Source organism: Brevibacterium zhoupengii (assembly GCF_021117425.1).
Taxonomy (GTDB): domain Bacteria; phylum Actinomycetota; class Actinomycetes; order Actinomycetales; family Brevibacteriaceae; genus Brevibacterium; species Brevibacterium zhoupengii.
Map to the genome: position 1 here is coordinate 1,781,349 of NZ_CP088298.1, position 922,746 is coordinate 2,704,094.

836 protein-coding genes, 19 tRNA genes, 1 other RNA gene, 1 pseudogene and 1 riboswitch (2 of these 858 running past the window's edge) are annotated in these 922,746 nt (G+C 62.4%); of the genes and pseudogenes, 409 read left to right on the top strand and 448 right to left on the bottom strand.

Annotated features, from left to right (window positions below; all coding sequences use genetic code 11):
• Positions 1–952, top strand: partial view of a M20 metallopeptidase family protein gene (locus tag LQ788_RS08065; RefSeq protein WP_231446560.1) — the 3' portion only. 239 nt of this gene lie to the left of the window's left edge; the window shows 952 of its 1,191 coding nt (coding positions 240–1,191); its start codon lies off the left edge, out of view; the stop codon is at positions 950–952.
• A gap of 63 nt (positions 953–1,015) precedes the next feature.
• Here the strand turns inward: LQ788_RS08065 and LQ788_RS08070 are convergent, their stop codons facing one another.
• Positions 1,016–1,753, bottom strand: coding sequence for an MgtC/SapB family protein (locus tag LQ788_RS08070; protein WP_009883044.1), 738 nt, complete (start codon positions 1,751–1,753; stop codon positions 1,016–1,018).
• Between the two features lie 59 nt (positions 1,754–1,812).
• Positions 1,813–2,901, bottom strand: a complete 1,089-nt coding sequence (locus tag LQ788_RS08075) for a saccharopine dehydrogenase NADP-binding domain-containing protein (protein ID WP_231446562.1) — start codon at positions 2,899–2,901, stop codon at positions 1,813–1,815.
• Between the two features lie 114 nt (positions 2,902–3,015).
• Here LQ788_RS08075 and LQ788_RS08080 point away from each other — a divergent pair, with 114 nt between their 5' ends.
• On the top strand, positions 3,016–3,582 hold the full coding sequence (locus LQ788_RS08080) for a TetR family transcriptional regulator (protein WP_231446564.1): 567 nt from the start codon (positions 3,016–3,018) through the stop codon (positions 3,580–3,582).
• 164 nt (positions 3,583–3,746) lie between these two features.
• Here LQ788_RS08080 and LQ788_RS08085 read toward each other — a convergent pair whose 3' ends face one another.
• The gene (locus LQ788_RS08085) at positions 3,747–6,227 is read right to left on the bottom strand and encodes an ABC transporter permease (RefSeq protein WP_231446566.1); all 2,481 of its coding nucleotides are present in this window, start codon (positions 6,225–6,227) and stop codon (positions 3,747–3,749) included.
• Positions 6,228–6,429: 202 nt separating this feature from the next.
• On the opposite strand from LQ788_RS08085, the gene LQ788_RS08090 reads away from it, so the two are divergent.
• Positions 6,430–7,086: a TetR/AcrR family transcriptional regulator gene (locus tag LQ788_RS08090; RefSeq protein ID WP_231446568.1), complete on the top strand. Its 657-nt coding sequence runs from the start codon at positions 6,430–6,432 to the stop codon at positions 7,084–7,086.
• Positions 7,087–7,126: 40 nt separating this feature from the next.
• Here LQ788_RS08090 and LQ788_RS08095 read toward each other — a convergent pair whose 3' ends face one another.
• From LQ788_RS08095 to LQ788_RS08105, 3 genes are all read right to left on the bottom strand, one after another.
• Positions 7,127–7,891, bottom strand: a complete 765-nt coding sequence (locus LQ788_RS08095) for a DsbA family oxidoreductase (protein ID WP_231446571.1) — start codon at positions 7,889–7,891, stop codon at positions 7,127–7,129.
• 79 nt (positions 7,892–7,970) lie between these two features.
• Positions 7,971–9,083, bottom strand: a complete 1,113-nt coding sequence (locus tag LQ788_RS08100) for an Rv2578c family radical SAM protein (RefSeq protein ID WP_231446573.1) — start codon at positions 9,081–9,083, stop codon at positions 7,971–7,973.
• A gap of 63 nt (positions 9,084–9,146) precedes the next feature.
• A complete protein-coding gene (locus tag LQ788_RS08105) occupies positions 9,147–9,683 on the bottom strand; it encodes a flavin reductase family protein (protein ID WP_231446575.1) in 537 nt (178 codons plus the stop codon).
• A 290-nt stretch (positions 9,684–9,973) separates the two neighbouring features.
• Here LQ788_RS08105 and LQ788_RS08110 point away from each other — a divergent pair, with 290 nt between their 5' ends.
• The 6 genes from LQ788_RS08110 (at position 9,974) to LQ788_RS08135 (ending at position 18,301) form a co-directional block, all read left to right on the top strand.
• A complete protein-coding gene (locus tag LQ788_RS08110; protein WP_231446577.1) occupies positions 9,974–11,314 on the top strand; it encodes an MFS transporter in 1,341 nt (446 codons plus the stop codon).
• A 51-nt stretch (positions 11,315–11,365) separates the two neighbouring features.
• Positions 11,366–12,745: an LLM class flavin-dependent oxidoreductase gene (locus LQ788_RS08115; protein WP_231446578.1), complete on the top strand. Its 1,380-nt coding sequence runs from the start codon at positions 11,366–11,368 to the stop codon at positions 12,743–12,745.
• A 176-nt stretch (positions 12,746–12,921) separates the two neighbouring features.
• A complete protein-coding gene (locus LQ788_RS08120; RefSeq protein WP_231446580.1) occupies positions 12,922–14,187 on the top strand; it encodes an MFS transporter in 1,266 nt (421 codons plus the stop codon).
• 89 nt (positions 14,188–14,276) lie between these two features.
• On the top strand, positions 14,277–15,812 hold the full coding sequence (locus LQ788_RS08125) for an MFS transporter (RefSeq protein WP_231446582.1): 1,536 nt from the start codon (positions 14,277–14,279) through the stop codon (positions 15,810–15,812).
• A 231-nt stretch (positions 15,813–16,043) separates the two neighbouring features.
• Complete coding sequence (locus tag LQ788_RS08130; RefSeq protein ID WP_394801332.1) at positions 16,044–17,561, top strand: NCS1 family nucleobase:cation symporter-1; 1,518 nt, start codon at positions 16,044–16,046, stop codon at positions 17,559–17,561.
• A gap of 14 nt (positions 17,562–17,575) precedes the next feature.
• Positions 17,576–18,301 carry an aspartate/glutamate racemase family protein gene (locus tag LQ788_RS08135; protein WP_231446584.1) on the top strand — a complete coding sequence of 242 codons (726 nt, stop codon included), beginning with the start codon at positions 17,576–17,578 and terminating at the stop codon, positions 18,299–18,301.
• A gap of 53 nt (positions 18,302–18,354) precedes the next feature.
• On the opposite strand, the gene LQ788_RS08140 is transcribed toward LQ788_RS08135, so the two are convergent.
• On the bottom strand, positions 18,355–19,095 hold the full coding sequence (locus tag LQ788_RS08140; RefSeq protein ID WP_231446586.1) for a GntR family transcriptional regulator: 741 nt from the start codon (positions 19,093–19,095) through the stop codon (positions 18,355–18,357).
• A 61-nt stretch (positions 19,096–19,156) separates the two neighbouring features.
• Positions 19,157–20,827, bottom strand: coding sequence for a DUF885 domain-containing protein (locus LQ788_RS08145; protein WP_231446588.1), 1,671 nt, complete (start codon positions 20,825–20,827; stop codon positions 19,157–19,159).
• Between the two features lie 288 nt (positions 20,828–21,115).
• On the opposite strand from LQ788_RS08145, the gene LQ788_RS08150 reads away from it, so the two are divergent.
• The 4 genes from LQ788_RS08150 to LQ788_RS08165 all read left to right on the top strand — a co-directional run bounded on the left by LQ788_RS08150 (position 21,116) and on the right by LQ788_RS08165 (position 25,933).
• Positions 21,116–22,312 (top strand): MFS transporter, encoded by a 1,197-nt coding sequence (locus LQ788_RS08150; RefSeq protein WP_231446589.1) that lies wholly within the window; start codon positions 21,116–21,118, stop codon positions 22,310–22,312.
• A 91-nt stretch (positions 22,313–22,403) separates the two neighbouring features.
• Positions 22,404–23,201 carry a carbon-nitrogen hydrolase family protein gene (locus tag LQ788_RS08155; protein WP_231446591.1) on the top strand — a complete coding sequence of 266 codons (798 nt, stop codon included), beginning with the start codon at positions 22,404–22,406 and terminating at the stop codon, positions 23,199–23,201.
• A 99-nt stretch (positions 23,202–23,300) separates the two neighbouring features.
• Positions 23,301–24,155: a TetR/AcrR family transcriptional regulator gene (locus tag LQ788_RS08160; protein ID WP_231446593.1), complete on the top strand. Its 855-nt coding sequence runs from the start codon at positions 23,301–23,303 to the stop codon at positions 24,153–24,155.
• The gene (locus tag LQ788_RS08165) at positions 24,152–25,933 is read left to right on the top strand and encodes an MDR family MFS transporter (RefSeq protein WP_231446595.1); all 1,782 of its coding nucleotides are present in this window, start codon (positions 24,152–24,154) and stop codon (positions 25,931–25,933) included. The genes LQ788_RS08160 and LQ788_RS08165 overlap by 4 nt, the downstream gene beginning before the upstream one ends.
• Positions 25,934–26,153: 220 nt before the next feature.
• Here the strand turns inward: LQ788_RS08165 and LQ788_RS08170 are convergent, their stop codons facing one another.
• The gene (locus LQ788_RS08170; protein WP_231446597.1) at positions 26,154–26,444 is read right to left on the bottom strand and encodes a hypothetical protein; all 291 of its coding nucleotides are present in this window, start codon (positions 26,442–26,444) and stop codon (positions 26,154–26,156) included.
• Positions 26,441–28,021: an acyl-CoA carboxylase subunit beta gene (locus LQ788_RS08175; protein WP_231446599.1), complete on the bottom strand. Its 1,581-nt coding sequence runs from the start codon at positions 28,019–28,021 to the stop codon at positions 26,441–26,443. Before LQ788_RS08175 ends, LQ788_RS08170 begins: the two co-directional genes overlap by 4 nt.
• A gap of 67 nt (positions 28,022–28,088) precedes the next feature.
• Here LQ788_RS08175 and LQ788_RS08180 point away from each other — a divergent pair, with 67 nt between their 5' ends.
• Positions 28,089–29,027, top strand: a complete 939-nt coding sequence (locus LQ788_RS08180; RefSeq protein WP_231446601.1) for a biotin--[acetyl-CoA-carboxylase] ligase — start codon at positions 28,089–28,091, stop codon at positions 29,025–29,027.
• The gene (locus LQ788_RS08185; RefSeq protein WP_231446602.1) at positions 29,024–30,691 is read left to right on the top strand and encodes an adenylate/guanylate cyclase domain-containing protein; all 1,668 of its coding nucleotides are present in this window, start codon (positions 29,024–29,026) and stop codon (positions 30,689–30,691) included. Before LQ788_RS08180 ends, LQ788_RS08185 begins: the two co-directional genes overlap by 4 nt.
• A 322-nt stretch (positions 30,692–31,013) precedes the next feature.
• Here the strand turns inward: LQ788_RS08185 and LQ788_RS08190 are convergent, their stop codons facing one another.
• The 3 genes from LQ788_RS08190 to LQ788_RS08200 form a co-directional block, all read right to left on the bottom strand.
• A complete protein-coding gene (locus LQ788_RS08190) occupies positions 31,014–33,740 on the bottom strand; it encodes a DNA gyrase/topoisomerase IV subunit A (protein WP_231446604.1) in 2,727 nt (908 codons plus the stop codon).
• A 290-nt stretch (positions 33,741–34,030) separates the two neighbouring features.
• Positions 34,031–34,585: a TetR/AcrR family transcriptional regulator gene (locus LQ788_RS08195; RefSeq protein ID WP_231446606.1), complete on the bottom strand. Its 555-nt coding sequence runs from the start codon at positions 34,583–34,585 to the stop codon at positions 34,031–34,033.
• A 239-nt stretch (positions 34,586–34,824) separates the two neighbouring features.
• Positions 34,825–37,497, bottom strand: coding sequence for a bifunctional acetate--CoA ligase family protein/GNAT family N-acetyltransferase (locus tag LQ788_RS08200; RefSeq protein ID WP_231446608.1), 2,673 nt, complete (start codon positions 37,495–37,497; stop codon positions 34,825–34,827).
• Between the two features lie 122 nt (positions 37,498–37,619).
• Between LQ788_RS08200 and LQ788_RS08205 the strand changes: the two genes are divergently transcribed.
• The 9 genes from LQ788_RS08205 (at position 37,620) to manA (ending at position 50,439) form a co-directional block, all read left to right on the top strand.
• On the top strand, positions 37,620–38,207 hold the full coding sequence (locus tag LQ788_RS08205; protein WP_231446610.1) for a DUF5998 family protein: 588 nt from the start codon (positions 37,620–37,622) through the stop codon (positions 38,205–38,207).
• Positions 38,207–39,370 carry an alkaline phosphatase family protein gene (locus LQ788_RS08210; protein ID WP_231446611.1) on the top strand — a complete coding sequence of 388 codons (1,164 nt, stop codon included), beginning with the start codon at positions 38,207–38,209 and terminating at the stop codon, positions 39,368–39,370. Before LQ788_RS08205 ends, LQ788_RS08210 begins: the two co-directional genes overlap by 1 nt.
• A 64-nt stretch (positions 39,371–39,434) precedes the next feature.
• Positions 39,435–40,715 carry a methyltransferase gene (locus tag LQ788_RS08215; protein WP_231446613.1) on the top strand — a complete coding sequence of 427 codons (1,281 nt, stop codon included), beginning with the start codon at positions 39,435–39,437 and terminating at the stop codon, positions 40,713–40,715.
• An 88-nt stretch (positions 40,716–40,803) separates the two neighbouring features.
• Entirely contained in the window at positions 40,804–42,045 is a 1,242-nt protein-coding gene (locus tag LQ788_RS08220) for a 5-(carboxyamino)imidazole ribonucleotide synthase (protein ID WP_231446615.1), read from the top strand.
• A gap of 1 nt (position 42,046) precedes the next feature.
• On the top strand, positions 42,047–42,601 hold the full coding sequence (purE, locus tag LQ788_RS08225; protein ID WP_231446617.1) for a 5-(carboxyamino)imidazole ribonucleotide mutase: 555 nt from the start codon (positions 42,047–42,049) through the stop codon (positions 42,599–42,601).
• A gap of 37 nt (positions 42,602–42,638) precedes the next feature.
• Positions 42,639–43,787, top strand: coding sequence for an acyl-CoA dehydrogenase family protein (locus tag LQ788_RS08230; RefSeq protein ID WP_275901799.1), 1,149 nt, complete (start codon positions 42,639–42,641; stop codon positions 43,785–43,787).
• Positions 43,788–44,105: 318 nt separating this feature from the next.
• Positions 44,106–45,635: an LCP family protein gene (locus LQ788_RS08235; protein ID WP_231446621.1), complete on the top strand. Its 1,530-nt coding sequence runs from the start codon at positions 44,106–44,108 to the stop codon at positions 45,633–45,635.
• 262 nt (positions 45,636–45,897) lie between these two features.
• A complete protein-coding gene (locus LQ788_RS08240) occupies positions 45,898–48,774 on the top strand; it encodes an NlpC/P60 family protein (protein WP_231446622.1) in 2,877 nt (958 codons plus the stop codon).
• 351 nt (positions 48,775–49,125) lie between these two features.
• Positions 49,126–50,439, top strand: coding sequence for a mannose-6-phosphate isomerase, class I (gene manA / locus LQ788_RS08245; RefSeq protein ID WP_231446624.1), 1,314 nt, complete (start codon positions 49,126–49,128; stop codon positions 50,437–50,439).
• A 463-nt stretch (positions 50,440–50,902) separates the two neighbouring features.
• Here manA and LQ788_RS08250 read toward each other — a convergent pair whose 3' ends face one another.
• The 4 genes from LQ788_RS08250 to LQ788_RS08265 all read right to left on the bottom strand — a co-directional run bounded on the left by LQ788_RS08250 (position 50,903) and on the right by LQ788_RS08265 (position 54,297).
• Positions 50,903–51,568: a CoA transferase subunit B gene (locus tag LQ788_RS08250; RefSeq protein WP_231446626.1), complete on the bottom strand. Its 666-nt coding sequence runs from the start codon at positions 51,566–51,568 to the stop codon at positions 50,903–50,905.
• Positions 51,569–51,577: 9 nt separating this feature from the next.
• On the bottom strand, positions 51,578–52,348 hold the full coding sequence (locus LQ788_RS08255) for a CoA transferase subunit A (protein ID WP_231446628.1): 771 nt from the start codon (positions 52,346–52,348) through the stop codon (positions 51,578–51,580).
• Complete coding sequence (locus LQ788_RS08260; protein WP_231446629.1) at positions 52,336–53,070, bottom strand: hypothetical protein; 735 nt, start codon at positions 53,068–53,070, stop codon at positions 52,336–52,338. Before LQ788_RS08260 ends, LQ788_RS08255 begins: the two co-directional genes overlap by 13 nt.
• Positions 53,071–53,169: 99 nt before the next feature.
• Positions 53,170–54,297 (bottom strand): coenzyme F420-0:L-glutamate ligase, encoded by a 1,128-nt coding sequence (locus tag LQ788_RS08265; RefSeq protein WP_231446631.1) that lies wholly within the window; start codon positions 54,295–54,297, stop codon positions 53,170–53,172.
• A 479-nt stretch (positions 54,298–54,776) separates the two neighbouring features.
• Between LQ788_RS08265 and LQ788_RS19865 the strand changes: the two genes are divergently transcribed.
• From LQ788_RS19865 to LQ788_RS08280, 3 genes are read left to right on the top strand one after another with little or no spacing between them, the layout of a single operon-like run.
• Positions 54,777–55,238, top strand: a complete 462-nt coding sequence (locus LQ788_RS19865; RefSeq protein WP_271709906.1) for a WhiB family transcriptional regulator — start codon at positions 54,777–54,779, stop codon at positions 55,236–55,238.
• Positions 55,235–58,384, top strand: a complete 3,150-nt coding sequence (locus tag LQ788_RS08275; protein ID WP_231446633.1) for a glycosyl transferase — start codon at positions 55,235–55,237, stop codon at positions 58,382–58,384. Before LQ788_RS19865 ends, LQ788_RS08275 begins: the two co-directional genes overlap by 4 nt.
• Complete coding sequence (locus tag LQ788_RS08280; protein ID WP_231446635.1) at positions 58,381–59,838, top strand: DUF5719 family protein; 1,458 nt, start codon at positions 58,381–58,383, stop codon at positions 59,836–59,838. Before LQ788_RS08275 ends, LQ788_RS08280 begins: the two co-directional genes overlap by 4 nt.
• 45 nt (positions 59,839–59,883) lie before the next feature.
• Here the strand turns inward: LQ788_RS08280 and LQ788_RS08285 are convergent, their stop codons facing one another.
• Entirely contained in the window at positions 59,884–60,243 is a 360-nt protein-coding gene (locus LQ788_RS08285; RefSeq protein ID WP_009884529.1) for a metallopeptidase family protein, read from the bottom strand.
• Between the two features lie 82 nt (positions 60,244–60,325).
• Between LQ788_RS08285 and LQ788_RS08290 the strand changes: the two genes are divergently transcribed.
• Genes LQ788_RS08290 through ahcY form a run of 3 tightly spaced genes read left to right on the top strand, consistent with a single transcriptional unit; the run spans position 60,326 to position 63,714 of the window.
• The gene (locus LQ788_RS08290; protein WP_262908328.1) at positions 60,326–60,736 is read left to right on the top strand and encodes a DUF3499 domain-containing protein; all 411 of its coding nucleotides are present in this window, start codon (positions 60,326–60,328) and stop codon (positions 60,734–60,736) included.
• Positions 60,733–62,208 carry a phosphohexomutase domain-containing protein gene (manB, locus tag LQ788_RS08295; protein ID WP_231446639.1) on the top strand — a complete coding sequence of 492 codons (1,476 nt, stop codon included), beginning with the start codon at positions 60,733–60,735 and terminating at the stop codon, positions 62,206–62,208. Before LQ788_RS08290 ends, manB begins: the two co-directional genes overlap by 4 nt.
• Positions 62,209–62,253: 45 nt before the next feature.
• A complete protein-coding gene (gene ahcY, locus LQ788_RS08300; protein ID WP_231446641.1) occupies positions 62,254–63,714 on the top strand; it encodes an adenosylhomocysteinase in 1,461 nt (486 codons plus the stop codon).
• 115 nt (positions 63,715–63,829) lie between these two features.
• On the opposite strand, the gene LQ788_RS08305 is transcribed toward ahcY, so the two are convergent.
• Entirely contained in the window at positions 63,830–64,654 is an 825-nt protein-coding gene (locus tag LQ788_RS08305; RefSeq protein WP_231446643.1) for an RDD family protein, read from the bottom strand.
• A gap of 93 nt (positions 64,655–64,747) precedes the next feature.
• Here LQ788_RS08305 and LQ788_RS08310 point away from each other — a divergent pair, with 93 nt between their 5' ends.
• On the top strand, positions 64,748–65,746 hold the full coding sequence (locus LQ788_RS08310) for a stage II sporulation protein M (protein WP_231446645.1): 999 nt from the start codon (positions 64,748–64,750) through the stop codon (positions 65,744–65,746).
• 50 nt (positions 65,747–65,796) lie between these two features.
• On the opposite strand, the gene LQ788_RS08315 is transcribed toward LQ788_RS08310, so the two are convergent.
• Genes LQ788_RS08315 through LQ788_RS08335 form a run of 5 tightly spaced genes read right to left on the bottom strand, consistent with a single transcriptional unit; the run spans position 65,797 to position 71,172 of the window.
• The gene (locus tag LQ788_RS08315) at positions 65,797–67,083 is read right to left on the bottom strand and encodes a DUF58 domain-containing protein (protein ID WP_231446647.1); all 1,287 of its coding nucleotides are present in this window, start codon (positions 67,081–67,083) and stop codon (positions 65,797–65,799) included.
• The gene (locus LQ788_RS08320; RefSeq protein WP_231446649.1) at positions 67,084–68,208 is read right to left on the bottom strand and encodes an AAA family ATPase; all 1,125 of its coding nucleotides are present in this window, start codon (positions 68,206–68,208) and stop codon (positions 67,084–67,086) included.
• Positions 68,205–69,470: a DUF4350 domain-containing protein gene (locus LQ788_RS08325; RefSeq protein ID WP_231446651.1), complete on the bottom strand. Its 1,266-nt coding sequence runs from the start codon at positions 69,468–69,470 to the stop codon at positions 68,205–68,207. Before LQ788_RS08325 ends, LQ788_RS08320 begins: the two co-directional genes overlap by 4 nt.
• Positions 69,467–70,123 (bottom strand): hypothetical protein, encoded by a 657-nt coding sequence (locus LQ788_RS08330; protein WP_231446653.1) that lies wholly within the window; start codon positions 70,121–70,123, stop codon positions 69,467–69,469. Before LQ788_RS08330 ends, LQ788_RS08325 begins: the two co-directional genes overlap by 4 nt.
• Positions 70,120–71,172, bottom strand: a complete 1,053-nt coding sequence (locus LQ788_RS08335) for a hypothetical protein (protein ID WP_231446655.1) — start codon at positions 71,170–71,172, stop codon at positions 70,120–70,122. Before LQ788_RS08335 ends, LQ788_RS08330 begins: the two co-directional genes overlap by 4 nt.
• Positions 71,173–71,308: 136 nt before the next feature.
• Between LQ788_RS08335 and mtrA the strand changes: the two genes are divergently transcribed.
• The 5 genes from mtrA to hpf all read left to right on the top strand — a co-directional run bounded on the left by mtrA (position 71,309) and on the right by hpf (position 77,322).
• Positions 71,309–71,989, top strand: a complete 681-nt coding sequence (gene mtrA, locus LQ788_RS08340) for an MtrAB system response regulator MtrA (protein WP_231446657.1) — start codon at positions 71,309–71,311, stop codon at positions 71,987–71,989.
• Complete coding sequence (gene mtrB / locus LQ788_RS08345) at positions 71,986–74,124, top strand: MtrAB system histidine kinase MtrB (RefSeq protein WP_231446659.1); 2,139 nt, start codon at positions 71,986–71,988, stop codon at positions 74,122–74,124. Before mtrA ends, mtrB begins: the two co-directional genes overlap by 4 nt.
• Positions 74,121–75,842: an LpqB family beta-propeller domain-containing protein gene (locus LQ788_RS08350; RefSeq protein ID WP_231446662.1), complete on the top strand. Its 1,722-nt coding sequence runs from the start codon at positions 74,121–74,123 to the stop codon at positions 75,840–75,842. The genes mtrB and LQ788_RS08350 overlap by 4 nt, the downstream gene beginning before the upstream one ends.
• A gap of 31 nt (positions 75,843–75,873) precedes the next feature.
• Complete coding sequence (locus tag LQ788_RS08355) at positions 75,874–76,596, top strand: ComF family protein (protein WP_231446664.1); 723 nt, start codon at positions 75,874–75,876, stop codon at positions 76,594–76,596.
• Positions 76,597–76,662: 66 nt separating this feature from the next.
• On the top strand, positions 76,663–77,322 hold the full coding sequence (gene hpf / locus LQ788_RS08360) for a ribosome hibernation-promoting factor, HPF/YfiA family (protein ID WP_231446666.1): 660 nt from the start codon (positions 76,663–76,665) through the stop codon (positions 77,320–77,322).
• 128 nt (positions 77,323–77,450) lie between these two features.
• Here the strand turns inward: hpf and LQ788_RS08365 are convergent, their stop codons facing one another.
• The 4 genes from LQ788_RS08365 to LQ788_RS08380 form a co-directional block, all read right to left on the bottom strand.
• On the bottom strand, positions 77,451–78,536 hold the full coding sequence (locus LQ788_RS08365; protein WP_231446667.1) for a DUF418 domain-containing protein: 1,086 nt from the start codon (positions 78,534–78,536) through the stop codon (positions 77,451–77,453).
• Between the two features lie 68 nt (positions 78,537–78,604).
• On the bottom strand, positions 78,605–79,249 hold the full coding sequence (locus LQ788_RS08370; RefSeq protein WP_231447369.1) for a response regulator: 645 nt from the start codon (positions 79,247–79,249) through the stop codon (positions 78,605–78,607).
• A 37-nt stretch (positions 79,250–79,286) separates the two neighbouring features.
• Complete coding sequence (locus LQ788_RS08375) at positions 79,287–80,429, bottom strand: sensor histidine kinase (protein ID WP_231446669.1); 1,143 nt, start codon at positions 80,427–80,429, stop codon at positions 79,287–79,289.
• A gap of 60 nt (positions 80,430–80,489) precedes the next feature.
• Entirely contained in the window at positions 80,490–81,053 is a 564-nt protein-coding gene (locus LQ788_RS08380; protein WP_231446671.1) for a hypothetical protein, read from the bottom strand.
• A 161-nt stretch (positions 81,054–81,214) separates the two neighbouring features.
• On the opposite strand from LQ788_RS08380, the gene LQ788_RS08385 reads away from it, so the two are divergent.
• Positions 81,215–82,456 (top strand): winged helix-turn-helix domain-containing protein, encoded by a 1,242-nt coding sequence (locus LQ788_RS08385; protein WP_231446673.1) that lies wholly within the window; start codon positions 81,215–81,217, stop codon positions 82,454–82,456.
• Between the two features lie 54 nt (positions 82,457–82,510).
• Positions 82,511–85,207: a preprotein translocase subunit SecA gene (secA, locus tag LQ788_RS08390; protein WP_231446675.1), complete on the top strand. Its 2,697-nt coding sequence runs from the start codon at positions 82,511–82,513 to the stop codon at positions 85,205–85,207.
• Positions 85,208–85,229: 22 nt separating this feature from the next.
• On the opposite strand, the gene LQ788_RS08395 is transcribed toward secA, so the two are convergent.
• Both LQ788_RS08395 and LQ788_RS08400 read right to left on the bottom strand, forming a co-directional pair.
• Entirely contained in the window at positions 85,230–85,697 is a 468-nt protein-coding gene (locus LQ788_RS08395; protein ID WP_231446678.1) for an Rv3235 family protein, read from the bottom strand.
• Positions 85,694–86,491: a LysM peptidoglycan-binding domain-containing protein gene (locus tag LQ788_RS08400; RefSeq protein ID WP_231446681.1), complete on the bottom strand. Its 798-nt coding sequence runs from the start codon at positions 86,489–86,491 to the stop codon at positions 85,694–85,696. Before LQ788_RS08400 ends, LQ788_RS08395 begins: the two co-directional genes overlap by 4 nt.
• Positions 86,492–86,639: 148 nt before the next feature.
• On the opposite strand from LQ788_RS08400, the gene LQ788_RS08405 reads away from it, so the two are divergent.
• Entirely contained in the window at positions 86,640–87,155 is a 516-nt protein-coding gene (locus LQ788_RS08405) for a hypothetical protein (protein ID WP_231446683.1), read from the top strand.
• Positions 87,156–87,188: 33 nt separating this feature from the next.
• Here LQ788_RS08405 and LQ788_RS08410 read toward each other — a convergent pair whose 3' ends face one another.
• Positions 87,189–87,410, bottom strand: a complete 222-nt coding sequence (locus LQ788_RS08410; RefSeq protein ID WP_009884687.1) for a helix-turn-helix domain-containing protein — start codon at positions 87,408–87,410, stop codon at positions 87,189–87,191.
• Positions 87,411–87,550: 140 nt separating this feature from the next.
• Here LQ788_RS08410 and LQ788_RS08415 point away from each other — a divergent pair, with 140 nt between their 5' ends.
• The 3 genes from LQ788_RS08415 to LQ788_RS08425 are packed head-to-tail and all read left to right on the top strand — an operon-like array spanning position 87,551 to position 89,895.
• Complete coding sequence (locus LQ788_RS08415; protein WP_231446684.1) at positions 87,551–88,201, top strand: flagella basal body P-ring formation protein FlgA; 651 nt, start codon at positions 87,551–87,553, stop codon at positions 88,199–88,201.
• On the top strand, positions 88,198–89,418 hold the full coding sequence (locus tag LQ788_RS08420) for an AAA family ATPase (protein ID WP_231446687.1): 1,221 nt from the start codon (positions 88,198–88,200) through the stop codon (positions 89,416–89,418). Before LQ788_RS08415 ends, LQ788_RS08420 begins: the two co-directional genes overlap by 4 nt.
• 9 nt (positions 89,419–89,427) lie before the next feature.
• Positions 89,428–89,895, top strand: coding sequence for a DUF6912 family protein (locus LQ788_RS08425; protein WP_231446689.1), 468 nt, complete (start codon positions 89,428–89,430; stop codon positions 89,893–89,895).
• A 19-nt stretch (positions 89,896–89,914) separates the two neighbouring features.
• On the opposite strand, the gene LQ788_RS08430 is transcribed toward LQ788_RS08425, so the two are convergent.
• A complete protein-coding gene (locus LQ788_RS08430; protein ID WP_231446691.1) occupies positions 89,915–90,379 on the bottom strand; it encodes a DUF2505 domain-containing protein in 465 nt (154 codons plus the stop codon).
• Between the two features lie 139 nt (positions 90,380–90,518).
• Here LQ788_RS08430 and LQ788_RS08435 point away from each other — a divergent pair, with 139 nt between their 5' ends.
• Together LQ788_RS08435 and LQ788_RS08440 are read left to right on the top strand one after the other, a co-directional pair.
• Complete coding sequence (locus tag LQ788_RS08435; RefSeq protein WP_231446693.1) at positions 90,519–95,408, top strand: NAD-glutamate dehydrogenase; 4,890 nt, start codon at positions 90,519–90,521, stop codon at positions 95,406–95,408.
• 139 nt (positions 95,409–95,547) lie between these two features.
• Entirely contained in the window at positions 95,548–97,062 is a 1,515-nt protein-coding gene (locus tag LQ788_RS08440; protein ID WP_231447371.1) for a sensor histidine kinase, read from the top strand.
• Positions 97,063–97,444: 382 nt separating this feature from the next.
• Here the strand turns inward: LQ788_RS08440 and LQ788_RS08445 are convergent, their stop codons facing one another.
• Positions 97,445–97,693: a WhiB family transcriptional regulator gene (locus tag LQ788_RS08445; protein ID WP_009884680.1), complete on the bottom strand. Its 249-nt coding sequence runs from the start codon at positions 97,691–97,693 to the stop codon at positions 97,445–97,447.
• Positions 97,694–98,064: 371 nt separating this feature from the next.
• On the opposite strand from LQ788_RS08445, the gene LQ788_RS08450 reads away from it, so the two are divergent.
• From LQ788_RS08450 to LQ788_RS08465, 4 genes are all read left to right on the top strand, one after another.
• Positions 98,065–98,619 (top strand): gamma carbonic anhydrase family protein, encoded by a 555-nt coding sequence (locus LQ788_RS08450; RefSeq protein WP_231446695.1) that lies wholly within the window; start codon positions 98,065–98,067, stop codon positions 98,617–98,619.
• Between the two features lie 97 nt (positions 98,620–98,716).
• Positions 98,717–100,135, top strand: coding sequence for an NAD(P)H-quinone dehydrogenase (locus LQ788_RS08455; RefSeq protein WP_231446697.1), 1,419 nt, complete (start codon positions 98,717–98,719; stop codon positions 100,133–100,135).
• A 119-nt stretch (positions 100,136–100,254) separates the two neighbouring features.
• Positions 100,255–100,596 carry a YciI family protein gene (locus tag LQ788_RS08460; protein WP_231446699.1) on the top strand — a complete coding sequence of 114 codons (342 nt, stop codon included), beginning with the start codon at positions 100,255–100,257 and terminating at the stop codon, positions 100,594–100,596.
• On the top strand, positions 100,596–101,885 hold the full coding sequence (locus LQ788_RS08465) for an RNA polymerase sigma factor (RefSeq protein WP_231446701.1): 1,290 nt from the start codon (positions 100,596–100,598) through the stop codon (positions 101,883–101,885). The genes LQ788_RS08460 and LQ788_RS08465 overlap by 1 nt, the downstream gene beginning before the upstream one ends.
• A 7-nt stretch (positions 101,886–101,892) precedes the next feature.
• On the opposite strand, the gene LQ788_RS08470 is transcribed toward LQ788_RS08465, so the two are convergent.
• From LQ788_RS08470 to LQ788_RS08480, 3 genes are all read right to left on the bottom strand, one after another.
• On the bottom strand, positions 101,893–103,701 hold the full coding sequence (locus LQ788_RS08470) for an acetyl/propionyl/methylcrotonyl-CoA carboxylase subunit alpha (protein ID WP_231446703.1): 1,809 nt from the start codon (positions 103,699–103,701) through the stop codon (positions 101,893–101,895).
• Between the two features lie 123 nt (positions 103,702–103,824).
• Positions 103,825–104,493 (bottom strand): Maf family protein, encoded by a 669-nt coding sequence (locus LQ788_RS08475; RefSeq protein ID WP_231446705.1) that lies wholly within the window; start codon positions 104,491–104,493, stop codon positions 103,825–103,827.
• Positions 104,490–105,482, bottom strand: a complete 993-nt coding sequence (locus LQ788_RS08480) for an SGNH/GDSL hydrolase family protein (protein ID WP_231446707.1) — start codon at positions 105,480–105,482, stop codon at positions 104,490–104,492. Before LQ788_RS08480 ends, LQ788_RS08475 begins: the two co-directional genes overlap by 4 nt.
• Positions 105,483–105,580: 98 nt before the next feature.
• On the opposite strand from LQ788_RS08480, the gene LQ788_RS08485 reads away from it, so the two are divergent.
• The gene (locus LQ788_RS08485) at positions 105,581–106,936 is read left to right on the top strand and encodes an AI-2E family transporter (RefSeq protein ID WP_231446709.1); all 1,356 of its coding nucleotides are present in this window, start codon (positions 105,581–105,583) and stop codon (positions 106,934–106,936) included.
• 186 nt (positions 106,937–107,122) lie between these two features.
• Here LQ788_RS08485 and greA read toward each other — a convergent pair whose 3' ends face one another.
• Positions 107,123–107,617, bottom strand: a complete 495-nt coding sequence (gene greA, locus LQ788_RS08490) for a transcription elongation factor GreA (RefSeq protein WP_231446711.1) — start codon at positions 107,615–107,617, stop codon at positions 107,123–107,125.
• 210 nt (positions 107,618–107,827) lie between these two features.
• The gene (locus tag LQ788_RS08495) at positions 107,828–108,253 is read right to left on the bottom strand and encodes a DUF4307 domain-containing protein (protein ID WP_231446712.1); all 426 of its coding nucleotides are present in this window, start codon (positions 108,251–108,253) and stop codon (positions 107,828–107,830) included.
• Between the two features lie 124 nt (positions 108,254–108,377).
• Here LQ788_RS08495 and mca point away from each other — a divergent pair, with 124 nt between their 5' ends.
• Together mca and LQ788_RS08505 are read left to right on the top strand one after the other, a co-directional pair.
• Complete coding sequence (gene mca, locus LQ788_RS08500; protein ID WP_231446714.1) at positions 108,378–109,370, top strand: mycothiol conjugate amidase Mca; 993 nt, start codon at positions 108,378–108,380, stop codon at positions 109,368–109,370.
• Positions 109,367–109,717 (top strand): hypothetical protein, encoded by a 351-nt coding sequence (locus LQ788_RS08505; protein ID WP_231446716.1) that lies wholly within the window; start codon positions 109,367–109,369, stop codon positions 109,715–109,717. Before mca ends, LQ788_RS08505 begins: the two co-directional genes overlap by 4 nt.
• Positions 109,718–109,773: 56 nt before the next feature.
• On the opposite strand, the gene trhA is transcribed toward LQ788_RS08505, so the two are convergent.
• A complete protein-coding gene (gene trhA, locus LQ788_RS08510; protein ID WP_231446725.1) occupies positions 109,774–110,559 on the bottom strand; it encodes a PAQR family membrane homeostasis protein TrhA in 786 nt (261 codons plus the stop codon).
• A gap of 137 nt (positions 110,560–110,696) precedes the next feature.
• Here trhA and LQ788_RS08515 point away from each other — a divergent pair, with 137 nt between their 5' ends.
• Both LQ788_RS08515 and LQ788_RS08520 read left to right on the top strand, forming a co-directional pair.
• Complete coding sequence (locus tag LQ788_RS08515) at positions 110,697–111,458, top strand: isoprenyl transferase (RefSeq protein WP_231446727.1); 762 nt, start codon at positions 110,697–110,699, stop codon at positions 111,456–111,458.
• A gap of 177 nt (positions 111,459–111,635) precedes the next feature.
• Positions 111,636–112,943: a PhoH family protein gene (locus LQ788_RS08520; protein WP_231446729.1), complete on the top strand. Its 1,308-nt coding sequence runs from the start codon at positions 111,636–111,638 to the stop codon at positions 112,941–112,943.
• A 232-nt stretch (positions 112,944–113,175) separates the two neighbouring features.
• On the opposite strand, the gene LQ788_RS08525 is transcribed toward LQ788_RS08520, so the two are convergent.
• The 3 genes from LQ788_RS08525 to glpX all read right to left on the bottom strand — a co-directional run bounded on the left by LQ788_RS08525 (position 113,176) and on the right by glpX (position 116,489).
• The gene (locus LQ788_RS08525) at positions 113,176–114,579 is read right to left on the bottom strand and encodes a class II fumarate hydratase (RefSeq protein WP_231446731.1); all 1,404 of its coding nucleotides are present in this window, start codon (positions 114,577–114,579) and stop codon (positions 113,176–113,178) included.
• Between the two features lie 67 nt (positions 114,580–114,646).
• Positions 114,647–115,273, bottom strand: coding sequence for a carbonic anhydrase (locus LQ788_RS08530; protein ID WP_231446733.1), 627 nt, complete (start codon positions 115,271–115,273; stop codon positions 114,647–114,649).
• Between the two features lie 91 nt (positions 115,274–115,364).
• Entirely contained in the window at positions 115,365–116,489 is a 1,125-nt protein-coding gene (gene glpX, locus LQ788_RS08535) for a class II fructose-bisphosphatase (protein ID WP_231446735.1), read from the bottom strand.
• 209 nt (positions 116,490–116,698) lie between these two features.
• On the opposite strand from glpX, the gene LQ788_RS08540 reads away from it, so the two are divergent.
• Positions 116,699–117,265, top strand: a complete 567-nt coding sequence (locus tag LQ788_RS08540; RefSeq protein ID WP_231446737.1) for a DUF4245 domain-containing protein — start codon at positions 116,699–116,701, stop codon at positions 117,263–117,265.
• Between the two features lie 6 nt (positions 117,266–117,271).
• On the opposite strand, the gene LQ788_RS08545 is transcribed toward LQ788_RS08540, so the two are convergent.
• Positions 117,272–117,511, bottom strand: coding sequence for an exodeoxyribonuclease VII small subunit (locus LQ788_RS08545; protein WP_231446739.1), 240 nt, complete (start codon positions 117,509–117,511; stop codon positions 117,272–117,274).
• Positions 117,512–117,577: 66 nt separating this feature from the next.
• Positions 117,578–118,888 (bottom strand): exodeoxyribonuclease VII large subunit, encoded by a 1,311-nt coding sequence (xseA, locus tag LQ788_RS08550; protein ID WP_231446740.1) that lies wholly within the window; start codon positions 118,886–118,888, stop codon positions 117,578–117,580.
• A gap of 167 nt (positions 118,889–119,055) precedes the next feature.
• Between xseA and LQ788_RS08555 the strand changes: the two genes are divergently transcribed.
• Positions 119,056–120,114, top strand: coding sequence for a 4-hydroxy-3-methylbut-2-enyl diphosphate reductase (locus tag LQ788_RS08555; RefSeq protein ID WP_231447373.1), 1,059 nt, complete (start codon positions 119,056–119,058; stop codon positions 120,112–120,114).
• A gap of 12 nt (positions 120,115–120,126) precedes the next feature.
• Here the strand turns inward: LQ788_RS08555 and LQ788_RS08560 are convergent, their stop codons facing one another.
• Positions 120,127–121,311 carry a DNA recombination protein RmuC gene (locus LQ788_RS08560; protein WP_231446742.1) on the bottom strand — a complete coding sequence of 395 codons (1,185 nt, stop codon included), beginning with the start codon at positions 121,309–121,311 and terminating at the stop codon, positions 120,127–120,129.
• A gap of 73 nt (positions 121,312–121,384) precedes the next feature.
• On the opposite strand from LQ788_RS08560, the gene ychF reads away from it, so the two are divergent.
• The gene (ychF, locus tag LQ788_RS08565) at positions 121,385–122,470 is read left to right on the top strand and encodes a redox-regulated ATPase YchF (RefSeq protein ID WP_231446744.1); all 1,086 of its coding nucleotides are present in this window, start codon (positions 121,385–121,387) and stop codon (positions 122,468–122,470) included.
• The gene (locus LQ788_RS08570; RefSeq protein WP_231446747.1) at positions 122,463–122,828 is read left to right on the top strand and encodes a zinc ribbon domain-containing protein YjdM; all 366 of its coding nucleotides are present in this window, start codon (positions 122,463–122,465) and stop codon (positions 122,826–122,828) included. The genes ychF and LQ788_RS08570 overlap by 8 nt, the downstream gene beginning before the upstream one ends.
• Before the next feature lie 149 nt (positions 122,829–122,977).
• Here the strand turns inward: LQ788_RS08570 and LQ788_RS08575 are convergent, their stop codons facing one another.
• Positions 122,978–123,367 (bottom strand): VOC family protein, encoded by a 390-nt coding sequence (locus LQ788_RS08575; protein ID WP_231446748.1) that lies wholly within the window; start codon positions 123,365–123,367, stop codon positions 122,978–122,980.
• Between the two features lie 302 nt (positions 123,368–123,669).
• Between LQ788_RS08575 and LQ788_RS08580 the strand changes: the two are divergent.
• Positions 123,670–123,990 (top strand): annotated as a pseudogene (locus LQ788_RS08580) (HigA family addiction module antitoxin); the annotation flags it as partial.
• A gap of 333 nt (positions 123,991–124,323) precedes the next feature.
• On the opposite strand, the gene LQ788_RS08585 reads toward LQ788_RS08580, so the two are convergent.
• Both LQ788_RS08585 and LQ788_RS08590 read right to left on the bottom strand, forming a co-directional pair.
• On the bottom strand, positions 124,324–125,364 hold the full coding sequence (locus LQ788_RS08585) for a methionine synthase (RefSeq protein WP_231446750.1): 1,041 nt from the start codon (positions 125,362–125,364) through the stop codon (positions 124,324–124,326).
• Between the two features lie 17 nt (positions 125,365–125,381).
• The gene (locus tag LQ788_RS08590) at positions 125,382–126,374 is read right to left on the bottom strand and encodes a putative oxygenase MesX (RefSeq protein WP_231446753.1); all 993 of its coding nucleotides are present in this window, start codon (positions 126,372–126,374) and stop codon (positions 125,382–125,384) included.
• A 124-nt stretch (positions 126,375–126,498) separates the two neighbouring features.
• Here LQ788_RS08590 and LQ788_RS08595 point away from each other — a divergent pair, with 124 nt between their 5' ends.
• From LQ788_RS08595 to LQ788_RS08610, 4 genes are all read left to right on the top strand, one after another.
• Complete coding sequence (locus tag LQ788_RS08595; protein ID WP_231446755.1) at positions 126,499–127,440, top strand: LysR family transcriptional regulator; 942 nt, start codon at positions 126,499–126,501, stop codon at positions 127,438–127,440.
• A gap of 186 nt (positions 127,441–127,626) precedes the next feature.
• Complete coding sequence (locus tag LQ788_RS08600) at positions 127,627–128,856, top strand: alpha/beta hydrolase (protein ID WP_231446757.1); 1,230 nt, start codon at positions 127,627–127,629, stop codon at positions 128,854–128,856.
• Positions 128,857–129,050: 194 nt separating this feature from the next.
• A complete protein-coding gene (locus LQ788_RS08605; RefSeq protein WP_231446759.1) occupies positions 129,051–129,890 on the top strand; it encodes an alpha/beta fold hydrolase in 840 nt (279 codons plus the stop codon).
• Positions 129,891–129,906: 16 nt separating this feature from the next.
• Positions 129,907–130,821 (top strand): alpha/beta hydrolase fold domain-containing protein, encoded by a 915-nt coding sequence (locus LQ788_RS08610; RefSeq protein WP_231446761.1) that lies wholly within the window; start codon positions 129,907–129,909, stop codon positions 130,819–130,821.
• Between the two features lie 25 nt (positions 130,822–130,846).
• On the opposite strand, the gene LQ788_RS08615 is transcribed toward LQ788_RS08610, so the two are convergent.
• The 10 genes from LQ788_RS08615 to LQ788_RS08660 all read right to left on the bottom strand — a co-directional run bounded on the left by LQ788_RS08615 (position 130,847) and on the right by LQ788_RS08660 (position 139,522).
• Positions 130,847–132,067 carry a N(5)-(carboxyethyl)ornithine synthase gene (locus LQ788_RS08615; RefSeq protein ID WP_231446778.1) on the bottom strand — a complete coding sequence of 407 codons (1,221 nt, stop codon included), beginning with the start codon at positions 132,065–132,067 and terminating at the stop codon, positions 130,847–130,849.
• Between the two features lie 78 nt (positions 132,068–132,145).
• Positions 132,146–132,646, bottom strand: coding sequence for a mycothiol transferase (locus LQ788_RS08620; RefSeq protein WP_231446780.1), 501 nt, complete (start codon positions 132,644–132,646; stop codon positions 132,146–132,148).
• Positions 132,647–132,694: 48 nt separating this feature from the next.
• Positions 132,695–133,135: an alternative ribosome rescue aminoacyl-tRNA hydrolase ArfB gene (arfB, locus tag LQ788_RS08625; protein ID WP_231446782.1), complete on the bottom strand. Its 441-nt coding sequence runs from the start codon at positions 133,133–133,135 to the stop codon at positions 132,695–132,697.
• A gap of 57 nt (positions 133,136–133,192) precedes the next feature.
• On the bottom strand, positions 133,193–133,765 hold the full coding sequence (locus tag LQ788_RS08630) for a 1-acyl-sn-glycerol-3-phosphate acyltransferase (protein WP_231446784.1): 573 nt from the start codon (positions 133,763–133,765) through the stop codon (positions 133,193–133,195).
• Between the two features lie 60 nt (positions 133,766–133,825).
• Positions 133,826–134,425, bottom strand: coding sequence for a cytochrome b (locus LQ788_RS08635; RefSeq protein WP_240372085.1), 600 nt, complete (start codon positions 134,423–134,425; stop codon positions 133,826–133,828).
• Positions 134,418–135,521 (bottom strand): catalase family peroxidase, encoded by a 1,104-nt coding sequence (locus tag LQ788_RS08640; RefSeq protein ID WP_231446788.1) that lies wholly within the window; start codon positions 135,519–135,521, stop codon positions 134,418–134,420. The genes LQ788_RS08635 and LQ788_RS08640 overlap by 8 nt, the downstream gene beginning before the upstream one ends.
• Positions 135,518–136,270 (bottom strand): cysteate racemase, encoded by a 753-nt coding sequence (locus tag LQ788_RS08645; RefSeq protein ID WP_231446790.1) that lies wholly within the window; start codon positions 136,268–136,270, stop codon positions 135,518–135,520. Before LQ788_RS08645 ends, LQ788_RS08640 begins: the two co-directional genes overlap by 4 nt.
• Positions 136,257–137,267 carry a D-cysteate sulfo-lyase gene (locus LQ788_RS08650; RefSeq protein ID WP_231446792.1) on the bottom strand — a complete coding sequence of 337 codons (1,011 nt, stop codon included), beginning with the start codon at positions 137,265–137,267 and terminating at the stop codon, positions 136,257–136,259. Before LQ788_RS08650 ends, LQ788_RS08645 begins: the two co-directional genes overlap by 14 nt.
• Positions 137,268–137,286: 19 nt before the next feature.
• Complete coding sequence (locus LQ788_RS08655; protein WP_231446794.1) at positions 137,287–138,750, bottom strand: Na+/H+ antiporter NhaC family protein; 1,464 nt, start codon at positions 138,748–138,750, stop codon at positions 137,287–137,289.
• Between the two features lie 82 nt (positions 138,751–138,832).
• Positions 138,833–139,522: a GntR family transcriptional regulator gene (locus LQ788_RS08660; protein WP_231446796.1), complete on the bottom strand. Its 690-nt coding sequence runs from the start codon at positions 139,520–139,522 to the stop codon at positions 138,833–138,835.
• A gap of 126 nt (positions 139,523–139,648) precedes the next feature.
• Here LQ788_RS08660 and LQ788_RS08665 point away from each other — a divergent pair, with 126 nt between their 5' ends.
• Positions 139,649–140,320, top strand: coding sequence for a hypothetical protein (locus tag LQ788_RS08665; RefSeq protein WP_231446798.1), 672 nt, complete (start codon positions 139,649–139,651; stop codon positions 140,318–140,320).
• An 85-nt stretch (positions 140,321–140,405) separates the two neighbouring features.
• Here LQ788_RS08665 and LQ788_RS08670 read toward each other — a convergent pair whose 3' ends face one another.
• Positions 140,406–140,984 carry a PH domain-containing protein gene (locus LQ788_RS08670; RefSeq protein WP_231446800.1) on the bottom strand — a complete coding sequence of 193 codons (579 nt, stop codon included), beginning with the start codon at positions 140,982–140,984 and terminating at the stop codon, positions 140,406–140,408.
• Positions 140,985–141,076: 92 nt separating this feature from the next.
• On the opposite strand from LQ788_RS08670, the gene LQ788_RS08675 reads away from it, so the two are divergent.
• The gene (locus LQ788_RS08675; protein ID WP_231446802.1) at positions 141,077–141,763 is read left to right on the top strand and encodes an SDR family oxidoreductase; all 687 of its coding nucleotides are present in this window, start codon (positions 141,077–141,079) and stop codon (positions 141,761–141,763) included.
• 129 nt (positions 141,764–141,892) lie between these two features.
• Here the strand turns inward: LQ788_RS08675 and LQ788_RS08680 are convergent, their stop codons facing one another.
• On the bottom strand, positions 141,893–142,537 hold the full coding sequence (locus tag LQ788_RS08680) for a dihydrofolate reductase family protein (protein ID WP_231446804.1): 645 nt from the start codon (positions 142,535–142,537) through the stop codon (positions 141,893–141,895).
• Positions 142,538–142,621: 84 nt separating this feature from the next.
• Between LQ788_RS08680 and LQ788_RS08685 the strand changes: the two genes are divergently transcribed.
• Positions 142,622–143,113 carry a winged helix-turn-helix transcriptional regulator gene (locus tag LQ788_RS08685; RefSeq protein WP_231446807.1) on the top strand — a complete coding sequence of 164 codons (492 nt, stop codon included), beginning with the start codon at positions 142,622–142,624 and terminating at the stop codon, positions 143,111–143,113.
• 35 nt (positions 143,114–143,148) lie between these two features.
• Here the strand turns inward: LQ788_RS08685 and LQ788_RS08690 are convergent, their stop codons facing one another.
• Positions 143,149–144,102: a sigma-70 family RNA polymerase sigma factor gene (locus LQ788_RS08690; protein WP_231446809.1), complete on the bottom strand. Its 954-nt coding sequence runs from the start codon at positions 144,100–144,102 to the stop codon at positions 143,149–143,151.
• 11 nt (positions 144,103–144,113) lie between these two features.
• Between LQ788_RS08690 and LQ788_RS08695 the strand changes: the two genes are divergently transcribed.
• The 3 genes from LQ788_RS08695 (at position 144,114) to LQ788_RS08705 (ending at position 145,457) form a co-directional block, all read left to right on the top strand.
• Positions 144,114–144,503: a DoxX family protein gene (locus LQ788_RS08695; protein ID WP_231446811.1), complete on the top strand. Its 390-nt coding sequence runs from the start codon at positions 144,114–144,116 to the stop codon at positions 144,501–144,503.
• Between the two features lie 113 nt (positions 144,504–144,616).
• Positions 144,617–144,949, top strand: coding sequence for a VOC family protein (locus LQ788_RS08700; RefSeq protein ID WP_231446813.1), 333 nt, complete (start codon positions 144,617–144,619; stop codon positions 144,947–144,949).
• 13 nt (positions 144,950–144,962) lie between these two features.
• Complete coding sequence (locus tag LQ788_RS08705) at positions 144,963–145,457, top strand: SRPBCC domain-containing protein (protein ID WP_231446815.1); 495 nt, start codon at positions 144,963–144,965, stop codon at positions 145,455–145,457.
• Here the strand turns inward: LQ788_RS08705 and LQ788_RS08710 are convergent.
• The gene (locus LQ788_RS08710; protein WP_231446817.1) at positions 145,386–146,273 is read right to left on the bottom strand and encodes a carbohydrate kinase family protein; all 888 of its coding nucleotides are present in this window, start codon (positions 146,271–146,273) and stop codon (positions 145,386–145,388) included. The genes LQ788_RS08705 and LQ788_RS08710 overlap by 72 nt on opposite strands.
• A gap of 120 nt (positions 146,274–146,393) precedes the next feature.
• Here LQ788_RS08710 and LQ788_RS08715 point away from each other — a divergent pair, with 120 nt between their 5' ends.
• From LQ788_RS08715 to LQ788_RS08735, 5 genes are read left to right on the top strand one after another with little or no spacing between them, the layout of a single operon-like run.
• Entirely contained in the window at positions 146,394–146,852 is a 459-nt protein-coding gene (locus LQ788_RS08715; protein WP_231446819.1) for a DUF2695 domain-containing protein, read from the top strand.
• A gap of 36 nt (positions 146,853–146,888) precedes the next feature.
• Positions 146,889–148,106, top strand: a complete 1,218-nt coding sequence (locus tag LQ788_RS08720) for a nucleoside hydrolase (protein WP_231446821.1) — start codon at positions 146,889–146,891, stop codon at positions 148,104–148,106.
• Positions 148,033–148,896 (top strand): histidine kinase, encoded by an 864-nt coding sequence (locus LQ788_RS08725; RefSeq protein WP_231446822.1) that lies wholly within the window; start codon positions 148,033–148,035, stop codon positions 148,894–148,896. The genes LQ788_RS08720 and LQ788_RS08725 overlap by 74 nt, the downstream gene beginning before the upstream one ends.
• Positions 148,897–149,712 (top strand): energy-coupling factor transporter transmembrane component T family protein, encoded by an 816-nt coding sequence (locus tag LQ788_RS08730; RefSeq protein WP_231446824.1) that lies wholly within the window; start codon positions 148,897–148,899, stop codon positions 149,710–149,712. It begins immediately after the preceding gene.
• Positions 149,713–149,716: 4 nt separating this feature from the next.
• Positions 149,717–151,192 carry an ATP-binding cassette domain-containing protein gene (locus LQ788_RS08735; RefSeq protein ID WP_231446826.1) on the top strand — a complete coding sequence of 492 codons (1,476 nt, stop codon included), beginning with the start codon at positions 149,717–149,719 and terminating at the stop codon, positions 151,190–151,192.
• A 96-nt stretch (positions 151,193–151,288) separates the two neighbouring features.
• Here the strand turns inward: LQ788_RS08735 and LQ788_RS08740 are convergent, their stop codons facing one another.
• The gene (locus LQ788_RS08740; RefSeq protein ID WP_231446828.1) at positions 151,289–151,579 is read right to left on the bottom strand and encodes a YrhK family protein; all 291 of its coding nucleotides are present in this window, start codon (positions 151,577–151,579) and stop codon (positions 151,289–151,291) included.
• A 152-nt stretch (positions 151,580–151,731) separates the two neighbouring features.
• Between LQ788_RS08740 and LQ788_RS08745 the strand changes: the two genes are divergently transcribed.
• The 5 genes from LQ788_RS08745 to LQ788_RS08765 all read left to right on the top strand — a co-directional run bounded on the left by LQ788_RS08745 (position 151,732) and on the right by LQ788_RS08765 (position 155,173).
• A complete protein-coding gene (locus tag LQ788_RS08745) occupies positions 151,732–152,523 on the top strand; it encodes a hypothetical protein (RefSeq protein ID WP_231446830.1) in 792 nt (263 codons plus the stop codon).
• A 106-nt stretch (positions 152,524–152,629) separates the two neighbouring features.
• Entirely contained in the window at positions 152,630–153,190 is a 561-nt protein-coding gene (locus LQ788_RS08750) for a DinB family protein (protein ID WP_231446832.1), read from the top strand.
• A 53-nt stretch (positions 153,191–153,243) separates the two neighbouring features.
• On the top strand, positions 153,244–153,705 hold the full coding sequence (locus tag LQ788_RS08755) for a VOC family protein (RefSeq protein ID WP_231446834.1): 462 nt from the start codon (positions 153,244–153,246) through the stop codon (positions 153,703–153,705).
• Between the two features lie 73 nt (positions 153,706–153,778).
• Entirely contained in the window at positions 153,779–154,450 is a 672-nt protein-coding gene (locus LQ788_RS08760; protein WP_231446836.1) for a PepSY domain-containing protein, read from the top strand.
• 114 nt (positions 154,451–154,564) lie between these two features.
• Positions 154,565–155,173 (top strand): thymidine kinase, encoded by a 609-nt coding sequence (locus LQ788_RS08765; RefSeq protein WP_231447375.1) that lies wholly within the window; start codon positions 154,565–154,567, stop codon positions 155,171–155,173.
• 79 nt (positions 155,174–155,252) lie between these two features.
• On the opposite strand, the gene LQ788_RS08770 is transcribed toward LQ788_RS08765, so the two are convergent.
• Positions 155,253–155,897, bottom strand: coding sequence for a mismatch-specific DNA-glycosylase (locus LQ788_RS08770; protein WP_231446838.1), 645 nt, complete (start codon positions 155,895–155,897; stop codon positions 155,253–155,255).
• A 70-nt stretch (positions 155,898–155,967) separates the two neighbouring features.
• Here LQ788_RS08770 and LQ788_RS08775 point away from each other — a divergent pair, with 70 nt between their 5' ends.
• Positions 155,968–156,471, top strand: a complete 504-nt coding sequence (locus LQ788_RS08775; protein WP_231446840.1) for an SRPBCC family protein — start codon at positions 155,968–155,970, stop codon at positions 156,469–156,471.
• Here LQ788_RS08775 and moeB read toward each other — a convergent pair.
• The 4 genes from moeB to thiO form a co-directional block, all read right to left on the bottom strand.
• Positions 156,409–157,659, bottom strand: coding sequence for a molybdopterin-synthase adenylyltransferase MoeB (gene moeB, locus LQ788_RS08780; protein ID WP_231446842.1), 1,251 nt, complete (start codon positions 157,657–157,659; stop codon positions 156,409–156,411). The genes LQ788_RS08775 and moeB overlap by 63 nt on opposite strands.
• The gene (locus LQ788_RS08785; protein ID WP_231446844.1) at positions 157,656–158,423 is read right to left on the bottom strand and encodes a thiazole synthase; all 768 of its coding nucleotides are present in this window, start codon (positions 158,421–158,423) and stop codon (positions 157,656–157,658) included. The genes moeB and LQ788_RS08785 overlap by 4 nt, the downstream gene beginning before the upstream one ends.
• A 1-nt stretch (position 158,424) precedes the next feature.
• Positions 158,425–158,673 (bottom strand): sulfur carrier protein ThiS, encoded by a 249-nt coding sequence (thiS, locus tag LQ788_RS08790; protein WP_231446846.1) that lies wholly within the window; start codon positions 158,671–158,673, stop codon positions 158,425–158,427.
• Positions 158,670–159,887, bottom strand: coding sequence for a glycine oxidase ThiO (gene thiO / locus LQ788_RS08795; RefSeq protein WP_231446848.1), 1,218 nt, complete (start codon positions 159,885–159,887; stop codon positions 158,670–158,672). Before thiO ends, thiS begins: the two co-directional genes overlap by 4 nt.
• Positions 159,878–159,980, bottom strand: a riboswitch (TPP riboswitch). It overlaps the preceding gene by 10 nt.
• A 23-nt stretch (positions 159,981–160,003) precedes the next feature.
• On the opposite strand from thiO, the gene thiE reads away from it, so the two are divergent.
• Both thiE and LQ788_RS08805 read left to right on the top strand, forming a co-directional pair.
• Entirely contained in the window at positions 160,004–160,672 is a 669-nt protein-coding gene (thiE, locus tag LQ788_RS08800) for a thiamine phosphate synthase (RefSeq protein ID WP_231447377.1), read from the top strand.
• Between the two features lie 36 nt (positions 160,673–160,708).
• Positions 160,709–161,695, top strand: coding sequence for a 2-dehydropantoate 2-reductase (locus LQ788_RS08805; RefSeq protein WP_231446850.1), 987 nt, complete (start codon positions 160,709–160,711; stop codon positions 161,693–161,695).
• Here the strand turns inward: LQ788_RS08805 and LQ788_RS08810 are convergent.
• A complete protein-coding gene (locus LQ788_RS08810; RefSeq protein WP_231446852.1) occupies positions 161,649–162,299 on the bottom strand; it encodes a histone deacetylase in 651 nt (216 codons plus the stop codon). The two genes, LQ788_RS08805 and LQ788_RS08810, sit on opposite strands and share 47 nt — an antisense overlap.
• An 8-nt stretch (positions 162,300–162,307) precedes the next feature.
• The gene (locus LQ788_RS08815; RefSeq protein WP_231446854.1) at positions 162,308–162,973 is read right to left on the bottom strand and encodes a DedA family protein; all 666 of its coding nucleotides are present in this window, start codon (positions 162,971–162,973) and stop codon (positions 162,308–162,310) included.
• Positions 162,974–163,126: 153 nt separating this feature from the next.
• Here LQ788_RS08815 and LQ788_RS08820 point away from each other — a divergent pair, with 153 nt between their 5' ends.
• Both LQ788_RS08820 and LQ788_RS08825 read left to right on the top strand, forming a co-directional pair.
• Entirely contained in the window at positions 163,127–164,275 is a 1,149-nt protein-coding gene (locus tag LQ788_RS08820) for a sensor histidine kinase (protein WP_231446855.1), read from the top strand.
• Complete coding sequence (locus LQ788_RS08825; protein ID WP_240372088.1) at positions 164,268–164,984, top strand: response regulator transcription factor; 717 nt, start codon at positions 164,268–164,270, stop codon at positions 164,982–164,984. The genes LQ788_RS08820 and LQ788_RS08825 overlap by 8 nt, the downstream gene beginning before the upstream one ends.
• Before the next feature lie 41 nt (positions 164,985–165,025).
• Here LQ788_RS08825 and LQ788_RS08830 read toward each other — a convergent pair whose 3' ends face one another.
• On the bottom strand, positions 165,026–166,267 hold the full coding sequence (locus LQ788_RS08830; RefSeq protein ID WP_231446857.1) for a Fic family protein: 1,242 nt from the start codon (positions 166,265–166,267) through the stop codon (positions 165,026–165,028).
• Positions 166,268–166,413: 146 nt separating this feature from the next.
• On the opposite strand from LQ788_RS08830, the gene LQ788_RS08835 reads away from it, so the two are divergent.
• From LQ788_RS08835 to LQ788_RS08845, 3 genes are all read left to right on the top strand, one after another.
• Positions 166,414–167,652, top strand: coding sequence for an alpha-hydroxy acid oxidase (locus LQ788_RS08835; protein WP_231446859.1), 1,239 nt, complete (start codon positions 166,414–166,416; stop codon positions 167,650–167,652).
• A gap of 61 nt (positions 167,653–167,713) precedes the next feature.
• Entirely contained in the window at positions 167,714–169,189 is a 1,476-nt protein-coding gene (locus LQ788_RS08840; RefSeq protein WP_231446861.1) for an amino acid permease, read from the top strand.
• A 93-nt stretch (positions 169,190–169,282) separates the two neighbouring features.
• Positions 169,283–170,239: an iron-siderophore ABC transporter substrate-binding protein gene (locus LQ788_RS08845; protein WP_231446863.1), complete on the top strand. Its 957-nt coding sequence runs from the start codon at positions 169,283–169,285 to the stop codon at positions 170,237–170,239.
• A gap of 28 nt (positions 170,240–170,267) precedes the next feature.
• On the opposite strand, the gene LQ788_RS08850 is transcribed toward LQ788_RS08845, so the two are convergent.
• Complete coding sequence (locus LQ788_RS08850; protein WP_231446871.1) at positions 170,268–170,726, bottom strand: NUDIX hydrolase; 459 nt, start codon at positions 170,724–170,726, stop codon at positions 170,268–170,270.
• A 61-nt stretch (positions 170,727–170,787) separates the two neighbouring features.
• On the opposite strand from LQ788_RS08850, the gene LQ788_RS08855 reads away from it, so the two are divergent.
• The 8 genes from LQ788_RS08855 (at position 170,788) to LQ788_RS08890 (ending at position 177,768) form a co-directional block, all read left to right on the top strand.
• A complete protein-coding gene (locus LQ788_RS08855; protein ID WP_231446873.1) occupies positions 170,788–171,279 on the top strand; it encodes an SRPBCC domain-containing protein in 492 nt (163 codons plus the stop codon).
• Between the two features lie 31 nt (positions 171,280–171,310).
• Entirely contained in the window at positions 171,311–172,099 is a 789-nt protein-coding gene (locus LQ788_RS08860; protein ID WP_231446875.1) for an alpha/beta fold hydrolase, read from the top strand.
• A gap of 150 nt (positions 172,100–172,249) precedes the next feature.
• Positions 172,250–173,158 carry a sulfurtransferase gene (locus LQ788_RS08865; protein WP_231446877.1) on the top strand — a complete coding sequence of 303 codons (909 nt, stop codon included), beginning with the start codon at positions 172,250–172,252 and terminating at the stop codon, positions 173,156–173,158.
• The gene (locus tag LQ788_RS08870; protein WP_231446879.1) at positions 173,158–173,646 is read left to right on the top strand and encodes a SufE family protein; all 489 of its coding nucleotides are present in this window, start codon (positions 173,158–173,160) and stop codon (positions 173,644–173,646) included. Before LQ788_RS08865 ends, LQ788_RS08870 begins: the two co-directional genes overlap by 1 nt.
• An 85-nt stretch (positions 173,647–173,731) precedes the next feature.
• Positions 173,732–174,799 (top strand): iron chelate uptake ABC transporter family permease subunit, encoded by a 1,068-nt coding sequence (locus tag LQ788_RS08875; RefSeq protein WP_231446881.1) that lies wholly within the window; start codon positions 173,732–173,734, stop codon positions 174,797–174,799.
• A complete protein-coding gene (locus tag LQ788_RS08880; RefSeq protein ID WP_231446883.1) occupies positions 174,796–175,902 on the top strand; it encodes a FecCD family ABC transporter permease in 1,107 nt (368 codons plus the stop codon). The genes LQ788_RS08875 and LQ788_RS08880 overlap by 4 nt, the downstream gene beginning before the upstream one ends.
• Positions 175,899–176,786 carry an ABC transporter ATP-binding protein gene (locus tag LQ788_RS08885; protein ID WP_231446885.1) on the top strand — a complete coding sequence of 296 codons (888 nt, stop codon included), beginning with the start codon at positions 175,899–175,901 and terminating at the stop codon, positions 176,784–176,786. The genes LQ788_RS08880 and LQ788_RS08885 overlap by 4 nt, the downstream gene beginning before the upstream one ends.
• 34 nt (positions 176,787–176,820) lie before the next feature.
• Positions 176,821–177,768: an ABC transporter substrate-binding protein gene (locus LQ788_RS08890; RefSeq protein WP_231446887.1), complete on the top strand. Its 948-nt coding sequence runs from the start codon at positions 176,821–176,823 to the stop codon at positions 177,766–177,768.
• 3 nt (positions 177,769–177,771) lie between these two features.
• On the opposite strand, the gene LQ788_RS08895 is transcribed toward LQ788_RS08890, so the two are convergent.
• From LQ788_RS08895 to LQ788_RS08905, 3 genes are read right to left on the bottom strand one after another with little or no spacing between them, the layout of a single operon-like run.
• Positions 177,772–178,935, bottom strand: coding sequence for a DUF808 domain-containing protein (locus LQ788_RS08895; RefSeq protein ID WP_231446889.1), 1,164 nt, complete (start codon positions 178,933–178,935; stop codon positions 177,772–177,774).
• A complete protein-coding gene (locus tag LQ788_RS08900) occupies positions 178,936–179,256 on the bottom strand; it encodes an META domain-containing protein (RefSeq protein ID WP_114320080.1) in 321 nt (106 codons plus the stop codon).
• Entirely contained in the window at positions 179,253–179,717 is a 465-nt protein-coding gene (locus tag LQ788_RS08905) for an META domain-containing protein (RefSeq protein ID WP_231446891.1), read from the bottom strand. The genes LQ788_RS08900 and LQ788_RS08905 overlap by 4 nt, the downstream gene beginning before the upstream one ends.
• A 245-nt stretch (positions 179,718–179,962) precedes the next feature.
• On the opposite strand from LQ788_RS08905, the gene LQ788_RS08910 reads away from it, so the two are divergent.
• Positions 179,963–181,882, top strand: a complete 1,920-nt coding sequence (locus LQ788_RS08910) for an LPXTG cell wall anchor domain-containing protein (RefSeq protein ID WP_231446893.1) — start codon at positions 179,963–179,965, stop codon at positions 181,880–181,882.
• A 270-nt stretch (positions 181,883–182,152) separates the two neighbouring features.
• The gene (locus LQ788_RS08915; RefSeq protein ID WP_231446895.1) at positions 182,153–184,303 is read left to right on the top strand and encodes an LPXTG cell wall anchor domain-containing protein; all 2,151 of its coding nucleotides are present in this window, start codon (positions 182,153–182,155) and stop codon (positions 184,301–184,303) included.
• Between the two features lie 93 nt (positions 184,304–184,396).
• Here the strand turns inward: LQ788_RS08915 and LQ788_RS08920 are convergent, their stop codons facing one another.
• Positions 184,397–184,942, bottom strand: a complete 546-nt coding sequence (locus tag LQ788_RS08920) for a GNAT family N-acetyltransferase (protein ID WP_231446897.1) — start codon at positions 184,940–184,942, stop codon at positions 184,397–184,399.
• A gap of 39 nt (positions 184,943–184,981) precedes the next feature.
• Here LQ788_RS08920 and LQ788_RS08925 point away from each other — a divergent pair, with 39 nt between their 5' ends.
• The 7 genes from LQ788_RS08925 to tpx all read left to right on the top strand — a co-directional run bounded on the left by LQ788_RS08925 (position 184,982) and on the right by tpx (position 191,005).
• Positions 184,982–185,206, top strand: a complete 225-nt coding sequence (locus LQ788_RS08925) for a hypothetical protein (protein WP_231446899.1) — start codon at positions 184,982–184,984, stop codon at positions 185,204–185,206.
• A 36-nt stretch (positions 185,207–185,242) separates the two neighbouring features.
• The gene (locus tag LQ788_RS08930; RefSeq protein ID WP_231446901.1) at positions 185,243–186,076 is read left to right on the top strand and encodes a thioesterase family protein; all 834 of its coding nucleotides are present in this window, start codon (positions 185,243–185,245) and stop codon (positions 186,074–186,076) included.
• A gap of 91 nt (positions 186,077–186,167) precedes the next feature.
• Positions 186,168–186,560 (top strand): VOC family protein, encoded by a 393-nt coding sequence (locus LQ788_RS08935; RefSeq protein WP_231446903.1) that lies wholly within the window; start codon positions 186,168–186,170, stop codon positions 186,558–186,560.
• Positions 186,557–187,075: a DinB family protein gene (locus LQ788_RS08940; RefSeq protein ID WP_231446906.1), complete on the top strand. Its 519-nt coding sequence runs from the start codon at positions 186,557–186,559 to the stop codon at positions 187,073–187,075. Before LQ788_RS08935 ends, LQ788_RS08940 begins: the two co-directional genes overlap by 4 nt.
• Before the next feature lie 70 nt (positions 187,076–187,145).
• A complete protein-coding gene (locus LQ788_RS08945; protein WP_231446908.1) occupies positions 187,146–188,117 on the top strand; it encodes a DUF368 domain-containing protein in 972 nt (323 codons plus the stop codon).
• 100 nt (positions 188,118–188,217) lie between these two features.
• Positions 188,218–190,425, top strand: a complete 2,208-nt coding sequence (locus LQ788_RS08950; RefSeq protein WP_231446911.1) for a bifunctional metallophosphatase/5'-nucleotidase — start codon at positions 188,218–188,220, stop codon at positions 190,423–190,425.
• Between the two features lie 79 nt (positions 190,426–190,504).
• Positions 190,505–191,005, top strand: coding sequence for a thiol peroxidase (gene tpx, locus LQ788_RS08955; RefSeq protein WP_231446913.1), 501 nt, complete (start codon positions 190,505–190,507; stop codon positions 191,003–191,005).
• Between the two features lie 38 nt (positions 191,006–191,043).
• On the opposite strand, the gene LQ788_RS08960 is transcribed toward tpx, so the two are convergent.
• Entirely contained in the window at positions 191,044–191,760 is a 717-nt protein-coding gene (locus tag LQ788_RS08960) for a PIG-L deacetylase family protein (RefSeq protein ID WP_231446915.1), read from the bottom strand.
• 114 nt (positions 191,761–191,874) lie between these two features.
• Between LQ788_RS08960 and LQ788_RS08965 the strand changes: the two genes are divergently transcribed.
• Positions 191,875–192,543, top strand: a complete 669-nt coding sequence (locus LQ788_RS08965) for a hypothetical protein (protein WP_231446917.1) — start codon at positions 191,875–191,877, stop codon at positions 192,541–192,543.
• Here the strand turns inward: LQ788_RS08965 and LQ788_RS08970 are convergent.
• The 4 genes from LQ788_RS08970 to LQ788_RS08990 form a co-directional block, all read right to left on the bottom strand.
• Positions 192,513–193,751 carry an NAD(P)-binding domain-containing protein gene (locus LQ788_RS08970; protein ID WP_231446919.1) on the bottom strand — a complete coding sequence of 413 codons (1,239 nt, stop codon included), beginning with the start codon at positions 193,749–193,751 and terminating at the stop codon, positions 192,513–192,515. The genes LQ788_RS08965 and LQ788_RS08970 overlap by 31 nt on opposite strands.
• A gap of 127 nt (positions 193,752–193,878) precedes the next feature.
• Positions 193,879–194,649, bottom strand: coding sequence for a hypothetical protein (locus LQ788_RS19850; protein ID WP_262908344.1), 771 nt, complete (start codon positions 194,647–194,649; stop codon positions 193,879–193,881).
• A gap of 38 nt (positions 194,650–194,687) precedes the next feature.
• On the bottom strand, positions 194,688–195,338 hold the full coding sequence (locus LQ788_RS08985; RefSeq protein ID WP_231446923.1) for a hypothetical protein: 651 nt from the start codon (positions 195,336–195,338) through the stop codon (positions 194,688–194,690).
• A gap of 134 nt (positions 195,339–195,472) precedes the next feature.
• Positions 195,473–196,051, bottom strand: a complete 579-nt coding sequence (locus LQ788_RS08990) for an HhH-GPD-type base excision DNA repair protein (RefSeq protein ID WP_231446925.1) — start codon at positions 196,049–196,051, stop codon at positions 195,473–195,475.
• Positions 196,052–196,106: 55 nt separating this feature from the next.
• Between LQ788_RS08990 and LQ788_RS08995 the strand changes: the two genes are divergently transcribed.
• The 6 genes from LQ788_RS08995 to LQ788_RS09020 all read left to right on the top strand — a co-directional run bounded on the left by LQ788_RS08995 (position 196,107) and on the right by LQ788_RS09020 (position 201,193).
• A complete protein-coding gene (locus tag LQ788_RS08995; RefSeq protein ID WP_231446927.1) occupies positions 196,107–196,487 on the top strand; it encodes a YchJ family protein in 381 nt (126 codons plus the stop codon).
• A 188-nt stretch (positions 196,488–196,675) separates the two neighbouring features.
• The gene (locus LQ788_RS09000) at positions 196,676–197,134 is read left to right on the top strand and encodes a DUF2087 domain-containing protein (protein WP_231446928.1); all 459 of its coding nucleotides are present in this window, start codon (positions 196,676–196,678) and stop codon (positions 197,132–197,134) included.
• A 59-nt stretch (positions 197,135–197,193) separates the two neighbouring features.
• A complete protein-coding gene (locus LQ788_RS09005; protein WP_231446930.1) occupies positions 197,194–197,703 on the top strand; it encodes a phosphoribosyltransferase in 510 nt (169 codons plus the stop codon).
• Positions 197,704–197,713: 10 nt separating this feature from the next.
• Complete coding sequence (locus tag LQ788_RS09010; RefSeq protein ID WP_231446933.1) at positions 197,714–199,021, top strand: carboxylesterase family protein; 1,308 nt, start codon at positions 197,714–197,716, stop codon at positions 199,019–199,021.
• 86 nt (positions 199,022–199,107) lie between these two features.
• Entirely contained in the window at positions 199,108–200,190 is a 1,083-nt protein-coding gene (locus tag LQ788_RS09015; protein ID WP_231446936.1) for a winged helix DNA-binding domain-containing protein, read from the top strand.
• 7 nt (positions 200,191–200,197) lie between these two features.
• Entirely contained in the window at positions 200,198–201,193 is a 996-nt protein-coding gene (locus LQ788_RS09020; protein WP_231447381.1) for a diacylglycerol/lipid kinase family protein, read from the top strand.
• Here LQ788_RS09020 and LQ788_RS09025 read toward each other — a convergent pair.
• From LQ788_RS09025 to pdxS, 3 genes are read right to left on the bottom strand one after another with little or no spacing between them, the layout of a single operon-like run.
• Positions 201,190–202,773: a helicase HerA-like domain-containing protein gene (locus tag LQ788_RS09025; protein ID WP_231446937.1), complete on the bottom strand. Its 1,584-nt coding sequence runs from the start codon at positions 202,771–202,773 to the stop codon at positions 201,190–201,192. The two genes, LQ788_RS09020 and LQ788_RS09025, sit on opposite strands and share 4 nt — an antisense overlap.
• A 10-nt stretch (positions 202,774–202,783) precedes the next feature.
• Entirely contained in the window at positions 202,784–203,365 is a 582-nt protein-coding gene (gene pdxT, locus LQ788_RS09030) for a pyridoxal 5'-phosphate synthase glutaminase subunit PdxT (protein ID WP_231446938.1), read from the bottom strand.
• The gene (pdxS, locus tag LQ788_RS09035) at positions 203,362–204,243 is read right to left on the bottom strand and encodes a pyridoxal 5'-phosphate synthase lyase subunit PdxS (RefSeq protein WP_231446940.1); all 882 of its coding nucleotides are present in this window, start codon (positions 204,241–204,243) and stop codon (positions 203,362–203,364) included. Before pdxS ends, pdxT begins: the two co-directional genes overlap by 4 nt.
• A 141-nt stretch (positions 204,244–204,384) precedes the next feature.
• Between pdxS and pdxR the strand changes: the two genes are divergently transcribed.
• On the top strand, positions 204,385–205,815 hold the full coding sequence (pdxR, locus tag LQ788_RS09040; RefSeq protein ID WP_231446942.1) for a MocR-like pyridoxine biosynthesis transcription factor PdxR: 1,431 nt from the start codon (positions 204,385–204,387) through the stop codon (positions 205,813–205,815).
• 34 nt (positions 205,816–205,849) lie between these two features.
• The gene (locus LQ788_RS09045; RefSeq protein ID WP_231446945.1) at positions 205,850–206,257 is read left to right on the top strand and encodes a hypothetical protein; all 408 of its coding nucleotides are present in this window, start codon (positions 205,850–205,852) and stop codon (positions 206,255–206,257) included.
• Between the two features lie 3 nt (positions 206,258–206,260).
• Here the strand turns inward: LQ788_RS09045 and LQ788_RS09050 are convergent, their stop codons facing one another.
• The 3 genes from LQ788_RS09050 to LQ788_RS09060 all read right to left on the bottom strand — a co-directional run bounded on the left by LQ788_RS09050 (position 206,261) and on the right by LQ788_RS09060 (position 209,727).
• A complete protein-coding gene (locus LQ788_RS09050) occupies positions 206,261–206,905 on the bottom strand; it encodes a 4'-phosphopantetheinyl transferase family protein (RefSeq protein ID WP_231446947.1) in 645 nt (214 codons plus the stop codon).
• A gap of 3 nt (positions 206,906–206,908) precedes the next feature.
• On the bottom strand, positions 206,909–207,397 hold the full coding sequence (locus LQ788_RS09055) for a LapA family protein (RefSeq protein ID WP_231446948.1): 489 nt from the start codon (positions 207,395–207,397) through the stop codon (positions 206,909–206,911).
• Positions 207,398–207,498: 101 nt separating this feature from the next.
• Entirely contained in the window at positions 207,499–209,727 is a 2,229-nt protein-coding gene (locus LQ788_RS09060) for an NADP-dependent isocitrate dehydrogenase (protein ID WP_231446950.1), read from the bottom strand.
• Between the two features lie 161 nt (positions 209,728–209,888).
• On the opposite strand from LQ788_RS09060, the gene LQ788_RS09065 reads away from it, so the two are divergent.
• From LQ788_RS09065 to LQ788_RS09085, 5 genes are all read left to right on the top strand, one after another.
• Complete coding sequence (locus tag LQ788_RS09065; protein WP_231446952.1) at positions 209,889–210,530, top strand: thymidine kinase; 642 nt, start codon at positions 209,889–209,891, stop codon at positions 210,528–210,530.
• Between the two features lie 63 nt (positions 210,531–210,593).
• On the top strand, positions 210,594–211,361 hold the full coding sequence (locus LQ788_RS09070; RefSeq protein WP_231446954.1) for an alpha/beta fold hydrolase: 768 nt from the start codon (positions 210,594–210,596) through the stop codon (positions 211,359–211,361).
• 42 nt (positions 211,362–211,403) lie between these two features.
• Positions 211,404–213,023 carry an SLC13 family permease gene (locus LQ788_RS09075; RefSeq protein ID WP_231446956.1) on the top strand — a complete coding sequence of 540 codons (1,620 nt, stop codon included), beginning with the start codon at positions 211,404–211,406 and terminating at the stop codon, positions 213,021–213,023.
• A 29-nt stretch (positions 213,024–213,052) separates the two neighbouring features.
• On the top strand, positions 213,053–214,123 hold the full coding sequence (locus LQ788_RS09080; RefSeq protein ID WP_231446958.1) for an NADH:flavin oxidoreductase/NADH oxidase: 1,071 nt from the start codon (positions 213,053–213,055) through the stop codon (positions 214,121–214,123).
• A gap of 7 nt (positions 214,124–214,130) precedes the next feature.
• Positions 214,131–214,787, top strand: a complete 657-nt coding sequence (locus LQ788_RS09085; protein WP_231446960.1) for an MBL fold metallo-hydrolase — start codon at positions 214,131–214,133, stop codon at positions 214,785–214,787.
• A gap of 53 nt (positions 214,788–214,840) precedes the next feature.
• Here the strand turns inward: LQ788_RS09085 and LQ788_RS09090 are convergent, their stop codons facing one another.
• Positions 214,841–215,380, bottom strand: coding sequence for a hypothetical protein (locus LQ788_RS09090; RefSeq protein ID WP_231446962.1), 540 nt, complete (start codon positions 215,378–215,380; stop codon positions 214,841–214,843).
• Between the two features lie 299 nt (positions 215,381–215,679).
• On the opposite strand from LQ788_RS09090, the gene LQ788_RS09095 reads away from it, so the two are divergent.
• From LQ788_RS09095 to LQ788_RS09125, 7 genes are all read left to right on the top strand, one after another.
• Entirely contained in the window at positions 215,680–217,485 is a 1,806-nt protein-coding gene (locus LQ788_RS09095) for an ABC transporter family substrate-binding protein (protein WP_231446964.1), read from the top strand.
• 104 nt (positions 217,486–217,589) lie between these two features.
• Positions 217,590–219,134, top strand: a complete 1,545-nt coding sequence (locus tag LQ788_RS09100; RefSeq protein ID WP_231446966.1) for an ABC transporter permease — start codon at positions 217,590–217,592, stop codon at positions 219,132–219,134.
• Positions 219,131–220,189 (top strand): ABC transporter permease, encoded by a 1,059-nt coding sequence (locus tag LQ788_RS09105; protein WP_231446968.1) that lies wholly within the window; start codon positions 219,131–219,133, stop codon positions 220,187–220,189. Before LQ788_RS09100 ends, LQ788_RS09105 begins: the two co-directional genes overlap by 4 nt.
• Positions 220,189–222,129 carry an ABC transporter ATP-binding protein gene (locus tag LQ788_RS09110; RefSeq protein WP_231446970.1) on the top strand — a complete coding sequence of 647 codons (1,941 nt, stop codon included), beginning with the start codon at positions 220,189–220,191 and terminating at the stop codon, positions 222,127–222,129. The genes LQ788_RS09105 and LQ788_RS09110 overlap by 1 nt, the downstream gene beginning before the upstream one ends.
• Before the next feature lie 227 nt (positions 222,130–222,356).
• Positions 222,357–224,267, top strand: a complete 1,911-nt coding sequence (gene typA / locus LQ788_RS09115; RefSeq protein WP_231446972.1) for a translational GTPase TypA — start codon at positions 222,357–222,359, stop codon at positions 224,265–224,267.
• Between the two features lie 16 nt (positions 224,268–224,283).
• Positions 224,284–225,636: a PIG-L family deacetylase gene (locus LQ788_RS09120; protein ID WP_231446974.1), complete on the top strand. Its 1,353-nt coding sequence runs from the start codon at positions 224,284–224,286 to the stop codon at positions 225,634–225,636.
• A 13-nt stretch (positions 225,637–225,649) separates the two neighbouring features.
• Positions 225,650–227,407, top strand: a complete 1,758-nt coding sequence (locus LQ788_RS09125) for a VanW family protein (RefSeq protein ID WP_231446976.1) — start codon at positions 225,650–225,652, stop codon at positions 227,405–227,407.
• Between the two features lie 29 nt (positions 227,408–227,436).
• On the opposite strand, the gene LQ788_RS09130 is transcribed toward LQ788_RS09125, so the two are convergent.
• A complete protein-coding gene (locus tag LQ788_RS09130) occupies positions 227,437–228,510 on the bottom strand; it encodes a GNAT family N-acetyltransferase (protein WP_231446978.1) in 1,074 nt (357 codons plus the stop codon).
• A 201-nt stretch (positions 228,511–228,711) separates the two neighbouring features.
• On the opposite strand from LQ788_RS09130, the gene fdxA reads away from it, so the two are divergent.
• From fdxA to LQ788_RS09145, 3 genes are all read left to right on the top strand, one after another.
• A complete protein-coding gene (gene fdxA / locus LQ788_RS09135) occupies positions 228,712–229,035 on the top strand; it encodes a ferredoxin (RefSeq protein ID WP_231446980.1) in 324 nt (107 codons plus the stop codon).
• 3 nt (positions 229,036–229,038) lie between these two features.
• Positions 229,039–230,160 carry a succinyldiaminopimelate transaminase gene (dapC, locus tag LQ788_RS09140; RefSeq protein WP_231446982.1) on the top strand — a complete coding sequence of 374 codons (1,122 nt, stop codon included), beginning with the start codon at positions 229,039–229,041 and terminating at the stop codon, positions 230,158–230,160.
• A 205-nt stretch (positions 230,161–230,365) separates the two neighbouring features.
• Positions 230,366–231,649: a citrate synthase gene (locus LQ788_RS09145; protein WP_009881704.1), complete on the top strand. Its 1,284-nt coding sequence runs from the start codon at positions 230,366–230,368 to the stop codon at positions 231,647–231,649.
• A 299-nt stretch (positions 231,650–231,948) separates the two neighbouring features.
• Here LQ788_RS09145 and dapD read toward each other — a convergent pair whose 3' ends face one another.
• Entirely contained in the window at positions 231,949–232,893 is a 945-nt protein-coding gene (gene dapD, locus LQ788_RS09150; protein WP_231446983.1) for a 2,3,4,5-tetrahydropyridine-2,6-dicarboxylate N-succinyltransferase, read from the bottom strand.
• A gap of 43 nt (positions 232,894–232,936) precedes the next feature.
• Between dapD and dapE the strand changes: the two genes are divergently transcribed.
• The 6 genes from dapE to LQ788_RS09180 all read left to right on the top strand — a co-directional run bounded on the left by dapE (position 232,937) and on the right by LQ788_RS09180 (position 237,631).
• On the top strand, positions 232,937–234,103 hold the full coding sequence (dapE, locus tag LQ788_RS09155) for a succinyl-diaminopimelate desuccinylase (protein WP_231446985.1): 1,167 nt from the start codon (positions 232,937–232,939) through the stop codon (positions 234,101–234,103).
• A 5-nt stretch (positions 234,104–234,108) separates the two neighbouring features.
• On the top strand, positions 234,109–234,900 hold the full coding sequence (locus LQ788_RS09160; protein WP_231446987.1) for an LOG family protein: 792 nt from the start codon (positions 234,109–234,111) through the stop codon (positions 234,898–234,900).
• Positions 234,897–235,796: a dihydropteroate synthase gene (gene folP / locus LQ788_RS09165; RefSeq protein ID WP_231446989.1), complete on the top strand. Its 900-nt coding sequence runs from the start codon at positions 234,897–234,899 to the stop codon at positions 235,794–235,796. The genes LQ788_RS09160 and folP overlap by 4 nt, the downstream gene beginning before the upstream one ends.
• Positions 235,797–235,827: 31 nt before the next feature.
• A complete protein-coding gene (locus LQ788_RS09170; protein WP_231446991.1) occupies positions 235,828–236,097 on the top strand; it encodes a DivIVA domain-containing protein in 270 nt (89 codons plus the stop codon).
• The gene (locus LQ788_RS09175; protein WP_231446994.1) at positions 236,094–237,329 is read left to right on the top strand and encodes a hypothetical protein; all 1,236 of its coding nucleotides are present in this window, start codon (positions 236,094–236,096) and stop codon (positions 237,327–237,329) included. The genes LQ788_RS09170 and LQ788_RS09175 overlap by 4 nt, the downstream gene beginning before the upstream one ends.
• Positions 237,330–237,460: 131 nt before the next feature.
• Positions 237,461–237,631, top strand: a complete 171-nt coding sequence (locus LQ788_RS09180; RefSeq protein WP_009881711.1) for a DUF3117 domain-containing protein — start codon at positions 237,461–237,463, stop codon at positions 237,629–237,631.
• Positions 237,632–237,771: 140 nt separating this feature from the next.
• Here LQ788_RS09180 and LQ788_RS09185 read toward each other — a convergent pair whose 3' ends face one another.
• Positions 237,772–238,410: an O-methyltransferase gene (locus tag LQ788_RS09185; protein ID WP_231446996.1), complete on the bottom strand. Its 639-nt coding sequence runs from the start codon at positions 238,408–238,410 to the stop codon at positions 237,772–237,774.
• Between the two features lie 36 nt (positions 238,411–238,446).
• Positions 238,447–238,779, bottom strand: a complete 333-nt coding sequence (locus LQ788_RS09190) for an MGMT family protein (protein WP_231446998.1) — start codon at positions 238,777–238,779, stop codon at positions 238,447–238,449.
• Positions 238,780–238,845: 66 nt separating this feature from the next.
• Here LQ788_RS09190 and LQ788_RS09195 point away from each other — a divergent pair, with 66 nt between their 5' ends.
• Positions 238,846–239,319 carry a twin-arginine translocase TatA/TatE family subunit gene (locus LQ788_RS09195; RefSeq protein ID WP_231447000.1) on the top strand — a complete coding sequence of 158 codons (474 nt, stop codon included), beginning with the start codon at positions 238,846–238,848 and terminating at the stop codon, positions 239,317–239,319.
• A 48-nt stretch (positions 239,320–239,367) separates the two neighbouring features.
• Here LQ788_RS09195 and LQ788_RS09200 read toward each other — a convergent pair whose 3' ends face one another.
• Genes LQ788_RS09200 through LQ788_RS09210 form a run of 3 tightly spaced genes read right to left on the bottom strand, consistent with a single transcriptional unit; the run spans position 239,368 to position 242,346 of the window.
• Positions 239,368–240,492 carry an Mrp/NBP35 family ATP-binding protein gene (locus LQ788_RS09200; RefSeq protein ID WP_231447002.1) on the bottom strand — a complete coding sequence of 375 codons (1,125 nt, stop codon included), beginning with the start codon at positions 240,490–240,492 and terminating at the stop codon, positions 239,368–239,370.
• A 43-nt stretch (positions 240,493–240,535) separates the two neighbouring features.
• On the bottom strand, positions 240,536–241,069 hold the full coding sequence (locus tag LQ788_RS09205; protein ID WP_231447004.1) for a DUF1003 domain-containing protein: 534 nt from the start codon (positions 241,067–241,069) through the stop codon (positions 240,536–240,538).
• Between the two features lie 2 nt (positions 241,070–241,071).
• Positions 241,072–242,346 (bottom strand): magnesium transporter MgtE N-terminal domain-containing protein, encoded by a 1,275-nt coding sequence (locus LQ788_RS09210; protein WP_231447006.1) that lies wholly within the window; start codon positions 242,344–242,346, stop codon positions 241,072–241,074.
• A 191-nt stretch (positions 242,347–242,537) separates the two neighbouring features.
• Between LQ788_RS09210 and LQ788_RS09215 the strand changes: the two genes are divergently transcribed.
• The gene (locus LQ788_RS09215) at positions 242,538–244,466 is read left to right on the top strand and encodes a calcineurin-like phosphoesterase family protein (RefSeq protein ID WP_231447008.1); all 1,929 of its coding nucleotides are present in this window, start codon (positions 242,538–242,540) and stop codon (positions 244,464–244,466) included.
• Between the two features lie 159 nt (positions 244,467–244,625).
• Here the strand turns inward: LQ788_RS09215 and LQ788_RS09220 are convergent, their stop codons facing one another.
• Entirely contained in the window at positions 244,626–245,702 is a 1,077-nt protein-coding gene (locus LQ788_RS09220) for a P1 family peptidase (RefSeq protein WP_231447010.1), read from the bottom strand.
• Positions 245,699–247,213, bottom strand: coding sequence for an aminopeptidase P family protein (locus LQ788_RS09225; protein WP_231447012.1), 1,515 nt, complete (start codon positions 247,211–247,213; stop codon positions 245,699–245,701). The genes LQ788_RS09220 and LQ788_RS09225 overlap by 4 nt, the downstream gene beginning before the upstream one ends.
• Before the next feature lie 79 nt (positions 247,214–247,292).
• Between LQ788_RS09225 and LQ788_RS09230 the strand changes: the two genes are divergently transcribed.
• Complete coding sequence (locus LQ788_RS09230) at positions 247,293–248,150, top strand: PHP domain-containing protein (protein ID WP_231447014.1); 858 nt, start codon at positions 247,293–247,295, stop codon at positions 248,148–248,150.
• Positions 248,151–248,159: 9 nt separating this feature from the next.
• Here the strand turns inward: LQ788_RS09230 and LQ788_RS09235 are convergent, their stop codons facing one another.
• Positions 248,160–249,266, bottom strand: a complete 1,107-nt coding sequence (locus LQ788_RS09235; protein ID WP_231447016.1) for an acyltransferase — start codon at positions 249,264–249,266, stop codon at positions 248,160–248,162.
• A 133-nt stretch (positions 249,267–249,399) separates the two neighbouring features.
• Positions 249,400–250,887, bottom strand: coding sequence for a DEAD/DEAH box helicase (locus tag LQ788_RS09240; RefSeq protein ID WP_231447023.1), 1,488 nt, complete (start codon positions 250,885–250,887; stop codon positions 249,400–249,402).
• A gap of 61 nt (positions 250,888–250,948) precedes the next feature.
• Here LQ788_RS09240 and LQ788_RS09245 point away from each other — a divergent pair, with 61 nt between their 5' ends.
• Positions 250,949–251,581: a ferritin-like fold-containing protein gene (locus tag LQ788_RS09245; protein ID WP_009881724.1), complete on the top strand. Its 633-nt coding sequence runs from the start codon at positions 250,949–250,951 to the stop codon at positions 251,579–251,581.
• A gap of 126 nt (positions 251,582–251,707) precedes the next feature.
• Here the strand turns inward: LQ788_RS09245 and LQ788_RS09250 are convergent, their stop codons facing one another.
• Positions 251,708–251,929, bottom strand: coding sequence for a DUF3107 domain-containing protein (locus tag LQ788_RS09250; protein WP_231447025.1), 222 nt, complete (start codon positions 251,927–251,929; stop codon positions 251,708–251,710).
• Positions 251,930–252,019: 90 nt separating this feature from the next.
• Positions 252,020–252,613: a TetR/AcrR family transcriptional regulator gene (locus LQ788_RS09255; protein WP_231447027.1), complete on the bottom strand. Its 594-nt coding sequence runs from the start codon at positions 252,611–252,613 to the stop codon at positions 252,020–252,022.
• A 97-nt stretch (positions 252,614–252,710) separates the two neighbouring features.
• Between LQ788_RS09255 and LQ788_RS09260 the strand changes: the two genes are divergently transcribed.
• Together LQ788_RS09260 and LQ788_RS09265 are read left to right on the top strand one after the other, a co-directional pair.
• Positions 252,711–255,980, top strand: a complete 3,270-nt coding sequence (locus LQ788_RS09260; protein ID WP_231447029.1) for a PD-(D/E)XK nuclease family protein — start codon at positions 252,711–252,713, stop codon at positions 255,978–255,980.
• Complete coding sequence (locus tag LQ788_RS09265; protein WP_231447031.1) at positions 255,980–259,165, top strand: ATP-dependent helicase; 3,186 nt, start codon at positions 255,980–255,982, stop codon at positions 259,163–259,165. The genes LQ788_RS09260 and LQ788_RS09265 overlap by 1 nt, the downstream gene beginning before the upstream one ends.
• A gap of 72 nt (positions 259,166–259,237) precedes the next feature.
• Here LQ788_RS09265 and LQ788_RS09270 read toward each other — a convergent pair whose 3' ends face one another.
• Complete coding sequence (locus tag LQ788_RS09270; protein ID WP_231447033.1) at positions 259,238–260,296, bottom strand: protein kinase family protein; 1,059 nt, start codon at positions 260,294–260,296, stop codon at positions 259,238–259,240.
• A gap of 105 nt (positions 260,297–260,401) precedes the next feature.
• On the opposite strand from LQ788_RS09270, the gene nudC reads away from it, so the two are divergent.
• Together nudC and LQ788_RS09280 are read left to right on the top strand one after the other, a co-directional pair.
• On the top strand, positions 260,402–261,379 hold the full coding sequence (gene nudC, locus LQ788_RS09275) for an NAD(+) diphosphatase (RefSeq protein WP_231447034.1): 978 nt from the start codon (positions 260,402–260,404) through the stop codon (positions 261,377–261,379).
• On the top strand, positions 261,376–263,415 hold the full coding sequence (locus tag LQ788_RS09280) for an ATP-dependent DNA helicase UvrD2 (RefSeq protein ID WP_231447036.1): 2,040 nt from the start codon (positions 261,376–261,378) through the stop codon (positions 263,413–263,415). Before nudC ends, LQ788_RS09280 begins: the two co-directional genes overlap by 4 nt.
• On the opposite strand, the gene LQ788_RS09285 is transcribed toward LQ788_RS09280, so the two are convergent.
• Positions 263,392–264,294, bottom strand: a complete 903-nt coding sequence (locus LQ788_RS09285; RefSeq protein ID WP_231447038.1) for a hypothetical protein — start codon at positions 264,292–264,294, stop codon at positions 263,392–263,394. The two genes, LQ788_RS09280 and LQ788_RS09285, sit on opposite strands and share 24 nt — an antisense overlap.
• 516 nt (positions 264,295–264,810) lie before the next feature.
• Here LQ788_RS09285 and LQ788_RS09290 point away from each other — a divergent pair.
• Positions 264,811–265,368 carry a M48 metallopeptidase family protein gene (locus tag LQ788_RS09290; protein WP_231447040.1) on the top strand — a complete coding sequence of 186 codons (558 nt, stop codon included), beginning with the start codon at positions 264,811–264,813 and terminating at the stop codon, positions 265,366–265,368.
• On the opposite strand, the gene LQ788_RS09295 is transcribed toward LQ788_RS09290, so the two are convergent.
• The gene (locus LQ788_RS09295; RefSeq protein WP_231447042.1) at positions 265,346–265,921 is read right to left on the bottom strand and encodes an NUDIX hydrolase; all 576 of its coding nucleotides are present in this window, start codon (positions 265,919–265,921) and stop codon (positions 265,346–265,348) included. The two genes, LQ788_RS09290 and LQ788_RS09295, sit on opposite strands and share 23 nt — an antisense overlap.
• Positions 265,922–267,367, bottom strand: coding sequence for a zinc-dependent metalloprotease (locus LQ788_RS09300; protein ID WP_231447044.1), 1,446 nt, complete (start codon positions 267,365–267,367; stop codon positions 265,922–265,924).
• Positions 267,368–267,538: 171 nt separating this feature from the next.
• Between LQ788_RS09300 and LQ788_RS09305 the strand changes: the two genes are divergently transcribed.
• A complete protein-coding gene (locus LQ788_RS09305) occupies positions 267,539–268,681 on the top strand; it encodes a YlbL family protein (protein WP_231447046.1) in 1,143 nt (380 codons plus the stop codon).
• A gap of 32 nt (positions 268,682–268,713) precedes the next feature.
• Positions 268,714–271,695, top strand: a complete 2,982-nt coding sequence (locus tag LQ788_RS09310) for a UPF0182 family membrane protein (RefSeq protein WP_231447383.1) — start codon at positions 268,714–268,716, stop codon at positions 271,693–271,695.
• Positions 271,696–271,775: 80 nt separating this feature from the next.
• Here the strand turns inward: LQ788_RS09310 and LQ788_RS09315 are convergent, their stop codons facing one another.
• From LQ788_RS09315 to LQ788_RS09335, 5 genes are all read right to left on the bottom strand, one after another.
• Positions 271,776–272,801, bottom strand: coding sequence for an ABC transporter substrate-binding protein (locus tag LQ788_RS09315; protein ID WP_231447048.1), 1,026 nt, complete (start codon positions 272,799–272,801; stop codon positions 271,776–271,778).
• Positions 272,802–272,832: 31 nt separating this feature from the next.
• Positions 272,833–273,150: an MGMT family protein gene (locus tag LQ788_RS09320; RefSeq protein WP_231447051.1), complete on the bottom strand. Its 318-nt coding sequence runs from the start codon at positions 273,148–273,150 to the stop codon at positions 272,833–272,835.
• Positions 273,134–273,424, bottom strand: coding sequence for a hypothetical protein (locus LQ788_RS09325; RefSeq protein WP_231447052.1), 291 nt, complete (start codon positions 273,422–273,424; stop codon positions 273,134–273,136). Before LQ788_RS09325 ends, LQ788_RS09320 begins: the two co-directional genes overlap by 17 nt.
• 171 nt (positions 273,425–273,595) lie before the next feature.
• Positions 273,596–273,669 (bottom strand) — tRNA-Met (locus tag LQ788_RS09330).
• Positions 273,670–273,980: 311 nt separating this feature from the next.
• A tRNA-Met gene (locus LQ788_RS09335) sits at positions 273,981–274,054 on the bottom strand.
• A 189-nt stretch (positions 274,055–274,243) separates the two neighbouring features.
• Between LQ788_RS09335 and LQ788_RS09340 the strand changes: the two genes are divergently transcribed.
• Positions 274,244–274,792: a YceI family protein gene (locus tag LQ788_RS09340; protein ID WP_231447054.1), complete on the top strand. Its 549-nt coding sequence runs from the start codon at positions 274,244–274,246 to the stop codon at positions 274,790–274,792.
• 160 nt (positions 274,793–274,952) lie between these two features.
• Here the strand turns inward: LQ788_RS09340 and LQ788_RS09345 are convergent, their stop codons facing one another.
• The 5 genes from LQ788_RS09345 to LQ788_RS09365 are packed head-to-tail and all read right to left on the bottom strand — an operon-like array spanning position 274,953 to position 279,938.
• Positions 274,953–276,224: an aminotransferase class I/II-fold pyridoxal phosphate-dependent enzyme gene (locus tag LQ788_RS09345; RefSeq protein ID WP_231447056.1), complete on the bottom strand. Its 1,272-nt coding sequence runs from the start codon at positions 276,222–276,224 to the stop codon at positions 274,953–274,955.
• A 46-nt stretch (positions 276,225–276,270) separates the two neighbouring features.
• Complete coding sequence (gene hisN / locus LQ788_RS09350; RefSeq protein ID WP_231447058.1) at positions 276,271–277,077, bottom strand: histidinol-phosphatase; 807 nt, start codon at positions 277,075–277,077, stop codon at positions 276,271–276,273.
• A 9-nt stretch (positions 277,078–277,086) separates the two neighbouring features.
• On the bottom strand, positions 277,087–278,130 hold the full coding sequence (gene rsgA, locus LQ788_RS09355; protein ID WP_231447068.1) for a ribosome small subunit-dependent GTPase A: 1,044 nt from the start codon (positions 278,128–278,130) through the stop codon (positions 277,087–277,089).
• Position 278,131: 1 nt separating this feature from the next.
• Positions 278,132–279,448 carry a 3-phosphoshikimate 1-carboxyvinyltransferase gene (gene aroA / locus LQ788_RS09360; RefSeq protein WP_231447070.1) on the bottom strand — a complete coding sequence of 439 codons (1,317 nt, stop codon included), beginning with the start codon at positions 279,446–279,448 and terminating at the stop codon, positions 278,132–278,134.
• On the bottom strand, positions 279,441–279,938 hold the full coding sequence (locus LQ788_RS09365) for a DoxX family protein (RefSeq protein ID WP_231447072.1): 498 nt from the start codon (positions 279,936–279,938) through the stop codon (positions 279,441–279,443). Before LQ788_RS09365 ends, aroA begins: the two co-directional genes overlap by 8 nt.
• A 168-nt stretch (positions 279,939–280,106) precedes the next feature.
• On the opposite strand from LQ788_RS09365, the gene LQ788_RS09370 reads away from it, so the two are divergent.
• Together LQ788_RS09370 and rsrA are read left to right on the top strand one after the other, a co-directional pair.
• The gene (locus tag LQ788_RS09370; protein WP_394801338.1) at positions 280,107–280,745 is read left to right on the top strand and encodes a sigma-70 family RNA polymerase sigma factor; all 639 of its coding nucleotides are present in this window, start codon (positions 280,107–280,109) and stop codon (positions 280,743–280,745) included.
• Complete coding sequence (gene rsrA / locus LQ788_RS09375) at positions 280,742–281,014, top strand: mycothiol system anti-sigma-R factor (protein ID WP_231447077.1); 273 nt, start codon at positions 280,742–280,744, stop codon at positions 281,012–281,014. Before LQ788_RS09370 ends, rsrA begins: the two co-directional genes overlap by 4 nt.
• A 102-nt stretch (positions 281,015–281,116) precedes the next feature.
• Here rsrA and LQ788_RS19950 read toward each other — a convergent pair whose 3' ends face one another.
• The 3 genes from LQ788_RS19950 to LQ788_RS09385 all read right to left on the bottom strand — a co-directional run bounded on the left by LQ788_RS19950 (position 281,117) and on the right by LQ788_RS09385 (position 285,640).
• Positions 281,117–281,191: a 50S ribosomal protein bL37 gene (locus LQ788_RS19950; protein ID WP_373270343.1), complete on the bottom strand. Its 75-nt coding sequence runs from the start codon at positions 281,189–281,191 to the stop codon at positions 281,117–281,119.
• 76 nt (positions 281,192–281,267) lie between these two features.
• Positions 281,268–281,882: a GDSL-type esterase/lipase family protein gene (locus LQ788_RS09380; RefSeq protein ID WP_231447079.1), complete on the bottom strand. Its 615-nt coding sequence runs from the start codon at positions 281,880–281,882 to the stop codon at positions 281,268–281,270.
• Positions 281,879–285,640: a multifunctional oxoglutarate decarboxylase/oxoglutarate dehydrogenase thiamine pyrophosphate-binding subunit/dihydrolipoyllysine-residue succinyltransferase subunit gene (locus tag LQ788_RS09385; RefSeq protein ID WP_231447081.1), complete on the bottom strand. Its 3,762-nt coding sequence runs from the start codon at positions 285,638–285,640 to the stop codon at positions 281,879–281,881. Before LQ788_RS09385 ends, LQ788_RS09380 begins: the two co-directional genes overlap by 4 nt.
• 101 nt (positions 285,641–285,741) lie before the next feature.
• Between LQ788_RS09385 and guaB1 the strand changes: the two genes are divergently transcribed.
• From guaB1 to LQ788_RS09415, 6 genes are all read left to right on the top strand, one after another.
• Positions 285,742–287,199 carry a GMP reductase gene (gene guaB1 / locus LQ788_RS09390; RefSeq protein WP_231447083.1) on the top strand — a complete coding sequence of 486 codons (1,458 nt, stop codon included), beginning with the start codon at positions 285,742–285,744 and terminating at the stop codon, positions 287,197–287,199.
• Between the two features lie 131 nt (positions 287,200–287,330).
• Positions 287,331–288,659, top strand: a complete 1,329-nt coding sequence (locus tag LQ788_RS09395) for a hemolysin family protein (RefSeq protein ID WP_231447085.1) — start codon at positions 287,331–287,333, stop codon at positions 288,657–288,659.
• Positions 288,659–289,714, top strand: a complete 1,056-nt coding sequence (locus tag LQ788_RS09400; RefSeq protein WP_231447087.1) for a hemolysin family protein — start codon at positions 288,659–288,661, stop codon at positions 289,712–289,714. Before LQ788_RS09395 ends, LQ788_RS09400 begins: the two co-directional genes overlap by 1 nt.
• 277 nt (positions 289,715–289,991) lie before the next feature.
• Complete coding sequence (locus LQ788_RS09405) at positions 289,992–291,029, top strand: M15 family metallopeptidase (protein ID WP_231447089.1); 1,038 nt, start codon at positions 289,992–289,994, stop codon at positions 291,027–291,029.
• An 87-nt stretch (positions 291,030–291,116) separates the two neighbouring features.
• Positions 291,117–291,192 (top strand) — tRNA-Arg (locus LQ788_RS09410).
• Between the two features lie 356 nt (positions 291,193–291,548).
• Positions 291,549–292,082, top strand: a complete 534-nt coding sequence (locus LQ788_RS09415; RefSeq protein ID WP_231447090.1) for a hypothetical protein — start codon at positions 291,549–291,551, stop codon at positions 292,080–292,082.
• A gap of 96 nt (positions 292,083–292,178) precedes the next feature.
• Here LQ788_RS09415 and LQ788_RS09420 read toward each other — a convergent pair whose 3' ends face one another.
• Complete coding sequence (locus tag LQ788_RS09420) at positions 292,179–292,769, bottom strand: recombinase family protein (RefSeq protein ID WP_231447091.1); 591 nt, start codon at positions 292,767–292,769, stop codon at positions 292,179–292,181.
• Entirely contained in the window at positions 292,766–293,260 is a 495-nt protein-coding gene (locus tag LQ788_RS09425) for a hypothetical protein (protein ID WP_231447092.1), read from the bottom strand. The genes LQ788_RS09420 and LQ788_RS09425 overlap by 4 nt, the downstream gene beginning before the upstream one ends.
• A 179-nt stretch (positions 293,261–293,439) precedes the next feature.
• Between LQ788_RS09425 and LQ788_RS09430 the strand changes: the two genes are divergently transcribed.
• Entirely contained in the window at positions 293,440–294,006 is a 567-nt protein-coding gene (locus tag LQ788_RS09430) for a hypothetical protein (protein WP_231447094.1), read from the top strand.
• Between the two features lie 203 nt (positions 294,007–294,209).
• Positions 294,210–294,353 (top strand): hypothetical protein, encoded by a 144-nt coding sequence (locus tag LQ788_RS09435; RefSeq protein ID WP_231447096.1) that lies wholly within the window; start codon positions 294,210–294,212, stop codon positions 294,351–294,353.
• Between the two features lie 76 nt (positions 294,354–294,429).
• Here the strand turns inward: LQ788_RS09435 and LQ788_RS09440 are convergent, their stop codons facing one another.
• A complete protein-coding gene (locus LQ788_RS09440; protein ID WP_231447098.1) occupies positions 294,430–295,527 on the bottom strand; it encodes a hypothetical protein in 1,098 nt (365 codons plus the stop codon).
• Positions 295,528–295,784: 257 nt separating this feature from the next.
• Here LQ788_RS09440 and LQ788_RS09445 point away from each other — a divergent pair, with 257 nt between their 5' ends.
• Positions 295,785–296,501 carry a hypothetical protein gene (locus tag LQ788_RS09445; protein WP_231447100.1) on the top strand — a complete coding sequence of 239 codons (717 nt, stop codon included), beginning with the start codon at positions 295,785–295,787 and terminating at the stop codon, positions 296,499–296,501.
• Positions 296,502–296,693: 192 nt separating this feature from the next.
• On the top strand, positions 296,694–297,182 hold the full coding sequence (locus LQ788_RS09450) for a helicase associated domain-containing protein (RefSeq protein ID WP_231447102.1): 489 nt from the start codon (positions 296,694–296,696) through the stop codon (positions 297,180–297,182).
• Positions 297,183–297,338: 156 nt separating this feature from the next.
• Here LQ788_RS09450 and LQ788_RS09455 read toward each other — a convergent pair whose 3' ends face one another.
• Entirely contained in the window at positions 297,339–298,379 is a 1,041-nt protein-coding gene (locus LQ788_RS09455; RefSeq protein WP_231447104.1) for a DUF4062 domain-containing protein, read from the bottom strand.
• 820 nt (positions 298,380–299,199) lie between these two features.
• Here LQ788_RS09455 and LQ788_RS09460 point away from each other — a divergent pair.
• Complete coding sequence (locus tag LQ788_RS09460) at positions 299,200–300,123, top strand: DUF4365 domain-containing protein (RefSeq protein WP_231447106.1); 924 nt, start codon at positions 299,200–299,202, stop codon at positions 300,121–300,123.
• Between the two features lie 209 nt (positions 300,124–300,332).
• Here the strand turns inward: LQ788_RS09460 and LQ788_RS09465 are convergent, their stop codons facing one another.
• The 3 genes from LQ788_RS09465 to LQ788_RS09475 form a co-directional block, all read right to left on the bottom strand.
• Positions 300,333–300,593, bottom strand: coding sequence for a hypothetical protein (locus tag LQ788_RS09465; RefSeq protein ID WP_231447108.1), 261 nt, complete (start codon positions 300,591–300,593; stop codon positions 300,333–300,335).
• Between the two features lie 674 nt (positions 300,594–301,267).
• A complete protein-coding gene (locus LQ788_RS09470; RefSeq protein ID WP_231447110.1) occupies positions 301,268–303,823 on the bottom strand; it encodes a DEAD/DEAH box helicase family protein in 2,556 nt (851 codons plus the stop codon).
• A complete protein-coding gene (locus LQ788_RS09475; protein WP_231447113.1) occupies positions 303,823–305,937 on the bottom strand; it encodes a site-specific DNA-methyltransferase in 2,115 nt (704 codons plus the stop codon). The genes LQ788_RS09470 and LQ788_RS09475 overlap by 1 nt, the downstream gene beginning before the upstream one ends.
• 416 nt (positions 305,938–306,353) lie before the next feature.
• On the opposite strand from LQ788_RS09475, the gene LQ788_RS09480 reads away from it, so the two are divergent.
• The 3 genes from LQ788_RS09480 to LQ788_RS09490 all read left to right on the top strand — a co-directional run bounded on the left by LQ788_RS09480 (position 306,354) and on the right by LQ788_RS09490 (position 307,552).
• Positions 306,354–306,779, top strand: a complete 426-nt coding sequence (locus tag LQ788_RS09480) for a hypothetical protein (protein ID WP_231447114.1) — start codon at positions 306,354–306,356, stop codon at positions 306,777–306,779.
• 219 nt (positions 306,780–306,998) lie between these two features.
• A complete protein-coding gene (locus LQ788_RS09485) occupies positions 306,999–307,283 on the top strand; it encodes a hypothetical protein (protein ID WP_231447116.1) in 285 nt (94 codons plus the stop codon).
• Positions 307,280–307,552, top strand: a complete 273-nt coding sequence (locus LQ788_RS09490) for a hypothetical protein (RefSeq protein WP_231447118.1) — start codon at positions 307,280–307,282, stop codon at positions 307,550–307,552. Before LQ788_RS09485 ends, LQ788_RS09490 begins: the two co-directional genes overlap by 4 nt.
• Positions 307,553–307,627: 75 nt before the next feature.
• Here LQ788_RS09490 and LQ788_RS09495 read toward each other — a convergent pair whose 3' ends face one another.
• A complete protein-coding gene (locus LQ788_RS09495) occupies positions 307,628–311,299 on the bottom strand; it encodes a hypothetical protein (RefSeq protein ID WP_231447120.1) in 3,672 nt (1,223 codons plus the stop codon).
• Positions 311,296–311,538, bottom strand: coding sequence for a helix-turn-helix transcriptional regulator (locus LQ788_RS09500; protein WP_231447122.1), 243 nt, complete (start codon positions 311,536–311,538; stop codon positions 311,296–311,298). The genes LQ788_RS09495 and LQ788_RS09500 overlap by 4 nt, the downstream gene beginning before the upstream one ends.
• Positions 311,539–311,920: 382 nt before the next feature.
• Between LQ788_RS09500 and LQ788_RS09505 the strand changes: the two genes are divergently transcribed.
• Complete coding sequence (locus LQ788_RS09505) at positions 311,921–312,466, top strand: antirestriction protein ArdA (protein ID WP_231447124.1); 546 nt, start codon at positions 311,921–311,923, stop codon at positions 312,464–312,466.
• A gap of 206 nt (positions 312,467–312,672) precedes the next feature.
• Here LQ788_RS09505 and LQ788_RS19855 read toward each other — a convergent pair whose 3' ends face one another.
• Positions 312,673–312,972, bottom strand: a complete 300-nt coding sequence (locus LQ788_RS19855; protein WP_262908346.1) for a helix-turn-helix domain-containing protein — start codon at positions 312,970–312,972, stop codon at positions 312,673–312,675.
• A gap of 77 nt (positions 312,973–313,049) precedes the next feature.
• Between LQ788_RS19855 and LQ788_RS09515 the strand changes: the two genes are divergently transcribed.
• Entirely contained in the window at positions 313,050–313,973 is a 924-nt protein-coding gene (locus LQ788_RS09515) for a hypothetical protein (RefSeq protein WP_231447127.1), read from the top strand.
• A 598-nt stretch (positions 313,974–314,571) separates the two neighbouring features.
• Here the strand turns inward: LQ788_RS09515 and LQ788_RS09520 are convergent.
• From LQ788_RS09520 to LQ788_RS09540, 5 genes are all read right to left on the bottom strand, one after another.
• The gene (locus LQ788_RS09520) at positions 314,572–316,830 is read right to left on the bottom strand and encodes a hypothetical protein (protein ID WP_231447129.1); all 2,259 of its coding nucleotides are present in this window, start codon (positions 316,828–316,830) and stop codon (positions 314,572–314,574) included.
• Entirely contained in the window at positions 316,830–317,405 is a 576-nt protein-coding gene (locus LQ788_RS09525; RefSeq protein ID WP_231447131.1) for a MobC family plasmid mobilization relaxosome protein, read from the bottom strand. Before LQ788_RS09525 ends, LQ788_RS09520 begins: the two co-directional genes overlap by 1 nt.
• 312 nt (positions 317,406–317,717) lie before the next feature.
• Positions 317,718–318,026: a hypothetical protein gene (locus LQ788_RS09530; RefSeq protein WP_231447133.1), complete on the bottom strand. Its 309-nt coding sequence runs from the start codon at positions 318,024–318,026 to the stop codon at positions 317,718–317,720.
• A gap of 64 nt (positions 318,027–318,090) precedes the next feature.
• Positions 318,091–319,899, bottom strand: coding sequence for a DNA primase family protein (locus tag LQ788_RS09535; protein ID WP_231447135.1), 1,809 nt, complete (start codon positions 319,897–319,899; stop codon positions 318,091–318,093).
• Complete coding sequence (locus LQ788_RS09540) at positions 319,896–320,120, bottom strand: helix-turn-helix transcriptional regulator (RefSeq protein WP_231447137.1); 225 nt, start codon at positions 320,118–320,120, stop codon at positions 319,896–319,898. The genes LQ788_RS09535 and LQ788_RS09540 overlap by 4 nt, the downstream gene beginning before the upstream one ends.
• A gap of 249 nt (positions 320,121–320,369) precedes the next feature.
• Here LQ788_RS09540 and LQ788_RS09545 point away from each other — a divergent pair, with 249 nt between their 5' ends.
• The 25 genes from LQ788_RS09545 to murA all read left to right on the top strand — a co-directional run bounded on the left by LQ788_RS09545 (position 320,370) and on the right by murA (position 347,627).
• A complete protein-coding gene (locus LQ788_RS09545) occupies positions 320,370–321,617 on the top strand; it encodes a site-specific integrase (protein ID WP_231447139.1) in 1,248 nt (415 codons plus the stop codon).
• Between the two features lie 263 nt (positions 321,618–321,880).
• Entirely contained in the window at positions 321,881–322,636 is a 756-nt protein-coding gene (locus LQ788_RS09550) for an ABC transporter ATP-binding protein (protein ID WP_231447141.1), read from the top strand.
• Positions 322,633–325,182: an ABC transporter permease gene (locus LQ788_RS09555; protein ID WP_231447143.1), complete on the top strand. Its 2,550-nt coding sequence runs from the start codon at positions 322,633–322,635 to the stop codon at positions 325,180–325,182. Before LQ788_RS09550 ends, LQ788_RS09555 begins: the two co-directional genes overlap by 4 nt.
• 44 nt (positions 325,183–325,226) lie before the next feature.
• Positions 325,227–326,402: an MFS transporter gene (locus tag LQ788_RS09560; RefSeq protein ID WP_231447145.1), complete on the top strand. Its 1,176-nt coding sequence runs from the start codon at positions 325,227–325,229 to the stop codon at positions 326,400–326,402.
• 85 nt (positions 326,403–326,487) lie between these two features.
• Complete coding sequence (locus tag LQ788_RS09565; protein WP_231447146.1) at positions 326,488–327,390, top strand: DALR anticodon-binding domain-containing protein; 903 nt, start codon at positions 326,488–326,490, stop codon at positions 327,388–327,390.
• Entirely contained in the window at positions 327,390–328,826 is a 1,437-nt protein-coding gene (gene lysA, locus LQ788_RS09570; RefSeq protein WP_231447148.1) for a diaminopimelate decarboxylase, read from the top strand. Before LQ788_RS09565 ends, lysA begins: the two co-directional genes overlap by 1 nt.
• Positions 328,827–328,857: 31 nt before the next feature.
• Complete coding sequence (locus LQ788_RS09575; RefSeq protein WP_231447149.1) at positions 328,858–330,165, top strand: homoserine dehydrogenase; 1,308 nt, start codon at positions 328,858–328,860, stop codon at positions 330,163–330,165.
• A gap of 2 nt (positions 330,166–330,167) precedes the next feature.
• On the top strand, positions 330,168–331,256 hold the full coding sequence (gene thrC / locus LQ788_RS09580) for a threonine synthase (protein WP_231447152.1): 1,089 nt from the start codon (positions 330,168–330,170) through the stop codon (positions 331,254–331,256).
• 2 nt (positions 331,257–331,258) lie between these two features.
• Positions 331,259–332,161, top strand: coding sequence for a homoserine kinase (thrB, locus tag LQ788_RS09585; protein ID WP_231447154.1), 903 nt, complete (start codon positions 331,259–331,261; stop codon positions 332,159–332,161).
• 225 nt (positions 332,162–332,386) lie between these two features.
• Positions 332,387–334,429: a transcription termination factor Rho gene (rho, locus tag LQ788_RS09590; RefSeq protein ID WP_231447156.1), complete on the top strand. Its 2,043-nt coding sequence runs from the start codon at positions 332,387–332,389 to the stop codon at positions 334,427–334,429.
• A 1-nt stretch (position 334,430) separates the two neighbouring features.
• A complete protein-coding gene (gene prfA / locus LQ788_RS09595; RefSeq protein WP_231447158.1) occupies positions 334,431–335,510 on the top strand; it encodes a peptide chain release factor 1 in 1,080 nt (359 codons plus the stop codon).
• A gap of 34 nt (positions 335,511–335,544) precedes the next feature.
• Positions 335,545–336,432, top strand: a complete 888-nt coding sequence (gene prmC / locus LQ788_RS09600; RefSeq protein ID WP_231447160.1) for a peptide chain release factor N(5)-glutamine methyltransferase — start codon at positions 335,545–335,547, stop codon at positions 336,430–336,432.
• 54 nt (positions 336,433–336,486) lie between these two features.
• Entirely contained in the window at positions 336,487–337,137 is a 651-nt protein-coding gene (locus tag LQ788_RS09605; RefSeq protein ID WP_231447162.1) for an L-threonylcarbamoyladenylate synthase, read from the top strand.
• Complete coding sequence (locus tag LQ788_RS09610) at positions 337,138–338,247, top strand: MraY family glycosyltransferase (RefSeq protein WP_231447164.1); 1,110 nt, start codon at positions 337,138–337,140, stop codon at positions 338,245–338,247.
• Positions 338,244–338,690, top strand: a complete 447-nt coding sequence (locus tag LQ788_RS09615; protein ID WP_231447166.1) for a hypothetical protein — start codon at positions 338,244–338,246, stop codon at positions 338,688–338,690. Before LQ788_RS09610 ends, LQ788_RS09615 begins: the two co-directional genes overlap by 4 nt.
• Before the next feature lie 215 nt (positions 338,691–338,905).
• Positions 338,906–339,718, top strand: a complete 813-nt coding sequence (atpB, locus tag LQ788_RS09620) for a F0F1 ATP synthase subunit A (RefSeq protein WP_231447168.1) — start codon at positions 338,906–338,908, stop codon at positions 339,716–339,718.
• Positions 339,719–339,799: 81 nt separating this feature from the next.
• Entirely contained in the window at positions 339,800–340,024 is a 225-nt protein-coding gene (gene atpE, locus LQ788_RS09625) for a F0F1 ATP synthase subunit C (protein ID WP_009884049.1), read from the top strand.
• A gap of 19 nt (positions 340,025–340,043) precedes the next feature.
• A complete protein-coding gene (locus LQ788_RS09630; protein ID WP_231447170.1) occupies positions 340,044–340,595 on the top strand; it encodes a F0F1 ATP synthase subunit B in 552 nt (183 codons plus the stop codon).
• Complete coding sequence (locus LQ788_RS09635) at positions 340,595–341,401, top strand: F0F1 ATP synthase subunit delta (protein ID WP_231447173.1); 807 nt, start codon at positions 340,595–340,597, stop codon at positions 341,399–341,401. The genes LQ788_RS09630 and LQ788_RS09635 overlap by 1 nt, the downstream gene beginning before the upstream one ends.
• Positions 341,402–341,485: 84 nt before the next feature.
• The gene (gene atpA / locus LQ788_RS09640) at positions 341,486–343,120 is read left to right on the top strand and encodes a F0F1 ATP synthase subunit alpha (protein WP_231447175.1); all 1,635 of its coding nucleotides are present in this window, start codon (positions 341,486–341,488) and stop codon (positions 343,118–343,120) included.
• Positions 343,121–343,151: 31 nt separating this feature from the next.
• Positions 343,152–344,084, top strand: coding sequence for a F0F1 ATP synthase subunit gamma (locus LQ788_RS09645; protein ID WP_231447177.1), 933 nt, complete (start codon positions 343,152–343,154; stop codon positions 344,082–344,084).
• A 27-nt stretch (positions 344,085–344,111) separates the two neighbouring features.
• A complete protein-coding gene (atpD, locus tag LQ788_RS09650) occupies positions 344,112–345,560 on the top strand; it encodes a F0F1 ATP synthase subunit beta (RefSeq protein ID WP_231447179.1) in 1,449 nt (482 codons plus the stop codon).
• A 3-nt stretch (positions 345,561–345,563) separates the two neighbouring features.
• On the top strand, positions 345,564–345,824 hold the full coding sequence (locus tag LQ788_RS09655) for a F0F1 ATP synthase subunit epsilon (RefSeq protein WP_231447181.1): 261 nt from the start codon (positions 345,564–345,566) through the stop codon (positions 345,822–345,824).
• A 22-nt stretch (positions 345,825–345,846) separates the two neighbouring features.
• Positions 345,847–346,314 carry a DUF2550 domain-containing protein gene (locus LQ788_RS09660; RefSeq protein ID WP_009884056.1) on the top strand — a complete coding sequence of 156 codons (468 nt, stop codon included), beginning with the start codon at positions 345,847–345,849 and terminating at the stop codon, positions 346,312–346,314.
• The gene (gene murA / locus LQ788_RS09665) at positions 346,314–347,627 is read left to right on the top strand and encodes a UDP-N-acetylglucosamine 1-carboxyvinyltransferase (RefSeq protein ID WP_231447183.1); all 1,314 of its coding nucleotides are present in this window, start codon (positions 346,314–346,316) and stop codon (positions 347,625–347,627) included. Before LQ788_RS09660 ends, murA begins: the two co-directional genes overlap by 1 nt.
• Positions 347,628–347,652: 25 nt before the next feature.
• On the opposite strand, the gene nucS is transcribed toward murA, so the two are convergent.
• On the bottom strand, positions 347,653–348,348 hold the full coding sequence (gene nucS, locus LQ788_RS09670; RefSeq protein WP_231447185.1) for an endonuclease NucS: 696 nt from the start codon (positions 348,346–348,348) through the stop codon (positions 347,653–347,655).
• A 433-nt stretch (positions 348,349–348,781) separates the two neighbouring features.
• Complete coding sequence (locus tag LQ788_RS09675; protein WP_231447187.1) at positions 348,782–350,374, bottom strand: coiled-coil domain-containing protein; 1,593 nt, start codon at positions 350,372–350,374, stop codon at positions 348,782–348,784.
• 228 nt (positions 350,375–350,602) lie between these two features.
• On the opposite strand from LQ788_RS09675, the gene LQ788_RS09680 reads away from it, so the two are divergent.
• From LQ788_RS09680 to ettA, 9 genes are all read left to right on the top strand, one after another.
• Positions 350,603–351,793: an acetyl-CoA C-acetyltransferase gene (locus tag LQ788_RS09680; protein WP_231447189.1), complete on the top strand. Its 1,191-nt coding sequence runs from the start codon at positions 350,603–350,605 to the stop codon at positions 351,791–351,793.
• 55 nt (positions 351,794–351,848) lie between these two features.
• The gene (locus LQ788_RS09685; RefSeq protein ID WP_231447191.1) at positions 351,849–352,163 is read left to right on the top strand and encodes a thiamine-binding protein; all 315 of its coding nucleotides are present in this window, start codon (positions 351,849–351,851) and stop codon (positions 352,161–352,163) included.
• Between the two features lie 199 nt (positions 352,164–352,362).
• The gene (locus tag LQ788_RS09690; protein WP_009884062.1) at positions 352,363–352,569 is read left to right on the top strand and encodes a hypothetical protein; all 207 of its coding nucleotides are present in this window, start codon (positions 352,363–352,365) and stop codon (positions 352,567–352,569) included.
• A 141-nt stretch (positions 352,570–352,710) separates the two neighbouring features.
• Positions 352,711–352,784: transfer RNA gene (locus LQ788_RS09695), tRNA-Arg, on the top strand.
• Positions 352,785–352,902: 118 nt separating this feature from the next.
• The gene (locus LQ788_RS09700) at positions 352,903–354,600 is read left to right on the top strand and encodes a dynamin family protein (protein ID WP_231447193.1); all 1,698 of its coding nucleotides are present in this window, start codon (positions 352,903–352,905) and stop codon (positions 354,598–354,600) included.
• Positions 354,597–356,177 carry a GTPase gene (locus LQ788_RS09705; RefSeq protein ID WP_231447194.1) on the top strand — a complete coding sequence of 527 codons (1,581 nt, stop codon included), beginning with the start codon at positions 354,597–354,599 and terminating at the stop codon, positions 356,175–356,177. The genes LQ788_RS09700 and LQ788_RS09705 overlap by 4 nt, the downstream gene beginning before the upstream one ends.
• 207 nt (positions 356,178–356,384) lie before the next feature.
• Positions 356,385–356,984: a single-stranded DNA-binding protein gene (locus tag LQ788_RS09710; protein WP_231447196.1), complete on the top strand. Its 600-nt coding sequence runs from the start codon at positions 356,385–356,387 to the stop codon at positions 356,982–356,984.
• Between the two features lie 144 nt (positions 356,985–357,128).
• Entirely contained in the window at positions 357,129–357,857 is a 729-nt protein-coding gene (locus tag LQ788_RS09715) for a DUF6993 domain-containing protein (RefSeq protein WP_231447198.1), read from the top strand.
• A gap of 66 nt (positions 357,858–357,923) precedes the next feature.
• Positions 357,924–359,606 (top strand): energy-dependent translational throttle protein EttA, encoded by a 1,683-nt coding sequence (gene ettA / locus LQ788_RS09720; protein WP_231447200.1) that lies wholly within the window; start codon positions 357,924–357,926, stop codon positions 359,604–359,606.
• Positions 359,607–359,709: 103 nt separating this feature from the next.
• Here the strand turns inward: ettA and LQ788_RS09725 are convergent, their stop codons facing one another.
• Positions 359,710–359,967, bottom strand: a complete 258-nt coding sequence (locus LQ788_RS09725) for a hypothetical protein (RefSeq protein WP_231447202.1) — start codon at positions 359,965–359,967, stop codon at positions 359,710–359,712.
• Positions 359,964–360,872 carry an acyl-CoA thioesterase gene (locus tag LQ788_RS09730; RefSeq protein WP_231447204.1) on the bottom strand — a complete coding sequence of 303 codons (909 nt, stop codon included), beginning with the start codon at positions 360,870–360,872 and terminating at the stop codon, positions 359,964–359,966. The genes LQ788_RS09725 and LQ788_RS09730 overlap by 4 nt, the downstream gene beginning before the upstream one ends.
• Positions 360,873–360,954: 82 nt before the next feature.
• On the opposite strand from LQ788_RS09730, the gene LQ788_RS09735 reads away from it, so the two are divergent.
• A complete protein-coding gene (locus tag LQ788_RS09735; RefSeq protein WP_231447205.1) occupies positions 360,955–361,509 on the top strand; it encodes an acyl-CoA thioesterase in 555 nt (184 codons plus the stop codon).
• A complete protein-coding gene (locus LQ788_RS09740) occupies positions 361,506–362,180 on the top strand; it encodes a hypothetical protein (protein ID WP_231447207.1) in 675 nt (224 codons plus the stop codon). Before LQ788_RS09735 ends, LQ788_RS09740 begins: the two co-directional genes overlap by 4 nt.
• Before the next feature lie 84 nt (positions 362,181–362,264).
• Here the strand turns inward: LQ788_RS09740 and LQ788_RS09745 are convergent, their stop codons facing one another.
• From LQ788_RS09745 to pepN, 3 genes are read right to left on the bottom strand one after another with little or no spacing between them, the layout of a single operon-like run.
• Entirely contained in the window at positions 362,265–362,666 is a 402-nt protein-coding gene (locus LQ788_RS09745; RefSeq protein ID WP_231447209.1) for a globin, read from the bottom strand.
• Between the two features lie 2 nt (positions 362,667–362,668).
• The gene (locus LQ788_RS09750; protein ID WP_231447211.1) at positions 362,669–363,787 is read right to left on the bottom strand and encodes a mechanosensitive ion channel family protein; all 1,119 of its coding nucleotides are present in this window, start codon (positions 363,785–363,787) and stop codon (positions 362,669–362,671) included.
• A gap of 12 nt (positions 363,788–363,799) precedes the next feature.
• Positions 363,800–366,496 (bottom strand): aminopeptidase N, encoded by a 2,697-nt coding sequence (gene pepN, locus LQ788_RS09755; protein ID WP_394801333.1) that lies wholly within the window; start codon positions 366,494–366,496, stop codon positions 363,800–363,802.
• 104 nt (positions 366,497–366,600) lie between these two features.
• On the opposite strand from pepN, the gene LQ788_RS09760 reads away from it, so the two are divergent.
• The 3 genes from LQ788_RS09760 to LQ788_RS09770 all read left to right on the top strand — a co-directional run bounded on the left by LQ788_RS09760 (position 366,601) and on the right by LQ788_RS09770 (position 368,905).
• The gene (locus LQ788_RS09760) at positions 366,601–367,206 is read left to right on the top strand and encodes a mycothiol-dependent nitroreductase Rv2466c family protein (RefSeq protein WP_231447215.1); all 606 of its coding nucleotides are present in this window, start codon (positions 366,601–366,603) and stop codon (positions 367,204–367,206) included.
• Between the two features lie 116 nt (positions 367,207–367,322).
• Positions 367,323–367,796, top strand: a complete 474-nt coding sequence (locus tag LQ788_RS09765) for a ribose-5-phosphate isomerase (protein WP_231447216.1) — start codon at positions 367,323–367,325, stop codon at positions 367,794–367,796.
• Entirely contained in the window at positions 367,793–368,905 is a 1,113-nt protein-coding gene (locus LQ788_RS09770; RefSeq protein ID WP_231447218.1) for an alcohol dehydrogenase catalytic domain-containing protein, read from the top strand. Before LQ788_RS09765 ends, LQ788_RS09770 begins: the two co-directional genes overlap by 4 nt.
• A gap of 21 nt (positions 368,906–368,926) precedes the next feature.
• Here LQ788_RS09770 and LQ788_RS09775 read toward each other — a convergent pair whose 3' ends face one another.
• Together LQ788_RS09775 and LQ788_RS09780 are read right to left on the bottom strand one after the other, a co-directional pair.
• Entirely contained in the window at positions 368,927–369,892 is a 966-nt protein-coding gene (locus tag LQ788_RS09775) for a PQQ-dependent sugar dehydrogenase (protein ID WP_231447219.1), read from the bottom strand.
• Between the two features lie 406 nt (positions 369,893–370,298).
• Positions 370,299–370,372 (bottom strand) — tRNA-Pro (locus LQ788_RS09780).
• A gap of 178 nt (positions 370,373–370,550) precedes the next feature.
• On the opposite strand from LQ788_RS09780, the gene LQ788_RS09785 reads away from it, so the two are divergent.
• The 7 genes from LQ788_RS09785 (at position 370,551) to LQ788_RS09815 (ending at position 378,232) form a co-directional block, all read left to right on the top strand.
• Positions 370,551–370,621: transfer RNA gene (locus LQ788_RS09785), tRNA-Gly, on the top strand.
• A 257-nt stretch (positions 370,622–370,878) separates the two neighbouring features.
• Entirely contained in the window at positions 370,879–372,246 is a 1,368-nt protein-coding gene (locus LQ788_RS09790; RefSeq protein ID WP_231447221.1) for a hypothetical protein, read from the top strand.
• Positions 372,247–372,505: 259 nt separating this feature from the next.
• Positions 372,506–373,855 carry a trigger factor gene (tig, locus tag LQ788_RS09795; protein WP_231447224.1) on the top strand — a complete coding sequence of 450 codons (1,350 nt, stop codon included), beginning with the start codon at positions 372,506–372,508 and terminating at the stop codon, positions 373,853–373,855.
• Positions 373,856–374,126: 271 nt separating this feature from the next.
• Positions 374,127–374,723, top strand: a complete 597-nt coding sequence (locus tag LQ788_RS09800) for an ATP-dependent Clp protease proteolytic subunit (protein ID WP_009884093.1) — start codon at positions 374,127–374,129, stop codon at positions 374,721–374,723.
• Between the two features lie 26 nt (positions 374,724–374,749).
• The gene (locus LQ788_RS09805; protein ID WP_029417364.1) at positions 374,750–375,391 is read left to right on the top strand and encodes an ATP-dependent Clp protease proteolytic subunit; all 642 of its coding nucleotides are present in this window, start codon (positions 374,750–374,752) and stop codon (positions 375,389–375,391) included.
• 251 nt (positions 375,392–375,642) lie between these two features.
• Positions 375,643–376,929 carry an ATP-dependent Clp protease ATP-binding subunit ClpX gene (gene clpX / locus LQ788_RS09810; RefSeq protein ID WP_231447226.1) on the top strand — a complete coding sequence of 429 codons (1,287 nt, stop codon included), beginning with the start codon at positions 375,643–375,645 and terminating at the stop codon, positions 376,927–376,929.
• Between the two features lie 13 nt (positions 376,930–376,942).
• Positions 376,943–378,232: an MFS transporter gene (locus LQ788_RS09815; protein ID WP_231447228.1), complete on the top strand. Its 1,290-nt coding sequence runs from the start codon at positions 376,943–376,945 to the stop codon at positions 378,230–378,232.
• Positions 378,233–378,350: 118 nt separating this feature from the next.
• Here the strand turns inward: LQ788_RS09815 and LQ788_RS09820 are convergent, their stop codons facing one another.
• Both LQ788_RS09820 and valS read right to left on the bottom strand, forming a co-directional pair.
• Entirely contained in the window at positions 378,351–379,040 is a 690-nt protein-coding gene (locus LQ788_RS09820; RefSeq protein WP_009884154.1) for an AIM24 family protein, read from the bottom strand.
• Between the two features lie 123 nt (positions 379,041–379,163).
• Positions 379,164–381,809: a valine--tRNA ligase gene (gene valS, locus LQ788_RS09825; RefSeq protein ID WP_231447230.1), complete on the bottom strand. Its 2,646-nt coding sequence runs from the start codon at positions 381,807–381,809 to the stop codon at positions 379,164–379,166.
• A 138-nt stretch (positions 381,810–381,947) separates the two neighbouring features.
• Between valS and LQ788_RS09830 the strand changes: the two genes are divergently transcribed.
• The 6 genes from LQ788_RS09830 (at position 381,948) to ndk (ending at position 389,859) form a co-directional block, all read left to right on the top strand.
• Positions 381,948–383,096, top strand: coding sequence for an acyltransferase (locus LQ788_RS09830; protein ID WP_231447232.1), 1,149 nt, complete (start codon positions 381,948–381,950; stop codon positions 383,094–383,096).
• A 152-nt stretch (positions 383,097–383,248) separates the two neighbouring features.
• Positions 383,249–384,004 carry an SDR family oxidoreductase gene (locus LQ788_RS09835; protein ID WP_231447234.1) on the top strand — a complete coding sequence of 252 codons (756 nt, stop codon included), beginning with the start codon at positions 383,249–383,251 and terminating at the stop codon, positions 384,002–384,004.
• A gap of 337 nt (positions 384,005–384,341) precedes the next feature.
• Positions 384,342–387,608 (top strand): isoleucine--tRNA ligase, encoded by a 3,267-nt coding sequence (gene ileS, locus LQ788_RS09840; RefSeq protein WP_231447236.1) that lies wholly within the window; start codon positions 384,342–384,344, stop codon positions 387,606–387,608.
• Positions 387,605–388,993: a bifunctional folylpolyglutamate synthase/dihydrofolate synthase gene (locus LQ788_RS09845; protein ID WP_231447238.1), complete on the top strand. Its 1,389-nt coding sequence runs from the start codon at positions 387,605–387,607 to the stop codon at positions 388,991–388,993. The genes ileS and LQ788_RS09845 overlap by 4 nt, the downstream gene beginning before the upstream one ends.
• A gap of 4 nt (positions 388,994–388,997) precedes the next feature.
• Positions 388,998–389,363, top strand: a complete 366-nt coding sequence (locus LQ788_RS09850) for a DUF4233 domain-containing protein (protein ID WP_231447240.1) — start codon at positions 388,998–389,000, stop codon at positions 389,361–389,363.
• A gap of 82 nt (positions 389,364–389,445) precedes the next feature.
• A complete protein-coding gene (ndk, locus tag LQ788_RS09855) occupies positions 389,446–389,859 on the top strand; it encodes a nucleoside-diphosphate kinase (RefSeq protein ID WP_231447242.1) in 414 nt (137 codons plus the stop codon).
• 134 nt (positions 389,860–389,993) lie between these two features.
• Here the strand turns inward: ndk and LQ788_RS09860 are convergent, their stop codons facing one another.
• Positions 389,994–390,644 (bottom strand): vitamin K epoxide reductase family protein, encoded by a 651-nt coding sequence (locus LQ788_RS09860; RefSeq protein WP_231447244.1) that lies wholly within the window; start codon positions 390,642–390,644, stop codon positions 389,994–389,996.
• Between the two features lie 346 nt (positions 390,645–390,990).
• Between LQ788_RS09860 and LQ788_RS09865 the strand changes: the two genes are divergently transcribed.
• Entirely contained in the window at positions 390,991–394,098 is a 3,108-nt protein-coding gene (locus LQ788_RS09865) for an Rne/Rng family ribonuclease (RefSeq protein WP_231447246.1), read from the top strand.
• A 108-nt stretch (positions 394,099–394,206) separates the two neighbouring features.
• Here LQ788_RS09865 and LQ788_RS09870 read toward each other — a convergent pair whose 3' ends face one another.
• Positions 394,207–395,076, bottom strand: coding sequence for an SPFH domain-containing protein (locus LQ788_RS09870; protein WP_231447248.1), 870 nt, complete (start codon positions 395,074–395,076; stop codon positions 394,207–394,209).
• A 376-nt stretch (positions 395,077–395,452) separates the two neighbouring features.
• Here LQ788_RS09870 and LQ788_RS09875 point away from each other — a divergent pair, with 376 nt between their 5' ends.
• The 12 genes from LQ788_RS09875 (at position 395,453) to LQ788_RS09930 (ending at position 405,540) form a co-directional block, all read left to right on the top strand.
• Positions 395,453–396,985, top strand: a complete 1,533-nt coding sequence (locus LQ788_RS09875) for an alanine/glycine:cation symporter family protein (RefSeq protein WP_231447250.1) — start codon at positions 395,453–395,455, stop codon at positions 396,983–396,985.
• Between the two features lie 95 nt (positions 396,986–397,080).
• Positions 397,081–397,395 carry a chorismate mutase gene (locus tag LQ788_RS09880; protein ID WP_009884166.1) on the top strand — a complete coding sequence of 105 codons (315 nt, stop codon included), beginning with the start codon at positions 397,081–397,083 and terminating at the stop codon, positions 397,393–397,395.
• Positions 397,396–397,570: 175 nt separating this feature from the next.
• On the top strand, positions 397,571–397,879 hold the full coding sequence (rplU, locus tag LQ788_RS09885; protein ID WP_029417392.1) for a 50S ribosomal protein L21: 309 nt from the start codon (positions 397,571–397,573) through the stop codon (positions 397,877–397,879).
• 13 nt (positions 397,880–397,892) lie between these two features.
• Complete coding sequence (gene rpmA, locus LQ788_RS09890; protein ID WP_009884168.1) at positions 397,893–398,144, top strand: 50S ribosomal protein L27; 252 nt, start codon at positions 397,893–397,895, stop codon at positions 398,142–398,144.
• An 82-nt stretch (positions 398,145–398,226) separates the two neighbouring features.
• On the top strand, positions 398,227–399,789 hold the full coding sequence (obgE, locus tag LQ788_RS09895) for a GTPase ObgE (RefSeq protein ID WP_231447252.1): 1,563 nt from the start codon (positions 398,227–398,229) through the stop codon (positions 399,787–399,789).
• Entirely contained in the window at positions 399,786–400,952 is a 1,167-nt protein-coding gene (gene proB, locus LQ788_RS09900) for a glutamate 5-kinase (protein WP_231447254.1), read from the top strand. Before obgE ends, proB begins: the two co-directional genes overlap by 4 nt.
• Positions 400,953–400,955: 3 nt before the next feature.
• Complete coding sequence (locus tag LQ788_RS09905; RefSeq protein WP_231447256.1) at positions 400,956–402,245, top strand: glutamate-5-semialdehyde dehydrogenase; 1,290 nt, start codon at positions 400,956–400,958, stop codon at positions 402,243–402,245.
• A gap of 151 nt (positions 402,246–402,396) precedes the next feature.
• Positions 402,397–402,561 carry a hypothetical protein gene (locus tag LQ788_RS09910; RefSeq protein WP_009884172.1) on the top strand — a complete coding sequence of 55 codons (165 nt, stop codon included), beginning with the start codon at positions 402,397–402,399 and terminating at the stop codon, positions 402,559–402,561.
• A 1-nt stretch (position 402,562) separates the two neighbouring features.
• Positions 402,563–403,168, top strand: a complete 606-nt coding sequence (gene nadD / locus LQ788_RS09915; protein WP_231447258.1) for a nicotinate-nucleotide adenylyltransferase — start codon at positions 402,563–402,565, stop codon at positions 403,166–403,168.
• Positions 403,161–404,540, top strand: coding sequence for a hypothetical protein (locus LQ788_RS09920; protein ID WP_231447260.1), 1,380 nt, complete (start codon positions 403,161–403,163; stop codon positions 404,538–404,540). Before nadD ends, LQ788_RS09920 begins: the two co-directional genes overlap by 8 nt.
• A gap of 44 nt (positions 404,541–404,584) precedes the next feature.
• Positions 404,585–404,947, top strand: coding sequence for a ribosome silencing factor (rsfS, locus tag LQ788_RS09925; protein WP_231447262.1), 363 nt, complete (start codon positions 404,585–404,587; stop codon positions 404,945–404,947).
• A complete protein-coding gene (locus tag LQ788_RS09930; protein ID WP_231447264.1) occupies positions 404,944–405,540 on the top strand; it encodes a histidine phosphatase family protein in 597 nt (198 codons plus the stop codon). Before rsfS ends, LQ788_RS09930 begins: the two co-directional genes overlap by 4 nt.
• An 18-nt stretch (positions 405,541–405,558) precedes the next feature.
• Here LQ788_RS09930 and LQ788_RS09935 read toward each other — a convergent pair whose 3' ends face one another.
• Complete coding sequence (locus LQ788_RS09935; RefSeq protein ID WP_231447267.1) at positions 405,559–406,689, bottom strand: glycosyltransferase family 4 protein; 1,131 nt, start codon at positions 406,687–406,689, stop codon at positions 405,559–405,561.
• Between the two features lie 124 nt (positions 406,690–406,813).
• Here LQ788_RS09935 and LQ788_RS09940 point away from each other — a divergent pair, with 124 nt between their 5' ends.
• The 6 genes from LQ788_RS09940 to LQ788_RS09965 are packed head-to-tail and all read left to right on the top strand — an operon-like array spanning position 406,814 to position 412,787.
• Positions 406,814–409,894: a DUF4040 family protein gene (locus LQ788_RS09940; protein ID WP_231447269.1), complete on the top strand. Its 3,081-nt coding sequence runs from the start codon at positions 406,814–406,816 to the stop codon at positions 409,892–409,894.
• Positions 409,885–410,217: a sodium:proton antiporter gene (locus LQ788_RS09945; protein WP_231447271.1), complete on the top strand. Its 333-nt coding sequence runs from the start codon at positions 409,885–409,887 to the stop codon at positions 410,215–410,217. The genes LQ788_RS09940 and LQ788_RS09945 overlap by 10 nt, the downstream gene beginning before the upstream one ends.
• Complete coding sequence (locus LQ788_RS09950; protein WP_231447273.1) at positions 410,214–411,731, top strand: monovalent cation/H+ antiporter subunit D family protein; 1,518 nt, start codon at positions 410,214–410,216, stop codon at positions 411,729–411,731. Before LQ788_RS09945 ends, LQ788_RS09950 begins: the two co-directional genes overlap by 4 nt.
• Positions 411,728–412,126, top strand: a complete 399-nt coding sequence (locus LQ788_RS09955; RefSeq protein WP_317207067.1) for a Na+/H+ antiporter subunit E — start codon at positions 411,728–411,730, stop codon at positions 412,124–412,126. Before LQ788_RS09950 ends, LQ788_RS09955 begins: the two co-directional genes overlap by 4 nt.
• Positions 412,123–412,383 carry a monovalent cation/H+ antiporter complex subunit F gene (locus LQ788_RS09960; protein WP_231447275.1) on the top strand — a complete coding sequence of 87 codons (261 nt, stop codon included), beginning with the start codon at positions 412,123–412,125 and terminating at the stop codon, positions 412,381–412,383. Before LQ788_RS09955 ends, LQ788_RS09960 begins: the two co-directional genes overlap by 4 nt.
• 11 nt (positions 412,384–412,394) lie before the next feature.
• Complete coding sequence (locus tag LQ788_RS09965; protein WP_317207068.1) at positions 412,395–412,787, top strand: cation:proton antiporter; 393 nt, start codon at positions 412,395–412,397, stop codon at positions 412,785–412,787.
• Between the two features lie 40 nt (positions 412,788–412,827).
• On the opposite strand, the gene LQ788_RS09970 is transcribed toward LQ788_RS09965, so the two are convergent.
• Together LQ788_RS09970 and LQ788_RS09975 are read right to left on the bottom strand one after the other, a co-directional pair.
• Complete coding sequence (locus tag LQ788_RS09970) at positions 412,828–413,550, bottom strand: alpha-ketoglutarate-dependent dioxygenase AlkB family protein (RefSeq protein WP_231447279.1); 723 nt, start codon at positions 413,548–413,550, stop codon at positions 412,828–412,830.
• 17 nt (positions 413,551–413,567) lie between these two features.
• Positions 413,568–414,776 carry an NAD(P)/FAD-dependent oxidoreductase gene (locus LQ788_RS09975; RefSeq protein WP_231447281.1) on the bottom strand — a complete coding sequence of 403 codons (1,209 nt, stop codon included), beginning with the start codon at positions 414,774–414,776 and terminating at the stop codon, positions 413,568–413,570.
• A gap of 132 nt (positions 414,777–414,908) precedes the next feature.
• On the opposite strand from LQ788_RS09975, the gene LQ788_RS09980 reads away from it, so the two are divergent.
• The 12 genes from LQ788_RS09980 (at position 414,909) to LQ788_RS10030 (ending at position 422,204) form a co-directional block, all read left to right on the top strand.
• Positions 414,909–414,981 (top strand) — tRNA-Ala (locus tag LQ788_RS09980).
• A gap of 143 nt (positions 414,982–415,124) precedes the next feature.
• On the top strand, positions 415,125–416,321 hold the full coding sequence (locus LQ788_RS09985) for a tyrosine-type recombinase/integrase (protein ID WP_231447283.1): 1,197 nt from the start codon (positions 415,125–415,127) through the stop codon (positions 416,319–416,321).
• Positions 416,322–417,030: 709 nt separating this feature from the next.
• Positions 417,031–417,249, top strand: a complete 219-nt coding sequence (locus LQ788_RS09990) for a helix-turn-helix domain-containing protein (RefSeq protein WP_262908348.1) — start codon at positions 417,031–417,033, stop codon at positions 417,247–417,249.
• Positions 417,242–417,448: a hypothetical protein gene (locus LQ788_RS09995; protein ID WP_231447287.1), complete on the top strand. Its 207-nt coding sequence runs from the start codon at positions 417,242–417,244 to the stop codon at positions 417,446–417,448. The genes LQ788_RS09990 and LQ788_RS09995 overlap by 8 nt, the downstream gene beginning before the upstream one ends.
• The gene (locus LQ788_RS10000) at positions 417,438–417,689 is read left to right on the top strand and encodes a hypothetical protein (protein ID WP_231447289.1); all 252 of its coding nucleotides are present in this window, start codon (positions 417,438–417,440) and stop codon (positions 417,687–417,689) included. Before LQ788_RS09995 ends, LQ788_RS10000 begins: the two co-directional genes overlap by 11 nt.
• Before the next feature lie 73 nt (positions 417,690–417,762).
• On the top strand, positions 417,763–419,178 hold the full coding sequence (locus LQ788_RS10005; protein WP_231447291.1) for an AAA family ATPase: 1,416 nt from the start codon (positions 417,763–417,765) through the stop codon (positions 419,176–419,178).
• Between the two features lie 587 nt (positions 419,179–419,765).
• Positions 419,766–419,969, top strand: a complete 204-nt coding sequence (locus LQ788_RS19955) for a WhiB family transcriptional regulator (protein ID WP_394801339.1) — start codon at positions 419,766–419,768, stop codon at positions 419,967–419,969.
• 306 nt (positions 419,970–420,275) lie between these two features.
• Entirely contained in the window at positions 420,276–420,473 is a 198-nt protein-coding gene (locus LQ788_RS10010) for a hypothetical protein (protein ID WP_231447293.1), read from the top strand.
• The gene (locus tag LQ788_RS10015) at positions 420,470–420,676 is read left to right on the top strand and encodes a hypothetical protein (protein ID WP_231447295.1); all 207 of its coding nucleotides are present in this window, start codon (positions 420,470–420,472) and stop codon (positions 420,674–420,676) included. The genes LQ788_RS10010 and LQ788_RS10015 overlap by 4 nt, the downstream gene beginning before the upstream one ends.
• Entirely contained in the window at positions 420,673–420,903 is a 231-nt protein-coding gene (locus LQ788_RS10020; protein WP_231447298.1) for a hypothetical protein, read from the top strand. Before LQ788_RS10015 ends, LQ788_RS10020 begins: the two co-directional genes overlap by 4 nt.
• Positions 420,900–421,199 carry a hypothetical protein gene (locus LQ788_RS10025; RefSeq protein ID WP_231447300.1) on the top strand — a complete coding sequence of 100 codons (300 nt, stop codon included), beginning with the start codon at positions 420,900–420,902 and terminating at the stop codon, positions 421,197–421,199. The genes LQ788_RS10020 and LQ788_RS10025 overlap by 4 nt, the downstream gene beginning before the upstream one ends.
• A gap of 159 nt (positions 421,200–421,358) precedes the next feature.
• Positions 421,359–422,204 (top strand): phage major capsid protein, encoded by an 846-nt coding sequence (locus LQ788_RS10030; RefSeq protein ID WP_231447302.1) that lies wholly within the window; start codon positions 421,359–421,361, stop codon positions 422,202–422,204.
• A 760-nt stretch (positions 422,205–422,964) separates the two neighbouring features.
• On the opposite strand, the gene LQ788_RS10035 is transcribed toward LQ788_RS10030, so the two are convergent.
• From LQ788_RS10035 to LQ788_RS10045, 3 genes are all read right to left on the bottom strand, one after another.
• Positions 422,965–423,228 carry a hypothetical protein gene (locus LQ788_RS10035; RefSeq protein ID WP_231440615.1) on the bottom strand — a complete coding sequence of 88 codons (264 nt, stop codon included), beginning with the start codon at positions 423,226–423,228 and terminating at the stop codon, positions 422,965–422,967.
• Positions 423,229–423,305: 77 nt separating this feature from the next.
• A complete protein-coding gene (locus LQ788_RS10040) occupies positions 423,306–423,602 on the bottom strand; it encodes a hypothetical protein (protein ID WP_231440616.1) in 297 nt (98 codons plus the stop codon).
• A 1-nt stretch (position 423,603) separates the two neighbouring features.
• Positions 423,604–423,828, bottom strand: a complete 225-nt coding sequence (locus LQ788_RS10045; RefSeq protein WP_231440617.1) for a hypothetical protein — start codon at positions 423,826–423,828, stop codon at positions 423,604–423,606.
• 170 nt (positions 423,829–423,998) lie between these two features.
• On the opposite strand from LQ788_RS10045, the gene LQ788_RS10050 reads away from it, so the two are divergent.
• Complete coding sequence (locus tag LQ788_RS10050) at positions 423,999–424,346, top strand: DoxX family protein (RefSeq protein WP_231440619.1); 348 nt, start codon at positions 423,999–424,001, stop codon at positions 424,344–424,346.
• Here the strand turns inward: LQ788_RS10050 and helR are convergent.
• Positions 424,338–426,494, bottom strand: a complete 2,157-nt coding sequence (gene helR / locus LQ788_RS10055; protein ID WP_231440621.1) for an RNA polymerase recycling motor ATPase HelR — start codon at positions 426,492–426,494, stop codon at positions 424,338–424,340. The genes LQ788_RS10050 and helR overlap by 9 nt on opposite strands.
• An 89-nt stretch (positions 426,495–426,583) precedes the next feature.
• On the opposite strand from helR, the gene LQ788_RS10060 reads away from it, so the two are divergent.
• Positions 426,584–427,948, top strand: a complete 1,365-nt coding sequence (locus LQ788_RS10060; protein WP_231440623.1) for a GH1 family beta-glucosidase — start codon at positions 426,584–426,586, stop codon at positions 427,946–427,948.
• Complete coding sequence (locus tag LQ788_RS10065) at positions 427,945–429,213, top strand: MFS transporter (protein ID WP_231440625.1); 1,269 nt, start codon at positions 427,945–427,947, stop codon at positions 429,211–429,213. The genes LQ788_RS10060 and LQ788_RS10065 overlap by 4 nt, the downstream gene beginning before the upstream one ends.
• Positions 429,214–429,233: 20 nt before the next feature.
• Here LQ788_RS10065 and LQ788_RS10070 read toward each other — a convergent pair whose 3' ends face one another.
• The 4 genes from LQ788_RS10070 to LQ788_RS10085 form a co-directional block, all read right to left on the bottom strand.
• Complete coding sequence (locus LQ788_RS10070) at positions 429,234–429,785, bottom strand: YdeI/OmpD-associated family protein (RefSeq protein ID WP_231440626.1); 552 nt, start codon at positions 429,783–429,785, stop codon at positions 429,234–429,236.
• Between the two features lie 75 nt (positions 429,786–429,860).
• Entirely contained in the window at positions 429,861–431,357 is a 1,497-nt protein-coding gene (locus LQ788_RS10075) for a 3-hydroxyacyl-CoA dehydrogenase NAD-binding domain-containing protein (RefSeq protein ID WP_231440628.1), read from the bottom strand.
• Positions 431,354–432,265 carry a BKACE family enzyme gene (locus LQ788_RS10080; RefSeq protein WP_231440630.1) on the bottom strand — a complete coding sequence of 304 codons (912 nt, stop codon included), beginning with the start codon at positions 432,263–432,265 and terminating at the stop codon, positions 431,354–431,356. Before LQ788_RS10080 ends, LQ788_RS10075 begins: the two co-directional genes overlap by 4 nt.
• Positions 432,262–433,152, bottom strand: a complete 891-nt coding sequence (locus LQ788_RS10085; RefSeq protein ID WP_231440632.1) for a TetR family transcriptional regulator C-terminal domain-containing protein — start codon at positions 433,150–433,152, stop codon at positions 432,262–432,264. Before LQ788_RS10085 ends, LQ788_RS10080 begins: the two co-directional genes overlap by 4 nt.
• Positions 433,153–433,343: 191 nt before the next feature.
• Between LQ788_RS10085 and LQ788_RS10090 the strand changes: the two genes are divergently transcribed.
• Positions 433,344–434,717, top strand: coding sequence for a pyridoxal phosphate-dependent decarboxylase family protein (locus LQ788_RS10090; protein ID WP_231440634.1), 1,374 nt, complete (start codon positions 433,344–433,346; stop codon positions 434,715–434,717).
• Positions 434,718–434,809: 92 nt separating this feature from the next.
• Here LQ788_RS10090 and yczE read toward each other — a convergent pair whose 3' ends face one another.
• Positions 434,810–435,481, bottom strand: a complete 672-nt coding sequence (gene yczE / locus LQ788_RS10095; protein ID WP_231440637.1) for a membrane protein YczE — start codon at positions 435,479–435,481, stop codon at positions 434,810–434,812.
• Between the two features lie 135 nt (positions 435,482–435,616).
• On the opposite strand from yczE, the gene yczR reads away from it, so the two are divergent.
• Genes yczR through LQ788_RS10120 form a run of 5 tightly spaced genes read left to right on the top strand, consistent with a single transcriptional unit; the run spans position 435,617 to position 440,931 of the window.
• On the top strand, positions 435,617–437,068 hold the full coding sequence (gene yczR / locus LQ788_RS10100; protein WP_231440639.1) for a MocR-like transcription factor YczR: 1,452 nt from the start codon (positions 435,617–435,619) through the stop codon (positions 437,066–437,068).
• Between the two features lie 45 nt (positions 437,069–437,113).
• Positions 437,114–437,905, top strand: coding sequence for a YggS family pyridoxal phosphate-dependent enzyme (locus LQ788_RS10105; RefSeq protein ID WP_231440641.1), 792 nt, complete (start codon positions 437,114–437,116; stop codon positions 437,903–437,905).
• 10 nt (positions 437,906–437,915) lie between these two features.
• Positions 437,916–438,884, top strand: a complete 969-nt coding sequence (locus LQ788_RS10110) for an arsenic resistance protein (RefSeq protein ID WP_231440643.1) — start codon at positions 437,916–437,918, stop codon at positions 438,882–438,884.
• Positions 438,885–438,916: 32 nt separating this feature from the next.
• A complete protein-coding gene (locus LQ788_RS10115; RefSeq protein WP_231440646.1) occupies positions 438,917–440,407 on the top strand; it encodes a DNA-3-methyladenine glycosylase 2 family protein in 1,491 nt (496 codons plus the stop codon).
• Positions 440,404–440,931, top strand: coding sequence for a methylated-DNA--[protein]-cysteine S-methyltransferase (locus tag LQ788_RS10120; protein WP_231440648.1), 528 nt, complete (start codon positions 440,404–440,406; stop codon positions 440,929–440,931). The genes LQ788_RS10115 and LQ788_RS10120 overlap by 4 nt, the downstream gene beginning before the upstream one ends.
• 84 nt (positions 440,932–441,015) lie before the next feature.
• Here the strand turns inward: LQ788_RS10120 and LQ788_RS10125 are convergent.
• Positions 441,016–441,088: transfer RNA gene (locus tag LQ788_RS10125), tRNA-Ala, on the bottom strand.
• Between the two features lie 1,235 nt (positions 441,089–442,323).
• On the opposite strand from LQ788_RS10125, the gene LQ788_RS10130 reads away from it, so the two are divergent.
• Positions 442,324–443,223: a universal stress protein gene (locus tag LQ788_RS10130; protein WP_231440650.1), complete on the top strand. Its 900-nt coding sequence runs from the start codon at positions 442,324–442,326 to the stop codon at positions 443,221–443,223.
• Positions 443,220–444,089, top strand: a complete 870-nt coding sequence (locus LQ788_RS10135; RefSeq protein ID WP_231440652.1) for an alpha/beta fold hydrolase — start codon at positions 443,220–443,222, stop codon at positions 444,087–444,089. Before LQ788_RS10130 ends, LQ788_RS10135 begins: the two co-directional genes overlap by 4 nt.
• Positions 444,090–444,197: 108 nt before the next feature.
• Here LQ788_RS10135 and LQ788_RS10140 read toward each other — a convergent pair whose 3' ends face one another.
• Both LQ788_RS10140 and LQ788_RS10145 read right to left on the bottom strand, forming a co-directional pair.
• The gene (locus LQ788_RS10140; RefSeq protein ID WP_231440654.1) at positions 444,198–444,431 is read right to left on the bottom strand and encodes a hypothetical protein; all 234 of its coding nucleotides are present in this window, start codon (positions 444,429–444,431) and stop codon (positions 444,198–444,200) included.
• Between the two features lie 110 nt (positions 444,432–444,541).
• Positions 444,542–444,955, bottom strand: a complete 414-nt coding sequence (locus tag LQ788_RS10145) for a phage holin family protein (protein WP_231440656.1) — start codon at positions 444,953–444,955, stop codon at positions 444,542–444,544.
• Between the two features lie 317 nt (positions 444,956–445,272).
• Here LQ788_RS10145 and LQ788_RS10150 point away from each other — a divergent pair, with 317 nt between their 5' ends.
• Complete coding sequence (locus LQ788_RS10150; RefSeq protein WP_231440658.1) at positions 445,273–446,535, top strand: MFS transporter; 1,263 nt, start codon at positions 445,273–445,275, stop codon at positions 446,533–446,535.
• A 136-nt stretch (positions 446,536–446,671) separates the two neighbouring features.
• Positions 446,672–448,141 carry a peptide MFS transporter gene (locus LQ788_RS10155; protein WP_231440660.1) on the top strand — a complete coding sequence of 490 codons (1,470 nt, stop codon included), beginning with the start codon at positions 446,672–446,674 and terminating at the stop codon, positions 448,139–448,141.
• Between the two features lie 163 nt (positions 448,142–448,304).
• Here LQ788_RS10155 and LQ788_RS10160 read toward each other — a convergent pair whose 3' ends face one another.
• Positions 448,305–449,153, bottom strand: a complete 849-nt coding sequence (locus LQ788_RS10160) for a CPBP family intramembrane glutamic endopeptidase (protein WP_317207033.1) — start codon at positions 449,151–449,153, stop codon at positions 448,305–448,307.
• A gap of 87 nt (positions 449,154–449,240) precedes the next feature.
• Between LQ788_RS10160 and LQ788_RS10165 the strand changes: the two genes are divergently transcribed.
• Entirely contained in the window at positions 449,241–450,422 is a 1,182-nt protein-coding gene (locus LQ788_RS10165; protein WP_231440664.1) for a molybdopterin molybdotransferase MoeA, read from the top strand.
• A gap of 20 nt (positions 450,423–450,442) precedes the next feature.
• Complete coding sequence (locus tag LQ788_RS10170; protein WP_231440666.1) at positions 450,443–451,558, top strand: ThiF family adenylyltransferase; 1,116 nt, start codon at positions 450,443–450,445, stop codon at positions 451,556–451,558.
• 51 nt (positions 451,559–451,609) lie between these two features.
• Here the strand turns inward: LQ788_RS10170 and LQ788_RS10175 are convergent, their stop codons facing one another.
• Together LQ788_RS10175 and moaA are read right to left on the bottom strand one after the other, a co-directional pair.
• On the bottom strand, positions 451,610–451,855 hold the full coding sequence (locus tag LQ788_RS10175; RefSeq protein ID WP_231440668.1) for a MoaD/ThiS family protein: 246 nt from the start codon (positions 451,853–451,855) through the stop codon (positions 451,610–451,612).
• Positions 451,856–452,944, bottom strand: a complete 1,089-nt coding sequence (gene moaA, locus LQ788_RS10180; RefSeq protein ID WP_231440669.1) for a GTP 3',8-cyclase MoaA — start codon at positions 452,942–452,944, stop codon at positions 451,856–451,858.
• Between the two features lie 42 nt (positions 452,945–452,986).
• Here moaA and LQ788_RS10185 point away from each other — a divergent pair, with 42 nt between their 5' ends.
• The 13 genes from LQ788_RS10185 (at position 452,987) to gluQRS (ending at position 464,681) form a co-directional block, all read left to right on the top strand.
• Positions 452,987–454,252 (top strand): molybdopterin molybdotransferase MoeA, encoded by a 1,266-nt coding sequence (locus tag LQ788_RS10185; RefSeq protein ID WP_231440671.1) that lies wholly within the window; start codon positions 452,987–452,989, stop codon positions 454,250–454,252.
• Positions 454,249–454,719 (top strand): cyclic pyranopterin monophosphate synthase MoaC, encoded by a 471-nt coding sequence (gene moaC, locus LQ788_RS10190; RefSeq protein WP_231440672.1) that lies wholly within the window; start codon positions 454,249–454,251, stop codon positions 454,717–454,719. The genes LQ788_RS10185 and moaC overlap by 4 nt, the downstream gene beginning before the upstream one ends.
• Entirely contained in the window at positions 454,716–455,138 is a 423-nt protein-coding gene (locus LQ788_RS10195) for a molybdenum cofactor biosynthesis protein MoaE (protein WP_231440675.1), read from the top strand. The genes moaC and LQ788_RS10195 overlap by 4 nt, the downstream gene beginning before the upstream one ends.
• On the top strand, positions 455,135–455,536 hold the full coding sequence (locus tag LQ788_RS10200; protein ID WP_009882442.1) for a TOBE domain-containing protein: 402 nt from the start codon (positions 455,135–455,137) through the stop codon (positions 455,534–455,536). The genes LQ788_RS10195 and LQ788_RS10200 overlap by 4 nt, the downstream gene beginning before the upstream one ends.
• 140 nt (positions 455,537–455,676) lie before the next feature.
• Positions 455,677–456,429: a molybdate ABC transporter substrate-binding protein gene (gene modA, locus LQ788_RS10205; protein WP_231440677.1), complete on the top strand. Its 753-nt coding sequence runs from the start codon at positions 455,677–455,679 to the stop codon at positions 456,427–456,429.
• Positions 456,430–456,439: 10 nt separating this feature from the next.
• Complete coding sequence (locus LQ788_RS10210) at positions 456,440–458,116, top strand: ABC transporter permease (RefSeq protein ID WP_231440679.1); 1,677 nt, start codon at positions 456,440–456,442, stop codon at positions 458,114–458,116.
• 33 nt (positions 458,117–458,149) lie between these two features.
• Entirely contained in the window at positions 458,150–459,844 is a 1,695-nt protein-coding gene (locus LQ788_RS10215) for an AMP-binding protein (protein WP_231440681.1), read from the top strand.
• A gap of 153 nt (positions 459,845–459,997) precedes the next feature.
• The gene (locus tag LQ788_RS10220) at positions 459,998–460,747 is read left to right on the top strand and encodes an amino acid ABC transporter ATP-binding protein (protein WP_394801302.1); all 750 of its coding nucleotides are present in this window, start codon (positions 459,998–460,000) and stop codon (positions 460,745–460,747) included.
• Between the two features lie 76 nt (positions 460,748–460,823).
• Positions 460,824–461,723 carry a glutamate ABC transporter substrate-binding protein gene (locus tag LQ788_RS10225; protein ID WP_231440683.1) on the top strand — a complete coding sequence of 300 codons (900 nt, stop codon included), beginning with the start codon at positions 460,824–460,826 and terminating at the stop codon, positions 461,721–461,723.
• A 67-nt stretch (positions 461,724–461,790) separates the two neighbouring features.
• Entirely contained in the window at positions 461,791–462,453 is a 663-nt protein-coding gene (locus tag LQ788_RS10230) for an amino acid ABC transporter permease (protein ID WP_231440685.1), read from the top strand.
• Positions 462,450–463,292, top strand: coding sequence for an amino acid ABC transporter permease (locus LQ788_RS10235; RefSeq protein ID WP_231440688.1), 843 nt, complete (start codon positions 462,450–462,452; stop codon positions 463,290–463,292). The genes LQ788_RS10230 and LQ788_RS10235 overlap by 4 nt, the downstream gene beginning before the upstream one ends.
• Before the next feature lie 94 nt (positions 463,293–463,386).
• Positions 463,387–463,704, top strand: a complete 318-nt coding sequence (locus LQ788_RS10240) for a GNAT family N-acetyltransferase (protein ID WP_231440690.1) — start codon at positions 463,387–463,389, stop codon at positions 463,702–463,704.
• Positions 463,701–464,681, top strand: a complete 981-nt coding sequence (gene gluQRS / locus LQ788_RS10245; RefSeq protein ID WP_231440691.1) for a tRNA glutamyl-Q(34) synthetase GluQRS — start codon at positions 463,701–463,703, stop codon at positions 464,679–464,681. Before LQ788_RS10240 ends, gluQRS begins: the two co-directional genes overlap by 4 nt.
• Before the next feature lie 5 nt (positions 464,682–464,686).
• Here the strand turns inward: gluQRS and LQ788_RS10250 are convergent, their stop codons facing one another.
• The gene (locus LQ788_RS10250; RefSeq protein ID WP_317207070.1) at positions 464,687–465,919 is read right to left on the bottom strand and encodes a glycosyltransferase; all 1,233 of its coding nucleotides are present in this window, start codon (positions 465,917–465,919) and stop codon (positions 464,687–464,689) included.
• Positions 465,920–466,831 carry a DMT family transporter gene (locus tag LQ788_RS10255; RefSeq protein WP_231440693.1) on the bottom strand — a complete coding sequence of 304 codons (912 nt, stop codon included), beginning with the start codon at positions 466,829–466,831 and terminating at the stop codon, positions 465,920–465,922.
• A gap of 225 nt (positions 466,832–467,056) precedes the next feature.
• On the opposite strand from LQ788_RS10255, the gene LQ788_RS10260 reads away from it, so the two are divergent.
• From LQ788_RS10260 to LQ788_RS10300, 9 genes are all read left to right on the top strand, one after another.
• A tRNA-Asn gene (locus tag LQ788_RS10260) sits at positions 467,057–467,129 on the top strand.
• Between the two features lie 126 nt (positions 467,130–467,255).
• On the top strand, positions 467,256–467,507 hold the full coding sequence (locus LQ788_RS10265; RefSeq protein WP_231440694.1) for an LLM class flavin-dependent oxidoreductase: 252 nt from the start codon (positions 467,256–467,258) through the stop codon (positions 467,505–467,507).
• Positions 467,508–467,535: 28 nt separating this feature from the next.
• On the top strand, positions 467,536–468,945 hold the full coding sequence (locus tag LQ788_RS10270) for a recombinase family protein (protein ID WP_262908266.1): 1,410 nt from the start codon (positions 467,536–467,538) through the stop codon (positions 468,943–468,945).
• Between the two features lie 272 nt (positions 468,946–469,217).
• On the top strand, positions 469,218–469,427 hold the full coding sequence (locus LQ788_RS10275) for a hypothetical protein (protein ID WP_231440695.1): 210 nt from the start codon (positions 469,218–469,220) through the stop codon (positions 469,425–469,427).
• Positions 469,424–469,672: a hypothetical protein gene (locus tag LQ788_RS10280; RefSeq protein WP_231440697.1), complete on the top strand. Its 249-nt coding sequence runs from the start codon at positions 469,424–469,426 to the stop codon at positions 469,670–469,672. Before LQ788_RS10275 ends, LQ788_RS10280 begins: the two co-directional genes overlap by 4 nt.
• Before the next feature lie 334 nt (positions 469,673–470,006).
• Positions 470,007–471,497, top strand: a complete 1,491-nt coding sequence (locus LQ788_RS10285; protein ID WP_231440700.1) for a Rep family protein — start codon at positions 470,007–470,009, stop codon at positions 471,495–471,497.
• Positions 471,494–472,084 carry a hypothetical protein gene (locus tag LQ788_RS10290; protein WP_231440702.1) on the top strand — a complete coding sequence of 197 codons (591 nt, stop codon included), beginning with the start codon at positions 471,494–471,496 and terminating at the stop codon, positions 472,082–472,084. The genes LQ788_RS10285 and LQ788_RS10290 overlap by 4 nt, the downstream gene beginning before the upstream one ends.
• Positions 472,081–473,355 carry a relaxase/mobilization nuclease domain-containing protein gene (locus tag LQ788_RS10295; RefSeq protein ID WP_231440705.1) on the top strand — a complete coding sequence of 425 codons (1,275 nt, stop codon included), beginning with the start codon at positions 472,081–472,083 and terminating at the stop codon, positions 473,353–473,355. The genes LQ788_RS10290 and LQ788_RS10295 overlap by 4 nt, the downstream gene beginning before the upstream one ends.
• On the top strand, positions 473,306–473,818 hold the full coding sequence (locus LQ788_RS10300) for an ABC-2 transporter permease (protein WP_231440707.1): 513 nt from the start codon (positions 473,306–473,308) through the stop codon (positions 473,816–473,818). Before LQ788_RS10295 ends, LQ788_RS10300 begins: the two co-directional genes overlap by 50 nt.
• 63 nt (positions 473,819–473,881) lie before the next feature.
• On the opposite strand, the gene dnaE (LQ788_RS10305) is transcribed toward LQ788_RS10300, so the two are convergent.
• Complete coding sequence (gene dnaE, locus LQ788_RS10305) at positions 473,882–477,394, bottom strand: DNA polymerase III subunit alpha (RefSeq protein ID WP_231440709.1); 3,513 nt, start codon at positions 477,392–477,394, stop codon at positions 473,882–473,884.
• A 121-nt stretch (positions 477,395–477,515) separates the two neighbouring features.
• Between dnaE (LQ788_RS10305) and LQ788_RS10310 the strand changes: the two genes are divergently transcribed.
• The 6 genes from LQ788_RS10310 (at position 477,516) to LQ788_RS19960 (ending at position 483,282) form a co-directional block, all read left to right on the top strand.
• Positions 477,516–478,436, top strand: coding sequence for a LysR family transcriptional regulator (locus LQ788_RS10310; RefSeq protein WP_231440712.1), 921 nt, complete (start codon positions 477,516–477,518; stop codon positions 478,434–478,436).
• Between the two features lie 70 nt (positions 478,437–478,506).
• Positions 478,507–479,316 carry an LLM class flavin-dependent oxidoreductase gene (locus tag LQ788_RS10315; RefSeq protein WP_231440714.1) on the top strand — a complete coding sequence of 270 codons (810 nt, stop codon included), beginning with the start codon at positions 478,507–478,509 and terminating at the stop codon, positions 479,314–479,316.
• 122 nt (positions 479,317–479,438) lie between these two features.
• Positions 479,439–480,917, top strand: coding sequence for an MFS transporter (locus LQ788_RS10320; RefSeq protein ID WP_231440716.1), 1,479 nt, complete (start codon positions 479,439–479,441; stop codon positions 480,915–480,917).
• An 84-nt stretch (positions 480,918–481,001) separates the two neighbouring features.
• Positions 481,002–482,261: an EAL domain-containing protein gene (locus tag LQ788_RS10325; RefSeq protein ID WP_231440719.1), complete on the top strand. Its 1,260-nt coding sequence runs from the start codon at positions 481,002–481,004 to the stop codon at positions 482,259–482,261.
• 103 nt (positions 482,262–482,364) lie between these two features.
• A tRNA-Ile gene (locus LQ788_RS10330) sits at positions 482,365–482,441 on the top strand.
• Between the two features lie 556 nt (positions 482,442–482,997).
• Positions 482,998–483,282 carry an HIRAN domain-containing protein gene (locus LQ788_RS19960; protein ID WP_394801303.1) on the top strand — a complete coding sequence of 95 codons (285 nt, stop codon included), beginning with the start codon at positions 482,998–483,000 and terminating at the stop codon, positions 483,280–483,282.
• Between the two features lie 423 nt (positions 483,283–483,705).
• Here LQ788_RS19960 and LQ788_RS10335 read toward each other — a convergent pair whose 3' ends face one another.
• On the bottom strand, positions 483,706–484,218 hold the full coding sequence (locus LQ788_RS10335) for a hypothetical protein (RefSeq protein WP_231440721.1): 513 nt from the start codon (positions 484,216–484,218) through the stop codon (positions 483,706–483,708).
• A 230-nt stretch (positions 484,219–484,448) separates the two neighbouring features.
• Between LQ788_RS10335 and LQ788_RS10340 the strand changes: the two genes are divergently transcribed.
• Positions 484,449–484,940 (top strand): DUF3145 domain-containing protein, encoded by a 492-nt coding sequence (locus tag LQ788_RS10340; protein ID WP_029416787.1) that lies wholly within the window; start codon positions 484,449–484,451, stop codon positions 484,938–484,940.
• 288 nt (positions 484,941–485,228) lie between these two features.
• Here LQ788_RS10340 and LQ788_RS10345 read toward each other — a convergent pair whose 3' ends face one another.
• From LQ788_RS10345 to aceE, 6 genes are all read right to left on the bottom strand, one after another.
• A complete protein-coding gene (locus tag LQ788_RS10345; RefSeq protein WP_231440723.1) occupies positions 485,229–486,473 on the bottom strand; it encodes a beta-ketoacyl-[acyl-carrier-protein] synthase family protein in 1,245 nt (414 codons plus the stop codon).
• A gap of 65 nt (positions 486,474–486,538) precedes the next feature.
• Positions 486,539–486,790, bottom strand: coding sequence for an acyl carrier protein (locus tag LQ788_RS10350; protein WP_009882400.1), 252 nt, complete (start codon positions 486,788–486,790; stop codon positions 486,539–486,541).
• A gap of 118 nt (positions 486,791–486,908) precedes the next feature.
• Positions 486,909–487,910 (bottom strand): beta-ketoacyl-ACP synthase III, encoded by a 1,002-nt coding sequence (locus LQ788_RS10355; RefSeq protein ID WP_231440724.1) that lies wholly within the window; start codon positions 487,908–487,910, stop codon positions 486,909–486,911.
• Between the two features lie 19 nt (positions 487,911–487,929).
• Positions 487,930–488,835, bottom strand: a complete 906-nt coding sequence (locus LQ788_RS10360) for an ACP S-malonyltransferase (protein WP_231440726.1) — start codon at positions 488,833–488,835, stop codon at positions 487,930–487,932.
• Between the two features lie 55 nt (positions 488,836–488,890).
• Positions 488,891–490,090, bottom strand: coding sequence for a PucR family transcriptional regulator (locus LQ788_RS10365; RefSeq protein ID WP_231440728.1), 1,200 nt, complete (start codon positions 490,088–490,090; stop codon positions 488,891–488,893).
• Between the two features lie 153 nt (positions 490,091–490,243).
• Positions 490,244–493,006 (bottom strand): pyruvate dehydrogenase (acetyl-transferring), homodimeric type, encoded by a 2,763-nt coding sequence (aceE, locus tag LQ788_RS10370; RefSeq protein WP_231440730.1) that lies wholly within the window; start codon positions 493,004–493,006, stop codon positions 490,244–490,246.
• Between the two features lie 262 nt (positions 493,007–493,268).
• Here aceE and LQ788_RS10375 point away from each other — a divergent pair, with 262 nt between their 5' ends.
• Genes LQ788_RS10375 through LQ788_RS10385 form a run of 3 tightly spaced genes read left to right on the top strand, consistent with a single transcriptional unit; the run spans position 493,269 to position 494,625 of the window.
• Positions 493,269–493,712 (top strand): DUF3052 domain-containing protein, encoded by a 444-nt coding sequence (locus LQ788_RS10375; RefSeq protein WP_231440732.1) that lies wholly within the window; start codon positions 493,269–493,271, stop codon positions 493,710–493,712.
• Positions 493,709–494,179, top strand: a complete 471-nt coding sequence (locus LQ788_RS10380; RefSeq protein WP_231440733.1) for a peroxiredoxin — start codon at positions 493,709–493,711, stop codon at positions 494,177–494,179. The genes LQ788_RS10375 and LQ788_RS10380 overlap by 4 nt, the downstream gene beginning before the upstream one ends.
• Before the next feature lie 38 nt (positions 494,180–494,217).
• Positions 494,218–494,625, top strand: a complete 408-nt coding sequence (locus LQ788_RS10385) for an HIT family protein (RefSeq protein WP_231440734.1) — start codon at positions 494,218–494,220, stop codon at positions 494,623–494,625.
• Between the two features lie 26 nt (positions 494,626–494,651).
• Here the strand turns inward: LQ788_RS10385 and LQ788_RS10390 are convergent, their stop codons facing one another.
• Both LQ788_RS10390 and LQ788_RS10395 read right to left on the bottom strand, forming a co-directional pair.
• Positions 494,652–495,422 (bottom strand): MerR family transcriptional regulator, encoded by a 771-nt coding sequence (locus tag LQ788_RS10390; RefSeq protein ID WP_231440735.1) that lies wholly within the window; start codon positions 495,420–495,422, stop codon positions 494,652–494,654.
• 52 nt (positions 495,423–495,474) lie between these two features.
• On the bottom strand, positions 495,475–496,656 hold the full coding sequence (locus tag LQ788_RS10395; protein WP_231440736.1) for a trans-sulfuration enzyme family protein: 1,182 nt from the start codon (positions 496,654–496,656) through the stop codon (positions 495,475–495,477).
• Between the two features lie 109 nt (positions 496,657–496,765).
• On the opposite strand from LQ788_RS10395, the gene LQ788_RS10400 reads away from it, so the two are divergent.
• Both LQ788_RS10400 and LQ788_RS10405 read left to right on the top strand, forming a co-directional pair.
• Positions 496,766–497,242, top strand: coding sequence for an Lrp/AsnC family transcriptional regulator (locus LQ788_RS10400; RefSeq protein WP_231440737.1), 477 nt, complete (start codon positions 496,766–496,768; stop codon positions 497,240–497,242).
• A gap of 46 nt (positions 497,243–497,288) precedes the next feature.
• A complete protein-coding gene (locus LQ788_RS10405; RefSeq protein WP_231440738.1) occupies positions 497,289–497,717 on the top strand; it encodes a DUF1801 domain-containing protein in 429 nt (142 codons plus the stop codon).
• Between the two features lie 79 nt (positions 497,718–497,796).
• Here LQ788_RS10405 and LQ788_RS10410 read toward each other — a convergent pair whose 3' ends face one another.
• Entirely contained in the window at positions 497,797–498,396 is a 600-nt protein-coding gene (locus tag LQ788_RS10410) for a DUF2249 domain-containing protein (protein ID WP_231440739.1), read from the bottom strand.
• Positions 498,397–498,502: 106 nt separating this feature from the next.
• On the opposite strand from LQ788_RS10410, the gene LQ788_RS10415 reads away from it, so the two are divergent.
• The gene (locus LQ788_RS10415; RefSeq protein ID WP_231440741.1) at positions 498,503–498,844 is read left to right on the top strand and encodes a cupin domain-containing protein; all 342 of its coding nucleotides are present in this window, start codon (positions 498,503–498,505) and stop codon (positions 498,842–498,844) included.
• 121 nt (positions 498,845–498,965) lie between these two features.
• Here LQ788_RS10415 and LQ788_RS10420 read toward each other — a convergent pair.
• A tRNA-Pro gene (locus tag LQ788_RS10420) sits at positions 498,966–499,042 on the bottom strand.
• 82 nt (positions 499,043–499,124) lie between these two features.
• Here LQ788_RS10420 and LQ788_RS10425 point away from each other — a divergent pair.
• The 3 genes from LQ788_RS10425 (at position 499,125) to LQ788_RS10435 (ending at position 500,524) form a co-directional block, all read left to right on the top strand.
• Positions 499,125–499,622, top strand: coding sequence for a TetR family transcriptional regulator (locus LQ788_RS10425; protein WP_231440742.1), 498 nt, complete (start codon positions 499,125–499,127; stop codon positions 499,620–499,622).
• A 130-nt stretch (positions 499,623–499,752) separates the two neighbouring features.
• Positions 499,753–499,826: transfer RNA gene (locus LQ788_RS10430), tRNA-Val, on the top strand.
• A 152-nt stretch (positions 499,827–499,978) separates the two neighbouring features.
• Positions 499,979–500,524, top strand: coding sequence for a YceI family protein (locus tag LQ788_RS10435; RefSeq protein WP_231440744.1), 546 nt, complete (start codon positions 499,979–499,981; stop codon positions 500,522–500,524).
• 82 nt (positions 500,525–500,606) lie between these two features.
• Here the strand turns inward: LQ788_RS10435 and LQ788_RS10440 are convergent, their stop codons facing one another.
• The 3 genes from LQ788_RS10440 to LQ788_RS10450 form a co-directional block, all read right to left on the bottom strand.
• A complete protein-coding gene (locus LQ788_RS10440) occupies positions 500,607–501,368 on the bottom strand; it encodes a L,D-transpeptidase family protein (protein ID WP_231440746.1) in 762 nt (253 codons plus the stop codon).
• A 73-nt stretch (positions 501,369–501,441) separates the two neighbouring features.
• Positions 501,442–502,767 (bottom strand): uracil-xanthine permease family protein, encoded by a 1,326-nt coding sequence (locus LQ788_RS10445; RefSeq protein WP_231447394.1) that lies wholly within the window; start codon positions 502,765–502,767, stop codon positions 501,442–501,444.
• A gap of 238 nt (positions 502,768–503,005) precedes the next feature.
• Positions 503,006–504,547: a fatty acyl-CoA synthetase gene (locus tag LQ788_RS10450; protein ID WP_231440748.1), complete on the bottom strand. Its 1,542-nt coding sequence runs from the start codon at positions 504,545–504,547 to the stop codon at positions 503,006–503,008.
• A gap of 187 nt (positions 504,548–504,734) precedes the next feature.
• Between LQ788_RS10450 and LQ788_RS10455 the strand changes: the two genes are divergently transcribed.
• Positions 504,735–505,568, top strand: coding sequence for a Nif3-like dinuclear metal center hexameric protein (locus LQ788_RS10455; RefSeq protein ID WP_231440750.1), 834 nt, complete (start codon positions 504,735–504,737; stop codon positions 505,566–505,568).
• A gap of 45 nt (positions 505,569–505,613) precedes the next feature.
• Positions 505,614–506,342 (top strand): zinc ribbon domain-containing protein, encoded by a 729-nt coding sequence (locus LQ788_RS10460; RefSeq protein ID WP_231440752.1) that lies wholly within the window; start codon positions 505,614–505,616, stop codon positions 506,340–506,342.
• 48 nt (positions 506,343–506,390) lie between these two features.
• Here LQ788_RS10460 and LQ788_RS10465 read toward each other — a convergent pair whose 3' ends face one another.
• A complete protein-coding gene (locus tag LQ788_RS10465; protein ID WP_231440754.1) occupies positions 506,391–507,167 on the bottom strand; it encodes a YaaA family protein in 777 nt (258 codons plus the stop codon).
• A 121-nt stretch (positions 507,168–507,288) separates the two neighbouring features.
• Between LQ788_RS10465 and rnpB the strand changes: the two genes are divergently transcribed.
• Positions 507,289–507,656: RNase P RNA component class A (rnpB, locus tag LQ788_RS10470), an RNA gene on the top strand.
• A gap of 68 nt (positions 507,657–507,724) precedes the next feature.
• Here rnpB and LQ788_RS10475 read toward each other — a convergent pair.
• Genes LQ788_RS10475 through map form a run of 3 tightly spaced genes read right to left on the bottom strand, consistent with a single transcriptional unit; the run spans position 507,725 to position 510,105 of the window.
• Positions 507,725–508,351, bottom strand: a complete 627-nt coding sequence (locus tag LQ788_RS10475; protein ID WP_231440756.1) for a hypothetical protein — start codon at positions 508,349–508,351, stop codon at positions 507,725–507,727.
• Between the two features lies 1 nt (position 508,352).
• The gene (gene ppgK / locus LQ788_RS10480) at positions 508,353–509,186 is read right to left on the bottom strand and encodes a polyphosphate--glucose phosphotransferase (RefSeq protein ID WP_231440758.1); all 834 of its coding nucleotides are present in this window, start codon (positions 509,184–509,186) and stop codon (positions 508,353–508,355) included.
• 10 nt (positions 509,187–509,196) lie between these two features.
• Complete coding sequence (gene map, locus LQ788_RS10485; RefSeq protein ID WP_231440760.1) at positions 509,197–510,105, bottom strand: type I methionyl aminopeptidase; 909 nt, start codon at positions 510,103–510,105, stop codon at positions 509,197–509,199.
• A 134-nt stretch (positions 510,106–510,239) separates the two neighbouring features.
• Here map and LQ788_RS10490 point away from each other — a divergent pair, with 134 nt between their 5' ends.
• A complete protein-coding gene (locus tag LQ788_RS10490) occupies positions 510,240–510,965 on the top strand; it encodes a FadR/GntR family transcriptional regulator (RefSeq protein ID WP_231440762.1) in 726 nt (241 codons plus the stop codon).
• 187 nt (positions 510,966–511,152) lie between these two features.
• Here the strand turns inward: LQ788_RS10490 and ald are convergent, their stop codons facing one another.
• Positions 511,153–512,271: an alanine dehydrogenase gene (ald, locus tag LQ788_RS10495; RefSeq protein ID WP_231440764.1), complete on the bottom strand. Its 1,119-nt coding sequence runs from the start codon at positions 512,269–512,271 to the stop codon at positions 511,153–511,155.
• A 328-nt stretch (positions 512,272–512,599) separates the two neighbouring features.
• Here ald and LQ788_RS10500 point away from each other — a divergent pair, with 328 nt between their 5' ends.
• Genes LQ788_RS10500 through LQ788_RS10510 form a run of 3 tightly spaced genes read left to right on the top strand, consistent with a single transcriptional unit; the run spans position 512,600 to position 517,211 of the window.
• Positions 512,600–512,803 (top strand): hypothetical protein, encoded by a 204-nt coding sequence (locus LQ788_RS10500; RefSeq protein WP_009885210.1) that lies wholly within the window; start codon positions 512,600–512,602, stop codon positions 512,801–512,803.
• Positions 512,804–512,806: 3 nt separating this feature from the next.
• On the top strand, positions 512,807–514,165 hold the full coding sequence (gene glnA / locus LQ788_RS10505) for a type I glutamate--ammonia ligase (protein WP_231440766.1): 1,359 nt from the start codon (positions 512,807–512,809) through the stop codon (positions 514,163–514,165).
• Between the two features lie 4 nt (positions 514,166–514,169).
• The gene (locus LQ788_RS10510; RefSeq protein ID WP_231440768.1) at positions 514,170–517,211 is read left to right on the top strand and encodes a bifunctional [glutamine synthetase] adenylyltransferase/[glutamine synthetase]-adenylyl-L-tyrosine phosphorylase; all 3,042 of its coding nucleotides are present in this window, start codon (positions 514,170–514,172) and stop codon (positions 517,209–517,211) included.
• A 9-nt stretch (positions 517,212–517,220) separates the two neighbouring features.
• On the opposite strand, the gene LQ788_RS10515 is transcribed toward LQ788_RS10510, so the two are convergent.
• Positions 517,221–518,690 carry a mycothione reductase gene (locus LQ788_RS10515; RefSeq protein ID WP_231440770.1) on the bottom strand — a complete coding sequence of 490 codons (1,470 nt, stop codon included), beginning with the start codon at positions 518,688–518,690 and terminating at the stop codon, positions 517,221–517,223.
• A gap of 158 nt (positions 518,691–518,848) precedes the next feature.
• The gene (gene glnA / locus LQ788_RS10520) at positions 518,849–520,273 is read right to left on the bottom strand and encodes a type I glutamate--ammonia ligase (protein ID WP_231440772.1); all 1,425 of its coding nucleotides are present in this window, start codon (positions 520,271–520,273) and stop codon (positions 518,849–518,851) included.
• 143 nt (positions 520,274–520,416) lie between these two features.
• Here glnA (LQ788_RS10520) and LQ788_RS10525 point away from each other — a divergent pair, with 143 nt between their 5' ends.
• Positions 520,417–520,857, top strand: coding sequence for an RDD family protein (locus tag LQ788_RS10525; protein WP_231440774.1), 441 nt, complete (start codon positions 520,417–520,419; stop codon positions 520,855–520,857).
• A gap of 213 nt (positions 520,858–521,070) precedes the next feature.
• Here LQ788_RS10525 and LQ788_RS10530 read toward each other — a convergent pair whose 3' ends face one another.
• Genes LQ788_RS10530 through lipB form a run of 3 tightly spaced genes read right to left on the bottom strand, consistent with a single transcriptional unit; the run spans position 521,071 to position 523,559 of the window.
• On the bottom strand, positions 521,071–521,802 hold the full coding sequence (locus tag LQ788_RS10530) for a DUF4191 domain-containing protein (protein ID WP_009884660.1): 732 nt from the start codon (positions 521,800–521,802) through the stop codon (positions 521,071–521,073).
• A gap of 55 nt (positions 521,803–521,857) precedes the next feature.
• Entirely contained in the window at positions 521,858–522,910 is a 1,053-nt protein-coding gene (lipA, locus tag LQ788_RS10535) for a lipoyl synthase (protein WP_231440776.1), read from the bottom strand.
• Between the two features lie 10 nt (positions 522,911–522,920).
• Complete coding sequence (gene lipB / locus LQ788_RS10540; RefSeq protein ID WP_231440778.1) at positions 522,921–523,559, bottom strand: lipoyl(octanoyl) transferase LipB; 639 nt, start codon at positions 523,557–523,559, stop codon at positions 522,921–522,923.
• Positions 523,560–523,737: 178 nt separating this feature from the next.
• On the opposite strand from lipB, the gene LQ788_RS10545 reads away from it, so the two are divergent.
• Entirely contained in the window at positions 523,738–525,234 is a 1,497-nt protein-coding gene (locus tag LQ788_RS10545) for a hypothetical protein (RefSeq protein ID WP_231440780.1), read from the top strand.
• A 111-nt stretch (positions 525,235–525,345) separates the two neighbouring features.
• Here LQ788_RS10545 and sucB read toward each other — a convergent pair whose 3' ends face one another.
• From sucB to LQ788_RS10560, 3 genes are all read right to left on the bottom strand, one after another.
• Positions 525,346–527,265: a 2-oxoglutarate dehydrogenase, E2 component, dihydrolipoamide succinyltransferase gene (sucB, locus tag LQ788_RS10550; RefSeq protein WP_231440782.1), complete on the bottom strand. Its 1,920-nt coding sequence runs from the start codon at positions 527,263–527,265 to the stop codon at positions 525,346–525,348.
• A gap of 20 nt (positions 527,266–527,285) precedes the next feature.
• Complete coding sequence (lpdA, locus tag LQ788_RS10555; protein WP_231440784.1) at positions 527,286–528,674, bottom strand: dihydrolipoyl dehydrogenase; 1,389 nt, start codon at positions 528,672–528,674, stop codon at positions 527,286–527,288.
• Between the two features lie 152 nt (positions 528,675–528,826).
• Complete coding sequence (locus LQ788_RS10560; protein ID WP_231440786.1) at positions 528,827–530,317, bottom strand: leucyl aminopeptidase; 1,491 nt, start codon at positions 530,315–530,317, stop codon at positions 528,827–528,829.
• A 162-nt stretch (positions 530,318–530,479) separates the two neighbouring features.
• Here LQ788_RS10560 and LQ788_RS10565 point away from each other — a divergent pair, with 162 nt between their 5' ends.
• On the top strand, positions 530,480–531,586 hold the full coding sequence (locus LQ788_RS10565) for a quinone-dependent dihydroorotate dehydrogenase (protein WP_231440788.1): 1,107 nt from the start codon (positions 530,480–530,482) through the stop codon (positions 531,584–531,586).
• Here the strand turns inward: LQ788_RS10565 and LQ788_RS10570 are convergent.
• Entirely contained in the window at positions 531,561–532,121 is a 561-nt protein-coding gene (locus tag LQ788_RS10570) for a DUF3043 domain-containing protein (protein WP_231440790.1), read from the bottom strand. The genes LQ788_RS10565 and LQ788_RS10570 overlap by 26 nt on opposite strands.
• A gap of 77 nt (positions 532,122–532,198) precedes the next feature.
• Between LQ788_RS10570 and LQ788_RS10575 the strand changes: the two genes are divergently transcribed.
• The 6 genes from LQ788_RS10575 (at position 532,199) to LQ788_RS10600 (ending at position 537,824) form a co-directional block, all read left to right on the top strand.
• On the top strand, positions 532,199–533,572 hold the full coding sequence (locus LQ788_RS10575; protein ID WP_231440792.1) for a dipeptidase: 1,374 nt from the start codon (positions 532,199–532,201) through the stop codon (positions 533,570–533,572).
• An 84-nt stretch (positions 533,573–533,656) separates the two neighbouring features.
• Positions 533,657–534,010, top strand: coding sequence for a HesB/IscA family protein (locus tag LQ788_RS10580; protein WP_231440794.1), 354 nt, complete (start codon positions 533,657–533,659; stop codon positions 534,008–534,010).
• Positions 534,011–534,046: 36 nt separating this feature from the next.
• On the top strand, positions 534,047–534,751 hold the full coding sequence (locus tag LQ788_RS10585; protein WP_231440797.1) for a leucyl/phenylalanyl-tRNA--protein transferase: 705 nt from the start codon (positions 534,047–534,049) through the stop codon (positions 534,749–534,751).
• A gap of 108 nt (positions 534,752–534,859) precedes the next feature.
• A complete protein-coding gene (gene ctaC / locus LQ788_RS10590) occupies positions 534,860–535,732 on the top strand; it encodes an aa3-type cytochrome oxidase subunit II (protein ID WP_231440799.1) in 873 nt (290 codons plus the stop codon).
• On the top strand, positions 535,729–537,426 hold the full coding sequence (gene ctaD / locus LQ788_RS10595) for an aa3-type cytochrome oxidase subunit I (RefSeq protein ID WP_231440801.1): 1,698 nt from the start codon (positions 535,729–535,731) through the stop codon (positions 537,424–537,426). Before ctaC ends, ctaD begins: the two co-directional genes overlap by 4 nt.
• Positions 537,423–537,824, top strand: a complete 402-nt coding sequence (locus LQ788_RS10600) for a cytochrome c oxidase subunit 4 (protein ID WP_231440803.1) — start codon at positions 537,423–537,425, stop codon at positions 537,822–537,824. The genes ctaD and LQ788_RS10600 overlap by 4 nt, the downstream gene beginning before the upstream one ends.
• Positions 537,825–539,387: 1,563 nt before the next feature.
• Here the strand turns inward: LQ788_RS10600 and qcrB are convergent.
• From qcrB to ctaE, 4 genes are read right to left on the bottom strand one after another with little or no spacing between them, the layout of a single operon-like run.
• Positions 539,388–541,013, bottom strand: coding sequence for a cytochrome bc1 complex cytochrome b subunit (gene qcrB, locus LQ788_RS10605; RefSeq protein ID WP_231440805.1), 1,626 nt, complete (start codon positions 541,011–541,013; stop codon positions 539,388–539,390).
• Positions 541,010–542,053: a cytochrome bc1 complex Rieske iron-sulfur subunit gene (gene qcrA, locus LQ788_RS10610; protein WP_231440807.1), complete on the bottom strand. Its 1,044-nt coding sequence runs from the start codon at positions 542,051–542,053 to the stop codon at positions 541,010–541,012. The genes qcrB and qcrA overlap by 4 nt, the downstream gene beginning before the upstream one ends.
• A gap of 49 nt (positions 542,054–542,102) precedes the next feature.
• Positions 542,103–542,888, bottom strand: a complete 786-nt coding sequence (gene qcrC, locus LQ788_RS10615) for a cytochrome bc1 complex diheme cytochrome c subunit (protein WP_231440809.1) — start codon at positions 542,886–542,888, stop codon at positions 542,103–542,105.
• A gap of 57 nt (positions 542,889–542,945) precedes the next feature.
• Positions 542,946–543,584: an aa3-type cytochrome oxidase subunit III gene (gene ctaE / locus LQ788_RS10620; RefSeq protein WP_441439615.1), complete on the bottom strand. Its 639-nt coding sequence runs from the start codon at positions 543,582–543,584 to the stop codon at positions 542,946–542,948.
• Positions 543,585–543,800: 216 nt separating this feature from the next.
• Here ctaE and trpD point away from each other — a divergent pair, with 216 nt between their 5' ends.
• Positions 543,801–544,922 carry an anthranilate phosphoribosyltransferase gene (gene trpD, locus LQ788_RS10625; protein WP_231440811.1) on the top strand — a complete coding sequence of 374 codons (1,122 nt, stop codon included), beginning with the start codon at positions 543,801–543,803 and terminating at the stop codon, positions 544,920–544,922.
• Here the strand turns inward: trpD and LQ788_RS10630 are convergent.
• Genes LQ788_RS10630 through LQ788_RS10640 form a run of 3 tightly spaced genes read right to left on the bottom strand, consistent with a single transcriptional unit; the run spans position 544,890 to position 547,938 of the window.
• Positions 544,890–546,635: a DEDD exonuclease domain-containing protein gene (locus tag LQ788_RS10630; RefSeq protein ID WP_231440813.1), complete on the bottom strand. Its 1,746-nt coding sequence runs from the start codon at positions 546,633–546,635 to the stop codon at positions 544,890–544,892. The two genes, trpD and LQ788_RS10630, sit on opposite strands and share 33 nt — an antisense overlap.
• A 59-nt stretch (positions 546,636–546,694) precedes the next feature.
• The gene (locus LQ788_RS10635) at positions 546,695–547,117 is read right to left on the bottom strand and encodes a hypothetical protein (protein WP_231440815.1); all 423 of its coding nucleotides are present in this window, start codon (positions 547,115–547,117) and stop codon (positions 546,695–546,697) included.
• A 29-nt stretch (positions 547,118–547,146) separates the two neighbouring features.
• A complete protein-coding gene (locus tag LQ788_RS10640; RefSeq protein ID WP_231440817.1) occupies positions 547,147–547,938 on the bottom strand; it encodes an alpha/beta hydrolase in 792 nt (263 codons plus the stop codon).
• An 86-nt stretch (positions 547,939–548,024) separates the two neighbouring features.
• On the opposite strand from LQ788_RS10640, the gene LQ788_RS10645 reads away from it, so the two are divergent.
• Both LQ788_RS10645 and LQ788_RS10650 read left to right on the top strand, forming a co-directional pair.
• Complete coding sequence (locus LQ788_RS10645) at positions 548,025–548,804, top strand: lysophospholipid acyltransferase family protein (protein ID WP_231440820.1); 780 nt, start codon at positions 548,025–548,027, stop codon at positions 548,802–548,804.
• A gap of 240 nt (positions 548,805–549,044) precedes the next feature.
• Positions 549,045–549,626, top strand: coding sequence for a MerR family transcriptional regulator (locus tag LQ788_RS10650; RefSeq protein ID WP_317207034.1), 582 nt, complete (start codon positions 549,045–549,047; stop codon positions 549,624–549,626).
• Between the two features lie 249 nt (positions 549,627–549,875).
• Here the strand turns inward: LQ788_RS10650 and LQ788_RS10655 are convergent, their stop codons facing one another.
• Positions 549,876–550,688, bottom strand: coding sequence for a ParA family protein (locus LQ788_RS10655; RefSeq protein WP_231440822.1), 813 nt, complete (start codon positions 550,686–550,688; stop codon positions 549,876–549,878).
• A 175-nt stretch (positions 550,689–550,863) separates the two neighbouring features.
• Between LQ788_RS10655 and LQ788_RS10660 the strand changes: the two genes are divergently transcribed.
• From LQ788_RS10660 to LQ788_RS10670, 3 genes are read left to right on the top strand one after another with little or no spacing between them, the layout of a single operon-like run.
• Entirely contained in the window at positions 550,864–554,265 is a 3,402-nt protein-coding gene (locus LQ788_RS10660) for a pyruvate carboxylase (protein ID WP_231440823.1), read from the top strand.
• Complete coding sequence (locus LQ788_RS10665) at positions 554,258–554,764, top strand: peptide deformylase (RefSeq protein WP_231440825.1); 507 nt, start codon at positions 554,258–554,260, stop codon at positions 554,762–554,764. Before LQ788_RS10660 ends, LQ788_RS10665 begins: the two co-directional genes overlap by 8 nt.
• Before the next feature lie 42 nt (positions 554,765–554,806).
• Positions 554,807–555,661: a 3-hydroxybutyryl-CoA dehydrogenase gene (locus LQ788_RS10670; RefSeq protein WP_231440827.1), complete on the top strand. Its 855-nt coding sequence runs from the start codon at positions 554,807–554,809 to the stop codon at positions 555,659–555,661.
• A gap of 95 nt (positions 555,662–555,756) precedes the next feature.
• Here LQ788_RS10670 and LQ788_RS10675 read toward each other — a convergent pair whose 3' ends face one another.
• Positions 555,757–557,016, bottom strand: a complete 1,260-nt coding sequence (locus tag LQ788_RS10675; protein WP_231440829.1) for an aminotransferase class I/II-fold pyridoxal phosphate-dependent enzyme — start codon at positions 557,014–557,016, stop codon at positions 555,757–555,759.
• 217 nt (positions 557,017–557,233) lie between these two features.
• On the opposite strand from LQ788_RS10675, the gene LQ788_RS10680 reads away from it, so the two are divergent.
• The gene (locus tag LQ788_RS10680) at positions 557,234–557,953 is read left to right on the top strand and encodes a class I SAM-dependent methyltransferase (RefSeq protein WP_231440831.1); all 720 of its coding nucleotides are present in this window, start codon (positions 557,234–557,236) and stop codon (positions 557,951–557,953) included.
• 195 nt (positions 557,954–558,148) lie between these two features.
• Here LQ788_RS10680 and LQ788_RS10685 read toward each other — a convergent pair whose 3' ends face one another.
• Positions 558,149–558,613, bottom strand: coding sequence for an Hsp20/alpha crystallin family protein (locus LQ788_RS10685; protein ID WP_009884626.1), 465 nt, complete (start codon positions 558,611–558,613; stop codon positions 558,149–558,151).
• Between the two features lie 83 nt (positions 558,614–558,696).
• Between LQ788_RS10685 and LQ788_RS10690 the strand changes: the two genes are divergently transcribed.
• Positions 558,697–559,632: an AEC family transporter gene (locus tag LQ788_RS10690; protein WP_231440833.1), complete on the top strand. Its 936-nt coding sequence runs from the start codon at positions 558,697–558,699 to the stop codon at positions 559,630–559,632.
• Positions 559,633–559,790: 158 nt separating this feature from the next.
• Here LQ788_RS10690 and LQ788_RS10695 read toward each other — a convergent pair whose 3' ends face one another.
• Complete coding sequence (locus LQ788_RS10695) at positions 559,791–560,306, bottom strand: ferritin (RefSeq protein WP_231440834.1); 516 nt, start codon at positions 560,304–560,306, stop codon at positions 559,791–559,793.
• A 198-nt stretch (positions 560,307–560,504) separates the two neighbouring features.
• Here LQ788_RS10695 and LQ788_RS10700 point away from each other — a divergent pair, with 198 nt between their 5' ends.
• Positions 560,505–560,786: a 4a-hydroxytetrahydrobiopterin dehydratase gene (locus LQ788_RS10700; protein WP_231440836.1), complete on the top strand. Its 282-nt coding sequence runs from the start codon at positions 560,505–560,507 to the stop codon at positions 560,784–560,786.
• Here the strand turns inward: LQ788_RS10700 and LQ788_RS10705 are convergent.
• The 4 genes from LQ788_RS10705 to LQ788_RS10720 all read right to left on the bottom strand — a co-directional run bounded on the left by LQ788_RS10705 (position 560,762) and on the right by LQ788_RS10720 (position 565,007).
• A complete protein-coding gene (locus LQ788_RS10705; RefSeq protein ID WP_231440839.1) occupies positions 560,762–562,210 on the bottom strand; it encodes an amidase in 1,449 nt (482 codons plus the stop codon). The two genes, LQ788_RS10700 and LQ788_RS10705, sit on opposite strands and share 25 nt — an antisense overlap.
• Positions 562,211–562,214: 4 nt before the next feature.
• Positions 562,215–563,447 (bottom strand): amidohydrolase, encoded by a 1,233-nt coding sequence (locus LQ788_RS10710; protein WP_231440841.1) that lies wholly within the window; start codon positions 563,445–563,447, stop codon positions 562,215–562,217.
• Between the two features lie 68 nt (positions 563,448–563,515).
• The gene (locus LQ788_RS10715) at positions 563,516–564,250 is read right to left on the bottom strand and encodes a hypothetical protein (protein WP_231440842.1); all 735 of its coding nucleotides are present in this window, start codon (positions 564,248–564,250) and stop codon (positions 563,516–563,518) included.
• 10 nt (positions 564,251–564,260) lie between these two features.
• A complete protein-coding gene (locus tag LQ788_RS10720; protein ID WP_231440843.1) occupies positions 564,261–565,007 on the bottom strand; it encodes a DUF5058 family protein in 747 nt (248 codons plus the stop codon).
• A 223-nt stretch (positions 565,008–565,230) separates the two neighbouring features.
• Between LQ788_RS10720 and LQ788_RS10725 the strand changes: the two genes are divergently transcribed.
• Together LQ788_RS10725 and LQ788_RS10730 are read left to right on the top strand one after the other, a co-directional pair.
• The gene (locus LQ788_RS10725; RefSeq protein ID WP_231440844.1) at positions 565,231–565,791 is read left to right on the top strand and encodes a maleylpyruvate isomerase N-terminal domain-containing protein; all 561 of its coding nucleotides are present in this window, start codon (positions 565,231–565,233) and stop codon (positions 565,789–565,791) included.
• Between the two features lie 35 nt (positions 565,792–565,826).
• Complete coding sequence (locus tag LQ788_RS10730) at positions 565,827–566,366, top strand: MOSC domain-containing protein (protein WP_231440846.1); 540 nt, start codon at positions 565,827–565,829, stop codon at positions 566,364–566,366.
• A gap of 146 nt (positions 566,367–566,512) precedes the next feature.
• Here the strand turns inward: LQ788_RS10730 and LQ788_RS10735 are convergent, their stop codons facing one another.
• The 8 genes from LQ788_RS10735 to LQ788_RS10770 all read right to left on the bottom strand — a co-directional run bounded on the left by LQ788_RS10735 (position 566,513) and on the right by LQ788_RS10770 (position 575,267).
• Positions 566,513–567,073, bottom strand: a complete 561-nt coding sequence (locus tag LQ788_RS10735) for a hotdog fold domain-containing protein (protein ID WP_231440848.1) — start codon at positions 567,071–567,073, stop codon at positions 566,513–566,515.
• Positions 567,074–567,363: 290 nt separating this feature from the next.
• Positions 567,364–567,792, bottom strand: coding sequence for a transglycosylase family protein (locus tag LQ788_RS10740; protein ID WP_317207035.1), 429 nt, complete (start codon positions 567,790–567,792; stop codon positions 567,364–567,366).
• Positions 567,793–568,022: 230 nt separating this feature from the next.
• Complete coding sequence (locus LQ788_RS10745; RefSeq protein WP_231440852.1) at positions 568,023–570,404, bottom strand: ATP-binding cassette domain-containing protein; 2,382 nt, start codon at positions 570,402–570,404, stop codon at positions 568,023–568,025.
• 5 nt (positions 570,405–570,409) lie between these two features.
• Positions 570,410–570,829, bottom strand: a complete 420-nt coding sequence (locus tag LQ788_RS10750; protein ID WP_231440854.1) for a VOC family protein — start codon at positions 570,827–570,829, stop codon at positions 570,410–570,412.
• 11 nt (positions 570,830–570,840) lie between these two features.
• Complete coding sequence (locus LQ788_RS10755; protein ID WP_231440856.1) at positions 570,841–571,245, bottom strand: helix-turn-helix transcriptional regulator; 405 nt, start codon at positions 571,243–571,245, stop codon at positions 570,841–570,843.
• 26 nt (positions 571,246–571,271) lie between these two features.
• Positions 571,272–572,816, bottom strand: coding sequence for an APC family permease (locus tag LQ788_RS10760; RefSeq protein ID WP_231440859.1), 1,545 nt, complete (start codon positions 572,814–572,816; stop codon positions 571,272–571,274).
• A gap of 24 nt (positions 572,817–572,840) precedes the next feature.
• Positions 572,841–574,193, bottom strand: a complete 1,353-nt coding sequence (locus LQ788_RS10765) for a flavin monoamine oxidase family protein (protein ID WP_231440861.1) — start codon at positions 574,191–574,193, stop codon at positions 572,841–572,843.
• Between the two features lie 102 nt (positions 574,194–574,295).
• Positions 574,296–575,267 (bottom strand): SDR family oxidoreductase, encoded by a 972-nt coding sequence (locus LQ788_RS10770; protein ID WP_231440863.1) that lies wholly within the window; start codon positions 575,265–575,267, stop codon positions 574,296–574,298.
• Between the two features lie 64 nt (positions 575,268–575,331).
• Between LQ788_RS10770 and LQ788_RS10775 the strand changes: the two genes are divergently transcribed.
• Positions 575,332–576,270: a helix-turn-helix transcriptional regulator gene (locus LQ788_RS10775; RefSeq protein ID WP_231440866.1), complete on the top strand. Its 939-nt coding sequence runs from the start codon at positions 575,332–575,334 to the stop codon at positions 576,268–576,270.
• Between the two features lie 25 nt (positions 576,271–576,295).
• Here the strand turns inward: LQ788_RS10775 and LQ788_RS19870 are convergent, their stop codons facing one another.
• Both LQ788_RS19870 and LQ788_RS10785 read right to left on the bottom strand, forming a co-directional pair.
• Positions 576,296–577,099 (bottom strand): septal ring lytic transglycosylase RlpA family protein, encoded by an 804-nt coding sequence (locus LQ788_RS19870; RefSeq protein ID WP_317207036.1) that lies wholly within the window; start codon positions 577,097–577,099, stop codon positions 576,296–576,298.
• 176 nt (positions 577,100–577,275) lie between these two features.
• Positions 577,276–577,599 (bottom strand): hypothetical protein, encoded by a 324-nt coding sequence (locus LQ788_RS10785; RefSeq protein ID WP_231440868.1) that lies wholly within the window; start codon positions 577,597–577,599, stop codon positions 577,276–577,278.
• 55 nt (positions 577,600–577,654) lie between these two features.
• On the opposite strand from LQ788_RS10785, the gene LQ788_RS10790 reads away from it, so the two are divergent.
• Positions 577,655–578,398, top strand: coding sequence for a glycerophosphodiester phosphodiesterase family protein (locus tag LQ788_RS10790; RefSeq protein WP_231440869.1), 744 nt, complete (start codon positions 577,655–577,657; stop codon positions 578,396–578,398).
• 77 nt (positions 578,399–578,475) lie between these two features.
• Positions 578,476–578,817, top strand: coding sequence for an RNA polymerase-binding protein RbpA (locus LQ788_RS10795; protein ID WP_231440872.1), 342 nt, complete (start codon positions 578,476–578,478; stop codon positions 578,815–578,817).
• Between the two features lie 130 nt (positions 578,818–578,947).
• Here LQ788_RS10795 and LQ788_RS10800 read toward each other — a convergent pair whose 3' ends face one another.
• Positions 578,948–579,721, bottom strand: coding sequence for a polyprenol monophosphomannose synthase (locus LQ788_RS10800; RefSeq protein WP_317207037.1), 774 nt, complete (start codon positions 579,719–579,721; stop codon positions 578,948–578,950).
• Positions 579,722–580,004: 283 nt separating this feature from the next.
• On the bottom strand, positions 580,005–580,958 hold the full coding sequence (locus tag LQ788_RS10805) for a metal-dependent hydrolase (protein WP_231447399.1): 954 nt from the start codon (positions 580,956–580,958) through the stop codon (positions 580,005–580,007).
• A 78-nt stretch (positions 580,959–581,036) separates the two neighbouring features.
• Here LQ788_RS10805 and LQ788_RS10810 point away from each other — a divergent pair, with 78 nt between their 5' ends.
• Both LQ788_RS10810 and secA2 read left to right on the top strand, forming a co-directional pair.
• Positions 581,037–582,794 carry a 5'-3' exonuclease H3TH domain-containing protein gene (locus tag LQ788_RS10810; RefSeq protein ID WP_231440875.1) on the top strand — a complete coding sequence of 586 codons (1,758 nt, stop codon included), beginning with the start codon at positions 581,037–581,039 and terminating at the stop codon, positions 582,792–582,794.
• A gap of 42 nt (positions 582,795–582,836) precedes the next feature.
• Complete coding sequence (gene secA2 / locus LQ788_RS10815; RefSeq protein WP_231440877.1) at positions 582,837–585,098, top strand: accessory Sec system translocase SecA2; 2,262 nt, start codon at positions 582,837–582,839, stop codon at positions 585,096–585,098.
• A 64-nt stretch (positions 585,099–585,162) separates the two neighbouring features.
• Here the strand turns inward: secA2 and LQ788_RS10820 are convergent, their stop codons facing one another.
• The 5 genes from LQ788_RS10820 to LQ788_RS10840 all read right to left on the bottom strand — a co-directional run bounded on the left by LQ788_RS10820 (position 585,163) and on the right by LQ788_RS10840 (position 590,992).
• The gene (locus LQ788_RS10820; protein WP_231440878.1) at positions 585,163–587,886 is read right to left on the bottom strand and encodes a DEAD/DEAH box helicase; all 2,724 of its coding nucleotides are present in this window, start codon (positions 587,884–587,886) and stop codon (positions 585,163–585,165) included.
• A gap of 7 nt (positions 587,887–587,893) precedes the next feature.
• Positions 587,894–588,661, bottom strand: coding sequence for a twin-arginine translocase subunit TatC (tatC, locus tag LQ788_RS10825; protein WP_231447401.1), 768 nt, complete (start codon positions 588,659–588,661; stop codon positions 587,894–587,896).
• A 56-nt stretch (positions 588,662–588,717) separates the two neighbouring features.
• Positions 588,718–588,999 carry a Sec-independent protein translocase subunit TatA gene (tatA, locus tag LQ788_RS10830; protein WP_231440881.1) on the bottom strand — a complete coding sequence of 94 codons (282 nt, stop codon included), beginning with the start codon at positions 588,997–588,999 and terminating at the stop codon, positions 588,718–588,720.
• Positions 589,000–589,098: 99 nt separating this feature from the next.
• Complete coding sequence (locus LQ788_RS10835) at positions 589,099–589,986, bottom strand: WYL domain-containing transcriptional regulator (RefSeq protein ID WP_231440883.1); 888 nt, start codon at positions 589,984–589,986, stop codon at positions 589,099–589,101.
• The gene (locus tag LQ788_RS10840; protein ID WP_231440885.1) at positions 589,970–590,992 is read right to left on the bottom strand and encodes a helix-turn-helix transcriptional regulator; all 1,023 of its coding nucleotides are present in this window, start codon (positions 590,990–590,992) and stop codon (positions 589,970–589,972) included. The genes LQ788_RS10835 and LQ788_RS10840 overlap by 17 nt, the downstream gene beginning before the upstream one ends.
• A 40-nt stretch (positions 590,993–591,032) precedes the next feature.
• Between LQ788_RS10840 and LQ788_RS10845 the strand changes: the two genes are divergently transcribed.
• On the top strand, positions 591,033–592,157 hold the full coding sequence (locus tag LQ788_RS10845) for a DUF3866 family protein (RefSeq protein ID WP_231440887.1): 1,125 nt from the start codon (positions 591,033–591,035) through the stop codon (positions 592,155–592,157).
• 63 nt (positions 592,158–592,220) lie between these two features.
• Here the strand turns inward: LQ788_RS10845 and LQ788_RS10850 are convergent, their stop codons facing one another.
• The 7 genes from LQ788_RS10850 to dop form a co-directional block, all read right to left on the bottom strand.
• Positions 592,221–592,595, bottom strand: a complete 375-nt coding sequence (locus LQ788_RS10850; RefSeq protein ID WP_231440889.1) for an FKBP-type peptidyl-prolyl cis-trans isomerase — start codon at positions 592,593–592,595, stop codon at positions 592,221–592,223.
• A 61-nt stretch (positions 592,596–592,656) separates the two neighbouring features.
• The gene (locus LQ788_RS10855; protein ID WP_231440891.1) at positions 592,657–593,613 is read right to left on the bottom strand and encodes an FKBP-type peptidyl-prolyl cis-trans isomerase; all 957 of its coding nucleotides are present in this window, start codon (positions 593,611–593,613) and stop codon (positions 592,657–592,659) included.
• Positions 593,614–593,649: 36 nt separating this feature from the next.
• The gene (pafA, locus tag LQ788_RS10860) at positions 593,650–595,053 is read right to left on the bottom strand and encodes a Pup--protein ligase (protein ID WP_231440893.1); all 1,404 of its coding nucleotides are present in this window, start codon (positions 595,051–595,053) and stop codon (positions 593,650–593,652) included.
• Entirely contained in the window at positions 595,053–595,748 is a 696-nt protein-coding gene (gene prcA / locus LQ788_RS10865) for a proteasome subunit alpha (RefSeq protein ID WP_231440895.1), read from the bottom strand. The genes pafA and prcA overlap by 1 nt, the downstream gene beginning before the upstream one ends.
• Positions 595,749–595,761: 13 nt before the next feature.
• Complete coding sequence (gene prcB, locus LQ788_RS10870) at positions 595,762–596,562, bottom strand: proteasome subunit beta (protein WP_231440897.1); 801 nt, start codon at positions 596,560–596,562, stop codon at positions 595,762–595,764.
• 1 nt (position 596,563) lies between these two features.
• Positions 596,564–596,755, bottom strand: coding sequence for a ubiquitin-like protein Pup (locus LQ788_RS10875; RefSeq protein ID WP_230744390.1), 192 nt, complete (start codon positions 596,753–596,755; stop codon positions 596,564–596,566).
• Positions 596,752–598,293 carry a depupylase/deamidase Dop gene (gene dop / locus LQ788_RS10880; RefSeq protein ID WP_231440899.1) on the bottom strand — a complete coding sequence of 514 codons (1,542 nt, stop codon included), beginning with the start codon at positions 598,291–598,293 and terminating at the stop codon, positions 596,752–596,754. The genes LQ788_RS10875 and dop overlap by 4 nt, the downstream gene beginning before the upstream one ends.
• Before the next feature lie 32 nt (positions 598,294–598,325).
• Here dop and LQ788_RS10885 point away from each other — a divergent pair, with 32 nt between their 5' ends.
• On the top strand, positions 598,326–598,730 hold the full coding sequence (locus tag LQ788_RS10885; RefSeq protein WP_231440901.1) for a DUF3054 domain-containing protein: 405 nt from the start codon (positions 598,326–598,328) through the stop codon (positions 598,728–598,730).
• 92 nt (positions 598,731–598,822) lie between these two features.
• On the opposite strand, the gene arc is transcribed toward LQ788_RS10885, so the two are convergent.
• Genes arc through LQ788_RS10900 form a run of 3 tightly spaced genes read right to left on the bottom strand, consistent with a single transcriptional unit; the run spans position 598,823 to position 602,716 of the window.
• Positions 598,823–600,475, bottom strand: coding sequence for a proteasome ATPase (arc, locus tag LQ788_RS10890; protein WP_231440903.1), 1,653 nt, complete (start codon positions 600,473–600,475; stop codon positions 598,823–598,825).
• Positions 600,472–601,509, bottom strand: a complete 1,038-nt coding sequence (locus LQ788_RS10895) for a tRNA (adenine-N1)-methyltransferase (RefSeq protein WP_231440904.1) — start codon at positions 601,507–601,509, stop codon at positions 600,472–600,474. The genes arc and LQ788_RS10895 overlap by 4 nt, the downstream gene beginning before the upstream one ends.
• Before the next feature lie 46 nt (positions 601,510–601,555).
• Positions 601,556–602,716, bottom strand: a complete 1,161-nt coding sequence (locus tag LQ788_RS10900; protein ID WP_231440906.1) for a site-2 protease family protein — start codon at positions 602,714–602,716, stop codon at positions 601,556–601,558.
• Between the two features lie 163 nt (positions 602,717–602,879).
• Between LQ788_RS10900 and LQ788_RS10905 the strand changes: the two genes are divergently transcribed.
• Positions 602,880–603,632 (top strand): RecB family exonuclease, encoded by a 753-nt coding sequence (locus LQ788_RS10905; RefSeq protein WP_231440908.1) that lies wholly within the window; start codon positions 602,880–602,882, stop codon positions 603,630–603,632.
• On the opposite strand, the gene LQ788_RS10910 is transcribed toward LQ788_RS10905, so the two are convergent.
• Complete coding sequence (locus LQ788_RS10910) at positions 603,610–604,269, bottom strand: HAD family hydrolase (protein ID WP_231440910.1); 660 nt, start codon at positions 604,267–604,269, stop codon at positions 603,610–603,612. The two genes, LQ788_RS10905 and LQ788_RS10910, sit on opposite strands and share 23 nt — an antisense overlap.
• A 22-nt stretch (positions 604,270–604,291) precedes the next feature.
• Here LQ788_RS10910 and LQ788_RS10915 point away from each other — a divergent pair, with 22 nt between their 5' ends.
• Positions 604,292–605,122, top strand: coding sequence for a proteasome assembly chaperone family protein (locus LQ788_RS10915; protein ID WP_231440912.1), 831 nt, complete (start codon positions 604,292–604,294; stop codon positions 605,120–605,122).
• 36 nt (positions 605,123–605,158) lie between these two features.
• Here the strand turns inward: LQ788_RS10915 and mshC are convergent, their stop codons facing one another.
• The 3 genes from mshC to LQ788_RS10930 form a co-directional block, all read right to left on the bottom strand.
• Positions 605,159–606,418: a cysteine--1-D-myo-inosityl 2-amino-2-deoxy-alpha-D-glucopyranoside ligase gene (gene mshC / locus LQ788_RS10920; RefSeq protein ID WP_231440914.1), complete on the bottom strand. Its 1,260-nt coding sequence runs from the start codon at positions 606,416–606,418 to the stop codon at positions 605,159–605,161.
• A gap of 73 nt (positions 606,419–606,491) precedes the next feature.
• Complete coding sequence (locus LQ788_RS10925) at positions 606,492–607,304, bottom strand: SCO1664 family protein (protein WP_231440915.1); 813 nt, start codon at positions 607,302–607,304, stop codon at positions 606,492–606,494.
• A 5-nt stretch (positions 607,305–607,309) separates the two neighbouring features.
• A complete protein-coding gene (locus LQ788_RS10930; protein ID WP_231440917.1) occupies positions 607,310–607,873 on the bottom strand; it encodes a DUF3090 domain-containing protein in 564 nt (187 codons plus the stop codon).
• Positions 607,874–607,930: 57 nt separating this feature from the next.
• Here LQ788_RS10930 and LQ788_RS10935 point away from each other — a divergent pair, with 57 nt between their 5' ends.
• Positions 607,931–608,212: a hypothetical protein gene (locus LQ788_RS10935; protein ID WP_231440919.1), complete on the top strand. Its 282-nt coding sequence runs from the start codon at positions 607,931–607,933 to the stop codon at positions 608,210–608,212.
• Between the two features lie 44 nt (positions 608,213–608,256).
• Here LQ788_RS10935 and LQ788_RS10940 read toward each other — a convergent pair whose 3' ends face one another.
• Positions 608,257–609,159 (bottom strand): aldo/keto reductase, encoded by a 903-nt coding sequence (locus LQ788_RS10940; protein ID WP_231440922.1) that lies wholly within the window; start codon positions 609,157–609,159, stop codon positions 608,257–608,259.
• Between the two features lie 69 nt (positions 609,160–609,228).
• Between LQ788_RS10940 and LQ788_RS10945 the strand changes: the two genes are divergently transcribed.
• The gene (locus tag LQ788_RS10945; protein WP_231440923.1) at positions 609,229–610,062 is read left to right on the top strand and encodes an undecaprenyl-diphosphate phosphatase; all 834 of its coding nucleotides are present in this window, start codon (positions 609,229–609,231) and stop codon (positions 610,060–610,062) included.
• Between the two features lie 109 nt (positions 610,063–610,171).
• Here the strand turns inward: LQ788_RS10945 and LQ788_RS10950 are convergent, their stop codons facing one another.
• Entirely contained in the window at positions 610,172–610,876 is a 705-nt protein-coding gene (locus tag LQ788_RS10950) for a histidine phosphatase family protein (RefSeq protein WP_231440924.1), read from the bottom strand.
• Positions 610,877–610,913: 37 nt separating this feature from the next.
• Between LQ788_RS10950 and LQ788_RS10955 the strand changes: the two genes are divergently transcribed.
• Both LQ788_RS10955 and LQ788_RS10960 read left to right on the top strand, forming a co-directional pair.
• Positions 610,914–611,117 (top strand): DUF5703 family protein, encoded by a 204-nt coding sequence (locus LQ788_RS10955; RefSeq protein ID WP_231440925.1) that lies wholly within the window; start codon positions 610,914–610,916, stop codon positions 611,115–611,117.
• A gap of 10 nt (positions 611,118–611,127) precedes the next feature.
• Positions 611,128–612,105, top strand: coding sequence for a DMT family transporter (locus LQ788_RS10960; RefSeq protein ID WP_231440926.1), 978 nt, complete (start codon positions 611,128–611,130; stop codon positions 612,103–612,105).
• Here the strand turns inward: LQ788_RS10960 and LQ788_RS10965 are convergent.
• Positions 612,059–613,366, bottom strand: coding sequence for a M20/M25/M40 family metallo-hydrolase (locus LQ788_RS10965; protein WP_231440927.1), 1,308 nt, complete (start codon positions 613,364–613,366; stop codon positions 612,059–612,061). The genes LQ788_RS10960 and LQ788_RS10965 overlap by 47 nt on opposite strands.
• A 306-nt stretch (positions 613,367–613,672) precedes the next feature.
• On the opposite strand from LQ788_RS10965, the gene LQ788_RS10970 reads away from it, so the two are divergent.
• Positions 613,673–614,848 (top strand): integrase core domain-containing protein, encoded by a 1,176-nt coding sequence (locus tag LQ788_RS10970; protein WP_231440929.1) that lies wholly within the window; start codon positions 613,673–613,675, stop codon positions 614,846–614,848.
• Between the two features lie 76 nt (positions 614,849–614,924).
• Here LQ788_RS10970 and LQ788_RS10975 read toward each other — a convergent pair.
• The 4 genes from LQ788_RS10975 to LQ788_RS10990 all read right to left on the bottom strand — a co-directional run bounded on the left by LQ788_RS10975 (position 614,925) and on the right by LQ788_RS10990 (position 618,620).
• A tRNA-Leu gene (locus tag LQ788_RS10975) sits at positions 614,925–615,012 on the bottom strand.
• Positions 615,013–615,127: 115 nt separating this feature from the next.
• Complete coding sequence (locus LQ788_RS10980) at positions 615,128–615,982, bottom strand: MaoC family dehydratase (RefSeq protein ID WP_231440931.1); 855 nt, start codon at positions 615,980–615,982, stop codon at positions 615,128–615,130.
• Positions 615,982–617,334 carry a 3-oxoacyl-ACP reductase gene (locus tag LQ788_RS10985; protein WP_231440933.1) on the bottom strand — a complete coding sequence of 451 codons (1,353 nt, stop codon included), beginning with the start codon at positions 617,332–617,334 and terminating at the stop codon, positions 615,982–615,984. Before LQ788_RS10985 ends, LQ788_RS10980 begins: the two co-directional genes overlap by 1 nt.
• Positions 617,331–618,620, bottom strand: coding sequence for an acetyl-CoA C-acetyltransferase (locus LQ788_RS10990; RefSeq protein WP_231440935.1), 1,290 nt, complete (start codon positions 618,618–618,620; stop codon positions 617,331–617,333). Before LQ788_RS10990 ends, LQ788_RS10985 begins: the two co-directional genes overlap by 4 nt.
• 58 nt (positions 618,621–618,678) lie before the next feature.
• On the opposite strand from LQ788_RS10990, the gene LQ788_RS10995 reads away from it, so the two are divergent.
• Complete coding sequence (locus LQ788_RS10995; RefSeq protein WP_231440937.1) at positions 618,679–619,266, top strand: TetR/AcrR family transcriptional regulator; 588 nt, start codon at positions 618,679–618,681, stop codon at positions 619,264–619,266.
• A complete protein-coding gene (locus LQ788_RS11000; protein ID WP_231440938.1) occupies positions 619,263–621,329 on the top strand; it encodes an acyl-CoA dehydrogenase family protein in 2,067 nt (688 codons plus the stop codon). The genes LQ788_RS10995 and LQ788_RS11000 overlap by 4 nt, the downstream gene beginning before the upstream one ends.
• A 143-nt stretch (positions 621,330–621,472) precedes the next feature.
• Here the strand turns inward: LQ788_RS11000 and metX are convergent, their stop codons facing one another.
• The 5 genes from metX to LQ788_RS11025 form a co-directional block, all read right to left on the bottom strand.
• On the bottom strand, positions 621,473–622,507 hold the full coding sequence (gene metX / locus LQ788_RS11005; protein ID WP_231440940.1) for a homoserine O-acetyltransferase MetX: 1,035 nt from the start codon (positions 622,505–622,507) through the stop codon (positions 621,473–621,475).
• Position 622,508: 1 nt separating this feature from the next.
• Positions 622,509–623,831 (bottom strand): O-acetylhomoserine aminocarboxypropyltransferase/cysteine synthase family protein, encoded by a 1,323-nt coding sequence (locus tag LQ788_RS11010; RefSeq protein ID WP_231440942.1) that lies wholly within the window; start codon positions 623,829–623,831, stop codon positions 622,509–622,511.
• Positions 623,832–624,008: 177 nt separating this feature from the next.
• The gene (locus LQ788_RS11015; protein ID WP_231440944.1) at positions 624,009–627,377 is read right to left on the bottom strand and encodes an error-prone DNA polymerase; all 3,369 of its coding nucleotides are present in this window, start codon (positions 627,375–627,377) and stop codon (positions 624,009–624,011) included.
• Positions 627,378–627,396: 19 nt separating this feature from the next.
• Positions 627,397–629,136: a Y-family DNA polymerase gene (locus LQ788_RS11020; RefSeq protein ID WP_231440945.1), complete on the bottom strand. Its 1,740-nt coding sequence runs from the start codon at positions 629,134–629,136 to the stop codon at positions 627,397–627,399.
• Complete coding sequence (locus LQ788_RS11025) at positions 629,126–629,806, bottom strand: DNA recombination/repair protein RecA (protein ID WP_231440947.1); 681 nt, start codon at positions 629,804–629,806, stop codon at positions 629,126–629,128. The genes LQ788_RS11020 and LQ788_RS11025 overlap by 11 nt, the downstream gene beginning before the upstream one ends.
• 377 nt (positions 629,807–630,183) lie before the next feature.
• On the opposite strand from LQ788_RS11025, the gene LQ788_RS11030 reads away from it, so the two are divergent.
• The 3 genes from LQ788_RS11030 to LQ788_RS11040 are packed head-to-tail and all read left to right on the top strand — an operon-like array spanning position 630,184 to position 632,303.
• Positions 630,184–630,918: a class I SAM-dependent methyltransferase gene (locus LQ788_RS11030; RefSeq protein ID WP_231440949.1), complete on the top strand. Its 735-nt coding sequence runs from the start codon at positions 630,184–630,186 to the stop codon at positions 630,916–630,918.
• A 50-nt stretch (positions 630,919–630,968) separates the two neighbouring features.
• Entirely contained in the window at positions 630,969–631,433 is a 465-nt protein-coding gene (locus LQ788_RS11035; RefSeq protein ID WP_231440951.1) for a tRNA (cytidine(34)-2'-O)-methyltransferase, read from the top strand.
• A gap of 45 nt (positions 631,434–631,478) precedes the next feature.
• Complete coding sequence (locus LQ788_RS11040) at positions 631,479–632,303, top strand: PfkB family carbohydrate kinase (protein WP_231440953.1); 825 nt, start codon at positions 631,479–631,481, stop codon at positions 632,301–632,303.
• 138 nt (positions 632,304–632,441) lie between these two features.
• On the opposite strand, the gene LQ788_RS11045 is transcribed toward LQ788_RS11040, so the two are convergent.
• Positions 632,442–632,696: a type B 50S ribosomal protein L31 gene (locus tag LQ788_RS11045; RefSeq protein ID WP_009881328.1), complete on the bottom strand. Its 255-nt coding sequence runs from the start codon at positions 632,694–632,696 to the stop codon at positions 632,442–632,444.
• 176 nt (positions 632,697–632,872) lie between these two features.
• Here LQ788_RS11045 and LQ788_RS11050 point away from each other — a divergent pair, with 176 nt between their 5' ends.
• Entirely contained in the window at positions 632,873–633,424 is a 552-nt protein-coding gene (locus LQ788_RS11050) for a YbaK/EbsC family protein (RefSeq protein ID WP_231440955.1), read from the top strand.
• Between the two features lie 26 nt (positions 633,425–633,450).
• Here the strand turns inward: LQ788_RS11050 and LQ788_RS11055 are convergent, their stop codons facing one another.
• The 6 genes from LQ788_RS11055 to LQ788_RS11080 form a co-directional block, all read right to left on the bottom strand.
• Entirely contained in the window at positions 633,451–634,221 is a 771-nt protein-coding gene (locus LQ788_RS11055) for a phosphatase (RefSeq protein WP_231440957.1), read from the bottom strand.
• A gap of 107 nt (positions 634,222–634,328) precedes the next feature.
• Positions 634,329–634,958 (bottom strand): maleylpyruvate isomerase family mycothiol-dependent enzyme, encoded by a 630-nt coding sequence (locus LQ788_RS11060; RefSeq protein ID WP_231440959.1) that lies wholly within the window; start codon positions 634,956–634,958, stop codon positions 634,329–634,331.
• Positions 634,959–635,025: 67 nt separating this feature from the next.
• Positions 635,026–636,012, bottom strand: coding sequence for an RNA polymerase subunit sigma-70 (locus LQ788_RS11065; RefSeq protein ID WP_231440962.1), 987 nt, complete (start codon positions 636,010–636,012; stop codon positions 635,026–635,028).
• A 93-nt stretch (positions 636,013–636,105) separates the two neighbouring features.
• On the bottom strand, positions 636,106–637,083 hold the full coding sequence (locus LQ788_RS11070; RefSeq protein ID WP_231440964.1) for a TrmH family RNA methyltransferase: 978 nt from the start codon (positions 637,081–637,083) through the stop codon (positions 636,106–636,108).
• A 4-nt stretch (positions 637,084–637,087) separates the two neighbouring features.
• Positions 637,088–637,900 carry a sulfite exporter TauE/SafE family protein gene (locus LQ788_RS11075; protein ID WP_231447403.1) on the bottom strand — a complete coding sequence of 271 codons (813 nt, stop codon included), beginning with the start codon at positions 637,898–637,900 and terminating at the stop codon, positions 637,088–637,090.
• Positions 637,901–637,920: 20 nt separating this feature from the next.
• Positions 637,921–638,706, bottom strand: coding sequence for an ABC transporter ATP-binding protein (locus LQ788_RS11080; protein WP_231440966.1), 786 nt, complete (start codon positions 638,704–638,706; stop codon positions 637,921–637,923).
• Between the two features lie 44 nt (positions 638,707–638,750).
• On the opposite strand from LQ788_RS11080, the gene LQ788_RS11085 reads away from it, so the two are divergent.
• Positions 638,751–639,485: a hypothetical protein gene (locus tag LQ788_RS11085; protein WP_231440968.1), complete on the top strand. Its 735-nt coding sequence runs from the start codon at positions 638,751–638,753 to the stop codon at positions 639,483–639,485.
• Entirely contained in the window at positions 639,482–640,162 is a 681-nt protein-coding gene (gene serB / locus LQ788_RS11090; protein WP_231440970.1) for a phosphoserine phosphatase SerB, read from the top strand. The genes LQ788_RS11085 and serB overlap by 4 nt, the downstream gene beginning before the upstream one ends.
• A 75-nt stretch (positions 640,163–640,237) precedes the next feature.
• On the opposite strand, the gene LQ788_RS11095 is transcribed toward serB, so the two are convergent.
• The 3 genes from LQ788_RS11095 to LQ788_RS11105 all read right to left on the bottom strand — a co-directional run bounded on the left by LQ788_RS11095 (position 640,238) and on the right by LQ788_RS11105 (position 642,350).
• The gene (locus tag LQ788_RS11095) at positions 640,238–640,741 is read right to left on the bottom strand and encodes a SixA phosphatase family protein (RefSeq protein ID WP_231440972.1); all 504 of its coding nucleotides are present in this window, start codon (positions 640,739–640,741) and stop codon (positions 640,238–640,240) included.
• Between the two features lie 42 nt (positions 640,742–640,783).
• Positions 640,784–641,542, bottom strand: a complete 759-nt coding sequence (gene fabI / locus LQ788_RS11100) for an enoyl-ACP reductase FabI (protein WP_231440974.1) — start codon at positions 641,540–641,542, stop codon at positions 640,784–640,786.
• Between the two features lie 97 nt (positions 641,543–641,639).
• Positions 641,640–642,350, bottom strand: coding sequence for a beta-ketoacyl-ACP reductase (locus LQ788_RS11105; RefSeq protein WP_231440976.1), 711 nt, complete (start codon positions 642,348–642,350; stop codon positions 641,640–641,642).
• 147 nt (positions 642,351–642,497) lie between these two features.
• On the opposite strand from LQ788_RS11105, the gene LQ788_RS11110 reads away from it, so the two are divergent.
• From LQ788_RS11110 to LQ788_RS11120, 3 genes are read left to right on the top strand one after another with little or no spacing between them, the layout of a single operon-like run.
• The gene (locus LQ788_RS11110; protein WP_231440978.1) at positions 642,498–642,923 is read left to right on the top strand and encodes a DUF3099 domain-containing protein; all 426 of its coding nucleotides are present in this window, start codon (positions 642,498–642,500) and stop codon (positions 642,921–642,923) included.
• Entirely contained in the window at positions 642,920–643,132 is a 213-nt protein-coding gene (locus tag LQ788_RS11115; protein WP_009881349.1) for a hypothetical protein, read from the top strand. The genes LQ788_RS11110 and LQ788_RS11115 overlap by 4 nt, the downstream gene beginning before the upstream one ends.
• Positions 643,132–644,034 carry an SURF1 family cytochrome oxidase biogenesis protein gene (locus LQ788_RS11120; RefSeq protein WP_231440980.1) on the top strand — a complete coding sequence of 301 codons (903 nt, stop codon included), beginning with the start codon at positions 643,132–643,134 and terminating at the stop codon, positions 644,032–644,034. Before LQ788_RS11115 ends, LQ788_RS11120 begins: the two co-directional genes overlap by 1 nt.
• Positions 644,035–644,040: 6 nt before the next feature.
• Here the strand turns inward: LQ788_RS11120 and LQ788_RS11125 are convergent, their stop codons facing one another.
• The 10 genes from LQ788_RS11125 to LQ788_RS11170 form a co-directional block, all read right to left on the bottom strand.
• Positions 644,041–645,639, bottom strand: coding sequence for an ABC-F family ATP-binding cassette domain-containing protein (locus LQ788_RS11125; RefSeq protein WP_231440982.1), 1,599 nt, complete (start codon positions 645,637–645,639; stop codon positions 644,041–644,043).
• Entirely contained in the window at positions 645,636–646,316 is a 681-nt protein-coding gene (locus tag LQ788_RS11130) for a ribonuclease H family protein (RefSeq protein WP_231440984.1), read from the bottom strand. Before LQ788_RS11130 ends, LQ788_RS11125 begins: the two co-directional genes overlap by 4 nt.
• Before the next feature lie 209 nt (positions 646,317–646,525).
• Positions 646,526–646,861 carry a metal-sulfur cluster assembly factor gene (locus LQ788_RS11135; RefSeq protein ID WP_009881355.1) on the bottom strand — a complete coding sequence of 112 codons (336 nt, stop codon included), beginning with the start codon at positions 646,859–646,861 and terminating at the stop codon, positions 646,526–646,528.
• 2 nt (positions 646,862–646,863) lie between these two features.
• Positions 646,864–647,331 carry a Fe-S cluster assembly sulfur transfer protein SufU gene (sufU, locus tag LQ788_RS11140; RefSeq protein ID WP_231440986.1) on the bottom strand — a complete coding sequence of 156 codons (468 nt, stop codon included), beginning with the start codon at positions 647,329–647,331 and terminating at the stop codon, positions 646,864–646,866.
• Positions 647,332–647,341: 10 nt separating this feature from the next.
• Positions 647,342–648,592, bottom strand: coding sequence for a SufS family cysteine desulfurase (locus LQ788_RS11145; RefSeq protein ID WP_231440989.1), 1,251 nt, complete (start codon positions 648,590–648,592; stop codon positions 647,342–647,344).
• Positions 648,592–649,350: a Fe-S cluster assembly ATPase SufC gene (gene sufC / locus LQ788_RS11150; protein WP_009881358.1), complete on the bottom strand. Its 759-nt coding sequence runs from the start codon at positions 649,348–649,350 to the stop codon at positions 648,592–648,594. The genes LQ788_RS11145 and sufC overlap by 1 nt, the downstream gene beginning before the upstream one ends.
• Before the next feature lie 50 nt (positions 649,351–649,400).
• Positions 649,401–649,724, bottom strand: coding sequence for a non-heme iron oxygenase ferredoxin subunit (locus LQ788_RS11155; RefSeq protein ID WP_231440990.1), 324 nt, complete (start codon positions 649,722–649,724; stop codon positions 649,401–649,403).
• On the bottom strand, positions 649,721–650,896 hold the full coding sequence (gene sufD / locus LQ788_RS11160; RefSeq protein WP_231440992.1) for a Fe-S cluster assembly protein SufD: 1,176 nt from the start codon (positions 650,894–650,896) through the stop codon (positions 649,721–649,723). The genes LQ788_RS11155 and sufD overlap by 4 nt, the downstream gene beginning before the upstream one ends.
• A 34-nt stretch (positions 650,897–650,930) precedes the next feature.
• Complete coding sequence (sufB, locus tag LQ788_RS11165; protein WP_009881361.1) at positions 650,931–652,361, bottom strand: Fe-S cluster assembly protein SufB; 1,431 nt, start codon at positions 652,359–652,361, stop codon at positions 650,931–650,933.
• Positions 652,358–653,077, bottom strand: coding sequence for a helix-turn-helix transcriptional regulator (locus tag LQ788_RS11170; protein WP_231440994.1), 720 nt, complete (start codon positions 653,075–653,077; stop codon positions 652,358–652,360). Before LQ788_RS11170 ends, sufB begins: the two co-directional genes overlap by 4 nt.
• A gap of 103 nt (positions 653,078–653,180) precedes the next feature.
• Between LQ788_RS11170 and LQ788_RS11175 the strand changes: the two genes are divergently transcribed.
• From LQ788_RS11175 to LQ788_RS11190, 4 genes are read left to right on the top strand one after another with little or no spacing between them, the layout of a single operon-like run.
• The gene (locus LQ788_RS11175; protein WP_231440996.1) at positions 653,181–654,107 is read left to right on the top strand and encodes an ABC transporter ATP-binding protein; all 927 of its coding nucleotides are present in this window, start codon (positions 653,181–653,183) and stop codon (positions 654,105–654,107) included.
• A gap of 32 nt (positions 654,108–654,139) precedes the next feature.
• Positions 654,140–654,871 carry an ABC transporter permease gene (locus LQ788_RS11180; RefSeq protein WP_231440998.1) on the top strand — a complete coding sequence of 244 codons (732 nt, stop codon included), beginning with the start codon at positions 654,140–654,142 and terminating at the stop codon, positions 654,869–654,871.
• An 8-nt stretch (positions 654,872–654,879) separates the two neighbouring features.
• A complete protein-coding gene (locus LQ788_RS11185; protein WP_231441000.1) occupies positions 654,880–655,779 on the top strand; it encodes a COX15/CtaA family protein in 900 nt (299 codons plus the stop codon).
• The gene (locus LQ788_RS11190) at positions 655,742–656,206 is read left to right on the top strand and encodes a VOC family protein (RefSeq protein ID WP_231441001.1); all 465 of its coding nucleotides are present in this window, start codon (positions 655,742–655,744) and stop codon (positions 656,204–656,206) included. The genes LQ788_RS11185 and LQ788_RS11190 overlap by 38 nt, the downstream gene beginning before the upstream one ends.
• 36 nt (positions 656,207–656,242) lie before the next feature.
• On the opposite strand, the gene LQ788_RS11195 is transcribed toward LQ788_RS11190, so the two are convergent.
• Both LQ788_RS11195 and LQ788_RS11200 read right to left on the bottom strand, forming a co-directional pair.
• Positions 656,243–656,521: a putative quinol monooxygenase gene (locus LQ788_RS11195; RefSeq protein WP_231441002.1), complete on the bottom strand. Its 279-nt coding sequence runs from the start codon at positions 656,519–656,521 to the stop codon at positions 656,243–656,245.
• A 54-nt stretch (positions 656,522–656,575) separates the two neighbouring features.
• Positions 656,576–657,553 carry a heme o synthase gene (locus LQ788_RS11200; protein WP_231441003.1) on the bottom strand — a complete coding sequence of 326 codons (978 nt, stop codon included), beginning with the start codon at positions 657,551–657,553 and terminating at the stop codon, positions 656,576–656,578.
• 272 nt (positions 657,554–657,825) lie between these two features.
• Between LQ788_RS11200 and tkt the strand changes: the two genes are divergently transcribed.
• Genes tkt through LQ788_RS11215 form a run of 3 tightly spaced genes read left to right on the top strand, consistent with a single transcriptional unit; the run spans position 657,826 to position 662,626 of the window.
• Positions 657,826–659,907 carry a transketolase gene (gene tkt / locus LQ788_RS11205; RefSeq protein ID WP_231441004.1) on the top strand — a complete coding sequence of 694 codons (2,082 nt, stop codon included), beginning with the start codon at positions 657,826–657,828 and terminating at the stop codon, positions 659,905–659,907.
• Positions 659,904–661,007 (top strand): transaldolase, encoded by a 1,104-nt coding sequence (gene tal / locus LQ788_RS11210; RefSeq protein WP_231441006.1) that lies wholly within the window; start codon positions 659,904–659,906, stop codon positions 661,005–661,007. Before tkt ends, tal begins: the two co-directional genes overlap by 4 nt.
• Positions 661,004–662,626 carry a glucose-6-phosphate isomerase gene (locus LQ788_RS11215; protein WP_231441008.1) on the top strand — a complete coding sequence of 541 codons (1,623 nt, stop codon included), beginning with the start codon at positions 661,004–661,006 and terminating at the stop codon, positions 662,624–662,626. The genes tal and LQ788_RS11215 overlap by 4 nt, the downstream gene beginning before the upstream one ends.
• 119 nt (positions 662,627–662,745) lie before the next feature.
• Here LQ788_RS11215 and secG read toward each other — a convergent pair whose 3' ends face one another.
• The 10 genes from secG to LQ788_RS11265 all read right to left on the bottom strand — a co-directional run bounded on the left by secG (position 662,746) and on the right by LQ788_RS11265 (position 676,317).
• Positions 662,746–662,991 carry a preprotein translocase subunit SecG gene (secG, locus tag LQ788_RS11220; RefSeq protein WP_231441010.1) on the bottom strand — a complete coding sequence of 82 codons (246 nt, stop codon included), beginning with the start codon at positions 662,989–662,991 and terminating at the stop codon, positions 662,746–662,748.
• A gap of 43 nt (positions 662,992–663,034) precedes the next feature.
• Positions 663,035–663,820, bottom strand: a complete 786-nt coding sequence (gene tpiA, locus LQ788_RS11225) for a triose-phosphate isomerase (protein WP_231441011.1) — start codon at positions 663,818–663,820, stop codon at positions 663,035–663,037.
• 14 nt (positions 663,821–663,834) lie between these two features.
• Complete coding sequence (locus LQ788_RS11230; RefSeq protein WP_231441013.1) at positions 663,835–665,052, bottom strand: phosphoglycerate kinase; 1,218 nt, start codon at positions 665,050–665,052, stop codon at positions 663,835–663,837.
• Entirely contained in the window at positions 665,049–666,050 is a 1,002-nt protein-coding gene (gap, locus tag LQ788_RS11235) for a type I glyceraldehyde-3-phosphate dehydrogenase (RefSeq protein ID WP_231441015.1), read from the bottom strand. The genes LQ788_RS11230 and gap overlap by 4 nt, the downstream gene beginning before the upstream one ends.
• Before the next feature lie 9 nt (positions 666,051–666,059).
• Positions 666,060–667,043, bottom strand: coding sequence for a DNA-binding protein WhiA (whiA, locus tag LQ788_RS11240; protein ID WP_009881375.1), 984 nt, complete (start codon positions 667,041–667,043; stop codon positions 666,060–666,062).
• Positions 667,044–667,069: 26 nt separating this feature from the next.
• Positions 667,070–668,065, bottom strand: a complete 996-nt coding sequence (locus LQ788_RS11245) for a gluconeogenesis factor YvcK family protein (RefSeq protein WP_231441017.1) — start codon at positions 668,063–668,065, stop codon at positions 667,070–667,072.
• Between the two features lies 1 nt (position 668,066).
• A complete protein-coding gene (gene rapZ, locus LQ788_RS11250) occupies positions 668,067–668,963 on the bottom strand; it encodes an RNase adapter RapZ (protein WP_231441019.1) in 897 nt (298 codons plus the stop codon).
• A 90-nt stretch (positions 668,964–669,053) separates the two neighbouring features.
• Complete coding sequence (gene uvrC / locus LQ788_RS11255) at positions 669,054–670,913, bottom strand: excinuclease ABC subunit UvrC (RefSeq protein ID WP_231441021.1); 1,860 nt, start codon at positions 670,911–670,913, stop codon at positions 669,054–669,056.
• Complete coding sequence (uvrA, locus tag LQ788_RS11260; RefSeq protein WP_101582616.1) at positions 670,906–673,776, bottom strand: excinuclease ABC subunit UvrA; 2,871 nt, start codon at positions 673,774–673,776, stop codon at positions 670,906–670,908. Before uvrA ends, uvrC begins: the two co-directional genes overlap by 8 nt.
• A gap of 15 nt (positions 673,777–673,791) precedes the next feature.
• Complete coding sequence (locus LQ788_RS11265; protein WP_231441024.1) at positions 673,792–676,317, bottom strand: DEAD/DEAH box helicase; 2,526 nt, start codon at positions 676,315–676,317, stop codon at positions 673,792–673,794.
• A 66-nt stretch (positions 676,318–676,383) separates the two neighbouring features.
• Between LQ788_RS11265 and LQ788_RS11270 the strand changes: the two genes are divergently transcribed.
• On the top strand, positions 676,384–676,674 hold the full coding sequence (locus LQ788_RS11270; protein WP_231441026.1) for a YciI family protein: 291 nt from the start codon (positions 676,384–676,386) through the stop codon (positions 676,672–676,674).
• 122 nt (positions 676,675–676,796) lie between these two features.
• Here LQ788_RS11270 and LQ788_RS11275 read toward each other — a convergent pair whose 3' ends face one another.
• From LQ788_RS11275 to rpsA, 5 genes are all read right to left on the bottom strand, one after another.
• On the bottom strand, positions 676,797–677,858 hold the full coding sequence (locus LQ788_RS11275; RefSeq protein ID WP_231441028.1) for a TerC/Alx family metal homeostasis membrane protein: 1,062 nt from the start codon (positions 677,856–677,858) through the stop codon (positions 676,797–676,799).
• A gap of 202 nt (positions 677,859–678,060) precedes the next feature.
• Complete coding sequence (uvrB, locus tag LQ788_RS11280) at positions 678,061–680,193, bottom strand: excinuclease ABC subunit UvrB (RefSeq protein WP_231441031.1); 2,133 nt, start codon at positions 680,191–680,193, stop codon at positions 678,061–678,063.
• Positions 680,194–680,258: 65 nt separating this feature from the next.
• Positions 680,259–681,419 carry a dephospho-CoA kinase gene (gene coaE, locus LQ788_RS11285; protein ID WP_231441033.1) on the bottom strand — a complete coding sequence of 387 codons (1,161 nt, stop codon included), beginning with the start codon at positions 681,417–681,419 and terminating at the stop codon, positions 680,259–680,261.
• A gap of 9 nt (positions 681,420–681,428) precedes the next feature.
• A complete protein-coding gene (locus LQ788_RS11290) occupies positions 681,429–683,249 on the bottom strand; it encodes a hypothetical protein (protein ID WP_231441035.1) in 1,821 nt (606 codons plus the stop codon).
• A gap of 46 nt (positions 683,250–683,295) precedes the next feature.
• Positions 683,296–684,783, bottom strand: coding sequence for a 30S ribosomal protein S1 (gene rpsA / locus LQ788_RS11295; protein ID WP_231441037.1), 1,488 nt, complete (start codon positions 684,781–684,783; stop codon positions 683,296–683,298).
• A gap of 204 nt (positions 684,784–684,987) precedes the next feature.
• Between rpsA and LQ788_RS11300 the strand changes: the two genes are divergently transcribed.
• The gene (locus tag LQ788_RS11300; protein WP_009881388.1) at positions 684,988–685,827 is read left to right on the top strand and encodes a class I SAM-dependent methyltransferase; all 840 of its coding nucleotides are present in this window, start codon (positions 684,988–684,990) and stop codon (positions 685,825–685,827) included.
• Between the two features lie 8 nt (positions 685,828–685,835).
• On the opposite strand, the gene polA is transcribed toward LQ788_RS11300, so the two are convergent.
• Positions 685,836–688,502 (bottom strand): DNA polymerase I, encoded by a 2,667-nt coding sequence (gene polA, locus LQ788_RS11305; RefSeq protein ID WP_231441039.1) that lies wholly within the window; start codon positions 688,500–688,502, stop codon positions 685,836–685,838.
• A 41-nt stretch (positions 688,503–688,543) separates the two neighbouring features.
• On the opposite strand from polA, the gene LQ788_RS11310 reads away from it, so the two are divergent.
• Positions 688,544–689,002 carry a PaaI family thioesterase gene (locus LQ788_RS11310; RefSeq protein ID WP_231441041.1) on the top strand — a complete coding sequence of 153 codons (459 nt, stop codon included), beginning with the start codon at positions 688,544–688,546 and terminating at the stop codon, positions 689,000–689,002.
• 134 nt (positions 689,003–689,136) lie between these two features.
• Here LQ788_RS11310 and LQ788_RS11315 read toward each other — a convergent pair whose 3' ends face one another.
• Positions 689,137–689,757, bottom strand: coding sequence for an ANTAR domain-containing response regulator (locus tag LQ788_RS11315; protein WP_394801304.1), 621 nt, complete (start codon positions 689,755–689,757; stop codon positions 689,137–689,139).
• 160 nt (positions 689,758–689,917) lie between these two features.
• Between LQ788_RS11315 and LQ788_RS11320 the strand changes: the two genes are divergently transcribed.
• Positions 689,918–689,999, top strand: a tRNA-Leu gene (locus LQ788_RS11320).
• A 68-nt stretch (positions 690,000–690,067) separates the two neighbouring features.
• Here the strand turns inward: LQ788_RS11320 and LQ788_RS11325 are convergent.
• Both LQ788_RS11325 and LQ788_RS11330 read right to left on the bottom strand, forming a co-directional pair.
• Positions 690,068–690,664, bottom strand: coding sequence for a GNAT family N-acetyltransferase (locus tag LQ788_RS11325; RefSeq protein WP_231441043.1), 597 nt, complete (start codon positions 690,662–690,664; stop codon positions 690,068–690,070).
• Positions 690,665–690,775: 111 nt separating this feature from the next.
• Positions 690,776–691,846, bottom strand: coding sequence for a flavin-containing monooxygenase (locus tag LQ788_RS11330; protein WP_231441045.1), 1,071 nt, complete (start codon positions 691,844–691,846; stop codon positions 690,776–690,778).
• Positions 691,847–691,908: 62 nt separating this feature from the next.
• Between LQ788_RS11330 and LQ788_RS11335 the strand changes: the two genes are divergently transcribed.
• Positions 691,909–692,541 carry a TetR/AcrR family transcriptional regulator gene (locus LQ788_RS11335; protein ID WP_231441047.1) on the top strand — a complete coding sequence of 211 codons (633 nt, stop codon included), beginning with the start codon at positions 691,909–691,911 and terminating at the stop codon, positions 692,539–692,541.
• Positions 692,542–692,659: 118 nt separating this feature from the next.
• Here the strand turns inward: LQ788_RS11335 and LQ788_RS11340 are convergent, their stop codons facing one another.
• From LQ788_RS11340 to aspS, 49 genes are all read right to left on the bottom strand, one after another.
• Positions 692,660–694,072, bottom strand: a complete 1,413-nt coding sequence (locus LQ788_RS11340; protein ID WP_231441049.1) for a dicarboxylate/amino acid:cation symporter — start codon at positions 694,070–694,072, stop codon at positions 692,660–692,662.
• A 192-nt stretch (positions 694,073–694,264) separates the two neighbouring features.
• The gene (gene pyk / locus LQ788_RS11345; protein ID WP_231441051.1) at positions 694,265–695,812 is read right to left on the bottom strand and encodes a pyruvate kinase; all 1,548 of its coding nucleotides are present in this window, start codon (positions 695,810–695,812) and stop codon (positions 694,265–694,267) included.
• 116 nt (positions 695,813–695,928) lie between these two features.
• Positions 695,929–697,389 (bottom strand): glutamate synthase subunit beta, encoded by a 1,461-nt coding sequence (locus LQ788_RS11350; RefSeq protein ID WP_231441053.1) that lies wholly within the window; start codon positions 697,387–697,389, stop codon positions 695,929–695,931.
• Entirely contained in the window at positions 697,382–702,082 is a 4,701-nt protein-coding gene (gene gltB / locus LQ788_RS11355) for a glutamate synthase large subunit (protein WP_231441055.1), read from the bottom strand. The genes LQ788_RS11350 and gltB overlap by 8 nt, the downstream gene beginning before the upstream one ends.
• 187 nt (positions 702,083–702,269) lie before the next feature.
• A complete protein-coding gene (locus tag LQ788_RS11360) occupies positions 702,270–702,566 on the bottom strand; it encodes a hypothetical protein (RefSeq protein ID WP_231441057.1) in 297 nt (98 codons plus the stop codon).
• On the bottom strand, positions 702,563–703,354 hold the full coding sequence (gene trpA, locus LQ788_RS11365) for a tryptophan synthase subunit alpha (RefSeq protein ID WP_231441059.1): 792 nt from the start codon (positions 703,352–703,354) through the stop codon (positions 702,563–702,565). The genes LQ788_RS11360 and trpA overlap by 4 nt, the downstream gene beginning before the upstream one ends.
• Positions 703,351–704,565 carry a tryptophan synthase subunit beta gene (gene trpB / locus LQ788_RS11370; RefSeq protein ID WP_231441061.1) on the bottom strand — a complete coding sequence of 405 codons (1,215 nt, stop codon included), beginning with the start codon at positions 704,563–704,565 and terminating at the stop codon, positions 703,351–703,353. The genes trpA and trpB overlap by 4 nt, the downstream gene beginning before the upstream one ends.
• A 37-nt stretch (positions 704,566–704,602) precedes the next feature.
• On the bottom strand, positions 704,603–705,406 hold the full coding sequence (gene trpC, locus LQ788_RS11375; RefSeq protein ID WP_231441064.1) for an indole-3-glycerol phosphate synthase TrpC: 804 nt from the start codon (positions 705,404–705,406) through the stop codon (positions 704,603–704,605).
• Positions 705,403–705,672 (bottom strand): HGxxPAAW family protein, encoded by a 270-nt coding sequence (locus LQ788_RS11380; protein WP_231441066.1) that lies wholly within the window; start codon positions 705,670–705,672, stop codon positions 705,403–705,405. Before LQ788_RS11380 ends, trpC begins: the two co-directional genes overlap by 4 nt.
• A 98-nt stretch (positions 705,673–705,770) precedes the next feature.
• Positions 705,771–706,298, bottom strand: a complete 528-nt coding sequence (locus tag LQ788_RS11385; protein WP_231441068.1) for a Trp biosynthesis-associated membrane protein — start codon at positions 706,296–706,298, stop codon at positions 705,771–705,773.
• Between the two features lies 1 nt (position 706,299).
• The gene (gene trpE / locus LQ788_RS11390) at positions 706,300–707,844 is read right to left on the bottom strand and encodes an anthranilate synthase component I (RefSeq protein ID WP_275901879.1); all 1,545 of its coding nucleotides are present in this window, start codon (positions 707,842–707,844) and stop codon (positions 706,300–706,302) included.
• A gap of 19 nt (positions 707,845–707,863) precedes the next feature.
• A complete protein-coding gene (gene hisI, locus LQ788_RS11395; protein WP_009881404.1) occupies positions 707,864–708,235 on the bottom strand; it encodes a phosphoribosyl-AMP cyclohydrolase in 372 nt (123 codons plus the stop codon).
• Entirely contained in the window at positions 708,232–708,996 is a 765-nt protein-coding gene (gene hisF, locus LQ788_RS11400) for an imidazole glycerol phosphate synthase subunit HisF (RefSeq protein ID WP_231441072.1), read from the bottom strand. Before hisF ends, hisI begins: the two co-directional genes overlap by 4 nt.
• Before the next feature lie 28 nt (positions 708,997–709,024).
• Positions 709,025–710,527 carry an acetyl-CoA carboxylase carboxyltransferase subunit alpha/beta gene (locus tag LQ788_RS11405; protein ID WP_231441074.1) on the bottom strand — a complete coding sequence of 501 codons (1,503 nt, stop codon included), beginning with the start codon at positions 710,525–710,527 and terminating at the stop codon, positions 709,025–709,027.
• 71 nt (positions 710,528–710,598) lie between these two features.
• Positions 710,599–711,804 (bottom strand): CaiB/BaiF CoA transferase family protein, encoded by a 1,206-nt coding sequence (locus tag LQ788_RS11410; RefSeq protein ID WP_231441076.1) that lies wholly within the window; start codon positions 711,802–711,804, stop codon positions 710,599–710,601.
• Positions 711,805–711,806: 2 nt separating this feature from the next.
• On the bottom strand, positions 711,807–712,265 hold the full coding sequence (locus LQ788_RS11415; protein WP_231441078.1) for a PH domain-containing protein: 459 nt from the start codon (positions 712,263–712,265) through the stop codon (positions 711,807–711,809).
• Positions 712,249–713,088: an ATP phosphoribosyltransferase gene (gene hisG / locus LQ788_RS11420; protein ID WP_231441081.1), complete on the bottom strand. Its 840-nt coding sequence runs from the start codon at positions 713,086–713,088 to the stop codon at positions 712,249–712,251. The genes LQ788_RS11415 and hisG overlap by 17 nt, the downstream gene beginning before the upstream one ends.
• An 81-nt stretch (positions 713,089–713,169) precedes the next feature.
• Entirely contained in the window at positions 713,170–713,433 is a 264-nt protein-coding gene (locus LQ788_RS11425) for a phosphoribosyl-ATP diphosphatase (RefSeq protein ID WP_009881410.1), read from the bottom strand.
• Positions 713,434–713,513: 80 nt separating this feature from the next.
• Positions 713,514–714,179, bottom strand: a complete 666-nt coding sequence (locus tag LQ788_RS11430) for a nicotinamide mononucleotide transporter family protein (protein WP_231441083.1) — start codon at positions 714,177–714,179, stop codon at positions 713,514–713,516.
• Between the two features lie 11 nt (positions 714,180–714,190).
• A complete protein-coding gene (gene rpe, locus LQ788_RS11435; RefSeq protein ID WP_231441085.1) occupies positions 714,191–714,853 on the bottom strand; it encodes a ribulose-phosphate 3-epimerase in 663 nt (220 codons plus the stop codon).
• Position 714,854: 1 nt separating this feature from the next.
• Positions 714,855–716,309 (bottom strand): RsmB/NOP family class I SAM-dependent RNA methyltransferase, encoded by a 1,455-nt coding sequence (locus LQ788_RS11440; protein WP_231447408.1) that lies wholly within the window; start codon positions 716,307–716,309, stop codon positions 714,855–714,857.
• A 5-nt stretch (positions 716,310–716,314) separates the two neighbouring features.
• A complete protein-coding gene (locus LQ788_RS11445) occupies positions 716,315–717,274 on the bottom strand; it encodes a methionyl-tRNA formyltransferase (RefSeq protein WP_231441087.1) in 960 nt (319 codons plus the stop codon).
• 54 nt (positions 717,275–717,328) lie between these two features.
• Positions 717,329–719,449, bottom strand: a complete 2,121-nt coding sequence (locus LQ788_RS11450) for a primosomal protein N' family DNA-binding protein (protein ID WP_231441089.1) — start codon at positions 719,447–719,449, stop codon at positions 717,329–717,331.
• Entirely contained in the window at positions 719,449–720,651 is a 1,203-nt protein-coding gene (gene metK, locus LQ788_RS11455; RefSeq protein ID WP_317207040.1) for a methionine adenosyltransferase, read from the bottom strand. Before metK ends, LQ788_RS11450 begins: the two co-directional genes overlap by 1 nt.
• Positions 720,648–721,907, bottom strand: a complete 1,260-nt coding sequence (coaBC, locus tag LQ788_RS11460; protein WP_231441092.1) for a bifunctional phosphopantothenoylcysteine decarboxylase/phosphopantothenate--cysteine ligase CoaBC — start codon at positions 721,905–721,907, stop codon at positions 720,648–720,650. Before coaBC ends, metK begins: the two co-directional genes overlap by 4 nt.
• Entirely contained in the window at positions 721,904–722,236 is a 333-nt protein-coding gene (gene rpoZ, locus LQ788_RS11465; protein ID WP_231441094.1) for a DNA-directed RNA polymerase subunit omega, read from the bottom strand. Before rpoZ ends, coaBC begins: the two co-directional genes overlap by 4 nt.
• Positions 722,237–722,248: 12 nt before the next feature.
• Positions 722,249–722,812, bottom strand: coding sequence for a guanylate kinase (gmk, locus tag LQ788_RS11470; RefSeq protein WP_231441096.1), 564 nt, complete (start codon positions 722,810–722,812; stop codon positions 722,249–722,251).
• A 19-nt stretch (positions 722,813–722,831) separates the two neighbouring features.
• A complete protein-coding gene (mihF, locus tag LQ788_RS11475) occupies positions 722,832–723,143 on the bottom strand; it encodes an integration host factor, actinobacterial type (protein WP_231441098.1) in 312 nt (103 codons plus the stop codon).
• A gap of 304 nt (positions 723,144–723,447) precedes the next feature.
• Positions 723,448–724,305: an orotidine-5'-phosphate decarboxylase gene (gene pyrF / locus LQ788_RS11480; protein WP_231447410.1), complete on the bottom strand. Its 858-nt coding sequence runs from the start codon at positions 724,303–724,305 to the stop codon at positions 723,448–723,450.
• Complete coding sequence (gene carB / locus LQ788_RS11485) at positions 724,305–727,580, bottom strand: carbamoyl-phosphate synthase large subunit (protein WP_231441100.1); 3,276 nt, start codon at positions 727,578–727,580, stop codon at positions 724,305–724,307. Before carB ends, pyrF begins: the two co-directional genes overlap by 1 nt.
• A 9-nt stretch (positions 727,581–727,589) precedes the next feature.
• On the bottom strand, positions 727,590–728,741 hold the full coding sequence (gene carA, locus LQ788_RS11490) for a glutamine-hydrolyzing carbamoyl-phosphate synthase small subunit (RefSeq protein ID WP_231441102.1): 1,152 nt from the start codon (positions 728,739–728,741) through the stop codon (positions 727,590–727,592).
• Entirely contained in the window at positions 728,738–729,232 is a 495-nt protein-coding gene (locus LQ788_RS11495; protein ID WP_231441104.1) for a PH-like domain-containing protein, read from the bottom strand. The genes carA and LQ788_RS11495 overlap by 4 nt, the downstream gene beginning before the upstream one ends.
• Positions 729,217–730,536 (bottom strand): dihydroorotase, encoded by a 1,320-nt coding sequence (locus LQ788_RS11500; RefSeq protein ID WP_231441105.1) that lies wholly within the window; start codon positions 730,534–730,536, stop codon positions 729,217–729,219. Before LQ788_RS11500 ends, LQ788_RS11495 begins: the two co-directional genes overlap by 16 nt.
• Positions 730,529–731,509, bottom strand: a complete 981-nt coding sequence (locus tag LQ788_RS11505; protein WP_231441107.1) for an aspartate carbamoyltransferase catalytic subunit — start codon at positions 731,507–731,509, stop codon at positions 730,529–730,531. The genes LQ788_RS11500 and LQ788_RS11505 overlap by 8 nt, the downstream gene beginning before the upstream one ends.
• Positions 731,506–732,057 (bottom strand): bifunctional pyr operon transcriptional regulator/uracil phosphoribosyltransferase PyrR, encoded by a 552-nt coding sequence (gene pyrR / locus LQ788_RS11510; protein ID WP_231441110.1) that lies wholly within the window; start codon positions 732,055–732,057, stop codon positions 731,506–731,508. Before pyrR ends, LQ788_RS11505 begins: the two co-directional genes overlap by 4 nt.
• A gap of 110 nt (positions 732,058–732,167) precedes the next feature.
• The gene (gene nusB / locus LQ788_RS11515; RefSeq protein WP_029416485.1) at positions 732,168–732,575 is read right to left on the bottom strand and encodes a transcription antitermination factor NusB; all 408 of its coding nucleotides are present in this window, start codon (positions 732,573–732,575) and stop codon (positions 732,168–732,170) included.
• Positions 732,576–733,136 carry an elongation factor P gene (gene efp / locus LQ788_RS11520; protein WP_231441112.1) on the bottom strand — a complete coding sequence of 187 codons (561 nt, stop codon included), beginning with the start codon at positions 733,134–733,136 and terminating at the stop codon, positions 732,576–732,578.
• 157 nt (positions 733,137–733,293) lie between these two features.
• On the bottom strand, positions 733,294–734,409 hold the full coding sequence (gene aroB, locus LQ788_RS11525; RefSeq protein ID WP_231441114.1) for a 3-dehydroquinate synthase: 1,116 nt from the start codon (positions 734,407–734,409) through the stop codon (positions 733,294–733,296).
• A 79-nt stretch (positions 734,410–734,488) separates the two neighbouring features.
• Positions 734,489–735,112: a shikimate kinase gene (locus LQ788_RS11530; protein WP_231441116.1), complete on the bottom strand. Its 624-nt coding sequence runs from the start codon at positions 735,110–735,112 to the stop codon at positions 734,489–734,491.
• Complete coding sequence (gene aroC / locus LQ788_RS11535) at positions 735,109–736,314, bottom strand: chorismate synthase (protein WP_231441119.1); 1,206 nt, start codon at positions 736,312–736,314, stop codon at positions 735,109–735,111. The genes LQ788_RS11530 and aroC overlap by 4 nt, the downstream gene beginning before the upstream one ends.
• A 10-nt stretch (positions 736,315–736,324) precedes the next feature.
• Positions 736,325–737,095, bottom strand: coding sequence for an A24 family peptidase (locus LQ788_RS11540; RefSeq protein ID WP_231441121.1), 771 nt, complete (start codon positions 737,093–737,095; stop codon positions 736,325–736,327).
• A 27-nt stretch (positions 737,096–737,122) separates the two neighbouring features.
• On the bottom strand, positions 737,123–738,040 hold the full coding sequence (locus tag LQ788_RS11545) for a shikimate dehydrogenase family protein (RefSeq protein WP_231441122.1): 918 nt from the start codon (positions 738,038–738,040) through the stop codon (positions 737,123–737,125).
• A complete protein-coding gene (mltG, locus tag LQ788_RS11550) occupies positions 738,037–739,179 on the bottom strand; it encodes an endolytic transglycosylase MltG (protein WP_231441124.1) in 1,143 nt (380 codons plus the stop codon). The genes LQ788_RS11545 and mltG overlap by 4 nt, the downstream gene beginning before the upstream one ends.
• On the bottom strand, positions 739,176–739,652 hold the full coding sequence (gene ruvX, locus LQ788_RS11555) for a Holliday junction resolvase RuvX (protein WP_231441126.1): 477 nt from the start codon (positions 739,650–739,652) through the stop codon (positions 739,176–739,178). The genes mltG and ruvX overlap by 4 nt, the downstream gene beginning before the upstream one ends.
• Positions 739,649–742,303: an alanine--tRNA ligase gene (gene alaS / locus LQ788_RS11560; protein ID WP_231441128.1), complete on the bottom strand. Its 2,655-nt coding sequence runs from the start codon at positions 742,301–742,303 to the stop codon at positions 739,649–739,651. Before alaS ends, ruvX begins: the two co-directional genes overlap by 4 nt.
• A 256-nt stretch (positions 742,304–742,559) precedes the next feature.
• A complete protein-coding gene (gene rpsD / locus LQ788_RS11565; protein WP_009881438.1) occupies positions 742,560–743,159 on the bottom strand; it encodes a 30S ribosomal protein S4 in 600 nt (199 codons plus the stop codon).
• A gap of 238 nt (positions 743,160–743,397) precedes the next feature.
• Positions 743,398–745,011, bottom strand: coding sequence for a cation:proton antiporter family protein (locus LQ788_RS11570; RefSeq protein WP_231441130.1), 1,614 nt, complete (start codon positions 745,009–745,011; stop codon positions 743,398–743,400).
• Between the two features lie 116 nt (positions 745,012–745,127).
• Positions 745,128–746,621, bottom strand: coding sequence for a replication-associated recombination protein A (locus tag LQ788_RS11575; protein WP_231441132.1), 1,494 nt, complete (start codon positions 746,619–746,621; stop codon positions 745,128–745,130).
• Positions 746,621–748,405, bottom strand: a complete 1,785-nt coding sequence (gene aspS / locus LQ788_RS11580; protein WP_231441134.1) for an aspartate--tRNA ligase — start codon at positions 748,403–748,405, stop codon at positions 746,621–746,623. The genes LQ788_RS11575 and aspS overlap by 1 nt, the downstream gene beginning before the upstream one ends.
• A 118-nt stretch (positions 748,406–748,523) precedes the next feature.
• Between aspS and LQ788_RS11585 the strand changes: the two genes are divergently transcribed.
• Positions 748,524–748,898 carry an ArsR/SmtB family transcription factor gene (locus LQ788_RS11585; protein ID WP_231441136.1) on the top strand — a complete coding sequence of 125 codons (375 nt, stop codon included), beginning with the start codon at positions 748,524–748,526 and terminating at the stop codon, positions 748,896–748,898.
• Between the two features lie 6 nt (positions 748,899–748,904).
• Here the strand turns inward: LQ788_RS11585 and hisS are convergent, their stop codons facing one another.
• The gene (gene hisS, locus LQ788_RS11590; protein WP_231441138.1) at positions 748,905–750,239 is read right to left on the bottom strand and encodes a histidine--tRNA ligase; all 1,335 of its coding nucleotides are present in this window, start codon (positions 750,237–750,239) and stop codon (positions 748,905–748,907) included.
• 84 nt (positions 750,240–750,323) lie between these two features.
• Entirely contained in the window at positions 750,324–750,968 is a 645-nt protein-coding gene (locus LQ788_RS11595) for an MBL fold metallo-hydrolase (RefSeq protein ID WP_231441139.1), read from the bottom strand.
• A 119-nt stretch (positions 750,969–751,087) separates the two neighbouring features.
• On the opposite strand from LQ788_RS11595, the gene LQ788_RS11600 reads away from it, so the two are divergent.
• Positions 751,088–752,440 carry a DUF349 domain-containing protein gene (locus LQ788_RS11600; RefSeq protein WP_231441140.1) on the top strand — a complete coding sequence of 451 codons (1,353 nt, stop codon included), beginning with the start codon at positions 751,088–751,090 and terminating at the stop codon, positions 752,438–752,440.
• A 97-nt stretch (positions 752,441–752,537) separates the two neighbouring features.
• Positions 752,538–753,098, top strand: a complete 561-nt coding sequence (locus LQ788_RS11605; protein ID WP_231441141.1) for a hypothetical protein — start codon at positions 752,538–752,540, stop codon at positions 753,096–753,098.
• A gap of 47 nt (positions 753,099–753,145) precedes the next feature.
• Here the strand turns inward: LQ788_RS11605 and LQ788_RS11610 are convergent, their stop codons facing one another.
• The 17 genes from LQ788_RS11610 to LQ788_RS11690 all read right to left on the bottom strand — a co-directional run bounded on the left by LQ788_RS11610 (position 753,146) and on the right by LQ788_RS11690 (position 770,216).
• Entirely contained in the window at positions 753,146–755,446 is a 2,301-nt protein-coding gene (locus tag LQ788_RS11610) for a RelA/SpoT family protein (protein ID WP_275901767.1), read from the bottom strand.
• A 16-nt stretch (positions 755,447–755,462) separates the two neighbouring features.
• Positions 755,463–756,479: a protein translocase subunit SecF gene (gene secF / locus LQ788_RS11615; RefSeq protein ID WP_231441142.1), complete on the bottom strand. Its 1,017-nt coding sequence runs from the start codon at positions 756,477–756,479 to the stop codon at positions 755,463–755,465.
• Complete coding sequence (secD, locus tag LQ788_RS11620) at positions 756,476–758,737, bottom strand: protein translocase subunit SecD (protein WP_231441143.1); 2,262 nt, start codon at positions 758,735–758,737, stop codon at positions 756,476–756,478. Before secD ends, secF begins: the two co-directional genes overlap by 4 nt.
• A 33-nt stretch (positions 758,738–758,770) precedes the next feature.
• Positions 758,771–759,367, bottom strand: coding sequence for a preprotein translocase subunit YajC (locus tag LQ788_RS11625; RefSeq protein WP_231441144.1), 597 nt, complete (start codon positions 759,365–759,367; stop codon positions 758,771–758,773).
• Positions 759,368–759,448: 81 nt separating this feature from the next.
• A complete protein-coding gene (ruvB, locus tag LQ788_RS11630; protein ID WP_394801305.1) occupies positions 759,449–760,531 on the bottom strand; it encodes a Holliday junction branch migration DNA helicase RuvB in 1,083 nt (360 codons plus the stop codon).
• Positions 760,528–761,148 (bottom strand): Holliday junction branch migration protein RuvA, encoded by a 621-nt coding sequence (ruvA, locus tag LQ788_RS11635; RefSeq protein ID WP_231441145.1) that lies wholly within the window; start codon positions 761,146–761,148, stop codon positions 760,528–760,530. Before ruvA ends, ruvB begins: the two co-directional genes overlap by 4 nt.
• Before the next feature lie 109 nt (positions 761,149–761,257).
• Positions 761,258–761,854, bottom strand: a complete 597-nt coding sequence (gene ruvC / locus LQ788_RS11640) for a crossover junction endodeoxyribonuclease RuvC (protein WP_231441146.1) — start codon at positions 761,852–761,854, stop codon at positions 761,258–761,260.
• A gap of 21 nt (positions 761,855–761,875) precedes the next feature.
• A complete protein-coding gene (locus tag LQ788_RS11645; protein WP_231441148.1) occupies positions 761,876–762,628 on the bottom strand; it encodes a YebC/PmpR family DNA-binding transcriptional regulator in 753 nt (250 codons plus the stop codon).
• A gap of 125 nt (positions 762,629–762,753) precedes the next feature.
• Positions 762,754–763,233 (bottom strand): NUDIX hydrolase, encoded by a 480-nt coding sequence (locus tag LQ788_RS11650; protein ID WP_231441149.1) that lies wholly within the window; start codon positions 763,231–763,233, stop codon positions 762,754–762,756.
• Between the two features lie 224 nt (positions 763,234–763,457).
• On the bottom strand, positions 763,458–765,497 hold the full coding sequence (locus LQ788_RS11655; protein ID WP_231441152.1) for an alpha/beta hydrolase family protein: 2,040 nt from the start codon (positions 765,495–765,497) through the stop codon (positions 763,458–763,460).
• Positions 765,494–766,093, bottom strand: coding sequence for an HIT family protein (locus LQ788_RS11660; RefSeq protein ID WP_231441154.1), 600 nt, complete (start codon positions 766,091–766,093; stop codon positions 765,494–765,496). Before LQ788_RS11660 ends, LQ788_RS11655 begins: the two co-directional genes overlap by 4 nt.
• Positions 766,090–768,096: a threonine--tRNA ligase gene (thrS, locus tag LQ788_RS11665; RefSeq protein WP_231441157.1), complete on the bottom strand. Its 2,007-nt coding sequence runs from the start codon at positions 768,094–768,096 to the stop codon at positions 766,090–766,092. Before thrS ends, LQ788_RS11660 begins: the two co-directional genes overlap by 4 nt.
• Before the next feature lie 184 nt (positions 768,097–768,280).
• Positions 768,281–769,639, bottom strand: a complete 1,359-nt coding sequence (locus LQ788_RS11670; protein ID WP_231441159.1) for a DUF4190 domain-containing protein — start codon at positions 769,637–769,639, stop codon at positions 768,281–768,283.
• 194 nt (positions 769,640–769,833) lie between these two features.
• Positions 769,834–769,905: transfer RNA gene (locus LQ788_RS11675), tRNA-Val, on the bottom strand.
• Positions 769,906–769,941: 36 nt separating this feature from the next.
• A tRNA-Val gene (locus LQ788_RS11680) sits at positions 769,942–770,013 on the bottom strand.
• Between the two features lie 33 nt (positions 770,014–770,046).
• Positions 770,047–770,117, bottom strand: a tRNA-Cys gene (locus LQ788_RS11685).
• Positions 770,118–770,143: 26 nt separating this feature from the next.
• Positions 770,144–770,216 (bottom strand) — tRNA-Gly (locus LQ788_RS11690).
• Between the two features lie 136 nt (positions 770,217–770,352).
• Between LQ788_RS11690 and LQ788_RS11695 the strand changes: the two genes are divergently transcribed.
• Entirely contained in the window at positions 770,353–770,829 is a 477-nt protein-coding gene (locus LQ788_RS11695; RefSeq protein WP_231441161.1) for a PGPGW domain-containing protein, read from the top strand.
• A 15-nt stretch (positions 770,830–770,844) separates the two neighbouring features.
• Here LQ788_RS11695 and zapE read toward each other — a convergent pair whose 3' ends face one another.
• The 8 genes from zapE to hrcA form a co-directional block, all read right to left on the bottom strand.
• On the bottom strand, positions 770,845–771,855 hold the full coding sequence (gene zapE, locus LQ788_RS11700; RefSeq protein WP_231441162.1) for a cell division protein ZapE: 1,011 nt from the start codon (positions 771,853–771,855) through the stop codon (positions 770,845–770,847).
• Between the two features lie 102 nt (positions 771,856–771,957).
• A complete protein-coding gene (gene era, locus LQ788_RS11705; RefSeq protein ID WP_231441165.1) occupies positions 771,958–772,893 on the bottom strand; it encodes a GTPase Era in 936 nt (311 codons plus the stop codon).
• Position 772,894: 1 nt separating this feature from the next.
• Positions 772,895–774,148 carry a hemolysin family protein gene (locus LQ788_RS11710; RefSeq protein ID WP_231441166.1) on the bottom strand — a complete coding sequence of 418 codons (1,254 nt, stop codon included), beginning with the start codon at positions 774,146–774,148 and terminating at the stop codon, positions 772,895–772,897.
• A 3-nt stretch (positions 774,149–774,151) separates the two neighbouring features.
• Positions 774,152–774,640, bottom strand: a complete 489-nt coding sequence (gene ybeY, locus LQ788_RS11715; protein WP_231441168.1) for an rRNA maturation RNase YbeY — start codon at positions 774,638–774,640, stop codon at positions 774,152–774,154.
• Positions 774,637–775,689: a PhoH family protein gene (locus LQ788_RS11720; RefSeq protein ID WP_009881467.1), complete on the bottom strand. Its 1,053-nt coding sequence runs from the start codon at positions 775,687–775,689 to the stop codon at positions 774,637–774,639. Before LQ788_RS11720 ends, ybeY begins: the two co-directional genes overlap by 4 nt.
• A 28-nt stretch (positions 775,690–775,717) precedes the next feature.
• Positions 775,718–776,464 (bottom strand): 16S rRNA (uracil(1498)-N(3))-methyltransferase, encoded by a 747-nt coding sequence (locus tag LQ788_RS11725; protein WP_231441171.1) that lies wholly within the window; start codon positions 776,462–776,464, stop codon positions 775,718–775,720.
• Complete coding sequence (gene dnaJ, locus LQ788_RS11730) at positions 776,461–777,579, bottom strand: molecular chaperone DnaJ (protein ID WP_231441173.1); 1,119 nt, start codon at positions 777,577–777,579, stop codon at positions 776,461–776,463. The genes LQ788_RS11725 and dnaJ overlap by 4 nt, the downstream gene beginning before the upstream one ends.
• Before the next feature lie 103 nt (positions 777,580–777,682).
• Complete coding sequence (gene hrcA, locus LQ788_RS11735; protein WP_231441175.1) at positions 777,683–778,753, bottom strand: heat-inducible transcriptional repressor HrcA; 1,071 nt, start codon at positions 778,751–778,753, stop codon at positions 777,683–777,685.
• 140 nt (positions 778,754–778,893) lie between these two features.
• On the opposite strand from hrcA, the gene LQ788_RS11740 reads away from it, so the two are divergent.
• Positions 778,894–779,757: a DUF3097 family protein gene (locus LQ788_RS11740; RefSeq protein ID WP_231441177.1), complete on the top strand. Its 864-nt coding sequence runs from the start codon at positions 778,894–778,896 to the stop codon at positions 779,755–779,757.
• Between the two features lie 157 nt (positions 779,758–779,914).
• Complete coding sequence (locus LQ788_RS11745) at positions 779,915–780,712, top strand: DUF4870 domain-containing protein (RefSeq protein ID WP_231441179.1); 798 nt, start codon at positions 779,915–779,917, stop codon at positions 780,710–780,712.
• 108 nt (positions 780,713–780,820) lie between these two features.
• Here the strand turns inward: LQ788_RS11745 and hemW are convergent, their stop codons facing one another.
• Both hemW and lepA read right to left on the bottom strand, forming a co-directional pair.
• Positions 780,821–782,053 (bottom strand): radical SAM family heme chaperone HemW, encoded by a 1,233-nt coding sequence (gene hemW, locus LQ788_RS11750; RefSeq protein WP_231441181.1) that lies wholly within the window; start codon positions 782,051–782,053, stop codon positions 780,821–780,823.
• Positions 782,054–783,925: a translation elongation factor 4 gene (lepA, locus tag LQ788_RS11755; RefSeq protein WP_231441184.1), complete on the bottom strand. Its 1,872-nt coding sequence runs from the start codon at positions 783,923–783,925 to the stop codon at positions 782,054–782,056. It lies immediately after the preceding gene.
• Between the two features lie 219 nt (positions 783,926–784,144).
• Between lepA and LQ788_RS11760 the strand changes: the two genes are divergently transcribed.
• From LQ788_RS11760 to rpsT, 3 genes are all read left to right on the top strand, one after another.
• A complete protein-coding gene (locus LQ788_RS11760; RefSeq protein ID WP_231441186.1) occupies positions 784,145–784,912 on the top strand; it encodes an endonuclease/exonuclease/phosphatase family protein in 768 nt (255 codons plus the stop codon).
• An 11-nt stretch (positions 784,913–784,923) separates the two neighbouring features.
• The gene (locus LQ788_RS11765) at positions 784,924–785,502 is read left to right on the top strand and encodes a type II toxin-antitoxin system PemK/MazF family toxin (protein ID WP_231441188.1); all 579 of its coding nucleotides are present in this window, start codon (positions 784,924–784,926) and stop codon (positions 785,500–785,502) included.
• Positions 785,503–785,709: 207 nt separating this feature from the next.
• Positions 785,710–785,970: a 30S ribosomal protein S20 gene (gene rpsT / locus LQ788_RS11770; protein ID WP_009881477.1), complete on the top strand. Its 261-nt coding sequence runs from the start codon at positions 785,710–785,712 to the stop codon at positions 785,968–785,970.
• Positions 785,971–786,044: 74 nt separating this feature from the next.
• On the opposite strand, the gene holA is transcribed toward rpsT, so the two are convergent.
• The 5 genes from holA to LQ788_RS11795 all read right to left on the bottom strand — a co-directional run bounded on the left by holA (position 786,045) and on the right by LQ788_RS11795 (position 792,651).
• The gene (gene holA / locus LQ788_RS11775; protein WP_231441190.1) at positions 786,045–787,028 is read right to left on the bottom strand and encodes a DNA polymerase III subunit delta; all 984 of its coding nucleotides are present in this window, start codon (positions 787,026–787,028) and stop codon (positions 786,045–786,047) included.
• Between the two features lie 64 nt (positions 787,029–787,092).
• Positions 787,093–789,399 carry a ComEC/Rec2 family competence protein gene (locus tag LQ788_RS11780; protein WP_231441192.1) on the bottom strand — a complete coding sequence of 769 codons (2,307 nt, stop codon included), beginning with the start codon at positions 789,397–789,399 and terminating at the stop codon, positions 787,093–787,095.
• Positions 789,383–790,330 (bottom strand): helix-hairpin-helix domain-containing protein, encoded by a 948-nt coding sequence (locus LQ788_RS11785; protein ID WP_231441194.1) that lies wholly within the window; start codon positions 790,328–790,330, stop codon positions 789,383–789,385. Before LQ788_RS11785 ends, LQ788_RS11780 begins: the two co-directional genes overlap by 17 nt.
• A gap of 141 nt (positions 790,331–790,471) precedes the next feature.
• Positions 790,472–791,347: a DegV family protein gene (locus LQ788_RS11790; RefSeq protein WP_231441196.1), complete on the bottom strand. Its 876-nt coding sequence runs from the start codon at positions 791,345–791,347 to the stop codon at positions 790,472–790,474.
• Positions 791,344–792,651, bottom strand: coding sequence for a UDP-glucose dehydrogenase family protein (locus LQ788_RS11795; protein WP_231441197.1), 1,308 nt, complete (start codon positions 792,649–792,651; stop codon positions 791,344–791,346). The genes LQ788_RS11790 and LQ788_RS11795 overlap by 4 nt, the downstream gene beginning before the upstream one ends.
• A 94-nt stretch (positions 792,652–792,745) precedes the next feature.
• Here LQ788_RS11795 and LQ788_RS11800 point away from each other — a divergent pair, with 94 nt between their 5' ends.
• Entirely contained in the window at positions 792,746–793,441 is a 696-nt protein-coding gene (locus tag LQ788_RS11800; RefSeq protein ID WP_231441199.1) for a hypothetical protein, read from the top strand.
• Positions 793,442–793,579: 138 nt separating this feature from the next.
• On the opposite strand, the gene nadE is transcribed toward LQ788_RS11800, so the two are convergent.
• Together nadE and leuS are read right to left on the bottom strand one after the other, a co-directional pair.
• On the bottom strand, positions 793,580–794,407 hold the full coding sequence (gene nadE / locus LQ788_RS11805) for an ammonia-dependent NAD(+) synthetase (RefSeq protein WP_275901768.1): 828 nt from the start codon (positions 794,405–794,407) through the stop codon (positions 793,580–793,582).
• Between the two features lie 41 nt (positions 794,408–794,448).
• Entirely contained in the window at positions 794,449–797,373 is a 2,925-nt protein-coding gene (gene leuS, locus LQ788_RS11810) for a leucine--tRNA ligase (RefSeq protein WP_231441203.1), read from the bottom strand.
• Positions 797,374–797,563: 190 nt separating this feature from the next.
• Between leuS and LQ788_RS11815 the strand changes: the two genes are divergently transcribed.
• Both LQ788_RS11815 and LQ788_RS11820 read left to right on the top strand, forming a co-directional pair.
• Positions 797,564–799,372, top strand: coding sequence for an AMP-dependent synthetase/ligase (locus LQ788_RS11815; protein ID WP_231441205.1), 1,809 nt, complete (start codon positions 797,564–797,566; stop codon positions 799,370–799,372).
• 104 nt (positions 799,373–799,476) lie between these two features.
• The gene (locus LQ788_RS11820) at positions 799,477–800,514 is read left to right on the top strand and encodes a glutathione S-transferase family protein (protein ID WP_231441207.1); all 1,038 of its coding nucleotides are present in this window, start codon (positions 799,477–799,479) and stop codon (positions 800,512–800,514) included.
• 34 nt (positions 800,515–800,548) lie between these two features.
• Here the strand turns inward: LQ788_RS11820 and LQ788_RS11825 are convergent, their stop codons facing one another.
• The gene (locus LQ788_RS11825; protein WP_317207041.1) at positions 800,549–801,292 is read right to left on the bottom strand and encodes a DedA family protein; all 744 of its coding nucleotides are present in this window, start codon (positions 801,290–801,292) and stop codon (positions 800,549–800,551) included.
• A 102-nt stretch (positions 801,293–801,394) separates the two neighbouring features.
• On the opposite strand from LQ788_RS11825, the gene LQ788_RS11830 reads away from it, so the two are divergent.
• Both LQ788_RS11830 and LQ788_RS11835 read left to right on the top strand, forming a co-directional pair.
• A complete protein-coding gene (locus LQ788_RS11830; protein WP_231441208.1) occupies positions 801,395–802,435 on the top strand; it encodes a YhjD/YihY/BrkB family envelope integrity protein in 1,041 nt (346 codons plus the stop codon).
• Between the two features lie 53 nt (positions 802,436–802,488).
• A complete protein-coding gene (locus tag LQ788_RS11835; protein WP_231441210.1) occupies positions 802,489–803,916 on the top strand; it encodes a glyceraldehyde-3-phosphate dehydrogenase in 1,428 nt (475 codons plus the stop codon).
• Positions 803,917–804,022: 106 nt separating this feature from the next.
• Here LQ788_RS11835 and LQ788_RS11840 read toward each other — a convergent pair whose 3' ends face one another.
• The 9 genes from LQ788_RS11840 to LQ788_RS11880 form a co-directional block, all read right to left on the bottom strand.
• Positions 804,023–804,622, bottom strand: coding sequence for a hypothetical protein (locus LQ788_RS11840; protein WP_231441212.1), 600 nt, complete (start codon positions 804,620–804,622; stop codon positions 804,023–804,025).
• On the bottom strand, positions 804,619–805,584 hold the full coding sequence (locus tag LQ788_RS11845) for a D-2-hydroxyacid dehydrogenase (protein WP_231441214.1): 966 nt from the start codon (positions 805,582–805,584) through the stop codon (positions 804,619–804,621). The genes LQ788_RS11840 and LQ788_RS11845 overlap by 4 nt, the downstream gene beginning before the upstream one ends.
• Positions 805,526–807,292: an MDR family MFS transporter gene (locus LQ788_RS11850; RefSeq protein WP_231441216.1), complete on the bottom strand. Its 1,767-nt coding sequence runs from the start codon at positions 807,290–807,292 to the stop codon at positions 805,526–805,528. Before LQ788_RS11850 ends, LQ788_RS11845 begins: the two co-directional genes overlap by 59 nt.
• 11 nt (positions 807,293–807,303) lie before the next feature.
• Complete coding sequence (locus LQ788_RS11855) at positions 807,304–807,948, bottom strand: TetR/AcrR family transcriptional regulator (protein WP_231441218.1); 645 nt, start codon at positions 807,946–807,948, stop codon at positions 807,304–807,306.
• A 104-nt stretch (positions 807,949–808,052) separates the two neighbouring features.
• Entirely contained in the window at positions 808,053–810,212 is a 2,160-nt protein-coding gene (gene dnaG, locus LQ788_RS11860; protein ID WP_231441219.1) for a DNA primase, read from the bottom strand.
• 3 nt (positions 810,213–810,215) lie between these two features.
• Positions 810,216–811,523: a deoxyguanosinetriphosphate triphosphohydrolase gene (locus LQ788_RS11865; protein WP_231441221.1), complete on the bottom strand. Its 1,308-nt coding sequence runs from the start codon at positions 811,521–811,523 to the stop codon at positions 810,216–810,218.
• A 2-nt stretch (positions 811,524–811,525) separates the two neighbouring features.
• On the bottom strand, positions 811,526–812,716 hold the full coding sequence (gene dusB / locus LQ788_RS11870) for a tRNA dihydrouridine synthase DusB (RefSeq protein ID WP_231441223.1): 1,191 nt from the start codon (positions 812,714–812,716) through the stop codon (positions 811,526–811,528).
• 57 nt (positions 812,717–812,773) lie between these two features.
• On the bottom strand, positions 812,774–814,423 hold the full coding sequence (locus LQ788_RS11875) for an ATP-binding cassette domain-containing protein (RefSeq protein ID WP_231441225.1): 1,650 nt from the start codon (positions 814,421–814,423) through the stop codon (positions 812,774–812,776).
• A 160-nt stretch (positions 814,424–814,583) separates the two neighbouring features.
• Positions 814,584–815,132 carry a helix-turn-helix domain-containing protein gene (locus LQ788_RS11880; protein ID WP_231441227.1) on the bottom strand — a complete coding sequence of 183 codons (549 nt, stop codon included), beginning with the start codon at positions 815,130–815,132 and terminating at the stop codon, positions 814,584–814,586.
• Between the two features lie 78 nt (positions 815,133–815,210).
• On the opposite strand from LQ788_RS11880, the gene LQ788_RS11885 reads away from it, so the two are divergent.
• On the top strand, positions 815,211–816,599 hold the full coding sequence (locus tag LQ788_RS11885; RefSeq protein WP_231441229.1) for an L-lactate permease: 1,389 nt from the start codon (positions 815,211–815,213) through the stop codon (positions 816,597–816,599).
• A 16-nt stretch (positions 816,600–816,615) separates the two neighbouring features.
• Here LQ788_RS11885 and LQ788_RS11890 read toward each other — a convergent pair whose 3' ends face one another.
• Positions 816,616–817,944: a M24 family metallopeptidase gene (locus LQ788_RS11890; RefSeq protein WP_231441231.1), complete on the bottom strand. Its 1,329-nt coding sequence runs from the start codon at positions 817,942–817,944 to the stop codon at positions 816,616–816,618.
• A 192-nt stretch (positions 817,945–818,136) separates the two neighbouring features.
• Here LQ788_RS11890 and LQ788_RS11895 point away from each other — a divergent pair, with 192 nt between their 5' ends.
• Positions 818,137–818,622: an Lrp/AsnC family transcriptional regulator gene (locus LQ788_RS11895; RefSeq protein ID WP_231441233.1), complete on the top strand. Its 486-nt coding sequence runs from the start codon at positions 818,137–818,139 to the stop codon at positions 818,620–818,622.
• Positions 818,619–820,010 carry an aspartate aminotransferase family protein gene (locus LQ788_RS11900; protein WP_009881503.1) on the top strand — a complete coding sequence of 464 codons (1,392 nt, stop codon included), beginning with the start codon at positions 818,619–818,621 and terminating at the stop codon, positions 820,008–820,010. Before LQ788_RS11895 ends, LQ788_RS11900 begins: the two co-directional genes overlap by 4 nt.
• An 84-nt stretch (positions 820,011–820,094) precedes the next feature.
• Here the strand turns inward: LQ788_RS11900 and LQ788_RS11905 are convergent, their stop codons facing one another.
• Together LQ788_RS11905 and LQ788_RS11910 are read right to left on the bottom strand one after the other, a co-directional pair.
• The gene (locus LQ788_RS11905; protein ID WP_231441235.1) at positions 820,095–821,324 is read right to left on the bottom strand and encodes a YibE/F family protein; all 1,230 of its coding nucleotides are present in this window, start codon (positions 821,322–821,324) and stop codon (positions 820,095–820,097) included.
• 211 nt (positions 821,325–821,535) lie between these two features.
• Positions 821,536–822,915 (bottom strand): glycine--tRNA ligase, encoded by a 1,380-nt coding sequence (locus tag LQ788_RS11910; RefSeq protein ID WP_231441237.1) that lies wholly within the window; start codon positions 822,913–822,915, stop codon positions 821,536–821,538.
• Positions 822,916–823,252: 337 nt separating this feature from the next.
• Between LQ788_RS11910 and LQ788_RS11915 the strand changes: the two genes are divergently transcribed.
• Positions 823,253–825,073 carry a DEAD/DEAH box helicase gene (locus LQ788_RS11915; protein ID WP_231441239.1) on the top strand — a complete coding sequence of 607 codons (1,821 nt, stop codon included), beginning with the start codon at positions 823,253–823,255 and terminating at the stop codon, positions 825,071–825,073.
• A gap of 163 nt (positions 825,074–825,236) precedes the next feature.
• Here LQ788_RS11915 and LQ788_RS11920 read toward each other — a convergent pair whose 3' ends face one another.
• The 4 genes from LQ788_RS11920 to LQ788_RS11935 form a co-directional block, all read right to left on the bottom strand.
• A complete protein-coding gene (locus tag LQ788_RS11920; RefSeq protein WP_009881507.1) occupies positions 825,237–826,013 on the bottom strand; it encodes an isoprenyl transferase in 777 nt (258 codons plus the stop codon).
• Complete coding sequence (gene recO, locus LQ788_RS11925; protein WP_231441241.1) at positions 826,010–826,738, bottom strand: DNA repair protein RecO; 729 nt, start codon at positions 826,736–826,738, stop codon at positions 826,010–826,012. Before recO ends, LQ788_RS11920 begins: the two co-directional genes overlap by 4 nt.
• Before the next feature lie 119 nt (positions 826,739–826,857).
• Positions 826,858–828,624, bottom strand: a complete 1,767-nt coding sequence (leuA, locus tag LQ788_RS11930; RefSeq protein WP_231441243.1) for a 2-isopropylmalate synthase — start codon at positions 828,622–828,624, stop codon at positions 826,858–826,860.
• A 251-nt stretch (positions 828,625–828,875) separates the two neighbouring features.
• Positions 828,876–830,105, bottom strand: a complete 1,230-nt coding sequence (locus LQ788_RS11935; RefSeq protein WP_231441245.1) for a DUF6636 domain-containing protein — start codon at positions 830,103–830,105, stop codon at positions 828,876–828,878.
• 60 nt (positions 830,106–830,165) lie between these two features.
• On the opposite strand from LQ788_RS11935, the gene LQ788_RS11940 reads away from it, so the two are divergent.
• Positions 830,166–830,981: a L,D-transpeptidase family protein gene (locus LQ788_RS11940; protein ID WP_231441247.1), complete on the top strand. Its 816-nt coding sequence runs from the start codon at positions 830,166–830,168 to the stop codon at positions 830,979–830,981.
• A gap of 10 nt (positions 830,982–830,991) precedes the next feature.
• A complete protein-coding gene (locus tag LQ788_RS11945; RefSeq protein ID WP_231441249.1) occupies positions 830,992–831,540 on the top strand; it encodes a hypothetical protein in 549 nt (182 codons plus the stop codon).
• Positions 831,541–831,575: 35 nt separating this feature from the next.
• Here LQ788_RS11945 and LQ788_RS11950 read toward each other — a convergent pair whose 3' ends face one another.
• Positions 831,576–832,223 carry a Rossmann-fold NAD(P)-binding domain-containing protein gene (locus LQ788_RS11950; protein WP_231441252.1) on the bottom strand — a complete coding sequence of 216 codons (648 nt, stop codon included), beginning with the start codon at positions 832,221–832,223 and terminating at the stop codon, positions 831,576–831,578.
• Between the two features lie 123 nt (positions 832,224–832,346).
• Here LQ788_RS11950 and LQ788_RS11955 point away from each other — a divergent pair, with 123 nt between their 5' ends.
• Positions 832,347–833,216 (top strand): DUF817 domain-containing protein, encoded by an 870-nt coding sequence (locus LQ788_RS11955; RefSeq protein WP_231441254.1) that lies wholly within the window; start codon positions 832,347–832,349, stop codon positions 833,214–833,216.
• A gap of 26 nt (positions 833,217–833,242) precedes the next feature.
• Positions 833,243–835,927 carry a penicillin acylase family protein gene (locus LQ788_RS11960; RefSeq protein WP_231441256.1) on the top strand — a complete coding sequence of 895 codons (2,685 nt, stop codon included), beginning with the start codon at positions 833,243–833,245 and terminating at the stop codon, positions 835,925–835,927.
• Positions 835,928–835,935: 8 nt separating this feature from the next.
• On the opposite strand, the gene LQ788_RS11965 is transcribed toward LQ788_RS11960, so the two are convergent.
• A complete protein-coding gene (locus tag LQ788_RS11965; protein ID WP_231441258.1) occupies positions 835,936–837,135 on the bottom strand; it encodes an alpha/beta hydrolase family protein in 1,200 nt (399 codons plus the stop codon).
• A gap of 186 nt (positions 837,136–837,321) precedes the next feature.
• Between LQ788_RS11965 and msrB the strand changes: the two genes are divergently transcribed.
• Positions 837,322–837,747 (top strand): peptide-methionine (R)-S-oxide reductase MsrB, encoded by a 426-nt coding sequence (gene msrB / locus LQ788_RS11970; RefSeq protein WP_231441261.1) that lies wholly within the window; start codon positions 837,322–837,324, stop codon positions 837,745–837,747.
• The gene (locus tag LQ788_RS11975) at positions 837,744–838,262 is read left to right on the top strand and encodes a GNAT family N-acetyltransferase (protein WP_231441263.1); all 519 of its coding nucleotides are present in this window, start codon (positions 837,744–837,746) and stop codon (positions 838,260–838,262) included. The genes msrB and LQ788_RS11975 overlap by 4 nt, the downstream gene beginning before the upstream one ends.
• A gap of 14 nt (positions 838,263–838,276) precedes the next feature.
• On the opposite strand, the gene LQ788_RS11980 is transcribed toward LQ788_RS11975, so the two are convergent.
• Positions 838,277–838,750, bottom strand: coding sequence for a MarR family winged helix-turn-helix transcriptional regulator (locus LQ788_RS11980; protein WP_231441265.1), 474 nt, complete (start codon positions 838,748–838,750; stop codon positions 838,277–838,279).
• Positions 838,751–838,877: 127 nt separating this feature from the next.
• Here LQ788_RS11980 and LQ788_RS11985 point away from each other — a divergent pair, with 127 nt between their 5' ends.
• Entirely contained in the window at positions 838,878–839,090 is a 213-nt protein-coding gene (locus LQ788_RS11985) for a hypothetical protein (RefSeq protein ID WP_231441267.1), read from the top strand.
• Between the two features lie 80 nt (positions 839,091–839,170).
• Here the strand turns inward: LQ788_RS11985 and hemQ are convergent, their stop codons facing one another.
• From hemQ to hemE, 3 genes are all read right to left on the bottom strand, one after another.
• Positions 839,171–839,881 (bottom strand): hydrogen peroxide-dependent heme synthase, encoded by a 711-nt coding sequence (hemQ, locus tag LQ788_RS11990; protein WP_231441269.1) that lies wholly within the window; start codon positions 839,879–839,881, stop codon positions 839,171–839,173.
• A 114-nt stretch (positions 839,882–839,995) separates the two neighbouring features.
• On the bottom strand, positions 839,996–841,399 hold the full coding sequence (gene hemG, locus LQ788_RS11995) for a protoporphyrinogen oxidase (protein ID WP_231441271.1): 1,404 nt from the start codon (positions 841,397–841,399) through the stop codon (positions 839,996–839,998).
• A 4-nt stretch (positions 841,400–841,403) separates the two neighbouring features.
• Entirely contained in the window at positions 841,404–842,450 is a 1,047-nt protein-coding gene (gene hemE, locus LQ788_RS12000) for a uroporphyrinogen decarboxylase (protein WP_231441273.1), read from the bottom strand.
• 150 nt (positions 842,451–842,600) lie between these two features.
• Between hemE and LQ788_RS12005 the strand changes: the two genes are divergently transcribed.
• Positions 842,601–843,215 (top strand): DUF3000 domain-containing protein, encoded by a 615-nt coding sequence (locus LQ788_RS12005; RefSeq protein WP_231441275.1) that lies wholly within the window; start codon positions 842,601–842,603, stop codon positions 843,213–843,215.
• Positions 843,212–844,387, top strand: a complete 1,176-nt coding sequence (locus LQ788_RS12010; RefSeq protein WP_231441277.1) for an HRDC domain-containing protein — start codon at positions 843,212–843,214, stop codon at positions 844,385–844,387. Before LQ788_RS12005 ends, LQ788_RS12010 begins: the two co-directional genes overlap by 4 nt.
• A 47-nt stretch (positions 844,388–844,434) precedes the next feature.
• Here LQ788_RS12010 and dxs read toward each other — a convergent pair whose 3' ends face one another.
• Both dxs and acnA read right to left on the bottom strand, forming a co-directional pair.
• Positions 844,435–846,375, bottom strand: coding sequence for a 1-deoxy-D-xylulose-5-phosphate synthase (gene dxs, locus LQ788_RS12015; protein WP_231441278.1), 1,941 nt, complete (start codon positions 846,373–846,375; stop codon positions 844,435–844,437).
• 615 nt (positions 846,376–846,990) lie between these two features.
• Entirely contained in the window at positions 846,991–849,675 is a 2,685-nt protein-coding gene (gene acnA / locus LQ788_RS12020; RefSeq protein ID WP_231441280.1) for an aconitate hydratase AcnA, read from the bottom strand.
• 275 nt (positions 849,676–849,950) lie between these two features.
• Between acnA and LQ788_RS12025 the strand changes: the two genes are divergently transcribed.
• Positions 849,951–850,142, top strand: coding sequence for a hypothetical protein (locus LQ788_RS12025; protein WP_231441282.1), 192 nt, complete (start codon positions 849,951–849,953; stop codon positions 850,140–850,142).
• A gap of 71 nt (positions 850,143–850,213) precedes the next feature.
• On the opposite strand, the gene LQ788_RS12030 is transcribed toward LQ788_RS12025, so the two are convergent.
• Entirely contained in the window at positions 850,214–851,527 is a 1,314-nt protein-coding gene (locus LQ788_RS12030; RefSeq protein ID WP_231441285.1) for a class I SAM-dependent RNA methyltransferase, read from the bottom strand.
• A gap of 6 nt (positions 851,528–851,533) precedes the next feature.
• Entirely contained in the window at positions 851,534–853,444 is a 1,911-nt protein-coding gene (locus LQ788_RS12035; RefSeq protein ID WP_231441288.1) for an APC family permease, read from the bottom strand.
• A 136-nt stretch (positions 853,445–853,580) separates the two neighbouring features.
• On the opposite strand from LQ788_RS12035, the gene LQ788_RS12040 reads away from it, so the two are divergent.
• The gene (locus tag LQ788_RS12040; protein WP_231441290.1) at positions 853,581–854,252 is read left to right on the top strand and encodes a potassium channel family protein; all 672 of its coding nucleotides are present in this window, start codon (positions 853,581–853,583) and stop codon (positions 854,250–854,252) included.
• The gene (locus LQ788_RS12045) at positions 854,249–854,914 is read left to right on the top strand and encodes a potassium channel family protein (RefSeq protein WP_231441292.1); all 666 of its coding nucleotides are present in this window, start codon (positions 854,249–854,251) and stop codon (positions 854,912–854,914) included. The genes LQ788_RS12040 and LQ788_RS12045 overlap by 4 nt, the downstream gene beginning before the upstream one ends.
• Before the next feature lie 83 nt (positions 854,915–854,997).
• Here the strand turns inward: LQ788_RS12045 and LQ788_RS12050 are convergent, their stop codons facing one another.
• The 3 genes from LQ788_RS12050 to dut are packed head-to-tail and all read right to left on the bottom strand — an operon-like array spanning position 854,998 to position 856,721.
• The gene (locus tag LQ788_RS12050; protein ID WP_231441294.1) at positions 854,998–855,372 is read right to left on the bottom strand and encodes an OB-fold nucleic acid binding domain-containing protein; all 375 of its coding nucleotides are present in this window, start codon (positions 855,370–855,372) and stop codon (positions 854,998–855,000) included.
• Positions 855,373–855,377: 5 nt separating this feature from the next.
• Positions 855,378–856,241: a DUF3710 domain-containing protein gene (locus tag LQ788_RS12055; RefSeq protein ID WP_231441296.1), complete on the bottom strand. Its 864-nt coding sequence runs from the start codon at positions 856,239–856,241 to the stop codon at positions 855,378–855,380.
• Positions 856,242–856,247: 6 nt separating this feature from the next.
• Positions 856,248–856,721, bottom strand: coding sequence for a dUTP diphosphatase (gene dut / locus LQ788_RS12060; RefSeq protein ID WP_231441298.1), 474 nt, complete (start codon positions 856,719–856,721; stop codon positions 856,248–856,250).
• A gap of 64 nt (positions 856,722–856,785) precedes the next feature.
• Between dut and LQ788_RS12065 the strand changes: the two genes are divergently transcribed.
• A complete protein-coding gene (locus tag LQ788_RS12065; RefSeq protein WP_231441300.1) occupies positions 856,786–857,241 on the top strand; it encodes a DUF3093 domain-containing protein in 456 nt (151 codons plus the stop codon).
• A gap of 116 nt (positions 857,242–857,357) precedes the next feature.
• Here LQ788_RS12065 and LQ788_RS12070 read toward each other — a convergent pair whose 3' ends face one another.
• A complete protein-coding gene (locus LQ788_RS12070) occupies positions 857,358–857,657 on the bottom strand; it encodes a DUF4193 domain-containing protein (protein WP_092107696.1) in 300 nt (99 codons plus the stop codon).
• Positions 857,658–857,943: 286 nt separating this feature from the next.
• On the opposite strand from LQ788_RS12070, the gene LQ788_RS12075 reads away from it, so the two are divergent.
• Entirely contained in the window at positions 857,944–858,171 is a 228-nt protein-coding gene (locus LQ788_RS12075; protein WP_009884395.1) for a Med9 domain-containing protein, read from the top strand.
• Positions 858,172–858,263: 92 nt separating this feature from the next.
• Here LQ788_RS12075 and LQ788_RS12080 read toward each other — a convergent pair whose 3' ends face one another.
• Complete coding sequence (locus tag LQ788_RS12080) at positions 858,264–859,370, bottom strand: ferrochelatase (RefSeq protein WP_231441302.1); 1,107 nt, start codon at positions 859,368–859,370, stop codon at positions 858,264–858,266.
• A 230-nt stretch (positions 859,371–859,600) separates the two neighbouring features.
• Here LQ788_RS12080 and sepH point away from each other — a divergent pair, with 230 nt between their 5' ends.
• A complete protein-coding gene (sepH, locus tag LQ788_RS12085; RefSeq protein ID WP_231441304.1) occupies positions 859,601–860,674 on the top strand; it encodes a septation protein SepH in 1,074 nt (357 codons plus the stop codon).
• Here sepH and cydC read toward each other — a convergent pair.
• The 3 genes from cydC to LQ788_RS12100 are packed head-to-tail and all read right to left on the bottom strand — an operon-like array spanning position 860,649 to position 866,755.
• Entirely contained in the window at positions 860,649–864,152 is a 3,504-nt protein-coding gene (cydC, locus tag LQ788_RS12090) for a thiol reductant ABC exporter subunit CydC (protein ID WP_231441306.1), read from the bottom strand. The genes sepH and cydC overlap by 26 nt on opposite strands.
• On the bottom strand, positions 864,149–865,171 hold the full coding sequence (gene cydB / locus LQ788_RS12095) for a cytochrome d ubiquinol oxidase subunit II (protein WP_231441308.1): 1,023 nt from the start codon (positions 865,169–865,171) through the stop codon (positions 864,149–864,151). The genes cydC and cydB overlap by 4 nt, the downstream gene beginning before the upstream one ends.
• A gap of 12 nt (positions 865,172–865,183) precedes the next feature.
• The gene (locus LQ788_RS12100) at positions 865,184–866,755 is read right to left on the bottom strand and encodes a cytochrome ubiquinol oxidase subunit I (RefSeq protein WP_231441310.1); all 1,572 of its coding nucleotides are present in this window, start codon (positions 866,753–866,755) and stop codon (positions 865,184–865,186) included.
• A gap of 292 nt (positions 866,756–867,047) precedes the next feature.
• Between LQ788_RS12100 and LQ788_RS12105 the strand changes: the two genes are divergently transcribed.
• Both LQ788_RS12105 and LQ788_RS12110 read left to right on the top strand, forming a co-directional pair.
• Positions 867,048–867,410: a BlaI/MecI/CopY family transcriptional regulator gene (locus tag LQ788_RS12105; protein ID WP_009884389.1), complete on the top strand. Its 363-nt coding sequence runs from the start codon at positions 867,048–867,050 to the stop codon at positions 867,408–867,410.
• A gap of 18 nt (positions 867,411–867,428) precedes the next feature.
• Positions 867,429–868,322 (top strand): M56 family metallopeptidase, encoded by an 894-nt coding sequence (locus LQ788_RS12110; RefSeq protein WP_231441312.1) that lies wholly within the window; start codon positions 867,429–867,431, stop codon positions 868,320–868,322.
• A gap of 85 nt (positions 868,323–868,407) precedes the next feature.
• Here the strand turns inward: LQ788_RS12110 and LQ788_RS12115 are convergent, their stop codons facing one another.
• Positions 868,408–870,519, bottom strand: a complete 2,112-nt coding sequence (locus tag LQ788_RS12115; RefSeq protein WP_231441314.1) for a DNA gyrase/topoisomerase IV subunit B — start codon at positions 870,517–870,519, stop codon at positions 868,408–868,410.
• A 127-nt stretch (positions 870,520–870,646) separates the two neighbouring features.
• Here LQ788_RS12115 and LQ788_RS12120 point away from each other — a divergent pair, with 127 nt between their 5' ends.
• Positions 870,647–871,501: an N-acetylmuramoyl-L-alanine amidase gene (locus tag LQ788_RS12120; RefSeq protein ID WP_231441316.1), complete on the top strand. Its 855-nt coding sequence runs from the start codon at positions 870,647–870,649 to the stop codon at positions 871,499–871,501.
• Positions 871,502–871,696: 195 nt separating this feature from the next.
• On the opposite strand, the gene LQ788_RS12125 is transcribed toward LQ788_RS12120, so the two are convergent.
• Together LQ788_RS12125 and LQ788_RS12130 are read right to left on the bottom strand one after the other, a co-directional pair.
• Positions 871,697–873,118 (bottom strand): RNA polymerase sigma factor, encoded by a 1,422-nt coding sequence (locus tag LQ788_RS12125; protein ID WP_231441317.1) that lies wholly within the window; start codon positions 873,116–873,118, stop codon positions 871,697–871,699.
• Positions 873,119–873,354: 236 nt separating this feature from the next.
• Complete coding sequence (locus tag LQ788_RS12130; RefSeq protein ID WP_231441319.1) at positions 873,355–874,578, bottom strand: DUF4192 family protein; 1,224 nt, start codon at positions 874,576–874,578, stop codon at positions 873,355–873,357.
• Between the two features lie 164 nt (positions 874,579–874,742).
• On the opposite strand from LQ788_RS12130, the gene LQ788_RS12135 reads away from it, so the two are divergent.
• Both LQ788_RS12135 and LQ788_RS12140 read left to right on the top strand, forming a co-directional pair.
• On the top strand, positions 874,743–875,534 hold the full coding sequence (locus LQ788_RS12135; protein ID WP_231441321.1) for a spermidine synthase: 792 nt from the start codon (positions 874,743–874,745) through the stop codon (positions 875,532–875,534).
• 86 nt (positions 875,535–875,620) lie between these two features.
• A complete protein-coding gene (locus LQ788_RS12140; protein WP_231441323.1) occupies positions 875,621–877,831 on the top strand; it encodes a HelD family protein in 2,211 nt (736 codons plus the stop codon).
• Positions 877,832–878,134: 303 nt separating this feature from the next.
• Here the strand turns inward: LQ788_RS12140 and nrdR are convergent, their stop codons facing one another.
• From nrdR to mraZ, 22 genes are all read right to left on the bottom strand, one after another.
• Complete coding sequence (gene nrdR, locus LQ788_RS12145; protein WP_231441326.1) at positions 878,135–878,632, bottom strand: transcriptional regulator NrdR; 498 nt, start codon at positions 878,630–878,632, stop codon at positions 878,135–878,137.
• A 2-nt stretch (positions 878,633–878,634) separates the two neighbouring features.
• Positions 878,635–879,945: a histidinol dehydrogenase gene (gene hisD / locus LQ788_RS12150; protein WP_231441328.1), complete on the bottom strand. Its 1,311-nt coding sequence runs from the start codon at positions 879,943–879,945 to the stop codon at positions 878,635–878,637.
• Positions 879,946–879,974: 29 nt separating this feature from the next.
• Positions 879,975–883,484, bottom strand: a complete 3,510-nt coding sequence (gene dnaE, locus LQ788_RS12155; protein ID WP_231447418.1) for a DNA polymerase III subunit alpha — start codon at positions 883,482–883,484, stop codon at positions 879,975–879,977.
• A gap of 203 nt (positions 883,485–883,687) precedes the next feature.
• Positions 883,688–884,611, bottom strand: a complete 924-nt coding sequence (locus tag LQ788_RS12160; protein WP_231441330.1) for an RluA family pseudouridine synthase — start codon at positions 884,609–884,611, stop codon at positions 883,688–883,690.
• The gene (locus tag LQ788_RS12165) at positions 884,604–885,149 is read right to left on the bottom strand and encodes a signal peptidase II (protein ID WP_231441333.1); all 546 of its coding nucleotides are present in this window, start codon (positions 885,147–885,149) and stop codon (positions 884,604–884,606) included. Before LQ788_RS12165 ends, LQ788_RS12160 begins: the two co-directional genes overlap by 8 nt.
• 132 nt (positions 885,150–885,281) lie before the next feature.
• Positions 885,282–886,118 carry a DivIVA domain-containing protein gene (locus LQ788_RS12170; protein WP_231441336.1) on the bottom strand — a complete coding sequence of 279 codons (837 nt, stop codon included), beginning with the start codon at positions 886,116–886,118 and terminating at the stop codon, positions 885,282–885,284.
• A gap of 262 nt (positions 886,119–886,380) precedes the next feature.
• Positions 886,381–886,680: a YggT family protein gene (locus LQ788_RS12175; RefSeq protein ID WP_069600305.1), complete on the bottom strand. Its 300-nt coding sequence runs from the start codon at positions 886,678–886,680 to the stop codon at positions 886,381–886,383.
• Positions 886,681–886,841: 161 nt separating this feature from the next.
• The gene (locus LQ788_RS12180) at positions 886,842–887,333 is read right to left on the bottom strand and encodes a cell division protein SepF (protein WP_009884374.1); all 492 of its coding nucleotides are present in this window, start codon (positions 887,331–887,333) and stop codon (positions 886,842–886,844) included.
• Between the two features lie 76 nt (positions 887,334–887,409).
• Positions 887,410–888,168 (bottom strand): peptidoglycan editing factor PgeF, encoded by a 759-nt coding sequence (gene pgeF / locus LQ788_RS12185; protein WP_231441338.1) that lies wholly within the window; start codon positions 888,166–888,168, stop codon positions 887,410–887,412.
• Position 888,169: 1 nt separating this feature from the next.
• Entirely contained in the window at positions 888,170–889,360 is a 1,191-nt protein-coding gene (ftsZ, locus tag LQ788_RS12190) for a cell division protein FtsZ (protein WP_231441340.1), read from the bottom strand.
• A 190-nt stretch (positions 889,361–889,550) separates the two neighbouring features.
• Complete coding sequence (locus LQ788_RS12195) at positions 889,551–890,306, bottom strand: cell division protein FtsQ/DivIB (RefSeq protein WP_231441342.1); 756 nt, start codon at positions 890,304–890,306, stop codon at positions 889,551–889,553.
• 5 nt (positions 890,307–890,311) lie between these two features.
• Positions 890,312–891,712 (bottom strand): UDP-N-acetylmuramate--L-alanine ligase, encoded by a 1,401-nt coding sequence (murC, locus tag LQ788_RS12200; protein WP_231441344.1) that lies wholly within the window; start codon positions 891,710–891,712, stop codon positions 890,312–890,314.
• 2 nt (positions 891,713–891,714) lie between these two features.
• The gene (locus LQ788_RS12205; protein ID WP_231441346.1) at positions 891,715–892,815 is read right to left on the bottom strand and encodes a UDP-N-acetylglucosamine--N-acetylmuramyl-(pentapeptide) pyrophosphoryl-undecaprenol N-acetylglucosamine transferase; all 1,101 of its coding nucleotides are present in this window, start codon (positions 892,813–892,815) and stop codon (positions 891,715–891,717) included.
• Between the two features lies 1 nt (position 892,816).
• Positions 892,817–894,388 carry a putative lipid II flippase FtsW gene (ftsW, locus tag LQ788_RS12210; protein ID WP_231441348.1) on the bottom strand — a complete coding sequence of 524 codons (1,572 nt, stop codon included), beginning with the start codon at positions 894,386–894,388 and terminating at the stop codon, positions 892,817–892,819.
• Position 894,389: 1 nt separating this feature from the next.
• Entirely contained in the window at positions 894,390–895,925 is a 1,536-nt protein-coding gene (gene murD / locus LQ788_RS12215; RefSeq protein WP_231441350.1) for a UDP-N-acetylmuramoyl-L-alanine--D-glutamate ligase, read from the bottom strand.
• Positions 895,918–897,006 (bottom strand): phospho-N-acetylmuramoyl-pentapeptide-transferase, encoded by a 1,089-nt coding sequence (gene mraY, locus LQ788_RS12220; RefSeq protein WP_231441352.1) that lies wholly within the window; start codon positions 897,004–897,006, stop codon positions 895,918–895,920. Before mraY ends, murD begins: the two co-directional genes overlap by 8 nt.
• A complete protein-coding gene (locus LQ788_RS12225) occupies positions 897,003–898,469 on the bottom strand; it encodes a UDP-N-acetylmuramoyl-tripeptide--D-alanyl-D-alanine ligase (protein ID WP_231441354.1) in 1,467 nt (488 codons plus the stop codon). Before LQ788_RS12225 ends, mraY begins: the two co-directional genes overlap by 4 nt.
• Before the next feature lies 1 nt (position 898,470).
• Positions 898,471–900,033 (bottom strand): UDP-N-acetylmuramoyl-L-alanyl-D-glutamate--2,6-diaminopimelate ligase, encoded by a 1,563-nt coding sequence (locus LQ788_RS12230; protein WP_231441356.1) that lies wholly within the window; start codon positions 900,031–900,033, stop codon positions 898,471–898,473.
• Entirely contained in the window at positions 900,033–901,814 is a 1,782-nt protein-coding gene (locus LQ788_RS12235; RefSeq protein ID WP_231441358.1) for a peptidoglycan D,D-transpeptidase FtsI family protein, read from the bottom strand. Before LQ788_RS12235 ends, LQ788_RS12230 begins: the two co-directional genes overlap by 1 nt.
• 49 nt (positions 901,815–901,863) lie before the next feature.
• The gene (locus LQ788_RS12240) at positions 901,864–902,430 is read right to left on the bottom strand and encodes a hypothetical protein (RefSeq protein ID WP_231441360.1); all 567 of its coding nucleotides are present in this window, start codon (positions 902,428–902,430) and stop codon (positions 901,864–901,866) included.
• Entirely contained in the window at positions 902,427–903,389 is a 963-nt protein-coding gene (rsmH, locus tag LQ788_RS12245) for a 16S rRNA (cytosine(1402)-N(4))-methyltransferase RsmH (RefSeq protein ID WP_231441363.1), read from the bottom strand. The genes LQ788_RS12240 and rsmH overlap by 4 nt, the downstream gene beginning before the upstream one ends.
• A gap of 166 nt (positions 903,390–903,555) precedes the next feature.
• Positions 903,556–903,987, bottom strand: coding sequence for a division/cell wall cluster transcriptional repressor MraZ (mraZ, locus tag LQ788_RS12250; protein WP_009883133.1), 432 nt, complete (start codon positions 903,985–903,987; stop codon positions 903,556–903,558).
• Between the two features lie 483 nt (positions 903,988–904,470).
• Between mraZ and LQ788_RS12255 the strand changes: the two genes are divergently transcribed.
• Genes LQ788_RS12255 through LQ788_RS12265 form a run of 3 tightly spaced genes read left to right on the top strand, consistent with a single transcriptional unit; the run spans position 904,471 to position 908,961 of the window.
• Positions 904,471–905,460, top strand: a complete 990-nt coding sequence (locus LQ788_RS12255) for an AAA family ATPase (RefSeq protein WP_231441365.1) — start codon at positions 904,471–904,473, stop codon at positions 905,458–905,460.
• 4 nt (positions 905,461–905,464) lie between these two features.
• On the top strand, positions 905,465–906,613 hold the full coding sequence (locus LQ788_RS12260; protein WP_231441367.1) for a DUF58 domain-containing protein: 1,149 nt from the start codon (positions 905,465–905,467) through the stop codon (positions 906,611–906,613).
• Entirely contained in the window at positions 906,610–908,961 is a 2,352-nt protein-coding gene (locus tag LQ788_RS12265; RefSeq protein WP_231441369.1) for a transglutaminase family protein, read from the top strand. The genes LQ788_RS12260 and LQ788_RS12265 overlap by 4 nt, the downstream gene beginning before the upstream one ends.
• A gap of 431 nt (positions 908,962–909,392) precedes the next feature.
• On the opposite strand, the gene LQ788_RS12270 is transcribed toward LQ788_RS12265, so the two are convergent.
• Both LQ788_RS12270 and dinB read right to left on the bottom strand, forming a co-directional pair.
• Positions 909,393–909,803, bottom strand: a complete 411-nt coding sequence (locus LQ788_RS12270; protein WP_231441371.1) for a DUF3040 domain-containing protein — start codon at positions 909,801–909,803, stop codon at positions 909,393–909,395.
• Between the two features lie 130 nt (positions 909,804–909,933).
• Positions 909,934–911,193: a DNA polymerase IV gene (gene dinB / locus LQ788_RS12275; protein ID WP_231441373.1), complete on the bottom strand. Its 1,260-nt coding sequence runs from the start codon at positions 911,191–911,193 to the stop codon at positions 909,934–909,936.
• Positions 911,194–911,260: 67 nt separating this feature from the next.
• Between dinB and LQ788_RS12280 the strand changes: the two genes are divergently transcribed.
• Together LQ788_RS12280 and LQ788_RS12285 are read left to right on the top strand one after the other, a co-directional pair.
• The gene (locus LQ788_RS12280; protein ID WP_231441374.1) at positions 911,261–911,803 is read left to right on the top strand and encodes a hypothetical protein; all 543 of its coding nucleotides are present in this window, start codon (positions 911,261–911,263) and stop codon (positions 911,801–911,803) included.
• The gene (locus LQ788_RS12285; protein ID WP_231441375.1) at positions 911,800–913,005 is read left to right on the top strand and encodes a polyprenyl synthetase family protein; all 1,206 of its coding nucleotides are present in this window, start codon (positions 911,800–911,802) and stop codon (positions 913,003–913,005) included. The genes LQ788_RS12280 and LQ788_RS12285 overlap by 4 nt, the downstream gene beginning before the upstream one ends.
• Before the next feature lie 24 nt (positions 913,006–913,029).
• Here LQ788_RS12285 and LQ788_RS12290 read toward each other — a convergent pair whose 3' ends face one another.
• Entirely contained in the window at positions 913,030–913,380 is a 351-nt protein-coding gene (locus tag LQ788_RS12290; RefSeq protein WP_231441376.1) for an Rv2175c family DNA-binding protein, read from the bottom strand.
• Positions 913,381–913,509: 129 nt separating this feature from the next.
• Between LQ788_RS12290 and LQ788_RS12295 the strand changes: the two genes are divergently transcribed.
• Together LQ788_RS12295 and LQ788_RS12300 are read left to right on the top strand one after the other, a co-directional pair.
• On the top strand, positions 913,510–914,649 hold the full coding sequence (locus tag LQ788_RS12295) for a lytic transglycosylase (protein WP_231441377.1): 1,140 nt from the start codon (positions 913,510–913,512) through the stop codon (positions 914,647–914,649).
• Positions 914,646–916,781: a protein kinase domain-containing protein gene (locus LQ788_RS12300; protein WP_231441379.1), complete on the top strand. Its 2,136-nt coding sequence runs from the start codon at positions 914,646–914,648 to the stop codon at positions 916,779–916,781. The genes LQ788_RS12295 and LQ788_RS12300 overlap by 4 nt, the downstream gene beginning before the upstream one ends.
• A gap of 180 nt (positions 916,782–916,961) precedes the next feature.
• On the opposite strand, the gene LQ788_RS12305 is transcribed toward LQ788_RS12300, so the two are convergent.
• From LQ788_RS12305 to gcvH, 4 genes are read right to left on the bottom strand one after another with little or no spacing between them, the layout of a single operon-like run.
• Positions 916,962–918,356, bottom strand: a complete 1,395-nt coding sequence (locus tag LQ788_RS12305; protein WP_231441382.1) for a class II 3-deoxy-7-phosphoheptulonate synthase — start codon at positions 918,354–918,356, stop codon at positions 916,962–916,964.
• A gap of 10 nt (positions 918,357–918,366) precedes the next feature.
• Complete coding sequence (locus LQ788_RS12310; RefSeq protein ID WP_009883118.1) at positions 918,367–918,852, bottom strand: bifunctional nuclease family protein; 486 nt, start codon at positions 918,850–918,852, stop codon at positions 918,367–918,369.
• Positions 918,853–918,862: 10 nt separating this feature from the next.
• Positions 918,863–919,837: an FHA domain-containing protein gene (locus tag LQ788_RS19965; RefSeq protein WP_394801306.1), complete on the bottom strand. Its 975-nt coding sequence runs from the start codon at positions 919,835–919,837 to the stop codon at positions 918,863–918,865.
• The gene (gene gcvH / locus LQ788_RS12320) at positions 919,838–920,242 is read right to left on the bottom strand and encodes a glycine cleavage system protein GcvH (protein WP_231441384.1); all 405 of its coding nucleotides are present in this window, start codon (positions 920,240–920,242) and stop codon (positions 919,838–919,840) included.
• Between the two features lie 232 nt (positions 920,243–920,474).
• On the opposite strand from gcvH, the gene LQ788_RS12325 reads away from it, so the two are divergent.
• Positions 920,475–920,548, top strand: a tRNA-Pro gene (locus LQ788_RS12325).
• Between the two features lie 139 nt (positions 920,549–920,687).
• On the opposite strand, the gene LQ788_RS12330 is transcribed toward LQ788_RS12325, so the two are convergent.
• Together LQ788_RS12330 and LQ788_RS12335 are read right to left on the bottom strand one after the other, a co-directional pair.
• Positions 920,688–921,857: a DDE-type integrase/transposase/recombinase gene (locus LQ788_RS12330; RefSeq protein WP_231441386.1), complete on the bottom strand. Its 1,170-nt coding sequence runs from the start codon at positions 921,855–921,857 to the stop codon at positions 920,688–920,690.
• 354 nt (positions 921,858–922,211) lie between these two features.
• Positions 922,212–922,746 carry the final stretch of an MFS transporter gene (locus LQ788_RS12335; RefSeq protein ID WP_231441388.1) on the bottom strand. 704 nt of this gene lie beyond the right edge of the window, so 535 of the gene's 1,239 nt are visible here — the last part of the coding sequence; its start codon lies off the right edge, out of view; its stop codon occupies positions 922,212–922,214.

Consider the following 922,746-nt stretch of genomic DNA (forward strand, 5'->3'; position numbering starts at 1 on the left):
TGCCCTGCCCGTCACCGAAGCCACCGGACTCGACTACGCATCGATCAACGGAAACATGCACGCCTGCGGTCACGACCTGCACGTGACGGGGCTGGTGGGCGCGGCCAAGCTCCTGTCCGCTCATCAGGCAGAGCTGGCCGGGACGGTGGCATTCATGTTCCAGCCCGGCGAAGAGGGACCGGGTGGAGCTCAGCCGATGCTCGACGAAGGGATGTTCGAGACCATCGGATCGACTCCCGACTCCGCCTATGCCATCCACGTCGCCCCGGGAGTTCCCGGCACATTCGTCAGTCGCCCCGGCACCGTCATGGCCGGAGCCAATACGCTGCACGTGACGATGCACGGCAAAGGTGGGCACAGCTCCCGCCCCGAGGACGCCACCGATCCCATTCGTCCCCTCCTGGAGTTCGGCCAGGCACTGTATTCGATGATCACCGGATCGTTCAGCGTTTTCGATCCCATCGTCGCCGAGGTGACTCAGCTGGAGGCCGGCAACGCCGTCAACATCATTCCTGCGACGGCGAAGCTCGGTGCCTCCGTGCGTACCATGTCGGCCGAGACGACGAAGAAGTTCCCTGCAGCCGCGACCCGCCTGGCAGAGTCGATCGCCGCCGCACACGAATGCACCGCCGAGGTGGTGTGGACCGAGCAGTACCCCGTGACGGTCAATGACGCGCAGGAAATCGAGTTCGTTGCCGAGACGTTGACCGAAGCCTTCGGGGCGCATCGCTACGTGACCGCCCCGAACCCGGTCATGGGTTCCGAGGACTTCTCCTTCGTGCTCAATGAGGTACCTGGGGCGTTCCTTTTCATGTTCGTCTCCCCGGAGGACGTCGATCCTGCGACCGCAGCGACGAACCACTCGCCCGAGGTCCTCTTCGACGACGCACACCTGCCGGACCAAGCTGCGGCGCTGGCCACCCTAGCCTGGCAGCGGACCTTGCGAGGCTGAGTCCTGGCCTGAGGCGCACGGGCCCGAGGCGTACAGGCTTGTGCCGACTTGCGAGGGACCGGGTCAGACGGTGTCGCCGTCCTCGTCGACCGAGTGGACCCGGTCCTCGCGCATACTCACCTTGTCCACGCCGGACAGTTCCATCAGGGGCGGGATCAGGAGGTGCAGGGGAGGCCTGCCCTCGAACTTCACGTCGATCTGGACCATCTTCACCCCGTCCTCCGACTCGAAGCGTTTGGAGTCGAGGATCGTGTTCGAATACCCCATGTTTCCGGCCACGGCGAGGATGTCGCGGAGGATCCCGGACCCGTCCTTATAGGCGATGCGCAGCAGCTTGCGGTGCGAATCGTCGGGGATGCGGCGGATCAGCGGAGCGATGACGAACAGGGTCAGCAGGTGGAGCGCGGTGAGCATCATGGCCAACGACAGCATGCCCGCGCCGCAGGCCATGCCCACGGCGGCCGTGACCCACACGGTGGCGGCCGTCGTGAGACCGCGCACCATGTTCCGGCCCTTGAAGATGACACCGGCACCCAGGAAGCCGATGCCCGATACAATCTGCGCGGCAATCCGCGACGGGTCCAGGCGAGCCTCGTCGCCGAGCACCGCAGCGAACCCGTAGGCGGAGACCAGCGTGAATGCGCACGTGCCGATGCCCACGAGTACGTGTGTGCGATAGCCGGCGCTCTTCTGCCGGAACTGCCGTTCGAAGCCGATCAGCGAGCACAGGACGAAGCTGGCCAGGAGCAGTTCTGCCTCGACGAGGCCGGTCGGACCGAAGAATTCGATGTGAGAGCCCATAGTCCTTCTGACTTTAGCCCCTCACCTGTGCACGACGTCGCCTTTCGCGAATCGGCGACTCAACTGTCCGGCAGGTGCACCCCTCCGCAGGACTCCGCAAGCTCAGGCCCGAATAGGGCCGCCGGTGTGAAGACTCCCGGACGTCCGGTCCCAGCGAGTAGCCGCTGAGCGATCTCCGCGGGCAGTGTCCCGGTGAATTGCTGCGCTTCACCCAGACGCAGCCAACCTTCGCGAGTTTCACCATCTTCCCAGGTCACAAGCGCGTGCCCCCAAGAATGTTCGCGCGGGGCCGCCTTGGCTCTGACCGGGATCCGCCCGAGACCGCGGGTGGCCAGCAATCGCAGTCGGTCCCAGCGCATGAGCGTGCTCGTCAGCGACAGCAGCGCACGAGACACGGGAGACGACGGTGCCTCGCTTGAAGCGGAGAGGACTGTCGGGGCACCACTGGCTCGGTGAGCCGCAAGCAATTCACCCAACGGCATACCTGCTGTGGTTGCGGTGGTGCCATCCGGCAGAGTCAGCGTCAGCGCCTCGGCGCCGATCGGTGCGGCCACCAGCTTGTCGTCCCTGATCATGCGTCCCTGCAGGCCACCGAGCAGCGAGCCGACCAGAGCTTCTCCGGCGACACCCGCGGGGACCGCCATCGACGGCAGCATGTCAACTCGAACTCGTACCGGTGAGGGGCGACCCTCGCAGAGCCTGACTACGACGCTCTCTGTCGCGGTCACACCGAATCCGGCACCGGTGATCACGGAATGCCCGGCAGAAACGGCCCTTTCATGACGTTCGAACGCCGCGGCCAGCGAGTCCGGATCGTTCGCCAGATCGATGTAGTGGCTGCCGGATTCATGACAGGCATCCATGATGAGTGGAGCGGTCGTCGTGAACGGTCCGACAGTGTTGATGACGATGTGAGGCTTTTCCTGGCGGATCGCATCTGCCGATGTGGCGACCGAGGGACTCACCCGTGTTGTGCCGCCGACTTCTCGGACAACGGACTGCAGCCGTCCAGCATCTCGACCGACGAGGACCGCAGACAGGCCTCTCTTGATCAGCTGCGAGGCGATGGTCTGACCGCTGCGGCCGGTTCCGCCGAGGATCCAAATCGCCTCGGGCTCTCCCCGCTCCTGGTATTGATCGCGTTTCATCACTGCGCCTTCACCTCATGTCATTGTCACTTCATGTCACCTATATTTCATGTCATTGAGTGACATCACTCTACCACGTTGATGTCACTCAATGACATCAGCTAGGCTCTGGGCATGGGACGATGGGAACCGGGAGCCGAGGAGCGGCTGCGAGAGGCGGCGCTGCTGCTGTATGCGGAGCGCGGTTTTGAGCAGACGACAGTGGCGGACATCGCCGAGCGAGCAGGCGTGACTGCCCGCACCTATTTCCGGTACTTTTCCGATAAGCGCGAGGTTCTCTTCGCAGATACTGCAGATCTGCAGAAGAATATGATGCTTGCCTTGGATGCAGTGCCAGCCACAGCCTCGGCGCTGGAGGCGATTGCGGCCGTTCTCGACGTGGTGGCAGAAGCGGTCGGCGATGACCGCGAGGTCTCGAAGAAGCGGCAGGCTGTGATCATGGGCAATGGCGAGCTGCGCGAACGCGAATTGGCCAAGCTCTCCACTCTGTCGGCAGCTTTGTCTCAGCGACTGCAGTCCCGCGGCAGCGCCGACGTCGCGGCGGACCTTGCGGCAGAGATCGGCGTCGTCGTCATCCGGGTCGCCATGTCACGATGGATCGACACCGACGATGGACGCGGCCTCAAGGCTGTCATCAGGGAGACTTTGGACAGTGTGCGCGGCTTCGCCGCCGGGAGCTGAAGGCTGTTCACTGAGCATCGGGTGTTGAAGACTGCACCCATGATCAGAACACGCCAGCGCCGAGGTGGTTGTCCACCTCGGCGCTGGCCTGTCCGGGTTACGCGGTAGCCGCAGTCAACCGATCACACGGTGTTGATCACACGGTGGCGATCACACACTGTCGATCACACTGTGGAGGGGATCCACTCCTGCTGATCGGATGACTCGGACCGATCGGCCCCCTCGGCGGGGCGATTGCTCATGCCATCACCAGTCGTCGGTGCCATCGTCGGCCTGGGGGAGAGCCTGTGATACTCGTTCGGATCGTCGGCGACGATCGTCGACTGCACGGTCTGACCCGGTTCTGCACTGTCCGATGCGTCAAAACCCCGCGCATCTGCAGAACCCTGTGCTGACTTCGGGCCTTCGAGAGCTTTGGCCTGCTTCCGGGCCTGCTTGTCCCGCTCCCGCTCGCGCTCGAGGTGGAGATTGCCGAAGTCATGCTCGGTCCGCGGCGGCTTGATGCTGTCGATGAGGAACACCAGTGCCAGAGACACGAGGCCCCAGAGTCCGAGGACCTGCATATGCTCGGTGACCACGTCGCTGTCGAAGTAGATGATCGAACGGATGGTCTCCACCGCGGCCGCCATCGGCAGGAAGTCGTGCAGCGTGGTGAAGAACGACGGGATCATGTACTCGGAGATCGCCCCGTTCGAGGCGGGCATTCCGGCGAACATGAGCGTGCCGATGACCGGAATGATCGCGAGCATGCCGATGAGTCTTTCGAAGACCATTGCGAACATGGCGATGCAGAAGATCGCGATGATCCCGGCACCCCACAGCTGCGCGAAATGACCGTCGACGGCCCCGGTGATCGGGCCGGCAATGAGGGTGACGACCAGCGACATGAACGGTGCGTACACAGCGGTGAGAGGAATCATCCGCTTCAGCGGGCGGCTCCACGGGTTCGCGTTCGCGCCGACGATGACGACCATGAACCCGGCCAGGATCCAGCCCATGGCCACGTACATGACGACCACGCCGTTCTTGTCCCGATCCGGCAGAGGCGCAACATTGTCGACGTCAAGCTCCATGTCCTGCGCCGAGGCGACCTGATCGAAGATGCGGTTGACGACCTGGTAGGCACTGTTGTTCCCGGCCTCGTTCGCAATGAGACCGAACTCGGCGTTCTTCTGAGTCGGCAGGACGAGAGCTGCGACCTCGTCGCGATCCTCAACCTGAGCTCGTGCCTCTTCCTTGTCCGTCGTGGCAGTGAAGTCGAACATGTCCTTGCCCATTGACTTCTCAAGGTCGGCGATCGTGTCCTTTGCCTGCTCGGTCGAGGAGCCGACCACGGTCACAGGCATGTCCTTGGGCGTGGGCGAGCCCATCGCGCCGAGCATGAAGGTGAGCATCATCGTGACCATGGCCAGTGGGAAGACGATGAGTGAGATGTAGCGCCACACCTTCGAATCCGGGCGCCGGCCACCGTGCAGTGACGGGATGTTGACATCCAGCGGCTTCGGATCCGGATTGCGCCGGTGGGAGATGAAATCATACGCCTTTGTCAGCAGCAGACCGAGGACGGCGCCGATGGCCAGGACGAGGAGGTGCTCGGTGACACCCTTGCCATCGAAGTACAGCACGGAGCGCAGTGCTTCGCCGATCGCGGGCATCGGCAGAATCTCGTGCGTAAAGCGGTAGAGCGCAGGCATCGTGTACACGGGGTAGGACAGGTTTGACGAAGGCATGCCGAGGACCATGAGGAAGAAGATGCCGACGATCACTCCCATGGCACCGACGATTCTGGTGATGAACAGCTGGACGCAGGAGATCGCGAACACGCCCAACCAGGCGACGCCGAGAACGGCGACCGTGTCCTTGACATCGACGATGTCCAGAATCGGGCAGGCGACCGTCCAGACCAGGCCGGCGATCGCCGCGGCCCACGCTCCGAGGATGGGCACGATGCGTTTGAACTTCAGCAGTTCGGGCGAGTTCGAGCGCAGCACGCTGAAGGGCAGGTATCCAGCCATGACGATGGCAGTCATGAGGAACATCGCTCCGAGTCCAGAAGGATCGTCGTCTGGCAGGGACGCAATGTCCTCGGTCTCAACGTCGAGTCCTTCCTCCTGCAGAGCGGGCATGACGAGGCCGGTGACCGTCGTCTGCTGTTGTACTCCTGCACCACCCGCGGTGTAGAGCATGGCCTTGTCGCCCTTGATGACGACCGCTGCCGAGGCTTCGCGATCAAAGACCATCTCACGCGCGGTGTGGGCGTCCTCGACGGTGTCGATGTCGAGGGCATCTGGTTCGGCACCGTCGAGCGTGAACTTCGTGTCCGCGGCGTTCGAGTCCGAACCGGCCACGACGACAGGCATGTCATTGGCCGAGGGGGAGTGCATGGTGCCGAGGTAGCCCGTGATCATCATGCCCACCATGATGAGCGGCATGATGAAGATCGCTGCCGTCCGACCGATCAGCTCTGCCTTGGCGCGTTTGGCGGCAGCGGCCTCTGCCTTGGCATCGGTGGTGTGCGGCTCGTCCGTCGACTCCGAAGCCTGGTCGTGGCCTTGCTCGTAGTCGTGGTCGTGATCGTGCTTGGTGTCGTGTGATTCATGCTCACGGGCCTCTCGGCGGGTGAGCTGCGGTGGTGGTGTGGCCACTGTCGTCCTCCTGATGGATCGGAAGTCGAGTGATCACCGTTGACCACCATGAACTCGACTACTTTAAGACACGTGACTTAGAATTGTGAAATCGACATGGATTTGCCAAGGTGAGGGCGATGCTCGCCGAGGTGGTCAGGTCGCTGATAACGCGACAGCGAGTCCGCATCGTGAGTGGTGTGAGAATGAAAGAATAGGGACTATGGGAAGCCAGAGTGACAGAGCGCGCGAGGTGCTGCTCAACTCCGCAGAGGAGCTCTTCGCCATCCACGGAATCGATGCGGTGTCGAATCGCCGCATCGTCGACCATGCCGGGGCGGCGAATCATTCCGCGATCTCTTACCACTTCGGAGGTCGAGATGGTCTGCTGCGAGCACTCGTGGAGCGTCATGTCGCCGAAATGTCCCTCCGCAGGGACGATTACGTCGCCGGCCTGAGTGAGACTCCGAGCATTCATGATTTCGTCCGTTGCAGAATGGGTCCGCTGTTCGACGTTCTCGCCGAACTGCCGCGGCCCAGCTGGCGTGCACAGTTTCTCGCGCAGGTGGGGATCGTGCCCTCGGCCGTCGAGATCATGAAGGCCGTGGTGGCTGAGTCTTCCCTGCCGGAGGGCTTGAGATTCATTCACGGCGAGGCGGAGGGCATTCCCGAAGGCGTCTTGCGCGGCCGGGCCTATCTGCTGGCCCACATGGTCACCAGCGCGTGTTCGGACCAAGAGGTGAGGATGAATGAGGGGACCCACAAGGGCGACTGGGAGCAGGTGGGACGGTTTCTCATCGATGCCGCCGCAGGCATGATTGCGGGTCCCGTGACATCACCGGACGGAGCGATCCGCTATCCCTCGATGCCGTACCTCTGACAGGAGTCTCTGAGGGGCTGAGCGTCCTCGCAGGACTGACTCAGTCGCAGCCTTCGGGGCCGCACACTGCACCATCGCGAAAGGCCTCGTCTCCGCCCTTTCCTGAGGTGGTTCCGTCCGAGGTGGTGCTGCCTGAACCGGAATCTCCACCGGCGAGGACTGTGAGCTTCTGGCTTTCTCCCCAGGCGGTCTCAAGCGCCTGCGTGAATGCCTCGGGTGGTTGGGCACCGGAGATTCCGTATTTGCGGTCGATGACGAAGAACGGAACCCCATTGGCACCCAGCGCCTGAGCCTCGGCGATGTCGGCCTTCACCTCGGCGGTGTACTCGTCGGTGGAGAGGACGCGACGGGCCTCGTCGGCGTCGATGCCAACAGCTTGCGCCACCTCAGCGAGATACTCGACGTCTCCGATATTGCGGCCGTGCTCGAAGTGACCGGACAGCAGGGCCTCCTTGGCTTGGTTCATGACCCCGTGTGACTTGGCCAGGTGGAGGAAGCGGTGAGCGGTGAAGCTGTTGGCCACGACGATGGAGTCGAAGTCATAGTTCAGGCCCTCGCCGGCGGCCTGCGCGGTGACGTGATCGAACATCTGTCGAACCTGTTCGGCGGGCATACCCTTGGCTTGGCTGAGGTATTCGGTCTCGGTTCCCGCGTAGTGCTCGGGCAGGCTCGGGTCGAGCTGATAGCTGCGCCATTCGACCTCGACGTCGTCCTTGTGTGCGAAGCCGTCCAGAGCGGTCTCGAAGCGACGTTTTCCGATGAAGCACCAGGGGCAGGCGATGTCCGACCAGATTTCAATCCTCATGACAGCTAGAACCCGCGTGTGAGACGGGTTATTCCCCGGGGTTGGGTGCTGGATCGAGCGCTGGCCAGGCGGGTTCGAATCAGAACAGAGCTTCCTGCGGCGGGGGAGTCAGGCTTGCGGCTTGAGCTGCGGTCGAAGCGGCGGCCCCGGACCGCGTCCGGTCTCCGCGCTTCGTCATCGGGTAGTCATCGTCGGCGGAGCCGCGCAGGTCGTAGGCGTCGATGAGCGGATTGATGCGCCGGCTCAGCCAGGCGCGGTACTCCTTCGACGCATAGGAGGACTTCGCATACATGCGGCGGTAACGGGGGAGCAGCTCGGGATGCTCACGTTCGAGCCATTCGAAGAACCACTCGCGGGCCCCAGGCCGCAGATGCAGAGCACCATAAACCACTCGGCTCGCGCCGGCCTCCTTGATGGCACTGAGCGCAGCATCAAGATGGTCCATGGAGTCAGTGAGCTTCGGCATCACCGGCATAAGGAAGACCGTGACGTTGAAGCCGAGGTTCGCGGCCGCTCTTACCGTTGCCAGGCGTGCTGTCGTCGTCGGTGTGCCTGGTTCGATCGTCTGCTGGAGAGCGTCGTCAAAGACGGCGATCGACATGCTGATCTCGACATCGACGTCCTCCTTGGCACGGGCGAGCAGGGGCAGGTCGCGGCGCAGCAGCGTGCCCTTCGTTAACACAGACATCGGAGTTCCGTGCTCGGCCAAGGCAGTGATGATGCCCGGCATGAGAGAGTAGCGTCCCTCGGCGCGCTGGTAGGGATCCGTGTTCGTACCCAGGGCCACCAGCTCACGTGCCCACTTCGGCTTTGCCACCTCGGCGGTGAGGACTTCGGGGGTGTTGACCTTGACGATGACCTGCCTGTCGAAGTCCTGACCGGAATCCAGATCGAGGTAGCGGTGGGTATTGCGGGCGAAGCAGTAGACGCAGGCATGAGAGCAGCCGCGGTAGGGGTTGATCGTCCATGTGAAAGGCATCGAACTGGCCGCGGGAACCTTGTTCAGGGCCGACTTCGCGAGCACTTCGTGGAAGGTGACGCCCGCGAATTCCGGCGTGCGAACACTGCGGACCAGGCCTTTGATGCCGAAGAGTTCGGCGGGTGGGGGAGCGGCGTGCGACTTTGCAGCCGACGCAGTGCCAGTCTGTGCGCCAGGCGACGGGGTAAGCGTGCTCTGCTGATTCCACCTCATGACTACATTCGAACACGTGTTCGAGTGCGAGTCAAGGGTGCTCGAGGTGGCAGATGATGTGGTCTAGGAGGCTGTCATGCCCTTGAACTCGCTGCGATGGAAGACGAGTGCATCGGTGTTCGATGGGTCATCGGTCCGGACATCTGCGCTCGCCAGGCTGTTGGTGTCAAGGATCTCAAGCAGTGCGACGGTGTGGTCGCCGGCCTCGACCTCGTTGTAGAGGCGCGTCCACAGGTGGGCGGGACTGCCAGGGATGGTCAGCGCGCCATCGGTAGTGATCGCGGGATCGATCCCAGAGAAACGCGAGGCGCGATCCTTGGAAGCCAGTTGCCTGACCAAGAGCGACTGATGGGCGCCGAGGAGGGAAACTCCCAGGGCGGGTGCCGACCGCAGCAGTGGCCACGTGCTCGAAGTGGTCTGCACAGCAACGCTGATCAAGGGTGGGTCGAGTGAGACTCCTGCGGTCACCGTTGAGGCAACCAGTCCGAGGGGCGTGCCGTCGACTTCGGCGCCGATGAGTGCAACGGCCTGGGGGAAATGGGAGAAGGTCTCACGCAGAGCATCCGGTGACACGGCTGCGGCTCGTGCGATCGTCGTCATGAACTTGCCTCCGGCGGTAATGGGCTGTTGAGCGGCTGTGACTGCTGAGATCGTCCGCTCAACAATGCCTTGGTGATCTCAAGCGATCATCACAGATATTGCCGACAAGTGCATCCCGATGTGACACCTGTGAGTCTTCGTGCGTCCCAATATGACGATCAAAGTCCAACAGTGACGCAGCGGCGACATGAACCGCCACAGAGTCCCTAGATTGCTCAACGAAACTCAGACACTGATGAAGCACCAGGCTCTGAAGAGACACCCTGACCACGTCGATGAGGGAGAACCCCATGTCACAGACCTCCGCAGTGGAGACGATCACCCCGGACCCACCTCGGCGATTCCTGGACGGGAAGAAGAGAGTCCTCGCCTCGGCCTTCGCCGGCACCACTATCGAGTGGTACGACTTCTACCTCTACGGCACGGCCGCCGCACTCATCTTCAACGTCCAGTTCTTCCCCAGCGGCAGCGAACTCGGCAGCAGCTTGGCCGCCTTCGCCAGCCTCGCCGTCGGGTTCTTCGCCCGACCACTGGGCGGCATCATCGCCGGGCATCTGGGTGACCGAGTCGGACGCAAGGCGCTGCTCGTCGTCTCCCTGCTGTCCATGGGCATCGCCTCGACGCTCATCGGCCTGGTGCCGAACTTCAACGCCATCGGCTGGTGGGCTGCTGCCGCACTGGTCGTCCTGCGCATCGTCCAGGGACTCTCCGCCGGAGCAGAATGGGGAGGATCGGCACTGCTGTCAGTCGAACACGCGCCTCCACGCAAACGCGGCCTGTTCGGATCCTTCACACAGATCGGATCCGCCGCGGGCATGCTGCTGGCCACCAGCGCCTTCTTCTCCGTACAGACCCTGCTCACTCCGGAGCAGTTCGAATCCTTCGGCTGGCGCATTCCGTTCCTGGCCTCGGCACTGCTCGTGGCATTGGGACTCTGGATCCGCCTCGGCGTCTCCGACGCCCCGGAATTCCAGGAACTCAAGGACTCCGGCAACGTCGCCAAGGCACCCCTGCGCGACGTCCTGACCAAGCACCCACGCGTCCTCCTGGTCACGATCGGCCTGCGCCTGGCACAGAACAGCGTCTTCTACCTCATCACCGTCTACATGCTCAGCTACCTGGCCGAGAACCGCGACGACTCGACCGCCGGCGTCACTGCCGTGATGATAGCCTCCGCCATCGGTCTGTTCACCGGGCCGCTGTGGGGATGGATCTCGGACAAGGTCGGCCGCAAGCGCGTGACCATCGGCGGCATCATCGGAGTGGCCGCCTTCGGGTGGATCTTCTTCGCCTTCCTCGACGCCGGCCCACTGGCGTTCCTGCCCATCGTCGTCATCCTGGGCATGAACCTCGCCCACGACGCCATCTACGGACCCCAGGCAGCCTGGTTCGCCGAGCAGTTCCCCATCGAGATCCGCTACTCGGGCGTGAACATGGGCTACCAGCTGGGCACAGTCATCGGCGGCGGAATCATGCCGATGGTCGCAGCCCTGCTCTACGTCGTCGGCGGCCATTCGCCCTGGCTGATCTGCGGCTACCTCACACTGCTGTGCCTGCTCTCCCTCATCGCGGCACTGGAGGCGAAGGACCCCGTCCGGGAGCTGGCGATCAGCGCTCGCGCGGTCGACTGAGCTCGTACGCGACTGACACAAACCTGACACCGACAAGGAAAGAGACACACGATGACGAAACCGATCATTCTCAACGCCTTCGACATGATGACACCGGTCCACCAGTCACCTGGCCTGTGGCGCCACCCCGAATCACGAGTCGAGGAATTCACCCAACTGAGCTTCTGGACCGATCTGGCCAAGACCCTCGAGGAAGGAGGATTCTCCTCCCTCTTCCTCGCCGACATCCTCGGCGTCTATGACGTCTACGGAGGCAATGCCGATGTCACCAACCGTGGGGGAGTCCAGTTCCCCCTCCTCGACCCACTGGTGGCGGTGCCCGCCATGGCAGCGGTGACGAAGACACTGGGATTCGGCGTGACCGCCTCGGTGACCTACGAACAGCCCTACCTGCTGGCCCGGACGCTGACGACCCTCGATCACTTCACCAGCGGCCGCGTGGCCTGGAACATCGTCACCAGCTACGTGGACTCCGCGGCCCGCAACCTGGGACTCGAAGGCCAGATCCCACACGATGAACGCTATGACCGGGCCGATGAGTACATGGACATCATGTACAAGCTCTTCGAAGGCTCCATTACGCCTGAGGCACTTCGCGCCGACGCCGAGGCCAACGTCTTCGTCGACCCCGATCAGGTCCGCGACATCAACCACGAGGGCAAGTTCTTCACCGTCCCAGGACAGGCGCTCGCCGTGCCCGGCCCGCAGGGAACCCCGCTGCTGTTCCAGGCTGGTGCCTCCAAGCGCGGGCAGGAATTCGCCCTCGACCACGCCGAGGCGATCTTCTTCTCCGGACCTACTCCAGAGATCCTGCGCACCTGGGTCGACAAGGTCCGCGACGGACTCGAAGAACGCGGACGAGCCCGCGACAGCGTGAAGATCTTCGCGCTCGCCACCGTCGTCGTCGACGACACCGACGAAGCCGCAGATGCCAGGCTCGCCGACTACACGCGCTACGTCGACACCGAATCCGCGCTCTCCCTCTTCGGCGGCTGGACCGGCGTCGACCTCTCCGGTGCCAAGCCCGAGGACCCGCTGGAATACGTGGCCACCGACGCGAACCAGTCCGCGCTCGCCTCATTCACCACGATGGCCGGTGACAAGACCTGGACCATCCGCGACCTCGCCGAGTTCGTCGCCATCGGCGGACGTGGGCCGGTCATCACCGGTGCTCCCGCGACGATCGCCGACGAGTTCGAACGTTGGATGGACGAGGCCGACATCGACGGCTTCAACATCGCCGCGGCCGTCCGCCCTGCCGACGCCGAACGGTTCACGAAGTATGTCTCGCCCGAACTGCGCCGTCGCGGCCTCCTGCCCGAACCCGTCGAAGGTGCCACGGTCCGTGAGCAGCTCACCGGTAAGGGACCTCGCCTGGCTGATGATCACAAGGGAGCCGGATTCCGGTTGGGCGCCGACGCCTTGGTGTGAGCCTGAACTTGTAAATCTATGAGTTCGTCCGAACGGGGAAGCCCGCGCGGACAATCTCGACAAAGTGGCCGGTAGATGTTGTCTCGTGATTGACCTGCGAGTTCATCTGCCGGCCACTTCTGGTGGATAATGGTCTGCGGCCATTTTCCGATCCGCCGATCACCTGAGGATCCCGCATGAGCGCAGCGACGCCCAAGACCACTGCCGAGACCACCTCGGCGCCCGCCTACAAACGTAAGGCGCTCTTCGCCGCAGCTGTCGGATACGGGCTCGACGGCTTCGATCTGCTCATCCTCAGCTTCGCCCTCGGCGGGATCATCGCCACCTTCGGACTCAGCGACGTCGAAGCGGGATCACTGTCGACGATCACCCTCTTCGGAGCGGTCCTCGGCGGCATCATCTTCGGATCGCTGGCCGACCGCTACGGTCGCGTCCGCGTTCTGACCTGGACCGTTCTCATCTTCGCCGTGTTCACCGGACTGAGCTCAATTGCGCAGGGATACTGGGACATGGCCGCCTACCGGTTCATCGCCGGCATCGGAATCGGCGGCGAGTTCGGCATCGGCATGGCATTGGCCGCCGAGGCGGTGCCGGCCAACCAGCGTGCCCGAGCCACCTCATGGGTGGGCGTGGGGTTCCAGATCGGTGTGTTCGCCGCCGCGATCGTGTCCGCTCCGGTGATCGCTCTGTGGGGTTGGCGGGCACTGTTCGTCATCGGTCTCTTCCCCGCGATCTTCGCCTTCGTCATTCGCCGAGGTGTCGAGGAGCCGGATAAGTTCATAAAGTCACAGCAGGGGCAGATAGCGGGGGAGTCGGGAGGCTCAGCGGAGCTGCCGACATTCGGCGCAAAGATCCGTGCGCTGGTCAAAGACAAGGCGACCGTGAAGATCACCTTCGCCCTCACCGTCCTCTCGACGGTGCAGAACTTCGGGTACTTCGGCATCATCGCCTGGCTGCCCAACTATCTGTCCGAGAAGATGGACCTCGGTGTGACGAAGGGATCGCTGTGGACGGCGGTGACGGTGATCGGAATGCTCGCCGGCATCCTCATCTTCGGTCAGGTCGCCGATCGACTGGGCAGGCGTCCGGCGTTCTGGATCTTCCAGGCCGGGGCGATCGTCTCGATCCTCGTCTACAGTCAGATGACCGACCCGACCGCACTGCTCATCGGCGGCTTCTTCATGGGGGCGTTCGCAAACGGCATGCTCGGCGGTCATGGTGCCCTGCTGGCAGAGATGTATCCCACCCAGGTGCGTGCCACGGCGCAGAACGTCGTCTTCAACATTGGCCGCGCCCTCGGCGGACTCGCGCCCGTGGTCATCGCACTGCTCGCGGACTCCTTCGGATTCGCCTTCGCTTTGGCACTGCTGCCGACCATCTACCTCATCCAGTTCCTCGCCATGTTCCTGCTCCCGGAGAAGCGCGGCATCGAACTGGAGTAGGTGGACAGCTCAGACGACCCGGCGGCCCGTGACATTTTGTGACGGCCGGGGGAACGGGCGAGGGCGTGCCCAGACCATACTGAGCGATTGTGAATAGTCCAGAACCGGCCGGCACCTCGGCGCACGCACCAGAGACCACCAGCACCGGAGGATCGTCTTCGCGGATCATCCGCAGCGCCTCCGACATCCATTCGGTCCTCGCCGAATTCGGATCCCAGGGCACGAAGACCAAGGCAGTCATCATCCTCGCCCTCGGCGGGATCTTCATGGACGCCTATGACTTCTCCTCCCTGGCCTTCGGCATCACCGCGATCAAGGAGCAGTTCGGGCTCTCTGGTTTCATGACTGGGCTCGTCAATGCCTCGATCATGGTCGGAGCGGTCATCGGCGCTCTCTTCGGCGGGTACCTCGTCGACCGCTTCGGGCGCTACAAACTGTTCATGGCCGACATGGTCTTCTTCGTCGTCGCCGCAATCGGCTGTGCCGTGGCTCCCAACGAATGGGTCCTCATCTTCTTCCGGTTCATCATGGGCATCGGTGTGGGCCTCGACCTGCCGGTGGCGATGGCCTTCCTCGCCGAGTTCTCCAAGCTCAAGGGCAAGGGAAACCGCTCCCAGCGCGTCAACGCCTGGTCACCTGCCTGGTACATCGCCACCGGCATCGGCTACCTCGTCGTCCTCATCATCTTCGTCAGCCTGCCCTATGACCAGCACGCCATCCTGTGGCGAATCGTCGTCGGCTTCGGCGCGGTTCCCGCCCTCATCGTGCTCCTCGTCCGTCGCCGCTACCTCGCTGAATCACCTGAATGGCTGGCCAATCAAGGCGACCTGCGCGCGGCCGTGGACGTCATGCGCTCACACCACAACCTTGATGTCAGGCTTGCAGACGATGCGAAACGCAGCACCTCGGAGTCGGCGGATACGCTCGCGAACGAAGCACTCACACCGCAAGCACTCACGTCGCAAACACCTCAGCCGCAAGCACCCAAGCGCGGAGGCAAGTGGAGCGGGTTCGCAGAACTCTTCGCTCCGCAGTACCGTGTGCGCACGATCGTCGCGCTCTGCGTGTCCGTGTTCTCCACCTTCGGCTACAACGCCGTCGCCTACGGCACCCCGCTGATCATCACGACGCTCTTCCACCAGACTCCGCTGGTCACGATCATCGCCTCACTCGTCATCAACCTCGGCTTCGGGGCCATCGGAGGCCTCTTGGGCATGACGATCGTCAACCGATTCGGCACCCGCCGCATCACGCTCGTCGGCTTCGCGATCCAGGCCGCGGCACTGGCTCTGCTGGCCATCGTCGGCATCCCCACCGGTGCTCTCGTCTTGGTGTCGGTGGCAATGCTCGCCGCCTTCGTCTTCGCGCAGGCAGGCGGACCCGGAGCCAACCTGATGAACTACGCCACCCTGTCCTACCCGACGAGGCTGCGCGGAATCGGCATCGGATTCAACCAGTCCGTGCTGCGTGCGTTCTCGATCGTCTCCCTCATCATGTTCCCGATCCTGGCCGGCTCGATGGGCACCGGTGTCTTCTGGATCGTTGCGTGCGCACCGTTGGCCGGAGCCATCGCCGTCGGCATCGTCAAATGGGATCCGACGGCCAAGGACGTCGAAGACGAATAAATGGTATGCCAAAAATCTGAGAGCAGAACCGTCACCTTCGAGCCCGTGACCAGCGGCTGAGCCTCCCGCACGATCGCTGTAGTAGAGCTTATCTGCGGCTCTATTGCGAATGTGTCATTGCGCACGGCTTGTGACTGGGGTTACGCTGAGTTCGAAAGAACCCGCCGTCACAGCGCAGTGATATCAAATTTGGTATCCCAGCTCTGTGCCTTGCAGATTTGAGTGGCACCCATGGCAAAGACCGAGGTCACGCACGACTCCACGCCTACCTGGATGGGGCCGAGCCCCGAACAGCTGGCCGCGCATCGCATCAGTCCCCGGTTCTACAACTCGGATCTGGCGCCCAGTCGCAAGGAGGGGCGCAGTTGGACGGCCTACAGTGTCTTCACTCTCTGGGCCAACGACGTCCACTCGCTGGGCAACTACGGGTTCGCTCTCGGACTCTTCGCCCTGGGGCTGGGAGCGTGGCAGATCCTCGTGGCGCTGCTCGTCGGCGCGGCACTGCTCTTCTTCCTGCTCACGCTCTCCGGCTTCATGGGTCACAAGACGGGAGTGCCCTACCCGGTGATGAGCCGCATCGCGTTCGGCGTCCACGGCGCGCAGCTGGCGGCATCTGTGCGCGGAATCGTGGCCATCGCCTGGTTCGGCATCCAGACTTACTTGGCCTCCAGCGTCCTCAACGTCCTACTCATCACCCTCATTCCCGGTCTCCAGTCGTGGGCAGACACCGAGTTCCTCGGACTCTCCGGACTGGGCTGGTTCTCGTTCACTCTGCTGTGGATCGTCCAGGTCATCATCGTCAGCTACGGCATGGAGATGATCCGAAAATACGAGGCGATCGCCGGACCGATCATTCTCGTCACCTTCGTCTCACTGGCCATCTGGATGCTCTCTCGCGTTGACTTCTCCATCTCCTGGGCCAGAGAGGACGCCCTGTCGGGGTGGCCGATGTGGATGCATATCCTCGGCGGCGGGTCCCTGTGGGTCGCGATCTACGGCACCTTTGTCCTCAACTTCTCCGACTTCACCCGCGCCGCGAAGAAGAAGGGGTCGATCGTCGTCGGCAACTTCTGGGGCATCCCGATCAACATGCTCGTCTTCGGCCTCGTCGTGATCTCGCTGGCCGGCGCCCAGTACAAGATCGACGGCACGGTCATCACCTCACCGGCCGATATCGTGCAGACCATCGGCAACCCGATCCTCTTGGCGCTGGCTTCCCTTGCATTGCTCATCCTCACGGTTGCGGTCAATCTCATGGCGAACTTCGTCGCCCCGACCTACGCGCTGACGAATATGTTCCCGCGCCACCTCAACTTCCGCAGCGCAGCGATCATCAGCGCGGTCATCGGCTTCGTCATCCTGCCGTGGAACCTCTACGACTCACCCGTCGTCATCGTCTACTTCCTGGGCGGGCTCGGCGCCCTGCTGGGACCCCTGTTCGGGGTCATCATGGTCGACTACTGGGTGATCCGGAAGACGAAGGTCAACGTTCCGCAGCTCTACACAGAGGCGGGCGACGGTGAGTACTTCTACCACCGCGGAGTGAACTGGCGCGCCATCGGTGCCTTCATCCCCGCCTCCGTCATCTCACTCGTCTTCGCTCTGGTCCCGGCGTTCGCAGGACTCTCCGAATTCTCCTGGTTCAGCGGAGCTGGCATCGCGGCCATCATCTACTTCATCATCGCCCGCCGGAACTTCACCTTCCGCGAGGTCGACGGCGAAGAGATCGCCGTTCCCACCACACACTGATTGAGAGCCCTGCCATGAAAATTCTCGTCGTCAACGTGAACACGACTGAGTCGATGACCGAGGGAATCGCCCGCGCGGCTCGGGAAGCCGCCTCGGCGGGCACCGAGATCATTGCGCTGACCCCCAGCTTCGGAGCCGAGTCCTGCGAAGGAAATGTCGAGAGCTATCTCGCGGCGCTGGGCGTCATGGACGCGGTGATGAAATACCCGGGGGAGTTCGACGCCGTCATCCAGGCCGGGTACGGCGAGCATGGGCGCGAAGGACTCCAGGAGCTCCTCGATGTGCCCGTCATCGACATCACCGAGGCGGGTGCAGCGTTGGCGATGTTCCTCGGCCACCGATTCGCGGTCGTCACGACACTCGATCGTACCGTCCCCCTCATCGAGGACCGGCTCCTCCTGGCAGGACTCAACACCCACTGCACCTCGGTCCGTGCCTCCGGGATGGCCGTGCTTGAGCTGGAGAATCAGCCCGAGCGCGCGGTGGAGGCGATCGCTGATCAAGCCGCCGAGGCGGTCGAGCGTGACCGTGCAGAGGCCATCGTCCTCGGGTGCGGGGGAATGGCCGACCTCAAACAGATCATCGTCGAACGCTGCGATGTCCCCGTCGTCGACGGAGTCACCGCCGCCGTGAAACTGGCCGAATCGTTGGTGGGACTGGGGCTGAAGACCTCGAAGGTGCGGACCTATGCGCCGGCGCGTCCGAAGCAGCTGAGCGGCTGGCCCTTCAGCGCAGCGTGAGCTCAGCGCCCAGCTGACTCAGGCCCGGCTGACTCAGGCCCGGCTGACTCGAGTCAGTCTGACTCGGCTCCTTCGCGTGACTCAGTTCCCTCATCGACAGCCTTGGCGAGGCGTTCCTTGTGCTTGTCGTGCTGCTCCTGGCTCGTTCCCAGGTGCCGGGCAGCCAGATCCCTGACCTTCGCCTGATCGCGATGGGCGATCGCATCGTAGAGCTGAGCGTGCTCGGTGGCGACGAAGTCGAGGTCATCATGCTGGCTCAACTGCCAGCGCATACGCGAGTCGAGGAGCTCACCGATCTCGACCAGGAGCCGGTTGCCGGAGAGCTCGGTGACGATGGCATGGAAGTCCGCCGCCGAGCGGTGGGCACCGACGACGTCACCGGCCTTCGACAGTTCCTTGCCCTTGGCCATGGTGGCCTCGAGTTTGGCCAGGCCCTCACGATTGTGTCGCTGCGCGGCGAGTTCGAAGGAGAGAATGTCGAAGACCGTCCGCACTTCGTTGAGGTCGGCGATGTCACTGGGGGAGAACTCGCGCACAGTCGACCAGGTGTTGGGCCGATTCGCCACTAATCCCTCGGCGGCCAGCTGTTTGAGAGCCTCACGGATCGGGACACGACTGACACCGAGCTCCGTGGCCAGGTTCCGCTCGACCAGTTTGCTGCCGGGCAGACGGATTCCGTCGATGATCTCGTTGCGCAGCACCTCGGTGACCCGCACGGTCTCAGAGCGCGGGCCATCACTGCGCGTGCCATCCTGGCCCGCGCTCTCGGTGCGTGGACTGCCGTTGTTCTTCACGAGGTCATTCTCCCACCAGTGTTGCGCTGCACCGCAGCTTTCGTCGGCGTCGCGTCGTCGTTCAGCGCTTCATCGCTCGGCCGAGGGTATCGAGGCCGACAGATCCCAGGTTGAGCGCCTTGGTGTGGAAGGCCTTGAGGTCGAAGTCCGCTCCGGCCTCGGCCTTGGCCTCGTCACGGAACTGCTCCCACAGCCGCTGACCGATCTTGTAGCTCGGGGCCTGTCCCGGCCAGCCGAGGTACCGGTCGAGTTCGAAGGCGAGGAACGACCGGTCCATGGCGACATTGTCGGTGAGGAACTGCCAGGCCTTCTCCCGGTTCCAGGTCCCTCCGCCGAGGCTCTCGGGAGCATCGAGTCCCAGATGGAAACCGATGTCGAGGACCACCCGTGCTGCGCGCAGGCGCTGCGAGTCGAGCATGCCCAGGTAGTCGCCCGGATCGTCGAGGAAGCCGAGGTCTGCCATGAGCTTCTCCGCGTAGAGGGCCCAGCCTTCACCGTGTCCGGAGACCCAGCACATGAGTCGGCGCCACCGGTTCAGTGTGTCAGAGACATAGGTGGCCTGGCCGACCTGCAGGTGATGGCCCGGCACGCCCTCATGATAGACGGTGGTCTTCTCCTGCCAGGTGGCGAACTCGGTGACGCCTTCGGGCACCGACCACCACATGCGACCCGGACGGGAGAAATCGTCGGTGGGACCGGTGTAGTAGATGCCGCCGGTGGCCGAGGGTGCGATCATGCACTCGATCGTGCGCACCGGCTCGGGAATGTCGAAATGGGACTTCCCCAGTTCCGTGATCGCCTCATCGGCGACCTTCTGCATCCACTCACGCAGCCCTTCTGCGCCGTGCAGGGTCCGAGCGGGATCGTTGTTGAGCGTCTCCATGACCTCGAACAGGTCGGCCCCGGGCTGGATCTTCTCCGCGACCTCGCGCTGCTGCGCGTCGATGCGGGCCAGTTCCTCAAGTCCCCAGGCATAGGTCTCATCGAAGTCGACCTCGGCGCCGAGGAAGTCACGCGAGTACAGAGCGTAGGCCTCGCGACCGCAGGCCTCATTCTCCGGCGCTGCCGGGACAAGTTCGGCAGCCAGGAAATCGGCGAGGTGGGCAAACGACTCACGGGCCGCCTCGGCGTGGGTGCTCAGCTGTTCGTGCAGCGATGATGGGACCTCGGTGGCGCCGGCGACGAGCTGGTCGAAGTTGCTGCCGGGTTCGGCCAGCGTGCGGGCCTGTTCGATGACCTTCTCGATCTGGATCCGGGCCGCGACCTGTCCGCGGCTCTTGGCCAGGGCCAAGGACTCCTGATAGCCGGCCACGGATTTCGGGACGGCCTCCATGGTCGTGGCGATGGTCTCCCAGTCCTTGGCGGTGTCGGTGGGCATGAGATCGAAGGCGTCGCGGATGGACTGCAGGGGAGACTCGATGACATTGAGACTCGAATGTTTGAGCCCGGCCTCGAAATAGTCGCGTTCGACGGTGAGACGGTCACGCATCGCATCGATGGTGACGAGATCGACGTCGTCGAGTTCGGCCGCCTTCTCAACCTCGGCGAGCTTGGCCAGCGTCTCGACGGTGAGATCATTGGCGGCAGCCAGACCAGCGGGGGAGAAGTCATCGAAGCCCTTCGCACCTTCGATACCGAGGTAGAGGGCGAGGGAGGGGGAGAGCGCGAGTGATCTGTCGACGTATTCTTCAGCAACGGCGTCAACGGCCGAAGGGGTTCTCTTCTGGGTCATGATTCTCACCCTATATGACTGAGAACACAGCAATCAGGCGACTAGAGCAAGATCACCCCGAGATGGACCACCGACGACGGGGACCACCGGATAGCATGGATGGGTTCCCAGCCCGATCACGGAAATCAACCGGATCTCAACGATCAGCCATCAGCCGATCACAGCCGATCGACACTGACCGCAGAGCGCCGATCTCACCGGGCAGGCTGTTCTTCCCAGACAGCCTGATCTCGCCGGGCAACCCGGGAACGCAGCGCATCATTCGACAGGAAGAGAGACTGATCTTCAGTGGCACGGGCACAGCTATGGACCAAGGACTTCGTCGTCGGCATCGGTCTCAACCTGTCGATGTCGATGGTGTTCTACCTCCTCATGACGTCCATGGCCGGCTATGCCGTCGCCAGATTCTCCGCGGGTGAGGCTGCCGCCGGTTTCGCATCCTCCTCGTTCGTCGTCGGTGCCGTCGTCGCACGTGTGCTGACCGGAAAGTACCTGGACTTCATCGGTCGGCGGAAACTGCTCATCATCACGATGGCGATCTCGATCCTCGCCTCCGCGGCCTATATCTTCGCCGACACCCTGGTCTGGCTCCTCGTCATCCGCATCATCCACGGCATCGCCTTCGGGGCCGGCAACACCGCCATCATGACCGCGATCCAAAGCGTCATCCCGTCCTCCCGCCGAGGTGAGGGCACCGGTTACTTCGGCACCGCCACCACACTGTCGACGGCACTGGGCCCCTATCTGGGTGTCATCCTCCCGCGTTCCTACGACTTCCCGATGCTCTTCGCAGCCTCGGCGTTCATGTCGCTCGTCGCCTTCATCCTCTGCGTCATCATCAAGCTGCCCAAGCAGGAGCTCAGCGACTATCAGCGACGCAGCAAATGGAACCTCAAACTCTCCACCCTCGTCGATCCGGCAGGTCTGCGCATCGGTTCGATCATGCTCGTCGTCGGCACCGCCTACGCTGCCGCTCTCGTGTTCCTCGCCGGGTATGCCGAGGACAACGGGGTTGCGAGTGCCGCGTCCCTGTTCTTCGTCGCCTTCGCTGTGGCCTCACTGGTCGCACGACTGTTCGTCGGTCGCCTGCAGGATACTCTCGGCGACAACTTCGTCATCTATCCCGTCTTCATCTTCAACCTCGTGGGCAACATCCTGCTGGCCGTGTGGCCGACGATGACGGGAATCATCCTCGCCGGCGTCTTCGTCGGGCTGGGATTCGGTTCACTCATGCCGTGCATGCAGGCGATCGCCGTGAAATCGGTGCCGATGTCCCGCGTGGCCGTCGCCACCTCCTCGTTCTTCCTGCTCCTTGACGCCGGATCCGGGATCGGCCCGATCATCCTCGGCGCCATCATGCCGCTGACCGGCGGCAACGGCATGTTCATGCTCTGCGGAGGTCTCGTGGTTCTGGCCATGATCCTCTACTACTTCGTCCACGGCCGTCGCCGAGGCGGTCGCCCAGGTCGCGAATACCTGCACTGAGGACGGTGTTGGCTGGACAGAGGTTTCTCCGCGCGAGCGATCGCGATAGCCTGAACGCACCGTTGACACTCCCGGATCGCAAGGACTGGCCATGAAATTCGCACTCGCGCAGATCAACTCCACCACCACAGTTGCGGACAACCTCGACAAGGTCCGGGACTACACGCACAGGGCCGCCGAGGCGGGAGCCGAGTTCGTCGTCTTCCCCGAGGCCACGATGTCCGCCTTCGGGCCAGGCCTACGCGATGTCGCCGAGGCGAACACCGAGTCGTGGCGCACGGAGATGGCACAGCTGGCGTCCGAGGCCGGGATCGCCGTGATCGTTGGCGAATTCGCGACCTCAGGTGAGAAGGTGATCAACCTGCTCGCCGTCTACTCGCCGCAGGGCGGGCGCGAAGACTATGCGAAGATCCACCTCTACGATGCCTTCGGCTTCAAGGAATCCGACACCGTCGTCCCCGGTGAGGACCCCGTCGTCATCGACCTCGGCGGTGAGAGCGTCGGCCTGACCCTGTGCTACGACATCCGCTTCCCGAAGCTCTATGCCGAGATCAGCCGTCGTGGTGCCAAACTCGCCATCGTCTCCGCTTCCTGGGGTGCGGGCAAGGGCAAGGTCGAACAGTGGGAGACTCTTGCTCGTGCCCGGGCACTGGATTCCAATATGTTCGTTGTCGCCATCGGCCAGGCCGATCCCGAGGTCAGCGGAGTAGAGGTGCCGAAGAAGGGACCGACCGGTGTTGGCCACAGCCTCGTCTCCGACCCGTTCGGTCATGTCATCTCCTCACTTGATGGCCAAGAGGGTCTCGAGGTCGTCGATGTGGACCTCGCCATAGCTGACAAGGCCGCCGAGGCGATTCCCGTACTGGCGAATGCCAAGCTCGGGTACTGACGCTGGCGCAGTGTAGGACGTGAGTCCCAGCTGAGAATGTGCCGTAGAACACGATAGTTGCACTTGAGGCAAAAATGCATCGGGTGCAATAGTAAGTGTATGCATTCCACACCTTCCGGCGAGCCCACGCGCGCCGACTCGGCTGCGGCCGATGCCGGGCGCGCCACCTGCAACGCCGAGCCGAACACCGCCGACCCGAACCCTGCCGGCGACGCCGACCAGCCCGAGGGACTGCGCGAGCGGAAGAAGCGCGAGCGCGGTCAGGCACTGCGTCAGGCCGCCCTCGACCTGGCACTTGAGAACGGGTACGCCAACGTCACCGTCGAAGACATCTGCGAACGCTGCGGGGTCTCGCGGCGGACCTTCTTCAACTACTTCTCCAGCAAAGAAGAGGCGCTGCTGGGTCGTGCCGACACCATCTTCGATGATGAGGACCAGCCCGACATCGAGGTATTCGAGGCAGGCGGCCCGGACGGGCGCTTGCTGTCCGACCTTCAGCATCTGCTGGCCTCGGTCGTGCGGACACGACTGAACAAGCGTGAGGAGATGCACCAGTATCACCTGTTGATGAAACAGGATCCTTCCCTCATGCAGGTGCAGATGTCTCGCATGGGCAACAACGAGCGCCTGTTCCGCGAGATGATCCAACGTCGCCTCGATGGGGGAGCGATGACCTCGGGAACCCCTGCGAACGACGAGAAGCCAGTGGCCGAGGAGAATCCTGCGGCCACCTCGGCGACCAAGAGCTCTTCCGGCGATTCCGCCTCTGGTCACTGCCATGACGACGGCGACGGGATGTCGGTGTCCATCCGCGCCGAGGCACTGGCCGCGCTGGCGATGATGTCGATCAAGGCGACATTCATGCGCCTGCGCAAGGTCGAGGGCGACCCGGCCCCGGTCATCAAAGAATTGTTTGACGAACTGAAGAACATTTTCGAGGAGGAGTCCGCATGAGCTCAGCAACGCAGACAGCTGAGAAGGCGCCGATCGTCTTGAACAAGAAGACGATCGCTCTGATCTTCTCCGCGCTCATGGCCGCCATGTTCCTGGCGACCCTGGACCAGACGATCGTGTCGACGGCAATGCCGACGATCGTGGGCGAACTCGACGGTGTCGAGCACCAGGCCTGGCTGGTCACCATCTACCTGCTGGCGATGACCATCGTCATGCCGCTGTATGGAAAGTTCGGCGACATGTGGGGCAGGAAGGTCATCTTCCTCGTCGCGATCGCGATCTTCGTCGTCGGCTCCTTCGGGTCCGGCATGGCCCAGACCTTCTGGGAGCTCATCGCCTGGCGCGGCTTCCAGGGCTTGGGCGGCGGCGGTCTGATGATCCTGTCGCAGGCCATCATCGCCGACATCATTCCCGCCAGTGAGCGCGGCAAGTACATGGGCCCCCTCGGCGGCCTGTTCGCGATCTCCAGCGTGCTCGGCCCGGTCCTCGGCGGTTTCTTCACCCAGCATATGGACTGGCGCTGGTGCTTCTGGATCAACGTCCCGATCGGCATCATCGCCTTCGCCATCGCTCTCTTCGCCCTCAAGCTGCCGAGCCACAAGTCAGATAAGAAGGTCGACGTCCTCGGCATCATCTTCATGGTGGCAGCGACCTCGCAGCTGATTCTCGTCACCAGCTGGGGCGGACACGACTACGACTGGAACTCGCCGACCATCATCGGACTCATCATCGGCACCGTCGTCTCGGCTCTCATCTTCGTCTACGTCGAGACCAAGGTCAGCAACCCGATCATTCCGATCTTCCTGTTCAAGAACAAGACCTTCGTGCTCTCTACGGTCATCGGTCTGCTGCTGGGCCTGGGCATGTTTTCTGCCATGGCCTTCCTGCCCACGTTCATGCAGATGGCCTCCGGGACCGATGTGACAGGCTCCGGTCTGCTCATGCTGCCGATGATGGCCGGCGTCATGCTGACCTCCATCGTCTCCGGTTTCATCGTGTCGAAGACAGGAAAGTACAAGGTCTACCCGCTCTTCGGTACGCTCATCGCCGGCCTCGCTTTGGCCTGGATGACCACGCTGACAGCCGACACATCGATGGTGCTCATCGGATGCATGATCTTCACCATGGGCTTCGGACTGGGACTGGTCATGCAGATCATCGTCCTCGTCATCCAGAATTCCGTGGCCCCGGAACTGGTGGGCACGGCGACCTCGACGAACAACTACTTCCGCGAGATCGGTGCCTCGGTGGGCACGGCCCTGTTCGGGTCGATCTTCACCTCCCGGCTGGCTGACAAGGTCGGCGAAGCCATGTCCCAGGCACCCGGCGGCGCGGCAGCCGGTGGAGCCTCCACCGACTCACTGACTCCGGAGTCCGTGGCCTCGCTGCCCGGACCCATCCATGACCTCGTCGTCAACGCCTACGCGGACGCCCTGGCACCCTCGTTCTGGTACATGGTTCCGGTGTTCGTCGTCGCCTTCGTCCTGGCCTGGTTCCTGCCGCAGCTCAAGCTCTCCGACGTCGCCGGAATGGTGGCCCGTGGTGAAGCTGTCTACGGTGAGGACATGGGCGGACCGACGCGAGGAGTCGTGGACGTTTCGGACGACTTTGCGGCGGCTTCGGCGGGTGGAGACTCGGCGTTTGGAGATTCAGCGCCTGGAGCCTCAGCAGCAGGCGACGGACCTAGTCCTCAACGATTGAGCACGGTGACGATCGAGGACGGGACTGCGTCTCGGTCCGGAACCGATCCATCCAAGGAGCAGTACCGGTTGAAGTGAGATGACGCGCGATGCCACCGGCGGATCGGTGGCATCGCGGGGACTGCTTACCGTCGGGCGGACTACTTATCGTCGAGAGGGCTAGCTGTAAGGTGCCCGCTTGACGGTAACCAGTCCCCTCGGCGAACGGTCGCACGGTGACACACTTTGGGCGCCGACAGAATGACTGTCGGCGCCCAACGTGTGTCCGGCTGTTCAGCGCTTGTCGGCAGCCGAGTTCTCAGCGACCCAGGGTCTGCGTCCACGCCTGCGGCAGGCGCCTGCGCACATTGCGTCGTGGTGCGTTGAATCCGGCGCGGTCGTGCTTGGCCGTCTCCATCTGATTCAGGGCAGCAGCCTGATTGGCGGCGTAGGCGAGTGCCACCTGACGGATCGCGACGACGGCCGCCACCGCAGCGGCACTGGCCATATCGTCGCTGACGGGCTCGCCGTCGTGTGCGTGCACCTGTGTCCGGTCCTCGACCGAGGTGGCTGCGGCCTCTTCGACGGGCTGTGAAACGTCCTCACTCATAGTGGGATGTTACCGTGCTTACGCGCTGGAGCATCAACATGCTTGTTCTTCAGCGCCCGCAGGCCTCGCACGATCCGATTCCGCGTCTCGCTCGGTTTGATGACGGCGTCGATGTAGCCCTCTTCGGCCGCCAGATACGGGTTGAGGAGAGCATCCTCGTAGTCCTGGATCAGTTCGTTACGCAGAGCATCGACGTCTTCTCCTGCCTCGCCGGCGGCCTTGAGCTTGCGCCGGTAGACGATGTTGGCAGCCCCCTGGGCACCCATGACCGCGATCTGGGCGCTGGGCCAGGCGAGGTTGAGATCGGCGCCGAGCTGCTTCGAGCCCATGACGCAGTACGCTCCGCCGTAGGCTTTGCGGGTGATGAGCGTGATCAGGGGAACGGTCGCCTCGCCGTAGGCGTAGATGAGCTTGGCGCCGCGGCGGATGATGCCGCTGAACTCCTGATCGGTGCCGGGCAGGAACCCGGGCACGTCGACGAAGGTGAGGATCGGAATGTTGAAGGCATCGCAGAGGCGCACGAAGCGGGCCGCCTTCTCCGAGGCATCGATGTCCAGGGTTCCCGCCAGCTGCATCGGCTGGTTCGCGATGACGCCGACGCTGACTCCTTCGACGCGGCCGAAGCCGGTGACGACGTTCGGGGCGAAGAGCTCGGAGACCTGGAGGAATTCCGCATCATCGAGGACAGTGGTGACGACATCGAGGATGTCATAGGGCTGCGACGGCGAATCCGGCATCAGCGTATCCAGAGCCTCGTCCTCGGGCGCAACGCTCAGATCCGATTCGAACTCGTCGGTATCGGCGGGGTCGAGGTTGTTCTGGGGCAGGAATGAGAGCAGGTCGCGCACATAGTTCAGCGCATCGTCTTCGTCGCTGGCCAGGTAGTGGGCATTGCCGGAGACGGTGTTGTTCGTGCGTCCGCCGCCGAGATCCTCATGGCCGACCTCTTCGCCGGTGACGGTCTTGATGACGTCGGGGCCGGTGATGTACATGTGGCTGGTCTGATCGACCATGATCGTCACGTCGGTCAGCGCAGGGGAGTACACGGCACCGCCAGCCGAGGGTCCCATGATGAGCGAGATCTGCGGGATCACGCCGGAGGAAGCCACGTTGAGGCGGAAGATCTCCGCGAACAGGGCGATCGAGCCGACGCCCTCCTGGATCCGGGCGCCACCGGAATCGTTGATGCCGATGATGGGGCAGCCCAACTTGATCGCGAGCTTCTGGACCTTGACGATCTTACGGCCGTTCGCCTCGGCGAGGGAGCCGCCGAGGACGGTGAAGTCGTGAGCGAACACGGCCACGGTCCGGCCCTCGATCGTGCCCAGACCGCACACCACGCCATCACCGTCGGGGCGATTGTTCTCCATGCCGAACTGGTGGTTATGGTGGCGGGCGAACTCGTCGATCTCCTGGAACGAATCCTCGTCGAGGAGAGCCTCGATGCGTTCGCGAGCGGTCTGCTTGCCGCGCTTGTGCTGGTTCTCCACCGACTTCTCATTGCCGGTGTGGGCCGCATCCCGGCGCTGGACGAAAGCGTCGATGCGCTCAGCTGTTGTTCGTGGGGTATCCGTCATGCCTCCACAATAACGACGCGGGGTGCGATCATTGTGCACTCTCGCCAAAAGAATCTAAAGTGGACTGGTGAACAGCCAACACATTCCCTTCCTCGTCGATGTCGAATCACTGCGCCGCAAGGCCGCGGACCGTGGTTTCGATCTCCCCACTGTCATCTGGGACGACGTCTGTTCGTCGACGAACGACGAGTTGGCCTCACTGGTCCGCGGACAGACGCAGCTGAGCGAGCACCCCACCGATCGCACCCGCCGCATCGCAGTCGCAGACGGCATCGACCTCGCCGCGGAGCCCGCCCAGTTCTCCGTCTACGGCACCGATCATCAGAACGCCGGACACGGGCGCCTGGGCCGGACCTGGACCGTGCCCCCACGCCGTTCGCTGACGTTTTCGATCCTGCTGGAACCCGGCGCCGTCTTCGACTCCTGGGGATGGATTCCCCTGATCGCCGGTGAGGCGGTCAGATCTGCCATCGCCGAGGCGGGAGTGCCGGCCGTACTCAAGTGGCCCAACGATGTACTCACCGAGGACGGAAAGAAGCTGTGCGGGATCCTCGCCCGGGTCGAACCATCACCGAGCGGACCGCGAATCGTCTTGGGAATGGGGATCAACACCCGCCTGCAGAGCGACGATCTGCCACGTGAGAGCGCCAGCTCCATTGCCATCGAAACAAACACCGATGGTTCAGAAGTTGCTCATGAAGACTTGTTAATCTCTATCCTGAGCACATTGATTCCTGCCTACAGGGAGCTTGTCGAATATGACGATGACGATTTCAGCCGCAGCACAGCCGGTGCCAAGGTGCGTGCGAACATGGTGACCCTCGGAACCCGGGTCAGAGTCGAACGCCCCGATGGAAGCAACCTGTATGGCCGAGCCACCGGGCTCGACGCCGGCGGCGATCTCATCATCGACAACGACATCAGTGTCAGCGCCGGCGACGTCCACCACTTACGACCGGCCGCCGAGCCAGCAGTGACGAACCCGGAAGTCGAGGGCCACAGATGACAGGTGTCTCGGACTTCACCGCCGAATTCAACATCGTCTCCGACGACGGGCCGGACCCAGTAGACGAGCCGCAGGGTCCCGCCGGTGAGTCGGCGGACTCGGTGCACGCTCCACAGGACTCTGCCGATGAATCTCAGAACGTCGCAGACGAGTCCCAGGGCTCGGGCCAGAAGGGTCATGAGACGGGGGGTCATGGGACGGGACACGAGGCTGACGACTTGAGTATGGAGAGTGACGACTCTGGCACGGAGCGGGACTCCGCTGGTCCGACATCGGGTGAGAGCGACGTGCCCTCCGCCACCTCGGGAATGAAGTCGATACCAGTGATCAGAGAAGACCAGATCGAGGATTCGGCCAACTCGAATAAGCCGACCGCAGCCACCCCACCTCCGTCGGTTCCGGGAATCGAGCACGGCGATGACGACCTCCCAGCCACCTCGGTGATGGAAACCGTCCCGTGGGACGAGGACGCATCGAGCGATGAGACAGACTCATCGGCGACATCGGATCAGTTGGATGAGAAGGCTCGCGGAGACTTCTTCGAAGGCTTGCAGGAGGATCCGCGAACCGCGGCCCTGCAGATCCTCGACGAAGGTGACGAGAACGAGACCGTCTACGAAACACGCAGCGCGGCCGAACGCCTCGAAGAGATCCTCCTCGACGGCAAGCGCGTGCTCGACCGTCGCGAAGCGGCGAAGCTCGGCGGCATCTCCACGGTCTCCGCGCGCAAGATGTGGCGTGCACTGGGGATGTCACAGACCGACGGCGCGGAGAAGGCCTACACCGTCAGCGATGCACATGCACTGCGGATGTGGGCCAAGCCCGTTGCCGACGGTCTCATCGATCAGTCCACTGCCTTGTCACTGGCCCGCGCGATCGGACAGACCACGGACCGTCTGGTCGTGTGGCAGATGGAGACGCTCGTCGACTTCCTCACCGAGGAGGAGGGCCTGACCGACCCCGAAGCCAGGCGCGACGCACTGCAGCTCGTCGAGGACATGGTCGATCCTCTGCAGCGGATGCTGACGTATTCCTGGCGGCGCAACCTCGCCGAGGTGATGGGCCGCCTCAACGTCAACGTCTCCGATGGTCTGGCCATCGACAACAGGCAGGGCTGGTACGACTCGTCGATGCCGCTGGCACGTGCCGTCGGCTTCATCGACCTCGTCTCCTACACGCGTCTGTCGCAGAAGATGGAACCCAGGCAGCTGGCGAATCTGGTGCAGGAGTTCCAGGGGATGGCCTACAACATCGTGGCCACCGGCGGCGGTCGCGTCATCAAGACCGTCGGCGACGAGGTGTTCTTCGCCGCCGAGACGCCCTTGGGCGGAGCGGAGATCGCGATGACGCTGATGGAACGCGTCACCGCTGCCGAGGATCTGCCGCAGGCACGCGTCGGATTCGTGTGGGGCAGGGTCCTCTCACGCTTGGGCGACATCTTCGGGTCGAGCGTCAATCTCGCTGCCCGGCTCACCGCCGTGGCCGATCCGGGCACGATCTTCACCGATGAGGACACGGCCCGGGTGCTCTCGGCTTCGGATGCCTATGTCTTCGAGCGGCGCGAATCTCTGTCGCTCCAGGGACTGGGGGAGACCGGCATCGGCGAGATGAAGCGCGGCACGGCTGCCCGGATGCAGCTGGACCTCGACGACGACGAGAACTGAGCCAGAGAGTCTCCCCGAACCAGAATCTGCTGCGCACCACGCACCGGCAGTTTCACCTGGCACCGTTGGCTGCGCTGCGCACCGTCAGCCGTAATTCATACAGCTGCAGTGGTTGTTTTTGCGAATGCGGGTACCACGTGTGAAGTGACGTGTGATCGCAATCACTGTTCACGGCAGGGCGGCTTTTCTCGTCCGATATCTCAGACAGCGCTGTTCGAGACCTCAGACAATGCTGTTCGAAACTTCAGACAGCCGCGCCAGGCATCTCAGCGCCGTGGGAAATTGTCCGGTATCTCAACACTGCGGGGCTCTGTCGGATAGCTCAGAACAGTGCGGTGTCGTCGTCATCATCGTCGTCATGGGAGACGATGACGGCGTCGTTGGAGTCGATCTTCGAGCGGGCGATCTCCTCCTTCGCCTCATCGAGATCCGGCCCGCCGTCGAGGTTGAGATCGAGTCCATCGAAGCTCGTCGCCAGGCCTGGGGAGTGCGTGCCGGCCGAGGACGATGAGCCCTCGCCGGAAGCGCCACCGTCACCGGAAGCGTCAGCACCTGCATCGCCCGTAGCACCTGCGGGGGCCACCTCGGCGTCACCGAGGCGGGGGACCGTCCCGATGACGTCGATCTTGGATTCCAACGGCGAACCGGTGGCATCGCGTCGAGACATCTCGGCCGGCAGAGTCCTGGCTCCACCCGCCTGTGCAGCGGCCTGCGGAGAGTCGCCGACCCATGCCAGGGACAGCTCGGTCTCTCCCTTGAGGAACTTATGGGCACGCACACCCGAGGTCGCACGACCCTTGGTCGGGTACTCAGAGAAGTCGCTGACCTTGATCGATGAGGAGGGTGCGCCGTAGAAGTTCTCGCCGCTGGCGACGGTGACCACAGCGAACGTGCCGATGTTGGTGTCGGCGTCGCCGTCCTCATCGGTCTTGGCCGCCTTGGGCGTCATGCCGAAGAAGAGGGCACGCGCATCGGCGGCGACCTTCATGCCCGCCACACCCGAGGCATTCCAGCCCTGAGCGCGCAGTCCGGAGGCGTCGAAGGCCAGCAGCTGCGCGTTCGAAGTCACGAACACTGCCAGGGACTCATCGATGTCCTTCGGCTGCGCAACGCCGATGACGGAGTCCTTGCCCTTGAGGGTGATCGTTTCCCATTCGCTCTTGTTCGGACGTGCGGCCACGGACACACGTTTGACGACTCCGCCTGCGGTGCCGAGGACGAACTCACGATCGAAGTCGATGAGACCGAGGACGGTTTCGTTCTTCTCCAGTGTCACGTAGTCGGCGATCTTGACGCCGCCAGCGACGTTCGGACGTGTTGCTGCCGGGGGCAGGGCCGGCAGATCGACGACATCGACCATGTGCAGACGACCGGTCGAGGTCACCGCACCGACCTTGCCCTGAGTCGTCGAGACGATCTCCGAACGCAGGGCATCATGGCTCGAGCGCTTCCCGACCCGCTGCAGCGGTGACGCATCGGCGGTCCGAGCGATCCGCCCCGATGTTGAGAGCAGGACTCGGCACGGGGCATCGGCGATCTTGAGATCTGCCTGCGCCTTCTTGCCCTTGGCGGAGAGCTCCTTCATCGAGCCTTCGATGAGGACCGTACGCCGAGGTGAGCCGATGGCTTCCGCTGTCGCCTCGAGTTCGGTGGCGACGAGTTCACGCAGCTTGGCCTCATCGGCAAGCAGGTCTTCGAGGTAGGCGATCTTCTTGCGCAGCTCGTCGCGTTCGGCTTCCAGCTCGATCCGCGAGAACTTGGTCAGCCTGCGCAGCTGCAGGTCGAGGATGTAGGTGGCCTGAAGCTCCGAGAGCTCGAAGACATCCATGAGGCGGGTGCGGGCCGTGGCCGCGTCATCGGAGGAACGAATGAGCTGAATGACCTCGTCGATGTCGAGGATCGCAATGAGCAGACCCTCGACGAGGTGGAGGCGATCCTTGGCCTTGCGCAGCTGGAACACCGTGCGGCGTCGGATGACGTCGATGCGGTGGGCGAGGTAGACCGTCAGCAGTTCGCGCAGGCCCAGCGTCCGCGGCTGGCCGTCGACGAGGCAGACGTTGTTCATGCTGAACGATTCCTCGAGCGGTGTCTGCCGGTAGAGCTCGGCGAGGACCGCCTCCGGATTGAACCCGTTCTTGATGCCGATGACCAGGCGCATCCCGTTCTTGCGGTCCGAGTAGTCATCGATCGAGGCGATGCCGGTGAGCTTCTTCGCGCCGACTGCGTCCTTGACCTTGGACACGACCTTTTCGGGACCGACGAGGTACGGCAGTTCGGTGACGACGATGCCCTTGCGTCGGGCGTTGATGTTCTCAATCGAGACCGTGGCCCTGGTGCGGAACGTCCCGCGACCGGTCTCATAGGCTTCGCGCACTCCGTCGAGCCCGATGATCCGTCCTCCGGTGGGCAGATCAGGGCCGGGGATGAAGCGCATGAGTTCGGCCAGGCCCGCCTCCGGATTGCGGATCAGGTGGCAGCAGGCGGCGATGACCTCGCCGGGATTGTGCGGGGCCATGTTCGTGGCCATGCCCACGGCGATTCCGGACGTGCCGTTGATGAGCAGGTTCGGGAATGCGCTGGGCAGCACATCGGGCTGAGTCAGTGTGTTGTCGTAGTTTCCGACGAAGTCGACGACATCTTCGTCGAGACCGGCGATCATCTGCATCGAGGCGGAGGTCAGTCGGGCCTCTGTATACCGTGGGGCGGCCGGGCCGTCATCGAGGGAACCGAAGTTTCCGTGGCCGTCGACGAGGGGCACGCGCATGATGAAGCTCTGGCTCAGTCGCACCAGCGCATCGTAGATCGCGGTGTCACCATGGGGGTGGAGCTTGCCCATGACATCGCCGACGATGCGCGAGGACTTCACATGTCCGCGTTCGGGGCGCAGGCCCATGTCGCCCATTTGGTAGACGATGCGGCGCTGGACGGGCTTCAGCCCGTCCCTGGCATCGGGTAGGGCGCGGGAGTGGATGACCGAGACCGCATATTCGAGGAACGAACTCTCCATCTCTGACGAGACGTCGACATCGATGACTCTGCCTTCGGTCATGGAACTCCTTTGACGCACGAATTTTCCGCTCAGTGTGCTCTCTCAGAGACCGAGGCCCAGCATCGGCAACGGAGAGCACCCGTCGATTCTAGCGTTCGAATTGAGTTCTACGGCTCAAGCCCGCTTTTCCGAGGCGTCCGTGTCGGCGTCAGCGGAGCGCCCAGGCTGCCTCTCCGGTCCTTCGGCGTCATGTCAAAGTGTGCGTGAGTCTGCGCATTGAGGCAGCTTCGGAACTGTCTCAGGTGTACTCAGGACTGTGCCAGAAGAGTGTGCGGACCAGCTCAGAGAGTTCAGGCCTGCTGTGTTTTGTCGCCTACCCACGACAGGAACTGCCCCATGTACGATTCGACGTGGGAGCGATCGGCTGTGCCAGCTATCAGTTCGGTGATCATCATTCCCATCACGGAGCTGTTCATCGTGCGAGCCATCTCAGCATCGACCTTGGCCAGTCGCATAACGAACTCGTCGATCTTCGCGGTGTTCTTCTGCTTCGCGGCTAAGGCCTCGTTCGGAAGGGCGGGGTCGAGGCTGAGCATGATCATCGTGTAGAAGCGGTTCCGGTCTGTGGTCAGCCAGTTCATGCAGAAATCGACGGCGATCTCCTGCGCGGGCTTTCCGCTGTCGCGGAACATGTCCGGCAGACGATCGAGCTGCTGCGAGTTGAGGTCTCCGATGCGTTCCATGATTCCTGTGATCAGGGCGTCGCGGGTGCGGTAGACATTCGATGTGGACCCGACCGGCAGCTCGGCAAGGGCATCGACTGCCCGGTGGGTGAGTCCACGAACTCCCTGTTCGGCGACTACAGCGATGGCGGAGTCGGTGACGACGTCTCTTCGTGAAATCATTTCTTTCTGGCCTCACTCTCGTGAGGCACCCGCAGTACGGGTGCCTTTTGGATGGTGGATGGCCAGTGACTGGCCACAGACTATGGCCAATGTTTGGCCACACACTAAAACACGAATTTATAACGTTTCGTGTCGAACGGATACAGACACTACCTGCAATAGAGAAGAATTGGTATAAGACTCGCCAAACTGCCAGTCGGTTCCCACTAAATGGGGCATATCTGCATTCCCCTGGCGTGTCAGCTCAACAGCCTCCGTGTCGAATCGATGCGAGTGGAGTCGGTGAGCAGGTCGATTCTCACGCTGAGCAGATGTCCGCCGGTCACGGTGGCGACCATTGGGTGAATTTCGAGCTCGAGGATCTGCGGATGCCTCTCGACGAGCACCGAAAGACGCTCGAGCACGTCTTTGAGCGGGTCGATGTTCACCGGCGGCAGACCCCGATAGCCGAACAGCCTCGGCGAGGATTTGACCGACCGGATCATGTCTTCGGCATCCTTGTCCGTCAGCGGCGCCACACGATGTTCGACATCGCCGAGCAGCTCGGTCGTGTCCCCGGCCAGGGAGAATGACAGCAAGGGGCCGAGCAGACGGTCCTCGCCGGCGCGGATGACGCAGGGCACTCCCGGTGGTGCCATGGCCTGTACGTCGACCAACGGCTCCGCTTCGTCGAGAAGGGAGCTGATGGTCTCCTGGATCGCTTGGAAGTCCTCGCGCAGCTCTTCGGGAGAGTCGATGTTGAGCCGCACACCACCGAGTTCCATCCGATGGCGCAGGGTGTTCGACACTGCCTTGAGCGCAACCGGATAGCCGATCTCCTCGGCGGCGGCCAAAGCCTCGTCCACCGAGGCGGCCGTGATGTGGGGGAGCACTTCGACTCCATAGCAGGAGAGCAGAGCACTTGCCTGGTCCCGGTCGAGCCGAACGGGTTTGCCCGGCGCCGCATCGGAGAGCGCGGATTCGATGATCGTGCGCACGCCCTTGTCATCGAGGTCCTCGACTTCGAGGAAGCGGCCGTGATCGGCACCTCGCCAGCGCGCATAGTCGGTGGCTCGGGCCAGGGACCAGACGGCGTCCTCGGGGCCCACATAGCTGGGCACCGTGTGCGAGTTCCGATTACCCTCGCCGTCGCTGAGATGGGTGGTCAGCTCATCCTGAACGCCTTGGATGCCGAGGAAGCAGGCCACGGTCGTCTTCTGTGAACGGGCAGCCGCCTCGGCGAGGTGAGCTGCGATCTCAGCTTCTTCCGCACCGGCGGAGGGAGTGAAGGTGACGACGACGGAATCGATGTCCTTGCGGGCATACATCGCCTCGAGTTCGTCTCGGAACGTCTCGGCCTCGACTTCCGGGTGCAGCGACACCGGATCGGCCTCGACGTGCATTCCCTCGGCGCGGGCGCGTTGGACGACGAGGGTGGCCATCGCCGCCGAGTTGCCGATGACGCCGAGGCGCCTGCCTGCCGGCAGCGTCTGAGTTGAGAACACCTGGGCTAAGTCGAAGAGCTGGTGAATCGTATCGGCCCTGATCACCCCGGCCTGCCCGAGCACCTGGTCGAGGGTGTGCGGTGCCAAGGACGAGGTGCGCACGATGTGGCCCGGTGGCAGTTCACGTCCGGTGAGGTCGGATTTGATGACGATGACGGGCTTGACGCGCGAGACCCGGCGGGCGATGCGAGCGAACTTGCGTGGGTTGCCGATGGACTCGAGGTAGAGGCCGACAGTCTTCGTCGCCGGATCCTCCTCCCAGTACTGGAGAACATCGTTGCCGGAGAGGTCCGCGCGATTGCCTGCAGAGACGAACGTGGAGATGCCCAGGCCGCGCTTCTTCGCCGCTGCCAGCAGTGCGGTGCCCAGTGCGCCCGACTGACTGAACAGGCCCAGCGTGCCCGACGCCGGGAGGAACGGTGCCAGGGATGTGTTGAGCGAGATGTCCTCGGCTTCGTTGACGAGGCCGAAGGAGTTCGGGCCGACCACGCGCATTCCGTAGGCGCGGGCGGTGGAGACCATCTGGCGCTGCAGCTCTGCCCCGGCTTCACCGGTCTCGGCGAAGCCGGAGGAGATGACGAGGACCGCCTTGACTCCATGAGCCGCGCACTCCTGGACGACCTCGGTGGCCGATTCCGCGGGGACGGCGATCACGGCGAGGTCTGCCTTGCCGGGCAGATCACCCAAGCTCGGGTACGCCTGGACTCCGGCGATCTGGTCTGCTTCCGGATGCACGACCCACAAGTCACCGGTGAACTTCGCCGAGGTGATGTTGCGGATGAGGAGATGACCGGTGGAGTTGCGTTTGCGGCTGGCGCCGATGACCACCACCGAGGTGGGGTGGAGGACCGTACGCACGCTCAGGGCCTCGGCACGGTGCTCCCGAGAGGCCTGGACCTCGATGGATCGTGCCGTCGGGTCGATGTCGAAGTTCACGGCCACGACGCCGTCGTCGAATCCGCGCGAGACCTCGTAGCCGGCGGCCTGGAAGACCTGCAGCATCGATCGGTTCTGAGGCAGCACCTCGGCGGTGAACCTGCGGAGCCCCAGATCCCGGGCAGCAGCGGCGAGATGTTCGAGGAGGATCGAGCCGATGCCGCGACCCTGGTGGGCGTCGGCGATGTTGAAGGCCACCTCGGCGGAGGTCTCGGAGATCTTGTCGAAGCGACCGACTCCGATGATGTCGGACCCGACTAGCATGACCATCGCCACCCGATCCCGATGGTCGACGTTGACGAAACGTTCGAGATCACGTTTGGGCAGGCGCGGCAGCGGGGCGAAGAAGCGCAGGTAGACGGACTCCGGCGACTGAGCCTCGTGCATCCTCGACAGCGCATCGGCATCGGCAGGGACGATGGGACGCAGATGAGCGGTGCCGCCATCGCGGAGGACGACATCTGCTTCCCACTCGGCAGGATAGTTTTCCATGCTCCCAGCATAAGCGGACGGCGAGAGTCCCCGACCGTACATGAACTGCAAGGTCACCGAACAGGAGCCGAAGGAACGGTGCGAAGTGGGAAGAGTCGGGCGAGTACGGCACAATGGTGATCATGGCTTTACCCGAAGTTCTCGTCCACGATCTGCAGTCGGCCGGATACTACCCACAGCTCACACAGGGGATTCTGGCTGATTCTCTGTTCGACGAACCGGTTCTCGCGCACTTCGTCCACATCGACACGCATGTCGACATCGAATCCATTCACCGTCACGTCACCGCGTTCGTGCTCACCGAGACGCGACTGCTGCTCGCGCACGTCGACGACGATCCCAACGTCGCGCCCGGCTCCAAACCGCGTGCCGTGACGAGCAGCGAGGATATCGAACTCTCGCGTCTGGGCACTGTCATGGTCGGCCGGACGTTTGCCGACCCGGCAGCCTACATCCCCGGTGACAAGCCCGTCGAGGTGTCATTGACGATGTCCTGGGGCGCCTCCCGACGGGTCGAGGCCTTCCCCGAGACCTGTGGGGACCCGGACTGCACAGCCGACCACGGCTACGGCGGATCCATCTTCTCTGAAGACGTCATGCTGCGCGTCTCCGCCGAAGCCGAGGGCCAGCCCGCCGTCGACCGGATAGCGGAATTCGCCGGAAAGCTGCGCGCCGCGGTCTTCCACGCCAGGCTCCGGTCCCGCCGCTGATGCCAGATGCGACAACCTCATCCCTGACGGGGCCGCCCGACTATTCCGGGCCCATCCTCTCCGACGTGGTCCCGGCTGCGGCGCTCAGCCTCGGCGCGGGTGAGATCTTCGACGACACGGCACGGACTCGGGCCCGGTCCCTGGGCCTTGACCGTGAGTCGCGGACGACGATCGTCGTCCTCATCGACGGTATGGGGGAGAGCCAGCTGCGCCAGTACAGCGGCTACACCCCCTTCTTCCGTTCCTTAGCGTCCTCGCGGCGCACCCTGTCCACCGGGTTTCCCTCGACGACCGCGAACTCCCTGTCTTCGCTGGCCACGGGACGTCTGCCCGGTGGCCACGGCGTCGTCGGGTATCGCGTCCTCGACCCGGCCAAGGATGCTGTGTTCAACCAGCTGACCTGGGACCTCGATGTCGACCCTGTCTCCTGGGTGCCCGATGCGACCCTGTTCGAACGCCTCACAGACGCCGATGTCGATGTGGTCAGCCTCGGGGAGGCGAAGTTCGCCGGACGCGGCCTCAACCGGGCCTCCCTGCGCGGAGGACGGTTCCGTGCCTCGAAGACGCTTGAAGAGCGCTGCGCTCAGGCCATCGAAGAGGCGAAGGCTCCCGGCCGTCGGCTCGTCTATCTCTACTGGGGCAACCTCGACAAGACCGGACACGTCCACGGTTCCAACTCCTCGCAGTGGACCGAGGAACTCGAACACGTCGACCTGGCTCTGTCCCAGCTGGCTAACGGCCTCCCGGCGGATTCGACGATGGTCGTCACTGCTGACCACGGAATGGTCGACATCGACCACACTCTGCGCCTCGACCTGGCCGATGTCCCAGCGCTGCGTTCGGGCGTCAGGCATGTCGGCGGCGAACCGCGGGCAATCCATCTCTATGCCGAGGACGGTGCCGCGGCCGATGTCTACTCGACCTGGACCGAGACAGTGGGGGACCGGGCACTCATCCTCAGCCGCGACGAGGCCATCCGGCGAGGCTATTTCGGTCCCGTCGACCCGCGGTTCCGGCAGCGCATCGGGGACTTCATGATCATCTGCCGCGACGAATTCGCCATCGTCGATTCGGACAACGAATCCGCCTCCGCAATCGCGCTCATCGGACACCACGGTTCGACGACCGAACGCGAGCTGCAGATTCCCCTGCTCGTGGTGTGAGCCGGGTGACCGAGGACCAGATGCGCCGCGATTCGCCGATGACCAGATGCCTCAGGAGGCCGCGTTGACCCCGTTTGAGTGGACCGAGGACGGTGCCCGACGATCGGCGAGCTGGCATTCGGAGAACCAGTCCCCAGCCCCGGCGCAGGTCACGGTCGTCAGCGACGACATCACCGCCGATGCCGCCTACCGACTGGCACGCTCGGGGACCGGGCTGCTGTGGCGCGGCGACTATCACAACGGGCGTCAGCTGCTGCAGGCGATGGACCGCCGCTTCAAACGCCACAGTGAACGCCGCGGCGGCGGTCAGCGAGGTGGCGGCAGCCGACGTGACGGCACGCGCGGAGCAACTGGCACGCGTGGAGCAACTGGCACGCGCGGAGCGGCCGGCAATCACGGACCAGCAGGGACTGACGGCGACCTCAGTGCAGTGGGAGCCTTCGAGGCGCAGCGTCGCTACATCGCCGACCGAGCCCGTCTTCTCGGTGCCCTCATCATCGAACTCGACGAGGACTACGTGCTCGACCTGCGTCGCGCCCCCGATGTCAGCCTGGCCTGTGAGGCCGCCTACGGCCCGTCGACAGGGCCCATGTGCGTTTCGCTGACCGAGTTGAACGGGGTGCTCAGCGCCTACCAATGGCAGCTCAAGGGCGTGTCCATTCCCGCACTCGGTGCCGACATCCACCCGCGCTACGGTGTGTTCTCCCCGATCCGCGGCGAATACGTCGACCTGGTCGCCCAAACACCCTTTCCCGAGACTGAACCAGCCTCTGATGCTTCGTCCACACCAGAGTCAGCAGCACCGCAGACGGCCTTCGACCTCGGCACGGGCACCGGCGTGCTCGCCGCAGTACTGCTGCGCCGCGGAGTCGAACGGGTCGTGGCCACGGACATCAATCCACGTGCGGTGGCCTGTGCCGAAGAGAATCTGGAGCGACTGGGTCTGGCTTCGGCCGCCGAGGTGGTCGAAGCCGACCTCTTCCCGTCAGCTCGGGCCGATCTCATCGTGTGCAACCCGCCGTGGCTGCCTGCCCGTCCGACCTCTGCCCTCGAAGCCGGCATCTACGACGCGGGATCCTATGTGCTCCACCGCTTCATCGACGATTTGGCCGTGCACCTGAACCCGGCGGGCGAGGGCTGGCTGATTCTGTCCGATCTGGCCGAACGTCTGGGTCTGAGAAGCCGAGAAGCGCTGCTCGAGCGCATCACCGCTGCGGGCCTGAGCGTCCACGATCGACACGATACGACCCCGCGCCACCCCCGAGCCTCGGACACCACCGACGAACTCCACAGGGCCCGCGGCGCCGAAGTCACCTCGCTGTGGCGTCTGCGCCTGGCCACCTGAGGACAAGCTGCCCGAAGTCGAGCACTCCTCCTGACGGTGAGACTCACATGATGAACGTGCGCGTGCCATGTCCGCGGCGGACGATAGGATGGCGAACGTGACTTTTCCTCGTGTTGGTGTCATTGGCGGCGGCCAATTGGCACGTATGCTTGCCCCTGCCGCAGAAGCCCTCGGCATCCGCTTCTCAGTTCTCGCTGAGACCGCGGACGCCCCGGCCACCCAGGTCATCAGTGAGGTGAGTGTCGGGGACTATACAGACTTCGCGACCCTCAAAGCCTTCGCTGAGACCGTGGACGTGGTGACCTTCGACCATGAGCATGTTCCTCCGGAACATCTCCAGGCCCTCGCCGAGGCGGGTCATGCGATCCGTCCGGGACCGCAGGCCCTCATCTTCGCTCAGGACAAGATCCTCATGCGTCGGCGCATGGACGAACTCGGACTGCCGAACCCTGCCTGGGCAGAGATCACCTCCCGTGGGGACATCGAAGCCTTCGCCGACCGGGTCGGGTACCCCTTCATCCTCAAAACACCTCGCGGCGGCTATGACGGCAAGGGCGTGCGCGTCATCGACACCCTTGACGAGGCTGCGACCTGGCTGGAGGAGGTCGGGCAGCTGCTGGCCGAAGAGAAGGTCGACTTCACCCGCGAACTCGCCGTGATGGTCGGACGCTCTCCGATGGGCCAGACCGCGGTATGGCCCGTCGTGGAGACCTGGCAGCAGGACGGGGTGTGCAAAGAGGCAGTCGCACCGGCACCGGGACTGGCACCCGAGAAGTCCAAGGAGATCACCGAGGCGATCCTCAAGGTGGCCGGGGCCCTCGACGTCACCGGCGTGATGGCCATGGAGCTCTTCGAGACCGCGGACGGATTCCTCATCAACGAATTCGCCATGCGTCCCCACAACACCGGACACTGGACCCAAGACGGGGCCGTGACAAGCCAGTTCGAACAGCACCTGCGCGCGGTCCTCGACCTGCCTCTGGGCAGCCCCGCGGCCCGAGAGGACGTGTCCGTGATGGTCAACATCCTCGGCGCAAACCACGAGGACCTCTACCATCCCTATCTCCATGTGATGGCCCATGACCCCGCGATCAAGGTCCACCTCTACGGCAAGGGTGTGCGTCCGGGGCGCAAGGTCGGCCACGTCAACGCCTACGGGCGCGATGCCGCTCTCGTGCTCGCTCGTGCCCGCCATGCGGCGGACTTCATCGCCGGCGTCGACGTCGATCCGCACCCGCAGATGCCGGCTCCGACCGACCTCGACGCCAACGCCGAACCGTCGACCGACGACGCCGACAGCAGCGGTGCCACCCGCGACGAAAGGGACTGATATGTCGACAGATGATGGGAACTCAGGGGTCGCCTCGGCGAGGGGACCGGCGAACTCCGGGCCCGCCGTAGTCGGAATCGTCATGGGCTCAGACTCGGACTGGCCGACGATGAAGGCCGCAGCAGAGGCGCTCGACGACCTGGGCATCGACTCCACCGCCGAGGTTGTCTCCGCTCACCGCATGCCCGAAGACATGGTCGAATGGGCCAAGACCGCGGCCGACCGCGGCCTGCGCGTCATCATCGCCGGCGCCGGGGGAGCGGCACACCTGCCCGGAATGATCGCCTCAATGACCTCACTGCCGGTCATCGGTGTGCCGGTCCCACTGAAGTACCTCGACGGAATGGACTCGCTGCTGTCCATCGTGCAGATGCCCGGTGGAGTCCCAGTGGCCACCGTCTCGATCGGCGGGGCGAAGAACGCGGGCCTCCTGGCGGCCCGCATCCTCGGCGCCGGCGACACCGACACCGCGGCGCAGATCCGGCACCGTCTCGATGAGCACCGGACGTCGCTGCGGCAGGTCGCTCTCGACAAAGGGCAGGCACTGCGGCGATAATAGGAGTACTTAACGATCGATCAGTAATAGGAGAATGATGTTCGACCTCTACCAGCCCAGCGAAGAACACGAAGAGATTCGCGCCGCCGTGCGCAACGTCGTCGAGAAGAAGATCACCCCCTTTGCCGCCGAGGTCGACGCCGATTCCCGCTATCCGCAGGAAGCCCACGACGCACTGGTTGAGACCGACTTCTTTGCCGCACACATTCCCGAAGAGCACGGCGGCATGGGTGCCGATGCACTGGCCGTGGCCATCATCATCGAAGAGGTCGCGCGTGGCTGCGCCTCGTCCTCGCTCATTCCGGCCGTGAACAAGCTCGGCAGCATGCCCGTCCAGCTCGGGGGCAGCGAAGAGATCAAGGCGAAGTACTTCCCGCAGGTCGCCCGCGGCGAGGCCGGATTCTCCTATGGTCTCTCCGAGCGTGAAGCAGGGTCCGACACGGCCTCGATGAAGACTCGTGCCGTCGCCGAGGGCGATGACTGGATCCTCAACGGCGTGAAGACCTGGATCACGAACGCCGGTGTCTCCGAGTACTACACGGTCATGGCTGTGACCGACCCCGAGGGTGCGCGCGGTCGCAACATCTCCGCCTTCGTCGTGGAGAAATCCGATGAAGGATTCACCTTCGGCGAGAAGGAGCGCAAGCTCGGCATCAAGGGCTCACCGACACGTGAGCTCCTCTTCGACAATGTCCGTCTCCCCGGTGACCGCATCATCGGTGATCCCGGCGAGGGGCTGAAGATCGCCCTGCGGACACTCGACCACACTCGCGTGACGATTGCCGCACAGGCCGTGGGCATCGCACAGGGTGCACTCGACTACGCGATCGGCTACGTCAAGGAACGCCAGCAGTTCGGCAAGAACATCGCCGAGAACCAGGCCATTCAGTTCATGCTCGCCGATATGGGCATGAAGCTCGAAGCCGCCCGCCAGCTCACCTACACCGCGGCAGCCAAGAGCCAGCGTATGGACGAGGACCTCACGTACTTCGGTGCGGCGGCGAAGGCCTTCGCCTCGGATGCGGCCATGGAGATCACGACCGACGCCGTGCAGCTGCTCGGCGGGGCCGGCTACGTCGTCGACCACCCGGTCGAGCGGATGATGCGCGATGCGAAGATCACACAGATCTACGAAGGCACGAATCAGATTCAGCGCATGGTGATGGGACGCAAGCTCACCGCCTGATGCCACACCCGCCTCGGCGGGGAAGAATCCGGACTTCGAGGAGGAAGGCCACTGCCAGCAGGCGGTGGCCTTCCTCTGCATCCGGGGGTGTGCAGGGGTGGACGGAGCAGGTCTGCGAGGGAGTCCGTGTGACCAAGTCCACCTGTCACCACGCGACATGCGCAGGTGAAATGTGCCGGAATCCCGGGTTCTCACGCGCCACAATGGATGAACACAGTGGACTCTCCAGAAGGTTTGGCACAGTGGACTGCGTCGCCGCGGGCTTCGGACCCGCGCGCGTGGCCATCACAGCAACGAGCACGAAGCAAAGGTAGGTCAGTGGCCGAAACGAGATACGTCGACCCCATCCATCACCCGTCGTATGCCTCACAGCCGACGCGTGATGTGCGGGCGTGGATTCTTCTCCTGATCACCGTGCTCATCCCGGGGGGAGTGCAGCTGCTGTTCCGGTCTCGCCGCTGGGCAAAGGTCTCACTGTCGATCACCGCGATCAGTTGGATTCTCGCGATCATCGCGCTCGTGGTGATCATCATCGACAAAAAGTTCCTGTTCACGCTCGGCACGAACCCGATCCTGCTGACGTTCCTCATCATCTGGCTTCCGGTCATCGCGATCAATTGGATCGTGTGCCTCTTCGACACGCTGCGCCGGATCAAGCTGGTCACGCTCTCGGCAAGAGCCCGCAAACGCTTCCTCGCCGCATTCTGTGCTCTCGTGCTCATCGTGGTGGGCCCCTTGGCCTGGGGCACGACGCTGCTGGACTCCCAGCGTGGGCTGATGTCCGACCTCTTCTCCTCGGGCAAGGCGGCGAAGCCCGTCGACGGACGCTACAACATCCTTCTGCTCGGTTCTGACGCGGGCAAGGGGCGCACCGGCATCCGCCCGGATTCGCTGTCCCTTGTCTCCATCGATGCGAAGACGGGCAAGACCGTCATCGTCGGACTGCCGCGCAATATGGAGAACGTGCCGTTCCCCAAGGACTCACCGCTGCACAAGTACTACCCGCAGGGGTACAACTGCGGGGACGAATGCCTGCTCAACGCCGTCTTCCAGCAGGGCGAGCAGCACAAGGACGAGTTCGAGAATCCGAAACGGGCCGGCGAGCAGGCCACGATGGATGCCGCCTCGGCGATCACCGGACTCGAAGTCCAGTACTTCGCCATGGTCAACCTCAAGGGATTCGAGAACCTCATCGACTCTCTGGGCGGCATCACCCTCGTCTCCGGCAAGCGTGTGCCGATCTCATCAAAGGTCGATCCGACCACCGGCGAACACGGTCCGGTCAAGGGCTGGATCGAACCGGGCAAGCAGAAGCTCGACGGGTACCACGCCTTGTGGTTCGCCCGTTCGCGTGAGTTCTCCAGCGACTACGAGCGCATGATCCGGCAGCGCTGTGTCCAGACCGCGATGGTCAAGCAGCTTGACCCCGCCACGGTGCTCACCCGATACCAGGAGATCGCCAAGGCCACTCCAGGTGCCCTGGCCACGGACATTCCCTCCTCCGAGGTCGACGACTTCGTGGACCTGGCGCTGAAGGTGAAGTCGCAGAAGATCGAGTCGCTTGACCTCACTCCGCCCAACGTGACACCATCTGATCCTGATTTCGACGCCGCCCGGACCTTGGTTGCGGACACCATTGAAGAGTCGTCCAAAGACGCTGAGAAGGACAAGGGCGCTCAGACGGCACCCGGCGGCTCTGCCGGAGCCGTTGCCGGGGTCAACGCAAGTCTTTCGACGGCTGGGACCGTCGGCGGAACCAACACGCAGATCAGTGCGCAGGGCAGTGCCGAAGGTGGCTCTGACGAGGACAAAGAGAGCGCGGAGAGAGAAATCTGCTACGTGCCCTGAGGCAGACATCACGTTCCCGGAGCGCTGTGATTCTGTCCTCAGCGGGAATCTGCGGCAGATTCCCGGAAAAAGTTTCTCTCGGTGTGTCCCGTGCAAACACTGGGAACCACACCCGTGTAATTCGCTTATTTTGTTATTTGGCTAGTCTGACACGCCGTATATGTGTAACAATTTTGAGATGTTGGGATTACCCACCGTCCTGCCAACGGTGAGATGATTCCAGGGCCTGAACTTCCCTGACTTCCTCGAAAAGGCTGTAACGATGAAATACTTATTGCCCACAGTCGCGGGCTGCGCTTCGGTCGCACTCGTCGGCACCTTAGCGGTCACGGCACCGACTGCCTTCGCGGCATCGACAGAGCCAGAAGTGACCCAGAAGGCGCTGAGCGTGAGCGAAGACGGACTCAACGTCCCCGGCGCCCGCGATTCCAGTGATTCCACTGCCACCGCCGCCAACCAGAGCGCAACGAGCAACCTGCCGAACATCTTCAAGTCGCAGACTGCTGTCGCTTCGACGAATGTGCCAGACATCGTCAACGTGAGTGCGGGTGCTTCGGCCACTGCATCCACGGGGTCGGTCAATCCGGTTTCTGCAAGCCTGTCTTCCCCAGAGGGCGGCAACGGATCTGAAGGTGCCCAAGACTCCGCCCCGGCGGCTGAGCCGTCGGCACCGGCCGAGGAGTCGGAGAAGAAGGACGGTGCGTCAGAGGACGCGAAGTCTGAGGACTCCGAATCATCCGAGGACTCGAAGGACAGCGACGACATCTCGGGTTCAGTGCGTCAGAAGACCGAGGACGGCGTCAACATCGCGCTGATCTCCGACGTCCTCGACGTGCCGACGAACAACCCGAGCCTCATCGGCTTCACCTTCTCGCAGTCGAAGTCCAACATCCGCATCCAGGTCCGCGTCAAGAGCGGCTCCGAATGGGGCAACTGGCAGTCACTGGACGAGGAGCAGAAGGAACAGGCGAAGAACGAAGGCTCCGAGCCGTTCACCGTCAACCGCGCCTCGGGTGTGCAGATGCGCATCCTCGGCGACAAGGCTCCCAGCGACGCCGAGCTCGTCCTCGTCGACCCGAAGCAGAATCCCAATGATGCTGCTGCTGTGGCCGAAAACGATCCCGTCGAGATCGAGCCACAGAACTCGACCTCATCCGACAGCGCAGCAGACAACGCCGAGTCGACTCCCGACACGAATGCTGCTGCGAGCACCGAGACCGCTGCCGCTTCAGGCCAGGCCGAGGTCACCAACCAAAACTACGTGCCCGGATCGTCATCCGTGAGCACCGTGGCCAAGTCCGCCAAGGTGCCGAAGCCGAAGATCGGCTCGCGCAGCTCTTGGGGTGCCAAGGCCTACAAGGGCAGCCCAGACTACGCCAGCAGCGTCAAGCAGGCAGTCGTCCACCACACAGCCGGCTCCAACAGCTACTCGGCTGAAGACGTCCCATCGGTCCTGCGCGGTATCCAGTCCTACCACCAGTCGGGTCGCGGCTGGAGCGACATCGGATACAACGTCATCGCCGATAAGTACGGTCGTCTTTGGCAGGCTCGCGGCGGCGACATCAAGAAGGCCGTTGTCGGTGCCCACGTCGCCGGACACAACACCGGAACCTTCGGTATCTCGGTGCTCGGCTCCTACGACAAGTCGGCTCCGCCGAAGAAAACCCGGGACGCTGTCGCCTCGGCGATCGCCTGGAAGCTCTCGCTCGATGGTGTCAAGCCGAGCAAGTCGACCGTCGTCGCACACCGCGACCTCGCGAACACCAGCTGCCCCGGTGACGCCTTCTACTCCAAGATGGGCGAAATCCGCTCAACGGTCACCGACATCATGAACTCCGGCGATCTGCCGTCCGATGACAAGAAGGACGACAGCAAGGACGACAGCAAGAACAAAGATGACGGTAAGAAGGACGACGGCAAGAAGGAAACGCCGAAGCCCAAGACCGCGATCGAGAAGTACGCTGCCGACCACAAGAAGGAACTCGGCAAGGCCACTGGCAAGGAACATGATGTCAAGGGCGTTGACGGTGCACGTGCCCAGGCTTACGAGAAGGGCAACGTCTACTGGTCCAAGAAGACCGGTGCGTACCACCTGACCGGAGCGATCAAGAACTCGTACAAGGGTGACGTCGTCACCCAGTTGGGCCTGCCCACCTCGCAAGAGAAGGGCGGCCTGAAGGACGGGGGATCGGCACAGTCGTTCCAGAAGGGCAAGATCTACTGGTCGAAGGACACCGGTGCTCACTACACCACCGGCACACTCCTGAAATATTGGGGTGACAAGGGGACCGTCAAGGGTCACCTCGGTTACCCCGAGTCTGACCCGGTCTACAAGGACGGGCGAGGCGAGCAGCTCTTCGAAGGCGCTCGACTCGTCTGGGCCGAGGGCTACGGAACCACAGAGTTCTCGCCCACAGGAACGATCGAAGGTGGTGTCGTCGACAACAACAGTCCTGGTGACTCCGCTGACGCCAATGCTTCCGGTGGTGCCGATACGTCGGCACCACCGGGGGACAGCGCCACAGATGGCGGTTCGGCTGCAGACTCCGGGGAAGGTTCTACAGACGACAAAGACGCCAAGGGTGACGACAAGGGTTCCAAGGACGACAAGTCCAAGGATGATAAATCGGACGACGACAAGTCGAAGACCGAAGAGCCCAAGGACGACGATAAGTCCAAGGACGATTCGAAGGACGATGACAAGTCGAAGTCTGACAAGCCCAAGGACGAGGACAAGTCCAAGGACGACAAGAAAGACGAGCCGTCCAAGGCAGAGAAGATCCAGGCTCAGCGTGACTCCATCATCAAGGAGGCGAAAGCTCACCTCGGTGTGAAGTACGTCTGGGGCGGCACCTCGCCGACGAAGGGCTGGGACTGCTCGGGCTACACCCAGTACGTCTATGGCAAGCACGGCATCAAGCTGCCGCGCACCACCAGCCAGCAGCGCAATGCCGGTACGGTCATTCCAGCCAGCCAGGCGAAGGCAGGCGACCTGATCTGGATCCCGGGTCACATCGGAATCATCTCCGAGACCAAGGGTCAGATGTACGACGCCGGCTCGACCCGGACGAACACGACGAAGCGCAGCTACAGCTGGATGCTTGATCGTGGAGCGAAGGTCATCCGCGTCGTCGGCTGATGACAGCAGCATCGCCTCCAGCGGGCGAGACTGCGAAGAGAAGTGCCCTGCCTCGTGGCCGGTTCCGAAAGGGTCCGGCCACGAGGCATTTCGTCTCCGAGTCGACGCACAGCCGGCTCCGGATCTCCAGAGGCTGACACTGCGGTCGACCATCCGAACTTATGAGGCCAACCCCTCCTGCTTTTGCATTTGCCCTGGTAACACCCGGTGAATTGCAGATGGACTGGCCTGAACAGTCAGTGAAGCCAGTCTTGAAATCGATGATTAGTCGAGGTGAACGCGCTAACGTTGAGAAACACACACGGCATGTGTGTGTTGATCCGATGATTCCAGCCGAAGGGGACCAAGACAGTGCGTCGATTGCACAATACGGTCAAGAATTTCGCGTGGGGCAGCACGGACGCGATCCCGGCAATTCTGGGTACCGCGCCCGACGGCACTCCCTGCGCCGAGCTCTGGCTCGGAGCTCATCCCCTCAGCCCTTCCCGGTTGGACATCGGACAGTTCGAGCAGCAGAGTTCGACCCAACGGTCTGCGCAGCAGGGCTCTTCGTCATCTGTGGATGTGAAGACGGGCAGCAGCACGGTCGGACCCAACCTCATCGAATACCTTGCCGGTGACCCTGACGGGCTGCTGGGCCACGACTCTGTGCAGGTGTTCGGTCCGCGTCTGCCCTTCCTGCTCAAGGTTCTCTCCGCCCAGAGGGCTCTCTCCATTCAGGTTCACCCGAATCCCGAGCAGGCGGCCATCGGCTTCGCCCGCGAGGAGTCCGAGGGCCCAGACCTCGATGCTTCGACGCGCAACTACAAGGATCCCTCGGCCAAGCCGGAACTCATCTACGCACTGACCGAGTTCCACGCGCTGACCGGTTTCCGCTCCCGCAAGGCTGTGCGCTCCACCTTCGAACGCCTGCTGTCGCTGTCCCTGTCGCCGACCTCACTGGACTTTCTCGGTGATGTGCTCTCGGCGCTGAAGTCCGTTACCGAAGCGAAGGCCTTTGCCAAGGCTGTCGAACTCGTCCTCGGTGACTCGCGGTCTGCAGGATTTGTCGACGAGGTCGCCGGGCAGGACCTGGCGGAACTTCCCGAGAGCCATATCAGCCGTTCGGGCACGGCCGTCGATCCCGCAGAGACCTTCCAGGAACTTGTGGCCGACTACCCGTCCGATCCCGGTGTGCTGGTGGCACTCATGCTCAACCGTGTGCATCTGCAGCCGGGCGAGGCCCTGGCGATGGAATCCGGCGTACTGCACGCCTACCTCGGCGGGACCGGAATCGAGGTCATGGCCTCCAGCGACAACGTCCTGCGCGGGGGACTGACGAACAAGCACATCGACATCCCCGAGCTGGGCAAGGTCGCAAAGTTCACCTCCGCCAAGCCTCGCATGGTCGAACCCGACCATGATGGAATCCTGTTCGGAGCGACTGAGGACTTCGCACTTCAGTCTCTGCGGTGCCCCCGACTGACTCAGGTCGAACGCCGTGGCGCCAGCATTGCACTGTGCACCTCGGGAAGCATTACTCTGACGTCGCTGGGGTCGACGGTGACACTGACACGTGGGCAGAGCGTTTTCATCGCGGCGAATGAGCCCACAGTGACTGCTGATGGGCATGGAGACCTGTTTGTGGCCACCACCGGTCTCGATACCTCGCTGCCCTTCGCCTGAACCGTCCGCAGCTGGTGTGAGCCGGCTGCGTTTTGGTACCACGCACCGTGAGCTGCTCATCGCCCCTTTGCTGAGGTGCCGTTTGGCACGGAGCGTAGGTGGTGCAGAACCTGCTGTTGTCTGTGGTGCTAACAGGGTGCTCGGCGACTAACAGGGTGTTGTGCGACTAACAGGGTGCTCGGCGACTAACAGGGTGTTGTGCGACTAACGGGGTGCTGAGTGACTTGCGGTGCATGCTGAGTCGGATCGCCACTGGGCTGATCGCCTTCACAATCCTTCGAAGCGCTCCTTTGTGCTCTCACTGCACAGCGCTCCTCGTACACGAAAGAGTAGTACACGAAAGAGGCCGTCCTGGGCCGAATTCCTCGGAAGGAATCGGTTCAGGACGGCCTCTTGTCGAACTGCCGGAAAGCTGGTCACCGAGCGATAACGCCGCGGTGCCTGCTCCCCGACGGTGAGTGCCTCAGGCGGCGTCGACGGAGATGGTGGTGACGTTGTCGGGAACGACCACCTCGGCGCCGGTCTTGTCCTTGACCTCATCGGCGGTGACTCCGGGAGCCAGTTCGATGAGGGTGAAGGAATCTCCGCTGACATCGAGGACTGCGATGTCGGTAATGACACGGCTGACGACGCCCTTGCCGGTCAGGGGCAGTTCGCAGCTCTTCAGCAGCTTGTGCGAACCGTCCTTGGCGACATGGTCCATGATGACGATGACGCGCTGCGCACCGTGGACGAGGTCCATGGCACCGCCCATGCCCTTGACCATCTTGCCGGGGATCATCCAGTTCGCGATGTCGCCGTTCGTCGCGACCTGCATGGCGCCGAGGATCGCGGCATTGACCTTGCCTCCGCGGATCATGCCGAAGCTGGCTGCGGAATCGAAGTACGAGGCGCCGGGGGCCATTGTGACGATCTCCTTGCCGGCGTTGATGAGGTCGGGATCGATCTCGTCCTCGGTCGGGTAGGGGCCCACGCCGAGCAGGCCGTTCTCCGACTGGAGGACGAGGTCAACTCCCTCGGGCAGGTAGTTGGGCACGAGTGTCGGCATTCCGATGCCCAAGTTGACGTAGCTGCCGTCTTCGAGCTCTTGGGCCGCACGGGCCGCCATCTGGTTTCTTGTCAATGACATATCGGCTCCTCAGGCTTCGCGAACGGTACGTTTTTCGATGGGCTTGTCGGCCACCTGCTCCGGGGTCAGTTCGACGACACGGTGGACGAAGATGCCGGGTACGTGAACGTCATCGGGATCGATCTCGCCCGGTTCGACGAGCTTCTCGACCTCAGCGATGGTGATCCGAGCCGACTGGGCAGCTGGGGGATTGAAATTCCGGGCCGAGGAGTGGAAGACGAGGTTGCCGTGGCGGTCTCCGACGGCCGCGCGGACGAGCGCGTAGTCGGGTGCCAGTGACTCCTCGAGGACGTATTCCTTCTCTTCGCCGAAGGTGTCGAAGACGCGGGTGTCCTTGGCCGGTGATTCCTTGACCACGTTGCCCTCAGAGTCGTACTTCCACGGCATGCCGCCGTCTGCGACCTGGGTGCCGGCTCCGGTGATCGTGTAGAAGGCGGGGATTCCGGCGCCGCCGGCACGCATCTTCTCTGCCAAGGTTCCCTGCGGGGTCAGTTCGACCTCGAGCTCGCCGGAGAGGTACTGGCGTGCGAATTCCTTGTTCTCACCGACATAGGAGGCGATGATGCGTCGGAGACGGTGGTCGGCGAGCAGCAGGCCCAGGCCCCGCCCGTCGACTCCGGCGTTGTTTGAGATCACTTCGAGGTCCTTGGCTCCCTGTTCCTTGATCGCGCGGATCAGGAACTCTGGGACGCCGACGACACCGAAACCGCCCACGGCGATCGATGATCCATCTGCAATATCGGCTACCGCCTCGGCGGGCGTATCAACTACTTTGTCCATGAGCCCAGTCTGCCACGGACCTCGCCGAGGCTGCTCGCCAGGTCCGCAATGCGAGCCTCGTCCATGCCGTTGGCCAACACAGACTCACCCCCGCGCAGGACGTGGTCCAGGAACGCAGCCCACTCGTGTGGCTGTGGGGTCGAGTTCGCCATCAGGATTCCGGAACCGGAGCCGTCGGTCGGCTCGGCCCACGGAATCTCCTCATCACCGACCATGAGCGATCCGGTGGACTGCAGCCGCCGAGGTGTGACGTCCGGATAAGCGCGGATCGCCGAGTTCACGTCGATGAAGTCCTCATCGACCGGTGTGCTCAGAGCCAACGCGGGCGGGTTGTAGACGAAGACCTCTTCGGCCGCGGCCAGGCGCTCGTCGTCCTCATGGCCCAGCGGCACCAGTGCGTGGAAGTCGCCGTCGAGCGCGATGGGTATATCCCTCGCAGCAGTGGAACCGTCTGAATGTGGCTCCTGTGCCCCAGCTCCCAGGACGACTCGACCGTCGGCAAGGAGGACGCTGAGGATGGCGACGAGTTCGCGCCAGTGCAGTCCCGCAGGCATCGGCACGAAGAGCGTGAAGTCGGGGCCGAGACCATAGTCTCCGAAGAGTCCCACTCCCTTGTTCACCCAGTTGGCCACGACGGGACCGGTGAGGTCGAGTTGGTCGTAGTCGGGCCCGCGCCAGAACAGGACGGGTCCGCCGGTGCGGCTGATGATGGAAAGATCCACGAGGCAGACCTACTTTCTCGATATGCGTCAGAGGCAGGATATACGTCGGAGGCTTGGTTGTTGTCAGACTTGTGATGGTTGTCAGTCCGGAGATGACTGTCAGGGGTTGAGGAGCCCGATGTTGATGCGGACCCCGCGGGGGAAGGCACCGAGCTCTCCATCGGCCCACTCCCATTTCGTCGTCGCGCTGAGGTCCTCGGCGAAGAGTGCGGTGTGCATGCGCTCGACGAGAGAGCCGAGGCCGACCATCGCCTCGAGCAGGGGAGGCCCACCGGCCTGCGGTGTCGCGGGAGAGTCGGAGGGGGCCATGGTGATCCGTGACCCGGAGCCTTCGATGCGCATCCGCCAGGCGGCCTGCCCAGGGGTGCGGGAGGCCCCGGCGCGGACGACCCGGATGGCGCGGGAGACACGTTCGAGGATGTCGTCGCTGTTGTCTCCGGCTGCGGCGCGCCCCGGCAGCTCGGTGACTCCCAGCCCGCGGTGGATCGCTTCGACGTGGCCGTAGCGAAACCAGTCCTCGCTGAGGTCGCGGCTGAGGGCCTTCGCCCCGGCCGGACCGTTGTCCAGGTAGCCTCCCGCGCCTCGGACGAGAGCCATCGGAAGGCCACGAGACGATCCCTTGACGAGATCGGCCGCGGCCGCGATCTCGTCGGCGACGGCGCGGACGGTCACCGACTGTACGCGGCCGTCGTCGTCGGGCTTGCCGCGTTGGTCGTCGAGGCCGGAGAAGCCCGAGAGGCCGAGCGCGAAGTCTCCGACTCCGATCCTCCACGGCCGGGAGATGGTGTCGGAGATGACGACGCCGATGCGGACAGCGAACGCTTCTTCGACCCGCAGCCGCAGCTTCTGGGCAGAGGCGTCGCTGTCCTCTGGATGGAGGACGACGGCTCCGCTGGAATTCGACTGGTCGAGACCGGCCGCCGCCTGCACGGTGCCTGAATGAGTGCGCACGATCTGGACGGTGGAACCGGAAGCGTAGGTGCGTTCGGCGACGAGGTGGTTCGACGAATCCTTGACGAGATCCTCGAACTCCGCCCGGTCCTTCACATTGCGCAGTCGTGCGTCAGCTTTGGACACCACTTTCGAAGCGATGACGAGGATGTCGCCGTCCTTGAGATCGATCCGATTTCGACGCAGCGCATTGACAAGGATCGTTGCCAGATCGGAACCTGCTGAGATGTCTTCCTCGACGGGAGGCGCATACACGGTGAGGAGTCGGTCATTCATCGTCGCGTCCCTGTCGTCGTCGGACCGCCTTGGCGCCCGGATTCAGTGGGCGGACGCGGGGATCGGGCGACGATCGCGAGTGATTCGACTCTCATGTCTCCATATTCCCACCGACGGCGAATGATTTCGAAATTCTCCAGATTTGCTCAGGTGCTCACTACAGGTTGTGTCAATATCAGATGGCGGTCGCTATATGTGGTGTTACCGGCGCGTGTGTATGTGAAGGTGTGTTCGATTAAACCGCAAGTGCCCCCTGCAATACTCCACAAGGGCTTGACGGGGCGGTAATGACACGCGTGTAATTTAGAGTTAACAGGGGAACGCACTTAGCACGAATCCTCGGATTCGAGCATCCACCACGCTGATACCGTCAGCACGAGCTTCACCTCCGGAACCATCCGGGGAGTCGGTCGCACCCAGACCATTTCACTCCTCGAACGGTACCGGAATCGAGGTTCGCAGTGGTAGATGAGCTGAGAGTGAGAAAGGGGAAAACCGTGCAAAGCGCACAGAGCAAAAGGCAGGAGAGGGAAGACTTCTCCACAGTCGTGCCCGGAGTCACTTCTCGAAGTGCCGAAGACTGGTTCGTCGAACCAGGGGCGCGAACACCGGATACTCTGCCAGACCCATTGGCGATCGATCCGAACGATCTGACACCGCTTCCCACGGATAACTCCGCAGTATCACCGCTTTCGCTGCTCTTCGGGGCAGCTGAGGACGGTGAGCTTTCCTGGCAGGACCAAGCGCTGTGCGCTCAGACCGACCCCGAGGCGTTCTTCCCCGAAAAGGGTGGATCGACTCGTGAGGCAAAACGTGTCTGCGCATCGTGTGATGTCCGGTCAGACTGCCTCGAATACGCGCTGGCGAATGACGAGCGCTTCGGAATCTGGGGCGGTATGTCTGAACGTGAACGCCGCCGACTCAAGAAACAGGTCGTGTGAAACCTGCCGTTACAGTTGTCCTCGCCTCAGGCGATGACAGCAGCAGGGTTGAGCTCGAAACAGCTCTGAGCAAGACCTACCCCGAGATCCCGATCGTGGATCTCGGGGGTCTTGCCGTCACAGAGGCCATGGCACTCCCCGAAATCGCCGACAGCACCCATCTGTGGTTCCTCACCGCAGACTCACGCCCCGAGCCCGAATGTCTTGAAGAACTGCTTGAGGCCATCGGTGCGACAGAATCGATCGCCGCTGTCGGGCCCAAGATCATGCACGCAGAGCACATCGTCTCCGCCGGTGTCACCACCACCTCGGCGGGAGCCAGGGTCAACCCCGTCGCGGACGGGGAGTTCGACCAGGGCCAGCGCGACGGGCAGTCGGAGACTTTGGGTCTCGACCTGCCCGGCATGCTCATCGCCACCACGGAGCTGGAGAGGATCGGGGCACCCTCCCGGGTCCTCGGCGTGGCCTATCGTGGTCTCGAATACTCGCGTCGACTCCGCGACCTCGGCCGCAGAGTCGTCGTCGCGCCAAGTGCCAGGCTCTCGGTCTCCGCCGCGCTGGCCTCCCAGCTCGGCTCCTCCCCGTTGCCGCCTCTGTCGAAGTCTCAGATCCGGACAGAGCAGCGCTACCGTCTCAGCCTCGCCAGCCCCGGATTCCTCAGCATCTTCTGTCTCCTCGTTCTCACTCAGCTGAAGAACACTCTGGCGGGTCTGCTGTCGAACAACGTCCGCGCGGCCTCCTGGTATTTCTCCGCTCTGCTCGGACTCGGTGCCGACGCCGGCACGACCGCACGGCTGAGACGCTCGAACGCCCGCCGCACTCGCCTGGCCAAACGCACCACAGACTCCCACGTGGCCCCGCTGTATGCGGACCCGGACGAACTCTCAGTCCAACGTCGGTCCATGAACTCCGCCGAGGAGGCCCGGCAGGCCCAGGCCGAATCGGCGGCCGCTTCCGGTCCCGGGCACGTCGATGAAACAGAACTCAATCCCGTCGGCGATACCGAAGAGGCCATCGACTCGTTCTCACGACTCGAGGTCACCGGCGGTGCCGGGCTCTTTCGCAGCCCCCTGACCTACCTGTTGATTGCGGCCGCGGCACTGAGCGGCTTCGTCTCCTTCCGACTCTTCGGCACCGGCCACCTCGTCGGCGGTGCCGTGGGCTCGACCGATGTGAGCCTCGGTGACGTCGTCAGCCGTCTGCTCAGCCAGAATCTCGACGTCTCCACGGGCGCCGCTGCGCCCAGCGACCCCTATCAGCTGGTCATCGCTGCCCTCAGCCTGCCGTTCCTGGGCCACGTCGACATCATGATCCGCACCCTGATCCTCCTCGCCCCGATCCTGGCCGTCATCGCCGCCTACACAGCGGCGGGCACGATCGTGAGGAGGAAGTGGGTGCGCGGATTCGCCGGGCTGCTGTGGATCGCCGCCCCTCTCTTCGTCACCGCGCTCTCGGACGGACGCCTCGGTGTCATCATCGTGTGGATTGCGGCTCCGCTCTTCGTCATCGCTCTCCGCCGCAGCCTGCGCACCGGGTCCATCGCCGCTGCCGCAGGTGCCGGACTGCTGCTGTTCCTGATGATCGCCGGCGTGCCGCTGATGCTGGTCCTGGGAATCATCCTCACCGTCGTCCTTCTGTGCACCGGTCGCGGCCTGCGCCACCTGTGGCTGCTGGCTCCGACCCTGTTCCTGGCCTGGCCCTGGCTGGTCGGCCTCGTCACCGAACCTGGCGCCCTCTTCGTCATGCCCGTACAGACACTGGCCCCGCCAGCCCCGCCGACCTACCTCCTCGCGGTCGGCTTCCCCTCGACGGTCGACATGACGTGGCTGTCCGACCTGCTTGCCGCGGTCGGCGTCAGCGGAGTCAGCCCCGGACTGCTCCAGCTGTGGGTGCCGATCCTGGTGCTGCCGATGCTCATCCTCGCGTTCCTCACGGTCATCGAAGCTCATCTCAAACTCTCCCGGCTGACATGGGCCGTGGGCCTCTACCTCAGCGGTCTGCTGGTGGCGACCAGCCAGGTCCTCATCCCGGCCCAGACCGGACCCTTCCATCTCATCGGCTCCTATCCTGCCGCCGGACTGACCCTGCTCAGCCTCGGCGCGATCATACTGCTGACCCTCGGGGCTCAGGCCACGACGACGAAGTCGACGAACTCCCGCCGGCTGCCCATGCGCGGCCTGTCCGGGTTGGTGGCCGTTGCTGCAGTCGCACTCATCGTCGTCGGTATCGGATCCGGCACCACCTCGGCGGGCACCACCTCGGCCGGTGCCCTCACCACGCAGGAGCACGGCACTGTGCCGGCCTTGGCCGCTGACCGGGCCGCCGATGATGTTCGGGCGCGCACGCTGCGCCTCGACGTCGTCGACGGCGAGGTCCGGGCCCGGCTCCTCTCGTCGGCCGACGGGACTGTCATCGGCACCTCGACCATTCACTCCGCCGAGGCGGTCGGGGGCTGGCCGTGGGAGCGCAGGCCCCTGCCCATCAGCGCGGACGAGACCCTCATCGCGCAGGCCGCCGCGGCACTGTCGGCTGATGATGCCGGTGACGTCCGCGCGATCCTGGGCGAGCTGGGCGTGGACTTCGTCCTCGTCGACTCGGATGCGAAGAACCTCCGCAACTCGGTGGCCGCAGCCGACGGTGTGGTTGAGGTCGGTCCGACCGAATCCGGCGGACTGTGGCAGGTCGACAATCCCTACAACGGTCGATTCCTCGTCCGCGAGCCCGACGGTACGTTGAGCACAGCACCGATGGACGGCACCACCGCCGAGGTGGCTGCAGGTGAGAACGGGCGCACCCTGATCGTCTCCGATGCCGCCGGCAACATCACCGCCAGCATCGATGGCAAGGACCTGCCGCGACCGGAGAAGCCCACGAACGACTGGGCCGCCGAATTCTCGCTGCCCGCAGCCGGGGGAGACGTCGAGCTGAGCTACGGCTCCGAGCTCTATGCGCCGGGCGTCATCCTCGGTTGGGTCCTCGGTCTGCTCACCATCATCGTCGCGATCCCCTTCGGATCGCAGCGCCAGAGCAGGGCCTGGTCGAGAACGACTCGTGCGAGACCGCAGCGAGCCGAGACAGCACCGAAGTCGCGGGCACCCGAGCAGAAGTCGCGGGCACCCGAGCAGACAGTGGAGGCGAAGCCATGAAACACATGCGCAGCATCGTGACCTTCGCGGCGATCGCCGTGCCTGGTGTCCTCGTCGCCACCACCTCGTTCCTCACCCCGCTGACCCCAGGCACCCTCGACCGCAGCCCCGAGCAGGTGAGGATGCCCACCGCAGACACCCGCGTGGTCTGCCCCGGCCCGTTGCTGACCGATGATGAGGCAGAAGGCACCGACGCGGAATTCGTCGATGACTCAAACGTGTCCACCCGAGTCGTCTCGGCCTCCGCGCCGATCAGCGCCGCCGACGGCTCAGTCTCGGCCGCACGTCTCCAGGTCGCGGATCTGGGAGGCTCGGCCAACTTCGACAACCCCAGTTCGGACGGCTTCATCTCCGGTGACGATCCGATCGATCAGACCAAACTCATCACCGGGTTCGCCCGCCCCGGGGCACCGGCGCTGACGACCGGCGTCGAAACAGTCGAAGGCACATCAGGTGACCTCACCGGCCTGGCGACACTGACCTGCGGTTCAGCTGCCAGCAACTTCCGGATCCTGGCCGGCTCGGGAGCCGCAGGATCGAACTCCCAACTGCTGCTGAGCAACCCCGGTGATGTTCCCGTCCAGGCCGAGGTCGCACTCATGACACCCTCGGGGCAGCGTGGTGAGCCGACAGAGGTCAGCATCAAGGCGGGAAAGCAGCGCGCCATCCGCCTGGGTGGTCTCGCCGGGGGAGCCGAGTCTCTGGCGGTCGACGTCAAGGTCGACGGCGGAGTCGTGTCCGGCTCCCTTCAGGAGACGGTGCTCGACGGTCTCACCCCCAAGGGCATCGACTTGGCCACAAGTGGGGCGGATGCTGATTCGCAGCAGGTCGTGACCGGACTCAACGGCAAGGACGCTCGACTGCGGGTGGCCAACCCGAGTGACGAGCTCGCGGAGGTCTCCCTCAAGGCCTACGGGCCCGATGGTGAGATCGACATTCCCCGTTCATCGATGACCGTGGTCGCGCATGGAGTCGCCGAGGCGGATCTCGGGGACCTGGAGGCCACCAGTGTCGTCCTCGACTCGGACCAGAGCATTCAGGCCAGCGCATTCATCGGCCAGGACGGGGAGAAGGGCAGCGAGGACTTCGGCAGCGTCAACGCCACCGAGACCCTCGCCGACTCTCAGATCATGGCCTTGCCGCGCACGGGTACCGGAAAGCTCTATCTCTCACCGGGCCAGGGACAGGTGCAGGTCAGCGGCATGCTCGACGATGGTTCGCTCACTGCGCCTCAGTCGATCGACCTCAACCCCACCGGCACCACCGAATTCAGCCCCGCCGAGGTGTCCCCGGACGCAGTGCGGGCCATCGTCATCAGCGGCGAGAACGCCTCAGGATCCCAGTCGGACGGTGTCCACGCCAGCTATGTGGTCACCACCGACTCAGGGATCTCCTCGGTGCAGCCGGCACCGGCACCGGCCGGCGTGGCCTATCGCGACATCCGACTCGGCTGAGGGCGGGAACATCCGACTCGGCTGAGGCTGGGACAGCCGACTCAGCTAGGAGTTCCGGAGGATCTCGACCTGGTCGGCGACCACCTCGGCGATGAGGGAATCGCGCTGTCCGCTGCTGTGATATTCGATCACCCGACGGTAGAGGACGATGTGCGTGAGCCTGTGCGCGGTGGCGGGAAACACCCGCCCGAAGGCAGGTTCGGTCGAACTGGCAGGTGGGACGGCATCGATGGCCAGCACCACCTCGGCGAGCAGTGCTGGTTCTTGAGCCCGTTGGCGGGCGAACTCCTCAGCCGCGACACGGGCGAAGCTCTCGGATCGGCGCTGACGGGCGGGCACGTCGGCTAAGAACAGCGGGGACCGCAGTCCACGGCCGTGCCGATCACGGTGACGCCTGGTACTCATGAGTCAATATTGTACTGACCATACGGCCCTGGCTGTCGGGGACAGGCGGTGCTCGCGTGTAAAGTGGTGGACTGTGTCAGCCGTGAGATTGTGTTCAAAAGTCAGCTGTTCGCGCAGTGCCGCAGCCACCATGACGTACGTGCACGCTGATGCCTGCGTCGTCATCGGTCCGCTGTCGCGTCGCTCCGAACCCGGTGCCCACGACCTGTGCGCCGATCATGCCGCCAAACTGACCCCGCCGGTGGATTGGCAGCTCATTCGCATCGGGGGTGAGCAGGCTCCGCCCGAACGTACCCGTGACGATCTGCTGGCCATCGCTGACGCAGTCAGGGAGGCAGCAGGCCGCCCCGGGGACGGCGCTCGCGCAGGCGGAGGCGCATCTGCCCCGTCATCTACCTCGTCGACGGGCTCGCCTGCGGGCTCCGAGAGCCGAAACGACGGCTCCGTGCAGGGCCGCAAACACGGCCACCTGCGCATCATCGGCGACTCATGACCACACACGACGCCGCGCCCGATCCCAGCCGCACACCCGGTCCCGATCTCGTCGCGGCCCGCACAACTGCGCTTGAGGCAGCGGTCGGTGCCTATGACATCCGGGGGCGCATCCCGGACCAGCTCGAGACCGATGTGCTCTTCGCCCTCGGCTGGGCCACAGCCACCGCGATGGCCGAACTCCATGACACCGCCGAGGTGGTCGTCGGCCACGATATGCGCCCCAGTTCACCCGGCTTCGCTCACGCATTTGCCGCTGGCATCGAGTCCGCCGGTTTCCGAGCCGTCCTTCTGGGACTGTGCTCGACCGATCAGCTGTACTTCGCCTCAGGCATCTTCGATCTGCCGGGTGCGATGATCACCGCCAGCCACAACCCGGCCGACTACAACGGGATCAAGATCTGCGGTCCACGTGCCGCTGGAGTCAGCCTCGCCTCGGGGTTGGGACGAATCAAGGATCTGGCGCCGCAGGCACCCACACACGCTGGCGTTCCTGAGGTCGCCGTCGACGAGCCCGCCGCGGCGGACATGCGCGGCCGCTATGTCGAACGCATCCGCACCCTGACCCACGTCGACGAGGTCAGCGGTCTGCGCGTCATCGTCGACTGCGGCAACGGCATGGCGGGCAAACTCCTCGGCGAGGTCTTCGGCACCGACGCCGGTTATGCTCAGGTTCCCTTCGAAGCCATCGGTCTGTTCACCGAACTCGACGGCACGTTCCCCAACCACGAAGCGAACCCGCTGAAGCCGGAGAACCTCCTCGATGTCTCCCGCGCAGTCGTCGAACAGGGCGCGGATCTGGGATTGGCCTTCGACGGCGATGCCGACCGCTGCTTCTTCATCGACGAAACAGGCGCGACTATGTCTCCCTCGGCAGTCGGGGCGCTCGTCGCCGAACGCGAGATCGCTCGAGCCAAAGCGGCAGGCGTGGCTGAACCGGTCGTCATCCACAATCTCATCACCTCCCGCAGCGTCCCGGCCACGATCGCGGCCGCAGGCGGGCGTGCAGTGCGCTCGAAGGTCGGCCACTCCGGCATCAAGACCCTCATGCGCTCCGAAGAGGCGGTCTTCGCCTGCGAACATTCCGCGCACTTCTACTTCCAGGAGTTCTACGGAGCCGACTCCGGCATGCTCGCCGCCTGCCACCTGATCGCCGCCCTGGCGAACACCGGGGCACCGGCCTCACAACTCGTCGCTGACTACGATCTCTACGTCCAATCGGGCGAGATCAACTTCACGGTGGCAGACCCCGACGCAGTTCTCGCAGCCTTTGCCGCCGAATCCGATGACTTCCCAGCCAGCACCATCGATGACCTCGACGGCATCGGTCTGCAGGGCGAGGACTGGTGGGTCAATCTGCGCAAGTCCAACACGGAGCCCCTGGTGCGACTCAACGTCGAAGCCAGCGACGAGGATCACCTGCGCAAACTGACCGCACAGGCCAGTGAATTCGTCGAGGCCCGCAGGCAATAGACTCAAACGCAGACGACAACAGTTTCCGTTCCCGATGGAGGTACCGTGCTCGATTCCACCGACTACAAGGTTGCCGATCTGAGCCTGGCCGAGGCCGGCCGGCACCAGATCCGACTGGCCGAACGCGAGATGCCAGGACTCATGGCTCTGCGCGAAGAATTCGGCCAGAGCAAGCCGCTGACCGGGGCCCGCATCGCCGGAAGCCTGCACATGACGGTGCAGACGGCCGTGCTCATCGAAACCCTCGTCGCTCTTGGGGCGCAGGTGCGCTGGGCCAGCTGCAACATCTTCTCCACCCAGGATGAGGCCGCCGCTGCCGTCGTCGTCGGCACCGGAAGCGTCGACGCCCCTGCCGGTGTGCCGGTCTTCGCCTGGAAGGGTGAGACCCTGGAAGAGTACTGGTGGGCCGCGGACAAGATCTTCGACTTCGCCGAGGGCGCCAACCTCATCCTCGACGACGGCGGCGACGCCACCATGTACGTCCTCAAGGGCGCCCAGGCTGAACTCGATGGGGGAGTCCCAGCCGCCGACGAAGACGACCCTGAGGAGTTCAAGGTCCTCCTGGCACAGGTGCAGAGATCACTTGAAGCCTCGCCTGGTCGTTTCGGACGCATCGCCGCCGGTATCAAGGGCGTCAGCGAAGAGACCACGACGGGCGTCAACCGTCTCTACCGCCTAGCCGAGGAAGGAAGCCTTCCGTTCCCGGCCATCAACGTCAACGACTCGGTGACGAAGTCGAAGTTCGACAACCGCTACGGCATCCGCCACTCCCTGCCCGACGGCCTCAACCGCGCCACCGATGTTCTCATCGGCGGCAAGATCGCAGTGGTCGTCGGCTACGGTGACGTCGGCAAGGGAGCCGCCGAGGCGCTGCGCGGTCAGGGTGCCAGAGTCATCGTCACCGAGATCGACCCGATCTGCGCCATGCAGGCGACGATGGACGGCTACCAGGTAGAACACCTCGACACCGTGGCACCGACGGCTGACATCATCATCACGACCACCGGCAACACGCGTGTCGTCGGAGTCGAGGTGCTCACCAGCCTCAAGCCCGGAGCGATCGTGGGCAACGTGGGCCACTTCGACGATGAGATCGATCTGGCCGGACTGGCCAAGATCTCCGGAGTGACCAAGGTCGAGATCAAGCCCCAGGTCCACGAATGGCGCGTGCCCGTCCCTGCCGATCTCGGACTGGACCGTGACCAGACGGACTTCCTCGTCCTCTCCGAAGGTCGCCTGCTCAACCTGGGCAACGCGACCGGTCACCCTTCGTTCGTCATGAGCGCATCATTTGCCAACCAGGTGCTCGCACAGATCGAACTCTGGGTCCGTGCCGATCGTTACGACAACGATGTGCATCGCCTGGCGAAGGAACTCGACGAGAAGGTCGCCCGTCTTCACCTGCCGGCACTCGGAGCCAAGCTGTCCGAGCTGTCGAAGGAACAGGCCGAGTACATCGGCGTCGACGTCGCCGGACCCTATAAGCCCGAGCACTACCGGTACTGAGCTTCCCTGACGCTCTCAGGCCCGACTCCCAACGACTGGGGTCGGGCCTGAACTGTCTGTGGAGCTGCGTGTATGGGGTGTAGTGGGGCTGAGCGTGTAGGTGGGTGTGGAGCCTTCAGCGGCTCTGCAGACTCAGTCCGTGAGGGAGAGTGTTGACTCCTGTGCGGAAGGCCTGAGACTGTTCTGCGCGGCGCTGCTGTTTTGCGAACTCGGCCGAGCGCTGACGGTGGATGACCGCTGACAGGAACTGTTCGGGCATCGTCCCCTCCGGCGGTGCCGGCGCAACATAGGGGTTGAGTTCGGTGGCGAGCTCCTTCGCCCGCTCCCAGCGCGAATCGCGTCCCAGATTCTCAGCCATCGACAGGAACTGGACGATTCGCCGGTGCAGTCCGGCCGGAAGTGTGGCGATGTCGGTCTCCGCCAGCCAGTTGTGCAGGTGCGGTGAGACATGCGTGTGCACCGGCTGAGGTGGGGCGGTGCGTTCACTCACAGCCATCGTCCCGGCCATGTAGTCGCCGAGGCGTTTGGACTGCGGAGAGATCAAGCCGGAGAGAGCGGCCACACCGCCGCCGGTCGACAGGATCTCGAAGGGCCAGAGAATAGCTCGAATGAACGAATGCCTGGCTCGTACGGCGCCACCGTCATCGCGGACGACGCGCAGGCCGAGGATGAGCTTGCCGAGTGAGCGGCCGTGGGTGAGGACCTCGACGATCATCGGCAGGAGAACGAACACCGAAATGCTCATGATGGTCATCACCGATGTGAGCAGCAGCTCGTTGACGTCAAGAATCTGCAACAGGAACCAGAACATGGCGACGATGAGCCCGATATTGACGATTGAGTAGACGATGAAGTCGATGAGGCAGCTCAAGGCACGTGCCGCCAGGGCGGCAGGCTGAATGCTCAATTCGACGGCTTCTCCCGTCACCAAAGTGCTCACAAATCCATCCTGTCACAATTCGCATTCCCACTTCACGGCGGATCGCCCGTCATCTACATTCGGTGTGGAAGAACTCTCGGATAGGGTTGAAGCATGGACCCGAATCTGCTGGCCGAACTGCACGGCGACAAGTGGCGAGAACTGTCCATGTTGGCGAAGAAGAACACACTCAGTCCGGTCCAGACCCACAGATTCCTCGACCTCTATCGTGATGCGTCGAAGGATCTCTCGCGGATCATGACAGTCGCACCCGACTCGGTGGAAGCTGCACGTCTGTCGACGATCGTCCATCGCTCGCGCAACCATCTTTCCGCAGTCCCATCCGGTGGTCTGAGCGGTCTCTCCCGCTTCTTCGTCGTCAGCCTGCCGCTGTCGATCTATCGGCTCCGCTGGGACTTCCTCATCGTCGCAGTCTGCTTCCTGGCAGTCGCGAGCCTGGCCGGGATCTGGGCGGGAATGCATCCGGAGGTCCTCGAGACCTTCGGAGATCATGCATTCCGCAAACAGTTCGCCGAACATGATTTCGTCAATTACTACAAGGAGAATCCGAACGGCTTCTTCGCCGTGGGTGTGTGGACGAACAACGCCTGGATCGCAGTGCAGTTCGTGCTTCTGGGCATCACGGGAGTCTTCGTCGTCTCAGGACTGTTCTCCAATGCCGTCAACGTCGGCTTCTCCGGGGCGATGATGTTCGAGTTCGACCGCGGTTCGGATTTCTTCCTCTACATCCTCCCGCACGGCATCCCCGAGATCAGCTGCATCATCCTCGCCGCAGCAGCGGGGCTGAGACTGTTCTTCGCCTGGGTGGTGCCGGGCCCACAGCTGCGGCGGAACAAACTGGCCTCGGAGGCCAGATCACTGTTGACAGTCGCTGGAGGACTGGTCATCATGCTGTTCATCTCGGGTCTCATCGAAGGATTCGTCACCCCGAATCCGATTCCACCGGCGCTCAAGATCGCCATCGGCGTTGCCTATACGGCCGCAGTCATCGGCTATGCCTGGTACTTCGGCAAACGCGCCGCCAGAGCCGGACTCAGCGCCGACCTCGACGAACACCAGGCCGGCTACTCGATCCTCGCCACCGACAGGTAGGGTCTCCACCGATAGTTGGGCCCCATAGACCGGTAGGGGCTCGCCGCGGCCTAGAGCTTCCCTGTGGCCTTGAGATTGATGTAGAGATCGGCCAATGCTCCAGGCAGATCGTCGGGTCCAGCTTCGACGGACTGGACACCGGCTCCGCGCAGACGCGTCTGCAGTGACTTCGACGTCAGCAGCTCCGATTCCGCGGCAGCGGCCGTGAAGATCTCATCGATTCCATCACGTCTGGCGGCCAGTTCCTGCAGTCCGGGATCCTCGACGGAGGCTAGGACCACACGGTGCCGGGCCAGGAGAGTCGGCAGCACCGGCAGGATCTCATCGGAGACGCTGCCCTCGTCCAATGCGGTGACGAGGACGACGAGGGCATGTTGGCGCGACGTGGCCAGAACCGTCGAGGAGATCTGCTCCCAGTCGGCATCGTAGAGTTCCGGATGCACAGTGGTCAGCGCCACCGACAGGTCATGGACAGGGTCCTCCGAGCGGTGGCTTGAAGCAATGGCGCGGATGCGTGCATCGGCGACGACGACATCGACGCGGTCACCTGCTCCCGAAGCCAGGGCCGTCAGCAGCAGGGCAGACTCCAGCGCCGCATCGAAGACAGTGCCGTCTCCACACCGTCGTGCTGCCAGTCGGGACGAATCGACGACGATGACGACCCTGCGATCACGTTCTGGCCGCCAGGTCTTGACCACCAGATCCTGGGCCCGGGCACTGGCACGCCAATCGATCGAACGCACATCATCACCGTCGACGTAGTCGCGCAGCGAGTCGAACTCAGTGCCCATGCCGCGGATCATCACAGCAGAGCGACCGTCGAGCTCACGCAGCTTCTGCGTCTTCGACGGCAGTTCACGTCGGGAGATGAAGGGCGGCAGGACGCGCACGACGGCGGGCACGTCGAAGCTCTTCTGGCGAGCGATCAAGCCCACGGCGCTGCGGCTGCGGATGGTGACCTTGTCACCGTGCAGGGCACCGCGACGCACCGGCAGGAGCTGAGTGACCACCTGGGTGTTCTCCTCCGGAGCCAGGTCGAACTGCGAGCGGGTGCTCTTCGCACCGGCACTCGGCGACCAGGCATCGCGGACCGCAAGACGCAGACGCCGGGGAGAGTCGTTGACCACCGTGAGTGTGGAATGGGTGGGGTCTCCCAGCCGGACCATCGGTCCGGGTGTGCGCTGAAGGGAGGCCAACCTCGGCGGTGGTGTGAGGAAGAAGTCGACGAAGGCGAGGAGGACGATGACGCCAGCGACGATCAGCGCACTGGTGAACCCCGGCATGAGCATGACGGGGATGATCCCAAGCAGGGTCAGCAGGAGCAGACGTGTGGTCATTCAGCGCGGGACTTCGGTGGTTGCGATGATCGAGTTGAGGACCTGATCGACGTTGAGCCCGTCCATCTGAGCCTCCGGACGCAGGATCACACGGTGTCCCAGAGTCATGTGCGCCAGCGCTTTGACGTCATCGGGTGTCACGTATCCGCGACCTGACAACCAGGCATAGGCGCGTGCGGCACCGAGCATGCGGGTGGCGCCACGCGGGGAGACGCCCAAGGCCAATGACGGTGCCTGCCGTGTGGCCCTGGCGAGGTCGACGATGTAGGTGATGACCTGTGGGGCGATGTAGATCTCGGCGATGCGCTCCCGGGCCTGGGCGATCATGGCCGCGTCGACGACCGGGGTCAGTCCCGCCTCGGCGAGGTGGGAGGCATCGAAGCCGTGTGCGTGACGGTTGAGGATCTCGAATTCGAGATCGCGTTCGGGCAGTCCGAGCACGAGTTTGAACAGGAACCGGTCAAGCTGAGCCTCGGGCAGGGGGTATGTTCCCTCATACTCCAGTGGGTTCTGGGTGGCAGCGACCATGAACGGTTCGGGCAGCGCACGGGAGCCGCCGCCGACGGAGACCTGATGCTCCTCCATGGCCTCGAGCAGAGCCGACTGGGTCTTGGGCGGGGTGCGGTTGATCTCATCGGCGATGAGGATGTTGGTGAACACGGGTCCGGCACGGAACTCGAAGTTCGACACGGATGCGTCATAGACCAGCGAGCCGGTGACATCGCTGGGCATAAGGTCCGGGGTGAACTGGATGCGTGTGTTGTCGAGGCTAACCGAGGTGGCGAAGCTGCGCACCAGGAGGGTCTTGGCAACACCGGGCACACCCTCGAGCAGGACATGGCCCTGGCACAGGAGGGCGATGAGCATGCCGGTGACTGCTTCGTCCTGACCGACGACGGCCTTGGCGATCTGCGTGCGCACATCGACGAACGCCTCGCGCAGCGGGTCGCGCTCCTGGGCCGGCTGCTGTGGGGCTGGTGCCGGCTGAGCCTGCTGCTGAGCCGGTTGTTGCTCGTGCGACGGGGTCTGCTGCGGCTGCGCTGGTGGCTGCGGCTGCACCGGCTGCGGCTGAATCGGCTGGGCCGATTGTGGCTGGGCGGAGTTCTCTCCAGGAGTCTGTGTCATGAGACCTCGCTTTCGATGAGGGTGAGCAGATGGACGATGTTCGTCAGATCAGAGTCAGTGCGGGGCACCGCGGAGGAGAACACCGACTCGATGTGGGCAGGGTCGCGGCCCGTTGCATTTGCGATGCCGACGATGATGTCAGCGAGTCCCGCCTCGGGCCCCAGTGCCAACCGTTTCGCGATGCGCAGCAGGGCACCCGTGCGCAGAGTGTGCAGGGCTCCGGACCGGTCATGACTGCGCGCAGCCAGGGCCGCCCGACCGTGCACCGTCTCCACCGCCGGAACGATCACCGGCAGTCGTTCGACGGCCAGAGGACCGAACCTGCGGCCGATGATGAGCAGGAGGACGATGATGCACGGAACCAGCCACACGGCCCCGGCGATGAACCAGCTGGGCACATAGTCCAGGGTCGACGGTGCCGATTCGACGTTGTCAGACTCGGTCGGATAGTAGACGACCAGGTGGTCGGTCTGTGAGAGTTCGGAGAGCACCAGCGAGGCATGCCCCTCCTCGTCGATGCCGGCGTTGGTCGCCCAGTTGGAATTGCCGAGGACGGTGACGGGAAAGTCGCCCTCTCCTCCGCCGCCCTCATCGACGATGAGCTGTCCGCGAGCCGACCCGGGAGTCACTGCGCCGCCATCGATCTGCGAGACACCGGGACCGGCAAATGGGTAGCAGGCGGTCAGGCTCTCGGTGCCCTTCCTGGCTTCGGCATATTCGGACTCACCGGTCTCCACCGGGCCGGCAGCCTCAGCTGAAGGCACAGCACAATCGGGCGATGAGATCGTATCCGGAGATGCCAGCGGACTGAGGCTGTCGTTGACAGTGATGCGGTCGGTGAATTCCTGGACGGCATAGCCGGGGTCGATGAGCACGAGACGGTTGTCCTCGCCTGCCAGTGCCGACCGGAAGCCATCGATGTCGCCCTGGGAGAGCAGCTCGGCCTGCGTCGGGATCAGCAGCGAGGTGTCGGGCTGTCCGGCGGCTTTGTGGGCCGTGTCGAAATCCTCTGTGGTGGTGACATCGACCCCGTGGTCGCGCAGAGTCTCGACCATGGCCTTCGCGCCGTCGCGAGAGGAGGAATCGTAGTGCAGCGGTTCATCGGTGCCCCGGTCAGATGTCATCAGCATAGTCGCGATCACGGTGATGAGGATGGCGACGGCCGCGACGATCCACACCCCGGCTGATCTCAGGCGAGCCGTCAGCGGCACGGCCGCACTGGAACGAGTTCCCCTGGTCGCGACATCGATGTGGGCGCTCATGATGGCACCGCCGATTGCTGCCGGAGACTCAAGGAGCTGAGCCTGCCATCGAGTGCCCGGAATTCGTTGTAGGTCGCCTGCAGCGAATCTGTCGAAGTCCGGGCGGGATCCTCACCGAAGAGGAGGTCGTTGAAGACGTTCGCCACGCGAGCCAGCTCTCGTCTCTGCTCTGGCAGCTGCTCTCCGGCGGTGCGGCTGAGCTCGCTGGCCGTTGACGCCGAATCGAGAGTCACGATCTGCTTCTGCGAGAGTACGGCGAAGATGGCACGGGCGGAATCGATGACCGCGGTCCGCATGTCTCCGCGCTCGGCCGCTGCCTGGGCACTGTCCCTCCACGGACCGGGCTGCGGTGAGGCGACGACGGGGTCGAAGGCCGACAGCGGAAGGCTGGTTTTCTTCAGTCCGACGCGCCCGACTCGCCAGATGATCAGCGCGATGATGGCGGCGAGGGCCACGACGACGATGAGGAGCAGCCATGGTGAGTTGCCGTCCAAGGCTGTGGAGATGATTGAGTCCCAGATTCGGCTGAGCCATTGTCCCAGCTGTTCCAACGGCGTGAGATCGGTACTCGAGTACTCGTCCTTCGACAGTTCGTGTTCGACCCATTGACGACCGGTCTCACGATCGATGGGAGAGCTGCTGAGCAGGCTCATGCGCTGCCCTCCTCACGGCGGATGAGAACCAGGTCGAAGCCTTCAGAGCGCATGCGCTGGTCGAAGTAGCAGACGCAGACGAGGCAGGAGAAGTAGGCGAAGAGGATCGCTGAGGACACTGTCGTCAAGATCAGGAGCAGGGCTCCGGCGACGACGGTGATGGCGGTGAGCGACATGGAGTCAGCGGCAGCGGCACCGATGGCAAGAGTCGCGATGACGGTGAGGATCGAGACGAGCGGGGTGATGATGAGCTGGACCAGTTGGTTGGACAGGAAGTAGCCGAGCCCGAGCTGGCCGAGGGTCCGCCAGAAGCCGCTTCCAGTCAGCCTCCACGACCGGCGCAGTCCCGCACGCACACCCAGACGCTCGACGGCGATGGCCGAGCCGGTGAAGGCGAACCGCAGGTTGAGCCAGATCAGGGCGCACAGCCACAGACCCAGTGCAACGAGAGCGGTGACGATCGCAACAACCGGGTTGTCGGCTAGAGCGAACAGAAGTGAGGGGAGACTGAGCAGGAGCAGCAGGCCGAGGTTGACGCCGCCCAGGAGCAGCGCGGCGAGAACGAGTGTCCACCGGCGACCGCGCAGAGATTGCCATGACTGCGTCAAGGTCGTCTTGCGTGCCCCGAACGAAGCCTCGGCGCCGCTGGCAGCCAGTCCGGCAAGGAAATGGGCCACGCCGAGGCTGAGCAGGCTGATCGCGAACGATCCCATCTGCGCGAGCAGGAAGAATCCGGACATCGCGTCGTCGTTGCTGACGATGTCGTTGAGGAAGGGCAGGAACTGCAGGACGACGAAGGTCCCGAGCGCGGTCAGAATCAGGGTCCAGAGCGTGAATACGATGAGGGCGGCACCGATGGTAAGGCCGGGAATGAATCGCAGCAGCCGGAAACCGGAATCGAGCACCTCGAAGAAGGTCAGCGGTCGTTTGGCCAGGACTCCACGCGGGGAAGGCGGGTGCCATTCGTGATGCGTCGGGCCCTGATCTCGTCGTTGCCACTGACCGGTCTGCCAGTCGACCTCTGAGGTCCACGCATTCGATCGTCCCATCACCGACCAATCCTGCCATGATTCGCGGTCTGACACCGAGTCGAACCGCCACTGAAGCCGAGTTCACAACGTCTGCATTCAGCAGCGGGGGGTGTCGAGGTCGAAAGATTGGGCGCTCATAAGCGACAATGGGAGCATGAACGCTCGTATCCTCGTAGTTGATGATGACACGGCTTTGGCCGAAATGATCGGAATTGTGCTCAAAAGCGAAGGCTTCGAACCTTACTTCTGTGCCACAGGCGATCAGGCTTTCGAAGAATTCCAAAAGGTGAATCCGGACCTCGTCCTCCTCGACCTCATGCTGCCTGGGAAGGACGGACTTGAGGTGTGCCGGGAGATCCGGGAGATCTCCTCGGTGCCGATCATCATGCTCACGGCGAAATCGGACACCGTGGACGTCGTCCTCGGCCTGGAGTCCGGCGCCGATGACTACGTTCCCAAACCGTTCAAGCCCAAGGAGCTCATCGCCAGGGTGCGGGCCCGCCTGCGCATCTCCGAACCGCAGGCACCGGAACTGCTCACCGTCGGCGATGTCGTTGTCGATGTCGCTGGTCACACGGTGACCAAGGGCGGTTCCCCTATCTCCCTGACTCCGCTCGAGTTCGATCTGCTGGTGGCCCTGGCCCGCAAACCCTGGCAGGTCTTCTCCCGTGAGACCCTGCTCGAAGAGGTGTGGGGTTACCGGCATGCGGCGGACACCCGTCTCGTGAACGTGCACGTGCAGCGACTGCGTTCGAAGATCGAACGTGACCCGGAGAAGCCGGACATCATCGTCACCGTTCGCGGCGTGGGATATAAGGCAGGCAGAGCGGCGTGAGTCCCTCCTCGGCTGTGGGCGGAGCGATCCGCACCGCAGCCTCGGCGGTCCGGACGTTCTGGAGGTTCCTCCTCCGTTCGTTCAGCCATTCCCTGCAGCTGCGGATCGTCGTCCTCACCATCGTCCTCACCTCCGTGGCCATCTTCGGAGTGGGGACGTACATGTCACAGCAGATCTCACGCGGCCTCTTCGACACCCGGCTCCAGTCCCTGTCGTCCCAGGCCGGGACCATCGTCTCCGAGCTGCGCAGCCTCGCTCCCGTCGACGGTCAGGCGGTGACCCAGGAGAACCTGAGCTCTCAGCTCTCTTCGATCTTCAACCGCTCCACCGGCTCCGTGTACTCGCTGACGTTGGAGCCCAGCGATCCGAACTCCTCGTTCTCAACCATCAGTGCCGGGACGACTGACTCCGATGGCTCCGCCGTCGACGTTCCCGCCACCGATGAGCTCAAGGAAGCCATCAGCCAGGCCCCGACCGATGACATGCTCTATCAGTCCGTGGCTCTCCCCGACGGTTCCGGACCCGGTCTGCTGATCACTCAAGAACTCCAGATACCCAACGCCGGACAGTTCCAGCTCTACTACCTCGGTGACCTGTCCGAACAGCAGGACACCTTGGACTTCGTGCAGAGATCGATGCTCGTCGCCGCCCTCGTCCTCGTCGTCCTCGTCGGTGCTGTGGCCTGGATCGTCACCCGGCTTGTGGTCACTCCTGTGCGCACCGGCGCCGAGGTGGCACGTCTGATCGCCGATGGTGACCTCGACGAGCGCATGCCGGTTCACGGCAACGACGAGATCGCGGTGCTGGGGGAGTCCTTCAACGACATGGCCGACACCCTGCAGCATCAGATTCAGCAGATGGAGCGGCTCTCTGTCCTGCAGCGGCAGTTCGTCTCCGATGTCTCCCACGAGCTGCGCACACCTCTGACCACGATCAGGGCCGCCGCCGACCTCATCTACGATGCCCGCGACGACCTCGATCCGGTCACATCCCGCAGCGCGGAACTGCTGAACTCGCAGGCGGAGAGGTTCGACAATCTCCTCTCGGACCTGCTCGAGATCTCCCGCTATGACGCTGGTGCCGCCGCCCTTGTAGCCAAGCCCGTCGACGTCGGGGCGATCGTGACCTCGATCATCGAAACGGTGTCGATGGTGGCCGACCAGATGTCGACGAATATCGTCGTCCACGCCCCGTCTTCGCCGGTGATGGCCGAGGTCGACCGAGTCCGCATCACCCGAATCGTGCGCAACCTCGTCGTCAATGCGATCGAACACGGAGAGTCCAACCCGATCGACATCTATGTCGCCTCCAACGCCGAGGCGGTGGCCGTGAGCGTACGCGACCATGGGGTGGGCATGAATGAAGAACAGGTCGAGCACGTCTTCGACCGGTTCTGGCGTGCGGATCCCGCTCGCAAACGCACCCTGGGCGGTTCCGGTCTGGGTCTGGCGATCTCGCTCGAGGACGCTCACCTGCACAACGGCTGGCTGCAGGTCTGGGGCAAATTGGGAGAGGGTTCGTGCTTCCGCCTGACCATTCCACGTCGTCCAGACCAGGAGATCACGTCCTCACCTTTGCCGCTGCCGCCGCGAGATGCACAGATCCAGGGGGCTGCCCTGGTGGCGGGTCCGCTGTCCTCAGACGGTTCCGTGCGGATCCAGACGGGCTCGATTCCCATCGTGGTCGAGACCGGCCAGGCTGCACCCAGCCACGACGGCCTCGTTGATCGGCCCGAGGTCATCCGCGGGGATTCCGCCATCATCGACGACGGCACCTCTGCTGCCACACACTCCGACGACGACACGCGTGAGGACATTCGTGACGACATCCGGGACGACAACGAGGCCGAAGAATCCATAGAAGGCAGCGACAAGCCAGAAGTTGCGCAGGAACCCGAGCCCCGCATGGGCGCGGACACCGGGAACGACTCGGACACCGAGCCCATCGCCGACGCTGATACCGATACCGATGCCAACGCTGATGCCGACGGCGACGCCGACGCGGATGCCGATGTCGACGCCGATGTTAGCGGCAGCGGGGGCGACAGCAACGCGGGCGGCGACACCGAAATTCACATCGACATGGACACCGTGTGGCACCCCAGCACGACACCTGAAGGAGGATCGCAGTCATGAAGACCCCCCGCCGTAGGAAGAGTCTGCAGATGCTCGTCCTCGCCATCTTCGCCAGCATGGCGCTGGGGGCCTGCTCTTCGATCCCGAGCAGTTCGCCCGTCGGCCACATCGAAGCGGGATCCGGTGACCCCGGAGCCAGCAGCGCCCGTATCCCCGATGGGCCCGAACCCGGTGACAGCATCGGTGAGATCGTTCGCGGTTTCTTAGCTGCCGGCGCGGGCACCGGCAACAACTTCTCCGTGGCCAAGTCCTTCCTCACTGAGGCAGAAGCACAGGAATGGAATCCGCAGGAATCGGTGTCTGTGCTGCCCAATGACACCGATTTGGATTCGCTCAACGCTGAAGTCACCTCCGACCAGAAGACCCTGACGATGTCGGCTCCGGTCGTCGGACTCGTCAACTCCTCGGGCATCTTCAACTCCACCAAGCCGGGCACCCAGTCGAACATGGAGTTCTCGCTGCGTCAGGAGAACGGGGAGTGGCGCATCGCCTCGGCGCCCGATGGTCTGCTCATCTCTGAAGCAGAGTTCCAGACGATCTTCCTCAACTACTCGCTGCAGTTCTTCACCTCCGACTACTCCTACCTGGTCCCGGACTCCCGCTGGTTCCTCCGGTCCTCGTCCACACCGACAGCGCTCATCAACGAACTCCTCAGCGGACCCGCCTCGTACCTCTCCGGTGCGGTCGTGACCGCAATACCCGACGGTGCCAAACTCAGCGACAGCAACGTGGTGACCATTGAAAACGGTGTTGCGCACATCGCCCTGGGCAGTCAGGGAGACTCACCGACGGACAAGGAGAAAGGGCTGATCCGACAGCAGATCGCGTCGACGCTCAAGGTCATTCCCTCCATCTCGAGCATTGAGCTGACCATAGGCGGACAGCCCGTCTCGGAGAGTCTGCAGCCGAAGACCGATTCCTCGGTCCAAGTCGACGGTCCACCCGTCGTCCTGTCTCAGGACCGGCTCTCACGCATCTCCGGCACGACAGTGGCCAAGGTCGAGAACAGTCCGAATCTGTCCAAGGCCAAAGCCAGCGACCCAGCCGTGTCATTCGACGATTCGCTCTACGTCTACCTGCAGAATTCCGGGAAAGAACTCATGCGGCTCAAGACCGATGCCGTTGACGCGACTCCGATCTTCAAGGGCAAGAAGCTCGTGCGCCCCAGCATCGACCGGTTCAACACGGTCTGGACCGGAGAGCGCGATAACAAAGGCAAGCTCACCGCCATCGGCGAAGACAGCAAGGAGTATTCGATCGCCACGGACTTCCTCTCCGGTCGAGATCTCATCGACCTGGAGGTCTCACGTGACGGGACACGGATCGCGCTGCTGAGCCGGCACAAGGGCGAGCCGTCACGCATCGACGTCGTCGGCATCCCTCGTGACAAGGCGGGCAACCCCTCGAGTGCTGTGGCCGATGCCCCCATCGAGGTCGGATCGAACTTCGACGAGGTCAAGGACATCTCCTGGGCAGGATCGACCTCTCTGGTGGCCTTGGCCGCAACGGAAGGCGAGCAGGTCCAACCGTTCCGCATCGGCGTGACCGGACCGCCCGCACAACTGGGAGAAGTCCCCGATGGCAGCCGCATCGCCTCCGGCGAGGACGGTCGTTCGATTCTCGTGACGAGCTCATCCGGCGAGATCTACTCCTACAATTCCAACGCCTGGCAGAAGCTCGTCGACATCACGGCCAAAGATCCCTCCTATCCGGGCTGAGGTGCGAAGCTCGGCGAGGTAGATTTCTCCCATGGGACTGCTCACCGGACTCGGCGAACTCTTCCTGCCCCGCCGGTGCGCCGGCTGCGGACGGGAGGACGTTTCCCTGTGCACGGCGTGTCTGCATCTCCTCGGTGGCATCCCACGCGCCATGGAACCGCGATACGGTCAGATTCCCGTCGTCGGCGTCTCGGAATACAGCACACAGATTTCTCATATGGTGGTCAACTTCAAGGACAACGGCCGCCGCGACATTCTCGACCCGCTGGCCCTGGCACTTGCACGCTCCATCACCGCGGCCTTGGAATTGGCTCATCATTCGGGTGGGAGGGTCAGACTGTTTCCCGCGCCGAGCTCCCCGCAGGCTCTGCGACGTCGCGGCCGTTCCCATACGGCGACATTGGCCAGCCGCGCCGCGCAGCTGGTTCCCGAACTGTCCCTGGAGGTCATCGATGTTCTCCTCACCAGACGCCATCATGACCAGGTCGGTCTGGGAGCACATGCCCGGGAGGCCAACGTGGCCAGATCGCAGTATCTCAATCCGACGATCCTGCCCTCGGCGATTGCGGCGCAGGGCGGCGAAACGGACTCGGAATCGGGTGTAGACCTGCTCATCGATGATTTCTCAACCACCGGCGCAACCTTGGCAGAAAGCGCACGGGTATTAGCATCGGTGCAGATCAGACCCGCTGCAGGAGCCGTTCTCGGTCTCGGCCGCGGGGGCACTCGATTTGTCTCTCCCTTTACTGTATAACGGTGTTTACCCATCCAAGGGAATGGGATCGGATGAATCCGAAGAACGAGTCGCTAAGGACGCATCATGGACATTGTTGTCAACGGACGTCAACTGACCATCTCCGACAGTTTTCGGGCCCACATTGAGGACAAGATCGCCAAGGTCGAGCAGCTCGCACCGCGAGCGCAACGAGTCGAAGTGCACGTTGCTCACGAGAAGAACTCTCGCCAGCCCGAGACCAGCGAACGAGTCGAACTCACTGTAGTGGCGAAGGGACCGGCCATCCGCGCGGAAGCCATGGCAAGCGACAAGTATGCGGCATTGGATCTGGCTTGGGCGAAGCTCGTCGAACGATTACGGCGTGCCAGGGACCGTAACAAGGTTCCTCGAGCCGGCCACCATCGGAAGGAATCGACCGCAGAGGCACTTGCGAAGATGCCCGTGGCCGATTCGCTCGTCCCCGAAGAGGGCGAGGCGATCGACGCGAACGCGTCCGCGAACAACGATCAGACGAACGGGCGGATCAAGGCCGAAGGTGATTCTCCGGTGGTTCTGCGTGAGAAGACGTTCAACGGCTCTCCCATCGGCATCGAAGAAGCACTCAACCGGATGGAACTCGTCGGACACGATTTCTACCTGTTCATCGACGAGGAGTCGAGCAAACCGTCCGTCGTCTACCGCCGCAAGGGGTGGAGCTACGGGGTCATCGCCCTTGATCCTGAGCTCGAGGCAGTCGCCGACTGAGTCGAAGGCAACAGTGCTGGCTCAGGCTGAGCGATACTGATTCGAACTCAGACCAGAATCAGAACACGATCGCCGAGGTGGGAGGGCCCACCTCGGCGATCTGTGTCTGTGGATATGTCGGCGGAGTCTCAGGCTCGTGCGCCCGCACGACCCCAGGTGACCAGTCGCCAGAGCCTCTCCAACGGTCCCTGCCCGACGAAGCGCAGCCACAGTGCGGAGACCACGATCTGGACGATCATGATGCCGACGCAGATGAGCACGCCGGCCAGATATCCGTCATGATCATCGAACTGGGCCAAATCGGGCTCAACGGCCTTGACACCCAGGATGAGCAGTGTGGCTCCGATGTAGTTGCTCAGCGCCATCCGACCCAGGGGTGCGAAGATCGACCGCAGAACCACCTCGGCGGGGGTGAGCATGAGCAGCAGGATGATGACGACGAGACACAGGGCCATCGTGATGCCGAGGCCGGCTGTGATCCACATGTGCAGCTGGCGGGTGATGTAGTCGGTGAGGAGGAATCCGGTGGCGGAGATGGCGGCGCTGGCGGCTCCGATCAGAGCCAGCCAGCCGGGATGGCGCAGTGCGCGACGGATGGCATCTGCATATCCGGCGGCGAATCCGAGCAGGAAGAGGCCGGGGATGATCACCTGGCCACCGCCGAACCAGACCCCGACGGCCAGGAGGACCCCTCCGGTGATCGATGTGGTCGCGGCCAGTGCGCGAGCTGGAATCCATGTCGACGGCAGCAGGATGACGATGGCGACGAGCGCATAGGGCAGCAGAGCCTCACCCGGCTGCAGGAACGCGTGGCCGACGCCGAGGAGGGCGAGGAACAGGAAACGGCGCAGCAGGGCGAGCCTGGGTCTGGGGCTGCGGGCTTGGGCTGAGTTCCACATGATGCCGAAGCCGATGCCGAAGAGCAGAGAGAAGATCGGGAAGAACCTGTTCTGCACGAAGTCCTGTTCGATCCTGTAGAAGCTCTGGACAGCACCGGTGTCGGTGATAGCGTCCAGGCCGAAGAGCGGCGGGAGATTGACGATCATGATGCCGCACAGGGCGATACCGCGCACGACGTCGAGGGCAGCGATGCGGGACCTGGCTGCAGTGCGTGAGCCGCTCGGGGTGCGGGGCCCGTTCGCAGCGCGTGTCGGGGTGCGTGTGGGGGTGCCGGAAGGTGCTGTGGACAGGTGGTCACTGGTGTCTGAACTCATGTGTTCCATCGTGGTTCAGCCAGGCTGTCGCCGACATCGGCCCAATGGCCGGACTCCGCGATCAGGCGTCAGCCATTCGGCCGATTCATTGCCCCCGACTCCCACATCCGTGCGGCGATCTCGACTCGGTTTCGGGCGCCCAGGCGCGTCTGGATACTGCCCAGGTGGCTCTTCACTGTCCCCAACGAGATATAGAGCTCGGCACAGATCTCCTGATTCGTCCGACCCCGCGCCACGAGGCGGGCGACGTCGTTCTCCCTCTCGCTGAGCCCGGCGATGCGGTCCTCGCCCGTTCTGGTGTCCTGGGCGCGGCGGCTGAGCAGATCCAGGGTCAGCGACGGTGAGATCAGCGCGTCACCGTTCGCGGCGGCCCTGACAGCGGCCAGCAGCAGGTCCGGGCCGGCATCCTTGAGGAGGAATCCGCTGGCACCACCGGCCAGGGCCGCATCGACGTAGTCATCATCGTCGAATGTCGTGACCATGATGACCTTGGAGATCGGTGTCAGCCGGGGCAGGGCGGCGAGTCCGTCGAGCTTGGGCATGCGAATGTCGAGGAGGATGACATCGGGGCGTTCGCGTTTGGCCAATGCGATGGCATCGACGCCGTCAGAGGCCTGCCCGACCACAGTGATCGACTCATCGGCGTCGAGGATGAGGGAGAACCCCATCCGCACCATTTCCTGATCATCGACCAGCGCCACCGTAATCACGATCGTCCTCCGTCGGCTCGTGTCGGACTCATCCCTGAACTCACGGGTTCAAGGGTAGCCGAGTCTCGAGCACCCAGCCCCCGTCGTGACTGGGCCCGGCGAACAGCTTCCCGCCGAGGTGGTCGACCCGTGTGCGCAGACTGTGGAGACCGGTTCCGCTGCCGGCACCGATTCCACCTGCCCCGATTCCACCGGCGCTGGGGCCGTTGATCACGGTGAGGACGATGTCACGACGTGACCCGTCATCGGCCATCGCCGAGGTGGTGGTGAACAGCCGGACCGTGATCGGGACGCGGGACCCGGCATGGCGGCGGATGTTCGTCAGGGCTTCGGCCAGCACCCGGTCGAGGACGGGCCAGATGGTGGTGGGGGCCGCCTCGGCGTCGGTGCCGTTGAGATCGAGAGTGAGGTCCTCAGCCTCGGCGAAGCCATTCGCCCGGTCGATGAGCCCCTGGATGCCGGAGACGACGGGGGACCGGGCACTGGCATCGCCGGAGACGGAGGAGGTGTCTGAGACCAACGACCGGATCTCCTCCAGAGCACGTGTGCCTGACTCTTCGATCTTGGACAGAGCAGTCCTGAGGATCCCGGCGTCCTCGCTGCGAGCCGCCGCCTGGGAGAGGACGACGATTCCGGTCACCTCGTGGGCGACCAGATCGTGGAGCTCCGTGGCCATGCGACGTCGTTCCGCCTCGGCGGCGGTGGCCTGACGTTCGAGCAGGGACCGGTCGACCATGCGCAGCAGGAGCCCCAGGGACAGGCTCGCTACGATCACGGTCGAGGTCGCGAAGGCGAAGTTGATCCCGTCGGGCATGAGACCGGGGACGACGAGGTTGCCCACCGAGAGCAGGATGAGAAGCAGCAGCTGGATACGAGCAGTGAACCAGCGGGAGAGCATGACCACAGTCACCAGGCTCAGCCACATCACAGTCAGGCTCAGGGTCGCGGCTGCCGCGACCGGGATGAGCGCCAGGATCAGAGCGAGCGCGGCGAACGGCAGCAATGAGATCTGAGGCCGCGTGACCCCGGCCGCGGCTCTTTGGGTGCGGACGAGGATCGGGAGTGCGGTGGCCAGGGCAAACACATCGGCAATGATCACCAACCAGCCCGAGCCGGTGAGCACCTCTAAAGCGAAGGTCAGAGGCAGGGGAAGGAGCCACAGCCACGTGATCACAGTCTTCATCGCTTCCCAGTGTAATCGGGGCAGGAGCTCACCGGTGGGGTGGAACCTCAGGTCCTGGGGCTACTGGTCGCCGTCGTGGGAAGAACCGTACTCGAGTTCGACGACCACGCCGGTCTTCGTCACGGCTGCCCCGTGCTCGCTCACTCCCTCTTCCACCTCGATCTCGCCGGCTTGCTCTCCATCAGCGAACAGTCGCAGTCTGCGATCCTTGACCTCGGCGGTATAGGTGACCTTTGTGCCGTTGACCATAGCGGAGTCCGTGAACGATCCGTCCGCGCGCTCAATCGGGTCGACGTCTCCTGCGGGATGGTCGAAGGTCACGAAGCGTGTGAGGCGATCCGCCCGACCGTGGCTGAGACGGTGGACGAGGAGCTGGTCCTTGTTGGTTCCGGCCTGCAGGGCGAGATCGACGTAGGTGAGGTCAACGGAGTCCTGGATGGCGAAGAGGATATAGGGGCGACCATGGACGTCGATCCCGGTGGAGTTCACTCCCTGGTCAGCGAGATAGTCCTCGACCTGGTCTTCGAGAGAGAGCTTCGACTGGTGTTCCCAGACGAAGAGTCCTCCGATGGCAACGGCGATGATACCGATAGCAGCGACGAGAGCGATGATGGCCTTCTTCATGATGTGTCCTGGTTCCTTTCGTGGGGGAGTCGTGAGCGTCGTGGTGACAATGACCATCCTTCTGGCAGACGGCGGCGCTGCCGTCGGCCGAACGGCTGGAACCGATCGGCCGGATGGACGGATTTCCGTGCCGTGTCAGTGCGGTGACCTACTGTGGGTCCATGCAGAAGATGACACTGTCGGCGGCGCGCAGAACAGCAATCGCTGCAACCGGCCTCGACCGGCCGCGCCCGGTCCAGGTGACGGCCCGACACCTGAAATCGACCTTCGCCCGATTGGGTCTGACCCAGATCGACTCGGTCTCACGCGTGGTGCGCTCGCACTATCTGCCCTACTTTTCGCGGCTGGGACCCTATCCGCGAGAGACCCTTGACCGGCTCTTCTACTCAGCACCTCGCATGGGCGTCGAATACTGGGCCCATGCTGCGGCCTTCATCCCGCCCGAGACCTGGCACCATTTCGAACGCACACGGACCGAATGGTGGCGCAACGACTACGGACAGCGTCATCCCGAGAGCGGACCGGCCTTCCGCGCCCTGCAGCGCTCTGTCCTCGAGGTTTTGGAATCCGGGCCGAAAACCGCCCGCGCGGTGTCGGACCTCGTCGACCACGAAATCCCCGAACGCGACCGCGATCATTGGGGATGGAACCCCAGCCAAGTCAAGATCGCGCTGGAAGCGCTGTTCGCCGGCGGCATCATCAGCGCTGCAGGGCGCAACGAACACTTCGAACGCGTCTACGCCCTTCCGCACGACGTCAGCCCATCGCTGGTGCAGACTGAACTCGCCTATGGACCTGCCGCCGATCCAGAGCTCGGCCTCGACCCGACTGCCGAACTGCCCCGAGGCGTATCAGGCACTGCCAACGACGTGCTCGCCCTGACCAGGATCGCCGCCCAGGCCCTGGGCATCGCACGACCGGACTGCCTCGCTGACTACTTCCGGCAGCGGCGCGTGCCCACCGACGAAGCGATCACCTCGCTGCTGGCCACAGGTGAACTCATCGAGGTCGACGTTGCCGGCACGCGGGCGCTGAAATGGCATGCGGCGAGAACCCCTCGCTCAGTATCGGCTCGTGCACTCCTGGCCCCATTCGATCCCCTGGTCTTCTACCGCCCGCGGATCGAATGGCTGTTCGACTTCCACTATCGGATCGAGATCTACACTCCGGCCAAGGACCGAGTCCACGGGTACTATGTGATGCCGTTCCTCCTCGGCGATCGCCTCGTCGGTCGAGTCGACCTGCACCGGGACCAGGCTGCCGATACGCTCCGGGCGCTGAAGGTGACCTGGGAGCCCGGCGAAGAGCATGAAGAGGAACTGGCGCTGGAGCTGTGCGAAATGGCGAAGTGGCTCGGATTGGGTGCCGTGGATATGAGCGGTACTCACCTGCCATTAAGCTAGGGAATATAGAGTCGTTCGAGTTGTTGTCAGGCATTCATGCCGATTAGGAGAAAAGTGGCTAATTTCCTCGAGAAGCTTCTGCGCACCGGTGAGGGACGCACGCTGAAGAAACTCCGCCAGTACACGGAAGCGATCAACGCGCTGTCCGAGGAGTTCAGCGAGATGTCAGACGCTGAACTGCGAGAGGAAACAGATCGTTTCAAGAAGCGCTATCAGGAGGGCGAGACCCTCGATTCGCTGCTTCCGGAGGCCTTCGCCGCAGTTCGCGAGGCCTCGGGCCGGACCCTGGGCATGCGCCACTTCGACGTCCAGCTCATGGGCGGAGCGGCACTGCACCTGGGCAACATCGCCGAGATGAAGACCGGTGAAGGCAAGACCCTGGTCGCCACCGCTCCGGCCTATCTCAATGCGCTCACCGGCGGATCCGTGCACATCATCACGGTCAACGACTACCTGGCAACCTATCAGTCCGAACTCATGGGCCGTGTGTTCCGATTCCTCGGTATGGAGACCGGCTGCATCCAGGCGAACATGTCCTCGGACAACCGTCGCAAACAGTACGCCGCGGACATCACCTACGGGACGAACAACGAGTTCGGGTTCGACTACCTGCGCGACAACATGGCCTGGTCGGCCGACGAACTGGTCCAGCGCGGACACGCCTTTGCGATCGTCGACGAGGTCGACTCGATCCTCATCGACGAGGCCCGTACCCCGCTCATCATCTCCGGCCCAGCCGAAGGCGACGGCAACCGCTGGTACGAAGAGTTCGCCAAGGTCGTCAAACGGCTCAAGACAGATCGTGACTACGAAGTCGATGAGAAGAAGCGCACCGTGGGTGTTCTCGAACCCGGCATCGAACGAGTCGAGGACTACCTGGGCATCGGGAACCTCTACGATGCGGAGAACACCCCGCTGATCAGCTTCCTCAACAATGCGATCCGGGCGAAGGAGCTCTTCAAAAAGGACAAAGACTATGTGATCCTCGACGACGAAGTGCTCATCGTCGACGAACACACGGGTCGTGTGCTCAAGGGACGTCGCTACAACGAGGGCCTGCATCAGGCCATCGAAGCCAAGGAGAACGTCAAAGTCCAGGCTGAGAACCAGACCCTGGCGACGATCACCCTGCAGAACTTCTTCCGTCTCTACGACAAGCTCTCCGGTATGACCGGTACGGCCGAGACCGAGGCCGCGGAATTCATGTCGACCTACAAGCTCGGTGTGGTGCCGATTCCCACGAACAAGCCGATGCAGCGCATCGACCAGTCGGACCTCGTGTACAAGAACGAGGTCGCGAAGTTCGATGCCGTTGTCGACGACATCGCTGAGCGCCATGAGACCGGACAGCCGGTGCTCGTCGGCACCACCAGCGTGGAGAAGAGCGAATACCTCTCCAAACACCTGAAGAAGCGCGGCATCCGCCATGAGGTGCTCAACGCGAAGAACCACGCGGGTGAAGCCTCGATCGTGGCCATGGCCGGCCGGAAGGACGCTGTGACAGTGGCGACGAACATGGCCGGTCGCGGTACCGACATCATGCTCGGAGGCAACGCCGAGTTCATCGCCGTGGCCGAGATGGAGAAGCGCGGCCTTGACCCGCAGGAAGACGAAGAGCAGTACGAGGCGCAGTGGCAGGACGTCCTCAAGGCCGCAGAAAAGCGAGTCAAGAGTGAGGCCGAAGAGGTCGTCGAGGCCGGAGGTCTGTACGTCCTGGGCACCGAACGTCACGAATCCAGGCGCATCGACAACCAGCTGCGGGGCCGTTCAGGACGTCAGGGCGACCCGGGAGAGAGCCGCTTCTACCTCTCGCTGACCGATGATCTGATGCGACTCTTCGGCTCCGGTGCCGCTGAACGGATCATGGCCACCGCCAATGTTCCCGATGACGTGCCGCTGGAATCCAAGATGGTCTCCAGAGCGATTCTCTCCGCGCAGTCTCAGATCGAACAGCGCAATGCCGAACAGCGCAAGAACGTCCTCAAATACGATGACGTTCTCAACCGTCAGCGCACAGTGATCTACGATGAGCGTCGCAGCGTTCTCGACGGGGCGGATCTGGAAGACCAGGTTTCGAAGTTCCGTGAGGAGGTCATCGACGCCTATGTCGCCGAGGCGACCACCGGTCCTGTCGAGGACTGGAAAGTGGGCGAACTCTTCGAAGCACTGGGCAAGATCTATGAGCCCTCCATCACCGAAGAGGACCTGGCCGACGAGGTCGGCGGAATCGGAAACCTGACGAAGAACCGACTCAACCGTGAGATTCAGTCCGACATCGAGGTGTTCTACGAGCAGCGCGAGGAGACTCTGGGCGAAGAGGCAACCCGTGAACTCGAACGACGGGTCGTGCTCTCGGTCATCGACAAGCGGTGGCGTGAACACCTCTACGAGATGGACTATCTGAAGAACGGCATCGGTCTGCGGGCCATGGCGCAGAAGGATCCGTTGGTGGAATACCAGCGCGAAGGCTTCGACATGTTCAAGACCATGCAGGATGGGATCAGGGAGGACGTCGTCCGCCTCACCAATACCCTGCAGGTGACCGTGAATCGGGCCGAAGACGCAACCGACTCTGACTCCGAGGTCGAGGTCGATGCGGCAGAGCTGCGTCACACCACACCCAAGATGCAGCTGTCCGCCCCATCCGAGGACGGCTCATCCTCGCTGTCCGAATCCGAGGATGAGGCTGACGGGGCCGAACAGCCGGCCAACCGTGCCGAGCGTCGCGCGAAGAAGAAGGCGAAGAGCTGACTCTTCGACTCTGACGGCGAGTTCACATCGTCTGCAGAGCAGTCATCGTCCACCGGGTGGTGAGCAGTTCCAAGCGAATTGCCACCGCCCGGAAGCGACTCTGGGTGCGGACGATGACGGTGACCTCGGCGATGTCGCCTGTGACCCGACAGACTCGTGCATTTCCTGCCTGCAGAGTGCGTGATGGCCCGAGCTCACCGACCGGCTTGGCCGGTGCCACCTCGGCGCGCAGTTGGGCACGCTGATCGATCTTCTCCAACAGTCCCCGGTCGACCCAACGGGAGATCGAATCGCTGCGCCGAACGCCAGCGAAGATCTCCAGGCACGCCACCGCCAACGATGTCGCCGTCGCTGCGATGCGGCTGTCATCCTTGTCATCCGCGACAATGTTCGGCTTAACTGCTGGGGCGTTGCCGATCAGGTTCCGTCGTGTGTTGGTACGTGGTGTGCTGGCCACTCGAGGGCGCGAAAGCACCAGTGGGGCGGTCATGGCTGAATCTCCAATCGTTGGCCGGGCATGATGAGGTTCGGATTCGCGCCGATGACGTCCTTGTTTGCCGAATAGATGTCATCGACGATGTCATGAGTTGTGCCACCGCTCGAGGGCTGTTTGACCGCGATCGACCACAGACTTTCCCCGACCCCGACGATATGAACACCAGCCTCGTCGTCGGTGCCGGTTGGTGCCGAGTCTCCACTGCCTGCATCTTCGTCAGGCGCACCGGAGTCGACAGCCGGTCTGTCCTGTCCCGGGGGAGACGAGGGGCCAGGACCGTGTGGGTCGGTATCTGCAGGGGGTGGAACTGTCGGCCAGCCGGGGTCCAGCGAGGGATCGTCGGATACTGCAGTCGGCCAGCCCGGATCGAGCGCGGCATCCGGTACGTCAGCAGCTGCGGAGCCTGGTGCGGCCTTTGGTGCGGCAGCAACAGCAGCATAGTGAGCTTCTTGTGCGGGTGGGTCTGCCGGCAGTGGAGCGGCCTGGGCCGCGTGAAGTGTCAGGCTCGCCGAGGCCACAGCGAGAACACTCGAGCGCAGCACGGCGGGTACGATGCGCAGCGCCGCTCCTGTGGCCCAAGTTCTCACCCGGCCACGGGGTAGGAATCTGATCAGCATCGTCAGCAGAGACACCGCGCCGAGCCGCGAGGACAGCATCGCAGCTGTGCCGACGATGATGAGGAGGACGAGATCGGTGGTGCTGCGTGGCGCTGGGAGGTGAATCCACGTGGTGATGAACGCACCGATCAGACAGAGCCAGGAGATGGTGCAAGCTGCCAGCAGATACATGAGAGCGATCCTTCTTTGGAAACGTATACCAATGATGGCGTTAGATAGTGTTTGCTGTCAATAGACGAATCTAACTACAATCGCGTAGTTCTCGTAATCGGGTCGGTATCCCTTGCCTGAGGCTCGTCGCTGCGGCAGGCTTCACATCATGGACGATCGGATTGATGCTCTCCTTGCAGATGTCGAGGCAACGCATGCGGCTGGGCAGGCCCATGCCAGGCGAGGGGAGTTCAGTGATGAAGTCGCGGTCCATGCCGCGCAGCGCACCCTGCTCGAGCGGATGCGTGGAGCGCTCGGTCAGGCGGTGCAGCTGGTGGTCGCTGATCGGGAGATATCAGGGACCGCCGTCTTCCTCGGAGATGGAATCTTCGTCATCGCCGGCGTCGAGACAGTGGTCGTGGCGATCGACTCGATCCGAGAGATTCGCACCCGGTCCAGGACGCACAGGTATGAACCCGGTTCCTTGGAGCGGTTGGGGATGGCGTCGGCGCTGCGGCGCTTAGCCGCCGACCATGAGGAGATCTCGCTGGAATTAGCTGGGGGTGGCGGGACGATCCGTGGGCGCAGCGACATGGTCGCCTCTGACTATGTTGAGATCTCAGGTCGGATCATTCCGCACCGCGCGATCGTGCTGGTGCGTGCCAGGGTCAACCCATTCGCCTAGGTGACGTTGACGGGTCGATCGGCCGTAGTTGCTTCAGTCTTCGAGCGAGCCGGTCTTGATCTCGTGCTCGGTGCGTTCGTACATCCGCTGGATGTATGCCTCGATCTCGGTCTTCTCCACACGCCACTGTCCGCGTCCGCCGACTTTGATGGCGCGCAGGTCGCCGGTGCGGACCAGCGCCCGCGCCTGGGCGATCGAGACATTGAGCAGATCGGCCACATCGGTAAGCGGCAGGAAGCGATTTTCGACGACCATGAGGGCCCCTTCTCATTCCAGGTGACTGATTGCTTGGTGACTATTTTTGCCAAAACCATTGCTTTGACCTCGTTTGGTGTTCAATACTATCACTCAGAAACAGTTCCTGTCATGGGAAATTTTCCAAAGGTGGAGAAGCAATGGAGCTCTCAAAACGAATTCGTCGGCCGAAGTGGACCGATGCCAGGCTGCTGGTCGGAGCGGTCCTCGTCGTCGTGGCCATCGTCGCGACCTATCTGCTCATCAGCACCGCGAATGCGACGACCCGTGTGTGGGCCAGCGCCTCGCCTCTGGTCCCAGGTCAGGTGGTCAGTGCGGACGATCTCACGGTGGCCGAAGTGAACCTGGCCGACATCGGAGATAAGTACCTGTCTGCCGATGCCGGCATCCCGGAGAGCTCGAGCGTGCGCACGGTGATCGCCGCCGGTGAGCTGCTGCCGGCCTCGGCGCTGGCTCCCGTCGCTGAACTGAAGGGAAGAGTTGTGGCCATCGATGTCGCAGGTTCTGTCCCGACGGTCGTGGACACAGGCAGCCTGGTCGATGTCTGGGCGCAGCCGGAGTCGAAGGGTCTCGACGATGAGGGGCTCGACCCGCAGCAGATCGTGACCTCGGCACCGGTATCGAACATCTCGCGTGAGGTCGGCAGCTTCGGTGTCGGAGACGGCGCGAGGATCGAGGTGTTCGTCGCCAGCACTGAACTCGCCGAGGTCCTGGGAGCACTCGACGGCAACAGCGTTCTCTCCGTCGTCGGCGCTCCTGCTGCAGTCAAGGCTGAGGGCGGCCAGTCATGACGCAGGTCCTCCTGGCTGTGGACTTCGAATTCGATCTCATCCTGTTCGAGCTCCTCAGCGAGGTCGACGAGGTCACCATCGTCGCGCGCCCCGCGGACGAGGTCGAACTGCTGGCGCTGTGTCGGACCGGCAGTGCCGATGTGGTCATCGTCGGTCAGTACTTTCCCGGACTCGACGCGCAGGTCGTTGCATCGATTCTGGCGACGGGGACAGCGGTGCTGGGGTTCGGCAACGACACGGGAGCGTTGACGGCACTCGGCATCAGCGCCAGCGTCCCGTCGACTGCCGATGCTGAGACTGTCGCGCAGGCACTCAACGACACTCGTGACTCCACCGTGGTCCCGCCTCGGCCCGTCGCTCCACCTGGATCGGCGAGAGGGCAGGGCCGCATCGTCACGATCTGGGGCACCGGATCCTCTCCCGGTCGCACTCTCACGGCGGTCAACCTCGGCGATCATGGGGCGAGACAAGGGCACCGCAGCGTCGTCGTCGACGCGGACACCGTCGCCGCGATGGTGGCCACGACTCTGGGTCTGACGGAGGAATCCGCGCACCTGGCGAGCCTGTGTCGACTTGAGGCGGAGAAGGCGCCGCCACTGGACATCTCCGGTGTTCCGCATGCTGCGGTACGCGAAGACTTTCATGCCATCACCGGTTTGACCGGGCCCGACAGGTGGCCGGAAGTGCGTGCCTCGGTCCTTAGCGCGGTGCTGGCCCGCCTGGCGAAGATGTTCGATCTCGTGGTCGTCGATGTCTCCGACCGAGTGGACCCCGATGATGACTTCGCCGATCCGTTCTATGACAGGCACTGTGCAACCCGGGCTGCTCTGGATGCCGCCGACGAGGTGCTCGTCCTCGCTGCCGGTGACCCGATCGGACTGCAGCGGCTCGTCAAACTGTTGGGCACCGACAGAGTCGAGTCGCTGGGTTCGCGAATGCGCATCGGCATCACGAAGGTCCGCTCGTCAGCGGTCGGCCACCCCGCCGAGGCGCGAATCCGTGAGGTGTTGGCCAGGTTCGTTCGTCGGGATCCCGACTTCATCTTCAGCGATGATCGGGTGACGGTCGATGCGGCGATGCTGGCCGGACACACGCTCCACGAGGAGAATCCGAAATCGGTGCTCAGTCAGGATTACGCTGCAGCGGTGGCCGAACTGCTTCCGGCACGGAAGCGTTCCCGTAAGGCAGGTTCGGGGCGGAGGGTGAAGTCCCTTTAGGATTGGAGCATGTCGATTCGCTGCTATATCCCGACCACATTGGACGCACTTCGCCGAGGACTCGCCTCGGTGCATGCGGTCGCTCCCGATGCACACGGTCGAGGGCTCGGTGGAGATGAACTCGAGGCGCGTGAGTTCGACGCTCTCTACATCGCAGCTGCGCTGGCCGCTACCCAGTCGTTCGAGGCCGCTGCCGCAACCACGAGTGAGCCCTCGCCACGCGCCGTCGTCGCCTACGACGCCTCCGATTCGGTTGCCGGTGAAGAGCTGGTCGAAGGTTTCGATCTGCTCAGCCTTCCCAGCGTCGACATGACGTCTATCGTGAGCATCCACATCGACGAGGTCGAGGCCTGGGAAGAAGCGGCCGCCATCGGAGCCGACGGTGGACACGAAGCCGCGGAGGACCACCTCGGCGACTCGGATCTGCTCTGGTATGACGCCACCGAGCTGCCTCAGCTGCTGCATGAGAACAGCTGAGACCGGGCTGCCCGCAGTCTCAGGCTCGTTCGAGCTTATTCAGCCGATCGTCCAGACGGTTCTGCAGAATGGGCACCACGGCCTGCTCGATCATCGACCCGAACAGGGGGATCGAAGAGCTGATCTCAGCGCGCACCGACAGTGATGTCTTCGCGACCTGCTGAGTCAGCGTGATGAGTGCATCGATCTCAACGGGCACTCCGGCTGCGTGGGCGGTCATCCTGATCTCCGCGCTGTCACCGATGACGTCGCCGGGAATCATGTAGACCTCAACGAGTTCGGCAGCAGCAGGCAGGTGAGAGGCCAGGGCCGAGGGCATCTCATCCTTGGGCAGCGGAGTCTTCACCGTCACCTCGGTATCGGGATCGATCCGTTCTGCCTGGGCTTCGTATCCCAGGGACTGCCACGTTGAAGCATCGGCAAGTCTGAGGAGAAAATCGGACAGAGATTCCGAGTAATCATGGTTGAGAGTCAGAGTTCGCATAGCTCCAGTTTGCCAGTAGTTCAGCGTCCTGGCCCAGCATCGCTGTCGGCGTGCCTTTCTGGGCATTTGAGCATAGTGTGGGTGATGGCGGTTCGACGTCGAATCGCAGTAAATTTTGCGCGCTGATCGTAGAGGTGACATGGTGTCTCAGGTCTCATATTCGGACATTGCAGAAGAGTGGAGGAAGCAGAGGGGACAAGGTGCCCCGGAGAACTTCATCGAGGCGTACTATCCGCGTTTCGAACCGGGTACCTCCGAAGCAGGAACAGAGGCGTTGGCCGCAGCAGCCGCCTCACACTATGCACTGGGACTCGAGTACGACGGCAGATCACCGCAGATCTCCATCTACAACCCGGATATCGACTCTCCCGAATTCCGCGACAATCACACTGTCATCGCGATGGTCCTCACCGATATGCCCCACCTGGTGTCCTCGATCGTCAGCGATCTGGCCACGAGCGGCCGTGCCATCCGACAGGTCCACCACCCCATCATCGCCGTCGAAGGTCAGGGCTCTGGCCTGTCGGTGCTCTCCCGGGCCGAGGCGCCGGCCGTGTCTGCCGATACCGCGGGTATCCCACTGATCTCTGAGACCGAGGAGACGCACGGGTCAGACCTTCCTCAGCAGCAGTCGTGGATTCGTCTTGAGATCGATCGACTTCCCGAAGAAGACCTCCCCGGGCTGAAGGACCAGCTGCGCAGCGTCCTCGACTATGTGGCAGCCGCTGCCACCGATGCCAGCGCCATGGCGATCCGTGCCAAGGACATCGCGAAGGAACTGCAGGCCCAGCCCCCGCGTCCGGAACTCGCCTCCGAAGCTGAAGCCGCAGCGGAACTGCTCAACTGGCTCGACGGTCACTTCACCTTCCTCGGATACCGTGAGTACGACTACTCCCACGATGAGAGTCAGAGCAGCCTCGAACCGATCGAGCACACGTCGCTGGGCATCTCCACCCTGCGGCCGCTGGCGAAGTCGCCGCTGAGCCGGGCTGTGGCAGACAAGGCCCGCGAACCTCACGTTCTGGTGCTGACGAAGGCGAACTCACGCTCCCGCGTCATCCGTGGCTCGTTCATGGACTACATCGGCGTGAAGACCTTCGACTCGGCCGGTGAGATCGTCGGTGAGCGCCGCTTCGTCGGCGTGTTCAAACCTGAGTTCTACAACGACAGCGTGCTCAACATCCCGGTCATCAACCGCAAGGTGCGCAAGATATTGTCGGCCAGCGGGTTCCCCGCCGGTTCCCATTCGGCCAACGAACTCCTGGGCGTCCTCGAGACCTACCCGCGCGATGACCTCCTGCACGACACAACGGAGGCGATCTTCGACGTCGTCATGCAGATCGTCGACATGCAGGAACGTCGCCAATCACGGGTCTTCGTCCGCCGCGACCCATACCAGCGATTCGTCTCCGTCATCCTCTACCTGCCCCGCGATCTCTACGACACGGCCGCGCGCATGCGCGTCCAGGAAGTGCTGCGGAAGTTCTACAACGCTGAGAGCGTCGACTTCGACGTGCTGCTGACCGAATCGGCATTGGCTCGCATTCACTTCGTGGCCCGTGTCGGTCGTGACATGGAACTGCCGCAGATCGACCCCCAGACTGTGGAGAAGCGGATCGTCGGCGCCGTGCGTTCCTGGTCCGAAGACGTCCACGCCTTCCTCGCCCCCACAGAGCGAGGCGACAACGACAGCTCCGTGGCACGCGCCAACCGGTGGTCGAAGGCGTTCCCGCCCAGCTACGAAGAACATCATTCTCCCGCCGAGGCCATCGCCGACGTGGCCCGCTTCGAGGCGTTGGAGACCGGTCAGGGTCCCGCGGTTCGTCTCTATCGTCCCGGGGACACCTCGGATGCTCCGGTGCGGTTGGCCCTCTACCGCAACGAACGAGTCGGACTTTCAGAAGTGCTTCCGTTCCTCACCGCCTTCGGCGCGACCGTTCTCGATGAACGTCCCCATGAGCTCGACCTCGCTGACGGGGAACACCGCTACATCTACGACTTCGGTCTGACCTTCCCCGAGACCCTCGACGATGGTGACTGTGCACGGATCTCCGATGCGTTCATCGCCGGGTGGGACAGCAAGAAGGAAGCCGGAGTCTTCGACCGTCTCGTCGTGTGTGGAATGCACTGGAAGCATGTCACGATCATCCGCGCCTTGGGCAAATACCTGCGCCAAGCCGGCTTCACGTACTCCGACGCTTACGTCGGTGAGGTCTACAGCGACAATCCGGAGATCTCGCGACTGCTGGTGGACTACTTCTTCGCGAAGTTCGACCCCACCGCTGACGACGCCGGACGCGATGACAGGATGACCGAGCTCAACACGTCAATCGAGTCGGCACTCAGCGATGTCGCCAGCCTCGACGCGGACCGTGTCCTGCGGTCCTCTCTCGAGCTGCTGCGCGCAACAGTGCGGACGAACTACTTCCTGGACGAGGACGGCGAGCTGCCGACTGCGCTCGTACTCAAGATCCGTGCCAACGAACTCAGCTTCGTGCCCAAGCCCAAGCCGGCGCTGGAGATGTGGGTGTACTCGCCTCAGGTTGAGGGCGTGCATCTGCGCTTCGGCACAGTGGCCCGCGGCGGCCTGCGTTGGTCTGATCGACGAGACGACTTCCGTACCGAGGTCCTCGGCCTCGTCAAAGCCCAGATGGTCAAGAACGCACTCATCGTTCCGACCGGCGCCAAGGGCGGATTCTTCCCCAAGCAGCTGCCGCCGATGAGCGACCGCGATGCGTGGATGGCTGCCGGTCAGGCCGCCTACGAGGTCTTCATCGAAAGCCTTCTCGAAGTTGCCGACAATCTCGTCTACGGCGCTGACGGCACGCAAGAGGTCGTCCACCCGGACCGTGTGGTCCGACACGACGGCGATGACTACTACCTCGTCGTCGCCGCCGACAAGGGCACCGCACGATTCTCGGACGTGGCCAACGCGATTGCCGAACGCCGAGACTTCTGGCTCGGCGACGCCTTCGCCTCCGGTGGTTCCGTCGGCTACGACCACAAGAAGATGGCCATCACCTCCCGCGGTGCCTGGAAGTCCGTCGAACGACACTTCCGTGAACTTGGGGTCAATACCGCAGCTGACGACTTCACAGTCGTGGGCATCGGTGACATGAGCGGTGACGTCTTCGGCAACGGCATGCTGCGCAGTGAGCACATCCGCCTCGTCGCAGCCTTCGACCACAGAGACATCTTCCTCGACCCGAACCCCGATGCCGCACGCAGCTTCGTGGAACGCAAACGACTCTTCGACCTGCCGCGCTCCAGCTGGCAGGACTACGACCGGGAGCTCATCTCCAACGGAGGCGGGGTCTTCCCCCGATCGGCGAAGTCGATCGACCTCAGCCCCGAAGCCGCCGCAGTTCTCGGCCTCGAACCAGGCAAGCGCAGCCCCGCCGAACTGATGTCGCAGATCCTCAAGGCCCCGGTCGACCTCGTCTACAACGGCGGCATCGGCACCTACATCAAGTCCTCGGATGAGAGCCACGCCGATGTCGGCGACAAGGCCAACGACGCCATCCGCATCGACGGTCGCGACGTGCGCAGCCGGGTCGTCGGAGAGGGCGGCAACCTCGGTGTGACCCAGCTGGGACGTGTCGAAGCGGCATTGAACGGTGTGGCCATCAACACCGACGCCGTCGACAACTCGGCAGGCGTGGACAGCTCCGACCACGAGGTCAACATCAAGCTGCTTCTGCGCACCCTGCTCCACAAGGGGGCCTTCGCCGCTGAAGATCGCGAACGTGTGCTCCTGTCCTTCACCGATGATGTTGCTGATCGGGTGCTGTCGAACAACTACGCCCAGAACGTCGTCCTCGGCGAGGCGCGGGCGCAGACCGAATCGATGTCAGGCACCTACGGCCGGATGCTGAGCTATTTGGAGAAGAACGCCGACCTCGATCGTCAGGTCGAGTTCCTGCCCGATGCGCAGGAACTGACCAAGCGCGAGTTCAGCTCCTATGTCTCCCCGGAGTTGGCGGTTCTGCTCGCCTACGCCAAGATGCATGCGGCCGATGAGATCCTGGGCAGCGTGGTTCCCGACGAAGAGTGGATGAAGCGGGAACTGACCTCCTACTTCCCGGATTCTCTGGTCGAGAAGTACGGAGAGCTGATCCCGGAGCACCCCCTGCACCGGGAGATTGCGACGGCCAAGCTCGTCAACCGGATGATCGATCGCGGCGGACTCACCTACGTCTACCGCATGCTGGAGGAGACTCCGGCCTCGGTGCCGCAGATCGCCCGCGTCTTCGTCGTCGTCTCCGAGATCTTCGGACTCGATGACTTCTTCGAGGCTGTGTGCGCGCTCGACAATAAGGTGCCCACTGCTGTCCAGGTCCAACTGCAGCATGCCTATGTGCGTCTGCTCGATCGGTCATCCCGGTGGCTGGTCCAGCAGGCCCCTGACACCCTCGACGTGGACTCCGGCATCGACAGGTATGGCAGCGTCGTCGCAGCTCTGCGGGATCGGGTGCCCGACCTCGTTGACGGGTTCGACGCCGCGAGCATGAAGGCGACGGCTGAAGGCTTCATCGACGAGGGAGTGCCCAGCGAACTCGCTTGGCGAGCGGCAGCCCTGCTTGATGAGTTCGTGCTCCTCGACATTGCCCAGCTGGCTTCCCGCGCAGGTGAATCCGCCGAGGACGTCGCAGAACTCTACTACGCGGTCAACGACAAGTTCTCCGGTTCGCAGGTGCTCACTCTTATCGGCGATCTTGACCGCAGCGACCGGTGGTCGGCGCTGGCGCGGGGCTCGCTGCGCGATGACTTCTACTCGGCCATCCTCTCCGTGGCCGGAACAGTCCTCGTCGCGACGGACTCGCCGATCTCCGGGACCCCGGACGAGCGAGCCGGTCAGCGACTGAGCGAGTGGCTCGAGCGCAACGACACCGTGGCCGCACGGGTGCTGGACACGACCGAGACGATCCTGGGACTCGAGACCGTTACTCAGGCCCCGCTGTCGGTGCTGCTGCGCATGATGCGCGGTGTCGTCCGCTCCTCGGCCTGGGAATCGGAGCAGGCCGTCTGAGCAGTGCCCCCAACAGATCAGTGATAGCGTCAGATCATTGCTGACGTCGACAGACTTCGCGGGCTGGAGCCTGCGGGTCTGTCGGCGTCTGTGCCGCCATCATCGGCCTGTGCCGTTGCCCACCCGGAAGAAGAACACAGTGCTCAACGAACTCCTGGCCGCCGAAGGCATCACCGACGAAACCGATGTCGAACACATCCACCTGTTGGTGGGGGACTGGCAGCTCATCGCCGACCTGTCCTTTGCCGATCTCGTGCTGTGGGTGCCCTCGGCCAGCGGGGCCTACACGGTGGTGGCGCATTCGCGTCCGACCACCGGCGCGACCCTGTTCAATCGCGACCTCATCGGAGCCCGAGCCACCGGACTCGAACGGGATCTCCTGGACACGGCGACGAGCTCACATGAGCTGGTGACGAAGGTGGCGCAGGCGAAATCCCTGGGCGTCAATGCCGGCACCGATGACACAGAAGTCTCCGCCGAGGCGGTGCCCCTGGTCCGCGGGGGAGTGACGATCGCCATCATGGTCCGCTACTCCGAGGAGGTTCGTCGCCGCGGTTCGTCACGTCTGGAGAAGTTCTACACACAGTCCGCGATGTCGTTGCTGACTATGATCGCGCAGGGCGCGTTTCCCGACCGTGAGGCTCCCAGCGGAGCCCGGCATGGCGAACCACGCGTCGGAGACGGCATCTTCATCCTTGATCGTGACTCCCACGTCCAATACGCCTCCCCGAACGCGGTCTCACTCGTGCACCGTCTGGGCCACCGCGGTGAGATAGAAGGGGACTACCTCGCCGAGGTGGTCTCGAGTCTGAGCACAGAGCTGCGTCAGGTCGATGAGACGCTTCCACTCGTGCTCACCGGTCGTGCCCCCTGGCGGACCGAACTCGAGGTCGGTCGGACGAGTGTGTCGCTGCGGGCGATCCCACTGACTGATGACGGCACGCGGACCGGCGCGATCGTCCTGGCCCGAGATGTCTCGGAGATCAGACGACGCAAGCGAGAACTGCTCTCACGCGATGCGATGATCAAAGAGATGCACCATCGGGTCAAGAACAACCTGCAGACCGTTTCGGCACTGCTGCGTCTGCAGACTCGTCGGATCGACAGCCCCGAGGCCAAGGGTGCTCTGACGGAGGCGATGCGCCGAGTCTCGATCATCGCCGTCGTCCATGATGTGCTCAGCCAGGGCGTCGAATCAGAAGTGGACTTCGACGAAGTCGTTGACAAGGGGCTGCGGCTGACCCCTGAGCTGACAAGTCCTCTTGTCCAGATCAGTCTCAAACGCTGCGGGAGCTTCGGCACGATCTCCTCCGCCGATGCCACCTCGCTGGCCTTGGCGATCACCGAGCTGATCACAAACGCGATCGAACACGGCTTCCCGGTCGCAAAGCAGGAGAGCCTCGCCCCGGGCGAGACGCTCAACGGCCACGTGTGGGTGACACCGGAACGCGAAGGTGATCATCTGCATGTCACCATCGCCGACGACGGAGTTGGCCTGGGCGATGACCACAGCCCAGGCAACGGACTGGGCACCCAGATCGTCAAGACTCTGGTGTCTGCCGATCTCGCCGGATCGATCCAATGGCAGGAACGAGAGGGCGGCGGAACCGTGGCCATCCTCGACGTGCCTTTGAGGGCCGACTCCTACGACTGAGCCCGCTGCTTGGCTCGCGTGTTCGTCGCTGATCCGCGTATCGCCTACATCTATTCGCAATTCAACTCCGTGCAAAGAGCGGATTAGGCACTAACGGTGCGGGATGAGTCAGCGACAGTCTGAGTTGCCACCATCGGGGTGAATAAGTGCCAAAGGTATGAAATACGCGCAACGAGATGGAGAACGGACTGTGGCTCGAGCAGCTGCGAGGTGTGCAGACAAATTCGTGTGCAGGCACAATCGTGTGCAGATAGATTCGTACTGGCAAGTTTGAGCGAGCTCATGTGCAGAAACAATTGAGTCCCTTGCTCAGAATGCGAAGATCTCGTATTCCGAGCAAGGGACTCAAATTGCAATCGACCGACTTCGGTCGCCGAGGGACTCAGCCAGCGCGGCGGGCACGTGCGGCGCGACGCTTGAGCGCGCGACGCTCGTCTTCACTGAGACCGCCCCAGACACCGGCATCCTGACCGGATTCCAGAGCCCACTGCAGGCAGGTCTCGACTACTTCACAGCGGCGGCATACAGTCTTAGCCTCTTCGATCTGGAGCAGGGCGGGTCCGGTGTTTCCGATCGGGAAGAACAGTTCCGGATCCTCATTGAGGCATGCTGCACGATGTCGCCAATCCATGGTGACCTTTCGACGAATTAAGTGAACGCGGTGTACGACACCCAAATTCCAGGCGCGCAACTCTCTTACCCAAGGTTCACATAACCGTTTTGGGCACACAAGGGTAATGCAGTGTGAAATTTCTGACAAATATTTTGTTCATTGTCCTGCTATGGGGCTCTGGACGCAAATTCGTCCACTATTCGTCCGAACTGTCCCTCCGGCGGTCGCCAGCACACAATCGCAATCTAGCGCGGCCCAGCTCTCAGGAGGCTCATGTTCACGGCTAGACTGACGATGAAACGACTGGTCACCTCGGTGAGGAGATCCGAACGAGGTCGGGACCAGTCGTCTCCGAGAACCGAATCGCACCGTGAACCAATGGAGGACTCATGACAACGGACAACCTTTCCCACGCACGCATCATCTCGGTCGGCGGTCACACCCCTCAGGTTGATCCCGGTGCTTTCATCGCCGCCGGCGCCACCCTCGTCGGGGACGTCAGAGTGCTGAAGGGCGCCAGCGTCTTCTACGGCTGTGTGCTCCGTGCCGAGGCCGCTCCGATCACCATCGGCGAGGACTCGAATGTCCAAGACAACACTGTCATGCACACCGACGAGGGCAAACCCGTCGTCATCGGCTCACGAGTCTCCATCGGCCACCAGGCCCTCGTCCATGGGGCGATCGTCGACGACGACGTCCTCATCGGCATGCACGCCACCGTTCTCAACGACGCCCACGTAGGAACCGAATCGCTGGTCGCAGCGGGTGCAATCGTCCTCGAAGGAACAGAGATCCCACCTCGATCCCTGGTTGCAGGAGTTCCGGCCAAGGTGCGCCGGGAGATGACCGACGACGGTGTGGAGAAGGTGCGCCAGAACGCACAGTCCTACCTGCGCCTGTCCGCGCTCCACCGGGATACCGCCGAGGTGCTTGACGAACTCTGAGGTGCCTCGCTCGGTCACCGGTGTCCCGATGGTCTCGGTATGATCCGAGCCGAAGCGTCCATTCGCCCTGCCGTCCGCTATTTGAGAGAATTGCTCTGTGAACACTGAATTTGAATCCACTGCAGATCGAGTCGTCATCATCGGCGGTGGCCCGGGCGGATACGAAGCCGCACTGGTTGCCGCACAATTGGGCGCGGACGTGATGCTCATCGAGCGCAACCGCTGCGGTGGGGCCGCCGTCCTCACCGACGTCGTCCCCTCAAAGTCACTCATCGCCACAGCGGAGATGATGGAGGAGATCGCCCGGTCCGAGAGTCTGGGCATCCGCATCTACGACAGCGAGGGCGATGACGGCGACACGGTCATCGCAGACCTCAAGGCCGTCAACAAGCGCATCCTGTCCCTGGCCGACGCGCAGGCCAACGACATCTACGAAGCCTTGGTCCGGGCCGGCGTCAAGGTGATTCAGGGCACCGCGACCCTGGCCGATCGTGACCACGTCGCTGTCGTCGAAGAAGGCGGTACCGAATACACGCTCGAAGCCTCGACGATCCTGCTGTCGGTGGGTTCCCACCCCCGTGAACTCGATTCGGCGAAGCCGGATGGAGTACGAATTCTCACCTGGACCCAGCTCTACGACCTCGATGAGCTGCCGGAGCACCTCATTGTCGTCGGTTCCGGTGTCACCGGTGCCGAATTCGCGTCGGCCTACCGTGCGTTGGGAACGAAGGTCACCCTGGTCTCCTCTCGTGAGAAGGTGCTGCCTGGTCAGGACGAGGACGCTGCCGACGTGCTGGAATACGTCTTCCGCAATAAGGGCATGAACGTTCTGTCTCGGTCGCGAGCCGACTCGGTCAAGCGCACAGGCGACGGTGTCGAGGTGACACTGTCTGATGGGCGACGAGTGGAAGGCTCACACTGCCTGATGGCGGTCGGTTCGATCCCGAACACCGAGGGCCTGGGGCTGAACACCGCCAAGGTCAAGGTCAGCGAGTCCGGGCATATCAAGGTCGACGGCGTCTCGCGCACGTCCCGCTCCGGGGTCTACGCGGCAGGAGACTGCACCGGCGTGCTTCCGCTGGCATCTGTCGCGGCGATGCAGGGCCGGATTGCGATGTTCCATGCCCTCGGCGATGCCGTGCAGCCGCTGAAGATTCGCCACGTCGCATCAAACGTGTTCACCGCACCCGAGATCGCGACCGTCGGCTTCACCCAGTCCGACTACCGCGAGAACTCGACTGACATCGACACGGTGATGCTGCCTCTGGACACGAATCCCCGTGCGAAGATGCTGGGCATCAAGGACGGGTTCGTCAAGCTCTTCGCCCGCCGAGGTTCGGGTTCGATTCTCGGTGGAGTCGTCGTCGGTCCTCGTGCCAGTGAGCTCATTCTTCCGATCACCATGGCTGTGGAGAACCGTCTGACAGTCGATCAGCTTTCAGCCTCGTTCGTCGTCTACCCGTCCGTGAGCGGGTCCCTGACCGAGGCCTCACGCCAGCTGCACCGTCACCTGTAGAAAGATTTCTCTCTCCGAACTGTCGATATCGGAGTGCCTCAACCGTCAGTATGGTGTCAGGTGCCTTCGCCTGACGTGCTCAGCTCCCGTTGACGCACATTCGAGGTAAGGAGAGAGAAATGAAGTACGTACTTCTGCTCATGGGAAATGCCGCCGATGCCGAATGCGGTACCGATGAGGGGCCCGACCCCAGCGAGTTCATGGCCTTCGACGAGGAGATCAACGCGGCGGGAATCGTTGTCGGCGGATTCGCCCTCGAAGGCCCCGAGACCGGGGTGCGCGTGAGCACCCAGGACGCAGAGACGGTGGTGACCTCGGGTCCTTTCGCCGAAAGCGGGGAATTCGTCGGCGGCAGCTACGTCATCGAGGTCGCCGACATCGATGAGGCGATTGCCTGGGCAGAGAAGAGCCCAGGGTCCTCCCTCGGCCACATCGAAATACGGCCACTCGCAGACTACTGATGGCTTCGGCAGATCGCGCCGAACCCTCGGCGGTCGCCCAGGTCCTCCACACCAGCGGTGTCGAGGATCGCGGGCGGCTGCTGGCAGGTCTGGCCACACGTTTTCACGATCTCGACTTGGCCGAGGACGCTCTGCAAGAGGCCATGGTGCGGGCTCTGGAGACATGGACCCGACGAGGTGTGCCGCGGAATCCGCAGGCATGGCTGATGACGGCTGCGAAGAATCGAGCACTCGACATCATCCGATCCGATGCGGTGAAGGCGCGCCGACTTGCCGCACTCAGAATCGAATCCGAGATCGACGAAGGCGATCATCGTGCCCACCCGGCCGACCTCGACGAGGAGCTGAGCACGGCGAACATCCCCGACGAGAGGCTGGGCCTGTTCTTCACCTGCTCGCATCCGACGTTGAAGGAACGCGAGAAGATCGCCCTCATCCTGCGTTTCCTGGCCGGTCTGAGCACCGCCGAGGTGGCCGCGGTGTTCCTCGTGGACACGACGACGATGCAGCAGCGGATCGTGAGGGCCAAGAAGCGCATCACCACTACCGGAATTCCCTTCGGCAGGCCCACAGCGGACCACCTGCATGAGCGCCTGCCCGGAGTGCTGCGCGTCGTCTATCTCATCTTCACCCAAGGCTATGTACCGACGACCGGCACTGCACACAGTCGAACCGATCTGCAGCAAGAGGCAATCACACTGGCGAGACTGCTCGTGAGGCTGCTGCCGCAGGAGACCGAGGCCAGGGGCCTGCTCTCACTCCTGCTGCTCACCGGTTCACGAGCCGGGGCGCGGACTGACCAGGCCGGACTACCTGTGCCACTGGCCGAGCAGGATCGTGGGCTGTGGGATTCGCGGCTCATCGCTGAGGGCCTGAGCCTAGCTCAGACTGCTGCAGGTGAGCCGGAAGCAGGGCCCTACACCGTGCAGGCAACGATTGCGGCGCTCCATGCCGAGGCCGTCACCTATTCGGAGACCGACTGGAACCAGATTCTCGTCCTCTACGGCATCCTCTCCAGACTGGAACCCGGCCCCGTGGTGGCGCTGAATCGAGCGGTGGCCGTGGGCAAGGCGAACGGACCGGAGGACGGGCTCAACGCGCTCGAGGAACTGGCAGCGGATCCGGGACTGGCCGACTACCGGCCTTTCCACATCGCACATGCCCTCACTCTGAGAGAGGCAGGCAAGCCCGAGCAGGCAGAGCACGCCTTCAGGATGGCACTGACCTGCCCGGGAAACGATGCCGAGTCGGACTACATCGAGGATCAGATCAGGGGTCTGCTCGCCTGAGACGCTCTCAGGCGGCGAAACGGATAATCGGCTCGCCCGACCTCACCGAGACTCCGGTGTCGACAAGCACCTCGGAGATGGTGCCGGAATGACCGGCCTTGAGCGGCTGCTCCATCTTCATCGCTTCGATGACGGCCAGAGTATCGCCTGCCTCGACGGTGTCACCGGCTGCGACGGACACGGAAACGATCGTGCCCTGCATGGGCGCATTGAGTGAGTTCGAATCGTCGGCCAGCTGCGCTCCCTTGCGGCTGAGGCTGCGTTTGCGGCGCGGGACACTCGGGCTGGGGACATGTCCGAGGTCGGAGATGACGTCCTTGGGAACTGAGACGGTCATCCGTCGCCCATCGACTTCGACCACAACGCTGAAACTGTCGGTTGCTGTACTCATCTGTTCTCCTAGTTGTGGGTCGGCGAGTGGATTGACGAATGCAGTCTCGAGCCAATTGGTCCAGACCTCGAAGTCTTGGGCGAAGGCCTTGTCTGCGACGAGGACGCGGTGCAGAGGGAGCAGAGTGGACACTCCCTCGATGCGGTACTCGTCCAATGCCCGTCGTGCCCGCGCCAATGCCTGGTTCCTGTCGGCTCCAGTGATGATGAGCTTTGCCAGCATCGGATCGAAGTCCGTGCCGACGACGCTGCCTTCTCCGATGCCTGAGTCCAAGCGCACGCCCGGCCCGGCCGGAGCTCGGTGGTTCTTCACCGTGCCGGTGGCGGGGAAGTACGTCGTGGGGTCCTCGGCATTGATCCGGAACTGGATCGAGTGCCCACGGACCTGGGGGAATGACTCGGGCAGGTGCTCACCCGAGGCGATGCGCAGCTGCCAAGCGACGAGGTCAACACCTGTGACCTCCTCGGTCACAGTGTGCTCGACCTGGATCCGTGCGTTGGCTTCCATGAAGATGATCGTGCCGTCGGTGCCGAGCAGGAACTCGCACGTAGCTGCCCCCACATAGCCGACATGGGCGAGCACGCGGATGGAAGCCTCGGTGACGAGACTTTCCTGGTCGGCGTCGAGGAATGGAGCCGGGGCCTCTTCGACGATCTTCTGGTTGCGGCGCTGCAGAGTGCAGTCGCGAGTCGAGAGGACCTGCACATTGCCATGGGCATCGGCCAGGCACTGGGTTTCGATGTGGCGTGGGCGCACGATCTGCTTCTCGATGAGGCATTCTCCGCGGCCGAAGGCACCGAGCGCCTCACGCGTGGCTGCGGTGTAGGCGGTTTCGAGGTCCGCAGCAGTGGCACAGGCACGGAAACCGCGCCCGCCGCCGCCATGGACGGCCTTGATGACGATCGGATAACCGATCCGCTGCGCTACCTCGGCGGCCTCTGCCAGATCTACAACGGCACCGTCGGAGCCGGGTGCGACGGGAGCAGAGACGGCCTCTGCGACCTCGCGAGCACCGGACTTGTCGCCGAGGAGTTCGATCGCCGCCGGGGGAGGGCCGATCCACGTCAGACCGGCGTCGATGACAGCCTGAGCGAACAGTGCATTCTCGGCCAGATAGCCGTAGCCGGGGTGGATCGCATCGGCGCCAGAGCGTTTGGCCAGGGCAAGGATCTTCTCGATGTCGAGATAGGTCTCCCCGGGACCGGCCCCGTCGAGCAGCCAGGCATCGTCAGCCAGATGCACGAAGTCAGCGTCCGAGTCTGCACGGGTGTACACGGCGATGGCCTTGACACCGAGGTCATGAGCGGCCCGGATGATGCGCAGAGCAATCTCACCGCGATTGGCGATGAGAACGCGGCGCACTGCAGCAGTGGGGACATCGGTGTGCAGCTGTGCGGTCGACTGTTCGGGGAGAACTGTGGTCATGACGCTCCTTTGTACGATCACAGAACAATTTAGAGATCGACACCAAGCGTTTGTAGGACACAGATAAAAAGTTCGGCCGAAAACTTCAATGACATCGGGCGTGTCCGTCTGCCCTCAGCGATTCTACTCTCGCGGAGACCAGAGATCGGGCCAGAACAGGCCCGCGTCGCGGACCAAATCACGGACTGCTGGGAGGCTGAGACCGAGCACGGTGAGATGGTCACCGGCAAGACTCTTGACAAAGGCCCCGCCGTAGCCGTCGATGGTCAGTGCGCCGGCCACATGGAAAGGCTCCTCGGTGGCGATGTAGGCGTCGAGTTCCTCCGGAGTGGGTTCGCCGATGAGCACCGAAGTCGTCGACCGTTTCGAGCGGAGGTCATCGAGCTCAAAGGCGGCCGCCGAGGTGCCGGTGCGCCTGAGCACAGCAACGGTGTGTCCCGTGTGCAGAGCAGTCCAGGCTCCCGCGATGTCGGCCCACACCTCACGCGTGCGCTGAGCAGTTCCGGGTTTGCCGATTGCCTGGCCATCATGTTCGAGCAGTGAATCCCCGGCGATGATCACCGCGGTATCGGCTGTGGCCAGCTGGTCAGGCGAAGTGGCGAGCACACGGTCGACGACGGCTCGTGCCTTGGCCTCGGACAGCGTCGTGGTGAGATCTGCGACCGTGCCGACGAATGCGGCTTCGAGGGCGGGCTCGTCGACCTCGGAGACGATGACGATCGGGTCGATTCCCGATGCGGTGAGGATCTGGCGACGAGACGGTGACTGCGAGGCCAGAATGACAGGGATCACGAAGCATCCTCGGAAGCGAGGGCCCGATCGAAACCTGGATCAGAATCTGCGACGACTCTCGCCGGTACCGCAGGCCCGTCTGCGGGTGCGGCGAGCTCTGCCTCAGGTGCAGTCTCCGGCTCAGTCTGAGTTTCTGTCTCCGGCGTGGGCCGGCGTGCGCCTTCGCCCTTCTCTGGGATGTCGAGACTGCGGTCGACGTCGATGGGAGCCTCGATGCGATCAGCGATCGCAGCGAGAACGGTCGAGGACAGCTGGGCGTATCCCAAAGTGCTGGGGAAGCGTCCGGACTCGTTGAGCAGCGATCTCCGTGTGGTCCCGCTCAGCGAACCGGTGGCTCGCAGCGGGGTGGCGCGGGCTGAGAGCGCGGCCAGCCATTGTGAGCCGGCAAGCACACGCGAGGTTCGCCGCAGCGAGGTCTTGAGGGGATCGCGCAGACCGGGAAGACCGCCGAGGTTGGGACACACCAGAACGAAGACGGTGTACCTGCCCTCTCTCTGCAGTCGATTGATCGCCTGAGTGAGCACGGGGATGCCGATGGTGCCGTGGATCGGGTGGATGATGTCGCCGGTGCCGATGGAGATGATCGCGAATCGACGCTGCGCGGTCCAAGACTCAGAGAGCTGACGTGAGAGCCAGGCGGAACGCAGGATCTCATCGACTTGGCGCGGCAGGTCCTCAGACAGGGCCGATGGTCGTGCTGTCGATTGGACCCGGACAGTCGTCCCGAGGATGCGGCCCAGGCCCCGGGCGATGAGGTTCGGGGGAGCCAGCGCCGGGTCATCGACATCGATTCCGCAGAGCCAGGAATCGCCGATGATCGCCAACGCGGCGGAATCTTCGTCATCGTAGTTGCGTGGGGGAGCGACCGCCTCGGCGAAGGTGGAATAGGTGCGCTGTGCGTCTTCGTCGAACGCTCTGCGGAGCGAACCCGCCTGACGACGGAGGAGACCGACGGCCGATGCTCCGACACCCACGGCCGTGCCTGTCATGGTGGCCAGAGTGTATAACATGCGTTTTCCCACGAAATTCCCTCCTTTAACCGTCATCATTGCACTTCCCACAAGCTCCCAACAACTATTGTTGAGTTATGTCTGACAATGAGAAGAAGCAATCCCCGAATCGGATCCGTGGGGCCTGGCACGCGTTCCGCAAGGGTCGAGACAACGGACGATCTCAGCCAACCGAGCAGGCTTCGCGTGTGCAGGACATCAGCGCAGAGGAGATCGCTCACAGCCGAATCGAAGCCGAAGCGGTTCCATATGTGGCTCCGGGGCTCAAGCTCGCTGCAGCATGGTCCTGGCGTTCACTTGTCGTGCTCATCGCTATCGGAGTCGCGTTCTGGCTGCTGGCGAAGATCTCCAGTGTCGTCTTGCCGGTGCTCATCGCCCTCCTGCTCACCGCGCTCCTGGCACCGTTCACCAATTGGATGGTGAGGAAGGGGTTGCCCCGAGTTGCAGCCGCACTCATCGCCTTCATCGGTTTCATCGTCGTCGTCTCCGGACTCTTCACCCTGGTCGGCCAGCAGATCTACTCAGGTATGCCGGACCTCGTCGATCAGGTCATCACCGGGTTCTCCGGAATCAGCAATTGGTTGGCCAGCAGACCCTTCGGTCTCGATGCTTCGACGGTCTCGAGCTATATTGACGACTCGCTTGATGCGGCGACGAGCTTCTTCCAGAACAACAGCTCCCAGCTGCTCGGCGGCGCGTGGCAGGCGACGTCATCGGTCGGCACATTCCTCACCGGTGCCGCCGTGTGCCTTTTCGCGACGTTCTTCTTCCTCTATGACGGAGAGAAGATCTTCCGTTGGGTGATGCGTCTGCTGCCGCTGCCGGCGCAGCCCGTTGCCACCGGAGCTTCGGAGCGGGGCTGGACCACACTCGTCCAGTACGTGCGTGTCCAGGTCCTCGTGGCCGGAGTCGACGCCATCGGCATCGGCATCGGTGCGGCGTTCTTGGGGATTCCGCTGGTCATTCCGATGACGGTGCTCGTGTTCCTGGCCTCGTTCGTCCCCGTCGTCGGTGCGATCGCCTCGGGCGTCGTGGCCGTGCTGGTCGCGCTGGTCTCAAGCGGACCGGTCAGCGCCCTCATCATGCTGGCCGTGGTCCTCGCCGTACAGCAGATCGAAAGCCAGATCCTGCAGCCGTTCCTCATGGGCAAAGCCGTGTCCGTCCACCCGTTGGCAGTCATCCTTGCAGTGACCGCCGGTGGCTTCCTGTTCGGAATCGTCGGTGCACTGTTCGCGGTTCCTCTGGTCGCCGTCCTCAATACGGTCGTGACGTACATCGTCCGGGCGAAGAAACCGGAGAACCCAGACGGCGAAGGAGACGAGGCCGCAGTCGTGTTGGAACGGGCCAAGGACAAGCTCAATACCGCCATCCACGACGCTGCAGAGGAGACATCCGCGAACGAAACTCCCAATGGGGCCAGCCGGCGCGAATGATCGGATCGGCGAGCGCTGACCGCGGCTGCGTGCGGTCGGACTCGGCTGGCTGGCCAGTGAGGGTGCAGGGCCAGCAGAATTGCACGGTGAGTGCAGAAGCAGAGTGAATAGAGAAGTGGGCGGGTGATCATCACCCGCCCACTTCTCTATGCTGCTCTCGGCTGCGCCCCGATCGAGGCAGTTCGATCAGCCGGAGAACGGTTCGATGTTCTTGACCTCGACCGTGATCTCCTTGCCGTTGGGGGCCTCGTAGCTGCTCTTGCCGCCGATGGCCACACCGAGCACCGCAGCGCCCAGCGGGGACTTCTCTGAGAACACATCGATATCAGAATCGCCGGCGATCTCACGGCTGCCCAGCAGGAAACGCATGTCGTTTCCGGCGACCTTTGCGGTGACGACGGAACCGGGGGACACGGTCTTGCCGTCGCTTTCGCTGGATCCGACCTTTGCAGACTGCAGGAGCAGCTCGAGCTGGCGAATGCGTGCCTCCTGCTTGCCCTGCTCCTCGCGCGCCGCGTGGTAGCCGCCGTTCTCCTTCAAGTCACCCTCGTCGCGGGCGGCTTCGATCTTTTCAGCAATCTCTGCACGTCCCGGTCCGGAGAGGTGTTCAAGTTCCTGCGACAGGCGGTCGAAGGCTTCCTGAGTCAACCATGTTTCTTCCTGGGTGACATCCTCGGTCATGACTTCTCCTTCTTCGGTTCGGTGCACTGACAGGCGCGTCAGGCAACGAAAAACCGGGCGTTGGGTACGCCCGGATGTTGAATGAAACTACAGTCTAACGCATCTGCAGGCGAAAACGATGATCTCCGTCACGCGTGTATACAGCTGTTGTAGAGGGTGCAGTCGGGGCAGATCCGAGCCATATCGGTGGAGTTGCTCGAACCAGCAGGGCTATTCGAACCAGCAGGAATCGACGTGGCCAGAGGAGGCGAACTGTGTCGTGGCCAGATCGATGTCCATCTGCCGGGGCGAGTTGGGATCGGCGTTGGGATCGGCAGGGACCCTGACTTCCGTGAAGCCGACGATGGCTTCGTACTCATTCGTCGCCTGCACGATGCAGTGCACATCCCGATCCTGGTCAGGAAATATTGCCACTGTGACCTGTGTTAAAGCAGAGTCGACAACTGAATAGTCAAGAGTCCTGGGAGTCGTGGGAGTGGTCTGTGGACGAAACGCCACGAAAGCAATCGCGATGATCAGGGCAGTGACGATGACTGCGGCGATGATCTTAGCCGTTCTTCCGAGACGCCGCTTGGGTTCCCGGACGCGGCCGTAGCGATCATCTTGCAGTGGTTTTTCCACTGTTACCTCAGTCATTGAATTCCTCATCTACGAACATTGCGCACTAATCTAGAGTAGTCGATCCGTCTCCTGTGATCTTTTCAGCCATCGTGCAGGAATCGGAACGTCACCAGGCTGATTCGAAAGGGATACTCCAAACATGACTTCGCTTCCGTACCATGGACTGCGTCTGCTGACGGTCCATGCCCATCCTGACGACGAATCCTCGAAAGGTGCGGCGACGAGCGCGAAGTACGCCTCGTTGGGAGCCCGAGTCCTCATCGCCAGCATGACCGGTGGCGAAGCCGGAGACATCCTCAACCCGGCCCTGCTGCAGAGCCCGAAGGCCAGCCGTGACATCGCAGGTCTGCGACGTGAGGAGATGGCCACAGCCGCAGCCGCGCTGGGCGCCGAACACGTGTGGGTCGGACACGTCGACTCCGGTCTGCCCGATGGCGACTTCGACAATCAGACCCCTCCCGGATGCTTCTACCGTGTCCCCGACGAGGTGGCCATGCTGCCCCTGGTGCACATCATCCGCACCTTCCGCCCCCAGGTTGTCACGACCTACGACGAACTGGGCGGCTACCCTCACCCCGACCACATCAAGAACCACGCAGTGACAATGGCGGCAGTCGCCGCTGCTGCGGACGCGGGCCAGAACCCTGAGCTCGGCGAACCCTGGCAGGTGGAGAAGGTCTATTACAACCAGGACCTGTCCGCAAAGAAGTGGGTGACCATCCACGAGAAGATGACGGAGGCAGGCCTCGAGTCTCCTTTCGCCGACCACATCGAGGACTTCAAGAAGCGCGATGCCCAGCGGGTCAACTGGCTGAGCACAACGATCGACTGCGCAGAGTTCTTCCCCTCGCGTGATCGAGCACTGCTGTCCCACGCCACCCAGATCGACCCGGAGGGCGGGTTCTTCTCGGCATCGCGAAAGGCCGCGCGGACCTACTGGCCCACGGAGGAGTTCGAACTCGCTGTGGACAACACGGGACGGACTGCTCTGACGCCCGGCGTAGACTTCCAGGAGACCGACCTTTTCGCCTCGGTGACCTTGGACGATGGACGCAAGGTGCCCGCCGAGGGCATGTTGCCGGCATCACCGGACGAAGACGAAGACAATGAAGCGACAGGTGAAAGTGCATGATTCTGGCCGCAGCACAGGACGCGACGCCCAGCGGAGCCCCCGATCCTGACCTGGTGACTCCCGGCACGATCGGCTTCCTGTCGACATTGGTGATCGTGATCTTCGTGATCTTCCTGATCCGCGACGCTCTTCGCAGGGTTCGCCGCGTGCGTGCGCGGGCTCAGGCCGATGATGCGTATCCGATCCCGATGCGCAAGCATGCGGTGCCCAACCAGTCGAAGCTGTCCGGCGAGTCGGCACCGGCCGCGGATGAAGAGACATCGACACCGGCTCAGGCCGACGCGGAGGACCCGAAGCCCGACGTGGAAGACCCGACGCAGGGTGATTCTGCGCGGGCGCAGGACTGATCTGCTGAGGTGGCTTGCAGGACTGACTTTGTGGGCAAGGCCGGCTGGTCAGAGGTCTAGTAGGCGGCCACCGCGGCGACGAGCAGCGCCGCGAGGTGGCAGCCATAGCCCGCGACCGTGAGAATGTGGAAGATCTCATGGAAGCCGAGCCATTTCGGTGACGGGTTGGGCTTCTTGATTCCGTAGATCACCGCACCGGCGACATAGCACACGCCGCCGGCAACGACGAGGATGCCCACCGCCGGGTTGCTCGCCCAGATCTGGGGAATGTAGCCGACCCCGGCGACCCCGAAGCCCACGTAGATGGGAACGAAGAGCCACCTCGGCGCGGTGGTGAAGATGGTCCTGAAAGCGACACCTAACAGCGCCGCGCCCCAGAGGACGGACAAGAGCAGAATCGTCTGATCTGGCCGCAGAGTCAGCACCGCCAAGGGTGTATAGGTGCCCGCGGTGATGAGGAAGATGTTTGCGTGGTCGAGACGGCGCAGGATCAGCCGGGCTCGAGACCGCCACCGACCCCGGTGGTAGACGGCCGAAGTCCCGAAGAGCAGCATGCCGGTGATGGCGAAGATCGAGGCAGCGATCCGAGACTCGATTGTGGGGGAGATGATGACCAGCGCCAGCCCGCCGAGCATCGCCAGAGGAAAAGCGGCTGCGTGGAACCAACCACGCAGCTTCGGCTTGACCTGACCGGCCAGTTTGCCCAATTCACGGCGCAGTGCCGAGCGCCTGCGGGCAATGTGCTCGGGGTAGCCGGGGCGCGACTGGGCGGCGGGTGTGGAGTCGACTGTCCTCTGCTCGTCGGAGCCGGATGAGGATGGTTCAGTGACTGGTGTGTTCATAGTTCTAGGATATCGACCCCACCTGAACGATCGAACAGTGGCAGGCTCGAAGACACTGCCGCCGACGAAAGACCGTTCGGGATAGTACTGTGTATTGTGGTCGGACCGACCGGAAATCGAGTGTGAAAGAGGTCAGCGTGGCGCGACCGGTGAGCCTGCTCTACCGACTCTACGAGCGGCGGCTCCTGCGCGAGCTGGACAAGTCCGTGCCGGTGCCGCGGCACGTGGGTGTGATCACCGATGGCAACAGGCGCTGGGCGAAGGAATTCGGTGCCACCACCGCCGACGGCCACCGGGCCGGAGCCGAGAAGATCGTCGAGTTCCTCGGCTGGTGTGATGAGATCGATGTCGACATCGTCACGCTTTATGTACTGTCCAAGGAGAACCTCGCCAGATCCGCCGAAGAGGTCGAAGTTCTCATCGAGATCATCTCCGACCTAGTCGAGAAGATCGCAGCGCTCAACGGAGTGCGGGTGAAGCTGGTCGGTGACCTCGATATCCTGCCACCGGGCCTGCGGGCACGTTTGGAGGCGGCCACCTCGGAAGGGGACTGCCAGATGCGCGTCAACGTCGCAGTCGGTTACGGCGGACGACAGGAGATCGTCAACGCGGTGAAGTCCCTGCTGCGCCTGCGCACGGACGAGGGAACTGACCTCGAGACGATCATCTCCGAACTCTCCCCACAGCAGATCAGCGAACATCTCTATACCAAGGGCCAACCGGACCCTGATCTCATCATCCGTTCCTCCGGTGAGCAGAGACTGTCCGGGTTCCTCATGTGGCAAAGCGCCTACTCTGAGTTCTATTTCTGCGAGGCCTACTGGCCAGACTTCCGGCGCACCGATTTCCTACGTGCAGTCCGCGACTACGGCCTGCGCCAGCGCCGCTTCGGCAAATAGGCCCCGGGCCGCCCGCGGTTCATCCGAAGTTCACGACAGCGACTCTCCCGAACACGCGTGCCGTTGCCCGCACAGCCCCGGATCGGGGTTAGGTTGGCAGTAGTTGGTCGACACCAACCCGAGATCGGGGGATGTCAGGACTCGGATCTCGGCGGTACTCACGCCACAGGGGTCCTCATGACCGCACATATCCACACATACGTTCTCGACACCTCGGTGCTGCTCTCCGACCCGGGTGCACTGCTGAGATTCGCAGAACATCATCTCGTCATTCCGTTGGTCGTCGTCTCCGAGCTTGAGGCCAAACGCAATCATCCGGAACTTGGCTTCACCGCTCGAAAAGCACTGCACATCCTCGACGACTTCCGGTCCGAATTCGACCGTCTCGATGAACCGATTCCCGTCGGCGAGGCCGGTGGGACCCTGCGGGTCGAACTCAACCACGTCGATGCGACGACGATGCCGGTCGGTTTCGATCGCTCGGAGAACGACACCCGAATCCTCGCGGTCGCCCGGAACCTGGCCGCCGAAGGCCAGGACGTGGTGGTTGTGACCAAAGACGTGCCGATGCGAGTGAAAGCATCGGCGCTCGGCCTGCACGCCGAGGAATACCTGGCTGAGCTCGCCATCGACTCCGGCTTCACCGGAATGAGCGAACTGTCGCTGGACGAGAACGAGATGTCCCAGTTCTACGACGAAGGCTGGGCCACCACCGAGGCGGTCGCCGACGAGGTGGTCAACACTGGAGTCGTCATCACCTCACCTCGCGGTTCTGCACTCGGCCGTGTCAGGTCGGGCAAGCGTGTGTCGCTGGTGCGTGGTGATCGTGACATCTTCGGTGTCCATGGCCGGTCCGCTGAGCAGCGGGTGGCCATCGACATGCTTCTCGATGATGCCCTGGGCATCGTGTCCTTGGGAGGTCGAGCCGGAACGGGGAAGTCCGCACTCGCCCTCATGGCCGGGCTGCAGAAGGTGCTGGAGGAGAACAAACACTCGAAGATCATGGTCTTCCGCCCAATCTATGCCGTGGGCGGACAGAGCCTGGGCTTTCTGCCCGGCAGCGAAGGGGAGAAGATGAACCCCTGGGCTGAAGCGGTCTTCGACACGCTCGGCGCTCTGGTCAGTAAGAACGTCATCGAAGAGGTGATGAACCGCGATCTGCTCGAAGTCCTGCCGCTGACTCATATTCGCGGACGTTCACTCCATGATGCGTTCGTCATCGTCGATGAGGCCCAGTCGTTGGAGCGCAATGTGCTCCTGACTGTCCTCTCTCGCATCGGCATGAATTCGAAGGTCGTGCTGACCCACGATGTGGCTCAGCGTGACAATCTGCGGGTGGGCCGACACGACGGCGTCGCGGCGGTGATCGAGAAGCTCAAGGGCCATGATCTCTTCGCACACGTCACGCTGACCAGGTCAGAGCGCTCCGAGATCGCAGCCTTGGTCACCGATGTGCTCGAGGAGTTCGATCCCTTCCGGAGCTAGGATCCCGGTGCACACCGGGGACTCGAGTGGAAACGGCGTCGTCGAGAGCCGACTTCAACGTCGATGGGCGACCGTGGCCTTGGCGGGTGACTCCAGGGAGTCTGCTCTCGACGCTGCGGTGTGCGTTCGATGAGGTAATTGCAAGGGGCCGGCTGCCAGGATGTTGTCCTGGCAGCCGGCCCCTGTGCTGTGCGACCTACTCGTAGTGTGACCTACTTGCAGTCTGTGAGACTTACTTGTAGTCGCCGATCATCGTGGTGACGTCGAGTGCCTTGTCGAGGTCGGCCTCGGTGATGGAACCGTCGGAGACGAAGCCGAGGTCAATCGTGGCTTCCTTCACGGTCATTTTGTTTGCCACGGCGTGCTTGGCGATCTTCGCCGCCGATTCGTAGCCGATGACCTTGTTCAGCGGAGTCACGATGGAGGGGCTCGCCTCGGCGAGGAAGCGGGCGCGCTCTTCGTTGGCCTGAAGTCCGTCGATCATCTTCTCGGCCATGACGGTCGAGGAGTTCGCAAGCAGACGGATGGATTCGAGCAGGTTCGAGGCCATCACGGGGATGCCGACGTTGAGCTCGAAGGCACCGTTGGTCGAGGACAGAGCAACGGTGGTGTCGTTGCCGATGACCTGTGCGGCGACCTGGATCGTGGCCTCGCAGATGACCGGGTTGACTTTGCCGGGCATGATCGAGGAACCGGGCTGCAGGTCGGGGATGGCGATTTCGCCGAGGCCGGTATTCGGTCCCGATCCCATCCACCGCAGATCGTTGCAGATCTTCATGTAGCCGTAGGCGATCGTGCGCAGCTGGCCTGATGCTTCGATGAGTCCGTCACGGTTGGCCTGAGCTTCGAAGTGGTTGCGTGCTTCGGTGATGGGAAGACCGGTCTCCTCGGCGAGGATCTCGACGACGCGCGCAGAGAACCCGGCGGGAGTGTTGATGCCGGTGCCGACGGCGGTTCCGCCCTGGGGCACTTCAGCCACGCGAGGCAGGGATGCCTCAATGCGTTCGATGCCGTAGCGGACCTGCGCCGCGTAGCCGCCGAATTCCTGTCCCAGGGTCACGGGGGTGGCATCCATGAGGTGGGTGCGACCCGACTTGACGACCTGGGCGAATTCCTTCGCCTTCTTCTCGAGCGAGGAAGCCAGTGTCTCCATCGCCGGGATCAGCGTGTTGACCAGAGCCTTGGTCACTGCGACGTGCACCGAGGTGGGGAACACGTCGTTCGAGGACTGCGAAGCGTTAACGTGGTCGTTGGGGTGCACGTCGATGCCCTGGGATTCAAGGGCCTTGGTCGCCAGAGAGGCGAGGACCTCGTTGGTGTTCATGTTTGAAGAGGTTCCCGAACCGGTCTGGAACACGTCGATGGGGAAGTGGGCATCATATTCACCGGAGATGACGGCATCGGCGGCGTTCTTGATGGCTTCGGCTCGGTCAGCGTCGAGGACTCCGAGCTCGAGGTTGGCCTTCGCGGCTGCCTTCTTCACCTGCGCCAAAGCGGCGATGTGTGCCGACTCCAGAGTCTTACCCGAGATCGGGAAATTCTGTACGGCGCGCTGTGTCTGTGCGCTGTACAGAGCATCTTTGGGAACCTTCACTTCTCCCATGGTGTCGTGTTCAAGGCGATATTCTTCGCTCATAGCTGTCCTTTCTGACATGATGTCTGGTCTGTTCGTCGTTATGTATCTGCCGCAGATGCAGCCGTGGTCAAGCGAGGTGGGTTGAGACCGCATCCTCGTCGCCGCCGTGTTGTGCGACGACAGTCGTACGGCCATCATGCAGCTGGTAGGTCAGACCGACGATGATCAGGCGACCTTCATCGACCGCGCGTGCAATGATCGCCGAGAGCTGCATAATCTTCTCCACCGTGTCCATGGTGTTCTGCGCGACCGTCTCATTGACGGTTGTGCGGTTGTTCTTGCGAGCTCTGGCCACTGTGGGCAGGAGCCGGGCTACGACGTCGGAGATGAACCCGGGGGGAGTCTCTCCGGAGTCGTAGGAGTTGTACGCCGCTGTCACCGCACCGCAGCTGTCGTGCCCGAGCACGACGAGCAGGGGAGTGCCGAGAATCTCGACGCCATACTCCAGCGAACCGAGGGTCACTGGATCGACGACCTGACCTGCATTGCGCACGACGAACATGTCGCCGAGGCCGACATCGAAGATCATCTCGGCTGCGACTCGGGAATCCGAGCAGCCGAAGAGGGTCACGAACGGCATCTGGTTGTTCGACAGCGCCTCACGACGGGCAGTGTCCTGATTGGGGTGCTGCGGGACGTCATCGACGAAGCGATGATTGCCTTCGAGCAGACGTTTCCATGCCTCGTTTGGCATCAGTCGGATCCTACTTCCGGTTGTCTGGCCAGGGATCGAATCGGCGGTGTCCGTATTCGACAGTGACCGGGATTGAGATCGGAGGGTGGGCTCAGATGAGTCCGCGGCGGGCTGCCTCTTCGGCGGCTTCAACATACGAGTGGGTCTTCGCTGCCTGATGCTCAGCGAAGACGGATCGCACTGTGCCCGACTTGGAACGCATGACCAGGGAGTGAGTGGTGACGTGTCCGCCGTCGAATTTCACACCGTCGAGCAGGTCGCCGTTGGTGATGCCGGTGGCCACGAAGTAGCTGTTATCACCGGTGACGAGGTCATCGGTGTTGAGCACCTTGTCGATGTCGAGCCCGGCTGCTGCTGCAGCCTCACGCTCGGAATCGTCCTGTGGCCACAGACGGCCCTGGATGACTCCGCCAAGTGCCTTGATCGCGCAGGCAGTGATGATGCCCTCAGGTGTGCCGCCGATTCCCATCAGCATGTCGACACCGGTTCCGGGGCGGCAGGCGGCGATGGCACCGGCGACATCACCGTCGGTGATGAGCTGGATGCGTGCACCTGCGGCACGGATCTCGTCGATCATCGTCTGGTGGCGGGGGCGATCGAGAATCATCACGGTCACAGAGGCCGGATCGTTGGTGCCTTTGCCCTTGGCGACGCGGCGGATGTTCTCTGCCACAGGCAGGCGCAGGTCGACGGCGTCGGCGGCAGCAGGACCAGTGACGAGCTTCTCCATGTAGAAGACAGCCGATGGATCGTACATGGCACCATCTTCGGTGACCGCCATGACCGAAATCGCGTTGGGCATCCCCAGAGCGGTCAGACGAGTACCGTCGATCGGGTCGACGGCCACATCGCAGTGCGGGCCTCCGCCGTCGCCGACCTGCTCTCCGTTGAAGAGCATCGGTGCTTCGTCCTTCTCACCTTCGCCGATGACGACTCGCCCGGCCATGCGCACAGTCGAGATGACATTGCGCATTGCGGCAACAGCGGCACCGTCGGCAGCGATCTTGTCGCCGCGGCCCACCCAAGGCGCTGCCGCGATGGCGGCGGCCTCGGTGACTCTGACGAGTTCGAGTGCGAGGTTGCGGTCGGGAGCGTCGGCTCCGACCTGTGCTTTCTGGGACCAGGCATCCGTCACAGCTACGGGAGGAGCCTCGGCATCCACACGGCCTCGGTCATGATGAGATTTCACGTCAGCAGATTCATTGGAGTCACTCATAAGTCCAATTGTGCCACCCCGCACGTTCGGCTCCGACATCGGTACGATTTCGCGCCCATCCTGTGTCCTCGATCATGTTTGCCGGCCCAGGATTGGCCCTAGACGGCAACCACGAGGACAATAGCGATGTGAATGCCCAATCCAATACCTACGCTGTGGGATCGCAGGCGCCCGTGACAAGCGCGGATGCCGGTCCCGGGGGAGTGCCAATGGCTGACGAGTCCGGAGTGATGCTTCCGGGGTCCAGGGAAGAGATGCGCTTCCTGCGGAAGAACTCGAACTGGGTCAACATGATCATCGCGATCCTGGCCTGCTTGGCCGTTGTCGCAGTGGTTCTGCTGATTGCCCCGCAACCCGAGGTCGACTCTCAGCGCGTGGTCGACTACCAGACGATCGCGGAGCAGTCGCAGGACCATGCCGACTTCGACCTGATCGTGCCCGAAATCCCCAGCGGTTGGACGTCGAATGAAGCGAGCCTGGATCGGGTGGGCGATTCCGATTACACCTCGTGGTACATGTCCTTTGTCGGCACCGAGCGGCAATGGGTGAGCATCGATCAGGCTAAGGCCAGTGAGAACTGGGCTGAGAACCAGGTCGATGATGCAACTGCGGCCGAGACAGTAACCGTCGGCGGTTCGGACTTCCAGATCTATCGGACCGAAGACGCTAAAGAATACTGGGTCACAGGTAAGGGCGACACATATGTGGTCATCACCGCGATTGCGACGCCCGAGACGATCGATTCCTTCGCGAAGCAGATTGCCGAACAGCTGTAATGAGTCTCAGTCCTCGTCGTCTGAGGACTCTTCACGTGCCTTATCGAGGCGTTCGCGTGCCCCATCGAGCCATCCCTGGCAGCGGTCGGCGAGGGCCTCGCCGCGCTCCCACAGGCTCAGCGAGTCCTCCAACGGCAGGTTTCCGGCCTCCAGTCGTTTGACGATTCCGACCAGTTCCTCACGTGCCTGTTCATAGCTGAGTGAGGCGATGTCGGACTGGTTCTGCTGGCTTGCGGGTTCTGTCATGATTGCGTCCTTAGTGCGGTTGATTGAGTTGGTACGTGGGATCGACGGTAGTGGAGCCTGGCAACGTCACTGTTCGGTTGCCTGGCTGTCTTCTGAGCTCTCCTGTACAGCCGTGACCTCGGCATCGAAACGTCCGCGAGCGACACGGACGTGGACGCCGTCGCCGGCTTTGACCTCGGTCGAGTCCCTGATGGCTTGGCCGTCGTCGTCTTGAACGACCGCGTAACCGCGTTCGAGCGTGCGTAACGGAGAGAGGGAGCGTGCCTGTGAACGCAGGTGGTTGATTTCGGTCTGCCCCTGCATGATGCGCGTCGTCGTCGCCTGCAGGCTGCGTCGACGTACCAGTCGCAGCTGCTCTTCGTGCGCGGTCACCATGGTCTGCGGCTCGGCCAGCACCGGACGCGATCGGACTGCGGTGAGCATCTCCTGCTCGCGATCGATGATGCGGTTGACAGCAGCATCGAGTTCCGCGCGAGCACGCAACAGGTTCATCGCCTCCTCCGCCACATCGGGCACGATGCGCTTAGCCGCATCGGTGGGAGTCGATGCGCGCAGGTCGGCGACTTCATCGAGAATCGGACGATCAGCTTCATGGCCGATGGCTGAGACGACTGGAGTCCTCGCCTCTGACACGGCTCGAACCAGAGCCTCGTTGGAGAACGGCAACAGATCTTCCATGCTTCCACCGCCGCGCGCGATGACGATGATGTCGATCTGCGGATCAGCATCGAGCTCGGCCAGATTCTTCATCACGCCGGGGACAGCGTCGGGACCCTGGACGGCGCAGTTGCGGATTTCGAACTCGGCGGCAGGCCAGCGCAGATGGACGTTTTGAACGACGTCTTTCTGAGCATCTGAGTCCCGGCCGGTGATGAGACCGATCCGATTGGGCAGGAACGGCAGACGTTTCTTGCGGTTCGGGTCGAAGAGACCTTCTGCACCAAGCTGCTTCTTCAGCCGCTCAAGCCGGGCCAGGAGCTCACCGAGGCCAACGGCCCGGATGTCATTTGCCCGCATCGTCAAACGACCGGTCTTCGTCCAGAAATCGGCCTTGAGGTTGGCGACGACGTGGCTGCCTTCGGACAGTGGTGCGCCGGTGCGTTCGAGGACGTTCTTCCAAATCTGAACCGGCAGCGACATCTCGACGTCGGTGTCACGCAGCGTCAGATAGCTGGCCTTGCCACGGTGGTTGAGCTCGACGACCTGTCCCTCGATCCACACGCTGGACATGCGGTCGATATAGGACTTCATCTTGCTTGAGAGCAGACTCAGAGGCCACGGGTTCTCCGCCGTCGTCTCTCCCGCAGTCGCAGGCAGCTCCTGAGCGTCGACCGTTTCGCCGAGAGTCCCGGGAGTGCCGGAAATTCGTTGCGCCATGTTGTCTCCCCTTCCAATCCACCACCCTAACGAACGGTGGTGACATGGCGAATCATCGCCGCGCAGTAGCACCGTGGGTTGCAGGCTCGTTGTGGGTTGCTTCACCTTTGTAGCCGTTGTTCAGGTGCCCGGCCTAAACTGTGCTTGTGACTGCCGTATCTGTACCCATGCCCACCATTCCGCGCAAACGTCTCGCTCCGGAAGACATCCGGACACCTGAAGGCGCTGACCAGAAGGTTCTTCTGGCCGCCCCTCGCGGGTACTGTGCCGGTGTTGACCGCGCAGTGATCGCCGTCGAGCGCGCACTCGAGCACTATGGTGCTCCCGTCTATGTGCGCAAAGAGATTGTGCATAACCGCCATGTGGTCGACACCCTCTCCGAACGCGGCGCCGTCTTCGTCAATGAAACCGACGAAGTTCCCGAAGGCGCCCGCCTCGTGTTCTCTGCTCACGGTGTCTCTCCTGCCGTCCACGCCGAGGCGGCCGCTCGTGAGCTGTCGACGATCGATGCCACGTGTCCATTGGTGACGAAGGTCCACCGTGAGGCTGTTCGTTTTGCCCGTGACGGTTACCGCATTCTGCTTGTCGGCCACGCAGGTCACGAAGAGGTCGAAGGCACGATGGGAGAGGCCCCCGACGACATCACACTCATCCAGAATCCAGAGGAAGCCACGACCGTCCAGATCGACGATGCAGAGAGCCTGGTCTGGCTGTCACAGACGACGCTGAGTGTCGATGAGACGATGGAGACGGTCAACATCCTGCGGGAACGGTTCCCGCACCTGCAGGACCCTCCAAGCGACGACATCTGCTATGCCACGTCGAACCGGCAGGTGGCCGTTAAGAAGATCGCTCCGCAGTCCGATCTGGTTCTGGTTGTCGGCTCAGCCAACTCGTCGAATTCCGTGCGTCTGGTCGAAGTTGCGCTGGAGCACGGGGCCAAGGACGCGCATCGCATCGATTTCGCTCGTGAGGTCGACGAAACCTGGTTCCATGATGTCGCGACTGTCGGCGTGACCTCAGGCGCGAGTGTGCCGGAGGGACTGGTCCAGGACCTCCTCAAGCTGTTGGCCGAGTACGGCTTCGGCTCGGTCGAAGAAATCGTCACGGCGGAGGAGGACATCATGTTCTCCCTGCCGCGCGAACTGCGCAAGGACCTCAAGGCCGCCGGAAAGAAGACATCGAACAAACGCGATGGCGCCGACCGGGATCACGACCTGATCTGATCGCTGCCTGGTCTAGTCAGTGCCAGTATGGCGGCGTCTCAGATCAGTGGGGTCCTGTGTCGCGAATGGATCCTGTCCCGAGACGCATGGCCGTGTGAGTTCTTCAGCGCTGACTCCGCGGCTGCGTGAGTCGAGTTCAGCAACTGCATCGAGTTCGGTGGCGACGATTCCCGTGCTCGGAAACTTTCGGGCGGTGACGAGGAACCGCGATTCCAGCGATGAGACGAATCGGTTGTAGTCCTCAACCGACCGGTCGAGACTTGAGCCCATCCGTGTCACGTGGGTGACCAGAGTGCCGATGCGTTCGTAGAGTTCGGTGCCGAGCTTGAGTACCTCGGCTGCGGAGGTGCTCATGTCAGCCTGCCGCCAATTGAGTGCCACGGTCTTGAGCAGAACCAGCAGCGTGGCGGGGGAGGCGAGCACGACGTTCTTCCCGAGAGCATGATCGATCATCTTCGGATATGTGGATGCCGCTGAGGAGAGCAGTCCGTCCGTGGGGACGAAGCAGACGACGAAGTCCGGAGCAGTGTCGAAGGACTTCCAATACTCCTTGGAAGCCAGAGCATCGATGTGGCGCAGCAGTGCGCGAGCATGATCCTCATCGCTGGCATCAGCGTCACCCATGCGTGCTGACAGTGGTGTCTTGGCATCGATGATGATCGTTCCGCCGCCGGGCAGATTCACGGTCATGTCAGGGCGATGGCGTTTGCCATCACGCACGCTGCTGACTTGGGTCTCGAAATCCACATGGGGGAGGAGGCCGGCGTATTCGACGATGCGTTTGAGCTGGACCTCGCCCCAGTCTCCACGCTGAGTCGTCGAATTCAGCGCGCTGGCTAGTGAACCGGTGGACTCCTGCAGCCTGAGGTTCTGTTGGCTCAGGTGCCCTATCTGCGTGTTAAGTCGCGTAATCTGTTCCAGCTGTGTTCGATCCTGGGACTGAAGGTTCTCCTGCAGGTGATTGACGCTTGCAGCCAGGGGGCCGATGGCAGCGGTGATCTCACCAGCCATCTGCGCATCAGCCTCCAAATCCTCCGTCCTGTTCGTGAGAATCCGAGACGTGGTCTCCGCTCTCGTGAGTCGCTCAATATAGCGAGAGCGCGTGTGCGCGCGCCCGAGGAGGAAGCCGAGGGCGACGCTGATGATGATCGCCAGGATGAGGACGACGATCGCTCCGGTGGCGGGGAAAGAATTCATGACTCAAGCGTGACAGACGGCACTGACGCGAGATTTAGACCCGCACCTCGGCGGCGGGATAGACTTAGCTACCGTGGCTCTAACTATCGGAATCGTGGGACTGCCCAATGTCGGCAAGTCGACCATGTTTAATGCATTGACCAAGAACCAAGTTCTCGCGGCGAACTACCCGTTCGCGACGATCGAACCGAACGTCGGCGTGGTGCCGTTGCCCGACGCGCGACTGACTCGATTGGCGGAAATCTTCGGATCCGAACGCATTCTCAACGCAACCGTCGACTTCGTCGATATCGCCGGAATCGTCCGGGGTGCCTCCGAGGGAGAAGGGCTGGGCAACCAGTTCCTGGCCAACATTCGCGAGGCTGAGGCAATCTGCCAGGTCATCCGCGGGTTCGTCGATGATGACGTGATCCACGTCGAGGGCAAGATCAGCCCGGCCGACGACATTGACACCATCAACACTGAGCTCATCCTCGCTGACCTGCAGACCTTGGAGAAGGCACGGCCGAGGATCGAGAAGGAAGTCAAAGGCAAACGGGCACCGGCAGAACAGCTGACCGCCATCGATGCCGCTGTCGAGATCCTCGAAAGCGGAAAGACCCTCTATCAGGCGATGCAGTCCGACAAGTTCGACGTCACCGAGCTGCGCGAGCTTCAGCTGATGACCGTCAAGCCGTTCCTCTACGTCTTCAACGTCGATGACGATGTGCTCGCCGATGAAGAGAAGAAGGCAGAGATGCGTGCACTGGTAGCACCTGTCGAAGCGATCTTCCTTGACGCGAAGTTTGAGTCGGAGCTCGCCGAGCTCGACGAAGCGGAAGCTCTTGAGATGCTGGAATCCACCGGCCAGGAGGAAGCAGGACTAGACAAGCTGGCACGCGTCGGCTTCGATACATTGGGCCTGCAGACCTACCTGACTGCTGGCCCCAAGGAATCCCGCGCCTGGACCATTCCGAAGGGTGCAACGGCACCCGAGGCGGCTGGTGTCATCCACACTGACTTCCAGAAGGGCTTCATCAAGGCTGAGGTCGTCTCCTTCGACGATCTCGACGCCAACGGCTCGATGTCCGCAGCCAAGTCCGCCGGTAAGGTCCGGATGGAAGGCAAGGAATACATCATGGCCGATGGTGACGTGGTTGAGTTCCGTTTCAATGTCTGATCAGCTGCCTTCGTGCCCTGAATGCTCGGAGTCGTACACCTACGAACAGGGCGCGCTTCTCGTGTGCCCGATGTGCGGCCACGAATGGACGCCGGCCCCAGACAATGATGACGAATCAGCGTCGGCCGAAAGTGAAGGTATCCGTGATGCCGTCGGCAATCTGCTCGCCGACGGTGATGCGGTGACAGTCGTGAAGGGTTTGAAAGTCGCCGGCAGCGGCGGTGGGACCATCAAGGTCGGGACCAAGGTCAAGAGCATTCGGCTGCTCGAGCAGCCGGTGAACGGCCACGACATCGACGCCTCTGTGCCCAGTCTCGGTCGCATCTACCTCAAGTCCTCGGTGGTCAAGAAAGCCTGAGGAGACATTCGCCGTCATTCCTCCTCAACGGTGAGGGGGATGACGCCACGAATTGTGCGGCCTGACGGCATGGCAGGGGACTGCGACGTCGTTCCGCTCGGCGGAGTTCCGTGCCAATGGGTCGTCGAGACCTAGTCCAGTGTGTCAGCTCAGGTCCCAGACTGTACTACCTGGACTAGATGACCGTCAGGATCCTCAACCCACGCGATGAGAAGGTGGTCGAGCCACGATGACGGTGGTTTGATCGGGGTAGCCCCTAGCTCGACGAGTCGTGCATATCCCGAGGGGGCATCGTCGGTCCAGAGGACTATTGCTGCGCGTTGCCCGTTTGCAACAGGTTCAAGTCCGTGATCGTCACGTGTGCTGGACTCAGTGGCGAACCCAAGCCGATAGCCGTCGAGGACGAGGTCCATATGGATTGGTGTTCCTTCGATCGGCGTCCGGAACACTTCTTCGAAGCCGACGGCGCGGTAAAACGTGGTTGCACGGTTGATATCACGCGTGAATAGGACGATCTGAGGCGTTCGGAAATATTTCATGCCTTCAGATTTGCACAGAAATGTACCGCGCAGGGCAGAGATGCGAGTTTTGGTTCCGCTTGCGGACCATGAGCTGAAGTTGCAGAATAGCGCGTCGTTATATTTGAGAATGATGATGTTGATCCGCAAACGACGAAGCGCAACTGCAGTCCAGTTCAACGCCTAGCGTTATTGACTTTGTCTCCGGCTCCCTCCAGACAACCGTCTTGAGCGTTTGAGTGGGGACCGTCGTGAGCAGCACAGCATTCGTGTGCATGCACAATGTCGAGGCTGTTTCGTTAGGAGAGATGGAGGTGCGGACAATGTCGAACTCGTCGACTACCACTGAGAGCGACGTGATCGAGCCGATTCGCCCCGGGGAGGTTCTCATGGAGGACTTCTTCGAAGGCTTTGGAGTCACGCAGAACACGTTGGCGGTGTCGCTCAGCGTTTCGCCGCGCCGAATCTACGGGATAGTTCACGGTAAGCGAGGGATCACGGCTGACACTTAGATCCGGCTCGCGCGCTACTTCAGGACTTCGGAAGAGTTCTGGATGAACTTGCAGTCGAACTGTGAGCTGCGTCTGGAGCGTCGCGCTTTGAGTGAGGAACAGGGTGCTGCAATCACGTCGCTGCCAATTGCGGGGCTGCTGGAGATGTGGCAGTGCGAGGTGAGTGAGGAACAGGGTGCTGCAATCACGTCGCTGCCAATTGCGGGGCTGCTGGAGATGTGGCAGTGCGAGAGGCGAGAGAAGTGACGGGCTTGCTGGTCCGCGTGATGTGGTCGCTGAACGTGGTGCACTGCGAGATGCGGCCCGCGGAACTCGAGCTCCATAACGGTGCTTCGGACCTTTAGATGCTTGATGTGCGAGTCGCGGATCGGTGGATCGCGGGGAAAGGCTCCTCTGACAGCTGTGACCGCGTGGCTGCCCGCTCCGGAGAAGCGTGCAGCCACTCGGTGTCTATGCAACCGAGAGTCAGGGCTTAGCTGCAGCGAGCTCCTCACGAACGATGCTTGTTCCCGCGCTCAGTGAGCTCAGCTTCCCGAGGGCAACATCGCGCGAAAAGGGTGCCATACCGCAGTTCGTGCTCGGGATGAGCTTGTCCGAGTCGACGAATCTGAGCGCCCGGCGCAGGGTGTCGGCGACTTCCTCTGGAGTCTCGATGGTCTCATTTGCCACGTCGATGGCTCCGAGCATGACCTTCTTGCCGCGAATGAGCTCGATGAGATCCATCGGGACGTGGGAGTTGTGGCACTCCAGTGAGACTATGTCGATCGTCGACTGCTGCAGGAGCGGGAATGATTCCTCGTACTGGCGCCATTCGGACCCGAGGGTTGCTTTCCAGTCGTTGTTTGCCGTGATCCCGTAGCCATAGCAGATGTGAACCGCCGTTTCCGCGCGCAGTCCTTCCGCAGCTCGCTCCAGCGTGGCAATGCCCCAGTCCTTCATCTCGTCGAAGAAGACGTTGAAGGCAGGCTCGTCGAATTGGATGATGTCCACTCCGGCCGCTTCCAGGTCCCGCGCCTCCTGGTTGAGGACGGCGGCGAACTCCCAGGCTAACTTCTCGCGACTCTTGTAATAGCCGTCGTAGAGTGTGTCGATCATTGTCATCGGACCCGGGAGCGCCCACTTGATCGGCTGGTCGGTCTGCTGACGGAGGAACTTGGCGTCGTCGACGAACACCGGTTTCTCGCGGCTGACGGCGCCGATCACAGTGGGCACGCTCGCGTCATAGCGATCACGGATTCGAACAGTCTCGCGCTTCTCGAAATCGACTCCGCTGAGGTGTTCGATGAACGTGGTGACGAAGTGCTGGCGGGTCTGCTCACCGTCGCTGACGATATCGATGCCGCGGTTGGTCTGTTCGTGGACTGCGATTCGCAGAGCATCCTGTCTGCCTTCGGACAAGGCCTCACCTTGGAGGTTCCACGGTGACCAGAGGGTCTCAGGCTGTGCGAGCCACGACGGCTTCGGAAGACTGCCGACGATCGAAGTGGGCAATAGGGTCGACTGCATTGATTCTTCTCCGGTGGTCATGCGGCTGGAACGGGATAGTTGGCTGCCCACTGTTCGAGCATGTCCCGGTGTGGGTTGACGAACGTCTCCGCGGTGTACTTTCCCTGCTTGATTGCGAGCTGGCTGCGCTCGACGCGATCGTAGGTGATCGGTGTCTCCGAGAAGTCGTCCCGCTCCAGCGTCGGTCGGTAGGTGTCTTCGGCGGCCACGTGCGCGTTGTAGATCTCCGGTCGATAGATCCTCTGGAAGGTCTCCATCGTGCTGATCGTTCCGATGAGCTGCAGATTGGAATAGTCGTTGAGGAGGTCTCCCCGGAAATAGAAGGCGAGGGGCGCGACGCTGCCGGGCGGCATGAAGTATCTCACCTGCAGTCCCATCTTTCCGAAGTAGTCATCGGTCAGAGAATATTCGTCTTGCTGGTACTCCACGCCGAGAATCGGATGGTGATTCGCGGTCCGATGGTAGGTCTTGCTCGTCGACACGCTGATGCAGACGACGGGTGTCACCTTGAACCGATCCCGATACGCTGCGGAATCGAGGAAGTGCTGGAACAGCTTGCCGTGCAGATCACCGAAGTCGTCGGGGACCGTGAACTCGCTCGCGGATTCGTTGGCAGCCGGAAGTCGCACGCTGAAATCGAAATCGCGAACATAGGACGAGAAGTTGTTTCCCACGATCCCAGGATGGCGGACGCCAGTCGATCGATCGAGGATCTGGACATCCAGAACTTCGATCAAGGGGAACTCCTGATCGTTGCCTGCCACAGTGAACTGCAGCTGTCCGGAGACGATCTCGAGGTCGAGCTCGTACCTGTCCCCGTCGGGGTTGTCCCAATGGGCGAGCTCGTTGAACCGGTGATTGATCGTCGTCAGGGTGTTGCGGAGGTTCTGCTGACGGTGCTCGCCCCTGGCGAGGTTCGCGAAGTTCGTCGTGGCCCGTGAACTATCCGACGGGGAGTAGTGCTCGTCGAATCGGGTCGTGGCGATGTTGAATGTGAACTCGGTTGTCATGGACGTCCAATTCGGTGTCTGATCGGCCGGGATCGGCCTTACGGAGGTCTTCGAATCCATCCTGCAGGCAACGGGTGGTTATCGGGTAACTCGGTTGAACTATGGGTTCGTATAGCCTTTATCTATGTCACGAGGATTGAGAAGCATCACACTGCTGCAGCTGCACTACTTCATCGAGGTCGCAGCGGAAGGGTCGATCACGGCCGCTGCCGATCTGCTCTATGTCTCCCAGCCGACGATGTCGGCGGCAATGAAAGATCTTGAGACGCGGGTGGGTCGGGCGCTGCTCTTCCGGTCCGCCCGCGGTGTGACACTGACTCTGGATGGCGCGGAGTTCCTCGGGTATGCACGGCAAGTCGTTGAGCAGGCGGAACTCCTTGAACAGCACTATCTCGGTCGGCCGCCGTCGCGACGCCTGCTCGGCGTATCCGCGCAGCACTACTCATTCGTGGTTGATGCGTTCGTGCGGATGGTCAAGGCCAGCGATGCGGCCGAGTACGAGTTCTCGCTGCGAGAGACTCGCACCTGGGACATCATCGAAGATGTTCGTACGCTCCGCAGTGAGCTCGGCATTCTCTACCGGAACGACTTCAATCAGAAGGTCGTCGACAAATTGCTGCGGGATTCCGGGCTTGTCTTTCACCCGCTTTTCCTAGCTACGCCACACATCTTCATCTCCCGGAAGAATCCGCTTGCTGCCCGAAATCGCGTCACCCTTGAGGACCTGGCAGACGTTCCACGACTGACCTTCGATCAGGGAGCGAACAATTCCTTCTACTTCGCCGAGGAGATCCTCTCCACCCTGTCGAGCAAGCAGGAGATCAGGGTCTCCGACCGTGCGACGATCTTCAACCTCATGATCGGCCTCGACGGCTATACGATTTCGACGGGAATCATCAGCGATGACCTCGATCCAGAGATCGTTGCGATTCCGCTCGACGTCGACGAACGAATCGAGATCGGCTGGATCGACCATTCCGGCATTCCGCTCACCAAACAGGCCCGGCGCTACCTCGAGGAAGTTCGGGCCGTAATCTCGGGATTCGATCTCGAGCTGATCGGCTGACTCTGACATTGTTGTCTGCGCCCAAGGCGCTTCTGACGACTTGCGCCCCACGCGCAAGGGTGATTGCTCACGTAACCGTGCCAGGCCCTGCGCTAGAGTAGCCCCTGGCGTCAGCAAGTGATCGCAACGGTGAGATCTGATGCAGGTGGAATGCCAACCTGGAAGATCGAAAGTTGAGGACCGAATATGGCCAGCAGTACGAGTTTGCAGCAGCACTCGAAAAGCGGGGGAGTGGCAAAGACGCTCTGGGTCGTGGTGCTCGTCCTCGGGCTCATCCTGGGCGCAATCGCAGCGATCTTCGGACTCGCGTCGCTCATTCCCGGGCTTGGGTCTCTCAGCACGTTTGCCGCTCGGTTCGCGCCCACAGTGGCGCCGATAGCGGCTCTAGTGGGCCTGATCGTAGTCGGCGTCGGTATCGTGACTGTGCGCAGAAATCGTCGGCGTACCGGAGCCGTCACGACGGTGCTCGGCGGGATCGGTGCGGTCGCGAACATTGCTGTGGTCATCGTTCTCGTCGGCGCCATCACCTCGGCGGGCGGATCGGTCAATTTGTTGACTGCGACGTTCGGGCTCTCCGCAATGGATTCGGAGTCGCCCGATCGCCGGGAGGTGTATGACACGGCAAGCTCGGGGGACGCCCTCTCCCTGTCGATCTACGAGCCGGAGAATGCCCAAGGCTCGACACCGACCATTATGGTCGTCCACGGTGGTGGTTGGATCGCGGGTGAACCAAACGCAGTGAGTTCCGAGCTTCGTACCCTCGCCGACCACGGCTACTTGGTGGTGGCAGTCGAGTACGAACTTGCCACTGAGGAAAACGCGACATGGAATAAGGCCCCCGCGCAGGTTGCGTGCGCGGCGAGCTGGATTCAGTCTCACGCCGACACGCTCGGTGCAGATATGGATCGTCTCGCGTTCTGGGGTGAGAGCTCCGGAGGAAACCTGGTCGCCAACACCGCCGGCGCAGCAGCGGACGGAACCGCTGAGTCGTCGTGCGGTGGAAAGGTTCCCGCTCCAGCTGCGGTTGTCGCCGATTACCCCGCGTTCGATGTGACCGGTCTCTACGAGAACGCTCCTGCAGGCCCGGGCGCGGGCACAGGTTCGCGCATCTTTGCGACAAGCTACACGGGTGGCACACCAGAGGAATTCCCGAAACGCTACGCCACGGCGAATTCCGCCACGCACCTCACTGCAGGCGCCCCACCGACACTCGTGATGACTGCGATGCGTGATGACGTCATCATCCCTAGTGACCAGTTCGCGTGGGTCGACGCTGCCCGCGACCGTGGAGTCGATGTCGAGACGGCGCAGATTCCACTCGCGAACCACGCCTACTCGCAGAAGGCGAAGAACTCCCTCGGCAGCCAGGGACACCTCAGCATCGGAGAGGCCTACCTATCCGAACGACTTCGATAGCGCTGCGGTAGGGGCGAGGCAGCGGCTGCAGAAAGCCACCTCGACGGAACCATTATTCACGATCTGCACTTGCCCGCGATCAATCCGACAAGAACCAGGTGCAAGTGGGGGAGTCCGCCGCGTTCGACTCGATGGCTGAGGCCGGCACATTCATTGTTGAACGTTGATGACACAACGCGGTGCTATCGTGCCGTATGACCACCATCACAGTGAATGGCGTCGAACTCGGAATTGAGAGCTTCGGGCGCGACGAAGATCCCCTCGTGCTGCTCGCGGGCGGAACCACGATGTTGTCGTGGCCCGACTCGCTCTGCGAAAGGGTGGCCGATGGCGGGCGCAGAGTCGTTCGCTACGACCTGCGTGATTCCGGTGCTTCAACCACCGAAGAACCGGAGAACCCGACGTATGACCTGCGAGATCTCGCCGCCGATGCCGCGAACCTCGTCACTGCCCTCGGCGCGGAATCCGCCCACCTCGGCGGGCATGGTGTCGGAGGTATGGTCGCTCAGGTTGCGGCACTCGACCACCCGGGCGTCATATCGGCACTGACACTGGTGAGTACCCGACCGGTCGCGCCCGGACCTGTCGATGATGACCTGCCAGACCATGAACAGTCGGTGATGTCTGAAGTGTTCTCGCAGCCTCAGCCTGATTGGACTAACCGTCGAGACGTAGCCGAGTATGCAGCTGGCAGCGCCGCTGTTCTGGGCAACGATCCCGCCCAGGCTCACGAGATCGCCGCTCGGATCTGGGACCGAACTCCAACATCGGAGGTCTCGGTCCACCAGGCGAATCAGCTGGGCATGGTCTTCTCCCGGATTGAGTGCTCACCACGCTGGCGAGAGCGCCTTGGTGACCTGCGAATTCCCAGTCTGGTCGTTCACGGTCGAGCCGACCCCTTCTTCCCCGTCGGCAATGGCGAAGCGCTTGCCGCAGAGATTCCGGAAGCGCAGCTGCTGATCCACGAGGATATGGGGACGCAGATACCGGAGTTGGCGACCGCCGACATCGCGACCGCCATGCTCCGCCTCTGAACCCGAAAGGAATCTCTTGCGCATACTGCTCCCCGAATCGCTCATCCCCGTCTATCTCAAGGCCACAGGCGCGAATCGTCCGTTCGTAACCGAAGAAGGAGCACGCCGACGCATCGCTGAGCGCCTTCTTCGACCCGTCTCCTACGGTCCGCCTTCTCGCTTGGATGGTGTGCGTGTCAAGCGTCGCCTGCCCGATCCGAACGGGTGGCCGGTCTATGACGTTGAAGCATCGGCTGCTGCCGGCCACAGGGCGTCACCGAAGTCTGTTGTGGTCTACGTCCACGGTGGAGGTTGGGTCAACGAGATCGCCCCTCAGCATTGGACGCTCATCGCCCACATCGTTCGAGAGACGAATCAGCGCGTCATCGTACCGATCTATCCGCTGCTGCCTTTCGGCACCGCCCGTGAGGTCCGCGACGGCGTCGTGGACCTCATTCGCGCAGAACTCGACTTCAATGATCAGGTGCGCCTAGCGGGGGATTCCGCCGGTGGTCAGATTTCGCTTTCTGCGGCACTGCGGCTTCGTGACGAGGGAGTGAAGCTGCCGACCACGACGCTGTTGGCTCCGGCTTTGGACCTGACGTGGAAGAATCCGCAGATCGATGTGGTCCAGCCCTTCGACCCCTGGCTGGGCCGTCCCGGTGGACGCACCTTGGCCGAGGAATGGAGCGGTGAGGACGATCTTGTCGATCCGGTGGTCAGCCCCCTGTTCGGCGACATGGACGGACTCGGACCGCTGACGATCCTCACCGGCACGCGGGACATACTCAATCCCGACGCGCATGTGCTGAGGGACAAAGCCCGTGACGCCGGAGTGCCGGTGGAGTGGCACGAGGGCGAAGGACAGCTACACGTCTATGCCCTCCTGCCGACGAAAGCGGGGGACCAGGGGGCGAGGGCCATTGTGGAGAGCCTGAGACCGAGCACGTGAATCAGCCCAGCCCGAGACCGGGTGTTCAGCCCACCTCGGCGATGCGGGTGTACGGGTACTCAGAATCCCGGTTCTGAAAACTCAATATGCTCGGATTCTTGACCTCACCGTTCTGGATCTCGATCGCCCGGGAGATTGTGGGGACCTGTGTCCACGCATCCGGTCCTTCCATTACTGTGCGCAGATAGGGCAGGAGCGCTTCGCTGATCTCCCACGTCGCCGAGTTCCACAGGTATGACGGAGTGTGATCGACGGCGTAGTAGTTGACGCCTTGACCGACGGTGAACATCGGATTCTCGAACCCGGTGGGCTTTGCCCATTCGAAGCCCATGCCCTCATCGCAGGAAACATCGATGATGAGACTGCCGGGAGCGAACTCTTTCAGATCTTCAGTGCGCAGGTAGGTCATCGGCGCGGAGACGTTTTGGAGCGTGCAGTTGAGGACGATGTCGTGTGAGGCGAGGAAGGTCGGGAGGAGCACGTCGCCAGCGTCCGTGACCACAGTTGACAGGTGGGTCGGACCGTCGCCGGTATTGAGCTGGGTGATGTGCGCGCTGTGAATCGGCGAACCCACGGCCGAGGCCCCTCTTTGCGTGAGGACCTGAATGTCATAGATTCCCTGGGCCTTCAGCGCGGTGACAGCCCCTCGGGCGGTGGCGCCGAACCCGATGACGACAGCACTCATTCGCGGACCATAGTCACCGGTCGAACCGCGAAGGCTCAACGCGTGCTGGACAGAACAGTAGCCGGCGAGTTCGTTGTTCTTGTGGAAGACGTGCAGGCTGAAGTCTCCCTGACGAGTCCAATGGTTCATCGCTTCGAACGCAATAAGTGTGAGCCGACGGTCGATCGCGGTCTGCGCCATGGCCACGTCCTGCACGCAGTGCGGCCAGCCCCACAGAATACGGCCTTCGGGAATCGCCTCGACGTCCGCTGCCTGCGGCTTCGGCAAGAGGACGACCTCAGCGGACTCAATCACTTCGGAGCGTCCCGCGACTCGTCCGACCCGAGACTCGATGTAGCCGGGCTCCAGCTGAAAGTCCTCAGCGTAGCCGCGTTCGACGATCATGCGAGCTCGCACTTCGGGGTGGATGCGATCGAGGTGGTGAGGGTGAATCGGGAGTCGGCGTTCGTTCTCCATCGAGGACCCGGCGAGCAGGCCCAGGGTGAGGAGACCGCTGGTGGGTGTTTCATCATTCGCAGAGGCGGTTGAGTCGGCAGTGGTCATGTGAGCGGTGCCGGTCATCCGGCCTCCCATCGTTGGGGAACCAGAGTCAGCTCCACCTTCGACTATACGCTGGACCCGACGCCCGCCCGCACCGGGCTACTTCGCGGTCAGAGAGCCTGCTGCGTAGGCGGCCTGGCCGACGTGAACGGCAGCGTCGTCGATGATCGACGCCAGCCGTACTCCGCGAGTGACCGGAGGAGTCCAGTTCTCGTCGATCACTTCGCCGAGGTCGGTCTCCGAAAGTTTGCCGACGTAGCGGCCCAGCGCACTGAGCGTGGCTTCCAAATAGTCGACGAGCAGCCGCTGATCATCGACCTTGATCTCAGCCGCCTGCTCGGGCGTGTGCCCGAGACCGACCGCATCGCCTGGTTCTCCCAGCCCGAAGCGATCTCGGAACTTCGTCCACACCTGCTCGTCACCGGTGAGGTCGGAGAGCTGGACATCAACCTCACGCCCGCTGTGCCACAGCAGCCAAGCAATCGAATTGGGATGGCCACCAGGGTGGGCGTTGAGCTGATCGGCGGTGAGGGCTGGCAGATTGTCAGCTGCATCGACAGGACGGTGGGCCAAATCGGTGAGGATCTCAATGCTGTTCATAAGGCCCATTGTGCTCCTCGTCAGCCTTCATGTCATTCGGAGGGGACGTCAGTCCAGCCGTGGCCGTCTGCGGTTCTGCTTGATCTCGGAACGACGTCGTTCGGCCCGGACTCTGCGGCGGCGCGAGTTCCGTGATGGTTTGGTGGCACGGCGTTCCACGGGTGGGGCGAGTACCTCTCGCAGGAGCTCGGCGAGTCGCTGTCTGGCGGCATTGCGATTCCTCAGCTGTGAGCGCTGTCCTTCGGAACTGACTGTCAGCACGGTGCCCGCGAGCCTGGCCGAGAGGCGCTCGAGCACTCGGAAACGCTGCGTTTCGGTCAGCGCGGTGGTCGCGCCGAGGTCGAGGCTGAGTTGAACTTGGGAGTCTGAGGTGTTGACGTGTTGCCCACCGGGTCCGGACGAACGCGAGAACTGCTCCGTGAGATCTCCTGCTGGGACCACGAGTCCGACGGGTATGCCGGGGCCGGCAGGGACTCTCAGGTCATCCACGGAATTGGTATCCTCACATGCCGATCAGCGGCGATTGCCGGTGTTCATGATCTCAGTTTAGAGTTCGAGCTCTTCACGCAGTCGCGGCACAACCTGCTTTTCCGGCCGGATGCCTGACTTATCGGCGTAGAAGGCACGGATGCGATCCATGTCGGCAGCGAAGTCACCGGTGATGTCGATCGTGGGTCCGAGCCCGGTGGTCATCGTGGTCCGATCGACGTAGCCGAGTGTGACCGGCATGCCGGTCTTCTCAGCAATCCGATAGAAACCGGACTTCCAATGGGTATGTCCACCGCGGGTTCCATCCGGGGTGACGACCAGGCCGAAGACCTCGCCGGCATGGACACGTTCGATCACCTCGGTGACGATACGGCTGGGATCGGAACGGTCGACGGGGATGCCGCCGAGCCCGCGCATGATCGGGCCACGCCAGCCTTTGAACAGGCTGTGCTTGCCCAGCCAATGCACCTCGATTCGCTGAGTCCAGGCGATCGAGAGCATGAGGACGAAGTCCCAGTTGGATGTGTGAGGGGCGCCGATGAGCACGGTGGGTCGATTCGGGGCAGGCTGGGTGACCAGCTTCCAGCGGCTGAATGTCCAGAATGCGCGGGCAGCAAGGCGTCGAAGCATAGTGACTACGTTAGAGGACATTGCTCGCCTGAAGTGAATCCGAAGACACCACCAGAGGAGTCAACGAAGTGTCGCCTCTTCGGACGTCTGTTCAGCAGATGATGTGCCTTGGCCACCGCTTCGTCGGTTCGGCCACGGTGCCATCCGGCTCAGGAGCCCATCGCGCAGCACCAAGGTATGGAAGAGGACCGCGCACATATGAGCCGTGAACGCCGCGAAGAGCAGATAGGCGCTCACCGAGTGACCGATGCGCAGCAGACCGAAGAGGCTCGCGTGTTCCGGTGCGATGGGCGGCAGTTGCAGCGGCCCGAGGGACACCGGATCGCCTGCCGCGGACACCATCGCCCAGCCGGTCAAGGGCTGGACCAGCAGCAAGGTATAGAGCAGGAACTCGGAACCCTTTGCCACGAGACGTTCGAAAGGCCCCATCGTGCTCATCGCCGGTGGTGGTCGGTGCAGGAACAGGTTGACGATCCGAATCACGACGAAGATGAGGATCACGATTCCCAGGGGTCTATGGAGAGCCAGCAAGAAGGGGTGGTAGGCCAGCGATGCCATCATCACAGCCGCGATGAAGAGCTGAAGGACGACCATTGCCGCCATGAGCCAATGGAGGATACTCGAGGGCAAAGCGTATTGGGTGTTTGCTCGATTACGCACGACGCACCGCCTCGGCGTCGATCTTGCTCGGGTGGTGAGTTTCGGAGGATCGGCGGGCGAACGACTGGGCGTAGACCGATGACCTGGCCGCAAGAAGCGGGTCGTCCAAGGGCTTGATCCCGTCGGGCAGGATCAGCGGATCGAAATTGATATCGCGCGCATTGCCTGGTGACTCAGTATGAATCGACTTGATCGTCACGGTGCCCGCGTCGATCGTGCGTCGATCATCTGGCCACGGTTTGGTGGCGTCATCCGTTGGGTCTTCTGGGCGACCCAGCGTCAGGACAAGACGCCATTGCAACGGCGTGCTGGCAGCATGGATGAGGTTTTCAAACAGGTAGTCCTCCGACGACTGTTCTCCTGGAGGCTTCTTCGAATCGTCCGGCTCCTGCGGGACAAGCATCCACCTCACCGGCACCGTCTGACCGGCCTCATTCGTGAACCCGAAGGCGTTGAGTCCCCGGTAGGTGGTGTTCTCGAATCCGGATGCCGGTGGATGCTGATGGACGATCTTCATGGCAGCGACCGTCTCAGGATGATCGTCCAGATAAGCCTTGACCAACTTCTGGTCAGGCTTTCCCGTCTTGAGATCTGACTTGGACGCGACCAGACGATCGACGAAATTCTGCGGTGTGCTGTCAAGGAACACAGGGATGCTCACCATCGCCGTGCGCCATTGTTCGCGCTGCGGCAGATCGAACTGCAGACCCAATCCGCGCACGACAGACGCCTTGTCGGGTGCGCACGGCAATCCTCCGGAGAGCGAGAACCGGCCGGTCACAGGATATGTTCCGGACTTGAAGACCGTGGCCCTGGAGATTTCCGCTCCATTTCCGTTACTCGTGAAATAGCCCGTTGCGCTCACCCCCTTTGCGTGATTGCGTCGGAACCCCGCATGGCGGCCGAAGACGTGTTCGAAACGATCGGCGAATCGGGCCGGAGTGAGCTTTTCGGGGGTGAGCACACCGCGAGCGAATCCGAATCCGCCGATGGTCAACGCACCGATTCCGCCGACTGCAGAAATGCCGAGCAGCGCGCTGCGACGGTTGACTGGTGTGGAGGACGGGGGAGGGACGTAGGGTAGGTCTTCGGTCATCTGTTCTCTTCTCCAATCGACGTGAGCGTCTGTGCCTGTGCGCGTTCAACCGTCTTGCGCGCCAGCGCCAGGGACGGATCGATGATCTGCAAGTCGCATTCGAGATGCGTGAGGACGACGGAGATCTCGGTGCACGCTGCGATCGTCACGGTCGGCTGTCCATTGCCGAGGTGCCTCAGAACGGTTTCGACATCGTCGCGCACATGTTGTTCAGCGCATCCGGCTTTGATTCGGTAGATGATGTCCATCAGCAGCTGCTGCATGTCGGGAGAGGGGAGTCTCGGGTGTAAGCCAGCAGCTTTCAGGGCTCGCTGATAGAGACCGGAGGCGATTGCCGCATCAGTGGCGAGCAGCCCGATGGAGCCTCCGTGTCCGGTCTGTGCCTGCACCGCAGCCTCGACTGCTGCATCGATGATGCTGATGAACTCGATGTCCTTGCCGCGTACAGCCGCCGGCATGTAGATGTGAATGGTGTTGCAGGGGACCACGAGGATCTCGGCCCCGCAGCCGATGAGTCGGTCAATTCCCTGCGAGAGCCAAGGAGTAGGGTCAGCCCCTGTGCGATCGAAGGCACGGGACCGATCCGGTACGCTCGGATCTGCCCACAGGGCGACTCGTAGATGTTCTTGATCCCGTGTTGCTGGTGTGGCGCGGACGAGTTTGTCATAGAAGTCGACGGTCGCAGCTGGCCCCATTCCGCCGAGTATTCCGACGGTGCGCCCTCCCACTGTGGGCTCAGGCCGGTACATCGGCGAGTACTGCGTTCGGGTAGGCGTACAGTGCGGGGGAGCCCCCGGTATGGATGAAGAGAAGATTTTGCTCGGGCTCAAACTTGCCTGACTGCACGAGATCGATGAGACCGGCCGCGGTCTTTCCCGTGTAGACCGGATCGAGGAGGATTCCCTCCGTACGGGCGAAGAGTTGGATTGCGGCGGTCATTTCCGGCGTGGGCAGAGAATACCCAGGACCGACATAATCATCACGGACAGTGACCTCGGTGGCGGGAATATCACCGCCACCGCCGCCCAGTATCGATACGGCGTTCGCGAGCCCCAGGATCTTAGCTTCCTGAGCGTGTTTCTCGGCGCGCACGCTGATGCCTGTGATCTGAGTCGTGCTCCCATTTTCGGCGCAGCCTGCCACGAGTCCTGCGTGGGTTCCGCCGGACCCGCTCGAGCACAGAATGTGGTCGAAGGTCAGACCGCTGTCGAAGGACTGCTGCATGATCTCCTGCGCACAGGAGACGTAGCCCAGGGCACCCAGCGCATTGGACCCGCCTCCTGGCACCACATAGGGAGTCCCACCATCTTTACGGACGTTTTCGGCGACGCTGCTCATGGATTCGTCGAGGTCTGTGCCTCCGGGCACGACGGTGATCTGGTCTGCACCGAGGAGTTTGAACAGGAGATTGTTGCCGCTGGCGTCCGGATCGTAGGAACCTTCCACTCTCTCTTCAAGGACCAGTCGGCACCTGAGTCCCTCCTTCACTGCCGCAGCCAGCGTCAGCCGACAGTGATTGGACTGGACCGCGCCGGTGGTGATGATCGTGTCTGAGCCCTTGGCCAGCGCATCGGCGATGAGGAATTCGAGCTTGCGGGTCTTGTTCCCGCCCGATGCCAGCCCGAGCAGGTCATCTCGTTTGACATAGATGCGGGGCCCGCCGAGGTGGCTGCTCAGTCGTGGAAGGAACTCAACGGGAGTGGGTCCTTCCGTATAGCGGCGGCGGGGGAATTGTGAAAGCTGCATCTGCTTCTCCTTATCGGTGTCAGTGCTTTGTGATGCTGGTGGTGTGGGGGCGGACAGTCTGTCTGTTCCACCCGGTCAGGACTGATGTCAGAAGAACGACGAGCAGTCCCCAGGCATAGGGGTTGAGGAAGGCGGCGGCGATGCTGGGAGCCGGGATCCCGTGTTCTGTCGCAGTGGCGAGGACGGTGACGTACCAGACGATGACGGCGTTGTGCCAGGGCAGCATGTAGAACACGGTGTTCGCGCTGCAGTCGAGCAGGTTCGCTGTTCGGGTCGGGGCCAAGCTGTGGCTCAGGCCCAGCGGGCGGGCCAGAGTCGGACCGACCAGAAGAATTGCCGGAGCATTTGAACCGAGCGGAATTGTGAACAGGATCGTCACCGCGATGATCGTCAGCTCGGCGCTGCGGACTCCCTTGGCTGCGCGGGCCTGCAACAGATGGAGGACCTTGCCCATCAGTCCGCTGTCAGTGAGCAGCTGGGCCAGCGCAAGAATGAAGAGCACGAGGATGACGGCCGCACTGACTCCTTGTATTCCGTCTTCGATGAGACCTGTGGAACCGCCCTTCTCCGGTGGGATGGCGAATATCTGGGCTGGATGAAGGAGCCCGGTCGCCAGCCCCAGAGCGATGCCGGTCAGGGTTCCCCATGTGAGCGAGGCGATGATGTGGTGACCGCGGATCGCCAGGACGATGACCAGGGCGAAGGGAATGAGCATAACCAGACCTAGCGGTGTTGAGTCGGCGGTGAACTTCTCAGGCGCTGTGGTTCCTCCGCCACCGAATATTGCGAAGACCACAATGGAGATTCCTGCGGCTGACAGAGCCAATGGCAGGCGCGTTCGGACGACATCGCCCATCCGAGCCTTCTGGGTGTATGCCGAACTGATGGTTGAGTCCGAGACAGGGGCGATATTGTCCCCGAAAGCACCCCCGGCGATGATGGCGATGGCCAGCATTGTGGGGTCAGAGCCCAGGTTGACGCCGGCAGGGTAAAGGACCGGGACCATAGCGATCACGGTCCCCACGCTGGTCCCGGTGCCGGCCGCGAAGATGCAGGCCAAGACGAATGCGAGGACAGTGAATAGGCCGCCATGAACCCCGGTCTCCAACCCGAGCCAGAGCAGTCCTTTGGCAAGGCCGCCGCCGCTGAGGAGGGAGCCGAAGATTCCAGCGAAGATGAATGCTGTGATGATCACCGCACCTGTCTGATCGCTGAGTCCGCGAATGATGGAGTCGGTGAACTTTCGTCTGGTCGTGCTCAGGATGAGACCGACTACGATTGCCGCCCAGCCTCCGACCCAGAACCCGGAGATGGTTGCTCGTTCTTCGAGGGAGAGCCAGACAAGCACACCCACGAACACGAGGGCCGGAACCATCGCGACGATGGGGCCGCCCCGCATCTTCACCTGGACGTTGGTCGACGAATCAGGGGAATTGTCGTCCTGGAAAGCTCCTGCAGACATCGAGTACGCCCTCACGCTCATGGATCAGATTTTTGATTTGATTTAATTCAAAGATACGCGCGAGGAATGGTGGAGTCAATGCTCTGAGCACCATCGGGGTGGGTTATGCGGGAGAGGCGCCGTCGTTCTGGGAAAGGTATTCAGCCAGGGAACGGCTTGCTTCTCTCACATGTCTCCGGGTTGTCTTCTCAGCTTCTTTGGCTGATCCGGCGCGGATTGCTTCGATGATCGCAGCATGCTCGATGAGGGAGGACTGGACGCGTCCGGGAACACGCGAGGAGACATTGTTGCCGATGCGGACTTGACCTAAGAGGTTCTCCGCCAGTGACCGCAATCGATGATTCCCTGAATTACCCCAGATCGTCTGATGGAAGCTGACATCCAGATCTCGATAGGCGGAGATGTCCCCGGCGGCCACCGCGAGACGTTGGCGCTCCAGCAGATCCTCCAGCGTGGTGACGACCTCAGCTCGTTCATCAGACTGGGCGACTCGGCGAGAGGCGACGCTGTCGATGACTTCGCGGATCTCATAGATTTCGAGAATGTCTTCCAGGCTGAGCTTGGGTACGAAATAGCCACGATGTTCCTGGGCAACGAGGAGACCCTGCCGTTCGAGCGCAGCCAGTGCCGTGCGGATCGGTGTCGGTGACAGCCCGATGGCATCGGTGATGGGCGCAACGGTCACACGGCTGCCAGGAGGAAGCTCGCCGGAGAGGATGAGGCCGCGAACGTGGTCATAAGCGACCTCCAGGTAGCTGTTGCCGCGAACCGGAGATGACCCCTCGGGTAGCATTTCCCAACTCCTCCAGTGACAGACCGCCATCGCGCCCAGACTGACGCAACTTCATTCTTCACACCTTAGTGATATTCCAGCCCTCATCTTAATTGGGCAGGCGGGAAGAATTGGTACGTTGGCATCATGGGATTCAATACAGCCATTCTCATTGCCGATTCCGTATTGACTGTCGACACCTTGAAAACGCTCAATCTCGTCCCTGTGGGGGAGCAGATCACCGCCGAGGCTGTTCTGCTCACTCCATCTGACACCCGCGCCTGCGTCGTCAGGGAAGGTGAATCGACGATCATTCTTGACGGGGGAGAGGCGCTCACGACCGCCGCAGACGAGGGCAGACTCGGCATACCGGGCACAGCCCACTTCGCCGCCACTGTTTCAAGTGTCGACTTCAGCGAGTACTCCGTGGTGAGCAACGGCGAAATCGTGCGTCACCTGCGTTACGAAGACGGGGAGACGACGATTGACGACGGCGAACCTGTCCCCGGAGAATCGCGGTGGCTGATCACGGCTGACGACGGCGACGGTGAGACCCGAACGGGCGAACCGGCTGAGGCCGAGGCCGAAGAGAAAGTTGAGGCTGAGGTCGAAGTCGACGGTGACATCCTGATCCAGAAATTTCCAGAGGCGGCCGGGCTGTCCCCAGACCTTGACGTCTTCGCTCTGGTTGGAGCCGCCTACGACGCGTTTGAGGAGCAGGGGGAAACGGCAGACCCCGGTGCCCTCGAAGGCGAAGAGACGGGGGAAGAACACCGCGCGAACCGGCCTGGGTTCTTCGGACGTCTCTTCGGCCGGTGAGGCACGGCGGATACAGCAAAATCGCAGTGCAACCTCGGCGATGGGGGTGTAAGTCCGATTGAGGAGACCTCTGGTTATGGGCGATTCATCGGATCTGCCTCGCATACCGTGCGTGCGCTGCAGTTAAGAGCTCGAACAATTGACGGTGTGAGAACTCGAATCCGGTGCGGAGGGTGATCCGTCGAGCGAAGAGGCCGGTGCGGCCACGTCGCTGGACGGAATCTCGAGTCAGGTAGTAGATGACGTATTTGGGTCCTGGCCTCGGGGTGACAGTGTCGAGAGTGATCCGTTCGATCTCATTCCACGACACGAACGACGCCGGTAGAAGCGTCCCTCGGTGGGACTCCACGAGGCCGGCATTGGACACCACGAGCGCATCTGCCCGGCGGAGGCGATAGCCGATTGCGATCGGAGCCACGACAAGACAGCCGATGATGCCGATGGCGAACGCCCACATCCGCGGATTGAAGGCGAAGAGCACCCAGCTGACATTGCGTTCCACACTGCCTGAGACGATGAGGACCGAGAGGCCGACAAGTACCGCGCCAATCACGAGCGCTATGAACAGAATGACGATGAGTTTCCGGGACGAGGTTCCCACGACGACACTTCGCCCACGATCCATGGCATGCAGGGCAGCAGTGGTGTTCAGGGGCCTCGACATGCCTATGAGAATACCCGTTGTGGAATAAATCGCGGCCATTCGGGGCTGTTCCCAATGACAGTGCCACCAGCACATCGACGAAGGAGGAACACATGTCTGATGCAGACCGCGTAGTCATTCTCGGAGGCCACGGAAAGATCGCGCTCATGGCAGCACCCAAGTTCAAGGAAGCCGGATACTCGGTGGATTCCGTCATCCGCAACCCGGATCAGAGCGCCGACGTCGAGGCAGCGGGCGCACACGCTGTCGTCCTCGACATCGAATCGGCGGATACGGACAAGCTCGCGGAACTCTTCACCGGAGCAAAGGCCGTGGTCTTCTCGGCAGGTGCCGGCGGCGGCAACCCCGATCGCACCCGGGCAGTCGACCTCGAGGCAGCTAAGCGCTCCATCGACGCCAGCGTGCAAGCGGGAGTCGATCGCTATGTCATCGTCTCCTATGCCAGCGCGGGAGTCGACCTCGACCGGGTCGATCCGGACAGCTCGTTCTACCCCTACGTCCAGGCCAAGCACGGAGCCGATGAGCACCTGCGTGCCAGTTCGCTGAACTACACCATCCTCGGGCCGGGGGGTCTGACCCTGGAACCGTCGCAGGGCAGCGTGCTGCTGGCCGATGACTCCGGTGACGTCGACGGCACGACCCCGGATAGTGACACCCGAGTGACCTCACGTGAACTCGTCGCTGATGTCATGACCCATGTCATCGCGAACGATGCCGCGAAGCGAGAGACCGTGAACTTCTACGACGGTGACACCCCGATCGCCGAGGCTGTGAAGTAAGACTTCGCAACACAGACTTCGCGAGACACAGTGGGGAGATCGAACTCAGCGTTCGATCTCCCCACTGTCATTCACAAGATTGTCACGCGCACGACCTTTACGCGCGCGACTGTCGTGCTCTCGACGTTGTCAGCCTCGATCTTTCCTGTTCCAGAGCTGGTGGGTCAGCCCACTCGACGAGCCGACAGTCTCGATCGTGAAGCGGTCCTCGATGCCGCTGATGCCCTCCCACAGAGAAACCCCCGTGCCCAGCGTGATCGGCACGATCGCCACATGCATGAAGTCGATGAGGTCAGTGGCAAGGAACTGGCGAATGGTCGACGGACCACCGCCGATGCGCACGTCAAGGCCGTCCGCGGCGTCGACCGCCTGACTCAGGACCGCCTCGGGGGTGTCATCGACGAAATGAAAGCGCGTCCCATTGGGAAACTCCATCGACTCCCGCGGGTGGTGAGTAAGGACGAAGCACGGAGTCTTGAACGGCGGTTCCTCGCCCCACCAGCCGCGCCACCCATCGTCGGGCCATGGCCCCTGCTGCGGCCCGAACTTCTTCCGACCCATGATCTCGGCGCCGATGCCTTGACCCCACATCGCGAACAGCGCACGATCCAATGTCACGGGCCCATCGACGCCGCCGATCCCCTCGATTCCTCGTCCGTCGAACCAGCCGAACAATGCTTGGGCACCACCGATCGGCTCGTCAAACGTCACATAGTCACCGGCGGAATAGCCGTCGAGTGAGACGAATTGACTGTGGACGCGTGCTCGAACCATGATCACTCCGATGTGATTGTCAGCGATGATTGAGCCAAGCGTAGAGTATAGTGATTGCTGATTGCAACCACTTGGGAGGAAGATTTGCGAAGCGAACCGCGCTCGGGCTGCGCGATCAATGCGGCCGTCGAAGTCCTCGGTGATTCCTGGAGCCTTATCGTGCTCCGCGACATCATGTTCGGCAATCGGCGCCACTTCCGCGAGCTCCTCACGCTCAACGACGAGTCAATCGCCTCGAATATGCTCTCCAGCCGCCTGAAGAAGCTGGTCGACGAAGGCCTGCTGACCCGGGCCGACACGATTCGCGGCCAAAAGGCCGCCTATTCCCTCACCGAGGCGGGGATCCAAGTCGTGCCGGTCATGGTCGCACTCGGTGCCTGGGGGATGAACCACCGCCCGACCTCTCCCGAGCTGACCGTGCGCGCCCGAATTCTCGCTGAGTCGCCAGAGCTGGTCGATGATCTCATGGACGAACTGCGCGAGGCCCACCTCGGCGTTGCGCTGCCTGAGTCTCCTCGTCCACGGGCCTCGGAGCGTCTGCAGGCCGAGTTTGAGGCTGCTCTCCGAAGGCCGTGATCAAGGGGTTGATTCGGCGCGGCGCCTCGCAAGCGTCACTTGAGGTGAGAGTCGGGCGGTGTGCGGCGAGGGGGCAGTGCGAGGTGATCCAAATGGCTGTGAGCGATGATCGAGACGATCTCGATCAGCTTGCCGTCAGCGACCGTGCATGCCATGAGTCCAATTGTGCGGCCGCTGGCAGTCGATACCAGGATGCCGGGTTCACCGTTGACGCCGACCCGACGAGCCTCAATCTTCTCCGGATCCCCACGCCTGACTGCGGCCAGCACGTCGTTTGCCCCCAGCTGAACCGCGTGGCCATGGGCTGTGCAGCGATGCCAGGTGACGTTTGGATCGAGAACATGCAGCAGGGCGTCGAAGTCACCCTCTCGGGCAGCTGTGAGGAATGCATCGACGGTCGCGCGCCTCTGCGTCAGGTCCCCACTGGGGGCAGGAACATCTTTGACCTTGCGGCGAGCACGGCTGGCCGCCATCTTCGCAGCCGCACTTGAGCGACCGATGACCGTGGAGATTTCCGCGAACGGAACTGCGAACAGGTCGTGAAGGACGAAAGCGAAACGCTCTTCTGGCTGCAGTGAATCGAGCACAATCATCATCGCGGGGCCAAGTAAGTCCGTCTGGATTGCGATATTTTCCGGGTCGTCCTCGTCGTCAGTGATTGCGGCGTCGGATATCCAAGAATCAAGAGACGATTCGCCGCGAGACGTGCGACGGCGCAGAACATCGAGACAGATGCGTCCGACGACCCTGGTGAGCCAGGCGCCGAGGTTGTCGATGTCCTCAGGGTCTTGTCTGTCCAGTCGGATCCACGCCTCCTGCACGGCATCCTCCGCGTCGGTGCCCGATCCGAGCACCTTCGCTGCGACTGCGGTGAGCCGCGGTCGATGGGTTTCGAAGTCCGAGGTCGGGAGAGATTCCTCGATGGCTGTTACCTTTCTGCGCCGCGCTGCGTCATCAGGGTGAAGGCCCGAACGGGCACATACGAACACGAAGGAACGTGATGATGAATATCGTACTGTGGATTCTCGCTGACGTGCTGGCGATCGCATTCGGAATCGGCGGAGCCGCTCAGATCACTCTCACCAAGGAACGCTACCGTTCGCTGGCTCACAGCCAGCACTGGGTCGATGACTTCGGTTCGGGGCACGTCAAGGCGATCGGAACGATCAAGATCGTCGGCGTGATCGGTCTTATCGTGCCTCCAGTTGTCGGCATTCTCCCCATTCTGTCGCCACTGGCCGCATGTGGGTTGATGCTGGTGATGGCAGGGGCGGCAACGACGAGATTCCGGCGCAGCGAATGGGGCCTGATGACCGGCGACACGATCTATCTGCTGAGCTTCGCATTCCTCGCCTGGGGCCGATTCTCATTGGCACCATTTGGTATGTGAGTGCGAAGAAGGTCTTGTCGGGACTGGGGGGTGTGTGCTTCCATGGAGTAAGTGGTTGCGAAATGCAATTACTTTTACAATCAAATGTACTCACCGATCTCAAAGGAGCGATCATGTTCACCGGACTGATGGCCAGCATCACCGTCAAGGATCAGGACCAGGCGCGGGACTGGTATACGAAGGTCTTCGAGCGCGAACCCGACGCCACTCCCATGCGCGGACTGCTCGAATGGCATTTCGGAAGCGAATTCGGGATCCAGGTCTGGGCCGAGCCACAGCGTGCTGGATGCTCGACCGCTGTCATCGGTGAGTCGGACCTCGACGCGCGTGCCGCCCGACTGGCAGCCGCTGGCATCGACCATGGCGGACCGCAGCCGGGCGGAGGTCAGCGGATTCTGCAGATCGCTGACCCCGACGGCAATCGAATCGTCTTCTCAGGTAAGTGAGGCAGGGGCTCTGATGAATCCCACGACCGACACCATACGACTGAGTACAGAGATCACACGTCCCCGTGGGGACGTGTGGGCGGCCTTCGTCGACACCGAGGCCAGGCAGCAGTGGAGCGCACCAGCCGGGGAGAGGCTCATCTACGACCGTGATGACTTCCGGTCCGGAGGCAGTGCGGAATATCGGTGCGGAAGCCCCGAAGCGCTCGAGTTCAGTGCGGCCGTCGACTACATCCACGTCGCAGAGGAGGAGTTCGCCGTTCACACCGACACGGTGTGGCACGGGACCGAACTCCTCGCCACGGGCATGATCACCTGGTCCTTCGCCGACGTCCCCGTGGGGACGTCAGTGACGATCGTGAATCAGGTGGTGTCCTTCGTCGGTGCCGACATGATCGATGGCAGCCGGAAGGGTCACCGAATCGCCCTTGAACAGCTAGGCGCCTTCCTCGCCGGTCCAGGGCAGGTCGGCTCCAGCGCGACTGACGGTGATGGCCGCTCGACGTGAGGCATTCTCGCCGAGGCGAGTGAGCGCGACCTCATCCAGGTCCCGAAGCTGTGGACTTGTGCCGTACAGATCGTGGACCAGGGAGGTCATGAAGGTGTCTCCGGCCCCGATCGTGTCACTGACCAGCACAGTTCCTGTCGGAACACTCACCCTCGCCGAGGCGGTCGAGAGGATCGAGGCTTCCGCTCCGCAGGTGAGTGCGACCAGTTTGGCTCCAAGGTGAAGGATCTGGTCGATCTGAGCATCAGCGCTCTGACCGGGATAGAGCCAATTCGCGTCGACATCGCTGAGTTTGACGACATCAACCCGTGAGGCGAGGGACTCGAACCGAGCCAGTCCGTGCTCATGGTCTCCGATGATGGAGGGGCGGATATTGGGGTCGAAGCTCAGGAGTGCTGAGGAATCTCGTCCAGCCTGGAGCAGAGAATCGACGGCGCCGGCGCCGGGGGAGAGGAATGCTGCAATCGAACCGACATGGATTGCCGCCCAGTCGCCGTTGTCGACCAGTGACGCGTCGGGGTCCCAGCGCAGCGAGAATTCGTATTCGGCTGAGCCATCTCGTGACAGCAATGCTCGTGCCGTCGAGGTCGAGCCAGTCGGGCGAGCATGCACCCGAACGTTCGACTTCCGCAGGTGAGCCAGCAGGAAACCGCCGTGAAAGTCGTCTCCGACATCGGTGAGCAGCTCAACATCGTCGCCGAGGCGACCCAGGCCGAGAGCGACATTCGCCGGAGCCCCGCCCGGGGAATAGCGATCCGGTGTTCCGGCCGAGCTGACGATGTCGATGAGGGCCTCACCGATGACAAGAATGCTCATGGGGTCGATTCTATGCGCACGAGACTGTTCGGGTGTCTCATCAGCACGAATAGTACATTTTTAGTTCACCGGTCAGTTGTGCTGTCAGTTCATGTCAGTGGCGTCTGGAATCGTTGCCGCATGGACAAAGACACCATGGAATCAGAAGTCAGAACGATCGTCGATGCCGCCTCAGCTCGCATCCTCACACCGCGGGAGGGGGAATGCTTGGTCTGCTACGTCTTCCGCCAGCTGGGAGAATTCGGCTGCGACGGCACTCATCGGTTCGCCCAGACCTTTCGGGACCGAACGGCTCCTCGAGCCACTGCCCTGATAGAACGTTTGGGAAGCATGGGTGCCTGCTGCTGTGACTGCGAGGTATTCAACAACGCCTACACCTTCTCAGAACGCCCGTGGATCACCGGGGCATCATTCGGTGCAGACATCGGCACCGGGTTCGAATCCCATGAGCCGGTCGACCTACGTGAGGAGTTCGGCATCAACGAGCCTCCTGCAAAGATCTTCTATCTGTGCTGCCAGTTCGTACGTCGAGGCTCGACACAGCCGTGCCCGAACTGGGTGCGAATGAGTCGGTGGTGAGACACAGTGACATGAGATTCCGGCAGAATAGGGCACATGCCTCCACGCCTGCCGCTGTTCCTTGACTGTGATCCCGGAATCGACGACGCCATCGCCCTCGGATATCTGCTGTGCCAAGACGATGTCGATATCATCGGCATCGCAGCCTCAGGCGGCAATGTCTCCACCGCGCAGGTCAGCGTCAATGCTCAAGGCTGGCTTGAACTTGCAGGGCGTACGGACATCCCCATCCACCCGGGAAGCGAGTTCCCCACAGCTTGGTCTGCCGGCGACCTCGCCCGAGATCCTGTCGAAATGTCCCCGACAGAACCCGAATACGCCGACCTCACTCACGGCCCCACCGGGACCGGTTACGCGCACCTTCCCACCCCAACGACCGCGGCCAGCCCCACCAGTGCTGCGCAGGCATGGGTCGACGCAGCACGTGCCCACCCCGGAGAGCTCATCGGTGTCGTCATCGGACCGTCGACAAACCTGGCCCTCGCCCTTGCTATCGAGCCGGAACTTCCCCGCCTGATGGGGCGGCTCTTCATCATGGGCGGCGCCTTCAACTATCGCGGGAACACTCACCCGACCACCGAATGGAACGTCACCTTCGATCCCGAAGCGACGGCGACTGTCATCGCCGCCTTCGATCACGCCCACAGTCAGGGCACTCTTCGGGCCCTACCGGTCATCGCCCCCATCGAAGCCACCGAGGCGCTTGAGATGACGCCCGCACGGTTGAGAACAATCCTCGACAGAGCTCCGTCACTCCACGAGAGGGCAGGAGAGCCATCAACTGCTGGTGAGACATGGGATGCCTGGCTGGCCCAGATGGCAGAAGCCCTGCGTTTCTACTTCGAATTCCACGAATGGGACGGACTGGGATACATCGCACACATCCATGACCCCTTCGTCCTTGCCTGCGCACTCGAGTGGGCACGCAGAGACTCCGGCAGACCCACCTCGGCGGGCAAGGAAGAGCCCATTGCGAACGGAACCCGAGGCACACTGCCCTGGGCGAGCACGATCTGTGCGCCCGTCGACGTCGAACTCACCGGTAAACTCACACGTGGCGAAACCGTCGCCGATTGGCTGGGACGGTGGGGGAAGGGCGTCAACGCCGAGATCATCCGCACGATCGATGCGCAGACCTTCCTCGACCACCTCGGCGAAACACTGAGCAAAGGACCCCAACATGACTATGACGCCCAAGCAGTCTGGGCAGGGGCCGACACACACCGTCGGTCCCGCACAAACCCAGAGCGATAAGAGCTTCAAGAGCCACACACTGCCTCTCACCCTGACGTTTCTCGGTACGATCGTCATCCTCGGCACTTACCTCGCCGTCATTCTGACGCAGCCGGCCAACCTCGGCACTGACCTGGGCCACACGACACTATGGGTCATGCTCGGCTACCTCGCCGGGGGAGTCCTCCTTGCGGCCGGCACACTCCCGCTCATTCCACGCAGCATCCTCGCCCTCATTCCCGTGGCCATCGCCGCCAATATCGTCATCGGCCAGGTCGTCGGGACCATCACCCCCATTCCGCTTTACCTCGATTCGATCGGGACCGTGATGATCGGCGTCCTCGCCGGTCCCGCAGCCGGAGCATTCACCGGCATCATCTCGAACCTCATCTGGGGTGTGACTCTGAGCCCCAGCGTCATCGCCTTCAGCTCTGGTGCGGCTTTCATCGGTGCGGCCGCCGGCTGGGCTGCGCGTCTCGGCGCCTTCCGCACCCCCTGGTTCGCCGTCATCGCGGGTGCGTTGGCAGGAATCCCTGCCGGAGCTCTCGGCGCACCCGTGGCCGCCTACGTCTTCGGCGGCGGCCTCGGCTCGGGCACCGGCGGCGTCGTCGCCGTCCTGCAGGCCGCGGGTCTGGAGATGCTCAATGCGACCTTGGCGCAGAGCCTGTTCTCCGACATCATCGACAAGGCGCTCATCTTCGCCCTGGCCTACGTCGTCGTGCGCACACTGCCCCGCCGGATCCGTGATCGCTATCCGTTCACCGACCACAGCCGCGCGCGCAGCTCCCGAGCAGCGGTGCGGGTCGGCTGAATGACCGCGACTGTTCTCCACCGGGAACAGCAGGCCACCCGCCGTTGGCATCCAGCCACAGAGATCATCGTCCTCGCATGCGCTCTGCTGCTCGTCTTCGGCATCCCATCCCCGGTCGTACCCATCACCATCATCGGCGCCACGCTCAGCACCGCGACGATCTCACCGACAGTGAGGCTGCGTACCTGGGTGATCGGCGTCGGTGTGGTGTGTCTGCCCACGCTGCTCGTCCTCGGCGTCGTCCAGGGCCTCTTCTACCCCGGCGCCGAGGTGAGCGTGCTGTGGCAGTTGGGACCTGCCAGGCTCACCGTCGAAGGGCTCGCCATTGCCGTGCAGATCTGGATGCGGGTCGCTGCGCTCGTGTCCCTGTGCGCGCTCTTCGGCCTCGGCGCCGACTCGGCACGCCTGTTCGACGGGCTGCGGGCACTTCGGCTGCCGACCTCAGTGGCCTATATCTGTGCCTCGACGATCGGCCTGATCCCTCTCATCCGTGCCCGTACTCAGCAGATCGTGGAGGCGCGCGCCAGTCACGGCTGGGATGTCAGCAGCTGGAGGGTCCGCACGAGCTTGATCCCGGGCATCGTCACCGGCCTCTTCACCTCTGTGCTCATCGAGGTCGAACAGCGCCACGAGGTACTCGAACAACGAGGCCTTGTTGAGTCGACAGCAACGACATCACTGCAGGACCACAGTGACGGGCCGGGTCAACGGATCCTGCGCCGAGGCGCCCCCATCATCACCGTCATCCTCGTCGCGTGCTCCGTGGCTGGTGTCCTGCCCCTTCCCACCGCCGACCAGCTGATCGGAGGTGTCTGAAACGGTGGTTCTCGAACTGATCGGGGCAGGCTTCACCTACCGGGGCAGCACCCGGCCGGCGCTGACGAACATCGACCTCCGTCTGGAGCCGGGTCAGATGCATGCGATCCTCGGGCCAGTGGGCGCCGGCGCCTCGACATTGGTTCGACTGATCACAGGACTGCTGGGTGAGCGCGGAACCAGTGTCGGGCGGGTGCTCCTGGAGGGGACTGCGATGATGCTCGGTGATGATCCGGAGGCTCAGCTGAGCGGAATGACGAGCCTCGTCGGCGATGAGGTGCAGCTGTCGGGGCGGCTGCACGGCGGCGAGAGAGCACAGGTCGAGAAGCGTGCGCGGGAAACCTTGGACTCTCTGGGCATCGGCGACCTGTGGGGACGACGACTCGAGGCCCTGTCCGGTGGCCAGAGGCAGCTCGTGGCTCTGTCTGGGCTGCTCAGCCAGCGACCGGCGCTGCTGGCCCTCGACCAACCCTCACTGTCCTTGGATCCGGACACTCGACGTCGTCTTGGCCGTGTGCTGCAGGACTACTGCGCCTCCGGAGGTACGGTACTCATCACCGCTCATCAACTCGACGAAGTCACTGCCGCGTGCCGTGATTTCAGCGTTCTGGCATCAGGACGCCTACATGCGAGACAACGACGATTGACTGTCCAGGACTGCGAACACGAGGGAATCTGGGACACACGAGACCAGGTGGCACCACCAGCACAGGAACCACCTGAACCAAGCGAATACCGCGAGCAGGATCGTGTCGAACAAGCTGAGTCATCAGCACCAATCGCTGCTGCGCTCTGCGCGCGAGGACTGACGGTCGCCCGAGCCGGCACCGCCGTCCTCGACCACGTGGACCTCGATGTCGCAATCGGTGAGATCGTGACGATCATGGGTCCCAACGGTGCAGGAAAGTCGACCCTCCTGCGCAGTTTGGCCGGTCTCCTCGAGCGTGGCGCCCACATCACGGGCACGATCACGGTCGATGACGACGGGAGGGTGCTCAGCCTCGGCGACGCCCCAGCACATCAGCGAGCCGTCCACCTCGGGTGGGTGGGGCAAGATCCAGGCAGCCAGCTCTCGGCTGCCACCGTGCGTGAGGAACTCACACGCTCGGCCCCGTTGCCCGCCCACAGGCGCCGAGACAGGGCGGTCGTCAGAGCCCAGCGGCGGGCGGCGGTCGCCTCGGCAATGGTGCAGGCAAAGCTGGAAACTGAAAGCGAGACTCATCCCTACGATCTGAGCATCGACCTCCGCAAGGACCTGGTGATGGCCTCGGCCCTCATCGTGGGCTCTCGGATACTCCTCCTCGACGAGCCGACGTTAGGAAGAGACCACCAGGCCATCGGCCGACTGAACAAGTTCATCCACGATTTCATTCGCCGAGGCGGGTCCGTCCTGGCTGCCACCCACGACCGACGATGGGCTGCGGAAACCGCCGATCGCATCCTGTCAGTGGACAGCGGCCGACTCTATGAGGACCGGTAGACAGGTGACGGGCCCGGGTGAGGATGAGGCGGCTGACTCCTCTGTGATTCGAAGGCCGACGCGGTTCGGAGGTTGAAGCGGTGTCCGGCGCTGCGTTCAGAAGTCGTATGTGGAGTCCGTAGTCGGGACTTCGGGGCCGCGGATCTTCTGCAGGTGGAGGTGTCTGATCAGGCGGATGACCGGACGGATGAGCATCTCTACGCTGCCGAGGACGAACAGGCAGGTGCCGGTGAAGACCCATTCGTCGGAGAAGAACATGAAGCTGCCGATGAGGAACCAGATGCCGATGAGGACATCGTTGACGATGCTCAGCACTTGATATCGCTGGCGGATGATCAGTTCTTCGGGTCCGATGCGGATCGTCAGGTTGTTGTTGCCTTCTGTCATATCGTCCTCCTGGGCAGAACTCGGGTGGGCTCGTCTCGCTGGCGAGTAGCCCTGGATCCTCCTATAGCTGATGCTAAGCGTCGTCCGTGTCGCTTGACCAGGACTCATGCCGATGAGTCTGTCGCGTCAGTGCCGCATCGTAGCGTGGGGTCATGGATAAGAACGTGAATTCGTTTGATGCACTGTATGCTGAAGCCGGCAGCCACAGATCCGTGAAGCCATGGGATGAACTGCTGGGCTTCGTCCGCCGATTTCCGCAGATCGCGGCGTTCAACGCAGCACTCATCGCACAGCAGAATGCCGGAGCGATCTTCGTCGAAACGGAGCATGCCTGGCAGCAGAAGTACGGCAGGCTGCTCACTGATGGAGCAGTGGCGCTGATCGTGCTCCACCCCTTCGCCCCCGTGCGCTTCGTCTACGATGTCGAAGACACCCACGGCCCACCGGTTCCCGACTCTGTGATCAACCCGTTCAAGGCGGTCGGTGCACCGACCTGGGACGGGCATCGTCTCGTCATGGATGTCCTGCACCGTCAGGGTTTGGATCTGCCCGGGCTTCCGAAGACGCAGAGTCCTACGGTGATGTTGGGGCATGTCCTCTCTGAGCTTGCGCTGATCTATGCCGGCCACCGTGGAGAATTCCCGAAGCTGGGAATATCCGCCAGCGAAACTGACATCGACGGACGGCAGGTCCGCTTCGAAGCAGAATGCATCACCTGGCTGATCGCTGGAAGACTCGGTCTGAAGATGGCGGCAACCGGATCGTTGAAGGGGTATCTCAAACACGGTGAGCTGCTGCCTCCACTGTCCCGGGATCGTGTTCTGCACGCGGTGAACGCCGTTGAGAAGCTCTTCGGCGGAGCGCTGCGTTTCGGGCAGATGGTTCGCGAAGATGTGCCGAGCCTGTTTCCACTGACCGAAGAATGGTCACTCTCGTCTCAGTAAAGAGCATCTGGTGGGCGCATCCGGGTGCCGACAATCGGTGCAGATTCTGCAGGCCGGTTGCCGCATATGTCTGGTCAACGCGTCCTCGGAGGCGCAGAATGCCTATATGTCGACATCTCCGAACCGATGGACCAAGGCCACTGTCTATCCGGACATGTGGGTCGATCCCGAGGACGATCCGCGCAATACCGACGGCAGGAGTCCCGATGGTGAGGCCGAGACGCAGCTCGAGTTCATCCGTGACTACCGTTCCACCCTGAGAATGAAGTGCGAAGGGCTCGACGCTGAGCAGCTGGCGATGCGGTCTGTCCCACCGTCAACGATGTCGCTGCTCGGGCTGCTCAGACACATGGTCGAAGTCGAACGCGACTGGTGCAACTGGATCACTGAGGACGAGACACGACCTTCACTCTACGGTGGCCTGGATGCGGCCTTCAGCACCTCGGGCGCAGATGCGGACATGCTGGCGAGGACCTGGTCAGACCTCGCAGCCGAGCAGGCGACCACCGACGCCGAGGTCGCGAAGCACGACGACCTGGGCACCCGCCTCGGCGAATCACAGATTGCGGTACGGGAGCTCCAGATCCACCGAATCGAAGAATACGCCAGGCATTGCGGACATGCGGACCTGCTGCGTGAGTGCATCGACGGAAGAACCGGGCAGTGACGAGACCACAAGGGCAGGTATCCTTGATCGAACTATCTCAATGAGGAGACGCCATGAGTCGCGCAGTTCAGATCACCTTCGATTGTCATGACCCGATCGGGCAGGCCACCTTCTGGGCTGAGGTGCTCGGATATGTTGTGCCCGGCCCGCCGGGAGTCAAGCTTGAAGTCGGTGACGATCCTTTTGCCGCGTGGAAGGATTTCATCGCCGGAATGGGCATCGACATGAAACCGGAAGACTTCCGAGCCGCGATCGAAGATCCACAGGGACGTGGCCCCCGTGTGTTCTTCCAAATCGTGCCCGAGGGCAAAACCGTCAAGAACAGGGTCCATCTCGATGTCCGTGCGGCTCCCGGGCTGCAGAACCACGAACGGATGCAGGCGCTGGAAGACGAATGTCAGCGCCTGCTGGAGCTTGGTGCTCAACGACTCGAACGGGTTGACCCCAACCCGCCGATGGAGACTGGGTTCATCGTCATGGCCGACCCCGAGGGCAACGAGTTCTGTCTGGACTGACTAGGCCTCTCACCAGCATGAGAATCCTCTTAGCAAGGGGGCGGAAAGCCTCGCCCGTTGTTACGGTGGCGGTATGAAGACTCAGAGATTGGCCACACGGGCCGCTGCAGGGACCATGATTCTCGCTTTCGCCCTCGCCGGTTGCTCCGGCGGAGAATCGGACGCCGATCAGGCATCAGGAGGTGAGGGCCAGGCTGCAGAGACAGCAGGGGCCCAGGAAGAGGCCGGCGACGGCGCTGAGGAGTCGGAGACAGAGAATTCGACCCCCGAAGATTCGTCTGCTTCTGCATCCGCCGGGCTGCCCCGGGATGCTGATCTGAGCAAGGAGTCGCCATCTGTGACTCCCGAAGACGCCATCTCCACAGCGAAGGAAGAAGCCAAGGACGGTGACGTCCACGCCATCGAACTCGACTTCGATGATCGCGACGAAGCATGGCAGTACGAGGTGAAGATCATTGACGGCACCACTGACTTCGACGTGGAGATCGATGCTGAGACCGGCGACGTCGTCGACGTGGAGAAGGACTCCACGGACGACAAGGAGAAGGCGGTCGACCTCAACGATCCGATGACCTTCGATGAGGCGCTCAAGCTGGCCCAGGAGAAGGCCTCAGGTCGACTCGACGGGTGGAAGCTGGACTCGGACGACGATCGCATCGAATACCAGTTCGATTTCGATGACAAGGACGAGGAGATCGAGGTCTCCGTCGACGTCGAATCGAAGAAGGTCTCTGTCGACGACTGACCGCGGTGACGGTTGGCCGCGGTGACGTGCCGACATGGAGAACGGGCGAGCTGATCGAAGCCCAGTGCCCTATATCGGTATGACCGCATCGCGGCGTAGGCTGGCCTCATGCCTATGAACCCCGTTGCTTCGCCACGGCAGGCAGGTCGTCTCGACGTCATTGCCGGCCCCATGTTCTCCGGAAAGTCCGAGGAGCTCATGCGCAGGGTCCGGCGGGCAAAGATCGCCGGGGTCAATGTCCTCGTACTCAGCCACTCCCTTGATACCCGTTCCACACTATCGGCGATCACCTCGCATACCGGGGTCAACATTCCCGCCGTGCCCATCGGCGACGTCGAGTCCCTCGCGGAGGTCGCCCACGCCGAAGACTACGATCTGATCGCCATCGACGAAGCGCAGTTCTTCGGCCCTGATCTCGTGGCGACCGTATTCGAACTGGTCGAACACGGTGCCACCGTCATTGTCGAAGGGCTGTGTGTGACGTTCGACGGTGATCCCTTCGAACCGATGCCGACGTTCATGGCCGTGGCCGAAGACGTCCTCAAGCTGACTGCAGTGTGCACAATCTGCGGCAGAGATGCGGTCTTCCACCAGCGTGTGGGTACTCCCGGGCGCACGGATGACGAGCCGGATGCTCCTGCCACAGACATCGCTGCCAGCCACGTCGGCGGTCTTGAAGCCTATGTCGCACGCTGCCGGGAGCACTTCGCTCCACCACACTAGAAACGACGCCCCAAGCCCGTGCCATGGTCGGCACGCTTGGGCCGGACTCCGCGATGTGACGCCTGATCTGTACGCCTGGTCAGGCCTCGATGCTCTCCCACACCTGCCGCCAGATTCGCGCCAGATCAGGCACCTGGTAGTGGGCGTTGAGGCCGCTGGGCTGGGGTACGACGTGAAGCGGAATGTCCACGGGCCACCCCTCGATGAGTGACGAGTCCTGTAAGCCGAGTTGGGTCTTGGGCTGTGAGTACCCGATTCGGAACGAGGTGATTCCTGCGATCGCGACCACCTTGGGGCGGATATCGTCGAGTCGGCGAACCAATCGGGCCGCCCCGTCGCGCAGTTCCTGATTGTCCAGTTCATCGGCTCTGGCGGTGGCCCGACCGACGAGGTTGGTGATCCCGATGCCCCGGGCCAACAGCTGTGCTTCGTCTTCGGCGGCAAGGCCCAGTGAGGCATCGACGAGGTGATCGGTCAGCCCCGCCTGATGCAGTGAGGGCCAGAAGCGGTTGCCCGGTCTGGCAAAGGGCGCATTGACCGCGGCGGTCCACAGTCCAGGGTTGATTCCCACGATGAGCATCGACAGCTCTCCCGGACGCCTGGGCAGAACATCATCGATGGCATCGGGATTATCAGTGGCGAACTCTGCGAGGTCGTCCTTCGTCGGCTTACGTCCGCCCAGCGGCGAAGGTCGGCGGGAGCTGATGAAACTTTCCTCAATCACAGTCTCCACAGTACCGTCGAGTCAGAACGGGTTCCTCAGTGCCCGTCGATCCACGAACACCAGGGGATCTATGACGAAGGATCATCAGTTCGCGCCCCATGACCATGTGCGACCGCAGGCGGGTGAATCAGCGCCCTTCCACTTTGAGAACCGGTGGAGGGTCAACGCCTCTGTCAGGGATGTGTGGTCAGTGCTCTGCGACATCGAAGCGTGGCCGCAATGGTGGCCCGGCCTGCCCGTGGCCGTGCCCATCGACGACACGATCGCACCCGGAAGCCGAGCCGATATCCAGGTCAACAGCCCGATCGGTATGACATTGAGCTTCAGCATCGAACTTCACGACGCCGAGGCACCGAACTTCGTGACGTTCTCCGCCGCCGGAGATCTGAGGGGGAGCGGAGCATGGTCACTGCAGCAGACCGGTCCCATCACCACGATCAGCTCTGTGTGGTGCGTGAACACCCGGCGCCGATCAATTCGGCTGCTGCGACCCGTGGCGTCGTCGATGCACTCACGAGTGATGAGAGCCGGACACCGCGGGCTGGCCAGCCGCCTGAACCGTCTCGCATCCTGACGTCGACCAGGCGTCGATGCCGCCCAACAGCGAGCGCAGACGCACGGCCCCCGGCGCACCATCCTTGAGCAGCGCCACGGCCTGAGCCGACCGTGCCCCCGACTTGCAGTGGACGACGATTTCATGAGGCGGATGAGCAGCCACGGCTTCCACCGCTTTCCACCCCTCGACCTGCAGCACGCTCAGCGGCAGGTGGACGGAACCGGGAATGGCCGAGATCTGCCGTTCCCACCCGTCGCGCACATCAATGAGGAGGATGGGGGAGGACTCGGCCCGATACTCCTCAACGCTGACCTCATCGCCCCGTCCTGAGCCCAGACCTTCGGCACCGGGCCCATTCGCATCCTGGCCAATGGATCTCTGGTCGGCAGCGGCGCAGGCCACCGTCACCTCGGCGAGATCGGTGACTGGCCGGCGATCAGGATCAGGTGAGAACCGAAGCGTGGAATAGTCGGACTCCAACGCGTCATAGCGCAGCAGGCGACCGATCAGCGGTGTGCCGATGCCGCAGATGAGTTTCACGGCCTCCGTGGCCATAGCGGAGCCGACGGTGCCGCACAGAACCCCGAGCACACCACCCTCGGCACAGTTGGGCACCGAATCGGGCTCGGGAATGTCGGGAAACAGGTCACGCAGCATCGGCCCATGCCCGGGGACGAACGTGCTCACCTGACCTGCGAAGCGAAATATCGTGCCCCAGACCAGCGGGGTGCCGGTGAGTTCGGCGGCATCATTGGACAGGTAGCGGGTCGCGAAATTGTCGGCCCCGTCGAGGACGACATCATGGGAGTGAAACAACTCAAGTGCATTGTCAGGACTCAACCGTTCGCAGATCGCGGTGACCGCAAGCTCCGGATCGAGACGAAGCAGGGCATCACGAGCGGAATCGACCTTGGCCCGGCCGATATCGGCATCGCGGTGGAGGACCTGGCGCTGCAGATTCGAGGCCTCGACCACATCGTCGTCGATGATCGTGATCGACCCGAGCCCCGCCGCGGCCAGGTAGTGCAGGACCGGTGCTCCCAGCCCGCCCGCACCGATGACCAGCGCCGAGGCGGCCCGCAGCCGCCCTTGCCCCTCGACGCCGATCCCCGGCAGGCTCAGATGCCTGGCATAGCGTTCGAGTTCCCGTGGGCTCAGAGAATCGGTCGGTGCGACCAATGGGCCCGGATTGCGCGCGGTACTCATACCGGAGTCACCATCCCCTCGAACGTGGACGAGGCCATAGCCAACGGTCGCTTCGGAATCCGGCCGGCATGGGCGGCCAGATGACCGGACTCAACGGCCAGGGACATCGCTCGGGCCATGGCTGTCGCATCATGTGCCCGAGTCACGGCCGATGCCAGCAGGACCGCGGTGCAGCCCAGCTCCATCGCCAGAGCCGCATCGGAGGCAGTGCCGATACCGGCATCAAGGATCACCGGCACCTGGGCGCGGTTGACGATCGTCTCGATGTTGTGAGGATTGAGGATGCCCAGTCCGCTGCCGATCGGAGCCCCGGCTGGCATGACCACAGCGACACCGGCGTCCTCGAGCCTCTTGGCCAGCGCCGGATCATCGTTCGTGTAGGCGAAGACCGTGAAGTCGTCGAGGACGAGTTCCTCCGCGGCCCTGAACAGCTCAACAGGATCCGGCAGCAGAGTCTCCTCATCGGCGATGACCTCGAGCTTCACCCAGTTCGTCTCGAGAGCCTCCCGGGCCAGTTGGGCAGTCAGCACAGCATCACGGGCCGTATAGCATCCGGCGGTGTTGGGCAGGATGCGGATGCCCATACGGTTGAGCAGGGCGAACACCGAGTCCCGGGCCGTCCCGTCATAGCGGCGCAGCGCCACAGTAGTCAGTTCGGTGCCCGAGGCTTCCAGAGCCTGTTCGAGGATGCTCAGTGAACTGGCACCACCGGTGCCCATGACCAGTCGGGAGTTCAGGGTCACCTCGTCGACGTTCCAACTCATGTCAGCCTCCCTGCACAGCGGTGACGATGTCGACATTGTGCCCCTCGGCCAAGGTGAACTCAGACCACTTCCCGCGCCTGATCACCTCACCGTCGACGGCGAGCGCGATGCCCAGACGACTGCCGTCGACGGGTGTGCCATCGACGGTGATGTCCTTGTCGACGAGGCCGGAGACGAGGTCCCTGGCCGTGGTGGGTCGGGCGAGTTCATGGCGCTCGCCGTTGAGCGTGATGCTGATCGTGTCGGTCACAGTTGGCTCCCTGTCGGTTGCTGAAACTTTTCGGTCGGTGTGGTCTGGAGGTGCTGCGCAGGGGTGAGGTCGTGAGCAGGAGTGAGGTGCTGAGCCTGAGCGGCTTCGGTGAACCGGGCAGGTGCCACCGCGGCGAGTGTCCCCGGCGGCCCCGCCAAGGTTTCGCTCCCGCACGCAAGGTCGACGGTGAGGCTCGCACCCAGCGGGGCGAGGAGGATGCCGTGCCGGAAGAACCCGGTGGACACCACACAGCCGGGGTCGATGCGCCCGATGATCGGCACGTCGTCGGGTGAGCCCGGCCTGGCGCGGGTGGTGATGTCGGTGATCTGGGCCTCGAGGATGGCAGGGACGAGACGTTCGGCGTCGCGCAGCAGCTGGTGGACGCCGCCGGCGTTGATCCCGGAGCGACCGTCTTCACGACTCGTGGCACCGAGGACGAGTTCACCGTCGGGTCGAGGCACGACGTAGACGGGACGACCCTTGACCAGTCCACGGATCGTACGTGTGAGAAGCGGGGCCAGAGTCTCGGGCGCCCGCAGTCTGATCACCTCGCCCCAGACCTGGCGCAGGGGCAGCGCGGGAACTCCGGAGATGTCGTTGCAGGAGCCGCCGGCGGTCACGACGACCTGATCGGCCTTGAGCCTCGTCCCATCTTCAAGTTCGACACCGATGGTCCGGCCCGCCTGAGTGAGCAGACCGGTCACTCGGGCACGGACAACGGCGTTGCCGAGGATGGCCAGCAGTGCGCCGGTGACTCGGCGGGGATCGATCGAATGGTCCCCGGGGATCGTGACAGCTCCGCTTACCCCGGGTGAGAGCGCCGGTTCCAGATCCCTGGCCCTTGACCCGGGAACGAGGGAGACGTCGAAACCGGCTGCTCGCTGCAGGTCGATGAGCTCACGCAGCGAAGCGAGATCGGCACGGTCACCGGCGCACACGAAGGTTTCGGCGCTCGAGTACCCCAGATCATGACCGGAGGCGGCAGCCAGCTCGGCGGCGAAGTCCGGGTACAAGTCTGCCGAGGCACGCATCAGGGGGTACAGGGGAGACTGCCCCCACACCACCTCGGCGGCCGGGGCCAGCATCCCCGCCGCAGCATGGGAGGCACCCATGGCGGGAGCCGGATCGACGATGGTGACGCTGACGCCGCGACGGCGCAGATTCCAGGCAGTTGACAAGCCGATGATCCCGGCTCCCACAACAATGACGTGCACGTGCTTCTCCCTCCGGCGGCATGATCCGCATCAGGTTGAACGGTCGGCACAAAGCCCTCTCAGCCCCTTTATGAGGCTCCCGCGAACTCCTCTACTCTAGGAGCATGGCCGCAGATATGACAATGGACGCCGCAGTCCACGACACAGACAGAGCCACACGACTCGCCCGGCTTCGCGGGTCCAGGCTCTATGTCTGCACCGATTCCCGCAGCGCGCAGGGCGATCTCCCCGAATTCCTTGATGCCGCCTATGCCGGTGGCGTCGACATCATCCAGCTGCGCGACAAGGGCCTGGAAGCCCGAGCCGAGATCGAAGCACTCGAAGTCCTCAGGGAGGCAGCCCACCGGCACGGAAAGCTGTTCTCCGTCAACGACCGTGCTGATGTGGCCCTCATCGTCGGCGCCGACGTCTTCCACATCGGTCAGGGCGACCTCACCAGCGAACAGGCACGCACGGTCCTCGGCCCCGACGTGATCCTGGGCCGCTCGACACACTCCATCGAACAGGCCCACGCCGCCGAGGCGGACCCCGAGATCGACTATTTCTGTCTCGGTCCCGTGTGGGAGACCCCCACCAAACCCGGCCGGGCCGCCATCGGAGTCGAACCCCTGCGTGCGCTCGCCTCCAGCGCAGCCAAACCCTGGTTTGCGATCGGTGGGATCTCCGCTGGTGAGCGACTGGCGGAAGTACAGGCCACCGGTGCACAGCGCATTGTCGTCGTCCGCGCGGTGACCGCAGCAGATGACCCTGCGGCTGCGGCCGCGGAACTCAAACAGGCATTGTGACAGTGCGCAACGCAGAAGCCACGGAATCCATCTGACATGGGAGAGCACACAGTGAAGATACTCATCGCAGGAGCCGGCGCAACCGGCGGAGCGTTCGGAACCCGTCTGTTCGAAGCAGGACGCGATGTCACGTTCCTCGTCCGCGAAGCCCGAGCACAGACGATGCGTGCCAACGGTCTGCGATTCGTTGACCCCGGTGAGGACCGGACGAACCATATCCCCGTCCTCACCGCAGCCGAGCTCGCCCAGACTGATCCGTCAGCTGCGCATTTGGCACCCGGCGATTCCGCCACTGCCAACGGCTCGAGTTCGACGCCTTTCGACCTGGTGATCGTCGCGGTCAAGGCCAACGGTCTGGAGTCGATCATCGACGACATCAGACCTGCAGTGGGGGAGGACACCCTCATCATTCCGTTCCTCAACGGTATGGCTCAGATCGAGCGATTGGTCGAGGAGTTCCCCGGCCAGGTGTTGGGCGGTCTGGTCAAGATCGTCGGGACGATCAAGGACGGCGCGATCCACCAGATGACGGACCTCGCGGTTATGACCATCGGCGACCTCGATGGAACAGGCGTCCCGGATTCCATTGCCCAGGCCCTCGATGTACCCGGCTTTAAGCTGCAGATTCTGGACAACATCACGGACGCCCTGTGGGAGAAGTGGATCTTCATCGCCGCTGCCGGGGTCGTCACCTGCCTGTTCCGGGCACCCGTCGGGGCGATCATGGCCGCCGGAGGGCATTCGCACATTGTTCAGATCGTCGACGAGCTCGAGACCGTCGCGGCTGCGGGCGGACACCCGGTCTCGGCCAAGGCCAGGGAGATGACCTTGTCCATGCTCACCGCCGAAGGCTCGTCGTTCACCTCATCGCTCTACCGTGACGTGACCTCGGGCCTGCCCAGCGAAACCGAGCACATCCTCGGACACCTTGCGAGAACGGCAGCGGACCTGTCAGTGGCGACGCCGCTGCTCGACCTCACACTTGTGCAGCTGCGGGCTGGGGAGTCGCTGCGGCAGAGCTGAGTTCCGACACTGAACTGATCTCCGACTCAAAGCTGAGCTCCGAGGCTGAACTGAGCGTCGTCACGGACCTGACCTCCTCTGCGCCGAGGCGCAGCATCGTCAGATACGGTTCGTTGGGAACGGTGTGGGGGACTGCCTCGGATCCGTGCGGGGCCGTAAACGTCACCAGCGGGATCGAGTCCCTGCGGTCGAGGACGAGGAGAGTCTCGTACTTGCCCGGTCCCACCGAACGGGTAGAGCCGACGGGAAGTTCGCAGGCCAAAGTCTCCAGCGGATTCGCGGATGACGGTGGGCGGTTCATCTCCTGATCGGCGACATCGGCGAACTGCTCGGCAGTGATGAGGTACGCCTTTGCCGGAGTGGGGCCTGGGACCTGATGGTCATAGAAGGCCATTCCGCCGCCGCCCCACACGGTGGATCTGCCGGCGAAGTAGATAGATCCGGGAAGCTCGATGCCCATTTCCGCCAGGGGCGGATCGGTGTTCCTCGCGCCCGGATAGGTGACGAGTGCACCTGGAGGACAGCCGCCCTGCAGGTAACAGGCGAGCCTGTCACGATGCATGTTCGACCCATAGCTGACATACCACACGAGTGCTTGAGACATCCCATTCATCATGCCACGTCAACGGCTGCGGCTGTCCAATCTGCAGGGTCTCGGTGCGCCGGTGCCGCAGCGTCTGCGCGGGCTTTCCTCCTGGCCAGCAGTCTGCGCGTGAGTTCCGCTACACCCGTGATGGCCAGGGCGATGCCGATGCCCAACCCCACACCGAGCAGCGGCTGATCCTCAAACAGCACACCGCCGAGCAGACCGACCCCGATGGAATAGATCGCCCAGGCCAGACAGCCGAGAGCGTCGAAGATGAGGAAGCGGGTGCGCGGATACTTTAAAATCCCGGAGCTCAGGGTTGTCGCCGTACGCCCACCGGGAATGAAGCGTCCCGCGATCAGGACGACCCCACCTCGGCGGGCAAAGATCTCCTCGGTGTGCGCAAGCAAGCGTGAGGCGCGCGAGGAGCGGGTCCACCGCTGCACCAGGGAACCCCCGCCACGTCCTACGAGGTGGGCGGCGAAGTCGCCGATGAGGGCACCGACCAGGGCCGCCAACAGCAGACCCAGCGGATTCGGAGTGCCAGCGGCGGCGTAGGCGGCGGCCGTGATGAGCACGGTCTCTGAGGGCACGATGGGGAACAGGGAATCCAAACCCGCGATGGCGAAGACGAGGAGGTACACCCACGGGGATTCGACGGTGGTGCGGAGGATATCAAGGGCAAGGTCCATGTCCACAGACGCTATCGAAGCGCGACCGCACCCGGAACGCGGCGCAGTGCACACCTGAGGGCGGGTACTTCGAGACGATGATGCGGAAAACCGGAAGGTGGGACTGCGGTCGATCCTCTGGGCGACTGCATGCAGCATTGCTACGATCAACTCATGCCCTGGCCGACGTCGCTGACCACGCGGATTCCCCGAGAATCCCGCATGTTCGTCACCCGTTGGGCCGCCTCGGTGCTGGGCATCCTATGGGGAGTGGCCCTGTGCTTTCCGCTGCTGCTCGCCGCCGTCCCCTCCTCAACATCACGGCTGAGCCGTCGAATCCTCGGCTGGGAGCGATCCCGGCAGGCGAAGTGCTTCGGCATCGTCATGGGCCAGCCCCCGGTCAGGAGAGGCTTCTTCGTCCTCACCGGAGGCCTCGCCGGCATCATCGCCGTCCCGATGCTCAATCTGCTCACCGGTTTCCTGCTCGTGACCATCGGCTCCCTCATCCAGGGCCTGTTCATCGGCGGCAGCATCACCATCGGCTTCGACTTCTGGACCATCAGCCAGCCGACGCTGTTCGTCGGCGTGCTCTACGGGGCAGCGAACCTCATCGGAGTCATTTTTATCGCCGAGGTGGCCAATTGGCTCCACGGCATCATCGACGCCAGCTTCACCCAGGTCAGCCGCCCCAACGCACCCCATACGCGCATCACCCAGCTCCTCATGACCCGGCATGGAGTGGTCATGGCCATCGACGAGGAGAGGCGCCGCATCGAACGCGACCTCCATGACGGTGTGCAGCAGAACGTCGTCTCCCTGTCCGTGCTCATCGCCCGCGCCCAACGTGCGAAGGACCAGGACAAGGCCAGGGCCCTCCTCGACGACGCCCTCGTCCAATCTCAGGACCTCATCGACGAAATGCGCGAAGTCGCCTGGCGGGTCTATCCCACAGCGTTGGATGAGCACGGGTTGGGCACCGTCCTCAACCGGGTGGCCGATCACTGCCCGATACCGGTCGAGCTCACCGCAGTCCCGTCCCGGCGAGTGTCCCAAGCCACCGAGTCGGCCGCGTACTTCGTCGTCCGCGAGGCGGTGACCAACGTCGTCAAACACGCGAATGCCACAAGCATCAGAATCAGCGTCGTCGACGATGAGCAGGCACTGATCGCCGAGGTGGCCGATGACGGTTCCGGTGGTGCTGATCCCACCGGCGGTGGGCTGAAGGGATTGAATCGTCGCGTCGGAGCGTTGGATGGAACACTGACTGTGACGAGCACGGAAGCAACCGGAACCACTGTGAGAGCGGAGATCCCCTATGCCTGAACCCGGCGTGACTGAACACGGCATGTCTCAACCCGGTGTCGAGGCCACCGACGATGCTCCCATGCGGGTGGTATTGGCCGATGACTCCGTTCTGCTGCGAGAAGGGGTGAGGAGTCTGCTCGAGGACGAGGGCATCTCCGTCGTCGCCTCGGTCGACGATGGGCAGCAGCTGCTGGCGGCAGTCGCGGACACGCGCCCAGACCTGGCGATCGTCGATGTGCGAATGCCGCCGACTCACACCACCGAAGGGCTCGAGGCGGCACTGGCGATCAAACGGCGCTTCCCCGACATCGGGGTGCTGGTCCTCAGCCAATATGTGTTGCGCGAATACGCGACCGAGCTGCTGAGCACCGAGACCGTGGGTGTGGGCTACCTGCTGAAGAATCGGGTCACCGACATCGACCGTTTCCTCGATTCCGTCAATCGGATCGCGGAGGGCGGCACCGTCATCGACCCCGAGGTCGTGCGACAGCTGCTGAGCTCGTCGGAGAAGCAGAATTCGCTCTCGGCACTCACGCCCCGGGAGAACGAGGTCCTCGAGACCATGGCCGAGGGGCTGTCGAATCGCGGCATCGCCGAACGCCTCTATGTGTCCATCAGCTCGGTGGAGAAGGCCATCAGTTCGATCTTCGACAAGCTCGGACTCCATGCCGGACAGACCACCAGCCGGCGAGTCGCAGCGGTCCTGCACTACCTCGACCAATCGTGAGCGCAGTCAGGTGCGGCGGCGCTGACCGGCGCGGTATGCCCTCAGAGTTCGGAACGGGCTCGGGCTCCGATGCGCAGGTTGAGGTCTTCGAGCTCGGCGAGCACATCGCCAGCACCCCAGATCTGATTGCGCTTGCGACTGGTCAGGCCGCGCAGGACCCCGGCTTCCGTGAGCGCGGAGACCGCCCTGTTCGCCGAGGAACTGGACAGTTTCAACGAGTCCTCAAGATCGTCGATCGTGAACACCGGGTCCGATGCGAGGTAGGTCAGGATCCTGGCTGCGGCGCTGTTCTCACGTGGATGGCGGAGGAGACTAGCCCACTCATCAGGCAGTGTGGCCAACCGATGCGCGGTCAGCTGAGCTTCCTCTGCCGCGATCACCGAAGACTTAGACCACAGCGATATGACCGGTCCGGCATCACCTGAGTGATAGGAATTCAACGCCGCGAAGTAGCGGTCGCGAACCTCGACCAGGGCAGCGGCCAGGGGAACGGTGATCCCGGTCGTGACGCCGCGTGAGTGGAGGATCCCAGCTGCCAAGGCTCGTCCGATCCGCCCGTTCCCGTCGGTGAAGGGATGGATCGCTTCGAACTGTGAATGGGCGACGGCCGCCTGCGCGATCGTGGGAATGTCCTCGCGCAGTGAAAAGGCCAGCAGATCGTCCATGAGCTCGGGGACGAGCTCCGGGGGAGGAGGAACGTAGAGTGCACCGCGAGGCGAATGATCGGACCCGCCGATCCAGTTCTGCATCGGCCGATGTCGGCCGGCCAGATGAGCCTCGCCGGCATCGTCCTTGAGCAGCAGCCGATGGGCGCGAGAAACCGAATCGGCACTGATCGCTCCCGATGTCAGCAGATCCAGCGCACCCGTTGCGGCTGCCATCGCAGTGGCCGAGGAATTGGACTTCGCACCGTGGAGGGCTCGGACGAAGTCGTCGATGGGTGCCTCTTCGGCTTCGATCTTCGATGAGGCGATCGATTCGCTGCGCAGCAGCAGGTACGACAATGGAATCAGGGTGCGACCGTGTTCGGCATCGAGCCTGGAGATCGCACGGACCGCGGTTTCTGAGCGTGCGGCGAGCTCGGAGGGCAGTCGCAGGTCGACCGAGCCGATGCAGGCTGGAATGGAGACGGACACCTCGGCGAATTTTCTGTCGTCGATCGTTCCGCCGCGAAACTCCTGGCGCCACGGTCTGGTCTCTGTCTGCGCTGCGGGCACAGGGACGGTCTGCACTGCGGGTACAGGGACGGCAGAATCGGACAGGGGACCAGCGGAGTCGGGCATGGGAACAGTCTACACGATAAGCCCACATAGATGAATAAATGGGAATATCTCTCATGGTGATCCCAGTTCCAGTCAATCAGAGCCCCTCGCTAGACTCGCAGGCGTCTCGAACCCGATGAGATTCAGTGTCGAATATGAGGAGAACGATGAAACGGCAGCTGCCCGACGTGAAGGAACTCGCCCCACTGCTGCAGTTCGGTCTGCCCAGACTCGACAGGGTCGCGGCCCGGCTCGACTCTGCGGCCGATATCTGGGACCTGCGCAGGATCGCCAAACGGGTGACACCCACAGCCCCCTTCGACTACGTCGACGGTGGGGCTCTTGACGAGCACACTCTGCGGAAGAATCGGCAGGTCTTCGCCGACGTCGAACTCCTCCCGCGCATCCTGCACGGAGTAGACGCCCCGAACACATCGACGACGATCGCCGGTCAGGACGTCTCGCTGCCATTCGGCATCGCCCCAACAGGCTATACGCGGATGATGCATTCGGAAGGAGAGATCGGAGGAGTGAGGGCCGCAACGAAGGCCGGCATCCCCTTCTCCCTGTCGACGATGGGCACCCGGTCGATCGAAGAGGTCGCGCAGGCCTCACCGGCCTCGACTCGCTGGTTCCAGCTCTACCTGTGGAAGGACCGCGCACGCAGCCTCGACCTGCTCCAACGAGCCCAGGCGAGTGGATACGAGACGCTGCTGGTCACCGTCGACACCCCGATCACCGGACAGCGGCTGCGCGATAACCGCAACGGGCTCTCCATCCCGCCGAAGCTGACGTTGAAGACGATCGTCGACGCCTCCTACCGGCCCGGCTGGTGGTTCAACTTCCTCACCACCGAACCACCGAAGTATGCGTCTCTGTCCAACACCTCTCAGTCTCTGGCCGAGATGACCCGGACCATGTTCGATCCGACGCTGGATCTCGATGACCTCAAGTGGATCCGCGAACAGTGGAAGGGCAAGCTCTTCGTCAAGGGAGTCCTCACCGCCGACGATGCCAGCCGAGCCCTGTCCGTCGGCGCTGATGGGCTGGTCGTATCCAATCACGGAGGCCGCCAGCTCGACCGCGCACCCGATTCCCTGACCGCACTGGCTGAAGTCCGGGCAGCGGTCGGTGACGATATGGAACTCATCCTCGACTCCGGAATCATGTCCGGCACCGACGTTGTCGCAGCCCTGTGCGCCGGAGCGGACTTCGTCCTCATCGGCCGGGCCTACCTCTACGGACTCATGGCCGGCGGCCAGCGCGGCGTGGAGCGAGCCATCGACCTCATCAAGGCCGAGATACTGACCGCCATGGGGCTGATGGGTGCCCGGACCATCGCCGACCTCGGACCGCAGCTGGCCAGGGGGCTGCCCACTGCGGCAATTGCGAAGGCCGACACCTGACTGTGGTAAGAATGGCCGGGGCCCGAACAGGATCCCGCCGGTACGACAGTCAAGGAACACGATGAACGAAACAGCCACCTCGGCGGGGGAGAGTCGCGAACTCAAACGGGGACTGAAATCACGCCACCTGCAGATGATCGCCATCGGAGGTGCCATCGGCACCGGTCTCTTCCTCGGTTCAGGCGGCACGATCTCGCAGGCCGGACCCGGCGGTGCGCTCTTGGCCTATGCCGTCATCGGCATCATGGTCCTCTTCGTCATGCAGTCGCTGGGGGAGATGTCGACCCACCTGCCGGTCGCCGGCTCCTTCCACACCTACGGATCGAAGTACGTCAGCCCCTCGTTCGGCTTCGCCATGGGCTGGAACTACTGGTTCAACTGGGCGATCACGCTGGCGGCTGAACTCGTCGCCGCCGGGGTCATCATGTCCTTCTGGCTGCCCGATGTCCCCTCCTGGGTGTGGGCGGCGATCTTCCTCGCCCTGCTCACCGGACTGAACTTCCTCTCGGCTAAGGCCTTCGGCGAGGGCGAATTCTGGTTCGCCGCCATCAAGGTCACCGCTGTCCTTGCGTTCCTCGTCCTCGGCGTGCTCATGATCGCCGGCATCATCGGCGGCGAATCGCCGGGCATGAGCAACTGGACGAGAGGCGAGGCGCCGTTTGTGGGCGGCTGGGTCTCGATCATCAGCGTGTTCATGATCGCCGGCTTCTCCTTCCAAGGCACGGAACTCGTCGGCGTCACCGCCGGCGAGTCGGCCAACCCGCGCCGCGACATGCCCCGGGCCATCCGCACCGTGTTCTGGCGCATCATGCTCTTCTACATCGGCGCCATCGTCATCATCGGCTTCCTCCTGCCCTACTCCGACCCCTCGCTGCTGGCCTCGGCGAACAATGAGGACGTCACCGCCTCACCCTTCACCCTCGTCTTCGAACGCGCCGGAATCGCGGTGGCCGCATCGGTGATGAACGCCGTCATCCTCACCGCGATCCTCTCCGCCGGAAACTCAGGCCTCTACGCTTCCACCCGCATGCTCTACGCGATGGCCAAAGAGGGAACCGCTCCGCGACTGTTCGCCCGCCTGAACGAACGCGGCGTCCCCGTCATGGCGCTGCTGGCCACCGCCGTCATCGGACTCTTCGGCTTCCTCTCCGAAGTGATGGGCGACGGCGAGGCCTACACCTGGCTGATCAACGTCTCCGGGCTCTCCGGGTTCATCGTCTGGGTCGGCATTGCGTGGTGTCACTTCCGCTTCCGGCGGGCCTACGTCAAGCAGGGACACGACATCGCAGACCTGCCGTATCGAGCCCCGCTGTTCCCAATCGGCCCGATCATCGCGCTCGTCATGTTGGTCATCGTCATCATCGGCCAGAACGTCGAAGCCATCGTCAACGGACGTGTCCTCGAGGTCGCCTCGGCCTACATCGGACTGCCGGCGTTCCTGCTGCTCTGGCTCATCCACCGCCTGGTCACCGGCCGCCGCTCCCGCACCGTGCCCCTCAATGAGATGGACGTCGAAGGACTCGAGATCAAACCTTAAATGGAGCCAGGGGTCGATAGGCGAATGCAGGCAGTCGCCGCGAGCCCGCTCATGGGTTAAGCTAGGCTCGCCTAACTACTCAAGAAGGATCTCATGCGCCGAATTCTCGCTCCCGTACTCGCCTCCGTTCTCCTGCTCGCTGCCTGTGGTGGCGGCGGTGGTGAAGAGGAAGCGGCCTCGGGCATCAGCATCGACACCAAATTCGGTTCCGTCGAGGTTCCGAAGGACCCGAAGAAGGTCGTGGCCTTGGGGTGGGGTGACGCGGAGACCGCGCTGGCCCTCGGCGTGCAGCCGATCGGTGCCTCCGACTGGGTGGAATTCGGCGGCAAGGGGGTGGGCCCCTGGGCCGAGGACCTCTACGACCAGGCACCGGAGATCATCGCCACGATGGAACCCGACTTCGAGAAGATCGCGGCCCTTGAGCCCGACCTCATCCTCGACACCAAGAGTTCTGGTGAACAGGAACGCTACGACCGACTCTCGGAGATCGCACCGACCGTGGGAGCACCCGAAGGCGGCGACAACTACCTGACCACGATGGACCAGCAGGTCGACCTCGTCTCCCAGGCTCTGGGTAAGGAAGACGAAGGCAAGAAGATTCTCGGAGAGCTCGATGAGAAGTACGAAGCCGCTCGCAAGGCCCATCCGGAGTTCGACGGGAAATCCGTGAGCGTGGCCGCGAAGACCTCGGAGGGCTGGGGCGCCTATGTCGAAGGGTCTGAGCGCGTGCAGTTTATGGAAAAGCTCGGATTCAAACAGTCGGAAAAGGTCGCGGCACTTAAACCGGAAGGCTTCACCGCCACCGTGTCCGAGGAGAAGCTCGACGATCTCGACGCTGACCTGCTCGTGGCGTTTCCGATCTACATCCCCGACACCGAGGTGACCAAGGATGCTGCCTTCAAGCGCATCCCGGCGGTCGAAGATGGTCGGAGTCTCGTGCTGACCGAGGACCTCAACGATGTCCGCCAGGCTTTCTCACTCAACTCGGTGCTCTCCGCGTCCTTCGCCGCGGAGAAGATGCCGGGGCTTCTGGCCGATAAACTCAAATAGCCGAGGAGCTCAGAAATAGCCGAGGAGCTCAGACGGCAGTGCGCCACGCATCCACTCCGATGTCGATGATTCGGGCGTGGCGCACTTCTGCGAGCGAATCCAGAGCCAGCCATTCGGCCCTATCTGTGGTCCCATCGACCTCAAGAGTCCCCAGAGTCCCGCCGATGATCCGAGCCTCATAGACGACGCGAACTCCCTTGAAAGGTCGTGAGACCGTCCTGCGGCGTGACGAGCTGCTCCGGTTCTCCGTGAAGGTGTGCGTCGTCAATGGACGCACCAGCTCGGCATCGAAGCCCGTCTCCTCCTTGATCTCACGAATCGTCCCGGTCTCAATGTTCTCGTGGAATTCGATCCCGCCGCCGGGAAGGGTCCACAGCGCGTGGGCCGGTTCATTGCCGCCGTTGAACCAGCTGAGCAGGATTTCTCGGTCGTCGTTGACGATCACCGCATAACCGGCCAGTCGTGTGTCGTATTCGGAGAAGTGCATGGACTCACCCTACCTGTGGGTATCACTTCCCAAGCCGAAGGCGGGTGAATAGGCTGGTCACATGGCCGAAGCAGCGAAGTACCCCAACGAGCACATCGTCCGCACACGCACGATCGACGCCTCCTCCGCTGCGATCTTCGCGGTGTTGGCCGACCCGACCCGGCACCGTGACACCGAACCCACGGACTGGGTGCGGGGAGCCATTGATGCGCAGCCGATCACGGCCACCGGACAGATCTTCTCCATGAACATGCACTTCGATGACGAGGACGGTGACTACCGAATAGACAACACGGTGACCACCTTCGAACCCGATCACGCAATCGCCTGGGATCCAGGCCAAGCCGATGATAGCGGACACGTCGAACCCGGAGGCTGGCGGTGGCGCTACGACCTCGACGAGACCGAGTCCGGCACCGAGGTGGCCCTGACCTATGACTGGTCACGCACGACGCAGGAGATCCGCGAAGCGTTCGGCGGATTCCCCGTCGTCAGCCCCGAATATCTCGACCGGTCACTGCAGGCCCTTGAACAGGCGGTCACCGACAAATGACCCGGTGAGAGGGCCCAGGTAGGCTGGTGGGGTGACTGATATCGCCAGCAAACTCATCGGCAGCACCGGTAAGCGCATCGTCTTCCTCCACGGACTCTTCGGCCGCGGCAAGAATTTCACGTCGATTGCCAAAGCACTCGAGCCCGACTACTCGAGTCTGCTCGTCGACCTGCCCAACCACGGCGACTCGGATTGGACCGAGGACTTCAGCTATGTGGACATGGCCGACTCCGTGGCCGCCATGATCGCCGAGGTAACCGCACCCGATGATCTGCCCGTGCACCTGGTCGGACATTCCCTCGGAGGCAAGGTCGCCATGGTCCTGGCCCTGCGCCACCCAGAGCTCATCGACCGACTCGTCGTGGTCGACATCGCACCCACCGCTGGCGGATCCCTCGGAGTCTTCGAGCACCTGCTCTCCAGCCTGGCCGAACTCGATCTCGACCAGATCGAATCACGCTCCGGCGCGAACGAGACGCTGCAGGCGAAGATCCCGGAAGACACGATCAGGGGATTTCTACTCCAGAACCTGCGCACCACCTCGGCGGGGTATGCCTGGCAGCCCAACCTCACCCTGCTCCACGAGAGCCTGCCGGCCATCGGAGATTTCCCCGACATGGGGGAGGCGAGCTTCGACGGTCCCGTCCTCTGGATCGCGGGCGAAAATTCTGACTATGTCTCCCGTGTGGATCTGCCGCTCATGCGCTCCTTCTTTCCCAGAGCCACACTGCTCACCGTCAAGGGCTCAGGGCACTGGGTCCACTCGGAGAAGCCGAAGACGGTCATTTCCGCCCTGCAGACATTCTTCTCACGCGATTAGCCTCCAAGGGTCGACTGCGACACCGGCATCTCACCTGCGGCACCCCTGGTTCGGGACATCCCTGTGGAGGAATATGCTGGTGGGTGGTGGCGTTGACCCGCACAGAGGCCCGAAGAGCCACACCATCACAACTCTTATGAGGAGGAACGAGTGAGCACAGCGATCCCGGCCGATACCACGGCCAAATTCGCCGAATACGCAGACGGATCCCGCCTGGTCAGCACCGAATGGGTGGCTGAACATGCCGGTGAACCCGGACTGGTCATCGTCGAAAGCGACGAGGACGTCCTCCTCTACGAGACCGGACACATCCCCGGCGCGGTGAAGGTCGACTGGCACACCGAACTCAATGACAGGGTGACCCGCGACTACGTCGACGGCGAAGGATTCGCCGCCCTCATGTCCGCCAAGGGCATCTCCCGCGAGGACACCATCGTCTTCTACGGCGACAAATCCAACTGGTGGGCCGCCTACGCGCTGTGGGTCTTCTCCCTGTTCGGCCACGAAGACGTCCGCCTCATGGACGGCGGCCGTGCCAAATGGCAGGCCGAAAGCCGTGAGCTGACCACGGACAAGCCACGCCCGGAGCCGACCGAATACCCGGTCATCGACCGTGACGACGCGAGCCTGCGGGCATTCCTGCCAGTGGTCAAGGACAGCATCGGCACGCGTCCCCTCATCGATGTGCGCAGCCCCGAGGAATACACCGGCGAACGCACCCATATGCCTGCCTACCCGGAAGAGGGCGCACTGCGCGGTGGACATATTCCCACCGCTGCCTCGGTGCCCTGGGCCAAGGCCGCAAACGAGGACGGCACCTTCAAATCGGCAGCGGAGCTCAAGGCCATCTATACAGATGAAGCCGGACTCGGCACCGCCGACGAGGTCATCGCCTACTGCCGCATCGGCGAACGCTCCAGCCACACCTGGTTCGTTCTCCAGCACCTGCTCGGCTACACGAACGTCCGCAACTACGACGGGTCCTGGACCGAGTGGGGCAACGTCGTCGGCGTTCCCATCGTGACCGGTTCAGAGGCCGGGGAGGTTCCCAACCGCTGATGAGCGCAGCTACAGACATCCCAGAGACCTCGGACCTGCCGGAGAGCCTGGCCGAGATCGTCACCGACTTCGCCGAGACCGCTTCCAGCGACCGACTGCAGCTTCTGCTTGAGCTCGCCTCTGAGCTGCCCGAGCTGCCGCCGCGCTACAGTGAGCATCCCGAACTGCTCGAGCCGGTGCCCGAATGCCAGTCTCCGATCTTCCTCGTCACCGAGGTGGAGAATCCCGAGCAGGGAGATGCCGCGATCGTGAAGCTGCATTTCTCCGCGCCCCCAGAGGCGCCGACGACCCGTGGTTTCGCCGGGATCCTGCACGAAGGACTCAACGGACAGACCGCCGAGGTGGTCCTGTCCATCCCGTCTGACCTGCCGCTGCGTCTGTCGATGACGGATCTCGTGAGCCCGCTGCGGCTGCGGGGGATGAGCGGAATGCTCTCCCGGATTCAGCGGCAGACGTCCGAAAGGATCGGCAAGATCACAGGTCAGTGATCGGGAAATCGTTTGGATGAGCCGATATTATCGACTAGATTGTGGTTAGCCTGCCCTTAATTAGTCGATACTAAGGAACCCTCCGATGACCGGTCTCGCCATCACAGCCTCGGCGAAGCCCTCTGAAGTCATCGGACAGAAGGCGACACGGGCGCTGAAGGTCAGACGCACCCTCGGGCTCGTCATCGCAATCATCGTCTTGGTTCTCGTGGTGTTGGCCTCACTGGCCATCGGCACCCGAGACATGCCGGTATCTGAAGTCCTCGGCGCATTCTTCGATCCCAGTGGAAGTGATGACCAGTTGGTCGTGCTCGAACTGCGCTTCCCGCGGACTGTGCTGGGCATACTCGTCGGCATGGGTCTGGGGCTGGCAGGCGGACTCATCCAGGCGCTAACCCGCAACCCGCTGGCCGACCCAGGCATCCTCGGCGTCAACGCGGGAGCCTCGTTCGCTGTGGCCATCGGCATCGGGTTCTTCGGAATCACCTCGATCAACGGCTATATCTGGTTCGCCTTCCTCGGTGCCCTCGTCGCCACGACAGGCGTGTATATCATCGGGTCCTCCGGCCGAAACCACAGTGTCGACCCGATTCGACTGACCTTGGCCGGAGTCGCCGTGGCCGCAGTGCTGACCGGACTGACCAAAGGCGTGCTGCTGACGAATGAAAGAGCCTTCGACGCCTTCCGCGCTTGGGACGTCGGAGCCATCGCCGGTCGCGGTTTCGACACGGTCTACGCTGTGGCACCATTCATCATCGGCGGCATCGTCCTCGCCCTCTTCTTGGCTCACTCCCTCAACGCGGTGGCGCTCGGCGACGATCTGGCCGCCAGCCTGGGCACTTCGGTCAACCGGACCCGTATCATCACTATCCTCGCGGTCACCCTCCTTGCCGGCGGTGCCACCGCTGCGGCCGGGCCGATCGGATTCATCGGACTGATGATTCCCCATATCGCCCGCTGGATCGTCGGACCCGATCAGAGATGGATCTTAAGCTACTCCGTCATCCTCTCGCCCATTCTGCTTCTCGTCTCCGATGTGCTCGGACGGGTTGTGATGAAGCCGGGTGAACTCCAGGTCGGAGTCGTGACCGCCTTCGTCGGTGCGCCGGTGCTCATCGCCCTCGTTCGCAGAAAGAAGGCGAGCGGACTGTGAAATCGTCGAACTCACCTATCGGAGACGCCACCGAGTTCGTTCCCGGCCAACGGGTCCTGCCGGGGGAGCAGGTTAATTTCGGCCGGCCGATGCTGCGGGCCTTCGGCTTCCGCATCGATCTGCGCGTCGTCGTCACCAGCGCCATCATCACGCTGCTGGCGCTGGGCTGCGGGTTCGTGGGACTGCTCCTCGGAGAGTTCTCACTCACCCCCGGCGAGGTCTTCCAAGGGCTGTTCGGCCAGGCCGACAAACGCATCGTCAACACCGTCGTCGGCGAATGGCGGGCACCACGCATCATCGCCGGAATCGTGCTCGGAGCCGGCCTGGGCATCTCGGGTGCAGTCTTCCAATCACTGACCCGCAACCCCCTGGGCAGCCCCGACATCATCGGCTTCTCCACCGGGGCCTACACCGGTGGAATCGTCACCATCATCGTCTTCGGCTCCAGCTTCGTCTCCACAGCCTTCGGTGCGATCATCGGCGGCCTCCTCACCGCCATCGTGGTCTACCTTCTGACGTGGAAGGGCGGCGTCCAAGGTTTCCGCCTCATCATCGTCGGCATCGCCCTGACCGCAATGCTCAACGCCTTCAACACGTGGCTGATCATGCGCGCCGACCTCGACCTCGCGATGGCGGCAGCTACCTGGGGAGCCGGAACACTCAACGGCATGGGCTGGTCGACTCTGCTGCCAGCCGCCATCGGCACGGTGCTCCTGGGGCTGGGATGCGGTCTCTTCTCCCGGGGGCTGGGCACTCTTGAACTCGGCGACGACACCGCTAAGGCGCTAGGGGTACGCAACGAACCCGTGCGGGCGGGCCTCATTCTCGTGGCCGTGGCGCTTGTCGCCGTGGTCACGGCCGCCGCCGGACCGATCGCCTTCGTCGCCCTTGCCGCCCCACAGATCGGACGCAGGATCGCAAAGTCCCAGGGCACCAGCCTGCTGTCGGCTGCAGCCGTCGGAGCGCTCCTGCTCGTCGGCGCGGACCTCATCGCTCAGCATGCTCTGGGCGAGACCCAACTTCCCGTCGGAGTCGTCACCGTGTGCATCGGCGGCATCTACCTGATCTGGCTCCTCATCCAAGAAGCTCGGAAGGCACAATGAGCATCTCATCCGATACGACTGACCACACTGACACGGCTGGCACGTCCGGCAAAGCAGGCACGTCTGCTGGGACGACGTCGACGGCAACGCCGTTGGCGGCCCAGCATCTCGACCTGGCCTATGACCATCGCCAGGTCATCACCGACCTGGACGTCGAGATCGCTCCTGGCAAGTTCACCGTCATCGTCGGCCCCAACGCCTGCGGCAAGTCGACGCTGTTGCGGGCACTGGCCAGGCTGATGACTCCGGCGAAGGGCACGGTTCTCCTCGACGGCGGCAATATCGCTAAGCTGAAGACGAAGCAGATCGCCAAGCGACTGGGATTGCTCCCACAGACGTCGATCGCCCCAGACGGCATCACCGTGGCCGAGCTCGTGGCTCGCGGGCGCCACCCACACCAGTCGTTCCTCAAACAATGGACAGACCAGGACGAAGTTGCCGTGCTCTCAGCACTGCGGGCAACGAACACCGAAGAGCTCTCGGGTCGCCAGGTCGACGAACTCTCCGGCGGTCAGCGGCAACGGGTCTGGGTGGCGATGGTCCTCGCACAGGAAACGCCGCTGATGCTGCTCGACGAACCCACTACGTTCTTAGACCTTGCCTTCCAGATCGACCTGCTCGATCTATTCGCACAGCTCAATCACGAACACGGCCACACCTTCGTCGCCGTCCTCCACGATCTCAACCAGGCCTGCCGCTACGCCGATGAAATCATCGCGATGAAGAACGGCGCAATAGTCGCCCAGGGCCCACCAGCAAAGATCATCACATCAGAGTTGGTGCGCCAAGTCTTCGGCATCGACTGCACCATCATCGACGACCCCGTCACCGGTGCACCAATGATCGTTCCCGGCAAGCCGAAGAAGACCTTCGCCGAACGCTGACCCTCAACACCGTCTGACTGACCGAAGGCGCATCATGAAGAGAATCAACATCGTCGTTGTCGCTCTCACCGCAGGGGCAATGACCCTCAGCGGCTGTTCGAGTGCCTCACCCATCAGTTCCTCCGGAGACGACGAGGCCGGAACGGGTGAGTCGGTGAGCGTCGATACGCTCAAAGGGACGGTCGAAGTTCCGGCGAACCCGGAGAACGTGGTCGCTCTCAATACGCCGGCGGCGGATGTTTCCGCGCAATTGGGCACCACACCAGTGGCCGTCGCCACCAGCCCAGATGAGCTCAACGCATGGCAACAGGGAGTTCTCGACGATGTCGCAGACGACTCATTGGTCAGTGACAGCTATGAGGTCGACGTTGAGAAGGTTGCCTCCTATGAGCCTGACGTCATCTTTGCGGCCCCCTGGAATGTCACGGATGAGGCCGTCTACGAACAACTTTCGGACATAGCCCCAGTCGTGGTGCCGAAGTCGGAGTCGACCAATCCCGACTGGGATGTCAGTGCTCAGGTCGTCGGTGAGGCGTTGGGTAAGAAGGACGAGGTCGAAGAGGCCATCGCCGCGACCAAGGAATCCATGAAGTCGCTGGGGGAGGAACTCGAGGTGGAGGGGAAGACCTATCAGGTCATCTCACCGAGGTCCGATGGCATCTACTTCGGAAACGCGGCACCTCTTGAACTCCTCGGTCTGAAGCCGGGCCAGCACCAGACTCCGGAAAAGGTCAATAGGTTCACACTCTCAGCGGAAGAGTTCAACCAACTCGACGCCGACTACCTCTTCATCTGGGCAATGGATGAGGACGCAAAGTCCACGGTTGAGGACAATCCCAGCTACGACTCCCTGCCCGCGGTGAAGAACGGGACCGCGAAATTCGTCGACGCCGACTTCACGACCGCGATCAACGGAGCGAGTCCTGCCAGCCTTGACTGGCTCATCAACGACAGCGGCATCGAAGACGTGTTGAAGAAGTAATACTCAGCTTCCCGACGAGTCCTTGCCCTGATTCGGGGCGTAGTTCGGCTTAGGTCCCGCGCCGTGTTCTGCAGTTCCTGCGCCGTGATCTGCAGAAGAAGGGGCGTCCGCGATTGAGGACGCATCCGCAGCGGCTCCGGCAGCATCTCTCTCGGCGTGCGGCTTCTCCGCGGGCGACTCCTCGTTCGTCTGACCGGTGGTGTCCTTGTCGTCCTTGTTCCCCGACTTCAGCAGAGCAGTGAAGCCGATGGCGATACCAGCCACGATTCCGCCCCAGATGGCGCCGAGGATGAGCGAGAAGAAGGTGTTGACCAGCCAGCCGAGGAAGCCGCCGACTCCGGCGATCGCAGCCACGGGCTCCTCGAGATGGTGGACGAAGTCATAAAGGGCGTGGAATCCGAGTTCGTCGGTACCCACGAGGATGATGTGTCCACCGACCCAGAGCATGGCAAACGTGCCGATGACCGAGAGACCAGCAAGAAGTTTGGGCATCGCTTTGACGAGGAAGCGGCCGAACTTCTGGGTGCCCGGCTCGTCTTTCTTTGCCATGTGCAGGCCGATGTCGTCCATCTTCACGATGAGGCCGACTGTGCCGTAGACGCCGACTGTAATGCCCAAGGCGACGACGACGAGGATGATGGCACGTGAGAGCAGCGACTCATCGGCTACCTCATTGAGTGCGATGACCATGATCTCGCAGCTGAGGACGAAATCCGTGGTGATGGCGGAGCGGACGATCTTCTTCTCCGCGTCGCCATCGTCCTTCTTGCCGTGCTTGGATTTCATCTTCGGCTCTTCGTGATGTTTGATCCACCCGAGCTTCTCGAAGATCTTCTCTGCGCCTTCGAAACACAGGTAGGTGCCGCCCACCATGAGGAGCGGAGTCAGCAACCAGGGGAGGAACTGACTGAGCAGGAGGATGATGGGCAAGATGATGAGGATCTTGTTGACCAGAGAGCCGAGAGCGATGCGCTTGATGATCGGCAGCTCTCGCTTCGGATCGACGCCTTCGACGAACTTCGGCGTGACCGCAGCATCATCGACGACGACTCCCGCGGCCTTGATGCTCGCTCGTGAGGCTCCGGCGGCAACGTCGTCGAGGCTCGCCGCAGAGAGTTTCACGAGCGCAGCGACGTCATCGAGGAGCGCAAACAGTCCGCCGGCCATCTATCGTCCTTCGTCGGGTTCGTTCGAACCGGTGTCTTTGGCCAACTCGCCGAGGTGGTTGCCGCCATGGTCGAGGACGGTGAGTACGTCACCGTCGGCCTCAACACGGTGAACTCGGCCCACCCAAGGCTCCATGCCCATGACGGCGCGCTGGGTGGTGGCGAAGGGTTTGATGACCGCTCCCGAACCCTCCGGTCCCCAGGTGGTCGAGATTCGGTTTCCGCCATCGCTGCCGGTCAGCGTTCCGTCCTCGTCAAACTTGAGGAACGCTGAGGACCCGTCCTTGGAGCTGACCCACTTGCCGTTGACTGAATTGCTCATTTCTCCTCCTTTTCCAGACCGCCGATGACCTTGCCTTTGCCGTCCATGACCTTCATGACGTTGCCTTCGATCGTCGCAGAGACGGCACCTGACAACCACGTGTCGACGCCGGCGCAGGCCTTCTGAGTCGAAGTGAACGGTGTGATGATGACCTTGTCACCGTCGACCTCCCACGTTGTCTTGATCGCATTGCAGCCGTCGGTTCCCTCGACATGACCGTCCTCAGAGAACTCAAGGTAGGGCTCTCCGGCTTCAGGGGAAGTCCATTTGCCGGTCGGATCAAGAGCAGAGGAGTCTGCCGAGTCTGACGGAGTGTTGGTTTCTGTGGGGGCGGAGCTGGTCGGCCCGCTGGGTTCGGAACCTGGCCCGCACGCGGCAAGGGGCAGGACGAGACCAAGGACGGCGACTCCCAGGGCACGTTTGAACGTTGCGGAAGGTCTGTTTGCAGTGAGGTTGAGCATGCACCGATCATAACGGCCAGCATTGACAGCTCCATGGAGAACTCGGAAGATTGCCTGCCAATTCAGCTTTTGTAAGTTGTGTTCACGAGCAACACGCATTGTGGTTGCTTCCCATCGTTGCCAAACCGTAACCTTTCATGTGGTTGAAAGACTGTTCTCAGAAGCATCCGCACAGTTGTTCAGGTGCGGGACGAAGAGTACACAGACAATTGCAACAGTGATTACGATCAAGGGAACCCAAGAGTATGCAGAAGAAACTCGTTCAGAGTTCGCTGGCACTGACCGCCGCAGCGGCGCTCGGTCTCGGCAGTGCGTTCGTCGCATCCCCAGCCATGGCCGCTGACGCCGGTCCGCAGAAGCTCGACGTGCAGAGCGATGCACAGGTGCAGAAGGCACTGTCCGATGTCGATGGCGTCAACGCCTACGGTGCTAAGGGCGGAAAGCTCAACATCGGTGTCGAGAAGAAGACCGCCGAGGTCAAAGATCTTGAAAAGAAGTTCACCAACATCGACGTCACTGTCGGTGTTAAGGAACTCAAGCGTTATGCCGAGACTGACGTCGTCGGCGGCGCAGGCTACCTCGCCGACGCTGGTGCTGGCGCGGGCGCCTGCTCGACCGGTTTCTCAGGTTGGGACGGAGACGGAAAGCCTGTCATCCTGACTGCTGGCCACTGCTCGAAGATCATCGAAGAGAACGGTGACATCACCGGAGACACCACGGTCAACGAGACCGAAGAGCCCAAGTCTGCTCCCGCGAACGGCGGAGAAGGATTCAAGGCTTCCGGCAACGGAGTTCTCGGCGAATGGGGCTTCCACAGCTACGGCAGTGGTGACCTCCTGGACGGTTCGGAAGATCCGTCGACTGCCAAAGACAGCGACATCGACTTCGCCGTGATCAACGTCGACGAGTCGAAGTACGCGGCCAAGAACGGTGTCACCGACTGGACCAGCGCAGACTCGAACGACCTGTCCACGAGCCTGGAGACCGACATCACCAAGGTCGGTGCACACGAAAACGGCACCGTTCAGAAGTCCGGCCGCACCACTGGCCTGACCGAGGGCGACGTCTACACCGAGTACAACGACAAATTCGACTTTGCGAACGTCGGCGGATACTGGGTGCACGGCTTCGGCGTGACCTCATCGACTGACAAGCCCTTCTCACAGCCGGGCGACTCCGGTGGCGCCGTGTTCCAGGGCGACACCGCTGTTGGTGTCATCTCCGGTGGCGGACCGCTGGACGAAAGCACCCAGTTCGGCTGGGTTGCCGACCTCGACCACTCCCTTGAGCAGTCCGGTGTCGACTTCAACCTCGAGAAGCCAGGCGACGAGACCCCTGAAGCCCCAGCGGCTCCAGAGGTCAAGGATCAGACGATCAAGCCCAACGGCGACGTCACGGGCAAGGCGACTGCTGGCGCCGAGGTCAAGCTTGACTGGGCACCTGCCAAGGGCACCCAGGGTGCAGAGACCCAGGCCGCCACTGAAGGTTCAGAAACAGTGAAGGCCGACGAAGACGGCAACTTCACCGTTGAGGGTCCTGAGGCTGCAGGCGACTACGACTACACCGCTGTTGCCACAGTCGACGGACAGGAATCCAAGCCTGCCGAATTCCAGGTCACAGTTGAAGAGGAAAAGACCGAGACTCCTGCTCCTGCCGAGCGCGAGATCAACGTTGACCCCAAAGAGATTGCCGCTTCTGACTTCGTGAAGGAAGACAAGGGCGTGACCGTGACGGTCAAGGGCTTCGACGAGGGCGAGAAAGTGTCTCTCAAGGTCGCATCCGGCCCGGAGAACGTTGAAGGCATCACTCTTGACGAGACCGCGAACGAGAACGGCGCTGCCGCATTCTCGATCTACGGAACCAGCGAGGCTGACCCGTCGGTCTACCTCGGCAAGTACGACGTGACCGTTACCGGCGCCAACGACACCGAAGAGGAAGAGGCTCTGGCCGGCTCCTTCAACGTTGTCGAAGACGAAGAGGGCAACGGCGGCGGCGGAAACGACGATGGCAACAATGACGATGATGGCAATGGTGACGGTGGAGACGGCGGATCCGATCTGCCTCGCACCGGTGCTGAACTGACCGGCCTCGCAGCCGGAGCCGGACTCCTCGTTGTCGGTGGAGCTGCAGTCGTTCTGACCATGCGTCGGAACAAGAAGAACTGAAAATGACTCACTCGATCATCTGATGATCGTCTGAGAGTTCACGCGAGCGCCCCTGGTCTACGGACCAGGGGCGCTCGTCTATGCTTGGGCGATTTGGGATGAGCCAAGAAGCTACTCTTCGGTATTCAGCGACCCCTGTTGTTTCGTTCATTTAGTTCACAAGAATGGGGTTACTTTTTTGGTAGTCGCAGTACGTCCCCCGTAACCTTATCGTGACCAAGGTCATCAAGTTGTGATGTTGCAACCTCCTGATAAGAGAAACGGAAACATATGCAGAAGAAACTCGTGCAGAGTTCGCTGGCACTGGCCGCCGCCGCGGCGCTGGGATTGAGCGGTGCATTTGTCGCCAGCCCAGCGGCTGCCGACAAGCCAGACTTGAATGTTGAGACCGATACCGCACTGCAGACCGCGGTGCACAAGAACCTCGCGGATAAGAACGGCGAGTTGGCCTCCGAAGTCGGTCGCTTCGGCGTCCAGGGTGACACCCTGGTGCTGGGAGTGTCGGAAAAGACGGACAAAGTCAAGGAGCTCGCGTCGAAATACGACAACGTCGAGGTCATCGTAGATCCGAAATTCGTTGAAGCTGAGCCACAGGACGCCAAAGACCTCGTTGGCGGCGCTGGCTATATGCTCAGTGTCCCCTCCGACGAGAATCTGGTCAGCGCTTGCTCGACCGGATTCGCTGGTTGGGATTCTTCCGGCAACCAGGTAGTGCTGACCGCTGGTCACTGCGCAGTAGATTCCACAACTGGTGCTGAGGACAAGATCCTCGACCTCGAGAAGCCATCCGCCGCCGAAGCAGCCGGGGGAGAGGGCTTCTTGCCGGCAGGTACGGGTTCCCCGGGTACATGGGGATTCCACCAGTACGGCTCTGACATCGTCGACAATGAAGTCGTTGACGAAGACAAAGCCATCGACTTCGCCGTCATTAAGGTTGCAGACGGTTTCACCACAAAGGCAGAGGTAACCGACTGGACTACTGCTAAGGATGACGACCTGTCGCTGAGCACGACGGAGATGGCGCAGGTTGGCACCGAAACGCCGGGTGCGACGATCCACAAATCGGGCCGTACGACTGGTGTCACCGAAGGCACGGTCCTGGACGACCCGGATGCGTTCGAGTATGCGAATATCGGGGGCCGCGCAGTTCACGGTTTCGAAGTCACCGACGGTGCAACGCGATTCTCTGACCATGGCGATTCGGGCGGCGCCGTCTATCAGGGTGACACCGCTGTCGGCGTCATCTCGGGTGGGCCAGAAGCCGGCGGTTGGTCGTGGGTTGCTGACCTCGACAACTCAATCGCAAAATCGGGCGAGACCTTCACTTTCGAAGACCCGAATGAGACGCCAGAAGCTCCTGAAGCTCCTGTTGCTGAGAGCCAGACCATTGAGTCCAATGGCTCTGTTGTCGGCAAAGCCGTTCCCAATGCCGACGTGAAGATCTCGTGGGCTGCAGCCGAGGGACAGGTCGCCAACCAGATGGCGCAGGCCGAGCCGCAGGGTGCACCGGAAGGTGAAGAGACGGTCACCGCCGATGCCGAGGGTAACTTCACCATTGAAGGCCCCGAAGCTGAAGGCAAGTACTCGTACTCTGCTACTGCAGTCGTCGACGGTCAGGAATCAGCGGCCACTGAGTTCGAAGTAACTGTTGAAGCAGCTGACGAAGCTGAAGCCGAAGCTACTGCAGAAGCCGACGCTGATGCTGGTGTAGAGGCTGACGCAGCTGCCGGAGGCGACGACGCTAACGCCGACTCCGCCGCCGATGGTGCCGAAGCTGACGCTGGTGCCGACGGAGCGGACGCTGGTGCAGACGGCGCCGAAGCCGATGCCGATGGCAACGACTCGGACGCCGGTGCAGGTGCCGATGCTAAGAACGCAGAGTCCAACGCTGACTCCGATGGATCGAAGGACGGCGAAGCTCCCGAAGAGCGCAAGCTCTCAATCGAGCCTAAGGAAGTTTCTGCTTCTGACTTCGTGAAGCAGGACAAGGGCGTGCAGATCCTGGCTGCAGGCTTCGAAGAGGGCGAAAAAGTCTCACTCGAGGTCGTTGCTGGTCCTGAAAACGTTGAGGGCATCACCCTTGATGAGACTGCCAATGCCGACGGTGTTGCCGCATTCTCGATCTACGGCACCAGCGCATCCGATCCGTCGGTCTACCTCGGCAAGTACAACGTTGAGGTCACCGGCGCCAATGACACCGAAGATGAGTCGGCCCTGACCGGATCATTCGAGGTCGTTGCTGACGAAGATGGCAACGGCGGCGGCGGAAACGACGACGGGGACAATGGTGACGGGGGAGACGGCGGATCTGATCTGCCTCGTACCGGTGCTGAACTGACCGGCCTCGCTGCCGGTGCGGGACTCCTCGTTGTCGGTGGAGCAGCGGTCGTTCTGACCATGCGTCGCAAGAAGAACAACTGAGAATGGCTCACACGATCAGCAAATGATCGCCTGACTGCTCAGCAGAGTGCCCCTGGTCTTCGGACCGGGGGCACTCTGCGTATTTATTCGGTCTTAGGGAAAGTCGTGCCAATGGACGTCAACCGAGACTCCCGATGCCCATTCTTCGCGCAGAATGGCATAGGCGACCGAGTCCTGAGTGCGATGGCCTTCTGCCGGCCACGCTCGGCGATAGTGAGCCTCTTTCGACCAGCCGGCACGAAGGAAGACAGATCGCATCGCGATATTGTCAGCACGAGTATGACCTTCGAATCGTTCGACGTCTTGGGTCTCGAACAGGTGGTCAGTGACAGCATTCAAGCACGCGACGCCGAGCCCTCGACCGCGAAACTCGGTGGCCAGACGCAGGTCGAGCATGGGTGTGTCATCGGTGAGATCCTCCAGCCGGACGCAGCCGATGACACCTAAATCGTCATCGTGAATCCAGAAGGAGTCGTTGTCATCGTTGCGGAAGGCGCCCGAGGCAATCATGTCAGCGACTTTGTCGACAGTCCAGGGCGCAGATTGAACATGAAACGGGAAGCCATTGCCGGTAAAGAATTCGATGAGTCCGGAACGATCGGCGCCATTGGGATCGAGACGTGACAGGGATATGCTCATGGTCACCAGGCTAACCGGCTGCGTCAGAACAGGGGAGTGATGACGTTGAGCCTCGAAGACGATCCATTCGACTACCGGATCACGAAATCAGGAATGCTCATCATCGCCAGGAACGGACGAACCGTGGTGGAGATCGGCGGCAAGAAAGCCGCCGCACTGATTCCCAAACTTGGAGTCAGCGAAGATTCTGACCAACAGCTGCTCGCCCGGGCAACCGGCAACTACCGCCGCGGCAATGAACGGCACGTCAACCGCCCGCACTGACCGGACGATTGTTCAGCACTTGGTAATGTGAGTCACATGGGCCCAACGAGTATGAACGAAACGCATGAGAGCGAATTCGCCTCCGCCATCGCCGTAGAACGCCAGACCGAGACGAGCTTCACTGCCGACATCGACGGGGACTGGAGTGTCGCCGGAGCGGTCAACGGGGGATACCTCCTCAGCGTTGCCGGACTGGCACTGCGGAACAACAGCGCGAAGGCACCCGACCCATTGGTGCTCTCGACCTACTACCTGGGCCCCAGCCAGGGCGGGAGAGCCGAGATCACCACGCGCCTGATCCGTGAGGGCCGGTCGAGTGCCACCTTCGCCATCGACCTATCCCAGAACACGGAACCGAAGATCACAGCCTTGGCGACGATGGGCAACCTCGCTGCCCTGCCCGACGATGTCGCGACCACAGCGATTCCACCTGAGCTGCCCGATCCGGATCAATGCATCAACGTCGCCGAGGCACCCGGAGACTTCATCGAGTCCGCGCCCTTGATGAAACGCTATGACATGAGACTTGACCCCGAGACTGCCGGCTTCGCAACCGGTCAACCCAGCGGCCGCGGGCTGTTGCAGGGTTGGATTCGCCTGGCGGACGGAACCGCACCAGACGCGCTGTCCCTGTTGGCATTCCTCGATGCCTTCCCGCCGGTGATGTTCGACCTCGGCCGTTTCAACTGGGCACCGACCATGGAACTGACCGCCCACCTGCGTGCTGAGCCGGCACCGGGCTGGATTCGAGCAAAGCTGTACACCCGCAACATCGCCGGCGGCATGTTCGAAGAAGACTGCGAACTCTGGGACTCCGCCGGCCGGTTGGTCGCACAGTCCCGACAGTTGGCCAGACAGCCACGAGACTGAGGAACACAGTATGTCGCAACGCCTGCCTCGTGTCAGATCCAACGTCTAGAGTGTGGTCCACGCAGACATCTTCACGAAAGGACCATCAGCCATGGCGTCTCTGTCCTCGCTGAGCATCACCTTCGACTGCAAAGACGTCGAAACCCAATCGCTGTTCTGGGCTGAACTTCTCCAGGTCGACCTCGACGAGGGCGCGAACGAATTCGTCGCCAGCATCGGCGGCGTCCACAACGGGGAATCCACGACGCCAGGCATGCTCTTCCTCAAGGTCGACGACCGCGATGAGGGCAAGAACCCCCTTCACATCGACCTCGACGATCCGCACTATCCTGCCGACGTCGAACGTGCCGTGGCACTAGGTGCAGAGAAGGTGGCGGGATTTGCCGAGTACGGAATCGAATGGACCACGTTGACCGACCCCGAAGGCAACGTCTTCGACATCGGTAGGAAAGTACCCACAGATGAGAATGAGGACCCCGAATGAGCCAGCCACCGGTCGAGCCCACAGAAGCCCCGAACGAACGACAGGGACTGGAAGAGTTCCTCGACTACTACCGAGAAGTGATGCGCAGAAAGGTCATCGGACTGGACTCAGCTGCACTCAACAAGACCGTGGGCGCCTCGAGCCTGACACTGGGCGGGATCATCAAACACCTGAGCCTAGTCGAGGAACAGTGGTTCGTCGAAGACATTCTGGGCCAGGAACTCTCTGAGCCATGGGCGAGCGTTGACTGGCAAGCAGATCGTGACTGGGACTTCGAGAGCGCATCCGCTGATGCGCCGGATTACCTTCTGACACTCCATGCCGAGGCCTGTGAGCAGTCGAGGCAGATCCTCGCGGGAATCGATGATCTCAACACCCTGGTGGCGCGGGAGCCGTCCTCCGGCGATCGATTCAACGTGCGCTGGGTCCTGATCCACATGTTCGAGGAATACGCTCGACACGTCGGCCATGCCGACCTGATCCGCGAGAGCATCGACGGATCCACCGGCGACTAGGAGGTCGAAGCGGTGACTTCGGCCCTATTTTTCGTATGAGAGAGTCGGAGTCTCGTAGGGTGAAGACACTATGACTAACCCCAGCACCGAGGTGGCCGCACACGTGGAATCCACCCGCTCCAAAGCTCTGATTCCCCTCGATCTGCTCCGCGGTTTCCTGATCGGGTCAGCCGAGCTCGTACCTGGAGTCTCAGGTGGGACGATCGCCCTCGTCACCGGGGTCTACGACCAGCTCATCGATTCCGCAGCTCACGTGGTCAAGGCCGCCAAAACTGTTGTCACCGGACCAGACCGATGGCATGGCGCGATTGCCGAACTGCGTCGAACCGATTGGTTCCTCGTCATCCCCGTTCTGCTGGGTATGGTCACAGCGGTCTTCAGCATCGCCGGGTTGATGGAGGGCTTCGTTACTGCCAACCCGGAACTGTCCCGCGGTCTGTTCTTCGGGCTCGTCGCGGCCAGTATTGCAGTACCGTTGCGCATGCTCCCGACCCGAACAGGTCAGCCGCTGCTGCTGGGAATACTCGTCTTCCTCGCTGCTGCTGCTCTTGCCTTCTGGATGACTGGGCTTGCCGGTGGCTCGGACGTTGAGAACCCACCGCTCATCGCAGTCTTCTTCGTCGCCTCCATCGCCATCTGCGCCCTGGTCGTTCCTGGAGTCTCCGGATCGTTCTTCCTCCTCGCCGTCGGCCTCTACGCCACAACTCTGCGAGCGGTGAACGACCGCGACCTCGTCTACATCGCTGTATTCGGACTCGGCGCAATTGTCGGTCTGGCACTCTTCGTCAATATTCTGCGCTATTTCCTGCACAACCACCGGTGGTGGACGTTGGTGGCGATGGCAGGGCTGATGCTCGGCTCCCTGCGTGCGCTGTGGCCCTGGCAGTCCACCACCGATACCGGTGGCCTTCTCGCGCCGGCCGATCCGGTGTGGATGCCGATAGCCCTCGCCGCCATCGGTGCGGCAGTGGTGGTTGTCCTCATCATCATCGAGTCCACCGTTGGGGCAAAGACCGGGAAGGGCAACCTCGGCGGGAAATAGCGTCAACACAGTTTGTGCAGATTTCGCTCAGGATTTGCTCAGAATCGCGGTGTTTCGGAATAGAGTGGGAGATCTGAATCACAACGACATCTGGAGACTCATGCGCTTGCGAACCCTGGCCTCGTCCACATTGGCACTGACACTCATCGTTGCGGGACCGGCAGCCGCCTCGGCGTCGGGACTGGGCAGCGGTCCTCCGGACGAGGAACAGGCAGCAGGCACGGGGGAGCTCACACTTTTGGCGACGACCGATGTCCACGGTCACGTCCTCAACTGGGACTACTTCGCCAACGCACCCTACCCAGCCGGGGAGGAGCTGGGCATGTCGCGTGCCTCCACCCTGATCAAGGGCGTGAAGGAGGCCAAGGGTGAGGACTCGGTACTTCTCGTCGACAACGGTGACACGATTCAAGGCACTCCACTGACCTACTACTACGCGCAACAGGAACGCATCACCGAAACCGGTGAGACACATCCGATGGCTAAGACCTTCAACAACGTCGGCTACGACGCGCAGGTCGTGGGCAACCATGAGTTCAACTACGGCCTCGACCTGCTCGCCAAATACAAGGAGCAGGTCGACTTCCCAGTCCTGGGCGCAAACGTCATCAATGACGACGATGGGCAGTCCCACCTTGACCCCTACACCATGGTGAAGAAGCGGGTCTCCGGTCAGGAGATCACCATCGGTGTGCTGGGAGTCACGACCCCCGGCAGTCGGATCTGGGACAAGAACAATCTCTCCGGCAAAGTTCATTTCGACGACCCGGTCGAGACCGCGAAGAAGTACGTCCCACAGATGAAAGAGGCCGGTGCAGACATCGTCGTCGTCCTCTCCCACTCGGGTAAGGATCCGGAAGGCCAGGCCTGGGATCCTACGGAACTGCAGGAGAACGTCAGCACCTCAGTCGCGAAGGTGCCGGGAGTCGACGTTCTCGTCGCCGGGCACACGCATCAGAATGAACCCACCCAGGTGGTCTCACGCGAAGACGGCACGAAGGCCCTCATCACTCAGCCCAACTACTGGGCACGGTCGGTCTCCGAGGTGGACCTGCCCATCGATCTCGAGGACATGGGCATCGACTGGGGCAGTGCCGAGCCCGAAGCCACACCGCTGGCAACACAGGGCGACGTCGCCGAGGACCCCGAGATCAAGGACCTCATCGACTCCCAGCACAAGAAGACGATCGACTACGTCAACACGAAGATCGGCTCCGTGACCGAGACCATGAGCGCCTCGACCTCGTACTACGAGGACACCGCAATCCTGGACTTCATCTCCAAAGTGCAATCTCAGACGGTGGAGTCGGCACTGGCCGGCACCGAATACGAGGACGTGCCGGTCATCTCCCAGGCATCACCATTCAGCCGAACTGCCGAATTCCCTGCAGGTGACATCACCATCCGCGACGTCGCCGGACTCTACGTCTTCGACAACACTCTCGGCGGGGTAGAGATCAACGGTTCACAGCTGCGTGACTACCTGGAGTTCTCCGCCCGCTACTTCAAACAGACAGAAGAAGGGGCCGACTTCGACCCAGACACCGGAACCAACGCCATCGACGAGAGTCTCGATCGGCCGATTCCTGACTACAACTACGACGCACTGTCGGGCATCGACTATGACATCAACGTGTCCAAACCAGTCGGTGAACGCATCGAGAATCTCACCGATAAGGGTGGCAAGACCATCGGTGATGACGACACGTTCATCCTCGCGATCAACAACTACCGTCAGTCCGGAGGCGGCGACTACCCAGTAGGGGACCTGAAAGAGGTCTACAACGAACAGGTCGAGGTTCGTCAGGCGCTCATCGACTGGGTGAAGGAAAACGAGGTGGTTGACCCCACCGACTTCTACGACGAGAACTGGCAGGTCGTCACGTCCACACAGGACCCAGGCGATGATGACGAGGCATCCGCCGATGACACCGCCGAAGCGAACGCCACGGCCGAAACCGACGCAGACGCGACTGCAGAGGGTGGAAGCGCTGACGCTGCCGATGGCACCGACAGTGCTGACGGTGACGACAGCGGCGCGAATGCCGACGTCGAAGCAGGTGCCAACGACAGTGCTGATTCCACAGCCGACGAGAATGCCACATCCGATACCGACGGCGGGACCACCTCGGCGAACGGATCCGATTCCGCTGGCGGATCTGACTCTGCCGACGGCAGTGGGGATGCCAATGCCGGTGGAGATCTGCCACGCACCGGTGTGGAACTTGGAAGCACGATCGGGATCGCGGCGGCCATCATCGCAGTGGGTGCTGGACTCATCTGGTTCGCACGCCGCCGTCGCATCTGAACAGCCGATTCTCATGTCGGTCACTTCACGTAGGGTGGGGGCTGACAGCAATGATCACGAATGAAAGTGAGAACCAAGCATGGCTACTACAGCATTCCAGGGCACACCGGTGAAGACTGTCGGCGATCTCCCAGAGAAGGGTGCACAGGCACCAGCGTTCAGCCTCGTGGGCAACGATCTTGGCGAGGTGAGCTCTGCGGACACTGCAGGCAAGCGTGTTGTCCTCAACATCTTCCCCAGCGTGGACACGGGAGTCTGTGCCGCCTCGGTGCGCAAGTTCAACGAACTTGCCGCGAGCCTGGAGAACACCACCGTCCTGTGCGTATCCAACGATCTGCCCTTTGCCCAGGCCCGCTTCTGCGGCACCGAAGGCATTGAGAACGTCGTCGCCGCCTCAGGCTTCCGCAGCGCCTTCGGCAAGGAATTCGGCGTGACCATGGTTGATGGACCGCTGGCCGGACTGCTGGCCCGCTCTGTCGTCGTCCTCGACGAAAAGGGTACCGTCATTCACAAGCAGCTCGTCGACGAAATCGGCACCGAACCGGATTACGACTCGGCGGTCGCGGTACTCGGCGCCTAAGAACGTCGAACCCGACCGCCGAGTCGGTGTGTCGGGAGCTACATGTCAAACACCTGCACGGGCAGCGCGTACTTCACGCCTGCCCGTGTTCCGGCTTCCGAGGTGATTCCGGGTATCATCTCCGACGGAACCGGGTGGTCGGGGAGCGCCTCCAGATAGACGGTATGAGCCTCAAGTGAGTGAACTGCCCGGTCGACGTGCTTATCGTCGAGGACCACAGCATGGGTGGACTCAGCGCCATTGACCAGCAGTTTGTCGGCCTTCCACGCGTCGAGGCCAGCTTCCTTGAGATCGGTGAATACCCAGGGGTTGTCGGCATCCCTGATCGCGTCGACGGTGGCAATGCCAGCGGCCCGATGGTCGACATGGTTGAGACCCCACGGCATGTTCAGTTCCCAGTTGGTGACCATGACAGCATCGGGTTTGAACTGGCGAATCTTCTTCGCGATCGCATGCCTGAGCTCGAGGTTCGGTTCGAGGAGGCCATCAGGGAAGTCGAGGATCTCAAGGTCTTCAACCCCAACGATCGAGCACGCCTGACGCTGCTCATCTGCGCGCAGCGGGGCGACCTCCTCAGGGTTCATGTCCCTGATTCCTGCTTCGCCACGGGTCAGCAGCAGGTAGGACACGGCCTTGCCTTGGTCTGTCCATTTCGCGACGGCCGCGGAGGCACCGTATTCCATGTCATCGGGGTGGGCGACGATGCACAGGAGCCGGGTCACATCATCGTCGTTGAAGATCGGGAGTTCAGTCATGCTCCCAGGCTAAGGCTCAGGCGGCGCTTGTGCCAGGGCAGTCGGCGGGACGTGTGGGTACTATGTGTATGGCATTGTCGACGCAATGTTGCTCCCTGAAATGAAAGCGGGCCCATGTATCGGAGTCTCCTCCTGGCATGCGTGGTAGTGCTGGGGCTGTTCCTCTCCGGATGCTCTGTACTGCGCATCAGCACCGCCGAGGGCGATTCGAAACCGGTCGCTGTTGGCATCGATGACGGCTCCGAAGCAGAGACGTCACAGGAATCCGAGACTCCTGCGATCCCGTCTGGCATGTCCCAGGTGACGCCTGATCTGGGCCCGGAGTGCCCGATCAAGGTGCAGTTGGCGATGGATAGGCGGTGGAACGATGATCTTGCCTACGACAGTTATCAGCTCTACAGCCGCGACAACGGTGCCATCATCACCGTCAACTGCTATGAGGCCGGCGACGACACGGCACAGTCCGTCGTCGCCTCGACGCAGAAACAGACCTTCGGTGAGTCCGGTTCGAGCATTTTGGAAGAGAAGACAGGGACGGTATCCGGCGGTGAATACTGGACCGTCCACGGGCTGCTCGCAGGGGAGGAGGTCCGAGCCATCGACAAAACCGACTCTGTACTCTTCGGGGCTGTTGCCGGGATCGCTGACAACGGTCGACTCTATAAGGTCAGCGTCGAAATGGTCACGATTGCCAGTGACGAAACCACTGCCGACCTCTTTGCGCAGATGTTGCCGACTGTGAGCTTCGCCGATCAGCTTCTCGAGACGCCGGCTTTCTCCTGAGCAGGTGCGCGCTGTGCTCGAGCGCGCCGTTTCAGCAGCTCTCGGGCAGCGATCCGACCGGCGCGGGTAGCACCGACGGTTGAGCTGGCAGAACCATAGCCGACGAGGAAGATCCGTTGGTCGTCTTTGACCGCGACCTCTGTCTCCATGGAGATTCCACCGTCGGGTGTGCGCAGACGCAGCGGTGCCAGATGGTTGAGTGCGGCGCGAAAACCAGTGTTCCAGAAAATGACGTCGACCTCTTCGACACGTTCCTGTTCGAAGGGCTGCCAGGATTCGGGCAGAGCCAGGTGGTCGCTTGCTGAGGGGCCAAGTCCCTCCGAAGTGGACTGTTCTTCGGCAGCCTGGCCCGGAAAATGGACGCCGTGAGGAAGAATCGCGTCGATCATTCCACGTGAGACGAGCACACCGGATTCGACTCCGTCGAGAAAGTCCTGGCGAACAGGAAGTCCCGTGGTGCGGACGACGCTGGCTGGGGCAAGGCCAGCCAATGTGCGAGACCGTACGGCTCGTTCAACCTCGAGGCCCCAATTGCCGTCAAACTCCCGTGATGTGAAGTTCGGGGGCCTACGGGTGGCCCACAATGTCTCGGTGACCTTCGCCAGTTCGAGCAGGAACTGTGTGGCAGAGATGCCACCACCGATCACCAACGTTCTCAGTCCTCGGAAGTCTTCCACGTCTCGAAAGTTCGCGGTGTGGAGTTGGCGGCCCTCGAACTCAGCGATGCCTGGGACGAAAGGTACATACGGGTGAGTCCAAGTTCCGGTCGAATTGATCAGGTACCGGGTGGAGAGATGAACACGTTCACCGTCGATGTCTGCCGTGATCTCCAGAGGTCCCGAATCAGGGGTGGGGGATTTAACCGTGACCACCTCGGCAGGGCGGACGACGCAGAGTTCGAGTTCGCGTTCGAAGCGGGAATAGTAGTCCGAGACCACCGTTGAGGCGGGGACTGAGGGATCTGGCGAGCCGAGTGGAAACCCTGGCAGATCCGCCACATGGTTCGTTGAACCAAGCGTGAGGGAATCCCATCTCTCGCGCCACGCACCGCCAGGCCCAGCACCGGCGTCGAGGACGATGAAGTCCTTGCCCGGTACCAGCCCGTCACGCCACAGGTAATGGGCCGCTGAGAGACCGGCCTGACCTGCGCCGATAATGACAATCGGCCAATGGGACTCGACGAGCAACTCCGAAATGCGGCACACCATGAGGCCATTGTTTCAGGTTCCTGCCGTCTTTGCCTTGGAGGATGGCGGAGCTGTGTCCGATCCTCGTGAATGGCGGTGAAGCCGTCCGCCTCCGGTGTGGATTGAAGGCCCGAGCTGAGGGTGAAGATCAGTTGCAGTCTGGACCTTGTGGGTTCATGTAGCAGTCCTCATCGACGAGATAGCGGTGGTAGCGGTAGACATCAATGGAAATCTCGTTGCTTGCTACGTGTGCGAAACCGTCGATGGGCAGCCAAGGCCCACCGTCTACGGAGAATTCGCCGCTGAACGTCGCGGTCATGCCGACAGTCTTCGCTCCTGTCTTCTGATAGTCGTGGCCGATCTGCGGTTCGTCGCCGGGTCGTGGTTTCGATCCGGTCTTCGTCGTCGTCCCGCCGGTGTCGTCGCCGAAGTCCCAGTAGAACTTCTCAGGAGTGACCTTGACCGTGACTGCGTAAGTCAGCAATGTCATATCGATATAGCTGGTGTCCGCATCCGTCCAGAACGCAGCCGGTTTGCCGATGACGGCCCAATCTTTGGGCCAGGCATGAATCGTCGGAGCTGGTATGTCGAAGGTCTGGAACTGAGACTCAGGAATGCGGGTGGGTGGTTCTGGCCTGACGGGTGCACTCCCACCGCCCCCTCCGGGACCGGGACCTGGGCCCGGGAGGTCCGCACAGATATGTCCGACTTCTTCGAGAATACAGTCGGGCATTTCGGCCCCGCCGCCTCCGCCGGAACCGCCGCCGGAACCGCCGCCGGAGCCTCCGCCTCCTCCGCCTCCTCCGGGTCCTGGGGGAGGCGGCGGGGCAGGCGGCTCGATGACACTACAATCTCGTCCGGCCATTGACCCGCAGCCAGGACCTGAAGCGATAGCTGGAAGCTGCACGACCATCGACATGACCACTACGGTGCATAAGATGAAGAAGTGCGCAGTGATTAGTCGTCTTCGCACTCTTTGCTCCGCAGGTATTGATTAGAGACCTTCCAGCTACCGTCTTCATTCGTGACTACGTGTTGCATCGTGATCCCCTTGGGTTTTCCTGAAGGTAGAGAATCACCTTGATCAACAACTTTCCACTCCGAGTCCCGGGTGCAGAAGAGAATACTTACAGAATTGTCGTTAGATGCGTTGTTCTGCAAATCTACAGATTCAATTGTTACGTCATAGGCCTTGTATTTGCCTGCCATGTATTGCTTTTCCGAACGCATCGAATCAGCTTCGGATTTGAGCGATTTCAGAGACTCTTCGCGAGCGAACCTGCCGGGGTTAGAAACGTCTGTACCACCAGACGAGAACACACGATTGATGGTGGCGATGTAACCATCAAACGCGACTAATGCCCCCTCTACGGCTTCCGTCTCCTCTGAACTCAGATTCAGGTCGGTTTCGTAGGCGGGGATTGTGGGTTGCGGGTCAGCGGCCGGTGACGCCGTTGAGGAGTCTTTGGCAGGCAGCGTTGAGGTCGGCGCGGCTACGGGGGAATGGTCTTCGCATCCTGACAGCAATAGGGGCACTGAGAGTGCAGCGGTCAAAGTCAGAGCTGTTGCAGCTCGAACGCGGACGCGTCTGCCAAGTCCGGTCTTCATTCCACGCCTCTGTGGTCGATAACTCCGGCGCCGATGTATCAATCGCGCCCGGAATCTCTACATTATGCGAGAACTGTGACTTTGAGAACAGGCGAAGTTGAATCTGTGGATAACCTGCCCGTCAGTGGAAGGGTCTACTTCTTGGCTGCTTTCGCGGCTGCCTTCTGCTGTTTCTTGAATGCCCGGACTTCCAACAAGGTGTCCTCATCGACCACGTCGGCGATGGAGCGACGGCTGTCTTCCGTCCCGTAGTCGCCAGCAGCCTCGCGCCATCCATCGGCGTTGAAATCGAACTGTTTGCCGAGGAGGGCGAGGAAGATCTTCGCCTTCTGCTCTCCGAATCCCGGCAGTTTCTTCAGGCGTTTGAGGACTTCCGGTCCTGTCGGATCGCCCGAGGTCCAAATCGCAGCTGTGTCGCCGTCATATTCGTCAACGATCTCTGTTGCGAGCTTCTGCACTCGTGTGGCCATCGACTTCGGGAATCGGTGGACTGCTGGTTTGATCGAGAACTTTTCCAGGAACTCGTCGGGATCCATCTCAGCAACGTCCACGACATCCAGCCTGCCCAGACGCTCAGCGAGCTTCGCCGGACCAGCGAAAGCTACTTCCATCGGCACCTGCTGGTCAAGCAGCATGCCCATCAACAGTGCAAACGGGTCATCAGCGAGAAGGGCGTCGGCATCGGCATTGCCGGAAAGGAATACTGAACTCATGCGTCCATAGTGGCACGTAACCCGTCAGCAAGCACCTCAGAGATACCATCGAAATATGATCTGTCCCTGCTCCGGAATGCCGCCCGGCACCGATTACGACAACTGCTGCCGCCCCGCCCTGGACGGACAGACATGGCCGACAACCGCCGAGGCGCTCATGCGCTCTCGTTACACCGCATTCGCCCGCGGACATGAAGACCACCTCTTTCGCACCTGGCACGCCAGGACGCGGCCCAACGACATCGGCGTGGATGCTGACACCGTGTGGCTGGGCCTGGAGATCGTGGACACAACAGGCGGATCGGAAACTGATGAAACAGGAACGGTGCATTTTCGGGCAACCTACCGGGACCGCCTCGGCGAGCACACACTGGAAGAGAACTCATCATTCGTCCGCAGGACGGGTAGGTGGGTATATCTAGACGCCCTCGACTGAGCGGGCTTCGCACGCACTGAACTGTGTCTATACTGTTGGCAGCGGCGCATCCAACGCCCAGCCACGGTCGTGATCCCAGCTCACCGATCAATTGGCGAAGGGGAGAGAATCCTCGGACCAACCTGTCACGGTGATCTCCTGACCAGGTTTCGTGCTGGGGGAGACTTGGTCGTTGAGGAACGAACGCCATGACCAAGCACAACGACTTCAAACTGCTCGTCCGCCACCGTATGGCCGTGACCGGGGAGAACTTCACCTCCGCCCGTGCAGCGCTGTTGGAAGCCCAGAGCCCCAACAGTGCAGTAGCGACCGAAAATGAAGCAGAGGCGTTCAGGGCTAAAACGCTGAGAACATTCATGCGTGAGGGCCGACTGAACTCGATTCCCACGAAGCGCAAGGCGCTCGTCGTGATCCTCATCCAGCTCCTGGCAGCCTTCGAGGTCGGCAGAATTTACAGCGAGAAGGACGTCAACTCGATCCTCAGGACCTTCCACCCGGACTTTGCACGCCTGCGGCGAGAACTCATCGACTACCGGTACTTGGAGCGCAATGCTCACACCGGCCAGTACTGGGTGAACTCAGTACTGCCCGAGCACCGCGGCAACCAACTCCAGGAGACAGCCGTCTCCGAGACGTTTCTGCGCTGAATCGGCAACCGAGTATCCTTGAAGTTCGGGTCAACACCGGGCAAACACAAGGAGCATCCATGGGCCAGGCATACCACGCCGATTCGACCGATCTCAACGACAAAGAGATCCTCACGTGGGACACATTCGGCACGTCGGCCAGGGAGATGGCACAGACCATCGCCGACTCCGACTACGACCCCGAGGTCGTCATCGCGATCGCCCGTGGCGGCCTGCTGCCAGCCGGGGCACTGGCCTACGCGCTCGGCCTCAAACTCTCCGATGCCATCAACGTCGAGTTCTACACCGATGTTCATGAGACGTTGCCCGACCCGATTCTCTTGGCCCCGATGCTCGACATCGATGCCATCAAGGGCAAGAAGCTGCTCGTCGTCGACGACGTCGCCGATTCAGGCCGCACGCTCGCTCTCGTCCTCGAACTGCTCAAAAAGCATGGCGCCGAAGCTCAGTCCGCAGTCATCTATGCGAAGTCGGCATCCATCATCGACCCGGACTTCGTGTGGAAGCGCACCGATCAGTGGATCGTCTTCCCATGGTCGGCCGAGCCACCGGTCGTCGCTTCCAAATAGGAAGCAGACGGTGTTGCATGCGTGGCGAGATATCGACGCCCCGTGCGGACGGGTCAGGGCCAACGTCGACGGCGATGTGATCCGCGCTCGGGGCATTCGCTATGCCCGCGCGCAACGGTTCGCCCATCCCGTCGATGAGCCGCCCGTCGACGCTATCGACGGCAGAGATCCCGGCCCCGGAAGTCCGCAGTACCGACGTGATCCGAATGCGGGAATGACCTTCGATCAACTCGGCGGGCTTCCCACCAGCGAAGACTGCCTGCGAGTGAGTGTGACCATGCCCGCAGACACGGATGGAACTGACTCCGGGTTGCCCGTGCTCGTGTGGATCCACGGCGGTGCCTATGTCGCCGGCGCCGGAGATGCGAAGATCTACGATCCGCACACCCTCGTCGAAGAACAGAACATCATCGTCGTCTCAGTCACCTACCGCCTCGGCGTCCTGGGGTTCTTGGGCACGGGCAAGCCCGAACATTCCAATCTCGGTCTGCTCGACCAGATCTCGGCCCTGCGCTGGGTCCAGCGCAACGTTTCCGCCTTCGGGGGAGACCCCAGCAATGTCACGATCGCCGGACAGAGCGCCGGTGCCGACTCCTGCGCACACCTCATGATCGCCGAGGCGACCGAGGGTCTCTTCCACCGTGTGATCTTGGCATCAGCACCACTGGGGCTCGCCGGTGGTACCGAACCGATGAACTGGGCCATGGCGAAGGTCGCCGAGAAGATCGACCCCGACGCCAGCGTCGACGACATCTTGGCGGCGCAGGACGAAGTGCATAGGGCTGCCATGGTCGGCGGGCTGCACGCCGGCATGTGCTTCGGCGTCCACTACGGCGACTACCCGCTGCCAGCGAAGTCCGAGACAGGAGCAGCATGGTCAGAGGCTGCACGCAAGTACGACGTGCTCATGACTCGCACGGAACGCGAGATCGCCTTCTTCGCCGGTTTCGTCCCCGCCTTCCGACGCCTCCACAACCGGCATCTGACCTCTCCGATGCTCGAATCGCTGATCTCGGGCATCACCTCGGCGGTGTACACGCGTGCGGCCAAGGAATTCTACGACCGCCACCGCATGTCGGGAGGCCAAGGCACGCGCCTCCTCATCGTCTCCCGCGGAGACGGCAGCTTCTTCGATGCCGCGCATTCGGGAGACCTTCCGCTGCTTTTCCCCGGCGAGGTATGGCACGACAGCTTCCTCGACTACGGTGAGTCGGCGCAGATCGCCGGCCCAGAGCTGCGCAGCATCTGGGGGCGCTTCGCAACCTCCGGTGCCTTGCCACGGGTTCCCGTGCCCGGGCTCATCGACATTCTGGGCTGAATCCAGACCGAAACGGGGTCGGCGAAGAGACCGAGACCTGACGCTTGCAGCCATCCCAGGTCAGTGCCGTGGACTATCGTGAACTCATGGACTCACACCAAGTCTCAGCGGCCCGACTGATCGCCCAAGGACTCGCCGGTTCATCGCGCCCGACAACAACCACGACACTGTCGGTCGTCAGTCATCTCGGCTGCGTCCAGGCACAGGCTCTGGGCGGTGCACTGGTATCGATCGCTCTGCGCACAGGCACCTCGGTCACAGCCGTCCGTGAGGCCATGAACGCCGGAGACATCGTCAGGACGTGGACGCAGCGGGGCACAATCCATCTGGTCGCAGCCGAGGACCTCGGATGGGTGCTTAAACTGACGGGACAACGCACACTCAAGGCTGTGGCAAAGCGGCGCGAGGTCTTCGGCGTCACTGACGCGATGGTCGACTCCGCCGCGCGACTTGCCGAAGAGGCGATCCGTGCTCGCGGGCCCTTGACCCGTCAGGAACTGCTCGAGGCCTTCGAACCTCTGCAGGCGGGCCGCGAATACGGGCACGAGCGCTACCTCATCACCACCCTGGCTCTGCGCAACATCATCGCCCAAGGGCCGATGGTTGAGGACAAGGACGACATGAAGTACGTTCTCACCGCGGACTGGATCCCGAACCCCGTCGATCTCGACGCCGAGGCTGCCCTACACGAATGGATGCGACGCTACGTACTGAGCCATGGGCCGGTCACAGTCGACGACGCCGCACGCTGGACGGGACTGCCCAAGACCCCGGTGCGACAAGCCCTTGCCGCTGCCGTCTCCGAGGCAGAAATCGTCAAGGTAAGCATCGATGACCAAGACCATTACCAGTCACCCGATCTGGCCGATCATGTGCACGAGAGCCGCGAGCAGGCGAACGAGCTCCTGCTGCTGCCCGGCTTCGATGAGATCATCCTCGGCTATAAGGACCGCAGCGCCACTCTCGACCCGGCACACGAGAAGCTCGTAGTGCCCGGTGGCAACGGCATGTTCAAGAACACTCTCATTCACGACACCCGAGCGCGGGCAACATGGAAGCGTTCACCGCGCAAGACCGGGCCTCGCCTGATCATCGAGCCCTTCGATGACGAGGCCGTCGACATCGCCCGCGCCGAGGTGGTTGCCGCCTCCCATCCTGCCTTCGTCTGAGGCAGTGATGAAGATCGGAATCATCGTCAATCCCAAGCACGGGCACACCACGCGTGTTTACGGCGAGCTCGTCGAGATCATCAGACGAAGCGACAATAGGTACCGGAGTGCCACAACGACGAAGCAGTGGCCGGGAGCTGAGCAGACCTCACAGCTGCTTGACTGGGGAGCGGATCTCATCGTCGTCCTCGGCGGCGATGGCACGCTGCGCATGAGTGCTCCTGTGCTGGCAGCGGCGAATGTTCCTGTCCTCATCTTTCCGACCGGAACCGCAAACGTCCTGTCCAGGCACATTGGGATCAGGTCGACACGGCAGGCGTTGCTGCTGGTCGAGAAGTATGTGGACTCACCGGTCGCGTCGCGCTGCGAGGTGCCGGTCAACGTCGCAGACTGTTTCACCGAGGCTGGCCTACGACGTGAGCATTTTGTGTCGCTGGCCGGGATCGGGGGAGACGCGCGGGCAGTCTCCGGGCGTACACGTCTCCCAGCAGGTCTCGGGTGGGGGATCCTCGGATATGCCTATGGTGCCGGGCGGGCACTCTTCGCCCCACTGATCAGTGCACGACTGACGACGAGGCAGATCTCCGGTGGGCTGCCAGCCAGCGGATCGGAGTCGGACTCACAGCCGGAAGCTCTGCCGCTCGAGAGGGTAATCGAGAGTCCAGTGTGGTCGGTTATGGCCTCGAAGACGGCGCGACCGGCAGGTCCGATCACGGTCTTCGAGCACGCGAGGCCCACCGCAGTGCAATTCGAGTTTCTCGCAGTCGAGCTGAGCTCGACGACACCGGGCGACCGTCTCGGCGAATGGGCACGGATCGGCTGGGACTGCGTGAACCGGCGTCCGGCAGCTCACTCAGCGATGCACTACTGGCAGGGGACCGAAGCCAGCATCACCCTTGATGACCCGGCTCCGGTCCAAATCGACGGCGACCCCATCGGGGACTGCCGTCGATTGGACCTGCGAGCCGGAACAAGTTCACTGAAGGTCCTCACACCGAACTAGCGTCGACGACGTGAGGTTCCGAAGATTCCGCGTGTGATCTCCCGGACTGCGGTGCGGGTGAACTGCTTGAACGCAGAGGACTTCACGACCTTGGAGAACATGCTGTCCTCCTCCTTCTGACTCGCCCCCGAACCCGATCGAGACCCCGATCCGGACCGGGATCCCTGCGCCGAGTCCTCAGGGAAGGCCACCTTGTTTCCGGCCGCCTGCTCTTCGTCGTGGGCCTCGGAACCGGACTCCAGGCGCTTCGTGAGAATCTCTCGCGCCGACTCATTGTCGATGGCGGTCCCGTACTTCTCATGCTGCGGGGACGCCGCGACGGCGGATTTGATCTCGTCCTCGGACATCGGGCCCATCTGTGACTCGGGTGCGCGCATTCTCGTGGGAGCCACGGGTGTGGGTGCACCTTCGGGGTCCATCACTGTCACGACTGCCTCGCCGATGCCCAGCGTGGTCAGCAGCGATTCGAGGTCGTAGTCGGACTTCGGGAATGTCTGCACTGTCGATTTCAGCGCTTTGGCATCGTTGGGAGTATGTGCCCGCAACTGGTGCTGAATGCGCGAACCGAGTTGGGCGAGCACATCTTCGGGGACGTCCTTCGGTGTCTGCGTGACGAAGAAGACGCCGACGCCCTTGGACCGGATGAGGCGCACGGTCTGTGTCACCGACTGCAGGAACGCCTTCGAGGCATCGGCGAAGAGGAGATGCGCCTCGTCGAAGAAGAACACGAGTGAGGGCTTATCGGCATCGCCGACCTCCGGCAGATCCTGGAACAGGTCGGCCAGCAGCCACATCAGGAACGTGGAGAACAGGGCCGGTGACTGATTGAGCTTCTGCAGCTCGAGGACCGAGATGATGCCGGCCCCGTTGTCGTCGAGGCGCAGCAGGTCCGCGGTGTCGAACTCGGGTTCGCCGAAGAAGATATCGCCGCCCTGTGCGGAGAGTTCGGAGATCTTGCGCAGGATGACGCCGACGGTGGCCTTGGACGCCCCACCGATGTCGTCGAGATCGTCCTTGCCTTCATCCGAGGTGAGGAAGTTGAGCACGGCCCGCAGGTCGGAGAGATCGAGAAGCGCGAGACCGGCAGTGTCGGCGTAGTGGAAGACCAGCGAGAGCACGGATTCCTGCGTGTCGTTGAGTTCGAGGACCTTTGACAGCAGGATCGGTCCGAAGGAGGTGACTGTGGCCCGCAGCGGAGTCCCCAGTCCCGAATCTCCCAAGGTGTAGAACTCGGTGGGGTTGGCCGAGGCGTTCCACTCCTGACCGGAGGCCTCGAGCCGCTTGCTCAGCTTGTCGGAAGGCTTGCCCGCAGCACCGATGCCCGAGAGGTCGCCCTTGATGTCGGAGGCGAAGACCGGGACACCGGCGCGGGAGAGCTGTTCGGCCAGAACCTGCAGGGTCACCGTCTTACCGGTGCCCGTCGCCCCGGCAACCAGACCGTGCCGATTGAGCATCGACAGCGGGATCGAGATCGGTGTGTCCTTGTCGGGTTCATCCTCGTTCAGCGCCACCCCCAATTGCAGTGTCGGAGCATCGAAGGTGTATCCGGACTTGAGTTTCTGCAACGTCTCGTTTGTCATGGTTCAATCTTTACACGGTCACGCCGAGGCTGTGCAGGAATTCTTTGTGGATCCTGGTATCGGCACCGAGCTCCGGGTGGAAGCTGCCGCCCCAGATATTGCCCTGCCGCACCAGCACTGGTGAACCGTCGTGCTCCGCGAGCACCTCGACACTGTCCCCGTGTTCAATGATCTGCGGAGCTCGGATGAAGGTGGCTTCGAAGTCGTCGGCGAATCCGTTCACATGCACGGGGGCGCTGAAGGACTCACGTTGCCTGCCGTAGGCGTTGCGGGCCACGGTGACATCAAGCCCGCCGAGGCGGTCGAAGCCGTCCAGCGAATCATCCGTGAGCCGGTCGGCGAGGAGAATGAGTCCCGCACACGTGCCGAAGACCGGCAGGCCGGCCTGGATCTTGTCACTGAGTATGGGGAAGATTCCGGTTCCGGCGGCAATCCGGACCATGGCCGATGACTCGCCGCCGGGCACGATGAGCAAATCGATGGATTCGAGGTGCTCGGGCCTCGTGACCTTGCAGGAGCTGACCCCCAGGGAGTCGAGCACACCGAGGTGCTCGCGAAAGGCTCCCTGGAGGCTGAGGACGCCGACTCTCACCAGCCGCGTTCTGCCAGGCGGTGGGGTGCGGCGACGTCGGTGACATTGATGCCGACCATCGCATCGCCGAGCCCACGTGAGGCCTTCGCAACGGCGATGGGATCGTCGAAGTGAGTGGTCGCCTCGACGATGGCCTTGGCGCGAGCCTCAGGGTTGCCGGACTTGAAGATGCCGGATCCGACGAAGACGCCGTCAGCGCCGAGCTGCATCATCATGGCCGCGTCGGCGGGAGTAGCGATGCCGCCGGCAACGAAGGTCACGACGGGCAGACGTCCGAGGCCAGCGACCTGCTTGACCAGCTGGTACGGGGCTGCAATCTCCTTCGCAGCAACATAGAGCTCGTCTTCGTTCTTGGCTCCCAGCGCCCTGATCTCGGAGTTGATGGTCCGCAGATGACGCATCGCCTCGGAGACGTCGCCGGTGCCGGCCTCACCCTTCGAACGGATCATCGACGCGCCTTCTGTGATACGACGCAGCGCCTCGCCGAGGTTGGTCGCACCACAGACGAAGGGAACCTTGAAGACGGACTTGTCGATGTGGTTGACGTAGTCGGCAGGGGAGAGGACCTCCGATTCGTCGATGTAGTCCACGCCGAGGGTTTCGAGGATCTGAGCCTCGACGAAATGTCCGATCCGGGCCTTGGCCATGACGGGAATCGACACGGCGGCGGTGATGCCGTCGATGAGGTCGGGATCGCTCATCCGGGCCACCCCGCCTTGAGCGCGGATGTCGGCGGGGACGCGTTCGAGCGCCATGACCGCCGAAGCGCCGGCGGCCTCCGCGATGCGGGCCTGCTCCTCGTTGACGACGTCCATGATGACGCCGCCCTTGAGCATCTGTGCCAAGCCGGTGTTGAGCAGGGTCTGTGTCTGAGTCATTGCGGTGCTTTCCGTTCGGGGTGGGCCTGCTGGAGGCGAATTGATCGGTGAGAACGGCCGTTCCCCACAAGACTAGAACGAGGGGTGGCCTAATAGGAGTGCCAGAAAGTATGAAAAGTTTTAGGCCAGTATGATCGGGTCATGTCTCAAACTCAGTCGACGCACCGCGGAGCCGCCCCAGCGGACATGGTCCTGCCTCGGGCTGACGGGATCGCACTGCCGATCGCGATCGATCGTGAGTCGTCGACTCCGCTGCCGGATCAGCTGGTGGCCGAGATCAGACGACTCATCGCTGCAGGGGCGGTACGTCCGGGGGAGCCGGTGCCCGCGAGCAGACGCCTGGCCGCCTATCTGCATGTCTCCCGGGGGACGGTGGAGACCGCCTACGCCCAACTCGTCGTCGAAGGATTCCTCATCACGGCAGAGCGCTCGGCCACACGCGTGAATCCGGAGCTGCCGAGCACTCCGCGCACACCCGGCCCGCAGACCCGACCGCCCCAGGCGCCTCGACGCCGGGTACGCAGCTTCGTCGACCTGCGTCCCGGTTTCGGCGGTGACAACCCGTTGCAGGAGCCGGCCTTCAGGAGAGCGTGGCGAGATTCCCTCGACCTCGACCCCGGCCCGATCGACCCGCTGGGACAACCGCAGACCAGGTGGGCCATCGCTGATCACCTGCGGCTGACCCGGGGGATGAGTGTCGACCCCGATGACATCATCCTCACCAGCGGATCCAGAGACGGGCTGCGTCTGCTGCTCACGACGGGCATCGACGGCGCCATCGGTGTCGAGAACCCGGGGTTTCCGGGCCTGCGACAGGCAATGACCGATCGAGAACTCATCCCCATCGACACTGCACACCTGTCCGGGGCCACCTCCGACCACCTCGGCGCGGTCGTCGTGACTCCCAACCATCAGTTCCCGCACGGGACCACCATGCCCATCGACCAGCGGGTCAGACTCCTGGAATGGGCGCAGGCCGCCAGCGTCATCGTCATCGAAGACGACTACGACAGTGAGGCCCGCTACGCCCGCACCGTGGTCCCGACTCTCTACGACCTCGCGGTATCGACCGATGCCCCGGCCCAGGTGGTCCACATCGGCACGTTTTCGACCCTGTTGACCTCGGCCGTGTCCACCGGGTACATCATCGCCCACGGGGAGCTGGGCACACGTCTGGCCGCGATGCGCACCGCCTTGGGTCCGGCGTTCTCCCCGGTCATGCAGTCCGCAATCGCGTCCTATCTCACCTCGGGAGGACTGCGTCGCAGAATCTCCCGGGGTCGGCGCAGAATCAGAGCCGCCGAGGCGGTCCTGGCCCACGTCGGGGAGATTCCCGGGCTCGTCCACGAAGGTCGCACCCTCGTCATCGAGACGAGTGCGCACACGGCAGCACGGCTGCGCACCGACCTGGCCGAACGCGGGATTCTCGTGGCCTCGTTGGCGGCCGGGTGGAGTGCCGACAGCGATGTCCGGCACGGAATCGTCATCGCCCACTCCAACGTCGAAGCGACCATGCTGCGACAGGCGTTGGAGACGGTTCAGTCACTGCTCGGCGAGGCCGACCACCGGTGACGATTGCGCAGGGTCGGTTGAGTAGGATCGAGGCATGATGAAATTCGGGTTCGTCGCCGATGGCGTCTTCAAACTGCTCGTCGCGGTCGCACTCTGCGCGTTTCTTCCTGCTGTCGAGTCATTCTTTCTCGCTCCCAGATGGTTGGCGATCACGGCGATCGTGCTGCTCTTCCTCAGCGCTGCCACGGAGATCTCCTATGGTGCCCGCAAGGGTGAGACGAGCTATGTGAAGTATCTGGCGATATTCGATTCGCTGTGGGTGGTGGCGACGATCATCGCCGTGATCCTCGCCCTCGTCGGCAACCCGGCGGCGGGCTTCGTCTGGCTCGGCTACACGGGACTCGGCTCATTGGCCATTGCCATCGTGTTCACCACAGGAGCAAACGGCCCCGAATTCGCTGAGGACGAGTCCTCCGACGGGGCCGCAACTCCGAGCGACTGACTTTCAGCGGTTGAACGCGATGGCGGCGTGGTAGCCGTCGGGCAGACCCGATTCCAGGTCGAAGATCTCGACATCGGGGTGCGGAGAGTTCGGAGTGGCTGCAGCACCGATGTAATCCATGCCAGGGTCGCGGGCCAACCCTGTGCTCAAGGCCTTGAGGAAAGCCTCTTTGCGGGCCCACACGCGGACGAAGTCGGTGGCCAGATCGGCGTGTGCCACCTGTTCGAGTTCGGCTTGCTCCTTCGGGTGCAGCAACGCCATCGCCTCGGCCGCCACTGCGTGTTCGGGCACAGCCTCAAGGTCGACCCCGATGGGATCGTCGGCAACGGCAACCAGGACCAGCCGCCTGGCTCTGGTGACAGAGAATTCGCATTCCTCGACCCGCGGCTTGCCGGCAGAGTCGAGACGGATCTCGATGTCGGCGGGATCGCGGTCCAGGTGCGTGCCGAGGACATGGCGGAGGATGACCCGACCGGCTGCCCAGGTGGCCGCGGCATCGGGTTCGAACTCCGTCGCATAGTTCATCTCCTGCTTCGTCAGCGAGGAGAGGTCGATGCGTGCCCATTCGGCCTCGGCGTCAGTGTCGGCGAGGACGATGGTCGAATCGAGTTGGGTGGGCAGAAGCGTGAAACCGGGGTGGGACTCCATGTATCAGCGGCCCAGAGCCTTCGAAATCTTCTTCAGCTTGCGGTTGAGGACGAAGATGCGCACGGATCCGATGATGCCGGCGATGAAGATTCCGCCGATCGCGGCGAAGAGCATGGCAACGCCCAGCGGCAGCTGGAACTGCCAACCGAAGTACTGGAAGTCGGCGGGGACGTTGTTCTGCAGGATGAAGATGAGGAGGAGTACGACGATGGCGGCGCCGAGGATGAGGGATGCCCACATTCCGGCCGACATGCCGGAGCCTCCCTTGAGCTGTGACAGGTCCGCATCTTTGCCTGCAGGAGTCGGCTCCTGGCGCTGCTCAGCCTCGGTCTGTTGCGCGGGTTCGATGCGCTGTGTCGGATCCACCTGCTGAGTCGGTGCGACCTCGCGACTGTTGCCGGTCGCCGGATCTTCGTCACCGAGCACGGACTGCGTCTCGGCCAGCAGCTCGTCGGGCGTCTGTGATTCGCCACGTGGGTCTTGAGTACTCATGCGCCCATCATAGTCGCTGATGGGCGCATGAGTGTGGTGTTGCGGCCTCTGACCTGAAGAAGTGAGATCAGAGACGAGCGTTGGTCAGATCAGTTCTGAGATCAGACCTTTGCGCTCAGGGTGGAGATGATCTCGTTGAGCGTGGCCGAAGGGCGCATGGCCGAGTCGAGCTTGGCCTCCTCCGGGTAGTAGTAGCCGCCCAGGTCGACCGGGCTGCCCTGGACCTCGAGGAGTTCAGCTGAGATCTTCTCAGCGTTGGTCTCCAGAGCTTCGGCAACCGGCTTGATGGCCTCGGACAGCGGTTCGTCTGTCGTCTGCTCGGCGAGGTTCTGCGCCCAGTAGAGGGTCAGGAAGAAGTGGCTGCCGCGGTTGTCGATCTCGCCGACCTTGCGCGAAGGCGACTTGTTCTCTTCGAGGAACTTGCCGGTCGCTGCATCGAGCGTATCGGCGAGCACACCGGCACGGGCGTTGCCGTGGACGTTGAACTCATGACGGAACGATTCAGCCAAGGCGAGGAACTCACCGAGTGAGTCCCAGCGCAGGTGGTTCTCTTCCACCAGCTGCTGAACGTGCTTCGGTGCCGAACCACCGGCACCGGTTTCGAACAGACCGCCACCGGCGATGAGCGGAACCACGGAGAGCATCTTCGCTGAGGTGCCCAGTTCCAGGATCGGGAACAGGTCGGTGTTGTAGTCGCGCAGCACGTTGCCGGTCACCGAGATGGTGTCCTTGCCCTGACGAATGCGATCGATTGAGAACTGAGTCGCCTCAACCGGGTTCATGATGCGGATATCGAGACCCTCGGTGTCGTGATCGCCGAGGTATGCCTCGACCTTGGCCCGCAGGTTGCGGTCGTGGGCGCGGGTCTCATCGAGCCAGAACACGGCCGGGGTCTCTGAGAGACGGGCGCGGGTGACGGCCAGCTTGACCCAGTCACGGACCGGGATGTCCTTGGTCTGGCAGGCGCGCCAGATGTCACCGGCGGCGACCTTGTGGGACAGGATGACCTCACCGGCGGAGTTGACGACCTCGACGACGCCGTCCTGGGCGATCTCGAAGGTCTTGTCGTGGCTGCCGTATTCCTCGGCCTTCTGTGCCATGAGTCCGACGTTGGGGACGGTGCCCATCGTGGTCGGGTCGAAGGCACCGTTGGCGCGGCAGTCCTCGATCACGGTCTGGTAGACACCGGCGTAGGAGGAGTCGGGGATGACTGCCAGGGCGTCCTGGGTTGCGTCGTCCTTGTTCCACATCTTGCCGCCGACGCGGATCATCGCGGGCATCGAGGCATCGACGATCACGTCGGAGGGCACGTGCAGGTTCGTGATTCCCTTGTCGGAGTTGACCATGGCCAAGGAGGGGCCCTCGGCGATGCCCTTCTCGATTCCGTCCTTGACGCCCTTGGCCACATCGGCCGGGAGGGTGTCGAGTCCGCCGAGGATGGCGGCCAGTCCGTTGTCGGAGGTCAGGCCCGCCTCGGCGAGGGCAGCACCGTATTCGGCGTAGACCTCGGGGAAGAATGCTTCGATGACGTGGCCGAAGAGAATCGGGTCGGAGACCTTCATCATGGTCGCCTTGAGGTGGACGGAGAAGAGGATTCCCTCCTCCTTGGCGCGTACGATCTGCGCCTTGAGGAACTTGTGGAGTTCGGCGACATCCATCTTGGTGGCGTCGATGACCTCATCGGCGAGGACGGGCAGCGATTCCTTGAGGACAACGGTCTCGCCCGAGGCGGGACGCAGACGGATCTGCAGGGTGTCATCGGCTGGGATGACGACTGACTTCTCGTTGTCGCGGAAGTCACCGGCAGCCATGGTGGCCACATTGGTCTTCGAATCAGCGGACCAGTCACCCATCGAGTGCGGGTGGGCCTTCGCGAAGTTCTTCACGGCCTGCGGGGCACGACGATCGGAGTTGCCCTCACGCAGGACGGGGTTGACGGCTGAGCCCTTGACCTTGTCATAGCGAGCCTTGGCGTCGCGTTCCTCATCGGTCGATGGCTCGTCCGGGTAGTCGGGCAGTTCGTAGCCCTGTGACTGCAGCTCGGCGATGGTGGCCTTGAGCTGGGGGACGGATGCCGAGATGTTGGGCAGCTTGATGATATTGGCTTCTGGCTTCTTGGCCAGCTCGCCCAGTTCCGCCAGAGAGTCAGCGACCTGCTGGTCTGCAGGAAGGCGGTCGGTGAACTGCGTCAGCACACGCGCGGCCAGAGAGATGTCGCGGGTCTCGACCTCGACGCCCGCCGAGGTGGCGAAGGCTTCGATGATCGGCTTGAGCGAGTACGTCGCCAGAAGAGGCGCTTCATCGGTGCGCGTATAAATGATTTTGGCCATGGTGATGGACTACTCCACATCGTCTCGGGGTTTGACCTCACCATCCTACCGTTGACCCGGATGCGCTCAGCTTCCCGGTAGGGTTCTGTTTCGTCACACACAACAGGACACCCATCACGAACAACAGCGAAATCATCACGAACGACTCAGAGAGGACGAAGGTGGCAAAGCTCTACTTCCGTTACGGGGCGATGAATTCCGGAAAGTCGACCGCCCTGCTGCAGGCCGCCTTCAACTACGAGGAACGCGGCCAGCGAGTGCTGCTGGCCAAACCCCATATCGACACCAAAGGCGCCGGAGAGATCGTCTCCCGCCTCGGCGTCACCCGCGAAGTCGACTTCCTCATCCCTGCCGGCTCCGACGTTGAGACCATCTACCGTGAGCACGCGGACTACGTCGATCATGATGCTCTGCTTGAATCCATCGACACCCCAAAAGCGAGCGTGGCCTGCCTGCTCATCGACGAAGCCCAGTTCCTTGAACCGCTCCAGGTCGATTCGCTCATGCGCATCGCCACCAACGCCTCGGTGCCGGTGATGTGCTACGGCATCCGCACCGACTTCCGCACCAAAGCATTCCCCGGTTCTGCCCGATTGCTTGAGATTGCTCACACTCTGGAAGAGCTTAAGACCATCTGCAGGTGCGGCCGCAAAGCGATGTTCAACGGCAGGCTTGTCGACGGCCAGTTCATCTTCGACGGTGATCAGGTGGCCATCGACGGCAATGCCGTGACCTATGAATCACTGTGCCCACGCTGTTATCTCCAGTACTCGGGCGGTAGGCTGAGTGCGGTGGTCTCCTGACCTTCCGACGGCACTCCTGACCTCGAACATCTCGTCTGATCTCGAACCTCGCTAGGAGCACTCTTGCGCATTGCAGTCCACCCTCTCAACGACAATCCGGGTTCACCGGCCATCGTCTTCGGAAACGCCCTCGGTACGCGAGTCTCCCTGTGGGCGGCGGTCGCGGCTCGACTGGCCGACGACTATCAGATCTACCTCTCCGACCTGCCCGGCCACACGCATCCTCGGACCGATGACGGTGCGGACTTCACGGTCTCCGATCTCGCAGCCGGACTCGTCACCAGCCTGGCTGAACTGGGTGTGGAGAAATTCACCTACTGCGGAGTATCGATTTCCGGCGGGATCGGCCTGACCCTGGCGCTTGACCACCCCGACTCACTGAACGGCCTCGTCGCCTGCTCGACCGCAGCGAAGTTCGGCACCGCCGAAACCTGGGCCGAACGCATCAAGGACGTCGAGGAGGACGGCACACGCGGTCAGCTCGACGACACCGCCGACCGGTGGTTCGCTGCGGGCTTCCTCACCGAGGACATCTCATCGGGACCTGCGATCCTCACCGACCTCGCCATGGTCGACGATGCCGCCTACCTCGCCTGCGCGCGGGCGCTGACCCAGTACGACCTGACCGGCCGGCTCGAGGCGATCACCACACCGACCCTGTTCATCGCCGGAGCACAGGATCCCGGCTCCACCCCGGAAGCGATGACCGACCTCTCTGCGCAGGTGCCCGACTCCACGATCGTCGTCATCCCCGACGCCGCCCACCTGCCCATGGCCGAACACCCGGACATCGTCTTCGACCACATCGAGGCGTTCTTGAGTAGGGTGTAGATGTAGTCCACAGCATCCGACCTTGCTCAATGAGGAGCGCAGATGACTCAGGAACAGCACTCACGAAGCGACACCTCGACCGACCTCCGCGAACTGTCACCGGGTGAGAGAGCCCCTGGGCTGTCCAGACAGACGGTGCGCATCCGCTGGACCGGCTTCCTCCTCGGGCTCATCCTGTCCACCCTCGTCTACGCGATCATGCCGGACGGGGTCGAACACGGCGCCAAGCTGACGGCCGCCGTTGCCGTACTTATGGCGGTGTGGTGGATGACCGAGGCGCTGCCGATCGCTGCCACCTCCCTGCTGCCGCTTGTAGCTTTCCCCGTATTCGGCACCGAAGTCGAGATGGATACTGTCGGTGCGTCCTACGGCAACCCGATCATCTTCCTGTTCCTCGGCGGTTTCCTCATCGCTTTGGCCATGCAGCGCTGGAACCTGCACCGGCGAATCGCCCTCATCACCCTGTCCATCATGGGCAACAAGCCGGGACCGATGATTGCAGGCTTTATGATCGCCACCGGATTCGTCTCCATGTGGGTCTCGAACACCGCCACAGCGGTGATGATGCTGCCCATCGGCATCTCGGTGCTCATGATCGTGAGCAAGGTCGTCGGCGGCGCCATCACCGATGCGGCAGATACCGCGGACTCAGATACCGCGGGCCCGGCCGCGAAGGTGCCAGAGACCGGGGAGGAAGATTCCGGCCTCGGGGCGGTGGTGAAGTCCAACTTCGGCACCGCACTCATGCTCGGCATCGCCTATTCCGCCTCCATCGGGTCTCTGGGCACCATCATCGGCACACCGCCGAATCTCTTCCTCGTCGGCTACCTCAAAGAGAATCACGACATCTCCATCGGCTTCGGCCAGTGGATGCTCGTCGGTGTGCCGCTGGCGATCGTGATGATGGTCATCGCCTGGTTCCTCCTCGTCAAAGTGCTGTACAAGCCTGAAATCGATGAGATCCCAGGGGGTCGCGAGCTCATCCGCGACGAATTGGAGAAGCTCGGCCCGATGTCGACCGGCGAGAAGCTGGTTCTCAGCATGTTCATCCTCGCCGCCGCCAGCTGGATCTCACTGCCCTTGATCTTCGAAGAACCGCCGATCAGCGATGAGGGCATCGCCATGGTCATCGGCCTCCTTCTCTTCCTCATTCCCGGCGGAGCCAACCGCGGAGTTCGCCTCCTCGACTGGGACACCGCGGAGAAGCTGCCCTGGGGTGTGTTACTTCTCTTCGGCGGAGGCCTGGCCTTGTCCGCACAGTTCTCCTCCTCAGGACTGACCGAATGGATCGGCAAATCCACGAGCGGCCTGGGAATACTGCCGACGGTCTTCATCGTCGCGGTCTTCGCCACGATCATCCTGTTCCTCACGGAGCTGACCTCGAACACCGCGACCGCAGCCACCTTCGTCCCCGTTGTCGGTGGCGTGGCGATGGGGCTCGACCTCGACCCGCTTCTTCTGACCATCCCGGTGGCTCTGGCTGCGACCTGCGCCTTCATGCTTCCGGTGGCAACACCACCCAACGCCGTTGCCTACGGTTCGGGATACGTGACGGTGGCGCAGATGGTCAAGGGCGGACTGTGGCTCAACGTCATCGGAATCGTCCTTATCACGGCCACCGTGTATCTGCTGGCCGTACCAGTATTCAACATCATGCTCTGATCGACGATGAACCTTGGCAGACTGGTGATATGACTCATCTCTTCTCACCCATGACATTGCGCGGCACCGAGATCGCCAATCGCATCTGGCTCGCCCCGATGTGCCAGTACTCCTGCGAGTCCGAAGACGGGATGCCCAGCACCTGGCATCTCGTTCATCTGGGGGCGCGTGCCCAGGGCGGGTTCGGACTCATCCTCACCGAAGCCTCCGCTGTCCTGCCCGAGGGTCGGATCTCGCCCCAGGACGCTGGCATCTGGAATGACGATCAGGCAGAGGCCTGGTCCTCCATTACCGACTTCGTCCATTCACAGGGCAGCCGGATCGGTGTGCAGCTGGCACACGCAGGCCGCAAGGCGAGCACCTACCGTCCCTTCGAGGGCAACCCTCGGGGCAGCGTCCCCGAATCCGAGGGCGGTTGGCCCACCCTCGGCGCCAGTGCGATCGCCTACCCCGGATATGAGGCCCCGGAAGAGATGACGAAGGACGATATCGCCGAGGTGGTCGAGGCCTTCGCTGCGGCCGCCGTCCGAGCCATCGATGTCGGGTTCGACCTCGTCGAACTCCATGCCGCCCACGGTTACCTGCTCCACTCGTTCCTGTCTCCGCTGTCGAATGAACGCACCGATGAGTACGGCGGAGACCTTGCCGGACGTTCGCGAATTCTGATCGAGACCTACCAGGCCGTGCGCGCCGCAGTGGGGGAGGACGTGCCCGTATTCGTCCGCCTCTCTGCCAGTGAGTGGCGCGAAGGCGGTTTCGACATCGCCGAGGCGGTTGAGGTCTCACATAACCTCAAGGGCCACGGTGTCGACCTCATCGACGTCTCCTCCGGAGGCAACTTCCCCGTCAAGATTCCCGTCGGCCCCGGCTACCAGGTGCCGCTGTCTGCAGCGATCCGGGCAGAAGGCGTGAGCACCGGAACTGTCGGCCTCATCACCGACCCAGAACAGGCGGAGACGATCCTGGCCTCTGCACAGGCGGACGCGATCTTCCTGGCCAGGGCGGCGCTGCGTGAACCAGCGTGGCCGCAGAGAGCAGCCCACGATCTCGGAGTCGAACCGGGACCGTACCCACCGCAGTACACACGAGGAGCATGGTGAACTGACAATGACGAAGACCATTGAGACCGAACACGTCGTCATCCGCAGCATCGCGGTGTCCGACATGGCCAACAACGTCTACCTCATCACGGCCAAGGAGTCGGGGGCACAGGTGCTCATCGATGCCGCCGACGATGCTGACGCGATCACAGCACTGATCGCCTCCGGTGGCGAAGACACCTCCGCGGAACCGATCCTGGAGGCGATCATCACGACACACCAGCATTGGGATCATATTCGGGCACTGCCGGCCACCTCGGCGGCGTTCCCTGATGCGATGACGATCGCCGGCAGCGCCGATGCTGAGGCGATCACCTCGGCCGAAGGGGTCGAGATCGCTCGCTCCGTCGACCACCTCGACGTCGGCGACTTCGGAGGGTTCGTCCTGCAGGCGATCGGCCTGCGCGGGCACACGCCCGGCTCGATCGCTCTGCTGCTGCGCGATGGGGGAGAGACCATCCTGTTCTCCGGTGATTCTCTGTTCCCCGGGGGACCGGGAAAGACTTGGAGCCCGCAGGACTTCACCTCACTCATGGGCGACCTGGAAGAGCGCGTCTTCGACCAGCTGCCCGACGAGACCCGAGTGCTGCCCGGACACGGTGATGCCACCACATTGGGCGAGGAGCGCCCGAAGCTGAGCGAATGGCGTGAACGCGGCTGGTGAAGTTGTTCGTGCGACGGCCGATCGGCTGGCCGTCTGGTCAGCCGAGCGTCTGATCAGCTGGGCAGGGCCGCGAAGCCGAAGCCTGCCCAGATGATGGCGACCACGAGCGCGGCGATGATGCCGAGGTTCCACGAGGTGGAGATCGTGCGTTCCCCGTGAGGGTTCGACAGTTCCTCATCGCTGAGCTTGGAATGACGGTCGAGCACGGTGTCGACGGCAGGATTCGGATTGTCCATCAGCCTGCGGATGCCGTGTTCGTCCTTCTCCATCTTCTTCCCTCTGCCGGCGAGGGGCCAGGAGGAGAAGACCTTCTCATGGGTGCGCACTCCGAGTCCGAAGTGGATGTCGAATCCGTCGACGAGGTTCCAGGGGATGTGCACAGACTGCATGGGATTGATCAGTGCGATCTCCTTGTGCCGCAGCTCGACGCGCGGAAACCGGTAGAGGGCGTAGACGACGGCGATGATGGCGACCGGTATGCCAGCCACGGCCAGGCCCCGTGCCGTGAAGTCTCCGACGATGATCGAGCCCAGGCCGACCACGCAGAGCCCAGCGATGACGAAGAAGAGCACCGTGGAGCTTGTCGTCCTCACGATCGTCGGCTGTTCGTTCCCTGAATTGCGATCTATCTCACTGTTAACCACCTGAACATCCTATCCACTGAGACTCCTTGTTGTGTGCATGTTTCCTTGGTCTCGAAACGGTAACGATTATGAAATTTGCTCAGTATGTGGACTGTGTCACAGTGTCGCGTGAATTAACTTTGAGGCATTCCATGTGAAAAACATGAACGCGCTCACACTCCCGACCAGGGAATGCTCGGGCGCAACACGCCCTGATCTGTGGGCGTGGCTACAAGGGCGAAACAGCCTCATGACAACAAGGAGAGAACGTGAACAAGCGCTTCCTCGCGGCCGGAGCCTCAGTTGCCGCAGCAGCAATGGTGCTCACTGCGTGCACACCCCCCGGTGGCGGAGACGATGAGAAGTCGTCAGAGAAATCAAGCGTCAATATCGGATGGAACGAATCCTTCCGTTCGATGAACACATTGACGGCTAACGGCAACGCCACATCGAACGCCATTCTCACCTACATGATGAATGACAACTTCGGGTACTACGACGGCGAGCTCGAGGTCCAGGACGGATCTCTGGGCAAGGTCGAGCAGGTCTCCGAAGACCCTCTGAAGGTCAAGTACACCTTCAATGACGACGCCAAATGGTCCGATGGAACCCCGGTCGACGCAGCCGACTTGGCTCTGACCTGGGCCGGCACCTCGGCGAACTTCAACACCGTCGAGCAGAACAACGCTGATGACGGATCGGTCAAGGAGAACGACGCGAAGACCGTCTACTTCGACTCATCCACCGCAGGTTCCGCACTCGTCAAGGACTTCCCGGAGATCTCCGAAGACGGCAAGGAGATCACCCTCACCTACTCCAAGCCCTATGCTGACTGGCAGACCGAGTTCGGCGTCGGTGCCGATGGTGTCGGTGTTCCCGCGCATATCGTGGCGAAGAAGGCGCTCGGCGTCGACGACGCGGCGAAGGGCAAGCAGGCCATCCTCGACGCGATCAAGGACAAGGACACCAAGAAGCTGTCCAAGATCTCAAACATGTGGAACACAGGCTTCGACTTCACCTCGATGCCCAAGGACAAAGACCTCCTCGTCCACAACGGTCCGTACAAGATGACCAAATTCGAAGAGGGTCAGTACGTCACTCTCGAGCTCGACGACAAGTACACAGGTCCGGTCAAGCCGAAGGTCGACACCGTCACGGTTCGCTACAACGGCGATCCGATGGCCATGATCCAGGCAATCGAAAACGGCGAGGTCGACATGACCCAGCCACAGGCCACGGCCGACGTCCTCTCTGCAGCTGAAGACCTCGACGGCGTCACCGTCGACGCGGCAGACGGCGCAACCTACGAGCACGTGGACTTCACCTTCGACAACAAGGGTCCCTTCGACCCCGAGGCCAACGGCGGCGACAAGGAGAAGGCGAAGAAGGTTCGACAGGCCTTCCTCAAGACCGTTCCTCGTAAGGACATCGTCGAGAAGATCATCAAGCCGCTCAACGACAAGGCCGTCACCCGCGACTCCTACTCGCAGGTTCCCGGTTCGCCGATGTACGACGCGATCACCAAGGAAAACGGCGTTGCCGACGCCACCGATGTCGATATCGACGCAGCGAAGAAGCTCCTCAAGGAAGCTGGCGCAGACGCGCCCAAGGTTCGCGTGATGTACGACAACACGAACTCGCGCCGTCAGCAGGAGTTCCAGCTGATCAAGGAATCGGCTGAGAAGGCCGGCTTCAAGATCGAAGACGTCGGAGACGTCAACTGGGGCACCCGCCTCGGCGATGGCACCTACGATGTCTCGCTGTTCGGTTGGCAGTCCGAGGGCACCGGTGTGACTGAGAACGATGCGAACTTCCGCACCGGCGCTCAGAACAACTACGGCGGCTACTCGAGCAAGAAGATGGACAAGATCCTCGACAAGCTCCTCGTGTCCAAGGAAGAGGATCAGGAGAAGCTGCTCGTCGACATGGAGAAGCAGCTGAGCGAGGACGCATTCGGTGCACCGATCTTCCAGTTCCCTGAGCTGACGATCTACCGCGACAAGGTCAAGAACGTGAAGTCCACGGCCGTGTCACCAACCATGTTCTGGAACTACTGGGAGTGGGAGACCAACTGATCCGCGACTGACGCGGTCGGTTCTCCTTCACCCCCAGCTGCTGTGGGGATCACTCTGTGATCCCCACAGCGGCGTTTTCGGAAGATTGAAACGGACACCACCCAATGACAAGATTCATCCTCAGACGACTACTCTCGACGGCACTCGTGCTCCTGGTCGTGACGTTTATCCTCTACCTCTTGCTCAATGTCGCCCTCGACTTCTTCTGGGATCTGCGTTCGAGCACCTCACCCAACATCGAGGCACTCTACGAGTCCCGTCGCAGACTCCTCGACCTCGACACCCCTGCAATCGTGCGCTACTTCAAGTGGCTGGCCGGTGTGGGCGGCTGCGTGGTCGGACAATGCGACTTCGGCATCGCCTGGAAGTCGGGCCAAGAGGTCACCTCGCAGCTCCAGGGAGCGATCGTCAACACGGTCAAGCTCATCACCGCTTCGACGATCGTGGCCATCGTGCTCGGCATCGCAGTGGGAATGGTCTCAGCGATTCGCCAGTACTCGGGCTTCGACTACTTCATCACCTTCGTCTCGTTCCTCCTCTACTCGCTGCCTGTGTTCTGGGTCGCGGTTCTGCTCAAACAGTACGGCGCGATCGAGATCAACAACTTCATCAACGACCCGACGCTGAGCAGCTGGGTGCCGATCATCCTCGTCTGCATTGCGATGGGACTGTTCTGGATGGGTGCTCTGGGCGGCAGCCGTAAACGCAGACTCATCACCTTCCTCGCTGCCACGGTGATCACCTTCGCCACGATCTACTACATTCTGGCCAGCGGTTGGCTGCAGCACCCGAGCATCGGCATCGTGGGAATCGTCGTCATCGGCCTCGGCGCTGCCGTTGTCATGACCTTCCTGTCGACGGGCCTGAAGAACAAGCGAGTCCTGTACGCCTCGGTCGCGATGGCCGTCATCGGAGCGCTGCTCTATATGCCGCTGCAGTATCTCTTCTACTACCAGGAGATGAACTGGCTGTGGATGTTCGGACTTCTCATCGTGACTATCGGTGTGGCCGTCGGTGTCGGTTTGGCCTTCCGAGGTCCCGATCCCTGGGACACGGTGCGCACCACCTTCTTCACGGGCATCATCATCGCCGTGCTCATCTTTGCCGACCGTGTGTTGCAGGGATGGGGAGACTACTCCGACCAGCCTGCGATCAACAACCGTCCGATCGCGACGATCGGCGCATCGACGCCGAACCTCGAAGGCGACTTCTGGATAGCCAACCTTGACACGTTCACTCACCTCCTCCTGCCGTCGATCGCCCTGATCCTCATCTCGTTCGCTTCATACACCCGCTACACCCGCGGGTCGATGCTCGAGGTCATGGGGCAGGACTACATCCGCACGGCACGGGCGAAGGGCCTCAACGAGCGTACTGTCGTCATGCGCCACGCACTGCGCAACGCTCTGCTGCCGTTGGCATCGATCATTCCCGTCGACATCATCACCATGATCGGCGGTGCCGTCATCACGGAGACGATCTTCGGCTGGAACGGTATGGGCAAGCTCTTCATCGATTCGATGAGACAGTCCGAACTCGATCCGATCATGGCCTACATCCTCATCACCGGCCTGCTCGCCATCATCGCCAACCTCGTCGCGGACTTCCTCTACGCAGTTCTCGACCCCAGAATCCGAGTGAACGCATGAGTACCAACAACGATAATCAGAATGCTCTCGCCCCCGACGAGGTCGGGGACAATGCGATCGAAGCCAAGGAAACTGAAGGTCTGTCCCAGGGCAAGATCGTCTTCCGAAAGTTCCTCCGCCACAAGGGTGCGATGATCAGCATCGGCGTCTTTGCCTTCGTCGCCCTCTTCGCCTTCTCATCGGTGGGCTTCGGCCCGATCCCGGGGTGGTGGATCTTCAACCACACCGCCTCGGGCCCAATCGTCAACGCCGGAGGCGCGCCGACTTGGTCGTTCTCGAACTTCTTCTCGCTGGGGGAGCACCCCTTCGGGCAGGATGAGATCGGCCGTGACAACTTCGCCCGTGTGATGAAGGGGACGCAGATCTCCATTATCGTCATGATCATCATCGGCCTGGTCTGCCTTGTCATCGGCACAATTGTGGGTGCAGTCGCCGGATACTACCGCGGCTGGATCGATTCCCTGCTGATGCGCATCACGGACGGCTTCATCATCCTGCCCGTCATCGTCATCGGTTCCATCCTCGGCAAAATGGTCGGAGGCGCGAACGGGCCGCTGCTCGGCCTGGCCTTGGGAGCGATTCTGTGGACCGGCCTGGCACGACTCGTCCGCGGTGACTTCATGTCCCTGCGTGAACGCGAATTCGTCGACTCAGCTCGCGTGGCCGGAGCCAGCGACTTCCGCATCATGTTCAAGCACATGCTGCCCAACGCCATGGGCGTCATCATCGTCAATACGACTCTGGTGATGAGCCAGGCGATCGTGCTCGAAGCCGCACTCAGCTACCTCGGCTTCGGCATCCAGTCGCCCGGCATCTCCCTGGGCCAGCTCATCAGCGAATACCAGACCTCATTCGCGACCCGTCCGTGGCTGTTTTGGTGGCCAGGCCTGTTCATCATCGTCATTGCTCTGTGTGTGAACTTCATCGGCGACGGTCTGCGCGATGCGTTTGATCCCCGGATGAAGACCATTCCGAGCTGGAGGAAGATGAAGAAGGCCGAGCGCATGACCCAGAAGAATGCGGCGAACACGACGCAGAAAGAGGAGGCGAAGTGATGACTGAACAGACAAGCACAGCCAAATCACCGGTCCTCGACGTCAAAGACCTGGGGGTGAACTTTTGGGTCAACGACGAATGGTGGATGGCCGCCGAAGATCTCAACTACACAGTCAACGCCGGTGAAGTGCTGGCGATCGTAGGAGAATCAGGCTCCGGCAAATCACAGTCGAGCATGTCACTGCTCGGTCTGCTGCCCAGCAACGGCCGGGCCACTGGCTCGGCGAAGATGGGCGGAACCGAACTCATCGGCATGCCGCCGGAGAAGATGCAGCAGATCCGTGGAAACGAGATCTCGGTCATCTTCCAGGAGCCGATGACCGCACTCAACCCGGTCTATACTGCTGGCTTCCAGATCGTGGAGACGCTGCGCGTCCACCTCGACGTCGGTCCCACCGAAGCCAAAGAACGCGCTCTCGAGCTCATGCGTCTTGTCGAGATCCCGGACCCGGAGGAACGGTTCCATTCGTTCCCCCACCAGCTTTCGGGTGGGCAGCGTCAGCGCATCATGATCGCTCAGGCCCTGGCCTGCCAACCCAAGCTGCTCATCGCCGATGAGCCGACGACGGCACTGGACGTCACCGTCCAGGCCGAGATCCTCAAGCTCATGCGTGAGCTGAAGTCGAAGCTCGATGCCGGCATCATCCTCATCACCCACGACATGGGTGTGGTCGCCGATATGGCTGATCGCATGATTGTGATGAAGGCCGGGCGCGTCGTCGAATCGGGCAATGCGGAAGAGATCTTCTACAACCCGCAGCACCCGTACACGAAGCAGCTCCTCGAAGCCGTGCCGCACCTGGGCACAGGCATTGAGGGAGAGGCCTTCGGTGCCGACCTCGCCGGTGTCGAGGACTCGGCTGTCGTCCACGAATCGGAAGCCTCCCACGGCACCGCCGATGACGTCACGACGGGCGGCAACGACGGTGGAGCACACCCGCCGAAGTCGGCTCTCAGTCCGATGGTGAACGAAGGGGGAGCAGACCGGGTCTCGGGCCTGGCCGAAGCCGCGGAGGCAGCTGGGGAGTCCAAGCATGCCAACGACATCGAGATGGACTCCACGGAGACCTACTACCATCCCGGTTCTCAGGCTGACTTCTCGAAGCCTTCTGCTCTGCAGCTGCGTGATGCTGCTATCGAATATCCGGCGATCGGGCGGAAGAAGGCGTTCCGCGCCGCACACCACATCAATCTGATGATCGCTCCCGGAGAGGTCGTGGGGTTGGTCGGTGAGTCCGGTTCGGGAAAGACGACGATCGGTCGCGCCGCTTTGGGACTCCTGCCCACTGTCGAGGGCGATATGGTCGTCAACGGCAAGAGCATCAAGGGTTTGAGCAACAAGGCGATGCGACCGCTGCGCAAGGAAGTCGGGATCGTGTTCCAGGACCCCGGTTCCTCGCTCAACCCGCGGCTGCCGGTCGGTGAGTCCATCGGCGAGCCTCTCTATCTCCATGAGGGGATGAAGGGGCCAGCGCTGAGCAAGCGTGTCGAGGAGCTGCTCACCGCGGTCGAGTTGCCCACGTCGATGCGCAACCGCTATCCGCACGAGCTCTCGGGCGGTCAGCGGCAGCGTATCGGCATCGCCCGGGCGCTGACTCTGCGGCCGAAGCTGCTCATCGCCGATGAGCCGACATCGGCCCTCGACGTTTCGGTGCAGGCCAAGGTCCTCGACCTCTTCGAGGGTCTGCAGCAGGAATACGGATTCGCGTGTCTGTTCATCAGCCACGACCTGGCAGTCATTGAACGCATCGCCTCCCGCATCGCCGTGATGCGTCACGGGTACCTGGTCGAGATCGGTAAGAGTTCGCAGGTCGTGGCCAACCCGGTCCATCCCTACACCCAGCGGCTGCTGTCCGCCGTTCCGGTTCCTGACCCGCGCGAACAGCGTAAGCGACGCGAGGCCAGGGACGCTGTCCTGGAGGCCACAGCCAACGCCTGATCGTCAGGCGGCCCAGCGGCCGACGCGGCAATTCGGTGGTCGCAGCAAACGAGTCAGATACGCTTTCGGGCGGATTCTCTCTCGCCGCTGCGACCACCGAATGCATTCACGCTCGCATTAACAGTGAGTGTCTTTGAACACCACCTGTCATTTCCGGTAAGCGTGTGGCCGTATAATGGTCTGTTGGGTCCGCACCGGACCAATCTCTCTAGCTCATAAGGTTCTTGATGACTGAAGCCATCACGCGTCGGGAAAACCGCCGCAACGTCGCAATCGTCGCCCACGTCGACCACGGCAAGACCACTCTGGTCGACGCCATGCTCCGCCAGACCGGTGTGTTCAGCGAACACGGTGATTTTGCTGAACGCGTCATGGACTCCGGCGACCTCGAACGCGAGAAGGGCATCACCATTCTCGCGAAGAACACCTCGGTTCTCTACAACGGACCCTCAGCTGGCGACGACCCCATCGTCATCAACGTCATCGACACGCCGGGTCACGCTGACTTCGGCGGAGAGGTCGAGCGCGGCCTGTCCATGGTCGACGGTGTCGTTCTTCTCGTCGACGCCTCCGAGGGCCCTCTGCCCCAGACCCGCTTCGTGCTGCGCAAGGCGCTGGCTGCGAAGCTGCCGGTCATCCTCCTGATCAACAAGACCGACCGTGCCGATGCTCGCATCGACGGAGTCGTCGAAGAGGCTCAGGATCTGCTCCTCGGTCTGGCCTCCGACCTCGCGGACGAAGTCCCCGATCTTGATGTCGACTCGGTCCTCGATGTTCCCACTGTCTTTGCTGCGGCCAAGGTCGGGGCAGCCTCGCTCGAACAGCCTGCTGATGGAGAGGCTCCGTCGAATCCGGACCTCGAGCCGCTGTTCAAGACGATCCTCGAGACCATTCCGGCTCCTGAGATCAACGATGACGACATCCTCCAGGCCCACGTGACCAACCTGGACGCCTCGCCGTTCCTCGGCCGTCTTGCTCTGCTGCGCATCTTCGGCGGCACCCTGCGCAAGGGCCAGCAGGTCGCCTGGGCTCGTGGCGATGACATCAGCTCGGTCAAGATCACCGAGCTCCTGGAGACCCAGGGCCTCGATCGCGTCCCAGCCACAGAGGCATCTGCCGGCGATATCGTGGCTGTGGCAGGTATCCCCGACATCATGATCGGTGACACGCTCACCGACCTGAACAATCCGAAGCCCCTGCCTGCGATCACAATCGATGATCCTGCGATCTCGATGACCGTCGGCATCAACACCTCGCCTCTGGCAGGTCGCGAGAAGGGCACCAAGGTCACCGCCCGCATGGTCAAGGATCGCCTTGACCAGGAGCTGGTCGGCAACGTCTCGCTCAAGGTTCTGCCCACCGAACGTCCCGACGCCTGGGAAGTTCAGGGACGCGGCGAGCTCGCGTTGGCTATCCTCGTCGAGCAGATGCGTCGTGAAGGCTTCGAACTCACGGTCGGCAAGCCCCAGGTTGTCACCAAGAAGATCGACGGCAAGGTGCACGAGCCGTTCGAAGAGCTCCAGATCGACGTGCCTGAGGACTACCTCGGTGCCGTCACTCAGCTCCTGGCCAGCCGCAAGGGCGTCATGTCGACCATGACCAACCACGGCACCGGCTGGGTCCGGATGGAATTCACCGTTCCCGCACGTGGACTCATCGGCTTCCGTACTCGGTTCCTCACCGAGACACGCGGAACCGGCATTGCCAACTCCTTCTCCGCAGGCTACGGACCTTGGGCCGGCAACATCGAGTTCCGCACCAACGGATCTCTCGTCGCCGACCGTCCCGGCGCTGTGACTCCTTACGCGATGATCAACCTGCAGGAACGCGGCTCCTTCTTCGTTCAGCCCACCTCGGAGGTCTACACCGGCCAGATCGTCGGCGAGAACTCCCGCGCCGACGATATGGACGTCAACATCACCAAGGAGAAGAAGCTGACGAACATGCGTTCGGCCTCGGCGGACTCCTTCGAGAACCTCGTTCCGCCGCGCAAGCTGACGCTTGAGGAAAGCCTCGAATTCGCCCGTGAGGACGAATGCGTCGAGGTCACCCCGGGCACAGTGCGCATCCGCAAGTTGGAACTCGACCCGAAGGAACGCGCGAAGACCTACGCCAAGCTGCGTAAACAGAACGCGTGAGTTCCACCAACCCAGCATGACCACAAGCACTCAGGACCCCATGACCGTCGTTCCCCGCATCCTCTTCGTGCACGCTCATCCCGATGATGAGACGATCACGACCGGAGGCACAATCGCCGCACTGGTCGGCGAGGGAGCGCAGGTCACGGTCCTGAGTGCCACTCGTGGTGAGGACGGCGAGGTCATCCCCGCCGATCTCAAGGATCTGGAAGGCAATCGGGCCGGCCTCGCCCGCGTCCGGGAAGCCGAGATCGCCGAGGCGATGGCTGCCCTGGGTGTACGCGAGCACCTGTTCCTGGGCGGCAGCGCCCATACCTTCGAAGACTCCGGGATGGAGTGGGGTCCCGATGGTCACGCCGTCGCCGCCTCGACCATGCCGGCCAACGCTCTGTGCGCTGCCGAACTTTCGACCGTGTCCCGTTACATTGCCGCCGTCATCGATGAGGTCCGTCCCCATGCGGTCATCACCTATGCCGCCAACGGCGGTTACGGTCACCCCGACCATGTCCGCGTTCACGAGGCCACTGTGGCCGCGATCGACGTCGCAACCTGGCGAACTGGACGACTGCTTTTCGTCGATGTCCCCGCCGAGGTGGCTCACCAGACCTTCGATGCGAACCAGCCGGGATTCGCCGAAACCGGCTTCTCACCAGCTCAGACGATCCCCACAAAGCCGCCAGTGAGCGAGATCGTCATCGCCCAGGACATCTCCGCTGTCCTCGGCGCCAAACGCGCCGCCTTGGCCGCGCACCGCACCCAGGTGAAGGTTTCCGGTGGGTTCTTCGCACTGTCGAACGGCATCGGCATGAAGATCGTCGACCACGAGTACTACTCCATCGGTGCTGGAACTCCCATCTCGGCCCAACAGCGCACATCAGGCCCCGCACCCCATGTGCTGACGGATCTTGACATCGCTGCCTGCGAAGCACAGGACCCGGCTGCTGTTGGTGCAGCTCCCTTGCGCCGCCGACGTCGGGAGCCCAAGAAACCCGGCTTCTTCGCCTATGCTCACGCCGTCGTCTTAGCAGTCCTCATCGGCTTCCTCGGCGCCATGCAGCACCTCAATGTGAGCGTGTTCGACTTGGCTGGCGCCACGGTCATACTGCCGTGGGGGGTCGCCCTGTCCCTGCTGCTGGCAGCCTGCGGACTCTGGCACCTCAAGACCATGTACTTAAGCTCGTCGCCGATGCTTGTGGCCGCGCTCATCATCGTCGTCCTCTCCTATGTCCTCGGCCAGCCGACGTGGCTGCCTGGCGCGGACATCATCGTGACCGGAACGCTGCGCTCAGCGGCCTGGCTGATCGGTCCGATGTTCATCGCCGCAATCCTCGCGTTCGTCAAGGTGCGGCCGCCCGCAGCAGCCCGTTAGAATCGGGAGAACTATGCCGACGCAGACCCTGTCCCACTCCTCACCGAACCCCGGCGGCCGCCCGCAGGGCTCCGCGGAGACTCCGAAGCGGAGACCGTGGATCATCGTCGGGTTCATCCTCCTCGTCCTGGCCGTCCTCTACCTGGTCATCGGATTCCTCACCGGACGAGTGCTCTCACCGGGGACGACTGTCGCCGGCGTGGACATCGGCGGTAAGTCCACCACCTCCGCAGAAGCGTCTCTGCGTGAAGAGCTGGGTGAGACAGCGGGGGAGGAGATCGAGCTCAAGGCAGGCAAGCCCACTGCTGCCCTCGACCCCGATAAAGCCGGGGTCAGCTTCGACATCACGGAGACTATCAGCCGAGCCACCGGCTTCACACTCAACCCCGTCATCATCTGGGACCGTCTCTTCGGCGATGACGAAATCGAACCGGTCATCAGCATCGACGATGAGAAGTTCGAGGAAGCCACCGGCAAGGTCACGGAATCCCTGAAGGTCGACCCCGTCGACGCCGAAGTCAGCTACGTCAAAGCCAAGCCCGAGGTCAAGGACGGCGCCGACGGTCAGAGCGTCGACGCCGAACAGGTGCGCAGCGCCATCGAGGACTCGTGGCTGCGTACCGAAGGGCCGCTGCCGGTCACAGCTGCCGACGTCGAACCCGACATCACCACTGCCGAGGCGAAGGACGTCGCTGACGGCTTCGCCAAGGACGCAGTGAGCGGGGATCTGAGTGTACGAGCCGAACCCGCGAAAGATGCTTCTTCGGATGTCGATGCGGGAGATCTGACGATCAGCCCGGCCACGATCGCGAAGACGCTGACCTTCGAGCCCAAGGACTCGAAGCTCACTCCTGTCTTCGACGAGGAGGATCTGCAGAAACGGGTCCTGGCGGCCAACAAAGACGTCGGGAAGCCTGCGAAGGATGCAAGCTTCACAATCAAAGACGGCAAGCCTCAGGTCGTGAAGTCCGAAACCGGAATCGGGATCAAGAAGGACGAGCTGACCACAGCCGTCACCGATGCCATCTCGGGCAAAACCGACAAACCCAGCGTCACCCTCGCCTCGGTGAAGCCGGACTTCACCACGAAGGATGCGGAGAAGGCTGATGTGTCTGAGGTGATGTCCGAATACTCAACCGGCTACTCATCCGAACCCAACCGCGACACCAACCTCAAAGTCGCGGCAAAAAAGGTCTCCGGGACCGTCGTTCAGCCCGGCGAGCAGTTCTCCCTCAACGAAGCCATCGGACAGCGCACAGCAGCCAACGGGTACAAGGCCGCCGGCGTCATCTCCGATGGCCAGATGAAGGAGGACTTCGGTGGGGGAGTCTCGCAGGTGTCGACGACACTGTTCAACGCCGCCTTCTTCGCCGGCTTCGAACTGGACGAACACCAGGCTCATTCGCGCTACATCTCCCGCTACCCAGAAGGCCGGGAAGCCACACTGGACTGGTCGACGATCGACATGAAGTTCACGAACACCTCGAAGCAGCCGGTGGTCCTGGACATGTACCTCTCCGATGGCAAAGTCCACGCGAAGGTCTTCGGCGACAAGAAGCTCAAGGTCAAGTCTGATTCCTCTGACCGCTACAACTACAGTTCACCCGGCTCCGTGACCGAGTCGGGACCAGAATGCACGCCGCAGTCTCCCAAGCAGGGGTGGTCGATCAAGATCACGCGGACAATGGAGGACATCGCCTCGGGCAAGACGACCAAAGACTCATTCGTCACCGTCTACCGGCCAGTGAACAAAGTCGAGTGCAAGGACTGAATCGCTTCAGCCGGAGTCGTTGACGCGACTCAGCCGCGACCGGCGTACCAGGACCGGTGGCGAACCGTGGCGCCCAGGGATGTGAAGAGGTTCAGGGACGCTTCGTTGCTCGCCTCCACATCAACGAGGTACGAACGCACCCCCCGCTGGGACAGCAGTGCCGCCGCGGCGCGGGCCACCGACCGACCTGCCCCTCGCCGACGCAGGTCGGGGTGGGTGACGAGATTCGTCAGCACACCCCATTTGCTGCGTTCGACGATCCGGGCGCTGGCCACCATGGTCCTGCTGCCATCGGGGTGATCGGCATAGGCCGTGACGAACTGACACGGATCGGAAGCCTCGATGAGGCCGCGGAAAGCGTCCGCCGAGCCCGGGTCGCGCTCACTCGTCCACGCCGCGTAGTGCATGGGGCTCGGCTCCTCGCTGACGTCGATCGACAGGCCTGGAGCGGCTGCGTCACCGGGATGAGCGGCACCAGCGGCCGCCTCGGCGGTGGAACCGGCCAGCAGGAAGACAGGCTCAGAGGGGGAGTAGCCGCGGGCGGAGAGCAGCGGCGCCAGCCCCTCGCAGGCCGGCGCCAGCGTACTGGAATCGTCGGCAGAGTAGATCTGGACGCAGCTGGGCTTCTCCCGGGCCGAGTACCAGGCTTCGACGGCGTCGAGGCTCTGCTCCCAATCCATTCCGGTATCGGTGACGGGAAGGCAGCTGTTGGCACGTCTGGTCACCGAGTCGGAACTGCGCAGCAGCCAGCCCTTCTGCAGCAGGCCGATGTCGGACTCGGATTCGGAACTCTCGTTGCGCAGGTTCTCCATGTGCAGCCAGGAGATGTCAGCGGGCAGCCACGCCGCTGCCGAGATCCGGCGCAGATCGACGGCGGACACGATCTCGTGGGTACGACCCGATTTGGTCGGTGCCGGGGGCACCTCATGGACGAGCAAGATCTGCTCACGAGCAATGCGGATCGGCCCGCGTTTGGTCCCGATCTCCACAAACGACTCGTCGGCACTGTTGACGACGCCGAGGGCATCTGAGGTCGAATGCGAATCACCAGGTTCGAGCGAATACCGCACGACCACTCTTTTGCCGGGCTGCAGATCGTCCACTTATCGCCTTCCGCCGAAACGTCCTTGAAGTTCTTGCCTCCCCAGCCTAATCCAGGGCCCATCCCCACCGCCGCCGACGTGACCGAGGACACGAATGTGAAAGAAGGATCACGTCGACCCGATGGGACCTGACCGGGCCGGAAGGCGTAGTCTTAGGCTGTATACGTGCAATCTCGTTGAGTCTTTATAGGAGTCGTACTCGTGACGTACATCATTGCCCAGCCTTGTGTCGATCTGAAGGACAAGGCCTGCGTCGACGAATGTCCGGTCGACTGCATCTATGAAGGTGAGCGCAGCCTCTACATCCACCCGGACGAATGCGTCGACTGCGGTGCCTGTGAGCCGGTCTGCCCGGTCGAAGCGATCTTCTACGAAGACGACACCCCGGAGGAATGGTCGGAGTACTACAAGGCCAACGTCGAATTCTTCGACGAGCTCGGTTCGCCTGGCGGTGCCGCGAAGCTGGGCAACACCGGCCTGGATCACCCGATCATCGCCGCCCTGCCGCGGCAGCAGCACGACTGAGCCATGTCGTCACGCTTCGGCCTCAATCTGCCCGACTACCCGTGGGATCGACTCACCGAGTTTCGCGATCGGGCCGCGCAGCACCCTGAGGGGGTCTGCGACCTCTCGATCGGCACACCGGTCGATCCCACCCCGCAGGTGATCCAGTCAGCTCTGGCCGCGGCCGGCGACGCCCATGGCTACCCGACGACGGCGGGCACGACCGAACTGCGCGAAGCCATCGCCTGGTGGTATCAGAACTGGCATGGGGTCACACTCGATCCCGCCGCCGAGGTGCTGCCCACGGTCGGGTCGAAGGAACTTGTCGCGTGGCTGCCCACACTGCTGGGGCTGCGCCAGGCTGGTCTGGAAGTGGCCTGCCCATCGGCGGCCTACCCGACCTATGAGATGGGGGCCACGATCGCCGGTGTCGGCTGTCGTCGTCTCGACGCGGCAGACGTTGCCGCCGGTGCCTCCCTGGACGGAATCGGACTGCTGTGGATCAACACCCCTGGCAATCCCACGGGTGAGGTGCTGGACACCGACACCCTCACCGAGGTTGTTCGCCGTACCCGTGAAGCTGGAGTCGTCCTTGCCTCTGATGAGTGCTACGGACTGCTCAACTGGGAATCCGAATCACCGGCTCCGAGCATCCTCAACGTCACGGGCGGAGATCACCACGGTGTTCTCAGCGTGTACTCGATGTCGAAGCAGTCCAACCTCGCTGGGTACCGTGCGGCCTTCGTGACCGGTGACAGTCAGCTCATCGGCGATCTCACCAAGTCACGCAAGCACGCCGGAATGATCGTGCCGTTCCCAGTCCAGGCGGCTATGATCGCCGGACTGCGAGACACTGCTCACGTCAATGAGCAGAAGGAGCGTTACCGCGCTCGTCGGGATCTGTTGCGCAGTGGACTCGAAGATTACGGATTCCGCATCGATCACTCGAGCGCGGGCCTCTATCTGTGGTCGAGTGCCGACATCAACTGCTGGGACTCGCTGTCCGGGCTGGCCGACATCGGCATCATCGCCGGTCCCGGCGAATTCTATGGTGAGGCGGCTACGGACCATGTGCGCATTGCCCTGACGGCAAGTGATGAGCGCATCGAAGCAGCCGCACGACGGCTGCATGCGGCGGCAGAATGAGCGGTTCTGAGGTCCAGAAGGTTGGACGCTGAGCCTACCGAAATTTGGTTCGAAGAAGCCCAGTAGAGCCAGATCAGACGGGTTACCGAGCAGTTTGAGCGGAGTGCTGGGATTTTCTGATTCTGGCAGTTATCGGTAGTCTTTGAGGGAATTGTGCAAGACACCTCAGGAAGTTCTTGAGGTGGGTCAAAGCTGAGGAGAACATATGCCATCGGATGCGAGTCTGCAGGTCGGGGACACGGAGCTGACGCTGCCCGAGGTGGCATCCTCAGCGGGCAACAACGGATATCGCATCGGTTCGCTGCTGAAAGACACCGGCGCGGTCACCTATGATCCAGGTTTCGCCAATACTGCATCAAGCTCCTCGTCTATCACCTACATCGACGGTGACGCAGGTGTTCTGCAGTATCGCGGCTATCCCATCGAACAGCTCGCCGAGCATTCCAACTTCGTCGAAGTCAGCTACCTCCTCATCCACGGTGAACTTCCGACACAGGAGCAGTACGACGCGTTCGACGGTCGACTGCGCGGACACACCATCGTCCACGAAGACCTGCGTCGCTTCTTCCGCGCCTTCCCCTACGATGCGCATCCGATGCCCATGGTGGCAGCCGCGGTCGCCGCTTTGTCGACTTTCTACCAAGATGACCTCGATGTCTTTGACGAAGGTCAGGTCGACACCTCGACATTCCGTCTGCTCGCGAAGATGCCGACGATCGCCGCACTGGCCCACCGCAAGAACATGGGTCTGCCGGTCATCCACCCGGACAACTCCCTGAGCCTCGTGGAGAACTTCCTGCGCGTGAACTTCGGAGTGCCGGCAGAGGACTACGAACCTGATCCACTGGCCGTCAAAGCCATGGACCAGCTCTTCATCCTCCACGCCGACCACGAGCAGAACTGCTCGACCTCGACGGTTCGACTCGTCGGCTCGTCACAGGCGAACCTGTTCCAGTCGATCTCGGCCGGCGTCAACGCTCTGGCTGGCCCGCTGCACGGTGGCGCAAACTCAGCTGTGCTGACGATGCTCGAGGAGATCTCAGCCTCTGATGACGGACCTGAGAAGTTCATGGAGCGCGTGAAGAACAAGGAAGACGGCGTTCGTCTCATGGGCTTCGGGCACCGCGTGTACAAGAACTACGACCCTCGCGCGAAGATCATCAAGAAGACCGCCGACGAGGTCCTGGCACGCTCCGGCGGCGACCCGCTGCTCGAGGTGGCTCAGAAGCTCGAAGAGATCGCTCTGGCCGATGACTACTTCGTCGAGCGCAAGCTCTACCCGAACGTGGACTTCTACACTGGGTTGATCTACAAGGCTCTCGGATTCCCCACGAACATGTTCACGGTGCTCTTCGCCGTCGGTCGTCTGCCGGGCTGGATCGCCCAGTGGCGCGAGATGATCAACGACCCCGAGACCAAGATCGGCCGCCCGCGCCAGATCTACACGGGCGCCTACTCCCGCGACTACAAGGAAATGAACGAGCGCTGATCACATCCGCGGTCGCACCGCTGGCCTCGACCGGCACCGCGACTCGTATTTGACACCGCGACTCTTAACTGGCACCGCGCCTCGCAAAAGGCACCGCTGGGCACATACGTCCTACACTCAGCACCATTTCGCCCCTTTGGGAGAAGGTGGTTTGCAGCCGAGTGTAGGGCGTATTGTCATGTCTACTCGAGGCGGATGCTCACGACGGGGCCGAGGCACGAAACAATGCGGTGCTGTGACAGCACGAGGGCGCGCCCACTTTCGTGGACGCGCCCTCGTAGTGTCACTTCAGAGTCTGCTCAGTGCAGGTCGGGGTTGAGTTCGATTCCCTTGGAGTCGCGGGAGATCGCTTCGACGGCGCCAGTGACGGAGTTGCGGCGGAACAGGATGTTGTTCTGGCCGCTGAGCTCGGAGGCCTTGACGACCGACTCGTCTTCACCAGGGACGGTGACGCGAGTTCCGGCGGTGATGTAGAGCCCGGCTTCGACGATGCAGTCATCGCCGATGGAGATGCCCACACCGGAGTTCGCGCCCAACAGGCTGCCGTTGCCGATTGAGATGCGGTGAGTTCCACCGCCGGAGAGCGTGCCCATGATCGAGGCACCGCCGCCGATATCGGAACCGTCGCCGACGACGACGCCCTGTGAGATACGTCCTTCCACCATGGCCGAACCCAATGTGCCGGCGTTGAAGTTGACGAAGCCCTCATGCATGACGGTCGTTCCCGCTGCCAGGTGCGCGCCCAGGCGGACACGGTCCGCATCAGCGATGCGCACACCGGAGGGGATGACGAAGTCGGTCATGCGCGGGAACTTGTCGAGGCCGTAGACGGCGACGGGACCGTTGGCGAGCAGCTTCGCGCGGGTGGCTTCGAAATCCTCCGGTGAGCAGGCGCCGGCAGAGGTCCACACGATGTTCGCGAGGTGACCGAAGATACCGTCGAGGTTGACGTCGTTGGGAACGACCACACGGTGGGAGAGTGCGTGCAGGCGCAGGTAGGCATCGGCTGCAGAAGCGGGACCGGCGTCGAGGTCGATGGTCGTGGTGACGACCTCGGTCCGGGTGCCGCGAGCCTCATCGGTGGACACGAGGGCATCGAGCCCGTCAGTGTCCGCGCGGGAGGCGGCGGCCGCCTCGGCGGCTTCAAAGGAATCGGCCGTGCTCAGGGTGGGGTACCAGGCGGTGAGGACGGAGTCGTTGTGCAGGGTGGCCAGGCCACGTGCGGAAACTATGCGTTCTGTCATGCCCCCAAGACTAGTCGGTGGCGGCGGTACTAGGCTAAGCGGTATGACTGTCGATCCATCTACTGAGACCGAATCCGGTTTCGCCCCCACCGGTGACCTGTCCGAATACCTGTTTACGGCCCTGGGCGACCCGGCCGAACTCACCGGTCGCCTCTGCGCCGTCGAATCCGTGTCCGGCAATGAGACAACCATCACCGATGCCGTTGCTCAGGTTCTTAAACGCATCGGGGCTGGCCCCGGCCCGGATCTGGAGATCCTGCGTGACGGAGACACCCTCGTAGCCCGCACGCACCTGGGACTGTCCGAGCGCATCGTCGTAGCCGGCCACTTGGACACCGTCCCGGTGGAGGACAACCTGCCGCCTCGGCGCACCCACATGGATGGTGCCGACTACACCGATGATGAGGTCATCTGGGGCAGAGGCGCCTGCGATATGAAGGCCGGAGTCGCGATGGCACTGGTCACCGCCGCGGCCCTGCGCGAACCCACGCGGGATGTCAGCTGGGTCTTCTACGACCACGAAGAGGTCGACGCTTCCCTGAACGGGCTTGGCCGCGTCTCCCGTAACCACCCCGATTGGCTGGGCGGGGACTTCGCGATCCTCGGTGAACCCTCGAACGCATCAGTCGAAGGCGGCTGCAACGGCACCATCCGGGTCAACGTCTCAACGACCGGAGTTCGCGCCCACTCGGCACGCGCGTTCATGGGAGTCAACGCCATCCACGCCGCAGCAGAGGTGCTGCGGCGCCTGGCCGAGCACGAGACCGGAACCGTGAACGTCGACGGACTCGACTACCGTGAGTCGCTGTCCGCTGTGTCGATCACCGGGGGAGTCGCCGGCAACGTCGTGCCCGACGCCTGCACCGTCGCGGTGAATTACCGGTTCGCACCGAGCAAGTCCGCCGCCGAGGCCGAAGGCTTCCTCCGTGAGTTCTTCACCGGCTTCGACGTCGTCGTCACCGATGCGGCCGAAGGGGCAAGGCCCGGTCTTGATCGCGCCATCGCACAGGATTTCATCGACACTCTGGGGCTCTCACCGGCGCCCAAACTGGGCTGGACCGATGTCTCCAGATTCAGCGCACTCGGTGTTCCGGCCGTGAACTTCGGACCCGGCAACCCTCTCTACGCCCACAAGTCGGATGAGCACGTGTCCGTCACCGAGGTCGAAGAGGCCACCCGGACACTGCACGCCTATCTCGAAGGCCGCTGAGACCCATGACAGACCATGACTCAACCGACACCGACTCAACCGCCGAGGTCCCAACCTCGGCTGCGGGGGACGTCTACAACCAGGGTTCGCTGCGCCTGCGCGGGTCACAGGTGCCGGAGACGACCGCTGACCAGAGCCTGCTCGATTCTCGTGGCTCCTCGGGTTGGGCGCACGAGGACCCGTGGCGGGTGCTGCGAATTCAGGGCGAGTTCGTCGAGGGCTTCGACTCTTTGGCGAAGATCGGCCCGGCTGTGTCGATCTTCGGCTCCGCCCGACTGAAGCAGGATACTCAGGAATATCAGGATGCGCGGGAGATCTCGCGGCGCATCGCTGCCAGCGGCAACGCCATCATCACCGGCGGTGGGCCGGGCATCATGGAGGCCGGGAACCTGGGCGCCAGGGAAGCCGGGGGAGTGTCGATCGGCCTCGGCATCGAGCTGCCCTTCGAATCCGGGCTCAACGACCACGTCGAGCTCGGTGTGAACTTCCGCTACTTCTTCGTGCGTAAGACGATGTTCCTCAAATACTCCCGCGGCTTCGTTGTCATGCCCGGTGGCTTCGGCACCCTCGACGAACTCTTCGAGGCCTTCACCATGGTCCAGACCGGCAAGGTCACCTCTTTCCCGATCGTGCTCTTCGGCACCGCCTACTGGCAGGGCCTCGTCGACTGGATGACAACGACTCTCCTTGCCGAAGGCGCCATCAGCGACAGCGACTTGAAGCTGTTCACCCTCACCGATGACATCGGTGAAGTCGTCGACATCATCGGGACTGCGATCGAAGGGGAGCGCCAGTGAAGGACGCAGCCGCACCCAGCCCCCACCTCGGCGGCTTCCAATTGGCACAGGCCCGGCCCGGCAGCCCCGCTATCATGGCCGTGATCAACCGGACCACTGATTCCTTCTACGAATCGGCCGCCACCGCCGAGGAGGCCATCGCAGCCGTCGAAAGCGCCGTGCAGGACGGGGCGCACATCGTCGACATCGGAGGGGTGCGGGCCGGCCGTGGGCGCGAGATCTCCAGCGCCGAGGAGATCGATCGTGTCTGCCCCGTGATCGAAGCGGTCGCGCACAGTCACCCCGATGTGCTCATCAGCGTCGACACCTGGCGACACGAGGTCGCTCAGGCGGCCTGCACCGCGGGCGCGGGTCTGCTCAACGACACCTGGGCCGGAGTCGATCCAGAACTGGCCTCCGTGGCGGCGCAGAACGACGTGGGCATCGTCTGCTCGCACACGGGCGGACTGGCTCCGCGCACCGATGCTCACCGCAACCGGTACGGGCTGTCCGCCGGCGAGGTCGTCGAACAGACACTGGACGGCGTGATCGGACTGGCCGAGGCCGCTCTGGACGCTGGCGTCGCTGCTGAGAAGATCATCATCGATCCGACACCGGACTTCGGCAAGAACACGTACCAGTCGCTGCGCCTGCTGCGGGAGTTGAAGACCTTCACCGACACCGGGTTCCGGGTGCTGCTGGCGATCTCTCGGAAGGACTTCATCGGTGAGGCCATCGGCGGCGTGGCACCGGGGGAACGACTCAACGGAACGATCGCGGCCACCGCTCTGGCGGTGGAGAAGGGGGCTGCGATGATCCGCACCCACGACGTCCGCGCCACCGCTGACGCCATCGCCGTGACGCTGGCGATCACCGGTGACGCAAGTCCCAAACACACCGTGCGCGGCCTGCGCTGAGCTGATGCTCTCACTATGAGAAAATGACGTTATGCCATTGTGGATTGTGATCGGAGTGGCCGCAGCGATCTTCGTGCTCGTGATCGTGCTGGCGGCGACGTTCAACGTCTTCTCCGCCGAATCCGCTGAGGAGGCCGAGGCCGACTGGCAGCCCCTGCCCGAGGACTTCACATCAGAGGACCTCGAGGGACTCTCGTTCCGGCCCGCCCTGCGCGGCTACCGCATGGAAGACGTCGACAGTGCGGTCGCAGCCCTGCGTACCCGAATCACCGAGCTGGAAGCCGCACGCGAGCAGCAATGAGCAAAGCCCAAGACCTGCCCGGAATCACGCTCGCTCCCGAAGTCTTCAGCTCCTCTCGGCTGTCGCGACTCAGCACCCTGTTCCTCGCCCTGCCGGTGTGGGTGCAGGCCATTGCCGTCTATTTCGTATCCCGAGTCGTGAGCATCTCGATCTTCGCGGCCGTCCTCAAACGTCAGGATCCGGCGAACTGGTCCTCCAGCCCGGTCACCACCACCCTCAACGACTTCCTCAACTTCTGGGACGGCGGTTGGTACGGCCGGGTGGCGAAGGAAGGCTATCCCAGAATCCTCCCGTCTGATGAGACTGGAGCGGTGGCCGAGAACCAATGGGCTTTCTACCCGCTTCATCCGGCAGTCGTCGGCAACCTCTCGAGCGTGACCGGTCTGAGCTACGAAGTGATCTCACCGATCGTGTCGACGCTCGCTGCAGGACTCGCCGCCATCGTCATCCTGGTGCTGTTTCGCAGATACACCGACCCTGGCCAGGCGCTGACCGGTCTGGCCTTCGTGATGTTCTTCCCTCCGGCGGCCATCTTCTCCACCGGGTACGCAGAGTCGCTGACGCTGCTGCTGCAGGCCACGGCACTCCTCCTCGTCGTCGAACGCCGCTATCTCAGCGCGATCCCCGTCGTGTTCCTCATGGACCTGTCGCGTCCCATCGGCGTGGCCTTCTCCTTCTTCATGCTGCTCCACCTCATCGACCGCTTCATGCGCCGCAGGCAGGACCCCTTTCCCGCCGCCGAGGTGGTCCGGTCCTGGACCTTGGGTGTTCTCTCGTGCGTCGCAGCATTGGTTCACCCCATCCACGCGTGGTTGGCGACGGGATCGGTGACCGCGTACACGGACACCGAGGCGGCTTGGCACACTGGAGAGTCAACATACGTGGTGCAGTGGTTGGCTCAAGCCAACAGCCTCATTGGTCCATTGGGCCCAGTGCTGCTGTTCGTCGTCATCGCAGGAATGCTGGCCCTCATCTTCTCCCCGGCGGGAGCCAAGATGGGAAGAACTCTGCAGTACTTCAGTCTGGCCTACGGCGTGTACCTGCTCATCTTCTTCACTCCGCAGACGTCGACTCTGCGGCTGCTGCTGCCGCTGTTCCCGATGGCGCTGACGTTGGCTCTCGTGCGCTCTCGTGGGTACAGGGCGGCTGTCCTGTGCGCGTTCATCCTGCTCCAGATCGTCTGGGTCGCCTACCTGTGGCACTTCACCCCACCTGCTGATCTGCCGCCCTGATGATCAGGTCCAGATGTCAGAATTCGGTCGGGTTACCCGTGGGTGACCGGATCGTGGAATAATCGGTCGTATTACATTCGGTCCATCGAGCGTGAACCGTCTTTGCATAATCAACGGAAGGAAGAGCCCACATGGCAGCCCAGAAACCCCGCACCGGCGACGGACCTCTGGAAGTGACCAAGGAAGGTCGAGGCATGGTGATGCGGCTTCCAGTCGAGGGCGGAGGCCGTCTGGTGATCGAGCTCAGCAGAGACGAAGCCACAGATCTGCATGACACTCTGGCTGAGACCTTGGGTCAGTGATCGACACGGCACACTCCTTCAGCTGAGCAGTCAGCGCAGCTGAACGAACAGCAGAGACTTCGCAGAGTCTCTGCTGTTTTTGCATTCAACGCCGTTGTCGACGCAGTGGCGAGAGCGAAATTGTCGTGTCTGTGGGCTGCTCAGCGGCGGGTCTTTTGGATCATGAGCAGACCTTGTCCGATGGGCAGCAGGACGCGTTCGAGGCGATCCTGTTCGGCCAGACGGTTGAGCAGTCCCCGCGCCGCCTGGGTTCGCGGCGAACGGTCGACAGGATCGGCCACACCGCCCTTGAGCAGGGTCTGGTGGATGACGAGAAGCCCATTGGCATCGAGGAGCCGGAGTGCGGGCTCGATCAGGCGTTCGAGGTTTGTGGGTTCGGAATCGAGGAAGACCATGTCATAGGCCCCCGGCGCCAGGCGCAGCAGGACATCTTCGGCACGCCCGCTCATCAGGCGCAGGCGGCTGTGCCTGATGCCCGCCATGTCGATGAGGTCACGGGCCGCGGCCTGCGCCGTGGAGTTCGTGTCGATCGAGGTCAGGATCCCGGCGTTGGGCATTCCCCGCAGCAGCGCCAACGTCGAGGTGCCCGCACCGGTGCCGACTTCGACCGCGGCAACCGGAGTCAGCAGCCGGGCGAGAAGGGTCAGCGTCGACGCCGTCGTCTGCGACACCGGGGCCAGACCGTTCTCGTGGGAGAGGGCTCGCGCAGCATCCAACAAGGGGTCAGGCCCGTTGTACTGTTCGGCGAAGGTGAGATCACCTGCATTCTCGCGTGACAATCGACCCTCCCTTTCGGCTGATATGGGAACTTCAGTCTAACTGCATGCGGGGTCGATTCCGTGGGTGCGCCACAGCTCCGCGAGATCATCGACGTCGACGAAGGCTGACTTTGAGACCTTCTCGTGCGTGTGCGCGGTGCCCTCGTCGTCCCAGCGCTCACGTGCGGTGGGCAGCAGTGCCTCCGGCAGCACCCCGGAGGCGTTGACGACCCTCCACCAGGTGACGTTCGAACCGAACTCCTTCATCACACGTCCGACGTAGCGTGCCGAGCAGGAAGCGACCAGTCCGACGGTGCCGTAGGTGACCACGTGGCCTTCGGGCACGAGTTCGACGATGCGCAGCACTCGCTCCACGACCACTTCATCCATCTGCTCCACTCCATCCTGTGCTGACCGTGAGTCGAGCATACTTCTGTGCACGGTAGACTTGTTTCCATGTTGGGTATCAACGGCACCGAGATGTTGATCCTGGTGGTAGTGGCTCTAGTCGTCATCGGGCCCAAACGCCTGCCCGAATACGCACAGAAGCTGCGTGACCTCGTGCGACAGATGCGTCGGATGGCTGAGGGAGCGAAGGACAGCGTGCGCCGCGACTTCGGCGATGAATTCAATGACGTCGATTGGCAGAAGCTGGATCCACGTCAGTACGACCCACGACGGATCGTCCGTGAAGCTCTCGTGGAGGAGGATTCAGCGATCCGCGAGTCGAAGCTTCGGGAATCATCGGCCGCCTCGAGTGACGCGTCCGCTCAGGCCATCGACTCCGGGTCAGCAGACAGTGCTGGTGACGCGGATTCCGCGCGAAGTGAGTCCCGTCCCAAGGTCCTGTCGCCGATCGAGCGGTTCCAAGCTCAGTCTGCCCTGCGCGACCGTTCAGCCACCGTGCCCTTCGACACCGAAGCAACCTGATCAACGAGCAACCTGCTCTACGAACAGGCTGATCAACTAACTGGGCGATCAGACCGGGCTGAGACCCAAGGATCGTCCCGACAGGCCGCGTGAGCGATGGGACAGCGCTGATGCCAAAGAAGCGAACTCGCGTGCTGCGGGGGAGTCGGGGGAGGCCAACACCACCGGCAGCCCGGCATCCGAGCCTTCGCGGACCTGCGTGTCGAGTGGCACCTGGCCCAGCAGCTTGACCTGGGAACCGATCGTCTCCGACAGGTTCGCGGCCACCTGGGCACCGCCCCCGGAGCCGAAGACCTCCATCCGGGTGCCGTCAGGCATCTCCATCCATGACATGTTCTCGATCACCCCGGCCAGACGCTGGTCGGTCTGGGTGGCGATCGATCCCGCGCGTTCGGCGACCTGTGCGGCAGCCTGCTGGGGTGTTGTGATGACGAGGAGCTCGGACCCCGGGAGCAGCTGCGCTACGGAGATCGCAATGTCACCGGTGCCCGGAGGCAGGTCGAGGAGGAGAACGTCGAGGTCGCCCCAGAAGACATCGGTGAGGAACTGCTGGAGGGCGCGGTGGAGCATCGGTCCTCGCCATACGACGGCCTGGTTCGGTGGCACGAACATGCCGATGCTCATGACCTTCACGTTGTGAGCGACCTGCGGGATGATCATGTCGTCGACTCGGGTCGGTTTGCCGGAGAGGCCGAGCATCGCGGGAATCGAAAAGCCGTAGATGTCCGCGTCGACGACGCCCACGCGCAGTCCGCTCTGGGCCAGGGAGACGGCGAGGTTGGCGGTGATCGATGACTTACCGACTCCGCCCTTGCCTGAGGCGATGGCGTAGACCTTCGTCAGAGAGTCGGGCTTGTTGAACGGAATCTCGCGGCTCGTGCCCGGTCCTTGGAGCTTTTCACGCATCGCGGTGCGCTGTTCGGGCGTCATCGTCCCGAGGATCACCGACACATCGGTGACTCCGTCAACCTGCGAGACCGCAGCCGTGGTGTCTTTGGTGATCGTGTCTTTGAGAGGACAGCCGGCGATGGTGAGTAGGACGGTGACGGTGACTTTTCCACCCTCGATGCTGACGGACTCGACCATGTCGAGTTCGACGATGCTGCGGCGGATCTCCGGATCGATGACGCCTGTCAGAGCTTCCCTGACTGCGTCTTCGGATGGCCCACTCATGTGTTCACGTCCTTTCGCTTCCCACTCGGTCTTCGCGGGACCTTCAGCCTACCTGTTCGTCGTCGGGCCGGTCACTTCGGACCGGGTCGCTGACAGGTTCCTTCGCGTCCTCCTCAAGCTCCTTGAGCAGGTCTCGGAGCTCGGAGCGGATGAAGTCTCGAGTCGCCACCTCACGCATCGCGATGCGCAGTGCGGCGACCTCGCGCGCCAAGTATTCGGTGTCGGCGAGGTTGCGCTCGGCCCGCTGCCTGTCGTGTTCGAACTCGACACGGTCGCGGTCGGTGCTGCGGTTCTCGGCCAACAGGATCAGCGGCGCGGCATAGGAAGCCTGCAGCGACAGGATCAGCGTCAGCAGAGTGAAGTTCAACGACCGCGGATCGAACTGCCAAGCCTCGGGGAGAAGAGTGTTCCACAGCAGCCAGACGGCGCAGAACACGGTCATCCCCACAAGGAACGCGGGAGTGCCCATGAACCGGGCGAAGCCTTCGGCCCCGCGGCCGAAGGTCTCCGGGGACATCGCAATGTTCGGCAGCCGGCGTCTGCTTGAACGGGGAACGTCGAAATCGTCAGCAGCCACAGCTATCCCCTCCTATGGTCATCGCGGCCGGTGACTCGCCAGTCATCGGGCAGCAGCTCATCGAGGACGTCATCGACGGTGACCACGCCGATGAGGCGGTCGTTCTCGTCGGTGATCGGCACCGACACCAGATTGTACGCGGCAAGCAGTTTCGTGACCTCGCCCAGCGGTGAGTCCGGTGGCAGCGCCTCGACCTCCGTGTCGAGCATGATGCCGACGGCCTCGTGCGGGGGATGGCGCAGCATCTCCTGAATGTGGACGATCCCCAGATACTTACCCGTCGGCGTCTCGACCGGCTGCCGGCAGACGAAGACGGCGGCCGCCAACGCTGCGGGAAGATCTTCTCTGCGCACGTGAGCGAGCGCCTCGGCGACGGTGGTCTCCGGGGTCAGAATGACCGGTTCTGTGGTCATCAGCCCGCCGGCGGTGTCGTCGTCGTAGGACAGCAGGGTGCGCACATCCTCGGCGTCGTCGGGTTCCATGAGTGCGAGGAACCGTTCTGCCTGCTCATCACTGAGCTCACCGAGGAGGTCGGCCGCGTCATCGGGCTCCATCTCTTCCAGCACCGTCACCGCACGTTCGGTGTCGAGGGCGGAGAGGAGCTCGACTTGGGTCTCATCGGGCAGCTCTTCGATGACGTCGGCCAGCCGCTCGTCGTCGAGGGCGCGGGCGACCTGGAGACGACGTTCGGGCTTCATCTCGAACAGGACGTCGGCGAGGTCTGCGGGCTTCGTATCCTGGTAGGCGGCAATGAGCTGCGTGGCCTCCTGATCGACATTGGAGTCGGTCGGATGCTCGGTGTCGGTCCATGAGATCTGCATCGTCTCACCGCGCCGGCGGAAAGCGGAGAAGGCGCTGCGTTCCTGGACTCTGCGCACGAACAGCCGTGTGACCTCCCAATCCTTGTTCACCTGCTGTTCGATGCCGACGTCTTCGATCTGGATAGGGGAGTCGTCTTCGCGCAGCCGCAGACGGCGGTCAAGAAGGTCGTTGACGACCAGTGTCTCCGAGTGGCGCTGTTCGAAGCGGCGCATGTTCACCAACCCTGTAGTGATGACCTGACCGGAGTCGATGGAGGTCACACGTCCCATCGGCACGAAGACTCGCCGTCTGCCCGGAACCTCGACGACGAGTCCGATGACGCGGGGGAACTGCCGCATGGTTGCGCGGTAGACGATGACGGCGTCTCGTACACGTCCGACTTGATCCCCGAGAGGGTCGAAGACAGGGACGGCGATGAGGCGCGCGACGAAGACTCTTTTCGGTGGACCACTCATGCTCTCAAGCCTACGGGGTCACCACCATCGGACGCGCGAAGCGCGGCTGTGCGACCGGCTGTCGGCGGTCGCCATTCGGCCATCACTCTCCGTTCACCAAGCCGTCTTGCCGCATCCATTCAGGATTCTCTCAGGCTCCCTAGGGTCTTTTCTCGGCAGAACTTCCCACTACCGAACACAAGGAGACTTCAATGTCGGAACGACGATTTCGTCCGAACGTGGTGACAGGACTCAGCGCATGTGCCGCCCTCGCCCTGATGGCACCACTGGTGGGCGCAAGCTCTGCAGCTGCAGCAGACGCTCCCGCCGAACTCTATGAGGGCCACGTGCAGGTGGACCGTGGACAGGCCGATGACCCGGAGACGCTGAAGGGGCAGGTCTTCGATGACGTCAACGAGAACTCGAAGCTCGACGGAGACGAGACGGGCATCGCCGACGTCGCCGTGACCAACGGCGTCGACGTCGTGCAGACCGATGGCAAGGGTTCCTACGAGCTGCCCGTTCGTGACAACATGACGGTCTCCATCACCCAGCCCTCTGGCTGGCAGGTCCCGGTCGACTCGGACAACTTCGCGCAGTTCAGCTACAACCACCTGCCGAAGGGGTCACCACAGCTCAAGTTCGGTGGAATCAAGCCGACAGGGGACACCCCGAAGGCCGTGAACTTCCCGATGATCGAGTCGTCGTCAACCGCGTCGGCGAAGCAGGACTGCGCGATCGCCTCCGACACCCAGGCTTATGACAAGACCGAAATGGGCTACGCCCGTGACGGGGTTGTCGGTGACCTCGCCGACCGCACTGACTACAAGGGCTGCGGTGTGCTCCTGCTCGGAGACAATGTGGGCGATGACCTCAGCCTCAACGACGAGCTCCGCGATATCTACTCTGAGACGAACGGTCCGGTTCGTGCCGCTCCCGGCAACCACGACCAGGACTACGACTCCCCGGACGACGCCCACGCACTTGACACCTTCCGTGACCAGTTCGGGCCCGGACACTTCTCCTACGACGTCGGCAAGACGCACTTCGTCGTACTCGACAGCATCGAATACTCGGGCAACGAGTCGACGAAGAAGTACAAGGAGAAGATCGGAGAAGAGCAGCTCGAATGGCTCGAAAACGATCTCAAGAACGTGGCGAAGAACGCTCACGTCGTCATCGCAACCCACGTACCGATCGTCACTCACAAACAGGTCGTGGCCGAGGACGCCAAAGAATTCTATGACGTGATCTCCGACTACCCGAATGCGGTGACTGTCGGTGGTCACACGCACACGCAGGAGAACCTCGTGGCCGGTGAACAGCGCAAGGAATGGGCCGACGAGGGCATCGACACCCTCCCCAATACCCAGATCGTCGCCGGTGCCGTCTCCGGTGACTGGTACTCAGGCGGTCTCAACGCCGACGGGCTGCCCTACTCCTTCACCGGTGATGCATCCGAACCAGGCGTCCTCACTCTCGAATTCGACGGATCCGACCGCAGCGAACGCTACACGGTCCGCAACGAAGACGACGACCATCAGCTGCTGCTGGGCGTGAACTCGCCAGAATGGCGCGATTGGGCACAGGAGGCACAGGACTGGCAGGATGCTGACAAGGAAGGCGAAGAGCCGGAGGCGATCTCTGAGCGCGTCGTGACTCGCAACGACCTCAAGCAGGGTGACACCTGGCTGACCTCGAGTTTCCTCGCCGGCACATCAGATGCTCGGGTCGAGGTCAGCTTCGACGGGAAGTCGAGCCAGCTCGCCGAACACACTCAGCCAGGCAAGGGAGAGTCGCTGGCGAAGGGCTGGGAATTCACCGATCCGTACACGGCCTCGCAGAACCTGCGGACCTCGGGCAGCGTCGGACAGTCAAGCTCCCATCTGTGGCGAGCCGAGATGCCGACCGATCTCGACCTCGGTACGCACAGCGCCGAAGTCACCGGCACGGACCGCTACGGCCGTGAGTTCACGGAGACCATCCGCTTCACCGTTGTCGAGGACGAAGCCGCTGCGGCTCAGACCTCGAAGAAGCAGCTGGAGAAGGACGGCTTCAGCACTCAGCAGGAGAAGAAGGTCGACGCTGACGACCGTCAGGGACTCGACTCGGACGAAGCTCGCCAGGCGAACGCGAACTGATCGTTTCCCCTGATCGAGGCCACTGATTCTGAGCGAGGCTGTTGAGACAGGTTCGCACAGAAAGGGGCGGGTGCCGGCATCGATGATGTCGGCACCCGCCCCAGTCTCTGTCTGCACTCGGCCGAGCTGCTGTCTGTGCTCGGCTGAGTTCGGTGCGGCTCAGTCCAGTGCGGCGAAGGCCTCCGCGAAATCGGGCGCGACATCGCTGAGCGTCGGTGGTTGACCCCATGACTCGGCCACTGGTGCGGCAGCGACATGAGCATCGATGACAGCCAGGCTCAGGGCATCAGCAGCAGCTGCGGTGATCGTGACCTGGTCGAGTGTCGAGGCCGCGAAATCATCCGGCAGGCTCACCTCACCGGTGGCGATGCCGAAGATCGTGTCACCGTCGAAGAGCGTATGCGAGGGGTGAATCGCCCGCGCGATTCCGGCATGGGCACCAGAAGCCAGACGAGTGACCTGCGCCGGATCCAGGGCCGCGTTCGTGGCAACGATGGCGATGGTCGTGTTCTTCGCCGAGGTGGACTCGGCCGTGGACTCGGGAGTGACCGGCAGGTGACCGATCCGCGGCAGATCGAATCCATACGAGTCCAGGAGCGGGCCTGCCCACAGTCTGCCGTCGGGTGTTCCGATCGTGCCCATCGGGTTGGCCACTACAAGAGCGGCAACGGTGTAGCCACCGGGCAGCCGAATCGCGACCGAACCCATGGAGCTGCGCATGGTCTGCTGTCCCGAACGAGCACCCAGACCCGCGCCGAGGCTGCCCCTGACTTCGGGTTCCTCCGCTCCTTCGTGTGCCGAGCGAAGGGCTGCCCGTGCCGCAGCCTCACCGTCGACATCCGTCGGCGGACGTGCCGTCCCATCGCCTCGCCCGAGGTCGAATATCGCGGCTGCGGGGACGAGCGGAATGACAGTGTCGGCAAGCCCGGGAGCAGGGAAACCACGTCCCGCCTCGGCGAGGGTGCGCACCACCCCACTGACCGACTGCAGGCCCAATGCGGACCCACCGGTGACGACGATCGCATCGGCACCATAGGAATGGGTGCCGGGGGCGATGACATCGGTCTCATGAGTGGCCGGACCGCCACCACGGACGTCGACGCCGACCCGCGCACCCGGTGGCGGCAGGACCGCTGTGACACCGGTCAAGCGGTCCGGGTGGAACTGACCGGCGTGGCCCAGCGTGATGCCCGAGATCTCGAGAATGCCCCGGCCCCGGAATGGGCCCGAGCTCATCGCCCCTGGACCCAGGCCTCGACCTCAGCCCGGGTCCGCGGGAAGCCTGCTGAGAGATTCTCGACTCCGTCGGCGGTGACGAGGACGTCGTCTTCGATGCGCACACCGTTGCCTCGGAATTCCTCGGGCAGGAGCAGGTCGTCGGTCTTGAAATACAGGCCAGGTTCGATCGTGAAGACCATGCCGGGTTCGATCGCCGCATCCAAGTACATTTCGGCCCGTGCCTGAGCACAGTCGTGGACGTCCAGGCCCAAGTGGTGACTGGTTCCGTGCACCATCCAGCGCCGGTGATGCTGACCCTCCGGTGACAGCGACTGGGCAGCAGAGACCGGCAGGATGCCGAATTCCTCGAGACGGGCGGCGATGACCTCCATCGCGGCCTCGTGGACCTCGCGGAACTTCACCTCACGGTTGGCATGGTCTGCGGCGACGGCGAAGGCCGCGTCCGATGCGTCGAGGACGGCATCGTAGATCTTCGCCTGGACTTCGGTGAAGGTGCCTGAGACCGGCAGCGTGCGGGTGATGTCGGCGGTATAGAGCGAATCGGCCTCTGCTCCGGCATCGACGAGGACGAGGTCGCCTTCGCGGACTGCGCCGTCATTGCGGATCCAGTGCAGGGTGCAGGCATGGTTGCCCGCGGCGGCAATCGTGTCGTAGCCGATGCCGTTACCCTCGGAGCGGGCTGCGGTTTCGAAGGCGGTCTCGATGATGCGTTCGCCACGGCGATGAGTAACGGCGGTGGGCAGGGCGGCGACGACGTTGTCGAAGCCGGTGCGGGTGATGGCGACGGCTTCGCGCAGGGCGGCAACCTCGTGCTCGTCCTTGATCAGTCGCAGCTCGGACAGCAGCTGGGCAAGTTCGGCATCCCCAGCTTCCGAGATCTCAAGGTCGGCCTGCACCTGTGTGCGGGCGACATCGATGAGGGAGTCGATGCGGACATCGGCCTGGCGGACCAGCCGAACCGAGATCGCGCCGAGGTCCTTGGTGATCGCGTCGTCGACCGTTGCGGAGCTTTCGGTGGTGATGCCGGTCATCGTCGACATCGCTTCGAGATCGGCGCGGGGACCGACCCAGTATTCGCCGTACCTGGAATCGGAGAAGAACTCGACGGTGTCCGAGCCCGCGCGGGGCCGGAAGTACAGGGTCACAGTGTGGGCATCGTCTTCTGGTTCGAAGACGAGAACTGCGTCCGGCTCGGAATCGGCTTCGAGGCCGGTCAGGTGGATGAACGCCGAATGGGCACGGAAACGGTAGTCGGTATCGTTGGAGCGGACCTTGTGGCCCCCGGCCGGGATGACGAGTCGTTCTCCGGGAAAGGCTGCGGAGACCTGCGCCCGCCGAGCGGGGGTGAACCCGGCTGCGGCCAGAGCTTGGGCATCGAGTGGAGTACGGTCCCATCCCTCGGCGACGAAATCACGGAATGCCTGCGAATTGGGGCGATGGGATCGGTTGTTGACTCGATCGTCTAGGGCCTGGGTCTGCTCGGTGCTGTCTTCATTCTGGGCTGTCATGTTTCCATTCTAGGCACTGCTCACGGTGATTGTCGGGACGAGAACGAGCATCCTGTGTGACTGCGGATAGACTGGGTGCATGGTCATTGATCTCCATGTGCACACTGCGTTCTCGGACGGGACTCAAACCCCGTCCGAACTCTTATCCGAAGCGTCGATGGAAGGCATCGATGTGCTCGGCGTCACCGACCATGACACCACTGCGGGTTGGGCTCCAGCGGAAGCAGCCGCACGAGTCTACGGCCTGGGTCTGGTCCGGGGGATGGAGATCTCGTGTCGGCACGAGGGAATCAGCGTGCACCTGCTGTCCTACCTGCATGACCCTTATGACACCGGTTTGGCTGCGGTCGTCGAAGAGACACGCCGCGCCCGACTCGATCGCACCCACCTCATCATCGACCGCCTCGCGGAGGACTATCCCGTGGATATGGATGCGGTCCTCGCCGTCTCCGGCGAAGACGCGACTATCGGTCGACCCCATATCGCTGACGCTCTGGTTGCGGCTGGCATCGTCGAGTCGCGCACCGAAGCCTTCGCCTCGATCCTCTCCAGCCACGGCAAATACCATGTGAGCCTGCCGACGATCGATCCGATCACAGCCATCGCGCTGATCCGCGAAGCCGGCGGAGTCTCAGTCTTCGCCCACCCGCGCGCCGCGATGCGTGGACTCGTCGTGCCGGACACGGCCATGGCCGATTTCATCGCGGCCGGACTCGACGGACTCGAAGTCGATCATCGTGACAACCCGCAGAGCGAACGTGAGATCATGCGCAGGCTTGCACACGACCATGACCTGATCATCACCGGTTCGAGTGACTACCACGGCACTGGAAAGCCCAACCGGCTCGGCGAGCACGTGACGACCGACCACATGTTCGCGAAGCTCCTTGACCGCGCGAACTCCCGTCCCGGGGGAGTCGACTTCATTCAGGGGTGAAGCGCGGGCTCAGCCGAGGATTCGGCGCAGGCGCAGCTTTCCCCACGCCAGACTGAGTGCGTAGGACAGGACTGCGGTCAGTCCGAGGAAGCCCACGTACTGCACGACCAGCAGCAGAGGTGAGGCGTCGATGACGAAGAGGCGTTCGAAGAAGAGCTCGAGGAAGAACACGTGCACGAGGAAGGCGCCGAATGAGGCCCCAGCGAGCTTCGTGAAGAAGCGTTTCGTGCGTTCGCCCAGTTCGATGCGGGAGATGATGAGGATGACGCTGACTGCCAATCCGACGATGAGCGGGTTCGCATTGGCGATCGGGTACGAGTAGTCCGACTCCCAGACGAAGACTCCGGCGGCGCAGACTGCGAAAGCGAGGACGAGTGTCCACATCGGCGGGCGCAGATCCTTCGCGTAGTGGATGAAGAAGGCACCCATGCAGAAGTACACCACCTGGTAGGTCGCGAAACCCCACTTCCAAGCGGTCTGGCTGGAACCGAGCTGTTCGAGCACGAATGGGGCCCAGACGCTCGAACACGCCAGGACCACGGCAAGAGCGGCGAGCCTCCACGGCCGCTGTCCGCGCCAGAACAGCACAAGCGTCCCGAAGACGAGAATCAGTGGGATATAGGCGTAGAGGTACCAGAGGTGGAACGCAGGCCGGCCAGCTTCGAGGAAGGTTCGGACCAGGTCGTGGCGAACATCGACCCCGTCAGTATCGAAGAGGTTGAAGCCGAGGATGAAGATAATCGACCAGGCGAAGAGCGGCACGAAGTGACGGACTATCCGGTCCCATACCTTGGCCTCTGAGCGGGGAGGCGCGCCAACGAGGGTTGCCCAGCCGGCGATCATGAAGAACATCGGCACCGCCCATGGGTTGACCGCCTCGGCGAGGTGGCCCAGGAGCCAGGCGCTATCGGCATCCGCTCGTTCACCGCGTCCGATGAGGACTCCGCCGGAATGTCCGACCATGACGGTGAGCCCGGCCAGCACGCGCATGACGTCGACGTCATGACGGTGGCCGCGGGAGGCGAGAGGGAACTCCTGTGACCGTATCTGGGGTCGCAGGTTATCCGGTGGTGCCGCTTCGACGGATTCCGCATCCGATCGGTGTGAACCGAACAATTCTCACTCTCGTTCATGCTTGAGGACAGGGGCCAGGCCATTGTCTGGGCGCGACTTGAACGCAAGATGAACGAACGGCCCCGACCATAGGTGGTCGAGGCCGTTCGGCTGAGTCTGGCTGTGAGCTGCTGCTTTACTCTGCGGAATTCTGGTTGTCGTTGGAGGCAGTGGAAGTGCGGCCCACCGGTTTGCCGCCGCGGGTGCGACGACGTTCCCGGCTGCGTCGCGGCTTCCGCGGCGAATCATCACCTGACGACGATGCGCTGCGGCCCGAGGACCCACCTCGACCCGACGATCCGCCCTTGCGCTGTTCGGACTTCTTCGGACCTGCATGGTCGTCCGATTCCTCGGTGTGCTGCCTGCTCAGACGTCCCTTCGTCCCCTTCGGAATGGAGAGGTCTGCAAAGAAATGAGGTGAGGTGGAGTAGGTCTCCGCCGGCTCATCATGGTCGAGACCCAGTGCCTTGTTGATGAGGCGCCACCGCGGCATGTCATCCCAGTCCACGAGTGTCACGGCGATGCCCGTGTTCCCGGCACGGCCGGTGCGGCCGATGCGGTGGACGTAGGTCTTCTCATCGTCTGGGCACTGGTAGTTCACGACGTGGGTGACATCGTCGATGTCGATGCCGCGTGCCGCAACGTCGGTGGCGACGAGGACGTCGACCTGGCCTTCGCGGAAGGACTTCAGAGCCTTCTCCCGCTGTGCCTGACCGAGGTCTCCGTGCAGCGGTTTGACCTGGAAGCCGCGGTCGCCGAGTTCGGCGGCGAGCTTGTCCGCAGTACGTTTGGTGCGGGTGAAGATGATGGTGCGCCCTCGTCCCTCAGCCTGCAGCATGCGGGCGACGAGTTCGCTCTTGTCCATCGAATGGGCACGGTAGACGAACTGTTCTGTGTTCTTGCCCAACAGAGACAGGTCTTCGTTGTCGTGGGCGCGAATATGGGTGGGGCGGCTCATGTAACGGCGAGCCAGGGTGATGACCGCGCCGGGCATGGTGGCGGAGAAGAGCATCGTCTGACGGTGTGCGGGCACCGCGTTGATGATCTTCTCGACGTCGGGGAGGAACCCGAGGTCGAGCATCTCATCGGCCTCATCGAGGACGACCGTGCGCACCTTGTGCAGTCGCAGGACCTTGCGCCCGTACAGGTCGAGGAGACGACCCGGAGTGCCGACTACGACATCGACGCCCGACTTGAGCTTCTTGATCTGCGGGTCGAAATCCATGCCGCCGTAGATGGTCATGATGTCGATGTCACGCTGTGTGGATGCCGTGACGAGATCAGCGGCGACCTGCTTGGCCAACTCACGTGTGGGCACAACGACCAGAGCCTGGGGAAGACGCGTCTCGGCGCCGTCGGAGACGATCTCCGGGGTGTTCTCAGGGTCAGCTGGCGCAGCACCTTCTTCGTTCTTGCCGACGACACGCTGCAGGAGGGGAATGCCGAAGCCCAGAGTCTTTCCCGTTCCGGTCTTCGCCTGGCCGATGATGTCTGCTCCGGACAGTGCCACCGGCAATGTCATCGCCTGGATCGGGAAGGGGTGGGTGATGCCCTTGGCAGCCAGTGAGGCCACGATCGGTCCAGCGACTCCCAGGTCTGCGAAATCAGGTTCTGTCTCCGCCATGTTTCAAACTCCTTTTAGCGCCTTCGCGCTCGTCATGGTCGTGAACCGGTACTCTTGAGTTATGCCCGATTCTGCCCCATTGGCCGGTAATAATGCTGCTACGCTCGCGCTTCTGGCGTTCGGCGAGCTGACCGCTTTCGAACGAATGGCCACCAACGCGACCACTGCTGTGCACATGGACGATAAAGTCACTTTGGCGCGGTTGGCCTCTCTGTCCTTTGCAAACTTCGAAGAGCTCTCGCAGCACATCAGTCGATTGGGCCAGGATGCGGTCGAGCTCTGTCAGCATTTCGAGCCGACCTTCACCGTGCTGGCTGAACGGACTCGTCCTCGTGACTGGCACGAAAGCCTCATGAAGGGATTCGTCTTCGACGGAATCATGAATGACTTCTACCGCACTGCCGTGGATGAGCTCAGCGAGCCCGGGTACAGCCTGGCAATTACAATTCTTGATGATACACGTGCGACGGATTATGTGCGCAATCGTCTGACCGCCGACGTCGCCGCTGACACTCAGCTGGCCTCTCGTCTGGCGCTGTGGGGACGCAAGCTCGTTGCCGAAACTCTGGGTCGCGGACGTAACCTTCTCACCGACCCCTTCCTCGGCATCGATGAGGAAAGAGTGGTGGCTTCGATTCCGGCAGTCACGGCCAATCATTCGAAGCGGATGTCGGCCCTGGGGCTCGTCGCCTGAGGGTGCCTGACAACGTTGCGTGAATAGGTTCTGGGCCCGGTGATGTACCGGGCCCAGAACCTATTCACGGGGAATTCACCGAGGTCCGGTGTTCATCCGTAGGTGATGCTGCTTACTGTCGGTGCTTCAGGCACCGAAACCGACGCGGCGGGCAGCCTCGGTGCCGATTTCAACATAGGCGAGTGCGGCCGCAGGAACGAACACCTGGCGCCCCTTCGAGTCCGTGAAGGACAGCAGCGAATCGGCCTTGACGGATTCTTCGATGCGCGCGGCGAGATCCTTGGGCGTCTCGTCGGATTCCAGGACGATCTCTCGCGGTGACTGCTTGACGCCGATCTTGATTTCCATTGTGCTCCTTGTGCGGATCGTGTTTGACTCGTCCTCAGCATAACGTCAGCGAGGCCGTGTTTTCTTCCCTCGTCTGGTGAGAGTTCGCAGTCACTTCGTGGTGAAGGACTGCAGTCCGCCCCAGCTCATCTGGGTCAGCAGGCTGACGGCTGTGTCGACATCGACCTCTGGAGTCGTCTCGAGCTGTTTGACGACGACCTCGGCGGTGCCGATGAGGGTCCGGCACAGGAGACGAGCCTGAATGTCGTCGAGATCGGTGTAGCTCTTCAATGCAGTCAGGACGCGGGAGGCGGTGCGTTCGCGCAGGCCGCGGATGCGGTTCTGGGCCTCGGGTTCGTAGACATCGGAGTTGAAGAGGATGACGAACTCTTCGCGATGGGAGACGACGAACTCGAAGTACGAACGGTAGGTGGCACGGACCTTCTCATGCGGGTCGTTCGTTGACCCGATTGCGGCATCGAGTGTCGTATCGAGGTGAGCGGCGGAATCGTCGATGAGCGCGAGGTAGAGATCCTGCTTCGACGCGAAGTGCTGGTAGAGGACTGGCTTTGACACTCCGGCCGCCTCGGCGATTGTGTCCATCGAGGTGGTCCGGTATCCACGGGTCGCGAAGACAGAGCGTGCCACCCCCACCAACTGGTCACGGCGCTGTTCACGGGGCAATCTTTGTTGCGGACTCGACATTCCATCATGCTACGCGAAAACCACGTGGAGGACCCGCCAACGCGCGCGACCTTGACCACTTCGCCCCTATGTCCGTGGCTCGTGATGGAATACGAGTATGGATGAAGTGACTGAGGGGATCGGCGCAAAGCTGCTCGCGGGGGAGTCGGTGACCGTCGTGGGCCGACCCGGCACCGGCAAGACGACGATGCTCGAATCCGTCTATGCCCAGCTGATGTCTTCAGTCAGCCCGACATCGGTGCTGGTCCTCACCCCCAACCGCGATCACGCCGACGTGCTGCGCAACCGTCTCGCCGTACCCAAGGACGCGGTGCTGGCCTCGGCACCTGCGCGCAGCATCTCATCGTTCGCCTATGGAATTGCGCGAGCAGCGCACACGACGAATACCGGTGATGACCTTGAGTTCATCTCGGGTGCCGATCAGGACGTATTCCTCGCCGATCTCCTTGCCGGTCACGAGCTCGGTCACGGGCGTGGGCCCGTCTGGCCGGCCGAGATCACCTCGGAGGTGCGATCGACCTCCGCGTTTCGGACGGAGGTTCGTGACTTCCTCAACAGGGTGATGGAGTTCGACTTCGGAGTGCGGATTCCGGCTCCGGCTGCCGGCTCTGGACCGGAACAGACACCCGAGCTCGTGTTCGACTTCGGTCGCAGCGCTCTTAATCGGGTGCTTGAACATCATCGTGATCCCCGGTGGGAGGCCGTGGCACAGGTCCTCGACGAATACCTCGACATTATGAGCATGCCCGGCTACGGCGGCACCGACTCAGCGACGGTTCTTGCGAGGGCCGCGTTCGAAATTCTGCGTGAACCCGCCGAGGTGACCGCGGGCCGGGCGTGGACCTTCGCACCCGATGTGGTGCCCACCGTAGTGCTGGCCGACGGGGTCCAGGATTTCCCCGCCGCAAGCTGGGGGCTGCTGGAGCAGCTGCGTGAACGCGGGAGCGCACTGGCATTGTTCGGCAGCCCGGAGACCGTCACCGGGCGCTTCCACGGAGCCGATGCCTCGATCATCGATCGCAGCGCCTCCGACGACCGGTTCACGACCGTGGTTCTGCCGGAGGTGAAGAATACTGCCGACGAACTCATTGCCGTCAGCGATGACTTCGGCCGCCGGATCACCACGAGGTGGGGGCTGCGGCACATGCCGCGCCCCGATGGTGCCGTACGCACCGGCGAGCCGGCCGATGGGATCGAGCAGGTGGACGCCGGGCCACAGCAGGTAAAAGGCGAGCCGGATCCGGTTGCGAGCAGCCCGGACAGTGTAGAGACGCACGTGTTCGAAGGCGCGGCATCAAGCTACCGGTACCTGGCCCGTCGGGTGACGAACTACGTCGAAGACGGCCACACATGGTCGGACGTGGCAGTGCTGTGCCGGAACACGTCCACTGCCCGCGTCGTCGCCAATGAGCTGAGCGCCTCTGGTGTGGCAACGGCCAATATCATGCAGCCGTTGAGCATCGACCCCGCCACGGCTCCGCTTCTCGAGCTGCTCGCCCGCACCCCGGATTTCGACGATGACGAATCCATCGCCGCCCAGGCACTGTCCCTGGCCGGCAGCATCTACGTGCGCCTCGATCCTGTGCAGATCAGACGGTTCAAACGGGTGGTGCGGAAGCAGTTCCCCGCTCCGAAGAGCTCGAATTCGCTGGCTCAGGCGCTGCGCAGCGACATCGACGAGTCTTCTCCTCCGGGACTCGCCACGATCTCGCGTATGCTCCATGTCGCGGCGGAGGTGGGCTCGGTTGATCCGCACGAGGCTCTGTGGGGTATCTGGGAGGCCGCGGGTGTCGCAGACAAGTGGCAGACCGAGGCATTGAAAGATCCCGAGTCGGTGGCGAATGCGCACCTGGACTCCGTGCTGCGACTGTTCACTCTGGCAGAGAAGATCTCCGATCGAGGTGGGTTCACCGCACGGTCCTTCGCAGGCATTGTGGCCGAGCAGGACATCGCGCAGGATTCCTTGGCCGCCCGGGCAGGCGCGGACGACCATGTGCAGGTCGGAACGGCGTCGTCCCTGGCCCACCTGAGGGTCCCGCTCGTCATCATCGCCGAGGTGAATGAAGGCGTTTGGCCGAATCCGAAGATCCGCGGCGGCATCCTGGGCCTCGACGACCTCGGCGCCGTTCTGCTGACCGGGGAGACCGTGACGGCCGACCCTGGCTACCACTCCCACGCCAAACGCACGAACCTGCGGGAAGAGGGAGAGCTCTTCTACACCGCTCTGACCCGTGCCGAAGAACACGTCATCGTCACCGCGATCTCCGATGCGGAGAGCAATCCTTCTCCGTTCTTCGATGTCCTCGCCGCCGGAACTGCGAAGGGCACGCAGGAGGCCGACGGATACGCCATTACGCACGAAGACGAGCTCCTGCCTCTGTCGCTGGCTGAGATGGCCGCACACACGCGGGCACGCCTGCTGAGAGCCGCCGCAGATTCCGAGCAGGAGGCATCTGCCGAGGACGTGGAGGAAGTGGAGGAATGGGCGCAGCTGATGGCCGCGCTGTCCGCCACCAGCTCCACTGTCGATCCGCCCGAACGTTGGCGTGAGACCGAAGACATCACCTCCTCTCAGCCCCTCTACGGTGCTGAGGACCTGGTGAAGGTCTCGCCGTCGCAGGTCGAATCCTTCACCGATTGCTCATTGCGGTGGTTCCTCACCCGCAACGGCGGTGACCGGCCCGGTTCCCTGGCCCAGAGCCTGGGAACGATCGTCCACGCTGCTGCAGAGAACTACCCACACGGGCCCGCCTCAGCGATCCGAGAATTCGTCGACGGAGAGTTCAAGACGTTGGACTTCGACGCCGAATGGGAACGAGACCGCGAGCACGCTCTGGCCATGAAGATGGCCGACCGCCTCGGCGAGTACATCAAGGACTCACCGGGCGAACCCATCGGTGTCGAGGCCCAGGTGTACGCCACCGGCGTCGACGAGAACGGGCAGGAATGGAAGGTCACGGGGCGCCTCGATCGCGTCGAGAGGACGCCCGAGGGCATCCGGATCGTTGACTTCAAGACCGGAAAGAACACGCCTACAGGCCAGGAGATGCCACGCCACGCCCAGCTCGGGGTCTATCAGGAGGCGATCAACTCCGGCACGATCACAATCGGACACGATCAGGTGTTCGATGCCAAGGCCTACGGTGCTGAACTCGTCTTCCTCAGATATACCAAGCAGAAGAAGAGGGAACAGTCCGCTCTCGAGATCGATGAGGATCCAGGCTGGGCCAGAGACCTCATCAACGATGTCTCCGGTCGGATGCGCGCCGCGGAGTTCCCGGCACGAGTCGAACCCCAGAAATGTATGAGCTGCCCTGTCCGAACCTCCTGCCCGGCGATCGGGCCCAAGATGTTGGAAGATTCCTGATGCGCTTCTCCGCTGAGCAACTCGCCCGTCTCACTGCTGCCGATCCTGCCCAGGCCTTTCCGCCGAGTGAGGAACAGAGGATCATCATCGAGGCTGACCCGCAGCAGTCGATGAAGGTCACAGCCGGAGCCGGTTCCGGTAAGACGACCGTCATCTCCCAGCGGGTCGTATGGCTGGTGGCCAACGGCTTCGTCGATCCCGAAGAGATCCTTGGCCTCACCTTCACCCGCAAGGCCGTGGGAGAACTGGGCGGGAGAATCAGGGTGCTGCTGGCCAGGCTCCGACACAATCTGGGGCTCGGGAGTGAGATGACGTTGCCTGGGCTCGACAATCCGACAGTGTCGACCTATAACTCCTACGCGGCATCGATCGTCAGCGAACACGGTGTGAGCATCGGCATCGAACCCGAAACCGTGCTGCTCGATGAGGCCGCGGCCCACACGATCGCCGGTGGAATCATCGACGCAGCGAGCACAGAGGACATTCCCGGTGACAAAGCACGGGAGACGATGATCGCCGATATCATCGCGCTGGCGGCCGCGATGAACGATCACGGACGCAATGTCGACGAGGTCACCGACTACCTCGACCAGTGCCTGCAGGCGCTGGTGTCGAGCAAAGGCAAACCCGTCGACCCCAGCGGCCGACGGGCGAAACTCGAGGCGAAGATCAAGACGGCGAAGCTCGCCGACGAGTACATGGCCGCCAAGCGACGCAACCTGGCTATGGATTTTTCAGACCAAGTCAGGTTCGCCCAACGCATCCTCGACGAGGTGCCTGCCGCGCGCCGAGCTGAACAGCACCGGTGGAAGATCGTTCTCCTCGACGAGTTCCAGGACACCTCCGTTGCACAGCTGAAGCTCCTGCGCGACCTGTTCCACTCAACAGCGGTGACTGCCGTGGGCGACCCGCGACAAGCCATCTACGGCTGGCGCGGGGCCAGCGCGGACAACATGATCCGCTTCTCCTCAGACTTCCACGACGTTGAGTCACTGACTCTGAGCACAAGCTGGCGCAACGACCACAGAATCCTCACCGTCGCCAACCGCACCGCGAACGGGTTGGCGGGCAGTCGGGAGACACCGCTGTCCGCTCGCCCCGGAGCCGGCGAGGGAGACGTGACCATCGACATCAGCTCTGGTGCACATGATCCCGATTTCCTCACTGTGGGACTGCGATCATTGACCGAATGGGTAGCCAGCCTTCCCGAAGGATCGTCGACAGCGGTGCTGTGCCGCAAACGGGCACATTTCGCGCCGGTGGCCGCAGCTCTGGAGACTGCCGGCTACGCCGTGCACGTGCATGGTTCCTCCGGCCTCCTCAGCGATCCCTTCGTCGCCGACCTGCGGGCCGTGCTCACTGCAGCGGTCGATCCGATGGCCGGGGACAGTCTCATGCGCTTGATCAGCGGTCGACTATTGGGCCTTGGCGCCACGGACATCGCAGCGCTGCAATCGTTCACCAGACGACAGAACGATTCGCGAGTCACCGAATTCCTGGGCGAGGACCCCGAGAGTTCCGGAGTCGTTCCGGAGAACATCGACCAGCCGACGATCGTCGAGGGCCTCGATGAGCTCGTCGATCTCTTCGAAGCACTTTCGGGTTCAGCGAAGTTCCCCGGTGCACGGGCGATGGTGAGCAACTTCCGCAGCTCGGGGCTGAGCGAGCTTGCTCTGAAGCGTCTCGTCAGGTTGGCTCAGGCTCTGCGTCACGTGCGGTCAGGTTCGGGTACCATCGCCTCGATCATTCGCACCGCGATGACCGAGACAGGAGTCGACACCGATATCTGGGGCCTGAGCGATTCGCTGCGCAACCTCCATCGTTCGGCCATCGATTCGTTCCTCTCTGCTGCGAGCCAGTATGCGGCGGCTGATGACCAGCCATCGGTGCCTGGCTTCCTCGAGTGGCTGAGTCTGATGGAAGAGAAGGACGCACTCAGCGTGGCCGAGCCGAACTCTGCGGCCGAGGCCATCGACATCATGACTGTCCACGCGTCGAAGGGCCTCGAATTCGATGCGGTGGCGGTTCCATCGTTGGTTGTCAAGGACTTCCCGACCTCACCGCGCGACCCTGAAGGGTGGATGGAGAGGACGGCTCTGCCCTATCCGTTGCGTGGTGACCGCGCCCATCTCGTGGACTACGATCTGCGCACCGCCGACTTCGACACGAAGAAGGCTCTTGACGAATGGGTCAACGAGTTCATCAAGCCCGCTATCGCCGATGCACATGAAGAAGAGGAGCGACGCCTCGCCTACGTGGCGTTCACCCGCGCCAAACACCATCTGTGGCTGGGGGCAGAGCTGATGGGCGCGCGAGCCAACCCCGACGAGCCATCCCCGTTCCTGATGGAAGCGATCGAGGAACTGAATTTGCCTGTCGACATGCCGGAACCGGCTGACGAATCAGCTGAGGACCGTGTGGAGACGAGTGTCTGGCCCGTTCCCCGCACTGCCCTCGTCACGACCGCCCGGCGTGCCGCCGAATGGGTCAGCCGTGCCGCACCGACAGGACTCAGCGAACTCGCCCAGAAGCCCACCCTTGTGGGGCAGTATGCGCGTCAGGCCCTGCGAATCAGCAGCCGTCCGGAACGTGAGGGCACCGGAGCAGTCCCGGATCGGCTCTCAGCCACCGCGCTCGTGTCATGGCGTCGCGATCCGAACGACTTCATGAAGCAGACGCTGCGACCCGTGCCCGGTCCGCCGAGCAGAGCCGCAGAGATCGGCACCACCTTTCACTCGTGGGTCGAGCAGCACTTCGGCCAGGCGAGCATCGACATCGATGACGAGCAGCAGGTCCGGCCCATCGACACAGCGACCATTGAACGCCTGCAGCAGACATTCATCGGCTCTGAGTTCTCGAGCAGGCACGCCGACCACATCGAAATGTCGTTCGAACTCGTCCTTGGGAGGTTCAGAGTCCCGGGCAAGATCGACGCGGTCTTCATTACCGGCGATCATGCGGAAGTCGTTGATTGGAAGACTTCGAAACTGCCCGAGGAGAAGACTCTGGAGGTGATGAAATGGCAGCTGGCTCTCTACCGTTTTGCCATTCAGCGGGTGCATCCCGAAATCACCGAGGTGACAGGGACCTTCTACTTCGTCGGCAGCGACGACATCGTGAGGTTCACCCACCTGCCGGAGGAAACCGAGATCATTGCCTGGTTGGAGGCCAACGATCGCGCTTGAAATGCTGGGAAGGGATGACCGGGTGGCGACCAGCTTCTCAGCCGGAGGGTCTGACCAGGTCATCTGACAAGGTCAGGGGCGATGAGTGCCATCTGCCGAACTGGATTCGTCCGGTGCTGTTCCCTCGTTGATGACGTCCTCTGCTTCCGAAGTCAGCTCTGTGCCCGGGTCCGACTGGGAGTTCTCTTCCGGCTCTTCCGGCTCCGCAACGTCGTGGGAGAAAAGAACGTCGTTGAACGAGGACAGAAGCTCGCCTGCGTCTTGGATCGCCTCCTCGTCACCGGAGTCCACCGCTTCGAGCAGCCAGTCGAGAACAGCGAATTCGGCCAACAGCTCGGCGCGAGTGATCACGTGTTCGTCTGCACGGGGCCGTGAGTTGGTGTACTCGCTGAAGAAGGTCGGCACAGCGGCCGGGTCAATGAGCGCCGAGGCTGCGGCCAGATCAATGGCCGGATCGGAGACTCGCAGACGTTCGATTCCTGACAGCGCGAGCACCCGCTCCTGATCGGTGTATACGCTCGTCTCATCGATTGCACCATGAATGGGCGTGGCGAGGAAACGCCAAAGCGAGACCTTCTCGAATTCCTCTTCCCAGTGTTGGAGCAGTCCAGCAGGCACCCGGCCGGTGGCTGCTGCCTGATCGAGCCGTTCCAGGATCTGAAACTGGAAACGGGATGGGTCTTCGACAGGGAAGCCCGCCTCGGAGATCGATTCGGGCGCTGCCGAATGCAGCGTGGCGAGAGCCTGCGCCAAGGAACTCGCGCGCGCAGTGTCGGCGATTGCCTGATCACCGACGGGGGCACCAGGCAGTGGATCGATGAGGGTGACCGTGGTCGGCGCTGACGTGTCGAAGTAGTCGGCATCAACCTCGGTGATGGCACGCAGGTGGGGCCAGGTGAACCCGGCATGCGGGTACATCGAATCGTAGATTCGACCAGCTTCAGCAGCAGATCCGGTGTCCGCGGAACGGTCGAGACCCGTCTGTGCCGTCGCCACCAACTGCTGCTGACCGTCGTCGACGAGAACTCTGATTCCCAGTCCCAACGACGGCAGAGGAATCCATTCCGTCGGAGAAAAGTCTTCGAGCATCGTTGCCGCGACAGCTGCCAACTTGAGCGCCTTGGTATTCACCCTCCCCAATCTACCGTCTGGCACGGCTGGAGACCGAGGATTCGGGTGTTGAGCGTGTCAGCACCCGCACTTTGTACGTCAGTGCCCTGCGTTATCGTGGAGGGCATGAAGCCGCTGCCACCCGTGAAGCCGATGAGTCTGGCTCGCCATGGAATCGATCGTGACCATCTCTCGCGGGGACAGGACGGTGACCTGCGTGAACTCTGGGCCAGTGGAGCCAGACCTGTCTTTGAGCATCGGGGGTCGCTCCTCGTAGCGGCGGGCGGACTGTTCTTCAGTGATTCAGGGATTGTTCCGGGGAATCAGACCGAGATCTATCTGGGTCGCGATGCCGACGGGAACCGGTACATCGGGGTCTCTCTCAGTGACGCGGGCCGCAGCGATCTGGACACCACTCTGTCCCTCTCACGCGCCCGCGATGCCACCGATCTGCTGACCGCTCCTGGGGAAGGCATTGACAGCTCTGAACCCGTATGGCTGCCGCTGCGTCAGCTGGCTGAGTCCCTCGATGACATTCAAGTCTCGCTGGCGTGCGAGATCGTGGGTCTGGGCAATTGGCATCGAACTCACCAATTCTCGCCCCGCACCGGCCGACCGACACAACCCACGCTCGGCGGGTGGGTCAGAACTGATCCAGATAATGGTAGCGAACACTTCCCGCGTACAGATCCTGCCGTTATCGTCCTCATCATCAATACTGACGATCAGGGCGTCGAAAGAGTGCTGCTGGGCAACAACGCCGCATGGGAGGCAGACCGATACTCTCTGCTGGCGGGGTTCGTCGAACCTGGTGAGACGCTGGAACGCGCAGTTATTCGGGAGGTCTACGAAGAGGCGCGCGTCGAAGTTGAGAACCCGAGGTATCTCGGATCCCAGCCGTGGCCCTTCCCGTGCTCGCTCATGCTCGGCTTCTCTGCGGAGGCCCCAAGCCTCGACTTCGCTGCCGACGAGGCGGAGATCGCCACTCTGACCTGGTTCACTCGCGACGAGCTGCGTGCGGCCATCGACCATGGCAAGGTCCGTGCCCCCGGACTCGTATCGATCGCCGGACAGCTCCTCTACAGCTGGCTGGACAACATTTGAACGCTCAGGCTGCAGCACTGCTGAATGCTCTCGACGAGGAGCAGAGAGAAGTCGCTACACATTTCTCCACCCCCGTGATCGTCCTCGCAGGGGCTGGGACGGGTAAGACCCGTGCGATGACCCACCGCATCGCCTACGGAATCGCCACCGAGGTGTTTCCTCCCAACCACGTCCTTGCCCTGACTTTTACGGCCAAGGCGGCAGGGGAGATGAGGTCGCGCCTGCGCGATCTCGGTGTTCCCGCTGTCCAGGCCCGGACCTTTCACTCCGCAGCACTGCGTCAGCTGCGCTTCTTCTGGGATCGATTCGCAACAGGTGATTTCCCCAGGATCATCGACAACAAGGCCGGAATCCTCGGCTCCGTTCTGCAGAGCATGGGAATCGAGACCAGTCGGGAACTGAATCGAGATGTAGCCTCCGAGCTCGAATTCGCTGCTGCCTCTCTACTCGGCGTCGATGACTATGCGACTCAAGCAGCCGGCCGCGACCTGCCCGGCAAACTGGGTGTTGAAGACATGGTGCGTATCTTCGAGGCCTACAGCGAAGCGAAGACGCGTGGCCGACTCATGGATTTCGAAGACGTGCTGCTCGTTCTCAACGGGGTGCTGGCGGAATATCCCGCCATCGCAGCAGACATCCGCGATCAGTACCGACACTTCGTCGTCGACGAATTCCAGGACGTCTCTCCACTCCAATACGATGTGCTCTCACGCTGGCTGGGGCCACGCGACAATCTTTGTGTCGTCGGGGATCCGGCCCAGACGATCTATTCGTTTGCCGGTGCTGACTCCTCGCTGTTGGGCACGCTCGATTCCTCACTTCCGACGTCGACGACGATCCAGCTGGTCCGCAACTATCGTTCGTCGAAGGCGATTGTGTCCACGGCGAACAACCTGCTTCGGCACACCTCCCGGACTGCGCTGACGCTGCGTACCGACAATCCAGACGGCCGGCAGCCAGCAATGACTGAGTACCCGACCGACGATGCCGAAGCCGCGGGTGTCGTCAGGGCTATCTCCGCCGAGATCAATGCCGGACGGCGGCCTCGAAGCATCGCTGTGCTGTTTCGCACGAATGGTCAAAGTCCCGCCTACGAGCAGGCTCTGGCCACGGCCGGGATTCCCTATGTTCTGCGAGGGGGAGAGAGGTACTTCGCCCGCAAGGAGGTCAAAGAAGCGATTCTCATGCTCAAGGCTGCCCGGGCCACGTCGAGCGGGCGGCCCCTGCCGGAAGTCGTCGCCGAAGTTCTGATCTCCCTGGGATATTCGACCAAGCCGCCGGCCGCCGGGGCCAGCCGACAGAAATGGGAGTCCCTGAAAGCCTTGGTTGACTTGGCGGAGACGCACCAGGAGGGATCTGAACTGCCTGTGCCGCTGGAGACGTTCCTTGCTGATCTCAGCGATCGAGCCGAACACCAGTTCGCTCCCGATATCGAAGGCGTCACCCTGGCCTCGTTCCACTCGGCTAAGGGCCTTGAATGGCACAGTGTGCACCTAGTCGGACTCAGTGAGGGTCTGCTGCCCATCAGCTACGCGCAGACGCCGCGCGCTATCGCTGAGGAGCGGCGTCTGTTCTATGTAGCGCTGACTCGTGCAGGTTCAGACCTGAGCATGAGCTGGTCACTGTCACGCCATGACTCCAAACAGCGTCCACGCAAGCCGTCTCGATTCCTCAGCGAACTCGGCCGCGTCGACCAGACCATGGGGCAAGGCCGGCGGACGGCGACCTCTGTGGCGGTGAACCGCTGCAGATCGTGCGGCAAGGTGCTCGTGTCCCAGGTCGATCGCGCGCTGTCACGGTGTGCGAACTGCCCGGCCGACCTCGACCTCGAGGTCCTTGACCGTCTGCGACGGTGGCGGGCACGTGTCGGTTTGGAACAGGGACTACCTCCATATCTTGTTCTCACCGACACTTCCATTTCGGCGATCGCAGAGATCAAGCCTCAGGACATGGCTTCGTTGGCACGCATTCCAGGAGTGGGCGCGACCAAGCTCGAGCTCTATGGGGCAGGGCTACTGAGCCTGCTCGTCGATTAGATCAAAGTGCGGAACTGGAACGCGGCACTGGCATCGCGGGTGGAAGGCCAGTGTCTCTTCGGTCCCGATGCCTGTGGCCAGTGAAACCCTTCTGCGTACCGGGTCGGCGCCAGGGCGCAGCAGAGAACGCCGGAGAACCTGCACAGCGTTAAGTCCGCCGAGGGCTCGTGACAGAGGGTCGCTGAGGTTCTCTCGATCGGGCAGAGCACGGATGCGGGGGTACTGGTCCAGCCAGGAGTCATCGGCGTCCTTCTGTCGCAGGCAATCACACATGGCGCACGGTGTTGCTCCGGGCCGGATGAGACCGGTGACCTCAAGAGAATATTCCCCGATCACAACCTGGCAGTGGGGGACCTCGCGATCCGTGAGCCAGGTGGCCGTGTGCAGATCCGGGACGAGGTAGGAGGTCGTGATCACCAGTGGTGAGGTGAGCAGATCAAGGTCTTCGATGTGATGTTGTGGCGCGATAGCGAAGCCGGAGGCTGACAGATACTGTTCGGTGATGGTTCTCAGCGGGCCCATAACCACGACGGGCGACTCACTGAGGAGCTTCGACACACGATCGGGTGAGAGAGTGAATATCTGCGCGGTCGCCAGCAGAGATGAGCTCTTCGTCACCATAGCGGCATCGGAATCGTCGGGAACCATGACGCCCGCTTCGTCGAGCAATGTGATCAGGGAACTCGCGCGCCCTAGGTCGGCACCGAGATCCTGTGCGCGAGAGTAGTACTGTGCCGAACCGACGCCCATGCGCAATTCCTCAATGAGAGCGACATCTGCCGGCAGAAGACCATCGATGAGAACGGGATCATCGACACCGAACTGCACACACGATGACGACCGCCACGTGATCGGCACACTGGGAAAAATCCGGAACATGTCTCCACCTCGCATCGGATGTCTCGGACTTCCACAGTAGTGAAGATGGAGAGTGTGCGCCAGAGCCGAGGCCAGTCTGTGGAAAAGGCTGTGGAAAACAGTTGAGGGCAGGCCGGAAAATGCATTCCGACGTGCCCTCAACCGCTTTGAGCCCCAGGCGCTCGCGGAGACTCGTGCAGCTTCCCCTTCCGCACGCATCTCCGGGTTTTCCGGGGTCAATCATAGAACCTATTCTTCATTTGCCTCCCCGTCAATGTCGGTTCATACACAGGCAAGTCAACAGCGTGTGGATAACCTGTGGATATGTCGGCGTGAGTTGTGGAGAAAAGGTACCTTGAATGATTGCGAGATGACCTCAGAGGGGAGTGAAAGAGTAGGTCACTTCCGCTACTCGAGCTCATAACCGGCAATTCGTCCTGTGGACAGCCCGTCGGGTGGGTGCGAAAGTCGATACTCAGCAAACTCACAAGGAGAGACAGTCGATTCCGCGTTCGTCGAATTTCCTATGATGGGTGGGTGGCGACTCAACAGCGATGGACCGAAGAGGACGTACTGCGGGCGATCGCCCGCGGCGAGATCGAAGTGCGCCGTTCGGCACGGCGGAAGAAGACCATCTCGGTCTCAAAGGAATTGGGGACGTATGTGCTCAGCACGCCGGTGAGATACAGCGTGGAACACAACATCCGGTCGTTGACCGATCTGTTCAATCGACTGGCGGCCAGGGACCATTCATCGGCGGAGGATCTCGTCGGCTTGGCAGATGAGATGAGCCGACGGTACTTCGGTGGCCGACTGCGTCCTCAGTCGATCAGGTGGGTGACTAACCAGAACATCAGCCGCTGGGCATCCACAACGACCTCATCAGGTGACATCAGGGTCTCTCACCGACTGCAGGCGGTGCCGCGTTGGGTCTTGGAGACGGTCATCGTCCATGAGCTCGCTCATCTGCAGATCGGACCTCACTCCAAAGCCTTCCACGAACTGGCCGACAGGCACCCGAGACAGGCGGATGCGAAGCACTACCTTGAAGGTTTCAGTGCGGGGGAGCGGTTCAGCCGCGATGGAGGTCGCTGACTCGCTGCGACTCCACAGCCGCCCGATAGAGCTTCGGCAGGCGTACGACGAGATCAGGCATGAGTGAGGGCGGCAGGGCAGTCAGCGGGAACCACTTCACAGCCAGAGACTCCTCCGAGACTGTTGGGGCCTGGTCCACGGAGGCGAATGCGGCGAACACCACATCGAAGTGTCGTTCACACGCACCGAACGAGGCCGAGAGGTCATGGACGTGAAGGTCGATCGGGGCAGGGGAGAACCAGGACAGTTGGCTCAGTCCGCTCTCTTCCATGGCTTCCCTGTGTGCGGCCGAACACAGGCTGTCATCCTCGGCCTCGAGATGCCCGCCGAATTGGCCCCAAAGGTCTGCCTTGCGGTGGTGGTTGAGGAGCACGGACTCGGTGTCGGGATCGACGACGACACAACTGGCGGTGATATGTTCGCCGCCTGCCTCTCGTCGCAGCGCGGCATCGCCGACGGTAGAGAACAAATACTCGAAGTCGGGCCTGAAGCCGGTCGACGCCGACGCCGACGTCGCCCCGACCTCGGCGCGGGCGGTATCGAGACGAATCATTCAGTTCTCGCTGCGGCCGCCGGTGCCGTCGCTGTCATCTGTGTCTTCATCGTTGTCGGATTCCGAGTCGGAATCGGAGCTCGAGTCGGATGTGGAATCGGTGTTGGAATCGGTGGTCTCAGTTCCTTCGATTCCCTCGGCGAGAATGCGGCTCAGTGCCTCGTCGAGTGTCGATTCGCTGGTCCATTCGGCGTGACGACGCTCCGAGTATCCCAGGGGGTCATCGAGGTCCTGCGTCGTCGGCAGAAGGTCGGGGTGTGAGAACACCTTGTCTCTGGCCTCGGTGCCGCCCTGAGTCTCGAGGTATCCGAACAGCGCCGCAGCATCGCGCAGGCGCCGTGGGTTGAACTCCAGGCCCACCAGGGTCGAGAAAGTCTTCTCGGCCGGACCTGCAGTAGCCCGGCGGCGGCGAAGCGCCTCTCGGATCTGATCGCGTCCGGGCAGATGCGCACATGCCGAATAGACGACCACATCGACCCATCCTGCGATGACGGCAAGGAGGTTCTCCAGGTTCGTCAGAGCCTTCTTCTGATCCTCAGTGGTCGGAGGGTTGAACAGGCCCTGGCGAATGTTGTCGCTGAGATCGGAGATGTTAGACGGATCGATCTGGGTCGCCATGTCTTCGATCTGCGAAGTGTCGACCTTGAGGCCCTGCGCATAGCGGGTCAATGCGGTCTCGACCTGGGCGCTCAGCCAAGGGGCACGCTCGAACAGCGCAAGATGCGCAAGCTCTTGGGCAGCGAGGTAGATCCGGACTTCCGAGGCATCCACATCGATCTCCGAGGCGAACTTCTCCACATTGGTCTCGACGAGGACCGCAGCGTCATGCGGCAGGAGCGGCAGACCCACCTCGGTGCCGGTGAGAACGCTCTCCGACAGTGCGCCCACAGCCTGACCGATCTGCATCGCGAACATCGAGTCACTCATCGAACCGAACATCGACGAGGCACCCGCGAGGATGCCCTTCATCTCCGCCGGTACCTGAGTCTCAAGGGTCTCTGTCAGGGCAGAGGACATGTTCGCTTTGATCGGGAGCACGAACTTCTGCCATCCGGGCATCGTCTCGCTCACCCACTCCGCGCGGGTGACAGTTCGAGCCGTGCGATTGGCCACGGAGAACTCTGTCGCTTCGGCCAGCCACAGCTCAGCAAGTCGGAAGGCGTCGGTCGTCGCCTTCACCGATTCGTCTCCTACGGCAGGATCCGGGGTTGGAACCGACTTCTGAGCGATCGACGTCGCCTGGGCCTGGGGATCAGCACCCTGCCCGAAGAGACCCTGCATCTGGTTCATGATGGTGGACATCATCGCCGGATCGATCTGAAAGCCCTGCGGCCCCGTATTTCCGTTCTTGTCATCGCCCTGACCGGAGCCGGGACCGTTCGCTCCGAAGAGCATTCCGAAGATCTGTTCGAACGGATTCTGCTCGTTGTTGTTGTCGTCGCTCATTTTCTCAATGCCCCCAAGAATCGGTTTGTCTTCTACGTTAACGGTTCCGGATGTGGGAAGCTTCCCAATTCCGGGAGGTTTCGGAGGATGTTCGCACCGGGCGAAAGGAGTCTGTGAAACTCACAGTCAGGTTTCAACTAGACTGGTGGGGCGGTGCAGCGAAAGGAACACATGACAGCTAATGCCCCTCGGGCCGTGCCGGTGCCCGCAGCACCGATGCGTGGCGAAACTCGACGACGCGCTCCACGTCTGACCACGACTTCAGGGGTCATGACATATATCCTCATCGCACTTGCAGTTTTACTGCCTGTTCCATACATGTTGCAGCTGCCCGGACCCGTGTTCAACACTCTCGGTGACTATCAGGGCAAACCCATGATCGATGTCTCCGGCGCGAAGACCTACCCGACCGACGGTCGTATAGACATGCTCACCGTGGCCGTGAGCGGTGGCCCGGGACGTGACACCTATGCTTCGCAGGCGCTGGGAGCACTGCTCCACGGCAAAGAGACCGTCATTCCCACTGAGGCCTACTATCCTCTTGATACGACTCGGGAGGACGTGACCGCTTCGAACGCTGTTGAGATGTCCTCCAGCCAGGATGTGGCCGTGGCCGCAGCGATGGGACAACTCGACAAACCGTACAAGGTTCATCTCCTCGTCGGCGACGTGGTTCCAGACTCACCCGCCGAGGCGGAGCTGCGCAAGGGTGATCGCCTCATATCCGTCAATGGGAAGAAACTGGACTCCGACCCGGCAGCAGCGCAGATCATGAGTGAGACGGTGCAGGCTTCCGAATCCGTGGACGTTGTCGTCGAACGCGGAGACAAAGAAGTCGACGTCGAGTTGAAGCCGGACACGATCGACGGGCGCAAAGCCATCGGCATCAGCATGAAGCAGGACTTCGAGTTCCCCGTCGACGTGGCATTCAACGTCGAAGGTATCGGCGGTCCCTCCGCCGGCACCATGTTCGCCTTGGCGATCGTCGACGAACTCACCCCCGGTGCCATGACCGGTGGAAAGCACGTGGCAGGAACCGGGGAAATCGATCCTGCAGGAAAAGTGGGGCCCATCGGCGGTGCCCGACAGAAGGTAGCAGCCTCGACTGCACAGGGGGCGAAGCTCTTCCTTTCGCCCGCAGACAACTGTGCGGAGGTCATCCAAGCTGCCGATCAGTCCAAAATCACGGTGGCACGCATCGACACCCTCGATGACGCGCAGAACGCCGTGGAGCAGTACGCAGCCGGAGACACCTCTGACCTCAGGAAGTGTTCAGCCGGCGGCGCCGACAACAACAATGAGAAAGGGCAGTAGTGAGCTCTCCGTCCTCACCCACCTCCGCACGAATGCCGACGAACCGGCCCAGACGTTCGCCATTGCTACTCACACTCGTGTCAGTGGCGATTCTGCTCGTCGCCTTCATCTCGTTCACACAGGTGTACACCGAAATCCTGTGGTTCAAGCAGATTGACGCCTCTCAGGTGTTCCGCACTATGTGGTTCACCCGCGGACTGACCTTCCTGGCTGGGTTCGTCGTCATGGCCGTCCCCGTATGGCTGAGCCTGCATCTGGCCTTCCGCAATCGTCCGGTATATGCTCCGACGACTCCGCGACAGGAGAACCTCGACCGGTACCGTGAAGCGATCGAACCGCTGCGCAAGGTTGCGACGTTCGCGATCCCAGCGGTCGTCGGTGTGCTCAGCGGAATCACCGCCTCGGCGCATTGGAACACCGTCCTGCAGTGGATGAATTCGACGTCCTTCGGGTCGCAGGACGCCCAGTTCGGGATGGACAAGTCCTTCTTCGTCTTCGTTCTGCCGGGCCTCCGCCTCATCGGCGACCAGGTGGGGATGGCAATCCTGCTCTCTCTCATCGCTGCTCTCGTGGGACATTATCTCTTCGGCGGCATTCGGCCGGGCGAGCAGAAGGGGGTCATCCTCACGAAGACCGCCCAGTGGCAGTTGGGAATCACAGTCGCCGCCCTGGTCCTCGTGCAGGCAGGTCGACTGTGGCTTGCCCGCTACGAACGGCTGACAGGCACCAGTGGCATTGTTCCCGGTGTGACCTACACCGACGACAGGGCGGCTCTTCCGGCCATGGCCATCGTCGCTATCGCAGCGGTGCTCGTGGCGTTCCTGTTCGTCTACACCGCGTGGAGGGGCAACTGGCGCATCTCGCTCATTGCGACTGCCACGCTCATCGTCCTCGGCGGTATCTCGATCATCGCCTACCCCGCCATGGTTCAGCAGTTCCAGGTCAGTCCGTCCCAGCAGAGCCTGGAATCGGAATACATTCAGCACAACATCGATGCGACCCGTGACGGCTTCGATTTCGAAGACATCGACGTGACTCCCTATGAACCGAGCACGACTGGTGAGAAGGGCGCATTGCGAGCAGACGCTGAGACTGCTGCCTCGATTCGCCTGCTGGACCCCAACCTGGTTTCGGACACGTTCCGCCAGCTGCAGCAGGTCAGGCCCTACTACTCCTTCCCTGAGCAGCTCGACGTCGACCGCTACGAGATCGACGGCGATATGCGCGATACAGTCATCGCGGTGCGCGAGCTTGCTCCGGACTCGGTGAACAACCAGAGCTGGTACAACCGCGCGATCGTCTACACCCATGGCTTCGGAGTCGTTGCTGCCAACGGCAACCAGCGCAGTCCTGATGGTGAGCCGTTGTTCATGGAATCCGATATCCCGCCTAAGGGGGAGTTCCCCGACTACGAGCCTCGTGTGTACTTCGGTGAGAGCTCACCGGACTACTCGATCGTCGGCGGTGCGAAAGACGCGACTCCTCGCGAGCTCGACTACCCCTCCGATGAGGACAGCGGCTCGGGCCAGGTGAACAACACGTTCACCGGCGACGGTGGCCCATCTGTGGGAGGACTCTTCAACCGACTCGCCTATGCACTCAAGTATCAGGATGAGCAGATCCTGCTCTCTGACGCTGTCAACGAGAATTCTCAGATCCTCTACGAGCGCCACCCACGTGAGCGCGTGCAGAAGTTGGCACCGTTCCTCAAGATCGACGGCGACCCCTATCCGGCTGTCGTCGATGGCAAGATCAAGTGGATCCTTGATGGCTATACGACTGCAAAGGACTACCCGTATTCGACTCCTCAGCCTCTGCAGGAGGCGACAGAGGACTCGGTGACGGCGACCGCACCCAATGCTGTGGCCACACTTCCGGATGAAGAGGTCAACTACATCCGGAACTCGGTCAAGATCACGGTCGATGCCTACGACGGCTCGGTTGACATGTTCCAGTGGGACAAGGAAGATCCCGTGCTCAAGACGTGGATGAAGATCTTCCCTGACCTCATCAAACCGTCGTCCGAAATGTCGGGCGACCTGATGAGCCACGTGCGTTATCCGGAGGATCTATTCAAGGTTCAGCGCGACCTGCTCACGAAGTACCATGTGACCTCGGCCAGCGAGTTCTACACCGGCCAGGACTTCTGGACTTTGCCGACGGATCCGACGAAGCAGGCTAACAGCGGCCTGACTCAACCACCGTTCTACATGACCCTGCAGATGCCGGGGCAGAAGAATCCGTCGTTCTCCCTCACAAGCTCCTATATTCCGGCACGATCTTCCGAAGGACAGGCCCGGAACAACCTGACCGGCTTCCTGTCAGCAGATGCTGATGCCGGCAAGACCAAGGGCGAGGTGGCAGAGGGCTACGGCAAGTTGAGGCTTCTGCAGCTGCCGCGTAACACGACGGTGCCCGGCCCCGGCCAGGCACAGAACAACTTCAATACTGCTCCAGATGTGCAGCGCAGCCTCAACCTGCTGCGTCAGGGTGAGTCTGAGGTGCAGAACGGCAACCTGCTGACTCTGCCCGTCGGCGGCGGTCTGCTCTACGTTCAGCCCGTCTACGTCCGGTCCGCCGGCGATACGTCCTACCCGCTGCTTCAGCACGTGCTGGTGGCCTTCGGCGAGGACATTGGATTCGCTCCGACCCTTGACGAAGCTCTCGACCAGGTCTTCGGCGGCGATTCCGGCGCCAAGGCCGGTGACGCAGGGACCGAGGACAGCGGTGCTGCAGGCGAATCCGGTGGGTCCAGCAGCGGAGGCGACTCCGCCGCGGCGCCGAAGAATGACCAGAACCTCAACGAGGCGCTGCAAGAAGCCAAGAAGGCAATGGAGGATTCCGACGCAGCCCTCAAGGAGGGTGACTTCGAGAAGTACGGTAAGGCCCAGGACCGACTGAAGAATGCGATTGAAGATGCGGTAGCAGCCGATCCTTCACTCGCCGAGGATGGTTCGAAGGATGGGGCGTCTGCTCCAGCCAGTGCTCCGGCTGATGAAGGCGGAGGCAACTGACGCCGGGCACGGTCGACACTGAATGAGTCAGGCCCCTGCGATCCGATCGGATCCCAGGGGCCTGACTCATGTGTCGTCGGTCAGTTTGTCAGATACTCATCAAGATCGTCGACGATCTGCTCGGCTCCGATGGGTCCCAACCCGAGGAACCACACGTCGTCTTCGACACGGATGGCTCTGTCGTCCTTGACTGCTGGCAGTCCCGCCCACTGGCTGCCGGACAGTGCTGTGGTCTCACCGGTGGCCTCAGGATCGCCATAGCTGGTGTAGAAGACATAGTCCCCTCCAGCTTGGTCAAGGTTCTCCGGAGAAATCTCGACCGCGAGCTCATCGATGTCCTGTGATTCAGGGCGAGCGAGTCCGGCGTCGTCGAGGATGACACCGATCAGAGATTTGTTGCCGTAGAGCCGCAGTCTCTCGGGCATGAAGCGCACGAGTGAGATCGTCGGGTTGCCATCGACCGAGTCGTCGAGCTCATCAGTGGCCTTCGCATAGTCGTTGAGTACGTCTGTTGCTTCATCTTCCATACCCAGTGCTTCGCCGACAAGTATGAAGTTCTCCTTCCACGGGAAGCCCGGGCGAATCGAAAACACGGTGGGGGCGATGGATTCGAGCTCGTCATGGAGAGTGTCAGCACGCAGCTGGCTGCCAAGAATCAGGTCCGGTTCGAGCGTCGCGATTGCTTCGAGATCGAGTTCGTTGATCGTTCCCACTGTGTCGACTCCTTCGACCTGATCGGCAAGGTAGGAAGGCACTGCGTTTGCTCCCTCAGTTGTGACCATGCCGACGGGCGTGATGCCCAAAGCGAGGACATCGTCGAGTTCGCCGGTGTCGAGGACGACGACGCGCTTGGGCCGCTCTGCAATCTCAGTGGTCCCATTGGCATGTTTGACCGTGCGAGGAAAGACCCCGGGTTCGGCATCGCTGCCGAGTTCAGCGGTCTCTTTATCGGCTGTGGCGAAGGCTTTGCCGCCGGTGGCGACGTCCTTCTTGCCAGTGCTCTCATCCCTATCATTGTCTGTGCCGGATGTGCAGGCGCTGGTGAGTAGGAGGAAGGACAGCGCGGTAGCAGCAATGGCTAATGTGCTGCGAGAAGAAGAGTTCATAAGGTAAGCATAACCTTGCCTACGGCTCCGCTCAGTCACGTGTGATGCGTTGGACGGACATATTCACCCGTTGTCCGAGGAATTCGATTCCCTCCTGCCGCAGCAGATCTCCCGCGGTGCCGGCGTGGCAGGTGCTCGGTGTGCCGTCGGCATAGACGATGCGCCACCACGGCGCCGTGTCAGCGATCTGACCTACGAGGCGTCCAGCCTGGCGGGGACCGGCGTTGATGATGGCCGCGATGTCTCCGTATGTTGCCACGGATCCAGCAGGCACCGATCTCACGGCCTCGGCCGCGGCGTCGAGGATACCTTGTTGCTTCGCGACCGAAGTCTCAGTCGGGTTGCTCATTGCCAAACCGGCTGATGGCATCGATGGCGCCGTCGTAGGCAGCGGTGATGTCGGTGATGTCTAAACGCTCGGGCAGATCCCCAGCACTTTGGTGTGCCAGCAGGAATCTGGTCGTCGCATGGGCGGTGGCCTCATCGTCGGCGAGTACGCCATCACTGGTTTCCTCGGCATCAGAAAGGGCCAGGACGAACTCGCAGCCGCCCTGTCCTGAGCCGACATGGACCAGGAATTCCCCTGTGCTCAGCCGCTCCAGCTCAATTGTCTCAGCGCCCATGATCTGCCTTTCTCACCTTGGTTGAGTGTGAACGTAAGCGTCTCTTCCACCATAGACCCGCAGGTGAAGTCCTGTTGAGGGTGATAGGTGGTTGTTGGTGTGCATCAGGGGACACTGCGCGTGTGAATATGCAGAACCCCCATCCAATGGATGGGGGTTCTGCCACTTTCGTGGCGGGGGCAAGATTTGAACTTGCGACCTCCGGGTTATGAGCCCGGCGAGCTACCGAACTGCTCCACCCCGCGGCGTTTGTTTACTTGGTAAATACTACGTCCTTGCTAGTCAGAAGCATAATCGGGGCGCTTTCCGCGCGCTGGGCCGTGGGTATCTGCGACCTCAGAGCCACGGTATGGCCCAGGCGAGTGGCGCACGAGACGGGATGGCCATGGTGCCTAGGCAATCGAAGAAGAGGGGGAGTGCAGGTGGGGAAAGCAGGGGATGCGATTGTTGAGATCGCATGGTTGAGTCGCCGAGCCCCGTGGGTTGGCCTGACCCAGGCGGAGACAAAAAATGTGCCGCAACATCGTGTATACGATGCTGCGGCACATTCACAACGTGGCGGGGGCAAGATTTGAACTTGCGACCTCCGGGTTATGAGCCCGGCGAGCTACCGAACTGCTCCACCCCGCGTCGTGTTCTCAACTCTACACGAGCAGTTTCCTGCAGGACAAACCGAAGTCGCGTGACGTCTGCCACATGGACGCTTGCCGTTCACCCCGGATGCGCACAGTAAAAAAGATTCGCGTGCAGGCTTGCAAGTGGTTGAAAGATAAACTATAGTCATTCTTGTACTTCAAATTTCAACCAAAAGGAGAAATCATGACTGCTCTTCCACAGGGACTCACCGCAGGAATCTGGAACATCGACCCGGTGCACTCCGAGTTCACATTCACCGCTCGCCACGCTGGTGTCTCGAAGGTCCGCGGACATTTCGAGGATATCGCCGGCAGCGTCACCGTCGGTGAGACCCTCGAGGACAGCTCGGTCAGTGCCGAGGCAGACGTCGAATCGATCTCCACTCGCAATCCTCAGCGCGACGGACACCTCAAGAGCGGTGACTTCTTCGAGGCTGAGAACAACCCCAAGCTGACCTTCAACTCCACCGGGATCAAAGCCTCGAGCAACGATGAGTTCGACCTGGTCGGAGAGCTCACAATGCGCGGAGTGACCAAGGAAGTCACCTTCTCCACCGAATTCAGCGGAGTTGCCACCGATCCCAACGGAAACCAGGTTGCAGGCCTTTCGGCATCGTCCAAGGTCGACCGTAAGGACTTCGGCATGGAGTTCAACGCAGTTCTCGGCGGCGGCGAGCTGCTGGTGTCCAACAAGATCAAGATCGAACTGGAACTCGAACTCGTCAAGGCCTGAATCTCCTGAAACTGCCAAGGCACCTCGGTGCTGAGAAATTGATTCTCGGGCAGGGCTGACGAAAAGAGCAGGGGGCGGATCGCACTAATGCGGTCCGCCCCCTGCTCTATGGTTTTCCGGCACGGACTTCCGACCTGTACCGCTGACAGGGGTGTGGTGATCAGGTGTGGGCGCGCAGCGTATTCGGGTTGAGGCGCAATTCGGTGGCGAGCTGATTGAACAGCTGCGCCCCTCGCTCAACATCGCCAGGTGATTTGCAGAACGAATAGCGGATGGATGATCTGTAGGCGGTGTGCGCAGGCGACCCCTGCCTGCACAGTGCGGGTACTGGTATTCCGACGAGGGAAAAACGCCGTGCCAGCAGTTCATTGAGTTCGAACGCGTCCAGATCTGTCAGAGCCGAGAAATCGACGACGGTGAAGTATCCTGCGGCCGGAGTCGACGCGATGACTCCGGGGACGGCACGGCAGGCCGGCACCAAGACCTCGGCTCTGTGCTGCAACGACTTACGATTATCGGCAATGAAGGTTGAGTCCCCGGTCAGAGTGCGCGCCAGTCCGACCTGCATGGGGCCGCTCGCTGTGAATGTGAGGAACTGTTTGACCGCTTGAATGGCCTTTCTGACTTCGGGTTCGGCAATCACCCAGCCGATCTTCCAACCAGTCGCGTTCCAGGATTTGCCCGCCGAGGAAACTGTGACGACTCGTGCACTGTCCTCGATTGCTACGGCCGGAGGTACATGGGGCGTGCCGTCGAGGACCAGCTGCTCGTAGACCTCGTCAGTGAGGACCCAAGCATCGACCCTGACCGCGGCATCGCCGATTCGAGCCAGATCCTCACCGCTGAACATGAAACCGGTCGGATTGTGAGGTGTGTTGATGAGGATGATCGAGGGAGAGGACTCGGCCGCGGCCACAGCTTCCTCGAAGCGCACCCAATTGGGTGCGAATCCACCGTCATCTGTCGGCAGGATCGGCACGGTGACGAGTGTTCCGCCGGCGGCGGCTATCGCAGCTGGGTACGAGTCGTAGTACGGCTCGAAGGTGAGGACCGTCCCGCCCCGGGGGAGCAGAGCCAGAATCGCTGCGGTGAGGCCTTCTGTCGCCCCACACGTATAGAGCACCTGCTGTGGAGACACTTCTTGGCCGAAATCATGATGGCGTTGTTCGGCCACGGCCTCGAGGAGCGCGGGAAACCCCTGACCGGGCGCGTATTGGTTGTAGCCCTCACGCATGGCCTGGGCAGCAGTGTCGATGAGCTCAGCGGGAGCATCGGTACCTGGTGCTCCCTGGCCCAGATTCACTGCGCCGGTCTGGGCAGCGAATGCTGTCATCTGACCGTAGATCGTTTCGCCGATCGTTCCGTCAGCATTGATCAGGCCGGCTGCATCTGCCATCGAGTGCCACAGATCGGCACGCATCACATCGGGCATCTGTCTTCCTTTTCTTCTTCAGCGATTCCTGGGTGGCCGATCGTTCTCACGCCTGTGCGTCGGTGCGCACCGACGCTGGCGCGACGCGGCCAAGCCGATCGAGGGCAGATTCGTGAAGCTTTGAGTTGCTTGCGAGAGCGTTGCCGCCGAATGGCCCGGCGATGCCAGCGGTATTGGTGAAGGTCCCGCCCGCTTCGAGCACGATCGGGGTCAGCGCGCCCATGTCGTAGAGCTCCAACTCCGGTTCGCATGCGAGGTCCACTGCGCCCTCGGCGAGGAGCATATATGAGTAGAAGTCGCCGTAGCCTCGAGTTCGCCACAGAGAATCACAGAGACCGAGGAACTCATCGAGGATTCCCAGTTGCTTCCACCCTGACAGCGAGGCGTACGACATCGAAGCGTCCTCGAGGGAATCGACGGCAGATACGTGTATCTGACGGGCAGGTTCTCCCAGCGCCGAGGTGAAGGCACCCTGACCAGCCTCGGCCCACCAGCGTCGACCCAAAGCGGGCGCTGAGACCATGCCGAGGACTGGTGTCTGTCCGTCGTAGAGCGAGATCAGTGTCGCCCAGATTGGCACACCTCGGACATAGTTCTTCGTGCCGTCGATCGGATCGATGATCCACCGTCTCGGCGAGGTGCCCTGGGATCCGAACTCTTCGCCCAGAACGCTGTCATCCGGGCGTTCACGCTTGATTCCGTCCACGATTGCCGCTTCGACAGCCCGGTCGCATTCGGTGACCGGTGTCAGGTCGGGTTTGGTTTCGACGGTGAAGTCCTGGGCCACAAAGTGGTGGTAGCTGATGGAGTCCGCGAGGTCGGCGAGTTCGGTTGCCAGGTCGAGATCGTTCATGCCTCCACCCTATCCAGTCGTGGGCAGCAGCCTGCGCAGTGACTCCAACCGTGAGACTCCACCAGGTCCTGCGTTGCCCTCGCTGACCCAGGCATCGAGCCGACAGCCTGGTGCGTCTGCCTTATGAGTGCATCCGCGCGGACACTCGGCTGTGGCCTCGACAAGCTCTGGGAAAGCCGAGATCAGCGTGTCCCGATCCACGTGTGCAAGTCCGAAGCTGCGGACTCCAGGGGTGTCGACGAGCCAGCCTCCTCCATCTAGTGGGAGGCAGACCGCAGAGGACGAGGTGTGGCGGCCACGTCCGGTCACATCATTGACATGGCCGGTGGCTCTCTCTGCGCGAGGGACCAGAGCATTCATCAGGGTTGATTTGCCGACCCCCGAGTGTCCGATCAACACGCTGATCTGACCGTGCAGTCGATCGAAGACAGCTGCATCGGTGAGTCTTCCGTCAGGACTGAGACCTGAGGAGACGATCTCGACTCCAGTCGCCGAGAACCTTCGTATGATCTCATCAGCTGGTTTCAGATCGGTTTTGGTGACGATGAGCAGGGGAGTGATTCCAGCGTCGAAAGCCGCCGTCAGTGCCCGATCGATAAGTCCGAACGAGGGCTCAGGGTCCTCCGTTGCAGTGACGATCCCCATGACATCGACATTGGCTACGATCACACGTTCCGTCGGATCTGTGTCGTCGGCGCTGCGGCGCAGCAGAGTGCGTCGCTTTGTGATCTCGACCAGGCGCGCAAGGGAGCCCTTGCTGCCTGACGTGTCGCCGACCAGCTTGACGATGTCGCCGGGAACGACAGCGTCTTTGCGCAGGTGAGAAGCCCTTACGGCCGTGACCTTGGACGTAGCTTCATCCGACCTGGAATCATCCGGGCGCGTACCCGTACCCGTGCCATCGGCGACGACGACACGATAGCGCCCACGGTCAACGGCAGTGACGAGACCTTCGACGGCTGCATCGTGGTTCGGTCTGTTCTTCGTCCGCGGTCTGGAGCCGCGCCTGTTCGGCCGAGGACGATAGTCCTCGTCGCGGTAGATCCGTGACATCTCAGGCCAGCCGACTCAGCATGGCTTCCCACAGCTGGGTGAATTCCGGCAATGTCTTCGCCACAGTGTCGGCGTTTTCGATGACCAGACCGTCAACGCGGAGTCCCAGAAGGGCGCCGGCCATGACCATCCGGTGATCGTTGTATGTGTGCCACATCCCGGAGCGTGGTCTTGCGCCGGTAATCGTCAGCGACGTCGACTGCTCAACGACGTGAATGCCGATGGCACTGAGCTCGCGGTGCAGCGCAGATAGCCGATCAGTCTCGTGTCCGCGTAGGTGGCCGATGCCAGTCAGCCTCGAGGTCCCCTCGGCCATGGCTGCCAGGGCGGCAACCACTGGTGTGAGTTCGCCGATGGCGGAGAGGTCGAGGTCGACGGCTTGCAGAACCGTCGGTCCCTGGACCCGGAGACCGTGTCTGTCCAGGGTTGTGGTGCCGCCGAAGGCTTCGATGATGCTTCGGAACCCATCGCCGGCCTGGGTTGTATGCGCCGGCCAGTCGAGGACGGTGACGTCTCCCTGGGTGGCCAGAGCGGCAGCGACGAAGGCTGCCGCATTGGACAGGTCTGGTTCGACCTGGACATCGAGTCCGCGCGGCAGTCCCGGCTCGACGACCCAGTGTTCAGGCTGGGGCTCGGTGACGTCGACCCCGGCATCGGCGAGGACTTCCAGTGTCATATCGACGTGGGCTCGGCTGGGCACGCTCTCGCCGCGGTTGACGAGTTCGATTCCCAGGGGCATGGCCGGAGCAGTCAGAAGCATCCCCGAGACGAACTGGCTTGAGGCGCTGGCATCGATCTCGAGGTGTCCACCGCGCAGGTCGGACTGAGCATGGATCGTCATCGGCAGCAGATTGTCCTCTGCGGTGATGGAGACGCCGAGGTGGGTCAGGGCATCGATGATGACAGACATCGGTCTGACCCTGGCCTGCGCATCACCGTCGAGGACGACCTCTCGTCCGGTGGCGGCTGCGAGTGGGGGAACGAAGCGCATCACTGTTCCGGCTAGGCCGCAGTCGATGGTGATCGGAGGACCCTCGCGCTGTGCGGAGAAATCGATGGGTGTGATCTGAAGGCTGCCGTCGACTTCGTCGATGTCGGCACCGAGAGCTCTCAATGCCTCAATCATGAGCAACGTGTCACGGCTGCGCAGCCATCCTCGTATGACCGAATTCGATTCAGCCAGCGCAGCAAGGACGAGATAGCGGTTCGTCAGAGACTTCGAGCCGGGAACGCTGACAGTTGCAGTGACGCCGCCACCGGCGACCGGCGCAAGCCAGTCGCCGGTGGCGGGTGCAGTGAGATCGGGTGTGTCAGTCAACGCCAAGCGCACTCATCGCTTGTTTGGAGGTGTCTTCGACTGAGGACCAGAGATCTTCCGCAGCATGCTGTGTGCGCCACCAGAGTCCTGGCTTACCAGCCGTGTCGACGCTGGCCAGCAATGCGCCGCCGAGCATCGAGGTGCGAATCAGCGTGCGCTCAGTGCGTGCCCGCTTATCGTCTTTCGACGTGGCCTTCTCCGCTGCGATGCGTTCACCGACGGTGTCGAGGAGGTAGGTGCCGACGAGGATCGTGGCACTCACGCGTGGGAACCGGCCGATGGCCAGCAGCGAGCCCGCAGCGACCTGGGCCGCTCCGGTTGCACGTGCCAGGGTAGGAGCATCGATGGGCACGTCGATCTGTTTGCGCGCCAGGTTGAGCAACGGGCCGATCGATGCGGCCGCTGCTTCCGGGCGACGCAGACGGTCAACACCGTTGCTGATGTAACCGGCGGCCAGCATGGGCCGTGCGAGGAATCTGATTGGAGACACTATGGTCCTTCCTACGTGTCGGGCATCTCACTGGCAAGCATAACGGTTGTCCGGGAATAGTGGGGCCTCGCCCCGGTGTTGAATCAGAGAATACGCACCGGTGAGGGCGAGCCTGGCCGGTGTCGAGTCGATAGGCAGAAGGAGAAGTCTGTGAACGCCACTGCCGTCCTGGAGAGAACGGGCGTACCATTGACTACGATGACCGAATCAGTCAAAGAAGTCCCCGAGACCAAGGCCGAGCGTTCGGCCCGTTTCGAGCGTGACGCTCTGGAGTATCTCAATCAGCTCTACGCAGCTGCGCTGCGAATGACCCGCAACCCCGCCGATGCCGAAGACCTCGTTCAGGAGGCGTACGCGAAGGCTTATGCGGCGTTCCATCAGTACAAGCCGGGAACCAATCTCAAAGCATGGCTGTACCGGATTCTCACGAACACCTTCATCAACAACTACCGGAAGAAGCAGCGGCAGCCGCAGGAGCACGGCGGTGAGGATATCGAGGACTGGCAGATCGCCCAAGCGGCGAGCCATTCCTCTTCGGGAGGTCGCTCAGCGGAGCTCGAGGCTCTCGACCATCTTCCGGACTCTGATGTCAAGGATGCTCTGTCGGAACTGCCTGAAGACTTCCGCATGGTTGTCTACTATGCCGATGTCGAAGGTCTGCCGTACAAGGAAATCGCTGAGATCATGGATACGCCTATCGGCACCGTGATGTCGCGTCTGCACCGTGGTCGGCGTCAGCTGCGAGAGATGCTGGCAGACTATGCAGCGGATCGTGGCTTCTCCAAATCTGCGGGAGGTGCGAAATGAGCGATGAATGCTGTGAGAACGTGCGCGCTGAATCTCTGATGCGCATCTACCACTATCTTGATGGCGAACTGACGACGACAGAGATCCGCGAGATCTCTGTCCATCTCGAGCATTGCCCGTCGTGTCACGACGAATACGAGATCGAGGCGCTGCTCAAGGAACTGGTGCGCAGATCCTGCAGCCGGGAGCAGGCACCGATGGGTCTGCGTGAGAAGATTCGCCAGCGGATCGCCACCGAACAGACGGTGTGGCCGGGCACCGGAGTCTGATCGCCTGATAGCGGCATCGGAACTGTCAGAGGCAGCAGAAGAGGGCGGGGAGAATGATCATTCTCCCCGCCCTCTTCACATGTCCTGGTTGATTCGAAAGAATCAGCCGTTCGGACGCTTACCATGGTTCGCGTTGGAACGACGACGGTCGTGACGCTTACGGCTGCGCTTGCTCATGACTACACTCCTTCACTAGATGTTTCATTCTTTCATGACCACTGTGCCTGGGCAAAGTGTCCCTACTCGACGATGATCAGGAATCGCCCATGGCGTCTTGTACTCCCAGCCACGGGAACCAACCACGGTGCAGGACCAGCCACGCGAGGAGGCCATAGCCTTCCTGAGCAGGAAGATGGTCTCGCGAGGAAGCGATCTCACGTTGCCACACGGGATGACCGAGCAATGGGGTGAACGTATCGACATAGGCGATGCCTCGTCGCTTTGCGACATCTGAGAAGCTCGTGTTGAGTTCTGCGATCCCACGGTTCCGGTCGGAGTTGTACTCCGGGGGAGGGCCGATGACGAAGGCGGAGACCTTCCGAGCCAGCGCTTCGTCGAGCACGTTGGCGACATCGAGTCGAGCACGGGTAACGGACCGACCAGAATCGAGATCGCCGGATCCCAAAGCCAGCACCAAGCGATTGTCGCCGTCGGAGGAGAACCTCAGGGACGCCTCGGCGATGGTGCGAGCATGCAGACCTGAGGAGTCCTCGTGCGGAACTGCCAGAGGAAAGACTCTGAGATCGGGCAGGCTGGGCAGTGTCCTGGCGGTGACACGTCCCACCCACCCGAGGCCACGGCCATCACCGTGACCGGCGACCAAAGGGCCGCCGACCACAGCAACAGTCGTTGGAGTCACGGAGCTCACCGGCGGAAGATCCTGTCGATGACTTCCTGCTGCTGGACTTCATGGACATGCTTGAGTCCGGTAGCAGTAGCAGCCGAGGCTGGACGCGAGATCACGGTGAGTTCACGATCACCCAGGAGCTGCGGCATGTTCAGCGCCATGAACGGCCATGCACCCTGGTTCTCCGGCTCTTCCTGGGCCCAGACCAACTGTGCGCTGGCAGGGTAGCGCTCGAGCAGAGACTTGATGGAGTCCTCATCGAGCGGGTAGAGCTGCTCGACGCGGATCAGTGCCGTCGTCGTGTCTTCGCGCTTTTCGCGCTGCGCCAACAGATCCCAGTAGAGCTTGCCGGAGACCATCACAACGCGGTCGACCTGATCGGGATCGACGACGGAATCGTCGATGACGGGCTGGAAAGTTCCCGAGGTGAAATCCTCGGGAGAGTTCGCAGCAGCCTTGAGCCGCAGCATCGACTTCGGGGTGAAGACGATGAGCGGACGCTTGTTCGTCGTCATCGCGTGGCGGCGCAGCAAGTGGAAGTAGGATGCGCCATTCGACGGCAGAGCCACCGTCATGTTCGACTCTGCGCACAGCTGCAGGTAGCGCTCGATGCGAGCCGAGGAGTGGTCGGGACCCTGTCCTTCGTATCCGTGAGGCAGGAGCATGACAACACCGGAGTTCTGCTGCCACTTCTGCTCTGAGGACGAGATGAACTCGTCGATCACGGACTGAGCGCCCTGAGCGAAGTCACCGAACTGGGCTTCCCACGCGACCAGGGCATCCTTGCGTTCGACCGAGTATCCGTACTCGAAGCCGACCGCTGCGTACTCGCTCAGCAGTGAGTCGTAGACCCAGAACCGCGCCTGCTCGTCGCTGAGGTTCTGCAGCGGTGTCCACTCGTTGCCGTTGACGGCATCGATGAGCACCGAATGACGCTGCACGAAGGTGCCGCGACGCGAGTCCTGACCAGCGAGGCGAACGGGAATTCCGTCCATGAGCAGTGACCCGAAGGCCAGAAGCTCGGCGAAGCCCCAGTCGATGCCGCCTGACAGCGACATCTCCTTGCGCTTCTCCAGGAGGGCACGCAGCTTCTTGTGGATCGTGAAGTTCTCGGGAACATCGGCAAAAGTCTGACCGATATGCTGCAGAGTCTCTGAGCTGATTGCCGTCTCGGCGTTGTTGTAGGCCTCGATGTCGCTGGGCACATGCGGCGCGTTGAAGGCATCGCCCTCGTAGGAACCGGTCTCGGCTTCCTTGGTTTCAGCGAACGCCGACTCCAGCTTCGACTGGTAGTCCTTGAGCGCCTCGCTGGCCTCCTCGTCGGTGATGCACTTCCTGCCGACGAGCGATTCGGTGTAGAGCTTGCGCACCGACCCCTTCTTCTCGATGAGGGAGTACATCAGCGGCTGCGTCATCGATGGATCGTCGCCCTCGTTGTGTCCGCGGCGGCGGTAGCAGACGAGGTCGATGATGACGTCGCGGTTGAATTCCTGACGGTATTCGAACGCGAGTCGTGCTGCTCTCACAACGGCTTCGGGGTCATCCCCGTTGACGTGGAAGATCGGTGCGTTGATCGACTTCGCAACGTCGGTGCAGTAGAAGGAGGAGCGAGCCGAGGCCGGAGGAGTGGTGAAGCCGACCTGGTTGTTGATGATGATGTGGATCGTTCCACCGGTGCGGTAGCCACGCAGCTCCGAAAGGTTGAGCGTCTCGGTGACGACGCCCTGACCAGCGAATGCTGCGTCACCGTGGACGAGCACGGGCAGGACGGTGAAACCGGCCTCGCCCTGGTCGATGAAGTCCTGCTTGGCGCGAACGATGCCTTCGAGGACCGGATCCACGGTCTCGAGGTGGCTGGGATTGGCGGCGACGTAGACATCGGTCGAGTTGCCGGCAGGAGAGGTGAAGGATCCCTCAGTGCCCAAGTGGTACTTGACGTCGCCGGAGCCCTGAACGCTGTCGGGGGACATGGTTCCGTCGAACTCACGGAACATCTGCGCATAGGACTTGCCTGCGATGTTGGTGAGCACGTTGAGACGTCCACGGTGGGCCATGCCGATGGCGACCTGTTCCATGCCGGAGTCTGCCGACTGGTTGAGCACTTCGTCGAGGAGGACGATGGCCGATTCGCCGCCCTCGAGGCTGAAGCGCTTCTGTCCGATGTACTTCGTCTGCAGGAAGGTCTCAAACGCTTCGGCTGCGTTCAGGCGGCCCAGGATGTGGCCCTGTTCGGAGCGTGTGAGCTCCTGGTGGGGTACCTCGATCTTGGCCTGGAACCAGCGACGCTGCAGCGGATCGGCGATGTGCATGTACTCGAAGCCGACAGTGCGGCAGTAGCTCTCACGCAGGAGACCGAGGATGTTGCGGAAGGGCATCATCGGCTTGGCACCGAAACCACCGGTGGGGAACTCGCGTTCGAGATCCCACAGGGTCAGGCCGTGCTGGTTGATGTCGAGGTCAGGGTGCGAGCGCTGCCGGTAGACGAGCGGGTCGATGTTGGCCATGAGGTGCCCGCGGGTGCGGTAGGCATCGATGAGCTCGATGACGCGCGCGGTCTTATTGACATCGTCCTGGTCCTCGGCAGAGACATCGGGGACCCAGCGCACGGGCTCGTAGGGCAGACGCAGTGATTCGAAGACATCGTCGTAGAAGCCGTCCTCACCGAGGAGGTAGCCGTGGATGAGCTTGAGGAATTCACCGGAGCCTGCGCCCTGGATCACGCGGTGATCATAGGTGGAGGTCAGCGTGAGCACCTTGGACACAGCCAGCTTGTTGATGGTGTTCTGGCTGGCACCCTGGAACTCTGCCGGGTAGTCAAGCGCTCCGACGCCGATGATGCAGCCCTGGCCCTTGGTCAGACGCGGCACAGAGTGCACGGTTCCGATTCCACCGGGGTTGGTCAGCGAGACAGTGGTGCCCGCGAAGTCATCTGCGGTGAGCTTTCCCTGCCGTGCCTTGTCGACGAGACCGTCGTAGGCGTCGACGAACTGGCGGAAGGTCAGGGTCTCGGCCTTCTTGACGTTCGGCACCAGGAGTGTGCGCGACCCGTCCTTCTTCGGGACGTCGATCGCGAGGCCGAAGTTGATATGCGCGGGGGAGACCATGACCGGCTTGCCGTCGCGGATGTCATAGGACACGTTCTGCGAGGGGAAGTTCTGCAGCGCCCGGATGACGGCGAAGCCGATGAGGTGGGTGAAGGAGACCTTTCCACCGCGGGTCCGCTTGAGATGGGAGTTGATGACGATGCGGTTGTCGATGAGAGCCTTCGCCGGCAGCGCGCGCACGGACGTGGCCGTGGGAACCTCGATCGAATCGTCCATGTTCTTGGCGATGAGCTTCGCCGGACCGCGCAGCGGAGTGACGGTCTCTTCGGGAGCCGGCTTGGGCTCAGTGTCCTTCACCACGACCTTCGGCACGGACTTCGTCTCTGCCTTCAGGGTCTCAGTCTGAGCCGAGGAAGGGGAGACTCCGCGGGGACTGTCATCTGTCACAGTGTCTGCCTTCGCGTTGGCAGACTTGTCTGCGGATTTCGCAGCAGCCTTTGGTGCTGCTTTGGAGTTTGACTTCGCAGCCGACTTGGCGCTGGTCTCTGCGGCGGGTTGGGCCTTGGCAGTCTTCGCTGCTGCTCCATCCCCGTTCTTTTCGTACTTGTCGAAGAACGGCCACCATGACTGGTCGACGGAGTTCTTATCGGACTTGTACTGCTCATACAATTCCTCGACCAACCACTCATTCGACCCGAAGTCGTCGACGGTGCGGTTCGGAGTATTGACGGACACGGCGTTGATCGCCTACTTCCTGATTCAAGAATTGCTGCTTAACGACATGACCAGCCTAACGCGATGTGCCCACGTATGTCCGCATAGGGGACAATAGTGTTATGCGTTTCATCTCAAATGACCCGAATAATGATCTGACCTACTCGGATGTGTTCCTGGTTCCGAATTCGTCCTCACTGACCTCACGCTTCGATGTCGACCTGTCGACGACCGATCCGACCGGGTCGACAACGCCGATCGTGGCCGCAAATATGACCGCCGTCTCCGGGCGTCGAATGGCAGAGACCATGGCCCGCCGAGGTGGTCTTGCAGTCTTGCCGCAGGACATTCCCCTGACTGCGGCTCAGGACACCATCAAGTGGGTGAAGGGTCGGGATCGCGTCTTCGATTCGGCGCTGCGTTTCTCCCCTGACGACACTGTTCTGAGCGCGCTGCACGTTCTGGCCAAGCGCGCTCACGGCTTCGGAGTCGTCGTCAACGAGGCAGGCACGCTCGAAGGAGTGATCGATTCGGCCAACCTCAAGGGCGTCGACCGGTTCACCTCGGTATCCGAACTGCTCGAAGCGACACCGTATGTGATCAGATCCTCAGACGTCGACTGGTCAGACGATGCGCAGCTGGAGTCGCTGTTCGAGACCATGAACGAGTCCAGGACACCGTTCGCAGCCGTGGTCGATGATGATGACAGGGTACTGGGGTCGCTGACTCCCAAATCGCTGCTGCGCTCGTCGATCTACGCCCCCAACCTCGATGATCAGAACAGATTGAAGATCGCAGTCGCGGTCGGAGTCAACGGCAACGCCGTCGAACGCGCTTCGGCCCTGGTCGCGGCTGGTGCCGATGTCCTCGTCGTCGACACTGCGCACGGGCACCAGGTGAAGATGCTCGATACCCTGAGCTCGATTGCGGCCGCAGACCTGGGAGTGCCCATCGTCGCCGGCAATGTCGTCACCGCTGACGGTGTTCGCGACCTCGTGTCGGCCGGCGCTCAGATCATCAAGGTCGGAGTCGGCCCCGGCGCCATGTGCACCACGCGCATGATGACAGCTGTCGGCCGTCCGCAGTTCTCTGCGGTGCGCGAATGCGCCGAGGCGGCTCGAGAGCTGGGCGCACATGTGTGGGCAGATGGGGGAGTGCGCTATCCTCGCGACGTGGCACTGGCCTTGGCAGCAGGAGCATCGCAGGTCATGGTCGGCTCGTGGTTCGCCGGTACTCATGAATCGCCGGGAGACCTTCTGGTCGATGGTGAGGGTCGCCGATACAAGGAAAGCTTCGGTATGGCCTCGGCGCGAGCGGTGGCGAACAGGACACGCACTGAGTCTGCATTCTCCCGCGCGCGTAAGGGTCTGTTCGAAGAGGGCATTTCTTCGTCGACGATGTACATTGACCCAGAATCTCCTGGAGTTGAGGACCTTCTCGACGGGATCACTTCGGGCGTGCGCAGCTCGTTCACCTATGCAGGAGCCCGTAGTCTCGCAGAATTCGCCGAACTCGCCACGGTCGGCGTCCAGAGTGCCGCCGGATATGACGAGGGCCGGCCCTTGTCTCGGAGTTGGTAAGATCAAATCATGCACAGTGACAGTCCCTGCCGGCGGGAAGCCGGCGCCCCAGACGACGACCCTCACCCCCTGAGGCTCGATCGCAACACTCACCGTGATCTCCTGACCGCGAACGGCAGGGATCGTCACTGATGGAATGGTTCTACCTCGCGTTAGCGCTGCTCCTCATCTGCGGCACCGGCGTGTTCGTCGCTGCCGAGTTCTCTCTTCTCACGCTCGACCGTCACACCGCCGACAAAGCGGTGGAGGACGGTGTCGTCGGAGCTAAGACGCTGCGACGTTCGATGACGCACCTGTCCACCCAGCTGTCAGCGGCTCAGGTGGGGATCACAATCACCACCCTGCTGACCGGTTACCTGATGGAGCCGTCCCTGGGCAAGCTTTTGGCCCCGGTCTTCGAATCTCTGGGACTCAGCTCGGGGCTCGCAGCCCCGATCGCTCTGACGATCGCACTGATCGTGTCCACGTTCCTGTCGATGATATTCGGCGAACTGGTGCCCAAGAATCTGGCAATAGCAGTGCCTTTGGCCACTGGGCGCATCGCTGCACCGATGCAGTACGTCTTCTCGATCGCTTTCAAACCCGTGATCAGTGTGCTCAATGGAACAGCGAACAAGATCCTGCTGTCCTTCGGGATCGAACCTCAGGAAGAGGGATCGGTCGGGCGTTCGCCGGAGGAACTGACCTCTCTGGTGCGTCACTCGGCTGAAGAGGGAATGCTCGACGAGCAGACTGCCGACCTTCTCGAGCGGACGCTGAGCTTCTCCGAGCGCACCGCCGAAGATGTGATGACCCCACGGACCCGCATGTCGTCGGTGGTCAAGGACACCACGGCGCGAGCGATCATCGAACAGGCTCGAGAGACTGGGTTCTCCCGATTTCCCGTCGCCGGAGAAGACAAAGACCATATCGTCGGGGTCGTCCACGTCAAACAGGCATTCGCCGTTCCATTGGCGAACCGAGACGATGCATATGCCGGTGGGCTGATGACCGAGGTGACCGAAATTCCCGAAACCCTGCTGCTGGACCCGCTCCTCATGGAACTTCGGGCCCAAGGACTGCAGATGGCTGTCGTCGTTGACGAATTCGGCGGCACCGCGGGCGTCGTGACGCTTGAAGACGTGGTGGAGGAGCTCGTCGGCGAAGTTGCTGACGAACACGACCGTATGCGTGTGGCAGCGCGACCGGCCCGCGATGGCACATGGATCGTGCCGGGACAACTTCGACCTGACGAAGTCTCGTCGACGATCGGGCTCGAGATCCCCGAAGATTCTGACTATGAGACTCTGGCGGGCTTCGTGCTGAAGGAATTGGGGCGAATCCCAGAACCTGGAGATCAGGTCCGCACCGACGACGCACTCATCCGTGTCGAGCGAATGCACGGGCGCCGGATCGAAAGACTGCGGATACTCCTCCGCGCGACCGACGCCGTCGGCTATGAACAGGGTGGTGACTTCTGATGAGCGCTGATTGGATGGGGCTCGTCTGGCTCGTTGTCCTGCTCCTAGGCAACTCTTTCTTCGTGGCTGCCGAATTCGCGGTGGTCGCGGCCAAACGCTCACAGCTCGAACCCAGAGCGCAGGAGGGGTCGTCCGCAGCTCGGACCGCTCTCTACGCGATGGAGCACGTTTCGGTGATGTTGGCGATCTGTCAGCTCGGAATCACCGTCTGCTCCCTGTTGCTGGGCAATGTCGCGGAGCCGGCTATTCATCACCTCCTGTCCGGGCCTCTTGAGGGTCTGGGCATCCCGGCGGGGCTGTCGTCGACGATCTCGTTCATTCTGGCGCTCGGCGTCGTCACCTACCTGCACGTGGTGATCGGGGAGATGGTGCCGAAGAATCTGGCTCTGGCGACTTCAGCGCGCGCAGTGATGCTGTTGGCGCCACCTCTGGTGTTCCTGTCCCGAGTCTTCGGCTTCGTCATCAAACCGTTGAACGGTCTGGCCAACTCGATTCTGCACCTCTTCAAAGTTGAGGCGCGTGATGAGGTCAACGAGGCGTTCACGATCGAGCAGGTGGAATCGATCGTCGCCGAATCCAAGCGCGAAGGCCTGCTCACTGACGACACCGGGCTGCTCAAGGGCGCGCTGGAATTCAGCGACAAAACCGCGGCAGACATCATGGTCCCCATGTCGGAGCTGATCACCATCTCCTCCACCGTGACGCCCGATGAATTGGTCACCCTGGTTGGAAAGACCGGTTTCTCCCGATATTTCGTCGTCGACGAGGACGGATACCCGCAGGACTATCTCCACATCAAGGATGTTCTCTACGCCGACAGTCGGCTCGAGTACGGTGCGCCGATTCCAGCGAAGCGATTCCGCCCTCTTTTCACTGTCACCGCGAGTGACGAGGTGGAAGAGGCTCTGTCTCAGATGCAGAAAGCCGGCATCCACGTAGCCAGGGTCCTCGCTCCAGAGGGCGGCGTGCTGGGTCTGCTGTTCCTCGAAGACGTCCTCGAAGAGCTTGTCGGCGAAGTTCAGGACGCCATGCAGCGGGGTCGCTACGAATACTGAGCATGAAGTCAGGCACATTCGGAAATGCAACCGTGACACAGGTCATTGAATGGGCTGTTGCTTTGTAACAATATGTTACGAAGCTCGCCTCCCAAGGCCTGGAAATTCACGCGCCATGACGCCCCGACATGGTGAAAAAACGGTGAAATCCCAGGTCACACGCCAAGTGTGAACGGAAAGTGACAATCTGTAACGAGGTCGTTATAGTGTTGTGACATAAGGTTTTCGTTCGCCGGGGTACATGGCGGCCGAAATACGGACAACAGTACGGAGTAATATGTCGAGTGAGTCCTCGACCGCAGAGGCGCTACCGGTCCGCCGGCGCGATCTGCGCAAGCAGCACACCTCTTCACGCGTCCCATCCGTCTTATCCAAGCAGGGTGCGACATCGGTGTCGCAGCACTCGGATTCGACTCCCTCAGCACCACTGTCGCCGCGCCGCGCCGCGATGGCAGCTGAGGCCAGAGCGACCGCCGGTTCGCCGCGTCGGGCCGCGATGGCCAGGGAAGCCGAAGCACGTCCCGACCACGGTGGTTCCGCTTTCGTCGCCGCTCGCATGGGCAGCCGCGGATCCGATGGATCACTGCTGCGCTCCGTGCGTCGCCGTCGTGTGACGACCTTCTCCGCTTTGGCAACCGTCTCCGTGACGGGGACCGCTATCGCAGCAGTGATGGTCGCCGGCAACATGACCGGCAACCAGGAAGTCAAGGTCGACGAGACCGCTGCCGATTCACAGCCCCGCGCCATCAACTCTGAGTCCGTCTCCGCTGACATCAAGGCAGATGATGAGAAGACGAGCATGGCTATCGGCGCACCGAGCGCCAAGCAGACCAAAGTGGAGGCCGCATCGCGTGCCATCACAAAGACCGTGCTGCCCGGATGTGAGGGCGAAGCACCGAAGGGTAATGCCTCGAACGGTGAGGTCCCCGAGGAATGGCTGTGCGAGATCGGCGTCGGCAACCATAAGCTGCGCTCCGACGCAGCTGTGTCCTTTGCGAAGATGAACGCAGCGTTCAAAAAGGACACAGGCAAGGAGCTGGCAGTCACTGACTCCTACCGTTCTCTCGACGCCCAGATCTCTGTCGCTGAGCGCAAGCCGGGATTCGCCGCTCGTCCGGGCACCTCCAACCATGGTTGGGGAATAGCGCTGGACCTCGGTGCGGGAACTCAGAACGGCACCGGTGTGCAGTACGACTGGCTCGTGGCCAACGCCGATAAATATGGCTGGGAGAACCCCGACTGGGCAAAGCGCAACGCCTACGAACTCTGGCATTGGGAATACGTTCCGGGCCGCAAGGATCTCAAGGGCGCCTGATACTGACAACCGCGTGCAATCGAGTCTCGATTGCACGCGGTTTCGTTTTGGGAAGCACCACAGGTCGGTGATAGCATTGCATCCGTTGCCCGCGTAGCTCAGTGGATAGAGCGTCTGCCTCCGGAGCAGAAGGTCGTAGGTTCGAATCCTGTCGCGGGCACCATGTAAGGCCTCTGATCAGCGGATACGTTGATCAGGGGCCTTTCTTTTATAGTGGCGATCCTGGAGAGTACGCACTGAAGTACGCATTAGAGCTCTCGGCTGGCAGCCCGGGGGAGTGGGGGTTCGAACGCCTTCGCCTGAACTCAGGTTGACGCGGCATATTCTCTGGATCCGCTCAGCGACTTGTACAGGGCCTGTCGGGTGATCTCTTGGTAATGGAACCTCCTTGGCCTTCGACTAGCCTTCTGAGCCCCGCTGCGGGGCTACTGAGACCTGTTTGGCGTCGAGCCTTAGGATCGCGGTTGTAAGTCAGCGCCGCATGAGAAGATCGAGGCAACGGCGAATAAGGAGTCAAAGGTGGCCAAAGGCGTGAGCATTAACAAGCGAGCGATAGCGAAGATGCAGAAGGACATTCAACGGGAGTTCGACAAGCGACCTGTCGAGGTGCCAATCAAGGCTGATGCGACAACGGGTTCCGGTGCGTCACAGCAACCGACGGTCAATCATTATCACGCGCCCGTCGTGACAGTGAACGGCGACCAAGCTCAGGTCGCATGGGGCGACGGCACGATCAATCAACATCAAGAGAATGTTCGCCAAGTCGCGGATGGCTATCAGGACCTGGCTCGTATTGTGGCCGACATTCTCGCGAAGCTGGACAACTTGCCGCTCACTGACGAGGACAACCAGTACGCGCGAGAGAACGCCGAGGCGCTCATGGGCGAAGTCGTGAAGGCCGATCCTGACAAGGGCGTCGTACGGCGTGGTGTGACATTGCTCAAGGGTTTACTCGCTTCAATCACGACAGGCGCTAACCAGGCAGTGACCGCAGAGAGCGCTGAATTCGCTCGCGAAGCAATCGAAGCTCTCGGGAACGCCGTTGGGTCCTGACTCACCGCACAGCTCTGCCGATTCTGGTTCTCCAGCGGCCGGCGGGCAGGAAGGAGATGTTCTTCCTGCGCTCAGTCTCCTGCCCGAGCATGTCTACTAGTGCGCTGTCAGATCGGCGTACTTCCCCGAGCCGTTCAGCGCGGTGTAGAGCGTCTGACGTGAGACGTTCAGGTCACGGGCCACCTTCGCCTTTGGCACGCCCTCTGAGACCCGCCGACGGGCATCTGCGATCTGCTCGGGGGTGAGCTTCGGCTTGCGCTCGTACACACCCTTCTTCTTCGCGAGAGCGATCCCCTCGGCCTGGCGTTCACGGATGGTGGCCCTCTCCAACTGAGCCACAGCGGCCAGGATGGTCAGCATGAACTCGCCTTGAGGCGTGTCCGTGTTGAGAGCTGGGTTGTCGATGAACTCGACGGCGACACCCTTCGCCTGGAGCTGTTCGACGAGATCGAGGAGGTCTCGGGTCGACCGTGCCAACCGATCCGGGGACTTCACCCGTACAATGTCGCCTTCGCGAACATAGGAGATCATCTCGGCCAGCTGGGCACGGTCGTCGACGTTCTTTCCTGAGACCTTCTCTGAGAAAAGTCGGTCGACGACTCCGATCGCCTCGACCTGTCGCGCTTGGTTCTGGTCGACGGCGCTCACGCGAACGTAGCCGACCGTCTGTCCGCGATGTCCAGTCACGACTTCTCTGCGGCCTTCGTGAGCTCCTCGACAGCCTTCTTGAACTCCGCGCTGAACATGTCGTCCTTCTCCGCGGCTTCCGGGGAGGCATTCTTCAACGCGGCCCTGACTTCGTCGACCTTCGCCACGACCTCAGGGGTTGCCCGGAAGACGATGAGGCGCCGGTTGGTCCCTTCCCGCTGCTCCTTGGTCTCCCTCACCTCGCTGCATCCGCGAAGAATCTCGATGGCGTCCTTGCGCCGATCCTTGCCGTGGAAGGTGCCGAGGTTACGCAGCTCGACGCCCTCTGAGCCGCTACGGACGATCTGGTCGTAGAGACCCGCCGCACTCGTGTAGCCCTTCCTGACCCAGGGCCTGGGGTCGTCCGGCGGTTCCAGTGCCGCCGGGAGCTCTACGCTCTCGACGACGTCGTCGAAGGCGACCTGCTCCGGAGAGCGCTTGGCACGCTGCTCCCACTGCACTGAGAGGATATGCGGCGAAACGTTGTTCATTGTTCTGTCTCCTTCTAATGTCCAACGGCATCTTGAGTTGCCGTCTGATATGTCCAATGATACCACTTGTAACCTCGTTAGACACTAGATATAGCGACATTCCGATGTGTCTATTTGGGTACACCCCGATAGGCATCGCCGAGCTTGTGGCACAGCCACGTGTGTCTGCACCCCATGAGATGATGCAGGCAACAGCGAACGAGGAGAATAAGGTGGACAAAGGCGTTAGCATCAACAAACGAGCGGTATCCAAATTCCAGAAGGATATTCAACGCGAGTTCGACAAGCGACCTATCGAGGTGCCGATCAACGCTGATACGGCAAGACTCTCTGGCGCGTCGCAGCCATCGACGGTGAATCATTATCACGGGCCCACTGTGACAGTGAACGGCGACCAAGCTCAGGTCGCCTGGGGTGACGGCACGATCAGTCAAGAGCAACGGGACGTCAGCGAGGTCGCGGAGGGCTACAGAGACTTAGCAGGCATTCTTGCCGACATTCTCGCGAAGCTGGACAACTTACCGCTCACTGAAGAAGACAACCAATACACGCGCGAGAACGCCGAGGCGCTACTGACCGAAGTCGTGAAGGCTGAGCCCGACAACGGCGTCGTACGGCGTGGAGTTACCTTGGTCAAAGGTTTGCTCGCTTCAATCACGACGGGCGTCAACCAAGCGGTGACGGCGGAAAGCGCTGACTACGCTCGCGAAACAATCGCAGCTCTCGGAAACGCCGTTGGGCCCTGACTCGTCCTCCAGCTGACGAACCACCGCGCACAGCTCTCCGTTTTGAGGCAAAGCGGAGTCATCATGTCGGTCACTTGCGTTGCTCAACGCTCGACGGGGTGAAGTCCTCCCCATGAAGGATAGATATTGATCGCACTGCTGGAGGGTGTGGCTCGTCTGTGCTCTACTGAATGTAAGACGTCTAAGGAATCAGGGAGAAGCCAATGAGCAGCAATGAGAAACACGACGGACCGAGCTCGGATGAAAGTCTTGAGCGCGATATCGCTATCGAGTCCCACGAAATTCAATCAGCCGACGAACTCTCAGAAACCCTGAAGTCGATGATTGATAATGGCGAGCCCCTCTAAAGAGCGGCATGCGCGAACGACCGAACCTGGCGTCGTGAGCCAGCGTGTCCATAACTTGTGGGCGCCACGACGGCGGTCAGTCCGATGAAACGATCGTGAAGCCTTCGCCGTCGTCCGACCGATGCGCCAATGAGATTCCCAATGCGCGGAGGAGGCTCCCCAAGCTGTCGCTAGGGGCTCCAGGAATCAGAATCAGCGGCGCTGCTGAGACACCAAACTCGCGCGCGGCATGCGTATAGTCCAAGACTTGCCCGATGGCTGTCCGCACATGGTCCCGAGCAACTGAACGTTTCGCCTCGACTATCCAACCACGAGAAGGCACGTATAGGTCCGGCATAATGTTCGACCCATCAACTGGCAGAGTCAACGACTTTGGCTCGTCTCCGTTGGCCGCCAGCCATTTGCCAAAATCGTTTTGAAGCTCAAACTCCAGCCGTGAGACCGTGCGCGCCTCAAGATCGCTCGAGCTAGGACCCGGCTCGACAAGTACGTCGTCGAAGTCAGGCGCAGTCCAATCCTTCACAACCGGCTCGGCGAGCCCCTTGCCACCGTAAGGCGGCAAGAACTCTGTGTCTGCGTCGATCGGTTCTAAGTTAAACACGAACCCACTTCGCATAGCACCGTTGCGGTCTGGGATCTCCTTCTCCCAGTAGGCAGGGTTACCGAGGGTGAACGCACCGACGTAGGTTGCGTAGACCTCCTGGGTCCGGAATAGCCGAATGGCATTGCCGCTCGCTGCTGCGCGAATTAGGGCAGCGTTTCCACGCTTATCAATGGACTGATCGCCAACTTGCCCTTCTCCCGTATAAGAATAGTTCCCGTCTTCGCGAAGACCTTCGTGCCTGTCGTACCCGAACTCTTTGCCGCTGTCAGGATCTGTGAAGATGAGGACATCGTCGATCGACTTCGGCGTCGATATTCCGCCCTGCTGCTGCCCGCCGTAAACGCGGTGAACAGCTCGGCGTCGGACTTCGTCGCCGGGGCGAAGACTCCACACCTGTGAAGACGCGTCTAGCCCGACCCTTGCCCGGACTGAATCTGCTTCTGCGGGCGAGAGCAGCCAGCGTCCTTTGCCAGGTGGCAATAGTCCAAACTCGTCACGTAGTACATCACGCACGCGTTTCGAAGTAACTTGAAGTTCGAGCGACAACTGTGCAGGTGTAATGCTATCCATATGCCAATGCTAGAGGGAACTCGTCGACCAGATCACCATTGATCGACACTCCACGGCATACACAGCGCTACGCTCAACGTTTGAGGCCAACTTCCCTGCGACTCAACAGCACTATCAAGTGCATCTGCTCAGACCACTCTTGACAGACCGCGATGGCAACTTGCGGGAAACCGTGCTAAACCCATAGGAGAGTACCGTGACGCGTGCTAATGAGTATAAACGGACCGCTTTTCGCTGAAACAGGAAGCAACCGACTGATGTCAACCATTACGAAGCAGCAATACGGCGCCCTGGAAGAGACTGAGGTTTCCACAGCCGTTGCTGAGCTTTCAGAACTTCTCGGCAGCGACGACCTTGGAGTCTACGCCCAGTACGGCAGCTGGGCTATCTATCCAAAGGTGGATACAAAACCGGTATCAGCCGCACAAGACCCGTCTACAGTGAACACCTTTGCCGCTGTCGAGGGAGTTGCTCACAACAATGTTGTCCTAGTGGCCTTTAACCTGGGCCGTCCCAAAAATCCAGCTCAAGGTGCCGAAGTCGGACAGCTGCGCCATAACAAGGACAGACTGTGGGCGAACTTTCACAGCGGAGCAAGCGACTACAACATCGCGAGAGGCACTGAAAGCAACGCATTCCGCGGCGCGTATATCACCGACTTCTTCAAAGGTCTGCCGACCAATAACATCAACGAATTCAAGTTCCTGATGCGTTCCCGGGGTGAGGCATGGAGGTCTCGGATCGAGGAAGCGATGCACACGGTTCTTGACCGTGAACTATCGCTCATCGGCGCTGAGAACTCGCCTCTGGTGAGTTTCGGGCGTTCCACCGGCGATGAGAACTCGCTCCTGGATTTGTTGTCTGGTTTCTATGGCACTGAACGAGTCCACTACGTAAGTCACTACGCTGACGCCGTCGGACGGAACTATCATGAACAGTTCGAGGAATTAGAGAAGCGCTTGGATCTGGGTTGAGCCATTGGTGGAGTTTCGGCATTCGACGACGACGTCGTGGCCGGACGGCAGCTCTTCACTTTGGACAAGTCAACGCCTGCTCGGATTCGCCCTTCCGCTCCGCTGCTCCGGTCATCGAAGCGGTTGTGCGCTAACTCCAAGTGGCAGTCCTTCTTCTATCGCGAAGGACTGTAAGGGCGCTAACCTTCAAGCATGGGCAGAGGCAGAGTTGACTTCGACCGAGGACTGACACGCCTGTCTGCCTATGCAAGGGAGCATGGCAACGCGAACCCCAAAGCGCATGAAGAGTGGCTCACTTGGCGAATCGGGCTGTGGGTCTCCAGCCTTCGAGCAAAATATCGCAAGGGCAAGCTGACAGATGAACAAGTCGCAAAAGCCGAGGCCATAGGGGTGCGATTCGTCCCTCCCTATCGCGATCGCAAGCCCAAGCCACCGACCCGTGCTGAACGCAGGGGAGGTGAACTGCTCCGAAGACTCGAATGGCTGGAGGACTTCTTTCGAGAACACGGCCACATCAACGTTCCACAAATTCGTGGCATCAGCACCTGGCCCGGCGCAGGTCGTTGGATCGCCCGTCTACGTTCGCAATATCGTGAACAAAAGCTGCCGCAGTCGGTTGTGGCTAAAGCCGAGCGCATGAACATTGTGTGGAACCCGGGTCCAGGTCGCCGCTCCTATTGATGCTTGCGTTCAACATAGGTGTTCGTCACATAGCTTCATGCCTACGAGCCAATGAACGGATTAACGAACAGCTTTGGGACAGCTGCCCCCCCCCCGACCGTTCAGTGTTCGACATACGACCGTTTACTGAACGAACCCGCAATGAGAGAAAGTGCTTCAGTCATGAGCGCGAGCACTGCTCGGCACGGCCCGCAACGCGACCAGATAATCGTCACCTGCCTGCGTCAGCTTCCAGTAAACCGCCTTGTCGCTCACCGTCCGCTTCTTGGTGCCGGTCGTGATGAGGCGCAGTGCCCTCAGCTGGACGATGATCGAACCCCACGACCTGTCCGAGATCGTCGCAGACTCGTTAGACAGGTCGTCCGGCCATCCTTCGGTGTCAGCCTGGATCTCACTAAGCATGTGACTGTTGAAGGTGTGCCGCAGGGAGGGCTCGGTGGCCTCGTCGATCATGAACGGCCCAAGAACCTCCATGATCTCGTCCCACATGTAATTGAGGACACCGGCCTCTTCGATCCTTTCGTAGTTACTGTCGTAGCCCTTGCGTACCAGGGTGACCTCGACCTCCTCTTGACCGTGGGCAAAGCTGCTGTCAATCTCCGACGCTGCGCTTTTGCCAGTCTCGATTTCCTGCTTCTCTAGCTTGGCGATCTTCGCTTCGAGCTCTGCGATCTGGACCCTGGTCTCCGATGTCATTGCCTGATCGCCTCGCACCCAGCCGGGCCGCGGATGGTTCTTGATCAGGTGCATCAGACCGCGAGTCACTTTCGACCCGAGGTCCTCAGCGTTCTTCCACTCCTTGGTCATCCGCTTCTGCACCTTGACGCGGAACTCGTCGAGCTTTTGCGCGGCAGCGTCGTTCTTGTCGGTCTTGCCGACGGGAATCTCGTCCATGTCGGCCGGCACGAAGCCCATCACGGGTATCCCGAGCTCGACTGCATAGTCGTACTCTTTCTCGGTGTAGCTGACACCCTCTTCCGTGACGGAGCCGTAGCGACCACCGAGAATCACGAGGTAATAGTCGCTCTGCTCGATAACACCCTTGATCAACGTCCACTGATCATCGTTTCCTGCGGGGAAGAGCTCCATCCCCGCAGGCATACAGTCCATCTCAAGCAGCGCTTGCATCACCTCTCGACGTTCGTCGATGAGATCGACGAACGTCGAACTTATGAATACCTGATACCGCTTGTCCATGGGTTACATGATAGTCGGAGCGCTCCGTGACCGTTGGGCTCCGACCTCCGCGCACTATCTCGGGCGTCCAGAGAATGAAGCGGAACTCACGGGAGCTGACTATTTCTTACGTGTCGGGTACGTGATGCTGACCGTGACTTGGCGCGCAGCGACTGACTCCGTCTCCATGCACGACGTGCAACGCATCAAGATGCCTCTTATAGTGTGGCTCACCTGGCGGATTGGACTGTGGGTTTCCAGCCTGCGAACGAAGTATCGCAAGGGCAAGCTGACTGATGAACGGGTTGCAGCAGCCGAGTCCATAGGTGTGCGATTTGTCCCTCCCTATCGCGATCCCCAGCCCAAGCCTCCAACTCGTGTTGAACGCAGGGAAGGCGAATTTCTTCGAAGGCTCGAATGGCTGGAGGACTACTTTCAACAAAACGGGCACATCAACGTTACACAGCTTCGTGGCACCAGCACATGGCCCGGTGCAGGCCGTTGGATCGCTCGACTTCGTTTGGAGTATAAGAAGAAGGGACTCCCATCATCAGTCGTGGCGGAGGCAGAGCGGAGGAACATAGCGTGGACCCCGGGTCCAGGTCGTCGGCACTACTAATCCCAATGATCGACATAGGTATCCACGATCCTCGGCATGACGGCTAACATTGTGAACGCAGACCTCACCTAGCCCACACCAAATCTGGACCCACTGCCTGGATGGTTAAACACCTTTAACTAAAGCCATTCTCTCCCTCAAGACCTTGGATGGTCGACTGTGAGAGTTTCGTAATCAAGACCTGTACACCGGTCAGGGAGCTCGAAAGGGAGATCGCGCACGATGGCGAAGAATGATCGAAACAATCAGCAGGGAAAGCTCGGGGAACTTCGCGTCGCAGAGGCATTCCTGCAGAGCGGCTGCGTCGTCAATTTTCTGAGTTTCATGGATGTCGGACTGGACCTTCTCGTCCAACTTCCTAAAGGATCTACGCCTCCGGAGCGCGACAAGACATCATGGTCGATGTCAGGAAAAACCGCCCACATCCAAGTGAAAAGCACCAGAACAAACACTCTCCCGGCTATTTCTACTGAAACCGCACACGCTTGGCGAGTGGGAGCCTTGGCCGGCACACCTACGCTCGTTGTCGCCGTAATGGTCGATCCTGACACCGGCTCGACCACGTTTCGATTTTTCGATCCACTAGTCATCGACCTGTACGCTCAGACTACGAAACCTGACAGCTTCAAAGTTCCAGTCAGCAGCGGACAGGAAGTGGACTCCAGCGCGCTCTTCCAGCGGATGTATGAATGGGTTGAGAAAAGCCGTTTCTACTTTGCAGACGGCGTCGAATTTACGTGGCCACGCAAGAAGCGCGAACTATGGGAGTCTACTCTGAATATGGTAGGCCGCCTGACTCGCATCCACGAGAGAGCATTTCAAGATTCGCAGGTTTCTCTTGAGCAACAACCTTACACGGGAACGGCACGAGTTCTAATGCGATCATTTTTAGACGGTGTCGGCGTCAGAGGCAACGAGCAGGACGACATTGTTACCCACACAGGATCCTCATTGCTCGATGAGCTGGATATGCGCGCCCATGACATGATAAACGAGGCGGCATCAGAAAAGCACGGGTGGCCAGACTGGGTAGAGCCTCTGGCCTCAGTGTCACCTACAGTTAATGAAGAACGTTCGCTGTCATTTCTGGAGAAACTCTGCTTTGATTACGGCTCGACACTCGCCGGAAAATGGAAACTCCCTTGACTGGTGCATCTCCGAGTCGGGATGAACCTATTAAAACAGGGTCTTATCGGACGCTCGAATAGCGACCTTCTGACTCTACTCTTTCGGGGCGAATTAGCCATCGGCGAGGCGAACGAAAAACAACTTGCCGCAGGGGCGACTCCCAAGCTTGCGGTTCGCGTTTCAATTCCAACAAGGCGAGGCCAGTCGCCGTCGAACTCTCTCATGAACTACTCGCTGCTCTCTTCATCGGAGTCCTCAGCAGCTTCTTTGCGCAGATTGTCCCGCCAAGTAGGCAACTCATTCTCTCGAAGAACCCAGTGGTTCTTGAACTTGGGGCGTTCGTAACAAAGATCGAGCTGACCAGCGAGCGTCCGCACTGTTTCATCACCGTCAGCACGATTGGTTGCCCTGATCAATTCAAGACCAACTTTCTGCAACAGATTTTCCGCCCGGTGCTGTTGACGGTTCTTGCTCGTTTCCGTATCCAACCACTTAAACATTAAATATGAGCCTAACAAGGGTATCCACCCAATCAGGACCCGGCTAAATCGCGTTAGAATGTTTCGTCCGTGCGCCACAAACTTTAGATATTCTTTATAGCGAAATCTCGGTCTACGGGAAGGGTATAACCAGTGTTGAACAGCTGCTGGAGACAAGCCAAACGTATCCGGTCGTGAGCCACGACCATTCATATCGATAAAGCTCCGCTGCCAGCGACGTGATAACCGTCGAAAGCGCCTCCTAGCAAGGGCTAGGCCCGCCGGAGAATAACCTACCGGTGCAAGTCCCTGGTTCACCATCGACGATGTCTGAACTTCTAATTTGATTCTCGCCTCTTTGAGCCCAGACCGTCGGTTCTGCCTGGCCTCCGTTAGATGATCTTTGACCAAATTCGCGGCACGCTCATAAGGTTGCACAAGCTGGATACTCGCAAACGCGCCGGCGAAGACAAGCAAAAATTGGGCACCCCATTCCCACAGCATCGAGATGAGAATCAACACTGTACACGGCGCTACAGTGAGCACAACCTTAATCCACTGATCGCTAGGCGGTACAGGATGCTCAGTCTCGCCTAGTGCCCTCGCCAGACGTTTCATCGGATTTTCGAACTGAGATTGATCGGCACTTTTCGTCATTGCTCGGCTTTCACCAATGATCTATTTCAGAATTCGACCGAGGACTCGCGATACGCATCGTCCGCATCACGTGCATCGAGCACAGCGGTCCTCACCTCCGCTAGCTTAAAGTCCAGGACCCGCAACTTGCCATCGATCCTTGATATCGACTCGATACGGTGGAAGTCATCGCCGTGGATCTCCGCGAACCGTGCCATGCCACGCAGCTTCGCCAGAGCGTCTGGCAGCCAAGCCCCATGAGGATCGACGATGTTTGCCCGCACGCCCTCGCTGCTGTCGATGAAGAACAGGAAGTCGGGTCGGAGTGTCCGCCAGTCGCCGTGCCGGTCCTGGTAAGCCAGGCTCATGGAGTCCCGGCCACCGGTCGGGTTCCGGTACCAGGCAAGCAAGTCTCCACGTGCCACCTCGGTGTCAAGCACCTCGATCTCATCTGGGTTGAGCTTCCCGACCGGGAACATCCCCTCTTCGTCGGAGAGCAGGTGCAGCGGACGGCGTTCGAGGAGCTGAGCCGTCTCGCCGACGAAGCGCTTGGTCTCTTCCTGCCGGTTCTTCGGCAGCGCCATCGACACCAGCTGCGGATCGGTGCTCATTGCGGTGATCTCAGCGTAGAGGCTCTGGCGCGACTCCGACAGGCTCTTGATCGAGACCCGGTGCTTACCCAACCACTCTGCTGCCAGCGCGTCTGCTGCCTCGTCCAGCTTCGGTCGCGTCTGCGGGAGCATCGCCAGTGCGGCCACACGCACATGGGCGTCTCGCAGGACGTCCTCGTCGTCGGCATCCTCGACCAGGTGGTCGATGTACGTTCGCGCGATGTCTGGGGTGATGTTGCGAGCCCCGTGGCGGTATGCCTCCTGGATTGCACGATCGTCTGCATCTTCGGTCCAGGTGTCATCAGTGCGCAGACCATGATGACCACGGACTGTCCCTCCGGCCACCGTGAGCACATCCTCCTGAGCCTTGGAAAGCTCCTTCGGATACTGGGCAGCAAGTCCGTTCAGCACACCGTGCAGACGCTCATGCGCGAACTGGCCGGCATCTGCCACCAGACCGTCTGCTGCCAAGGCATGTGCCAATGCCGTCAGGCGCTTGATCGGGTTTGCGTGCTTCCTCGGCAGTGTCTCAGTGGGAAGCTCCGAGAACAGATCCCACACCTCGTCCGGCACCGCAGGATTCGGCGTCATGAGCAGAGGGTCGATCAGGACACGCTTGCCACTGTCGCCATCAGGGTCGATCACGTCGCTGCCCATGATCTTCTCAAGCACGAGGCTGGCAGTAGCTCTGTTGAACTTCGGCAGGATGCACTCGACGCTATTCAAGAGGTCGTCGCCCTCCACACGCCGAGCCAACGGGGTGCGGATCATCCGTCCCAGCAGCTGCGTGATGTGGGTTTCGTCCTTCGCCGGACGGAACGAGACCATGACCTCGGCACGAGGGCAGTCCCAGCCGGTGCTGATAGCGTCCTTTGCAAGGAGCACGCGGATATAGGTGGCGTCCTGTACTCGCTCAGGCGAGATGTAGGGAACGCTGTACTGACCGAACGCTTGCGCCTTGTGCTCGCCGAAAACGTGGGCAAGTGCGTCGTGGCCCAGTTCGGGCCACTCGTCGTAGATCGCGTCGATGGCTGCGGCCATCTCGGTGGGCGAGGGCTTGTTGGGCACCTGGAGCACGAGCAACGGATTGACCGGCTCTGGTTCGTTCTGTGCAGCGGCGTACTCCGCCCATGCAGCTGACATCGCTTTGACCTTGCGAACGCCACGACGCAGCAGAACGGTGTTGAAATCACCAGACTCCGCGGGGAAGTCAAGGACGATGTCGTCCTTGAGTAGGCCAGACTCCTGAATGCGGACCGTGTCGACCTCGATCGTGCTCAGGTGGACTCGGTTCTCCTTCACCTGGGCCGCTGCCATGGCCTCCTCAAACCGTTGAACGGTCGCGGAGATTCCCCACACGATCGGGATCGGAGGGACGCCACTGTGGCCGTTGATCAGCCGCTTAACGATGGTCGGAGTGTCCGACGACGACCTACGCCCCATGCCGCGGTGTGCCTCATCGAGGACCATGTACAGCGTGAGGTTCGGGTCTTCGATCGTGTTTCGCAGTGTGTCCCAGAATGTGAATGGGACCGTGTCCGGATGCGAGTCCATCCCCGGCAGCACGTCAGAGTTGTCGTGTCCACGCACGAGCAAGCTGTTCCGGGAGAGCTTCGAGGTGTTGATGAAGTAGACGTTGCCAGGCTGAAGCTTCGAATGACGGAACGGGTGCTCGACCGTGACAAGGCGATTCCTCAGCCGGTCTGACGCCTGCTGGAGGCGGTGCCGTGTCTGTTGATTCAGGGACGGGTCGTCGCTGAACCACAGCACGACTGCGTTTGGGTCCGGGACCACGTCGAAGTCATCACTGCCCCAGAACAATGCCTCGATCACGGCCGCGGCCATGATCGTCTTGCCGGACCCGGTCACAGAGGCCAGTGCCACGGAGCTGACCCTTTTGCTCGCGCTGCGGTAGAAGTCGCGTGCTGAGGCGAGTTCGCGGAGCGTGTCACCGACAGCGTCTGCCTGATAGTCCTTGAGAGTGAAGCGCATCAGAAGTCACCAACGCTTTCGCAATTGCGGAGGTAGTCCTCGTAGAGGCGCACCGTCTCGACGCCCGGAATTTCGTTCGCGACCTGCTGGTAGCGGCCCTCATCGTCGGTGACGATGTAGGCGACTCGGACGTCATCTGCCGCTTCGAGAGCAGCGATGAAATCCGACGATCTGTCGAGGTCGTTGATGATGCCGTAGCTGTCAGCAATTTCCCATCCGTCAGAGATCGCGTCGATCCGACGTCCGACTGCTCCAGCTCGGAGCCACAACATCGGCGCAATGGCGGCGAATGCTCTATCAGTGCTCACCCGCCACGGCGACTCGTACGTCAACGTATAGAACGCCACATTCTCTTCGAAACCTTCAGCCATAGAGAATTCATCGGTGAACTTATAATCACCCTTAATTGGCTCGCCGCCAGGAGTCATGCCAGTGATCGCTGCTTGAATGCGCGTCTTTGTGATGTAATCACAGATCCCCCATCGCTCCCAATCAGCATCCCCGGGGCGCAGTCCCTTCTTTCTGAGGTCAATCTGTTCCTCAGCCGAAACCTCATTGTTCGTCACAGAGATGCACTGCCTACGCCCCCCGTCTTGGCGGTTCAAACGCATCACCGCGTGTGCCGTCGTTCCCGAACCGGCAAAGAAATCAAGAATAGTCGCGTCGGGCTTATCTCCCATGAAAAAGCGAAGCGCATCCTCCACCGCGTATAGCGACTTTGGGAACGGGAATTTCCGATCTGGCATAAACTTCGCCAAGAGACGGGACCCGTACTGGGTCGAGTCATGAGAGCCAATGCGCCACTGCGTACCCGGAATCAGCCACCTCTCAGAAGTCTCCATCGTCGAAGTTACAACGGAGCCGTCTGCCAAATGACCAGTGACCTCGTACTGGCCATTTTTGATCTTCTCACGCTCGCCCTCCGACAGGTAGTAGATCGGAGTGCGCTCACCCTTTACGGATCCAATTCTTAGGCCACCTTGTTCAAGTACTCGGCGCGCCGTGGACGGCTGAAGACGCCAGCGTCCCTCAGTGCCATCCTGCCGGATGGGCCAGACAGCAATGGTCCCGTTGGGAACGATTGTGTCGTGGCGCTGAGCCCCAACACCTATAGCATCGCCCACGCTATGAAAGCCGCTACCGTCGGCGTTAATGAAGAATGGATAGAATGTATCAGGATGCCCTGCGCGAGTCGGGCTCGCACCGGACTTCCTCAATAGATCCCACCTGATCTGCCCCTTATGAGTGCGCCCTTTAGCGGTAATCCAGTCTGGCCCGAGAGCCGCAGTCTGCACTCCGGCCTCGCCGAGAAGTACGAAGTAATAGAATTCGTCCGCCCGCCCAAATAATCCGTTCCGCGACGGTGGGGCGGGGTTGATTCCCACCGAAACCATCTGCACACGTGCCTCGGGGAAAGTTTGCTCCAGTAGCAGCCCGAGCCGGAGATACTCTTTCTCGTCAATGGTTACTATCAGAACCGCGTCTTCGGGGTTTAGGAGACGCTTTGCGAGCTTCAGGCGACGCTCCATGAATGCGAGCCATTTTGAGTGCCGGTAAAGGTCGTCGCCTTCGACATAGTCGTTATTATATTTCCAGTCTCGCGCGCCCGAGTTGTAAGGCGGATCAATATAAATCGCATCCACAGACTGTTCATGTGTGAATGTGAGCTGTTCAAGGACGTGGAAGTTTTCGCCATTGATCACAGTGTGGAACGGCTTATCGCCTCCCCGCTCGACTGAACCGTCGGGACGCAACCCGGGATAGATCCTGTCGCGAAACTCGGCCACGAGGATGAGGTCGTCAACCGCTACGTTTACAGACTCGTCTTCCGAGCCGTCGAGGAGAGCTACCACTGCTGACTTACCAGCGATGGACTCGACTCGCCAGAGGCGCTGGTCTCCTTGGGCTGTGGAACCTCTTGGCGGGAGAATCCGTACCTTGCTGCCCCTGCGGACCTTGTGGCCCGCCAGCTCGACTGCCTCGGGTGCGTGCCTCTCGAAGTTGAGGCCGAAAGGCAGACGCTTCTGCAACGGCTGAATCTCGGCTTCCAGGTCCTCACCGAGCTGCGGGTCAAGCTGCTTAGCAGCGCGCAGAAGGTCCGTTAACCTCGACATTTAGATCCTCACACTCGCACGGCTCGGGCCCGTCTCCGCACGTCACAGTGCGTCGCGGACCTTCCTTGCCATCCTATCTCGGGAGCGTACGCGCACGAAGAATCGCCACCACTGGGCGCGGCATGCTGGAGCAGCGCTATTGCTCGCGGCCCGGGCACTCGCTGTGGGAGGGAACCGCCCTACGCCCGATTCGATGGCGCTGGAGAGCGCCAAGACGACACCGGACGGACCCGACGAGGGGCCGCCCTCCCTGCCGGCAAAGCTCGCGCAGTGGGCGGCTGTTCCAGGGGATGCGGCGACCGCCCAAATCTGAATCGCGAAGCCTCCAGCGTCCCTGGTAGCCGCGCGTAGCGCGGCTCGGGAGTTCTCTCGGTGAGCAGAGCCTGTCTGTTCACAGTCGAACAGGAGAACACGTCATGACCTGGATCACAATCCGAAGAAACGCACTACTCAGCTTGACCAGTCTCGACCGGGCAGGAGAGATCCGATACGACAGTCGACAGCACGCACTGGTGCTCATCGACCCCACGACCGCGGAGGAAGAGGTACTCACTATGAATCTCCTCAGCTCCGGCTACGTCGCCGAACCTGGTGAAGTCTTCGTCAAGGACTGGACCGAGCACTCTGGCCTGGCTGCTGCGCTCGTCGCTGCCCGTGTGGCAAACCATATCGAGAGCCTACGAGTGGGGCCTCATGGAGCGACTGCCCACCGATTGCAGATCCTCGACGAGACCAAGTGCGTCGACGACCTTCCCGGTGTCTCCACTACCGGTCGCGATCCTGTGTTCGAAGAACAGCTTGCCGCAGCTGCCAAGAGGCTCGCCTACCTCGATCAGCACTGATAACTCGGGAGGATCAAGAACGAGCTGCTGTTCTTTCCCGACCTTGGGGTCAGCATCGTCGTCTACTGCTCTCCCCACGGGGTCGTGCCCATCGCTGCAGTGGTGAGGACAAGGCGGTGACTGCCCTGCCGCCAGAGTGGCTGATGGCCCGCCGGGGGCGGGCCCGGGGGCATGGGTGAAGGAGACGTCCCTTCGATCGAATCTACCTAGGAGGTTCACATGTCCACCATCACCGAAGCCCAGCCCGTCGGGCTCGCACGGCTCCGGCAGATCGATCCCGTCGCAGTGCTGTCCTTCGCACTCGGCATCGTCGGGCTCGCAATCGCAGCCGTGCCCCTAGGCCACGTCGCCCTTCACCGGTCCACGTCCCGGAAGGACAACATCGCTCGCACCGACAGCCGGTTGATCGCCGTGTTCGGCCTCATCGCCGGGTACATGGTCGTCGCCGTCGTGCTCGCACTGACCATCTCGGCCGGGATCAACTACCTCAAGGAGGCGTCATGAAGCGCTCAGACAGCTACCGTCGCGTCGCGGCCGCACGAAGGGAACAGGCACAGAAGCTGCGCACGATCGCGAACCAGCTGGTTGCTGGCGGCGACGACCCGCTGGACGACCTCGGGCTGCTGAGGCTGGCCGAGATCCAGATCGAACCGACTCGGAAGGCCATCGTCAAGGAGGCCAAGACCGATGGCTTCGACTGGCAGCAGATCGGCGACATTCTGTGCATCAGCGCGGAAGACGCCGAGCTGCTCTACGGCGATAAGGAGTCCTGACGAACACAGAAGATCCCCGGGGGCATCCGCCCTCGGGGATCTTCTTTTTCCTCGTCCGCTGTCTACGGCTGGCGTCTACCGGGGCTTGGGCCCTCCCTTCCCGCGACCCTTGTGCTTGGACTGCGTCGCGCGGCGCTGAGCGCCCTGGGCCTTGCGGACGCCATCACGGGCCGAGCCGGTGCCGCTACTGCGGCGGGTCGGAGCGGGCTTCGGCTGCTGGGTAGGCGCCGGCTTCGCGGCCGGTGCAGCGGGCTTGGCCGTAGCCCGCTTCGGCGGAGCAGCCGGCTTGGGTACCTGCTGCTTCGGAGCCGGAGCGCTCATCCGAGGCTGGCTGCCTCCGCGGTTGCTCCCGGAGGTCTTCCCCCCGGAGGGACGCCGACCGCCGCCGCTGCCCGTGCTGCCCGACGAGGACGGAGCCTTCGGCCCGGAGGACGGCTTCGACGGTGCCGTCGACGGCGTCTTCCCGCCACCCGAAGAAGGCTTCGACGAGGAAGGCGTTCCCGGGGGAGCCTTGCCAGCAGACGGTGCCTTGCCACCGGTAGTCGAAGGAGCCTTGCCTCCTCCAGTCGACGGAGTCTTACCTCCCCCGGTCGGAGCCTTGCCACCAGTCGGTGCCGTGCCTCCTCCTGCGCCGCCGGCCGCACCAGCAACACCAGAGACGGTCTTGCCGGCACTGGAGACCTGCTGGCCCTGCTTGATCTGCTGCTGACGCTGCTTGTCCGCGTGGGTGTTCTGCGAGTCGAGGCTGGACTTGCCGGCATCCGCAGACGCCTGACGGGCACGAGCATCGGCCGAAGCAGACTGGCCGCCATGGTCGAGAGCATCGCCCGCAGACTTCGCAGCTCCCGCCTCATCACCAGCCACAGCACGACCGGCTGCCAGAGCACCATGACCAGCGGCCTGAGCACCCTCAGTGCCAGCCGAGAGCTTCGCCTGGTCAGCCTCCTTATACCTCTCCTGCGAGTCCTGCATCGAGCCGGACGCCGCGTCCATCGCCTCGCCGTCACCCACGGCGGGCTGGTCGATGTTGCCACCCTCAGTTCCGCCATCAGCAGCAGGCTGTCCGATGCTGCTGCCGTCAGCACCGGACTCGGCACCATCGGCTGCGTCACCCGTCGGATTCGACAGACCGCTGCTCTCGACCTGCTTGCCGAGCTCAGTCTCACTGGCCGGGTCCGAGCCGTCTGCGCCCGCAGAACCGTCTGCGCCGCCCATGGGCGATCCGGAGCCCTGCGAGCCCTCTGCCGCCTGCGCGTCAGCACCCTCGGCAGCTCCACCTTCGGTGTCACTGCCTGCCAGAGCCATGGTGCCATCGGAGTCGAGTGCGCCGTCCGTGTCGACGTCGCCTCCGAGGAACCCGCCGCCCTCGGGGCCGGAACCGTCGGGGGCGATGGCACCGGGGCCATTGGCCCCTCCGGCGTTCGACGACGGGGACTTCTTCCCGCTGCCACCGCCGCCGCTCATCATGCGGTTGCCGATAGCAGCACCTGCCCCTGCCGCCGCACCGCCAGCGAGGGCAGGCATCATCCCGCCACCGCCTCCGGGTGCACCAACCGAAGAGTCCACGAACTTCTCAACGATCTTGGTCGTCGCCTCCTCGATGGCCTTCACGATCGACTTGCGGGCACGCAGAGCCATGACCGTGAACATGATCGTCAGTACGATCGCGGCCAGCGTGATGATGATGGCGATCAGGCCGCTGGAGCCCAGGTACATCATCAGGGCATTGCCCGTGTCGCCGTTGTTGAGCGCACCCGCGAAAGGCTTCTCGAAGATGGACGGCAGAGCGATGAGGAACTCCTGGACGAACTTGTACAGGAAGATCGTGATCATCACTTCCATGATGAGTGCGATCGAGTACACGATGACCTTGGCGATACCCGCGATGGCTCCCAGCGTGGCGAAAGGAATCGCCGTGATGAGCTGGAAGCTGCGACGAAGGTTGCCCATGATCATCGAGAACGCGTAGCCGAAGCCGATGAGCACGAACGAACCCAGCAGCACCACGGCGTTGAACCAGTAGATGAAGCTCATCGTTCCGGTTCCGACCATGCTCACCGAGTTGTGAACCGAGCGCGTTGCCTCGGAGCTCGAACGGCCCGAGGAGTAGGTGTGCAGCGACGTCGAACCGAAGTCGGTGTTGAGGTAGTTGTACATCGCCAGCGGCGCCAGGTTGCACGACATCGGCGCACCACCAGGAGTGGAGAGCTGACGTCCGCACTCGCCGACATCACCTGCCGTGTAGAAGGCGAAGTTGTTGTTGGTGCGACCCGACTCCTGGTTGAGCGTCAGGCCCGTACCGTCAGCCGTGACCAGCAGCGGATTCACGTTCGGAGCAACAGTCTTGTCCGGCTTCGCCGAGTCCTCGGGGTCCTTCATGTAGCCCTCGAACCAGGAAGGTGCCAGCTCACGCGCCTCAGGTGAGAGCGTGGACTTCGACTCGGTCTCGAACGAAGAAGCCGACACCTGTTCATTGCCCATGTAGCGCCACAGCATCGACATGATCTGGCCGTACTTGACCTCAGACCAGTCGGACTCGCCGCCACGGATGGCTTCGCCCCATGCCACGTCCTCGTCGGTGTCACCGACGACTTCGATGTTCGGCAGGTCGAAGACCTGAGCGTTGATCAGCAGCGCCGTGTCGCGGACATTGGCCTGCGACGCACCGGAAGGCTGGTTGCTGAGGTTGTTCCACTCGATGGTCGCGCCTTCCGGAACCATCAGGCGCTGATCCAGGGCCCAGCCCTCGAAGTCCACGTAGGTAGAGAGCACGACCTTGGTCGAGCCGGCGTTGCCATCATCGGTGGCGTTGTTCATGGCCCCCAGGGCGCCGGTGTACATCGAACCCAGCAGGGGCAGGCCCAGTCCGATGAACAGCAGGCGGATGAAGAGCTTCTTCAGCCCCGAGCCCTTGTCCATCTTCTTGAAGAGCAGGATGCCCATGACGAAGGTCGCCATGAAGATCGGCACGAGTACCGTCCAGGACAGCGAGTTCAGCACCTGATACCAGCCGCCGATCCACTCCGACAGCGATCCGAGCACACCAGGAGGTCCCTGGCCGCCGGTCATGCCGTTGGCGAACTCGGGACTCACCGCGCTGACACCCACGTAGAAGAGCTTGAACGGGTTCAGCCAGTCCATGATCGTCAGCACGATGGAGAAGAGCCCATCGACAGCCGCCGTGAGGATGTAGAGCAACATGACCACGCCGCCGAGCATCGTGTTGAAGAAGCCCAGCGACAGACCGGTGCTGGTCGTATCCAGGCCCATGCCGTTGAGCGTGGCGCCGAAGTACGAGTAATGCTGCGCGCCGCTGAGGCCACTGATACCTGTGCCCTCGTCGAAGGTCATGAGCGTGCCGTAGCCGATGGCATCCGAAGACTGTGCTGTCTTCGAGTTCAGCCAGCCGGCAATGGGGTTGTAATCATCGTCGACATAGCCGACCATCGATCCGCCACTGGATGCGTTGGCGAACACCGTCGGCCAACCCGTATCGGTGAGGTCAAGGTCCGACTTGGGCTTGGTCGCCTCAGAGAACAGAGCCGTCACCGAGGAGCTGAGCCGGTAGAAGTTCATCGCCGCGACGGCGTCTTCCTCGTCCTCTCCCTGAGCGAAGGCACCGGAGGCGGAGCCGAGCACCAGGGTTATCGGGATGATCAGCATGAGAGCCAGCGCGAGTATGCGCCGGAGGGTCCACTTGCTTCGAGCGCGGGGGCCCGGCAGCCGGGAATGGATGGTGATGTTCATCGGGTCACCCCCTCGTTGCCGGAGTGCAGACCCGCACGGAGCCACGCCTCGACTGCGGGGCGCAGGTAGAGGACTGTGCGGCCCCGCTTGATGTGGGTGGGCATCTCGCCGCGGCGACGGCGCTTGCCGATCCAATCGCGGCTCCAGCCCAGGCTCTCTGCGAGGTCAGCTTCGGGGATAAGGCCCTCGTCCAGCAGCCCGGGAGGCTGCGGGGCAGCTGTCCATGAAAAGTCGTCCATGATGGTCATCCTTGGCACTCGACCTTGCGGGCCACGGGATAGCGGTCCGCACGTCCCCGAGTGACGTTTCCACGGGCCAGGACGACAGCGGGTTCTCACATCCAGACCTGCGTCAATTCTACCGCAGTTCCGCGTGATTCCGCGGGTTCTCGGGGGCTTTGGGCTGCCTTGCTGCGCCGCAGATACCAGTTCTCCTGGTATTCCAGGAGAACGTGGTTGGGAACTGAGGCACGCGGTGGTGATTGAAAAGGCTTATGCCGCCGGAGGCGGCTCGGGATCTCTTCTGAGAGGGGCGGGCGTCACGTAACCGCGTCAATTCACTAGAGCATGACTGCCTGCGGTGCCCGCCGTCCTCTCCACCCCAATACAAAGGAGAGACGTCATGACCACTATGACCGTGCCAGCGATGAAGGTCTGGATAGGCTGCTTGTACTGCTACAACTCGGGTCGGCTCGTCGGCGAGTGGTTTGATGCCATCGTGGCCGACGAGGTCACCCTGACCGACGTGCACCGGAGCGCTAGCGGCAGCCGCGATGGCTGTGAGGAGTTGTGGTGCCTCGACGTCGATGACATGCCGGTCCACCGCGAGATGAGCCCGAGCGAGGCCGCTGAGTGGGGTCGCGTCGTCGAGGATGTCGACGAGCACCTGCGTCAGGCCCTACTCGCCTGGGTCCGCAGCGGCAACTATGTGGCTGAGGGGACCGGCGATCTGCCGTCCGTCTCCGACTTCGTGGAGCGATACGCGGGACGCTGGGATGGCTTCGCCGAGTACGCCCACCAGCTCGCCGAGGACATCGGCCTGCTAGCAGACGTGCCCGAGGAAGTTGCGCGCTATTTCAACTGGAGATCGTGGACTCGGGATCTGGCTTTCGACTTCACCGTCGAGGATGCGCCTGGATCCAGCGTCTTCGTGTTCCGGAACCTGTGATGACGGACAACGATCTGAAGCTCTGCTTCTGCTTCGAGTGCTCGCCGCCTGAGTTCAGCGACCGCGCTTACGTGGCCATACCTGGCCGAGGTCTCTGGTGTGTCCACACATGCCCCATCCATGGACCCGTGTCGGTGGCAGAAGTCGCCGACTAGGCGACCGACACCTACGAGGACGACTGAGCATGTCCGCAGAGGCCGACGCCTCTATCTATCGGAGCCCGTGGCCTCGTCCCAACGGGTGCCGGCCAACAGCTCGATCGGGTCCTCACCGAGGGAGAACGCGACCTGCTCCATCGTCCGCAGGGTGATGTTGCCGGCCCCGGTCTCAAGGGTGCGCAGGTAACGAGCGCTCAGCTCTAGCTGCTCTGCCATCTGCTCCTGAGTCAGACCCCGAGACGTGCGCCATGCACGCAGGTTCGAGCCGAAGTCCCGTTGCAGACGGGGCTCGAACGTACGGTTTTCTTGACGAGGCACACCTTCCAGAATCCGCCTGGTCAGCCACATAAACCAGGATCTATATGTTCCGGTTGCGGTAGAATAGAACCACGCGACACGACCTAAGACCAGAGAGGCTCTCCATCATGCGCCGCACCACGACGATGACGACCACGTTCGCCGCCCTTGGAGGCGCCGCCCTGCTGCTGGCAGGATGCTCAGGAGGTTCCGACGCCTCCGCTGGTACCGACGAGACCGGCGGCGAGACTGCTGCCGGTGTGTACGAGTTCCAGACCAACGGAATCGAGCCTTCCGAAGAGATCACCATCCGCGTTCCAGGCGACCTCCGCGAGGCGATGGGAGCAGACGCCGACGACATGGTCGTCGACCAGGTCGCTGTGACCGGCCGCGACCTCGGCAACGCGCAGGCCTGTGCTGCTGACTTGGCGATCACGTACATGGACGGCCAGCCCGATGGGCTCGTGTCGGCAGGTTCAGACGCGGGCCAGCGGTCGAAGGCGGAGGAAGCGCTTCTGGAGCGCTCGGAGGCATCCTCGATCGACGAGATTGTTACCGAGGTCGATGAGATCATCGCCGACGGCAAGGAGCGCGGCCTGACAGCCCAGCAGATCGGAGAGAAAATCCAAATGTTCGCCGGGGTCCAGGGCACCTTCTACACTGACGGTGCGACCGGCCAAGAGGTGGTGGACGGTTACCTTAGCGGTGGCAGCGAGGGCGAGACCACGAACGCCGGGATCATCACGAAGGCTCTGGGACTAACTTCCACAAAAGAACCCAGCGAGCTCTCCGACTTTGACGAGTCTGCGCCCGAGGCAGGCACCTACATCGCCGATGACTTCTCGACGCTCACCGTAGTAGGCGACTGCGCTGCTTCCGCGACCGACCCGGACAACGCAATCGAGATCGAGCTTCCTTCCGTTGATGCCGACGGGAAGAGCGACACTACAGCGACGGTCCAGGTGTCGGTCATGACGGACGGCACCATCGGCGTTGCTGGCGAGGTTGACGGGTTCATGCGCGATGACAACGGCGATTGGATCGCAAGCTGAGCTGACGAAAGAAGCCCCGCTGGGAGAGCATTTGCTCCCCGGCGGGGCTTCTTTCTTTCCGCGTCTCCCGGTCCTCGGAGATTGGGAACCGAGACCGGGCAGCTCCCGATACTTACCGGTTTGGGAGCCGAGATGGTCGTGGGGCTCAGGGGCAAGGTAGCGCTGGTCCGCAACAGAAAGCGCCAGCCGGCGATGTCAGCCGGCGACGGAGCGGCAAGGGAGCCGATTTGTAGCGGGGCTCGCGTGGTGTGTAGCGGGCCTGCGCTACACCATGTTTGTCCAGGTCAACCGGTGTTTTCAGCCCCGTTTGTAGCCCATGTAGCGGTGTAGCACCTTCGTGCAACTTCTCGTTAGGCACACACGTGTTCAACCGAGCGCATGTAGGTAACCTATTTTTAGCGCTACAGTGCTACAACGCTACAAATCTACTGTTTCCCCTGGTCAGAGATGGTTTCCCGGTGTAGCGCTTCTGTAGCGCGGCAACACCGGCCGCTACAGAGGCCGCTGCGGGTGCTGGCACAGCCTGCCGGCTCTCCACCCCGAGCGCACGCTGCCATGCGGCACCCATGGTCGGCCGCGGTTGCCGGACACGACCAGCTCAGCCGAGGCTCGGCCCGTCCTGCTCGCTCTGGGGCTCGTACTGCTCGTCGTGCCCGAGAGCAGCAGCGGGAGCCCTGCCACGGACGTCCGCGTACACGCCCTGCGCGATCTCCTCACGCAGCTTGTCCCGCCGCCGGTTCGCGACGTCCCGCTCGCGGATCAACTCGCGCGTCCTCTCCGAGTGCTGCCACATCCCCGTGAGGTCACCACGCTGCTCAGCCTTGGCCTCGATCTCGTTGATCTCCACCTGCGCCTTCTTCCCCTGCTCGAAGGCGGCGCTGGCCTTCCCCTTCTTCGCCTGCCGGAGCCGGAGCTGCTCTGCCACAGTCGGGTCGAGCTGCTGAGCGAACGCATCAAGGAACTGTGCACCGATGCCCTTGGGCACGGTTGCCTCGTCGATCCGCTCACCGCGGGCAAGCACCCCACGGGCCTCCTCGTCGAACTGAGCTATGCGGACGTACAGCACCCGACGGCTCTCACTCTTCGAGGTCATCTCTCGCATCGGTGACCGGTACTCCTCGTCCTCACCAGAATCGGACGGAGCGGGAGCGACGGAGGTGGCCGTGACGACCGGAGCGGTGGGTGTGTTCTCGGTCGTCTCTTCGTTGTCTTCACTGGCCCGAGCGGGAGCGGAGGGCATCGTCTCCTGCGTCCCTACAGGAGGCTGCGCGGCGTCCTGACGCTCCTCTGGAGCCGTAGGCACCGTCTTGCGACGCTCGAACTCGCGGAGGAGATCCTCGGCTGCCGATCCCGACTCCTGCATCCGACGGTCGATGTCGGCGCTGATGTCCGGAACCTCCGTTGCCCGCCGGGAAGGCTGCCGCGGTTCCGCTTCGCTCGGAACCTTGCCGTCGAGCTTTGAGATTGCCTTGGGCTGTGTCTCTCGTTGTTCCTTCCGGGCTTCATTCCACTCGTTCATGGACCGACGGAGCCGTTCGCGGTGGCTTGCATCGTCGATCAGCAGACCCCTCTCATCGAGAAGCTCTTCGACAGAGACATCCTCCGCACGAGCCCAGTCCTCGACCCAGGCGTCGAGTTCTTCCTCGCGGACGAGCTCTTCGATCGTGGCCCTGGCCTCGGTCAGCTCGTCGTCGGTCGGCTTGGTGACCGGGCGTGCCGGCCCCACGACGGCGCTCTCGACACGCGGCTCGATGTCCCGGCCCGCGGCGACCGCGCACAGCTGCCGGTAGATGAAGTCGGCTTCGTACTGCTCGCCAAGCGTCTCGCCACGGACGTTCGTCGCCATGCCGTCGAGCTTGTAGCTGATCTTGCGCTGCTTCGGCGGCTTGCCACGACGCCAGCCCGGGTCCTCGACCGACAGACCGTGCTTGGCCCCGTACTCGGCCATGACGGCCTCGAACGCGCTGCGGTCGACCGTGCGGGGGTCGCCCATCGTGCCCCGGAAGGCGTCGTCGACGGATCGAGGGTCGTGCAGCGCGGACCACATCGCGTCACGGATGGCGTCGTGGTTGGACCGTTCACCGCGCGAACGCATGCGACGGTCCATCACCGAGCGCTTCTCCTTCTTCTGCTCAGTGACCGACTTCGCCTTCTGCGTGAACCCCCAGGCCGGGTTGTCACGCATGTAGGCGTCGTGCCGTTCGCGGACGCTATCGATTTCAGTGAGCGCACCAGACATCTTCGAGCCCGCATGCCAGACACGACCAGCGAGTTCCATGTCCTCACACACGACGGCGTTGGCTACAGCGTGTACGTGGAACTTCCCGCTGACCTCACCGGTCGTCGGATCGGGAGTCATGCCCTTGCCATCGGCCTGTCCAACCAGGTGGACCTGGAGCCCGGGCATGGTCTCCCGGAAGTGCGCGACCGTGTACTCGAATGCGTGAGCGACCTGTTCGGGATCCTGCGGGTTCACCTCATCAGGGCCGAATCCGATGATGAAGTGCACCGCCTCGTTCTGGCGCACGTAGCCGCCCTCGTGCTTGACGTGGGTCGCAGTTTCATCGTCCCGAGCCTCTCGCCAGTACTTCCGACCACCAGGGCGGGCATCGCGCACGTGAGTGGCCTCCTCGCCGTGTTCGGGAAGCTCGTAACGGGCCGGCGACTTGCGCATCGCACCCTGCTTCCCATGACGACGCCGCACTGCCGCGAACTCTTCCGTCGAGGACTCGGGACGGCAGTGCAGGCCCGCTGCATGCAGCACGCGCTCCGTCTTCGTCGAGCCAGGCTTCGGCTTCACCGTGTACCGCAGCAGCCGCCACGCGATGGGTGTCTTGCCGATCGTGATCGAGGGCATCACAACCACCTTCGGAGCATCCGGGACCGAGCGCCATCACGGTCGGCCAGGAACTCCAGCAACTCCTCGATACGCGCCAGACGACGCGAAACCTGCTTCAGCGCCGCAGCAGGAACGCGGTCGCCCGAGTTCGCTGAGCGCGCGAGCTGGTTGACGTTGTTTCCGATCTTCTGGAACTGGAAGGTCGCGTCCGAGTAACCGGTCGCGTTCCGGTCGAGCGACTCCTTCATCGAAGCGATCTGGTTCTCGTCGAGGCCGACAGTGTGCAGCTCCTGTGCTCGTGAGGCATCGGTGTACTTCTCGTCGCGCAGTGTCGCAGCCGCGATCTTCACGATCTCGCGGATCGCTTCGGATGACGAGGAAATGCCCAGCGCGGACTTGATGACCGCGAAGTCTTCGGACCCGGCCTCGTCGAGCCTGCTCGACACGACGGTCTCCTTCGTTCGACGCGACGCCCGGCGATCGTCACTCACCGCCTCAGCGACGGAGCCGTCGCCGACGCGGGAGAGGTGCTCGTCCGACAAGTCGTCCTCGCGCATAGTCGGGTGCTCTTTGTTCACTCGTTCCTCGTTCACTGCACCCTCCCCGCAGCCAGGGCCCTGGAGCTCCATTCGTCATCGAAGCGTTCTGCCGAACACCTCTTGACTCCATTTTGCCCCAGGGCCCTGGCTACTGGCAAGCAGTCCGACCGTTTACATTCTCGCTTCGCTCGAATGTTCCGGTCGGCACGGTAGTCGTCGCTGGCGCGACGACTACCTTTGCTTGCGAGGGGCTCCGTGTCCGTGCTTCGCACGTCCACTCTGCCCCTTCGATCCCCGCCGACACAGCGAAGCCCCGACCACCAGAATCGGTGATCGGGGCTCCGGCGAACAGGTCCCTGCTCGGCACTACTCCGTAGATGCGAGACCCAGCGCGTCACGCAGGCGAGCAAGCCGCTGGCCCTCGCCCACGTCGCCACTGATCGCCTCGATGCCGTGCAGTTCGTAGAGCGCCTCGACGATCTCGACGCACTCACGCTCCCTCTGTGCTTCTACCTGCTGCTTCAGCGACTCCTGCTGGCGCATGACCTCTGCCAGACGCTCCCGGGCGGTCTTCGGCTTCCGGCGCTTAGTCGTCTTCGGCTTCGGAGGCGCTTCGACCGTCGCTACGGCGCTCCCGTCGTGCCGCGCACTCATCTCCTCATTCGGTCCGTGCATGATCTCTTCCTTCCTAATTGTCGATACTGGTCTCGCCTCCCATTTGAAGGCGCGGGTGTCTTGGTTACTTGCGCACGAAGCAGCGATAGTTTGCCTTGAGGGGATGCGGGATGCAGCGCCCATTGATGTCAGGGCCCCGATAGCTAGAGTTCATCCAGACGTACAGGTCGTACTCATCGATCAACGGCTCAGGCTTCACCATCGCGGACCCGGGACGCGTGCAGTCGCTGAACTCCCAGATGTCTGAAACCGCCAGCGTCTCCTTCATCTGCCGGGTGAACTCGATGCGGTTCAGCGGAATACCGGACGGGTGCGTCCTTGTGAACCACGACTTGAACAGGTCATAGAGGAATCCGATGGGCAACAGATCCCAGGCGAACTGGCCCCCGAGCTCCTTCCAGAACTCGGCAACAGGGTTGTTGCTGATGCGGAACTCGTCCATCACAGCCGTGCATGCCTCAGGCTCACTCAGCGCGGTGTGCTGCATCTGGAGCGCCCTGCGCAGCACGTAGCGGAGCACATCGGGACGAGCGAGGTAGTCGCTCTTGATGTACGTCCGCTCGCCGCTGGTGAAGTTCTTGTCGAACGGCACCATCAGCGGTCGACGGTTGAAGCTCTCCGACTTGTCCCTCACGCGAGGGAAACCGTTGAAGCAGGCGACGACGATGCCCTGGACGATGATGTTGACCGGCCGGCGGTTCTTCCGGTCGATCTGGATCGGGTCCCCGGTGACGACAGACTTGAAGTCGGCGGACGACTTCACGAAGTCGCCCACATCGTTCTCATCGGAGAGCACGACCGTCGAAGTCAGGAGAGACTCCTTCGTGAACTGCTCACCGAAGGCCTTGATCGAGAGGGTGGCAGCGGAGTCGCCGCTGAGCCGACGAAGCAGCTCCATGTACGTCCCCTTGCCGTTGCGGCCGCTCGGGCCATAGAGCCACGGGGACCGATTCCACCGGTTTTTCGGACGCAGTGCCGCGGCAGCGATCTGCCACAGCAACTCGGGCACGCCCTCGTCGTCGGAAAGGTCAGTGATCCACGACTCGACATCCCATGACTGTCCGTCGGGCATCGTGATGACCGGGTTCGGTGCGTCGGCGATGTAGTCGATCGGGAACTTCGACAGGAACACACGCTCCGGAGAGAACGACTCCAGCTCCTGCTTAGTGTGGTTGAAGATGCCGTTGTTCACCGGGGACAAGGCCGGGTCGTCACACCGGCGCACCACCTTCGCGTGGGAGGGCAGGCGCCTGATGACCGATTCGATGTCGCGCTTGCACATGCTCGGTGCCAGTTCGCTAATGAGTCGGACGAACACGCTCTCGCTAGTCGCATACGTGCCCTCAGCGTCGCCAGACGACTGGTACATCGCGAGCAGCGAGAGCTCGTCGCCATCCCTGCTGTTCGTCTGATTGACCGTCACGATGTCGAAACGATCCAGCAGGACCTTGACGATCGTCGTCTCATTAAGACGGGTCGGGCTCTGGTGGGGGCGCAGCTTCTCCGCCTTGCGCCACGTGTTCTCGGCCGCGATCTTCTGCTCGATCAGGGCCAGGAGCATGTCACGATACGTGCGCAGGCCCACCTGCTGGCCGGACATGGCTTCGCGGAGTTCGTCGTACGCCTCCTCAATCAGGGTCTCGGGGGAGGGCCGCACCGACGTTTCGGCGGTCCGGGCATCCGACGCAGCCTGCGAGATCGGCGCCGAGCTTTCCCTCTTGGCTTCAGCCAGCTCACTCTCAAGGCGAGCGATCTCGTCTTCCGCAGCAGGGGGCGCAGACACTGCACTGTTGGTAGAATGATGGTGTGAATCTGCCCGATTCCTGATGGCCGTCTCGGTGTCGCCGCCGGGGCGGCTTTCTTCTGTGCTCATGCCCGATCACCGCCGACGCAATTGAGCGAGTCGAGCCAGCGATCGAGATCTTCGATCAGGTAGAGGGCGCGAGCGCGGGGGCCGTTGCCGACGCGGCGGTATGCGGGGCCGGTGCCCTTGACGCGCCAGGCTTCGAGGGTATGGCGGCTAATGCCGAGGTACGTCGCAGCATCGCCGGTGGTGTAGGCGCGCTGCGGGATTGAACGAATTGTTGCAGGCATGACAGAGTGATCCTTCTGAACGAGGAATCACTCCGTGGCTATGGGCGGAGCTGGCGCCATCTTCAGCACCCAGGTGTCTACAGACCCTTGGCCTTATGCCCTCGGCTCACCATCATCTGTAGGACTCTTGCGCCGGTGGCGCCCCTTATCTGCGTGGATACTTGCCTTGCTCACCAGGTTACTGGTCTGTGTCAGTCAGTGTCAACGAAAATCCGCCATTATTACCGATGTAACTAGTACGCTTTGGGTATGTCTACATCGAGAGCATCCTTGCAGCCGGGGCAGCACTCCATTGACCGCGTTCCACCACGACCATTCGGGGACGGCTGGGCCATCGACTGGACGATCAAGCTCCCGGATGGCCGGACAGTGCGCAAGCGCTCCAGAGGGAAGACCAAGGGTGAGGCGCGCGCTCGGGCCAGGGCAACGGCGGATGAACTCCTTACAACCGGCCAGAACGCGGCGTGGAAGACTTCGACCCCGGTCGGTCAGTTCATCGAATCCGTGACACGGCCCATGATCACCAACAGCACCACACTCCGCGAAACCTCTAAGGAGCGCTACTTGCAGACGCTCGACCTCATCCTCGGGCACTGCGACGAGCACAAGCACCAGCAAGCGCTCAGCAACGTGCCCATTGCAACGGCGGGGCGATTCCGCGCCCTGGAAGACTCTCTCCAAGAGATTGCTCGGACACACGGGGCAGGCACGGCCACGCATGCTCGGGCCGTGCTGTCCAAATATGTCATTCGGCCGCTCGTCCGTGAGGATGTGCTTGCAGGAAACCCGCTCGCGGGGGAGCGGATCGAGTTGGACCGCTCCTTAACTGATACCAAGGCATCTCGCGGCGGCGTGGCGATCTCCGAGGTGGATCACGCGCGGCTGCTCGATGGATTGCTCGCAATGGACCCTGCCGACGGTGTCGAGGCCCCGAAGCGCGGACCGGCAACGCTGGATGTGAGGGTCGCCCGGAGGCAGAACGTGCGCATCGCGACGCTCATTCAGATGACTATGGGGCTGCGAATCGGCGAGGTGCGCACGCTCACATGGGATCGGGTGGCCGATGTTCGGGGGACGCCGTCTATCGCTGTGCCTTCCGAAGTTGCGAAGAACAAGACGAGCCGTGTGGTCCCATTCCTAGACGTTCGCGTGCGTGAGGCCGTCGAGGTTCATCGCGCAAAATGCGGGGGAGTGGGTTACGTCATCGGCACCCCTTCGGACCGATCGAAGATCTGGAACAAGGACAATGCGCAGAAGGCGATCAAGGAGGCATATCAGGAGTGGGCTGGGAAGTACGAGATCCCCGAGCTGCAGGAGGCCCGGTCCCATGTGTGGAGGGCGACCTTGAACACGATGTACCTAGATGTCCCCGAAGTTGCACGCACTGCCTTCTTCGGTCATACGGCACCGGTGAGTCGGGAGCACTACACCGACCTGGGGCAGGTGGGGCCGATGCTGATCGCCGCCGAGCAGCGACGGTCTCAAGGTACGCACTAAGGTACGCATTGAGTCCCGTCTATCGCTGGCAATCGCTATCCACTGCTGTCAAGCATAAGTCTATCGGAGATAGGCTCTCACCTCGATAGTTACCTGAAAAGTGGGCGATCACTTGGAATGAAGCCTCCGGAGCAGAAGGTCGTAGGTTCGAATCCTGTCGCGGGCACCAACTGCCGCCCTCCTCAAGTCATGAGGTGGGCGGTTTCTGCTACCAACGACTAAGCTGGATCCCAACGAACCTCAACCAGCTGATGAAGGCCGTGATGACGATTCCTGGGGACGTGAAGGGCACCGATGTCGTGCTCAGAGCACAATCCGTGCGCAAAACCTTCGGCCGAGGCGAAACCGCTGTAACAGCACTCGACGATATCTCAGTGGACTTCGAAGCCGGTAGGTTCAGTGCGATCATGGGTCCCTCAGGTTCGGGGAAGTCGACCTTCATGCACGTCCTGGCTGGCCTTGACAGAGTGGATTCCGGTTCTATCACCATGGGCGGTCAGGACATCACCGGCCTCAACGACAAGGAACTCACGCAGCTTCGTCGCGATCGCGTCGGATTCATCTTCCAAGCGTTCAATCTGGTTCCCACGCTGAGTGCCGAACAGAACATCGAACTGCCTGTGTCACTGGCACGACAGCGGATTGATCCCGAGTGGAAGGCCGAGGTCGTCGACCGCCTCGAGCTGGGGGACCGGCTCAAACACCGCCCGCATGAGCTCTCCGGGGGCCAGCAGCAGCGTGTAGCTGTCGCGCGTGCGCTGTTGACTCGTCCTGACGTGATCTTCGCCGACGAACCCACAGGCAACCTCGATTCGCAGGCGGGAGCGGAAGTGCTTGCCCTCCTGCACGGAGCGACCACCCGCTATGGACAGACCATCATTCTGGTCACGCACGACCCTGTCGCCGCATCACACGCAGACCGGGTCGTGCTCCTCAAAGACGGTTGTGCGGGCGGAGAAGTTCACCAGCCCACGAAGGAATCCGTGGTCTCAGCACTGGGCGAACTGAGCGACCTGTGATCTCAGTCGCTCTGGCGGAGATCCGTATCCACTGGGCGCGATTCATCGCTGTAGGAATCGGCATCGCGCTGGCTGCCGGTTTCGTCGCCTCGACACTGATCATCAGCTCGTCTCTGCAGACTAGCCTCAAAGACTCGGTCGGCCATACTTTCTCCGCGTCGGACCTTGTCATCATTCCGAGCCAGGATGTCTTCGTCAACGGTCACGAGGTCGCGCCCGTGATGAGGCCTTTGGAACAGGTCGAGGCCGTGGACACCGTGGCCGTGAACGCACGCACGACCACGACCGGCCGAGGCCAATCGTTCTCCGAGAGCACCTTTTCGCTGGCTCCAGCACCTGCAGATGCGAACCTCGATACCTTCACCATCACGGAGGGCACGCGACCCGAGTCGATCACCGATCTGGTTCTGGACGAGGAAGCCGCCCACGAACTGGGCGTGGCCATCGGCGACGAGATCCGCTTCTCCGTTGATTCAGTGTCTGCGGGATCTGAGGAAGATTCGATGCCGATCTATCGAGGACCGAGCCAGAGCAACACGATGTTCACCGTCGTCGGACTGGCTTCGATGGGCAGCGGTCCGGCAACCGCAGGCACTCATCGTGCACTGACCAGCTCGGCGAGTTATCAGGAGTACTTCGCTCAGGAGGGAGATGTCGTCGCAGTCCTGATCTCTCTTGACGATGGTGCCGATCCTGCGGCAGTGCTCTCCCGGCTGCAGGCGACGATCGACGATTCAGACTTGCGCGGGAGCCTGGAGGCGATGACCGTCGGCGACGCCATCGACGTCAAGGCTGACCGTCTCTCCGGCGGTAACGACGTCATTACCTCACTGCTGCTGGTCTTTGCTGGAATCTCCGTCATTGTGGCGATACTGGTCGTGTCCAACACGTTCTCTGTGATCGTCGCCGGACGCAGGCGTGAGCTGGCGCTGTTGCGCTGTCTGGGAGCCTCACGTCTTCAGCTCTACGGTTCCGTGGTCGCAGAGGGAACCGTTGTGGGGCTCATCGCGTCGATCTTCGGAGTGGCCGTCGGAGCTGGGCTCAGCTTCTGCCTGGCCGCGGGCGCGCAGCGTATCTGGCCCAACGAGTTCGCCTACCTGAGCCTGCACGTTCCGCTGTCGTCCCTGCTCATCGGCATCGGTATCGGGGTGCTGCTGACGGTGCTCGCGACCATCCGACCTGCCCGCAGCGCCATCGCGGTCACACCACTTGAAGCCCTTCAACCTTTCGATGAGTCGCTGGCTCCCTCACGACACAACAGCCTGCGACACATCATCGGCTGGACGAGCATCGGACTCGGCGCCGTGATCCTCATAGCTTCGCTCCTTCTGATCGATTACTCCCCGATATGGATTCTGGGCGGAGCACTCGGAGGAGTGCTCTTCGTCTTCGGGTTCGTCCTCTGCTCCGAAATGATCATTCCCCCGATCGTCGCCGCGATCGGAGAACTGGCTTTCGGCCCGTTCGGAATTCCCGGGCGTTTGGCCACACTGAACACCTTGCGCAATCGGCGGCGAACGGCGGCAACGGCGACCGCACTCGTCATCGGCGTCACCTTAGTTGCCACGATTCTGATCGGTGGAATGTCGACGAAGGCGACCTTGAGCTTCGGCCTCGACCAGCGCTATCCGGTCGACATCGCCGTTCCGCTCGACACCACCGTTGACCGTGACCATCTCGATGGAGTGCGTGACGTCGCAGGTGTCGAAGCCGCCGTCGTCGCTCACCGGGCTGAGGTCCTCAGCGATCCGGGAGACGCGACACCTGAGCTCTACGTCATCGATCCCGATTCCGCCCAGACCGTGCTCAGCGACGGTGCCGCAGCACCAGTCCCAGGGAAGGTTCTCGTCCCCAGCGACTATGCCGCTGAGAGCATCTCCGTCAAGGGTCTGACAGAGGCGACAGTTGCGGTTGCCAAAGCCGGAGAGTCGAGTCAGGTGTTCTTCACGACCCCCGACGTCGGCAACGACTTGGGTGTGTCAGCCACTTCCACCGCAGTCCTGGTCAAAGTCGATCCGGATGCCTCGGTCGGCGAGATCTTTCGGATCCAGCAGGACATCGCCGAGGTACTCGACGTCACCAGCGACGAGGTCGGCGGTTCGGCTGTGGCACGAGGCGAATACTCCGAGTTCATCGACACCCTCCTCATCGTCGCCGTAGCGTTGCTGTTCGTCGCTGTCCTCATCGCTCTGCTCGGAGTGTCGAATACCGTGAGCCTGTCGGTGATCGAACGTCGGAGGGAGAACTCTCTGCTTCGGGCATTGGGGCTGAGCATCTCACAGCTGAGATCGCTTCTCGCGCTCGAAGCAACTCTCATCTCCTCAGTGTCCGCCCTCATCGGGCTGTGCCTCGGCGGTGCGCTCGGGATCGTCGGCACCCGTCTGCTCACGAATGACTTCTCCGATCAGCTCATCGTCGACTGGTCTCTTCCTGCCACTGTGGGCATTCTGTTCGTAGCGATCCTCGCCGGCCTCCTGTCCGCTCTGGCCCCCGCCAGACGCGCGGCACGGCTGTCTCCGGTCGAAGGTCTCAAGCAGGAGAACTGACCCCGCCGAGGTGGGGCGATGTGCCAGATGGTAGAAATGCAAGCATGAAATCTGCGCTGGCCTCCGTTCTGATCGTCATCGGAATCGTCGTCGCCGCATTCAATCTCCGTCCCGGGGTGACCGGGCTGTCTCCGCTGCTGGGGGCGATGGGCTCAGACATACACCTCAGCGCGCTGTTCCTGGCCGTCATCGGCATGCTGCCACCACTGCTCTACGGCATCAGCGGGTTCATCACGCCGAGACTGTACAACCGATTCTCCGGACTCACGATCACGGCGGCAGTGATGATCATGATCACAGTGGGCTTGGGCCTGCGTGCCATCGTCGACTCTCCTGCCGTCTTCCTAGGACTCAGCGTCCTCGCGTTGCTGGGCATGGGCATCGGCAACGTCGTCATCCCGCCGATTGTGAAGTCCTATTTCCCTGATCGAGTAGCCCTGATGTCGACCGTGCATGTGGGACTGCTGCAGCTGGGAACGTTCATCCCGCCACTGGTGGCTGTGCCGTTGGCGTCGAAATTGGAATGGCGAGGATCCCTGCTCGTATGGGCCGCAGCCGCGGCGCTGGGAGTGGCCGCGTGGGTCGTGATAGCGGTGCTCAGACCTGCGCCCCGTGCACAGGTCTCGGCAGCAGTCGTCGGAGGAAACGAGCTGCTGCGCCTGGTCAAGACCCGCCGTGCCTGGGCGCTGATGACGATGACGGGGCTGACCTCGTTCAACAACTTCATTCTCTTCACGTGGCTGCCGACGCTGCTGACACGCTCGGGCTTCGACCCGGTCTTCGCCGGAGCCATGCTGGCTCTGGTGACCGCGATTCCACTTGTGCTCGGGTTCGTCCTGCCGTTTCTGGCCCAGAAGCTGCGCACCGCTTCACCGATCGTTGCGGCCTTCTGCGGGTGTCTGGCCGCCGGGTACCTCGGCCTATGGCTCTTCCCCACGGCCGCGCCGGTGGTGTGGACGGTTCTGCTGGGCATTGGAATCTCGACATTCCCCTTGGCCCTGACCCTGATCACCCTGCGCTCACGCAGCGCCGAAGCTTCTGCGGCGTTGTCCGGCTTCGTCCAAGGCGGCGGGTATTTGATGGCCGCCGCCGGGCCCCTGGTCTTCGCCTTCCTGATCCAGAGTTTTGACACGATGTGGCCTGCTTACGCTGTGGTTCTTGCCTCCACCGCGGTGAAGCTCGCGGTCAGCTTCTCCGCTTGTCGTCCCGGTTCGATCTGACCTCGCCGCTGCGGACAGCGAGAATTGGATGACGCGTGTGACACCTGATTCGTCGTCGGCAACGCGAGACGAGTAATCTGAACGAGTGATCCCGGAACTTCTGCAGACCGCTCTGGCGCGTGCACTGGCGAGCATTGCCTCAGCACGAGGAGTCGCCAGCGACCGCATTCCGGATCCGACCCTTCGTCTGTCGCAGCCACTGCGACACGGACACTGGGTCTCGCCGATCGCACTGCGCAGTGCCGCCGTACTGAACACCGACTCGAGGACCCTGGCCGGGGAGATCGCGGCCAGGCTGCACGATGACCTTTCGATCGCCGAGGTCGAAGTCGCCGGTCCCGGGTTCCTCAACATCACAGTCAGCCCCGGCGCCCTCGCAACCGGCGTCGCCGAGATCGTCGCTGCTGACGGACGCTTCGGCCCCGACCACAGCGTTGCAGCAAGCATCGATGCCGTCATCAACCAACGAATCTCCTCCCGCCGCGTGCCGCAGCCTGGGCAGCAGACCATGGGCACCGACATACTTCGGTACGTGGCCGCACGCGAGAACTCACCGTCTGCACACTTCCACGAGGCCGGACTGTGGCGCAGAGCCCACCCAGACAACCCTGTGCACTACGTCCAGGTCACGCACGCCACCGCGTGCCGAGTCCGTCGTCGTGCAGTTGCAGCGGGCATCGACGCCACCGCGTTCGACCCCACCGCACTGAGTGATGACACCGAGACGGCACTGGCTGCGGCACTGATGGACTTCGTCGCCACAGCAGTCCGCGCTGCCTCGACCGGTGAACCGCAGCGCATCGCCTTGCTTCTTGAAGCCATCTCCCAGCTGTTCCGTGACTGGACCCAGGCTTGCCCTGTGACACCGAGTCTCGATGAGGACATCACGCGACTCCACGCTTCGCGGCTGGTCCTTGACCGAGCCGCCATCATCGTCCTGGCCACAGGACTTTCACTACTGGGCGTTTCCGCCCCGGAGAGGATGTAATGCCTGCTCACATCGCCGGCACCATGCACGCCACCCCTGCACCCGTGTGGCTGCCCTACCCCGATGACGTCAACGCGCTCCTGCCCAGCCTGTGGTCGGACAACGTGACGAAGTCCGACGCCGGTGTCCTCACCATCGCCGGGCACCCAGTCACCGATCTCGCCGAACGCTATGGCACCCCGACTCTCGTCATGGACGTCGCCGACTTCAAAGCCCGCGCGAAGAACTACGTCAGCGCATATTCGGCTGCCTTCTCCGACGACAAGGGTCTGGCCGGGGTCGACGTCTTCTATGCAGGCAAGGCCTTCCTGTGCACAGCCGTAGCACGATGGGTCCACGAGGCCGGCTTGGGCGTGGACACATGCTCTTTGGGAGAGATGATGGTGGCCCGCGCCGCCGGCGTGCCGGGGGAGAGGGTCGGCCTGCACGGCAACAACAAGTCTGCTGCCGAGCTCGAATACGCCCTTGACTACGGTGTGGGACGGATCTTCGTCGACAGTCTCGACGAGATCTCCCTCCTCGAATCGATCGCCGCCGCACGTGGAGTCCTTGCTCCCGTCATGCTGCGCGTCACGGTCGGGGTCGAGGCTCACACGCACGACTTCATCGCCACGGCTCATGAGGACCAGAAGTTCGGTCTCTCCGTCTCTGCCGGCACCGCGGCGAAGGCCGCCGAGGCTGTGGCGAATTCAGCGCACCTGCGTTTCGACGGACTGCATTCGCACATCGGCTCGCAGATCTTCGACATCTCCGGATTCCAGGTCGCCGCCGCCCGCGTCCTGTCACTGCGGGCCGAGATCATGGCCGAGCACGGTGTCGATCTGCCCGATGTCGACCTCGGCGGCGGCTTCGGCATTCGCTACACCTCACAGGACACACCGATCCCGGTGGCCGAGATGGCCCAGGAACTCGCCGAGGTGGTGGCAAAGGAGTGCCGTGGACTAGGCACGAACGTGCCACGGATCTCCATCGAACCCGGGCGCGCGATCGTCTCTCCCTCGATGTTCACCCTCTACCAGGTCGGCACCGTCAAAGAGGTCGACACCGATAACGGTGTGCGCACCTACGTCGCCGTAGATGGAGGGATGAGCGACAACATTCGGACAGCACTCTACGACGCCGACTATTCGTGTACCTTGGCAAATCGGAACTCCGGTTCCGAACCGGTCATCGTCCGTGTCGTGGGCAAACACTGTGAGTCCGGTGACATCATCGTCCGCGACGAATACATGGGATCCGATGTGTCCTCCGGCGATCTCGTCGCGGTGCCGAGCACCGGTGCCTACTGCCGGTCCCTGGCCAATAACTACAACCACCTGCCCAAACCAGGAGTCCTGGCCGTGACAACGGATAAGGTTGAGTGGATCGTGACGCCCGAGGACTACTCTCAGATGTTGCGCAGCGATCCGGGAATGAACACCGGAGAGCGCGTGTGAGTGCCATAGAAGACAGCGAAAAGGTGAACAAATGCAGGCTTTGAAAGTTGCCATGCTCGGATGTGGAGTCGTCGGCACCGAAGTCGCCGCTCGCATCCAGAACCGGAGCGACGCCCTGGCCGAACGAATCGGTGCGCCACTGGAACTGAGCGCAATCGTCGTCCGCGACACCGCGAAGGAACGCCCCGGAATCGACCCGAGTCTGCTGACGACCGATGCGGAGACCGCCATCGCCGGCGCCGATATCGTCATCGAGCTGATGGGCGGCATCGAGCCTGCCAAAACTCTCATCCGCTCGGCCCTGAACCACGGATCCTCTGTCGTCACGGCCAACAAGGCACTGCTGGCCGCCAACTACAGCGAACTCATGTCTGCAGCAGACACCGCCGGGGTCCGTCTTGAGCATGAGGCAGCGGTCGCCGGCGCGATCCCGATCATCCGTCCCGTCGGTGACTCCCTGGCCGGTGACCGGATCGACCGGATCATGGGCATCGTCAACGGCACGACCAACTACATCCTCGACCAGATGGATTCCGAAGGCTGGGGCTTTGACGAAGCGCTCAAGACCGCGCAGGAACTGGGCTTCGCCGAGGCGGACCCGACCGCCGATGTCGGTGGACATGATGCTGCGGCCAAGGCAGCAATACTGTCGTCCCTGGCCTTCCATGCTCCAGTCTCGATCGACGATGTCCATGTCGAAGGCATTGCCGACATCACCCCGGACATGGTGGCCACGGCCCGCGACCAAGGGTTCGTCATCAAACTCCTCGCTGTCTGCGAACGCGTCAGCGACTCACCTGCAGGATCCGGACTGTCCGCTCGTGTCTACCCGGCGCTGCTGGGACGCAGCCACCCGCTGGCGACAGTCCGCGGTGCATTCAACGCCGTCTTCATCGAAGCCGAGGCAGCCGGTTCGCTCATGTTCTACGGGCAGGGCGCTGGCGGCGAACCAACGGCGTCCGCGGTCCTCGGCGACGTGGTCTCGGTAGCTCGTCGCAAGGTCCTCGGCGGACGAGGCCAGTACGAGCGTCCGTTCCACGAAGACTCCCGGATTCTGCCGATCTCGGCGATCACCACCCGTTATCACATCACGCTCGACGTGGTTGATCGTCCGGGTGTCCTCGCCGCAGTCTCCGAAGTCTTCTCCGACGAAGGCGCCTCGATCGAGCTCATGCGCCAGACCGTGGGGGAGGTCGATGAGCAGGGCACTCAGCATGCGAAACTCGTGCTCGCCACCCACTCGAACACCGACGCGATTCTGCGGAGAACGGTCGACCGCCTCGGCGGCCTCTCCGTGGTGCGCGCCGTCAAATCCGTGATCCGTGTAGAAGGACAGTGACAATGACCGAATTCCCCAAAAAGCAGTGGCAGGGCGTCGTCGACGAGTACCGCAGCCTCCTCGACATCTCGGAGTCCACGCCGTCGGTGACCCTGGGTGAGGGCGGGACGCCACTCATCAAAGCGGAGAAGCTCAGCGAACTCACCGGCGCGGACGTGTGGGTGAAGTACGAAGGACTCAACCCGACCGCGTCCTTCAAAGACCGCGGCATGACGATGGCCATCACCAAGGCCCTGGCTCAGGGCGCGAAGGCCGTCATCTGCGCCTCGACAGGCAATACCTCAGCCTCGGCGGCAGCCTACGCGACCAAGGCCGGCCTGACCTGTGCCGTGCTCGTGCCTTCAGGCAAGATCGCCCCGGGAAAGATGAGCCAGGCCATCGCCCATGGGGCCACGCTGCTGGAGGTCGACGGCAACTTCGACGACTGCCTGACGCTGTGCAGAAAACTCTCCGAGTCCTACCCAGTCCACCTCGTCAACTCCGTCAATCCCGATCGCATCGAGGGACAGAAGACCGCGTCCTTCGAGGTCGTCGACGTGCTGGGCGATGCCCCGGACATCCACGTGCTTCCCGTCGGCAACGCCGGCAACATCACCGCCTACTGGAAGGGCTACCGCCAGTATCAGGAGATCGGAGCCTCGACGCGTCTGCCGCAGATGTGGGGCTTCCAAGCTGCCGGCTCGGCCCCGATCGTCCTCGGCCACCCAGTCGATGAACCCGATACGATCGCCACGGCCATTCGGATCGGCAATCCGGCCAGTTGGCAGCAGGCCATCGAAGCCCGAGACTCCTCCGGGGGAATCATCGATTCGGTCACCGATGATGAGATCCTGCGCGCCCACAAGATCCTGTCCCGAGAAGAGGGAGTCTTCGTCGAACCCGGTTCTGCCGCCTCGGTGGCCGGACTGCTGAAGATGTCCGAGGCCGGCAGAGTCCCTGCCGGTGCGACGATCGCGGTCACAGTGACCGGTCATGGACTCAAGGATCCCACCTGGGCTCTGCACACCGCCGACGGTTCCGACATCGAACCGAAGCGGGTCTCCGTCGACGCAGTCAGCGCGGCACGGGCTCTCGGGCTCGAAGACAGGTGAGTGTGAGGATCCAGATCGAGGTTCCGGCCACCTCGGCGAACCTGGGCCCCGGTTACGATGCCTTGGGCCTTGCGCTGGGGATCTTCGACACGCTGACCCTCACGATCCACGATGAATCGGTCGACCCTCGCACCTGTGTAACGGTGACGGGAGAGAACGCTGAGACGCTGCCGACCGATCGGTCCCATCTCATCATGCGTGTGCTGCGCGAAGTTCTCGCGGCTGAGTACCCGGAGGCACTTGAGGAATTCGGCGATCGGCTCAGCCTGGAATGCATCAACCGGATACCGCACTCCCGCGGCCTCGGTTCCTCCGCAGCTGCGAACGTCGGCGCCATCGCGCTGGCCGGTGAGCTCGGCGGACATGTCTGTGGACAGCGGCTGAGCAGGCAGCGAGTGCTCGAACTCGCCTCCGATCTCGAGGGCCACCCCGACAATGCCGCGCCTGCGGTCTACGGGGGACTGACCATCGCACTGCCAGGTCCTGCACGGTCATGGCAGGTTCCCGCCAACACCGTCAACGAGGTGACTGTGCTGGTGCCGGACGTGCGCCTGGATACGGAGATCGCTCGCAGTGTGATCCCCGTATCGATCGAGCACGAGGTCGCCGCGGAGAACTCTGCACGGGCTGCGCTGCTCATCCACGGCTTCACCTCCGATTCTTCGGTTCTGCTCGAGGCCACCGACGACCGTCTGCACCAGGAATTCCGGCGCGAGGCATACCCGGAGTCGATGGCCCTCGTCGACGAGCTGCGCGCCGATGGCCTGCCCGCGGTGATCTCAGGTGCGGGCCCCACCGTTCTCGTGCTCGCGGGCGCGGTGCCGCAGGCCTTGGTTCCCGACGCCGTCACAGTCATTCACACCTTCATTGACCTCGGCGGATATCGGGTGGAACAAAAGAATTAGGCACAGGATTAGCATGATCGTCGTTGAGCACGTAAACTGGTGGTGTTCCGTCAGTGATCGGGCTCGACGATATACATCGCGAATCCACTGTCAGCATCACAAATTCTGGAACGTCTTCTGCTCATTCTTAGGCAGGATATCTTTCACAATGCACCGTCAATGGTGTTTCCGTCGCCGTGAGTAAACGGCTCTTGCCGCACGGCCGAAAGAGGGAGAAGGACCTTCGTGTCTGAAACCACTACTCAAGATTCCGCACCACGCACCGGCAGTCTGACCGCTTTGCGTCTGCCCCAGCTCCAGGAAATGGCAGCGGGACTCGGGATCAAAGGGTACCGTCGACTTCGCAAAGGCGAACTGATCGACGCCATCAACAATCACAACGGCGCTCAGGGCGGTTCGGGGCAGGCTCAGCCAGCTCCGAAGACCGCTCCTGCCGCTTCAGCAAGCTCCGCCAAAGAAGCTCAGGAGGAGAAGCCCGCGTCCAGCGAAGCGAGCGACGAACCCAAGCGTCGTCCGTCGCGTCGCAGTGCTGCTGCGCCGTCCGACAAGGACACCGCCGGGTCTCAGGACACCGCCGGGTCTCAGGATGCCGTTGCCTCTGCGACTTCCACGGAATCCGCCGCTGTCGTCGAGCCTTCGACTGCAGCCGACAGCTCATCTGACTCCACCGGGGATCAGGACAGGCAGCGCTCACGTCGCAGTCGTTCCCGCTCACGTGGGGCCGATGCGTCGAACGACGACAACGGGCACAGCTCCGATGACTCGGGCGAGCGTACAGACCGCAACGATCGCGGAAACGGTCGCAACCGTCAGAGTGACGACAACGATCGCGGCAATGACCGCAGCGATCGTGGCAACGGCCGCAACCGTCAGAACGACGACAACGACCGTGGTGACCGCAACAACGATCGTGGCAACGGCCGCAACCGTCAGGGCGATGACAACGACCGCAACGATCGCGGAAACGACCGCAACGATCGCAGCAACGACCGTCGGAATCGCAACAACAACGATGACGACGATCGCGGCAACCGACGCGGTCGCGGACGTGACCGTGACCGCAAACGTCGCGGAGGACGCGGCAACGACGAGCCCGAGATCCGCAACGATGACGTGCTCATCCCAGTCGGTGGCATCCTCGACGTGCACGATAACTACGCATTCCTGCGCACCTCGGGCTACCTGCCCGGCCCCAATGATGTCTATGTCTCGGCCTCAATGGTGCGGAAGAACCAGCTGCGCAAGGGCGACGCCGTCGCCGGTGCCATCCGCCAGCCCCGTGAGAACGATCGCAACAGCAAGCGAGAGAAGTTCGATGCTCTGGTGCGACTGGACTCCGTCAACGGCCTGACCGTCGATGATGCCCGCAGCCGTGTCGAGTTCTCGAAGCTGACTCCGCTCTACCCACAGGAGAGGATGCGCCTCGAGACCACCTCGAAGCAGCATTCGACCCGACTCATCGATCTGGTGACACCCATCGGCAAGGGCCAGCGTGGTCTCATTGTGGCGCCTCCCAAAGCGGGCAAGACGATGATCATGCAGCAGGTCGCGAATGCGATCACCGAGAACAACCCGGAAGTCCACCTGATGGTCGTCCTGGTCGACGAACGTCCCGAGGAAGTCACGGACATGCAGCGTGCGGTGAAGGGCGAAGTCATCGCTTCGACCTTCGATCGCCCGGCCGATGATCACACGACGATTGCCGAGCTGGCCATTGAGCGCGCCAAGCGACTCGTCGAAATGGGCTCCGACGTCGTCGTGCTCCTCGACAACATCACTCGCCTCGGCCGTGCCTACAATATTGCGCAGCCGGCTTCGGGCCGTATTCTCTCCGGTGGTGTCGACGCGAACGCGCTCTACCCACCGAAGCGGTTCTTCGGTGCTGCCCGTAATATCGAGAACGGCGGCTCGCTGACCATTCTGGCCACAGCTCTCGTCGAGACCGGATCCAAGATGGACGAGGTCATCTTCGAAGAGTTCAAGGGCACCGGCAACATGGAGCTGCGCCTGTCGCGTCAGCTCGCCGACAAGCGCATCTTCCCGGCTGTCGACGTCAACGCGTCGAGCACCCGCCGCGAAGAGATGCTGATGACCAACGAAGAGATGAAGGTCATGTGGCAGCTGCGTCGTGTGCTGTCCGGACTTGAGCAGCAGCAGGCCGTTGAGCTGCTGATGTCGAAGCTGAAGGAAACCGGCTCCAACGTCGAGTTCCTCATGCAGGTGCAGAAGACGACTCCTCTGCAAAAGTCATCCACCGACAACAACTGAGATGGCTGACGATGACACCCTCAAGGCCAGCGTCAGCGCTCTGCTCGACGAGCATGCGCGTCTGCAGTCGGAACTCTCCGATCCTGCAGTGCACGCTGACGCTGGCCGTGCCAAGAAGTTGACAAGGCGCTACGCAGAACTCGACAAGGTTGCTGTTACCGCACGTCGCTTCGCCCAGCTCGAAGACGATGCCGCAGCTGCGGAAGAACTCGCGGACGACGATGCCGAGTTCGGTGCTGAGGCAGAGCGGCTGCACGCTGAGGCCTCTGATGTGGAGACAGAGCTCAGGGACCTCTTGGTACCCAGCGACCCCGATGACGCACGCGATGCGATCATCGAGATCAAAGCTGGTGAGGGTGGCGACGAGTCCGCGCTGTTCGCTGGAGATCTCCTGCGGATGTACCAGCGCTGGATCGACTCCCGCGGCTGGTCCTCACAGATCTTGGATGCCACGCATTCCGATCTCGGAGGCTACAAAGACGTGACTTTGGCATTGAAGGCCAAGGATGACGGTGCCTACGGGTGGGTGAAGTTCGAGGGCGGAGTCCACCGGGTCCAACGCGTTCCCGTGACCGAATCCCAGGGACGCATCCACACCTCAGCCGCCGGAGTGCTCGTATTTCCCGAGGTGGATGAGCCGGAGGAAGTTGCACTCGATGACAACGATCTGCGCATCGACGTCTACCGGTCGTCGGGTCCCGGCGGTCAGTCCGTGAACACTACAGACTCGGCAGTGCGCATCACTCATGTGCCTACGGGCATCACCGCGAGCTGCCAGAACGAGAAGTCACAGCTGCAGAACAAGGAAGCGGCACTGCGCATGCTCCGTGCACGCATTCTGGCCAAACAGGCCGAAGAGGCCGCAGCCGAGGCAGCTGACATTCGACGATCCCAGGTCCGCACCGTTGACCGCTCGGAACGCATCCGCACATACAACTTCCCGGAGAACCGGATCACTGACCATCGGACCGGGTACAAGGCGTATAACCTTGACCAGGTTCTTGCCGGTGAGCTTGATCCCGTGATCGGTTCCTGCCGTGAGGCTGACAAGGCCGCACGACTCGACGCGCTGGGGGACTGACCTGGATCCGCGCCCGCCCGTTGCCGAAGGGGACGTGTCGACGGTGCTGCGCGGGGCCGCGCAGCTGCTGGCCCGCGCCGATGTCCCGAACCCCGACCCCGATGCCGCAGCCCTCCTCGCTCATGCCTGGGGACTCGATGCCGCCGAACTTGCGCGCAGACGACTCCTCGGCGATACCGTTCCTGCCGGAGTGACAGAAGTCTTTGCACAGCTCATCGACCGACGACGTCAACGCGTCCCCCTTCAGCACATCGTCGGTGTCGCCGCCTTTCGTCATCTCGAACTTCAGGTTGGACCTGGTGTCTTCGTTCCTCGCCCCGAGACGGAGCTTCTCGTCACCGAGGTTCTCGAAGAATTGGAGCGGCAGAATAACGCCCACGAACCCCTTGTCATCGATCTGTGTTCGGGCTCGGGAGCGATCACACTCTCCCTGGCCACAGAACATCCGCGGTTATCCATCATCGGCGTCGAGCGTGAGGCCGAGGCCCTGAACTGGTCGCTGAAGAATTTGGCGTCGGTCAACCTCGGCGATTCCACCGCCGAACTGATCTCCGGTGATGCGACCACATTCGCCGATGACAGTCCAGGCGTGCGGGGCAGTGCCGATGTCGTCGTGACCAATCCTCCCTACGTCCCCGACGAGGCTGTGCCCCGCGATGCCGAGGTTCGAGAGCACGACCCTGCTGCCGCTCTCTACGGCGGACACACGGGCCTGGAGATCCCGGCACTCATCATCAGACAGGCTGAGAAGCTGCTGCGACCAGGTGGATTCTTCATCATGGAACATTCGGAGGAGCAGGGCCCGGCCGCCCGCGAACTCATCATGTCCACGGCCAGTCTGAGGCAGCCCGCCACCTACCCGGACTACACTGGACGCGACCGCTACACGGTGGCTCATCGTGTCACCGAGGACGACCTGTGACCACGAACCAGCCGGTTCTGCCCACTGACCACCACGATCCGAAACGGAGAATTCGTGTCGAGACGATTCGACGTCACCCAGAGCGACATCCGTGACCTGGTCCTTGACGAATGCGCCAGGGTCAGTGAAACGGGCAACCTGCTCGTCATTCCCACGGACACTGTGTACGGGATCGCCGCCGACGCATTCAGCGCCTCAGCGGTCTCCGCGCTGCTCGCAGCGAAAGGCCGCGGCCGGGACATGCCGCCGCCCGTCCTCGTCCCGCGCGCGGAGACTGTCTTCGGCCTGGTCGACGGCGTCGATGAAAAGCTGCTGGCACTGACCGCCCGTTTCTGGCCCGGACCTCTGACGATCATCGCCAACGCCCAACCATCATTGGACTGGGACCTCGGAGACACCCACGGGACCGTGGCAGTGCGGATGCCCGACGACGAATACGCTCTCGCTCTGCTGGGCCGAACCGGTCCACTGGCCGTATCGAGTGCCAACGTCTCCGGATCGCCCGCCGCCACCTCGGCGGATGAGGCGATTGAGATGCTCGGTGACGACGTCGACATCTACGTCGATGGGGGAGTGCGCGAATCAGGAATCTCGTCCACGATCGTCGACCTCACCGGTGACGTCCCGCGGATCGTGCGCGAGGGTCCGGTGACCGGCGACGAGCTGCGCGAAATCGTCCCCGACCTCCTCGACCTGGACGGCTGAGTGCGCGCCTACCTCTTCATCCTCATCATTTCGGCCCTCGTGGCCTACCTGCTGACCCCGATGGTCAAGCGGGTGGCCGAGCGAGGGCAGATCTTCTCGCCCCTGCGCGAACGCGATGTGCATTCCGTTCCGACGCCGAGGTTGGGTGGAGTCGCGATGTTCGGGGCAGTGATCGTCGGGCTCGTCTTCGCCTCCCAGACGCCGTTCCTGCAGCGGATCTTCGTCGACATGGCACCGATCATCGGCATTGCCGGGGCTGCCACCGTGCTGTGCGTGCTGGGGATCATCGATGACATCTGGGATCTGCACTGGATCACCAAACTCGCCGGGCAGGCACTGGCCGCCGGTTTCATGGCCATCAACGGCGTGGCCCTGCTGTCGATTCCCTTCGGGGGAGTGATCATCGGCTCACCGCGGATGTCGATCATCATCACCATCCTGGTGGTGCTGGTGACGATCAATGCAGTGAACTTCGTCGACGGCCTCGACGGGCTGGCCGCGGGAGTCGTCGCCATCGGCGGCAGCGCATTCTTCATCTACTCCTACGGGCTGGCCCGGGATGCTTCACCTGAGTCCTATGCGAACCTCGCATCGCTGATCACCGCCATCCTCGTCGGCGCCTGCGTCGGTTTCCTCCCGCACAATTTCAATCCGGCACGCATCTTCATGGGCGACTCCGGGTCGATGCTGATCGGTCTCCTGCTGGCAGCATCCACTATCCGAGTCACTGGGCAGGTCGATCCGGCGCTGCTCGGTGAAGAGCGAGTCTTCGCAACCTTCCTGCCGATCATTCTGCCGGTGGCAGTGATGTTCCTGCCTCTGCTCGACCTTGGTCTGGCCGTCGTCCGTCGCCTGATGGCCGGCCAATCGCCGTTCTCTGCCGATGCGAAGCATCTTCATCACAGAATGCTCAGTCTCGGGCATTCGCACGCCCGGGCAGTGCTGATCCTCTACACCTGGACGGCACTCATCGCGTTCGGTTCAGTCATGCTGCTGCTGATGCCGTGGATCTATGTGGTCTGCATCGTCGGCGGGCTGTTCGCCGTCACCTTGATCTTCACCTTCTACCCCCTACGGGTCCGACAGAAAGCCAGAGAGGAAATCTCATGACCGATGAGTCTCCCCGCCAGGAATCCGCCGTGCAGGCAGCATGGACAAAAGTCTGGAGGACGATGCTGGTCCGCGGAATCATCCTTGTCGTTGCGGTCGGCGTGCTCGGCATGGGCATCGGCTATCTGGTCTCCGGTCCCGAAGGACTCAACGGCGGTGCCGTGGGTGGGGGACTGGCTGCAGTCTTCATCATCATCACCCTGGTCATCATGTACGCAGGGCGCAATATGGGGCTGACCGCGATCTCCGGATTCCTCGGCATCGGGTTCCTCTTCAAGGCGTTCATCTTCATGATCGTCATCTGGCGGCTCAAGGACGCAGCATGGCTGGATGGAAATGTGGCATTCTTCACAATCGTCGTTGCCGTGCTCGGGTCCTCGGTCGTCGAGGCTGTGACGGTGGCTAAGGCGCGTGTGCCCTACGTGGATCCTGAGGCGCACTAGGCAAACCGGGCGAATTTCGCGATTGCGAAAGGTCCTGACAGAAGATGTACAGTCAAAGGTGATGAATTTGTCGGCAGCTCTCTACAATTGGTAGAGTTGTTGCGGTGCTGGAGCCATTTGTCGCTCCATGTCGCTCCTGAACCTACTGCCACGCAGGTCCTGCGTGGCTAAGGCCAGGCCATCAAGGCTTTTGACCATGGGAGAGTAAAGGAAACGTGGGAACACTCAACGCTGCGAACACAACGATCCAAGCCGCTGAAAGTGGTTTTCACGCCCCATCCATGGCGGAGTTCTTCCCCGCCGCGTTCCTCTTCGAAGGCACTCCCTTTGAGATGAACCGCGTGATGCTCATCCGCGTCCTCGCCACCGTCGCAGTCGTAGTTCTGCTTGCAGTGTGGGCCAAGCGCATGAAGCTGGTCCCGAGCCGTTTCCAGTCAGCTATGGAGCTGGCCATGGAGTTCGTCACGGTCGGCATTGCCGAAGACACCATGGGCAAGGACAAAGCCAAGAAGTTCATGCCGCTGATCGTCGCCATCTTCTTCGGCATCCTGTTTTGGAACGTCACGAAGCTCATTCCGTTCCTCAACATGCCGGGAACCGGCGTCATCGGTCTGCCGATCGTCCTTACGCTGACGGTCTACGTCACGTACCACTGGGCCGGTATCGCCGAGAAGGGCTTCGGCCGTTACATCAAGGACTCTCTGATCCTTCCCGGCGTTCCTTGGCCGATGCACATTCTGCTCATCCCCATTGAGTTCCTGACCAAGTTCGTGACTCAGCCGTTCACCTTGGCGATCCGACTCTTTGCCAACATGATGGTCGGCCACCTACTCCTGGTGCTGTGCTTCTCCGCGACGAGCTTCTTCCTGTTCGACGCCGCCAACGGGTTCCAGTTCTTCTCGATCATCACATTCGCCGGCGGATTCTTCGTCTTCATCCTTGAGATGCTGATCGTCGTCCTGCAGGCCTACATCTTCGCTCTTCTGTCCTGCGTCTACATCAACGCCGCGATCTCAGACGACCACTGAGTAGCACCCCACATTCTGTAACCTCAGACGTTACAAGGGCCGGGCCAACCACCCGGCCGACATATGAAAGGAAAGCATTCAATGGATATGCTCGCTGAAGTCACCGGCAGCCTCAACACCGTCGGATACGGCCTCGCCGCAATCGGCCCCGGCGTCGGTGTCGGTATTGTCATCGGTAAGACCATCGAGGGAACCGCACGTCAGCCAGAAATGGCCGGTGCACTGCGCGGAAACATGTTCCTCGGCATTGCGCTGATCGAGGCCCTGGCCCTGATCGGCATCGCCACCCCGTTCTTCCTGCCCTGATCACGAAGAGGACTAAACGATGACTCCGGTACACATTCTTGCTGCGTCTGAGAACCCGCTTCTCCCCGCGTGGTACGACATCGTCTGGAGTGCCATCTGTCTGCTGATCGTCTTCCTGGTTGTCTGGAAGTACGTCCTCCCGGCCTTCAACAAAACCCTTGATGAGCGCGCACAGCGCATCCAGGGCGGAATTGAGAAGGCTGAGAAGGTGCAGGCCGAAGCCGATGAGGCTCTGGCCGAGTATCAGAAGCAGCTCGCCGACGGCCGTGCAGAAGCTGCACGACTGCGTGCCGAGGCTCAAGAAGAAGGCGCCCAGATCATCGCCAATATGAAGACCCAGGCTCATGCAGAGTCCGAGCGCATCGTCGCTCAGGCTCAGACGCAGATCGAAGCCGAGCGTCAGTCCGCCATGGTGCAGCTGCGTTCGGAAGTCGGGACGCTCGCCACTGATCTGGCATCACGCATCGTCGGCGAATCACTCACCGATGATCAGCGCTCTGCCAATGTGGTCGATCGTTTCATCACCGATCTCGAGTCGCAGTCTTCGGCACAGCCGGTCAAGGGGGCGTGATGCTCCAGTCGAGCAGATTGTCCCTGCAGGCCGTACTTGAAACCGCCAATGCTGAGATCTCCCGCGGCGACGCGCGTGAAATCGGTACGGGCGAACTGGCCATCGTCGCTGTTCTCGCTGAGAACGTGACGCTGCGCAAGGCCTTGGCAGACTCGTCCGAGTCAGCTGAGAAGAAGCAGCATCTGCTGCGGACTCTGTTCTCGACTCGGACCACTGAGACTGTCCTGCGCCTGAGCGAGCTGGCAGTCAGCCACCGCTGGGCCAGAACTCAGGACTTGGTGACCAGCCTTGAAGTTGCCGGAGTAACAGCTATCGCTGCTGCCGCTCAGGCTTCCGGTCAACTCGGTCAGGTGGAAGAGGAAGTCTTCCGCTTCGCCCGTCTGTGCGAAAGCGAACATGAACTGGCGCGCGCCTTGGAATCCGATGCGTCAGCGTCGGCCAAGCGTGCGCTCATCGCAGATCTGCTGGCAGGTAAGGCACAGGCCGACACCATCACCCTGATCGAGCAGGCCGTTCTGTTTCCGCGCGGACTGCGCGTGGCAACGGCTCTGGATCAGTACAGCGATATTCTCGCGGCACGACAGCAGCGCTCCGTCGCCGATGTCACCGTCGCCAAACCGTTGAGCGAAGCTCAGACCCAGAAGCTGACGGCAGCACTGTCCGCCAGCTACGGACGAGACCTTGTACTCAACGTTCAGGTCGACCCCGCCGTCGTCGGGGGAGTCCGGGTTCAGGTCGGCGATGAGATGATGAGCTCCACAGTGGCTGATCGTCTGGCCGAAGTTCAGCGCAAACTCGCAAGTTAAATCGAGGTGCCGGCCAGTCCGGCAGCACAGGCGGCCCACCGGTCGTCGGACGCAAGTTTTGAGTAAAGGAAGCAGGGAAACCAGATGGCGGAACTGACAATTCGCCCGGAAGAGATCCGGGACGCTCTCGGGAAGTTCGTTGACTCGTACAACCCCGAGAGCTCGGTAAAGTCCGAGGTCGGCAAGGTTGTCACCGCAGGTGACGGAATTGCCCACGTCTCGGGTCTGCCCGGCACCATGGCCAACGAACTTCTCCGGTTCGAAGACGGCACATTGGGCTTGGCACAGAACCTCGACGAGCGCGAGATCGGCGTCGTCATCCTCGGCGAGTTCTCCGGAATCGCTGCGGAGCAGAACGTCTACCGCACCGGTGAGGTCCTCTCCATTCCAGTCGGTGACGGATACCTCGGTCGCGTGGTGGACCCTCTGGGCCACCCGGTCGACGGGCTCGGCGAAGTCGAGACCGTTGGTCGTCGCGAGCTCGAGCTCCAGGCCGCAGGCGTGATGGATCGCCAAGAGGTTCGCGAACCTCTGCAGACCGGCTACAAGAGCATCGACGCTATGATCCCCGTCGGTCGTGGCCAGCGTCAGCTCGTCATCGGTGACCGCAAGACGGGTAAGACCGCTCTGGCCATCGACACGATCATCAACCAGAAGGACAACTGGGAGACCGGCGACCCGAAGAAGCAGGTCCGCTGCATCTACGTTGCCATCGGCCAGAAGGGCTCGACCATCGCCGGCGTCCGTCGTTCGCTTGAAGAAGCGGGCGCACTGGAATACACCACGATCGTGTCTTCGCCGGCTTCCGACTCCGCAGGCTTCAAGTACCTCGCTCCCTACTCCGGCTCGGCCATCGGCCAGCACTGGATGTACGAGGGCAAGCACGTCCTCATCGTGTTCGATGATCTGTCGAAGCAGGCAGAGGCCTACCGTGCGGTATCCCTGCTGCTGCGTCGTCCGCCGGGCCGCGAGGCATTCCCCGGCGACGTCTTCTACTTGCACTCGCGTCTGCTCGAACGTTGCGCGAAGCTCTCCGATGAGTTCGGTGGCGGTTCGATGACCGGTCTTCCGATCATCGAGACCAAGGCCAACGACGTCGGCGCGTTCATTCCGACCAACGTGATTTCGATCACCGATGGTCAGATCTTCCTGCAGTCGGACCTCTTCAACGCCGGACAGCGTCCAGCTGTCGACGTCGGCGTGTCCGTATCCCGCGTCGGCGGTGCTGCACAGACGAAGGCGCTCAAGAGCGTCTCCGGTACCCTCAAGATCTCCTTGGCTCAGTATCGTTCTCTCGAAGCGTTCGCTATGTTCGCCTCGGACCTCGATGAGACGACCAAGCGCGACCTTGCTCGCGGTGCTCGTCTGACCGAGCTGCTCAAGCAGTCGCAGTTCTCCCCGATGGCCTTCGAGAAGCAGACTGTGTCGATCTTCGCCGGTACTCACGGCTACCTCGACGAGATCCCTGTCTCCGATGTCCTGAAGTTCGAAACAGAGCTTCACGATCATACTGAGCGCAAGACCGGCATCTTCACGACCATTCGTGAGACGCTGAAGCTCGACGATGATACTTCGGCGGAGCTGGAGAACGTGTTGGGTGAGTTCACCAAGAACTTCGTGACCTCCGACTCCAGCGGATCCCAGGCAGGCAGCGAGGACACCGCCACTGCCTCGTCAGACGAGGTCGAGCAGGAAAAGATCGTTCGGCAGAAGCGTTGAACCTGATCCGTAACAGCGAAAGGAAGAACTGATGGGAGCCCAGCAGAGGGTCTTCAAACAGAAGATCCGCTCTACTTCGTCCTTGAGGAAGATCTTCAAGGCCATGGAGCTCATCGCTGCTTCACGGATTCAGAAGGCCATTGCCCGTTCGCAGGCCGCCAGCCCCTACGCCAATGCACTGACCCGCGCGGTCTCTGCCGTGGCAAGCGAATCCAACGTCGACCACGTGTTGACATCCGAACCCGAGAACGTCAGCCGTGCGGCTGTTCTGGTTGTCGGTCCGGACCGTGGATTCGCGGGAGCCTACTCCGCGAACTTGCTGCGCGAAGCCGAGGAACTCATTCGGCTTCTGCACAGTGAAGGCAAGGACGTGTCGCTCTTCACCGTCGGTGGGAAGGCTGAGAACTATTACACCTTCCGCGACCGAGCGATTGTTCAGGCCTGGTCCGGATTCTCCGAGACTCCGACGGCTGATAAAGCACGGGAGATCGGTGAGGCCCTGTTGCAGAGCTTCAATGCCGAATCCGCTGAGAACGGTGTGGATGAGATCTACATCGTCTTCACGAAGTTCGTCTCCAGCGTCAAGCACGACCCGGAATACCGGCGTCTGCTTCCGCTTGAGGTCGTTGACGCGGACGAGGTCGCCACGGGCGGCACGTCCGCACCCGCGAAGGATGCGGCTGCGTTCCCACTCTATGAGTTCGAACCCAGCGCCGAGGCCGTCTTGGACTCGTTGCTGCCGCGATACATCGACTCTCGGATCCTGTCTGCGTTGTTGAGCGCATCAGCATCGGAGCAGGCTTCGCGTCAGGCAGCGATGAAGACGGCGACCGACAATGCGGACGATCTCATCAAGACCTACACCCGGTTGGCCAATACGGCTCGCCAGGCGGAAATCACCCAGGAACTCACCGAGATCGTCGGTGGGGCCGATGCCCTCGCGGCATCATCAGCCGGCGACTGACCGGCGAGAGCAGAGAAGAAAGAGACCATGACTGCCACAGCTACGGATACCTCCCCGGCGCAGGGCACAGCCCTCGGCCGGATTTCCCGAGTCATTGGCCCGGTTGTCGACATCGAGTTTCCGCTCGACTCCGTGCCAGCGATCTACAACTCCCTGTCCACCTCGGTGGAACTCTCCGAGGGCACGCGCAAGCTGACCTTCGAGACCGCACTGCACCTGGGCAACGGCATCGTCCGTGCCGTGTCGCTGCAGCCCACCGACGGTCTTGTCCGCGGACAGGAAGTCACCGACTCCGGTGCGCCTATCACGGTGCCCGTCGGCGACATCACCAAGAACCACGTGTGGAACACCACCGGTGACTGCCTCAACCTCGAAGACGGTGAGCAGCTCGAGATCAGCGAACGCTGGCCGATCCACCGTTCGGCTCCTGCCTTCGACGAACTCGAGTCGAAGACCGAGATGCTCGAAGTCGGCATCAAGAGCATCGACCTCCTCACCCCGTACGTGCAGGGTGGAAAGATCGGCCTCTTCGGCGGCGCCGGTGTGGGCAAGACGGTTCTGATCCAGGAAATGATCTACCGCATCGCGCACAACCACAGCGGCACATCTGTGTTCGCCGGTGTGGGAGAGCGCACCCGTGAGGGCAACGACCTCATCATGGAGATGGACGAGGCAGGAGTGTTCAAGGACACCGCCCTCGTCTTCGGCCAGATGGATGAGCCACCAGGCACCCGTCTGCGCGTGGCGCTGTCGGCGCTGACCATGGCGGAGTACTTCCGCGATGTGCAGAACCAGGACGTGCTGCTGTTCATCGACAACATCTTCCGTTTCACCCAGGCCGGTTCCGAGGTGTCGACCCTGCTGGGCCGCATGCCTTCGGCCGTGGGCTACCAGCCGAACCTGGCTGATGAGATGGGACTCCTGCAGGAACGAATCACCTCGACGCGTGGTCACTCGATCACCTCGATGCAGGCGATCTACGTTCCTGCCGATGACTACACCGACCCGGCACCGGCAACGACGTTCGCCCACTTGGACGCAACGACCGAGCTCAGCCGTGACATCGCCTCACGCGGCCTGTACCCGGCTATTGATCCTCTGACCTCGACATCGCGCATCCTCGATCCGCTGATCGTCGGCGAAGAGCACTACCGTGTCGCCAACGAGGTCAAGGCCATTCTGCAGAAGAACAAGGAACTGCAGGACATCATCGCCATCCTCGGCGTCGATGAACTCGGCGAAGAGGACAAGCTCGTCGTCCACCGCGCTCGTCGCATCGAGCAGTTCCTGTCGCAGAACACCTACACCGCTGAGAAGTTCACTCAGGTTCCCGGCTCGACCGTTCCCCTGGCTGACACGATCGAAGGGTTCTCGAAACTCTGCTCGGGCGAGGTCGACCACATTCCGGAACAGGCATTCTTCAACGTGGGTGGGCTTGACGATGTCATGCGCAACTACGAAGAGATGCAGAAGTAAGCCATGGCTGTCCTCGATGTGAACGTCGTAGCAGCCGACCAAGAGGTATGGGTGGGTGAGGCCAAGCGCGTCATCGCCCGTACCTCGGACGGCGATATCGGCATCCTCCCAGGCCACGAGCCTGTTCTGGGTGTCGTAGCCGATGGTGAAGCGCGTATTCTCACGACTGCTGAGGAGACCATTCGGGTTAAGGCCGATGGTGGTTTCCTATCTGTTGAGAATAATCGCGTCATCATTGCCGCTGATCAGGCCGAACTTCTCTGATCCGTCAATTAAACTGGCAACCGTGAACCCTTCTGTCCTGCTGATCGTTCTGCTCTCGTTAGTAGGACTCGCCCTCGCGCTGATCGTCGTCGTGACGATTCGCCGCAGGTCGATTTCGAAGCTCTCCGGTGCTTTTGACTGTTCCATCAACGTGGGCGAGGAATCTTCTTCTCGCCCACGTTGGCGTTTGGGCGTAGCAGTGTTCTCAGTGGCATCACTGGACTGGTACCCCGTCTTCGCACTGACCCGTCGCGCCGCAGTCCGGCTGCCACGCGCCGATCTCGATATTCTCGTCCGCCGCAAACCCACCTCAGGTGAACAGTACTCGGTACTGCCTGATGCGGTCGTGGTGGACTGTTCCTACGGCAAGGCCGATGGCCGGCCCCGTTCCGTTTCCTTGGCCATGGACACCGAATCGCTGTCGACGATGGCGTCGTGGCTGGAATCATCGCCACCTGGCTTCAACCCCACGATGGGAAGGTTCACCTGATGGATGTCTTTCGCTTGACCGGTCCGAGTCGACTGCTCGGCGAAGTCGACATCAGGGGAGCGAAGAACAGCGTTCTCAAGCTGATGGCCGCGAGTCTGCTCGCCGTCGGACGGACAACGATCTCCAACGTGCCTGCCATCCTCGACGTGCGCATCATGGTCCAGCTCCTGATCCGGCTCGGCTGCACCGTCGACTACGATGCCGATCGTGGCGTCGTGAGCATCGACGTTCCAGCCGAGGTCGGAATCCAGGCTGACTATGAGCTTGTGCGTGCGATGCGAGCTTCCATCTCTGTGCTCGGACCCCTGACCGCTCGGATGCGTTCGGCACACGTGGCACTGCCCGGCGGAGACGCGATCGGCTCACGAGGTCTCGACATGCATCAGGCCGGGCTCGAAGCGCTGGGTGCGACGGTTCACCTGGACCACGGCTATTTCGTCGCGGAGGCCCCAGAAGGTCTTCGCGGAACTGACATCGTCCTCGAATTCCCTTCCGTCGGCGCCACAGAGAACCTTGTGATGGCAGCAACCCTGGCCCACGGCGTGACAACGATATCCAACGCGGCCAAGGAGCCGGAGATCGTCGATATCTGCACAATGCTCGTCGACATGGGAGCTCAGATCAGGGGCATCGGCACGGCCGACATCACGATCACCGGCGTCGACGAACTTCGACCTGTCGACCATCGCACGGTCGGGGATCGGATCGTGGCCGGGACCTATGCCTTCGGGGCCGCTCTCTCCGGTGGTGACGTGACCGTCAAAGGCGTCGGACTCTCCCTCATGCCCAACATCGCGATCAAGCTTCGCGACTCCGGCGCCACTGTCGACGACCTCGGCGAGATCGCCCTGCAAGATGGCACGCGCGGGGGAGGGTTCCGAGTCCGCGGCGCAGAACGGCCCCACGCCATCCGCGTCGCCACAATGCCGTTTCCCGGTTTCCCCACGGACCTGCAGCCATTCGTCATCGCCTTGAACTCCGTGTCAGACGGCGTCGGACTGCTGTCGGAGAACCTGTTCGAGGCCCGCTGGAGGTTCGTTCAGGAGATCGCCCGCCTCGGCGCCAAGGTCCGCATCGACGGCAACCATGCACTGATCTCCGGCGTTGAGAGTCTCTCCGGCGCCGAGGTGGAAGCCTCAGACATTCGCGCAGGTGCCGGACTGGTGATGGCGGGGCTGCGGGCCTCCGGCATCACTGAAGTCTCCGGCATCGACCATATCGAACGCGGTTACGAGAACTTCGTTAGCAATCTGCGCAGCCTCGGCGCCAACATCGAACGCGTGGAGAAAGCCGACATACTCAGTTTCGAGTAGGCCTTAGACCAGCTTCGAAGAGGGTTCAGAACAGGCGCGAGTCGGGATCGTCCATGCCGCGCAGTGCGTCATAGTCCAGAACGACACAGCGGATACCACGATCTTCGGCCAGGGTACGGGCCTGCGGTTTGATCTCCTGAGCGGCGAAGACACCCTGCACGGGTGTCAGCAGCGGGTCACGGTTCATCAGATCCAAATACCTGGTCAGCTGCTCGACACCATCGATGTCGCCACGACGTTTGATCTCAACTGCGACAGATCCGTGGCCCTGGTCCCGAGCCAGGATGTCAACAGGTCCGATGGCCGTCATATATTCGCGCCTGACCAAGCTGTAGCCGTCACCGAGGGTCTCGATGTGCTCGGCCAGCAGTTCCTGGAGATGGGCTTCGACGCCGTCTTTGACCAAGCCGGGGTCGATCCCGAACTCATGCTGGTCATCGGAGATCACCTCGGCGATGGAGATGACGAGCTTGTCACCGGTCTTGGCCTGTGACACCGTCCATATCTCTGTCAGGCCCGCCTCCGTCTGCTCCTGGCTCGGATCAGCGACTGTGATCGAACATGGGGGAGTCATCCAGTTCAGGGGCTTGTACGAGCCGCCATCCGAATGGATGAGGATCGAACCGTCGGCCTTGAGCATGATGAGACGGGTGGCCATGGGCAGGTGGGCGGTCAGACGACCGGCATAATCAACGGAGCACTTAGCAATGACGAGACGCACGCGCTTCACCCTACGTGAGAGAATGGTCAGATGCCACGATCTACCTCCTCGCGTCGCAAAAACAAATGGCAGCAGACCTCACGTGAGCTCTCCGACTCCGTCAGCGGGCTGCGGACGAGCCGTGACCTGCCTGACGGGACCTGGTCTGTGCAGAACGTGGCCGGCAATTCTCAGGGCAAGATCTATATCTGTCCCGGGTGCGGACAGGATCTGGCTTCAGCAACGCCGCATATCGTTGCCTGGCGGCAGTCGGCTCGGTACGGCACTGAGGTGGGAGTGGAGTCTCGTCGACACTGGCACACGAGGTGTTTTCAGAAGTTCCGTTGACCCAGCGCCTCGTACCGGCGCAGGCATCATCCAGACAAAGATAAGGGGCCAGTTCACCATGAACTGGCCCCTTATCAGCAGATCGGGTTACACGCGAGGGCGAGCCTCAGCGCAGAGAGTTCCCCGACCGCGACGCTTTGCTGTTACGGTTCTTTCCACCTGAAACCTGAGCGTCGATGGCGATCGTGTCGGCATCCGTGGCTCCGTTCGGCAAGTCGGAGTCCTGTGATACCTCGTCCTTGTCAGCTGTGGCCTTGTCTGCTGAGGTCGTCTTGTCGGACTCGGAACCAGTTGCTTCGGACGCAGCTGCCTTGGAATCGGTGGCCTCCGAAGAAGCGTCCTCATCCGATGCCTGAGGTGCTGTAGCCGCAGCCGCTGCCCCACCGGTACTGTCTCCACCCTTGGACCCGGCCTGAGCATCCTTGGGTGCCTTGGCATCGGCTCCGGAGGCTGCTTCGGGATCATCTGCGAGGAGGTCAGCGAGCTCCTGCTCATCGGCGATCTGTTCGGTGGCGTGGGATGCGGACTCGGCCTTGGCAGGATCGACTGATTCGCCTCCCATCACTCCTGGCATGGCGAACAGCGAACGGAGCTGATCGAGCTGAGCGGTGATCGTCTTGCGCTGCTTGGTCAGCAGGTCGACCTGAGACTGAGCCGATGCGACGTTGCGCTTGGCTTCGGCCGCGGACTCTTCGATCGTGGCCTCGGCTGTCGCGCGAGCTTCGCCGATGAGGGTCTGCGCGCGGGTCTTGCCGTCGGCGATGATGTCGTCGGCCTTCTTCACAGCATCCGCACGGGTCGTCTCGGCTCGTTCCGCAGCTTGCTTTGCTTCAGTATCGGCCTTCGCAGCACGTGCCTGGGCCTCATCGATGAGCTTCTTGTTCTCAACCTGAGCTGCGTCGTAGCGCTTCTTGCGATCGGACTCGGCCTCCTGGCGTTTACCGGCCAGCTCGACATCGAGTTCGTCTGCAGCCTTGGTTGAGGCCTCATCACGGGCCTTGGCCGAGGCGAGCAGCTCATCGGCCTGGGCTCGAGCGGTGCTGAGTGACTCATCCGATTGCGTCTTGGCTGCAGCGCGCAGATCCGCCGCTTCCTTCTCCGCGGTGGCCTTGAGTTCGGCGAGTTCGTGCTCGAGGCTCTCGCGTGCTTCCTTCGTGGCCGCCTCATTGGCTTCCTTGGCCTGGTTGTACTCACGTTCGGCAGTCGCCTTGAGCTCAGCGGCTCGCTTCTCGGCGGCCTTTACGGTCTCATCAGCGCGCATTTCGGCGGAGCTGATGATCGCGTCGGCCTCGGAGCGAGCATTCGAGAGAGTGTCGTTGCTTTCAGTGTGCATGCGCGCGCGTGCCGATGCGGCTTCGGCCCGGGCCTTATTGCGGATGGTCTCGGCATCGGAGTTGGCCTGCGAGAGTGTCTCACGGGCTTGGGACTCAGCGATCTTGAGAAGGTGGTCGATGCGGCTTCCGGGAGGGCCTGCGGCCTCGGCGCTGTCATTGGCGGCCTTCTTCAGCTGAGCCTTGGCTTCGGAGAGCTCGCCAGCAATCTGAAGCTTCGCGCGATCAGCGTTGATGACCTGACTACGTGCATCGGAGAGGGCCTTACGAACGGACTCGACCTCAGTCCGCAGCTGCTGCAGGCGAGAATCAACTTCACTTTTTTCGTAGCCGCGCATCGCTGTGCGGAATTCTTCGGTGGGCGTCACTGAAGTGGACTCCTGTCGTGTCAAGGGATGTGGTCAAATCGTCCACCCCCTACTCTAACGGACGCACCATGAGTGTTGGGTGCGAATACTCAAGCGCGGACGCGACTTGTCACTATGTGACACAGCCCCCGTGACCGAGGCCACAGACAGCTGGACTACCCTTGGATTAGAAAGAACTTCATCGATTTCCCTGCGCTTGAGTGGGGTTCGAAAACCTGAGGAGGAAATATGGCTGAAGCAGTGATCGTCGCGGGTGCGCGCACGCCGTTCGGACGTCTGCAGGGAGGTCTGTCATCGCTGACAGCTGTGCAGCTCGGGGGCAAGGCCATCGCGGGCGCGCTCGGCCGAGCTGGCATCACCGGCGACGACGTCGAATACGTCATCATGGGCCAGGTCCTGCAGGCAGGACTCGGGCAGGGGCCGGCACGTCAGGCCGCTGTTGAAGCAGGCATCCCCATGAACGTGCCCGGTGTGACCGTGAACAAACTGTGCCTCTCTGGCATCAACGCGATCACCCAGGCCGCCCAGCTGGTGCGGGCTGGCGAATACGATGTCGTCGTTGCCGGCGGCCAGGAGTCGATGAGCCTGGCACCCCACCTTCTGGAGAAATCGCGCTCGGGTTACAAGTACGGCGACGTGGTGGTCAAGGACCACATGGACTACGACGGACTGTGGGACGCCTTCACGGACCAGGCCATGGGTGGCCTGACCGAAGACGCCAACGCCGGTGACTTCGAATTCTCCCGTGAGGACCAGGACTCCTTCGCAGCCCGTTCGCATCAGCGCGCGGCCACAGCCTGGGAGTCGGGCCTCTTCGGCGATGAAGTCGAACCTGTCACCATCGCCGGCCGCAAGGGCGATGTGACTGTGTCCACCGATGAAGGTGTGCGCGCCGAGACCACACCAGAGTCCATGGCCAAGCTGCGACCAGCCTTCCGCAAGGACGGAACCATCACCGCGGGAAACGCGTCACAGATCTCCGACGGTGCATGCGCCGTCGTCGTCATGTCCCGAGAGAAGGCCGAGGAGCTCGGTGCTCCGATCCTCGCTGAGATCCGCTCCCATGGATGGACGGCAGGCCCGGACTCCTCCCTCCAGCATCAGCCGTCGCAGGCGATCCAGGCAGCCGCAGAGAAGGAAGGTGTTGCCGCTGATTCCTTCGACCTCTACGAAATCAACGAAGCCTTCGCCGCGGTGGGCCTGGCCAGTTCAAAGGACCTGGGTGTTGATCCGGAGAAGGTCAACGTCAATGGTGGTGCAGTGGCACTCGGCCACCCGATCGGCGCTTCCGGCGCGCGCATCGTACTGACTCTGGCCCTTGAGCTCCAGCGCCGAGGTGGCGGAACCGGTGTCGCCGCGCTCTGCGGAGGCGGGGGCCAGGGAGACTCACTCATCATCACTGTGCCCGCACAGAACTGATCTCGGCTGCCACTCATCCCACACACAACAGATCACGACCTACGAGGAGATCATCATGCTCGTCGCATTCTCCGTCGCTCCCAGCGGCGGTGACAGCACAGACGCCTCAGTCCATGACGCGGTAGCCGCAGCAGTCGAGGTGGTCCGACGTTCCGGACTGCCGCACCGAACCGATTCGATGTTCACCACGATCGAAGGTAACTGGGACGAGGTGTTCGCCGTGGTCAAGGAGGCCACGGACATCGTCGGCGAGTTCGGTCCACGCGTGGCGTTGGTCCTGAAGGCCGATATTCGACCGGGATACACGGGGGAGATCGATGGCAAGCTCGAACGACTGGAAAAGGCCATCGACGCGCGCGGCGGCGACTGATCAGCCCTCAGCTCTGCAGTCGTTCGTCTTGGGTGGCTGCATTGAGCCCGCAGTACCTGGAGTGCGATGCCGAGGGCAGCGGATACGGGGTAGTGGGTACTCAACGGTAAGTTCGATGCAGACGAAACTTTCGGGAAATTCCTAGTGACGTACGTCTCATTCAGGTCTACTCTTTTCTTAAGAAAGAAGGAGATGAACAATGAATGGATCCACCTACTTCACTACAGCCACCGCACTGACGATGGTTGCCCTGCTCGGTTTCATGGCTGCCGGCTTCTTTCCTGTCATCGTCGACTTCGCCTTCGCCATCGAAGCCGTGGCCGTCATTCTGGCCTTGACCGGGCTTGTGATGGTCGCATTTGTGACTGTGCGGAAGTCGTTGGAGCGTGCCGCTCGCCTGTATTGAGGCAATGACAGATCACTGTGTGATTCGCGGGATCGACGAGGATTATTGACACCGGTCCGTGCCGATGTTTCGGAGTTCGACTCCGGGGCATCGGCGCGGGCCGCTTTCTGTTCTGGATCAGGAATCAGTTAGGATATTTGAGCCTCCGTAGCTCAGTTGGATAGAGCAACCGCCTTCTAAGCGGTAGGCCGCGGGTTCGAGCCCCGCCGGGGGTACTTTTTGTGCTCTGACGGACCGTTTGCCCCACCTGTATTTCTCTGCAAAGACCAATTACCACGCGCTACGGCGTGGCAATTGGTGCACGGCTGGGAAAACATAGAGAGTGGATGCGTGATGACAGACAGTAAGAGTGCCGTGACGCCACCAGTGGGAGGGGCGCTGAGCGATATCGCGAAGCGAGTCTCAGAAACCCGCTTCACCCTGCAGACTGACGACTTCGCCGACGGTCGCGAACTGCACCGTCAGCTTTCCTCAGAGCTGACGGACTATCTGCTGCCGCGCATCAATCGGACACAGACGCCCTTCATGATCGCAGTCGGTGGTTCGACCGGAGCTGGCAAGTCCACCTTGGTAAATTCCCTGGTCGGTCGAACGGTGACTCCCGCTGGAGTGCGCCGCCCGACGACGGGCAACCCGATCGTGGTGCACAACCCCGCCGACTCCAAATTCTTCGAATCGCAGTCCTTTCTGTCGGACCTGCCGCGCAGTACGGACCCGGCGACTCAGACGCCCTCAGTCGTACTCATTCCCGATGACGGTGTGGAGCCGGGTACGGCGGTGCTCGACTGCCCGGATATTGACTCCATCGCCGAGTCGAACCGTGAGTTGGCCCGCCGCATTCTGATGAGTGCTGACCTGTGGATGTTCGTGACCACAGCCAACCGCTATGCCGACGCCGCACCCTGGGCGCTGCTCAAAGACGCCGCTGTCCGCAACACCTCGGTGGCGATCGTGCTCGACCGGGTACCGCCGCAGGCGAACCGCGAGGTCCGGCACCATCTATCCAGCCTCCTGTCCGAGTCTGGGCTGGCGAATTCTCCGATCTTCGCTGTGGCCGAGCTCGAACTGGAGGACGGGTTGCTTCCACACTCCGCGATCTATCCGATTCGTTCCTGGATCAGCCAGGTGAGCTCGGAGTGCCGCTCGCAGGACCGGATTCGTCAGCGCACCCTCACTGGTTCGATCGGTGCGATGCCGGCCCAGGTGAAGTCGTTGGCCGCCTTCGCAGAAAGTCAGGAGACCACGTTCGACCGACTGCAGGCCAGCCTCGATGAGACGTTCAAATCTGCGGAAGACGGACTTGCTCAGATATTCTCCGACGGCCGTGTGCTGCACGGAGAGGTCAACGCGAGGTGGCAGGACTTTGTGGGAACGGGTCAGTTGTTCCGCGGGCTGGAGCCCACGATGGCTCGCATGCGCGACCGGATCTCTGCGGCTGTCACCGGCAAACACGATGCCGCCTCGCCCCTGCACATTGCGATTCTGCGCAGCGCAGCGATCTCCTTGCGGGAACAGGCGATCGGCGTCGTCGAAGAGGTCAGCACGCAATGGCTGCGCGACTCGGCAGGCTCGGCGCTGCTCGATGCCTACCCTGAGTTGCGCCACAGTTCGACGGATCTTGAAGATTCCGTGAAGTCTGCCGTCAGCGGATGGTCGAATGAGGTGAATGCGCTGGTGCGAGAGATCGGCCAGGGCAAGAAGTCCAAGGCGAGAATTCTGTCCTTTGGCGTCGGCGGAGTCTGTGCCGTCGTGGAATACGCGGCATTCTGGGATCCGAAGTTCACGAACGCCGGTGACCAAGCGTCGCGCAACGACGCCAACGTCGCCCTCAGCCTGGCCGGCACGATCTTCGGTGAGCAGGAAGCTGTGAATCTCATCGGATCGATTCGGGATCGCTTCCTGACCACTGCTGCAGGAATCATCGGCGGATGCCGGGCTCCCTTTGACAACGTACTACGACTATCCGCGGTACCGGCGCGGCAAGCAGGCGCCCTGCGCGCCTCCGGTGATCGACTTGAGGTGGCATTGTGAACGATCCTGCACAGTCCGAGATCAGACGTCGAGCCGAAGGAATTCGGCAGACCCTGTCCCTGGGACCTGACAAGCTGAGCGCCGAAGTTCGTACGGACGCGCAGAACCTGCTCGACCGTGCCGAGGATCGACTCGGCCTGGGTGAGGAGTTCACTGTCGTGGCCTTCGCCGGTTCCACCGGTTCGGGGAAGTCGTCTCTGTTCAATGCCGTTGCCGGACTGGACATCGCCCGCGTCGGCGTTCGTCGACCGACGACTTCCCGTCCCACCGCGTGCGTCTGGGGCGAAGGCGGCAACGACATCCTCAATTGGCTCCACGTTCCCGAGCGCAGCCGGACCTGGCGCGAATCAGCGCTCGACGGTGATGATCAGCGCAAGCTGCACGGCCTGATTCTCCTTGACCTGCCTGACCATGATTCGACCGCGGTCAAGCACCGCGTTGAGTCTGATCGTCTGGTCGGACTCGTCGATGTGGTGTTCTGGGTCGTTGACCCACAGAAATACGCTGACTTCTCGCTCCACTCCGAATATTTGGCGAAGCTGGCTGAGAACAGCTCGAACATGGTGGTCGTTCTCAACCAGGTCGACAAACTCAGTGACGAAGAGCGGAAGGCGGCCTCCGATCATCTGCAGCAGCTGCTGGTGGAAGACGGACTCACCGACACCAAAGTTCACATGACTTCGGCTGTCACAAGAGACGGAATCCCTCAGATCCGGTCGATCTTGGCCGACACCGTCGACTCCAAACAGGCGGCATCGGAGAGGCTCCTCGCCGACATGCAGGCCATGGCCAAGCGGTTGCAGAACGAACTCGGCGAGCCTGTGGTTCCTCCGGACGAACGTTCGGGAGCGTCGCGTCTGGTGGAGACCATGTCCGATGCCGCAGGTGTCGAGGCTGTGGCCCAGACCGTCCATGACGACTATATTCGCCGTGCCTACCGCAAGACAGGCTACCCAGTCCTGGCGTGGATGCAGAGAAACGCACCCGATCCGTTGGGAGCCAAACACGGTCAGAGCAGGGAGGAGCTTATCCGCGCATCGGTGCCAGCCACCAGCAGAGCACAGAGTTCCCAAGTCCGTCTGATGGCCCATGAGCTCATCACGGAATCCGTGTCCTCGCTGCCCAGACCTTGGCAGACCGCAGTTGCGGAAGCGGAGAAGGCAAGTACCACGGAACTGTCTGAAACCCTCGACTCGGCCGTGACAGCTGTGGATATCAAACCGCGGGCACCAGGCTGGTGGTCAGTGGCCAGGGTCCTGCAGATCATCTTCTTCATCGCCACGATCCTGGGACTCCTGGGGGTCATCGCCGCCGCGCTTCTGGCGATCTTCGCTCCGGGGGCGATCCCAGGATGGACCTGGTTCGTCACGATCGGGCTGCTGGTGGTGGGCATCATCGGCTCCGTTGTGACATCGATGATCGCCAAGTCCGCGCGCAGCAAGGGAGCTGACGAAGCTGCCGGTGAGGTTGACCGAAAGCTTCGCGACGCCGTCGGCAGTGTTGCGCAGAGTTCGTACCTGGAGCCGGTCAACTCCGTGATCGACGAGCACCGCCGAGCTTACGAGAAGCTGCACTGATACTTGGGTGCACAGGAGCTCAGACTCATGTGCCAATGCCCTGTGGACGTTCAACGACTGTCCACAGGGCATTTTTCATGTCTGGACGAGAGCATCATCTGCCGCGCCCACTGGTAGTTGACGTGATGGACCGATTCACACTGCATCGCCCCCGATGGGTGATCTGGTAGGGCCATCCCGGAACGCCCCAAGAAGTGAGGTAACACGATGTCCATCATCCCGATCAATCTCAGCGGCACAGTCGCCGCCGATCCGCAGAGCCGAACCTTGCCGTCGGGCAGAGCTTGCGCCTCCTTTCGGTTGGCCGTCAATCATTGGCGTCTGGACAAGGGGACCGGAGAGTATCTCGCCGACACTACCTCGTGGTTCAGCGTCGACTGCTATGGGCCGCTGGCCAGCAACTGCTCGATGAGTCTGCATCAGGGCATGTCCGTCGTCGTTCAAGGGACTCTGAAGATTCGGGAATGGTCGACTGAGGAGAAGCGTGGAATCGCTCCGACTGTCGTTGCCGAACACATCGGCCCCGATCTTCGCTACGGCACTGCCAACTATCAGAAATCCAACAACCCGAATCGGCAAACCGAGAGTCAACAGCAGGCAGCTTCGGGCGGCGACTCGGGCTGGGACAGCCTTGCCGGTGAGCTCCCGACCAGCAGTCCCGGCGCCTCCGAACCATCGAACCTCGATGCGCTGGAGGACACGGACGGAGTCGAAGAGGACGGACCGAGAGATGACACTGGGGGAGAACCCGGAAGCGGCGACGACGCTATAGCACGAGAGACGGTGAAGGCAGCAGCGCCGTTCTGAGCACACCGCTGACGGGGGCTGACCGGCTTCAGCGGAGAAATCTCGTCGGCAGACGGGACACCTAGCGCCTGGTATGGCACGCCGTTTGTGCCCGTGATCGGCTAAGGTGAGACTGTTAATCGTTCCCACCTGCTGAGGTTGTTGATGCGTCTCGTTCCCCTCCTAGGTCTTGGAGCCCTGACCTTGGCTCTCTCGGGTTGTTCGCTGCTGGGATTGGGCGGCGATGATTCCTCGCCCACTCCGGCTCGCACCCCAGCGAAGCCAGTTGCAGAAGTCGACAAGGTCGTTGCCGCCCTCAAGCCTCTGACCGGCAATGAAGACAAAGTTCCATCGACGAAGAAGTTCTTCACCACGATGATCGATGCCGGCTACGATCCGGAACAGCTTGAGGCGACAATCGATGACTCCCCTCTGGGTAATGACGTGCCCTCGAAGATGTTCGGCGTCAAGACGGACAAAGGGTGTGTGATCGGGGAGATTCGAAAGGGAAAGGCCACCGCAGAGCTGATGCCGCCCACCGACTCGACAGGGGCATGTCTGCTCGGGGAGGTCGAACGTCCGAAGGGTGTGAAGGCGCCCACGGGTGACAAGCGTGAGAAGGACGGCGATTCCAACGGTGCCGGGCACATGCCTGGTGAGGACATCAACGGCAAGGACGGGCCCACCGAGAGCCCGTCACCGGATGAGGGATCAGATGATACATCGTCGCAGGATACGTCATCAGCTGGTTCATCATCCGAAGGCAACACCTCAGGAAACTCCTCCGAAGGATCCCCATCAGAAGAAGGATCTTCGGAGGAAGGCTCCTCATCGACCGGCGGGTCTGCCGAAGGGTCCTCGTCGGGTGAAGCTCCCTCACTTGGCGGCGGCTGATCACGGGTTATCAGCCACCGGACCAATTGGCACTTGAAGGTCGACAACCGATAGCCTGAGGTTACTATGGCCGAATTCATTTACACCCTTCACAAGGCGCGTAAAGCGCACGGCGACAAAGTCATCCTCGATGACGTGTCGATGTCCTTCTACCCCGGTGCGAAGATCGGCATGGTCGGTCCCAACGGTGCCGGTAAGTCCACGATCCTCAAGATCATGGCCGGGCTCGAACAGCCGTCCAATGGTGAGGCCCGACTCAGCCCCGGATACACCGTGGGCATTCTCCTGCAGGAGCCGCCCCTGAACGAGGACAAGACCGTCCTCGGCAACGTCCAAGAAGGCGTCGGTGAGATCAAGGCCAAGCTGGATCGCTTCAACGCAATCTCCGAAGAGATGGCCAGCCCGGACGCCGACTTCGATGCCCTGATGGAAGAGATGGGCAAGCTCCAGGAAGCGATCGATGCTGCGGACGCGTGGGATCTCGACTCCCAGCTCGAACAGGCGATGGACGCTCTTCGCTGCCCACCGCCGGACGCCGAAGTCAGCGTCCTCTCCGGTGGTGAGCGCCGCCGCGTGGCGCTGTGCAAGCTGCTGCTGGAGAAGCCTGATCTGCTGCTGCTCGACGAGCCGACAAACCACCTGGATGCTGAGTCCGTGCTGTGGTTGGAGCAGCATCTGCGTTCCTACCCCGGTGCTGTCATCGCGATCACTCACGATAGGTACTTCCTTGATCACGTGGCCGAATGGATTGCTGAGATCGACCGCGGACACCTCTACCCTTATGAAGGCAACTACTCGACCTACCTCGAGAAGAAGCAGGAACGCCTCCAGGTCCAGGGCAAGAAGGACGCGAAGCTGTCCAAGCGCCTGAAAGACGAACTTGAATGGGTCCGGTCGAATCCGAAGGCCAAGCAGACGAAGTCGAAGGCACGTCTGGCCCGGTACGAGGAGATGGCGGCAGAAGCCGAGAAGACCAAGAAGCTGGACTTCGAAGAGATTCAGATCCCCGCTGGCCCCCGCCTCGGCGATATCGTCATCGAAGCCTCCAACCTGCAGAAGGGCTACGGAGACCGTCTGCTCATCGACGGTCTCAGCTTCTCGCTGCCGCGAAACGGCATCGTCGGAGTCATCGGGCCCAACGGCGTGGGCAAGTCGACCCTGTTCAAGACCATCGTCGGATACGAGGAACTGGACGGGGGCGAACTCAAGATCGGCGACAGCGTCAAAACGTCGTATGTCGATCAGTCCCGCGGCGGCATCGACTCCAATAAGAACCTTTGGGAAGTCGTCTCCGACGGACTCGACTTCATTCAGGTGGGCAACGTCGAGATGCCGTCGAGGGCCTATGTCTCCGCATTCGGCTTCAAAGGCCCGGACCAGCAGAAGAAGGCTGGTGTGCTCTCCGGTGGTGAGCGCAACCGCCTCAACCTGGCGCTGACGCTCAAACAGGGCGGAAACCTGCTGCTGCTTGACGAACCGACGAACGACCTGGACGTCGAGACACTCGGCTCCTTGGAAAACGCACTCCTCGAGTTCCCCGGCTGTGCCGTCGTCGTCTCGCACGACCGTTGGTTCCTTGACCGGGTGGCTACTCACATCCTCGCCTGGGAAGGCACGGAAGAGGATCCCGCCAAGTGGTACTGGTTCGAAGGTAACTTCGAGTCCTATGAGGAGAACAAGGTCGAACGACTCGGTGAAGACGCTGCTCGTCCGCACCGCGTGACACACCGCCGCCTCACTCGCGACTGATCGAATTCTGTGAGCTGCGCCGACTGAGCGCAGCTCACAGAATTCTCATACATATGTTGATGCCCCGGTCGATGACCGGGGCATCAACATATTCATCTTGGTCTCAGCTTGCTGGCGGTGGCTGCCGACGGCGAGAGAACACACCGCCGATCCATTGCAGGAGCTTGAACAGATACCGCACGGCAAGGGTGCCGACAATTCCGATGATCATCGCTATGAGAGCAATCAGGGCAAGATTCATCTCCACGTTCTCGCGGAGGAACACCAGGGCGAGAATCGTGATGATGATGAAGAGTGCGACATTGACCAAGCGAGAGAGAATCTTTCCGAGAATCTCTATCATCGCGATATCTTTGCTCACTGCTGTGCCTTCACACGGACCATGCCCTCTTGAGCCACCGTTGCCAACAGTTCACCGGTCTGGGCGAAGATGCGACCATAGCCGAGGCCCCGACCGCCCTGCGCCGCAGGAGACTCTTGGACGTAGAGCATCCACTCATCGACACGAACGCGACGATGCCACCACATCGCGTGGTCCAGGCTGGCCACCCGGAGACCGGGACTCGTCCAACTCAGACCCTGTCGACGCAGCACCGGTTCGAGCAGGTTGAAGTCGCTGGCATAGGCCAATGCGGCGGCATTGAGGACCGGATCGTCGCCGAACAGCGAGCTGGCGCGGAACCACACGTGCTGCTGATCTCGTTGCCGATCATCGGTAGATGTGAGGTACAGGGATGCCTCGACCGGACGGATCTCGAATGGACGCTTATTCAGCCATTCGGTCACTTGGGGTGTGTCCTGACCCGCCAGAATGTCGCGCAGCTCGGGGCAATCCTGCGGGCCAGGCAGCCCGGTGGGCATGGTCTCTGCATGTTCCAGCCCCTCCTGTTCGACCTGGAAGGAGGCGATCAGCGACAGGATCGGGGCGTCCTTCTGGTACGCGTGCACGCGCCGAGCAGAGAAAGATCGCCCGTCACGCAGTCGTTCGACACCGAATTCGATCGGTTCGCTGACATCCCCGGCGCGCAGAAAGTAGCCGTGAAGCGAGTGGATGAGACGATCCTCCGGCAGGGTCGCGGCAGCGGCCACCACGGATTGCGCGACGACCTGACCGCCGTAGACACGCCCATCCGGTTTGTATTGGTTCTGCCCCACGAAGTAGTCGCTCTCCCGCGACGCCGAGGTGAAGCTCAGACTTTCGAGTTCGAGCACTTTGCGTAACGTGTCGACGTTCGCCTCGGCCGTCGTGGGTTCTGCATCGCTCATAAGGGCCTCCAGCCTGCGACAATGATTCTCGTCCGTTCGTTCACGATCCTATCGTGGCCGCCACCTCAGCGGTGAAGGTGGCATGATGGGACGTATGCACAACGGCACCACGAATCCCCATCTGAACGAATTCACACGAGTCCTGCTGGAACTGAGATGGGGGGACATGGATGCCTATGGCCACGTCAACAATGTCACCCAGCTGCGCCTGCTCGAAGAGGCTCGCGTCCGCGCTTTAGGCTCTCCGACACACAGCACCGATGCGCCCACGACCCCCGGTCAATCGGGCATTGCCGAGACAGTCTCGGGGATCATAATTCCCTCGATCTTCGCCGAGGCGTCGGAGACTACCGAGCTGCTCGTCGCCTCACACGCGATCGAATATCGCCGTCCCATTCCCTACCGTGCAGGTCCGATCGCCATCGATCTTGTCATCAGCGAGGTCAAACCAGCGTCTGTGACGATCGGTTACAGCATCGCCGAACCTGATGGGTCGGTCGGCTATACGCTGGCCGAGACGGTCATCGTCTTCGTGGACAGGACGAGTTCCCGACCGCGTCGGTTGAACCAGGAGGAGACAGCAGCAATGGAAGACGTCATTCGACCTGCAGTACCGATGCGGGGGCGCAAGCGATGACCGAACTCGAAATCGCCGATCCTCTGGCGATGAAGGACCTGGCCGCGTTCACCTCCTTGGCTCACCGGCTCGACCCAGATGGGGCAATGCGACTGCATGTGTCATCGACCGTGCTCGTCGTCACCGTTGCACCCCTGTATCCGCACGGGATCGGAGACTCCACACCGCTGGTGCTCGCAATGCGTATGCTGCGCCTGAGCGGACCGGAGATGGATGGCCTCGACGAGGTTGTTCCCCTGGCCAACCTCAAGGACCGTTTCGCACGGGCCGAAAACGACACACGCCTGCCTGTGCCTCCGAACTCGGTGCTGGTGTCGTGGACCGGCATTGCCCCGCCGAAAGGACAGTGGGCGGTTCGCGACAGAATCTCCGGCGCTGAGATTCGATCCACCGCCGAGGCTGGAGTGAAAGAGATCAGCGACGGAGCTCCCGAAGGCGCGGGATCACATGCTGTGAAGGCGCTGCGTTCGCGTGTGTGGTCGAAGCCGATGTCAGCCAGTGGAGGCACCGAGCTGCCCGGGGGACTCGCATTCGCCGCGAATGCGCTGCGATTCGTACCCGATGCCGAGACCGCCCCGGCGGGAGAGTCGGAAGAATATGACGTATTCGAGACCTCCGGTTGGCTGCGGATCACGACACCGGGCGGTCATCTGCTGACCCGGGCGAAGTAGGCCCATCACAGGAAGCTCTGCACTGCTTTAGGAGCCATCGCAGCGAGCCTCGTGCTCAGAGACCCATGTACGGAAGGGCTCTGCTCAGACCGGGTTGCTGTTGGTGTTGACCATGGCTGTGGCCGCACGCTGGAAATAGTCCCAGAAGATCTCGTCGTAGAGCGGGGCAAGTGCCACATCGTCAAGGGCTGCGCGCATCGCGGCCAACCACCGGTCACGCGCATCGAAGTCGACAGGGAAGGGGAAGTGGCGCATCCGCAGGCGCGGGTGGCCCCGTTCCTCCTGGTAAGTCGTCGGCCCCCCGAAGTACTGTTCCAAGAACATTTGGAGGCGGTGCTTTGCTCCGGTGAGGTCGTGCCCCTCCGGGTACATGGCGATGAGCACCTCGTCTTGGTCGACATGGTCGTAGAAGACATCGACGAGACGGGTGAAGGTGGGATGACCTCCGACCGCTTCGAAAATGGTCTCGTTTGATGTCTGAGTCATGGTCAGTTCTCTCCGTCTGCTGCGTTGGTGCCGGATTCATCAGCGGTCGCCCGGATCTCGTCATCGCTGGGCAGTGGCGAGGGGCCGGTGTCGGTGTTCCGCCGTGTCATGTGGGTGGGTTGAGGCTCCTCGTCGGAGCTGGTCGTGGTCGTCGAGTCCGGTGAGTCGGCCTCTCGCGGAAGCGTCCTGAGGACGGTTTCCTGAATGATCGGGATGGTGATTCCGCGCCTGTCGAACTCATTGGTGAGTTCCGCCCGGAATGCACGCTCGACCATCCACTGCAGATTGGGCTTGGTCTTGATCATCGTTCTGATGACCCTGTACTCAGCCGAGAGCGACTGGACTCCGGCGATTTCTGGGACTTCGAGCATCGCGGAGGCGACCTCGGTGTCCTTGGCCATTTCAGCAGTGACTGTCTGCGTGATCTCACGGTAGGTGTCCATCGAGGTGGAGTAGTTGACGGGGATCTCGAGCACGGCACGTGCCCAGCCCTGTGACAGGTTCCCGACTCGCATGATCTCACCGTTGCGCACATGCCACAGGGTGCCGGTGAGGTCGCGCACCGCCGTCTTGCGCAGGCCGAAGTCCTCAACTTCGCCGACTGCTTCCCCGAGGTCGACTGTGTCGCCGATGCCGTACTGATCCTCGATGACCATGAAGAATCCCGAGAGATAGTCCCTGACGAGCTCCTGCGCGCCGAAGGCCAATGCCACACCGACAACACCTGCCGAGGCCAGAATGGGTGCGATGTTGAAGTTCAACTGGTCGAGGACCATGAGGATCGCGACGGCGCTGATGAGGATCGTCGCCACCGATGAGAGCATCCGACCGACAGTCTTCGCGCGCTGAGCACGGCGTTCGCGGATTGTCGCCGGGTCGATGCCCGTCCGCTGCGATTCCATGACCGTCGCCGAGAACTTGCCGCTCTCCGCCGCCTTCTGACTGCCGACGGTGCCTTTGGCCACAGCAGTGGAGAAGCGTCGGATGAAGTACCTCATCACCATGTTGAGCACGATGGCGATGATGATGATGATGAGGATCCTCAACGGTGCGTCGAGGAGAAAGTCCCAGTCGATCTTTGGTGCGGACAGCAGGTCGGTCTTCAATGCATCGAAAGTCATGATGCCACGAGCCTAACGACCGAAGGTCAATGCGGCCTTGGAACCGCTGGACACTTCCTGAGCGCTCAGGCCCCGCTGAGCATCGGCGAGATTCTCACGCATCAGGCGCACGAGTCCCTTGGGCGCGGCGGGATGATCGGCCAGCCAGCCCTTGGTGGCCTTGACCGTGTGCTCGTTGACCGGGGGATACAGCCGCAGCGTCATGGTCTGTGCCATCTCCAGGGTGCGTGTCTCCCACCATCCCGATACACGTTGGAAGTACTCTGTGGAGAAATCACGCAAGGGCGCCTGTGAGGCCAAGATCTCACCCGATTCGGTCTGCAGGCCAGAGGCGAATCCCAGAGCCAGAGCAGCCAGTTCCGAATTCGGAAGCTCGGCCTCATCGAGGATGCGAGTGAACGCCTCCGACTTCGCCGCTGAGGTGGGCCGGGCGCTGCGAGCAGTCGCCGCCTGGCGTGCTCCGGTGGCCGAAGGATCGGTCTTGGTCATGGCAGTGATCACGGAGTCGTCGATCGCATCGTGTGCCGCAAGAGCGATGATGATCTCCCAGGTGAGATCGGTGTCGATCGTGATCCCGTGGACCAAGTCCCCGGTCGCGTCCAACCAGGACTGGAGCTGTGCGATCTGTTCCTGGGTCGTCGCGTGTTTGATGAAGCCGCGAAGGAACTGAAACGCCTGATCGGTGCCCCCAGGCACCGACTCGAGCAGTTCTGCGAATCGTTTGGCGACAGCGGTATGTGCCTCCGTTCGTGCCTGTGGAGGCAGGTAGGACCCGACTGCGGTCTCGAGCTGACGCATCTGAGTGAGCAGCCCTGAGGAGTGCGTGATCGCAGCGCAGTTGTCGAGGACTGTGGCGATGTAGTCCTGTGCCGGGCGCTGCCCGTCGCGGACGGTGTCCCAGAGTGTGCCGAGGATGAGCAGCTGAGTCAGAGAATCGTCGAAGTCGCCCAGCCGGGCTGCTGCGACGTCCATGCTCTCACGATCGAAGCGCACCTTCGCATACGTCAGGTCCTCGTCGTTGACGATGATCACGTCGGGCTTGGGCAGTCCACGGGCCTCGTCGAGTGTCGTCGCCTTGGCATCGATGTCGAGTGGGAAGCTGCGCGTGCGGACAAGACGGCCCTGGTCGTTGTCGGAATAGAACCCGATGGCCAGGCGGTGAGGCCGCAGCGATGGTACCGGCTGTCCCTCGATGATCCACGGTTTCTGGGTCACACGAAGCTCGGAGACTACCTCGGCGCCGTTGTCGGTCTCGGTGTCGAGTTCGGCTTCGATGAGGTTGACGCCGGACTCTTCGAGCCACAGCTTCGACCAGGAGGCCAGGTCCCGACCGCTCGTCGCCTCGAGTTCGTCGAGGAGATCGGGCAGTTCTGTGTTCGACCATGCGTGCTGGTCGAAATAGCGTCTGAGACCGGCGAAGAATTCTTCCCGACCGACCCATGCGACGAGTTGTTTGAGCACCGAGGCGCCCTTGGCATAGGTGATGCCGTCGAAGTTGACCTCGACATCGGCAAGGTCTTCGATGCTCGCGACGATCGGGTGCGTGCTCGGCAGCTGGTCCTGGCGGTAGGCCCACGACTTCTCGATCGTGGCGAAGGTCGTCCACGCATCCGTGTATTCGGTGGCCTCGGCGGTGGCCAGAGTGGACATGAATTCGGCGAAGGACTCATTGAGCCATAGATCGTTCCACCACTTCATGGTGACCAGATCCCCGAACCACATATGTGCCAGTTCGTGGAGCACCGTCACGGTGCGGCGTTCGACGAGGGCCTCGGTGGGCCTGGACCGGAAAACGTAGTTCTCCAAGATCGTCACGGCACCGGCGTTCTCCATTGCACCGGCATTGAACTCGGGAACGAAGAGCTGATCGTACTTCTCGAACGGGTAGGACACTCCGAACTCGCGTTCGTAGAATTCGAAGCCGGCGCGGGTGATGCCGAAGAGGTTCTCTGCGTCGAGATGCTCGAAGAGGGAATCGCGGCAGTACAGCCCCAGAGGCACGGGTGAACCGTCAGAAGAGGTCAGTTCCGAATGCACACTGCGGTATGGGCCGGCTACGATCGCGGTGATGTAGGACGAGATCGGAGTCGTCGGCGCGAACTGCCACACGGCAGTGTCAGCGACCGGGGTTTCATCGAGTTCGGTGAAGACCTCGCTGGGATCGCCTGGAGACGGAGTGGGGGAGTTCGACACGACCGTCCAGCGGGATGGGGCGACGACGGTGAAGGAGAACGGGGCTTTGAGGTCCGGTTGTTCGAACACCGGGAAGACGCGCCTGGCGTCGGGGACTTCGAACTGTGAGTAGAGGTAGACCTCGTCGTCGATGGGATCGATGAACCGGTGCAGGCCCTCGCCGGTGTTCATGTAGGAGAAATGCGCATCGATGATGAGTTCGTTCTCTGCGGCGAGGCCAGGCAGAGTGATACGTGAGGGGGAGACGACCTCGGAGGTCTCGAGATCCAGTCCGTTGAGCCGGATGCGTTCGACGCTGGCCGTGATGGCATCGATGAAGGTCGTGGTCTCCGGCGCTGCGGTGAAGCGGATACGGGAGCGAACGCGGAAGCTTTCACCCACTCCTGTGAGAATCAGGGTGTTCTCGTAGCTCGAGACGTCGACGAGTGATGAACGTCTGCGAGCTTCCTCGCGGGTGAGGTTGTATTGGGGCACTTTGTGGTGACCTCCGCTTCGGGTCCGGGTGTACCTGGCCATTCTTTCATGGACGCATTCTTCTTCGGTGGCAAGGCTTGATAAATTGGCCTCGGAGATCGCGGGCGGTCCGCTGCTGCCCGCACCCAGCCTAATGAGGAGTGAAAATGAGCAGAGAGACACTTGACTTGTGGTTCGACACGGCCTGCCCTTGGGCCTGGATGACGTCGCGCTGGGGTCTGGAAGTCGCCAAGGTTCGTGATATCGATGTGAAGTTCCATGTCATGAGCCTGAACATCCTCAACCGGGACAATGACATCCCTGCCGACTATCGTGCGCTCATGGATCGTGCTCTGGCACCCATGCGCATCGTCACTGCTGCGGTAGCCGAACACGGCGAGGAGATCACGGAGCCTCTCTACACGGCGATCGGCACCCGCATCCATCCAGGTGGAGAGACAGACTTCGGCAAGGCCGTCGCCGAGGCGCTGGATGAGGTCGGTCTGCCGGCCGACCTGATGAAATACGGCGAACGTGATGACTATGATGCCGCGCTGCAGGAGTCGCACGATGAAGCGCTGGCACTCGTCGGCGACGATGTGGGCACGCCCATCTGCCGAGTCGCCGGCACTGCCTTCTTCGGCCCGGTCGTCACACCAGCACCCAAGGGGGAGGACGCAGGTCGTCTCTTCGACGGCGTTCTCGCGGTGGCCTCGACTCCAGGATTCTTCGAGCTCAAGCGCACACGCAACCAGGGACCGGTCTTCGACTGACCGGCATCATGAACGCCCGGTCCGCGGCTCTCGCAGCGGACCGCAACCCCACCCCACCACCACACGCACAGTCTTTCCCCGGCGCCAAGCCCGGGACATCTCGAAGGAGTGACCATATGAAGGTTCATCTCGGCACGGACCACGCAGGATTCGAATTCAAAGAGATTCTCAAGGCCCACCTCGGCGACTCGGGTTTCGAGGTCGTCGACCACGGCGCTCACGAATACGACGCACTCGATGACTATCCCGCCTTCTGCATCGCTGCGGCCCAGGCCGTCGTCGACGATCAGGCGGCGGGCCTCGAGGCACTCGGCGTCGTCATCGGCGGATCGGGCAATGGCGAGCAGATCGCTGCTAACAAGGTCAAAGGAGCCAGGACGGCTCTTGCGTGGAATACCGATATCGCCAAGCTCGCTCGTGAGCACAACAATGCCCAGATCGTCTCGGTCGGAGCCAGGCAGCACACAGAGGCTGAATCCATTGCCATCGTCGACGCGTTCTTGGCGGAACCGTTCTCCGGTGAAGAACGCCACGAGCGGCGGATTCGGATCATGGACGCCTACGAGGCTGAAGGCAACTCGGCGCTGTGAAGATCCGGGGAGCGGTGCTGCGGGAGATGAGGGCTGCCCGTCCCTATGCGACGACTGAGCCGATCTCGATCGAGGAACTCGAGCTTGATGGGCCTGGGCCCGGTGAGGTGCTCATCCGACTGAGCGCTGCCGGCGTCTGCCATTCTGACCTGTCCGTCGTCGACGGCAACCGCCCGCGACCCCTGCCGATGCTTCTTGGCCACGAAGGGGCAGGCATCGTCGAAGAGCTCGGTGAAGGCGTCACCGACCTCGAGATCGGTGATCAGGTCGTGACCGTCTTTCTGCCCCGCTGCGGTGAGTGTGCGAACTGTCGCACCGACGGCAAGCTCCCGTGCACACCGGGCAGTGCGACGAATGGTGCCGGCACACTCCCCTTCGACGGACACAAGGTCCGACTCCACGATGATTCGGGCGCCGAGGTGCTCCATCATCTCGGTGCATCGGTCTTCGCCTCCCACGCCGTGCTCAACCGCGCCTCCGTCGTTCCGGTCGACTCCGATGTTCCTGCCTCGGTCGCGGCAGTGCTCGGCTGCGCGGTGCTCACCGGCGGCGGAGCGGTCCTCAACGCGGGATCCCCTGGACCTGAGGACGAGATCATGATCGTCGGTTTGGGCGGGGTCGGCATGGCCGCTCTGATCACGGCGCTGTCGATTGAGACCGCGGGTGTGATCGGTGTCGATGCGAACCCGGACAAACTGGTCCGGACCAAGGAGCTGGGCGCGGTCGAGGTGTACACGCCTGAGCAGCTGGGGGAGCGGAGGGCGCCAGTCGTCATCGAATGCGTCGGTCATGCCCGGGCTTTCGAGACCGCATTCTCGGCAACAGCGGTGGGAGGGAAGACCGTCACTGTGGGGCTGCCCGCTCCCGACGCGCAGTCCCACATCACCCCGGTCACGCTGACTGCCGAGGCACGCACCGTCATCGGCTCGTATCTGGGCTCTGCAGTGCCCAGTCGTGACATTCCCGTCTATGCGGAGCTGTGGCGTCAGGGCAAACTGCCGGTCGAAGAGTTGGTTTCGGACACGATCGGACTTGAGGACCTCAACGCGGCTTTCGACGCCCTGGCCGAGGGAACTGTTGTGCGGCAGGTCATCGACTTCCAACGCTGAAGCCGCTCATCACAGCTGCCTTCAGTCGTCGGTGCTGAGATCAGCGGGAATGTGCAGGATCCGGTCGTCGTCGGCGGCCGGATCCCCACGTCCATCGGTGTTGTTCGTCAGTAACCAGATCTCGCCTTCGGGTCCGGACACCACGTCACGCAGTCGACCGAACTCGCCCGCATAGGCCACCTCAGCCTCGGCGACATCTGAAAGGGGCACGGTCCGCAGCACCTGGCCGCGAAGATTGGCGATGAGCAGACGGTCGTCGCTGATGGCGATTCCACTCGGACTGGCTTCATCGGGCCGCCACTGCTGAACCGGGTCGATGAAGTCATCGTCACCGACGCCATCCTCTGAGATTCCTTCGACCTCCGGCCAGCCGTAGTTGCCACCGGGTTCGATGATGTTGAGCTCATCCCAGGTGTCCTGACCGAACTCGCTGGAATACATGGTGCCGTCGTCATCCCAAGCCAAGCCCTGCGGATTGCGGTGCCCATAGGAGTAGACGAGTGAGCCCGAGAAAGGGTTGTCCTCCGGCACCGTGCCATCGGGATTCATCCGCAGGATCGACCCTGAGAGCGAGCCGCGATCCTGTGCCGAGTTCCGATTCCCCGCGTCACCGACCGTGGCATAGAGCATTCCGTCCGGGCCGAAGGCCAGACGGCCGCCGTTGTGGAAACCGGCCTTCGCGATGCCCTCGACGATCGTCTTCGGTGAGCCGATCTCGACCCCATTCGAGCCGGACTTCAGGGGGAACCGTTGGATCCGGTTGTCCGAAGCGGACGTGAAGTAGGCATAGAGGCTGTCACCGCGGACGGCTAGGCCCAAAAGTCCGCCCTCACCGGAGGCCGCCACGTCAGCTACCGTTGCGACCTCTTTGGGCTGAGCCGGGCGTTCGTCGTCGATTTCGAGGATCCGAGCCGAGTCTCTTTCGCTGACCAATGCTGAGCCCTTGTAGAAGGCGAGCGACCACGGAGCCTGAAGATTCGTCGCCACCACCTCCGGGCCGGACGCAGACTTCCGTTTCGCGTCGGCCCCGCCCACAGCCGGTGACGTGGGCGGCGATGAGCTGACCGAGGGTGCAGATGGTGGATCGGGACTGCAGCCAGCCAGAGCCAGACCCAAAATGAGAACAGCAGCGCGGCTGCGCTGACGGGTCCTCGACGCAGATGTACTCGCATCTGGGTCCGCGCGCTGGACGCCCGGGAGCAGTGGGAACGAGCTCAGGAAACGGCTGTCGTGGTCTCGGATCGACATGGTCGGCGTACCTTTCGGCCTCGGCAGTCTGCGACTCTGCTCTCCCATTGTCTCCCACGAGAACCCACGGTGTCTCCCAGTCGGGTCCGGGACGTGAAAACGAAGAAAGCCGCCCGGACATTGAGTCCGAGCGGCTTCACTATCGTCGGGATGACAGGATTTGAACCTGCGACCCTCTGTTCCCAAAACAGATGCGCTACCAAGCTGCGCCACATCCCGCGACGAAGACAATCTAACCACAGACAGGGGCCCGGATGCACATCGATTCGGCTTGCCGGCACGAATGGGATGCAGCTCACAGACGCCGGTCGCAGCCGCGTCGGGCAGTGTGACCCAGCTCATCTTCGATCGATTTGGCGGCCAGCGCGGAAGTCGACTATAGTCGTTAACGCAACACGGGGATGTAGCTCAATGGTAGAGCCTCAGTCTTCCAAACTGATGGTGCGGGTTCGATTCCCGTCATCCCCTCCGCTTACCGGTCGGACCATGTGGTCCGACCGGTTTTTTGGTTTTGCGCATACTCCTTTGGCGTGGCTGGCTTGGGGGATTCGCTCCGTAGCGGTGTGCCATCGGGCGGAGGTAGAATTCGGTTGCGTCCGGATCTGTGCACCCGGGCTCGCGCACTGGCTCACTCTGGCCGAACAAGACTGCATGACACAGCACCGCATGACCGTGGCGGCACCCTTCACGCCCCGAAGGCGGCCCACGTCAGAAAGCCCGTTTACATGACATCCGACCCTCAGCGGCGTCGACGTTCACCGTCTCGGCCGAGTCGCCGCCAGCTCCTCACCGGTGCCCTGAGTGGTGCAGGCGTGCTCGGCGCCGGCTTCGTGACATCGTCAGGAACCGACATCCTCGCCGAGGTGGGTCGGAACGATCATCTTCGCTCAGTCACGGTTGCCTTCACATCGAGGACCACACGGGAGGGCATTGGGGCAGAAGCGGGGGTGGATCTGCAGCCAGACTCCCGTGTCATGGCAGGAATCGCCGATCCCGGTCCAGGGCAGCGGCAACAGGAATTCCTCGATCGGTGTTCGAGTTGGATGTCGCGACTGCCCGAACCGCGTCGCGCTCTGGCTACCTCGGCGCTGCTCGATCTCTGGGTTCTCACCGACTCACTGCCGGCGACTGTGGCCAGCTGGTCCCAGCCTTGGCGCTATATCTGGCCGCGGGACGCGGCGTTCGCTGCCGTCGCGCTGGCCCGAGTCGGTCTCATCGACCTGGCCTGGGATCATCTTCTTCATCTGCAGTCGCTGCAGTCCTCCGACGGGTCGTTTGCCGCCCGCTTCACCCCAGACTCGGGAGAAGCCCCGGACGAACGTCCCTCTCAGTTCGATGCGATCGGTCTCCTGCTCTGGGCTGTGAGCGAGGTCCATGCCTCGGCGAGCCGGGCTGAGGACTCCGCCGCAGGCTCGGTGGCCCTCGAGAGCATGGCCCCGATGCTGCGACGATGCTCGGCGCGTCTTCTCCACGTGACCGAACAGGGCACCGCGCTGCCTCCCGTGTCCTCTGACTACTGGGAAGTCAGCGAATCTCAAGTCACTCTGGGCATTGCCGGTCCCACTCTGCTGGGCCTGCAGGCATTGGTCGGTCTCGCCGAGCACACCGATGGGCTGTGGGCACACATCGATGGGGGAGTTGAGGCCCTCGGCGACAGCTGTGCGGCGTACGAGGCGACGTTCGCTCGCACATTCATCGCCAACGGGCTGCAACGCTACCCGACCTCGGGCGGACTCGATTCGGCGGTGGCGTATCTGCCTGCAGCCGGTGCGGGACTGGGGCTGGACGCATCGACGCTCGATCATGTGTGGGAGAGGCTGAGTCAACCCGGTGGTGGGATCAAGCCCGGCCATGGGTGGCTCTTCGACCAGACGAGCTGGACACCGTCAACGTCTCTCATGGGTCTGGGATTCGCTCGTATGGGAGCCAGCGTGCAGGCCGATGGGATACTCGACTGGCTGGGGGAGAACCGGACTCGGGCCGGCTCCTTTCCGGAGAAGGTCAGCGCAGAAGGTGCGGCACTGTCGGTGGCTCCTCTGTCGTGGACGGCATCCAATGTGATCATCAGCCTTGACGAGCTTCACCGCCGGTGATCCTGAACTCGGGTCGGAGCGTGTGCCCGACCCGAGGGCCGCGGGCGCAGGCGCAGCCGTCCAGCTGCGGCGGCACGGATTGCGCTCCTCGCGAACTCACGCCTGGCAGCGGCCCGCCTGTTTCGTGTTTTCTCCCAGGTTTCGCGTAATATGGGTGACTGCGTCTTGCGGACGTGCGCGATCTCATCGTGGACTTTCGCTCCCTCCCGGTCACCAGAAGACCGAATATGCATGACTGTCGAAATTGAAAGGTCGCACTGTGAAGAGCTCCGTCGAGCAACTCGACCCCACGCGGGTCAAGATCAGCGTGGATGTCCCATACGCCGAACTCAAGCCGAGCATCGACGAGGCATACAAGACCATCGGTGGCCAGGTGACCATCCCCGGCTTCCGCCAGGGCAAGGTGCCTGCTCGAATCATCGATCAGCGCGTTGGTCGACCTGCAGTGATCCAGGAGGCCGTCAACAACGGTCTTGACGGTTTCTACCGTGAAGCCGTCGAAGAGAACGATCTCAAGCCGCTGGGTCAGCCCGAGGTTGAGATCTCAGAGGTCCCTGGCCTCGACGGCACCGAAGACGGCGACCTGACCTTCACGGTCGAGGTCGACGTTCGCCCGGCGATCGAGCTGCCCGCCTACGACACCATCAGCGTCGAGGTCGACCCGATCGAGGTCACCGATGAAGACGTCGATGCCGAGCTCGAGCAGCTGCGTACCCGCTTCGGAACCCTGAGCTCCGTGGACCGTCCAGCAGCCAAGGACGACTTCGTGACCCTCGATCTGGTCGCCACCATCGACGGCGAAGAGATCGATACCGCTTCCGACATCTCCTACCAGGTTGGTGCTGGAACCATGCTCGACGGCATGGACGAAGCTCTCGACGGCCTCTCAGCAGAAGAGACCACGACCTTCGAGACTACTTTTGCAGGCGGAGAGCACGCCGGTGAAACCGGCACGGTCTCCATCACGCTCAGCGCCGTCAAGGTGCGCGAACTGCCGGAAGCCGACGATGACTTCGCTCAGCTGGCCAGCGAGTTCGACACGATCGACGAGCTGCGCACGGACCTGCGTGAGCAGGCTGCCAAGCAGAAGGAGACCGACCAGGGTGCTCAGGCACGCGACAAGGTTCTCGAATCACTCATTGAGACCCTCAACGTGCCGGTTCCCGAGAAGGTCGTCACCGACGAGGTCGAGCGCCACCTTGAGTCCGAGAGCCGTGTGGACGACGATGAGCACCGCAAGGAGGTCACCGAGGAGACCGAGCGCAACCTTCGCACTCAGTTCATCCTCGACGCGATCGCCGAGGCCGAAGAGGTCGAGGTGACACAGCCTGAGCTCATCGAGTACCTCATCTCAGCGTCGCAGCAGTACGGCATGAACCCGAACGAGTTCGCGCAGATGCTCGACAGCTCCGGGCAGGTCAACGCACTTGTCGGAGAGGTCTCGCGTCGCAAGGCCCTGGCCGCTGCCCTCGCCGGTGCCGTTGTCAAGGACACCGAAGGAAACGTCGTCGACATGGAAGAATTCACCACTCCTCCTGAGGAAGAAGCGCCTGAGGGTGCCGAGGATTCTGACGAGGCCGTCGTGGCCGAAGGCGACGACGCGAAGTGACTTCGCACCGCCTCGGCGGTGACTGAGCTTTCAACGGTGGGCACGGGAATTATTCCGTGCCCACCGTTTTTGCATAGTTCCACCAAGGCAGCGGGCCGATTGTGGCCCTTGAACGGCGCTTTGGTTCGCGGCCCAGGCGGCCGAATCCGATACACGATCACGCTGATGGCGAACACAGGCGCTTCGACGGACTAAAACGGACCATTGAGCAGTTAGAGTCCATATCAAAGCAACCAAAGACCAACAGGAGTGAAACGTGAGCGCACACGAAATGACAGCGCCCGTCGGCCTCGACGCCGGTGGGGCAATGGGTCTCGATGACCACATCTTCAACCGTCTGCTCAAAGAGCGCATCATCTGGCTCGGCTCGGAGGTGCGTGACTCCAACGCCAACGCGATCTGTGCACAGATGATGCTGCTGGCGGCAGAAGATCCCGATGCGGACATCTCGCTCTACATCAACTCCCCAGGTGGTTCGGTCACCGCGGGAATGGCGATCTATGACACCATGCAGTACATCAAACCCGATGTGTCCACCGTGGCCATGGGAATGGCTGCGTCCATGGGACAGTTCCTGCTGTCCTCGGGTGCACCCGGCAAACGCTACGCCACGCCCCACGCCCGCATTCTCATGCACCAGCCGCTGGGCGGCATCGGCGGCACCGCCACCGACATCAAGATCCAGGCCGAGCTCATCCTGCACATGAAGAAGCAGATGGCAGAGCTGACTGCCGAGCAGACCGGCAAGACCCTGGAGCAGATCCTCAAGGACAACGACCGCGACCACTGGTTCACCGCCGAAGAAGCACTCGAATACGGCTTCATCGACAAGATGGTGACCCGTTCGTCCGACGTCACCGACAACTGAGTGGGAGTCAAGGAAGAATGAATTCAATGAACTTTATGCCTGGGTCCACCGCTGGCAATATGCCGCAGTCCCGTTATGTCATGCCCCAGTTCGAAGAGCGGACTCCATACGGCTTCAAACGCCAGGATCCCTACACGAAACTCTTCGATGATCGTGTCATCTTCCTGGGTGTCCAGGTCGACGACACCAGCGCCGACGATGTGATGGCTCAGCTGCTGGTCCTCGAATCGCAGGATCCGGACCGTGACATCACCCTCTACATCAACTCGCCGGGCGGCTCGTTCACTGCGATGACGGCCATCTACGACACGATGCAGTACATCAAGCCGGAGATCCAGACCGTGTGCCTCGGTCAGGCAGCCTCAGCTGCCGCGGTGCTCCTCGCCGCCGGCACCCCCGGCAAGCGTCTGGCTCTGCCCAACGCTCGCGTCCTCATCCACCAGCCCGCCATGGAGGGCCAGGGACAGGGACAGGCCTCGGATATCGAAATCCAGGCTGCAGAGGTATTCCGGATGCGTCAGTGGCTCGAGACGACCCTGTCCGACCACTCGAACAAGTCCCCGGAGCAGGTCTCGAACGATATCGAACGTGACCTCTTCCTCACCGCCGAACAGGCTAAGGACTACGGACTCGTCGATCAGGTGCTGACCTCGCGCAAGGCAGTCTGAGACATACGAGCATCTTTGGGCCCGGACAGGCAGCGGCTGTCCGGGCCCAAAGCGGTCTGTGGTGCCAAGTTGCCACAGGGTGCGGCGCCGAGTAGTTTGGGCCTTCTCGACAGTTTGGGTGGGTCCGGCTTCTCCGACACACCGAATGACGGTTCTGGCCGTTCATGTCAGTCCCGTATGGGAAGCTATTGAGGTACAGGAAACACGGGCGGTAGAGTTGGGGCTAGGTGCCCCGGCGGAAGGTTGTGACAGTGGCTCGCAGTGCGGACGGAGCAGACCTGCTCAAATGTAATTTCTGTGGGAAATCGCAGAAACAGGTTCGGAAGCTCATCGCCGGACCTGGCGTCTACATTTGCGATGAATGCATCGGGCTGTGCAACGAGATCATCGAAGAAGAACTCAGCGAAGGCACCGCAGAGCACACTGAGATCGAACTGCCCAAGCCTCGCGAGATCTTCGACTTTCTGCAGGAATACGTGGTTGGCCAGGAGCCCGCGAAGAAGGCTCTGTCCGTTGCCGTCTACAACCATTACAAGCGCATCCGGTCACTGCAGGGTGCCGAAGACACGAAGACCCTGGGCTCAGACGACACCGAAGTCGAAATCGCGAAGTCCAACATACTTCTTGTCGGCCCTACCGGCTCCGGCAAGACCTACCTGGCGCAGTCGCTGGCCAAGCGGCTCGACGTGCCGTTCGCCGTGGCAGACGCGACCGCACTGACCGAAGCCGGCTATGTCGGCGAAGACGTCGAGAACATTCTGCTCAAACTCATCCAGGCCGCGGATTTCGATATCCAGAAAGCCGAACACGGCATCATCTACATCGACGAGATCGACAAGATCGCCCGTAAGTCGGAGAACCCCTCGATCACCCGCGATGTCTCCGGTGAAGGCGTTCAGCAGGCGCTGTTGAAGATCCTCGAGGGCACCCAGGCCTCCGTTCCGCCACAGGGCGGGCGCAAACATCCCCACCAGGACTTCCTCCAGATCGACACCACGAATGTGCTGTTCATCGTTGCCGGTGCCTTCGCAGGCATGGAAGAGATCGTCGCCGGGCGCAAGGGCAAGCACGGCATCGGGTTCGGGGCACTCCTGCAGTCGAAGAACGACGAAGAGGACCTCTACGCCGACATCCTGCCCGAAGATCTGCTCAAATTCGGCCTCATTCCCGAATTCATCGGACGTCTGCCTGTACTGGCCACTGTTTCCACACTTGACCGTGCAGCCCTGATCTCGATCCTCACAGAGCCCAAGAATGCTCTGGTCAAGCAGTACCAGCGCATGTTCGAGTTCGACAATGTCGAACTCCGCTTCGAAACCGACGCACTCGAAGCCATCTCCGACCTCGCCCTTCTGCGAGGAACCGGAGCACGCGGCCTGCGGTCCATCCTCGAAGAGGTCCTGCAGCCGGTGATGTTCGATGTTCCGTCCCGCGAGGACATCGCCGAGGTGGTCGTGACCAGAGAGGTCGTGGACAAGAATGTCGCCCCCACACTGGTTCCTCGCGAGCAGCCTCGGACATCCAAGAAATCAGCCTGACATCTCTCGCTAGATGCGGCTGTTCGCTGATACCAGGCCCTTAAAGTACGACAACTACCGCCGCCTCTGGGTGGCCAATATCGTCACTGTCATCGGCGCTCAGATGACAGTCGTCGCCATTCCTGCACAGATCTATCACATCACCGGATCATCCGGGTACGTCGGCCTCAGCGGCGTATTCGGACTGGTTCCACTCATCGTTTTCGGACTGTGGGGCGGTTCACTTGCCGATGTCATCGATCGACGCAAACTGCTCATCGTCTCCACCGCAGGACTGATCATCGCCAGCTCTCTGCTGGCATTGCTCGCGCTGATGCAGGTCGAGAACGTCTGGCTGCTGCTGAGCGTATTCTCTGTGCAGCAGGCCTTCTTCGGACTCAACCAGCCTGCAAAGGGTGCGCTTCTGCCCACCATCGTTCCTTTGGAGCTCCTGCCGTCGGCCAATTCGCTCAATATGACCGTCATGACGCTGGGAGCTGTGGCAGGCCCGATCATCGGCGGGGCGCTGATCCCGGTCGTGGGCTACCAGATGCTCTACCTCCTCGATGCCCTGTTCCTGGCCACCACCCTCTACGCGGTGATGCGTCTGCCGGCTCTGGTGCCGAAGAAGCAGCCCGACACTCGCTCCGGCTTCAAAGGAGTCATTGACGGTTTCCGTTACCTGGGAACGAACACCGTCGTCATGGTCTCCCTGCTGGTCGACGTCATCGCCATGGTCTTCGGAATGCCCAGAGCACTGTTCCCGCAGATTGCGACAGAGACCTTCGGCGGTCCACCCGCCGGCGGTATCGTCTTCTCGCTGCTCTTCGCCTCCCTGGCGGCAGGCAGCGCTCTTGCCGGTATCTTCTCCGGTTGGGTCTCCCGTGTCGAACGTCAGGGCCTGGCAGTGATCACAGCGATCCTCGTCTGGGGCCTCGCCATGTCTGTGTTCGGACTGTCCCTCGAATTCGCCTCGAACTTCTGGACGGCGGCCCTTATCGTCGCACTGCTCGGTCTGGCCATCGGCGGCGGTGCCGACATCATCTCCTCCGCTTTCCGCTCCACGATGCTGCAGGAGGCCGCCAGTGATGACATGCGCGGACGTATGCAGGGTGTTTTCATCGTCGTCGTCGCTGGTGGGCCCCGCATTGCCGATGTCCTCCACGGCAGTGTCGCCGAGGTGACGAACACAACCATCGCGACCTCCGGAGGCGGGCTCATCGTGATCGTGCTCGTCATTGTCTGTGCACTGATATTCCCGACCTTTCGACGCTACCGCGTCAAGCGCGGAGGAGCGCATCACTCACGGACGTCCCTGTCCTGACGAGCCCGCCGATACAGCGACCCCGAGGTTTCCCGGTGCATCACCGGGAGACCTCGGGGTCGTAATAGTTGCTGTCCGCAGTTCCCCGCCGTTCCAGGGCGCCTCGGGCTTGGTCTGACTAGGCCTGTGCCGTGTACACGGCGTTCTCAGCAGGCTGGACGACGACGAAGCCGGGACCGTGGAAGGCAAGCTGAACCGATTCACCCGAACCACGGCCGAAGAACGTCCCGACGCTGACATCGGTCTTGATCTGCGGGGCCAAAGACGAGGACCAGCACACCGCAGCCTGCGGATCGACGAAGGTCGGCTGCTGTGAGCAGTCGAGGACCATCGGCTCGCCCTTACAGCAGATGGCGGCCGTACCCACACCGTTGAGCTCGAGGTTGAACAGTCCCGAACCGCTGGCCATGGCACCGATTCCGCCCTTGATTCTCTTGATCTCCCAGTTGAGAGCATCGTCGAAGGCCAGCAGATTCGAGGTGTTGACGGTCAACGCATCCTGCTGACCTTCGAGGGCCATCATGAAGATGTTCGAGGCCTCACGAGCGAAGAAGACTTCGCCATGGCCTTCGACCTTCATCACATTCCCACCCTCGCCGGTGGCGGCCTTCTTCATGAACTGACCCACTGACTTCGAACCCTGGTGAGTGAAGCGGACATCGCCCTGATAGGCGACCATGGCCCCCTTCGTCGCGATCATGGGGGCGTTGGGGTTGATCACGGTGCGCAGCATCTTGTTCGACTGCAGAGTCCAGCGCTCCTGGTTCTGAATCTCCGCATTCCGCTTCGAAAAGAGTTCGCTTCTCATTGTGCAAGGGCCTTTCGTCCATGAAGAAGATCTTGAGTACTTCAGCTGTCGAGTCCATCGTATGCGTCCGAACCCGCAGATGCCTGGAAGTTCCTGTTCTGATCTTGGAACAAGCGCGCAGGATCAGTCCTGTTCGATGAAGTCGATCGCGGCCACCGTGATCTCCTCACCCTTCTCCTCCGTGACGAGCTCCTGGATACGTCCGGCAGCCTTCAGATCGCCCTCGGCGCTGCCGATTGCGGAGACTATTGCTGCCGGGGCTTGGATGGTCAGGCTGCGCACCTGCGTCTTCTGAGAGACCTTTGCCTCAGTCTTCGTTCGCCGAATCTCGGTGAGCACCGAGGCGACAGACACGAGCAGATCTGGATCCACGGACGAATCAGGCTGTGTCAGGCGCTCGTCTCCGGGCCACGGTGACCTGTGCACGGAGCCGGTCCGCCACCAGGACCACACCTCTTCGGTCACGAAGGGCATGAACGGGGCGAACAGACGAAGCAGGACATCGAGCGCAGTCGCGAGGGTGACGTGGGCAGAGCGCTGATCGTCGTCGCCGGTGGCACCGTATGACCGGTCTTTGACAAGCTCGACGTAGTCATCGGTGAACTCCCAGAAGAAGCTCTCCGCGGCACGTAGCGCGTGCGCATAGTCGTAGGCGGCCATGTGCGTCGAAGCGGTATCGACCACCTCGGCGAGTTTCTTCAGCAGCGCCCGATCGAGATCGTGGGTCACCGAATCGAGCTGACCGACGAGACCGGAGTGCACGCCCTGCGCGAGTGCGAACTTCGAAGCATTGAGCAGCTTCATGGCCAGTCGGCGCCCGATCTGCATCTGTGTCACGTCATAGGCGGTGTCGGCACCGAGTTTGGCACTGGCAGCCCAGTAGCGGACGGCGTCCGGGCCAAATCCCGGCTTCGTCTCGGCGAGGATGTCGGTGGGGACAACGACGTTGCCCTTCGACTTCGACATCTTCTTGCGGTCGGGATCGAGGATCCATCCGGACAAGCCAGCATGCTTCCACGGCGCGGCGTCGTTGAGCGAGTTCGCGCGGACCACTGTGGAGAACAGCCAGGTGCGGATGATGTCGTGGCCCTGGGGCCGCAGATCGAAGGGGAAGACCTTGGAGAAGAAGTCGTCATCTCGGCTCCAGCCGCCCAGCAGCTGCGGGGTCAATGACGACGTCGCCCAGGTGTCGAGCACGTCCGGGTCGGCGGTGAACCCGTTGGGCACATCTCGTTGGTCGGCCGTGAATCCGGCGGGCACCTCGGCGATGGGATCGACGGGAAGGGACTGGGGGACGATCGGATCCGTGTAGTCAGGTTCTCCATCTGAATCCAAGCGATACCACAGTGGGATCGGCACACCGAAGTAGCGCTGACGCGAAACGAGCCAGTCACCGTTGAGATTCTCCACCCAGTTCTCATACCGGGAGCGCATGAACGTCGGATGCCACTGGATCTCGCGTCCGCGTGCAATGAGGGCGTCGCGAAGTTCTGCCGAGCGACCGCCGTTGCGGATGTACCACTGCCGAGAGGCCACGACCTCGAGGGGCTTGTCGCCCTTTTCGTAGAACGGCACCGGGTGAGTGATGGCTTCGACCTCACCGATGAGGTCACCAGACTCGGCGAGCATCTCAGCGATGTCCTTGCGAGCCGAGAAGGTCGTCTTCCCGGCCAGCTTCTCGTAATTGGCCACAGCGTCCGGTTTCGGCGACGCCGCGATCCACTCGGGGACCTCGAGGTTGAGTCGACCACCGCGGTTGATGACCGCACGCGTGGGCAGATCGAGTTCGCGCCACCAGGTGACGTCGGTGAGGTCGCCGAAGGTGCAGACCATGGCAATGCCCGTGCCCTTGTCCGACTTCGCGAGCTCATGGGCCCGGACCTCGACGCTGACGCCGAACAGCGGCGAGACGACTCTGGTGCCGAACGAGGCGGTGTAGCGCTCGTCTTCCGGATGAGCCACGAGTGCCACGACTGCGGGAATGAGCTCCGGGCGGGAGGTGAGGATGATGATCGGATCCGTCGAGGTGTCCGCGAGACCATCGGCCCTTTCGGGGTAGAAATTCACCTTATGGTAGGCGCCGTCCTTCTCACGATCTTCGAGCTCGGCCTGCGCGACAGCGGTGCCGAACGTGACGTCCCACATGGTGGGGGCGTCCTGCGAGTAGGCATGACCGTTGGCGAGATCGGTGAGGAAGGCCTTCTGGCTGACAGAGCGGGAGGTGTCGTCAATGGTCCGGTAGGTGTACTTCCAATCCACGGACAGGCCGGTGGACCGGAAGAGCTCCTCGAAGACGTGCTCGTCCTCAGCGGACAGCTTTTCGCAGAGCTCGATGAAGTTCTGGCGCGAGACCTTGACGAAGTCACGCGAGTTCTTCGCAGGCTTCTCCGGTGGCACGAAGTCAGGATCGTAACTCTGGGTGGGCTCGCAGGTGACCCCGTAATAGTTCTGGACGCGACGTTCCGTCGGCAGGCCGTTGTCGTCCCAGCCCAAGGGATAGAACACATTCTTTCCCTGCATGCGCTGATAGCGGGCGATGATGTCGGTCTGCGTATAGGAGAAGACGTGCCCGACGTGCAGGGAGCCCGAAGCTGTGGGCGGGGGAGTGTCGATCGAATAGACCTGCTCACGATCCGTATCGACGTCGAAGGCATAGACCCCGTTGTCGCTCCACGCGGCATCCCATTTGTCGCGAAGTCCCTCGAGAGCCGGCTTATCCGGCAGGTTCACTGACTCGTGCGTCGAGTCCGAAAAGGCAGGTGTGTTCATAGTTGTTGATTTTCTCACCCGGGCGCCCTGGGGCCAAACCGATGGCTGGGCATGAGCGCGCTTCAGCAGTTCGTGGCTGTGACACACACTGAACGCGGCGTGAGATGCAGCAGTCGGCGAAAATGAGATTATTGGACCATGGCGCCCTTGGACAGAATCGGATCAGAGAACCTGCCGCCCACCTCGACCGCGTGGATGAACCCTGCCCGTGCGATCGCGATCGTGGCAGTCGTGACCATCCATTCGCTGGGGACCGTCGTCGAAGAGAACTATGCGGGCATGGGCCCAGACTGGTGGGTAGCCAACGGGTTCGATTCCGCCGCCCGCTGGTCGGTTCCCGTCTTCATCATGATTTCCGGCGCACTCGCCCTTGACCCGGTGCGCGGGAACAAACCGCGAAAGTTCCTCAGCAAACGGGTCTGGAGAATCGGGATCCCGCTCGTGTTCTGGACAGCTGTCTACGTTGTCTTTCGTCGCTTCTATCTGCTCCCGAGCGACGACGGTTGGAACCCGGGAATTGCCATCCTCACCGGGTCCCCGTTCGTCCAGCTCTACTTCCTCTACGTTCTTGCGGGCCTGACGCTGCTGACGCCGTTCTTCCGCCTGCTCAGCGTCCACGGGTCCAGGCGGCTGCAATGGGGGACTGGGCTGATCTTCCTAGGCATCGGAATGCTCGACCAGTGGGCAAGCATCGTCTTCGACGTGGGCGAGGCCAATATCGCCACTCGGTTCCTGCCCATGGCCGGCTTCTACATCCTCGGCTGGGTCCTGCGGGATGTGGTGCTGTCCTCTCGTGGGGTTCTCCTGGCCTGGCTGGCCTTGGCAGGAGCGATTGCGATGACGATCGTATGGGCCGGGCTCGGCCCGGGGGAGAAACCATGGATCTTTCCCTACGAATACCTCTCACCTGGCGTCGTCATCGCGTCATTGGCGGCCTACCTCCTGCTCCACCACCATATGAATAACGGTTTCCGGCTCCTGCACTGGTTCTACCCGTACTCCTTCGGGGTATTCCTGCTCCACCCGCTGCTGCTCTACCCCGTGCGCAATGAGATGGGACTGCCCACGACCGTCCCCGGTGTCATTGTTCACGCGATCGTGATGCCGATCGTCTACACGATCATCTGTGCTGCCATCACCTGGTTGGCGGTCAAGATCCCCGGTGTCCGCGCCGTGTTCGGCGAAGGGGGTCCACGCAATCCGCATTCGAAGCCGAACCCGCGCACGCCGCGGGCAACGAAACACACGCAGGCTCCGAAGCCGGACACCGACCCCACGTCTGCCTAGAGGACGACATAGCGCACCTGGGCCGGCGCAGAACTCCGTAGACTGAAGACACAACCCCGGTGAACGGGGCGTCGCCCGACTCCGGCACGCACAGAAGCGGCTGGATCCAGAGGTTCACCGGGTATCAATGAGAAGGACGGAGAAGCACAGCGATGGACACACTCAGAGCAGTCGTCACGGGGGCGAGTTCGGGAATCGGCGCCGCAACGGTTCGCCAGCTGCGGGAGCAGGGCTGGGACGTCGTCGCGGTGGCCCGGCGGGAGGAGAAGCTGCGCGCACTGGCCGACGAGACCGGTGCCAGCTATATCGTGGCCGACCTCACCGATGACGATGCCGTTGCCTCACTCGCCGCCGAGGTGCTGGCAGGGGGACCAGTGCATTCGCTCGTTGCCAACGCCGGTGCAGCTTATGGCACCGACACGGTCGCTGAGGCCTCGGTCGACGGGTGGCGGGACATGTTCGACGTCAACGTCCTCGGAGTCCTCCGCGTCGTCAAAGCGTTCCTGCCGGCACTGACAGATTCCGGGCGAGGAGACATCGTCGTCATGTCCTCGACTGCCGGGCATCAGGCCTATGAAGGCGGCGGCGGTTATGTCGCGGCGAAGCACGGGACACATTCGATCGCGGCGACGCTGCGGCTCGAGCTCGCCGGCGACCCCGTGCGGGTGATCGAAATCGCTCCCGGAATGGTCGCGACCGAAGAGTTCACTCTCAAGCGGGTCGGAGGCAGCCAGGACAAGGCCGACAAGGTCTACGAAGGGGTGGAGAATCCACTCACGGCAGAAGATGTCGCGGATGCCGTCGTCTACTCGCTGACGCGGCCACACCACTTCAACGTCGATCTGATGGTGATCAGACCGATCGCGCAGGCCGCGCAGCACAAAGTCGCACGCCACAAAGGACTCTGAACCCGGCGCCTGGCAGCTCAAGTGCGTCGACCGCTGCACCCCTTCGGGCGTGGAGTGGTCGACACCCACGGCCAAGGTATACGATTGAGGGTGCAGTGATCCGGCCATCACCGGGGAGCATCCGGAAGAACAGCGTACTCGTTCCTGATCGACAACATCGGCAGGGGAGGGGAGCGCCCAGTAGAACCGGGCGGTTGGACCCGTCATCACTCCGGCTATGAGCGATCCTCCGATCGACTGTCTCATCCGACAGTCGTTCACGGCGGATAAGCGAGGTGGTACCGCGGCAGACATGTCGTCCTCGTGACAGTGACCGCAGTGACTCAAAAGGACGCTCATGACGCAACCGTTGTATCCCAAGGTATCGACTTCGGCCTTCGGCCTCAGTGCCTCGCCGGACTTTCCCGCTATCGAAGACGCCGTGCTCTCCTACTGGAAACAGGACGACACATTCCAAGCCTCGATCGATCAGCGTGATTCTGGTGCGAACGGCTCGAACGAGTTCGTCTTCTACGACGGACCTCCCTTTGCCAACGGTCTGCCCCACTACGGGCACCTGCTGACGGGATACGTCAAGGACGTCGTTCCCCGTTTCCAGACGATGCGCGGGAAGAAGGTCGATCGCCGTTTCGGGTGGGATACCCACGGACTCCCCGCAGAGCTCGAAGCCGAGCGTCAGCTGGGCATCACGGACAAATCAGAGATCAGCGGAATGGGCTTGGCCGCCTTCAACGATGCCTGCCGCTCCTCCGTCCTGAAGTACACGAAGGAATGGGAAGAGTACGTCACCCGCCAGGGCCGGTGGGTTGACTTCGAGAACGACTACAAGACGCTCAATGTCGAATACATGGAAAGTGTGATCTGGGCGTTCAAGCAGCTGTGGGACAAGGGCCTCGTCTACGAGGGCTACCGTGTTCTGCCCTACTGCTGGAAGGACCAGACCCCGCTGTCGAATCACGAGCTGCGGATGGACGACGATGTCTACAAGTCGCGCCAGGATCCGGCCGTGACGGTCGGCTACAAGCTCAAGGATTCCGACGAGTGGGTCCTCATCTGGACGACGACGCCGTGGACCGTTCCCTCCAACCAGGCAGTCGCGGTCAATCCGGAGATCCCGTTGGTCGCCGTTGTCGCAGGCGAGGACGGTGCACAGGAGCTGCAGGGCAAGACCCTGATCCTCGCCGAGGCCCGCCTCGGCGCCTATGCGCGCGAGCTGGGGGAGAACCCCGAGATGCTGCGCACCTTCTCCGGCAGTGAGCTTCTCGGTCGTGCGTACGAGCCTCCCTTCCCCTACTTCGAGAACCGTCAGGACGAGTTCGGCGAGCGAATGCACACCATCCTCGAAGCCGAATTCGTCACGACTGAGGAAGGCACGGGAATCGTCCACCAGTCGCCTGCCTTCGGTGAAGAGGACAAGGATCTCACGGACTCCTACGGCATCACCGCAGCCCGCCCTGTCGATGACGCTGGCTGCTTCGACTCCACCGTGGCCGACTACGCAGGCCAGCAGGTCTTCGAGGCCAACAAGGCGATCATCAAGGATCTGCGCAACTCCACCGGTCCGCTCACGGGCCGTTCGGCTCTGCTCATCCGTCACGAATCCTACGAACACTCCTACCCGCACTGCTGGCGCTGCCGCAATCCGCTGATCTACCGTGCGGTGTCCTCCTGGTTCGTTCGGGTGACCGAGTTCAAGGACCGTATGGTCGAGCTCAATGAGCAGATCAACTGGGTGCCCGACAACGTCAAGCACGGGCAGTTCGGCAAATGGCTCGAGAACGCTCGGGACTGGTCGATCTCACGCAACCGCTTCTGGGGTTCACCGATCCCGGTGTGGACTTCTGATGATCCCTCGTATCCACGCACTGATGTGTACGGCTCCCTGGCCGAGATCGAGGCCGACTTCGGTCGTCTGCCGGTCAATGACCAAGGAGAGGTCGACCTCCACCGCCCCTGGGTTGACGACCTGGTCCGACCCAACCCAGATGATCCGACCGGCCAGTCGATGATGCGCCGTATCCCTGAGATCTTCGACGTCTGGTTCGACTCGGGCTCCATGAGCTACGCCCAGGTTCACTATCCGTTCGAGAACTCGGAATGGTTCGACAACCATTTCCCTGCTGACTTCATCGTTGAGTACGTCGGTCAGACGCGCGGATGGTTCTATCTTCTGCACGTGCTCTCCACAGCCATCTTCGACCGCCCTGCGTTCACGAACTGCATCTCCCACGGCATCGTCTTGGGCTCCGACGGGCAGAAGATGTCGAAGTCCCTGCGCAACTACCCCGACGTCAACGAGGTCTTCGACCGAGACGGCTCCGATGCGATGCGCTGGTTCCTCATGGCCTCGTCCATCCTGCGCGGCGGCAACCTCGTCGTGACAGAGCAGGGCATCCGCGACGGAGTGCGCCAGGTCGTTCTCCCGCTGTGGAACACCTGGCAGTTCTTCGCCACCTATTCCAACACGGCAGACGGAGCCGACGGTGCCAAGTCCGGCTACCGGTCAGAATCCCGCTACGACTCAAGCCAGGTGCTTGATCGGTACCTGCTGGCGAAGACCCATGACCTGATCGCTGAGTTCGCCGAAGCCATGGAGGGCCTCGACATCTGGGCCGCCTGCGAACTGGTGCGCAGCTACCTCGATATGCTCACCAACTGGTATGTCCGCCGTTCCCGTCGTCGATTCTGGGACGGGACCGAGGACACTCACGAGTCCTTCGATGTCTTCTACACCTGCCTTGAGGCCTTCTGCCGGGTCGCAGCCCCGCTGCTGCCGTTCACCGTTGAAGAGATCTACCGCGGGCTCACCGGAGAACGGTCGGTGCACCTGGCCGACTATCCGGACGCCAGCCTGTTCCCCGCCGATGACGAACTCGTCTCCGCAATGGACCTGACCCGCGATATCTGCTCCACTGCCTCGTCCGTCCGCAAGGCCAACAGACTGCGGGTGCGCCTGCCGCTGGCCAAGCTCACCGTTGCCGACGACACCGACCTGGGCAGCGAGTTCACCGACATCATCTCCGATGAGCTCAACGTCCGCGAAGTCGAGGTCCTCGATGTCGCCGAGGCTGAAGCAGCAGGTTTCTCCCTGTCGCAGAACCTGGTGGTCAACGCCCGCGCCGCCGGACCTCGTCTGGGTAAGCAGGTGCAGCAGGTGATCAAGGCCTCGAAGACCGGAGATTGGTCTGTTGCCGACGACGGTACGGTCACCAGCGGCGGAATCGACCTGGTCGAGGGCGAGTACACTCTGGACTCCGTGGCGCAATCGGGCACGGAGGGGATGGAGCTGGCAGCGCTCGACTCCGGCTTCCTCGCGCTCGACACTCGTGTCACCCCCGAGCTCGAAGCCGAAGGCGTCGCCCGTGACGCGGTGCGCGCCATCCAGGGCATCCGGAAGCAGTTGGATCTGCACATCTCGGATCGAATCAGAGTCGTCATCGAGGCAGAGGCCGAACTGACCGCAGCACTGACCACCCACCGGGACCTCATCGCCGGCGAAACCCTGGCCACCTCGCTCGACTTCGCCGCAGTCGACGGTCACGAGCAGGTCTTCGCTCCCGAAGAGCTGCCGTCGGGAACACGCCTGTCCGTGAGCCGGGCATGAACGGGGGCGACAACGCCGAGCAGTCTGACTCCCAGCTCGTCCGGGTGTACGCGTCGCTGCTGGCGCGTGCAGGCGAGACCCAGATCGAGGTTCGTCTCGACGCGACCCGTCGGGCCTGTGAGCTCCTCGGCGACATTCATCAGGCGGCTCCGGTCATCACCGTGACCGGGACCAACGGCAAGACCTCGACCGCGCGGATGATCGACGCGATCGTCACCGCTCACGATCTGAGAGTGGGCCGTTTCACCAGTCCGCATCTGCATTCGGTGACTGAGCGGATCTCTGTCGACGGAGGCCCCGTGTCGGCTGAGACCTTTGTGCGCATCCACGACGAGGTCTCACCGGTGCTCGACCTCGTCGATGCTGAACTCCTCGCTGAGGGACGCGGTCGGCTGACATTCTTCGAGGCGCTGACGATCCTGGCCTTCGCGGTGTTCGCAGACGCCCCTGTCGATGTCGTCGTGACCGAGGTGGGCATGGGCGGTGAGTGGGATTCGACGAACGTTGCCGATGCCGAAGTATGTGTCTTCACGAAGATCGGCCTTGACCATCAGGCTTTCCTCGGCGACACCCTCACCGAGATCGCCACCACCAAAGCCGGAATCCTCAACCGCAGTATCGATCCGTCTCCGGCGCCCACCCCGGTGGCTGTCATCGGCACGCAGACCGAAGAAGCCCAGGACGCTCTGGACGCCGAGGTGGAGCGCCGGCAGATCCTTGCGCTGACAGAGGAACGCAGCTTCCGTCTCCTCGACCGCACCCGTGCGGTCGACGGGCAGCTCATCACCGTGCAGGGAATCCGTGATGTCTACACGGACATCTTCCTGCCGCTGCATGGGATTCATCAGGCGCACAATGCCGCCGTCGCGCTGGTCGCGGCGGAGGCCTTCCTGAGCGACGAGGACAAACCGCTGGTTCTCGACACTGTCGCAGAGGGCCTGTCACACGTGACGTCGCCCGGCCGCGCCGAACTTGTCCGGACAGGACCGGCCGTGGTCGTCGACGGGGCGCACAACCCCGACGCCGCTCATGTGCTGGCCGAGACCATCACCGAGGCCTTCGACTTCGACTACACCGTGATGGTTCTGGCGATGTTCGCTGACAAGGACGTCCTCGGCGTCCTCGAAGAACTCCACCGCAGCGCCGATGTGTTCGTCGTCAGTGAAGCGCTGGACTCCCGAGCACTGGGGGCCCACGAACTCGCCGAGGCTGCGCGTGAATGGGTGGATGAGGACTCTGTGCTCGAGACGCCGGACCTCAATGCCGCCCTGATGAAGGCCATCGACCTGGCAAACAGTTCCGGTGCGACGAGCCCGGGAATTGTCGTCACCGGTTCACTGCACACCGTCGCCGAGGCCCGCCAGCTGCTCGGAAAGGAGGACTGAGACCGTGAAGTCGAAGTTTCCCGTTCTCTGCGGATCGATCCTCATCTGTGAACTCTTCGTCGTCTACTTCGCGGTGCTCACCGCCTATGGGCTGGAGGTGAAGGCCGCGGGATCCCTGACGTTGGGTCAGCTCCTCCTCGGCGCTTCCGTGATTGCGGTACTGGCGATCGTGTCGGTCGTGCTGCTTCCACGCAAGATCGGCCAGAAACGACCGGGTGTAGCACTGGGATGGGTCGTCCAGGCCCTCCTGTTGGCCTCAGGGTTCCTCATCACCTCGATGTTCTTCGTCGCAGCCATCTTCATCGCCATGTGGGCGGTGTCGGTGTACTGGTCGGCGAGGATTGACAGGGAAGTGGCCGAACGAGCCTGAACCGCCTCGGCGATTGACAGGAATGAACCTCACGGCGGTTAAACTGTGACCGCCGATCACCGCACAAACGAAAAGGACCGGAATGGAACGCACTCTCATCCTCATCAAACCCGATGGTGTCGCCCGAGGACTCGTGGGCCAGATCCTCGCGCGGATCGAAGCCAAGGGCTACCGCATCGATGCCCTGTCGATGCGGACCGCGACAGCCGATGAACTCTCAGCCCATTACGCCGAGCACGAGGGCAAGCCCTTCTACCAGCCTCTCGTCGACTTCATGTCAGAAGGCCCGATCGTCTCGATCATCGCCTCCGGCCAGGGAGTCATCCCCGGCTTCCGCTCACTGGCAGGGGCCACGGATCCCACAGCAGCAGCCCCGGGCACGATTCGCGGCGATCTCGGTCGCGACTGGGGAGAAAAGGTTCAGAAGAACCTGGTGCACGGTTCCGACTCCGTCGAGTCGGCCGAACGCGAGATCGGAATCTGGTTCCCCGCCTGATTCCGCTCCACGCAGCAGCTGTGCGCACATAAACTCGGGCGCCCTGTCCAGATCCTCTCCAGAAGGAACTGTGACAGGGCGCCCGAGCAGTCTGCAGCATTGTCTGCTGAACTGCCCACTCAGACCAGGGCCGGTCAGAACAGGGTCGAGAAGTAATTCCAGAACTGGACGACGATGCAGGCGGCGATGACGAGCATCCACAGCACGAAGATTGCAACGTTCTCCTTGGCCAGGACCCTGGCGATCGGATTCTGCGCGATTCCGGCGCCGAAATTGCCCGCGAGGGCGTTGTGGGCGGTCACGGCGACGAACATGGGAATCGTCATCGTCCACACCACCATGCACCACGGGCAGCCGACGCCGATGACATAGATCGAGATATAGAACAGAAACATGACGAGAACGGTGCCAAGTGCCAGCCCGATGTTGAGTCCGACCATGACCCATCGTGGAATCTTGACTCCGGCGATGAGCAACACGCCGAGCAGCAGCGGGAATATGAAAGCACCGATTCCCAGGAGCTGATTGGGGAACCCGAACAGCTGACTTTCAGCCGCTTCCATGACCGAACCGCAGGAGAAGAACGGATTGAGATCACAGGAGAGCACCGCATTCGGGTCCTCCAACTTCTCGTACTTCTCGACAGCCAGGGCGAAGGACGCCAGGAACCCGACGACTGAGGCGACGATGAGGAAGATGCCCATGGTCATCGGCCGCAGCACCCAGGATCGGGTCTGCGGAACAAAGTCGATATCGTCATCAGGAAGCGTGTCTGCGGTATTCACACTCCAAGAATGCCTCCCCAGGCATCGAGCGGCAAACGCGGAGACATGCAGATGCTCGCAAGAGCTCAGTGACGAAGGCCACCTGAGATCCACATCAGCAGGAGTACTTCGGCCGAACTGTGACATAATGGTCTGACGGATACCTGCTCTCACACCGAGCAGGAGAAGTGCCTCCACCGAGTCGAGGGTACGACCTCGCAGGTCGACACCAAGAAGAGGCAGCACGGAAGGCCTACGCGCTGAGCGCGAGCTGGATGTGCCATCCACAAGTTTCGGTCCGATTTGGACCATGCAAGGATCCGAAGATCCGTGGGGTGTGGACGGAGCCTTCGGTCTGGGAGTAACAATGAATGACGCGTCAAACGACGGCAACGAAGCAACAGAGGGCATCCTCGCGGATCTCGCCAACCTGCAGCAGTCGGTGAACACAGCAGACTCCGCGCACGGCGATGTCGACGAGAGCATCAGGGAGAAACTCGACCACATTGCAGAAGCCGCAGAATCCCTGCGTCTTCCCGAGGCTGATGAGGACGAGGACGACAGTAAGGATGTCGTTCCTGAACCGAAACGCGGCGCACCGAAGAAGGCACGTGACGCCGTGGCGAACAGAGGTCTGGTGTTCGAGCAGTTCGTTCGCGATTCCACCGAGGACTCTGCAGGCTCACACGCCTCTGCGAACTCCGGACAGGGGAGTGAGCCGGACAACCATTCTGACGCCGACAACGATTCGAACGACACCGCTGCGGATCCCGAGTCGCCGGCACCGACGCCGACATTCGATCCTCGCAATCCCTTCGCCGCGCCGACAGCCGAGCCCACTCCCGCGCCGACACCACGCAGCGCTCCTGCCGTGCCTCACGATGGCGGCCTGATCTTCCAGGTGCCCAAGGCCGAACTGGCTCAGCCCGTTCAGGTGGAGGACACCGGCGACGACTCCGATGACGCCGACGATGACTATGACGACTCGGACTACTCCGACTCTTCGGACAACGCCAGTCGTGCGAAGAATGACGACTCCGACGACAACGATTCAAATGATGCCGGCGGCCGTCGCCGGCGTCGCGGTGGCCGTGGCCGCCGCTCCCGGGGACGCGATGACAATAGCAGCGGCTCCGACACCGAGGGCTCTGCAAGAGGCTCAGACGACGACTCTTCCGACGACGACTCCGCCTCCGGTGCGAAGAACAATGAGTCGCGGTCAGGCAGCCGTTCGGACAACAAGGGCCAGCAGGCAGACTCGAACAAGGCTGCGGAGTCGAAACCCTCCGGGGACCAGTCCGACGGACAGCCCGCGGAGAAGTCCAATGACACCTCCGATGACGATCAGGATGATGACGACAACGGTTCGCGCCGCCGCCGTCGTCGTCGCTCGCGCACACGCAGCACCGACAACGATGAGGTCACCTCGCTGAAGGGCTCCACCCGCCTGGAAGCCAAACGTCAGCGCCGCAAGGAAGGCCGCGAGGCCGGCCGCCGTCGCCCCGTCATCACCGAGGCTGAGTTCCTTGCCCGTCGGGAATCGGTCGACCGGACGATGCTGGTGCGCGAAAGCGGCGAGCAGACCCAGTTGGTCGTCGTCGAGGACGGGATCACCGTCGAGCACTATCTCAAGGAGAACCGCCAGCAGTCCTCGCTGATCGGCAACGTCTACCTGGGCAAGGTCCAAAACGTTCTGCCGAGCATGGAAGCCGCATTCATCGACATCGGCAAGGGCCGCAACGCGGTCCTCTACGCAGGCGAGGTCAACTGGGACGCTCTGGGCATGGACGGCAAAGCCCGTCGCATCGAGGTTGCTCTCAGCCCCGGTGACGCGGTCCTCGTTCAGGTCACCAAAGACCCAATCGGCCACAAAGGTGCCCGCCTGACCAGTCAGATCTCCTTGCCCGGTCGTTTCCTCGTCTACGTTCCCGGGAACTCGATGACCGGCATCTCGCGGAAGCTGCCCGATGTCGAGCGCAATCGCCTCAAGAAGCTGCTCAAGGAACTCGTCGGTGACTCGAACGGAGTCATCGTGCGCACTGCAGCCGAAGGAGCCAGCGACAAGGAGCTCAGCACAGACGTCGAGCGACTGGCCAAGCGGTGGGAGACCATCGAGAAGAAGTCGAAGTCGACGAAGGTGCTCGCGCCCCAGCTCCTCTACAGCGAGCCGGATATGATCGTGCGCATCATCCGCGATGTCTTCAACGAGGACTTCTCCTCGCTCGTCATCGACGGTGACGGAGCCTGGAACACCATCCACGAATACGTCGAGGCAGTCGCGCCGGACCTGCTTGATCGCGTCCACCGCTACAGCGAGGACGAAGACATCTTCGACCATTACCGGGTCGAGGAACAGGTTCAGAAGGCGCTGCAGCGCACGGTCAACCTGCCCTCGGGCGGTTCCCTGGTCATCGACCGCACAGAGGCAATGACGGTCATCGACGTCAACACCGGCAAATTCACCGGTTCGGGCGGAAACCTCGAAGAGACCGTGACCCGCAACAACCTCGAAGCGGCCGAGGAAGTCATCCGGCAGGTTCGCCTGCGTGACATCGGCGGCATCATCGTCGTCGACTTCATCGACATGGTTCTCGAGTCGAATCGGGACCTCGTCGTGCGACGCCTCGTCGAATGCCTGGGCCGGGACAGAACCAAGCATCAGGTCGCCGAAGTGACCTCCCTGGGTCTCGTGCAGATGACCCGTAAACGCATCGGCACGGGGCTCGCCGAGTCCCTGGTCAGTGCCGGTGCTGACCTCTCAGGCCGCGGCCTGCTGCTGCCCGGCTCGGAAGAGGATGGATCGAAGGCCCACCATGGCAATCGGTCCTCACACAATGACGGCGCGAACAACAGGCGCGATCGTAAGCGTCGCGGCGACAACAAATCGTCATCGAAGCCCAACGACTCCGACGGTCAGTCCGATGCCGTTGCCAACGATGCCTCCCGTTCAGCCGTCGCTGCGATTGCCAAGGCCACACTGAAGAAGGACGAAGTCGAGTCGAAGGAAGGCGGAAACTCCCAGGACGCGGCGCCGTCCCAGGACGCTTCGTCCTCGGTGAACACCGACAACTCTAAGGACTCACAGGGCAGCGAGCCCAGTGATTCCAATGGCGGCGGTAAGTCGGGCCGTTCCCGGACCCGCAGCAACAGGAGACGCTCACAGGCGAAGGCCACAGATGCAGCCGACTCTGCGCAGGACCAGTCGGCTCAGGACAAAACCGCCGACGAGACGCCCACGCCCGAGCAGCCTTCCCCGGAACAGCCGGCACAGGTCAAGCCTGCGCAGGCGAAGAAGCCTGAGGTGCCCGCAGCTGAGCTGCCGCTGATGATCGGAGCCGATACGGCGACCAAGGTAGCCAAGGCTGAACCGGTCAAGGCTGCTCCTCGACGGAAGCCTGCTGCCAAGACCGAGGCGAAGAAGGAGACGACGCAGCCGTCACTGCCGACCTCGTTCGTCATCATCGGCGAGGACTGAGCATCATCTCCGGCGAGCTGATCGCCGCGATTGTCGCACTCCGACTGTGACGACCACGCCCGACAGAATCGTCCCTCCACCGATCCTCGAGATCGGTGGAGGGACGTTCTATTTGCCCGACTCCTGATTTCTCGTGGTGCTGATCGTCGGCTGCGCGGCCTGGTCGCCGCAGAGGACGATCATGAGGTTCGACACGAGATCGCTGCGCTCGAGATGACCGAGCGTGACGATGCCACGGCCTTCGATCTGCTCGATGGCGGTCTCGACCATGCCGACAGCACCCTCGACGATGAGTTGGCGAGCTGCGACGACGGCCGTTGCCTGCTGGCGTTGGAGCATGGCGCGCGCGATCTCGGCCGCGTAAGCCAACTGGGTGATGCGTGATTCGATGATGGTCACGCCGGCTGCGGCAACTCTTGCGGCAACCTCATTGGAGAGTTTCGACGTGATCTCGTCAGCGTTGTCGCGCAGCGACATTCGGTTCGGGTCAGAGGAGTCGTAGGCATAGGAGTTCGCGATGTGGCGCACAGCGGTCTCGGCCTGGATGGCGACGAACTCCTCGAAGTCGTCAACCTCGAACAGAGCCTGAGCCGTATCTTGGACCTGCCAGACGACCACGGCCCCGATTTCGATGGGATTGCCGTCGAGGTCGTTGACTTTCAGTGTCGATGTCTCGTGGTTGCGGATGCGCGTCGAGACCTGGATCTTCGAATAGAAGGGGTTGACGAAGCGCAGACCCGATTGGCGCACTGTGCCGACGTACTTCCCATAGAGCTGAAGGACGACGGCGTTGCCCGGAGCCACGGAGGTGCATCCCTTGAACAGGAACATCGCGGCAATGAACATGACGACGCCGAGCACGATGAGGATGACGCCGATCGCGGCCTGCGCCACGGTCATGATGAGTCCGAACACAGCCAATAGGAGCGCGAGAATCAGCAGGATGATGCCGCCGACGATGGCGAAGTAGCCAGACACGCCTCCGGCTGCGCTCTCCCTGACGCGTTCACCCTCCGCCGACGCAATTCGTGCAGGACCTCCTCTGCGCTGGCCTGGAGGACCTCCCGGAGGCACCTGAGGTCCGCCCGGAGAAGACTGTTGAGGCCCGCTGCCGGGATGCTGCCGACGTCCGCGATCCGGACCTTGCTGGTTCTGCTGAGGACCCGGTGGCTGGGGCGGGGGATACCTATGCTGATTGGGGTTCTGAGTCATAACCTCAGTTTAGGACACAGAATGAGACGTGCATCTCACAAAGGTCCTCTCTGTGTGATGCAGATAACAGTTGGATAACTGTATCGAATACTGATGGAATAGTGCTTGCTACCTCCCTGGGGGTACGGCAGGTTATTGCACCATGAACACATTGTTACTGGCAGCAGATGCCCCCAAATCTCCAGTTGATGATGCAATCAACTCCTGGTTCGATCCGATCGCCACCTTCTTCGGCGGGATCGTCTTCGCCCCATTGACTATCGGCGAACTCTCATTTCCCTTCGTTGTCCTCTGGCTCATCGGTGCGGCGCTGATCTTCACCATCTACTTCGGCTTCATCCAAGCTCGCGGATTCAAGGTTTCACTCGAAGTGATCCGCGGCAAATACTCAACCAAGAATGATCCGGGCGAGATCACCCACTTCCAAGCACTGGCCTCCGCTTTGTCAGGCACGGTTGGCCTGGGCAACATTGCTGGTGTCGGTGTTGCCATCGCCCTGGGTGGCCCCGGTGCCACATTCTGGATGATCATCGCTGGCCTTCTCGGTATGTGCACGAAATTCGTCGAGTGCACGCTCGGCGTCAAATACCGAGAGATTGACGAGAACGGAGTCGTCTACGGCGGCCCCTTCAAATACCTGCCCATCGCATTCCGCAAGTTCTCCAAGCCCATCGCCGGTCTGTTGACCGGGATCTTCGCAGTCTCCATCCTCATCTTCGGCGTCGTCGGCGGAGGAATGTTCCAGGCCAACCAGACCTTCGCTCAGGTTCGTACCGCTACCGGCGGTGCAGACGGCTTCCTCGCCGGCCCTGTGGCGTCATTGATCTTCGGCATCATCTTCGCTGGCCTCGTTGGCCTCGTGATCCTCGGTGGAATCCGGTCGATCGCACACGTCACCGACAAGCTCGTCCCCGCCATGGGCATCTTCTACGTGGTTTCCTGCCTTCTCGTGCTGGGCATCAATTATGCCCAGATTCCGACGGCCTTCGGGCAGATCTTCGAGGGTGCATTCGCGCCGCAGGGAGTTGCCGGCGGCATCGTCGGCGTCATGGTCATCGGTTTCCAGCGTTCGGCGTTCTCCAACGAGGCCGGCATCGGTTCGGCAGCCATCGCGCACTCGGCAGTCAAGACTCGTCGCCCCGTCTCGGAAGGCTTCGTCGCTCTGCTCGAACCCTTCGTGGACACGGTCATCATCTGCACCATGACCGCACTGACCATCATCGTCGCCAACCAGCCCTCCTACACCAATGACCTCGGCGAGGGAGAGATCGGCGGCGTCGCGCTGGCCTCGGACGCCTTCTCAACCGTCGCCGGATGGTACCCGGTGCTGCTGGCCATCGCCGTTGCGCTATTCGCCTTCTCGACCCTCATCACCTGGGCCTACTACGGTGAACGAGCCTGGGCCTACCTCTTCGGCAAATCGAAGGGTGCAGTCACGATCTTCCGTGTCCTCGTGTGCGTGTTCGTGGTCATCGGCTGCATCGCCAGCTTCAGCAAGATCGTGGAGTTCGCGGATGCCGCACTGTTCCTCTGTGCCTTCATCAACATCCTTGGCCTCTACATGCTGATGCCGGTGGTGAAGAAGGAGATGAAGAAGTACCTGGCCGACCGCAAGGCCGGTACGCTCATGGATCCCGACACCAAGGACGCCGTTCCTGTGGAGGAGACAGTCTGAGTCCAGTTCTTTCCTGAGGCCGATCCCGCGAAGGCGCGAGATCGGCCTCAGTGCGTCGTCGGCGGATTGCTTCGAGTCTCGTTAGACTGGAGCATGTGGATCAGATCAACGACAAGACACATGCCCAGGAGCGACTGTTGGAACTGCGCGGAAGCATTGACAACATCGACGCAGCGCTCATCCATCTGCTCGCTGAGAGGTTCAAGCTCACAGAGAGAGTCGGCGAACTCAAGGCCGATCACGGTCTGCCTCCCGCGGATCCCGAGAGGGAGCGCAGGCAGGTCGCCCACCTCCGCAGGTTGGCCGAAGATGCGCACCTGGACCCGGAGTTCGCAGAGAAGTTCCTGACCTTCATCGTCGCCGAGGTGATCCGTCATCACGAACGGATCGCTGAGACCCGCGAGGCCTGAGACGGTCAAGACTCACGGTTTGCCCAACGATGGTCGAATCCATTAGACTTGATCGTCGGTGCGCACGACGCACCACGGCTGGTGATTCCTCTCAATGGGACACCCGGGGAAAACCTTCTTCGGGAGCCAAGGGATCAACCGCCGTTCGTTTGTGTATGAACAGAAAGGGTTCGACATGGTCTATGCCATTGTCCGTGCCGGTGGCCATCAGGAAAAGGTCAGCGTCGGCGACATCATCACAGTTAACCGAATGAAGGCGAAGGCCGGAGAGAGCGTCGAACTCGACGCCGTCCTCCTCGTCGACGGTGAGACTGTCACGACCGACGTCGACGCCTTGTCGAAGGTCGCTGTCAGCGCTGAGGTCGTCAATGAACTTCGCGGTCCCAAGATCATCATTCAGAAGTACAAGAACAAGACCGGTTACAAGAAGCGTCAGGGCCACCGCCAGGACCTCACCCGTCTGAAGATCACGAACATCAAGTAAGAGGAGACTTCACATGTCAAGCAAAAAGGGAGTCAGCTCGTCCCGCAACGGTCGCGACTCGAACCCGCAGTACCTCGGTGTGAAGCGCTTCGGTGGACAGGTTGTCAAAGCCGGAGAGATCATCGTTCGCCAGCGCGGAACCAAGTTCCACCCAGGTGCCAACGTCGGACGCGGCGGAGACGACACACTCTTCGCACTGTCCGCAGGAGCCGTGGAATTCGGCAAACGCAATGGTCGCAAGATCGTCAACATCGTCGGCGCTTGATCGACTAGTTCTGTTTTTCCCCTGTTAGGGGTCCATGAAGGGTGAGTCTCGAGACTCACCCTTCATCTGATATAAGGACATTATGGCCACCGAGTTCATAGACCGTGTCACAGTCCATCTTTCCGCCGGAGACGGCGGCAACGGCTGCGCCTCGATCAGGCGCGAGAAGTTCAAACCACTTGGCGGACCTGACGGCGCCAACGGCGGCCAGGGCGGCGACGTCAAATTCGTCGTCGACACCCAGACCACCACGTTGCTCCCCCTGCACCACCGTCCGCATCTGACTGCGGACGATGGCGGAATCGGGAAGGGCGATCTGCGACATGGTGCTGACGGGGGAGACCTCGTCATCGCTGTCCCAGAGGGCACGGTTGTGAAGAGCAAGGACGGCGAGATCATCGCCGACCTCGTCGAAGCCGGAACCGAATACGTTGCCGCCGCAGGTGGTCGCGGCGGCCTCGGCAACGCGGCATTGGCATCGTCGAAGCGCAAGGCTCCGGGCTTCGCCCTGCTGGGTGAGCCCGGCGAAGCGCTGAGCTTGGTGCTGGAGTTGAAGACGATCGCGGACATCGCACTCGTCGGATACCCCTCAGCAGGCAAGTCCAGCCTCATCGCCGCTATGTCTGAGGCCAAGCCGAAGATCGCGGACTACCCGTTCACGACACTCGTGCCCAACCTCGGCGTGGTTCAGGCCGGCGATGTGCGATACACGATCGCCGATGTCCCGGGACTGATCCCGGGCGCGTCCGAAGGCAAGGGGCTTGGCCTCGAATTCCTTCGCCACGTCGAGCGCTGCGCCGCCCTGGTCCACGTCGTCGACATGGCGACGTGGGAACCGGGCCGCGATCCCGTCTCGGACCTGACGATCATCGAATCGGAGCTTGCCGCCTACGCGGTCGACCTTGACGACGGAAGCGGGCTGCTGCCTCTGTCGGACCGTCCGAAACTGGTGGCACTCAACAAGGTCGACATTCCTGATGGCCATGACCTGGCCGATATTGTTCGCCCCGACCTCGAAGCCGCTGGCTATCGAGTGTTTGAGATCTCCGCTGTCAGTCACATCGGTTTGCGGGAACTCTCATTCGCCATGGCAGAACTCGTCACAGCCGAACGTGAGCGTCGTGCAGAATTCGAGGCAACACCGCAGCGTGTCGTCATTCGTCCCCGAGCAGTGGACGACCGCGGATTCCAGGTGCAGGCCGAAAGCGACGATGACGGTCCGGTCTTCCGGATCCGTGGAGTCAAACCCGAACGTTGGGTGCGACAGACTGACTTCGCCAATGATGAGGCCGTCGGCTATCTCGCCGACCGGCTTGATCGTCTCGGTGTCGAGGAGTCTCTGTTCAAGGCCGGTGCCAAGCCCGGCGACACGATCGTGATCGGCGGAGACGACGGCGTCGTCTTCGACTGGGATCCGACAAGTGTGGGCGGCGCTGAGCTCTTGGGCAGCCGCGGGACAGATCTGCGTTTGGAGGACGACACTCGGTCCACGCGCAAGGAGCGCAAGGCGGCATTCCACGACCGCATGGATGCCAAGGCCGCAGTCCGCGCCGAGCAGGAACAGGAGCGTCTTGCAGAGCGCGCTGTCCGCAGTCGCGAAAGTTCGGAAGCGTCCGCCTCCGATGCCGAGTCCGGTCAGGAATGAACGAGAGTTCGTCCCCCGCTGCTGAGAGCCTCCCGGCGCGCACCGATATCGCCACGGCCCGGCGCATTGTGATCAAGGTCGGATCCTCCTCGCTGACGACCCTCGACGGAGGCTTGGACGAGGCGAAACTGATTGCGCTGACCGATGTCATCGGTGCCCACCGTGCCGCAGGACATGAGGTCATCCTCGTGTCCTCCGGCGCGATCGCCGCCGGGCTCGAGCCCATGGGGCTGTACAAGCGCCCACGTGACCTCGCCACACAGCAGGCAGCAGCCGGAGTCGGCCAAGGCCTGCTGATGGCCGCCTACACCCGGGCGCTTGGTCGATACGACCTGGTGCCCGGACAGGTCCTGCTCTCGGCAGATGACCTGATTCGTCGCACCAGGTACAGAAATGCCCAACGCGCGATCGACAAGCTGCTCGCGCTCGGGACCTTGCCGATCGTCAATGAGAACGACGCCGTGGCGACCGAGGAGATCCGATTCGGCGACAACGATCGTCTGGCCGCTCTCGTCGCACACCTCTCACACGCCGACGCCCTCGTGCTTCTGTCGGACGTCGACGCCCTGTATTCGGGGCCACCGAATCTGCCCGAGTCCGTGCGCATCGAACACGTCTCAAGCATCGCCGATCTCGGCGACATCGCCATCGGCGGAACAGGATCGGCCGGCACAGGAACCGGAGGCATGGCGACGAAGGTCGAAGCTGCGCTGATGGTGGCCGACTCGGGGATCCCTGCGGTGCTCACCTCTGCAGACAAGGTCTCAGGAGTGCTCAGAGGCGACCACGTGGGCACCTGGTTCTCCGTGACGCATAAACGACGCGGGACCCGGCTGCTGTGGTTGCGGCACCTGGCGCGGACCTTCGGTTCGGTGACGATCGACAAAGGTGCTGAATCGGCAGTGCTCTCCAGAGGGACATCCCTGCTGGCGGCCGGAGTCACAGGTGTGACCGGCGATTTCGAAGCGGGCGATCCCATCGAGATCAGGAACCTCGACGGTGCGACCATCGCCCGTGGAATGACCAACTTCTCAGCACATGAGCTGCCTTCGATGTTCGGCTTCTCCACGGACGAACTTGGCACCCGTCTGGGAAATGATTACCGTAAAGAGGTCATCCATCGCAATGATCTCGTACTCACTCACGTGAGCGGGGGGAGATAGTCCATGACCACTGTATCCGAGATACATCCGAAGACCGTCCGGGGTGTGACGAGAGTCGTCCGCAACGCCAAGAGCGCCGCAGCTCATTTGGCTACCTCGTCGACTGCTGAGAAAGACGCCGGGCTGCGTGCGATCGCAGATGCTCTGCGTGAGAATTCAGACCGCATCGTCAAAGCCAATGAAGCCGATATCGCCGCCGGCATCGACAACGGCATGAACGACGGTCTTCTTGACCGGCTTCGCCTCGATCATGATCGCATCGAAGCCATCGCCGCTTCGGTCGGAACGATCATCGATCTTGACGACCCAGTGGGCAACGTCGTGGTGGGCCGGGTCCTGCCCAACGGAATCCGTCTGACCCAGAACCGTGTGCCGATGGGCGTGATCGGCGCGATCTACGAAGCTCGCCCCAACGTCACCGTCGACATCGCGATCCTGGCTCTCAAAGCAGGCAATGCCACGGTGCTGCGCGGTGGCTCCGCGGCTCATAACTCCAACACTGAGATCATCTCCGTGCTGCGCAAAGCCGTGGAGTCGGCAGGTCTGCCCGCGGATTCGATCAACGGAATCGACCAATACGGACGCGACGGCGCCACTGTGCTCATGAACGCGCGTGACTACGTCGACCTTCTGATTCCACGCGGTGGTGCCGAACTCATCAACACTGTGGTGCAGGAATCGCTGGTTCCGGTCATCGAAACCGGAATCGGGAACGTCCATATGTTCATCGATTCATCCGCGACCGTGAAGAATTCGGTGGACCTCGTCGTCAATTCGAAGACGCATCGGCCCAGCGTCTGCAATTCCTTGGAAACCCTGCTGGTCCATGAGAAGGCAGCCAAACGCGTCCTGCCCAAGATCCTCGACCGGCTCGACAAGGCCGGGGTCGTACTGCACGCCGACACCACCGTCGCGGCGCTGGCACCGGAGACGATGAAGGTCAAGCGTGTGTCTCGACGCGACTGGGCGAAGGAATATCTTGACCTCGAACTCGCGGTGAAGGTCGTGTCAGGAATCGACGAAGCCATCGAACATATTCGCGCCTATTCCTCGGGTCACACCGAGGTGATCGTGACCAAGGATCTCGACAACGCCGAGACTTTCGTCACAGCAATCGATGCTGCAGCTGTCGGTGTCAACGTCTCCACCCGTTTCACCGATGGGGGAGAGCTCGGCTTCGGTGCCGAGGTGGGTATCTCCACCCAGAAGCTCCACGCCCGTGGACCCATGGGCGTCGAACAGCTGACGACGACGAAGTGGGTCATGATGGGCAATGGTCAGATCCGCGACTGACAACGCACAGGTCAGAGAACGCCGACAGCCTACTCCGATCGAGCTCATCCTCATGTCGATGTCCACTTGTCTCGTCGTTCATGAGAAACTGGAGCCATAAGCACTGTGACGCAGGCACGCCGCGTCATCATCACTGATAAGGAGAGAACACGTGAATGCAGCCCTGTTGACCACCGTTGCCGAAGGCGCGGAGAAGGCAGCCCACCACACCGAATTGCCGATGGATCCGATCTTCTTCGGACTCATCACCCTCGCGATCTTCCTCTCGATGGCAGCAGTGACGCGGTCGTGGAAGGGCATCTCCAACCGCCACTGATATGGCTAAGCAAACACGCAGGGTCGGTGTCATGGGCGGCACCTTCGACCCCATTCACCACGGTCACCTGGTCGCCGCCAGCGAAGTGCAGTCGACCTTCGATCTCGACGAGGTCGTCTTCGTACCCACCGGCCGTCCGTATCAGAAGGACGTCGAAGAGGTCACCAGCGCCGAACATCGGTATCTGATGACCGTCATCGCAACTGCATCGAACCCACGGTTCACCGTTTCTCGGGCCGACGTCGATCGGCCGGGGCCGACCTACACGATCGATACGCTTCGCGACCTGACCAGAAGCTACGGATCCGACACGGAGATGTTCTTCATCACCGGCGCGGACGCTTTGGCTCAGATTCTGACGTGGAAGAATGTAGATGAGCTGTTTTCCTTGGCGCACTTCGTCGGAGTGAGCCGACCGGGACACGAACTTCGCAGTGAAGGTCTTCCGGTGGATCGATTGAGCTTGGTGCAGATTCCTGCACTCTCGATCTCGTCCACGGATTGCAGACTACGGGTGATGGATGGGGCGCCTGTCTGGTATCTCGTACCGGATGGGGTCGTTCAGTACATCGCGAAATACGAGTTGTACAGGAGTGAAAATGGCTGAGGAGCAGTTCACGTCACGTCGCGCCAGGCGAGAAGCCGAGCGGCTGGCCGCAGAACAGGCGTTCGAAGCACGAGAGACACCTGAGCAGCCAAGCGAATCGTCACCGAACAATCGGGCCGAACTGCTGAACCCACCGCCCGCACCCGCTGAGGCACCGGAATCGCGTACGAAGGCACCCGAGCCCAAGCCGAGTGATTCGAGTGCAGAGGCCGCTGAGGCCACGTCACGTTTCGACGCCGAGGACCGTCACGACCCGCAGCGAGCTCCACTGCCCCATTTCGAATCCCGCACCGCGCGCAAGAGCTACCTGCGTGACAACGGGCTGTCCTCGGAAGGCGACGTCTCCACCGGCGCGACTCCAGTCATCGCCGGACCTGAGGAGACAGCAGAAGACGAGACCTCTCCAGTAGGGTCGGGCAGCGCAGCTGTCACCGACAGCGATCCCGTTGATGCGGCAGGCTTCGGCGGATCGGCTGATGAGGTCGCCGCACGAGACTTCGAAGCTCCTGTCACAGCCGATTCGGCCCCACGCCCCACCGCACTTGACGATGATCCCCAGGACGCTCTGTCGCAGCCGATTGAGAAACTGGACGTCGAGGAGCCACCGGCAGCACCTGTCGCAAGACCTGCCTCGGCGCCCAAGCAGCACGACGCTCTGTCGGCTGAATCTGCACCAGCCGAGTCAGTCGCTCCAGTTGACCCAGTCAACTCGGCGACACCGGCAGCAGAGCAGGCCGCCCCCAGGGACCGCGGCGAGACCGTCGATGCCGACGCGCTCAACGGCGAGACGAACGACGAGCCCGGCGAGACGAGTCGCTCACGACGGATGCCCATCGTGAAGCCGCCAAGCAGCTCAGGCGTACGCGTCGTCACGGCTGCCTCGGCTCAGATTCCTGCAGTCGACGACGGCGAGACCAGCACCGATGCTCGTCCCGAGGCCGGCGGACCGAACACGAACCGTGCGGGGTCCCGTGCGGACTCCGACGAGTCAAGGGCCCCGAACGCCGACTCCTCGGCAGCTGGCACGAGGGGATCCGGAAGTACTGCAGACGGTTTCGGCCCAGCTCAGCAGGCACAGTCCGGCGAGGAATCCTCGGCCTCATCGGATGATGCTGCCCGCGCGTTGGCCGCCAATCCGGAGACACGTCCGATGGAGACGGTGCCAGAGGCCTGGGCGCTGCCCAACCCCGACTATGAGGACGAAGAGACAGAGAATCCTCCGGGCACTCGTATCCGCGCCAGCGAGGTCACCGGCCACGACGGTCGGATTCTTGTTGGCGAAGAACCATCCAAAGTACCCTATGTAGTGCTGGGTGTCGCTGCGCTCTTCGCAGTCGCGCTCATCGTCATTGCACTGGTCATGTTGCTGTAATCATCTGAAAGGCTCTTGTGAGCGAGATCGTTGAATCAACCCAAATGCTGAGGACCGCCGCACGTGCAGCGGACGACAAGCTCGGCACCGATCAGGTGGCTCTTGATGTCAGTGCCACCCTCTACATCACTGATGCCTTCCTCATCATCTCTGCGGAGAACGATCGACAGATCGGATCGATCGTCGACGCTGTCGAAGAAGCTGTGCAGACGGCCTACGGCCGCACACCGCTACGTCGTGAAGGTCGGGGCAGCGGCGATTGGGTCCTGCTCGACTTCGGCGACATCGTCGTCCACGTCTTCTCACCCGAACAGCGCGAATACTACGCGCTCGAACGTCTGTGGAAGGACTGCCCGGTCATTGATCTGGAGCTTCCGGAACATTCCGGCGCCGACGACGCTCAATGACCAAGACTGTCATCGTCTGGCGCCATGGCCAGACGGACTACAACGTCGAACGTCGTTTCCAGGGACAGTCAGATATCCCCCTCAACGAACTGGGTCGGACACAGGCAGCGCAGGCAGCGAGCTACCTCAGCGAGCTGGCACCGGAGCTCATCGTCTCCTCTGACCTGTCACGGGCCGCCGACACGGCCGATGAACTGGCTTCCCGTCTGAACATCCAGGTGACACGGGATCACCGTCTGCGTGAGACCGCATTCGGTCAATGGGAAGGCCACACCCGCGACGAACTCAGCGCCACCTGGCCCGATGCGCTCGAACAATGGCTCAGCGGAGCTGATATGAACCCTCCCGGTGGGGAATCACGATCCGAGTCGGGCCAACGCGTCGCCTCGGCGATCACCGAGATCGTCAATGGAACGCAAGCGCAGACGATCGTCATCGTCGCTCACGGCGCGGTCCTGCGCGCAGCTGCAGAGCTGCTGCTGGGCATGGACGGGCCAGGGCGCCTGGCTGTCCTGGGCAACTGCGGACACGGCGAGTTCGCCTTCACCGGGATCAACTGGATCCTCCGCAGCTGGGGCACTGTTCCTTCCTGACACGCCCGCCCGCCAGGCTCACTGGCGCAGTGCGTGGACCTCGCGGATCATGCCCACCAGCGCGCGAGCCGATGAATCCCAGTCAAAGGCTGTTGCCTGTTTCTGGCCCGCAGCGGAGAGCTCGGACCAGAGCTTCGCATCGGTGAGGCGAGTGATTCCAGCCGCCACGTCACCGGCATCATCGGGGTCGAAGTACACGGCGGCGTTCCCGGCGATCTCGTGGAAGATCGCAATGTCCGAAATCGCCACCGGCACACCTTGGGCCATCGCCTCGATGACAGGGAGTCCGAATCCCTCCTCCTGAGACGCCGTGACCAGGGCAGTCGCTCCCTCGAGCAGCGCCGCGTATTCCTCATCGCTGACACCTCGGTGGAAGATCACCTTCGCCCGGTCAGGGATCAGCGCACGCAGCGCAGCCTCATGCCTGCCGTCGATGCGACTGGCGATGTGCAGGGTCCACCCCGGGAGGTGCTGCAGCGAACGGATGAGGGTTTCGACGTTCTTATACGGCAGGAACGAACCCATGTAGACCAAGGACCGGGCATCGTGCCTGTTCACTGACCTAGATCCGGCCACAGCAACCTCGGCGGCGTTGGAGACCACGGTCACCGGCTTCGACGACAGGCGGTGATCGGCGATGAGCCCCTTCGTCGTCTGACTCACCGCCGCGATCGCATCGGCGCGCCCCAGCAGCAGACGCTGTGGTGCAAAGCTGAGGTGGTAGGCCCGCCACAGCAGTCGCACAGCTGCCGGGAGATCGGCAGGGGGCAGCGGATGCGAATAGTAGATGAGGTCATGGACGGTGAGAATGAGCCCGTATCGGCGTCCTGTGGACCCCATGACCTGCATGGTGGAGAAGACGACGTCGGCGCCGAGGGCATTGAGCTGCTTGGCGATGACGACCTCCTTTGCGGAGGTGGGGGAGTTGAGCTTGACCCATCGGCACTTTGGAAGCAGAGCGAGCTGATCTTCGTCACTGATGATCGCGGTGACCTCGATGTCGGTCCCGGCGACGGCGCTGAGCAGGGCCTCGAGCAGGCACGAACCATAACGGGAGATGCCGTCGTGATGGGTCGTGCGGGTGAAGCGAGCGTCGAAGAACACGCGGATCGTGTCGCTCGTCTGAGGGGTGCCTGTGCTTTTGCTCATGGAACTCCGAGTCGATAGTCTGATCATCTGTAAGTCTGCGTCTGCGAGAGACTGCGTTCATTGTGTCGAAGGGTCAGTGAGTGAAGGAAGCATCACCTGCGTCCGGGGCCCTGAGGTCTCGATCATGATCCTAACGGTTGTCGCTCTCGCCGGACTCATCATTGTCACACCCTTCATCACGCGTATGCTGGGCCGGGCCAGCGGTTGGCCCCTGGCCGTGGCCTACCTGGGCATCGCGGCCCTGTTCACCCCTACCGCCGCCGAGGTGATGGCCGGGTCCACCCCGGAAGTGAGCTACCAGTGGATTCCCACCTTCGGTGTCGACCTGGCGCTGCGCGCCGACGGCCTCGGCGTCATCTTCACCTACATCGCCCTGATCATCGGGGCGGTCGTCTTCGTCTATTCGACCGGATACCTGGACCGCGGACGGAACACGAGCTTCTACTGGCTGATGGTGATCTTCACCTTCTCGATGGTCATGCTCGTCCTCAGCAACGACCTTCTGCTGCTCTTCGTCTGCTGGGAGCTGACCTCCCTGGCTTCGTTCTTCCTCATCGCCAGGTCTGGGTCGCCCGGCCAAGCGCCTGCGCTGCGCACCATGTTCATCACGTTCTTCGGCGGATTGTCCCTGCTGGTGGCCACCGGTGTGATCATCGCAGTGACCGGCACCACGAACGTCCATGAGGCACTGAGCTCACCGGTCTGGTCAGCCCAGGCGCCGGTGACGACTCTGGTCGCGCTCCTCATCGCCGTTGCAGCGATGACCAAGTCGGCTCAGTTCCCTTTTCACTCGTGGCTGCCCGACGCGATGGCCGCGGCCACTCCGGTCTCCGCGTATCTGCACGCGGCCGCCGTGGTCAAGGCCGGCATCTTCCTGCTGCTGCGTTTCACCCCGGCATTTCATGCCACGCCGGCGTGGAACACCCTGCTCATCGTCGCCGGCCTCATCACCGCCTGCATCGGCGGGTGGTTCGCCCTCAACCAATACGACGTCAAGAAGCTGATGGCCTATTCCACGGTCTCCCAGCTGGGACTCATCACCGCGGTGATCGGCATCGGCTCCGAGGTCGCAATCGCCGCTGCCACCCTGCACGTCATTGCCCACGCCCTGTTCAAATCGGGTCTGTTCATGATGGTCGGCGTCGTCGATCACCTCACCGGAACTCGCGAACTGACCCGCATCCCACGCCTGATGCGCGCTGCACCGGCATCGTTCATCGTCATGATCGTCGGCTGTGCCTCCATGTCGGGCATCCCGCCGCTGCTTGGGTTCGTGTCGAAGGAGGCACTGTTCACCGCTTTCGGCGATACACCCGGTTCCGCCTGGACCGGGTGGGCTGCTCTGCTGGTGGCCGTCGGTGCTTCGGTGCTCACCTTCGCCTACTGCGCGAAGACCGTGTGGGGCGCATTCCTCGACGGCAAGCCCGTGGAGCGAGCACGTCTGGGTCACGGTTCTCCGGTCATGCTCATTGCCGCCGCGGTGCCGATCCTCGCTTCGGTTCCGCTGAGTTTCGCTCTGTTCGTCTTCGACAACCCCATCAGCCAAGCGGTCAGGGCCGCCCTGTACGAATCGACAGGTCCGGTGCACCTGGCATTGTGGCACGGGGTGAACGTCGAACTCATCGCCTCATTGCTGATCATCGCGATCGGTGTGGTCATCATCCTCAACCGGTCCCGCGTCTTCGTCTTCTTCCACCGCGCCACCCTCGGCTTCGACGGAGCCGACCTCATCAACGGTCTCACCTGGGCACTGCGCAGGGTCGGCCGAGGCCTCGGCGTCTTCGTCAAGCCGATGAATTCCGGTCCCTACCTGGCGATGTCGCTAGGCGGACTGGCCGTTCTCGCATTCACCGCAGTCCCAATCATCTATTCGGACCTGCCTCCGCTGCAGGAAGGTCTGTGGCGGCCCATCGACATTGTTCTTCTCGTCCTCATCACCGCGGCCGTGCTCGTCGTCTGCACCTCCCATTCGCGTCTGACAACGGTCGTGGCACTCTCGGGAGTCGGCATTCTGGCGACCGTGCAGATTCTGGCGCTCGGTGCCCCGGACGTCACGCTCACTCAGCTGCTGGTCGAGGCGATGACGATCATCGTCATCATGCTGGTTCTGCAGAAGCTTCCCCGCTCGTTCTGGAGATATCCCAAGCGTCTGCAGGCCACCCGCGTGATCTTCGCCCTCGTCGTCGGACTGGCGGCCACCGTGCTGACACTGGCATTGAACGGTCGACGCGAACGGTCCGACCTCGGTCTTTACTACATCGACAACGCTCCCGACATCAGCGGCGGGCACAACATCGTCAATACCATCCTCGTTGAGTTCCGTGCTCTGGATACACTCGGGGAGCTCACTGTCCTCGGCATGGCCGGGATCGCGATCGTCGCAGTGATGTCAACGGTCAAGGACAAGTTCATCGATCCGCCCGCGGAGAACATTCCCGAACCCCCGCGGCAGGCCTGGGTCTCGATCCGGCCCCGCGGCACCACCGCCTACCGTGGTGTCCACGAAGCCTGGCCCAACGTGATCCCCCAACAGCTGACGATCAGAGTGCTCGGCCCGCTTCTGGGCCTGACCTCGCTGGTGATCTTCTGGCGCGGCCACAACGAGCCCGGCGGCGGCTTCATCGCAGCGCTGGTCGGATCAGCAGTCATCGGCCTCCTCTACATGTCCACAGCCAAAGACCGAGCCATCGGACCACCACGAGCACCGCTGTACCTCATCGGTTCCGGCGTAGCCACCGCGGTCGTGACCGGACTCATCGGACTCATCGCCGCAGGTTCGTTCCTCGAGCCCCTGCACACGGAGTTCCTCGGACAGCACCTGACGACGTCGATGCTCTTCGACGTGGGCGTCTACCTTGCGGTGCTCGGCCTGATTCTGCTGTCCTTCAACCTCCTGGGCGTTTCGGACTCTGCGGCGACTCCAGCCGGTGATGACGTACTGACCAACGGCATCATCCGCCGCGACGTCGAACGGACCCGTGAGCGCGCCGATGAGCTCCTCTACGGTGAACTCAGCGGCCCCTTGGACGCGATCAGAGGGGAGAGGCCTCCCCGTGACCGGCGGTCGAAGGTCGCCGACCCGGATGCGAAGGTCAAAGCCTCCTCCACCCATATCCTCCGCGGTGATGCACCCGTCGAAGGGCCCGGCGACGAGGCATCGGAACAGTCACCAACAGATGAGCAGGAGGGTGCGAGATGGTCCTAGCCCTCACAATCGGAGTGCTCACCGCCGGTGGTGTGTACCTCATGATGCAGCGGTCGATGGTCAGAGGAGTCTTCGGACTCACTCTCATCTCCCACGCTGCGAACTTCATCCTCCTCTCCGCCGGGGTCGGCGCCTGGCGCGTCGAACCGCTGAGCAATCGTGGAGATCAGAGCCTGGCGGCAGACCCGTTGCCGCAGGCCTTCGTCCTCACCGCCATCGTCATCACTTTGGCGGTGACGATCTTCATGCTCGCCCTGGCCGTCCTGGGTCACGACGATGATCAGAAACGAGCCCCCGAGACAGGGGAGGGCCGCGAATCATGAACCCCGCCTTCCTGCTCCTGCTCATCGGCCTGCCGCTTCTGTTCTCGGCGCTGAGCGTGCTCATCACCTCCCGCACCTTCGACCGCATCCTGCTGCTGGCGGCCCCGAGCTTCGTCGGCGTCTCCGGCATCGTCCTGCTCATCGTCCACCAACGGCAGCCCGTGCTTGCCCACTCCGTGGGCGGATACGTCCCCGGCCTGGCCATCCCCTTCGTCTCCGACACGTTCACCGCTCTGATGCTGGTGCTCACCTCCGTCGTCGCCGTCGTCAGCTGCATCTTCCTGATCACCACAGGTGAGGACCAATACCGGTTCGTCCCGGCACTGATCCTGATGATGCTCACCGGCGTCTACGGTGCGCTGCTGACCGGAGACCTCTTCAACTTCTTCGTGTTCATCGAAGTCATGGTCCTGCCGGCCTACGCCCTCATCGCGGTCACCGGAACCTGGCGCCGCCTCGGCGTGGGTCGCATGTACGTCATGGTCAACCTCCTGACCTCGACGATCCTGCTCATCGGGGTGGGCTTCGTCTACGGAGCCACCGGCACCGTGAACATTGCGGTCCTCGCCCAGATGGGGGCACCGACCGGGCAGGGAGCTCTGGCCATCGGCGTCGTCCTCTTCGCACTGATCATCAAGGCAGGGGGCGCGCCCTTCCACGGTTGGCTGGTACGCAGCTACCCGAACACCTCGGCGGGCATGATGTCGCTGTTCTCGGGACTGCACTCGAAGGTCGCTCTCTACGCGATCTATCGGATCTACACCACCATGTACGGTGAACCTGCCGCCTGGGTCAACGTCATCGTCGTCATCGCCATCGCCAGCATCCTCATCGGCTCAGTGTCCGGATTCGGACAGAACAGGGTGCGCAACGTCCTCGCCTTCCAGATGACCGGCGGGGTCGGACACATACTGCTCGGTGTGGTCCTCCTGACCTCGACTGCGCTGGGCGCCGGTGCCTTCTACATGGTCCACCACATGATCACGATGTCTGGGCTGCTGCTCATCATGGGAGCCGTCGAACAGACCTACGGCAGCGGCTCATTCAAGAAGCTCACCGGGCTGGCCAGCCGAGAAAGGTGGGCGACGATCCTGATGATCCTGGGCCTGTTCTCCCTCATCGGCCTCCCGCCCACCTCGGGCCTGTGGGGCAAGGTCGGACTCATCACCGCTGCTACCGGCAGCGAAGGCACACTGGGCTGGTGGTTGGCCGGCGCAATCGTGCTCGGAGCCCTGATCAGTCTGCTGGCTCTCCAACGCCTGTGGCGAAACACCTTCTGGGGGCCGCCGATGCAGACCTACCGACCCGATTCCGCCGAGACCGGACGCGCCCCTGCAGTACCGATCACCAGAAGCGTCCGGATACCCGCGCGACTGCTGGTGCCCGGCACGATCATGATCGCTTTGTCGGTGGCGATCTTCGCCTACCCCGCACCGCTGCTTGAGGTCACTTCTCGCGCCGCTGCAGCATTGCTTGACCACAGTGCCTACATCGAGGCGGTGACGGCACAATGATGCGATTCATCCATGCACTGTCCTATCTCGCCTACATCGGCTGGGCCATCGTGACCGGCTCGCTGACCATCGTCACCCGACTCTTCCGGCCCGGTCAGTATGCGCAGCCGATGATTGTGGAGATCCCATTGCGGTGCGTGACCGATCTTGAGGTGACCCTGTTCGCCTCGTCGATCACGATCACCCCCGGAACCCTGGTCACGGCCATCGCCGCAGGCACCTCCACACAGCCGCCGGTGCTCTTCGTCCACGCCCTGTTTGAGGAATCCGAAGAGGCGGCGATGGAAGGTCTCTACGACATGGAGTCACGACTGCTGGCAATGACACGGGGGCGGGCACCGTCCTCACCACCGACCGCCTCCGACGAGGTTGTACAGGAGGAAGAGCGCTCATGACCGTTGTCGTCAGCATCTGCATCATCATCCTCGCCGCGGCCGTCATCGTGGGCCTGGTCCGTGTACTGACCGCCAAGGACCTGGGTTCGCGCGCGATCGTCAGCGATCTCATGTACTTCTCCGCCATCGGTATGCTCACCATGTTCGGCATCCTCGTCTCCTCGTCGATCGTCCTCGATGCGATCTTCCTGTCATCCATGGTCGGCATCCTGGCCACTGTCGCTCTGTCACGAATCCTCACCAGGGGGCTGCGCTGATGAATGATGCTGTGGCAACTACCCTGGTCGGAATCTTCGGGATCACCGGCTCGCTGCTCATGCTTTTCTCTGCCATCGCGATGTTCCGGGTCCGCGACGCGTTGTCCCGAATCAACGTGTTCTCGCCGGCAACCGGGATGGGCATGCCCCTGATCGTGGCGGCAGTCTATGTCTACGACCTCCACGCCGAAGGCTTCAGCTGGGGCTCTCTGCTGATGGCCGTCGTGGCTGTGCTGTGCTTGATCATCGTTTCGTCCGTGGCCAGCAACACGCTCTCGCGGGCCAGTGTGCTCTCTGGGCAGCCTGTGTACCGAAAAACAGCACCGAATCGGTTGGCCCGCCCACCTGCAGGCGTCGTTGACGACGACCCCGACTCTCCTGATCATCCGAGGACTGGGGCTTGAGCTGTTGGGTCCTGGCAGCTGAGTTCGGGGCCCGGGCAGGCTAGTCCTTGCCCGTGGTGCGCATCGTGATGTTGATCCTGCCGCCGCCGAGGTGGTCCAGCCGGCCGTGCGCAGGTGCGGTTGAGTCGAGGATCTTCGTCACCCCGTGAAAGGCGAAGCGGGCGGGCCCTCCGAAGACGAAGGCATCGCCGGAGGCCAGACGAATGTCCTCATAGGGTTTGTTGCGGTTGTCGGTGTTGCCGAACCGGAAGATGCATGTGTCTCCGAGGGATAGAGACACGACAGGAGCGGGGTCGAACTCGTCCTTGTCCTGGTGCATCCCCATCTTCGCCTGACCGTCGTAGTAGTTGACGAGCGCCACATCGGGTTGGTAACTCTCCGGAACGAGGCCCCACAAGTTCGGTGCATCAGCGGGGGAGTCGGGATCATCGGCGACCACCTCGGCAGCGTGGGAGACGACCTGGCTGCCCAGGCGAGTCATCCAGTCTGGGAACGACATGACGCGCTGGCCATTGACATCACGCGCGTGCCGATCGTAGCGGCCGGGCTGCCAATGCCAGCCCAGCCCGATGGTTCTCACACTCATCGGATGCCCGGCGATCGACGTCGCATGTGCCGGCACCGGCCCCGACTGCCATTTCGCGTACTGCCGGATGATCCAATCCTGAGCTGCGGCATCGAGGAACCCGGGCAACCACACCGCCCCCGGTGCGATGACATGGGGGCGGCGGTCGAAGGCCTCGTCGGCGAAGAGTGACTCCATGGCAGGACGATTCGAGCTCAGAGGTCAGTGAGTTCGATCGACTGGTCCTGCAATCGTGCGGCGGACACGCTCTTGCCGATGAGTGCCCGGAGTTCGTCACCGACATCCCAGATGTTGACGTTCATCGCGGCGGTGACGTCTCCGCTGCGAGTCCAGAAGACGATGAATTCCCCGCTTGATCTGTCGCCGCGGATGACGACGTCATCGTCACTTGAGCCGTGGCCGACGTATTCCATGCCGAGATCGTACTGATCGGTGTAGAAGTACGGTTCCCAGTCGTATTCCTGGTCTCCACCGGTGATGGTCGCTGCGGCGACTTCGGCCTGGCGAACGGCGTTGTCCCAGTGTTCGACGCGCAGACGCTGGTTGAGCAACGTGTTCTGCGCGGCTGCGATATCGCCGATGGCGAGGATATTGGCATCGCTGGAGCGCATACGCTCATCGACGATGACGCCGTTATCGGTCTCCAGCCCAGCAGACGCGGCAAGTTCAATGGTGGGGTCTGCGCCGATTCCCACAACGACCAGGTCGGCAGGAAGGTCACCGGCACTGGTTTTGACGGTTTCGACGGCCTTCGTTCCTGAGAATCCTGTGGTGTCAGCCTCGGTGACGAACTTGATGCCGTTGGCCTTGTGGAGCTCTTCGAAGTACTCACCGATCTCCTTCCCGAGGGCCGACTTGAGTGGGGGAGTCGAACGCAGGACGACGGTGACATCGCTGCCGGCGTTCTGGGCAGCCGCAGCGACTTCGAGACCGACCCAGCCGCCGCCGATGATGACGACTTTGCTGCCCTGACTGAGCTGAGAACGGATTGCTACGGCATCACCGGCATCGCGCAGGGTGTGGATATTGCCCAGATCGGCGCCGGGCACGTCCAAGGACCGCGGAGTCGAACCGGTCGCCAATATCACCTGTCCGTAGACCAGGCTGTCGCCGTTGTCGAGTGTGAGGCTCTGCTGTTGGGGATCCAAGCCTGTGACCGTGGTGCCGAAGAACGTCGTGACTTCGTGGGCGGGGTACCAGTCCTCTCCGCGCAGCGCCGACTCTGCAGGATCTGAGCCTTCGAGCATGACCTTCTTCGACAAGTCCGGACGGTAGTAGGGTGCTGCCGGGTCGGCGCCGATGAGAGCGATCGACCCGGTGTAGCCACCGTCGCGCAGAGCCTCGACTGCGGTTCCGCCGCCGATTCCTGCGCCGATGATGACAGTTCCGAATTCCTGAGCCATTGTCTGTCCTTCCACGAGGGGGTTTCCTCCACCTTGTACCGACTGTCTCGGCGAGTCAACTGACGCCGGACCTGCACAGGTAGGAACCCGTTTTGTGCACCACGGGACCTTCGGCGTAAAGTGAAGAACGAAGGGGCTTTAGCTCAGTTGGTAGAGCGTTTCGTTCGCAATGAAAAGGTCAGGGGTTCGATTCCCCTAAGCTCCACTTCAGGATAGCACGTTCCGCGTGTTTTCGGGGTTTTCGCCTAGAACTCGGGGATGCTGGCTCTAGTCCCAGTGGTCATGAGTAGTCACGAATCATCGTTAATCGGTACAGGACTAGTCCCCTGGTAGTCCTATACTGAGCGCATGGCGAAGACCGAGAAACTACCCACAGGCATCAACCGAACCCCCAAAGGCAAGTACCGTGCCCGCGTCTACTTCCAAGGACGGCAGCAGTCCATAGGGCAGTTCGACACCCTCACAGACGCTAAGGCAGGCCTGTCCATTGCCAAGTCTGAAATAGTGCGTGGCGTATTCGTCCCCATGTCCACACGCAAAGCCCAAGCGAAACAGGAACAACAGGCACAGGAACGCTCCGCGATCACCGTCGATCAAGTAGTGGAGGACTACCTAAAGTTCCTCAGAACGTCGGGGAAAGCTCGGGGCACCATTTACACGTATGAGTCTCGGATGCGAACCCACCTGCAACCAAAGCTCGGACACAGGCCCATTGCCGATATCACAGTGAAAGAAATTGAAGACTGGTTCGAGGAACTGACAAAGACCAGAGGGCGCAGCGTGTCCCGGTCCGTTTATCTCACCACGTCAGCATTCTTCAACTACGCGGCAGGAAACGCACGCGGCCAATCCTCAGCGTTCGAACCCCTCATAGACCACTCACCATGCAAAGTGTCCGGTGCCGCTAAGCACCACCCAGAACGCCGTGACAGCGAACCAGTAGCCTCATTGGAGGCCGTTAATTTTGTGGCAGAATCAGTGCCCACAGACACCCGCCTAGCGATTCTTTTGGCCGCGTGGTGCGCGTTACGTATGGGTGAGATTCTGGCACTGCAAAGGCAGGACTTCCAAGAGGGTGAGGGCCATTTCTGGGTGTCGATCACGAAGCAGATACAGGCGCGCGGTAAAGGCTTATACGAGACTGAACCAAAGTCTGAAGCTGGTGTGCGTACTGTGCCTGTCCCCGCTGCACTGAACAATGATGTGATTCGTCATCTGCGGACGATTGGTGACGCAAAGTCTGCGCTGGTGTTCCCCAGGGCGGGGGAGAAGTGGAATCATCCAAATACGTTGCGGAAGCGTTTCAACAATGCACGTGACCTGTGGAATGCCGAGCACCCGAACGATGCCTTGGAGTACTTCACTTTCCATTCTTTACGTCATACGGCACTGACCCGCATTGGACAGGCTGGTGCGACGTTAGAGGAACTGAAGCGGTACGCGGGGCATTCGTCTGCCGAGGTTGTGGCGAAGTATCAGCACGCGACTAGAGACCGGCTCGCAATGTTGGCGGGGCAGCTCTCCGACCAAATCAAGCCGAAGTAGTGCGTTGTAGATTCGCGGTCCGAAATGCAATGAACCCGCACTGTACTGTGTCCGTTATCGACACGCCGAAGAAATGTCCACAGGTGAAAAGTTTGGGTGTGGACAGGTGTGGAAAACGGTGTTACGAGCACCAGAAGCACATTGGCCATTTGGCCACCCTGACCACTATTCCCGCAGGTAGGCGAACTACACCCATGTCATTCGTAATCTGTGCATAACTGTGGACGGTTTGAACACAGGTTGTGGACGATCGAAACAACACTGGTGTAACACTGGATATAGGGGTAGAGTCGACCTCGAACGCAACATCTAGCGTTCAATCCCACACATGCGGCCCGTGCATTCGTCTTGCCGAAAATGGCAGATTGACGCGACACGCCGAACAACTGTGGATGAAGTATTTGTTTTACTCAATATTCCGCGTAAATCCAATGAAGCTGCCTGTGGATGATCGAAACAACAACGGCTCAGCACCGGATTACGTGAAACAATTGACCCTATGAGCACGACTACTGTTGCTCATTCCCACACATCCTTGTCCGGGCATTCCTGTGCCCACTAAGACGAGCCACCCAAAGTTAGGAATTGACGCATGAAGTAAAATAGTGTACAGCGCGCAAGCACGCGCCGATAGCCCCGCTGACGTTTGGTCACAGAAGCGGGGCTTTTCATATTCAGCTTTTTCGGATCAACAAGATAGGCCACTACCTTGAAGAACACTCGCAACGCTACACCCTCCACGATCCCAAATCAAACTATCGCCAGCAGCGCGAACGCAACGGGTTTGTCTGAGGCCACGATCCGCCGACACATCGCCAACGGCGAATTACGCGCCTACCGCATCGGCAGAGCCATTCGCATCGCGGACAGTGACCTCATGGCACTGTATACGCCCGTCACGCCGATGTACGGGGTGCGCAATGACTGAGCGGCAGATGAAGCTACAGAAGCTCCGCAAGCAGGCGGACATGTACGCGTCACGACTCGAACGGAACCGGCAACAGGCCATGTCTGAGCACCCGGCAGGCAAGGGCGCGAAGCCGAACGGCGACCGAGTGGTTACGGACCCAACTGGGAAGCGCGCTTGCTACAACATCATGAAGAACGGGGCCGGTGATGGTGAATGACAAATGCGACCACGCCGAACAGTGGTTGGGCGTTTACCATTCCGCAGTCCAGTCCGGTTACGACAAGGGCTATGCGGAGGGGTTCGCAGCGGCCCAGTTGAGCAATGACCAGTTCGCCGAACTTGTGTCCTGGAAGATCACAGACCGGGCAGAGCAGCGCACAGCTAACGCTGACTTCTCAAAGATGGTCATTCAAATGGTGAAGACCGGCGAGGAACGCGCCAAACGCGGCATTCGGTAACACCACTTTTCAGAGCAAGCTCGCTCACATTTTTTAGGCCCACGGGCCACGCTTACCAAGATTAGGAGTCCACGTGGACGACGTTTTCAACTACACCCCCGCCGAACGTGCGGAATGGGACCCGACCGCACGAAAGTCGGGACGCTACGGGAAAGCAATCCCATCAAGCGCAATCCCGAAGAAACGCCAAAGATGGCTCATTCCCGATATGATCCCGCTGAGCACACTGACAGTGTTTGGTGGAGATGGCAGCACCGGCAAGTCAACAATGATGGTTGACGTTGCAGCGAGGCTTTCCCGCGGGGAACTCGACGGAGACATTCGTAACCCCGCCGCGACACTCATTCTCTCAGTAGAAGACTCATGGGCCGAACAGATGGGGCCAAGACTCGCCGCAGCCGGGGCAAACGAAGACCTGGTGTACAAGTACATCGTTGAGTCCTACTCCGCCGATAGCAATACCACGGCTGAGACCGTCGCAGTGCTCCCACTCGACCTCAGTGAAATCGAAACCGCAGTGCGAGAGACCGGCGCGAAGCTGGTTGTGTTCGACCCTGCACTGAGTTTCTTGGAAGGTGACCCGAACAGCGCAAAGGACGTTCGACGCGCATTCGATCCTGTGGCGACCATGGCGCAGAATCTGGGCATCTCTGTCCTACTCATTGCCCACTTCAACAAGGGTGGAAGCAGTGTAGGCGCGAAGCTCTCAGGCTCACACGCATGGCGAGACCTCACACGCTCATATTGGGGATTCGCTAAAGACCCCGAGACCGAGAAGCGTGTCTTCTCGTCCGACAAGGGCAACTACTCGAAAGACGATGCTCTCAGCTACGAATTCGAGATTGTCAGTCGAGGGGTCACCTTGGGGGACGGGACCGTGCAGGAGCGCGGCGCGGTAGCCAACATTCAGCGAACTGACCTTAACGTTAGCGAGCTGATTAGCCAGGATATTGATGATGGTGAGAAGTCAGAGAAAGCGGAATGCGCAGAATTTCTTCTCGAATACCTTAGTCGTGTGGAGTCGATGGACGCGAAACGGGAAGATATCTTCGCAGCCGCTAAAAGCGAGGGGTACAGCGACTCTACGATTAAACGGGCAAGGGGATTCGCTGGAATTTGGCATTCCCGCACGAACGAAGCCAGACCAAAGACTGTGTGGCACCACCCAAGCACGAAATCCAGTCAGACCACCACCCCCGTACATGAGCCAACTGACCTAACTGACCTAACTGCGAATTCTAGGGGATCAGGTGAGCCAACTGGTGAACCAACTGAACCCAAAGCACAGTCAGTCAGATCTTCAGTCAGCTCACCTGAACCCGCGTATTTACTGAGTCAGACCAGTCAGCTCAGTCAGACCAAGGTAGGGCCAACTGAGCCAACAGCTGAGCCAACTGACGGCACATGCAGCGAATGCGGATACTCAACCACCCCGGCATGGGGCAAACAGAACTGCACCTGCACCGGAGAGGAACTTTTCAGTGCGTAACCACTTCGTTGAGAAACCAGAACTCAGAGCAAAAAACGATCACGTCATGAACCAGAACAGGGCGCAACCCGCATTGCTGGCAGACGGGGACAACGGGGTAATGATCCGCGTAGATAGTCGAATCCACGTAATGACCATGCGCCAAGCCGAACGATTCGCAAACGCAATTCTCAACGCAATGGAGGACACCAAATGAGCACGTTTCATTCTTATCTGGCAGACCAGCGTAAACGTGATGACTGGGTGGGCGTAATTGCTAGGGAATATCTAGTTGTCGTTGAAAGCGGCCTTCGACCTCCTGCCGTTAGTTCCGCTGAGCTGTGGCCGATCCTGGGGCGCGATCTTCTGTTTAGGGACTTCACCGTAGATCACGCCAAGGCTATTGACCGGGTGAGAGAAGAGTGGAAAGCAACTCTATAACCCACCAGTGTCAAATGGCACACCTGACCGGCCCTGGCTTTACCGCTGGGGCCGGTCCTCATTCAAAGGAGAACATGAGCGAGTACATCAAGGGCACGTCACGCCCACACGAACCACCCGACGATCCCGGTATTTCGTTAGCAGGGTTCGGGGTGCCTAAGGAATCGATGCAGGCGTGGTTAGTCCTTCAAGGTCACTTTGTCGGCCAGCAAACACCATGCCGGGACCGCAGTGAATGGACTAGCCGCAGCAAAGCCGACAAAGCCACAGCCATTCGACTCTGTGGCGACTGCCCAGCCAAAGCCGCCTGCCATGAGTACGCCGAAACAGCCGGTGAACGCGGAGCCGTGTGGGGAGGGGTTGCAAGATGAAACCCCCATGGATGCGCCCAGAGAACCCAAAAAAGCCCAAATACCGAATGTACGCCGATAACACTGGCGAACTTGCCGCATACAACATTGACCGCGCCAACACCAAAGGCGACGGAACACGATTACAAGAATGGGAAACAAGGTGAGCGGGCAACCACAACTACACGTCAAACTCAACACCCACAAAGACGGAACCAGATTCGTTGCCATATCCCGTGGCAGCTACGCATGGATGAAAATCAAACCCGATGAGGTCACGAAACTAATCAACGACCTCGCGGACCTCACAGAAAACGGAGTGACAAAATGAAACCAATTAACCCTGACCGATCGTTCCGACTCGCATACGGTGTAGGAATCAAAGCCGACCCTGAGACGCTAACAAAAGATGAATGCATTGACGAACTCTATGATCTAGCGAACTTCTGTTCACGTATCCTCACCGAAAAAATTGCTATCGACAGGATTGTGCGTGAAGCCATGGCGGAAGGACTGAACAAATGAGTGTCGGATTCAGAGAACACGAAGGCTGGGAAAAGCGCAACCGGCAGATCGCCCGAGACGCAATGGTAGGCCGCGCCTACTTCTCCAATGGTGGGCTTGGTGTGGTCGTAAAGATCGCAGGAATGCCCATTGTTCTACGCCGTGACGAAGCATTGAATCTTTGTAATCGTATTGCCGACGAAATCCCAGGATGCACAGAATGAATAAGAAGCAATTGCTAGAACTCAACAACATTGCACATGGTGGCATGGTGACTTTCACCGAGGAACCCGAGTTTCTAGAAGACGTTAACGGTATGCCACTCGGTATTGACGTGTCAGAAACGCACACACAGAAACTCGATGGCATAACCGTCACCGCTGCCGAAGTGCGTGCAGCCGGTCTAACACCAGAAGACATTCCAAATCTCACAGTAATGGAACTCAAATGAGCAAAGCAGACCTCTCCAAAGAATGCGCGAAATGGCGCACACGCTGCCGGGAACTCGAAGCACACCTAACCATAGCCCACCGGCAAATCGTGCAACACGCCATAACCACAACATCATCACTCGACCCACGCGCCGTAGACGATGCCGGAATCAATATCAGTGAACTATTCCACGCAGGAACACTCGACCACGGGAAACTACGCGAACAACTCAAAACAGCACGAACACTAAAACCATGGCTATTCACCGACGAGAAACCCACATTCACCGAAGCGTTCCAAATCGGGGAAAGCTAAAGCCTTGCACCCGTAGTGTATAATTAGATATAGGAAGCAAACCCCCGTGGGGCCTTCCAACCCTCATCGGCCAGCGGCCAACTCGAAAAGGTCAGTGACCGTCGTTTCACATCGGCGGCACTGACCTTTTCTCATGCCGCAAACCGTTAGGAGCCAAACATGGCAGGTTTCACAACCAATTCAGACAAAGCCTGGTCCCCAGATATTACGAGCTTCGCACCCGTCGAAGCCGTGAAGAATGCTCTCATCCTTGAGCACACCACGAACCTCGGAAGCATTGAGGGTGACGAACCAGCAGTGCGCGTCGCCTATGTTGACGATGCCAGTGCAACGTTCTTCGCCGAAGGTGCAACCATCAGCGAATCCGATCCCGGCCTTGCTGAGGTCCTGGTGCACACAGGGAAGATCGCGCAGCTCATCCGCCTCTCACGCGAACAGTACGTCACCGGCAACACTGCCACCGAAATGTCGGCCAGTGTCTCCCGTGCCATCACACGCAAGGCAGATGAAGCGTTCCTCGCACAGGTAGCCCCCACCAGCCCAGCAGTCACCCCTCCCGCTGGTGTTCTCAACGTCACCGGCATTGAGGCCGGGGGTGAGGTCACAGGCTCCCTGGATGCCCTCATTGACCTGGTAGCCGCCCTGGAAGCCAACGGTGGTGTACCCACCGGCATCATCATTGACCCTGTGGGCTGGGCTAACCTCATGAAGCTGAAGACCGCTACCGGGGCGAACACAGGACTGCTCGGTGCAGGCACCAACGACGCGCAGCGCATGCTACTCGACCTGCCTGTCACAGTGTCGGCTGCAATGAGCGCGAACACAGGACTCGTCATCGATAAGTCTGCAATCGTTTCAGCTCTCGGAACAGTGAACGTTGCAACATCAGATCAGATCTACTTCAACTCTGACTCGATTGGTGTGCGTGCAACATGGCGCATTGGTCACAACATTGTGAAGCCTGATCGTATTGGTTCGTTCACCATTGACGATGGTGTCGCCTAACCCACTGAACCACTCCGAACGGAGTAGTTGAGTCACACTTGCCCCGCATTCGAGTCAACACGACTTGAGTGCGGGGCATTTCCTCACTCAACACCTGGCCACACCCCGGTGCCGTGGTGGTGTCAGCGTCGCTCCTCCCGCCATTGCGCGCTCTCCCCGCATTTTTTTGAGATCGCCCACCCCTGGGGCGCAATCCCTTCCCCACCGTCACGCTAGCCATCCCCTCGACTAGGGCCTGCGTGTGGAGTGGTTGTTTTCCACAGGGTGCCCCTAGTTCTAGATGATACCCCTAGGGGGTATAGCAGAAACCACTTACGCCGTCGCCCGAGGCATTGACGGATTATTTACACACGGTGAAAGAATTATGTTACCAGTGTGGGGGTTCAGGTGTAGTGTTCGGTTTACCGATTTGCAAACGAAGGGGTTTGACATGAACATTGTGGACGCTGACCGGGAGAAGTGGTGGAAGCAGCTACCCACGGAGACTCAGCAGGTTTTGTATGACGCTGCTGTTGAGGATCGCATGGATTCGGAGATTGCCGGGGTCATTATCCATTCCCCGAACCTCGTGTCTGGTCCCGAGTTCTCGCAGTGGGAGGGTGGCCATGAAGGAGACTGGTCCTGGCCGGAGTCGATGCGCCAAATGATCCTAGATGAGGGTGTATGTGCCCCGTAGACGCTGTATCGTGCTGTAAACGGACCTCGCCCCTGTGGTGGTCATCTCGTGGCCCTGCAGGGGCGATTTCGTGCATTCATGGCCTCATTGTTTCCCGTCCCATTGCACATCGTCGGGGTGCAGCCATACCCCGGTGAACTTCTTTCGCCTGTCGATGAACTCGACGAAGATCGCGTTTCCTTCTTCGTCTAACCGGAGTGCGTGCCCTGGTTTCCATTCTTCGCCGTCGCGTTCCCACATGATGCGTGCTTGGACTGGGATGCGTTTTCGTGCCGGTCTGTCGCGTGCTGGTAGGCCGTTGAGGATGTCTTGCTGGTTGGATGGGTTCCCGGTGAACTGTTCGTACATGTGTTCTATTGTGCACCTTAGGGAGAAGAAAAGACCACCCCGGCATGATTGCCAGGGTGGCCCATAGGTGACGGCGGCTAGTGGGACTCTGCAAGGTAGGTTTGCGCGAGCCGTATCGTTTCAGGGTCTAGGGGGCGTGTAGACACCCAATCCTTCGGAGCACCGTGAGCGCGATGGTCGCCGGTGCGGCGGTACAACACGCCGCAGACACCAACGTCCAGGTTCCCGTTTATCAGTTGCAGTCGGAGCTTGTGTTGTGTCATCCCGGTGAGTGTGGCGAGTTCGGCAATGCTGACATTATGGTCTTTCATGCATTCGCGAACGTTGCCCATGAATTCGGCTACCCAGGCCCTGGTTTCTTCGCTGGTCTTCATTTCAGTTCTCTCCTTTGAGTACTCGGTTGTATGCGGACTTCACTTCTGCGTGCTCGTCCCTAGCTTCACGGTACTGCTCAACCATAGAGTCGAACGTGAACCCGTAGCATTCGTCGGCTACGGCTGAGGCAATGGCCCCGGCGAGGTACTGCATTTGGCTGCTCAACGCTTCTTCACGTCGGGCGAGTGTGACAATATGGGCTGATTGGGTGAGTGTGTCAGTCATGGCGATCCTTCTCTGTGAGTGGTGGTCACCTAGTCCCCACGTAGTCCTCGAAGATTGGTGGTTACTGTTGTTGCTGGTGACAGGCTCATGAGGGATATTCCCCTAAGCTCCACAGGTTGGTCTCACAGCGGTGCAGAGGTGGTCGCGGGTTGAAGCTGCAGACATTGACCATGACCGGGATTCTGGGTCTCGCAGGCATCGCACACTTCCTCAAGCCCGAGACCTTCGACTCGATCGTTCCGCCCCGTCTGGGCAATCCCCGTTTCTGGACCTATGCCAGTGGTGCTGCCGAACTCGGCTGCGCCACGATGCTCGCTGTGCCTGCCACACGTCGGCTGGGCGGCTCGGCCTCTGCCGCGCTCATGGTCGGTGTCTTTCCGGCCAACATCTACACCGTGAAGAAGCACTGGCACAGTCCTCGAGGACGTGCGATCGCTCTGGCTCGTCTGCCGCTGCAGGTACCGCTCGTGTGGATGTCCTGGACCATTGCCCTCGGTCCGGCCGAAGCCTCAGACTGAGATCTGGTGGGCAGCGGTGACCAATTCTGCGGTTGCCCGTGTCATCGACACATAGCGGTCCACCCCACCCTGCACACCGGTGCCGAAGCAAGGAGGGTCTACGACGATGACCAGATCGAATTCCAGTCCCTTGACCTCAGCCGGCCGCATCACAGAGACTCGTTCAGCTTGGATGACGTTCCACGCGTCCGGTTCCATCGTGATGACACAGACGACCCCCTGGCTGTGCGAGTCCAACCAGGCACCGACCAGAGACAGTACCTCGTCTGCGCGGATGTGACGGACTGGGACACCTGACTGGCGAACCGAATGTGGCACATTGGCGTGAGGGATGACCTCACGGATCACTGGTTCTGCTCGACTCATCACCTCGGCGGGGGTGCGGTAGTTGATGCTGAGGTGAACCTCCTCGACGTTCAGACCGAGGTGACTCAACCGCTCGTCCCAGGTCTGGAGGAAGCCATGACGTGCCTGTGCCGGGTCACCGACGATGGTGAAGCTCTTGGACGGACACCGGTCAAGGAGCATGTGCCACTGTGCATCGGTGAGTTCCTGCGCTTCGTCGACGATGATGTGCCCGTAGGGACCCGCGAGAAGGTCAGGGGCGAGAGTCTCCCGAGCCGAAGGATTGTCCAGCGCGCCTCGCAGGTCCTCGCCCTTGAGCATCTGCATCTGCATCAACTCACTGTCGTCAGCGGCAACGAGATCCGCAACGACATCGGCCATGCGATCTTGCTCAGCTGCCGCCTCCGCCTCGGCACGTCGTCGCCGTCTCAGGTCAACAGGGTCACCGATTCGACGCCTGGCTGCGTCGAGGAATGGAATGTCCGCCTTCGTCCAGTCCCTGGCTCCGGATCGCTGCAGCCACGTCACATCTTCGTCTCTGAGGTCGGGTGCGACCAGACCCAGGTAGGCAGGCACGCTCCATAGATCACCCGCGATGTCCAGGGGATCGAGGATGGGCCAAGCGTTGGTCAGGACCTCTCGCAGATCGGGATCCTGTGCGATGAATCCACGGACCTGTTCAGGTTCGGCCTCCTCATCGGCTTCGACGACGATGTCGGTGAGAATATCCAGCAGTTCGTTCCAGACCAGATCACGCGCCGTGTTGTGGTCGACGTCGCCGCCGTGCGTTGTGAATGCCGTTGCCCAATCGCCTGGAGTGACCGACAGCTCGCCCCACGTCGTGTCGATCGTCAGTGCGGTGGTGGGGGCTTCCTCGTAGATGCTCACGGCACGGTCGATGACCGCACCGGGATTCAGTTTCCCTTTGAGCCGAGCGCTGCGCTCGTCGTCATCGGTCACAGCGGTCTCAGGCACAAGGTCGTCCAGAGTGCACAGGCGCACACCGTCCTCGCCGAGGCGTGGCAGCACATCGTCGACATATGACAGATACGCGGGATTGGGACCGACGAAGAGCAGGCCGCCACTGCTGGCGATGCCAGGAACGGAGTAGAGGAGGTAGGCGGCACGGTGTAGGGCGACTACCGTCTTTCCGGTTCCCGGCCCTCCGTCGACGACCAGCGGCGAGTCGGCCGGGGCACGGATGATCGAGTCCTGATCGGCCTGGATGGTGGAGAGGACATCGTGCATCTTGTCCGATCGGCTGGACCCCAGAGAAGCGATGAACGCTGACTGATCGTCGAGGGCAGTGCTCTCATCGACGCTCGCCGAGGTGAATCCTTCGTCCCAATAGTCTGTGATCAGGCCGTTCGACCAGCGATAGCGACGCCGTGTTGACAGCCCCATCGGCTCGGCGAGCGTGGCCGCGAAGAACGGCTCGGCCATCGGCGCCCGCCAATCGATGAGCAGGTTGTGCCCGCTTTCATCGCGCAATCCCATTCGACCGATGTAGACGACCTCACCGGAGTCGGCGAACACCATCCGTCCCAGGCATATGTCGACGGCGAAACGCTGCAGCAGATTCAGTTCGGACGACAGACGATGGATGGCAACATCGCGGTCCAGTGCGGATTCGCCAGAACCTCCGGGGGAGCGACGGAGGTCGGCGAGTCGAGATTCGACAGTGGCCAGTTCGCTGTCGATTTCCGCGGAGATGCGAGCGAAATGGGCGTCATCGGCGGCGATGTGTTTCGACGTGTTCTTGGCAGAGAGTCGGGAGGGCAAATTGAAGACGGTGGAGGGCACACAGAATCCTTTGTCAGACGAGTGAAGACTCCATTGTTCCCCCTGACCAGGGCCTTGCGGCAAGCCCCCATCCATGGCATATTCTGATAATGGCAGGGACTCCGGAATTCGCTCCACTGGTATTGCAGACATTGAGCGGTCTGCGCTTCTCAACAGCCACATCCGCATTTCAAATCGAGGGCGCACGAACACTGGATGGCCGAGGGCGGTCCATCTGGGATGAGTTCGTTGACGAGCCCGGCAATGTCATCGACTCCAGCACTGCTGACCCGGGACCCGACAGCTATCACCGCAGTTCCGAGGACGCAGCGCTGCTGACAGGCCTTGGCGTTGACCGATACCGGTTCTCGATCTCCTGGGTCCGAATCATCGCCGACGGTATGGCCGGGGCGAAGCCCAATGCAGCCGGCCTGGACTATTACGATCGCGTCGTCGACGAACTTCTGGCTGCCGGGGTCACACCGGAACCCACTCTCTACCATTGGGACCTTCCCACCGCCCTTGAAGCGGAGGGCGGCTGGTTGAACAGGGACACTGTTCATCGGTTCGGCGACTACGTCGATGCCGTGGCGGACCGCCTCGGCGATCGTGTCCGCCGTTGGTACACGATCAACGAACCAGCCTCGACCTCGCTTCAGGGGTATGCACTCGGAGAGCTGGCGCCGGGACGCTCGATGCTCTTCGACGCGCTGCCGACGGTCCATCACCAACTCCTGGCTCACGGGACGGCCACGACGATTCTGCGTGAGTACGGCGCCCAGCAGGTGGCACCGGCAATCAACCACAGCCTCATCCTTCCCGAAACGGATTCCGGGGCAGACCACGAAGCGGCGGCGACCCTCGATCTCATCTACAACCGTCTCTTCGCCGATCCGCTGCTGCTGGGTGAGTATCCGGATCTTGATGCACTCGGTGCCCAGATGCCGATCCGCGACGGGGACATGGAGCTCATCTCGAAACCCTGCGATGTGTACGGGTTCAACTACTACAACCCGACCACGGTGCGCGGAGTCGACGACGGGCCACTGCCCTTCGAGATGGTTCCCACCTCGGGTGCTGCGACCACCGGATTCGGGCCGCTGTGGCCGATCCGACCGGACACGCTCAGAGATTTCCTCATCGATATGCGCGCACGCTATGGGGCCAAGCTCCCACCCATCGTGATCTCTGAAAACGGTGCGTCCTTTCCCGAACCCGAAGTGTGCACCGAACCGATCCGCGACGACGAGCGCATCGCTTACCTCCATGACCATCTCGAGGCTGTCGTCGAGGCGATCGTGGCCGGTGTTCCCATCGACGGCTATACCGTGTGGTCGCTGTTGGACAACTTCGAATGGGCGCACGGATACACCCAGCGCTTCGGGTTGGTCCACGTGAATATGGAAACCGGGCAGCGGACGCCGAAGGCCTCCTACGGGTGGTACCGGGATCTCATCTCTTCGGTTCGGGCATGAGCGCGAAGCCGCCAGGGGAGGACATCCGGTCGGGGAAGAAGGTCGGGCCGCTGTGGATGGTGTGGTTCACTCTGGCCTGGCTGGCCATCTGGACGGTCCAGCTGACTCCTATCCAGCTGCTGCTTCCCCTGCAGCTCGACACGCAAAGCGGGCACTGGCTCCATGGAGTCGTCTGGTCCGGAGTCGTGCTCTCCGCAGGCGGACTCGCCGGCATCGTCGCGGCCCCGATCGCAGGGACTCTCTCCGACCGCACACGCTCGCGTCTCGGACGCCGCCGCCCCTGGGCCATCGGCGGATCGCTGGGGGCCGCCGCCGGTCTCCTGCTCACCGGCTGGGCGCAGGGACCGCTGTTCGTCGGAGCCGCCTGGGTCGTCGTCTCCGTTTCGGTAGCCATCGCCTCGGCGGCGCTGACGGCCCTCATCGCCGACCAACTGGACTCACAGCGGGGATCAGCATCGGCAGCAGCGAGCTCGGCGCAGGCAGTCGGAATCGTCGTCGGCGTCGGGGCTGTCGTGCTCCTGGGCCTTGGACTCGGGGCCTCCTATGCGCTCCTGGCTGCGATCATCACGGTTGTCGGGGTCGGCACCGCATTCCTTCTGCCCGATCCCGCTCCCGACCACCCGAGGATCCTCGCTCTGCATGAGGGACGGGAGCCGATCTCCCGGGCGCGGATCTCCTCTCTGCTCGATCACAATTTCAAGTGGCTGCTCGTCTCGCGGTTCGTCGTCAATGTGGGCAACGCATTTGGGACCTCGCTGCTGCTCTTCTTCCTCATCTACGGAATCGGAGTTCCTGCAGACAGCGCCGAGGACAAACTGCTCGTCCTCATCGTCATCTACACGATTTTCGTCGTCATCTCCTCGATCGTGCTGGGGACCATCTCGGATCGTTCGGGGAATCGTCGCTTCTGGACGATCACCTCGGCGTTGGTGCAAGCCTGTTCGGGTGTCATCATTCTCGTTAGCCCGGAGTTCCTCACCACTGCCATTGCGGCTGCCGTGATGGGAACCGGCTATGGAGCGTACATGGCGGTCAGCCTGGCATTCGCCACCGACCTGCTGCTCGATCCCGATGATCACGCACGCGATCTGAGCATGGTCAACAATTCCGCAGCGCTGGGACAGCTGGTCGGACCGCTGCTGGGAGCGGGACTCGTGGCCCTCGTCGGAGGGTTCTGGCTGCTCTTCGCCGCGGCAGCGTGTGTCTCAATCCTCGGTGCGGTGATGACGCTGACGGTACGCCCGAAGACCCTCCCGGTGCGCTGAGGCTGCCCGCCGGGCGGACGTCAGGAGATGCCGAGGAGCTTCCCGCTCTTCGCGAGTTCAGGATCGGTGCAGGATGCCAGATCGAAGCAGCAGGGACGTCGTTTCCCTGACTCCAGCTTCGAGATCGCAACTTCGACGCGGCGGGCACGGGTATCAGCGTTCTTCGTCGCCTGAATCCACCTCACCCATTCCCACCGTGCCATCGGCGTCAGGCTTGCCCAGACCTCGGTGAGTTCGGGTGCGTCATCGAGGGCTGCGCCGAAGTCATCGGGAATCGAGGTCTCCGGCCATTCCTTCGTGGGAGTCAGCGACACTTCCACCGAACCGTCCACCTCGGCATTCAGCGCTGCAGACAGCTCGTCGGTGACATTGATCCAATGCCCGCGCATGCCGTCGGGCTCGACCACGGTAGTGAAGTCCACACCTCCAGCCGTGCCCCGAGCTGCTACCTGCCCGCGGGAGGGCAGCTCCGCGCTGGCCTCGGCGGGCAGGCGCAGGATCGGTCTGTCATTGATGACCTCCAGCTGTGCGGAGAACTCGATGGCCGTGGGCGTGCTCTTCTTCGTGCTCATGGTCACCAGAATAGCGCCCCACCCGGTCGGTGACTTCTTGAATCCTGACCGGTTGGGGCGCCTCCTGGCCCAGGATCATCTCAGCTGTGCGCCAACCCAGTCGGGCGACGCGTATCGAATCTGTCCGATGCGTTCGCTCACCTCTGCAGGGAAGGGGACGGTCGTGCCCGAGTTCTGGTCCACATGTAGGGCAACGATCTCCTCAGTGGCCACGAGCCGCCCCTCGACTCGCATTTCATAGGCCAGGTAAAGCTTCTTCGCCCCCGCCGCGACGAGAGTGGGCGTGACCTGCAGCTGCTGGCCGAGACTGACCTCGTCGAGATAGCGGATGTGGGATTCGACGGTGTAGAGCGAGGTGGAGTGTGCCGCCCGGTATGCCTGGTCGAGACCGATCTGGTCCATGACCTGGTCGGTGGCAAAACCGAAGACCAGGACGTAGAAGGCCTCGGACATGTGGCCGTTGTAGTCAATCCACTCGGCGATGACCTGGGTCCGATAGTCATCAAGCTCGCCCGGCTCGCTGTTCCCAGGAGAAGCCGTATCCTGGTGCACTGCTTCTGCCGCGATGTTGCTCGCCGAGGTGGTTCGGGTCTGGGTTTCCCGCGTGGACTCGAGGTCGCCGGTGAGCCTGCGCAATGCGATGATGCCTGCATCCCGCGTGGCGATGAGGTCGGGAATGGTGCTGTCTCCTGCAGCCACATCACAACCGGCCACAACATCGTCACGCAGCTTCTGGGTGAGCTCCGGGGCCTCTAGCCGCGTCCACGGGGACTTCAGCGAAGGACCGAAGTGGTCGAGCATGTGCGCCATCCCGCCCTCACCGCCGGCAAGGTGGAAGGTCAGCATCGGGCCCTGGAAAGGCCAGCGGAGACCGGGACCGTCGGTGATGGAACGGTCGATCTGTTCGACCGTCGCCTCACCGTGGTCGATCATATGCAGAGCCTCTCGCCATTGCGCCTCTTGGAGGCGGTTGGCGATGAAGCCGGGGACCTCGTGGTCCATTCTGATGACGGACTTCCCGACGCGAGTGTAGAAGTCGGCCGCCCAATCGACGGCTTCGACAGCCGTGGACTCTCCGCCGACGACTTCGACGAGCGGGATGAGGTAGGGAGGATTGAACGGATGCCCGACAACCAGGCGCTCGGGATGCTCGGCATCGAGTGCCATCTCGGTCATACTGTAGCCCGACGTGGAGGAGCCGATGACCACATGTTCGTCACACACAGCATCGATACTGGCGAGGAGACTGCGTTTGAGTTCGAGGTTCTCCGGGGCGGACTCCTGGACGAATCCGGTCCCGGCGACCGCCTCGGCGAGGTCGGTGTGCACCGTCCAGGCGTCCTTGTCAGCACCCGCGACCATGTCGAGTTCGGCCAGCGCAGGCCATGCCGCGTCGATGAGGCGGGTCAGCTTCTCGGCCGCATCCGGTGCCGGGTCCCAGACCTTGACGGTGAACCCCTGAGCGAGAAAGTACGCTGCCCAGCCCCCGCCGATGGTGCCGGCTCCGATGCAGGTGACAGTCGTGATCGACTCGACGTCTGGATAGGACGGAGCAGTGAGCACGGCGCTCACAGGTCGAGTCCTGTCACCATCGGCGTCTGTACGCGCAGATCAAGGATCTGGCGAGCCTCGTCAGGTGTGGCGACGTCGGCGCCCAGGCCCTCGATGATGTCGACGGCGCGTTCGGTCAGTGACGCATTGGTGGCCTTGACCCCTTTGGCCAGGTACAGGTTGTCCTCGAGCCCGACCCGAGCATGGCCTCCGGCGAGCACGGATTGGGCCACCCACGGCAGCTGGTTGCGACCGATGGCGAAGGACGTGAACTGGGCACCTGTCGGGAGCATGTTCACCATCGCCGTCAGCAGTCCGGCATCGACCGGTGCACCGTATGGGACTCCCATGCACAGCTGGTAGAGCGGCGGCGGGTCGATGAGTCCCTCTTCGACGAGCACGTTGGCGAACCACAGGTTGCCGGTGTCGAAGATCTCAAGCTCGGGTCGGACCCCCAAGGTCTGGATCTTCTTTGACCCTTCGCGCAGCATGTCGGGTGTGGATACGTAGATATTGGATCCGTCACCGAAATTCAGCGAGCCGCAGTCGAGAGTGCAGATCTCCGGCAGAAGCTCCTCGACATGAGGGAGTCTCTCCAGAGCATTGACGAGGTCGGTGCCCGGCATATGCGTCGTCGGATCCTGAGGGTCGACGACCAGGTCTCCGCCCATGCCTGCGGTGAGGTTGATGACGGGATCGACATCGGAGGCGCGGATGAGGCGGACGACTTCCCGATAGTGGGCGACCTCGCGGGAACCCTGCTTGGTGTCGAGGTCGCGGACATGGATGTGCACCACAGAGGCACCAGCTCGTGCTGCGGCGATCGCATCGTCGGCGATCTCCTGCGGTGTGACCGGGACGTGTTCGCTCTTGTTCGCTGTATCGCCGGCGCCGGTGACGGCGCAGGTGAGAATGACCTTGCGATTCATAATGACTCCTCATCAGGGTTGGGTTTGACGATTGCGCGTTTGAGATAACTGGAGACACGGCGTCGGAATGTGGCGACATCCATGATTCCGGTGAGTACTTTGACTCCGAGTCCGTCGAGCAGTGCGGTGAGCTCATCGGTCATAGCGGCACTGTCGCCGGGACGGAAGAGCCCCTCCGACTGACCTGCTTCGATGGTGGAGCGAACGGTCTGCGACCAGCGTTCGTAGTGCGCCGGATAATCGGAGCTGTAGGGGTCTTCAAGGCCGAGCCTGGCCCAGGTCTGGAGCCAGATGGACCACTCGCTTCGTGCGGTGCGGCCGATGGGCGACTGCAGTTCGAGCAGGCGTTCGAGCCGGCGATGCGGGCTGGGGATCTCGCCGAGCCACGCGATCTGCCGATCGAAGGCGAGTTTGACTGAGTATCCGAGTGCTGCGTCAAAGAGGTCGGACTTGCCATTGAAGTAGTAGTGGATGCTCGCATTCGAAACACCCGCGGCTTCGGCAATGTCCGCGATTCGCACGGTTTCGTAGCCGTGGCGGGCGAACAGGTCCCAGGCGGTCTCGACGATGAGTCTGCGTGGCGAGGAATCCAATGACGGTGTCAGGGTCTGGTCTGATTCCGCTTGAAAGCGCAGGGGAGTCGCGGACACCTGTGATTCGTCACCGAGCAGCCACTTGACTGTCACCCCGGTTGCGGTGGCGAAGCTGAGGAGCTCCGAGGTGCCGAATCTGCGTCGACCAGACAGGGACTTCGACAGTTTGGTCTCGTCGATTCCGATGCTTGCGGCCACATGTCGCTGAGACAGTTCACTGGCGCGCAGTGCTTCTTTGGCCCGCTGTGCAGTGTCCCCGCCGTCCCTGCTGTTGGGCTCAATGCGATCCGTCATAGCCGTCAATCTATCGCCCGTGTGCGTAAATCGCAAGCAATACTGATCGATAATCAGAACTTGCGTACGATGAAGCTCGAGACGTTGCACCAGATTCGGACCTGAAGAAGCGCGACGAGCGGTAGTCGAGCGGATATTGTCGAAGGGACGAACGAACCAGCTTTTGCCACCGCCCTCACCAGGAGGACCCCATGACCGACAATCTCCATTCTCGAATGCACGTCGTATCCGACGAGACCCGTAACCTCGTCAACCTCGTCCTCGACTATTCGCGTCGACGGACTTTGGCTGTCGACACTCCGCTCGACCATCCGACGACCGAAACGGAGCTCAAGCGTCTGGCCGGACCGACCATCACCGAAGACGGTGTCGGGTCTTCACGCGCTCTGGCGATCTTCGAGCACATCTTCGCTCCCGCCTGCATCACCACAGACCACCCGAAGTATCTGTCCTTCATCCCCAGCGCGCCGACGAAGGCCGCAGTGGCATTTGACTTGGTGGTCTCAGCCAGTGCGCTCTACGGCGGCTCGTGGCTCGAGGGCGCGGGCGTCGTCCATGCCGAAAACGAAGTCCTGTCATGGCTGGCAGGCGAGTTCGGGCTGCCGGAGAGCGCTGGCGGCGTCTTTGTCCAAGGGGGCACGATCGGCAACCTGTCCGCCCTTGTCGCGGCTCGTGACGCGCGCAAGGCCCAGCTCGGCGAGGAGAAGCCGGGACGCTGGGTCATCGTGTGCAGTGCCGAAGCACACTCCTCGGTTGCTTCAGCGGCAGCTGTCATAGACGTCGATGTTGCACCTGTGTCAACCGGTGACGACGGCATTCTGCGCCCAGAAGGTGTACGGGCGGCCCTCGAGCAGCACGGTGACGCGGTTATCGCCGTGGTGGCGACCTCGGGAACGACGAACTTCGGCACCATCGATGACATTGCAGGAATCGCGGCACTCAAAGACGACTACGACTTCTGGCTCCATATTGATGGCGCCTATGGTCTGGCCGCGATGCTCTCCCCATTGGCACGACACAAGTTCGCCGGGGTCGAGTCGGCCGACTCCGTCATCGTCGATCCTCATAAATGGCTGTTCGCACCATTCGACGCGTGTGCACTCATCTATCGCGATCCCGACCTGGGGCGGCGAGCGCACACTCAAAGGGCCGAATACCTCGACACGCTCACCGAGTCTCAGGAGTGGAGCCCCTCTGACTACGCCATCCAGCTCACCCGTCGTCCGCGTGGACTGCCCCTGTGGTACTCACTGGCCAGTTATGGAGCCGAGACCTATCGTGAAGCCATCAGCCATTCGATCGAACTGGCGATGCAGATCGGCACTGAGATCAAGAAGCGACCGAATCTCAGACTCGTTCGTGAACCCGAGCTCTCGGTCGTCGTCTTCGAACGTGATGACTGGACGCGTGAGGACTATCAGCGATGGTCAGACCGGCTGCTCGAGGATCAGCGGGCCTTCGTCGTGCCCAGCTCACACCAGGGTCGGCCCAACGCAAGGTTTGCCATCGTCAACCCGCTGACGACTTTCGAGGATCTCGTCGATATTCTCGACACGATGGAGTGAAGTCGATTCGTACGCAGTGAGACTGTTCTGAGTCGTTGTGAGGCCCAAAGCGTGGACCCGACCGACGCCGTCTTGCCGTCTTATGCCGCGATTCAGTCCTTGGTGTGCTGCCGGGGTCTGAGCTCGACGGTGAAGGTGGGCAGGAGGAACTGTGTGATCGGTCCGATGGACACCGCATAGAGGGCGGTGCCGATCCCGAAGATGCCGCCGAGCAGCCAGCCGACGATGACCACGCTGACCTCGATGAGTGTGCGCACCAAGCGGATCGACTTTCCGGTGACGCGGGACAGGCCGGTCATCAGGCCATCGCGTGGGCCCGGTCCGAACTGCGAACCGATGTACATCGCCGAGGCGACGCCGTTGAGGATGATGCCGCCGATGAGGAGGGCGATGTTCCACCACAGTTCATCGGGCTGGGGCAGGAACAGCCGGGTGAGGTCCAGCGATGGTCCGATGAGGAGCGCGTTGAGCACCGTCCCGAGCCCAGGCTGCTGTTTGAGCGGGATCCAGATCAGGAGGACGAGGAACGAGGTGATCGTCACGATGGTGCCGAAGGTCAGGGGCAGGTGCTTGATGATTCCCGAGTGGAGGACGTCCCAGGGCATCATGCCCAGGCCCGAGGTGACGATCATCGCCATCGAGGCACCGTAGAGGTAGAGACCAAGGATCAGCTGCGGCAGACGACGGGGGAGCCGACCGCTCTTGAGCTGTTGGATGGGACCGATATTCGCAAGTTCGCGCTTCGGTACGGGTGCTGATGACATCGTTGGTCTTCCGGCTAGTTCTGGCTGATATTCCCATCATGTCGTGAACTGGTCTTGTATTAAAGGTCCAATTGGAACAAAGTGGTCATATCTCCATCGCTTCGGTGGACGAGTCATCGACACAGCGAGGTTGGCATGAGCACACCAGTGATGAGCGGGACCAGATTGGCCGGCATCATCGGCACTGGCCCCTGGCCCGGGCCTGCCTATGATTCGCTGACGACTCGGATCTCGCGTGCCATCGGCGATGGACGTATTCCGGTCGGAGCCCGCCTGCCCAGTGAGCGAGAGGTCGCCGCTGCGACCGGACTGTCTCGGACGACAGCGACCCGTGCCTTTGCGAAGCTGCGTGAACAGGGATTCGTGCTCACCCGTCGGGGGTCGGGCAGCGTGGTTCGGCTGCCGGAAGTGCCGGGCGGACGTATCGATCATCTTCTGACCCCGACAGGCTCGAACGAGGCGGAGATCGACCTCACGTGCACCGCATCGGTGGCACCGCCCTGGTTGCTGGAAGCCTACGAACGTGCAGTCGCCAACGTCCACGCCTACCTTCCCGGCACCGGGTACTACCCCTCTGGGCTGCCCGTGCTCAGGGAGATCATCGCCGAACGTTTCACCGCTCGCGGGGTCCGCACCGATCCCGATCAGATCCTCATCACCTCTGGCGCCTTCGGTGCCGTGGCCATCGCAGTGCGTGCCCTCAACGAGGGGCGGGGCAGGGTGCTCATCGAGAGTCCCACCTACCCGAATGCGATTGCGACCCTTGAAGGGGCCGGCGCCTCCCTGGTGCCCTACCCACTCGAGCAGGGCCCTAACGGACATCACTGGGACATCGACGCTATGGACCACATTGCGCGCCAGACCCGGGTCCGTTCGGCATATCTCATTCCCGACTTTCACAATCCCACCGGTGCGCTCCTGCCCGAAGAACAGCGTCCCAGGCTCGGTGCGATGCTCAGGCGCAACTCAATGGTGCCCATCTTCGATGAGTCCCTGGTCGAGCTGGGCCTCGACGGTGCTCCGACACCGACGCCGATGGCAGCCTTCGTACCCGACTCGATCACGGCTGGCAGCACCAGCAAGATCTTCTGGGGCGGGCTGCGCGTCGGTTGGCTGCGAATTCCCACCCACCGAATCGACACCATGGCGTCGACACGATTGAGTCTCGACCTCGGGGCTCCAGTCCTCGAGCAGCTCGTCGCCGTCGAACTCATGCGTGACCATGATGCGATCGTCGGCGAATACCGGGCCAAGCTGCGCGCGGCCAGGGACAGCCTCGCGGGTCAGGTTCGGGCTCATCTTCCGTCCTGGGAGGTCATCGTGCCCGGTGGAGGCATGGCACTGTGGTGTCGACTGCCAGAGGAGCGTTCGGGTGCCCTGGCCATCGCGGCCCGCAAGCACGGGCTCGGTTTGGTCTCCGGACCGAATTTCGCCCCAGCTGGGGGACTGGACCGATGGATCCGACTGCCCTACACCGTGTCCGAGACGGATCTGCACCAGGTTGGTCCTCGGCTGGCCGCTGCCTGGGACGATGCGCTGACGTTCACCGACCGTGTCCCCGCAGAGCGGACCCGGACCGTCGCCTGAGCAGTCTGAAGGGAGCGGGGGACGGGCGCTGGGTACCATGAGGATATGGACCAGGACAGAGGCGACGCCGAGGCGCTCAACCACGACGAACAGTATTCGACGGCCACAACCGTGGAGGATTTCAAGATCAACCTCGCCGAGGTGAATCGGCGCATCGAGACTGCTGCCGTGCGAGTGGGCCGGGACGCCGCTGAGGTCGAGCTGCTGCCGGTCAGTAAGACAGTCCCGCAGGAGAGGGTCCGGCAGGCCGTTGCCGCCGGCTGTCACAAACTCGGGGAGAATAAGGTGCAGGAGGCCTTCCGGAAGTCAGACGAGATGGCAGACCTTGACATCGAGTGGGCCGTGATCGGCCATCTGCAGTCGAACAAGGCCCGTGACGTGGCGAAGTTCGCATCCGAGTTCCAAGCCCTCGACCGACTCAAAGTAGCTGCCGCCCTTGACCGACGGCTCCAGGCTGCAGGACGCAGCCTCGACGTCTACGTCCAGATCAACACCTCCGCCGAGGACTCGAAGTTCGGAATGCCGCCGGAAGAGCTGCCCGACTTCCTGCGCGAACTGCCGCAGTTCTCGTCCCTGAAGGTCCAGGGCCTGATGACTCTCGCGATCTTCTCCTCCGACATCGCTCGTGTGCGCACCTGCTTCCAGCGCCTGCGGACCCTGCGGGACCAGGCCCGAGACACCGACCCCGAGCTGATCGGTCGCGGAAAACTCTCAATGGGCATGTCCGGAGACTACGAGGTGGCTATCGAAGAAGGAGCGAACTGCGTCCGCGTGGGCCAGGCCATCTTCGGCAAGCGGGCATTGCCCGACAGCTACTACTGGCCGGAAGACAACTGAACCCTGCATCGTGATCGCGTCACTGAACAGACACCAAATCCTCTGGTACCTCATCGCCATCGGGGCAGGAGCCCTCATCGGTCATGGCCTGCCGGGAGCATCACCAGCGGCTGGCGCTGCAATCACACCCTGCCTCATCGCACTGCTGTTCGTGACCTTCCTCGATATCCCCTTCGATGCGATACGAGACTCCTTCAGCGACCTGCGATTCCTCGGAGCCGTAGCCCTCGCGAACTTCCTCATCGTCCCGCTCGTCGTCGCCGGTCTCCATGCCGTCATGCCTCTGGAAGACGAGCTCGTCATACCCGTCCTCATCGTCCTGCTCACCCCCTGCATCGACTACGTCCTCGTCTTCACCCGACTGGCAGGGGGAGACCACACCCGTCTGCTCGCCCTGACCCCTGTGCTCATGATCGTCCAGATCATCCTGCTGCCCGTCTACCTGTGGATCATCCTCGACGGCACCGGCATAGGTGCGATCGCTCCAAGACCAGTCATCACCGCGCTGCTCGTGTTCATCATCATTCCGTTGGCAGCCTCCCTCGTGACGCGTGGACTCGCCCGCCGATCAACACTCGCGGATCGGAGCATCCACGCAGCCTCGCAGTCCATGGTCATGCTGATGATGATCACTCTGGCCGCGATCGCTGCAGCACAGGTCCCGCTGATCACACCGCACCTTCTCGACCTGAGCGGTGCCATCGCAGCATTCCTCGTGTTCGCCCTCGTCATGACCGTTCTCGGATGGCTCATGGCTCGCACGCTGTCGCTGCCAGTGGGAACCGGTCGAGCCCTCGTCTTCACAGCCGTGACACGCAACTCGCTTGTCATGCTCCCGATCGTGCGAGCCATCACCTCTGACGGACTGGGGCCAGCAGCCGTGGTCGCACAGACGATCGTCGAGCTTGTCTTCATGCTCATCCTCGTCCGTGTAGTCCCACGCGTCCTCCCCGGAACCGCGGTGTCCGAAAACCGCTAGTAATGTTCCGAGATCACGAGCAGAATGGTCATATGCTCACGACAGATCAGTGTTATCAGGCAGTGGCCGGGCGCGACAGACGCTTCGACGGAATGTTCTTCACTGCCGTGCGCTCAACCGGCATCTTCTGCCGCCCGTCGTGCCCGGCGAGAACGCCGCTGCGTAAGAACGTCGACTTCTACCAGACGGCAGCGGCAGCCTCGGACGCTGGATTCCGGGCCTGCAAACGGTGCCGCCCGGACGCCAGCCCGAATTCTCCTGAGTGGGATACCCGAGCCGACATTACGGCTCGGGCCATGCGACTCATCCAAGACGGCCTCGTCGATCGGGCAGGAATCTCCGGCCTCGCCTCGGCGCTGGGATACAGTTCTCGCCAGCTGGGTCGAGTGCTGCAGTCCGAACTGGGGGTCGGCCCCCTCGCCATCGCCCGGACCGAACGAGTCCGGACTGCCCGCACCCTGATCGAATCCACGCCGCTGTCCATGAGCGAGATCGCCTTCGCCGCCGGATTCTCAAGCATCCGTCAATTCAACGACACGTTCCGTGCCGTCTATTCGTCGAGTCCCAGAGATCTGCGCAACGGCCGCAGCGAACCCCGCAGGGGGCAGGACATCATCGTCCGTCTCGCCTACCGTCCACCGCTGGACCACGTTCACCTGTTCAGATATCTGGCAGTGCGTGCGATCGCCGGCGTAGAAGACGTCAGCGATGATCACTACACCCGCTCCCTGAGCCTCGCCCACGGGGTAGCCGTGCTGACGCTGGTCCCGGGATCCGGAGACTTCATCGAATGCCGCCTGCGTTTGGCCGATACCCGTGATCTCGGCAGCGCAGTGGCCCGGGCACGACGAATCCTCGATCTCGATGCGGACCCGGCCGCGGTGGCAGCGACGATGGCAGCTGCCGGCCTCTCAGAAATCGTCGACCGATACCCCGGGATTCGGTCCCCGGGAACCGGCGACCCGGTCGAACTCGCAATTCGCACGGTCCTGGGACAGCAGATCTCGGTCGCCGCCGCACAAACACACCTCAACCGCCTGGTCACCGACTACGGTCAGACATTGCCGGAAGAACTGAGAGTCGGCACCGTCGACCGAGTCTTCCCGACGGCAGCGGTCATCGCGGAGGTTCCGGACGAGCACTGGTCACTGCCGGGCCGCAGGATCGAGACTCTTCGCGGACTGAGCGCTGGGCTGGCGGACGGTTCGATCGACCTGGGTCCTGGCTGCGATCGGGAAGCAGTCAACGACAGTCTCCTGGCGCTGCCCGGCATCGGACCCTGGAGCCTCGGCTACATACGCATGCGAGCACTGGGAGACCCCGATGTCCTGCTCGGCTCAGACCTTGGGGTCAAGAGGGCGCTGGAGTCGCTCACCAGCTCAGATCCGACGTCGACCTCCTGGCCCCAGAGGGTTGACCGATGTCGACCATGGCGGTCCTACGTCACGCATCTGCTGTGGGCCCATCATTCGCACACACAGTCACGAACACAGACACACGATCAGAATCGGAGAAGGCAATGACGACACAGATGGCACGCCCCATCACGGACACAATTCGCTATACGGTCATGGACTCGACGTTGGGTCCGATCCTGCTCACCTCGGACGGTGCACACCTCACCGGACTCTATCTCGATGACTTCGACACAGTCCTGGAACGACTGGCCGCGTCCAGCGGAGACGCTCCGGTCCTCGACGACGAACTCACACTGTTCGCCACGGCAAATAGACAGCTGGGTGAGTACTTCGCCGGCACCCGCACCGACTTCGACCTTCCCCTGGCGCCGACGGGCACCGAGTTCCAACGCACAGTCTGGCACGCACTGACAACGATTCCCTACGGCACAACCGCCGGATACGGAGAACTCGCGGCATGGATCGACAGGCCGACAGCGGCACGGGCAGTCGGAGCGGCCAATGGCCGGAACCCGATCAGCATCATCGTCCCCTGCCACCGGGTGATCGGAGCGAACGGCGCACTGACTGGTTACGCCTGGGGTGAGGAGAAGAAACGGACGCTGCTCGATCTTGAGGCTGGCCGCTGACCCGCCGCTGAAGGTCCAGACCCAGAACTCGGCACACGAAGAAGGACCCGGCCCCATAATCATGAGGCCGGGTCCTTCGTGCGGTGGAGGTAAGGGGATTCGAACCCCTGACCTTCTCCATGCCATGGAGACGCGCTACCAACTGCGCCATACCCCCGCTTGCTCGATCAATATTACTCAGGTGCACCCACGACGACAAATCGGGCGACAGTGACGCTGACCACATTGACTCTGGTGGTCACCGAGAAGCCCATGATCACTGACGATGACCGGGGCCGGGTGTGTTTCCGACTCCGGTCATCTGTCATTGAACATCAGATCATCGGGCGCACCGAATAGAGGTATCTCGTGACCTCGCGTTCACGCTGCTCCTGCAGCCGCTCATCTCGAGCGAGCCTGCGGAACCGCGCGTTGCGACGCTCCAACGCGATCCGATCGTGATCCTTTGTGGCGTCTGGTGGACGGCGGGCCCATTGGATCAGCTTGAGCCCAGCACTCAGCGCTATACGCCGTGGATATGTGAATGGAAATGCCGTAGACAAAACGATTCCTTAATGTTTTCGGGCAGGAGAAATGCCCAAATGAGAGTTAGGGAAAATGTCCGATATCAAAGAGCTGCAGAACAACTCAATGAACCGAATGAAAGCGACGTCCGGAATCTGGATCCGCTGCTGGTCCCGTACACAGTCGATGAAAACTCGCCCGAGGCACGACTGTGGCGCGAGTGAGTTTGAGGCAATGTGACAGCGACTGCCGTCGGCAGATGTGATCAGCGAAATGGGTCCAGAACCCAAAGGGTCGGTGAGGTTCGTGAAAGCACGTACCTGTAGAACTCCAGCGTCCTACGCGAGCTCGGCTCATGCCTCGATGCTGCGGATGAGCGCCAACGGTGGCGTCAGTGCGGCATGGAGGCAGGATGACCCTGCGGGAGAAACGTACCGGTGTTCACGTGACCGGTGGAGAAAGACGAGAGATGCGGCTAGATTCAGCCGACGAGTCCTTGTCCGCCAGTCAAGCAGGCAGTGATTCCGATCCAGCGGTGCTGGGGATTGGGAAATGCGATAAGTTTCAACATTCTCCTGCGCTCCTTTCTTGGTCTTGGATCTCGTTTGAGCGGCGTCAGCGCTCAGAATGATTGGTTGCAATTGTGGGGTTTGTGCGAATCCGTAATTGCAATCTCGAATTTATCACAAATGAAGAACTCTGTGTGGCTTCTGGGCATTCTTTTTGTGAAACTTCTGCGGCTAACGAGCATGGTGGCCTAACCGCGAATTATGGCGAGGTGAGATCTCATCTCCAGCCCAGTGTTTCCAGACTCGGTGTGCGCGGTCGAGGAATCCCTAGGCAGCGACGTAGAATCTTCTCAGACTCGCGACTTACTGGGAGAAGACAATGTCACAGGCAGCTGCCACTACTCGACGACTGGTCGTCGGATACATCGCCACCGACCGTGGACGTGACGCCATCGCTCTGGCGATCTCGCTTGCACGCTCGGCCGGCACCGAACTCATCATCACGATCGTCCGTCCAGAAGCCTCGACCTTCACCGCCGGCAACTCCATTCCGCAGGACGGGTCCGGCATCGTCTCACAGCAGCTCGAGGACTGGCTCGACGAAGCTCTGGCACTGGTGCCAGATGATGTCACGGCTCGAGGCGTCATCCACACCTCATCGAACGAGTCCAAGGGGCTGATGGAGGTTGCTGAGGCTGAGGGCGCGCTGGCCATCGTCATCGGTGCGCGAGCCACCACATTGATGCGCTCGTTCCGCATCGGGACTGTCGCGACCTCACTGCTTCACTCGTCCGAGGTCCCCGTCGTCTTGGCACCGGCCGGGAACTCGGACATCGGTCCGATCTCACGCATCACTACGCTCTTCGGCGCCCGACCAGGGGCCGCGGCGCTCATCGGTGCGGCCGTGCAGTCCGCCGATGCCCTCGACGTGGATCTCCGTCTCCTGTCTCTGATCGAAAACGATGGTCTCGGCGAGGACGACACCGTGGAGATTCAAGAGTTCGCCGAGGAATACGGGGGAGCGGTGCTGGCTGCGCGCGCCGCGAAGATGTTCGAGTCGGGGCGAGCCGTGGTCAAATCACAGGCCGGAGCCGATATCGAAGACGCCGCAGCTCACGTCGACTTCCAACCGGGCGAGATCGCATTCATCGGATCGAGTCGGCTCGGTCGAGGCGGGCGCGTCTTCATCGGCGCACGAGCCCGCCGATTGCTGCGTGTTCTGCCAGTCCCCGTGGTCGTCGTGCCACGTCGGGCCGTCAGTACCATCAATTCGCAGTGAGTCCCTCAGCTCCCACCCGCACGGACTTCACCGTCGACGGTCACCCGACGGCGGTATGGCTGCACTCCTCAGGAACGAGCGCCCGCCCTGTGCTCATGGTCCACGGCTTCCGCGGCGACCATCACGGAATGGACCTCATCGCAGGCGCCATCCGAGGCCGCGATGTCATCGTCGGTGATCTGCCCGGCTTCGGGCTCACCTCTCCGCTGCTGGCCGGTCTGAGCCTCGACGCCTACTGCGATCACCTGGCTGGCCTCATCGCCGAAGTGACTCGGCGCTGGCAGGCGGCCCCGATCGTCCTCGGGCACTCCTTCGGCTCCATCCTTGTCGCGCACATGGCCGCTCGCCGACCGTCCACGGCGCCTGAGCTCATCCTCATCAACCCGATCACCACACCTGCACTCGAGGGTTCGGCGAAGGCCCTCACCGCCCTGACCCGTCTCTACTATGGTCTCGGTGCTCGGCTGCCGGAGACGATCGGGCACCAGCTGTTGGCCAACCCAGTCATCGTGCGCGTGATGAGCGAGGTCATGGCCACGACCAGAGACCGCGGGCTGCGACGCTACATCCATGATCAGCATGCTCGTCACTTCTCCACCTTCAGCGATCGTAGCTCGCTGGCCGAGGCGTTCGATGTCTCGGTCGCTCACACCGTCACCGAGGTGGCTGGGCGGCTGGCGATGCCCATGCTCGTCATCGCCGGAGACAAGGATGCCATCGCGCCGATCGCAGCGACTCGCCGCTTCGTCTCAGACCTGACCGATGCGCAATTCGTCGAACTCTCCGGGGTCGGGCACCTAGTGCACTATGAACGGCCCGATGCAGCCGCCTCGGCGATCATGGAATTCTGTCGCGGCCGGGACTGAACCTGTCGCAGAGCCTCGCCGGCGAGCGCGGTACAGGGATGTTGATCCAAAAAATGGCAGAGAAGAGGGCCGATGCGAATCAACGCATCGGCCCTCTTGCTCATGCCGTCAGATCTGGGGGCGGTCGCTGACCCAGTGGTAGACGATGGGCACGAGGAACGCGAAGCAGGAGGCGAGCAGTCCAGCCCAGAAGAGCCAGAACTCGGTGCCGGGTGCGCCGAAGAATCCTGCACCGAAGAGATACAGCCCGAAGATGAAGAGGGCGAACGAAACGATGAAGACGATGACGTCAGCGAACGATGCTGAGTTCCGAGTTCTCTTCGTTGTGGCGATGTTGGACATATTCTCCTCCGACGGTCATTGGGTGCAGGCTCACACACACTGCACATAAGTCTACATGTCGTAGAGAAGATTCCAGTGCTGGCCGTCGCTGAAATCGCGGCGATTATCGGTCAGTCGCGTTCGGTGCTCTGCTCCGGCACCAGCCAGCCCAGCAGAGCGGAGACGATCGAGACGATGACTGCGGCGATGATGGCCGAGGGGAAGAAGGAGTCGATGGTGAACTCGAACGGGGTGAATCCGCTGAGCCAACTGGTCAGAGCCAAGATGACCGCATTGATGACGATCGAGAAGAGACCCAGGGTCAGACAGGTGATCGGTGCCGACACGAAGCTGAGGATGGGTTTGATGAACGCATTCGCCAATCCGAAGATCAACCCGATGACGAGGTAGGAGATGATCATGGCGGCGATCGTGCCGGTCTGGTCTTCGACCACCTGATTTCCTTCGATGGCGACGCCCGGCAGAATCCAAGCCGCAACCCAGATCGCACATGCGTTGACGACAACTCTCAAGAGGAAATTCATACAGATATCGTCGCATTCTCGTCTGCATTCTTTCTGAGTCACGGGTGAGAATGAGGTCCGTGCCAGCGTCCTGCTTCTTGGCCTTCGCTGATCGGTGCGGGAGATCGGAGCGCACATTCTGAGGTGCCGATGGTGAGCAAACTCAAGCCACCGAGTGCCCACGGACCCTCGTACACGCGCTCAGATCCCGGTAGTCTGGGAGGAGCGCCCAGTCGGCGCTGACAGTGACAGCAGAGTGCATCTACCGAGTGATTTGATCCAGGTCACCACGGCGGCACCGATCCCCATCACCATGATGGGGGAGAAACTGGATTGATATGCCCAGCAATGAAACCCGCACCCGACCCGACGAGATGGCAGCACCGAAGCTGCTGAATATCGTGGGCCCCAGCTACTTTCCGATCGCCTTCGTGGCCCGCCTGCCCTATGCCATGGTCGTCATCGGCGTCCTCACCCTCGTCGTCGCCGGCAGAGATTCGCTCAGCCTCGGCGGAATCAACTCCGCCATGGTCGGACTGGGAACGGCGATCTTCGGTTCCTTCATCGGCGCCGCCGCCGATCGTTGGGGTCAGCGGCGTGTGCTGCTGACCATCGGTCTGCTCAACAGCATCGCCCTGATCTTCATGGCCTGGGTGGTCTTCAGCCCCCTGCCCGATTCCGTGGTGCTCATCGCCGCCTTCGCCATCGGCGCCACCGCCCCGCAGGTCGCCCCGATGTCACGCTCGCGTCTCGTCGAAATCATCATGTCCCGGCTCGCCGGCCCCCGGCAGCAGAAGACACTGAACTCGACGATGGCCTACGAGTCGGCTGCCGATGAGTTCGTCTTCGTCTTCGGCCCCTTCATCGTCGGTCTCCTCGCCACGACCCTCCACCCCGTTGCACCGATCATCGGCGCCGTGATCATGACCCTGGTCTTCGTGACCTCATTCGCTCTCCACCCCACCGGCAGGGCGCAGGTATCGACTTCGACACAACCTCGCGCCCAGGCCCCGGCCAAGGAACTCTTCACCTTCGGCGTCTTCGTCGTCGTCCTCGGCGTCTTCGGCATCGGACTCGTCTTCGGGTCAACGCTGACGGCGCTGACCTCGCTGACGAACGACCTTGGACGTCCTGAGGAAGCGGGTCTCATCTACGGCATCATGGGCATCGGCTCAGCGATTCTGGCCATCACCGTCGCCCTGTTCTCACCACGTTATGCCCTCTGGGCCAGGCTGCTGTCCTTTGCCCCGCTGATGCTCATCGGCTCCGTGATCATGGCGTCCTCGACGTCGATGGTCACCGTGGTCATCGCCCTTCTGCTCATGGGCTGCGCGGTCGGACCGACCCTGGTGACCCTGTTCAGCCTCGCCGCCGAACGCAGTCCGCGCGGTCGTTCTGCCACGGTGATGTCAATGGCCGGGTCCGCGATCATCGTCGGTCAGTCGGTGGCATCGGCAGTCAACGGAGTCCTCGCCGAGGAGGCCGGAACCTCGGCCGCAATGGCTGTCCCGATGGCGGCTTCCGCACTCGTCCTGGTTGCCGGCCTGCTCAACCTCTTCTGCGGCAGAATTACCCGAAAAAGAGACCTGGTTCACTCCTAGTTTCCGCGTTCTGGGACAGCGTGTCCCAGCATCGGGGGCGTGTGACCTGAGCAATATCCGGGAGTAGCATTGCCGGTTGTTCACAGTGAATCGCGCACCACAGTGCGCGTTTGCACGCCACAACGGAAAGCACGATATGTCATCAAGCACCTCAACCACTGAGGCCGCGCGGAACGATACCCGTTTCTTCGGGCATCCGCTTCCGCTCATGCAGCTCTTCAGCCTCGAACTGTGGGAGCGGTTCTCCTACTACGGCATGAACGGCATCCTCGCCCTCTACCTGTACTTCCAGGTCTCCGAGGGCGGTCTGGGAATGCCGCAGCCGACCGCCATCGGAATCGTCGGCGCCTACGGCGGCGCCGTGTTCCTGGCGACGATCCTCGGCGCATGGGTCGCAGACCGGATCCTCGGTGCGGAGCGAATTCTCTTCTACTCGGCGATCATCATCATGGTCGGCCACATCTGCCTGGCGCTCATCCCCGGTTTCGGCGGAGTCGCCTCCGGTCTCATCCTCGTCGCTCTCGGCTCCGGTGGCCTCAAGGCCAACGCCTCGGCCCTCGTGGGGGAACTCTACTCAGAGAAGGACCCGCGCAGGGATGCCGGGTTCACCCTCTTCTACATGGGCGTCAACATCGGTGCCTTCCTGGGACCGCTCATCACCGGCCTCCTGCAGAAGGAGATCGGCTTCCACTTCGGCTTCGGTGCCGCAGCAGTCGGTATGGCTCTGGGCCTGATCATCTATGCCACGGGTCGGAAGAACCTGCCCGATGAATCTCGCGGTGCGGTCAACCCTCTGCCGACCTCGAGGCTCTACCTCTTCATAACGGCCATCATCGTCGCAGTCGTCCTCATCGTCATTCTGTGGTTCTCCGGAATCGTCAATCCAGAGAACCTGGACTGGTGGATCGCTGGCATCTCTGCCGGCGCCGCGGCGTGCTACTTCATCGTCATGTGCACAAGCCCGAAGACGAACTCGGACGAACGCTCACGTGTCCTCGCGTTCATTCCCTTCTTCGTCACCTGCGTGGTCTTCTGGTCGCTGTACCAGCAGATCTTCGGCACCCTCACCGCCTACTCAGATACACAGATGAACCGTGTGATCTTCGGCTGGGAGATGCCGATCAACTGGCTTCAGCTCATTCCGCCGATCTTCGTCATTGCCTTCGCCCCGGTCTTCTCTGCCCTCTGGTTCAAACTGGGCCCTCGACAGATCTCGACCCCGGTCAAGGCAGGCCTCTCACTTATCCTCATCGGCATCGCCTTCCTGCTGTTCCTCCCATATGCCAATGCTGGCGAGCACGAGACTCCGCTGCTGTGGATCGCGTTCATCCTGCTGCTCTTCGTCTTCGCAGAACTGCTCATCTCGCCGATCGGTCTGTCCTTCTCCTCGAAGGTTGCACCCAAGGTGTTCCAATCACAGATGATCGCCGTGTTCTTCCTCGCCTCTGGTGTGGGAACCGCGTTGTCCGGCGTGCTGGGCGGGTACTACTCGGCCGACAATCAGACGCCCTACTGGACCTCCGTCGGTGCAGCGTCGATTGTCCTCGGCCTGCTCGCGCTGACACTGACCAAGCCGATGCTCAAGGCGCTGCGCGGAATCCGCTGACACTGAGTGCTCGCGCAGGAGAAGTCTCCCGAGTGCGAATGCTCAGGTTCGATGAAACGCCCTGGCTCAGATCTCGTGAGTCAGGGCGTTTCGTCATATGTCCGGGTAGAGGTTCGAGCCGGTGGATCACGACGGGGGCTCACGACGGGCCGAGGGGCGCCACTCACACCCCGATGAAGATGGGCAGCGCCTCGGGATGGTGGGCATGGACGATCGTGAGGAAGACGAGCGCGTCGAAGAGGAGATGGACGGTCACCGTATAGGGCAGCGACTTCGTCCGGGTGAAGATATAGGCCTGGACGAGCGCGAACGGAATCGTCAGCACCGGTCCGATCGACCGATACCCCAGTTCCCAGAGGAATGATACGAAGATGACGGTGGTGAACACGTTCGCGGTCCAGAAGGCGAAGTGCTTGCGCAGCAGAGCGAAGACCGTGCAGATGAAGAACAGCTCATCCCAGATCCCGACGGCATTGACGCCGAAGAAGAGACGCACGATCTCATCCCACTGCGTCACCGGCGGCCAATTGAGATAGACACCGGTGCGCATGAAGTACTGGGGGAGGACGAGCCAGGCGACGACGATGACGAAGGCCAGCCACGCCCATTCCAGCCGCGACCATTTCTGCCCCCGACGCAGAGGGAAGACGATGGTCCGGTCCTTGAATCCATAGCGAGTGATCAACCAGGGCCCGATCACCACAGCAGAGAGCACGACCCCCATGCGGGCGATGTTGGTCCACGAGATATCGGCGGCGACCGAGATCGAAGAGATCAGTCCCAGGCAGCCGGCGATGACGCTGAGGTCACGTGCGAATTCCCGGTCGGCGCTCCACGCGACGATGAGGGAAGCTACCATCGGTACATACCCGAGGGCTCTCACCTCAGGAAACGTGGTTCCCAGCCCGAAGAGGACAAAGGCGGACAGTGCCAACAGCGTCGCGGCCAAGCCTGGCCAGGAAACGAGGTCGAGTCGGCGAGAATCAGTGTCGAATCGTGTTTGAGTGTCCACGCCTGCCACTCTAAGTCACTACTGTCCGAACGCGAGTGCCCGAAGCAGCAACTCCTCGTAGGATTTCAAACAGACGAAAGGACATCCGTGGAACCAGAGGAATACTGCCGACTCATCCTCTCATTCGCTCCCAAAAGCACCGAAGAGACGATTCCCACCGTGTCGGCCCATGGCAGAATCGCCGCAGAAGACGTGATCGCCGATTCCCCCATTCCCAGCTTCGCCACCTCGGCGATGGACGGTTTCGCACTCGATGAGTCGGCGTTGACCAGTGCCCGAACCGGCGCCGAGGTGGATGTGCACGGTGATGTCCCTGCCGGTGCCATCCCCGTGGACATCACACCGGGGGCCGCGGTGCGGGTGATGACCGGAGCACAGGTGCCCACCACCGCCGAGGTGGTCGTTCCCGTCGAGTTCACCGATGCGAACCGCACGGGGCGGGCCCCGGACCGGATTCGCATCACTTCCTGGCCCCAGGGATTGAGACCAGGCTGGAACATCAGAGCAGTGGGGGAGGACACCCGGCGTGGAGACACCGTCATCACCGCCGGTGAGGTGATCAACTCTGCGAGTGTGGGCACGCTGGCGATGATGGGACGTGAGGCCATCCGCGTGCGTCGGCCGCTGACCATCGGTCTCATCGTCACCGGAGATGAGCTGGTCACCGATTCCGCCACCTCGACGCAGCCATTCATCCACAACTCGAACCTGCCCATGCTCAGCTCCGCGATCGCCGCTGCCGGGGCGATCCCCGTCGAACGCAGCTGCGGGGACGACCCGGCAGCGTTTCGACAGATCATCGACGAACTCCGCGACAGCGTTGACCTGATCATCACCACCGGCGGAATCAGTGCCGGTGCCTTTGAAGTCGTCAGACAGGTACTGAGCGATGACCACTCGACGTTCCTGCGCCTGTCGATGCGACCGGGTGGGCCGCAGGGGCATGGGCACGTTGCTGATGTACCGCTGCTGCATTTCCCGGGCACACCGACAGGGGCCTTTCTGTCCTTCCACCTCTTCGCACGATCTGTCATCGCTGCGCGACCGTTGTCATCGAGGTGGAAGAAGGCCGTGTACGCCGGTGCCGAAATCACGGGGCACAGCAAGGCCGTCAGTCTGGTGCCGGGTCGTTTCACCGATGGGGGAGAAGTCGCAGCATTCGACCGGTCGCGACTGCGAGACTTCGCTGGCGCCGAGGTCATCATCCGTGTTCCCCGAGCCCCGGGGGTCATTCACCCCGGAGATGTCATCACGGTCCTTGACTGCTGACGCCGACTAGACTGAGACACATGTCAGGCAATACTCTCAGCTCCGCAGACACAGCACGCTATGCCCGTCAGATCCGTCTCAGCGGATTCGGCCCGCAGGCCCAATCCGCGCTCCTGGATTCCCATGTGCTCGTCATCGGCGCTGGAGGGCTCGGGGCACCGGTCCTCACCTACCTGGCAGCTGCTGGAGTCGGACACATCAGCATCATCGACCCCGACACGGTGGAACTGAGCAACCTGCACCGCCAATTCATCCACTCCGAGGCAGGCGTGGGGCAGCGGAAGGTCGAATCCGCCAAACATCGACTGGGCGAGCTGAACTCCACCGTCACCGTCACCACCCACCCGGTGCTGCTGACACCGGACAACGCACTCGACCTCATCGGTGCTGCCGACATCGTCATCGACGGAAGCGACAATTTCGCGACCAGATACCTCGCCAACGACGCCTGCGAGATCCTGGAGAAACCTCTTGTCTGGGGCACGATCCTCGGATTCGACGGTCAGGTCGCCGTCTTCGACACGAAGCAGGGGGCGACTCTGCGCGACCTCTATCCGGTCGTCCCAGCTCCCGGTTCGGTCCCGGACTGTGCCACTGCCGGTGTCCTCGGAGCAATGTGCGGAAGCATCGGTGCGGCCATGGCGATGGAGACGATCAAGGTCCTCACCGGCATCGGCACCCCGCTCTGCAATGCAGTGTCCATCCACAGCAGCCTCGACGCCAGCTGGGCGACCGTTCCAGTTGCACGAATACCGAACCGCGAACCAATCACGGACCTGGACAGCCACCTCGGCGACTACGGTGAAGGACTCGGCGTCCATGGCGATGAGATGGCTGTTGGGACATCTGCGGGGATGGATCCCAGTGTGACGTGGGCGTCGCTGGCACCCGGCACACTCCTCGTCGACATCAGAGACGATGAGGAAGTCTCGGCAGGCATGGTCCCGGGAGCTCAGCACATACCGATGGACGTTCTCCTGGAGGACCCGGGACAGATCGCCGGGCACGAACAGGTCGCACTCTACTGCCGCTCGGGTGTGCGATCGTCACGGGCGTGCGCTCAGCTGCGGGCCCAGGGCACCGAGGTCAGCTCGGTCTCCGGGGGATACCTCGCATATCTGTCGCTGCCGCATTGACCATCACTGCTGCACTGACTATCTCAGCCGCGCTGATGACACCAGCCGGTCTCAGCCGCCTGCGAAGGGCGGCAGGATATCGACGGTGTCACCCTCGCTCAGGGGTGCTTGCGGGTCCGTGGCCGCGACCGCATTGACTAAGAAGCTCGAACGGGCGATGACTGTTGTCGCCTCGGTGCTGGCGTCCTTCGTCAGGGTCGTAATCAGCTCGTTGATGGTGGCCGCAGCTGCGGTGGTTTCTTTGGTTCCGAAGGCTTCTCGTGCGGCGGCGAAGAAGCGGACTCTGATCTGGGGCACTTATCCTCCGATGGCGCTCATGGGACGTTGGGGCTGTTCAAAGCTCTCGGAATCCATGCCGTGTCCGGCCAGTTTCTTCCAGTGCGCACCCTTCCACAGGTTCGCGATCGCTTCATCGTCGGCACCGGCACGCATGGCGGTGAGCAGATCCACCTCTGTGTGGGAGAACAGGCAGGTGCGCACCCGTCCCTCTGCTGTCAGCCGGGTGCGGGTGCAATCGGCACAGAAGGGCCTAGTCACCGAGGCGATGATGCCGACGTCGCCGATGATGGTTTCCGGATCGTTCCTGCTGGCAACCAGGAACTTCTCCGCGGGCGCACCGTTGCGCGGTGCGGAGTCGGGGGTGAGGACGAAATCGGGTTCGAGCAGGGCGAAGATGTCGGCGGCCGTGATCATGGTGCCGCGTTCCCAAGAATGACCGGCGTCGAGCGGCATCTGTTCGATGAAGCGCAGCTTGAGCCCGCGCTCGAGGCACCAGGCCAGCAGTTCGGGAGCCTGATGGTCGTTGACGCCTGGCAGCAGAACGGCGTTGATCTTCACCGGATCCATGCCGGCTGTCTGGGCGCCCTTGATCCCGTCGAGCACCCGATTGAGGAAGGGGCGGCGAGTGATCGTTGCGAAGGTCTCGGGATCGACGGTGTCGAGAGAGACATTGATGCGGTCGAGGCCCGCGTCCCGCAGCTTCGGCGCTCGCTTGTCGAGGCCTATCGCATTCGTGGTCAGTGCGATATTGGGGCGGGGCTCAAGGGCGGCGACACCGGCGATGATGTCGGTGACGTCTTTGCGGGTCAGTGGTTCGCCACCGGTGAACCGGACCTGGTCGACGCCGAACTTCTCGACGCCGATGCGCACGAAGCGGATGATCTCCTCGGCCGTCATCGCAGCATCGCGGGACATGAACTCCACACCCTCCTCGGGCATGCAGTAGCTGCAGCGCAGATTGCAGAAGTCGGTCAGCGAGACGCGCATATCGCGGGCACGTCGGCCGAAGGTATCCAGGAGCGAATCCTCCTGATGAGCTGTGAACGTCTCGCCCGGATCCACTGTCGGGGTTCTCACAACGGGCGTGGGCAGGCTGATCTTGCGCATTCTGCCATCCTCCTTGATCAACTTCTTCGTTATCATCGTCCCATGACTACCGCCATCATGCACCGTCGTCGTGTCCTCGACACGATCGGCCCGCTGCTCAGAACGCAGTCGACCCCGATCGGCGAGCTCCTCGATACACCTCGGCGCCTGAGCACCACAATGTGCTCACCGATCGATGTTCCAGGCTTCGACAACTCCAGCATGGACGGATATGCCCTCGCAGCTGCCACTCTTCGCAATGCGAAGCAGAGTCACGACACGGACGACAATGGTAGACCACTGACAGTCTACGGCCCCATTTCGGTGCACGGTCGGGTGGCGGCCGGAGCCCGCGGCAACCAGGTGGAGGCGGGAACCGCAGTCGAGATCATGACAGGGGCACCGCTGCCTGTCGGCACCGACACGGTGATCAAGATCGAGGACACACACCCCGGGCGCTTTGAATCCCCGGAGATCACCATCACCCTGCCGGCCACGGAAACTGGCGCTGAGCCGGGTGCCTTCGTCCGCTCGCGCGGCAGCGACGTTGCTGCCGGAACCACAGTGCTCAGCGCCGGATTGATGCTCACACCGGCCCACCTCGGCGTCGCGGCCGCCTGCGGAATCACCTCACTCGAGGTCCAAACCCTGCCGCGCGTGCTCATCGTGAGCACAGGGGATGAGATCACCGCCGCTGCCGCAGCCGGAATCCACGACGCGAACTCGATCACCCTGGGGGCCAGCCTGCGTCGCCTCGGCGCCGAAACGACCACCCTCACCGTCCCCGATGATCCCCAAGCTCTGCTCGACGCGGTCCGCGCCGCCGACTGCGACCTCGTCGTCTCGACCGGCGGGATCTCGAAGGGCGCCCACGAGGTCGTCAAACTCGCCGCCGAGCTCGACGAAGGCTCGAGCATGGTCTTCGAACCCATCGCCATGCAGCCCGGCGGCCCCCAGGGATGCGGGCGCCTGGCCGACACCGCGTGGGTGGCACTGCCCGGCAACCCCGTCAGCGCCCTGATCAGCTTTGAGATGTTCATTCGCCCTGCACTGCTGGGCCTGGGCGTCGATGAGGAACCGAGGGAGACCGAATACCACCGGCTCGTCGGTGGCCTGGACGAGGCTCCTCCCAGCGGCAAGCTGCAGGTGCGGCGGGCCGTGATGGGCGCAAACGGACTGGAGCTCGTCGGCGGGACACGCTCGCATCTGCTCCACAACTATGCCCAGAGCTCACATCTCGTCTTCATCCCACCAGCGGATTCAGGCGCGCAGACGACTGAGCCCGATCCCGGCACAGGCGATAGGCTGAAGACGTGGAAGATCACATGACACTCACGCACATCGACGACAACGGCGCCGCCCATATGGTCGACGTCGGGGACAAGGACGTGACCAAACGTCGCGCCGTCGCCACCGCACTCATCACCACCCGAAACGAGGTGATCGACATGATCGCCGAGGCGGGCCTGCCGAAGGGCGATGCGCTGCCCGTGGCGCGTATCGCGGCAGTCATGGGCGCCAAACGCACCAGCGACCTCATTCCGCTGTGCCACCCGTTGCCGCTGACAGGCATCGATGTCGACTTCGAACTCCTCGACGACGCCGTTCGCATCACGGGTGCGGTCAAGACAGTGTCGAAGACGGGGGTTGAGATGGAGGCACTGACCGCTGTGTCCATCGCAGCCCTGACCATCTTCGACATGATCAAGGCCGTCGACAACCAGGCGATCATCGGCGACATCAAGGTCATCGAGAAGTCCGGTGGCCGCAGCGGCGATTGGAGCCGGGAGGCATGAGCGTCATCCACACAGGCATCGTCGAGACCCCGATCAGCACCGCCGCCCTTGAAACCGATGTCCTCAATGACACCTGCGGCGCTGTGGTCAGCTTCTCCGGTGTTATCCGCGACCACGACGAGGGGCGCGGGGTCCAGCGCCTGATCTACGAATCCCATCCGGTGGCACGTGCGCAGATCGCCGAGGTGGCCGCTGAGATCGCAGCCAAACACCCGGCCGTGCGTCTGTCTGTCGTCCATCGCGTCGGCGCACTCGAGATCGGAAACGTGGCTTTGGCTGCGGTCGTCGCCTCACCACATCGCCATGACTCCTTCGCCGCCTGCTCTGAGCTGGTCGACGAGGTTAAGGCACGTGTTGCGATCTGGAAGCACCAGTTCTTCGCCGACGGTGCGGACGAATGGGTCGGTGCCCTCGAATGACCGAACTGCGCATCAACGACGCGGCCCGGTTCCTCGGAGTCAGCGATGACACCATTCGCCGCTGGATCAGCGACGGGAAGCTCACCCAGCACAAAGACGCCTCCAACCGCGCAGTCGTCGAGGGGCGGGAACTGGCTGCCCTGGCACAGACGGGCTCAGGCGCACTCGAGGATCCGACAGGTGTCGTCAGCTCCGCTCGCAACCGGTTCGCCGGTCTCGTCACCGACGTCGTCATCGACGGTGTGATGGCTCAGGTCAGCCTCCAATGCGGCCCTTTCCGGGTCGTCTCCCTGATGTCGGCTGAGGCCTGCCGGCAGCTCGAACTCGAACCCGGCAGCCTCGCCACCGCCTCGGTGAAGGCCACAATGGTCTCCATCGACACCCCGGGCACTCGCTGAAAGCTACTTCACGGCAGGTACTCAACGACGGGTATTCACCAGTGGTTTGCGAGCGCGATACGCCCAAACAAACCAGATAATGTTCCGCAAACAATGAGATAAATTAGCCATTAGCGCGCAGATGCGGGTTTAATGGTCGAATGAAGTATCTGTCTGCAGCCTGCATCGTCGCACTGCTGTCACTGAGCGCCTGTTCTCCCAACACCAAATCGGACTCGGGGGAGAAGACGACGTTGACCGTCTTCGCCGCCGCCTCTCTGACCGAGGTGTTCGAAGATATTGCGGACGACTTCATCAAGACAGAGGCGAACATCGACGTGAAGTTCTCCTTCGCCGGCTCCTCCGACCTGGTCGCCCAGATCTCAGAAGGAGCGCCCGCAGACGTCATCGCAACCGCCGATGAGACGACCATGGACACTCTCGCAGGCGACGACCTGCTGTCCGGAGCACCGTCTGACTTCGCCTCGAACACGCTGACTCTGGCCGTCCCCGAAGGCAATCCAGGAAACATCAGTTCATCGCAGGACTTCTCCGGCAAGGATCTCGTCGTCTGCGCACCGCAGGTGCCCTGCGGTGCCGCAACCCAGAATTGGGCGAAGCAGAACGCTGTCACACTCAACCCCGCCAGCGAGGAGAATTCGGTCACGGACGTGCTCGGTAAGGTCAGCGCCGGGCAGGCCGACGCCGGCATCGTCTATGTCACGGACGTGGCACGTGCCGATGGTGGTGTCGAAGAGATCGAACTCGACGGAGCCGATGAGGTCGTCAACAAGTACCCGGCGGCCACCGTCGATGCCAGCGAAAACAAGGACGCGGCCGATGCATTCGTGACATTCCTGCAATCAGAAGAAGCGGCGAAGACGCTCACAGATGCAGGATTCTCGGCCCCGTGAAGGCATGGCGATGACGATCACCCGCAGGCGCAAGGCCCATCCGGCGATACCGGCATGGCTATGGATCCCTGCCGTTCTGGGCATCGCCTTCCTCCTGGTCCCGATCATCGGACTGATTGCACGAATCGATCCGGGCCACCTCGGCGAGGTGATCCTGGCACCTGAATCACGGGTGGCGATGGGGCTGTCGCTGCTGACTGCACTGATTGCGGCGCTGTGCTGTGTGATCATCGGATTCCCGTTGGGATACCTGCTCGCGACACGCACCTTCCGCGGGCAGCGAGTCGTGCGCACCCTCATCCTGCTCCCGCTCGTGCTACCTCCGGTCGTCAGCGGTCTGGCGCTGCTCTACACCTGGGGGAGGACTGCGACCCTGGGGTCCCTGCTCACGGACATGAGCCTCGGGCTGGCCTACACATCCGCGGCAGTGGTCTTCGCTCAGATCTTCGTTGCTCTGCCGTTCATGGTCATGTCCGTCGAAACGGCCGTCGCCGCCCGCGGACATGACTTCGAAATTGCCGCCGCTGAACTTGGTGCCACACCCAACCGTGTGTTCTTCCACATCACCCTTCCACTGCTGCGGCAGGGAATCACGACCGGCGCGATCCTCTGCTTCGCACGAGCGCTGGGGGAGTTCGGCGCCACCCTGACCTTCGCCGGTTCCCTCTCCGGAGTCACCCGAACGATGCCGCTGCAGATCTATCTGGTCCGAGAAACCGATCCACAGTCGGCCATCGCCCTGTCCCTGCTTCTCATCGTCGTGGCCTTGGTCATCATCGTCCTCGCTTATCGTTCCCCTCATGCCCCCAGGCTCAAGGCACCCACTGCCCACACATCGCAGTCGACGACGCATTCGCCCAGCCAGACGCAGTCAGCCGAGGAACCCCTGCTCGTGTTCGGTCCCGAGGCGACGACGGCGAGCGCCGCTACCATCCGCCTCAAGGCAACCGTGCCCGAACGTGGCCTCGACATCGACCTCTCACTTCCCGGCTCATCGACAACGGCAATGATCGGACGTAACGGCGCAGGCAAGTCGAGCCTGTTTGAGCTGATGACCGGGGCCATCCCCGCAGCCTCAGGATCTCTGCACATCGGGGAGGACACCATCTTCGACATCGCAGACGGCAGGTGGCCTGCTGTCCACTCCCGCGGCATCGTCCACCTCGCACAGACACCCCTTCTGTTCCCGCACCTGAGCGTGATCGACAACGTTGCCTTCGGCCTCAAGGCCCAAGGACTCAGGACCACGGAAGCACGCACCCGTGCACGGGACATGCTCATCAGACTCGGAGTCGACCACTGTGCAGCTCGGGCACCGGAGGCTGTCTCCGGTGGGCAGGCGGCCCGAATCGCATTGGCCAGAGCGCTTGTCGTCGATCCCAAACTGCTGCTGCTCGACGAACCGCTCGCAGCCCTTGATGTTGACGTCAAGGTCGAAACCAGGCGAGTCCTGGCCCACGCTCTTGCCGGCCGCAGCGCTGTGATCATCACTCATGACGCCGCAGATGTCACCACTCTGGCGACCACCCTGGCGCTCATCGACTCCGGGTCTGTGGCGACCGTGGCACCGGTGGGGCAGATCCGGCAGCGAATCGCGGACGCAGGGGCGGACATGCCAGGCCACGAGTTCCTGACCAGCTTTTGCGCCACGGACACAGAAGGAATACTGTGCATTACGACACAGTAGTTACTTTGAAACTGCACTAAGGAGCACAGCGTCGTGGCAGAACTTTCCTATTCCTCAGGACCCTCCGAGACACCTCTGCTGGGGCAGACGATTCCTGCGAATCTCAAGGCCACAGCTGCCGCATATGCCCAAGAGCTGGCGCTCGTCGATCGCCATTCTGACCGACGGTGGACCTACTCCGAATTCGACCGCGACACCGACGCCCTGGCGATCGGCCTGCTCGAGCGCGGAGTGAAGAAGGGCGACCGGGTCGGGATCTGGGCGCAGAACGTCGCCGAATGGGCTCTGGTCCAGTACGCCACTGCGAAGATCGGTGCGATCCTCGTCAACGTCAATCCCTCCTACCGCAGTCACGAACTCGAATACGTCGTTGAGCAGTCGGGAATGTCGATGCTCATCTCCCAGATCTCGGCGCCCCCGCACTCTGACTTCCACGCGATCGCGACCGAAGTCGCCGGCAAGGTGGCGGGCCTCGAACTGGTCTTCATCGACACGGTTCCCGCCGACCTCCTCGGCGATGCGGCAATAGGCGAACGCGAATCCTTTGCCCATCTGATCGGATCTGGTCGAGACCTGCTCGACGACGACGCGGCGAAGTACTCAGTGCGGCTGGACAAGCTCGCGGGTGAACTGGCGATGGACGATCCGATCAACATTCAGTACACCTCGGGCACCACAGGTTTCCCCAAGGGGGTGACACTGAGTCATCACAACATCCTCAACAACGGCTTCTTCATCGGAGAGCTGCTGTCCTACTCTGCGAAGGACTCCGTTGTCCTGCCGGTTCCGTACTACCACTGCTTCGGCATGGTCATCGGAAACCTCGCGGCTCTCAGCCATGGCGCGGCCATCATCCTGCCCTCGCCGGGATTCGACCCTGGTGCGGCATTGAGCGCAGTCTCAGACGAGAAGGCGACCTCGCTCTACGGGGTGCCCACGATGTTCATCGGCGAACTCGAGCATCCGGACTTCTCGACCTATGACCTCAGTTCGCTGCGTACAGGCGTCATGGCCGGCTCTCCGTGCCCGGTCGAGATCATGAAACGCGTCATCACCGATATGAATATGGACGAGGTCGCCATCTGCTACGGAATGACGGAGACCTCGCCGGTGTCCATGATGACCCGCGTCGACGACACCCTCGAAGCCCGTACTCAGACCGTCGGCCGTGTCATGCCCCATCTCGAGATCAAGATCGCCGACCCGGTCACCGGCCAAGCCGTCCCACGCGGGCAGAAGGGCGAACTGTGCACCCGCGGATATGCGGTGATGCTCGGGTACTGGGAAAATCAGGAGAAGACCGCCGAGGCGATCGATGCATCCCGCTGGATCCACACTGGCGATCTGGGCATCATGGACGATGACGGCTACGTCGACATCTCCGGAAGAATCAAGGATATGGTCATCCGCGGCGGAGAGAACGTCTATCCTCGTGAGGTCGAAGAGTTTCTCTACCACCATCCATCGATCAGGGACGTCCAGGTCGTCGGGGTTGCCGACGAGAAGTATGGTGAGGAGCTCATGGCCTGGGTCATCCTCAAAGACGGCTTCTCCGCTCTCACCGCCGAGGAGGTCAGGGACTTCTGCAAAGGTAAACTCGCCCATTTCAAGATCCCGCGTTATGTGGAGGTCCGGGAGTCCTTTCCGATGACTGTGTCGGGCAAGATCCGCAAAATCGAGCTGCGTGAAGAAGGCGAGAAGATCATCCAGAGCACGAGCCTCGTTTGAGAATTCGGTGCGGTCGTCGACGTTGACGACCGCACCGACGCGACCGTGAATGACTGCAACCGACGGCTGACCCAGGTCACAAGTCGGTTGCAGTTTTTCTGGCAAGCGTCCACGTTTTTCATGTGAGACCTTTATTCACTAAGATCGACTCTCATGAGAGCTGAATCACAACCGTTGGTGTCCGTCACAGATGTCGAGAAACACTACGGTGAATTTCACGCCCTGAAGCACATCAACCTCAACATCAAAGAACGCGAAGTCGTCGTCGTCATCGGTCCCTCCGGATCCGGCAAATCGACCCTGTGCCGTACGATCAACCGTCTGGAGACCATCACCTCCGGTTCGATCACGATCGACGGCAAGGAGCTTCCTGCTGAAGGCGCAGCCCTGGCGCAGCTGCGCTCGGATGTGGGAATGGTCTTCCAGGCCTTCAACCTCTTCGCCCACAAGACGATCTTGGAGAACGTCACCCTCGGACCGATCAAGGTCCGCAAACTGTCCAAAGCCGAAGCCGAGCAGCAGGCTATGGCGCTGCTCGAACGTGTCGGAGTCGCTCACCAGGCCGATAAATACCCCGCACAACTCTCGGGCGGGCAGCAGCAGCGAGTCGCTATCGCCCGTGCGCTGGCAATGAAACCGAAGGTGATGCTCTTCGATGAGCCCACCTCGGCGCTGGATCCCGAAATGATCAACGAAGTCCTCGACGTCATGGTCGGACTCGCCGAAGAAGGAATGACCATGGTGGTCGTGACCCACGAGATGGGCTTCGCCAGAAAGGCCGCGCACAGGGTGGTATTCATGGCCGATGGGGAAATCGTCGAAGTTGCAGAGCCCGAAGAGTTCTTCACCAACCCCCAGACCCCACGTGCCAAGGACTTCCTGTCCAAGATCCTCACCCGCTGACTGCAGCCAACGAAGCTGTCCGTCACCGCACAGTCCTGCACTACCTCACCCCGCACCATACTCACAAGGAGAAACGATGAAGAAGCTCAGACTCTCAATCGCATCTGTCGCGATCGGACTGCTCACACTCAGCGGCTGCGGTCAAGGTGGAACCCCTGATGCTCCGGCCGAGGGCGACGGCGCCCAGGCGGAAGCACCCGAGTACACGGTCAACGACAGCGCTGATTTCAAAGACTCCAAGACCTGGAAGGCCGCCAAGGATGCCGGCGAGCTGAAGGTCGGCGTCAAGTACGATCAGCCGGGACTCGGCAACGTCAAGGCCGGATCCGAACAGCCCGAGGGCTTCGACATCGAGATCGCGAAGATGGTGGCCGCGCAGCTGGGCTTCAGTCCAGATCAGATCAAATACACGGAGACCGTCTCTGCCAACCGTGAGCCCTTCCTGCAGCAGGGCAACATCGACATGGTCGTGGCCACCTACACGATCAACGACGAACGCAAGAAGGTCGTTGACTTCGCCGGACCGTACTACGTTGCCGGTCAGGATCTGCTCGTAGCCGAGGATTCCGATATCGCCGGCCCCGATGATCTGGACGGCAAGAAGGTCTGCTCCGTGGACGGGTCGACACCGGCACAGAACATCGAAGAGAAGTACACGAAGGCAGAACTCGTGGCCTATGACACCTACTCGAAGTGTGTCACTGACCTGCAGTCGGGTTCCGTTGACGCAGTGACCACTGACGACGCGATCCTGCGTGGCTACGCAAAGCAGTACGAAGGGGAGTTCAAGGTCGTCGGCCAGCCCTTCACCGAAGAGCCCTACGGTGTTGGTCTGCCCAAGGGTGATGACGCCATGCGCGATGCAGTCAACGATGCTCTGCAGAAGGGTATGGACGACGGGGACTGGAAGAAGGCTTTCGAATACACCCTCGGCTCCGCCGATGATGTCGAAATGCCTGAAATCGACCGTTACTGACCGACCTTCAGATTGACATGATGCGAGGGCACCCAACGGTGCCCTCGCATCGATTAAGGAATCTGGAATGGATTTTCCGCAACTTCTCGAGATGTTCCTCTCCGGCATCTGGGGCACCGTCAAACTCTTCACAGTCGCCCTGATCGGTGCCCTCATTCTGGGCACGATCCTGGCCGGAATGCGCGTCTCACCGACACCGGTCCTGCGGATCGCGGCCTCGACCTACATCAACGTCGTCAGGAACACACCGCTGACGCTGGTGATGTTCTTCTGTGCCTTCGGTCTGCCGTTTCTCGACATCCGCTTCGGCTCGACCAGCTCGTTCAACTCCTTCATCTATGCAACGCTGGCGCTCACTGCCTACACAGCATGCTTCGTCGCCGAGACCCTCAAATCGGGCATCTCGACGATTCCCGTCGGACAAGCCGAAGCAGCCCGGGCCGTCGGGCTCACTTTCGGGCAGACCCTGAGCCAGGTTGTGCTGCCCCAGGCGTTTCGCACCGTCATCCCACCTTTGGGTAGCGTCATCATCGCGCTGCTGAAGAACACCTCGATCGCCTCGGCGTTCAACAACCGTGAACTCATCTCGGCCATGCGCAATGCCATTGAGGTCCGGGGAGACCTGGTCATCCCGCTGCTGTTCGGGACCGCACTTGCCTACCTGATCTTGGCGCTGATCCTGGGTCGCGTCTTCGACTACCTCGAGAGGAAGCTGGTGATCCTGCGATGAGCGCACCGACACAGGTCCTGTTCGACGAACCCGGCCCCAAAGCCCGTCGCAACAACATCATCCTCTCGATCGTCTCGGCCCTTGTGCTGGCCGGCCTCATCGCCTTCATCATCTGGAAGTTCGCCGACGCCGGGCAGCTGGACGCGGCGAAATGGTATCCCTTCACCTTCTCCCAGATTCAGTTGGTCCTGCTCCAAGGCATGGCCGCGACCCTCAAAGTCGCGGTCGTCGCCTCTCTGCTGGCTCTGGTCGTCGGTGTCGTGTTCGCACTGCTGCGGCTCTCAAGCAAGAAGGTCATCTCGGTACCGGGAACCATCGTCCTCGAGTTCTTCCGCGGAGTCCCTGTCCTGCTGCTGATCTTTGCGATGTTCCTCATCTTCGGAAACACCATCGGAGCATTCTGGTCAGTCGTCATCGGCCTCACGCTCTACAACGGTATGGTGCTGGCCGAAATCATCCGTGCCGGTATCCTCGCCGTTCCGAAGGGTCAGCGCGAAGCCGCCATGGCCATCGGCCTGCGCCCCGGGCAGGTGATGAGTCTGGTGCTCATGCCGCAGGCACTTCGTGCCATGATGCCCACGATCATCGCGCAGATCGTCGTGCTGCTCAAGGACTCGGCACTGGGCTTCATTGTCACCTATCAGGATCTGCTGTACCAGGTGAATCTCATCGGCCGTGAGTACAACAACCTGCTCCCGACGTTCCTCGTCGGTGCCGTGCTCTTCATCATCATCAACATGATCGTCGCCGGCATCGCCCGATGGCTGGAGAAGCGGCTGCAGCGCAAGGCCACTGCTCCCGTCGGTGCGGAAGGGCTGTCAGCGAAGGCCGCCGGATAGACGAGCTGAGACAGGGTGGCGTCGGTGAGTGAAGATACCGGCGCCACCCTGTAATGTTCGTGACAAGGACGCTGCCGTTGACAAGGAGCTCCACATGCAGCCTGAACCCAGTTCCACCCCTGTCACTGTGGTCAAGAATCCCGGTCGCGAACGCTTCGAGATCTTCACCGCCGAGGATCCTGTTCAGTTCGCAGGATTCCTCGCCTATCGCGTCATCGACGAACAGACGGTTGAACTCCAACACACCATCATCTCCGAGGGATTCTCACGCCGCGGCTTCGCACGCACACTGGTCACCAGGGCCCTCGACCAGATCCGGGAGGAAGGCGGTCGCATCGTCCCGACGTGCAGCTACGTTCAGGATTACCTTGAACGATTCCCGCAGTATGCCGACCTCGTGGCGAAAGCTTGAGCACAGCACACACCGAGTTGTATCCACAGGTCGCAGGGCTCAATACTGTGCAGACAGGGGCAGGTCGATTCGCTCCCAGCCCCAGCGGGGATCTGCACATCGGCAATATCCGCTCGGGACTGCTGGCCTATGTCCGCGCACGGCAGACCGGGAGACGCTTTCTCTGGCGCATCGAAGACCTCGACCGAGTCCAGCCCGGTGCTGCACAATCACAGCTTGAGGTCTTCGCCGAGCTGGGCATCACACCGGATGAGCCACCGCTCATCCAATCCGAGCGCCTCGGCATCTACACCGAAGCACTGAGTCGTCTCGAAGGGCAGGGACTCGTCTATGAGTGCTATTGCTCCCGCAAGGACATCCAGCAGGCACCGTCTGCACCTCACTCTCCGCCTGGAGCGTACCCGGGGACCTGCAGTGATCTGTTGGAGCCCGAACGTGAACTTCGCAGGCAGCGCCTGAAAGAGCAGGGACGCAGCCCCGCCCTGCGCCTACGGACCGACAATGTTGAGGTCACAGTTGAAGACCGACTGTTAGGTGAGATCACGGCCCCGGTCGATGACCTGGTCCTCAAACGCGGGGACGGAGTCTTCGCCTACAACCTCATCGTCGTCGTCGACGACGCTGCCAGTGGTGTCGACGAAGTGGTCAGGGGAGACGATCTGGCCACCTCGGCGCCACGTCAGGCTCATCTGGCTAAACTGCTGGGACTGCCGCAGCCGTCGTGGCTGCACGTTCCACTGGTGGTGAACATCGAAGGCAGACGTTTGGCCAAACGCGATGGAGCGGTCACCTATCAGCAGCTGCGAGCACTGGGATGGACACGCGACGATGTTTATTCCTGGATCGGCACGTCCCTGGGATTCGGCGGCGCGGAGGGAACATGGTCAACCATTGACGATATGGTGGCAGGACTCGACTTCGATCAGATTCGTACCGAAGAGACGGTGTTCGTTCCGCCCGCCGGCGCCCTCGACTGACAGGCTCAGGCTGCGGAGACGGTGTCTTCGTCGATGACCCTGCTGTAGATGGATTCGAAGGTGTCGAGCGTGTACTCGATGTCGTGTTTGGCCACCACATCGAGTGAGGCCCTGGCCATCGTGTCGAGGTCGTCCTCGGACAGCTCACAGATCTGTGTGAAGCGCGAAGCCAACTCCTCGATATCCCTTGGCGGGAACAGGAAACCGTTGATCCCGTCTCTGACGAGGTGCGGAAGGGCGACGGCATCAGCGAGGACGACCGGCTTTCGGGAGGCCAGCGCCTCCAGCGTCGCGATCGACTGAAGCTCTGCGGTCGAGGGCATACAGAAGAATGTGCAGCGTTGGTAGGCGTCCATGAGCTCCTTGTCGCTGATCTTGCCCAGAACATGGACGCGGTCGGCGACGCCGAGTTCTGCAGCCAATTCCTTGAGCGGCTCTTCCTGCTCCCCACCACCGACGATGTCGGCTTCGAGTCCGAGCGCCGGATCAGTCTTCGCGAGCGCTTCGACGATGTCAGCGGCGTGCTTCTCTGAGGAGAGTCGGCCCACGAAGAGGACACGGGGCGGTGTTGCTCCCGAAGCCGGTTCGGACACTGTCACAGGTTTGATGGCTTCATCGTCGCGCAGATGTGCGAACCGCTCCAGGTCGATCCCGCAGGAGACTGCCCGAATCGGGGAGGAGAATCCGTTCTGAGTCAGGAGGTCGGCCGCCAGCTGCGTCGGGACAGTGATGAAGTTCGCGGACTGGAACTTTCTGCGCAGATCCCACCAAGCGAGAGCAGTGCCCCCGTCGAGCAGCGATTTCGGTGCCCGCAGGTACGGACGAACATTGTCGGGCATGAAGTGGTTCGTGGCCACGACGGGAATGCCGCGCCTGCTCGCCTCAGAGAATGCGTAGCGTCCGATGACGAAGTGTGCCTGCGTGTGAACCACATCGGGCCGCAGAGTGTCGAGGAGACGGGAGAGCTCCGGTTTCGTCTCCCACGGCATGCAGATGGTCCAGGTGGGGTGCAGGGGCCACCGATGTGAGGTCATGCGGTGGACGGTGACACCGGCCTCGGTGCTTACCGAGGCCTTGCCGGTTGCCGAGGGGCAGGCGACGTGAACATCATTGCCGCGGGCAGCAAGCCCCGCAGCCAGACGTTCCGCGAACTTCGCGGCACCATTGACCTCGGGAGCGTAGGTCTCTGTCGGGATGAGAATACGGCGGGCTGGGGTGTGGCTGTGGGCGGACAGGATTCAACTCTCCTCGGTGTCGGTCAACTGGTCTGTGCGACGAGCAACTCGACGCTGGTGTTCTCGATCTTTGACATCGGGGTGATACCGCGACAATACAACGACGCCCAGACAGGCGACCAATCCGGTGGCTGCGATCACGACGATGAGCCAGACCGGAGCCGCCGAGGCTTCACCGAGGACGACCGAACCAAGGATCACAGCACCGATCGGGTCGACGACAGTCAGTCCGGCGATGACCATCTCCGGGGGACCGGCTGCATAGGCATTCTGCACGAACCAGGATCCGAGCGCCGTCGCCGCGACGAGTCCGACGACGTTGAGCCACGTGACCTGGTCAAGCCCTGCACGCAGCAGCTGGACGCTGACGAGGTGGGTATTGGTGGCCACACACGCGAACAGCAGGCCTGCAGCCATGATGAGGACAAGCTGTGGCGCGCTCCGGAAGAAGAGCATGATGGACAGACCAGCGGCGACGACGACAGTGGTGATCCAGAACAGCGGCAGCGCGTCAGATCCCAGATGCACCTCTGTCCGAGCCGTGGTGGCTGAAAGCGCGACGAAGATGGTCACCCCCACGGTGCACCAGACGACTGCCTGCACGAGACGTCGATTGACCTTGAGGCCACGATGGCGCACTCCCAGAAGTACAGACACGATGAGGGAGAAGGCACCGACTGGTTGGACGACCATGACAGGAGCCAGCGCCAGAGCGACGATATTGCCGACAGTGCCCAGGCCGGTGATGACCAGTCCGATCAGCCATTTCCTGTTGCTCAGCAGCTCTTTGAAATGAGCCCAGCTCAGCCCGTTGTGGGAGTTGTTCTGACCTGCGACGGCTTCATGTTGGTACAGCGCCCCATAGGCCAGTGCCACCGCCGCAAGGACAGCGAGGGCGATTGCCACTATGGTCACGTGCACTACTTCCGCTGCGTGGATGGAGGAGAGGAATCCCTTTGATTTTACAGTGCCGGCACCTCGCCGAGGTGGTTGTTGACTGAGTTTGTCCTGACTGTACGGATTCCACGGTATCCGGTGGTGGGGTTAACCGGAACTGTGAGCTAAAGCACTGTTGTCCGCTTTGTCGCAGGCCTCGGGTCTTTGCTAAGCTGACACAACGTGCGCAGGCAACTGCGACTTTCCTCCGTAGCTCAGTTGGCAGAGCATTCGACTGTTAATCGAAGGGTCGCTGGTTCGAGCCCAGCCGGGGGAGCAGCTCAGGCCCCGTCCATTTGGACGGGGCCTTTGTCGTGCTCGCGAGCCGCGGCAGACAGCGTCTTCGAGCGATAGGCGCTCGAGGACTGGGAATAGTTGATCGATCAAGTAGGTTGTCTCGGGTATGAAGGCATTCGGGTTCTTGAGTTTCGGTCACTACGGGTCGGGAAGCGCTCCAGGGGAGTACGGGGCGAAGGAAGCGCTGCAGCAAGCAGTCGAGATCGGTGTCGGAGCCGACGATCTCGGCGTCAACGGCGCCTATTTCCGAGTTCATCACTTCGCTGAACAGGCGGCTTCGCCGATGCCGTTGTTGGCAGCGATCGCTGCCAAGACCTCTCGAATCGAAGTCGGTACCGGCGTCATCGATATGCGCTAGCGCATGTCGAGGCTGTAGCATCAGTTTCATGAAGACAGTTGCTGCCTACGTGCGGATCTCGATGGACGTCTCGGGTGAGAGGTGGGGCGTCGAGACGCAGCGCCGAAAGATCAATGAACTGTCCAACGCCCGCGACTGGCAGATCGCGGCGTGGTATGAGGACAACGATGTGTCGGCGTCGAAACCGCGCGGTCCGCAGTCGGACTGGGTGCGGATGCTCCGAGACGCCGAGGCAGGCCGTTTCGAGCTGGTGGTCGCCGTGGATGTGGATCGGCTCCTGCGCTCGACACGCGACATGAACGATCTCATCGACACAGGCGTGAACTTCGCGACTGTGGACGGCGAGATCGACGCTTCGACGGCGGACGGCGAGATGCGGGCATCGTTCCTCGCGATGCTCGCCCGATTCGAAACGCGCCGGAAGTCCGAGCGGCAGCTCAGGTCCAACGAGCGACGAAGGGCCGAGGGCATCCCTGTATCAGCCTGGACGCCGTTCGGCTGGACGAAGGACGGGAAGGTCATCCCCGAGCAGGCGGCGGCGGTGCGGAAGGCGTTCGATGACTTTCTCGGCGAGCCGTCGGTGTCGATCCGTCGCATCCGCGAGGATCTAAACATCGCAGGGCACCGCACGGCCCGCGGGTCGGAGTTCTCCGCCGATGCGGTGAGGTACCTGCTGGCGAATCCGCTCTACGCTGGCTTCATTGAGAAGCACACGACCGGTGAACTGTACCCGGTCAAGGGTGATGCGTTCCCGCCCATCGTCAGGGAGCAGACGTGGCGGGCGGCCGTGGCGAAGCTGGAGGACAACGTGCGGAGGTCGGCGAGGCAGGGCAACCAGCCGAAGCACCTCCTGTCTACCATCGGGCTGTGCGGGAAGTGTGAGGGGACGCTTGTGTCGGGGACGAACAGCCGCGGCCTGCCGACCTACAGGTGCGGTGCGCACTTCCACCTCTCTCGCCAGCGCGAACCCGTGGATGCGATGGTCACGGAGGCCGTGCTCACGCGGTTGTCGTCGGTGGACGTACACGACCTGGTGGTGCCAGTCGATGACGACGGCCCGAACCGCGAGGAGCTACTGTCTGAGCGGAACGCGCTGGTGGAGCGGGTGAAGGAGCTGAGCCCGCTGCTGGGCGACGTGAGCCAGCCCGTCCTCGAGATTACCGGGGCCATCAATGACGTGAAGGCCCGCATCGATGAGATCGACGGGGAGTTGCTCGACCGTTCGGTGTCGGTGGTGGCGAAGCTGCTGGCCGACGTGGACGATCCGGTTGGTACCGCGGAGCGCCGGGCTGCTGTCGAGCTGAGATGGGAGGCTCTCGACATGGATCGCCGCCGGATGCTCGTGGACGAGCTGATGACAGTGACCGTCGAGCCAATCAGTCCTGGTCATGTGCGGTTCGACCCCGACCTTATTCGGATAGAGCCTCGTCGCGACTGACTCATTACTCGACTCACCATTGCAATGGTGAGTCGAGTAATGGGAGAATGGTTGCAGAAGCGAATGGACGGCGCTTCGTGGTCCGCGGGGGCAGCGAAGTGGCACGTCCCCGGGCAGGTAAACGGAGTGAACCTCGCGTGAGTGAGGGTGCGACACCCCCGGTGAACTGAAAGCAACCCCCGACGGGCAGGCCACCGTCGAACGTCTGACCGAGAGGTCGCCGAGAGTGAGGGCTCTCGGAACTCCCGAAGATCTATCTTCGGGAGATTTTTATGTCCACGATGGACACTCTCACGGTCAAGGCCTCTCACCCTGACCTCGACCAGGACGAGAACCCGGTCATTCTCGACAGGGACCTCGATCCCGTCATCGCCGCCGCGCGTGCCGCTGGTCGCCTGGCTGGCAAGCGCCTCGCTCACACGCCCCTGACCCCGCGCCAGCGCGCCGTGGTCGCCTCCGTGCTGGGAGGTGGTGCCCGATGAGTGCTAATTCCGCCGCATTTGATCACGTCGCCGGGTTCCGCTGGCGTCAGGGCGACCCCACTCTCGCCGACGCCGAGGCCCGCCTCTGCGACCTCGGATTGCTCCGTTCGGTTCTGGAGGAGGTCGTCGAACTGACGGTCACCGACGCTCGCGCCGACGGCGTGACCTGGGCCAGGATTGGCGACGCCCTCGGCGTCACGCACCAGGCTGTCATCAAGCGCTACGGCAAGGGTGGTGGTCTCTGATGCGCGTCCGCATGCCCGGCTCCACCACCCTGACCCCCAACCGAGCGTGCGCAGCGCGCGAGGGCGGGAGCCTCCGACGTACTTCTCCCGTGAAGAGTTTCCGTACTCCTGCCACCAAATGGCGCGTAGCGTGTGTTCCTACGCACGGGGGGCTCAAGCTTGCCGATAGCCCCCCGTGCTACAACATGCCTGGTCAGATCGTGTTTCGGCATTGCTCTCAGTGCTATCTCGACGCCAGTCTCAGCCGTCTCAGCAGCACTTTCGACGCGCGCCATTACGCGCGCCATTTGATTGGGCATGCAGGTAATGGCGCGTGCTTCGGGCGGTGGTCGTGATGAACGACACCGCTACGAAGCACAGCGGTCCCAGCGGCCGGAAGCCGTCGGCGTACGTGACGTTCACGCAGCAGCTCAAGCCGGAGTTCTGGCCGGACTGGGATGTGGCGCTGATCTTGTCGGGCGACGTGCGCGCGATCGGCGAGGAGGTCGTGCGCCGGTACGAGGCCGTGGGTGGTGACTGCCAGGGGTTCTGGATCATCAAGCACGACAAGGACGTGCTTGCGGACGGATGCCCGAAGGACGATCACGTGCACGTGGTGCTCCAGCAGAGCCCCGGCCGGAAGGTCGAGGGGAAGCTCCAGTGCACCGCGATGGATCAGGCGTTCGGCTTCGGCGGCAAGAGCATCGTGAAGGGCCCGCCCCGTGGCGGTCGCATCGAGAACGCTCACGGCTATCTGATCCACGCCAAGGACCCGGACAAGCACCAGTACGGCGTCGAGGAAGTCATCTCGCTTCGAGGGAAGGACTACGCCGAGATCGAAGCTGAACACCGCGACGCCTGGGCTCGCCGCGCCGTGATCGGCCGTAAGGCCGCGATCCCGATGAAGGAGTGGGCGGAACTGGGCGACACACTCGTGCAGAAAGTGCTCGACGGCGAGGTCGATGAGCTGAACATCCTCCGCGATAAGACGCTGATGGATATCTACACGCGCAATGAGATGAAGGTGAACCTGGCGCTGAAGAACCGTGCCAAGCGCGAGATGCTCTTCGAAGTCGAGAAGCTCCGGGCTGGGGTTTTCCAGAAGACGGTCATTTGGGCGATGGGCGCGAGCGATCAGGGCAAGAGCTACTTGGTCGAGTCGATCGCCGCGGAGCTGTCGGCTTCGCTGGATTGGTCGGTTTTCCGCGCCACGGCGAAGAATGGACCGGACGACTACAACGGCGAGTCGATCTTCATGATGAACGAGCCGAGTTCGCGAGTCATGGAGTGGGCCGACTTCCTCCAGCTGCTCGATCCACGCCAGGCCGGCCCGATCTCGGCTCGCTACGCCAACAAGCGCGATGCGGCCCCGCGGCTGATCCTCATCGCCGTCGCGGTCGATCCCGTCGAGTTCGGATTCTTCGTTCCGGGCAAGCGCTCGTCTGGTGACTCCTTGGATCAGCTCGTGCGTCGCCTCACGCTGATGGTCGAGGCGCGCAAGGTCGACGGTGAGCCGCACTACACCGTGAGCACGGTTGGGGAGAATCTGCCCCGGGAGCGAGTGATTTCGATTCCCGGTGGCGTCGATAGCTCTCGTTCCGAGCGGGTGACGATTGGCTACGGGGAGTCCGTCACGATCAAGGACCTCGATCATGCCTCTGCCGTGGATGTTGTGCTGGGCGAGGTGGCGAAGAGGTCGCCCGACGCGGGTCTGGTGGTCGAGGAGGCGCGTCGATTCTCGGCTCACGCCGAGGACCAGCAGGCACGTTCGCTGCTCAGTGAGCTCGTGGCCCGTGGCGTCATCACCGGCGAGACGCCGGCACTCGCCAAAGGAGGTGCGGCATGAGCGCCGAACTCGATGCGCGCCTCCAGGGGGTCGAGGGGGACGCAGTCCCCTCGCAAGCAGGGCTGGAGGACACGAGCGTCAGCGAAGTGTCCGACAGGCCTACTGCTTGCCACCCTGGCGTACAGGTGGAGCAGCAGACCGACTCCCAGATGAAGACCGGTCGGGCTGATGCGGAGGCTGTGCGCCAGAGTCACGGCGGCGCGAAGCGTCGTCGTGGCAGCGGTGGGCGACTCGATACCCGCTTCGACGACGCCACGCTCGGGGCGCTTCGCACTCGTGCGGAGCGGCTCGGGCTGGCTCCGAGCACGTGGGTGCGGACCGTCGTGCGTGACGCGCTGCATGGCGCGCGGAGTGAGGAGCTGGACGCCGCCGTCGCGGCGCATCTGCTCGGGATCGAGGCGCGCGTGCAGGCGTCGGTGGATGCTCGCGAGCTGGCCGCCCAGGTGCGCCCGCTGGCGATCAACGTCAACGATTTGGACCGCCGCGCGCGGGCCGGTGAAGCGGTGGCGCTCTCCGCGGAGGTGCCAGAGCTGATCGAGCTGGTGCGCGAGGTCCGCGAGCTGCTCGGGGATCGGACGGCCTCATGAGCACCACGCGCTACAGCCCGAGCACCAGCGCCGCCGACACGGAGCGCTACATCCGGGGCAAGGAGGACGAGCGTGGGGTCGCGATCACGTGCGACGTGCCGGGAGGCCCCGGCGCGTTCGCTCGCCGCGCTCAGGCTCTGACGCAGAACACCAAGCGGAATGTCGAGGCGCTGCACTACCGCCAGTCGTTCAGCGACGAGGAGTTCGACCCGAAGAACCCGGAGGATGTGCAGCGGGTGAACGATCTGGGCTACCAGCTCGCGAAGAGGATGCACCCCGATTCGGACTGCCTTGTGGTGACGCACACCGATGGACGGGGCGGCAAGGCCCACAATCACGTCTTGGTCGTCAATCACAACAACAGGACCGGGAAGGCGCTCTCGGACTACCGCACGTTCCACGACCGCAAGGCCGGGAGCCAGCGGGGCGTGCAGTCGGTGAACGACGAGCTGATGCGCGAGCACGGGCTCTCAGTTGTGAAGACGCTGGAGTACGCGCCGAAGGACTGGGAGCTGCGTCGCGAGGATTTCGCCGAGGGCGGCCTCGACCGCGAGATGGGCGACCGGATGAGCGCCGCTTTGGCCGATCCCCGTGCGACGGACAAGGCCGGCCTCGAAGCCGTGATCGAAGATCAGAACCAGCAGCTCGGCGACGACGGCGACCGGGTGCCGCGGATGCGACTGCGCACGGCAGTCAGCAAGCGGGGCAAGAACGTCGGCAGGGAGACCTGGACGCTCTACATCGAGGACCGCAGGGGCGAGTCCGGGCGCGCCGAGCGCCGCAAGCGCACGAGCGCGCTCTCGGCGGACTTCACGCCGGAGGGCGCACAGGCGTTCTTAGACTACCACCAGCAGCAGGAGGAGCAGGAACATGAGCGCAGCGCTCGAGAGGCTGAAGCAGCAGAACGAGCAGAGCGGATCGCCGCAGCAGCTCGGCAGTGCCGAGACGACGGAGACCTTGAGCTCGATCCTCGCCGCCGCCGAGGCGCAGAACGCGAGGATCGACCGGCTGACCGAGGGGCAGAAGAAGCTCGCGGGCTTCGTGAAGGTCATGGACGAGGAGATGAGCAAGCAGATCGACCGGGCGTCGATCTCGCAGACGTCCGTCAGCACGTCGCCGCAGATCGAGAGTGTCGAGAGCAGGCTGAGCGAGATCGAGAACACGCTCGGCGAGTTCGTGCAGAGTCTCGACGGGAAGCGACTGAGTGCCGCCTCGCAGAGCTTGATCGTCGAGGCGCAGAAGAATCACGCGGCTACAGCCTCGGCGATTGAGAAGCTCCAGGCACAGGCCGACGAGAGCAAGGCTTTGGTGAGCAAGGTCGGCGGAGCCGTGCAGCGCATCGAGAAGCGGACCGAGGAGCGCGTGCAGAAGGCTGTCGAGCAGGTCACCGGGGAGGCCGGGCAGGTCGTCACGGCAAACCTCGACGCTTCGAACGAGCGGGCCGAGCAGATCATCGCGACGACTGCGCGGCTGGAGGCCCGTCAGCTGTGGTCGTCCGCCGCAGCGATGTGCCTCGTTCTCCTGCCAGTCGCTGTGATCGTCGCCGGGCTCTGGATGGCCGTCGCCGGGCTCATCACGGGCGCTCAGTGGGCGCTCGACGTGGACGGGAGTACGTGGCTCGGCATCGGGCGCTGGCTCGTGGTCGCCGTGGGCCTCGCCGGGCTTGGATATGGCTTCTTTGTGTCTATCCGCCGAGTCGCACAGATCGTAGGTACCTGGACGAAGCGACGGTAGCCCGGACCTGACCACGTTCGGCAAGGTGAGCCTGCGATCTGAGGGCACCGAGTAGTGAGGGGCCTACTCGATCGAGTTCGCACCTAGTAATGCTTTGACCTCCGCATACAGATCATTGGTTACCGACACTGGGTGGTTCGGAAGCGCGAAATGGACAATGCTCTGCGGCTTGCGCATCTTCAGATGGGTCGTCGTCTCTCCCGGATGCCTTGACAGAATCTCGCCGAGCTCGGTGACTCGCGGTTCCGTCGCCGCGTCTTCGGCGATGAGGATGGTGAACGGTCGATCGTGCCGGTCGATCATGGCATCGAGGACTTCGATGCCATCGGCATGGAGGCTGAGCCCCTCGTCGCGGATGCTCACTCGCCCGGTCACGGCGATGACTGCGTCCTGCTGGAGGGCGGATGAATACAGCTGGTGCGTCTTGCCCATCACCATGACGGTGACGTCAGCGCCGAGGTCTTCGACACGCGCAATCGCGTACGGGTTCCCGGAAGACTTGGCGAGACGCTGCTGGACCTGAGTGACCAGACCGGCAACGGTGATCCGCTGACCGTCCTTGGGCGGTCTCTCGCCCAGGAGCTGCTCGATTGCATGGGTCGATCGTTTCTCAAGCTGCTGTTTGAGCCCGGTGAGCGGATGGTCGGAGACATACAGGCCGAGCATGTCGCGCTCGTGGCTGAGCTTCTCGAGCCTCCCCCACTCGGGGAGAGCAGGAACTTCGGCCACAACATCATCGAACCCACTATCTTCAGTCCCCGCGAACAGGTCGTACTGCCCGCGCGCTTCTTCCCGTTTTACGGATGTCGCAGCGTCGACGGACTCCTTGTGGATGCTGACGAGAGCGCGTCGAGAATGGCCGTACTCGTCGAACGTGCCTGCCTTGATCAGCGATTCGACCGTCCGCTTGTTGGACGCCTCCTGCGGCACTCTCCGGAGGAAGTCGTGGAACCCTTCGAATGGACGATCCTTCCGTGTGCGCACTATCTGTTCGACCACGTTGCTACCCACGTTGCGGATTGCCTCCAGGCCGAAGCGGATGTCTTCGCCGACGGCGGCGAAGTACCGGATCGACTCGTTGACGTCGGGAGGGAGGACGCGGAGGCCCATCCTGCGGGTCTCCCCGAGATAGAGCGCCATCTTGTCGCGGTTCTCGCCGACGCTGGTCAGCAGAGCAGCCATGTACTCGGCTGGGTAGTGAGCCTTGAGGTAGGCCGTCCAATAGCTGAGGAGCCCATAGGCGGCGGAGTGAGCCTTGTTGAAGGCATAGTCGGAGAACGGCAGGAGGATATCCCACAGGGTCGTGATCGCGTCCTCGCTGTAGCCGTTCGCGCGCATCCCGGATGAGAACCCCTCGAACTGCTTGTCCAGCTCGGCCTTCTTCTTCTTACCCATTGCGCGGCGCAGGAGGTCTGCTTGACCGAGCGTGAAGCCGGCCAGAACCTGAGCAATGGTCATGACCTGCTCCTGGTAGACAATGAGGCCGTACGTCTTGCCGAGGACCTCATCCAGCGGCTCTGCGAGCTCGGGGTGGATGGGGACGATCTCCTGCTGCCCGGTCTTGCGCAGCGCGTAATTGATGTGCGAGTTCGCCCCCATCGGGCCGGGGCGGTATAGGGCACCCACGGCCGTGATGTCCTCGAAGTGATCAGGCCGCGCAAGCCGCAGCAAGGACCGCATCGCGTCGCCATCGAACTGGATGACCCCCAAGGTGTCGCCGCGGCGCATCAGCTCGAACACGCCGGGATCGTCGAGCGCCAGCTCCTCGAGGTCGATCTCCTCGCCGCGGTTGGTGCGGATGTTGTCGAGCGCGTCGCTGATGATGGTGAGGTTCCGCAGGCCGAGGAAGTCCATCTTGATCAGGCCGAGGCCTTCACACGTCGGATAGTCGAACTGGGTGATGATCTGCCCGTCCTGATCCCGCTTCATCAGCGGGATCACGTCCATGAGGGGCTCGCTGGACATGATCACCCCCGCCGCGTGCACACCCCACTGCCGCTTCAGGTTCTCCAGCCCTGTCGCAGTGTCGTAGACAGTCCGGACCTCGGGATCGGATTCTATGAGAGTCCGGACGTCCTGAGCTTCGGCGTAGCGCGGATGCTCGGAGTCGAAGATGCCGCCGAGGGGGATATCCTTGCCTGAGACGGTCGGAGGCATAGCCTTGGTGATCTTCTCCCCCATGCTGAAGGGGTGCCCGAGGACGCGAGCAGAGTCTTTCAACGCTTGCTTGGCCTTGATCGTGCCGTAGGTGACGATCTGTGCGACCCGGTCGTCGCCGTACTTGTCAGTGACGTACTGGATGACCTCACCACGCCGTCGGTCGTCGAAATCCACGTCGAAGTCGGGCATAGAGACGCGATCGGGGTTCAGGAATCGTTCGAAGATTAGATCGTGGACCAGCGGGTCGAGCCCTGTGATCGTCAGCGCGTAGGCGACCATCGAACCGGCTCCAGATCCGCGTCCCGGTCCGACGCGGATGCCCTGACTTTTCGCCCATTGGATGAAGTCCGCGACGACGAGGAAGTAGCCGGCGAATCCCATCTGCAGGATGATCCCGGTCTCGTATTCGGCGCGATCACGTGCCTCTTGACTGATGCCGCCCGGGTAGCGCATATGCAGCCCACGCTCAATCTCCTTGATCAGCCAGGTCTCCTCGGTCTCACCGTCGGGCCCGGGGAACCGGGGCATGTAGTTCGCCGAGGTATCGAACTCGACGTTGCACCGTTCGGCGATCAGAAGTGTGTTGTCGCAGGCTTCCGGGAAGTCGCGGAACAGGTGCCGCATCTGGGTGGCTGACTTCAGGTAAAACTCGTCTGCGTCGAACTTGAAGCGGTTCGGGTCGTCCATGGTCGCCCCGGACTGCACGCACAGCAGAGCGGCGTGACTCTTCGCGTCGTCCGCGGCGACGTAGTGCAGGTCGTTCGTGGCCACGAGAGGCAGGTTGAGGTCCTTGGCGATTTTGACGAGGTCGCCCATCACACGCTTCTCGATTCCCAGACCGTGGTCCATGAGCTCGCAGAAGTAGTTCTCTGCCCCGAAGATGTCGCGGAAGTCCGCCGCCGCCTGCCGGGCCTCGTCGTACTGGCCGAGACGGAGGCGCGTCTGTACCTCGCTGCTCGGGCAGCCGGTCGTTGCGATGAGGCCCTTTCCGTATGTACTCAGGAGCTCGCGATCCATCCTCGGCTTGAAGTACTGCCCTTCCATCGAGGCCTTTGATGAGAGCCGGAAGAGATTGTGCATGCCCTCGGTGGTCTCCGCGAGCATCGTCAAGTGCGTGTACGCACCTGAGCCAGAGACGTCATCTCGTGATCCGTCGCCCCAGCGCACGCGAGAGCGCTCGGAGCGATGGGTGCCCGGGGTGAGGTACGCCTCGGTCCCGATGATCGGCTTGACCCCAGCGTCCTTCGCGGTCCTCCAGAAGTCGTAAGCACCGAAGACGTTCCCGTGGTCCGTCACGGCGACCGCAGGCATGCCCTGGCGGGCAGCTTCGTCCACCAGCGGGCCGATGTGAGCGGCCCCGTCGAGCATGGAGTACTCGCTGTGGACGTGGAGATGGACAAACTCGTCTGCAGGCATTCGACCTCTTCCGAACAACGCATGGTTGGCCAGACCAGTTCACCAGTACAGACGGAGTCGTATCCAACAACGGGAGATCCGGTGCGCCACAACCACACGTTGTAGCGCGTAGGGTTGAGGCATGGATGTGGAGACAGTGAAGACGTTCCTCGCCGTCGCGGAGCTCGGGCAGTTCCAGGAAGCGGCGGCCGAGCTGGGGGTCACTCAGCAGGCGGTCTCAAAGCGCGTTTCCCGGCTGGAGTCGGAGCTCGGTGTCCGTGTCTTCGCCCGCACGCCGCGAGGGGCGCAACTCAGCATCGACGGACAGGCGTTCCTGCCCCATGCCCGCGAGCTTGTGCAGGTCGCCAATCGGGCCGTGAGCTCAGTCCATCCTGGACACCGAGCACTGCGAGTCGACGTCCTCCACCGCCGCATAGCGCCCTCGGTTCTGCTTCATGAGTATCATCGAGCTCACCCCGACGCACTTCTCGACATCGTGACGCTGGAGTCCGCTAGTGCAACACGCGCTGTCGAGGCGATCCGCGCTGGCAGTATCGATGCTTCGTTCCGTGCGATCCTCGATAAATCGCTGGGCTACGGGTCCGACATCACTGCGTCTCGTGTTTTCGAGTCCCAGATGGAGGTGCTCGTCGGGCCGGGTCATCCACTAGCCAACGCCGAATCGCTCACACCTCGAGAATTGAGCGGACACCGGATATGGATCCCCGGGATCGCGCCCGAGACCGAATGGGCGCACTACTACGACAGGCTCATGGAAGACTTCGACCTCAGCATCGACGGCATCGGGCCGCACTTCGGCGATGAAGCTCTCCTTGAAGAGATCGCCGACTCGCGCTCACTTGCGACCTTTGTAGGAGATCGCGACCGGTATCTATGGCCGTCTCACTTCGACATTCGACGGATACCGATCCGGGAACCAGTTCCCATCTATCCGTACTCGCTCGTACATCGTCGCGACAATAGCCACCCTGGGTTGATGTCCATCCTCGACTACTTCCGAGCTGTCCGACCCTCGATCAACGGGAAGGTCTGGCTGCCGTAGCGCCTGGTCAGGGTCTGTCGGGTAGGCATAGCTGCTCGGGCACGACAGGAACCGAGGCCACAACCCTGACATGCTCTACGAGAACCCTCTCTATCTGGCAGAGGAAGCCGCAGCCCTTGACCTGCTTTCAGATCAGCGTGTGGCACTGGGCATCAGCCGCGGATCACCGGAACCAGCCGACCGTGGCTGGGAAGCCTTCGGCTACAGTGACAGCGATGATGAGAAGGCTGCGAACATGGCCCGCGACAAGTTCGCTCGATTTCTTTCCGCAATCAGGGGCGATGAACTCGCGCCTGCGGATCCGATGCAGTTCGGTCCCGGTAAGAGGCTGCGCGTGGAACCTCATTCACCCGGTCTTGACCAACGTGTCTGGTGGGGCGCCGGAACGGCGGCGACCGCGGAATGGGCAGCTGCTCAAGGCGTGAACATGATGAGCTCAACCCTGCTGACCGAAGCCACCGGTGCATCCTTCGGCGAGCTGCAGCGCGATCAGATCGATCGCTACCGTGCAGCGTGGAAGTCCGCCGGCCATGACTGGACTCCGCGCGTGTCCGTGAGCCGCAGCATCTTTCCGATCACGACGAACCTCGATGACCTCTACTTCGGTCGACGTTCCGATGGGCAAGGTGACCAGATCGGCATCATCGACGGCACCCGCTCGACCTTCGGTAAAACATACGCCGGCGAACCCGACGAACTCATCGAAGCGCTGAAGGCCGACCCCGCCGTCGAAGCCGCAGACACAGTGCTGCTGACGATCCCGAGCCAGCTGGGTGTGGACTACAACCTCCACATCCTGGAATCCTTCGCCAGCTACGTCGCTCCGACTCTGGGTTGGGAACCTAATACGACTGGTCCGGTGACCGGCTCGGCAGAGTGATTCCCTCGGGACGCGACCACGGACACGTATGATGAAACAGTTCCCACAAAGGGGACTGTCGAATCGACTTGGTTCCGTACGGCAACCTCCGTGCGGAAAACGGTCCGAACAGAGGTGATCAGGTGAGCGACGGCCAGCGCATGAATCAGGTTCAGAGACGAATCGTCCTCATCGGTCTGGTCCCGCTCTTCATGTCTCTGCTCTCAGTGTCGATCATCAACGTCGTCCTGCCGGCCATTGAGACAGATCTCCAGGCCTCGTCCTCGGCCCTGCAATGGGTCCTCACCGGCTACGCTCTGTCTTTCGGCGTCGTGCTCGTGGCAGCAGGACGCGCAGGGGATGTCTTCGGGCGCGGCCAACTGTTCATGATCGGAGTGGGCCTGTTCGGCCTAGCCTCACTTGTGGCCGGCATCGCGCCCGGGGCACTGACTCTCAATGTTGCTCGCGTCTTCATGGGACTGGGGTCAGGACTGCTCAATCCGCAGGTCGTCGGACTGCTGCAGCAGTACTTTCAAGGGCCGCAACGCGGACGCGCCTTCGGACTCATGGGCACCACCGTCGGCCTCTCCGTCGCGACAGGGCCGATCCTCGGCGGTGTCTTCATCGCACTCTTCGGCCCTGAGCTGGGTTGGCGCGCGGCCTTTCTCGTCAATGTCCCCTTCGCAGTCATCTCCCTCATCCTCGCCAAAAGCTGGTTGCCGAAATCAGCCTGGCATCCTATCGGCGCCGACGACGGGTCCGATGCGAACCAGACGGCCGCCTCGGCGAACCGAGGTCCCGTCCCGAAAAGGGAGCGTGATCTCGATCCTGTCGGAGTCACCCTCCTCGGTATCGGTGTCCTCCTTGTGCTGCTGCCCTTCGTCGAGTCCTCGGTCGGCTGGTTCATCTGGTTCGGCCTGCCTCTGGGACTTCTCACGATCTGGTTCTGGACCCGGTGGGAGCGTCGGTACTCCGCCCGCGGACACGCCCCCATGGTCGATCTGAACCTGTTCAGCATCCGGAGCTTCAGCAACGGTTCGATCATCATCACCCTCTACTTCATGGGCGTGACCAGCGTCTGGGTGCTCATCGCCATGTACATGCAACAAGGATTGGGCCACACTGCGCTGGCAGCAGGCATGATCGGTCTCCCGGCTGCCCTGTTGTCGGCTGTATCGGCAGATGTGTCCGGACGATTCGTATTCCAGGTCGGACGTCGACTCGTCGTTTGGGGAATCGTGACCTGCCTGGTGGGTCTGATCTCGACGATCGGCGTCGTCTTCCTGCTCACACAGGGCATCGGCAGCGAATGGTGGATGCTGCTGACTCTGAGCTTCATCGGTGCCGCGCAGGGTATGGTCATCAGCCCGAACCAGACCCTGACGCTGCAGGAGGTTCCGCTGAAGTATGCGGGTTCAGCTGGGGGAGTCCTGCAGACGGGACAACGCATCGGCACGTCGATGGGCTTGGCCATCATGACCGCACTGGCCTTCGCCGTCACCGCAATCAGCGATTGGAACACCGGCATGATCGCCTCGTTCGCGGCGATTGCGATCATCGTGATCCTGGCCGGAATCGTCGGTCTGGCCGAGGTCAGACGAGGCCGGCGCCGTCAGCTCTGAGCGCAATAATGTTACGGAATTTAGACAATCGTGTCTGTCCTCATGTGGAAGACTGTGAACGCACGTTTGCCCATGGAAGGACATATGGTGGTTGAGGCGGTACACGATCTGGACCTGGCTCTCGAAGAGTTGGTGCGCTCAGGTGGGATCGAAACCTATTTCGCCCCCGTCGTCGACGCGTACACCTTCGACAAAGTGGGATATCAGATCCTCCAGGCCCCCATCGATGACCCGGCACTCGGGCACGCTGAATCCGAAAATCTGCGCCGCGAGATGCATGCCTCGGCCATGATCGGCGATATCGATGCCTCACTTCGGGCAACAGCTCTGAGGACTGCCGAGGCGGCGGGGCTGCCCAAATCGAACCGGCTCTTCCTCCACGCAGAAGGCGAATCCTTCGCCACCCTCGAAGACCGCACCGAAGAACCCGACCGCTCAGTCATCTTGCAGCTCGATGCCTCCCGCGTGTCGTCCTCACCAGCGTCCGTCCTCCGCGCGGTCCGTCAGGCCCGTTCGATGGGCTGGGGTGTGGGAATGTCCTCGGTCGGTGCTGACCTGCGCAGCACCTCATTCGTGCCGCTGGTCAATCCGTCTGTCGTCGGTCTTCACCCAGACGTGCTGCGCATCGACTGCGAATCGCATCTGGCTGAACTCAATCGACTCCTCCATGCCCACCTCGAACGCACTGGTGCTGTGATCCTCGCTGAAGGAGTCACCACCGAGGATGATCTCGACCGGGTTCGGGCCTTGGGCGCACGCTTCATGTCAGGGCCGTACTTCGGTCCCGCGACCAAGGAGCCCGAGCCATTCGCTGAACCGATCGAGGACGGCCTGGTCGATCACCATTCGCGAAACCTTCCGGCTCTGGGCACTCCCTATTCGATCGCCCAGGGTCTGCGGCGTGAACCTCTGGTGATGAATCGTGAGCTGCTGATCGCCCAGATCGCGGCCCTCGAAGAACGCGCCCTAGCTTCAGGTGCCGCCACAATCACACTCGGAGTCTTCGGTGAAGACGAGACCTTCTCCCAAGCCACCCGCGATCGCTATGAACGCATCCGCGACACGGTGGGACTCACCGCGATGTTCTCCGGCGGGTTCGCCGAACCGCCGATCTCTGGTGTACGCACAGGCGTCGTCGACGCGTCAGATCCCATGCGCAATGAGCACGGTGTCGTCGTGGTCGGACCCGACTGGTCGGGTCTGGTAGCCGCATCCAAACGCAACGATCCCGGAAGCGACGGCCAGACCGTCTTCGACGTCTACATCACCACGGAACGCTACACCTGCGTCGACGCTGCGCGCAGTGCGCTGACACGCATTTCGCCGGTGTCCTCAACCAGCTGAAGGTCTCAAGCCTCGTCGGGCAAACGTTGGGGCTCCAAAGGCTGCGCTGCGTGTGAGCCGAATGGGTCCGGGCCATCAGTTGGTGCTAATCTTATTTCTGCTCGCCCCCGTAGCTCAGCTGGTCAGAGCAGGGAACTCATAATTCCTTGGTCGTCGGTTCAAGTCCGACCGGGGGCACCACTGCTATAGCATCGGTGCATGACAGCGGTGCGGGGAGAGCTTCGACTCGTACCGACTGCGAAAACTCGTTCCGGTTGAATATCGCAACGGTCGAGGTGCGGTGTTCCGTTTGTGCCAGTGTCCCCTTCAAGCCAGCGACATCGTATCTCGCCTGAGTTTCGGACATACCCGCTGCTTTGAAGAAGCCATATGCTCAGACCAGATTACGGTCGCTGTCAGTTCGGGCCCGCCATTTGCCCAGTTCTTCGGCCCTTCTCTTGCGGCGTCGACCATGCCGTCGTCTACAGCCGTCTACACTGCAATCATGGGACTCATTGACAGGCTCAAAAGCATCTTCGCCCAAGGATCCAGGATCGAATCCAAGCCACCCCCTGAACCTAAAGTAACCAACGCCTACACGGTTACGACCCAAGCGCCAGCACCGCGGCGTACCGGACCACCGAACCCCCGGCCCCGAGAGCACACAAACCTCACGCCACAGGTCGGCCCCACAGTGGACCTCGGCAAGACCACCAGCTTCCCCGACCTGCCAAAACGATAGATAAAGATCGTCGGCATGGGCAATTACTGCACCGATGAGTACAGGCGGACAAGACACCCCGGAAGCGTGGTGATCCAAGCCGAACCGACTAACCCAGTTGACTCGAACGCTGTGACCGTTGCCAGTCGCCAAGGCAAGCGACTCGGCTACATGTCGGCCGGTAATGCCAAGGCCTACCACGGGGTGGTGGCTAGCCTCGGCGCCATAGAAGTCCCCTGCACCGAGGACGGCCTCAAGTGGTGGATGGAAATACCCACGTTGCCATCTCTGCGCAAGGTAGCGCAGGGACGCAAAGCCTGATCCTCTATTAGCTTGTCGATTTTATGCTGCTCGAAGCCAACACCACACTTCCCGCATACCCGGAAGTCGTCACGAGTATCGGGACAGATGCAGAGTCGCAGTAGCTGAACTAGATCCTCAGATCGAAGGTATCTCGATGGCCGTGTCATAAGACGACGAGGACCGTCGAGGCGAGTTGGAGCTCTTCGTCCTCTATACCTACGAATCGATCCACGGCGAGGAGCAGGTTCCCAACTCCGGGACGCAGTAGTCGTTCCCAAAGATGCAGCGTCTCTGTGGGTCGCGGACCCAAACCCACGTGCGCACGCCTTCTATCCCAAAACGGGTTACATCAGGGACGGTTCCACCAGTACTGACACGGATGAAGGCGTGACCGAGATCCGCGCATTCCGACAATCCCAATAGGATCTGCGTAACACCGCGTCAGTCACGATCATCTGCTTGAGGGGCTTGCCTCTCCGGAATAAACACATTGCCGGAAAGTGGCGCGAATGCCGTGAACTCGCCATCGGGACCGCCTTCAGCCACCAGCTGTGCCGCACGTTCGTTCTCAGCTTCCAGCCTGGCTACGATGGTGGAAAATGCGGCAAAAGCCTCGTCGTTGTCTGCTGGCCTGCGGCTCTGAACCGTGTACGTCGGTGCGTGATGTTCGTACGAGGCGAATTCGACAACGAATTCCTCGCCGAGTTCGTTCGCGACCTGTCCGGCCAGATCGATGCCTGACTGCGTGAAAGCTCGAGCCTCCCTCGCTGACTTCCAGTCGAAGTCGGCATCCAACGCATCGTAGTACGACTGCTCCCAGGCGTCGAGCTGAGAAATCAGGTCCGGGGACAGGCCGGTGTCCTCATAGTCAATTGGGAAGACGAGCCACAGGACAGTGTCAGCGTAGTCCGGGAACATGCGCACGGTGGTCGTTGTATAGTTCTCTTCCGCCATGGCGCAATCGTAGAGCACAAGGTAGCTGGGCCCCAACGGCCCTCGGCGTCCGAGAAGCGAGCCGTCGGCCGTCCCGCTCCCATCGCGTCCTCGTGCAGACCTCGACTACACGCGACGCCACCAGGTCTTTCGGTGCTTGGCGCACAGGAAAAACTCGTCTATCATTGGCTCTAGCACCTCCTTTCGGATCGTAGGGGAAGACGTATCCGAGGTAGGAGGCACAAATGGATATGACACAGGGCGTACTATTCGTCCACTCAGCACCTCGCGCGCTTTGCCCGCATATTGAATGGGCAGCGGGCGGGGCAATCGGTGCACAGGCACGCTTCGACTGGACACCCCAGCCGGCAGCGCCAGGTCTTGTGCGCGCCGAAGTCTGCTGGCGTGCGCCAGCAGGTTCTGGTGCTCGCATCGCATCCGCACTTCGCGGATGGGACTCACTGCGCTATGAGGTGACCGAGGAGCCATCTGTCGGAGTCGACGGAGGCCGTTGGAGTCATACTCCGGAGCTCGGCATCTACCACGCGGTCACCGACTCTGCCGGCAATATTCTGGTTCCCGAAGATCGCATCCGCTCCGTCATGGAACGCGCCTCCGGCGATCCGATCAAACTTTCCACTGAGATGGCGCTGGCCCTGGGCGAAGCCTGGGACGAGGAGCTTGATGCCTTCCGCCACGCTGGCGAGGGCGCACCAGTGCGCTGGCTGACAAAGGTCGGCTGAGACTCTCACTGAGCTTCCTACGGCGTTCATCCGATGACGTCCCAGAAGCTGCGGGAAACGACTATGGGCACACCTTCCTACCTCGGGTGTGCCCATAGTCGTATTCGAATGCGAGAACAGGCAACGCTTCGAGTTCAACGCTGCCAGAGCCTCGTTCAACTCCGCTCCAGACACAGATCAGGCCCCAGCACGTTTGCTGGGGCCTGATCTGATCGTCATTGAGAGGCTGTACTGGTTGAGATGGGCCAGCACAGCAACAACGCCGCTTCGAGAAGCGCTATCGCTGAATCACACCGACTTGAAGGCGACGACGGCATTGTGGCCGCCGAAGCCGAACGAGTTCGAGATCGCCGCAATGTCTCCGGCGGGAAGTTCTGCTGGAGTGTCGCGAACAATGTTGATGCCCACGACGTCCGGGTCGACTTCCTCGATATTGATCGTCGGGGGAGCAGTGCGAGTCTCCAAAGCCTTGACCGTGAGGATCGATTCCACTGCACCCGTTCCGCCGAGCAGGTGACCGGTCATCGACTTGGTCGCACTGACGAGAGCATCTCCGACGTGAGAGCCCAACAGCTGACTGATTGCCAGGGATTCCGGGATGTCGCCCACCGGCGTCGACGTGGCGTGGGCATTGACGTGCTTGACGTCTGCGGGGCTGAGCTCCGCATTGTCCAGTGCACTCTGCATCGCACGCAGTGCGTACTGACCGCCGGGTTCGCCACCGGTGATGTGGTAAGCGTCGTTTGAGATGCCCCAGCTGGAGACCTCGGCGTAGATCTTCGCGCCGCGAGCCTTGGCATGCTCTTCGGTCTCCAGGATGAGAGTGCCTGCACCCTCACCCATGACGAACCCATCGCGACCGATGTCATATGGGCGTGATGCCGTCTCGGGGGAATCTGTGCGACGTGAGAGTGCCTGCATCGAGTTGAATGAAGCGATCGTGATCGGGTGAATCGCGGCTTCGGAGCCACCAGCGATGACGATATCGGCGTGACCGGAGGCCACAACGTCATAGGCGTGGCCCAGGCTCTCGGTCGAAGAGGCGCATGCGGAGACCATAGTCTGCACACCGGCACGGGCCTTGAACTCCATGCCGATGGCTGCTGCTGGCCCGTTGGGCATGAGCATCGGCACGGTCAGAGGCATGACCCGGCGCGGTCCCTCTTCCTGGAGCGTGTCCCAGGCGTCGAGGAGTGTCCAGACTCCGCCGATTCCGGTCGCCCAGGAGACTGCGGTGCGGTCCGGGTCGGTTTCCTCGAGGCCGGCGTCGGCCATGGCCTCTCGGGCGGAGATCAGTGCGAATTGGGAGGAGGGGTCGAGGCGTTTGGCCTGGACGCGCTTGAGATTCTCGGGCACGACCTGTGGGTCGACCTGTGCTGCGAAGTCGACGGCGAGGCCGTACTTCTCGGACCAATCATTGTCCATTGTGTGGACGCCGGACTTGCCGGCCAGTATGGCTTGCCACGTGGCATCGGCCGTCGCGCCCAATGGGGTTACCGCACCAATCCCGGTGACGACAACTTTAGGTGTCATGGTACAAACCTCGTCGATAGTGTGGACACGGCCCGTCGGTGGACGGGCCGTGTACGGCTAGTTTCTCAGGCCTCTTGAGCCTTGTTGATGTAGTCAACAGCGTCCTGGACGGTGACGAGGTCTTTGACGTCGTCATCCGGAATCTTCACGCCGAACTTCTTCTCAGCGTTGACGACGATGGTCATCATCGAGATGGAGTCGATGTCGAGGTCATCGGTGAAGGACTTGTTGGCCTCGACTGCTTCCACAGCCAAACCGGTTTCTTCGTTGACGATCTCTGCCAGTCCAGCGAGGACTTCAGCTTCGGTGAATGCCATTTCTTTCCTACTTTCTAGTGTCAGCCGAGGGTTGTTCGACCGGTTGAGGAACTTTTCGACGAGTGTCCCGCCGAATATCTTAGGACATTCACGGAGAGTTTTCCGTGAATGAACCCGTTTAAGGGAGACGGATCACTTGCGCGCCGAAGACCAGACCGGCTCCGAAGCCGATCTGGAGTGCCAATCCTCCGCTGAGTTCTGGCTGTTCGCGCAGCAGACGCTCGGTGGCCAAGGGAATCGAGGCCGAAGAGGTGTTGCCGTTGTCAGCGATATCTCGAGCGATGACGACTGACTCGGGCAGTTTGAGCTGCTTGGCCAGTTCGTCGATGATGCGCATGTTCGCCTGGTGGGGGATGAACGCAGCCAGGTCGGAGGCTTCGATGCCGGATTCGGCAAGCGCTTCCTTGGCCACCTCGGCGCCGTCCCAGACTGCCCAGCGGAAGACGGTCGGTCCGTCCTGTCGAAGAGTCGGGAATGGGGTCTCGCGGTCATCGCGGACGTCATAGAGGGACTCGGTCATGCGGATCGTCGACCAGTTCTCGCCCTTCGAACCCCAGACGGTCTTCGAAATGCCCGGCTCGTCGGAGGACGAGACGACGACTGCGCCGGCTCCGTCACCGAGGATGAAGGAGATCGAACGGTCCTCCGGGTCGATGACCTCGGAGAGCTTCTCGGCGCCGATGACCAGGATGTTGTCCATGGCCCCGGAGCGGACCAGAGCGTCGGCCTGTCCGATGCCGTAGCAGTAGCCGGCGCAGGCGGCGCTGATGTCCCAGGCCGGAATATGGCCGGTTCCGAGGCGATCGGTCAGTGCCGCGGCTGCCGAAGGCGTGAAGTACTCGAAGGTCACGGTGGCGATGATGATGCCGCCGATGTCCTCGGGTTTCAGGCCAGAAGATGCGATGGCCTCAAGTGCGGCTTCCTCGCACATATCGAGGACGCCGACATCTTTGCTGGCACGTCTGCGGGTGATGATGCCGGTGCGCTGGCGGATCCATTCATCGGAGGAGTTGATGGGTCCGGCGATGTCGTCGTTGGTGACGAGGTTCTCGGCGCGGTAGGCGCCGATGCCCATGATCTTGGAGAAGCTTCCGGTTTCTGCGGTCTTCAGTGTTGGCATGATGGTCTTCCTTTGATGATCAGGCGTGGGCCGCGGCGAACTCGCGCGCTCCGTCGAGGTCCGCGGCGGACTTGATGGCGAATGTCTCCACGCCCTTCATGGCGCGTCGTGCAATGCCGGTGAGAGTTCCACCGGGGACGAGTTCGATCATTCCGGTGATGCCCGCGTTCAGCAGGGTCTCCTGGCACAGGTCCCAGCGGACCGGGTTGGTGACCTGCTTGACGAGACGGCCGACGTAGTCCTGTCCATTCTCGACGACGGTGCCGTCGGAGTTGCTGAGGATCTTCGGGCCCGGGTCGGAAATCTCCAGCGCCGAGGCGGTGGCGGCCAGTTCAGCGGTCGCTGGAGCCATGAAATCGGTGTGGAAGGCACCGGCCACAGGCAAGGCGATGACACGCGCCTTCTCCGGAGGGTTCTCGGCCAGCTTGTCGAGGCTCTCCTTCGATCCTGCTGCCACGGTCTGCCCGCCGCCGTTGACATTGGCCGGGCTTGCCCCGGCAGCTTCAATCGCGGCCAGAACGTCCTCGGGGTCGCCGCCGACGACGGCTGACATTCCCGTTGGTGTATGGGCGGCGGCGGATGCCATGCCAGCACCACGGACGGAGACGAATCGCATGGCATCAGTCGCTGTGAAGATCCCAGCGATCTGTGCTGCCGCGATCTCACCGACTGAGTGTCCGGCGACATAGTCGGCCTTGACTCCGAGTTCGGCTGCGCACGCGATTGCTGACGCGACGAGCAGCGGCTGCGCCAGGGCTGTGTCCTTGATGGTCTCGTCATCGGATTCGGTTCCGTGCAGGCGCAGGTCGATCCCGGATGCGGAGGAGAGTTCGTCGATCTGTGCGGCGAACGCATCAAGTTCCAGGAAGGAACTCAGAAAGCCCGACTTCTGGGCACCTTGGCCCGGGCAGGTGATTGCTAGCACTCAGTTCTCTTTTCGCTCGACTTCGGTGTTCAATCTAGTGGATGGATCGTACAGATCAGTGTGTTTTGTCGGTGTTCGACAATAGCCCGGCATCTGACAGTCGCCCGTAGACCAATGCGATGTGGATGACGAAGGCGTCGCGGGAGACGGTGGGGTCGAGTGAGATCGCCGAGGTGATCTTCCGCAGTCGGTATCTCACCGTATTCGGGTGGACGGATAGTGCCTTGGCCGTGGCCTCCAAGGACGAACCGAATTCGACGTAGGCACTGACTGTTTTGAGCAGCTGTCCCGTCCCCGAGGTCAAGGGTTCGTAGTAGCGGCTGATGAGCTCTCCCAGGGCGACGGCGTCCCCGGCCAGCGCGCGTTCGGGGAGAAGTTCCTCGGCCCTGACCGGGCGCGGGGAGTCGGGACGGGCGGTGGCTGCCTTCAGTGCCATGATCGCTGCCTTCGCCGAGGTGGCGGCCTCGGCCAGGGATGGAACGCTGGGACCGACGATGACCTCGGAGGGTCCGAAGCAATCGGAGAGGTCCTCAACGGCGGTGTCGAGTTCGGTGGCACCGCCGAGGACGATGAGCAGTCGGTTGTCGTGAATGCCGACGAGGGCATCATCGGCCCATTTGCGAGCCTTGCGGCGGATGACGTCGAGGCCGCGTTTGGCCGACCGCTGCGGGGCCCGTCCGACGAGCACACTGACAGGTCCTTCAGACTGCCAACCGAAGGCTGCCGTACGGCTGGCCAACTCCTCCACGGAGTCACCGCGGACCAGAGCATCGACGACCATGGCCTCCAGGCGGGCGTCCCAGCTGCCCCTGGCCTCGGCGGCTCGGGCATAGACGTCTGCCGCGGCGAAAGCGATCTCACGGGAGTAGACGAGAACGGCCTCCCGTAGGGCTGGCTGTTCGACCGCTCGCGCTATGTCGGGTACCCGTTCCTCGACGACTTCGACGACAACCTTGAGCAGCTGAAGCGTCTGCTGCAGGCTGATGGCACGGATGAGGTCGCGGGGCGCGGACTTGAAGATCTCGCTGACGACCCGCAGATCCGTATCGGGTTTGCGATACCAGTCGATGAAGGAGGAGATGCCAGACTGTGCCAACAGTCCGACCCAGGAACGATCGGAGGGTGACATGCTGCGGTACCAGGGAAGCCGAGCTTCGAGTCTCTGCAGGGTCACAGTGGAAAGAACTCCCACTCCGGCCCGGAGACGACGTGCCGTCTCAGCGCGGCGCCGGAGCGTCTCGGCGTCAGTTGTCATGGACTCCACTTTAAACGCTTCAGCACAATTCGCTTGTGCGCGACACACAAGTTTTTGTCGTTTGAGACAAGTATGGCCGGAGTCTTAGTAACTCCGGCCATACTCACAGCGATGTCGAGCTCAGCGTCGAATCCGCCGTCTAGCGCGATGCGATCAGGCGCCCGCGCCTTCGGTTGATCCCGAGGTGCCAGCGGTGACGTCGTCGAGCTGGTACTTCCGAGCCGCCTCGGCGGCCTTGTCGATCGAGATCGCCCCGGTATCGGCCAAAGAGATCAGGGCCTGAGTCACGACCGAGGGTCCGTCGACGTGGTAGTAGCGGCGAGCAGCCGGACGTGTGTCCGAGATCGCATAGCCGTCGGTGCCCAGTGACGTGAAGTGGCTGGGCACGTACTGCCGGATCTGATCCGGTACCGCGCGCATGAAGTCCGAGGTTGCCACCACGGGCCCCTCGACCTCGGCCATCTTCTGAGTCACGTAGGGCACACGGGCCTCGGCATCCGGATTGAGCAGCCGGTCGTCCTCGGATTTGAGCCCATCGCGACGCAGCTCGGTCCATGACGTCACCGACCACACATCGGCAGATACGCCCCAGTCCTCGGCCAGCAGCTCCTGGGCCTCGAGGACCCAGGGGACACCGACTCCGGAGGCCATGAGCTGAACCTTCGGGCCACCGTTGTCCGGACCCTTCGACAGCAGGTACATGCCCTTGAGCACACCGTCGACGTCGAGGTTCTCGGGTTCAGGAGGCTGGACCATCGGTTCGTTGTACATCGTCAGGTAGTACATGACGTTGGGGTCGCGTTCATCGGCCGGGTCGTACATGCGGTGGATGCCGTCACGGACGATACGAGCGATCTCGTAGGTGTAGGCCGGGTCGTAGGACACGATCGACGGGTAGGTCGACGCCAACAGGTGCGAATGGCCGTCACCGTGCTGCAGACCTTCTGCCACGAGCGTGGTTCGGCCGGCAGTAGCGCCGAGGATGAACCCGCGGGCCATCTGGTCGCCTGCGGCCCAGAAGAAGTCACCGCTGCGCTGGAACCCGAACATCGAGTAGAAGATGTAGAACGGGATCATCGGCTCACCGTGTGTGGCATACGAGGTGCCGACTGCAGTGAGAGCAGCGGTGGCGCCGGCCTCGTTGATGCCCACGTGGAGAAGCTGGCCGTCGGTGGCTTCCTTATAGGCGAGGAAGAGGTCGCGGTCGACCGAGATGTAGTTCTGGCCGTGCGGATTGTAGATCTTCGCCGTCGGGAAGAACGAGTCCATACCGAAGGTGCGGGCCTCGTCGGGGATGATCGGCACGATGCGCTTGCCGAACTCCTTTTCGCGCATCAGGTCCTTGAGCACGCGGACGAATCCCATGGTGGTGGCGATCGTCTGCTTGCCCGAACCGCGCTTGCCTGCATCGAAGGCCTTGTCGGAGGGCAGCTTGAGATCGATATGGGTGCTGCGCCGTTCGGGGGAGTATCCGCCGAGCGCCGCGCGCCGTTCCTGCATGTACTTGATCTCCGGAGCGTCCTGCCCGGGGTGGTAGTACGGAGGCAGCTTCGGGTTCTCCTCGAGATCCTTGTCCGAGATCGGGATCTGGAAGTGATCACGGGCCAGCTTGAGATCGTCGATCGTCAGTTTCTTCATCTGGTGTGTGGCATTGCGGGCCTCGAAATGCGGTCCCAGCGAGTAGCCCTTGACGGTCTTGACGAGGATGACGGTCGGCTGACCGGTGTGCTCGGCAGCGGCCTTGTATGCGGCGAAGACCTTGCGGTAATCGTGTCCACCACGCTTGAGGTTCCAGATCCTCTCGTCGCTGTAGTCCTCGACCATGGCCTTCGTGCGAGGATCGCGACCGAAGAAGTTGTCTCGGACGAATCCGCCGGACTCACCCTTGTACGTCTGGTAGTCACCATCTGGGGTGGCATTCATAAGGTTGACCAGGGCGCCGTCACGGTCCTTGGCCAGGAGCTCGTCCCATTCGCGACCCCAGACGACCTTGATGACGTTCCATCCGGCACCGCGGAAGTAGGCTTCGAGCTCCTGGATGATCTTGCCGTTGCCGCGGACCGGTCCGTCGAGGCGCTGCAGGTTGCAGTTGATGACGAAGTTGAGGTTGTCGAGTTCCTCGAAGGCGGCAACGTGGAGCATGCCGCGGCTCTCCGGTTCGTCGAGCTCACCATCGCCGAGGAACGCCCAGGTCTGCTGCTGCGAGGTGTCCTTGGTTCCGCGGTTGTGCAGATACTTGTCGAACTGTGCCTGCGCGATTGCGTTCATCGGGCCCAGGCCCATCGACACTGTCGGGTGCTCCCAGAAGTCAGGCAGCTGGTGCGGGTGCGGGTAGGAGGGCAGCCCGCTGGGCTTGCCGTCGATCAGATGGGACTGCTGCTGACGGAATCCGTCGAGGTCCTGTTCGCTCATCCGGCCTTCGAGATAGGCGCGAGCGTACATACCCGGTGAGGCGTGGCCCTGATAGAAGATGTGATCACCGCCGCCGGGGTGATCCTTGCCCCGGAAGAAGTGGTTGAGTCCGATTTCGTAGAGCGTGGCCGATGAGGCATAGGTCGAGATGTGACCGCCGACCTCGACTCCGGGCCGCTGGGCGCGGTGGACGAGCATCGCGGCGTTCCAGCGGTTCCACCGCCGGTAGCGTCGCTCAACTTCTTCGTCCCCGGGGAACCAGGGCTCGTTCTCGGGCCCGATCGTATTCACATAGTCGGTGGCTGTCAGGCTGGGCACGCCGATCTGCTTCTCTCGCGAACGCTGAAGCATCCGCAGCATGACATAGCGTGCGCGCGATCGTCCGCCCTCGTCGATGAGGCCGTCCAGCGAGGCCAGCCACTCCTCAGTCTCTTCGGGATCGATGTCGGGCACCTGGCTGGGCAGCCCATTGAGAATCGGTCCGCCCTGTTTCCGATTGTCCACGGTGTGGTCCTCTCTTCCGCTCCACGATCTTCGTTGGTGTTGAGATCCTGTGGCTCAGGTGGAATGGACGGTCAAATCATGATTGAGCCCAGGGTCCACCAGATACTCCCATCAGCCTAGTCCTCCCGCGCGAACTTCGCTGGGGCGAAATCTTGTGATCTCAATGACGAGTTCATGGTCTTCGATGCCCTTTGAGGTGGATTGCATCGTCTAGACGCGCCGCCATTTGCGCCTCCGGCACACTTGACGGAACAATAAGGGCATGAGTAACTCCTCTTCCGAAAGGACATCTTCCACGTCGACCCTCCCCAACGAGCTGGGCCACAACCTTGGTTTGGCTGCGGGAGACTATGTGCAAGAAATCGGCTACGACGATGATGTCGACTTGGACCTGTGCCAGGCGATCGAAAACATCATCGGTGAGAAAATCGCGGACGGTGATGTCGATGATGTATTCGATGTCATTCTGATGTGGTGGCGCTCTGACGACGATGACCTGATTGATGGTCTCGTCGACGCGCAGGCCACATTGAAGGAAGGCGGAGTCGTCTGGCTTCTCTCTCCCAAGGCAAGCCGCCCCGGCCACATCAGCCCGGCCGACATCTCTGAAGCGGCTCCCACAGCAGGCATGCACGTGACCTCAACGGTCAGCGCCGCCGAATACTGGGCTGGCTTCCGCTTGGTGGGCAAGAAGAACTATTCATGATCCTTCGGCCCGGTGATCGGGCCCCTGATTTCCGTGTGCCCGATCAGTTCGGGTCCACGATCCACCTCGCCGAGGCGTCTCGCCGGTCAGCTGTCATCCTCGTCTTCTTTCCGTTCGCCTTCTCACCCGTATGCGGTGATGAGGTCAGAACATTAGACGACCTGGGCCAGACTTTGGCCGCAGAGTCCGCACCCGTCGAGATCATCGGCATGTCCGTAGATTCCAAGTACACGCTCGCCGCATGGTCGAGCGAGCGTGGGCTTCGACTCGATCTGGGTTCTGACTTCTGGCCCCATGGCGAGGTGGCGAAGTCCTACGGAGTCTTCGATGCTGATCACGGTGTGGCCGAACGCGCAGTATTCGTCATCTCGCGAACAGGTACGATCGTGAGCAGTCGACAGGTCGCACGAACCGAGACACGTGACTTCTCCGTTGATGTCGCTCAAGCTCGAGCGCTCGGCGGTTGAGTCGATGTGATCATCGGATCAGCAAGGAGGAATGAGACATGGCCACCATCTTCACCAAGATCATCAACGGAGAGATTCCGGGCACTTTCGTCTACCAGGATGACCTGTGTGTTGCCTTCCTCGATGTGTCGCCGATGACAGAGGGCCACACCATGGTCGTACCCCGGGAAGAGATCTCACACTGGATCGACGCAGACCAGGACCTGCTCGATCATCTGATGGCAGTGGCGAGGCAGATCGGACGCGCCCAGAAGGAGGCCCTCGACTGTGAGCGCATCGGCGTGCTCGTCGTCGGCTATGAGGTCCCACATCTGCACATCCACGTCCTGCCGACGAACTCGATGGACGATTTCGACATCTCCGATCGTGCGCCCATGCAGACCCCTGAGCAGCTGGCAGGGCCCGCCGAGAAGATTCGGCGAGCCCTGGAGCAGCAGTCCTCCTGATCAGTCGTTTCGAGATCCGCAGCTGATCACTGCGGTTGCCCTGCGTTCACGTCGAGGTAGTGGTCGAGTGAGGCTCGGACCAACTGTGCACCCTCGACGCCGCCGTAGTTGGCGGCGAACCGAGGATCACTGACATACATGTCAGCCAGGCCCCGGACATATCCATCGAGGTCTCCCGACCGGTCATTGGCGGGAGTCCCGGGAACGGCCCTCAGCCACTCGACGTGACGCTGAGCCAGAACCTGACATCTCTCCGATTCTGGGACAGCCCCCGCCTCGGCGGCCTTGGTCCAATCCTGATTGAGTTCCTCGACCGTGGTTTTCCACGTTTGCTTGTCCGTGGTCGGAAGGGATTCCCACCATTGCGCTGATTTCTCATACGCCTCTCGACCCCAGCGCTGCGTGACTTCTTCTTTGTGTCTGCGATGGTCGAAACCGTCGAACATTTCCTCTGCCATGAGAGGTTCACCTGCTTCCAATCGTGCGATGGTCGCGGTGACGGCGGCGATCTGCCTCTCGATTCGTGCACGCTCGCGTCCGAGGCTGTGCACATGCTCGCCCAATGCCGCTATCGAGTCGGAGGTGCCCTCGAGCGTCTCCGCGATCCGATTCAACGGCATTCCCAGCTCCTTGAGCAGGAGGATGCGCTGCAGGCGCACCAGCCCCGTCTCGTCGTAGTAGCGATATCCGTTGTCGGCAATGTAGGTCGGTGGCAGTAGGCCGATTGCGTCATAGTGACGCAGCGTTCGGCTTGTCGTCCCCGTCATCCGCGCTGTTTCCTGTATGGACCAGTCCATGACGATCAGCTTAGAAGTTGACGTCGCGTCAATGTCAATGGGGAGCCGATTATCAGGCTGCGGCTCGGCTCGCGTCGAGAGCGGCGATGAGATCATCTGCCAAATCATCGACGTGTTCGAGTCCGACCGAGAGCCGGATGAGACCGTCGCCGGGCTTGGCCGTGGCCGCGACCGGCCGGTGGGTCAGCGACGCGGGATGTTGGATGAGTGTGTCGGCACCGCCCAGTGACACCGCGTGGACGACGAGGCTGCAATGTTCGACGAAGCTGCGTGCGGCATCGAATCCGCCGGCAAGCTCCAGCGCGATCATGGCTCCACCGCCGGACATCTGGCGCCCGAGCAGCCCACGTGGATCCTGGCCTTCCAGGCCCGGGTAGTGGACTGCAGCGATGGCAGGATGGGCGGCCAGGCGCTGCGCGAGTTCACCAGCGGTCGTCTGTGCCGCTCGCATGCGCACGGCCAGGGTGCGCAGTCCCCGGTGGAGGAGGTAGGCGCCCATGGGGTGGAGGAGGGCTCCTGTGATCGCTCGGACCTGCCGCAGTCTCATCGCCCAGTCGGAGTTGGTGGCGATGATGCCGCCCATGGCATCGCCATGACCACCGAGGTATTTGGTGGCACTGTGCAGGACCAGGACCGCACCGTGGGAGATGGGCTGCTGGAGCACCGGGGTGCAGAAGGTGTTGTCCACCAGCACCGGGATGTCGCCGGCGGCCGCGACGACTCCATCAAGATCAACAAGGTCGAGGCTGGGGTTGGCGGGGGTCTCGACGATGACGAGCCCGGTGTCGTCTTGGATCGCCGAGGCGATTTCGGACTCTTTCGCCCAGGTGACGGTGGTGCCCAGCAGTCCCGATTCGAGGAGATGGTCGCTGCCTCCGTAGAGCGGACGCACTGCGACGATGTGAGGTGTGCCAGCGCTGACGGCTGCGAGGAGGGCCGCAGTCATTGCGGCCATTCCGGTGGCGAAGGCGACCGCTTCGTCGGCGTGTTCGAGTTCGGCCAGGGCCGTCTCGAATCGTGCGACACCGGGCTGCCACAGGCGCTGGTAGACGGCCGAGTCGCCGTCCTTGAGCGCATGTCCGCTGGCCAGCCATTCGTAGGAGTCACCGCCGGTGGCGACATCGTTGACTGGGTTGGTGGTCGAGAGGTCGATGGCCGGAACGTGGACTCCTGCCTCGGTGAGGCCTTCCATGCCGCCGTGGACCATGAGCGTTTCTGGGTGCAGTGAGGTCATGTCAGCATTCAAACTATTCCTGCTAAGAACTGCAATCATCAATCAAGAATCCGTGATTTTCTGTGCTCTGATCGAAGCTTCTTGAATACGGTGTGCCAGACTGTGAGGCATGTCGCAGAAAGTGGAACTCGATGATGTTGATCGACAGCTGCTCAAAGCTCTCGGAGATGATGCCAGAGCATCCGGTACCGCCTTGGCCGCGGCAGTCGGTATCTCAGAGTCGACGGTGTCGCTTCGACTCAAACGGTTGAAGACCTTGGGCGTGATCAGAGGTTTTCGCGTCGACATCGATGCCGCGGCTGTGGGCATCCCGCTGCAGGCCCTGATCTCCATCCGCCTGGCCAAACATGACCGAGCGGAGATCGATGCCTTCACTGCCGCAGCACCGCAGTTCCCCGGTGTCGTGCGGATGTACCATATGGCCGGAGCCGATGACTATCTGCTCCATATCGTCGCCACCGACACCGAGGCGGTGCAGTCCTTCGTCCTCGACTATCTCACCCGATATCCTGCTGTCGCCCACACCCAGACGAATCTCATCTACAAAGTGCAGGACGGCACGGCATGGATTCCGGCTGGGACCTGACCATCGCTGCCGTGCCTGTTTGCCGTCGAGAGTCCATAATTGAGCCATGACGACACAGAAGACTCAGCCCACCGATGCCGACGTCGGCCAGTTCCTTCAGTCAGCCGTTCCGAAGAAACGGCGCGAGGATGGGTTGAGGCTCGACACGATATTCACGGAAGTCACCGACACCTTTCCTGTGATGTGGGGACCCTCGATCGTCGGCTACGGACAGTACCAGTACGTCTCACCGTCGAACCCGCGCAATCGTGGCGTATGGCCCAAGACGGGCTTCTCACCGCGCAAGGCTCAGCTGTCGCTGTACGGGCTCAAGGACTCACCGGCTGGAGCAGCCCTGCTTCCCAGCCTCGGTGCGTACACCGAAGGTGCAGGGTGCGTCTATGTGCGCAAGCTGGAGGACATCGACGAAGCAGTGCTGCGCAGGCTCATCTCCATTGCGTTCGACCGTCCCGATGACTGCGAGCCTGCGTCCTGACTGCAACCTCAATCACGGTTCAGGCCCAATAGCCTTCACCACCATGCGTCTGCGCACCACCACGCGTCTCTCAGCAGTCTCAGTTGCGGCTGGTGATCGTCAGCCCCTGTTTGCGCTGGTGGACTGAGAAATAGCGCAGGCCCAGAGTTTCATCGGCGAGAAAACGTCGCCGGGAGCGGCGTGGCAGCCAGACGATTTGGCCTGGAGTGAGCGCAATAGTGGTCAGCTCGGTCTCCAGCGTCCCGCCCCCGTCGAGGATGTGGATGAGGACGTCGAGGCCCGGCCCCACGTGTTCTTTGATCTCGCCGCCTGGCGACAAGGCGATGATGTTCGCATCGAGATCGCGCTGCTGAGGCTGAAGCTGCCAAACCGAGCCGGAGTTCTCCGCAACACCGGCGAACTCATCCACGTTGGCGAGGACGCGGGGGAGAGGCGTCGCTGCTCGCTTGCTGATGTGAACCCGGAAGTCGTCGCCGTCTGAGGACTGGGGTTCCCAGCCAAGGGCTTCGGCGAACTCAGCCTCCATCTCGATTCTCAGGTTTTCGGGTTCATGGTCGTTGATGAGGATGAGACCGGAGCCGACCTCGAGATTCTGATAGGCGCCCATGACACGAGGGTGCCGTTCGGGCTTCGGAAGCGTGCGAACGTCGATGATCTCGGGAGCAGTGTCATCTGTCATTGGGAACCTCCACAGTCTGTCTCATGTCAATCAGTTACAAGCTAGCATCGGGACTGAGATGTCGAAGCAGCAGCAGTAGAACGAGCAGGACAGGATGGGATAGACGATGACCGACAATTCACTCACACAGAACCTCGGCGAGCTGACCGAAGAGCTTCTGACAAAAGCCCGCGGCGCCAACAGTGGGAGAGCCGCTCACGGCGTCTACAGTGGCCGATACCTCAAACAGGCGCTGCTGACGTTGACGGCAGGGACCACCATGGCCGAACACGACTCACCGCCGGAGGCGACGCTCCAGGTCCTGCGAGGGAGCTTGGCTCTGTCCTCAGCCGAAGAGACGTGGGACCTGTCCGCCGGCGACCTCATGACGATCCCGCCGGAACGGCATTCCGTGCACGCGCATGAGGACTCGGCATTCCTGCTGACGATTCGAACCGATGTCAGCTGATCACCAAGCTCGGTTCCAGCGAGGACCTCACTGGTTCTGACCAGGAGGAATGCGCCGGAGACGCGGCAGGAAATAGAAATGTGCCGCGACATCGAATGAACGATGTCGCGACACATCACGTTGGTCGGGATAGCGGGATTCGAACCCACGACCTCCTCGTCCCGAACGAGGCGCGCTACCAAGCTGCGCTATATCCCGTGACCAGGAACTACTATAGCGATGGCGACGCGTTCTGAAAAATCGGAGCGGTCCACCATCCGCGAATGGAAGGAAAGTCTCATTGGCACTGACTGCCGAGAGCATCACGACAACCGCCTTGGACATTCTCTCGCGCTATGGTTTGGGCGATCTGTCGATGCGCAGGCTTGCGCGTGAGCTCGAGGTTCAACCTTCCGCCCTGTATTGGCATGTCAAGGACAAACAGGAACTCTTCGTCCTCATCGCCACACGGATGAATGCTGAGGTGGATGCGCGGTGCCCGTCGACTTCTGACCCGCTTACGACTGCGATGGCACTGCGCGATGTCCTCCTCACCTACCGTGACGGTGCCGAGATCATGCTGCTCGGCTACTCGATTTCTCCCGGCAAGGTCACCCCTGGCGCGCTGAGCGTCGAGGCGTTGGGACAGGCAGTTTCCCACGGCGTGATGGCACATGCACTGGGCGCCGTGGCGATCGAACAGAACCGCGGTCTCTTCGGCGTAGCAAATGACGATGCCGGTGAGAGCTTCGCCACGATCACGGCCCACCTCCTTCGTGCTGAGGGCGTCTGGCAGTAGAGGACGTCTGACAGTGGAAGACGGCTGAAAGTGGAAGATGTTTACGGCGGAACAGGGAATTCGTCTGCCTGGCTGCTGTGTGGCATACTGGTCAAGCGCGTTCGGGAGCCTTCGCTCCCGAGTTGCTGTGGGGCCTATAGCTCAGTTGGCTAGAGCATCTCGCTTACACCGAGAGGGTCGGGGGTTCAAGTCCCTCTGGGCCCACATTCTGCCAAGGTTCGTTGTCGCATCAACATGACAGCCCGGCCTCTGAACATATACGCTGATCCTAAATGCACGCCGGTACTCTCTCAGTACTGACTTGGGTTCTCGACACCAGGATCCCATGATTTCAGCTCGGCCAAAGGAGCACGACTATGTCATCAGATGAACAGCTGACCGGAACATGGGTCATCGACCCCCAACATACGCGTCTCGGATTCTCGAGCCGTCACGCAATGGTCTCGCGCATCCGTGGTGCCTTCAACACCGTCGAGGGCAAAGCCGTCATCAACGCTGAGGACCTCTCGAAGACCGAAGTGACCATCACGATCGATGTCGACAGCATTGATACCAGGACACCCGATCGCGATGCTCATCTGCGAAGCGCGGACTTCTTCGACGTCGAAAACTATCCGACGATCACGTTCAAATCCACCGGCGTCGATGAGGTCGAAGAAGGAAGCTACATCGTCAATGGTGACCTGACGATACGCGATATCACCCGTCCGGTGTCTGTTCCCCTTGAGATGTTGGGAACCGACCGCGATCAGAATGGTGCGTTAAGGGTCGGCTTTGAGGGCAAACGCCGCATCGATCGCAAGGACTGGGGCGTGACATGGAATACGACCTTGGACTCCGGCGGCCTGCTCGTCAGCGACAAGATCACCCTCGAATTCGAGCTCTCCCTGATCAAGGAGTAATCAGCAGCACGAATCGCAGAAGAGGCGGTCAGAGGACACTGCAGTGTGTCGTCTGACCGCCTCTTCTGCTGTTGCCAAGCCACTAGCTGCTGATTGCCATCTCGACCGAGTCGCCGCCCTCCCAGTCGAAGATTCTCAGCAGATCGTCCTCCGAAACCGACACGCACCCTGCAGTCTGCTGGCTGCCGGTATTGACGTGAAGGAAGATCGCTGAACCCTTGCCCGGCGTTCCGGCACTGTTGTAGTCGATGACCTGTCCGTGGTTGTACGCAGGGGTCTGATACATGGATTCCCCGGAGTATCCATCCGACTTCTTCTGCATCGTGTTGTACCTCTCCACCGCGTCGCCATCGACCCAGACGTCGTCCTCGGTGACTGTGACGTATTGGGCCCCATGGAATTGCTTCGGTTCCGCTTTCACGCCGAACCCATAGCCCATGCTGAACAGACCGGAGGGAGTCTTGCCGTCACCCTCACGTTTGGCGCCGGGATCAGCGATGCCGTTGTAGCCGACGTACCCGTCTGCGCTCATCGCGGAATAGTAGTTGTCCTCCCACTTCTCGCATGCCTCGACGGCAGCGGTGGAACCCCCGGCTCCCGTCACAACGATGACCTTCTCCGCTGTCGCACCCGAAGCGACAGAACATTTCTCGCCGAGGTGATCCGGTTTCTGCCCAGCATTGCCGTCGACGAGCCCAGCTCCCAGCCCCGCAGCAGCCTGGGCTGGGGTCCCGGCCAGCAGCGCGCCCGCGACTAGGGCTGTTCCCAGGCCTGTCAGCAGGCCACGGCGGGTTGCGCGAGAACGTGGAAGTGCGGCTCGTGATTGTGAATGTGCAGGTTTCATGATTATCTCCTCAGGATCGGATTCTCATCAGTGGGGGAAGGACCTACTTGACTACCAGGGACAGAGTGGAAGCTCACTGTGACGTGGGCGGGATACGGTCTTCGCTGTGGGGATCGGATGCGGTGGTGATATTCGGGCCGGCATCGACAGGCGGATGGGACCCCGTGTGGGGTTCGGAGCCGGTGTCCGGGCTCGCGCTCAGGTCCTGGTCGGTGCCGCGCCACTTCGCTATTGCCCGCATGACCTGATAGATGATGACCGCCGAGGCTGAACCGAGTGCGATTCCTTCGAACTGAAGGTCACCGGGCGTCCAAGTGAAGTTGGCGATCGCGACGATCAGTGCCACCGCTGCAGTGTTGAGGTTGATGGGATTGGAGAAATCGACCTTGTTCTCCACCCAGATGCGCACTCCCAGCATTCCGATCATTCCGTAGAGGACGGTCGCCGCTCCGCCGAGGACGCCGGGAGGGATGGTCGCGATGATCTCTCCGAACTTCGGCAGCACGCTCAAGATCAGGGCGATGACTCCTGCGCAGAGGTAGGCGGCCGTGGAGAAGATGCGTGTCGCTGCCATGACTCCGATGTTCTCCGCGTAGGTCGTCGTTCCCGAGCCTCCGCCGGAGCCGGCGAGAACCGTGGAGAGTCCATCGGCGAAGAGCGTACGGCCCGTGATCGAATCGAGGTCGCGGCCTGTCATGGCCGACACGGACTTCACGTGTCCGATGTTCTCGGCGATGAGGACGAAGACGACGGGGAGGAAGAGTCCCAGATAGCCCAGGTCGAATGCGGGGGCATGGAAGGCGGGTAGCCCGACCCAGCCAGCGGCACCGACAGTGGAGAAGTCGATCTGTCCTTGGACCCATGCGGCAGCGTAGCCGACGAGGACACCGATGAGGATGGACAGGCGGCCGAGCATTCCGCGAAAGAGCACACTGGTGACCAGGATGGTGACGATCGTGATCATCGCGGTCAGGGGAGCCTCCTTCACCCAGTCCCAGGCCGCCGGTGCCAGGTTGAGTCCGATGAGGGCGACGATGGCACCGGTGACGACCGGTGGCATGGTGACCTCGATCCACCGCACTCCGGCGAAGTGGACGACGACGCCCACCAGTGCCAGAGTCACGCCCACGGAGATGATTCCGCCCTGCGCCAGTGCCATGGCATGGGAGTCGAGGTCCTCTCCCGATGTGGCCGCGAATCCGGTCACGGCGCCGATAGGCGCAAGAAGACCGAAAGACGATCCCAGGTACGAGGGCATCATGCCCTTGGTGATGAGCAGGAACAGCAGGGTTCCGATGGCGGTGAAGAACAGCGTCGTCGAGGGAGGGAAACCGGTCAGGAGCGGCACGAGGAACGTTGCGCCGAACATGGCGACGACGTGTTGGGCTCCGATTCCCACGGTCCGCGGCCAGCTCAGCCGTTCCTCGGGCAGAACGGTCTCACCTGGACGGATCGTCTTTCCATCCCCGTGCTGCCTCCAGCCCACCTTGCCTTCGAAAGGACTGGATGCCGGTATTCTCTGGTTAGGGGATGCCACCACTCGTCTCCTCTTCCCGCCGACCCGAAGGCGACGGTGTCTGTGCGTCATGCGATCACTGCCGAGAGCAGTCTATTCGCCTGACAGAGGGAGACAGGTCTCAGACCTCACGCAGCTGACGTTTGAGGATCTTGCCTGCCGAGTTCTTAGGCAGCTCGGTCACGAAGTCGACTCGTTTGGGGACCTTGAAGCCAGCGAGACGATCCTTGACATGGGCCAGCACATCCGCCTCGGTGATCCCGGATTGATCCGGCTTGGTCACGACGAAGGCGGTGACTGCCTCGATCCATTTCTCGTCGGCGACTCCGACGACTGCAACCTCGGCGACCTGAGGGAGTTCGAAGATCGCATCCTCGACCTGTCGACTGGCGACGAGGACGCCGCCGGTGTTGATGACGTCCTTCACTCGGTCGATGACTTCGATGAAGCCGGATTCGTCGACTGTTACGAGGTCACCTGAATGGAACCACCCGTTGTCGAAGGCCTCGGCGGTGGCCTCTGGCTTGTTCCAGTAGCCCTCGCACAGCTGCGGTGACCGGTAGAGGATCTCACCCTGCTCTCCTACGCCGACATCATTGCCGTCGCTGTCGACGACCCGGGTTTCGACGAAGAAGACGGACCGACCGGCCGATGATGCGTGGTCATCGTGTTCTTCCGGCCTGAGCACCGTGCACAGCGGACCCATCTCGGACTGGCCGAAGCAGTTGTAGAAGCCGAGTTTGGGCAGACGCTGCCGCAGCTTCGCTAGCACCGGTCCGGGCATGATCGAGGCCCCGTAGTAGGCCTTGCGCAGACTCTCCAGGTTGCGGGTGTCGAGATCCGGACTGTTGGCCAGGGCAACCCAGACTGTGGGTGCAGCGAAGAAGGAGTTGATCTCACGGTCTTCGAAGAGCGCCAGCAACTGGTCGGGGACCGGCGCGGGCACAACGATATTGTGCGCGCCGATGGCCAGGAGCGGAATCAGGAAGACGTGCATCTGCGCCGAATGATAGAGCGGGAGGGCGTGCACGACCCGGTCGGTGGGCGCGAAGTCGAGGCTCATCAGCGCCGACAGGTATTCGTGGACGAGTGCCCGATGGGTCATGATCGCTCCCTTGGGCGCCGAGGTGGTGCCCGAGGTGTAGAGCAGCTGTGCGACGTCGGTGTCCACGACGTCGAATTCCCCGGTGCCGGCCGGCGCTGTGTCCGTGGCGGTGGCCGACTCCAGGAGTGTGGCGAAATCCCTGGTCTGGATTCCCGCTCCGGTCGCGGTTGCACCGACGGCGTCGAGAAGATCGGCATCGGCGAAGACGAACTTTGCGCCCGAATTGTCCAGAATGTAGTCGAGTTCGTCGTTCTTGAGCTGATAGTTCACCGGCACGTGGATGAGACCCGCGCGAGCGCATCCGAGGTAGAGGAGAAGGTAGAGATCGGAGTTCTTCCCGTAGGCAGCGATGCGATCACCCTTCTGCGCGCCAAGACCCACAAGCTCACGCGCAACGGCCGTGACTGCCGTGTCCAGAGTGGAATAGGTCCATGTGCGATCTCCGAACTCGACAGCAGTGTCGGCTCCGAACCGTCCGGCGCTGCGACGCACGATGTCGGCGACGGTCGAGGAGAAGTGCAGATCGGGCGCTGGTGAATTCGTCTCATTCGTAGTCATGTGCCAAATCTATCGCCGAGCGCCCGCCAGATGTACCCCGGGTCACATATTCCGGGCGCGTCTCAGGCAATTCTCTGCCACGAACCCCGCCTGAGATGACGACGCCCGCCAGCGGACACCGGAGCTCGCCGGCGTCCGCAGGTCAGTAGCGCCTGACCGAAATCTTCGGATGTAATACTGTGGTGGCATGAGATACCCGAAGGTCAGCGAATGTGTGGATGTGTTCGAAGCACTGTGGCCGACGGCCCTGGCGGAGAGTTGGGATTCGGTGGGTCTGGCCGTGGGCGATCCCGACGCGGAAGTGCGGTCGATCCTGCTCGCGCTCGACCCCATGGACGCGGTCATCGCCGAGGCGGTGGTGCTGGGATCTGACCTGGTGTTCAATCATCATCCGCTCATGCTCAAACCCGTGAAGTCAGTGAACGCGTCCACTCTCAAGGGCGGCGCCGTGCACACCCTGATCAGTAATGACATCGCGCTCTTCAACGCTCACACCAATGCGGACTCCGCACATGGGGGAGTCTCCGACGTCCTCATCTCCCTGCTCGGCATCGACGACGCGCAGCCACTCGTGCCACACGCCGAGGGATCGATCACCGGAATCGGGCGAGTCGGCGACCTCCCGACGCCGACGCCTGTGCGCGATATCGCCCGCACCCTTTCGAACCGGCTTCCACGGACAACGACCGGTGTGCGCATCGCCGGTGACCCGGCAGCGACCGTCACACGAGTCGCCGTCTGCGGTGGAGCTGGTGATTCCCTGTTCGACGAGGTTCGGGCCAGCGGAGCGGAAGTCTACATCACCGCCGACCTCCGCCACCATCCCGCGACCGAGGCACGCGACACTGCGAACAGGCAGCACGGTCGACCACAGCTCATCGATGTCTCCCACTGGGCTTCCGAGACCGTCTGGCTGACTGCGGCGGCAGAACAGTTGGAGACGGAATTCGCCGAACGAGGGCTCAGCGTGGCCTTGCAGCATTCGGCGGTCAACACCGACCCTTGGGTCGAACGCTATTGACTCCCTGCCCACGCCCGCGCACGCTTCGCTGACAAGGAACCGACAATGCTGATCACTGCCGAACAACGCACCGAACTCGAATCGCTCATCGAACTTGCCTCCCACGGACGTGCACTGCGACACGAACACGACAACCCCACCAAATCCGCAGAGCTGAAGGACCTTGTCGCCCAGCACAAGGAACTCGAAACCAAGAAGACAGAAGCCGCCGAGGTGGTCGAGAAGTTCCGCAGCGAAGTCGCCGAGCATGCGGCAGCCATCGAGACCCAGAACGCTCAGATCGCGAAGAAGACCGTCGAACTCAACGACGGAACCGGTCTGACCAGCCGGGACCTTGTGAATCTGCAGAACGAGATCTCCGGTCACGAGGAACGGGTGTCTGAGCTGGAAGAAGCAGAGCTCGGTTCGATGGAGGAACTCGAGTCCGCTGAAACCGCGCTGTCGGAGGTTGAGTCTGCCCTCGCCGAGGTGATCGCATCCGGCCGTGCCACTCAGACGGCCATCAAAGACCGCAAGGCCGAGTTAGCCGCACAGTTGGAAGCCAACAATGCCTCAGCTGCGAAGTTCAAATCCGATCTGCCCGAGGCCCTGGTTCGTCAGTTCGACCAGAACGTCGCTCAAGGCGGACCTGGAGCCGCTGTGTTGAACGGTCCGAATTGTCAGGCCTGTGGCCAGGAGATCAGCGGCATGGTGTGGAAGGGCATGCTGTTGGAAGACCCGAACCAGACCTACGAGTGCGAAGAGTGTGAAGCAGTTCTGCTGCGCAAAGGCTGAGACAACCCTCGACTGGCGACGCTGCGCCGTCTCGCTCGAGCCGCACGCTCAGTCACGCAGGATGATGGTCAGCGCCGCAGGCCTGCTCTTGGCCGGCGGGGTGAACTCCACCTCGTAGGACTCCTGCGCACGCTCGAGAAGTCCCGTACTGGTCGTGGGCATCGCACGATCATCTGAGAGCAGTCGACCGACGAGTTCACCGCGATAGAACTTCGCCCAATGGGAGATGACGCTGCGCTTATCGCCGGCGACCTTGATGGCTCCGAGAGTGATGACCTGCTCGTGTGGTCCCGGCCACGCGGCCCGGTAGTCACTGGAACGGCAGTCGAGGATCACCTCGGCGGAGTCGACTGTGAAAGACTTGGCCAGTACCGGTTTCCACCAGGACGACAGTTTGCCCAGGCTGCCCAGGTCCGTCTTCATCGCCAGCCGATAGGCAGGGATCGGGTCGAGACCATTGACCTGCCCGAAGAGTGCCGAGAACACGTGCACGCTGCGCAGTCGCTGTGCCAGGGTTTCGTCGATCAGAGCATCGGCGACGAGGTCGGGTGCGCCCATCGCTTCATAGAGAACACCTGAGTACGTGAGCAGAGCGGGAGCGCAGGGCAGCGAGTCGAGGCTGACGTTGCGTTCGACATCGGCCGACAGCGAGGCGCCCACACCCAGCTGTTCGAGAGCGTCCTTACGTTTGGAGACCCGTTGCAGGGCTGCGAGGACCTTCTTCCGCTGGGGGTTGAGATCGGGTGCCGAGAGGTCTGGCAGATGAAGCGGGGAGCCCGAAGTTGCGGGAGTCTTTCCCTCAGATGGCGGCAGTAGGATCTTCACCTCACCATGGTAGGCCGCCAACGCGTCGGCCCCGATTTGGAGTCCGCGTTAGTTTGATCACTTTCGTTTCGAGGACGCCGCGAATGGTCTCGGTGATGAGGGTAGACTCGTGAACTTGAGGACAGGTCACCAGACGGTCGCGGCTCTCTCACGAGAGCTGAGGAACGTCCGGGCTCCGCAGAGCAGGGATGGTGGGTAACACCCACCCGGGGCAACCCGCGGGCCAGTGCAACAGAAAGCAGACCGCCCAGTTTCGACTGGGTAAGGGTGAAACGGTGGTGTAAGAGACCACCAGGGTGCCGGGTGACCGGTGCCGCTGGGTAAACCCCATCCGGAGCAAGATCAGACAGACGACGTTCGAGGCTGCTCGCCGAGTCGTCGGGTGGATTGCTCGAGGCCGGTGGCAACACCGGTCCCAGATAGATGACCGTCAGTCGAGAAGGGCAACCGACTCGATGACAGAACCCGGCGTATCGGTGGCCTGTCCTCACACAAGCACCGTCAGCGCCCCAGCTCCGTCAGCGCATCATCCACGGGGCCGGGCCCCATTGATTCTCTCAATGTCTCCGGTTTCCGAAGAGCAGCAGAAGTGCGCACATGAGATAGACACCGGCGCTTAGGAGCACTCCCACGATGAGAAGTGCGACATCTGCGGCGAAATCGATGCTCTCTGCCGGCTCGATGGGGGCATTGCCGTCAGGGTCGATGAGCACGTTGATCGTATCCCCGGTGTCGAACTCCTCGAATCCGTCCTGGCCGCGATAGATCAGCGGCTCGTCGATCGGCGAACCGTCGATGTGCTGCAGAGAGTATTCGTGTCTGTAGACCTTCCGACCTCCCGGCTCAGTCGAGTCGTGAACCGTTTTGACCTCGGACGTATGGTCAACGACGACCACTTCAGTGACTTCGCCGACGCGGCTGATGCCGAGGTCCTCAGCCAGCATGATCGCGCCGAGTCCTGTCAGCCCGAATGCCGGCACCGCGAGCCAGAGCACCCACCGCCGGTCGAGGATCCGGCGGATGCCGACCAATGCGACGAGGACTGCGCAGCACCCGATGATGATGCCGGCCAGCAGCAGGTTCGGCCAGATGACGATGACCACTGTGCCCAGTGCCAGCAGAACCGCCGTCCCGGCCATGACGATGAACAGGCTGAGCTGACCGCGAAAATTGTGCGAGGCCATGCTACGAACGGCTCTTCTTGACCTTCGCCTTGCCGTTGTTGGCTGCCAGAATGGCCGCTCCCACAATGCCTGCGTTGTTGAGCAGCTTTGCCGGCTTCATCTCAGCGCGCGTGCTGATCAGGGGCAGGAACTGTGCGTGTGATTTCGAGATTCCACCGCCGATGAGAATGACGTCCGGGGATACGAGGAGTTCGATCTGCGAATAGTACTGCTGGAGTCGCGCGGCCCATTCCGCATAGCTGAGGTTCTCGCGGACCTTGATGGACTCGGCTGCTTGCGTCTCCGCATCACGGCCATTCATTTCGATATGGCCCAGCTCCGTGTAGGGGACCAGGCGCCCTTGGGTGAACAAGGCGGTGCCGATACCGGTACCCAACGTCGTCAGCAGCACAGTCTTCTTCCGATGATTGCGCCCTGCGCCGAACACCATCTCGGCGAGGCCCGCGGCATCGGCATCATTCATGATGAAGAAACGACGACCGGTGTGTTCGGAGAGTATTCTGACGATGTTCGAACCGATCCACGACTGGTCGAGGTTCGCCGCGAAGTGCACCTGATCGTCGAGGACGACGCCAGGGAACCCGCACCCGATCGGGAGAGCGTCGAGCGCTGCACGATCGTCGACGATCTCAAGCTCGAGGGCCTTGTCGGCGAGGAGGTCGAGGAGCTGCCCGATGGCTTCGGCCACAGCGGCAGGGGTGCTCGGCTTCGGGGTGAGCACCCGCACCCGTTTGAAGGCGAGATTGCCCGTGGCAGTGTCGACGAGTGCGGCCTTGATGCCCGTGCCGCCGACGTCGACTCCGATGGCGAAGCGTCCTTGCGTATCGTCAGTCATGTCTGGCCTGTCAGCCTTCTCGGGCAATCGGGCCCTCGGCGATGGCGGTGTCCGCATCGGGGAGGGTGAGGATCTCGGCACCGGTCTCGGTGACGACGAGAGTGTGCTCGAACTGCGCGGAGCGCTTCCTGTCCTTTGTGACCACAGTCCAAGCGTCGTCCCAGACGTCCCAATCGACGGTTCCGAGGTTGAGCATCGGTTCGATGGTGAAGATCATTCCCGGTTCCATCACCTCGGCGTGGGCAGGTGCGGCATCGTAGTGAGGGACGATGAGGCCGGAGTGGAACTCGCGGCCCACTCCGTGTCCGCTGTAGTCGCGGACGACGCCGTAGTCGAACCGCTTCGCGTACTTCTCGATGACACGTCCGATCACGTTGATCTCGCGGCCAGGTTTGACGGCCTTGATGCCGCGCATGGTGGCTTCCCAGGTTCGTTCCACGAGAAGCCGGGACTCCTCGTCCACGTCTCCGGCGTAGAAGGTATAGTTCGTGTCTCCGTGCATGCCGTCGATGTAGGCCGTGATGTCGACGTTGACGATGTCGCCATCGGCGATCACAGTCGAGTCGGGAATCCCGTGGCAGATGACCTCATTGAGCGAAGTGCATACTGATTTCGGGAATCCCCGATAGCCCAGGGTCGATGGATAGGCACCGTGGTCGCACATGTACTCATGCGCGACTCGGTCGATCGCGTCGGTGGTGATCCCAGGTTCGATGATCTCGCCGACAGCAGCCACAGCATTTGCCGCTATCCTGCCCGCAACGCGGACCTTTTCGATCTCCTCTGCGGAGTAGAAGTTGTTTCCCCGACCTTCGTCGGCATCGGCGCGTCCGACATATTCGGGTCGTGTGATGCGGCGGGGGACTGGCAGTTCGGCGGAGATGGTACCGGGCGTGAGCAGGCGAGGCGTATCAGTCATGGTGTCTTCGATTCTAGAGCGGTTGAACCCAGATATTCCACAATTGCGGCGCCTGTCGGTGCGGGCCCTCGTGGGAGAGGATAATAGAGTGGAACGACCAACGAAGACCACCATGATGCGCAATAGGGGGAGTGATGAGTGAACGGGCTGATTTGACCGGGCCCGAATTCTCCGGACTCAGCGATGTGGTGAGCCTGACGAGCGCACCACAGCAGATCGCAGACCACATCCTCTCCGGCATCGCCGTGGGCGCATTGCCAGAAGGCACGCTGCTGCCCGGGGAGCGAGCTCTGGCCGCCGACCTGCAAGTCTCACGCTCAAGTGTGCGTGCTGCGCTGCTGCGATTGGAGCGCCTCGGTGTCGTCGAGCGAAGGCGCGGACGTGGCGGCGGTACCTTCGTCTCCAACGCAGAACCGACTGCGCTGGCCCCCATGGCCGATCGCATCGGCGAGTTCCATGCCGAACGCAGAAATCTCCTCGACGCCCGTGCGGTCTTCCAGAACAGTCTGGCCGCGACCGCTGCCCTTCGGCGAACCGATGAGGAGCTCACCGAGCTTCGGCAGTTGGCGCTGAGATACTCCGAACGCGCCGAGGCAGGGGTGGCCAGAACAGCTGACGCGCAGTTCCATTTCGCCATCGCCCGGGCAGGGCACAACCCCGAGCTCGTTCGCATGGCCATCGACATCGACACCAGGATCAACGCCGGATTCCGTCACGATCCCTTCTCCCATGAGCTCTTCGATCATGCTGTTGCCGATCACGCTGCCATCGTCGAGGCGATCGCCACCCAGGACGCGGATGCGGCTGGCCGTCTGTGTGAGGAGCACTTCCGGTCGACGACGATGCCACCACAGCGCTGAGTTCATCTCTGCCCCGACGCGACTGACGTTGCCCACCCGCGGCTGACGGTGCCCGCGTCCCCCGTTGCCCTTGAGGCAGCCCCACTTCGCGGAGCGCCCCTCAACAACGCCGAAGGCCGACACCAGGACAATGGTGTCGGCCTTCGGCATGGGCAGCTACAGGTGCGATTCACCCCAACCTGTGCGCTCAGTTCGCCAGGGCGTGTTCGACGGAGACAGCCTCGAACCCGAAGGCCTCGGCGACGTTGTCATTCGTCACGTGTCCGTTGTGAATGTTGAGTCCGCGAGCCAGCGCCGAATCCTTCGACAAGGCTGCGTGCCATCCCTGGTTGGCGATCTTGACTGCGAACGGCAGGGTGGCGTTCGTCAGTGCCGCGGTGGCCGTGTTCGGCACCGCACCAGGCATGTTCGCCACGCAGTAGTAGATCGAGTTGTGGACTTCGAACGTGGGATCGTCATGCGTCGTCGGACGTGAGTTCTCGAAGCAGCCACCCTGGTCGATGGCGATATCGACCAGCACGGAACCTGGCTTCATTCCGGCGACCATCTCGTCGGTGACGAGCTTCGGTGCCTTCTTGCCGGGAATGAGGACCGAGCCGATGACCAGGTCGGCGGAGGCCAGGGATTTCGTGATCTCGTACTTATTCGACACCTTCGTAGCGATGGCACCGGCAAAGGTCTCATCGATCTGGCGCAGGCGAGGAATGTTGATGTCGATGACCTCCACAGAGGCTCCGAGACCCAATGCCATGCGAGCGGCATTGGTGCCGGCGACACCTGCGCCGATGACGACGACGTTGGCCCGTTCGACACCGGGGACGCCCGAGAGCAGGATCCCGCGACCGCCCGAGGCCTTGAGAAGACTGTGTGCTCCGACCTGGGTTGAGAGCCGACCGGCGATCTCACTCATCGGAGCCAGCAGCGGCAGGCCTCCGCCGTCAGGCTGAACAGTCTCATAGGCGATGGCGGTGGTGCCGGCGTTCATGAGCGCCTGAGTCAGCGCTTCATCAGCGGCCAGGTGCAGATAGGTGAAGAGGATCAGGTCCTGGCGCAGGAATCCGTACTCTTCGGCGACGGGCTCTTTGACCTTGAGGACCATGTCACCGGCAGCCCAAGTCGTCTTCGCGTCCGGAGCGATGGTGGCGCCGGCCTCGGTGTACTCATCATCGGTGATGAATGATCCGACGCCGGCACCGGCCTGAACTGTGACTTCATGTCCGTGGGCAACGAGCTCGTGGACACCGGCAGCGGTGATGGCGACGCGGAACTCGTTGTTCTTGACCTCTGTGGGCACTGAAATGCGCATAGCTTTCCTTCTCTCATGTTGCCCCATGGGCAGTTCCAGCCAGTTCGAACTGTGGCTGAGGATACATCTCACTGTATTCCTTAGAAGGTCTGGAGGGCAAACCTTTATCTCCAGTATTCGTGACAAACATTGCGGAATCGGTGGAAAACAGGCTACTCACATACGAAATGTGGATATTTTGTCGTTGACCGACGCACTTACGTTGAATTTCTAGGCACCTTTGACGATCGAGCGGGCGTCGGGGAAGGCCAAGTCATGGCGGCAACGGACAGAACCGGTAAGCTGAAATCTGTCAGGGATTCACCACACCCGCGATGGAGGGCTCGACATGGGACTGTTCAAAGATATCGACGATGCCGATTCGAAGTACTACTTCAATCTCAAGACCAACAAGGTCGAACGCGGCCTGGTCAGTGATGCGGACCATCGCATGGGTCCCTATGAGACAGAGGAAGTGGCTCAAGCTGCCCTCGAGCGGGCCCAGGCTCGCAATGAGGAGTGGGAAGAAGACGACAAGAAGTGGAACGGCTGAGGAATGTCGCGTCAGGAAGAATTCGTTCTTCGCACCGTCGAGGATCGTGAAGTCCGCTTCATCCGGCTCTGGTTCACCGACGTGCTCGGGGGCCTGAAGTCCGTGGCAGTCGTTCCGGCGGAGCTTGAGGGGGCCTTCTCCGAGGGGATCGGGTTCGACGGTTCCGCCGTCGAAGGACTCTCACGTGTCTATGAGGCCGATATGGTGCTCAAGCCGGACCCCTCGACCTTCTCGCTGCTGCCCTGGCGTGGAGAGAAGGAACCCACGGGGCGGATGTTCTGCGACATCCACGTGCCCGGGGGAGAGCCTGCGCAGGCCGATCCGCGCAACGTCCTCAAACGCACGTTGGCGAAGGCCGCGGAAAAGGGCTTCTCGTTCTATGTTCACCCGGAGATCGAGTTCTACCTCTTCCAGACGGACAACCTCGACCCCGTCAGCGGCATCCTCGAGGGTACGACTCCCATTCCCGTCGACACGGCGGGGTACTTCGACCATGTCAACGGCGGGACAGCCAACGACTTCCGACGCTCGGCAGTCACCATGCTCGAGGCCATGGGCCTGTCCGTGGAGTTCTCTCACCATGAGGCCGGACCCGGCCAGAACGAGATCGACCTGCGCTACGCAGACGCCCTGACCATGGCCGACAACATCATGACCTTCCGATCGGTGATCAAGGAAGTGGCGATCTCCCAGGGTGTGTATGCCTCATTCATGCCCAAACCACTCAATGATCATCCAGGCAGCGGGATGCACACGCACGTCTCGCTCTTCGAGGGTGAGAACAACGCGTTCTTCGAGCCCGGTGCTATGTATCAGCTGTCGAAGACCGGCAGACAGTTCATCGCCGGAGTCCTCACCCATGCTGCAGAGATCACCGCGGTGACGAACCAGCATGTGAACTCCTACAAGCGACTGTGGACCGGCCATGAGGCCCCGTCCTATATCTCGTGGGGACATCGGAACCGGTCGGCGCTGGTCCGGGTGCCCCAGTACAACTCGGGCAAGTCATCTTCGGCTCGGATCGAATACCGGGCGCTTGACTCCTCGGCCAATCCGTACCTGTCCTATGCTCTCCTTCTCGCCGCGGGGCTCAAGGGCATCGAAGAGGACTACGAACTGCCCGAAGAGGCAGAGGACAACGTCTGGCAGCTCTCGGACACGGAGCGCCGAGCCATGGGCATTCAGGCGCTGCCGACGAGCCTCTCGCACGCACTGGAGATCATGGAACAGTCCGATCTCGTCGCGGAGACTCTGGGCGAGGAAGTCTTCGACTTCTTCCTGCGCAACAAACGCCAGGAATGGAACGACTACCGCGCGCAGGTGACCCCGTTCGAGCTCAGCAAACACTTCACCTCGATGTAGACCGATGGCTCGAATCACTTCGCGCACTTCCGTCGTCTCATCGTCAGCAGCTCGCTTCCTCGATGAGATCGATGAACTCCTCGGCGAGCCTTTGGCCACCGATTCTCGTTTCATCGACCTCCTCGAGGCTGCCCCGGACCCCCATGCGGCAGCTCTGGGGCTGCTGCGGGTCTTGGAATCCGCGGGGGAGTCGGCACCTCAGTTCCTGTCCGCCATCCGTTCTGGGGCTGGTGGGGATCTGGCTGAGGACGAACTCGACCGTGCTCTGCTGCGTCGTGTCCTGGCGGTCATGGGCACCTCGGAGGCGATGGTCGACCACCTCGTGCGGCATCCTGAGTCTCTGCCGCAGCTGGTGGAGCAGTCGCCGTTCCTCATGATCTCCACCCCGGCGGCTTCGGCGTCAGCACTGCGCAGCGATCTGCTGAAGGCTGTGGGCGCCGATCCTGATGCACCGGCGCCCACGGCGGACCACCTCGGCGATGAGGCGATCAAGGATCTTCGGCGCACTTATCGCGATGCTCAGCTGCGGCTGGTCGCCGATGATCTCGTTGCCGAGGCACCCGAGGAGATCGTCGACCATGTGATGGCGGTGCTCTCTGATCTGGCGGCGGCCGCGATGGATGCCGCTCTGGCCATCGCCCGGGCAGAGCTTGATCCCGAGGGCACGGTCCGCATCGCAGTCATCGCCTTGGGCAAGACTGGGGCACGTGAGCTCAACTACGTCTCAGACGTCGATGTGGTCTTCGTCCTCGATTCCTCGACGAACGATGAGCAGCGCGAACTGGCCACTGAACTGGCTCAACGGATGCGCAGCATCCTCTCCGATGCTGGAGCGGAGCCTGCCCTGTGGGAAGTCGATACAGCGCTGCGGCCCGAAGGCAAGGCCGGGGCATTGGTGCGCACCATGTCCGAATTCACGCGCTACTACGCAGACATCGCGAAGAACTGGGAGTTCCAGGCTCTCCTCAAGGCCCGCCCTGTGGCCGGTGATGTGGGAGTGGGCGAGGAATTCGTCGAGACGCTCCTGCCGCTCGTGTGGGAGGCTGCCAGCAGGCAGGGCTTCATCGACGGCATCCGTTCGATGCGGCGTCGAGTCGTGGATCTCATCCCCGCCGCTGAGGCCCCCAGACAGATCAAATTGGGACGTGGGGGACTGCGTGACGTGGAGTTCTCCGCGCAGCTGCTCCAGCTCGTCCACGGTCGCACGGACGAGGAGATCCGGACACCGAACACCCTGGTGGCGTTGGAGGAGCTGGGAGAGCACGGGTACATCGGGAAAGAGGACGCCTACGTCTTCTCCTCCGCCTACCGTTTCATGCGCGTAGTCGAGCACCGTGTCCAGATTCCGCGGATGCTGCGCAACGCCCTCATCCCCGATGATGAGGAGAAGCTGCGCATCCTCGCGCGCTCTGTCTTCATCTCGGGTTCGCGCACCGGCGCTCGGTTGGAGGAGACGCGCAAGGACTACGCGAAGCAGGTCACCCGTCTCCACGAGCAGATCTTCTACCGCCCCATCCTCGATGCTGCGGTCGGAGTCCACGGTGCCGTGGTCGATGCGCACAATCGCGGCAGCAGCATGCAGGCCGCCGCTGATCGGCTCCAGGCGTTCGGTTACCGCGACCCGCAGGGAGCTTTGGCCCATATCAAGGCGCTGACCTCCGGTATGTCACGCACCGCGCTCGTCATCAAACAGGTCCTGCCGGCGCTGCTGGACTGGTTCTCAGACGGAGTCAGTCCCGATGCCGCGCTGTTGGCGTTTCGTCGGCTCACCGACTCGCTGTCGTCTTCCGGTTGGTTCCTCAAGATGCTCCGTGATTCCGGACTGGCGGCGAAATCCGTGGCGGAAGTCCTCTCGCTGTCCGGCTATGCCAGTGAGCTGCTGCTGCGCCAGCCTGCCGCTGTTGCCTGGTTGGACAACTTCGACAACCTCAAGTCCCGCGATTCGAAGGCACTTGCCGCTGAAGTCGGAGGACTGCTCAAGCGGCATGGGGCAGCAGCGATCACGCCGATACGCGAAACCTACAGCCGTGAGCTTCTGCGCATTGCTCTGCGGGATGTCCTCGATGTCGGTGACCGAGCCGAGATACCGGGCGATCTCTCTGCCCTGATGGATCTGGCAGTCCGTGGTGCCTTGCAGGCTGTGCGGCTCGACCTCGATGCGCCCGAGACACCGCCCTACGAGTTCGCGATCATCGCCATGGGCCGCTGGGGCGGAAATGAGATCGGGTACTTCTCCGATGCCGACGTGACGTTCGTCTACCGCTCCGTCGGTGAGGAGCTGGGTGCCGACGATAAGGCCAAGTTGAGCAAACACGTCAACAAGGTTGCCCTCGGATTGGGGAGCCGTCTCAAGGCCAGCGATGCCGCTCAGGGAGTGGATCTCGACGCAGACCTTCGGCCGGAAGGCAAGAACGGGCCTCTGGTTCGTGCCCTCTCGTCTTATCGGGCCTACTACGCGAAGTGGTCCCAACCATGGGAAGCGCAGGCGCTGCTGAGGGCGCGCCCGGTCGCCGGTGACTCCGCCCTCATCGACGACTTCACGGAGCTGATCAATCCGCTGCGGTACCCCGTGGAGATGCCGACGAAGTCACTGACTCAGGTCCGCACCCTCAAAGCACGGATGGAGGACGAGCGTCTGCCCCGCAACGCAGACAAACGTCGCCACCTCAAACTCGGTCGCGGCAGCCTCTCCGATGTCGAGTGGACGGTCCAGCTCCTGCAGCTGCAGCACGCTCACCGGATTCCCGGCCTGCGCACGACATCCACGCTCTCAGCCCTCAGCGTCGCAGCCGAAGAAGAGCTCATCCCCACGGATGATGCCGAGGAGCTGGCCGCCGCATGGCAGCTGGCCACCAACGTCCGGTCAGCGGTGATGCTGTATCGAGGCCGCACCGCCCAATCGCTGCCAGAGGAGCACTTCGAGCTGGAGGCCACCGCGCGGCTGCTCGGATATCCGGCGGGTGGCGGTCACGAACTCGAGGACGACTATCTGCGCACCACCCGCCATGCCAGGAACATCATGGAGGAACACTTCTACGGTTTCTGAGGACAGTCCTCAGGCTTCGTTGAAGTCCAGACCCAGCAGTGCGTTCTCAACGACCTCGGGCAGAGCCGGATGGATCCAGTACTGTCCCTTGGCCACCTCATCGGCCCGCTGGTCGAATGCCATCGCCTGGATCAGCGGCTGGATGATCATGGACGCTTCATGACCGACGATGTGCGCGCCCAGGATCCTCCGTGTTGTCCGGTCGGCGATGATCTTCACGATCCCGGGGTCATCGGCCATCGCCCACCCGTAGGCCACGTCGGAGTACTTCTGCACCTTCACGCTCACGTCGTGACCGGCCTGCCGGGCCTCATCTTCGGTGATGCCGACATAGGCGACCTGGGGTGAGGTGAACACCGCACCGGGGACGGCATGATGATTGACTTCCCGCAGCTGTGCCTCGGCTCCGCTTCCCGGCGCTCCGGCTGCCACGTCGGCAGCCAGATTGTCACCGACGACGGCAGCCTCGTGATTGGCGACGTGCTTGAGCTGGTGCGGTGAGCTGATGTCGCCGAGCGCGAACACACCGGGGACCGGACGGCCTTGGGAAAGCACGCGCTGACGTGAGTCGACGCTGAGACGAGCATCATCGAGGACGTCGAAACCGGCGTCGCCCACGCGCAGGCCCGTGGTGTTCGGTGTGCGCCCAGTCGCGATGAGAACCGCATCCGCGTCCAGCTGCGCAGGCAGATCCACATCGCCGAGGCGGCCGCTGGGTCGCAGGGTCACGCTCACTCGGTTTTCGTCGAAGCTGTACGAGGCCACCTCTGCTCCGCGGTGGACCGTATGGGTGCGTTCGAAGAGTTCGGTGAACTCCGTAGAGATTTCCTCGTCGATGGTGCCGAGCAGACGTGGACCACGGGCGACCACGGTCACCTCGGTGCCGAGCCCGGCGAAGACGTGAGCGAACTCCATGGCGATGATGCCGGACCCGATGATCACCAGGCGTTCGGGCCTCTGGGGAATGCGCATGATCGAATTGGATGTGAAGACGGGATAGCCCTCGGTGTCCACAAGCTTCGGGTCGAGTCCTGCGGCTTCGGGGATGACGGGGGAGGCCCCGGCCGCGATGACGATTCGATCGGCTGTGATCGTCTCACCTGAAGCGGTTCGCACCGTCTTCTCTCCGACGAACTCAACGTGTTCGGCGACGACGCTCACATTGGGTTGCCGGTCGCCGCTGCGGTAGTCCCGCCCTCCGGATTCGATGGCATCAACCCGGTCGAAGATGCGTTTCTGCAGCGCGGACCAGTCCACACCGTGAAAGTCAGTCGAGAGGTTGTAGCGTTTCGCCTCGGCTGCCTGTTCGGCGATGGTGGCGGGATAGACGAACATCTTCGTCGGAATGCATCCCACGTTGAGGCAGGTGCCGCCGAAGTGCCATTCTTCGGCAATCGCGACGTTGAGTCCGGAGAAACGGTCGTCGAGGAACATGTTCCCCGACCCTGTGCCGATCAGAAGGAGATCGAAATGCGTCATTGTCCATCCCTGTATCAGTCGTGGTCACCATCGAAGGCGGCCCTGGTCAGATGCACTGAAGGGCGCCACGGGTGAAACCCGTGACGCCCCCACTGTATTCCCTCAGGCCGTGGCACACCCGGTCTGTGACAGGAACCGACTAAGCCTAAGGATGTGGATCAGAGTGCGTAGTAGAGTTCGAACTCCGTCGGAGTCGGACGCAGACGAGCCACGTCGATCTCGTTCTCACGCTTGATCCGAATCCACGTCTCGATCAGGTCGGAGGTGAAGACGTCACCTGCGGTGAGGAAGTCGTGGTCCTTCTCGAGCTCGATGAGAGCCTCGTCGAGGGAGCCGGGGACCAGTTTGATGTCCTTGGCTTCCTCAGGGGGCAACTCATAGAGGTCCTTGTCGATGGGCTCCGGAGGCTCGATGCGGTTGCGGATTCCGTCGAGTCCGGCCATCAGCTGCGCCGAGAACGCCAGGTAAGGGTTCGTCGAGGGATCCGGGACGCGGAACTCGAGACGCTTAGCCTTCGGCGAGCTGCCGGTGACCGGAATGCGGATCGCGGCAGACCGGTTGCGGGCCGAGTAGACCAGGTTCACCGGAGCTTCGTATCCGGGCACGAGGCGACGGTAGGAGTTGATCGTCGGGTTGGTGAAGGCCAGGACAGCACCGGCGTGTTCGATGAGGCCGCCGATGTACCAACGAGCCAGATCGGAGAGACCGCCGTAGCCGTTCTCGTCGTAGAACAGGGGTTCACCGTTCTTCCACAGCGACTGGTGGCAGTGCATGCCCGAACCGTTGTCGTCGAAGAGCGGTTTGGGCATGAAGGTGGCCGACTTGCCCAGTTCGTACGCTGTGTTCTTGATGACGTACTTGAAGTCGAGAAGCTGATCGCCTGCGTGCTGCAGAGTCTTGAACTTGTAGTTGATCTCCTGCTGACCCGCGGTGCCGACCTCATGGTGGGCGCGTTCCATCTCGAAGCCGATCTGCTCCAGAGTCAGGGACATGTGGTCGCGGATGTCGGCGAATTTGTCCTGAGGTGAGACAGGGAAGTAGCCGCCCTTGAACGGGGTCTTGTATCCCAGGTTGCCGCCCGGCTCATCTGCGGCGGTGTTCCAGGCGGCTTCCTCGGAGTCGATCTTGTAGAAGCTGCTGCCTGGAGTGTTTTCGTAGCGGATCGAGTCGAAGAGGTAGAACTCCGCCTCGGCGCCGAAGAACACAGTGTCGGCGATTCCAGTGCTTTCGAGGTAGGCCTCGGCCTTGGCCGCAACCTGGCGCGGATCACGGGAGTAGGGCTCATCGGTGAAGGGATCGACGATTGAGTGAGTGATGACCAGTGTCTTGGCCTCACGGAACGGGTCGATGTAGGCCGATGAGACATCGGCGAGCAGCTTCATATCCGATTCGTGAATACCCTGGAAGCCCGTGATTGAGGAACCGTCGAAGAGCAGCCCTTCGGTGATCTCTTCCGTGCCGTACGAGGCCGCGGGAAGGTTGAAATGCTGGACGACACCGGGGAGGTCGCAGAAGCGAACGTCAACGAATTTGACGTCGTTCTCCGAGATGTAGTTGACGAGTTCTTCAGCAGACGAGAACACTTAGTCTCCTAGTTAGGTTATGGTGGTCGTTTGTCTTGACCACCCCCAATCTTAGTTGCAAGCAGGTGAAGTGGTGATGTCGTCCGTGTTTCGGGCATGTTTCCTGAGGATTCGTCCAGCTTGAACTTCGGTAAGCTGGGTCCGTGATTAATCGTGATGACCTCGGCTCCTGGCTTGAGGGACCCAAGATCGAGCGAGAAGACGGAGATTGGCCGGGCCGGCGTTTGGGCTTGCCCGAGACCGGCTCGCATTCGGTGGCCCCTGCCTGGCGCAGGCTGGTGGGACTGTTGGTCGATTGGTTCATGTGCCTGGCCATTGCCAACCTCATCGGTTCGTCCAATCCGTTCCTGGCACCTGGACTCTTCGCCCTGGAGCATTTCCTGCTCGTGTCGACACTCGGCTACACGGTGGGCCACCGGATCTTCGGCATCGAAGTCCGTCGCCTCGACGGCCACATGCCTGGGCTGGTCAAGACTCTCATCCGCACAGTCCTGGTCGTTCTCGTCATTCCCGCGCTGATCTTCAACCGTGACAATCGCGGTCTCCACGATCTGGCTGCCGGCACACTGATCCTCAGACGTTGATCATCTGCCTGACCAGCCGCTGACAAGCGGCACGAACGAGGCCTGGATCGACGAGGACTCGACAGCCGTCAGCGCTGTCACAACACAGCAGAGGGCCACCGACTCGAATGAGTCGGTGGCCCTCTGCATGAAGTTGACTGCTTGAAGTCTCTGAACCACTGAGGATTGTCATCCCCTGGTGGTGTCGGCTGTCTCCAGACAGGTCAGGCCCGGTCAGCGTCCGCGCATCGCCTTGTGGTTCGGGCGGGCCTTGTTCGGGTCGATGCCCTTCGGGATCGGGGGACGGGTGCCCTGAGTGCCGAGAGCGGCGAGGCGATTGCGCACAGCCAGCACCTCGGTCTTATTGAGCTTACGAGGCAGCTTCTGCACCGCAGGAACGACCTGCTTCATCTTCAGCTGTCCCTCTTCGTTACCACCCTGGAAAGTGTGGACCGGCACATTGGGCAGAATGCGCTCGTGACGCTTCCTCTCCTTGGCCAGCAGTTTCGCACTGCGTCCCTTCGGTCCTTCGCTGAGCAGAACCACGCCGGCACGACCCGTTGAGCGGAACACAAGGTCACGGCTCTTGGGATCGATGGCGATTGGCTTGTCGTCCATCAGGTAGCCGCGGCGGGCAGTGTTGAGGACGGCACCGAAGGCGCCGGGCTGACCGTCCATCTGTGCGAATGCCGCAGTTTCAGCGAACCGACCGAGCATGAACATACCCAGGAGCAGACCCACCATGAAGCCGAGGATCGTGGTGAAGACCGCACCGCCGAACAGGAGCCCAGCCAGTAGGCCGAGCAGGGTGCAGCCCAGGATAGCGGCGGCCAACAGCCACGGAGTGGCCTTATTGTGCTTGGCCGATAGCTCATAGACCTGCTTCATCTGCGCCAGGCGGCCCGGCTTCTTGTTCGGGTCCTTGGGCTTCCGACGGAAAAGTCCCTTGCGCGGTTCTTCGCTCATGCTCTCACTTGCTCTTGAATGGCGTGTCGACGTCGAGGCCGGGCCTCGAGCGTTCTCATTGCTCAGCAGTCAAGTCTACCTCTTCGCCCGGACCGAATGTATCCACAACGGCCTGAGCCTCCTGCTTCGCGGGAGTGTGCTTGTCGAGGTGGGAGAGATGGGCCGGAATCTGCTGTCCCCGGTGGCGCATCGCAGTCGCCCACAGGCGGCCGGCACGGTAGGAGGAACGCACCAGTGGACCAGACATGACGCCGGAGAATCCGATCTCCTGCGCGGCGTCACGCAGCATGACGAAGTCAGCTGGTTTGACCCATCGTGTGACGGGATGGTGGCGAGGCGATGGGCGCAGGTACTGGTTGATTGTGATGAGATCGCAACCGGCCTCGTGGAGGTCGCGCAGGGTTGCGATGATCTCGTCGTTCGTCTCACCCATGCCCAGCATCAGATTGGACTTCGTGATCAGACCTGCGTCGCGGGCCTGAGTGATCACCGACAGGGACCGTTCATAGCGGAAGGCCGGACGGATGCGCTTGAAGATCCGGGGGACCGTCTCAACGTTGTGAGCAAGCACCTCCGGACGAGAGGAGAAGACCTCGGCGAGCTGATCAGGCTCCGCGTTGAAGTCGGGGATGAGGAGCTCGACGCCGGTGCCGCTGCCGTCGGAGTAGTCGAGATTGTGGATCTGGCGTACAGTCTCCGCGTACAGCCATGCGCCGCCGTCCTCAAGATCATCGCGGGCAACACCCGTGATCGTTGAGTAGCGCAGTCCCATCTCGCTCACCGAGGCGGCCACGCGACGGGGCTCATCGGCATCGAAATCGGCAGGCTTGCCGGTGTCGATCTGACAGAAGTCACAGCGCCTGGTGCACTGCTCGCCGCCGATGAGGAACGTCGCCTCGCGATCTTCCCAGCATTCGAAGATGTTGGGGCAACCGGCCTCCTCGCAGACCGTGTGCAGCTCCTGCTTGCGGACCAGTGACTTCAGAGAGGTGTATTCGGGTCCGATGTGGGCCTTCGCCTTGATCCAGGCGGGCTTATCTTCGATAGGTGTCTCTGAGTTCCGTGCCTCGACACGGAGCATGCGGCGGCCTTCTGGCGCTATGGTCACGTCAATTCTCCTAGGCGGTGATGTGGTTGTGCAAGATCTCGTCAAGGCGGTTCGCGACATCATCAGGTGTCACGTGGCGACCGAGTTCTGCACTCATGGTCGTGGTGTCGGCGTCCGCGATTCCGCAGGCGATGATGGATTCGTAGGCTGACAGGTCGTTGCTGCAGTTGAGTGCCAAGCCGTGCATGGTGACACCTTCGTGGATACGGATCCCGATAGCCCCGATCTTCCGGTCGCGCCGGGTTCCGTCTCCGAGGATCCAGACTCCTGCGCGCCCTTCGACGGTGGTGGCATCGATGTCGTATTCGCCGAGCAGCTCGATCATCGAGTCCTCGAGCTGCGATACGAAGAGCTTGACCTCTTTGGGGTCATTGAGCTTGTACACGAGGTAGGCCACCAATTGGCCCGGACCATGCCAGGTGATCTTCCCTCCGCGGTCGACATCGACGACCTCGGTGCCGTCGGTGGGTCGTTCATGGTCTTCCGTGCGTTTCCCTGCGGTGTAGACCGGTGGATGTTCGAGCAGGAGAACCGTTGATTCGCGCTCTCCGGCGAGCACTTCTTCGTGATATTTCTTCTGCAAGTCCCAGGTTCGCTGATAATCCGAATAGTCGGGCGCGAAACCCAGCGTTTCTGTGACCAGAGGCATGCACCCAGACTATGTCTCTTGCCCCAGGGGTTCAATTTCAGAACAGATGAGCCTCGACACCATTTCCCACTCCACAGCTATTGACATACGATGAATCATCAAACAGTATTAAACGCACACAAACACTATTGAACATTGCTGACGGATCCACGGAATCCATCGATGGAGATGACGAACAATGACGTGGGAACTCCAATCACCGGTCTCTGACGACATTCATCGACTTGTGAACGACAAGGGCCGGACACTGTGGGGAGTCACTCATCGAGGCTTCGATGTCGATCATCCAGATGCTCTCGGCGTCGTCGAAGTCGAGATGCCCACAGGCCCTACATCTCTGCTCCTCGTCGAACCATTTGCCGGCGGGTTCGTCCTCGACGCCGTCCGCTCCTACCAGGGCTTGGTCGAGGGGGAGCTGCGTACGCTCTTCCTCGGAGTCGTCGACGAACTGCTGTCCAGCAGCGATGCCCAGTCTCGACTCTCCCTTGAATGCATCGGACTCGATGCCGACGGACGTCCGCGGATCATTCCCGGAATCAGTCGTACCCCGCCGTCGTCGATGCGTTTGGCCATCGGAGAGATGATCTATCACGCGGCGTACGGTCGTCCGTGGGCGCAGAGTCCGCTGCCGGTCGCCGTCGCACTCTCCGACTTCTCCCAGCCTGTTCAGAACTTGGCGGCGTTCCTACTGGATGATTCCGTTGCGGATACCGGCTTGTCCTCCACCCTCGCCGAGGTGAGCGCAACCCTTCGTCGAACTGGAACGCCGAGTGCCCTTCCGCTCCTCCCTGCCGAACGCGATCTCGACCCTGGGCTGGCGCTGACGGCGCGGCTACGTGCGGCCAAGACGCCCGGCGACGTTCCTCAGTCCACAGCCAGAACGCCGACTGCGCCTCCCACGCCGACCACGAATTCCACACATTCGACTGAATCTGTCGGTACGGCAGGCCGGCTGAGAGCGGCCAGTCGACATCATTCTCGAAACAAGGGGCAGGGACCGCGACGGAACCGACGCAGCTCATCCGGTTCCACACGCATCTCATCATGGCTGGCAACGCACAGATCCAGCTTGGTCAAACGACTGCCTAAGAGAGGCCGGCGTGTGCGGGGCTGGAAGATCGGCGCGCGAACCTGGGCCATGCTTGCCGTGTGCACGACGATCATCGGAGGTTTCGTCATGGTCAGCTCATGGAGTTCGGGGGAGAGCCCTGCCTCGGTGAGTTCTTCTCAGGGGGTAAGTCCCTCAGACCAGCCGACGAGCTCTCCCACGGGCAGCCCGGTCCGAGACGAGGATCTTGACCACGGTGATGCGAGTGGACTGTCTGAGAGCCAGATCGTCGACCTCCTGGAGGATCTCTGCCAGCGTCGCTCAGACGCGTTGAGCGCGGGTGATGATCGGGCTTTGGCAGCCCTGACCGTTCCCAACTCGGCGGCGGCTGCCGCGGACGAGCTGCTCGACCTGCAGGCCTTCGTCGGCAATGCCTACACGATCGAAGTCGATGACGTCCTCATCACTAAGCAGACAGAGACACACATTTTCATCAACGCGCAGATGTCGACGAAAGTGACCGTCGACGGAAAGACCTCCGCGTTCGAGCCCGCTCTCGTCGAGTTCGAGCTGGCTGCCCACACAGGAGAATGGAAGATCCGCTCAGTCACGGAGAACGATGAGTGAACTGCTGCAGCCGCTGGGAGCATAGAGAAGGGCCGGTCACTGCTGTGACCGGCCCTTCTCATCCCTATGGTGGATCAGGTGACTCACCGAGGGGACAGCTCATGAAGCGACTCAGAGTTCGAGGTCTGCTTCGAAGTTGCCTTCTTCCAAACGCGCCTTGATCGTCTGCAGGAAACGTCCTGCATCCGCGCCGTCGACCAACTGGTGGTTGTAGGTCAGCGGCAGGTAGACCATGTCGCGGATGGCGATCGACTCTTCGCCGTCTTCGGTCTTGACGACGATCGGGCGACGCACGATCGTACCGGTGCCGAGAATACCCATCTGCGGCTGGTTGATGATCGGAGTGTCGAACAGAGCTCCCACCGAACCGATGTTGGTGATGGTGAAGGTGCCGCCAGACAGTTCATCAGGCATGATCTTGTTGTTGCGGGTGCGGTCCGCAACATCGTCAATGGACTTAGACAGTCCCGCGATGCTCAAGTCACCCGCATCCTTGATCACAGGAACCAGAAGTCCGCGTGGGGTGTCCACGGCGATCGCCAGGTGCTCGTGGTCGAAGTACGTGATCTGCTGAGATTCCAGATCGTACTGTGCGTTGACCTTGGGATGCTGTTTGAGGGCCTCGACGACCGCCTTGCCGAAGAACGGCAGATAGGTCAGCTTCGAGCCGTGCTTGGACTGGAAAGCCTCTTTGTTGGCCTTGCGCAGCTTCACGACGCGAGTCATATCGACCTCGACCACCTGGGTGAGCTGAGCCGATACCTCGAGGGATTCGCTCATCCGCTTGGCGATGGTCTGGCGGATGCGCGAGGCCTTCTCCGTGGTGCCGCGAAGCTTGGCGGCTTCCTCGGGGATCTCGAGCTTGAACGGTGCCTTCGCACCGCCCGCTGCCGCAGCAGCAGATCCTGCTGGAGCAGACGAACGGTTGGCCGCTGCATCCACAACGTCCTGCTTGCGAATGCGTCCGCCCACACCGGTACCGGTGACCGAGCTCAGATCGACGCCCTCATCGCGTGCCAGGCGGCGCACGAGCGGCGTCACATATGCGGCATTCTCGCCGACCGTGTCGGCAGCGGCGGGCGCCGAGGCTTCGGTCTTCTGCTCAGCCTGCTTCGCAGCGGCGGAATCAGGGGTCTGCTGCTTCGGAGCCTCTTCGGCGGGCGCGGACTTCTCGTCCTTGGCCGGAGCCTCTTCCTCAGCGGACTTTTCTTCAGCCGGCTTTTCGGCGGGGGCCTCCTCAGCTGGGGCCTCCTCAGCAGCGTCGGAGGCTTCTGCCTCGGACGATCCGGAATCAGCCGATCCCGAGTCGGAGGATGAAGGAGCACCGGAGCCGACGCGAGCCAATGGCTCTCCGACCTCGACGGTCTCATCCTCTTCTGCCAGGTGTGCCTGCACGATGCCTGCCACGGGGGAGGGCACCTCGGTGTCGACCTTATCGGTGGACACCTCGAGGAGAGGCTCGTCGACCTCAACCTCTTCGCCGACATCCTTCAGCCAGCGAGTCACAGTGCCTTCTGTCACCGACTCACCCAGCGCCGGCATGGTGATCTCAGTGCCTTGGCCTTCTGAGCCTGATGAGGCGGGTGCTTCAGCTGCAGGTTCGTCAGCTGAGCCCGAGGCTGAATCCTCTGATTCCTCGGTCTCTTCTGCCGCTGCAGGTTCGTCAGCTGAGCCCGAGGCTGAATCCTCTGATTCCTCGGTCTCTTCTGCCGCTGCAGGCTCAGTCTCCTCGGCTGATTCAGCGGAATCCTCGTCGGACGAGGCCTCGGCCGAGTCTGCGGATTCGGATCCGCTGCCGTCGCCGATGTAGGCCAGGTCTCCGCCGACTTCGACGACGTCGTCTTCGTCGGCCAGGATCTTTTCCAGGACACCTGCATACGGGCTGGGAATCTCTGTGTCGACCTTGTCGGTCGACACTTCGAGCAAGGGCTCGTCTACTTCGATTTCTTCGCCGACCTCTTTGAGCCAGCGGGTGACTGTTCCTTCGGTCACCGACTCACCGAGAGCCGGCATCTGCACGGAATTCGACATGTCTTTCGTCTCCTCGGATCTTAAGAGTGGAAGTGCAGGGGTTTGCCGGCCAGGGCCAGGTGGGCCTCGCCGAGTGCTTCATTCTGCGTCGGGTGAGCGTGAATGAGTTGCGCAACTTCCTCTGGGAATGCTTCCCAGTTGATGATCAGTTGGGCTTCACCGGCCTGTTCGCTCAGTCGAGCGCCGATGCCGTGGATGCCGACAACAGGTCCGTCCTTCTCGCGGATGACCTTGATCAGACCAGTGGTGTTCAGGATTACGGACTTGCCGTTTCCACCCAGGTTGTATTCGAGGGACTCGACGCTGTCGGCACCATACTGCTCTTCGGCCTGCTTGGACGAGAGTCCGACCGAGAAGATCTCGGGTTCGCAGTAGGTCACGCGGGGGATGCCGGATTCCAAGACGGGAACCGGGTTGAGTCCCGCGATCTCCTCGGCGATGAAGATTCCCTGGCCGAAGGCACGATGTGCCAGCTGCAGACCGGGAACGATGTCGCCACAGGCGTAGATGTTGCCGACTCCGGTGTGGAGACGCTCGTTGGCCAGAACGAATCCGCGATCCATCGGGATGCCCTGCTCTTCGAAGCCGAATCCCTCGGTGACTGGGCCACGGCCGACAGCCACGAGGAGGTACTCGGCTTCGAGCACCGAACCATCTTCGAGGGTCACCTTGACTCCGTCAGCGGTCTCCTCAACACCCTTGAACATGGTGCCGAGCTTGAAGCCGATCTTGCGCTTCTTGAACGCACGCTCGAGGTTCTTCGAAATCGTCTCGTCTTCGTTGGCCACGAGGTGCTTGAGCCCCTCGACGATCGTGACCTTCGCACCGAACGACGACCACACGCTGGCGAACTCGACGCCGATGACGCCGCCGCCGAGGACGATCGCCGATTCGGGGACCTTGTTCAGCTGCAGAGCTTCGGTGCTCGTAATCACACGCTCGGTGATGTCGAGGCCGATGGTCTTCGACGTCGATCCGGTCGACAGGAGAACGTTGGTGCCGGTCACGGTGTGCTTGCCGTCTTCACCGTCGACCTCGACCGTGTCTTTGCCGGTGAGTTTGCCGGTGCCGAAGTACGTGTCGATTCCACGTGCCTTGACCAGACCCTGCAGGCCTTTGTAGTTGCGGGAGATGACATTGTCCTTGTAGTCAAGAACCTTCTCAATGTCGATGCCCTTGAATTCGACGTCAATGCCGAAGTTCGACGATTCCTTCGCCGTGTCGGCGACTTCTGCAGCGTGCAGAAGCGCCTTGGTCGGAACACAACCGCGGTGCAAGCATGTGCCGCCAACCTTGTCGCGTTCGATCAAAGCAACCTTCATGTCGAGCTCTGCAGCGCGCAGTGCGGCAGCATAGCCGCCGGTTCCGCCGCCCAGAACGACAAGGTCGTAGGTCAATGAGTCACTCACGGATTACTCCTCGTAGCTGTGAATAAGCCTGCCGTACGCAGCTTTCCTTCTATCTTTCCACTTTTCTCGCCAAGGGCGAAAGCACACACTGTCTGTTTGGACACAGGTGTGGATGATCACGTCCACATCGACAGCGCGTAGAAATTGGTTTGTCAGTTCACCTGCTTCGCTGCCTGGACGAGAGTCCGGACTGCTGCCCCTGTGGCAGCGATCGGCGTGTAGCCGAATGCGGAGCCTGTGTTGAAGCTCGGTCCCGCGATGTCGATGTGTGCCCAGTTGGCATTCTCGCTGACGAATTCCTGGAGGAAGGCGCCGGCTGCGAGCATTCCGCCCGGGCGGGGTCCGGAGTTCTTCAGGTCTGCTGCGTTCGAGTCGAAGCCCGAGAGCATCTCCTCGGGGATGGGCATCGCCCACATCTCCTCGCCGGACTTCGTCGCCGAGGCGGTGACGAGGCTGCGTGCCTTTTCCGCTCCCATGACTCCGGCGGTACGGTTGCCCAGCGCGACGACCTGCGCACCGGTCAGGGTGGCAACGTCGATGAGCAGGTCAGGATTCTCCGCATCAGCGTCTGCCAATGCGTCAGCAAGGACGAGACGACCTTCGGCATCGGTGTTGGTGACCTCAACGGTCTTACCGCTGCGCATGTGCAGCACGTCGCTGGGCCGAGTAGCCGAAGAACCTGGCATGTTCTCGGCCAGTGGCAGCCACGCGGTTGCTCGAACTGGCAGTTCCAGGTCCGCGATCGCGAACAGGGCCTGAACCACAGCGGCGGCACCTGCCATATCGGACTTCATGTCCTCCATGCTCGCTGCCGGCTTGAGGGAGATTCCGCCGGAGTCGAATGTGATGCCCTTGCCGACGAAGCTGACATGGCGTTCGGCTCCCTTGGGGGAGTACTCGACCTTGACCAGGCGTGGCCCCCGGGTAGACCCCTGACCGACGCCGATGATTCCGCCGTATCCGCCTGCCTTGAGTTCCTTCTCGCCGAGCACGCTCACCTTGAGCTTTCGGTCCTTGCCCTGGTCTTTGACGCGCTGCGCGAAGGACTCAGGATAGAGGTCGAGGGGAGGCGTGTTGACCAGGTCGCGGGCGCGGTTCGTCGCTGCGGCGATGATGGCGCCGGTGGCGTGGGCGGCCGAGTGCTCCTTGCTCTTAGGACCGAGAATGGTCACACTGCCGGGTACCTTGTCCGAGTCCTGGCTGCGATAGTCGATGAAACGGTAAGCACCCAGCGCAGCACCGACGGTGACTGCTTCGATGGCTTCTGCGCTGAGCGCCGGAAGGCCCACGGCGATCGAGTCCACACCGTCGAGGGACCGCAGCGCATTGCCTGCGGCCCGACGAAGCACCTCGTGCGACTTGGCTGCGGCATCGGTGCCGCGTGCCGTGGCGTCGAAGTCGCCGAGTCCGACCAGGAGAATACTTGTGGCGGAGAAGCCTTTGGGAGCGGCGACGCGGGCTGTGGATCCGGCCTTGCCGGTGAACTCGATGGCACGAGCCACGTCTTCCAAGGCTGTTCGGGCGGACTTCGCGGTCTCGAGGCCGAGGACCTTGTCGTCGGCGACTCCCAACACCAGAACGGAAGCGGTGGCTTTCACGAGGGTGGTCGAAGAGTAGCCGGTGGGCGTGGATGCACTGGGCATATATTCCCTTTCATCGTCTTTGAACGTTGAATCGATCCTAATGCCATTTCGCGAGGGATGGATAAACGGCGACCGTTCTGAGCTGGGAACTGCGTGAATTCCTCATGTTTCTCAACCGTGCCGTCTGATGATCGGATGGCCGTCTGACATATTCTGGTGGGTGTGTACTCACTTATCTTCAGACTCTTCTTCGCCCCAATGGATGCCGAACGTGCACATCATGTGTCGTTCACGGCGCTGAGAATCCTCGACTCCATCCCTGGTCTAGGTCGCCTGCTGCGCCTGGTTCTGGCTCGCGGCACTCGAGACGAGGTGGACGTGCTGGGATTGCGGTTCCCCAACCGCCTCGGGCTTGCCGCAGGTTTCGACAAGAACGGTGAGGGGATTCGTGCCCTGTCGGCACTGGGCTTCGGCCACATCGAGGTCGGCACGATCACCGCTCATGCCCAGCCCGGCAACGACAAGCCTCGACTGTTTCGCCTGCGCGACAATATTGCGCTGCTCAATCGGATGGGCTTCAACAATCAGGGTGCCCGACAGGCCGCTTTCAACATCGAGAAGCAGCGGAAGTCCATTGCCTCCCTGCCCTCGGCACAGCGACCGATCATCGGGATCAACATCGGCAAGACCAAGGTCGTCGACGCTGCCGATGCGGTCGAGGACTATGCGAGTTCAGCGCGGTTCTGTGCGCCTCTGGCTGACTACCTCGTCATCAATGTCAGTTCGCCCAACACTCCGGGGCTGCGTGACCTGCAGTCCGTGTCGAGCCTTGAGCCCATCATCGACGCCGTGCGCTCTGCCGCCGCCGAGGTTGTCCCAGCTCCGCGCTCCACGCTCGGTCATGTGCCCCTGTTGGTGAAGATCGCCCCTGATCTCAGTGACGAGGACGTCATCGACATCTGTGAGTTGGCCCTGCGTGCAGGAGTCGACGGCCTCATCACCACGAACACGACGATTGATCGGGATGTGCTCAATGGTCGGGAAGCGGACTTCGCCCGCGGCCAGGCCGGAGGCATCTCGGGCCGTCCCTTGGCCCCTCGATCGATGGAGGTTCTGCGCTTGGTCAAAGCCGCCGTCGGCGACAGCTTGAGCATCATCTCGGTGGGGGGAATAGCCGACGCCAACGACATCAGCGCCCGGCTTGCGGCGGGCGCTGATCTGGTTCAGTCCTATTCGGAGATGATCTATTCCGGTCCGTTCTGGCCAGGACGGATCATCCGTGGAGCCCGCTCGAGAACTCTGCTTACTCGGGGTATTGGCGACGTTTGACCTGTGGCTTGGGCATGCGCAGCGGCCGAATCTGGACGCTGCGCATGATCGCGTAGAACGCCAGGCCGCGTTCGACGGATCCGAATTTGGCTCGCAGTCGTCCCTTGAGGATGTAGTTGACGATGACACCGTCAAGGATGACGAGAGCCAACAGGCCCCAGACCGCGTAGGTGAAGTACTGCTGAATGGCCACGGGCTGGGTGAAAGCCACAACCAGAATCAGAATCGCAGCCGGGATGAACAGCTCTCCGATGGAGAACCTGGCATCAATATAGTCGCGGACGTAACGACGCTGAGGTCCTTTGTCACGGCGAGTCAGGTACTGTTCTTCGCCGTTCATCATGCCGATGCGGGCACGATCACGATCCTTGCGCGTCTGTTCCTTGGCCCTCTGGTTCGCCACCTTGCGATCCTTCGACACCAGTGGCTGCTTACGCACCGATTCCTGTTGACTGCGCTTGGGCGTCGGCCGTCCTTTCTTCTGCTCAGCCTCACGCTGCGGGGCAGCATCAGGGTGTGAACCGTCATTGTTCACCGGTCGATTGTCGGAGGATTGCGCATCCTCATGAGTTTTTTTGCTTCCGAACACCTAATGAATACTACCTTTGGAGAATGAGCGAATCGACTTCTGCACTTGACAGTGCACAATTGCATGCCGAACTCGACACCATTTTCGACGAGGTGATCGACAAACTGACTGATCTTGTCGCGATCCCCTCGGTCGCGTGGCCAAGCTTCGATCCCGCACACGTGAGAGCCAGCGCCGAAGCAGTCGCGGGCCTCGCCCGCGACCTCGGGCTCGAAGTCAATATCCTGACCGCAGCTCAGGAAGACGGGTCCGAAGGCTATCCGGCTGTCGTCGCGTCGGTTCCGGCGCCCGCTGGAGCCCCGACTGTGCTGCTCTACGCCCACCACGATGTTCAGCCCCCGGGCAAGGCTGAGGCCTGGACGACCGAGCCCTTCACCGCCACCAGAACGGGGGACCGGCTCTACGGCCGTGGAGCCGCGGATGACAAAGCCGGCATCATGGTCCACCTCACCGCACTTCGTCTCCTGTCAGACCGCCTCGGCGTGGGTGTGACTCTCTTCATCGAAGGTGAGGAAGAGGCCGGCAGCCCCAGTTTCCGCAACTTCCTCGAGACCTACCAGGACAAACTCGCCGCGGACGTCATCGTCGTGGCAGATTCCGGCAACTGGGCGGCCGGCACCCCTGCACTGACGACGAGCCTGCGCGGAATGTGCGCAGTCGAATTCAGCATCTCCACGCTTGATCACGCCGTGCACTCGGGCATGTACGGCGGCATCGTCCCCGATGCGATGCTGGCGATGACGCGCGTGTTGAGCAGCCTTCATGATGAGAATGGATCCGTCGCCGTCAACGGGCTCAAATCTCAGGTCGACAGCGACATCGACTATGCGGAGTCGACGATCCGCGAAGACTCCGGTGTCCTCGAGTCGACCGCGCTCATCGGCTCAGGGTCATTGGCTTCGCGTCTCTGGACGCAGCCGTCGATCACCGTCATCGGTCTCGACATCCCCGACGTCGACGTGTCTTCGAACACTCTCCAGTCGAGCCTGAGGGCGAAACTGTCGATTCGACTCGCCCCCGGTGATAGCCCAGAGAATGCAGTGAAGGTCGTCGAGAAGCACCTTCGTGACAATCTTCCCTTCGGTGCCACCCTGACCATCGGAGACACCGAGGGCGGAAGCCCGTGGCAAGCCGATATGAGTGACCCTGTGGTGCAGACTGCGCAGCAGGCTCTCACCGAGGCCTGGGGTCAGGATTCGGTGACCATGGGGATCGGCGGCTCGATCCCGTTCATCGCCGATCTTCTCGAAGTCTTCCCTCAGGCGTCCATCTTGGTCACCGGAGTTGAGGACCCGGATGCCAGGGCACACAGCGCCAATGAGTCGCTGTATCTGCCTGACTTCAAGGCGGCCATCGTCGCCGAAGCACTGCTTCTGCAGAAATTGGCACACGGATGAGGGGTACTGGGGAATAGGTTCGCTGACTAATACGTTGTCCGCGGTGTAGCCTGGAGACAGGCAGGATCGAAATAAGGAGTAACCATGACTGTGACGAACGAAACGATGGCCACGCACGAGGTCGAACTGTCGAGCACGGCAGCCGAGAAGGTGCGCAGCCTGCTGCAGCAAGAAGGTCGCGATGACCTGCGTCTGCGTGTGGCCGTTCAGCCCGGCGGCTGCTCCGGCCTGATCTACCAGCTCTACTTCGACGAGCGCCAGCTCGACGGTGACGCTGTACGTGACTTCGACGGCGTCGAGGTCATCGTCGATCGGATGAGCGTGCCCTACCTCGGTGGTTCGACCATCGATTTCGCCGACACCATCGAGAAGCAGGGATTCACGATCGACAACCCGAATGCCGGGGGCTCCTGCGCATGCGGTGACTCGTTCCACTGATGCCGACCTGCTGAATCAGACCTGAAAGTCACTGAGATGGACCTGGAGGATCTGCGCGCCGTGTCATACACGGCAACGCAGACCCAGGTCCTCTCTTCGTATCGGGCCGGACTGTTCCCCATGGGAATCGGCAGCGGCGGCACCGGCCGCATGGGTTGGTGGGGTCCGCGACGTCGCGGAGTCCTCCTCCCCGGAGATCTCAAGGTCAGCAAGAGCTTGCGCAAGTCGATGCGCCATTTCGACTGCAGCGTAAATACAGACTTCGAACACGTCATCCGGTCATGTGCTGACCCCAGCAGGCCCGGCAGTTGGATCACAGAAGACATCATCAGCCTCTACCTGAGCCTCCACAGGGACGGCTGGGCGCATTCGGTGGAAGTCAGATCCGAAGGGGTACTCGTCGGCGGTCTCTACGGCGTCGCTATGGGCTCACTCTTCGCCGGTGAGTCGATGTTCCACACGCAGCGCGATGCCTCCAAGGCCGCACTCGCACACCTTGTCTCCCTCTTCGACGGAACCCTGTCTGATACCAGGTCTGAGGCTGGGACGGAAAGCACAGCCTCAACGGCTCCCACCTCGGTCGATGATGACGAGAACAGTCAGAAATGGCTCATCGATACACAGTGGCAGACCTCACATCTGGCAAGCCTCGGCGTGTCGGAGATCAGCGGTCTCGAGTACTCCACTCGGCTAGATTCCGCTCTCCGCGGGGATCGTTGTCAGGTTATTCTCAACAAATGATCATTTGCATGTGAATTTCTACCGCTTGTAGCGGTACTCTGGTAACTGACATAGTAAGAATTCGTCTTTGGGGCACCCCGGGGCGAATAAGGTTGTGAAAGGCTGCACGTGGATTCTCCGAATCAGGCAGGACCGGGAAGGTCCTGGGCGAAGCGGCTCGGCACTCTGGGCGCCGTCGCTGTACTGGCGTTGCTGTCCGGCTGCACGAAAGAGCAGGTCTCCACAGGATTCTTCCCCGCCGAATCGAAGGGCGCCACCAACCACACTGAGGCCTATACCTCCCTGTGGAACGGTGCATGGATCGCCCTGCTGATCGTGGGGCTGATCGTGTGGGGACTCATTCTGTGGTCGATGGTCGCCTACCGCCGCCGCAAGAACGATCGCGGACTGCCTGTGCAGCTGCGCTACAGTATGCCGATCGAAATCCTGTTCACGGTCACTCCAGTCATCCTGGTCCTGGGATTCTTCTTCCAGAGCGTCCAGGTCATGGAGAAGACCACTGACGACACCACTCCAGGTGAGCAGGTCATCGAAGTCGCTGCCAAACAATGGGCATGGGACTTCAACTACGTCAATCAAGACGTGTATTTCGCTGGTACGCAGGTTCCGCTCGACGGCACTGAGAAGCCGGGGGAGGAGGCTCCGACCCTCTACCTCCCGGTCGATACCGACCTCGAGATCAAGTTGCGTTCACGCGATGTCATTCACTCGTTCTGGGTCCCCGCTTTCCTCGAGAAGCGCGACATGATTCCTGGTCACGACCAGAGTCTGCATCTGCGCGCCGAGAAAGAAGGCGAGTACGTGGGCAAGTGCGCTGAGCTGTGCGGTGAATACCACTCTGAAATGCTCTTTAATGTGAAGGTCGTCTCCAAGGCCGAGTTCGAGGACTACACCAAGTCCCTCGCCGACGAAGGCAACAAGGGCCAGCTCGGCCCTGAGTACGATCGCAACTGGTACCCGAAAGAAGGTGCTGAAAAATGACCGCAACGATGAATCAGGCGGCCCTTGACGCCCCCGTTGTTCCTCGGAGCAAGGGAAAGATCATCGTCGACTGGATCACGTCGACCGACCATAAGACGATCGGCTACATGTACCTGATCGCGTCGTTCATCTTCTTCTGCGTCGGTGGCGTCATGGCGCTCATCATCCGGCTCGAACTCTTCGACCCGGGCATGCAGATCATTGAGACCAAGGAGCAGTACAACCAGCTGTTCACGATGCACGGCACGCTCATGCTGCTGATGTTCGCGACTCCGTTGTTCGCTGGCTTTGCCAACGTGATCATGCCGTTGCAGATCGGTGCCCCAGACGTGGCTTTCCCCCGTCTGAACGCCTTCGCCTTCTGGATGTTCCTGTTCGGATCGCTGATCGCCCTCTCCGGTTTCCTCACTCCTCAGGGAGCGGCCTCGTTCGGATGGACTGCCTACGCGCCTCTGAGCAATACGACGTTCACTCCGGGCGCCGGCGGAAACCTGTGGGTTCTCGGCTTGGCCCTGCAGGGAATCGGAACGATCCTCGGTTCGGTCAACTTCATCACCACCGTGATCACGATGCGTGCTCCCGGTATGACAATGTTCCGTATGCCCATCTTCACCTGGAACGTTCTCATCACCGGTATCCTCGTCCTGATGGCTTTCCAGCCTCTCGCGGCGGCTCTGCTCGTGTTGGGATCCGACCGAATATTGGGATCCCACGTCTTCAGCCCCGGCAACGGGGGACCGATCTTGTGGCAGCACCTATTCTGGTTCTTCGGGCACCCCGAGGTCTATGTCATCGCTCTGCCATTCTTCGGTATCGTGACGGAGATATTCCCTGTCTTCAGCCGCAAGCCCGTCTTCGGTTACAAAGAACTGGTCTTCGCAACAATCTCGATCGCAGCGCTGTCTGTGACCGTCTGGGCCCACCACATGTATGTCACCGGCGTTGTAGCCCTGCCGTTCTTCGCCTTCATGACAATGCTCATCGCGATTCCGACAGGGGTGAAGTTCTTCAACTGGGTCGGCACGATGTGGCGAGGGTCGATCACCTTTGAGACACCGATGATCTGGTCCATCGGGTTCCTCGTCACATTCCTCTTCGGCGGTCTCACCGGTGTCATCCTGGCCAGCCCTGCCCTTGATATGCAGGTCTCTGACTCCTACTTCGTCGTGGCTCACTTCCACTACGTGGTCTTCGGTACGGTCGTGTTCGCGATGTTCGCGGGATTCTACTTCTGGTGGCCGAAGTGGACCGGCAGGATGCTCAACGAGAAGCTGGGGCACATTCACTTCTGGATGCTGTTCGTCGGCTTCCACGGCACTTTCCTCGTCCAGCATTGGCTGGGAGTCGACGGCATGCCCCGCCGCTATGCCGACTACCTTCCGCAGGACGGCTTCACCTGGATGAACCAGGTGTCAACAGTCGGAGCAATGGTCCTCGGATTGTCCATGGTTCCCTTCTTCTGGAACGTTTGGATCACCGCTCGCAATGCACCTAAGGTGACAGTGGATGACCCTTGGGGTTACGGCGGATCACTGGAGTGGGCGACTTCCTGCCCACCTCCTCGCCACAACTTCACCTCGCTGCCGCGCATCCGTTCCGAGCGCCCGGCATTCGATGTGAACCACCCGGAGCTACTCGAGTACGCTGGGCACGGGACCGCAGAGCCGCAACTCACAGGAGGTAAAGTCAAGTGAAATCCTCGATCTATGTCTTCGTGATCTGTGGCCTCTTCTTCGCAGCCGTTGGAGTCTTCTATGGGTTCTACACGGACTTCTCCGAGATGGTCGGTTTCCCGGCATTGCTCCTTGTCGGTGCGATGTCCTTGATGATAGGCGTCTACCTGTGGCTGACCGACCGTCGGGTCGGGCGCCAGCCCCAGGATAACGAGCATGCAGAGATCTCCGATGCCGACGCGGAGTACGGTTTCTTCAGCCCATGGAGCTGGTGGCCGATCGTGTGTGCCGGCGCGGCCGCTGTGTCGTTCTACGGAATCGCTATGGGTTGGTGGATCTTCCCCTTCGGTGCGGTGCTCGGCCTCGTCGCTCTCGTCGGACTCTCCTACGAACACGATCGTGGGGATCACGCCCACTGATTCGGTGTAGAGCGAACACTGTTTGAAGATAACGTTGATGGCCCGGACTCTTATGAGTTCGGGCCATCAACGTATTCACCCAAAGAATCGTCAGTTCCCTGCTCAGCCGAACATGCGACCTCATCCGATAACTGGTCGCCAGCTGTTCTCGCTCGCCGTGTCCGGGTGCTCGCCTGTGGGAGGTAGCGGCCCGAGCTCAGGGCCGATGTCATCAGACCCTGTCAGTGGATCGAACACCGCATCAATTGGTTCTTCTAGGGATGCCCGAACATACTGCGACGTCATCATCACAGCTATCGCCATCAGGAGCGCTTGAAAAGCCCCGAGGTGCCTGTGTCACGACAAAGAGATGCAACTTGGTATCGCAAGGACCAGTCTTCGCGCTGGTTGTGGGCTGCTCAGGCCGTTTTCGTCTGTTGGATGATCACTCCGGAGTCCCTGCCCAAATCATGCCGATCAACCTAGCTGGCACATAGACTGCATGTGACGTCCGATTGACCAGACAAGATATCGGAAGAATGGTCCTGTCGGCTATCGAAGTGTGTCAGCGCGTGAACGCGACATGGTAGTCCCGACATAGATGAGTATTCCTCCCACGCGCAGCGGTGGAAGGCTATGTTCTCCGAGACTCTCATAGCCTTGACGGTATCCCCGACTTTTGTCGCCTCGAGCCATCGCACGAGCCCTGTATGGCCACCCAGAGTGATCAAATTGGCGCAGGGGCAGTGGCCAGTGATCAGGGCCGATCAGAGCCCGGCGCTTGGGCACTTCGCAACGTTGCACTCGACCGTCAACATGAGTCTCGCGGCGCGAATGGAGACATTATCTTTGAGGCCGTGATGGGTGCCGATGCTTTGGCTCGAACGGGTGCAAACTCTGAGTTGAGGTTCATATTCAGTTCGATAGCGCTCGTATTGCCTTCGACACCAGCGCGAGCCTCCCACCGTCGCCGTCTCCGTGTTCCCGCCATCGGTCAATGAAGCAGACTCTGCGTCTCGTGGTCATGACTGTTGTAAGACCCCTGGACCGTCTGCTCAGCGGATAGTCGGTGTGGGCACCGGGCTTGTCGCAGGTCGACACTATGCTGGCCGAAAAGACGGCCCGTGATCATCCAAATCGTCTGCTCTGACGTCGTTCGCCACTGATAGTTCCACTGACCTACTCGCCACGGGGGAGTGTCGACTGTCAGTCATCGAAATCTGCACCTGGGTGAAGAATACGTCCCCTGGAACGACGCCAGACAACTGGTCGGTGGCATGTTCGTGGTGCTACCCAGTCGAGTGTTGCTACCCAGTCGCAGCAGAAGGACTACAGCCCAGCTTGATTCTGAGCCTGTGAGGCGAGGGAGGTCGAAACCACGATCACCTCGACACTGCAGCCGAGCTGAGAAACAGGGGTCCCAACGAGCGATGGCCACACGTGCGACTGAGGCCGTCGAGCTGTCCAGCTCGAACAGTTTGCCGTACTCCAAAGCAACATGGCGGAGGGGCCCAACATTGGCTGTTGGGCCCCTCCGTCTGATCACTGGTTCATCAGGATTCTACGATCCGAACTCGCGTTAGCTCAGTAACCAATCTTCTTGTGAGAGTTCGACTCTACAGAATCATGATCGTGATGCGATGCTTCAAGCTCCTGCTTCGTCACCGGTGCGACGCGGTCTTCGAAGAAAAACTTGGACAGCTTCGCACGGAACTTCTCGAGTCCAGTGATCTTGCCTTCGGCATTCGGCTCTGCCGGTGTATACGATGGCGACTCGAATGCTGTCAGCTTCCACAGTTTATGTGGCGGCAGTGCTTCGTGACGCTCAAGGAACTCACCATGGGGGAGCCGGATGATGTTGGCCGTCTCCCGACCATGCAGTGCGATCTCACGATCCTTGCGCTGCAGACCGATGCACATCCGCTTCGTGATGATGTAGCCGATGATCGGCCCAAAGAAGAACAAGAAACGGAAAATGTAGATCATGTCATTGAGCGACATCTGGAAGAACACAGCAACGATATCGCCCGAGGCTGCGGCCCACATGTTGCAGTAGAAGATGATGCCGGCAACACCGATTGCAGTACGAGTGGGATTGTTGCGTGGACGATCGAGGATGTGGTGTTCACGCTTGTCCTTGAGCAGCCAGGACTCGAAGAACGGATAGATGAACATCGCGCCGAAGACGCCGCCCATGACAATCACGGCGCTGTTGATATTCAACGAGATCGGCCAACCGGCAATGTAGAACTCAAGCCAGCCTGGAACGATGCGCAAGAATCCGTCTGCCCAGCCGATATACCAGTCAGGCTGCGTACCGGCCGACACCGGAGACGGGTCGTACGGGCCGTAGTTCCAGATCGGGTTGATCGTGAACAACGCAGAGATCAATGAAACAAGACCGAAGATGAGGAAGAAGAAGCCTCCACCCTTGGCTGCGAATGTCGGCAAGACAGGCTCGCCGACGACGTTCTTCTCAGTGTTGCCAGCGCCTGGGTACTGTGTGTGCTTGTGCACGACGACAAACACCAGGTGGATACCGATCAGAGCGATCAGCAGTGCCGGAACGATCATGATGTGGAGCGAGTAGAGCCTGGCGACGATGTCGGTGCCGGGGAACTCACCGCCGAAGATGAAGTAAGAGAGATACGTTCCCACCAGGGGCAACGATTTCACAATGCCGTCAATGATTCGCAGACCGTTGCCCGAGAGAAGATCATCGGGCAGCGAGTAGCCGGTGAAGCCGGCCGCCATACCCATGATCACCAGGAGCACACCGACGATCCAGTTGAGCTCGCGAGGGCGACGGAACGCGCCGGTGAAGAACACGCGCAGCATGTGAATGCTCAGTGCGGCAACGAACAGCAGGGCACCCCAGTGGTGCATCTGACGAATGAACAGTCCGCCACGGATTTCGAATGAGATCGCCAGGGTCGAGTTGTACGCCTCTGAGATCTCGACGCCGCGCAGCGGAGCCCAAGGACCCTCGTAGTGCATCTCGCCCATCGCAGGGGTGAAGAAGAAGGTCAGGAACGTTCCGGAGAGGATAACGATGACGAAGCTGTAGAGAGCGACTTCACCGAGCATGAACGACCAGTGGGAAGGAAAGATCTTCCGTCCGAACTCGCGGACGAGGACCGAAGCCCCGACGCGGGTTTCGGTGAAGTTCGCGGCCTTCCCGATGGCGGTTGTGGGTTGTGTAGTACTCATGGGTGGTTGATCTCCCAGAACGTAGGTCCGACGGGCTCAGGGAAGTCCGACTGTGCGACCAGGTAGCCGTCGCTGTCGACCGAGATGGGCAGCTGAGGCAATGGGCGTTTAGCCGGGCCGAAGATGACCTTGCAGTGTTCGGTGACGTCGAAGGTCGACTGGTGGCACGGGCAGAGCAGGTGGTGCGTCTGGTGCTCGTACAGCGCGACAGGACAACCGACATGGGTGCAGATCTTCGAGTACGCGACGATTCCGTCGTGCGACCAATCCTTGCGGTCCGGATCCTCTTTCAGTTCCTTGGGATCGATGCGCATGAGAAGAACGGCCGCTTTGGCCTTCTCGTTGAGAGGGTGCTCGGCGTTCTCTTCATCGCCGATGCCCGACGGAAGAACATGGTAGGCCGAACCGATGGTGACGTCATCAGCCTTGATGGGACGTTCGGATTCCACAGACGGAATACCGCCCGGATCCTGGATCAGGCGAACGCCCTTGCCCCAGAGGGTGTTGAACATCGTGTCCCCGGGCAGCGGTCCCAGGTCACGGAAGACGAGGACAGCTGGCAGGGGAGCGATGGCCAAGGCCGCGATCAGTGTGTTGCGCAGAAGGGGGCGGCGGGCGATGCCCGACTCTTCCTTCGCCTGATGCAGGATCTCGAGCGCAACGGCCTGATCCTCTTCACTGCCACCGATGTCGTGACGTTCGTCGATGCCCTCGTGGTCGCTCATGAGGTTCTTGGCCCACAGCACAGCACCGGCGCCGATGGAGAACATCGCCACCGCGGCACCAAGGCCGATGGAGGTGTTGTGGAGACGGATGCTCTGCATCGTCTCACCCGGTGTGAACAGGAAGTAAGCGACAATGAACCAGATGGTTCCGACCATCGACAGGACGAACCAAGCCGCCACCTGGCGCTCGGCTACCTTCGCGGCCTTCGGATCGCGGTCAGCGACTCGCGGCTTATGTTCCGGCAGCCCCGGGTTCGTAAACCCATTCAACTCCTCGAGCTGGCTGCCGCCGCCGAAGTGGTCTTTCGAGGTCATTGAATTCCCCGTCTTTTCTCGTGGTGGTTACTGAACGACATTGACTGACTCACTTTGACCTGGATGACAGCCATACTGTCAGTCCGATAACCGCGCTGAGCCCGAAGAACCAGATGAAGAGTCCTTCTGCCACGGGTCCCAGCGATCCCAGCTTGAAGCCACCGGGTGAAGGGGTCTCCGAGACCTCTTTGACATAGGCGATCACGTCGCGCTTGTCATCAGGAGTCAGGTTCGCGTCGTTGAAGATTGGCATGTTCTGCGGACCGGTCTGCATTGCCTCATAGAGGTGCTTCTCGGAGACGTCCGACAGGTTCGGAGCGTACTTGCCGCGGGTGAGCGCACCGCCGGCGCCGACCACGTTGTGGCACATGGCGCAGTTGGTGCGGAAGAGGCCACCGCCGGCGGCGGGGTCACCCTTGGATGCGTCGAGGTTCTCTTCCTCAGGAACGGCAGGGCCGGGACCCAGCGAAGCAACGTAGGCAGCGAGCTGCGCGGTCTGCTCCTCATCGAACTGAGGTTCCTTGGTACGTGCCTGCGGCCCATTGGCCTGCAGCGGCATACGACCGGTTCCGACCTGGAAATCGACGGCAGCTGCGCCGACGCCGATGAGACCCGGTCCGGCCTTCGAACCCTCGCCGTTGAGACCGTGGCATGTTGCACAGTTCGCTGCGAAGAGCTTTTTGCCTTCCTCGACATCTGAGGCGCTGGCGGTATCCGCTTGGGCGCTCGAGGTCTGCGTGAAGAGTGCGTAGGCTCCGCCAGTCAGCAGCAGTGCCACCAAGAGCAGCACAACCAGTGCCATTGGGTGCCTGCGGCGATCTGCTAAAAGCTTCACGTGATCGTCCTTTGCTTTAAATGTTGTGAGTCCGAATGGCCGAGCATCTCGAGCCGACTATTGAAGGAGGTAGATGACTCCGAAGAGACCAACCCAGACAACGTCGACGAAGTGCCAGTAGTAGGACACGCAAATCGCGAATGTGGCGTCATGGTGACCGAACTTCTTGGCTCCGTATGCTCGTCCGATCACAAGCAGGAAGCAGATGAGTCCGATGGTCACGTGAATACCGTGGAACCCAGTGGTCAGGTAGAAGACAGAGCCATAGCCATCACTGTTGATGGCGATGCCTTCGCTGACCAGGGTGGCGTATTCCATTACCTGGCCGGAGACGAAGACCGCGCCCAGCAGGAAGGTGAGGTAGAACCACTCAACCATTCCCCATTTGGCGACGTTGAACAGGGAGCCCGTCCGGCGAGGCCGGAACTTCTCCGCTGCGAAGACGCCCAGCTGGCAGGTGAATGAAGACGACACCAGGATCAGCGTGTTGCCGAGCGCGTATGGGATGTCGAGAACCTCAGTCTGGGTCTCCCATAATTCCGGCACAACGGATCGAATGGTGAAGTACATGGCGAAGAGCGCGGCAAAGAACATCAGGTCGCTCGCGAGGAACACGATGAAGCCCACCGTGGTCACATTCGGACGATTGACAACCGGATGTGCTGGCGCTGTTTGAGATGCAGTGGCAGTTGACACAACCCCATTATTACTCGTCTCGGGGTGAGTTTTCATCTTTTACCCAGCTTTCGGTGAATATTTTTCTACACGGTGTAGCGAAAACCTTGATTTGATGCCGGAATCTCGTATTCGGATCAGCTGGCCCCCGCGTGTCGAAGACAGGATAGGATGCCGCAGGTAAGTTCCATCTCGTAGTCAGAGGTGGTGGCAGCACCTTAAGGAGAGTTCATTCGGATGACGGAGACACCGCGTACGACAGCCCCGGAAACACAGGATTCCGGGACCCGAACCACACCTGAGGGCGCCACCTACAACTGGCCCGATATGCTCATGAACCTCATGCACCAGCAGGACCTTGATGAGTCCGCTGCAGCGTGGGCAATGGACCAGATCATGTCGGGGCAGACTCCGGATGTGACAATGGCCGCATTTCTGGTGGCCCACCACACTAAGGGTGAGACCGTATCGGAGATCGCAGGCCTGGTCTCGGCCATGATGGACCACGCGGTGCCGCTGCCCGGCCTCGAAGATTCCGTTGACATCGTCGGCACCGGCGGGGATCGCGCGAAGACTGCCAACATCTCCTCGACGGCGGCAATGATCATCTCTGCCTCGGGCCAGCGCGTCGTCAAGCACGGTAACCGTGCGACTTCCTCAGCCTCCGGCTCTGCGGACGTCCTCGAAGCCCTCGGCGTTCGCTTCGACATCACGCCGGAGCAGACGGGGATCATTGCAAAGGAAGTCGGCCTGGCCTTCTGCTTCGCTAATGTCTTCCATCCCTCTATGCAGTTCGTGTCCGCCGTTCGTCGCCAGATCAGCGTGCCGACCGCGTTCAATATTCTCGGCCCGCTGACGAACCCGGCTCGTGCCCGCCACACCGCCATCGGTGTGGCTGACGCGCAGATGGCGCCTCTGGTTGTGGGCACCTTGGCCAAGCGGGGGCACCAGGCCATCGTGTTCCGGTCCCGAGACGGACTGGACGAACTGAGCAACACCGATGTCAACGACGTGTGGGAAGTCCGCCACGGCGAGGTCGAGCACATGACTTTCGATGCTCTGGATCTGGGCTTCGAACGCGTGACGAAGGACGATCTGCGCGGCGGTGGCCCCGATGAGAATGCCGAGATCACCCGTTCGGTGCTCAACGGAGAGAAGTCAGCGGTACGCGACATTGTGCTGATCAACACTGCAGCGGCACTGGTCGCGGCCGATGAATCATCGGTGGGGAGTTTAACGGAGCGAATGGCGGCAAAGCTCGTCATTGCTGAAAAGACCGTTGACGCCGGCCTCGGCGCACAGAAACTCGATCAGTTGATCGAGGTCTCACACAGGGTCGCTGAGACGAACCGCCCCTGACTCCTGCGCATGGTAGTTGGCACCAGCGCGGGGGAACGACCACGTCCCCCGCGCTGATGTCAGCACCGCAGAGCGCAACCATTGGGACAGCAACCGCGTCTCCTCGGGCAGAGAATCGGTGACGGCTGGAAGCCTTCCCGGCGCCGGCACCCATTCGGCGGTCGCGGCAATCGCGGCGAAAGACTCGCCAACCACCTGCGAACCACGGACGTGTGAGGCTGCAGCCAACTTCCCGTGACGAATCACTGCGAGATCGATCCCGCCTTCAGGCCCCGGGGCGTGAGCAAGGATCTCGGGGACAACCCGCAGCGCCTGAACCAGTTCGGCCCGTGCCGCACACGATAACGCCGACCTCATAGCGTCGCGCACCTCCGCGGCGGTTTCGTACCTCGCTTCGTCAGCCAGCCTCGACATTCGCTGTGTGCACAGACTGCGCAGCGAAGTGAAGTCTCCGGCCATGACCTCGAACAGTTCAGCGATGTCATCCAGGTAGGCCTGCCTGTCCAGCACCCCGGCGCAGGGACCTCCGCACTGACCGACTTGGGAACTCACACATGGGCGGTGGGAGGCGAGGTTGGAGGCAGTGATCTTCGCTGTGCACCGTTTGACCGGATAGAGGGTATCGAGCAGCTCTTTCACCGCCTGTGCTGTCTTGCGTGATCGGAACGGACCTAGGGGAGTTGCAGGTGACTTCTCCAATGCCGTGTTCGACCGGACCACTGAGAGACGTGGATACTCCTCATTGCTGAGAACGATCCAGGAATTGCGTTCGGGATTCTTCGAACGTCGGTTGTACGGCGGGGCGAGCTCGCCGATCAGGCGGATCTCTCTGACTTCGGCCTCAAGGGCATGCGCGCATGGCAGGCTGCTGACTTCCTGGGCAGCTGTGATCATCTCCGCCATCCGGCCCCGATTCTCCGAGGCATTGAAATAGCCTCGGACCCGCCGAGCCATGTTGCCTGACTTCCCGATATAGAGGACGCGGCGAGTTCCATCGAGGAACATGTAGACACCCGGCTCTGCCGGTACTCCCTTAGCCAGGTGCGACTTGGCCTGGCGCTTGGCCCAGCCTGCCTGGCGCACCGTGGCCAGCTCTTCCAGCGTTGTGATGCCGTAGCCTCCGAATCGTTCGAGGACCCGGTGCAGCACTTCTCCTGTGGCCTTGGCATCGGACAGCGCCCGGTGGTCGGGGGAGACCTCGGTGCCGAAATGAGCGGCGAGCGTCGACAGTTTGTGATTGCGCACCTCGTCTCGACTGACCACTCGCCGAGACAGGGTGACTGTGTCGAGGACTGTCGGCTGCGGCCAGTGGTAGTCGAGTTTTTCACAGGCTGAGCGGAGGAACCCGATATCGAAGGGAGCATTGTGCGCGACCAGGACTGCGCCGACGCAGAATTCCAGAAAGCTGGGAAGGACCGACCGGATGGATGGTGCATCGTCGACCATGGCGTGTGTGATGCCGGTCAGCCGTGCCACAAAAGGACTGATGACCGATTCCTCGGGCTTGACCAGAGACTGAAATTCGCCGAGGACCTCGCCGCCACGCGTCTTGACGGCGCCGATCTCCGTGATCTCCGACTTTCCAGCGGTTGTGCCGGTCGTCTCTAAGTCCACGATGACGAATGTGACCTCGTGCAGCGGTGTGCCAAGAGAGTCGAAGGACAGCTGTGAGGATTCGGTTGCTGTCGGAGTGCGGTCGAATGGGGCAGACATGCACCCCAGTATTTCACTCGCCCCTGACATAGGAGGAGACTCGAGATCAGAGCCTGTGTTCAAACAGAAGCACCATTGTCTCCGTCGGACGTGCGGCTTGTCGGGAGATGGAAGAAGAGTCCGACTGCCCCTCCGAGGCCGACGGCGATACCGACCAGCAGGAACCAGCCAGGCAGAGGTCGGAAGAAGATCACGCCGAGGAGCAACAGGAGCACGGCACCGAATGTGGCGACGACAGAGAGCATCAGTGTCGGCGAAGCCGTGCGCCAACCGATCGGTGCGGCTGGGCCGGGTTCCCACCCTTCTTCCTCTTCGAGGCGCTCCCTGACCTCGTCGACAGGCATATCGCCCATCATTGCGCTAGGTTCGGCAATCTGGTTGACGAGATCTTCCCAGTGACTGTCACTGATGCGTGAGGAATCGCCGAGCCGCTCCGATTCGGGAACCTCGTTGCGCCAGTCCTCGTTCTTCTCGTCGTCCATGTTCTCTATCAGCAATCTCCTTGACGTCTCTATTCCCTGTCGCCCGGGGTTCCTGCGGTTGCGCCACCGGCGGATGTCGCCTTCTCAAGGATCACCTCGGCGATGGTGTCCGCGTCATTGTCCAAGGTGGCTACGTGACGCGATCGACGCAGGGACCGAATGGCAGGAGCTGTGGGCAGACGCGATCGCAGGGTCCTGAGAGTGCGCGGACCGACGACACCGTCGCTGCCGGAGATTAAGAGGGTCACCGGGCAGTCGATCCGCCACAGGTGTTCGCGAAGCTTCGACTGTGCCGAGGCGAATGACGCGATAGCAGCGACAGGAGTCCGGTCGTAGGCGTACTCGCAGCGGTCCGGGTGGGCGATGTCTCCGCCGATCGCCGGCACCGAGGCGACGACGTGTTTGAGGACCGGAAGAAGTGGAGTCAGCGGGGAATCGATGTACAGGGCCGGGTTGATGAGGACGAGTTCATCGGGAGGCGAATCGTCGGCTCCCAGGGCCAAGGCCAAGGCCCCGCCCATCGACAGTCCTGCCACCACTACCCGTGAGTGAGTCTGCGACAGCGCCGACATTTCTGCCCTCGCCGCGTCGAGCCAATCAGACCACTTCGTGGCGTTGAGATCCTGCCAGCGTGTGCCGTGTCCGGGGAGCAGCGGCACGCTGACGCTGATCCCGTGATCGCTGAGGGACCGGGCAATGGGAAACCACGCGGCCGGTGAACCGGTGATCCCATGGAGAAACAGCACAGCAGACTCCGAGTCCGGAGCGATCTGCCGGTAAGGTGCAGTCGGCACCGATTGTGGTGAGTAGTCGATCTCCATAGCATCAGCATGGCATGAATGTGCGGTGATGGTGTCGATATATGATGTCCGAGAACGACAAAGAGTCGTGACAGGGAAGGGTGCTCGTGTTCTACTGGTTTCTCAAGCGAGTCGTGGCCGGACCCATTCTGCGGATCCTCTTCCGCCCCTGGGTTCGCGGGCTGGACAACCTCCCGTCCGATGGGCCTGCGATCATCGCGGGGAATCACAACCACTTCATGGATTCGATCTTCGTTCCCCTGCTCGTACCCAGGCCCGTCGTCTACCTGGCGAAGAAGGACTATTTCACCGGTCGCGGCCTCAAAGGCGCCGTCACACGTTGGTTCTTCAAACTCAACAATCAGCTGCCGATGGACAGGGCCGGGGGATCCGGCTCGCAGGCGTCGCTTGAGTCTGGACTCAAAGTGCTCGGCGAGGGCAACTCTCTGGGCATCTACCCGGAGGGAACTCGGTCACCGGACGGCAAGCTCTACCGTGGCCGCACCGGCGTTGCCAGACTGGTCCTCGAATCCGGTGCACCGGTGATTCCCGTCGCCATCATCGGCACCGACAAGATTCAGCCTGCAGGCCGCCTGATCCCGAAGTTCCGGCGCGTCGGAATCGTCTTCGGGTCCTCGATGGACTTCTCCAAGTACGAGGGACTTCCGGCCGACCGCTTCCTCCTGCGCTCCGTCACCGACGAGATCATGTACGAGATCATGCGGCTGTCCGGGCAGGAATACGTCGACAAGTACGCCTCGACCGTCAAGACCAAACTCCTCACCAGCTCCAAACCGAAGAAGACTGAGGAACCCAAACCCGAGGACGAGCAGTCCCCGGGACCAGTTGGCTCCGAGGATCACAAGATCCCTCCCGAAGCAGAGTGACTGGCTCCTCTTAGTGGGCCTCGGGCTGCTCAATCGGCACTGATTCGGGTGTTCGAATACTGCGATAACGGCGACACGCAGAAATTGTTACCTTGAGGTGTTTGTCCTGGAAGGCCGGGAAGAATAGCTTGGAGATGTTGAATCCCACTGTAGGTTCGCTGAGAAGAGAGCTAGAATGGAAATGTTCTCTGCCCTTCAAAGCGACCTCGCTTCCCCCAGGGACTATAAGGAGGAGTCGGTGTGAACCGCTCAAGTCATGAAAGCGTCGAGCCGACGCCAATACCGCCAGCCGCTCAGGGTCTGTTGTTCGACGACGATCTGCCTGTCCTCGATGAAGAGGCCGGCTACCGTGGTCCGACCGTGTGCAAGGTCGTCGGCATCAGCTACCGCCGACTCGACTACTGGGCACGCACCGACCTGGTGACTCCCTCGATTCGCAATGCAACCGGATCGGGCAGCCAGCGGCTCTACAGCTTCCGTGACATCCTTGTCCTCAAGATCGTCAAGCGACTCCTCGACACCGGCGTCGGGTTGCAGTCGATCCGCACAGCCGTCGACCACCTGCGGTCACGTGGAGTTCGAGATCTCTCACAGATCACTCTGATGTCAGATGGAGCCAGCGTCTTCGAATGCACTTCACCCGATGAGGTCGTTGACCTCCTGCAGGGCGGACAGGGCGTCTTCGGCATCGCCGTCGGTCGTGTCTGGAACGAAGTCGAAGGCAGTCTCTCCGAACTACCGAGCGAACGGCTTCCCGAAGATGACACAGCCATCGTCGAGATGGACGAACTCGCCCAACGACGAGCTCAGAAACTCGGCTGAACAGGCTGATCGCCCGGATACCGGGCAGTCCCAGATAGGGACACCATGGGGGATCGATGAGTGTGGCCCGTCCTAAAGGACGGGCCACACTCATATTCAATGCCAGGGTCAACAACAGCGGTTCGCCTCGGCATCGTTCAGGCGCTGCGTTGAGGACTCGTCGGCACGCAATTCTTCCGCGGAAATGTCATCGGGTGCAACTGAACTCAGTCAGCTGCACCCGATGGAAAGATCTCGGTCCTAGTGAACCTACTGCTTCGGAGCTTTGCGCGGGCGAATGTTCTCCGAGCGCAGGGCGCGCTCCAGCAGTGCGTCGAACGAGGTCGCCACCTCTTCTGCCGGTTTTCCGGGCCAGGAATGAATCGGGCGAGCCGATCCCTGCGCCTGCTGCATCACTGCGCGCTCGGCCAGCGGGGGATTGAGGACCAATGGCCCGAACATCTCCCGCATCTCTGAGATCCGATAGTCATGCTCGTTGGACCCGGCACGCACCCTGTTGACCACAAGACCCAGTGGCTGGATATCCGAGGTGCCACGCTGGCGCAGTTCATCCGCGGCTCGCAGGGCGCGATCGGCTGCAGCGACCGAAAACAGACTGGGCTCAGTCACCACAGCCACACGATTGCTGGCCGTCCACGCGGTGCGTGTGAGTCCGTTGAGGCTCGGCGGACAGTCGATGAGCACGAGTCGATAGCCCTTGGCCACCCGACTCAACGCGTCTTCAAGCCGCCGGAGGTACCGCTCAGACAGCGAGGGCCGATCGAACTCCGCGGCCCTGGGGGAGCCGGAGATCACATCGAGGTGTCCGAGCTTATCGCCCACCCACCCGGAGGGGATGATCGCCTCGGACAGGATTTTCTGGGACTTAGGAGCAGCGAGCACATCGGCGATGTCGACGCGTGTCGACGTCGGAACATCAAGGCCGGTCGAGGAGTCCGCTTGCGGATCCATGTCGACGACCAAGGTCGGAATTCCCCGGTTGTATGCGGCCGAGGCAAGACCGAGTGTCACGGACGTCTTACCGACTCCGCCTTTGAGGCTGCTGATACTTAGGACAAGCACTCTCCTACGTTAACGTATCCGGCCCGGCTGAGCTGTCACGACCACGCCGGGCGTGGCAGTCGGGTGAAAATGGGACCCCCTGTATTCGAGTGGCATAGGTCACTGAGTAGAGTGGTTCCTCGACAGCCCGTCGACTATCGCCTGAAGGCGATCGATACAGAAGTGAGAGACACAGATGTTCTCTAAAGTTCTTGTGGCAAATCGTGGAGAGATTGCCGTTCGCGCGTTCCGAGCAGCGTACGAACTCGGCGCCTCCACTGTCGCTGTTTTCCCCTATGAGGATCGGAACTCCGAACACCGCATGAAGGCCGACGAGGCCTACATGATCGGCCAAGAAGGCCACCCTGTCCGTGCCTACCTCAGTGTTGAAGAGATGCTGCGCGTCGCAAAGGAATCCGGAGCCGACGCCATCTACCCCGGCTACGGCTTCCTGTCGGAGAATCCCGACCTGGCACGAGCCTGCCATGAGGCAGGAATCACCTTCATCGGCCCCAAGGCCGACGTACTCGAACTCGCTGGCAACAAGGTGCAGGCCCTGACGGCCGCACGCAATGCCGGGATTCCCGTACTCGATTCGACCCGCCCCTCTGCCGACATCGCCCAGCTGCTGGCCGACGCGGAGTCCATGGAGTACCCACTCTTCGTCAAGGCTGTGGCCGGAGGCGGCGGACGCGGAATGCGCCGTGTCGGCGAATCCGGACAGCTGGAAGACGCACTCAAAGCCGCAATGCGCGAAGCAGAAGGTGCTTTCGGTGATCCGACGGTCTTCATCGAGCAGGCCGTGCAGCGTCCGCGTCACATCGAGGTCCAGGTCCTTGCCGACAATGACTCGAATGCGATTCATCTCTTCGAACGAGACTGCTCGGTCCAGCGTCGTCACCAGAAGGTCGTCGAGCTTGCTCCGGCTCCGAACCTGGACCCGGCCATCGCTGACGCACTTCACGCCGATGCCCTCAAGTTCGCCAAAGCGCTGGGATACCAGAACGCAGGAACCGTTGAGTTCCTCCTCGAGACCGATGGGCCCCGCAAGGGTCAGCACGTCTTCATCGAGATGAACCCGCGTATCCAGGTAGAGCACACGGTCACCGAGGAGATCACAGACGTCGATCTGGTCGCCTCTCAGATGCGCGTCGCTTCAGGGGAGACCCTGGCCGAGATCGGCCTGAATCAGGAAGACATGCGGATCAAAGGCTCCGCCCTCCAGTGCCGCATCACCACCGAGGATCCGGCAAATGCCTTCCGCCCTGACACCGGAACCATCACCGCCTACCGTTCTGCCGGCGGCGCGGGCGTCCGACTCGACGGCGGCACCGTCCACGCAGGTGCCGCGGTCAGCGCCCACTTCGACTCGATGCTGGTCAAGCTCACCTGCCGTGGGCGCGACTTCGAACAGGCGATCTCACGTGCACGCCGAGCCCTGGCGGAATTCCGGATCCGCGGCGTTTCATCGAACATCGGCTTCCTGCGGGCCGTGCTCGAAGACGAATCGTTCATCGCTGGCGACCTGGCGACATCATTCATCGAAGAGCGCCCCCATCTGCTCGACGCCCGAGTCAGCGCGGATCGCGGTTCGAAGATCCTCGACTACCTGGCCGACGTCACCGTCAACCGACCCAACGGCGAGCCCAGCGTGCGCATTCGCCCGGGTGAGAAGCTGCCCGACATCGACCTCGGCGCCGATCCGACGCCGGGCAGTCGTGATCGACTCCTCGAACTCGGTCCCACCGGCTTCGCCCAGTCGCTGCGCAACCAGACACCGCTGGCCGTCACCGACACCACGTTCCGCGATGCTCACCAGTCGCTGCTCGCCACCCGGGTGCGCTCCCGTGACCTGCTGGCAGTCGCCGGGCACGTCTCCCGAATGACACCGGAGCTGCTGAGCATCGAAGCCTGGGGCGGTGCTACCTACGATGTGGCTCTGCGTTTCCTCGGCGAAGATCCCTGGGAAAGGCTGACCGCTCTGCGCTCAGCAGTGCCCAACATCAACCTGCAGATGCTGCTGCGCGGTCGCAACACCGTCGGCTACACCCCGTACCCGACGCAGGTCACCGATGCCTTCGTCGATGAGGCGGCTCGCACCGGCATCGACATCTTCCGCATCTTCGACGCCCTCAACGACGTTGAGCAGATGCGCCCGGCCATCGAAGCGGTTCGCGCCACGAACACCACAGTCGCCGAGGTTGCTCTGTGCTACACATCAGACATCCTCGATCCGCGTGAAGAGCTCTACACGCTTGATTACTACCTCAAGTTGGCCGAGCAGATCGTCGCTGCCGGAGCACATGTGCTCGCGATCAAGGACATGGCCGGACTCCTCCGCCCAGCCGCCGCGACGCAGCTTGTCACCGCATTGCGGGAGAACTTCGATCTCCCGGTCCACGTCCACACCCACGACACCGCGGGTGGACAGCTGGCCACTCTCTTCGCTGCAGCCGCGGCCGGGGCGGACGCTGTGGACGCCGCTTCGGCGGCCATGGCCGGGACTACCAGTCAGCCGAGCCTGTCCGCACTGGTGGCAGCGTTCGAGAACACCGAACGCGACACTCAGATCAGCCTCAACGCTGTCAGCGATCTCGAACCCTACTGGGAATCGGTCCGCAAGGTCTATGCCCCCTTCGAGTCCGGTCTGCCCGGACCGACGGGCCGTGTCTACCGGCACGAGATCCCGGGCGGGCAGCTGTCCAACCTGCGCCAGCAGGCTGTGGCACTGGGACTGGGGGAGCGGTTCGAGGAGATCGAGCGCATGTATGCGGCAGCCGATGCCATTCTCGGCCACCTCGTCAAGGTCACTCCATCATCGAAGGTCGTCGGTGACCTTGCGCTCCACCTCGTTGGTGCCGGTGTCGATCCCAAGGAATTCGCCGAGAACCCGGACAAATTCGACATCCCGGATTCGGTCATCGGATTCCTCAGCGGCGACCTCGGCGATCCTCCAGGCGGATGGCCCGAGCCGTTCCGCACGAAGGCTCTGGCAGGCCGCAGGCACAATGCTGTCTCCGAAGACCTCGCACCTGAAGATGCGGCAGCGTTGGAGACACCGGGCACCGCACGGCAGGCCAAGCTCAATTCGCTTCTGTTCCCTGGCCCGACCAAGGAATTCGAGCAGATGCGGGCCAACTACGGTGATCTGTCCGTTGTCGAGACCTCTGAATACCTCTACGGTCTCACTGCAGGAGAGGAACACGCCGTCGAACTGTCGAAGGGCAAGGACCTCCTCATCGGAGTCCAAGCCATCAGCGGCACCGACGAACGCGGCATGCGCTCGGTGATGTTCACCCTCAACGGCCAGCTGCGTCCGCTGCAGGTTCGCGATCGCGCCGTCGAAAGCGACGTCAAGGCCGCGGAGAAGGCCGATCCGACGAATTCTGGTCACGTGGCCAGCCCGTTCGCCGGTGTGGTCACCCTGCAGGTTGCCGAAGGCGACACGGTCGAGGCCGGCGCCACGGTTGCCACGATCGAGGCAATGAAGATGGAAGCCTCCATCACCACTCAGAAGGCCGGCACCGTTTCGCGTATCGCCATCGGCAACGTCCAGCAGCTCGAAGGCGGCGACCTCGTCGTGGTCATCGATGGCTGAACGCGACATCCGCCTGTGGGGTGATCCGGTGCTGCGCAGTCCGTGCGCGCCGGTCACTGTCTTCGATGAGGGGCTGAGAGCATTAGCCCACGACCTCGTGGACACGTCCCTGCCGGAGGGCCGGGCAGCCGTGGCGGCGCCGCAGATCGGCGTCGGTGTGCGGGCATTCGGATACGATCTCGACGGCCGAACGGGGTATGTCATCAACCCCGAGGTCGTCGAGGTCGGCGGGGAGCTGCGCGATATCGAAGAGGGCTGCCTGTCTGTCCCCGGGCTGTTCTTCCCCACACCGCGCTACGAGTTCGCTCGTGTGCGCGGTGTGGATGCGGAGAACTCACCCGTGGAGATCTCCGGCACCGAGGTCTTCGCCCAGATGCTCCAGCACGAGGTCGCTCATCTCGATGGTCAGGTCTACGTTCAGACACTTCCCAAGGAGCGTCGCCGAGAGGCGATGAAGGCCATCCGCGGCTCTGACTGGTTCCTCGCCAGGCAGCCGTAACCAACAACGACGAATCACCACTGCAACAAAAAGGAGCACCAGATGAGCATTCAACGCACTGCAGTCATCGGAAGCGGACTCATGGGAGCAGGCATCGCCGAGGTGCTGGCAAAGTCAGGTCTCGACGTCATCGTCCGAGAGATCAACGACGAAGCGTCAGCAGCTGGTCGTGCTCGCATTGAGAAGTCCCTGGCCCGTGCGGTCGAGAAGGGAAAGCTCGATGCTCAGGCCCGTGACGAGGCGATGGGCAGGCTGCGCTTCACCACCGACATCGGCGAACTCGCCGATCGTCAGCTGGTCATCGAGGCCGCAAGCGAGAACGAGGACATCAAGAAGTCGATCTTCGCCGAGCTCGACAAGGTCGTGACCGATCCCGATGCGATCCTCGCCTCCAACACCTCGTCGATGCCGATCATCAGATTCGCACAATCGACGTCACGTCCGGAGCGGGTGCTCGGGGTTCACTTCTTCAACCCGGCACCGGTCCAGCCCCTGGTTGAGATCGTCTCCTCCGTGCTCACCGCCGATTCGGTGCGTGATTCGGTCACGGAGTTCGTCGCCGAGGTGCTGGGCAAGAACCCGATCCAAGCGCAGGACCGTCCCGGGTTCATCGTCAATGCACTGCTCATCCCGTATCTGTGCAGCGCCATCCGCATGCTCGAAGCGGGTTACGCCACCAAGGAAGACATCGACGCCGGAATGGTGGGCGGCTGCGCGCACCCGATGGGGCCGATCAAGCTTGCCGACATGGTCGGGCTCGACACCTGCCTGTACGCGGCTGAGAGCATCTACACGGAGACCGGCGATCCTGCGTCGAAGCCTCCAGTGCTGCTCTCGCGCATGGTCGATGCGGGTCTGCTCGGAGTCAAGTCCGGCCGCGGCTTCTACGAATACTGAGGCCAGAGGCACCAGCGCAGACAAAGAACTCCTGGTCGGTGATTGCACCGACCAGGAGTTCTTGTATTCAGGCCGCGCAGCGCGAAGCGCCGACTTCAGCCGGCGAGGAGCTTCTCATAGCTGGCGAGCTTCACACAGGCCACGAGTCCCTGCGCAGCCAGTTCCACGTCTTCGACCGTCGGCATGGTCGGAGCGATGCGGATGACGTTGTTGTGCGGATCCAAACCATAGGGATGGGTGGCACCAGCCGGTGTCAGCTTCACCCCCGCCTCGGCGGCCAGCTTCACGATCCGGTCCGCAGTGCCCTCCAATGTGGTCAACGTGATGAAGTACCCGCCGTCCGGGTGGGTCCACTGAGCCAGGTCGGTACCGCCCAATTCCCGTTCCAAGGTGTCGAGCACCGCGTCGAACTTCGGTGCGATGATCTGCGCGTGCTGGCGCATGTGCTCCTCGACTCCCTCCGGGGTGGCGAAGAAGCGCAGATGACGCAGTTGGTTGACCTTGTCAGGTCCGATGGAGATCTTCGAGAGATTCGAGCGGATCCAATCAGTGGTCTCCGGGCCCCCACCGAAGAAGGAGACACCGGCACCGGCATGGGTGATCTTCGAGGTCGAAGCGAAGATCCACGGGCGTTCCGGATGTCCGGCCTTGGCACAGATGTCGAGGATGTCGAGAACCTCGGGATGCTCGTCCCGGAGGTGATGGAGTCCGTACGCGTTGTCCCACAGCAGAGTGAAGTCGGGTGCCGCTGCCGGCATCGCCGCGAGCTCTTTGGCTCGTTCTTCGGTGATGGTGATGCCTGTCGGGTTCGAGTACATCGGCACCAACCACATTCCCTTGACCGACTCATCCTCTGCCAGACGCTGAGCCTCGGCGACGACCGGACCCTGTGAGTCCATGGGAATGCTGAGGAGCTCGAAGCCCAGCGACTCGGCCAACGTGAAGTGGCGGTCGTAGCCGGGGACCGGGCAGATGAGCTTGTGAGGTCCCTGGCCCCAGGGTCGTGAGTCACCGACGGTGCCGTGCATGATCGCAAAGGTCAGAGCCTGGGCCATGAGGGTCAGTGAGGCGTTTCCACCAGCAAGAAGTTGGTTCGCAGGAACCTTGAGCAGCGGGGAGAAGAGCTCACGCAGCTCGACGATTCCGTCCAGCCCGCCATAGTTGCGGGTATCGACCCCGCCGGGAGTCATCACGTCATCGGGTGTCACCGCTGTCAGAAGATCTGCCGCCAGGTCGAGTTGCGCACTTGCCGGCTTGCCTCGGGTGATATCGAGCTTCAACCCGCGGGAAGCGAATTCCTCATAGGCGCCAGAAGCGCTCTCCAGCTCTGCCTGCAGCTCGGGCGTGGGGGACATCGATGCTCCTTGTCACTGTTGTTTGACCGGTACGTCTATCCTAGTCACTTCCCGACCCGGGCGCGGGAGCCGCCCTTCCACGAGAACAGGCCGCCGAGAGCTGCACAGCCTCGGGTGCAGGGCAGAAGGGACAGAAATACCGCAGGTGAGTCGAATTTCGGAGACGGGATAGAGTTGTCCTCGATCATTGAACTTCACGAATCGGGGTGGGCGAACTGTGAGACCACGCGCGCAATCGGCCCACGGGCGCAGCTTCGGTCGACTGGCCGGCGTCTATGACGAAGTGCGCCCACGCTATCCCGATGCCGCCATCGACATTGCGACCACTGAGTGGAACGGACTCGACGTCTGCGATCTGGGTGCGGGAACGGGCATCCTCAGTCGTGCTCTGCTCGATCGGGGAGCCAACCTCATCGCCGTCGATCCCGACGAAGAGGCGTTGGAGAGCAATCCTGCGCAGAGCATCAGCGGCAGCGCCGAGGACACCCTGCTGCCAGACGACTGCGTCGATGTCGTGACCGTGGCACAGGCCTGGCACTGGTTCGACGAAACGACTGCGGCGCTTGAGATCTCACGCATCCTGCGACCGGGCGGACGGTTGCTCATCCTCATCAACCAACTCGACGTCCGCGTCGACTGGGTGCTGCGCCTGAGCCGGATCATGCATGCCGGGGACGTATATCGCCCCGCGTTCCGACCGAGCCCGGCCGGGTTCGAACTCGTCGCTCATGAGCTGGTCGAATTCTCCACTCCACTCACTGTGGACGGAATCGTCGACCTGGCTCGCACCCGTTCCTATTGGCTGCGCTCGAACCAGGGGACCAGAGCCAGAGTCGAGGCCAACCTGCGCGAGTACTTCACCCTTGAGCACCCCGTCGACGGAACGCTGGAACTGCCCTATATGTGCCTGGCGTATGTGCTCAAGTCGGTTGCCTGATTGGTTGCCTGTCCAGTTCTTCTCGTTGTTGTTCGGTCAGGGTACTGCGTGAATGCATAGAACTGCTCCCCAGTAGTTGGTGTCTGATTTCTCAGTCCAACTTCTGGGGAGCAGTTCAACCAGTGGGTGCAGCCCGCTTCTCACGGTTGAATGCGTCGTGTGAGTTGAGTCCCTCACAACGGAGCAGTCAGTCGATCAGGCTCCTGCCGGATCCTCATCACGGACCGGAGAGGTTTCGACAACCTCGGTGGCTCTGGTCGGGTTGGAGTGCGAGACATTGATCTTGCGGGGCCGAGCTTCCTCCGCCACCGGGATGGTCAATGTCAGCACACCGTCCTGGTAGTCAGCCTGGATCCGGTCGAGTGCGACTCGATTGCCCAGGGTGAGCTGGCGTGCGTAGGTGCCAGTCGTCCGTTCCCGGGTCAGCCATTTCACATCCTTGTCCGCCACCTCGGACTGCCGCTGAGCGCGAACGGTCAGCGTACGATCCTCAACGTCGACGTCGATGCTCGAGGGGTCAACACCCGGCATATCGATACGTGCGACGAAGACCTCTCCATCACGGTAGAGATCCATGGGAAGCGAAGTGGAGTTCGGGGTGCGAGTCACTTCCGAGAAGAATCGATCGAGGTCACGGATGGGGTCAAAACGTGTAGCCATGAGCTTCCTTTCGTTAGGTCGTTACATTGAGTCAAACACACTCAACTTTGAAATGATTCCCATCTCATGAAATTCTCAGTCTCGTGAGTCTCACTCCGGTCCTCCTCGCCCTCGTTCCCGTCGCTGTTCTGATCTTCTTCGGCAGTGTGCTCAAAAGACTCCCAGGTTTCACCAATCCCGATTTCTGGTCAGGGGCCGAGAAACTCGCCTACTACTGCCTGCTGCCGGTGCTGCTGTTTACCTCGGTCGCCGACGTCAGCGTCACACACGTTCCCCTCGGACGACTGACCGTGGGCCTCATCGCCCCGACTCTGCTCGTATCGATCCTCATCATCGTGCTGCGTCGGTACGTGGCTCGCGATCTTCCCTCATTCACCTCGGTGCTGCAGGGTGGAATCCGCTTCAACACCTATATCGGACTCTCGATTTCGGCCAGCATGTTCGGACCCGAAGGGAGTGCCCTGGCCGCCATCGTGGCGGCCGTCCTCGTGCCCACGGTCAACATCATCTCCAGCCTGGGGTTCGAGTTTCTGCGCACCGGACCCAGCTCCGTGCTCGGAATCGTCCGCGTCATCGTGACGAACCCACTGGTGATCGGGTGTGCTGCAGGGGGAGCGTTCAACCTCACCGGAGCTCGCGTGCCCGATGTGCTCGACTCCGTGCTGTCACCATTGGCGTCCGCGGCCCTGCCGATCGGACTTCTATGTGTCGGCGCCGGTCTGCGAAGATTCCCGTTTCGCGCCCAAGTCGTGGGACTGGTCAATTCCACCGTGGCAAAGCTCATCGTCCTGCCTGCGGTGACTCTGCTCACTCTCCTCCTGCTCGACGTCCCCACCACGCCGGCGTTGGTGGCCATGATCTTCCAATCGATCGCCACGGCCAGCTCCGGCTATGTCATGGCGAGGCAGCTCGGCGGCAATTCGGAACTCATGGCCGCCCTCATCGCGGCCCAGACCGTGCTCATGCTCATCACTCTGCCCGTCGTCCTGCTCATTTCACAGGCAGTGCTCGGCACCTGAGCGATTCGTCTGCCCTGGCATCCGGCACTGCCGTCGACTGCGCGTACTGGAGACTCGGACACTGAAACAGCGAATGGCCGAACCCTGTGCGGGTCCGGCCATTCGCTGCTGAGCCGACGGTGACTGCAGGTCACGCGTGGCAGATCATGATCTGTCGATCACTCGTTGTCAGCCTTGATGTCAGGGTGACGTGATCCGAGCTCGGAATCGATCCGGAGCAGACCGGAACCGCTGTCGGCGACGTGCTCAAGGCGACCGATGATCTCAGAGATGGTCGATTCCTCTTCGACCTGCTCGTCGATGAACCAGTGCAGCAGCGGCAGGACGTCGAGATCGGTCTCCGACTGAGCAGTGCGGTAGAGGTTGCGAATCGATTCGGAGACCTTCTCCTCGTGGGCCAAGGCGGCCTTGAAGTAGTCGATGGGCTGTGAGCCCGAGACCTTCGGGGCAGCGATGTCACCGATCTGCGGAGCGAAGCCACGATCCTGGCAGTGCTGAATGAATTTCGCGGCATGAACCTGCTCCTCCTCGGACTGCGCACGCATCCAGCGAGTCATTCCGGGAAGGTCGAGATCATCAAGCTGAATGGACAGCTGCAGGTAGACCATCGACGCTTCGAGCTCGAGAGTGACCTGCTCGCCGAGGACCTTCTGCATTGCGGGGCTCAACTGCATATGTTTCTCCTTCGCGATACGAGACGGATTCGTTCCGTCCTCATGTTCCATATCCTGACACCTTTTCTAGAACGGTTCCAGTGTGGGAAGGCTCGGCAAACAATGCTGAGGCATGGCATACCTGACCCAGCGGATTCGCTGCATCTGCCGATGTCGTGGCCATGGACACCGCGCCGGACCCGGTGCCAAGCTGGGTCCATGCAGGATCGAATCGACGAACTCACACAATGGCAATCGACCGACGACGCACTCCACGCACGATTCCTCACGGGATCCTTCGTCAGTGGAGTCACGTTCATCAACGCCATCGCCGAGGCAGCAGAAGCCGCAGGCCACCACCCGGACGTGGACCTGCGGTTCCCACACGTGGATATCTCACTGACCACCCATGACGCCGGGTCGATCACCGACAAAGACATCGACTTGGCCACTGAGATCTCCCAGATCGCGAAGGATCAGGGCATCGACGCAGCCAACTGAGGATGGCGACGATGGACCTGGGTCGCCGCCTCAAAGGCATGCGCCATCCGCAGCAGGTCCACGTCGGCACCTGGTTTGGCTACGAGCTGGACTCCCACCGGCAGTCCCGACTCCGAGAAACCGGCAGGCACGGAGATCGCCGGGCACCCTGTGGCCGAAATCAGACACAGGGCGCGCATCCAGTCGAGATAGTTCTCGAGTCCGACACCGTTGATCTCTGTGGGGTATTCGATGGTGGCGTCGAAAGGGAGCACTTGGCAGGTGGTGAGCACCAACAGATCGTGGTCGCCGAAGAAGTGCTCAACTTCGCCATGCAGACGTGCACGGTCACGATCGGCAGAGACCACGTCGTTGCCGGTCAGCTTCAGTCCCATCTCGATGTTCCAGATCACAGAATCCTTGATCTGGTCCGGATGCTGTTCCAGCAGCGGGCCCCAGGAATAGACGAAATCGAGGGCACGCCGAACATTGAAGACCTCATCGGCATCGCCGAGGTTGGGGATCGTGTCGACGACACGTGCCCCCAGGTCGGAGAAGACGGTTGCCGTACCCGCCACGATGTCGCGGACCTCCCTTTCGACGGGGAGCAGCCCGTTGAGGTCTGGACTGAATCCGATCTTGACACCATGTAGGTCAGGTTCGCTCTGATTTCCCAGCTCGAACTCGGGCAGATCGAAGACGCTGCCGGGCTCGCCGATCGAACGAGGCCCGCCTAGCTCCGGCCCGGCCGTCGCACTCATCGTCAACGCCACGTCCGAGACCGTCCGGGCCATGAACCCGCTCTGCGCCAACCACGCAAACGGGTTGCCGGGAAGCGTATGAGGAAGTCGCCCATTCGACGGGCGAAACCCCACGACATTGTTGAACGACGCGGGGGAGCGCAGCGACCCTCCCATGTCCGATCCATCTCCGGAAGCTTGGATGCCAGCAGCCAGGACAGCTCCGACTCCACCGGAGGAGCCCGAAGCGGACTTGCTCGTGTCATAGGGGTTGACGGTGGTGCCGAAGACCGGGTTGAAGGTGTGCGAGCCTGCCGCGAACTCAGGCACATTCGTCTTGCCCGTCGTATTGACTCCTGCCTCTTTGAGACGGGCGATGATGAGGGAGTCAGTGTCTGGAACACGATCGGCCATGATCGGCGAACCCCAGGTGGTGCGCATCCCGGCAGTGTCGTGCGTGTCCTTGTGGGTCATCGGCACTCCGTGCAGCGGTCCGATCTGCTCACCATTTGCCACCGCCTGATCAGCGGCCTCGGCACGTGCCAGCGCGCCCTCGTCATCGCGGGTGACAACCGCATTCAGTGCCGGGTTGAGGGCATCGATGCGGGCCAAGTGGTCGCTGAGTGCCTCTCGGGCAGAGATCTCCTTCGTCGCAATCTTCGCCGCCAGCTCACGGGTGGACAGCCAATGCAGTTCCTCGCTCATCGTCTCACTTCCCGACCGTGCTGAGAACGGCACTCAGTGCCGCACGAATACCGGTCTCCAGCGTGGTTTCGACATCGTCTGGAGCGAAGAAGGGGGAGTGGTTGCCTGCTGGCGGTTCATCACCGTCGAATTTTGCGGGGGAGTACCCGCCGAAGAACCAGTAGACGTAGGGCACACCGATGTCGTCGCCGAATGCCCCGAAGTCCTCGCTGCCGGTGACGGCCTGGTCCAAGTGGACCTGCTCCACACCGAGCTCGGATCCGGCGGCCTCGAGGAACTGGTCGGTAGTTGCAGGATCGTTGTAGCAGCGAGGGAAGCGATACATCTCTTCGATGATCGGCTCCGGCGCTCCGGATGCCTGCGCCTCTGCGAGGATGATGCGTTCGACGCGGTTGAGAACGACATCACGCACCTCCTCGTTGAAGGTGCGGATGTTGAGTTTGAATTCCGCGGAATCGGGAATGATGTTCTCTTTCAGCCCGCCGTGGAAGGTGCCGACGGTGACGACAGCCATATCTCGACCAGAGATCTCTCGAGAGACGATGCTCTGGAGGCGGGTGATCATGTACGCGCCGAGCACGATCGGGTCGACTGAATTCTCCGGCTGTGAACCATGAGCCTGCTTGCCTCTGACCGTGACCTTGAGGCAGTCAGACATCGCCATTGCGGTCTCCTTGGCCACGTAGACATGCCCGGCCTTGCCTGGCCATACGTGCTGTCCGTAGATGACCTCTGGTTTGACGGTCGAGTCCCAGAGACTGTCGTCGAGCATCGCCCGAGCGCCCTCTCCGGTCTCTTCGCCGGGCTGGAAGATCATGACCACGCTGCCTGACCACAGGTCTTTCTGTTCGACGAGGTAGCGGGCCAGATACAGTCCGACGGTGATGTGCGTATCGTGACCGCAGCCGTGCATGACCTTAGTGGTCGATCCATCGGGCAGAGTTCCCTCGGCCGTCGATGCGTAGTCGTATCCTGTGTCCTCGGCGATCGGCAGACCGTCGGTGTCGGCCCGGTAGGCCACGACGGGGCCTTCGCCGTTTTCGATCACGCTGACGATGCCGGTGCCGCCGTAGGTGCGGGTCTCAAGTCCGAGCGCTTCGAGCTTAGAGCGAATCGTCGCGGCCGTCTGAGTCTCCTGCATCGACAGCTCGGGCGTGCGATGGAAGTCCTTGTAGTCGGCGACGGTCTGTGCAAGATTGTGCGAGATCGCACTCCGAAGAGTGGTGTTGAGCGACATGATGTCCTTTCACAGTATGGGTGTCTTCGATGGTCTCAGGTATTGAATGATGAGGTGGCAGGTGACCGTCAGTTGATTCCGACGTTGTCTCCGTCTACCGGCCCCTTCTTGTCGGTCAGGGCCTTGTTCCGGGTGAACCAGGTGATGGCGATCGTCAGAATGACGACGATGGCAACATCGCCGGATGCCAGGACTGGGACGAGCGGGATGAGGACGAGGATGACCAGGGCCGCCGCTCCCAAGGCAATGAGCGTGGACTTGACCTGCCGCAGAGAGGCGATGAGCTGGACTGTGACACCGCCGAGGATGGCCGGCAGGATGTAGAGCTTGGCTACGAGAGTCACCGGTTCGGGAATGATCGAGACCAGCCAGGTGCCGAGGATGCCCACGAAGAGCACCATGGAGGCCACGTGGATCAGTGCCGCTCCGCAGATGGCCATGGTGGCCGCGTATTCGCCCTTGCGCGTACCCGGCTTCACTCCGAGCGTGTCCTGCGCGACAATCGCCGAGGGCAGGAGCTTGTTGGAGATGTTGCCGATCAGGAATGCCTGGTACATGCCGGCGGGTCCGAGGATCGGGAAATAGGTCAGTGGTTCGACGATGTAGAAGACGCCGTAGACGGCGAAGACGGCAAGGAATCCCTTGAGGATTTCACCGAAATTGACGTTGGCATCCGCAACGAAGAGAAGGTAGAAGGGCACCGAGGTCGCGATGAGGAACCCGACGAAGAGAGTGAGTGAACCCCACTTGGTCGTGGTGCGCTCGAAGGCCGCGTGTGAGGGTGACGTGACGATGTTGGACATGATGTTCTCCTCAGGCTTCGGGTGCGCCAAGACCGGCGTAATGGGCGAAATAGGACGCGATAAGGCCCACCAGCAGGGAGATTCCAAGTCCCCATTCCTTGAGCCATGGCTGTTTCAACGTCTTTGCGAGGAAGAGACAGATCGTCATCACCACAGCTGAGACGAGGATTGCGATAACGTGTGTCGGGGATTTCGGAAGCTCCCGAAACGTCAATGCGGCGAAGGCCGCGAGCAGTGCTGCTCCGGGAATGATGGACATCAGCGCCGGATTGACCTTCTCCAGCTTGTGGGAGCTGCGCTTGAAGACCGGAGTCAGGATCAGGGTGGAGATCATCCACCCTGCACCCGAGAGGCTCATCGCCATGAGAGCGACGATGAAGACGCCGCGGGTAAAGGTCTCATCACCGAGGCTCGAGCCCATGGTGCCGGCTGCGATCGAAGCCGAGGCAACCTCGGTGGCGGCGGAACCGATGAGACCGACGCGCACGACGACTGGGGGAGTGCCGAAGAGGGGGAGAAGCGCGATCGCAACGAGGACGACAGACAATGACGGTCCGATCGCAGCAACACCGCCGGCTCTGAACGCTGATTTGACCTCCTGTTGGCTCATACCCGCCGATTCGGCGTTCTTCTTCACCGCGGTCATGTAGATGAGTGACTGGACGACGACGACGCCCATGACTGCCATTGCCAGAATCCAGAGAACCGGGGCATTTGCGAGACCGATGTAATCGGCCGACTGACTTGCCAGCACCATAGCGGGGCTCCTCACTTCCTTGTCGGAGTTGCTCACGGGGACCGAACCACATCCTTGTGGTCCACATCACGTGTGTGAGTAACTTATACCGAGACAGGGCTCAAATGGTCATCTTTGACGAGACTTCCCGACTGGCGAGAACTGACTTCTCAATGCCGACCATCAACGAATTCGATGAGTATCGTCGGGAACACAACCATCCGCGATCAGGAAGCCTCAAACCATGGCCAAGCAGAACATCGACAGCTATCTCGACCAGGCAGAGACCTGTTGGGTGACCGCCCTGACCCGCGTCTCAGATCAGCACCTTAAACTCAGGAGCGGGTGCAGTGAGTGGACCAATCAGGAGCTGATCAACCATCTCATCGGCGGGGGACTGCGCTACGAAAAACTGCTGTCCCAATCCCCACCTGCAGAGGTCGAGGCCACCCGAGGCCAGAACCACCTCGGCGAGGATCGAATTGCGTCGTTCTGGAGCCATGAACAGGCCTTCCGCAGGATTGCGGGGGAGTGCGATCTCGACCGACAGGTGCCCCATCGCATCGGCCCGATCTCCGGCCACCAGCTGATCCGAATGCGCATTCTCGAATTGGTACTCCACGCGGCTGACCTCTCTGTCGGAACCGGAGATTCCTGGCCGATTGATGATCAGCTGGCAGAGTTCATGTCGACAGAACTCGACGAACTCATCGTCGAGCTGGGGGAGACCGGGGGATATGCGCAGCCGAGGGCACGACAGACCGGATCCCACGCAGAGCGGGTGCTGGCGATCTCGGGACGCTGAGGGGCAACTTCCGTAGCTCGTGGCACGATGGGGTCATGGATCCGCAGGTCGTCGCTGTTCATTCCAGCGCTTGGCACAACTTCAGCAAGACGACGTGTGATTCGATCACGCTCCTCGAGGGGCTCGGCGTCGAAGGGGATGCGCACTGTGGCGTGACAGTGCAGCACCGATCGCGGGTCGCCGCCGACCCATCGCAGCCGAACATGCGCCAGGTGCATCTGATCCACGTTGAGCTCTTCGACGCTCTCCGCAAAAGCGATCACTCAGTCGCCCCTGGTGATCTCGGCGAGAACATCACCACTCGGGATATCGACCTGCTGGCGCTCCCTGTCGGCACTCGGCTTCATTTCGGCCTCGCTGTCGTCACGATCACGGGTCTCCGCAACCCGTGCCAGCAGATCAACGACTTTCAACCTGGCCTGCTGAAACACGTGGTCAAGACCGACAGCGAGGGCGACGTTGTCCGACTCACCGGGGTCATGGGTATCGTCTCCCGCGGCGGAAGCGTGGCTGCCGGAGACTCGATCCACGTCGAGTTGCCGCCGACGCCGCACCTTCCGCTCACGCGCGTTTGATCGCGTCCCGTGCGATTCCTACATCCGGGAAGCGGAACGGCCACCAGCAGACTCAAAGTCGGCCTCGATAAAACAGGGGAGTGCGCACCACATTCCGGATCGGTCGATCAGAGTCTCAGCAATGACCAGAGTCTCAGCAAGTCGACCTAGGCAGCCTTCTTCTGAGAGACCCTCATGGTGATCTCCGCGGAGACGAACACATGACCGTCAGCATCAAGGACATCGACAGGCACAATCAGTTCCATCGGATCGTCACCGAACTCTGGAAGCGCATCAAGTCGGGCAATCGAGGTGACACCGGTGGTGGCCTTGGCCTTGTACTCAACCGTCATTCCGACAGGAATCCAGCGATGCGTTGCCGGAACCGTCGCCTCGGTCATCATGCCGCCAGCGATCTCAGCCATATTGCATGAGGCGATGGCGTGATAGGTACCGAGGTGGTTGCGCACGCCGCGGCGGTTCGGGGCGCTGGCACGGCAGTATCCCGGACGCAGTTCATGGATCTGCGGATGAACGGTGCGAAAGTAGGGTGCCTTGAAGCACACGGCACGGGTGAAGAGCCAGTTGCCGAACGGGACCTTCTGCAGTTTCTGCCAGATCGTGAAGATCGCGCCCGAGGCTGCGGTGTCCAGACTGCGCGGATCGCCGTGTGCGGAAGTGCGCTGCGTCTCTGTAGTGCCTGTGGTGTCTGCTGTTCCTGCGGTCATGAATTCTCCTTTGGCCATGGTGCCGGTTGCGGAAGTAGTGGCGACGAATGAATTTACTTAACATAATGTATATTATCGGCGTTACACACATAGACCAGATGAGCCAAGCGACACCGACGATATTGAGCTGTCGGTCCTGTCATCAGTTCTGGTGCCATCCCCGCAACGGTCCTAGTTACCGGCCAGTCACCAGCGTACAAAAAGATGACGGCCGCGGATAGCTTCTCAGCTATTCGCGGCCGTCATCGTGCTGACTCAGTGTCAGCCAACTGCGTGTGTCGGCAGGTGTCTCAGCTGCCGCCGAGTCCGACCTTGCCGTCATCCTTGGATCCGTCGCCATCGTCTGCAGCGCCGTTGGCCTTGGTCAGACCAGCTTCTTCACCGCAGACCGGCCATGCCCCCGGACCCTGCTCCTTGAGAGTCTTCTGAGCGACATCGATCTGCTCTGCCTTGCTGGCCTTGTGCGGCATACCGTCACCGCCGAAGGCCTTCCAAGTCTGCTCCGAGAACTGAAGTCCGCCGTAGTAGCCATTGCCGGTGTTGATGTGCCAGTCACCGCCGGACTCGCACTCGGCAACCTTGTCCCAGACGCCTTCCGAGGACTGAGCCCCCGTGGACGCCTGAGCTGGGCCGCTCATTCCCGTCAGTCCGGCTGCGGCGACCGCGCCGGCTCCTGCAACGAGGGCGACCTTGCGGAGGCTTGTGCTGTAGAGGTTCACTGTCTCATCTCCGTAATACGACTGCATTTCGGTTCTGTAACTCGGTCGTTACCGAGTCGTTATACACCGTAACGGATCTGAGTACCGGTGTGAACCGAGATCAAGGCCTCCGCGCTCCGAATCGACTCACAGAAGTCGCAACACTAACTGAGTAGCTGGCGTCATCGGGTGAGTCTCCCGGAGGTGCTCGACTCCCCCGATAAGCGGCTCAACCTCCCCCGTTAGAGGGCTCAGGCACCTGATACATAGACCGCCAGGTGCCGTGCAGTCAAGGACGCGTCCGGCTCCGAGGCAGAGTCCACGAGTTGCTTCGGAGTGCCTTCGAAGACAATACGACCACCGTCGTGTCCGGCCCCGGGTCCTAGGTCGATGATCCAATCGGAGTGGGCCATGACTGCCTGATGATGCTCGATGACGATGACTGTTCTGCCTGCGTCCGCGAGGCGGTCGAGCATTCCGAGCAGGTTGTCCACGTCGGCGAGGTGCAGTCCCGTCGTCGGTTCGTCGAGGATGATCACCTGTGCGGCATCCGCGGCTTTGGCCGACAGATGTGTGGCGAGTTTGAGACGCTGCCGCTCACCGCCGGACAGGGTCGTCAGCGGTTGCCCCAAACTGACATATCCCAGCCCCACCTCGGCAAGGTTGGCGATGATCCTATTCACTGCCGGGATCCGAGACTCCCCTGCCGCGAAGTATTCGATGGCTGCTGTCACCGGCAGGTCAAGGACCTCACGTATGTTCTTGCCACCCAGCGTGTATTCGAGGACTTCGGCCTGGAAGCCCTTGCCGTCGCAGACATCGCAGGGCGCTGACATTCCCGCCATCATTCCGAGATCGGAGTAGATGATCCCGGCACCGTTGCAGACAGGGCATGCCCCTTCGGAGTTCGCGCTGAAGAGTGCGGGTTTGACCCCGTTGGCCTTCGCGAATGCCTTCCGAATAGGTTCGAGCATGCCGGTGTAGGTCGCCGGGTTGCTCCGACGTGAGCCCTTGATCCCCGCCTGATCGATCATGATCACACCATCACGATGGCGCAGCGATCCTTCGATGAGGGTGCTCTTGCCCGAGCCGGCCACACCGGTGATCGCTGTGATGACCGCCAAAGGAACATCAACATCGACACCGCGCAGATTATGGGCCTGCGCTCCCCTGATCTCAAGACATCCGGTCGGTTCACGGGTTGTCGCCTTCAGCTGCGCACGGTCGTTGAGATGTCGCCCGGTGAGAGTGTCGCTGGTGATGAGGTCGTCGACGGTGCCGGTGAAGCAGACCTCTCCCCCGGCCGTTCCCGCCCCGGGTCCGAGGTCGATGACGTGATCGGCGATTCTGATGGTCTCGGGTTTGTGTTCGACGACGAGGACTGTGTTTCCCTTGTCACGCAGCGCGATGAGCAGGCCATTCATTGCGGCGATGTCGTGCGGGTGGAGCCCGATCGTGGGTTCGTCGAAGATATAGGTGACATCGGTCAGTGATGACCCGAGGTGTCGGACCAGCTTGATTCGCTGTGCTTCTCCCCCGGACAGCGACCCGGCCGAACGGTCAAGGGAGAGATAGCCGAGGCCGATGTCGACGAAGGCCTGCACATCTGCGGTCAGCGACTCCACGAGGTTGCTGACGCCTTCATCGGGGGCTTGGGCCAGCCAGTCCAGGAGGTCAGAGACCTGCATGGCGCAGACCTCGGCGATCGACAGGCCAACCAACTTCGATCCTCGTGCCGCCGAGTTCAGCCGTGTGCCGGAGCACTCGGGACACTGCGTATAGACGACCGCACGATCGACGAACTCGCGCACATGCTTCTGCATCGCGTCGCGGTCCTTGGACAGGAACGAGCGTCGGATCCGGGGAATGAGTCCGTCGAAGGTCATGTTCGTGCCGTTGATGACGATCTTCTCGTCCTCGGCGTGGAGGAGATTGTGCCTCTCCTCTTCTGTATAGTCGGCGATCGTTTTGTCTGGGTCGAAGTATCCCGATTCCGAGTAGAATCGCACGCTCCACCCGCCGGGCTTGTAGCCGGGGATCGTAATCGCACCCTCGTTGAGAGACTTCGAGGAGTCGACCACCTCGGCGATGTCGATGTCTGTGGCCGTGCCCATTCCCTCACACTGAGGGCACATCCCTCCGTTGACGGTGAAGGTTCGCCGCTCGACCTGTTTGTCGGCACCCTTGTCGATCGTCACGGCTCCCTTGCCGCTGATCGTGGCCACATTGAAGGAATAGGCCTTGGTCGAACCCAGGTTCGGTTGAGCCAGCCGGGAGAACAGGGTACGCAGCTTCGCATTGATGTCGCTGACGGTGCCCACCGTCGATCGCGGGTTGGCCCCGATACGTTCCTGATCGACGATGATGGCGGTGGTCAGGCCCTCCAACACGTCAACTTCAGGCCTGGCCATGGTCGGCATGAAACCCTGGACGAAAGCGCTGTACGTCTCGTTGATCAGGCGTTGGGACTCGGCTGCGATCGTGGAGAAGACCAGGGACGATTTGCCGGAACCGGAGACTCCGGTGAACACGGAGAGTCGTCGTTTGGGGATGTCGACAGAGATGTCTGCGAGATTGTTCTCGCGAGCTCCCTGCACGCGAATGAGCTCATGGTCATCGGCTGGATGCGTCATACCGATCAGCCGCGCTGCTGGACGCGGATCATGTTTCCGGCCGGATCGCGCAGTGCGAAATCACGGAGACCATAGGGCTGGTCCATCGGCTCCTGGACGATGTCGGCTCCTCTGCCCTCCACCTCGGCGAAGGCCTCATCGACGTTCGTGCTCGCCAGGACGATCGCGGCGTAGCTGCCCTTGGCCATGAGCGATTGGATGACTGCCTTCTCCTCGTCGCTGATGGTCGGGTCTGTGATTGCGGGGGTGAGCACGATCGAGGTGTCGGGCTGATCCACAGGGCCCACAGTCAGCCACCGCATCTGCCCGGATCCGACATCGAGGCGAACCTCGAAGCCGAGGACGTCACGGTAGAAGGTCAGAGATGCTTCGGCATCGGTGTGAGGCAGGAAGCTGGCGTTGATTGAAATATTCATGATCGCCATCCTAGTGCGCATCACCGGGGTGGAACTTCTCGATTCCTGACCGGTCTGAGCACATTCTTGACGATGATCGTCGGCAGGTCGTGGTCGCCCTCTACGACTCCGGAACGGTAGCGCGAAGGTGAGACCCCGACGAGTTCGCTGAATCGAGTGGAGAACGTTCCCAGGGATGAGAATCCCACGGCGAAGCAGATATCCGTGATCGACAGGTCACCGCGACGAATCAGTGCCATGGAGCGTTCGATGCGCCGGGTCATGAGATACGAATAGGGCGACTCCCCATAGGCAGTTCTGAATCCGCGGCTGAGGTGCCCGGCTGACATGTGCACCCCGGCAGCGAGTTCCTCGACGTTGAGAGGCTGGTCGAATTCTCTGTCGATGCGATCGCGCACTCGCCTCAGAAGGACCAGCTGCTGCACGGACGGAGTGTCGCTGCCTCTCGAGTTCACTCTGTGTGGACTCCCTGCGTCAGCGTCTTTCCGCGGAAGTAGTCGGGGTGCCTGCGAGATTGGATGATCATGATGACCACGCCCAGGAGCAGGACGCCGATGCCCAACACGAAGACCAGTCCGATGCCGAAGACCGAGGAGCCGGAACCGTAGTCGGGATCGAGCGAGTCGATCGCAGTGGTCACGAAGATCACCAGCAGGGTCACTCCCCCGACCAGCGGGAAGAGGCACCTGAAGAAGAAGTTCTTCGCCCCGGAGAACAGCGACCGTCGGAAGTACCAGATGCAGGCCAGGCCGGTCACACCGTAGTAGAAGCAGACCATGAGACCCAATGCGGTGATCGTGTCCCACAGTGCGTTCTCTGAGAGTAAACGCATAACCACGTAGAAGATGATTGCGGCCGCCGCCGAGGTGATGGTGGCCACGGATGGAGACTTGTACCGGGGCGAGATTTTGCCGTACTTCTTCGGCAGTGCTCCGTAGTGGCCCATGGCCAGGATCGTGCGCGAGGGAGAGACCATCGTCGACTGCAGCGATGCCAGCGAGCTGGAGAGGACGGCAATGGAGACGAGGACGGCGAAGGGTCCCATAACCGGTCCGGCGAGGACTGCGAAGATGGATTCCTGATTCTCCGGATTCCCGGCCCCCAGCCCCTCGGTGCCGACACCGGCGAAGGAGATGACTGCGACGGTGCAGGCCAGGTAGATGATGACGATGGCGATGATCGTGAGCATCGCAGCGCGGCCGGGAGTCTTCTCCGGGTCCTTCGCCTCCTCATTCATGGTGATGACGGTGTCCCAGCCCCAGAAGAGGAAGATCGACAGGGACACTCCGGCCGCGACCATCGAGAAGTCACCGGCCTCGGCAGGGTTGAACCAGCCGAGTTCGACCGGTGTGGGGTCGAATGCAGTGCCGTTGGACACATGGACGAATGCTGCGATGACGAACCAGCCGAGAGCAAGCACTTGGAAGGCGACGAGCCAAACCTGGATCTTCTCGGTGGCTTCGACTCCGCGGTAGGAGACCCACGCGGCCGCCGCGGTCAGGAGCACAGTCACAGGAATGTTGATCCACAGTACCCGGGTCAGATCGGCGATGCCGGGGTCACCGAAGATCTGTGCCAGCAGCAGGAACAGGAAGTCCACTGCCACGGCAGCCAGGTTCGAGAGCACGAGGATCGTGGCCGCGATCAGCCCCCAGCCTCCCATCCAACCGAGCCAAGGCCCGAAGGCTCGGGTCGCCCAGGTGAAGGTCGTACCGGAATCGGGCATGGCGGTGTTGAGTTCGCGGTAGCCGAAGACCACGAGCAGCATCGGAACGAATCCGATGAGCAGAATCGCAGGAGTGTGCACACCGACCTGCGAGATCGTCGGCCCCAGCCCCGAGGTCAGGGTGTAGGCGGGCGCGATGCAGGAGATGCCGATGACGGCACCGCCGATGGCCCCGATCTTGCCCGCCGACAGTCCCTTGGAGCTCAGGCCCGAAGCGGACGTCGCGGACGCGCTTTCGGTCGGGCCCGGTGGTGGAGTTGCCGAGGTCATCAGTTCAGCCTTTCAGGCATGCGCTCAGGTACCCAAGATCTTGCGGGCGGTGTCCTGCCCGATCCTGATGGCACCATCGACGTGCTGGTACCCGTGTGCGGCGATGTCCGAACTTGCGAAATGGATGGGACCGACCGGGTCGTTCTGGAATTGACCCCACCGGTGCAGCCCGACGAGGTCGTAGCTGGTCGCATACGCGCCGCGAGTCCATTCCTCGGAGCCGAAGTCGGAAAGGTAGAACACCTCAGGTTCGAGTGCGCGTGGGCCGAGGAAGTCTGCCAGTGATTCGACGATGCGCTGCTTGCGGGTGGCCTCGTCGAGGGCGAACATCGCATCGGCGTTGATGTCTGAGATGAATCCGACGAGAGTTCCCTGCTCTTCACCGTGGTTGGTGTTGTCATAGACCTCCTGAACCAGCTGGCCGGCACCGAATCCGGTTCCGCACAGGCCCTCTTCGCGCCAGAACGGTGTCGGATAGGTGGCATGGACCTTGATCACCAGTCCCATCGATTGGTGCTGGTGGAAGACCTGCTGGAGTCGAGGCAGGTGCGGGGTGTAGCTGATACGCGAGTACAGGTTCGGTGGGACCGCCACAATGGCGCGATCGGCCGATACGGTCATCGCATCGGTACCGACTGTCACCGAATCTTCGGTCCACTCGAGGGTGCGAACAGGGCTGTTGAGGTGGACGACGTCTCCTCCGAGTTCGTCGGCCATCTGTTCGGAGACCGACTGCATTCCTCCCACGACGCGGCGGTCGAGGATGAAATGATCATCGACGAGATGGGTGAATGATCCCGCCGAGGCGGCCATGAGGATCGCCTGCAGCGCGGAGAAGGCAGTGGCCGGCTTAGTCAGCATTCCGCCCGCGATGAACATGCCGATGTTCGCGCACGCGGTCTCATCGTCTGATTGTTGTCGCAGCCAATGGTGGAACGACACCGAATCGAGTTCGGCAGCATCCTCGGCTTCCCACGGAGCTGTGGGGCCGATGCGTGCGGCAAGCTCGTCCAATTGCGCGATCAGCCGTTCCATCTCCGCTTGGGTCGACTCTCCCACCGGGAACATGTCGCCGCTGTAGACGGCACGTGTGCCGTCCGGTGCGATGTAGACGCTGTCGCCTTCTCGGTAGCGCTGGTACGTCTCCTTGCCCAGCTCCTCGACGAGTTCGAGGAGTGCCGTCTGGTCCGGTGAGATCCACTGACCACCGATTTCGTACATCTGACCATCGATATGATCTGTCCACGTCCGACCGCCCACACGATCTCGTGCCTCGAAGACCACGACGTCCTTGCCTGCTGCCTGCAGCGTCCGGGCCGCGCTCAGGCCGGTCGGGCCGGCTCCGACGATGACCACATCGCATGTTCGATCCGACATCCTGCACTCCTTCAAAGGTTCCACTTATGTGATCAGAGTAGCCAGGGAACCAGGGCGTGCCAAGGTGAGTTCGGGTTCGGCTGGTCCGGTGCGGAATCGGTTTCAGCGGTAGTCCCGTGCGTCCGCGCCCGAGTCGGCCTCTTTGGCTGCCATAAAGCCCCAGGAATCTGGTCGCGAACCATCGATATCGTCGATCGCGTAGATATCTGCGAGTTCCCAAGTGCTCAATGTGCGCGTGTTGAACCGGTGCCGATTTGGGTCAGAGGCCACGGCGACCAGGGTGCGCCCCAGCAGGTGCGGGCTCTCGGAAATCGCGAAGTCCGCTGGAGGCACTTCCCGGTCGGCATCCAGAGAGTCAGACAGCCACGTCTGCTCACTCGTGTCGAAGAGTTCGAGCATCATCTCCGATCTCAGCCAGCCTGGGGTGATCGCCAAGGCGGTGCACCCGGAGTCGATGAGCTCGTGACCGAGTCCGAACGCCAGCCTGCTCACTGCGGTCTTCGTCAGGTCGAGATAGACAGCTTCCCGATAGTGGGCTGCATTGAATTCGGAGGTTCCGTCGGTGATCTCAATGTGCAGTCCCCCGGAGGCCCGTGTCAGCAGAGGAAGTGCGGCGTGTGCCGTGTTGAGATGCGTGAGCAGACCTGCGTTCATCAGCTTCATTCCCGCTTCGAAGTCTGTGTCCCAGAATTTCTCGCCCCAGGAGACGTAGGCCTCTCCCCCGATGTCGTTGACTAGAACGTCGAGTCGTCCGTGCTCCTCATCGATGCGTCGCACCACTTCGTGGATCATCTCCGGCCTCAGATGATCGCAGACGAGCGCCTGAGCACGGCCGCCGTCTGCTTGGATGAGCTGGGCGGTAGCTTCGATCGTCTCACCTCGACCGTAGTCAGATGGGTGCGCGAAGGTGGATCGTCCTGTGCAGTACACGTACGCTCCTGCCCGGGCGAGATCGCGGGCGATGGCGCGTCCGGCACCGCGGGTCGCGCCGGCGACGAGAGCCACACGGTCCTTGAGCGGGCGCTGGACGAAAGGAGGAGATTCTGGTTCTGCTGGTGCGTGGGATGAGGTCATGATGCCAGCATGTCGCGCGATCACTGACACCTGCTGTCAGTGATGATGACTATTCTTGATGAGCATGAAGGCAGCACGGCTGGTGTCGGAGATCGTCATCCTCAGTGCCAGGAGCGTGCCGATCACGGCAGCGAATCTGGCGGCACGACTCGAGGTCACCGAACGGACTGTCTATCGCGATCTCGGCGATCTCTCGCGTATGGGTGTGCCCGTGGTGGCAGAGGCCGGCCCTGGCGGAGGAATCAGTCTGCTGGGAACGTGGACCTCTCCGCTGTCGGGAATGACTCGTGATGAGGTTGATTCTGTGCTCATCGGAGATGCTGCGGCGGGCGATCTCGGGTTCGCTCGGGAGTTGGCGACGGCGCGGGAGAAGATCCTGTCCGAGACGGATTCCGTCTTCTCATCGAGCGTGCTCGTAGACGGGCCTGACTGGTTCATGACTCACGAGCGCCCCGAGGCGCTCTCGGTGATCGTCACGGCTCTGCGTGCCCACCGCGGACTGCAGTTTCGCTACGCGTCCCATACCGGATCGCGACCTCGCACTGCCATTCCGCTGGGACTCGTCGTCAAGGCGGGACGCTGGTACCTCGTCGCGCAGCCTCCCGGAGGCCGACCCCGAACATACCGGGTCTCCCGGATGACTGCGATCGGACTGCGCTTCGTCGCGGTTTCACGGCCGGTGGAATTTCACCTCGGCGACTATTGGTCGAGGTCTCAGGTCGAATTCGACCGCAGCATCCGTTCGACGACGGTGAGACTGCGGGTTCCGAGCCACAACCTCGACGACCTGCGCCGGGCAGTTCCCGGTCGAGTCACCGATGACGCGATCGAGGCTGGATCCATCAGCGGCGACGACTACATCATCGACCTTCCGATGGAGCCCATGGACATAGCCGTCTCGCAGCTGATCACGGTGGCCGGAATCGAGGTCATGTCACCGGATGAGCTCCGGCTGGCGCTGCATCGGCGGGCATATCAAGTGGCCGCGGGCAATGGTCCCTGACGTCTGAGAACGATTCCAGCGAGGATCACTGCACTTCGTATTTGCCGTTGATCTGCCCGGCGCCGACTCCGCCGACTGCTTCCATGGCGGCCTTGGACAGGTCGATGCAGCGGCTGCCGTGGTAGGGTCCACGGTCATTGATGCGCACAGTCACTGATTTTCCATTGGCGGTATTGGTGATCTTGACCTGCGAGCCGAAGGGCAGCGTCTTGTGCGCCGCGGTCAGCTTGTTGGTGTCGAAGATCTCCCCGTTGGCTGTCTGCTGACCGTCGAACCCGTCTCCTCCGCCGTAGTACGACATCGGGCAGGTACCGGACTCGCCGGCGGACTCACCGGACTTCGAGGGCTCGTCATTGGTATCCGGAGCGGACTTCTTCGTGTCTGTGCCGCCGGTGGTGGCGTCAGTGCTCGCCGCTTCATCGGACGCGGTCTCCGATGGTGTCGGGGTCGGTGTCTCGACCTTGGATTCGAGGGAGATCTCGGCTGGCTTCTCTTTGGCCTGCTTCTTCGCTTTGGCCAGGAACTCATCTGGGGACTGGGTCGCCTCGGCTGCGGCCACGACAGGAGACTCGGCGACGACCTGCTGGTCACCGCCCGCGCTGCCGGGCACCATCGCCAGGCTGGATGCGACGACCGCTGCTGTTGCGGCGGTGGGAACGATGAATGCGGAGAGCACCGGGCGTGCACGAACGGAGGCCAACACTCCCCCTGCGGTGTTCGCAGAGCTCTGGGTCCCCTGCGGCGAGTGCCGTCCGGACTTCTTCGGTGCCTTGAGCGCGGAGAAGAGCGATCCCGTCGATTTCGAACGGGGAGAAGAGTGTTTACCCACAGTCAGTCCTTGTATAGATGAGCTGGTGTCCTTCGCAAACATGGGTCTCAGTGATCGAGCGCGGCTCAACACTGACTCCAAGTTATCGGATCGTTACCTGAACACAGTCTAATTAAGAAACTGTTACAAAAGCAATGCGGCACGCTAAAAAGCGTGCCGCACCATGGTTTCTCGGGTCACTCGGACTTGCGGTTGACCAGCTTCCGTACGGTATCTGCGCCGGTGGTCACGGTCTCTTGGGCCTTGTCGAAGGCTCGCTCGACCTTGCCGCTGCGCACGGCGTCGTCGATCGCGTGGGAGACGTTGCCCAGCGCCTTCTTCACATTCGTCTCGGTTGTCTCGATGAGACGGTTGCTCGAGGTGGCTTCGCGAGCGTTCCTCACACTGCTGCTGGCCGCACCGTAGGCTCGGGTGGCTGCCGAACGCACCCTTTCGGTCGGGGTCCGCTTGGTGGAGTCGATGACGTAGTCAGGTTCGATCGGATCTTGTGTTCGGCTCATGTCTCCATAGTTGTCGACCCTGCGCGCCAGGTCAACAGCAACATAGGATTGGACCATGAATTCTCAGGCGGAGATCATCGCTCACAGAGGCGGGCAGTGGCCAGGCATGAGCGAGAACACCCTCGAGGCGTTCGCCGCAGCCCATCAGGCTGGTGCGCGTTGGATGGAGACCGACGTCCATGCGTCTGCCGACGGAGTTGTCTTCGCCGCCCATGATGCCGATCTCGATCGCATTGCAGGTCGCCCCCACCGCATCCGCGATCTCAAAGCCGCCGAACTCGATTCCATCGACCTCATCGCGGGCGGGCGCCTGCCCCGTTTGACCACGCTGTTAGAGCATCTTCCGGACGTCGCATGGAACATCGACGTCAAAGCCGACCATTCCATTGCGCCGATGATCCGCACCGTCCGCAGCCGCGACGCAGGGGAGTGTATCCGGCTGGCGTCGTTCTCCTCGTCGACTCTGCGCAGACTGCGCGAGGCCCTGCCCGGGGTACGGACCTCGGGCGGAGTGCTCGAGTCCGCCCTGTTTGCCTTAGGCGGCCTGCCAGGCGTGGCGGATTCAGGTCTGTGTCCGCTCCCGACCGGTCTCGATGCTCTGCAGGTGCCGATGTCGTTCAAGGGCATCCCCGTCGTCACCGAGGACTTCGTCTCACGTGCTCACCACTCGGGGCTCCAGGTCCATGTGTGGACCATCAATGATCTCTCCGCCATGCGTGCCCTCCTCGACTTAGGTGTCGATGGAATCGTCACGGATGATGTACCGCTGGGGCTGCGTGAGATCGCGGCGTGGACCTGAGTGCTGGGAATAGGCGCACACGGTAGACTGTTCCCTCGTATGAGACGTCTGCAGTCGAGTCGGAAGGTGAGAGAGATATGAGCGAACGCAGTCTCCGCGGAACACAGCTGGGCTCACGCAGCCTGGAAACAGAAGAGGGCGTCGAACCGGCACCTCGCCAGATGGTCGAATTCGAGTGCGAGGACGGAACCAAATTCAAGGTTCCCTTCTCGATCGAAGCCGAAGTGCCCTCCACCTGGGATTCTGGCATCCACGGCATCGGCACCCGTGTCGGCGTGAATGAACCCAATGGGGAGCCGGGCAAGCACGTGCGGTCCCACTGGGACATGCTGCTTGAGCGCCGCTCCTTCGACGAACTTCAGGTTCTGCTCGATGAGCGACTCGCAGTTCGTCGTGGCGAGGTACCAGCACAGGCCTGAGCGCCTTTGAACTGAGTCGCACAAGCGCATCCAAGGGTCAGGACGGGGTGCAGGTCATCGGACCTGCACCCCGTCCTTCATTGTCCCGAAAACCCCGCCCTGGGTCGCGCCGAAGTCGCTGGGGATCGCATCAAGCAGTTCGTCTGCGTGCCTTCAGCCGTTCAAAGAAGCTTCGGGCCTGACGACTGCGCCGGGTCAGACCCCACCCGGCGACCTTGGTGAACGCCTCGGAGATGATCGACCCGCTCATCTTCGACTCCCCCAGCTCGCGTTCGACGAAGACGATGGGGACCTCGGCCACACGGAATCCGGCTTCGACAGTGCGGTAGGTCATGTCGATTTGGAAGCAGTAGCCCTGAGACTGCACTCCAGAGAGATCGAGGCTCTGCAGAACCTCTCGCGAATACGCACGGAACCCTGCTGTCGCGTCCTTGACGCCGAGGCCCATGACCGTGTTGACATAGATATTGGCGCCGCGGGAGAGGAAGAAGCGTGAGCGTGGCCAGTCCACGATCGCCCCGCCGCGAACCCAGCGTGAGCCGATGACCAGGTCGGCGTGCCCGGCCTGCGCGACGGCCAGGAGCTGTCCGAGGTCAAGGGGGCGGTGAGATCCGTCGGCGTCGAATTCGCAGATGATCTCGTAGTCGCGTTCCAGTGCCCATTCGAAGCCTGCGATATAGGCCATTCCCAACCCGGATTTCTCGCTGCGGTGCAGGACGTGCAGACGCGGGTCAGTTCGAGCCTGTTCATCGACCCAGTCGCCGGTGCCATCAGGTGAACCATCGTCGACGACGAGTACATCGACTTCGGGCTGGTTCTCAAACAGCCCGGACAGCGTCACGGGCAGAGCGAGTCGTTCGTTGTAGGTCGGAATGACGACCAGAGTCTTAGAAACCACGGCCACTACGATACGCGTCGCACCAGTCAAAATATGAGCCGACACCCTCGCCTTCGGACCACGTTGAGTAACGAGTTATCTAATGACGGGAGTGCCGGCTCCATCCCAGCTGCTGTGGAATGTCAACAACGAATCTAGTAGCTCTCAGCGTCTTTGCAAAATCCCTCTGACCTGCGGTTATGTTCAAATCTCCAGGTCAGACGCAAGACAGAATGATCAAAATAGATCCTTCTCGGCGTGTCGCCTTGCCTCTGACGGGGCGTGACTCGCCTCACATCCGAGGTTGTTTCTAGACGCCCTCGCCGAGCGGTATGCGGGTCGGCAGCGCCACGTCGGAGGAGAGTTCCGGCAGTCCTGGAGTACCCGAACGAGGGTCTGTGCTCCACGCAGCCACACGCGCGTCCGCGACCTGAACAACAAGTCGTTCCACCTGCCACCGCACGAAATCCGCGTCGGCGCCCGGGGCGAGGACTCCCCCATCGGGATTGCCGGCGGCGCGGTGAGCGAATCGGGTGGCCGCGTTGAACGCCGCGCGTGCACCGATTCCGTGTTCCCCGACGACGGCTGAGCGCACCGTCGCCCACGGTGAATCCTGAGAGTCGGTCCACGACACCTGAGCACCTGCCGAGAGCAGCTGCGCCAGAGGTTGCGGCTGTGCCGGATCGAGAGTGATCGCGATGCCGGAATAGCCCAAAGGAGTGACGAACTCCTCGTCGACGCTGAAGTTCAACAGCAGGCGATAGCCGTTGCGTTGAGCCAGTGCTGCCTGCCCGCGCACTCGGTCAAGGACCTCACCGAGGCGCTGATTCGACTCGACCTGGATGTACAAGGAGGTCTCAGGCATCTCCTTGAGGTCGAGGAAGTCGTCCGCGGTGATGCTCGCCCGGCCCTCGCCCGCGCCCGCTGTCGCAGCGTCGCCGGACCCAGCCTCAGGGTAGGCGACGATCCGCAGGCTCTGCGGTGCGCGTGCTTGGAATTCCTGCACATCCTCGGCACCGCCGAGGATGTGCACATGCGTGTATCCGGATTCGACGAGTCGGTTCCCATCGGGACCACCGCCGCGCAGAACCAGTCCCGCATGGACGAACCCTGGGGTCAGAAAGTCCCCGTCGAGGTTGATCGCGTCGGGATCCGCGGCCAGCGCAGCCTCGTCGGAGCCGATGAACGAGACCTTCCCGTCCTTTGAGCCAAGGGCAGTCGCAAACGGGTCGACACTGCTGTAAACATCTCCACCAAAGTACATAGTCACAGCCGACAGGTTACACCTCTGCTGTGGGCGACGTTGCACTCGCGTCAGGGGTGTCGGGTATCGTCATCGAGTGTGAAGCCCTTGGTTCTGATTGACACGCCTGCCCTGTACTACCGTGCCTTCTATTCGGTTCCCGACTCGATCGTCAACGACGAAGGTCAGCCGGTCAATGCCGTGCGCGGCGTTCTCGATGCGGTCGCGCAGATGATCCGCCGCTTCAACTCCCCACGGGTCGTGGCGACCATGGATGCCGACTGGCGCCCGGCATTCCGCACCGCGATCATGCCTGAGTACAAGGCTGCCCGGGTCAAGGATGCCGAAGCAGGCACGGAGATCCCACCCGAACTGGACGCACAGTTGCCGATCATGACCGATGTCCTGCGTGCCGCAGGCATCCCCATCGCCGAGGTTGACGGCACCGAAGCCGACGACGTGATCGCGACCATGGCCGCCCAGTCGCGGACCCCCGTGGTCATCGTCTCTCCCGACCGTGATCTGCTCGCCCTCATCGATTCCGCCTCCGACGTCAGTGTTCTGCGTCCCCGGAAGGGTGGAGAGTGGGAGGCGATCTCGCAGCCAGACCTGCCCGAGGCATACGGGGTGCCCGATGGCACCAGGTATCGGGAGCTCGCCGCGATGCGCGGAGACCCTTCGGACGGGCTGCCGGGAGCGCCTGGCATCGGGGAGAAGACCGCGGCGACGTTGCTGGCGAACTTCGGTTCCCTCGAATCGATCATCAAGGCAGCGAAGGCAGGGGTGAAGACCGGAGGTCTCAGCCCTAAGCGAGCCGCGACCCTGATCGAGGAAGAGGAGACTCTGCATAAGACCATCGAGGTCATGCGGTGTCTGACCGATGTCCCCCATGGGCTCGATCTCGAATCTGTGCCCAGCGAACTCGATCGCACTGCGGTGGAGGCTGCTGCCCAAGGCCAGAACATTCGACGCTCTGTCGACAACCTCATCGCTGCACTCGGCGATGCCGGCAGGGGCATCGGCCAAAGCGGCTTCCCCCAGCCGGCGCCGGTGAATACCAGCGTGACGGCCTCCGCGGCCGCGTCAAGGCCCGGGTCCGGGCCCGCATCAGGGTTCGCGGCCACCTCAGTCTCTGCCGCGAAGTCTCGAGTCTCGCAGAGCTCGCAACCGGTCTCTGCCGATGCTTGGTCTCAGTCACGGCTGGTCGGCTTCGACCTCGAGACGACCGGCGTCGACCCCGCGACAGCACGGATCGTGACTGCGGCCTTCGTCGAATCGGCCGACAGCTCCCGTACCTGGCTGGCCGATCCCGGAGTCGAGATTCCAGAACCGGCCAGAGCCGTTCACGGCATCACCACCGAGTTCGCCCAAGCCAATGGAGCACCGGTTGCCGAGGTGGTTGCCGAACTCTGCACGGTCCTCGCCGATCTCAAGTCAGCAGATGCTGTAGTCGTGGGCCACAACATCGTCTACGACCTCAGCGTCATGTCCGCTGAGGTCAAACGCCATCAGCCGCACGTCGATCTTGCGGCGCTGCTGCCGACGATCGTCGACACCTTCGTTCTGGACAAACGAATCGAACAGTTCCGGCGCGGCAAGAGGACCCTGACCGAGACGGCCAAGCGGTGGAAGGTTTCTCTGCTCGATGCCCATGATGCCGCCGCAGACGCGCTGGCTGCCCTGGACATTTCCCGAGCATTGGCACAGAGCTCAGAGGAAATTGCCCAGCTCAGCCGGGACGAAATCATGGCCGCACAAGGCGAATGGAAGCGCGATCAGGCCGCTGACCTGCAATCCTGGCTGCGCAGAAAGGGCAACGCCGAAGCCGTCGTCGATGGCTCCTGGCCCATGGCCTGAACGATAGAATCAACTGCGACCATCACTCGACAAAGGACGATAATGGGTTTCTTCTCACGACTGCTCAACCGACCCGGCGCGCAAGCCGACAAAGCAACGGGATGGTTCGACAAGGCCGCCGACGATATGGCGGCCGCGAGTCGTGAGTACGCGGAGCTCGACGACAGCGGTCTGACCGAAGCAGCTGCCGACATCTTCACCTCGGGCTCCGCCCAGGACAACCTCGTCCGCTACTGTGCGCTGGCCCGCGAGGCCGCCGAGCGGTCCCTGGACGAACGCGCCTATGACACGCAGATCAAGGGTCTCGTCGGGCTCCTGCAGGCGAATATCGTACAGATGGCCACCGGTGAGGGTAAGACACTCGTCGGCGCTCTCGCCGCCGCTGGATACGCTCTGCAGGGTCGCCGCGTCCACGTGGTCAGCGTCAACGACTACCTCGCTGTCCGCGACCGTACCTGGATGAAGCCGCTCTTCGACCTCTTGGGTGTGAAGTCAGCGTCGATCTCCGGGACTCAAAGTGAAACCGAACGCCGTGAGGCCTACGGAGCTGAGGTTCTCTACGCCTCCGTGACCGAAGTCGGATTCGATGTCCTCCGCGACCGTTTCGTCACCGACGATGACCAGATCCGCGTCCCAGACCGCGATGTCGTCATCGTCGATGAGGCCGACTCGGTGCTCATCGACGAAGCGCGTGTTCCGCTCGTCCTCGCCGGCTCGGCCAGCGTCGAAGACGCCAACGCTGCGATCGCCGCACTTGCAGAGAAACTCGAACCAGATGTCGACTACGAGATCAGTCCGGATCACCAAGCGGTGTCTCTCACAGATGCAGGCATCACCCGAGTCGAGACTGAACTCGATGTCGAGCTCTTCGACGAAGACGCGTCCGACCTCGCCGCAGTCAACCTCGCTCTGTATGCCAAGTCCCTGGTCAAACGCGATGTCGATTACCTCGTCGTCGACGGGAAGGTGAAACTCATCTCGGCCTCCCGCGGGCGCGTCGCCGAGCTGCAGCGCTGGCCCGACGGACTCCAGGCCGCAGTTGAGGCCAAGGAAGGCGTCGGCACCACCGAAAGCGGAGAGATCCTCGACCAGATGACCGTCGAAGAACTCATCCACGGCTACGAGACGGTCTGCGGAATGACGGGCACCGCGCTGGCAGTCGGCGATGACCTGCGTGAGTTCTACAATCTTGAGATCGTTCCCGTCGACACTCACCTGCCTGTCATCCGCAATGACGAACCCGACCGCCTCTACACCTATCAGGAGTCGAAGGAACGCGCGATCGTCGAGGAGGTCGCCGAGAACCGTGCCAAGGACCGTCCCGTGCTCATCGGCACCTCATCGGTGGCAGAGAGCGAATCCCTGGCCGAGCGACTGGTCGAACGCGGCATCGAGGTCACGGTCCTCAACGCCAAGGATGACTCGCTCGAGGCAGAGGTCATCGCCTCCGCTGGTGCCCCCGGTGCCGTGACCGTATCGACTCAGATGGCTGGGCGCGGCACGGACATCCGGCTGGCCGATGACAGCGTCGCCGAGGCTGGCGGCCTGTTGGTCATCGGTGCCGGTCGTTACCTGTCCTCACGGCTTGATGATCAGCTGCGCGGCCGTGCCGGCCGTCAGGGAGACCCGGGAACCTCGGTGTTCTTCACCAGTCTCGAGGACGAGCTGCTGACTCGTGTGCCCGAGATCCAACTCTTCGTCTCAGAGGGAGATGAGACCGGGTGGATCGAGTCAAAGCGTGCCCTGAGCCTTGTCGAACACGCGCAGCGGATCGCTGAAGGCCAGAACACGGCCCTGCATCGCGACACGTGGAAGTTCAACGAGCTCATGGCCAAGCAGCGTGATCTCGTCCTCGCCCGGCGCCGGGAGCTGCGTGTCGATGATGACGCGATCGGCGAACTCAAGACCCGTCTCGGGGATGTGGCCGAGACTCTGACTGAAGAGCACCCTCAGGAACTCGTCGATGAGACGCTGCGCGAGGTCATGCTCTTCCATCTCGATTCACGTTGGGTCGATCACCTTGCCTTCCTCAACGACCTGCGTGAGGGCATCCATCTGCGCACCTTCGCCCGCGAGAAGCCCCACGAAGCATTCAATACTGAATCGATCCGCGTCTTCTCCACCTTCTGGTCCGATGTCATCGACGATTCCGCGTCGACTGTCGAAGAGGCAGAGTTCACAGATACGGGTATCGATCTGGCCTCCCACGGGCTCAAACGTCCGTCGTCGACGTGGACCTATCTGACCACGGAGAGCGCATTCGGCTCCGACATCGAGAACATCGTCAAGAAGGTCAAACGCTGAGCAATCGCCGGGCCTCCCCGCTCTGGGGCGGGCCCGGCGGTCACCGCCGCAGGCAGACCGCCTGTCAGGAGTCTGCGACGACTCCGCGGCGGATGGCTTCGATTGTGCGCCGGATGCGCACAGCAGTCTCCGGTTCGGCTACCTCGGCGACCTGACCGAGGAGGTCAAGGCTCTGTTTGGCCCACCGGACGAAGTCTCCAGCAGCGATGTCGGTACCTCGCAGGGAATCGGCGAGATTCTTGCCTTCGGTCCAGCGGTACATCGGTTTGAACAGGCCCCGGTCCGGTTCCTGCGTCGTCGACAGTGCGTGCTGCTCCTCCAGTTGGAAGAGTTTGCGCCAGATCGTCACCGCTTCATCACCGTTGACCTTGAGATCACGGCTCGGAGCGCGCTCCGTATGGAGGGTGTCGGCGCGCCGGGACTGGAAGACGAAGCAGGATGCGAATGCTGCGAGTTCGGGTTCGACGAGGTTGTCCCACAGCCCTGCTCGGATGGTCAGTGCCACGAGCAAGTCTCGTTCCCCGTAGATCCGGCGCAGCATATCGGACTGCTCGGGGTCGAAGCCGAGGGTGCGCAGCACGTCCTGAACACGTTCGAAGACGAGGGCGATCGAGGTCGTCCTGCCTTCGATGCGGGCGATGAGCGAATCGTTCTCTTTGACCAGTTTGGCCGCTCGGTTGGCCCACCTAGCGTGCATCTCACGGTCGGGGCAGTCATGGCAGGGATGGGCACGCAGCTGCGCGGTCATCTCCGTCACGCTCGAGCTCACTCCCGGGGTACCTGGCTTGGACTCCCAGTGCGCCTCCGGATCCACCTTGCCCTCATGTTTGGCCTCGTTGAGGATGCCCAGCAGCTGCCGGCGATCCCCTGCCTGGCGGTGATTGAACTTCTTCGGCACTCGCACCCTGCCTTGGGCTGGCAGCGGCGCCGTCACCTCGTGGGGTCGCAGATGCCAGACTTTGCCTTGTTCGGTCAACACCGTCGGGAGTCTGGAACCCCCATCGCGGGAGCTCATAGGTGCGATGATGACTGCAGCGCCTTCGACTCGCTTCGTCGGTAGCGTGACGACATCACCGATCTTGAGAGCGCTGAGGGACTCGACGATCTCACGCTGCCGATTCTTCGACTTCGTGCGAGTCTCCTGCTTCTCGGTATCGCTGATGGCCTGCCGCAATCGCGCGTACTCAGCGAAATCGCCCAGATCGCACTTCATCGACTTCTCATAGGCCGCGATCGTGGCCTCGTTCTTACGCACCTTCTTCGCCAACCCCACCACGGCCTTATCCGCCTGGAACTGTGCGAACGAGGTCTCCAGGACCTTCGCAGCCTCGGCGGAGCTCATCCGAGACAGCAGATTGGCTGTCATGTTGTAGGTGGGTCCGAACGCAGAATTGAGTGCATAGGAGCGATTGGATGCCAGCCCAGCGATCTCGTTGACTTCGAAGCTGGGATGCCAGATGACTACGGCATGGCCGATCTGGTCGATGCCGCGGCGCCCTGCGCGCCCGGTCAGCTGGGTGTACTCCCCCGGCGTGATCGAAACGTGGGCCTCTCCGTTGAACTTCACCAGCTTCTCAAGAACCACAGTGCGGGCAGGCATGTTGATGCCCAGCGCCAGGGTCTCCGTGGCGAAGACGACCTTGATGATGCCTTGGGAGAACAGCTCCTCAACGAGCTGTTTGAACTGCGGGATCATTCCCGCATGGTGGGCGGCGACACCCAGAAGAAGGCCTTCCCGGAACGAATGGAACCCGAGGATGCCCAGATCCTCGCTGGCCAGTTCATCGCGCAGCTTTTCAAGTGCGGCGTTGACGATGACCTTCTCTTCACGTGAGTTCAGGTCGAAGCCCGAGCTCAGATACTGTTCGACCGCTTCATCGCAGGCATTGCGAGAGAAGATGAACATGATCGCCGGCAGCATTCCAGCCTCTGCCAGAGAGGACACGACTTGGGTGCGGCTGGGCCTGCGGAAACGGGCCCGGGTGGCTCGTTCACGTTTGGAACGAGGCCCGCCGTGGGTCCGAGTCGCATGATTGAGCGCAGGATCGATTCGATCGGAGTCGTGGTGGGTGAACAGATCGTACATGCGGTGGCCGACGAGGACATGGTTGACCAGCGGCACTGGCCGGTGGGAGGTGGAGACCACGGTGGTGGGTCCGCGGACCTCGCTGAGCCAGGCGCCGAATTCATCGACGTTGGACACCGTCGCCGACAGCGACACCATCTGCACCCGGTCCGGCAGGTGGATGATCACTTCTTCCCATACGGGCCCGCGGAACCGGTCGGCCAGATAATGCACCTCGTCGAGGACGACGAAACCGAGATCGGAAAGACCAGCAACATCGTTGTAGAGCATGTTGCGCAGGACCTCGGTGGTCATGACGATGATCGGAGCGTCGCGCCGGATCGAGGTGTCGCCGGTGAGCAGCCCGACGTTCTCCACGCCGTGGACGTCCATCAGGTCATTGAACTTCTGGTTGCTCAGGGCTTTGATCGGGGTCGTGTAGAAGACCCTTTTGCCTTCGTCTCTGGCCAGCTCCACCGCGAATTCGGCGATCAGGGTCTTTCCTGCCCCGGTGGGAGCGGTGACGAGGACGTCTTTGCCGTCCTGCAGTTGGGCGCAGGCTTCAAGCTGGAAGTCGTCGAGTTCGAAGTCCATTCTGGCCGAGAACTTGCCCAGCGGGGTCTGCGCCTTCTTCGTCCTGTCCTTGTAGTCGGCGTAGGCGGCCGAGGGGCTCAGCGTTTCGGTGTCGGCCGAAGGTTCGATCGGGCTCTCGGATTCAGTCATGGTTCTCTCAGTCAATCGGTTCGTCGGGGTCGACCCACAGGCCCTGGGCGATGAGTCGTCTCTTGCGTCTCCGGTCACTGAACACGCAGATCACCCATGCCACCGCAAACAGCGTGAGCATGGGGATGACCAGGAAGAACATCGACATGGCGTCGGGAGTGGGGGTGGCGATGGCGGCGAACAGGAATACGATCATCACGATCACACGCCAGGACTTCTGGATCCTGACAGCCGAGAGGATTCCCAACATGTTGAGTCCGACCATGAGCACCGGGAGGACGAATGCCAGTCCGAAGACCACGATGATGACCATCACAAAGCTCAGGTAATCCTGGGCAGGAATGATGTTGGTGCCGCCTGCCGGGGTGAAGGACGTGAGCGCTTTGACGGCATTGGGAAGGGCGAAGAAGGCCATGGTCGATCCCGCGAGGAACAGCGGAATGGCTGCGCCGAGGAAGCCGACGGAGTAGAGCTTCTCCTTCTTCGTCAGCCCCGGAACGATGAATGCCCAAACCTCGTAGAGCCAGATCGGACAGGACAGGAAGATGCCGATGAAGAACGACAGTTTGATCTTCAGATCGAACGGTGAGGCGACTCCGGCGAAGTTGATCTCCGCTGTTCGGTCCCCCGACGCTCGGATGCTGCGGATCGGCTCCTGCAGAATGTCGAGGACCGGATCGTAGAGGAACCATCCGGCGACGGCTCCGAGGGCGATCGCGATCGCTGCGACAAGGCTGCGATTGCGGAGTTCGATGAGATGCCCGACGACGGGCATCTTCCGTTCGGGATTCTTCTTACGTGCCGAAGCCGAACGCCGGTTATTGTGCTCTTTCACTTCTCGTGAGACTGCGGATCCTGCTTTTCCTGCGCAGGCTGCTCAGGCTTTCGAGCAGCCTCGGCGGTCGTCGAGGTGTCGTTGTCGGTGGCTTCGCGGTTGAGTTCGCCCGGTTCCGTCTTCTTGGGCTCGTCGTCATCACGGAGATCCTTGACCTCGGATTTGAAGATCTTCATCGACTGACCAAGGCTTCTGGCCAGCGCCGGCAGCTTGGGTGCGCCGAAAATGATCACGATGATGAGGATCACGATCGCGATCTGCACGAAACTCGGTTTCATGGGGACTCCTTGACTGTTGTCTGCTGTGAAAGATTCTACGCTCTGTGGCTGTGCCTTTCATCCTCGCCGCACGGCAGGACCCGAACGTGAAGACCGGGCTCAGCCTAGGCGCTGCAGCGCGGCTTCCACCGCTTCGCTGTCATCGATGTCGGTGATGACGTCGGCATGGCACAGCAGGAAACGACTCAGCCAGTCGACGGAGTGCACAAGGAATCGAATCCGTACACTTGGCTCACCGTTGGCGAAGTATTCACGCTCCCTCAACTCGAGTTCATCCGCGAGCCATGCGCCATCCGGGGCCAGCGTCATGGTGACCTCATGCGCATTCGACTGCTGATCACCCACGCCCAGCGGAGGATGTACAGCGGAGTCCCAGGAGCGGATGCTGCTCAGGGCGAAGCGCCGCGGAGCCTGGGCGCTGTAGCACCAGGCATCCAGATACCAGTCTGCGCCGGGGACGAGCCTGCTGGGCGCGACGATGCGTCGTGTGAGCTCATCTCGGGATGCGACGTAGTAGTCGATCTCGACCGCGGCCTCGGCGTCGATGGCCTGCTTGAGGAAGGTCATGAGCTCCTCGTCGGCAGGGATCGGACTGACCTCGACGGGCGTGTGCAGGTTCTCCCCCGCAGCAAGCCGAAGCTTCTGTGCCGCTGTCCGCACTGCCTGAGTGTCGAGACCCGGCAGGGTATCGATGAGTTCGAGGGCCAGGACGAGAACACCGGCCTCCTCCGCACTGAGGCGGACAGGGACGGAGACCTCTTCGGCGTTGGAGATGTAGATCTTCCCGCCTTCCCAGCTGGCGTCGATGAGATCATCGGGCATGTGACCGGGGCGACCGGTCACGAAGAGGAGCTGCAGATCATCGATGAGAGTGTCCGAGTCGATGTTGAAATAGCCGGCAGTCTCCTCAAGATCTGCTCCCGGATGGGCATCGAGATAGGGCACCAGGCTGAGCAGCCGAGTGAGTCGTTCACGCGCTGAGGACATTACGACCTCCGAGTCGTTTGAGGGACTCCCGGACCGTGTGGCGACGGTCCTCGACAGCCTGGACCAGTTCCGCAGGCTCAAGCACCTCGACGGCAGTTCCGAAGCTCACGATCTCCGCGGCCAGTGAAGCAGCATCGGTGAATTCGACGATGATGGCATCATCCTCGGTGCGCACCTGCCGCCTGACCAGCGGGTCGGCACGGTGGGCACGGACGCGCAGCTTCGCCTCGGCGACGACAGCCATCTCCGTACTCGAGTTCAACGCCACATGGGGTGCGAAGTCCGCGGGAATCTCGTAGTCGCCGGGGTCACGGCCGCCGAGCTTCGTCAGCTTGCCCTCGACCCGGGAGAGCCGGAACGTGCGCTGAGCGCCACGGTCGATGTCGTGGCCGAGCAGGTAGACACGGTCACCGCGGCTGAGCAGCGCATAGGGTTCGAGCTTGACCTTGCGGGGGCTCTGACCTGGTTTGTGGTACTTGAAGCTGATCGCCTCACGCGCGTTGATGTGGTGGAGGGCAGTGGCGAAGTTCGCGCTGCCGAGCTTCCGCGCGGCAGGACCCTGGTTGGCCTCGACACGGCCCGGTCCCGCCTCGGTGAGGTCGATGCCCAGGGCACGCAGCTTCGTCAGGGCCTGAGAACTGGATTCGCCGAGTTCGGTATCGGACCAGAACTGTGCGGCCACCGCAACGGCCGCCGCTTCGGCAGGAGTCAGCTCAACGTCGTCCATTGCGTAGTCGTCGGCGGAGATCCGGTACCCGGTCTCCCCCGTATCCGAATAGGCGTCATGTTCGGCTCGGGTGGCGATCGTGATCCCCATATGCCGCAGCAGTTCCTTGTCGCGGGAGAACTTACGGTCGAAGGCGATGTCATCCAGGCCCGCGTAACCGTCGATGGCACTCATCAGCGTCTTCCGGGAGACCCATCCGCGGGCGGCTCTCAGAGCGATCAGCAGGTTCATCAGACGCTCGGTCTGCTGCCTCTGTCTGCTGGCGCGGGGTGCATTCACAATTCCACCGTAACCTAACGCGGGCGATAGTCTTAGGACCATGATTCATTGGCGCAGAGGAACCGTGACCACGATTCGCTCCACCCGGCCAGGATACACAGAGGTCGAGGCCGATATTGACCAGGCGCTGCCAGGCACGACGATCACACACATCAAGGCCGTGGCATACACCGAGGCGATCGGGCATCCGCAGCTCGGAGACACGGTCCTGCTCAACGTTTCGGCTCTGGCCAAACGTCTGGGCACCGGTGGATTCGGTCTCGTCATCGCCCTGCCCGATGCGCTTCCGGCCGACCCGCCGGAGGGGCCGGGGCACCTGGTCAAGGACCGTTACTCACCTCTGCAGACGATGGTCCTCGGCGTCGACGATCAGGAGTCAGAGCACCATGAGACCCTCGCCCGGGAAGAATCGCTGCACGACATGCCGGTGCTTGCTGCGGACCTGCATTCGGCACTGCCTGCCATCATCACCGGCATCCGGACGGTGCGGCCGAAGGCACGGATCGCCTATGTCCTCAGCGACGGTGCGGCACTGCCCGCCAGCTTCTCCCAGGCCGCCGCCGGGCTCAAGGACGCCGGCTGGCTGCACGGAACCATCAGCACCGGCCAGTCCTGGGGTGCCGATCTCGAAGCGGTGACCATTCACACCGGACTGCTGGCCGCCAAACATGTTCTGGGCGCCGATATCGCCATCGTCGCACAGGGCCCGGGAAACCTGGGCACCGGCACCAAATACGGCTATTCAGGTCTGGTCACCGGCGAACACCTCAATGCCGCTGCCCTGTTGGGCGGAACGCCGGTAGGTGTCCTACGGATGTCCAATGCCGATGCTCGGGGCAGACACTTCGGCATCTCCCACCATTCGCTGACATCTCTGGCAGAGATCGCCCGCCCCGGAATGACGATTCCGGTCCCGGACTTCTCCACCCTCGCCGAGGCGGAGCGTCGAGAGATGGACACCGACCCCGCCGTTGTGGCCGAGGTCGCGGCGGCACAGCTGCCGATGCTGCACATGCACAAACAGGTCGAGGTGAGCCTGGAAGGACTGTGGGCCGGGCTCAAGTCCTCACCGGTGGGCCTGTCGACGATGGGACGAAAGCTGCCCGCCGATGCGGCAGCGTTTCTCGCTGCCGCCGCGGCGGGCAGGTTGGCCGCCGAGCTCTGAAGCCGCGGCGGGCAGGCTCTCCTCAGCCCCAGGACTGAGGAGAGCTCATCGCTGTTCGGTGTCTCAGCGGACGCCTTCGAGGTCGCAGACGAAGATCAGTGATTCGCCGGGCTTGATGACGCCGCCTGCACCCTGATCGCCGTAGGCCAGGTGCGGTGGGATCTGCAGCGTACGCCGGCCACCGACCTTCATGCCCTGGATTCCCTGGTCCCAGCCCGAGATGACCATGCCGGATCCGAGACGGAACTCCAGCGGGGTCCCGCGGTTGTAGGAGGCGTCGAACTCTTCACCGGTTGAATGGGCGATGCCGACGTAGTTCACGCTCACGGTGTGGCCGGGAGCCGCCTCGGCGCCGTTACCGATGATGTCATCAACGATGACGAGCTCGGTGGGAGCCTCTGTTCCGGGGAAATCGACGACTGGTTTCTGCTTGCTCATGGTGTCTCCTTAAGTCGTGGTTCTGTGGTGTTCATAATCGAAGTTATCAGCGAGCTGAGTCTCAGCCCTGGGCGGAGAGGACGTCGATGACGAACACGAGGGTGGAATTGCCGGGAATGCTCGGTGGGCTGCCTTGCTCTCCGTATCCTTTGTCGGGCGGAATGACGAGGACGATCTGGCTGCCGACCTTCGCACCGACGAGACCTTCGTTCCATCCGTCGATGACCTGAGCCTGTCCGACCGGGTCGACGGCGAAGGGTCCACGACCATCCTGCCAGCTCGAGTCGAAGTACTTCGAATTGTCGTCCCAGAGCCAACCGGAGTAGTGCACGGCCACGTTCTGGCCTGCTTTGACCTTCGGTCCGTCACCCTCAATGGTCGTGTAGGACTCAAGTTCCTTCGGGGCCTTGCCCTTGGGCTTCGAGATCGATGGCTCACCGTTGTCTGCCCACTTGACGGTCACCGGGTTCTTCGACTGGTCGACTTTCTTGCCTTCGGCGCGAGTCAGCGGCTTCGTGGTCTTCTCGATATCGATGACGTAGACGAGGGTCTGAGCGGGCTGACCCTGCTGTGCGCTGCCGTTGAGTGACATGAGCACACGTGATCCGACCTTGGTATCCAGGAGCGCGTTGTAGAGCTCCTCGGAGATCTGGCTCTTGTCCATGGGGAACCCGGCCGGTGATTTCGAATCGTAGCTTGACTCGATCTGCTTCCCGGTCGTGCCCGAGATCAGGGTCATCTGTGCGGTGACCTGTTCGCCTTCGGCGACCTTGTCACCCTTGCCCTCGCTGATGACCGAGTTCCCGGTCTTGTCAACGACCAGGGGTGCCTCGAAGCTGACCTTCGGCTTCTCCCCGACCTTGCCCTTGACGGTGACGTCGTCGAGGCTGGTCGACTTCGCGTCTTCGGCCGAGACGGAAGGCGGTGCACTTGTCGTGTCCTCCGCCTCCTCGCCCTGCCCGCAGGCGGACAGCAGCAGTGTGGCGGCCGCGATGACGGCGAGCACTTTTGTGCGCACGTGGTTCCTTTCGTTCAAGACCAGATCACTGAAATCTTACAGGCCCGCGATGAGAGCTTCGGCCTGCGGGTGTGTGGGTTCGAAAGGGTTCTTCAACGCCACAGCACGACCGGATTCGTCGTTGAGTCGCAGATGCACCCAGTCGACCGTGTAGTCGCGGCGTGCAGCATGAGCAGCACGGACGAATTCGCCGCGGATCGCCGCTCGGGTGCTCCTGGGCGGGATGTCCTTCGCCTTTTCTCGTGCCTCCGCGGTGACCAGGTTCTTCGCCATCCCGGTTCGCTCCAGTTTGGGGAACAGTCCGGTCTCGGGAGTGATGTCGTGATAGGCGATGTCGAGACGAGAGATCCGCGCATCCGTGACATCATCGATGCCCCGGGCCAGAGCTCGATCGATGAGGGTCTTCTTCATCACCCAATCGATCTCGTGATCGACGGCGGAGAAGTCCTGAGCCTCGACCGCCTCGAGCATCCTGGTCCACAGGTCGATGACGTATTCGGCCATGCCATCGTCGCCGAGGCTGTGGTCGCCGTTGTCGACGATCACCCGAGCTCGGTCCCGGTAGTCCGCGAGCAGATTCAGTGGGGTGATCGACGTTCCGTCGGTGCGCTCGAGTCTGACCGAACCGGTGAGGTCCCTGGCCACGAGACGAATGTCACGGACGGGGTGGCGCAGACCGTGTTCGGGGATCCGTGCGCCCTGTTCGATGAGATCGAGCATGAGCACGGCGGACCCGATCTTGAGCGCCGAGGTGGCTGTCGACATCGAGGAATCACCGACGATGACGTGCAGCCGACGGTACTTCTCCGCGTCGGCATGGGGTTCGTCTCGCGCGTTGATGATCGGGCGTGATCGTGTCGTGGCCGAGGACAGTCCCTCCCACATCACATCCGAACGTGCCGAGAGTCCGAACATCATCTCCGACCGGTTGGCCTCGGCATCGGGTTGGAACGAGGACTGTGCGGGAATGATGGCCCCGGCACCCACCAGAAGCTGCCTGGATACGAGGAACGGCAGCAGCACCGTGGTGAGACGGTTGAAGTCGAGGTTGCGGCGGATGAGGAAGTTCTCGTGTGAGCCGTACGAGTTCCCGGCCGCGTCCGTGTTGTTCTTGACCATGTGGATTCTGCCGCCGAGACCCTCGGCTTCGATGCTCGTCTGGGCCTGATTGAGCAGATCGATCATCAGGGACTCCCCCGCCCGGTCCTGGGTGAGCAGGTCGCTGAGGTTGTCACATTCGGCGGTGGCGTATTCGGGATGGGAGCCCACGTCGAGGTAGAGCCGCGAACCGTTGGGCAGGAACACGTTCGAGGAGCGTCCCCATTCGACGACGGGTCGGAACAGGTAGCGTGCGATCTCCTCCGGGCCGATTCGGCGGTCGCCCTCTCCGGCTGAATGGGCGAGACCGTATTCGGTTTCCAGGCCGTAGATTCTGGCCATCAGTCCTCGTTCTCCCGCAATGAGGCCATCATGGCGCCACTGAGTCGTTTGAATGTGCGGTGTCCGCTGGCGGTGCGATCGAGCACTGCGGCTTCCAGATCCTTGGTCGCCAGGGCCCCGGACGTGGCACTGGCGAGTGCCCGCACACCGTGGTCGAAGACCTCACGCAGCGGCATCACCGAGGTTCTCAGGTCCTTCAGGGTTGCGGTGATCGCATCGGCTTGCCCGCCGATGGCCACGTGTTCGGTCTCGTCTATCACCGAGCCGTCGTAGCTGAGGCGATAGAGCTGGTCTGTGTCTGCGGTGAGGCCGAGTTCGGCGACGACGAGTTCGACTTCGAAGGGCTTCGACTCTGTGGTGAAGACCCCGGCCAGCGTCTGTGCGTAGGCGTTCGTCAGGCCCCGCGCGGTGACATCGCTGCGGTGGTAGGAGTATCCGCGCAGGTCGGCGTAGCGCACACCGGCCTGTCGCATCGTCTCGAATTCGTTGTACTTCCCGACGGCGGCAAAACCGATGCGATCATAGATCTCTGCGATCTTATGCAACGTCGGTGAGGGGTTCTCCGCGAGCAGGAGGATCCCCTCGTCATAGCGCAGAACCACCACCGACCGTCCTCGGGCGATGCCCTTGCGGGCGAAGTCGGCCCGGTCCTTCATCAGCTGTTCCGGTGAGACGTAGAACGGTGCCTGGCTCATGAGAGTGCCTCATTCATGACTGTGCCTTCCTGGTCCGACGGTCGACCACCTCGGCGGCAACCGACATCACGTCGGACGAGGGGATCTCGACGACGCCGTTGTCGAGGTCGACGGTGAAGATGGTCGGGGCGATCTGCCGGACGAAGTCGGGACCGCCGGTGGCCGAATCGTCGTCAGAGGCATCGAAGAGGGCTTCAACGGCGACCGAGATCGCCGCGTCGGATTCGAGCCCGGGCTGCCACAGTTTCTTCAGCGCCCCACGGGCGTAGCCGGACCCGGAACCGATCGAATGGAATCGGTGCTCTTCGTATTTGCCGCCGGTGACGTCGAAGCTGAAGATCTGTCCGGCCGGAGTGGCCTCGTCGACTCCGGCGAAGAGCGGAACCACGGACAGTCCCTGCATGGCCAAGCTGAGGTTGCCGCGCAGCATCGACGCCAATCGGTTGGCCTTGCCGGCCAAGGACAGGCGGGCACCTTCGATCTTCTCGTAGTGCTCGAGTTCGAGTTGATAGAGGCGGATGAGGTCGAGGGCGAGTCCGGCAGTTCCGGCGATGCCTATGACCGAGAAGTCATCGGCCGGGCGGACCTTCTCCATGGAGTGAGAGGCGATCATACTCCCGATCGTCGCGCGGCGGTCACCGGCCATGAGGATTCCCGCCGCAGTGCGGAAGCAGATGATGGTCGTGCCCTCGGGGACCTGGTGCCCCAGGTCGTGGCCTGCTGTGGTCGGCAGCGCCTCGGGAGTCACGGCGCGGGCGAGTTCGACGAACGAGTTGCTCGTCGAACTCAGAAATGCAGGAGAGAACCCTGACATCTCATTGGCCGCCCTTCTGGACGAAGTTGCGCACGAACTCCTCTGCATTCGTTTCGAGGACTCCGTCGATTTCGTCGAGGATCGAATCCACGTTCTGCGTGTTGATCTGGCCCTGCACGGCCTCCGGCGGATCGACAGGTGGTTCTCCCCCGCCGGCCGAATGATCCTTCTGCACCTGTTCCTGCGAGCTCATTTCGCACCTCTTTCATCGTTCGTCGTTTTCAGTCTAGCCACTCCCAGCGCCTGCAGCAGCGCCTGTGCGTCGGGCACATCGGTTAGTCGTTCGGCCAGAAGTTCACGGGTACCTTTCAGCGGCTCACTCATCGGCAGACGCACGATCCCATAGTCTCCGGCGTCGAGGACGAGTGAGTCCCAACTCGCGGCGACCAGTGATTGCGAGAATCGTGTCACGGCCAAGGATCTGAGGTAGGCGCGAGTCCCATCCGGAGCCGAAGTCACGGCCTTCTCAACGTCTTCATCGGTCGTCAGGCGTCGAATCCGCCCGGCTTTCTCCAGCTTGTAGAACAGGCCCTTCTCCGGCCGGACATCGTGGTACTGAACGTCGATGAGAGCCAGCTTCGGGTGGTCCCACTCGAGGTTCTCTTTCTGCCGGTAGCCTTCGAGCAGCACCCATTTCGCAACCCAGTCGATGGAGTCCGCGAGGCTGCGCGGGTCTGTGCTCAGGCCGTCTAGGAGTCGCTTCCATTCCGCGAGGACCTCGCTGGTGTCGGCGTCCTCGCCGGCGTGCTCAAGGCAGGCAGAGAGGTACACGTTCTGGATTTCGAGAGCTGTCATCGTAGTCCCGTCGGACATCGGCAGCTTGGTGCTCAGGTCCAGGTCGTGGCTGACGTCCCACAGGGCCTGCATCGGGTCGGCGAGTTCGAGCGTGAGGGCGAGTCCGGCTTCGATGAGTCCGAGGACAAGCGAGGTGGACCCGAACCTGACCAGGGTGGCTGGTTCGGCCATCGTGGCGTCGCCGATGATGACGTGCAGTCGGCGGTATTTGGACGGATCGGCGTGGGGTTCGTCGCGCGTGTTCACAATGGGCCGACGCAGGGTGGTCTCCAGCCCCACTTCGGCTTCGAAGAAGTCGGCACGTGATGAGATCTGGAAGCCGGCACGCTCGCCTTCGCGCCCGATTCCCACTCGTCCGGATCCGCACAGGATCTGTCTGCTGACGAAGAACGGAATCAGGCCGGCAACGATGTCGTCGAAATCCACTGCCCGGTCGACGAGGTAGTTCTCATGGGTGCCGTAGGACGAACCCTTCGAGTCGGTGTTGTTCTTATAGAGGTTCACGGGTTCGTCTGTGGACTCGAGGGTGCGCACCGAGGCCAGAGCCACCAGGTCTCCGGCCCGATCATAGGTGACGAGATCACGCGGAGTCAGCACCTCCGGCGAGGAGTATTCGGGGTGGGCATGGTCCACGTAGTAGCGGGCGCCGTTCTCAGTCACCACATTGGCCAGATACTGTGCTTCCACGGACTCCTGCGGCATGTGGGTGAGCTGGGAGATGTCGGCATCGGCGACGTTCATAAAGAACCCACGGGCGTCGGCCAGAGGAGATTCGGTGGCGAAGTCCCAGAAGTTCTGGGACGACTTCAGCCCGCGCGGTCCCGCGTAGGCATCGACGACACGCGCCGAGTCACGCATCGGGTTCGCACCCGGATTGCCCGGCTGGCTCAGTCCGAACTCGGTTTCGGAACCCATCACGCGGTGGACACTGAGCATCTGAACTCCCTCTAACGTTTAGACTCGGGGACGTGGCAGCGAAGAAATCTCATCTCCCGATCGCGTTGATCGTCGACCTCGTCCTAGTCGTCCTCTTCACCATCATCGGTCACTACACACATTCTCATAATTTCGATCCCCAGGGGCTGCTGACCACAGCGTGGCCGTTCCTGGTTGGACTCGTCCTCGCCTGGCTGCTCTCAGCAGTCTGGGACCGTCCGATCGCTCCTTTGGCCACGGGAACCGCGGTCTGGGCGATCACCATCCTGGTCGGACTCGTCATCCGCGGCGTCACGGGTGCCGGAGGAGATCCCGGACAAGTGCCCGTGAGCTTCATGATTGTGGCCACGAGCCTCAATCTCATCACCCTGGTCGGGTGGCGCATGATCGCCACGGCCGTATCGGGCGGCTCCAAGACTCGCCGGCGCCGCCGCTGAGCCTGACGCCCGCCGCTGAGCCTGACGCCCGGCGCTGGGCCGGCGGCCCGCCGCTGAGACGTAGGCCAGGCTCAGACCAGATCTGAGTTGGATCAGACCAGATCTGAGTTCGGGTACACCTCGGCGATATCCGTCTCCAGCGGAACCGCAGGTGCTCCTCGAGTCGTATCCAAGTGCATCATCCGCAGATGAGTCACTCGCTCGCCCTTGCGTCCTGAGATCCGGGCCCATTCATCGGGGTTCGTCGTATTGGGCAGATCTTCGTGCTCGCTGAATTCCTCGGCGATGGCCTCTTCGAAGTGGCTCGGCTGCAGACCACGTTCACCCGTCTCCAACAGCGATTTGATCGCGCTCTTCTTCGCCCGGTCCACGATGTTGTGGATCATGGCACCGGAGGCGAAGTCCGCGAAGTGCAGGACTTCCTTCGCTCCGTCGGCATAGGTGACTTCGACGAATTCGTTCTCCGGCGACAGGGCGAACATGCGATCGACACAGAACGAGATCAGGGACGACACCGCCTCGGCGGGGGTCTCGTGTCCTGACAGCACGCTCGGGTGCAGCGGCAGATCGACGGTGAGGTACTTTTCGAAGATGTCTCGGGCAGCATCAGCATCAGGACGTTCGATGCGGATCTTCACATCCAGGCGTCCCGGACGCAGAATGGCCGGGTCGATGAGATCCTCACGGTTCGAAGCGCCGATGACGATGACGTTGTCGAGCTGTTCGACACCATCGATCTCGGTCAGCAGCTGCGGCACGATCGTCGTCTCCACATCCGAGGACTTGCCGGTGCCGCGCGTGCGGAACAGGGACTCCATCTCATCGAAGAAGACGACGACGGGGAACCCGGCCGAGGCCTTCTCCCTGGCCCGGGCGAAGATGAGTCGCAGCTGACGTTCAGTCTCACCGACGTACTTGTCGAGCAGCTCGGGGCCCTTGATGTTGAGGAAGTAGGTCTTACGGGACTGGCCGGCGCCGGTCCGATCTGCCAGCGAGTTGGCCACGGCCTTCGCGATCAGCGTCTTCCCGCAGCCGGGAGGGCCGTAGAGCAGGATGCCCTTTGGTGGTTTGAGACCGTGCTCGGTGTAGAGCTGAGGGTGTTCGAAAGGCAGCTCCACCGCGTCCTTGATCTGACCGATCTGATCGGCCAGTCCCCCAATATCGGAGTAGGTGATGTCCGGGACCTCTTCGAGCAGCAGCGAGGAGACTTCCGGCTTCTCAACGACCTGGAGGGCGTAGTGAGTGCGGGTGTCGACGACGACGGCGTCTCCGACGCGCAGTCCCGAGTCGATGAGATCCTCGCCGAGGATGAAGACCTGCTCATCATCGCCGGGTGCGCCGACGAGGATGCGAGTGTCGTCGACGAACTCACGCACGTTGACGACCGAGCCCACCGGGGCGAAGGAGCCGGTTCCGATGATGACGAGACCTTCGGAGAGCAGCACGTCGGTGCCGGCACGCAGCTGTACAGGGTCCACCTCGGGGCCGACGGCGACGCGCATTCTGCGTCCGCCGACGATGACGTCTGCGCTCACTCCCTTGTCACCGAGCGCGATGAGCGTGCCCCAGTTGTTCGGGGGCTCCGTCAGCCGACGGGCCTCTTCCTTGATCCTGTTGAGCTCATCGCGTGCTGTGCGCAGGGTCTTCGACAGGGCCTCGTTGCGTTTACCGGCACTGAAGAGCTGTTGGCGCAATGCCGCAGTGTCCTCGCGCTGACGTTTGGCTTCGGGCGTGGTCTCGGTCATTGGTCCTCCTTCGACCCTTGAGTGTCCGACTCGGGAGTCGACACGTCGTGGTCCAACCGTTTACCTGCCTCGCGCATGACGCGACGCAGCTTCTTTCCCTGTGCGACTCTGGCGCCGACGGCTTCGTTGGTGACTTCCGGCTTCGTCCAGGCATCTAAGTCTTCGCTCGATGCGGGGGCACCCTGAGGTCGCTTCTTCTTCTCCAACGGGGCGACTCCCGGCGCCATGCGTCGGGCGATGACGAGGAAACCGGTGTGGGCGATCATCCGATGATCGGGACGGACAGCGAGTCCATCCACGTGCCAGCCTCTGACCATGGCCTCCATCGACTGAGGTTCGCTGAAGCACTCGGTGTCCCGCAGCGCCTCAACGAAGCGGGAGAGCTGGGGCACGGTGGCCACATAGGCGATGACGACTCCCCCGGGCGCCAATGCCCCGCTTACCGCCTCGAGTGTGTTCCACGGTGTGAGCATGTCGAGGACGACTCGGTCGACGGTGCCGGGCTCATAGGCCTGCGGCAGCTCCTCGCTCAGGTCTCCCACGGTGACCGACCAGTTCTCAGGACGGCCGTCGAAGAAATCGGCGATGTTCCCGGCTGCGATGGTCGCGAACTCCTCGCGCAGTTCGAAGGAGTGAAGCGTTCCAGTGGGACCGACTGCCCGCAGCAGGGCCATGGACAGCGCCCCGGACCCGACTCCTGCTTCGACGACGACTGCACCGGGGTAGATATCGCCGAGGGTGACGATGAGACCGGAGTCTTTGGGATAGACGACCGCGGCTCCGCGGGGCATGGACAGGACGAAGTCCTCATAGCGGGGACGGAAGACCTGGAAGTCGATGCCCCCGGTGTTCGAGACGATGATGCCTTCGGAGCGACCGATGATGGCGTCGTGCTCGATGAGTCCCTTGTGGGTGTGGAACAGCTCTCCGGGAGCGAGCACGATTGTATGCATACGCCCCTTGGGGTCGGTGAGCTGAATCTTCTCGCCGACCTTCAGGGCCCGACGGGGTTCGGTATGGCTTGCCTCAGTCATGATGCGTCCACTCTACGCTGATGGGAAGTGTCTCAGCACACCTGGTTCAGGCTGCGAGAAGCTCGTCGAAGAATTCCTGCAGGTCGATCACGCCCACGAGAGTGTTCTCGTCCATGACCAGGCTGAACTGTGCCTTGGGGCGATGGGTCAGCGACTCCAGCAGATGGGGTGCGGTGATGTCCTTCGGGACACCGATCCAACCAGCCAGCGGGCGAGCGACCTCACCGGCTGGAACCTGGTCCAAGGACTCGGCGAGGCGGCCGGCAGCGGCGTGCCTGTCGACGAGACCGTAGGGCAGGCCCTTCTGGTCGAGGACGACGATGAGCGTGCGTTCCTTCGCATTGCCCAACGTGTTCGCGTAGTCGAGCGTGTCGGCAAGATCTGCGTCCCAGGTCGCGGCGATAGCGGGCTGGATCACCTGCGAAAGATCGTAGGTCTCCATCTTCCGAGCCCGCTTCGCATGAGTCGCAGCGTCTCCAGCGGAGAACCACAGCATGATGGCGATGAGGGACATCCACGCCACCGTCAGAGGATCGGGACGCTCACCTGCCAGCAGCGGGGTGATGACCGACCAGCCGATGAAGCCGACGGCGATGACCCGCCCGACCCAGCTGGCGACGATCGTGCCCAGATACTGCGAGCCGGTCAGCCTCCACATCAGAGCCTGCAGCGCCCAGCCTCCGTCGAGCGGAATGCCCGGCAGCAGGTTGATCGCACCGAGGGCGACGTTGGCGAAGGTGACCGCGATGAGCAGGAGCCACGGCACCGAGGTCGGTGAGACCGCACTCAGACACCACCAGCCCAGCAGCGCCAGCACGATATTGACGATCGGACCGACGATGGAGATGACGAAGCTGGTCAGCGCTGCCTTGTCACGAGGATTGTCGGCCTGCGGCTCGAACCGGGTGAATCCACCCCAGATGTTGAGTTCGATCGCGGCGACCTTCAGCCCGTAGAACTGACCGGCGACGCCGTGTGCCAGTTCGTGGAGGAAGACCGAACCGAACAGGAGGACCGCATAGGCGAAGGCAACGAACCAGGCCCATATGCCGAGGTCGGGTCGGACAGTGTTCACCCACGGGGCGAACAGGATCGTGATCACGATGGCGGCGAGGAACCAGGACCAAGCCAGGATCACCGGGGCGCCGAGAACAGTCCCCAGGCGCAAGCCCGAAGAGGCACCAGTCTGGTGATTTTTCGCGGCCATGGAAGGAGTTCCTCTTGCTTGGGGTCGGGTCTACTCAGCCTAACAGCGACAGGGTCCTCGACGTGTTCTGACGCGTCGTGTCAGGGCAAGTCGTTAGAGTAGTCACATGGCCGAGCTGATCAGTCTTTCGCCCTCACGGGCCAATGACTTCGTACAATGTCCCTTGAAGTTTAGATTCCGCAGCATCGACAAGCTGCCGGAGCCGCCTTCGCAGGCCGCTTTCAGAGGCACAGTCGTCCATTCTGTGCTCGAAAAGCTCTTCGAGCTGCCTGCCGCGCGGCGGACCCAGGACGTCGCCGAGTCACTGCTTCGTCCCAGCTGGGACGAGCTCGTCGACAAGGACCCGGAAGTCCTGGAGATCTTCGGAGACGAGAGCGAGAAGGAGAGCTTCTTCACAACCGCCGCAAATCTGCTGCGCGCCTATTTCACTCTCGAGTTCCCCGAGCACCTCGAACCGGAGCAGACGGAGAAGTACGTTCGCACCCAGCTCGACAACGGTCTCGAGCTGCGCGGCTTCATCGACCGCGTCGATGTCGCCCCGGGCGGCGAGAAGCGTCTGGTCGACTACAAGACCGGCAAACAGCCCAAACCCCAATACGGCAGGGAAGCTCACTTCCAGATGGGCTTCTACGCCCTCGTCGAATATCGGCTCACGGGTGAACTCGTCCACACCCTGCAACTCATGTACCTGGGCTCGCAGTCCATCCTCAAGTCTCATCCCACGATGAGTGACATCGAGCGCACGCAGTTTGAGATCGAGTCGATCTGGAAAGACATCATCGCCTCCGCCGAGGCGGATCGCTGGCGTCCGAAGAAGTCACCGCTGTGCAATTGGTGCAACTTCAAACCGCTGTGCCCGGCGTGGGGGAACACTCCCCCACCGACACCAGAGATCACACGGATAGTCGGGACGTGAGTTCCTGCAGGTCAGCAACGCTGCGCCCTTCAAGGGTCGACCACAGGTTCCGGCCGGGGCGCTGTTCGAGCTCAACTAGGTGAGGGATACCGATGGCGATGGTCCCGGCCGCCTCTGCACTGGCCAGACCGGGCTTTGAGTCCTCAAGCGCCACGCAGGCTCCCGGTTCCAGGCCCAGCAGCGCAGCTCCCTTGATGTAGGGCTCGGGATCCGGCTTGCCCGCGCTGACCTCGTCACCGGCGATGAGCCCGACAAAGCTGCCCTCCGGACATGCGGAGATGACGGCTTCGGCGAGCCGGCGATAGGACATCGTGACCATCACACACGGAATGCCGGCCGTCACGATCGCGGCAAGGAACTCGAGGGCTCCCGGACGGAACGGCACCGATTTCTCGATCTTCGCTACAACCTCGTCGAGGAGGATGTCGACGATCTCTCGGGCAGGCAGTTCGAGTCCCGCATCCTGCATCATCGCTGCAGAGGTGAGCAGATCATTGCCCACGAATTCCAGTCCCTGCTCTTCGGACCAGGCAATGCCGTGAGCATTCAGCAGTTCGGTCTCGGCCCTGATCCAATACGGTTCCGTATCGACCAGTGTTCCATCCATGTCCCACAGGACTGCGGCAGGATTCGTCATGATTCCAGCGTAATCTGGAAGCATGACTTTTCTTCCATCAGGGTCCGGGGCACTCGTGTTCATCGCCTTCGAAGGGCAGGATGCGGATGCTTCCGAAGCCGCAAGTTCGCTGGTCAAGGATCTCATCGATGCGTGGGAACTCAACGACAGTGAGATCTTGGACACCGACGGCTTCTATGAGTTCAGATTCTCAGAACCTGAGATCGTGCGGGATGAATCGAACCGTGCCACGATCGCCTGGCCGGGAATCGAAGTCCATCGGGGCCAGCACCTGGGTACCCCGATCACCATCATTCAGGGGCATGAGCCGGGGCTGAAGTGGCGCGAGTTCCTCTCCCTCATCCTCGCCGAGGTCACCGCCGAGGATTGCGTGGTCCTGCTCGGAGGTCTGCACGCTGAGGTTCCACACACGCGACCGCTGCCTGTCGTCGCGAACACCGAAGACATTCGGCTCGCCACCTATCTGGGCATCGATGTCAACGGGTATTCGGGTCCGATCGGCATTCTCGGTCTCCTCGGCGTCGAATGCGCCAGACGCGGGCTGCAAGCGATCAACCTGTGGGTCGGCGTGCCCGACTATCTCACCGATTCCCCCTCGCCCAAGGCAGAGCTGGCGCTCGCCTCGGCGGTGGAGAAGCACACGGGGATCGAGATCGACATTCCCGTACTCGAGGAAGAGAGCAGGGCCTGGGAACTCGGCGCTGATGAACTGGTCGCGCTCAACCCGCATCTTGTGGAGCTGCTCAAGGGACTCGAGCAGCTCAATGATTCCACTGAGCTGCCCGAAGCCAGCGGCGATGCGATCGCCGCTGAGTTCGAGCGCTACCTGCGCAAACGCGGCCGCGAAAGGTAGTCAGGCCCTCAGAGCCGAACAGACCCTCAGAGTCGGTCAGGCGTGCAGATCGATGCCGAGCAGGGCGTCGACGGCGTCGGCGACCCTGTCTCCACACACCGGCGCGGTCTCTGCCGCGGGTGAGTCAGCATAGTGCTCGGCCCATTCGTCGAGAATGCCCAATGCACGGGGGCTGTCGAGGTCATCTGCCAGGGATTCGCGCAGCAGGCCGATGATGTGCCCGCGCAGCCCCTCACGACACTCCGCTTCGCACATCGCCGCATGTCTCCAGGCATTCAGTCGCGCCGAGGCGGTTTCCAGGAGGTCATCGGTGAAGATCCAGTCGCTGCGGTAGTGGTTCGACAGCAGCACTGTGCGAATGACCATCGGATCGACGCCCTGTTCGCGCAGCTTCGACACGAGCACCAGATTGCCCTTGGATTTGCTCATCTTCTCGCCCTGGTATCCGACCATGCCGGTATGCATGTAGGTCCGGGCCAGGGGCGTCTGCTTCCATGCGGCCGCGTGGGCTGCGCTCATTTCATGGTGTGGGAACACGAGGTCGCTACCGCCGCCTTGGACGTCGACGGGAAGCCCGGCATAGTTGTTGGCGATGACGGTGCATTCGATGTGCCACCCCGGGCGCCCCGGCCCGAGCTTGCCGCCGTCCCAGGACGGTTCGCCCTCACGTGCGGCTTTCCATAGCAGCGGGTCGATTTCGCTGTCCTTGCCCGGCGTCTCCGGATCTCCGCCGCGTTCGGCGGAGAGTTTGGCCATCGTCGCCCGGTCGTCGTGACTGACGCTGCCGAAGGGCGGATTGATCGGGGTGGACACCCGGTAGTACACGTCGCCGTTGTCGAGGGTGTAGGCGGCTCGTGATTCGACGAGATCCTCGACTGCCTTCACGATCTGCTCGACGGACTCGACGACGCCGATGTAGCTCTGAGGAGGAAGGACGCGCAGTGCGCTCATGTCCTCGCGGAAGAGCTCGATCTGAGACTCGGCGAGTTCACGCCAATCGACACCCGTCGCGTCGGCCCTCTCAAGCAGGGGGTCATCGACGTCGGTGGTGTTCTGCACATAGACCACGTCGAGTCCCGCATCGCGCCAAACCCGGTTGAGCAGGTCGAACGCGACATAGGTTGCGGCGTGACCGAGGTGGGTGGCGTCGTACGGGGTGATTCCACATACATAGAGACCGGCCGCCTGGTCACGCCCTTTGAGTCTGCGTGGGCTCCGAGTGCCGGTGTCGAAGACCGTCGGCACCTTTCCGGAGCTGGTGAGGCGGGGTAGCTGAGGTTCGGACCATGACTTCACGGAGACCAGCCTAACCGAGTCATAGCAGAACGGCACTTCCTGCCGCAGACGTTTCTCGCCGACGTTTCTCGCGTTAGATCGGCGGCCAGGGAATGACGGTCCGATCCTCGGGTGGTTCGGGAAAGGTTCCGAACTCTCCCAGCGTCTCGGCGCGGTGCTGCAGGCTCTCGATTTCGTCCTCGTCCAGACACTCATCCAGCGCGGCGACCAGCTCAGTGGGCATGCGTGCCACCTCGTCGAGGGCATCGAATTCTTCGACCCGGAATGACGATCGAGAGAAACCCCACAGAACAGTCCGCAGCTTCTCCTCGGCATGGAATGTCAGACCGTTGTCGATCCCGTAGCTGCCGATGCTGGCCGGGCCGCTGCCCGGCAGGTAGCTGCCGGTGATGATATGGCCGGCTTTTCGGTCGGCGTTGTTGGCAAGGAGGTCGAAGAAGGCGATCGCACGGAGTCGGTCCCCGGTGTCGTGGGACAGTACGAGGTCGGTGCCGTCCTCGGTGCGCAGGGCGAACATCGGGGTGTGATCTGCCGGGATGGCATTGACCGCGGTGAGAGACACGGCGTCATCGTCACCGCCGTCCTCGACGTAGGCCTGCAGGGAACCTAGCCCTGCCCCCAGATCATCGCGCAGGACGGTCGGCGGAACCACATTGAGGTCGAGGTGCGAGCTCAGCCGGTAGGACGCTGCTTCACGCAATGACAGGGTGTGCAGCGGAAAGTCGGCGAGGGGGCGTTCTCCCGATGCCGGTTTGTAGACGGCTTTGAGGTGTGTCCCGGCATGGTCGACGACCACCAGGCGGGTGTCGTTGCTGGCCCGTGGGATCGCTCCCATCACGGTGCAGGCGCCTTCTTCCAGAGCCTGCCTGGCGAAATCTTCGTGCATGAGATTCAGGTGCGCGCAATCCCGTTGGCACGGGGGCACAGGTGGCCTTCTGGCTCCAACGGCAGCGAGCAGAAGGGGCAGTCGCCACGACCGGCGGAGACGACCTGATCGGCTCGGCGCGCGAACTCGCGGGAACCGGCGGCGTCGAGAACGATGCGCAGCACCTCCCGGTCCACTTCATCATCGTCTGGTTCTGCCGAGGTGCCCGACTGAGCATCCTCCTCGGTGAGTTCGAAACATTCGACGACGAGTTCATGGGCGACGGTGTCCCAGCCCAGGCTCATGGTCCCGACCCGGAACTCGGGTTCGATCGGCACGTTGAGCCCGGCATTGTCGATGCGTTCGTCGATGGCCGACTGGGGCACTCGCGCCGCCGGGTCTTTGACCATGACCATGTCGAGGAGTTCGGTGATCCGATCGGCGAGGATCTCGACCTGCTCCTTCTCCACCACCACCGTAGTCAGTGAGCTTCCTGATTTCGCCTGCAAGAGGAACGTTCGCTCGCCGGGCAGACCGATCGTGCCGACGACGAAACGTTCTGGGGTGGGGTGGTCGTACAAAGCTGCCATGCCTTCAGCCTAGTTCAAAGACTTACATGTCCGACTTCCCTGGGATACATTTGAGTCATGAGCACTGATCCTCGTGAGGCCCTGGACGCATTCCTCGAAGCAGTGGGTGAGCACTTCGCTGCATCCGCACACCGCAATGGAGACCAAGACCCCCGTGTCGAAGCCGCCTACATGGCCTTAGCCGATGCCTTCGAAATCTATGAGGACGCGATTTACACCGCGTACGACGAGGTCACTCCGTTCGAGCTCTTCGACGATGTCGAAGATGCCAAGGAAGATGACGATGACAACGACCTCGATGGCGACTTCGCCGTCGACGACGATGACGAGGACGACTGAGCATCTTCGATCCTGCCTGAAACCTGGTCAGTCAGACTGCAGGCTCAGGAGATCTGATCCAGCACCTCGGCGATCTCGGGCTCGAGTTCGACCTCACTGCTGACCACCTGGGACAGCTGCTCAGGGGTTCGGGCGGAGACGAGTGACGACGTGATGCCCTGATACCTGTTGAATGCCAGTGCGATGTCCGCCGTGGACACGCCCAGCGCTGCCGCAGCCTTGCGGACCCCTGCCAGCACCCGAGTCGAGCGTTCGTCGAGGTAGGCACCTACATAGTCGGTGAGTTCCCCCACAGCGAAACGTGAGTCCTGCGGGGTTCCGCGCCGATATTTGTCGCTCAGCACTCCTCTGCCCAAGCCGGCACCGGCGATGAGTCCCACCCCTGCATAGTTGGCTGCGGGCAGCAGATCGTTCTCTGCATCCCTGTTGAGCAGGGAGTATTCGGCCATGGCGCAGGCGATCGGCACGCCCGCTCCGCGCATCTCCGCCAGTTCCCATCCGGCATGGTGAGACACGCCGACGTAGCGGATCTTGCCCAATGTCAGCAGGGTGTCGATCGCCGAGGCGGTCTCTGCCCTGTCGACGTCAGCATCGAAGACATCGAGGATGAGCACGTCGATGTGCGAGCGTCCGGTTGTGCGCAGCAGCGCATCCACCTGGCTGAGGATCCGAGCCCGACCCAAGCCCACCTCGATGTGGGATGACTCACTCATTGACACGCCCACTCGGGCAACCAACACGATGTGCTCAGGAAGTTTCAGCTGAGACAGCACTTGGGCCGCGTGGACACCGGAGCTGGGAAGCTCAATGAGGTTCCCACCAGCGCCGACGTACTCGTCGACGAGTCGCTGTGCGACTGCTGCGTCGACCCGGTGCCCCCATTCGAATGTGCCGAGACCCACTTCGCTGACTTCAAGACCGGTGCTGCCGAGGCGTTGTTGCTTCATGATTGTTGAGGTTACCCGATTCGGCGACTACCGTGGTTTCGTTCCCATCCCACTTTCTCTAGGAGACACATGTACGACTGGCTGGTCGCCGCTGTGCTTGGCATTGTTCAGGCACTGACGGAATTTCTCCCGATCTCATCCTCTGCACATGTGCGCATCGTCGGAGAGTTCATGCTGCCGGGCCAGGACCCGGGTGCCTTCTTCACCGCCATCATCCAGATCGGCACTGAGGCGGCCGTCGTCGTCTACTTCTGGCGCGACATCGTCTCCATCATCTCCAAATGGTGCAAGGCGCTGGTCGGAAAGCATGACCGCAAGGACCCAGAGGTTCGACTCGGCTGGCTGATCATCGTCGGCTCCATCCCCATCGTCATCCTGGGTCTGCTCTTCCAGGACGCCATCGAAGGTGCCCTGCGCAGTCTGTGGATCACGGCGACTATGCTCATCGTCTTCGGTCTCATCATCGGTCTCGCCGACTGGGTGGGTAAGAGGGAACGCACCCTCGAGGATATGACCTGGGGCCAGGGCATCGCCTACGGCTTCGCCCAGGCGCTTGCCCTCATCCCCGGAGTCTCGCGGTCCGGCGGCACGATCATGGCCGGACGCTTCATGGGCTTCGACCGCCCGGCCGCGGCCCGCTATTCGTTCCTGCTCGCCATTCCAGCCGTCCTGGGCTCAGGCTTCTACTCCGTCTTCCAGACCATCGGCAGCACGGACATGGTCATCGGCTGGGGCCCGACGATCCTTGCCACCATCATCTCCTTCGGACTCGGACTCCTCGTCATCCATTGGTTCCTCGGCTACGTGAAGACGAAGTCCTTCGCGATCTTCGTCTGGTACCGCGTGGCCTTGGGCATCGTGCTCTACATCCTGCTCGGCACCGGCGTCCTCGCCGCCACCTGAGCAATCGGAACACGGCCCCTGGGTCAAGCCGACTGAAGGGCGGTCACAGTTGTTGCTGTGACCGCCCTTCAGCGCTCCACGGAAGCTTCAGTGATTCAGGGAACGAACCTCAACGCAGCCCTCCCCCGCCCGGAGTGCTCCCCTCGGCCAGGCCAGCGGCAGTGACCGACATTGCTGTCAGCACGGGTCTGGGTCCTGAGTAGTCGATGACGGTGAATGATCCCGGGGCGACGCTGATGCGCTGAAAATCGTCGAGCGGCATGGCCAGGGCATCGGCGATGAGCGCCTTGATGATGTCTCCATGTGAGACGAGCATCGCCCACCGGCTGGCTCTGCCCTTCTTCTCAGCAGAACCCTGGTCCCGCTGATTCTCATCGTCGCGCTCCTCACCGCGAAGCTCCTCGAGCACGGCCGCTTGGCGGGCGACGGCACGCTCGGCCGCCTCGGCGATGGACTCCCCGCCGGGGAATCGTGCTTGGGATGCGTGATCGATGACGGTCTTCCACAGCTCTTCGTCGCCGAGCTCCTTGAGACTGCGCCCAGTCCACTCGCCGTAGTCGAGCTCGATGAGCTCGTCGACGGCTGCCACGGTGTCGGCGCTGATCGTCTCCCGCGCAATCTCTGCGGTCTGCTCGCACCGCAGAAGAGGCGAATGCAGCAGCTGGGAGAAGTGTTGGTGCGGGAGCATCCGCAGGGTCTCACGAAGGGCGCTGACGCCCTGATCGGTCAGCGACACGCCGGGCGCACGCCCGGCGAGGATCCCTGCTGTGTTCGCACTGGATACGCCGTGCCTGAGGAGAACGATGACGGGCATGCCATCAACCCTAGCCCAGATCATCTACAGTGGGCCTATGAAACGTCAGCGTCCGGCCATGACCTATGAGTTTCGCAAGGTCTCCTTCTCCAGAGAAACACCCCGCTCAGTCAGTCTTCAAGAACTCAACGATGAGGCTGAATACGGCAAGTGGGAGCTCGCCCGGACTCGGATCTCTGTGGGAGGCACCAAGACCGTCTGGCTTCGCCGCAAGATCATGCCTCTGACGTTGAACAGCTGACGCCACACCTGTGAAATCCCCAGCTGGGCTTCTCCCTGTCCTCTTCGCCGGCCTCGTCACCATCGTGGCCGGCGGTGCCATGTCTCTCCAAGGTCGAGCCAACGGCCTACTCGGCCCGATCCTGGGCCATTCGGTCTTCGCCGCGCTCGTGTCCTTCATCATCGGGCTCATCCTCGTGGGCACGACGATGCTGTGCTCCTCGCGCTCTCGAACCGGGGCGCGAATCCTGATACGACTGGTTCGCAACCACACGATGCCCTGGTGGATGCTCCTCGGCGGACTCAGCGGCGGCCTCGTCGTCATCGCTCAGGCATCGACTGTCCCGATCATGGGCGTTGCAATGTTCACGATGGCCTTCGTCTCCGGTCAGGTCACCGGCGGCCTCGCCGTCGATTCCACACGCCTGCCACCGGGCGGGAAGCAGCGGCTGACGGTCCTCCGGGTCTTCGGAGTCATCGTCGTCATCGCAGCTCTGGTCTACGGCGCGTCGGAGAGGCTGACCCTCGGAGTCCCCCTGTGGGCTCTGCTCCTGCCCTTCGTCTCCGGCGCCCTGACCTCAGTCCAACAGGCGTTCAACGGACGGATCAAGTCAGCCACCGGGTCAGTCATCGTCGCCACCACTGTGAACTTCGCGGTGGGTTTCCTCGCACTTCTCGTGGCCGCGGGGGTCATCATGCTCAGCGGAGTGTCCTGGGCCGGATTCCCGACGGAGCCGACTCAGTGGTGGATGCTGCTCGGCGGGGCCTTCGGCGTCATCTTCATCGGGCTGACCGCACTGACCGTGGCCAAGCTCGGAGTCCTCCTGCTCAGCCTGTTCTCGCTGTTCGGAAACCTCCTCGGCGCGCTGCTGCTTGATCTCCTCTTGCCGATCCCCGGATCCCTGGTGAGCACCACGACGGTCATCAGCGCCGCCCTGGTGCTCGTCGGAATTGCGATTACGATTATGCCTTCATCAGGAAATCGCCCAGAACCCTCGCCCCGAACTTGAGCGCCGAAATCGGCACCCGCTCGTCGACGCCGTGGAACATGGCTGGAAAATCAAGGTCGCCGGTCAGCTGCAGTGGAGCGAACCCGTAGCCGGTGATGCCCAGCTCCGCCATGGACTTGTTGTCGGTGCCGCCCGAGAGTGTGTAGGGCAGAACCTTCGCGGTGGGATCGTCATCGAGCAGGCTCTTCTGCATCTGCGCGACCAGCGGGGTGTCGAAGGGCGCTTCCAATGCGTCCCCCTCATCATTGGCTTCGATGTCGATGCCCTCCCCCGCAAGCTCCTTGATCTTGAGCATCACGTCTTCGTGCTGACCCGGCAGGGTGCGGCAGTCGACATAGGCTGTGGCTGTGCCCGGGATGACGTTGTGCTTGTAGCCTGCGTTGAGGAATGACGGGTTCGAGGTGTTCTGCAGGGTCGGTGCGACGAATTTCTCGACCGAACCGAGTTCGGCCAGAAGTTCGCCGATCGTATCGGCACGGAACTCGATTCCGGTGATCTCGGCGACGCCTTCGAGGAGCTGTCTGGTGGCAACAGGGATCTCCTGCGGCCATGGGTATTCGCCGATGCGAGAGATAGCCGCGGCCAGCCGAGTCACCGGGTTGTCGTCGTTGCGCTGGGAGCCGTGGCCGGCAGTCCCGTGTGCGATGAGGTTGAGCCAGGCGAGACCTTTCTCAGCTGTCTGAACGAGGTAGACGCGCTGACCGCGGACATCGACGGAGTAGCCGCCGACCTCGGAGATCGCCTCGGTGGCGCCGGAGAAGAGCTCCGGGTGATTGCGGACCATGTACCGAGCGCCATAGGTGCCACCGGCTTCCTCATCGGCGAAGAAGGCGATGATGAGATCGCGACGGGGACGCAGGCCCTGGCGCAGCATGTCACGCACGGCGGCGATGATCATCGCGTCCATGTCCTTCATATCGACGGCCCCGCGGCCCCAGAGCAGCTCGTCCTTGATGACGCCGGCAAAGGGGTCAACACTCCAGTCCTCGGCTGCTGCCGGGACCACATCGGTGTGGCCGTGGACGACGAGGGCGTCGGCATCTGGGTCGGTGCCCGCGATCCGTGCCACCAGCGAAGCCCTTCCTGGCGCCGATTCGATGATGGTGGACTCCAGGCCCACCTCGTCGAACCAGGAGGCGATGAGATCCGCGGCAGGGCGTTCGGGGTTGACCTTGTTGCCGCCCCAGTTCTGGGTGTCGATGCGGATGAGCTGCTGGCACAGAGAAGTGACCTCGGCCTCGGCGGCGCTGAAATCGTACACGGTGTCTCCCGTCGGATCGGTGGAAATGCGCTGATGCGATCCACGTTATAGCAACTGCGCCCACGCCACCGCACTATCCGCCGATCGTGATGTCAGGTGAGTGTTCACCGGCCCGCGTGAGTGAATGAGAAATGGCCTCCGGATCAGATCCGGAGGCCATTTCCTCTGTTGTGCGCGAAGGGGTGTCTGGTTGCACGACATCGTTCCGGTATGTCTCCCGACATGCTTCCGGTTCATGTCTCACGACATCGTTCCTGGGGTGTGTCACGACATCCTTCCGCTGGTGTCTCGCGACATCGTTCCGGTATGAACGATTCCAACAAGAACCGCTCGATCATCCTCGCCATCACAGAAGGCGGACTCACCCAAACCCAAGCAGCCCACCGCTTCGACGTCACCACCCGCTGGATCCGCACCCTCCTGACCCGCTACAAAACCGGCGGACTCGATGCCGTGGACCCGCAATCGAAACGCCCCCACACCAACCCCAACGCCACCGACAAGACCACGACCACCCAGGTCCTAGCCTTGCGCGACTCCCTGGCCGCTCAGGGACTCGATGCCGGCCCCGAATCCCTCTGGGACCGACTCCCCAAGACCACTCGACCCAGCACCGCCACGATCTGGCGGATCCTGCGTCGCAACAACACGATCACCGACCAACCCCAGAAACGACCACGCTCGTCCTGGCACCGCTTCGAAGCCGTCGCACCGAACGAGACTTGGCAGTCCGACTTCACGCACTGGCCCCTAGCCGATGGCACCGATACCGAGATCCTCTCCTGGCTCGACGATCACTCCCGCAAACTCCTCCACGCCACCGCGCACACCCCTGTGACCGGTCGAATCGTCATCGACACCTTCGTCCAGACGATGGACGCCTACGGACCACCAGCATCGACCCTGACCGATAACGGCATGGTCTACACAGCCCGGTTCTCCCGCGGCAACGACGGTAGACCAGACCAGCCCAACGGGTTCGAACAGCTCCTGTCCGACCTGTCTATCAAGCAGAAAAACGGTGGCCCGAACAAACCGACCACGCAAGGCAAGATCGAGCGGTATCACCAGACACTCAAGCACTGGTTAAGAGCCGACGGGTTCGTCGATACGGTCGAGGAACTCAACGAGCAACTGACCAGATTCGCCCATGTCTACAACACGCAGCGACCCCACAGGGCCATCGGCAGACGCACACCAGAGACTGCCTATGAGGCCACGACGAAAGCACAGCCTGTCATCGAGGTCGGCAGTCGAATCTGGCGCATCCGTTACGACCGCGTCGATGCCGAGGGAAAGATCAGTCTGCGCTTCGCGGGCAGACTGCGACATCTGGGCATCGGTCGAGCTTATAAACGACAGCGAGTCCTGCTGCTGGTCCATGGCAGAGACACGATGGTCATTGATCGGAGTGCGGGAGCCATCATCGCCGAACACACGATCGATACGAAGAAGAACTATCAGCCCCGAAAGGAACGATGACGTGAGACATGACCGGGCCAGAAATGAGAAATGTGCCGCGACATCGTAGGAACGATGTCGCGACACATGACAGTTGTGCGCGAAGGGGGACTTGAACCCCCACGCCCGATAAGTTGGGCACTAGCACCTCAAGCTAGCGCGTCTACCAATTCCGCCACTCGCGCTGGCAACAGAGATTACTTTACACGCGACTTTCGGCCGTGCAAAATCAGATCGGCCGATTGTGACGCACGGCACTCAACTGATTTCGCTGAGCTCCTCACCGGCGCTTGCACAGGCTCATTCGCGAAGTTCTGAGACCTCGGAGAGGATGTGCGGTTTGCCGGACTTGAGGTCGAAGACAGCGAATTTCACGGCCTCATGCCGACGCCCTTCCGTGATGGCGAAGCCAACGGTTGACGGCAGCAGCACGGGCTTGGCAAAGGACACGTCCCACCGGTAGGAGTTCAGCCTCGTATCGACCGCAGACAGGGCACGCGAGGCGCCGTACATTCCATGGGCGATGAGTCGCGGGAAGCCGAAGCCCTTCGCCGCGAGTCCGTTGAGGTGGATCGGGTTGTAATCGCCCGAAGCGTGGGCGTAGCGCTGTCCGATGATCGGATCGAGTCGCCACAGTGCGCTCGGGGTGGGAGCCGTGAACTCCTCCCGCGGTGGCTGCGGCTTCGATTCGGCATTGGGCAGCTTCTTGCCCTTGGCCAGATAGGTCGTGGTCTCGCGCATGCGCAATTCGCCCTCGACCTTCGCCTCGACGATGACCTCGATCGTGGTTCCAGCCGAATGCTGGAACGGACCGGCCAACTCCACATGGAAGTCGACGCTGTCACCGACATGCACGGCGCCGAGGCTGTCGATGCGGTTGTGGACATGGACCATGCCCATCATCGGAAGCGGCACCTCGGGATCACCGAGCAGCTGCATGCTCAGCGGGAACGCAAGCACGTGGAGGTAGCCGGGATGGACGGTGTTGCCCAGTCCGGCGCCGACGACGGTGGTGAACCCGGCGTAGGCGTCGGCCTCGATCGGCATACTGCGATCCAGGGCGCGGGTGGGCAGATCAGGACTCGTGCGTGTGCCCAACGGCAGTGCCTTGAGCACGGCCTTCGCATAGAGCGGCAGCATGGATTCCTTCGCCATCACGCACCCACCATGTTCTGTCCGCACACGCGCAGTGTCGAACCGTTGATGCCCCTGGCCCCCGCCGAGGCGAGGAAGCCGATGGTCTCGGCCACGTCGACAGGGTGTCCTCCCTGCTGGAGGCTGGAGAGTCTGCGGGCGACCTGCCGGGTCAACGCCGGCATCTTGGCGGTCATATCGGTTTCGATGAAGCCAGGCGCCACAGCGTTGATCGTGCCGCCGAGCTTCGCGAAATCCGACGCCGAGGCGGCTGTGAGTCCGATGACCCCGGCCTTCGACGTCGCATAGTTCGTCTGCCCGCGGTTGCCCGCGATCCCCGAGGTCGAGGCCAATGACACGACCTGAGCACCCTCAGCGAAGAGCCCCTTGGTCTGCAGGTGGGCGTTGATCCGGGCCTGGGAGGCGATGTTGACGGCGATGACGGAGTTCCATCGGGAGGCATCCATGTTCGCCAGCATCTTGTCGCGAGTGATTCCGGCGTTGTGCACGAGGATGTCGACCGGTCCGCCGACAGCGTCGGCGATCTTCTCCGCCGCGGTGTCAGTGGTGATGTCCAGCTGGAGGGACCTGCCGCCGACTTCGTTCATCACCTCGGCCAGGGCCTGCCCGGCCTGGGGCATGTCGACGCCGATGACATGGGCCCCGTCGCGGGCCAGGTTGCGTGCGATCGCAGCGCCGATCCCTCGGGCGGCACCGGTGACCACGGCGGTGCGCCCGGCCAGCGGCCCAGCATCTCCGGTGGACAGGAATTCCTTCATCCCGACCGGTGTACCGGCCTGAGTCGAGACGGTGATGAACTGTCCCGAGACATACGCTGATTTGCCGGAGAGTAGGAACCACAGCGCGGTGGCCACGGAGGGCGCCTGGACATCCACGCCGTCGAGGAGGATGCCGTTGGCGGTCGCTCCGCTGCGCATCTCGTGAGCCATCGACCGTGTCAGGCCGGTGATCCCCTGAGTCGCTGCCGCCAGCTCCGGGCTCTGTTGCTCAGGGTTGGGGGCTGCTGACACTGTGATGACGCGACCGCAGCGGGCCAGTGATCGCAGTGCCGTTCCGACCTCGAGCACGGTTTCTGACAGGTCTCCAGGGGCTGATGCCTCATCGAAGACGGCGATGATGGCTCGCAGGGACTCCCCCGAACTGGCATGGCGCCGAACTTCCAGGCCGTTGCTGAGCAGCAGATCCGCCAGCTTCTGTGCCTCTGGTCCGGAGCCGAGGACGAGGACCGGTTTCCGGTGGTAGTCCGCAGGGGTCGAGTCGAAGCGATGCAGTTCGACCGGCTGGGGCAGGCCGAGGGTCTTCGCGACCTGCTTCAGTGGGCCGTTTACCAGGCCGAGGTAGGTGTCTTTCATGCTGCCTCCACAATCGCGGTGAGTCCCTGGCCGCCTGCTGCGCAGATCGAGACCAGCGACCTCTTCTTGCCTGTGAGCTTGAGGTACTTCGCGGTGGAGGCGATGATGCGTCCACCGGTCGCTGCGAACGGGTGTCCCGCGGCGAGGCTCGAGCCCAAGGGGTTGAGCTTGTTCCGGTCGATGGATCCCAGTGCCCCGTCGAGGCCGGCCTTCTCGCGGCAGAACTTCTCCGATTCCCATGCCGCCAGGTGGCTGAGCACGGTCGAGGCGAATGCCTCGTGGATCTCGAAGACATCGAAGTCCTCGAAGGTCAGACCGTTGCGGGCCAGCAGGCGCGGGACCGCGTAGGCCGGAGCCATGAGCAGGCCCTCGGCTCCATCGACGAAGTCGACTGCCGCGGCTTCGGCGTCGACGAGGCGAGCCAGTGGTGTGAAGCCGTGCGCGCGTGCCCAGTCTTCGCTGCCGAGCAGGACGGAGGAGGCTCCGTCTGTCAGCGGCGTCGAGTTGCCGGCCGTCATCGTGGCTGGAGTGTTCAGCTTCTTGCCGAAGACAGGCGAGAGCTTGGCCAAGGATTCGGCGGAGGAATCCGCCCGCATGTTCGTGTCCCGGCTGACGCCGAGGTACGGAGTAGAAAGGTCATCGAAGAAGCCTTCGTCCCAAGCGCGGGCGAGGTTGTGGTGCGAGGCCAGAGCCAGAGCGTCTTGAGCCTCGCGGGTGATCTTCCACTCGGCGGTGGTGATCGCCTGATGCTCGCCCATGCTCATTCCGGTGCGCGGCTCGGCTGTCGACGGAGCCTGCGGAGCCAGGTAGGCGGGGCGGATCTGGGCGGCGATCTTCGCCCGCTGGGCCAGGGTCTTGGCCCGTGTGAGTTCGAGCAGGATCTCACGCATCGAATCGTTGACGACGATCGGCGCGTCCGACGCGGAGTCCACGCCCGATGCGATGCCCGACTCGAGCTGACCGGCATTGATCTTGTTGTTGAGGCTGACCACGGTCTCGAGGCCCGTGGCGCAGGCCTGTCCGACGTCGAACGCCGGAGTCGTCGGCGACAGGGCGGAGCCGAGCACCGCCTCACGGGTCAGATTGAAGTCCTTCGAATGCTTCAGGACAGCACCGCCTGCGACTTCACCGATGCTCTCTCCGGCGAGGCCGAAGCGGGCCACGAGCCCGTCGAGGGCGCTCGTGAGCATATCGAGGTTGCTTGCTTTGGAGTACTGCTTGTTCGAACGAGCGAACGGAATGCGGTTGCCGCCGAGGATGACAGCGCGCTGAGTGGGAGTGGACATTTGCACCTCCGGTATATGGATTTAACTGTTACAGACAGTACCTGATACCGTCTGTCACATGAAATCGCTCACAGATGGTCGGTCCACTCGGTGGCAGCAGCATCGCGACCTCAGGCGCCGAGAACTGCTGCGTGCCGTCCGGCATGTCGTCGACGAGCACGGAGACGAGCTCTCGATGGAGCAGATCTCAGAGCATTCGGGCACCACCAAGTCCGTGCTCTACAGGTACTTCACGGATCGAGCGGGACTGCAGGCGGCAATGGGCGAATGGGCGATGGATGTCATCGCCAAGTCACTCGATGACGCCACCGCAGCCTCGGCGCAGGATGCACTCACCAAGATGATCCATGCCTTTGTTGCGCTCGCCGCAGAATCACCGAATATCTACCGATTCTGCGATACGGCAGTCAACCGTTTCGCACCGACGGAGACTGGCGGGTTCTTCAACTCGATCGCCAGCCTCCTAGCCGATCGGCTATCCCTGGAAGGTACACAGGGACGCCTCTGGGCAGCAGGTGCGATTGGATTCGTGCGTGCCGCGACCGAAAGCTGGCTGGCCGATCCCAGCCGCCCCGATGAATTCGCCACCGCAATCAGTCAATGGCTCTGGGCCTCGTTGCCCGCAAAACTAGGAGTAGACGAATGAAGCTTTCCCTTGATCCACAGGCGATCAACAACGCCCTCGACGGCCAGTGGGCGGAGGCTCGGCGTCAGGGCAGGACCCTGGCACTCGAAGAGATCACGCATGAAGATCCTGCCGATGATCTCGAGACCACGCGGGCGAAGACGCTTGCCGGGGTCGAACTCATGGCCGACACCGGGCTGCCGATGGTGGCGTTGCCGCCATCACTCGGCGGCCGCAACCAACATGCGACCAACATCGCCAGCTTCGAGGAGACCGTCACAGCCTCACCCAGCCTGCAGGTCAAGGCCGGCGTCCAGTTCGGACTCTTCGGCGGGGCGATCCTGCACCTGGGCAATCCCGAACAGCACGACGCGTGGCTGGTCGCCGCACAGACGGGCAAGCTGCTGGGATCGTTCGCGATGACCGAGATCGGTCACGGCTCAGATGTGGCTGCGGTCGGCACCACGGCGACCTACGAGGTCGAGAAGGGCGAGTTCGTCATCGACACCCCCTTCCGTGCCGCGACGAAGGAATACATCGGCAACGCCGCTCGTGATGCTCATGCCGCGGTGGTCTTCGCCCAGCTCATCACCAATGGCGTCAACCACGGTGTCCACGCGTTCTTCGTCCCGATCCGCGACGAAGATGGCACCGTCCTCCCGGGAATCAGCATCGAAGATGACGGCTACAAGGGTGGCCTCAAAGGCGTCGACAACGGGCGGATCGTCTTCGAGCAGGTCCGGATTCCTCGCTTCAATCTGCTCGATCGCTACGGCGCCGTGGACGCTGCAGGGAAGTACACCTCCCCCATCGACTCCCCCGGACGCCGCTTCTTCACCATGCTGGGGACCCTTGTCCAGGGTCGTGTCTCCCTCGACGGAGCGGCCATCGTGGCGTCGAAGCTGGCACTGGACATCGCCGTGCGCTACGGGCTCGAACGCAAGCAGTTCACCACGGTCGATGACATCAACGAGACCACCCTGCTGGACTACCAGCAGCACCAGCGCCGTCTCATGCCGGCCATCGCCTCTGTCTACGCCTCGGCCTTCGCCCACGAGAAGCTGCTCAATTCGTTTGAAGAGGTCTTCTCAGGAGCCGACGAGAGTGAAGAGAACCGGGCCCTGCTCGAAACCCGTGCCGCGGCATTCAAAGCCGACACGACCTGGATGGCCCTCGACGTCATCCAGGAATGCCGGGAAGCGTGCGGCGGTGCCGGTTACATGGCCGAGAACCGTCTGGTGGGACTGCGCGCCGACCTCGACATCTATGCCACGTTCGAAGGTGACAACACCGTGCTCCTGCAGCTGGCAGCCAAGCGTCTCCTCGGCGACTATGCGAAGGAATTCGCCAATATCGACGTCGGCGGGGCCGCCCGCTACATCGGCACCCAAGCAGCCGAGCACACGCTCTACCGGACCGGACTGGCAAATGCGGGACTGGCCATCTCCGATGTCTTCACCCCCAACCTCGGCGAGAAGCGGATCCGCTCCGGACGTCTGCAGCGTTCACTGCTGGAGACCAGGCTCGAAGTCATGGTCTCCGGTCTCGCGCAGGCGCTGCGCCCGGCGATGAAGATGTCGGCCGCAGACGCCGCTGACCTGTTCAACTCCAATCAGCATGAGTTCATCGAGATGGCTCGTGCCTACGTTGAGCTGGAGAAGTGGAAGGCTCTCGACGAAGCGATGAGGGAGCAGCAGGACCCGGACCAGAACAAACTGTTCCGGCGTCTGCGCGATACGTACGGTCTCAGCCTCATTGAGAAGCATGTGGGCTGGCACCTGATGTACGGTCGCCTGCCGATGCTGCGTGCCCGTCAGCTCAACGAGACGCTCAACCGCCTGTGCGCGAAGCTCTCGGCCAATGCCCTGGATCTGGTGGACGCGTTCGGCTACGGCGATGATCACCGTCGTGCCACGATCTCGACCGGCGTTGAGGCCGAGCGACAGGACGAAGCCGCAGACTACTACCGTCACTCCCGTGCCCAGGAGGACTATGCGGTGCCGGAGAAGCAGCTGCGTAAGGCCGAGAAGGCAGCGAAGAAAGCCGCCGAGAAGGATGCTCGCAAAGCGAAGGCTGGAAAATAGAAGTCATCACTGCCAGTGAGTTCTGTTAGGCAGTGAGTCCGGAAAGTCAGTGAGAGGGCCGTGCGGCGAATCAGCCGCACGGCCCTCTCATATGTGTTGTGCCCGGCGTGTCGTGCCCGGGGCAGCTATCAGTGTCTGAGCAGTCAGGCGTTGAGGAAGTTCCTGAGTGTCGTCGAGACTGCCTCAGTTTCAGTGAGAAAGCCGTCATGGCCGACGCCGGAGTCGATGACGTGATGGGTCACGTTTCCGGGCAGGCTCTGCGCGAGGAGTTCGACCTGCGCGGGCGGGAACAGTCGATCCGAGGAGACCGAGACGACGAGGTTGTCGGTGCAGCTTTCGGCCAGTGCAGTCGTCAGGTCGTGGGAGCGACCTATGCGCACATCGTGGTCTCGCAGTGCACGGGAGAGCACGACGTAGCTGTGCGGGTCGAACCGGGCGGTGAGCTTCTTCGCCTGGTGGTCGAGGTACGAGGTGACTTCGTAGTAGTCAGGCGATCGACGGCGCCGGGAGAATCGGTTGTTGAGGTCGACATCGTTGCGGTACGTCAGGTGGGCGATCTGGCGTGCCAGACCCAGCCCCTGTGCGGGGAAGGCACCGACCGCGGTGTAGTCACCGGAGTAGTAGTCGGGGTCAAGCTCGATCGCGCGTTCCTGCATCATCGCCCAGGCGATCTGATCGGCTTCGCAGAAGGCCGGTGCTGCGATGATTGCGCACTTCTTCACCTTGCGTCTGTCAAGGAGTGCGAATTCGAGGGCTCTGGCTCCGCCCATCGAACCGCCGATGACGGCATGCCAGGAGTCGATGCCGAGGATCTGAGTGAGATTGTGTTCCAGGCGGGCCATATCGCGGATGGTGACCTGAGGAAATCTGGATCCATAGGGCAGTCCGTCATCATAGACAGACTGCGGTCCGGTGGTTCCCGAGCATCCGCCGAGCGAATTCGCACACACTACGAAGTATTTCTCGGTGTCGATCGCCTCGCCCGGACCGACGATCCCTGCCCACCATTCGGTGACGCTGGTGTCGCCGGTCAGGGCGTGTTCGATCAGGATCGCATTGCTGCGGTCCGAGTTGAGTGTGCCGAAGGTCTCATAGGCGACTTCGACAGTTCCGAACGTGTGTCCGGATTCTGTGACGAAGCCCAGGATTCGCTCGACGGAAGTGCTCTGGGTGGTCATGTCAGGCGGCGGCCGATGCGATCGTTGCGGCAGCGGCGAAGCCCTTGTCGAGGTCGGCGATGATGTCGTCGCTGCCTTCGAGGCCCACGGACAGACGCACGAAGGCGGGGTTCACGCCAGCGGCGGCCTGTGCCTCTTCATTCAGCTGGGCATGGGTCGTCGAGGCAGGGTGGATGACCAGCGAGCGGACGTCGCCGATATTGGCCACGTGGGAGTGCAGTTCAAGCGCATCGACGAATGCCACGGCGGCGTCGAAGCCTCCGGCGATGTCGAAGCCGAGGACCGATCCGACACCATTGGGCAGGTACTTCTTGGCGTTGTCGTGCCAGGGGCTGGACTCGAGTCCGGCGAAGGCGACCCGGCTGACCTGTTCGTGGTTCTCGAGGTAGGAGGCGACCGTGTTCGCGTTCTCGACGTGGCGGTCGATGCGCAGGCTCAGGGTTTCGATTCCCTGGGCGATGAGGAATGCATTGAACGGGCTGACGGCCGGTCCGAGATCGCGCAGACCCTGCACACGGGCCTTGAGGCCGAAGGAGACGTTTGCGCCGAAGGCGGAGTCCGCGCCGAGGTCGCGAGCGTAGACCAGACCGTTGTAGGACTCATCCGGGGTGTTGAAGCCGGGGAACTTCTCCGGCTGTGTGCCATAGTCGAAGTTTCCGCTGTCGACGACGACACCGGCAATTGAGTTGCCGTGTCCGCCGAGGTACTTGGTGGCCGAGTGGAGGACGACGTCGGCTCCGTGCTCGATCGGGCGCACCAGGTAGGGGGTGGCCAGGGTGTTGTCTGCAAAGAGCGGAACACCGGCCTCGTGGGCGATGTCAGCCACAGCGGCAATGTCGAGGACATCGGAGCGGGGGTTAGAGACAACCTCGGCAAAGAAGAGCTTGGTGTTGTCCTGCGCTGCTGACTTCCAGGCGGCAAGGTCGTCGACGTCGACGAAGGTGGTCTCGATGCCCAGCTTGCGCAGGGTCACGTGAAGCAGGTTGTAGGTTCCGCCGTAGAGGCTGGAGCTGGCGACGATGTGGTCACCGGCCTCGGCGATGTTCGTGATCGCCAGCAGTGCTGCCGACTGACCTGAGGCCGTGAGCACGGCGTGGACGCCGCCTTCGAGGTCGGCGATGCGGTTCTCCACAACCTCGGTGGTCGGGTTGGTGATGCGGGTGTAGATGGGGCCGAGCTCGGCCAGGGCGAAGCGGTTCGCGGCCGTCTCATTGCTGTCGAAGACGAATGAGGTGGTCTGGTGGATGGGCAGTGCGCGGGAGCCCGTGGCCGGGTCCGGTGTCTGGCCAGCATGGATCTGACGAGTTTCGAATGACTGGGTCATGATGTCTCCTTCGGTTACGGCTGATTCGCCCGTGGTGGTCCGCGCGATTGTTTGTGGTGATGTCACTACTGTCTTCGACTCTCAGTCGCCGAGCATGCGATCTTGTCATGTTCATGTCACCTGGCGTCATGTTTCGTCACACCACCAGTTTTCGCAGCGGTCACACCGCTGGGCTCCTCAGCGGAAGTTGCGGGCCTTGGTCGGCAGCTGCACCTCGAGCGGGATGAGCTTGTGCGCGTAGAGGCTCACGACCTCTCCTCCGCGTTGGATCAGCCCGGTGACCACGAGTGCGTTGCGTGAGGTCGCGATCGGCCTGAACCTCTTCATCAGCCCAGCCGTGGCCACGACATTGAGCATCCCGAACTCGTCCTCGAGGTTGATGAATGTGATTCCCGAAGCGGTGGCCGGGCGCTGTCGGTGGGTGACGATGGCGGCCACCGTCATCCGAGTCCCGTCCGCGGCCGCAGCGGCATCAGCAGTCGAGGCATAGCCGCGTTCGATCAGGGACGCTCGCAGGATCTCGGTCGGGTATCCGTCGACGGTGATCCCAGTGGAGAAGAGTTCTGCCAGGGTCGTATCGAAGGCATCCATGGTCGGCAGGGTCGGCGCCGAGGAGATCGTGGCGGTTCCCGGCAACACACCCGGGTGTGCTCCCGCGACGCCACCGGCCAGCCACAGCGCCTGCCTGCGATCGAGGTCGAAGCAGCTCAGCGCCCCCGCGGTCGCGAGTCCCTCGAGGCCCTGTTTGCCGATCCCGGTGCGCTCGGCTAAGTCCGTCACCGAGGTGAATGGTGCCTTCGCGCGTTCGGTCACGATCACCTCGGCGAAGGAACCGACATGAGACACCGAGTCCAATCCCAGCCGGATACCGAACTCGCCGAAGTCTCCGGTGCCATCGGGGCCGAGTCGTTCCAGGTCGCTGCCGGCCATCGAGTGGCGGATGTCCACGGGCAGGATTCTCACCCCGTGTCGGCGGGCGTCGGCGACGAGTGACTGCGGCGAGTAGAAGCCCATCGGCTGGCTGCGCAGCAGGCCGACGGTGAATGCCGCATGGTGGTGGTATTTGAACCAGGCCGACTGGTAGACGAGGTTGGCGAAGCTGATCGCGTGGGATTCGGGGAACCCGTAGTTCGCGAACGCGGCGATCGTGGAGAAGATGGACTCCGCGGTCTCCTCGTCGACTCCGTTGGCGGCGGCACCGGCCTGGAACTTCTGGGCCAGCTCGGCCATCCGCTTCTCTGACCGTCGCGATCCCATCGCCTGCCGCAGCTGGTCGGCATCAGCCCCGGTGAAGCCGCCGACGTCGATGGCCATCTGCATCAGCTGCTCCTGGAACAGCGGCACCCCGTAGGTCTTGGCCAGGGATTTGCGCAGCAGCGGGTGAAGGTACTCGACCTTGTCCAGGCCCTGCCGTCTGCGGATGTAGGGGTGGACGGAACCGCCCTGGATGGGGCCGGGCCGAATGAGGGCGACCTGGACGGCGAGATCATAGAACGTCTCCGGGCGCAGGCGGGGCAGGGTCGCCAGCTGAGCCCGTGATTCGACCTGGAAGACGCCCACCGCATCGGCCTTCTGCAGCATCGTGTAGACGGCTTCGTCCTCGTCGTCGATGTGGGCGCGTTCGATGAGCTCGCCTGTGTGCCGGTGGACCTGGTCGACCATCTCGTGGAGTGCGGTGAGCATGCCCAGCCCCAACAGGTCGAACTTCACCAGGTCCATGGCGGCACAGTCGTCCTTGTCCCATTGGACGACGGTGCGATGGCCCATCGTGGCCTTCTCGATCGGAACGACCTCACCGATGGGACGATCGGCGAGGATCATGCCACCGGAGTGGATGCCCAGGTGACGGGGTGAGCCAAGCAGGTCGTCCGCGATCCTGAGCACAGGCGCGGGGACCGGGGAATCCTCAGCCTCGGGCAGGGTCGACCAACGGTTGCTGGCCTTTGAGAACGCATCCTGCTGACCCGGTTCGTAGCCGAGGCTGAAGGCCGCGTCACGGATGGCCGATTTCGCCCGGTAGGTGATGACGTTGGCGACCTGGGCAGCCCGCTCGCGGCCGAAATGGTCGTAGACGTATTGGATGACCTCTTCGCGCCTGCCCGATTCGATGTCGATGTCGATGTCCGGATAGCCCTTGCGATCCGGTGAGAGGAAGCGGTCGAAGAGGAGTTCGTGCTTGACCGCGTCGACGGCGGTGATATCGAGGACATAGCAGACTGCGGAGTTCGCCGCCGAGCCTCTCCCCTGGCAGAAGATGGCCAGCCGATGGCAGAACTCGGTGATGTCGTAGACGATGAGGAAGTATCCGCAGAATCCCAGTTCTGCGATCATGTTCATCTCCCGATCCAGCTGGGCCCAGGCCTTCGGGTTCTCTGCTCGGGTCCCGTAGCGCCTGGCGCCGCGATCTTCGATGAGCTCACGCAGGTATTCCTCGGCCCCACGGTCATCGGGCATCGGTGCGCGCGGCAGATCCGGGCGGGCGGAGTTCAGGACGAAGGAGCATTCCCGGCCGATGGCCACCGCGTTCTCCAACGCCTGGCGCGGGAAGCGTGCCGCCATCTCCTCCCCCGTGTGGATCCGAGCGTTCGCCGTCGCCGGCAGCCACCCGGCCAGCTCGTCGAGGGACAGCCGAGACCTCACCGAGGCCCGCACCTGGGCTGACTTCCACTGCGCCCGGGTGGCGAAGTGGACGCTGTTGCTGGCCACGATCGGCAGGTGGGTGCGCTGAGCGAGTTCGCCGAGGTGGCGCAGCCGTTCATCGTCATCCGGAGTCCCATCCCGGCTGAGTTCAACTGCGAGACGATCGGCTCCGAAGAGCGCGATGAGTCTGTGCAGGGCACCGAGTCCCCCGTCGGGATCATTCAGGGCTCGACGCAGAGGGCCTTTGCGGCAGCCGGTGAGAATCATCCAGTCCCCGCTCATCGCCGCCAGTTCTTCGAGGCCGAACACCGGTCGGTTCTTCTCCCCCGCTAAGTTGGCCTCGGTGATGGCCATCGAGAGTCGGTGGTATCCCTCGACTCCACGGGCAAGGATCAGAAGGTGGGTGGCATCGGGATCGGTCTGGCCGGGGATCTTCTCCTCCAAGCCCACGGACAGCTCAGCACCGAAGACGGTGGGCAGGCCCACCTCGGCGGCGGCATGGGCGAACCGCACCGCACCGTAGAGACCGTTGTGATCGGTCAGCGCCAAAGACGTCAGCCCCGCGGCCGCGCCTGCGGCCACGAGGTCTTCGGGGTCGGAGGCTCCATCGAGGAAGCTGAACTGGGAATGCACGTGCAGCTCCGCCCACTCGACGCTCGAGGTACGCAGGATGGGGCCTTGACCCGGCCCCGAATAGCGACTGGCACCGTCGGAGCCGCCGGGTCCCACTGAGACCTGATGCCGGTCGGGGCGGGAGAAGGCGGGCGCGTCGGATCCGTCGGCGTGTTCGTCAACCGATTGCCTGTTGACCGTCTGCCTGTCGGTGACCTGTTTGCGCTTGGCCTGTTTGCTCTCCAGCCGCTGGGCCAGCTGGGACCAGGGGGTGCGCGGATTCGAAAAGCCCATCAGCGGTTCAGCTCCCTCATCAGCGGTACCGGCCGGTGATGTACCACTGGCCGTTCTCTTTGCTCAGCAGCAGTGCCTGCCCCGAATCGGTGACGACCTGCAGACGGGTCCGATAGGTGGCTTTCGCCGGATCCCACCAACCGGATTCCACAGGCCAGGAGCCCGAATAGTCAACGATTGTCTCGGTGGCTCCGGTCGGAAAGCGGATCGCATACGGTGCCGATTCCAGGCCTGCGGGGCGAGCCCCCACCGAGCGACCTCCCACGGCAAGCACATCGACGGGCAGGTTCTCAACCGTCGTCGGTCGGGGTGCGTGCAGTGCCCCCGGCCAGGGTGCCCCGGGGCTGCGCACCGGTGATGCCGCCTGCTGCCACGGCGTCCACAGGTTCGTTTCGGCCGGATCCCATCCGCCCTGCAGTCCTGGGACCAGAACCGCGTCGGGGCCGAACAGTCCCTGCAGCCGCTCCAGCGTGTGAGTGACCTGCCCGGTGTTCTCATCGAACAGACTCTTCGTTGCCCCGATGGGGGTGGTCAGCTCCGCGGCCACAAGGCTCAGAGCGATGATGCCCTCCTCGGAGAAGTCCTCCGGGTCGGGGCCGGGCTCGTCGGGAGCCGGCGTCTCCCTGTCCTGGCTGCTCTTGCTGTCTTTGCGGTTCTTGCGGGAAGGGGCTGAACCCTGCTGAGGGGAGGCCGGGCCTTTTCGAGTGCTTCCGGCCAACCATCCTTCTGCCTGCCACCGCAGACGATCGGCGATGGTGTTCTCGTTCATGTCCTCGATCCGCCAGGTCCGCTTCGAGGACTGCCCCGAGACGGCGATGAGCTCGATCGTGATCTGTGTGCACACGAGTCCTCGGCGGCGCACCGTACTCAGCAGGTCGGCGGCGAGCTGGCGGGTCAGGAATCCCAAGGTGTCACTGCGGGTCGTCGGCTCGTCCAGACCGAGTTCGACGGTGAGTCGCTCCTCCCGGACATGATCGCTCAAGGGTGCCCATTCGACGCCTGTGGCCAGATCGTGAGCGTGTTTGCCCAGCGCCCCGAAACGTGAGTTCACCGCCCGCACGTCGATTCCGGCCAGATCTCCCAAGGTACGCAGGCCCAGCTGGGTGAAGGTGTCGATGAGTTCGGTTGCGCCCGCCCCCGCATATTCGAGGGTGCTGATCGGCTGGGCGGCCAAGAACTCTGCGGTCTCCCCCGGCTCGACTCGCCGCGCCTGCCCCGCGGCGAGGACTGCAGCGAAGACGGTGTCGGCGATGCCGGGGAAGAACTCCCATCCGGTGGCCGACACCAGCGCGGAGATCAGAGCCTCAACAGCGCTGGGCTCATCGGCATAGCCGTGCTTGAGCGAGTCGAGGGGAATGGCGAGCGTGCCGGGACTGAGCAGAGTGAACCGTGCCACGAGTTCCTCGAGCGCTCCGACTCCTGCGGAGAAATGTCGGTTGTCTGCCTCCTCGTCCCAGGCCACCGCTTGGGCTTCGGGACAGCGATATCCGACCGCGCGTTTGTTGTTGCCCAACGCGATTCCGGCGGCACGAGCAGGCGCGTTGGCCGCTACCACCTTGCCCCCGCTGAGCACCGCCACCGGAGTGCGCGGGCTGAACTCGTGCTCGGTCGCGGCTGCCACGGCGGACCAATCGGGAACGGTGAGAACGAGCGTGCGACGACCCTCGGCGTTCGCGGCGGCAGGCACGCTGTTCCCAGCTGCTGGGCCGCTGCGCACCGCTGTGGGGCTCTTCCGCCCTGGTGCGGCTTCAGCTGACACTGCGGATCACCGGCCGTTCGAATGTGCCCTCAGCCGAGGTGCGTGGTGGTGCTTCGCTGGGAGTTCCGTCCGGTCCGGGCAGCAGGAACCGGTGGACGCCGGTCTGGGATCGGGCTTGCACAAGGCAGGACCGGAGACGTCCATGACCGTGTTCCGTGCCCGACCACTGCGTGTCGATGATGGTGATCTGCTCCGTGCTCCCGGGCATCGAGGTCAGGCTGATGAAGCTGATCTTGCGTTCGCGCACCTTCGCCAGCAGCCGGGCGCGTTCGCCGGCACTGGGCAGAAATCCTGGATCGACGACGAGGACGTCGAAGGATTCGATGAGGATGGAGGCCACACGCAGCCAGTCTTCGGCCGGGGTGACGAGGTTGACGAAGTGGTCGAGGTCGACACCCAAGTCGGCGATGGATGACACGGCCGGTTCACCGAGTCCGATGCCGGCGCACCATTTCTGTTCTTGGGTTGCCACGGCGATCGTGGCCAGGGCGCAGCTGAGGGATTGGCCTCCGGTCAGTGTCACGATCTCGCCTCGGGGAAGACCACCTCGGCGGAACATCGGCGCCAGCACCGGGTCCACGGGACGAGGGGCGAGCCCATCGAACAGAGCAGCAGCCGTGGAGATACCCATCTCCCGGCTGAGCTGTTCAACGAGTGGCACTGCAGACATGACATCCATTATCGAACTAGTGTTCTAAATAGGCAAGATCTACGCGGCCGTATTGTCCGCCCGGGCGTGTCGCCATTCCGCCTCAAACGGATCGGCAGGCGTCTTCTTCATCATGGTTCTCGCCCTTCTTCTTCGGCCTTCACCGCCGTTCGGTCCGGGAGTCCCCCTGACCTCGAACCGTGCCTTCATCATACGAGGAGCCACTGACACGTGATCGGAATCATCATGTGCGAGAGAAGACTTTCAATCCACTTCATTCTATTTTGTTTCGTCTGCTAAATATCCCAGTTCGATATGATTGGAATCTCACGCACACAGGCGTCCCCGCGGGGACGCTCCGCGCTCGACCCGGACCGCCTCGGCGGTAGGCTGAGCGCATGAGCGATGGGACCAACGAGACCACACGCCCGGCTCGGACAGGCTCGCGGAATCAGGCCGAGGCGGCAGCCAGAGAGTCAGCGACCCGGGCCTCCTATGATGCGATCGCGGAGACGTACACGGACTGGATCTCTGCCGAACTCACGGCGAAGCCGCATGATCGTGCGGTCCTCGGCGCCTTCTCCGAACTCGTGCTCTCCACGGGACATTCCGAGACCCTTGAGATCGGATGCGGCCCGGGACGGATCACGGCCTTCCTTGCCGCCCTGGGGCTGAGCTCCTCGGGCCTCGACCTCTCCCCCGCGATGATCGCCCAGGCATCTCGGCTCTACCCGAATCTTGAGTTCACCACCGGGTCGATGACCGCGCTGCCCAACCTCGACAACAGCGTCTCCGGACTCGTCGCCTGGTATTCCATCATCCATGTTCCCGATGAGTCCCTGCACACCGTATTCGCCGAGGCGGCACGAGTGCTGCGTCCGGGAGGGTGGTTCCAGCTGGCCTTCCAGCTCGGCGACCGCGTCGACCATCAGGGCCAGGCCGCCGGCTTCGACGTCGATCTCGACTTCCACCGCCGGTCGATCGAACAGGTTCTCACGATCGCCGAAGACCATGGGTTCACGCCCGTGGCCCGTCTCGAACGAGAACCCGATCAATCCGGCCAGTTCCCCGAGTCGACCCGTCAGGGCTATCTGCTCGTTCGCCTCGGGACCACAGCCTCGGACTCGCAGTAGCAAAGCTCATGGACCGGCAAGCGGGCGATCAGTGACAAAATGGGTGTCATATGAACATCGACATCGTCTTCCACACACCCGAGATTCCCGGCAACACCGGCAACGCCATCCGCCTGGCCGCGGTCACGGGTGCCCACCTCCACCTCGTCGAGCCCTTGGGCTTCGACCTCACCGATGCCAAGCTGCGTCGCGCGGGACTGGACTACCACGACCTGGCCCACGTCACGGTCCATGCGTCTCTGACGGATCTGTGGAACCACCTCGGCGAGCGTCGGGTCATCGCGTTCACGACCCACACGGATCAGTCCTTCGCCGAGGTGGACTACCGTGACGGTGATGTCCTCCTGTTCGGTCAGGAGTCGACGGGGCTGCCCGATTCCGTCGTCGACGATGACCACGTGGATCTGTCCGTGCGCATCCCGATGCTGCCGTCGAGGAGGTCGCTCAATCTTGCCAATTCCGCGTCGATCGCGATCTACGAGGCGTGGCGGCAGCAGGGATACACCGGCGCCTGAACGCGCGTAGACTTCTGCCCGACAGCAATTCCCGAAAGGACCACCATGACCTCCAAAGTGCTCACGATCGCCGGTTCCGACGTCTCCGGCGGAGCAGGACTCGAAGCCGATCTGAAGATGTTCGAAGAATACGGCGCATTCGGCACCGCCGCTGTAACCTGCATCGTCACCTTCGACCCGAATGACGGCTTCAGCCACGTCATCGAATTCATCGACCCCGAGGTTGTGACCAGGCAGCTCGAATCGACGCTGGCCGTGCACAAGTTCGATGCGATCAAGTCGGGCATGCTCGGGTCCGTGGAGAACGCTCTCGTTCTGGCTCAGAAGCTGAAGACCAATGAGCTGCCCTATGTCTTCGACCCCGTCCTCGTGTGCAAGGGTGCGGGCACAATGGTCGACCTCAAGGATCTCTTCGTCGACAACCTCGTGCCTTTGGCCACCGTCATCACCCCGAACCTCGAAGAGGCCGCCACGTTGGCCGGACTCGACCCGATCGATTCGGTTGAGGGCATGGTCGAGGCCGCGGAGATCATCCACGGCCAGGGTGCGAAGAACGTCGTCGTCAAGGGTGGTGCACGTCTGGCCGGTGAGGATGCCATCGACATCGTCTTCGATGGTGAGAGCGTCACGACGCTGCGCTCACGCAAGGTCAATGAGAAACTCGTCAATGGAGCAGGCTGCTCCTTCGCCTCATCCATCGCCGCTGGCATCGCCACCGGTCTGAGCATCCGGGACGCGGTCGTCTCGGCGAAGGAGAAGGTCGCTCACGGCATCGCGAACTGCCTCGACAACGCCACCGGCGTGGCCTCACTGTTCCACCCCGCGGCACGCACCCAGCCCTCACCCGAGGTCCGCGTCACGGTGGACTGACCCGAGCGCCTGAACCAGAGCGTCTCGACCAGCAGGAGACAAAGAGCTGCCCCGCACACCAGCTCAGATGTGCGGGGCAGTTCGCATGAGTCATGCGTGACGGTCGGAACCGTCTGGTCGGTCGAAACCGACAGGGGGTCAGCGCTTGCCGAAGCCCTTGTAGCGATCCTTGAACTTCTCGACGCGGCCTGCGGAGTCGAGGATGCGCTGCTTTCCGGTGTAGAACGGGTGCGATGCGCTCGAGATCTCAACGTCGATGACTGGGTAGGTGTTGCCATCTTCCCACTCGATCGTCTTGTCGCTCTTCGCGGTCGAGCGGGTGAGGATCTTGGTTCCCGACGACAGATCGTTGAACACGATCGGTGCGTATTCCGGGTGGATGTCCTTTTTCATATTCTTACCTTTGCTGAATCCGCTCAGGCGCCTGGTATGGGTCGACCCATCCGCCAGTGCCCGAATTCGTCTGCTGGACACGCTCCGTACCGTAGGAACCGGACACGAAGCGACAGTCCAGTCTATCTGATGGACCGGCCCAAAGCGATTCCCGCACCGTCTCCTAAACTGTGGCCATGAACACCAAGGAACGCATCTCCGCGCAATTCGACCTCACGCCCGCCGCAACTGCTCCCGACCTCATGGCTGCATCGACCGCCGAGGCGCTGTCGTCGATCGCCGGCGACGTCCACGCATTCGCCATCGATCCGCAGATCGCCGACACAGCCGCCCTGCTCGATGCCACCGGGCTGGGACCCGAAACCTCGGCGAACTGTGTTCTCGTCGCTGGTTCGCGTGCCGGGGAGGAGCGCATCGCCGCCTGCATGGTGCTCGCGAACACCCGGGCCGATGTGAACAAGCGCGTGAAGAAACTCCTCGACGTGCGCAAGGCCTCGTTCCTGCCCATGGACCGTGCGGTCGGCGAATCGGGGATGGAGTATGGCGGCATCGGGCCCATCGGTCTGCCTGCCGACTACCGGATCCTCATCGACTCACGCGTCGCCGAGTCCAAGGAGCTCATCATCGGTTCGGGGATCCGCGGTTCCAAGCTCATCCTCTCCGGTACAGCACTGGCATCGCTTCCCACCGCCGAGGTGGTCGAGGGTCTCGCGAACGAGATCAGCTGAGATTTTCGGTCAGCTCAAACCCTCGGTCAGCTCAGTCCTGCCTGATCGAGTACATAGGTGATGAGTGGTTCGTAGAGGTAGGGTACGACGTCATCGTCGAGGGGGACGGTGACCTCGATGGCTCCCTGCGCCTCGGCGACGAAGAGGGCAGGATCGTTGCAGTCGGCGTAGCCCAGCGTGCGCAGTCCCCGGGTCGAGGCTGCACCTGCCCACCCATGATCGGCCACGATCAGATCGGGGGCAGCGCCACCTCGGCGGGTGATGTCGTTAAGCAGTGCGTGCATGGGTTCGGCGAGGTGGGTGTGCGGGGTTCCGCCGTGCTGGTGCCAGGTCCACACGCGGTTGATCTGCCGGCAGTCGCCGCCGAGTCCCGGGACCGGAACGGCGTTGGCCTGGTGAGTGATGGTGGCGCCACCGGCTTCGGCTGCCTCGGCGATGGCCATGTGCACGGGAAGCAGGCCCGCGGGGTGGCCGGTGGCGAAGAGGATCTCTCCCCCGGCACGCGTGACCTCGCCGATGGCCACGGCTAAACGCTCGAGCGCGTCGATGCAGCGTTGCGTCGAAATCGTGTCGACGCCTTCGATGAAGTCCACCTCAGGGCGTAGCCCGCACCGGTCGACCATAAGAGCGAACACGGAGTCATAGTCCCAATCACGGGTGAGTTCGACACCGAAGTCGAACTGCTTCTCCTGTGCGAGGAATCGGTGGATGTGAGAGAGATTGTTCTCCCTGGGTGTCCCCACCTCACCGGTGATGCGAGCTGCTTTCAGGGCGTGGGCGAGTGTGGTGCGGTCCACTGGTCTCCTCTTGTGCGGTCACGTGCGCCAAAGTCACGACGGACAAGGTCATGAAAATGGCTGGATAGTGTCTGCGACCAGTCTCCCACAGCCGGTCTCGTTCCCGGTCAGCGCTGTGAAGGGCTCTGGTCCGGCAATGGTCGGCGCCCTGTGACCGTCAGCAGCATCTCTCGGGCGCTCGCCCTCACTTCGCGCGGGCCGGTGCCCATGCTGAAATCTGCGTCCTCGGCGATGAGTCTGAGGCCGGTGAGATCCGTGCCGAAGTAGGCAAGGTTCTTCTCCCCTGCCTGTTCGAGTACGAGTCTGATCCGTTCGGCGGGAGCCGGTGCAAGCCCCAGAGGCTCCGTGATGTCGAGGCCGTGGATGACGTCATGGCTGAGCGCTCCCACCGGACCGCCGCCGGGTGGTCTCCACGGATTGCGGATATTCTCTCGCAGGGCGGAGAGAAGGGCGACGTCGGTGAGTGTGGACGTGTCCTCGTGGGCGACATGATCGGCGAAGTCGTTGAACCTGAATCCGTGTCTGACCAGGCCCACAAAGAACCGGAGACCTCCGTGTCGATAGGCCATCGTCATATGGGCGACGACTTCCCTGACCCGCCACCCGGTGCACAGCGAGGGCACCGACCAGTCGTGTGAGTCGAGTTCATCGAGCAGGCCGACCATGCGGGCGCGCTCGGCGAAGGTCTCGTCGCGGATGAGTTCAGCGGAAGGATGTGTGTTCTTTTCTGAGTTCATACTTCTTATACGCAGGCCCGGGCTCGAACTCATCGGTCCCGGGTGAAATTCTTCTCAGAGGCGCGCCTCAGGCAGTGGAGTCCACACTCTCCGGGAGGCCGAATTCGCGGAATCGTCCCTGGCTGCCGAGGAACGTGACCAGATGGGATACCGTGTTCTCTCGCACCTCAACGAGGAGCAGCGCAAGGGCACGGGACACTCCGTCGCTGCCGACCCGGTACTGCCCGAAGCCTGGGCTGCCGTTGATCGGCACGGGAATAAGACGGTCACCATCGCAGGCATCGGCTGCGCCCATGACCGAAAGAATGGTCTCTCGTCCTTCGAGCCACCAGGCGAACGGCGGCATCGAGGACCGGGCGTCTTCACGCAGCAGGCGGCTGAGCGCGACCATATCGTGAGCCTCGAAGGCACTGACATAGTCATCGAGCAGTTGACGTTGCCGGGCGTCGGTGGGGTCGAAGACCTCTGTTGTCTCTGGTGGGGACTTCGCCAAGCGAGCTCGTGCCCGCTGCAGGGCGCTGTTGACGGCAGGCACCGTCGTTCCGATGATGTGCGCGGACTCCTCGGCGCTGAAGCTGAGAACCTCCCGCAGCAGGAGCACCGCACGTTGTCGTGGTGCCAAGCGCTGCAGGGCCGCGATGAAGGCGTAGCGCACACTCAAGCGCTGTTCGACGATCTCGGCCGGGTCGGTGGCCGAGATCACCCGGGCGTCGGGGATCGGTTCGACGAAGTGATCGGCCGACAGCGGCGCACCCAGCTCAGCGGACGTGGTGCCTGTCCGCGCAGGGCCCAGGTCGGTGGCCCTGGACCGGCGACGTGCGTCTCGCAGCAGATCCAGGCAGATGTTGGTCGCGATGCGATGCACCCAGGTGGAGAGCTTCGCCCGTTGCGGGTCATAGTTCTCAAGGGAGCGGTAGGCCCGCAGGATCGTCTCCTGGACGGCGTCGTCGGTGTCCGCCACGTTGCCGAGCATTCGGTAGCAGTAGGCAGTCAGCCGAATACGCAGTTCCTCGAGATCATCGACCGTTGGTCTGAGCGGTGCGTCTGTGCTCACACCGACATCATCACATGCATTCGAGGCGGGTGACCATCCTTGAACAAGGATATGGATGGCGCTTGTGCAGTTGGTGTGGCGTGAGGCTCGACCTCAGAGATCGGCAGCGGGCTCCGTCTGCAGAGCAAAGCAGGCCACCGCCGAGGCGGCTGCGACGTTGAGTGAGTCCACTCCCCCTGACATCGGGATCATCACCGTCGAATCGCAGGCGGCGATCGTTGAACGGCGCAGACCGTCGCCCTCGGTACCGAAGACGATGGCGGTGCGCTCGGGAGCGTTCGCGGCGAAATCACGGATGGCCACCGAATCCTGTTCGAGAGCCAGAGCTGCGACATGGAAGCCGAGCTCACGCAATGAGTCGACTCCAGCCGGCCAGGACTCGATCCGCGTCCACGGGACCTGGAAGACCGTGCCCATGGAGACTCGGATGGAACGCCGGTAAAGAGGATCGGCGCACCTCGGCGTGACCAGGACGGCGTCGACGCCGAACGCGGCGGCGGATCGGAAGATCGCGCCCACATTCGTATGGTCGACGACGTCTTCGATGACGACGATGCGTTTGGCTTTGGCCACGAGCTGGGAAACATCGGCCATCTCCGGGCGATGCATGGCCGCCAGCGCACCTCGGTGCAGGTGGAAGCCGGTGAGTGCTTCGACTGCAGCATCGGTGCCGATGAAGATCGGAGCATCATTGGCGGCGATGAGGTCGGCTAGGTCGAAGAGCCATTTGGGGCTGGTCAGGTAGGACCGGGGAACCATGCCTGCGGCGTGGGCACGGCGGATGATCTTTGAGGACTCGGCGATGAACAGGCCCTCGGCCGGTTCCCGGACGCTGCGCAGGGCGACATCCGTCAGCTGGGTGTAGTCATACAGGTCGGTGGCCGAGACACTGACCTCGCCAACTCCGCTCTCGGAGCCGACGCCCCCGTCGACGCCGTCCCCGACCCCGTCGCCAACGCCATTGATCGTCTCCTCGTCGAAGAACCGCAGACGGGCGGCGGTGATGCCGAGTTCGGCGGCACGGTCGATGACCTGCTGCCTCGTCAGTGGTGCCTTCGCCGGTGTATTCATGCGATCACAGGGTAAGGATGCGCCAGATGGCGACGAGCCCGAGGATGACGATGATGGTGCGCAGCAGGACGGGTGAGAACTTGCGTCCCACGCGGGCTCCGAAGTAGCCGCCGATGAGTGAGCCGATGGCGATGCAGATGACGGCGATCCAGTTGATCCGATCGTGGCCGACGATGATGTAGGTGCTCGCAGAGACCGTGTTGACGACCAGGACCAGGACGTTCTTCAGTCCGTTGAGCCGCTGCAGGTCATCGGGCAGGAGCAGTCCGAGCAGGGCGATGAGTATGATGCCCTGGGCCGCGGCGAAGTAGCCGCCGTAGATCGCGGTCAGGAAGACCACGACGAGGACGAGGATATAACGGCCGGTGGAGAGCGTGTCGCCGACCGAGGCCGCCACATGTTCCTTGCCTGCCTTTTCGGCACGGCGGACTGCTCTGCTCTTGAGATGACGTGACAGCGCCGGCTGGGCCACGACCATGACGAGGGCGACGACGAGAAGGACCGGGACGATCGTTTCGAAGGCGTCTTCTGGCAGGTGGAGAAGCAGATAGGCGCCGGTCAGCGATCCCAGGATGGAGGCCGGCACGAAGCCGAGGATCCTCCGCCATTGCCCCTTCAGCTCCTCCCGGTAGCCGAAGGACGACGCGATGTTGCCGGGGATGAGTCCGACCGCGTTGCTCATCGTCGACACGACCGGGGGCACGCCGAAGGCGACGAGCACCGGGAAGGTGATGAGGGTACCGGAGCCGACGACGGCGTTGATGCCGCCAGCGCCGATTCCTGCGAGGACGATCAGCGCGATCTGCCACAGTTCCATTCCGAGAACTGGGTCCATGCTCAGTACTGGGATCGGGCGTGGAACCGCTGCCCGTCGCGGGTGAGCTTGACGTCGATGCCGAAGGTCGCAGAGAGATTGTCGGCCGTCAGAGTCTCATCGATGGGGCCGGCAGCCATGTCGGTGCCTTCGGCCAGGAGCAGCACGTGGGTGATGCCCACAGGGATCTCCTCGACGTGGTGGGTGACCATGATCGTCGCCGGCGCCCACTTCGAGGACAGAATCTCCGTCAGCGCGGCCAGCAGCTCCTCTCGACCGCCCAGGTCGAGTCCGGAGGCGGGTTCGTCGAGGAGCAGCAGCTCCGGATCCGTCATCAGCGCACGGGCGATCTGCACCCGCTTGCGCTCGCCCTCGGACAGGGTGCCGAAGGTGCGATCAGCCAGGTGGGAGATGTTGAACGCGCCGAGGAGGTCCTTGGCTCGCTCAATGTCATCCGTTTCGTATTCCTCGACCCAGCGACCGGTGACCCCGTAGGCAGCAGTCAGCACGGTGTCGAGCACAGCTTCGGACAGAGGGATGCGGTTGGCCAGCGCGGTCGAGGCATAGCCGATGCGCGGACGCAGTTCGAATACGTCGACGCGCCCGAGGCGCTCTTCCAGGATTCCGACGGTACCCGTTGTCGGGTGCATTCGTCCGGCAGCCATCTCCAACAGGGTCGTCTTCCCGGCGCCGTTGGGTCCGAGAACGGCCCAATGCTCACCCTCGGAGACGGTCAGGGAGAAATCTTGGAGGAGGAAATTCGCTCCTCGGCGCACGGAAACAGAATCCAAAGTCAGGACATCACTCATATCAGCCAACTCTATCGCAGGCGCGGCGTCTATTCTGGTTCGACATGGACTTGACTACCGACTCACTGCTGCTGACCCTGGCGATGAACCATCGTCTGCACTCCAGCCTCGCCCCTGACGAGGTCAGTGCCGCCTTCCTCGACGACGATCGTGATGTCCCTCTCATCGTCGCCGACGATGTCATCGGCACCTCACCGCCGACGGGCCTGCTGCTCTTCACCGCCGAGGCGGCCGCCGCCGGAATCACGCACGCGCGCTTGGCCCTGCACCACCCGTCCCTGCCGCATACGACCCCACCGGTGGACAAGGCCGACCGCCTCAGGGTCGGTCGGCACACGGCCCCGATCGTCCTCCACGCGGGGTCTCACCAGGTGGGGGTGGTCCTCCTCGGCGCCGAGGCCAACGTCGAGGTCATCGCCTGCCGGGATACAGTCTTTCGCCCGGTCACGGTGGGAACCCCCGCCGAGGCGCTGCGCCGACTCCGTCTCCTCGTGATGGAGGGACTGAACCTCATCGAGTCGATCGAGGTTCCCACCGATTGGCGTGAGGGGCCATGGCGGGACTGGCAGGAGGAGCTGAGCACCAGCCACCCGATCTCGAGGCTCATCCCCTCCGTCGCCGATGCGCGAGCCATCTACGCCGCCCTGGACATCCATGAGCGGATGCGCACGGTGCTGGCTCCGGCCACGGTCGCACCGCCGGCCTTCGGCGACCTGCTTTCGCGTCTGCACCCCGCGGCCGCCGACTACATCATGGCTGTCGCTACGATGAAGGGGTGAATGACTCAGACTCCTCAGCTCCGATACCCGACACCGCCATCCAACTTCTCGTCATGGACGTGGATTCGACGTTCATCAACGAGGAGGTCATCGACCTCATCGCCGTCCACGCCGAGGTGGGGGCTCAGGTCGCCGACATCACGGAACGTGCCATGGCCGGCCAGTTGGACTTCGCCGCCTCCTTGGCCGAGCGCGTGGCCCTGCTCGAGGGGCTGCCGGTCTCCGTCCTCGATGAGGTGCGGGCTCAGATCACGTTGACGCAGGGTGCCCGCGAGCTGGTCGCGGCTGTCCAGTCCGGTGGCGGCGTCGTGGCCCTGGTCTCCGGTGGTTTCGCCCAGATCATTGCACCCGTCGCGGCGACGATGGGCATCACCGAGGTCTTCGCCAATGGTCTCGACTCCCACGATGGTCTGCTCACCGGAGTCACGAGCGGTCGCGTCATCGACCCCAGCGCGAAGGCCGAGATCTTCTCGCAGCTAATCCGCAAGTACGACTGTGATCAGGCCCGGACCGTGGCCGTCGGCGACGGGGCCAACGACATCGGAATGATCCAGGCCGCTGGTCTGGGTGTGGCCTTCTGCGCCAAGCCGGCGCTTGTCGCCGCCGCCGACGCCGCGGTGACGAACCGTGATCTGCGTGAGGTGCTCACCCTCATCGAGACACGCGCACAGGCGTGAACGTCATCGCGGGTGAATAGAACTCAGGCGCCTGAAACTCGTTCAGGCGCCTGAGTTCTATGTCAGCGGCTGCGTTCAGACGCCGAGGAAGACCCGCAGCTCGGGTGCGGGATAGTTCCCGGGTTCGATGTCCCAGCTCTCAAGAGTGAAGACTGCAAGCGAGGAGGGACGGAACTCATCCGGGACTCCGGATGAGCCGCTGAGGTGACCGACCACCTCGGCGACGGTGGGCTGGTGACCCACGATATAGGCGCACTGGGAATCGGCCGGGATCGAGTTGATCGCGTCGATCCAGTCCTCGACTCCCCCGTTGTAGAGGGACTCGTCCTGGCGCAGCTCGAGGCCGGAACCGGTCTCAGGTTCCCCGTTGTGCCGGTTGACGGCTTCGACCACGGCCTGCCCGGTCTGGACGGTGCGCCGGGCCGCCGAGGCGATGGCCACGTCAGGTGACCAGCGCTCGGCGATCTCGGCTCCGGCCTCAACAGCCTGAGTCAGGCCCTTGGCGTTCAACGAGCGTTCGAAGTCCGTTGGGCCCTCGGCCTCGGCCTTCGCGTGGCGGGCGAGAATGAGCACAGGCATCGTCGTGTTCTCCGGATCAGTATGGGTATCGGGTGGTCCGGTTCAGGCGCCGGTGGAGTGGAATCCGCCGTCGACGTGAACCATTTCGCCGGTGGTGGCGGGGAACCAGTCCGAGAGCAGGGCGACGATCGCCTTGCCGGCAGGGGTGGTGTCCTTCTGGTCCCAGCCCAGCGGTGCACGGTCGCCCCACATGTCTTCGAGGGTCCCGAATCCGGGGATCGAGGTGGCGGCGGTGGTCTTCAGCGGTCCGGCCGAGACGAGGTTGACGCGGACTCCGTCCTCGCCGACGTACTTCGCGAGGTAGCGAGCAGTGGACTCGAAGGCGGCCTTGGCCACGCCCATCCAGTCGTAGACCGGCCAGGAGATGGTGGCGTCGAAGGTCAGGCCGACGACACCGGCACCTTTGTTGAGGACAGGCTTCGCAGCCACGGTGATGGCCTTGAGCGAGAACGCCGAGACGTGGATCGCTGCGGACACGGAGTCCCACGGGGTGTCGAGGAACACTCCGCCGAGTGCATCCTTGGGGGCGAAGGCGATGGCGTGGACGATGCCGTCGATATTGCCTTCGAGGCGCTCAGGCAGTGCGGCCAGGTCATCCTCGTTGGTGGCATCGAGTTCGATGACCTTCGGGGTCTCGGGCAGGCGTTCGGCGATCACCTGGGTGATCTTCATCTGGCGGCCGAAGCTGGAGAGGATGACTTCGGCACCCTGCTCCTGGGCGATGCGGGCGGCTGCGAAGGCGATGGATGCCTCGGTCAGAACGCCGGTGACGAGGATGCGCTTTCCGTCAAGAATTCCCATTGTGGTCCTTTCAAACTGTTCAAACGTGGGTGAAATCGTTGTCGTCGACCGCTCTGGAGCCGACGCCCTTGGTGTGAAGTCTAGATGTTGGCGGGGCTCAGTGCCCCATCCCCAGCCCACCGTCGACGGGAATGACGGCACCGGAGATGTAGGCGGCCTCGTCCGAGGACACCCAGCGGACGACCTTTGCGACCTCGGTCGCCTCGGCGAATCGCTTCGCGGGGATCGTCGAGAGGTATTCCTTCTGCTGCTTCTCGGGCAGTTCGTCGGTCATGTCGGTGCGGATGAAGCCGGGAGCGACGACGTTGGCGGTGATGCCGCGCGAGCCGAGTTCACGGGTGACCGAGCGGGCAAAGCCGACGAGTCCGGCCTTCGAGGCCGAATAGTTCGCCTGACCGGGGACTCCGTAGAGTCCGGACACGGAGGAGATGAGCACGATGCGGCCCTTCTTCGCACGGATCATGCCGGTGATGGCGCGTTTGACGGTGCGGAAGGTGCCGGTGAGGTTGGTGTCGACGACGGCTTCGAACTCATCATCGCTCATCCGCATGAGCAGATTGTCGCGGGTGATTCCGGCGTTGGCCACAACCACCTCGACAGGGCCCAGCTTCTCCTCGATCTCCGCGAAGGCACGATCGAGTGAGTCGGTGTCGGTGACGTCGGCGGAGACGGCCAGTGCGCCTTCGGGTGCGTCACCGTTGCGGGAAGTCACGGCAACTTTGTCGCCCTGGGCGAGGAATTCCTCGGCGATGGTGCGACCGATTCCGCGGTTTCCGCCGGTCACGAGGACTATGCGTGGTTCTGACACGAATCTCTCCTGTTGGTGGACAATACAGATTGATCCATGAGGGGGATCAAACCTACCGCCACTAACCTATCGTGAACCGGCGAGCGTCGATACGACTCACACAAACGAAGAGTATGATTTTGTAGGAGAAATCGAGCGAAGAAGGATATGTCCAAGCACCCGCAGCAGATCACCACGGCAGACACTGCCCTTGATGACGACATGAAGTCGCGGATCATCAAATATTCGATCACCATGGGTATTCGCACGTTCTGCTTCGTGGCGGCCTACTTCATGTTCCGGGCGGATTGGCATGTGCTGATGTGGATCTGCGTCGGCGGCGCCGTGATCCTCCCCTACCCCGCCGTGATCTTCGCCAACGCCGGCCGGGAACGCTCCAGCAATGCTGATACAGCCCTGATCGACAATGCGCCCATGCCCGAGTTGCCGCCGGCCACCGGGGACACGATTTCCGGCGAGACGATCTCCGGTGACACGATCCCTGGGGAGACCGTTCCCGGGGAATCCGACGACACTGGCGACACTGACGGCAGCGCCCACCCCACTGACTCGACTCGAGGTGATCGTGCATGACCGAGAAGCTCCCGTGCTCGGCGAAGGGATGCCGGGCAGACGCCACGCGGGCAATCCTGTGGAACAACCCCAGACTGCACATGCCCAAACGCCGTAAGACCTGGCTGGCCTGTGACGAACATCTCGACTATCTGCGCGAATTCCTCACCCTGCGCAGCTTCTACCAGAGCGACGTCGCCATCGACGACATCCCGGAGGACGCAGGTTGATGGCACGCTATTCCTTCCTCTTCAGCACACGGTGGCTGAAATACATCGCGATGACGATCATCGTCGTCATCGCCTGCATCTTCCTCGCCCTGTGGCAGAAGGACCGTCGCGAGCAGCGTGAACATGAGATTGACACGATCAACGCGAACTATTCCGCGACTCCGGTCGACATCGACAGCATTCTGCCGTCCACCTCGGCGACACTCGACGCCGACGATGAATGGCGCCAGGTGTCGCTGACCGGGCACTACCAGACCTCCGACACCGTCTTCGCTCGCAACCGCACGGTCAATGACAAGGTCGGCTACTACGTCGTCGTTCCGTTCGAGCTCACCTCGGGTGACACGATCGCAATCGTCAGAGGCTGGATCGCGGAACCCGACGAGGTACCACCGGCCCCGTCCGGTGAGCAGACCATCAATGCCCGTCTCCAGCCGGCTCAGGACGGATCTGATGACAATAATCCCGACGGGCTGATCAAGGCCATCGATCCCGACCGCATCCCCGGCATGGACTCGGCCTACGACAACGTCTACGCCGAAGCCGTCCACACCGGCAACGGCCTGCCCGACGAGACCGGGCTGACTCCCCTTCCCGCGCCCGACCTCGATCCGGGCAATCATCTGTCCTACATGCTCCAGTGGTTCACCTTCGGCATCATGATCATCATCGCCGTGTCGATCTCGGCCAGGCGTGAGCGGCGAGCCGACGACGAGGCGGCCGAAAAGGTCACCGGTGACGTCGAGTACGAGGTGGTCGACAAGGCGGCGCTGGGTGCGGGTGCGAAGATCTCGCAGCCCGGCAACCGCTATGGCCGCAACCGTTTGAGATCAGCCAGCGTGCACGGTCGCGACGAGGCCGAAGAGGACGAGTTCATCGAGGACCGGTTCAGGCACGGCTGAGCCAGCTCAAGCCAGTGTGACGAGGTCCAGGTAGGTGTCGTTCCACAGGTCTTCATCACCATCGGGCAGCAGCAGCACACGATCGGGATCGAGTGCTGAGACGGCTCCCTCATCGTGGGTGACGAGGATGATGGCGCCCTCATAGCGGCGAATTGCCGAGAGGATCTCTTCGCGCGAGGCCGGGTCGAGGTTGTTCGTCGGCTCATCGAGGAGGAGGACGTTGGCGCTGGAGACCACGAGCGTGGCCAGAGCCAGGCGAGTCTTCTCACCACCGGAGAGCACCTTCGAGGGCTTGTGGACGTCATCGCCGGAGAACAGGAACGACCCGAGCACATTGCGCACGGCGGTGTCATCGAGGTGCGGCGAATTGCGCTTCATGTTCTCCAACACGCTGCGTTCGAGATCGAGCGTCTCGTGTTCCTGCGCGTAGTAGCCGAGCTTGAGCCCGAAGCCGGGCACGACTTCACCCGAGTCTGGTTCGTCGAGGCCGGCCAGCAGGCGCAGCAAAGTGGTCTTACCGGCACCGTTGTAGCCGAGGATGACGACGCGTGAGCCCTTGTCGATGGCCAGGTCGACGCCGGTGAACACCTCGGTCGAACCGAAGCTGCGTGAGAGTCCCTCTGCCGTCAGCGGCACGCGTCCACAGTCCGCAGGAGCCGGGAACCGCAGGTTCGCGACCTTCTCGGTACTGCGTTCGGAGTCGAGGCCGGAGAGCAGACGTTCGGCACGTTTGGCCATCTGCTGGGCGGCCACAGTCTTCGTGGCCTTGGCCATCATCTTGTTGGCCTGGGCGGTCAGCGCCGAGGCCTTCTTCTCAGCATTGGCACGCTCACGACGGCGACGACGCTCATCGTCTTCACGCTGCTTGAGGTAGAGGCGGTAGCCCATCGAGTAGATGTCGATGGTCTGGCGGGTCGCGTCGAGGAAGAACACCTTGTTGACGACTTCATCGATGAGATCGAGGTCGTGACTGATGATGATGAGCCCACCGGAGTAGCCCTTGAGGTAGTCACGCAGCCACAGCACGGACTCGGCGTCGAGGTGGTTCGTCGGCTCGTCGAGGATCATGGTGTCAGGTGCCGAGAACAGGATTCGGGCCAGTTCCACGCGGCGCCGCTGACCGCCGGAGAGGGTGCCGATCTCCTGATTGATGAGATCTTCGTCAAGGCCGAGGTTGGCCGCGATGGCGTAGGCTTCAGACTCGGCCGAATAGCCGCCTGCTGCCATGAATTCGGCTTCGATGCGCGGGTAGCGGTCGATGGCCTTCATCGAGACGTTCTCATCCGGTGAGGCCATCTGGTGCTCGGCCTTGCGCAGACGCTTGACGAGGACGTCGAGCTCGCGAGCGGAGAGGATGCGTTCCATGCCGGTGGCCTGGGGATCGCCGCTGCGGGGATCCTGCGGCAGGTAGCCCACCGACCCGGACACGGAGACACTGCCCTTCGAGGCGCTGTGGCCTCCCATGATCACCTTCGTCAGGGTGGTCTTACCAGCCCCGTTACGTCCGACGAGGCCGACACGGTCGCCCTTGTCGACGCGGAAGGAGACCTCGGACATCAGCGTACGAGCGCCGACTGTGACTTCGAGGTCGGATGCCTGAATCATTCATTCTCCAAACTGCGACCGATGATGTCGGCCAAGAATTCTTGCGGGTGGATTCCCTGAGCCTGCGCCCGGGAGACGAGTTCGTCTGCGATGTGGGTGGGGACGCGACAGGAGACCAAGGTCGTGGCCCCGGCTTCCGGAACAACGTCCGGGGTCCCTTCTGCAGCCAGATCTTCTTCGACTGCGGGCGCGGTGACCGACTCCGACGCCCCCGCGGGGACGTATCCGGGCCCGGACGGAACCGTGGTGTTCTTCTGATAGGCGGTCGCGGCGGCCCGGGCACGATCGTCGGCAGCCTCGTTCATCGCATGATTGCTGTGGCCCTTGACCCATTCGAATTCGACCTCGCGGCTCTTCAGCGCAGAGTCGAGCTGTTCGAGGAGATCCTTGTTGAGGACGTCCTTGCCGTCAGCCTTCTTCCATCCCTTGCGCTTCCAGCCGGGCATCCACTTCGTCAAGGCGTTGATGACGTACTTGGAGTCGCAGAAGACCTTGAGGTCCTCACCTGCGCCGGCAGTGGAGTTCAGCAGGTCGAGGACAGCCATGAGTTCACCGCGGTTGTTCGTCGATTCTTTCCAGCCGCCGGCATGCCAGCAGTCATCGTCGACATACCAAGCCCAGCCGGCGGGTCCGGGGTTGCCGAGGGCTGACCCGTCTGCGGCCGCGATGATCGTCAATGGTTCTCCTAGGAAAGTCGGTCTTCATTCTTTCATGCCGAGCTCGTGCCCCCGCGTTCAGGGCGGGTGATCTGCACAACCCCTGCCGACTCGGGACAGGTGCTGCGGCACTCACGAACATCGCCGAGGTGGGGGCACCGGAATCGATGCTCCCACCTCGGCGAGGTGAAGGTGCGACGTCCCCGCGAGGACGTCGATAATGACGGAACTCAGATGTTGAAGCCGAGGGCGCGCATCTGCTCGCGACCGTCGTCTGTGATCTTCTCCGGGCCCCATGGCGGCATCCAGACCCAGTTGATCCGGTAGGCCGGCACGATGCCTTCGAGGCACTGCGCCGTCTGGTCCTCGATGACGTCGGTCAGCGGGCAGGCCGCTGAGGTCAGCGTCATTTCGACGACGGCGGTTCCGTCGTCTTCGACAGAGAGGCCGTAGACGAGTCCGAGATCGACGATGTTGACGCCGAGCTCGGGGTCGACGACATCCATCATCGCTTCGCGCACCTCGTCGATGCTTGCATTCTGCGGTGCGTCTATCACTTCGGGCATTCTTACTCCTTCAGAGACGTTTGGGCTTGGTTGAGTGCGTCCTTGAACGCCACCCAGGACAGGAGCGCGCACTTGATCCTGGCCGGGAACTTCGACACTCCAGAGAACGCCGCGGCGTCGCCGAGTATTTCCTCGTCCCCTGCCATTGTCCCACGAGAGTGCATGAGTTCGTGGAATTTCGCTTCGACATCGAGCATGCCTTCGAGTGTGTTCTCCTCGGCGAGCTCGGACAGGACCGAGGCCGAGGCCATCGAGATCGAGCACCCGTCGCCGGTCCAGCGCACGACGATGCTGCCGTCGCTGCCCAACTCGGTTTCGAGTTCGATCTCGTCCCCACAGGTGGGGTTGATCTGGTGCGAGGAACCGTGCGGCCCCGTCGCGCCATCTCCAAGGAGATCAGCGTTGCCGATCCGTTCCCGCGAGTGGTCGAGGATGACCTGCTGGTAGAGCTGCTGCATCTGTGTGCTCATGGCCTGGACCTCACTGAACGCCGAAGAAGGGACGGACCTCGGCCAGAGCGGCGAGGAACCGCTCGCAGTCCTCGGTGTTGTTGTACAGGTAGGTGCTCGCCCGGGTTGTGGCGGTGACGCCGAAGCGCCGGTGCAGCGGTTGAGCACAGTGGTGACCGACCCGGACCGCGACTCCCTGGGAGTCGAGGTACTGGCCGACATCGTGGGCGTGGACGCCGTCGACGTCGAAGGCCACGGTGCCGATCCGGTCCTCTGCCGAGCCGAGCACGGTGATGCCGGGAATCTCCGCGATTCCGTCGAGGAGAACTCGGGCGAGGTCTCGCTCATGGTCGAAGATCTTGTCCAGACCCACCTCGGCGAGGTAGTTGACCGCGGTGGTGAAGGCCGCGACCTCGGCAACGGGCTGGGTTCCGGCCTCGAAGCGCTGTGGTGCGTCCATGAACTCTGAATCTTCCATGGTCACCGTGGTGATCATGGATCCGCCGGTCAGCACCGGGGGCAGTGCGTTCAGCAGCTCCGACTTGCCCCACAGGGTGCCGAGGCCCGTGGGCCCCAGCGCCTTGTGCGCGGAGAAGGCCGCGAAGTCGACATCGAGGTCAACGAAGTTCACAGGCATGTGCGGGACCGATTGGCAGGCGTCGAGGACGACGAGGGCACCGACCTCACGGGCCCGGGCGACGAGTGTGTCGACCGGGTTGATGGTGCCGAGCACATTGGAGACATGAGTGAAGGCGAAGACCTTCGTGGTCTCATCGACGATGGTGTCGAGATCGCTGAGATCGAGCTCACCGGAATCTGTGACCGGAATCCACCGGAGCGTGGCGCCAGTCGAGTGCGCCAACTGCTGCCAGGGCACGAGGTTCGCATGGTGTTCCATCTCGGTCACGACGATCGAATCGCCGGAACCGAGGCTGAAGCGCTGTGCGGACTCTCCGCCGAAGCCGTGGCTGGCTCGGTCGATGCCGAGTGCGACCACGTTGAGGGCCTCGGTGGCGTTCTTGGTCCAGCACACCTGTTCGGGTGTTCCGCCGACGAGGTTGGCGACGGCTTCGCGGCCGGCCTCGAACGCGTCAGTGGCCATCACCGCGAGCGAATGCGCCCCGCGATGGACCGCGGCGTTGCGCTGCGAGTAGTACTCGGTGAATGTGTCGATGACACACTGCGGCTTCTGTGAAGTCGCGCCCGAGTCAAGGTAGCTCAGAGGCGACTCCCCGACCCTGGTGTCCAGGATCGGGAAGTCGTTCCGAAGACGAGAGAACATCAGGCCGGTGCTTGCAGGAAGCGGTCGTAACCTTCGTTCTCGAGGCGTTCGGCCAGTTCTGGTCCGCCCTCTTCTGCGACCTTGCCCTTGATGATCACGTGCACGTGATCGGGCTTGACGTAGCTGAGGATACGCGTGTAGTGCGTGATGAGGAGAACGCCGACATCGGTCGTCTCGCGCACCCGGTTGATGCCCTCGGACACGATGCGCAGGGCATCGACGTCGAGGCCGGAGTCGGTCTCGTCGAGGACCGAGAACTTGGGCTTGAGCATCTCCATCTGGAGGATCTCGTGGCGCTTCTTCTCGCCGCCGGAGAATCCTTCGTTGACGTTGCGGCTGGCGAACTCGGGATCCACGCGGAGGTTCTCCATCGCGGACTTGAGGTCCTTGGTCCAGTGACGCAGCTTCGGAGCTTCGCCGTCGATCGCGGTCTTGGCCGAACGCAGGAAGTTCGTCACGGTCACGCCGGGAACCTCAACCGGGTACTGCATGGCCAGGAACACGCCTGCCTTGGCCCGCTCGTCGACGGACATCGCGAGGACGTCTTCACCGTCGAGGGTCACGGTGCCCGAGGTCACCTGGTACTTCGGGTGACCGGCCAGGGAGTAGGCCAGGGTCGACTTGCCGGAGCCGTTGGGGCCCATGATGGCGTGGGTCTCGTTGGAGTTGATCTCCAGGTTGATGCCGTTGAGGATCGGCTTGGGACCGGTTTCGGTGTTGACGCTGACGTGCAGGTCAGTGATTTTCAGAGTGGACATGTCAATCCTTTTCAGTTCAGATAAGCGTGGTGATCAGTTGAGCGTGCTGGTCAATTGAGCACTGTGCTCGGGTCAATCAGGATGCGGCCGGCGATCTCCTTGCAGTCATAGACTGCGATCGGTTCGAAGGCCGGTGGACTCAACGGCTTGCCGGAGGTGAGGTCGAACTGGGAGCCGTGCAACCAGCATTCGATGGCGCATCCTTCCACTTCGCCCTCGGCCAGCGACACTTCGCCGTGAGTGCAGAGATCGTCGACGGCGTGGATCGTGCCATCGGAGTCACGGGCGATGCAGATCTCGAAGTTGTCGATTTCGATGCGCATCGTCGCCCCCGCGGCCACCTCGTCGGCGGCCGCAACGTCGAGCATGGTCACAGAACGCTCCGGGAGAGTTCTTCCTCGATTCGCTCGTTGAGGACCTCTTCGATCTCGGGGACCTGGATCTTCTGGATCACTTCGTTGAAGAATCCGCGGACTACGAGCTGACGGGCGACGTCCTCGGGGATGCCGCGGCTCATCAGGTAGAACAGGTGCTCCTCATCGAAGCGTCCGGTCGAAGACGCGTGTCCTGCACCGGCGATGTCTCCGGTCTCGATCTCGAGGTTCGGCACCGAGTCCGCACGCGCACCATCGGAGAGGATGAGGTTGCGGTTGAGCTCGTAGGTGTCGATGTCGAGGGCTTCGGGGCGGATGAGCACGTCGCCGATCCAGACGCTGCGTGCGTCCTTGCCCTGAAGAGCGCCCTTGTAGTGGACGTTCGACGTGGCCTTCGGCGTGTTGTGGTCGATGTAGGTGCGGTGCTCGAAGTGCTGCCCGGCATCGGCGAAGTAGAGACCGAGCAGTTCGGCCTCTCCCCCGGCTGCGGAGTAGCGCACGTTCGTGTTCAGTCGCACGATGTCTCCACCGAGGCTGATGGCGATGTGCTTGAGCTTCGCATCCTTGCCCACGATCGCGTCGTGCTGGCCCAGGTGCTGTGAGGCGTCGTCCCAGAGCTGCAGGGACACGAAGGTCACGTCGGCGCCGTCTCCGATCACGAGGGAGACGAGCTCGGAATGCCGGGCCAGTCCTTCGTGCTCGATGACGACGGTCGCCTTCGCGTTCGCGCCGACAGAGACGACGACGTGTCCGTGGGAGATGTCGTCGCCGTTTCCGTCAGCGTGGATGATGGCGGCACCGGTCAGTTCGGTGTTGGCCGGAACCGAGTAGTGGGTCACGGTCGAGGCGCGGTTGGCGGCCACGGCTGCGGCCCGGTCCTCGGGTTCGAGGATGCCCAGTTCCTGAGCGGCCTCGAGCGAGATCTCCTCGACGGAGATGCCCTCGGGCAGGTCGCCCTTCGTGGTCAGCGTCGACTCGGAGGCAACATCGGTGAAGAAATCACTGAGCTTGCGCACCGGGGAGAAGCGCCATTCCTCTTCGCGTCCGTGTGGGACGGGGAAGTCGGCGACATCGAAGCTGCGTGTGCGTGCGTCCCGCTTGGAATCGGGAACCTGGACGCCGGCGCCATGAGAGTGCTCATCAAGGCCCAGCGGATTGGTGGTATCAGTCACTTAAAACTCCTTTAGCAGACGGTGGCAGGCTGACTCAGCCCACGCCACCTTCCATCTGGATTTCGATGAGGCGGTTGAGCTCGAGGGCGTATTCCATCGGCAGCTCGCGAGCGATCGGTTCGACGAACCCGCGCACGATCATCGCCATTGCCTCGGTCTCTTCCATGCCGCGGCTCATGAGGTAGAAGAGCTGATCCTCACTGACCTTGGACACGGTGGCCTCGTGACCCAGAGTCACATCGTCCTCGCGGATGTCGATGTAGGGGTACGTGTCCGACCGGGAGATGTTGTCGACCAGAAGTGCGTCACAGAGGACGTTGTTCGACGAGCCCTTGGCTCCGGGATTCACGTGGACGAGTCCACGGTAGCCGGAACGTCCGCCGCCACGGGCCACGGACTTCGACACGATCGAGGAGTGGGTGTTCGGAGCGGCGTGGACCATCTTCGCACCGGTGTCCTGGTGCTGGCCCTCACCAGCGAATGCCACGGACAGGGTCTCTCCCCTGGCGTGCTCACCGGTGAGCCAGATGGCCGGGTACTTCATGGTGACCTTGGAGCCGATGTTGCCGTCGACCCATTCCATGGAAGCGCCCTCTTCGGCGATGGCACGCTTGGTGACGAGGTTGTAGACGTTGTTCGACCAGTTCTGGATGGTCGTGTAACGGACCTTGGCATCCTTCTTGGCCACGATCTCGACGACTGCCGAGTGCAGGGAGTCGGTCTTGTAGATCGGTGCTGTACAGCCCTCGACGTAGTGCACCGACGAGCCTTCGTCGGCGATGATGAGGGTGCGCTCGAACTGGCCCATGTTCTCGGTGTTGATGCGGAAGTAGGCCTGCAGCGGGATCTCGACGTGGACGCCTTTGGGGACGTAGACGAAGGAGCCGCCGGACCAGACCGCGGTGTTCAGCGCTGAGAACTTGTTGTCACCGGAGGGAATGATCGAACCGAAGTACTCTTCGAAGATCTCCGGGTACTCGCGCAGACCGGTGTCGGTGTCCATGAAGATGACGCCCTGCTTCTCGAGCTCTTCATTGATCTGGTGGTAGACGACCTCAGACTCGTACTGAGCGGCGACACCGGCGACGAGGCGCTGCTTCTCCGCCTCGGGGATGCCGAGTTTGTCATAGGTGTTGCGGATGTCCTCGGGCAGGTCCTCCCAGGACGTGGCCTGGCCCTCGGTGGAGCGGACGAAGTACTTGATGTCGTCGAAGTGGATTCCCGTGAGGTCTGCACCCCAGCTGGGCATCGGCTTCTTCTCGAACAGCTTCAGCGCCTTGAGTCGGCGCTGCAGCATCCAGTCCGGCTCGTCCTTCAACTTCGAGATGTTGCGGACGACTTCTTCCGAGAGTCCGCGCGCGGCGAACTCGCCGGCGTCGTTTCCGTCGTGCCAACCGTATGCGTACTGCCCGAGGTCTTTGAGCTCGGGATTCGCATCGATGATCCGATTGCCTGTGTCAGTCATCGTGAACCTCCTTGAGGTCGATCATTGCTGTGGATGAGTGGTCTGGTGAGTTCCGAGGTCGGAATATGGGTGGTGCAGACGTGGTCGCCGTGGGCCAACGAGGACAGACGGCGGACATCGACGCCCAGGTAGTCCGAGAACATGGCGAGCTCTGCTTCGCAGATCTCGGGGAACTCGGAGGCGACTGCCTGGATCGGACAGTGTCCTTGGCACAGCTGCATCGCTTCGAGAGGGGTTCCGGCTGCCACCGGTGTCGCCGAGGCGGCGTAGCCCTCCTTGGTCAATGCCGCAGCCAGGCCCCGGGAGCGGGAAGCCACTGTGGTGCCTCCCCGTCGGTCCAGTTCCCCGCCAAGGTTGTCGCGGAGTTTCGCGACCAGATCCTCGGTGAATTCCTCTACGGCTTCGGGACCGACTCGGTCCTTCATGAACCGCAGGATATCGACTGCCAGCTGGTCATATGAGTGGGTGACGGACCCGTGTCCACGCGAGGTGACCACGTAATGTCTGGCCGGTCTTCCACGGACTGCCTGCTTGCCGGCGAGTTCGCGAACCTCGATGAGGCCCTCGCTCTCCAGCGCATCCATATGACGACGAATCGCCGCCGGAGTCAGGTCAAGGCTTTTCGCCAACGCCGAGGCAGTGATCGGCCCTTCATCGAGCACCGATCGAAATACCTTCTCTCTGGTACGGCGATCTTCTGTGTCGTTCGCAGCCATTCTCCACCTCCTTGACTAACACAACACTATTGTTGCGTAATTTGTTTCGTAAAACTAGGTGAGCCTAACTACGGGGCGATTCGACGCGTCGTAGAATGGTGTGGTGTCAGAATCGGCCCTCACCATTCGTGGTCTCCACTACTCGTACGGCGCACACCACGTCGTCGATGGGATCGACCTCGATGCCACCACCGGATCCATCCTCGGTGTGCTCGGCCCCAATGGTGCTGGCAAGTCGACGACGATCTCTCTGGCAGTGGGCACGAGGCCTCCAGATGCCGGTGAGATCGAGATCTTCGGGCTCGACCCCTACCGCCGGCACGAACAGACATCCCTGCTGGCCGGTGTCATGCTCCAGGACGGCGGCCTGCCGATGAGCGCCAAGCCTCTCCAGGTTCTGCGCCACCTGGCCTCGCTGTATCCCAATCCGCTGACCATCGACGAACTCGCCGAGCCGCTGGGCATCCACGAGTTCGCCTCACGCACGATCCGTCGGCTCTCCGGGGGTCAGAAGCAGCGCGTGGCTCTGGCCGCCGCGCTCATCGGCCGACCGCGGCTGGTCTTCCTCGATGAACCCTGCGCCGGTCTCGATCCGCAGGCGCGAGCGGTCGTCCACGATTTCATCCGTGAGCTCGCAGCCGCCTCGGTGGCGGTGGTCCTGACGACCCATGACCTCGCCGAGGCCGAAGAGCTTGCCGATGAAGTCGTCGTCATCGATCGGGGACGCATCATCGCCCAGGGTGCACCCGAGGACCTGCGCAACGCCTCCCCCGCCGGCCGCCGACTCGTCATCACCGTCGACCGGCCGCTGAACCAAACACACCGTGAACTCAGCACCACGATGAGCACCATCGCCCCCACCTCGGCGGTGGGATCGGGCTTCGTCATCGACGGAGACCTGAGCAGTGCCCAGATCGCTGCCCTATGCACGGCCGTCGCCGAGGCGGGACTGGCGATCACGGACATCGACATGCACTCGCAGTTGCTGGCCGACGTGTTCTTCGAACTCACGGGCAGGCCGCTGCGATGAACCAGATCCCCGCGACAACTCAGATGCCTCGCATGAGAACGAAGCGCGTCATTGCCCAGACGAAATTCGAGACCATCTCGGTGCTGCGCAACGGCGAACAGCTGCTGCTCTCCCTCATCCTGCCTCTGGGGATGCTCGTCTTCCTTGCGAAGACCCCGCTCCTGGAGGCCCTTGGCCTTGTCTCGGAGGGCACCGACCCGCTCACCGTGGCAATTCCCGGTGCGCTGAGCCTCTGCCTGGCGTCGACCGCGTTCACCGGTCAGGCGATCGCCACAGCCTTCGACCGACGCTATGGGGTCCTGCGCCAGTTGGCGACGACGCCGCTGGGTGCGAACGGGCTCATCCTCGGCAAACTCGGCGCCGTCATCACCGTCGTCATCATCCAGTTCATACTTGCCTTCGCCATCGCGCTGGGGCTGGGCTTCGACGGCCCCGTCAACGCCTTCGCACTGATCCTGACCACGCTGCTTGGCACCGCAGCACTCCTGTCCTTAGGCTTGCTGATGGCAGGAACTGTGCGCGCTGAGGCCACTCTGGCCGGCGCCAACCTGATCTGGGTGCTCATGGCCGGCGTGGGCGGACTCGTCATCGCACATCCCGGAGAATGGGGCACCGTGGTCGGCTATCTGCCCTCCGGTGCCCTCGGCGATGCCATGCGTGCGGCCGTCGGCGGAGCTGGCTTCGATGTCAAGGCACTGATCGTGCTCCTCGTGTGGGGGCTGTTGGGAACGTTTGCGGCACGCAGGTGGTTCCGATTCGAATGAGGAGAGAAATGGTCACAAAGAAGATCCGCGTCGCTGCCTGGGTCATGCTCATCGCACAGGCTGGCATCATCTTCAGCGGTGGCATCGTCAGGCTCACCGGGTCTGGCCTCGGCTGCACGGATTGGCCCAAATGCACCCCGGACTCCCTGGTGACGACACCGGAGATGGGCATCCACGGCCTCATCGAATTCGGCAATCGCACGCTGGCGGTGGTTCTCGCCATGATCGGCGTCGTCATCTTCCTCATGCTCTGGAAGTCACGGAAGCAGCGTCCGGACCTGTTCTGGCTCAACCTCGGGCTGCTGGCCATCGTGCCCGTCCAAGCCATCGTCGGCGGGATCACCGTGTGGACGAAGCTCAACCCCTGGGTTGTGGCCGGCCACTTCGTCCCCTCCGCCATTGCTGTGGGAGTCGCAGCCTACTTCGTGCGCCGCACCTACGATACGGGCATCCGCACCGGTGAGAAGGCGCCTTCTCCGCTGCCTGCACTGGGCTGGACCATCCTCGTCCTCACCGCGATCGTCGTCTTCTTCGGCGTTCTGACCACCGGCGCCGGCCCGCACTCGGGCTCAACCATGTCGACGCGCAACGGTCTCGACAACGTCTGGATCACCCGTGCGCACGCCTTCCCTGTCTGGCTCATGGTCATCGCCACGATCGTAGCCCTCTACATCGCCGTCAAGCGGCACAGTGTCATGGTCAAACCCCTTATCGTGCTCCTCATCATCGAACTCGCACAAGGCCTCATCGGCTACGTCCAGTACTTCACCGGTGTGCCGATCGTCCTCGTGGCATTACATATGATCGGACTCTCGGCTACGATCGCTGCAAGCGTTGCCGTCCTGGACAGCGCGTACTCGAGGAGCACTCATGCCCACACCGATCGTTCCCAGCCTGTGGTTCACTGATCGCGCCGAGGAGGCGATGGAGTTCTACTGCTCCATCTTCCCGAACTCGCACATCGTCTCCATCGAACGCTATCCCGATGAGTCGTTGGATCCCCATTACGAGGGAATGAGCGGGAAGGTCATCACCGGGGTCTTCGTCCTCGACGGGACCCGCTTCATCTGCCTCGACGGCGGCCCCATGTTCCGGTTCAACGAAGCGATCTCCTTGACCGTCGAATGCGCTGATCAGGCCGAGATCGACCATTTCTGGACGTCTCTGTCCGCTGTCCCCGAGTCCGAGCAGTGCGGTTGGCTCAAGGACAAATACGGACTGAGCTGGCAGATCGTTCCCGCGAATCTGGGCGAACTGATGACCGGGGATGCTCAGATCAAGGCGCTCATGGGAATGAAGAAGATCGTCATCGAGGACCTCATCAACGCCGGGTGATTGCGCAGCGCCGGCTGGGGCGGCTTCTGTCGCGCATCACAAGCCCGAAATTGTGTAGCTGCGCTCAATATCGGCCGTCGCATGGCCCCACTCGCTCGCTTGAACACGTGCTTGGTGGAGATCGTAGGAACGGGCGTCCTTGAAACATTCGGTGACATCCCAGATCCATGGGTCATCACTCTGCTCCACAGCAAAGGAGACGCATCCCGGTTCGGCAAGCGTCAATTCGATGTGTCGAGGCAGCAGCTCCACAACGGCTGCGTTCTCCTCATCCGATCGGCATATCAGCTGACCGGTCAGAATAATGCTGTTCACAAGGGCAAGCCTGTCACAGACCGGGGATGACCCACCGATCAAAAAGGTGAAGATCTACCAGAAGCCGGGCAGGACGAACGGATCGATTGCGACTGCGAGGAAGAGCAGCGACAGGTAGGTGATCGAACCATGGAAGACCTTCATCGCCTTCAGCGACGTTCCGCTCTTGCCCTTCTTTGCCCGAGAGACGAGGGCGTAGCAGGAGAACAGGAACCAGGCGCCGGCGAGAACAGCCACGGCCGTGTAGACGGGCCCCATGGGGGCAAGCGGGATGAGCGCCAGTGAGCACAGCACCATGGCCCAGGTGTAGGCGATCATCTGGCGACCGACGTTCGTCGGCGGCACCTTCGAGGGCAGCATCGGAACGTCTGCGGCGTCGTAGTCGGCCTTGTACTTGATCGCCAGCGGCCAGTAGTGCGGCGGCGTCCAGAAGAAGACGACGAGGAAGAGCAGGAGCGCCTCCCAGGACAGACCGCCGGTGACAGCGGACCAACCGATGAGGACGGGCATGCATCCTGCAGCGCCGCCCCAGACGATGTTCTGTGTGGTGCGACGTTTGAGGATCAGCGTGTAGAAGACCGCGTAGAGCAGAATCGCGGAGGCGGTGAGCCCAGCGGTCACCCAGTTCGTGGTGCCGCCGAGCCAGAAGATCGATCCCAGCCCCAGGGCGAAGGCGAAGATGAGTGCGGCCCGTGGCGTGATCTCACCAGTCACCAGCGGACGGTGCTTGGTCCGTTCCATCTTCGCGTCGATGTCACGATCGACATAGCAGTTGAACACCGACGCGGAGGCGGCTGCTGCCGCGCCGCCGATAAGAGTGTTGATGACCAGCCAGATATTCGGCATCCCCTGTGCGGCGAGGAACATCACCGGAGCGGTGGTCACCAGCAGGAGTTCGATCACTCGAGGCTTGGTCAGTGCGATGTAGGCACTGATGATCGAGCGGGGACGTTTTGAGAGTCGCTCCTCATCGATTGCCCTCTGCAGAGGGCGTTCACTCTGCGTGTCCTGGTTCTGACGAAGTTCACTCACGCACTCGATTCTACCCTCTGTCGAATATTTTGCCAGTTGGGCGAGGATGCGTTTCGGAGTCCGATTCTGGACCAGATCCCAGTCACGGATCCAGACGACGAGGTCCCCCGTCGCGAACAGGCACCACTACCCCGCAGCCGAAGACCACTTCACTGCCACAGGCCACCGCGATCACGATCTCGGCGTTGGTGATCTCACCCCTAGCGTTTATGACCCGGCACGGTAGAGTTTGAGTGCACGCCTCTAAGACGAACGAAGGATCGCTCGAAGACATGAACTCCCTGTCCTGGACAGAACTCGACAACCGCGCAGTCGACACCGCCCGCCTCCTCGCCGCAGATGCAGTGCAGAAAGCCGGACACGGTCACCCCGGAACCGCGATGAGTCTCGCTCCCGTTGCTCACTATCTCTACCAGCACGGTCTCAAGCATGATCCTGCCGATCCGAGCTGGGCCGGCCGTGATCGCTTCGTTCTCTCCTGTGGGCACAGCTCACTGACCCAGTACGTCCAGCTCTACCTCTCGGGCTTCGGTCTTGAACTCGACGATCTGAAGGCGCTGCGCACCTGGGGCTCCCTGACTCCAGGCCACCCCGAGGTGGGACACACTGCCGGTGTCGAGATCACCACGGGGCCGCTGGGCTCCGGGCTCGCCTCCGCGGTGGGAATGGCCATGGCCTCCCGTCGCGAACGCGGTCTCTTCGACCCTGACGCGGCTCCGGGAACCTCTCCGTTCGACCACTCCGTTGTGGTTCTCGCCTCCGACGGTGACCTCGAAGAGGGCGTCTCCGGTGAGGCTTCGTCCTTGGCCGGGACCCAGGAGCTGTCGAACCTGATCGTCATCTGGGATGACAACCGAATTTCGATCGAAGATGACACTGCGATCGCCTTCAGCGAGGACACTGCCGCACGCTATGCCGCCTATGGCTGGCATGTGCAGCACGTCGACTTCCGTGCAGGTGAGGAATACAACGAAGACCTCAACGCCTTCCACGCAGCGATGGAGGCCGCGAAGGCAGATTCCCGTCCTTCCTTCATCCGTCTCTCGACGATCATCGCCTGGCCCGCTCCGAATGCGCAGAACACCGGCGGTTCGCACGGTTCCGCACTCGGCGACGACGAGATCAAGGCAACCAAGGAGATCCTCGGCTTCGATCCCGAGCAGAAGTTCGAGGTCCCCGCCGAGGTGCTCAACCACACCCGTTCGGCACTGGACCGCGGACGCAGCGCCCACATCGAGTGGGACGAGTCCTACACCGCATGGCGCGAGGCGAACCCTGCCAATGCCGAGCTCTTCGACCGTCTGGCCAAGCGTGAGCTCCCGGCAGGTCTTGACGACCAGTTCCCGGTGTTCGAGACCAGCGATAAGGGCATCGCAACCCGTGCAGCATCCGGACAGGTTCTCAACGCCATCGCTGCAACCATGCCCGAACTGTGGGGCGGCTCGGCTGACCTGGCAGGTTCGAACAACACGCTGATCAAGGGCGACCCGAGCTTCCTGCCCGAGCACCGTTCGACCGGCGCATTCTCCGGCAATGAGTACGGGCGCAACATCCACTTCGGTGTCCGCGAGTTCTCAGCCGGACTCATCGGCAACGGCATCGCCCTCCATGGCGGCACGCGTCCCTACAGCGGCACCTTCCTCGTCTTCAGCGACTACCAACGTCCGGCCATCCGGCTGGCCGCTCTGCAGCAGCTGCCGAACGTCTTCGTGTGGACTCACGATTCGATCGGCCTCGGCGAAGACGGTCCCACCCACCAGCCGATCGAGCACCTCTCCGCACTGCGTGCGATTCCCGGTCTCGATCTGGTCCGCCCGGCCGATGCGAACGAGACCTCCGTTGTCTGGCGCAAGGTCCTCGACCGCACCGATGGCCCCAGCGGGCTCGTGCTCACCCGTCAGGCCGTTCCGGTCCTCGACCGTGAGAAGTACGCGCCCGCCTCGGAAGCGGCCTGTGGCGGCTATGTCCTCCTCGACACTGCAGATGAGCCCGAGGTCGCCATCCTCGCCAGCGGTTCCGAGGTCGCCATCGCGATCGCCGCTGCCGAAGAGCTGCAGGCAGCAGGCACCGCCGCACGAGTCATCTCGATGCCGTGTCAGGAATGGTTCGACGCACAGCCCGAGGACTACCGTGCAGCGGTCCTCCCTCGGGGTCTGAAGGCCCGTGTGAGCATCGAAGCCGCATCGGCGATGAGCTGGCACAAGTACCTCGGCGATGCCGGTCGTGCCGTGTCGATCGAACACTTCGGTGCCTCGGCCGACTACGCCACTCTGTATGAGAAGTTCGGAATCACTCCGGCTGCGGTCGTCACTGCCGCCAAGGAATCGATCGCAGCAGCGAAGGCGGACGCATGAGCAGCAATCTGACGAAGCTGAGCGAGCACGGTGTCTCCATCTGGCTCGATGACCTGTCGCGGACTCGCCTCGAGTCCGGTGATCTGGCACGACTCATCGAGGACTCGAACGTCACGGGAGTGACGACGAATCCGACGATCTTCGCCAATGCCATCGCCGGGTCCGACAGCTATGATGCTGCCCTTTCCGAACTCGGCACAGACAAGGTCTCCGCCGATGAGGCGATCGAGTCATTGACCACCTCGGACGTCGCAGCGGCCGCCAGGCTCTTCCGCCCCGTCTATGACGCCAGCAACGGCGACGACGGGCGAGTGTCGATTGAGGTCGCTCCCCCATTGGCTCACGATGCCGAGGGCACAGTCGCGGCGGCGAAGGCTCTGTGGGAACGCGTCGGCGAACCCAATGCGATGATCAAGATCCCGGCGACCGAAGCCGGACTGCGAGCGATCTCGGAGACGATTGCCGCGGGCATCAGCGTCAACGTCACCCTGGTGTTCTCGCTCACCCGCTACCGCCACGTCGTCGAAGCCTTCCTCCAGGGCCTGGAGAAGGCACGAGCAGCGGGACACGATCTCAGCCAGATCAAGTCGGTGGCCTCGATCTTCGTCTCTCGTGTGGACGCGGAGATCGACGCACGCTTGGACGGTCTCGATGACCCTGCCGGAGCCGAGCTCAAGGGCCGGGCCGGAATCGCCAACTGCGTCCTGGCCCATGAGATCCATTCGCAGCTGTTCACATCCGAACGGTTCCGGGTCCTCGAACTTGCCGGCGCCACACCGCAGCGACTGCTTTGGGCATCGACCGGAGTCAAGAACCCCGACTACCCGGACACCATGTATGTGTCGGGGCTCGTGTCACCGAACACCGTGAACACGATGCCAGAACCCACGATGCAGGCGTTTGCCGATCACGGCGAGGTCACTGCCGAGATCTCGCCGGAGAACTACCGGGCCGCCGATAAGGTCTTCGACCGTTTGGCGCGGCTTGGAATCGACTATGCGGAGGTGATGACCGTGCTCGAGACCCAAGGCCTTGAGAAGTTCGACGTCAGCTGGGCGGAGCTGCAGGAGACGATTCGCACTGCATTGGACCGGTCATGAGGCTCCAGCACAGCGTCCCCGTCACTGAGGACTACGAAGCCGAGGCAGCTCGCCTCCTCGAGTCACGTGTACCTTCCCGCCTGGCGGCCAAGGATGCCACCTTGTTCACGGACGCTGTGGACCCTGTGCCGCGCATGGGCTGGGTGGATCTGCCGCAGAGAGCCGCTGAACTCGTCGACGAGATCGAGTCCCTGCGCTCCCGGCTGGAGTCACAGGGACTGCGTTCCATCAGCCTGACCGGAATGGGCGGTTCGTCGCTGGCCCCGGAAGTCATGGCCCAGTCCGCCGGAGTCAGGCTCGAAGTGGTGGATTCCACCGACCCCAACCAAGTCGCCGAGGCGATCGGGACCGATCTGTCTCACACCGTGCTCATCGTCGCGTCCAAGTCAGGAACGACAATCGAAACCGATGCGATCCGCAGAGCCTTCTCTGCGGCGTTCGAATCGGTGGGCATCGATCCCGCGTCACGCCTGATCGCGATCACCGATCCGGGCACCGAGCTCGATGCTTTGGCCACAGAGCAGGGCTTCCTGGCCACCTTCCATGCTGATCCGACAGTAGGAGGCCGCTACAGCGCACTGTCGGCCTTCGGTCTCGTCCCAGCGGGTCTCGCGGGTGTCGACATCCGCGCGATCGCCGCCTCAGCGGCAGCGGCCGTCGAGGGTTTCGCAGCCGATGCACCTGACAATCCCGCGCTGCAGTTCGGGACGTGGCTGGGCATCGGGCATGCCCGGGCGACAGAGAAGCTCGTACTCGCAGAGACCACACCCACGTTGTCGGGGTTGAGCAAGTGGGTCGAGCAGCTCGTAGCCGAATCTCTGGGCAAAGACGGTCAGGGCATCCTGCCTGTCGTTGTCGAGGGTACAGGCGACGTCGGCTTCTCTGATGCCCGAGCCGACGCCATGTTGTGCACTCTCGGTCCCGCCACCGATGTCACGGCACCTTCGGGCTTCGATTCTGACCTGGACGGTGCACTCGGTGAGCTGTTCGTGTTCTGGGAGTTCGCCACTGCCATCGCCGGGTACAGCATCGGGGTCGACCCGTTCGACCAGCCGGATGTTGAGTCAGCGAAGAAACATGCCAGGCAGGCTCTTTCACAGGGTTCGTCGAGTGCACCCGCGCAGCCGGTGTTCCGCGAGGAGCAGGTCGAGATCTTCGGCCAGTTCGACGAGGCCACTGATCTCGTCGGCGCGATCGCAGAGCTCTTCGCACAGGTCGATGAGTACGGGTATGTCGGTGTGCAGGCGTTCCTCGACCGCATCGCCGATGCCCAGGCCGAGGATCTCCGCGGACTGGTCTCCCAGCATGCGGGTGTGCAGACCACGTTCGGATTCGGACCACGGTATCTGCATTCGACGGGTCAGTACCATAAGGGCGGCCATCCCAACGGGGTATATCTGCAGATCACTGCTGAGCCCCGGACGGATCTGCTGGTTCCCGGACGCGACTACGGCTTCACCGAACTGCAGCGGGCACAGGCCCTCGGCGATGCTGCCGCATTGGAGGAGAAGGGCCGTCCCGTCCTCCGGGTTCATCTGCTCGACCGGGCACAGGGTCTCGAGCAGCTGCGTCGCGCGATTGCGGAGGTCGAACCCAAACATCATTTCGGTGTCGACTGACTGACGACGGACTCACCGACCGCCAGTTCGGCTGAAATCATCTGCTGACGACGAAGGACCCTGACCATGGTCAGGGTCCTTCGTCGTACTACGTGGTTACGGGATTCCGGCAGACGCGCTCAGGCGTTGAATCGGGTGATGAGACCCAGCAGAATGATGCACGCGCCCCAGATGATCGCCATCAGGGTCGTGAACCGGTTGAGGTTGCGCTCGGCGACACCCGACGATCCCAGCGATGAGGACATGCCTCCACCGAACATGTCTGACATGCCTCCGCCCTTGCCCTTGTGCATGAGGATGAGGAGAGTCAGGAAGATGCTCGTGAGGACGAGCAGCACGATGAGTACAATGTTGAGGATTTCCACGTCGAGAACTACCTATATTTCGTCAGAGGATGTGTTGGTCAGTCTACTTTGCTACTGCGGCCTTGCACAAAGCGGCGAAATCGGGCCCGTTGAGGCTCGCTCCACCGACGAGTGCGCCGTCGACATCGTCGGATGCGAGAATCTCAGCGACATTGTCGGTCTTGACCGAACCACCGTAGAGGATACGAGTGCTCGATGCCAATGCGGAGCCGTACTTCTCTTCGAGGTGGGCACGGATGGCCGCCGCCATCTCTGCAGCGTCGTCAGCTGTCGCGGTCTCCCCTGTGCCGATCGCCCAGACAGGTTCGTAGGCGATGACGAGCCCCTCGAGCGCTGCCGAGTCGAATCCGTTCAAGGACTCTTCGAGCTGCGTGAGGGTGAAGTCCACATGGGTCTTCTCCTGACGCTGTTCCAGTGATTCGCCGATGCACAGGATCGGGGTGATGTCCTGGGCGAGGGCCGCTTTGACCTTGGCCGCGACGACGTCGTTGGTCTCATGATTGTTCGCGCGCCGTTCGCTGTGTCCGACGACGACGTAGGTGCAGCCGAGGCGGGACAGGAATGATGCGGCGATCTCTCCGGTATGAGCACCTGGTTCGTGTTGGGAGACGTCTTGGGCCCCATAGCTCAGCCACAGTTTGTCGCCTTGGATGAGTGTCTGCACGGACCGGATGTCGGTGAACGGAGGGATGACGACGACATCGCACTGCGTCCCGTCGAGTTTGGCGTCTTCGAGTGCCCAGGCAAGCTTCTGGACACTGGAGATCGCTTCGAGGTGGTCGTGGTTCATCTTCCAGTTGCCGGCCAGAAGCAGGGTGCGGTCGCTCATAGTCGTCTTCTTTCTCACGCGAGTGCTTCGAGTCCGGGCAGCGTCTTGCCTTCGAGGTATTCGAGGCTGGCGCCTCCACCGGTGGAGATATGGCCGAAATCGTCATCGGCGAAGCCGAGCGTGCGCACGGCCGCTGCCGAATCGCCTCCGCCGACGACGGTCAGTCGTGCATTGTCAGCGCCCGCCTCGTTGGTCAGTGCGGCCGCAACGGCCTTGGTTCCGGCGGCGAAGGCAGGGAATTCGAAGACTCCCATGGGGCCGTTCCAGAACACTGTCGTCGAGTTCGAGATGATCTCGGCGTATGCCTGTGCCGAGTCGGGTCCGATGTCGAGGCCCAAGCCCTGCGCACCGGCCGAGGTGGATTCGAGGTCTGCGATGGGACGCACCCAGTTCTCTGCCTCGGCTGCGAACGATGCGGCCATGACGATGTCCGTGGGCAGGACGATGTTCGCGCCCCCGTCCTCGGCGCGTTTGAGGTAGCCCTTGACGTCGTCGACGCGGTCCTTCTCCACGAGGCTGGACCCGATGTCGTGGCCGAGCGCGGCGAGGAAGGTGAAGACCATTCCGCCGCCGATGAGGAGGTTGTCGGCACGGTCGATGAGATTGTCGATGACGCCGAGCTTGTCGGAGACCTTCGACCCGCCGAGGACGACGGTGAAGGGCCTCTGTGGCGAGTTCAGCAGACGATCGCTGACTTCGACCTCGGCCCGAACGAGAGATCCGGCGTAGTGGGGCAGCAGTGCCGCGATGTCATAGACCGAGGCCTGCTTGCGATGGACGACTCCGAAGCCGTCGGAGACGAAGTCGTCTGCCAGTTCGGCCAGCTGTGCGGCGAAGGTCCGCCGTTCGCTGTCATCCTTCGAAGTCTCGCCCGGGTTGAAGCGCAGGTTCTCGAGCAGGAGAACCTCACCGTCGGCCAGTTCCGCTGCTTTGGACCTCGCCTCCTCACCGACTGTGTCGGCGGCGAATGCGACATCGCGGCCGATCGCCTTCGCGAGTTCGGGAGCCAGCGGATGAAGCGAGAACTGCGGGTCGGGTTCGCCCTTGGGCCGTCCCAGGTGGGACATGACGATCACCCGCGCCCCCGCCTCGGCGAGGGCCTTGATCGTGCCGGCCGAGGCCAGGATGCGACCACGGTCGGTGATCGTGCCCTCGTCCATCGGCACGTTTAAGTCACTGCGAACGAGGACCGTGCGGTGGGAGAAGATCTGCGGGTCGTCGTAGGTCCTCATTTGTTCCTTTCACCGAGGATGTAGCTGACCATGTCTTTGAGGCGGTTGGTGTAGCCCCATTCGTTGTCGTACCAGGCCACGACCTTGATCTGGTTCCCGAGCGTCATCGTGAGCTGGGAATCGACGATCGCCGAGGCGGTGGTGCCGACGATGTCGGTCGACACCAGAGGTGCCGTGCTGTATTCGAGGTAGGGCGAGGACTCAGCGGCCTTGGCCAAGATCTCATTGACCTCTTCGGTCGTGGCGTTCTGCTTCGGAGTGAAGGTGAAGTCGATGATCGATCCGGCAGGGACGGGAACGCGAACCGCGAGCCCGTCGAGCTTGCCGGCCAGGTGCGGCATCACCTTGCCGACGGTGCGTGCGGCACCGGTCGTCGTCGGGACGATGTTGACGGCCGCGGCACGAGCACGGCGCAGGTCGCGGTGGGGTCCGTCGACGAGCATCTGGTCACCGGTGTAGGCGTGGACCGTGTTGAGCAGGCCGGATTCGACCCCAAGGGCGTCGTCGACGGCTTTGACGATGGTCGCCATGCAGTTCGTCGTGCACGATGCGTTGGAGACGACAGTGTGCTGGGCAGGGTCGAAGTCTGCTTCGTTGACGCCCATGACGAATGTTCCGTCGACTTCCTTACCCGGTGCCGAGAGCACAACGGTCTTCACGGTCCCGCCGAGGTGGACCTCGGCTTGGTCGCGTCGGGTGAATCGTCCGGTGGATTCGACGACGAGTTCGACCTCGTGTGCCGACCAGTCGATTTCGGCCGGGTCGGCCTGGCTGAGCACGGAGATGGTGGTCCCATCGACGGTCAGTGCGTCGTCGCTGGCTTCGACGCTGTGGCCGAAGCGCGGCCACACGGAGTCATAGGCCAGCAGGTGGGCCAGCGTCTGGGTGTCGGTGAGGTCATTGATGGCGACGACTTGGAAGTCGGAGCCGGGTTCGAGGGACAGACGGTACAGGGCACGACCGATACGGCCGAAGCCGTTGATGGCGATTCGTCTCATGACTCGATCTTAACGATCTTCGAGCATTTCCGGGGTGAGACTGGCCTCTGTGCCGGGAATTCCCAGATCTTCGGCATGTTTGTCGGCGGTGGACAGGAGGCGGCGAATACGTCCGGCGACGGCATCTTTGGTCATCGGCGGGTCGGCCAGTTGGCCCAGTTCCTCCAATGACGCCTGTTTGTGGGTGACGCGCAGCTGGCCCGCATAGCGCAGGTGTTCGGGAACCTCGTCGCCGAGGATCTCCAGGGCCCGTTCGACTCTGGCCCCGGCAGCGACTGCTGCGCGGGCCGAACGTCGCAGGTTCGCGTCGTCGAAGTTGGCCAACCGGTTCGCTGTGGCGCGGACCTCGCGCCGCATCCGACGTTCCTCCCACACGAGCACTGCGCTATGGGAACCCATGCGGGTCAGCAGCGCCGCGATGTCGTCACCATCGCGGATGACGACCCGGTCGACTCCGCGCACTTCGCGGGCTTTCGCGCTCAGTCCCAGACGCCGGGCGGCGCCGACGAGAGCAAGGGCCGCCTCTGGGCCGGGGCAGGTGACTTCCAGTGCGGAGGAACGTCCCGGTTCGGTCAATGATCCGTGGGCCAGGAATGCGCCACGCCAGGCGGCTTCGGCATCGGCGACGGATCCGTTGACGATCGCTGAGGGCAGGCCGCGTACGGGGCGTCCGCGGTTGTCCACAAGACCGGTCTGGCGGGCCAGGGCACCGCCGTCACGGGTCACGCGCAGGAGATAGCGATTGGAACGACGGATTCCGGCGGCGTTGATGACCACGATATCGGCGTATTGGCCGTAGAGGTCCTTGATCTCGCTGCGGAGACGCTTGGCCGCCTGTGCGGTGTCGAGTTCGGCTTCAAGGACGATCGACCCGTTGACGAGGTGAAGTGCGGAGGAGAAGCGGAAGATCGCGGACACTTCGGCTTTGCGAGCAGAAGTGCGGGTGATCTTCACCCGTGCCAACTCATCCTTGACCTGAGCGGTCAGTGCCATTGTTCGTCCTCCTGCAACAGAATTGGTTACCACTGCTCGTCCACGCCGATCCCGGCGTCCACCAACATGTCACGGTAACACGCGGCGAGCTTGAGACTGTCATGTTGTCCTGCCCGTCGTGAGTGCAGTGGACGGGCCCAGAGTTTGGCGTTGAACATCTCCCTCGCGCACCGCTCGAGGTCAGGTTCTGCCAGTGTTGCCGCCTCGTCGACGAGAACGTAATTCAGCTCAAGAGAGGGGGCATGTCTGTGCAGCGACATGAGGTGCTCGCTGAGACTGAGATCTCTTGTTTCTCCGTCGCTGGAACCGAGATTCAGCGTGAGGGACTTCACTGCCGAGGACCGCTCGATGGCAGCGGCGAGAGAGGGAACGAGGAGATGCGGCATCACCGAGGTGTACCAGGATCCAGGGCCGAGGTTGAGCACATCTGCCTCGGCGACGGCTTCGATCGTCTCATGTCGCGCCGGTGGGTAAGGTGGATCGAGACGCACGGTCTCAACATGGCCGAGAGTGGAGGCTAGCACGGACTGTCCGCGCACGACCTGGAAGGATCCCGGGAACTTCACATCGGCCTCGATCGTCAGAGGCACCGAGGACATCGGCAGGACCCGACCGTGGGCGCGCAGAAGCTTGGCCATCCAGTCGAGTCCGGCGACATGGTCGCCGTGGATCTGCCACAGGGCCGAGATGAGCAGGTTGCCCACGGAATGTCCGCTGAGCTCACCGTCGGAGTCGAAGCGGTGCTGGATCACATCCCGCCAGGTCTTGCCCCAGTTGCCGTCGTCGCAGAGGGCAGCCAGTGCCATCCGCAGGTCTCCAGGGGGCAGGCCACCGAGTTCGTCGCGGAGCCTGCCGGAGGAGCCTCCGTCGTCGGCCACCGTGACGACGGCGGTCAGCGACTCGGTGAGCAGACGGAATGCGCGCAGCGCGGCGTAGAGGCCGTGTCCCCCGCCGAAGGAGACGATCTTCGGCCCTTTGTCCTTGACAGCGGGGATGATCTGAGGGAGATCCTCGGTCTCCATCTCATTCTCTCCCCAGATCGCGGTGGCGCACTGTGACCGGAATGCCGGTCTGTGCGGCGAGGCTCTTGGCAACGCGTTCGCTGATCGCCACCGAACGGTGTTTGCCGCCGGTGCAGCCGATGCCGATCATCGCATAGCCACGGCCTTCATGGAGGTAGCCCTGCGAAACCGTGTCCAAGGTCGCGGTGTAGCGTTCGATGAATTCTTCGGCGCCGTTCTGTCCCAGCACGAAATCCGCAACATCGGAGTCCAACCCGTTGTTGCCGCGCAGGTGCGGGATCCAATAGGGGTTGGGCAGGAAGCGGACATCGGCGATGTGGTCAGCATCCTTCGGCAGCCCGTATTTGAAACCGAAGCTCATCACAGTCAGACGCAGCAGCGGGGTGTCGATGGTGCTGAATCGTTTGCGAACCTGAGCCGAGAGCTGGTGAACGTTGAGTTCCGAGGTGTCGATGATGATGTCGGCACGGTGTTTGAGGGATTCGAGTGCCGAGCGTTCAGCTTCGATGCCTTCCAGCAGCGTTCCCTCACCCTGGAGTGGGTGCGGCCTGCGCGTGGATTCGAAACGGCGGACGAGAACCTCGTCGGCGGCATCGAGGTAGAGGATGCGCAGCGAGAGACCCTGATCGATGAAGTCGCTGATCGTCTCTTCGAGTTCCGTGTACTTCGCGCGGCCCTTCGAATCGGTGACGATGGCGATCTTCGGCACTGCCCCGTCAGCACGGGCGACGAGCTCGACGAGGGTGCGCATCATCTGCGGGGGCAGATTGTCGACGACGTACCAGTCCATGTCCTCAAGCACGTTGGCCACGGTGGTCCGTCCTGCTCCGGACATTCCGGTCACGAGGACAACCTCGATGGGATGGTCGGCACCGTTCGAATCGGCCTGCGTACTCACACGTCCTCCTGGGGCTGCGCGGTTGAAGACAGCTGTCGAGGACTACTCTAGATCAGTTGTCCGCCAGGTGGCTCAGCACCGGCCAAACTGTCACTCAGCCAGGGCCGCGGCGACCTTCTCCGCAAGGGCTTGGCCGATGCCCTTGACCTCGCACAGCTCTTCGATGCTGGCTTCGCGCATCTTCTTCACCGAACCGAAGTGACGCAGCAGCGCGGTCCGTTTGGATTCGCCCAGTCCGGAGATGTCGTCGAGGACGGAACTCGTCATCGCCTTCGCTCGTTTCGAGCGGTGGTAGCTGATGGCGAACCGGTGCGCCTCGTCACGCAGACGCTGCATGAGGAACAGGCCTTCGGAGTTTCGGGGCAGGATGACGGGGAACGGATCGTCGGGGATCCAGACCTCTTCCAGACGCTTGGCCAGCCCCACCACTGAGATGTCGACGATGCCCAGGTCGTGGAGTGCTCGAGTCGCCGCCGCCACCTGTGGACCGGCGCCGTCGACGACGAGGAGACTGGGGCGGTACCCGAATCTCTCGTCGGGTTCATCGGAGCTCATCTGCTCGAGGTAGCGACTGAACCGACGTGAGACGACGTCGTACATGGAGGCCGTGTCATCGGTGGCAGCCTCCCCGTGGATGGCGAAGTGACGGTAGTCGCGCTTCTTCACCAACCCGTCTTCGAACACGACGAGGGAGGCAACGACATTAGATCCCTGGGTGTGGGAGATGTCGATGCATTCGATGCGCAGAGGAGCCTCGGGCAGCGACAGGTATTCCTGGATCTCTTTGAGCGCCGTGCTCCGAGTGGTCAGGTCAGAAGAGCGTTTGAGCTTGTGCTGCAGCAGGGCCTCTTTCGCGTTCTTCGCGACGGTCTCAAGCACGGCCTTCTTCTCTCCGCGCTCCGGGACTCGGACGGTGACTCTGGAGCCGCGCTGTTCGCTCAGCCAGCTCTCCAGCGAATCGATATCGGCGGGGACGGTGTCGACGAGGATCTCGCGAGGAATCGCGTCCGCGTCGAGACCCGTGTACGCCTGGCGGAGGTAGTCGGTGGTGAGTTCGGCGGGGCTGTGATCGTCGGAGCGTTCGATGATCCAGCCGCGTTGACCGCGGATGCGGCCCTGCCGGACGTGGAAGACCTGCACCGAGGCTTCGAGCTCCTCTGTCACGAGCGCGAACACATCGCAGTCGGCATTGACCGAGAGGACCACAGCCGATTTGTCGAGCACTTTCTGCAATGCGGTGATCTCGTCTCGCAGGCGTGCCGCCCGTTCGTAGTCGAGTTCCTCTGCCGCCGAGGCCATCTCCTTCTGCCGGTAGCTGATGAAACGGCCGGTGTTGCCGGACATGAAGTCGGAGATGCTGCGGGCCAGGTCCTTATGACCCTCCACACTGATCTGCCCCACGCAGGGAGCCGCACATTTGTCGATGTAGCCCAACAGGCAGGGTCGACCGCTGCGTTCGGCTCGCCTGTACACCCCGGCGGTGCAGGTGCGCATCGGAAAGGCACGCAGCAGCAGGTCAAGGGTGTCTTTGATCGCCCACACCTGGGCGAAGGGGCCGAAGTACTTGACGCCTTTGCGCCGCTTTCCGCGAGTGATGAAGGCCCGGGGAACCTCGTCATTCATCGTGATCGCCAAGTACGGATAGGACTTGTCGTCGCGGAACATGACGTTGAACCGCGGGTTGAATTCGTTGATCCACGTCCACTCGAGCTGCAGAGCCTCGACCTCGGTGTCGACGACGGTCCATTCCACAGAGGCTGCGGTGTGGACCATCGTCGAGGTGCGCGGGTGCAGTTGGGCAGGGTTCGAGAAGTACGAGTTCAACCGGTTCCGGAGGTTCTTCGCCTTCCCGACATAGATCACCCGCCGATCGGGGTCGCGGAACTTGTAGACCCCCGCCGAGGTCGGAATGCTGCCCGTGGCCGGACGGTAGGACGCTGGGTCAGCCATCGAGCATCGCTTTGAGGAACCGTCCCGTGTGGCTCTTCTTGTTGCCGGCCACCTCTTCCGGTGTGCCCTGGGCGATGATCTTTCCACCGCCTCGTCCACCTTCGGGACCCAGGTCGATGACGTGGTCGGCATTGCCGATGACATCGAGGTTGTGTTCGATGACGATGACGGTGTTGCCCTTATCGACAAGGCCCTGCAGCACGTGCAGGAGCTTCGAGATGTCTTCGAAGTGCAGACCCGTGGTCGGTTCGTCGAGAACGTAGGCGGTGCGTCCGCGGGAGCGCTTCTGGAGTTCGGCCGCCAGCTTCACACGCTGCGCTTCGCCACCGGAGAGCGTGGTCGCAGGCTGTCCCAGACGAACATAGCCAAGGCCGACCTCGACCAGCGTGTTGAGGTGACGGGAGATCGCGGGGATCGCGGCGAAGAATTCAGCACCCTGCTCGATGGGCATCTCCAGCACCTCGGCGATGGATTTGCCTTTGAAGGTGACTTCAAGCGTTTCCCGGTTGTAGCGGGCTCCCCCGCAGACCTCGCAGGTGACGTAGACGTCGGGCAGGAAGTTCATCTCGATCTTGATCGTCCCGTCGCCGCTGCAGTTCTCGCAACGCCCGCCCTTGACGTTGAAGGAGAACCGGCCCGGCTGATAACCGCGGATCTTGGCCGATTCGGTCTCGGCGAATAGGCGCCGGATGCGGTCGAAGACGCCCGTGTAGGTCGCCGGGTTCGACCGTGGGGTCCGACCGATCGGCGACTGGTCGACGTGGACGACCTTGTCGAGGTTGTCCAGTCCTGTGACCCGCTTGTGCCGACCCGGCACCCGTGAGGCACCGTTGAGGACGTTGGCCATCTGGGTATAGAGGATCTCGTTGACCAACGTCGACTTTCCGGAGCCGGAAACACCCGTGACGGCGGTGAGCACCCCGAGGGGGAACGAGACGGAGACATCGCGAAGGTTGTTCTCGACGGCCTTCTCGACCGTGACGACACGATCCTTGTCCACCGGCCGGCGGGTCGTGGGAACCTGGATCGACCTGCGCCCGGCGAGGTAGTCGCCGGTGATGGACCGGTCTGCGTCCTTGAGCCCGGGAACAGGGCCCGAGTAGATGACCTCTCCCCCGTGCTCGCCCGCCCCAGGACCGATGTCGACGATCCAGTCCGCCGAGGCGATGGTGTCCTCATCATGTTCGACGACGATGAGGGTGTTGCCGAGTTCCTTGAGCTTGTTCAGAGTCTCGATGAGACGCCTGTTGTCGCGCTGGTGGAGACCGATCGAAGGTTCGTCGAGGACGTAGAGGACCCCGACGAGGCCAGAACCGATCTGCGTGGCCAAACGGATGCGCTGGGCCTCACCGCCGGACAGGGAGCCGGCGGGGCGATCGAGGCTGAGATAGTCGAGTCCGACGTCGAGGAGGAATCCGAGTCGGGCGTTGATCTCCTTCATCACCTGAGCTGCGACTGCCGCGTCTCGGGAGTCCAGCTCCAGCTGTGAGAGGAACTCCGCTGATTCGTCGAGAGCGAGCTCCGAGACCTCGGCGATCGACTTTCCGCCGACCTTGACTGCCAGGATCTCCGGTTTGAGGCGGGCTCCGTTGCAGCTGGCACAGGGGATCTCACGCATATAGGACTCGTAGCGTTCCCGCGACCAGTCGGATTCGGTTTCCTCGTGTTTGCGCTGGATGTACTGGTAAACGCCTTCGAATCCGGTCGAGTATGTACGTTCACGGCCGAAGCGGTTCTTGTATTTGACGTGGACCTTGTAGTCCTTGCCGGTGAGGATCGCTGACTTGTCCGCCTTCGACAGGTCCTTCCACGCGGTCTTCATATCGAAGCCGAGTTCGTCTCCGAGGCCTTTGAGGAGTCGGTTGAAGTACTTCGTGACCTGTTTGCCGCCGGCCCACGGGGCGATCGCTCCCTGGCCGAGGCTGAGGTCCTCATCGGGGACGACGAGGGTCTCATCGACCTGCAGTCGAGTGCCGATGCCGTCACAGGTGGGGCAGGCGCCGAAGGGTGAGTTGAATGAAAAGGTCCGCGGCTCGATCTCGTCGATCGCCAAAGCGTGCTCGTTCGGGCACGACATGTGCTCAGAGAACGTCCGAGTGATGCCTTCGTCGACCATGTCGACATCCATGCGACCGTCGGCAAGGCCGAGTGCCGTCTCAACAGAGTCGGTCAGGCGAGGGCGCAGTCCCGACTTCGCCACCAGACGGTCGACGACGACGGAGATCGTGTGCTTGTACTGCTTCTCCAGCGTGGGCGGTTCGCTGAGGCTGATCTGCTCACCATCGACGATGGCGCGGGCGAATCCCTTGGCCTGCAGCTCGGTGAAGAGGTCGACGAACTCGCCCTTCCGGGACCTGACGATGGGAGCCAGAACGAGGAACTTCGTCCTCTCTTCGAGTTCGAGCAGCTGATCAACGATCTGCTGCGGGGTCTGCTTGGTGATGATCTCACCGCACACGGGGCAATGCGGCACACCGATCCGAGCCCACAGGAGGCGCAGGAAGTCATAAACCTCGGTGATGGTGCCGACGGTGGACCGGGGGTTGCGGGACGTCGACTTCTGATCGATCGACACCGCCGGTGACAGGCCCTCGATGAAATCGACGTCGGGCTTGTCCATCTGTCCTAAGAACATGCGGGCATAGGAAGACAGGGACTCGACGTAACGGCGCTGCCCCTCGGCGAAGATCGTGTCGAAGGCCAAGGAGGACTTCCCTGATCCCGAAAGACCTGTGAAGACGACCATGGAGTCGCGGGGCAGCGCGATCTCCACGTTCTTGAGGTTGTGGGCGCGTGCGCCCTTGACCCACAGAGTGTCGAGATGCGACACACCTGCAGACTGCTCACCGCTGTTAGTTTTCATCACCTGTCCACTGTATTACTCGGCACTGACATTGCTTGAATGGGGACGGGCGCTGATCTCTCCGACCGCAAGGATTCGGAGCACGATGTCTCCGGCTTCATCACTCGCGGGCACATCCACCTCGGCGTCGATGGCCCAGTCCCTGTTGTCATCGGGATCGGCCAAGGTCTGTCGGACGGTCCACGTCTGTGAACCAGCTTCGATCGAGATATATTCCTTGCCCCGGGCCTTGCCATCGGTGAGGAGGTCGCCATATTCCTCGTAGAAGTCTTCGATCGCGTCTTCCCAGGCTGTGGCGTCGAAGCCGTCCTCGGCATCGAGGCGGCCCAGCTCTGCATAGTCGGCTCGCTCGGCCAGCAGCACGCGGTGGAACAGTGCATTGCGGACCTCGGCGGTGAAGACTCTCACATTGTCGGAGAACTTGCGATCAAGGTCCGGCAGCTCTTCGTCGGCGAAATCCGTCGGCGACAGACCCTGCAGGGTCCGCCATTCATCGAGCAGGGACGAGTCGGTTCGTGCAATCGTCTCCCCCAGCCATTCGATGATTGTCGAGAGCTCCTCGGTCCTGTCATCGGCGGGTACATTGTGAGTCAGTGCGCGGAAGACATCGGTGAGGTAGCGCAGGAGGCTGCCTTCGACGCGGGTGAGACTGTAGTAGCCGACGAACTGGGTGAAGCCCATCGCCTGCTCAAGCATGTCACGCACGATCGACTTCGGTTCGAAATTTCCGGCGCGCAGCCACGGGTGGGCCTCGATGAAGTGTTCGAACGCGGGCTCGAGGATCTCAGCCAGAGGCTTCGGCCCTTCGATCTCGTCGAGGATCGCCATGCGTTCCGGGTATTCGAGTCCGTCGGCCTTGAGCTCGGCCAAGGTGTCCTTCTTGATCCGGTCGAGTTGGCCTTTGAGGACTGGGAACGGCACCGGGGTGGTCGATTCGACGAGCGAGACCACGTCGAGGGCGTAGGTCTCCGTTTCCGGATCGAGCATCTCGAGCGCGGCGAGGACGAAGGGTGCCAGGGGCTGATTGAGCGCGAACTGCGGTCCCAGATCCGTGGTCGGGAGCAGTTCGCCGTCCCTGACTTCGATGAGTCCGGCATCGATGAGAGAGCGCCCGATCCTCAGGGCTGTGAGTTTGAGGTCGAGGTGACGTTCCCGACTTTCGTGGGTCTTGTCGATGAAGCGGCTGATCGTGGACACGTCCGAGCCCGGGCGGGCGACGAGGTTGAGGATCGTCGAATGGTCGATCTTCATGCGTGAGCGCAGGGATTCCGCCTGGGACTCGATGAGCTTCGTGAAGGTCTCCTCCGACCACCCGACGAACCCGGCCGGTGCTGACTTCTTCTTGATCTTCTTCTTTTTCTTGTCAGTGTTGACCGCTTTGGCTTCTGCCCGCATGTTCTCGATGACATGTTCCGGTGCCTGTGCGATGACGTAGCCGCGGGTGTCGAACCCGGCGCGTCCGGCACGGCCTGCCAGCTGCTGGAATTCGCGGACGCTGAGCTTGCGCATCTTCCGGCCGTCGAACTTCGTCAGCCCCGTCAGCAGCACGGAGCGGATGGGAACGTTGATGCCGACGCCGAGCGTATCGGTGCCGGAGATGACCAACAGCAGCCCCTTGAGCGCGAGCTGTTCGACCAGTCTGCGGTATTTGGGCAGCATGCCGGCATGGTGGACGCCGACCCCGTGCAGGAGGAGTTTGCGCAGGTTCTGCCCGAAGCCCTTCGCGAAGGTGAATCCCTTGATGGCTGCCGCAATCGCGGCCTTCTGCTCCTTCGATGCGAGATCGACAGAGAGCAGGCCGGTGGCGAGGTCGATGGCCCCAGCCTGAGAGTAGGACACAACGTAGACGGGGGCCTTGTCGTTGCGCACGAGTGAGCGCAGGGTGTCGGAGAGGGTCTCTGTGGAGTATTCGTACTCAAGAGGGACCGGTCGAGTCGCCGAGGTGACGACGGAGCTGTCGCGTCCGGTGGTGTCTTCCATCGTGCGACAGATTTCACTCGTATCGCCCAATGTGGCCGACATGAGCACGAACTGCGCTTGGGGCATCTCGAGAAGGGGCACCTGCCATGCCCATCCGCGTGAGGGATCGGCGACATAATGGAACTCATCCATGATGACCATGCCTGCGTCGACCATTCCGCCTTCGCGCAGAGCCTGGTTGGCCAGGATCTCAGCCGTCGCGCAGATGACGGGGGCATCCCCGTTGACCGTGGAGTCGCCGGTGATCATCCCGACGTTTTCGGCACCGAAGGCGTCGATGAGGGAGAAGAACTTCTCACTCACCAGAGCCTTGAGCGGGGCCGTGTAGTAGGCCCGGATCCCACGGGTGAATGATTGGTAGAGAGCGAACAGAGCCACGAGGGACTTGCCCGAACCTGTGGGGGTGGCCACGATCGTGTTGTCCCCGGCCAGAATATTGAGGATGGCTTCATCCTGAGCGGGGTACGGTTCGATTCCCAGCTCCTGGCAGTAACTGCCGAAGGCCTCGTACACTGCGTCTTCATCAGCGAATTCCGCTGGGATCTCCTGCAATCGCACCACAACTATGCACAGACCTTTCCGTTTAGACTGATGTCCATCCTATTGATCGAACCTCAGGAGTTTCAGATGCCGGTTTTCGCTGTCAACTATGTCTATGGGCCAGATACTGACACCCGGATGGAGTCGCGGCCCGCCCATCGTGCGTGGCAGTCCGAACTGTACGACGCCGGCACCGTTCTGGCTTCAGGCCCACTGGACAATGATCCGGCACCCGGTGGTCTGCTGCTGATGCAGGCTGCCACCCGTGAAGACCTCGAGGCTCATCTGGCCGATGACCCCTATGCCTCCGTCGGCGTAATCGACGAGACGATCATTCGGGAGTGGACACCGGTCTTCGGCCCATTCTCCCAAGCCTGAGACTGTCGCAGCCTGACGCTGCCGCAACCTGGCCACCGGGCCTTGTTGCCCATGTGCGCGGGTGCCTTCCTGAGGGAAAGCACCCGCGCACAGTCGCATCTGCTGCGAGAAGGGACAGTCGCTCAGTCCTGCGAATCCCCTGAGTTCTCGGTATTCGTGCTGCGAATGGGGATGCCGTCCTTCTTCATCTTCGCCAAGGAAGCGAGCGTCGCCACAGCCATGGCCACGACGATGAAGCTCAATGACAGCCACGTCGGCACCTCGGGGATATTGGTGCCCCAAGACAGGAACTCCCAGTCCGACTCGTGCAGAGCGTGGATGAAGAGCTTGACGCCGATGAAGGCAAGGATCGCCGCAATTCCGTAGTGGAGGTAGACGAGCTTGTCGACGAGGCCTCCGAGGAGGAAATAGAGCTGACGCAGACCCATCAGAGCGAAGACGTTGGCCGTGAAGACCAGGAACGTATTCTGTGTGACACCGAAGATCGCCGGAATCGAGTCTAGGGCGAACATGACGTCTGTGGACCCGATCGCAATGAAGACGATGAACATGGGAGTCCAGTACTTCTTGCCTTCGATCGTCACACGCAGGCTGTTGCCGTGGTATTCGTCGACGACGTTGATCCGTTTGCGCAGGAGGCGGATGAGCCCGTTCTCGCCGTCGCCTTCGTCCTCGTCGCTGAATGCCTGCCTGTAGGCGACGATGAGGAGGAAGATGCCGAAGATGAAGAAGACCTCGACGAATGCGGTGATGATCGCGGAACCGGCCAAGATGAAGATGCCGCGGAAGATGATGGCGATGATGATGCCCACCATGAGGACTTCCTGCTGATACTTCCGCGGAACCGAGAAGCTGCCCATGATGATGATGAACACGAACAGGTTGTCGATACTCAGGGAGTATTCGAGCAGCCAACCGGTGAGGAACTCGCTGCCGTGCGTTGCGTCTCCGATGGCGAAGAGAGCGCCGGCGAAGATGATGGCGAGGCCCACATAGAAGGCGACCCAGATGCCGGCTTCCTTCATCGACGGAGTGTGGGGGCGCTTGATGACGAGAAGGAGGTCGAAGACGAGGATGGCGACGACGACAATGCCCGATGTGATCATGAACCACGGGGGAATGGCGGATTCACTCCCAGCTGCGGCTTGACCGCCTGCTGCGAGCGTGGAGGACAGGATATCCATGGATGCCTTTCAAAGGTGTCGGTGATGTACCCGTGCCGAAAGTCTCTCCCACGCTAAGTCCACTGCATCAGTGGCGGCGTGCGCTCCGCGCCCGGACCCTCTGTGGGATCGTGATGACGAGCACGGATGGACGGGATACTCCCTTTCGCCAGCCTCACCAGTATAGTCGGGTGGTTGCTCTTGCACTTGCACGCGGGTCGAATCAGGCGTGCCCGGCCTGCTTCATCTGCCGCAGCTCCTGCTTGAGGTCCGAGAGTTCGTCTCTCAGCCGGGCGGCGAGTTCGAACTGCAGCTCTGCTGCGGCCGTGTGCATCTGTGAGGTCAGGGACTCGATGAGTTCGGTCAGGTCGGCAGCAGGTGGGCGCAGCGATCCCGACTTTCCTGCGGCCTGACGCTGTTCATCGGTCAGCGTCGAGTTATATCCGCGTTTGCCCTTGCCGTAGTCGAATTCGGTGAGGAGCTCACGAGTGTCTGCGTCCTCGCGCTGCAGACGTTCGGTGATGTCCGCGATCTTCTTGACCAGCGGCATGGGGTCGATCCCGTGTTCCTTGTTGTGAGCAACCTGGATCTCGCGTCGGCGATCGGTCTCGTCGATGGCTTCCTTCATCGACCGGGTGATGGTGTCGGCGTACATGTGCACCTGACCGTTGATGTTTCGGGCTGCGCGGCCAATCGTCTGGATCAGTGAGGTGGCCGAACGCAGGAAGCCTTCCTTGTCGGCGTCGAGGATGGCCACGAGGGAGACCTCGGGCAGGTCGAGTCCCTCACGCAGAAGGTTGATGCCCACGAGTACGTCGAACTCTCCGGCACGCAGCTCTGTCAGGAGTTCGACTCGGCGCAGAGTGTCGACGTCGGAGTGGAGGTACTGAACGCGCACATCGTGTTCGAGGAGATAGTCTGTGAGGTCCTCGGCCATCTTCTTCGTCAGTGTGGTCACCAGGACTCTCTCCTGGGCGTCGACGCGGGTTCTGATCTCGTCGAGCAGATCGTCGATCTGTCCCTTCGTCGGTTTGACGACGATCTCCGGATCGACCAGGCCGGTGGGTCGGATGATCTGCTGGACATAGCCGTTCGCGTTGCCCAGTTCGAAGTTACCCGGGGTCGCGGACAGGTACACGGCCTGCCCGATGCGTTCACGGAACTCGTCGAATTTCAGCGGACGGTTGTCCATCGCGCTGGGCAGGCGGAAACCATGCTCGACCAATGTGCGTTTGCGCGACATGTCGCCCTCGTACATGCCGCCGATCTGGGGCACCGTCACATGGGACTCATCGACGACGAGCAAGAAGTCTTCGGGGAAGTAGTCGAGCAGGCAGTTCGGTGCCGATCCGGCGGGGCGTCCGTCGATGTGGCGGGAGTAGTTCTCGATGCCGGAGGTGAAGCCCATGGACTCCATCATCTCGAGGTCGTAGGTGGTGCGCATCTTCAGACGTTGTGCCTCGAGGAGTTTGTTCTGGGATTCGAATTCGCTCAGCCGCTTCTGCAGCTCATCCTCGATCTCGCTGACAGCCCGACCCATCCGATTCTCACTGGCGACATAGTGTGAGGCGGGGAAGACGTGGATGGTCTCTTCCTCACGCACGATCTCACCGGTCAGCGGGTGCAGCGTCTGCAGGGATTCGATCTCATCGCCGAAGAACTCGATGCGCAGGGCCAGTTCTTCATACTGCGGGATGATCTCGACCGTGTCGCCTCTGACCCGAAAGGTGCCGCGAGTGAACGCCATGTCGTTGCGGGCGTACTGCATCGACACGAAGCGTTTGAGCAGTTCGTCACGGTCACACTGTTCGCCTCTCTGCAGCGTCACCATCCGGTCGACGTACTCTTCCGGCGTGCCCAGACCATAGATGCAGGACACTGTCGAGACCACGACGACGTCACGGCGAGTCAGCAGGGAGTTCGTCGCGGAGTGACGCAGCCGCTCCACCTCGTCGTTGACCGAGGAGTCCTTCTCGATGAAGGTGTCGGTCTGCGGAACGTAGGCCTCTGGCTGATAGTAGTCGTAATAGGAGACGAAGTACTCGACGGCATTGTTGGGCAGGAGCTGTCGGAACTCGTTGGCCAGCTGCGCGGCCAGTGTCTTGTTCGGTGCCATGATCAGGGTCGGGCGCTGCACCTGTTCGATCAGCCAGGCCGTGGTCGCGGACTTGCCTGTACCGGTGGCACCCAGCAGGACGATGTCCCGCTCCCCCTGATCGAGGCGTTCGGAGATCTCGGCGATCGCCGTGGGCTGATCACCGGATGGGGAGTATTCGGATACGACTTCGAACGGGGCGACGGTGCGCGTGACATCTGGCCGGTGACCGATGGCTGGCAGGGGACGTTCTGAGCTCATGGTCCAACACTAGCCCCCGCCCATGACACAGTGAACTGTTGGGACGAGACTCCCGTACGGAGTGTTCAGTCGAAGCTGGCTGGGACGAGCTGTCGGCGCATCGTCAGGAAGTAGGGTTCCTTCGCCTCCGCATAGCCGTGGGAGTCGTCTTCTGCGGCATGTTCGTGGGCCAGAGCCAGTTTGAGCTGCTCATACCTGCGCCGTTCGCCCTCGTCGCTGCTCAGCAGCTCAACGAACTTCCGTGCGAAGACGGCACCGACGGAGTCCGTCGTTCGGACGTGGAGGTTGACTGCCCGGCCCGGATCCGTGTTCGCATGAAATCGTTTGGCCTCCTGCTGCCCCTCGCCGAGGTTGTCGACCGCCCCCTTGCCAGGAAATCCCAGCTGCGCCAACTGCTCGGACAGATCACGTGCAATGCCGAGATCGGGGACGAGCAGCTGCAGGTCGATGACGTCCTTCGCGACGAGATCAGGCACCGCTGTTGATCCGATGTGGTCGATGGGAAAATGATCGCCGAGACCGTGGTGAAGTTTGGCGATGATCCGCTGTGCCTGCAGCGACCAGTCGTGGCCACCGGGCTCGACGAGTTCGGCCGGTCCGCGCTGGGCACGTTGCCGCTGGGCCAGATTGGCCGCAAACGGGAGGATCCGGTCTTCGACGAGTCGGGCGACGGTGGCCCGGGTCTGACTGACCTCTCCCGCGTTGTCGATGATGACGTCGCAGACCGCGTAGCGCTGCTCGTCTGTGGCTTGGCGGGCGATGCGTGACTCGGCATCGGCGCGGTCCATGCCTCGGGCGCTCATCAACCGCTGCAGTCGGAGTTCGGACGGCACATCGACGAGGAGGTTGAGGTGGTAGGACGGGGTCATCCCATTCTCGACGAGGAGGGGAACATCATGGACGACCACATCGGCGTCGGAATGTTCGGCGAAGTGAGCGATCGTGCGATCACGGATGGCTGGATGCATGAGGGCGTTGAGCGCCGCCGTCGACTCTTCGTCGCCGAAGGCCGCGGCCGCCAGCTGAGGCCGGTCGAGTCCCCCATCGTCGGCGATGACATCCTCACCGAACCTCTGGGCCAGCTGAGCCAGCAGCGGCTCCCCCGGTGCGACGACCTCGCGCGCGATCTTGTCGGCGTCGATGATCGCCGCGCCGTGGTCGGCGAGGATCTCGGAGACGGTTGACTTCCCGGCACCGATTCCGCCGGTGAGACCTATTTTCAACATGCCTTCAGCCTAGCGATTCAGTGGGTAGACGAGAACACCCTCGTCATCGAACATCGGCTCGCCGAGGCTCGAATTGAGGAAGTCTTCGTATTCACCGGGACCGCCGGGCAGCAGTGGGGCATCGGGGGCGAGGATCACGTAGTCGACTCCAGAGGAGCGCAGCTCGTCGAGGGCGGCACCGACCTCGGCACTGTCAGGGTCGGGGAACGGTGCACCGGCGAAGACTGTGTCGTGGAGGACCTCATCGAGAGCGTCCTCCGGGGCTGCATAGGTGACGTCTGACTCCGGGGTCGAGCCGATGAAGTATCCGCCGGTCTCCCGGTAGTGGAAGCCGCTCACGGCCTGCCAGACCATGGCCTCATCGGCATGGGGTTCGGCCCAGGCCAGGGGCCGCGGCACGGTCTTGACCACGGCGCCGGCGGGGACCACCTCGGTGATGGACTCGGTGTAGAAGTCCGGAACGTAGACCTCGCGAGAGGACTGCACCCCGGGAACCACGACCACCGCAGAGATGACGAGCAGTCCCATCAGGCCCTGGGCTCGGCGCCTTCGGACATTCTCCAGGGCCCATTGCAGCCCGCAGCCGAGGATCGCGAACAGGGCGATCGTCGAATGCAGGACCAGGCGCATGGGCAGAATGTTGTTGAGAACGGGGATCGCTTCGATCAGGGCGAAGGGACCGGACCCTGATACGACCGCTCCGTTGAAGAGAACCGGTGAGCCCAGCGACAGAATGAAGACCAGGAACCCCGTCGCCGAGGCGATGGTCAGGATCCTCGCGTACCTTCGGTTGCGAATCAGGCAGATGACGATGATGACGGCAGCGATGAGCGCGGGAATGCCGACATAGGCTCCGAGCTCGGCGGCATCGATGTCCATGACGCGCGGGATCGGCGATGACCCGGACCCGAGCAGCGTCGGGCCTGCGGGGATGATGGGGTCGAGCAGGTCGGTGTTCCACACTCCATGGGGCCTGATGGCGCCTGTGGGGGCATTCGGTCCGCGCATGGTCAGCAGCAGGGGAATCGCGAGCAGCAGTGCGAGGGCAGAGCCGATTACACCACCAAGCCCTAACCGCAGCCAGCCCGCCAGGGTCCAGACTCTTCGGCCGAAGACGGCAATGGAGATGAGCAGACACAGGGCCGCGATGAAGGTTCCGGCCAGCACCTCGGTGGAGACGTAGAACTGGAAGCCGAGGACGATGCCGAGCCCGAGGCTCAGCATCCAGAACTCACGGGTGGCGAATCCGGTCCGTGGAGCCCGTATGACCAGGTTGATGATGATCAGCGCCACCAGTGGCGGGGCGACGGCGAAGGCGAGGTTGGGATGGCCGGAGGACTGTGCGATGACGTAGCTGGAGAAACCCACTCCACCGGCCGCGACGAAGGCGGGGACGCGGGAGAGGAACCGTGAGAACAGCGCCGCGGTCGCCAGACTCACGAGGACTGGGATGGCGATGATGAGCAGGTTGTAGCTGACGATGGGGCCCGCCGCCCAGGTGATGGGCGCGAGGATCAGCCCCAGTCCGGCAAGGGATGTGTTCCAGGCGCCGTTGACTCCCCCGTGGAGAGTGTTCATCGCCTCCGTGTAGAGGTAGCCATCCGCGGCTCCTCCCTGAGCTGCGTCAGTCCCCAGGCCCAGCTGGGAGCCGAGCAGATCGGCCGCATGTCCGAGCCACCAGATGAAGAGCGATGAGTCGTCATTGCTTGCCACGACCTGTCCGCCGGGATCGGCAGCAACCTGCCCGAACACGCAGATGCTGACAACGGTCAGCAGAAGCGAATACCACAGCCAAGGTCGAGCCCGCTGTCGCAGAGTGGGAGCAAACACAAAGGGCTCCCGATCAATCGACCGGGAGCCCTTGTGAGTGCTGTTATCAGCTGCCTGCAAGCTTCTCACGCAGAGCTGCGAGAGCTTCGTCGCTGGCCAGTGTTCCTTCGTCGCCTGCCTCTTCCGAGGAGAACGATCCGGTAGCTGGAGCGGCTTCGGCAGGAGCGCTGCCTGTTTCTTCGGAGCCGGCTTCGGCATCCGCAGCGATCGCCTTGGCGACCTGCTTCTTGTGCTCTTCCCAGCGTTCCTGAGCGGCGGCGTACTGCTGCTCCCAGACCTCGCGCTGTGAGTCGAAGCCTTCCATCCACTCGTTGGTCTCGGGATCGAAGCCTTCTGGGTACTTGTAGTTGCCGTCTTCGTCGTATTCCTGCGGCATGCCGTAGAGGGCAGGGTCGAGGAATTCGTCGGCCTCGGGGTCGACGCCTTCGTTCGCCTGCTTCAGCGACAGCGAGATGCGGCGACGTTCGAGGTCGATGTCGATGACCTTGACGTAGATGGTCTCGTCAACGGAGACGACCTGTTCTGGCAGGTCCACGTGGCGAACAGCGAGTTCGGAGATGTGGACGAGGCCTTCGATGCCGTCTTCGACACGCACGAACGCACCGAAGGGAACCAGCTTGGTGACCTTGCCGGGAACGATCTGGCCGATGACGTGGGTGCGAGCGAAGTGCTGCCATGGGTCTTCCTGAGTCGCCTTGAGCGACAGGGAGACACGTTCGCGATCCATGTCGACGTCGAGCACCTCAACGGTGACCTCGTCACCAACGGTGACGACCTCGCCTGGGTGATCGATGTGCTTCCAGGACAGTTCAGACACGTGTACGAGTCCGTCGACACCACCGAGGTCGACGAATGCACCGAAGTTGACGATCGAGGAAACGACGCCGGGACGGACCTGGCCCTTCTGCAGGGTCTGCAGGAAGTCGTGGCGGACAGCGGACTGGGTCTGCTCGAGCCATGCACGACGGGACAGAACGACGTTGTTGCGGTTCTTGTCCAGTTCGATGATCTTGGCTTCGACCTGCTGGCCGATGTAAGGAGCGAGGTCGCGGACGCGACGCATCTCGACGAGGGAAGCGGGCAGGAAGCCGCGCAGTCCGATGTCGACGATCAGGCCGCCCTTGACAACCTCGATGACAGTACCGGTGACAACACCGTCGTCTTCCTTGATCTTTTCGATGTCGCCCCAGGCACGCTCGTACTGAGCGCGCTTCTTGGACAACATGAGTCGGCCTTCTTTGTCTTCCTTCTGAAGAACGAGGGCTTCGATTTCGTCCCCGACCTCGACGACTTCGCCGGGATCGACATCATGCTTGATGGAGAGTTCTCGCGAAAGGACGACGCCTTCCGTCTTGTATCCGATGTCGACGAGCACTTCGTCGCGATCGACCTTGACGACGGTGCCCTCAACGATGTCGCCATCGTTGAAGTACTTGATCGTCTCGTCGACTGCGGCGAGAAAGTCCTCAGCGGTTCCGATGTCGTTGACAGCGACCTGCTTCGGCTGCACCGATTCCGGCGTGGTGGTGGTCATATAGGTTGGGACTCCGATGGAATTATGGTCCAGATCCGATACTCTGAGGCAATGCTGTGAAACAGCCCGAGAACTGGATCCGGTCTCGATTACGATTTTGGACATGTATGCATACGCGCATACGGTTGTCAATACTAGCATCATCCATGGCGTGAATGCACGCCGAAGTCGGAAAAGAAACATGGCGATCGCCACGGAGGAATGATGAGCGACGGAAGTTATCAAGCCGAGGTCATCAGCGGTGGCTACCTGCCCATCGATGAAGAGGCCTCAGTACGCGCCAACAGAGGGTATTGGGACAATTCCGCCGAGGAGTACCTGGCCGAACACGGCAGCTTCCTGGGCGCCTCGGAGTTCATGTGGTGTCCCGAGGGAATTCACGAATCCGATGTGAATCTGCTCGGCGATGTGCGCCGACGCCAGATCCTCGAGGTCGGCTGCGGCGCCGGTCAGTGCTCGCGCTGGCTGGCCGAAGAAGGTGCCATCGCCACGGGTGTCGACGTCTCCGCCGGCATGCTCGAGCAGGCTTCTCGCCTGCAGCGTGAGCATCCCCTCAGCGAGGACGCCACTCCCCCGACCTTCCTGCACGCCGATGCCCGCGAACTTCCGTTCGCCTCGAACAGCTTCGACGTGGCCTTCTCCTCCTACGGCGCCCTCCCCTTCGTCAAGGACGCCGAGGTGGTTCTGTCCGAGGTCGCACGCGTGGTCCGTCCCGGCGGACGGTGGGCGTTCTCAACGACCCACCCGATGCGGTGGATGTTCCCCGATGTGCCCGGCGAAGCGGGCCTGACGGTCGAATACTCCTACTTCGACCGCACCCCCTATGTCGAGATCTCCTCCGATGGGCAGCCCGTCTACGCCGAGCACCACCGCACGATGGGTGATTGGGTCAACCTGCTGGTCACGGCCGGCTTCACGATCGATTCGGTGACCGAGCCGGAATGGCCGGAATCCAACCAGACTGCCTGGGGCGGCTGGTCTCCGCTGCGCGGCTCCCTCATGCCCGGCACCGTCATCTTCTCCACCACGCTCAATAAGGACTGACTTCCGCCTCAGTGCGCTGCGTCGTGCCAGGAGGTTCCGGTGCCGACGTTGACGTCGAGCGGCACGTCGAGTTCGAAGGCCGAGCCCATCTCCTCGGTGACGATCTGCGTGACAGAGTCGATCTCCTCGGGGTGGACGTCGACGATGATCTCGTCATGGACCTGCAGCAGGACCGTTGATCTGTGATCACTGAGACGGTCGCTGACCTTGAGCATGGCGATCTTCATGATGTCCGCGGCAGATCCCTGGATCGGGGCGTTGAGGGCAGCGCGTTCGGCCATGTCCCGCAGCTGTCGCCGGTCACTGTGCAGTGCAGGCAGGTACCGTCTGCGTCCCATGATGGTCTCGGTGTACCCGTTGGCACGTGCCTGTTCGACGATCTCGTCGAGGTAGTCCTTGACTGCGCCGAAGCGTTCGAAGTACTGCTCCATGAGGTTCTTCGCCTCGTCGACGCCGATTGCCAGCTGACGGGAGAGACCATAGGCGGAGAGTCCGTAGACCAGGCCGTAGGACATGGCCTTGACCTTTGACCGCATCGCCGAGTCCACCTCGTCGATGCCGACGCCGAAGACCTTCGAACCGACGTAGGAGTGCAGGTCCTCCCCGTCCTTGAATGCCTGGATCAGTGCGGCGTCGCCCGAGAGGTGGGCCATGATGCGCATTTCGATCTGCGAGTAGTCAGCCGTCAGCAGTCGAGCGTTGTCGACGTGTGGGTCGGCGATGAAGATCTCGCGGATTCGTCGCCCCGATTCGGTGCGCACCGGAATGTTCTGCAGGTTCGGGTCCAGTGAGGACAGGCGCCCGGTTGCGGCGACGGTCTGCTGGTAGGTGGTGTGGATACGGCCGTCCTCGGCCACGGTTTTGAGCAGCCCGACGACGGTCTGCTTGAGCTTCGTGGAGTCACGGTAGGCCAGCAGATGCTGCAGGAACGGGTGCTCGGTCTTGATGAACAGCTCCGCCAGCGCCTCGGCGTCGGTGGTGTACCCGGTCTTCGTGCGTTTGGTCTTGGGCATGTCGAGTTCGTCGAAGAGCACGGTCTGCAGCTGCTTCGGTGATCCGAGGTTGACCTCATGACCGATTGCTTCATAGGCGAGTTCTGCGCTTGCGTTGGCCTGTTTTGTGAATTCGTCGATGAGTCCGGACAGTCCTGCCTCATCGACGGCGATGCCGGCAAGTTCCATCCTGGCCAGCACAGGGACCAAGGGCAGTTCGATATCGCGATAGACCTGGCTCATATTGGCTTCGTCGATCTTCGTCGCCAGGATGTCATGGACCTCGAGCAGCGCGGCTGCCCTGTGTCCGTGGGTCTGAGCGGTGTGGTCGGAGTCGAGGTCGAGGGCCAACTGCCCGCTGTCACCTTCGGCATCGCTGAGTTCGATCCCGGCGCGTTCGAGCGCGATCTGCGGCAGTTCGTAGCTGCGCTGATCGGGCACCAGGAGGTAGGCTGCCAGCGCCGTGTCACCGGCAACGTCGTCGACTTCCAGGCCCAGTGAACGCCAGGCCTTGATCTGGGTCTTCGAACTGTGCAGGATCAGGGTCTTCGACCGCAGCGCCGAGCTCAGTTTCGAGATATCGGCTTCCCCCGCCTCGGCGAGGTCGACGACCCAGGCCTCTTCAGGGGCACCGGAGACGGCGAGGATCCGCACGTCGCCGTGTCCGAGTTCGTACCGCGCATCGGAATCGAGGGCGAGCACATCGGAGTCCGTCATCTTCTCCAGAAGTGCGGGCACGTCGAGCATCTCAACGGAGACCTCCCGGGCGGGACCGGTGGCCTCCTCCGGCACGGCCTCTTCACCGAAGATCGCGCTCAGTCGTTTGCCGAGAGCCTGGAATTCGAGTTGGTCGAACAGGTTCGAAAGTTCGCTCGGGTCGCCCTCGCCCCATTTGAGATCGGCATACGTCAGGCCCAGGTCGACATCGTCGAGGAGGCGGTTGAGTCGGAAGTTGCGTTCGACCTCGGGAATGTGGTCGCGCAGCTTCTCCCCGACCTTGCCTTTGATCGCCTCTGCGTTCTCCAGCACTCCCGGCAGATCACCGTAGGCGGCCAGCCATTTCGCTGCGGTCTTGTCACCGACTCCTGGGACACCGGGAAGGTTGTCCGCTTTCTCCCCCACGAGGGCCGCGAGCCCCCGGTAGTTTGCGGGGGTGACTGCGTATTTCTCCTCGATTGCGGCCGGGGTCATGCGATTGAGGTCGCTGACTCCGCGTTTGGGGTAGAGGATCGTCACGGAGTCGTTGGAGAGCTGGAAGGAGTCCTTGTCTCCGCTCATCACCTCGACCTGTGCACCGGCTTCGGTGCCCATGCGCGCCATGGTCGCCAGCGCGTCGTCGGCTTCGAAGCCCTCTTTGGTCACAACCGCGATTCCCATGGCCACCACGATGTCCTTGATCAGATCGATCTGCGGGTGGAACTCCGGCGGCGTCTTGGCACGTCCTGCCTTGTACTCGGGGTATTCCTCGAGGCGGAAGGTCTGTCGTCCCAGGTCGAAGGCCACGGCCACGTGGCTGGGTGACTCGTCTCTGAGGACATTGATGAGCATCGAGATGAAGCCGTAGATGGCGTTCGTCGACTGGCCGGTGCTGGTGGAGAAGTTCTCCACCGGCAGGGCGTGGAATGCCCGGTAGGCCAGAGAGTGTCCATCGATGAGCAGGAGGGATTCGTTTACTTGAGTCACATGGCATAGCCTATCGTTCAAAACTGACATGAAGGAGAACGATGTTCATTCCGGCCGCATCGCTGAGCGCTCACACCACCGAAGACCAGTGTCGGGAGATGCTCGGCCAGCTCAACAGTCCAGAAGCGGTCGGTGCCCTCGCCGCGAAGATGGGCATCGAGTTCACAGAGCTGAGCCACGAACATGCCACTGGAGCGGTGCCGGTGACGGGCAATACTCAGCCGATGGGCCTCTTCCACGGCGGCGGTCACGTCGTGCTGGCCGAGTCCTTGGCCTCGATGCACTCGTTCCTCATCTCCGGTGGCAAGAACGTGGTCGGAGTCGACCTCAACGCCACGCATCTGCGCGCAGCTCGGGACGGCACCGTGACCGGCCGCGCCGAGGTGCTCCACCAGGGCCGCACGATCGTGTCCCATGAGGTGAAGATGACCGATGCCGCTGGCCGGCTTCTCTCGATCGTGCGGATCACGAACATGATCCTCAAAACCGAGCCCAAATAGACAATGGCCAGCGACCGAGCCCAGGTGGACAGCGGTTGGTGACAGTCTGACTGGCGGTCACTGGTTGAACGAAGGAGGCCGGCGAATCCTCATTGGATTCGTCGGCCTCAGTGTGTGTTCGGGTGGGCTCTGAGCTACTTGTTGGAGCCGATCTGCTTGAGAACGGTGTCAGCAACCTCACGCATGGTCAGGCGGCGGTCCATCGAGGTCTTCTGGATCCAGCGGAAGGCCTCCGGCTCGCTGAGACCCATCGAGGTCTGGAGCAGGCTCTTGGCGCGTTCGACGACCTTACGGGTCTCGAAGCGTTCGGTCAGGTCGGAGATCTCACTCTCCAAGGAGCTGATCTCCGCGTGACGCGACAGGGCGATTTCGAGGGCCGGGATGAGATCTGCTGCGGTGAAGGGCTTGACCACGTAGGCCATTGCTCCGGCATCGCGGGCTCGTTCGACGAGCTCCTTCTGCGAGAAGGCGGTGAGCAGCACCACTGGGGCGATACGCGCCCGAGCGATCCTCTCCGCGGCAGAGATTCCGTCGAGGATGGGCATCTTGATGTCCATCACGACGAGATCAGGGCGCAGCTCCTCGGCCAGGCGGATAGCGGATTCGCCGTCTGCGGCTTCGCCGACGACGTCGTATCCGACCTCGCGCAGCATCTCGACGATATCGAGACGAATCACGGCCTCGTCTTCCGCCACTACGACGCGGCGAACCGGCACGGACTCATCTGAAGTTGGTTGTTCGCTGTTTGAAAGCACGGCACCAGTCTAAACCAGCCCCCATCGGTGCACCGACATCGGTACCCAAGTTTCTTCTGTGATGGTAGCCACCCGTGTGATAGCCACCACAGAAACCGATTGTGCAATCATATAAGAGCTGTCGTAAACTCGTCCCTGTTGCGGATTCGGTCCGCGGCGAGCCGGATTGGCGGAATCGGTAGACGCGGTGCACTCAAAATGCATTGTCGAGAGACGTGTGGGTTCGAGTCCCACATCCGGTACACATAGACCCGAGTCTCAGTGCTCGGATGCGCAGGACCCTCGAACTCAGGTTCGGGGGTTTTGTGCATCAGCGGCGGAGATCAAGGGCGAATAGGTGCATGTCAAAGCGCTGATCTCCGACGGCAACGAAACCGCCGAGGAGGCCGTAGCGTTCGAAGCCCAATGATTCGTAGAGCGCAATTGCCCGCCCGTTGTCACCGCGGAGGTCGAGGGTGATGACTTCGACCCCGATGTCGCGCGCCGAGGCGACGAGGACATTCATCAGCTCCCGGCCGATACCTGCCCTCTGGGTTCGAGGATCCACTGCGACCTTCTCGATGTCGACGTGCGGTCGATGCGTCGGGCGCTGGTACCGGGTCCAGTAGGCGATGCCGACGATCGAGCCGTCACCGTCTCGGGCAATGGCCGCTCGTGCGTCTCCGGTGGCTGTGGCAGCGGCGAGCCCGCCCATGAGCTCGGCGATCTCGGCATAGCGGGGAGGGTCGACCCAGCCCAGGGCCGCTCCGCCGGCGATGAGTCGGGCGAAGACCTCAGTGATCTGTTCGATCTCCTCGCCGGAGACACCCGCAACCGACATGAGCGCGACGCTCATCCCGCGTGAGGTCTGCCCGGATATGTTCTCCGGCCCAGCTGCCGATCCGGCCTTCTCGGATGACCCAGGCATATCGACTCCCCCAATGAGATCTGTGATCGGTGCAGTTCTCGACTGCTGTCTCGATTCAAGCACGGAATCGAGGACCTCATTCCCTTGCGAGGGCTTCTCCTTGTGAGGGATTCACGAGGACAATGCCGTCGCGGAGGCACGTTCGAAAATTCTGTCGACGATATAGGCAGCGTCGCGACCGGCGCCGCCGAGGAGACCAGAGGTCAATGAGTACTGAAATGGCATCCCCATGAAGTAGAGACCCGGAATGTCGGAGACGACTCCCCTGCGGGTGACGGGAATTCCGATGTCGTCGACTTCCAGCTGTGGCAGCCAGCTCAGATCTGGACGAAACCCCGTCGCCCAGATCACCGTGTCCACAGATGGCACCGTCTCCTCGTCGGTGGCCGGCGCTCCTCCGACCGCATGTGTGATTCGCGGGAGCCGTCTGACTCCGGCCGCAGCCACCTGGGCCATCGAGATGCGAATCAGAGGTGCACCGCGTCGACCGAAGACTGCTGCAACCCTGCGGCCCGGCATAGTGGCGGTGGTGAGCAGCCGTTGCACGATGAGCCAGTAGAGTCCCCCGGCGTAGCGAAAGAGAGCATCGGGAATATGGGGCGTGGATCGACCAGCCAACAGAACTGTGTGGTCTGCCGAAAGCTCCAGTGCGATCTCCGCACCCGAGGTGCCTGCACCGACGACGAGCACGGTGCCCTCGCCGATGCTGCCCGGCCCACGGTAGTCAGCGCTGTGCATCTGCGAAATGCTCTCGTGCAGATTTCGAGAGAACTTCGGAACCTGCGGCACCGCATTGTGACCAGCGGCGCAGACGACGCTGCGGGCGTAGAGGTCCCCGGCATCTGTGCTGACCTCGAAGCCTCCTGCGACCGCAGCTACGCGGCTCACGACCACCCCGGTCCTGACAGGAAGGTTGAATCGTGAAGCGTAGTCCTCCAGATACGCGGCTATCTCGTCTTTGCCGGCGAACCCGCTCCGTCCGGCGGGACTCGGTGAACCCGGCAACGCGCTGAAGCGGCCCGGAGTGAAGAGGCGCAGAGACTCCCACCGGTTCCGCCAGGTATCGCCGATCCGTTCATGAGCATCGAGGATGGCAAGTCGCGCCGATGTGTTCCTCAGGTGATATCCGACGGCAAGCCCTGATTGGCCGGCGCCGATGACGATGATGTCGAGCTGCTCCATGGCAACCTCCTTCGACATCATTAGAATACGCTTCCAGCGACTGGATGTATATACTAATTGGCATGTCTGATCAAACAGCCAAGGCCTCGTCCCTTCGCAGTGCCCACGCCGCTCTCACTCGCAGACACATCGTCATTGCCGCCCGAGAACTGTTCATCGCCGGCGGGTATGTCACAACGTCGATCAGTGCGATCGCAGCTCGAGCCCAGGTCTCGATGCAGACGATCTACAACTCCGTTGGGAACAAGGCCGCGCTCCTGTCAGCGGTCCTCGACGCTGAGGCATCCGGACGTGAAGACCGGCTCAGCGTGCCAGAGCTCATGACGGCACGAGTCGAAGGGACGACTGCACCTGCAGAGGTCGTCGATGTCCTCGCTGATTGGTTTCTCGAGGTCAATGCTCGGACCTCCGACATCTGGACGGTGATTCATCAGGCAGCCGCGATCGACAAGGGTGCCGCACGAGTGCAGAACACACGCGATGAACAGCGCCTGCGAAACTATCGGCTCGCTGCCGCGGCGCTGCGGGAACGAGGAGCGCTGACCGACACCTCCGATGAGGAGGCGGCAGCGATGATCTGGACCATCGGCCACCCGGAGTCGTATCGGATGCTGGTGACGAACCTGTCCTGGACGCCACACGAGTATCGGGAACTCGTCCGCACAACACTGCTCGGTGCACTCGGCGTACAGTGACTGAACCGCGAGGCGACGATGACATCTGCGTATCCTCGCCGCCTCCAGAAACCGCTGGCCCTGTGCCTTCAGCGATGTGGATCACTGAAGGCGCAGGGCCAGCAGGCGTCGAAGCCGCTCAGGCTCGGGTCCCGCCCGACGGCTGTTCGAGTTCAGCGCCCTCAGTATTTTCGGCGCTCTCGCTGGCAAGGACGCTCTCTTCTGCATCCTCATCGACGGGCACATAGCCGTCGATACGGTCGGCGTCATAGCGTGCCTCGTCGAGGATGCCGTGGCGCTTCGCGACGATTGCCGGGACGAGTGCCTGTCCGGAGACGTTGAGTGCGGTGCGTCCCATGTCGACGATTGGTTCGATCGCCAGCAGCAGTCCCACACCTTCGAGCGGCAGACCGAGTGTGGACAGCGTCAGAGTCAACATGACTGTGGCGCCGGTCGTTCCCGCCGTTGCCGCCGAACCGATGACGGAGACGAAGACGATGAGGAAGTACTGGACGATCGTGAGATCGATTCCGAAGAACTGGGCCACGAACACGGCAGCGATCGCAGGGTAGATCGCAGCACATCCGTCCATCTTCGTGGTCGCGCCGAAGGGCACTGCGAAGGCCGCGTAGCTCTGGGGAACGCCGAAGTTGTCGGTGGCGACCTTCTGGGTCACCGGCATGGTGCCGATCGATGACCGGGAGACGAAGCCCATCTGGGCAGCCGGCCACACTCCGGAGAAGTACTGGCGAACGGAGAGACCGTTGAGCTTGGCCAGAGTCGGGTAGACGATGAAGAAGACAATGGCGAGTCCCACATAGACTGCGACGACGAACCACAGCAGGGAACCCATCGTCGACCAGCCGTAGGAGTTCACGGCGTTGCCGATGAGGCCCAGGGTGCCGATCGGTGCGATGCGCACGATCCACCACACAACCTTCTGCACGACCGCCAGCGCCGCCTCGGTGAACTGGAGGAAGGGTTCAGCGGCCTTGCCGACCTTGACCGCGGCGATGCCGATCGCGCCGGAGACGATGATGAGCTGAAGAATGTTGAAGTCGACTTCGGAGACCAGTCCGCCGGCCTCATCGGCGGAGGTGCCGACCTCGAGCCCGAGGAAGTTGACCGGAACGAGTCCGGTGAGGAATCCGATCCAGCTGCCTTGCGAATCGGGAGCAGAACCGCTCAACGATGTGGCATCAGCGTGCATGCCCGGCTGAATCACGACGCCGAGGATGAGTCCGATGAGAACGGCGATGAGCGCCGTGAATGCGAACCACAGGAGGGTGGAGACTGCGAGCCTGGCGGCGTTGGTGACCTTACGCAGATTGCCGATGCTGGCAATGATTGCAGTGATCACGAGCGGCACGACGGCCGCCTTGAGGAGAGTCACATAGGACGATCCGATGGTGTCCAAGGTCTGTCCGAGCCAGTTGTCCTGATCTTCGCTGACCGGGCCCCAAGAGCGGGCGACCAGTCCGAGGATCACACCCGCAATCAGGGCTATGGTGACCTGCACCCCGAATGATCGGCTCCATTTGGGCAATCTCATGCCATTCCTCTTCTTCGTCTGTTGATTTCCGGGCAAGGCTCATCTCACGAGCCGTTCACCCACAGCACAACTGTTGAGCAATCTTGGAAATTCCGCAAGTTCGAGTGAAGTGCATCTCACTGCGGTCTCGCCTGCCCGGACACATGACAACGGCGGCCACCCCGAATCGGGGTGGCCGCCGTTGTCGACGTCTCAGTGTCGGGGTGTGCCGCCTTCTTTGACGATCGGCACCTCACGCGTGATCGGCGACTCGGACACGATGCCGTATCCGGCCAACGGATCTTCCTCATTGTCCGAGGAGTCTTCGTACGCCGCAGCAACGCCCTTGGCCGCATCGCCCATCGTGTGGATGCGCAGTGCGTTTGTCGAGCCGGGAATTCCGGGAGGAGAACCGGCCACGAGGATGCTCTGATCTCCCTCGCGCGCAGTTCCATCGGCCAGCAGCACGGCATCGACCTGCCTGGCCATCTGGTCCGTGTGGCGCACGGTCTTCACGAGATAGGGTCGCACACCCCAGGTCAGAGCCAGCTGATGGCGAACCTGTGGGTCGGGAGTGAAGCCGAGGATCGGCCAAGCCGGACGCAGACGCGACATCCGGCGCACGGAGTCACCCGTCTGCGAGAACGTGCAGAGCAGGTCGATATCAAGCTGCTCGGCGATCTGGACTGCTGCTGCGGTGACGGCACCGCCCTTAGTGTGAGGAACCGTACCCAGCTGCGGAATCCGCTCCATGCCGTGTTCCTCGGTGGATTCGATGATGCGGCTCATGGTGCGAATTGCTTCGACCCAGTACTCGCCCACGGAAGTCTCTCCGGAGAGCATGAGGGCATCGGCGCCGTCGAGGACGGCATTGGCACAGTCGCTGGCCTCGGCGCGCGTCGGCCTGGCCGCATCGATCATGGTTTCGAGCATCTGCGTGGCCACGATGACGGGCTTGGCCTGCTGACGCGCGATCTCCACCGCGCGCTTCTGCACGATGGGAACCTGCTCGAGAGGCAGTTCCACGCCCAGGTCGCCGCGGGCAACCATGATTCCGTCGAAGGCGTCGATGACGGCATCGAGCTGCTCCACGGCCTGTGGCTTCTCAAGTTTTGCGATGACGGGTGCGGTGATGCCGACCTCGTCCATGACCGCTCTGACATCGTCCATGTCTTCGGGGCTGCGCACGAAGGACAGTGCCACCCAGTCGAACCCGAGGCTGAGACCCCATTTGAGGTCCTCGATGTCCTTTTCCGACAAGGCGGGGACGGAGACCGGAACGCCGGGCAGGTTGATGCCCTTGTGGTTGGAGATCGTTCCGCCGATCTCGACCTCGGTGACGACATCGGTGTCGGTGACCTCGGTGGCCCGCAGGCGCAGGCGCCCGTCGTCGATGAGCAGCGGATCGCCCACTGACACATCACCGGGAAGGGTCGACAGCGTGGTGCTCACGATCTCTGCTGTACCCGCGATGTCGCGATTGGTGATGGTGAATGTCGCACCTTCGACCAGCTCTTCTTTGCCGTTGGCGAAGTTGCCGACCCGAATCTTCGGGCCTTGCAGATCGAGCAGCAGAGCAACTGCGCGTCCGGTGTCGAGTGCTGCCTGGCGGACCCAGGCGAATTTCTCTTCGTGTTCTTCCCGCTTGCCGTGGCTGAGATTGAATCGGGCCACATCGACGCCTTCGTCGACGAGAGCGCGGATCTCTTCATAGGAGTTCTGATTCGGACCTAATGTTGCGACTATCTTTGCACGCCTCATGCACACCACCCTACCTGTACCGTGACGGGCGGCTCGAACCGCCCGTCACGTCTGTTCGTCGGAGGAGAATCACGCACATCGGTGTGCGTGATTCTCATTAAATGACACGATCTATCTTAACATTTAAAACTCCGGTCGTGTGGTCGGACCGGCTCGGGCAGCCGAGTCGACCCCGTGAGAAACCGGTCGACTTCAGCTGCCGCCGACCTTCCCTCCGCGATTGCCCAGACGATAAGCGACTGTCCACGGCCTGCGTCGCCGGCGATGAAGACCCCCGGCAGCGAGCCCGTGTAGGACTCGTCGCGGTCGAAGGCTCCGCTGTCACTGACGTCGAGGCCCAGTGCCTCCGCCTCGGGGCCGGAGAATCCGAGCGCCAGGAGAACGAGATCGGCGTCGAGCCGGTGCTCGGTCCCAGGCGTCGGGACCCGCCGACCGTCGACGAACTTGGTCTCGGCGACGTCAATCCCGATCACTTGGCCCTCGTCATCTCCGACGAACCCCGTCGTCGATGCGAGGTAGCGCCGAGTTCCGCCCTCCTCGTGGGAGGACTGAACTTCGAAGATCCGCGGAACGGTCGGCCACGGGTCGGATTCGCTGCGTTCGACCGGAGGCTGTGCCCCGATCGCCAAGGTCGTGACCGAGGCCGCCGACTGCCGCAGTGCCGTGCCCAGACAGTCCGCACCCGTATCTCCGCCGCCGATGATGATGACGTGCTTGCCTCCGGCGTCGATGTGCGCGCCGGCCGGGCCGGATCCCGGCTGCTCCCCTGCCTGGACTCGGTTCGAGGGCACAAGATAGTCCATCGCGAATTCGATCCCGTTGAGGTCGCGGCCGCCGATGCTCATGTCCCGCGGCACGGTGGCACCCGTGCACACGATGACGGCGTCGAAGCTTGACTGCAGCTCCTCAAAGCTGATGTCCCGGCCCACTTCGACCGATGTTTTGAACCGTGTGCCCTCGGCACGCATCTGGTCGAGCCGGCGGTCGATATGGTGCTTCTCGAGTTTGAAGTCGGGGATCCCATAGCGCAGCAGGCCGCCGAGGCGGTCATCACGTTCGTGGACAACCACGGTGTGCCCGGCCCGCGTCAGCTGCTGAGCGGCGGCAAGACCGGTCGGACCGGAGCCGATGACGGCGACGGTGTGCCCGGTGATTCGTTCGGGAATCACCGGCTGAATGAGTCCGGCTGCGAAGCCCTGGTCGACGATCGAGACCTCAACCTGTTTGATCGTCACGGCGGGCTGATTGATCCCGAGGACACAGGCGTTCTCACACGGTGCGGGGCAGGCGCGACCGGTGAACTCCGGAAAGTTGTTCGTCGCATGCAGCAGTTCGACGGCCCGCGGCAGCTCGCCACGGTACATCGCATCGTTGAACTCCGGAATCAGATTGCCCAGTGGGCACCCCTGGTGGCAGAAGGGCACGCCGCAGTCCATGCAGCGCGAGGCCTGCCTGCGCAGCTGCTCCGGATCGCCGGCTTCGTAGACCTCGCGGTAGTCCATGAGACGAATGGGAACCGGGCGCCGCCGGGGCAGCTCCCGCTGGTCGATGGTGAGGAATCCGTGTGGATCAGCCATTGGCGACCTCCAGAATTTTGTGCCAGGCATCGTCCGAATCCGCTGACTGTCCTGCCGCGGTGAACTCCTCCTGAACGTCTTTGACCATCGCATACGCGACGGGAATGATCTTGGTGAAGCGGGAGAGGACGTCCTCTCCTCGGCGCAGTCCGTCGAGGAGTTGAGCGGCCAAAGGTGAGCCCGTCCACTGAACGTGTTCATCCAGCAGGCGTTGGAGGACTTCCATATCGGTGATCCCCACCCCGGTGAACCGGAACACGCCGGCAGCGCGTTCCTTCGGATTGAGCTTGGCGGGGTTGAAGTCGAGGACGTAGGCCGTGCCGCCCGACATTCCGGCGGCGAAATTGCGCCCGGTGCTGCCGAGGATCATGGCAAGGCCACCGGTCATGTATTCGAGTCCGTGGTCACCGATTCCCTCGACCACCGCCTCGGCGCCGGAGTTGCGCACCATGAACCGCTCCCCGACTTGACCGGACACGAACAGCTTGCCAGCGGTCGCACCGTATCCCAGGACGTTTCCGGCGATGACGTTGTGCTCGGGTCGGGTCAGATTCTCCGTGTGCGGATGCACGCTGATGGTTCCGCCCGACAGCCCCTTGCCGACATAGTCGTTGGCGTCACCGTGCAGGTCGATGCTGACTCCGCGCGGGAGGAATGCTCCGAGGGACTGTCCGGCAGTTCCGTGCAGCTCCAACCTGATCGTGTGCTCAGGCAGCCCCGCATCCGCGTGGGCGAGCGTGACGTTGTGTCCCAGCAGCGTGCCGACGCTGCGGTCGGTGTTCTCGATCGCCGAGGTGATCGTGGCCGCGGTGCCGGACTCGATCGCGTCCCCGGCCTCGGCCAGCAGACGCAGGTCGAGTTCGCCCGCGAAGTCGCGGTTGACTTCGGTGGTGCATTTGCGGGCCACTGCGGTGTTTCCATGGACGTCCTCGGGCACGGTGAGGATCGATGCCAGGTCGAGGTTGAGGCCCGAGGCCTCGGCGCGCTTCTCATCGATGCGCAGTCTCTCGACCGCACCGATGGCCTCATCGAGTGAGCGCAGGCCCAGCTGTGCGAGGTAGCCGCGCACCTCCTCGGCGATGAAGGTGAAGAAGTTCACGACATGATCGGCCTGGCCGTGGAAGCGTTCACGCAGCTTCGGATTCTGAGTGGCGACGCCGACGGGACACGTGTCCTTGTGGCACACACGCATCATGATGCAGCCGGAGACCACGAGAGCAGTGGTCGCGAACCCGAACTCCTCGCCGCCGAGCAGGGCGGCGATGATGACGTCGCGGCCGGTCTTGAGCTGGCCGTCGACCTGGACGCTGACCTTCTCGCGCAACCCGTTGAGCACCAGGGTCTGTTGTGCCTCGGCCAGTCCGAGCTCCCACGGTGTGCCGGCGTGCTTGAGGGAGTTGAGGGGGCTGGCGCCCGTGCCTCCATCATGGCCGGAGATGAGGACGACGTCTGCTCCAGCCTTGGCGACCCCCGCGGCCACCGTGCCGACGCCGATTCCGGAGACGAGCTTGACGTGCACGCGGGCTCGAGCATTCGCGCGACCGAGGTCGTGGATGAGCTGAGCGAGGTCCTCGATCGAATAGATGTCGTGGTGCGGCGGCGGGGAGATCAGTCCCACGCCTGGGGTGGCATGGCGGGTCTTGGCGATCCACGGGTAGACCTTGGTTCCGGGAAGCTGACCGCCTTCCCCTGGTTTCGCGCCCTGGGCCATCTTGATCTGCAGATCATCGGCCTGGGTCAGATAGTGACTGGTCACTCCGAAGCGTCCGCTGGCGATCTGCTTGATCGCCGAGCGTCGTTCGGGATCGATGAGTCTCTCCGTGTCCTCTCCGCCCTCGCCGGTGTTGGACTTCCCGCCGATGCGGTTCATGGCGATGGCCAGAGTCTCGTGCGCTTCCTGGGACAGGGAGCCGTAGCTCATGGCACCGGTCGAGAAGCGTTTCATGATCTCGCTCGCCGGCTCCACCTCGGCGATGTCGATCGGCCCAGACTCCGTCGGTACGAGATCGAAGAGGCCACGGAGGGTCATGAGCTCACGTGACTGTTCGTTCACGGCCTGCGTGTACTCGCCGAAGATGTCGAAGCGGCCGGTGGCGGTGGAGTGCTGGAGCTTGAAGATCGTCTCCGGGTTGAACAGGTGGCCCGGTCCTTCCCTGCGCCATTGGTATTCGCCGCCGACCAGCAGATTCCGGTGCGAGGGACGAGGATGATCGTCACGGTAGGCATGAGCATGCCGAGCAGTCGACTCCGCGGTGATCTCACGGATTCCCTTACCGCCGAGCTGGTGCGGGGTGGAGGTGAAGTACTCGTCGATGAACTCATCCGACAGTCCGAGAGCCTCGAAGGTCTGCGCACCGTGGTAGGACTGAACGGTCGAGATCCCCATCTTCGACATGATCTTGAGCAGACCTTTATTCAGCGCTGTGAGCACATTTGCCACGGCCGCCGATTCGCTGATGCCGCGGATCCTGTCCGAACGGACGAGGGCCTCGGCGGATTCCATCACGAGATAGGGGTTGACCGCGGAGGCTCCGAAGGCCACGAGTGTGGCCACGTGGTGGACCTCGCGGACATCACCGGCCTCGACGATGATGGACACGCGGGTCCGTGAACGCTCGCGCACCAGGTGATGGTGAAGAGCCGAGGTCAGCAGCAGCGAGGGAATCGGTGCCAGGTCTGCGGTCGAGTCCCTGTCGCTGAGGATGATGAACACGGCTCCGGTGGCGACGGCCGCGCTGGCCTCCCGGCACAGTGCTTCAAGTCGCTTCGCCATGGCGTCGGGTCCGGCATTGACCGAGTACAGACCGGCCAGTGTCACGCTGGGTCGACCATTGTCGACGCCGAGGTGGTGGCCTTGGACATGTGCGATCGCCGTGAGCTCGTCGTTGTCGATGACCGGCTGATCGAGGAGGATATGCGCGGAGTCCGGCTGGGCGAACTGCAGAAGGTTGCCTTCGCGCCCGATGCCTGAGGACATGCTGGTGACGATATCCTCGCGGATGGAGTCCAGCGGCGGGTTCGTCACCTGCGCGAAGTTCTGATGGAAGTAGTCGAAGAGCAGTCTCGGCCGTTGGCTCAGTGCCGCGATGGCCGTATCCGTTCCCATGGCTCCCAGAGGTTCGGCCCCGGTCTCGGCCATCGGTGAGATGAGGATGCGCAGCTCTTCCTCGGTGTAGCCGAAGGTGCGCTGACGCCTGCGCACCGAGGCCTGAGGGTGGGTGACGTGGATCCGGGTGGGCAGGTCCGCGAGGCGACGCGAACAGCTCTTGACCCATTCCTCATAGGGGTATTCGGTGGCGAGCTGGTTCTTGATCTCCGTATCGGAGATGATCCGTTCGGATTCGGTGTCGACGAGGAACATGCGTCCCGGTGTCAGTCGACCGCGGGCGACGATATCGGCCTCTGGCAGGTCGACGACACCGATCTCACTGGCCAGAACCACGGTGTCTGAGGTCATGACGTAGCGTGCGGGCCGCAGACCATTGCGGTCGAGGACAGCCCCGGCCAGCTTTCCGTCGGTGAATGCCACGCAGGCGGGTCCGTCCCATGGCTCCATCAGCAGGGAGTGATATTCGTAGAAGGCCTTGCGGGACTCCCCCATGCCGGGGTTGTTCTCCCAGGCTTCCGGAATCATCATCAGCATTGCCTGCGGCAGGGACCTGCCCGAGGCGACCATGAGTTCGAGCACCGAATTGAAAGACGCAGAGTCAGAGGCGCCGGGAGGCACGATCGGGCACAGCCGGTCAATGCTCTCCGAGGTGCCGGGCACCGGGGAGACGAGCAGCTCGGAGGCCAGCTTGGATTCCCTGGCCTGCATCCAGTTGCGGTTTCCGCGCACCGTGTTGATCTCGCCGTTGTGCGCGATTGTGCCGAAGGGCTGTGCGAGTTGCCAGGACGGGAAGGTGTTTGTCGAGAACCGTGAGTGGACGAGTGCGATGCGTGAGGTCACTCGCTCGTCGAGGAGTTCGGTGTAGAAGGCCGAGAGCTGACCTGTCGAGAGCATGCCCTTATAGGTGATGGTGCCCTGGTTGAGCGAAGGGAAGTAGAGCCCGGCATGGTCAAGGCGCTTCCTCACGATGTAGGACCTGCGGTTGAGGTCCTGTGCGTCCCGCAGCGGGTACCGCTCGTCGCCGATGAGGAAGAGCTGGCGCATGCGCGGCATGGTGGAGCGTGCGGTCTCGCCGAGCACGCTCGCATCGTGCGGGACATCGCGGTAGGCGAGGACCTTCAGGCCCTCCTCGGCGGCGATGCGCTCGACGAGCTCTTCCTGATCTGCTGGCGAGTCAACTGCTCCGCCGGTACCCGGCGCCTCCCGATCGTCTGTGGGAAAGGCTTCGTCGGGAATGAGATCCTGGCGGTAGTCCTGGGCGAAGAACCCGATGCCCGCGGCGTAGGTGCCAGGGTCGGGAAGTTCGACGCGATCGGCGCGCAGCACCTCGGCGAAGTAATCGTGGGGAATCTGCAGGGTGATCCCGGCGCCATCCCCGGTGCCTTCGTCGGAGCCGATGCCGCCTCGGTGTTCGAGCTTGCGCAGTGCCGTCAGGGCCTGCTCGACGACCTCATGGTCAGCCGGGCCGCGGTAACGGACGATGAGCGCGAGTCCGCAGGCGTCATGCTCAAGAGCGGGATCGTAGAGTCCGGCACGGACTGGTTGGCGCGGAGCTTTCGGGGTCGTTGAATGTTCACTGTACATCGCTGCCTTCACGGGGTGTAGGAGTTTACGTTAAAGACGGCGCTGTCCCTAGCTGTTTACGCGGTGCCCTTCGAAGATCGTCCTCAGACACAGATGTGACGTGGTTCTCACAGTCGGTTTTCCAACTTACACCACGCAGCAGCCCCGAATGTCACAGAAAAAGGACCATAAAACGAACCAAAAAACCTCAGTCGTCGGTCGTCGACCCGCCGTTGCCCCTGGAACGCCGCTTCACGTCGGGGGTGATGGAGATCGCCGAGGTGACGGCTCCATAGGACCCGAAGGTGTGATCACCGTCGGCAGCCTGCGAAGTATCGTTCGTCGCCCGAGTGATCTTTCGGGCGCGCCGAATGAGGCGGACGATGATGATGGAGACGATGACGAGCACCACCAGCAGCGCAACAGCCCACAGAGCCCATACCGGGATCGCGAGGGGGCCGAGGCGAAGTGCAGCATCGGAGGTGAGCAGCTCGGTCAGGCTCATGCACAGCCCTCAGCGAGCTCAGCAGCCAGAGTCGCGATACCGCTGACTCCGTCGCTGTCGAGAGCGCGCACGAGGGCAGAACCGACGATGACACCGTCAGCGTAGTCAGCAACCTCGGCAGCCTGTTCGCGCGTCGAAACTCCGAGCCCGACGCAGGCATGCGGGGCTCCGGCGTCCTTCAGACGTGTGACGAGCTCGCGAGCATGGTTGTCGACCTCGGAGCGGACTCCGGTCACTCCCATCGTCGAGGCGGCGTAGACGAATCCGCGGCTCGCGTCGACGATCGTGGACAGGCGTTCGGGTGTTGAGGAAGGAGCGGCGAGGAAGATGCGGTCAAGATCGTACTCATCAGAAGCGGAAGTCCATTCCGCTGCCTCGTCTGGGATGAGGTCCGGGGTGATGATGCCGCCACCGCCGGCGGAGTCCAGATCTCGGGCGAATGCGCTCACACCGTACTGCAGCACCAGGTTCCAGTAGCTCATGACGACGGCAGTGCCGCCGGCTTCTGCAACGGCTGCGACGGCGGTGAAGATGTCAGAGGTGCGTACCCCGGCGTTCAGCCCCTGCTCGGCGGCACGCTGGATGACGGGTCCGTCCATGCCCGGATCCGAGTACGGCATGCCCACTTCGACGATGTCGACGCCGGACTTCACGAGTTCGACCATGGCTTCGATAGAGCCCTCGACCGAGGGGAAGCCGACGGGGAGATACCCGATCAGCGCAGCCTTGCGGCCGACCTGAGCGACTGCGTCGAGGGTGGTACCGGTTCGGGGTCCTGAGCTCGTCATACCTGCACAGCTCCTTCGTCGAAGTAGTTGAACCATTTGGCTGCGGTCGTCATGTCCTTGTCGCCGCGCCCGGAGAGGTTGACGAGCAGAACCGCGTCGCTGCCGAGTTTCTGTCCCACCCGCATGGCACCAGCCAGCGCGTGGGCGGATTCGATCGCGGGAATGATGCCCTCGGTGCGCGACAGCAGCTGCATGGCTTCCATCGCCTCTTCATCGACGACGGGTTCGTAGGTCACGCGTTCGGAATCGTGCAGGTAGGAGTGCTCTGGTCCGACCGAGGGGTAATCGAGGCCGGCCGAGATCGAGTGGGAGCCTCGGGTCTGCCCGTCCTCGTCCTGCAGGATGTAGGTGGCGGAGCCGTGGAGGACTCCAGGGCGTCCACCAGAGAATCGTGCCGCGTGGCGGCCGCTGTCGACGCCTTCTCCTCCGGCCTCGAAGCCGAAGATCTGAACATCTTTGTCGGCAAGGAATGCGGCGAAGATGCCCATGGCGTTCGATCCGCCGCCGACGCAGGCGCAGACAGCGTCGGGCAGTCGTCCGACGGCGTTGCGTATCTGTTCGCGTGCCTCGATGCCGATGACGTCCTGGAAGGAGCGAACCATGGCCGGGAAGGGGTGTGGGCCTGCGACGGTGCCGATGATGTAGTGCGTGTTCTCTACGTTGGCGACCCAGTCGCGCATCGCTTCGTTCATTGCGTCTTTGAGCGTCTTGGTGCCGTTGGACACGGAGTTGACCTTCGCTCCCAGCAGCCGCATCCGGGCGACGTTGAGTGCCTGCCGCTGAGTGTCTTCCTCGCCCATGTAGACCTCGCACTCCATGTCGAGGAGGGCTGCTGCTGTGGCTGTGGCAACACCGTGCTGTCCGGCTCCGGTCTCAGCGATGACGCGAGTCTTGCCCATGCGCTTGGCCAGCAGAGCCTGTCCCAGAGCGTTGTTGATCTTATGGCTGCCGGTGTGGTTGAGGTCTTCTCGCTTGAGGAAGATCCTCGCGCCGCCGCAGTGCGCGGCGAATCGGGTGGCCTCGGTGAGCAGGCTGGGACGGCCGATGTAGTTCTTCTGCAGGTCCAGCAGCTCTTCGGTGAACGCCGGATCCACCTGGGATTTGCGCCAAGTCTCTTCGATCTCGTCGAGTGCGGGGATCAGCGCTTCTGGGAAGAACCTGCCTCCGTACGAACCGAAGTAGGGTCCGTTCTCCTGGCTCAAATCGGTCATTGCAGTCCTTCGCGGTTCGAATTGGTGGTCGGGTGGGTCAAGACTGGAGACTGTTCGCCGCCCGGCGCTCCCGCCCGGTCGCGGTGTAGTCGGCCACAGCCGACTTCGCGTCGCCTCCGGTGACGAGTGCTTCGCCGACGAGCACAAGATCGGCTCCGGCTCCGGCGTAGGTCTCCACGTCTTCGGGACCGGTGACCCCGGACTCCGCTACCAGAGTGCAGTTCGCGGGGGCGAGATCTGCCAGCGGCGCGAAGCGATTCGTGTCGACGCTGAGATCCTTGAGGTTGCGGGTGTTGATGCCGATCAGCGGGGCATCGAGTTCTGCCGCGATGGCCAGCTCTTCGGCATTGTGCGTCTCGACGAGAGCCGTCATGCCCAGTTCGTGGGCAAGGGCGTGGAACTCGTGGAGCTGTTCGACCTCGAGTGCGGCGACGATGAGGAGAACGAGGTCGGCACCGTGGGCGCGGGCTTCATGGAACTGGTATTCCTCGACCATGAAGTCCTTGCGCAGGACGGGGATGTCGACTGCAGCTCGAACGGAGTCGAGGTCCTCCAGGCTGCCGGAGAAGCGCCGCCCTTCGGTGAGCACGCTGATAGCTCGCGCTCCCCCGGCGGCGTAGAGGCCGGCCAGGGTTCCAGGATCAGGAATGTGGGCGAGGTCCCCGCGGGAAGGGGAACGTCGCTTCACCTCGGCGATGACACCGAAATCGGCTTCTAGATCGAACGAACGCGCGGGCTGGGCCTCACGCGCACGGTCAATGACATCTGCCAGTGGAATCTGTCTCCGACGTTCGGCGAGGTCTTCGCGTACGCCGGCGACGATGTCGTCGAGAACTGTCATTTGCTCTTCGGCTTGTTTCCCAGGCCGACGGCACGCAGGATGATGCCCACGATGAGGCCGAGTACGACGACTCCGACGCCGACGTAGGTGATCATCGCGGTGTGAATCGTGAAGCCGACGCAGCCGATGGTGACACCGATCAGGATGATGATGACTCCGGTCCAGCCGGCCACGGAGTTTCCGTGTCCTGGGTCGGCGATGGCGGCATAGTCGATCGTCGATTTGTCGAGATCGGTTGCGCCGTTACGAGCGACGGTTTGCGACATGGTGCTCCTTAGAGATGCAGGCGTGGCACGCGTGAAAACTTGTTGCATCCATTGTGACACGCTTCGAGTTGGGTCGAGACACCGACCCGGTTACGAGGTCATTTCGATTCATCGTCGGCCCCACCAGCCGCGGAGTCGGGATCGTCTCCGCGGGAGAGGGCGTCCCAAGTTGCGGCCGGGTCGAACTCTTCGCCTCCGGCTTCCGCGGTCCGGGCATACCGGTTCGAGTTCGTCCAGCTCGCCGAGGAGAAGGCGACGTAGACGATGACGATGAGCGCGATGGCCGCCGCGCACAGCCCCACGATCGGCCATGCGGTGGCGCCGGGCGATGATACGGACTGCAGTGCGGTGATGCCGTAGCCGACCGCGGCCAGACTGGCGAAGCCGAGGACGACGAATCGTCCGATCTTGCCCAGCATGGCGGAGAGCAGTCCGGTGACGGCGATGATTGCCACGCAGGCGGTGGCGACCGGCGATGCCTGGGAACTCGTGTCCTCTGAGACGTCGGCCACACCGGCTGGTCCGAGCGTGTCACCGGTGACCCCGGCCTGCCAGGAGGCGAGGCTGATCGCCCACAGGGCTCCCGCAAGGATGAGGACGAGGAGGACACCGCGTGTTTTCGTCATATCAGGTCCATTCCTCGCTCGGCTCCCCGAGCTTCGTCACCGCGCTGGCTGCCGATGCTGCACCCAACACGGCGGCCGCCTTGTTCTGTGATTCCTGATATTCGGTTTCGGGCACCGAATCTGCGACGAGTCCACCGCCGGCGTAGACGCTCATGACCGAGTCACGGAGGACGCCGGTGCGGATGGCGATCGCCAGATCGAGGTCTCCGGTGAATGACATATAGCCGACGACTCCCCCGTAGATTCCACGGCCGATGCTTTCCAGTTCGTCGATGATCTGCAGAGCACGGGGCTTGGGCGCCCCGGAGAGAGTGCCCGCGGGGAACGTGGCCCGAAGCACGTCCACGGCCCCTTTGCCCGGCGCGAGCTCTCCGCGCACGGTTGATGAGATGTGCATGATGTGGCTGTAGCGCACAATGTCCATGAATTCGCTGACATCGACGGTCCCCGCCTGGCAGACCTTCGCCAGGTCGTTGCGGGCAAGGTCGACGAGCATCAGGTGTTCAGCCAGTTCCTTCTCATCGTTGATGAGGTCTCTGGCCAGGGCCGAGTCCTCTTCCGTGGTGGCGCCCCGAGGGCGGGATCCCGCGATCGGATGGGTGACGACGTCACCGGAGCGGACCGTGACGAGAGCCTCCGGTGAGGAACCGATGATGCTGGCAGGCTGACCTTGGTCATCGTGGAGGTTGAGCAGGTACATGAATGGGCTGGGGTTCGAGTGGCGCAGCATCCGGTAGACCGTCAGCGGGTCGGCGGTGCACTCGGTGTCGAAGCGCTGTCCGAGCACGACCTGGAAGATCTCACCGTCGACGATTTCGCGCTTGGCCCGTTCCACATTGTCAAGGTAGACCTGCGGGTCGGTGCGTGTCGACACCTGAGGCGGGATGAAGTGAGTGCTTGAGATCTCGGCGTCGACGGGTTTGGTGATCCTGGCCAGCATCGCTTCGATCCGGTTGACACCCGCGTGGTAGGCCTCGTCGATGCCGGTGTCGGCACCGTTGACGTTGAAGACGTTGGCCACGAGAGTCAGCGTCCCCGAGTAGTGATCGTAGACCGCGATGTCGCCGGGGATCATCAGCTGCACTGTCGGCAGATGGTGTTCATTGGCCGGTGCTGGGCCGAGCTTTTCGAACTGGCGGACGATGTCCCAACCGAAATAGCCGACGAAGCTTGAGACCATGGGCGCCAGCACTGACTCGGTCTCGTCGACGGCGAGCAGTTCCAAGGTCGCGGTCACTGCATCGAGAACGCTGCCTTCGGCGGGGATGCCTACCGGTGGTGTGCCTTCCCAGCGGAAGCTCTCGCCCTCGGAGATCAGAGTGGCCACGGGAGCGGAGCCGATGAATGAGTAGCGTGCCCAGGCTCCGGACACGGCCGACTCGAAGAGAAAGCTGCCGGGTCCGCCGTCGGTGAGCTTGCGGTAGAGACTCAAAGGAGTCTCCGTGTCGGCAAGCACCTCCGCGTGGACAGGTACCAGGCGGTGGTCGGCGCCCGAGGCTCGAAATTCTTCGAGGCTGGGACGGATCGTCAGCCCGGTCTCGGTCATCGAAGTCGTCGTCGAAGTCTCAGTTGGCACTGATGGTCCTTCCGGTGAAGCACGTCGGAGTCAGAGTATGGCATGCAGGCCCGGTCTGTTCGACCTCCATGAGCAGTGCGTCTGCGTCGCAGTCAAGGCTCAGGGAGGCCACCTTCTGCGTGTTCCCCGAGGTCTCGCCCTTGACCCAGTATTCCTGCCTGGACCGCGACCAGTACACGGCGGCGCCGGTGCTCAGGGTGCGCTCGATGGCTTCCACATCCATCCAGGCCATCATCAGCACCTCGCGGGTGTTGACCTCCTGGACGATGACGGGAATGAGCCCGTCGGAGTTGAGAGTGATCAGTTCGCGCCAGTTCTCCGGGGTCGCGTCGATCTGCGTGGTGGTCTCGTGTGTGCTCATCGGACTTCGATTCCTTCGTTCCGGAGTGCGTCCTTGACCTCGGCGATGCTCAGAGTTCCGAAGTGGAAGACGCTCGCGGCCAGCAGTGCGTCGGCTCCCGCGGCTACGGCAGGGGCAAAGTGCTCGACCCGTCCAGCTCCCCCGGAGGCGATGAGCGGAACGTCGACGGCTGTCCGTGCGGCAGCGATGAGTTCGAGGTCGAAGCCGTCGCGAGTGCCGTCTGCGTCGATGGAGTTGAGCAGAATCTCACCCACACCACGCTCGGCGGCCTCCGTGATCCAGTCGATCGCGCAGCGACCCGTTCCCTCTCTGCCGCCGCGGGTGGTGACTTCGAAGCCGGAGGGTGTCTGCGTCCCCTGTGTGCGTCTCGCGTCGAGGGACAGGACGAGGACCTGGTTGCCGAAATGATGGGCGATATCGCTGATGAGCTGCGGGTTCGCGACCGCCGAGGTGTTGACCGAGACCTTGTCGGCCCCATCACGCAGCAGCCGGTCGACGTCGGAGACGCTGCGGATGCCGCCGCCGACGGTCAGCGGGATGAAGACCTCTTCGGCGCAGGAGCGGACGATATCGTGAACCGTCTCCCGGTTGCCGCTGCTGGCGGTGACGTCGAGGAATGTCAGCTCGTCTGCTCCCGATTCCCCGTAGCGTCGGGCCAGTTCGACCGGATCGCCGGCGTCTTTGAGGTCGGCGAACTTCACTCCCTTGACGACGCGTCCTTCGTCGACGTCCAGGCACGGAATGACTCTGATGGCAACCATATGACTCTCCTAGATTCCCGATCGACGATTAGATTCCAAGGGTGCGATACCGTTCCATCCGGCGTGCGAGGCGACGGTCGGAGGGTTCGCGCATGAGCTCGATGAGTTCGTACTCCAGTGTCGCACCGACCCTGGACACGAAGTCCAATGGCTCCTCACTCGCGTCCGGGTGTTCGGCGATGATGCGGTCGACGACTCCCGTCTCCTTGAGCATCGGCGCATGCACCCCTTGGCTCTGTGCCATCTCCGGTGCACGCTCGGTCGTGCGATGCACGATCGCCGAGGCTCCTTCCGGAGGCAGAGGTGAGAGCCACCCGTTCTCCGCGCTGAGCACGCGATCTGCAGGGATCAGGGCGAGGGCTCCCCCGCCTGAGCCTTCGCCCAGGATGAGTGAGACCGAGGGAGCGTCGAGGTTCGCGAGGTCGGCAAGGCTGCGTGCGATCTCTCCGGCGATGCCGCCCTCCTCTGCCGATTTCGACAGTGCGGCCCCTGGGGTGTCGATGACCGTCACGAGCGGCAGGTCGAGTTCGGCGGCCAAACGCATGCCGCGCCTGGCCTCGCGCAGTGCTGCCGGGCCCAGCGGCGCACGGGAGTCCTGCCGGAACCGGTCCTGGCCGAGGACGATGCACGGGGCGGATCCGAACTTCGCCAGCGCCAACAGCAGCCCTGGATCCTTCTCTCCCTGTCCTGTGCCGTTGAGGGGCAGCACGGTGTTGGCGGCGGTGCGCAGCAGGTCACGGACCCCGGGACGATCGGCGTTGCGGGAACGAGTGATCGCCTCCCAGGCGTCGGACTTCGGGTCGACCACCTCGGGGCGGGTGTCCGGGTCACCCACTCGGCAGGGAAGCTCTTTGGCGCCCATGAGGACATCGAGGACTCGAGCGAGGGTGGTCTGAATCCGCTCGGGACTGATCACAGCGTCGATGATCCCGTGCTTGTGCAGGTTCTCACCCGTCTGCACGTTCTCCGGGAACTTCTCCCCGTAGATGGCTTCGTAGACCCGCGGCCCGAGGAAGCCGATGAGCGACCCTGCCTCGGCGACGGTGACGTGGCCCATCGATCCCCAGGATGCGAACACACCTCCGGTTGTGGGGTGGCGCAGGTACACGAGGTAGGGCAGAGCAGCCCGACGATGGGCCATAACGGCGTTGGTGATCTTGACCATCGACAGGAACGCGATCGTGCCCTCCTGCATTCTGGTGCCGCCCGAGGCGGGACCGGCCAGCAGCGGCAGGCCCTCGAGCGTCGCGCGTTCGATCGCGTCGACGAGCCGCTGGGCCGCGGCCACGCCGATCGACCCGGCGAGGAAACGGAATTCCCCAGCGACGATGGCGACACGACGACCCTCGATCCTGCCCTCTCCGGTGATGACGGCCTCATCGACTCCGGACTTCTCCCGGGCCGCGGCGAGTTCGGCCGCATACTCGTCGGAGATTCCCCCGGCGGGCGTGATCGGAGTCGTGTCCCAGGACACGAAGGATCCGTCGTCCACGACGATGTCGACGAGTTCATGAGCATTCAACCGTGCCACGTGCGTATCTCCTGTTCCAGATGTGTCTGACGAAGGGTATAGCGGTGTTGGACCTGCAGTGCTCGGGCGTCTCAGCCGTCCGAGTCGAGCCAGGACACGATCGCTTCGGCGTCCTCGTTCAGCAGCGGTGGAGCATCATGGGCAGTCCGCGTGGTCTCGACCTCGGCCTCACCATCGGCGTCGAAGAAGCGCAGGGGCGGTCCGGGCAGGTCGATGTCGCCGAGGACCGGGTGGTCGACGGAGACCTTGAGGCCCTGGCTCAGCGCCTGGTCCCAGGAGTAAACCTCCTCGAGGGTGCGTACCGTGCCCGACGGAATCCCGGCGTCGCCGAGTTTGGCGAGCAGGTCATCTGGCCCATAGGCGGCGAACTTGCTCTCGATGAGTTCGATCACGGCCGGACGGTTCGCGACGCGGGAGGCATTGTCGGCCATGCCTTCCGTAGCTGGGTCGATGTCGAATGCGGCGCAGAACTTCTGCCACAGGTTCTCGTTGCCCACGGAGATCTGCACGGCACCTTCATGGCATTTGAAGAGTCCATAGGGAGACAGCGACGGGTGGTGGTTGCCACCGGGCTCGGGGTTCTGTCCGGCCACTGTGGCGCGGGTGCCCTGGAAGGCATGGACTCCGACCATTCCGGCGATGAGGGAGGTGCGGACGACCTTGCCCTTGCCGGTGCGTTCGCGTTCGAGCAGAGCGGCGAGGACACCGTAGGAGCCGTAGATTCCGGCCAGGAGGTCTGCGATGGGCACGCCGACGCGCTGCATGTCATCCGGTCCCGAGCCTGTCAGTGACATCAGGCCTGCTTCGCCCTGAGCGATCTGGTCGTAGCCGGCGCGTGAGGATTCGGGTCCGTCGTGGCCGAAGCCGGTGATCGACAGGAGCACCAGGCGCGGGTTGATCTCCATGCACACCGTGGTGGAGAAGCCGAGGCGGTCGAGAACGCCGGAGCGGAAGTTCTCGATGAGCACGTCGGCGCGCGAGATGAGCTCTCGCAGAGTCTCCTTGCCGGTCTCAGACTTGAGGTCGAGGGCGATGGATTCCTTGTTGCGGTTGCAGGAGAAGAAGTACGTGGCCTGCGGGTCGTCTTCGGGTCCCACGAAGGGAGGGCCCCAGGAGCGGGAATCATCGCCCTTGCCCGGGTTCTCCACCTTGATCACACGAGCGCCGAGGTCGCCGAACATCATTCCCGCATGTGGGCCGGCCAATGCGCGGGAGAGGTCGATGACCGTGTATCCGGTCAGTGGGCCTTCGACCCCTGTGATTGTGTCGTTCGACATTCCTATTCCTCCTTGAAGTGGGTCCATCTAGCGATGAGCATACGCAATCGCTGACATTCCTCGTGGGCTCGGGGGCCATCCGCATGCTGGATCGCCATCACGTTGTAGGTGGTTCCGTCGGTCAGATCGAGGGTCGGCCAAGGGTCGTCGCCCTCCGGGGAGAACGCGACGCCGAGGATCTGGCCCCACGCGAAGGTCCGTGTCCTGACCATGTTCTTCACGACCAGTCCGGATTCGCTGGGTCGGGCCTGGATGTCGGACACGCGCAGCAGGGCGGCCGCGAAGATGATTCCCAGCAGGTTCATCCAGACCACATCGAGCGGTGTCCAAGGGTCCCAGTCCACGACGAGCAGTGCCACGGAGAGCACCGCGAACCCGATGAACACCACCACAGCGCCGACGATGCTGATGATGCGCACCTGGCGGGGTCGGAAGACGCGGAAATCAGATTCGGCAGGCACCAATGTTCGTCACCAGAATCGCACGAGCACCGACCGCGTAGAGACGGTCCATGACGTTGTTGACCTCTTTGGATTCGACCATGACGCGAGCGGCAACCCAGCCCGTCTCCTGCAGTGGGGAGATCGTGGGTGATTCGAGGCCGGGGGTCAGTCCGAGTGCTTGCGGCAGGAGCCGCTCTTCGATGTTGTAGTCGACGAGAACGTACTGGCGGGCCACCATCACCGATTCGAGTCGGCGCTTGAGCACCTCGATGGTCTCGGCTGCCCCGTCTCGCTGGACGAGGACGGCCTCGGACTCCAGCAGCGGTTCGCCGAAGGTCTCGAGCCCTGCCGCACGCAGGGTGCTGCCGGTTTCGACCACATCGGCGATGGCGTCGGCGACGCCGAGCTGGATGGAGACTTCGATCGCTCCGTCGAGCTGGACGGTCTTCGCGTCGATGCCTCTGGCCTGCAGGTCGGCATCGACGAGATTGGGGAAGCTGGTGGCGATGCGGGCACCCTCGAGCTGCGTCGGGGAGGTGAAGGATCCGCTGACCCCGGCGTAGAAGAACCGGGAGGCACCGAACCCGAGTCCGATGACTTCCTGCGCCTCGGCCTTCGACTCCAGCAGCAGATCACGACCGGTGATACCGGCGTCGAGGATTCCCGACCCGACGTAGACGGCGATGTCGCGGGGGCGCAGGTAGAAGAATTCGACGCCGTTGACTTCATCCTGATGGACCAGGGTCTTGCTTCCCCGGCGGGTGGAGTATCCGGCCTCGCTGAGCATCTCGGAGGCGGCTTCGGACAGTGCGCCCTTGTTCGGCACGGCTACACGCAGCATGGTGTCCTTTTGTGTTTCATCGTCAACGGTTTCGGGTGGTGCTCGGACTGCGGCTCAGGCGGTCTCTGGTTCAGGCGGTCTCTACAGATGCGAGTTGACGTCGTCGAGGCTGAGATCCTTGGCGACCATGAGCACCTGCAGGTGGTAGAGCAGCTGAGAGATCTCCCCGGCGAGCTCGTCCTTGGTCTCGTATTCGGCCGCCATCCAGACCTCTGCGGCTTCTTCGACGACCTTCTTTCCGATCGCATGGACTCCGGCGTCGAGTTCGGCCACGGTCTTCGAGCCTTCGGGGCGATCGAGGGATTTCTGCAGGAGTTCGGCGTAGAGCGAGTCAAAGGTCTTCACGAATCCAGCCTAATACATCGCCGACTTCGCGTTCGCACAGGGTCTCGACCAGCGGGACAGCCCCAGCGAGCGGGACGGTCTCAGTCCTCGGGGCTGCGGTTGATGTCAGTGGCGCCGAGGTGCGGCGCAGAGATCGTCTGGCGTGATCTCTTCGACCAGTCGATGAAGCCGATGACGACCATGACGAGGAAGATGAGGTACACGGCCCCGGAGAACACGAGCCCTCCTGCCACCGCCAGAGGGATGCCGACGAGGTCGACTGCCAGCCACACGAACCAGAATTCGACGATCGCCCTTCCCTGGGCGTACATCGCCACGAGTGATCCGATGAAGATGTAGGCGTCTGGGTAGGGGTTCCATGACCATCCGCCCAGTGCCAGGACATAGCCGAACACCGCGGTGCCCAGAAGCAGGGCGCCGACCAGGAGGAATCGTTCCTTCCACGTGGCCCAGCGGACGAGGACCTCTCCTGCAGCTTCACGCGATTTGTTCCACTGCGTCCAGCCCCACACCGCGGCGACGATGATGACGACCTGCCGTGAGGCGTTGCCGCCCAGGCCCGCAGAGATGCTCGCGGCGAAGAGCAGGATGGAACCGAGGATCTGGACCGGCCAGGACAGGATGTTGCGCCGCAGCGCCAGGACCACAGTGGCCAGGGCGCAGATGTTGCCGAACAGGTCGGAGTACGGCACCGGTTTGCCCAGCAGTTCGAATGCCGGCGTGTTCAGCCAGTCGAGCAGTTCCATATCGGCCTTCTTCAGTGCACGTGTGATGCTGCGAGCTCACGCAGCCCTGAGATCGCGGCGGCGGCGTCTTCGGGTCCGTAGACGGCTGAACCGGCCACGAGCACATCGGCACCGGCCTCGACGACGCGTTCGACCGTCGAGGTCGACACTCCCCCGTCGACCTGCAGTTTGATCTCAAGCCCGGAGGCCGAAATCGCTTCACGGGTCCGCCGGATCTTCGGCAGGCACACATCGAGGAACTTCTGCCCGCCGAACCCGGGTTCGACGGTCATGATGAGGATCTGGTCGAACTCGCCGAGGAGGTCGATGAAGGGTTCGATCGGAGTCGCCGGCTTGAGTGCGAGGCTGGCTTTGGCGCCCAGCTTCCGGATCTCCCTGGCCAGACGCACGGGTGCTGCGGCCGCCTCGGCGTGGAAGGTCACCGAGGCACAGCCGAGTTCGGCGTAGACGGGGGCGTGCCGATCCGCCTCGGCGATCATCAGATGAGCGTCGAGCGGGATCGGGCTGATCGCCTGGATCCGTTCGACCACGGGAGGACCGAAAGTCAGATTGGGGACGAAATGGTTGTCCATCACGTCGATGTGGGCCATATCTGCTGTGCTGATCTTCGCCAGTTCACCCCGCAGGTCCGAGAAATCGGAGCTGAGGATGCTGGGATTGATCTCGATCGCCATTTCAGTTCGCCTTCCGCATCAGAGCCAAGAACATTCCATCGGTGTTGTGGACATGGGGCCACAGCTGAGCGTACCGTCCCGCTCCCCTGCTCACCGAGGCGAACCCCTCGGAGTCGGCGCCGGTGACCTCGGCGAGGACCGCCGGTGCGTCGAGGATCTCGACATCGGTGTTGCGCAGGACATCGTCGACGACGAGTACGGTCTCTGCGTAGTGGGGAGAGCAGGTGGAATAGGCCACGACTCCTCCGGGCGCGCAGGCATCAAGGGCAGCGCGCAGGAGCTCGCGCTGCAGCCCGGCCAAGGCGTTGATGTCTTCGGGTCGCCGACGGTAACGCGCTTCGGGACGACGACGCAGTGCGCCGAGGCCCGAGCAGGGGACGTCGACGAGGACCTTCGCGTAGGGGCCGGTGGCATCTCGGGCGTCTTGGACGCGGGTGGTGACGTTGTCGAGTGCCTGGGTGGAGGACCTGACGAGTTCGACCCTGTGTTCGCTGGAGTCGAAGGCGTCGAGGGCGGTGTCGTGCTGCTTGGCGATCGCTGCCAGAACTGCTGCCTTGCCTCCGGGGCCGGCACACAGGTCTGCCCAGGTGCCTGCCGGCGCCTCAACCTGTGCCAGTGCCAGCGCCACCAGGGCAGATCCTTCGTCCTGCACGCGGGCTCGACCGGTGGCGACGGCGTCGACGTTCTTGGGCACGGCAGTTTCGAGGGTGACGCCGATGGGTGAGAATTCGGTCGGGGCTCCAGGCAGTTCGCCACGGTCCACGAGTCCGGGCAGCGCGGAGACGCTGACCTTCGCCGCGGCATTGTCGGCTTCCAGCAGTGCCTCCAGTTCAGAAGCCTGACGTCCATGGCCCTTGAGCGCTTGGGTCATGGCCCGAACAATCCATTCGGGATGAGAGTATTCGATGGCCTGTTCGCCCACTGTGGTGGCACCGGCGGTCACGCGGCGCAGCCATTCGGCCCGGTCGACCTCGGAGATCCGACGCAGCACGGCGTTGACGAATCCAGCGGTCTTCGGTGCATTGGTCTTGATCACAGCGACGGTCTCAGACAGTGCCGCATGGTCGGGCACGCGCATGGACAGGATCTGGTGGGCGCCGAGGCGCATGCCGGCCAGCGGTTCGGCGTCGATGCTGTCGATGGATCGGTTCGCGGCCCGGGCGATGATCGCATCATAGAACTCCTGTTGGCGCAGGGCGCCGTAGGTCAGTTCCGTTGTGAACGCCGCGTCCTGGGCATCCATGTGCGTGCGGGCCAGTTTGGCGGGTAGGAGCAGGTTCGCGTAGGAGTCCTTCGTCTCAACATCGACGAGGACCTCCCAGGCGATGCGCCGCGGCAGGTTCTTCGCCTGTCTGGGCGCGCGCTCCGTCTGCTGTCGGCGCGGAGCCGACTTCCTGCCGGCTCCGGCTGTGTTCCCGGGTGGCTGCTTCCGTGGCCTGCGCTCTTCTGCTGGCATCTGTCTCATGCTCCTTGCTCGGGGTCTGCCGCCGGCTCGGCGCTGGTTTCCAGGGGATCGAATCGGATGTCGCCGCGGCCGCGCAGGAAGTCAACGGCGGCCATGCGTGCTTTGCCGAAGGGTTGGATCTCCGTCACGTGGACCCAGCCGTCGCCGCAGCCAAGCACTGCGGTCTTCTCCCAGGACGTCAGCAGGCCGACCTCCGGCGGGTCGGTGACCTCGGGGGCGGGTGTGAGACCGAACAATTTGGTCCGCTTCCCGTCGACGTCAGCCCATGGTCCGGGGCTGGGGCTGACTCCGCGGGAGCGGTCGATGATGGCCTGTGCTGGTTCGGTGAAGTCGAGATGGGCGTCGTCGACGCCGATCTTGTCTGCGTGGGTCGCCTCTCCGGACTGTGGGGTGAGGACTGCGGTTCCGCCCTCGAGATCGTCGAAGGCTGCGACCAGCTCTGCCGCGCCCCTGTGGGCGTAGTCATCGAGTGCTGTGGCGACATCGGCATGGTCCAATGGCAGTTCGAGGCGGCGCAGGACGGGGCCGGAGTCCATCCCCTCGTCGATCTTGAACACGCTCACCCCGCTGTGCTGCTGGCCCGCGATCAGGGCTCGCTGGACGGGTGCGGCTCCGCGATGAGCGGGCAGCAGAGAGAAGTGGAGGTTGAACCAGCCGAGTTCGGCGGTGGACAGGGCTGCCGGTCCGGCGATGGCTCCATAGGCGACGACGGCCACGGCATCGACCTTGAGCGCTCGGAGTTCGGCGATGACCTCACCACGGAGGCGGCTCGCCTCGATGACATCGAGACCCAGCTCGAGTGCGCGGGCCTTGACCGGCGAGGGAGTGAGGACGCGTTTGCGTCCTACCGGGGCGTCGGGTCGGGTGAGGACGGCACGGATGCGGTGTCGAGATTCCACGAAAGCCTCGAGGGCTGGCACTGCGGCATCCGGGGTTCCGGCGAAGACGATATCCACTTGAGGAATTCTACTTGTTTAGTCCGCAGGTGCTGCGCCCGGGCATCTTGGTGCTCACAGCGACCGCGGATCGTCGATGCGGATGCGCACTTGGGGAAGCTTCTTCGCCGACCGTGAGGCGATGAGATGGGCCAGTGATTCTCCGACCGTGTCGCCGGCCGCGATCGGATAGGCTGCGACGGCTTTCTGTTCATCGCCGTCGGAGTCGCGGATGAGTTCGGTGAGGTCGGGCACGTCGGTGAGGACGGCGTCGATGCCGGTGCCGGGGCCGGTGAGTTCGACGATGCGCCGGTAGGGCGGGAACCCGAGCTCCCTGCGGTCGCCGAGTGCTCTGGACATGCTGGTGACCGGGTCGAATGTGGTCACAGTGCTCCGTATCGCCTCGTCGGTGTCGCCGAGGTAGACGACGCCCCCAGCGGTGCGTGATCTCACGAGAACTGCTGCGCGCAGGCGGCGGCTGATTCCCTCGTCGGTTGAGCGCATCCACGGTCCCGGCCACAGCGAGTCGAGCAGAATGGCACAGGCATAGCCTCCAAGGGCATAGGGTTCGGCTCCGGTGGTGGCCACAACGATGCGGGCAGTGTCATCGACGGCGACGGGAATGTCATCGCCGCCTGATTCGAGGATTTCGATTCCTGGCATGGCCTTGCGCAGCTCTTCGACGGTGCGGCCCCTGCCGCGCACGATCGAGCGCACTTGGTTCGAGCGGCAGCGTCCGCAGGAGAAGGTCTCGGAGTGGAAGCCGCAGGAACGGCAGGCGAAGGGCCCCACCTCCGACTGGGTGGTCAGGGTGGCCGAGCAGTTGGGACAGCGAGCGACCTCTTGGCATCGTGCGCAGGCGAACACCGGGTAGTACCCGGCGCGCGGGACCTGGACGAGGACAGGGCCTACGGCGTTGGTGTCCTTGGCCCCGGGCCTGAGAGCACCACGCATGAGCTGCCAGGCTTGCGACGGGATGCGCTGCCAGGCGAAGGGATCACGTTCCTCATCGGGGACGAAGACTCGTGGTGCTCCCTCGCGACGTTCCGGGCCAGTGGGCGTACTGTCGCGCAGCCACCCGACTTCCACGAGTCGCTGAATCTCGGCGCTGCGATCCGTGGAGACGAACAGCAGCCCGGTGGTCTCAATGGTCGACCTCAGGAGGCAGACCTCTCTGGCGTGCGGGTAGGGCGCGTGCTGGTCGAGGTAGTTCGAGTTCGAATCGTCGAAGCAGATGATGAGGCCCAGGTCTGCCACGGGAGCGAAGGCCGCGGCTCTGGTGCCGATCGTCATGCGTGTATGTCCCAGCAGTCCCCGCAGCCAGGCCTTCCACCGCTGCTCGGGCGATTGGTCTGCGCTGAGCACCGAGTACGAGTCGATGTCCGTACTGGCGTCGAGGGCCGCCGAGAGGACAACAAGTTCGCGGTGATCGGGCACCAGCCACAGCACGGACTCCCCCGCGGCCAATGTGGCCCTGGCTGCGGCCAGTCCGGCGGTGATCCAACTGAGCCCCGGGGTGGGCCCGGGTACGCAGGTCAGTGCGATGCGCGGATGTTCGACGGCTGGGAAGTCCTCTGCCCGGTCGGACGGGGAATGGCTGAGAACCCATTCGCCGAGGCGTTCGATCGTGTCCTTGGCAGTCGCCGTCTCGTTGTCTGCAGCGGCAGTAGTATCGTCGGCAGGCCCTTTATCGGCGGCCGAGTTCTCGGACGCCGTGCTCGCGCTATCGGAGTCTGTCGGTGCACTGGAACTGCTTCCGTTCTGATGCAGCGCCTTCTCCACCTTGAGAACGGCCTTTTCGGCGCGGGCGTGGCGCGGTGGGATCGCCAGCCGAAGGACATCGGAGAGTGTTCCGGCGTAGCGGCGGGCGGTGGCTGTGCCGAGTCGCAGCAGCTCGGGGGTGAGGACTGCGACCGGACTGGTGATGCGTTCGATCGTGGCCAGCGGTCCAATGTGATCGGATGACTCAACCCGTTCGAGCAGGAAGCCGTCACGCAGCTTGCCTGCGAACTTGACCCGCACGCGCACTCCCGGACGGGCCGTGTCTGCGAACTTCTCCGGCACTGCGTAGTCGAAGGCACGGGCCAGATGCGGCACCGGGTGATCGATGAGCACACGGGCCACGGGATCTTCCGCAGCCAACGGCACCTGCCCGAGGGCAGAGGTACCGGTGTCGATCGGTAGAGGTTCGTCCATCAAGCCGAGGAGACTGCACGAAGCAGATCGTCGGCGCGGTCCGTGACCTCCCATGTGAAATCAAGGAGCTCGCGGCCGAAGTGGCCGTAGGTCGACGTCTGGGAGTAGATCGGACGCAGGAGGTTGAGGTCCTGGATGATCATGGCCGGTCTCAGGTCGAAGACCTCGCGAATCGCCTTCGAGATCGCGTTCGGATCGACTTTCTCGGTTCCGAAGGTCTCGACGTAGAGGCCCATCGGGTCGACACGGCCGATGGCATAGGAGACCTGTACCTCGGCGCGGTCGGCGAGCCCGGCCGCCACGACGTTCTTCGCCACCCAGCGCATGGCGTATGCGGCGGAGCGGTCAACCTTCGAGGGGTCCTTCCCGGAGAAGGCGCCTCCGCCGTGGCGGGAGTAGCCGCCGTAGGTGTCGACGATGATCTTTCGACCGGTCAGTCCGGCATCGCCCATCGGTCCCCCGGTGACGAAGGGACCAGCCGGGTTGATGTGGATGTTGGCATGCGAGTCGTCGAGTCCGGAGCCGGCGATGACCGGATCGATGACGAAGTCTTTGATCTCGGCATGCAGCTGGGTCTGGTCCACATGTCCCGCGTGCTGGGTCGAGACGACGATGTTCTCGATCGAGACGGCTTCGTCTCCGTCGTAGCCGAGTGTCAGCTGGGTCTTGCCGTCGGGACGCAGGTAGTCCAGGGCACCGGTCTTGCGCACCTCGGACAGCTTCTCGGCCATGCGTGAGGCCAGGTGGATCGGCACCGGCATGAGGACGTCGGTGGCGTTGTCGGCATAGCCGAACATCAACCCCTGGTCGCCGGCGCCCAAGCTCGAACCGTGGTCGGATTCCACGGCCTCGCGGAAGTCCAGCGGGTTGGTCACACCGGAATGGATGTCGGTGGACTGGCTGCCGATGGACACGGAGACTCCGCAGGAGTGTCCGTCGAATCCGGTGTCGGAGGAGTCATAGCCGATTCCGGTGATGAGTCGGCGGACGATGCCGGCGACATCGGCGTAGGCTGCGGTGTTGACCTCACCGGCGACGTGGACGAGACCGGTGGTGACCATCGTCTCGACGGCGACCTTGGCGTTCGGATCCTGACTCAGCAGATCGTCGAGAACGGCATCGCTGATCTGGTCGCAGATCTTATCGGGATGGCCCTCGGTGACGGATTCGGACGAGAAGAAACGCAGATTTGATTGACTCACGGCGTCGATTCTACGCATTCCATTCGATTCACGAGAGCCGCAATGACCTTTTCCGAAACATCGTCCTTGCTGCCGTGGAACTCCGCGGAGGCGATGACGGCAGTGCCGTCGGCGCTGAGGATCTGGACGGCGTTCTCGTCGTGGCCGAAGGCCCTATCCTCGGAGACGTTGTTGAAGACCAGGAGGTCGACACCCTTGCGCTGGAACTTCGCCTTCGCATAGTCGAGAGCGCTGTGATGAGAATCTCCGGTCTCGGCAGCGAATCCGACGATGATCTGGGACTCCGGGCGTGACTGCACGAGCCCGACGAGCACATCGGGGTTCTGCACCAGGTTGAGAGTCAGACCCTCACCGCCGGACTTCTTCATCTTCGAATCGGTGCGCTGCGAGGGCCGGTAGTCGGCGACGGCAGCGGCCATGATGATGGCATCGGCCTCGGGTTGAGAGGCCAGCATCTGGGTCTGGAGCTCGAGCGTGGATTCGACGTTCGTGATGCGCACGTTGTGCGGCAGAACAGACAGCAGACCCGTATCGATATTGGCCGCGACCAGGTCCACCTGGGCTCCGGCTGCGGCAGCGGCTCGTGCCAGCGCGATGCCCTGTTTGCCTGAGGAGCGGTTGCCGAGGAAGCGCACTGGATCGAGTGGTTCTCTGGTTCCGCCGGCACTGATGACCAGGTGTTTGCCCTGCAGCGGCCCGCCGAGGTCGGTGGCGTTCGCAGACGCCGTGGCGCTCGCGGCAGCGGCAAGGGCGAAGTCGACGATTGTCTCAGGCTCGGGCAGGCGTCCAGGACCGGAGTCCGGTCCGGTGAGACGCCCGACAGCGGGTTCGAGGACGTGGATCCCGCGCTGCTTCAAGGTCGCGATGTTGGCGACGGTGGCGGGGTTCTGCCACATCTCGGTGTGCATGGCCGGGGCGACGACCACCTCGGCGGTCGTCGTCAGAACTGTGGCGGTGAGCAGGTCATCGGCGATGCCGGCGGCCAGCTTGGCCAGGGTGTTGGCTGTGGCCGGGGCAATGACGACGAGCTCAGCCTCCTGTCCGATGCGGACATGGTTGACCGACTCGATCTCGTCGAAGACGTCGGTGGTCACCGTCTGCGAGGACAGTGCCTCGAAGGTGGCAGCACCGACGAAGTTCAATGCGCTAGTTGTGGGCACGACTTTGACGCTGTGCCCGAGCTCCCGGAGCCGCCGAATGACATGGCACGCCTTGTAGGCGGCGATTCCACCGGCGACGCCGAGTACGGTTCTCACTGGTCGCTGAAGTCCAGTGCGCCATCGTTGCTGACAGCAGGCTGCGCAGGCTCTTGGCTGAGTCCGCCGAAGTCGGCTTCGGTAACCTCGCGAGCCACGATCTTGCCCTCGTTGATCTCGCGGAGCGCGATCGACAGCGGCTTCTCATGGGTGCCGGGGGTCACCAGCGGACCGACGTTTTCGAGCAGTCCCTCTTGGAGCTGGGCGTAGTAGGAATTGATCTGGCGGGCTCGCTGAGCCGCAATCGAGACCAGTTCGTACTTCGAGCTGGTCACGGCCAGCAGATCATCAATCGGTGGATTGGTGATGCCTTCAGGTTGTGCAGGCAATGAATGTCCAATCTAATCGGTAGTGGATATACCCATCAATGATATGAGTTCTTCGGCCGCAGTGCGAACGTGGTCATTGACGATGGTGACATTGAACTCGGATTCGGCCGCCAATTCCTGCTTGGCGGTGGTCAGCCGGCGCTCCTGTTCGGCTTCTGACTCGGTTCCGCGACCGGTGAGTCTCGACACGAGTTCGTCCCAGCTGGGCGGGGCCAGGAAGACGAACAGCGCCTCCGGCATCTTGTCCTTGACCTGGCGCGCTCCCTGCAGATCGATCTCCAACAGGGAGGGAATCCCCTGGGCGAGCTTCTCCTGCACTTGGGCCGAGGGCGTGCCGTAGCGGTGGCGACCATGGACCACGGCGTACTCGAGCAGCTCACCGGCAGCGATGAGCGAGTCGAATTCGTCATCGCTGATGAAGTGATAATGAACACCATCGACTTCGCCGGGTCGCCGTGGCCGCGTGGTGGCGGAGACGGAGAACCAGACCTCGGGATGGTGATCTCTGATGTACGCGCTGATGGTGCCTTTTCCGACCGCGGTGGGACCCGCGAGGACGGTCAGTCGATTATTCACAGATCTATTGTTCACACATTCAGGAGTATTTCTCCAACAGGGCATTCTTCTGGTGTACGCCCAGACCCTTGATTCGACGTGAGGATGCAATGCCCACGTCTTCCATAGCCGCCTCCGCACGTCGATCACCAACGCCGGGCAATGACCTCAGCAGATCGACGACGCGCATCTTCGCGAGTGCCTCGTCTGCATCGGCCTTCTTCAGCACGGCCGTGAGATCGGTTTGACCATTCTTCAACGCGGTCTTGACCTCGGCTCGCGCCTGACGGGCTTTGAAAGCCTTGTCAAGAGCAGCTGAACGCTGTTGCGGGGTCAAAGGTTCGAGTGCCACATTATCTCCTCTGTCACCATGAACGGGCAGGTAGGGAAGTTGCTTCAGTCTAAAACAAAAACCCTCGTGAGAGGCATAAAGCGGCAAAGAAAACTCAAGAGTTAGCAGAACTGCTCACTCCGGGACCACCCTGCTCCACCTCAGACGACTCAGGATATCGACGCCGAGCATTCAGGAAATCGAGGCAGAGCAGGACACGAAAGGAGGCGTACAGGCCGCAGAATCACGCAGCCTGCACGCCTGAAGCACAGTGAGATCAGCCATACGATCAGGAGGTCTCAGGCATCTCCTGCACGTGCCTTCCTCAGACCACCTGGGTCAGGGACTCGTTGAGAGACCTCGCCGCTGCCTGCACTCCTTCGGGTCCCGCACTGAGCACGGCCCGCGATGTGGTGGCCAGGATCTGGTTGGCCGCGATGGCTTCGGATCCGAAGACTTCGATCAGCTCGGCGATCCCTGCACCCTGAGCACCGACTCCCGGTGCCAGGATCGGGCCACCGCATGCGGCCGGGTCGAAGCCGAGTTCACGAGCGGCCGATCCGATCGTGGCGCCCACCACCAGGCCGAACCGACCAAGACCCTGGGCTGCGTCCGCCTCGTTGCGCGCGGCAACCTGCGACACGATCGACCCGGCCACCGAGTCGCCGAAGCCGTCTGCAGCCTCACCACGCCGTGCGTGCTGAACCTGCGCGCCTTCGGGATTCGAGGTCAGAGCCAGGACGAAGACGCCCCGATCATGAGCCTCGGCGAGGTCGAACGCCGGGTCCAGTGCCCCGAATCCGAGATACGGGGAGACCGTGATCGAATCGGCTGCCAGCGCCGAGGTGGGCTCCAGGTAGGCGCGTGCGTACGCTCCCATGGTTGACCCGATGTCCCCGCGTTTGATGTCGAGGACGCTGATGAGATCGTGTTCCCGGCAGGCAGCCAGTGTCTCTTCGAGCACCGCGACCCCGGCCGAACCGTACTGTTCGTAGAAGGCCGACTGCGGTTTCACCGCGGCCACCGTCCCGGACAGTTCAGACACCGTGCGCAGAGAGAATTCGCGCACTCCCTCCGCCGTGCGCGGCAGCCCCCAGGCCTCGAGCAGATGGTCATGGGGGTCGATGCCTACGCACAGCGGTCCGTGCTCGTCCATGGCCGCCTGCAGGCGGACGCCGAACATCACGCGCTCCAGTCCTGCAGACTACGCACCTTGAACGTCTTGTCACGGACGACCTCGATCGAGGTGACTGCCGCGGCGAATTCGGCCAGTGTGGTGATCAGCGGCACGGAGTTCGCTGTGGCGGAAGCACGGATCTCGTAGCCGTCTGCCCGTTCCTGGCGACCGGACGGAACGTTGATGACCATGTCGATCGTCCCCGCTGCCAGGTAGTCAAGGATCGTGCGATCCTCGGCGTCGGCTTCGAAGTGCTTGTGCACCTGAGTGGTCTTGATGCCGTAGCGGGATAGGACCGCGGCCGTGCCGGTGGTCGCGACCACGTCGAAGCCCATGTCGACGAGTTCCTTCACGGGCAGGACCATGGCTCGCTTGTCCCGGTCTGCGACCGAGACGAAAACTGTGCCGGAGGTCGGCAGCTTGACCGATGCACCCAGGAGGCCCTTGGCGAAGGCCGTCGGGAAGTCGTGGTCGATGCCCATGACCTCACCGGTCGAGCGCATCTCCGGTCCGAGGATCGAATCGACGACCTTGCCTTCGACGGTCCTGAACCGGCGGAACGGCAGGACCGCTTCCTTGACCGCGATCGGGTGGTCCAGAGACAGCCGCGAACCGTCACCGGTCTCGGGAAGCATGTCCCCACGCAGATCCGCGATGCTGCGACCGACGGCGATGAGCGCCGCGGCCTTGGCCAGCTGGGTGGAGGTGGCCTTCGAGACGAAGGGCACGGTGCGCGAGGCGCGGGGGTTGGCCTCGATGACGTGGAGCACGTCGGCGGTGATGGCGAACTGGATGTTGAGCAGTCCACGCACATTGGTGCCTTCGGCGATCGCTGCGGTGGCGGTGCGGACGCGTTCGAGCACGTCCTCACCCAAAGTCAGCGAGGGCAGCACACACGCCGAGTCACCGGAGTGGATACCGGCCTCCTCGATGTGCTCCATGATGCCGCCGATGAAGATGTCGGTGCCGTCGTAGAGGGCATCGACGTCAATCTCGATGGCATCTTCGAGGAACCTGTCGACGAGGACGGGACGGTCCACGGAGATCTCCGTGGCCGTTGCCATGTAGTCCACCAGCTGCGTGCGGTCGTAGACGATCTGCATTCCGCGGCCGCCGAGAACATAGGACGGCCGGACGAGGACCGGGTAGCCGATCTCCTCGGCGATCTTCTCGGCCTCGGAGTAGGTCACGGCGGTGCCGTGCTTCGGTGCTGTGAGACCGGCACGGTCGAGCACAGCCCCGAATTCGCCGCGATCCTCGGCCAGGTCGATGGCCTCGGGCTGGGTGCCGAGGACCGGCACCCCTGCGGCCTTGAGCTTATCGGCCAGTCCCAGCGGCGTCTGCCCACCCAGGGTGCAGACGACACCGAGTACGGGACCGGCGGCCACCTCGGCGTGGTAGACCTCCATGACGTCTTCGAAGGTCAGTGGTTCGAAGTAGAGACGATCGGCCGTGTCATAGTCCGTCGACACGGTCTCCGGGTTGCAGTTGACCATGATCGTCTCGTACCCGGCCTCGGAGATGGCCATCGTCGCGTGCACACAGGAGTAGTCGAACTCGATGCCCTGACCGATCCGGTTCGGACCCGAGCCGAGGATGAGCACGGCAGGCTTCTCGCGCGATGCGACCTCGGTCTCCTCGTCGTAGCTCGAGTAGTGGTACGGGGTGTGCGCGGCGAACTCACCGGCACAGGTGTCGACGGTCTTGAACACCGGGCGGATCCGCAGGGCGTGGCGGACACCGGTGACGACATCGGTCTCCATGCTGCGCAGCTCGGCGATCTGCTCATCGGAGAAACCGTGGTTCTTCGCGACCTTGAGCACCTGGGGATCGAGTTCGTCGGCCGAGGAGATGAACTCGGCGACCTCATTGATGAGTTCGATCTGGTCGAGGAACCAGGGGTCGATCTCGCAGGCTTCGAAGACCTCCGCATTGGTCAGTCCCGCGGCCAGACCCCGCTGCACGGAGTGGATGCGATCCGCGGTGGCATGCGAGATGGATTCGAGGACGGACTCCCTGACGTCCTCGTCGTTGATGTCGGGCAGGTCGGTCCAGGAGAACGAGGCCTTTCGCTGCTCCATCGAGCGCATCGCCTTCTGCAAGGCGGTGGTGAAGTTGCGGCCCAGGGCCATGACCTCGCCCACGGACTTCATGGTCGTGGTCAGCGTGGGGTCGGCAGCTGGGAACTTCTCGAAGGTGAACCGTGGGATCTTGACCACGACATAGTCCAGCGTCGGTTCGAAGCTGGCGGGGGTGACCTTCGTGATGTCGTTGGGGATCTCGTCGAGCGAATAGCCGACAGCCAGCTTCGCGGCCATCTTCGCGATCGGGAATCCGGTGGCCTTCGAGGCCAGTGCCGAGGAGCGCGAGACTCTCGGGTTCATTTCGATGACGACGATGCGGCCGGTCTTCGGATCCACAGCGTACTGGATGTTGCAGCCGCCGGTGGCGACGCCGACGGCGCGGATGACGTCGATGCCGATGTCGCGCATCTTCTGGTATTCGCGGTCGGTCAGCGTCAGCGAAGGCGCCACCGTGATCGAGTCACCGGTGTGCACGCCCACGGGGTCCACGTTCTCGATCGAGCAGATGACGACCACATTGTCCTTGTGGTCGCGCATGAGTTCGAGTTCGTATTCCTTCCAGCCGAGGATCGATTCCTCGAGGAGCACCTCGTGGTTCATCGAATCGCCCAGGCCGGCTCCGGCGATGCGGCGCAGGTCAGCCTCGTCATAGGCCATGCCCGAGCCGAGCCCGCCCATGGTGAACGACGGCCGCACGACGACGGGATAGTTGAGCTCTTCGGCTCCGGCCAGCGCCTCGTCGATGGTGTGGCAGATGACGGACTTCGCCGATTCTGCGCCGCATTCTTCGACGATGGTCTTGAACTTCTGACGGTCCTCGCCGCGCTGGATGGCTTCGACGTCGGCGCCGATGAGTTCGACCCCGTACTTCTCAAGGGTCCCCGCATCGTGGAGTTCGATCGCGGCGTTGAGCGCTGTCTGACCGCCCAGTGTCGGCAGGATCGCGTCGGGGCGTTCCTTCTCGATGATCGATTCGATGATGTCGGGATCGATGGGCTCGACATAGGTGGCGTCGGCGACGTCGGGATCGGTCATGATCGTGGCGGGGTTGGAGTTGATGAGGATGACGCGCAGGCCCTCTTCGCGCAGCACACGGCAGGCCTGGGTGCCCGAGTAGTCGAATTCACAGGCCTGACCGATGACGATCGGCCCAGAGCCGATGACGAGGACGGATTTGAGATCTTGTCTGAGTGGCATGGGTTCTCCTTAGGCCTGTGCGACCTGGGAAGCGGACATGAGGTCGATGAAGCGATCGAACAGGTAGCTCGAGTCGTGAGGCCCGGCGGCGGCCTCCGGGTGGAACTGGACGGAGAACGCCGGAATGTCGAGGCACTGGAGGCCCTCGACCACATCGTCGTTGAGGCACACGTGGGAGACGGTGACTCGACCGTAGTCCGCGTCGTGCGGTGCCTGCGTCTCGCCGTCCAAGGGTGCGTCGACGGCGAAACCGTGGTTCTGCGAGGTGATCTCCACCTTGTCAGTGGTGCGGTCCATGACCGGGACGTTGATGCCGCGGTGGCCGAAGGGCAGTTTGTATGTGCCGAAGCCCAGTGCACGGCCCAGCAGCTGGTTACCGAAGCAGATGCCGAAGAACGGCATCTTCGCAGCCAGGACCTCCCGCAGGAGTGCGACCTGGTCATCAGCGGTCGCCGGATCCCCGGGGCCGTTGGAGAAGAAGACTCCGTCGACGCCCAGCGCCTTGATCTCAGCAAAGCTCGTGGTGGCGGGGAGGAGGTGAACGTCGATGCCGCGTTCGCTCAGGCGTTCCGGGGTCATCGATTTGATGCCCAGGTCCAGGGCGGCGACGCTGAACTTCTTCTCTCCCACAGCAGGAACGAGCTTGGGTTCGGTGATCGAGACCTCTTCGGCGAGCTTCGCTCCGGCCATGTGCGGTGAGGCCTGGACCTTCGCCAGCAGCTCATTGTCATCAGCCTCGGCGGCGGGCCCGGAGAAGATGCCCATACGCATGGCTCCGGCTTCGCGCAGATGCAGGGTCAGGGCACGGGTGTCGACGTCGCTGATGCCGACGATGCCGGATTCTTCGAGGCGCGTGGACAGGTCTCCGATGGAGCGCCAGTTCGAGGACACGCGGGAGGCGTCGCGGACTACGTAGCCGGAAACCCAGATCTTGGCCGATTCGTCGTCGTCATCGGTGATTCCCGTGTTGCCGATGTGCGGCGCGGTCTGGATCACGATCTGACGGTGATAGGACGGGTCGGTCAGGGTCTCCTGATAGCCCGACATGGCGGTGACGAAGACCGCTTCGCCCAGGGTCTCTCCGATGGCGCCGTAGGCAGAGCCTCGGAAGGTGCGTCCGTCTTCGAGGACGAGGACGGCAGGTGTGGTGGACAGTCTCATTGTGCCTCTTCGATCATTTCGCGGATGCGGTCGACGGTGGGGGTGGTGCTGGCGGCGTAGCGGGCGCGGAAGCCGGTGTCGACGAGGGTCTCCCCCAGCCGCCAGGTGATGCGGACGATGCCGCCGCGTTCGACGAACTTGCCGATCATGCCGGCGGTGGTGTCGACGGAGACGATATCGCGTCTGGGGATGAGGAAGTCCTCACGTCCGGCGAGGTCCATGATGACTCCCCCATCGGTGACGACGATCTCTCCCGTGGTGCGGATGCCGAGACCATGGACGGCCACGCGCTCGAGCGGATGCCCGGCGAGGGTCGTCGATACGTAGGAGCCTTCGACGGGGTCCGCGACGGGCTTGATTCCCAGATGCGGCTTCGCCGGCTGCGGAACTTCGGTCTGGCTCTTCTTTCGTCGGCTCCAACCCCAGGTGATGGCGAGGATCAGGAGTAGGAAGACGACGGCGATGATGATGACGCTTACTGGTCGGTCCATGATGCTCCTGCCGGATGGGGTGTGCTGAGTCGTCCGCCCGAGAGCACCCGGTGGCCGTAGAAGAAGGTGTCGGTGACCGAGGTGGAGACCTCAAGACCGGCGAAGGGGTTGTTGCGGCCCTTCGTCGCGTGGTCATCGGGCACGATCGTGTGCGTCGAGTTCGGGTCGATGAGCACGATGTTGGCGCTTGCTCCGATCTCGAGGCTGCCGTGGCCGGTGGCCCCGGTGATGCGCGCTGGTGTCACCGACATGACCCGGGCGAGGTCGCCGTAGTCGAAGTCGTAGTCGGCCATCGCCTCGACGACGATGGACAGTGCCGTCTCCATGCCGACCATGCCCATGGCCGCTGCCGTCCACTCGCTGCACTTGTGTTCTGCAGTGTGTGGGGCGTGATCGGTGCCGATGACGTCGATCGTGCCGTCGGCCAGTGCCTCGCGCAGTGCGGTGACATCGGCCTCGGTGCGCAGCGGCGGGTTGACCTTGTACACAGGGTCGAAGCTGCGGACGAGTTCGTCGGTGAGCATGAGATGGTGCGGGGTCACCTCGGCGGTGATCTCGACTCCGCGCGACTTCGCCCAGCGGATGATGTCGACGCTGCCCTTGGTCGAGACGTGGCAGATGTGCAGCCGTGAGCCCACATGCTCGGCCAGGAGCACATCGCGGGCGATGATCGACTCCTCCGCGACGGCGGGCCAGCCGGGCAGTCCCAGCTCAGCGGAGACGACACCCTCGTTCATCTGCGCGCCCTCGGTCAGGCGCGGTTCCTGTGCATGCTGGGCGATGACTCCGTCGAAGGTCTTGACGTACTCGAGGGCCCGGCGCATGAGCAGCGGATCGGAGACGCAGATCCCGTCGTCGGAGAATATGCGGACGCGAGCCGCCGACCGGGCCATGGCTCCGATTTCGGCGAGGTTCTTGCCTTCGAGTCCGATGGTCACGGCGCCGATGGGCACGACTTCGGTGTAGCCGGCGGTGCGCCCGAGACGATGGACCTGCTCGACCACGCCTGCGGTGTCGGCGACGGGTGCGGTGTTCGCCATGGCATGGACGCAGGTGAAGCCGCCTGCTGCGGCCGCCCGCGACCCGCTCAGAATCGTCTCCGCGTCTTCCTTTCCGGGTTCGCGAAGATGCGTATGCATGTCGACGAGCCCAGGCAGAGCAACGAGTCCTTCTGCGCTCACGACCTCCACCGAGCTGCTGTCGGGATCGAGCAGGTCCGGATCGACGATCGTCGAGTCCTTGATGGCGATATCGGCACTTCCCTGGCCCAGCACATTCGCACCGCGGATCAGATAATCAGTCATTGGGCTCCTCCTGGCCTGTCAATAGGCGGTACAGAACCGCCATGCGCACACTGACTCCGTTCTCGACCTGGTCGAGGATGAGGGCGCGCGGTGAGTCGGCGGCTGCCGCTGAGATTTCGAAGCCGCGGTTCATCGGCCCCGGGTGCATGATGAAGGTCTCCTTCGGCAGGCCCGCCAGGCGGGCCGCGGAGAGTCCCCACAATCGTGCGTATTCGCGTTCGTTGGGGAAGAACGACTCGTGCATGCGCTCGTGCTGGACACGCAGCATCATCACGGCCGCAAAGTCTTCGCTGTGCAGCGCCTCATCGAGGTCGTAGTGCAGGGTCACAGGCCAGGTCTCGACACCCCATGGCAGCAGCGTCGGGGGTGCGACGAGGTGGACTTCGGCGCCGAGGTTGGCCAGCAGGTGGACATTCGAGCGGGCTACTCGAGAATGCAGGACGTCCCCGACGATGGCGACCTTCGCCCCGTCGAGACCGCGTCCGCGCGGGCCGTCCTTGACTGCGCCCGAGGCGGAGAATCCACCGAGGGCACGGCGCAGGGTGAAAGCGTCGAGCAGAGCCTGAGTGGGGTGTTCGTGAGTCCCGTCGCCGGCGTTGACGACAGGAACATCGATCCAACCGGTGTGAGCCAGGCGATGCGGTGTGCCGGAACCGGCGTGACGGACGACGAGCGCATCAGCTCCCATGGCCGAGATCGTCTGGATGGTGTCCTGCAGGCTCTCGCCCTTGGACACGGACGAGCCTTTGGCGGAGAAGTTGAGGACGTCGGCGGAGAGCCTCTTGGCCGCGGCTTCGAAGGACAGACGGGTCCGCGTCGAGTCTTCGAAGAAGAGGTTGACCACGGTACGCCCACGCAGGACGGGCAGCTTCTTGACCTCGCGTTCGGAGACCTGTGTCATCTCTTCGGCGATGTCGAGTATCGAGATGGCGTCGTCGCGGCTCAGTGACACGGTGTCGAGGAGGTGCTTCATTCACGGCCTCCCGAGATGGTCACGCCGTCTTCGCCGTCGATCTCGGCCAGGGAGACGTTGACGCGTTCGCTGCTGGAGGTGGGGAGGTTCTTCCCGACGTGGTCGGCTCTGATCGGCAGGTCGCGGTGGCCCCGGTCGACGAGCACGGCCAGCCGGACCTTGGACGGACGACCCAGATCCGAGAGCGCATCGAGGGCGGCTCTGATGGTGCGGCCGGAGAAGAGCACATCGTCGACGAGGACGACGGTCTTGGCATCGATGCCGGCGGCGGGAATGGTGGTGGGCTCCGGGGCGCGGTAGGCGCCGCTGCGCAGGTCATCACGGTACATGGTGATGTCGAGGCTGCCGACGAGTTCGCTCGCCATCTCCGGTCGTGCGGAGATCGAGGCGATCTGTTCGGCCAGCCGGGTGGCCAGGGGCACCCCGCGGCGTGGAATCCCTAAGAGGACGAGGTCATCGCTGCCTTTGTTGGACTCGATGATCTCGTGGGCGATACGGGTCATTGCCCGTTTCATATCTGGGGCATCGAGCACTGTTCGCTGTGTCATGCTTCCCCTTCTCCGCCTCTCCGGACGGTGGTTAAAGGAGTGGTTCGATTCGATTGTAGACCTCGATTGAGCGAGGTCGGTTCGCGGGTCCGGATTCCGGACCCGCGGACTCAGATCAGGGTCGGCTTGACGTCAAGGACGCGTGAGAGCAGACCCGAGATGAAGCCGGGTGAGTCATCGGTTGAGAACTGCCTGGCCAGGGACACCGCTTCGTCGATCGCTGCCTTGTCGGGCACCTCGTCGTTGAAGATGATCTCCCAGGTCCCGATCTGGAGCAGCGCCAGGTCAACGGCCGGCATCCGCTCCAGGGTCCAGCCCTCCGCATAGGTGGCGATGATCTCGTCGATCTCCTCACGATGACTCGTGATTCCTTCGACGATCTCCACCGCGTAGGCCTTCATCGGATAGTCAGGATCGTTGGACCGCATGGTCACGATCTGCTCGGTGTCGAGGCGTCGCTGTCCGGCCTCGAACATCAGTTCCAGGGCCCGACGGCGGGCCCGCGTACGTGCTGACACTTACTTGACGCGACCCAGGTAGTCGCCGTTGCGGGTGTCGACCTTGACCTTGGTGCCCTCTTCGAGGAACAGGGGCACCTGAATGTCGTATCCGGTCTCCAGCGTCGCCGGCTTCGAGCCGCCGGTGGAGCGGTCGCCCTGCAGGCCGGGCTCGGTGTGGGTGATCAGCAGCTCGACCGACGGCGGCAGCTCCACGGAGAGCGCCGTGCCCTCGTGGAAGGAGATCTGCAGGTTCTGGTTTTCGAGCATGTAGTTGGCGGCATCACCGACGAGCTCAGGCGAGACGCTGACCTGGTCGTAGTCCTCAGCGTCCATGAACACGTAGTCGGTGCCGTCATGGTAGAGGTACTGCATGTCGCGACGGTCGACGTTGGCTGTCTCGACCTTGGTTCCGGCGTTGAAGGTCTTGTCGATGATCTTGCCGGACATCACGTTCTTGAGCTTGGTACGGACGAATGCCGGACCCTTGCCGGGCTTGACGTGCTGGAACTCCAGCACCTGCCACAGCTGCTTGTCGATATTGAGCACAAGGCCGTTCTTCAGGTCGTTGGTTGAAGCCACTAATCCGTCCTTCTTCGTGTCAGTCTTGACCACCGCGAGGTGATTGGGTGTGTTTGGCATTGGTTGGCAGTTTCGCCAAACAGCAATTCTAGCAAGCTCCTGCGGGGGCTGCCATCTCGGGCCAGCGAACTCGGCTCACACGGCCCGAGCGATTCGCTCAGCCCAGGTCTGAACCGAGCATGACCCGCGGCGAGTCCTCCCCGATCTCCTGGTAGGCCGTATGGAGGATCGAGACGTCTGGGATCTCCACTGTCGAGGGTGCCCCGACCTCGCCCAGCAGCACCATGCGCAGCATGGAGCCACGCGCCTTCTTGTCTCGCTTCATGGTGTCCAGCAGCTGCGGCCAGACATCGGCACGGTAGGCAACCGGCAGACCCAGTTTGGTCAGCAGCTCACGGTGGAGATCCACGGTCTCGGGAGGGAGACTCTTGACCATCGCCGCCACCTCGGCGGCGAAGACCATGCCCACGGACACGGCGGCACCGTGGCGCCACTGGTAGCGCTCCTTGTGCTCGATGGCATGTGCCAGGGTATGGCCGTAGTTGAGGATCTCACGCCGACCTGATTCCTTGAAGTCGTCGGCGACGACCTCGGCCTTGACTGCGATGGAGCGTTCGATGAGCTCGCGCAGGACGGGACCGTCCACCTCGGCGATCTCTGCCTTCGAATGATTGCTCACCAGATCGAGGATGGCGGGATCGGCGATGAAACCGGTCTTGACCACCTCGGCAAGGCCGGTGAAGAGCTCGTTCTCCGGCAGAGTCTGCAGCGTGTCGAGGTCGACGAGGACACCCGACGGGGCATGGAAGGAACCGACGAGATTCTTGCCTTCAGCGGTGTTGATTCCGGTCTTGCCGCCGATGGCCGCATCGACCATTCCCAGCACCGTGGTGGGAATGTGGATGACGGAGATTCCGCGCAGCCAGGTGGCCGCGACGAAGCCGCCGAGGTCGGAGACGGCTCCCCCGCCGACCGTGATGATGGCATCGGAACGAGTGAAATCACTCTGGCCGAGCACCTGCCAGCAGAATGCTGCGACCTGGACGTGCTTGGCTTCCTCGGCATCCGGGATCTCGGCGACGATCGCATCGAGGCCTGTTGCGCGCAGGTCGTCACGGACAGTCTCCCCCGTCGTCCGCAGAGCCCGAGGATGGATGACGAGCACCTTCTCGACTCGCGGCCCCAGGAGCTCGGGGAGCTCGCCCAAGAGCCCCTGCCCCACGAGAACCGGGTAGTCCCCGCCGGCTTCGACGTTGATGCGTGTGAGACTCATTCGTGCACTTTCCCCTTTGCTGCCTCCGCGCCTGTGATGACCGCGATGGCTGAACTCTGAACGTCTTGCGCCCCCAAGCCTAACTCTCTGCTTCCCGCTCCGAGTACTTGGCATACTCTTCGGCTCGCTGCAGACCGGTGAGGACATCGACAACCCGGTTGACGATGGTCGAGGGATGCGAATTCGACGCGTGGACGCGGAAGGTGGCGACCTGGTCGTAGAGCGGCTCCCGCTCTTTCACGAGCGCCAACCAGTTCTCGACCGGCGTTCCCGCACCGCGCAGCAGCGGCCGATGCGGCGAGTTCAATCGCGTGAGGACGGTGTCAACGTCGATATCGATGTGCACGACCTTGATCGCCGGATGACCCAGTTGGGCTCGAGTGCCCGAATTGAGGATCGCTCCCCCACCCAGAGAGACGATTCCCGGACGATCGAGAAGGCGACGCAGGGCACGCCGGACGACCTCGCGTTCGATCCGCCGGAAGTGATCCTCACCGCGTTCGACGAAGATCTCTGCGATGACACCGTATTTGTCGACGATGTTTGCGTCCGTGTCGATGAGCGGCAGATCGAGTCGATCGGCCAGGAGTCGACCGATTGTGGATTTGCCGGCGGCAGGCGGTCCGGTCAGCACGATGCGCGACTGCGAAGCCGGGACCGGTTCCAGTGGTGGAACCGGTTTCGGGTGCGGGCGTTGAGTCATTGGCCGATGCGGAGGTTCTCCGGAATGGCCGCCACGTAGGCATCCAGGTTCCGTTTGGTCTCGGCCACGGAGTCTCCCCCGAACTTCTCCACCACTGCTTCGGCGAGAACGAGAGCAACCATTGCTTCAGCCACGACTCCCGACGCCGGAACCGCACAGACGTCCGAGCGCTGGTGGTTGGCCTTAGCAGGTTCACCTGTCACGACGTCGACGGTGGCCAGGGCGCGCGGGACCGTGGCAATGGGCTTCATTCCCGCCCGGACGCGCAGCGGGCCGCCTGTCGACATTCCGCCTTCGGTGCCGCCTGCTCGGTTGCTCACACGTCGGATGCCATCGTCACCCACTGCAAGTTCGTCGTGGGCCTTGGAGCCGGGGCGCCGAGTGGTGAGGAAGCCGTCGCCGACTTCGACGCCCTTGATCGCCTGAATGCCCATCAGGGCTCCGGCCAGGCGGGAATCGAGCCGACGGTCCCAGTGGACGTGCGAGCCCAGGCCGGGCGGCAGGTCGTAGGCGAGGACCTCGACGACGCCGCCGAGGGTGTCACCGGCCTTCTTCGCAGCATCGATCTCGGCGACCATGCGTGCGGAGAGCTCCGGGTCGAAGCAGCGCACGGGATCGGCGTCGAGTCCATCGACGTCTGCTGCGAGCGGCAATGCCGGCTCGGTCGCGGATTCTGTGGACTCCGCGGCCGTGCCGATTGCCACAGTGTGGGAGACGAGTGTGATGCCGAGCTCGCCGAGGAAGTTCGCAGCGATCGTTCCCAGTGCCACACGCATCGCTGTCTCTCGTGCGGAGGCGCGTTCGAGGATCGGGCGTGCCTCGTCGAATCCGTATTTCTGCATTCCGACGATATCGGCGTGGCCGGGTCGCGGGCGGGTCAGCGGTGCGTTGCGGGCCTGCCCGGCGAGCTCGTCCTCGTCGATCGGGTCGGGGCTCATCACGGATTCCCATTTGGGCCATTCGGTGTTCCCGACTTCAACGGCCACTGGTGAACCCAGCGTCTGACCGTGTCGGACTCCGCCGAGGAGGCGAACCTCGTCGGCTTCGAACTTCATCCGTGCTCCACGGCCGTAGCCCAATCGGCGTCGAGCCAAGCTCGCGCGGATATCTTCCCTGGTGATCGGAACATGGGCGGGAAGCCCTTCAATGATCCCAGTCAGCGCTTCGCCGTGGGATTCGCCTGCAGTCAGCCATCTCAACATTCAACCGATTCTACAAAAGGATTGGCGCAAGCACCGACCCGAACCACATTCCGGATAGCATTGCCGGTCCGAATGCGATCGTCGTCGTCTTCAGACTGCGTCGCGCTGCGGCCGTCAGCAATGCTGCGAGGCCGGCGATGAGCATCATGACGATGAGGACGAGCGCCGGCGCCCATGCCGAGAACAGTGTGGGCACCCCGAACACGACGAAGGCGAGTTTGACGTCACCGAGGCCCATCGTGCGGGCATGCATGACTCGCCCGATCAGGTGGAGGATGCCGAAGAACAGCACCCCGGCACCACCGGCGATGAGGGCCAGCACCCACATCTGGAACTCGCCTATGAGCACTCCGAGGAGGAATACCAGCAGTTCGGCGCCGAGGAGCGGATACATGATCCGGTCCGGCAGTCGGTGGATGACGAAGTCGACGACAATGAGGAACGGAGTCGCCGCGGCAGCTGTGCCCAGACTCAGCGCCAGCAGAAACGAGTCGACCGGCGCTGTCCCAGGCGAAGATCCTGCGCCTACCCCTGAAGCAATCCACGATCCGGGGACGGAGACGGGACCGATCCCGGGGAAGAGCAGGATGGCCGCGCTCGCGAGCACGACGCCCAGAATCGCTAAGGGCAGCGGGCGGAAGATCCGAGATCTCGCAAGCACGCCGACGTGTCCGTCATCAGCTGTCCACCAGCGAGTCGAGCGAGACAGAAGCAGGCCGATGCCAGCGCTGATGAGGGCACTGACCCCGATCGGCCATACGTGGAGAACTTCGATGTCCACCCTCGCCTGCCCTTCCTGTCTTCGCCGTCAGTCGCCTGACGGTCCAGGTGCGTCTTCGAGGGCTCGATACATGGCGGCGGTGATGACTGCGCGACGCGTCGAGTCGTTCGCGCGTCGGGCCGCACCGTCTTCGGTCTCAGCGTTCTGTGACTCGGTCTCTGCCTCACGCGACTCGGCGGCGTCGATGAACATCTCCGACTGGGCCACAGCCTGCTCGACGAGCATCACCGTGCCTTCGACCGGAAGCAGTCCGTGTGCTTCGGCCGCGCGGAGGAAACCGGATTCGGCGGCATAGGCGACATCAAGTGCCACTCCGCTGTGGAAGTCCGGTGACCACTGCAACTCGGGAACCGCCTCGGCGGGGAGGGTGGAGATGACGAGGGCAGAGGGAGCGATCTGTCTCAACGGTGCGGTGGTCGCTGCGATTCCAAGCCGCTGACTGAGTTCGAGGACACGACGAGCCCGATCAGGGTTCCGCACGAGGAACTCGACCGTGGTTATGCCCAATTCGTGGCAGGCCAACAACGCCGAGGCCGCGGTTGCTCCGGCACCGAGGATCGTGGCCCTGGCACTGTGTTCCCTGTCGCTCGTGGTCAGCCCCGGTGCCAGTGCTCGCACGATCCCCTGGACATCGGTGTTGGCCACTGCCGTCGAAATCGCTGAACGGACGAGGGTGTTCGCGACACCGGTCAGCCCGGCAGTGTCGTCGAGATCCCACCCGTGGGTGTGTGCGAGCTCGACGAGCTGTTCCTTCAGCGGCATCGTCAGGGAGAACCCGATCTCCTGATCGTGAGCTGCCAGAAATGCTTCGAGCTCATCGGCACCGAGGTCGAAGCTGGCGTATTCGCTGCTGTGAAGGCCCAATGCTCGGAACGCCGCACGATGAAGCAGCGGTGACTTGGAATGAGCGATCGGGCGACCGAGCACCGCAGCCGAAATCGTCATCCGTCGCCGTTGCCTTTGTTATGTTCCTTGAGCCACTTCCGGTAGATCTCAACATTCTTCCGGTGCTCGTCGAAGGTATCGGCGAACTTGGTCTCCCCCGTGTCCGGGTTCGTAGCAACGAAGAACTGCCAGTCGCCTTCTGTCGGGTTGAGTGCGGCGTCGACAGCGCCGGAACTGGGTGAATTGATCGGCCCTGGAGGCAGCCCCTTCTGCTTGTACGTGTTGTACGGGCTGTCTGACTGGCGTTCTTCCTTCGTCGTCGTCAGGTCGCTGCGGGCACCGTGGATGTAGGCGACAGTGGCATCGGATTGGAGGAGTTTGCCGGTCTTCGAGTCATCTGAGATGCGGTTGAGGAAGACCCGCGCCACCTTCTTCCGGACGTCCTCATCACCAGGCGATTCGATCTCGACGAGGCTGGCCAGAGTCATGACCCGATTCGCGTCATCAAGGTCGATGCCGGCGTTCTCAATCTCGGTTTTGGTCTTGGCGACCATTTCGGACACGATGGCCTCGGCAGTCTTCTCCTTATCGAGATCGTAGGTCGCCGGATACAGATACCCCTCGAGGCTGGGGGCATCGACGTCGAGGCCGTAGTCCTTCGGGGTCTTGTCGTCGATGGCCTTGTCGACCGCCTCAGCCTTCATCCCCGATTCGACCATCGTGGACTTGATCTGCTCGATCTTGCGTCCCTCGGCGATGGTGATCTTGGGCGGTTTGATGGGATTGACGAACGCTTCGACTGCCGCCTTGGAACTCATCTTCTCGCGCAAGATGATCGGACCGGCCTGGATCGTGATGTCCCGACGTTCGACCTCGTCGAGGAAGGGCTCGGAGTTCATGATCACTCCGGCCTCGACGAGCTGATTGGCCACGGAACGGGCCGAGGCTCCCGGAGGGATCTCCACGGAGACTTCGCTGGTACCGGCGCCCTCATAGTCGCCTTTGGGACCGAACAGGTCGTCGAAGACTCCGCCGGCGGCTCTGACACCGAAGAATCCGCCGATGCCGAAGACCAAAACGCAGATGACGACGATGGCCGTCGTCCTGCGTCTGCGCATCATCCGGCGGTGCTTCTTGGCTTTGAGATCGGACCTGGACAGCCCTTCGTCTTCCGAAAACTCGCCTGGGAACGGGCTCATTGCTCACTCTCCTCGTCGGGCATTGCTCGACCGGCCGGTTGTCCGGTGTTGTGTTCGTATTCGAGGGCGTTCTGCAGAATGATGACTGCGGCCTGCGCGTCGACGATCTCTCGGCGCTGACGCGAGCTCTTCCCTGCGGCTGCGAGGGCGTGATGGGCTTCGACAGTGGTGAAGCGCTCATCGACGAGGCGGATCGGCGTCGCTGTGGCAACGCTGATCCGCTTCGCAAACTCCAATGCGGTGGCGGCTGCCGCTCGGGCCGAGCCGTCGAGGGATTTCGGGTCGCCGATGAGGAGCTCGATCGGTTCGTATTCGTCGATGATCTCCCGCAGCGTCTTCAACGCTGCGGGTTCATCGGTCCGCCTCACCACGCTCAGCGGCGTGGCGAGGATGCCGTCGGGGTCGCTGGCGGCCACCCCGATGCGCACCGAACCAATGTCGAGGCCCAATCGACGGCCCCGGCGGAAACTCACTGGAGAGCTGCCTTGACTGCTGCGATAGCAGAGGGAATCGCACTGACATCGCTGCCGCCGCCCTGGGCGAGGTCAGGCTTGCCGCCTCCGCCGCCGCCGAGTTCACCGCAGGCCAGGGAGACGAGCTTCCCAGCCTGGTGACCCGCTTCACGTGCGGCAGCGGTCGTGGCAATCACGACGACAGGCTTCGAGTTGCTTGTGCCGATTCCCAGAACCACTGCCGAACGTTCGTTGACTCGGCCGCGCAGGTCGGTGACGACGGTGCGGATGTCGCCTGCATTGGCAACCTCGCCGAGGGCGGCGACGACGAACAGCGTCGACCCTACGGTTTCGGCATTGTCGAGGAACTTTCCGGCTGAGGCCAACAGCTGCTGGGAATTCAGTCGGGCGATCTCCTTCTCCGCGTCCTTGAGTTTGCTCATCAGGTCCCCGACGCGTTCCTTCACATCGGTTCCCGGCACCTTGAGCATGTCGGAGAGAGAGGACACGATGCTGCGTTCTGCAGCCAGGGAGCGGAAGGCATCCATGCCGACTGCGGCCTCGATACGGCGCACGCCGGAGCCCACGGACGCTTCGGAGAGCACGGAGATGGGCCCGACTTCCGAGGAGGAACCGACGTGGGTGCCTCCGCAGAGTTCACGGGAGAACGGTCCGCCGATATCGACGACTCGCACGATGTTGGGGTACTTCTCGCCGAAGAGCGCCATCGCACCGGACTTCCGGGCATCCTCGAAGGGCAGGAATTCGGTGCCGACCTCATAGTTCGAGCGAACCGCGAGGTTGGCGACATCTTCGATCTCGGCCCGCATCTGCTGACTCGGCGCCTCGGGAAACGAGTAGTCGAAGCGCATGTAGCCGGGCTGGTTCATCGATCCGGCCTGCACGGCGTGGGTGCCCAGGATCTCCCGCAGTGCCGCGTGGACGAGGTGTGTGGCGGTGTGTGCCTGCGAACCCTGGAACCGGTGGTCGTGGTCGACGACGGCCAGGACCTCGGCTCCGACGTGGATCTCACCGTCGATGACTTCGACCCGGTGCGCGGGCAGACCCTTGATGGGATTCTGCACGTCGAGGACACGAGCGGTGAAGCCATGGCCCTTGATGAGGCCGATGTCGGCACGCTGCCCGCCTGCCTCGGCGTAGAACGGTGTCAGATCGAGGATGAGGTCGGCCGTCTGCCCGGGTGTCAGGACTTCCTGGGCGAGTCCGTCGACAACGATTCCGCGCACCCGGGAGTCGACCTCGAGCCTGTCGTAGCCGACGAATTCGGAGGCACCGTCTTCGAGCAGTGCCGAATAGGCGGAGAGGTCGGTATGTCCACCGCCCTTCTTCGCCTTCGCATCGGCCTTCGCGCGGGTCCGCTGCTCGCTCATGAGCGCACGGAAGCCCTCTTCGTCGACATGCACGCCCTGTTCTGAGGCCATTTCCAAGGTCAGGTCGATGGGGAAGCCATGGGTGTCATGCAAAGCGAATGCAACATCGCCGCTGAGGGTCTTGTTCGACGCGGGCAGCGAGGCCGCCGCATTCTGGAACAGCTGAGTGCCGGACTCCAGGGTGCGCAGGAAGGCCTTCTCCTCGGCATAGGCGATGCGGGAGATGCGATCGAAGTCGGTCTCGAGCTCCGGGTAGGAGAGTTTCATCGACTCCATCGACACCGGGAGCAGTTCCGGCAGGACCTCGCTGGTCACGCCGAGGAGACGCATCGCACGCACGGCCCGGCGCAGAAGACGGCGCAGGATGTAGCCGCGGCCCTCGTTGCCGGGGCGGACACCGTCGCCGATGATGATGAGGGAGGAACGCACGTGGTCAGCCACGACGCGCATCTGCACATCGGCCTCGTGATCGGCACCGTAGCGGTGGCCGGAGAGCCGACTGGCGGCTTCGATGACGGGGAAGACCTCGTCGATCTCATACATGTTCTCGACGCCCTGGAGCAGGAAGGCCACACGTTCCAGGCCCATGCCGGTGTCGATGTTCTTGGCAGGGAGTTCGCCGGCGATGTCGAAGTCGACCTTGGACCGGACATCGCTGAGTTCAAACTCCATGAAGACGAGATTCCAGATCTCGATGTAGCGATCTTCGTCGGCTACAGGACCGCCTTCGACACCGTATTCGGGGCCGCGGTCGAAGTAGATCTCGGAGCAGTAGCCGCCGGGTCCGGGCTGCCCGGTGTGCCAGAAGTTGTCTTCGTTGTCGCGCGGCTGGATGCGCTCACGGGGAATCGAGGTCTCCTCAAGCCACAGGTCGATGGTCTCGAGGTCGTCCTCGTGAACCGTCGCCCACAGGAGATTCTTGTCGAAGCCGAGTCCTCCGTCGTCGACGGAGTTCGTCAGCAGGCCCCAGGCGAAGCGGATGGCCTCGCGCTTGAAGTAGTCACCGAAGGAGAAGTTGCCGTTCATCTGGAAGAAGGTGCCGTGACGGGTGGTCTTTCCGACCTCTTCGATGTCGCCGGTGCGCACGCATTTCTGCACGCTCGTGGCACGATTGAACGGAGCGGGTTCCCGACCGGTGAGGTAAGGGATGAACTGCACCATTCCTGCGATGTTGAACAGGATCGATGGATCGGAGCTGATCACCGACGCTGAGGGGACGACCGCGTGCCCGTTCGCTTCGAAGTAGTCCAACCAGCGCTGTTTGATCTCTGCCGTCTTCATCCAAGGCCTTTCACATGTTGCGTGTGCACTCTTGCACTCATCAGTGACTAGTTTAGTGACTCAACCACATTATGCGAGGTGCCGACGCTGCGAGCCGCCGACCCGCTGGTCACCCCGAGATCAGCTTTCGGTTCGGTCCTGTAGTTGAGCAATTGTCGGGCGGTGGTTGACCGTCCGGACTAATTGAGGGTGAATGCACAACTGCCCGGAACTCGATGTTCCGGGCAGTTGCTGCCGTGCGATCCCTCAGGGGTGATCAGCGCGAGTAGTGCTCGACGACCAGCTGAACGTCGACGGTCACTGGAACCTCTTCGCGCTTCGGGCGACGAAGCAGAGTGGTCTGCAGTCCCTCGAGGTTGACGTTGAGGTAACCCGGAACTGCAGGGAGAACATCCTTGTGTCCACCAGCTGCAGCGACCTGGAACGGATCCATCGATGCACTGCGCTCGTGCACCTGGATGGTCTGGCCTTCCTTCACGCGGAAGGAGGGGCGGTCGACGCGCTGTCCGTCAACGGTGATGTGACGGTGCACGACGAACTGACGTGCCTGGGCAATGGTGCGGGCGAAGCCCGAACGCAGGACCAGGGCGTCGAGACGCATTTCGAGGAGCTCAACCATGGTCTCACCGGTCAGACCGGAGAGGCGGCTGGCTTCTTTGTAAGTCTTGAGCATCTGAGCTTCGCGGATACCGTACTGGGCGCGAAGGCGCTGCTTCTCCTTGAGACGGACCGAGTAGTCGCTGTCATTGCGACGACGTGCGCGGCCGTGCTCGCCTGGAGGATACGGGCGACGCTCGAAGTACTTCTCCGCCTTCGGAGTCAGCGGCATGCCGAGGGCGCGCGAGACGCGCGTCATCCGGCGGTTACGTGCTGGTGCTGGCACTGTATTACCTTTCATCAATATGGTGTGTCACGACTGGCCATAGGTTCTCGCCCGAGTCGAAACGGTTGTTTCCCAGGATGGGAAAGAGGGATTGAGCGTCGAGATACACTCGCACCGACCGCCTTTAGCTTGCAGGCACAACAGCAACCTATCTTAGCGGAAGTCAGCAGGCCGGCGCAAAGCAGATATCTCCCGAACACCGGCTGAAATCTCAGCCTTCGGCATGATCTGCATCACCGTCGGGCCGCCGGTTGGTCGGCAGCTGCATTGCCGCATCGGCGACTTCCGCTCCCGAACCGCTGTAGATGTTGACGACGGTGTGCACTCCCGCTCTGATGAACCGGTCGGCTTGGTCCTGACGCTGCACGACTGCGGCGGTGACACCATCGAAGCCGGCGATGCGCAGCTGTTCGAAGGCAAACGTGTTCGAGTCGTGGATGGCCATGGCCAGGATGACTGTTCGAGCCGTACCGCCGACAACAAGCCGATGCCAGAACTCGTGATCGGTGGCATCACCTTCGAGCACGTTGAACTCCTCGCGTTTGAGCTCCTCCACCACCATGTGGTCATTGTCCACGCCGATGACAGACAGACCACCGGTGTCGACCAGTCGCTCGTAGGCTCCGCGACCGATGCGTCCCATGCCCAGCACCACAACCTCGGCGGAACCGGTGTCGATCGCCCGATCCGGGGGCCGCAGCTTGGCTTCATTCTCATCGGGCAGGATCTCATCGAGTCGAGCAACGATCTGCAGGCTGTAGGCATTGGCCAAGGACGAGATGATCATCCCGATCGCAACGGCCAAAGCAGTTACCGTCAGCCAGCTCTCCTCGAACACTCCATTGCCTGCCCCGACCGCCACGACGATGAGCGCAAACTCGGAGAAGTTGCTCAGCGCCAGACTCGTGCGGATGCTGGTCCGATTGCGCAGACCGAAAAGTCGACCCATCAGGTAGAAGCTCGCGAAGTTGAAGGGCAGGAGGATCACACACAACAGCAGTGCCATAAACAGGTCGGCCCAGGTCGGGACCGCCTGAAGTCCGATGACGACGAAGAAGGCGACGAGGAAGAGCTCCTTGACGCTGAACAGCGACTTCGACAACTCGGTCGAACGCCGATGGCTGGCGAAGAGCAGCCCCATCACCAACGCCCCCAGGTCACCGTGGATGCCGACAGATTCGAAGGCGAGATAGCCCGGCCCCAGAGCCATGACCACACCGAAGAGCACCAGCAGCTCACCGCGGCCGACACGGTCGAGGATTCGCCGCGCCACCCACGCCGCAGGAACCAGGAGAACGAGAGCGAAGGCCCATGGACTCGGCGGCTCCTCCCCCGCAACGGTGATGAAGGCGACGGCAGCGATGTCCTGGATGACGAGGACAGCAATGGCGATCTGGCCATAGTACGAACCATCGTCGGAACGATCTTCGAGAACTTTGACGACGAGCACCGTTGACGAGAAGGACAGCGCGAATCCGAGCAGCCCCATTGTGCCCAGACCACCGTCGAGCGAGACGATCCCGACGACTGCGGCGAACCCGATCGTGCCGGCCCCGACGAGGACACCGGAGATCATGTGGAGGACCGCCGTGCCATAGGCCTCAGGCTGTAAGAGGGAACGCAGGTCGAACTTCAGCCCAATGGTGAACAGGAGCAAGACCACTCCGAGGTCGGAGACTTCTTCGAGACCAGAGAAGGCGGAGAAGCCCAGGAAGTGAAGCAGGAATCCGGCACCGAGGAAACCCACCAACGGCGGGATACGCAGTTCATACGCAACCAGCCCCAGAGCGAGAGCGGCGGCAATGGTGACGATGATGTCCTGCACGTCGCCCCTCCTCGGCCCTACTGCGCCGACTCACCGACTCTGGCCGCGGCACGATTTCACCCTGTGCACAAAACTACCGCGTCAGCAGGCTCAGCGTAAGACATCCGTCGTTGATTTCAGGGTCGCAGCAGCCTCTGCAACATCTCGAGTCGCTCCCCCAGAGACCGTTCCATACCGTTGCCGGTCGGTTCGTAGTAGCGCTTGCCGCGCAGTGTTTCGGGCAGGTATTCCTGGGCGGCGACTCCGTGAGGATGATCGTGGGAGTATTTGTAGCCCTCACCGTGGCCGAGTTCCTTGGCGCCGGGATAGTGGGCATCGCGCAGATGTGTGGGCACCTGTCCGGAGAAACCGTTCTTGACATCGGCGATCGCTGCGTCGAGTGCCCGGTAGCTCGCGTTCGACTTCGGCGCCATGGCCAGATAGGTGACCGCTTCGGCGAGGGGAATGCGACCCTCGGGCATGCCGATGTTCTGCACGGCCGTTGATGCCGCGACCGCGATCGGCAGCGCCTGGGGGTCGGCCATGCCGATGTCCTCGGCAGCCGATATGACAACACGACGCGCGATGAAGCGGGGGTCCTCTCCGGCGACGATCATTCTGGCCAGGTAGTGCAGTGCGGCGTCGACGTCTGAGCCGCGGATGGATTTGATGAATGCGGAGACGACATCGTAGTGCTGATCGCCGTTCTTGTCATAGCGCAGCACGGTTTCCGAGCTCGCCTCAGCGCAGGCGGCCTCGGTGATGAGAATCGCTCGGCCCTCGACTGGCGACGTCTCCGATTCCGCGGCGTCATCCTCCGCGTCGGAGCCATCATCTGAGTCGGCAACAGAATCGTCCCTGGCAGCAGCCTCCGCGAATTCTGCCTGTGCGGCAGCGATGCCGGCCGCGGCCTCGAGGATTGTCAGGGAGCGTCTGGCATCGGCACCGGCGATGCGCACGATGAAGTCCTTCGCCGCCGGCTCGAGTTCGAATTGTCCGGCCAGTCCTCGTTCGCTGACGACTGCACGGTCGAGGAGATCGGCGATGGCGGCGTCGTCGAGTGGCCGCAGTGTGAGCAGAAGCGAGCGAGACAGGAGTGGGGAGATCACGGAGAATGACGGGTTCTCGGTTGTCGCCGCGACGAGGACGACGAGCCGGTTCTCCACGGCCGGCAGCAGTGCATCCTGCTGTGCCTTGGAGAAGCGGTGGATCTCATCGAGGAAGAGCACCGTCGTGCGCTGATACATATCGCGTTCGCGCCGAGCGTTCTCGATCACCTGGCGTACGTCCTTGACGCCGGCCGTGATGGCGGAGAGTTCGACGAAGGTGCGTCCGGGTGCGTGGGAGATGACGTGAGCCAAGGTGGTCTTGCCGACCCCGGGCGGACCCCACAGGATCACCGAGGAGGCTCCGGCCCGGTCTCCCCCGCTGGCTTCGACGAGTTGGACCAGCGGTGAGCCGGGGAAAGTCAGATGGTCCTGGCCGACCACCTCGGCGATGGTGCGCGGACGCATTCGCACTGCCAGCGGATCGAGGGCACGACCCGAATCGGCAGAGGAACCGCCGACGCCCGGACCAGGGAGTCCCTGGTCCGGGCCGTCGGAGGAGAAGAGGTCAGGACCGTTGGTCATCAGGCCTCGGCGTCGTCGTCTTCCGGTTCGAAGTCCACGCCGGCCTCGGCGCGCTGGGCGTCGGTGATCGGTGCCGGTGCCTGGGTGAGCGGATCATATCCGGCACCGGTCTTCGGGAAGGCGATGACTTCGCGGATCGAATCGACTCCGGCGAGCAGGGACACGATGCGGTCCCAGCCGAAGGCGATGCCTCCGTGTGGTGGTGCGCCGAACTTGAATGCTTCGAGGAGGAAGCCGAACTTCTCCTGCGCGTCCTCTTCCGAGATGCCCATGATTGTGAACACGCGTTCCTGAACATCCTTGCGGTGGATGCGGATCGAACCGCCGCCGATCTCGTTGCCGTTGCAGACGATGTCGTAGGCGTAGGCCAGGGCAGCGCCGGGATCGGATTCGAGAGTGTCGAGGAATTCGGGCTTCGGAGCGGTGAAGGCGTGGTGGACGGCGGTCCATGATCCTTCACCGACGGCGACGTCGCCTGCCGCCTGTGCTGCGGCTGCGGATTCGAAGAGAGGCGCGTCGACGACCCACACGAAGGCCCAGTCGCCTTCCTTGATCAGTCCGGTGCGCTCGGCGATCTCGTTGCGGGCCGCACCGAGGAGTGAACGCGAGCTCGCTGGGTCACCGGCTGCGAAGAAGATCGCGTCTCCCGGGTTGGCTCCTGCGGCTGCGACGAGGCCGGCCTTCTCTTCCTCGGAGATGTTCTTGGCCACGGGACCGGTCAGGGTGCCGTCCTCGGCCACGAGTACGTAGGCCAGGCCCTTGGCACCGCGCTGCTTGGCCCAGTCCTGCCAGCCGTCGAGCTGACGACGAGGCAGGGAGCCGCCGCCGGGGTAGACGACGGAGCCGACGTAGTCGGACTGGAAGACCCGGAACGGGGTGTCCTTGAAGAAATCCGTGAGGTTGTGCAGTTCGAGCTCGAAGCGCAGATCTGGCTTGTCGCTGCCGTACTTCTCCATCGCCTCGGCGTAGGTGATGTGCGGGATCGGTGTGGTGATTTCGTGACCGATGAGCTTCCACAGAGCCACGAGGATCTTCTCGGCGAGGGCGATGATGTCCTCCTGCTCGACGAAGGAGGCTTCGATGTCGAGCTGGGTGAACTCGGGCTGACGGTCAGCGCGGAAGTCCTCGTCACGGTAGCAGCGTGCCAGCTGGTAGTAGCGTTCCATGCCGGCCACCTGCAGCAGCTGCTTGAACAGCTGCGGTGACTGCGGAAGCGCGTACCAGGAGCCTGGCTGCAGACGAGCCGGAACGAGGAAGTCACGGGCGCCCTCGGGAGTGGACCGGGTCAGGGTCGGGGTCTCGATTTCGAGGAAGTCCTGCTCGTCGAGGACGGTGCGAGCGGCCCGGTTCGCTGCCGAACGCAGACGCATGGTCGCGGCGGGACCGGACCGACGCAGGTCGAGGTAGCGGTAGCGCAGGCGGGTCTCTTCGCCGACGGTGCCGGCATCTTCGGCGTGATCGGAGACCTGGAAGGGCAGAGCCTCGGCCTGGCTGAGGATCTCGACCTTAGTGTCGATGACCTCGATATCGCCGGTGGGCAGGTTGGCGTTGGTGTTGCCCTCGGGGCGCAGGGACACGGTACCGGTGACCTTGACGACGGATTCGTTGCGCAGTGCGTGGGCATCGTCCTCACGGACGACGACCTGGACGATCCCCGATGCGTCACGCAGATCGATGAAGGCGACACCTCCGTGATCGCGACGACGGTCGACCCACCCGGAGAGGGTGACGGTCTGTCCTGCGTGTGAGGCTCGCAGGCTTCCGGTTTCATGGCTTCGCAGCACCTAGGGCTCCTTTACGATGTTTATGTGGCAGCGCGTGAACAATGATAGTCGCTCGCTGCATGTTTGCTGGCACGGCCCACTGCGGGCCGAATGCCGTGGGGACGATGAAGAGGATGACATGAGCACTGGTGGTACAGGCACGGAGGATCCCGTCGCGGACTTGGGAGGTGATCCCACCTCGGCGCAGGTCGAGGTGGCAGCGGAGACCTTTCGCATGCTCGCCTCCGGGACGCGTCTGCGGCTGGTCTGGACACTGGTCAATCAGGAACTCGATGTCTCTTCCCTCGCCGAGGCGATCGGTGCGGCAGTGCCCACCGTGAGTCAGCATCTGGCGAAGATGAGATTGGCTGGCCTGATCTCCTCCCGGCGTGATGGGAGGCGAATCTTCTACACCGTCGATGACCCGCACGTGGTCTCCATGGTGCGAGAGATCTTCGATCACATCGCCCCGGACGGATCGTTGGCGCCCGACCCGCCCGTGAGCGATTCCTGAGGCTGATCAGTCGCGGTACACCCGTGGCTTGCGATCTGCCTCGACAGGCTCCCAGGTCGCCGGGTCGGCCGCGACCTGCTCGCCGGAGCGGATGTCCTTGATTTCGTGACCAGACTCACCATCGGTGAACCATACGAATGGGATCTCCCGACGCTCGGCGTAGCGGATCTGCTTGCCGAACTTCGCCGCACTCGGTGAGACCTCGCAGGCGATGTCGCGGGCACGCAACGCGGTGGCAACCGCATCGGCTTCGCTGCGCTTGTCCTCATCGGTCACGGCGACGACGACGACCGAGGGTGTTCCTCGTGTGGCTTTGATCCCGCTGTTCGCATCGAGGATGAAGGCCATGAGGCGTGAAACGCCGATCGACATTCCCACACCTGGGTAGCTCTTCTTCCCTACCGCCACGAGTGAGTCATAGCGACCGCCGGAGGCGACCGAGCCGAGCTCTTCGTGCCCGATCAGCTGCGTCTCGTAGACGGCTCCCGTGTAGTAGTCGAGTCCGCGTGCGATCTTCAGCTGTGCCACAACCACGCCGGGTGCTCGGTCGTGGGCGGCCCGCAGCATTGTGGTCAGAGAGTCGAGGCCCTCGTCGAGCAGCGGGTGGTCGACCCCGAGCGCTCGCACGTCGTCGGCGAAGTCCGGCGAATCCGATTCGATCGCGGCCAGTGCCAGGCACAGTCGCTGCTGTTCCTCGTCGGCCTCGGCTTCGGTGGCCAACAGTCTGCCCACCTCGGCGGGGCCGATCTTGTCGTATTTGTCGAGGCAGCGCAGCACAGCCTGAATGTTGGTGAGTCCGATGCCGCGGGCGAATCCTTCGAGGAGCCTGCGATCGTTGACCACGATCTTGACCCCGGGCACGCCCAAGGGCGCCAGTCTGCTGAAGGCATCGGCGACGGCAAGTGGAATCTCCACTTCGAAGTGTCCGGGCAGCTCCGCCTCGGCGATGACGTCGATATCGGCCTGGATGAACTCGCGGTAGCGGCCCTGCTGGGGGCGTTCGCCGCGCCACACCGGCTGGATTCGGGCCGCCTTGAAGGGGAACGATAGTTCGTTCGCGTTATCGGCGATGAATCGTGCCAGTGGGACAGTGAGGTCGAAGTGCAGTCCCAACGGATTGCGTTCGCTGCCTTCGGAATGCAGCCTGCTGACGGCGAAGATCTCTTTGTCGATCTCGCCGTCTTTGGCCAACTGGCTGATCGGCTCGACTGCCCGGTGGTTGAGTGCCGAGTATCCATGCAGCGCGAAGGTGTGGTTGAGGATGTCGATGATCGACTTCTCGATCACGCGTTCTGCTGGAAGTCGTTCCGGGAATCCGGACAGTCGGGCTGACTTCGCCATTGTTCTCCTTGGTGCTCTTCGTCTCTGGTGGGGTTCGGGTGCTGCCTGTGGTCGATCGTCGCCGTCAGGGAACCTGGTTCAACTCTAGAAGAACGGGTTCGTCGCCAGCTCGTGACCGACTCGGGAGCCGGGACCGTGTCCAGGATAGATGGGAACGTCAGGAAGCGTCGCAAACGCCCGCAGTGATTCTGCCATCGCCGAGGCATCTCCTCCTGGCAGATCGACCCGTCCGATCGCTCCGGCGAAGACCACATCACCGGTGAAGATGATCTCCTCATCGTCGGCTTGCACGCGCAGGAGAGTCGATCCCTCCGTGTGCCCGGGAGCAGCCACAGCGGTGATGGTCAGACCGGCGACCTCCACCGTCTGGGCGTCGACAAGGGCATTGACCTCGGGGGCCGACCATCCTTCGACGAGTGGCTGCAGCATCTGTGCGAACTGCGGGCTGAGGGTTTCGGCCGGTTTGTCCAGGCGGTAGCGGTCGGCGTCTCCCAGGTAGACGGGCACATTCCAACGGCTGAGGACGTTGGTCAGCCCGAGGATGTGGTCGGGGTGACCGTGGGTGAGGAAGACGGCGCTGGGCACCAGATTCTCCTCGGCGACGATTTCGGCAAGTCCCGGTGCGCAATCGAATCCGGAGTCGATGAATATGGCTTCGTCATGGCCTTCGGCACGCACGGCATAACAGTTGACTTCGAGAAATTCGGCGCTGGTCACAAATACATCCATGCACAAAGTCTATCCAGAGCCTGGGGCTTGGTTATGCTGGGATAACGTCAATCAGGAAATCGAGTGATCTGCAGGCACAGAGTCCTGCAGGTTCGACCGATGGAAACAAGGTGAGAATCATGTCGACCCCGACACCGAAGCCGGTCCCGCGCCCGTCCTCTCTGCCCCGCCCACAGGCGGCCCAGACCGTGGCCGGGACAACCGTTGATCATGATGCGGAAGTCCGGCGCGCAGTCGAGCACGGTCGCGCGGATCAGGAGGGCAACGTCTTCGTCGTCACCGCCGACGGCGAGCGTACGGTCGGGCAGTATCCCGATGCCACTCCCGAGGAAGCTTTGGAATACTTCGCCAAGAAGTACGTGGATCTCCTTGAGAACGCGGCACTTCTGCGCAATCGACTCTCCGCTGGTGCCCCGGGTCGCGAGATCGTCTCGGCTGCGAAGACGCTGCAGGAGACCCTGCCCGAGGCCAACGTCGTCGGCGACCTCAAGGGCCTGTCTGCCACCTTGGACACCCTGATCTCGGATGCTCAGGCCACCGAATCGAAGCAGGCCGCTCGTGCGGAGGCCGCCAAGCTCGAAGCTGCACAGGAACGCGAAGAGATCGTCGCCGAGGCTGAATCGCTGGCCAAGCGCGATCCCTCGAAGATCCAGTGGAAGCAGTCCGGAGCACGTCTGCGTGAGCTCTTCGGTCAGTGGAAGGACATGCAGCGCAGCGGTCCCAGGCTGCCGCGTGCGGTGGATCAGGAGCTGTGGGCCCGGTTCTCGCAGGCTCGCAATACGTTCGAGCACAAGCGCAAGGAATTCTTCTCCGAGCTCGACAAGCAGAACTCCGAGGGCAAACGCATCAAGGAGAAGCTCGTGGTCGAGGCGGAGTCGCTGTCGAGCTCGACGGACTTCCGCACTGTGGCCCAGAAGTACAAGGACCTCATGAGCCAGTGGAAGAAGGCTCCGCGGGCCTCACGCAAGGACGATGATGCTCTGTGGGCACGGTTCCGTGCCGCTCAGGATGTCTTCTTCGCCGCCCGTGATGCAGAGAATGCTGCCGTCGACGAGGAGTACAAGGGCAACCTCGTGGTCAAGGAGGAGATCCTGGCCCGGGCACAGGGTCTGCTGCCGATCGGTGATATCAGTGTGGCGAAGAAGGAGCTGCGCGTCATTCAGGACGAATGGGAGGCTGCAGGCAAGGTTCCACGTGCCGATGTCTCGCGCATGGAGAACGGACTGCGTGAGGTCGAACGCGCTCTTGCCGATGCAGAAGACGCCGAATGGAAGCGCAGCAACCCCGAGACCAAGGCCCGCACGTCCGGTGCACTGAGTCAGCTCGACGATTCGATTGCCGAGTTGGAGCAGAAGTACGAGAAGGCGAAGACGGGTGGCGATGAGAAGGCTGTTGCTGATGCACAGTCCGCACTTGATGCGCGTCGTGCCTGGCGTGACCAGCTGGCTCAGACCGCGGCTGAGCTGGACTGATTCGGTGTCCACAGCACCACGAGCATGAGTCGCGGTTTATCCACAGATTGACTCTGCGGTCTTGAACATCGCCTCCCTGCAGCGCAATAGTGGCTGTATGGAGGCGATGTTTCATCTGCGCGACTACAGCTATGAGCACCTCACGGAACTGACTCTGGATGGTCTGCTGACACGCCTGACCGAGTCCACCTGGGTGCGCAAGGGTGCTGTGCTCAGCGCCGAGGACAGGATCACTGCGCTGAGTGCTCAGATTCCACCGCGTCTCGTGCTCTCTCATGACATTGCGTGGTGGGTTCACAGTGGTCTGGGCAGGGCCCCGAGTCCGCTGACGTTCATCACCTACCCCCGGCGCCGCTACGTCGACGGGGCCAATGTCATCGTTCATGAACTCACGATTGCTGCTCACGAATGGGAGCTCATCAACGATCTGCCCATCACCACGGCGGACAGGACGCTCTACGATCTGCTGCTTCCGCACCTGCGCAGTCCCGACGACTGGTCTGCTCAGACGGTGAGGAATCTCGTCGATGAACTCCCGGGCCGGGCACGACAGCAGTTCCGGCTGTATTTGGCGGAGATGTCGCGCAGACCCTACGTCGCTCATATGCGCACAGTCTTCGAACGGGCCTGCGCCGCCTCCGACCGCGACAGGCGTTGACGGTGACGTAGACGCTGACGTTGCCGTCCTGGGTAGTGGCGCTGCTGTCAGCCGCCGGCGATGCGGTAGACGTCGAAGACGCCTTCGACTTTGCGAACTGCTGAGAGCACGGTGTCGAGATGGCTCGCATCGCTCATCTCGAAGACGAACTTCGACTGGGCTACTCTGGCCCGTGAGGTGGCGACCGTGGCAGAGAGAATGTTGACGTGGGTCTCAGTGAGCACCTTCGTGATGTCCGAGAGCAGTCCGGAACGATCCAGTGCCTCCACCTGGATCTGGACCAGGTAGATGCCGCTGGTCGTCTCGCCCCAGGAGACATCGACCATCCGCTCAGGCTCCCGCTCCAGAGAGGCGATGTTGGGACAGTCCACGCGGTGGACGGATACTCCCGAACCGCGGGTGACGAATCCGAGGATCTCGTCGCCGGGCACCGGTGTGCAGCATCGTGCCAGTTTCACGAGGACATCGTCGACGCCTCTGACCGTCACTCCCCCGGATGAAGAATGGTGTCCCGAGGACTGACCGGTGCGATTGCGCGGCGACGGCGGCAGCACAGCCTCATCATCGTCATCACCTCCGACCTCTTTGGCCAGCAGGTCGACGACATGAGCCGCCGAGCTCACTCCGTTGCCGATTGCGGCGTAGAGCGCGGAGACATCTGGCAGGCGCAGTTCGGTGGCGACGACCTGCAGCGCTTCCTGACTCATCAGCGCCGAAGCCGACAAAGTGTGGCGTCGCATTGCCCGCGCCAACTGTTCGCGACCGTTCTCGATCGCTTCCTCGCGGCGTTCTTTGGAGAACCACTGGCGGATCTTGCTGCGTGCGCGGGGGCTCTTGACGAAGCCCAGCCAGTCACGGCTGGGGCCCGCATTCTCATCTTTGGACGTGAAGACTTCGACAGAGTCGCCGTTCTTCAGTTCGGTATCCAGTGCGACCAGACGACCGTTGACCCGGGCGCCCATGGTCTTGTGCCCGACTTCGGTGTGAACCGCATAGGAGAAGTCGACAGGAGTCGCCCCTGCAGGCAGGCTCATCACGTCTCCCTTGGGAGTGAAGACGTAGACCTCCTTGGAGTTCACCTCATAGCGGAGGTTGTCGAGGAACTCGTCGGGGTCGCTGACCTCACGCTGCCATTCCAACAGCTGCCGCAGCCATGCCGCGTCATCGACTTCACCGTCATCGGAGACCTTGACCGAACGTGCGGTATTCGACGTCACGGCCTTCGAAGCGTTGCGGCGATCCTTGTACTTCCAGTGGGCAGCAACACCGAACTCTGCGCGACGATCCATTTCATGGGTGCGGATCTGGATCTCCACGGGTTTGCCGTTCGGCCCGATCACCGTCGTATGCAGGCTCTGGTACATGTTGTACTTCGGCATCGCGATGTAGTCCTTGAAGCGGCCAGGGACCGGATTCCATCGGGCGTGCACAATGCCCAGCGTGGCATAGCATTCGCGAACGGTTTCAACGAGGACACGTACACCCACGAGGTCGTAGATGTCGGCGAACTCGTGACCGCGCACGACCATCTTCTGATAGATCGAATAGTAGTGCTTCGGACGGCCCGTGATCGCGGCTTCGATGTTGGACTCAACGAGCTCCGACTGGAGTTCGTTGGAGACCGTGGCCAGATATTTCTCGCGTTCGGGTGCCCTGTCGGCGACGAGGCGCACCACTTCGTCATAGACCTTGGGGTGGAGAACTTGGAAGGACAGGTCCTCAAGTTCCCACTTGATCGTGTTCATACCCAGGCGATGAGCCAGAGGCGCGTAGATCTCGAGGGTCTCCCGGGCCTTCTTCGTGCTCGACGAAGCAGGCACGAATCGCCAGGTGCGGGCGTTGTGGAGACGATCGGCCAGCTTGATCACGAGGACACGGATGTCCTTGGCCATCGCGACGATCATCTTGCGCACGGTCTCCGACTGCGCGGCCTGACCGTAGGTGAGTTTGTCGAGCTTGGTCACCCCATCGACCATGGCGGCGACCTCGGGACCGAATTCCTCGGTGAGCTCGCTCAGCGAGTATGAGGTGTCTTCGACTGTGTCATGCAGCAGCGCGGCGGCGAGGGTGACCGGCAGCATACCGATCTCGGCCAAGATCGTGGCCACCGCGACCGGGTGCGTGATGTAGTCATCGCCGGATCTCCGGGTCTGACCACGATGAGCCTGCTCTGCGATCTTGTAGGCCCGAACCACCAGATCGATATCGGCCTTCGGGTGGTTGGACTGCAGTGCCCTGATCATCGGACCCAGGACACGAGGGTAGCCAGGGTTGTTCTGTGCCCTGGCCGCCCACCAAGCTAAACGGGAGATGCCTCGCGGACGGCGCGAATCGGCGGAAGAAGCCATGACATCCCCTTTCTGCTCAAACCTCGGCGTGAATCACCGGTGGAACATCTTCTGCTCCATTCTTCAAGCGTAATTCACGCACAGCCTCTTCCTGCTCCTTGACCGCGGGTTCGTTCGACCGCAGCACCGCATACAGGGGGCTGGCGACGAACAATGTCGAAGCTGCTGCCACAATCGTACCGATGAACAGCGACAGAGAGATGTCGACCAATGTGCCGGCGCCGAGCAGGAACACACCGATGAACAGAATCGAGGCGATCGGGAGCACCGACACGACCGAAGTGTTGATCGAACGGACCGTGGTCTGATTGACGCCGAGGTTGACGAGCTCGGAGAACTTCAAGTTGCGTTTGTCCTTGAACCGAGTCGTGTTCTCTCTGATCTTGTCGAAGACCACCACGGTGTCGTAGAGGGAAAAGCTCAAGACCGTGAGGAACCCGATCACTGCTTCAGGGGTGATCTCGAACCCTGTTGCGGAGTAGATGCCAGTCGTCACGATCATGACGACGAACAGTCCCACAATCGCGGCCAGAGACATCTTCCAGGTACGGAAGTAAAGAGCCATCACGACCATGGCAATACCGACGAAGATGACAAGAGCGCGAATCATCTTCTCAGTCACATCTTGGCCCCACTCGGGACCGACGAACGTCGATGTGACGTCTTCTGCTTTGACGTCGTAGCCACCCACGAGAGCGTCACGAACTTCCTGCATCTGGTCGTCGCTGAGCTGGTTCGTCTCGATTCGCACCGCAGTGTCGCTCGTGGGAGTCAGACGAGGTTCAGAGCCAGGCACCACCTCAGAGACGAGATCTTCGCCCTTGGCGGGTGCGGTGTCCGAGACGTGGTCGATCTGGAACTGTGATCCGCCTTTGAAGGCGATCCCGAAGTTGAATCCTGCGATCAACGGCACGAGAAGTGACAGGATCACAAGAGCGCCCGAGATCATCAGCCACAGTTTGGCCTTCCCGACGAAGGGAATCGACGACTCACCGTTGTGGAGCCGGTTGCCCCAAGCAAAGAACCGTTTCACTTGTCTGCCTCCTTGCCCTTGTCGGCAGATTCTTCGGCTGCCTTCTTCGCAGCCGCCTTCCGCTCCGCGATGGTGCCACCGGCCGTTGTCGGATTCGTCACAGACTTCGTCTTCTTCTTGGACTTCTTCTCGGTCGCCTCGTCGGTTGACTCAGCGGGAGCAGAGACCTCATCGGATTCCGAGGACTGAGACTTCTTCGACTGTTTGGTCGTCGTCGTGCCACTGGTCTTGCCAGAGGGTTCTGCCCCGGCACCGGCCTTCGACTTCGACGATGCGGACGCGGATTCAGAGGTCGAGGATGTCGACTCGACAGTCGACTCTTCGGCCGATTCCGCCTCGGCGTCTGAGGACATGCCTGCCTTCCGGGCTCGAGCCTTCTCCCGTCGGCGTGCCTCTGGCGACTTCTCGTCGTCATCGATGCTGAGGTTGAGCGCGCCACGATAGGCGGCGGGCTTGACCCCCAGCAGCCGCGGATCCATACCGGACATCGGATGGCCCTGGCCGAAGAACTTGGTCCGCGCAAGGACTTCCAACATGGGGTGTGTGAACAGGAAGACGATGAGCACGTCGATGATCACGGTCAGGCCCAAGGTGAAGGCGAATCCTCGCACGGAACCGACGGCCAAGACGTAGAGGATGACCGCGGCGAGCATGTTCACTGCCTTAGACGCCCAGATGGTGCGTTTGGCGCGGTCCCAGCCGACCTCGACAGCGGAGAGCAGATTTCGACCGCTGCGCAACTCGTCTCTGACTCGTTCGAAGTAGACGATGAACGAGTCAGCGGCCATGCCGATGCCGATGATGATACCGGCGACACCTGCCAACGACAGCCGGTAGCCGTATCGCCACGAGGCCAAGAGCAGCAGCAGGTAGGTCAGCACACCTGCAACGACAAGGCTCGAGACTGTGACGAGGCCGAGCACTCGGTACTGCAGGAGCGAATAGATGACGACGAGGATGAGTCCGACGAGGCCGGTGAGCAGACCGATGTTGAGGTAGTTCGAACCCAACGTCGGTGAGATCTGGTCTTCGCTCTGGACCTGGAAGCTCAACGGCAGGGAGCCGTTCTTGAGCTGCTCGGCCAGGGTCTGCGCCTCATCAAGGGTGAAGTTGCCTGAGATCTCGGCGTTGCCGTCAGTGATCGCTGCGTTCGATGACGGAGCCGAAAGCACATTGCCGTCAAGAGTGATGGCGAACTGGTTGTACGGCTGCTGCTTCCCGGTGATGTCCGAGGTGATCTGCTTGAAGATCTCACGCCCGACGCTGTCGAACTTGAGGTTCACAGCCGGCTGGTTGGTCTGGACTCCGTTGGCGCCTGCGGCATAGCCGAAGTTTGCGTCCGCTAGGTGCTCGCCCGAGAGCTCGACAGGACCCAGAATGTACTTGGCCTCTCCGTCCTTGCCGCAGGCGACGACTGGTTCATCTGATGGCTGCTGCTGACCGCCGGTCCGGTTCTTCGGATCGGTGCAGTCGAGCTCCGTGTACTTCTTGATGATCTTGTCGGTCTGCCATTGATCGACGTCCTTCTCAGGATCGAAGAGCGGCCGCGGCGTCGAATCGGTGACCTTCGTGTCGTCGCCCTTAGCGGACCCGCTCTCTTCGGCCGTCTGTTCGCTGCTGGCCTCTCCTGATTTCTCAGCGTCCTTGCCTGCTGGTCCGGGAACGTTTCCACCGGCGTTGGCGACATCGCTGCCTGATTTGGTGACTTCGCCACCGCCTGCAGGTGCTTCTGTGCCGCCCTCACCCCCGCCGGTGAGCTCTTCGAGACGCTTCTTCTGCTCGTCGGTGAGTCCCTCGGAGGGGTCCTGCTGCTCTTCCCCGCCGCTCTGCTCCTGTTCCTTTTGGATCTGCTCCTGGGAACGCGGGTCACCGACGAGGGCGACTCGACGGAAGACGAGCTGCGCGGAAGAACGAACCAGATTGCGTGTCTCCTCATCCGGATTGCCCGGCAGGTTCACAACAATGTTGCGGTCACCCTGAGTCGTGATCTCTGCTTCAGAGACACCGGTCGAGTCGACGCGCTGGCGGATGATCGACACAGCCTGGTCAAGCTGCTCCTTGCTGATGTCCGTGTCCTCCGATACCTGGGGCTCCAGGATGATCGAGGTTCCGCCCTCAAGGTCGAGAGCGAGCTTCGGCGTGGTTGTGGCATCAGACCATACGACACCTGCGGCGATGATGCCGAGGAGCAGTGCAGTGACGATCCCCAGCCATACGAAGCGCAAACCAGGACGTGGCTTTTCTTCAATATCGGACACGTTTCAGCTTTCGATTGAGTGCAGTGAGCGAAGTCAGTTCTTCTTGGGATTCTCGGGATCGGTGCCGGTTGCATCCGCATCGGAGTCACCGGTGCCATCCACAACATCGTCGGCATCCTTCGAACCGGCGGCGTCATCGATCACGGAATCGGTTTCGTCTGCCTCAACCTGAGTGGCGTCCGAGTTCAGCTCCGCATCGGAATCGACGACGTCGTCCGCTGGAAGGTCGGTGTCACCGTTGGTCTTCTCAGCGCGCTTACGCTCATTCATCGCGTCGAGTTCAGCGTCCGTGATCGCAGGAGCATCGCTGCTCTCACCACCGTCGGCAGCCTCGGGAGCGTCTGCAACAGCGCCGCCGGCGGCAGCGCCTGCGGCTTCAGGATTGCTGATCTGGCCGATTGCCTGGCGGTGGACTCGGAGCACGGTGCCGGGACCCGATTCGAGGGTGACCTGGTTGTTTTCCTCGTCAATGGACAGGACGGTGCCGAAGACGCCGAACGTCGTCATCACGGTAGCGCCGGGGACAAGGCCCGACTTGATCTCCTCTGCACGCGCCTTCTGCTTACGCCGAGAATTGAACAGGAAAAAAATAAGCAGCGCAGCAAGCGCGAGAGGGATCAATAAATCCACAGGTATCTACCTTTCATAAGAACGAACCAGTCCACTACCTTAGTTCGTAGTCAGTACTCAAGGCGAACTCAATTGCCGGGATCAGAACTCATAGTTTGCTGGGATCTGCATTCCCAGGTGCTTCCATGCCGCGGATGTGGCAACCCGGCCTCGCGGAGTGCGGCTGATCAGACCTTCTCGCACAAGGTACGGTTCCGAAACAGTTTCCACAGTGTCGGCTTCTTCTCCGACGGAGACTGCAATGGTTCCCAGGCCGACCGGCCCCCCGCCGAATCGCTTGCACAGCACCTGAAGCACGGATCGGTCGAGGCGATCAAGGCCGAGTTCGTCGACTTCGTAGACCTTGAGGGCCGACAGTGCTGCGGCTTCATCGATGATGCCTGTTCCGCGCACCTGCGCCCAGTCTCTGACTCTTCGAAGAAGCCGATTGGCCACGCGGGGAGTGCCGCGAGATCTGGTGGAGATCTCCTTCAGCCCCGCAAGCTCCGCTTCGATTCCGAGCATGTGAGCTGAACGTTTGAGCACAGTCAGCAGATCGTCGCTTGAGTAGAAGTCGAGGAGTCCCGTGAATCCGAACCTGTCTCGCAGGGGCGCAGGAAGCAGACCGGACCGGGTTGTGGCGCCGACCATCGTGAACTGAGGCAGGTCAAGTGGAATCGCCGTCGCGCCAGGACCCTTGCCGACGATGACGTCGACACGGAAGTCCTCCATCGCGACATAGAGCATCTCCTCCGCGGCACGAGCCATCCGGTGAATCTCATCGATGAAGAGGACTTCCCCCTCCTCCAACGACGAGAGGATCGCAGCGAGGTCGCCGGCATGCTGAACAGCCGGGCCCGAGGTGACTCGCAGGCTCGACTGCATCTCATGGGCGATGATCATCGCCAGCGTCGTCTTACCCAATCCGGGAGGACCAGAGAGTAGGACATGGTCTGGGGCCCGATTTCGCGCCTTCGCAGCATCGAGAACCAGGGAGAGCTGCTCTCGGACCTGGGGCTGGCCGATGAAGTCCTGCAGTCCCTTGGGACGCAGGGCGGCTTCCGCATCGCGTTCGGCGGTCTCCGCTCGGCCCGAAACCAGCCGCTCCTCCTCGGCACCGGTCAGCTTCTGATCACCGAATTCCAGTTCGTAGGAGGCGTTTGCGCCATCAGAGGAGCTCGTCACTTCCGAGCACCCAGAACCTTGAGCGAGGCCTTCAGCAGCGCAGAGGTGCCGGCATTCTGGCCAAGATCATTGATCACTTCCTGAACGACGTCTGCCGCCTGGGCCTCTTTCCAACCGAGTCCGACCAGGGCATCGACAACCTGCTGATTCGCACCGCCGAACGACAGCTGCAGTCCGGGTTCCGATGCGGCAAGCTTCGGCAATTTGTTCTCAAGTTCGAGGATGATTCTGGAGGCCCCCTTCTTTCCGATGCCGGGGACTCGTGTCAGTGCGTTGGCATCCTGATTCGAAATCGCTGCGGCAAGCTCACCGGGGCCCATCACGGACAGGATAGCCATAGCCAGTCGCGGCCCGATCCCGGAAATCGACAGCAGCACTTCGAACGTGTGGTTCTCATCTTCGGTGCCGAAACCGAAGAGCGTCATCGAATCTTCACGCACCACGAGCGTGGTCACGAGTTCGATATCGGCACCATGACGGGTGTTCGACAGGGTGTCCGGAGTGACGTTGACTCTGCGTCCGACGCCATAGGTGAGAATGACGAGGTGGTCAGCTGCGATGCGATGAACCGTACCGCTGAGGAAACTGATCACGGCCTGCCTTTCGAGTGGGAACACGTGTACGAATCCAGGCTATCAGCTTGGCCCCGAGCACCTGCTTCGACATACCGACGATACCAAGGCTCGCAACGCCGACACCCTGCGCGGCGTTGGATTGTCCTCAACGCTACTTAGCATTGCGCAGGGCCTTGGCCCACTGCTCCTGAGCTTTCGTCAGGCCTGTGCCCTGACGACCGGCGCTCTTGCGCTCGTTGAGGTCTTTGTTCGCTCCAGGCGTCGATTGCCCGCTGAGAGCCCCCCGCCACGAGTGGCAGATCGCGATCGCCAGCGCGTCAGCGGCATCGGCGGGCTTCGGCGCGGCGTCGAGTTCGAGGATTCGGGTCACCATGTTCGTGACCTGCTTCTTGTCAGCCCGACCCGATCCGGTGATGGCGGCTTTGACCTCGGAAGGAGTGTGCATCGCCACGGGCAGTCCGCGTCTGGCGGCCAACCCCATGGTCAGGCCGGAGACCTGGGCAGTGCCCATGATCGTGGAGACATCGTTGCGGGCAAACACACGCTCAATGGCCACGACATCGGGACGGTAGGTGTCCAACCAGCTGTCGAACGCCTCGGCGAGGGCGCCCAGACGCAGGTCGACGGAATCCGTCGACGGCGTTCTCAGCACATCGACGGACACCATTTTGGCCTTGCGGGCGGGCAGGGTGTCGATGACACCCAGCCCGCACCGGGTCAGACCAGGATCAACGCCGAGGATTCTCATCAGTTACCCGGTTCGATCTCATCAGGAATCAAGTTGGGCGAGAACCTCATCGCTGACATCAGCATTGGAATAGACGTTCTGCACCTCGTCGCTGTCTTCGAGCGCATCGATGAGGTTGAAGACCTTGCTGGCGGTGTCCGCATCCAAGCTGACTTCGATCCCGGGCACGAACGAGGCCTCGGCCGAGTCATAGTCGATGCCTGCGTCAACGAGCGCTGTGCGCACGGCAACCAGGTCTGTGGCTTCACAGATGATCTCGAAGGTTTCGCCCTCGTCTTTGACCTCTTCGGCTCCTGCGTCCATGGTGGCCAAGAGGATCGAGTCTTCGTCGGTTCCCTCTGCCGGAACGATGATGACGCCCTTGCGGTCGAAGTTGTAGGTCACCGATCCGGGGTCGGCCATGGTGCCGCCGTTACGCGTGACAGCCACTCGCACTTCGGAGGCTGCACGGTTGCGGTTGTCGGTCAGACATTCGATGAGGAGAGCGACACCGCCGGCGGCGTAGCCTTCGTACAGAATGTTCTCGTAGTTGACAGCCGAGCCGTCGAGGCCGCCGCCGCGCTTGACTGCGCGGGTGATGTTGTCGGCGGGAACCGAGTTCTTCTTCGCCTTCTGCACCGCGTCGAACAGCGTCGGGTTGCCGTCGAGATCAGGTCCACCGTTGCGAGCGGCAACTTCGATGTTCTTGATCAGCTTGGCAAAGAGCTTGGCCCGCTTCGAATCGATGGCAGCTTTTTTGTGTTTAGTCGTTGCCCACTTGGAATGACCTGACACTGGTGTTCCTTCCTATAGATACAGCCCCTAGAGTCTATACGCTCAGCACGCCGTTATGTGCGCTGAGCCACGCAAGGCGGCCCCTGCGCATATGCCCCAGCCCCTCAGCCGGTGACAAGTCTCTCTCAGTCGATGACGAGCGGAACCTCGGGCACAGAGCCTGCAGTGACGAGGTCCATGAGGCTGAGCAGATTCTTCGGGTAGATCGTCTCGGTCGTCGTCGTCAGCTCTGCCCGCGACCACCACCGGAATTCGAGCAGACTGCGCTTCTCGATGTCCGTCCAGACAGCGTCTTCGAGTTCGATGTCCTCACTCGTGCGGAAAGCGAAGTAGGTCTCCTGCTGATGCAGCGACTTCTCCGTGAATTCGAAGACCTCGTCACGTGTGGCCAAGGGGCCGATGAGTTCGCCGGGCTCGCATTCGATTCCGGTCTCCTCGGCGAGTTCCCGGGCTGCGGTCTGAGCGGCCGACTCCCCCAGTTCTGAACCGCCGCCGCAGGTCATCCACCACTGGTGTGTGGGCGTGAGCAGGTCCTGAGCTCGAATCAGGAGAACCTCGTCGCGCTCATTGAGTAATACGACCCGTGAGGCTTTACGAGGTTTCATGGTTCTCCAGGAGTTGACGATGGACGGACGCAGTCTGTGCAGAATAGTGAAGCGGCAAGCAAGCAGCAAGACCGCTATCGTAACCGACAGAACGATATCGGGAAGTGTGCAGTCGACCAACCTGGAGACAGTCAATGTGACGAATCACTGACTTGCGAGGTGTTCCGGGTGGGTACAGGAGGGGTCGGGTGAGCGCCTTGGAGGCGGTGGAGATGGTCATCGGCTCAGCTGTTCGCCGAGGTGGTCGGATCGCCGAGATCCGCATCGACGTTTCCGCCCAGATGCTGATCCCACCAGTCGAGCATCGCTTCGAAGCGCTGTCGTCGGTGCCGAGGCTGGCCCGCTCGGGAGAGTTCGTGGTTCTCTCCGGGGAAGACGAGCAGTTCGGTGTCCACGCCGGCACGCTGCAGGGCGGCATAGTACTGCTGCGCCTGTTCGAGCGGGCAGCGGAAGTCCAGCTCGGAGTGCATCACCAGGCTGGGCGTGCGCACCTGTGAGGCATGTGCCAGCGGAGACTGCCTGTCGATGGCCCGCCGGTCACGGGTGGTGTACTCCTCGGTGAAGAACCGTCCGATGTCGGAGGTGCCCACGAAGCTGTCGGGATCAAGATAGCCGCGTTCGACGATGGCCGCCTGGAACCGGTGGTCGACGGCGGTGATCATGGCGGTGAGGTAGCCGCCGTAGGAACCGCCCTGGACACCGAGGCGGCTGGAATCGAGCTGCGAGTCACCGGCCAGTGCGTGGTCGAGGACGGCAAGGACATCGGCCATCGCTGGGGCCGCCATGTTCCCCTGCACCGCTGTCCCCCATTCGCGGGTGCGTCCGCCTGAGCCGCGAGGGTTCGCGTAGACCACGGCGTATCCCGCCGAGGTGAGGACCTGGGTCTCGTCGAACCACCCGTGTGTGTACTGCGCGAACGGTCCGCCGTGGATGTTGAGAATGACCGGGAAGGGGCCCTCGCCGCTGGGCTTTGCCAGCCACCCGGTGATGGTTCCGCCCTCCCCATCGACGCGCAGGACCTGCGGGAGGACGGAGTTCGCGGGCGCTGGATGCTCTCGGAGTGTGACTGCGGCTGGCTGGGGAGCGTCCACATCTGCGAGGGCATCGGGCGAGGTGGTGATGCCCGCCTGTGCCAGGATCGCGCCGTTGCTCGGGGTCTGGCCGGTGAAGACCACCGTGTCGCCGTCGAGATCGAAGCCGTTGACGACGGTCGTTGCGTCCGTGAGGAAGGTCAGGTCATCGAAGCCGACGTTGGCCGCGCCGAGGTCGATCGACACGATGCGGGAGGCTCCGTCCGTGTCCGCAACAGCGATGACAGAAGCATCGTCGAGGACCGAGCCGTCGATGCCGTGACCCACGATCTGGGGCCGGATGGGAGCGATCGCAACGGTCTCCGGGTCGGTCAGGCGACGGGTCGTCCCGGCAGTCGTATCGTGGACGAAGAGTCCTGGCATCTGAGCGACGAAGTCGAGTTCGTCGCGAGTCAGCTCATTGCCAACCAGCAGCACGGTCTCATCATCGACCCAGCGGTGCAGGTTTACGCTCATCTGGGGCAGCTGCAGTGCCTCCGGGTGATCCCCGTTGAGCAGCCACACGGTTGAGCGCAGGTCAGGCTCACCGTGGTCTGGTGCCAGTGCGGCAACCACGCTGACTCGGTTGCCGCTGGGTGAGAACTGCGGGTCGTGGACATCGGACTCCGGTGTCTCCAGGAGCGTGGACAGTGGCACTTCAGCACCGCCGGCGATGCCTGACTTCCCCAGTCCCGGTTCGACGAGGTCGACGATGAATGCTCGTGCCGGTCGGTCATTCGTGTATCCGAGACCGTTGCTCAGGTAGGCCGCCGAGGTGATCCGCCGTGGAGCTTCCTCACTGGCAGGAATGTCTTCGTCCTGGCCGTAGCGACCAGGTTCAGCCACCCGTGCGACGTAGAGTGCCCGTGCGCCCTCGTCATCGAGTGCGAATTCGGAGACGCCGAGGTGGTTGTCCGTGATCCGGTGAGCCGTCTCGAGGGTGGAGCCGACGAAGAGCTGACCGGCTTCCTTCTTGGCTGCGCTGAGATATCCGGACCAGCTGCTGCGCACTTCGGGAGCGTAGTCGCGCCAGTTGTGGGTCAGCCGTCTCGAGGACTCTCCGGACAGTGCGAACAGCTGCGAGAGGTAGCTGTTGGACTCCAGGTCGGGGCGGGAGATCGTGATGACGGCTTCGCTGCCGCGCACCAGTGGGGATGAGTATTCGGCGAGGGAGTCGAGGTCTTCTGGGTTCATCTGTTCCATTCCTTTGACAGCGCTGCCTGCACATCGGCGTGCACCTGCGGCAGAGCTTTGGTCTGTGCCACGACGGGCAGGAAGTTCGAGTCCCCACCCCATCTGGGCACGATGTGCTGGTGGAGGTGCGCAGCGATGCCGGCGCCCGCCACGGGTCCTTGGTTCATTCCCAGGTTGAAGCCGTCCGGGGACGAGACGGCACGGATCACGGTCATCGCCTTCTGCGAGAAGTGAGCGAGTTCCGCGGTCTCCGACTCGCTCAGGTCCGTGTAGTCCGCGACGTGACGATAGGGGCAGATGAGGAGGTGGCCGGGGTTGTACGGGTACAGGTTGAGCACCGCGTAGACCTCCGCGCCACGGGCCACAATCAGGCCCTGCTCGTCGGACTTCGTCGGAGCCGTGCAGAACGGACACTCAGCGATGCCGGAGTCCTTGGGCTTGTCCTGTCCCCCGATGTAGACCATGCGGTGCGGTGTCCACAGCCGCTGGAAGCCATCAGGCTCCCCGGGAAAGCCCGCAGCCGCTTCGGGTTCGGGAATGTCGCCGAGGTGATCGGGACTGCCCTCGCCGAGGTGGTGGTGTGGGTCCTCCGTCATACCTGGGCCTTGGTTTCGATCGATTCGACGATCCTGGTGACCGCCTCGGCGACCGATACGCCGTTGTCCTGTTCACCGTCGCGGAAACGGAACGACACGGCATTCGCGTCCCGGTCCTCCCCACCGGCGATGAGGACGAAGGGCACCTTCGACTTCGAGGCGTTGCGGATCTTCTTCGGGAACCGATCATCGCTGTCATCGATCTCAACGCGGACGCCGGCGGCCCGCAGCTGTGCGGCCACCTCGGCGAGGTAGTCGTTGAATTCCTCCGCCACGGGAATGCAGGTGACCTGGACGGGAGCCAACCATACGGGGAATGCGCCCGCATAGTGTTCGATGAGCACGCCCATGAACCGTTCGATGGATCCGAACTTCGCCGAGTGGATCATCACCGGCTGCTTGCGGGTTCCGTCGGCGGCCTGATATTCGAGACCGAAGCGCTCTGGCTGGTTGAAGTCGAGCTGCACGGTCGACATCTGCCAGGTTCGACCGATGGCGTCACGAGCCTGGACTGAGACCTTGGGGCCGTAGAAGGCCGCACCTCCGGGATCGGGGACGAGTTCGAGTCCGGTCTCCGAGGCGACCTCTTCGAGGACCTGTGTGGCCTCGGCCCACTGCTCATCCGAGCCGATGAACTTGTCCTTCTTCTTCCCATCCTCATCACGGGTGGACAGTTCGAGGTAGAAGTCGTTGAGACCGAAGTCGCGCAGCAGGCTGAGGACGAATTCGAGCAGGTGACGGATCTCCTTCGCGGCGTCCTCCTGAGCGACATAGGAGTGCGAATCGTCCTGAGTCAGTGCGCGCACGCGGGTGAGGCCGTGGACGACGCCTGAGGCCTCGTCACGGTAGACGGTGCCGAACTCGAAGAGACGCAGGGGCAGCTCACGGTAGGAGCGGCCCCGCGAACGGAAGATGAGGTTGTGCATCGGGCAGTTCATCGCCTTGAGGCGGTACGGGGTGCCCTCCTTGACGATCTCACCGGACTCGTCGCGGACCTCGTCGACGGAGATCGGCGGGAACATGTTCTCGCCGTAGTAGGGCAGGTGGCCCGAGGTGTAGTACAGGGCCTCCTTGGAGATGTGCGGGGTGCCGACGTACTCGAAGCCCTCTTCGATGTGACGGGCGCGGACGTAGTCCTCCATCTCACGCTTGATGACTCCGCCCTTGGGGTGGAAGACAGGCAGGCCGGAGCCGAGCTCCTCGGGGAATGAGAACAGATCGAGTTCGGCACCGAGTTTGCGATGGTCACGACGTTCGGCCTCGGCGAGGCGGTCCTGGTGGGCCTTGAGGTCCTCTTTCGAGGCCCAAGCGGTGCCGTAGACGCGCTGCAGGCTCGCATTGGCCTGGTCTCCGCGCCAGTAGGCGGCCGAGGAGCGGGTGACGGCGAATCCGTTGCCGATCAGTTTGGTGGTGGGCAGGTGCGGTCCGCGGCAGAGGTCCTGCCATACGATCTCGCCCTTGCGGTCGAGGTTCTCATAGACGGTCAGTTCGCCAGCGCCGACCTCGACGGAGGCCGAATCGTCTGAGCCTGCACCCTTATCGTTGATGAGTTCGAGCTTGTAGGGCTCATTCGCCATCCGTGCCTTGGCCTCGTCCTCGGTGACGACGACACGGTTGAAGGTCTGCCCGGCCTTGACGATCTGCGCAGCCTTCTTCTGAATGGCTTTGAGGTCTTCGGGGGTGAAGGACTCGGCGACGTCGAAGTCGAAGTAGTATCCGTCGGTGATGTAGGGCCCGATGCCCAGCTTCGCGTCCGGGAACAGGTCCTGCACGGCCTGTGCGGTGACGTGCGCGGCCGAGTGGCGCAGGATGTCGAGTCCTGCAGGAGAATCGATGGTGATCGGGGCGATCTGGTCGCCGGCGGCGAGCTCGCGGCTGAGGTCGACAGGCTGTCCGTCGAGCCACATTGCAACGACTGTGCGGTCCGTGGAGAAGATCTCCGTGCCGGTCAGTCCCTGTTTCCAAGGAATGGTCTCTCCCGCGCAGTCAATGCTGTCTGCCACTGATCTTCTCCGTTCGTCTGAGTTGGGTGCCTCGCCACTAGAGTCTAATACCTAATCGGCGGTGCGAAATCAGTTGAGTGGCAGTCGTGAGACCGCCACCCAACTGGTGAATCATATGCAATTTTCGATGTCTACGCGGTTCGCGCCTATGCCGGTCGGGATCGGAGCACCGTCCCGACCCGCATCACGCGGCCTTGCTGAATTCGAAGTCCTTGCCCTTGCCCATGTCTTCACTCATAGACAGCTTCAGGTGAACCTTGTCGACTTCGGCGGAAGGCACTGCGAAAGCAAGTTCGACGGTGCTCTCTCCCCCAGCTGGAATCGGATCCGAGAAGGGGAAGCCGCCCTTGTACTTGGAGCTGTCGAAGACATCCTCGTATTCCTTGCCCGCACCGTTGTCGGCCTTGACCTGAGTCAGGCCCAGGTCGGCATCTGAGCTGCCGCTGTTCTTCACGGTGATGGTCACGACCGCGATCTCGCCATTGCTGCTGTCGGCGCCGGCGGCATACTCCGATGCGGTGCCCGAACGCACTGCCACTGCCGCGGTCAGATCGGTGCCGATCTCGACCTCTCCGCCTTCGACGGCGGGGGCTGCTTCGTCACCGCCCTCAGATGGACCTGCAGCCTCGCTGGGGTCCTGAGCAGGATCGGAAGGATCCTGGACGGGGGCTGCTGCTGAAGAGGACTGCTCATCGGCAGCTTCGCCGACCGCGGTGATGAACATGCCACCGAAGATCAGGGTGACGATGACCGAGATGATCGAGAACAAGATGGCGATGAAGCTCAGGATCATGCCGGTGATGGTCATGCCCTTGTTGTTGGCCAGCCCCTTCTTGATGGCGGAGAGACCGACGAATGCGAAGATCACACCGGCAACACCGAAGATGAAGCCGATTCCGAAGAAGATGGACAGGACGATGCCTGCGATGCCGCCGATCAGGGCAAGGATGCCCCAGATGTTCTTCGACTTGTTGTTGCCGGAGCCAGCCGAGTACGAACCATAGCTTGCGTTCGGGTTGGCTGGGATGAACTGGTCCGACGATCCGTCGGCACCGGCATAGGCAGGCTGCTGACCGTACTGATTCGCGTCATAACCCTGACCGTTGGCGTCGTAGCCCTGGCCGTAGCCGTCTTGGCTCTGGCCGTAGGGATCCTGGCCGTAGCCCTGACCGTTGGCGTCGTAGCCCTGGCCATAGCCACCCTGGCTCTGGTCGTAGCCGCCCTGATTCTGGTCGTAGCCACCTTGGCCCTGGCCGTAGCTCGGGGCACCCGCGTCGTTCTGCTGTCCGTACTGAGACTGCGAACCATACTGCGGCTGAGAGCCGTACTGAGGCTGAGAGCCGTACTGCGGAGGCTGGTTCGGGTCGTTCTGTGAACCGTACTGCGGCGGCTGTCCGTTGTTCTGTGAGCCGTACTGCGGCGCGCTGTTCTGATCGCCCGAGAAGCCAGGCGCGCTGGGCGGCTGGTTGTCGGGGCCCGGACCGTTGGGGTTCTGATTTCCAGAACCGTTGTTCGGTTCGTACGGGTTCTGAGGAGTAGACATGAGTGCTCCGAAGTCTTCGTCGATGGTTACCCTCACTAGCGTACTAGTGAATGAGTCGCTTTCCCCATGGCAAACGCGTGGCAGTCCTGACACACGGCCGACACATCGGGCCAAGCTGAGGCTCACGTAGGTGTCAGACAGTGACCGAGGATGAATGCACGAAGCCCCGAGTGAGTCACTCGGGGCTTCTTCTGTGCGCGATACTGGGATCGAACCAGTGACCTCTTCCGTGTCAGGGAAGCGCGCTACCGCTGCGCCAATCGCGCCTTATTCATTTGTTGCACCGGAACACAAGGTCCCTGTGCGCGATACTGGGATCGAACCAGTGACCTCTTCCGTGTGAAGGAAGCGCGCTACCGCTGCGCCAATCGCGCCGACTCACCGATGGAAAACCATCGGAAAATCCGAGGTGGCGACGGGATTCGAACCCGTGTATACGGCTTTGCAGGCCGCTGCCTCGCCTCTCGGCCACGCCACCATCAAGGCAGTGCCATGACGCCTTCGAGCGGATGACGGGATTCGAACCCGCGACCCTCACCTTGGCAAGGTGATGCTCTACCAGCTGAGCCACATCCGCATTTCTCGCTGCCCGGTTTCCCTGGCAACGAGATATAACTCTATACGCAGGTGGCGGTCCATGCAAAATCGAATCGGAGTGATCGTGCTCACACACGCAAATCAAGCTTTCAGACTCATCGACTTATATTGGAAGAGTGAATGACCATCCCCACGACAAGCGCCCCGAAGGGTGGCTGTCGCGCCATCACAAGCATGGAGTGCGACCGTGGCGCAGAACTCGCCTGAGCTTTCTGCGCTGGCGCGGAACTATCACAGCCAACCCGCACACGGCACGGCTCTATCGGATGATCGTCGGCGGATTGGGCACACTCATCGTCGTCATCGGACTGCTGCTCGTCCCATTGCCGGGCCCCGGTTGGCTCATCGTCATCATCGGCCTGTTCATCATCTCCAGCGAGTTCCGCTGGGCACAGCGGATCCTGCATTTCGTCCGAGTCAACGTGGAGAAGTGGACGCATTGGATCATGGCACAGCCTCTATGGGTGCGCTGGACGATTGGTGCGGTGACCGCAGCTTTCGTGGCTGTGGTCGTCTGGGCAGTCTTCAGGATCATCGGGATTCCCGACTGGGTTCCCGAGCTAGAAGTCCTCAGATACCTGGACCTGCAATGACGCTGTCAGTCCCGCCTACTGCGAGGAGAGTGCTGTCAGACGCGAAAGACAGCGCATGTACTTCTTCCGGTAGCCGCCGGCCAAGGATTCTTCAGTGAAGACCTGGTTCAGCGCCTGTCCCGAGTTGATGATCGTGACGTTGCGGTCATAGAGCCTGTCGACAAGTGCGACGAAGCGCAGTGCCACACCCTCGTTGTCGATCGTATTCACGTCTTCCCACACGGCGGCGTCGACACCGTCGACCATCCGGCCGTACCGGGAGGGATGGACCGTGGAGAGATGCTTCAGCAGTGTCGGGAAGTCATCGCGGGCGACCGTGCCTGTCAGCTCGGCGGTTGCGGCATCGAGGTTCTCTGCCGCAACTGGCTCGGCCGGCTCGCTCAGACCTCGGTGACGGTAGTCTTTGCCTTCGATCCGGTAGATGTCGAACTGGTCGGCCAGCGCCTGGATCTCGCGGAGGAAGTCCTGTGCGGCGAAGCGCCCCTCCCCCAATGACCCGGGCAGAGTGTTCGAGGTGGCGATGATCTTCACGCCGGCATCGGTGAGTTCGCGCATGAGACGTGACATGAGCACCGTGTCGCCGGGGTCGTCGAGTTCGAACTCGTCGACGCAGACGAGTTTCATCTTCGAGAGGTCGTCCCGAGCTCGGACGAATCCCAGGGCGCCGACGAGGTTCGTGTATTCGACGAAGGTGCCGAAGGTCGCCGGCTTCTCATTGGCATGCCATGCCGAGGCCAGGAGGTGGGTCTTGCCCACACCGTAGCCGCCGTCGAGGTAGACGCCCTTGGGCCCGTCCTTGCCCTTCGAGAACAGTTTGCCGAAGAAGCCCTTTGACGTCGATGACGCCACGAATTCCTCAAGCTTGTTGCGCGCCTGAGCCTGTGAGGGCTCCGTGTCGTCGGTGCGGTAGCTGGCGAAGGACACGTCGTGGAACTGCGGTGGCGGGACCAGACCTGCAATGAGTTCGTCGGGTGCAACTTGGGGGGAACGGTCGCTCAGGGCGACCAGAGTCTGCTCGGCATTCACTCGGCCTAGTCTATTGCAGGCCACACGCTGTCAATCAACTGAGCCCTGCGTGAGAGTCCTCTCAGCCGGTGGGACCCTCCCCCGTCATGGGTGAAGACAGCCTCAGCTGAAGTCGAAGCCCAGACGCCCCAGCTGCTTCGGGTCACGCTGCCAGTCCTTGGCGATCTTCACATGCAGGTCGAGGTAGACCTTGGTGCCGAGCAGCGCTTCGATGCCGCGCCTCGATTCGCTGCCGATCGCTTTGAGTCGGCTGCCGCCCTTGCCGATGATGATCGCCTTCTGGCTGGATCGTTCGACATAGAGGTTGACGTGGACGTTCCACAGCGGATTGTCTTCGCTGCGTCCCTCACGCGGGTACATCTCCTCGACCTGCGCGGCCAGGGAGTGCGGAAGCTCGTCGCGGACGCCTTCGAGTGCGGCCTCGCGCACGAGTTCGGCGATCATCCTCTCCTCCGGTTCATCCGTCAGCTCTCCTTCAGGGTAGAGCGGAGGCGATTTCGGCAGATGCGCGGTGAGCACTGAATCGACAGTGTCGATCTGGAACCCGTCGACGGCGGAGACCGGAACCACGTCGGCGAAGTCCGCGAGAGCACCCACGGCCAGCAGCGCCTCGGCGACCTTCTCCTGGGAGACTTTGTCGGTCTTCGTCACCAGAGCCACGATCGGTGTGCGTCCGTCGAGGAGTTCGAGCTGGGAGGCGATGTACCGGTCTCCGGGTCCGATGGGTTCGTCGGCGGGCAGGCAGAAGCCGATGACGTCGACCTCGCTGAGGGTCGAGGCCACAAGGTCGTTGAGCCGGCTGCCCAGCAGGGTGCGCGGCTTGTGGAGGCCCGGGGTGTCGACGAGGATCAGCTGATGGCCATCCTTGTGAACGATGCCGCGGATCGTGTGGCGCGTGGTCTGGGGTTTCGCCGAGGTGATCGCCACCTTCTCCCCCACCAGAGCATTCGTCAGCGTCGATTTTCCGGTGTTCGGCCGGCCCACGAAGCAGGCGAAGCCCGCTCGGTAGTCCTCGGGGTAGTCCGTGCGAAATTCCATTTCAGTTCTCTTCCTTCGTGACCCTGACGTGGGTGATGCGGTGGCGGCGGCCCTGGCCCTCCATCGCTTCGATGATGAGCCCCTCGATCCGTGCGTTCGAGCCGTCGATGGGAACGCGGCCGATGAGCTTCGTGAGAAGTCCGCCGACGCTGTTGACGTCGTCCTCGTCGATCTTGACGTCGAAGTAGTCGGCGAAGTCGGAGATCGACATGCGCGTGCTGATGACGAATGAGCCGTCGTCGACCTCGACGAGCTCATCATCGCTGGTGTCGTATTCGTCCTCGATCTCACCGACGATCTCCTCGACGATGTCTTCGATAGTGACGAGTCCGGCGGTGCCGCCGTATTCGTCGATGAGGATCGCCAAATGCGTCGAATCGACCTGCATCTGCTCCATCAGGTCATCGGCGGGTTTGGTTTCGGGAACGAACAGCACTCCCCTGGCCAGGATGTCGACCGGTCGTTCCGCGTCCTCCGGATGGAGGTGGAGACGCCTGGCGACGTCCTTGAGGTAGGCGACCCCGCGAATGTCATCGAGGTCCTCACCGCTGACGGGAATCCGTGAGAATCCCGACCGGAAGAAGAGGTTCATCACCTTCGACAGCGGAGTGCCGGAGTTGACGGTCACGAGGTCTGTGCGCGGGACCATGACCTCATTCGCCGAGGTGTCGGAGAGGTTGAACACGGACTGGATCATCTCGCGTTCGCCGTCTTCGATGACATCCGATTCGCTGGCTCGCTCGACGAGGTCACGCAGCTGATCCGAGGTTACGAACGGCCCGTCCTTGTAGACACGGTCCGGGGTCAGCAGATTGCCGAGGAGGACGAGGATCTTCGTCAACGGCTTGAGCACGACGAGTGCCGCACCCACGACCCAGCTGAGATTGAGGCACACGGCCAGGGAGCGACGTCGGCCGATGGTCCGTGGGGACACTCCGGCGACGACGAAGACGGCGATCGAGGCGGTGAGCACGGTGAGGACGACCATGAGCGGTCCCACCGAGTAGATCGAGTTATAGGCCAAGGCAATGAAGACCGTCGCCAGTGCTTCGAGGAAGTTGCGGACGAAGATGATGACGTTGATGTTGGTGGGCAGATCGATGAGGATCTTCTCTGCCCGGAATGCGGCCTTCTTGCCTTCGTCCTTCGCATCCTGGATCGCCTGATGGGAGACGCTGAGCAGAGCCGCGTCCACCGCAGACAGCGTCGCCGAGATCACAAGACACAGGGCAGCACCGAGAAACAGCCAGAGCACGGCTCAGACCTCGGTGGGTGAGGGGATGTCGGTACGACCGTCGTAGCGAGCGGCGAAGAAGGTCAGCAGAAGATGACGCTGCAGGGCGAACATCTCTTCCTTCTCCGCAGGCTCACCGTGGTCATAGCCGAGCAGGTGCAGGAATCCGTGGACCGTCAGCAGCAGCACCTCGTCCATCGTCGAATGACCCGACGATGCGGCCTGGGCAGCGGCCACCTCGGGGCAGATGATGATGTCGCCCATCTGGCCCTCGGTGGGAGCACCGGGCTGGCCCTGCGTGAGCTGGTCCATCGGGAACGACATCACGTCGGTGGGTCCTTCGAGGTCCATCCAGGTGACGTGGAGTTCTGCCATGGCCGTGGCGTCGACCATCGTCACCGCGAGTTCGGCACCGGGGTGCATGTGCAGGGCCTGACCCAGGTATTCGGTCAGAGCCACAACCTCGTCGAGGTCGATCGATGAGTCGGTTTCGTTAGAGATCTCGGTATTCATTCGCTGCTTCCCCACAGGTCATAGGCGTCGACGATCTTCGTCACCAGCGAGTGGCGGACGACGTCCTTGCTGCCCAAGTGGCAGAATTTCAGGTCCTCGATTCCGGTCAGGATGTCCTGGACGACGTTGAGACCGCTACGGGTCTTGCCCGGCAGGTCAATCTGGGAGACGTCGCCGGTGACGACCATGCGTGCACCGAAGCCCAGACGGGTGAGGAACATCTTCATCTGCTCACCGGTCGTGTTCTGCGCCTCGTCGAGGATGATGAACGCATCGTTGAGAGTCCGGCCGCGCATATACGCCAGCGGGGCCACCTCGATCGTTCCGGTTTCGATGAGCAGCGGGATCGACTCGGGGTCGACCATGTCGTGCAGAGCATCGTAGAGGGGACGCACATAGGGGTCGATCTTCTCGTTCAGCGTCCCGGGCAGGTAGCCCAGGCTCTCCCCTGCCTCCACGGCCGGGCGGGTGAGGATGATGCGTGAGACCTCTTTGTGCTGCAGTGCGTTGATGGCCATCGCCATGGCCAGGTACGTCTTGCCTGTGCCTGCGGGGCCGATGCCGAAGGTGATCGTGTGATTGCGGATCGCCTTGACGTAGTCGTGCTGGCCCATCGTCTTGGGACGGATGGATTTTCCGCGTGTGGACAGGATGTTCGTGCCCATCACCGCCGAGGCGGCCTGTCCTTCAGAGGAGAACGACGCGACCCGGTCGATCGTCTCCTCGTTGATGCGGTGGCCGGAGGCATGCAGCTTCTTGAGTTCCCCGATGACGGAGACGAATGCCGCCACGCGCGTCGGCTCACCGCTGGCCTGCACCTGGTTGGCGCGCACGTGCAGATTGAGTTCGGGGAAGACGCGCTCGAGCTTCCGCAGGTTCGACTCCCCCGGCCCGAAGAACTCGACCAGATCGATGGAGTCGGGAATCACGAGACGCACTGTGTCCGATGAGGCTGCTTCGGCAGGTGTGCTGTTCACAGAGTTCGTGGGCTGAGTGGAGGTGTCCAGAATGATCCTTAGTGACTGTGAGTACTTGTGGGAGTACTGCAATTGTGTGCTTCCATCGTAGTCCGCTTCGTCACCAACGGCCCAATGAATTCTGAGCCATGACGAGGCCGGCTGCTCCGGCCGAGGACGAACGCAGGACCGTAGGGCCCAGGAGCACTGTTTCGGCGCCGATGGCCGACAGTGCCTCGAGCTCGGCGTCGCTGATGCCGCCTTCGGGTCCCACGACCAAAACGACGCGTTCCGATCCAGCCTCGGACCGTGACAGGGCCTGGGAGAGTTTCAGCTCGGCCGCCTCGTGGAGGACGTAGACGGTATCGCCATCGGACAGTGCCCCTGCCAAACCGGTGCCGCGGACAAGGTCGTGGCGCAGTGGGAAGCGAGAGCGTCGGGCCTGCAAGGACGCTGCCCGCAGGACGTTGTCCCATTTACCGGCGAGTTTGTCGCGCTTCTTCGCAGGCCAATCGGCGATCGAGCGTTCGGCGGCCCACGGGATCACCTCGTCGACTCCGATCTCTGTGGCGGCTTCGATCGCTTGCAGATCGCGGTCGGCCTTCGCCAGTGCCTGCACGAGGACCAACCGCGGTCGTACCACCTCGGCGTGGGTCACCGAAGCAACCTGAAGTCCCATTTCATTCGCCGAAGCGCTCGTGACGGTGCCGCGCACGCGAGTGCCGGATCCGTCGACGACTTCAAGCTCATCCCCGGGTCCGAGTCTGCGGACTCGGACCGCGTGCCCGGCCACATCCTCACCGAATGTGAGCACCTGACCGGCGGCCGCCTCGGCGACCTGGGAGGAGAAGAAGACGGGAAGACTCACCGACCGGCGAACTTCTCACGCATGCGGGAGAACATACCCCGGTTCTGGGTGGTGATCTGCGCGCGTGGAGTCTCCTCCTCGCGCAGCTTCGCCAACTGTGACAGCAGGTCCTTCTGCTCATCGTCGAGTTTGTCCGGTGTCATCACGTCGACCGTGATGAGGAGGTCGCCTCGGGTCTCCGAACGCAGACGGGTGGCGCCGAGTCCGGGAAGCTTGACGACGGTGCCGGACTGGATGCCGGCCTCGATTGAGAGATCCTGAGTGCCGTCGAAGGTATCGAACGGAATCGAGGCGCCGAGGGCGGCCGCGGTCATCGGCACCGAGACGGAGGCGCGCAGGTTGTCACCGTCGCGCTGGAAGACTTCGTGGCGGGTCACCATGACCTCGACGAAGAGATCGCCGGCAGGTCCACCACCGGGTCCTACTTCGCCCTGGGAGGAGAGCTGGATGCGCGTTCCGTCGGAGACTCCGGCGGGGATGCGGATCTTCATGGTCCGCTGCTTGCGGACGCGGCCGTCTCCCTGGCAGTTGAGGCAGGGGTTGGGAATGACAGTGCCGTAGCCGTGGCAGGAGTTGCACGTCTGGTTGGTCACCATCTGGCCCAGCAGTGTCCGGGTCATACGCTGGACGCTGCCAGCTCCGTGGCACAGGGTGCAGGTCTCAACCGATGTGCCCTGCTGTGTTCCGGCACCCGAGCAGGTGTCACAGACGACAGCTGTGGCGACGTCGAGGTCGATGTTGCCGCCGAATGCTGCGGTTTCGAGGTCGATGTTGACTCCCACGAGCGCGTCCTTGCCACGCTGCGTGCGCGGCATCGGGCCACCGGCCGAGCCGGCCCCTCCGCCGAAGAAGGTTTCGAAGATGTCTCCGAAGCCGCCGAAGCCGCCACCGCCGGCAGGGAAGCCCTGACCGTTCTCGCCGCCGCCCATGTCATAGTTGCGGCGCTTCTCCGAGTCGGAGAGAACGTCGTAGGCGAGGGAAATGGCTTTGAACTCGTCCTCGTGGCCGGGGTTCACATCGGGGTGATACTTCCGGGCCAGCTTTCGGTAGGACGATTTGATTTCAGCCGCCGAAGCGTCTTTGGACACTCCGAGTGTTTCATAGTGATCGGCCACAGAAACTTCTCTCTCCCTGGTGGTGTGCGTTGTTCGCGTTGTCGTGCCTGTTCGCAGTGTGGTGCTTGTTCGAGCTGTGCTGTGCGCTGTCGGATCGGTTCATCTAGCTCTGATCGAGGACAGAGGAGACGTACTTCGCCACGGCTCGCACAGCGGTGATCGTCGTCGGATAGTCCATCCGGGTCGGCCCGAGCACAGCCAATCGCGCGGAGGAACCCGCGTCATGACCATATTCGGCGGCCACGAGGGATGTCGAGCTGAATGACTCGTGAGTATTCTCACGACCGATCCGAACGCTGATCTCCTCTTGGTCCTCGGCCATCGATGTCAGCAGCTTGAGCAGTACGACCTGCTCTTCGAATGCCTCGAGGATCGGTGCCATCTTCTCACCGAACTCCCGCCCGGAGCGAGCCAGGTTCGCTGTGCCTGCCATGATGATGCGCTCTTCACGCGTGGCGATGACAAGATCTGTGACGGCGGCTCGCACCTGAGTCAGAGCCGCGGCGAGCTCGGCGCCGACTGAGTTGGCTCCCGCGAGGGGTTCTGTCTCGGTGCCCTCAGCGGCCTGACCCGTAGTGCTGGGGGTAACCGTGCTCATCACCTTTGAGAGTTTCTGGCCGGAGAATTCGGTGTTGACCTCATCGCGGATTCCGCGCAGTGATTCATCGTCAATGAATCCCGGTGTGATCACGATCTTCTGTTCGACCTGACCGGCATCGGTGATGAGGACGACGAGGATGCGGTTGGGGCCCAGACCCACGACCTCGATGTGCTTGATCGTGGCGCGAGAGACCGTCGGGTACTGGATCAGTGCCACCTGGTGCGTCAGACCAGAGAGGACTCGCACCGTACGGTCGAGCATGTCATCGAGGTCGCCGTTGCCGTCGATGAGCTGGAAGATCGCACGCCGCTCAGCCTGGGTCAGCGGCTTGAAGTCGTCGATGCGGTCAACGAACATCCGGTAGCCCAGGTCGGTTGGGATCCGACCGGCGGAGGTATGGGGCTGCGCGATGTAGCCCTCCTGCTCGAGGTGAGCCATGTCGTTGCGGATCGTGGCTGGTGAGACTCCGAGCGTGTGGCGCTGAACGATGGCCTTCGACCCGACGGGCTCATTGGTGGCGACGAAGTCTTCGACGATCGCACGCAGAACCTGTGCTCGTCTGCTGTCGTTCATTCGTCCCTCCTTGAGTTCGGCGCTGCATTTGGCACTCATCTGCTTTGAGTGCCAATTCTACGCCTCTTGCAGTTCGAATTCACTTTCGCCCCTGTCCCAGCGGGTCATCGCCCATCGCACCGTGTCCTTGATTAGGGTGGTTGACCGTGAATACCTTTGATCGCTATGGGCCCGATGTGCTGGCAGGTTCCTCACCTTCCTCGCACCGACCCAAGAAGTCCACCCCTGTCGAGCTCGCACTCGGAATGGTCCTCGAAGACGCCATGAGCGGATATGTCGGTGCCGTCGTCGGCGCCGAGAAGACCACTGCCGGCGTCGTCGTCAATCTTGAGGACCGGGCCGGCAAGGTCCGCGCGTTCCCACTGGGGCCCGGCTTCCTGCTCGAGGGCAAGCCCGTCGACGTCAAACTCCCGGCTAAGAAGAAATCTGCCCCCGGTCGAACGGCCTCAGGATCGCGGGCAGTCGGCAATGCCCGGGCCCGAGTGGCTCGCGGATCGCGCATCTGGGTCGAGGGCAAACATGATGCTGAACTGGTGGAGAAGATCTGGGGTGACGATCTGCGTATCGAGGGCGTCGTCGTCGAACCATTGGGCGGCTTGGATGACGTCGCTGACAAACTCGCCGCCTTCGGCCCAGACAAGGACCACCGCGTCGGGGTTCTCGCTGACCATCTGGTCTCTGGCACCAAAGAGTCCAAGATCGCCGATGCGGTGCGTGCCGATCCTCGCTATCGCGATGTCGTCCACATCATCGGACACCCCTATGTCGACATCTGGCAGGCGGTCAAGCCTCATGTCGTGGGCATCAGGGAATGGCCGGTCGTCCCTCGAGGCGAGGACTGGAAGACGGGAATCCTGAAGCGCATCGGCTGGCCCCACGCCGATCACCGGGACGTGGCACGGGGCTGGGTGCGCATTCTGGGTAAGGTCGGCACCATCGCCGACGTCGAGCCCACGCTCTCCGGTCGGGTCGAGGAGCTCATCGACTTCGTGACAGTTGGGTGAGGCCCCGTTCGGACACGACACCGGGACGGGTAGAACGCAGGTCGGTTGAGGCCCTGGGGAGTTTGTGATCGATCTGGTACACGATTCGGGCTTTCCCCCATTCGGCGCCAGAGCATTTCCGATAGTGTGAATGACCAGAAGCTCTGAAAGGACCCGCATGTCTTATAACCCCCAGCAGCCCAACAACGGCTCTGACCAGTCGCGTCCCATGCCACCGAACTATTCTCAGGCCTCTGGACCCCAGCAGCCCTACAGTCAGCAGAACCAGAACTATGGTTCCCAGCAGCCGAATCCCGCTCCGCAGACCTACGGTTCACAGCAGGGCCAGGCGGCTCAGCCCAGCTACGGTTCGCAGCAGCAGGGTTATGCCTCGCAGCAGCAACAGCCCGGCTACGGATCACAGCAGGCATACAGCGGCCAGCAGCAGTCCGGGCAACAGCAAGCGTATGGCCAGGGACAGCAGCAATATGCCCAGCAGCCCTATGGGCAGCAGGCGTACAGCTACGGACCAGGACAACCGGTCGGAAATCCGGCGCTGTTCGACTCACGGATGCTCCCGGAGAATGCCTACGGCCCCGGTTCCGAGATGTTCTGGCAGGCCAGCGAGAACGACAGAACCACAGTTCTCTGGACACACCTCGGGTCGATCATCGTCGGGTTCCTGCCCCTGATCATGTTCCTCATAAAGAAGGACGAATCGCCCTACGTGCGTGAACATTCGCGGCAGGGCCTCAACGCCATGATCACGAACTACATCGCCACGTTCGCGGCCGTCATGGTGTTCATGGTCATCGGCTTCCTCCTCGCGATCGTCACCTTCGGACTCGGGTTCTTCGTCTATTTCCTGGCTTTCCTCGTCCCGCTCCTCTACACGGTGCTCTACATCATCGCCGCTGTAGCCGGGAGCAAGGGAGAGGGCTATCAGTTCCCACTCGTGATCAACTTCGTGAAGTGATCAGGTCTGCCCCATGAGCTGAGCGTCGTTTCAGCATCAAGAAGCCGCTGCCATCGATTGCGATGACAGCGGCTTCTTCATGTTCAGCTCAGTTCGCTGAGCGTCAGTTCAGTCCACGTAGTCGGTGAGGATGCGAACCATGTAGTCCGCCATCAGCCGTCCCTGCAGCGTGGGTTCGAAGCGGCCTTCGTCCACGGCATCACCGTTGAGCAGTCCCTGCTTCACAAAGCCGCGGATCGCTCGCTCGCTGCCTGCTCCCAACGAGTCCAGCGACAGTTCCGAATCGATGCGGGCTGCGAGCATGATCCGTTCGATCTCCTGAGTCGACTCGTCGAGGGCCTCGCGGCCGATGGCAGGTGACTCACCTGCCAGGAGTCGATCGGACCAGGCGCGGGGATGTTTGGCGTTCCAGAACCGCACTCCCCCGATATGCGAATGGGCTCCGGGTCCGAAGCCCCACCAATCGGCATTTCGCCAGTAGGCCATGTTGTGGTCGCAGCGGGTCTCAGCTGAGGTTGACCAGTTGCTGACCTCGTACCAATGCAGACCAGCCGCCGCCATAGCCGCATCGGCGATCTCATACTTATCGGCCAGGTCGTCTTCGTCGGGCATCGGCAGTTCGCCACGGCGGACCATGGCGCCCATCTTGGTGCCGGGTTCGACGATGAGCGAATAGGCGGAGATGTGGTCGACGTCGTTGCTCAGAGCCACCTCCAACGACCTGCGCCAATCGTCGATGGACTCCCCCGGTGTTCCGTAGATGAGGTCGAGGCTGAGTTCCAGACCGGCCTCTTTGATCCACCGAGCCACATCCGGAATCTTCTCCGGGTCATGAGTGCGATCGAGGGTGGCCAGCACATGGGGCACGGCCGACTGCATGCCCAAGGAGATTCTGGTGAACCCGGCGGCAGCCAGGGTCGCGATATAGGCCGGGTCCAGCGTGTCCGGGTTCGCTTCGGTCGTGACCTCGACATCGGGAGCCAGCCGATAACGGTCGCGGATGTCATCCATCACACCGGCCAGCACCTCGGCGGCCAACATCGTCGGGGTGCCGCCGCCGAAGAAGATCGTCGAGACCTCGCGGTCACCGGCTCCCGCCTCGGCGAGGACACGGGCCGAGAGGTCAAGCTCTCGGGCAAGATTGCTGCGGTAGTCGTCCCGGGAGGCTCCGGGGCCCAGATCTTCGGCCGTGTAGGTGTTGAAATCGCAGTAGCCGCAGCGGACTCGGCAATAGGGGACGTGAACGTAGAGGCTCAGGCCGCGAGCAGCCGCGCCGACCCCGGCCGACGCCGGCAACGTACCGTCGAGCGGTGGAGTCTCTCCAGTCGGTTGTGCCGGCACTTACTTCTTGGCGTCCTTCTTGGTCTCCGGCTCATCAGATGACAGGGCGGCGATGAAGGCCTCCTGTGGAACCTCGACGTTGCCGACCACCTTCATCCGCTTCTTGCCTTCCTTCTGCTTTTCAAGCAGCTTGCGCTTACGGCTGATGTCACCGCCGTAGCACTTGCTCAGCACGTCCTTGCGGATGGCGCGGATGGTCTCGCGAGCGATGATGCGCGAACCGATGGCGGCCTGGATCGGCACCTCGAACTGCTGGCGCGGGATCAGCTTGCGCAGCTTGCCGGCCATGAGCACACCGTAGGAGTAGGAGTTGTCGCGGTGGACGATCGCGGAGAAGGCGTCGACCTGATCACCGTGGAGCAGGATATCGACCTTGACCAGGTCCGCTGCGTCCTGACCGTCATCGGAGTAGTCGAGTGTCGCGTAGCCCTTGGTCTTCGACTTCAGCTGGTCGAAGAAGTCGAAGACGATCTCTGCCAGCGGCAGACGGTAGCGAATCTCGACCCGATCCGAGGACAGATAGTCCATCCCCTGCAGGCTGCCGCGACGTGTCTGGCACAGTTCCATGACCGCACCGATGTAGTCACTCGGGGTGAGGATCGTGGCCCGAACCATGGGTTCGCGGACCTCTTTGATCTTGCCCGTCGGATACTCGCTGGGGTTCGTGACCTCCATCTCCGATCCGTCTTCCAAAGTGACGTCGTAGATCACGCTGGGTGCGGTGGAGATGAGGTCGAGGTCGTATTCGCGTTCGAGCCGGTCGCGCAGTACCTCGAGGTGGAGGAGTCCGAGGAATCCGCAGCGGAAGCCGAAGCCCAGCGCCGTCGAGGTCTCCGGCTCGTAGGCCAGAGAAGCGTCGTTGAGTTTGAGCTTGTCGAGGGCATCGCGCAGGACCGGGTAGTCCGATCCGTCGATTGGGAACAGCCCGGAGTACACCATGGGCTTGGGTTCTTTGTAGCCGTCGAGCGCCTGCGTGGCCGGAGCGGAATTCAAAGTGACAGTATCGCCGACCTTGGACAGGCGCACGTCCTTGACTCCGGTGATGAGGTAGCCGACCTCGCCGACGCCGAGGCCCTTCGTGGCCTTCGGTTCCGGGGAGGAGACACCGATCTCGAGGAGTTCGTGGGTGCTGCCGGTCGACATCATCGTCAGCTTCTCACGCGGGTGCAGGGCACCGTCGATGAGGCGCACGTACGTCACAACACCCCGGTAGGTGTCGTAGACGGAGTCGAAGATCATGGCTCGCGCCGGGGCATCGGCATCGCCGACGGGTGCAGGAATGTCGGAGATGATGCGGTCGAGGACCGCGTCGACGCCTTCGCCGGTCTTGCCGGACACCAACAGGCAGTCCTCCGGTTCGCAGCCGATGAGGTTGGCGAGCTCTTCCGCGTACTTCTCGGGCTGGGCTGCAGGGAGGTCGATCTTGTTGAGGACGGGAATGATCGCGAGATCGTTCTCCATCGCCATGTAGAGGTTCGCCAGCGTCTGGGCTTCGATGCCCTGTGCTGCGTCGACGAGGAGGAGCGCACCTTCGCAGGCGGCCAGGGATCTGGAGACCTCATAGCTGAAGTCGACGTGTCCCGGAGTGTCGATCATGTTCAGAGCGAACGGGGTGTCGTCGTTCTCCCAGGCCATGCGCACGGCCTGGGACTTGATCGTGATTCCGCGTTCGCGTTCGATGTCCATCCGGTCGAGGTACTGGGCACGCATATCACGCGGCTGAACCGCACCGGTGACCTGGAGCATCCTGTCGGCCAGGGTCGATTTGCCGTGGTCGATGTGAGCGATGATGCAGAAATTGCGGATCAACTCGGGTGATGTAGCGGACGGAGAAATCCGTTCGAGTGCTTGTGGCTTCACCTGAGGTGACATGAACGCCCTTCCTTCGACAGACCAGAATCTCCATTGTTCCATGGGTTGTGCATCAGACTGGAATCCTCCGCACCCCGGATGGTGCTCTCCTCTGCTTCGTGAAGCCACAGGCAGAGCCGCGCTGATGCCTACCCCCGAGCCGCGACGAGGCCACACGAACTCGTTGAGAATCCGGGTCCTGATCTCACACATTCGCCGCTGATCGGCGAAGATTGTGCCATGAGCGATTTCTCGATCATGACCTTCAATCTCAGATATCCCGCTCTCGACGGGCATCCTGTGGCCACACGTCTGCCGATCGCCGCCGAGCTCATCACGCAGGCTCACCCTCACATCATCGGCACCCAGGAGGGCGAACTCGACCAGCTCGAGACTCTCATCAGCCTGCTTCCCGAGGAGTACATCTGGCTGGGTGAGGGGCATTCGGGCGGCAACTCCGGGGAATTCACCGCAGTCATCTACGATTCGTCCCGTTTCGATGTCGACAGGGTCGACATCAGCTGGCTGTCCGAACAGCCGGAGACAGTCGCCTCCGAGTCCTGGGGCGTCTCCCATGCCCGGACCCTGACGGTCGTGGACTTCCGTGACCTGGTGACCAGGCAGCCCCTGCGCCTGCTCAACACCCACCTTGACCACAGATCAGAAGAGGCTCGTCTCGAGTCGGGCAAGATCATGGCCGGCCACCTCGCCGAGGTGGCCGGACCTTGCGTGGTCACCGGAGATTTCAATGTCGCCACCGGATCCCCCGTGTACGACTATTTCTGCACCGAGGTGGGACTCACCGACACCGGGGCAGTTGTCCCGGGTGAGAACATCGGCACCTTCCATCGCTACAAGGGACCGCAGGACGGCGACCCTCGCATCGATTGGATCCTGACCTCATCGGACCTGCAGACCGTGTCGACCCGGATCAATACCTTCTCAGCTGGTGGCGAATATCCCTCCGACCATTTTCCGGTCGAAGCGGTTCTGCGCTACGTCGATTAGGATCAGTGCACATGAGTTGGAAATCACTGGTCAGTCGCGTTGTCAGGATCGGCGTCAGAGAAGGCGTCAAATACTACAAAGATTCACAGAGGAAGAAGTCGGGTTCGCAGGGTTCGAGTCCCCGCCCCAGCGGTCCCCCTCAGGGTGATGGACGGTCGTCGGGATCCACCTCGGCGAAGGGTGGCGACTACCCCGGTGACTACCGCGGCGCGGTCAACGTCTCCTATGCACCCGATCTCGACGGCGACGCCGATCCGGGTGAAGTCGTCTGGGGGTGGATCCCCTTCGAAGAGGACCACAGCCAGGGCAAGGATCGCCCGTCTTTGGTTGTGGGCAAGGACGGACGGTGGGTACTAGCACTCATGCTCACCAGCAAGGACCACATTCCAGGTGGCGTCGGGGAGGTCCGCGAGGACCGCCATGCCAGGTGGATGAACATCGGCAGCGGAGATTGGGACTCACAGGGCAGGCCCTCTGAGATCCGCCTCGACCGTGTGATCCGGCTCGATCCGCAGACCATCCGCCGAGAAGGCTCGGTCATGCCCCGAGAGATCTTCGAACAGGTCGCGAACAACGTCAACGCGGGCTGAGTCGAATCCCGGGCACCGACAATTTCTGCTTGGCAGGTTCAGCCTGTATCGTTGGCAGAGTATCTTCATCAATGGCGTGTGTCTCGTCTAGGTCGGGTGAAGATGCCATCAGATTCGATATCGTCGATGTGTTTCCCCGCGGAGATGAGTATGTCGATCAGATGTGCCCTCACGACCATGTTCCACTAACACGAAAGAGTGTTGAAATTGGCTAATATCAAGTCACAGATCAAGCGGATTGAAACCAACGAGAAGGCTCGCCAGCGCAACAAGGCTGTGCGGTCCGAGGTTCGGTCACACGTCCGCGTCGTCCGCGAGAACATTGCTGCCGGCAAGAAGGACGAAGCACAGCAGGCTTATGCTGTTGCCGCCCGGAAGCTCGACAAGGCTGTTTCGAAGGGTGTTCTGCACAAGAACAACGCTGCGAACCGCAAGTCGCGCATGGCCACGCAGATCAACGCTCTCTGAGTCGATCACTGAGGCTATAGCTTCGAGGGGCCCGATCCGTTTGGATCGGGCCCCTCATCTATTCACCGTTGAGTTCAGCGTTGGCGAGCCAGCCGGCAGACCTCGGAGACGAACCATTCGACGGCATAGACCGGGTCACGGCCGCCGCCTTTGACTGCCTCGTCGGCCTCAGCCGCCGCAATCAACGACTGTCCCAGTGCCACTTCGTTCCACCTGCGCACCTCTCGACGGGCCCGGTCGACCTGCCACGGAGCCATCTTCAGCTCCGCTGCCAGTTCACCGCTCGATCCCGAGAAGCCCTGCACCTTGGCCATCCCCCGCAGCTTCATCGCAACGGCGGCCACCAGTGGAACCGGATCCGAGCCAGTCGACAGGGCGTGACGCAGCAGGCTCAGTGCACTCTTCGCATCTCCCCCGACCGCAGCATCGGCGACCTTGAAGCCGGTGGCTTCCACGCGACCGCCGTAGTACTGATCGACGATCTGCGCGGTGATGGTGCCGTCCGTGTCCTCGATGAGCTGTTCGACTCCGGCGTTGAGTTCGGACAGATCAGCTCCGAGCGCAGACATGAGCGCTGCCATTCCGGATTCGTCGATCTGCCTCTTCGCGGCCTTGAACCGGCTCTGGGCGAACTTGGCCCGGTCGCTCTCATTCTTCAGTGCCGCCGCATCGACCCGCGGGAACCCGTTGGCCTCGATCTTCTTGACCAGTTTGGCGCCGCGATTGCCGCCTCCGTGAAGGAGCAGGACGACAGCATCATCATTGGGCTCATCGAGGTAGGCGAGCGCATCGGCCAGAAACGCCTCCGAGCACTTCTCAACGCTGTCGACGATGATGAGCTTCGCGGTGGAGAACAAGGAGGGCGAGGCGGCCATGAGCAGCTCTCCACCCTGATATCCGGCGGCGTCGAATTCCACCTCTTCCGGGTCCTTCTTCCGTGCGGCAGCCACGATCCGGTCCTTGGCCATACGGATGAGCACCGGCTCATTCCCGGAGATCATCACAACGGGCGCGGGCTTCGCGGAACTCCACGGAATCAGGGTCTTCTTCACTGCCATGGGCCAAGCCTATCGTCAGCCGTGGACACGATGTGCAACGGTCACAGGTGTCTCCTCGATGGGTTCATTGCTCGTCCCCGTGACAGTCTCGTGCGGTGCTGTACTTCGCGTGTGCGTAGACGGCGACTGTGCCGCAGCGGTCGGTGCGCAGGACGGGGACCGGACCGAATGCTCGTTGGGCTCGTGGGGTGGGATGTCCGTAGCTGTTCTCGCCCACGGAAATGACTCCCAGGCGAGCGCCTGCGGCCGTGAAGAAGTCCTCTGCCAGGTCCGAGGAGCCGTGGTGGGGTGCGATGAGCAGATCAACGGGTTCCAGGCTCTGAGCGAGAACGAACTGTTCGTCTTCGCCGATGTCGCCGGGGACGAGGAAGCTCAGCCCCTCAAGTTCGACCCGCAGGACCAGGGAGTCTTCATTGCGCATCTTCGTCCCCACTGTCTCTTCGCCTACGTCTGCCTCCTCATCCCTCCCTGTCCCTGCGGTCTCTCGGGCTGGCGGCCAGAGCACCTCGATTTGGGCCCCAGGGGCGTCGAGGCTGCGTCCGCGTGTTGTCGGGACCACCTCGGCGCCGGTGTCTGCGACGACACCGCGGACGTCTGCTCCCCCACTGACGTTGCTGGAGACCCAGAGACGATGGAGGGTCCGTGACCACGTGGTTCCGGCATACCCCGCGCTGTGGTCGGCGTCGAAGTGGGAGATGACGAGGTCGAAGTCCTCGATCCCACCCTCGTCGAGGCACACGTCGACGGGCTTCGGGTCCTTGCCCGTGTCCACGACGAGCCCTGCGCCCTCGCCGAGGTTGATCAGCGTTGCCGAGCCCTGACCCACATCGCAGATCATGACCAGCCAGTCATCGGCCGGTGGCTTCGTCCTGCCGACGACGATGATCAGCGCCGTCAGGCAGATGCAGACGACGACGGTGGGGATCCCCCACACTCTTCGGCGCACCAACATCCATAGGCCCGCGGCCAACAGGATGAGGAGTCCGAGCGCTGCCAGTGTCCCCACGGGAGGTTTCGGCCAGTCCAGTGCTGCCCCCGGCAGTCCGGCACAGACCCTGGCCACGGCGACGATCCACCAGGCGCACAGGGAGCCGAGCCAGGCGGGAACCTGTGCACACCACAGCAGGCCGGGAATGCCGAGGAGCCCGAGTCCCCCGCACACCAGCGACACGAACCCCAGAACGGTGGCCGGCAGGACAGCAGGCGCGGCGAGCGCGTTCGCCGCCACCGACCACAGACCGATCCGCGGGTCGATCGCCACGAGCACCGGGGTACAGGCCAGCTGAGCAACCAGGGGCACAATGAGTGCACTGATGACGATCGTGGGAACCATGGACAGGTGCAGGCTCAGACGCCGCAGAAGGATCGGAACGACGAAGAGGATCGCGGCAGTGGAGACGACGGAGAGGACGAACCCCACAGAGGTTGCCAGCACGGGGACGAGACTGAGCAGGATGCACACGGTTGAGCTCATCACTGCCACAGGTGAGATTCCTCCCCCACGCAGGAACACGAGCGCGACAGCGATCGCCATACCCGCAGCGCGGATGGCACTGGGCTCGAAGCCCACAACGAAGACATATCCCACGCAGGTGAGCACCCCGACGCCCACCCGTGTCCGGGGGCCAGCCCGGCACAGGCCAGCAAGCAGTCCGGCGCCGAGGCTGACGATCGTGACATTGCTGCCGGAGACAGCCGAGATGTGCGTCAGGGACACAACGCGCATATCGTCTTCCATCCGCGCGTCCTGGGGCTCAGTATCACCGACCACGAGACCCGGCAGCAGCGCACCTCCGCTGTGCCCCGAGGCCAGCGAATCGTGGCGCAGCTGGAGGCGCAGATCTGCCCGCCACTGCCATAGTCCGTTGGGTGCGCCGATGATGTGAGCGTCCTCGTTGCTGATGCGGATGTCATCGAGGGCTTCGGTGCGCAGTGACACGTGCGCACCGTCGGGTGGCGCCGAGGGGCTGAGCACCTCGGTGATCCCAGTCGACGTCAGCACGGTCAGCCGTGACCAGCCCGAGTCACCCGGCTGGCTGTGCCCGACCGCGATGCCCTCCATCTCGATGGCCTCATCACGCCCCTGTGCAGACACGAGCATCGTGGTCTGCACTGTGAACAGACACGCGAAGACGATGAGGAGCACGCCGAGGTGGTGGTGCTTGCGCAGGCAGAGGAACCCGAGACAGGCGAGGGGTGGGACAGCGAAGAGCGCCCAGAGACCGGGTGCTGCCAAGGCGGTGATCCACAGACTCAGCGCACAGATGAGCAGGCGGAAGGACCCGGGCCAAACCTGCGCAGCGCCGCGCACCCACCCGAACGCGGCCTGCAGCCGCTCTTTCGCGCCTTCGGCCCTACCCGACGATGACAAGGTCTTTGAGACTTTCGAAGGTCTTGGGTCCGATCCCTGGGACCAGCAGCAGGTCGTCGACGGTGGCGAAGGGCTGTTCCTCACGGTGGGCGATGATCGCCTCAGCGGTGACCGGTCCTACTCCCGGCAATGTCTCCAGGGTGGTGAGGTCAGCGGTGTTGAGATTGACGGCGGTAGCCGAATTCGGATTTGCGGACGCACTGCCTGAGGTAGCTGAGCCTTCTGAGGTTCCGGAGCTGCCTGCGCTGCCGGAGCCGCGGTCCTGTCCAGTGCTGCCTCCTGCGCCCTGTTCTGCGTTCCCTGCTGCGTTCGTGCCAGCACCGTCTGCTTCGGACGCGGCCGATGCGGGGCCCTCACCGCGCATGGGAATGTGGACCTGCTCGCCGTCTTGGAGGACTCGAGCGAGATTGATCGCCTCCGCATCCGCTTCGCTCTTCAGGCCACCAGCTGCCTCAACTGCGTCTTGGACTCGGGCACCGGGGGCCAAGACCACCACGGCGGGGCGCTGCACCGCTCCGGTGACGTGAACGATGACATCGCCGGACTCGGTGCTCGGGGCTGCAGAAGCAGCATCGCCTTCTGCCGGGCCACTGGGCTGAGCGTGGTCCGAATCGGACCGCTCTCTGGCCCCGTCGCCTGAGCCGGTGCCCGATGCATCTTGGGACGTCGACCCGTGCTCGTCGGCAGTGCCCACCCGGTCTCCGGAAGCTGCGTGCTGTGGGGCCGGACGAAAGAGGAGGAAGGCGATGACGAGCACAGCAATGGTCACGACTGCCAGAGCTACGAGGATGGGCAGTCGCACTCGGCGCGGCTCTACCGGCTCGTCCTCTCCTTCGCTGTCGCTGCCGAAGACGTCTCCTGGTACCCAGCCGCCGCGCTCGGCACTGGAGTTGATGAGGCCTGCGAAGCGATCATCGGGAGAGACAGCCATGTCGACAAGCTATGGTCGGTGATCACGAGGGCACCAGGCCCAGATTGCTGCCTGTGGACACCGTTTGCCCATCCACAGGTCACAGGCACAGGAGTCGGCCCGACATTCACAAGTCGGCAACCGCGAGTGGACTGGACCGGTTCAGGGTCGTCTTTGAACCGTGATTCCGATCGTGCCGGACCCGACGTGGGCGGTGATGATGGCCGAGAGAGTCCGAAATGTCGTCGGCAGGCCACTGGCTTCGATCTTCTCGCGCAGTGCAACCACATCAGGGTGGGAGGGCTCACCGTCTGCGTGCTGGATCTCCACGTACACGTCCTGCTCGTCTGAGGCGATCTCTGCCGCGGCCTCCCCTGCCAACACGGCCATACGCTCAAGTGCCTTCGTGCGGGTGCGAACCCGAGCCACGGGTGCCACCACGCCGGCATTGAGCCCGAGGACCGGGACGATCTGCAGTGCCCTACCCAGGAGCGAGGACGCAGCGCCGATGCGACCGCCTCGGCGCAGGTGCTCCAAGGTTGCTGGGGCGAACGCGGTACGGGTCTCGGCTGCGCACCAATCGGCGACTGTGCCGGCAATCGATGCCACGTCATGCCCCTGTGAGATTCCGGCGGCCGCGATCGACACTGCCCCGGCCAGCCCCGCCGAGGTGGTCCGGGAGTCGACGACGTTGATCAGCAGGTCCTCGTTCTCAGCTGCCGCGACGGCGGAATCCCGGGTCCCGGAGAGCTCGCCCGACATGGTCACAGCGATGATCGCCTCAGCACCATGGTCGATCAATGTCGAATAGGCGTTGGTGAACTGGGCGGGGGTGGCCATGGACGTCGAAACCTCAGTACCCTCATCCATCTTCCGGCACAGGTCCCCAGCGTCCAGCTCGCCGTCGGTGAAGGCGACACCGCCGACGAGAACCGTCAGGGGAACGACGGCGAAGAGGTCACCGGTGACTTCACGCAGCGCGGCCCCCTCGGAGGCAGAGAGCTGTGCGGTCGAATCGGTGACCAGGCCGATTCTCATGGACGGCCCAGCGCCCGATATGTCCAGCCTGCCGAGCGCCATACCTCTGGGGTGAGCACATTCCGACCGTCGATGAGGACCTTGCCAGCCACCAGCGAGGCCGTGGCCACGGGATCAAGGTTCCGATACTCCTGCCATTCTGTGAGCAGCAGCACCGCATCGGCACCGTCCAGAGCCTGCGAAGCATCTGCGACATAGTTGAGTTCAGGGAACGTCTTCGCGGCATTGTCGATCGCCTGTGGGTCGGTCACCGTCACCACGCCGCCCTGGGTTGCGATCAGGCGTGCCACGGCCAGAGCAGGCGAATCACGCACATCATCGCTGTTGGGCTTGAATGCAGCACCGAGCACCGTGATCTTCTTCCCGATGAACGACCCGTCAAGGGTGTCCCGGGCGATGTCGACGATGCGCACACGACGCCGCATGTTGATCGAGTCGATCTCACGGAGGAATGCCACTGCCTGATCGGCACCCAGTTCACCGGCCCGCGCCATGAAGGCACGAATGTCCTTGGGCAGGCATCCGCCGCCGAACCCGAGTCCGGCGTTGAGGAACTTTCGGCCGATGCGATCATCCATTCCGATCGCATCTGCCAGTTGAGTCACATCCGCGCCCGAGGCCTCGCACAGCTCGGCCATCGCGTTGATGAACGAGATCTTCGTGGCTAGGAATGAGTTTGCCGCGGTCTTGACCAGTTCGGCCGTCGCGAAGTCCGTGACCAGCCGCGGTGTCTGCTCCTCGAGCATCGACGCATAGACCTCATCAAGGTTCGCTGTGGCTCGTTCACCGGCTTCGCCCTCGGCAACTCCGTAGACCAGACGGTTCGGGTGCAGGGTGTCCTCGACAGCATGGCCCTCGCGCAGGAACTCGGGGTTCCACATCAGGCTCGCCCCAGATGGAGCGAGGATCGCGGCCAGACGCTCAGCGGTGCCGACTGGAACGGTGGACTTGCCCACAACCACAGACGTCGAAGTCAGATGCGGAACCAACGAATTCACCGCGGCATCGACATAGGTGACATCGGCGGCGAACTCTCCTGGCTTCTGCGGAGTCCCGACACACACGAAGTGCATCTGCGAGTCCGCGACACGCGAGACGTCGGTGGTGAACTCGAGGCTGCCGAGATCCTGACCTTTCACCAGCAATTCACTCAGGCCCGGTTCGAAGAAGGGCGGCCGGCCGGAGGTCAGCGCCGCAACCTTATCTGCGTCGACATCCACACCGACGACCTCGTGTCCCAGTGTCGCCATGGCCGCCGCGTGTACTGCGCCCAGATATCCGCATCCGATGACTGAAATCTTCAACCCGTGTTCTCCCTGCTTCGTCCCAGCATTTCAGCCACACTATATGCCACTAGGTTCCACGATATCTGCAGGTTGAAACAGTACCCTTGGAAATGTGAAGCGTTTCTTGGATTTCCTGACCAACTCCCCCGCCGCGGTGACGTTCGCGGTGCTCAGCGTGCTGGGCATCGTGGCCTTCGCCATTCCCGGTCTGCACCCGTTCGCCTGGATCATCGGCCTCATTCTGTGCCTGGGCGTCATCGCTGCCCTCCTCCTCTTCCACGGTGAGTGGCGGCGTGCGCAGGTGCAGATCGATTCGCTGCGCCAACTGCTCAGCACCGAGCGCGGACGTCTCGACACACTGGGGCTCACCCCTGTCGACGAAGAGGTCACTGCGCTGCCCGACGAGGAGCGAGCACAGCGGATCCTTGGTCTGCTCCCGGACTCGGCCGGTTTGGTGCAGTCGCTGCGTCTTGATGCGACCTATGGATCTCTCGACGTCGACGAGCTCGAACCTCTGCACACGTTCAGGCAGGAATTCGCGAAGTCCAGCTTCGACAATCCTCGTTCGCACACCGCGTTCATGAATCTCTATCGGGCCGCCGAGGCCCTGTCGATCTGGGTCAATGAAGAGACCCGGCAACTCGCCGGTGATAAGTCGAAACGAGAGATCCGTCCCGGTGACTCCCGCAAGGGCGGATGGAGAGAGTACACGGAGGCACGCAGCCGCGGCGAGAGCCTCGGCGACCGGTTCGTCTCCGCCCGCTGGGAGTTCAACCAGACAGCTTTGGAGCTCGGGCTCGTCGCCTGAGTCGAACACGGCCGAAGATCGGGCGAACACTGCCGAGAAACACCGCTGGCGACGAACTCATATCGAGTTCGTCGCCAGCAGTGTATTCACCGTCATCGCCGCAATCGCCGAGGTGACGGTTCTGCGACAGCTAAGAGGTCAGTGGCGAATCCACCACGAATCGGTCGGAGCCACAGGGGTGCGACGCTTGTGCTCGGTGGCGCGGTACTTCTCAACGAGGATTGAGGCGGCCGCCTTGTCGATGTCTCTGCCCTCAAGGAAGTCATCGATCTGGTCGTAGCTGAGTCCCAGTGATGACTCATCGGTCTGGCCCGGTGCATCATCGAGCAGATCCGCTGTCGGAACCTTCCGCACGAGATGCTCTGGGGCGCCGAGGTGGTCGAGCAGTGCACGGCCCTGTCGTTTGTTCAGCCCGGCCAGCGGCACCACATCGGCGGCACCGTCACCGAATTTGGTGAAGAAGCCGGTGACAGCCTCGGCGGCATGATCGGTGCCTGCGACGAGGAGTCGTTTCTCCCCTGCCAATTCGAACTGTGCGATCATCCGCATCCGAGCCTTGACGTTGCCCTTGCCGAAATCGGTGATGGCTTCTCCGACAGCGGTCTTGTATTCCGCTGCGGCCGCGTCCGTGGCTGATCCGATGTTGATGACGAGTTCATGATCGGCGCGGATGAAGTCCAATGCGTCCCGGGCATCACTCTCATCGGCCTGCACATGATGCGGCAAGCGGATCGCCCAGAATTCGGCGGCTGCCCCTCGCCGGCGCAGCTCCTCGACCGCCAACTGGCACAGGCGTCCGGCCAGGGTCGAATCCTGTCCGCCGCTGATGCCCAAGGTGAGGCCCCTGACGCCGGTGGTCAGGATGTAGTCGGCGAGGAATTCGACCCGTCGGGCGATCTCCGTCGCAGGATCGATTGTCGGTCTCACACCCAGTGCGTGTCGGATCTGATCCCGAGTAGCTTCCATTGACATATGTGTTTTCAACCCTTCCGGGCAGACGCCGTATCTCAGGCGTCGGGGACGATATTGACCAGTTTGGGCGCACGCACGATGACCTTGCGCACTCCGGCCCCGTCGAGCGCTTTGAGCGCATTCGGTGATTCCAGTGCCAGCTTCTCCAGTTCCTGGGCCGAGATGTCGGGGTCGACCTCCAGTCGTGCCCGCACCTTGCCCTTGACCTGGACGACACAGGTGACCTGGTCGGCGACCAGATGCTGCGGGTCGACCTCGGGGAAGGACGCATAGGTCAGCGTCGAAGTGTGTCCCAGCTTCGCCCACAGCTCTTCGGCCAGGTGCGGCGCGAACGGCGAGAGCATGATGGTCAGCGGCTCGAGCACGTCGGCTGTAGCTCCACCCTGCTTCGTCGCGTGATTCGTGAGCACGATGAGCTTCGAGATCGCGGTGTTGAAACGCAGGTGGTCCATGTCTTCACGGACACCGTCGATGACCTGGTGGAGGACCTTGAGAGTTTCGGAGTCAGCTGCACCGGCCTTGATCACAGACTCGCCCGTGGTTTCGTCCACGAAGAGACGCCACACGCGCTGCAGGAACCTCTGCGCACCGACGACGGCGCGCGTCTCCCAGGGACGAGCCTGTTCGATGGGGCCCATCGACATCTCATACACGCGGAAGGTGTCGGCACCATAGGCGTCGTACATCTCATCGGGCGAGACGGAGTTCTTCAGCGACTTGCCGATCTTGCCGTACTCACGGTTGACCTGCTCGCCGTCATACCAGAACGTGGACTCACCGTTGTCAGCGACGGTCTCCTCCACCTCGGCGGCGGGAACGTAGACGCCGCGCGCATCGGTGTAGGCATAGGCCTGGATATAGCCCTGGTTGACCAGTCGGTGGAACGGCTCCGAGGAGGAGACATGCCCCAGGTCGAACAGGATCTTGTGCCAGAACCTGGAGTAGAGCAGGTGCAGCACCGAATGCTCGGCACCGCCGACGTAGAGGTCGGCTCCGCCGCGCGGCTTGGACTCGCGGGGTCCCAGCCAGTACTGCTCGTTCTCCGGATCGACCAGGCGTTCGGAGTTGTGCGGATCGGCGTAGCGCAGCTGATACCAGGAGGATCCTGCCCAGTTGGGCATCGTGTTCGTCTCGCGGTAGTACTTCTGCGGCCCGTCACCCAGGTCGAGTTCGACCTCGACCCAGTCCCGGTTGCGACCCAGGGCCGGTTCCGGTTGGCTGTCGGCGTCATCGGCTGCGAAGGTCCGCGGAGCGAATTCGTCGACCTCCGGCAGTTCAACGGGCAGCATGGAGTCTGGCAGCGCGATGGGCGTCCCGGCCTCGTTGTAGACGATCGGGAACGGTTCGCCCCAGTAGCGCTGGCGTGAGAACAGCCAATCCCGCAACCGGTACTGGGTCGATTCCGTGGCCAGACCTTGGTCTGCCAGCCACGCGGTGATCTTCGCCTTGGCCGCCTCAACTTCGAGACCGTTGATGTCGATCTCGTCATTGGCTGAGTTGATCATGACGCCGGTGCCGGTGAACGGAGTGTCTTCGTCATGGTCGGCAGGCGGCTGCACGGTGCGCACATAGGGCAGCCCGAAGGACTTCGCGAAGTCCCAGTCCCGGGCATCTTCGGCAGGCACGGCCATGATCGCACCGGTGCCGTATCCCATCAGCACGTAGTCGGCGATGAAGATCGGGATCTGGTCACCGGTTGCGGGGTTGACCGCGAATGAACCAGTGAAGATGCCGGTCTTGTCCTTGCTCTGCTGACGATCCGCGTCGGTCTTGGCCGCCGCATGACGCTGGTAGGCGGAGATCGCCTCGGCGGGGGTGGATTCTCCACCGCGCCAGCCTTCGGGAGTCTGCTCGTCCCACTGTGCCGCGGTCAGCTGCTCCACCTGCGGATGTTCGGGGCTGAGCACGAGGTAGGTGGCACCGAACAGGGTGTCGGGTCGGGTCGTGTAGACCTCGACCTGAGTCTCCGAGGCGGCCACCGGCAGTCGCAGCAGGGCACCCTTTGACCGGCCGATCCAGTTGGTCTGCATGCTGCGTACCGCGCTCGGCCAGTCCAGCGAGTCCAGATCGTCGATGAGACGGTCGGCATAGGCTGTGATGCGCATGTTCCACTGCCGCAGGCGACGAGTGTAGACGGGGAAGTTGCCGCGTTCGGACAGCCCCTCGGCGGTGACCTCTTCGTTTGCGAGCACGGTGCCCAGCCCGGGGCACCAATTGACCGGTGATTCCGAGACGTAGGCCAGGCGGTAACCCTGCAGGACGTCCTCCTGCTCGGCGGGGCTCAGCTGAGCCCAAGGACGACCATCGGGTGTCTGCCGGGTGCCCTGGGCGAACTGGTCGATCAGAGTCTCGATCGGTCGCGCCGCACCGCGTGAGTTCTCACCTGCGGTACTTGCCTCCGGGTCGTACCAGGAGTTGAAGATCTGCAGGAAGATCCACTGGGTCCACCGAACGAAGTCGTCGTCAGTGGTCGCGAAGCTGCGGCGGGCATCGTGGGCCAGGCCCAGACGTCGCAGCTGTCGGGTCATGTTGGTGATGTTGGCATCGGTGGTGATGCGCGGGTGCTGCCCGGTCTGGACGGCGTAGAGATCGGCGGGCAGGCCGAAGGCGTCGTAGGACAGTGCGTGCATGACGTTGTGCCCGCGCATCCGCTGATACCGCCCGTAGACATCCGTGCCCAGATATCCCAGAGGATGGCCGACATGCAGCCCCGCCCCTGAGGGGTAGGGGAACATGTCCATGATGTAGAGGGACTCACGCTCGCCGAGGTTCTTAGGCGGACCGTAGCTGGAGTCGACGTCCTGCAGACCGAGACCTGCACCAGCCTGGCTGAGATCACCGGTGGGATTCGGCGCGTGGAATGTTCCCGCCTGTTCCCATGTGTGCTGCCATGACTTCTCGATCTTTTCGGCCAGCCCCGCGTCGTAGCGGAAACCGGTCTCTTCAGGGTTCGTCGTCATTACCTTCCTTCACTGAATGGACGTGAGCGGGTTTCGACCATCGTACTCTGAACAATCCCCGCTTCGGCTTGACTAGACTGGCGGAGAGAGCCGCGATGAGGGTTTGAGCTGCAAAACGTGAGCGATTTCACCTCACAGCCCAGGACCAGTAGTATGACCGGGCAGTAACTTATGCCCCAAAGGAGAGCTCATGAGCCCAGCGACAATGCCCCAATCGACCACTCCAGTTGTCGGCTTCAAGGTCGATACGACGTCATCGACAACCGATATCTTCCTCGCGAAGGCTGCCGAAGACCCGAACCTGCCGCTGCTTGCCAAACCGGTTGAGAGCGGCTGGGACGAAGTCAGCGCCGGAGAGTTCCTCACCCAGGTCCGAACCGCGGCCAAAGGGCTCATCGCCTCCGGTGTGGAGGTCGGAGACCGGATCGCCATCTTCGGCCCCACCTCCTTCGAATGGACCCTCAGCGACTATGCCGTGTGGTTCGCCGGTGGAATCTCGGTGCCGTTCTACGACACCTCTTCGGAGGCTCAGCTTGCCTGGATGATCAAAGACGCCGCGGTCGGTCGCGGTCTCGTCAGCACCCGTGAGCATGCCGACCGAGTTGAAGCCGCCGCAGCCGCTGCCGGAGTTGCTGCCCCACAGCTGTGGATCTGGGACCAGGGTGCCTTCTCTGAGCTCGAAACCACCGGACGACAGATCAGCGATGACGCCCTCGAGGCCGCACGCTCACAGGTCACCGGCGACTCGGTTGCCACCCTCATCTACACCTCCGGCACCACAGGCAAGCCCAAGGGCTGCGTCCTCACACATGGGAACTTCGTCCAGACCGTGCAGGCTGCCCAGGAGCAGATTCCCGAGATCTTCTCCCACGGCATGCGCGCCCTGCTGTTCCTGCCTCAGGCACACGTCTTCGCCCGCTTCATCGAAGTCCTCTCGGTCAGCTCAGGTGCCTTGTTGGCCCACCAGTCCGATCTGACGAAGCTCACAGACGCACTCGGCAGCTTCCGCCCCTCGTTCATCCTCGGAGTCCCACGAGTCTTCGAGAAGGTCTTCAACTCCGCATTGGCCACGGCCGAGTCCGGCGGCAAGGAGAAGATCTTCCGTCAGGCGGAACGGGTCGCGGTCGCCTACTCCAAGGCCATGGATGCCGAGAAGATCCCCGTCTCGCTCAAGCTCCAGCATGCACTCTTCGACAAGCTCGTGTATTCGAAGCTCCGTACGGTCATGGGCAACAACGTCAGCGCTGCAGTCTCCGGTGGCGGCCCCCTCGGCGCCCACCTCGGCCACTTCTTCCGGGGCGTCGGCCTCGTCGTCCTCGAAGGATACGGTCTCACGGAGACGACAGCCCCGATCACCGTGAACGTGCCCGAGAAGGCCAAGATCGGCACCGTCGGCGTCCCCCTGCCCGGTGTGAGCGTGGCCATCGCCCCTGACGGTGAGATCCTCGCCAAGGGCGTCCCAGTCTTCCGCGAGTACTGGAACAACCAGGAGGCCACCGACAAGGAGTTCCACGACGGCTGGTTCTCCACCGGCGATCTCGGTTCACTCGACGAAGACGGATATCTCACGATCAGCGGCCGTAAGAAGGAGATCATCGTCACCTCGAGCGGGAAGAACATCGCACCGGCGCCACTTGAGGATGCCCTGCGTCGCCACCCCCTCATCGGCCAGCCGGTCGTCGTCGGCGATAACCGCAAGTACATCTCAGCGCTGATCTTCCTCGACTCGGAGATGCTGCCCACCTGGCTGAAGAACAACGGTCTGCCTGAGATGGATCTGCGTCAGGCAGCGGACGACGAAACAGTGCGAGCCGCCATCGACAAGGCAGTCGAGACCGTCAACAGAACGGTGTCACGGGCCGAAGGAATCAAGAAGTTCACCATCCTTCCCGTCGAGCTATCCGAAGACAACGGCTACCTGTCGGCGAAGCAGTCGGTCAAGCGCCACCTCGTCGGCAAGGACTTCGCAGCAGACATCGACGGACTCTATGCCGACTGACCTCGCTGCGGTGGGCTGACTCCGTACCGGCTGACTGCATTAGGCGGCCGGAAGTAGGCTGGGACTGTGCGTGAAGAACGAGGCACTTTCCGAAGGAGATGACGATGTCCGATGACAGCAGCCAGATGAACAGCTATGTGGCCAAGGGTGAGGCATTCGACCGGGACACGAATTACATCGAGGACCGGATCCTTGCCGACCCCAGCTCCCAGTGGCCGGTCGAGCCGGGTCGATACCGACTCATCGCCGCGCGAGCCTGCCCGTGGGCGAACCGAACGATCATCGTCCGCAGGCTGTTGGGACTTGAAGACGTCATCTCCATCGGCATGCCGGGACCCACACACGATGCACGGTCGTGGACCTTCGACCTCGATCCCGGCGGCGTCGACCCGGTGCTGGGCATCGAGCGCCTGCAGCAGGCGTTCTTTGCCCGGTTCCCGGACTACCCGCGCGGAATCACGGTTCCTGCCATGGTCGACATCGCCAGCGACGCAGTCGTGACCAACGATTTCCCACAGATCACCGAAGATTTCTCCTCACAGTGGAAGCAGTTTCACCGTGCCGGTGCCCCGGATCTCTGGCCCGAGGAGTCTCGGGAGGAGATGGAGAAGGTCATGCGCCTGATCTACACCGAGATCAACAACGGCGTCTACCGCTGCGGGTTCGCGGGGTCCCAGGAAGCCTATGAGGCGGCCTTCGACCGTCTGTTCACAGCCCTGGACACCGTCGAAGAACGCCTGAGCCATTCCCGGTATCTCATGGGAGGCTCCATCACCGAGGCGGATGTCCGTCTCTTCACCACCCTGGTTCGCTTCGACCCGGTCTACTTCGGACATTTCAAGTGCAACCGCCAGACCCTGCGCGATTTCGAGAATCTCTGGGGCTATGCCCGCGACCTCTACCAGACGCCGGGCTTCGGCGACACCGTGGACTTCACCCAGATCAAACAGCACTACTACATCGTCCACGTCGACGTGAACCCGACGCAGATCGTCCCCAAGGGCCCTGATCTCTCCGGCTGGCTCTCGCCTCACGGCCGGGAGAAGCTGGGCGGCTCGCCCTTCGGTGAGGGCACCGCGCCCGGGCCGGTGCGCGCCGGTGAGGAAGTTCCTGAGGAACACACCGCAGCGGCCTGGCTGTGATGGCTTCAGCTGCGAACTGAAACGAGCCGAAGGCTCAGCCCCCGTTCGGGTCGGCTGGGCCTTCGGTGTCTTCAGCAGCATCGGTTCGATCCGCGGCCTTGGCTCGTGTGCGTTTGCGGACCTTGAGCACGATCCACACCACGACGAAGACGACCACAGCAACGATGACCAGAGTCTGGAAGTAACCGGCGTAGGTCTCCACGACCGACCAGTTCTCACCGAGGTAGAAGCCGGCGACGATGAGAATGGTGTTCCAGATCGCACTGCCGGCCGTCGTCAGCACCAGGAACTTGATGATCGACATGTTCCGCATCCCCGCGGGAATGGAGATCAGAGACCGGAAGATCGGAACCATCCGACCGAAGAACACGGCCTTGTCGCCGTGTTTGTCGAACCAGCCGACCGTCTTGTGCACATCGTCGACATCGACGAGCGGCATCTTCACCGCGATGCGAGAGATGCGCTCAAGACCGATCCATTTGCCCAGGGCCCACAGGATGACCGCGCCGACGACGGAACCCACGGTCGCGAAGATGATCGCCACGACGATGTTCATGCTTCCCTGGCTGGAGGTGAAGCCTGCCAGCGGCAGCACCAGCTCACTGGGAATCGGTGGGAAGATGTTGTCCAAGAACACCAAGAACCCGACGCCGAGGGGACCCAGCGCCTCCATGAGCCTCACCGCCCAGCCGGAGAAGCCGCTGAGATTCTCCGCCGCTGAGGAGCCAGCAGCGAGCAGCAGATCGGTGGACGGGACAGTCGAAAATGAAGTCGGCATGCTCAAAAGTCTAGATTAGAGGCGCGGCCCACCCCTCTCAGGACGCTCCCAGCGGTTAGTGTTGAAACAGACACCTGCGGGTCAAGATCGAAGGAGCACGAAGTGGCACCAGCCAAAGTACTGGCCTCACGCAACACCGTCGCCGAAGTCGGCCACAACGCCATCACCCAGCCGGGACCCGCCCACCTGATGCGGGCCGTCAAGCGTTTCGGCGAACGATTGGGCAACCAGTTCGGCGCGGCCATCACCTACTTCCTGGTCCTCGCAGTCATGCCGATCGCGATGTTCACCTTCGCGAGCCTCGGTTTCGTTCTCGATGTGCTGCGCCCCGATCTCGTCCCCGTCATCACGGACCAGATCGAGGCTCAGGTAGGCGGCAATTCGTCACTGACAGAACAGCTTGAGAGCTTCCTCACCAGTTGGCAGTCGGTCGGCATCATCGCCATCCTGGCTGCCCTCTATACGGGGCAGGGATTCATCGGCAACCTCGGCGCAGCCGTGAGGGCCCAACTGCACGCAGACTTCGACGATGTCATCGAAGACAAGTCGTTCGTCCAGAAGATCCTCAACAACGTCGTCACCCTTCTGGGACTCATCATCGGCCTGCTGCTCACCGTGGCGTTGACTGTCGTCGGCGCTGGCCTCGGGTCCGTCATCAGCGACATTCTCAGCCTTCCGGGTTGGGCGAGGGCCCTCTTGGTCATCATCCCGCCCCTCATCACCTTCGGTGCCGCGTGGTTGATCTTCATGTTCCTCTTCACGATGCTGCCTGAGCACCCAGTGGGCAAAAGGGCCAAGGTTCGGGGCTCTCTTATCGGTGCTCTGGCATTCACCATTCTCATCAATTTCGCCACGGTCCTCGTCGATCTCTTCTCCGGCAACAAGGCCGCAGGCGTGTTCGGGTCGATCATCGCGATCATGTTGACGATGAATATCTTCGCTCGCATCATCCTCTTCGTCGCCGCCTGGATCGGCACCGCGGCCCCACCGCGCCCGCAGGAGGATTCCACGCCCGAATACCGGTTCGTCGAGCCACGGGTCCAGATCCAGAGCCTGGGTGCGCTGCTGGCCGGCGCCGGCATCATCACACTTACTCTGCTCGGATTCCGGCGACTCGATGAGCGCCAGACGAAACACGAGTAGACAACGCGTTAGACTGAGCGAGAATTCGCCAACTGACCGAGGAGACACGACCTTTGACTGATGCAACGACGGCTCGCCTGAACGAATGGGCGAACAAGCAGACTGCCGCCGAAGAACTCATTCCACTGACCGGACGACTGTACCGCGAGAACGATGTGCTGCTGACGCTGTTCGGCCGTTCTCTGCTGAACAAGTCGGTGACCGGGATGATCAAGGCTCACCGCTATGCCCGCCACTTCCTCGGCGAGGATCTCGACATCGAAGAGACCCTGAAGATCGTTCGTGCTCTGACCGAACTCGATCTCGGGCCTACCCGAATCGACTTGGGTCGCCTCATCCAGAAGCTGCAGGACCAGTCGACCTCGGTCGAAGACTTCCTCTCCACTGAGCTGGCATCAGTCACCGGAGGCAATGCTGAGGAAGGTACCGTCCGCGATGTCGTCCTCTACGGCTTCGGCCGCATCGGTCGCCTGCTCGCCCGCATCCTCATCGATCGTGCCGGCGGCACGGGGATGCGTCTGCGTGCGATCGTCGTCCGCAAGGGCAGCGATGATGACATCGTCAAGCGTGCCTCCCTGCTGCGGCGCGACTCCGTGCATGGCAGCTTCGACGGCAGCATCGTCGTCGACGAAGAGGCCAACACGATCCAGGCCAACGGCACCCTGATCCAGGTCATCTACTCCAACGATCCTTCTCAGGTCGACTACACCGAGTACGGCATCAACGATGCGATCATCGTCGACAACACGGGAATCTGGCGCGACGAGGAGAGCCTGTCCAAGCACCTGGCCTGCCCGGGTGCCTCGAAGGTCCTCCTCACCGCGCCCGGCAAGGGCGAGGTCAAGAACATCGTCTACGGCGTCAATGACGCGGCCATCCTCGAAGAGGACACGGTGATGTCAGCGGCTTCGTGCACCACGAACGCGATCACTCCAGTGCTCAAGGCCCTCCATGACAAGTACGGGGTCCGAAACGGTCACGTCGAAACGGTGCATTCGTTCACGAACGATCAGAACCTCATCGACAACTTCCACAAGGGCTCCCGTCGTGGTCGTGCCGCCGGACTCAATATGGTGCTCACGGAGACCGGTGCTGCCAAGGCAGTGGCGAAGGCACTCCCCAAACTCAAGGGCAAGCTCTCGGGCAACGCGATCCGCGTTCCCACTCCGAACGTGTCGATGGCGATCCTCAACCTCAACCTTGAGAAGGCCACGAGCGTCGATGAGCTCAACGCATTCCTGCGTGAGACCTCGATGAATTCGGAACTGCGCAACCAGATCGACTATGTCTCCTCCCCCGAGCTCGTCTCCAGCGACCTCGTCGGCTCGAAGCGGGCCGGTGTCGTCGATGGTCTGGCCACGATCGTCGACGATGACCGTGTCGTCGTCTACGTCTGGTACGACAACGAGTTCGGCTACAGCTGCCAGGTGATCCGCTGCGTGGCCAAGATGGCCGGGGTCGACGTTCCCGCCTTCCCCTGATCTGATCGTCAGCGGCCAGATCCTCTGATCGCACAGTAAAACGCCCGCAGTCTAAATGGCTGCGGGCGTTTCTTCGTCTCTGAGGCTTTTGGTGATGGATGCGCGCTCAGGCTCGGTCCTGGCCTGCCTTCTCATTCTCCATCGCTTCGTGGAGCCAGATGGGGGTGTAGGTGCTGAACCGTTTGGCCAGTTCGTCGTCGCTGTCGAGGATGACGGCGAAGCGATCATCGGCCGTGGAGAGCTCATTGGCCCAGATCGGGCCCAGACAGGCCAGAACGGCACACGCCAGGACGATGGCGATGGCCAGGATCGGTGTCGCCGTGAACAGCATCCATCCGAACAGCAGCCCGAGCACCGCGAAGCCGATCGCGACCGCCATGCCCGCGTTGCGGGTTCTCGGAGCACGGGCGCGGGCGGGTCTGGCCGAGGCCACCGAATCAAGGACGTCACGATTGATCCTCGTCCAGGCGAGGATCGCACCCAGTGCACAGACTATTCCGATCATGATGAGGCTGAACGCGGAGAACAGCAGGATAGTGTCGACCCGAGTTCCCTGCGCCTGCATCGCCGCACCGATTCCGGCGACGAGCATGGCCAGCGCCAAGACCAGCATGCTCAGCAGTCGCGCTCGGCGCACTGCAATGAGCTCGCTGACGACTCGAGCGAGGTATGCCCGTTCGTCAGCATGGTCAGACTTCTCGCTCATCGCACGTATCCCGCTGCTTTGTCGACCGTGTGCGGGAACGCCTCCCCTGCCATGTGCTTGTCGAAGAGGTCGACGAACTGGTTGGCCAGACGCATGCGCCATCCGTCGGTGTCCCCGCTCATGTGCGGGGTGACGATGACGTTGTCCGCCTGCCACAGCGAGTGATCGGCAGGCAGTGGCTCTTCGTCGAAGACGTCGAGTCCGGCGCCGGCGATCTGGCCCGTCTCAAGTGCCTTCACGAGGTCGGAGGTGACGACCCCCTCCCCACGACCGACATTGACGAAGTAGGCGTCCGAGTCCATGGCGGCGAACACCTCGGCGTCGATGAGATTCCTCGTCTTCTCCGTCAGCGGCGCAATGTTGATCACCCAGTCGACTCCGGACAGATGCGAACTCAGCTGAGCCGAATCGATGACGGTTCCGAAGTCGGCGTCACCGGTCCGAGCATGGCTGCCGGCTCCGGTGACGTTGACGTCGAGAGCTTTCAGCAACCGGGCGATCTCGCGCCCGATCGACCCGGTGCCGACGACCATGGCCTGGGATCCGGCCAGGTTCTTCGTCGAGCGACGGTTCCAGGTCGATGTTTTCTGATCCTGGAGCGAACCCAGCGAGTTCTTCGCATGGATGAGGATGTAGTTGAGGACGAACTCTGCGATGGGCCGATCGAAGATCCCCCGCGCGTTGGTGACCACAACCTCCGAGGCCGACAGCTCATCGAAGAGCAGAGAGTCGACTCCGGCCGCAGCCGCATGGATCCACTTCAGGCTGTCAGCACGGTCGAACTCGCTGCGCAGCGCTGTTGAGAAGAAGTCCCAGAGCAGGAGAACTTCGGTGCCCGGGAGAGCAGAGCCGAGGTCCTGTGCTTCGACGATCCGAAGTTCGACTCCTTCCCTGTGACCGAGGTCAGTCAGCTGGTCGGGAATCTCCGTCCCGGGGGCGTTGAGTATTGTCAGTACCGTCATGAGTCGACTCCTTCAGCCTAGCCTTCTCAGCCAGACTATCGGATGTGTCGGTGTGAGACGCGGACGAATCCGCGTGGCTCGCAGAGGAGTCGGCCCCGACCGTGACAAGTTCGCGCTTTGCGGGGTCGGCCTTCAGCGTCTGTGCCAATGGTGTGTTGGGCAGGAAGCACAGGAAGATGAACCCGAGGACTGCCAGTGGGGCGACCCACAGGAACAGCGGCACCAGAGCGTCGTTGTACGACGTGATGATGAGGCTGTGCAGCGGCTCTGGCAGGTCGGCGACGATCTGGGGGGTGAGCCCCGTCGAGGAGACCTTGGGCAGCGGCTGTGAAGGATTGGCCTTGGCCAGCTCACCCATCCCGTCCTTGATATTGTCCAGGAGACGCTGGGTGAAGACTGACCCGATGAAGGCCATGCCCAGAGTCGCTCCGACCTGGCGGAAGTAGTTGTTCGACGCGGTGGCTGTGCCGACCATGGCAACGGGGAAGGCATTCTGGACGACGAGCACGAGGGTCTGCATGCTCAGCCCCAGTCCGAGCCCCAGCAGGGCCAAGCAGCCCATGGTCTCCCAAGGTGCGCTTTCGGCCTTGAGCTGCGAGAGCAGCACCAGAGAAGCGGCCATGATCAGGATTCCCATGAGCGGGTACATCTTGTATTTGCCGGTGCGCGAGACGACGAAGCCGATGAGTGTCGAGGAGATGAGCATCGTGCCCATCATGGGAACCATCATCAGGCCCGCCACGGTGGCGTCGATTCCGTGGACCATCTGCAGATAGGTGGGCATGTAGGACAGGACCCCGAACATGCCAATGCCGATGAACAGCCCGGCGATGGTGCACAGCAGGAAGTCTCGGTTCTTGAACAGGTACATCGGGATGACCGGTTCGCTGACCTTGAGCTCGACCAGGATGAAACCGACGATGGAGAGGGCTCCGACGATGATGAGGCCGTTGATCTGCCACGAGCCCCATTCGTAGTCGTGTCCGCCCCAGGCGGAGACGAGGACGATGCAGGAGGTGACGATCGAGATCAGGGCCATGCCGATGACGTCGATCTTCGGGCGCGGTCCGGGGGCGCGCTTGGGCACCTTGAGGAAGATGGCGGCGGCGAAGAGAGCGATGATGCCGAGTGGGAAGTTGATCGCGAAGGCCCAGCGCCAGCCGGGTCCTTCTGTCAGCCAGCCGCCGATGAGGGGACCTGCGACCGAGGATACGGCGAAGGCAGATCCCATGATTCCCATGTACTTGCCGCGTTCACGTGCGGGAACCACCGAGGCGATGATGGACTGCGAGAGGATCATCATGCCACCGCCGCCGATGCCCTGGAGCACCCGGCCGAAGATGAGCATGCCCATGTCATTGGCGATCAGTGCGAAAACCGAGCCGAGCAGGAAGCAGCTGATGGCGAACATGAAGAGCGGTTTGCGACCGAACAGGTCACCGACCTTGCCGTAGATGGGCATCATGATCGTCGAGGCGAGCATGAATGCTGTGGAGACCCACAACATCTGGTCGACACCGTCGAGTTCACCGACGATCGTCGGCAGTGCGGTCGCCAGCACCGTCTGATTGAGAGAGAACATGAACATGGCGATCATCAGGCCCACGAAGAGCAGGATGATCGCAGATGTCTTCATCTGCTCGGGGTCGCTGCTGTCTTCCGGGGTCTTCGGCATCTCGCCGGTTCTCAGTCCTTGATTCCTTCTCATTTCAGCCTTTGTCATAGTCGGTCCAGAACCTTGAGGAAGAGTCCCAATGATTCTTCGAAGAGTGGTTGTGTGCCGGTTTTCTCGTCAATGCGCTCGGGTGAGCGTTTGACCGTCTGGCCAGCGTGATTCAGGGGCACCCGGCACAGTTGGGTGAGCATCCTGGCGCTGCGCCAGGCCGATTCTTCAGTGGAGAACTCCTGGCCCAGAAAGCGCAGACGCGCCAGCACGTGTTCAGCCACGAGCTCTTCCAGGGCCTCGGCCCGGTCAAAGCGCTTGCTGACCAGCTCCGGATAGCGGGCGAACAGCTTCCTGCGCCGGGCCGGCAGGCTGGGATCCATCGACCCCATGAGCAGCACCTCGCGGACGAAGCGGGCAGTGTCCTCAGCCAGATTCTCCACCCCGGAATCGGAGTGGACGTAGTCATCGACCAGTTTCGCGTCGATGTTGGATTCGTCGAGTCCGACGATGGCGTCTTCCTTCGTCGCGTAATAGTTGAAGAAGGTTCGTGTGGACACGCCGACGTCGGCGGCGATGTTCGCGACCGTCGCGCATTCGAGACCCTCATCGAGAACCCGAGTGATTGCCGCATCATGCAGCGCATGACGCGTCTGACGGGCCTTTTTGGCTCGGAGGGATTCGGGTTCGGATTCACGCATGAGACCATTTTTGCATCTCATGCAACATTTCACCAACTGCAAAATTGCAATTGTGCACTAATTCACGTTTTCAAACGTGAACCGCAGCCCTCACATCGGTTTCTTCACATGAGCGTCTTCAGCCGCGCCCGGTGCTGTTCGAGGACTTGGAGCTGTCCCAGAAGGGTCGTCTGCGCGGTCGTGTCCGTGGTGTCCTGGCGCTGTAGTCGCGAGTGCAGCTCCTTCGCGATGCGTTCGAGATCGTAGTCGAAGAGACGAGCCACGATGCCGCGGGCAAACCCTTCCGCGCTGACGCCGTCTGCCACCGGCAACGGCGTCACCAGCAGTTGCGTGACGTAGGGCTTGAGGTCCTCGGCGCTGGCGGAGAGGACCGCGTCGGCCCAACGAGTGGCGCCGGCTGTTCCCGCCGCCTGGGCACCGCCGGCCGATTTCAATCCGCCGGCAGCCTTCACTGCGGCTTGGATCCGTCGATAGCCGGGGTGCTCGAAGGCTCGCGCGGACAGGGAGTCGAACAGTTTGGCGTTGACGAACTCGGGATGCTGCAGCGCCACCATCAGGGCCCCCTTCTCGGTTTTGAGACGAGCGGGGCTGATCGGTGCCGACAGGTTCGACACGTCTGGGCGCTCATCGTAGACGTACTCGATCGCGGTGTCGTCTCCACCTGCTCCTCCCCCAGTGGGTGCGAATCCCGTGGATGGCAGCTGTGCACTCGTCCCCTGCGCCTGGCCCTGTCCCGATACGGGTTGACCGGAAGGCTGTTGCCCCGATGTCGGCCGCCCAGAAACCTGCGCTCCCGGTGCCTGCTGGCCCTGAGATCTGTTCCTCTGTGCCTGCGGCGGGCCTGCTTGAGCCGGCGGACCCGATGCGACCGGCGGAGCACCGGGCGGGGTCTGGGACGGGGCAGGCTGCGGCTGACGAGCCTGGTTCGCCTGCGGTTTGCTGGGGCGCTTCCGGGCATCTCTGACCGCGGATTCCACTTCGTCGATATCGACACCGATGCGTCCGGCGACGAAACGGTAGTAGTGGCTGAGACTGTTGCGGTCCCGGATGTCAGCGAGGACCTCGGCGCTGGCCTTGACCGCTGCGATCCGACCTTCGACCGAGTCGAGGTCGTAGCGAGAGATCGCGGTGGTGATGACGAACTCGAAGAGCGGTTTGCGACCGTCGATGAGTTCGCGCAGGGCCCCGTCGCCTTTCTGCATCCGCAGATCGCAGGGGTCGAGCCCATCAGGTTCGACGGCGACGAAGGTCTGAGCGGTGAACTCGCTTTCGAATTCGAAGGCGCGCAGTGCAGCCTTCTGCCCGGCCGCGTCGCCGTCGAAGGTGAAGATCACCTGGCCGGTCGGATCATCGCCGAGCAGACGCCGAACGATCTTCACGTGCTCGGGCCCGAAGGCCGTTCCGCAGGTCGCCACCGCTTGCGTGACACCGGCCAGGTGCGCGGCCATGACATCGGTATAACCTTCGACGATGACTACGCGTTTGGTCTTCGCGATGTCCTTCTTGGCCAGATCCAGCCCGTAGAGTACTTGGTTCTTATGGTAGAGAGCGGTCTCCGGAGTGTTCAGGTACTTCGGCCCCTGGTCGTCGTCGAACAGGCGCCTGGCACCGAAGCCGATGGTCCGAGAAGTCATGTCCTTGATGGGCCACACGACCCGGCCGCGGAAACGGTCGTAGATGCCGCGGCCGCCTTCGCTGGCCAGACCTCCGGCAAGGACCTCCTCCTCGGTGAAACCGGCCCGCTTGAGCTGGCTGGTCAGCGCATCCCAGGACTTGGGGGCGAAGCCGAGACCGAACTCCTTGCTCGAACTCAGGGGAAAGCCACGGCCTTCGAGGAACTCCCGACCGATCTGCCCCTGCTCGGATTCAAGGCACTGGGTGAAGAAGCGCTGCGCGACTTCGTGCATCTCCAGCAGCCGCTGTCTGCGGCTGGCCTGCTCACGATCGGGGCCTTTGCCGTCTTCGTAGCGCAGATGCATCCCGATCTTGCCGGCCAGAGCCTCGACCGTCTCAACGAAGCTGAGCTGTTCGACCTTCTGCAGAAACGAGAACACGTCGCCGGACTCACCACAGCCGAAGCAGTGGTACATCCCGACCTGGGGTCGGACCGTGAAAGAAGGAGTCTTCTCATCGTGAAAGGGGCACAGCCCCTTGAGCGAGCCGATTCCCGCGGTCTTGAGCGTGACGAATTCACCGACGACCTCGTCGATGCGGGTTCGACTGCGCAGCTCGTCGATGTCCTCACGTTTGATCAGTCCGGCCATGGTCTAGAGACGATCCCCCGCCCCTGCTTTGAGCTGGTGGTACAGAGCCCAGGCGGAATGGTCGGTCAGCGAGGCGATCTGGTCGACGACGACACGCAGCCGGGCCGCATCGTCGGCAGCTTCGAAGTAGTCGGCCCTGAACATCGGGTCGAGTTTGGTCGGCGTCGCGGAGTACCACTGGGCGAGCTCCGTGATGACGGCAGACTGGATGTCATGGAGTCGCAGACGGTCTTCGGCGACCATCACCGTCAACGTCGCCATGCCTTTGAGGACAGCGATCTCGACGACCGTAGGCTCGGGGACGACCAGCGAGGCCGCATAACGAGCCAGGGGCTCCCAGCCGAACTCCTCACGTGTGGCGGCTTCCGCCGCGCCGACGAACCGTCCGATGAGCTGGCTCGTCATGTGCTTGAGCGTGGCCTGGGCCTTCCTGGAACCGTCATAGACATCCGCCGGCCAGTACGCAGCCGCCTGCAGTCGCGACAGCGCTTTGTCCATCTCTTCGTCGCTCGTGGTCGGCAGATACCATTTCCGGGTGATGTCGAAGAGCTCGGCCCGACGACCCTCCGCAGCGAATTCGTCCAGATGCAGGTGACCGCCGGCGATCGCGTCCTCGACGTCGTGGACGGAATAGGAAATGTCGTCGGCGAGGTCCATCACTTGGGCTTCGATGCAGCGTTTGCCGTTCTCGATCCCGTCACGGTAGAAGTCGAAGACTCCCCTGTCGTCGTCGTAGACGCCGAATTTGCGCACACCGGAGTCACGCCGCCCCGCGGACGCTTCGCTCCGTGACCAGGGGTATTTCGTCAGCGCGTCGAGGCTGGCCCGTGTGAGGTTGAGTCCTGCCGGTCGGCCGTCATCGGCGATCACCTTCGGCTCGATCCGGGTGACCAGGCGCAGCGTCTGCGCATTGCCCTCGAATCCGCCGATGTCGATGCACAGAGCGTCGAGAATGGTCTCACCGTGGTGGCCGAAAGGCGGGTGGCCGAGGTCATGACTCAGGCACGCGGTGTCGACGATATCGGGATCGCAGCCTAAGTATCGGGCGAGTTCGCGCCCGACCTGGGCCACTTCAAGGGAGTGGGTGAGTCGGGTGCGGACGAAATCATCGGTGCCTGGTGAGACGACCTGAGTCTTGGCACCAAGCCGACGCAGTCCCGCCGAGTGCAGCACCCGAGCTCGGTCACGCTGAAAGGCCGAGCGGCGTGGATTCTTCGCCGGTTCGCTCACCCATCGTTCCTCGTCCCACGGCGTGTAGACCGCCACGGTCCCCGAGCGCACCGAGGTGCGTGGGTGAGTTTCGAATGGCATTGTCATCCTCCCGAGATGTCGAGTTCCGCCTCGGAAAGCAGTGACTTTCCGCTCACATCGAAGATGCGGGAGTCGAGCCACCCTTCGGGCAGATGCGGCTTCTTCGGGCGGGTCGTCCGCCCCCGGGAGCCTTCCGCGTCCGTACCAGGATACGGTGCGTCCTGATCGAGCTGGGCCAGCAGCCCCGCGAGTTCCTCGAGCGAGGAGACCATCGCCAGCTGACGCCGCAGGTCTCCCCCGACCGGGTAGCCCTTGAAATACCAGGCGATGTGTTTGCGCAGGTCACGAACGCCGTAGAACTCGTCCTCGTAGTATTCGGCCAGATACTCGCCGTGCTTGTACACGGCACGGGCCACCTCGGCGAGACCGGGCTGGAAACGTTCATCGCTGCCGCCCAGGGCATTGGCGAGGTCGCCGAACAGCCACGGTCGTCCCTGGCATCCGCGTCCGATGACGACGCCGTCGCACCCGGTTCTGCGCATCATCTCCAGAGCGTCCTCTGCTGCGAAGATATCGCCGTTGCCCAAAACGGGCACAGTGTCGCCGAGGTGGTCCTTGAGTCGGGCGATGGCGTCCCAGTCCGCCTGACCCGAGTACAGATCCGCTGCGGACCGACCGTGGAGGGCGACCGCTGCCACACCCGCGTTGCGGGCAGTCTCGCCGGCGTCGAGGAAGGTCTGGTGGTCCTTGTCGATGCCTTTGCGCATCTTCACGGTCAGAGGGATGCCGCCGCGGTCCGCCTCGGTCACGGCTGTGGTGACGATGGCTTCGAACAGGTCCTTCTTCCACGGCAGGGCCGAGCCACCGCCCTTCCGGGTGACCTTGGGCACGGGGCAGCCGAAGTTGAGGTCGATGTGGTCGGCGCGGTCTTCGTCCACGAGCATCCGCACTGCCTGCCCGATCGTCTCCGGGTCGACACCATAGAGCTGAACCGAACGCGGGGTCTCGTAGGGCTCGTGCCGGATGATGCGCATGCTCTTGGGGCTGCGTTCGACCAAGGCCCTCGACGTCACCATCTCCGTCACATACAGGCCGGCTCCGTATTCGCGGCACAGGCGCCTGAAGGCCGTGTTGGTGATCCCGGCCATCGGCGCGAGCACCACCGGCGAGGACAGCTCGATGGGGCCGATGCGCAGGGGCTCGACAACGGCTGGGGATACTGATTCTGGGGCAGGGCTGATGACACTCACCATGCCATTATCCCCGAGCAGTCAAATGGTGGGGCGCCTGCACGGGCAGCTGCCGCCCGCTCACGATCGCGCATGTGAAGCCTCCTCAGATTCTTCTCTGTCTTCATCAACCCGTTCGGGGACGAGAAATTCCCGAATGTCCCATTCGACGTCGAGGCCCAGCTCCTGAGCGAGACGATCATCATGGGTGATGACGAGCATCGCTCCTCCGAATCCGTCCAAGGCGGTCACCAGCGCAGTCAGTGAGGAGAGGTCGAGGTTATTGCCTGGTTCGTCGAGGATGAGCAGCTGCGGCGCGGGGTCCTGGAACAGACTCTTCGCCAGAGCCACTCGAAAGCGTTCCCCTCCCGACAGGGTCGAACACAGCTGCTCGGTCCGTCCGGCCCGCAGTCCCATGGCGGCCAACACCTCATGGACTCGGTGTGGTCCGAGACCAGGGTTGTCCTCCCTCACTGCTTCCATGACGGTCAGCGTCGGAGGCAGTCTGTACTGCTGGTCGAGGAAACCGCTCGCCACAGGAACGGTGAAGGTCAGATCGGGAAACAGCTCGTCGATAGGGGCACCGGTGTCGTATCGCCCGGCGATCGCCGACAGCAGGGTCGACTTCCCGGAGCCGTTGGCACCGGTCAGCCTGATCCGCTCGGGGCCGACGATCGTACGTGGCTGCTCCAGCACCGGCCCGGAGACGTCGAGGACACGCTTCGCCGAATGGATCACGGTCTCGGGCAGATCCAGGCGGATGCTTGAGTCCCTGCGCAGAGCGTCCTTGGCGGTGCGCACCGAGGAACGGGCGGCCTCCTCGTCGTCTGCCTTGTCTCCGCGCCGCTTCGCCGCGCTCTTCTGGGCGAAGTCGGTCAGTCCATTCATGACGATCTTGGGACGGCGCTTGTTCTCCTTGTCCTTGGCAGCCTTGCGATCGGCCCTGGCCAGCTTCGTCTCGAGTTCGATGCGCTGGCGCTTCTCGATCGCCAGGGATTTCTTCGCATCGACGAGGTGAGCGAGCTTCGCCTCCTCTTCGGCGGCGACCATGCGTTCGTAGTCGTCGAAGTCTCCACCGTAGATGCGCAGCTGGTCCGTCATCTCGACGATCGTCGTCACCTCTGCCAGGAGGGCACGGTCGTGTGAGATCACGAGTGTCGGCCCCGTCCGGTCCCGCAGCAGGGAGGCCAGTCTGCGGCGCCCCGCCTCGTCGAGGTTGTTGCTCGGTTCGTCGAGGATCAGCCAGCGATCACCGGCCAGGGCCGCCCGAGCCAGTCCGATGCGCATGGCTTGGCCGCCGGAGAAGGTCGACAGCCGCCGATCGAGAGCCGCGACGTCGAGTGTGAGTCCGAGATCGGCCAGGACGCTCAGCGCCCGTTCTTCGATGTCCCAGTCATCGCCGATGACATCGAAGTCGGTGAGATCGGCGTCACCGGCCAGAGCCGTCGACAAGGCCGATCTGATCTCGCTGATTCCCAACGCCGAGGCGACGCTGGCCTCGGTATGGGGCAACAGCTGATCGATGTACACCGCGCCCTCGGCACCGGTGGCTGAACCCGAGCTGGGGCCAAGCTGTCCGGCGATGATTCTGGCGAGGGTGGATTTGCCGATCCCGTTGTCACCGACCAGCCCGACAAGGGAGGCAGGGATCGACGCAGTGAGAGAAGTGAAGATCTCGGTGTCATCGCCGAGGCGGTAGCCGAGTTTCGAGATGGATATGGCAGCAGTCATGTGTGTCCTCATTTCGTGCACAGAAGTGCGCTGCGGGTCCGTAGCACCCGCATGATGCGGAAATGAGGAATTACTTCACGAAGTGACTGTCTTTCGCCGGGAATGTGTCAGATCAAGGATGACGGAGGTCGACCGACTTCGTCAAGGGCTGTTGCGAATCTCAGACGATGATGAGCATGAGCTCCGCGGGCTCGCTTCCGGGGTTGGACAACTGGTGCGGAACATCGCCTGGCGCCTGCGCGCAGTCTCCGACTCGCAGCGTGGTCCGGCGGTCGATCGTGACGATTTCGATGGTGCCGGCGAGCACGAAGAAGGTCTCACGCGAGCCGCTGCGGTGGGCGGCGAAGGACGCCGTTTCGCAGTGCGGATCAAGCTTGTAGTGCACCACTTCCATGTTCTCCTGCGGCGCAGGGAGGTCACGACGCAGAGTGCCTCTGCCGTATGCGCTGTGAGCGGGAATGGCGGCGCTGGGGGTGATGACCACCTCGGGCGGGGCGAGGAGCTCTCCCACGTCGACGCCGAGGGCACGGGAGAGCCCCATGGCGTTCGAGACTGATGTGTCCTGTTCCCCGCGCTCGATCTTCGACAGAGCCGCTCGAGAGATTCCGGCGCGCACAGCAAGTTCGTTGAGAGTCAGGTCGTTGTACTTGCGGCGCGCCCTGATGCGCGCGCCGAATACTCGAGCTCCGAGATCTTCCGTGTTCGCCATGGTGACATCATAGATTATTCTTGAATAGTAGAGTGAATTCTACCAAGCCTCACTTCTTCACACGATGGACTTTTTTCTATGACTCCACTCCTGGCACTGACGCCCATTGTGCTCGCGATCGCTCTGCTCGTATTCAAACAGAGCTCATGGATCGCCGCAGCTGCCGGGGTCATCGCCGCCGGGGTGGCCGTCATTCTCTTCTTCCCGACCCCCTTGTCGGTTCTCCTCGAATCCGGTGCGGACTACTTCCCACTGATCCTCGAAGTCGCCCTCATCCTTCTGTTCGGCATGGTCCTGGCACGCCTACTCGAGTCATCAGGGTCGATGGGCGAGATCTCCTCCTGGGTCGAAGCTGCGGCGCCGAGTCGCGCGCTCGGCGTCGCCCTCGTCGTGTTCGGACTCGTCCCCTTCGCCGAGTCGGTCACCGGGTTCGGCATCGGGGTGACGATCGGAGTCCCGGTCCTGCGACTGCTCGGCTGTTCGCTGCGGCAGTCGGCGATCCTCGGGCTGCTTGGCCTCATCGCCGTTCCCTGGGGCGCGCTCGGTCCCGGAACCACGGTCGCCGCCGCGCTCACCGGCATCAACGTCGACGATCTCGGCGTCGCAACAGCGTGGATCAATGCGATTCCCGTCATCATCGTGGCCACCTCGGTGATTCTCGTCATGCGCCCCGGACTGTCCTCCAGCTTCGGAATCATTGCCGCCGCGGCTCTGATGTGGTCTGGCATCCTTGCCGCGAACATCCTCATCGGCATGGCCCCAGCCGGCATCATCGGCTCATTGCTCGTCATCGCCGTCATGGGCACCCTCTTCATCATCCGCCGCCGCAGAACCGGCTTCACACGCCAATTGGGTCTCGCGGTCCTGCCGTATACGACGCTCACAGTGGGCCTGCTCGTGGCCCGCGCATTGGAATCCGCAGTCCCGTCACTGGTGACACAGATCGTGGCCTCTCCCCCGTTCTGGTTAGCCGCCGCCTGTGTGATCGCCGCGCTCAGGGTCACCGATCGCGGCACTGTGACCTCCGCCGCCGTTCGCTCCTGGCTGCCGATCGGGGCCGGCACCGCCGCCTTCATGCTCATGGGCTGGATCATGACGACGACCGGGATGAGCGCGTCCATCGGGACCTTGGTGCCGGCCGGACTCGTCCTCTTCACGCCCTGGCTGACTGCAGTCGGAGCCATCGTGACCGGGTCGAACACCGGCGCCAATTCCATGTTCACCGGCACCATCGACGCGGTCGCCACGGCCTCCCACGTCTCCTCACTGCCGGTGGTGGCCGCAGGAAACGCCGCCGCCTCGCTTGCGGCACTGGCCGCTCCCCCACGGGTGGCGATGTCAGTGCAGATGGCAGATCCCTCAAGCCCCGCCTCGGCGAATGACATCGCCTGGGTCCAGGGACGGGCACTGACCGTCGCAGGGATCAACGCGGTGGCCCTCGGCCTCTGGATTCAGTTCATGGCCTGAGCCCGGAACACGGACCTCAGACGCGGATGATCTCGCGCGGGAAGTCGGTGAACGTGTCGCAGCCGGTATCCGTGATGAGGACTGACTCGGAGAGTTCGTAGCCGTAGCCGTTCATCCACATGCCGCAGATGAGGTGGAAGGTCATTCCGGCCTCGAGGATCTGGTCGTCCTCGGTCCTGATCGAGATTGTGCGCTCGCCCCAGTCGGGTGGGTACCCGATGCCGATGGAGTAGCCCAGCCGGCTCGGCTTCTCCAGGCCGGCCAGCGCCAGCACCCGGTTCCAGGTGCGGGCCAATTCGGCGGTGGGCACCTCCGGTGCGGCGACGTCGAGAACCGCGGCCAGTGCTTCGGAGACGACACCCTCGAGTCGGATGAGCTCCTGCTTCGGCTTTCCCACGACGGCGGTGCGCGCCAGGGGCACGTGATAGCGACGGTGGACGCCTGCCAGCTCGATGCTCACCGACTCATCGGCAACGAACTTCCGATTCGTCCAGCTCAGGTGCGGGGTGTCCGCGCTCTCCCCCGTCGGCAGGAGCGGAACAATGGCCGGGTAGTCACCCCAGGCACTGCCGCGTCCGCGGGCCTGGGCCGCAGCGATCTCGGCCGCCACCTCATTCTGAGCGACACCGGCGCCGATGGTCGCCAAGGCAGCGTTCATCGACTCTGTGGTGACCTCGGCGGCATTGCGCATCAGTGCGACTTCGGCTGGGGACTTGATCGCGCGGATCCAATTGACCAGCTCGAAGGAATCCACCAGGCGCCACTCCGGGACCCCGTTGACCAGCGAACGGAAGGCACGCGGAGAGAAGAAGTGCGAGTCCATCTCGACCCCGACCGGCGAGGAAGAGGCACGGGCGACTTCCCAGCGCTGCCGCAGTGCGAAGGACACCCAGTCGAAGGGATGGATGTGGGGGCGCTGCACGTAGCGTTCCGGATAGCCCACGATGTCCTCCGGGGGCAGCCACGAGGTGTGCATAGCGCCCCGGGCATCCATGTCCCGCATGAACAGAGTCAGCGGTCCCGACGCCGGGACGAAGAGGAGCTGAGGGGTGTAGAACGACCAGGCGTTGTACCCGGTGAGGTAATAGACGTTGGCAGGGTCGGTGACGATGAGTGCAGACAGACCCTGGTCGATCATGCGATTGCGCACCGAGGCGATGCGCCCCAGGTACTCATCAGGGGAGAACGACAGCTCGTTCGCGCCGATCGTGTCGACCTCACCGGGACGCGGCTGTGGGCGAGCCCTGACTTCCTGTCCTGCCCGGCCCTGCTCGGCTCCGGGCCGCATTCCCTGCACGTCTGGCCGGTTGTCTTCACCAGCGTAGAACAGCTCACCCTCATTCATGATTACAGTGTGGTGAGCCAGCTCACACCGTGTCAATCACTGTCACACGCGTGTTGTCAGGGGTGAAAATGCCAATTCATGACGGATCCAGAATGATTGTTTTTCGTATTCGACTGAATTCGCATACGAATCTGCGCATTCCGACGGAATCAATGGTAGATTGTGTTGAGACCCAAATCACGGAGGTGAAGAATGGCCCACTTGGTGCCGAGCGGAAGCAATCACCGCCTGGGCAATCTCGATGAGAAGTCGAAAGCGATCATCGTCGAATTGCAGCACGACGGACGCAAGTCCTACTCCGCCATCGGCAAGTCCGTGGGGCTGTCCGAGGCTGCCGTCCGACAGCGGGTCTCCAGGCTCATCGATTCCGGCGTGATGGAAATCGTCGCCGTGACCGATCCCTTGAGCCTGGGCTTCGCCCGACAGGCCATGGTGGGTGTCAAGGTTCGGGGCGATATCTCCAAGGTCGCCGATCGACTGCACGGATACGACGAGATCGATTATCTCGTTGTCACCGCAGGGTCGTTCGACATCTTGGTCGAGATCGTCTGCGAATCGGATCGCCACCTGATCGAATTCGTCAATGAAGAGCTGCGTTCGATCGACGCCGTCGTGGACACCGAGCTCTTCATGTACCTCTCACTCGAAAAGCAAAAATACAATTGGGGGACGCGATGACAGAGAATGTCACCAGAGCTGGCACCAGCTACCAGGATGCCATCCGCAACAACGTGTGGATGCATATGGCTCCGCACCAGTCACTGTTCAACGGTGGTGAAGCACCGATCATCACTCGTGGTGAAGGCCACCACATCTTCGACGACAAGGGCAAGAAGTACCTTGACGGACTGGCCGGACTGTTCACCGTCCAGGTGGGCCACGGCCGCGAGGAGATCGCGAAGGCGATGTCGGATCAGGCGATGAAGCTGCCCTTCATGCCCCTGTGGTCCTTCGCGCATCCGCAGGCCATCGAGGTTTCGGAGCGCCTGGCCAGCTATGCCCCGGGTGACCTCAACCGTGTCTTCCTCACCTCCGGTGGCGGTGACTCGGTCGAGTCCGCGATGAAGCTGGCGAAGAACTACTTCAAGGTCACGGGCAAGCCGGGCAAGCACAAGATCATCTCGCGTGCCACGGCCTACCACGGCACACCTCACGGCGCACTGTCCGTGACCTCGCTGCCGGACCTGCGTGAGCAGTTCGCTCCCCTGGTCCCCGGTGCGATCAAGGTGCCCAACACCAACTTCTACCGCTCACCCGAGCCCTACGCCCACGATGAGAAGGCCTTCGGCCGCTGGGCAGCGGACCGCATCGGTGAGGCCATCGAGTTCGAGGGTGCCGACTCAGTTGCGGCAGTCTTCCTCGAACCGGTGCAGAACTCCGGCGGCTGCTTCCCGCCGCCTCCCGGCTACTTCGAACGGGTCCGCGAGATCTGCGACGAGTACGACGTGCTCCTGGTCTCGGACGAGACGATCTGCGCCTACGGTCGTATCGGCGACATGTTCGCCTGCAACGACTTCGGCTACGTGCCCGACATCATCACCAGCGCCAAGGGCATCACCTCCGGTTATGCTCCGCTGGGTGCAATGATCGCCTCGGATCGTCTGTTCGAGCCCTTCGGTCCCGGCGGGGACGAGACCTTCTACCACGGCTACACCTTCGGCGGACACCCCGTCTCCTGTGCGGCCGCCATGGCGAACTTCGATGTGTTCGAGAAGGAGAAGCTCAACGATCACGTGCACGAGAACGCTGCTGCGTTCAAGTTCACGCTTGAGAAGCTCAAGGACCTGCCGATCGTCGGCGACGTCCGCGGTGAGGGCTTCTTCTACGGCATCGAGCTGGTCAAGGATCGCGACACCAAGGAATCCTTCACCGAGGAGGAGTCGGAGCGCATCCTCAAGAACTTCGTCTCGGCGAAGATGTTCGACGACGGCCTGTACTGCCGCGCCGATGACCGTGGCGACCCGGTCATCCAGCTCTCGCCTCCGCTGACCGTGGGTCAGAAGGAGTTCGACGAGATGGAGCAGATCATCCGCGGAACCCTGACCGAGGCCTGGACCAAGCTCTGATCACAGCCTGAAGCCTGGTCGCATGGAAGCTGCCCCGATTCCTCATTGAGGAGTCGGGGCAGCTTCATGCCAGGCGTCCGCACTTCATGTCGCTGACCCTCCGTCCCGGGCGGCTGACGGTGCAAGGCGTGGCGGCGGACGCAGGCCCGATCGTACGACGAGCACCCCCAGAGCAGTCGTCAGCGGAATGGCGATGACCAAGCCGATCGAACACACGAGGATGCTCACGACCTCAATGGCCATCTCTCCCAGTGTCAGGGTCTCGAAGAACGACTGGTCGTGGGCGGAGACGATGAGGAGTGTGGTCAGCGCGGACCCCACATAGGCGAACGTGATCGTGTACACCGTCGAGGCGATGTGGTCGCGACCGATGCGCATCGCTCGGGCGAAGAGCTGCCTGGATTTGAGATCTGGTGCCACTGTGGCCAGTTCCCAGACCGCCGACGCCTGAGTGATGGTGACGTCGTTGAGAACGCCGAGTCCGGTGACAAGGATCGCGCAGACGATCAGGTCAGCCAACGACACGTCCGTAGTGCCGGTGAGGAGGAATCCCTCTTCGGAATAGGCGATGCCGAGATTAGCCCAGGAAGTCATCCATGCACCGAGCAATCCCGTGAAGACGATGCCGGCAACGGTCCCGAAAAGCGCCGTCGTCGTCCGGGTCGACACGCCATGGGCAAGATACAGGGCGATGACCATGATCGCACTCGCCGCGACCATTGCCACGAGGATCGGCGGCTTGGAGTCAAGGACCGCTGGGAGCATGAACACGATCAGCACGACACCGGCGAAGGCAAGGCCCGTCAACGCACGCAAGCCCCGAAAACCTGCGACGGCGAGAACGACGAGCCCGTACACGATCGCCAGGGCAAGGATCGGGACATCTCTGTCGTAATCGACGAACACATAGTCAGTCTCGGTCTCTGCGCGGTCAGTCGACTTCGTGAAGTCGAGGACCTTAAGCGAATCTCCGACCCCGACCCCCGACACGATGGCGTCGGGAGTCACATAGAGACTCCCCTCCTGCCCGTCCACTTCGGCCGTGAACTCCATGCAGTCGGCTTCGAGCATCGGGTCAGGATCGCTGGTCTCGCAGCTCGACGCATCCACGGCGGTGACCCTCGCTTCAGCGGTGGAGACTCCCGGTGCGGTGTTCGTCATCGGGCCGCCGCCGGGTAAGTCCTGTTCCGGTCCGTGCGGCCACAGAAGGACCAGGCCACCGATCGTGATGAGGACCAGAGGAAGGAGACACACGATCATGATCAGGCGGACCCTCGGCGAGGCTGTGGGCTCCCGTTGGAGCGTCATATGCATGGCGGACCTTCGTGTCGAAGAGCGTTGTGACTCGGGCTCGGTGCGCGAATTGAAAGGCGGTGTGAATGACCATGCCCACGGACGTGCGGCCGAACGATTCGGGCCCGGTCGGTCGATTTCACGACCGACCGGGCCCGATCCTCAGGAGCCACCGGTGACAGGTTCCAACTGGTCCTCAGACCCCAGCGGAGCCTCAGACCCCAACGGACTTTCAGACGCCGAGGTGCTCGGCCAGGTAGTTCTCCACCTGATCGATGCTCACGCGCTCCTGGCTCATGTCGTCACGCTTGCGGATCGTGACCGCATTGTCGTCGAGTGAGTCGAAGTCGAACGTGATGCACAGCGGAGTGCCGACCTCGTCCTGACGACGGTAGCGACGTCCGATCGCACCGGCATCATCGAAGTCGATGTTCCAGCGCTTGCGCAGACGAGCTGCGAGCTCCTTGGCCTGCGGGGACAGCTTCTCGTTGCGGCTCAGCGGCAGGACAGCAGCCTTGACCGGAGCCAGACGCGGATCGAACTTGAGCACGATGCGCTTGTCGACGCCGCCCTTGGTGTTCGGTGCCTCGTCCTCGGTGTAGGCATCGATGAGGAAGGCCATCATCGAGCGGGTGAGTCCGAAGGACGGTTCGATGACATAGGGGGTGAAGCGTTCACCGCTGGCCTGGTCGAAGTACTGCAGCTTCGCACCGGAGGCCTCGGTGTGGGTGCCGAGGTCGTAGTCGGTGCGGTTGGCCACGCCCATGAGCTCGCCCCATTCGGAGCCCTGGAAGCCGAAGCGGTACTCGACGTCGATCGTGCCCGACGAGTAGTGTGCCCGGTCGTCTTCGGGGACGTCGAGGCGGCGCACGTTGTCCTCGGAGATGCCGAGGTCGAGGAACCAGTTCCAGCAGGCCTCGACCCATTCGCGGTAGTAGTCGTCGGCCTCGTCGGGTCGAACGAAGTACTCGAGCTCCATCTGCTCGAACTCACGGGTGCGGAAGATGAAGTTTCCGGGAGTGATCTCGTTGCGGAAGGCCTTGCCGATCTGGCCGATGCCGAACGGCGGCTTCTTCCGTGCAGCGGTCACGACGTTGTTGAAGTTGACGAAGATTCCCTGGGCGGTCTCGGGGCGCAGGTAGTTCAGACCCGCCTCCGACTCCACCGGACCCAGGAAGGTCTTGACCAGCCCGGAGAACTCCTGCGGCTCGGTCCACTGACCGCGGTTTCCGCAGTCGGGGCAGACAATGTCGGCCATGCCGTTCTCGGGTGCCTTGGAGTGCTTGGCCTCGTAGGCTTCGACGAGGTGGTCCTCACGGTGGCGCTTGTGGCAGCTGAGGCATTCGACGAGCGGGTCGACGAAGGTAGCCACGTGGCCCGAGGCCTCCCAGACCCGTTTGGGCAGGATGACCGAGGAGTCGAGTCCGACGACGTCTTCGCGTCCGCGGACGAAGGTCTGCCACCACTGGGCCTTGATGTTGTCCTTGAGCTCAACACCCAACGGCCCGTAGTCCCAGGCCGAACGGGAACCGCCATAGATCTCTCCGGCTTGGAAGACGAATCCTCTGCGTTTGGCCAGGGCGATGACGGCATCCAACTTGGACTGTGCCACGTTTATTCTCCTTGAGGTAGTTCGCCGACGGCCGGCTGCCGTGGCTCGCAGGTACAGCCTATCGGTTCGGCTGCGATCGGTGGCTGTCGACTCCTGGGCGACGGAACTCACACTTAAAGCGGACCGCAGAGCCACCTCGGCGGGCGAGTGGCATGTAGGATTGAGGTACACCCAAACCTTTCTCCGTACTGACGGTTTTCAAGTCTGTCCAAGCAAGCCTTGGATCTCATACGGTTTCGGCCCGGATTGCTCACGATGATTGCACAAGCGGCCGCAGGGTAGATCGCCACTACAGTCATCTGCGATCAAGTGTGTGCCGACGTGAGAGAGAAAACTCATGACCGATGTGTCCTCATCCGACGATCCGACAACACCGAAGTTCTCCGAGTTGGGTCTCCACCCGCTCGTCCTCCAGGCAGTTCAGGCTCAGGGCTACGAAACCCCGACCCCGATCCAGGCCGAAACGATTCCCGCACTGGTCGAAGGCCGCGACGTCATCGGACTCGCCCAGACCGGTACCGGCAAGACCGCCGCTTTCGCTCTGCCGGCACTGTCCGACCTCGCTGAGGCGGGTCGCGCCAATGACGGCCCCTTCGCTCTCGTACTGACCCCCACCCGTGAGCTTGCAATCCAGGTCGCCGAGGCGTTCACCTCCTATGCGACGAACCTCGACGACTTCTCCGTCCTCCCCATCTACGGCGGCCAGGCCTACGGCCCGCAGCTGTCCGGGCTCAAGCGCGGCGCTCAGGTTGTCGTGGGAACGCCCGGTCGTGTCATCGACCACCTCAAGAAGGGCTCCCTCAAGCTCGGCAGCCTCCGTCACCTCATCCTCGATGAGGCCGACGAGATGCTCAAGATGGGCTTCGCCGAAGACATCGAAGAGATCTTCAGCCAGTCCGGCGACTCACGTCAGGTGGCACTGTTCTCCGCCACCATGCCGACGTCAATCCACCGCCTGACCGGCAAGTACCTCAACAACCCCAAAGAGGTGCGGGTCGCGTCGAAGTCGCAGACCGGATCGAACATCCGTCAGCGCTACCACATGGTCCAGCACTCCCATAAGCTCGACGCCCTGACCCGGATCCTCGAGGTCGAGGAGTACGAGGGCATCATCATGTTCGTCCGCACCAAGCAGGCCACGGAGGAGCTCGCGGAGAAGCTGCGTGCCCGCGGCTTCAAGGCCTCGGCGATCAACGGCGACATTCCCCAGCAGGCTCGTGAGCGCACGATCGACATGCTGCGCAACGGCAAGGTCGACATCCTCGTCGCCACCGACGTCGCAGCCCGCGGCCTCGACGTCGAGCGCATCACCCTGGTCGTCAACTTCGACATTCCTCACGACACCGAGTCCTACGTCCACCGCATCGGCCGCACCGGCCGCGCCGGACGCTCGGGTGAGGCCATTCTCTTCATCACCCCGCGTGAGCAGCGTCTGCTCGGTTCCATCGAGCGCGCAACGAAGCAGAAGGTCGAACAGCTGAAGATGCCCAGCGTCGAAGAGCTGACGAACACCCGTGTGGAGAAGTTCACGAAGCGCATCGACGATGTGCTCGCCACGACCGAGCTGACCGAGCTCGCGACCGTCATCGAACAGTACGAGCTCTCCCGCAACGTGCCTGCGACCGACATCGCCGCAGCGCTGGCGTCGCTGGTGCTCGAGTCGAACACCCTCAAGGCCGATCCCATGCCGGAGCCTTCGCGCGGCAAGCCAGCCCGTGACCGTGACAGCGGCGGACGCGACGGTAAGCCCGGCCGTGAACGTTCATCCCGTCCGCGTGATGAGAACATGACCACCTACCGTCTGGCCATCGGACGCAATGAGCGTCTGCAGCCCGGTGCGGTCGTCGGCGCCATCGCCAACGAGGGTGGTCTCACTTCGAAGGAGATCGGCCACATCGACATCCGGTCGAACCACACCCTTGTCGATCTGCCCAAGGATCTCGATTCTTCGGTCATGCGCAAGCTCTCCAACACCCAGATCCAGGGCCGCCCGATCGACATCCGTCCGGATTCGGGCCGTCCGGCTCGTCCGTTCAAGAAGCGCAACTTCGACAAGCAGCCCGGCGACAGCCGCAACTTCCGCAATGATCGCCGCGGAGGCGCCAAGAAGTTCAGCAATGACCGCTTCGGCGGCGAACGCTCACACGACCGCTACTGAATCGCTGCCGCTGCGCAGTCGCCCAGCCGTGCTGATCCACCGGCACTGCTGAGCCGGCTTCGGCGCAGCGAGCACACATGACACGAGGTCCCGCAACGTTTTCGTTGCGGGACCTCGTGTTTGCCTCTGGGATGTCGTGTTTGCTCAGACTGTTCGCGACCGGCTAGGAACCTGAGCGGTCCACGGCGCCGCCGAAGCGACGATCACGGCGTGCGTATTCTTCGATCGCCGACCACAGGGTGCGACGGTCGACGTCGGGCCAGAGCACGTCTTGGAAGACCATCTCGGCGTACGCGGACTGCCACAGCAGGAAGTTTGAGGTCCGCTGCTCCCCCGATGAGCGCAGGAACAGGTCCACGTCGGGGACCTCGGCCGCGTAGAGACGGGAGCGAACGGTCTTCTCGCTGACCTTGCCCGGTTTCAGCTTCCCGGCGGCCACCTCGGCGGTGATCTGGTTGACTGCGTCGACGATCTCCGAGCGTCCCCCGTAGTTGACGCAGAACTGGAGGACCAGTCCGGTGTTGTGCTTGGTCATCTCCGCCGCGGTCTCGAGTTCGTCGATGACCGAGCGCCACAGGCGACCACGACGCCCCGCCCAGACGATGCGCACACCCAAAGCGTTGAGCTCATCGCGGCGTCGGCGGATGACATCACGGTTGAAGCCCATAAGGAATCGAACCTCGTCGGGCGACCGTTTCCAGTTCTCGGTGGAGAAGGCATAGGCGGACAGGTAGTCGACACCCATCTCGATGGCCCCGTGGATGACTTCGAGGAGTGAGGCCTCTCCTGCCTTGTGTCCTTCAGTGCGCGGCAGACCACGGTCGTTGGCCCAGCGGCCGTTGCCGTCCATGACCACGGCCACGTGATTCGGGACGAATTTCGACTCGATGCGCGGGGGTCGGGCTCCGCTGGGGTGCGGAGGTGGTGCGGGATAGCTCATCTGCTCTCCAGAACTCTCAGTGATCGGATATTGCGCTCCAGATGCCACGACACCCAGTCCGAGACGAGTTTGGAACCGTCGATCTGGTCGTGGAGGTCCGAAGACTCCGCGCGCTCCCAGTCACCGGAGAGCAGCGCCGCCATATGTTCGAGTGCGTCGGTGTCGGGCAGGGCTGCGCCGCTGGGGCGACAGGTGGTGCACACGGCACCGCCCAGGGAGGCCGAGAACGCACGGTGGGGTCCAGGACTGCCGCACTGTGCGCAGTCGAGCAGACTCGGCGCCCAGCCGGCCACGGACATGGCCCGGAGCAGATACGCGTCGAGGGCCAACCTCGGCGGGTGCTCGCCGTTGCACAGGGACCGGATGGCCGAGACGAGGAGCAGGAAATGGGTGCGCGACTGGGGTTCGACCTCGGTGATCCGGGCGGCGGTCTCCGCCATCACGCTGGCGGCGGAGTACGCGTCATAGTCGGCGCCGATGCCACGGGCAAAGGGTTCGATGAGTTCGACCTGGGTGACGATGTCGAGGCTGCGGCCGACGTGGCACTGCACATCGACGAGCATGAAGGGCTCGAGTCGGGAACCGAAGCGTGACTTGGTGCGGCGAATGCCCTTCGCAACTGCTCGGATCAGCCCGTGGCTGCGGGTGAGAACAGTGACGATGCGGTCGGCTTCGCCGAGTTTGTGCCCTTGGAGCACGATGCCTTCATCACGATAGTTGTGCACCCGCCCATTATCGCAGAGTGCGGCGGGGAATCATCCCCGCCGCACTCAGACATCAGTTGTGAGATTGCCCCCTGCCGACAGTCGATCCGACCGGCAGGCTCAGTCTCCAGTGGTGGACCTCAGCGCTCTCCGTCACGGTCGCGGGCTGCTCGGTTGACCGCCGAGACGACGGCCTTGAGCGAGGCCTTGGTGATGTTGGGGTGCAGTCCGGCACCCCAGACCACACGGTCCTCGACAGCGAGTTCGACGTAGGCTGCAGCCATGGTGTCGGCACCCGATCCGATGGCGTGCTCGGTGTAGTCCTGGAGCCGGAGATCAACGTCGAAGTTCTCGATGAGGATCTTCACGAGCGCATCGATCGGACCCTTGCCGTGTCCTTCGTAGGTGCGTTCCTGACCGTCGACGATGAGGTCGGCCTCGACGCGCTCGGCAGAGCCGGAATCGTCGACCGTACCGGAGTCAGTGCGCAGGCCCACGATCTGGAAGCGGCCCCAGGCGTTGTCCGGATCATCGCTGGGCAGGTATTCGTGGTTGAAGATGCGGCGGATCTCTTCAGCCGAGACCTCTCCCCCGCCTTCGGTGTGTGCCTGGACGGCTCGGGAGAATTCGACCTGCATGCGGCGCGGCAGATCCAAGCCGTACTCGCTCTTGAGCAGGTAGGTGACTCCGCCTTTGCCGGACTGCGAGTTCACGCGGATGATCGCCTCGTACGAGCGCCCCAGATCCTTCGGGTCGACCGGCAGGTAGGGCATGTCCCATTCCATCAGGTCCACTGGCACGCCCTGCTCGTTGGCCCTCTTCTCACGGTCGGCGAACGCCTTGTTGATGGCGTCCTGGTGCGAGCCGGAGAACGAGGTGAAGACGAGGTCGCCGCCGTATGGATGGCGCTCGTGGACGCCGATCTGGTTGCACTCGGTAACGGTGTGGATGACCTCGTCGATGTCGGAGAAGTCCAGTTCGGGGTCGACGCCCTGCGTGTAGAGGTTGAGTGCCACGGTGACCAGGTCGAGGTTGCCGGTGCGTTCGCCGTTGCCGAAGAGGCAGCCTTCGATCCTGTCGGCACCGGCCATGATGCCCATCTCTGCAGCAGCCACTCCGGTTCCACGGTCGTTGTGAGGGTGCAGGGACACGGCTACCTCATCGCGGTAGGGCATGTTGCGGCAGAACCATTCGATCTGGTCAGCATAAGTGTTCGGGGTGCCGCGCTCGACGGTGGCAGGCAGGTTGACGACCGTTTCGCGATCGGTGGCCGGCTGCCACATGTCGAGGACGCTGCCGACGATGTCGAGAGCGAATTCGGGTTCGGTGTCGACGAAGATCTCCGGGGAGTACTGGTAGCCGAAGTCCGCGTCGCCCAGGAGTGACTCGGCGTGCTTCATGACCGCCTGAGTGCCGCGGGTGGCGATTTCGCGAGTCTGGTCGAAGCCCTCACCGTCGAAGCCGAACACGACCTTGCGGAAGACCGGCGCGGTGGCGTTGTAGAGGTGGACTGTCGGCTTCTTGGCACCGACAAGGGACTCCACTGTCCGCTCGATGAGATCCTCACGTGCCTGGGTGAGCACGGAGATGCGCACATCGTCGGGGATCGCGTCCTGTTCGATGATCTCGCGGACGAAGTCGAAGTCGACCTGGCTGGCAGCGGGGAAACCGACCTCGATCTCCTTGAAGCCCAGCTTGACGAGGAGGTCGAACATCTTGCGCTTGCGATCGGGTGTCATCGGATCGATGAGGGCCTGGTTGCCGTCACGCAGGTCGGTGCTCAGCCAGCGCGGAGCCTTGCGAATCAGCTGGTCTGGCCAGGTGCGGTCGCGCATATCCAGAGCGATGCGGTCCTGAAAGGACTTGTATTTGCTGAACGGCATGGGAGTGGGCTTCTGCAGTTTCATGGTTCCTCAATCATTCATCGTGTGCTAAATCAGCATATGAAAAACTCCGCGACGAGTGTGCTGTCCGATCAGGACTCGTCGCGGCAAGGAAGGAGGAGCAACCTGTGAGCCACACCATCAACATAGCCCTGGTTGCTCCCTCCGACCCAAATCTGTCCAAATCCTAAGATCGTAGTCCTGATCTCGCCGAGGTGGTCCGTGCGCTGTCCCCGCCGAGGTGGTGGTGCTATACATCGCCGAGGTGGCTCTGCCTAGTCGAGGAAGTCGACCGAGGCTCGTCGCATGTTGAAGCCGACGCCGGACTCATCAGACTTGCATGTCATGCCCTCTCGGGTGGAGGTGCAGGTCATTCCCTCAGCGGTGATCGATTCGCCGTAGCCGAGCACCCGAGCGGGGCCGGAATTCTCAGGGGCCTCAACGCAGGAGAAGCCCGCGCCCTCGGAGTTGGCCACGACGACGGCACCCCAGTTCTCCAGTTGGCAGTCATCGGGTTTCTCCGGAGCCTTGTAGTCGAAGGACGTGATGACGCACCGGCTGCGGTCTGAATCGATCGTGCAGGAGATGTTGCCAGAGGGTGACTTGAACGACTCTGCTGCGACCGGTGGCGTCGAAGCTCCCGGGTCTTCTGTCTCGGAGCCTGCACCGTCAGACGGTCCTTGTGAGGACGCGCCTGTGGCCTCGTCGTCCTTGCTCTGTGTTGCGTCCCAGGCAATGTATCCGACGATGCCGAGTGCGAGGATCAGAGCGATCGCGGCCAGCGCCCAGAGCCAACCCGGGACCTTTCTGGTCTCGGAGTCTCGTCGATGAGGGCCTCCCGGACCGCCCGGTCCACCGGGGCCGTATCCACCGGGTCCCCCGGGTCCGCCGGGCCCATATCCACCTGGACCGCCGGGGCCATAGCCTCCGCTTGCGGGACCGGGACCGCCGGATCCCGCGTAGGCGGCTGCGGCATGTGGGGCATGGGCTGATGCGCCGTTGGGCACGTGCGACTCACTTCCGGGGTATTCGTTGGGATGCGGTGGAGGGGTGGGCTGCTGTGGCGGGGGTCCGGCCGGAGGGCCGGCAGGAGGGCCAGGCGCGCCGAAGTCTGATCCCCACTGCTCTGGCTGCGGCGAGTTGGGGGCCGAGGCGCCCTGCGGGTTCCACTGTTTCGGTGCTGAGGCGGCTTGTGCTTCGGCGATGTCCTCGGACCTCACCTTTCGAGGTGCCGGATCGCTGCCGGTGGATTCGTCGTTTTCAGCTGCAGCCAGCTGGCGCAGCTCGTCGAGGCTGAGGACCTCGGTGGCCTCGGCGCCGTCGGAGGACACCATGGACCGGAGTCTGGCCAGCTCCTCGGAGCTGAGTGCTTGGGTCGAACCATCAGCAGCCGGGGACTTGTCCTGACCGATGAACAACTGCGTCGTGATCGAATCTGGAGACTCCTCGGCCGGCTTCCGACGCCCGGGGCGCGGAGGGTGGTTCGGCACAGGTGGAATGCTCATGGGCTCATTTTCGCATAGTCATTACCACGGTGTTCTCAAGGTTCGTGAGAAGATGACCCCATGTTCAGTGGTGGAACCCGGACCGGGACCAGCCTGACGGTCGCTGTTCTGGCTCTGACGCTGTCGTCGTGCGGGACACCGACCGACAGCGATGACGATGACGACTCAGCCGTTACCTCCGGTATGGTCGCGGCCCCCGCGCAACAGAACAGCCTCGGTGATTTCGCCGCCCCTGCTCAGATGACCCCACCCGGAGCAGCACCCACAGAAGTTACCGGGCCTGCCCACTCGGTGCCGGTCCCCGGACTCGGACCGAAGACGGCAGCGCAGATCCCCGCCGAGACCTCACAGGTCCTTGTCGCCAGCGGCTCGGATGCGAACTCCGATTCCGGTCAGCTGATCTTCTACGCCTTCGACGACGGCGCCTGGAAGAAGCGCAAGACCTTCGACATCCACAACGGGAAGAAGGGGTGGTTGGCCGATCGGCGGGAAGGCGACAAGACCTCACCGATCGGAGTCTTCACTCTCAGCGATGCCGGCGGGTACAAGAAGGATCCGGGAACTCAGCTTCCCTACACCCAAGATGATCGACTCCCCTCATCGGCGACTGTCGCCTACGGGTCCGAGTACGATCGGGTCTTCGACTACATCATCGCCATCGACTACAACCGCGTCCCGGGGACACCGCCCACCGATCGGACTCGCCCCCTGGGATGGGACAAGGGCGGTGGGATCTGGTTGCACCTCGACCATGATTCGGGGACCAACGGCTGTGTGACCCTCAAGGAGAAGGACCTCAAGTGGATCCTTGAGACCATCGACCCCGATGCCCACCCGCGCATCGCCATGGGACCTGTGTCCCAGCTGCAGAAGTAGAGGCACCTTAATGCGCACGCTCATCATCTCCCTGGTGCAGTCGATCAACGGCTCCTATGCCCAGGACGGCTGGTCGACGGGAGTTTCCACGAAGGCCGATTTCGCCTACTTCAAGTCACTCCGCAGGCAGGCGGGTGCCATCATCATCGATCGCAGGACCGCGCTGAATCCCGCGCTGCCGGTCATCAACGCACCGGGCAAGGCCCTCGAACACACGCCGGTGCATGTCCTGACCGAATCAGACCCGCAGGCACTGACCAGTCAGCTCGCCGAGGCGGACCTCGACTACAGGGTCCAGCACTTCACTCCCGACACCGCCGCCGCCACGCTCGAGGGCCTCGAGTCCGCGAACGAGACACTGGTGTGCGAATCCGGTCCTCATCTGGCCTACCGCCTCCTCGACGCCGTCCCCGGCGCCGAGCTGCATCTGAGTCTCAGTCCGCTCTACCGCCGCACCCCCGGCAGCCACTTCTCCCAGCTCGAGGCCACCCTCGATCTGCGACTCATCGATGTGCGGTCCGTCGATGACCAGGTCTTCGTCCGCTACCGTCGAGCCTGAGCTGCACGTTAACCTGAGCTACACGTTGAGCTGAGCTACACGTTGAGCTGTGTGCTCAGCTCGTGATCTTCGGGTCGGGACACGATGTCGATGACAGCCTCGGCGACGGTCGTCAGTCCGATGGTCTCCACTCCCCCGCTGAGGTCGTTGCGCCCGTCGCCGGCGATGGGCGCCATGACCTTGAGTTCGCGATAATGCACCGAGTCCGTTTCTTCCGCGGCGACTTTGAGCAGCATCTCCTGGGCTGCGCCGAAGACGCTGATGGCTCCAGATCCGGCACAGGGTTCGACACTGGCCACGCCGTTGAGAGTCAGGTGGCGGATTCGATCACTGCCACCCGCCTCGGCGAGCGCCTCCGACACGGCACAGGCCGCGAAGTGACCACGCAGATATGAACCGTAGTCCGCGTCGAAGGAGTCGATACCGCGAGCAATCATCGAGATGTCGACATACCAGCCTCCGACCGCAGCGATGACAGCGTCGACCGGCGGTGCGGCCACTCGACCGAGTTCGTCGATGACAGCTTGCGGTCGCTCCACCCATTCGGGCACGACGACCGGAGTGTACGGAGTCTTTGCCTCCGGCTGTGCGCGAACGATTCCGGTGACGTGATGGTCGGCAGACAGATGCTGAGCAAGTCCCGTGCCGACATGGCCCGAGGCTCCGAAGATGAGGATGTGCATGTCTCGAAGTCTATTTGACGAAGACTTCGACACCTTCGCCCAGACGATTTCCGGGGCTGGCCGAACGCGACACCGGCCACGATAGAATCGTCCTCGACCGCTTCTCACCCGGACAAGGACCCCATGGCAGATCAGCACGAGCTCACTCGTCGTGAACGCGTCCTCGACGATCTGGCCAATCGGCATCTGGGTCGGATCCCCGCCGGTCTGAGAGAGTTCATCGTCTTCGGGATCAAACAGGCGTGGGCGTGCCTGTTCGGAGCTCTCATGCTGCTGGCCATCATCGCCACAGCGTGGTGGTACCCGGACGACGCGAGCCTGGCCCGCAATGATCTCCTCGTCATCGTGGCTGTCCTCATCCAAGCCCTCATGCTCATCTTCCGTTTGGAGACCGGGCGGGAGCTCTGGGTCATCGTGCTCTTCCACATCGTGGGCACGGGCATGGAGATCTTCAAGACTTCGGTGGGTTCGTGGAACTACGCGGAAGGCGGTGTCCTCCACATCGGAGCGGTCCCCCTGTTCACCGGGTTCATGTATGCCGCCGTCGGCTCGTACATCGTGCGCGTCTACCGACTCTTCGATCTGCGCTTCAGCCACTACCCGCCGAGATGGATCACCGCAGTCATCGCCGCAGCGATCTACATCAACTTCTTCACCCACCACTTTATGGTCGATGTGCGGCTGGTCCTCGTCCTGGCTGTGGCCGTGGTCTTCTTCCGCTGCAGCATGCATTTCCATGTGCACCGACTCACGCTGCGCATGCCGGTGCTTCTCGCTTTCGTGCTGGTGGCGTTCTTCATCTGGATCGCTGAGAACATCGGCACCGCCACTGGTGCATGGCTCTACCCTTCACAAGTCGACGGCTGGGAACTTGTGCCGGTGACCAAGCTCGTCGCGTGGTTCCTGCTGATGATGATCTCCGTCGTTCTCGTCACATTCGTCTACCCGCCCAAACCCCCGGATGAGGTCAGTTCACCTGATAATCTGAGCTGAAACTCAGACTTGGCCGAAGGAGACACATGGCAGACGCGGATCCCGAGGATTCCAGCGCACTGGTGGCAGCGGTCCGCCGCCCATCGGGATCGCACCGCTTCGTGAGCACGAAGGTCCTCATCCGCGTCCTCGCTGCGATTCTCGTCCTGCTGCTCATCCTCACCCTGCTCGGCGTCTTCTTCATGCGCCGGTCGTTTCCCACTACGGACGGCGACATCTCATTGCCTGGCCTCGATGCCGAGGTCAGCGTCACCCGGGATGAATCGGGAGTCCCGACTGTAGAGGCCAGCACCTCTCATGACCTCTTCCTGGCCCAGGGCTTCGTCCATGCCCAAGATCGTTTCTGGGAGATGGACTTCCGTCGGCATGTCACCTCCGGTCGGCTCTCGGAACTCTTCGGAGAGTCACAGTTCGGCACCGATTCGTTCATTCGCACTCTCGGCTGGCGCAAGGTCGCCGAGGCGGAGGTCGCGGCTCTCGATGACAAAACGCGCGCATATTACGAGGCCTATGCCGAAGGCGTGAACGCCTACCTGCACGACAAGTCCCCCACCGAGGTGTCACTCGAGTACGGAATCGTCGGCCTGCAGAACGGCGGGGTTGAGATCGAGGAGTGGACACCAGTCGACAGCGTGTCCTGGCTCAAGGCCATGGCCTGGGACCTGCGTTCGAACGTCGAGGACGAGATCGACCGAGCGATCAGCACGACCACGCTCGACGACGAGCAGATGGCCGATGTCTACCCTGACTACCCCTATGACACCCGACCGACGATCATCGGCGGCAACGCCGGGGCCACAGCACCCGCGGCAAGCCGCAAGAGCGGCGACAGCAAGTCCGGTGGCAGCAAGTCCGGCGAGGACGAAGCACGAGCCGGAGGCGAAGTGACCGGGGTGGACTCACCACAAGCGGACGACGCGGCAGACAGCCAGACTCCGGGCAACCTCGGCGAGCTCAAGGAGCATCTGAAGACGCTGCCGACTCTGTTGGGGGTCAACAGTCATGACATCGGATCGAATTCGTGGGTGGTCTCCGGTGAGCACACTGCCACCGGTGCCCCGCTTCTGGCCAACGATCCGCACCTGTCTCCCGCCATGCCCTCGGTATGGCATCAGATCGGACTGCGCTGCACCGAGATCACACCCGAATGCCCCTTTGACGTGTCTGGGTTCTCCTTCTCCGGACTGCCCGGGGTCGTCATCGGACACAATCAGAACATCGCCTGGGGTCTGACGAACCTGGGACCTGACGTCGCCGACCTCGTGGTCGAAAGGATCCGCGACGGCGAAGCGGTTCGTGACACCGGGGACGAAGCCGTCACCACGCGCAAGGAGACCGTGAAGATCGCGAAGCAGGAACCACGCGAGATCACGATCCGCTCGACGAGCAACGGTCCTCTCATCTCCGACCTCGAGGGCCCCTATCGCGGTGTCCTCGATGCTGCGACCGGAGCCAACACCGCCGACACGAAATCGGGTCCGGGCGATGAGCACTACCAGCTTGCACTGCAGTGGACGGCCCTGCAGCCGGGCAACACTGCCTCCGCGATCTTCGGTCTCAACGCGGCCAGGAACTGGGACGAATTCCGGCAGGCAGCCTCACTCTTCGACGTGCCGGCCCAGAACCTCATCTATGCAGACACCGCCGGCAACATCGGCTACCAGGCCCCGGGCAAGATCCCCAAACGGGGCAAGGGCGACGGCATGCTGCCCCGACACGGCTGGAAGACCGACGAAAACTGGCAGGGATACCTCGACTTCAAGGATCTGCCGAGTCTCTACAACCCCGAACGGGGGTGGATCGTGACAGCCAACAACCCGGTCACTCCCCCTGGGGATTCCGTCCAGCTGAGCAATGACTTCGACGATGGGGACCGGGCTCGGCGAATCACGAAGCTGGTCCAGGACACGATTGCCGACGGTGATGTCACGACTGCCGACATGTCTCGGATTCAAGGAGATGACCTCAATCCCCTGGCGCTGACTCTGATCCCTCTGCTCGAGGACATCGAGGCAGAAGAGGGCACCGACATCGCCGAAGCCCAGGAGCTGCTCTCGTCCTGGAACGGTCGCGATGACGCCAACAGCGCCGCCGCAGCCTACTTCAACGTGCTCACGAAGACGATCCTCGATGAGGTCTTCGCTCCGAAGCTGCCTGATGCTGTGCCCCCTGGAGGCGGCTCACGCTGGTACCTCATCATCAAGAACCAGCTCAAGGACCCCGACTCCGACTGGTGGGCCGACTCCGAGGTCGATGATCGGGACGAAGCGCTGGCTCGGGCCATGGACTCGGCGTGGAAGACGACCGAGGATCTGCTCGGCTCCGAACCGGTGACCTGGCGCTGGGGTATTCTGCACAGGCTGACCATCCGCAACGCCAGCCTCGGCGAATCCGGAATCAAACCCATCGAGCAGCTGTTCAATCGCGGGCCCTATGAAGTCGCAGGCGGTTCCGGAGAGGTCAACGCCACCGGGTGGGATGCTTCGGTCGGGTTCGAGACGAACTGGGTGCCGTCGATGAGACAGATCATCGACCTCAAGGACTTCAACCATTCGCAGTGGATCAACCTCACGGGCGCTTCTGGTCATGCCTTCCACCCGCACTATGCAGATCAGACCGAGGACTGGGCGGCCAATAAGACCCGGCCGTGGCCCTACACTCCAGATGCCTTGGACCGGCACACCGAGGACACTCTGGTGCTGCGACCCTGAGACCCCGATCAGTTCTTAGGCAGAACCTTCGCCTCGAGGAAGTTCGCCACATCGTCTTCCCAGCGAACGGGGTCGACGTTCCATTCCTTGGTGTGGCGGGCCTTCTCGTAGACGGGCATCGTCACCAGGTCGCGGCGCACCGATGCCAACGCGTGGGACGGCGATGAGGGTACGAATTCGTCATCGTCGGAGTGGATGAGCAGAACGGGAACGTCGAGTTCAGCGGCACGGGTCACCCAGTCCAGTCGGCCCAGATCCAGCGGCGTCTGCAGCCCGGTGATCGGACGCGCCCATGGTTGGGTGATCATCTCCAACGTGAGTTTCGCGACCGGAGTCGGCAACATGTTGAGACGGGCCTGATTGTCGAGGACATTCACCCAGTCGACGACTGGTCCGTCGAGGACGAGTGCCTTCACATAGTGCCTGTTGCGTCCGCGGGAGGCGGCCTGCAGCGAAATGGCGCCGCCCATCGACCAGCCGATGAGAACGACGTCGCTGGCACCGTGCGAAAGTGCGAAATCGATCGCGGCATCCACGTCGATCCATTCGGTGTCGCCGAGGCCGTAGCGAGAGGTGGTCTCGACTCGCACCTCGGCGTCATTGCGATAGGACATGGCGATCGCCGGGATGCCCAACGTATTGAGAATCGGAGCGGCACGCAGACCCTCGGCCCGAGTGCTGGCACGACCATGGACGAGGATCGCCCAGGTGCTCTGCGGCTCGGGATGGTCGGTAGGCAGCAGCCAGGCCGGAAGCCTGCCTGCATCGGACTCGATCTCGATGTCCTCAGAATCGACTCCAGCCGCCAGCGGCTCCGGGTACACGATGCCCGTCCAACGTCCGTGAGAGGCCCGTTTGATATCGCCGCGAGTGACCGAGAGGATCTCCCGGGACACGGTTCTCGAGCGCGGATCGTATTCGACGATGTCGCCGATCACGGCATGGCCGGCACCCTGATTGAAGTAGAGGCCGTAGGTCCCGCGCACCGTCGTCTCTTCAGTGGCGGGCAGATGAATGCGCATATTGGGCGAGAACCCATCGATATGGAGAATATCGAGCTCTTCCGGCGCATTCTCGGGCACCACGATCTTGCGTGCGAAATAGACGGCCAGCCCCGAGGACGCCACCGAGATCACAGCGCCGATCCCAGCACCGACACCCACCGAAGCCAGAAGCAGGCGAGTCGGGAATTTAGTGTCGCGAACCATGAAAACCTCCTACCTTCATTGTCGCCCAAGGAATGAGCAGTCTCCAAACGCTGTTGTGCAGGTGAGAAGGCTCCCCAGAGCCCGCGCGCTGCCACATCACGCATTGCCCGGAACCGGACTGCCAGCGTGTCAGGCGGCAGTGGGACAATGGGAGACAAGAGAAACCGACAAGGCCCGGAGGTCGCGATGAGTCAGTCACCGAATGCCAACGCAGAAGCCAATCCCGAGGAAGTCCGCTGGCAGGACGTGCTCACTCCTGCCGAATTCGCGGTGCTGAGGCAAGGCGGTACGGAACGTCCGTTCACGGGCGAATACGTCGACACGACGACTGTCGGAATGTACCAGTGCCGTGCCTGCGGTGCAGACCTGTTCCCCTCAGACACCAAGTTCTCCTCCCACTGCGGTTGGCCCTCGTTCTATGCGCCTCTGGCCGAGGACCGGGTGCGCTACCTCCGCGATACTTCGATGGGGATGGAGCGCATCGAGGTCCGGTGCGCGAACTGCGATTCGCACATGGGACACCTGTTCGAAGGCGAAGGCTACGACACACCCACCGACCTGCGCTACTGCCTGAACTCGGTGTCACTGCGGCTCATCGACGGACAGGAGTGAGCGAAGACTCCCAGCTCGTCGTCAAGACCTTCGACGAACTCACCCTCGCCGAGCTCTACGGGATCCTGCAGCTGCGCTCCCAGGTCTTCGTCGTCGAACAGAATTGCGTCTTCCTGGACCAGGACGGTGTGGACTCTCTGCCGCAGACCTTGCATGCGTTCTTCCCCGGAGATGTGCGAACCATGCAGGATTCTCACGGCGCCGAGGTGGGCCGAAGTCTGGCGCCCAAGGCCTACGCTCGTATGCTGCCGCCCGATTTCCCGGACGGGCCGGCTTTCGTACCCGGCGCCCGCAGCATCAGCCGCGTCGTGACCAACCCTGATGTTCGCGGCGGAGGCTGGGGGCGACGGCTCCTCAGCGAACTCGTCGCCGGCCACAGCCACCGGCTGCTGACTCTCAACGCCCAATCTCACCTTGAGGGCTTCTACGCCGGCTTCGGGTTCAGCCCGAATGGTCCACGATTCTTCGAGGACGGGATCGAGCACACTCCGATGTCACGCCCGGCGAACGCCTGAGGCTTCGGGACACACTAGGCTCGGGCCGAACTGTCCTGCTGCTGCACCTGAGAGGCATCGACTGCCTCGATGAGGCGTGTCATCGTTGAGTGGAGCTCACGCAGATCTGCCTCACCCATATCGAGCTTGGCCATCATCTGCCCGGGAATCGCCTCGGCCGTCTTCCGCAGGTGCGCACCAGTCTCGGTCAAGGAGACTTCGACGACCCTCTCGTCGTGGCTGCTGCGTCGCTTCTCCACGTAGTCCAATGCCTCGAGACGTTTGATCAGCGGCGACACCGTTGCTGCCTCGAGTCGCAGCAGCTCGGCGATCTTTCGCACCGGCAGCCTCTCGTGCTGCCAGAGGGACAACATGACCAGGTACTGCGGGTGAGTGAGGTTGATGGGTTCGAGCACGGACCGATAGGCGGAGATCACTCCACGAGAGGCCACGGCCAAGGCAAAGCAGATCTGGCTCTCCAGAGCCAGAGGATCGTATGCGGTCTGCATCTCTTCTTTGTCCTTCCAACGACGACAACCTTTTAGTTAGTACACTAATGATTAGTGTACACTGTATATATACCGTTCACCTCAGCCGACGCCAACCGCCCGGCTCTCAACCATTGAATGGACTCACATGTCTGACTCCCACGATTCTCAGCGACGCGTTGCCTGGCTCAATCGCTTCTTCCGCAAGATCGTCGGCCCCGCACAAGTCGACAACTCCCGTCCCGGTGGCTACTACGAAGATGAGCACCTGCGCCACGAGCGCCTCGACGCGATGGGCTTGGAGATGCGCACCGACGCCAACGGCCATTCCTATGTGGTGAAGAAGCAGAACCCCGAATGATCAGCGCAGCGTGAGCTCCCCAGAACGGGCTCGGGGCCGCGCCGGGGTGGTCTCCCCCGTCGCGGCCCCGAGCCCCAGGATCAGCGCCAGTCGGTGATGATATCGACGAGTTCGCGCAGCGGCCCGGTGTAGAACGGAACCTCTTCGCGCACGTGCAGGCGCGCCTCGGTGTTGCGCAGATCGCGCATGAGGTCGACGATGCGGTGAAGTTCGGGGGCTTCGAAGGCCAGCAGCCACTCGTAGTCACCGAGAGCGAATGAAGCGATCGTGTTGGCCTTGATGTCCTTGTAGCCTGCGGCCGCCATGCCATGATCGCGCAGCATCTTCGAGCGTTCCGCGGGATCAAGGAGATACCAGTCGTAGGAGCGGACGAAGGGGTACACGCAGATGTACTTGCCTGGTTCGTCATCGGTGAGCAGTGCAGGCAGGTGCGCCTTGTTGAACTCGGCCGGACGGTGAAGTCCCACGACTGACCACACCGGTTCGAGGACTCCGCCCAGCATGCTGCGACGCACCGCCGAGTAGGCGGCCTGGACCAATTCGATGGTCGGCGCATGCCACCAGAACATCACATCGGCATCTGCGCGCAGGGCGGAGACATCGTAGATTCCGCGGACGACAAGCCCCTGCTCCTTCAACGGGGCGAGTGCTTCGTCGACCTCGTCGGCGAGTTCGGTGCGATCGGCATCACCGAGTTCGCCGGCGGAGGCGAAGACCGAATACGCGATATAACGCGTCTCGTTGTTCGCCTGATCGATCTGCTCGTCGGTGGGGTGAGAGTATTCGCTCATTCCTGCTCCTTCTTCCGTGTGTCGGTGCATGTTGTGTGTAGTGGTCGGGTCTGCAAAGTAGTCGTGTCTGCGTGGCGGTCGTGCATGCGAGGCGGTCCTGCCAGTCTGGAAAATTCAAGTCTGCATCGATGTGATTCTCTGAGCTGCGGTCTCGGCCCGGCTGATGCAAGCCGGGATGCCCACGCCGAAGTAGGCCGAACCTGCCAGTTCGAGTCCGGCGACTTCGTCGATCTCCTCGTCGACTCTCGCCACCATCTCACCGTGCCCTGGCAGGTACTGCGGCAGAGCACGATCCCAGCGGCGTGCCTCGGCTGCGATGAGCCGATCCGATTCCCGCCCGAGAGCGGCCTGCCAGTCTTCGAAGGCCCGTGAGATGAGCTCCTCGTCCGTACAGTTCTGCCAGACCCCGGGCTCATCCCGGTAGCGTCCGATACTCATCCTGATCAGGGCGGTGCCTTCGGGGATGCGCTCACGCATCCACGGCCACTTGTTCGACACGAAGGTCGATGCCTTGATGAACGACTTCTCCGTGGGTGGGATGAGGAAACCGGAGCCATCGAGCCCTCGCTCTCCAACCTCGACAAGTGCAGGAATCAGAGCGGTTGACGCGTAGGGCACGGAGGCCAACATTGACGAGGACTGGGGAGCCACCTCGGCGATGAGATCCTTCGTCACGTGTGCGGGGGTGGCGAGCACAAGACCGTCGGATTCCAGGCTGAAATCCTCGGCCTCCACAGTCCAGCGACCGTTGTCGACGTGAACTGAGCTCACCCGTGTGTCGGTGTGGATGGTGCCGTTGTGCTCGCGGATGCGCTCGACGAGTGCCGGAACCAGACGGTTGATCCCTCCGATGAGACTCATGAACACCGGCTGCGGGGTCTCCCCCGCCGCCAGTGATGCCGACTGCGCGTCACGCGCTGAAAGCAGGCTCTCGACCAGTTCGAGCACCGAAATGCCTTCGGTTGCGGCCGGCAGCAGAGCAGGCACCGTTGCCGCCAGCGACAGGTCACGGCATCGACCCGCGTACACTCCCCCGAGCAGTGGGTCGACAAGTGTGTCGACGAGGTCGGCGCCGAGGCGGTCGCTGAGGAAGTCCCCCAACGACACGTCGCGACCGTCGATCGGTGCGGTGATGACCTCATGTGCGACGCGCTCGCTGGCGGCCGGCCCGAGGAGGTCGCGGACCTCGGTCGAATTGCCGGGCACTCCCATGATCGTGCGTTTGGGGATCGCGTGGAGTCGCCCCTTCGACAGGACTCGCGAACTGTGCTTCGTGGAGGGGAATTCGACGTCGAGTCCGAGTTCGGCAGCCAGATCCTTCGTCTCGGGGCGACGGTACAGGCTGGCTTCGGCACCGATGTCGAGGCCTACGGGAACAGTTCCGTTCAAGGTCGTCGAATGCAGGCAGCCGCCGAGGCTGGAGTCGGCTTCGAGGAGTGTGACCTGATGATCGGGGGCCAGTCGATAGGCGGTGACGAGACCGGAGATGCCTCCCCCGACGATCGTGATGTGACGCATCGCCTCAGCCCCGTGCGGCCAGGATCTCTGCGGAGACGCGGTGGACTTCGTCCACGATCCGTCCGGGCACGTCCGGGTCGGTGTCGGGGAGGACTCCGTGGCCGAGGTTGAACACGAAGCCTGCTTCATGATTGAGGCCCTGCTTCACGATCTCCTCGATTCGCGGTGCCAGAGCTTCCCAGGGAGCGAAGAGCAGCGCCGGGTCGAGGTTGCCCTGCAGCGGCTGGCCCGGCTGCACGCGCGTCGAGGCATCGTCCAGGTCGACTCGGAAGTCGACACCGACTGCGGTGGAACCGGCGCGTGACATGGAGGTCAGGAGCTCACCGGTCTGGACACCGAAATGGATGCTCGGAACTTCGTAGTGGCGCAGGGATTCGAAGACCGCGGTGGAGTGCTCGACGACGTGAGCCTCGTAGTCGCGGCGGGACAGGTAGCCTGCCCAGGAGTCGAAGAGTTGGAACGCTGAGGCTCCGGCCCCGAGCTGGACATCGAGGAAGGTCGAGGAGATCCGAGCGAGCTTGCTCAGCAGCAGAGAGAAGGTATCCGGGTCTGAGGCCATGAGGGATTTGGTCTTCTCATGGTTCTTGCTCGGTCCGCCTTCGATGAGGTAGCTGGCCAGAGTGAAGGGGGCTCCGGCGAATCCGATCAGCGGAGTCTCCTGGCCCAGCTCTTCGAGGATCCGGCCGATGGATTCGGCGATATCGGGAATCTGCTCGGGCTCGAGCTCGGCCAGTGCGTTGACATCGGCGCGGCTGCGGATCGGGTTCGCAATCACGGGGCCCGTGCCGGGAACGATCTCCACATCGACTCCGGCCGCCTGCAGCGGCACAACGATGTCAGAGAAGAAGATGGCAGCATCCACACCATGGCGACGCACCGGCTGCAGTGTGATCTCTGAGACAAGTTCCGGGGTCCGGCAGGCATCAAGCATTGCGGTGCCGGCACGCAGTTCGCGGTATTCGGGAAGTGATCGGCCTGCCTGTCGCATGAACCAGACGGGAGTGTGCGCAATCTGCTCTCCGCGCAGGGCGGGCAACAAGGTTGAAGTCATGTCTCCATCCTCCCATCCCCGACGGATTGATGCCCACCGGATGCCGGTTTCAAGACGCCGAGTCTTGCTCGAGGCCGTGGTCGAAAACTCTTGGTTCCGTCACGGCGTGGACGGTTCACCTCAACCGTGGCCTGATCTATCGTGGCAAGTGTGGTCAACACCTCACCTCTCAATCGCATTCCGTCGGAGTTCTCCGCCGTGACCTCGGTTCTGCGCGAAGCCCGGAACACGAATAACGTCTCGATCTCTGAAATCCCGGCGCCGGCTCGTCTGGCGCCGTATTCGTATGCGCTGGGAGTCGAAGTCAGCGCCGATGAGACCTTCCTGCGAGCCAGCGGAGAGGCCATCGACGAATTGGCCACCGGCCGCATCGTCGTCCTCTTCGACCCCAGCTCCCCCGAGGAGTGGGAGGGGCGGTTCCGGGTCGTGTCCTACATCCGCGCCGAACTCGAACACGAACTCGGCAATGAGACGATGCTCGGTCCGGTCGCTTGGACCTGGCTCGAAGAAGCGCTGGAGTCCAATAACTGCGAGGTCGTCGCCGCCGGAGGCACGACCACCCGCGTTCTCTCAGAGAGCTTCGGCACGCTTGCCGATCGGCCGTCCACGATAGACTTGGAGCTGCGCGCTTCATGGACCCCCGTGATCGCGGAGCCGGAACTGATCGGCGATCACTTCGAAGCGTGGATCGATCTGCTGTGCACAGTTGCCGGACTGCCACCGCTTCCTGAAGGAGTTTCAGCCCTGCCCGGGCGACGTCGATGACAACCGAACTACCGCTCTTGGCCACACCCGCAAACGGCGTACCGCCGCTCGTCGACACCCCGGCCGAATTCACCTCGGCCTGCGCCGATCTTGCGCAGGGATCCGGCCCCATCGCCATCGATGCCGAGCGTGCCTCTGGCATCAGATACGGCCAGCGAGCCTTCCTGGTGCAGCTGCGACGGGAAAACGCCGGCACCTTCCTCCTCGACTCTGAGGTGCTTGCTGACCTCAGCCCGCTCAATGACGCATTCGCCGGGGCAGAATGGGTCATTCACTCTGTGACCCAGGATCTGCCATGTCTGCAGGAACGCGGCATGCAGCCCGAAGTGCTCTTCGACACCGAGCTTGCGGCCAGAATGCTCGGATGGGAGAAATTCGGTCTCGCCGCCGTGGCGGAGAGGACTCTCGGAGTCCGTCTGGCCAAGGAGCACTCGGCAGCCGACTGGTCGAAGCGGCCGCTGCCGAAGGAATGGCTCAACTACGCCGCTCTTGACGTCGAGGTGCTGCTGCCCATCCGCGACATCCTCCACGAGGCTCTCATCGAAGCCGACAAATGGGAGTTCGCCAGGCAGGAGTTCGAGCATCTCCTCGATTTCCAGCCCAAGCACTTCGCCGAACCCTGGCGCCGAACCCATGGGCTGACAAAGCTCAAATCGCGCAAGGACATCGCCAAGGTACGCGAGCTGTGGACGTCTCGTGATGAGATGGCCGCCGAGTCTGATACCGCCCCCTCACGCATTCTCCGCGATCGCGATCTTGTCGCCCTCGCCCAGTCACGGGTGCAGTCGAGCGACGACATCATGGCGACGTGGCCCAAGCTCTCCCGCGCGGACTCCGGTCGACTGTACCGGGCCTATCGCAAAGCGACCCGGCTCACAACAGACGAATTGCCTGCGCGCAAGGAGACGCACACAGCGCAGTCACGGTCTCCGTTCAGCCACACTGACATCAAGGACCGAGTAGCGGCCCTCAAAGCAGCGATGGCCGACCTTGCCGAAGAGCATACGATTCCTCATGATGTGCTGCTGCAGCCTGCTATCGTCAAGGCTCTCGGCGCGCAGTCGGGCGTCGACGTCGAGGAGTTCCTCTTTGACCGCGGAGCCAGGCAGTGGCAGGTCGAATTGAGCGCACCGGCGCTCAGAAGCACCCTCGAGTCGCTGCCCAGAGCCTGAGCGTTTCTGCTCGGCGCAGCAGCTCTAGCCTCCGAAGGCTCATGGAGTCAGACGGCTCGGCGTGAGCTCTGCTGAGCACGTTCCCTGACCTCTGCGGGCAGGATATGAACGATCTCGGAGACGATGGTGGCCACGTCGAGGCCGGCGTATTCGAGGATCTCATCGCGAGTGCCCTGCGGCAGGAACTCATCGGGTGCTCCGAGTTCGAGGACTCCGACGCGCGAATCAGCGGCGCGCAGATCGCTGCGGATCTGTGAACCGACTCCACCGACCTTGACGCCGTCTTCGATGACCGCGACGAGACTGTGCTCAACGGCCATGTCGATGACACCGCCTGGCACCGGCAGCACCCAACGCGGGTCGACGATCGTTGACGCGATGCCCAGGTCGGCCAACTCTTCGGCCACTTCCTGGGCGCGTCCGGCGAATGGCCCGACGGACACGATGAGCACGTCTTTGGGGGTGCCTGTCGGCACCTCTCGCAGAACGTCGACACCATCGTCGAGTCGACGCAGCGCCGGAATGTCTGTACCCACACCTCCGCGCGGGAAGCGGATCACGGTCGGTGCGTCTTCGATGGCAACGGCTTCGGCCAGTTCCTCCGTCAGACGCGCGGCATCACGAGGGGCGGCAAGTTTGAGGCCGGGCACGATGCGCAGCATCGCCATGTCCCAGATTCCGTGGTGGCTGGCGCCATCGGGTCCGGTGATTCCTGCCCGGTCCAGGACGAAGGTGACTCCCTGGCCATGCAGGGCCACATCCATGAGCATCTGGTCGAAGGCACGGTTGAGGAACGTCGCATAGATGCACACGATGGGGTGCAGTCCGCCGTAGGAGAGCCCGGCCGCGGACGTCACTGCGTGCTGTTCGGCGATGCCGACGTCGAAGACCCGCTCCGGATACACCTCGGCGAACTTCGCGAGACCCACCGGCAGGAGCATCGCCGCGGTGACGGCGACGATATCGTCGCGGTTGTTAGCGATCTCGAGCACTTCGCTGCCGAAGACCGAGGTCCATGAAGTCTGCTTCGACGGTGTCGACTTGCCGGTCAGTGGGTCGATGACTCCGACGGAGTGGAACTGATCGGCATCATCGTTGAGTGCCGGGTCATAGCCCTGGCCCTTCTGCGTGATCATGTGCACGATGACGGGGCCGCCGTCGTACTGTTTGGCCCGCTGCAGTGCCTTCTCGACCATCGGCAGGTCGTGTCCGTCGACAGGACCCAGGTATTTGATTCCGAGTTCGTCGAACATTCCGGCCTGCTCCGCGGAGACCATGTCCTTGAGGCCACGCTTGACCCCGTGGATGGCGCTGTAGGCGGCCCGTCCGGGTGCACCCGACTGCCGCAGCGTCGATTTGCCCCAGGACAGCAGCTTTTCGTATCCGGTGGTGGTGCGCAGTTCATCGAGGTGCTCGGCGAATCCGCCGACCGTCGGGGCGTAGGAGCGTCCATTGTCGTTGACGACGATGATGAGCTTGCGTGGTGGTGTCGACTTGTCGGCCGCAATCGTATTGAGCGCCTCCCAGGCCATACCGCCGGTCAGTGCGCCGTCACCGATGACGGCGACGACATGACGGTCGCTTTCACCCTTGAGCTGATGCGCCTTGGCGATTCCGTCGGCCCAGGACAGCGAGGCCGAGGCATGGGAGTTCTCGATGACGTCGTGCTCGCTCTCGGCCCGGCTCGGATATCCCGAGAGTCCGTCACGCTGGCGCAGGCTCGAGAAGTCTCCCATGCGTCCGGTGAGGAGTTTGTGCACGTAGGTCTGGTGGCCCACGTCGAAGAGGATCGTGTCGTGTGGGGACTCGAACACGCGATGGAGACCCACGGTGAGTTCGACCACGCCGAGGTTGGGCCCCAGGTGACCACCTGTGCCGGCGACCGTGGTGACCAGGTAGTCCCTGATCTCCTTTGCCAGGACTTCGCACTCGGCGTCGTCGAGTTCACGCAGCTGTGATGGCGAGTTCATCGACTCGAGGAATGTCATTCGACCTCGCTCCTGAATGCACAATAGATGGTCTGATACTGCAATTTCCGCTCGAATCATCTTAACGCTTCACAGCCCAGAGTTCGTCTTCGGGCGAGCTCATCCGGCTTTGAGTGTGTCTGGATCCACAGCCACGCCGGTGCCAGGATCACCCGCGTCGCGGTGTCAAGGGCTCATGCACAAAGATGTCTCGGGCACGCAGACCAAAGCATCTCGCGCGCGGGCTCCGGCTTGCCAGCGCATTCGATCTCAGCGTCGCAGAGTCCCCAGCGGCACCCAACACCGTGACTCGCAATACCACCCTCAGCAACGGTTGCTTAAGACGCTGACGATCCGCATAGCGCAGCCAACGGTATGAGTTGTCAGCAATGGCAGACATTGACGCCCAGGGTAGGACTTGGCGCTTGCAGTAGGATTTAGCGCTGGCGGTGGCACTCCGCGCCTGACCGAACCTGCACAACGGGGCATAGATGTCCGGGCATGAACAACCGTGTGCGAACACCGGCGCATGGACTACCTGGTGATAGCCACCCGAGTACGACGAAGGCCGGCGGGATGTTCCCACCGGCCTTCGTCAATCAGTCCTGATAACGGTTCAATCAGTCCTGATAATGATCAAGCAGTCGCGAGCTGACGCAGCACGTACTGCAGGATGCCGCCGTTACGGTAGTAATCGGCTTCACCCGGAGTGTCGATGCGGACCACTGCATCGAAGTCGACGGTGGTGCCGTCTTCCTTCGCTGCCGAGACCTTGACGGTCTTGGGAGTGGTGCCTTCGTTGAGCTCGGTGATACCGGAGATCGAGAAGGTCTCCGTGCCATCGAGGCCCAGCGAATCAGCCGATTCGCCGGCAGGGAACTGCAGAGGCACAACGCCCATACCGATGAGGTTCGAGCGGTGGATGCGCTCGAAGCTCTCGGTGATGACAGCTTCGACGCCGAGCAGCTTCGTGCCCTTGGCAGCCCAGTCACGCGAGGATCCCGAACCGTATTCCTTGCCACCGAGGATGACAAGCGGAGTCTCGGCCTTCGCGTAGTTCACTGATGCGTCGAAGATCGAGGTCTGCGGACCACCCTCCTGAGTGAAGTCGCGAGTGAAGCCACCCTGGACTCCGTCGAGGAGCTGGTTCTGCAGGCGGATGTTCGCGAACGTACCGCGAATCATCACCTCGTGGTTGCCGCGACGCGAACCGAAGGAGTTGAAGTCCTTGCGCTCGACGCCGTGCTCGATGAGGTACTTGCCAGCCGGGGTGTCGGCCTTGAAGGAACCTGCAGGCGAGATGTGGTCGGTGGTGACCGAGTCGCCGAGCTTCGCGAGAACGCGTGCACCCTTGATGTCGGAAACGGGCTCTGCTTCCAGGCCCATTCCGTCGAAGAAGGTTGGCTTGCGCACGTAGGTCGACTCGTTGTCCCACTCGAAGATCGCGCCTTCGGGTGTCTGCAGAGCCTTCCAACGGTCGTCACCTTCGAAGATCCGGCCGTATTCCTCGTCAAACATATCTGTCGAGATCGAGGACGAGATGACCGACTCAACCTCTTCTGGCGATGGCCACAGATCCTTGAGGTAGACGTCGACGCCTTCCGAGTCCTGGCCCAGGGGCTGGTTGTCGAAGTCGAAGTCCATGGTTCCCGCCAGTGCATAGGCGATGACCAGTGGAGGCGAGGCGAGGTAGTTCATCTTCACATCGGGGCTGATGCGGCCCTCGAAGTTACGGTTGCCGGACAGGACTGCGGAAACTGCCAGGTCGTTGTCCTGGATGCTTTCCGAGATGTCGGAATCCAGTGGTCCGGAGTTGCCGATGCAGGTGGTGCAGCCGTAGCCGACGACGAAGAAGTTGAGTGCCTCGAGGTCCTCAATGAGGTTGGCCTTCTTGTAGTACTCGGTGACGACCTTCGAACCCGGAGCGATGGAGGTCTTGACCCATGGCTTGGAGTTGAGTCCGCGCTTGCGGGCGTTGCGGGCCAGCAGACCTGCAGCCAGCATCACCGAAGGGTTCGAGGTGTTGGTGCACGAGGTGATCGAAGCGATCGCCACGGCGCCGTTGGCCAGTTCGAAGCTGGATCCGTCGCTGGTGGTGACGGGAGCCGACTTGTTCTCTTCGCCTGGCTTCGCGTAGTTGTGGATGTCCTTGGCGAACTGGTCCTTGGCATCCGTGAGCTCGATGCGGTCCTGCGGGCGCTTCGGTCCGGAGATCGAAGGCACGACTGTGGAGAGATCGAGTTCGAGGTACTCCGAGTACTCGACTTCCTTGCTCGGGTCATGCCACAGGCCCTGGGCCTTGGCATAGTCCTCGACCAGCTGGATCTGCTCGGCCGAACGACCGGTGAGCTTCATGTAGTCGATGGTCACTTCGTCGATCGGGAAGATCGCTGCGGTCGAACCGAACTCGGGGCTCATGTTGCCGATCGTGGCGCGGTTGGCCAGCGGCACGGCGGAGACGCCCTGTCCGTAGAACTCGACGAACTTGCCGACGGCTCCGTGCTGGCGCAGCATGTCGGTGATCGTGAGCACGACGTCCGTTGCGGTCACACCGGAGGGGATCTCGCCGGTCAGCTTGAAGCCGACGACGCGAGGGATGAGCATTGAGACGGGCTGGCCGAGCATGGCTGCCTCTGCCTCGATGCCGCCGACGCCCCAACCGAGCACACCGAGGCCGTTGACCATGGTGGTGTGGGAGTCTGTGCCGACCAGTGTGTCGGGGTAGGCGCGGAGCACACCGTCGACCTCACGCGGCATGACGACGCGTGCAAGGTGTTCGATGTTGACCTGGTGAACGATGCCCATGCCTGGAGGAACGACCTTGAAGTCGTCGAAGGCCGTCTGGCCCCAGCGCAGGAACTGGTAGCGCTCACCGTTGCGCTTGTATTCCATGTCCATGTTGAGTTCGATCGCCTCGGCGGTGCCGAAGTTATCGATCTGAACCGAGTGGTCGATGACCAGCTCGGCCGGAGCCAGCGGGTTGACCTGCTCCGGCTTTCCACCGAGCTCGACGACCTTCTCGCGCATTGTCGCGAGGTCGACGATGCAGGGCACGCCGGTGAAGTCCTGCATGACCACACGGGCTGGGGTGAACTGAATTTCCGTAGCCGGTTCGGCACTGGGGTCCCAGTTGCCGAGGGCTTCGATATGCTCCGAAGTGATATTCGCACCGTCTTCAGTGCGCAGCAGATTCTCCATCAGCACCTTGAGGCTGAATGGAAGCTTCTCTGACCCTGGGACCTGATCCAGGCGATAGATCTCATAATCCGTATCGCCTACGGTCAGGGTGCTCTTCGATTTGAACGTATCGACGTTGCTCATCGTGATTCTCCTGTTTCATCCGACACTCATCCAAGAAACCGGGCAAGCCCGTGAGCCGCGCACCGATTTACGCGACACAAATGTTTCCAAAAGTATCTTGACGTCAAGATAAATTCTATCTCATTTGGCCGCCCTTGACCACCTTCTGACGGTGGCCTGTCGGTGAACTGAGAATCGGGTTTTCCCCAGGTGAACGTCCGGGCAACTCCAACGCGCGACGGCGTCCGAAGTCTCTAATCTGGAGTCATATCAACAGCAGCGAGCAAGGAGCTCTCATGGACCCGTTCACCCTCGGAGCCGGATTCGGATTCGGTGCGCTTCTCGTCGGCATTATCTTCGCCGTCATCTGTCGATCCTTGGCCGATGAGAAGGGCCGCTCCTCAGGATGGTGGGGACTGTGGGGCTTCCTGACCACATTCATCGCCCTCATCGTCCTGATCCTCCTCCCCCAGAGGTCCCGAGACTGACCTCCCCGCCGCAGAGGTGGGAGCAAGGCAGCCGCGCACCCTCGCCGAGGTGGCCCGACGCCCCGATGCGGTCACCGTCTGAGGATGGTGACCGTTTCCACGTGAGAGGTGAGTGGGAACAGGTCGAATCCGCTCAGGCTCTCGATAGCGAATCCACCGTTGGTCAGGACCGCGAGGTCCCGAGCGAGGGTGGCGGCATCGCAGGAGACGTAGATGATCGTTGTCGCACTCGATTCGAGGAGCGCCCGGGTGACGGCTTTGCCAGCACCGGAACGCGGCGGATCAAGGATGATGACATCCGAGTTCGGGATCGTCGCACGATCCGCCCGGGAGGCGTCGAAGTTCGCAGTGAGGCCCTTGGCGTTGACCCTGGCGTTCTCGATGGCTGATTTCGCACCTTCGACCCCATAGAGTCGGGCACCGGTGGCACTGGCACCGCTGATCCCCAACAGACCAACTCCGCAGTAGAGATCCGTGATCATCTGCGTCTGGTCACTGAGAGCGGAGTTGACCTGCGCGCTCAACAGCCCCGGAGCCTGTTCGTGGACCTGCCAGAATCCGTCGGCCGCGACCCGGTAGTCACGTCCGGAGACCTTTTCGATCAGCTGGCCCTCTCCCCTGACCACGGCCAACTTCGAGTGCCCGCCCTTGGTGCTGGCTCCCTTGCGACCGGTGCCGTTGCGGGCATCTGCGAGAACTGACCACTGCGAGGGCAGGGCCTGCGCCAGCTCGGAGAGCGCGGAGGGATCACAGTCACCGCGCACGATGGCGGCTCCACGATCACCCGACCAGGCGAATTCGAGCCGATCGGCACCTGGCAGACGCAGAGAGGACAGGGCTACCTCGGCGATGGCAGACGTTGCCAGCGGAGCGGCGGTCAGCGGCACGATGTCGTGGGAGCGCGGTGCCAGCATGCCGAGCCGACCGTTGCCGTCGACGGCCAGCTGCACGCGGGTCCGCCAGTTCAGGCCCGTGGTCTCCCCCGGTGCGGCCGCCACCTCGACGCTGCGGTCGATGTGTCCGATCCGCGAGAGCTGATCGTGGAGGACTTCGGCCTTGAGCTCACGGCTATGGGCCAAGTCGACGTGGGCGAACTCCATCCCGCCGAAAAGGGCACCAGCGCCGGCATCCTCGGCGAGGAACTGCGAGCGACGGTCATCGACGCGGAACTCCGAGGCGTCGAGGACCTCAGTGACGTCGGCGCGCAGGAATTTCGCCGCCGGTCCTGCCTCGGTGCGAGCACGCACGGTCTCCCCCGGAATTGCACCGGTAACGAAGACGACCTGCCCCTCGTGGCGAGCGATGCTGCTGCCACCGGCAGCCGGACTCTCGATATGCAGGGTCAGATCCATGGCCGGGATCTCTTCGGCAGAGGGTGCGCTCATCTGTGTTCAAGCCTGTCTGTACAGTGGATTGTCGTTTTCGGGTCCGTCGCCGCCATATTGCCGGGAGAAGGAACGCAGTCGCCAGGGCACGGAGACCACGACAACGTTCGGGACCAGCAGCAGGCGGGTGCGCAGCTTCAAGGCTACTTGGTTGTGCAGGATGTGCTCCCACCAGCGTCCCACGATGAACTGGGGAATGTAGACGATGACGAGGTCGCGTGGGGATCTGCGCCGGATGGCCAGCACATGCGCCAGCAGAGGCCGGACGAGTTCTCGGTAGGGAGAGTCGAGGACCGTCAGCGGCACGGGCAGCGCCATCTCATTCCACTGCCGCTGCAGAGCGGCGGCAGAGTCCTCATCGACGGCGACGGTGATGGCCTCGAGTTGGCTCGACCGTGTCACCCGCGCATAGGACAGGGCGCGCAGGGTCGGTTTGTTGATCTCATTGACGACGACGATCGCGTGGGTGTTCGACGGGATCGTGCGGGATTCGCTGTCCGTCTCCGGTGCCAGTTCCCGTGCCACGCGGGAGTAGTGGCGATGAATCGCACCCATGATCATGAACAGTCCGGCCATTGCCGCGACCGCGAGCCAGGCACCGGCGAGGAACTTGGAGACGATCACGACGAGCAGGACGCCGGAGGCGATGACGCAGCCGGCGCCGTTGACGAGACGGTTGAGGTGCATCCGCACTCGTGCCTTGGATTCGATGACCAGGCGCAGCCGTTTGTTCCAGTGCAGGACCATGCCTGCCTGGCCCACGACGAAGCTGGCGAAGACGCCGACGAGATAGAGCTGGATCAGGGTCGTCGCCGAGGCTCGCGTGGCGATGACGAGCAGGATCGCGGCGAAGGCCAGGAGCAGGATGCCGTTGGAGAACGTCAGCCGGTCTCCCTTGGTCGCCAGCTGTCTGGGGAGGAATCCGTCGCGGGCCAGCCTGGAGGCGAGACCGGGGAATCCTTCGACCGCAGTGTTCGCGGCGACGATGAGCACCAGGGCTGCCACGAGCACGACGAGGTAGAACATGATCGGCGCATTGTCGAAGATCGCATGCGCCAGCTGCGCGAGAACCGGCTCCTGTTCGTATTCGGCGCTGACCGCGCTGCCGTCGGGACGGACAAGATAGAGATGCGGATCATCGACGTATTTGATCCCCGTCACCGAGGCCAAGTACGTCAGTCCGGTGAGCATCAGGGCCGCCAGCAGACCCGAGAGCAGCAAGGTGTTTCCCGCGTTCTTGCCACGTGGCTTCTTGAACGCCGGCACTGCTGTGGCCACCGTCTGGACACCGGCCAATGCCACCGACCCCGAGGAGAAGGCGCGCAGGACGATGAGGACTGTGGCCAGCCCGAGCGTGGCTTCGTCGCCGACCCCGCCGTGGACGATCGTGTAATCGGCCGTCTCCGCCTGCGGGATGTCCCCGGCACCGACACGCAGCAGCCCCACGCACATGGTGAGGAAGACGGCCCCCAGGAACAGATAGGTCGGCACCGCCAGCAGCACCGGGGTGGCACGTGAACCGCGCAGTCCCGCCAAGGTGATCAGCAGAATCCCGATGATCGCCACGAGGACGCGGTAGGGCGCCAAGGGTGGGAAGGCCGTCGTGATGTAGGCGGCGAAGACCGTCATCGACACGGCCAACGTCAGCACATAGTCGACGAGCAGCGCTGCGGCGACGACCAGTCCGGCACGAGGTCCGAGGTTCTTCGATGCGACCTCGTAGTCACCGCCGCCGGATGGGTAGGCCTTGACGTTGATGCGGTAGCAGGCGACGATCACGAGGATCACCGCACCGACTGCCACTCCGATCCAGGGCGCCACGGTGAGGGCGACAAGAGAAGTCAATGACAGCGCCAGCAGGATCTCATCGGGGGCGTAGGCCACGGACGAGAGCATGTCGGAGGCGAAGACGGGCATTGCGATGCGCTTCTTCAGCGCAGGCGTGCGCCTGTCCTCACTGCGGAAGGGCCGTCCAACGAGTAGTCTTTTGACGGCATCAGAAAAACTGCTGGCCACGGGCACTAATGGTAGATCAATGCGGAGAGGATTACCCATGCACTTCGTGATTATGGGCTGCGGCCGAGTCGGAGCATCCTTGGCCAAAGCACTTGATGCCAATGGGCACTCGGTGGCCGTCGTCGACCGCGACCCCGATGCATTCCTCAAGCTCGGCAGGGATTTCAGCGGATCCACCATCACCGGCATCGGGTTCGACCGCGAGACGCTGTCCCAGGCGAAGACGACGGACGCCTACGCCTTCGCGGCCGTCTCCAGCGGAGACAATTCCAATATCCTTGCCGCGCGTGTCGCTCGGGAGACCTTCGGCGTCGCCAACGTCGCGGCCAGAATCTACGACCCGAACCGTGCGCAGGTCTTCGAACGTCTGGGCATTCCGACCGTTCCCACCGTGAGATGGACAGCAGACCAGGTGATGCGCAAACTCGTCCCGCAGGGATCGATCACCGAGTTCCGTGAACCCTCCGGCAAACTCGTGCTCGCCGAGGTCCATCTCGATCCCGGATGGGTGGCGAAGCCGATCAAGGAGATCGAAACTCGGACCAAGGCTCGGGTCGCCTACGTCACCCGACTCTCCGAGGGCATCCTCGCTCACGAGGATCTGCTCATCCAGGACGGAGACCTCGTCCATCTGATGTGTCCGGTGGACCGCCTCGGCGAGATCGAGAAGATCCTGGACCAGCCCGTGCGAGCAATGGAGGAAGAATGAGAGTCGTCATCGCCGGGGCCGGATCTGTGGGCCGTTCCGTGGCTCGCGAGCTCATCGACAAGAAGCACACGGTCCTGCTCATCGATCAGAGCAAGGAAGCCCTGGGCCATGAGCGCATCCCCGGAGCCGAATGGCTGCTCTCGGATGCCTGCGAGTTGGCGGGATTGGGTGAGGCCAAACTCGAGGAAGCCGACGTGGTCGTCGCCGCGACAGGAGATGACAAGACCAATCTTGTTCTGTCTCTGCTGGCGAAGACTGAGTTCGGTGTTCCGCGCACCGTCTCACGGGTGAACAACCCGAAGAACGAATGGCTCTTCGACGAGAACTGGGGAGTCGACGTCGCAGTGTCGACACCGCGCCTGATGACCGCGCTGGTCGAGGAGGCTGTCGAGGTGGGAGGGCTCGTCCACCTGATGAGCTTCGAACGCGGCCAAGCTGGCCTGATGGAGTTCACCGTCCACGAATCGTCGGCCCTCGTCGCCTCCCGGATCGGCGATATCGCCTTCCCGCTCGACACGGTGCTCGTCGCCGTCATCCGCAACTCCCGGGCCTTCGCACCCAGCGCCGACGACGTGATCGAGGCCGGAGACGAACTGTTCTTCCTCTCCTCACCCGATCAGGAGGGTGCGCTGCTGAGTCTGCTGCAGACTCCGGCTCCCTGAGCGACTCCCTGCGCTGAGGGCCTCAGGTCTCGGCTCCGAACTCGGCTCGCTGAACTCGAATGTCCGGCGGTCACCGGTCAGTGTCACTCGTGGTCGTCGCGGGTCTGGATCAGCTCATAGACGGGGTTATGGGCCTTCAGAGCACCGTCGTGTGCGCAGAAGCGCCCCTCGAGGACAATCAAGGCTCCGGGCTTGATTCCGCTGATCTCGCGGCGGCCCAGGAACTGTGCTTGGACCTCGCCGGTCCCGTCGGCAACCGTGATGTGCAGACGGGGACTGTCGCCGCTGCATGACTGCGTCACAGCGCTGACGACTCCGGCGATGCGTGAGAGCTTCCGTGGGCTGAGGTCCTGCACGCTGATGACGCCGGGAATCTGGGACACCAGTCTCAGATCGGCCCGTGCCTCAGCGTCCCTGGACCCGAAGTCACGCACGAGGCGTGTGAAGAGATCCAGCATGGATCTCAGCGAACCTCGGTGATTTCCGGGCCGCGTTCGAACGGATTGAGCTCGTCCTTGTCCTCGACCTCAGTCTCGGAATCTCCGTTGACCTCAGGGGCTGTGAGCACGATGAGCTCACGCGGAGCCATCGCCTCCTGGCCTCTGTCGACGATGACGCCGCGGAAGAGTGCACTGAGTTCGGACCGGATCTCATCGTTGGTGACGGCCGTGCCGGAGAACACTGCGCGAACGAACCAGCGCGGTCCGTCAACGCCGGCGAAGCGCATGGCACGCTTGCCGGGACGGCCGTCCTCGGTTTTGGCTGGAACTTCGACGGCCAGTTCCCTGCCCAGCGAGGTGTGCAGCTCTGAGGCTTCGCCGCCCTGTGAGGTGACGCCGCTGGCCAGTTGCTTGCGCACCGTGTTCCACAGCCCCTCCGACCGCGGTGTGGCGAAGGCCTGCAGCTGGATTCCGCCGCCCTCGTGGATGAGTGTCACCGCCAGCACGCGCTGGGACTCGTCGTCGGTGTCCAGGCGCACCTGCATGCCGTCGACGACGGGGACCTTGAGAGCTCCCAGGTCGAGCCTGTTGAGCTCGGGGTAGTCTTCCGAGACGTCGAAGGGTCCCTTCTCCGAACGGTCGTAGGGAGCGGATTTCTCGAGCAGGGCGTCCTCGTCGAGTTCGTCGACCTCGTCGTCGTCGGAGGAATCTTCGTCCTCGTTGGAGTTGTCGGCGTCGCTCGGTTCGGCTTCGTCTGAATCGATGTCAGTCGATTCTTCTGCGGCGGTGTCATCTGTCACAACGTCATCGACGCCGCGCTCCTCGTCGACGGTGTCGTCGATCTTCTCAGCGGAGGATTTCTTGGAGAATCGAGAGAACAGTCCCATGGTCGTTCACACCTCTTTCTCGGTCAGACCTGCTTGTACCCCACCGGTGGAGCCGAAGCCCCCTGCGCCGCGATCGCTGTCGTCCAGCGATTCGACGAGGGTGAAGTCTGCTTGTTTGATTTCTTGGATGACGAGCTGAGCGATGCGGTCTCCGCGTGAGATGCGCACCGGGGTCCGCGCGTCGAGGTTGATCAGCGGCACCTTGATCTCACCGCGATAGCCGGCGTCGATCGTACCCGGGGCGTTGATCACGGTCACGCCGTGCTTGCTGGAAAGGCCCGATCGCGGATGGACGAATCCTGCGGTGCCAGTCGGGAGGGCGATTGCGATGCCGGTGGGCACAACCTTGCGCTCAAATGGTTCGAGAACGAAGTCGATCGCGGAGCATAGATCAGCACCCGCATCGGACGCGTGCGCGTACGAGGGAGGAGTGATGCCTGCGTCGAGCAGTTTGAGGTCAATCTTCAGGATTTCTGCCACAAAGAAGCACTCTAACGCCGAAGCCTGAGCGCTTCCAAAAAGTCCGTTATGGGAGAATGGCTCCATGGCAACGACTCAACCCGAAACACGTGTGGTCTACACGGAAAAACTCGGCCCATCCATCGGTATGTGGATTCTCATTGTGATCGCTGCGGCCTCGACCGCACTGATGGTGTTTCCGGTATGGACGGCCGGCACCATCATCCTCCCGGTGGTCAGCTTCGCCCTGCTGGCCTGGTGGCTGCGTTCACTCGGAATTTCGATCATCGTCACCGAACGTCAGCTCTTCGTCGGTGACGCGCATATCGATCGCCGCTATGTCACCGGTGCCACAGGTTACGACGCCGAGGCTGCACGAACCGCAAGAGGAACCGGCCTCGACGCGCGCGCCTTCCTGATGCTGCGTCCCTGGGCCAAGTGCGCGGTGCGCATCGACATCCACGATGAGGCCGACCCGACACCCTACTGGCTCGTGTCGAGCAAACGTCCGATGGAACTCGCCGCCGCACTCGAACCCTGAGGCCTACTGCACCCCTCGGAGCTGACAGACACGTTCGCAGGCAGGTGCTCCAGGAAGCCGAGATACAGAAACGCGCCCCGACAAGGGCGCGTTCTTGTATCATCCGACCAGTTGTTTCAGCCAGCACAGTCCGTGCAGATGGGGACTCCGCCTTCCTCACTGGCCAACTGGGAGCGATGGCGAACCAGGAAGCATTCCATGCAGGTGAACTCGTCATTCTGCTTAGGCAGCACTCGAACGGAGAGCTCTTCGTTCGACAGGTCCGCACCGGGCAGTTCGAACCCTTCTGCAACCGCGGTCTCATCTTCGTCAATCTTGCTGGCCTGCGCCTGCGAGCGTGAAGCCTTCAGCTGTTCAATCGAATCGCTTTTGATTTCATCGTCTTGCTTACGAGGTGCGTCGTAGTCTGTTGCCATATGGCTCATCGCTCTCTGTCGGGTGTGCTGAAGAGGATTTTCGGCCCCTCTCGCCAAACGTGTCCCCAGCATTGTGCACTGTATGCTTACCGTTGGCAAGACCAGATCGTGATTGTTCACAGTGATACTCGTCACTGATGTGTCAGTTCGTGACGGTTCGCACATACGACTCTCGAAAAGCTCTGCGAGAATGCATAAGTCGAATAGCGCCGATTGAACATCGTCGGTGAATGAAACTGGGATCGCCCCATGCGTGGGAGACGGCCCGAGGAAGGACGAATACACCATGAGTGAATTCGCAAATCAACTCGATACCAGGATCGACGATGTCCGTCATCGCCTCCAGGAAGCCCGGTCCGAGGGGGACGACTATCTCGTCGAGACTCTCATCGACGACCTGCAGAATCTCTTGGAACTCGCTGATCGCAATGATGTGGACACAGGGCCCATCGCCGCCGTCATCACAGCAGAGACCGGAGCGATTCCGATCATCCCTGCACCCGAAGAGTCCTGACTCCCCAGGACCAGAGCAACTGAGAATCCCTCCCCTGCGAACTCTGCAGAGGAGGGATTTCTGTTGGTTGACGGGATGCGGTGAGACTTCTCTCAGGCAGGCCAGTTGGGTTCGGTCGCCCGTTCGATGCGTCCGCGGCAGCATTCGATGCTGCATGCACCGCTGCCGGGAGTCAACGCTGTAGAGCCGGGAATGACAGGGGCAGCTGTCTGCTCACCGCGCAGCTGTGCGATTCTCTCCTCGACGAGGTCGATGAGCCCGGAGACGAACAGGGGATGCGTTCCGACGGTCGCAACGCGGGTGAATGCGAAATCGAGTTCGGCAGCAGTCTCCTTCGCTTCGGTGTCGAGGTCGAAGGCGACTTCCATGTGATCGGAGATGAAGCCGATCGGCACCAGGACTACACCGGAGACTCCGTCTTCGGCGAGTTCCCTCATGCGATCGTTGACATCGGGTTCGAGCCACGGGACCTCTGGCGATCCCGAACGGGAGCAGTACACCAGTTCCGCTGGAAGGTCTTCGGACTCTGACAGCCCCTCGAGGAGATGGGCCATCAGCTCTTCGTGCTGCGCCAGGTAGCCATTCGTCGCCACCGTAGAGGCGTCCTGCATGACATCGGGAATCGAATGCGTGACGAACAGAATCCGATGCTTCGCAGCATCGAGGGCACCGACCTGCTTCGCAAAGTCAGCGAGACCCTCCTGCAGGAGAAGAGCACAGGCCTGGGCATACCCGGGGTGGTTGTAGAACTGCCGGATCTTATCGATCGTGACTGTCGTGCCCTCGGCTGACAGTTCCTGGATCGTCTTGGCGAAATCCTCTCGATATTGGCGGCACGAGGAGTACGAGGAGTACGCCGAGGTATCGATGGACAGAAAGCGCGTTCTCCCGGCTTCTGCTTCGGCACGCACCTCGTCTGTCAGGTACGGCTCCCAGTTGCGGTTGCCCCAAATGAGCGGGGTATCGATTCCGCGGCGCTCGAGTTCTTCACGCAAGGCTTGCAGCAGCGCTTTGTTCTGATCATTGATCGGTGACTTTCCGCCGAAACCGTAGTAGTGCTCACCGACTTCTTCGAGTCGCTCCTCCGGTATTCCACGACCGGCGGTGACATTTTTCAGGAAAGGGACGACTTCTTCTGGAGCCTCCGGTCCTCCGAACGACATGAGGACGAGAGCGTCAATGGGTGCAGTCTTATTCACAGTTACTGATTTTACAGCCTGTAGAGGTGCCGCGCCCTCTGTCCGCCCTGTGAGCCGGTTTCACTCGCCGTTCAGAACCGATGCTGCCTCCTGGACCGATCGTCCGTTGCCCCTTCGTCCTTCGTCCCGGCTGTTCTCGGTGGGCATTTCGCGACTCGCGCGCAAATCTGCCCTGCACGCGGTGTCGAACGTGACACGATGCAGGGAGACGCGATAAAGGAGCTTAAGGCATGCGTGAACTGATCTTGAACGGAGTCGACGCCGACGGCACTCATCTGCTGCTGAACGACGAAAACGGGCTGCAGTATCGATTGGCTCTCGATGAAGCTCTGTACGCCGCTGTCCGCAAGGACCGCACCACAGTCAAGCCCGAGACCCCTGTGCGCCCGCGTGACATCCAGGCGATGATCCGCGGCGGGATGAGCGCAGAGGAAGTCATTGCCTCCACGGGTGCCGATATCGAACAGGTTCGCACCTACGAGCGACCGGCTCTGGCCGAACGCGCACACACCGCCTTCACCGCCAGTCAGCATCCGATCTATTCCGATCATGACCCCAATGGCGACCCCACTCCCCTGGTGGAGCTGTGCCAGACCCGTCTGGCGATGCGAGACGTCGACATCGAGACCATGGATTGGGATGCGTGGAAGCAGCAGGACGGCAACTGGTACATCCAGCTCAGCTTCACTGCCGCTGATCGGACCCGCACAGCCGGATGGAACTACTACCGCCGGTCGCTGACTCCCATCGACGACGAAGCGAAATGGTTGGCCGATTCCGGTCCGACGGACACAGGGCCGATTCCGAACTACGGAACCGGCGCCGAACGACAGAAGAACACTGAGGAGATCGACACCCCGCCGGTTCCTCCAGCGTCATCCGAGACTTCTCCCGCTGCCCGCGACCACCAGGCCGAGACCGGTCGGATCTTGGAGAATCTGCGCAAGCGGCGTCGCCATGAGGAAGAGGACGAACCACGCGGTCGGCTCCGTGCCGTCACCGAGGATCCCGAGACTCACCCGCAGGGCGCGCACACAGCACCGGGTAAGCCAGAGGACGCGACCGACGATGAGGTCTTCGCCTTCGAAGATCCGGCGAGGCCGGACCCGGACGAGCCGCAGGAACCGACCCAGGAAGTCGCCAGGTTCGATGACGACAATCAGCTGTCACTGCTCAATGAGCCTGGTGTCAGCGAAGATTCGAATCAGTTCAAGGACCCTGAGTCGAAGGCGAAGTCGAAGAAGAACAGCCGCGCATCGATTCCCAGCTGGGATGAGATCATGTTCGGCTCGAAGCGCGACTGAGTTCGTCTCCCAGCACGACCAGTCGATCGTCCTCGTCGATCAGGCTGCGATCGTGAGTGACCATCACAACGGCGTGTGAGTCCAAGCTCATCCGCAGATCCGCCAGCAGCCGATGAGCCATCTCATCGTCGAGGTGGGCCGTCGGTTCGTCGAGGACGATCACTTCAGCCCCGCTGAGGATCGTCCGGGCCACCGCCAGCCGCTGGCGCTGTCCCCCGGAGATGTCCGCACCGTGGTCACCGACCCGGAGGTCGAGTCCGGCGGCATCTGCCCATTCGCCGAGGCCTGCACGGGTCAGCGCCGCACACATCTCCTCTGTCGTGGGAGCCTCCGAACGCGCAATCGCGAGATTTCCCCTCACTGTCGATCGGAAGATGTGGGCTTCCTGGGGACACCACGCAATCCTGCCTGCGAGGTCTGCAGGTGCCAGACTCAGCACATCTGTCTGGTGGCCCGCTTCGTCGTCGGCGCGGTAGCTGCCGGTCCACGGGTCGAGGAAGCGCAGGAGCACGCTCAGCGTCGTTGACTTTCCCGTGCCGCTGTCGCCGTAGAGGACCGTCCATTGCCCCTTCCGAGCACGCAGATTCACGTCTTCGACCACGGGGCCGGCCTCCCAGCCGACGCTCATGCCAGCAAGGTCGAGGGCGGTGAAGGCGTGCTCAGCGGGAGGCTCGTCGCTGTGGCCGGTGCCTGCCTGGCCTACACGGCCTCCGTCCACGCTGCGATCGCCCTCGGTTGGGCGTCCCGACTGAGTCGGTGGAATTGCGGGGAGACGGTCGAGGACGACGCCGAGGCTCGGCAGCGCTCGGAACGCGAGCATCGACTGTGAGAAGACATCCGCGCAACCCAGTGCAATGAGAACGACGACGGCCCGGATCTCGGTCGGTGCCGACGAGGTCAAGGCGATGAGCACTGCGGCCCCGACTGTACTCAGCTGCAGCCAGAGTTGGGCGATGCCGAGGTGGTGGGACGAGCGGCGCTGCACACGGCGCAGTTCCTGCTCTTCGCGACCAAGTGCTGTCAACACCGTGCCCACGCCTCGGTTCGTTCGCAGGTCCGTTGTGGCGTTCAGCGCACGTGCCAGGACTGAGAGTATCCGGCTGCGTGCAGTTCGGACGCCGAGGGCCAGACCGCTCTCACTTCTGATCACGGCTGCTGGCAACAGGATCAGATTGAGACCGCCGAGGATCAGGAACACCGGCAGCGACGCCGGATCGAGGGCCCAAGCCGCGATGAGCACCCCGATGAAGACCAGCGCCGAGGCGACCGGCGGGAACAGCGTCCGCGGAATCAGATCGCGTACATCATCGGCATCGGAGACCATGGTGCGCAGTGCGGCATCGGAGGTCAGCAGCTTCCTGTCCCCCATGCCGGCGGCTTCGAAGTGTTCCCACAGTCGAGAGCGCAGACTGCCCAAGGAGGCGAAGATGGCCGAATGCAGTTTGAGGCGGCTGAGGTAGAGCAGCACGGACCGGCTGAGCCCGAAGAATCGCACACCGACGATGGCGACCAGAAGAATCATGATGGGCGGCTGATAGGAGGCCTCGACGATGAGCCACGCGGAAACCGCGGTCAGCGCAATCGCGGCCAGACTCGAAGCACACGATGAGAGCAGAGCGATAATCATGTTCGGTGTGAACAGGGGCATGCTCGAACGTAGGAGCGACCATCGACGACGAAGCGTCGCCCGAGGCTCTTCCACCGCGAATTCACTGTTCGTCGCCGCTGGGCCTGTGCCCTGCGACCCATCCTCCGATAACGGGACGGCGGGATTGGCTGGGTCGATGTGCAATGTCCTGTCGGCGGGAACTTCCCCGACCTCTGCGGACGAAGCCTCGGACATTCTCGCGGTCGCAGGCTGTGCTTCAATGCTCAGATCTGAGCTCAGAGCGCGGGTCTGTGCCGACGCCTCATCGCTGAGTGCGCCGCTGAGTTGATCGGGTTTGCTGGGGACGATCTCGTCCCCGGCGAGTTCGACGACACGATCGTCATGGCTGGCCAAGACGACACGCACGCCTGTGGCCGCCTCGGCGATCATGCCGATGATGATCTCCGCGTTCTCATCGTCGAGGTGGGCAGTCGGCTCATCGAGAACGAGGGCTGTCGCATCGCCTTCAATCAGGTGTTGGACTCGGACGAAGGCAAGTCGACGAAGCTGACCTGGGCTCAGGGCTGATGTCGATAGGTCTGTGTCCTCAGGCAGTCGGGCACGGCGCAGAGCGGCGGTCTGCTGATCGCGTGGAAGACCGTAGACATCGAGTTCAGCCCCGATCGTCGCGCCGAAGAACCGTGGCGCCTGCGGGACGAACGCGACCCGGCGAGGTGTCATCGTGGTGCGGGCCCGGGAAGGCAGGTCACCGGCAAGGGCAGAGAGAATCGTGGATTTCCCCGCACCTGAGGGGCCCCGGACTGCGGTGATGCCCGGAGACTCCCGGAAATCACCCGACCACTCAATCGTTGTCCGATTCGGGTACACCACCCGGTGACGGACTCTCGTGGTCTCGTCACCGGCGTCGGCGCTGGTCTCGCTGTCCCAGTCTGGTCCTTCTTCTGCCTCGGATTCGGTGCTCTCGATCAGCTCCCGGGCTCTTCCTTGTGCCTCACGTCCGTTTTCGCTCGCGTGATAGCCGGCGCCCAACTCACGCAGCGGAGTGAAGCACTCGGGTGCCAAGAGCAGCACGAAGAGACCGGAGCTCAGGTCCAGGGTTCCAGAGACCAGTCGCAGGCCGATGACGACTGCGACCAAGGCCACGGAGATCGTGGCGATGAACTCAAGGGCGAGGCTGGAGAGGAAGGCGATGCGCAGCGTTGCCAGATTGGCACCGTGGTACTTCTCCCCCAGCTTTCGCAGGGTGCGTGCGTGATCCCGGGATCGGCCCAGTCCGATGAGCACGGGCAGTCCTTCGGCCAACTCGGCGAGGTGATCGGACAGACGTTCGAGCGCCGTGGTACTGGCCGCCGTCGACTCCTCGGTGAAGCGGCCGATGAGGATCATGAAGACCGGAACCAGTGGCAGACACAAGGCGATGATGACCGCCGAGAGGACATCGGTGAAGACTATGCGCACAAGCAGCGTCACGGGAACCACTGCCGCCGCGGCCAGCGCCGGCACCACGGTCGTGAAGTAGTCGTCGAGGTCGTCGATGCCGCGGGTGACGGTGACCGCAGTGTTCATGCGAGGCTGGCCGCGCCCGGTCAGAAGCGAGGAGAGGATCGAAGACCTCAGCCGTTGTTTGTTCACCGCGGCCAGAGATGTGCCCAGGCTGTGATCGGCCCAGAGATTCGCCCCGCGCAGCACAGCCCCCAGCAGCCCCAGTACTGCCCAGACTCCGACAGGACTCGTGCCGATGATCGCACGCACCAGAGCCTCGGCGATGAGCACGATGCCGACAGCACGCGCCAATGCACTGAACACGGACAGGCAGAGTCCGCGCCGTCCACCAGGCAGGTCGAGCAGGATCTGCAACGGGGAGCTCATGATCTGATCGCAACCGGAACGCGGTGGGCCTCAGGAATGTGAGCCTCGGCGATCCGTCCCAGGAACATGCGATAGCTGAATATCTGGTAGGCGATGATGATCGGCAGGCAGACAGCGGTCACGACCAGCATCACCGTGAGTGTGTAGTCCGACGACGAAGCGGAAGAGATCGTCAGCGAGTTCGCCGAGTCCAGTGTTGAGGGCAAGACATTGGGATAGGCCCCAGCGAACACGGCAGTCAATCCCACCACGAGGTAGATGCCGTGGAATGCAAAGGCCCTCTTCTCCGCCCCGGAACGCACCGCGAGGTACGCTGCCACCAGTGCGATCACGGCTGCGATGACCACGGCAATGAGCCACGGACGCCCAGTGACGGACAGACCGAACCAGATGAGGAAGCCGATCGACCCCGGCAGCATCAGTCTCCGCGCCCACCGCTGAGCCTTCTCTCGGATGTCGCCCTGAGTCTTCAGCCCCAGGAAGATCAGACCGTGGACGAGGGCGAAGCCGACTCCTCCCAGGCCGCCCACGACCGCGGGCCAGCCCATCCAGGCGAAGGCTCCGCCGACGATGTCACCGTGTTCGTTCAAGGGCAGTCCGCTGGAGGTGATGGCGAGCATGGCGCCGATGAAGAACGCGATTCCAGCTGAGCCGACTGCCATAGCCCACGTCCAGAAGGACTTCCACACTGCGCTGTGGCCCTTGCCGCGATATTCGATGGCGACGGCACGGAAGATCAATGCCAGCAGGCACAGCGTCAGCGGGATGTAGAGGGCGCTGAACAGGGAGGCATACCAATGTGGGAAGGCGGCGAAAGTCGCACCTGCAGCAGTGATCAGCCACACCTCGTTGCCGTCCCAGGTCGGTCCGATCGTATTGAGCAGAACCCGTTTCTGCCGTTCGGTGCGGCTGAGGACCGGCATGAGCATCCCGACGCCGAGGTCGAAGCCGTCAAGGAAGAGATACCCCATCCACAACACGATGATGAGGACGAACCAGATCGTAGCGAGAATTTCCATTGTGTCTTCTCCTCAGTACGCGAACGACAGGACGTCGTCTTCGTCGTTCGTGATCCGTGGGGTGTGGTTGATCTTCGTGACCTCAGGCATCGCCGAGGCGATCCCTCCCCTGATGTAGACGATGAGCAGCCGCAGTTCCACAACCATGAGAATGCCGTAGACGAGGCTGAGGCTGATCAGTGAGAACAGCAGCATCCCAGGCGTGAGCTCAGGTGACAGCGCCGCCTGAGTGAACATGTACACGCCGTCAAGCTGCGCGGGATTCGGCGCGACCACGAACGGCTGACGCCCCATCTCCGTGAAGATCCAGCCGGCGGAGTTGGCGATGAAAGGCGCGGTGATCGACAGGAGTGCTCCGCGCATCAGCCAGGGTGAGGCGGGGACGGTGCCTTTTCGAGTCAGCCACAGTCCCAGTGCGCTGACTCCTGCCGCGACCATGCCGAACCCGATCATGAACCTGAATCCCCAGTAGGTGACGATCATGATGGGCTGGTAGTCGATCTTCTCGCCCGAGTGCTGACCGTAGCGTTCGTCCTCGGGCAGATGCGTGCCGTATTTCTCCTGGTAGTCGGGAAGCAGAGTCGTAACGCCGTGAACCGGAGTATTGAAGTCGCCCTTGGCGAGGAAGGAGAGCAGCCCCGGGATCTCGAACACGTTCTCCACCCCGTCGCAGTCGTTTGACGAGGGGTCGCCGATTGTGAGCACGGAGAACTCGGTACCGTCGTGACAGGCGGCCTCGGCTGAGGCCATCTTCATGGGCTGCTGTTCGAACATCAGCTTGGACTGGATGTCACCGGTGATCGCGACTCCGACGAAGGCCACGAGGCCGACGACAGCACCGATGCGCAAGGACCGGATCCAGACCTGATGGTCGATGGCGTCTCTGCCGGGCACATCGGGTGCAGAACCGACGACGACCTTGCCGTCGGGACCGATGGTGTCAATGCCGTCCTTGCGTCTGCGGTAGAGGTGATACCAGGAGATTCCGAGCAGGAAGCTGCCGCCCACGGCCAACGCCCCGCACAGTGTGTGAGTGTAGGCGGCGATCGCCGTGTTGTTCGTCAGCACCGCCCAGACGTCGGTCATCACCGCTCTGCCCTCGACCAGTTCGACACCGACGGGGTGCTGCATCCATGAGTTCGCAACGATGATGAAGTAGGCGGAGATCCACGATCCGATCACGGCACACCAGAGGCTGCCTAAGTGGACGGCACGCGGGAGTCTGCCCCAGCCGAAGATCCAGAGCCCGAGGAAGGTGGACTCCAGGAAGAACGCGAGCAGTGCCTCCAACGCCAACGGCGCACCGAAGACGTCTCCCACGAAGCGGGAGTACTCACTCCACGCCATCCCGAACTGAAATTCCTGAACCAGGCCGGTGGCGACACCCATGATGAAGTTGATGAGGAAGAGTTTGCCGAAGAACTTGGTGCTGCGCAGATACATCTCGTTGCCCGTGCGGTGATACCGGGTCTGCAGAATCGCAACGAGCATGCCCAGGCCGAGAGTGAGCGGAACCATCCAGAAGTGATAGACGGTGGTGATGCCGAATTGCCAGCGCCCGATGAGAACCGGATCCAGGTCCATGGGTACTCCGTTCGTGGAAGACCTAATTTCTACAACACGTAGAATTCTACAACGTGTAGAGAATGTTGCCGGAATATTCTGCCCACTAAGATCAGCCGTCCCAGAATGAGCGTCATTGCCCGTTTGCGCTCACCCTACTCCGACGAAATGGGCACACGAACACCACTGCACCGAAAGCCGCACCCACAGCGGCCGCGAAGCGGATTGCTGTCGATCTCACATGGAATTCGACAGCCTGTAGAGTTAGACTGAACTGGCAAGAAGAAACATCTCCTCGAAGGACAAGGACACCGTGGGAACACTGGGCGAACTCGAACGCAGCGTCATGGACGCCATCTGGGTACATGATGATGGGTTGAGCGCGGCCGAGCTCCGCGATGTGCTCGCAGCACGCGACCTCGCACTGACCACCGTCCATACCGTCCTCACGCGCCTGGAGAAGAAGGGCTTCGTCACACGCGATCGCAGCATCCGCCCGCACCGCTACCTCGCGGTGTCAACACGCGAAGACCATGTCGCAGAGCTGATGACCGAAGTTCTGTCGCAGGCACCTGATCGCCAGGCCGTTCTTGCCCGCTTCCTGGGCACGGTGTCGGAGGCTGATACGAAGGCTCTGCGCAACCTGCTGGGACGCAATCACTCAACCAACTCCTGAAGCAGGTAGTTCCCGAGCATGAGCATCGTGGGATCTGTCCTCGCGGTACTTGCATTTCTCTTAGCGTGGCCGGTCCCGGCTGCGCTGTCTCGTTTTCGCGGCGACCCCATCTCGAAGGTCATTCTGTGGCAGGCTGTGGGCCTTTCCGGTGGCCTCTCACTCATCGGCACGGCATTGGCATTCGCCGTGGCTCCGGCCTCACGCAGCCTGCCCGAGGGACTGTGGCAGCTCGCCCGAGGAGAGTCGCACACGACTCTCACGGTCTTCGGCTGGATCTTCCTCATCATCGCGGTGGCACTCATCGCGCGCCTGTTGGGCTGTCTTGCGCTGACGTTCTACTCAGCGCGCAAGACTCGTATTCGTCACGATGAGATCCTGCATCTGCTCAGCGAACCATCTGCCACGTACCCGGATACACGGATCATCTCGACCGACGAGGCTGTGGCCTATTGTCTGCCGCAGGGCCCGCGCAAAGGAACTGCGGTTCTCTCCACCGGTCTGCTCGAAGTCCTCAGCGAGGACGAGCGCACTGCCGTCATCGCCCATGAGCGAGCTCACTTGGATTTCCGCCACGACGTGCTGGTCATCCCCTTTGCCGCGTGGCATCGTGCTCTGCCGTTCTTCTCGGCCACCGCGATCGGTCTCAACTCCATCAATGGTCAGATTGAGCTCATGGCCGATGACCAAGCCCGCGAACGTGTCGACCCCGCGATTCTGGCCCAAGCGGTGCGTGCAGCAGCGGGCATCAGCCCGGAGCACCGCAGCGACCTTTCGGCCCAGAGAATCGACCGACTCTCGCGGCCGCTGGACCCTGCGCGGATTCCGGTGCGTGTGACGTCGAGCCTCGTTGCGCTGGGTCTTCTGCTCGTCCCCAGCCTGTTGCTCTTCGCTCCGATCGCCTCCGGAATCTGAAGCACGCTTCCGAAAACTGAGCTGCAGGCTCGCTCCGCCTCGCTGAAGACTGCGGTCCAGCAGACGGAGCATTCCCGCATCCGGTTCAGCTGTCGATGCGCTCGGCGTCGAGGACAGCGGCCCCCGAGACGATGAACTCCTTGCGCGGCCCGACGGAGGAGCCCATCAGAAGCTCGAAGGTGTTCTCCGCCGCTTCGGCGTCGGCCATCGTGACCCGTCGCAGTGTGCGCATGCTCGGGTCCATCGTCGTCTCCGCCAATTGGTCGGCATCCATCTCGCCGAGACCCTTGTAGCGCTGAATCGGTTCCTTGTACGTCTTCTTCGACTTCTCCAGCTTCTTCAGCAGAGCATGGAGTTCTGCCTCGCTGTAGGTGTAGACGACGTCGTTGGGCGTGCCGCGCTTTGTGACCACCTCCACACGATGGAGCGGTGGAACGGCGGCGAACACTCGCCCCTGTTCGACCAGTGGCTTCATATAGCGGAAGAACAGGGTCAGCAGCAGGGTACGAATGTGGGCACCGTCGACGTCAGCATCGGTCATGATGATGACTCGTCCGTAGCGGGCGGCATCGATGTCGAAGCTGCGGCCGGATCCCGCACCGATGACCTGGATCAGTGCGGCACATTCGACATTGGCCAACATGTCCGACAATGATGCCTTCTGCACGTTGAGGATCTTGCCGCGGATGGGAAACAGCGCCTGATGGTCGGAGTTGCGAGCGGCCTTCGCCGTTCCCATCGCGGAGTCCCCCTCGACGATGAACAGCTCCGTGTTCTCCACTCCGTTGTCACGGCAGTCGTAGAGCTTGGCAGGCAGTGAGGATGCCTCAAGCGCCGTCTTACGACGCTGATTCTCCTTGTGTGTGCGAGCCGAGATGCGCGATTTGAGTTCGGCGACGACCTTCTCCATGAGGACGGCAGCTTGCTGCTTCTCAGCGCGTTTGGTCGAGGACAGGATGTCACCGAGCTGCTTTTCGACCGTTTTTGCCACGATCTGCCTGACCGCGGCCGTACCCAGGACTTCCTTGGTCTGCCCCTCGAACTGCGGCTCGGCCAACTGCACCGTGACCACAGCGGTCAGCCCTGCCAGCACGTCGTCCTTTTCGAGTTTGTCCTTGCCCAGCTTGAGTTTGCGGGCGTTGGCTTCGACGGCTTTGCGCATGGCTTTCAGGCTGGCCTGCTCGAATCCGGCCAAGTGGGTTCCGCCGTGCGGAGTGGACACGACATTGACGAAGGACTTCACCTTCGTGTCGTAGCCGGTCCCCCACCGCAGAGCGATGTCAACACCGACCTCGCGTTCTACTTCCTTCGAGACCAGATGGCCCGAGGAATCGAGCACTGGGACGGTCTCGGTGAACTTCCCGGTGTCCTGCAGACGCCAGGTGTCCGTCATCGGCGGGTCGATCGACAGATGGTCGACGAATTCGGTGATGCCGCCGTCGAAGCGGAAGACTTCGAGGCGTTCGGCGATGACTTCACCGGTCTCATCACGAGCGACTCCACGGCGGTCTTCGATCCGCAGCTCGAGACCGGGGACGAGGAACGCCGTCTGACGGGCGCGCTCGACGAGGTGCTGGTAGTCGAACTGCGCCTTGGACAGGAAGATCTGCGGATCGGCCCAGTACTGGACGCGTGTTCCGGTGACTCCCTTCTTCGCTTTGCGCACGACATCGAGCCCGGTCGGCTCATGGAATTCTTCGAACGGATTGTCTGGCCCCGGCTGTCCGGATGAGTCGTCGAAACGTCCCGGCACTCCGCGCCGGAAAGACATCTTGTGGACCTTCGAACCACGGGTGACTTCGACATCGAGGCGGGCAGAGAGTGCGTTGACGACAGAGGCACCGACGCCGTGCAGACCGCCGGAGGCGGCATATGAGCTGCCGCCGAACTTGCCTCCGGCGTGGAGCTTGGTCAGGACTACCTCGACGCCGGTCAGTCCGGTCTTGGGTTCAATGTCCACGGGGATGCCACGTCCGCTGTCCGTGACAGCCACCGAACCATCCGGTTCGAGTTCGATGAGGATCGACTTGCCGAAACCGCCCAGAGCCTCATCGACAGCGTTGTCGATGATTTCCCACAGGCAGTGCATCAGCCCTCGGGAATCAGTGGTCCCGATGTACATGCCCGGGCGCTTACGAACTGCCTCGAGACCCGACAAGACGGACAGATGCCTGGCGCCGTAACTTTCCTCTTCCACACGTTTCCTCTCGTTCGATTAAATTCTAATCGCTCGGTCGACTCTGTCTCTGCCATTACCGGCCGTGTCTCGCTTCGATTCTGCCGAAACCTCCTGTGCAACGCATCTTTGCTGGAACAATGGCACCATGTCTCCTCGTCACAGCATCGTAGTCCCCCTTGTGTGCGCAGCCCTTGCCCTCCCTGGCCTCACCTCGTGCGCAAAGGAGACGCAGGAAGATCCAGCCGCCTCCTCTCCTGCCGCCTCTTCCTCTGCTGTCACCACCTCGGCCGCACCCGAGGCAAAGTCGAATAGGGCGAGTGCCGAAGCACAGAAGACCAAGGCTGCGGAGCCTGCCGTCGACCTCAGCGGGCGGACAATCGCCATTGATCCCGGCCATAACGGGGGCAACGCCTCGCACCCGAACGAGATCGCCAGCCCGGTTCCAGATGGACGCGGAGGAACCAAAGCCTGCAACACCACGGGCACCTCAACGAACTCCGACTACCCCGAGACCGACTTCAACTGGGAAGTAGCCCAGAGGCTCGAAGACGATCTCAAAGATGCGGGAGCGAAGGTGGTCATGAGTCGCGACGACAACGATGGTGTTGGCCCCTGCGTCGACGAGCGCGGCACGTTCGCCGACGATGCCGACCTCATGGTCAGCATCCACGCGAACGGAAGCGAATCGTCCGAGACCAAGGGCTTTCATGTCATCGTCGCCGAACCTGGCAGTTCGGACACCGTTGAGGACGACTCGAACCGACTTGCCGCTGCGATGAGCAAGGCTCTGTCCGACCCGTTCACACCCAACAAAGCCTATGGCAAGGAAGCGATCAGTCGGCGACCCGACCTGGCCGGGCTCAACAACGCATCCGTGCCTGCCGTCATCGTCGAGTGCGGCGAGATGCGCAACCCCGCCGAGGCCAAGGCCATGGAATCGGAATCCGGACAACAGAAATATGCCGACGCCCTGATGGAGGGCATTGTCGACTGGTACTGAAACGAGGCACCGCACGAGGCGGTACCGACAGAAGAGTGAATGCCCTGAAGCGACAGATGACCCCTGACTGGAACCGTCCCGTAAGACAAGCAGGTATAACAGGCAGATCGCCTGCGGTCGCGAGAGTTCGCGTCCGCAGGCGATCGTTGTCACCGACTCAGTGCCAGGGCACAGCCCGGGCAGTTGGCAAGCTACTCAGTCGAGGTAGTCGCGCAGGACCTGTGAGCGTGAGGGGTGCCGCAGCTTCGCCATGGTCTTCGACTCTATCTGGCGGATGCGCTCGCGCGTGACTCCGTAGACCTTGCCGATTTCGTCTAAAGTCTTCGGCTGGCCGTCGTTGAGTCCGAAGCGCATGGACACGACTCCGGCCTCACGTTCGGACAAGGTGTCAAGAACCGAGTGGAGCTGTTCCTGCAGCAGAGTGAAGCTGACGGAGTCCGATGGGACGACGGCCTCGGAGTCTTCGATGAGGTCACCGAACTCAGAGTCACCGTCTTCACCCAGCGGTGTGTGCAGAGAGATGGGCTCGCGGCCGTACTTCTGGACCTCCACGACGCGCTCAGGTGTCATATCGAGTTCCTTGGCAAGCTCTTCTGGACTCGGCTCGCGTCCGAGATCCTGCAGCATCTGACGCTGAACGCGTGCAAGCTTGTTGATGACCTCGACCATGTGCACCGGAATGCGAATGGTGCGAGCCTGATCGGCCATGGCTCGGGTGATGGCCTGGCGAATCCACCACGTGGCGTAGGTCGAGAACTTGAATCCCTTCGTGTAGTCGAACTTCTCGACTGCACGAATGAGGCCCAAGTTGCCTTCCTGGATCAGATCGAGGAAGAGCATTCCGCGGCCGGTGTAGCGTTTGGCCAGCGAAACCACGAGACGCAGGTTGGCTTCGAGGAGGTGATTCTTCGCGATGCGTCCGTCGTGGATGATCCACTTGTAGTCCATGGATTCACGCGGTTCGGTGATGTCACCAGCGTCGAGCAGATGCTCGGCATACATGCCGGCTTCGATGCGCTTGGCCAGATCGACCTCTTCGGCCGCGTTGAGCAGTGCGACCTTGCCGATCTGCTTGAGGTAGTCCTTGACCGGGTCAGCGGTGGCGCCGGCAGAGACGACCTGCTGCGCAGGTGCGTCCTCTTCGTCGGCATCAGAGACGATGAAGCCGCCTGCTTCTGTGACTGCGGCGTTCTTCTCCTTCTCTTCGGAGTTCTTCGTCTCTGTCGCCTCGGCAGGGCTCTGCTCAGTTCCGAGTGTGTCGGTTGCCGGCTCGACTGTCTCGCCTGCTTCGAGCACATCGTCGGACTTCTTCTTCGCGCCGCCGGCCTTGGTGGTCTTCGCGGCAGTCTTCTTCGCCACGGTGGTCTTTGCTGCGGTGGTCTTCGCCACCTTGGCTGCTGTCGATTTCGTGGCAGCAGTTTTGGCGGTCGCCGTCTTGCGGGCCGCGGTGGTCTGCTTGGTCCCGGTCGCCGCGGCGGTCGCTGAAGCCGATGTCTTCGTCGTCTTCTTGGCTCCCTTCGACGCCGCAGTGGTCTTGGATCCAGCGGTGGAGGTCTTGGCGGCCGTTTCCTCCGACTTTTCCGTCACCGTCGTGGATTCCTTGTCGACTCTCGGCACGTGTTCACCTTTCGCGAGCGTTGAAACTTCTCGAATGCACCAGGACATTACTAAGACCCATGTCAAGAGGTCCGAGGTTCGGGCCCGAGGGGAACACATAGTTCGCCCATGATGCTATGACAGGGTCAACACCCAATTTTCGCACGATATTCCCTGCTTGGCGAATTGAGCCCGGGCCGGTGAGCCGAGGCTGCGCACCGGGCTTGCCGTGGAGAGTCGCCACGGCTCCTGAGAGCTTATCCGGGGCCGCGGCGCACAGGCATCAGCCACCGCGGAAGATACCCATGTTGCACGGCGTTGAAGATCAGCGCAGCCATCGAATGGTCGGCCTCAAGCTCCAGCGCAGTCCGGGCGTAGTGCTCTGCCATCGTCGAGCCTCCCAACGACCATTCGAACCATGCGATCACAGCATAGGCGGTAGCCCGAACGTCCGGGTGACCCAGGGGGATGTAGGCCTCGAGGAACTCGATGCCCAACTGAACATCGCGTGGCTGTGGAGCACGATCGGAGAGTCCCACCATGTGCTGGGCTGCCTGCGGGGACCTTCCATATCGCTGCGCCCGAAGGTGCAGCTGGCCGGGACCGCACTTCTGAAGATCAGAGCGTGAGAAGTTCGGGTGGTCGAAGCTGAGGATCATCTCGAGTGCGTCCCGGGACCATTTCTCGCCCAGGATCGCGTCGATGGCCATGACCGCCGGCAGCGTCATCAGCTCTGCGAGGGCTGCTCGGTTGATGGCTTCGTCTCCCTCACTCAGGCGGGCGATCCGCGGATAGAGCTCGGAGAGGATGTCGAAACCCTCGCCTATAGTCAGCCGGGTGTCTTCGCAGCCTTGGCGGCTGTGTTGGAATTCCGTTGCCGACACGGGTCTGACCACGAGGTCCTGCGGCGACGCCACGGGCGCTGAACCGCCGGCGATGAGTTCAGTGGCGCAGGCCGAGGTCGCAGCGGCCTCCAGCAGAGTGCTGGTCTGCCCATCGTCATCGATGCGACCGAATCTCTCCTCGCCGACCCACCAGGCACTCAGAGTGTCGATGCCTCGGTCCCCCAGCGCCATGGCGATCTCATCAATGGCCGCTCGGATGAGGTCCCGGCGAACGTATGAGTACTCGTCGCTGGGAGCCCCGCCCGGCGCAGGCTCCGCGTCGAGCTGTTGCTGCCCGTCCGGCCGATGCTCCCCGCCCGACAGCTCGCGCTCATATTCCGAGTCATAGAGGGCAAGGAACACCCCAGAGGCAGTGCCGGCCCCGGCGATGAGGTCGCTGTACCACTGCCCTCCCTCGGCAACGATGTGTGCGGCCGTCTCCAGGTCGAAGTCGACGCGCAGCGTCGTGGCGCTTGACTGGCCGCCGTGTTCGTCGGTCCCCACGATGATGGCCACAAGGCTTTCGCGTGGAATGTAGCCGAGCGTATGGGGCACGATTCCGATGATGTCTTCTGCTGTCTTCGCTGTCGTCTGCATGGGATCACTTCAGCTTCTCCCCCGCCGGGCTGACCAGAGTCGACCAGAGACCTGTGGATACGCCCGAGGCATCCACAGGCCGAGAGCACACGAGTCCGGTCCGCTGTCCCCACGCGGTCACGCGCAGAATTGCCACCGAGCCGCATCTGGCATACAAGTGAGGGGTGGCGAAACGACGGATATACACAGCACCCGGCTCACAAGTCGTCGATATCTCGACAGGCACCGCGCGACTGGAGAAGGTCGACGGTGAGGTCGACAGCTACGTCCTTCATGTCAACGGCGTGCCCTCGTCGTCGATCACTCTGAGCGAGCCGACTCGGCTGGACTTCGAATATCTGGATTGGATGTCGCGGATCATCGATGTCCAATTCGCGCCCGGACCTCTGCGCGCAGTCCACATCGGGGCCGCCGGATGCGCCCTCGCTCGTGCTCTCCACGCACAACGACCGGGGTCCAAGCAGACGGCAATCGACATCGACCCGGCTCTCCTCGACTACTCGCGCGACTGGTTTGATCTGCCGCGCTCCCCTGCGCTGGCGCTGCGCGCCGGAGACGGTGCCGTGGAAGTGGAGAAGTTCCGCCCCGACACACTTGATGTGCTCATCCGTGACGCTTTCGATCACGATTCTGTGCCCCCGACTCTGCAGACTGCGGAGTTCTTCACGACCTGCGCACGCATCCTCAAGGACACGGGTGTCTACATCGCCAACGTCCCCGACTCCGGCGACCATCGGATCCTCCGTGCCGAACTTGAGCTGCTGCACTCTGCATTCGAGCACGTCGCTGCGGCTGCCGAACCGGGAATCCTCAAGGGCCGCCGACGCGGCAATGTGGTTGTCATCGCGTCTGCTTCCCCTTTGGAAGTGCCCGAACTCGACAGGAGTCTGCGCACCGCTGCGACCATGGCGACGTTCCTATCGGGGCACAGTCTGAAGTCGCGACTTGGGCTGTGACGGAACACACCAGCAATGTTCCGGTGCTTCCAACTACTCCCGGTCAGAAAAGTTCGGCATAATGGAATGCCGATTGGGAAGGTGAGATGACCGAGACTTCAGAAATACGCGTCGAGCAGGTCAAGCTTGACGAGCTCTATGCACGACTCGACGAATTACGAGATGAGGCCACAGCTCGACTGGGCAAGGTGAGGATCTCCGAAGTCGGCGGCAATCATCAGCACCGGAGCGAGCGCGATGCGTTCGCAACTCTGTATGAGGACCAGCTGGTCCGACTCAACAGTGCCGAAGACGGGTTGTGCTTCGGTCGTCTTGATCTCAGATCGGACGCCGAGCCCAGCTACATCGGACGGATCGGACTCACCGATGCCAACCGTCAGCAGATCCTCATCGACTGGCGCGCTCCTGCCTCGGAGCGCTTCTACCAGTCGACTGCGGCCAACCCTGCCGGTGTCATCCGACGTCGGCACCTGGTGACGAAGAACCGCACGGTCACCGACCTCGAGGACGATGTGCTCGACATCGAGGCCCTCGACGATGATGAACGGTCGAATCTGCAGGGCGAGGGCGCGCTGATTGCGGCCCTGACAAATCACCGCACCGGTCGCATGGGCGATATCGTCGCGACCATTCAGGCCGAGCAGGACGCCATCATCCGCCAGCCGCTGCAGGGCGTGCTCGTCGTCCAAGGCGGACCGGGAACGGGGAAGACGGCGGTGGCACTCCACCGTGCGGCATTCCTCCTCTACCGCCACAGGGAGCGCATCGCGAAATCGGGCGTGCTGCTGGTCGGCCCCTCGGCTGTGTTCCTCAAGTACATCGAGAAGGTTCTGCCCAGCCTCGGCGAAACGGGTGCGCTTCTGCTCACCCCCGGGCAGCTCTACCCCGGTCTCGAGACCGAGCTGAGCGATGACACGGACGTCGCCGTGGTCAAGGGGCGATCAGAGATGGCCGCCGTACTGAAGAACCACATCGCCAACTACGAGCGGATCTCCGATCAGGACGAAGAGCTGCGCGTGGGATCACACACCATCTGGCTGCGCCGCCGCGATGTGCGCGGAGCCCGCGATCGGGCCCGGCGCACCGGGGACCCGCACAATGCCGCCCGCAACGGCTTCGTCTCCGGCCTGCTCAAGACCCTCGCCGAGGATCTGGCACGGGAGATGGGCCTCGACGGTGCAGGTGAGCGACTGCCGGAGCTGATGGACGAACTGCGCTCAAGCGTGGACGTGCGCCGAGCTCTCAACCTCGCCTGGTTCCCGATCAGTCCTGCTGCGGCTCTGCGTGCGCTGCTGTCCAAACCGCACAAGCTGCAGGCTGCCGCCGAGCGTCTGCTGTCTCCCGAGGACCAGCAGAAGCTGATCCGCCCCGCCAATGCAGAGCTCACCATCGAGGACGTTCCTCTCCTCGATGAGCTCGCGGAGCTGCTCGGCAGCAGCCCGCAGCAGACCGCCGCACGCGATGAGTCGGCTCGGGAGTACGCCGAGGCGGTCCTCGACATGACAGATACCTCGGCTCTCATCGATGCGGAGACGCTGGCTGCCCGGTGGGAAGAGGAAGGCCCGACGGTCACGCTGGCCGAGCGCGCGCTCGACGATCGCGAATGGACCTATGGCCATCTCGTCGTCGACGAGGCTCAGGAGCTCTCCCCCATGCAGTGGCGGGTGCTCTTCCGGCGGGTTCCGTCGAAGTCCGCGACCGTCGTGGGTGACCTGGCTCAGTCCTCGCACGTGGACAACACCCGGACATGGAACTCCATCCTGTCCGAGTTCGTCGGAGACCGTTACAGCCTGCAGGTTCTCACCGTCTCGTACCGGACTCCGCAGTCAGTGATGGACCTGGCCAACCGTTATCTGCATCGTCATTTCCCGCAGCTCGAACTCGTCGAATCCGTCCGCCAGGGCGGCCCTGACCCACGAATGGACTCGTTCTCCTCGACGCAGGAGGCACTCGGGGCTCTCGTTCCTGCTGTCAGGGATGAGGTTGAGACGGTAGGCGGCGGCAAGATCGCCGTGATCGCTCCGCTCGATCACATCGATTCCGTCGCCGAGGTGCTGGCCGGCTTCGACATCGGTCGCTCAGTCACCGGCCTCGACCATCAGATCGCGGTCATCACCGCTCAGCAGGCCAAGGGCCTGGAATTCGATTCCGTGGTCATCGTCGAACCCGGCCTGATCGCTCCCGAGGGGCACGAAGACGGGGTCGGAGCGCTCTATGTGTCGTTGACTCGCACGACGGATCGGCTGCGGATCTTGGCCTCTGCACCGACGGAGCTGACGGAGCTCATCGCAGACTGAGGCAGGCAGTCCCTGGGGTCTCTCAGCACACCTGAGACGACACGAACGAAGGGCGCATCGGAGTCACCTCCGATGCGCCCTTCGTCTCACTCTGCTCAGTTTGGAGGCCACCTGACCCGCTGGTCCTGAATCCGGCTTCCCTGTCCTCGCGGAGAAAGTCTCTTGGGAAAGTAAAGGGCCGCTTGACGGTTCGGCTTCCCCTCCGAACCGCAAGCGGCCGCGCGCCGAAGCGCGCACTGTCAATATTACACAAGAATCGGTGCGCTGGACTACTCCGCTCACAGAATTCTGTCGGTGATTTTCTCAGGCTTGGAAATCTTCGGGAATGGCCTGCCTGGCATCGCCGGATTTCAGTGCGGCATCGGCACGCAGAGAGTCGATCGCCGTCTCGAAGTCTTCGAGGGAGTCGAAGCCTTGGTAGACGCTGGCGAATCGCAGGTAGGCGACCTGGTCGAGTTCACGCAGCGGCTCGAGGATGCTCAGACCCACCTCGTCGGCATCGATCTCAGCGATCCCTTTGGACCGGATGTCCTCTTCAACCTTCTGCGCGAGCTTCGCCAGGTCGTCGTCATTGACCGGGCGTCCTTGGCAGGCTTTGCGCACGCCCGACATGATCTTCTGCCGGGAGAACTCTTCGGTCACGCCGGAACGTTTGATCACCGAGAGGCTGGTCGCCTCCATGGTGGTGAAGCGGCGCCCGCAATGACGGCACTGCCTCCGGCGCCGGATCGCGGCGCCGTCTTCGCTGGTCCGCGAATCGACGACTCGGGAATCTGATTCACGACAGAACGGACAACGCATATCTACTCCTCGAACCGGATGCTGACGGCCCGACCATGGGCAGGCAGCTGTTCGCGCTCGGCCAGCACTTCGATGTGGTCGGCGACCTCGGCCAGTGCCGAACGGTCGTAGTCGATGACCTGGCTGACCTTGATGAATGAGTGGACTCCGAGGCCGGAGCCGTGAGCTGCGGTTCCCATCGTGGGCAGGACGTGGTTCGATCCTGCGCAGTAGTCGCCCAGGGACACAGGAGACCAGTCTCCGACGAACACCGCTCCCCCGTTGGTGATGCGGGCAGCGACCGCATGCGCCTCGGCGGTGTGAACTTCGACATGCTCGCCGGCATACCCGTTGACGACGTCGATCCCGGCATCGATATCGTCGACGAGGACGATGGCCGACTGCTGCCCCGACAGGGCGGTGTCGATCCGCGCCTGGTGAGCGGCGGCTGGGACCTGGGTGAGCAGTTCTGCCTGGACGCGTTCGGAGAGTTCGGTCGAGTCCGTGACGAGAACGGAAGCGGCCAGTTCGTCGTGTTCGGCTTGGCTGATGAGATCGGCGGCGACGAAGGCCGGATCGGCGTTCGCGTCAGCGAGGATGATGATCTCGGTGGGTCCGGCCACTGCGTCGATGCCGACCTGGGATCGCATGAGCGATTTTGCGGCGGCGACGTAGGCGTTGCCCGGACCGGTGATGAGGTCGACGGGGTCAAGCTGCTCCTCATCGTCGAGACCGTATGCCAACGCTCCGATGGCTTGGGCACCGCCCATGGCCCAGACCTCGTCGACGCCGAGGATGTGGGCGGTGGCGAGCACGGTGGGGTGGGGCAGTCCGTTGCTCTGCGGCGGGCTGGCGATGGCCAGTGAGGCTGACCCGGCAGCCTGTGCCGGCACCACGTTCATCACGACGGTCGAAGGGTAGACTGCCAGCCCGCCGGGGACGTACAGGCCGACTCGCTCGATCGGCAGGTGCCGTGTCGTCACGTGTGCCCCGGAGGCCAACTGTGTGCGGACGTCAGCGGGACGCTGGTCCGCAGCGACCTTCCTGGCCCTGGAGATCGATTCGACCAGGGCTGCCTTGACCGACGGGTCCAGTTCGGCTTCGGCACGTTCCAGTTCGGAGACGGGCACACGCAGCGACTCCAGCGAGACCGAGTCGAACCTCTCGGTGAATTCCTTCACGGCACGGGTGCCCCCGGCCTGCACCTGAGCCAGGAGCTCGGCGACTCGTCGTTCGATATCAGCATGCGTCTCGGCGGCACGAGGCAGTCTCTGCTTGAGGAATCGCTTGTTCAGTCTCTCGCCGCGGAAGTCCAGAATGTTCACCCGCACCATTCTAGTCCCCGTCCTTACCGCATGTGTTCTCAGGCCGTCAGACAGCGAGACCCCAGAAGAGCTTTGAGGTCACCGTAGAGGCTGGGATTCGGGTCGACGCGGATGGCGCGATCCAAGCGCATCACCGTCTGCCTGCCCGGCTGCGAGAGGACCAGGTGCACATCGGTCTGGCCCTTGTGGGATTCGAGCACCTGGAGCAGCTTCGAGGCCATCTCCTCCGTGGCCTTCTCCATCGGCAGCATGAGGTTGAGCGGACGATCCTTCGGGTCGGTGACATCGGGAATCGTCATCGACATCGCCATCATCGACGTCGGGCGGTCATCGGAATGACGGATGCGCCCGGTCAGCGAGATGACGAGATCGTTGGCCAGCAGGCTCGCCACGGGTTCGTAGGTGTCACCGAAGAACATGACCTCCACCTCGGCGTTCAGGTCCTCCACGGTCACGATCGCGTACGGCTTGCCCGAGTTCTTCGAGACTTTGCGGCTGACCTGGGTGATCATGCCGCAGATCTTGACCTGCGATCCGTCGTGACGGTGGGACTCCGGATCCACCACCTCGGCGATGGAGGCCTCCGACTCAGCTGCCAGGACACCTTCGAGACCGTTGAGAGGGTGGTCGGAGACGTAGAGCCCGATCATGTCTCGTTCGAACGCCAGCTTCTCCTTCTTCTCCCACTCCGGTCGGTCGGGAATCGCGACGGAGAAGCTTGGCTCATCATCGTCCCCGCCGAGTCCGGCGAACAGGTCGAACTGGCCGTTGGCCTCCTGACGTTTGACGCCGATGACCGAGTCGACGGCCTCCTCATGGACCTCGACGAGTGATCTGCGAGTCTGCCCCAGCGAATCGAATCCGCCGGCCTTGATGAGTGATTCGATCGTGCGCTTGTTGCAGACGTGGCTGGGCACCTTGTCGAGGAAGTCCGTGAAGGAGGTGTAGGCCCCCTTCTCCGCACGGGCTTCGACGATGCCGTCGACGACATTGGCGCCGACGTTGCGCACGGCTCCCATACCGAAGCGGATGTCCTCACCGACTGGGGTGAAGTGCAGGGCCGAGTCGTTGACGTCGGGCGGCAGCACCGTGATGCCCAGACGTCGACACTCGTTGAGGTAGATCGCCAGTTTGTCCTTGTTATCGCCCACCGAGGTGAGCAGGGCGGCCATGTACTCCGCCGTGTAGTGGGCCTTGAGGAAGGCCGTCCAATAGGACACGAGACCATAGGCGGCCGAGTGGGCCTTGTTGAACGCATAGTCGGAGAAGGGCAGCAGGATGTCCCACAGGGCCTGTGCCGCCGCCTCGGAATAGCCGCGTTCCTTCATGCCGCCGAAGAAGCCGACCTGCTGTTTGTCCAGCTCGGACTTCTTCTTCTTGCCCATGGCGCGACGCAGAATATCTGCCTGGCCCAGCGAGTACCCGGCGACCTTCTGCGCAATCGCCATCACCTGCTCCTGGTAGATGATGAGACCGTAGGTCGTGCCGAGGATGTCCTCGAGAGGCTCCTCGAGCTCCGGATGGATCGGGGTGACCTCCTGCAGACCGTTCTTGCGCAGCGCGAAGTTCGTGTGGGAATCAGCACCCATGGGGCCCGGACGGTAGAGCGCAATCGTTGCGGAGATGTCTTCGAAGTTGTCCGGCTTCATCAGTCGCAGCAGGGCACGCAGCCCGCCGCCGTCGAGCTGGAACACGCCGAGAGTGTCACCACGGGAGAGCAGATCGTAAGCCCCGCGGTCATCGAGATCGAGGTGTTCGAGATCGAGATCGTAGTCGCGGTTGGCTTTGATGTTCTCGACCGCGTCGGAGATGATCGTGAGGTTTCGCAGCCCCAGGAAGTCCATCTTGATCAGTCCGAGGCCCTCAGAGGTGGGGTAGTCGAACTGGGTGATGACCTGGCCGTCCTGGAAACGGCGCATGATGGGAATGACATCGATGATCGGGTCCGAGGACATGATCACCCCGGCCGCGTGGACGCCCCACTGCCGCTTCAGTCCCTCGATGCCCTTCGCCGTCTCGAAGGTCTCACGCGCGTCCGGGTCAGAGTCGACGAAATCCCTGAACTCCCCCGCCTCGTTGTAGCGCTTCGATTCGGTGTTCTCGATGTCGGCCAGCGGAATGTCCTTGGCCATCTCTGCCGGGGGCAGGGCCTTGGTCAGGCGCTCCCCCATCGAGAATGGCTTGCCGAGGACTCGGGCAGAGTCCTTGAGCGCCATCTTCGTCTTGATGGTGCCGTAGGTGACGATCATGGCGACACGTTCGTCACCGTACTTCCGTGTCACATAGTCGATGACCTCGCCGCGGCGACGATCATCGAAGTCGACGTCGAAGTCGGGCATGGAGACACGGTCGGGGTTGAGGAAGCGCTCGAAGAACAGTCCATGCTTGAGCGGGTCGAGGTCGGTGATGCGCATCGCGTAGGCGACCATGGAGCCGGCACCGGAACCTCGTCCGGGGCCGACGCGGATGCCGTTGTCCTTGGACCAGTTGATGAAGTCGGCGACGACGAGGAAGTAGCCGGGGAAGCCCATCGAGATGATGACGTCGAGCTCGTAGTCGGCCTGCTTACGCACATCGTCGGGGATTCCTCCCGGATACCGGTATTCGAGTCCCGTCTGGACCTCTTTGACCAGCCAGGAGGTTTCGTCCTCTCCGGGTGGGCAGGGGAACTTCGGCATGTAGTTCGCCGAGGTGTCGAAGGAGACTTCGCACTTCTCGGCGATCTCGAGTGTGTTGTCGCAGGCTTCGGGGAATTCGGAGAACAGGGCGCGCATCTCCGCACCCGATTTGAGGTAGTAGCCGGATCCGGAGAAGGCGAAGCGGGAGCCGCCCTGGTCATAGGTGGGTTCGATGAGCTTCGACCCGGATTGGATGGCCAGCAGTGCTTCGTGGGCCTTCGCGTCGGACTCATGCGTGTAGTGCAGGTCGTTGGTCGCGACCAAGGGAATGTCCATCTCCTTCGACAGACGGATGAGATCCTTGGTCACACGCTTTTCGATGGACAGCCCATGATCCATGAGCTCGACGTAGTAGTTGTCCTTGCCGAAGATCTCACGGTATTTGCCGGCAGCGGCCTTGGCCTCTTCGTACTGCCCGAGGCGCAGCCGGACCTGGATCTCTCCCGAGGGGCAGCCCGTGGTCGCGATGAGTCCCTCCGAGTAGGTCTCGAGCAGGTCCTGGTCGATGCGCGGCCACTTACTGAAGACGGAGTCGAGGGAAGCGTAGGAGGAGGCCTTGAAGAGATTGCGCATGCCCGTGTTGTTGCGTGAGAGCAGCGTCATGTGGGTGTAGGCACCACCGCCGGAGAGATCGTCACGCTTCTGCGACTCATCCGTGCGCCATTTCACCCTGGTCTTATCACGCCGGTCGGTGCCGGGGGTGACATAGGCCTCGACGCCGATGATGGGTTTGATGCCGGCTGCAGTTGCCTGGGACCAGAAGTCGAAGGCACCGAAGAGGTAGCCGTGGTCCGTGGTCGCGATGGCCGACATTCCCGACGCTTTGGTCGCGGCCATCAGGTCCGTGAGTCGGGCGGCTCCGTCCAACATGGAGTATTCGGTGTGGACGTGAAGATGGACGAAATCGTCTTTCGGCACTGACAGCCTTCCCTCAGATATGACCTTTGCTGCGACCCCCAGCTTAGACCATCTCCGGGTCTGTAGGCGGAGCCCGAAACGCCGCCTCGGCGACCGAGGATCGGTCGGTCAGCGAGGTGGCGGGACGGAGCTGCGACGCAGTTTCCGAGGTGAGATCAGGACGTACGGATACGATCGATCGCGTACTGCAGGTCCTCGGGGTATCCGCTTTCGAATTCGACCCATTCGTTCGACTCCGGGTGATGGAAGCCGAGTTTGACGGCGTGCAGCCATTGCCGTTCCAGGTGCAGGTCCTTGGCCAGAGTCGGGTCCGCGCCGTAGGGAAGATCACCGACGCAGGGTCGTTTCAGTGCAGAGAAGTGGACCCGGATCTGATGGGTGCGCCCGGTTTCGAGATGAACCTCGACCAGGGAGGCTCGTCGGTGAGCTTCGAGCACCTCATAGTGGGTGATCGCGTTCTTACCTCCGCTGTGGACGGCATAGAGACCGTCGTGGCGAGGGTTGCGGGCGATGGGCGCGTCGATGGTGCCGAGCACAGGATCCGGCAGTCCCTGGACGACGGCGTGGTAAGTCTTCTCCACGGTGCGTTCCTTGAACGCGCGTTTGAGCACACTGTAGGCGTATTCGCTCTTCGCGATGACCATCAGGCCCGAGGTGCCGACGTCGAGGCGTTGGACGATGCCCTGCCGTTCCGGCGCACCCGAGGTGGCGATTCTGAAGCCGGCTGCGGCAAGTCCGCCGACGACGGTCCTGCCCTTCCAGCCCAGGGCCGGGTGAGCGGCGACGCCGACGGGTTTGTCGATGACGACGAAGGACTCCTCATCGTGGACGACCTTCATCCCGGGGACGGGATCCGGCACGACTTCCAGGGGCCGCGGGGGTTCGGGCATCTCGATGTCCAGTCGCTCTCCGGCGGAGACTCGATCCGACTTTGCGACGACCTGTCCTGCCAGCTGCACGCCCCCTTCGGCGCAGATGTCGGCGGCTGCTGTGCGGGAGAGCCCCAGCAGCTTCGACAGCGCAGAGTCCACCCGCTGGCCTTCGAGGCCCTCGGGTACCAGGATCGAGCGTTCAGCCATGTGTGTCCTCTCCGACCGTGTCCTCGTGCTTCGAGTCCGATCCGTCCAGTTCAATGCCTTTGAGGCTGACCACCACGAGGGTGACAGCCGCTGCGGATATCGCAATGTCAGCGACATTGCAGATGAAAAACGATAGGTCGATGAAATCGACGACGGCGCCGTGCAGAAATCCCGGCTGCCGGAACAACCGGTCAACGAGGTTGCCGAACAGTCCCCCCAAGAGCAGACCGAGTCCGATGGCCCAGGCCACGGAGCCCAACTTCCTCGACAACATGATGATCGCGACGAACACAGCAATTGCGATGAGGGGGAAGATCCAGGTCACACCGGAACCGAGTCCGAGTGCTGCGCCTGGGTTCCGGTAGAAGTTGAACCCTGCCAGAGTGCCGATGACAGCGACAGGCTCTTGTCCTTCGAGGAATCTGACCGCGAGGAACTTCGTGAACTGATCCACGATGAGGACGATCCCGGCAATGCCGAACAACATCCCGAGCATTCGGCGCCGCCGGGGTCGTGTCTCAGTGGCATCATCGTTCATTTGGCTCATTCTAACTCACTGTTGATGGACGCGACGGCCCGGACGGAGCCGCTATGCGACATCTCACCCGGACACGAACAAGGCCCGGGATCTCCATGGAGTTCCCGGACCTTGCGTGTCTGCTGTGACGAATCAGAGCTTGTGATTCGATGACGAACCGAAGGAGTTCCCGTCCAGGGTCTCCGGCGCCAGACTTGTCGAGTTCTCGAGGTCGCGCAGCTGATCGTTGAGGTAGCTCTTGAGCCGCGTGCGGTACTGACGCTCGAAGTTCGAGAGCTGATCGATGGACCGCTCGAGGGTCGACTTCTGAGTTTCCAGGGTCGACAGGGTCTCATCGCGCTTGGTCTCGGCCTTGCCGACGATGTCCTTGGCTTCGGTCTCTGCGGACCTGATGAGTTCGTCGCGGCGGCGTTCGCCTTCTGCCACATGCTCGTCGTGGACGCGCTGTGCCAAAGCGATGAGCCCGTGGGCGTCGCCGTCTCCGCTGCCGAGGCCCGAACCGATGCCGAGGCCAGCGGCTGTGCCTGCTGCAGCAGCTGGTGCTGCGTTGCCGGCAGAAGCAGATTCTTTCGCTGCAGGAGACTGAGCGGAAGGTGCTGCTTCCTTGACTGCAGGTGCGGAAGGCTGTTCGGTGGTCTCCGGGACAGCAGGCGCTGCTGGGGACTGCGCCTGCTTCGGCGTTTCGGCAGCCTTCTGCGAGGAGGGAGCCGGCACCGCGGCAGGCATTGCCTGAGTGGCGTCGATGTCCTGAGCGGGTGCGGCAGCAGATGCTCCGCCGGCGTCGAGTTCCTTGACGCGCTGTTCGGCGGTGGAGAGCTTCTGACGAAGTTCGTCGTTCTCCTGGTAGAGACGGCGGATCTCTACGACTACCTCATCGAGGAAATCGTCGACTTCATCCTGGTCGTACCCGTCGCGGAACTTCACATGCTGGAACCGCTTGTTTACTACGTCTTCAGGCGTGAGCGCCATGAGGTCACCTTTGGTCGATCTACATTCATTACGCTGCCGCCATAAAGACGGCTTCAACGTCACATTAGCGTAACACCTGCAGTTTTGTCCTGCAGAAATGCCGTGTCGCAATTTTCATATGACGAAGTTGTAATAATCGAGCCTAGCAACACACGGAACTATTCAGCGAACTGAGGGCCATCTCAAGGCAGCCGCAGTGATGAGTGCAACAGTCATGTAACGAAGAGGAAACCTGCGCTGCGCATCAACTCAGCCGATCGTCTCAGGCGCTCACCCTCGAGAAGTTGAACAGAACCGATGCGAGGATCTGGATTCCGATCAGCAGCACGATGAAGCCCAGATCCAGTGAGATCTGCCCCAGACGCAGTGGTGGAATCACCTTGCGCAGGAGGCGCAGCGGCGGATCGGTCAGTGTGTACACGATCTCGGCGAGAACCAGGAAGAAACCTGCAGGCTTCCATTCGCGTGAGAAGACCTGGACGAGGTCGAGGACGACTCGAGCCAGGAGAACATAGACGTAAAGACTGAGTGCCGTGCCGAGGATGTAGAAGATGATGGCCACGTGTTTCCTCGTGCCTTTCTTTGGTGCTTACCTGTCGATCCCCAGCTTATACGGTCGAGCTGAGGATGAGATTAGAACGTCTGCGACCAGAGACCGGAGCGAGGCACGGACTGCGCAGCTTGAGTTCTGACCAGGAGAATTCAGCTCTGGTCGAACGGGGCTCAGCTCTGGTTGAAGAAGCTCGCCTGCGTGTCCGGATCGGACTCGTTCTCGCCGCTGACCTCGATGTCCTCCGGGGTGAGAAGAAACACCTTGTTGGTCACGCGTTCGATTGAGCCGTGCAGGCCGAAGATCAGACCGGCAGAGAAGTCGACGAGACGCTTCGAGTTGTTCTCGTCCATCTCAGACAAGTTCATGATCACCGGGGTTCCCTCACGGAACGCGGCACCGATCACCATCGCGTCGTTGTAGCTGCGTGGGTGGATGGTCTTAATGCGGTTCATGGAAATTCCTGGCGCGGGAGAGTCGACTGGACGAATCGGTGACGGATGGATCGGCGTCACCTGGGCGGAGGGACGTTCCTCTTCTTCCTCGACATGATCGTCGACGGGCTCTTCGTAGGTGTCGATGACCTCGCGGTCACGACGTTCGATGGGCTCGTCCTCTTCTTCGACGAAACCCAGGTATTCCAGCGTCTTCTTGATTGCTGACATTTTTCCACTCCTCGGCCTTCGGCACTTCCTCGCCTGCCGCCAAACTATCTCAACAGACCGGCCTGGCGGGTGTGTCTCATGGGTGTGTCGTGGGGATTTCTTCCTGGAGCCAGACCACGCCGGCGAATCTGCCTGTGCTGTGATGCCTGCGATAGGAGAACAGATCTTCGGACTCGCGGGTGCAGGTGCGTGAGAAATGGTCGATGTGCACGTCCTCCCGACGCAGCTGTTCGGCCACTGCCCCCGCGACGTCGAGTGCCGGTGTCCCGGTCACCGACACCGAGGCGGCCACCGGCTCAAGTGCAGCGACTTCGTCCCTCATTGCGGCAGGGACTTCGTAGCACCGTGGGCATACCGAGGGGCCGATGATCGCGTGGATGTTCGCGGCACCCAGGTCTCGCATATGGGTCACCGTCTCCGCCACCACGCCTGCGGCCATTCCGGGGCGTCCGGCATGAATCGCGCCGATGACTCCGGCGTTAGGGTCCGCGAGCATGATCGGTGTGCAGTCTGCCACCATGATGGCCAAGCCGATGCCACCGTGTGTGGTGACCTGGGCATCTGCCGTAGTGGGAGCTTCGCGGAGCTGCTCCGGTGACTCGATGGTGTGCACGTTGGTTCCGTGAACCTGGGACACGAAGCTCAGTCGTTCTCCTCTCAGCCCGAGGACCTGGGCCAGAGCGGCTCGGTTCGCTGCGACCAGTTCGTCGTCATCGCCGACGTGTCGCGCCAGGTTGAACGATGACAGGTCTCCTCTCGAGTAACCGCCGTGCCGGTCGGTGAACGCCACATGGGCGCTCACCCTACCGGGCACGACGAATCTCGAGTGCAGCATCTTACTTCAGGAAATCCGGAATATCGAGGTCGTTGTCGAAGCTCGATGATGTGGATGTGCTGCGCTCGTTGGGCAGTGAGGTCGGGATCTGATGGTCCTCGTTGCGAGGTTCAGGCTCGACCGCTGCCGCTGGCGCCGCGGGCTCAGCATCTTCTGCTGGTGGTGCGGATTCGATGTCCGAGGGATTCGTTGCCATCGGGATCGAGGCGGGAGCAGCCTCGGCTGGAGCTGATTCCTGTCCGGCGACGGTGTTGTCGAACCCGGCGGCGATGACAGTGACGCGGCATTCGTCGCCGATGTTGTCATCGATGACTGCACCGAAGATGATGTTGGCTTCGGGATGTGCCGCTTCCTGCACCAGACGAGCAGCCTCGTTGACCTCGAACAGTCCCAGGTCAGCACCGCCCTGGATGCAGAAGAGCACACCGTGGGCACCGTCGATGCTGGCTTCGAGCAGAGGCGATGCAATGGCGGACTCGGCGGCCTGGACGGCACGGTCATCGCCAGTGGCGGCTCCGATGCCCATGAGCGCGGTTCCGGCGTCCTGCATCACCGACTTCACGTCGGCGAAGTCGAGGTTGATCAGGCCGGGGACGGAGATCAGGTCGGTGATGCCCTGGACACCCGAGCGCAGGACCTCATCGGCCGAACGGAACGCGTCGACGACGGAGACGCTGCGGTCTGAGATCGAGAGCAGGCGATCGTTGGGGATGACGATGAGGGTGTCGACTTCTTCGCGCAGTGCTGCGATACCTGCTTCGGCCTGCGCGGAACGGCGACGTCCCTCGAAGGTGAAGGGGCGGGTGACGACACCGATCGTCAGTGCTCCCAGTGATCGTGCGACTCGAGCGACGACAGGGGCCGCGCCCGTACCGGTTCCGCCGCCTTCACCGGCGGTGACGAAGACCATGTCGGCACCCTCGAGTGCGTCGCGGATGGCTTCCTCGCTGGAGTCTGCGGCCTTCCGGCCGATCTCCGGATCAGCACCGGCACCGAGTCCACGAGTCTGGTCGCGGCCGATCTCCAGCTTCACATCTGCGTCCGAGAGCACGAGTGCCTGGGCGTCCGTGTTGATCGCGATGAACTCCACGCCGCGCAGTCCGACGTCGATCATCCTCTGAACAGCGTTGACACCACCGCCGCCGGTACCGGCAACTTTGATATCCGCTCCGGATTGTGGGAATTCAGCCAAGTCGGTTCCTCTTTCGGCGCATCGTCCACGCATCATCTGCGTGCAAATTCGAAAAGTCTTCTTTGCCCTGAGGCTATTGTCCGGGGCAACACCACTGCAACCATTCTCGCCGGAGTGTCGGACATCGGCCAAACTTCAGCCCCGGTGTGTCGGCGGCAATGAGCGGCAACTGCTCCGGAATCGACGCTTTTCAGTTCGTCACGGGCACAGAGGGAACAGAGACGTCGATTTCGGTGCGTCCGTCTGCCGCCAGCTGCAGTGCGGTGCGCATCTTCAGGCTGGCGCTCGAGTCGTCTCCGAAGACTACTTTCGCCTTTGCCTTTCCGGTGTCGATGACCCCTGAGAGGTTCTTCTCGTCCTTGGCCTGGATCGAGTGCAGGTCGGAACGCAGCTGTGGTCGCAGCTCGGCCATGAATCGGATCACGGCGGCGACTGTCTCCTCATCGGGTGCACCGCCGGAGGCTTTGAGCACGGTCACGCCCTTCGGCGCCTTCTTGACTGTGCCCAGGTTGACGGCTTCGTCGTCGAAGAGCTCGAATCCGTCACTGGTGGTGATCGCCAGAACCGGGTCCCTGTCGGTGATTTCGATGCTCAGGCTGCGCGGACCCGAATAGTGCACCGAGGCCTTCTTCGCACGAGGGAACTCCTTGAGTACGTTCTTCTCCACTGCTCCCGGCCGGACCTGGGGAAGCGGTGTGCCGCCGGCGGTGCGAAGAACCTCTGCGGAGACCTTGTCGCCGTCGACCAGGCGGCTGTCTTTGACGCTGACCTTGTCCAACGCCAGCAGGGGTGAGAACCAGAGCACGGCGACGACGATGAGGACTGCGGCGACTGCGCCGATGAGGATCAGTCGGGAGCGCCACACCTGTCTCCGTCGGGCACGGATGACCCCGGTGAGGTCCGCGGTCGAGTTGTCATCGGTGCGCGGTTCGGGAAGGGGCACCACTGCGTTCAGGCCTCCAGCGCGGTGAGCAGCTCAGGGCCGAGGATCGTCACATCCCCGGCGCCGAGGGTGAGTACGAGGTCGCCGGGGCGCACTCGTGCCGCCACGTACGGCACTGCTTCGCTGAAGGACTCGACGAAGGTCACGTTCTCGTGTGGGACACGATCGGCGATGAGTGCACCGGTGACACCTGGCACGGGGTCCTCCCGGGCGGGGAACACGTCGAGGACGACCACCTCGTCGGCAAGACCGAGCGCCTCGCCGAATTCGGTCCGGAACTCCATCGTGCGTGAGTACAGATGCGGTTGGAAGATCGCCCACACCCGACCTTCGTCGGTGACGACCCCGCGGGCCGCGCTGAGCACGGCGCGAAGCTCAGTCGGGTGGTGGGCATAGTCGTCGATGACGCGCACTCCCGCGGCGATTCCGCGTTCTTCGAAACGGCGCCGAGTTCCTCCATAGCCTCCGAGCCCGCTGGCCGCCTTGACCACGTCGGCACCGAGGCTGTGGGCGACGGCGATCGCAGCCGTCGCGTTGAGGGCGTTGTGGGTGCCCGGCTGCCGCAGTGCCACCGGCAAGGGCTCTGCCTGTCCCGGGATGTCGAGAACGAATTCCGAGACCAGACCAGATTGAAGTTCGCGCAGTCGCACATCTGCTGACTCCGCGGTGCCGTAGAGGATGACCGATGTTCCCTGCGCCCGAGCCTGCTGTGCGACGTCGAGCGAACCAGGGTCATCTGCGCAGGCGATGATGGTGCCCCCGTCGGCGCCGATCCCGGCACAGAATTCGACGAACGCCTCCCGCACCTTCTCCGGGGTCCCGTAGTAGTCCAGGTGGTCCGCTTCGACGTTGGTGAGGATGCCGACGGTGGGTTCGTAGAGCAGGAAGGAGCCGTCAGATTCGTCGGCTTCTGCCACGAAGACGTCTCCGGTCCCCAGGTGAGCGTTGGTGCCCGTGGTTGAGAGCACTCCCCCGATGACGAACGAGGGGTCGAGCCCACACGCCTGCAGCGCGACGGTCGTCATTGACGTCGTTGTGGTCTTGCCATGGGTTCCGGCCACAGCCACAGCCCGTTTGCCCGCCATCAGCGAGGCCAAGGCACCCGAGCGATGCAGGATCCGCAAACCCCTGCGTTCAGCTTCGACGAGTTCGGGATTGTCCTTGCGGATGGCTGAGGAGATGACCAGGGTGTCGGCCTCGCCGAGGTTGTCCGCCGAGTGTCCGATCTCGACTCTGGCGCCCAGCGTCCGCAGTACGTCGACGACTGCTGACCCCTTGGCATCGGAACCGGAGACGGCGACGCCGTTCATGACCATGATCCGTGCGATCCCGGACATGCCCGAACCGCCGATTCCGATGAAGTGGACGGCACCGAGTTCTGTGGCCGGGACGATTTCAGGTGTGGACATGTTCAACCTCTCAGAACGCGGGTGACGATTGTGGCCATGGTGGCCGCGGCGTTGGTCGGATAGTGCAGGTCGAGGGCAGCTGCGCTCATGGCGTCCAAGCGGGCTCGGTCGTTCACCAGCGGCAGTATCTGATCGGTCACGGTCGACGGGGAGAATTCCGCATTGTCGACGAGCTGTGATGCTCCGGCTTTGACGCTGCCTGCTGCGTTGAGGCGCTGTTCGCCGTTGCCGATGGCCAGGGGAACATAGAGGGCGGGCACCCCGACCACGGTGGCTTCGGAGACGGTGGCGGCACCTGAACGCGCCACGAGCAGGTCCGCGACCGCGTATGCCCTGTGCATTCCGTCGACGTAGTCGACGACGTGATAGTCAGGCAGCTGGGCAGCGGCCTCGCGCAGGGCGTCGTCCTTGCCGGCTCCGGTGATGTGCAGGACCTGGACCCCGGCGTCCTGGCACAGTGGTGCCGCGGCGAGGAAGGCGTCGTTGATGCGCTGTGCCCCAGAGGACCCGCCGGTCACGACCAGGACGGGTTTGTCATCCCTCAGACCGAGGTCGGCCCGCCATGCCTGTCGTTGGGCGGAGTCGCTGCGGTCCAGTGTGGCGATCTCGGTCGGCATCGGCATGCCGACCAGCGTGGAATTGCGCAGCTTCGTGTCGGGGAATGTGACCCCGACCAGTCCCGGCTTGGTCAGGGCCGCGCCGAGGCGGTTCGCCATTCCGGGCTTCGCATTGGCTTCGTGGACGAGCAGTGGGATCTTCGCCTGCTTGGCTGCGATGAACGCCGGAGGGCAGACGTACCCGCCGACTCCGACCACAGCCTTGACGTCACGCTCGGCGATGATCTTCTTGACGTGGGAGATATTGGCGGCGAATCGTTTGGGGAACTTCAGCGCGGCGGGCGAGATCGAACGCGGCATGGGAACCTTGTCGATGGTGAGGAGTTCGAAGCCGGCCTTCGGAACGATGTCGGCTTCGAGCCCGTCCGCGGTTCCCAGCGCGAAGACGTCCCACTCGGGATGGCTGGCGCGCAGTTCACGGCCGATCGCCAGCATGGGCGATATGTGTCCGGTGGTGCCTCCACCGGCGAGGAGAATGCTCGTCATCTCACTTCTTTCTCTTTCTGGCAAGTACGGCGAACGATGATCTCACTCGGTCTTTGTGCACCTTGATCGCGGCCCGGGCTCCGTCCTCGGTTCTGGCGAAGGACAGTATCACCCCGACCGCGAGCAGGGACGCGACGATGGAGGATCCGCCGTAGGACACGAAGGGCAGGGGCAGGCCGATGACCGGCAGAAGCCCGGTCACGACAGCGATGTTGATTGCGGCTTGGCCGATCAGCCAGGCGAAGAGTCCGGCCGTGGTGATCTGGATGAATCTGGACTTCGAGCGCAGAATCACCCGAATCATTCCGCAGGCCAGTGCCACGAACATCAGAATCACGGCCAACGAGCCGAGCAGGCCGAGCTCCTCACCGATGATGGCGAAGATGAAGTCGTTGTGAGCTTCGGGAAGCCAGGACCATTTCTCTCGACTGGCCCCGAGCCCCACTCCCAGCCAGCCGCCCGAGGCCAACGAGAACAGTCCGTGGTTGGACTGCCAGGCCTGGCCGGTGATGTCGGAGGCAGTCTGATCGGCGTGGCCGGTGAGTGCCGCGGTGATGCGGTTGAGTCGGTTCTCCGAACTGAAGACGAAGAACGCGGCAACAGCACCCAAACCGCCGAAGAGCAGGAGGAAGTACTTCCATGGGAAGAAGCCGATGAACAGACACACGAGGGCCATGGCCATGAGCACCAGTGCCGTGCCGAGGTCGTTGCCGCCGACGACGAGGCCGATTGCGAGGACGATGCCCGGGACGACGGGGATCATGGCGTGGCCGAAGGTCGTCATCTTTCCGTATTTGCTGGCCAGCACGGCTCCCAACCACACGGCCAGGGCGATCTTGAGGAATTCCGAGGGCTGGAGTTGGAAGCCGCCGAACTGGATCCAGTTGGCGTTGCCCTTCGTCGACTTGCCGAGTCCGGGGATGAAGACGGAGGCCTGCATGACAACGCCGAGCAGCAGCGCTCCCCATGACAGCTTCCGCCAGACGTGCACCGGGAAGAACGAGGCCGCGACCATGAGGATGGCGCCCAACGCGACGAACCCTGCCTGCTTGTTGAAGTAGGCGAAGGACGATCCCTCTCCCCCGTCGTAGGAGGTGATCGAGGACGCAGAGAGGACCATGACGAGTCCGAGAGACGTCAGCGCGAGGACCGAGACGAGAATCAGATAGTAGGTCGTGAGCGGGTAGGCGGAGACTCGACCGAACTCACGGCGCACAGACGACAGCATCGTCCGTACGGCACTTGTCGTCGGCCGACTCTTGGGATCGGTCGTCTGTGCGCTGCGGGCGCTCGTCGACTGCTTGTCAGTCCGTGAGGCTCCGGCTCCAGAGGTCTTCTTCGGCGCTCGCTTCTTGGCTGCCTGCTTCTTCTCAGCGGACTGCGTCGGGGCAGACATCTTCGCTGTCGGCTTCTGCGACGTCTGAGTCGTCTGCTGTGCGCGAGGCTTCGACTGCGACGGCGGCTTCTGCTGGGACCGCGGCTTCCGCTGCGGCTGAGACTTCTGCTGTGACTGCGGTTTCACGGCCTGTGGCTTGCGCTTGGCGTGCGGCTTCGCGGTTGTCTGCCGTCCCATCTCAGCTCCCCAGGTGTGCGTGGACAGCCTGAGTGAAGAGTTCACCTCGAGTGTTGTAGTTGAGGAATTGGTCCATACTTGCTGCAGCAGGAGCCAACAGGACGGTGTCACCGGAGGTGGCGATGCCCGCAGCGGCTTCCACTGCGGCAGCGACCACGGCTTCGCCACGACGTCGCGGCACGCCCGAGTCCACGGCGAGTGCGGGTTCGATCCGGATCACGTCGAGTTCGGGAACCGTCGCCGCAATGGCATCGCGGAAGGCTGAGTCGTCGGAACCGATGAGGACCAGTGCACGCAGTCGGTGCCCGTGCTCGGCGAACAGCGAGGTGAAGTCCGCCCCCTTGGGCAGTCCCCCGGCGATCCAGACGATCGGGTCGAAGCTGCCCAGCGAAGCATTGGCTGCGTGAGTGTTCGTCGCCTTCGAATCATCGACCCAGGTGATCCCGTTGCTCTCTGCGACGGTGACCATCCGGTGGGCTCCGAGCGAATGGTTCTTCAGTCCCTCCGAGATCGCCTGTCCGGGTACTCCGATGCTCCGTGCCAGGGCCGCTGCCGCAAGTGCGTTCGCAACTTGGTGGTCTGCAGGGGCACGTCCGGGAACTCCAGTCGCCGCGGCGACATCGTCCAAGGAGGCGAGCTCGGCGGCCGAGGAGTAGCGCTGTGGGATGAAGGCACGATCGACGAGGATGTCTTCGACGACGCCCAGCTCTCCCGGACGCGGAATGCCGGTGGTGAAGCCGACGGCCTTAGCGCCCTCGACGACGTCGGCCTCTTCGACCATGTGCAGGGTCGCCTCGTCGGCGACGTTGTAGATGCACGCGGTCTTCGCCTGGTGGTAGATCTTGGCCTTCGCAGCCTCGTAGGCGTCGGCGCTGCCGTGCCAGTCCAGATGATCGGGGGCGATATTGAGCACGGCCGCGGCATCGGCGCTCAGCGAATACTGCCAGTGGAGCTGGAAGCTCGAGAGTTCGATCGCCAGGACCTCAAGGCCCGGTTCGAGGACGGCCTCGAGCAGCGGTGCACCGATGTTTCCGCACGCCTTGGCCTTCATACCGTTGGCCAAGAGCATCGATTCGAGCATCGTCGTGGTCGTGGTCTTGCCGTTGGTGCCGGTGATGGCCAACCAGGCGGCGTCGTTGGTGCCACGGATGCGCCATGCCAACTCGACTTCGCCGATCACGGGCACGCCCGCCTCGGCGGCGGCCAGAAGCAAGGGGTGGTCGGGCCGCCACCCCGGGGATGTCACGACCAGGTCGAGAGCCTCCTCGGGCAGTGCGGTGACGTGCTGCTCACCGCGGCGGATGTCGACGTCGAAGACCTCGAGGATCTGGACCTTCTCGCTGACGTCGGCATGCTCATCACCGTCGACGACGATGACATCTGCGCCACGTTCGCCGAGGTGGACCGCCGCGGGGAATCCCGTCACACCGAGACCGGTGACAAGGATCCGCAGGCCGTCCAATGAGGAGCTCGGCCCTTCGAGTGCGGCCGGGATCGCGTCGGCGTTCGGATAGTCCGTGCGGGGATTCTCAGCCAACGCGAGACACCCATTCGGCGTAGAAGAGGCAGATTCCGGCGATGACGAAGAGCGCTGCGATGATCCAGAACCGGACCACGATGGTGACTTCGGCCCATCCCTTGAGTTCGAAGTGATGTTGGAGCGGTGCCATTCGGAACACGCGTTTTCCGGTGGTCTTGAACGACACGACCTGGATGATCACGGAGAGGGTGATGATGACGAAGAGTCCGCCGAGGACGACGAGCAGAAGTTCGGTCCGCGACATGATCGCGAGACCGGCGATTGCGCCGCCGATGGCCAGGGAACCGGTGTCGCCCATGAAGATCTTCGCCGGGGAGGTGTTGAACCACAGGAAGCCGAAGCAGGCAGCTGCCATGGCGCCGGCGACCATCGCGAGGTCACGCGGGTCGCGCATGTAGTAGCAGGCGTTGGTGGCGTCCGTCATCAGGTTGCAGTTCTGTGTCGACTGCCAGGTGCCGATGACGACGTAGGCGGCGAAGACGACCACCGAGGCGCCGGCTGCCAGACCGTCGAGGCCGTCGGTGAGGTTCACTGCGTTGGACACCGCGGTGACGATGAGGTTGGCCCAGATGACGAAGAGGATGAGGCCGAGGACTGCGGACCCGAAGGCCAGGTCGAGGTTGGTGTCGCGGATGAACGACACCTTCGTCGATGCTGGCGTCTCTCCGAACGAGTTCGGGAACTGCAGTGCCAGAACTGCGAAGGAGATTCCGACGAAGGCCTGGCCGAGCAGCTTCGGCACCGGACGCAGCCCCAGTGAGCGCTGCTTCTTGATCTTGATGAAGTCGTCGAGGAAGCCGACTACGCCGAGCCCGGCGGCAAGCCAGAGGACGAGGAGTCCGGAGGCCGTCGGGACCGACCCGGTGAACAGGTGCCCGAGAAGGTAGGCGAGGATGGCGGCACCGATGATGACGACGCCGCCCATGGTCGGTGTGCCGCGCTTCGTGGCATGCGACGTCGGACCGTCATCACGGACGAACTGGCCGTAGCCTCGTTTGACGAGAACACGGATGAACAGCGGTGTGCCGACCAGCGCGAAGATCAGTGCCAGACAGGCGGCAAGCAGTACGGCGATCATTGGCCCCCCGATACACCGGCGATTTCATCTCCAAGATAGCGCAGACCGGCATCTCTGGAGGATTTGAACAAGACGATGTCTCCTGGCGCCAGTTCCGCGCTGAGGAGGTCTTTGGCCTCAGCAGCGGTGGGGACCCAGGCAGCTTCGTTGCCCCATGAACCTTCCAGGTTCGCGGCATTGAAGATGGGTTTCGCTCCGTCGCCGACGACGATGGTGCGAGTGATGTTGAGTCGCACGACGAGTTCTCCGATGTCGGAGTGGGCGGAGATCGATTCCTCGCCGAGTTCGAGCATTTCGCCGAGGACTGCGAAGGTCCGCCGTGGTCGGCTCTCCTCGTCGCCGCGGCCCATCGATGCCAGCGTCTTCAACGAGGCCCGCATTGATTCGGGGTTCGCGTTATAGGCGTCGTTGAGCACGGTCACACCGGACGGGGAGTCGATGAGCTCCATCCTCCACCGGCTCGCGGCCGAGGAGGTGGAGAGTGTGGTCACGATGGACTTCACGCCCACTCCACAGGCATGGGCGATGGCAGCCGAGGCCAGTGCGTTGCCGACATGGTGTTCGCCGATCAGGGCCAGGCGCACGTCCTGCGGCTCTTCGCCGGGCAGGTTCAGTGAGAAGGTGGCGTGTCCCGAGGCGTCGGTGGTGACACCAGTTCCGCGCACGACCGAGTCCTCGTCCGCGACCCATTCGGGCAGTGACTCACGCTGTGAGAACCACAGGGTGCTGACATCGGGTGAGAGGACCTCGCGCATCCCGGCCACTCGTGAGTCATCGGCGTTGAGGATCGCGACGGATCCTGCTGTCAGGGACTCGACGAGTTCGGCCTTGGCCCGTGCGGTGTTCTCGATCGAGCCGAACACGCCGGAGTGGGCTGTGCCGACTGCGAGTTCGACCGCGATATCGGGGCGGACCAGGCTCGTGAGGTAGGCGAGGTTGCCGATGGAACGGGCACCCATCTCGAGGACGAGGAAGCGAGTGGTCTCCCCTGCCCGCAGCGCGGTCAATGGCACGCCGACCTCGTTGTTGTATGAGTTGGGCGGCCATACCGTCTCGTCCTCGCCGGCGAGTAAGTCGGCGGCGAGATCCTTCACCGTCGTCTTGCCGACCGAGCCGGTGATCGCGATGACCGTGATCTCACCGGCCTCACGCAGCGATTCGATATTGCACTTGGCCAACTGGCCCAGCGCCTCCGTGGCATCGGAGACGAGGACGGTGGGCAGCGTCGCATCGTCAAGGGTGGGGACGGATTCGCCGATGATCAGCGCTGCGCCGGCCTCGACGGCGGCCGCTGCGAATTCGATGCCGTCGAAGGATTCACCTCGGCGGGCAACGTAGATATCGCCGGGTCCGACTTCTCTCGAATCGGTTACCACTCCGGCGGACAATTTGGTCTCGGGGTCAACGCCGTACAACTCGCCGGAGACGGCGGTTGCTATTTCGGCTGCACTCAGTCGCTTCATATCAACTGTGAACTTTACCTGTTTGTGCGCCGCCAAGTCGCGTGCACAGCGCTGAGCGTGTCCTCGATCTGTCGTCGAAGTCGGTCACGACGCCGCCGGCGGACTGTCCGGTTTCGTGGCCCTTCCCTGCAATGAGCACGGTTGTGGAGGCCTCAGCGGCGGCAATCGCCTCGTCGATGGCGGACCCCCTCTCGGCAACTTCAATGACTTTCTTCACACGCGCGCGTCCGCTTGAGATCTCTGCATCGATGCCCTCTCGGATGGCGGCCCGAATAGAGTTCGGATCCTCGGTGCGCGGATTGTCATCGGTGAGGACGATCACGTCTGCCCCGCGAGCGGCAGCCTGGCCCATCCCATATCGCTTCCCCCTGTCACGGTCACCGCCTGCGCCGAAGACGATGACGAGTTCCTCGCTGTCGGCATGAAGCGAGGTCAGGGCCTTCTCGATCGCATCGGGTGTGTGGGAGTAGTCGACGATCGCACGGGGCAGGTGTTCCGGATGCGTCTGGCCTTCGGCGCGCGGGCCGCTGACATCGATGATCTCCATCCGGCCTGGGACTGAGGCACTGAAGGTGCGTCCGATCGCATTGAGATCCGAGACGGCGATTCCGGCCTCCAGCAGCATCGCCGCGGCCAGCGCGGTGTTCGTGACGTTGAAGTCCCCCGGCAGCGGAGAGCGCAGGGCGATGGTCTCGTCTGCGGATCCGCCGAGGTGGAGGATGAACTCGGATTCGCCTGGGGTATGTTCAATCCGCAGTTCGCTGCGGTCGTCTCGCCCCAGCGTGCGCACCGGCACCTGAGCGGCTTCGACCATCTTCTCGCCCCACCTGTCCTCGACGACGATGACAGCGGCATCGGAGAAGGTTCGAGTGAACAGCTGGGCCTTGACGTCGAAGTACTCGTCCATGGAGTTGTGGAAGTCGAGATGGTCCTGGGACAGGTTCGTGAAACCCGAGACCGCGAAGTGGGCCCCGTCGACCCGGTGCTGGCTCAGCGCATGCGAGGACACCTCCATGGCACAGGTGTCGACGTCAGCGGCGCGCATCTTCGCAAACAGGGCATGCAGCTCGGGAGCTTCAGGGGTCGTACGCACACTCGGTTCGGTGACGCCGGCGATGAGCGTCGCCACAGTGCCGATGACTCCGGTGCGGTGTCCGAGGGCTTCAAGCATCCCGTCGACGAGGTAGGTCGTCGTCGTCTTCCCATTGGTTCCGGTCACACCGATCAGCTGTGGAGACACCGAAGTGCCGTACACGGCGGCCGAGACGAAGCCCAGGACCGACCGGGGGTGTTCCACGATCAGCCCGGTCACCTCGGCGAGGGTCTGCGGATCAACGGCCGCGGAGATCATGTCCCAACCGGCGGCATCGGTGAGGACCGCGGTGATTCCGCGCTCGATGAGATCCGGTGCGAACTTCGCTCCGTGGACATTGGCACCCGGCAGCGCTGCGTACAGCTGGCCCGGGGATACGGTGCGCGAATCGTGGGAGACTCCCCCGACCTCGCGGTCAGGATCTCCGTGGACGGTTCCAGGGGCTGCCGGCAGCAGCTGTGAGATACGCATTATTTCCATTCTCGAGCGGGTAGCTGGGGATCCTCGGTCGATGGAGGGATCTTGAGGTGACGCATGGTGAAGCCGGCGACATCGGAGAACACCGGGGCCGCGGCGCTTCCACCGTAATAGCCGTTTCGGGGCCGCTGCAACGTCACCGAGATCGCGATCTGCGGGTCCTCGGCGGGGAGGACGCCGACGAACGATGCTGTGTAGCCGTCGTAGCCGCCGCCTTCGGCTGCCGGAGCCTGCGCGGTTCCTGTCTTTCCCGCCACCCGGTAGCCGGAGACCTGCGCCGATTTGCCGGTGCCCTTGGCGACGACGCCTTCGAGCATGGACAGTGTCTGGTCAGCGGCCTTCTTGCTGATGACCCGCTCGGGTTCACCTGCCGGGTTCGGGATCGTCTTCCCCGAGGGAGAGACCGTTCCATCGACGAGCGTCGAGGGCACGTGCACCCCGCCGTTGGCGATGGTGGCGATGACATCGGTGGTCTGGACAGCGTTCGCGGCCACACCCTGGCCGAACATCACCGTGTATTTGGTGCGCCCGTCCCACTCCTTGTAGGGGTGGAGGATGCCTGAGGTCTGTGCAGGGAACTTGACGCCTGTCGGCGTACCGAAGCCGAACTTCTTCAGGTAGCCGTAACGCTGCTCTTCTGAGAGCGCATTCCCGGCCAGAATGGTGCCGGTGTTCGACGATTCGGAGAGGATCCCGGCGAAGGTGAGCTTCTCATCTGGGTGCGGGTGGGAGTCACGGAACTCTTCGTCGTTGGGTGCCTTCCACTTATCGGGCACCGTGAATTCCTGCTCCGGAGTCACCAGTCCCAGGTCGAGCAGGGCGGCGGCCGTAACCATTTTGGCCGTCGAACCGGGCTCGAAGACATCGGTGAAGATGCGAGACCCACGGTCCTCTCCGTCGACCTTGCCCGGTGAGTTCGGATCGACGCTGGGGGCATCAGCCGCGGTGAGGATCTTGCCGGTTTTGATGTCCTTGATCACGATCGACGCGGATTCTGCCTCGTGCTTCTTGCGCTGTTCCTCGATCGCCTGCTGGGCGTAGTACTGCAGGGCCGGGTCGATCGTCGTCTGCAGACCTTCTCCGTCGACGGCGGCACGGGTGTTGTTGTCCCCGAGTGGGATGATCTCACCGCGCGCACCGCGCTCGTACTGCTGCTGACCGTCGCGTCCGCTCAGCTGTTCGTTGTAGGCCATCTCAAGCCCAGCCTGAGGCTGGCCGTCCGAGCTGAGGAAGCCCACGAGGTTCCCGGCCACCGCGCCGGACGGATAGGAGCGCACTGCGTACTCCTCAGCGGAGAGACCGAGGATATTGAGATCCTTGACCTCGCGCCAGGTCTCTGAGGTCAGTCCCTTCGCAACAGGGTTCCAGCGTTTGTCGCCTACCAGCTTGGGGTAGAGCAGACCGGGGTCGGTGTCGAGTGGAGCGGCCAGAGCCTCAGCAGCACCCCAAGCGCCGACCAGCTTTCCGTCCACCTTGTACTGCGCCACGTTCTGCTGGTCCACGACGAGCTGATAGCGGGAGACGCTGTCGGCGAGAACTGTGCCATCGGCGGCCAGGATCTGTCCGCGCGAAGCCGGCAGGGTCTTGGTGACGAGCCGGTTGGAGAGAGCCTTCTCCGCCAGCTTCATCGAATCCATGCCCTGGATCGAGATCAGGCGCCCGGAGGTGACGAGGAGAACCAGGATGGACAGGCTCGCGATCAGCGCCATACGCAGGCGCAGATTCGGTTTGCCTCGTCCGCCTTTTTTCTTCACCCAAGTTGCTCGTGGGCCCATTGCACTGTCCTTGGTCCTTGCTGATCGGCGAATGGCTGTCGGACTCGCCTTATTTCGGAGTGTCCTGAGCCGGTGGGGCGATGTCCTTGCTGGGACTGCCGCCGACTACTGGCAGCTTCTCATCCGATCGTAGATTGGGACGGAGGTCTTCGCGGGTATTGGCACGCGGGCCGGGGACAACTGTCGGCTTCTTTTCTCCGCTGACGTCGATCGGAGGGGCGTCGATGATCTTCCCTGTCTTCGCATCGAGGAATTCGGGCGACGAGTCACGAACCAGCCCGAGCTCTTCGGCCGCAATGGAGATGTTCTGCGGTGACTCTCGGTAGGAGTTGTCTTCGACCAGTCGGTCCTTCTGCTCGGCCAGCTGCTCCTTCTCGGAGTTGAGCTGGTCGATCTGATAGGAGGTGTGGGAGATGAAGATGTTGAGCAGCAGCACCGCGACGAGGGTCGCGACGAGGATCGCCACGCACAGCATCGAGAACGGCACTCGGGCCTTCGGCAGCTCGAACTTCAGCAGCTTCAGGCTCGGTGGTGTCAGCCGAGAGCTCGGCTCCCCTGCGACGCGGCTGCGCTCGGTGAGGTGCGGGCGGCGGACGGCGGCTTGGGCGTTGTTCACGATTGTGCCTCCCTGATCTTCTGTACTGCACGCAATCGCACGCTCTTGGCGCGAGGGTTTCTGTCTGCTTCGTCGCTGTCGGCCAGTTCCGCACCGCGGATGATCTCCGACAGCCACGGCTGGAGCTCTTCGGGAACGACCGGCATGTCCGGCGGCGCCGAGGTGGTGGTTCCGGCGCGGAAGATCTTCTTCACAATCGTGTCTTCAAGGGACTGGTAGGACTCGATCACGGCTACTCCCCCGAGGTGCAGTGCCTGCAGCGCCTCCGGGAGCGCGGTCCGCAGCACTCCGAGTTCGTCGTTGACCTCGATGCGCAGAGCCTGGAATGTGCGTTTTGCCGGGTGGGACTTCTTCTTCGTCTGAGGAAGTACTCGACTGAGCATCGCTGCCAGCTGCTGCGAGGTCTCCCACGGTGTGGTCTCACGATCGGTGACGATGATGTTCGCGATCCGGCCCGCCATCTTCTCTTCGCCGTATTCACGGAGGATGCGGCGGAGTTCGGCTTCGGAATAGGTGGCCAGCACCTCGGCGGCGGTGAGGGACTGGGTACGGTCCATCCTCATGTCCAAGGGGGCCGGACGGGAGTAGGAGAACCCACGCTCGTCCTCGTCCAGCTGCAGGGAGGAGACGCCGAGGTCGAGGAGGATCGCGCTGATTCGTTCGACGCCGAGGTCGTCAAGGATCTCTGGGATCTCGTCATCGACGGCATGGACGATGTCGGTCCGGTCGGCGAAGGGTGCGAGCCGCTTCGTGGCGATGTCGATGGCCTGGGTGTCGCGATCGACTCCGATGAGGTGCACATCGGGGAAAGCGGTGAGAATGGCTTCCGAGTGTCCGCCCATTCCCAGGGTTCCGTCCACGACGATCGGCGCGTAGCCATTGTCCCTGGCGGACTGGACCCCGACTCCGATGAGCTCGACCACGCGCTCCAAGAGGACCGGTACGTGCTGGTCGTTCATAGGTGAGTCCTTCGTGGGTGGTGGTCGTGGGGGTGAAACGCTGGAGCCAGAACCTTGTCCGCCGCTGCCCTGGCACCGGGGAAGTGTGTCAGGACTGCCGAGCTTCGGAAACGGGGAAGTTCCCCGAAACTCGAACACGGCGGGCAAGGATCAAACCCGAGCAGAATCAGATCACTCCGGGGATCACCTCGTTCTCACGTTCAGCGAATGCCTGCTGAGCGCCGACCAGGTAGTTGTCCCATGTCGGTGAGTCCCAGATCTCGACGCGGTTGCCCATGCCGATCACTGCCACTTCCCGATCAAGTGATGCGTACTGCCGCAATATGTTCGGGACCGTGATGCGTCCCTGTTTGTCCGGCTGGTCCGCAAAGGCCGCCGACAGGAACACACGCTGGTAATCGCGGGCTTCCTTATTCGTCTTCGGCGCGTTCTGGATTCGCTCATGCTCGGCTTCGAACTCCGTGGTGGGGAACAGGGTGAGGCAGTTCTCCTGTCCACGGGTCAGTACGAGACCGGGCGAAAGCTCCTCCCGGAACTTTGCGGGCAGGATGAGCCGACCTTTGTCGTCGAGCTTCTGCAAATGAGTGCCCAAGAACATGTCGTCTCACCCCTTTCGAAACCCAATTGGCTCCGATAGCAACCACAGTACTCCACTTCCCTCCACCCAATCTAGTGTCTGACCCCATTTCGGTCCCATGGACCTATAAAAGCCCAGGTCAGATAGGTGGAGGAAAGTGGGGAAAATTTCCCATGGGCGAGTCGGGAGGACATCCCAGAGGGACAATTGCGGGACTTTTCGGCCTTAAGGTTCCCGTCTGCAGGGATCGCACTGAGTCCTCAGATCCCTGAATATCTGGGGAAGTGCGCGGTTCATTGCCGCGCGGGGAGGAAAGTGGGGAGGGAAATGGGGAGGAAAGTGGGGGTCTCTGGTGGAGCGAAGTGGGGAGGAGTGTGGGGAGGGAAGTGGGGAGCGAAGTGGAGGAGGTCGGCGGCCAAGCACAGGAACAGGTGTGCGGATGCAGAAATGCGGCCCGGAGGCGCCTATGTGGATGCTCGGGGCGCGATAGGGGACAATGGAATCATGTCGATCAGCCAAGAAGGTACTCAGACCAATTCCGTGATCGGTGCCGAGCACATCGAATGGGTGCAGCAACTCACCTCACGGGCACGTACAGCGATGAACGCCGTCCTCGAAGGCAAGGACGAAGCCGTCGGACTCTCGCTCATAGCGCTCCTGGCAGGGGGCCATGTCCTCCTCGAGGATGTACCCGGAGTCGGGAAGACTCTGCTGGCACGGGCCATGGGCAAAGTCGTCGACGGTTCGGTGAGGCGCATCCAGTTCACTCCCGACCTGCTGCCGACAGACGTCGTCGGTGTGAACCTATTCAACCAGGAGACCCGTCACTTCGAATTCCGACAGGGTCCGGTGTTTGCCAATATCGTCATCGCCGATGAGATCAACCGCGCCTCCCCGAAAACCCAGTCCGCGATGCTGGAATGCATGGCCGAGGGACAGGCCACCATTGACGGCGAGACCTACCAGATGCCCTCGCCATTCATCGTCGTCGCTACTCAGAACCCGATCGACATGGAAGGCACGTACGCCCTTCCCGAAGCGCAGCGCGACCGCTTCATGACACGCATCTCCCTGGGCTACCCCAACACCGCTGACGAAATCGACCTGCTCGACAACCAGATCGAGCATGATCCGCTCTCCAGCGCGACTCCGGTCACCAGTCTTGAGCAGATCAACCAGGCCCGAGGAATCGTCCGACATGTCAGTGCAACCAGAGAGCTGCGCGAATACATCGTCTCCATCCTCCACGCCAGCCGAAACGACGAAGCCATCCTCCTTGGGTCCTCCCCTCGCGGCGGCGTCCATCTTCTCCGTGCGGCCAAGGCTCGCGCCGCGCTTTCGGGACGCACCTTCGTGACCCCGGACGATATCCAGGCACTGGCTCCCTACATCCTGGCCCACCGAATCATCCCGCGCGATGGCGACGATTCCGAGCTGGCAGCCGAACTGGTCGGCAGGCTCCTGTCCCGCGTGCCCATTTCGACGGTTCAGTGACCACATGCGTCTGAGCACGTCAGGAATCATCTTCGTCCTCGCCGGTGCGGCACTGATCGTGACCGCCTATCGGTTCTCGCTGCCAGGACTTCTGCCTGCGGGGATTCTGCTGCTGGCGCTGGTCCTCCTCTCGGCACTGCTGATCACCTGGGGAACCCGCCGCGTTTCGATCACTCTGCGCACTGGGCTGCCCACTGTGGCGCTGCCTCAGTCCAGGGACCGCTACCCGCTTGCCCACGAAGGGAAAGAGGTCGAGGTCGAAGCTCTGGTGACGAACACCGGGCGCCTGGCCATTCCGGCCTCGACGATTGATTTCGTGGCGGCCGAGGGATTCGGCGACTCCACGGTCGGACAGGTCCCTCCGCTGGCGCACGGTGCCTCTCAGACGGTCCTGACGTCCTTCACTCCGCATCGCCGTGGTCTCAGCGGAGTCGAGACCGTGCTCATCACGGTCTCGGGCCCCTTCGGTCTTGTCACGAGGAAGAAGAAGGTGCTCGCCGGTCACCCTGTTGCAGTATCGGTGCCGATCCTTCCGGCACGGATCCCTTCCGACTCGGCGATCAGACCCGCCCGACTCGACGATGGCAAGGCTCGCCCGGGCCACACAGCACGAGACTTCCACACCCGGGAATACGTCCCGGGAGACGACCTCAGACACGTCCATTGGCCGAGCACCGCGAAGTCCGGTGAGCTCATGGTCCGACACGAAGCCGACGAGGAGACGCTCTACGCGCTCATCGTCGTCGACCTCAAGGGTGAGGGCGAACGCCCGGACTCCCTCGAGGTCGAATTCCTCCTTGCCGCAGCGGCAGCAGCCGGAACGGCGTTCCTGCGTGCAGGTTATGAGGTCTTCGTCGTTGCACCCGGCCATCAGATCAGGTTCAAAGGACAACGCGATATCGACCGACTGCGATTGCTCACAGCCCTCGTCGAGGCCGGCAGAGTGCAGCTGCCTGCCCATGACAATCCCAACCACATCCTCATCTGCGCCGTCGACGACGCTCGCGGACAGGAACTGGCCGCTCAATTCTCCCGCCGCGTGCCGGTGACCGTGCGCAGCCTCGATGACATCAACGACCTGACGATGGTGGGCCTGAGCGAGGATCTGCCCGAATCATGGACCGCCTTCGATTCGAAGCGGGTGAAGCGATGAGCACCGACACAAACGAGAACACCGAGAAGCAGTCTCCCGTCTTGCTCGAGGCCTGCTCCGTCTTTGTGGCCATGGTCTTGGCCGCTGTCGGACTCTCGGCCGTCTTCTCCGACTTCGCCTGGCTCCCCTCCGTCCTCATCTCGATCCTCCTCATCGTCATCGTCGGGGCGATCTTCCGCAGCGTCCCGGTTCTCCGCGCCACCGGTGCGGCCGTCATCGCGCAATGCCTCGTGGGACTCATCGCAGTTCTCGTGCTGTGCGCACCGGGAACGCTGATCCTCGGCATCGTCCCCACCGGCAGCTCATTCACCAGTGTGATCGATCTTCTGTCCTCCGGGGTCAGCGATCTGTATGCCACGGTTCCTCCAGCACCGAGCACCCCCGGCTTCACCACGATGCTGACCATCGCGTTCACTCTCATCACCATCCTCATCGACGGCCTCGTCTGTGACCTCAAAGCTCCCAAGGTCAGCGGTGTTCTGCTCCTGGTGCTGTGGATGATCCCCGTGTTCTTCGCACCCACCCAGGTGCAGTGGTGGCACGTGGTCGCGATCTTGGCGGCCTTCCTCATCCTCATGCTCAGCCCGTATCTCCCAGCAGCGAAGTGGCGTGGCGGTCTGACCGCGACCGTGGCCGGTGCCGTGGCCGTTGCCATCGGCATCGGGCTCCCCGTGCTGCTGCCGGAGGTGCAGACGCTGCCCAACCGTGCAGCAAGCGACAAGGGCGACCTCACCGTGACGAACCCGTTCCTCGATCTGCGTGCCGATCTGGGTGACCGTGACGATTCGACCCTCTTCGACTACACGAGCACTGAATCGCAGGGGCAGCCGATCAGGCTGACATCGATCAACTCCTTCGACGGCCAGACCTGGGCACCGACCCCGTTCCCGCTCGACTCATTTGCGATCGCGAATGAGGGTCTGCCCTGGCCGCAGGGACTCCCCCGGAGCAAGAACTACAGTGAAGAGCGCATCGACGTCTCCATCACCGACGAATACGATCAGCAGTATCTTCCTTCCCCGTACGCTCCACAGCAGCCGACAGGTTTGGACCGGCGCTGGATCTACGACGAGAAATCGCTGACGGTCGTCGGCAACGGTGAGAAGTCCGGTGGGCAGGACTACTCGATGGAGTACGTGTCCATCAATCCCGACGTCAAAGACCTGCAGAGCGCAACACCCGTGAACTCCAGTGACTTCGAGACTGAACTCGAAGTCCCGGACAGTCTGCCGACCAGTGTGCAGGAGACTGCAGAGAAGGTCACTGCGGATGCAGACAACCAGTGGGAAGCCGCTGTCCTGCTCCAAGCCTATTTCCGCAGCGGTGACTTCGAGTACTCGCTGGATGCTCCCGAAAGGGCCAGCGGAGATGCGATCTCTGACTTCCTCGTCGACAAGAAGGGCTACTGCGTCCAGTTCTCGTCGGCGATGACGATCATGGCCCGAACAATGGGAATTCCTGCGCGCATCGGAGTCGGCTTCGGTGAGGGAGACAAGTCAGGTGAGGGCTACGAAGTCAGCATGCAGGATTCGCATGCGTGGCCGGAACTGTACTTCGAGGGTGCCGGTTGGGTGCGGTTCGAACCCACCCCAGGCGGCCCCGCCGGAGACCCACCCAAGTGGACGGTCGCCAGCGGCAATACCGAAGGTGACTCCGAGGAAGGTTCCGAAGAGAGCTCCTCACCGTCAGAGGAGCCCACAGACGGTGCCGAAGAGTCCGAAGCAGAGGAGTCTGAGAGCTCGAGCGAAGAGACATCAGCAGCGGGAGAGCCTGCCGGCGCGAACATCAGCAAATACCTCTGGGCAGGTCTCATCGTGCTTGCGATCCTGCTGCTAGCAGCGATCCCCGCGTTGTGGAGGCTGATCCTGCGTCGCCGTCGCACACGCGATCCTGAGCAGCTCGAGAAGGTCTGGACCGAGGTGCGGGCACTGTCGACGGACTATGGTCAGAGCCTTGACCCGAGCAGAACGCTGAGGTTCAACGAACTCGTGCTTGCCAGCAGGGCCCAAGGCGAGACCGATGAGCCTGACAGTTCTTCTGCAGTCTCTGGTTCTGGCTCTGGTTCTGGCTCGTCGGGTGCACGAGGAGAATCCGGGGATGGATTCACCGCGTTGCGCAGCCCTGCTCCCCCAGCGGGAGCGCGCACTTCTGGCGACGACACTGCCCTGTCAGCTTTCGTTGATGCTCTTGAGGCGCAGCGCTACGGCGGCGGCAAACAGAGCATCTCTTCAACTGAGGTCAGTGCCCTCATTGACGAGGTCAGGTCTGACCTGTCGGCCAACGCCACTCCCGGCAGCCGGATCACCGCCAGCATCTGGCCGGCCAGCATCTTCAATCCACCTCGCTGAGCCAGCTGACTGCCCTGTCACTGCCCCGGATGCCTCGCACATCCGGGGCAGCGTCGTCTGAGGCAGCGGGCTCTGGCTAGGTCGGAGCAATTCGCTCATCGGTTGTCTTGGTCGGTCACGGTGATCAGTCAGCACAGCAGTGTTGGTCGATGATCTGCCCGGCGGCTCGACCAGCGAGAGTGCACTTCTGTCGACAAGTGTGCGGTTCTGTCGACAAGTGTGGCTCTGTCCCCTGCGCACAGGGACGCGCGCGATCAACGAGTCGTGCGTCGGGCCGGACCCGCAGAGGCCGACGCGGCGGTGGGTGAGGCGACGACGAAATGGGCCCGCACACGAAGAAGCGTCCTCGTAAAGAGGACGCTTCGTTGGTATGAGACGGTGTGATCAGCAGTTGCCGGCGAGAATCTGCTCAGCCAGCAACGGTCGCGCAATCATTCTCCGCGCTGGCGCTTCTCCCACCGGTCTTCGATGCGGTTCATGAAACCTGACGGCCCCTTCGCTTCAGTCTTAGGACCGTTCGACGGCTGTGCACGCTTCGCTTTGTCGCCGATCTGACGCGGCCGACTGAATGCCCAGTACATACCGGCAACCATGAGACCGAACCCGACGACGCCGAGGATGATCCACCATGCGGTGTTCGCCACCATCGAGATAGCGAAGATCGTCGCGGCAAGCCCGACCAGCGTGACCAGAATGCCCACCACGAATCGCTTCGCGGAGAAGCCTGGACCATTGGCAGCTGCCTGGGTTTCGGAAATATTGCGTGCGAAACGTGGGTCTTCACTGCGCAGCTGCTTCTCCAACTGATCGAGCAGCTGCTGTTCGTGATCGGAGAGTGGCATCTCGAACCCCCGTTTCCTTACTCTGGCCTGATGACACAATCATAGTCTCTGAACCCTGAAAAAACATCTTGAGGGCCCTTGCATCCCCCGGATTCTCACCACGTCCTCAGACTATGGCGCACTTCACTGCCTAAACATGGTCAGGACCCGTATTATCATGCTCAGGGCGCTTCCTGAGCAGCGAGGCCTGCGAGATCGCGGCTGTCCCGAACTTCTTGCGCACATCATCCAGAGCGACTTCTGCTTCTCTGCCCGAATGCTCGGCCTCGTCCAATCTCACCTGTCGCCCACTGGCTGAGAAGTCCATCAGACCAGCTGCCCGTACTCCCAGCAGGCGAACGCCTTTCGACTTCTGCTCGCGCAGATTCCTCATTGCCGGCCGCAGTGCTTCATAGATCTCACGGGCCAGGTCTGTCGGGGCATCGAGAGTGATCGACCGTGACAGAGTCGTGAAATCGGCCAGGCGATACTTCAATCCCAAGGTAGTCGTGACCTTGCCATCGGCCCGGACTCTGTGTGCCACCTTGTCCGCCAACCTCAGCAGCTCGTGTTCGAGTTGGCTGAGATCCCAGACGTCATCGTTGAACGTGTGTTCGGCGCTGATCGACCGATCCTTGACCTGTCTGTCCATCCCGTGCGAGTCCAACCCGTGGGCGCTGCGCCACAGATGGTGCCCATGAGCGCCGAAGACCCGGCCCGCCCACGCTTCGTCGACGGCTGCCAGATCGCCGATCAGTCGAATGCCGTATCTGTAGAACCCGTCCTTCGTCTTCTCCCCCACGCCGGGAAGAGCTTCGATCGGCATCGGGTCAAGGAACTCCTGAGTCGCAGACAGCGGGACGAGCAGCTGCCCGTGCGGCTTGGCCCGGGTAGACGCGAGCTTCGCCACCACCCGGCTGCCAGCGATGCCCACAGATGCACTCAACCCCGTCTGCTCCTCGATCTCGGCTCTCAGCTGCGAGGTGATCTCCACAGGGGAGCCCAATCTGCGCACTGCGGCGGACACGTCGATATAGGCTTCGTCGACACTGACCTGCTGAAAGTCAGGAGTCACCTGAGCAACCAAGTCGAAGACCTTCTCCGAGTACGAGGAGTACAGACCATGGGAAGGAGGGATCACCTCGGCGAAGGGACACAGATTCATTGCACGACCCATCGGCATGGCCGCGTGGACACCGAACTCTCGGGCTTCGTAGCTGGCCGAGACCACGACGCCCCGCCCGCTGCGGCCGCCGACGATGACAGGCCGGCCCACAAGCTCGGGGCGGCTCAGAAGCTCCACCGAGACGAAGAAGGAGTCCATGTCGAGATGGAGCATTGTGGCTCCGGCGTCGTCCGTGCCGAGACGGCTCAGATCGCCGCCGGAACGTGCCAGCTGTTTACGACTCATCGAGCACCCATGTTGTCTGCGCCTGCTCCTTTCGGCCCCCGTCGCTCAGTCCGGGTAGTCTGTAGTCATGGTAACGCGCGCCACTGTCATGACATTGCCCCTCGCCGCCGCCCTCGTCCTCGCAGGATGCTCGGGCCCGGACAATGAGGCGGCCGAAGGATCACCCACTGCGGAAGAGACCCAGTCTTCAGCCGCCGCATCAACACCAGCGGCCTCTGAGTCTGCCGGCACCAAGCAGGCGGATGAAGATTCAGACGCTGCATCCACAGACGTCAAGGATCTTCCGAAGTACCTCAAGCCCTACCCTGACTCGACCGTGCTCTCGAGTGCTCGTGCGAAAGCGGAGAACGGAGCCGATTCGGGCAAGCTCGAACAGGTCAGCCTGGTCATGAGCGCCGAAGCCGAGCCGAAGGACATCTTCGCGTTCTACTCCAAGGCGCTGAAGAAAGCCGGGTTCGAAGAATACGGCGACCAGGTCAAGACGAAGAGTGCCCAAGTCGTGAACTTCCGGCACAAGGACAATGAGGGCCTGCTCGTCGTGACCATCGCTGAGGATCCCTCGGAGAAGAAGAATTCGATCGTCACGGTCGGCGGGAACATCGTTCCATGACTCCTGCCGATGCTCCGAGCACTGGTGCCGCGGAGACCGCACGGTCAACCGAGCCTTCCTCCCCTGGCAGCACTGTCAGCGAACTGGATTCCCCCGAGTCCATCGCGTCTGAGGTCTCCGCGGAGATCGAGACCTTCCTCGAGCAGAAGGCGGCCGAGTTCCTCGCGATCTCACCGGATGCCGTTGACATCGGTCGGGCTCTGCTCGACTTCACTCGGGGTGGAAAGATGATCCGCCCGGTCCTGTTGTGGTGGGGCTTCCAGTTGGCCTCTGGCGATGATCGCTCACGCGACGCTATGAACGGTGGTGTCGCCGAGGCGGCCGGATCGCTTGAACTCCTCCATGCCGCCGCCCTCATCCATGACGATGTCATCGATCATTCCGACACACGCCGCGGCAAGCCGGCGCTGCATCGACAGTTCGAGTCACGGCACTCCGAACGCAGCTTTCAGGGCGGAGCCGAGCCCTTCGGGGTGGCGGCCGCCATCGTCATCGGAGACATCTGTCTTGCGCTCAGCGAAGAGCTCTTCGAGAAGTCCCAGAACGTCTTGGGCATCACACCTTCGGCACGGGACCTGCGCGCCACACTCCGGAGAGATGTGATGGTCGGCCAGTACCTCGATGTCCTCGCCGAGGTGGTCCCCCTTGACGACGAACGCATCGGTGAACGCGCGTGGGAGGTGCTCAGCTTCAAGTCGGCGAAGTATTCGGTCGAGCAGCCACTCCTCCTCGGTGCCGCGCTCGGCGGAGCAGACGAGGATCAGCTCGCGGAGATCTCCCGGTTCGGGCTGCCGCTCGGACAGGCGTTTCAGCTGCGCGACGACGTGCTCGGTATCTTCGGCGACCCCGCAGCCACGGGCAAACCAGCAGGTGATGACATTCGTGAGGGTAAGCGCACGGTCCTCATCGCCGAGAGTATGAAGAACCTCAGTCCCAAGCAGACTCAGATCATGGCCGAACGACTCGGCGATCCGGACCTCTCCGATTCCGAAGTCGCAGAATGCGTGTCGATGCTCACGGAATCAGGTGGTCTGGACGCGGTTGAATCCTTCATTCGCTCCAAGCACGACGAGGCCCTGTCCGTGGTCCGCGAATGGGCAGCCGAGAACTCACCCGCTCATTCGACCCGAACGACAATCGGGCCCGCAGCCGAGAGGCAGCTCACGAGCTTCGCGGAGGCCCTCAGCTACCGGAAGAGCTGAGAGATCAGTCAGACAGGAGAAGGCTCAGAAGGCCAGAGCCTGTGCACGACGTCGGACCTCTTTGCGATTGCCGGCACGCAGCAGATCAATGGGGCGACCGGGCAGGGAGTCATCCGGGGTGAAGAGCCAGTGGATGGATTCCTGATCGTCGAAACCTGCATCCCGCAAGGTGCTCAGGGTGCCCTTGAGTGGAGTGAGCACTGACCCGTCGACGAAGAACGCCGTCGGCACCTGCATCACTTTGGGGCTCCCGTGCTTGTAACCGCAGATCGCACCGTCTTCCAGGAGCCTGCGCACCTTCATGATGTCGAGACCTGTCGACTCAGCGATATCTGGCAATGTGGCCCATTCCTGGACGAGTTCTTCCGTATTCACATCGTCAAGCCTAGCAATATTTGAAAGACACACCCCGCCATGCGGTGCCGAATGCTCGGGTGCGGGCCGGGCACTCGATACTCTGGAGTGTGAAACTTCCCCATCCGATATGAAGTCAACAGGTGACAGATGACACGAATGCGACGGAATCCTCAGGTGCCCGTTACCGCCGCTCCTGACATCCGTGCTGCTTCAAAGGTGAATTCCACGGGTCCCATCCCGGGCTTCACCGACCGTGATTCCACGGACCACGATGTCAAGATCGACTTCACCGAGGCTGCCCCCTCCCCTGACGCTGAGACACCTGCAGACCCCTCAAGCGCGTACACAGACTCCCCTTCATCGCCGGTGCCTGCACCGGGACCACAGTGGACCTCGGGCACCAACGGTGAGACCGTTCCGGTCACCCACGGTGGCCGCACTTATAAGACTCGCGACGGTGACACCCTGTACGGAGTGGCCAGCAAGCACGGCGTCTCAGTCCCTGCTCTGGCCGAACTCAATGCCATCTCGCCGCGGCAGAATCTCCACCAGGGTCAAGTGCTGTCCCTGCCGGAGAAGAACGACCTGCCCGACACCGATCCCTCACACGTCGTCGCACCGGGTGAGACGCTGGCAGGAATTGCGGCCAGGCATCAGATGTCGCCCGGATCACTGCGACGGGCCAACTCAATGGGCGACGAGTCGTTCCTCAAAGTCGGCGAACTGCTTCTGCTCAGGGACTCGACGGCTCGCCGACACCGCACCCCTCCGGAGCCTCCGACGGACATACCCCGCGTCGCCACCAGTGCCCAGGTCGAAGGCATCCGACCCGCTGTGCTCGCGGCTGCCCGTCTCAACAAGTTCACCCTGCTGCGCAGGACCCACCCGGCCCCGGCCCAGGCTCGACTCATCGTGGCATCGATCGCCGAGGAACTCGGTGCCGATCCGGCACTCATGCAGGCCGTCGCCGCACAGGAGTCGGGATTCCAACACACCACGGTCTCGGCTGGCAACGCCATCGGCGTCATGCAGGTCACCCCACGATCGGGCAGGTGGGCCAGCGACATCGTCGGACGCAGTCTCGATCTTCTCGATGTCGCCGACAACATCGTTGCGGGCACCGTCATCTTGGGGTGGCTGATCGAAACGGCAGAATCGGAGAACGAAGCCTTGGCCGGGTACTACCAGGATCTGCGCTCCGTGAGAAGCGAAGGGCTGCTGCCCGAGACGAAGGCCTTCGTCCGTGCCGTTCAGATGCAGCGACAGCGAATGCAGGAGGCGCTATGAGTGCCCGCACGGATCCGCTCATCGGCACTATCCTCAATGACCGCTACCGCATCGATGCGAAGATCGCGCGCGGCGGAATGGCCATGGTCTACCGCGGCACCGATCTGCGCCTGGACCGTGAGATCGCGATCAAGGTCATGCATGAGCACCTGATCAGCGACGAGACCTTCGTCGAACGCTTCCGACGCGAGGCCATCAACGCCGGGCGCCTGACCCACCCAAACCTCGTCGCCATCCATGACCAGTCTCGCGACGGCGACACCGTCTACCTCGTGATGGAACACCTGCCCTCGGTGACCCTGCGCCGTGAGCTCAAGCACCGCGGCACGTTCACTCCCCGGCAGGCGATCGTCGTTCTCGATGCGATTCTGGCTGCGCTCGAAGCGGTCCACTCCACCGGGATCATCCACCGTGATCTCAAGCCCGACAATGTCCTCCTGGGTACCGACGGACAGGTCAAGCTCGCAGACTTCGGACTCGCTCGCGCCGTGACCACCGCAACCACGACGAAGACGCTGATCGGCACCGTCGGATATGTCGCACCCGAACTCGTCACACGAGCCGGTGCCGATATCCGTACCGACCTCTACACCGTCGGCATCATGTTCTACGAGATGCTCACCGGCAAGCAGCCCTATACGGATGAAGTCCCGATCCAGGTCGCCTACCGTCACGTCCACGATTCTGTGCCTCCTCCATCGGACCAGATCACGGGCCTGAGTCCCCGACTCGATGCCCTGGTGCTGTGGGCGACGTCGAAGGATCCCAACGACCGCCCCGACGACGCCGCAGAGTTCAGGCTAGCCTTTGCCGAGGCACGTTCTGAGATGAGCGACGCCGAGCTCGATCTCGGCGACCCCAATGTGCTCCCCGGCGAGCACTCCCCTGCGCTGACAGCGAGCATCGATCTCGGAGCCGAAGCTCCGAAGGAGAAGCGATCGCGCACGGACGAGATCCCGTACCTCGACAACGACGACGATGAGACCGCCGAGGCGGATGCCTCGGACACTGCCTCCGACCAGGACACAGGTGGTACAGCGGGAGCCGCAGCAGCGGTCGGTGCTGCCGGCGTTGGTGCTGCTGCAATCGGAACTGCAGGAGCAGCTGCTGCGACAGGCAACGGAGAAGACCCTGCCGTCGATGCATCAGAAGACGACACCGATGACGAGGACGAATCTAGCGACAGCAAGACCGGATCAGTCGACAAGGCTGCGGGTGCGGCCGCCGCGGGAGGCACAGCTGCGGCAGGCGCCGGCGGAGCTGGGGATGCCGGCGGGAATGCCACCGAGGCTGCCGGCTCAAGTGCAGCAGCGTCTGCGGCTCCTCATCGCCGGCGCAGACGCCGACTGGCAACGACCATCGGTGCCGCCGTGCTCGTCCTCGCACTTGTGGCCTGGCTCGTCATTGCGAATCTTCCCGCACCGACCTCCATCGTGCCTGCCCAGCTGGCAGGCAAGGACATCGAGAAGGTGTCCTCACAGATTGAGAACAGCGGCCTCGAGGCTCAGCCGAAGGAGGTCTTCGACGACACTGTTCCGGCCGGAAAGGTCATCGGCACCGAACCGGTGGGCGGATCCGAGCTGGCACCGGACTCGACTGTCACGGTCGTTGTGTCCAAGGGCGAAGAGATGTTTGCAGTGCCCAAGCTCAAGGGTCTCAGCAAAGATGAGGCCGAGGACGCTCTGAAGAAAGCCGATCTGAAACTCGGCAAGGTTGATGAGGAGTACAGCGACTCGGTCGATAAGGACACTGTCATCTCAGCTTCGAAGAAGTCGGGTGACGAACTGTCCAAGAACACGAAGGTCGATCTCGTCATCTCCAAGGGCGTCAAACCGACTCCCGTGCCCAATGTCGAGGGCCTGACGTTCGACGCCGCCTATGCCACATTGGCCAAACGCGGATTCCGTGTCGGCAAAGACGAAGTCTTCTCCGACGACGTCCCCAAGGGCAAAGTGGTTTCGCAGTGGCCGAAGAGCTCCGAAGCCAAGCCCTATGACTCTCTCATCATCGTCCGCGTCTCCAAAGGCAAGGAGAAGAAGGAAGAGTCCAAGGACGACAAGAAGGATGAGAAGAAGAAGGACGAGGACAAAAAGGACACAGACAAGAAGGACGAAGACAAGAAGGACGACTGAATCCGTCGGGTTCCTTCACTGAGCAGTGTCCGTCTCTGAACAACATCGCCAAGTCTTTGAATACAATGAAGCCGGTGGCCGTGCGATTCGATCGCACGGCCACCGGCTTTTTCGCGGCTGTCTGAGACGACAGGTCACGGTCTGTGACAACGAGCCAACGGCTGCTGGCTGAGCGTCACATCAATTGCGGCGTGTGAGGTACTCCGCGACCTGGAACGCCATCTCCAGCGATTGGTCGTGATTGAGGCGAGGATCAACGAGGGTCTCGTAGCGACGGCGCAGTCCCTCGTCGTCGATCTCGGTCGCTCCACCCATGATCTCGGTGACGTCATCTCCGGTGAGCTCGATGTGCAGTCCGCCCGGAATGGTCCCGGCTTCCTGATGCGCGGTGAAGAAGCCTTCGACTTCGGCCATGACGTCCTCGAATCGACGGGTCTTGTACCCGGTGTTCGAGGTGATGGTGTTTCCGTGCATCGGATCGCAGACCCAGGTGACATGCGGAAGACGGTCGCCGATTCCGGCAAGCAGATTCGGCAGTGCTTCGGTGATCTTCCCTGCACCCATGCGGGTGACGAAGGTCAGTCGACCAGGCTCTGCGTCGGGATCGAGCTTCTCTGCCAGGGCCAGAGCGTCGTCGGCTGTGGCCGTGGGACCAAGCTTGACGCCGATCGGGTTGCGCACCTTCGACAAGAAGTCCACGTGGGCTCCATTGATGTCGCGGGTGCGTTCGCCGATCCACAGGAAATGACCCGATACGTCGTAAGGCTCTCCGGTGCGTGAGTCGATTCGGGTCAGTGCCCGTTCGTACTCGAGGAGCAGGGCCTCGTGAGCGGCATAGAACTCGGTCGTCTTCAGCGCATCGAAGTCTGCACCGCATGCGTCCATGAAACGGATGGCGCGATCGATCTCGCGCGCAGTCTGCTCGTAACGCTGGTAACCGGGATTCGATGTCAGGAACCCGCGATTCCACTCATGGACGAGACGCAGGTCAGCGAAACCGCCCTGGGTGAATGCCCGGATGAGATTGAGAGTCGAAGCGGAGACATGGTAGCCCTGAAGCAGCCGCGCCGGATCGTGACGGCGAGACTCCTCGGTGAACTCGTAACCATTGACGATGTCGCCTCGGTATGAGGGAAGCGTGGCACCGTCTCGTGTCTCCATGTCCGCGGAGCGGGGCTTGGCGAACTGACCGGCCATACGACCGATCTTGACGACGGGCATGGAACCGCCGTACGTCAGCACCGCGGCCATCTGCAGCACAGTCTGCACTCGGGCTCGGATCTTATCGGCCTGAGCGCCGGCAAAGGACTCCGCACAGTCACCGCCGGCCAGGACGAAAGCCTCGCCTCGGGAGGCGGCTGCGATGCGCTGCTTGAGCACGTCGGCCTCGCCGGCGAAGATCAGCGGCGGAGAGTTGCGCAGGCTGGTCAGGGCATCGTCGAGTGCCGGAGTATCAAGATAGGTCGGCTGCTGCTGCGGATCCATCTCACGCCAGGCATCAAGACCGCTGAGGTCATTCGTGCCTGCTGGGGCGCTGTCTCTGTTGGCGAATACCGGATCGATATGGAAGCTCACAATCGTTCTTTCATGATGTTTCGGTACCGGTTTCGAAGTCCTCTGCCGAGACGTTGTCGAGGAAGTCCCTGAATTGGGCAACTTCCTCTTCGTCGGCTTCGGGTGCTTCGATTCCGGCGTCTTCGAGAAGTTCTGAATCGACGTAGACGGGACACTGGGCCGTGAGGGCCAGCGTGACTGCGTCGGAGGGACGTGCAGAGATCGACTTTCCATCGTTCGTGTGCAGCTCGGCCAGGAAGATCTGTCCGTCGCGGCCGGTGATCGTGACATCGGCCAACGACGTCTCATACGCTTCGAGAGTATCGAGCAGCAGCGCATGCGCCATCGGTCGCGGTGGGGTCAGTCCCCGCTGCGCAATCGAGAGTGCATTGGCTTCGATGGCACCCACCCAGATGGGCAGGTAGTAGGCAGGCTCAGTGGCTTTGAGCAAAAGGATGGGCTGGTTGGCAGGCATCTCGATGCGAACACCAACCACCTCAACTTCAATGTTTGACATTATCCCCCGGTCAGGAGCGCGGACGCTGCTGGAAAATCATCCGGAACTTGCCGATCTGCACATCGGCTCCGTTCTGCAATTCAATGGAATCGATCAGCTGACGACCCACATAGGTTCCGTTGAGTGAGCCTGTGTCGCGCAGTGTGAAGCCACTTGGTGTCCGAATGAATTCAGCATGCTTGCGCGAAACGGTGACATCGTCAAGGAAGATGTCTGCGTTGGGGCTGCGACCCACAGTCACCACGTCGGTGTCGAGCAGAATCTGCGAACCCGAGTCCGGACCTGAAACGACGACGAGAAGTGCATCCGTGTCCTGCAGACCTTCGAGGTCGGGCACAGGGTGGATCTCACCGGTATGCGGATCCAGGATCCCGTGGAACTGCTGACTGCCGGAATCACTGGAGACCGGCTCATCGTTGCGATACTGCTGTTCCTGGCCGTTGCCGTGATGTGGTCCCTGTCCCTGGCTGCCATACTGCTGTCCCTGGCTACCGTACTGCGGTTGGTTGCCGTATTGGGGCTGGTTGCCATACTGCGGCTGATTGCCCTGGGGAGGATACTGGCCTTGGTTCGGCTGCTGCGAAGGCTGCTGATAGCCGGGCTGCTGGCCCTGGCTCCCCGGGAACTGGCCCTGCTGTCCGGTGTTGTACTGACCATGCTGAGCGCCATTGTGCTGCGGAGCATTGCCGTACTGCGGAGCCTGCGGACCGTTGTTCACCGGAGCCTGACCGTAGGGAGGTGTCTCCTGCGGAGCTGGGCTGCCCTGAGACTGCTGGGGCGGCGCATAGTTCTGCTGGCCGTTTCCCTGGCTGCCCCCGTTGTTCTGACCGTAGGGGTCGACCTGCGGATTGTGGCGAGTCTCGGGTCCAGAAGCGTCGTCGCCGTTTCCGGCGCCGAATGGGAACCTCTTCGACTGCGGCACCTGACCGTTGTCATACCAGGTCTGCGAGGGGTTGGGACGACCTTGATCGTTGTTCTGCGACATTTACGCCTCCTCGCTCTGAATGAGCTCTTTGTACTGCTCACTGTCCATCAGCGCTTCGACCTGCTGTGGATCACTGAGTTCAACGAGATACATCCAACCGTCCTGGAACGGGGAGGTATTCACGGTTTCGGGAGCGTCATCGAGTCCTTCGTTGACCTCGGTGACGGAACCGGACACGGGTGCAATGAGATCGGACACGCTCTTCGTGCTCTCGACCTCGCCGCAGGATTCTCCAGCAGTGGTCTTATCGCCGACATCAGGAAGATCGACATACACGACGTCACCCAGCTGTTCTTGGGCAAAATCGGTGATACCCACGCGGACAACCGCACTGTTCTCCGTGGTCTCGACCCATTCATGGTCGCGCGAGTATCGCAAGGACACTGGATAATCCAGGTTTGCCATGTCGACTCCTCTTAGCTTGTTGGTCCTCCAAGCATAGCCGCCTGGGGTGCTTTCATAACAATCACGAAACAGAAATGTTACCGATCCTCGGTACCAGCCCAGGCTTGCACCCGTCTCTCACATGACTACCTGGGATGATACTCGTTTTTTCATGGTCACGAAACGCAATTTTGGCACTTGGCCGGGGATCGTTATAGGCTGGGTCTCGTTGCTTTCCGAAGCAGCACGGAAACGGGCTATAGCGCAGCTTGGTAGCGCGCTTCACTGGGGGTGAAGAGGTCGTGGGTTCAAATCCCGCTAGCCCGACCGTGTGATGTGTCGCGACATCGTTCACTCGATGTCGCGGCACATTTCTCATTTCTGACCCGGTCATGTCTCACGACATCGTGCACATATTCGGGTGCATGTCTCACGACATCGTTCACTGTATGTCTCGCGTCATCGTTCATTTCTTCTTTTGGTAGTCCTTGCTCGCATCGAGTGTGTGTTCAGCGATGATTTCGCCCGCATCTCGGTCAATGACCATTGTTTCGGGTCCTTGTATGAGCAGCAGCACTCGCTTCCTAGCCCAAGCCCTCCCGATGCCCAGGTGCCTTAGTTTCCCGGCATAGCGGATGCTGATCGTGCCTGTGGCATCAACTTGGTCGTATCTGACTCTCCAGATCGTGTCAGCGATGTCGATGACCGGGACAGCTTTGCTGATGGCCGTGTACGCGGTCTCGGGGGTGCGTCTGCCAATGGCCCTGTGGGGCCGTTGCGTGTTGTAGACGTGGGCGAACCTGACCAGTTGGGTATCGAGTGCTTCGAAGGTCGCCACGAGTCCGTCTGCGGCCAACCAAAGTTTGAGCGTTTGGTGGTAGCGCTCGACCTTGCCCTGCGTCGTGGGGTGGTGGGCTGCCCCGTTCTTCTGCACGATGCCCATATCGGACAGGAGTTGTTCGAACCCGTTGGGCTGTTTGGGTCTGCCGTCATGGCCACGGGAAAAGCGGGTCGTGTAGACCATCCCGTTGTCAGTCAGCGTTGATGCTGGTGGCGCGTAGGTATCCATGGTCTGGGTGAACGTATCGATGACGACACGTCCGGTGATTTCGGGATAGGCGGTGGCATGGAGCAACATCCGCGAGTGGTCATCGAGCCAGGAGATGATCTTGGCATCGGTGCCATCGGTCAGGGGCCAGTGGGTGAAGTCGGATTGCCAGGTCTCGTTCGGTGCTGCGGCTTCGAAACGGTGCCAGGACGAGCGTGGTCGCTTCTGGGGTTGGTCGGTGATCGTGTTGTTACGACGCAGGATCCGCCAGATCGTGGCGGTGCTGGGCCTCGTCTGTGCTGGGAGTCGGTCCCAGATCGATTCCGGGCCGGCGTCGAGGCCTTCGGCGATGAGTCTGGCACGGAGTTTGAGGATCGTGGTGATCGTGGCCTTGTCGGTGGCGTTGGGGTTGGAGTGAGGGCGTCTGGGCTGTGGGTCGACAGCGTCGAGTCCTCCGGTCCTGTAGCGGGCGAGGAGGGTGTAGATCCAGCGCTTCGAGACGTTGTAGCGAGTAGCTGCTTCGAGGACGGTCAGGTTGCCCTCGGTGATGGCGAGGACGATGACGCGGTTTCTGTTTGTCTCTTTCATGTGTGAACGATGTCGTGAGACATGGGGTGAAGGATGTCGCGACACAGGGTGTGCATGATGTCGTGACACAGTCAGTGATCGATGTCGTGAGACAGGAGTGAACTATGTCGTGCAACCAGACACCGCTAGCCCGACCGTGTCATGTGTCGCGACATCGTTCCTACGATGTCGCGGCACATTTCTCATTTCTGACCCGGTCATGTCTCACGACATCGTGCACATATTCGGGTGCATGTCTCACGACATCGTTCACTTCCGAGTCTGCCCAGCAACGGCCCCGAGCGACAATTTCAAGGCCGCTATGCCGCTCAGTCGCTCAGCTGCTCGGTCATACAGCCGCTGAGCCGCTCAGCCTCAACGTGGCTGCCTCCCGCCCAGTCGACCGGCAAAGACCATCGTGACGGCGCCGATGAGGATCAGAACAGACAGCCCCCACCGCAGATTGCCGAAACCGGCGATGACGCCGACTACCGGACTGGTCCCCAAGAAGCCGATTCTCATAATCCAATTCACCAGCGTGACGCCTCCGGCCCGCCCCACTCCCGGCAGGTGGGCAGCGGCTCCGAGCGCACCCGGAACGAGAGTGGCCGAACCATATCCCATCATGCCGAGGCCGACCAGCAGCTGGACGGGCTCGAATGCGGTGACAGCCCCTAGACCGCCGAGGGCGATGAGTCCCCCACCGAGGCGAGCGATCCGGCTGGGCCCGAAACGCTGAACCAACAGATCGCCACTGAAGCGGCCCAGGCATTGGCTGCCGATGACCACGCTGAAGGCGATTCCGGCTGTCGCGGCAGACATACCGCTGAACTCGACCGCGGCCAACGCGGACCAATTGTTCGCGATGTCCTCGACCGCAGTTCCGCAGATGGCAACGACAGCCAAGGGC

Coding starts and splice junctions, on each gene's coding strand:
- qcrA (WP_231440807.1), bottom strand. CDS start 542,053: ATGACCTCGAAAGACCACTTCGGCGGCGGCAGCCAGCTCGAGGAGTTG.
- LQ788_RS08255 (WP_231446628.1), bottom strand. CDS start 52,348: ATGGACAAAGTAGTTGATACGCCCGCCGAGGCGGTAGCCGATATTGCA.
- LQ788_RS08470 (WP_231446703.1), bottom strand. CDS start 103,701: ATGACCACAGTTCTCCCCGAACAGTCGACCGCACAGCTGCACACCGAT.
- LQ788_RS10375 (WP_231440732.1), top strand. CDS start 493,269: ATGAGTAACTCCTCTTCCGAAAGGACATCTTCCACGTCGACCCTCCCC.
- LQ788_RS08310 (WP_231446645.1), top strand. CDS start 64,748: ATGGACCCGAATCTGCTGGCCGAACTGCACGGCGACAAGTGGCGAGAA.
- rpmA (WP_009884168.1), top strand. CDS start 397,893: ATGTCAAGCAAAAAGGGAGTCAGCTCGTCCCGCAACGGTCGCGACTCG.
- LQ788_RS10450 (WP_231440748.1), bottom strand. CDS start 504,547: ATGACTACGAATGAGACGAATTCACCAGCGCCCGATCTGCACTTCTCC.
- aroB (WP_231441114.1), bottom strand. CDS start 734,409: ATGAGTCTCACACGCATCAACGTCGAAGCCGGCGGGGACTACCCGGTT.
- LQ788_RS10050 (WP_231440619.1), top strand. CDS start 423,999: ATGACCGGGATTCTGGGTCTCGCAGGCATCGCACACTTCCTCAAGCCC.
- proB (WP_231447254.1), top strand. CDS start 399,786: ATGAACGAGAGTTCGTCCCCCGCTGCTGAGAGCCTCCCGGCGCGCACC.
- LQ788_RS10710 (WP_231440841.1), bottom strand. CDS start 563,447: ATGTCGCTCAACACCACTCTTCGGAGTGCGATCTCGCACAATCTTGCA.
- LQ788_RS08840 (WP_231446861.1), top strand. CDS start 167,714: ATGAACGAAACAGCCACCTCGGCGGGGGAGAGTCGCGAACTCAAACGG.
- LQ788_RS10795 (WP_231440872.1), top strand. CDS start 578,476: ATGAGCGAACGCAGTCTCCGCGGAACACAGCTGGGCTCACGCAGCCTG.
- LQ788_RS09905 (WP_231447256.1), top strand. CDS start 400,956: ATGACCACTGTATCCGAGATACATCCGAAGACCGTCCGGGGTGTGACG.
- LQ788_RS08730 (WP_231446824.1), top strand. CDS start 148,897: ATGACCGCGACTGTTCTCCACCGGGAACAGCAGGCCACCCGCCGTTGG.
- LQ788_RS10115 (WP_231440646.1), top strand. CDS start 438,917: ATGCTCACGACAGATCAGTGTTATCAGGCAGTGGCCGGGCGCGACAGA.
- typA (WP_231446972.1), top strand. CDS start 222,357: ATGACTGAAGCCATCACGCGTCGGGAAAACCGCCGCAACGTCGCAATC.
- LQ788_RS10985 (WP_231440933.1), bottom strand. CDS start 617,334: ATGAAAGACACCTACCTCGGCCTGGTAAACGGCCCACTGAAGCAGGTC.
- LQ788_RS11450 (WP_231441089.1), bottom strand. CDS start 719,449: ATGGACGAACCTCTACCGATCGACACCGGTACCTCTGCCCTCGGGCAG.
- LQ788_RS10720 (WP_231440843.1), bottom strand. CDS start 565,007: ATGGTGCTGGCAAGTCAGTCGGCCGATTACATCGGTCTCGCAAATGCC.
- nrdR (WP_231441326.1), bottom strand. CDS start 878,632: ATGCGTTGTCCGTTCTGTCGTGAATCAGATTCCCGAGTCGTCGATTCG.
- LQ788_RS09930 (WP_231447264.1), top strand. CDS start 404,944: ATGACCAAGACTGTCATCGTCTGGCGCCATGGCCAGACGGACTACAAC.
- LQ788_RS09255 (WP_231447027.1), bottom strand. CDS start 252,613: ATGTCGAGTCCGCAACAAAGATTGCCCCGTGAACAGCGCCGTGACCAG.
- ppgK (WP_231440758.1), bottom strand. CDS start 509,186: ATGACTGACGATACGCAAGGACGCTTCGCCATCGGAGTCGACGTCGGC.
- LQ788_RS12230 (WP_231441356.1), bottom strand. CDS start 900,033: ATGCGTATCTCACAGCTGCTGCCGGCAGCCCCTGGAACCGTCCACGGA.
- LQ788_RS11890 (WP_231441231.1), bottom strand. CDS start 817,944: ATGAATGAGGGTGAGCTGTTCTACGCTGGTGAAGACAACCGGCCAGAC.
- LQ788_RS10455 (WP_231440750.1), top strand. CDS start 504,735: ATGAGATACCCGAAGGTCAGCGAATGTGTGGATGTGTTCGAAGCACTG.
- valS (WP_231447230.1), bottom strand. CDS start 381,809: ATGAACACACCTGCCTTTTCGGACTCGACGCACGAGTCAGTGAACCTG.
- LQ788_RS09745 (WP_231447209.1), bottom strand. CDS start 362,666: ATGACTCAGACATCAAACGAGACCATTTTCGAAGCGGTCGGAGGTCAT.
- LQ788_RS11190 (WP_231441001.1), top strand. CDS start 655,742: ATGCCCACACCGATCGTTCCCAGCCTGTGGTTCACTGATCGCGCCGAG.
- LQ788_RS11040 (WP_231440953.1), top strand. CDS start 631,479: ATGACCTCCAAAGTGCTCACGATCGCCGGTTCCGACGTCTCCGGCGGA.
- LQ788_RS10200 (WP_009882442.1), top strand. CDS start 455,135: ATGACCGAACTGCGCATCAACGACGCGGCCCGGTTCCTCGGAGTCAGC.
- LQ788_RS08365 (WP_231446667.1), bottom strand. CDS start 78,536: ATGAGTTCAGACACCAGTGACCACCTGTCCACAGCACCTTCCGGCACC.
- era (WP_231441165.1), bottom strand. CDS start 772,893: ATGGAATTTCGCACGGACTACCCCGAGGACTACCGAGCGGGCTTCGCC.
- LQ788_RS08595 (WP_231446755.1), top strand. CDS start 126,499: ATGTCACGAGGATTGAGAAGCATCACACTGCTGCAGCTGCACTACTTC.
- LQ788_RS10285 (WP_231440700.1), top strand. CDS start 470,007: ATGAACGACACCGCTACGAAGCACAGCGGTCCCAGCGGCCGGAAGCCG.
- LQ788_RS08105 (WP_231446575.1), bottom strand. CDS start 9,683: ATGACGACGATCGCACGAGCCGCAGCCGTGTCACCGGATGCTCTGCGT.
- rsmH (WP_231441363.1), bottom strand. CDS start 903,389: ATGAACGACCAGCACGTACCGGTCCTCTTGGAGCGCGTGGTCGAGCTC.
- LQ788_RS09295 (WP_231447042.1), bottom strand. CDS start 265,921: ATGATTCGTCTCGATACCGCCCGCGCCGAGGTCGGGGCGACGTCGGCG.
- LQ788_RS08575 (WP_231446748.1), bottom strand. CDS start 123,367: ATGAAATATTTCCGAACGCCTCAGATCGTCCTATTCACGCGTGATATC.
- LQ788_RS08900 (WP_114320080.1), bottom strand. CDS start 179,256: ATGAGCAATTCAGTCAACGGCAAGTGGGTCAGCTCCAAGGACGGGTCC.
- thiE (WP_231447377.1), top strand. CDS start 160,004: ATGACAATGGACGCCGCAGTCCACGACACAGACAGAGCCACACGACTC.
- LQ788_RS08335 (WP_231446655.1), bottom strand. CDS start 71,172: ATGGGACGATCGAATGCGTGGACCTCAGAGGTCGACTGGCAGACCGGT.
- LQ788_RS11900 (WP_009881503.1), top strand. CDS start 818,619: ATGACAGAGAATGTCACCAGAGCTGGCACCAGCTACCAGGATGCCATC.
- LQ788_RS08135 (WP_231446584.1), top strand. CDS start 17,576: ATGAAAATTCTCGTCGTCAACGTGAACACGACTGAGTCGATGACCGAG.
- moaA (WP_231440669.1), bottom strand. CDS start 452,944: ATGCGCAAGATCAGCCTGCCCACGCCCGTTGTGAGAACCCCGACAGTG.
- LQ788_RS10635 (WP_231440815.1), bottom strand. CDS start 547,117: ATGGACGACGAGAAGAACGAGGACTGGCGCAACGAGGTTCCCGAATCG.
- sepH (WP_231441304.1), top strand. CDS start 859,601: ATGCGTGAACTGATCTTGAACGGAGTCGACGCCGACGGCACTCATCTG.
- rsgA (WP_231447068.1), bottom strand. CDS start 278,130: ATGTCACGGATCTACCGCGACGAGGACTATCGTCCTCGGCCGAACAGG.
- sufB (WP_009881361.1), bottom strand. CDS start 652,361: ATGACTGACACAGGCAATCGGATCATCGATGCGAATCCCGAGCTCAAA.
- LQ788_RS08220 (WP_231446615.1), top strand. CDS start 40,804: ATGGCGAACGTGACTTTTCCTCGTGTTGGTGTCATTGGCGGCGGCCAA.
- LQ788_RS10290 (WP_231440702.1), top strand. CDS start 471,494: ATGAGCGCCGAACTCGATGCGCGCCTCCAGGGGGTCGAGGGGGACGCA.
- LQ788_RS10280 (WP_231440697.1), top strand. CDS start 469,424: ATGAGTGCTAATTCCGCCGCATTTGATCACGTCGCCGGGTTCCGCTGG.
- LQ788_RS19965 (WP_394801306.1), bottom strand. CDS start 919,837: ATGTCGCAGAACAACGATCAAGGTCGTCCCAACCCCTCGCAGACCTGG.
- rpsA (WP_231441037.1), bottom strand. CDS start 684,783: ATGACCACCACCACGCCGGAATCGGTGCAGCCGAAGCAGGTCGCTGTC.
- LQ788_RS09170 (WP_231446991.1), top strand. CDS start 235,828: ATGCCATTGTGGATTGTGATCGGAGTGGCCGCAGCGATCTTCGTGCTC.
- LQ788_RS08660 (WP_231446796.1), bottom strand. CDS start 139,522: ATGCTACCCGAGGGGTCATCTCCGGTTCGCGGCAACAGCTACCTGGAG.
- whiA (WP_009881375.1), bottom strand. CDS start 667,043: ATGGCACTGACCGCTCAGGTCAAGGATGAGTTGGCACGGGTGAAGATC.
- LQ788_RS10030 (WP_231447302.1), top strand. CDS start 421,359: ATGGCAGGTTTCACAACCAATTCAGACAAAGCCTGGTCCCCAGATATT.
- LQ788_RS09485 (WP_231447116.1), top strand. CDS start 306,999: ATGTCCACCATCACCGAAGCCCAGCCCGTCGGGCTCGCACGGCTCCGG.
- tatC (WP_231447401.1), bottom strand. CDS start 588,661: ATGCCCGTCGTCGGGCATCTCATCGAACTCCGCAATCGCAGCCTTGTC.
- LQ788_RS08775 (WP_231446840.1), top strand. CDS start 155,968: ATGACGAAGGATCATCAGTTCGCGCCCCATGACCATGTGCGACCGCAG.
- LQ788_RS10010 (WP_231447293.1), top strand. CDS start 420,276: ATGAAACCAATTAACCCTGACCGATCGTTCCGACTCGCATACGGTGTA.
- LQ788_RS10715 (WP_231440842.1), bottom strand. CDS start 564,250: ATGTCCAACATCGTCACGTCACCCTCACACGCGGCCTTCGAGCGCACC.
- ftsW (WP_231441348.1), bottom strand. CDS start 894,388: ATGGGACGGCAGACAACCGCGAAGCCGCACGCCAAGCGCAAGCCACAG.
- LQ788_RS11950 (WP_231441252.1), bottom strand. CDS start 832,223: ATGCACATCCTCATCTTCGGAGCCTCGGGCCATGTCGGCACGGGACTT.
- LQ788_RS09805 (WP_029417364.1), top strand. CDS start 374,750: ATGAACTTTATGCCTGGGTCCACCGCTGGCAATATGCCGCAGTCCCGT.
- gap (WP_231441015.1), bottom strand. CDS start 666,050: ATGAGACGAATCGCCATCAACGGCTTCGGCCGTATCGGTCGTGCCCTG.
- LQ788_RS12270 (WP_231441371.1), bottom strand. CDS start 909,803: ATGCCACTCTCCGATCACGAACAGCAGCTGCTCGATCAGTTGGAGAAG.
- LQ788_RS08710 (WP_231446817.1), bottom strand. CDS start 146,273: ATGAGCATTCTTGTCATCGGTGAGGCCCTCATCGACATCGTCAGCTCG.
- LQ788_RS11125 (WP_231440982.1), bottom strand. CDS start 645,639: ATGATTCAGGCATCCGACCTCGAAGTCACAGTCGGCGCTCGTACGCTG.
- LQ788_RS09005 (WP_231446930.1), top strand. CDS start 197,194: ATGGGCCAGGCATACCACGCCGATTCGACCGATCTCAACGACAAAGAG.
- hisG (WP_231441081.1), bottom strand. CDS start 713,088: ATGCTGCGTGTAGCCGTGCCGAACAAGGGCGCACTGTCCGAAGCCGCC.
- LQ788_RS09505 (WP_231447124.1), top strand. CDS start 311,921: ATGACCACTATGACCGTGCCAGCGATGAAGGTCTGGATAGGCTGCTTG.
- LQ788_RS08930 (WP_231446901.1), top strand. CDS start 185,243: ATGGGCCCAACGAGTATGAACGAAACGCATGAGAGCGAATTCGCCTCC.
- LQ788_RS08680 (WP_231446804.1), bottom strand. CDS start 142,537: ATGGTTCGAGCACGCGTCCACAGTCAATTCGTCTCACTCGACGGCTAT.
- LQ788_RS09110 (WP_231446970.1), top strand. CDS start 220,189: ATGACTGAACAGACAAGCACAGCCAAATCACCGGTCCTCGACGTCAAA.
- LQ788_RS11785 (WP_231441194.1), bottom strand. CDS start 790,330: ATGGCTGTCTCTCCCGATGATCGCTTCGCAGGCCTCATCAACTCCAGT.
- LQ788_RS12160 (WP_231441330.1), bottom strand. CDS start 884,611: ATGGCTGAACGCTCGATCCTGGTACCCGAGGGCCTCGAAGGCCAGCGG.
- LQ788_RS12035 (WP_231441288.1), bottom strand. CDS start 853,444: ATGCCCGTCTTCGCCTCCGACATGCTCTCGTCCGTGGCCTACGCCCCC.
- LQ788_RS08970 (WP_231446919.1), bottom strand. CDS start 193,751: ATGGTGTGCCGCATTTCGGAGTTGCTCGTCGAGTCCCATTGGCCGATT.
- hisI (WP_009881404.1), bottom strand. CDS start 708,235: ATGAGCACACACGAGACCACCACGCAGATCGACGCGACCCCGGAGAAC.
- LQ788_RS10785 (WP_231440868.1), bottom strand. CDS start 577,599: ATGAGCCGAACACAAGATCCGATCGAACCTGACTACGTCATCGACTCC.
- LQ788_RS09015 (WP_231446936.1), top strand. CDS start 199,108: ATGGACTCACACCAAGTCTCAGCGGCCCGACTGATCGCCCAAGGACTC.
- LQ788_RS08675 (WP_231446802.1), top strand. CDS start 141,077: ATGTCTGATGCAGACCGCGTAGTCATTCTCGGAGGCCACGGAAAGATC.
- LQ788_RS10725 (WP_231440844.1), top strand. CDS start 565,231: ATGGCCAAGCAGAACATCGACAGCTATCTCGACCAGGCAGAGACCTGT.
- LQ788_RS08410 (WP_009884687.1), bottom strand. CDS start 87,410: ATGGTCGTCGAAAATCGCTTCCTGCCGCTTACCGATGTGGCCGATCTG.
- LQ788_RS09245 (WP_009881724.1), top strand. CDS start 250,949: ATGCCCGATTCTGCCCCATTGGCCGGTAATAATGCTGCTACGCTCGCG.
- LQ788_RS10930 (WP_231440917.1), bottom strand. CDS start 607,873: ATGGCAGCTTTGTACGACCACCCCACCCCAGAACGTTTCGTCGTCGGC.
- trpE (WP_275901879.1), bottom strand. CDS start 707,844: ATGACCGAGACCGGGCTGACGATCCGTCCCAGCCTCGAAGAATTTCGA.
- murA (WP_231447183.1), top strand. CDS start 346,314: ATGGATGTCTTTCGCTTGACCGGTCCGAGTCGACTGCTCGGCGAAGTC.
- LQ788_RS12255 (WP_231441365.1), top strand. CDS start 904,471: ATGTCGATCAGCCAAGAAGGTACTCAGACCAATTCCGTGATCGGTGCC.
- LQ788_RS10040 (WP_231440616.1), bottom strand. CDS start 423,602: ATGAAGACCAGCGAAGAAACCAGGGCCTGGGTAGCCGAATTCATGGGC.
- LQ788_RS11440 (WP_231447408.1), bottom strand. CDS start 716,309: ATGCCAGCAGAAGAGCGCAGGCCACGGAAGCAGCCACCCGGGAACACA.
- tatA (WP_231440881.1), bottom strand. CDS start 588,999: ATGAAACCGAGTTTCGTGCAGATCGCGATCGTGATCCTCATCATCGTG.
- LQ788_RS09975 (WP_231447281.1), bottom strand. CDS start 414,776: ATGGCTCAGGAATTCGGAACTGTCATCATCGGCGCAGGAATCGGCGGC.
- atpE (WP_009884049.1), top strand. CDS start 339,800: ATGGATATGCTCGCTGAAGTCACCGGCAGCCTCAACACCGTCGGATAC.
- LQ788_RS08385 (WP_231446673.1), top strand. CDS start 81,215: ATGCAGAAGATGACACTGTCGGCGGCGCGCAGAACAGCAATCGCTGCA.
- dnaE (WP_231440709.1), bottom strand. CDS start 477,394: ATGCCTGCAGACGAGTTTGTCCATCTCCACGTCCACAGCGAGTACTCC.
- LQ788_RS12140 (WP_231441323.1), top strand. CDS start 875,621: ATGACCGAGACTTCAGAAATACGCGTCGAGCAGGTCAAGCTTGACGAG.
- LQ788_RS08560 (WP_231446742.1), bottom strand. CDS start 121,311: ATGAATTCTTTCCCCGCCACCGGAGCGATCGTCGTCCTCATCCTGGCG.
- LQ788_RS08165 (WP_231446595.1), top strand. CDS start 24,152: ATGAGCTCAGCAACGCAGACAGCTGAGAAGGCGCCGATCGTCTTGAAC.
- nadE (WP_275901768.1), bottom strand. CDS start 794,407: ATGGAAGCTACTCGGGATCAGATCCGACACGCACTGGGTGTGAGACCG.
- LQ788_RS09950 (WP_231447273.1), top strand. CDS start 410,214: ATGAACCCCGCCTTCCTGCTCCTGCTCATCGGCCTGCCGCTTCTGTTC.
- LQ788_RS09340 (WP_231447054.1), top strand. CDS start 274,244: ATGACTGCTCTTCCACAGGGACTCACCGCAGGAATCTGGAACATCGAC.
- leuS (WP_231441203.1), bottom strand. CDS start 797,373: ATGACGACGAACCCTGAAGAGACCGGTTTCCGCTACGACGCGGGGCTG.
- LQ788_RS10350 (WP_009882400.1), bottom strand. CDS start 486,790: ATGGCATTCACCGAAGCTGAAGTCCTCGCTGGACTGGCAGAGATCGTC.
- LQ788_RS08555 (WP_231447373.1), top strand. CDS start 119,056: ATGCCCACCATTCCGCGCAAACGTCTCGCTCCGGAAGACATCCGGACA.
- LQ788_RS09730 (WP_231447204.1), bottom strand. CDS start 360,872: ATGAGCGATGCAGAACCCACGACGGCCGAGGCGAACGTCGACACGTTA.
- LQ788_RS11935 (WP_231441245.1), bottom strand. CDS start 830,105: ATGAGCATTCCACCTGTGCCGAACCACCCTCCGCGCCCCGGGCGTCGG.
- lipB (WP_231440778.1), bottom strand. CDS start 523,559: ATGCCTCTGGTCACAGAAACGCTGGGTTTCGCGCCCGACTATTCGGAT.
- LQ788_RS10195 (WP_231440675.1), top strand. CDS start 454,716: ATGAGCGTCATCCACACAGGCATCGTCGAGACCCCGATCAGCACCGCC.
- LQ788_RS09200 (WP_231447002.1), bottom strand. CDS start 240,492: ATGAGTGGGCCATCCGAAGACGCAGTCAGGGAAGCTCTGACAGGCGTC.
- LQ788_RS10020 (WP_231447298.1), top strand. CDS start 420,673: ATGAATAAGAAGCAATTGCTAGAACTCAACAACATTGCACATGGTGGC.
- LQ788_RS08895 (WP_231446889.1), bottom strand. CDS start 178,935: ATGGCCGGCGGACTGTTTGCGCTCCTCGATGACGTCGCTGCGCTCGTG.
- LQ788_RS10440 (WP_231440746.1), bottom strand. CDS start 501,368: ATGAAACCTGCACATTCACAATCACGAGCCGCACTTCCACGTTCTCGC.
- LQ788_RS08715 (WP_231446819.1), top strand. CDS start 146,394: ATGGACAAAGACACCATGGAATCAGAAGTCAGAACGATCGTCGATGCC.
- LQ788_RS09735 (WP_231447205.1), top strand. CDS start 360,955: ATGATGGGACGTATGCACAACGGCACCACGAATCCCCATCTGAACGAA.
- LQ788_RS08920 (WP_231446897.1), bottom strand. CDS start 184,942: ATGAGCATATCCCTGTCACGTCTCGATCCCAATGGCGCCGATCGTTCC.
- LQ788_RS11070 (WP_231440964.1), bottom strand. CDS start 637,083: ATGAATACACCGGCGAAGGCACCACTGACGAGGCAGCAGGTCATCGAC.
- LQ788_RS10220 (WP_394801302.1), top strand. CDS start 459,998: ATGAGAGCTGAATCACAACCGTTGGTGTCCGTCACAGATGTCGAGAAA.
- LQ788_RS10695 (WP_231440834.1), bottom strand. CDS start 560,306: ATGCAGTTGAGCCCCGCAATGCAGAAGGTCCTCGGCGAGCAGGTCACT.
- pafA (WP_231440893.1), bottom strand. CDS start 595,053: ATGGCCAGAATCTACGGCCTGGAAACCGAATACGGTCTCGCCCATTCA.
- LQ788_RS08995 (WP_231446927.1), top strand. CDS start 196,107: ATGATCTGTCCCTGCTCCGGAATGCCGCCCGGCACCGATTACGACAAC.
- LQ788_RS08330 (WP_231446653.1), bottom strand. CDS start 70,123: ATGAGCCTGCTCAGCAGCTCTCCCATCGATCGTGAGACCGGTCGTCAA.
- LQ788_RS10225 (WP_231440683.1), top strand. CDS start 460,824: ATGAAGAAGCTCAGACTCTCAATCGCATCTGTCGCGATCGGACTGCTC.
- LQ788_RS08155 (WP_231446591.1), top strand. CDS start 22,404: ATGAAATTCGCACTCGCGCAGATCAACTCCACCACCACAGTTGCGGAC.
- LQ788_RS10970 (WP_231440929.1), top strand. CDS start 613,673: ATGAACGATTCCAACAAGAACCGCTCGATCATCCTCGCCATCACAGAA.
- pyrF (WP_231447410.1), bottom strand. CDS start 724,305: ATGTTCGGCGTCCGCCTGCAGGCGGCCATGGACGAGCACGGACCGCTG.
- LQ788_RS08530 (WP_231446733.1), bottom strand. CDS start 115,273: ATGCCAAACGAGGCATGGAAACGTCTGCTCGAAGGCAATCATCGCTTC.
- LQ788_RS08700 (WP_231446813.1), top strand. CDS start 144,617: ATGTTCACCGGACTGATGGCCAGCATCACCGTCAAGGATCAGGACCAG.
- LQ788_RS08885 (WP_231446885.1), top strand. CDS start 175,899: ATGAGCATCTCATCCGATACGACTGACCACACTGACACGGCTGGCACG.
- LQ788_RS09445 (WP_231447100.1), top strand. CDS start 295,785: ATGTCAACCATTACGAAGCAGCAATACGGCGCCCTGGAAGAGACTGAG.
- LQ788_RS09025 (WP_231446937.1), bottom strand. CDS start 202,773: ATGACAAACGAGACGTTGCAGAAACTCAAGTCCGGATACACCTTCGAT.
- LQ788_RS08090 (WP_231446568.1), top strand. CDS start 6,430: ATGGGAAGCCAGAGTGACAGAGCGCGCGAGGTGCTGCTCAACTCCGCA.
- lysA (WP_231447148.1), top strand. CDS start 327,390: ATGCCTGCTCACATCGCCGGCACCATGCACGCCACCCCTGCACCCGTG.
- LQ788_RS09750 (WP_231447211.1), bottom strand. CDS start 363,787: ATGACTTTCGATGCATTGAAGACCGACCTGCTGTCCGCACCAAAGATC.
- LQ788_RS11765 (WP_231441188.1), top strand. CDS start 784,924: ATGAGTTGGAAATCACTGGTCAGTCGCGTTGTCAGGATCGGCGTCAGA.
- LQ788_RS11650 (WP_231441149.1), bottom strand. CDS start 763,233: ATGAAACCTCGTAAAGCCTCACGGGTCGTATTACTCAATGAGCGCGAC.
- LQ788_RS09920 (WP_231447260.1), top strand. CDS start 403,161: ATGGCTGAGGAGCAGTTCACGTCACGTCGCGCCAGGCGAGAAGCCGAG.
- LQ788_RS09260 (WP_231447029.1), top strand. CDS start 252,711: ATGGATGAAGTGACTGAGGGGATCGGCGCAAAGCTGCTCGCGGGGGAG.
- LQ788_RS11880 (WP_231441227.1), bottom strand. CDS start 815,132: ATGGCGAACACGGAAGATCTCGGAGCTCGAGTATTCGGCGCGCGCATC.
- mtrA (WP_231446657.1), top strand. CDS start 71,309: ATGAACGCTCGTATCCTCGTAGTTGATGATGACACGGCTTTGGCCGAA.
- LQ788_RS10915 (WP_231440912.1), top strand. CDS start 604,292: ATGACTTTTCTTCCATCAGGGTCCGGGGCACTCGTGTTCATCGCCTTC.
- LQ788_RS11655 (WP_231441152.1), bottom strand. CDS start 765,497: ATGAACCCAGAAGACCTCGACTCCCTCGCCGAATACTCATCCCCACTG.
- LQ788_RS11820 (WP_231441207.1), top strand. CDS start 799,477: ATGTCCGATGACAGCAGCCAGATGAACAGCTATGTGGCCAAGGGTGAG.
- ybeY (WP_231441168.1), bottom strand. CDS start 774,640: ATGAATACCGAGATCTCTAACGAAACCGACTCATCGATCGACCTCGAC.
- LQ788_RS09195 (WP_231447000.1), top strand. CDS start 238,846: ATGTTGGGTATCAACGGCACCGAGATGTTGATCCTGGTGGTAGTGGCT.
- LQ788_RS09045 (WP_231446945.1), top strand. CDS start 205,850: ATGATGAAATTCGGGTTCGTCGCCGATGGCGTCTTCAAACTGCTCGTC.
- LQ788_RS11245 (WP_231441017.1), bottom strand. CDS start 668,065: ATGGAGACCGAGGATCTCCCTCAGATCATCCCCGCTGTCAAGGACAAA.
- LQ788_RS11145 (WP_231440989.1), bottom strand. CDS start 648,592: ATGTTCTCTCGTCTTCGGAACGACTTCCCGATCCTGGACACCAGGGTC.
- hisD (WP_231441328.1), bottom strand. CDS start 879,945: ATGGTGCGGGTGAACATTCTGGACTTCCGCGGCGAGAGACTGAACAAG.
- LQ788_RS09305 (WP_231447046.1), top strand. CDS start 267,539: ATGACAGCTAATGCCCCTCGGGCCGTGCCGGTGCCCGCAGCACCGATG.
- LQ788_RS08320 (WP_231446649.1), bottom strand. CDS start 68,208: ATGACACAGACTCCTGGAGAGAACTCCGCCCAGCCACAATCGGCCCAG.
- LQ788_RS10760 (WP_231440859.1), bottom strand. CDS start 572,816: ATGACCTCGGCAACTCCACCACCGGGCCCGACCGAAAGCGCGTCCGCG.
- LQ788_RS12265 (WP_231441369.1), top strand. CDS start 906,610: ATGAGCACCGACACAAACGAGAACACCGAGAAGCAGTCTCCCGTCTTG.
- LQ788_RS09405 (WP_231447089.1), top strand. CDS start 289,992: ATGTCGAGTGAGTCCTCGACCGCAGAGGCGCTACCGGTCCGCCGGCGC.
- LQ788_RS08740 (WP_231446828.1), bottom strand. CDS start 151,579: ATGACAGAAGGCAACAACAACCTGACGATCCGCATCGGACCCGAAGAA.
- LQ788_RS11085 (WP_231440968.1), top strand. CDS start 638,751: ATGGACTTGACTACCGACTCACTGCTGCTGACCCTGGCGATGAACCAT.
- LQ788_RS09645 (WP_231447177.1), top strand. CDS start 343,152: ATGGGAGCCCAGCAGAGGGTCTTCAAACAGAAGATCCGCTCTACTTCG.
- LQ788_RS10035 (WP_231440615.1), bottom strand. CDS start 423,228: ATGTACGAACAGTTCACCGGGAACCCATCCAACCAGCAAGACATCCTC.
- LQ788_RS08080 (WP_231446564.1), top strand. CDS start 3,016: ATGGGACGATGGGAACCGGGAGCCGAGGAGCGGCTGCGAGAGGCGGCG.
- LQ788_RS10955 (WP_231440925.1), top strand. CDS start 610,914: ATGAAACGTCAGCGTCCGGCCATGACCTATGAGTTTCGCAAGGTCTCC.
- LQ788_RS08545 (WP_231446739.1), bottom strand. CDS start 117,511: ATGACAGAACCCGCAAGCCAGCAGAACCAGTCCGACATCGCCTCACTC.
- LQ788_RS11185 (WP_231441000.1), top strand. CDS start 654,880: ATGGTCACAAAGAAGATCCGCGTCGCTGCCTGGGTCATGCTCATCGCA.
- LQ788_RS08620 (WP_231446780.1), bottom strand. CDS start 132,646: ATGAACAGCATTGAGATCCTCACCGATTTGGCCCACCGTCCTGTCGAT.
- dnaE (WP_231447418.1), bottom strand. CDS start 883,484: ATGTTGGACGGAGCCGCCCGACTCACGGACCTGATGGCCGCGACCAAA.
- LQ788_RS08265 (WP_231446631.1), bottom strand. CDS start 54,297: ATGAATGACCGACTCCTCACCGTGTATGCGCCTCCCGTCGAGGAAGAC.
- LQ788_RS08890 (WP_231446887.1), top strand. CDS start 176,821: ATGAAGAGAATCAACATCGTCGTTGTCGCTCTCACCGCAGGGGCAATG.
- LQ788_RS09120 (WP_231446974.1), top strand. CDS start 224,284: ATGACCACAAGCACTCAGGACCCCATGACCGTCGTTCCCCGCATCCTC.
- LQ788_RS08640 (WP_231446788.1), bottom strand. CDS start 135,521: ATGACCGAAGACCTACCCTACGTCCCTCCCCCGTCCTCCACACCAGTC.
- LQ788_RS08810 (WP_231446852.1), bottom strand. CDS start 162,299: ATGTCTCAAGCACTCGTGTGGTATGTCAGCTATGGGTCGAACATGCAT.
- LQ788_RS10380 (WP_231440733.1), top strand. CDS start 493,709: ATGATCCTTCGGCCCGGTGATCGGGCCCCTGATTTCCGTGTGCCCGAT.
- LQ788_RS11545 (WP_231441122.1), bottom strand. CDS start 738,040: ATGACGATTTCGGCTGCGGTGCTCGGTCGCCCGATCGCTCATTCCAAG.
- LQ788_RS09395 (WP_231447085.1), top strand. CDS start 287,331: ATGGAATGGTTCTACCTCGCGTTAGCGCTGCTCCTCATCTGCGGCACC.
- LQ788_RS10805 (WP_231447399.1), bottom strand. CDS start 580,958: ATGTACTTTGGTGGAGATGTTTACAGCAGTGTCGACCCGTTTGCGACT.
- LQ788_RS11335 (WP_231441047.1), top strand. CDS start 691,909: ATGTCTGATCAAACAGCCAAGGCCTCGTCCCTTCGCAGTGCCCACGCC.
- LQ788_RS11385 (WP_231441068.1), bottom strand. CDS start 706,298: ATGACGAAAACACGCGGTGTCCTCCTCGTCCTCATCCTTGCGGGAGCC.
- rpsD (WP_009881438.1), bottom strand. CDS start 743,159: ATGACGCGCGTCTCGCGCGCCCTCGGCATGCCGCTGACTCCGAAGGCG.
- LQ788_RS09460 (WP_231447106.1), top strand. CDS start 299,200: ATGGCGAAGAATGATCGAAACAATCAGCAGGGAAAGCTCGGGGAACTT.
- LQ788_RS10580 (WP_231440794.1), top strand. CDS start 533,657: ATGACTGTGACGAACGAAACGATGGCCACGCACGAGGTCGAACTGTCG.
- LQ788_RS09470 (WP_231447110.1), bottom strand. CDS start 303,823: ATGCGCTTCACTCTCAAGGACTATCAGGCAGACGCTGTCGGTGACACG.
- LQ788_RS09175 (WP_231446994.1), top strand. CDS start 236,094: ATGAGCAAAGCCCAAGACCTGCCCGGAATCACGCTCGCTCCCGAAGTC.
- LQ788_RS12225 (WP_231441354.1), bottom strand. CDS start 898,469: ATGAAGCGACTGAGTGCAGCCGAAATAGCAACCGCCGTCTCCGGCGAG.
- LQ788_RS09215 (WP_231447008.1), top strand. CDS start 242,538: ATGTCGGAACGACGATTTCGTCCGAACGTGGTGACAGGACTCAGCGCA.
- LQ788_RS08925 (WP_231446899.1), top strand. CDS start 184,982: ATGACGTTGAGCCTCGAAGACGATCCATTCGACTACCGGATCACGAAA.
- LQ788_RS11850 (WP_231441216.1), bottom strand. CDS start 807,292: ATGAGAAGGAATCAAGGACTGAGAACCGGCGAGATGCCGAAGACCCCG.
- LQ788_RS11230 (WP_231441013.1), bottom strand. CDS start 665,052: ATGAGGACCTACGACGACCCGCAGATCTTCTCCCACCGCACGGTCCTC.
- LQ788_RS12050 (WP_231441294.1), bottom strand. CDS start 855,372: ATGCTGGATCTCTTCACACGCCTCGTGCGTGACTTCGGGTCCAGGGAC.
- LQ788_RS08405 (WP_231446683.1), top strand. CDS start 86,640: ATGGACGATCGGATTGATGCTCTCCTTGCAGATGTCGAGGCAACGCAT.
- LQ788_RS08075 (WP_231446562.1), bottom strand. CDS start 2,901: ATGAAACGCGATCAATACCAGGAGCGGGGAGAGCCCGAGGCGATTTGG.
- LQ788_RS10230 (WP_231440685.1), top strand. CDS start 461,791: ATGGATTTTCCGCAACTTCTCGAGATGTTCCTCTCCGGCATCTGGGGC.
- LQ788_RS08230 (WP_275901799.1), top strand. CDS start 42,639: ATGTTCGACCTCTACCAGCCCAGCGAAGAACACGAAGAGATTCGCGCC.
- coaE (WP_231441033.1), bottom strand. CDS start 681,419: ATGTTGAAAATAGGTCTCACCGGCGGAATCGGTGCCGGGAAGTCAACC.
- LQ788_RS09550 (WP_231447141.1), top strand. CDS start 321,881: ATGACGATTCCTGGGGACGTGAAGGGCACCGATGTCGTGCTCAGAGCA.
- cydC (WP_231441306.1), bottom strand. CDS start 864,152: ATGAGCTCCCCGTTGCAGATCCTGCTCGACCTGCCTGGTGGACGGCGC.
- LQ788_RS11945 (WP_231441249.1), top strand. CDS start 830,992: ATGCGCACGCTCATCATCTCCCTGGTGCAGTCGATCAACGGCTCCTAT.
- LQ788_RS08755 (WP_231446834.1), top strand. CDS start 153,244: ATGAGTCGCGCAGTTCAGATCACCTTCGATTGTCATGACCCGATCGGG.
- trpA (WP_231441059.1), bottom strand. CDS start 703,354: ATGACGAGCTCAGGACCCCGAACCGGTACCACCCTCGACGCAGTCGCT.
- LQ788_RS10120 (WP_231440648.1), top strand. CDS start 440,404: ATGACGACACAGATGGCACGCCCCATCACGGACACAATTCGCTATACG.
- LQ788_RS09955 (WP_317207067.1), top strand. CDS start 411,728: ATGATGCGATTCATCCATGCACTGTCCTATCTCGCCTACATCGGCTGG.
- LQ788_RS09440 (WP_231447098.1), bottom strand. CDS start 295,527: ATGGATAGCATTACACCTGCACAGTTGTCGCTCGAACTTCAAGTTACT.
- LQ788_RS09545 (WP_231447139.1), top strand. CDS start 320,370: ATGTCTACATCGAGAGCATCCTTGCAGCCGGGGCAGCACTCCATTGAC.
- LQ788_RS10265 (WP_231440694.1), top strand. CDS start 467,256: ATGAAGGCATTCGGGTTCTTGAGTTTCGGTCACTACGGGTCGGGAAGC.
- LQ788_RS11745 (WP_231441179.1), top strand. CDS start 779,915: ATGTCTTATAACCCCCAGCAGCCCAACAACGGCTCTGACCAGTCGCGT.
- LQ788_RS11610 (WP_275901767.1), bottom strand. CDS start 755,446: ATGGCTTCTTCCGCCGATTCGCGCCGTCCGCGAGGCATCTCCCGTTTA.
- LQ788_RS09475 (WP_231447113.1), bottom strand. CDS start 305,937: ATGTCGAGGTTAACGGACCTTCTGCGCGCTGCTAAGCAGCTTGACCCG.
- LQ788_RS09540 (WP_231447137.1), bottom strand. CDS start 320,120: ATGCCTGCAACAATTCGTTCAATCCCGCAGCGCGCCTACACCACCGGC.
- LQ788_RS12120 (WP_231441316.1), top strand. CDS start 870,647: ATGTCTCCTCGTCACAGCATCGTAGTCCCCCTTGTGTGCGCAGCCCTT.
- LQ788_RS09935 (WP_231447267.1), bottom strand. CDS start 406,689: ATGAGCAAAAGCACAGGCACCCCTCAGACGAGCGACACGATCCGCGTG.
- LQ788_RS09085 (WP_231446960.1), top strand. CDS start 214,131: ATGACGAAGACCATTGAGACCGAACACGTCGTCATCCGCAGCATCGCG.
- LQ788_RS08605 (WP_231446759.1), top strand. CDS start 129,051: ATGACCACCATCACAGTGAATGGCGTCGAACTCGGAATTGAGAGCTTC.
- ileS (WP_231447236.1), top strand. CDS start 384,342: ATGACGCAACCGTTGTATCCCAAGGTATCGACTTCGGCCTTCGGCCTC.
- tpx (WP_231446913.1), top strand. CDS start 190,505: ATGGCTACTACAGCATTCCAGGGCACACCGGTGAAGACTGTCGGCGAT.
- LQ788_RS11310 (WP_231441041.1), top strand. CDS start 688,544: ATGTTCATTCCGGCCGCATCGCTGAGCGCTCACACCACCGAAGACCAG.
- LQ788_RS08280 (WP_231446635.1), top strand. CDS start 58,381: ATGAAACACATGCGCAGCATCGTGACCTTCGCGGCGATCGCCGTGCCT.
- cydB (WP_231441308.1), bottom strand. CDS start 865,171: ATGGAAATTCTCGCTACGATCTGGTTCGTCCTCATCATCGTGTTGTGG.
- LQ788_RS09530 (WP_231447133.1), bottom strand. CDS start 318,026: ATGCACGGACCGAATGAGGAGATGAGTGCGCGGCACGACGGGAGCGCC.
- hpf (WP_231446666.1), top strand. CDS start 76,663: ATGGACATTGTTGTCAACGGACGTCAACTGACCATCTCCGACAGTTTT.
- qcrB (WP_231440805.1), bottom strand. CDS start 541,013: ATGAGTACTACACAACCCACAACCGCCATCGGGAAGGCCGCGAACTTC.
- carB (WP_231441100.1), bottom strand. CDS start 727,580: ATGCCACTCAGACAAGATCTCAAATCCGTCCTCGTCATCGGCTCTGGG.
- LQ788_RS10015 (WP_231447295.1), top strand. CDS start 420,470: ATGAGTGTCGGATTCAGAGAACACGAAGGCTGGGAAAAGCGCAACCGG.
- LQ788_RS08185 (WP_231446602.1), top strand. CDS start 29,024: ATGACAGGTGTCTCGGACTTCACCGCCGAATTCAACATCGTCTCCGAC.
- LQ788_RS12130 (WP_231441319.1), bottom strand. CDS start 874,578: ATGCAGACGACAGCGAAGACAGCAGAAGACATCATCGGAATCGTGCCC.
- rplU (WP_029417392.1), top strand. CDS start 397,571: ATGGTCTATGCCATTGTCCGTGCCGGTGGCCATCAGGAAAAGGTCAGC.
- LQ788_RS10945 (WP_231440923.1), top strand. CDS start 609,229: ATGTACGACTGGCTGGTCGCCGCTGTGCTTGGCATTGTTCAGGCACTG.
- LQ788_RS11840 (WP_231441212.1), bottom strand. CDS start 804,622: ATGAGCGAGAAGTCTGACCATGCTGACGAACGGGCATACCTCGCTCGA.
- LQ788_RS09765 (WP_231447216.1), top strand. CDS start 367,323: ATGAAGGTTCATCTCGGCACGGACCACGCAGGATTCGAATTCAAAGAG.
- LQ788_RS08540 (WP_231446737.1), top strand. CDS start 116,699: ATGGCTGACGAGTCCGGAGTGATGCTTCCGGGGTCCAGGGAAGAGATG.
- LQ788_RS19855 (WP_262908346.1), bottom strand. CDS start 312,972: ATGTGGCTGACCAGGCGGATTCTGGAAGGTGTGCCTCGTCAAGAAAAC.
- trhA (WP_231446725.1), bottom strand. CDS start 110,559: ATGAACACACCAGTCACTGAACCATCCTCATCCGGCTCCGACGAGCAG.
- LQ788_RS10235 (WP_231440688.1), top strand. CDS start 462,450: ATGAGCGCACCGACACAGGTCCTGTTCGACGAACCCGGCCCCAAAGCC.
- LQ788_RS09490 (WP_231447118.1), top strand. CDS start 307,280: ATGAAGCGCTCAGACAGCTACCGTCGCGTCGCGGCCGCACGAAGGGAA.
- LQ788_RS10500 (WP_009885210.1), top strand. CDS start 512,600: ATGGGACTGTTCAAAGATATCGACGATGCCGATTCGAAGTACTACTTC.
- LQ788_RS12300 (WP_231441379.1), top strand. CDS start 914,646: ATGAGTGCCCGCACGGATCCGCTCATCGGCACTATCCTCAATGACCGC.
- LQ788_RS08375 (WP_231446669.1), bottom strand. CDS start 80,429: ATGAAGACTGTGATCACGTGGCTGTGGCTCCTTCCCCTGCCTCTGACC.
- LQ788_RS08945 (WP_231446908.1), top strand. CDS start 187,146: ATGACTAACCCCAGCACCGAGGTGGCCGCACACGTGGAATCCACCCGC.
- LQ788_RS10575 (WP_231440792.1), top strand. CDS start 532,199: ATGAGCGAATCGACTTCTGCACTTGACAGTGCACAATTGCATGCCGAA.
- ndk (WP_231447242.1), top strand. CDS start 389,446: ATGGAACGCACTCTCATCCTCATCAAACCCGATGGTGTCGCCCGAGGA.
- LQ788_RS09055 (WP_231446948.1), bottom strand. CDS start 207,397: ATGAGTACTCAAGACCCACGTGGCGAATCACAGACGCCCGACGAGCTG.
- LQ788_RS08420 (WP_231446687.1), top strand. CDS start 88,198: ATGACGCAGGTCCTCCTGGCTGTGGACTTCGAATTCGATCTCATCCTG.
- LQ788_RS10185 (WP_231440671.1), top strand. CDS start 452,987: ATGACTACCGCCATCATGCACCGTCGTCGTGTCCTCGACACGATCGGC.
- LQ788_RS08750 (WP_231446832.1), top strand. CDS start 152,630: ATGTCGACATCTCCGAACCGATGGACCAAGGCCACTGTCTATCCGGAC.
- gltB (WP_231441055.1), bottom strand. CDS start 702,082: ATGTACAGTGAACATTCAACGACCCCGAAAGCTCCGCGCCAACCAGTC.
- LQ788_RS09300 (WP_231447044.1), bottom strand. CDS start 267,367: ATGAGCGACGACAACAACAACGAGCAGAATCCGTTCGAACAGATCTTC.
- LQ788_RS12040 (WP_231441290.1), top strand. CDS start 853,581: ATGCACTTCGTGATTATGGGCTGCGGCCGAGTCGGAGCATCCTTGGCC.
- LQ788_RS08570 (WP_231446747.1), top strand. CDS start 122,463: ATGTCTGATCAGCTGCCTTCGTGCCCTGAATGCTCGGAGTCGTACACC.
- LQ788_RS12165 (WP_231441333.1), bottom strand. CDS start 885,149: ATGAACGATGATGCCACTGAGACACGACCCCGGCGGCGCCGAATGCTC.
- LQ788_RS08815 (WP_231446854.1), bottom strand. CDS start 162,973: ATGGACCTTGCCCTTGATATCCTCCGCACCACCGTCGAATCCCCGTGG.
- LQ788_RS10410 (WP_231440739.1), bottom strand. CDS start 498,396: ATGACAGATGACACTGCTCCCGAGATCATCGACGTTCGCACGCTTCCG.
- LQ788_RS12065 (WP_231441300.1), top strand. CDS start 856,786: ATGGCAACGACTCAACCCGAAACACGTGTGGTCTACACGGAAAAACTC.
- LQ788_RS10000 (WP_231447289.1), top strand. CDS start 417,438: ATGGTGAATGACAAATGCGACCACGCCGAACAGTGGTTGGGCGTTTAC.
- LQ788_RS10210 (WP_231440679.1), top strand. CDS start 456,440: ATGACGATCACCCGCAGGCGCAAGGCCCATCCGGCGATACCGGCATGG.
- LQ788_RS11965 (WP_231441258.1), bottom strand. CDS start 837,135: ATGGTTCGCGACACTAAATTCCCGACTCGCCTGCTTCTGGCTTCGGTG.
- LQ788_RS08670 (WP_231446800.1), bottom strand. CDS start 140,984: ATGTCGAGGCCCCTGAACACCACTGCTGCCCTGCATGCCATGGATCGT.
- pepN (WP_394801333.1), bottom strand. CDS start 366,496: ATGGCCAGGTACACCCGGACCCGAAGCGGAGGTCACCACAAAGTGCCC.
- LQ788_RS10875 (WP_230744390.1), bottom strand. CDS start 596,755: ATGAGCTCGCAGGAACAGGTGCAGAAGGATCATTCGGCCGGCGGGGGA.
- LQ788_RS11495 (WP_231441104.1), bottom strand. CDS start 729,232: ATGGACCGACCAGTAAGCGTCATCATCATCGCCGTCGTCTTCCTACTC.
- LQ788_RS09050 (WP_231446947.1), bottom strand. CDS start 206,905: ATGGAGTCCCACCCCGGTTTCACGCTTCTGCCCACCCAACTCGATTCG.
- LQ788_RS08745 (WP_231446830.1), top strand. CDS start 151,732: ATGGATAAGAACGTGAATTCGTTTGATGCACTGTATGCTGAAGCCGGC.
- LQ788_RS10990 (WP_231440935.1), bottom strand. CDS start 618,620: ATGTCCACTCCCACTCAGCGCGCTGTCATCCTCGGCGGCAACCGCATT.
- LQ788_RS09945 (WP_231447271.1), top strand. CDS start 409,885: ATGGTCCTAGCCCTCACAATCGGAGTGCTCACCGCCGGTGGTGTGTAC.
- LQ788_RS09060 (WP_231446950.1), bottom strand. CDS start 209,727: ATGGCCAAAATCATTTATACGCGCACCGATGAAGCGCCTCTTCTGGCG.
- LQ788_RS08400 (WP_231446681.1), bottom strand. CDS start 86,491: ATGTATCTGCTGGCAGCTTGCACCATCTCCTGGCTCTGTCTGATCGGT.
- LQ788_RS10415 (WP_231440741.1), top strand. CDS start 498,503: ATGACCGACAATTCACTCACACAGAACCTCGGCGAGCTGACCGAAGAG.
- LQ788_RS10130 (WP_231440650.1), top strand. CDS start 442,324: ATGTCACAGGCAGCTGCCACTACTCGACGACTGGTCGTCGGATACATC.
- LQ788_RS12070 (WP_092107696.1), bottom strand. CDS start 857,657: ATGGCAACAGACTACGACGCACCTCGTAAGCAAGACGATGAAATCAAA.
- LQ788_RS08350 (WP_231446662.1), top strand. CDS start 74,121: ATGAAGACCCCCCGCCGTAGGAAGAGTCTGCAGATGCTCGTCCTCGCC.
- LQ788_RS10925 (WP_231440915.1), bottom strand. CDS start 607,304: ATGCACGAAGATTTCGCCAGGCAGGCTCTGGAAGAAGGCGCCTGCACC.
- uvrC (WP_231441021.1), bottom strand. CDS start 670,913: ATGGCTGACCCAGCGTCCTACCGTCCGGCCACGGGCAGCATTCCGACC.
- LQ788_RS09315 (WP_231447048.1), bottom strand. CDS start 272,801: ATGAACTCTTCTTCTCGCAGCACATTAGCCATTGCTGCTACCGCGCTG.
- LQ788_RS12100 (WP_231441310.1), bottom strand. CDS start 866,755: ATGGACCTGGATCCGGTTCTCATCGGGCGCTGGCAATTCGGCATCACC.
- LQ788_RS11670 (WP_231441159.1), bottom strand. CDS start 769,639: ATGTCTACTCCTCAGAACCCGTACGAACCGAACAACGGTTCTGGAAAT.
- LQ788_RS11875 (WP_231441225.1), bottom strand. CDS start 814,423: ATGACTGCTGCCATATCCATCTCGAAACTCGGCTACCGCCTCGGCGAT.
- LQ788_RS10270 (WP_262908266.1), top strand. CDS start 467,536: ATGAAGACAGTTGCTGCCTACGTGCGGATCTCGATGGACGTCTCGGGT.
- pdxS (WP_231446940.1), bottom strand. CDS start 204,243: ATGACTCAGACACAGACCCTGCTCAACACCGGCTTGGCACAGATGCTC.
- LQ788_RS11500 (WP_231441105.1), bottom strand. CDS start 730,536: ATGACTGATTATCTGATCCGCGGTGCGAATGTGCTGGGCCAGGGAAGT.
- sucB (WP_231440782.1), bottom strand. CDS start 527,265: ATGTCGAATTCCGTGCAGATGCCGGCTCTCGGTGAGTCGGTGACCGAA.
- LQ788_RS09220 (WP_231447010.1), bottom strand. CDS start 245,702: ATGAGCTCGGGCCCATTCCGGGGCCGGGGCATTCTCGAGATCTCGGGC.
- LQ788_RS08965 (WP_231446917.1), top strand. CDS start 191,875: ATGTATCGGAGTCTCCTCCTGGCATGCGTGGTAGTGCTGGGGCTGTTC.
- alaS (WP_231441128.1), bottom strand. CDS start 742,303: ATGAAGACGGCAGAGATCAAACAGCGCTGGTTGGACTACTTCGAAGCG.
- hisS (WP_231441138.1), bottom strand. CDS start 750,239: ATGGCGAAGTCAGCCCGACTGTCCGGATTCCCGGAACGACTTCCAGCA.
- LQ788_RS08395 (WP_231446678.1), bottom strand. CDS start 85,697: ATGACCGCCCCACTGGTGCTTTCGCGCCCTCGAGTGGCCAGCACACCA.
- ctaD (WP_231440801.1), top strand. CDS start 535,729: ATGACCGCAACGATGAATCAGGCGGCCCTTGACGCCCCCGTTGTTCCT.
- LQ788_RS08935 (WP_231446903.1), top strand. CDS start 186,168: ATGGCGTCTCTGTCCTCGCTGAGCATCACCTTCGACTGCAAAGACGTC.
- LQ788_RS08940 (WP_231446906.1), top strand. CDS start 186,557: ATGAGCCAGCCACCGGTCGAGCCCACAGAAGCCCCGAACGAACGACAG.
- purE (WP_231446617.1), top strand. CDS start 42,047: ATGTCGACAGATGATGGGAACTCAGGGGTCGCCTCGGCGAGGGGACCG.
- LQ788_RS09500 (WP_231447122.1), bottom strand. CDS start 311,538: ATGGACGACTTTTCATGGACAGCTGCCCCGCAGCCTCCCGGGCTGCTG.
- tkt (WP_231441004.1), top strand. CDS start 657,826: ATGAACTCCCTGTCCTGGACAGAACTCGACAACCGCGCAGTCGACACC.
- dxs (WP_231441278.1), bottom strand. CDS start 846,375: ATGACATTCCTCGAGTCGATGAACTCGCCATCACAGCTGCGTGAACTC.
- LQ788_RS09985 (WP_231447283.1), top strand. CDS start 415,125: ATGGCGAAGACCGAGAAACTACCCACAGGCATCAACCGAACCCCCAAA.
- LQ788_RS09125 (WP_231446976.1), top strand. CDS start 225,650: ATGCCGACGCAGACCCTGTCCCACTCCTCACCGAACCCCGGCGGCCGC.
- LQ788_RS12010 (WP_231441277.1), top strand. CDS start 843,212: ATGACAACCGAACTACCGCTCTTGGCCACACCCGCAAACGGCGTACCG.
- LQ788_RS08905 (WP_231446891.1), bottom strand. CDS start 179,717: ATGCTCAACCTCACTGCAAACAGACCTTCCGCAACGTTCAAACGTGCC.
- LQ788_RS11410 (WP_231441076.1), bottom strand. CDS start 711,804: ATGTCGAACGACACAATCACAGGGGTCGAAGGCCCACTGACCGGATAC.
- LQ788_RS09700 (WP_231447193.1), top strand. CDS start 352,903: ATGACAGACAGTAAGAGTGCCGTGACGCCACCAGTGGGAGGGGCGCTG.
- mltG (WP_231441124.1), bottom strand. CDS start 739,179: ATGAGCCCGTTCCCAGGCGAGTTTTCGGAAGACGAAGGGCTGTCCAGG.
- LQ788_RS11180 (WP_231440998.1), top strand. CDS start 654,140: ATGAGAACGAAGCGCGTCATTGCCCAGACGAAATTCGAGACCATCTCG.
- hemQ (WP_231441269.1), bottom strand. CDS start 839,881: ATGAGCGAATACTCTCACCCCACCGACGAGCAGATCGATCAGGCGAAC.
- LQ788_RS10515 (WP_231440770.1), bottom strand. CDS start 518,690: ATGACGCATTTCGATCTCCTTCTGATCGGCACAGGGTCGGGGAACATG.
- LQ788_RS08170 (WP_231446597.1), bottom strand. CDS start 26,444: ATGAGTGAGGACGTTTCACAGCCCGTCGAAGAGGCCGCAGCCACCTCG.
- LQ788_RS08200 (WP_231446608.1), bottom strand. CDS start 37,497: ATGGAAAACTATCCTGCCGAGTGGGAAGCAGATGTCGTCCTCCGCGAT.
- rsrA (WP_231447077.1), top strand. CDS start 280,742: ATGAGCGATGAATGCTGTGAGAACGTGCGCGCTGAATCTCTGATGCGC.
- LQ788_RS10275 (WP_231440695.1), top strand. CDS start 469,218: ATGTCCACGATGGACACTCTCACGGTCAAGGCCTCTCACCCTGACCTC.
- LQ788_RS11530 (WP_231441116.1), bottom strand. CDS start 735,112: ATGACTCAACGCCCGCACCCGAAACCGGTTCCACCACTGGAACCGGTC.
- LQ788_RS08115 (WP_231446578.1), top strand. CDS start 11,366: ATGACGAAACCGATCATTCTCAACGCCTTCGACATGATGACACCGGTC.
- LQ788_RS11855 (WP_231441218.1), bottom strand. CDS start 807,948: ATGCGTGAATCCGAACCCGAATCCCTCCGAGCCAAAAAGGCCCGTCAG.
- LQ788_RS10460 (WP_231440752.1), top strand. CDS start 505,614: ATGCTGATCACTGCCGAACAACGCACCGAACTCGAATCGCTCATCGAA.
- LQ788_RS08425 (WP_231446689.1), top strand. CDS start 89,428: ATGTCGATTCGCTGCTATATCCCGACCACATTGGACGCACTTCGCCGA.
- uvrB (WP_231441031.1), bottom strand. CDS start 680,193: ATGAGCTCAGAACGTCCCCTGCCAGCCATCGGTCACCGGCCAGATGTC.
- LQ788_RS11095 (WP_231440972.1), bottom strand. CDS start 640,741: ATGCCTGTGCTCATTCTCGCCCGCCACGCGAAGGCCGAGGCCGAGGGC.
- dop (WP_231440899.1), bottom strand. CDS start 598,293: ATGCTCAGTGTCCACCGCGTGATGGGTTCCGAAACCGAGTTCGGACTG.
- LQ788_RS11270 (WP_231441026.1), top strand. CDS start 676,384: ATGCCGGTTTTCGCTGTCAACTATGTCTATGGGCCAGATACTGACACC.
- LQ788_RS09000 (WP_231446928.1), top strand. CDS start 196,676: ATGACCAAGCACAACGACTTCAAACTGCTCGTCCGCCACCGTATGGCC.
- LQ788_RS11955 (WP_231441254.1), top strand. CDS start 832,347: ATGGCAGATCAGCACGAGCTCACTCGTCGTGAACGCGTCCTCGACGAT.
- trpC (WP_231441064.1), bottom strand. CDS start 705,406: ATGACAGTTCTCGACGACATCGTCGCCGGCGTACGCGAAGACCTCGCC.
- LQ788_RS08435 (WP_231446693.1), top strand. CDS start 90,519: ATGGTGTCTCAGGTCTCATATTCGGACATTGCAGAAGAGTGGAGGAAG.
- LQ788_RS08910 (WP_231446893.1), top strand. CDS start 179,963: ATGCAGAAGAAACTCGTTCAGAGTTCGCTGGCACTGACCGCCGCAGCG.
- LQ788_RS10745 (WP_231440852.1), bottom strand. CDS start 570,404: ATGACGCATCCAGCCGATGACCATGAGCTCATTCGCGTGCAGGGAGCT.
- LQ788_RS10170 (WP_231440666.1), top strand. CDS start 450,443: ATGTCAGGCAATACTCTCAGCTCCGCAGACACAGCACGCTATGCCCGT.
- manB (WP_231446639.1), top strand. CDS start 60,733: ATGACCACACACGACGCCGCGCCCGATCCCAGCCGCACACCCGGTCCC.
- LQ788_RS08130 (WP_394801332.1), top strand. CDS start 16,044: ATGGCAAAGACCGAGGTCACGCACGACTCCACGCCTACCTGGATGGGG.
- LQ788_RS09320 (WP_231447051.1), bottom strand. CDS start 273,150: ATGAGCAACCCGACTGAGACTTCGGTCGCGAAGCAACAAGGTATCCTC.
- LQ788_RS10980 (WP_231440931.1), bottom strand. CDS start 615,982: ATGGCGAAGGAATCCATGCTGCCGCTCTATGCGAAGGCCGTGCTCAAG.
- LQ788_RS11575 (WP_231441132.1), bottom strand. CDS start 746,621: ATGACCAACGGTCCTGACCTCTTCTCCTCCGACGGCCCGGACCAGGGA.
- LQ788_RS11595 (WP_231441139.1), bottom strand. CDS start 750,968: ATGGATGTATTTGTGACCAGCGCCGAATTTCTCGAAGTCAACTGTTAT.
- LQ788_RS10090 (WP_231440634.1), top strand. CDS start 433,344: ATGACCGACAATCTCCATTCTCGAATGCACGTCGTATCCGACGAGACC.
- LQ788_RS08950 (WP_231446911.1), top strand. CDS start 188,218: ATGCGCTTGCGAACCCTGGCCTCGTCCACATTGGCACTGACACTCATC.
- LQ788_RS11960 (WP_231441256.1), top strand. CDS start 833,243: ATGGCAGACGCGGATCCCGAGGATTCCAGCGCACTGGTGGCAGCGGTC.
- LQ788_RS10585 (WP_231440797.1), top strand. CDS start 534,047: ATGGACCTGGAGGATCTGCGCGCCGTGTCATACACGGCAACGCAGACC.
- obgE (WP_231447252.1), top strand. CDS start 398,227: ATGGCCACCGAGTTCATAGACCGTGTCACAGTCCATCTTTCCGCCGGA.
- LQ788_RS09210 (WP_231447006.1), bottom strand. CDS start 242,346: ATGAGTGGTCCACCGAAAAGAGTCTTCGTCGCGCGCCTCATCGCCGTC.
- LQ788_RS11075 (WP_231447403.1), bottom strand. CDS start 637,900: ATGGAACTGTGGCAGATCGCGCTGATCGTCCTCGCAGGAATCGGCGCT.
- LQ788_RS12310 (WP_009883118.1), bottom strand. CDS start 918,852: ATGTCAAACATTGAAGTTGAGGTGGTTGGTGTTCGCATCGAGATGCCT.
- LQ788_RS09225 (WP_231447012.1), bottom strand. CDS start 247,213: ATGACAGCCCAGAATGAAGACAGCACCGAGCAGACCCAGGCCCTAGAC.
- LQ788_RS08095 (WP_231446571.1), bottom strand. CDS start 7,891: ATGAGGATTGAAATCTGGTCGGACATCGCCTGCCCCTGGTGCTTCATC.
- LQ788_RS12045 (WP_231441292.1), top strand. CDS start 854,249: ATGAGAGTCGTCATCGCCGGGGCCGGATCTGTGGGCCGTTCCGTGGCT.
- trpB (WP_231441061.1), bottom strand. CDS start 704,565: ATGACCGATTTGAGCCAGGAGAACGGACCCTACTTCGGTTCGTACGGA.
- LQ788_RS08210 (WP_231446611.1), top strand. CDS start 38,207: ATGCCAGATGCGACAACCTCATCCCTGACGGGGCCGCCCGACTATTCC.
- hemG (WP_231441271.1), bottom strand. CDS start 841,399: ATGCGTCACATCACGATCGTCGGGGGAGGCATCTCCGGTCTCGTCACC.
- LQ788_RS08250 (WP_231446626.1), bottom strand. CDS start 51,568: ATGTCATTGACAAGAAACCAGATGGCGGCCCGTGCGGCCCAAGAGCTC.
- LQ788_RS09940 (WP_231447269.1), top strand. CDS start 406,814: ATGATCCTAACGGTTGTCGCTCTCGCCGGACTCATCATTGTCACACCC.
- secA2 (WP_231440877.1), top strand. CDS start 582,837: ATGGGTTTCTTCTCACGACTGCTCAACCGACCCGGCGCGCAAGCCGAC.
- greA (WP_231446711.1), bottom strand. CDS start 107,617: ATGACCGAGGATGTCACCCAGGAAGAAACATGGTTGACTCAGGAAGCC.
- LQ788_RS08585 (WP_231446750.1), bottom strand. CDS start 125,364: ATGCAGTCGACCCTATTGCCCACTTCGATCGTCGGCAGTCTTCCGAAG.
- LQ788_RS10400 (WP_231440737.1), top strand. CDS start 496,766: ATGTCGCAGAAAGTGGAACTCGATGATGTTGATCGACAGCTGCTCAAA.
- LQ788_RS08505 (WP_231446716.1), top strand. CDS start 109,367: ATGATTCTGGCCGCAGCACAGGACGCGACGCCCAGCGGAGCCCCCGAT.
- LQ788_RS09960 (WP_231447275.1), top strand. CDS start 412,123: ATGACCGTTGTCGTCAGCATCTGCATCATCATCCTCGCCGCGGCCGTC.
- LQ788_RS08325 (WP_231446651.1), bottom strand. CDS start 69,470: ATGAGCGCCCACATCGATGTCGCGACCAGGGGAACTCGTTCCAGTGCG.
- LQ788_RS11115 (WP_009881349.1), top strand. CDS start 642,920: ATGACCGAGAAGCTCCCGTGCTCGGCGAAGGGATGCCGGGCAGACGCC.
- LQ788_RS08850 (WP_231446871.1), bottom strand. CDS start 170,726: ATGCACTTCTCCGAATACGACACACGACTGGCCGGTTATGCGGTGATC.
- LQ788_RS09515 (WP_231447127.1), top strand. CDS start 313,050: ATGCGCCGCACCACGACGATGACGACCACGTTCGCCGCCCTTGGAGGC.
- LQ788_RS19850 (WP_262908344.1), bottom strand. CDS start 194,649: ATGTCGATGGTCGTGCAGCTTCCAGCTATCGCTTCAGGTCCTGGCTGC.
- LQ788_RS08380 (WP_231446671.1), bottom strand. CDS start 81,053: ATGAAGAAGGCCATCATCGCTCTCGTCGCTGCTATCGGTATCATCGCC.
- LQ788_RS09080 (WP_231446958.1), top strand. CDS start 213,053: ATGACTCATCTCTTCTCACCCATGACATTGCGCGGCACCGAGATCGCC.
- LQ788_RS08805 (WP_231446850.1), top strand. CDS start 160,709: ATGGGAGAGCACACAGTGAAGATACTCATCGCAGGAGCCGGCGCAACC.
- LQ788_RS08110 (WP_231446577.1), top strand. CDS start 9,974: ATGTCACAGACCTCCGCAGTGGAGACGATCACCCCGGACCCACCTCGG.
- LQ788_RS12280 (WP_231441374.1), top strand. CDS start 911,261: ATGGTAACGCGCGCCACTGTCATGACATTGCCCCTCGCCGCCGCCCTC.
- LQ788_RS08655 (WP_231446794.1), bottom strand. CDS start 138,750: ATGAGCGTGAGGGCGTACTCGATGTCTGCAGGAGCTTTCCAGGACGAC.
- modA (WP_231440677.1), top strand. CDS start 455,677: ATGAAGTATCTGTCTGCAGCCTGCATCGTCGCACTGCTGTCACTGAGC.
- ettA (WP_231447200.1), top strand. CDS start 357,924: ATGGCCGAATTCATTTACACCCTTCACAAGGCGCGTAAAGCGCACGGC.
- LQ788_RS09815 (WP_231447228.1), top strand. CDS start 376,943: ATGCGGCTGTTCGCTGATACCAGGCCCTTAAAGTACGACAACTACCGC.
- LQ788_RS09250 (WP_231447025.1), bottom strand. CDS start 251,929: ATGGAAATCAAGATCGGCGTCAAGCAGTCACCGCGAGAGATCGTCCTG.
- LQ788_RS10845 (WP_231440887.1), top strand. CDS start 591,033: ATGATTCATTGGCGCAGAGGAACCGTGACCACGATTCGCTCCACCCGG.
- LQ788_RS08450 (WP_231446695.1), top strand. CDS start 98,065: ATGACAACGGACAACCTTTCCCACGCACGCATCATCTCGGTCGGCGGT.
- LQ788_RS10530 (WP_009884660.1), bottom strand. CDS start 521,802: ATGAGCGAAGAACCGCGCAAGGGACTTTTCCGTCGGAAGCCCAAGGAC.
- LQ788_RS11340 (WP_231441049.1), bottom strand. CDS start 694,072: ATGAGATTGCCCAAATGGAGCCGATCATTCGGGGTGCAGGTCACCATA.
- LQ788_RS11790 (WP_231441196.1), bottom strand. CDS start 791,347: ATGAGAATCGGCCTGGTCACCGATTCGACCGCACAGCTCTCTGCCTCC.
- LQ788_RS11015 (WP_231440944.1), bottom strand. CDS start 627,377: ATGGGCTTTTCGAATCCGCGCACCCCCTGGTCCCAGCTGGCCCAGCGG.
- glnA (WP_231440766.1), top strand. CDS start 512,807: ATGTCGCGTCAGGAAGAATTCGTTCTTCGCACCGTCGAGGATCGTGAA.
- LQ788_RS08600 (WP_231446757.1), top strand. CDS start 127,627: ATGGCCAGCAGTACGAGTTTGCAGCAGCACTCGAAAAGCGGGGGAGTG.
- LQ788_RS10145 (WP_231440656.1), bottom strand. CDS start 444,955: ATGAATTTCCTCTTGAGAGTTGTCGTCAACGCATGTGCGATCTGGGTT.
- LQ788_RS10640 (WP_231440817.1), bottom strand. CDS start 547,938: ATGGAGATCGACTACTCACCACAATCGGTGCCGACTGCACCTTACCGG.
- nadD (WP_231447258.1), top strand. CDS start 402,563: ATGGCTAAGCAAACACGCAGGGTCGGTGTCATGGGCGGCACCTTCGAC.
- dapE (WP_231446985.1), top strand. CDS start 232,937: ATGACTGTCGATCCATCTACTGAGACCGAATCCGGTTTCGCCCCCACC.
- LQ788_RS08415 (WP_231446684.1), top strand. CDS start 87,551: ATGGAGCTCTCAAAACGAATTCGTCGGCCGAAGTGGACCGATGCCAGG.
- LQ788_RS10735 (WP_231440848.1), bottom strand. CDS start 567,073: ATGACCGCAGGAACAGCAGACACCACAGGCACTACAGAGACGCAGCGC.
- LQ788_RS09710 (WP_231447196.1), top strand. CDS start 356,385: ATGTCCATCATCCCGATCAATCTCAGCGGCACAGTCGCCGCCGATCCG.
- LQ788_RS10085 (WP_231440632.1), bottom strand. CDS start 433,152: ATGACGGATCGCATTGAGCCCAACAGCAGGGACGGCGGGGACACTGCA.
- LQ788_RS09560 (WP_231447145.1), top strand. CDS start 325,227: ATGAAATCTGCGCTGGCCTCCGTTCTGATCGTCATCGGAATCGTCGTC.
- LQ788_RS10140 (WP_231440654.1), bottom strand. CDS start 444,431: ATGTCCAACATCGCCACAACGAAGAGAACTCGGAACTCAGCATCGTTC.
- LQ788_RS10405 (WP_231440738.1), top strand. CDS start 497,289: ATGACGACACAGAAGACTCAGCCCACCGATGCCGACGTCGGCCAGTTC.
- LQ788_RS12330 (WP_231441386.1), bottom strand. CDS start 921,857: ATGAAAGAGACAAACAGAAACCGCGTCATCGTCCTCGCCATCACCGAG.
- LQ788_RS11025 (WP_231440947.1), bottom strand. CDS start 629,806: ATGTCTGCAGTGCCACTCGTTGAACAGCTCAGCCGGGAGATGGGTATC.
- LQ788_RS10750 (WP_231440854.1), bottom strand. CDS start 570,829: ATGGCGATCATGAATATTTCAATCAACGCCAGCTTCCTGCCTCACACC.
- prcB (WP_231440897.1), bottom strand. CDS start 596,562: ATGTCAGGGTTCTCTCCTGCATTTCTGAGTTCGACGAGCAACTCGTTC.
- LQ788_RS08760 (WP_231446836.1), top strand. CDS start 153,779: ATGAAGACTCAGAGATTGGCCACACGGGCCGCTGCAGGGACCATGATT.
- ruvC (WP_231441146.1), bottom strand. CDS start 761,854: ATGAGAATCCTCGGCGTTGATCCTGGTCTGACCCGGTGCGGGCTGGGT.
- LQ788_RS11110 (WP_231440978.1), top strand. CDS start 642,498: ATGTCCAAGCACCCGCAGCAGATCACCACGGCAGACACTGCCCTTGAT.
- LQ788_RS11380 (WP_231441066.1), bottom strand. CDS start 705,672: ATGTCGCAAACCGTCGCTCGTAACGGCGCAACCGATCTCGACAAATCG.
- carA (WP_231441102.1), bottom strand. CDS start 728,741: ATGAGACTGTCCACCACACCTGCCGTCCTCGTCCTCGAAGACGGACGC.
- LQ788_RS10310 (WP_231440712.1), top strand. CDS start 477,516: ATGGATGTGGAGACAGTGAAGACGTTCCTCGCCGTCGCGGAGCTCGGG.
- holA (WP_231441190.1), bottom strand. CDS start 787,028: ATGGCAGTGAAGAAGACCCTGATTCCGTGGAGTTCCGCGAAGCCCGCG.
- LQ788_RS09865 (WP_231447246.1), top strand. CDS start 390,991: ATGAATGACGCGTCAAACGACGGCAACGAAGCAACAGAGGGCATCCTC.
- LQ788_RS12205 (WP_231441346.1), bottom strand. CDS start 892,815: ATGACGAGCATTCTCCTCGCCGGTGGAGGCACCACCGGACACATATCG.
- LQ788_RS08990 (WP_231446925.1), bottom strand. CDS start 196,051: ATGAGTTCAGTATTCCTTTCCGGCAATGCCGATGCCGACGCCCTTCTC.
- pyrR (WP_231441110.1), bottom strand. CDS start 732,057: ATGACACAGCGAACAGTGCTCGATGCCCCAGATATGAAACGGGCAATG.
- LQ788_RS09020 (WP_231447381.1), top strand. CDS start 200,198: ATGAAGATCGGAATCATCGTCAATCCCAAGCACGGGCACACCACGCGT.
- LQ788_RS09835 (WP_231447234.1), top strand. CDS start 383,249: ATGGACACACTCAGAGCAGTCGTCACGGGGGCGAGTTCGGGAATCGGC.
- map (WP_231440760.1), bottom strand. CDS start 510,105: ATGACTGATACGCCTCGCCTGCTCACGCCCGGTACCATCTCCGCCGAA.
- LQ788_RS09830 (WP_231447232.1), top strand. CDS start 381,948: ATGGCGCCCTTGGACAGAATCGGATCAGAGAACCTGCCGCCCACCTCG.
- LQ788_RS09535 (WP_231447135.1), bottom strand. CDS start 319,899: ATGAGCACAGAAGAAAGCCGCCCCGGCGGCGACACCGAGACGGCCATC.
- LQ788_RS09615 (WP_231447166.1), top strand. CDS start 338,244: ATGACCGATGAGTCTCCCCGCCAGGAATCCGCCGTGCAGGCAGCATGG.
- LQ788_RS08725 (WP_231446822.1), top strand. CDS start 148,033: ATGACTATGACGCCCAAGCAGTCTGGGCAGGGGCCGACACACACCGTC.
- LQ788_RS09310 (WP_231447383.1), top strand. CDS start 268,714: ATGCCGACGAACCGGCCCAGACGTTCGCCATTGCTACTCACACTCGTG.
- LQ788_RS09800 (WP_009884093.1), top strand. CDS start 374,127: ATGACAGCGCCCGTCGGCCTCGACGCCGGTGGGGCAATGGGTCTCGAT.
- LQ788_RS08145 (WP_231446588.1), bottom strand. CDS start 20,827: ATGACCCAGAAGAGAACCCCTTCGGCCGTTGACGCCGTTGCTGAAGAA.
- LQ788_RS09480 (WP_231447114.1), top strand. CDS start 306,354: ATGACCTGGATCACAATCCGAAGAAACGCACTACTCAGCTTGACCAGT.
- LQ788_RS08960 (WP_231446915.1), bottom strand. CDS start 191,760: ATGACTGAACTCCCGATCTTCAACGACGATGATGTGACCCGGCTCCTG.
- LQ788_RS11940 (WP_231441247.1), top strand. CDS start 830,166: ATGTTCAGTGGTGGAACCCGGACCGGGACCAGCCTGACGGTCGCTGTT.
- LQ788_RS10770 (WP_231440863.1), bottom strand. CDS start 575,267: ATGACCTCATCCCACGCACCAGCAGAACCAGAATCTCCTCCTTTCGTC.
- LQ788_RS11060 (WP_231440959.1), bottom strand. CDS start 634,958: ATGAACTCAGAAAAGAACACACATCCTTCCGCTGAACTCATCCGCGAC.
- LQ788_RS10345 (WP_231440723.1), bottom strand. CDS start 486,473: ATGACACCTAAAGTTGTCGTCACCGGGATTGGTGCGGTAACCCCATTG.
- LQ788_RS11430 (WP_231441083.1), bottom strand. CDS start 714,179: ATGGAACTGCTCGACTGGCTGAACACGCCGGCATTCGAACTGCTGGGC.
- dnaG (WP_231441219.1), bottom strand. CDS start 810,212: ATGGCCGGACTGATCAAACGTGAGGACATCGACGAGCTGCGCAGTCGA.
- LQ788_RS08520 (WP_231446729.1), top strand. CDS start 111,636: ATGACCGCACATATCCACACATACGTTCTCGACACCTCGGTGCTGCTC.
- LQ788_RS11080 (WP_231440966.1), bottom strand. CDS start 638,706: ATGAGTGATGTCCTGACTTTGGATTCTGTTTCCGTGCGCCGAGGAGCG.
- LQ788_RS08465 (WP_231446701.1), top strand. CDS start 100,596: ATGGCTTCGGCAGATCGCGCCGAACCCTCGGCGGTCGCCCAGGTCCTC.
- LQ788_RS09655 (WP_231447181.1), top strand. CDS start 345,564: ATGGCTGTCCTCGATGTGAACGTCGTAGCAGCCGACCAAGAGGTATGG.
- LQ788_RS11325 (WP_231441043.1), bottom strand. CDS start 690,664: ATGCCTGGGTCATCCGAGAAGGCCGGATCGGCAGCTGGGCCGGAGAAC.
- LQ788_RS11865 (WP_231441221.1), bottom strand. CDS start 811,523: ATGCCATTCGAAACTCACCCACGCACCTCGGTGCGCTCGGGGACCGTG.
- LQ788_RS11215 (WP_231441008.1), top strand. CDS start 661,004: ATGAGGCTCCAGCACAGCGTCCCCGTCACTGAGGACTACGAAGCCGAG.
- LQ788_RS08485 (WP_231446709.1), top strand. CDS start 105,581: ATGTCTGACAATGAGAAGAAGCAATCCCCGAATCGGATCCGTGGGGCC.
- LQ788_RS08590 (WP_231446753.1), bottom strand. CDS start 126,374: ATGACAACCGAGTTCACATTCAACATCGCCACGACCCGATTCGACGAG.
- LQ788_RS08070 (WP_009883044.1), bottom strand. CDS start 1,753: ATGGGCTCTCACATCGAATTCTTCGGTCCGACCGGCCTCGTCGAGGCA.
- moeB (WP_231446842.1), bottom strand. CDS start 157,659: ATGAGTACCGCGCGCAATCCGGGCCCATTGGTCGCACCGACCGATTCT.
- LQ788_RS08665 (WP_231446798.1), top strand. CDS start 139,649: ATGGGATTCAATACAGCCATTCTCATTGCCGATTCCGTATTGACTGTC.
- msrB (WP_231441261.1), top strand. CDS start 837,322: ATGAGTCAGTCACCGAATGCCAACGCAGAAGCCAATCCCGAGGAAGTC.
- leuA (WP_231441243.1), bottom strand. CDS start 828,624: ATGAAACTGCAGAAGCCCACTCCCATGCCGTTCAGCAAATACAAGTCC.
- LQ788_RS12235 (WP_231441358.1), bottom strand. CDS start 901,814: ATGGGCCCACGAGCAACTTGGGTGAAGAAAAAAGGCGGACGAGGCAAA.
- LQ788_RS08315 (WP_231446647.1), bottom strand. CDS start 67,083: ATGACCACACGTCTGCTCCTGCTGACCCTGCTTGGGATCATCCCCGTC.
- LQ788_RS12055 (WP_231441296.1), bottom strand. CDS start 856,241: ATGGGACTGTTCTCTCGATTCTCCAAGAAATCCTCCGCTGAGAAGATC.
- LQ788_RS10940 (WP_231440922.1), bottom strand. CDS start 609,159: ATGAAGCAACAACGCCTCGGCAGCACCGGTCTTGAAGTCAGCGAAGTG.
- LQ788_RS11760 (WP_231441186.1), top strand. CDS start 784,145: ATGAGCGATTTCTCGATCATGACCTTCAATCTCAGATATCCCGCTCTC.
- rsfS (WP_231447262.1), top strand. CDS start 404,585: ATGCTGAGGACCGCCGCACGTGCAGCGGACGACAAGCTCGGCACCGAT.
- LQ788_RS09575 (WP_231447149.1), top strand. CDS start 328,858: ATGCAGGCTTTGAAAGTTGCCATGCTCGGATGTGGAGTCGTCGGCACC.
- LQ788_RS10045 (WP_231440617.1), bottom strand. CDS start 423,828: ATGACTGACACACTCACCCAATCAGCCCATATTGTCACACTCGCCCGA.
- LQ788_RS08615 (WP_231446778.1), bottom strand. CDS start 132,067: ATGACCGGCACCGCTCACATGACCACTGCCGACTCAACCGCCTCTGCG.
- LQ788_RS12260 (WP_231441367.1), top strand. CDS start 905,465: ATGCGTCTGAGCACGTCAGGAATCATCTTCGTCCTCGCCGGTGCGGCA.
- LQ788_RS09345 (WP_231447056.1), bottom strand. CDS start 276,224: ATGCCCGATGTGATGCGTGCCGATCTGTGGCACTCGATGGCAGATGCA.
- LQ788_RS09180 (WP_009881711.1), top strand. CDS start 237,461: ATGGCAGCCCAGAAACCCCGCACCGGCGACGGACCTCTGGAAGTGACC.
- LQ788_RS08835 (WP_231446859.1), top strand. CDS start 166,414: ATGAAACGGCAGCTGCCCGACGTGAAGGAACTCGCCCCACTGCTGCAG.
- LQ788_RS10325 (WP_231440719.1), top strand. CDS start 481,002: ATGGTGGTTGAGGCGGTACACGATCTGGACCTGGCTCTCGAAGAGTTG.
- prcA (WP_231440895.1), bottom strand. CDS start 595,748: ATGAGCCAGGCACCGTTCTACGTCTCACCGGAACAGCTGATGAAGGAC.
- LQ788_RS12170 (WP_231441336.1), bottom strand. CDS start 886,118: ATGGCGCTCACGCCTGAAGACGTAGTAAACAAGCGGTTCCAGCATGTG.
- lepA (WP_231441184.1), bottom strand. CDS start 783,925: ATGTCACCTCAGGTGAAGCCACAAGCACTCGAACGGATTTCTCCGTCC.
- tpiA (WP_231441011.1), bottom strand. CDS start 663,820: ATGAGCGACCGCACCCTGCTTCTGGCCGGCAACTGGAAGATGAACCAC.
- LQ788_RS10910 (WP_231440910.1), bottom strand. CDS start 604,269: ATGACGAATCCTGCCGCAGTCCTGTGGGACATGGATGGAACACTGGTC.
- LQ788_RS08985 (WP_231446923.1), bottom strand. CDS start 195,338: ATGAAGACCGGACTTGGCAGACGCGTCCGCGTTCGAGCTGCAACAGCT.
- LQ788_RS09635 (WP_231447173.1), top strand. CDS start 340,595: ATGCTCCAGTCGAGCAGATTGTCCCTGCAGGCCGTACTTGAAACCGCC.
- mca (WP_231446714.1), top strand. CDS start 108,378: ATGACTTCGCTTCCGTACCATGGACTGCGTCTGCTGACGGTCCATGCC.
- LQ788_RS11915 (WP_231441239.1), top strand. CDS start 823,253: ATGACCGATGTGTCCTCATCCGACGATCCGACAACACCGAAGTTCTCC.
- moaC (WP_231440672.1), top strand. CDS start 454,249: ATGACACTCACGCACATCGACGACAACGGCGCCGCCCATATGGTCGAC.
- LQ788_RS10775 (WP_231440866.1), top strand. CDS start 575,332: ATGAAGGCAGCACGGCTGGTGTCGGAGATCGTCATCCTCAGTGCCAGG.
- LQ788_RS11845 (WP_231441214.1), bottom strand. CDS start 805,584: ATGACGGTACTGACAATACTCAACGCCCCCGGGACGGAGATTCCCGAC.
- LQ788_RS09680 (WP_231447189.1), top strand. CDS start 350,603: ATGGCTGAAGCAGTGATCGTCGCGGGTGCGCGCACGCCGTTCGGACGT.
- LQ788_RS09875 (WP_231447250.1), top strand. CDS start 395,453: ATGAACACATTGTTACTGGCAGCAGATGCCCCCAAATCTCCAGTTGAT.
- dapC (WP_231446982.1), top strand. CDS start 229,039: ATGTCGTCACGCTTCGGCCTCAATCTGCCCGACTACCCGTGGGATCGA.
- LQ788_RS11035 (WP_231440951.1), top strand. CDS start 630,969: ATGAACATCGACATCGTCTTCCACACACCCGAGATTCCCGGCAACACC.
- yczE (WP_231440637.1), bottom strand. CDS start 435,481: ATGTCATCAGCACCCGTACCGAAGCGCGAACTTGCGAATATCGGTCCC.
- dinB (WP_231441373.1), bottom strand. CDS start 911,193: ATGAGTCGTAAACAGCTGGCACGTTCCGGCGGCGATCTGAGCCGTCTC.
- LQ788_RS12025 (WP_231441282.1), top strand. CDS start 849,951: ATGGACCCGTTCACCCTCGGAGCCGGATTCGGATTCGGTGCGCTTCTC.
- LQ788_RS19960 (WP_394801303.1), top strand. CDS start 482,998: ATGGGCAATTACTGCACCGATGAGTACAGGCGGACAAGACACCCCGGA.
- LQ788_RS10900 (WP_231440906.1), bottom strand. CDS start 602,716: ATGGCCGCGAAAAATCACCAGACTGGTGCCTCTTCGGGCTTGCGCCTG.
- LQ788_RS11170 (WP_231440994.1), bottom strand. CDS start 653,077: ATGGCTGCGAACGACACAGAAGATCGCCGTACCAGAGAGAAGGTATTT.
- LQ788_RS08120 (WP_231446580.1), top strand. CDS start 12,922: ATGAGCGCAGCGACGCCCAAGACCACTGCCGAGACCACCTCGGCGCCC.
- LQ788_RS11660 (WP_231441154.1), bottom strand. CDS start 766,093: ATGACGGAGGACCCACACCACCACCTCGGCGAGGGCAGTCCCGATCAC.
- LQ788_RS11275 (WP_231441028.1), bottom strand. CDS start 677,858: ATGGATATCCTGTCCTCCACGCTCGCAGCAGGCGGTCAAGCCGCAGCT.
- mraZ (WP_009883133.1), bottom strand. CDS start 903,987: ATGTTCTTGGGCACTCATTTGCAGAAGCTCGACGACAAAGGTCGGCTC.
- LQ788_RS09145 (WP_009881704.1), top strand. CDS start 230,366: ATGCCATCGGATGCGAGTCTGCAGGTCGGGGACACGGAGCTGACGCTG.
- LQ788_RS08695 (WP_231446811.1), top strand. CDS start 144,114: ATGATGAATATCGTACTGTGGATTCTCGCTGACGTGCTGGCGATCGCA.
- LQ788_RS09400 (WP_231447087.1), top strand. CDS start 288,659: ATGAGCGCTGATTGGATGGGGCTCGTCTGGCTCGTTGTCCTGCTCCTA.
- LQ788_RS09325 (WP_231447052.1), bottom strand. CDS start 273,424: ATGGGCGCTGAGACAATTGAGCTGGAGCGGCTGAGCACAGGGGAATTC.
- LQ788_RS11825 (WP_317207041.1), bottom strand. CDS start 801,292: ATGCCGACTTCATTTTCGACTGTCCCGTCCACCGATCTGCTGCTCGCT.
- LQ788_RS10765 (WP_231440861.1), bottom strand. CDS start 574,193: ATGTCGGATCGAACATGCGATGTGGTCATCGTCGGAGCCGGCCCGACC.
- LQ788_RS08705 (WP_231446815.1), top strand. CDS start 144,963: ATGAATCCCACGACCGACACCATACGACTGAGTACAGAGATCACACGT.
- LQ788_RS09685 (WP_231447191.1), top strand. CDS start 351,849: ATGCTCGTCGCATTCTCCGTCGCTCCCAGCGGCGGTGACAGCACAGAC.
- LQ788_RS09715 (WP_231447198.1), top strand. CDS start 357,129: ATGCGTCTCGTTCCCCTCCTAGGTCTTGGAGCCCTGACCTTGGCTCTC.
- LQ788_RS10150 (WP_231440658.1), top strand. CDS start 445,273: ATGCCCAGCAATGAAACCCGCACCCGACCCGACGAGATGGCAGCACCG.
- atpD (WP_231447179.1), top strand. CDS start 344,112: ATGACTGCCACAGCTACGGATACCTCCCCGGCGCAGGGCACAGCCCTC.
- LQ788_RS12030 (WP_231441285.1), bottom strand. CDS start 851,527: ATGAGCGCACCCTCTGCCGAAGAGATCCCGGCCATGGATCTGACCCTG.
- LQ788_RS09455 (WP_231447104.1), bottom strand. CDS start 298,379: ATGGACAAGCGGTATCAGGTATTCATAAGTTCGACGTTCGTCGATCTC.
- LQ788_RS11000 (WP_231440938.1), top strand. CDS start 619,263: ATGAAGCTTTCCCTTGATCCACAGGCGATCAACAACGCCCTCGACGGC.
- LQ788_RS19955 (WP_394801339.1), top strand. CDS start 419,766: ATGCAGGCGTGGTTAGTCCTTCAAGGTCACTTTGTCGGCCAGCAAACA.
- pyk (WP_231441051.1), bottom strand. CDS start 695,812: ATGAGGCGTGCAAAGATAGTCGCAACATTAGGTCCGAATCAGAACTCC.
- LQ788_RS09740 (WP_231447207.1), top strand. CDS start 361,506: ATGACCGAACTCGAAATCGCCGATCCTCTGGCGATGAAGGACCTGGCC.
- LQ788_RS08460 (WP_231446699.1), top strand. CDS start 100,255: ATGAAGTACGTACTTCTGCTCATGGGAAATGCCGCCGATGCCGAATGC.
- LQ788_RS09230 (WP_231447014.1), top strand. CDS start 247,293: ATGGTCATTGATCTCCATGTGCACACTGCGTTCTCGGACGGGACTCAA.
- LQ788_RS08820 (WP_231446855.1), top strand. CDS start 163,127: ATGCCCTGGCCGACGTCGCTGACCACGCGGATTCCCCGAGAATCCCGC.
- LQ788_RS09690 (WP_009884062.1), top strand. CDS start 352,363: ATGAATGGATCCACCTACTTCACTACAGCCACCGCACTGACGATGGTT.
- LQ788_RS11815 (WP_231441205.1), top strand. CDS start 797,564: ATGAGCCCAGCGACAATGCCCCAATCGACCACTCCAGTTGTCGGCTTC.
- LQ788_RS08190 (WP_231446604.1), bottom strand. CDS start 33,740: ATGACCGAAGGCAGAGTCATCGATGTCGACGTCTCGTCAGAGATGGAG.
- prfA (WP_231447158.1), top strand. CDS start 334,431: ATGGCTGACGATGACACCCTCAAGGCCAGCGTCAGCGCTCTGCTCGAC.
- LQ788_RS10395 (WP_231440736.1), bottom strand. CDS start 496,656: ATGACCTCACTGCACCCAGAAACGCTCATGGTCCACGGCGGCATGGAA.
- LQ788_RS10685 (WP_009884626.1), bottom strand. CDS start 558,613: ATGGCTACACGTTTTGACCCCATCCGTGACCTCGATCGATTCTTCTCG.
- pdxR (WP_231446942.1), top strand. CDS start 204,385: ATGTCTCAAACTCAGTCGACGCACCGCGGAGCCGCCCCAGCGGACATG.
- dusB (WP_231441223.1), bottom strand. CDS start 812,716: ATGGTGAGTGTCATCAGCCCTGCCCCAGAATCAGTATCCCCAGCCGTT.
- LQ788_RS10665 (WP_231440825.1), top strand. CDS start 554,258: ATGGCTGAACGCGACATCCGCCTGTGGGGTGATCCGGTGCTGCGCAGT.
- LQ788_RS11885 (WP_231441229.1), top strand. CDS start 815,211: ATGACTCCACTCCTGGCACTGACGCCCATTGTGCTCGCGATCGCTCTG.
- LQ788_RS08720 (WP_231446821.1), top strand. CDS start 146,889: ATGCCTCCACGCCTGCCGCTGTTCCTTGACTGTGATCCCGGAATCGAC.
- LQ788_RS11300 (WP_009881388.1), top strand. CDS start 684,988: ATGAGCGACGGAAGTTATCAAGCCGAGGTCATCAGCGGTGGCTACCTG.
- LQ788_RS10315 (WP_231440714.1), top strand. CDS start 478,507: ATGCTCTACGAGAACCCTCTCTATCTGGCAGAGGAAGCCGCAGCCCTT.
- LQ788_RS08630 (WP_231446784.1), bottom strand. CDS start 133,765: ATGCTTCGACGCCTTGCTGCCCGCGCATTCTGGACATTCAGCCGCTGG.
- LQ788_RS10475 (WP_231440756.1), bottom strand. CDS start 508,351: ATGGCCTCGCACAATTTTCGCGGTCAGCTCAGCCTGTTCATCGTCATG.
- thrC (WP_231447152.1), top strand. CDS start 330,168: ATGACCGAATTCCCCAAAAAGCAGTGGCAGGGCGTCGTCGACGAGTAC.
- LQ788_RS11980 (WP_231441265.1), bottom strand. CDS start 838,750: ATGCAGACCGCATACGATCCTCTGGCTCTGGAGAGCCAGATCTGCTTT.
- LQ788_RS10390 (WP_231440735.1), bottom strand. CDS start 495,422: ATGGACTGGTCCATACAGGAAACAGCGCGGATGACGGGGACGACAAGC.
- LQ788_RS08285 (WP_009884529.1), bottom strand. CDS start 60,243: ATGAGTACCAGGCGTCACCGTGATCGGCACGGCCGTGGACTGCGGTCC.
- LQ788_RS10105 (WP_231440641.1), top strand. CDS start 437,114: ATGGACCAGGACAGAGGCGACGCCGAGGCGCTCAACCACGACGAACAG.
- LQ788_RS09820 (WP_009884154.1), bottom strand. CDS start 379,040: ATGAGAAGCGAACTCTTTTCGAAGCGGAATGCGGAGATTCAGAACCAG.
- LQ788_RS09190 (WP_231446998.1), bottom strand. CDS start 238,779: ATGGATGAAGTGGTCGTGGAGCGAGTGCTGCGCATCGTCGAACTCGTG.
- LQ788_RS10080 (WP_231440630.1), bottom strand. CDS start 432,265: ATGAATCGCAAGGTCATTCTCACCTGCGCCGTCACCGGCGCCGGCGAT.
- LQ788_RS12285 (WP_231441375.1), top strand. CDS start 911,800: ATGACTCCTGCCGATGCTCCGAGCACTGGTGCCGCGGAGACCGCACGG.
- LQ788_RS08855 (WP_231446873.1), top strand. CDS start 170,788: ATGGCCGAAGCAGCGAAGTACCCCAACGAGCACATCGTCCGCACACGC.
- LQ788_RS09100 (WP_231446966.1), top strand. CDS start 217,590: ATGACAAGATTCATCCTCAGACGACTACTCTCGACGGCACTCGTGCTC.
- LQ788_RS10070 (WP_231440626.1), bottom strand. CDS start 429,785: ATGAGCACGAAGAAGAGCACGCCCACGGCCATCGAGTTCTCCGCACAG.
- LQ788_RS09075 (WP_231446956.1), top strand. CDS start 211,404: ATGACTCAGGAACAGCACTCACGAAGCGACACCTCGACCGACCTCCGC.
- LQ788_RS10670 (WP_231440827.1), top strand. CDS start 554,807: ATGAGCATTCAACGCACTGCAGTCATCGGAAGCGGACTCATGGGAGCA.
- atpA (WP_231447175.1), top strand. CDS start 341,486: ATGGCGGAACTGACAATTCGCCCGGAAGAGATCCGGGACGCTCTCGGG.
- LQ788_RS08240 (WP_231446622.1), top strand. CDS start 45,898: ATGAAATACTTATTGCCCACAGTCGCGGGCTGCGCTTCGGTCGCACTC.
- LQ788_RS08525 (WP_231446731.1), bottom strand. CDS start 114,579: ATGAGCGAAGAATATCGCCTTGAACACGACACCATGGGAGAAGTGAAG.
- LQ788_RS11030 (WP_231440949.1), top strand. CDS start 630,184: ATGAGCGATGGGACCAACGAGACCACACGCCCGGCTCGGACAGGCTCG.
- LQ788_RS08160 (WP_231446593.1), top strand. CDS start 23,301: ATGCATTCCACACCTTCCGGCGAGCCCACGCGCGCCGACTCGGCTGCG.
- LQ788_RS09265 (WP_231447031.1), top strand. CDS start 255,980: ATGCGCTTCTCCGCTGAGCAACTCGCCCGTCTCACTGCTGCCGATCCT.
- tal (WP_231441006.1), top strand. CDS start 659,904: ATGAGCAGCAATCTGACGAAGCTGAGCGAGCACGGTGTCTCCATCTGG.
- acnA (WP_231441280.1), bottom strand. CDS start 849,675: ATGAGCAACGTCGATACGTTCAAATCGAAGAGCACCCTGACCGTAGGC.
- LQ788_RS08765 (WP_231447375.1), top strand. CDS start 154,565: ATGAACCCCGTTGCTTCGCCACGGCAGGCAGGTCGTCTCGACGTCATT.
- LQ788_RS09760 (WP_231447215.1), top strand. CDS start 366,601: ATGAGCAGAGAGACACTTGACTTGTGGTTCGACACGGCCTGCCCTTGG.
- LQ788_RS11050 (WP_231440955.1), top strand. CDS start 632,873: ATGAACACCAAGGAACGCATCTCCGCGCAATTCGACCTCACGCCCGCC.
- LQ788_RS08650 (WP_231446792.1), bottom strand. CDS start 137,267: ATGCAGCTTTCACAATTCCCCCGCCGCCGCTATACGGAAGGACCCACT.
- LQ788_RS11330 (WP_231441045.1), bottom strand. CDS start 691,846: ATGGAGCAGCTCGACATCATCGTCATCGGCGCCGGCCAATCAGGGCTT.
- LQ788_RS09845 (WP_231447238.1), top strand. CDS start 387,605: ATGAACGGGGGCGACAACGCCGAGCAGTCTGACTCCCAGCTCGTCCGG.
- LQ788_RS10335 (WP_231440721.1), bottom strand. CDS start 484,218: ATGGCGGAAGAGAACTATACAACGACCACCGTGCGCATGTTCCCGGAC.
- LQ788_RS12295 (WP_231441377.1), top strand. CDS start 913,510: ATGACACGAATGCGACGGAATCCTCAGGTGCCCGTTACCGCCGCTCCT.
- LQ788_RS11360 (WP_231441057.1), bottom strand. CDS start 702,566: ATGAGCCTGACCGAGCTGCTCACCTCCGATGCTGCACTTCGCCTCGGC.
- guaB1 (WP_231447083.1), top strand. CDS start 285,742: ATGCGTTTCATCTCAAATGACCCGAATAATGATCTGACCTACTCGGAT.
- gcvH (WP_231441384.1), bottom strand. CDS start 920,242: ATGGCAAACCTGGATTATCCAGTGTCCTTGCGATACTCGCGCGACCAT.
- LQ788_RS08480 (WP_231446707.1), bottom strand. CDS start 105,482: ATGACAGGCACGGCCGTGGGTGTCGGAGCATCGGCCGTCGGTCTCCTC.
- LQ788_RS08915 (WP_231446895.1), top strand. CDS start 182,153: ATGCAGAAGAAACTCGTGCAGAGTTCGCTGGCACTGGCCGCCGCCGCG.
- metX (WP_231440940.1), bottom strand. CDS start 622,507: ATGACCACCCAGAGCACTTCCGTCGAGCGAATCCTGGGCTTCGTCACA.
- LQ788_RS10700 (WP_231440836.1), top strand. CDS start 560,505: ATGCAGGATCGAATCGACGAACTCACACAATGGCAATCGACCGACGAC.
- LQ788_RS11010 (WP_231440942.1), bottom strand. CDS start 623,831: ATGACCCAGTCATTCGAAACTCGTCAGATCCATGCTGGCCAGACACCG.
- LQ788_RS10435 (WP_231440744.1), top strand. CDS start 499,979: ATGTCATCAGATGAACAGCTGACCGGAACATGGGTCATCGACCCCCAA.
- LQ788_RS08205 (WP_231446610.1), top strand. CDS start 37,620: ATGGCTTTACCCGAAGTTCTCGTCCACGATCTGCAGTCGGCCGGATAC.
- sufU (WP_231440986.1), bottom strand. CDS start 647,331: ATGAGCACACAGATGCAGCAGCTCTACCAGCAGGTCATCCTCGACCAC.
- LQ788_RS12075 (WP_009884395.1), top strand. CDS start 857,944: ATGAGTGAATTCGCAAATCAACTCGATACCAGGATCGACGATGTCCGT.
- LQ788_RS11135 (WP_009881355.1), bottom strand. CDS start 646,861: ATGCCCGAAGTGATAGACGCACCGCAGAATGCAAGCATCGACGAGGTG.
- LQ788_RS11120 (WP_231440980.1), top strand. CDS start 643,132: ATGGCACGCTATTCCTTCCTCTTCAGCACACGGTGGCTGAAATACATC.
- mraY (WP_231441352.1), bottom strand. CDS start 897,006: ATGATCGCCGTACTGCTTGCCGCCTGTCTGGCACTGATCTTCGCGCTG.
- LQ788_RS11985 (WP_231441267.1), top strand. CDS start 838,878: ATGTCTGACTCCCACGATTCTCAGCGACGCGTTGCCTGGCTCAATCGC.
- LQ788_RS08175 (WP_231446599.1), bottom strand. CDS start 28,021: ATGACGGATACCCCACGAACAACAGCTGAGCGCATCGACGCTTTCGTC.
- LQ788_RS12110 (WP_231441312.1), top strand. CDS start 867,429: ATGAGCATCGTGGGATCTGTCCTCGCGGTACTTGCATTTCTCTTAGCG.
- LQ788_RS08825 (WP_240372088.1), top strand. CDS start 164,268: ATGCCTGAACCCGGCGTGACTGAACACGGCATGTCTCAACCCGGTGTC.
- LQ788_RS08195 (WP_231446606.1), bottom strand. CDS start 34,585: ATGATTTCACGAAGAGACGTCGTCACCGACTCCGCCATCGCTGTAGTC.
- ald (WP_231440764.1), bottom strand. CDS start 512,271: ATGCGCATTTCAGTGCCCACAGAGGTCAAGAACAACGAGTTCCGCGTC.
- trpD (WP_231440811.1), top strand. CDS start 543,801: ATGACGGAGACACCGCGTACGACAGCCCCGGAAACACAGGATTCCGGG.
- LQ788_RS08495 (WP_231446712.1), bottom strand. CDS start 108,253: ATGACTGAGGTAACAGTGGAAAAACCACTGCAAGATGATCGCTACGGC.
- LQ788_RS10995 (WP_231440937.1), top strand. CDS start 618,679: ATGAAATCGCTCACAGATGGTCGGTCCACTCGGTGGCAGCAGCATCGC.
- LQ788_RS10935 (WP_231440919.1), top strand. CDS start 607,931: ATGAGCACTGATCCTCGTGAGGCCCTGGACGCATTCCTCGAAGCAGTG.
- aroC (WP_231441119.1), bottom strand. CDS start 736,314: ATGTTGAGATGGCTGACTGCAGGCGAATCCCACGGCGAAGCGCTGACT.
- LQ788_RS10385 (WP_231440734.1), top strand. CDS start 494,218: ATGGCCACCATCTTCACCAAGATCATCAACGGAGAGATTCCGGGCACT.
- LQ788_RS09160 (WP_231446987.1), top strand. CDS start 234,109: ATGACAGACCATGACTCAACCGACACCGACTCAACCGCCGAGGTCCCA.
- LQ788_RS08355 (WP_231446664.1), top strand. CDS start 75,874: ATGGGACTGCTCACCGGACTCGGCGAACTCTTCCTGCCCCGCCGGTGC.
- LQ788_RS10895 (WP_231440904.1), bottom strand. CDS start 601,509: ATGACTGAGGCAAGCCATACCGAACCCCGTCGGGCCCTGAAGGTCGGC.
- LQ788_RS08645 (WP_231446790.1), bottom strand. CDS start 136,270: ATGTACCGGCCTGAGCCCACAGTGGGAGGGCGCACCGTCGGAATACTC.
- LQ788_RS10820 (WP_231440878.1), bottom strand. CDS start 587,886: ATGACTGAATCCGAGAGCCCGATCGAACCTTCGGCCGACACCGAAACG.
- hrcA (WP_231441175.1), bottom strand. CDS start 778,753: ATGAACGACAGCAGACGAGCACAGGTTCTGCGTGCGATCGTCGAAGAC.
- LQ788_RS09240 (WP_231447023.1), bottom strand. CDS start 250,887: ATGGCGGAGACAGAACCTGATTTCGCAGACCTGGGAGTCGCTGGACCG.
- dapD (WP_231446983.1), bottom strand. CDS start 232,893: ATGACAGAACGCATAGTTTCCGCACGTGGCCTGGCCACCCTGCACAAC.
- hisF (WP_231441072.1), bottom strand. CDS start 708,996: ATGGTTGCCATCAGAGTCATTCCGTGCCTGGACGTCGACGAAGGACGC.
- LQ788_RS09425 (WP_231447092.1), bottom strand. CDS start 293,260: ATGAACAACGTTTCGCCGCATATCCTCTCAGTGCAGTGGGAGCAGCGT.
- yczR (WP_231440639.1), top strand. CDS start 435,617: ATGAGCACACCAGTGATGAGCGGGACCAGATTGGCCGGCATCATCGGC.
- LQ788_RS10790 (WP_231440869.1), top strand. CDS start 577,655: ATGAATTCTCAGGCGGAGATCATCGCTCACAGAGGCGGGCAGTGGCCA.
- glpX (WP_231446735.1), bottom strand. CDS start 116,489: ATGAGTGACTCCAATGAATCTGCTGACGTGAAATCTCATCATGACCGA.
- LQ788_RS08100 (WP_231446573.1), bottom strand. CDS start 9,083: ATGAGGTGGAATCAGCAGAGCACGCTTACCCCGTCGCCTGGCGCACAG.
- LQ788_RS08875 (WP_231446881.1), top strand. CDS start 173,732: ATGACCGGTCTCGCCATCACAGCCTCGGCGAAGCCCTCTGAAGTCATC.
- LQ788_RS09450 (WP_231447102.1), top strand. CDS start 296,694: ATGGGCAGAGGCAGAGTTGACTTCGACCGAGGACTGACACGCCTGTCT.
- nudC (WP_231447034.1), top strand. CDS start 260,402: ATGAAGCCGCTGCCACCCGTGAAGCCGATGAGTCTGGCTCGCCATGGA.
- hemE (WP_231441273.1), bottom strand. CDS start 842,450: ATGACTTCAACCTTGTTGCCCGCCCTGCGCGGAGAGCAGATTGCGCAC.
- LQ788_RS11600 (WP_231441140.1), top strand. CDS start 751,088: ATGTCGACCCCGACACCGAAGCCGGTCCCGCGCCCGTCCTCTCTGCCC.
- sufC (WP_009881358.1), bottom strand. CDS start 649,350: ATGTCCACTCTGAAAATCACTGACCTGCACGTCAGCGTCAACACCGAA.
- LQ788_RS10365 (WP_231440728.1), bottom strand. CDS start 490,090: ATGACAACTGACGCCGAGACGCTCCGGCGCCGCGCTGAGACGGCACGT.
- fabI (WP_231440974.1), bottom strand. CDS start 641,542: ATGGGAATTCTTGACGGAAAGCGCATCCTCGTCACCGGCGTTCTGACC.
- LQ788_RS10490 (WP_231440762.1), top strand. CDS start 510,240: ATGAGTGAACGGGCTGATTTGACCGGGCCCGAATTCTCCGGACTCAGC.
- LQ788_RS10340 (WP_029416787.1), top strand. CDS start 484,449: ATGACACAGGGCGTACTATTCGTCCACTCAGCACCTCGCGCGCTTTGC.
- LQ788_RS12180 (WP_009884374.1), bottom strand. CDS start 887,333: ATGTCAGCAATCAAGAAGACGCTGGAATACCTGGGTTTCGTCGAAGAA.
- LQ788_RS09790 (WP_231447221.1), top strand. CDS start 370,879: ATGACATCCGACCCTCAGCGGCGTCGACGTTCACCGTCTCGGCCGAGT.
- LQ788_RS10675 (WP_231440829.1), bottom strand. CDS start 557,016: ATGTCCCCCACGCCCGAGCTGCAGGCAGAGCTGGAGAGCGCTTCTGGC.
- LQ788_RS11895 (WP_231441233.1), top strand. CDS start 818,137: ATGGCCCACTTGGTGCCGAGCGGAAGCAATCACCGCCTGGGCAATCTC.
- LQ788_RS10705 (WP_231440839.1), bottom strand. CDS start 562,210: ATGAGCGAGGAACTGCATTGGCTGTCCACCCGTGAGCTGGCGGCGAAG.
- LQ788_RS08785 (WP_231446844.1), bottom strand. CDS start 158,423: ATGAGTTGGAACGTCGACGAGGTGACCCTGAACTCCCGACTGGTCATG.
- LQ788_RS10355 (WP_231440724.1), bottom strand. CDS start 487,910: ATGCCAACACTGAAGACCGCAGAAACCGGAAGCTTCTCCAAGATCATG.
- uvrA (WP_101582616.1), bottom strand. CDS start 673,776: ATGAAAACTAACAGCGGTGAGCAGTCTGCAGGTGTGTCGCATCTCGAC.
- xseA (WP_231446740.1), bottom strand. CDS start 118,888: ATGGCGCAACGAATTTCCGGCACTCCCGGGACTCTCGGCGAAACGGTC.
- LQ788_RS08445 (WP_009884680.1), bottom strand. CDS start 97,693: ATGGATTGGCGACATCGTGCAGCATGCCTCAATGAGGATCCGGAACTG.
- LQ788_RS09495 (WP_231447120.1), bottom strand. CDS start 311,299: ATGAACATCACCATCCATTCCCGGCTGCCGGGCCCCCGCGCTCGAAGC.
- LQ788_RS09105 (WP_231446968.1), top strand. CDS start 219,131: ATGAGTACCAACAACGATAATCAGAATGCTCTCGCCCCCGACGAGGTC.
- LQ788_RS10060 (WP_231440623.1), top strand. CDS start 426,584: ATGGCAGGGACTCCGGAATTCGCTCCACTGGTATTGCAGACATTGAGC.
- LQ788_RS08430 (WP_231446691.1), bottom strand. CDS start 90,379: ATGCGAACTCTGACTCTCAACCATGATTACTCGGAATCTCTGTCCGAT.
- hisN (WP_231447058.1), bottom strand. CDS start 277,077: ATGAACGATCTCGACCTGGCAACCGAACTCGCCGACCTCGCGGACTCC.
- pgeF (WP_231441338.1), bottom strand. CDS start 888,168: ATGCTGCACTCGAGATTCGTCGTGCCCGGTAGGGTGAGCGCCCATGTG.
- LQ788_RS11605 (WP_231441141.1), top strand. CDS start 752,538: ATGGAGGCGATGTTTCATCTGCGCGACTACAGCTATGAGCACCTCACG.
- LQ788_RS10240 (WP_231440690.1), top strand. CDS start 463,387: ATGCAGCCTGAACCCAGTTCCACCCCTGTCACTGTGGTCAAGAATCCC.
- LQ788_RS09435 (WP_231447096.1), top strand. CDS start 294,210: ATGAGCAGCAATGAGAAACACGACGGACCGAGCTCGGATGAAAGTCTT.
- LQ788_RS10835 (WP_231440883.1), bottom strand. CDS start 589,986: ATGTCCTCAGCGCGTGAACGACTCACTCGGCTGCTCAGCCTGGTGCCC.
- LQ788_RS11045 (WP_009881328.1), bottom strand. CDS start 632,696: ATGAAAAAGGACATCCACCCGGAATACGCACCGATCGTGTTCAACGAT.
- LQ788_RS10560 (WP_231440786.1), bottom strand. CDS start 530,317: ATGCCCAGTGCATCCACGCCCACCGGCTACTCTTCGACCACCCTCGTG.
- LQ788_RS11585 (WP_231441136.1), top strand. CDS start 748,524: ATGAGCACTGGTGGTACAGGCACGGAGGATCCCGTCGCGGACTTGGGA.
- LQ788_RS08845 (WP_231446863.1), top strand. CDS start 169,283: ATGCGCCGAATTCTCGCTCCCGTACTCGCCTCCGTTCTCCTGCTCGCT.
- LQ788_RS08830 (WP_231446857.1), bottom strand. CDS start 166,267: ATGCCCGACTCCGCTGGTCCCCTGTCCGATTCTGCCGTCCCTGTACCC.
- LQ788_RS10025 (WP_231447300.1), top strand. CDS start 420,900: ATGAGCAAAGCAGACCTCTCCAAAGAATGCGCGAAATGGCGCACACGC.
- LQ788_RS10950 (WP_231440924.1), bottom strand. CDS start 610,876: ATGCCCGTCATCGTTCTCCTCAGGCACGGCGTATCCAGTGCGAACACA.
- LQ788_RS08870 (WP_231446879.1), top strand. CDS start 173,158: ATGAGCGCAGCTACAGACATCCCAGAGACCTCGGACCTGCCGGAGAGC.
- LQ788_RS10295 (WP_231440705.1), top strand. CDS start 472,081: ATGAGCACCACGCGCTACAGCCCGAGCACCAGCGCCGCCGACACGGAG.
- LQ788_RS10155 (WP_231440660.1), top strand. CDS start 446,672: ATGTCATCAAGCACCTCAACCACTGAGGCCGCGCGGAACGATACCCGT.
- rpe (WP_231441085.1), bottom strand. CDS start 714,853: ATGGCGATCGAGATCAATCCCAGCATCCTCAGCTCCGATTTCTCGGAC.
- LQ788_RS09430 (WP_231447094.1), top strand. CDS start 293,440: ATGATGCAGGCAACAGCGAACGAGGAGAATAAGGTGGACAAAGGCGTT.
- LQ788_RS10660 (WP_231440823.1), top strand. CDS start 550,864: ATGTTCTCTAAAGTTCTTGTGGCAAATCGTGGAGAGATTGCCGTTCGC.
- LQ788_RS09995 (WP_231447287.1), top strand. CDS start 417,242: ATGACTGAGCGGCAGATGAAGCTACAGAAGCTCCGCAAGCAGGCGGAC.
- LQ788_RS11505 (WP_231441107.1), bottom strand. CDS start 731,509: ATGAAGCACCTCCTCGACACCGTGTCACTGAGCCGCGACGACGCCATC.
- LQ788_RS11905 (WP_231441235.1), bottom strand. CDS start 821,324: ATGCATATGACGCTCCAACGGGAGCCCACAGCCTCGCCGAGGGTCCGC.
- LQ788_RS11350 (WP_231441053.1), bottom strand. CDS start 697,389: ATGGCTGATCCACACGGATTCCTCACCATCGACCAGCGGGAGCTGCCC.
- murC (WP_231441344.1), bottom strand. CDS start 891,712: ATGTCCACACCTGAAATCGTCCCGGCCACAGAACTCGGTGCCGTCCAC.
- LQ788_RS09285 (WP_231447038.1), bottom strand. CDS start 264,294: ATGTTCCGGATTTTTCCCAGTGTGCCGATCACGTGGCGGTCGTCATCG.
- LQ788_RS09520 (WP_231447129.1), bottom strand. CDS start 316,830: ATGCCCTCGATCACGATCGGCAAGACACCCATCGCGTGGCGGCTGCTG.
- LQ788_RS10850 (WP_231440889.1), bottom strand. CDS start 592,595: ATGAGCAAGCAGAAACCAGTCGTCGATTTCCCCGGAACAGAGGCTCCC.
- LQ788_RS10630 (WP_231440813.1), bottom strand. CDS start 546,635: ATGTCTGCCCCATTCGACCGCACTCCGACAGCAACCGAATCCTCACAG.
- LQ788_RS10730 (WP_231440846.1), top strand. CDS start 565,827: ATGGATCCGCAGGTCGTCGCTGTTCATTCCAGCGCTTGGCACAACTTC.
- LQ788_RS09630 (WP_231447170.1), top strand. CDS start 340,044: ATGACTCCGGTACACATTCTTGCTGCGTCTGAGAACCCGCTTCTCCCC.
- LQ788_RS09970 (WP_231447279.1), bottom strand. CDS start 413,550: ATGGAGTCACTCTTCGCCGACGAGGCCTTCGACCGCCGCCCCCATGTC.
- LQ788_RS10065 (WP_231440625.1), top strand. CDS start 427,945: ATGAGCGCGAAGCCGCCAGGGGAGGACATCCGGTCGGGGAAGAAGGTC.
- LQ788_RS11920 (WP_009881507.1), bottom strand. CDS start 826,013: ATGAGCTATCCCGCACCACCTCCGCACCCCAGCGGAGCCCGACCCCCG.
- LQ788_RS10545 (WP_231440780.1), top strand. CDS start 523,738: ATGACGTGGGAACTCCAATCACCGGTCTCTGACGACATTCATCGACTT.
- arc (WP_231440903.1), bottom strand. CDS start 600,475: ATGACCGAGACCACGCCCGAAGCCAAACGTCAGCGCGAGGACACTGCG.
- LQ788_RS10510 (WP_231440768.1), top strand. CDS start 514,170: ATGGCTCGAATCACTTCGCGCACTTCCGTCGTCTCATCGTCAGCAGCT.